We start from the raw sequence: 809,587 nt of genomic DNA, 5'->3' as shown, positions 1-809,587 counted from the left end.
ATCGAAGTTATTCACAATTACTCCTTCAGATTAGGCGAGATCCCCACAAATTTCCCGCCCTCTACTCACATTTTCATGCACAAAAGCACAAAAAGTTGCTTACTGGGAGAAATATCAGTTTGACCAAGGAGTGAGCAATGACGGGCGCTAGCGGTGAGGCAAATATTTTTGTCCACAGGGGATCATAGGTTATCGACTCGGGTGTAGATAAAAGAGGAAATCGTTTCAATGCCTGTATTGATAAGGCTTACACAAGATCTCATTACAAAGATGATCGCATTTACTCACGCAAGGGTTACAATTTGATCCACAAGGTTATCACCAACCTTCCCCAAGGCATTGCACAAGGATCGCAGACTGATCCTTGCGATTGAGCCAAGTTTGCGTATAATCGCACGCCGGAATTTTCTAAACCCAATCATTGACTCTTTGCTAGTCAGTGATTACAATTCCGCCTCTTTGTTGAGAGGCGTCGGATTTTCTTCTTTATATATAGAGGAGATTAAAGGTCCCACGCCGGGTTTAGCAATAAACCTAAAACTACTGATCAGTAAAGGTAATAACCATGTCTAAACGCACTTTTCAACCTTCAGTTCTAAAGCGCAAGCGTACTCACGGTTTCCGTGCACGCATGGCGACTAAGAACGGTCGTAAAGTAATTAATGCACGTCGTGCTAAAGGCCGTGCGCGCCTTTCAAAATAATATCGAGTTATTTTGAGCAAGTACGCGTTCAATCGGGAGTTACGTCTGTTAACTCCCGAGCATTATTCAAATGTCTTCCAGCAAGCTCATCGAGCAGGCTCACCTCATTTCACCATCATCGCTCGAGAAAACACTCTTTCTCACCCTCGTCTTGGCTTAGCCGTTCCTAAAAAGCAAATTAAGACTGCTGTCGGTCGTAATCGCTTCAAACGTCTAGCTCGCGAAAGCTTTCGTAACAAACAACATCAACTTCCTAATAAAGATTTTGTTGTCATCGCAAAGAAAACAGCGCAAGATTTGAGCAATGAAGAAATGTTCAAGCTATTCGATAAATTATGGCATCGCCTGTCTCGCCCTTCGCGTGGATAACCATCGGACTGGTTAAACTTTACCAGTGGATCATCAGTCCTTTGTTAGGACCACGTTGTCGTTTTACGCCGACATGTTCTCAATACGCAATAGAAGCCCTGAAAGCTCACGGTTTTTTAAAAGGTTGTTGGTTATCCGGCAAACGTCTATTAAAATGCCATCCTTTGAGCGATGGGGGATATGACCCCGTTCCACCAGTCCAAAAACAAGACAGAGATAAATAACGATGGATTCTCAACGTAATATCCTGCTAATTGCCTTGGCGTTTGTATCTTTTTTGCTATTTAACCAATGGCAATCGTACAAGAACCCTACGCCACAACAGCAAGCACAAAATAGCAGTACTCTTCCTGCACCATCTTTTTCAGATGACCTTGCAGACCCAGCGCCACAAGCTAGCTCGCCTTCTCAGCGTCTAGTCAATGTGAAAACGGATGTGCTAACTCTGTCTATTGATACTTTCGGCGGCGACATTGTGTCGGCTGAGCTGAACCAATACGATGCAGAGCTGGACTCAGATGACAATTTTGTTCTTCTTAAGAATGAGCAAGGTCATACGTTTATCGCCCAGAGTGGTCTAGTTGGCCCTCAAGGTGTCGACCTAAGCAGCACTCAACGCCCTAACTACGAACTAGGTACTGATACCCTAGAGATGAGTGATGGCGAAGAAGAACTGCGCATTCCACTGACCTACTCTGTTAATGGTATCGACTACGTGAAAACTTTTGTTTTCAAACGTGGCAGCTACGCAATCGAAGTTCAGTACGATGTTGTCAACAACTCGGGTAACAACGCAACCTTTGGTATGTACGCTCACCTACGCCAAAACGTCATGGACGCTGGTGGTAACCTAGCAATGCCTACTTACCGTGGCGGCGCATACTCAACTGAAGATGTTCGTTACAAGAAATACAGCTTCGATGATATGCAAGACCGTAACCTGTCAATCAACCTACCAGACGGTAAAGGTTGGGCAGCTATGATCCAGCACTACTTTGCGACGGCTTGGGTTCCTCGCCAAGAGCCAGGTACTAACCTATACACTCGCGTGATCGGCAACCTTGCTGATATCGGTGTTCGCATGCCAAACAAAACCATCGCTGATGGTGGTGAAGCTCAGTTCCACGCAACACTATGGGTGGGTCCAAAACTTCAAGATGAGATGGCGGCAACCGCTGAGAACCTAGATCTAGTAGTAGACTATGGCTGGCTATGGTTCATCGCAAAACCACTGCACGTATTGCTTTCGTTCATCCAAAGCTTCGTGTCTAACTGGGGTATTGCAATCATCATCCTGACCTTCATCGTTCGTGGTGCTATGTACCCACTGACGAAAGCTCAGTACACCTCAATGGCGAAAATGCGCATGCTTCAGCCTAAGCTGCAAGCGATGCGTGAGCGTATTGGCGATGACCGTCAACGCATGAGCCAAGAGATGATGGAACTGTATAAGAAAGAGAAAGTGAACCCACTGGGTGGCTGTCTACCAATTCTTCTACAGATGCCTATTTTCATCGCACTGTACTGGTCTCTAATGGAGTCTGTTGAACTACGTCACTCACCATTCTTCGGTTGGATCACGGACTTGTCAGCACAAGACCCGTACTACATCCTACCGCTACTGATGGGTGCGTCGATGTTCCTGATCCAGAAGATGAGCCCGACTACGGTAACCGATCCTATGCAGCAGAAGATCATGACCTTTATGCCGGTGATGTTTACCTTCTTCTTCCTATGGTTCCCATCAGGTCTGGTTCTATACTGGCTAGTATCGAACATCGTAACGCTTATCCAGCAAACGCTTATCTACAAAGCGCTGGAGAAGAAAGGTCTACACTCAAAGTAACCTTTCTAAAGCAAACGAGCTAAGTAAAGATTAGCGAATCAATCAAAAGGCGGCCAAAAGGTCGCCTTTTTGCGTTGGGGTGATTACAATTCACCCCAGATAGATTTTATAACGGGCATAGCCCCAGTCAGGACACTTTATGACTACAGACACTATTGTCGCTCAAGCAACTGCACCCGGTCGTGGCGGGGTTGGCATCATTCGAGTATCAGGCCCACTAGCCGAGCAGGTTGCCATTGAAGTCACAGGGAAATCCCTCAAGCCACGTTACGCTGAGTACATTCCATTCAAAGATGAAAACGGTCTGGAGCTTGACCAAGGCATCGCCTTATACTTCCCTAACCCACATTCATTCACCGGTGAAGACGTACTCGAGTTGCAAGGCCATGGTGGCCCTGTTGTCATGGATATGCTGATCAAACGTATCCTTAAGATTGCAGGTGTGCGTCCAGCTCGCCCTGGTGAGTTTTCAGAACGTGCGTTTTTGAACGACAAAATGGACCTTACCCAAGCTGAAGCGATTGCCGACCTGATTGATGCAAGCTCAGAAGAAGCCGCAAAATCTGCACTGCAATCTCTGCAAGGTCAATTCTCGAAGAAGATCCAAACGCTGGTGGAATCGCTAATCCACCTGCGCATCTATGTCGAAGCGGCTATCGACTTCCCTGAAGAAGAGATCGACTTTCTTGCCGATGGCAAGGTCAGTGCAGACCTGCAAGCGATCATCGACAACCTAGCTGCCGTACGCCAAGAGGCCAACCAAGGCGCCATCATGCGTGAAGGTATGAAGGTGGTCATCGCAGGTCGTCCTAACGCTGGTAAGTCTAGCCTACTCAATGCCTTATCAGGTAAAGAGAGTGCAATTGTTACCGACATTGCGGGCACCACCCGTGACGTACTGCGTGAACACATCCATATCGATGGTATGCCACTGCACATTATCGATACCGCAGGCCTACGTGATGCCTCTGACGAGGTGGAGAAAATCGGTATCGAACGTGCTTGGGAAGAGATTGAGCAAGCAGACCGAGTACTGTTTATGGTGGATGGCACCACCACAGACGCCACCGACCCGAAAGATATTTGGCCTGACTTTATTGATCGCTTGCCAGAGAGTATCGGCATTACCGTTATCCGTAATAAAGCCGATCAAACTGGTGAAGAGATGGGGATCTGCCACGTCAATCAACCAACCTTGATCCGCCTATCTGCCAAAACAGGCATCGGCGTGGATGCACTACGCAACCACCTAAAAGAGATCATGGGCTTTACTGGCAACCAAGAAGGCGGCTTTATGGCTCGTCGCCGTCACCTAGATGCCCTAGAACGTGCCGCCGAACACCTAGAGATTGGCCAGCAACAGCTTGAAGGTTTCATGGCCGGCGAAATCTTGGCAGAAGAACTACGCATCACCCAGCAGCACCTCAATGAAATTACTGGGGAATTTAGCTCTGATGACTTGTTAGGACGGATATTTTCTTCATTTTGTATAGGGAAATAAGGGGTTCGAGAACCTTGATATCACAACGCTCAACTGAAAGGTTGGGCGTTTTTTGTTTTCGGTAAAAGGGTTAACGGACGCGTTGCTAAGGGTTTAAGGGAAGAGAAAAAGCCCTTTACACCAAGACCAGCCCCTTTCACCCTTAGCGCCAGCGTCCATTAACCGTTAGCAACGCGTCCGCTTCCCGATCTTTTCCCCACCCCTGAATAAGATCTTCCCCACTATGATCTTAGCCATACCAAGCCGATCCCGTATCTATCCACAATTTATCCTGAACAACTGTTTTTCCTAAGCTATTGATCCGCTAGTATAAGAGTGTCTATTTAAAGGAGAACAAAATGACAGATTCCTTCCCTCAAGCTCCTCGCGGAGAGTTTGTTCTCTTTACCAGTAAAGATGGTAAAACCCGCGTTGAATGTCGTTTTGAGTCTGATACTTTGTGGCTGTCACAATCAGCGATGGCTGAGTTATATGGCAAAGATGTTCGCACTATCAATGAGCATTTAGTTAACATTTATAGTGAAGGTGAACTTGTACAAAGTGCAACCATCCGGAAATTCCGGATAGTTCGATTAGAGGGGACAAGGCAGGTTTCTCGTCAAATAGATCACTATAACCTAGAGGCTATCTTAGCTGTTGGTTATCGGGTTCGTTCACAACGGGGAACCCAATTTCGTCAATGGGCAACACAAATATTGCAGGAATATCTGATTAAAGGTTTTGCAATGGATGATGAACGCCTAAAAAACCCACCCGTTGGGCACTCTGCTGTACCAGACTATTTTGATGAGATGCTTGAACGCATTCGAGACATCCGTGCGAGTGAGCGCCGCGTTTATCTACGAGTGAAAGAAATCTTCACGATGGCAGCAGACTACGAACCTTCAAATAAAGAAACCACTCGCTTCTTTCAAACCATTCAAAACAAACTGCATTATGCCAGTACTCATATGACAGCGGCCGAACTGATCGCAAATCGTGTAGATGCCGATAAACCAGACATGGGCCTAACGAGCTACAAAGGTGAAGAAGTACGTAAAAGTGATGTGACTATAGCTAAGAATTACCTACATGAGGATGAAATCAAAGAGCTCAATCGTATTGTAAACATGTGGCTTGATTTTGCAGAGGACCAAGCGCTACGCCGCAAGCAAGTATTCCTTCAAGACTGGGGCAATAAACTCGATCAATTCCTAGATTTCAACGACCGTGATGTACTTAGTGGTACAGGAAAAATAACTAAGAAATCAGCAGATGACAAAGCGAAGTCAGAATACGACCGTTTTGCCGCTGATCGTCGCCAACTAAAAGAAGCGGAAGGCTTACAAACCAATATTGCTGCGCTCAAAGCAATGGTAAAGAGAGATAAGTAGCTTAAACCTCCCTTTTCACCCGCAGAATTTAGCGCCCAGCCGGAAGGTTGGGCGTTTTAGTTTTCGGTAAAGGGTAAACGGACGCGTTGCTAAGGGTTTAAGGGAAGAGCAAAAGCCCTTTACTGTGACTAACTCACCAAGACCAGCCTCTTTCACCCTTAGCGCCAGCGTCCGTTAACCGTTAGCAACGCGTCCGCTTCCCGATCTTTTCCCCACCCCTGAATAAGATCTTCCCCACTATGATCTCAGTGGTACCAAGCCGATCGTGCTTCTATCCACAATTTATCCTGATCAACGGTTTTTCCTAGGCTTTTGATCCGCTAGTATATGAACAACTTAGCGCAGATAGACTCGATATAGGGACAAGCATGATCCACATTATTACTGGTAGTACTTTAGGTGGTGCAGAATACGTCGGTGATCACTTAAGTGACCTTCTTCAACAGGCAGGTTTGGAAACGACTACCCATAATCAACCGGAATTAGGTGACATTCCAGCCCAGGATATCTGGCTTATAGTGACTTCTACCCATGGTGCGGGTGACTACCCAGAAAATATCCAACCATTTATCGAAGCTTTGCAGGCCACACCACCAAAAATGAGTGGGGTTTCCTATGCGGTGGTCGCTATTGGTGATTCTAGCTACGATACCTTCTGTGGTGCAGGCCGCCATGCCCATGCCTTAATGCAAGACATTGGTGCAACCGCATTGACTGAACCATGTGAGATTGATGTGTTAGCTCATGACGTACCTGAAGACGAAGCAGAACGTTGGTTGAAAACAAATCAGGACAAATTTAGCCTCTAATTAAGCAAAGTTTTTGCTTGAGCACTAAAAAGTTAATCACTGGAATCAACTTTCTACCTTTTCTCTTGTGGATAAGTATAGAACTTTCCAGTGATTAACCTATAGTTATCCAAAGAATAAGATCTAGATCTATTTTACCGTGTGGATAAACACCTCTTTTGATCCCAGCTAATCCCAACCTAGATCAAAACAAGATCACAGTTAATGATCGTCTTAAACTGCATGATCTTATTGATCATTTCCCGCTTATCCACACGATCGTGCTTGCCTAATAATAGATCCAATAAAAAGATCTCTATATAGATCTTATATATATTTTATTCATTCTAAGAGATCCAAAACTGATTTTCTCTAGGCTAAAAAGTAGGTAGAATACTGCTCCTTTTAACTATGCTAGTCAGACTAGATTGAATACCTGAGGTCAGTTCATGCTTTATCACGAAAATTTTGACGTCATCGTAGTCGGTGGCGGACATGCGGGAACGGAAGCTGCCCTTGCATCTGCGAGAACGGGTCAACGCACACTATTATTGACTCACAATATTGACACCCTAGGCCAAATGTCTTGTAACCCTGCTATTGGCGGGATTGGTAAAGGACACTTAGTCAAGGAAGTTGATGCGCTCGGTGGATTAATGGCGCAAGCGATTGATCATTCAGGTATTCAATTTCGTACCCTAAACGCATCTAAGGGCCCAGCGGTACGAGCTACTCGCGCTCAAGCCGATCGCGCTTTATACAAAGCGTACGTACGTGAAGTGCTGGAAAACACTCCGAATCTGACCCTATTCCAACAATCGGTCGACGATTTGATCGTTGAACAAGATCGCGCTGTGGGTGTTGTGACGCAAATGGGGCTTAAATTCCACGCCAAAGCGGTGGTATTGACGGTAGGCACCTTCTTAGGGGGGAAGATCCATATTGGTATGGAAAGCTCTTCAGGAGGCCGTGCAGGAGATCCCCCGTCGATCGCACTGGCCGATCGTCTGCGTGAAATGCCATTTCGTGTTGATCGCCTAAAAACTGGTACTCCGCCACGAATTGATGCCCGTAGTGTTGATTTTTCACAGTTAGAAGCGCAACACGGTGACAATCCAACGCCTGTCTTCTCCTTTATGGGGAAACGCAGCCAGCAGCCGCGACAAATTCCTTGTTTTATCACCCATACCAATGAGAGTACTCATGAGGTGATCCGCAACAACCTCGATCGTAGCCCTATGTATGCAGGGGTGATCGAAGGTATTGGTCCACGTTACTGCCCGTCGATCGAAGATAAAGTGATGCGTTTTGCTGATAAAAACTCACACCAAATCTTTATCGAGCCTGAAGGTTTAACGACCCATGAGCTATACCCGAACGGTATCTCCACCAGCTTGCCATTTGATGTGCAGGTGCAGATTGTTCGTTCGATGAAAGGGTTTGAAAATGCACACATTGTGCGTCCAGGCTACGCTATCGAGTATGATTTCTTTGACCCGCGTGACTTAAAACAGACGTATGAAACTAAGTTTATCTCTGGCCTGTTCTTTGCTGGTCAAATTAACGGCACCACTGGCTATGAAGAAGCGGCGGCACAAGGTTTGATGGCGGGTCTAAATGCCAGTTTGCTTGCTCAAGGCAAAGAGGGCTGGAACCCACGTCGTGACCAAGCCTATATGGGTGTAATGATTGATGACCTGTCGACAATGGGCACAAAAGAGCCGTACCGTATGTTCACCTCACGTGCGGAGTACCGTCTGCTGTTGCGTGAAGACAACGCTGATCTACGTCTGACGGAGCAAGGCCGTGAGCTTGGCCTGATTGATGATGAGCGTTGGGCTCGTTTCAATCAAAAAGTTGAGAACATCGAACAAGAACGTCAGCGTCTGCGTGGCGAATGGATGAATCCGAAATCAGAAGGGATCGATGCACTGAATGATCTTCTTAAAACACCAATGACGCGTGAAGCGAGTGGTGAAGATCTTCTACGTCGTCCTGAAATCAGCTACGGCGAATTGACTAAGCTGGATGCGTTTGCCCCGGCACTTGACGATGAGCAAGCCGCAGAGCAAGTTGAAATACAAGTAAAATACGAAGGTTACATCCAGCGTCAGCAAGATGAGATCGAAAAATCGCTGCGTCATGAGAATACCGAGATCCCAGCTAACTTCGATTACAGCGCTATTTCTGGGCTGTCCAACGAAGTTGTGGCTAAGCTAAGTGATGCTAAACCACAAACCATTGGCATCGCATCGCGTATTTCAGGCATTACCCCGGCGGCAATCTCGATTTTGCTGGTGCACTTGAAGAAACAAGGCCTATTGAAGAAAGGAGTTGCCTAAATGAGTACCTTACGAGCGACTCTGGATAAATTGATCGCCCAAACCGATTTAGAGGTGAATGAGCGTCAACGTGAACAATTGGTCGGTTACGTTGAGATGCTGGATAAGTGGAACAAAGCGTACAACTTAACCTCAGTACGTAACCCACAAGATATGTTAGTGAAACATATCTTAGATAGTATCGTTGTAAGTCCTCACTTACCGGGTGAGCGCTTTATTGATGTGGGCACTGGCCCTGGGTTGCCAGGAATTCCTTTGTCTATCATGAATCCGGACAAAGCGTTTACTTTGCTTGATAGCTTGGGCAAGCGTATTCGTTTTATCAAACAAGTAGTGCATGAGCTGAAAATAGAGAATGTTACGCCAGTCCAAAGTCGAGTTGAAGAATTTCAACCTGAAGTTGGTTTTGATGCAGTATTGAGCCGAGCATTTGCTTCCATTAGTGATATGGTGGAGTGGTGTCATCATCTGCCAAAAGCAAACACGGGCGTGTTCTTGGCGCTGAAAGGGACGCATCCAGCCAATGAAATCGACCAACTGCCGGAATGGTGTTCTGTGACCGATATCATAGCTTTGCAAGTTCCTGAGTTAGAAGGTGAGCGACATCTAGTAACCTTGACCCGTAAGGACGATTAACGAGGTATAGCGTGGGACGAATTATATCAATTGCCAATCAGAAAGGCGGTGTAGGGAAAACAACCACTTGTGTCAATCTAGCGGCTTCCATGGCGGCGACACGACGAAAGGTATTGGTGATTGATCTCGACCCACAAGGTAATGCCACGATGGCCAGTGGCGTTGACAAGTATCAAGTCGACGCTACGGCTTATGATTTATTGGTTGAAGACGTGCCATTTGACGAAGTGGTATGTAAAAAAACCAGCGGTGGCTATGACTTAGTTGCTGCAAATGGCGATGTTACGGCAGCTGAAATCAAGCTGATGGAAGTGTTTGCCCGTGAAATACGCCTTAAGAATTCGTTACAATTAGTTCGTGATAACTATGATTTCATCTTTATAGATTGTCCGCCTGCACTTAACCTTCTTACAATCAATGCTATGGCCGCATCAGACTCGGTGTTGGTACCTATGCAGTGTGAATATTTTGCCCTTGAAGGCTTAACCGCACTGATGGATACCATCAGTAAGCTTGCTGCTGTAGTGAATGATAACTTGAAGATAGAAGGTCTGCTTCGCACCATGTATGACCCGCGTAACCGCTTGTCAAACGAGGTGTCTGATCAACTCAAACAACACTTTGGCGATAAAGTCTATCGCACGGTGATCCCTAGAAACGTTCGTTTGGCCGAAGCGCCAAGCCACGGGAAGCCTGCGATGTATTACGACAAATACTCCTCTGGAGCAAAAGCCTATTTGGCGCTTGCAGGAGAGATGTTACGCCGAGAAGAAGTTCCAGTTTAAAGCTACACAGAAAGGATACCCCATGTCGAAACGCGGTTTAGGCAAAGGTCTGGATGCCTTATTGGCGACCAGTTCAGTTGCACGTGAAAAACAGCAAACCATCGCCCATAGCCAGTCCATGTCGACCGAAGGCGAGCTGTGCGATATTCCTGTTGGCCATTTGAAAGCAGGAAGTTATCAGCCACGTAAGGAAATGGAGCCTGAAGCTTTGGCAGAACTCGCTGCCTCAATTAGCTCTCAAGGCGTCATTCAACCGATAGTTGTTAGACAAATTGGTCAGGAAAGTTACGAAATCATTGCGGGTGAACGCCGTTGGAGAGCCTCGAAGCAAGCAGGTCTCAAGGTCGTTCCTTGTTTGGTCAAGAAGGTGACGGATAGAGCTGCGGTAGCTATGGCACTTATTGAGAATATTCAGCGTGAAGACCTCAATGCTATCGAAGAAGCTCAAGCCCTTGAAGGACTACAAAAAGAGTTCGAATTAACTCACCAACAAGTCGCAGATGCTATTGGTAAATCTCGTACTGCGGTATCAAACCTTTTGCGTTTGAACCAGCTTGAAGAGGGCGTGAAACAGCTTGTTGCAAACAAAGCATTGGAAATGGGGCATGCACGTGCTTTATTGAGTCTTGACTCAGTAGCGCAGTTGGAAGTTGCTCAAATCGCGGCAGACAAGAAGCTCACGGTGAGACAAACCGAGCAGCTAGTTAAAAAGCATTTGGCACCAAAAACCGCTGCCAAGCCTGAAGTTGTTGATCACGAGGCGCAGGAGATTTCTCAGCGTCTAAGTGAAAAATTGGGGTCACAAGTCTCTATTGTGCGCAATTCAAGTGGTAGAACAAAACTCACAATTAGTCTTGACGAACCTCACAAATTCGAGCAACTAATTGCAATACTTGAACGCTAAATGAGATAATTGATTTAGGTCAAATGTGACCAAAAATTGGTTTTTGAACGAAAGTTGACGATTTGTAAATAAAAACACCAGTTTTTAGAGCCTTTTCATTGCAAAAAAGGCGACTCATCGTATAATTTTCGCCGTCTTCCATGCTCGCCGAGCACGGTGGTGTGGTAGATTAATCGAGGTATGAATACATGGTAGCTACGCTAGCCAAACCAGGACGAGAGCTTGCTAAGCGATTGTTAATGATTCAAGTTAGCGTGGTTATTTTTCTGGCAGTAGGGATGAGTGCCATCATCAATACTGGGTGGGGATTTTCTGCACTGGTTGGAGGTAGCATTTTTGTTATCGCTAATGCAGTGTTTGCGTTCTTTGCCTTTAAGTATAGTGGAGCGCGAGCAGCACGTCTGATCGCCAATTCATTTTACGCAGGGGAAGCGCTCAAAATTGTCATCACAGTGGTCCTTTTCTCCATTGCCTACATGTATATGCAGGTGGAACTCGTTCCCCTCAAACTGACCTATTTGCTGGTTCTTGGTGTTAACATTTTTGCGCCAGCACTATTCATTAACAACAAAAAATAGGACGAGTTATGGCTGCGCCAGGTGAAGCGCTAACGTCGTCTGGATACATTGATCACCACCTCACAAACCTTTCTACTTATAAGTTAGGTCTTGTGGCGGAGGAGACAAGTTTCTGGAACGTACACATCGATAGCCTGTTCTTTTCTGTGTTTACTGGATTGATTTTCCTTTGGATTTTCCGTTCAGTGGCAAAGAAAGCAACAGTGGGTGTGCCAGGTAAGCTTCAGTGTGCTGTAGAAATGATCGTAGAATTTGTCGATACCAACGTCAAAGATACGTTCCATGGACGCAACCCTCTGATAGCCCCTCTAGCACTAACTATCTTTTGTTGGGTATTTTTAATGAACTTGATGGACCTTGTGCCTATCGATTTCTTACCTTACCCAGCTGAGCATTGGCTCGGTATCCCTTACTTGAAAGTGGTACCTTCTGCTGATGTGAATATCACCATGGCTATGGCTCTAGGCGTATTCGCTCTGATGATTTACTACAGCATCAAAGTGAAAGGTCTAGGTGGGTTCGCTAAAGAATTAGCATTACATCCATTTAATCACCCAGTGATGATTCCGTTTAACCTACTGATTGAAGTTGTGTCGCTACTGGCGAAACCTCTATCTCTTGGTATGCGTCTATTCGGTAACATGTTCGCAGGTGAGGTTGTATTCATTCTTTGTGCGGCAATGCTACCATGGTGGCTACAATGGTTAGGTTCACTTCCGTGGGCTATTTTCCATATTCTGGTTATCACGATCCAAGCCTTCGTATTCATGATGTTGACCATCGTATATCTATCGATGGCACACGAAGACTCTGATCATTAATTATTAATTTTTTAAGCTTTTTTATTTAGGCATATAAGCCAACAACTATAAAATTGGAGATAGTAATGGAAACTTTACTGAGCTTTTCTGCAATCGCCGTAGGTATTATCGTCGGTCTTGCTGCACTAGGTACTGCGATCGGCTTCGCACTACTAGGTGGTAAATTCCTTGAAGGCGCTGCACGTCAACCAGAAATGGCTCCTATGCTGCAAGTTAAGATGTTCATCATTGCAGGTCTATTGGATGCGATCCCTATGATCGGTATCGTAATCGCACTTCTATTCACATTTGCGAACCCATTCGTTGGTCAGCTAGCTGGTTAATTTAAACCGCTGAATTGATTCATTATTATTCGCTGACGAATAAATAGAGGGGTAGCTGTTGTGAATATGAACGCAACTCTGCTAGGTCAAGCAATCTCGTTCGCACTGTTTGTGTGGTTCTGCATGAAGTATGTATGGCCGCCAATCATGGATGCGATCGAAGAGCGTCAGAAAAAAATTGCTGACGGTTTGCACGCTGCTGAACGCGCTGCAAAAGATCTTGATCTGGCACAAGCCAATGCTTCGGACCAACTGAAAGAAGCAAAGCGCGCAGCAACTGAGATCATTGAACAAGCGAACAAGCGTAAAGCTCAAATCGTGGACGAAGCTCGTGAGGAAGCTCAGGCAGAACGCCAGAAAATCCTATCGCAAGCAGAGGCTGAGGTTGAAGCTGAACGTAACCGCGCTCGTGATGATCTGCGCAAACAAGTTGCTACTCTGGCTGTAGCTGGTGCTGAGAAAATCCTTGAGCGTTCTATCGATGAGAACGCACACAAAGATATTCTCAACAACATTACTGCAAAACTTTAAGTTTGGGGGCGCATATGTCTGACTTGACAACTATCGCACGCCCCTATGCTAAAGCAGCCTTTGACTTTGCTGTAGAGAAAGGTGAGCTCCAGTCTTGGGCTGAGATGCTAACTTTCGCTGCCGAAGTTGCTAAAAACCCACAAGTGCAAGAGCTCCTAACGGGCTCTGTATCTGCCGATAAACTGGCAGAGATTTTCGTTGCCGTGTGTGGTGAACAAGTGGATGTACATGGTCAGAACTTTTTGAAAGTGATGGCTGAGAATGGCCGACTACAGGCCCTTCCTGATGTAAGTACACAATTCCATCTTCTTAAACAAGAACATGAGAAGCGTGTCGATGTTGACGTAATTTCAGCAACTGAGCTGGATGAGCAACAACAAGCTGACATCAGCAGTAAACTTGAGCAACGTCTTGAACGCAAGGTCAAGCTGAATTGCAGTGTAGATGAGACCCTACTTGGTGGGGTTATTATTCGAGCCGGAGACCTAGTCATCGATAACTCAGCTCGCGGTCGTTTAAACCGCCTGAGCGATGCATTGCAGTCTTAATGGGGATTGGAGCATGCAACTTAATTCCACGGAAATTAGTGATCTGATCAAACAGCGTATCGAGTCATTCGAAGTTGTTAGTGAAGCTCGCAACGAAGGTACTATCGTATCGGTAAGCGACGGTATCATTCGCATCCACGGCCTAGCGGACGTGATGCAAGGTGAAATGATTGAATTACCGGGTGGCCGTTATGCACTAGCACTTAACCTTGAGCGTGACTCGGTTGGTGCGGTTGTAATGGGCCCATACGCCGACCTTAAGGAAGGCACAAAAGTAACAGGTACTGGTCGTATTCTTGAAGTACCAGTAGGTCCTGAATTGCTTGGCCGTGTAGTGAACACACTAGGTGAGCCAATCGATGGTAAAGGTCCAATTGAAGCAAAACTGTCTTCACCTGTTGAAGTGATTGCACCTGGCGTAATCGACCGTAAATCGGTAGATCAGCCAGTACAAACTGGTTACAAATCTGTTGACTCAATGATCCCAATCGGTCGTGGTCAGCGTGAGCTTGTAATCGGTGACCGTCAGTGTGGTAAAACTGCAATGGCGATCGATGCAATCATCAACCAGAAAGATTCTGGTATCTTCTCAATCTACGTAGCAATTGGTCAGAAAGCTTCTACCATCGCTAACGTAGTACGCAAACTGGAAGAGCACGGTGCACTGCAAAACACTATCGTAGTGGTTGCTTCTGCATCTGAGTCTGCTGCACTGCAATACCTAGCGCCTTACGCAGGTTGTGCAATGGGTGAGTACTTCCGTGACCGCGGTGAAGATGCTCTGATTGTTTATGATGATCTATCTAAGCAAGCAGTAGCTTACCGTCAAATCTCTCTACTACTGAAACGTCCACCAGGCCGTGAAGCATTCCCAGGTGACGTATTCTACCTTCACTCTCGTCTACTAGAGCGTGCAGCTCGTGTAAGCGAAGAGTACGTAGAGCGTTTCACTAACGGTGAAGTAAAAGGTAAGACGGGTTCTTTGACTGCTCTACCTATTATCGAAACCCAAGCGGGTGACGTTTCAGCGTTCGTACCGACTAACGTAATCTCGATTACTGATGGTCAGATCTTCCTGCAAACCGAACTGTTCAACGCCGGCGTACGTCCAGCGGTTGACCCAGGTATTTCGGTATCTCGTGTAGGTGGTTCTGCTCAGACGAAAATCATCAAGAAGCTTTCTGGTGGTATTCGTACGGCACTTGCGGCGTACCGTGAGCTAGCAGCATTTGCTCAGTTCTCATCAGATCTTGATGAAGCAACTAAGCGTCAGCTAGACCATGGTCAGAAAGTAACTGAGCTAATGAAGCAGAAGCAGTACGCTCCAATGTCTGTTTTTGACCAAGCTCTAGTTATCTTTGCGGCAGAACGTGGCTACCTAGAAGACATTGAACTGAACAAGGTTCTAGACTTCGAAGCAGCTCTACTATCGTACGCTCGCGGTCAATATGCAGAACTTGCTGCTGAGATCGACAAGACGGGTTCTTACAACGATGAAGTTGAAGCGCAATTTAAGAAAATTGCTGACGACTTCAAAGCAACCCAAACTTGGTAATTCGGTTGGTGGCAGCAATGCCACCTACTAATGGAGAGTAACGATGGCCGGCGCAAAAGAGATACGTAATAAAATCGGTAGTGTGAAAAGCACTCAGAAGATTACGAAAGCAATGGAAATGGTAGCCGCTTCTAAGATGCGTCGCAGTCAAGACGCTCGTGAAAGCTCCCGTCCATATGCGGAAACAATGCGTAAAGTGATCGGTCATGTGGCAAACGCAAACCTAGAGTATCGTCATCCATACCTAGAAGAGCGTGAAGCCAAACGTGTTGGTTACATCATTATTTCTACCGACCGTGGTCTATGTGGTGGTTTGAACATTAACTTGTTCAAGAAAGCCATCCTAGACATGAAGGATTGGAAAGAGAAAGGTGCAGAAGTTGACTTGGCCATTATTGGCTCAAAGGCAACGGCATTTTTCAACAACAGCGGCGCAAAAGTATCGGCGCAAGTTTCTGGCCTAGGCGATAGCCCAGCACTAGAAGACTTGATTGGTTCGGTTGGCGTTATGCTGAAGAAATATGATGAAGGTGAGTTGGATCGCCTATACGTGGTGTACAACGAGTTTGTAAACACCATGGTTCAAGAACCAACGATCGATCAATTGCTTCCTTTGCCTAAATCAGACAGCGAAGAGATGCAGCGCACGCACTCATGGGATTACATCTATGAGCCTGAACCAAAACCTCTGCTCGATGCACTGCTTGTGCGTTACGTAGAGTCTCAGGTTTACCAAGGTGTAGTTGAGAACCTTGCTTGTGAGCAAGCGGCTCGAATGATTGCGATGAAAGCTGCGACAGACAACGCCAGCAACCTGATTGAAGACTTAGAACTTGTGTATAACAAAGCCCGTCAGGCGGCTATCACACAAGAACTGTCGGAAATCGTTGGCGGTGCCGCTGCGGTTTAAGCTTAGGTGAAACGAAATAGTTTAGAGGATTAACGATGGCTACAGGTAAGATCGTACAGATCATCGGTGCGGTAGTCGACGTAGAGTTCCCACAGAGCGAAGTACCTAGTGTATATGACGCTCTAAATGTTACTGAATCAAAAGAGCGTCTAGTTCTTGAGGTTCAACAACAGCTAGGCGGTGGCGTAGTTCGTTGTATCGTAATGGGTAGCTCAGATGGTTTACGTCGTGGCGTTGAAGTAGTAAATACTGGCGCTCCAATTTCAGTACCAGTAGGTACTAAGACCCTAGGTCGTATCATGAACGTTCTTGGTGACGCGATTGATGAGTGTGGTGAGATCGGTGCTGAGCAGCACTACTCAATCCACCGTGAAGCACCTAGCTACGAAGAACAATCAAACGAAACAGCTCTCCTAGAGACTGGTGTTAAGGTAATCGACCTAGTTTGTCCATTCGCTAAGGGTGGTAAAATCGGTCTATTCGGTGGTGCAGGTGTAGGTAAGACCGTTAACATGATGGAGCTTATCAACAACATCGCACTTCAACACTCAGGTCTATCTGTATTTGCAGGTGTTGGTGAGCGTACTCGTGAAGGTAACGACTTCTACTTTGAGATGCAGGAAGCAGGCGTTGTAAACGTTGAAAATCCTGAAGAGTCTAAAGTAGCAATGGTTTACGGTCAGATGAACGAGCCACCAGGTAACCGTCTACGTGTTGCACTGACGGGTCTAACAATGGCAGAGCGTTTCCGTGACGAAGGTCGTGACGTTCTACTGTTCGTTGATAACATCTACCGTTACACACTAGCGGGTACCGAAGTATCAGCACTTCTTGGTCGTATGCCATCGGCGGTAGGTTACCAGCCGACGCTTGCGGAAGAGATGGGTGTACTTCAGGAGCGTATCACGTCAACTAAGCAAGGTTCTATCACGTCTGTACAGGCGGTATACGTACCTGCGGATGACTTGACTGACCCGTCTCCAGCAACCACGTTCGCACACTTGGATGCAACGGTTGTACTTAACCGTAACATCGCAGCAATGGGTCTATACCCAGCGATCGACCCACTAGATTCAACGTCTCGTCAGCTAGACCCTCTAGTAGTAGGTCAAGAGCACTACGACATCGCTCGTGGCGTTCAGTCTACTCTACAGCGTTATAAAGAGCTGAAAGATATCATCGCGATTCTAGGTATGGACGAGCTATCTGAAGAAGATAAGCAAGTTGTATCTCGTGCACGTAAGATTGAGCGTTTCCTAACTCAGCCTTACCACGTAGCGGAAGTATTTACTGGCGACCCAGGTGTTTACGTACCTCTTAAAGAGACTCTACGTGGCTTCAAAGGTCTTCTAGCTGGTGATTACGATGACATTCCAGAGCAAGCGTTCATGTACTGCGGTACGATTGACGATGCTGTTGAGAATGCTAAGAAGCTATAAGGCTAACTAGGAGGCGATATGGCAGCAATAACCTTCCACCTAGACGTTGTTAGTGCTGAGAAGAAACTTTTTTCCGGTCTAGTTGAAACGTTTCAGGTGACTGGTAGCGAAGGTGAACTGGGTATTTTCTCAGGCCATACTCCGCTGCTGACCGCTATTACGCCGGGAATGGTGCGCATAGTTAAGCAACACGGCCACGAAGAGATTCTTTATGTCTCGGGTGGTATCGTTGAAGTTCAGCCGGGTACAGCGACTGTACTGGCTGACACAGCAATCCGTGGTGAAGACCTAGACGCAGCTAAGGCAGAAGAAGCCAAACGCAAAGCTGAGGAGCATATCCAAAATCAGCATGGCGATATGGACTTTGCACAAGCGGCAAGTGAACTGGCTAAAGCCATTGCTCAGCTACGAGTAATCGAGTTGACCAAGAAAGTACGTTAATCGTACTCGCGTAGATTTAGACGTATCAACGCATTGTAAAAGGCGACCTTTGGGTCGCCTTTTTTGTATCTATCAAATTCGCAACAAAAATTAAAATCGCTGCAATTAACACCACAGCAAAAACAGGTTAAAATCCGACACTTAATACAACGACGTCTCTAGGGAAGATCTATGAACTTCAGCGCGGTAATCCTCGCGGCGGGCAAAGGCACCCGTATGTACTCTAATAAGCCTAAAGTGCTGCATACCTTGGCAGGAAAGCCGATGGCAAAGCACGTTATCGATACCTGTAGCGGCCTTGGTGCACAGAACATCCACTTGGTTTATGGCCACGGTGGCGATCAGATGCAAGCTGAGCTTGGCAACGAGCCAGTTAACTGGGTACTGCAAGCTGAGCAGTTAGGTACGGGTCATGCGGTAAACCAAGCCTCTGACAAGTTCGCTGACGATGAAAAAGTACTGGTGCTTTACGGTGATGTTCCGCTTATCTCCTCTGAAACGGTAGAAAACCTACTTGATGCCCAACCAATTGGCGGTATTGCGCTACTGACAGTGGTGTTGGATAACCCTCATGGTTACGGTCGTATCGTGCGCAAGAACGGCCCTGTGGTGGCGATTGTTGAACAAAAAGATGCTTCCGAAGAGCAGAAGTTAATCAAAGAAATCAACACCGGTGTGTTGGTGGCAACGGGCGGCGATCTCAAACGCTGGCTAGCGGCACTGAAGAATGAAAATGCGCAAGGTGAATACTACCTTACCGACATTATCGCTGCGGCGCACGATGAAGGTCGAGCGATTGAAGCTGTTCACCCTGCAAACCCAATCGAAGTAGAAGGCGTGAATGACCGCGCTCAACTGGCGCGTCTTGAGCGAGCTTTCCAATCTATGCAGGCGCAAAAGCTGCTAGAGCAAGGTGTGATGCTGCGTGATCCAGCGCGCTTTGACCTGCGTGGTGAATTGCAGTGCGGCATGGATTGTGAGATTGACACTAACGTTATCATCGAAGGTTCCGTATCTCTAGGTGATAACGTAGTGATCGGAGCAGGCTGTGTGCTTAAAGATTGTGAGATCGACGATAACACCATCGTGCGCCCATACAGTGTAATTGAAGGTGCAACAGTGGCAGAAGACTGTACTGTGGGCCCATTCACTCGTCTACGCCCTGGAGCAGACTTACGTAATGACTCTCACGTAGGCAACTTTGTTGAAGTGAAGAATGCACGCATTGGCGAAGGCTCTAAAGCGAACCACCTGACTTATCTAGGTGATGCCGAAATTGGCCAGCGAACTAATATCGGTGCAGGCACTATTACCTGTAACTACGATGGTGCGAACAAGTTCAAAACCATCATCGGTGATGACGTATTCGTTGGTTCTGACTCGCAGCTGGTGGCACCAGTGACGATTGCTAACGGTGCAACGGTTGGTGCTGGTACAACACTAACCAAAGATGTTGCCGAAGGTGAGTTAGTCATCACTCGCGCTAAAGAGCGCAAGATTGCTGACTGGCAACGCCCAGTGAAGAAAAAATAGTCCCAACAGATTAGTGAGTGCCCGCATTATGCGGGCATTTTTTTGCCTATATTTTTAAAAAAGTTTATTCAATCCCCTTGAAGAGCATTTTTACCGCCCCTATATCTAGTTATGAAGAGGATGCCAAACGGGCCTCTTAACCGCTTGTCCCAGCCTTCGCTCTGATGAGGAAGCAAAAAGGGAAAGCATACAACTTAACTCCAAACAGCCCCACGTCCCAACGGAGTGGTGAGACTGTTTCTCTTACCTTTGAGCCCCAAACATGTGTGAGCGCTCGGGTAAGACTATTGCTTAACTAGAAGGATAGTATTATGCGCAATGTAGATTTCACTCCACTGTACCGTAACGCCATTGGCTTTGACCGTCTGCTTAACCTAATGGAAGCAAACACAGCCAAGAATAGCTCTGGCGGTTACCCTCCATACAATATCGAGCAGCAAGACGAAAACAAATATCGCATCACTATGGCGGTAGCAGGTTTTGCAGAAGATCAGTTGGACCTTACTCAAAAAGAGAATGTACTGATTGTTCGTGGCGAGCGTAAACCAGAAGAGAACAAGACCTACGTTTATCAAGGCATTGCTGAGCGCGACTTTGAGCGTAAATTCCAACTCGCTGATTACGTAAAAGTGATTGGCGCTAACATGGAAAATGGTTTGCTTCATATCGACTTAGAACGCGAGATCCCAGAAGCGATGAAGCCACGTAAAATCGAGATCGGTGGAAGTAAGTTGATTGAGGGCTAAGAGCTCACTTGCAGCTGAATAGATAGAATAACGCCCGCTTGATAGCGGGCGTTTTTATTACTTATACATCAGCTCTTTTGTCGTACTACCGTCAGGCTGGTGAATGATTTCTAAGTAGCCAGAGTCACCACTTCGGCTAGCGCCTGCAACATATCCTTTGTCACAGTTAGTTGGAGTATCGAAATCAAAGCCGAGTTGATTGGCAATGAAATCAGATAGCTGAACCTGAAAAGAGACACTACATGCCCCAAGTGAGCGAGTCGCTTTTTGGGCAACCAAATGGTCATTGGAAGCGATATAGACTGGAACTAGATAGTTTGATTCTGCACTGAAGCTGCCGTGCCCTGAAGCGTTGGCAGTGACATATTGGCCGTGGTCTGAAGTCATGATAAAACTCCATTTCCCTGTGGTGTTCTGCTCTAGGTAGTTTTGCAATTGCTTCATTAACTCATCGGTGTAGTAGACGCTGTTTAGGTACTCATTGTAAGAGCTGTCCTCACCAAATTTTTTGAACTCTTTCGGAGTGCGAATCGAGTACGGCATGTGAGAGCCCATTTGATGAAGCACGATAAAGTTTTTATCTTTGAGATTGACTTGTTTCAACCAATTGAGCAGTTCCATATCCAAAACACTCTCTCGCCCATCGTGAGTGATGGAAAAAGAGTCGTCATAGTGATCAATCCACTGTCGACCAATCATGGATACTAAGCTCAGCCCGTAACTGGTTTGCGCAGAGTAGAAGTGCGTTGTATAGCCTTGTTCTTTGGCCATTTTAAATAGATTGGCATTACTTTGGGCTATCTGTCTTGTGCCATTTGGCTTAACCACTGACTGGAAGAAATATGGGAGACTGACATCGGTAAATAGACCTCCCGAGAAACCCTCACCTAGATATCTGTCATCACGCTTTGCTTGCTCTGCTAACCAAGGCGTCGTGTTTTTCTCGAATCCTAATGCGCCAACATATTTTGAGGACAGGCTTTCACCCATAACAAAAACAATATTTTGAAACTCCGGTGCCTTGATTCGCTCGGGCGCAGGTCTGACAAATTGAGCAACATTGGACTGGCCAAAGACTTCTTGCGGAATGGTATGAGCACTAAAGTAGCCTAGAGTGTATAGGGCACTTTTGAATGCTGAGTGCTCATTGTAAGGCTTTATACCTAGCAGATTTTCAGGATTAGCGATCTGTTTAATCGGATAGAAAAGCATGACAACAAGCGCCAGTGCACTGGCCCAAATAGATTTCTTCTTGTGATTAGCTTTTGAAGCCATTACAACCAGACTTGCAAGAATGGTCACTGCACAAAGAGTTGCAACCAGAGAATGTGCAATTGAATCTTTACCTGAATCGAGAACTTCTAAGAACTTTTCGAACAGCAACCAAAGCTTGATTGGCGATATAAAGAAGCCATAAGTGGCGATGCTGCCAAATTGAATTAGGTACACCGCCCCAATAAAGGCAAGGAACATCCAGGTTATCGCTTTGATGCCAGAAAAACAGACGATCAGAGCCAGTATTGTTCCGATAAAGAAGCTTTCTAGTGGGTTATCTGCGGGGATAACTTCATAGTAGTGGCGCACTGCGGTTTCACAGGCGACAACAATCGCTCCTACCAAAAAGGAATATATCAGTGCAAATACTGGGTACGATTTGAAAACACGTAGGATAGAAGGCATAGGAGTATCGATTAATAAAACACGCCGCGATTCTACCCTTCGTTGGTTAATTTGTCATCATACAATCAATGTAGCAAGCTCTGGGCTAAGTAAGGATTCCTTACTTTGCGTAGGCCTTGATCACTTCCTCTGCAATCACCGCAATTCCTTGCTGCATCTTGTCATCGTCTTGAACATAGTTCATGCGTAAGCATTGGTGAGCGTGGTCCCAATCGTCTTGTTGGCCGATAAAGAAGTATTCACCCGGTACGATTAATACTCCACGGGCTTTAAGGCGTTTATACAGCTCCATGGTGGTGATAGGCAATTCGTCAAACCATAGCCAGAGGAAGATAGCGCCTTCCGGTTTATGAATGCGAAAGCGAGGATCGGGGATCGCTTGTTGCAGCAGCTCCACTGCTCGCTGCGACTTTTGCTGGTAAAACGGCAAGATCACATCGTGGCTCAGCCTTAGAAGATCTTGCTTCTCGATCATGTGGTGGCCTAATGCTGGCCCTACGCTGCCTGGTGCTAGGCTGATGATGCCGTTCATGTTGGTCATTGCTTGTGTTACTTCTTCACTCGCAATCACAATGCCGCAGCGAACGCCGGGCAATCCGAGTTTGGAAAGGCTCATGCACAAAATAGTGTTTTCATTCCAAAACGGTTCAACATCTTCAAAGATGATGTTGGGAAATGGCAAACCGTAAGCGTTATCGATGATCAGAGGAATATCATGTTGCTGGGCTAACTTATCGAGCTTGTGGATCTCTTGGTCGGTTAATACGTTGCCTGTTGGGTTGGTTGGGCGAGAAACACAAATTGCCGCCACGGAGTCATCGACCTTCATCTGTTCAAAGTCGACATGATATTTGAACTGACGATTGTCGAGCATTTCGATTTCTGGGTGATAAGAGATAAAGATATCCTCATCAATGCCAGCATCACCATAGCCAATATACTCGGGAGCTAATGGCAGAAGAATTTTCTTGTGCGACCCATCGGCATGTTTGCCTGCAAACAGATTAAATAGATAAAAGAAGCCACTTTGACTGCCATTAGTAAGCGAGATGTTTTTTTCGCTGATGTTCCAGCCATAAGTGTTTTTAAGCAAGCTAGCGAGCGCTTTAACAAACAAGTCTTTGCCTTGAGGGCCATCATAGTTTGCTAGTGCAGCGACCAATTCATTGCTATCTAGTAGCTCTTGAGTGGCTTGATGGTAGTAATCGAGCATCTCTGGGATGGCTGCTGGGTTACCGCCGCCGAGCATGATGGCACCTGGTGTACGCAGCCCGTCATTAAGATCATCCATTAATTGGGTTATGCCTGAATACTGATTAAATTTTTCACCAAACTTTGAGAACTGCATCTGCGTTACTACCTAATTCATTGCGATTGCTTCGGTCAATTTGTGCTGATACTGGGTCAGCTAAACGAGTAATCCTTGACCTTACATCAATGTGTTATTGACGCAAAGTGTGAAATAAACCGAAAAACAAAAAAGCGGCTGATCAGACCAGAAGTACGTAGGATATGGGCGACAACTGCCACTAAAAAGGGAAGCAGTTGCTTCCCTTTGTTACTATCAGTGGTGGTTATTCACCCGTATATACGATCAACACTTTGTCATCTTTGTATTGGCGCTCAAAAGCGTAATAGCCTTGTTGCTGACGAGTGATGTGTTTGCCCTGCGCAACCGCTGGGTGGCGTTGACGAAATTCGCCTAGCTTTTGCCAGTGTTCAAGTAAATCTGCACGCTGGCCTTTGATCTGATGCCATGGCATATCGGAGCGGGTTCCTTGGTGGGCATCTGAGCCTGTGGTTCCAAAGTCACGGGCGATTTCATCGCCGTAGTAGATTTGAACCGCACCAGGGGCAAGCATTAGCGCATTGGCCGCTTTGGCTTGGTCATCGAAGCTGCGACTGCGGGCTGACCAAAACAGTTGGGTATCATGCGAAGAAAGGTAACTTAGCACGTTGAACTCAGGGTCTTGGTTGATACGTTCAGCGTAGCGTTGATAGTCACTATCCAGCTTGGCAAAACATTTTAGCGCTTTAGGCGCAACATCACCTTGGAACTCAAAGTTGATGATTGAGTCGAAGCCGTGATCAAAATAAGGTGTTTTCACCACGCTATGTGCCCATACTTCACCTGTCATCCAGAATGGCAAGTCGTCGAGAGCTTTGTCTGGGTTTTTTTGTTTCCATTCCTCTAATGCTTGGGTGGTGCTGGCTTTAAGCTCAGCCCATGCCTCCATCTCGACATGTTTTGCGGTATCAACACGGAAGCCATCGATACCATACTCACGTACCCATTCAGATAGCCAAGCGATCAAGTGGGCTCGTGGGGTCCGTTCGATATCTTGCGCATTGGTCTCTTTTTTGCGGAAGAAGTTCGGCAGTCCAGTGGTTTCAGCCGATTCGGTTTTCAGGTCGGGCAGATAGTTGAGCGACATGGTGCGATCATTATACCCAGGGGCGTCGTAGTTGCCGATGTCGGTACGGATCCACGCTTTGCCCCACCATTTATCCCACGCTTCGCTATCACCGTATTTGATGTAGTCGTTAAAGCTATGCCAGCACTGGCCGGACTTTGGTTGCCAGTCGGTCCAACTCTCGCCAAGCACCTCTTTAGCTTCTTGCTCGTCAAGGTGGAGCTGACCAAAACCAAACTCCTGCATATCTGCCAGTGTTGCGTAGCCAGTGTGGTTCATCACCACGTCCCACACCACACGGATGCCTTTTTCATGCGCCGTATCGACAAAGGTGCGTAGCTCATCTTCGGTGCCCATGTTGGCATCGAGCTTGGTCCAGTCTTGGTGGTAGTAGCCGTGGTAGCCGTAGTGTTTGAAGTCCCCTTTATCACCACCGCCAACCCAGCCGTGGATCTGCTCCAGTGGCGAGGTGATCCAGATGGCATTGACGCCTAGCGATTGGATGTAGTCGAGCTTTTCGGTAAGACCAGCAAGGTCGCCACCATGAAAAGTACCGATCTCATATTTACCATCTTTGCTGCGGCCATAGCTGTTGTCGTTGTCTGGATTGCCATTGTGGAAGCGGTCGGTCATCACGAAGTAAATCGTGGCATTGTCCCAGCTAAATGCAGGCTCAACTTGTTGTTCGACTTGCTCGAGTAATAGTAGACCTTGGCTCATAGGACCTGGCTGCATAATTATAGTGCCATTATCTACTGTCGCTTCTTGCCCTGTTAGTGCGTCACGAACCTTGGTGCCGTTGGCGAAGGTCTTAGCCACGTCGATGGTTTTGGGTGTATCAGTGGCGACGGGACAGGTATAAGTAAAACTCTGGCTCTGTTTTGGCTTGATCTTTACCGTTAACTCGTTGCTGGTGGGGTTAAGGGTAAATTGATAGGTATTGGCTTTGAAGATACGCAGGGGCATCTCGGTGTCAGTGGCACAGTTGTCCATCTTAAGGGCACGATTGAACTTAACGCGTTTATCTTCTGCCAAGGCAAAGCTGCTGCCACAGGTTTGTTGGTTATCTCCGATAGTAAAGGTGTAGCTGCCTTTCCCTAATTTCTGTTCAGCAACCAATAGTCCTTGAGAGTTTTGTTCGAATACTGCCGTATCCTCACCAACGCTGAGTAAAATTGCGTTATCTGGAATCTGGCTACAGGCGCTAAATAGTCCAATTGAGAGTGCGAGTACTGTTTTTTTCATTGAATCCTTCCCCCGAATAAACAGTCCAGTTATAGCAAAACCAAGCCTCTACAATCCGAGCGTTGCACCCATAAGTTAAATCGACCTCACCCTACAAAGGTTTGCCTTGTTCACAAAATTACTAATACGTCGTGCGTATCGGTTTCTATCGGCAACAAAAAAGGGAAGCCAAAGCTTCCCTTTCAAATACCTAATAAATGCTAATTACTTCTGTAGAAGTGAGATATCAGCGATCTGTAGGAACAGGTTACGTAGGTTGTTGAGTAGCGTTAGACGGTTCTTCTTCAGAGCTTCGTCATCGGCCATTACCATTACGTTATCGAAGAATGCATCCACAGGCTCACGTAGGTCTGCAAGCTTGCTTAGTGCATCTTGGTAGTTACCGGTTGCGAACGCAGGCTCTAGTGCTTCTGTCATCACTTCAACGCTTTCTGCTAGGGTCTTCTCTGCATCTTCTTGTAGAAGAGACAGGTCGATCTCTTGCGCCAGCTCACCATCGAATTTCGCTAGGATGTTACCTACACGCTTGTTCGCTGCTGCTAGTGCTTCTGCCGCTTCAAGGTCACGGAAGTGAGATACCGCTTTAACACGCTGGTCAAAGTCTGCAGGCTTAGTTGGACGACGTGCTAGCACCGCTTGGATGATGTCTACGCTGAAGCCTTCGTCTTGGTACCAAGCACGGAAACGGCCTAGCATAAACTCGATCACGTCATGCTCAACTTTATCGTTAGTCAGGCGGTCGCCAAATAGCGATTTCGCCTTAGCGATCAGGTCAACTAGGTCTAGGTTGTAGCCGTATTCAACGATGATACGCAGTACACCTAGTGATGCACGACGTAGCGCAAATGGGTCAGAACCTTTTGGCGCTTGGCCTATACCGAAGATACCAACGATAGTATCTAGCTTGTCTGCCATTGCAACCGCTGTCGAAACACCGTTTGATGGTAGGTCGTCACCTGCAAAACGAGGCATGTACTGCTCGTTTAGTGCAACCGCTACTTGCTCGTTCTCACCATCGTGGCGAGCGTAGTGCATGCCCATAACACCCTGAGTATCGGTAAATTCGAATACCATCGAGGTCATTAGGTCACATTTCGCCAGTAGGCCAGCACGCTTAGATAGCTCAACGTCCGCACCGATCTGCTCAGCGATGTAGCCAGCCAGCTCAGTGATACGGTTAGTCTTATCTTTGATAGTACCTAGCTTCTTCTGGAAGATAGCGTTATCTAGCTCAGGAAGACGGTCAATCAGAGGACGCTTACGGTCAGTGTTAAAGAAGAACTCCGCATCTGCTAGACGTGGACGTACTACCTTCTCGTTACCTTCGATCACGTGACGAGGCTCTTTCGACTCGATGTTAGATACAAAGATAAAGTTTGGTAGTAGCTTCTTGTTCTCATCGTAAACAGGGAAGTACTTCTGGTCACCTTTCATGGTGTAAACCAGCGCTTCAGAAGGCACGTTTAGGAACTCTTCTTCAAACTTCGCTGTAAGAACCACTGGCCACTCAACTAGAGAAGTTACTTCTTCTACTAGGTCATCTTCTAGATCAGCGATACCGCCAACTGCCGCCGCGGCTTTTTGAGATTCAGCAATGATGATCGCCTTACGCGCTTTGTAATCAGCCATTACCTTGCCACGCTCTTCTAGGATCGCAGGGTACTGCTCAGCCGAGTCGATAGTGAACTCTTGCTCACCCATAAAGCGGTGACCACGGATAGTGCGATCAGATGTAACGCCAAGGATTTCACCAGCAATAAGCTCATCGCCCATCAGCATAGTTAGGGTCTTAACCGGGCGGATAAACTGAGTCTCAGTGCTACCCCAACGCATAGGTTTGGCAATCGGTAAGTTTGCTAGTGCTTTTGCTGCAAGTTCAACAATGATCTCGGCAGTGTTTTTGCCTTTCACTTCTTGTTTGAACAGCAGCCACTCGCCTTTATCAGTCTTCAGACGGTCAGCTTGCTCAACGGTGATGCCGTTACCACGAGCCCAGCCTTGAGCCGCTTTGGTTGCATTACCGTCAGCATCAAAGGCTACCGATACCGCAGGGCCGCGCTTCTCAACCACTTTGTCCGCTTGGCATTCTGCCAGAGCAGCCACTTTTAGCGCTAGACGACGAGGTGCAGCAAACCATTTGATGCCTTCGTGAGTCAGCTCAGCCGCTTTTAGCTCAGCTTCGAAGTTGTTTGCGAATGCTTCTGCCAGAGTACGAAGTTGCGTTGGTGGCAGCTCTTCTGTACCTAGCTCAATCAGAAATTCTTTTGCCATCTTACTTCTCCTCATCCTTTTTTAGCATTGGGAAGCCTAGTGCTTCACGAGATGCGTAGTACGCCTCTGCAACTGACTTGGTCAGGTCACGGATACGTAGGATGTAGCGTTGGCGTTCAGTTACTGAGATCGCTTTACGTGCGTCTAGTAGGTTGAAGGCGTGGCCCGCTTTAAGGATGCGCTCGTACGCTGGAAGGGGTAGTGGCTTTTCAAGCTCAAGTAGCTCTTTACACTCTTTCTCGCACTGGTCGAAGAAGGTGAATAGGAAATCTACGTCTGCGTGCTCAAAGTTATAAGTTGATTGCTCAACCTCGTTTTGGTGGAAGATATCACCGTAAGTCACTTTAGAGCCGTCTGGTGCGATGTTCCACACTAAGTCGTAAACAGAATCCACACCCTGAATGTACATTGCAAGACGCTCGATACCGTAAGTGATCTCGCCAGTTACTGGCTTACACTCAAGACCGCCAACCTGCTGGAAGTAAGTAAACTGGGTTACTTCCATGCCGTTTAGCCATACTTCCCAGCCTAGACCCCATGCGCCTAGCGTTGGGTTTTCCCAGTTATCTTCTACGAAACGGATGTCGTGTACTTGTGGGTCAACGCCTAGTACCTCTAGCGAGCCAAGGTATAGCTCTTGGATGTTGTCCGGTGATGGCTTAAGGATCACCTGGAATTGGTAGTAGTGTTGTAGACGGTTAGGGTTCTCACCGTAACGGCCGTCGGTTGGACGACGTGATGGCTGAACGTAAGCGGTTGAGATTGGCTCTGGGCCAAGTGCACGTAGACACGTCATAGGGTGAGAGGTGCCTGCACCTACTTCCATGTCTAGCGGTTGTACAATGGTACAGCCTTGTTGGGCCCAATAATCCTGCAGCGCGAGGATCATACCCTGAAAGGTCTTGATATCGAATTTTTGCATAGTCAGGTTCGCGCGATTTCTGTCTGTATGAATAAAAAATAACAATCAAGTATAGCGATATATTCCGCTTCCGAGTAGGGGCAATGTTGGCGAATTCCTAGTCATTTTCGAGATTTACTCTCTAGTTGGGGAAAAACGTCGTTCGCTTTGTCGCAATTGGGCCGCAATTGGCGAAATTTTAGCTTGAGTCTCACTAATGTGCGCTTTAAAATGCGCCCGTCTTTGGGGAGTAGCTTACCTAATCACTAGCAATGTGGATTAGGTTCTGTCGTCAACATAATTGGTGCAAAATCACCATGGTGACAGAGACGCTTAAGGGGGACTATACCTCCGCCGTTTAGCAAGACCTTAGACAAGTATCGTGAACCGGGGTGGGGCACGAGGCTTGTCTATGGTTTTAATATAATAACCCTCGCCCCAAATGAGCATGTCGTGAGCATTATTGCTATTTCTACTATGACCGTCGCACTGGCGGAAATTGGTGACAAAACCCAACTACTGTCTCTATTGTTGGCCAGTCGCTACCGTAAACCCGTTCCAATTATTGCTGCCATTTTTGCAGCAACACTCCTCAATCATGCGTTAGCCGCTTGGCTTGGTGTTGTGGTCGCTGATTTTATTTCCGAACAGTTGCTTCGTTACGTGGTTGCTGCCAGTTTTCTCGCTATGGCCCTATGGATATTGATCCCGGATAAACTCGATGATGATGAATCCATCTCTGCTCGAGGTCCATTTGTTGCTAGCTTCATCGCATTCTTTATTGCTGAAATTGGCGATAAGACCCAGATCGCAACATCTATCCTAGGGGCTCAATATCAGGATGCTGTTTGGGCGGTGATTTTTGGTACTACCATAGGCATGTTACTGGCCAATGTGCCTGTAGTAATTATCGGTAAGTTATCTGCAGATAAACTGCCGCTTGATTGGATTCGACGCATCACATGTGGCTTATTCTTACTCTTGGCGCTTGGGGCAATATTGTTCTAATTAGGCGACAGTAAATGTGACTTAAACGCTATAATTTTTTCCAGTGGCTGGTAAGTTTGATGTTAGGGAAGTCATTGAGAGGGTTGAACTATGTTGACACGCTACACTGGAATTACCCCGAAAAGTCAGAGTTATATGTTTACCTTTGGCTTGTGCTTAACCTTGCTTGGGATGGTGCTCACTGAGCTGTGGCTACCTATGGTGGTTGGTGCGATCATCATGACAGGGTTGACCGTAGAGTCTTGGATTCGGGTTCAGCACATCATCCCGATGCGCCAAGAGATGCGAGAGCTTCACCAACAATTTGAGCGTTTACAAAAACAGGTCATGTCAGAGTAACGGTGTCCTGCCGTTTAAGCCTTAACAAAAAAGGCAGCCACAGGGCTGCCTTCACAAAGTTTCACTACAAATTATTCCAAACCTTTCTTGATCAAGTACAGATATGGCAGGCTGTCGGTATGGCTTGCAATCAGTGTGTGATCCATAAAACGACAAAAGCTAGGGATGTCTCGAGTGGTTGATGGGTCGTCTGCTTTCACCAACAACACTTCCCCATCTTGAAGTTTTCGAATCATTTTTCTTACCATCATAACAGGCTCTGGGCAACGCAGCCCTTCGGCTTCAAGCGTATGTGTAGCAAGGGTTGTATCAAGCATTGTGGTTTTCTATTTTGGTTGGAACAAGAGGGCAAATCATACTAGTGAAGAAAAAATATGCAATATTCTCTTGGCAAACGGCGAATAATCATATAACTTAAATTTTAACAACTGTGCAACATTTGTTGGCTAAGGAATGGCTATGTTAGACAGATTAGATAGATTAACGATTTATACAGTGTTGGGGTTCATCTCGGTATGTGCTCTGGTGCTTCAACAAGCAAGTACAGTTTCGCTGTTGCCAATCATCGGCTTAACAGCAACCCTAATGGGGATTGGTGTAGAAATGTTTCGCTGGCAGCCAGCAGAAAATAACAACTAGATGATCACCAAATTTTAACAAATACTTCTACTTTATTCCGACACTATCCCAGTTTTTCTTGGGCTTCCCCGCTGAAAGGCGGGATTTTTTTTGCCTGAAATTCTACTATTAGCCAAAAGTTGTGGGGGATGTATGGAATTAGAAGAAATTTACCGTCGAGATTTAAACCTGCTGGTGGCACTGAGAGTCTTGATTGAGGAGGGCAGTGTCAGTCAAGCGGCTGTTCGGCTTAACTTAAGCCAGTCGGCAATGAGCCGCATTTTGGGGCGACTGCGGGAGCTTCTTAACGATCCACTCTTTACCCGCCAAGGGCACCAGTTAATCCCCACTGAAGCTGCAATTGAATACAATCGTCAGTTAAACGCTCCGCTGGATTCACTGATGCAACTGTTGACCCCTCAGCAATTCGAGCCGCTTAAGTGCGAGCAGACATTTACTATCGCGACGACAGATTATGCGTTGCAAACCATCTTGCCATTTGCCCTACCGAGAATCTATCAAGAAGCGCCACAACTCAAGTTTGATTTTATCCCGATTCAGCATGAAAACCTCAATAGCCAGCTGACTACTCAAGGTGCAGATTTGGCTATCTGCCGACCAATTGGACCGGTTGCGCCACTCAATAGTGAGATTTTGGGGCGAGTTGGGGTTGCATGTTTGATATCTAAACAGCACCCATTGGCCCAACGTGAAATGACGCTCGAGGATTACTTTCAATACCCTCATGCCATGATTGCTATCAGTGATGGGGTGAAGGCTTTGCTCGATCAAGCCTTGGTGGATAAACCTGCGCGAAATTTGGTATTGAGGGCTTATCACCTTGAAGCGGCACTGGCGATTATCGACACCATGCCACTGATCATTACGGTACCTGCGGATCTCGCGTATTTGGTCTCTGATCGCTACGATCTGATGATCAAGCCTTTGCCATTTGAGTTTACACCCTTTGAGTATTCGATGATCTGGCATCCACGCTGCGATCAGTCGCCAGCACAGATTTGGCTGCGTAATATCGTCAAAGAAGAGTGTGGACGTTTGATTGAGAAGAGAATCGAGGATATCGGGTTTTTGGAATAGGATTTCGGTAAACGGTAAACGGTAAACGGTAAACGGTAAACGGTAAACGGTAAACGGATAGAGAACCCAGAACTCACAGGGTTCTCTATTTTTATGCGGAAAGCCGTAAACCGTTGGGTGGTTTTATCTCCGGCTGTTAAAGCTTAATCACCACGCGACCTGTGATCTGGCCGTTAGTAATATCTTCAGCCACCTTCGGTGCCTCTTCTAGTGAAACCTCTGAGGTTGCTTGTTGATAGAAGCTCTCTGGCAGTAGTTCTACTAGCTTCTCCCATGCGGCAATACGCTTTTCTACTGGGCAGCTTACAGAATCCACACCCTGTAGACGAACGTTACGTAGGATAAATGGCATCACCGTGGTTGGTAGGTCAAAACCACCGGCTAGGCCACATGCGGCGACGGTGCTGTTGTAATCCATCTGTGCCAGCAGTTTTGCCAGTACTTTGCTACCCACAGTATCTACTGCGCCCGCCCAGATTTGCTTTTCAAGTGGGCGTGCTGGCTCTTCAAATTCACCACGTTCAATAATGCGAGTAGCGCCTAGCTTTTCTAGCAGTGGACCGTTTTCTTCAATACGACCTGTCACTGCTGCCACTTTGTAGCCTAACTGTGCTAGCAAAGCGACGGACACTGAGCCCACACCACCACTAGCGCCAGTTACCACGATTTCACCATCTTCTGGTTTCACGTTGCCATCGAGCAGTGCTTGAACACATAGCATTGCTGTAAAACCTGCCGTACCGACCATCATTGCTTTTTTGCTATCTAGACCCTTAGGCATAGGTACTAGCCAATCCGCTTTTAGGCGAGCTTTTTGCGCCATGCCGCCCCAGTGGTTCTCACCGACACCCCAACCAGTCAGCACGACTTTGTCGCCTGCTTTATAACGTGGGTCTTCAGAGGATGCGACGGTGCCCGCCATATCGATACCCGGTACCATAGGAAAGTTACGGATGATCTTGCCTTTACCTGTGATCGCTAGGCCATCTTTGTAGTTAAGTGATGAGTAATCCACATCGACCAGTACGTCGCCTTGCGGCAGTTGGTCGATATCGATCTGTTCGATAGATGCGATAGTACGTTTTTCTTCTTGATTTAGAATTAAAGCATTGAACATAGGGGACTCTCCACGAGTAATAAGAGCGTTGTCGCTGTTTGAGAGAAGTGTAGTCGCTAAGTTTGTATTACAAAAGTGAAACTTAATCATTTTATATATGCGAAATATACATACTTCTCAGCATGCATAAAAAAGGGCGGCTTATAGCCGCCCCATGAGTCTAGTTGATATTACTCAACACGTTCAAAGATGGTTGCAATACCCTGACCCAGACCGATACACATAGTCGCTAAGCCGTATTTCGCTTGCTTAGCTTCCATCAGGTTGATCAGCGTGGTTGAGATACGAGTACCAGAACAACCGAGTGGGTGACCTAGTGAGATAGCACCACCATTTAGGTTGACCTTCTCATCCATGACGTCAAGTAGACCAAGGTCTTTAGCACATGGCAGAGACTGAGCGGCAAAGGCTTCGTTTAGCTCTACAACGTCCATATCTTCAATCGTTAGACCTGCACGCTTCAGCGCTTTTTGAGTTGCAGGTACAGGACCGTAACCCATGATAGAAGGATCGCAGCCAGCAATAGCCATCGATTTAACGCGAGCACGGATTTTGAGGCCAAGCTCGTTGGCTTTCTCTTCGCTCATCATCAGCATGGCTGAAGCGCCATCAGATAGTGCCGAAGAAGTACCAGCAGTTACCGTACCATTGGCTGGGTCAAACACTGGACGAAGCTGTGATAAACCCTCAACCGATGTCTCAGGACGAATAACCTCATCATAATCAAGCGTGATCAAGCTGCCATCTTCAGCGTGAGCTTCAATTGGCAGGATCTCATTCTTAAAGCGACCCTCAACCGTTGCAGCATGTGCTCGTTGGTGAGAACGTGCTGCAAATTCATCTTGCTGCTCACGGCTAATGCCATGCAGTTTACCTAGCATCTCGGCGGTAAGACCCATCATGCCAGCCGCTTTTGCTACCGTCTTAGATAGGCCTGGGTGGAAGTCAACACCATGGTTCATTGGCACATGACCCATATGCTCCACACCACCAACTAGGCAGATTTCAGCATCGCCAACCATGATGGCACGGCTAGCATCATGAAGTGCTTGCATAGAAGAACCACATAGGCGGTTAACCGTAACGGCACCAATGTTGATTGGTAGGCCAGCCAGCAGCGCTGCGTTACGAGCAACGTTGAAACCTTGCTCTAGAGTCTGTTGCACACAGCCCCAGTAGATATCTTCAATCTCTTCTGGGTTAACCTGAGGGTTACGCTCAAGAATCCCCTTCATCAGATGTGCAGATAGGTCTTCAGCACGAGTATGACGGAAAGCACCACCCTTAGAACGTCCCATCGGAGTACGCAAACAATCCACTATTACTACGTTATTCATTTTGATGTTCCTTTTCCAAATGTGGTTTATAGCGCACTAGCTTGCTGTGCATCGTAGAAAGACTTACCTTGTGCCGCCATGTCTTTGATAAGCGTTGGCACCTTGTATAGAGCACCTAGGTCTTGGTGCTTAGCTGCCATTTCTAGGTAAGTGTCTAGACCGATAGAGTCTAGGTAACGGAATACGCCACCACGGAATGGAGGGAAACCAAGGCCGTAAACAAGCGCCATATCTGCTTCTTGAGGAGAAGCGATAATACCCTCTTCAAGACACAGCACGACCTCGTTAATCATTGGGATCATGGTGCGCTCAATAATGGTTTGCTCGTCAAACTGTTCAGCTGTACCACAAACTTCTGCAAGTAGCGGAAGAACCTCTGGGTTAGCACCTTTCTTCGGCTTACCACGACGGTCTACCGTGTAAGAGTAGAAGCCATTACCATTCTTTTGACCGTACTTTTGGGCATCAAATAGAGCGTCAATCGCATCTCTACTTTCGATCGCCATACGCTCAGGGAAACCGTCCGCCATTACTGCACGAGCATGGTGCGCAGTATCAATGCCTACGACATCAAGTAGGTATGCAGGACCCATAGGCCAGCCAAATTTACGCTCCATTACCTTGTCGATTTGGTTGAAGTCAGCGCCATCACGCAGCATCAAAGTAAAGCCCGCCAAGTAAGGGAATAGTACGCGGTTAACAAAGAATCCAGGGCAGTCATTTACCACGATTGGGGATTTGCCCATCTTGGCAGCATAAGCGACGACTCGGTTAATGGTTTCTTCAGAGGTGTTTTCACCACGAATGATCTCAACCAATGGCATCGCATGCACTGGGTTAAAGAAGTGCATACCACAGAAGTTTTCTGGGCGTTTTAGTGATTTAGCCAGTACGTTGATTGGGATAGTAGAGGTGTTCGATGCAATTACTGCATCTTCTGCAACTGCATCTTCTACCTCAGCAAGTACCGCCGCTTTGATTTTCGGATTTTCAACTACCGCTTCAACCACAACGTCGGATTGCTCTATACCGGCATAATGTAGGCTTGGTGTGATAGAAGAGAGGATGTTCGCCATCTTCATGCCATCCATACGGCCACGAGAGACACGCTTATTAAGCAGTTTAGCTGCTTCGTTCATGCCGAGATCGAGTGAACCCTGAGCGATATCTTTCATCAGAACAGGTACACCTTTAAGCGCTGACTGGTAAGCGATACCGCCACCCATGATGCCTGCACCTAGAACTGCTGCACGCTCAGTCGCCTTATTCGCTGACTTAGCGGCTTTCTTCGCCATGCCCTTGATGTACTGGTCATTTAGGAAAATACCTACCAGAGCCTGAGCTACTTCAGATTTCGCCAGTTTGATAAAGTTCTGACGTTCAAGTACCAATGCTTCATCACGGCCCAGTGTCGCTGCTTTTTCAATAGCCGTGACTGCGGCCATTGGTGCTGGGTAATGCGGACCTGCTTTTTGAGCCACCAGACCTTTAGCCATTGTGAAGCTCATCATGGCCTCAATTTGGCTTAGTTCTAGCGCAGAGGTTTTTTGAGAGCGGCGTTTCTGCCAATCAATGTTCTCTTCACTTGCTTTAACCAGAGTGTTAAGCGCAGATTCATACAGCGCTTCACTATCGACTACCGCATCAAGTAGGCCAACTTTTAGTGCTTCGTCTGCACGACAAGCTTTGCCTTGAGTGATGATTTCCATCGCGCTATCTGCGCCAATGACACGTGGTAGACGTACACAGCCACCAAAGCCCGGCATGATGCCCAGCTTGACTTCAGGAAGGCCAATGCTGGTGGTTTTATCACCGATACGGAAATCTGTGGCCAACACACATTCACAGCCGCCGCCAAGGGTATGGCCTTTAACGACAGAAAGGGTTGGGAAAGGTAGGTCTTCTAATTTGTTGAAAATGGCGTTTGCGTATTGCAGCCATTTATCCAATTCTTCTTCAGGCTTTGCAAATAGACCTAAAAACTCTGTGATATCAGCGCCAACGATGAATGCGTCTTTGTCTGATGTCAGCAGTAGGCCTTTAATGTTTGATGCGGCATTAACAGCATCGAGGGCTTTATCAAGTGCTTCAAGGGTTGCTACGTCAAGCTTGTTTACTGATCCAGGAGCGCAAAAGCTTAACTCGGCAATGCCGTTTTGTAGTTCCTTAACTTGTAGGGTGTTTGATTGGTAAATCATTGTCTATCTCCATGACACACAATCCGAGTGGCTTGATAGAGTGCGTGTTATTGTTATGTTGCCAGTTTGTTGACTTTGCTAGTGTGCAATGGCTTTTGGCTAATTTCAATACATTTTTAAACAGGTGTTTAACATTTGTGGTCTAACTCTTGTTCAATACGTATATTGGTGTAGTCGTGATACACTTGCGCTCTTGCTAGAAAGTTGAAAGAAGTATGAATTCCAAGCCTTACCTGATCCCTGCAGAGCCAGTGAGCTTTGAAGAAGAAATAAAGAAGAGTGTCTTTATTACTTATCTTGCGCATACCCCATCCATCGACAGCGCCAAAGCCTTTGTTGAGCAGATAAAGCGCAAGCACGCGGATGCTAGGCATAATTGCTGGGGATTTGTGGCGGGTCGCCCAGAGGACTCGATGAAATACGGGTTCAGTGATGATGGTGAACCTTCAGGCACCGCAGGTAAGCCTATCTTGGCGCAGTTATCAGGATCTGGAGTAGGAGAAATCACGGCGGTGGTGACTCGTTATTCTGGTGGCATTAAGTTAGGAACGGGTGGTTTGGTCAAAGCTTATGGTGGCGGGGTGCAACAAGCGCTCAAGCTGCTTCAAACAATCGAGAAAAAAATCACCACAAATGTTTTGCTGACGTTAGACTATTCGCTTATGCCTATTGCTCAAACTGTTATGGGGCAATTTGAAGCGACGACGGTTAACGCTGACTATCAAAGCCAAGTGTTGCTAACCGTTGAGCTGGAGCTAAGCAAGGTCGAGGAATTTCGCGTAGCGATAATCAATAAAAGTGGCGCAAAAATTGGCGTCGCCTCTCAAGAAGCAACTAAGGAATAGGAAGCCGGGCTTCTGTAGCAATCATGCAATTTCGTTCAATTATTCGCATCGTTGGCTTGTTGCTAGCGCTGTTTAGTGTCTCCATGTTAGCGCCAGCGTTAGTCGCACTCATCTATCGAGATGGTGCGGGTGTGCCGTTTGTCACCACATTTTTCGTGCTGCTCGCCTGTGGAGGCCTGTTTTGGTTTCCGAACCGCCGTCATAAACATGAGCTAAAGTCTCGTGATGGCTTTCTCATTGTGGTGCTGTTTTGGACCGTAATCGGTTCGGCAGGGGCACTGCCATTTTTGATCTCCGACGACCCGAATATCTCGGTCACTGACGCCTTCTTTGAGTCTTTCTCCGCTTTAACCACAACAGGGGCGACAGTCATTGTTGGGTTAGACGAACTACCTAAAGCGATTCTTTTTTACCGTCAGCTTCTGCAATGGTTTGGTGGTATGGGCATCATCGTTTTAGCGGTGGCCATTTTGCCTATCTTAGGTATCGGTGGCATGCAGCTCTACCGAGCAGAAATTCCAGGCCCAGTAAAAGATACCAAAATGACGCCTCGTATCGCTGAGACGGCAAAAGTGCTGTGGTATATCTACCTCAGTTTGACTATTGCCTGTGCTCTGGCGTTTTGGTTGGCAGGTATGAGTGCCTTTGACGCCATTTGTCACAGTTTCTCAACCATCGCCATTGGTGGTTTCTCTACTCACGATGCAAGCATGGCGTATTTTGATAGCTATGCGGTCAATATGATCACCGTTGTCTTCCTACTCATCTCTGCGTGCAACTATTCTCTGCATTTTGCTGCATTTGCGTCTGGTGGGGTTCATCCTAAGTACTATTTTAAAGATCCTGAGTTTCGAGCCTTCCTGTTTATCCAGCTAATGTTATTCATTATCTGTTTCTCTTTGTTGCTTAAGCACCACAGCTACGATTCGACTTATGAAGCTTTTGACCAAGCACTATTTCAGACGGTTTCGATCTCGACGACTGCTGGCTTTACCACCACCAGTTTCTCCGAGTGGCCACTATTCTTACCTGTACTGCTACTGTTCTCCTCTTTTATAGGTGGTTGCGCGGGGTCTACAGGTGGCGGCATGAAAGTTATTCGTATCTTACTCCTGACCCTGCAAGGTGCCCGTGAACTCAAACGATTGGTTCACCCTCGTGCTGTCTATACCATTAAAGTCGGTGGCAGCGCCCTGTCTCAGAGAGTTGTCGATGCCGTGTGGGGCTTTTTCTCCGCATACGCCCTAGTGTTTGTAATGTGCATGCTGGGTTTGATTGCCACCGGGATGGATGAGCTGTCTGCATTTTCTGCCGTTGCAGCGACACTGAATAACCTAGGACCAGGCTTAGGCGATGTCGCTTTGCACTTTGGTGATATCAATGACAACGCCAAATGGGTACTGGTGGTATCTATGCTATTTGGCCGTTTGGAAATCTTCACATTGCTCATACTGTTCACCCCAACGTTTTGGCGTAGCTAATTCCTCTTCTATATAGCAAGGACTCATAATGAAAAAAGCACTGCTTCTATATTCAAGCCGAGAAGGGCAAACTCAAAAAATTCTTAAAGCGATCGAGAATCAGTTGCCTGAACATCAGTGCGAGACTTTGGACCTGCATCAGTTAGGCTCAATCGACTTTGCAGACTACGATAAAGTTGTGATTGGTGCTTCAATTCGCTATGGACACCTAAATAAGAAGCTTTACCAGTTTATTCAGACCAATTTGCAACAGCTGAATCAGCACCAACCAGCGTTCTTTTGTGTCAACCTGACCGCACGAAAAGAAGACCAGGGTAAAGACACACCAGAGGGCAGTGCTTACATCAAGACGTTCTTGAAGAAATCCCCATGGCAGCCAAAGCTCATCGGAGTTTTTGCTGGTGCATTGCTCTACCCAAGATACGGTTGGTTCGACCGAGTCATGATCCGCTTTATTATGTCGATGACTGGTGGAGAGACGGATACAAGCAAAGAAGTGGAATACACCAACTGGGAAAAGGTGGCTTTATTCGGTCAAAAAGTGCGAGAACAGGGCTGATTTGATGTTTTTTTGAGTGGTTTGCTGCCCTTTTATCCATTCGATACAAAAAATAGAAAAAACTCTTAAAAAGGGGTTGCCAACTAAGTTCGGATCTCTATAATGCCACCTCGCTGACACGGGATGGCTTCGAAAGAAAGCACTAACGAGTTAGCAAGGTCACTTAGCCAAGCAAGTTGCTTGAAAAAGTTTTGAAAAAAGTGGTTGACACTAAAACTTAACTCGCTAAAATGACCGTCCACTTCGAGAGAGACCTCACGAAGTGAAAGCTCTTTAACAATTTAAACCTATCAATCTGTGTGGGCACTCGTTGACGATAATCAAAAACGAAACTTCGGTTTCAACTTGGTTTCAATGATACGAAGTGACCATTGAGTCGAAAGACTCAGCACAGTCAATTCAAACATTACTTATGCTATTTATTAGCAAGAGCAATGTTCAGTATTCATTGAGCCGACAAAATCTTAAATTGAAGAGTTTGATCATGGCTCAGATTGAACGCTGGCGGCAGGCCTAACACATGCAAGTCGAGCGGAAACGAGTTATCTGAACCTTCGGGGAACGATAACGGCGTCGAGCGGCGGACGGGTGAGTAATGCCTGGGAATATGCCTTGATGTGGGGGATAACTATTGGAAACGATAGCTAATACCGCATAACGCCTTCGGGCCAAAGAGGGGGACCTTCGGGCCTCTCGCGTCAAGATTAGCCCAGGTGGGATTAGCTAGTTGGTGAGGTAATGGCTCACCAAGGCGACGATCCCTAGCTGGTCTGAGAGGATGATCAGCCACACTGGAACTGAGACACGGTCCAGACTCCTACGGGAGGCAGCAGTGGGGAATATTGCACAATGGGCGCAAGCCTGATGCAGCCATGCCGCGTGTATGAAGAAGGCCTTCGGGTTGTAAAGTACTTTCAGCAGTGAGGAAGGCATTAACGTTAATAGCGTTAGTGTTTGACGTTAGCTGCAGAAGAAGCACCGGCTAACTCCGTGCCAGCAGCCGCGGTAATACGGAGGGTGCGAGCGTTAATCGGAATTACTGGGCGTAAAGCGCATGCAGGTGGTTTGTTAAGTCAGATGTGAAAGCCCGAGGCTCAACCTCGGAACTGCATTTGAAACTGGCAGGCTAGAGTACTGTAGAGGGGGGTAGAATTTCAGGTGTAGCGGTGAAATGCGTAGAGATCTGAAGGAATACCGGTGGCGAAGGCGGCCCCCTGGACAGATACTGACACTCAGATGCGAAAGCGTGGGGAGCAAACAGGATTAGATACCCTGGTAGTCCACGCCGTAAACGATGTCTACTTGGAGGTTGTGGCCTTGAGCCGTGGCTTTCGGAGCTAACGCGTTAAGTAGACCGCCTGGGGAGTACGGTCGCAAGATTAAAACTCAAATGAATTGACGGGGGCCCGCACAAGCGGTGGAGCATGTGGTTTAATTCGATGCAACGCGAAGAACCTTACCTACTCTTGACATCCAGAGAAGCCAGCGGAGACGCAGGTGTGCCTTCGGGAACTCTGAGACAGGTGCTGCATGGCTGTCGTCAGCTCGTGTTGTGAAATGTTGGGTTAAGTCCCGCAACGAGCGCAACCCTTATCCTTGTTTGCCAGCGAGTAATGTCGGGAACTCCAGGGAGACTGCCGGTGATAAACCGGAGGAAGGTGGGGACGACGTCAAGTCATCATGGCCCTTACGAGTAGGGCTACACACGTGCTACAATGGCGCATACAGAGGGTTGCCAGCCAGCGATGGTGAGCGGATCCCAAAAAGTGCGTCGTAGTCCGGATTGGAGTCTGCAACTCGACTCCATGAAGTCGGAATCGCTAGTAATCGTGGATCAGAATGCCACGGTGAATACGTTCCCGGGCCTTGTACACACCGCCCGTCACACCATGGGAGTGGGCTGCAAAAGAAGCAGGTAGTTTAACCTTCGGGAGGACGCTTGCCACTTTGTGGTTCATGACTGGGGTGAAGTCGTAACAAGGTAGCCCTAGGGGAACCTGGGGCTGGATCACCTCCTTATACGAAAGATTAGCTTTGATTAGTGTCCACACAGATTGATACGGTTTATAAAGTAAGAGAGTTTTGAATATGTCCCCCAAGACATGTTCGCGCAGTGTCCCGTTCGTCTAGAGGCCTAGGACACCGCCCTTTCACGGCGGTAACAGGGGTTCGACTCCCCTACGGGATACCATTGGGTCGTTAGCTCAGTTGGTAGAGCAGTTGACTTTTAATCAATTGGTCGCAGGTTCGAATCCTGCACGACCCACCATTTCTCCTTTGAGAAATAACTTTCAAGATGGGGCTATAGCTCAGCTGGGAGAGCGCCTGCCTTGCACGCAGGAGGTCAGCAGTTCGATCCTGCTTAGCTCCACCATTCTTGACGTCTTCCACAGGACGTAAAACTTATCGTGGGCGATTAGCTCAGTTGGGAGAGCACCTGCCTTACAAGCAGGGGGTCACTGGTTCGAGCCCGGTATCGCCCACCATCTTTAAACGCATTCTTGTGAGTGTTTTTAAAAATGGTTTCGATAAGAAACTCATGCTCTTTAACAATTTGGAAAGCTGACGAATAACAACAATCCCCATATCTTTTAGATATGCGTTGTTATTCAAATTAAAAGTTCTCAAATCCTAATTCTTAGAATTAGGTACCAACACACATTCAAGTGTTCTTGGAAATTTGAGTCCGGCAAAATCGAAATGTTATCTCGCTCATTCAATAATGAGATAACGAAACCTTGGTTGTTTGCCATACGTAAAGACCCCTTCGGGTTGTATGGTTAAGTGACTAAGCGTATACGGTGGATGCCTTGGCAGTCAGAGGCGATGAAAGACGTATTAACTTGCGATAAGCCCAGATTAGGTAGTAAAAACCATTTGAGTCTGGGATTTCTGAATGGGGAAACCCGGCCGCATAAGCGGTCATCACTAACTGAATACATAGGTTAGTGAGGCGAACTCGGGGAACTGAAACATCTAAGTACCCGAAGGAAGAGAAATCAACCGAGATTCCGAAAGTAGCGGCGAGCGAAATTGGATTAGCCCTTAAGCTTTTAATGCGTTAGACGAATGTTCTGGAAAGTTCAACGATACAGGGTGATAGTCCCGTAGTTGTCGACGCATCATCAGTGAAATCGAGTAGGGCGGGACACGTGATATCCTGTCTGAATATGGGGGGACCATCCTCCAAGGCTAAATACTACTGACTGACCGATAGTGAACCAGTACCGTGAGGGAAAGGCGAAAAGAACCCCTGTGAGGGGAGTGAAATAGAACCTGAAACCGTGTACGTACAAGCAGTAGGAGCCTCCTTGTGGGGTGACTGCGTACCTTTTGTATAATGGGTCAGCGACTTATATTCAGTGGCAAGGTTAACCATCTAGGGGAGCCGTAGGGAAACCGAGTCTTAACTGGGCGATGTAGTCTCTGGATATAGACCCGAAACCAGGTGATCTAGCCATGGGCAGGTTGAAGGTTGAGTAACATCAACTGGAGGACCGAACCGACTAATGTTGAAAAATTAGCGGATGACTTGTGGCTAGGGGTGAAAGGCCAATCAAACCTGGAGATAGCTGGTTCTCCCCGAAAGCTATTTAGGTAGCGCCTCGGACGAATACTACTGGGGGTAGAGCACTGTTAAGGCTAGGGGGTCATCCCGACTTACCAACCCTTTGCAAACTCCGAATACCAGTAAGTACTATCCGGGAGACACACGGCGGGTGCTAACGTCCGTCGTGGAGAGGGAAACAACCCAGACCGCCAGCTAAGGTCCCAAATTACTACTAAGTGGGAAACGATGTGGGAAGGCTCAGACAGCCAGGATGTTGGCTTAGAAGCAGCCATCATTTAAAGAAAGCGTAATAGCTCACTGGTCGAGTCGGCCTGCGCGGAAGATGTAACGGGGCTAAGTAGTAAACCGAAGCTGCGGCTGCATACTTTGTATGCGGGGTAGGGGAGCGTTCTGTAAGCGGTTGAAGGTGGTCTGTAAGGGCTGCTGGACGTATCAGAAGTGCGAATGCTGACATGAGTAACGATAAAGGGGGTGAAAAACCTCCTCGCCGGAAGACCAAGGGTTCCTGTCCAACGTTAATCGGGGCAGGGTAAGTCGACCCCTAAGGCGAGGCCGAAAGGCGTAGTCGATGGGAAACGGGTTAATATTCCCGTACTTCTTACAATTGCGATGGGGGGACGGAGAAGGCTAGGTGGGCCTGGCGACGGTTGTCCAGGTTCAAGTACGTAGGCGGAAGAATTAGGTAAATCCGGTTCTTCTTAACGCTGAGATACGATGTCGAGCATCTACGGATGTGAAGTCATTGATGCCATGCTTCCAGGAAAAGCCTCTAAGCTTCAGATTGTAAGGAATCGTACCCCAAACCGACACAGGTGGTCGGGTAGAGAATACCAAGGCGCTTGAGAGAACTCGGGTGAAGGAACTAGGCAAAATGGTACCGTAACTTCGGGAGAAGGTACGCTCTTGTGGGTGAAGTCCCTTGCGGATGGAGCTAACGAGAGTCGCAGATACCAGGTGGCTGCAACTGTTTATTAAAAACACAGCACTGTGCAAAATCGTAAGATGACGTATACGGTGTGACGCCTGCCCGGTGCCGGAAGGTTAATTGATGGGGTTAGACGTAAGTCGAAGCTCTTGATCGAAGCCCCGGTAAACGGCGGCCGTAACTATAACGGTCCTAAGGTAGCGAAATTCCTTGTCGGGTAAGTTCCGACCTGCACGAATGGCGTAATGATGGCCACGCTGTCTCCACCCGAGACTCAGTGAAATTGAAATCGCTGTGAAGATGCAGTGTACCCGCGGCTAGACGGAAAGACCCCGTGAACCTTTACTACAGCTTGGCACTGAACATTGACCCTACATGTGTAGGATAGGTGGGAGGCTTTGAAACTTGGGCGCCAGTTCAAGTGGAGCCGTCCTTGAAATACCACCCTTGTAGTGTTGATGTTCTAACTTAGACCCCTAATCGGGGTTGAGGACAGTGCCTGGTGGGTAGTTTGACTGGGGCGGTCTCCTCCCAAAGAGTAACGGAGGAGCACGAAGGTGGGCTAAACACGGTTGGACATCGTGTGGTTAGTGCAATGGCATAAGCCCGCTTGACTGCGAGAATGACAATTCGAGCAGGTGCGAAAGCAGGTCATAGTGATCCGGTGGTTCTGTATGGAAGGGCCATCGCTCAACGGATAAAAGGTACTCCGGGGATAACAGGCTGATACCGCCCAAGAGTTCATATCGACGGCGGTGTTTGGCACCTCGATGTCGGCTCATCACATCCTGGGGCTGAAGTCGGTCCCAAGGGTATGGCTGTTCGCCATTTAAAGTGGTACGCGAGCTGGGTTTAGAACGTCGTGAGACAGTTCGGTCCCTATCTGCCGTGGGCGTTGGAAGATTGAAGGGGGCTGCTCCTAGTACGAGAGGACCGGAGTGGACGAACCTCTGGTGTTCGGGTTGTCATGCCAATGGCATTGCCCGGTAGCTAAGTTCGGAATCGATAACCGCTGAAAGCATCTAAGCGGGAAGCGAGCCCTGAGATGAGTCTTCCCTGGCACTTTAAGTGTCCTAAAGGGTTGTTCGAGACTAGAACGTTGATAGGCAGGGTGTGTAAGCGTTGTGAGGCGTTGAGCTAACCTGTACTAATTGCCCGTGAGGCTTAACCATACAACACCCAAGGGGTTTTGATGGACTCAAAGCTAAGAACGAATTGAATGTGTAGAGACGGTAAACGGCGAGCGGCTAAGGGCCGACGGCGTGAGAACAAAGAACAGCTTTCCAGATGATTATCGCTAGACCCCGTTGGCCGAATGCCGATGGCCGTTTACCGATAAACAGAATTTGCTTGGCGACCATAGCATTGTGGACCCACCTGATTTCCATGCCGAACTCAGAAGTGAAACGCAATAGCGCCGATGGTAGTGTGGGGCTTCCCCATGTGAGAGTAGGACATCGCCAGGCTTTAATTTTGGACACTTGCTCAAATAGCAAGTACGCCACTGCGGAGTGGTAGTTCAGTTGGTTAGAATACCGGCCTGTCACGCCGGGGGTCGCGGGTTCGAGTCCCGTCCACTCCGCCACTTATTCGAAAGCCTCGCTATTGCGAGGTTTTTTTGAATCTAGCGTTTGCTGGATTTATAAAAATTTAGGGGTGTAGCTCCAATTGGCAGAGCAGCGGATTCCAAATCCGCGTGTTGGGAGTTCGAATCTCTCCACCCCTGCCACACACAGAAGCCTCGTCGAACGACGGGGCTTTTTCGTATCTATCGCTTTTCCAAAGCGAGTGTTGGGAGCTGGAGCGCCAGCCCGGTCGAATCTCTCCACCCCTGCCATCTTAAAAGCCTCGTCGAAAGACGGGGCTTTTTTGCGTTTATAGGCTTTAGCGAACGATGGAGGTTTTTCGTACTTCGGGAAAGGGGACGCTTTGCTAACGGACGCTTACGCTAAGGGGAAAAGGGAAGAGCCAAAAGAATTGCTTTCTTGGACTAATACGAGAGCGGAAAACCTTTGAAGGCTGTTTACCATATAAAACAAAGCCTCGGACTTAGTGCCGAGGCTTTGTTGTTTTTGAGGGGCTTAGCCCTCTTCAGCCGCCAACTGGCCTTGTTGTATTGATTGTGCAGAACTTGTAGATGCTACGACCATTACACCAGTTAATATGATGAATAAGGTTGCCCATACATAGCCCATGCTAAAGCCGTAAGCTTCAACGATGGCACCGAGTACACCTGGGCCGATTGCACCGCCCATAGGCAGCACAAAAGCCATCATGACAGTGTACTTACCCGTTTGGTCGTTATCCGTTACTAGAGCCATTAGAGACGCTATTAGGAACTGTAGTAGGGCATTAATCAAACATACTGCGACGATAAAGGTAAGCGTGGATGGGAACCACTGTAGCAATGCTAAAGTAACAAGTGATATTGCTAAGCCAGATAAGATCAAAGAGCGGTGTGAGTATTTTGCTCCGAATGCTACACAGCAAAGTGCACCACCGATCCCGGCGAGAATAGATCCTGAGATCGTCATGCCAATAAGATCTGAGCCGATCCCCATATCTGACCCGATGCGCTCTACAAAGCCCCACAAACCGGCAAACGTACCAGCTTGGAAAAAAAGGGCAAATGAGGCTAGAAGTGCAGGTAAATTTAGCTTGCTACCTTTCTCACTTGCTTGCTCTTTGGCGAGGAAATTGGCAGGTAGATTTACTAGTGAGACTAGTGAAAGCGCATAGATGGCTAATACTGTCCAGATGAAGCCAGCAAAACCAAACTGAGCTTGTACTATGCTAGTGACGACATAGACCAAGATACCCGCTGATACCATCTCAAGCACTAACTTCCAACCATAGGCTTTATCAGGGTTGTGCGCAGCGCTCAGAATCGCAAGAGAAATGGTGAAAACAATGCCGGAGCCAAAACCGATAGCTGCCATCACAAGGTGCACATTGTCTGCAGTAGTCACCGTTAATCCATAACTGCCTATCGCCATCAATGCATAACCAATGCTTGAGACCAATTTCCAAGGTGTACGTTTGACCCAAAATGGAGAGAAAAGGGCAACAAGGGCAAACGCACCTAGATAAGCACTGCCGAGCAAACCAAGTTGTTCGTCGTTGAGACCGAACTGCTGAGCAATGCTCGATAGATATAGTGGAAAGGCGTTAAATACTAACGCACCCGCTGCGGCTAATGCGCATGCGGCAAATATAGCGCCTCGTGTAATTTGGGTGGAAACACTCATGGTATGCACTCCTTGCATGTTGTTAAATTGTTAACAAGTAAAGCAAGGAAAGCGTTATTGGTATCTAATTCAATTGCACTAGTTTACAAAGGTGACTCCTGTAACTTTTTCATAGTTATCTTGAATGGTGTGCAATGTGTTATAGATCTTTGCGTGGATTAGGCTCGAATTCTTGTTTGAAATGCTTAAACTAGGAGCAAGATTTTTATGGAACTACAATTATGAGTCAGGCGTATATATTAGGTTGCATTGCTTTGGGTGGTGCTTTTGGTGCATGTTCTAGATACTTGGTTTCTGAAGCTTGTGTCGCTATGTTTGGTCGTGGTTTCCCATATGGCACATTAACCGTCAATGTCGTTGGTTCTCTTATTATGGGGATGTTAATTGCGGCGTTTGAAAGTGAACTGCTAGCGACCCAGCCATGGCGCCAGATTATTGGTCTTGGCTTCTTAGGTGCATTGACGACCTTCTCCACATTTTCTATGGATAACGTATTGCTTATGCAGCAGGGGGCATTTTTCAAGATGGGGCTCAACGTACTACTCAATGTGGTACTCAGCATCTCAGCTGCATGGATTGGTTTTCAGCTGATTATGCGGGCGAGCCTATAGTTGATGTAAAACAGAGATCAGATTTGTTAAAGAGTAGTGGTTATGTCGCTGCTCTTTTTTTATAATTGTCGTCACTTGTCGGAGTGCTTCGCTCTTTTTAGAGCATAGCTGAGACCGCATTGCGGGATCCGTTGAACCTGATCAGGCTAATACCTGCGAAGGGAACAAGAGAAGATAACTGTACTAGCAGTTCCCACACTTATCTTATAGGGTTAGTAAGTACTAACATTGTACTTAAGCCCGCACCTCTTGTAGCACCATTCCGCCAAGCATTTCTCTAATAATACAAAGGAAAATGCTATGTCGAGTCGCAAACAAGCGAGACTGGAAGCGAAGAATTTCATCGATACTCTATCGGTGCAACCATACCCTAACTCAACCAAGGTTTACGTAGAAGGCAGCCGTGCCGATATCCGCGTACCCATGCGTGAAATCGCTTTGGCTGACAGCCTAATCGGCGGTACTAAGGAAAACCCAATCTTCGAACCGAATGAGCCTGTTCGAGTTTACGATACCTCTGGTGTCTATACCGACCCTGAGCATACCATCGATCTATATAATGGTTTACCTAAGATGCGTCAGGCATGGATCGACGAGCGAGCTGATACCGAGGTGCTTGATGACGTGAGCTCGGTTTACACCAAAGAGCGCCTTGAAGATGAAGCCCTGGATGAGCTTCGCTATGGTAACTTGCCTCCAATTCGTCGTGCGGTTACTGGCAAATGTGTTACCCAGATGCACTACGCACGTCAGGGCATTATTACTCCTGAGATGGAGTATATAGCGATTCGCGAAAACATGGGGCGTGCTAAGTATGCTGATGAGCAGCTAAATCGTCAGCACCCAGGGCAAAGCTTTGGTGCAAATTTGCCAAAAGAGATCACGCCAGAGTTTGTTCGCCAAGAAGTGGCGGAAGGCCGAGCAATTATCCCTCTTAACATCAACCACCCAGAAGCTGAGCCAATGATCATTGGCCGTAACTTCTTGGTGAAAGTTAATGCCAATATTGGTAACTCATCAGTGACGTCTTCTATTGAAGAAGAAGTAGAGAAACTGGTGTGGGGGACGCGCTGGGGCGGTGATACCGTAATGGACCTATCTACGGGTCGCAATATTCATGAGACTCGTGAATGGATCCTGCGCAATAGCCCAGTGCCAATCGGAACCGTGCCTATGTACCAAGCACTGGAGAAGGTAAACGGCATCGCAGAGGACCTAACCTGGGAAGTAATGCGAGATACCCTTATCGAGCAAGCTGAGCAGGGAGTGGATTACTTTACAATCCATGCTGGTCTCCGTCTGCACCATGTTCCAATGACCGCTCAACGTGTTACTGGCATCGTTTCTCGTGGTGGCTCTATCATTGCTAAATGGTGTCTAGCACACCACCAAGAAAGCTTCCTTTACGATAACTTCCGTGAGATTTGTGAGATCTGTGCCCAATACGATGTCTCGCTTTCTCTCGGTGACGGCCTGCGCCCCGGCTCTGTTGCAGATGCCAATGATGAGGCTCAGTTTGCCGAACTACGCACTCTAGGTGAGCTTACTAAGATTGCCTGGGAATATGACGTTCAGGTCATCATTGAGGGCCCTGGTCATATCCCAATGCACATGATCAAAGAGAACATGGATGAGCAGCTAGAGCATTGTCACGAGGCGCCATTCTACACCCTTGGTCCACTAACAACGGACATTGCACCGGGCTATGATCACATTACCTCTGGTATTGGTGCGGCGCTGATCGGTTGGTACGGCTGTGCCATGCTTTGTTATGTTACGCCAAAAGAGCACCTTGGCCTGCCAAACAAAGATGACGTTAAGGTTGGCTTGATTACCTATAAGCTCGCAGCGCATGCTGCAGACCTTGCCAAGGGGCATCCAGGCTCTCAGGTTCGCGATAATGCACTCTCTAAGGCTCGTTTTGAATTCCGTTGGGAAGACCAATTCAACCTTGCACTGGACCCAGATACTGCTCGTGCTTACCACGATGAAACCCTGCCTCAAGAGTCGGGCAAAGTAGCACACTTCTGTTCAATGTGTGGTCCTAAGTTCTGTTCAATGAAGATATCTCACGAGGTGCGTGAGTACGCCAAAGGTCTTGATGAGAACCAAGCGATTGAAGTGAAGTTACTCGACGATCCACTAGAAGGCATGAAGCAAAAATCAGAAGAGTTCAAAGCACAAGGCTCTCAATTGTACAAACTAGCTGAAGAAGTAAGCGAGTCATAATGAACCAATTGCTAATTCCTAATCAGTACCAACACCTAGTTGAACTCATTGAAGTAAACCTAGCGGTGGCGGCACAAGCTGATTTTGAAACTGGCAACATCGAGTTGGGCACCAGCCCAACTCACTTGTTCCAGATCCAAATTGACGGACAAAGCCAATCGATCAACTTTGCAACCGAATTGAACACTCTCCAAGATGAGGTTCTTAACTGTATCTATGCAGCTGACATCAACCAGATATCAGAGCTAATCTCGCAATATGGTGATAACCTTGTTGCACTGAGCTCTACGCGAGGGCAAAGCGGCTTTGATTGCTGGCAGCACCTTGGTGAGCGTCGAGCAATAGAGTTTAGTTGTGAAGATTGTACTGTTTCTGAACAACTGCATTTCTCGTGGCTTCTGACAGCTCTTGTACTCGATTTTCCACTTGAAGACTCGCTGATGCTGGCGAGAGCCATGACACAGGGTGGTGTTTCACGTGAAACATGGACCGATTCAGATACTCACTTCCCAGTTCCAGTTCTAAATGACTCTGAGCTTGATATTGCAACAACCAAACTAAATCGGGCTAAGTTTGCATCGGTTGAAGCGAACAAGCTTGGGTTATACCCAGTCGTTGATAGCGTAGAGTGGATTGAGCGACTACTTAAACTTGGTATCACTACGCTACAGTTGCGCATCAAAGACTCACAGCAATCCGATCTAGAAGCTCAGATCGAGCGAGCAGCGGCACTTGGGCGTGAATACAATGCTCAGCTATTTATCAACGACTATTGGCAGCTAGCGATTAAACATCAGGCCTATGGTGTCCATCTTGGGCAAGAGGACCTTTCGGTAGCAGACCTAGAACAGATCCAGCAAGCAGGTTTGCGAATTGGACTATCAACCCATGGCTACTACGAGCTACTGCGGATTCGTCAACTCAAGCCGAGCTATATTGCTCTTGGTCATATATTCCCAACCACCACCAAGCAGATGCCGTCCAAACCACAAGGGCTCGTTCGCCTCGCTCACTACCAGAAGGCATTGGGTGATACGCCAACGGTAGCAATAGGGGGAATTGATATGACTAACGCAAGTCAGGTCTACGCATGTGGCGTGACAAGCCTTGCGGTAGTACGTGCAATCACTCTGTCAGAAGACCCAAAGCAAGTGATAGACGACTTTAATCAACAGATCTTTAATCAGGCTGAAGCGCACTAATGCTTACCGATAATGAATTTATCCGCTACCAGCGTCAGGTTGCACTGAGCGAAGTTGGGGAACAGGGGCAGCTAAAACTCAAGCAAGCCAAGGTACTTATTGTTGGCGCAGGCGGGCTTGGTAACCCTGTTGCTTTGTATTTAGCATCGGCAGGCGTAGGTAGTATTGTCATTGCCGATGGAGATGAGGTTGAGATTAGTAACCTTCAGCGACAAGTTGCCTTTAGCAATCAGCAGGTCGGTGTTAGCAAGGCGCAAGCACTAGTAGATACCATCAAAGCCAACAACCCACTAATCCACGCACGAGCTGTGAGGAGCATGCTTCAGGGCAATCAGCTCAAGCTAGAAGTCATGATGGCTGACTTGGTTCTCGATTGCAGTGATAACTTCGCTACTCGCTTTGAGATTAACCAAGCCTGTGTCGAGAGTAGCACGGCTTTGGTATCTGCCTCGGCGATTGGTTGGAAGGGGCAGATGGCAGTATTCACTAACCAGCCAGCGAAAGACCAAGAGAGTCTTGACGCAAGCGAGCCTTGCTATCAGTGTTTGGTGCCTGTTGCTCCCAAACAGAAAAACAGCTGTAGCACCATGGGTATTGTAGGGCCTGTTGTGGCTACTTTAGGAACCTATCAAGCGCTAGCTGCAATTCGTTATCTGTTAGAGATAGAGTCATCAAACTCGACTAACTCAGTATGTCTCCATCTGTTTGATGGGCTAGGCATGAGTTGGCAAAAACTACATTTTGAAAAGAATGCTGCTTGTCCCGTATGTGGCACGCATCAAAAACAACACGAGCAATCGTCAAATCCAGCATAAGAGTGATAGAAGATGATCAAGATTACCATCAATGACCAGACTCGCAGTGTCGCTAGCGATAGCAGTTTGGAAGCCATCGTAGCTTCGATTGTAGAGGACGCAATGGGCTACGCTGCGGCGGTAAACCAAAATATTGTGCCTAAGCAGCAGTGGTCTTCTACCACGCTAAGTGAAGGCGATTCGATTACGCTGTTTCAAGCAATTGCAGGGGGCTGATATGCTAACTATCGCTAATCATACTTTCTCGTCACGCCTATTTACGGGTACTGGCAAATTTGCAAATAGCCAGCTGATGGCTGAGTCGCTAGCGGTGTCTGGTTCAGAGTTGGCAACCATGGCTCTTAAGCGAGTCGATCTAGAAAATCAGCAAGACGATATCCTTGCGCCACTAATCGAAAACAATATTAAGCTGCTGCCAAACACCTCAGGTGCGAAGACAGCCAAAGAAGCAGTCTTTGCTGCCGAACTCGCCCGAGAGGCGTTAGGCACTAATTGGCTAAAACTTGAGATACACCCAGATCCTAAGTACCTAATGCCGGACCCAATTGAAACCCTAAAAGCAGCAGAGGAGTTGGTTGAGAAAGGCTTTATTGTCTTGCCATATTGTCATGCTGACCCTGTGCTATGTAAGCGTCTGGAGGAAGTTGGCTGTGCTGCTGTGATGCCGCTGGGTGCACCAATTGGCTCAAACCAAGGTCTGGTCTCTGAAGAGTTTCTTAAGATTATTATTGAACAGGCCAACGTGCCGGTTGTGGTAGATGCTGGGATTGGCGCTCCATCTCACGCTGCATTTGCAATGGAGCTGGGAGCGGATGCGGTGCTTGTTAACACCGCCATTGCTTCTGCAGCGGACCCAGTAGCAATGGCAAAAGCATTTAAGATGGCGGTTGAGAGTGGACGAATGGCTTATGAGGCTGGCCTTGCAGGCCGTGTTAATCAAGCGATAGCATCGAGTCCATTGACGGCGTTCTTGGAGAGCTGATATGGCCTTTAGCGACCAGTTTAAACAGTTTGATTGGGATCAGATTCGTCTTGCGATCTACTCTAAGACTGCAGCGGACGTTGAGCGAGCGCTGGCTAAACCTAAGCGTAATTTAGATGACTTTATGGCGATGATCTCTCCGGCCGGAGAGGCATATTTGGAACAGATGGCTCAGCTGTCATTTGCGGCGACTCGTAAGCGTTTTGGCCATACGGTTTCCATGTATGTACCGTTATACCTATCGAACCTTTGCTCCAATGAATGCACCTATTGTGGTTTTTCGATGGAGCACCGCATAAAGCGCAAGACCCTAAATGCAGATGAAATTGACCAAGAGATTGATGCCATCAAGTCGATGCAGTTCGATAGCGTTCTTCTGGTGACTGGGGAGCACGAAACCAAGGTAGGCATGAAATACTTTCGCCAGGTATTGCCACAGGTACGTAGAAATTTCAGCTATCTGGCCATGGAAGTTCAACCGCTAGAGCAGGATGAGTATGCAGAACTCAAGCAACTTGGGCTTGATGCGGTAATGGTCTATCAGGAAACTTACCATCCATCGACCTATGCCAAACACCACCTGCGGGGCAACAAGAAAGACTTTAACTTCCGACTCGATACGGCTGATCGATTGGCAAAAGCGGGTATTGATAAGATTGGAATTGGTGCGCTAATTGGCCTTGAAGATTGGCGCACTGACAGTTTCCACGTTGCAGCGCATCTAGACTACCTAGAGCGTACCTATTGGAAGACTCGCTATTCGATTTCATTTCCTAGGATTCGCCCTTGTGAGGGAAGTATTGAACCGAAGTCGGTGATGTCAGATAAGCAACTGGTGCAATTGATTTGTGCCTATCGACTTCTAAACGGTGAAGTTGAGTTATCGCTATCAACCAGAGAGTCTGAGTCGTTCCGAGATAATGTGATGCCATTAGGGATCACGACTATCTCGGCAGCGTCCAAAACCCAACCGGGTGGCTATGCCAACGATGAACAAGAGCTAGAGCAATTTGCAATCAGTGATGAGCGCAGTGCCGATCAGGTAGCTGCCGCAGTGAAATCTCGTGGCTTAGAAGTGGTATGGAGAGATTGGCATCAAGCCTATTCCGGTGGGTTTAATCATTAAGGGTTGTTGAGGTAAAGCCTGACCCATACAAGTTAAAATTGAGAAAGCGCAATAGCTATCTGGTGTTTCACGTGAAACATCACCGTATACGCTAGCAAACAAAAAAGGGCCACTCATTACTGAGCGGCCCTTTTATAGTTTTTGTGTGTCTTATTGTTTTGTGTGTCGCAGCGAGCTACTCGTTACTTATCTTGGTCGTAAGTCAGAGGATCGGTTGCCTGCTCCAACCAAGCAAGTGCTTCACCTTCAACTAGTGGGCTTACTTCCATCCATACATTGCGGTGGTACTCGTTCAGCCATTCAAGCTCAGGGCGGTTAAGCATATTCACATTGATACAACGCTTATCGATTGGACATCGAGTCAGAGATTCAAAACCTAGCACTGACATGTCCCCTTGAGTTTCGAATTCCTTTACTAGCTCAAGGTTCTCTATACGAATACCAAAATCGTCTGCTCGGTAGTAGCCTGGTTCGTTAGAAAGTACCATGCCTTCTTCAAGCGCTACCGTATTTACTGCTGGTGCGATACGTTGCGGACCTTCATGCACGCTTAGGAAGTGGCCCACGCCATGGCCTGTACCATGGTCATAGTTATAACCCTGTGCCCATAGAGGTGCACGAGCTAAAACATCCAGTTGATGACCAGTGGTACCTTTCGGGAAGCGGGCACGGGCAAGACCAATGTGACCTTTTAGCACCAAGGTAAACTGTTGCTTCATTTCATCACTCGGCTGACCGATAGCGATAGTACGAGTAATGTCGGTAGTACCATCTAGGTATTGACCACCTGAATCCACCAAATATAGCGTGTTTAGTTCAAGCTTACCTGGTTCAGGTTGGTTGTTGTGGTTGTAGTGACACATGGCAGCATTTCCACCTGCAGCTGAAATGGTGTCGAAGCTTAGGTCAACGAGAGTCTCGTCGACTTCACGGAACTGTTGCAGTCTGTCAGACAAAATGGCTTCATCCTGAAGGTTACCCTTAGCCACTTCCGCATCTAACCAAGTTAGGAAGTTGACCATAGCGGCGCCATCTCTGATATGACAATCTTTCATACCCTGAATTTCAGTGGCATTTTTGGCTGCTTTTGGCAGTGCACAAGGGTCACTAGATTCAATGATTTCTGCACCTAGGTTTTGCAATTGAAGTGTAAACCAAGCGTTGCTAGTCGCCGGATCGACGAGAACTTTTTTTCCCGCAAGGCTTTCAAGTTGCGACTCCAGATGAGAAGGAGAGTAGACGCTAACCCCTTGGCCAACGTGGGCATCGAACTGCTCAGGTAGTCGGGCTTTATCGACAAACAGTGCAACTTCGCCATTTTGGTTGATGATGGCTTGAGACAGTACAACAGGAAGACGAGATACATCTAAGCCACGGATATTCAATAGCCAACAAATACTATCAAGTTGTGTAAGCAGAGCTGAATCAGCACCCAAATCAGCCAGTGCTTTACCGATAAGTGAGCGCTTGTCTTGGCTATGTTGACCACTACGTTCTTGGCCCATCAGTGACACCTTGCTCAGTTGAGGTGCAGGACGATCTAACCAAACACTGTCTACTGGATTTGCTTTGCACACGACCAATTGAGCATGGTTCTCGAGAGTCTGCTGGGCTTGTTTGAGCCATTTTGCTGAATGCAAGTTGGCGTCAATACCTACTTTTAGACCCGCTGGTAATTGATCCAAAATCCAAGTTAATGGCGGGTTTTCGATCAGATGTTGATATTCAAATACATCATTAGGGACTTGCTTAGTGACTTGAACCGTGTAGCGACCATCGACAAAAATTGCGGCTTTATCCGCAGTAATCACGGCGGCACCTGCTGAACCCGTGAAGCCGGTCGCCCAAAGTAGGCGTTCATTGTGCTCCGGTAAGTACTCACCAAGAAACTCGTCTTCGTGCGGAATGATGATTGCGTCAAGCTGCTGTTCGCTCATCCATTGGCGTAGTAACTCTACCTTTTGAGCCGTGCTAATTTGCATGTCGTGATCCTTTTTGTTGGGTGTACGCCGTGACTGATAGGCGTGGGTGTTTTAACTGGCTCTTATATAAAAATGTAGATCTTCTTATGGCCAATTTTTGTGGTTACAGGCTAGTGTTTTTTTTGTGCAATCGCAATCAATTCGATTGGTCATTTTCACTTAAATGTTCGGTGTTATGCTGGATCAAATCTCGTAGCCAACTGAGTGCTGGGTCATTCTCCCTGTCTTGATGCCAAAACAGAGTGTAAGCCATTGGCGGCAAGTCAGTTGGCAGGGGAATCAGGGTTAAGTCGAGAAATTGTGAAATATAGCGACAAAAGTGCCTTGGGGCGGTAAAGACGAGGTCAGTATATGTGCACAGACTGGCGGCACTATTAAAGTCTGGGACGTACATTGCGATGTCGCGTTCTAAACCTGCATCCGCAAGACGATAGTCGAGTAACCAGCGGTCGTTGCCATCACAACGTACTTGTACGTGGCGTTGTTTTAGGTAGGTTTCTAGTGTCCAAGGGTTGCTGAGTAACGGGTGATCTTTTCTCACCAGGCAAACTTGGTCATCTCGATAGATCTCTTTCCAGCGAATATCTTTAGGTGGCAACATCGTCATAGCGGCATCCTGCTGGGCGATATCTTTACCTGTAATGCCTAGGTCAACATCACCTGATTGGAGTTGGCGAAAGGTTTCTCTTGACCAAGCATGGGTAGTGAAGCGGATTTGTGGTGCTTTGGCAAAAATATCCGGTATGAAATGGGGCAGAATCAGCGGATAAACGCTCTCAACTAACGCTACATTAAATTGGCGGGTTGAGGTTGCAGGGTCAAATTGCTGTGGTTGGGTGAGATCTTCTAGATGATGGATCAGGCCTTTGAGCTTTGGCTGGAGGTATAAACATTTTGGGCTAGGTTTAAGCCCTTGAGAAGTCCGGTAAAACAGTGGGTCGTCAAATAGCTCACGCAATTTGGCCAGCGACTTGCTGACAGCCGACTGGCTAAGACACAATCTCGCTCCTGCTCGGGTAACACTCTGTTCTTCAATAAGAACGTTCAAGCACACCAATAGGTTAAGATCGATGCGCATCAATTGGTCTATGTTCATAGAAAAATTCCTAATGGGAATAATACTAATGAATATTGACCATTTTCATTCATATTGCTAGCCCCTTATACTGCAAATCAATAAAACAACTCACTAAGTAAATTCGTATGCCAACTAAGATGCAAATGCCACTGCTCGTGCTTTTGGTGCTGTTTAGCCCATTAGCGATTGATATCTATCTACCAGCACTGCCGACAATGGCGCAGGCGTTTCACGTGGAACACACCTTGGCACAAGATACGATCACTTTCTTCTTATTTTCTATGGGTGTAGGCCAGTTAATTGCAGGCCCGATTGCCGATAGATACGGACGACGAACAGTGGCACTAGTAGGTATTGGTATTTACGGTTTGAGCGCTTGCTTGGCGTGGGCGGCTCAATCAATCGAGTGGATGCTAATGGCTCGCCTGCTGCAAGGTCTAGGGGCGTGTGCGACGTCTGTTGCGGCCTTTGCCACTGTTCGCGACATTTTTGGCCCCCAAAAAAGCGGTAAGATGATCAGTTACCTAAATGGTGCGATCTGTTTTATCCCGGCGTTAGCGCCAATATTGGGTAGTTGGTTAACCCAGGAATTTGGATGGCGCAGCAACTTTAGTTTCATGGCGGGATTTTCGGTTCTGGTCGGTAGCTTGATGCTGTTTGGTATGAAAGAGACCAACCCACAGCGTTCAACAGGCAAACTGTTTCAACCTGCTCGTTACTGGTCAGTGATTAAGGTCCCTAGTTTCATCTTTCATGCATCGCTGTGCATGTTGGCGATGAGCGTTATCCTTGCTTATGTAACATCAGCGCCTGTAGTGCTAATGCAAAACGGTGGGCTGACGATGAATGAGTTTACTTACTGGTTTGGTATCAATGCCGTCATCAACATCATCGCTTGTTTGGTTGCTCCAAAAATCATGGATCTGGTTGGTACACGAAGAACCCTAGTATTGGGCATCTCAGTGCTAGGTCTGGGCGGTGTGGTTATGATGGTGCTAAAAAGCCAAGCCACTCCTTTCTCATTCATGTTGCCTATCTTTATGTCTTCAATCGGTTTTGCGCTCATCATGGGTGCAGCTGCAGGCCGTGCACTGGCGCCATTTGGTGACCGAGCGGGAACTGCCGCCGCACTGCTTGGCTTAATGCAAATGAGTGGTTCAGGGTTAATCGTAGGGCTAGTGCAGCGTATGGGTATGGATGCGCCAGATATGATAGCTATGCTGATGTGGCTATTGGTACCGGGGCTACTGGTTCTGGGCTCAAAGCATGGCCATGCATGGCATCAAAATATGGAAAGTGAGCCAAACGCATAAGCCTGACAAAGAGTTGACTCAAACTGAGCTGAAATTCGGACTAGGTGGTTTTCCGTTCACTCAAAGCGGTGTATATTTAGCCTCTCGTCCGATAAATAACTTATAAGAATCGCATAATATGTCTTTGACGACTTATGAAATGGCAAAAGTTCTGGAGCAACTGGAAGAGTCTCCAGAAAAAGTAATGTTTGGAAAGTTACTTAATGAATTAGGTAATCAAAGTGAAGAGCGAATTCGTAGTGCTGCTAAGCAAGTTCCACTTACAGCGCTTCGTGACATTGTTTATCAGTTTCAGCAAGTAATAGAGTCTCGTAAAGGCGAAGTGGTGCAAAACTTAGCCAATGACTTAACTTCACAAGGTTTTACCGCTGAAGAACTTCAAGCGTTTCTGGCCAAAAAATAACTAGATTGCGCAGACCAATTAAAATAATGGGCAGCTCATTGAGCTGCCCATTTTGTTGTTTGATTAACTTGCTAAGCGTTACGCTTTCGACACCATATTTCGATACAGTTGGTCTAGTGATAATGGCCCAGCACCCCAGATGACGTTAATTAGGATCATAAGTCCCCACAACTGGTGGTCATAAAACCCTTGTTCCCATAACACTGGGTAGGACACAACGGCGATGATGTTAAAGAAAAATAGAATCAAGGCCATTGGGCGGGTAAATAGACCGAGCACCAAGAATACTGGCAAGATCAGTTCTGCGGCAGTGCCCATATAAGCAGCAAGTTCCCAAGGCAGTATGGGCACCTGATACTCAAGTTCAAACAGATACAAGGTACTATCCCAAGATGCAATCTTGGTTAGGCCCGAATTAAAGAACACATAGCCAACCCACACACGGCAAAGTATAAGTAGCAAGGGGACCAATATCGATTGCATTCGAGCGATAAACTGGTCATGACTAATTAGTGTATTGGCGAGTCCTTGTTTCATAGTGCGTTACTCCTAAATCCGATGATAAGCCCGGTAGATGCCAACTCCTGAATGGCGGCTAACTGCTGTTGTTCTAAATTTTGTAATTGGGTGCCTTGTTGACAGGCGTCAAATAGAGATAGCTGCATTTCATCGAGTTCAACCACCACAGGGTGACCCGTTAGGTCACAACCAATCACTCCTTTTTGTGGCTGCTCAATGCGCAAGCCTTCAAAGTCGTCATTTTCTATGGCGTGCCAAAGTGATAACACGGCAAAATCGAAACGTGCTGGGCTTAACCATGGCATTGGCACCAAATGGGTAAGCATTTGCTGCTCAGGTGTCAGTTGGCCAAGGCGTTCAAGCGGTTGATAGTGTGGCAAGCTTTGAATTCCTAGATGTTGCACACCTTGGTCGATGAACCACTCTAATTGCGCTATCTCTTGAAGATATGGAACTTGAGCAACGACTTGGTCAAACTTGGCAATCGTTTGGTCAAAGCCCTCACCATAACGGCTGACATCGGCTTGGGTGAGTGGATTGTCTAGTACGTGCTGGCGAGCGAGTTGGCCAAAACACTCTTGTCCCACCAAGGCATGCACTTTGGGATACCCAGCTTGCAAAACCTCGCTCAAACCTATGATGAAGTTGTTGCGATAGATCTGCATTCTCTCTTCATCGGAAAAGGTGCCACCATTGATGGCGCAGGCACTGGCGTCGCCTTGATAATGGAGGGCACTAGCAAAGTTTTTTTGCAGTTCAGATAGCGTTGGAGAGTTCATGATCTGCTCCTTTTAGCTGCTGTACTAAGTAGTCGTTGGCTTTGTTGGCTTCAGCAATTAAAACGTCAACATCAGGAATGTCGAGGTCCCACTCAATCAATGTATGCACATCTGAGCGAATCGTAAGCCAGTGCTGAAATAGTGCCCAAACATCAGAATGTACTGGTTTACTGTGTGTATCAATCCAGATTTCCCCTTGTTCGAGCGCCTTGACACAAAAGCCTGCAAGATGAATTTCATTGACCTTAGCGGCGTTAATGGCGTTAAGGTAATCCAACGCACTGAAACCATGATTAAACGCTGAGACATAAATATTGTTTAGATCCAGCAGCAGCTCGCAGTCCGTGCGGCGTTGTACTTCGTTCAGAAACTCCCATTCAGGTATCGTCGAATGTTGATAGGACAGATAGCTGGATGGGTTCTCAATGAGTAGTGGACGACCAATAGCATCTTGTACTTGCAATGTGTTGCGGCAAAATACTTCTAGTGCCTCTTCGGTGTAGGGCAGTGGCAGTAGGTCATTGAAATGGTGGCCACCATTTTCGCTCCAGCTAAGATGATCCGAGACCAGAATTGGGTCTATATCCTTGATCAATGTCACCAGTTGTTTGAGATGACTTTGACTGACTGGGGCGACAGAACCAAGAGATAAACCAATGCCATGGCAACTGATGGGTGCATGTTCGGCGATGCGATTAAGCTGCTGACGAATTGGGCTGTTAGGTTGAAAGTAGTTTTCACTATGAATTTCAAGCCAGCCAACCTTGTTAGGTTGCTGCTCGAAAAAATCTAAGTGAGGCGTACGTAAACCAACCCCAATCAATGAATGCATAGTTTGCTCCTGAATCGCTGTATGAGCTTTAGAGAAAGAAAAGGTAAGGCATGTGCCTTACCTTTAAAAAGATTAGTCGATGCGCAACATTAAGAAGATGTTTTGCTGCCGCCCGCTAGGCGGTCACAAAGACCAGCTGGCACCACAACGAATGCGTCTTTTTGGAAGTCTTCTTTAGAGGTGCCTGCACAAGAGCTGGTTTTAGTCGCACAATCGTTTTTGCCAGCCTTTGCAATTCCGTAGCACTTCTCTTTGTCTGCTGCGATTGCAGAGGTTGTAGTAAGTGTCGTACCACCAAGAGCGAGTAGACCAGTTACCGCAGCAGTTACAGCAAGATTAGACTTTTTCATAATAATTTCCTCAACTTGATCCTTAGTTTTTGTAATGAATGCAACCGCTTGGCTTGTGGTGCCACTGTGTGGGCTGCTCACATAATAAGAAAAGGCCAAGTAACAAAATCTTTCACAAAAAAAATGATCTTTATTAAATTAATGCTCAATTTATAAGCTAAGCATCTGAAATATGGTGAATTAAAAATTAGTCAATTTCTTGCCAAATCGAGCCGAAAATCGATCTAGAACTGAGGTATAATCATTTTTATTGTATAGATAACCAGTAGAAAACTATGGATGCCTCCCTGTTACTCGATGGCCTAAATGATAAGCAGCGTGAAGCTGTGGCCGCTCCACTTGAAAATATGCTTGTCTTGGCGGGTGCCGGTAGTGGTAAAACCCGTGTCTTGGTGCATCGTATTGCTTGGCTAATGTCGGTTGAGCAGGCATCTCCGTTTTCTATCATGTCGGTAACCTTTACCAACAAAGCGGCCGCAGAAATGCGTGGTCGTATTGAAGAGCTGATGATGGGCAGCGCATCTGGGATGTGGAATGGTACTTTCCACGGGATCTGTCACCGAATCTTACGCGCTCACTACCTCGATGCAAAATTGCCTGAAGACTTTCAGATCTTGGATTCAGACGATCAGCAAAGATTGCTTAAACGTTTGATCAAGGCGCTGAATCTGGATGAAAAACAGTGGCCAGCTCGCCAAGTAGCTTGGTGGATCAACGGCAAAAAGGATGAAGGTCTACGTCCCGCTCATATTGATGCCTACCACGATCCGATCACCAAGACTTATCTGCAAATCTATACCGCATATCAAGAGGCGTGTGACCGAGCGGGTTTGGTCGATTTTGCAGAAATTTTATTGCGAGCACACGAGCTGCTGAGAGACAAACAGCACATCCGGGAACATTACCAAGCACGCTTTAAACACATCTTGGTCGACGAATTCCAAGACACCAACAACATTCAGTATGCTTGGCTGCGCATGATGGCTGGGCCAGAGTGTCGAGTAATGATCGTAGGCGATGACGACCAGTCGATCTACGGATGGCGCGGAGCAAAAGTGGAAAACATTCAGCGCTTCTTGAATGAGTTCGTTGGTGCTTACACCATCCGCCTTGAGCAAAACTACCGTTCGACTAAGACCATTCTTACCGCAGCCAACGAGCTTATTGCCAATAATACAGAGCGCATGGGTAAAGAGCTGTGGACCGAAGGTAATGAAGGTGAACCTATCTCGGTTTACTCCGCTTACAACGAGCTGGATGAAGCACGCTTTGCAGTCAACAAAATCAAAGAGTGGCAAGAGAAAGGCGGTTCGCTGGTGGACAGTGCGATGTTGTACCGCAACAACGCCCAATCTCGTGTGTTGGAAGAGGCGCTCATTCAGGCCGGATTACCTTACCGTATTTACGGCGGCATGCGCTTCTTCGAGCGCCAAGAGATTCGTGACGCCTTGGGTTATCTGCGCTTGATGGCTAACCGCAACGACGATGCTGCGTTTGAGCGTATCGTGAATACGCCAACCCGTGGCATGGGTGACAAAACGTTAGAGACGATTCGCTTTGCCGCCAGAGACCGTGGTGCAACCATGTGGCAAGCGGCTCAAGCGCTGCTGGAAGAAAAGGTGCTGACTGGCCGCGCTGCTGGGGCGCTAGGGCGTTTTATCGAATTGATTAATGCCTTGGAAGACGACACGGCAGAGATGCCACTTTACCAGCAGGCCGATCATGTGATTAAAGCATCGGGCTTGTTCGCTATGTATGAACAAGAAAAAGGCGAAAAATCCAAAGCACGTATCGAAAACTTGGAAGAGCTTGTTACTGCGACTCGCCAGTTTGAAAAGCCTGAAGAAGCTGACGAAATGAGTGAGCTATCAGCGTTTCTTTCTCACGCAGCTCTTGAAGCGGGTGAAGGTCAGGCCGATGAGTTTGAAGATGCCGTGCAGCTTATGACCTTGCACAGTGCTAAGGGATTGGAGTTCCCATTAGTGTTTATGGTTGGTGTCGAAGAGGGCATGTTCCCAAGCCAAATGTCAGCAGAAGAGGCAGGGCGCTTGGAAGAAGAGCGCCGCTTGGCATACGTTGGCATGACCCGAGCGATGGAAAAACTCTACATCACCTACGCTGAAATGCGCCGTCTTTACGGTCAAGACAAGTATCACAAGCCTTCACGCTTCATTAAGGAGTTACCGGAAGGGTGTCTGGATGAAGTGCGAATGAAAGCACAGGTGAGTCGCCCAACCAGTTCTGGTCGTTTTAGCCAAACGGTGGTGAAAGAGAACTTCAATGAAACCGGGTTTAGTTTAGGCTCGCGAGTGATGCACCCGAAATTTGGTGAGGGTACCATCATCAACTTTGAAGGCAGTGGTCCACAAAGTCGAGTGCAAGTGGCGTTTAACGGTGAGGGCATTAAATGGCTTGTCACTCAATACGCCAAGCTTGAGAAGCTGTAATAAAAAAGCCAGTCACTGACTGGCTTTTTGTCGTTATAAGTTGCTCGGGGTGCTGCTCGAGGTCAGCCACTTGGCTAATACACTATTGAGGTAGGCCAACTTGACGGGTTTCGAGAGAAAATCATCCATCCCTGCGTCTAAACACTTTTTACTTTCGCCAACCAAGGCATTGGCGGTCAAAGCGATAATAGGCAGTCTTTGACCAAGTGGCTCATGTCTGCGTATCTCGTTCGCCAATTGATATCCATCCATGATCGGCATATGGCAATCTGTCAGCAGAGCATCGTATTGCTGTGTATCTGGCATCAACCAGGACTGTTGCAGCAAACTCATTGCTTCTTGGCCATTTTCAACCAAGGTGTGCTCAAGCTTGAAGTGTTTGAGCTGATTAACAATAAGTCTCTGGTTCATTTCATTATCTTCTGCGACCAACAAGTGGTAGCTAGAGAGATCTGTCGTGGTGTCTGGTTGGTAGCTAGGAGTCGCCTCGCTAGGTTGCTCGGTTGCCTCGATGTGTTGCTTAAGTGCCTTGTGTAATAACGATGGTTTGAGTGGTGCACTTGTCACAAAGGTTTGGGTATCTGTCCATAAGGAGCGATTTGGGTGCAGTACCAAGATCCTGGCCTCAAGGCTATTCAACCAATCTTCGATCTGCTTTTCGTTTTGGGTCGCAAGTAAAGAGAAATTGGCAAAGTCGATGATAAACAGACCGTCACTAGAGCTGGCTTGGCTCATGCGCTCGATGGCATCGTTTTGATCGATATAAGCAAAGTCGAGGTTGAACTGTTTAAGGTAGCTGCGCACGGTCTGGTTAAGGTGGCTATCGCTTTCCAACAGATAGATAGGGCTTTGACTGTCATTGCTCAGTAGATGGCCTTGGCTATGCTTTGGCAATTCCATGGTTAAGGTAAACCGACTACCAGCCCCTTGCTCACTCTCAAGGCTGAGTTTGATGCCCATGAGTTCACAGAGGCGGTAACAGATGGCAAGGCCTAAACCGGTTCCTCCGTATTGGCGTGTGGTTGAAGACTCGGCTTGAGTGAACTGTTGGAACAAACTATCTTGCACCGCTTTTGCGATGCCAATGCCCGTATCGGTCACACTGATGGAGATCATTTGCGTGTGCAGGTTATCGCACAACACTTGTGCCTCAAGAGCTATATAACCTTGGCGGGTAAACTTAACCGCATTGCTGACTAAGTTTTCGAGTACTTGCCTTAAACGTATATCGTCAACCGACAGTCGAGCAGAGAGCGCAGGGGCGATGAATACCCTCATCTCTAATTCTCGGTCGCGTAAGTTGGCGTTGTGCAAGTGCGCAACGGTTTCAATAGTTGAGCGAATATCGGTGGGCACAGGCTCGATATCGAGTTTACCCGCTTCGATTTTGGAAAAATCTAAGATGTCGTTGATGATCGACAGCAGGGCTTGGCTCGATTCGTTGACGGTATTGATATAGTCACGTTGCTCCAAATTCATGTCAGTAAGGCTGAGCATTTCGAGTGTGCCTAAAACCCCATTCAGTGGTGTGCGGATCTCGTGACTCATTGCAGCAAGAAACTCCGACTTAGCCTTGGTGCTGGCTTCCGCATCATCTTTGGCTTCTGCAAGCTCGTGCTCATAGGCCTTTTGCTGGCTGATGTCGGTAGAAAGACGAATCAAACCATAAATTTCTTGAGCGTCATTTTTGAGTGGGACCAACTGAGTCAGATACTGATGCTCGATACCCGAGACCTGTTGCAGTGTTTCTTCAAAGGCGTTGAAGTTGGTCTCGTTGCTGAGGTCATAATCGCTATCCAACTGCCGCCAGTCTTTGATCGACTGACAGTAATTATTGGAAAGCAAAATAGTGCCGCTGGCGTCTCTTACCATCACCAACGCATTGACCGAATCGAGTATGGTATTGAGCAGTTGTTGCTGCTGATGCTTTTCTATTTCCGCTTCTTTGACTCGTTGGACATGACAAGAGAGTATCTCGAGCGCTGCCGCCATATCACCGATTTCATCATTTCGGTTTTGATTGAGTGGCTCGACTTTTTTGCCATTGGCAATGTCTCGCATGGCCTGAGCCATTTCACGAATAGGGTGAGCGATATTGCGGCCAATAAAGCCATAAACCACGAACAGTGATGCTAAAAATGCAATGATACTGCTGGCGATAACCGCAATGGCGACGGTATGGGTTAACTGGTCAATTTCTTCCGAGGCATGACGAATATGCTGCTCTCGCTGACTCACCAGCAACGAGGTATTTGATAGCAGTTGCATCGCCGTTTGCTGGTGGCTACTGAGTTTACCCGTGATCACACCAGTAAAACGTAGCTTTCGACGTTTGAGATGAATAAGGGACTCTTCTCCGACCATGAAGGGCATGAGTTCCTGATACACGTTGAGTAGCGACTGACCGATGAAATGGCCTCTTAGCATTGTGAACTGGTGGTCTAATTCGGTTTTGATTTGCACTAATGACAATTGCAGTTTGGCTAGTTGACGATTGTCTTCCGCTGAGATCACTCGCAGCATTACCTGATAAAGTGCATTGAGATTGTAAGCGGTGGTATTGAGCAAGCTCATGGTCGACATATCTTCGAACATGATGGCATTGAACTCAGGGGAGACCGCTTCATAACGGGAAAGTGACAAGGAAGGCTGACGGATGTCTGCAGACTCAAAGTAAGCTTGAATGGTCTTGGTGGCTTTGTTGAGTTCAGGTTCGAGCTTATCGAGACTGCTGAGCAGCTTGTGCTCTTTATTGACGATCATTTGGCGACTGGTCATCAGGTGATCTATCTCGGTCAGATCTTCGAGGTAGTCGTTAAGCAGTGAGTCTAACTTTTGAGTCGTTAAGCCAGACTCTTGCAAACTTTCCGGGGTGATCAGTGATAGAGCGGTGTGCGCTTGGTGCCAGCTACTTTTGTATTGAGCAAGCAGGGTATCAGTGCCTTGCTGGTCAATAAATATAGAGGCTTCAGCGATATCTTCGATGGCAGAGTTGGCGCGGATAGCGTTCTCTAGATCGGTCATCTTAAAGGTCGTAATTCGGGTAAGCTTATGACCTAAGGTATGTAGCGCTTCTAAGTTAAGCACTGAGGCGAGTGTAGAGCCAATCGTGATGGCCAAAAAGCCTGCCAGCAGTTTACGTTGAACGGTCATTTTCATTGGGCAAATCCTTCTAGAGGTGCCACTTTGAATGGGCTTCGCCCGTGACGGTTGTGAAGCTCTTTTATTTTTTTGTTAGCACTGGATAGAGCAAACTCTGGGGCTAACCGTTGAGAGGCTACCGAGTAGCTGGTTTCTTGTATTACGTCATAAATATGCTGCATGGCAATGCTGGTGTAATGGCCTTTGTCTTGCCAGTTATCGCGCCAGGCTGTGAGCGCTATGTGTCCTTGGTTCAGAGCTCCGCCATTGAGGTGCTGTTCTGGCCGGGCAAAGAATTCGTGGGTTGCAACATCGATACGGCAAGGGGAGCCCGCAGTGAGTGTATTGGCAAATTGCGCCTCAAAGGAGGTCATATATTTGCTCAGCCAATAAGCCCCTTCTACGTTGCGAGCATCAATTGGAATCGCAATCCCCCAACCGCCAAAGTAGGGCTGGCCAAGCGGTACTTGCGCTGCGGCTATTTTGGCTCCTGGTACCAAGGTTTCGACTTGCGCATTCAGCGCCCATACATTGTTATAAGAAAATGGGTACATCGCTGTTTTACCGTGACGGAACTGTTGAGAACCTTCTCGCCAACTAGAGCTCAACGCTTGAGGAGGAGCAAACTTGAGTAGCTGTTTGTAAATTTCTGCGGTCTGCAAGAATTCAGGATTTGCATCGTCGATGTAGAAGCCATGTATTGAGTTGAGGTTATTGTGGTAAGCCGGTTTGAACCACTGGCCTTTTAACCCCCAGATTAAGGTAGAGAACTCGTCACCGACATGGGGTGCGTACCCTGCCATCAGTGTTACACCATAAAAATCCTCACTGAGTGTTTCTCCCGCCAATGCACTGCCTTTGCTTCGGGTGAAGAATTCGGCAACATCAAGCAGTTGTTGCACATCATTTGGCGGAGCAAGTGGGTAACCGTATTGGGCGAGAAATGTCTGCTGCTCGCTTGGATGCTCAAACAGGTCGTGTCGATAGTGATTGACCATGGTGTAGTTAGAGTAAGGTAGCGCATACAGCTCCTGCTCATAGCTCATCATGGTTAACAGCGAAGAATAGAAGTAGCTGGTATGAGCGCTGAAACTGCTGACACTGTCAAAGCGTTTGGCCAAGGCACTTAATGAGTAGACCAAGCTTTGGTCTGCCCAGCCTTTTAGCCAAGAGCCTTCAATAGATATCATGTCGTACTGACTTTGTAGGTTGACGACGGAAGTGCGTTGCTCTTTGAGCATCTGCTCTAATGTGAGCTCGATCACTTCCACTTCAATCCCTGTTTTCTCTGAGAACTTGGGGATGATATAAGGTGCTAGGAGTCTTTTGCCTAGACCACGCTCTACAACGATACGTATGGGTCTTTTATCAGTAATTTCTGGTATATCTTTTATGTCAAAGTATGATGGCCGCTGGGCGAGCTCTTGTTGGATGATTTGTTCATGATCATCAGGTAACGTTGCAGCCATGACGCTTGATTGTACTATCAAGGTACAAATGCTCGCACTGATGGCCTGACAGATCCTTGTTTGAATAGACATACCTTTATTATCCTGTAATTACGTCTGTTGCTTACCACTCGGGTGAAGTCTTGGAATACATATATATCGTCAATGGATGGCGAGTTGACACCAGCAGTGGCACCGTTGTGCAAGGGCAAGTGCGCCATAAACTCAGTCAACGTGAAATCGCTTTTTTGCTCTATCTTTGTCAGCGGCAAGGGGAGGTCGTGCCTCATCATGAGTACCCTGATGCGTGCTGGCCCAATCAAGAAGTCAGTAATCAAGTCGTTAACAACATGGTGTCGAAACTCAGACGTATCCTTGAGCTAAGCCCAACCTCGGATTTGGAATCTATCCGTAACGTCGGTTATCGATTGTCTCGCCATTGCGTCGTGGCTGATGCTGCGCCGCAACGACCTCACGCAGAACCTGCAACCACAGGTGAAGCGGACTCTGCGTTACCTTTTACTGAACCATCGACTAAGCGACTGTGGTTTCGTGATAGATATCTGCTGCTGATCGTTTTGCTACTGTTACTTGATGCTTGGTATCTTTTCTCATTTCATGACGAAAGTGCTTACTCACTGATTTGTTCATTGGGGGCTATACCATGCTGACCTCAAAAAGAGTCTTTGTTGCACTGCTCACCATCAATGTGCTGGTCTTGCTCGTCACCCTGTTTCGTTTTGCACAAGCGGATTTTGTCGGGGTAGGAGATGTCTACACCCGTAATACGCAAGGTGATGTGGTGCAAATTACTCAGCACACTAGCCTTGATTCACTGTACCTAAATCAGTACGTAAGGTTTCCTGACCATCCCAACCTTGGCTTTGTGTGCACCGCTTGGGTCTTCAAGCTGCCATTCAAAAAGCGCTTGTTGTCGGTTAATGACAGTTGTCGAGCTACGCCTGCTTCAGCAGCGCCAAGTCTTGAGCAAGAGGCATTGCTCGCTATGCAAGGCTATATATTTAATCGAGACCTTTTTTCGCTTTATCACTACAAAAAACTGCCCCACAGCAATCAGCTACTGCTTTTTCGCAGCAGCCCTTCAAATTTGGAGGTTCACTACACCCAGCAGGCCGGTAATCTTATCCAACGTCTACCAGACTGAACTGACCACCTTGTTGACCTTCCTTTTTGAGCTCAGAGACATTAAGGAGCGACTCCTTGCATAGGATGTCGATCCGACCTCGACCCAGCTTCAAGATGTTGCGTAGTTGGAAAAGCTGCAAAATCTCATTGATGCTCTGACGCCGAGTCCCAAGTAATTCACTCAGTTGGCTTTGGGTGATCACTATTCGGTTAGGATGACGAGGGTCTGAGTGCTCTTGAGAGAGCTGGTGCAAGGTGTGGGCAAGCAATGCGGCTTTGTTTTGCATTGCCAGTAAGCTGCTGCGCAGTAGCTGCTGGCTGCAGCTGTTCTGACAAGCAGTAATCCAGTTTTCTAGCTCTGGGTGTTGCGCTTGGATTTTTAGCAGCTTTTGTCCTTCAAAGATTTTGATGTTGGAATCAAATAGGGCGCTTAGCTGTAGCTGCTGGCCTGGCAAATTGGCCAATTGCGTGATTGCCCATTGACCGCTGGTGATGACGCACCCAACCACACTCTCCATCTCACTCGACGGAGAGAATAGATTGATTGCACCTTTCTCCACATAAATGATCAAAAAATGCGGGCTAGGCTGGTTGAGCACCTGATCCGACTTTAGCGTCTGTTCTTTCCCTTGAGCCCAAATAGAGTCACATGCTTGTTTGGACATATAACTTGGCCAGTTCACAGAGTTTGTTGGTTTTATATCTGTTTGCTTATCCATAAGCGTTACTCACTGTGGTTATGTACTTCTTTAGGTTAATTTGTGGCACGAGGTGCGTACCTAACTATTACCTAATGACTGACTAATACTTAATTATTATGTTGTTAGCTCTTTGTTTTTTATCGATTTCATTTGGTGATACTCGAACAGACAGCGAGATGGCTGACGAGGAGGTAAGGCTCTGCTGTAAACTAAACTTTGTGCTATGTCACACCTTAACTAGCACAGGGGATGCGCTGTTTTTAGATATTCCAACCCTTTTCCCCACCGATTTAAGGTTGAGGTGCTTAGTAAGTGAGTGTTGCGATGACTGTGGCTCAGCATTTACTGGCGTTAAGTTGGATATTGGTCATCTGCGAAATGGAGGAATGCCTAGTGCCAGAGTCGTTCCACACCACGTTGTTTAGTCGTGGGGCTAAGCCTTAACTTTATAGGGTCATCTACACATTTTCTGTCCTAGTGCGGACAGATCATGGCTTTTTGATTAAGTTGCTTTTAATTCACTGTTGGTGGTTTGTTGGGAAGGAAGTATTGAATGTGAAAGGAATGGCTAGAAAAAGCCCCAAGCATTTCTGACTTGGGGCGTTTTCATTATTCTGATTTTTCAGCCAGTTTAGCTTCAAGCTCAGCCAGCTTTGACTCAAGGTCGGTCAGCTTCTGGCGAGTGCGTAGTAGCACTTGAGTCTGAACATCAAACTCTTCACGGCTTACCACGTCCAGCTTGTTCAGTTGGCCTTGGATCACTTGGCGGACTTTTTGTTCCACGTCGGTACCTAGCTCTTTTACTGGGGCTGGCATGGCTTCGTGGATCTGCTTAGCCACTTGCTCTAGTTTTTTCGGGTCAAACATAATCACTCCTTTTTAATTATCGGTAGTGTACGGGGTAATCGCTTCTCGGTAAACGGCTTGATGCTCAGATGTGAAATCATCCCATCAAGCCGTAGATTGCGATTACTCCTTGACCTCCCGAAGTGCTGCTTTGGCTTCGTCAGCTCGGGCCAACTTTTCCAAATCTTTGTCTTCGACAAACACTGGCAATGGCTTGTGTTTCTCTGCAAGGAAGCTGTATATCACTGGCAGTACAAACAGAGTAAACAGGGTACCGATGGCAAGACCTGCGACGATTACCAACCCAATACTAAATCGTTGCGCTGCACCTGCACCAGTGGCATACATTAGCGGTATCAGACCTGCGATCATTGCTGCTGTTGTCATCAGGATTGGGCGAAGTCGAATTTTGGCTGCGGCAATGACAGCCTCAATACGGTCTTTTTTATGGTTTAGTTGCTCTTCTTTGGCGACTTCACAAATCAATATACCGTGCTTTGTAATCAGTCCCACCAGTGTGATCAAACCTACTTGTGAATAGATGTTCATCGTTGTGATATCTAAGAATGCCCCCCAAGCTAATGCAATCAAGGCTCCACAAATTGCTAAAGGTACCGAAACCATGATGACCAGTGGGTCACGGATGGATTCGAATTGGATCGCCAAAACCAAGAAGATAATGGCCAATGCTAATCCGAAGGTTGCGTACAGAGCACTACCTTCCGTTACGAATTGACGCGCTTCACCCATGTAATCGTGAGTATAACCATTAGGTAGTTTCGTTTGAGCAATTTCTTCGAACCAGTTAATTGCATCACCCATAGCAACTCCCGGTGATGGTACGGTGCCAACAGTCGCTGAGTTTAGCTGGTTGAAGTGCGGCAGAGAGCGAGGCTCAGCCACTACTTCGATGTCAATTAAGCTGCCTAGTGGAATCATGTTACCGTTACTAGCTCGTACGTAGTATTGGTTCATTGATTCTGGGTTCAAACGATAGCGGCGCTCAACCTGCGGGATCACCTCATAAGAGCGGCCATTAAGGTCGATGCGGTTAACGTATCCGTCCGCCATCATGGTGCTGAGAGTCATACCGATGTCTTGCATGGTCACGCCATACATGCCCGCTTTGTCCTTGTCGATATGGATTTTCATCGTTGCTGAATCGTAGTTAAGATCCAGTGTCGAGTAGACAAACAGTGGGCTTCTAGTCACCTCTACGAGTACGTCAGAGGCGATTTGGAACAAGCTTTCAAACGCATTTGGCGTAGTGATCACGAACTGTAACGGCACTCCCGAGCCCGCACCTGGCAGCTCTGGCATCTGGAAGGCTGCTACCGACATACCCGGTACGCCTTTTACCAACTCACTAATGCGTTTTGATACTTCCGCTTGGCTCGCTTCACGCTGACTCCAAGGCACCATCGAGGCGAGACCAAACGCTTGGTTAGAGTTTGGTACTCCAGTAAATACCTGAGCAAACTTCACCTCTGGCTGATCGCTCAGGATTTGGTTCACTTCGTTCATGGTATTTTGTAGGTAATCGAGGTTTGCATTAGATGGGCCAGTGCCGATAAGCATTACTACGCCCTTATCTTCAGCAGGCGCTAGCTCACTTGGAATAAACTTGAACAGTATTGGCAGACTAGCGAATACAATGATGGAAAACACGACCATCATGCCACGCATCTTCATTACGCCGCCTAGCATACGCTCATAGCCATTGGCCATGCGATCAAGGAAGTTATGGACAGTACTTTCAAACCATCCCGGTTTCGCATTAGCTTTTAGCATCTTGGAACACATCATTGGCGAGAGCGTAAGTGCCACAATACCCGAGACAAATACGGAACCTGCCAGGGTCAAGGCAAACTCTTTAAACAGCGAGCCCGTGATACCGCCCATCAAAGCGATTGGTGCGTATACCGCACCTAGCGTTAGTGTCATGGCAATTACGGGTACCGCAATTTCTCGCGTACCAATAATGGCGGCGCGGAACGGTGATTCGCCGAGTTTTAAGTGACGGTCAACGTTCTCAAGTACTACGATGGCGTCATCCACCACCAGGCCAATCGCTAGTACCATCGCCAGCAAAGTCATGAGGTTCCAAGAAAAGCCCATTGCTTGCATGACCATTGCCACACCAATCAGTGAGAGTGGAATGGTGACAATTGGGATAAGTACCGCACGGAAAGAACCAAGGAATAAAGTGATCACGACCAGTACAATCAGCGCCGCTTCAATAATGGTCTTGATAACTTCGTTGATTGATTCGTTGATTGCTTCCGTTGAGTCATACATCACGCGCATGGTGATGTTGCTCGGTAGGTTTTTTTCAAGCTGTGGCAGCATTGCCCACACGTCTTGAGCAACGTTAATCGGGTTAGCACTTGGCGTACCATTAATCGCAGCAACTACCGCTTCTTCGCCGTTGGCGCTAGCTCGGAATACGTCGTGGCTCTTTTCCAGGGTGACTTTAGCGATGTCGCCTAGACGAATAATCTCACCTACGTCTGACTTCACCACGAGGCGTTTTAGCTCGTCAACATTGCTGATTTGAGTATCTGCACTGCCGTTGTAAAGAACAAATTCACCCGTGGCTTGACCGGTTGCCGACTGGAAGTTGTTGGCACTGAGGATTTGCATCACATCCGTGGCAGTTAGCTTTAGCGCCGCCATTTTTGCTGGGTCTAGCCAAACACGCAGGGCATATTTCATGCCACCATACATGTCGATCTTCGAGACACCATTGACTGCAAATAGCTGTGGGTTCACCACGCGATCAAGGTAGTCGGTGATCTGGCTTGAAGAGAGCTCATCACTGGTAAAGCCGATATACATGACCGCCGTAGTTGAGCCTGTCGACATGGTTACTGTCGGGTCTTCTGACTCACTTGGCAACTGAGAGCGTACCGAGTTAGTCTTGGCCAGAATATCTGCCAAAGCGGCATTCGGGTCAGTATTGAGCTTCATGTTGACGGTAATCGTCGATTTACCCATGACCGATTGAGAGGTCATGTAATCGATGTTATCCGCTTGGGCCACCGCTTGCTCAAGAGGCTGAGTAATAAAGCCCTGAATGAGGTCGGCACTCGCACCGTAGTAGCTGGTGGTGACCGTTACAACCGTGTTGGTCATCTCTGGGTATTGGCGCACCTGCATCTTGAACACCGCTTGCATACCCAGCAGCGCAATCAAAAAGCTGATCGATATCGCCAGTACCGGTCTTTTTATGAATATGTCTGTAAAGCGCATATTTCCTCCCGCTTACAGCATTGGGGTTTCGGCTGGCGTTTGGGTTGCATCGCTCTCGACGATACGAACTTTCGCTTCGTTACTCAGGCGTACCTGACCTGTGGTCACCACCACATCACCTGATTCAACACCTGACAAGATGTGTGCGATATCACCTTTACGCTCGCCCACTTTGACCACGTTCTGTTTGACTCGCTTCACACCATCAACTTCTTCAACGGTGTAGATGCTATCTCCGTACAGAGTAAAGGTAATGGCGGTTTGTGGCAGGGTGATCTGGTTTTCTAGAGTCGGAAGAATGATGCTCGCACGAGCGAACATACCACTACGTAGTTGGCCGTCGTTATTAGGGATATCGGCTTGAACTTGGACCAGGCCGCTTTGAATGTTGACCGCAGGTTCAATGGCACTGATCGCACCAACGAAGGCTTCTTGCGGGTAAGCATCAACCGAGATATTGATTTGCTGACCAAGATGGATGCGTGAGATATCGGTTTGAGGCACAGTGAAACGAAGGCGCATTACACTGGTATCCTCAAGGCGAACGATATCGGTGCCAGGTTGAAGGTATTGACCAAGGTAAACATTACGGATACCTACAACGCCATCAAATGGTGCGATCAGAGTACGACGTTCAATAGAGGCTTTTAAGCTTTCGATGTCCGCAGAAAGTGACAAGAAAGAGGCTTGCGCTTCATCGTATTGTTCTTTAGAAACAGATCCTTTTTCGAATAGACCTGCATAGCGTTTGAACTTCGCTTCTGCAGCAGGAAGGCGAGCTTCCGCGCTGCGCAAATTGGCTTTTTCAACGCGAGAGTCGAGGCTGACAAGTTCCTGACCCTTTTTGACATTGGTGCCGGATTCAAAATCAATTTGAGTAATCACACCGCTGGTTTCAGTGGTAAGTGATACACCTTGGTTCGGCTCGATAAAGCCGATCGCTTCGATGCTAGGTACCCAGTCTTGAGATTCCGCCGTTGTTACGGTGATCGGGAACTCAGGCTCAGGTCGATTGGCAAGGAACTCGGCAATTTTTTGCTCTTTAAACATATTGAAGCCGATGACACTGCCAAACAGTAGTATTGAAACTACTATCATGACGCACCAAATAAAGAACTTCTTCATACTCAATTTAACTCCGATCTAATGTTGTATGATGGCGTCCCAACTGGCGGAAATAGCTTCCTCCAGCGAGTGTTTATCTAACTCAATCACCCCTTGAGCGTGTTTTTTGGCGAGCATGACGCCCGTTTGCAAACTCAGGGTGAAAAGGATTTTGCCGTCTAAAGGTTTGAAGACCCCTTCGGCAATACCTTGTTTGAACATCTTTTCTACGTGTGGGAACAGCTTTCGTTCCGCCTCACGCTCTTCTTCGGTGGTCGGTTGAGGCAAAGATTCGTACTGAACCTGGTTGTTGAGTACTTTGCTATTGCCTTGACCGAGCTCCCATAGATTTAGCCACATGATCCTAAATCGCGCTTCGAGCGGCATGTCGTCGCTCACCCCAGCTTGCATTTCAACCGCTATCAATTTGGTCACGCTCATGCGGATCTCTTTGAGTAGCGCTTCCTTATCGTCGAAATAACGATAAATGGTGCCAGCGGCGACACCAGCGTGCTTAGCAATTTTCTGCATAGAAAGGCCGTGAAAGCCTTCTTTTGCTAGCAAATCTTGGGTGGCTTTTAGGATCTTGTCGCGTTTATCCATATCGGCTTGAATGCTCATGGCGAACTCCAAAATGAATGAACGTTCATTCATTATCTAAGGCAAATGTAATCAATGCAACAAAAAAGTGGTACTTAACTAATACTTGCTTAGCTTAATATTGATCGCTTGATTGGATAATATTAGTGCAAAGCAGGTGGCGTGACGCAATTGACGTAGTAATCCCAAGCCGTCAGATCTATCATAGGTCGCCTTAATTTTTAGCGGTTGGAAATGTCATGAAGCTGAACCCAAGACAAGATGAAGCGGTAAAGTATGTCTCTGGTCCCTGTTTGGTACTTGCGGGAGCAGGCTCGGGCAAAACTCGAGTGATCACCAATAAGATTGCTTACCTTGTTCAGCAGTGTGGCTACAAAGCTCGTAATATCGCGGCGGTGACTTTTACTAATAAAGCGGCGCGCGAGATGAATGAACGTGTCGCTCAAACCTTGGGGAAAAAAGAAGCGCGTGGCTTGATGGTGTCCACTTTCCACACTATGGGACTCAATATCATTCGTCGTGAGTACAAAGCGCTTGGTCTTAAAGCGGGTTTTTCTCTGTTTGACGATCAGGATCAGATGGCGCTGCTTAAAGAGCTGACCGAAAAGCAAATCGACGGTGACAAAGATTTACTGCGTGAACTGCTCAGCTCTATTTCCAACTGGAAAAATGACATGCTGACCCCAGTGCAAGTCAAAGGGATGGCGAAAGGCGAAAAAGAGCAGCTATTTGCATTTTGTTTTGAACAATATCAAAACCAGATGAAGGCCTATAATGCGCTCGATTTTGATGACTTAATTGCGATGCCGGTATTGCTGCTCAAGACTAATGAAGAAGTACGTCTGCGCTGGCAAAGCAAGATTCGCTACCTGTTGGTGGATGAGTATCAAGATACCAACACCAGTCAGTACGAGTTGGTTAAACTGCTGGTGGGAGAGCGTGCTCGTTTGACCGTAGTTGGTGATGACGATCAGTCTATCTATTCGTGGCGAGGCGCCAAGCCGCAAAACTTGGTGTTGCTGAGCCAAGATTTCCCCCAGTTGAAAGTGATTAAGCTTGAACAAAACTACCGCTCTACTAGTCGTATCTTGAGAGCGGCTAACATTTTGATTGCCAACAACCCTCACGTGTTTGAAAAAACACTGTTTTCAGAGCTTCCTGATGGGGAAAAGCTCAAGTTGTTGGTGGCAAAAGATGAGACCAATGAAGCAGAGCGAGTCACCGGTGAACTGATCGCCCACAAATTCCTCAACCGCACCGAATATAAAGATTACGCCATCTTATATCGAGGCAATCACCAATCGCGCTTGATTGAAAAGTCATTGATGCAAAACCGAGTGCCTTACAAAATCTCAGGTGGTACCTCGTTTTTTGCTCGCGCCGAAATCAAAGACATCATGGCTTACTTGCGAGTATTGGTGAACCCTGATGATGACAACGCATTCTTGCGCATTGTTAATACACCACGTCGTGAGATAGGGCCTGCCACTCTAGAGAAACTTGGTAATTACGCCAATATGCGGGGCAAAAGTTTGTTTGAGGCCAGCTTTGAGCTGGGCCTAGAGCAACATTTGTCGGGACGAGGTTTAGACAACTTACGCCGCTTTACTCAGTGGATTGTCGCCATTGCCGATAACGCTGAGCGTGGTAATACTGTTGATGCAGTGCGTGCGTTAGTACGTGACATCAACTACGAAGATTGGCTGTATGAGACTTCATCGAGTCCGAAAGCGGCTGAGATGCGAATGAAAAACGTCTCGGATCTCTACAGTTGGATAGTGGCAGACCTTGAAGGCGATAACTATGACAAAGAAGAGAAGACGCTCAAAGAAGTGGTGCAGCGCCTGACGCTAAGAGACATGATGGAGCGAGGTGAAGATGACGATGATGCTGACCAAGTGCAGCTGATGACTTTGCATGCTTCAAAAGGTCTTGAGTTTCCTTACGTTTATCTTATTGGTACCGAAGAAGGCATATTGCCGCACCAAACCAGTATTGATGAAGAGAACGTCGAGGAAGAACGCCGCTTAATGTATGTAGGCATCACCCGAGCGCAAAAAGAGCTCACCTTTACTCGTTGTCGTGAACGCCGCCAGTTTGGTGAACTGATCAAACCCACCCAAAGTCGATTTCTTGATGAGTTGCCCCATGATGATGTCGAGTGGGAGCTAACCAAAAAGCCAGTGTCAGCGGAAGAGCGAATGGCTAAAGGGCAGGCGCACATTGCCAATATCCGTTCAATGTTTAATAAAAAGTAATAGGTAATAAAAGAAGGCTTGGTGAGAACACCAAGCCTTCTTTATATATAAGAGGGTATATAGAGGAAAGCCTCTATTATAGACCTTCAATCATGTGTTCAATGGCTGCGATGATTTCATCGTCGCTACAATCCATACAAGAACCTTTTGCTGGCATTGCGTTAAAGCCATTGATTGCGTGGTCAGTCACGACATCCATACCTTGAGCCAAACGAGGGGCCCACTGGTCTGCGTCACCTTTGATCGGTGCGCCACTCACGCCAGAGGTGTGACAGGCTGTACAGAAAGTGTTGTAAACCGTAGCGCCATCACGCGGCTCTGCTGGTTCATTCGACACTGGCTCAGCACCCGCCAAGTAAACTTGACCCACAGGTTTGATGCGTTCTGCGATAGCGTCATATTCTTCTTGGCTTACTGAAGAAGCAAAAGAAGCACTTGAAAAAGTTAGCGCTGCAGCCATTAGGCCGATTCCGAATCGAGACATATCCATAAACTCACTTACATTCCCAGGCGATTTTTACCAATCTGCGTTGGCATCCAGCCGTATTTGATTAATTAGAAGGTGCTATATGATAACCAGCCGAAAATCAGCTGTTAAATCATTGTAAATATTGCGTGATTATAGCTTGTTGGCTTGTTGCAATAAACCACAAGATCGCTCTTACAGGGGCTTTATCACATCCTAACTGCTGAAAAAGACAACAAACGATAAAAAAGTTGAAAAAAACACTAGACGGCATAGTGTGATATCCGTATTATTCCACTCCGCCGATAGGGCATGCGCCCGTAGCTCAGCTGGATAGAGCGTTGGCCTCCGGAGCCAAAGGTCGAAGGTTCGAATCCTTTCGGGCGCGCCATAAGCCTGGAGGAAATATCGGTAAAAAATAGTGGTGGCTATAGCTCAGTTGGTAGAGCCCTGGATTGTGATTCCGGTGGTCGCGAGTTCGAATCTCGTTAGCCACCCCATTATTTCGGTAGCGTTTGCTTCCCATCTTGATTTCGGGTCAGGATAAAACATAAGTCGGTGAATAGCGCAGCTTGGTAGCGCATCTGGTTTGGGACCAGAGGGTCGGGGGTTCGAATCCCTCTTCACCGACCATCATTTTAAATCGTGTTTAATAAACATGATTGTGTTGGTAAAGAGAGCACAGAGTCGGGGGCCGGAATGCCGGACCATCGAATCCCTCTTCACCGACCACTATTTCAATAGTCGCTTAGGCGGTTATATAAAAAATTAGTGGTGGCTATAGCTCAGTTGGTAGAGCCCTGGATTGTGATTCCGGTGGTCGCGAGTTCGAATCTCGTTAGCCACCCCATTAATTAGGTAGCTTTAGCTTCCATTCTTAATTTAGGTTAAGATAAAACACAAGTCGGTGAATAGCGCAGCTTGGTAGCGCATCTGGTTTGGGACCAGAGGGTCGGGGGTTCGAATCCCTCTTCACCGACCATCATTTAAAGCCTCGTCGAATGACGAGGCTTTTTTGCGTTTAATAGCCTCAGCAATCGCTGGGGCTTTTTCGTATTTCGGTAAAAGGGAAAAGGACGCCATGCTCTGCATTGCTAACGGTAAAAGGCAGGGCAAGATATCCATCGAGTTCTTGACTTACTCGCCCTAAAATTCATATTGGATAGCGTTTCCCGTTTCCCGTTTCCCGTTTCCCGTTTCCCGTTTCCCGTTTCCCGTTTCCCGTTTCCCGTTTCCCGTTTCCCGTTTCCCGTTTCCCGTTTCCCGTTTCCCGTTTCCCGTTTCCCGTTTCCCGTTTCTCGTCTCACCTTCAAAACCCCTTACATCCCCCTTAACCATTTCCGTGACGTGCCCGAAACTTCCAACTTGCTGCCAGCATAAAAACCCGCGCTAGTTATCAAAGCGAAAGATTGTTCGTCTTGGAACATTTTCTCCTGCTACCTTTTTATGGGGTGATGGAACATTGAACAATTCAGAGTTATCTATGGATAAGTGCTCGTTATATTGCACTGGTCTGTGGTGTTATGTGCTGATTTATTACGACTTGATCAGTGCTATTGACTAGAAAATTGGCGTGCCACTGGTGGATGTTGTCGTATTGTAACTAACAACTTGTGAATAATTATATAAGTATTAATTACTGATAACTTTGTTCATTCCTCCTCTTTATCTGGTTTATTCCTGCGTATTTAGAGCATATTACTAGTGATAGTGGCTATATCACTAGTTTAGATCAACTTAAATGCTGCATTATTATGCAGTCTTTGTGCTTTAGATTGTGTGGGTGACGATTTTTTATGCTTTGATTGTTGCTTTTCTGTGAAAGATTTGCCAAATTGTTGGCTGGCTAATTTTTTGTCAGATTGTTCTCTGACGTTGAATGGATTCAATTTACAGACAGGGCAGAAAGCTGCCAAAGCAGTAGAGGTCTGGTTAATGTCACTATTAGAAGTTAAAAATCTTCGAATCGAATACCCGTCTCGCCACGGGGTACACGCCGCCGTTAAGTCACTTTCGTTTAATATTGAACGTGGTGAAATCGTTGGTGTGGTAGGTGAGTCTGGTGCAGGTAAGTCGACCGTGGGTAATGCGGTCATCGACCTACTGAGCCCTCCTGGCTTGATTGCCGACGGGGAAGTTTTCCTCGACGGGGAAAAAATCTCGGGTCTAGGTACTGAGCAGATGCGTAAAGTACGTGGCTCCAAAATTGGATTTATCTTCCAAGATCCAATGACCTCTCTAAACCCTTTGTTTACGGTTGAGCACCAGCTTAAAGAGACCATTCATGCCAACATGAAGGTCAGCGATCAAGAAGCTTACGATCGTTCACTTGCGTTAATGAAGCAAGTGGGTATTCCTCAACCCGAAAACCGCCTAAAACAGTTCCCGCACCAATTTTCTGGTGGTATGCGCCAACGTGTGGTGATTGCAATTGCACTAGCGGGTGAGCCTGATCTGATCATTGCTGATGAACCAACAACCGCTCTAGATGTGTCGATTCAAGACCAGATCTTGAAACTGATTCGCGACCTATGTATTGAAAAAAATGTCGGTTGTATGTTGGTAACGCACGACATGGGTGTGGTTTCTAACGTCACTGACCGAGTGGCCGTGATGTATCGTGGTGACCTGGTGGAGTTTGGCCCAACAGCAAAAGTGCTGGGTACACCAGAGCACTCATACACTCGTAGCTTGATTTCAGCGGTACCTCGCTCAGACATCAAACTCGACCGATTCCCGCTGGTGAGCTATATCGAAGAAGCGCATGAGATGGAACCGCTGGATGTGAAAAATCACTGGTTAGGTCAAAGCCAAGACCACCGTGATTACACTGGCCCGTTGCTTAACGTGGAAAACGTCAATCTTCGCTTTGTTACCAAAGATTCTCTGTTTGAAAGCCGCCGTGAGTACGTGCAAGCGTCAAATAACGTTAGCTTTGAAGTATTTGAAGGGGAAACCTTTGGTTTGGTGGGCGAATCTGGTTCTGGTAAATCTACCATTGCCCGTGTCATTGCTGGCCTTTATGAGCCAAACTCAGGTAAGGTCACTTTTGAAGGCATTGATCTCACTTCACTTAAATCTGAAAAAGAGCGTCGTCCATTGCGTCGCCAGATGCAGATGGTGTTCCAGAACCCTTATACCTCGATGAACCCTCGAATGAAGATCTTCGATATCATCGCAGAGCCGATCCGTTTCCACAAACTGACCGCTAATGAGAATGAAACCCGTCAGATCGTACATGATCTGTTGGATCACGTTGGTTTAGGGAAAATGGCTGGCGTCAAATATCCGCACGAATTCTCAGGAGGCCAGCGTCAGCGTATTTCTATCGCACGTGCGCTAGCTACCCGCCCACGACTTTTGATTTGTGATGAACCAACCTCGGCACTTGATGTGTCAGTTCAAGCGCAAATCCTTAACTTGCTCAAAGATCTCCAGGACGAGCTCAACCTGACGATGTTGTTTATCAGCCACGACTTGCCGGTAATACGTCAGATGTGTGATCGCATTGGTGTCATGCAGATGGGGACACTACTCGAAGTGGCTCCGACCGAGCAATTGTTTACTGATCCTCAGCATGAGTACAGTAAGCAGCTGATTTCTCTAATGCCGGAGTTTACTGGCCTACGAGAAGACGTAAAAACGGCGTAAGCCGATAAGAAAAACAACACAGACAAATACAACAACTAGGGATTTGGATTCCCGCATAAGGAGTTATGCAATGAAAACCATGAAAAGCAAATTAGCTATGGCGCTAATGGCAGCAGGGCTTAGCGCTTCAGTAGCTGCAGCAGATATCACCGTTGCTTACGATGCAGACCCAGTATCACTGGACCCGCAAGAGCAGCTATCTGGTGGTACGATGCAAATGTCTCACATGGTGTTTGATCCACTTGTTCGTTTTAACCAAAAAATGGAATTTGAACCACGTCTAGCTGAGTCTTGGGAACGTGTCGATAACGAAACTATGCGTTTCAATCTACGTAAAGGCGTTAAGTTCCACTCAGGTAATGACTTCACTGCAGACGATGTCGTTTGGACATTCGACCGTCTGAAGAGCTCTCCAGACTTTAAAGGCATCTTCGCTCCTCTAGTTTCACTGACCAAAGTGGATGACTACACGGTTGAAGTGAAAACAGATGGCACTTACCCATTGGTAGAAAACGTTGCAACTTACATCTTCCCAATGGACAGCAAGTTCTACTCTGGCACAGACGCTGCGGGTAAAGACAAAGGCGAAATCGTTAAGCACGGTAACTCGTTCGCATCGACTAACGCTTCTGGTACGGGTGCATACACCATCACTGAGCGTGAGCAAGGCGTTAAGGTAGTATTTGAGCGTTTTGACGGTTACTGGGATGCAGGCAAAGGTAACGTAGACAAAATCACTCTAGTGCCAATCAAAGAAGACGCAACGCGTGTTGCAGCACTTCTTTCTGGTGACGTAGATATGATTGCTCCAGTGGCACCAAACGACTACAACCGTATCGAAAAAGCGAAAGACGCTGACCTGTACACTATGCCGGGTACACGTGTTATCACTTTCCAAATGAACCAAAACAGCAATGAAGCGTTGAAAGATGTGCGTGTTCGCCAAGCGATCGTTTACGCAATCAACAACGAAGGTATTGCTAAGAAGATCATGAAAGGTGCGGCAACGCCAGCGGCTCAACAGAGCCCAGTGGGTTACGCAGGCTACAACGAAGATCTGAAACCACGTTTTGACCTGAAGAAAGCGAAAGCTCTGATGAAAGAAGCGGGTTACGAGAATGGCTTTAACCTATCGATGATGGCGCCAAACAACCGTTACGTGAACGATGACAAGATCGCTCAAGCGGCTGCGGCAATGCTTTCTAAGATTGGTATCAAGGTTGACCTGAAGACAATGCCTAAAGCGCAATACTGGCCTGAGTTCGATAAGTGTGCTGCGGACATGCTAATGATCGGTTGGCACCCAGATACTGAAGATTCAGCGAACTTCACTGAGTTCCTAGCGATGACTCGTGACTCTGAAACAGGTAAAGGTCAGTACAACTGTGGTCATTACGGTAACGCAGAAGTGGACAAGCTAGTGAATGCTTCAAACACTGAAACGGATCTAGCGAAACGTAGCACTATGCTGAAGCAAGTTGAAGCAACGCTATACGATGAAGCGGCGTTCGTTCCTCTACACTGGCAGGATCCTTCATGGGCTGCGAAGAGCAACGTTAACATCGGTCCAATCGTTAACGGTATGAACTTCCCTTACTTCGGTGACCTAGTGGTTTCTGAGTAAGTTATGTAAAGCGCTGCCTGCTTGCGGGCAGCGCTGGTAACTACGGTTACAATTTCGGTGCTTAACCTTGTTTCAGTCGGGTTAGGTGCCATTTTTAAGACTGAAAACTATGGAAAGTTATAAAAGGGGCAGGGAATGTTTACGTTTCTGGTCAAGCGCCTGTTTCAGGCACTGATAGTGATGTTTGTGATCAGTTTGGTGGCGTTTGCTATTCAGGACAACCTAGGGGATCCGCTGCGTGAGTTAGTGGGCCAGTCGGTTTCTGAGGCAGAGCGTCAGGCATTGCGCGACGAGCTTGGTCTTAACGACCCATTCATCACCAAATACTCTCGTTTTGTCGGCGCTGCCGTACAGGGCGATTTAGGTACATCTTACTTCTTCAAAAAGCCGGCCGTTGAGGTGATCCTCAGCAAGCTGGTCGCCACGCTTGAATTAGTGTTTGGCGCATCAATTATTATCATTGTCTGCTCAATCCCGCTTGGGGTTTATTCGGCGATTCATCCAAAGAGTGTCTTCACCAAAATCGTGATGGCAGGCAGTAGTATTGGTATCTCCATTCCTGTTTTCTTAACCGCCATCATGTTGATGTACGTTTTCTCCATCGAGCTTGGATGGTTGCCTTCCTATGGGCGAGGGGAGACCGCTAACGTTCTGGGATGGGATTCTGGCTTCTTTACCCTTGATGGCCTAGCGCACTTGGTACTGCCATGTATTTCTCTGGCTTCTATTATGCTGCCTCTGTTTATCCGCTTAGTACGCTCTGAAATGCTTGAAGTGCTGAGCTCAGAATACATCAAGTTCGGTAAAGCAAAGGGCCTTGCGACCAATAAAATTCACTACCAGCACGCACTGAAAAATACCATGCTTCCAGTGTTGACGGTTGGTGGTGTTCAAATCGGTACCATGGTGGCTTACACCATTTTGACTGAGACCGTATTCCAATGGCCAGGTACTGGCTTTTTGTTCCTTGAGGCGATCAACCGAGTCGACACGCCACTTATCACCGCTTACGTGATTTTTGTTGGCCTGATTTTCGTGGTGACCAACACCATCGTCGACCTACTGTATGGATTGATCAACCCAACCGTGAACCTAACGGGTAAAGGAGCTTAATATGAACACAACAACCGCAACCGCTCCTTCTCGTTGGGAGCGATTTAAACAGTCGGACTTTCTCTACTATTTCAAAAAAGACAAAGTGGCGATGTTCTCTTTTTCGGTGTTTATGATGTTCTTGGTGATGTCGCTGGCGGCGCCACTGATTGCACCATCTGACCCGTATGACTTGGCTTCCATCGATATCATGGACTCAGAGTTGCCTCCTTCTTGGATGGAAGATGGTGACGAGAGATTCTTGCTTGGCACCGATGAACAGGGCCGTGATATTTTCTCGACCATTCTTTATGGCTCTCGCTTATCACTGACCATCGGCTTCTTGGCAGTGGGTTTGCAGCTGTTTTTAGGCATCATCATTGGTCTGTCAGCAGGTTACTTCGGTGGTCGAGTGGACAGTTTCTTGATGCGTTTTGCCGATGTGCAATTGTCGTTCTCGACCATGATGGTAGCAATCATCGTCTCGGCTATCTTTAAAGCCAGCTTTGGCAGTGATTTCTATGCCCAGTATGCGGTGGTAATGCTGGTGGTGATTATCGGTGTGGCTGAGTGGCCTCAATACGCTCGTACCGTGCGTGCCTCGGTACTGGCTGAGAAGAAAAAAGAGTACGTTGAAGCAGCTCGTGTGATGGGCTTTAAAGCACCTCGTATCATGTTCCGCCACATCTTGCCTAACTGTCTGTCACCGATCTTGGTTATCTCGACAGTGCAGGTAGCTAACGCCATCATGTCTGAGGCAGCGCTGTCGTTCCTTGGTCTTGGTTTGCCTGTCGATCAGCCTTCGCTTGGTGCACTGATCAGTATTGGTTTTAACTACATCTTCTCTGGCGCTTGGTGGATTACTGCTTTCCCAGGTTTCGTGTTGGTGGCGCTGGTGTTGGTGATTAACCTGCTCGGTGACTGGCTACGTGACGTATTCAACCCTAAGATTTACAAAGGGTGATCCAAAGCGATTGATTTTTAATCATAAATATTCCTAAACTAAAGAGTCGAAATTTTCGGCTCTTTTTTTGCATTCAATACACTGGGTATTGGGCTCGGAGAGGAACTATGGACGGAAAAATGACGGTACGTGCTGCTGTATTGGCGCTTACATTGACAATGATGTTGCCAGTGACGACCGTAATGGCTGAAGACTATATTTGTGATGCGACTCAGGCATCGAGTAAAGAACTGCCCATGCTTAGCGCAGATTGCCCAATTGGTGATGGCTTATGGGGCAATAAGAAGCCAACCAACCCTGAAAACATGTTTTGGGTCCAGTGTGGAATATTGGACAAGCCGATGCCACTGACTGAGGCCAAAGGCTTGTATCGAGAAATCACTTCTGACGTTTGGATGAAAAAAGAGGCAAGAGGTTACCGCTGCCTGATCGGTCCATACGAGAATTACCGAGCAGCCAAGAAAGATTGGCGCATGATAATCACTTTGGCTAAATACAATGATGCCTTTATCCGTGAAGTAAAGGTTGCAGCAGCGCCAAGTGCACAACCTGCTGCGCAAGCACCAAAACCAGCGGCGCCAGCTAAAGCCAAACCTGCCCCTGCGATGAGTGCCACGGTGCCTGCGGCTAAAGCTCAGCAGCCAAAGCCTGCGGCAAAACCACAACCTAAGCCAGAACCCGCACCTGTCGCTACCACAGGGCTCAATAGCGCACCTAAAGTTACCTCAACGGGCAATATAGAGGTTCGACGCAAAGCTCAGTTAAACCAACACACTTATGTGGTGCCTTACGTTAATGATGGCAGTGATACCTTCTATATGGAACATGACAAGCCGTGGAACCGTATGAGTTACAGCAGTGCGCTTGGCGTGTGTAAGAAGTTAGGTATGCGCCTTGCCAATCACGATGAGTGGCAAGCGATATTGCAAACCGAAGAACTGTCCAAAAATAAATGGCCGGTGCATCTGCCGTATTGGGGCATGGAGCAGAAGGGCTTCTTTACCAGCGGTAAAGTGACCCAACTGAAAGGCTCGTCTTTACTGAATGTTTTGTGCATCCAGCCTTAAAAACGAAGTTGAGCGGTTAAGCCGCTCTCTTTTTTATCAAAGTAGGGTGAAACCGTGATTGAGTAGCCTTGCTCGGTCACCATGTATTGAATACCTGTTGCGAGCGCCATGCCTGCAATGACATCTCGCCAGTGGTGATATTCCCCTTCCACACGTGAATAACCCACTAACGCCGCTGCCGCATAGGCAGGGATACCGTAGGCAGCACCATAGCGAAATTGCAGATAAGCCGCACCTTGAGTCGCCGCCGAAGTATGGCCTGATGGGAAGGAGTGGTCACCACCATTTGGTCTTTCCGCATTGACGGTAAACTTGAGTGCATGGGTGGCAATGGCAGTGTAAAGCGCACCTTCTGCCAATTGAATAAAGCCTTCATTGTCCCCTTTGTATAAAGAGATAGCCCCTGCGGTCAAAGGAATACCAATCTGAGCGATATCGCCATAGGTGGTGAGGCTATCGTTGGCGTAACTCATGGAACTAATAAGTGCAGACGTCAAAATGACTGGTTTTAAAAACTTATTCATTGGCGGTAGTTTACTGTCTTTCGTTGGGTATAAATGGGCAATAAAAAGCCCGGACACTGCCGGGCTTGATTCGGATGGAGTGAAGTTTATCGCATCGTCACGAATTCTTCAGAACCCGTTGGGTGAATTGCGACTACGCTATCGAAGTCTGCTTTGGTTGCACCCATCTTCATTGCTACACCAAAGCCTTGGATCATTTCATCCACTGTAAAGCCAATACCGTGTAGGCCGACTACGGTCTCTTCAGGGCCAGCACATACCAGCTTCATCTTACATGGCTGACGGTTTGAAGTGACAGCGGTGTACATCGCAGTAAAGCCAGACTTATACACTTTAACGTTCTCTTCGCCGTATTGAGCGATAGCTTCAGGTTCGGTTAGACCAATAGTGCCGATTGGTGGGTGGCTAAATACCACGGTCGGAACCAGTTTGTAGTCCATTTTAGCGTTGGTTTGACCGTTGAATAGGCGCTCAGAAAGCTGACGACCTGCTTTTACTGCCACAGGGGTAAGCTCGATGCCACCTTCCATGATATCGCCCACACAGTAGATGCCTTCAACGTTGGTTTGTTGGAACTCATCGACTTTGATGTAGCCTTTGTCGTTAGTTTCAACACCTGTTGCGGCAAGGTTGATCGCGTCAGTTGCTGGGTGACGGCCGATCGCCCAAATTAGGGTATCAACGTTTTGGCTCTCACCATTTTCTAGGTGCAGAGTCAGGCTACCGTCCGCTTCTTTCACCACTTCTTTTGGTACAGAGTGAGTATGTAGCGTAGGGCCTTCGGTGTTCATCACTTCAACCAAGGTTTCGATGATCAGTGGGTCAAAGCTACGTAGTGGCGATTCTTTACGACAGAATAGGTGGGTTTCTGTACCTAGTGCATGAAGCACCCCTGCGATTTCAACTGCGATGTAGCCCGCACCAATGACAGCAACACGCTTAGGTTGCTCGTTTAGCTCAAAGAAACCGTTTGAATCGATACCGTACTCGGCACCCGGAATATTTGGGATGGTTGGACGACCACCAACAGCAATAAGAATGTGGTCAGCGGTGTAGTGTTCACCATTAACTTCAACTGTGTTGGCATCGACAAACTTAGCAAAGCCTTTAATCACGTTGATCTTGTTGTTGCCAAGTACTCGGTCATACGCTTGGTGGATTCGACCAATGTATGCTTGACGGCTTTCAACCAGCTTGCCCCAATCAAAGCCTTTTACATCGACATCAAAGCCGTAGTCTTTGGCGTATAGGTGCATCGCTTCAGCAATTTGAGCGCCGTGCCACATCACTTTCTTAGGTACACAACCTACGTTTACACAAGTACCGCCAAGGTCTTGCGCTTCAATCAATGCCACTTTAGCGCCATGCATTGCTGCACGGTTTGCTGATGCAATACCGCCGCTACCGCCGCCGATACAAATGTAATCAAAATGATTAGACATAACTTTCTCCGTTATTTTTTTAATTTTTTCTGAGCTTCTAGCTCTCTAATATTCTATCTGTTGAGCGATTTTTAAAGGTAGGGATTTACATACCTTATTCCGGAACGATCCATTCCACCTTAAAGTGACCGGTGGCTGGTGCAATTGCTTCTTTCAAGAACGGCAAGATGGTACTCATTTGCTGCTCAAGCTTCCATGGCGGGTTAATCACAATCATGCCTGATGCGGTCATACCACGCTCATTGGTATCTGGCGATACACCGAGCTCGATTTGAAGAATTTTGCGAATACCCAGCTTTTCTAATCCTTGCAACATGTCGTCGATGTCGTGGCGATTGACCACTGGGTACCAGATAGCATATATACCTGTGGCCCAGCGTTTATGGCTTTGTGCGATCGCACGCACCACATCTCGGTACTCTTTTGCTAGCTCATAAGGTGGGTCAATCAGCACTAGACCGCGGCGCTCTTTAGGAGGCAAGCTCGCTTTGAGGCGTTGGAAACCATCTTCTTTGTAGATCTTAACTTGGCGGTCACGGTGAAACTCTTGCTCAAGCAAAGGATGATCGCTTGGGTGCAGTTCGGTCAGAACCATGCGGTCTTGCTTGCGTAGGTGAGCACGAGCAACACGAGGAGAGCCTGGGTAGTAGCGCAGCTCCTTGCCTTCATTAAGAGTCTCAATTGCCGCAAGGTAGCTTTGTATGTCCTGTGGAATATCGTTTTGTGCCCAAACACGAGCGATGCCCTGTTTGTATTCCCCTGTTTTTTCTGACCACTCATGGGTCAGGTCGTAGCGGCCAACACCTGAGTGGGTGTCATGGTAAACATACGGCTTATCTTTTTGCCCAAGTGCATTGAGGATCAGGGATTGAACAATATGCTTCACCACATCTGCGTGGTTGCCAGCATGGAAACTGTGTCGGTAACTAAGCACGATACTCTCTCGAATTTGATTAGGGGACAACCCAATCAGAGCAGTATAACAATCTAGGCTGAGATTTAGGTAATATTCGCCCGCAAAAAACGCTTTGTAACACTCAATCTGGGGTTAGTTTTTGAGTTTGCTATTGATTTTTAGTCTCACAGGCTACATTTAATGAAGGAATCAACCTCTTTCAAAAGGAACTGCTGATGTCTAACCCTCTACTTACTATCACTGACTTACCGTCGTTCTCACAGATCAAACCTGAACACGTACACCCAGCGATTGAAGCCATCATTAACGATTGCCGAGCTATGGTAGAGAAAGTGACTCAGCCAGATGTCACTCCTAGCTGGGAGAGTGTCTGTGCACCACTGGCAGAAATTGATGACAAGCTCAGCCGAGCATGGTCGCCTGTGAGCCACCTAAACTCGGTGATGAACAGTGATGAGCTGCGTGAAGCGTACGAAAGCTGCTTGCCGATGCTATCTGAATACGGCACTTGGGTCGGTCAGCATAAAGCGCTTTACGAGGCATACAAGACCATCAAGGCTTCCGATGAGTTTGCCACGCTTTCTCAAGCGCAAAAGAAAACCATCACCGACGCACTGCGTGATTTTGAACTTTCGGGCATTGGCCTCGCTGCGAGTGAACAAAAGCGCTATGGCGAAATCAGTAAGCGTATGTCTGAGCTAGGCTCAACGTTTTCTAATAATGTACTTGATGCCACTATGGGCTGGACCAAGCATATTACCGACCAAGCACAACTTGCTGGCCTGCCAGAATCTGCCATGGCCGCCGCTAAAGCTGCTGCTGAAGCTAAAGAGCTCGATGGTTGGCTGCTTACCCTAGAAATGCCGTCTTACATCCCAGTGATGACATACGCAGACAGCCAAGAGTTGCGTAAAGAGATGTACGAAGCGTACGTGACCCGCGCCTCTGATCGTGGTCCAAATGCAGGTAAGTGGGATAACACCGAGCTTATCGCTGAAAAACTTAAACTGCGTCATGAAATTGCTCGTCTGTTAGGCTTTGCTAACTACAGTGAGAAATCTCTAGCCACTAAGATGGCGCAAGAGCCGCAACAGGTTTTAGGTTTCTTGAACGATCTCGCGACTAAAGCTAAGCCGCAAGGCGAGCGCGAGGTAGAAGAGCTGCGCAAATTTGCTCAAGCTGAACATGGCGTGAGCGAGTTGAACCTGTGGGACATCGGTTACTACAGCGAGAAGCAGAAACAGCAGCTATTCAAATTCTCTGATGAAGAGCTACGCCCTTATTTCCCGGAAAGTACCGTGGTATCTGGCCTATTTGAGGTCCTTAAGCGTGTATTTGGTATGTCAGTACAAGAGCGTAATGACGTGGATGTGTGGCATGAGTCGGTACGTTTCTTCGATATTTTTGATGCCAATAACACTCTACGTGGCAGCTTTTACCTAGACCTATACGCTCGCGAACATAAACGTGGCGGCGCATGGATGGATGAGTGTCGAGTTCGTCGCACTACCGAATCAGGTGAGCTGCAAACGCCTGTGGCGTACCTGACTTGTAACTTCAACAAGCCTGTTGGGGATAAGCCTGCTCTATTTACCCACGATGAAGTTGTAACGCTTTTCCACGAAACTGGCCACGGTATCCACCACATGCTTACCCAAATCGATGTTCCGTCGGTGTCGGGCATTAATGGCGTGCCATGGGATGCGGTTGAGCTGCCAAGTCAGTTTTTAGAAAACTGGTGTTGGGAAGAAGAGGCGTTGAGCTTTATTTCAGGCCACTATGAGAGCGGTGAAGCTCTGCCAAAAGAGATGCTAGATAAAATGCTAGCGGCGAAGAATTTCCAATCGGCGATGTCTATTTTGCGCCAGCTTGAGTTCGGACTGTTTGATTTCACTCTACACACTGATTACGACCCAGAAGTGGGCGCAAAAGTGCTCGAAACCTTAACAGAAGTGAAGTCGAAAGTTGCAGTACTACCAAGTATTGAATGGAACCGCTTCTCTCACAGTTTCGGCCACATCTTTGCTGGTGGTTATGCTGCGGGTTACTACAGCTATCTTTGGGCTGAGGTACTCTCTTCAGACGCATTTTCACGCTTTGAAGAAGAAGGCATCTTTAACCAAGACACTGGTAAGAGCTTCCTAAACAACATCCTAGAAATGGGCGGCAGCGAAGAGCCAATGGAGCTATTCAAGCGTTTCCGAGGCCGTGAGCCACAGATTGATGCGTTGCTGCGTCACTCAGGAATCAGCGTTTAATTTCGGTAAACGGTAAACGGTAAACGGTAAACGGCGGCGGAGATTCTTCCGTGTGCCGTTTACCGTTAGCCGCTAGCGCAGCGTCCGATTAAGGATTCACATTCCGATTAATCGGATTCTGCAATGAAATCAACGTCTCCGTTGATTGTACTTCATCAATCGCCTGCAGCTTATCAATCAGCACAAATTGCAACTCTTCAATCGAGCGGCACATCAGTTTGACAAAAATATTGTAAGCGCCCGTGGTGTAGTAAGCCTCAACGACTTCATCCAAGGCATTGAGCTTTTCCAGTGCCGAGTGATAATCCCTCGCCGCATTCAAATTGATGCCGATAAAACAGCACACGTCATAGCCAAGCTTCTTGGTATTCACTATAACTTCCGTGCCTTCAATGATATCGGCCGATTTCATCTTCTCGATTCGCACGTGAATGGTGGCAGGACTGACATTGAACTGCTTAGCCATCTCCGCATAGGGTGTTCGCGCATCGTTCATTAAGGCTTTAAGAATAGCTTTGTCTAGGTCGTCTAGGCGAGGTTGAGTGGTCTGCATTCCGCTTGCTCGGTTAAGGCTTCAAGTGCTCAGTCTACAATTGAATGGGGGAGAAACACCAGTTGGTGATTTATCCCAAGGCGAGAAATGATTACACTGTCGCCCGTAAGCCACACTTAACCCGGAGAACACGGTGCAAATCCAACTTATTTGCGAAAACCCACACCAACATGCGACTCTTGATGCATTGGCCGAGCGTTGGCAACTAAGCCACGACGAAAGCTCACTGTTTGGCTTAGTGCTGACTGAGCAGCAGTTGGAGTTACGTAAGTTGGATGAACCAAAGCTCGGGGCGATTTTTGTCGACTTAGTGGGTGGTGCGGCGGGGCATCGGCGCAAATTTGGTGGCGGCAAAGGCCAAGCGATTGCCAAAGCTGCGGGCTTGAACAAAGGGGCGACACCGACAGTACTTGATGGCACAGCAGGGCTTGGCCGTGATGCGTTTGTTTTGGCGTCTTTAGGTTGTAAAGTGCAGATGATTGAGCGTAACCCTGTGGTGGCGGCGCTACTAGATGATGGCTTAGAGCGTGCCAAGCAAGATCCAGAAATTGGCGCTTGGGTAGGGCAACGCATGTCACTGCTGCACGCAAGCAGTTTGAATGCGCTGGAGTCGCTTTCAGAGCAGCAAGGATTTGAACGCCCTGACGTGGTGTATCTTGATCCAATGTACCCGCACCCAGAAAACAAAAAGAAATCAGCCTTGGTGAAAAAGGAGATGCGTGTTTTCCAATCTTTGGTCGGCGCAGATACTGATGCCGATGGCTTGCTAAGTCCAGCGCTTAAGCTTGCGACTAAACGCGTCGTGGTAAAACGTCCTGACTATGCACAATGGCTCGATGGTGAGAAACCCACTATGGCTATCGAAACCAAAAAGAATCGTTTTGACGTTTACGTCAACGCCTCCATGACCGAATAGACAGACCTAGGGCGTGTTGACCTTTCGAGGTCAATTTTGCAGCGTTTGTCAGCTCTTTATCCAAGGCAGCGCATATGCAGTATAGTCATTCTATACAAATATGCGATAACGCAGGAGAAAGGGCTGACAAACACTGCCCGTAGGGTTCATCTAGATGGCTCCTGCGCTGCGTCATTCGTCTCTTACATAGAATAACTATGCTACGTTCCTCATTCCTTGCTCAGAACCCATCTAGATTGAACAAAATTTGGCCTCGAAAGGTCAACACGCCCTAATAACAACAATCAAACGCTTAGCAAACTCTGCTTGCTATTCACTCAATAAAGCGATATATCTAAACACGAATCGTTATCAGTACATGTGACGATAAATGGGTTAATGGCTTGGAGAGTGGTATGACTAAGCGCTTGTGTAAATATAATCGTCGCGACATCGCAGCGGAGTTGGGCACTATCCATCAGGTGGTGGCTGCACCAAAGTTTGTGTGCCACTCATGTAGCCGTGCGGCGAATGACAAAACCCGTTTATGTAAGCCTGCCAGTCTTCCAAATCACTCCTTAGCTCATGCTGTGGCAAATCCTCAATCAGCGGTACGATTGGTACCAACAGAAGTAACAGAGCAAACGTCTAAGCCCGTTGAGACCATCAAGGCAAGCAAGGGTCAAAAGGCAGACAAGGCGGAGAAAAAGGCACTGAAAAAGCAAAATAAGCAGCTGAAGAAGATTAAGAAGTCGTTGAAGAAGCAGCAAAAACTACTTAAGAAACTGGCCAAAGTAGAGAAGCGTAGCCAAAAGCTTCAGCAGCAGCTAACACTCAAACCTTTCGAGTTAGCGCAAGCGCCGAGACAAGCCCTGCATTAATCGCACCAAATACAAACAGGGCGAGCCAATTGGCTCGCCCTGTTGCTTTTGTCTGGCTTAATCTTCCTTAAGCGGCACCACTAATAAATCGACCGGAGAACTATTGATCAATTGTCGTGTGCTCGATAATAGCTTGCTCCAGAAGTCTTGGTGATGACCACACACTAACATATCCACTTCCAGCTCTTTGATTGCTTGTTGCAGCTCGCCACTTAAATCACCACTGCCAACTAGCGTATGTTTGATTGGATACTCAGCATGGTCGGCCAGTGCTTGTAGCTGCTTTTGTGACGTTTCTATGTTCTGGTGTTGGGTTTCCGCAAGGTTGATATCAATCAGTCCGGTATAGAGCTCGGCATAATTCACGTCAATATGGATGAAAGAGACCGCAGCGTCGAGTGGCTTTGCCAAGCTGACGGCTTTATCGATCAAAATCTTACTGTCTTCAGATAAGTCGATGGCGACTAAGATGTGTTGGTAGCTCATAAAAAGACCCTCATGGTTAAACCCTTACTTTTAAGAGTAGCATTTGAGCGCCTTATAAATTGCCGAGCCGATCTCATTCTACACGGCTAAACATTCGAGTTATCAGCAAATAAAGTGATATAGTGACAGACGTCAGTCGTATTCAAACAGGAGTCATAAATGCTAGCCCAAGCAATGGTTGAACAACTAAATGAGCAAATTAATCTGGAATTCTTCTCATCCAATCTATACTTACAAATGAGTGCTTGGTGTGAAGATAAAGGTTTTGAAGGCGCAGCCGAATTTTTGCGTGCCCATGCAACGGAAGAAATGGAGCACATGCAGCGACTTTTCACCTATGTGAGCGAAACAGGTTCAATGCCGATTCTTGGTGCAATTGAAGCTCCTCAGCACGAGTTTGCAAGCCTTGGTGATGTATTCCGTGAAACTTACCAACACGAGCAAATGATTACTGAGAAAATCAATAAGCTAGCTCACGTCGCATTCTCTACTCAAGACTACTCGACATTCAATTTCCTACAGTGGTACGTGGCTGAACAGCACGAGGAAGAGAAATTGTTTAAAGGGATTTTAGACAAGCTAGAGTTGGTTGGTGAAGATGGTAAGGCACTATTCTTCATTGATAAAGACCTAGCAGAGATGGCGAAAGCAGGTTCATCTTCAATCATGGACGCGCCGGCAGAGTAATAGCCCCCAACTTATTGTTATAGCTAAGGGCGACTGAACTCTTTTCCTAATCCGGCGTATTTCTAGTAAGTCCTAGAAGATGTAGGGAGGAAAAGATGATCAGTGGAGACACTATACTATTTACGTTGCTCTTGGTGACAACAGTGAACATGGCACGCTATTTAACGGCACTGCGGTCACTGATATACATCATGCGTGAAGCCCATCCCCTTCTTTATCAACAGGTGGATGGGGGCGGATTTTTTACCGCCCACGGCAACATGGCCAAACAAGTCAGATTGTTTCATTATCTGAAGAGCCGTGAGTATCTTCACCATCATGACGAAGTCTTTACCGGTAAGTGTATGAAAGTTAGGGAGCTATTTGTGCTCTCAACCTCTTTACTCGGTGTGACTGTGTTAGGCGCTATACTGCTGTAGCTCTTACACCCAGAAACGGTTAAAATAACATCTGTGAAGGATGCACGACTGCTCGTGCATCCTTTTTGTTTTTTAGCGAGAAAGAGAAAAATGAGCAATCAAGTTGATGTAATTGTGATTGGCGCAGGTGCTGCGGGTTTGATGTGTGCTGCGCAAGCGGCGAGCCGAGGCCGATCGGTTCTGGTGGTCGATCATGCCAAAAAGCCGGGGCGCAAAATCCTTATTTCTGGCGGCGGCCGTTGCAACTTCACCAACTATGATGTCTCAGCCAATAACTACCTGTGTAATAACCCACACTTCGTTAAGTCGGCCTTGTCTCAATACACCAACTGGGACTTTATCTCGCTGGTAAGCAAATACGGCATCGAGTTTGAAGAGCGCGACCACGGCCAGCTGTTTTGCATCGACTCGGCTAAAGAAATTGTCGATATGCTGCTAAAAGAGTGCGATAACGCTGGCGTGAAACAGCGCTATCGCTGTGATGTGCACAGTATCGAGAAGACAGGCTCTGGCTTTAGTCTGCACCTAGATACTGATGAGTATCAGTGTGAATCCCTAGTGGTTGCCACTGGCGGCCTGTCAATGCCAAAACTGGGGGCGACTCCATTTGGCTACAAGATTGCAGAGCAGTTTGGTCTATCTATGGTACCAACCACGGCAGGTCTTGTTCCTTTCACCTTGCATCAACATGACAAAGAGTCGCTAGAAGAGCTCTCTGGTATCGCTGTACCCGCAGAAATCACCGCAGAAGACGGTACTCTGTTTAAAGAAGCGCTGCTGTTTACTCATCGTGGCCTGTCTGGTCCATCGGTGCTACAGGTATCCTCTTTTTGGCAAGCAGGGCAGTCGGTCACCATCAATCTTGTACCGAATGATGATATCGAAGACCTGCTTACACGCTCTCGTGAAAAACACCCAAATCAGAGTTTAAAAAACACTCTAGCTAAAGTGCTACCTAAGCGTCTGGTAGAAGTGCTGATTGCTCGCAAAGAGCTAAGCGATAAACCGCTTAAGCAGTACAACCCAAAAGAGATGCAAGCGATCGTCACCTTGCTTGAAAACTGGCAAGTGCTGCCAAACGGCACCGAAGGTTACCGTACTGCCGAAGTCACTCTGGGTGGTGTAAACACCGATGAGCTCTCGTCCAAAACCATGGAGGCGAAGCAAGTTCCGGGGCTTTACTTTGTAGGCGAGGTCATGGATGTCTCTGGCTGGCTAGGAGGGTTTAACTTCCAGTGGGCTTGGTCGAGTGGATATGTGGCTGGACAGAATGTTTAAGATAGAGAAGGGAAGCCTGTGGCTTCCCTTTTTAATAGTAATTACTAATTTGCCGTCGCTTCAGGAGTAGGCTTAGATTTAAGCTGCTGAACCAACAACCCAGCCACAATCAACCCTAACCCCACCAAAGTCGAAGGGTGAATTTCTTCCCCAATAATCGTCGCAAGCAACATCAAAGAGATAAACGGCGAGGTGAAGATCAGGTTGCTGATGCGGGCGGTGTTGTTGGTGAGCTTTAATGCTGATAGCCAGAGTACGAAGGTGACGCCCATTTCAAATAGGCCGACGTAGCTTACCGCTAACCAGCCTTTCCAGCTAATTTGAATCCAGCTTGCCCCTTCATACCAAGCGATGGCGAAGGCAAATGGTAGAGCAACTAAGAAACCAAGCAATACACCCAGCACAGGGTCGGCTTTGTTTTTGGTGTTAAGAATCCAATAGCTGGCCCAGAGCAGGGTCGACAGTAGGGCCAGTCCAACCCCCATTGGGCTTTCAAACTCAAGGGCGAGTAGGTTGCCTTTGGTGGCGATCACCACCACACCCAGATAGCCGAGTACGCAAGCAAACCAATCTTGTTTACGGATTTTTTGCCCCAAAAACAGAGCGGCCATTAAGGTCAGTGTGATCGCCCAGCTGTAGTTGAGCGGTTGAGCTTGAGAGGCGGGCAGCAGTTCATAGGCTTTGAACAAAATTAGGTAATACCCAAGCGGGTTGATCAGTCCAAGTAGCAGGTAATAACCGGGATTGGAGGCAAACGTGCTGCCAAGTTGAGATAGCTTGCCTTGAACGGCGCAAATAACTAACAGTGCGATAGCAGACACGACACTGGCTGCTGTGAGCATTTGCACTGGAGTCAGCTCGGCCAAGGTGAGCTTGAAAGCCGTAGCTACCGTGGACCACAAGAGTACAGCACTGATGCCAAACCCTAACGCACGACGTTCATTCATAGTGATAACAGCCTAATTTAATGGGGAAACTGGGCACAATATAGCCGCCATTACCCGAGGTAAAAACTGGACATTTATCCAGTATGTAAATACTATTTTTATATCAAAAATCGTATTAGGTGTTGCCAATGCAATGGGTGATTGAAAATCAGCAAATTCTTATCTCGTTAGCCACAGGCGCTGCGTTAGGCGGTTTAGTGGTAGGCAGTTGGGTTCGGCTTAAGTTATCGACTCAAAACCACTTGTTACAAGAGCAGTTAGAGCACCAACAGCAACTCATGGGACAAACTGAGCAGCGCTTAAATGATGCGCAGGCTGAGCTGGACCAAATGGATGACGAGCGAGACAAGTCCGCCCATGAGCTCAAGCAATCACACGGCCGCTTGATGGCTGCGATGGAGAAGCTGCGTTACCTCGATACCCTCAAGCAGGAAAAGCAGCAGCTTGCTTCAACCCTAGAGCAAACCCGAAGCCTGCTTGCAGACAGCGAAGCAATGCGTCGTGAGCAAGAGGCTCGCCATGAACAAGAGCAGATAGCCAGCGCCGAGAAGCTATCCTTATTGGAAAATGCCGAACAACGTATGAAGCAGCAGTTCGAGCACCTTGCCAATCAACTGTTTGAAGCAAAAACCGCCAAGGTAGATCAGCAAAACCGCCAAAGCTTAGATGGCCTTTTGACGCCACTTAAAGAGCAAATTGAAGGCTTTAAAAAACAAGTCTCTGATGGGTTAGGGCAAGAAGCTAAAGAGCGTCATGCCTTGATTTATGAAGTGCGTAATTTGCAAAAGCTCAATGAGCAGATGGCGCAAGAAGCGCTAAATCTCACCCAAGCCTTGAAAGGGGATAATAAACAACAAGGTAACTGGGGTGAGGTAGTGCTGGCGAGAGTGTTAGCCGAGTCTGGCTTACGTGAAGGGCATGAGTATCACACCCAAGTGAACTTGCAAGATGACGCTGGCAAGCGCTATCAGCCAGATGTGGTGGTTGAACTGCCGAGCAATAAGCAGGTGGTGGTCGACTCGAAAATGACCTTAGTTGCTTATGAACGCTACTTTAATGCCGAGCAAGATGAGCAAAAAGATCGTGCACTAAGTGAGCACTTACATGCCATGCGAGCCCATATAAAAGGCTTGAGCCATAAGGATTACCACAAGCTAAAAGGCATCACTAGCCTAGACTATGTGCTGATGTTTATACCGGTCGAACCTGCATTCCAGTTGGCGATTCAAGCTGACCCGAAACTGGTCAATGATGCACTAGAACAAAACATTATTTTGGTGAGCCCGACAACTTTATTGGTGGCACTGCGTACCATAGATAATCTATGGCGCAATGAGCGTCAGAATCAAAATGCCCAAGTGATTGCCGATCGCGCCAGCAAGCTCTATGACAAGCTGCGCCTGTTCTTAAATGATATGGAGTCGCTTGGGGGCGCATTGGATAAAGCCAATCAAGCCTATCAAGGCTCGATGAACAAATTAGCCACTGGACGAGGCAATGTTTTGCGTCAGGCGGAATCCTTTAAAGAACTTGGGGTTGAAGTCAAACGCTCGATTTCTCCGACTTTGCTCGACATGGCGCAAAATGACGCATTGGTCGAAAGACAAGAGGTTGAGGATAAAGTAGACTAACCGCAATTCCATCAATGCGTTGTTTTATCTCAGGTGAGTTTTCTCGATAAAGAGTCAAACAAAAGGAAGACTTCGTCGCGAGGTAACACCGACCGCTGGATTGTTCACAAGGAAAAAAGATGACAGAAGTAAGCGCTCAACAAGATACTACCCATTTTGGCTACCAAACCGTCGCCAAAGAAGAAAAAGTGGCGAAAGTAGCTGAGGTTTTTCACTCAGTAGCTGCAAAATACGACATTATGAATGATTTGATGTCGGGTGGCGTACACCGTCTTTGGAAGCGTTTCACCATTGATTGTAGCGGCGTTCGTCCAGGACAACGTGTGCTTGACCTTGGTGGTGGTACGGGTGACCTAACGGCTAAATTCTCACGCATCGTGGGTGAAAAAGGCCATGTGATCCTCGCTGACATCAACAATTCAATGCTCAATGTTGGTCGCGACAAGCTAAGAGATAGTGGCATTGTGGGCAACGTACATTACGTGCAAGCCAATGCTGAAGAGCTACCATTCCCTGACGATTATTTTGACTGTATCACTATCAGTTTCTGCCTACGTAACGTGACCGACAAAGATAAAGCTCTGCGTTCGATGTTCCGCGTTCTTAAGCCAGGTGGTCGCCTGTTAGTACTAGAGTTTTCTAAGCCAATTCTTGAGCCATTATCAAAAATCTACGACGCCTACTCGTTCCACCTGTTGCCAAAAATGGGTGAGCTGGTAGCCAATGATGCCGAAAGTTATCGCTACCTTGCGGAATCTATTCGCATGCACCCAGACCAAGACACCTTGCAAGGCATGATGGATAACGCTGGGTTTGAAAAGACCAGTTATTACAATCTAACGGGTGGCATAGTGGCGCTGCACCGCGGTTATAAATTCTGAGGTGCTCATGCCATTTGATCCATTAGTGACGGCGGCGATTGAGTCAAGCCTGAACCTTCTTATCCAAGACGACCCAGCATTAGTGCGTCGCCTTGGACGTTTGAAGGGCAAAGTGATTCAAGTTGAGCTGCAAGAGTTTTCAAAAAAACTGACCTTTGTGTTCAGCCAACAAGTTGATGTGTTAGCACAATACGAAGGCAATCCCGATTGCTTTTTGTCGTTGAAACTAGAAACTTTGCCAGCGCTGCGCGATCAGGCCAACATTACCCAATTGATCAAGCAAGATAAACTGGTGCTTGAAGGGGATATTCAGCTGGCTCAAGCGTTTTCCCAATTGCTGGCTGATGCAAAGCCAGATATCGAAGAGTGGCTCTCAAGAGTCACGGGCGATGTGGTAGCGCACACCTTGGTCTCCGGTGCTAAGAATACTGCTCAGTGGGTAAAAAACAGTGCCATGCGTAAGCATAGACACCTTGCGCAAGCGGTGACAGAAGAGTGGCGTCTTGCCCCGCCAGCACTCGAAATTGCTCATTTTTGTGATCAGGTTGATGACTTGCGTAGCCAAGCCAACCAAATCGAAGCTCGTATACAAGCGCTGGTGGAGAAGGTATGACCCCAACCGAACTGCGCCGTTTATACCGCATCACCAAAGTTTTGCTCGAGTATGGTCTGGATGAAATGCTGCCAGAACACCACTTAACTCGTACCCCACTACTGGCTCGCAAGGGTCTGTTTTGGATTCAAAATTGTCATCAAGATAAACCGCTTGGTGAGCGTCTGCGCTTAGCGCTTCAGTCGCTTGGTCCGGTATGGATTAAGTTTGGCCAGATGATGTCGACTCGCCGAGACCTGTTTCCTCCGCATATCGCTGATCAGCTAGCAATGTTGCAAGACCAAGTTGCTCCATTTGATGGCGCACTTGCTAAGCAGCAGATGGAAAAAGCACTAGGCGGAACTCTCGAGACTTGGTTTGACGATTTTGATATCGAGCCGCTTGCATCGGCTTCTATCGCTCAAGTGCATACCGCTACTTTGAAAGAGAACGGTCGAGAAGTGGTGCTTAAGATCATTCGTCCTGACATTAAACCTGTGATCAGTGCAGACCTTAAGTTAATGTATCGCATGGCAAGAATTGTCGCTAAAGCCTTGCCTGAAGCTCGTCGTTTAAAGCCTGTCGAAGTGGTTCGCGAATACGAAAAGACTCTGCTGGATGAGCTGGATTTACGCCGTGAAGCGGCGAATGCGATTCAACTGCGAAGAAACTTTGAAGGCAGCGAAGAGCTTTACGTGCCGGAAGTGATTACCGATCTTAGCTCCGAAGAGTTGATGGTATCGGAGCGAATCTACGGCATACAGGTTTCCGACATTGAAGCGCTCAAAGCCAATGGCACCAATATGAAGCTCTTAGCGGAACGTGGGGTGAGTGTTTTCTTTACCCAAGTATTTCGCGACAGCTTTTTCCATGCAGATATGCATCCGGGTAACGTATTCGTTAAGCCGGAACATCCAGAAAATCCAATGTGGATTGGCTTGGATTGCGGCATTGTCGGCACTTTAAATGGAGAAGATAAGCGCTATCTGGCGGAAAACTTCCTCGCCTTCTTCAACCGTGACTACAACAAAGTGGCGCAGCTTCACGTAGATTCTGGCTGGGTACCAGCAGATACCAATGTGCAGGAATTTGAGTTCGCCATTCGTATGGTGTGTGAGCCCATTTTTGCCAAACCGCTGTGTGAAATTTCATTTGGTCACGTGCTGCTGAATCTGTTCAATACGGCACGCCGTTTCAACATGGAAGTACAGCCACAGCTGGTTCTGTTGCAGAAAACGCTGCTTTACGTTGAAGGCTTAGGTCGACAGTTGTATCCTCAGCTTGATTTATGGGAAACGGCAAAACCTTTCCTAGAGAAATGGATGGCTAATCAAGTCGGCCCGCAAGCGGTGATTAATGCTGTTAAAGATAGAGCGCCATTCTGGGCGGAAAAGCTGCCAGAGTTGCCAGAAATGCTTTACGACAGTCTAAAGCAAGGGCGTAATTTAAATCAGCGCTTGGATAACCTCTATCAAGGTTATCGAGAATCGAAACGCCAACAAGCAACCGCAAGGTTTTTGTTTGGCATCGGCGCCACACTGATTGTGTGCGGTGCCATATTATTTACGACCGGTGATTTAATCGCTGCAAGTGTACCAAGTGGCCTGGGTGTCATATTTTGGTTACTTAGCTGGCGTAAATTAAGCCGTTAATTGCCTATCACGTCATTGTTGATGGCTGGATAAGTGTCTGTAGACCGTTTTTGACGCTATTACTGGCGTTTAATTCACAGTCTTAAGCAGTCAATTGATGTAATGTAACCTAATCGTCATATCCCGAGGAAAGAGAAACACATGGGTGGAATCAGTATTTGGCAACTGTTGATCATTGCCGTTATCGTCATTTTACTATTTGGTACTAAGAAACTTCGCAACATTGGTGGCGATCTTGGCGGTGCAGTAAAAGGCTTCAAGAAAGCGATGAATGAAGACGAATCAGACAAGTCAGATAAGAAAGACGCTGATTTCGAACAAAAGAACATCGAGCAAAAGTCGGCTCAAGCTGAATCGACAGACAGCAAGAAAGACAAAGAGCAGGCGTAAGCTGTGTTTGATATCGGTTTCTGGGAGCTGATCCTGATTTCCGTTGTCGGCTTAGTTGTACTTGGCCCTGAGCGTCTTCCTGTCGCCATTCGTAACGTGTCACGATTTGTTGGGGCGGCGAAAAGCATGGCGAATAATGTGAAGGACGAGCTTTCACATGAGTTGAAAGTGCAAGAGCTGCAAGAAAACCTACGCAAAGCGGAAAAAATGGGCATGGAAGATTTGTCACCTGACTTAAAGGCGTCGGTTGATGAGTTGAAAAAAGCGGCCCAAGACGTGCAGCGTCCGTACGCTAGTAGCGATTCAGAGTCAAACAAGCCTTCTTCAAAGCAAGCTGACTAACCACCTCGTTGAGGTGACAAAGCTTGAGTTAAAAAGCGGCGCATCGTGTGCCGCTTTACATTTGGTTGAGGAACATTATGTCTACTGCAGAGCAGACACAACCACTACTTGCACACCTGATTGAACTGAGAAACCGTCTTCTTAAAGCCTTAGGCGCTGTGATGGTGGTGTTCTTGGCATTGATTTGGTTTTCTGGTGACATCTATGAGTTTGTCTCATCACCATTAATTGAGCGCTTGCCAGAAGGCGCTACCATGATCGCAACAGACGTTGCGTCGCCATTTTTCACCCCATTGAAGCTGACTTTGGTGGCATCGGTGTTTGTGGCGGTGCCAATGATCTTGTACCAAATTTGGGCATTCGTAGCCCCTGGGCTCTACAAGCACGAACGGCGCTTGATCATGCCACTGATGTTCTCAAGCTCACTGTTATTTTACTGCGGTGTGGCATTTGCGTACTTTGTGGTATTTCCACTGGTGTTTAGCTTTTTCACCGCTATCTCTTTAGGTGGCGTTGAATTTGCAACTGATATTTCAAGCTACTTAGATTTTGTACTAGCCCTGTTTATGGCATTTGGTATCGCATTTGAAGTACCCGTCGCCATCATTTTGTTGTGTTGGACTGGTGCGACGGATGTTCAGAGCTTAAAAGCAAAACGTCCATATATTGTCGTGGCGGCTTTTATTGTCGGCATGTTGCTCACGCCTCCAGACATGATTTCGCAAACCTTGCTCGCTATTCCTATGTGCCTACTGTTTGAAGTTGGGCTGTTCTTTGCTCGTTTCTACACTAGGCGAGATCAGGAAGAGCAAGAAGAACAGGAACAAGATTAGAACTAAAAATGGGCACCACAAGGTGCCCATTTTCTATTTAACAGTGATTTCTTGCCCGCAATTTTGACAAATGTAAACTTCTTTAACCCTCAAAAGGCGCTCCCAAAGTGTTCGTTTTCGACGAACCAAGTGGGAGTTGTGCTTGCAGCCGTTCATATGATACCTCTTCAACTCATAGAAAATGATATGCATATTAAACCGTGCTCATAGCAATTTAAAATGAATTTTGTAAAAACCCATTAATTTTTACAATGATTTCATTGGCTTTGTTAGATTTATCAATAGTAACTTAGCTCTCAAATATTAAACAGCTGGCGAGCATTGTAGGTGGTTTTTGCAACTACATCATCGACAGGTACACCTATGTATTCCGCAATTTTTTGTGCCACTAAGCTGACATAAGCAGGTTCATTACGTTTACCGCGATGAGGCACAGGGGCTAGGTAAGGACAGTCGGTCTCCAAGATTAGCCAGTTGATGTCTAGCTCGGGAACTACTTTGTCCATCCCCCCATTTTTGAAGGTAGTGACACCGCCAAGGCCCAAGTGGAACCCAAGTTCAATAATGGCATTCGCTTCCGCTAAGCTGCCGCCAAAGCAGTGAAATACCCCACGTAGCGAGCCGTCTTGAACGGTTTTGAGCAGTGCCAGTGTCTCTTCAATTGAATCACGAGTATGAATAATTACTGGAAGGTCTAGCTCTTTCGCCCACTGCAGCTGAGTGACAAAAGCGTGCTCCTGCTGGGCTTTAAAGGTTTTATCCCAATACAGATCGATACCGATCTCTCCGACAGCGATAAAACTGCCCTGCTCGAACATTGGTCGCAGTTTCGCAAGCACAGTATCCACATCCCCATCGACATAACAAGGATGCAGACCAAGCGTGGAGTGACACAGTTCAGGGTAAGCCGCTTGGGTTGCGAGCATCGGTTCTATCGATTCCAAATCGATATTTGGCATGATGATTTTTTCGATCCCTTGCTGTTTGGCTCTTTGCACCATCTCATCTCGGTCATTATCAAATTCAGCAGCGTAGATATGGGCGTGGGTATCAATCATGGTCAATCTCGGTAATGGGTTGGATGAGTGCACAGTATAACGTGATTCGATGAACATCCTGTAGGTAGAATGTTGCGCCCTAGGGCATTTTTGGTTGCTAGGGCTGTTTGCAACGCAGGGCAGTGGTATAGTCATTGCCAGCATTCCACCGAACAAGGAGAACTGTGTGTCGGTTTCAATTCAGGGGCAATTTCCTGCTCGTCGTATGCGCCGTATGCGTAAACATGACTTCAGCCGCCGTCTCATGGCGGAAAACCAGTTAAGCGTGAATGACCTTATCTACCCGATGTTTATTTTGATGGGTAAAAATCGTCGTGAAACCGTAGACTCGATGCCAGGTATCGAACGTCTTTCTATCGATCTCATGATTGAAGAAGCTCAGCAACTCGCCAAGCTTGGTGTCCCTGCCATTGCGCTATTTCCAGTGGTGAATCAAGACGCCAAAAGTCTGTGCGCCTCAGAAGCCTTCAGCCCTGACGGCTTGGTTCAGCGAGCGGTTATAGAATTAAAGCAGCACGTGCCGGAAATGGGTGTGATCACTGATGTGGCGCTGGACCCGTTCACGACGCATGGCCAAGACGGCATCATTGATGAAGATGGCTACGTGCTTAATGATGAAACGACCGAAGTGCTGATCAAGCAGGCCATTTCTCATGCTGAAGCAGGCGCAGATGTGGTTGCACCATCGGATATGATGGATGGTCGTATTGGCGAAATTCGCAAGGCTTTGGAAGAAGCGGGTCATATCCACACTCAAATCATGGCGTACTCTGCAAAATATGCCTCTCACTATTACGGTCCTTTCCGTTATGCGGTTGGATCAGCGGCGAACCTGAAAGGTGGTGACAAGAAAACCTATCAGATGGACCCAGCCAACAGTGATGAAGCTTTGCATGAAGTCGCCATGGATGTGAATGAAGGTGCGGACATGGTAATGGTAAAACCGGGCATGCCGTATTTAGATGTCGTGCGTCGAGTTAAGCATGAGCTGCAAGTGCCGACGTTTGCTTATCAAGTCTCTGGTGAGTACGCCATGCATAAAGCGGCGATTCAAAATGGTTGGCTGAAAGAGCGTGAAACCGTACTGGAATCTCTGCTGTGTTTTAAACGTGCTGGTGCGGATGGCATTTTGACTTACTTCGCTAAAGACGTTGCGATGTGGCTTGCTGAAGAAGGTGCCGAGCCTTTGGCGAGCGTTGAACAGTCGCAAGACTAAATCCTTATAAGTTCAATGAAAAAGCTGGGTTCGCCCAGCTTTTTGTTTTTATCCAATAGAGAAATAACCATGAAAATTCGAGTCGGGACCTTACAAGAGTGTGTGCAGGTGGTGAATGCTATTCCGGAGTTTGTGACCAAAGAGACTGTCACCAGTTTAGCCAGTCGAATTGAGCGGTTTGACGATGCCTTAGTGTTAGTCGCAGAGCTCGAAGGGGAACTGATTGGCTTTAAAATTGGATATGCTTTAGACAACAATACTTACTACAGTTGGTTTGGCGGTGTGGCTCCAATTGGACGCAAACAGGGTACAGCCCAGGCTTTGCTTGATTACCAAGAACAGTGGGTAATGAAAAGAGGCTATAAAACGCTCAAGGTTAAGTCGCGCAATCAATTTGGCAACATGCTAAGATTTCTTATAAAAAACAGCTACATGATTGATGATTTTGAACCCAAAGTGCCTGAAATTGAATCCAGGATCTGGTTTAAAAAACACCTTCATAAAAATTAAATGAGAAAAATTATCATTTACCTCTTGATCTCTAAGTGAGAATTGTTATTATTTAAGCCGTCTTAGGGAACAAGACAAAAGCCCGCAAGTTTTGCCAAGGCATTTCAAATGGACTTTTGACGAATTCTTGAATGACACGACATTGCTCACATTGCTTCCAGTGTATTTTAGCTTTTCGGCTAACGATATTTTTAATATGGTTGTGCCCACTATGCTAAGCGACATCTTATGATGTCGCTTTTTTTTTGCTTGCAGATTTTTGGGAGCGATGTAAGGTTTCCTTCAATAACTTTTCCACATGGCATGATCTAATTTTGATCAAAGATCATCATGATCTATTTGAGTTAAGTTGCTGTATTTAAATGACTTAAATGTGTGGTGACGTATGAATATTTAATGTGAATTCCCTGTGAATAAGTTTTGCTAACAGAGTTATCCACAGAATTGGTGAGCTAAAAGTGCACAAATGAAGTGCATTTAAGCAGCAATTAATTGCGGAGTTGCTCTATTTATCAGCAACACATTTCCCCAATACCCTAATGGCATTAAAACCATAGACATGGCATCCTTAGCTCAATCAAAAAACAGCCACTGGACCCAATTGACTATGGCAACTATTCCTGAAAATCCGTTAATTCTTATCGACGGCTCATCATATCTATATCGCGCATTCCACGCTTATCCAGGCACTATGAGTAATGGTGAGATCCCGACCAATGCCGTTTATGGTGTTGTGAACATGCTGCGTAGCATGATGCGCCAATTCTCATCAGACCGAATTGCAGTAATTTTCGATGCCAAAGGCAAAACGTTCCGTGACGACATGTACCCAGAGTACAAAGCAAACCGTCCACCAATGCCAGATGATTTACGCTGTCAGATTGAACCGCTACACAACGTGATTAAGGCGATGGGCCTGCCACTTATTTCGATCCCTGGTGTAGAAGCGGATGACGTGATTGGTACGTTAGCGCATCAGGCTTCCCAAGCGGGTATGCCTGTTCTGATCAGTACTGGTGATAAAGATATGGCGCAGCTAGTAGATGATAACGTTACTCTGATCAACACCATGACCAATGTGGTACTAGACCGTGAAGGCGTGATCGAGAAATTCGGTATCCCGCCAGAGCTTATCATCGACTACCTAGCGCTGATGGGCGATAAAGTCGATAACATTCCAGGTGTTCCAGGAGTCGGTGATAAGACGGCAACGGCACTACTACAAGGTATCGGTGGCCTGAAAGATCTTTATGAGCGCCTAGATGACATTGCGCCACTTGGCTTCCGTGGCTCTAAGACCATGGCTAAGAAACTGACCGACAACAAAGAAAACGCAGAACTTTCGTATCAGCTGGCAACCATCAAGCTAGATGTTGAGCTAGAGATGACACCACAAGATCTGGTTAAGCAGCCACCAAACAAAGATGAGCTGATCCAGCACTTTGGCAAGCTAGTGTTTAAATCTTGGCTAAACGAGCTACTTGAAGGTGGCACTGGTGAAGTTGAAGCCGTAGAGCGCTCGGCGGCAGTGAGCAATTCTTCTGCATCTGCAGACGAAATGGACACCAGTGCTATCACTATCGATCGCAGTCAATACGATACGGTACTAGATAAAGAAAGCTTCGCTGAGTGGAAGAAGAAGCTAGAAAAAGCCGAACTTATCGCCTTTGATACTGAAACAGATAGTCTGGATTACATGGTAGCTAACCTTGTGGGTCTCTCGTTTGCAACGGCTGAAGGCGAGGCGGCTTACGTACCTGTTGCCCATGACTACCTAGATGCGCCTGAGCAGCTTGATCGTGATTGGGTACTGGCGGAGCTAAAACCTTTGTTGGAAGATGCCAACAAAGCCAAAGTGGGTCAAAACCTAAAATACGATGCTAGCGTACTGGCTCGTTACGATATCGAGATGCAGGGCATTGCTCATGACACCATGCTGGCGTCATACGTCTACAACAGCGTGGGCGGCAAGCACGATATGGATAGCCTCGCACTACGCTTCCTCCAACATAGCTGCATCTCATTTGAGACCATTGCAGGTAAAGGTAAGAAGGCTCTGACTTTCAACCAGATCGAACTAGAAGAAGCGTCACCTTATGCGGCAGAAGATGCCGATGTCACACTGCGTCTGCATAACCGCATCTTCGGTCAGATCGAATCTGATGACAAACTAAAGTCGATTTACCAAGATATCGAAGTGCCACTGATCCCTGTGCTTTCTCGCATGGAGCGCAACGGGGTATTGGTTGACGAGTTTATGCTTGCTAACCAATCTCAAGAGATCGCCGTTCGTCTTGATGAACTGGAACAAAAAGCATTTGAAGTCGCTGGCGAAGAGTTCAACTTAGCCTCGCCAAAACAGCTGCAAGCGATCCTGTTTGAAAAGATGGGGCTGCCAGTGGTGAAGAAGACACCATCAGGTGCTCCATCAACCAATGAAGAGGTGCTGCAAGAACTGGCGCTGGATTACCCACTGCCAAAACTTATCCTTGAGTACCGCAGCCTAGCTAAGCTGAAAACCACTTACACCGATAAGTTGCCGAAGATGATCAATGCGCAGACGGGTCGTGTTCACACTTCATACCATCAAGCGGTAGCAGCAACGGGCCGTCTATCATCGACCGATCCAAACCTGCAGAACATTCCAATCCGTAACGAAGAAGGCCGTCGTATCCGTCAGGCATTTATTGCGCCTCATGGTAAGAAAATCTTGGCGGTCGATTACTCTCAGATTGAGCTGCGTATCATGGCGCACCTATCAGGAGATAAAGCGCTATTAGATGCCTTTGCTCACGGCAAAGATATCCACGCAGCAACGGCTGCTGAGGTAATGGGCGTTGATATCTCAGAGGTAAGCTCAGAGCAGCGTCGTCGTGCTAAGGCAATCAACTTTGGCCTTATCTATGGTATGAGTGCCTTTGGTCTTGCCAAGCAGTTAGGCATTCCACGTGGCGAAGCACAAAATTACATGGATACCTACTTTGAGCGCTATCCGGGCGTGATGCAGTACATGGAAGATACCCGAAGCACTGCATCCGAGCTGGGCTATGTTGAGACCATCTTTGGTCGTCGTCTGCATCTGCCAGAGATCAAATCTCGAAACGGCATGCGTCGTAAAGCGGCAGAGCGTGCTGCGATTAACGCCCCAATGCAAGGCACAGCGGCAGATATCATCAAGAAAGCGATGCTGCTGGTGGATGAATGGATTGAAGCCGAAGGCAATGGCCGAGTGACACTATTAATGCAAGTACACGATGAATTGGTTCTTGAGGTAGATGAAGACGCGTTGGCTGAAGTTGAAAGTAAAGTACAAAAACTGATGGAATCTGCGGCAACGCTTGATGTGCCATTGGTCGCAGAAGCGGGTCATGGTGATAACTGGGATCAGGCACACTAAACATTTTTTGCCCAAAAACAGCTAAATGACATGAGCCAGCGCACACGCTGGCTTTTTTTTAATGTTAATAAAGTGGTTGTAATCATTCACCAAAACGTCAGTAATAAAATTTTAATGAAAAAAAACTACGAAAATAGTTTCCATTTCTGAGCAATTGTTGTACATTATCTCTCGTAGGGTACAGAGGTAAGATGTTCTATCTTTCAGACCTTTTGTTTCACGTTATTGGATTAGGCTGATTCAGCCGCCCCAGTCAGTTTTTGACTGGGGCGTTTTTTATTGTGCCAAAACAAAAACTTACAGCACCTTTTCTTGATGTTTTCTTTTCGCATCGAGCATATTTCTTCCTATCAAAACTGCCTTTAGCAATAAAATATTCCAAGCTATGCATCTCAGCTATCGATTTCACGTTTGATTAATCTGTTATAAAAATCCGTCAGAACAAAAACATACTTTTTGTAGTGAATTAAGCGGAAGTGACGTTACCGAAGTGTTCAAGAAAGGAGATTTTGGCCTAGATAGCTGATGATTTAGGGGTTACGTAGCAAGAATTGAACAAAAAATAGTAGAAATGGCTTGAGTTTTGGGGGCGCTTATTTAATGCTTTTTAGCATAATAATAATACCTCCTATTTCTCTCCCGTTGCCCCACCCAAGAGGTGGGGACTTTATTGGCATTGAAAGCCAATTACGAGAGGAGAGGGTGGCTACCATGTGCCACAAGCGAAAGTTACTCGCCTTCGTTTCCTTCTGACTCTTCTGCATCCCACTCTAGAGCAGGTGCGAACCAAGAATCCAGTTTAGCGCGTAGCTGATCGACACCGATGCCTTTCAGTGAAGAGAATACGTCCACTTCAACTTCGCCACCAAAACCAACCGCCATTTTACGAATTTTCAGTAATTCAGCTTTGCGAGCACCACTTTTCAATTTATCTGCTTTGGTTAGCAGGACTTGTACTGGAATGCCCGATTCAACCGCCCAGAAAATCAGTTGCTGGTCGAGATCTTTCATTGGGTGGCGAATATCCATTAATACCACCAAACCACGCAGAGATTCGCGCTTTTGTAGGTATTCACCTAGAGATTTCTGCCACTTCTTCTTCATTTCAAGCGGAACCTGGGCAAAACCATAACCCGGTAGATCAACGATGTGACAGTAATCGCGAACCTTGAATAGGTTAATTAGCTGAGTACGACCCGGAGTCTTACTGGTTTTGGCTAAACTTTTTTGGTTTGTCAGTCGGTTAAGTGCGCTCGACTTGCCTGCGTTGGAGCGTCCAGCAAACGCAACTTCGATACCCACATCCTCTGGCATATGGCGAATATCGGGTGCACTCGTTATAAAATGCGTATTTTGGTAATGAATTTTTACGCTCACTGTTAACTCCATCTCGTCTTTGTGTAGTCGATTGATTACTTTTTCGTTAATTTGTGTAAAATAACCGTGATCGGTATAAGGTCGTCTATTGTACCATGAGCACCCACAATACGTGGTACTGGAAGCTTGATAATTATAATGGAATGTCATGAAGAAATTAGCGCTAATCTTGAGTTTATTGGCCAGCTGCACTGCGTGGGCTCAAGGTAATATAGAAGCTGGCAAGGCAAAATCAGCCACATGTGCTGCCTGTCATAACGCAGATGGCAACAGTCTAATCACTACTTATCCTAAGTTGGCGGGTCAACACGCTAAATACACGGAAAAGCAGCTAAAAGATCTCAAACTTGGTGGTGAAACAATGGGTAAGCAAGGTCGTTATGATCCTGTAATGAGCCCAATGGCGATGCCACTTTCTGACCAAGATATTGCCGACTTAGCGGCATACTATGCTTCACTACCAATTTCTGAAAACTCAACGCCAGAAGATGTAGTAGCACAAGGCAAAATTTTGTACCAAGCAGGGGATATGGAGCGTGGTTTAACCGCGTGTATCGCTTGTCACGGTCCTCGTGGTAACGGTACAGAGCTTTCAGGTTTCCCGAAAATTTCTGGTCAACACGCTGACTACGTTAAAGCGCAACTGCTTAAGTTCCGCGACGCTGAACGTAACAATGATATGAACGCCATGATGCGTGATATCGCAATGAAGATGACAGACAACGATATCGAAGTAATTTCAAAGTACGTTGGTGGTCTTCACTAAATTTTTATACCGATCAGCCCAAGATAAAGAGAGGCGACAGCAATAGCTGTCGCTTTTTGTCTTTTTGAAGAAAAAAGTGCTCAATAAAACTCCACTCTGTTATCACTTTCTGGTATGTTGCGCATCCCTGATGGAGGAAGGCCAATAATGCACTCTTGTCCACTTTGTGAACATACTTCGACACACCACTTTTATGAAGATTCTCATCGAGAGTATCTGCAGTGTCCTAGATGTGAACTCGTGTTCGTCAACCCAAATGATAGGTTGGATGCGAAGCGCGAGAAAGCCTTCTATGATCTCCATGAGAATGATCCAAATGATGCTGGATACCGTAGTTTTTTAAGCCGTATGTCAACACCAATGTTGGAGCGTATTGCACCTAACAGTTTGGGGCTGGATTTTGGTTGTGGCCCTGGTCCAACACTATCCTTGATGCTTGAAGAAAACGGACATGTAATGTCTTTATATGACCTTTACTATTATCCAGATCGATCAGTACTTGAGAGACAGTATGATTTTATGACTGCCACGGAAGTGATTGAACATTTGTTCGATCCAAAATCTGTATGGCAGCAATGGTTAAAATTAGTGAAACCAGGTGGTTGGATTGGCGTAATGACCAAGATGGTTAAAGACGCAGAAGCCTTTGCCACTTGGCACTATAAAAATGACCTTACCCATGTGAGCTTTTTTAGCCAGAATACCTTTTGCTATCTGGCCGATAGGGACGGACTCCAGCTCGAATTTATTGGCAAAGATGTAATTTTACTGAGGAAACCCGGTAATGAGTCGTAGTAAGAAATCTAGAAAACCTGGCGCTGCTGGCGCACCAGAATTTGTTGTAACCCGAAACCGCACCCAATCAGACGTTGATGGTCGCTTGCGTAAGCGTGCTAAAAAACGCAAAGGTTTGAAGTCTGGTAGTCGTCACTCTGAAGGTGAGAGCACCAATCAAACTCATGGTGGCAAAGCGAAAGACCCTCGCTTAGGCAGCAAGAAAAAAATTCCACTGATCATTGAGCCAGTGAAGAAGCAAACTAAAGCAGAACGCCGTTTAAGCGCCGAGCAAGAATTGGCGATGCTAGAAAATGACACCCAGCTTAATGTGTTGCTAGACCGTCTAGAGTCAGGTGAAAACCTTGGTGCTGGTCTTCAGAAATACGTCGATGAGAAACTTGATCGCATTGAAGTGTTGATGAAACAGCTTGGAATCTACGAAGACGAGTCATCTCAAGATTCAGAACCTGCAATCAGCAGCATCAGTGATGAAGATCTGCTTGGCGAGTTCGATGACTTTGATATGGATGAATTTAAGGACTAAGAAATATGGATGTTGTCGTACTGCTAGCGATTGGTGGCGTGATCATCTTAGGTTTAGCGACTTACGCTGGCTACTTGTTGTTGCAGTTGAAGAAGCAAAAAGCCCTTCAAGAGCAACACCAGCAGTTGGCGATTGAAAAACGCAACGCCAATATCTTTGAGAATGTCGACTTGCTTTGCATGGCGGCGATTCAAGGTCAGTGCGACTTATCCGAAATCAGTATCCGCGTGTATTGCATCTTGGATTATATCCAAGGTGAACAGCGCATCGATGTGGATACTGATTTTCCTGCCTTGAGTGAGCTTTACCACACGGTAAAAGACATGGCTCGTGGTGATGACCGCCAGCAGTTACCTAAGCAAGACCGCATGCGTCAAAACCTTGAGCGTCAAAAAGCAGAAGCGAAAGTGGCGGATGCCATGATCGAAGAGCTGAAAACGCTGCAGCAGCGTGTCAAACCCCTCAATAGTCAAATCTCAATCGCACAGGTTTCTTAACCCAATCTGTATGCCTAAAGCCAATCGGACACGCATCGATTGGCTTTATCAGTGATCCAGCCAACAAATTCGGATTTTTTTCCAATAAATTTTCCACCATTTTCTGTAGGCCAAAAGTGCCTATGGCAAAATAGCGCCAGCATTTAAATATCGGAAGTACCAACATGTCGAGTGAGCAAATAGTTTGGGATCAGGCTATCTTAGAAAAGTATAACTACTCTGGCCCAAGATACACCTCTTACCCAACGGCGGTAGAGTTTCACGAAGCTTATACCATCGCTGAGCTAGACATGGACTGTACTCGTTATCCTGAGCGTCCACTGTCGCTGTACATTCACATCCCATTTTGTCACAAGCTTTGTTACTACTGTGGCTGTAACAAGGTGATCACTCGCCACCATCATAAGGCAGACGAGTATCTAGATGTGCTCGAACACGAGATTCGTCAGCGTGCAGCGTTGCTTAACCAACGTGAAGTGACTCAGTTACATTTTGGTGGCGGTACACCGACTTTCCTAACCGATACTCAAATCACTCGAGTGATGGACTTGGTGCGTGAAGAGTTCCGCTTTAGTGATGATGCAGAGATCAGTATCGAAGTTGACCCGCGTGAGATCGAATTGGACATGCTTGACCATTTGCGCAGCGAAGGGTTTAACCGCTTGAGCATCGGAGTTCAGGACTTCGATAAAGAAGTTCAACGTCTAGTGAACCGTGAGCAGGATGAGCAGTTCATCTTCGATATGGTGGCACGAGCAAAAGCGCTGGGTTTTCGCTCAACCAACTTAGACTTGATTTACGGCCTGCCAAAACAGACCAAAGAGAGCTTTGCTAAAACTCTTGAGCAAGTGCTTGAGATGCGCCCAGGTCGCTTGTCGGTGTTTAACTACGCCCACATGCCGCAACTGTTTGCTGCACAACGTAAGATCAAAGATGAAGACCTGCCAGTTGCAGAAGAGAAGATGGCAATCTTACAAGACACCATCGCTCGTCTGACAGGGGCGGGTTATCAGTTCATCGGTATGGACCACTTTGCTCTACCCGATGATGAGCTGGCTGTCGCACAGCGCAATGGAGTATTGCACCGTAATTTCCAAGGTTACACCACTCAAGGGGAGTGTGACCTGATTGGTTTTGGTGTGTCGTCGATCTCTATGGTGGGTGACAGCTATGCACAGAACCAAAAAGAGCTGAAGAAGTACTACGCACAAGTGAATGAGATGCGCCACGCCTTGTGGAAAGGGGTGTCGCTAGACCAAGATGACTTGCTGCGTCGTGAAGTGATCAAACAGCTTATTTGTAACTTCAAGCTCGATACTCACCAGATTGAAACGCAATTCAGTGTTGGCTTTAAGCGCTACTTTAAAGAAGATTTGGAATTGCTTCAGACTTTCATTGACGATGAGTTAGTGACATACGATGGCAAGATGATTGAGGTAACACTTAGAGGTCGTCTGCTGATCCGTAATATCTGTATGTGTTTTGATAAGTACCTGCGTCAAAGGGCTAGGCAGCAGCAGTTTTCTAGGGTGATTTAAAGATGGTTAAAGGGGACGCTGGCGCTAACGGCTAACGGACGCTTCGCTAACGGTATATACAAAAACCGCCGACTCATTGAGTCGGCGGTTTCGTATTCAAAAGCTAAAAACCTTACACTCGGTCTTTCACTTTCTCTTTCAATTCATTTTTCTCAGCATCAGACAAGAATGCTAATTCAAGGCCGTTGATTTGTGCGCGGCGGATTTGTTCTTGAGTTAGGCCAGCTTGTGGTGCGGCGACTTCGTACTCGTGAGGGAGTTCAATGCCTTCAACAGCTGGGTCATCGGTGTTTAGACACGCCATCACGCCGTGGTCGAGGAACTGTTTGATTGGGTGGTTTTCTAGCGAATCAACGGTACTTGTCTGGAAGTTAGACGTTAGGCACGATTCGATTCCAATGCGGTTCTGTGCAAGGTAGTCCATCAGTTTCGGGTCATGAATCGCTTTAACACCATGGCCAATACGTACTGCGCCAAGGTCATTAATGGCTTGCCACATGCTTTCAGCACCAGCAGCTTCGCCAGCGTGAATCGTCACTTGAAGACCTGCATCACGCACTTGCTTGAAGTGAGATACAAAGCGATCGCCCGGTTGGCCGAGTTCATCACCTGCAAGGTCGATAGCGACGAGGTGGTCTTTTTGGCTCAGTAGGCCGTCCAGTTCTTGTTGACACGCGTCCTGGCCAAAGGTACGGCTCATGATGCCAATTAGGTTGGCTTTGATGCCAAAGTCACGCACACCAGCTTGTACGCCGTCTACGACCGCTTCTACCACACCAGCCACAGGCAGGTTGTGTTTCATTGCCATGTAGTAAGGCGAAAAACGCAATTCGGCATAGTCGATTTGAGCGTTAAGTGCATCTTCAACGTTCTCATAAGCTACGCGGCGGCAAGCATCTAAGTCGCCAAGGACCGCAACACCCCAGTCAAGTTTGGATAGAAAAGCGACCAGTGATGGTTCAGCTTCAACAATCTGCACATGTGGGCGTAAGCTTTCTAGATCGTAAGCGGGAAGGGCGATGCCGAATTTTTTGCCGAGATCGAGAATGGTTTCACTGCGGATATTGCCATCAAGGTGACGGTGAAGATCCGTGAGGGGCAGATTTTTGGTGATCATTATAACTATCCTGAACGATTGGATTTCCGATGATAGATCTCAGTATAAAAATGATTACCAATTATGTCAGTAATGAGTCGGCATAAAATCAACGCATTATGCCGAATCTCTCCGCATGTTAACTAAATTTGTTGGCCAGTCCGCAAAAGGCATGGGGTGGCTAAACAAGTAACCTTGGGCTTGTGGGCAGCCGAGTTGACGCAGCAAATCGGCCTGTTCGCTGGTCTCAACACCTTCTGCGACTAAGTTAGATTTGAAGCCCTCAGCCATGTTGACGATAGCTGCCACGATGGAAGTATCAATATTCTCTTGGCGCATTTGGTCGACAAACGAGCGATCAATCTTGAGGCAATCAAAGGGCAGTTTGTGCAGGTAAGCCAATGATGAATAGCCTGTACCAAAATCGTCAATGGCGATCTTGATGCCAAGTTGCTTAATCGCTTGCATGTTTTTGAGAATAATAGGGTCGTTGTCAACAATGCGAGATTCCGTCAGCTCTAGGGTCAAGTTTTCAGCGGGTAGCTGGGTATCTTGCAAAATGGTCTTTAACTCACTGATGAAGTCGGTGTGAGAAAGCTGGTTCACTGACAGGTTAACGTGAATGCTGAAATCTTGAGGCCACTGACCACTGTGGATCGCAAGTGCGGTGTCGGTACAAGATTTTAGCAGTATCTGAGCGCCAATTTCGCCGATAAGGCCGCTCTCTTCGGCCACCGGAATAAATTCAAATGGTGGGATCACGCCTTTTTCTGCGGACACCCAACGCGCTAGTGCTTCTGCGCCAATCACTTCCCCTGACTCTAGGTCGATGATTGGTTGGTAGAAAGGCACAAACTCACTGGCGGCAATCGCTTGGTTGAGTTCGGCGAGGATTTGCGTCTTCTTACGTGACTTATCTGCCATCTCAGGGCGATAAACCACGGTTCTTAATGGCTCTTGTTTAGCATGGCTTAAGGCAATACTGGCATTACGTAGCCAAGTACTCATATTAGCGCTTGAGTCCGTTTCAACCATGCCAATTGAAATACTCACTACGACGGTGTCGTCGCCCATTTGGAATGGGGCATTAAAAGAGGTTTTGATTCGGTTGGCGAGCACTTCAATCTCTTCATGCTGATGCTCGCATGGCAAAAACACGGCAAACTCATCACCCGCCACTCTGGCTAACATGGCACCTTCTGGCGATTGCAGCTTCAAGCGTTCTGACATGATCACCAACAGTTGGTCTCCACTGTAGTGACCTAGGCTATCGTTGATTTCGCGAAAACGATCGATGCCGAGTAGGATCAAGGAACCTTTGTCCAGCGAGCGCAGTTTGCAGCTGGCTTCAATCAAGCCTTGGCGGCTGTAGAGTTGGGTTAGAGAGTCAAACACCAGCTGTGAGCGAAGTGCGTCAAAGGAGTGCTTGAGGTTAGCAGCCATATTGTTAAATGCCGAGACCAGCATACTGGTTTCGAAGATGTTGCCTGGCTCTGGCATCGGGCTGTTCCAGTCCCCTTTAGCTAACTCTTTTGCAGCATTTGCAGTACTGGTGATTGGGCGGGTGATGCGGTTAAACGCCAGCATTCCAAATAACAACCCAACCAGTGCCACGGCAATCGCTATTAATAACCCTTGGCGCTGTTGCGTCGGTAATTCGCCAAGCAGGTCTCGCTCTGAGATGGTCACCATGATGTACCAATCGAGGCCATAGTGACCCTGAAAGCGCGATAGCTTGTTAAAGTAGCGCTCACCCTCTAGCTCAAACTCAAAGTTGAAGTTAGCGTAAGGGTCGCCAAGGCGTGCAAAGTCGATGAACTCAGCACTTTTGGCAATGACTTGGTTATTGTTTTCGCTGGCCAGCAAGCGCATGCCTTTGCTGGACTCTTTAGTACCTAACGAAACCACGCCTTCGGGCTCAGAGTGTGCGACTAAGCGTTTGTCTCGGTCAAAGATGTACATAGCGGCGGTGGTACGTGCTTTTTGCTGTCTTAGGAAGCTATTGAAAGTATTGATGCGAATATCCGACACCATTACACCGAGCAAGCCCTCGTTGCCCATTACAGGGTGAATAGCTGATAGGGTAATTTCTTGGCGTTCATCGGCATTGGCGTAAATCTGTGACCAAGAAGGCTGAAGTGACTCGGCGGCAGGAATGTACCAAGGGCGCTGGCGCGGGTCGTAGTTTTGAAAGCGCGAACGAATGCCTGATTGTGCGTCATCGCCTTGATATATGATCAATTCATTTTGGGTGCGGCTATCTTGCAGCATCAAGGTGAAGCTGTCGTTGTTCTCACGGCGAAAACCAATAAATTCTCCTTCCTTGCCACCAAAGCCAATCACATCAAGGTGTTCTATGTATGGTGATAGGTGGGAAAAGCTCATCGAAAGGTAGTCTTCGATGGCTTGCATTTGGTTTTCTTCGTACAGATCACTGAACTCCACGGTGCGAGTGAAGGTCATGTTGGCTCGAAATGGCTCTTCAAGAAAAGCACTGAGACGGGTTTTGATGTTCTCAGTAAAAGAGACTAGCTGCTTATGGCTGATTTTCTCAACCATGTTTTCATAGCTGGAGTACTGAACGCTAGCCACCACACCAAACGTCACCAAAAATACGATGACGAAAGGTAAGATAACGGCGCTACGTAGTGTTAATTTATTGGGTGCCATCGCTGTTGTTTGCTTACTCGGTTGATTACATCTCTAAGCCGTGTTTACTGCGAGGCACTTTTGACTAGTGTATATCTAGTTCTTTTAACTTCCTCGTTAAGGTGTTGCGTCCCCAGCCTAACAGTTTGGCAGCATCTTGTTTGTGGCCATTGGTATGGCGTAGTGCTGTTGTTAATAGTATACGTTCAAATTCTGGGAGTGCATAAGAAAGCAACTCACACTCACCGTCTGTTAATGCCTTGGTTGCCCACTCTTCAAGCTGAGCTTGCCAGCTAATTTGCCCTTCGCTGGAAGCTTTAGGGCTACCGGTGGTCAAAAGCTCTCTAGGCAGATCGCTCGGCAGAACTTCATTACCACTGGCCATGACGGTCAGCCAGCGACAGACGTTTTCCAATTGACGTACGTTACCGGGCCAATCAAGCTGATTTAGCTGAGTGACCGTGGTTGGATGGAGGGTTTTCATCTCCACACCTAGTTCATTAGCGGCCAACCGTAAAAAATGTTGAGTTAATTTTTCGATGTCTTGTTTTCGCTCACGCAGTGATGGGATGTGAACGCGAATAACATTAAGACGGTGGAACAAATCTTCACGGAAATCGCCATCAGCGACTCGTTGCTCGAGATCTTGGTGCGTTGCTGCCACAATCCGTACATCGACATTGATCGGAGAATGACCACCGACACGATAGAATTGTCCATCTGACAAAACACGCAACAAGCGAGTTTGAATATCGAGGGGCATATCACCGATTTCATCCAAAAACAGGGTGCCGCCATTGGCCTGTTCAAAGCGACCTTGTCTGACCGAGTTGGCGCCAGTAAACGCTCCTTTCTCGTGGCCAAACAGTTCAGATTCGATCAAATCTTTTGGAATCGCCGCCATATTCAGGGCGATAAATGGATTTTTTGCTCGCGGACTGTGGCGGTGCAGGGCTTGAGCAACCAGCTCTTTACCTGTGCCTGATTCACCATTGATGAGCACTGAAATTGACGAACGCGATAGTCGGCCTATGGCACGAAACACTTCTTGCATTGCGGGGGCTTCACCAATAATTTCTGGTGCATTCGCCGACAGTGACTCGTCGCTAGATTTTTGTTTGCGCTGCTCAAAGCTGTGGGTCAGGGCACGCTCAACCAGTCCCAAGGTTTCATCGATATCAAATGGCTTAGGCAGATATTCGAAAGCACCTTCGTGATAAGCGTTTACTGCAGCATCAAGATCCGAATGCGCTGTCATGATGATGATGGGTAAGTCAGGATATTGCTGGTGGACCTGTTTAAGCAGGGTTAGGCCATCCATGCCCGGCATGCGAATGTCCGACACTAGTACGTCAGGTGCCTGACGTTGCAGTGCCTGCAATACACTCTCTGCATCAGCATAAGTTTCACATTGGATCTGGGCGGATGACAGAGTTTTCTCCATCACCCAACGAATTGAGCTATCGTCATCAACGACCCAAACGTACCCTCTACTCATAATCAGTTTCCTTGCAACAAACGCATAAATATCTTGCCAAGCGGGGTTATGACTCCGCAGGTTTCTCTGGGCTGATATTTATCGGTAATAAAATGGTGAAGGTGGTTTTTCCAGGCCAGCTTTGTACATCAATTTTGCCTTGATGCTGGTCGATTAGGTTTTGCGATATAGACAGTCCCAAGCCAGTGCCACCTTCTCGACCACTAACCATGGGGTAAAACAGAGTATCTTGCAGCTCAGGTGGAATACCTGGGCCATTATCTATGACATCAATCTGCGCCGCTAACTTATGGCGTGTGCCATGGATATTCACTTGATGCACCGTTCTGGTGCGTATCTTAATTTCCGCATCTAATTGGTCTTGCATTATGAGTGCGGCGTTGCTGACAATATTCAGTAGTGACTGCTCGATTTGATCTGGGTCCATCATCAACTCAGGTAAGCTCGGGTCATAGTCGCGGAGAATTGGAATGGAGCTTCCAGTATCGAGTTCAACCAGTTGGCGCACTTTCTCGATCACCAAGTGCAAGTTAACTCTTTCTTTATGGCCCAGTTTTTGTGGGCCGAGAAGCCTATCGACCAGCGAGCGCAATCGATCCGCTTGCTCGATGATGATCTTGGTGTATTCCTGCAAACTTTCGTCTGGCAGCATGCGATTGAGCAATTGCGCCGCACCTCGCAACCCTCCCAGAGGGTTTTTGATTTCATGGGCTAGCCCTCGCACCAACTCCTTCGCCGCTTGCTGTTGGGCATGTTGGTTGAGCTCTTGGCTCAGGCGACGCTGCTGGTCGGTTTGGCGCAGTTCCACTAATAAATATACTTGTTTGTTCCAAGTGACTGGGCTGACCGTCACCTCGAGCATTACCGGCTTGCCATCAATCACAAACGTTACGTCACTGTCTGTGATGCTTTGACCCGACTGAAGCGGCTGGGTCAGTAAGTTTAAATCCATTGAGGCGTGTTGGATCAAGTCCGGCAAGGGCGTGGCGAGCAGTCGTTTAGCGCTTTGAGAAAAAAGCTGTTCTGCCGCAGGGTTGGCGTAGCAAAGACCCAATTTGTCATCCAACAGCAGGGCTGCGGTCACAATATTATTGAGAATGGTCGTAGAAAGTTGGTCGTTGCTCTGCATAGTTCCCTGCTCCAAAGTCGATGCACCACAGTGGTGCATTGGTATCTAGTATGGAGCAAGAATGGGTGAAATCCTAGTTAGCGAGTGGCTATAACTCCCTGTTATAGGGCACTTTTTGTAGGCTTAACTCTTGCTCGATGCAAATGCACTGTGATTGTAGGAGTTGTTGCAATTTGCTTGCCATCTTTTAAAGCATTGATAACTAAACGATGAGTACCACGATCCATATTGGTTATCGCCCAACTCAACTGGGTTTGTGGTGCACCAAATTCGATATCGTTAACCAAGAGTTGAAGTTTTTCATTGGGCTTCAGTTTACGGTTGGCCTCTAAGGCAATCATAATTTTTCCGTTGTTATCTCTTAGCGTCTGATCATTGTTAGGCGTGAGCCAGCTTAGTTGTAGAGCTTTGGCGGGCTTATGTGGCTGCGCCTCAGGCGTCGCATGGCTGTCTTGAGTTGGCTCTGAGACTGGGATCGGGCCGCCAACTTCTGGTGAGGATAGGGTAATTGTCTCGCTTTGGTGCTCCGGCGCAGTATCACTGAAATGGCGAACTCCGTGTTTATCAACCCAGGTATAGGCCGTTTGGCTGTAGGCTGTTTGAACAGATATTAAGGCACTGAGTAGGGTAATTAGCGGTAACAAATAACACTTCATTAGGAATTTCTTGGTCGTTGAATCTTGATTAGATGCTAGGGGAAGCAGGCATTTCGACCAATACAAAAAAGGCCCGCCTGCGAGGCGAGCCTGATATTTTTTCTAACTATTACAGCGAATTACACAGAGTAGTATAGTTCAAACTCAAGTGGGTGAGTTGTCATGTTTACTTTCTCTACGTCTTGCTCTTTCAGTGCGATGTAAGAATCGATGAAGTCGTCAGAGAATACGCCGCCAGCCGTTAGGAACTCACGGTCAGCATCTAGAGAATCTAGAGCTTCTTTTAGTGAGTAAGCAACAGTTGGGATTTCAGCTGCTTCTTCTGCTGGTAGGTCGTAAAGGTCTTTATCCATAGCATCGCCAGGGTGGATCTTGTTCTTAATACCGTCAAGACCAGCCATTAGCATTGCTGCGAAACATAGGTATGGGTTCGCAGATGGATCACCGAAGCGAACTTCGATACGACGTGCTTTAGCACTTGGAACCACTGGGATACGGATAGAAGCAGAACGGTTACGCGCAGAGTAAGCAAGCATAACTGGTGCTTCAAAACCTGGTACAAGACGCTTGTACGAGTTAGTTGATGCGTTAGCAAATGCGTTGATTGCTTTAGCGTGCTTAACGATACCACCGATGTAGTAAAGTGCAGTTTCAGATAGACCGCCGTACTTGTCACCAGCGAATAGGTTAACACCGTCTTTCGCTAGAGATTGGTGAACGTGCATACCAGAACCGTTATCACCTACTAGTGGCTTAGGCATGAATGTCGCTGTCTTACCGAATGCGTGAGCAACGTTATGAACAACGTACTTGTAGATTTGGATCTCATCCGCTTTAGAAGTTAGCGTGTTGAAACGAGTAGCGATTTCGTTCTGACCTGCAGTTGCTACTTCGTGGTGGTGAGCTTCAACAACCAGACCCATCTCTTCCATTACTAGACACATTGCGCTGCGGATGTCTTGAGATGAATCAACAGGAGCTACTGGGAAGTAACCGCCTTTAACGCCTGGACGGTGACCTTTGTTACCGTCTTCGAAGTCAGAACCTGTGTTCCAAGCTGCTTCTACGTCGTCAATCTTGAAGAAAGAACCAGACATGTCAGTTGCGAACTTAACATCGTCAAATAGGAAGAACTCTGGCTCAGGACCGATTAGAACTGTGTCTGCAACGCCAGTAGAGCGCATGAAGTCTTCAGCACGCTTAGCGATTGAACGTGGGTCACGGTCGTAACCTTGCATAGTAGAAGGTTCTAGGATGTCACAACGGATGTTTAGAGTTGCATCTTCTGTGAACGGGTCAAGAACAGCGCTAGATGCGTCAGGCATCATCACCATGTCAGATTCGTTGATGCCTTTCCAGCCAGCAACAGAAGAACCGTCGAACATTTTGCCTTCTTCGAAGAAGTCAGCGTCAACTTGGTGAGCTGGTAGAGAGATGTGTTGCTCTTTACCTTTAGTGTCTGTAAAGCGTAGGTCTACAAACTTTACTTCGTTTTCTTGAATCAGCGATAGAACGTTTTCTACTGACATCGTGGATAACCTCCGGTGTTAATAAAGCGTGGGCGCAATATTGGTTAAATTAAAGACTGTCATTGATTAATCTTTAGATTGTTAATCTGTGACGATATTTACTTAGCCAAAAGTGTGCCAGTTTTTAATTCCATTAAAAATCAATGGCTTGGGCTTTGATGGTTTATCGTGGTGCAAAATATTGCACCATAATGATCCCTCAGTGCACCGTCGTGGTGCAAGGGGTGCATTTGGTACCAGTCGAGAACTATTTCGCCCTCCCAAGGCGTCAAAGTCAATGCAAATTTCTGATTTTACATTGATAAATCTATAAGTAAGTCCTTGGCTTCGACCAAACAGCACTACTCAATCAAAAAGGTGGGCAAAAAAAAGCGCGGTAAGTCACATAAATGTGGGAATTTGGCTAGAATCTGGTACATTATTGACCGTTTTTTTAATCAGTGAAGTGGCTTGGCCAAATTCCGGCGGCTTCACCATTTGAGTGAATCAAAATCCATGACGACTCCAAACATCGAGAAATTGAGAAATATCGCGATCATCGCGCACGTTGACCACGGTAAAACTACCCTGGTAGATAAGCTTCTACAGCAATCAGGCACCCTAGAGTCACGCGGTGAGCAAGAAGAGCGAGTCATGGACTCGAACGACATCGAGAAAGAGCGTGGCATCACCATCCTTGCGAAGAACACGGCAATTAACTGGAACGACTACCGTATCAACATCGTAGATACTCCAGGACACGCCGACTTCGGTGGTGAAGTAGAGCGTATTATGTCGATGGTAGACTCAGTACTACTTATCGTAGATGCGGTTGACGGCCCAATGCCTCAAACTCGCTTCGTAACTCAAAAAGCATTTGCTCACGGCCTTAAGCCAATCGTTGTTATCAACAAGATTGACCGCCCTGGCGCTCGTCCTGATTGGGTAATGGATCAAGTATTTGACCTATTCGATAACCTAGGCGCAACTGACGACCAACTAGACTTCCAAGTAGTTTACGCATCAGCACTGAACGGCTGGGCGACTCTAGAAGAAGGCGAAACTGGCGAAAACATGGAACCACTGTTCCAAGCGATCGTTGATAACGTAGCAGCTCCTGACGTAGACGTAGATGGCGCACTGCAGATGCAGGTGTCTCAGCTAGACTACAGTTCTTACGTAGGTGTTATTGGTGTTGCTCGTGTAACTCGTGGTAGCGTTAAGCCAAACCAACAAGTTACCATCATCGGTGCTGACGGTAAGACCCGCAACGGTAAAGTGGGCACGGTAATGGGTTACCTTGGCCTTGAGCGTCACGAAGTTGACCAAGCAAACGCAGGTGACATCATCGCAATCACAGGTCTTGGTGAGCTAAAAATCTCTGACACCATCTGTGCACAAAACGCAGTAGAAGCACTTCCAGCGCTTTCTGTTGATGAACCAACAGTAACCATGACTTTCCAAGTAAACACTTCTCCGTTTGCTGGTAAAGAAGGTAAGTTTGTAACTTCACGTAACATCCTTGAGCGTCTAGAAAAAGAGCTAGTACACAACGTAGCACTACGCGTTGAGCAACTAGACGATCCAGACAAGTTCCGTGTATCAGGCCGTGGTGAGCTTCACCTATCAATCCTGATTGAAAACATGCGCCGTGAAGGTTTTGAGCTAGCGGTATCTCGCCCAGAAGTAATCATCAAAGAAGAAGATGGTCAGCTAATGGAACCGTACGAGACTGTGACTATCGACGTGCTTGAAGAGCACCAAGGTGGCATCATGGAGAACATCGGTCTACGTAAGGGTGAGCTAACTGACATGGCTCCAGATGGTAAAGGCCGTGTACGTATGGACTTCATCATGCCATCTCGTGGTCTGATCGGTTTCCAAACGGAATTCATGACACTAACTTCTGGTTCAGGCCTTCTTTACCATACGTTTGATCACTACGGTCCACACAAAGGCGGCGAAATCGGCCAACGTGTGAACGGTGTACTAATCTCTAACGGTATGGGTAAAGCGCTAACTAACGCACTATTCAACCTACAAGAGCGCGGCCGTATGTTCATCGGTCACGGTGTAGAAGTATACGAAGGCATGGTTGTTGGTATCCACAGCCGTGACAACGACCTAACAGTAAACGTACTGAAAGGTAAGCAGCTAACCAACGTTCGTGCATCTGGTACAGATGACGCACAGGTTCTTACTCCGCCAATCATCATGACTCTTGAGCAAGCGCTTGAGTTCATCGACGATGACGAGCTAGTAGAAGTAACTCCAGAAAGCATCCGTATCCGTAAGAAGTTTCTTACTGAGTCGGATCGTAAGCGTGCTTCACGTGGTGCGAAATAAGCTTTCTAATTAGCTGATAGTTAATTGAAAATAGACACCCTGAGTCAGTGATGGCTTGGGGTGTTTTACTTTCGGTAATCGGTAATCGGTAATCGGTAATCGGTAAAGCGGCTTAGGGTGTGTTGGTTAAGAGATTTATTATGACGAAACCTATTGTTATTACGGGTGGCCCGGGAGCGGGGAAGACGACCATCATCAATGCTTTGGCTAAGATGGGGCATAACACTTATGAAGAATCATCTCGTCGCTTGATTGAAGAGCAGAGTGCTCTGGAAGACGGCATTTTGCCTTGGCATGATATGGCTGGATTCGTCAAATTGTGCTCTAGGGTTATGGGTGACCAAAAGCTCCAAGCGGTGCAAGATGAGGGGTATGCGTTTCTCGATCGTGCCACTGGTGACTTAAGCGCCTACATGATTATGAGTGGGCTTACGCCCACTGAAGAGCTGAAGCAGGCGGCGTTAGGTTATCATTCGACGGTGTTTGTCTGTCGTCCAAATGATGTCACTTATGTACAGGATGAGGTGCGCCCATATCCGTTTGAACAGGCGATTGAGATCCATGAGTTATTGGTGACGGCTTACGAAGGGTTTGGATATGAAGTGGTAGAGGTGCCGTTTGATGAGGTATTTAAGCGCTGTGAATTTATTCTTACTTATTTAGCTGAATAGACAACTATTTTTTAGGGAAAGGGCAGAGGGACGCTGGCGCTAACGGTAAAGGGCTAGCTTTTTTCCGTTTCCCTTTTTACCGTTAGCAAAGCGTCCCCTTTACCGGTTACCGGTGTTACTTCAACTTCGCCAAAAACTTATCCGACTCCGCAATCGCAGCCTTCATTTCCTTTATCGCAACTTCGATATCTTTCTCTAGGCTCATGAATTCACCTTGCAACGAGCCGATGGCGTTGGCGTTGAGGTTGTGTTTAAGGTAAAGAGTGTTATCACGGAGTGTATTGAGCACAGGTGTCATCTTCTTCTCGGCACGTTTCATGGCACTGAGCATGGTCTTATATGATGCTTTGGTTTGCTTGAGCTTGGACTCACTATCACGACGCAGCTTGTCACTGGTGTATAGCTCGAGCTCGTTCTCCCACTCTTCAAAAAGTGCACCAGAGACATCTTCGATGGCGCTGATTCGGTCGGCGACTTTTTCCGCGGCGCTCTCACTGTCTTGGTACTTGCTGTCGATCTTTTTATACATGGCTTCAAGATCGCCACCATCGAAATTGGTCAGGGTGGAGAGGGCTTCTAGTGCGCTGGTGAACTCTTGCTCCGCGTCTTGCTGAGCGGTTTTTGCGTCTTCGACTCGGTCGACCATGATATCTCGCTTGTGGATGCCGACGGTTTCCATCGCTGAGTAGTAAGTTGACTGGCAGCCAGTGAGGAGTAGGGCGCAAACCAAGAATAAATAACGCATTTCCGAGTCCTTTTGGTTAGAATATTGTTTCATTCACGTAACGAATATCTAGACTATGACCGACTTGAAACGCTTAGGCAAGTCCTTGGACAACTTGCCTTTTGCGCCATTACTGCGAGAGCTGCACAACTTTTCTCACTACTTTTTGAAGCGCATCTCTCATGACCGCCTGACGGTAAGCGCAGGCTATATGGCTTACATCACGCTGCTTTCATTAGTGCCACTTTTAACGGTGTTGCTATCGGTGTTGTCCAAGTTTCCAGTCTTCGCCAACGTTGGTGAGCTGCTACAAGATTTCGTCATCAACAATTTTGTGCCAGCAGCAGGTACTGCGGTTAAATCGGCGCTGAATGATTTTGTGGCAAACACGGGCAAGATGTCTGCTGTGGGTGGTGCGTTTTTGTTTGTGGCCGCTTTGATGCTGATTTCCAATATCGATAAGAGCCTAAATTACATCTTTCGAGTGCAGGAAAAGCGTCGCCGAGTCTATTCCTTTTCTATGTATTGGATGGTGTTAACACTAGGCCCAATCATGGCTGGGGCGAGTATCGCTGCCACTTCTTACATTACTTCGCTAAGCTTTCTCGCCAACGACACAGTATCAACGCTCACCACTGAATTTTTGCGTTGGTTGCCTTTCCTATTGTCGCTGCTGGGCTTTCTGGGTTTGTACATGCTGGTACCTAATAAAAAGATTGGCGTGGTGGATGGCGTCACGGGTGCTTTAATCGCGGCCATTTTGTTTGAATTGAGTAAGAAAGGTTTTGCCATGTATATCACTCAGTTCCCATCTTATCAGTTGATATACGGGGCGTTAGCCGCCATTCCTATTTTGTTCGTCTGGGTATATTTGTGTTGGTTGATTGTTTTACTTGGTGCAGAAATCACCGCCAGTTTGAGTGAGCGTGACTTGTGGTACAGTAAGCACCTAGTAACTGAAACACCAACCCAAGGAACACCAAGTGATAGCACTGATACAACGAGTAAGTGAAGCGTCGGTAAAAGTAGACGGCGAGATTGTTGGCGAGATCGATAAAGGCCTGTTAGTCCTGCTCGGGGTGGAAAAAGATGATGATGAAGCTAAGGCAAAACGCTTGGTGGAACGTGTGCTCACTTACCGCGTGTTTGGCGATGAAGAAGACAAAATGAACCTTAATGTTCAACAAGTGAACGGAAAGGTTCTGGTGGTGTCTCAATTTACACTGCCTGCGGATACTAAAAAAGGCACGCGAGCAGGCTTTTCTCGCGGAGCACACCCAGCCGATGCCGAGAAGTGGTACGACTATTTTGCCGACAAGTGTGCTGAAACCCTTCCAACCGAGCGTGGTCGCTTCGGGGCGGATATGAAGGTGTCACTGGTCAATGATGGTCCAGTAACATTTTGGCTTCAGGTGTAAAAAACTCACAGCGAACAGTTTGCTTAAACGACTTCCCTACGCAGGAGCGTGGGAGCGAGTAAAAACACTCAGTTCAATCAACTGAGAATAAGGATATTCATGTTTAAACTCATCACTCCAAAAACCGATAACCAGCATAACAAGTATTACCACTTTCGCTGGAAAATGCTGCGTGAACCATGGCAACTCCCTATTGGCTCAGAGCGTGATGAATTTGACCCAATGAGCCATCATCGCATGATTGTGGACAGTAAAGGGCGACCGATGGCGATTGGTCGCCTCTACATTACCCCAGATGATGATGGTCAGATACGTTATATGGCGGTAAAGCCTAATCGTCGCAATCGTGGATTGGGCTCGCTGGTACTGGTGGCTTTAGAGTCATTGGCGCGTCAAGAAGGCGTTAAGCGACTGGTGTGTAACGCACGCCAAGACGCCATCGCCTTTTATGAGCAAAACGGCTTTACCAGTCATGGCGAGCTTGGGGATGAGCGTGGACCTGTGCGTCACCAGCAAATGGTCAAAGAGCTCGACCCACTGGCAAACGTGTTACGCCGCCCTGAATGGTGCGCCGAGCTACAGCAGCGCTGGGAGCAGCAAATCCCTATCAGTGACAAGATGGGGATCAAAATCAATCAGTACACAGGCTACCGCTTTGAGTGTGCTGCACAGTTAAACCCGAACCTCAATCCGCACAACACCATGTTTGCAGGGTCTGCATTTACCTTAGCAACCTTGACTGGCTGGGGGATGACCTGGCTATTGATGAAAGAGCGCAACTTGCAGGCAGATATCGTGCTGGCAGATAGCCATATTCGTTACAGACACCCAGTGACCGAAAGCCCATTAGCGGTGACTTCACTCGATGGCATCAGTGGTGATCTAGATAGACTTGAGAACGGACGCCGAGCTAGGGTTATCATCAAAACCATTATTTACAGTGGTGATGTCGAAGCGGTCGAGTTCACGGGCACCTACATGTTGCTACCTAGAGATTAGCGTGTTGCGCACTCTCTAAACAGCTGGCGAAGCTCTGATTGTATAAATAGCTTCTGCCAGCTGCCACATGGCCCTTGTAGCTCTATGCCAAGGGTACTTTTCTCCGGCTCGGTGAGATCCAAGCTACCAGACAGTTTCCCACTCAGTGATTCGCTGCTGATAGGGCTAGCGTCTAGTGTGACTCGCCCTCTATCGGCTTGCAAAGTGATCTCACTAAAGGTCAATTGAACCGCTTGGTTTTGACCTGTCATGAGCTCTGCAATGTCGGCGGGAAGGGTAGCATCAGGCAGTGATATGCGAGCAAACCCACCTAAACTGTGCGCTAACATAGCTTCATCACCCGCCAGTGCTCGCAGTTCAAATTGAACATCGCTTGGACCGAGAAACTCCAATTCAGGCAGTCGGGTCGAGGTATCTAGGTCAAGTGGGTAACCATCTGCAGCAAATTTGAGGTGCCACGGCTGGCTGACTTTGGCAAATTCCCATTCGCCTTGAGCGCGAACCAATCCTTCGTTGATAGGAATGATCAGCTTATCTAAGTAGCTTGTGCCTTGAGTGGCGTGCATTTCTACTAATGATTGCGCTGCTATCAGTGGCCCGTAGCTCATGCTGTTGGCAGTGGCTCTTAGTTCACCAGCCAACACGCCTAGGTTGGTCTTATCTTTGATGAGCAGTGATTTTCCAGTGATGTTTAGTCCTGATACCTGTCTTTTCGGTACCGATTTCAGATCGATATATTGGCCATTTCGCACCAAAAGTTGCTCGATAGAAATTCTCTCCCATTCAGGCAAGGTGTTGAGCAGTGAGCGGTCGCCTCTTTGTGCTAGCCACGCCACACCACTCAAGTTTAAGTGGTCAAAATTGGCTTGCTTGCGGTCAAATTGCCCAGCCAGTTGCACAAAGCCCCCTTGGATGCGGGTGCTAAGGTCATCAATATAGAGCACTTCATCGCTCATCTCTGCGGTAATCACTGGCTCAAGCCATTGTTGCTGTTTCCAGACGATGCTTTCAGCATTGAGTGATAACTGGCTGTTTTGCTGCCATAGCGCGAGATTCGAATGCCAGTTTTCTAGAGTCACATCGAGCTGGGTGGCAGAAAATTCATCGAGCTTAATGTTGGCATTGAGCAAATCAAAGCGTTCGACTTCAATATCTGCATTTAATAGCGGTGTCGTGAGCTGGGCAGGTAGAGCGTTAAGCTGCTCCTGATTTAGGGTTAAGTTGTTTACCGTGGTATTGAGTAGCTGCCACTTTTGCGCGTGGCGCTGCGCTTGGGTGGCAAAATTAGCGCCTTGCCAGTTAAAAGATAAACCGTAGATTTTTTGGCTGTCGGGCAGGAAGTCTCCATCGATAAGAATTTGGTCGATGGCTTCGCCTTGCCAGTAGACTTGTTGCGCTGAGGCTTGCCATTCGCCATACCAAGGAATGCCAGTTTCTCGGGTCGGTTGTGGGTTTTTCACCTGTAGGGCTAACTCGCGCACAATAACGTCATTGTCTGAGTAGTCGAAATGATCGATGGCGAGTTGATGCAACTTGATATGGGATGGCCAGTCGAGTGACGGCAGGCCTTGCTGGAGGCTAAAACCACTTAACAGCAAACTGTCGACGGCTAATTTTTGTTGTTGGATCAGATCAGGGTTGAGCCACAGCTGGATATTCTCGACGTACAAAGGTTCGGCCGAGGTGCTGATCTCTACTCCGTGCAGCGACAGGTGGTAAGGCGACTGATACTCGACAGAGTCGATTTGAATCGGGGTTTTAAACAGCTTAGGAGCGATGTAGTTGACCATCGGCGTGGCGAACTGAGTATGGAGTAGGCCAAATAGCACTAATACACTGGCCAAGCCAAAGCAGACCAAGAGCACAATTAGGGCTAGCACTTTTCTCATATTTACGTATCCATACTGAGTGTCGCAATAAATTCCAGCACCCAGATTGGTACAAATTGACGCCAGTTTCAATAAAAAAGCCCCTCGAAAGAGGGGCTTGGCATAAAAAAGTCTAGATTAGTCGAGCTGAGGGCCTGCCGCTACCAGTGACTTGCCTTCATCATTGTCAGTGTATTGAGCGAAGTTCTTGATAAAGCGCTCAGCCAAATCTTGAGCTTTGCTATCCCACTGAAGTGGATCAACGTAAGTGTCACGAGGGTCCAAGATGTTGGTATCAACATCGTGCAGCGCCGTTGGCACTTCTAGGTTAAACACAGGGAGTTGCTTGGTTTCAGCTTCGTCAATTGAGCCGTCTAGGATGGCATCAATGATGGCACGAGTATCTTTAATCGAGATACGGTTACCGCTGCCATTCCAACCAGTGTTGACCAAGTAAGCCTTAGCACCTACCGCTTCCATACGTTTTACTAGCACTTCTGCGTACTTCGTTGGGTGTAGAGTTAGGAATGCCGCACCAAACGCCGCCGAGAAGGTCGGGGTTGGCTCGGTGATACCGCGCTCAGTACCCGCAAGTTTTGCAGTAAAGCCAGATAGGAAGTGGTACTTAGTTTGTTCTGGAGTCAATTTCGCCACTGGAGGCAATACACCAAACGCATCGGCCGTCAGGAAGATTACTTTTTCTGCGTGACCTGCTTTAGATACCGGCTTAACAATGTTCTCGATATGATGAATTGGGTAAGAAACACGAGTGTTTTCTGTTTTAGAACCATCATCAAAGTCGATAGAACCATCGTTGCGTACCGTCACGTTCTCTAGCAGTGCATCACGGCGAATAGCGTTGAAGATGTCCGGCTCAGCTTCTTTAGATAGACGAATGGTTTTTGCGTAGCAACCACCTTCGTAGTTAAAGATACCTTCGTCATCCCAGCCATGCTCATCATCACCGATCAATTGACGTTTAGGGTCGGTTGATAGCGTGGTTTTACCTGTGCCAGACAGACCAAAGAAGATCGCCACATCGCCTTTCTCGCCTACGTTAGCACTACAGTGCATCGAAGCGATATCACGCAGAGGAAGGAAGTAGTTCATCATAGCGAACATACCTTTCTTCATCTCACCGCCGTACCAAGTACCACCGATAAGCTGCATCTTCTCAGTTAGGTTAAACACAGTGAAGTTTTCAGAGTTCAGACCGTGTTCTTCCCACTTCTCATTGGTTGTTTTTGCACCGTTCATCACCACAAAGTCTGGTTCGAACGTCGCTAATTCTTCTTCACTTGGGCGGATGAACATGTTTTTCACGAAGTGCGCTTGCCACGCAACCTCAGTGATGACACGAATTTTTAGACGCGTATCGGCATTGGTGCCACAGTAACCATCGATAACAAATAGGCGTTTGCCAGACAGTTGAGCGGTAACGGTTTGTTTAAGGTCGTCCCATACTTCTTTGCTGATGGGCTTGTTATCGTTTTTGCCTTGATCAGACCACCACATAGTGTCTCGAGTGGTGTCATCTCTAACGATAAATTTATCTTTTGGTGAGCGACCGGTAAAAATACCGGTATCGACGGCCACAGCGCCTAGCTCTGTGACAACGCCTTTTTCATAGCCTTCTAATTCTGGGCGAGTTTCTTCTTCGAAAAGCTGCTCATAACTTGGGTTACGAATAACCTCAGTTACGCCGGTCAATCCGTGTTGGGTAAGATCTAATTGTTGCGCAGCCTTTGTATGTTCCATAACAGTCATAGGTGCTCCTTTGTAGGGTATTTGTAGGGATTTTGTAATTATGTAATTTTTATATGCTCACCATGCTAGCAACAGGACGCATACAAAACAGGGAGCTTAATCAAAAAATATCCCTAGTTTTTGAGGGGAATTAATACGCCTGTCACAGATTGGCTTGGTTAGTTTATCGTCAATACCAACCTTTGCGCTAGATCAAAATCGTTATTGTTTTACAAAAAATAAGTGAGATTTTGTTATTGATAAGTGTGTGATTTAGTGGGTTTTTTAAATAAAAAAGCCAGCGTGGTGCTGGCTTTGAACTAAAATCGTGTCGACTTAATGTCTGGATGAAATTAATGCAGGGTTTGACCGCCAGATTGGCTTGGTTCAAACAGTTCCTTGATATCAGCATCATCAAAGGAATAAGTCGTGCCACAGTAATCACAATGTAAAGAAACTGATCCAACTTCGGCCAAAATGTCATTAATTTCAGCACGATCAACGTTTAGGATTGCACCAGCACTGCGCTCACGAGAACAGCCACAGTGGAACACAACTGGCTGAGGTTCAAACACTTTTACGGTTTCTTGGTTGTAGAGGCGGTACAGTACATCATTCGCTTCTAAGCTGAATAATTCTTCGTTTTTGATGGTATCTGTCAGCTGTTCTAGGTGCTCAAAGTCATCTGCGCTACCTGTGCCATCCGGCATCACCTGAATCAACATACCTGCTGCATGTGGTTTGCCATCAAATTCGCCTAGACGGATCCAAAGACGAGTCTTTAACTGCTCCGAACGTTCGAAGTAAGACTCTAGCACCTCTGTTAGGTTGTCGCCTTCTAGACCAACAACACCTTGATAGCGTTCGCCTTTATTTGGAGTAATGGTGATAACCATGTGGCCTTTACCCATTAGGTCGTGAAGGCCAGCGTCATCAGCAATTTCCCCTTCGAAGCGAGCTACGCCACGAACTTTTTGGTCGTGATCACCGTTAATCACCGCTAGAGAGACAGGACCATCGCCTTGCAATTGAATGGTGATAGACCCTTCAAATTTTAGTGTCGCCGTCAGTAGAGTAGTTGCTACCAGCAGTTCACCCAGTAGATTTTGTACTGGTGCAGGGTATTCCTTGCTTGAAATGATTTTCTGGTACGTCTCATCCAGTTGTACCAATTCGCCACGTACTGAAAGATCTTCAAATAGGTAACGATGCAACAGGTTGTTGGCCATGCGAAATGCTCCGGCTTATTGATGTTTAAATTTAATCAGGTCGCGACGCTGTTTCTTATCTGGGCGTCGTTCTGGGTTCGGGCTGTAAAGGGCGTTTATTTTGCGCTTTTCAGCGTTCTCAGCACGTTTTTCAACACTCTCTTGAGTTTCGCTATATAGCGTTTGTGCTTCTGGTGCGCCTCGGCGCTGATCGGACAGTTTCTCGATCACCACGGTTTTCTCTTCATTACCTTGACGTAATAAGATCACCGCACCGAGTTCGACAATTTTACTTGGCTTAGATCGTTGACCATTATAATGGACTTTACCGCCATCAACCATGTTTCGTGCAATAGAGCGGGTTTTATAAAATCTAGCCGCCCAGAGCCATTTATCCAGCCGAACTGCGATACTGTTTGAACTCATAGGAAATTCAGGCCTCTAAACATTGACTTCAAAGATGAAATAAACAATGGTGGCGAGTGGGGTATTTTTCAAGCACCTCAAGGACTGAGAGGCTATCGCTACTGCTTTTTCTTTGATTCTTTACAGAAGTACACCCAATAAAATCAATGATGAATCGCTGTGCATTCATAACGTTAACCAGCTTTTACTTCATCATTAATTAATGTGACAACTTTGGAGCCTTTGTGTAGGCTCACGAGCTTTCAAATTTCGTCGAATTTACAAGGACAGGGATCGCCAAGCATGCCTTCTCGTATGGTGCAGCAGTTGCAGTCAGGCACCGCATTTACATCATTGACTAATCTCTGGTTAACCCATCAAGCTAAAATCAGTTTTTCGGCTTGCCTTGCTTTGATTGCCATAAGCGGCTGGTTGGCAGGGCAAGTGATCTGGGGCGTGCTGGACACTAGTGCTGGGCCGCAGCGTTGGTCTCCGTCTGCGGTTGTGGTGGCAAATGGGCAAGCTGTCACTTCGGATGACTCAGTTGCAACACTGCTCAATGGGCATCTATTTGGCCGCTACAGTGAGAAGCAGGTGGTGAAGCCTGTAACCCCCACTGTGGTTGACGCTCCGAAAACCCGCCTAAACCTGAACTTGGTCGGTGTGGTTGCAAGCAGTGACCCATCACGAAGTCTTGCCATTATTGCTAACCGCGGTAAACAAGATACTTATGGGCTAGAGGAGCCGATCGAAGGCACTCGCGCTTCATTGAAAGCAGTGTTTGCTGATCGGGTCATTATTGAAAACCAAGGCAAAGATGAAACCTTGATGTTGCAAGGCATCGAGTACAGCAAACTGTCCCAGCAGGTGGCCACTCAATCCCCAACCTCCAATATTGCTGCCAGCTTTAATCGCAATGAGCTGGATAAGATCCGAGAACAAATTACCCAGAATCCACAAAGCGTCATGAAGTATATCCGCTTATCTCAGGTCAGAGAGGGTTCTGAGCTGAAAGGGTATCGAGTATCGCCAGGTGCCGAGCGTGAACTATTTGATGCCGTGGGCCTACAAGATGGCGACATCGCCAAGCAGCTTAATGGTGCGGATCTTACCGATCCTGCAGCTATGGGCCAGATCTGGCAATCAATGAATGATCTGACAGAGCTCAATCTCACCGTTGAACGCAACGGTCAACTGCATGACGTATATATAGAATTTTGATTTGTTGCCAGTGGAAAGGCGACAACCCAGTGGGAGTTACAAGTGAAACAGTGGTTAAGTAAAGGTGCGTTGGCACTCGTCAGTGGACTGCTCTGCTCATCGGTTTGGGCAAGTGAGTTCAGTGCGAGTTTTAAAGGCACTGATATTAAAGAATTTATCAATACCGTGGGTCGAAACCTCGAAAAAACCATCATCGTTGACCCTGCGGTGCGTGGCACCATAGATGTGCGCAGCTATGACGTGCTCAATGAAGAGCAGTACTACAAGTTTTTCCTCAACGTTTTAGAAGTGTACGGCTTTGCAGCAGTAGAGATGGATAACGGCGTGGTGAAGATCATCCGTGATAAAGACGCTAAGACTTCTGCTGTGCCTGTAGTCGGCGACCGAGAACGTGTTGAAGGCGACGCTGTGATCACACGTGTGGTTGCGGTACGCAATGTTTCGGTACGTGAGCTCTCGCCACTGCTGCGTCAGCTTAATGACAATGCTGGTGCGGGTAACGTGGTGCACTATGACCCAGCCAATATTATTTTGATTACTGGCCGTGCGGCGGTGGTGAATCGCCTTGCTGAGATCATCGAACGAGTTGACCGTGCTGGTGACAAAGAGATCCAAGTGGTTGAGCTAAAAAATGCGTCCGCCGCTGAAATGGTGCGCATTGTCGAAGCCTTGAACAAAACCACTGACACCAAAAACATGCCTGCGTTCTTGCAGCCAAAGCTTGTGGCGGATGAGCGTACCAACTCAGTGCTTATCTCAGGTGACCCGCAAGTGCGTCAGCGTCTGAAAAGGCTGATTGAACAGCTGGATGTCGAGATGGCGACCAAAGGTAACAACCGTGTAGTTTATCTCAAATACGCCAAAGCAGAAGACATGGTTGAAGTGCTGAAAGGGGTGTCGGAGAACCTTCAGTCAGAAAAAAATTCAGCCACCAAAGGGTCGAGTAGCAAGCGTAACGAAGTGATGATTTCTGCGCACCCAGGCACCAATGCGTTAGTGATCACTGCGCCACCCGATGTGATGGTGGCACTGGAAGATGTGATCGCTCAACTCGATATTCGCCGCGCTCAAGTATTAATTGAAGCGATGATTGTTGAGTTGTCTGAAGGCGATGGTGCATCTCTTGGTGTGCAATGGGGTAACTTAAGCACTGGTGCAGTGGTTCAGTACAGCAATTCTGGAGCCTCGATTGGCGGGGTGATGGTTGGTTTAGAAGAAGCTAAGGACCAAACCAGTACTGAGTACTACACCAACTCCGCAGGTGAGCGAGTTCCTTATGATGTAACTTCTTCAGGTGACTACACGACGCTCGCAAATGCCCTTTCAGGGGTAAATGGTGCTGCAGTGAGCCTAATGATGGGAGACTGGACGGCACTTATTAGTGCGGTCGCAAGTGACTCAAACTCGAACATCCTGTCCGCTCCGAGCATCACTGTGATGGATAACGGCGAAGCGTCTTTCATCGTGGGTGAAGAAGTGCCTGTCCTCACAGGGTCTACTGCGAGCTCGAGCAACTCCAACCCTTTCCAAACCGTTGAGCGTAAAGAAGTAGGTATCAAACTCAAAGTAGTACCACAAATCAACGAAGGTGACTCGGTGCAGCTCAACATTGAGCAAGAAGTCTCTAACGTGCTTGGTGCGAATGGCGCTGTTGATGTGCGTTTTGCCAAACGACAGCTCAACACTTCGGTAATCATCCAAGATGGTCAAATGCTGGCACTGGGTGGCTTGATTGACGAGCGCGCCCTAGAAAGTGAAGCCAAAGTGCCGCTACTAGGCGATATCCCTGTGCTTGGACACCTGTTCAAATCGACCAGCACTCAGATTGAAAAGAAAAATCTGATGGTGTTCATTAAACCAACCATCATTCGCGATGGTGTGACGGCAGATGGTATTACCCAGCGTAAGTACAACTACATCCGTGCAGAGCAGCTAATGAAAGCCGATGAGGGCTTGAAGCTAATGGATGATAGCTTGGTACCTGTGATGCCACGTTTTGGTGATGACATAGTGCATCCACCAGAGATCCAAGCCTTTGTTGATCAATTAGAGGCGAATCGCTAATGGCGGCGCGCTTACCTTTTGCTTTTGCCAATCGCCACAAAGTGGCGTTGGCACTGGATGAGTCACAAGCAACCCCAAAGCTCATTTATGTGGCGCCCCTATCACGTGAAACCTTGACCGAGGTGGCGCGGGTATGTGGCAGCCAGTTTGAGCCTGTTGAGCTCGACAGTGACAGTTTTGACGCCAAGCTCACCGAGATCTATCAACGAGATTCCTCAGAAGCTCGCCAGTTGATGGAAGACATTGGTGCAGATAATGATGACTTCTTCTCGTTGGCGGAAGAGTTGCCACAAAGCGAGGACTTGCTTGAGTCAGAAGACGACGCACCTATCATCAAATTGATCAATGCCATGTTGGGTGAAGCGATCAAAGAAGGGGCGTCGGATATTCACATCGAGACCTTTGAAAAAACCTTGTCGATCCGTTTTCGTGTCGATGGGGTGTTGCGTGAAGTCTTATCGCCAAGCCGCAAGCTATCGCCACTGTTGGTTTCAAGGGTTAAGGTAATGGCTAAGCTCGACATCGCTGAGAAGCGTGTGCCGCAAGATGGTCGTATTTCACTGCGCATTGGTGGTCGAGCGGTGGATGTGCGTGTTTCTACCATGCCATCGTCTCACGGTGAGCGAGTGGTAATGCGCCTGTTGGACAAAAACGCCACCCGTTTAGACCTGCACAGTCTTGGCATGACCCCGAGCAACCATGACAACTTCCAAACCATCATCAAGCGCCCGCACGGCATTATCTTGGTCACAGGCCCAACCGGCTCAGGTAAATCGACCACGCTCTACGCTGGCTTGCAAGAGCTCAACAGTAACGAAAGTAATATTCTGACGGTTGAAGATCCGATCGAATTTGATATCGATGGTATCGGTCAAACCCAAGTGAACCCAAAAGTGGATATGACGTTTGCTCGTGGCTTGCGAGCCATCTTGCGTCAAGACCCTGACGTGGTGATGGTTGGTGAGATCCGTGACTTGGAGACGGCGCAGATCGCTGTGCAAGCATCTTTGACCGGTCACTTGGTGATGTCCACCTTGCACACCAACACAGCAGTAGGTGCTATCACTCGCTTACGTGATATGGGCATTGAACCGTTTTTGATCTCCTCTTCGCTGTTAGGCGTTCTAGCCCAGCGTTTGGTGCGTACTTTGTGTGACGAGTGTAAAGAGCCCCACCAAGCGGATGCAGAGCAGCGTAAGCTGTTTGATGTGGCTGATGGCGAGCCGCTTACCCTGTATCGAGCCTGTGGTTGTGAAGCCTGTAATTTCAAAGGTTACCGAGGCCGTACCGGGATCCACGAGCTACTTATCATCGATGACCAAGTGCAAGAGCTAATTCACGGTGAAGCAGGTGAGCAAGCGATTGATCGTTACGTGCGAGAAAACACTCCAAGCATTCGCCAAGATGGTTTGAGCAAGGTGCGCCAAGGTATCACTACGCTTGAAGAAGTGATGCGAGTGACCAAGGAAAGCTAATGGCAGCATTTGAGTACAAGGCGCTCGACGCAAAAGGCAAAACCAAAAAAGGCGTGCTGGATGGTGATAACGCCAAACAGGTGCGAGTTAAGCTCAAAGAGCAAGGTTTGATGCCAGTTGAGATCGTGCAAGCCAAAGGCAATAAATCGAGCGCAACCAAAGGCACAAAAAGCACTAGCATGGGCTTTCAGCGTGGTATCAGCACGGTTGATTTGTCTTTGTTGACTCGCCAACTTTCGACTTTGGTACAAGCGGGTATGCCACTGGAAGAGTGCTTGCGAGCCGTTGCCGAGCAAACCGAAAAACCGCGCATTCGAACCATGTTGATGGCAGTACGCTCACGCGTCACCGAAGGTTATACCTTGGCTGACAGCATGGCTGATTACCCACTCGTGTTTGACGAACTGTTTCGCTCCATGGTGGCGGCAGGGGAAAAGTCGGGGCATCTTGACGCAGTATTAGAGCGCTTGGCTGATTACGTCGAGAACCGCCAGAAGATGCGCTCAAAGCTGATGCAAGCGCTTATCTATCCAGTGGTGCTGGTGGTATTTGCGGTAGCGATTGTCTCTTTCTTGTTAGCCACAGTGGTGCCAAAGATCATCGAGCCTATTATCCAGATGGGTCAGCAACTGCCTCAATCTACCCAAATCTTACTTGCGGCGAGTGAATTCGTACAACAGTGGGGATTGATTATTTTTGGGATAGTGGTGGTTGGCTTCTACGGCTTTAAACTGGCACTTAAACAGCCCAGTGTGCGTTTGAGTTGGGATCGCAAAATCCTGCGTATGCCGCTGATCGGTAAGATCTCTAAGGGGTTAAATACCGCCCGTTTCGCACGTACCTTATCGATTTGTACTTCAAGTGCCATTCCGATTCTGGAAGGCATGAAAGTCGCCGTCGATGTTATGTCGAATCACTATGTCAAACAGCAAGTATTACTGGCGGCAGATAGCGTGCGAGAAGGGGCTAGCCTGCGCAAAGCGCTCGATCAAACCAAACTGTTCCCGCCGATGATGCTGCACATGATCGCCAGTGGTGAGCAAAGTGGCGAGCTAGAAGGCATGCTGACTCGTGCGGCAGATAACCAAGATCAGAATTTCGAATCAACCGTTAACATCGCATTAGGGATATTTACCCCTGCATTGATTGCTTTGATGGCGGGTTTGGTGTTGTTCATCGTTATGGCGACCTTGATGCCAATGTTGGAAATGAACAACTTAATCAGTGGATAAAAATTGGCTTGAACTCGGTCTTAATCAGAGTGAGTTTAAATCTAACTTCGGAGAAAAAAATGAAATTTAAGCGTAGTAAGCAGAGTGGTTTTACCCTGCTAGAAGTGATGGTGGTTGTGGTGATTTTGGGTATTTTGGCGAGCTTCGTCGTACCTAACTTGCTCGGCAACAAAGAAAAAGCGGACCAGCAAAAAGCGATCACCGATATCGTTGCTCTGGAAAATGCGCTTGATATGTACAAGCTTGATAACAGTGTTTATCCAACCACGGACCAAGGTTTAGAAGCGTTAGTGAGCAAGCCAAGTGCTAGCCCTGAGCCACGCAACTACCGCAGCGACGGCTACATTAAGCGTTTGCCAAACGACCCATGGGGCCGTCCGTACCAGTACCTAAGCCCAGGTGATAACGGCAACATCGATATCTTTACCCTTGGCGCAGATGGTCAAGAAGGTGGTGAAGGTGTCAACGCAGATATCGGCAACTGGAACATGCAGGACTTCCAGTAAATGATGCGAACGCGCTTAGCGGGTTTTACCCTGATTGAAATCATGCTGGTAATGGTGTTGCTGTCGTTAACTGCGGTTGCAGTTATCGCCACGCTACCTGAGAGCAAAGACGATCAGATTGAAAAGTTGGCTAGGCGCTTTTTCCATCAAACCCAATTGCTGAATGAAGAGGCTTTGCTTAACGGCTTTGATTACGGCATTTGGGTCGAGGAAGACAAAAATCGCTTCAAGTTTGGCACTTTGACCTTAGATGGTTGGCGTCTTATCGACGACAACCCATTGTATACAGAGACCAAACTTGAAAATGATTTAGCGCTAAGACTGCAATTGGGCAGTAAGGCATGGGGCGATGATGATCGTCTTTTCAAGCCCGGCAGTCTGTTTGATGACGAGATGTTTGCTTCCGAAGAGCAAAAGAAGAAGCTCGACCCACCGACTATTTTGCTGGCGGGCAGCGGGGAGATCACTCCGTTTCAACTGGCGTTTTTTCCCAGTAATGGCGATGACGTAAAAGACAGTTGGCGAATCAAAGTTTCGGAAGCTGGGGTAGTCCAACTGTTGATGCCGGGAGAGTTGGGTGATGAAGAGAATCAATAACACTCGTGGCATGACCTTGCTTGAAGTGCTGGTTGCTTTAGTGATATTTGCAACCGCAGCGGTGAGTGTGATCCGTTCGGTGACGCAGCACATCAATACCTTGAGTTACTTGGAAGAGAAAACCTTTGCTTCGATTGTGGCCGATAACCAGATGGCTAAGGTGATGCTAGGTAAAGCGCCAACGTCGGAGAAAAAAGGTAAAACCGAAATGGTGGGCAAAACTTGGTACTGGAAAGTAGTGCCAGTGAAAACCTCAATCGGTTTGATTAAAGCAGTGGACGTGGTGGTGACAGAAGATAGCCAGTACAAACACTCATTAGTTACGGTGCGCAGTTATGTCACGCCGTAGCCAAGGCTTTACGCTGATTGAAGTGCTGGTGTCGATTGCGATCTTTGCCAGTTTGAGTGTCGCTGCCTACCAAGTGGTAAGCCAAATCCAGCGTAGCAATGAAGTGTCGCAGGAGAAAACGCAACGTATTGAGCAGTTGCAACGATCGCTGGTGTTTATGGACAACGACTTTCGTCAGATGACGCTTCGCCAGTGGCGAGACGATGGTGAAGAGCTCAGCACCAAGCTATTGCGTTACGAAGACTACTTGCTCGACTCAGATGAAAAAGGGGTACTGTTTGCTCGTGGTGGTTGGCAAAACCCACAGCAAGTATTCCCACGCAGCGAGGTCACCAAAGTCGGTTATCGAGTGCGTGAAAATAAACTGGAGCGTGTGTGGTGGCGTTATCCGGACACTCAGTCTGGCGAACCTCCACTGGTAAGAGTCATGTTAGATAACGTCGAGTCAATGACCTTGAAGTTTTATGACGGCCAATCTTGGAAATCAGCGTGGGATAAAGACAAAGCGCTGCCGAAGGCGGTAGAGCTGACTCTTAAGCTTAAAGACTATGGTGAACTGACGCGAGTTTACCTCACACCAGGCAGTGAGCTTAATGCCAGCCAAGAGAGTGACGGATGATAGCGAGAAACGCCCAACGAGGCGTTGCACTGATTGTGGTATTGATGCTGCTAGCCATCATGACCACCATCGCGGCGAGCATGACAGAGCGGCTTTATACCCATTTTAAGCGTGCTGGCAGTCAGCTCAATCACCAGCAAGCATATTGGTATAGCGTAGGTGTTGAAGCTTTGGCAAAGGCGGGCTTGGAGCGAGCTTACAAAGACAGTGACACCATCAACCTCAGCCAGACTTGGGCGATTGAAGAGCAAACCTATCCGCTCGACTATGGTCAAGCTCGTGGTCATGTGCGGGATATGCAAAGCTGCTTTAACCTCAATGCGTTATCGAGCGTGGCCGCAACCACTAACTCGCAGCGACCGTATTTGGTCAAGGTATTGCAGTCGCTGCTTGAGCAGCAAGAGGTGGATGCCTATCAAGCGGAAGTGGTTGCCGATTCAGTGTGGGAATATGTCAGCAGCAGTGATACTAACTTATCTATCTCTGGGGTTGGCTCGGCGACTTACGAGTCCTTGCAGCCAGCGTATATGGCCCCCAATGGTTTGATGGCTGATGGTAGCGAGCTGCGGGCGATTTATCAGGTGGAAGCACCTATGGTAGCAAAACTTAATCCGCTGTTATGCGCACTGCCAACCAGTGAGTGGAAGCTCAACGTCAATACGCTCAAAGAGCCGCAAGCCAAGTTGTTGGTGGCGATGTTTCAGCCCTATTTGAGCGAGCAAAATGCGACTGAGCTGATCAAAAATCGCAGCTATGACGGTTGGGACAGTATCGACAAATTTATGCAAGAAGCGTCAATCTCATCGATTGACTCAAAAACCAAAAGCCAAGCTCAAAGCTTTCTTTCCGTGGATAGCCACTACTTTGAGTTGGATGCAGAAATATTGGTAGAGCAGTCGAGACTTCGTGTCCAAAGCCTGCTGTACAGCAAAGATAAGAACAAGGTGGACGTTGTACGTCGCCGATTTGGAGGAATACGTGAGCGAGTTTCTGACAGTCAGACTCAATAGCGAGCCCAATGAGCCAATAATGTGGGCGGTCTGGTCGACGAGCCAGCAAGAGGTTATCGCCAGTGGCGAGCTCATGAGCGAAGAGGATTTCTCTGCGCTAAGCGATTATGCCCAGCAGCGTCAAACCTTACTGTTGTTGCCAACGGATAAGGTGTTGATGCGTGAAGTGGAGATCCCTGCTGGTGCTTCGAGGCAGTTCGAAACCATGCTGCCATATTTGGTGGAAGATGATGTGGCCGAAGATGTCGACGACCTTCATTTTCATGTATTGAGCAAAGCTTCAGGCAAAGCGTGGATCAGCGCCGTGAATCGCAGCTACTTTGCCAGCGTATTGGAGAGTTTAGCTCAAGCCAATATCACCCCATTGCGGGTGATGCCAGATACGTTGGCGATGCCATGGCAGCCAAACAGTGTCAGTGCCATCGGGCTTGGCCAGCAGTGGTTGTTTCGAGACCAGCAACACCATGGTTTTGCGGTGCAAGAAAATTGGCTGCCTTTGGTCGATATCGTTGCAGAGCAAGAATCTGCATCAGAAGAAGCGCCTTCAGTGGTAATCAACAGCTATACCCCAATTCCCGAGTCTAAAGCCCAGTCTTGGCAACTTGCACCAGCGGAGTTACCAATGGCACTGCTTAGCCAAGGGGCCATTGCCAGTAAAGTGAACTTGCTTAGCGGTGAGTTTAAACCGAGCTCTTCATGGTTGAAGTACTGGAAAGTTTGGCGAAAAGTCGCCGTAGCTGCCGTGCTTTTGGTGTCTGTCCTAGGCGCTAAGACTTGGCTTGAAGTTAATAAAGCGGAGCAAACCGCAGCGCAATACCGAGCTGAAAGTGAACGAATTTTCCGTCAGGTATTCCCCGATAAACGTAAAATCCCGACCGTGAGCTACCTTAAGCGTCAAATGCAGCAAGAAGAGCAGCGTTTGAGCGGTGGTAGCCAAGGCGATGACGTGATGCAGTGGTTGGCAAAACTTCCATTGGCTCTCGAGCAATCCAAAGGCATGCAAGTGCAGAGCGTCAAATACGACAGTGCTCGGGGTGAGGTTCGCCTGCAAGTAAGCAGTAGTGATTTTCAAACCTTCGAAGCGGTGCGAGTGGAGCTAGAAGCCCTGTTTGACGTTGAGCAAGGTCAGCTTAATCGTAACGGTGAGCAAGTCTTTGGTAGCTATGTGATCAGGAGAAAGTCATGAATCAGATCCTAGCTTGGTGGCAATCTATCTCTGTCAGAGAGCAGCGTTTGGTGATCATCGCAGGCGCATTGTGTCTGGTTGGGTCACTGTATTGGGGGGTAGTTGCGCCGCTCAATCAACGTGCGGAGCTTGCCCAGCAGCGTATTCAGTCCGAAAAGCAGCTATTAACTTGGGTGCAAGACAGCGCCAATACCATCACCAGCTTACGTAAGTCGGCGGGTGTGAGTGGTAGTCGTGGCAGTTCACCACTTAACCAAGTCGTTTCTAGTACCACGCGTCAATACAAAATTGAGCTGATCCGCATGCAGCCTCGCGGCGATAGCTTGCAGGTTTGGGTCAAGCCTTTACCGTTTAATCAGCTAGTTAACTGGGTAAGCAACATGCGTGAAAAGCAGGGCATTGAGGTCGAGTTCCTTGATATCACTCGTACTGAGCAGGTTGGTCAGGTAGAAGTGAACCGCTTGCAATTGAAGCGAGGTGGCTAAGTGAAACGTTTACTCGCCTACCTAGCGGTATTTTTAGTGGCGCTTGTGAGTAGCTTAGTGGCTTACTTACCTGCGTCATTTCTCCTGCAATATGCACCGCTGCCTCGCGGACTAGAGTTGCAAGGAACCAGTGGCACAATCTGGCAAGGACAGTTTGCCAGTGTTAAGTGGCAGAGGCAGCAGCTTGGTGAAGTGCAGTGGCAGTTCCAGCCAAGTGCTTTAGTGAGCGGCAAAGTCGAGTACCAAGTAAGATTTGGTCGTGGTAGTGATTACAAGCTGACAGGTAAAGGGCTGGTGGGACTTGACCTTACGGGTCCTTATGCACAAAACGTGGTGGCTTCGATGCCTGCTAAAGAGGTGATGCGTTATGCCCCTCGTCTTCCTGTACCTATTGATATTGATGGGCAGTTAGAAGCCATGGTGAAGCACCTAAGGCTAGGCTCCCCGTGGTGTAGTGAGGGCAGTGGCTCACTGGTGTGGAACGCAAGCCAAGTCGGCACCCCCCTCGGTGAGTTAGCAATGGGACCAGTGATCACAGATGTGACTTGCCAAGACAATACCCTAAGTGCCAAAGGTGGGCAGAATAACGCTCAAGTCAGCAGTGAGTTTAGCGCTACCTTATCGCCAAATATGACCTACCAAGCTCAAGGCTGGTTTAAACCGGGGGCAGAGTTTCCTCAAGGTTTGGGAGGGCAACTTTCTTGGTTAGGGGCGCCAAATAATCAAGGTCAGTATCCGATGAGTTACTCGGGTCGCCTTTAATAGATGAACGAAAAACGAGACAGCAACCGTTTTGTTGCAAAGTAACCTTCGGCTATAAGGCGAGACTTTGATATAACGGTATGATTGTAAAAGACACAGATCGAATGGATTTCTCCGATGGCAACGATGAAAAAACCGCAGATCCTCGCCACAAACGTGGCTGCACAATCTAAACTCTTTACTATAGAGAGCTTGGATTTGCGATTCTCTAATGGCGCTGAGCGCACTTATGAACGCATGAAACCAAGTGGGCGACACGCCGTGATGGTGGTGCCAGTGACTGAGCAGGGAGATTTGCTGTTAGTTCGTGAATACGCTGCGGGCACTGAACGTTATGAACTGGGTTTTCCCAAAGGGCTCATTGATGCTGGGGAAAGCGCAGAGCAAGCGGCCAATCGTGAACTCAAAGAAGAAATTGGTTTTGGCGCTAACTTTTTAGTGCCATTAAAGCAGGTGGTATTAGCGCCGTCTTACTTCTCTAGTCAGATGACGCTGTTTTTGGCTAAAGATCTCTACCCTGAACAACTTGAAGGGGATGAGCCTGAGCCGCTACAGCTGGTGAAATGGCCGTTACAGCAAGCCGATGATCTCTTAACCCATTTGGACTTTTGCGAAGCTCGAAGTATTACCGCATTGATGTTGGCGCAGCGCTACGTAGCGCAGCAAGCCGACTAAGGACAATTTATGGCGCAAGACTACTCCCACCTCATTCCGGAGGTAATCCAAGTTGCCCGCAAAGCTGGGCAACTGATTTTAGAGATCTATCAGAATCACGATTATCAAGAATTCACTAAGTCAGATGATACGCCTGTTACCAGTGCTGACTTAGCGGCCCATAAATTGATCATGGAGCAGCTCACCGCTCTGACACCTGATATTCCAGTGCTTTCTGAGGAAGCGGCAGATATTAGTCTAGAGCAGCGCAGCCAATGGTCGACCTACTGGCTGGTGGACCCACTCGATGGGACTCAAGAGTTTATCGCTCGCAGCGGAGACTTTGCGACCATTATCGCTTTGGTTCACAACAATAAACCTATCATGGGTGTGGTATATGGCCCGGTATCTGGCGTGACGTATTACGCTTATGATGGCCAAGGGGCGTGGAAAATTCCTGAGCTTGATGAGAGTATCGAGATCGAAACCCTGCGCCATGACACCCCAACGAAAAGTTTGTCGATTGCGATCAGTCGCCGTCAAGATATCAACTCCATTACTCGTCGTATGTCGCCTAAGTACAACTACGATATGGTGCCACTCGGGTCTGCAGCGCTTAAAGCTTGCTTGGTTGCCGAAGGAGCAGTCGACTGTTACTTACGCATCGGCCCAACAGGCGAATGGGATACTGCGGCAACACAGTGCATCGTTACCGAAGCGGGTGGTCGCATTCTTAGCACTGAACTTGAACCACTTTCATACAACCTCCGAGAGACGTTGGAAAACCCTAACTTTATAGTGCTGGGGGATGCGGAGTTGAAGTGGGATGAGATTTTGATCGGTGGGTGAAAGGGTAAACGGACGCTGGCGCTAACGGACGCGTTGCTAACGGTTGTTGACTATAACATCGAGCTCTTTAGGCTTGCTAAGCCGATAGCCGATAGCCGATAGCCGATAGCCGATAGCCGATAGCCGATATTAAAAAAGCACTCATCACGAGTGCTTTTTTCATCTATTCAATTCACTAAAACCAATCTAAGCGATTAGTAGTAAGAATGCTCACCACGCGCATGCTCAGTTGAGTCACGTACTGCTGTTAGCTCGCCTTCGAACTGCTTTAGTAGCTCTTTTTCGATGCCTTCTTTTAGCGTGACATCGACCATTGAACAGCCGTTACAACCGCCACCAAACTGCACGAGTGCTACACCATCTTCGGTGATTTCATTCAAAATGACATGACCACCGTGGCCTGCCAGTTGTGGGTTTACTTGGGTTTGAATCGCATACTCTACACGCTCTAACAGTGGAGCATCGTCTGCGACTTTACGCATTTTAGCATTTGGTGCTTTTAGCGTTAGCTGAGAGCCCATTTTATCGGTGACGTAGTCGATTTCAGCATCTTCTAGGAATGGAAGGCTTAACTCATCAACGTACGCAGAAATTTGTTCAAACTTAAACTCAGTATCCGTCGCTTCCACCGCTTCAGGTGGGCAGTAAGAAACACCACATTCTGCGTTTGGAGTGCCTGGGTTCACGACGAATACACGAATGTTGGTACCTTCTGGTTGCTGCTCAAGCAGCTTAACGAAATGCGATTGAGCGCTTTCGGAGATAGTAATAGGGTTTGACACGACGAATACCTGACTATTTTTGTAAACTATTAGCTTTATTTTACTCTTGTTGAGCGATTGATCCAGCTTTTTAACCACAGCGACTAAATCGGTTGCTCTGGTGTGCGGCTCAAGCAGTAAATATCAATTTTTTCTACTTCAACATCAAGCAGTAATTGGCAAAGTTGTCGTACGGTACTGCCCGTTGTGACCACATCATCAACAATCGCAACATGCTTTTGATGCGGTTTCTCTCGCAATCGAAACGCATGCTCAAGATTGGTTAAGCGAGCTTTTCTGTCCAGCTTGCGTTGATAAGGGGTATGGCGACATCGTTCAAACAGTTTTGGCTGATAGCGACTGTCTGGTAGAGATTTTTCTAATGCCAACGCTAAGTGGTGGCTTTGGTTATACCCTCGCTGAACAAAACGTCGCCAGTGCAAAGGCACTGACAATAGCAGAGGGGCGGGGGATTCAATGGTGCTTGCCAGTAATGGCGCTAAGCTGTTTGCCAGCCAAAACTGATGATGAAATTTCATTTGCCCAATCAAATGACTCAATGGTGGTTGATAGTGACCTAGGTGATAGATACGTTGCCAAGGGGGCGGGTTGGTAAGGCATTGGCCACAATGAGGCTGCATCACCGCTGTCGGAAGCCCGCAGCGACGACAATGTGGTGCAGGGTGTAACATGGTGAGACAACTTGCGCACCACAGGCTCGCACCATCATTCGGTGCAAGCTTCTGCCCACAAAGGGCGCAGTTCGGGGTAATATGGCGGTGAATTAATGATTGAAGCATCTTGCTAGCTTGACGTATATCGCAAGCATAGAAGGATGAAAAAAGTGGCAGGAGAAGGAATGAGCACAACACTTTATTGGCAAACACAAGGTCAAGGACAGGATCTAGTGCTACTACACGGCTGGGGAATGAATGGCGCAGTCTGGCACCAAGTGGCTGACAAGCTGAGCGAGCATTTTACTGTCCACTGTGTTGATATGCCCGGTTATGGTCATAGCCATGAGGTGGAAAGCGCTGACCTTGCTCAAATGAGTGAACAGATATTAAGCCAAGCCCCTGACAAAGCGATCTGGTTAGGGTGGTCACTTGGTGGTTTGGTCGCAACTCATATCGCACTGCACCATCGCGAGCGTGTGACTAAGTTAATTACCGTGGCAAGCTCACCTAGGTTTGCGGCTGAGCGTCCTTGGCGAGGTATTCAGCCACAAGTTCTGAGTAATTTTACCGACCAACTGCTGGAAGATTTCCAGCTGACGGTAGAGCGTTTTATGGCGCTGCAAGCCATGGGCAGCCCGACCGCTCGTCAAGATGTGAAACAGCTGAAACAAGCGGTGTTGTCGCGTCCGTTACCTAACCAACAAGCCCTAATTCGAGGTTTGGAAATGTTGGCCAATATTGATTTGCGTCAGCAGCTTAAAGAGATCTCTGCGCCATTTCTGCGTATTTATGGCCGCTTAGATGGGCTGGTGCCAATCAAGGTCGCGAGTGATGTGGATAAACTGCATGACCAAAGTGAGCAGCACACCTTTAGCCAATCCTCGCATGCCCCATTTATGACCGAGCTTGAAGAGTTTTGTGTGAAAATTGTTCAGTTTGGCTATAAATAATTTCGCACTGCTGCCGTTAAAGTAATCAAGCAGCGATACCAATCGATAGATTTGGAAAGCATGACTTAACGGTTTAATCGGCTGAAATTCTGAACTGCCCCGAGGTTTGTCATTGGGGCAGGGTGGTAGAATAGCCAAAGGTAAGATGTGAGGAGGAGTGCGATGATTGTTAACCCAACCAATGCTAGCATTCCTTTGATCGCCCCTTCGGTTAATATCCAAACCGAACAAGCGGCACGCGACAACAAGGTTCGTGAGCCGATCCCACAGACGGTTGAGTTGACCAAGTCTGCTGCGGAAAAGCGGGCGACTATCGAAGAAAAGCGCCGAAAGCGTGGCGCTTGGAACCCAGCTGACCACCCCGAATATGATGTGGAAGAAGAGGCCGAAGCCTCGGAGTTGGCGACCGACCCACTTGAGCGCATTTTTCAGCTGTTGGCACTAAACACCTACAGCCATACTCAAGGGCTGGGTTATACCATTCGCTTTAAGTTGCCTAAAAAAGTACTGGATGACGCCCTAAGTGCAGGCAAAATGGCCCAGCGCCGCACCATCATTAAATACCACTACGGTCACTCAGTTGCCCCCCACAACCCGTCCGAAGTAATCGCGATTACCTAACTTCGAGCTTTTGCGCCCAAAGCGATCCCTTTTCCCTTTTCCCTTTTCCCCTTTCCCCCTAAAATTACCAACAATTCCCTTTATTCACTGATACTTCCATGTTCCAAACAACCAAACATGCCAATCAAACCTTGTGGTTTAATCCCGACTACATTGATGCCATTACCCCGCAGCACTTTGAAGGACAGTTTTGGCAGGCGAGCCATAAGGTCGTCGGTAGTGCGACCGGACGTGGCACTACTTGGTTTGTGCAGCTAGATACGATTCAGGCGGCTTTGCGTCATTACCGTCGTGGTGGTCTGTTTGGTAAGTTGGTCAAGGATCACTACTTATGGTCTGGCTGGGAGAATACTCGCAGTTATCAAGAGCTGCATTTGCTGGCTCACCTGCGTCAGTCTGGGGTAAATGTGCCGACACCGATTGCTGCAAGAGCAGTAAAACGAGTGTTTTGCTATCAAGCCGACATCCTGACCGAGAAGATCCCAAATGCCAGAGATTTGGTGGATATTCTTTGTGACAAGGCGCTTGATGGGGAAACCTATCGAGCCATTGGTGAGCAGATCCGAGCGTTGCACCAAGCAGGCGTTAATCATACCGATCTCAATATCCACAACATCTTGCTCGATGATCAGGGGCGAGTCTGGATCATTGATTTCGATAAGTGCTATCAACAGCAAGGGCAAGATTGGCAACAAGGCAATTTAGACAGGCTATTACGCTCGTTTAATAAAGAGCGTATCAAACGTCAGATCCAGTGGTGCGAGCAAGACTTCGATAGCTTAATGCTCGGCTACAACCAAGAGTAAAACTCAACTATGACTAAAACGATTGTACATATCTGTTTATCCAAAGGCTGGGGCGGGCTTGAGATGTATCCTATCCGTACTGGCCAAGCGCAAATAGCGCGTGGCTGGAAAGTCTTGGGTATCTGTTTGGCAGGCACGCCAGTCGCACAGCGGATGAAAAAAGCTGGGCTTGAAACCTATGAAGTGGCTTCGAAAGGCGAAGCGCTGCGTAGTGTGGTGAGCATTAATGCTTGGCTGAAAAAACATCAGGCCACCTTAGTTCACAGCCATAAGTCTGGTGACATGCTGTTGTCGGCGGTGTTAAATCTTCTGACCAAGCGCTACAGCTATTTTACCGAACACATGGGCGGTAATAGCTCAAAACGAGATTTGTACCATAAATTGGTTTATGCCCACTTAGACCGCCTGTTTTCTATCAGTGATGCTACCTATGCTCGCAATATCAAGAATTTACCCATGCCTATAGAGCGAGTGCATCGCAACTGGTTGGGCACTGAAGTGATAGAGCCTGTACTCGATGCACAAGTGGTAGCGGACATTCGCCAAGAGTTTGCTATCCCTGCCGATGCAAAAGTGGTCGGTACATTAGGGCGTTTAGATTCAGGCAAAGGTGTTTTAGAAACTATTCATGCTTTTGAGCATATGGTGAAAGCTGAGCCAAATTGCCATCTATTAATTGTTGGTGGGTTGCTTGCCAGTCAAGGCTCAGATGAAGCCTATGTAGCGACACTCAAACAGACGGTGAAAGATCTTGGGCTGGAGTCACAAGTGCACTTCACGGGCTTCCAGTCTCGAGTGCCTGAGCTTTTGGCGGCGATGGATGTGGTGTGCATGCTTTCTTGGAACGAAGCATTTGGGCTAACACTTATCGAAGCCATGATGGCGCAAAAAGCGGTGGTCGCCTCCAATAGTGGTGCTTACCCTGAAATTCTGGAAGATGATGCACTGACGGTGAATTACCAAGACGCAAAGCAAGTGGCTGAGAAGGTGTTAGCGCTGTTTGACGATGATAAATATCAAGTGGTTGCAAAGCGACTGCGTGAGCGAGCCTTAGAACACTTTAGTTTGGATGGTCATCTTGACCGTCTTGAGCAGTGGTATCAATAACAATAAGGGAGCCATTTGGCTCCCTTGGTATTTAATGCTCTAGGGTGGCACTTATTAGCGCTTTTTGGCGTTAGCAAAGGCTGCAGCAAATGCGCCGCCCATTGCGCCATTGTTGTTTGATGGATCTTTACGGCGAGTTGGTCGCTGGCCTTGATTACGCTCTTGGCGAGGTTTGGCACCACGGCTTTCTTGACCTGGTTTATCGTTTAGGCGCATAGAAAGGCCGATACGTTTACGCGCCACATCCACTTCCATCACCTTCACTTTAACGATATCACCCGCTTTTACCACTTCACGTGGATCAGAAACGTAGCGGTCAGTCAGTGCTGAGATATGCACTAGACCATCTTGGTGAACACCGATATCAACAAACGCACCGAAGTTGGCCACGTTAGAAACCACGCCTTCTAGCACCATACCAACCTCTAGGTCGTTCATAGTGTTAACGCCATCAGCAAAGGTCGCCGTCTTAAATTCAGGGCGAGGGTCGCGACCCGGTTTATCCAGCTCTTTGATGATGTCAGTTACAGTTGGCAGGCCAAAGTTCTCATCGGTGTAATCGATAGCGTTTAACTTAGCCAAAAAGCCGCTATCACCAATCATGGCTTTGACGTCTTTGCCGTTCTTTTCGGCGATGGTTTTCACTACTGGATAGGCTTCAGGGTGAACGGATGAAGCGTCGAGCGGGTTCTTACCATCCATAATACGTAGGAAACCAGCACACTGCTCAAAGGCCTTAGGGCCAAGACGAGCGACTTTTTTCAGTGTAGTACGAGCTTCGAAACGACCGTTCTCATCACGGTAATCAACAATGTTTTGAGCGATGGTTGCCGATAGTCCCGCAACACGAGTCAGTAGTGCTGGGGATGCAGTATTCACATCCACACCGACGGCGTTTACACAGTCTTCTACCACTGCATCGAGACGTTTTGCCAGTAGGCTCTGGCTGACATCGTGCTGGTATTGGCCAACACCGATAGACTTTGGATCAATCTTAACCAGCTCTGCGAGAGGGTCTTGTAGGCGACGTGCGATAGAGACTGCACCACGCAGTGATACGTCGAGATTCGGGAACTCTTTAGCAGCCAGTTCGGATGCTGAGTACACTGATGCACCCGCTTCACTCACCATGATTTTCTGTGATTTAAGGTTAGCACGCTTGATCACGTCAGCGGCAAAGGCATCGGTTTCACGTGAAGCCGTGCCGTTACCAATCGCAATCAGATCCAATTGATGTGCTTTACAAAGACGAGCAATCACGTCAGCCGCTTTGTCGTATTGCTTCTGCGGTGCGTGCGGGTAGATGGTATCGGTCGCTAGTACCTTACCTGTGCTATCGACCACGGCAACCTTACATCCTGTACGAAGACCCGGATCAAGACCAAGCGTGGCACGAGGGCCAGCAGGTGCAGCCATCAATAGGTCTTTAAGGTTGGTAGCAAACACTTCGATCGCTTCAATTTCAGCACGCTCTTTAACCGCCGACATCAGCTCGGTTTCCATATGCATGGAGACCTTGATGCGCCATGCCCAACTGATCACTTGCTTGCGCCAGTTATCGGCAGGAGCCTCACTCAAGTGGATGCCGTAATGCTCAGCGATGATGGTTTCGCAGTAGGATTGACGGATGCTCTCTTCTTGATTCGGGTCGGCGTTCATGCTCAGTTGCAAGAAACCTTCGTTGCGACCACGTAGCATTGCCAGCGCTCGGTGAGACGGCACTTTACTCAGCTGCTCATCGTGTTCAAAGTAATCTTTAAATTTCTCACCTGCTTGTTCTTGGCCTGTAACGACACGAGCATTGAGCTCGGCATGTTTGGTCAGATAGATACGAATTTTCTCAAGCAGGTTGGCATCTTCGGCAATGCGTTCCATCACGATGGCACGGGCTCCATCCAGAGCGGCTTTGGTATCTGTGATGCCTTTATCTTCAGCAAGGTATTTGCTCGCTTCGGTCTCTGGTTCTGTTTGCGGTTGTGTCCAAAGGGTATCGGCGAGGGGCTCAAGGCCCGCTTCAATCGCAATTTGACCTTTGGTGCGGCGCTTAGGCTTATACGGCAAGTAAAGATCTTCTAGACGAGTTTTGCTATCTGCATCCAACAGTGCTTTTTCGAGCTCTGGAGTGAGCTTTTCTTGGTCTTTGATTGACTTGAGAATGGTCTGGCGACGGTCATCTAACTCGCGTAAGTAAGATAGACGGCTGTCTAAAGTACGTAGTTGGGTATCGTCTAGGCCGCCAGTGACCTCTTTTCGGTAACGAGCGATAAATGGCACTGTATTGCCTTCATCAATCAGATTAACAGCCGCATTGACTTGGTCTTGGCGCACGTTCAGTTCACGGGCGATGGTTTGACAGATAGCTTGGCTCATCCGTGGAGTTCTCTTTTGTATTTTCAATGGTCTAAACATGGGGACAAGGCGCACGATTTGCAATTGAATTCGCCTTCCGAGTGACAAATGTTTGAAAAGAAAGGCTAGAATAAGAGAGATATTTCCCAAGTTGCTTGTTTGCGTCAGGACAAAGTTAAATTGCCCCGGCGCTGGAAACTATTTTTTAGCTTGGGCTTCCAATCGGTAATGGATGAAAACCTTAGGAATCACTATGAAATCTTGTTATTGGGCGATTGCTGCGTTGGCAATAGGCTCATTCGGTTCACTTCCGGCGATGAGCACTGACTTTACCACCTCAGCCCCTGCGTATGAGTTTGAAGATAAACTAGTATTGGGCCGCACTGAAAGTGTGTTTTACTCCGCCATTCCTGAGCTCGCCAAGGTGCCATTTGCGGCCAAGGTTGATACTGGGGCAGATACCACCTCGATTCATGCGGAAGATGTGCACGTATTCAGTACGCATCCGAAATACAAGGGCATGTCAGATGTCCCTTTGATGAAGCAGATCGTTGATGATTTGGGGGCATTTGAAGAAGGCAGTGAATGGCGAATGCCTTATGACACTGCCCCTTCGCGCGATATTCGTGGTGTGGTGCAATTCACCATGCGCAACCCAGTGACTGGAGAGAAGGTTAAAATAGAGCGACCTCTGGCGAGAATGAGCGTGATCCGCAGTCGAACCAGTGAAGAGCCAATCTATCGTCCTGTGGTGGACATCGAGATGACCATTGCGGGTAATAAGGTGAAAACTCCCGTCAACCTGACCAACCGTAGTCAGTTCACCGCCCCAATCTTGATCGGTAAAACTCTATTGAGCGATTATGCATGGGTGATGGCAGGATACGATTATCTGCAAGGCCAGCGTCATGCCACAGTGATTGGTCGCAGTGAGCAAAGCAAAGTCGATGGTATTGCGGTTAATATCAGCTTATCTCAGAGCAGCAATTACAGCGTGCTCAATGCTAAAAATGTTGAAGTGGATGGTGATTGGGTGAGCTTTGATTTCATCGGCAAAGATGATCAAATCAAAGCGATGCGCCAACCACTGGTGCGTATGCTTTCGCTCAGTGGTAACAAGCGTCCTCTGGTTTACGTGCCATTAAGCATTGGTGACAAACAATCGGCTCCTGTGCTGGTTTACCTCGATGACCGCTCGAAAAGCAGCAGTCAGTTGCGCCTTGGTCTACGCACCCAAAGTGAGCTATTTATTACCGACATGGGCAGCAAGGATCGTCTAAATAAAGGTGCGCAAACATTTTCCAAATGGCATGAGAAGAATCCAGCGTTGATGGTATCCCCGCAGGAGTTCCTGATGTTAGACGACGTGAAACTGCAAGCCGAGCCATCACTGCTGCTCAAGACCTCGCTACTCAAATTGCCAGAATATCAGTACGACGAAAAGAAAAATGAGGTCCACTACCTGCTCGACAACCGCAAGGTGACTAAACCTGTTAAGCAAGTACTGAAAATTGGTGATGATCGCCGCCCTGTGGTGGAAGGGGAGTTTCGTTACGGTGAGCAAAAAGTATGGCGCTCTTTTGCGCTAGACCTTCTTGACCAAGATGAGCCTCAAACCCCAAGATTTGAAATCGGGCGTAGCTTTAGCCGCAATGGTGTAGCTATCAATACTCGAGCTTTGGACCTTCTGAATCCGCAGCCCGTCTTCAAGGCTGGATATATCGAACAAGCTGAAGTGGAAGGCCTGAGTTTCCCCGTCAAACTGGATACAGGCGCTGACATGAGCTCAATCAGTGCGGAAAATATTGAACGCTTTGAGCAAGATGGCGTAGAGATGGTTAAGTTTCTCTACCGCAATGACGAAGGTGACAAAGTCGAAATGACCAAACCAGTCGTTGACGAAATTCGTGTCACTGCCAAAGCAGGCGAAAAAAACTTTTCTCGCCCAGTGATTGAGTTAAGAGTACGAGTCGGCAAGGTAAGAGAAACGATCAAAGTGAACCTAAAAGACCGTTCCCGCTTTCGCTACAGCATGATCCTAGGCAAGAATTTTTTACGTCATGGGGTGTTAGTAAGTAGCGACGAACAATTTCTATTGAGTGAGAAACCTAGCAAGTAAAAAATCTCGGCCTACAGTGGTTTCACTCACACCGTAGGCCGTTAAGCGAAGCGTCCGCTTACCGTTCGCCGTCTTTTACATATTCTATTACATTCACAAACCACTCTCTTTCCCCCTCTGGCGTGCGCACTACAAACTCATCGTCCACCGATTTCTTGAGCAAGGCGCGCGCCATTGGTGAATCTACCGAGATGTAGTCTTTGACTCCTCCGTAGATTTCATCTGGGCCGACAATGCGAAATTTCTTCACATCACCATCTTCATTTTCAATTTCTACCCAAGCACCAAAGAAGACCTTACCTTCTTGTTGCGGAGAGTAATCGACCACAGTGACTTGTTCGAGGCGCTTGCGTAGGAAGCGTACTCGGCGGTCAATCTCTCGTAGGCGCTTCTTATTATATTGATAGTCGGCATTTTCAGAGCGATCGCCAAGGCTCGCCGCCCAAGTCACTTTTTTGGTGACTTCTGGGCGGTCTTCACGCCATAGGAAATCGAGTTCTTTTTTGAGGCGGTTGTAACCTTCTCGGGTGATGTAGTTGGTTCTCATAGTTTTTTGGTCGTTTTTCTTTTTGCTGGTTATAGCAGTAATTGGCTGTTAGTGACAAGTTGAGGCGAGTTGTGTGAAATAGTTGGCATAAATTGCTTCAAACTGACTATAAATTAATAAACGCTAACAATTATTTGTCCGTTGAATGGGCATCTAATGTTACATTTTAGCTTCGCTTTATGATTGAGCAGGTATTACAGATGCAAGAAAACTACAAAGTATTAGTGGTTGATGATGACGCACGACTTAGGTCGTTGTTGGAGCGTTATCTGTCTGAGCAGGGATTCCAAGTACGCAGTGTTGCTAACAGTGAGCAGATGGACCGTCTGTTGACTCGCGAAACGTTCCATTTGATGGTGCTAGACTTGATGCTTCCTGGTGAAGATGGCTTGTCTATCTGTCGTCGTCTACGTAACGCAAATAACATGCTGCCGATTTTGATGCTGACCGCCAAAGGTGATGAGATTGACCGCATCGTTGGTCTTGAGGTTGGGGCGGATGATTATCTCCCTAAACCATTCAACCCTCGTGAGCTGTTAGCTCGTATCAGAGCGGTACTTCGCCGTCAGACTATTGAAGCGCCAGGAGCACCAAGCTCAGAAGAGTCTCAAGTAGAGTTTGGCGAGTTTCGCTTGAACCTAGGCACGCGTGAGATGTTCCGTGGTGAAGAGCCAATGCCTTTGACCTCAGGTGAGTTTGCGGTGCTTAAAGCACTAGTGACCAATGCCCGTGAGCCGATGTCGCGAGATAAGCTGATGAACATGGCCCGTGGCCGTGAATACTCGGCGATGGAGCGCTCTATCGATGTGCAAATTTCTCGTCTGCGTCGAATGCTAGAAGAGGACCCAAGCCGTCCACGTTATATTCAAACTGTATGGGGACTGGGCTACGTCTTTGTTCCTGACGGTAAAGCAGTATAATTCTAGTGGCTCCCTAATGGGGGCCATTTTTTCCTGTATCGAATCCCAATAGGTCCGTCATGCGCCTTCGTAGTTCTCGCACCCAAAGTATTTTCCTTTTCTTAACTCTGCTGCTGTCTAGCCAAGTGTTCTCTTATTACGCCGTGTTTAACTATGCTTTGCTACCGAGCTTGCAGCAGTTTAATCGCATTCTGGCCTATGAGATCAACATCATGTTGGACGATACCAGTGCAAAGGAAGGTGAAGCGGCGCTGGCTCGAAGACGTCTCTTAGAACAGCTAGGGGTGAGCGCACATCTGCCTGATGAGCCGATCACTCAAGAGCTGGTCAAAGCGACCGAAATTGAGCTGATGAGCGAGCAGATGACCGAGGCTCTAGGGACCAAGACCGATGTTTGGTTGGCGCTAGGCGCAGAAAGCTACGTATTGTGGATGAAAATTGAGGGCTTCCCTAACTATCTGATCAGAATTCCACTGTCAGAGTTGCAGCAGGAAGACTTTATGCCGCTGTTTAGAAACAGCTTAATCGGCGCTCTATTGATAGTTCTGGGCGGTTGGGTGTTCATTCGAATTCAGAATCGTCCTCTGATGGCGCTGGAAAGTGCAGCGAAAACCGTAGGGCGAGGCGAGATCCCACCAGAGATCCCAGAGCGAGGTGCAACGGAAATTCAAGCGGTTGCCAAGGCGTTTAATCAGATGTCGAAAGGCATTCAGGAGCTTGAAGAGGATCGAACCTTGTTAATGGCTGGGGTGAGCCATGACCTGCGAACACCGTTGACTCGTATCCGCTTAGCCACTGAAATGATGTCCCCAGAGGATCAGTACTTGGCTGAAGGCATCATAGGTGATACCGAAGAGTGTAATGAGATCATTAGCCAGTTTATGGATTACCTGAAACCCGTCGATGCACAAAGTTTTGAAGCGGTGTGGCTTAGCGATATTGCCAGAGATGTTGCGGTCGCCGAAGGGGGCTACGAGCTAGAGATAGAGCAGAGCTTGTTTAACCATAAACGCCCAGTTCTGGGTAACGCCATCGCAATTAAACGTGCGATCAGTAACTTGGTGGTTAACGCTATCCGCTACGGTAATGGTTGGGTAAAAGTTACCACTGGCGTCACAGCTGATAATAAACTGGCATGGGTATGTGTCGAAGATAATGGCCCGGGTATTGAGCGCTCCGAGCTGAACAAAGTGTTCCAACCTTTCACTCGCGGAGACACAGCAAGAGGTTCAGAAGGTACAGGTCTAGGCCTTGCCATCGTTCGTCGCATCGTACGTCAGCATAACGGTTTAATATCCGTCAACAACCGCAGCGAAGGCGGCCTAAAAGCCCAACTAAGCTTCCCAATGAATAGCCGCTTGAAGGGATAGGTATTATTGCGAATGCTCTCGATTACCGATTACTGATTACCGATTACCGATTACCGATTACCGATTACCGATCACGCATTCGAATACATCTCCCGCTCCCCCAACCAGCGATCAATAATCGCTTTGGCGTTTTGCGGATATTGCTCGTGAATATGGCGAGCGATACGTTGCACTTCAGGCACTAGTTTTTGGTCTCGGACCAAATCGGCGATTTTGAAGTCAGCCAATCCAGTCTGTTTAGTGCCCAGTAGTTCACCTGGCCCACGGATCTCTAGGTCTCGTTGGGCGATAACGAAACCGTCGTTACTTTCTCTTAGCACCCCTAAACGCTTTTGAGCTGTTTTAGATAATGGTGCTTTATAGAGTAAAACGCAGTGACTCGCTACCGAGCCTCGACCAACTCGGCCTCTAAGCTGGTGCAGCTGAGCCAAGCCAAGCCGTTCGGGGTTTTCGATGATCATCAAACTTGAGTTTGGTACATCGACACCTACTTCGATGACGGTGGTCGCGACCAGTAGGTGCAATTCATTGTTTTTAAACTGCGCCATGATCTGCTGCTTTTCGGCTGGTTTCATTCGGCCATGCACTAAGCCAATATTGAGCTCAGGTAGCTGCAGTTTGAGTTCCTCAGCGGTATCTGCCGCCGCTTGGGCTTCTAGTACCTCAGATTCATCGATTAGGGTGCATACCCAATATGCCTGCTTGCCATCTAGGCAGGCGCTGCGAACTCTATCCACCACGTCTTTACGGCGTGTATCTGGGATCGCAACCGTCTGAATGGGGGTTCTGCCCGGAGGCAGCTCATCGATGACTGAGGTTTCTAAATCAGCGTAAGCTGTCATCGCTAGAGTGCGCGGTATTGGTGTTGCTGTCATGATCAGCTGATGTGGGAAAGCGCCTTGTTTAATGCCTTTTTCACGCAGCTCTAAACGCTGATGCACACCAAAGCGATGCTGCTCATCAATGATCACCAGTGCAAGGTGGTCAAACTCTACTTGCTCTTGGAACAGGGCATGAGTGCCAACCACCATTTTGGCTTCGCCAGATTTTATTCGCTCAAGCTCTTTGTCTCGTGCTTTGCCTTTTAATTTGCCAGCAAGCCAACCTACTGGGATTGGCTTTCCGTCCAGAGACAGCTTTTCGAACCAGTTGGCAAAGTTAATGGCATGCTGCTCGGCAAGTAACTCAGTCGGTGCCATCAAGGCAACTTGATGACCTTGCTCCAGTGCTTGAACGGCAGCGAGGGCGGCAACAAGCGTTTTTCCAGAGCCCACATCACCTTGAACTAAGCGCATCATCGGGTGAGGTTTGGCGAGGTCAGCTTCGATCTCTTTGACCACTCTCTGCTGAGCATTGGTTGGAGAGAATGGCAGTTGAGCAAGCAATTGTGATTTGAGTTTTTCACCATAAGGTAGAGCGCCGGCATGGTCTTTTTGAGTATTGCTGCGCACTGCCAGCATCGATAGGTTCTGAGCAAGTAACTCTTCAAGGATCAGGCGACGCTGAGCTGGGTGCTGCCCTTCGTCGAATGCTTCCAGATCAATCTCTGGTGATGGACGGTGAATAATATGCAGAGCCTGATTCATCGTCATCTGATTTGGGTAGAGACCAGCGGGCAGCAATTCTTGTACAGCGGCTTTATCAAGCAAGGCGAGTGCTTGATCGGTCAGATTACGCAGGGTAAGTTGCCTTAGCCCATCAGTCGTCGGGTAGACAGGCGTTAAGCTTGGCTCGACCTCTTGTTGGCGACCATCATCAAAAAATTTGTAATCAGGGTGGATGATTTCAAGTCCGTGTCCGCCTCGTTTTATTTCCCCATAAGCGTGCACAGGTTTACCCGGCTCAAAGCTGTTTTTCATGCCAGCGGTGAAATTAAAAAAGCGCAGAGCAATGGTGCCGTTGCCATCACTGATTTTCACCGTTAGCATCTTACGACGACCAAAGGTGGTATCTACCGCCATCACCTTGCCTTTGACAGCGCACCACAGCCCAGGATGTAGCTTAACCATAGGATACACCCGAGTACGGTCTTCATAGCGTGATGGCAGGTGAAAGAGTAGGTCCTGAACGGAGTTAAGCCCGACTTTGGCCAACTTCTCCGCAACTTTCGCCCCGACTCCGGTAAGTTCGGTCAATGGAATGGCTGAGAGTAGTTGGGACATAAAAAAGCCTTAAGGTAGAACGGACTTTAGCTAGTGTAATCGGACGTCGGGCGATCGGCAAATGGTTGATATTCGGACGCTTCGCTAACGGTAAACGGTGATGCCATTTTCCGTTAGCCGAGTACCGTTTGCCCTTTACCTAAGGTCTATTTCTTCTGCATCTCCGTCCACCAACTCTCTTCCGCCACGATCTGGCCAGCGTCATCAAGAGGTGGGTAAGGCAAGCCTTTACGCTTCGCAACTTTGGCTAATACAGGATGGCCGCGTTCAAACAAAATGCGGTTGATGTATTCCGTTGGCAGCGCTGAAGTTTCACGTTCATACATGCCTGCGATTTGGCGCTGTCGCTGGGCTTCAAACAGGATCAAAGCACTCGCCACAGAGACATTGAGTGATTGCACCATACCGACCATTGGAATGATGATATCTTGATCGGCGAGGCTCAAGGCGTGCTTTGAAATACCGTGTTTTTCCCCACCTAAGATGACAGCTGTGGGTTTGGTGTAGTCAATATCGCGAAAATCGACCGCAGTGTCGGATAAGTTGGTTGCAAGGATCTGCATGCCTTGGCTTTTTAGCTCGGTGACTGCGCTATCAATGTCTTTGTGAGTATCGACTTCTACCCAGTTGCGAGCGCCAGCTGAAGTGTGACTGAGCATGCGCATTTTATCATCTGGCCACACGGCGTGAACTTTATGCACACCAGCAGCATCGGCGCTACGGATAATCGCCGATACATTATTTGGTTTGTGGACTTCCTCAAGACAAAGCGTTAGGTCGGCTTGGCGTGCTTTAAGTACCGTTTGGATGCGGTTGTATCTTTCTAGGTTCATAGTTTTGTACAAATAAAAATCCCGGCTGCAGCCGGGATTGGGATTAGTTTTTACGACGGCGTACCCGAGTGACTTGCGACATGATCCGGATACGTTTCATGATGCTTGCCAAATGCACACGGTCTTTGGTGGTCAACAGAACCGTGATGGTGTAAAGACGACCATCTTTCTCATCGGTAGAGATACCGTGGATGTTAGAGCCAGTCTGAGAGATCACGTTAGTCAGTGCTGCTAGTGCGCCCTGCGCATTTTGCATATCGACACTTAGCTCTGCGATGAACTCTTGGTCGTAGTCGTTTGACCACTCGACGGCCATGTATTTATCAGGTTCTTTCTGATAACCGCGAACATTCGGACAGGTTTCTCGGTGCACTACCAAACCACGGCCCGGCGAAACGTGAGCAATGATGTGATCATCCGGGATAGGGTGACAACAGTTAGCAAAGGTAAGCAAAATACCTTCCGCACCTCGGATAGGTAGCTTCTTCTTATTGCTAGAGTTGTTTTCCACTTCCGTTAGCTCATCAGCATCACCTAACAGTCGGCGAGCAATGACGATACTCATCAATTCGCCCAGTCCAATCGCTGCCAACAGGTCATCTTGGCTTTCGATGCGCAGATCGCTAAGCACATGCTCAATGTTTTCTGGTGCAACGTCCGAGATAGACAGTTCACCCAAGGCGTGATTAAGCAGTCGACGACCGAGAGTGATCGACTCTTCACGGCGCATGGTTTTCAGCACTTGACGGATCTTGGTACGCGCTCGAGAGGTCACCACATAGTTAAGCCATGCCGCATTAGGGCGAGCACCCGGCGCACTGATGATCTCGATAGTTTGGCCGTTTTTCAACGCCTTACTCAATGGGTAAGGGTGTCGGTCAACACGAGCGCCTACACAACTGTTACCGACATCAGTATGCACAGCATAAGCAAAGTCTACTGCGGTAGCTCCCACAGGCAACTCAACGATACGGCCTTTTGGTGAGAACACGTAGATCTCATCTGGGAACAGATCGGATTTAACGTTCTCGATAAACTCAAACGAGTTACCCGCACTTTGCTGCAGCTCAAGCAAGCTTTGCATCCAACGCTGGGCTTTGACCTGAGCTGTTGTGCCGCTGGTTTCACCGCTGCCTTTGTAAGACCAGTGGGCTGCGACACCTTTGTCCGCCATCTGATCCATGTCTTCGGTTCGGATTTGAACTTCAACAGGCACACCATGCGGGCCCACCATAGACGTATGCAATGACTGATAGCCGTTAGCTTTTGGCACGGCGATGTAGTCTTTCATTTTGCCCGGTTTTGGCTTAAACAGACCATGGATTTGACCAAGGATGCGATAACAGGTATCGGCGCTATCTACTACAACACGGAAAGCGTAAATATCCATAATGGTATGGAAACGCTGTTCCTTGGTTTTCATCTTGTTGTAGATCGAAAATAGGTTCTTTTCTCGACCAAATACGCGTGCGTTTAACCCAGATTCCTCAATACGCTGCTCGATGTCGCTTTGAATGCGCTGGATGATCTCTTTACGATTACCACGGGCAGTCTTAACAACTTCTTTAAGCACTTTATAGCGATTAGGGTACAGGGCTTCAAAACCTAGCTCTTCCAGTTCCACTTTGATGTTATGGATACCAAGGCGATGTGCCAGTGGTGAGTAGATTTCTAGGGTTTCGCGAGCGATGCGGCGTTTCTTGTCTGGGCGTAGTGCCCCAAGCGTGCGCATATTGTGCGTACGGTCGGCGAGTTTGATTAGGATGACACGAATGTCTTGCACCATCGCCAGCACCATCTTGCGGAAGTTTTCCGCTTGGGCTTCTTTGCGATCTCGGAATTTGAGTTTATCCAGCTTAGAGACGCCGTCGACAAGTTCTGCGACGGTGGAACCAAACTGAGCTTCCAGCTCTTCCTTGGTGGTTTCCGTATCTTCAATCACATCGTGCAGTAGGGCGGCCATCAGGGTTTCCTGATCAAGGCGCATCTCCGCAAGAATGCGGGCTACAGCAACGGGGTGAATGATGTATGGTTCGCCCGTTGAACGGGTCTGCCCTTCGTGGGCATCTCTTGCTACCACATAAGATTGACGCAGAGCCTCAATTTGAGGCTCTGTTAGGTATTCTTGGGCAACGTCTTTGAGGCTTTCAAATAGGTACAAATTAAACGCCCGAAGTGTTGTGCTTGAAGGGTATTAGTGACCGTGAGCGATGCTGCTTACTGCTGCAAGCTCTGCCGCTTCTTGCTCTTGCTGCTCTTGACGCTCACGTGCATCTAGAACTTCTTTCGTGATAAGACCTTCTTCAATCTCGCGCAGAGCGATAACTGTTGGCTTATCGTTCTCTTCAGGCACAAGTGAATCTTTACCGCCAGTTTGCATTTGACGAGCGCGGCGAGCCGCAATAAGAACTAGGTCGAAACGGTTGCCAACTTTTTCAACTGCGTCTTGAACTGTTACGCGTGCCATGAGGACTCCAATATTTGTTACAAATTGATATGACGAGAAATTATACAGTCTAAAGGCTTACTCTGCCAATAGTGCTGTTAGCATGCTGTTGTATTTAACAGCTTGTTTGTCTTCCTTCAGACGCTCTGCGCGAAGGATAGCTTTAAAATCGAGTACTGCTGTGTCGAAGTCATCGTTAACAATCACGTAGTCATACTCATTGTAGTGTGAGATTTCTGACTGGGCTTCTGCCATACGCTTTGCGATTACTTCAGCACTGTCTTGACCACGAGCATTCAGACGACGCTCAAGTTCTTCTTTCGAAGGTGGCAAGATAAAAATACTTTTTGCCTTAGGCATTTGCTTGCGGATCTGCTGAGCACCTTGCCAGTCGATGTCGAGAAATACATCGATGCCTTTATCAAGGTTGTCTTCAATCCACGGGCGTGAAGTACCGTAGTAGTTACCAAATACTTGTGCATGCTCTAAGAAAGCACCTTCGCCAATCAAAGATTCAAACTCACCTTTGCTGACAAAATGATAGTGCACGCCATCTTCTTCACCTGGACGAGGGTCACGGGTGGTATGCGAAACTGATACTTTCATAGCGTAGGTTGGGTTTTTCTCCAACAGCGCCGAGATTAAGCTAGATTTGCCTGCGCCACTCGGTGCAGAAACGATATATAACGTGCCTTTAGCCATGATAGTTCCGCTAATGATTCAGTAGTATCCCCCTAAAAGAGTATACGACTGGTTAAAAAATGGGGCGAAAGGATAGCATTAATTACTCGATGAACAAAGCACCGCTGCTAGGAACTTGTCTTTTATCTGCCAAATGTCTGTTTATAATGGGCAAAGGCGTCAACACCATGAAGAGCAGGCGAATGTCGATTAACCTAGAAAATATAACTGTAGTGATTCAAGGCCCAACTGGGGTGATGGATGGGCGTGATATCGCCAGTGATGCTACTGTGCGGGCTTGTCAGAGCGTTCGCCAATGGTTGCCGGGTGCAAAAATTATTGTATCCACATGGGAAGGGCAGCCCGTTGAGAATCTTGATTATGACCAGTTGGTGCTAAGTTCAGACCCAGGTGCTGTTTTTTCTGGTTATAACGATGATGGCAGTGTTCGAATGGACAGCCACAATCGTCAGACAGTGTCGACTTTAGCGGGACTGCAAGCGGTACAAACTCAGTATGCCGTGAAACTTAGAAGTGATAGTGAACTGCAGTCCGCTCAATTTGTCGCATTGCAGAATCAATACCAAACTCAGTCACCGGCGATTAAGCTCAAAGAGCGTATGGTGATGAGCAGTCGTTTTTTTAAAAGCTATCATCAATCTTTACCTGTGCTCTATCACATCAGCGATTTCTTTCAGTTTGGTACTACCGAAGATCTTATCAATTTTTGGTGTGGTTACTCATTTGAGTCATTTGAAAGTAAGCCTGAGCAGTACGGAGTGCAGGCGACACCAGAGTCTGCAAACACTATTCATACTGAGCAAGCGTTAGGTCTTCGATGGTTGAGTCATATTGGCTACGATCCTAAACCGCTGGCTCATCGTTTGGATGTTACCAACAGTGAATTCCAACGCTGGCTTAAATTTACGGCCACCGAGCTGGTTATCCTGGACTTAGAAGATATTGAGCTGACATTACCGCAGCGATTGTTGGCTTCAAGATTTGATCTGAAAGAGCTTTGTGGGCTCGAATGGCAATACTTGTATCGCAAAAATCTCGGGTCAATGAACTTGAATCTAGCGGTGAAGTATTGGTTGAAAATAGGGTTGGCGAGAAAAGTTCGCTATCGCTAGCGCTCAATCGGCCGCAATATTGGCAGGCAATACTGCGGCCGGATGGTGAGTTGTGAGTAGGAAACTAGTTAGGAAAAATCGTCTCCAGTGTTCGATAGTCCAAGGTTTTTCCATCAAATAACAGCTGCTGAGTTAGGGCATTAAAGTCCCTTCCTTGTTCATATAAGGGCTTTACCCAAGACTCGTCACAATCGGCACGATGAAGTTTGACCGTATTATCATCGATGGTGAAACACTGTTGCAGTTTTCCTGTGCCAGAATCGATGGTGACTAGGTGTCTGTTGTCGACCCAGAAAAATAAGCGCCCATCAGAAAAGCTGCTTCGGTAGGCCTGCTGCGGCTGCAGAAGCGATTGCCCAGTAAACCATGGCGCATAACCTCCCATCCAATCTAAAATAGTCGAACCGATATCTCGTTGAGATACAGCAGCATCAATGTGCTTGGCTGGTACTGAACCATCAGTGGCATAAATCAAAAATGGGATGGAATTTTTGGCCAAGCCGGGTTCGGCTATTTTTGCGGTATGATCGGACATCAAAACCACCAGCGTTGGCTTGTCGAAGCGATTATTGATGTTGTCTAAAAATGCATGCAAATCGATATCCGCATGATTTTGTACACTGGCTCGAATTTGTGCAATATTGCTGTCGCCAAACGGATAACCAAAGGAGTCGGGCAGGTAGCTACTGTGGGTCGTTCCTGTATTGATCATCATAAAGATCGGCTTATCAGGATCTTTGGCTTGCATCTCATCTAAACGCTGCAAAGAAAAACGGTAAATACCTCCATCCATGTAGCCCCACTCATTCATTTCGTAGTCGAAGTTGTAATCGGTTTTCCCATAAGACTCGGTAAAACCTAGGGTTTGAGCAAAAGCACCGACGATACCTTTTCCGCTACCTTGAATGAAACTTGTGCTCCAGCCTCTATCTTTGAGCATATGCGGTAAGCAATCATAGTGGTTATTTTGCAGTTGGGTGTTTGGAACGACACTACCATTTGGGTTTGGAAACGAGCACATGCTAGCGAACATGCCTTGCACGGTACGATAGCCGTCAGCATACATAGAGTGCGAGCTAAGAGAGTTCTCTTTAAGAGCGTCAAACAGTGGCGTTGAGTCGACGTTTGAGCCATAACTCTTCATGTCGATTGATACCCAGCTTTCAAGCAATACAAAAATGATATTGGCGTCTTTGAGTTGATCTAATCGAGCTGGCATTTGTGGGGTGTTGGCGAATTCTTGCTTAATTTCTGCACGAGCCGGTTCGGTCACATTGCTGGCTGCCTTTTTAGCACCATTGGCCAGGTAGTATGTAATGCTGTACGGCGCACTCCAGGCAATAAACGCCTTATCATTATCACCAATCTTATAAGCACTCATTGGAGATTGTGGATGATCCATCCAGCCTCCACGAATGGCAGTGACGCTGAAGACCAACCAAAGAACAATACCCAAAGAGAAGTGCAACACTGTAGAGCGGGTCTTAATGCAGCGGACATAGTTAGACTTCCAAATCGCTATGCTAGAAATCAGCATCAAAAGCACACCAATCAGGACTTGATCCCAAAAAGAAGTGAATGCCGTTTTTAATAGAGCAACTTCAGAGCCTTGCGCAGTAAATAACTCAAACGTTACGTGTTTTTTTGCATCTAACGAGTAAATGGTATCAGACATGGTGGTACCGATAATCCACAAACCAGCTGCTATCATGAGCGCTTTGACTAGCCTTGTTGCATCGAAGCGAGTGTAGTGGAGAATTGCGGCGATCAGAATAATCGGCACAGCAACAAGAGCGGCGATGGTTGCGTCAAAACGTAAGCCATATAGCAGGCTGTAAAGGCCCTGACCGGACAAGAGTGGCAGGTCAGGTGTCGATGCAATCGCAAGGAACAGCGCCTTAGATAAGAAAGCAATGCCAATAAGTGGCAGGAGAATTCGTAATATGGTACTCGGCATAGAAACACAGCTTGCAATGACTCAAGCCTGAGTAAGTCAATCTACCGGCTTGGGTAAATAGGCTCCTAGCTAATCCGTTTAGCTAGGAGGGCTTTGAGTGAAGAAAATAAAATTACTCGATGTTTTGGATCTGCTCACGCATTTGCTCAATCAGCACTTTCAATTCAACGCCCGATGCGGTGATGTCAGTACTGATCGATTTAGAAGCCAGTGTGTTCGACTCACGGTTAAACTCTTGCATCATGAAGTCGAGGCGACGGCCCACTGAGCCACCTTTTTTCAAGATAGCGTTAGTCTCTTTGACATGAGAATCTAGACGGTCTAGCTCTTCGGCAACGTCTGATTTTTGAGCCAGTAGGATAAGCTCCTGCTCAACACGGCTACTGTCTAGCTCAATCTTGGCTTCTTCAAACTTAGTTAGCAGTCGTTCACGTTGCCACTCGATGATTTCAGGCATGCGGGCACGCACTTTCACCACTTCTGATGTGATAGCGTCTAGACGTTGAACAATCAGAGCTTTCATGTTGTCGCCTTCACGGCCACGAGCATCGATAAACTCAGACAGTGCTTCCTCAAAGCCAGCAAGCAGTTCTTTATTAATGCTGTCCATATCTTGCTCGGGTGTTTCCATCACACCTGGCCACTGCATTACTTGGAATGGGTTGATGTTACCTTCACCCGTCGTTTCTTTTACCCACTTCGCAGCATTGATGACCTGCTTAGCTAGGTTTTCATTGATGCTTAGCTCAGATTGAGCGGCAGGGTTGGCTTCAAAACGCAGGTTACATTCAACTTTACCGCGCGCTAAGCGCTTGCGGAAACGTTCACGAAGTACAGGCTCTAGGCTACGAAACTGCTCAGGCATACGGAAGTAGGTTTCTAGGTAGCGCTGGTTTACCGAGCGGATTTCCCACACGGCGCTGCCCCAATCGCCTTTAATTTCTTTACGTGCATAAGCTGTCATGCTGTAGATCATGAACTTAATCCTTAATATGGTGAATATTTTGCTGGCGGTATGTTAGCACAGGTCGATATTTGGATTCGAGGAATGTGATTGCACTTTGTCCATCTCGCATCTGGCGAGCTTTTTCGCTATAATCTCGCCCCAATCTAAGTTCCCCAACCTCAAGGACTATCTATGCGACCAAGTGAACGCAGTGCAGAACAAGTGCGCCCAATTAAAATTACCCGCAATTACACCGCTTACGCGGAAGGTTCTGTGCTAGTAGAATTTGGTAACACCAAAGTTCTTTGTAACGCTAGTGTAGAAGAAAATGTGCCACGTTGGCTAAAAGGCCAAGGCAAAGGTTGGGTAACGGCTGAATATGGCATGCTGCCACGTGCAACCCACACTCGTAACCGTCGTGAAGCGTCTAGCGGTAAGCAAGGCGGTCGTACCATGGAAATCCAACGTCTGATCGCTCGCAGCCTACGTGCAGTAGTTGACCTAGAAGCGATGGGTGAAGTGATGGTAACGGTTGACTGTGACGTTATCCAAGCGGACGGCGGTACACGTACAGCGTCTATCTCTGGTGCAAGCGTGGCAATGGCTGATGCATTCAACGGCCTAGTAGCTCAAGGCAAACTAAAAGCGAACCCGATGAAAGGCCACGTAGCAGCAGTGTCTGTTGGCATCGTTGATGGCGAAGCACTATGTGACCTTGAGTACGTTGAAGATTCAGCAGCAGAGACCGATATGAACGTCGTGATGACCGAAGATGGTCGCATGATTGAAGTTCAAGGCACTGCAGAAGGCGAACCGTTCAGCCACGAAGAACTGCTTGAGATGCTAGCACTGGCGAAGACGGGCATCTCGTCGATCGTTGAGAAGCAGAAGGCGGCGTTAGAAAATTAATTGAATGAATAGCTCCTAATAATTAGGGGCTATTTTTTTATGAGTAAGTAGGTGGTGAGAGCTACCGTTGTGCCGAAAGGCAATCAATGAAAGAGAGAAGATAATGAAACAATACCAGCGTGAATTTATTGAGTTTGCACTTGAGAAAGAAGTACTAAAGTTTGGTGAGTTTACTTTGAAATCAGGCCGTAAGAGCCCGTACTTTTTTAACGCTGGACTGTTTAACACAGGTCGTGACCTTGCACGACTAGGCCGTTTCTACGCAGCGGCGCTAGCGGACTCTGGTATCGACTTTGATGTACTGTTTGGCCCAGCATACAAAGGTATCCCAATTGCGACCACAACGGCGGTAGCACTTGCTGATCACCACGACATCGACACGCCATACTGCTTCAACCGTAAAGAGGCAAAAGATCACGGTGAAGGCGGCAACCTAGTAGGAAGCGCACTAGAAGGTCGCATCATGCTAGTGGATGACGTGATCACTGCGGGTACAGCGATTCGTGAATCAATGGAAATCATCAAAGCAAACGGCGCAGACCTTGCTGGTGTGCTGGTTGCAATCGATCGCCAGGAGAAAGGTAAAGGCGAGCTATCTGCAATCCAAGAAGTTGAACGTGACTTTGGCTGCGCTGTTATCTCTATCGTAAGCCTGACGGACCTTATCTCTTACCTAGAAGAGAAAGGTGATAGTGCTGAGCACCTAGAAGCGGTGAAAGCATATCGTGCCAACTACGGTATTTAGTACTAAAGTGTTCTGAACGAACTTATGCTTGAATTGATTTGGCCACCTCATAAGGTGGCCAAATTTTTTATTGCTGATCTAAAAGAGCTTGGTACTCATCAGGAACGCCACAGAAAATGACCTCTGCTCGATCAATGAGGTGATAATGGACGTGATGACCTTTTTCAATCAGGTGATTGTATAGAGGCGCAACATAAAGCTCCCCTTTTTCCCACTGCTCCTGTGGCAATGCCAGGTAGTGGTTGTAGGCTGCCCAATAGTCTGAAATGTCCCCAAAGTGATATAACCCGGTGCAACACAAGTCGGAAATCGCTCTTTTTTCAGCGGTTTCAATAGCTCGTGTTGAGTTTGGACTTTGTGGTTTGACAAATGACCAGTTAGAACCGCTGCCTTTAAATACCTCTAGATAGCCGCCTTCTAGCTTTTCTTTGGTTGGGAACTCAAAGCCAGGTCTGAAGGTGTCGATATTAAAAATCGTTAAAGCACCCTGATAAGGTGAGGCGAGCTCGATTCCTTTGGCGACTGTCTCTGCCTGCCCACGAGTTTCTTCATCTAACGTGATAACTTCAAAGTCTTTAATTGACAGCAAACGACACTGTTTTTCAACAAAGGCGGGAGTGTCATAGACATCTCGTACAATAAAGACAAATCTCTCACTATCGAAGTATTGTTGGAAACTTTCGACGGCGTGAGCAAACACTGTTTTGCCACCAAGTGGCAGCATATATTTAGGGATATCATAGCCCGCTTTGAAGAAGCGAGAACTTAGTCCAGCCATAGGGATGACGATCATGAGGTCAATCCTTTTAGTTGATGGTATAAACGGAAAGCATTGGCAAACAGCGCTTGTTGGCGTTTTTTGTCATCACTGTGCAGCGGCAACATAGATAAAAACAGCTGAATTTGCATGGCTAATAATTCGGCTTCAGAGAGTGCGAACTCTTTTGCGACCATATCGATAAACATGGTTTGGATAGCTTGATGAGTTGGGCTTTCAAAAATTTGAAAACGAATATTGTGCTCATCGATGGTCACGTCGCACTGGCCCGCGATAATCCAATCGTACATGCCTAATATCGAGTGGCTAAGCTTGGCAATATCGTAGCGAATGTCCCCATAGATACTTAACTCGCCACTCGGAGTGATGCCTCTTGGATCGATAGTTTTTATCTTATTCGCTCGAAAATCATAAAGGATATTACTGAAACAAAAATCCCCATGCATGACTGAGTTGTGTTGTAGCGAATGATTAGGAAGATGTTGCTCGCTCTTCGCCATTACCTGTTTTAGGGTGGCTGCTGGTAACTCATTGAACTGCCATTGCTGGTCCAGCGTAAACCCCTTGTTTAAAGTGTATTCTTGGATTCTCTCTGCTGTTTTGACCTGCATGAGTTGCTCAAAAACACTTTGCTTGGCTGGCGCTGGTGCTTGCTCATTTTGACAAGCTTTCAGAAACTCTAAACACTTGCTGAGAATTTGCTTCCAAATATTTTTGGGTAAAGCACTAAATACATACAATTCGTTGAGGGCAGTAAGGTGCAGGTACTCTAAACGATAACTGGTCGTTTCATCTGTTTTCGTGGCACCCAAAAATTGTGGAGTGTATTGACGAATTGAATACGGAATTGCTTCAAACCAATGCGCTTCTGCGGTGATTTTTTGATTCTTAGAAGACGACTTTTCAATCCAGTTGGCATTAATGGTCAAACTGTTAAATGCTCTTTGAGTCGTAAAGTTGGCTTTAGAACGGTAGTAAGTGTTTACATGGCCAAAATCTAACCAGCAATCGGATTTTATGGTTTTGAGTCCATGAGTTTGATGGTAGTCGTTTAACCCTTCAAGAAAGCTCCATTTACTGCGAGTGACACTACGAACTAACTGCTTGGCATCGGTAAAACAAAAATAGCCATTTACTACGTGGCTTAACTCTGAATCTATTTGATTTTCAGTATCTTGTAGCCAGTGGTTGCTATCTTCAGTCACAATAGACCAGTTATAGCTTTCCTGTACGCTGGAGATGGATACCACATCTTCGCCATGTGGCAGTTCAGTAAATAACGTGTCTCCAAATAAGATGCAGAGACTGGTGTCTAGGTTGTGTTGGCAAAGATTGATGGCTGCTACTAGTGATGCACCTAAGCTCAGTGCGTCAGGAATAGGGACGATGGTGACATCATTGGCTGCTAGCCAATGCTGGTCGGTCGGTGAGATCTCGTAGCTCTCAGGAACCGTTAGAAAAACCGCTTTATTGTTAGGAGCAAATTTTACCTGGTGCTCAAACAACCTACGGTTACCTAGAGGCAGAAAGCTCGGAGGGATTTTACCAAATTCAGACTGAAGCTCTTGATCGATATAGGCCCCCGACATGATCAGGAACATGGGTTCTCCTTAGCCAGCATTGCTTGGATCTCGTCATAAGACATGCTCGCAAATTCTGATGGCCTGACCGCTTTGTCATCGATGTAAAAACCTTCATGCCCACACCAAGGCTTTCCGACTAAAACTTCATCGTAAGGAACCTTATGCTTGTCTAACCACTGCGTAATGATAGGTAAGGTATGAAGGTTTATTTTCCCAACATTACCCTCATAAGTGCGCATATTTCGAGCCGTTGAAATAGTAATAGTATAGCCAGACGCTTGATACTCTCTTAGCTTCTCTATCACCTCAAGCTTTGGTGAAACTAAGGTGTAGTCTTTGGAGTCGAGGTTAGTCAAAGTACCGTCTAAATCTACAATTAATCTTTTCATCGAAACATTCTTTTATTGAAGTGGGAATACGTTCAGTTACTGGTATAAGTGGCCGCGAGGGCTACCATCATGCATGGTTTTAAAACGGCGGTGCATCCACATGTATTGGTCGATACCACGTACGATGACTTTTTCTAACGCTTTATTCATTACCGTGGCCGCACCTTCAGGGTCCTTACGAGGGAAGTCTGCGCTTAAGTCATTATCGATCTCTAAAGTATAGTGGTTACCACTACGCACGCTTGAAGCCGTGATGACGGCGCATTTACCCATGTCGACTAAAAAGCCAGTGCCGGAAGGGCTACATGCATTCTCGTAGGCAAAGAAAGGCACAAAAACGGAATTGCCGCTGCCATAGTCTTGGTCAGGTAGGTACCAAAGGCGACCACCATTTCTAAGGATTTTTACCATACCACGAGTGTCTCGGCGGTCGATCATTTGATTACCAAAACGGGTTCGTCCCCAATTTTGAATGAAATCGACGGCTTTATTTTCGTGAGGGCGATAGACGCCATAACCCGGCGCAAACAAGCTGAAAGCGCGAGCGGTGATTTCCAAGTTAAGCATGTGAGTACAAACGACCAGAACGCCTTTACCTTGTGCTTCTAAATCGAGCATGTGCTGGTGGTTTTTGTTTTGGATTAATCGCTTGAATCGCCACGTTGGCCAGAACCAAGCAATCCCCGTTTCAATCAAGCCCAAGCCTGCATTTTTATGGACCTCATCGGAGATGCGCTGCTTTTCTTCTTCTGGCATTTCGGGGAAGCAGATTTCGAGGTTACGACGGATGATTTTCGCTCGACGCTTTATCAGTGGAGCAATGGCTTTTCCGAGACCTCGGCCAAGCTTCTTGAGCACGGGGTAGGGCAAAACAGTCACTATCAGTGCCAGTAGGCCAAAGCCAAACCATACTGCCCAGAACTTCGGGTGAAGTAATGAAGGGCTTTTAGCATTGTCACTCATGATTTAGCTACCATCCTTTAGTTTAACAAGACCGTTTTTGCAGTAGTAGTAAGGAGAGGTGGCTTTGTGCGCTGCGAGCTCATCAGTCGTCATGCCATCTTTTACTTCGATACGTTGCGGGTTAGAGCGAGTTGGGTGCCACAGGTGGTATTGCAAAGCCCGCATACGCAGCGATACAAATTCAATGCCACCAAGTTTTTCCAAGCGGTTCTCTAAATCCGTCTCTTCAGCACCGTAAGAGGTAAAATCTTCATCAAACCCGTTCACTTTCTCTAATACAGCACGGCTGATGCCTATGCTGTGTCCAGTAATGCCGCGACGAGGACGTTTTATTACTGACGTTGGGAAGTAGATGCCATCTTCCTTACGGCTAGATCGACTTAGTAAGATGTTGATTAGTGACAATGGTTTATCTTGATTGATAACCTCTTGAGTCAAGCCTTCACTAAGGTTTACTCGTCGACCATATAAACAGATGTTTTCACGGTGAGCGGAGATGTACTCATGCATATATTGTGGGTGCAATACGCAATCGCCATCAATAAAAACCAGTAACTCACCACTCGCTAGCTTTACCCCATTGTTGATGCATTTTGCACGCTGAAACCCATTATCTGGTTGTGAGGCGTGTTTTAGTGGCATTGGCAATTTCTGCTGCCATCTTTTCACAAATTCGACAGTTTCTTGATCGTCGGCGTCTTCTGCAATAATGACCTCAAAATCTTGGGTCGATTGCTTGGCAATGGATTTCATCACTTGCTCAAGAAAATCCACTCGTTTGTAGTGAGTAATGATCAAGCTTGCTTTGATGTTGGTCGTGCTCATAGTCATTATTGAATCTGCGCACTTAATAGCGCCCAGTATTCCTCAAAGTTGGCGGTCGGTTGATACTTAAAGTCTGAACGTACAAATCGGTTTAGGCTTCCTTCTACTTGGCCCAATAGTTGAGCGGCTAGGATGCTCTCATCGACGGGGAAAGATTTTCCTTCGCGGATTTTGCGTTCACGCAGGATCTGGCGCAATTGTGTTTCGATACGCTCGAACAGTTGGTTGATGCGATCGCGCAGACGTTCGTTTTCAAACATTAAAGCATGACCCGATAAAATGCGGGTAAGGCCTGGGTTGCGCTCGGAGAATACAAGGATCAGTTGCAGCACTAGACGAATACGATTCAAGGTATCTTTTTCATCGTCGAGAATACGGTTGATGCGCGACATCAGTGCATCTTCAATAAACTCGATCAAGCCTTCAAACATGCGTGCTTTGCTTGGAAAGTGTCGGTAAAGCGCCGCTTCAGAGACGCCGACTTGTTTGGCCAGTTTTGCTGTCGTAATTCGAGATGCCCCATCAGCTGACTCAAGCATGTGAGCGAGAGCTTGGAGAATTTCTTCACGGCGATTAGATTTTTTTGGCCCTGCCATCGGTTGTAATTCCTGTTCTTAGGCGTCAAATTTGGACTCAGCATTTTAACTTGAGTCCATTCGAGTTACTAGGTCAATTCTAGTTAGCTGGCTCTAGAAATTGGTGACAGATCTGTTGGATAAGCTGTTTACCTAACTCAGATTTTGATGTCAGCGGTAGGGCTTGGTCGCCATCTTTCCAGTATAGGTGCAGGCTGTTATTAGCACTGTTAAATCCTTGGCCGGCGACTGATACGTCGTTGGCACAGATAAGGTCAAGATTTTTGCGTGCAAGCTTACTCTTAGCATAAGCGGCGACATCTTGAGTTTCCGCTGCAAAACCAACGGTCAATGGACGATTGCTTTCAAGTGCTGCCACCGAGGCGATAATGTCTGGGTTTTTTACCATTTCTACGCTGATCTGATCGTTATCCGATGTCTTTTTAATTTTCTGCTCGGCAACATTGGCTGGACGATAATCAGCTACAGCTGCGCATCCAATAAACAGGTCGGCACTTGGTGCTTGTTCCATCGCAGCCTGGTGCATTTGCTCAGCACTTTCGACATCAATACGCTTCACATTGGTTGGTGTTGCTAAGCTGACTGGACCGCTGATTAAGGTTACATCAGCACCTTGCTCTGCCGCCGCTTGCGCAATAGCAAAGCCCATTTTGCCAGAGCTGTGGTTGCTGATATAGCGTACTGGGTCAATCGCTTCACGAGTTGGGCCTGCGGTGATCACCACTTTTTTACCCAGCATGGCTTTTGGTCCGAGAAATTCTTCGCAATGGTGTACTAGTTGCATTGGCTCTAGCATGCGGCCAAGGCCAACGTCTCCACAAGCCTGCTCGCCAGCGGCGGGTCCCCAGATATTGAATTGGCGACGTTTAAGGGTGGCTAAGTTCTCTTGGGTTGCGACATTGGAATACATTTGCTGGTTCATCGCCGGCGCAATAGCCACGGGTGAATCTGTTGCCAGTACTAATGTTGATAGCAGGTCATTGCCCATACCCGCAGCAATTCGTGCAATTAGGTCGGCCGTTGCTGGTGCAAGCAGCACCAAGTCAGCCCACTTGGCAAGCTCGATATGACCCATAGACGCCTCTGCTGCTGGGTCGAATAAGTCGTCGGAGACTGGATGCCCGCTCACCGCTTGCATTGTTAGCGGTGTAATAAATTCTTTGGCTGATTTGGTCATTACCACGCGCACTTCAGCGCCTCGTTCGCTCAAACGTCTGGTTAGTTCAGCACATTTATATGCTGCAATCCCGCCACTGATGCCTAAAAGGATCTTCTTGCCCGCTAAAGTTTGCATGGAATTCTCTCAATCTTTCATTTTGATCCGGCTACTTTATCACAAATAAAACTGGGGTGAATAAAGTGGGAGGGAGTGTTAGATCGTTCGCAAGATAAGGTTGGTCGGCTTGAGGGTTTGGTTGTAGGGGGCAGGCTAACCTCGGGAAACGGGAAACGGGAAACGGGAAACGGGAAAAGAATATGAAGGATCTACTGCCTAAGGACTCTATGCCTCGGGAGAAGTTGTTATCTCATGGGGCGGAGTCTTTGACGGATGCCGAGCTACTGGCGATTTTCTTGCGCACGGGCACACAAGGGATGAATGTCTTGGAGCTTTCCGATTATCTGATCAAAGATTTTGGTTCACTTCGCTGCTTATTCTCTGCCTCAGAGCAGGAGTTCTGCCAGCACAAAGGGTTAGGTCAGGCCAAATACGTTCAGTTACAAGCGGTGTTAGAAATGACTCGTCGATATTTGGCTGAAACGTTAAAAAGAGGAGAAGCACTGACAAGCCCTCAACATACCAAGCTATTTCTCTCCTGCTTATTAAGAGACAGAACTCGGGAAGCCTTCTTAGTATTGTTTCTAGATAACCAACACCGAGTCATCTGCGACGAGATCATGTTTGAAGGCACCATAGATGCCGCCAGCGTTTATCCAAGAGAAGTAATAAAGAGGGCGCTTTACCACAACGCCGCCGCACTTATCCTCGCCCATAACCACCCCTCCGGCGTCGCCGAGCCCAGCCAAGCCGACCGACGAATCACCCGAAGACTAGAAGACGCCGCTGCTCTGGTTGATATCAGGGTGCTCGATCACTTTGTTGTTGGGGATGGGGAAGTGGTGTCGTTTGTGGAGAGGGGGTGGATATGATTTCGGTAAACGGTAAACGGTAAACGGTAAACGGTAAACGGTAAACGGTAAACGTGGCGGTGATATTTATGTTATTTGAAAGGTTGGATGTTTGGCAGTTAGCCATGGAGTTGGCAGAAGAGGTTTATCGGGAAACGGAATGTTCCAAGGACTTTGGTTTTAAAGACCAAATTCGTCGTTCTGCTATTTCGATCCCGTCAAATATTGCGGAAGGTATAGAAAGAGGGAGCGACCGAGACACGATTAGGTTCCTATATTTTGCAAAAGGTTCGTCAGGAGAGCTTTTAACCCAGGCAATTCTTGGGAATCGAATTGGTGTTTTGGGGCCAATAACGTCAGATAAAATTTGTGGAAAATGCTATCGAATCAACAAAATGCTAGTAAAGTTAATCAAATATCGAAGTGGGGAAATCTAGCACCGTTTACCGCTTTGCCCTAGGCCGTTTCCCGACTACAAAAAAAACACTTAGCTTTTTCTTGAATTCTGGTATGATTCGTCCACATTTTTTAACTTCATCAGCTCTTGTTCAAAAAAAGATCACGAAATCCTGTAAAAAGGATCTGTTCGGGTCTTGAGCAATGCACATCAAGTTAGTATAATACGCGACCTTTGATAGCCTTGTATGGATTTTCCATAACGGTTTTAAACCTCTTATATTAAGCTTGAGAGGTTCTGCCACCAAGGTTGATATCGAGCTGAAACGATTTGGAGAAGACATTCATGTCCCGAGTATGCCAAGTAACTGGTAAGCGTCCAGTAACGGGTAACAACCGTTCACACGCACGAAATGCTACTAAGCGTCGTTTTCTGCCGAACCTACAAACTCATCGTTTCTGGGTAGAGAGCGAAAAACGTTTTGTTAAACTACGTCTAACTGCTAAAGGCATGCGTATCATCGACAAGAAAGGCATTGATGCTGTACTTGTTGATATCCGTGCACGTGGCGAAAACGTTTAAGAGGAATTGAGCAATGGCTAAAGGCATTCGTGAGAAAATTCGTCTAGTATCTTCTGCAGGTACTGGTCACTTCTACACAACTGACAAGAACAAGCGCAACATGCCGGGCAAGTTCGAGATCAAGAAATTTGATCCAGTTGTACGCAAGCACGTGATGTACAAAGAAGCTAAAATCAAGTAATTGATTAGCTGCTCTGTATTATAAAAACCCAGCTTTTTGGCTGGGTTTTTTTATGTCTGGAATTCGGCGATACTAACGGCTAACGGCTAACGGCTAACGGTTACGGAGATACATGGATGAAGTTGACTAAGCGTGGTTGGAACAATGTGCTGATCTTTGCGATCTTGATCTACATCGTGATGATCAATGCGCCTAAGTTGATCCAAGAGCATTTTATGAGTGAGCCTGCGTTGCCTACGGTGCTTAATAGTAGTTGGAGTCCAACCGCTTTGCATTTTGCCAATTGGTCTTTAGAGGTGAATGATGGCCAATGGCAGTCTAGCCAGGTGCTGGGTATTTCTGCGGTGGATGCCTCGAACCGTTGGCTAATGCTTGAAGGCACGTTAGTTGATGAGGCCACTGTTGATAGTCTAGAGCCTAACTTAGGTGCCCCTCGCAGTATTGAGGTCTGGTATAAAGAGCAAGAAGAGCCTCAGCGAGTCACTTATTATCAGACCCCGAATTTTTGGCTGTTTAAGAATTGGCAGCAAGAGTGGGTCGCTGTTTCCGTGGATAAGTCCTACTTGTTCCCATTTAATTAGCGTTGGAGTTATAGATGCCAGAGTTACCTGAAGTCGAAGTGAGTCGTCTTGGGATCACGCCCCATCTTCAAGGGCATACCATACAATCGATCACCGTGCGTCAACCCAAATTGCGTTGGGCAGTGCCAGCTGAATTACAAAAACTGGTAGGTGAAAAGATCTTAGGTATATCTCGCCGGGCTAAGTATCTATTGATAGAAACCGAAAAAGGCAGCGCCATTGTACATTTAGGAATGTCAGGCAGCCTGAGAGTTCTGGATGCATTTATTGAACCTAACAAACACGACCATGTTGACCTTGTGCTGAGCAATGGCAAAGTACTTCGTTACAATGATCCAAGACGTTTTGGCGCTTGGTTATATCAAGCGCCGCAAGCTGACCATCAGGTATTCGCCACCCTAGGTCCAGAACCGTTGACCGATGAATTTTGCGCAGCGACCTTGATTGATAAAGCCAAAAACAAGCGAGTGGCGATTAAGCAGTTGATCATGGATAACAAAGTTGTGGTCGGGGTTGGCAATATCTATGCAAATGAAGCTCTGTTTAGCTCTGGTATTCACCCACAAACTCCTGCGGGTAAAGTTACGGACTCCCAACTCTCAGCTCTTACTGACGAGATTAAAAAAGTACTGTCAAAAGCGATTGAGCAAGGTGGTACGACTCTAAAAGATTTCAATCAAGCCGATGGCAAGCCGGGGTATTTCGCTCAGGAACTCTTAGTTTACGGTAGAGCGGGAGAGCCGTGCTTGGTTTGTCATGATACAATTCAAGAAGCCAAAGTTGGTCAAAGAAACACCTTCTTTTGTAGTACCTGTCAGAAGTAATCAAAACCTATGAATTTTCAACACAATTTTCGAACTCTAAATCGATTGATCTGGAGTATGGTGCTGATTGGCACCGTGGCGATGTTGGTCAGCCGCACAATATTCTTCTTCAATGTGATTGATTGGTCTCAGCTGCCTGGTCGAGAAGTTGATGTGTGGCGAACCTTTTTTATCGGTAGTCGCTTTGATATTAAAATTATGACCATTGCCTATGCGCCACTGTTTTTGCTTGGACTCTTGATAGCAAGTTTTGATAGCTGGTTTAAAAAATGGATAGCATTTAGCTACTTTTACAACTGGGTCATTATGATACTGGTAGTCGGGTTCTCCATCGGGAACTATTACTACTACGTTACTTACGGTACTTACATGGATATGTTTGTATTTGGCCTGTTTGATGATGATACCAAAGCGGTACTGATCAACATTTGGGAAGATTACCCAGTTATGTGGGGTGTTTTGGCATTAGTTGTGTTGTCAACGTTGCTGAATAAAGTTTATGGATTGATTTTATCACGAGTGGGAAGTTGGCATTACCGTCCAAGCCACTGGTTAAAAACAACAGCTATCGTGATGATTATTATCACTATCTATTTTGGTTTTGCTCGTGGTTCTTTTGGGACTTTCCCTCTGCGCCGCCTACATGCGAACGTGTCTGATTATGTTGTTTTGAACATGATTACGCCCAACCCGTTTATTGCCCTAAGCTGGGCAAGTGGTGACTACAAGCGCCAGGCGAAACTTACGCCTATCACAGATCAAGAATATCACCAGATCATGACCGAAAACCTAGGTCAGCCAACCCCTGTTTATACTACAGCAGATAACACTTACTTGGCGCAGCATAAGCCAAATGTGGTAGTGGCTTTGATGGAAAGCATGGGCACTAACGTTTTGCTTGAAGACAAAATGCCAGAAAATGATCTGCTTGGTGCATTGCGCCAGCCATTTGAAGAAGACTTTGTCTATAAGCGTTTTGTCGCTGAAACGACGGGTACGGTGAACTCGTTGGTTGCAATGCTGTTTTACAGTAGCACTGCTACTATTAGTCACGCTGAATATCAGCGCACTAAGTTGCCACTAAGTGCCATCAAGCCGTATCAAGACAATGGCTATGAGACGACTTTTATCATGAGTGCGAATGGAATGTGGCGCAATCTTGCTAACTACATGCCATTACAAGGCTTTGATCGATTCATTGATGAAAACATCTTGATGCGTGAGTATCCAGAGTCAGCGAGCTACACAGGTGTTTGGGGGGTTCCTGATGAGTTTGCGTTTAAATACGCGCAGAAGATCTTGGATGAGTCGGATAAGCCGCAATTAATTTACATTTTGTCGGCAACTAACCACCCACCATTCGAGGTGCCTAAGCATTACAAAGCAAAGCCATTTAAAGAAAGTGAGCGTTTGAAAAAGCTAACAGGCCCGCTTTCGGCAACTAATCCATTGATGCTGCAAACCTATCAGTATTCTAATAATGCGCTAGGGGAGTTCATCGCAGATGTTAAAGCCTCGCCGTATGGTGACAATACCCTGATTGCTGCCACAGGTGATCATCGTATGCGCTACCTTGACGCTAACCAAGCAGAAGACTTCGCCATGACTCATGGTGTGCCTTTCTACTTGTATGTGCCTAAGCCAATTCTAGAGCAGGTCGATTATCAATATGACCCAATGCGGATTGGATCGCACCGAGATGTGTTCCCAACCCTGTTCCAGTACAGCTTGTCGGATACGGATTACATCTCTCTTGGTGGAGAAAACTTATTGAGCCCTGAAGGTGTTGCTAACGTGGGCATTCATCGTGCAAGGGTGATCACTGAACAAGGCGGATTTGATTTGAGCCGTAAGTCAGTACTTTACCCTTGGCTAGAAGATAACTATCACAACAGTTCTGTTACTGAGCAAAATCAATATTTAGATGCTGCTGATAGTTATATCAAGTTGCAAAAAGTATTTACTCGTTGGCAAGTTCAGAATGGTGAGTAACAGATAGAAAAATGGCGTCGATGAAGACGCCATTTTTGTCTTTGTAGTTGAACAGAGTGGGTGGGTATTATACCCGCGCCTTGCTTTTTAGAGCCTCGGAAACCACGTCAGGTACAAACTGCGCCACATCCCCACCGTGAATCGCCACTTCTCTCACTATGGTTGAAGAGATAAAAGCATGCTCTTCTGCTGGGGTTAGAAATACACTCTCAAGACCTGGCAGCAATCTTCGGTACATATTGGTCAAACCAAACTCATACTCAAAGTCGACCGTGGTTCTTAGCCCACGAATCAAGACATTTGCTTCTTCATCTCGCGCAAAATCGACCATCAGACCAGTGAAGCCTTTAGCGGAAACGTTGCTTAAGTGAGAAGTCACTTGGTCAACAAACGCTACTCGTTCGTCTAGGGTAAACATGGTGTTTTTACTTGGGCTAGCGGCGATGGCGACAATTACTTGATCAAACATAGATGCCGCACGTTCAATTAAGTCCAAGTGGCCGTTAGTGATAGGGTCAAAGGTGCCCGGATAAATGACTCGAGATACTTGTTTATGTGACACGATAAGCGACTCTTTTAATTGATTAACTATCGATAATGATAACAAACATCTAAGGAATTTCGTTATCATAGCCGCAGACAAAGTTTCAGGAAGGCGACATGAAAAAGATTTTAGTGATCCGTAACGACAAAATTGGCGACTTTATGTTGGCGTGGCCAAGTTTTGCAATGCTAAAGCAGTCGCTTCCTCAATGTGAGATCACCGCGTTAGTGCCAACTTATACCAAAGCGCTCGCAGAACTTTGCCCATGGATCGACAAGGTAATCGTGGATTGCGGAAAAAAAGCTGACCAAGCGCAAAAGCAGGCTTTAGCTGCGCAGTTGAAACAAGTTAATTTTGATGCTTCGATTAATCTCTTCTCGACGACTTATAACGCTTTACTGGTATGGAAGGCGGGCATCAAGTATCGCTTGGCCCCTGCAACCAAGCTTGCGCAGATTTTTTATAACAAGCGTATCAAGCAAAAGCGCTCTCAATCGGCGAAACCCGAGTTTGAATACAACCTAGACTTGATACGAGCTTTCTTGACCGACAATGATATCGAAATTGTTGAGCCAACTGCGCCGTACCTGACCTTCTCAGATCAGCAACTGAGTGATCAGCGCCAAAAGCTTTCTAAGCAGTTAGATATTCACCCTGAAAAAAACTGGCTGTTTGTGCATGCGGGTAGTGGTGGTAGTGCCAATAACTTATCCACAAAGCAGTATGCGAAACTCATCCAAGGCATTTCGCACGAACAAGAAGTGATCCTCACCGCAGGGCCAGGAGAAGAGGCGATTGCCGTGGAGTTACAAGCACTACTTGCTAAAAAACAGCTCAGTGCTGTGGTATATAGCAAAAATGATGGGCTGGTGGACTTTGCTCGCTCAATCGCTTGCGCTCAGTGTTTTGTTGCGGGATCAACAGGGCCACTACATATCGCAGCGGCAATTGATGTTCCTACGGTAGGTTTTTTTCCTAGTAAGCGCTCAGCGACGCCATTGCGTTGGTTGCCAATTAACTCGAAGGGCAACCACATTGCTTTCTGCCCACCCAAACAAGGTGGGAAGGCAGAGCAGGAGGATATGTCTAAAGTGGATATTACGCAGTGTATCTCGCAGATTAATTCTTGGTGGGAAAAGGCTTAGTCTCGGTTTTGACCCAAAGGTCGGCATATTTGACGAAAGTGGAATGTGCCGAGAGCAGGGACAGCAAAAAGCCCTGTTTTCCATCCAAAAAACCCGCTTTCAAAACATACATTTTGATAAAGCAGGCAAGGGCATGCACTATGCCTTGGCTAATGCTGGCTTTCTTACCACGTTTTTCTCTTTGTTCTGCCCAAGCTTTTGCGTATCCGGCAGACTTCACCAGGTAGTGGTGAATGTCGTTGTAGGTATAGTGGATCGCATCGCCTTTGAGGGTTTCGACCTTCATGTCAGCCGTCACTTCGACACGTTCATGCACTAATGCATCAGTATATTGGGTCAATTTGGTTGGATAGAGTCGCAATACTCGATCAGGATACCAACCACAGTGACGAATGAATCGACCAAACACCCAACTTAAGCGGGCAAATTGATACACAGTGTCTGGTTTATTTTGTGCGACCGCCGCTTGCACGCTCGCTTTGAGCTCTGGGGTGATACGCTCATCTGCATCGAGCCATAGTACGTAGTCAGCACTCACATAGGATTGGGCTATTCTTCTTTGTGGGCCAAAGCCAGGCCACTCTTGGTTGACATAGAACTTGTCAGTGAACTGACGAGCAACGGCTTCAGTATCATCACTGCTTCCTGAGTCTAAAACCACAATTTCATCGACCCAGTCGGCTACTGTTTCCAAGCACTCCTTGAGGTGTTTAGATTCATTTTTGACGATCAGGGCGACCGCTATGCTAGGTTTAGTCACGAAAGAGCCTTAAATTTTCTTGAGATGAAGTAAGAGTTTACTTTGAGAGCAATGAAAAATCAGCCACTGCTTTATCAAACATCGCAATGACACTTTTTGAGGTGATGAGTGACATAGCGTGTTTATCTTTAATTCGGGTGCGCCAATTAACCTCTTGAGGGGTCTGTTTGCATTGCTGCCACAGTGCTTCTTGGTACGCAGATACCACGTATTCCAGATAGCGATATGGCCCCGTTCGTTGTGGGTTATGGTGTGCATATAAACCGATGACGGGTGTACCTAAGGCATTGGCGATATGGGTTGGTCCAGTGTCTGGGGCAATCACCAAATCTCCAAGTTTAAGTAGCGCTGTTAATTGTCCTAAAGAGCTTTTACCAACGAGATTGTGTACGCCTGTTTCGAGTTTAGATTCGATGCTGTTGGCCAGATCTAGCTCAACTTGCGCTGGGCTACCCGCTAAAACAACGTTCCACCCTTGAGCGATGGCATGTTTGATAACGTCTACATAGCCATCGGCATACCAATTTTTGTAAGCCTTACTTGCTCCTGGAACGACAATAAGATTGCGCTTATCTTGTGAAAGTCGCTGCTGGGCCCACTCTTGCTCGGAACTGGTCGTCGGCAGTGTCCAACTCGGTTCTTCAGGTGGAATACCTAACTGGTGCACAAAGGCAAGTAGGCCATCGAGTACGTGTGGGCTTTGTGGAGAAGGTACTTTTACATTAGTAAATAACGTCTGAAAATCTCGGCTTCGCTTAGCATCAAACCCCAGTTTGTGGGTCGCTTTAATGCCCAGCGTGGCTAGGTTGGCACGAAACGCATATTGCATGTGCAGTAGGGCATCAAAATGATGATGACTTAGCTGTTTCCACAGCGCCTTGTATGCTTTGAGACCGCCTTTCTTATCAAAAACAACCAGCTCAATTCCAGTCACGTTTTCTAAAAGCTTGGCTTCTAGCGCACCCGTTACCCAGGTAATTTGGGTTTGTGGCCAATGTGCTTGGATGGCTTGCACTGCGGCTAGGGTATTGCACACGTCACCGATGGCAGATAAACGAAGAATGCAAATTGATTTTGGTGCATGATTGAAAAGTGGGCTTGGCAATTGAGAGACCTCAAGTTTACTGTTCTAAATAGGGTAGCGTTCGATTCACTGCACCTTGGTGTTGGGCGACATACTGCTTGGCTAGCTCTGCTCTGCGCTTAAGCTCGTCTGGAGCTGAAAATAGTTCAATTAACTGCTCAGGAAGTTGCTCAGCATTGATAACATTCAACGCTGATAACTGTTCTAACTCTTCAGTGATTTGCTTGAAATTAAAGTAGCTCGGACCAGTCAAACTAGGTACGCCAAGCGCTGCAGGTTCCAATAGATTGTGCCCCCCGACTTTATCACCAATAAGGCTGCCACCCATAAAACAGATGTCTGCTGATTTAATCAGTATGAGCAGTTCGCCCATGGTATCAGCAACGTACACTTGAGAATCTGCTAGGTATCCAGCAGTTCTGCGGCTAACGCTAAACTTTCTATCCGCACACAGCTTATACACTTGATCAAAACGTTCAGGATGCCTTGGCACGATAATGAGTAGTGCATTTGGCAGTTTTTTTAAGAGCTTATTATGTGCGGTCAGTACTTGCTCATCTTCACCTTGGTGCGTGCTAGCGGCGATCCAAACGGGTCTGTTTAGACCAAACTCTTGGCGCAACTCGGTAGCCTTCGCTGCTATTGACTCTGAAATCGTAATATCAAATTTTAACGATCCAGTCACCGCTAGCTTTTTGCTCGATACCCCGAGACTTTCAAAGTGGGTTAAATCTTGTTGGGTTTGGCAAAGGATACGAGAGACATTATCGCTGATCTCAGAAAATATCCCTGATACTTTTTGATAGCGGTGCATCGAACGTTGTGAAAGACGAGCATTCATTACCGTGATCGGCACGGATTGCTTTGCCGTCAGATGTAGCAAGTTGGGCCACAACTCAGTTTCCATAATGATTAACTGAGAAGGCTGAATCGATTTAAGAAAGCCTTTAATAGCAAATGGAAAGTCAATGGGCATGTATCGGTGCTCGACCAAATCACCCAATTTCTCGACTTGTTCTCTTCCCGTAGCTGTGGTGGTGGTCACCAAAACCGGCGTCGCTGGGTTCTGGGCTATAAACGCTTTGATGAGCGGTGTGGCGGCAATGGTTTCCCCAACCGATACGGTATGAAACCAGACCGGTTGAGAGTCGGTTGAGAGTTTAGGTGTGATACCAAAGTGCTCTTTCCAACGTTGGCCAAATGTCGGTGCATTGGGCTTATGTTTGTATAGCTTAAAAAGCAGTAACGGTGAGGCAATTGCTAGTAGTAGGGTATAAAGCCAGCGGTACATTACTTTTCAAGCTCTTGGATGGCATTGATGACTCGCTCGGGAGCAAGCTCGGTCAAACATTTTTGGTGTCCAAACTTACACGTTTTTTTAAAGCATGGTCGGCATTCGATGTCGGTATGAAGTTGTGCGACTTTATCTGACAAAGGTGGTGTGTAATCTGGAGAGGAAGAGCCATAGACTGCGACAACATTGCAACCTACCGCAGCTGCAACATGCATTAACCCAGAGTCGTTACTGATGACTGTAGAGCAAGCTGCTAGCAAGTCTACCGCTTCAACCAAAGATGTTTTGCCTGCAAGTACAATGACCTGTTGTTGGTAGTTAGTCGCAACTTTCGCTTTGATTTCTTCACAGGTATCGACGTCGTTTTGAGAGCCAAATAACCAAACTGTTCGGCCTTGTGAACACATAGCTTCCGCTACTTTGGCATAATGCTCTGTTGGCCACTTTTTGGCTGGGCCAAATTCTGCACCAGGGCACATGGCCACAAGGTTGTCAGAAAGACTAAGCTGCAGTTTTGCTAGTGCTGCATTTTGGCTATGAGTTGTCACCTCAAGGCGAGGCTTGGGTAACGTATCTAACCCACCTAACGCCGTTGAGTCTGTCATGTCCTTTTTAGGGTGTGCAAGGGCAACATAACGCTCAACCATATATTGAAATTGAGCTTTATTGGTGCGGATATCATTAAGCAGGCCAAAGCGAAACTCGCCTTTCCATCCAACACGTTTAGGAATGCTGGCAAAGAATGGTATTAAAGCGGACTTTGCGGAGTTAGGTAGGATGTACGCAATGTCATAACCATTTTTTTGCAATGACTTCCCCAAAGCTCGACGTTTAAGTATCTCAAGTTCACCGTGCCCTAGTGGCATTTCAAGTGCGTTGGATACCTCAGGCATTCGCTCTAAGATAGGTTTACACCAAGCAGGAGCTAGCACATCGATGGTGCTTTTAGGGTGTTGCTGTTTCAATACGCTGTATAGGCTTTGGGACATCACCATGTCGCCAACCCAAGATGGGCCTATGATTAGAATTTTCATTGTGTGTTCTCACGAGGTGAGGTTGAAAGTGCAATAAAAATACCAGTGAAGACTGTATAAAAGAGTATACCACTATGGTGGCTTAGGTACGCTTGAGTGAGAAAGCAACCTGCGAGTGAGACTAGGTGTGTTAACCCCAGTAAACAAAAAGTATTGATCTCTAAACTAATATTTTTTTTAAACTGAGTCCAAAAATAAAGTGATGGAGCTCCAAGGAGGAGAATAATGCTTATAAGTCCAATGGCACCTCTAGATTGCACCGCCTCCAAATATTGGTTGTGGGCTCTACCATAGTTCAATACTACAGAATCTACTTTGCCCATGTTCACTAGTTGCTGTTTCTCACTCATAAGGTTGGCATACCCAGCACCAAAAATGGGATATTTTTGTCCAACATATAGTGCAGCTTTCCACATTTCTATCCTTGCACCATTTGACGTGTTAGCTTCGCCTTTTTTAAGTTGCACTATATCTGATGTTACCGCTGCTGTGCGCTTAAGGACCACTGGTGAACTGATAATCGAAACACATGTCATTAGTGCAAGGCCCATGATTATAAATTGTTTAGTTATTATTTGTCGGTTTAGTAGTAACAAGACCAGTAAAATAACAGGAGCAGCAACCCAAGCACCGCGGCCACCAGACAGTAGGCTAGCAGTTAAGCCACCAGCATACCCTAGGGTCGCAATTGTTGTGAATATGCGATCTTTTGTGCGCAAAAAATAAAATACGGCCACTAGTGACATAAGGGCTAGCCCCATAGCCATGCCACTGGTTTGAATAGGCATATAGCCCCAGTCCCCAATTGCACGTAACCCAAGCACATAGTGCATGTAAATTGCTATTATCCCGCTGACAATTCCACCAATCGCAACACCTAAAAGTATATGCGCTGTCTTAGGCGGGTAAGCTAAAACCAATGCAATCAGAGGTAAGATAAATATACTTCTGCTTGGTAAATCAAATTGACTTGTAGGTCCGCCCAAAAACAGTAAGGAAATCGCTATTGAAGTGTAATAGGTAAGTATCGCTAGATAGATCCACTTTAAGTTCACATAGCTTTTTAGTGAGTGTTTAGTTTTGAATAGGCTGAACAGACCTAACAGTAATAGTGGTATTGCAAACCATGAGTAGCTGTATGGCGCTATCAGTAGGGTTGCTGGATATAAAAAACAAAGCATGCTTACTAGCATGCTCATTTTGTTGGATTGAAAACTAATCATAGTGCCTATCATAGGGGGTGAGGGTGTTTTGCCGCACCTCCTAATAAAATTTAGTTAATGGTTGCCATATATTTAGCAACACCTTCAGCAACGGTTTTGAACTCGACGTCGCAACCAGCGGCACGCAGCTTGGTTAAGTCTGCTTGCGTGTACTCTTGGTAAGCACCTTTCAGATGCTCTGGGAAAGGAATAGTTTCCACTTCACCTTTGCCATGGTGCTTAATCACTGCTTTTGCCACTTCAGAAAACGGTTCTGCTCGGCCAGTGCCACAGTTGAAAATACCAGACACACCATTTTCCCAGAACCAAAGGTTAACCTTACACACGTCACCAACGTAGACAAAGTCACGCTTAAAGTCATCACTGCGCTCAAACAGCTTAGGGTTTTCACCAGCTAGGATTTGGTTGTTCAGATGAAACGCGACAGACGCCATGCTGCCTTTATGATCTTCACGCGGACCATATACGTTAAAGTAACGGAAGCCGGTGATCTGAGAAAGTTGTTCACCATGAGCTGCTGCATCTTCGGTTAAACGGCGAACATAGTTATCAAACTGCTGCTTTGAATAACCATAAACATTCAACGCACCTTCAAACTCACGTTCTTCAATGAAGTTATCATTACGACCGCCATAAGTCGCCGCAGAAGAGGCGTATAGGAATGGGATCTCACGCTCTAGGCAGTAATGAAGCAGCTCTTTTGAGTACTCATAGTTATTGAGCATCATGTATTTGCCATCCCACTCCGTAGTAGCTGAACAAGCACCTTGGTGGAAAACTGCTTCGATAGGGCCGAAATCATCACCTGCCATAATCTGGGTAAGAAAGTCATCACGATCCATGTAATCAGTGATATCTAGGTCAACCAAGTTTTTAAACTTCTTACCGTTTTTCAGGTTGTCTACCACCAAAATATCGTTGTGACCTGCTTCATTTAGCGCCTTAACGATATTGCTGCCGATCATGCCGGCACCACCAGTTACGATGATCATGATTTTTCCATCCAGTTTAGAAATAGGGAGTTAGGGAAATTTTAACAGGGGAAAAGGTAAAAGGGAAAAGGGAAAAGGCAGAGTTTGCTCTTTCTTCCCCCGTTTCCCTTTAGCCAACGGCGTCCTTTTCCCTTTTCCCTATCTTTTCTATGGCCTACTAAACCAAGGCGATACCGCATCCGTTTCACTAAACAGCTCATGCTGGCGATTGAGCTTCTGACCACCATCTCGAGTAATCGGCTGCCAGCCAAGCAATGCACGCTGGTTACTTGGCTTAACTGTCATGACATCGAATGGAATTGAGATGTAGAACCCTTTAGTAAAGCTTCCCTCACCAAAGTCTTCCACCGACATGTCGGTTTTACTCGCATACGCACCAGCGATAATACCGCTCTTAAATTGCTTCGAGAAATCCAAACGCACCCCTTTATCTTGCGCTAGGAACTGCCCTACATCGACCTTAAATAAAGTATTTTCTAGGAAAGACCATTCAGGCATGTAGTACGCTGAGACAAAACCCGTCGTGCCTTTATCCAGCACAATAAAATCTCGGCCGTAATCAGGGTTGGATTGGTTAGGTTGGTCATAGACACCAAACCAAGTTTCAGGATCACGTTGCGAGATAAGGTTAATATCAGCACCAACTGCCCAATTTGAGCCTCTTGGGCGATAAAGCACTTCAGTACCCACCCCAGCAAACATCATCTCTAAGTAACCGCCATACATTTGGTGATAGAAATCACTGCCGTATTGATCAAACCAAGTGAGCTGCAGGCTGTTCATGCGAGCTACGTTGTCAGATACATAAGCTCGAACCATGGTTCTCACCCGAGGGGGGCCTACAACACCATCTACAGGGGTGATGTAAGAGAGTTGGTCGTAGTTATCAATCAAGTTGAGGTAAATGCCGCCACTTAGCTGCAAGTTTCTTGTTAACCAATAACTGGCATTTGCATTGATACCAAAGGCGTAAAGATAAAAGTCTTCTGCACTGCCGAAGGATTGGCGTAAGTTAGGCGCCAAGCCGTAGTCAAGGCGCTCAAAGCCATCAGCTTGCTTTTCGCCATACTCTTTCTTTGGGGCGCTTTGGGTTGTGGCATCGGAAATCTTAGGGTTGATATAAGCAACGTTTGCAATATCTTGATATTTGCCAGCGTCAACCTCTGTCTCAGTTAGAGCTAAGTCTTGTTTAGTTTCAACCAAGTGATAGGTAGATATGGTTTCTGGTAGAGCATTACTTAATACTGCTGCAGCTTTTTCATGGGCTAGCTCTCGGTCACGATACTTTTTCTGTTCGCCTCGAACGGTAACCGTATCACCCTCGAGATATATACTTGCCTCTTTGTAACCCGCTACTTTGGCAACTTCTTGCTCAAGCGCAGCCCAGTCTACTTCTTCTACGGATTTTGGCCTTTGTTCTGATGGCCTTGGTGCTGGGTCATCCACCCAATGACTAGTGATGTCGTTGTAGTTGGTGTGTATTGTTACACCAGCTGTGAGTGTATCACCACGTTGATAGGCTAAGCGTAAGTCAATGACGCTAGTTAAGGCATAATTTACCCCTATATTAAATGGGGTGTGTGGTGTCATATTTACTGGATAGAAGATGCTGGTTGCAGACGTTGCCCATTCTTCTGAATAGTTATTTCCATCGTACTCTAGTTTGATAACTAGAGGTTGGTAGGGTGTTTGGTATTCTACCCCACCATAAACAGCTGCCGGGCCACGGAACCAACGCTGACTATCGATCATTCCACCGTTACCACCAAAACTTGTATTGCGTGAGCAAAACCCGTCACTAGCTTTACAAAATGGGTTGGTAATATTGCTTCGAGTTCCCATATACCCAAACCCAAGCCCTAACGTAAAGTCAAATACCCCATAATCTTGATGTACATACTTCTTAGAGGCGGCAATAAACTCGCCATCAAAAAGTCCTGTACCACCAAAATCCCGAATACCGACAGACACTTCAGGTAATAGATCACTTTCTTCAAGCAATCTAACTTTTACATCAATACCTTTGTCTGCATAGGGATTATCGCCACTAAAGGAGTCATCACTGCTGTACCTCACATTTGGCACTATGGTGTAGCGAATGGTGGATTCAAGCCAAGGCATTAGTGCCAGCGAAACACTGTAAAACTGATACTCATTGTTATCATTAAAGTTGAGGCTAAATTCACCTTCTGGTGAGACTCGTCCAGAAGGCATTTGCATCAGGCCCGTGCCACCAAAATCCATTTGAGATGGCGTAAACTGAGGTGGTTGAAACGTCCCTGCCATAGTCGGCAAGGCAGCTAAAACAGCTAAGCTGATGAGGGTCTTTTTCATTGTTTCACCACTGCGTAACGAAGTAGGTTAGCGATTTTAAGATTGAGCTCGTCTTCACCTTCAATACCGATAAAAACGATTGCATTGGAAGCTGGGTAAAAAAGCTTGTTTTGCCAATGGCCGATATGGGCCTGAGTGATGTGTCCATCTGGTTGAATGATGAAAGGTTTCGCTAAATCTGCCGATTCAAAATGTTCTATGGTCTCTAAGTAGTCAGATAGGTTTGCACCAGACCGCAGTGGAATAAATATAGGTTTTGGTACTAAACCAACTAAGCCAAATAAGTTGCTTCGCTTGGTTAACTCTAATGAATGGTTATTACTGATGAGTGGGTTGTCACGGTCGTAAACACGTATGTGATTAAAGCCCAGTTGTATAGGGACTACTTTGCGGTATTCAAACTGAGAAAGTTGCTCTATCAACGCTTTGGCCGAGTTAGTCTGTAGCAGATCTAGTTCAGATAATATGTCATCTCTAAGCGTTATGATCTCATCATTTGCCTGAGTCTCTACAAGTTTAGAGTTGAGTTCATAAGGCCAATAATCTAACTGCTGGTAGGCGTCATTTAATATTTGCGACAGCCTAACGGGCTGTTGGTAGGTGATAGTCTTGTTTTGATTGGGCAGCTCGATCGAGATAGGGGAGGCAAAACACCCAACCGAGACTAAGCTTATCCATGCTAGCCATTTCATAATGCTGTCCTAGTTATTTTTGATAGGTTTTTAATATAGTCATTTCAATGCGGCGCATATCTGGGCCAAGATATTGGATGGTTTTCACTACTTTTTGGTTGCTATCAATCCAGTATTGATTGGTAAACTCTTGGTCGCCGATGGTGACGGTTTCTAAATAGTGCTTAGCAGAAAAGCGCCATAGTGGAGATTCAATAATATCATCTTCAAGCTGTGTGGTAGCTATATTAGCAATAAATCCAGAACGATAATTTGGGCTCCAGTCATAGATTGCTTGCCATTGTTTGGCGCTGTAAACAGGAGCTGCCTCACCTTCTAGCCCTTCAAACCAAGTCAGGTCATCACCTTCCAAAAACGCAGTTTTTACTATTCGGCCATTTTCGGTAGTGATCATTGCTTTATCAGAAGCGATCCACGTCAGCCTATTGGTACCTGTTTCGGGGTTAATATCAGCAAAGGCCAAGACAATAAAGATTTGCTTGTTGTCATCAAGGCGTAGATAAGCACTGGAGTATGGGAGATCTCTTAGCTCTTGCTCGGGAAGTTGAATATCATGAAAACTATCGTAATAAGCGGCTATTGTACTATTAACGTCTTGCATCTTGTTGGTGCAGCCAGATAGTGCGAGTAGGCAAACAAACAGGAAAAGTGAATTGCGCATAGGTAGGGCTCTAAAATAAAAGCCCTGAATGAACAGGGCTTAGCCTAGCTTAGAAGAGTTCTTAGCTAGCAGTATTAGTCGTAGTGTTAGTTGTTTCTGTGCTTTCTGATACAGAAATAGCTACCGCACCAGCAACAATACCACCAGTTACACCAGCAACAGTACCGCCAACACCAGCACCAACACCTGCACCACCACCAGCAGCAGCACCACCACCTGCAGCACCACCGCCTGCACCAGCGCCACCACCTGCAGCACCACCACCTTCAGTACCTGCTGCAAATGCAGCGCTAGATGCGCCGAATGCAATTAGCATCGCTAAAGCAATCTTTTTCATTAGATATATCCTTAATCTATTTTTTACATCGATGTATGAAAGCATTTGAATGCTCCCAAGAATGATTTTAGTGGATGCCATGTCAAAATGTAAACGAAAAATAAACATTTAATTGTCTATCTTGCTGATATGTAGGAGTCTACGCAAGGTATGCAGATGTATTGCATCTTGCATATTTTGAGGCTTTGGGCGATCCTTTTTAGGCGAACTAGCAGGCTAATGACTTGAATTTACGGGGGAGTCGATGAAGACCAGAGATAAAATTACCTATGGTGCACTTGAACTGTTCAATGAGCAGGGCGAGCGAAACATCACCACTAACCATATCGCTGCTCATCTAGACATTAGCCCAGGGAACCTTTACTACCACTACCGCAACAAGCAAGAAATTGTGCGCAGCATATTTGAGCTCTATTCATCGGAACTGTTAGAAAAATTTGCCCCAATCAAGCAGCCAGGCAACGGAATGAATTTGCTGGAATACTACATGGAGTCAATCTTCACCCTGATGTGGAAGTATCGATTCCTGTACGCCAACCTACCAGAAATTCTAAGCCGAGATAGCGAGCTTCATAACGACTACCTTTTGGTGCAAAGTAAACTTCAAGCCAACCTTGTTGCCATCATGCAGGAGTTTCGAGCGATTAAGTTATTGTCTGCGACTGATGAAGAGCTTAGATCACTATTAAGAACTTTGCACTTGATTGCCACCAGTTGGTTAAGCTACCAGATTACGTTATCGACTCATAACCAAGTTACCGAGAAAATCATCATTCAGGGTATGAAGCAGATGATGGCAATAGTAAAGCCTTATGCGACTCCTGAAGGTGTGGTTCAGCTTAAATCGATCGAAATTCATCTCGGCGATTAAGTTTTGTGGTCTCTCGCAATTTATAGAAGATAAATAGTCTCCCGCCTTTCACATCATTAAGATCTTTTTATTTGAGTGAGGTGCTATGCGGGTTATTCATCACGGTGGCAAAGAAGGTGTCACAGGCTCATGCCATGAGCTGCAATTGGGCGGTAGGTCATTGCTCCTGGATTGCGGTATCTTCCAAGGCGCAGAGGCAGATAAGTCACTAGTGATCAATTTTCCCATAAGTCACGTTCAAGCCTTAGTGATCACCCATAGCCATATTGATCATATCGGACGAATCCCTTGGTTAATCGCCGCAGGCTTCAATAAGCCCATTTCCTGTACACCTGCAACGGCCGATTTACTGCCGCTGATGCTGGATGATGGTATGAAACTCCAGCTATCACTTTCAAAGTACCTAAGGCAAAGAATGCTTGAGCGAATTACAAATCTAATTAAACCCATCAAATACAACCAGTGGTTTCCAATCAAGCTAGGACAAACGCTTTACTGTCGTTTTCAGCCTGCCGGGCATATTTTGGGTTCTGCGTATGTGGAGTTAAAAGTACCTGAAGCCAATACACAGAATTACAGTAAAGTCGTATTTTCTGGCGACCTTGGTCCAAACAACACGCCTTTACTCTCGGACCCCCTGCCACCTGAGAACATGGATGTGCTCTACCTCGAATCAACTTATGGTGATAAGAACCATGAAAACATGGCCTCAAGAAAGGAGAGGCTGCAACAAGTCTTAACTCGCTCCGTCGAAAACAGTGGAACAGTCATTATTCCAGCTTTCAGTGTTGGCCGTACCCAAGAACTGTTGTTCGACATAGAGTCGCTTCTACATGAACGCAAACTCGAAAGGCGCCTCCCCATTATTGTTGACTCCCCAATGGCAAACAAAGTCACCTGTTCTTACCGTAAGTATCGAAAATTATGGGGGCAAGAAGCTGAGCAGCGCCTCAATCAAGGTCGCCATCCTTTAGGTTTTGAACAAAAAGTGGTGATTAAAGATCACAAGCAGCATCTAGCCTTAGTCAACCGATTAGCAAGTAGCAACGAACCGTGCATAGTGATCGCCGCATCAGGCATGTGCCAAGGGGGTAGAGTCATGAATTACCTTAAATACCTTCTACCTAAACCATCGACGGAAGTGCTTTTTGTGGGTTATCAAGCAAACGGCACATTAGGACGAAAATTGCAGTCAGGCTGTAGCAATGTTGAGATTGACAATCATTTGGTTGCAGTTGGTGCTCAAATTGTCACAATCTCGGGGTACTCTGCCCATGCAGGACAAAAGGAATTGTTGGCCTTTGCGCAGGGAAGTGCTCATCCGCCCAGTGAAATTCACCTAATACATGGTGATACACACTCCAAAACCATACTAAAACTATTGATAGAAAAGACACTTAATTATACAAAAGTGTTCGCTTAGTTATTTATGTTATCAATGTCTTGTGCTGAGCGCTTGCTTGCACCGAATTATTGTTTTTTAGGGTGAATTATTGAATAATGCTGCCCTCAAAAACCGCATTCAATACGCTTGAGTGGGTAGACATTTAGATCTCGACGCAGTGTGATTAAGCGTATATCAATGGGCGGTAGCGTGTCTGAAAGCAGGAAGCTCAGGCACTGAGGAATGGTGAGCAGCCTTGACGAATATAGGCTCCGCTACTTTGGCTTCGCAGTCACGCTATGTTTAGACCATTCCTTGTAAGAGCAGATACAATAATATGGATTTTAATAAAAAACTGATTTTGGCGGCACTCGTGCCAACCCTGTTAGCTGGTTGCGCCGTTCCGGGCTCTCATATAAAAACAACCAATGCCCTGAACGCTAATGAACAATCCAGCGAACAATCCTCAATGGCTTTCAATGTCTATCCGTTAACGGCAGACAAAGTAAATCAATATAAACCCTCTCCTGTAATCTCCCAATCTAACCCTGAACTTGATGCGGCGATCCTTCGTTATGAATACCGTATTGGGCCGGGTGATATTCTCAATGTAACTATTTGGGATCACCCTGAGTTAACGATTCCTGCTGGCTCTTACCGAAGCTCATCTGAAGCGGGTAACTGGGTACATGCAGACGGCACTATTTTTTACCCATACATCGGCCGAGTAGAAGTCGAAGGTAAGACGGTGACCGAAGTTCGTGACACTATTGCTAAACGCCTTGCAAAATATATCGAAAGTCCACAAGTGGATGTTAATGTTGCGTCTTTCCGTGCACAAAAAGCGTACGTTACGGGTGAAGTTAAGAATCCAGGCCAACAGGCGATCACTAATATTCCGTTAACTTTGCTTGATGCGGTAAACCGTGCTGGTGGTTTAGAAACTGATGCTGACTGGCGAAATGTAAGCATTACCCGTGATGGCTCAGAAGAAACAGTATCACTTTATGCGCTAATGCAGCGTGGTGACCTGACTCAAAACCGTTTGTTAGAGTCTGGTGATATCATCCACGTGCCTCGTAACGATGGTCAAAAAGTGTTTGTTATGGGTGAAGTTAACGATGCACAGCTATTGAAAATGGATCGCTCTGGTATGAGCTTAACAGAAGCTCTAAGCAGTGTAGGTGGTATTAACGAGCTTTCTGCCGATGCTAGCGGTGTATTCGTTATTCGCTCAAATCAAAGCCAAGACATAATTGCAGATGTCTATCAGCTCAACATCAAAGAAGCTTCTTCTTTAGTGGTGGGCACTGAATTCGCTCTTCAACCGTACGATATTGTCTACGTTACAGCTGCGCCAATAGCACGCTGGAACCGCGTGATTTCCCAGTTACTTCCAACCATTACTGGCTTTAATAACTTAACTGAAGGCGTGAACCGAGTTCGTACTTGGTAATTTGAAGAATAAATATGTTTAATAAAATCCTAGTGGTATGTGTAGGAAATATTTGTCGCTCGCCAATTGGTGAGCGACTTTTGCAATCTATGCTACCCAATAAACAAGTCGCTTCTGCGGGGCTTGCTTCTAAAAAGAGTAAGCTAGAAGGTAAACCTGCCGATGAGATGGCTATCGAAGTAGCGACAGAGCACGGTGTGAGCCTTGATGGCCATGGTTCTCAACAGCTTACCGCAGCACTGTGTGCTCAATATGACCTCATTCTAGTAATGGAAAAAGGTCACATGGAAGCACTAACGCAGATAGCACCAGAAGCTCGTGGGAAAACTATGCTTTTTGGCCAATGGATTGGCCAAAAAGATATTCCTGACCCTTACCGCCAAAGTAAAGAAGCCTTTGATTATGCCTACGAGCTAATTGAAAAGTCTGCTAACGCATGGAAAGCAAAACTGTAATAATTAGCGCATCGCTTAGCTGCTAGTAGTATCAACTCATAATAAAGACTGTTTGTAATCATGAATCAATCATCTTCTAACACCTCTCAGATGCAATCCGACGAGATCGATTTGGGGAAATTGCTTGGTATCCTGCTCGATGCCAAGTGGCTAATCGTACTAGTCACCTTTTTCTTTGCTGTGCTTGGGGTGGCATTCGCTTTGCTTTCGACTCCTATCTACAAGGCAGATGCCTTAGTTCAGATCGAGGAGAAAAGTTCTGGCGGTATCTCTGCAATGGTAGGAGATATGGGGGACCTGTTTTCTGCCGAGTCTTCAGCCACTACGGAAATTGAGATCATTAAGTCTCGCATGATCCTTGGGGATACGGTCGATAAGTTTAACTTAACGACGACTGCTACACCTAAGTACCTTCCGTTGATTGGCAAAGGGATTGCTCGCTTAACGGGTGAAGTAAACAAGGTTGAGGTGTCTCGCTTTGAACTGCCAGAAATTGCTCAGGAAATGGCACACACCTTAGAGGTTACTGGTGACACTAGCTACCGCCTAATTCGAGAAGATGAGCGAGTCATTCTAGAAGGTAAGGTGGGCGAGCTAGCACAAGACAAAAATGGTCAATATGCACTTTTCATTAGCTCAATGGTGTCTAGTGAGGGGATGCAATTTGCACTGAGTAAGGACAGCAAACTGGATGTTATTGCTACACTAAGTAAAAATTTATCGATCAGTGAAAGAGGCAAACAAACAGGTATTATCTCACTTCAACTAGAAGGCGAAGACAGAGAGCTTATTCAACGTCTACTTAATGATATTACGCAAAACTACTTCCTTCAAAACGTAGAGCGTAAGTCTGAAGAAGCACAAAAGAGCTTAGAGTTCTTAAAGGGGCACTTGCCAGACATCAAAACTAGCTTGATGGCTTCAGAAGATCGCTTGAATCAGTACCGTCAAGAAAATGAGTCAGTAGATCTTGGCTTAGAAGCTAAAGCCACTCTAGATGTAATGGTAAAACTTGAAGCACAACTAAATGAGCTCACTTTTAAAGAAAGTGAAATCAGCCAACGCTTTACCAAGGACCACCCAGCTTATCTTGCTCTACTTGACAAACGAGCAACACTACTTTCCGAGCGCGAGAGAATTAACGAGCAGACACAAAACCTACCTAAAACTCAACGTGAAATCTTGCGCATGACTCGTGATGTAGAAGTAAACCAGCAAATCTACATCCAACTACTTAATAAGGTTCAAGAACTGAATATTATCAAGGCAAGTACTGTTGGTAACGTACGTATCCTTGACGATGCCCAAGTCTATGGCCTTGCGGTAAAACCTAAGAAACCGCTCATCGTTGTGTTAGCGACACTCCTAGGTGGTATGCTAAGTGTAGCATTTGTCTTGGTGAAAGCGGCTTTCCACAAAGGCGTAGAAACACCAGATCAAATTGAAGAAATTGGCTTGTCGGTATATGCGAGTGTACCTAAGTCAGAACTTCAGTTGACGCTGTTTGACCGTACCAAAAAGCGCAAAGGTAAGCATAAATCGGGTGAAATGACGCTGCTTGCTGAATCTAACCCAGCTGACCTTTCCGTTGAGGCACTAAGAGGCTTACGTACAAGTCTTCATTTTGCCATGTTGGAAGCAAAGAACAATGTGCTGATGATTTCGGGTCCTGCACCAGGTATTGGTAAGTCATTTGTATCGACTAACTTTGCGGCAGTTGCAGCAAAAACAGGTCAAAAAGTTTTACTGATTGATGCGGATATGCGTAAAGGCTACCTGCAAGAACCATTTGGTTTGAACTGGGATGACGGCCTTTCTGAAGTACTTAGTGGTAAGCTTGGAAAAGAACAAGCGATTAAGAGCTCCGAAGTCGAGAACCTTGATATTGTGACTCGTGGCCAAGTTCCACCAAACCCTTCAGAACTTCTAATGCATAAACGCATGCAAGAGCTGCTTGAGTGGGCGTCTGAAAACTATGACCTAGTGATTGTAGATACACCACCAGTGCTAGCTGTGACAGACCCAAGTATTGTAGGTGCACTAGCGGGTACGACACTAATGGTTGCACGCTATGGCCAAAACACGGTGAAAGAGATTGATGTCGCTCGCAGTCGCTTTGAGCAAGCGGGTGTGGAAGTTAAAGGAGTAATTTTTAATGCGACTGAGAAGCGTGCGTCATCGGGATATGGTTATGGGTATTATAACTATGAGTATTCGTCTAAGCAGTAGGGGGCACCTATTGGAACGGGTTAGAGAAGGGACCGAAAACAATCAATTACAATGAGATAGGTGAAATAGACTGTTTCAAAAGGAATGAAAAGTGTCCCAGTATCTAGAAGTTTGCTGGGATATTTTTGTGAGATTAAGCCTAAAAATTCAATACATCTTCACGCTCGTGAGTGTGTCCAAACAAGAATATAAGAGAAATCTATGAAAATCCTCGTCACTGGTGGTGCTGGTTTTATCGGTTCAGCAGTCATTCGTCATATTATTAAAAATACATCTGACAGCATAGTCAATGTTGATAAGCTCACTTATGCTGGTAACTTGGAATCACTATTAGAAGTGGATTCAAATGAACGTTATGCATTTGAAGCTGTTGATATTTGTGACCGCATAGAACTTGACCGTATCTTTTCACAGTACAAACCCGATGCTGTAATGCACCTAGCTGCAGAGTCTCATGTAGACCGTTCCATTGATGGACCCGCTGCATTTATCGAAACTAATATAGTTGGCACATACGCACTACTCGAAGCGAGTCGTGCCTACTGGAATGGGTTGTCTTCTGAAAAGAAAGCAACGTTCCGCTTTCATCATATATCAACAGATGAAGTCTATGGTGATTTAGAGGGTACGGATGAACTGTTTACCGAAAAGACATCATACGAGCCATCTAGTCCTTATTCAGCATCTAAAGCGTCTTCCGACCACCTCGTTCGAGCCTGGTTACGTACTTATGGCTTACCTACTATCGTAACTAATTGTTCAAATAACTATGGCCCTTATCACTTTCCTGAAAAGTTAATCCCGCTGATGATCCTAAATGCTTTGGATGGAAAAAAACTGCCTGTATACGGTGATGGAATGCAAATTCGTGATTGGTTATTTGTTGAAGATCATGCACGTGCTCTATATAGAGTGGTCACTAAAGGAAAGGTCGGTGAAACTTACAATATTGGTGGCCATAATGAAAAGGCAAACATCGAAGTCGTTCAAACGATTTGTGGTTTGCTTGAAGAGCTTGTTCCAGTTAAACCTGAAGGAGTTACTAACTACCTAGATTTAATAACTTATGTTACAGACCGGCCAGGCCACGATGTTCGTTATGCCATTGATGCAAGTAAAATTGAGCGAGAGTTAGGTTGGAAACCTGAAGAGACATTCGAATCAGGTATTCGTAAGACGGTTGAATGGTACTTAAACAACAAGGAGTGGTGGACCCGTGTACTTGACGGCTCGTATGCTGGTGAGCGCTTAGGTGTATCTGGTGAATCTATCGTAAACGAAGAGGCTGCTAAGTAATGAAGGGGATTGTTCTAGCTGGTGGGTCCGGTACACGTCTATATCCATTAACTCGTGGTGTATCAAAACAACTACTACCTATCTACGATAAGCCAATGGTGTTTTATCCAATTTCAACGCTAATGTTGGCTGGCATTAAAGATATTTTAATCATCACAACACCTGAAGATAATGCAGGCTTTAGGCGTTTATTAGGAGATGGCTCAGATTTTGGCATTAACCTTGAGTATGCGATTCAACCAAGTCCAGATGGTTTAGCTCAGGCTTTCATTATTGGTGAAGAGTTCATTGGTGATGATAGAGTATGCTTAGTGCTGGGTGATAACATCTTCTATGGCCAATCATTCTCAAAAACATTGCAAAGTGCAGCATCACGTGAATCTGGAGCAACAGTGTTTGGCTATCAAGTTAAAGATCCAGAGCGTTTTGGCATCGTTGAAATTGATGAAGAAATGAAAGCAGTTTCTATTGAAGAAAAACCGAAAGTACCAAAATCAAACTATGCGGTGACAGGTCTCTATTTTTATGACAACCGCATTGTAGAAATGGCGAAACAGGTTAAACCGTCTCAACGTGGTGAGCTTGAAATCACCACATTAAATGAAATGTATCTAAATGATGGCTCATTAAATGTGGAGTTATTAGGTCGTGGCTTTGCGTGGTTAGATACAGGCACTCACGAAAGCTTACATGAAGCCTCAGCTTTTGTACAAACCATTGAGAATGTACAAGGACTAAAAGTCGCATGTTTAGAAGAGATTGCATGGCGTAATGGTTGGATAAGTGATGAGCAGGTGTTAGCATTTGCTAGACCTATGATGAAAAATGAATACGGGCGGTACTTGGCTCGTCTAGTTAATGAGAGCCAGAAAAAGGTTGTGAGTTAATGCGTGTACTAATTACGGGCTGCTATGGTCAAGTTGGCAACTGCCTTACCAAGCAATTATCTGGCAATGAAAATATTGCTGTATTAGCACTTGATAGAGAGCACCTTGATATTACAAATCAAGATGCAGTAAGAGAGAGAGTTGATGAATTTCAACCAACTGTCATTATTAATGCGGCAGCATATACTGCGGTTGATAAAGCTGAAGAGGAAGTGGAGCTTTCTTACGCTATTAATCATGATGGACCCAAATACCTAGCACAAGCGGCTCAAAGTATAGGTGCTGCAATACTACATATTTCAACAGATTATGTTTTTGAAGGTAGTAAAGTGGGTGAGTATGTAGAAAGTGACACCACAAACCCACAAGGGGTTTATGGCGCAAGCAAATTAGCTGGTGAAACTGCTGTAGCTGAAGCGTGTGAAAAACACATAATTTTTCGCACGGCTTGGGTGTTTGGGGAAAATGGCCATAACTTTGTCAAAACCATGCTCCGTCTAAGTGAAACTCGGAACGCATTAAGCGTTGTAGGTGATCAGTATGGTGGGCCCACCTACGCAGGTGATATTGCTAATGCGTTAATTAAAATAGCACTTCGCATTGCACAGGGTAATATTGTTGAATACGGTATCTATCACTACTCTGGTTTACCCCATGTCAGTTGGTTCGAATTTGCAGAAGTCATTTTTGATTCGGCGGTTAAGCAAGGGGTTATCTCGGAAAAGCCTGATTTAACCAGTATTACCACTGATCTATATCCAACATCAGCAAAACGTCCAGGTAATTCTCGATTAAGTACCGATAAAATCACTTCTGCTTTTTCTGTTGAAGCGAGTGAATGGAAGGTAGCATTAAACAATATTCAAGCCTATACAGGATAATAAAATGAAAGTAATAGAGTCTCGTATTCCTGAGGTAAAAATCATCGAGCCAAGTGTATATGGTGATGAGCGTGGCTTCTTCATGGAAACTTGGAACCAAAAGCAGTTTGAAGAATTGGTCACAAGTAAACCAACGCAATTTGTTCAAGATAATCACTCGAAATCCAAGAAAGGAATTCTGCGGGGCTTACATTACCAAACGGAAAATACTCAAGGAAAATTGGTTAGAGTCGTTTCTGGTGAAGTATTTGATGTGGCTGTTGATATTAGAAAGGAATCATCAACATTTGGTCTATGGGTTGGCGTATATTTGTCTGCAGAGAATAAACGTCAACTATGGATTCCAGAAGGTTTTGCTCATGGCTTTTATGTGATAAGTGATGAAACTGAATTTGTTTACAAGTGTACAGATTACTATGCTCCTGAATATGAAGTTTCGCTCCTTTGGAGTGATGACGATATAAATATAGATTGGCCTCTCAATGACGCTCCTATGCTATCCCAAAAAGATGAAGAAGCAATGACACTTAAAGAGTTAGTTCACATATTATGAAAACGATCTTTGTAATTGGGACTGCTGGTATCCCAGCTTGCTATGGTGGCTTTGAATCTTTAGTAGAGAACTTAGTTAATAATGCAAGTGACGAAATTAAATATAGTGTTTTCTGTTCATCATATAATTACACTGAAAAGTTGGATAGCTGTAATGGTGCTAATCTAGTTTATTTGCCAATTAAAGCTAATGGAATGCAAAGTGTGCCATATGACATTTGGTCACTAATCAAATGTCTTAAAAGTCGGCCTGACATAGTATTGATTCTAGGTGTTTCTGGGTGCATTTTCCTTCCTATATTTTCCAAGCTATTTAGTGGGAAAATAATTACTAATATAGATGGGATGGAGTGGCGCAGAGGCAAGTGGAATAAATTAGCTAAGAAATTCCTAAAGATTTCAGAGTCAATGGCAGTAAAATATTCTGATTCAATTGTAACCGATAATAAGGCAATATATGACTATGTACGCAAGGAATATGGTGTTGATAGTGCTGTTATTGCGTATGGTGGTGATCATGCAATTAGAAATATAGAGATTGATCGTATAGAAAAAGAATATGCTTTATCCATATGTCGAATTGAGCCTGAAAATAATATAGAGATGATTTTGAAAGCGTTCTCGAGAACCGATGAACACCTAAAGTTTGTTGGTAATTGGGGGAGCAATGAATATGGTCAAAGGCTAAAAAAGAAGTACTCAACTTATGATAACATAGATATCATTGAGCCAATTTATGACTTGGATGTGTTGTATTCTTTGAGAAGAAATTGTTCTGTGTATATACATGGACATTCCGCTGGTGGAACTAACCCATCTTTAGTTGAAATGATGCATTTTGATGTTCCGATTATCGCGTATGACTGTGACTTCAATAGGCATTCAACACATGACCATGCAATATATTTTAGCAATAGCGAAGATTTACGGAAACATCTTGCAGGGAGAGATGAGAGTTGGATTTTGTCGGGTAGAAAATTATTGTCTGTTGCTCGAGAAAATTACACATGGAGTCAGATCAATGAACAGTATGAGAACCTCTATTAATACCATCAACTCAAGCATTAAATTTGGGTTCTACTTAGGTGTAATATAGAGTTTTATTAGTTAGTGTGATAAGTGACCACATCATTACGAAATAATTAATTTGGATTAGGGACAAAAAATGTTGAATTTAGCGTTGGTAGGTTGCGGCCGTATTGCCAAAAGGCATTCTGAGCTACTTGGATTTGGTCAAATTGAAGGTGCCCGTTTGGCAGCTGTCTGTGATATTATCGAAGAAAAAGCTGAGAAAATAGGTGAACAGTTTGATGTTCCCTATTTTACTGATATGCATGAAATGGCCAAGAGTGAAAATATTGATGTATTTGTCGTTCTCACTGAAAGTGGTAACCATGCAGATAACGTAGTTGAATTGGCTTCGTATGGAAAGCACATTATTGTTGAAAAACCGATGGCGCTGACATTGGATGATGCCGACCGAATGATTGAAGCTTGTGACTCGGCAGGGGTGAAACTATTTGTTGTTAAACAAAATCGATTCAACGTACCTGTGGTAAAACTACGTGAAGCTTTGGAGGATGGTCGATTTGGTCAATTAGTCTTGGGTACAGTTCGTGTGCGTTGGTGTCGCCCTCAAGCATATTATGATCAAGATTCTTGGCGTGGAACCTGGGCTATGGATGGTGGTGTATTAACTAACCAAGCAAGCCATCATATTGACTTGCTTGAATGGATGATGGGCGAAGTTGAGAGTGTTCACGCAATGAGTACTAGGGCTCTGGTTGATATAGAAGCGGAGGATACTGCAATTGTAAATGTTCGTTTCAAAAATGGTGCTTTAGGTATCATAGAGGCAACAACTGCAGTTAGGCCTAAAGATTTGGAAGGTTCTATTTCTGTTTTAGGTGCAAGAGGAACTGTCGAAATTGGCGGTTTTGCTGTTAATGAAATGAAATCATGGAACTTCTCTGAATCACGAGATGGTGACGAAGGAATTCTGAGTCAGTATTCAGTTAATCCACCAAATGTTTATGGGTTTGGACATCAGGCTTATTACGAACATGTTGTTGATGCTATAGAAAATAATAAAAAGCATCTAGTTGATGGTCTTCAAGGTAGAAAAAGCCTAGAGCTGATCAATGCGATTTATGAGTCAATAGAGACTAAAAAAGAAGTTTATTTGAGATTTAAACCAAAAAACTGTCGCTTGGGTAGGAACAATAAATAGATGTTTGCTCAACAAGAAGTCGCTATCAGAAATGTTACCTTTGGTAAACAGATTAAAGTTATAGAACCTGTAAACCTTTATGAATGTATCTTAGGTGACGATGTATTTGTTGGGCCATTCGTTGAGATTCAAAAAGGAGTTAGGATCGGAGAGCGAACCAAAATTCAATCTCACACGTTTATTTGTGAATTAGTTACGATTGGTGCGGATTGCTTTGTTGGTCACGGAGTAATGTTTGTAAATGATCTTTTTTCATCAGGCGGGCCTGCAAATGGAGACCAGTCAAAATGGTGCTCAACCTTGATTGGTAATGACGTTTCCCTAGGCAGTAATGTAACAGTCTTGCCCGTATCAATATGTGATAACGTGGTAGTTGGTGCGGGTGCAGTTGTCACAAAAGATATCACTGTGCCGGGAATATATGTTGGAAACCCGGCCAAATTAATTAGAAAACTATAATAGGTACTATATGAATAAAGGTATACCTTTTAACGACTTGTACGCTCATTACCAGTCTATGAAAACTGAAATCGACAATGCTATACATGATGTATTGGAAAATACCAGCTTTGTTCGTGGTCCGCACGTTGAAGCTTTTGAAGTGAATTATGCTGAATTAATGCAAGTAGAAAATTGTGTCTCTTGTGCTAATGGTACGGACTCTCTATATATTGCAATGAAGGCTCTTGACCTAAAAGAGGGTCAAGAAGTTATTGCTCCAGCCCACTCTTGGATCTCAACTACTGAGACAATTACTCAAGCGGGAGGAACAGTAGTCTTTTGTGATACCGAGCCGGATACTTTTACTATAGACCCTGAAGAAATTAAAGCTAAGATTACTGATAAAACAGTGGGGATCATACCTGTTCATTTATATGGTCAAGCAGCAAATATGACCGAGATAATGGCAATAGCTGAAGAACATTCATTATGGGTTCTTGAAGATTGTGCTCAGGCGCATTTAGCTACCCACAAGAACAAGCTAGTTGGTACCTTCGGAGAGGTTGCTAGTTTCTCATTTTATCCAGGCAAAAACCTGGGGGCGATGGGAGATGCTGGAGCAGCAACTACTAACGATAAGCAACTAGCAGAGCGTATGGCAAAATTTGCAAGGCACGGTGGGTTAGTAAAAGGTGTTCATGATATTGAGGGAATTAACAGTCGTTTAGATGGACTTCAAGCTGCAATTCTAAATGTTAAACTCAAGTATCTGGCTGGATGGACGAAAGATCGCCAACGAGTAGCAACAAGGTACACAGAATTACTTGAAGGAATTGAAGAGGTAGGGTGCCCACAGATAGCTGGAGGCAATGAGCATGTTTGGCATCTATATGTTATACGTGTAGATAATCGTGATGAGCTAGTAGAACACCTAAAGCAGAAGAATATACAAACGTCTATAAATTATCCAGTAGCGTTGCCATTCTTACAAGCTTATGAACGATTTGGCCATGAGTATGAAGAATTCCCTAATGCATACAAAAACCAGAGCCGAATTCTATCATTACCGATTTATCCAGAAATGCCGGATGAATCTATCGTTCGAGTTTGCAATGAAATTCGAAATTTTTATACAAACAAGATGTAAGAAAAAATAGCTAATCATGTGTGGAATATTTTTCGCAAAGTCATCTCAAAATATTAATGAGTTGGATTTTGTTAGAGCTTTGAAAAAGCAAGAATGGCGTGGGCCAGATGCTTTTGGTTATCTTAATATTGACGACATTCATTTAGGACATGTTAGATTGTCTATTTTAGATCTAACTACGTCGACAGATCAACCGATGTCATCTAAATGTGGTCGTTATAAAATTATCTATAATGGCGAAATTTATAATCATTTAGAGATTAGAAAGCGCCTAAGTTTGTCATGTGATACTGACTGTGATACCGAGACATTAATTGAAGGGTTTGCATCAGTAGGCCAAGAAATCTTCTCGATGTTAGATGGCATGTTTGCACTTGTGATTTACGATCTTAAAGAGAATGACTGGTGGGCAGCCAGGGATAGGTTTGGTATTAAGCCACTCTTTATGGCAAGTAATGAGCAAGGAATCTTTTTATCATCAGAAACTATCTCAATTAGGGAGTTAGTGGATTGTTCTGTAAGTAAGGAATCTATAGCTGAGTGGAGTTTGATTCGTCGTCCAATGCCAGGGAAAACGTTCTTCAATGAAATTGATGAAGTTCTACCTGGTACTATCCTTAAAAATGGAGAACTAGTTGATTTACTTGAAATAGCTAGCCGTTCTCAAGCTGAGGAGCTTGATCAAGCCACCGTTGAGCGCTTATTAAGTGATTCAGTTAGCTTCCACGAGCTAAGTGATGTAACTAATGTATGCCTCCTATCTGGCGGAATCGATAGTTCGCTTATTACTAAACTTAGTTCAGCACAAAAAACTTATACGGTAGGCCTTCAAGAGCACAATGAGATAGCTGAAGCTAAAGAGACTGCTCGTATGCTGGGGAAGTCGATTGAATCTTTGACTCTATCAGAAGAGGAATTGACAAAGTTGTGGAAGCACCTAATTGAGTTGCGTGGTGAGCCTTTGAGTGTGCCGAATGAAGGCATGATTTATGCGATTTGTAATCAAATGGCTGCAGAAGAAAAGGTTGTTCTGACTGGTGAAGGAGCGGATGAGATATTCTTTGGCTACGATCGAATATTTAGAGAGTTTAGCCAAAATAACGATGACTTTACACTTGATCAATTTTTTGAGCTATATGCATATGCTCCCAAGGAGCTATGCACTAAGAGACTTGAAGAATATCTTTTCGCTTTAAAAGTTAATAAGAAGCCAATCGAGTTTCTTGAAGACTTTTTCTATAACGTTCATTTAACGGGATTGCTGAGAAGAATGGATACTGCAAGTATGGCAGCATCGAAAGAGGCAAGAGTCCCCTTTGTGAGCAATGAGCTTGTTAGCTATTTATATCGCAGGAAAGCTTCGGATAAGATCGACAACAGTTATTCAAAACTTCCATTAAGAAAAATGTGTGAAAATCTAGGTATGTTTGGGCCGATTAATCGTAAGAAAATTGGTTTCAGTTCAACTTTTAGTGCTCACAATAGTCGCTTTGAAGAGTATGAAAAATTTAGAGAGTTTAACTTAGAGGTGCTGGGATGGTAGTCGGCTATACAACAGGTGTTTTTGATCTTTTTCATGTTGGACATGTAAGAGTTCTACGTAATGCTAAGGCTATGTGCGATCGGTTGATTGTTGGTGTGACTAACGATGAACTAGTTTCGTACAAGAACAAAAAATCAGTTATACCATTTGAAGAGAGACTAGAAATAGTTTCAGCGTGCAAATATGTAGATCTAGCTGTAGAGCAATCAACTATGGATAAGATGGATGCTTTTAATCGATACAAGTTTAATATTATGTTTGTTGGTGATGACTGGTATAAAACTGATAAGTGGAAACAAATTGATAAGGAAATGACAGATGCTGGTGTTAGACTAGTTTATTTTCCTTATACTAAATCCACCTCTTCTACATTAATAAATAATACTCTCCTATCATTACGTTCTGAAACTACAAAGAGCGAAGGGGATAATTTTACGTTGGAAAATAGTTAAGATAGATAGAGGTATCTTCGTTGGTTGAAAAAAAATCTTTACTGTTTGTCGCAGGGTTGGGCTCTACAGGCTCTAGTGCTCTATGTGATGTATTATCAGAATATAATGGTGTGTTGTGCCCTAGTCAAGAATGGCGTATATGGGTCGACCCAGATGGCTTAGTTGATCTTGGTAAAAAGCTTAGTGGTGAAACAAGTATGTTTTATATCACTACAGGTGTTAATCGCTTTACTAAGCTTGTCAAACAACTAACTAACCCTGGTTTTGGTCCATATAGTAAGTTAAAACTACCGAGTTATGTGAAGGACGCCTATATAAACATTGAGCAAGACATAAAGAAGGAGTTTGGTTGCGAAGGTTATAAGGGTCTTTGGTACGGAAACTCACAATCAATTTTAGCTTCAGCTAACTTTGTGATGAAGAGAAAATTCTGGAAGAAAGATTTAGTCAATAAGCAGATGTGGTTAACTGACTTTTCAACGAGAGATGAAGCATTATCTATTATTGGTTCTGCTGTGGAGAAGCAATTATTTAACCATTTAGAAGAAACTGGAAACAAGCATTTTGCTATCAATGAAAACTTTAGCATTCTATTTGCAGACTCAATACTAAAGATGCATAAGGAATCTAAGATAGTGGTCGTTGTTCGTGACCTTCTAGATGTATATGCTGACTCTCACAGAGTTGGATGGTTAGCGATGCCTTATGATATAGAACAGTTTATCAAATGGCAGAAGAGAATGTACCATCAACTAATAGAGCTAAAATCGAGTAACCCAGAGAGAATCCACATTGTCGGTTTTGAATCATTGTGCAATGACTATGATTGCGAATTAGAAAGGTTGAAAAAATTTGTGCCAGAGTTAATGGAAACTCGTATTACAGAGAGGTTCAAACCAGAAATATCTAAAAATAATATTGGGCAATGGCGAAACTCACATCCATGGTTAGAGAAGTACAGCGATGAGTGTCAAAGTATAGTCAACATGTTGGACGTCTCAGAATGAACAAATTTGTAATTCTAAATTTGCCAGGTGCTAATGTTTCTGCTGTCGAATACTGGTTAAAGCGTTCAAGTGTAGACTATGTCATTTCTAGTGAGCCTAGAGATATAACTCATGATATATGTTTAGTTCTACCTGGTGTAGGAAGTTTTGACACGTGTATTTCTTTTTTGAAAGAAAATGGTCTCAAGGACAAAGTTGTTGATCATTTTAAGAATAATGGATTTATGATTGGTATTTGTCTAGGGATGCAGATATGTTTTGAATCCAGTGAAGAGGGGAGCCTTAAAGGGCTTTCTCTTATACCTGGCAATGTAAAAAAAATACCTCCAGGTAGAGAAAAAGTCCCTAATATTGGCTGGCGAGAATTAAGTGATACTGGTAATTTTTACTTTATGCATTCTTATACAGTTCCAGATTCGGAAGTTTTTGATGACTCGATTATAGAAGATGCAGTTTATCTTGATCACAATATAAACCTATTAGCTAGCTTCCGCGCTAAGAATGGATTCTTTTTTCAATATCACCCAGAAAAAAGTTATGAGTTCGGTGACCGATTACTAGAAGAAATTATTAATGAATCAGAGAATTATCGCTAAAGTAACAATTTTTGAAGGGATTGCTTACCAAACAGAGCAATTCCAGCCGAACGTCTACTTAGGTTGCCCGATCAACATATGTAATATCCTCTCTGACCAAGGTAGTCAGGAGTTAGTTTTAAACTTTGTTCGCTCTGCACCAAACATGAAGTTTGTAGAAGATATTTTGTCTGTGTGTCGTTCACCTGTTACGGTCGGTGGTGTATGTGATGAAATCGAAGATTATACAAGGTTGATTTCTTCGGGAGCAGAGAAAATTATTATTTCTGACTCTCTATGGTCGAATGTGGATAAAGTATCCAGGTTAGCAGAAAGGTTTGGTAGGCAAGCTGTAGCTGTATCCATCGATTATATCGAGATTGCAGGTGAACGTTATATTGTTGGAGGCGAATATCGAAAAAATCGTATAGGTAAGTTATCAGATCTTATCGACAACATTCCGACAGATATGATTGGAGAGGTTATCTTGAATAATGTCAGTCGAGATGGAAAAGAAATAGGTTTGGACTTTGCTGTGATAGAATGCTTGAGTGAAGAAGTAGGAGAGTTACCAATTCTTCTATCGGGTGGTCTGAAAGACTTTCACAATGTTTCGAAATTTAAAAATATCGATGGGGTTTTATCTACAACAGCGATAAGTCTTTATTCTGATTTGAAGTCACCGCTTACTCATTACCCCACGGAATATAGTGTAAAAGGATGATAAATTTGATGGCTGAGAAATATACAGTATGTTCTAAGTGTGTAATGGATACATCAGACTCAAATATAACATTTGATTCAGAAGGTGTTTGTAATCATTGCAAGAAATACGACGAACTTAATGTTGTTACTACACAAGAAACAGAAGCTTTCGCACAGCAACTAGCTGAAATTAGGAGTTGTGAAGGTAAATATAATTGTATTATCGGCGTAAGTGGAGGCTTGGACAGCTCATACTTAATTTTGCATGCAGTTCGAGACTTAGGTCTCAAGCCACTAGCTGTTCATATTGACAATGGGTGGAACAGTGGTTTAGCAAACATTAATATTCATAAGCAGCTTAGTATATTAGGTATCGATTTGTACACAGAGGTAATAGATTGGGAAGAGTTTCGATTAATGCAATTGGCAATCCTAAAAGCTGGAGTACCTGATCTCGAAGCCCCTACAGATTTATTTATTAACTACGCTTTAAGAAAGGTAGCTAAAAGGTTTGATATAAAATATGTTCTGTCAGGGACTAACCCTCAAACTGAAGGTGTAATGGGTTCGGATTGGTCTTATGGCCAACGAGATCCTATCTACTTAAAAGGTCTATACGAGAAATTTAGCGTAAGCAGTCCGGCTAGGTTGCCTTTTAAAAACTGGTATAAAAGCTTATACGAACAGTTAGGTGGCGGCTTAAGCATTGTTCGTCCACTAAAGTATACCGAATACTCTAAAACATTAGCAGTAAGTCGATGTGAACGTGAGTTAGGATGGGTTGAGTACCCAAGAAAACACGGTGAGTCATTCATTACACGTTTCTATCAAAATTATTTCCTTCCTGTTCGTTTTGGATTCGATAAACGAAGAGCCCATTACTCTGCTCTAGTTTTAAATGGTGACATGAGCAGAGAAGAGTGTTTGCATAAACTTGAAAATGAGGACGTTACTGGTAGGGAGGCTCAGGCCGAAATACACTATTTTTGCAAAAAATTGAGAATTTCTAGAGAGGATTTTGATTTGTATATGGGGCAAGAAAGGAAATTCCATAGTGACTATAGAACAATGAAAGATAGTCTTATATTTAAGTTTGGAAAAAAAACAAAGAATATGGGGATATTTTCAAAAGGCTTTGTAGACTATGTTAGAAAAATAATTGAGCATTAATTTACCCTGAAACCATCGAATAAGTTTACGATGGTTTCGCTAATTGTTAACATGTAGGATTCAATCAATGATTGGTCTATTAAAAAACAAGTATGTTTTCATGCTTTCGTCACTTATTGCATCAGGGGTATCTTATTTCCTCAATGTCACACTAATATTTTTGCTTGATGATAAAGCTCAATACGCAAATTATCTATCCATAAATGCTTGGGCGATATATATGTCGACATTTCTCTACTTGTCGATTATTGAACTTTATATTAGTCCCGAAGGTGATAGTGTGAAAATATCATCACTATTGAATTCTTCATTCTTCACTTTACTCTTGTTTTCCTTAGTTTCTTTAGTGTTGTTCTCAATTGTTGGGCATAAATACATTCCATTCTCAATAATCTTCTCTGCTATATTTTACGCATTTCTTAAACTTCTAACTCAATACTTCCTTTTCTGTAAAAAAACAGAAGGAGTAGTGCTGTTAAGATATGGAAGATCACTATTAATTACAGGATCTATTTTGACTCTATATTTATTAAAGGAGTTGGATGGTAGCGTGATTGATTCTGAAGGGCAACTGTTTATACAAGGGGTGATATGCGCTTTTGTCGTCTTCTTCGTTGTAAATTACTATAAAATTAAATTTTCATTTAGTAAGGACGAATTTTTAGGTTTTTTTTGGAGGTTTAAAAGTCGTATTGCAAAAAGAAATTTTTCTATGATTTTTGACATGATTCATATGCCAATCATGTATCATGTTGTTAGTAAGAATAGTGAATCTATGGATGCGGTGTTTGTTTATGCTGTGGGGTTAGTATTACCTATGGCTTATGTTGTTTCTGTAATAATAAAGGAGCAAATTATAATTAAACTGGACTCTGGTGGGTTTGATGTAATTAGAAAAATTTCTAAAGCGATGCTTTTTGTTATCTTATTATCTTATTTTTCTATAGCGATTTTATATAACTTCAGTGATTCCTATCAGCTTTTTGCCCTGTTATTACTTGGACTGCTAATTACTTTTTCGGGCTGCGTTGGTCTTAATGTATATAAAAATGGGCTTGAAAAATATGATCTTGCTACAAACATATTTGTTATGTCATTGTTGTTGATATCCAGTGTGGGAGTTATTGATTCAGCTCAGATTCAAGTTTTCTTCTCGATATTTATTGTTTCTCTAAAGTTCACGATACAATTACTATTGGCTTTGTCTGGTAGAGAAAAAGTTGGAGCATTTCAATGAAGTACATTTTCTTGTCTGTTAATGAAAATCTGAGTTGTGGACTTTTAAAGTCACAGTTTCTTGAACCTATCAAACATAATTTCAAATACAAGTATGAAATTATCAGTATTAATAGGCCACTTTATAGGGGAAAAGTTGAAGGTGTCGATAGTTTAAACGTATTGATTCCTCAGAGTGTGGTAGCATATAATTTTTTCTGTGTGATTTACAGCGTATGGGCTATATTTTGCGCATTATTATTGAAAGCTAAATGTGGCTTAAAAAATGATACAAAACTGGTTGCTAGAGGTTATTTGTCAGGGCTAATTGCTTATTATGTCAAAAGGTTTTTTGGTTTGGATTATATTTTCGATCCAAGAAGTCTCTATCCACTTGAATGTATTACCGCTAATCGAATGAAGAAACATTCGTGGTCCTATCGTTATTGGATAAAGCTAGAGAGTAAAATTGTACGTTTTGCTGAGCGTACAGTGTGTGTCTCTTCTGGCATGGCTAAACATTACTCTTGTAGATATGATGTCGATAATACTATTATTATCCCTTGCTTTAGAACAGAGCATGGTGGTTTTGAAAAATCTTACAGTCTAACTTCCCTAAAGGAAAAACTAAACTTAGATCAAAAGAAGAAAACTGTTTTATACTTTGGTAGTTTGAATAGTGGTTGGAATAATCTTGAGTTATACACCAAATTAATATCTTGTAATTTTTCTGGTGACGTACAGTTTTTAATTATCTCACAGGATAGAGATAAAATACTAGCTAGTAAACTAGGTTCACTTAAAAATGTGTATGTTAATTCTATAGATACCTTGCCAGAGGGTATTACGATGGAAGATATATTCCACTGCGCTGATTATGGAATGATATTTATGGCTGAGTCACATGATTGGTTCACCCGTTTAAGTGTTAAGTTTGCAGAATATACATACTTCGGTTTACCAGTTATTACAAACCGTTGGGTAGGGGAGGCATCTAGACTAATAAATGACTATGGAATTTTCCCTTCTAAAGTAGTTGAAACTGAAGAGATTGAACTTGTAGCCCCTACACTTGAACAAAGGATAAAGATTAGCAATTGGGCAAGTGAATACTTTTCCCCAAATAATATTAACAAGTATGTGAGTAATTAGTCATGAATGTTGCGGTATTATTATGTGCGTATAACGGCGAAAGATTCATTAAACAACAGTTAGAGTCTATAGTTTCTCAGGAACTACAGCCTTCAGTTGTATACGTATATGATTGGGGTAGTATTGACCAAACGGTTAATATTGTACGTTCATTTCTATCGAAAACAAATTTGGATTTTGAGATTGTAGAAAAAGATAAGCCAATTGGAGTTGCAGCTGGATTTAAAGTTGGTATTAAAGATATATTATCTTCTTCCCGAAATTTTGATTACATAGCACTATGTGACCAAGATGACATATGGTTGCCAAGTAAGCTACTAGAGTACAAGAATGTTATAGATTCTAACATTTCAACTGATTTATGTTTCTCTGATGTAAGCACTACAGACTCTGATGGTCATATATTAAATAAATCTAGAAACCATACATCTCCATACTTTACATCTAATCTCAATAATTTGGACGCTAGCGTTGTTTTCGCAAATCCAGTAGTAGGCATGACGATGTTAGTTTCTAGAAGGTTAGCTGATATTTATTCAAGTTACGAATTTGATTTAGAGTTTATGCACGATTGGAGCTTAGTCTTAATCTGTCATTTAGTGGGATTAAGGTCCCATTATGTTGATAAACCACTGGTTTTATATAGGCAGCACTCTAGTAACGTCCTAGGTAATCAGTCTAAGAGGTCCAGGTGTTCACTATTATTTAGTATGCCCGGTCGGATTAATAGGTTAATAGCACATTATAATTCAATTGGTTCAAAGCTCCCTAATTATCGAAAGTTTGAACATCTATATTATATGAGAGTTATTCTTGGTTTGAAGATGTTAAAGCCTGTTTATAAGTCGGTTCTTTTGTTTTTTTTAACCTTGGACTACTTTAAATGTAAACTTTATTTTAGCAGTCAGTCACGATAGTTTTATAATATGAACTTCTAAGCGTTCATGTGTGGATATATTACTTAGTGATTTTGTTTAGTTAAGACAGATGTAATTATGTGGCTACTGGATGAATGTCATTGTGGTTATATTTTAATTTATTTGGGTAATAATTTGGACCTATTGTTTTTTTTTGTCATACTTTTTTTAGTTTGTTTTTACCTATGGCTTTTCCCATTTAACCTTAGAACTAGAATATATGTAAGTAAGATCGCCGAGCCTGCTACCTTTAGCTTGGTAGTTTTGTGCATAACCGCATGGGTGGGTGTGATTACTATCTATTTTTTAAGAGAAAATAACTACTTTAACAAGGTTGTGGCAAGTTACACTGGGAACGACTTTTTAATATTATCTCTCGTTACTATAACAGTTATTGCTATGACTTATGTAAGTAAGGTTAACGCTAGATTCCTTTCTCGAGTAGATTTATTTGGTGATAGTAGGGTGGGTAGATTAGATTGGATTATAATGTTTGTCATTTCTATCGTTTTTCTATTCTATTTATACTCAGATATTCATTTTATTCTAGGGGTTTTTAAAGCCAAAGATCAATACGCGATAATGGCTTTGAGAAAAATTAGCACCTCAGCCGGAAACGATTATCTTTTTAAGAAGGTAGTAATAGAAGGTGTTTTTTGGGTATCTCTGCTCTACTATTATTCAATAAAAGAGAGGTCTAGGTGTTTTTCATTATTACTCTATTTTGTTACTCTTCTTTTCGCTCTTTTTCTATTGGCTTCTCTAAAAAAAGTCTCACTTGTCATTCTATTTGTAAGTATTTTCTTGGTGACAAACTACAACCGAAAATTGAGTTTAATTAAGCTGTTTAAGCTATTGTTGTTATTTGTTGTATTTATGTTTGCAATGTACTCATTGCTCATAAGAAATGTTGACTTAGAGTATATGCTTTCTCCATTTAAAGAAGGGCTTTTTGGAAGGATTTTCATAAGTGAAATATCATCTCTTTATGCACATATGGAGATTTTTAAGTATGACAACTTAGGGTTTGAATCTATTTCCAGAACGCTGTCTAATATTCTTGGTATTGACTTCTCCCCAAGGTCTGGAGAGGTTGTTATGGCCACGGTAAATCCATCTTGGATAGAAATGGAAATTGGTGGTACTTACAATACGTTATTTTTAGGGGAGGCATTTGCTAATTTTTCTTATATGGGGCTGGGTGTTTCTATAGCTTATGTGTTGTTTTACTATTTTGTTATTGTAAGAACTATTGTACTTTTTCCAAATAAATTCCGTGTTCCAGTGTTAGTTTATTTGTCTTTGAATGTAAATATAATGGCAGGTTTTAATGATTATATTTACAACCCATTTCTTACTTTGATCTATTGTTCTCTACTAATGAGAAGGCTATTTGTCAGCAAAATACCTATCGCTTGAACCTAATTTCAGATAGCAGGTGCGACACTGATGGAAAGGTCTAGAAGAAGGAGTCAACTGCTGAAAGTGGTATGCTCTCCTCGACAATGAAACAAGCAGTAAAACCATTAGTTATCCGCTGTAGACCGAGAGGAGGTACCAGATTTCCACTCTTTTTGAAACTCATAATACTAATCTCTGCGACTGCTTAAATAATGACAAATATAGGAACACCAGTCAGCCACGAATGGATTTTCGGTATGTTGTACCCGTCATTCCGCACCACATTCCAGATTTTAAATAGTGTGATCTGGTGAACATTTGTAGATACTGGTGACGAAGACCCCTTGACCAAGATCCCCAGTTTTGAACTATTACTGTTATTTAACGGTCGATTATTATGTCTGCTCCTCAACCTGTCATTAAACGTTTAGATCACCTAGGGCTAATTGCGGCTTTCTGCCATGAAGTCGGTTTACCAGCCATTATCGACCGCATCATTCCTAAGCACTCCGAACACAACGTCTCACATGGTGATGCCGTCTTAGCAATGATCCTAAATGGACTTGGCTTTCACAGTAGAACGCTGCATATGTTCTCTGACTTTTTCGAAACGAAGCCAATTGCCAAGCTACTTGCTAAAGACATTGAAGCGCACCACTTAACTGAGGATGTACTTGGACGAACGCTAGATGCGTTGTATGACGCAGATGTATCCGCACTTTACCAAGCGATTGCAGAGCATGTTGTTGATAAACTTGAACTTAAAACGGACTCTGTCCACCTTGATATCACTAGCTTCCACGTCGATGGTGAATATGCTCCAGACGAAGATATCAATGCTATTAAACTGGTCAAAGGTTACAGCCGAGATCACCGCCCAGAGCTATACCAAGTAGTTCTAGAGCTGATTTGCGAAAACCAAGCTGGCTTACCTATTTACATGCAGGCACTCAGTGGCAACACTAATGATGCTCAGGCATTTTCTGAAGTCACTAAGAAGCACATTCATTGTTTAAAGGCGGCTCAAAATAGCCGCTACTTTATCGCTGATGCTGCTTTATATACTGAAGACAGTATTCGCTTACTGGATGAACAACAGCAGAAATTTATTACTCGTGTCCCAATGACTATCAAGTCAGCTAAAGAAGCACTACTCGCCCTCCAACCAAAGCAGTTGCAACCTATTGGCAGTGGCTATTTAGGTTGCTGGGTTGATGCTAACTATGGCTCTGTAGCTCAAAAATGGTTGTTGGTTCATAGTGAACAAGCAACTAAACGAGAAGAAGCAACTCTCTACAAAAACTTAGACAAAAATATCACTAAAGAGCTGAAAGCACTGGGCCAACTAATGAAAAAACAGTTTGCTGCGCAGTGGATGCTGAGCAGGCCATGAACGACTTTGCTCATCAGTGTCATTTACTTGGCTTTGCGCAAACCACCATCATCAAAGAGCCAATCTATGCTAACCGTGGTCGCCCCAAGAAAGGTGCAAAGCCAACTGGGTATCACTATTTAATTGACGCTACCCCCCTCTGGCAGGATAGTTGTCACTGTTAAAATTTAATCAGTTTGGGTGGTAATGAGTGAACTTTGTCTCGTATCTCAGCAGAAAGAAAAGAAGCCATATTGAAGAAACTTCTGCCCCCATATTCCATGTCAGTGGCGGAAGTTGCAAAAGAAGAAGGCATCAGTACAGCAACCCTGTATCATTGGCGGAAACAACTTCGACGCTCAGGAGCCGCAGTGCCAAATAGCAACATTTCATCAGAGCAATGGTCAGCTCAAACCAAATTAGCCATTGTGGCTGAAACCTACTCAATGACAGAGAATGAACTCAGTCAATACTGTCGAGAAAAAGGGTTATATCCAGAAGAAGTGCAAGGCTGGCGAAGTGAATGCATGCAAGGTTTTATGTCGAGTAAAGAGCGTGAAGCTGAAGCCAAGAAGCAGGCCAAAGCCGATAAGCTTGAGATTAAAGAGCTCAAAAAGGAGCTCCGACATAAGGAAAAGGCACTTGCTGAAACAGCGGCTCTACTTGTGTTGAGAAAAAAGCTGAGAGCCTTTTACGGGGAAGAGCTAGAGGACGATTAACCTCTACCGATGAAAGGCTATACCTAGTCACTCTGATCCATGAAGCTAGGAATAACGGTTGCCGTCTAGAGCCTGCATGCTGTGAAGTGGAGATAGACTTAAGAACTTATCGCCGCTGGTATCAGCAAGGTGAGGGGCAAGAGGATAAAAGGCCGACTTGCGAGAGACCAGAGCCTGCCAACAAGCTCACACCACCAGAGCAGATGGCCATTATCGAGGTGTGTAACCGACCTGAGTATGCAAGCTTACCACCGACTCAGATCGTCCCAACACTGCTAGATAAGGGCGAATATATTGCCTCGGAGTCAAGCTTCTACCGAGTGCTAAAAGCGGAAGGTCAGCTTCACGGTCGTGGACGTCAGAAGAGCCGACAGAAACAGTCCCGACCCACAAGCTATACGGCAACAGGCCCTAATCAGGTCTTTACATGGAACATTACCTACTTGCCGTCAAAGGTTCGTGGGCAACACTATTACCTGTATGTCATCGAGGACATCTACAGCCGCAAAGTCGTTGGTTATGATGTCTATGAGTGTGAATGTGGTGAGTTAGCTTCACAGCTATTACAGCGCACGTTAATGCGTGAACAGTGCTTTAACCAACCACTGGTGCTGCACTCTGACAATGGTGCACCAATGAAGTCACTGACGTTCAAAGCTAAGATGGACGAGCTGGGCATTACCTCATCTTACAGTCGCCCAAGAGTTAGTGATGACAACCCTTATGTGGAATCACTGTTCCGCACGGTAAAGTACATGCCAAGTTGGCCAACAAAAGGCTTCGAAAACCTAGAAGTAAGCCGTGACTGGGTAGAATCCTTCGTGCGCTGGTACAATACTGAGCATAAGCACAGTAAGCTGAATTATGTAACGCCAGCACAGCGACACAATGGTCAAGATGAAGAGATCTTAATGCATCGAGCGAAGGTGTTACTTGCTGTCAAGCAAAAGCACCCTGAGCGTTGGTCGAGCGGAATTAGGAACTGTGAGCCAGTTGGAGAGGTTCATCTGAACCCAGAGAGAATAGCCGCTTAATTAATGAGCGAATGATGACAACTACCTTGAAAAACGCCGAACTTGAGTACCGCTACTACATCAGCTCAAAACAACTGAGTGCGGAACAGGCCGCAAACGCAGTCAGAGAGCATTGGGGTATAAAGTCGATGCACTGGATATTGGATGTACCTATGGCTGAGGATGCCTGCCAAATATACAAAGATCACGGGGCAGAAAACTTATCCTGTCTACGTCATATAGGGCTAAATATGCTACGTTCAGAACCAACCAAACTCAGTATTGTTGGCAAGCAAAAGCGTTGCATGATGAATACGACAATGCTGGAGGCTGTTCTGAGTGCTGGTTTAAGCCCGATGAGCAATAATTAAACACTCATGCGGTTGCCCCAGCCGTAATCGCTTAGTGGATTGGGAAATTGACACGGTATTAGGCAAAAAGGTATTAGTGCGATGGTGACCCTTTTAGAACGAAAAACTCGCTTTAACATTCTAAAAAGTAGTGCGAAATCATCCGAAACTGTCACCCATACGACTATCTAAATGCAGATACTTTGAAAAGTAAACGTGCATACGATCACAGTTAGAAGCGAGAGTTTGTGAAACCAAGAGATTGCCGAAGCGTTAGATACTAAAGAAAGGCAAGATCATGAAAGCCCCATATCCTACAAGGGCTCAGGCGTGATGAGACTTTGACTCAAAGTATCGTTAACCGATCATAAATGCAACAAAGTTAACGATCATATTTAGTCATGATCATATACTCTCATTTGGGAGTAAATGGCATGACCGGAACTAGCTTTTTGGAACACATTTCTACGAGACCCACACCAATCGTGGAAAGTTGAACACAAGCTAACAGATATCATTTTCTTAATGGTTGCTGCTGTGTCCGCTGGTTGTGAAGGCTGGGAGGATATCGAAGACTTCGGGCGTGATAACCTTGATTGGCTTCGAGAATATGGGGACTTTACCAATGGTATTCCTGTTCATGACACGATAGCCCGAGTTATCAACTTAATCTCAGCAAAGCAACTACAGCGTTGCTTCGCGAAATGGATGCAGGATTGGCACGAAGTAACAAAAAGCAATAAATGGTGAGACACTTCGTGGAGCTTACAACAAAGAGAAGCGAGGTGGGGCAATCCACATGGTCAGCGCATTTAGTGCTGCTAACCAAACGGTGTCAGGCCAGGTCAAAACTGGGGATAAAGCAATGAAATTAAGGCTATTCCAGAGCTTTTAGAGTTGTTCTCAATTAGAGGGTGCCTAGTTACTATTGATGCTATGGGGTGCCAAAAAAACATGGCGACAAAAATCGTGAATAAAGATGCCGATTACCTGCTGCCCGTAAAAGGCAACCAAAAGAGTTTAGAAGGTGCACTCAATAAGGTCTTTCATTCGGGGGATGCTACAGCAGTTTGAAGGTGACCAGTGTGCCATTCAGGAGAAAGGCCATGGGCGTCAGGAGGCTCGCTTTAGCTTGGTTGAGCACAATACGGAACCACTGGGTGACATAGCATTGTAGTTGCATGGTGAATACGATAGTGGTTGAGGCTGTTCTGGTTGCTGGCTTACATCCGATGAGAAAAAATTAAATACTCATGTGGTTTTCCTAGCGAATTAAGAAAAAAAACTAAAAGGTAGATCAATATCTTGTTTGTTTATCGTTACCTATCGTAAATGAAGACATTTTTCAAATTAATCTTAACTTTAAAAGAAGTGCCCCAATATGGTCTACCAGTTCACAGAAAAATAAAGCGTATCGATGTACTTTACATTTTTCGTAATAAATCCGTAATGTCAATTGACGTGGAGGGAACTCCTAAATTGCGGTAATCTAGTTAACCTTTTAGCTTAACTTCAAGAGCCTAAACGATCTGCTCTCTCAGATAGCTTGGAGATCAGGTCGATTAGCCTTATATTTAAAACATCTTGTCGGATAATAATTGAAATGAAAATTGCAATTTCTGGTACGGGCTATGTTGGTCTGTCTAATGCTGTGCTTTTAGCACAGAATCATGAAGTCTATGCGCTTGATATAATCCAGCACAAAATCGATTCAATTAACAATAAAATATCTCCTATCGTTGATTCTGAAATAGAAGACTACCTTAAGAATAAGGAATTAAACCTTTATGCAACCTTGGATAAAGAAGAAGCGTACAAAGATGCTGAGTTTGTGATTATCGCAACCCCTACTGACTACGATGTTGAAACCAACTACTTCAACACTTCATCTGTAGAGGCAGTTATTAAAGATGTGATGGCTATAAACCCTAATGCGATTATGGTGATCAAATCAACTATCCCTGTCGGTTATACCCAGGGAATTATAAGAGAATTTGGCTGCAAAAATTTATTTTTTTCACCAGAGTTTCTACGTGAGGGTCGTGCCCTTTACGATAATCTTCACCCATCACGTATTATTGTAGGTGAACGCAGTGAAAGGGCGAAAGTCTTTGCTGAGCTATTGGTAGAGGGGGCAAAAAAAGAGAATATCGAAGTGTTATATACCGACAGTACGGAAGCTGAAGCGGTGAAGCTGTTTTCAAATACTTACCTTGCTATGCGCGTTGCCTATTTTAATGAGTTGGACTCTTACGCTGAATCACATGGCTTAAACGCACGTCAAATCATCGAAGGTGTCGGTTTAGACCCACGGATCGGCAGTCATTATAACAACCCTTCCTTTGGCTACGGTGGCTACTGCCTACCAAAAGATACTAAGCAACTTCGTGCAAACTATCAAGATGTACCTAATGAGATTATTGGAGCTATTGTCGACGCTAATCGTACCCGTAAAGATTTTGTGGCGGACTCTATCATTAGCCGAAACCCTAAGCGCGTAGGTATTTATCGGTTGGTTATGAAGTCAGGCTCGGATAACTTCAGAGCTTCGAGTATCCAAGGTGTAATGAAGCGTATTAAAGCCAAAGGTATTGAAGTTGTAGTCTATGAACCTGTATTAAAAGAAAGTGATTTTTTCCATTCAGAAGTAATGCGTGATTTGGACGAGTTTAAAGCATCTTGTGATGTGATCGTATCTAACCGTATGGTGGAAGAAATCAAAGATGTAGCAGACAAAGTTTATACCCGCGATCTTTTTGGAAGCGACTAACTCCTATTTGGTCGGAGATTACTATTTAAGGTGTCAATTGGAGACGGCCCTGAATCCTGTGCAATTGTTTAAGCTAATCATAGACAGCATGGATAAGAAAGCACTTGATGCTTTTACTAGTGAAGTTGCTAAGCTAAGTAAATCAAGACTGAATCCAATCTCAATGACTTCCATAATCCACAAGATGTTAACCAAGGTGACTGTTGAAACCGCGTTTAGTGCTAAATTAGATGAACACCTTGGTTATGAAGACCGTAAGTGCCCCATGATCCCATGGGGCGCAATATTAAAGTTTGAAGTTCCAGGGCAAGAGTGGGTCGATATCAGGTTAAGGCTTCGCCAACTCCTGCATAGCTTTGCTCATACATTGCATATGATGAGCTCATTCGCCTTAGCGGTCTCTATGATGCTGTAATGCATTGCGCTAGCATCAGCACCATTTAGAGTATTGGCGAAGAGCCAGTTTTTCCTGCCGATAACTAGCGGCTTTATTGCACGTTCAACACTATTGTTATCGATAGACAAGAAGGGCAAGATCATGAAAGCCCCTTGCCCTGCAAGGACTTTAGGCAGATAGGCGTCATTTCTATTTGCCTTTTTCTGCTTCCTTTTTATTCCTGCTTTAAAACTTGTCTCTGCCGTTAACCCGAGATTCCGCAGCCAATTTAAGAATAAACCGCTTCATATAAAACACCCAGTAATTTGAGTAGTCGGGTTTGGTGATCTTGAATACCCGTTATGAAGCTTTGGTCACCGAATTCGAGTGTGTCGATACCTTCAAATTTCAGGAATACCCAGCGTGCTGTTGGTTTCGTTGTTGTCTTGTTCTTCACCATGCTCGGGAAAAATGCTTCTGCCTTGGTTCGTTGCTCTCGGATCTTATGCTCTAAACCAGCGTAAACTAGAAGACTTAACGTCATGATCATCAGTAATGCCTCAATTCGTTGAGGCTTCTTTAGGAAGATTGATGACGTGAGGAACTCAGGGCTTTTCAAGAAGCGAAACCCACGCTCTACTTTTTGTTGAGATTTGTAATGATCGAGTAATGCAGCCATTGTTAGATCGGCACTGTCGGTGTCGTTGGTTGCGAGAATAAACCGGCGTTTTTCAAGGTAGTTGTCATCATTCGCTCATTAATTAAGCGGCTATTCTCTCTGGGTTCAGATGAACCTCTCCAACTGGCTCACAGTTCCTAATTCCGCTCGACCAACGCTCAGGGTGCTTTTGCTTGGCAGCAAGTAACACCTTCGCTCGATGCATTAAGATCTCTTCATCTTGACCATTGTGTCGCTGTGCTGGCGTTACATAATTCAGCTTACTGTGCTTATGCTCAGTATTGTACCAGCGCACGAAGGATTCTACCCAGTCACGGCTTACTTCTAGGTTTTCGAAGCCTTTTGTTGGCCAACTTGGCATGTACTTTACCGTGCGGAACAGTGATTCCACATAAGGGTTGTCATCACTAACTCTTGGGCGACTGTAAGATGAGGTAATGCCCAGCTCGTCCATCTTAGCTTTGAACGTCAGTGACTTCATTGGTGCACCATTGTCAGAGTGCAGCACCAGTGGTTGGTTAAAGCACTGTTCACGCATTAACGTGCGCTGTAATAGCTGTGAAGCTAACTCACCACATTCACACTCATAGACATCATAACCAACGACTTTGCGGCTGTAGATGTCCTCGATGACATACAGGTAATAGTGTTGCCCACGAACCTTTGACGGCAAGTAGGTAATGTCCCATGTAAAGACCTGATTAGGGCCATCTGCTCTGGTGGTGTGAGCTTGTTGGCAGGCTCTGGTCTCTCGCAAGTCGGCCTTTTATCCTCTTGCCCCTCACCTTGCTGATACCAGCGGCGATAAGTTCTTAAGTCTATCTCCACTTCACAGCATGCAGGCTCTAGACGGCAACCGTTATTCCTAGCTTCATGGATCAGAGTGACTAGGTATAGCCTTTCATCGGTAGAGGTTAATCGTCCTCTAGCTCTTCCCCGTAAAAGGCTCTCAGCTTTTTTCTCAACACAAGTAGAGCCGCTGTTTCAGCAAGTACCTTTTCCTTATGTCGGAGCTCCTTTTTGAGCTCTTTAATCTCAAGCTTATCGGCTTTGGCCTGCTTCTTGGCTTCAGCTTCACGCTCTTTACTCGACATAAAACCTTGCATGCATTCACTTCGCCAGCCTTGCACTTCTTCTGGATATAACCCTTTTTCTCGACAGTATTGACTGAGTTCATTCTCTGTCATTGAGTAGGTTTCAGCCACAATGGCTAATTTGGTTTGAGCTGACCATTGCTCTGATGAAATGTTGCTATTTGGCACTGCGGCTCCTGAGCGTCGAAGTTGTTTCCGCCAATGATACAGGGTTGCTGTACTGATGCCTTCTTCTTTTGCAACTTCCGCCACTGACATGGAATATGGGGGCAGAAGTTTCTTCAATATGGCTTCTTTTCTTTCTGCTGAGATACGAGACAAAGTTCACTCATTACCACCCAAACTGATTAAATTTTAACAGTGACAACTATCCTGCCAGAGGGGGGTAGCGTCAATTAAATAGTGATACCCAGTTGGCTTTGCACCTTTCTTGGGGCGACCACGGTTAGCATAGATTGGCTCTTTGATGATGGTGGTTTGCGCAAAGCCAAGTAAATGACACTGATGAGCAAAGTCGTTCATGGCCTGCTCAGCATCCACTGCGCAAAACTGTTTTTTCATTAGTTGGCCCAGTGCTTTCAGCTCTTTAGTGATATTTTTGTCTAAGTTTTTGTAGAGAGTTGCTTCTTCTCGTTTAGTTGCTTGTTCACTATGAACCAACAACCATTTTTGAGCTACAGAGCCATAGTTAGCATCAACCCAGCAACCTAAATAGCTACTGCCAATAGGTTGCAACTGCTTTGGTTGGAGGGCGAGTAGTGCTTCTTTAGCTGACTTGATAGTCATTGGGACACGAGTAATAAATTTCTGCTGTTGTTCATCCAGTAAGCGAATACTGTCTTCAGTATATAAAGCAGCATCAGCGATAAAGTAGCGGCTATTTTGAGCCGCCTTTAAACAATGAATGTGCTTCTTAGTGACTTCAGAAAATGCCTGAGCATCATTAGTGTTGCCACTGAGTGCCTGCATGTAAATAGGTAAGCCAGCTTGGTTTTCGCAAATCAGCTCTAGAACTACTTGGTATAGCTCTGGGCGGTGATCTCGGCTGTAACCTTTGACCAGTTTAATAGCATTGATATCTTCGTCTGGAGCATATTCACCATCGACGTGGAAGCTAGTGATATCAAGGTGGACAGAGTCCGTTTTAAGTTCAAGTTTATCAACAACATGCTCTGCAATCGCTTGGTAAAGTGCGGATACATCTGCGTCATACAACGCATCTAGCGTTCGTCCAAGTACATCCTCAGTTAAGTGGTGCGCTTCAATGTCTTTAGCAAGTAGCTTGGCAATTGGCTTCGTTTCGAAAAAGTCAGAGAACATATGCAGCGTTCTACTGTGAAAGCCAAGTCCATTTAGGATCATTGCTAAGACGGCATCACCATGTGAGACGTTGTGTTCGGAGTGCTTAGGAATGATGCGGTCGATAATGGCTGGTAAACCGACTTCATGGCAGAAAGCCGCAATTAGCCCTAGGTGATCTAAACGTTTAATGACAGGTTGAGGAGCAGACATAATAATCGACCGTTAAATAACAGTAATAGTTCAAAACTGGGGATCTTGGTCAAGGGGTCTTCGTCACCAGTATCTACAAATGTTCACCAGATCACACTATTTAAAATCTGGAATGTGGTGCGGAATGACGGGTTAACAAGTTCAAGGCTATGTGACGCACTACTGCAAAGTTCTCTCCCGCCTGATCACGGCGTATTCGGCATAAAGCCTACATCCAAACGCCAGTGCAGCTGATTCTCAATGCTCCAATGTGCTCGAGTGTTTTCTAGCAGATCTTTTGCAGACAACTTAGACGAACTAATGTAGTGCTTGATTTCCATCGTTTCCGCAGGCTTGTCACCCTCTTGCCTAATGGACACCACTACACCCAACGTCGTCAAATTTGGCCACTCTAATGCTAGGTCACCCAGTAGTTCCGTATTGTGCTTAACCAAGCTAAAGCGAGCCTCCTAAAAAAAATACAGGACACCCATATCTTTGACACAGTAACTAAGCTTTAGTTATCCAGTTAAATTTACGTCAACTTTCTGTAGCGCGGGTAAGTAACTTATTTCACCGCACTATCTTCAAGCGTTCCCCCACGCCAGCGGCGGATAGCACTCGTTATACGCCAGACATAAGACAGCAATACTGCGTAAACCACAAACACCATTATAAACGCCCAGAACATCACTGGTTCGGTAATATTCGCAATCTCGCCATAAATTCCAAACCCAGCAAACAAACTAGCAAAGCTGCAAATCACCAGCAGTGTTTGGCGAGAGCTAAGCCCTAAGCGTTGGAAGATATGGTGCAAATGCTCGCGGTCTGGTTTAAATGGTGAGTCACCTCGTTTTACTCTTCGCATCATAATTGCAGCCATGTCCATCAGCGGTATCGCAATTAGCCAAAGCGCTGTCACTGGGCGCATTAACACTTCACCAGAACCTAGGTTCTCTTGGCTGGCACTAAGCAGAACCCAAATCACGCTAAATCCAATCAGCATGCTGCCTGCATCCCCCATAAATACTTTTCGCTCCCGGCCTAGTAAACCCAAGTTCATACAGATATAAGGGATCATGGAAACCACCACAACAATACACAAGTAAGCTAAACCTGCTTGGCTATCAATTTTAAGCAATATCGCTAGTGCGCCAAAGGTTACCATTGAGAGGCCACCTAGTAGGCCATCTATCCCATCCACCATGTTGAATGCGTTAATTGCACCAATTACGGCAAGAATCGTGATTGCACCGCTCACTATTGGGCTGCTCAGGAACAGCTCACCAAACCCGAACATATCACCGAGATAGTTCAAATTCAGGTTGGCAAAGTTAATCATGACCAAAGAAAGTGCGGCTTGGATGAGTAAGCGGATTTTAAAGCTCACATCAAAGCGGTCATCTAATGCACCAAGAAAGGTCAGCAGTAGGATACAGCCTAAAAATAGTTGGCTATGTACTATGATGTCAGGTCTACCCACCACAAACTGACCCAAAGTGATACAGATTGAGATGCCACCCACAAGCGGAATTACGCCGTCGTGGTGCTTTCTTGCATTGGGTTTATCCACTAAACCTATCTGCTTGGCGACCTTGCGCATTAAGAAAAGTGTGGCAAAAGAGACGAAGAAAACTAAAGAGAGTTCTAACAACATGAAGTGGGCCTACCAACTGCGTTTATTCTGAATGTGATATTGTTTTTTTGTGGCGATATTCTAACCGAACCACATGAAATGTAGAAGTCTTGTAACTAAAATTTGGTATGCTATTGATGGCTTAGGGAAAAGGGATGCTTGATAAATGCGATACCTAATTTTGTGTGCAAATTTGATCTTTTTTACTGCGATTGTTTACTTCTCTCTTACGACGACAAAAGTCGAAGTAGTCGATCTCACGGTTCATGATAAGTATGCCCATGCGGCAGCCTATTTTTTGATGGTGGTACTTCTGTCCAAAGGCATGAATAATCAGGTGTGGGGCGCTGCTTTAATATCGTTTGTGTTTGGTGTTGGGATGGAAGTCATCCAGTCTATGGTTGGGAGAGAAGCCAGGGCAAGATCGCGAACGTTTTCTGAGCACTTAGAACGATCGATTTGACGATCATATTTAGCTGTGATCATATACTCTTTTTAAAAAAGAGAACTAGCCACAATGCATATCGATGAGTTTAAAGAGCACTTTGATGCCATCACTGACAGCCGTCAATCAGCAAAGGTAACTTATTGTTTATTTGACGTTTTGTTTGGCTCATTGTGTGCTGTTATTGCAGGTGCCAAAGGTTGGTTTGATATTCGCGAGTACATTCTCGGTCATCATGAGTGGTTCAAACGTAATGGTCTGTTTCTTAAAGACATACCTGCGGATGATACGATAGCACGCATCATATCTAGGATTGAACCTGAGCTATTTCACGCCTGTTTTATCAACTGGATGTCCGCGGTGCATTGTCTTACTGGAGGACAAGTCGTTGCCATTGATGGCAAGACTCTACGGGGTTCATACAACCGAGATGACCGAGCCAGCACAATACATATGATTAGTACTTATGCTTCATCAAATAGGCTCGTTCTAGGCCAGCTCAAAACTGACAAAAAGAGCAACGAAATTACGGCTATACCCGAGCTGATTAAACTGCTTGATATCAAAGGAGCTTTAGTCACCATTGATGCTATGGCGTGCCAAACAGAGATAGCAAAAAATATCATCGACCAAGATGCGGATTACTTGCTTGCAGTCAAAAGCAATCAAGGTAACTTACGCAAAGCAGTTGAAAAGGCTTTTGCAAAGCAACGGGCAACGAAGCTCGATGATATTGATATCGAGAAGAACCACGGTCGGGTTGAGGTTCGTCAGAGCCATGTATTAAACGCTGAAGAGCTTGAAGGCGACTTCTCTCGATGGAAGGAATTGAAGTCCATTGCGATGATAGAAAAATTCCGCTACCAAAAAGGTAAGGCTCCAGAACTTGAGTACCACTACTACATCAGCTCAAAACAACTGAGTGTGGAAAAGGCCGCAAACGCAGTCAGAGAGCATTGGGGTATAGAGTCGATGCACTGGATATTGGATGTAACTATGGCTGAGGATGCCTGCCAAATATACAAAGATCACGGGGCAGAAAACTTATCCTGTCTACGTCATATAGGGCTAAATATGCTACGTTCAGAACCAACCAAACTCAGTATTGTTGGCAAGCAAAAGCGTTGCATGATGAATACGACAATGCTGGAGGCTGTTCTGAGTGCTGGTTTAAGCCCGATGAGCAATAATTAAACACTCATGCGGTTGCCCTGGGAGAGAAGCTTTTGTTGGGGATGTCATTGCAAACAGCGTAGGTATTGTATTTGGTGCTATCAGCTTGATGGTTTTTAATCGACTTTATTCAACTTTAACAGTTGGAAGGGCGAAGCCTTGATTCTACCTATAATTGTGTCTCTAGCGAGCACTACTAATTAGCTCGCTAGAGTACCGCTCCAGCCTTATTTATGGATCGCTTGCCACATCCGTCCAATCTGCCCCTTTTGCTTTGAGTGCACGGATAAATTTTGTGATTCGCCAAATATGAGTTAACACTAAGAAATAGCTCACAAAACATGCCATGAAGAGAATGAACATGGTGCTCTCTGCGATTTGGTTTATTTCCCCGTAAATCCCAAAGCTTGCGTAGCACAAAGCGATGCCACAAATTAGGACGAGTGTTTGTCGGTTGCTAAGGCCGATGCGTTGGCAAATGTGGTGTAGGTGCTCTCTATCTGGCATGAAAGGAGATTGCCCGTGTTTCACTCGACGAATCATAATCGCCGCCATATCGGTAAGTGGCACGCCTATTAGCCAAAGTGCGGTGACTGGGCGCATCGCTTCCATTTGTCCTGGCTGGCTTAATTGAATCAAGAACCAAACTACAATGAATCCGATCACCATGCTACCTGCATCACCCATAAACACTTTGCCTTTCAACAAGCCCATATTACGAGCCATGTAAGGGATTAGTGCGCAGATAATCACGACACAAAATAGCGCCATATCAATTTGATTAGCAAGAGCGAGCAAAAAGCTCATTGAAGCGAGTGTGACGATACTCAGGCCACCAAGCAAACCGTCAATGCCATCCACCATATTGAATGCGTTAATTGAGCCAATAACCGCAATGACGGTAATAGCTACCCCAAACCAACCTAGGGATATTTCCCCAACTCCAACTATGTCGCCAAAAGAGGTTAGGCTAAGTCCGGTAAAATAGACCATAGACAAAGTCAGCGCCGCTTGAACAACTAGCCTCAACTTGGCACTTAGGTCAAATTTATCATCCATTAGCCCTAAAATGGCCAGTGACCCAATGGCGGCGACAAACCAAGTTGAGTGTTCAATCTGGTTTAAATCAAACAGCAAGATGGTGATGAGAGTGGTAGTGACAGCTAATCCGCCGATGAGTGGGATGTGCCCATCATGTAACTTACGTTCATTGGGTTTATCGACCAAACCCACTTTGAGCGCTATGTGGAACAGCACAAAGAGAAAGCCATAGGATAACCCTAAAGCTAGAAGAATATTTAAAGCCATTGTAAACCTCTGCCAAGATAGTTGTATTTATTACATTTATTATTATCTGGGCAGGGCTATGTGCTATTACACATGTCTGACGTCCCTGAAATCCATTTCCCGAGTGTTTAAATATTATACATAATGGTGAGTATCGCAAGGAGGGATCGAAAATATCTCATAAATGTAACACCATTACGGCATTTACCAATTTAAGAGTGATGCATTCACCTCAACCACCTCCTAGGATCCTGTGCCTCACTATTCCGACGAATCTCAAAGTAAAGCGACACCCGATCTTGTCCTCCAGTATCCCCAGCTAGTGCAATCGTCTCTCCTGCTGTCACCTTATCGCCTTCCTTCTTGGTGAGCGCATGGTTATATCCATACAGCGTCATATCGCCTTTACCGTGGTCGATAAGTACCATCAGACCGTAACCTCGCAAGTATTCCGCAAAAACCACCGTGCCTGAGTAAACCGCTTTTACTGGTTGTCGATGAGTAGCTGAGATCACCGTGCCTTTCCAGACCAGTTGGCCATCTTGTTTGGACCCATAGCGGTGCAGCACCTTGCCTTTCAGCGGCCAAGGCAGTTTGCCTTTTTGTTTAGCGAGACCGTTCATTGGTACTGCATTGCGTTTTTTGGCTTTTTCTATTTCTGCTTTTAAGCGAGTTTCATTACGTTGAAGCTCAGACAGATAGTTTTTGTCTTTGCGGATCGAGGCGTTGATCTTAGCTATGGTTTTTTTGCGGCCTGATTGAGATTGGGTTAGTTGGCTGCGCTGTTTTTTCTGGCTGGCAAGCAGGTTGGCAATTTGCTCTCGCTCTTGTTTGAGGGCGAGGGCAGTATCATCTAGCTGGGTCTCTGTGTCGCTCAAGGCGGCGATGGTATCGCTGCGCATTTGGGCTAGGTGCTGGATGTAGTGATTGATGCGGTCTAGTTCTGCCTTGTCAGTGCCTTGAAGTAGAGATGCTGCGTCGTATTTTTTACGAGAGACGTAGTAGCTTTTGACCAGTTCTTCTAGGGATTCCAGCTGCTTCTGTTTCACCAACTCTAGGTTGCCGTATTTGGTTTGATATTGGCTCAGTTTGTTGTTGGCTTTTTTTAAGTTGATTTCACTTTGGCGGATCTTTTGGTCAATTTCAGAGATAGATAGCTCGTGCTTTTTGAGCTGAGCTTGTAGCTTGTTCAATTCCGACTGACTGGATTTGAGTTGCTGCTGCTGGCGGGAGATCTCAGATTTAACCCCTTTAAGCTCATTGGCTTGGTTGGCATAAGCAGGCATCGCAAGTGCAGATGCAAGGCATACAAAAACGCCAGTGCAGGCAGCACTGGCGTTAAGAAATTGCTTAATCAGGTTTCTCTGAATCATCTTTCCGCCACTTAAAAGGACTAACCGCTAGCCCTTTGATTCGTGGAATGATTATTTCAGATTAACAATCACCTGACCAGACATCTCGGCTGGAATTGGCATATCTGTTAGCTGTAGCATGGTTGGTGCTAGGTCAGACAGTTTACCACCTTCAACGAAGTCTAGGTCTTTGTTACCTACGTATAGTAGAGGTACTGGTAGGTTGGTGTGCGCTGTGTGAGTGCCGCCTGTTTCTGGGTCAACCATCATTTCTGCGTTGCCGTGGTCAGCGGTGATCAGCATCTGGCCGTCCACTTCTTTGATTGCTGCTACCACTTTCTCGATGCAGCCGTCGATGGCTTCAATCGCTTGCTCAGCCGCTTCGTAAACACCTGTGTGGCCTACCATGTCTGGGTTAGGGTAGTTACAGATGATGGTGTCGTATTTGCCTGACTTGATCGCTGCAACCATTTTTTCAGTCAGCTCTTCTGAGCTCATCTCTGGCTGTAGGTCGTAAGTGGCAACTTTTGGTGAAGCAACAAGCTGACGCTCTTCGCCTTCAAACTCTTTTTCAACACCGCCGTTGAAGAAGAAAGTTACGTGAGCGTATTTCTCAGTTTCAGAGATACGTAGCTGAGTTTTGCCTTCTTTCGATAGCCACTCGCCAAATGTGTTCTCAAGCGATGCTGGTGGGAATGCGATTGAAAGCGGGATGTCTGCTGCGTATTGCGTTAGCATCACAAATTCGATTGCTGGGAATTTCGCACGCTCGAAACCATCGAATGCTGGTACAAAAGTACGAGTGATCTGGCGAGCACGGTCAGCACGGTAGTTCATGAAGATCACAGCATCGCCATCTTCGATAGCCGCAGACTCTTGGCCTTCAGCTTGTAGTGCTGTTGCTTTAACAAACTCATCGTTTTCTTCACGAGCGTAAGCTGCTTCTAGACCTTCAACAGCACTGTCGAAAGTAAACTCACCTTTGCCTTGAGTTAGTAGATCGTAAGCAACTTGAACACGGTCCCAGTTGTTGTCACGGTCCATAGCGTAGTAACGACCAACAAGAGAAGCGACACGGCCTTTACCAAGCTCTGCAAATAGCTCGTCGAAGCGTTTCAGGGAGCCTTCAGCGCTGCGTGGCGGTGTGTCACGACCGTCTAGGAAGCAGTGTAGGTAGATCTTCTCAGCGCCACGTGCAGCAGCCATTTTAACAGCAGCGTAGATGTGGTCTTCGTGGCTGTGTACGCCACCTGGAGACATTAGGCCCATTAGGTGAACAGCTTTACCTGCTGCGATTGCTTTGTCCATTGCTGCAACAAGCGCTTCAGTTTGCTCGAACTCGCCGTCTTGAATTGATTTGGTGATGCGAGTTAGGTCTTGGTATACCACGCGACCTGCGCCGATGTTGGTGTGACCCACTTCAGAGTTACCCATTTGGCCATCAGGCAGACCCACATCCATACCTGATGCAGAGATCAGTGTATTTGGGTGGTTTGCAAAAAGTTCATCCATAACCGGAGTCTTGGCATTCGCAATTGCGTTGCTTGCTTTATCTTCACGGTATCCCCAACCATCGAGAATCACTAGAGCCATTGGCTTCTTAGCTGACATATTTCCTACCTCGTCAATTCAAGTTCTGTATTCAGTTCAATTACAAGTATTTTAAAAACGTATTTTTACAAATTAATTAGCGTAACTTTACTACACTTTCACCGCAAAACTGTAGTCTAAGATCAAATAAAGTGCGTCAATGGTTGTTACAAAATTTCAAAGCAATCGGTAAGCGGTAAACGGCGAACGGTCGCTACGCTTTACGGCATAAGCCCAGTCGATAGTTAAAAGTCCGTGGGTACTAGCGTCCGGACTCGCTTTTTAGTGATCGACACCACCACTTTCGGTGTTGCTATTCCTCGCATCTCACCCCCCTGCACGCTATACTCAGCGCTTCATCGAATTTCGCAACCAGATTGCAAGAGCGTAGGACATGCAAGAGTATATCGATTTTATTTCACAGAATATGATTATGGCGGTGATTTGGATAGGTCTAGTAGTAGCCCTAATCATGAACATCGTAAAAACAAAAACAGCGGGCTACACAGAAATTGGTCCAGCTGAGCTGACACAGTTCATCAACAAAGAAGATGGTGTTGTGGTAGACGTTCGTTCGAAAGACGAGTTTAAAGCGGGTCATATTACGGGCGCAGTTCACATTTTGCCGTCTGATATCAAAAATGGTTCGGTTGCTAGCCTTGAAAAATATAAGTCGAGCCCAATTACAGTGGTATGTAAGACCGGTCAGACTGCAATTGAAAGTGCTAATGAGCTAAACAAAGCAGGTTTTGAACAAGTTTACCTACTGCGTAATGGCCTAGTTGCTTGGAACGAAGCAAACATGCCGCTTATCCGTGGTAAGAAGTAATCGAATCGTCATTGACGTCGATTAGCATCACAACAAATTACTAGCACTGAGCGTTTTCTAAGAACTCAATCGCATCTCGCCTCACAAGTTGTGAGCTGTTGCAAGAATTGGAAAAACCCTCTGGTTTATCAAGACTCTCTTCGTTAGTCTCAGTGCCAACAGAACATCTATTGAAAGGATTATTAAAATGGCTGAAGCAGCACCTCAAGAACAACAGAACTTTGCGATTCAACGTATCTTTCTAAAAGACGTTTCTTTTGAAGCGCCTAACTCTCCAGACATGTTCCAAAAAGAGTGGAACCCAGATGTAAAACTGGATCTAGATACGCAAAGCCGTGAGCTAGGCCAAGGTGTTTACGAAGTGGTTCTACGTCTTACAGTAACTGTTAAAAACGAAGAAGAAACAGCGTTCCTATGTGAAGTTCAGCAAGGCGGTATCTTCTCAGCAGACAACATGGAAGCAGGCCAGCTAGCGCATTGCCTAGGTGCATTCTGCCCGAACATCCTGTTCCCATACGCTCGTGAAACTATCTCAAGCCTAGTAGTTAAGGGTACTTTCCCTCAACTGAACCTTGCGCCAGTAAACTTTGACGCTCTGTTCATGAACTACCTACAAAACCAAGCTGAAGGTCAAGCAGAAGCTTAATCTCTCGCAGTAGGTCATGCCCTCGTTATTAGAGAGCAAACCCTAGCTTATAGAAAAATGCACATCCCCGATGTGCATTTTTTATTTATAATACACATCACTAACGAAAAGCTTCAGGCGGATAAAAATGGATACTCTCGATAAAGATGTATATGGCAAAGAAGTCGCAATGACAGTCATTGGTGCGGGTTCTTACGGCACTTCTTTGGCGATTTCTTTGGCTCGTAACGGCGCAAATGTCGTGATTTGGGGGCATGAAGAGGATCATATGCAGCGCCTTGAAGCCGATCGTGCCAACCATGAGTTTCTGCCGGGGATTGATTTTCCTCCATCGCTGATTGTTGAGTCTGATCTTGAGAAAGCCGTCAAAGCCAGCCGTGATATCTTGGTGGTGGTGCCAAGCCACGTGTTTGGCATTGTGCTTAACAGCCTAAAACCTCATTTGCGTGATGACACACGAATCTGTTGGGCGACGAAAGGACTGGAGCCTGAAACCGGTCGTTTGCTTAAAGAGGTGGCGCACGACGTTATTGGTGAAGACTTGCCTTTAGCGGTACTGTCTGGCCCGACGTTTGCCAAAGAGCTGGCGATGGGAATGCCGACTGCGATTTCAGTGGCTTCTCCGAATGCGCAGTTTGTTAAAGATCTACAAGAGAAAATTCACTGCAGCAAAACCTTCCGTGTGTATGCCAACAGTGATTTCATCGGCATGCAACTTGGTGGTGCGGTAAAGAACGTGATTGCGATTGGCGCTGGTATGTCTGACGGCATCGGCTTTGGGGCCAATGCTCGCACAGCATTGATTACTCGCGGTCTTGCTGAGATGACTCGTCTGGGCTTAGCGCTTGGTGCGCAGCAAGAGACTTTCATGGGCATGGCGGGCTTGGGCGATTTGGTGCTCACCTGTACTGACAACCAATCGCGTAACCGTCGTTTTGGCTTGGCGCTTGGTCAAGGTAAAGACGTGGATACAGCGCAAGAGGAAATTGGTCAGGTGGTAGAAGGGTATCGCAACACCAAAGAAGTTTGGATGCTTGCTCAACGCATGGGCGTTGAAATGCCAATAGTTGACCAAATCTATCAAGTACTGTATCAAGACAAAGATGCACGAGCAGCGGCGCAAGACTTGCTCGCTCGTGATAAGAAAGCAGAAGCATAAAAAGCACCGAAGGAAGTAGCAGAGGTTAAGGAAGACGATGAAAGTTTGTGAGAAGCAAGTGGTATGGAAAGCGGTCGTTGAAGAAGCGCGTAAAATGGCGGAAGAAGAGCCAATGTTGGCGAGCTTCTATCATGCAACCATCATTAACCACGACAGTTTGGCTGCAGCGCTAAGCTATATTCTCGCAAACAAGCTCAAAACCAGCTCGATGCCAGCAATGGCGGTGCGAGAAGTAATTGAGATGGCGTTTAAAGAAGATCCATCCATTTCTAGCGCCGCTGCATGCGATATCTGTGCGGTCGTGAATCGAGATCCTGCCGTTGCTATGTATTCGATGCCACTGCTTTATTTAAAAGGTTATCACGCACTGCAAGGTTATCGAGTGGCTAACTGGCTTTGGGGTCAAGGCAGAAAAGCGTTAGCGACTTACCTGCAAAACCAAATCTCAGTTGCGTGTCAGGTAGATATTCACCCAGCAGCCCAAATTGGTAAGGGCATTATGCTCGACCACGCCACTGGCATCGTTATCGGCGAAACTGCGGTGGTTGAGAATGATGTATCGATTTTGCAAGACGTAACACTGGGTGGTACTGGTAAAGAGAGTGGTGACCGTCACCCGAAAATACGTGAAGGCGTGATGATTGGGGCAGGGGCGAAGATCCTCGGTAATATCGAAGTTGGGGTTGGCGCTAAAATTGGCTCTTGCTCTGTGGTGTTGCAGCCAGTACCCGCTCACACTACTGCGGCGGGGGTTCCTGCTAAAATTGTCGGTCGACCTAAGTCAGAGATGCCAGCAATGGATATGGACCAAAACTTCAATGGTAAGTCACAGACCTTTACGGGTGGTGATGGGATTTAGCTTTAAACAGTATGATTAACACAGACTTTTATCTTAAATGCATTCAAACCCTCGAAAAAGCACATACTTTGACGGTGCAGGCGCAGCCAGACTCTATCGAGTATGAAATGTTTCGCTCAGCTTGTGTCAAAGAGTTTGAAATATTGCTAGAGCAGTCTGGTAAGCTATTAAAGCTGTGTCTACGTCCTTATCTTCATTCTCATAGCGCAGCAGATAAACTGTTTTATAAAGATATTTTTCGTAAAGCAGCTCAGTTTGGCCTGTTATCGATGGAAGAGGTTGAGCGCTGGTTAGAGTATCGCGACAATCGTAATAACACCGCTCACGACTATGGCGTTAAGTTTGCAGATACTACTTTAGCTCTGTTGCCGAGCTTTATTGAAGACTGTAAACGCCTTGAGAGTTTGTTTAGGCAGCAATCGTATGATTAATTTACGAGAAAAAGATCGTGCAAGAGTATGTCAAATTGCTCAACAGACCTTGTGTTCCGGTAGTGAGTTGTGGGCATACGGTAGCCGAGTGAAAGGAACGAATCGTCCATATAGCGACTTGGACTTGGCTCTAATAACCCCAGAAAATGGCCAAAACGATATCGCCGAGTTTAAACACGCCCTGCAACATTCGAATATTCCCATCTTTGTGCAAGTTATGCCGTGGGAGCTCATCCCCGAATCTTTTAAAGACAATATTTTGCAGCGATATGAAGTGTTGTGCACTGTCGCTTAAGTGAGCGCCATACGGCGCTCTTTTAGTGCATAGAGATACCCAAAAACACCACCAATAACATTACCCAAGGCTAAGCCGATAAACAGTCCTTCAATGCCGTGATAAAGGCTGCCAACCCAAGCGCTAGGAATGGTAAATACGAATAGACGCATCGCACTCCAACCAAAAGCCCACAATGGTTTATGCATCGCATTGAGCGCACTGACTAACATCATCGTCACTCCCAAGAACCCGTAGCTTGCTGGCACGAACAGTAAGTAATGCCAAAGCAGATCTTGTACTTGTTGCTCTTGAGAGAACAGCAGTGAGATTGGGATGCTCAGTGGCACCATCATCACGAAAATTACTAGCTGAAAGGCAATTGAAAAACGCATGCTGAGGAACAGCCCTTCAAAGCTACGCTCAGGGTTATTTGCACCTAAGTTTTGCGCCATAAATGGGGTGAGGGTGGAAGTCAGTGCCATCAACACTAGAATCAAAATGGACTCGACTCGCTGAGCTGCACCGTAAGCCGCAACTGCTGCCGTTCCGTGACTGGCCAGCATCATCATAATAATTGCGCCACTTAGAGGATTCATCGCGTTGGAGAGTGCCGCTGGTGTACCGATTTTTAGAATCTGTTTACAGTCATCGATGATTTTTGCGTTAGGCAATGAGAGCAAGCGTTCGCGTTTGATTAATATGTACAGCGAACCTATTAAAGCGCCTAACCAGCTGACTGCACTGGCTATGGCTGCCCCTTGAATACCAAGTTCGGGAAAGGGGCCAATACCAAAGATCAGCAGCGGATCGAGCACACCATTGATAAGCCCTGCCAGCATCATGATTTTTGCTGGGGTTGCGGTATCTCCAGTGGCGCGAATGGCGCTATTGCCAGCCATTGGTATCACTAGCAGTGGCACACTGAGATACCACACCCACATATATTGCTCGATAAGTGGGATGAGTGACGCTTCTGCTCCAAGCAATGAGAACAATGGCCCTGTGGTCACGATGCCGATAAAGGATGCACAAATGACCAAGGTCACCGCCAGGATTAATCCGTGGGTGGCAAATCTCGCTGCGTTGCGGTTATCGCCTTGGCCCAGCAACCGACCGATGTTAGTCGAAAGCCCAATCCCTATGCCCATCGTGATGCAGTTAACGGCGAAGGTGACCGGAAAGGTAAAGCTAATTGCCGCAAGTGCTTGAGTGCCAAGCAGTGAAATGAAGAAGGTATCCACTAAGTTAAACATCAAGATCGCTATCATGCCAAAGGTCATAGGCACCGTCATACGGCGCAAGACTTCGGCAATGGGTGCGGTTAGCAATCCATGTTTATCTGACATATAGGGAGTACAACTAATAGACGAGGTGAACGATAGGATACAGGAGATGCGAACGCTGCGCTAAGGGTTTAAGGGGCGCTATAGCTCAAGGGTAAGACCCAAAAGACCTTTCCTTCATAGCCTTGACTACAGAACCGATAACTTCAATCTGCAAAAACCCTTAAACCCTTAAACCCTTAAACCCTTAAACCCTTAAACCCTTAAACCCTTTTCCCGACACTAGTCACATTTTTTTATCTCTAGCCCTTGGGATCGGCCAAATTCAACCACATATACATCAACAATCGCCGAAAACGGCAATCTATTAACAAACATCACATCAGGAGAGATGACCGATGAACATTCGTCCTTTACATGACCGAGTTATCGTTGAACGCCAAGAAGTTGAATCTAAGTCTGCTGGCGGCATCGTTCTGACTGGTTCTGCTGCGGAAAAATCAACTCGTGGTACCGTTCTAGCTGTTGGCAAAGGCCGCATCCTAGAGAATGGCACAGTACAACCGCTGGACGTGAAAGTTGGTGATACCGTTATCTTCGCAGAAGGTTACGCAACTAAGTCTGAGAAAATCGACGGCAAAGAAGTGCTGATCATGTCTGAGAACGACATCATGGCAATCGTTGAATAAGCGCAATCATTGAGTAGTTCTTACTCTGGTTCAAAAAACGACTAACTAAAGAATTCGAAAGGGAAAATAAAGATGGCTGCTAAAGACGTTAAATTTGGTAACGACGCACGAGTTAAAATGCTAGAAGGTGTAAACGTTCTAGCTGACGCAGTAAAAGTAACACTAGGTCCTAAAGGCCGTAACGTAGTTCTAGACAAATCATTTGGCGCACCAACCATCACTAAAGATGGTGTTTCTGTTGCACGTGAGATCGAACTTGAAGACAAGTTCCAAAACATGGGCGCACAGATGGTGAAGGAAGTGGCGTCTCAAGCAAACGACGCTGCAGGTGATGGTACGACAACAGCAACCGTACTAGCACAAGCTATCGTAAACGAAGGTCTTAAGTCAGTAGCCGCTGGCATGAACCCAATGGATCTTAAGCGCGGCATCGACAAAGCAGTAGCTGCTGCCGTTGAAGAGCTTAAAGCACTTTCTGTTCCATGTGCTGATACTAAAGCTATCGCACAGGTAGGTACTATCTCTGCAAACTCTGATGAGAGTGTAGGTAACATCATCGCTGAAGCGATGGAGCGTGTAGGTCGTGATGGTGTAATCACTGTTGAAGAAGGTCAAGCACTTCAAGACGAGCTAGACGTGGTTGAAGGTATGCAGTTTGACCGCGGTTACCTATCTCCTTACTTCATCAACAACCAAGAAGCGGGCTCTGTTGATCTAGAAAACCCATTCGTTCTTCTAGTAGACAAGAAAGTTTCGAACATCCGTGAACTTCTTCCTACTCTAGAAGCTGTTGCTAAAGCGTCTCGTCCACTGCTAATCATCGCAGAAGACGTAGAAGGTGAAGCTCTAGCAACACTAGTTGTGAACAACATGCGTGGCATCGTGAAAGTGGCTGCGGTTAAAGCGCCTGGTTTCGGTGACCGTCGTAAAGCTATGCTTCAAGACATCGCTATCCTAACTGGTGGTACTGTGATCTCTGAAGAGATCGGTCTAGAGCTTGAGAAAGTAGCACTAGAAGACCTAGGTCAAGCGAAGCGCATCTCTATCACTAAAGAAAACACTACTATCATCGATGGTGTGGGTGAAGAAGCGATGATCCAAGGCCGTGTGGCTCAGATCCGTCAACAAATCGAAGACGCAACTTCAGACTACGACAAAGAGAAACTGCAAGAGCGTGTGGCTAAACTAGCTGGCGGTGTTGCAGTAATCAAAGTTGGTGCAGCCACTGAAGTTGAGATGAAAGAGAAGAAAGACCGCGTAGAAGACGCGCTTCACGCAACTCGCGCAGCGGTTGAAGAAGGTGTGGTTGCTGGTGGTGGTGTAGCGCTTATCCGTGTTGCACACAAGATTGCTGGTCTTGAAGGCAGCAACGAGGAGCAAAACGTTGGTATCCGTGTTGCACTACGTGCAATGGAAGCGCCAATCCGTCAAATCACAAGCAACGCTGGTGACGAAGAGTCAGTAGTAGCAAACAACGTGAAAGGCGGCGAAGGCTCTTACGGCTACAACGCAGCAACAGGCGAATACGGCGACATGATCGCAATGGGTATCCTAGACCCAACCAAAGTAACTCGCTCTGCACTTCAGTTCGCAGCATCTGTTGCTGGTCTTATGATCACAACCGAAGCGATGGTAACTGACCTACCACAGAAAGACGCTCCAGCAATGCCTGATATGGGCGGCATGGGTGGTATGGGCGGCATGCCAGGCATGATGTGATAAATTCACATTGTCGACTCGTTTGAGTTAGATATTATACAAAGCCTCGTCGATTGACGGGGCTTTGTTATTTTGGGATACGAACGCTTTGCTAACGGACGCTTTGCTAACGGACGCTGACGCTAGCGGTAAAAGGCGAATAGTTTTCTCTCCGCCTCCCGACAGCCCTTTCCCCTTTACCGAAATTTCATTCTCCTAACCTTTTGATATAAAACCAAACATCCCCCTCCCCACAAACCCTTTTATAAATATATAAAACCAAACACTTATAAAATCACTTAAAATTGACTTTCCCTTCTGGCCAGTTCTGCTATGGTAGCTACGCTTTTTTGCTGAGATTAAACTAGGTATAACAGTGAGTTATCAATACTCTTTTCCAATTAAGCGGGCCTTATTAGGCGTGACCGCTATATTTGGTGTCTTTCTGTTATTAATACTGATAGACGCACTGGATGAAGCTCAGGAAGAGTATCAGATTGAACAAAACCAGCTGATGATGCAGCTGAGGGATATGACACATACCCTACGTTCGGTCGAATTTGAGATGACCTCGCACAGTGAGATGCACCAAAATCACTACCCTTATCCTGTACTTAAGAAAAGTGTGGGCGATACATGCTACCTGTTTAGCGAGATGAGCCGAGGCAACAAGTTTGACTTTGTTTTCTCAGGTCCACCAAACATGTGTGGTAAACAAGATGCCATGGCAACACTGGCAGAGTCGATGCTACCTTCAGCAACGGTAATGTCTTACCTTGTTGGGCTGGTGGACAAAGTCTCCTCGATCTACTTCATTTCGCGCGATAAGTTCATCATATCCTCGCCTGCGCTGCTTGCTGAACATGTTCATGGTGGTGACTTCGATGAGATCATTGAAGAGCGACCATTTTGGGTCAACACCATTAGGCACGGGCTTGCAGAGCACCCTGGCGGTATTACTTTTACTGGGGAATATGAAGATTTGATCTTAGGCCAGCAGGTGGTCACCTTGACCGTTGGTGTGCATAAAGATGGCGAGTTTATCGGTGTGCTCGGTCTAGATTCGCTCGCAAGTAAGATCAAAGGCCGCTACCAAAGAGAATACAAAATCTCTGATTGGGAAGGCAGCAATACGATGGGGTTAACTCATTACGCCATTTCCAAACCACTGCAGGGGCAGGGGTTAGATACACGTCTTTACCTCAATGTAGAGCAGAACTGGAAACAGCACTTATCACACCTTTGGCACAGTAAACAGTATGTACTGATCACACTGTTTTTCACCTATTTGTTAGCCATTGGGTTGCTGTTGAGAAAGAGCTATTCGAGCATGCTGGCTTATGAGCGCTATTTGCTTTTTAACCATGCTCAAACCGGTCTGTTGAATTTGGCAGGGATTGAAGAATCCCTCAAAGAGATGAGTGAAAAGCCATACCTCGCCGTCACAGTCATCCAGCCTAATACTTGGAAAGACTACCAAGATGTATATGGTATTGACGTTGCTGAGCAAGTCGAGACTCATATCATTAACTTGCTCAAACAACGCCTTCGAGATATTGATGTGTTTGGTATGGGCGAGCACGGAGAGCTGATCATTTTAATGCCTGCAGAGTCTGAATATCATGCCAACTGGTTGTTTAATGCGTTTAGTGAGGAGTTGGCACTAACGCCGTGTCGCTTAGCACAAGGTGGAAAGTTAGTGGTGAAAACAGATCACGCAAGTCACTGTTTCCCAGTACATCATTACGATGGGTTTAGTCATCTGTGGCATGTCGAGCAAAGAACCGTACTGACAAAGCTGCGAGATGAACCATCGAGTCAACATGGTTTGAGTGCGATCACTAGCGAATAAGTGTCTTGTGTCTGGATGTTTTATCCCCTATATTTCGCCCGCATTTATAAATGTATTGGCAAGCAATCCCTCGTTGCTTGCCGATTTTTTAGCTTTAAAAGGACAACATAATGAAGAAAGTACTATTCACAACTTTGATGGCTGCATCTTTAGCTGCGCCAGTGGCGATGGCTGATAGCTCAGGTGCAATGTTCTCAACGCTTGAAGGCAACAACGTGCCAAGCAATGATGCAGTGGGTGGTGTTCGTTTGTCAGTGCTTCACGGTAAAGTGAGTGAGGTTAAAGGTGTGGATGTCTCTTTACTGGGTATGTCTGAAACTGACAAAACAACTGGTCTAAACTTCGGTCTTTTCTTTGGTGGCTCGAAAGTAAACCAAGAAATGAAGGGTGTATCATTGGGCCTATTCAACTGGAACGAAGGTCAGGCGAAAGGCCTGAATGCAGGTCTAGTGAACTACACCAACGATGTGAAAGGTTTAAACCTTAGTACGGTGAACTACTCTCAAGGTCACACTATGGCTGACGTTGCTTTGGTGAGCATCTCAGAAAAATCGAATTTCCAGTTTGGTTTCTTTAACAAAACTAAGCAAATCGAAGGCGTGCAAATTGGTCTGCTGAACTGTGCGGACAACGGTTTCTTCAAGTGCTTCCCAATTGTTAACTTTGCGAAGTAATTGACTTTCATACAAGGGCTTGGTTATTAATCAAGCCCTGCTGTTAGGAATGAGCTACCGCTAATACACAGCCCAACTATGGATAGCGATAATGGAAAAGAAGAGTGTTAAAAAGGCAGTTGACGAATTAGATTCTGGTGATAAAAAAGGGTTAACCAAAGATCAGTTGATTGCTACCGGAATCTCCGAGGCAAATCAAGGCAAGGTGATTTGCCATGAAGCCATGAGATTAAGAATTGAAAAAATGAAAATGGGAAAGCGGATCGAGCGAAGCTGCAAATAAATTCTCTACTCTAAATGCAAATCCAGCGGTGTCTTACTGCTACGCCCACCAATCTCACGTGTCAGCTTTGGCACTAAATACCCCGACACTTGTGTCATTACCTCACGCATAATCGTTTTGGCTTCTTGGTCAGATATAAAGTAATGCGCTGCGCCCTGAACCTTATCTAACACGTGCAGATAGTAGGGGAGAATGCCTGCGTCAAACAAAGATTCACTTAACGCTACTTGCGCTTGAACGGAATCATTCACTCCTTTTAGCATCACGCCTTGGTTGAGCAAGGTGGTCCCTGTTTGTTTTAGCTCAGCCATTTTGGCTCTGAACTCAGGGCAAATCTCATTGGCATGGTTAACGTGGGTTACCAAAACGGTGTTCAAGCGGCTCCCTGCAAGCATTTGACATAGCTCATTGGTGATTCGAGCTGGGATAACCACAGGTAAGCGAGTATGAATGCGTAGGGTACGAATATGTGAAATCTGCTCGATGCGTTCAATCAACCATTGCAGTTCGCTATCTTTGGCCATCAGTGGGTCACCGCCCGATAAGATCACCTCGTTTAATTCAGTGTGCTCAATGATGTAATCCAAACTTTGCTGCCACACAGATTTGGACCCTTTGTTGTCTTGATAAGGGAAGTGACGACGGAAACAGTAGCGGCAATTTACCGCACAGCCGCCTTTTAAGATCAGCAGCGCTCGGTTTTTGTATTTGTGCAGCAGCCCCGGTTGCTCATTGTCTTGCTCTTGCAGTGGGTCGGCGTTGTAGCCTACGGGTGTATCGAACTCTTCAATCAGAGGCAGCACCTGACGCAGCAATGGATCATTTGGGTTGCCTTTTTCCATTCTCTCAACAAAGCTTTGAGGGACTCGCATTGCGAACAGCTCTCGTGCAGCCAACCCTTTTTGCCATGGCGTGGGATCGATCTCTAGCTGTTTTAACAGCTCATTGGGATCTGTGATCGCATTCGCTAGCTGTTGAAGCCAGTTTTGCTCAACAGTTGGGGCATTTCGGGTTATGATGTGCGGCATTAAATTGAACTCGGACATAGTAAGAGGAAAAAATGGCTACTGTTAGCACTAACGAATTTAAAGGCGGCCTGAAACTAATGCTGGACAATGAGCCATGCGTTATTCTTGAAAACGAATACGTAAAGCCTGGTAAAGGCCAAGCGTTTAACCGCGTTAAAATTCGTAAACTACTGTCTGGTAAGGTACTAGAGAAAACCTTTAAGTCAGGTGAAACTGTTGAAGTTGCTGACGTAATGGATATCGACCTAGACTACCTATACAACGATGGCGAATTCTACCACTTTATGAACAACGAAACATTCGAACAAATCGCTGCAGACGTTAAAGCGGTTGGTGACAATGCTAAGTGGTTGGTAGAGAACAACACTTGTATGATCACTCTTTGGAACGGTAACCCAATTACTGTGACTCCGCCAAACTTCGTTGAGCTTGAAGTGACAGAAACAGACCCTGGTCTGAAAGGCGACACTCAAGGCACAGGTGGTAAACCTGCAACACTAACGACAGGTGCGGTAGTACGTGTTCCACTATTCATCCAGATCGGTGAAGTAGTGAAAGTAGACACTCGTACTGGTGAATACGTAGGTCGAGTAAAATAAATACTATCTAAAAGCATTGCTGATGGAACGTTAGGCCATTAGGCTCTGTGTTTACGATATAAGAAAAAGCCGAAGAGTTTCAAACTCTCCGGCTTTTTTTATTTCCGCCATTTATTTGAGCCACCTCTAAAAGTAACGCATTGTCATTCATTATTTGTATGTTTCGTAAAAACCATATCAAATTAATGAATCTTTCGATTATTCCTTAGTGTAACAATTTGATACATTAGTCCTCGTTGTCAACGAGTTGCACATCACCTTGATCTATTCGGTTTACTCAATGACAACCCAAACAAGGAGAATAATATGGAAAATAAAGGCTTAGGAGAGGGCTTGAAAGTGGCAGAAAGACGTCAGTTACTAACCAAAGGGATAAAAACCGCCATTATAGGCGTGCCACTACTGGCATTAGGCTTAACGATTAACAGTTCTGTATTGATGACTGATGCTGGTTACAGCTACGTGCATCAGAACAATATTACGGGTGAGTTAGATGTGTTCACCGAGCCGGGTATTCACTTCAGAATGCCGTTTTTATCTAAGATCACCAAATACGACCAAGTGATCACCGTGTCATTTGGCAACAGTCAGGGCGAGGATTTCTTCCAACGACTTGACCCAGTACAGGTGCGTTTTGCCGATACCTATATTGGTCAGATCCCTGTTACCTTTCGCTTCAAGCTGAGCAATAACCCTGAAGCGGTGGAAAAAATGCACAAGGAGTTTCGCAATAACAGCAACTTGATTGATGCATTGCTGGTAAAAAATGCCCGCAACGTAACAGTGATTACCGCCACCCAGTATACTGGCGAAGAGTTCTTTCAGGGGGGACTTAACCAGTTTAAATCTAAGCTTGGCGATCAACTTCGAGAGGGGATATACCTCACCGAAAGGCGACAGGTCGAAGTGGAAGAGTTAGATCTTGCCCCTGTGGGTGCGAATCAGTCTAATGCTAACCAGCTTCAGCGCACGCAGCAGTTAGTGTGGAAAACCGTGCCAGTGCTCGATGACAGTGGCCAGCCGATTCGTCAGGACAACCCACTTCAGCAGTATGGGATTCAGGTGACGCAGGTAACCATTGGTGACCCTCAACCAGAGCAGCAGCTTGATCAACTGCTAGCTGATAAAAAGCGTTTGGTTGCTGACCGTATTCGAGCGATTCAAGAGCAAGAGACCTCGAAAGCCCAAGCGGAAACCGAGCAACTGCGTAAAGAGATACAGCGTACTCGCGAAGTACAAGATGCTCAGCGCCAGAAAGAGTTGGCAATCATTTCTCAGCAAAAAGAGGTTGAGGTAGCTCGCCAAATCGCAGAGCGAGAAATTGTAGAGGTTGAGAAAACCAAACGTCTTGCTGAAGTTGAGAAAGAAAAAGAGCTAGCCATTGCAGAGGCGAACCTAGCCATCCAAAAAGCCAATGCGTTATCTGCCGAGTTTGAAGCGCAGGCTATCTTGGAGAAAGGGCGAGCAGAAGCTGAGGTATTGAAAGCGAAATATGCAGCGCTGGGTGCAAACAAAGAGGTGTACCTTGCTGAGCTTAATCGCGAAGTGTCGAACGTGATGTACAGCAACTTGCAAAACTTCCAAGTGCAAATGCCGCAAAACTATATTGGTGGTGGTAACGAAGGCGGCTTGAAAACTAACTTGGATGTGATTACTGGCTTCGGCGCACTAGGGTTGATGGACCAAACACAGAAAGTGGTGCAGAAGTAGAACTTCGGACGTAAAGCTATCGGACGTAAAGCTAAGGGAAAGCGGTAAACGGACGCTTTGCTAACGGCTAAGAAAAAAGCTGGAAGAGCATTACTCTTCCAGCTTTTTGTTTTTAGCTATTGCCGTTTCCCGCTAGCAACGCGTCCGTGAACCGTTAGCGCAGCGTCCGATTTTCTATATCATAATCACAAACACAACAGCCAGCGCCGACAAAAAACCAGCAATCGCATAACAAGCGATCTTACCAACCACGCCCGTATGGATTTTAAGATCATGCATACCATGATGAACACGGTGCATGGCGTGCCACATTGGCAGGGCGATGGTGGCGATGATAAACAGTGCGCCGATGATGCTAGTAACAAAACCAGACACTCTTTCATAGCTCATGGCTTCAGCATCAATCACACCCATTGGTACTAGGATACCGAGTACCAAAACAGTGACAGGGGTGATCATGGCAAACCAGCTGCCTCCTGTACCAAATAGGCCCCACCATACAGGTTCATCAGAGCGTTTTGGATGACGATTAATCATTATTTTTCTCCTTAAACCACAATCAGTACGATGAGTGAAATGGCAGCAACTGCCGCCCATTGGCCCATCACCAGTGTTTTAGTATCAACAAGTTTGCCTTTGATACGAATAGGCATCACCTGCGGGAACATGGTGAAGAAGGTATGAGCGTGGAACAAGCTACCCAGGAGTGCCACGATGTTGATCGCCACCACAATAGGGTTAGCCATGAACTCAAGCCACCCAGCCCATGCTTCAGGTCCCTTGACTAAGCTGCCTAGACCTATGGTTAGGAAGAGGGTAAACAGTATAAGCGGAAGTACCGTTGCTTCACGAACCATGTAAAAGCGATAAAACGGATTGTCCTTCCACCACGTGCGTTTTACTTCACGAACATAAGGTTTACGGTTACTCATGCCTTACGCCTCCTCTTTAACTGGTTTGCCATCAGGCTTTAGCATCGCAATCACAAAGTCCATTGAAGACTCAATCTTGCCTTGGTTTACTGCCGCCGCAGGATCAACATTCTTAGGACACACTTCAGAGCAGTAACCGACAAAGGTACAGCCCCAAGCACCATTTTCACCGTTGATGATGTCCATGCGCTCAGCTTGGCCATTATCACGGCTATCTAGGTTGTAGCGATGCGCCAGTGTCAGTGCTGCAGGACCAATGAACTCAGGGTTTAAACCAAACTGAGGACAAGCCGCATAACAAAGCCCACAGTTGATACAGCCAGCGAACTGTTTGTATTTCGCCATCTGCTCTGGGGTTTGCAGGTTAGTACCATCTTCTGGTTTACGGTCGTTGCCAATGATGTATGGCTTAATCGCCTCAAGACGTTCGATGAATGGTGTCATGTCCACGATCAGATCTTTTTCGATCGGGAAGTTGGCCAGTGGTTCGATCTTTACGCCATTCGGGTAGTCACGCAGGAAGCTCTTACACGCCAGCTTAGGTACTCCATTTACCATCAGACCACACGAGCCACAAATCGCCATACGACAAGACCAGCGATAGGATAGGTTTTTATCTAGGTTATCTTTGATGTAACCAATCGCATCTAAGATCGACATGGTTTCGTCGAACGGTACTTCGAAGGTGTCAATGTATGGTTTGTCATCATGAGCCGGGTCATAGCGCATGATTTCTACTTTCTGAACTCGATTGTTCATTACGCTTTCTCCTCTGTTGGCTCCGCATCATCAGCTTTTGCAGCCTTGGCGGCTTCCTCAGCAGCAGCTTTTTCTGCGGCTTCACCGTAGAGGCGAGCTTTTGGCTGTGATTTAGTAATGGTGACTTTGCTGTAGTCAATCGATGGCGCTGCGTCTGGTTGGTAGAAGGCTAATGAGTGCTTTAGGAAGTTCTCATCATCACGCTCTGTGCAACCATCATCGAGGCGTTGGTGAGCACCGCGAGATTCAGTACGCAAGATGGCTGAGTGAACCATAGCTTCTGCAACTTCAAGGCCATAACCGACTTCGATAGCGTAGAGTAGGTCAGTGTTGAACACTTTGCCTTTATCTTTGATCCCGATACGCTTGTATCGCTCTTTAAGCTCGGTGATCTTATCGATGGTCGCTTGCATTAAGTCTTGTTGGCGATAGATGCCACAGCCTGCTTCCATGGTATGGCCCATCTCGGTGCGGATGTCCGCCCAGTTCTCGTCACCTTCTTGGTTAAGAAGTGCTGCAATTCGCTCTTCTACTGCTTTGACTTGAGCATCGATAGACTCATCGTTCCAACCCTTGAACTCTTTGGCACGTTCAGCGGCTTTCTCACCAGCCACACGGCCAAATACCACAAACTCAGCCAGTGAGTTAGAACCAAGGCGGTTTGCACCGTGAAGACCTACAGAGGCACACTCACCTACCGCAAACAGACCCTTGATGCGAGTTTCACAGGTTTGGTTGGTTTCAATGCCACCCATGGTGTAGTGAACCGTTGGACGGATAGGGATTGGTTCTTTCGCTGGGTCAACGTTAACGTACGCTTTCGCCAGCTCACAGATAAATGGCAGACGCTCTTGCAAGTACTCTTCACCCAAGTGGCGAAGGTCAAGATGCACCACATCACCTAATGGGTGTTTGATGGTGTTGCCTTTTTGCTGCTCATGCCAGAACGCTTGCGAAACCTTATCGCGAGGCCCTAGCTCCATGTATTTGTTTTTTGGCTGACCCACAGGGGTTTCTGGGCCCATGCCATAATCTTGTAAGTAACGGTAGCCATCTTTGTTTACGATGATCCCGCCTTCACCACGACACCCTTCGGTCATCAAAATACCGGTCCCAGGTAAGCCAGTCGGGTGGTATTGCACAAACTCCATATCACGCAGTGGAACACCATGACGATAAGCCATTGCCATCCCATCACCGGTAACAATGCCGCCATTGGTATTACAGTGGTAAACACGACCAGCGCCACCCGTCGCAAGTACAACGGATTTCGCTTTGATGGTGACCAGTTCGCCTTCCGCCATATGAATAGCAATCAAGCCTTGCACTTCGTTGTCTTCAACCAGTAGGTCGACAACGAAATACTCATCGAAACGCACGATATTGTCGTATTTCATTGAGGTCTGGAACAAGGTGTGCAACATGTGGAAGCCGGTTTTGTCTGCGGCAAACCATGTGCGCTCTACCTTCATGCCGCCGAAACGACGCACGTTTACCTCACCATTTTCCTTACGGCTCCATGGGCAACCCCACTGTTCCATTTGGATCATTTCACGAGTAGCGTTTTCAACAAAGAACTCAACGACGTCTTGTTCACAAAGCCAGTCACCACCACCAACGGTATCGTTGAAGTGGTTATCTAAGCTGTCTTCATCTTTCACTACAGCAGCAGAGCCGCCCTCTGCTGCAACCGTGTGGGAGCGCATTGGGTAGACTTTGGAAATCAGAGCGATCTCCATGTCTGGGTTTGCTTCAGCTGCGGCAATAGCAGTACGAAGACCAGCGCCGCCAGCGCCGATGACTGCGATATCTGTGGTAATTGTTTGCACAGTTATCCTCCAGTGTGTTGGGGCATAAAAAAACGGCAACACATATTGACGAAAATTCGCTTTATGTGGCCGCTCCTTGTGCCTAGTTTTAATAATATTTTTGTTTTTGGTCCTTTCATCAGTCTAGAGAAGCGCTTGGGCAAAAAAATTGATGTAATCAGGTTTTTGGCTCGGAAACAGTGCGATACGAGTAAATTTTTGGCCATGTGTGAGGAAAGTCACGTCTTAATTTGGCATACTTTGCTTCGCTACACATCGCTTAAAGTTATTGGCTAAATACTCACTAAGTAATTGAATTGAAAAGTTCATCTTGTGAGTGGCATTAAGTGACTATACGGCGGTGTTATTGCTTGTTTTTACTCAACTTGTTGGAGTCCATCCCATGTCATTATCCTGGCAACCCAATGCACAGATTTCAGTATTACGTCAGCGAGCTGAGTTAATTGCACAGATACGAACCTTTTTCGCCGAGCGCAATGTGATTGAGGTGGATACACCAGCGATGAGTCACGCTACGGTAACCGACATTCATCTTCATACTTTTGAAACTCATTTTGTTGGCCCTGGCTTTGCCGATGGTCAAGCACTGCACCTAATGACCAGCCCAGAATTTCACATGAAGCGACTATTAGCCGCAGGCAGTGGCTGCATTTATCAGATCAACAAAGCGTTTCGTAACGAGGAAAATGGTCGCTATCACAACCCTGAATTCACCATGCTAGAGTGGTATCGAGTGGGATTTGATCATCATGACTTGATGGATGAGATGGACCAGCTGTTACAACAGGTGCTGGACTGTGGCAACGCTGAGCGCATGACCTACCAACAGGCTTTTGTGTCAGTGTTGGCAGTATGTCCACTTGAAGCCAGCATGGAAGCGCTTAAAGCTTCAGCAGCAACACTGGGCCTGAGTGATATCGCAGAACCTGAGCAAGACAGAGACACTTTGTTGCAACTGCTGTTCAGCGTCGGTGTGGAGCCAAAGATTGGTCAGCAAGCACCTGCCTTTGTTTACGATTTTCCTGCATCGCAAGCGGCGCTCGCCAAGATCAATGCCCAAGACCCACGAGTGGCCGATCGTTTTGAGGTCTATTTTAAAGGTATTGAGTTAGCCAACGGATTTCATGAGCTGGACAATGCCCAAGAACAACTGGCACGCTTCGAACAAGATAATCGTCAACGAGAAGAGATGGGGCTGGCTCAGATGCCTATTGATCACCACCTGATTAAGGCGCTAGAGCATGGCCTTCCTGCTTGCGCCGGGGTAGCACTTGGGGTTGATCGGCTGATCATGTTGGCGTTGGGGAAAGCGCATATTGATGAGGTGACAGCGTTTACGTTTCCTAGGGCTTAGCAAACGGTAAAGCGGACGCTTCGCTAACGGCTAACGGCTAACGGCTAACGGCTTTCGAGCTCCCCGTGTTCCGTTAAGCGTTAGCGTCCGATAGCCCTTTACCGAGCTTAGTTACTCACCAACAACCCAGTCCCCACAACCGCCAATACCGCCCCAGCCCAAGAATAACGATTTGGCCTCTGCTTGGTGTATAGCCAAAGCAGAGGGAGAACCATAATCGGTGTGGTGGAAGAGAGCAGTGCGACCATACCTACGTTGCCATCTCGCAGTGCATATAAGATCAGCGTCATACCCACCGCCATTGCGAGAAATCCATTAACCGCACATATTCCCAATACACGCCAATTAATCGGGTTGATGGCTTTGGATAGCTTGGCACCTGTCATTCGAAATGCGCAGTGGGCTAGAAATGCAGTGGTCATACGGATGGCGGAGGCGGATACGGCGTCAATATCGGTTTGCATCACAGGTTTGGCAATGATCCCACCTAGCGCCTGACAGATGGCCGCTAGGAGACCAAGGGCCACTCCAATATAAATCTTGCCTTGCACCGTATCCCATTCATGGGAGCCTTTACGCCCAAAAAAGATCGCCATGACCACACCAGCAAACACCAGTGTCGAGCCTGCCATTTCAAGTTCAGTAAAGGTTTCACTAAAAAGGAAGTAACCTAAAATGGCAGAAAACACCGCATGGCAAGAGAACAGCAGCCCAGCTTGACGAGGGCCCATACGGTTCATGCAAGCAAACAGCGCAGTATCACCGATAAATATGCCGATAAGTCCCGACAGTGCCATCGGCAATACCGCATCAGAAGTGATGCTTGTCCAACCGCCACTCACCAATGACATGGCAATCAACATGGTGGCAGTACACCCCATGCGCCAACGGCTATAAGCAAACGACCCCAAATGGCGAGCTGGAGTCACAGAAATAAGGCTAGAAACAGCCCAAAGAAACGCAGCCGCAAGGGCAAACCATTCGTAGTTCATGAGGTCGGTAAACGGTTATTAGATATAGGAAAGTGCAGAATAGCACATTCTGCACTTCGATTCGGTAAACGGACGCTGGCGCTTCCGGTCATAGTCTTTCCCGTTAACCGTAAGCGCCAGCGTCCGTTAGCCGATTACCGATCTCTACGTCAATACCAACATCGCTGCATAAACGATCGCAAGTCCGACCAACCCTATGATAATGCCGGTTTTTGCCATGTCCTTGCTTTCAATTAGGCCGGTCGAGTAGGCGAGGGAGTTTGGTGGTGTGGATACCGGCAGGATCATACCGAGTGAAGCTGAGAAAGCGACCACAACCAGTAAGCCTTGGATACCGCCAACTGACACTAGCGATGGCATTGAGGTACCAATCGCCGCAGCAATTGGCATCAGTAAGTTGGCTGTCGCAGTGTTGGACATAAAGTTTGCCATTAACCAGCAGACGATGGATAGGGTTATCACCACAGCAACAGGTGATAGCGCCTCGTAATCGATAGCATGAGCTAGTGCTTTAGCCAGCCCCGTTTTATCAAGCGCAATACCAATGGCGATACCACCTGCAACGAGCCACAACACGTCCCAGTTGATCTGCTTTAACTCTTCTTTACCCATGATGCCCGTGAGAGTAAAAACGGCGAGTGGGATAATTGAAACCACATAGGTATTCATGCCGTGTAAGCTGGTGGTCATCCACAACAAAATGGTAGCAGCAAAAGTGACGTACACCACTATCGCTCGCCAGCTCTTCTTGAATTTTCCGTCGAGCTTAAGAGTCATTTGTGTCTGAGAAGATGGGAACAGCTTTTGTAGCAGTAACCAAGCGATACTAAGCTGGATGATGACAAAAGGCAGACCCATCATCATCCAAGACAGAAAGTCGATGCTGTTTTCACCGGTTAAGTATTGCAGTGCAATAGCGTTGGGCGGTGTACCAATTGGGGTGGCGATACCCCCAGTGTTTGCGGCAATAGGAATACACAACACTAGTGCTTTGATGCCAAGATCGCCCTTTGGTGCAGAGGCCACGATAGGACCAAGCAAGGCTAGCATCATCACCGTGGTGGCGGTGTTAGACATAAACATTGAAAACACCGCAGTGATCAGCATTAAGCCCAGCATGATGAACTTAGGCTGATGACCAAATGGTTTGAGCAGTACTCGGGCAAGGTTGTTGTCTAGTTGGTATTTGGATGCGGCAATGGCCAGTGCAAATCCGCCCATGAACAGAATGATGATAGGGGAAGAGAAGGCAGCAAAGATGTCGGTATAATTGATAAAGGTGCCAAAATCATGACCATCAGGCACGTCTCTAAATACCAATAGCCCTTTGTTCGAAATCATGATCAGTTCAAGTGCGATGATCAATATTGAAGTCGCAAACACAGGTACAGGCTCTAATACCCAGAGTAGTGCGGCGAGCAAGAAAATCGCCAGCAAGCGATGCTGTATCACGGTCAGATCATCGATAGGGATTAGGTCAATCGGCATGACCAATACGAGCAAAGGCAGACCAAAACAGATCAGCAGTCGGATCAGTGTACCAAGATTCTGCTTTGCCATAATTTACCTATCCCTCAACTGCTTAACGAAAAATCAGCATAATTGAGAGCAGCGACTAGGTCGTCGATCGAAACGATATTTTGAGCAGGAAGAGAAAAGTATCGAAAGGGAGTTTGTTTTTAGTCAAATTATGACAGGAAAGATAAGTTTTTGCTCCTCCCCTTTCTAAGGGGAGGCTGGGAGGGGTTCTGATTGAACTAACCGTCTGTGCTTTAGGTTAGGGAGTCAGATCCCCCTTCAACTCCCCCGGAACGCCGACCGTTTAGAAAGGGGCAGAGCGAAACCTATGCTTTTTTGTGAGCGTATGCCGTGCCCATCACCGTTGGTTTGGTCAGCGCCATGCTCTCATCAAAGTTGATAGCGTCTTTAGCGAACAGGTTTATTACTGTGGAGCCTAGCTTGAAGCGTCCCATTTCTTCGCCTTTTTTCAGTACGACAGATTTTTCACCTTCCGCTGGGTAGTCCCAAGTGTAAACCGTGTTGCCACGAGGTGGGGTTACCGTACCTGCCCAGACAAGCTCAATACTACCAACGATGGTCGCACCAACAAGGACTTGTGCCATCGGGCCAAACTCAGTGTCGAAGATACATACCACACGTTCATTACGTGCAAATAGGTTTGGTACATTTTCAGCTGTTAAAGGGTTTACTGAGAAAAGGTCACCCGGTACGTAGATCATCTGACGCAGCGTGCCGTCACACGGCATGTGCACACGGTGGTAATCACGCGGTGATAGGTAAAGTGTTGCAAACTCACCGCCAGCAAACTCTTGTGCCAATGCAGCGCTGCCACCTAGTAGCGCTTGAGCCGAGTAGGTATGGCCTTTAGCTTGGATCAATTGACCATCTTCAATCGGGCCAAACTGGCTCACACAGGCATCCGCTGGGTGAGAGATAACCTCTACGCCTTCAGTGATAGGACGTGCGCCTTCTTTTAGCTCACGTACGAAAAATTCGTTAAATGTTTTGAAGTGTGCAGGATCGCTATGCAAAGCCTCGTCCATGTTTACCTTGTATTGCTTAATAAACATGCGAATGATGGCCGTAGTTAGGCTTCCTGCCTTTGCACTTGCCAGCTTACCCACAAGGCGAGTCAGTGCGTGTTGTGGCAGCCAGTATTGCAGGCCGACTTTAATCTTATCTAACACTTTGTTTTCCAACTTGTTCAACAATTCGGCGCAGAATGGTACTCAATCTCAATTCGCTTGTCAGCTTTTTGAGGTCATTATGCGACTTGGTTATTTTTTACTTGAGAAGTGGCGGTTAGCCTTGTTCTCCGACATGCTCTCGATAATACGGTGGTAATTATCAAAACGCACTTGAGTGATTTTTCCATCTTCAACCGCTTCACGTAGGATACAACCTGGATCATCTTGGTGTTTACAGTCGCGGAATTTACAACCGCCTAAGAATGGACGGAATTCAACAAAGGCCTTAGTGACCTCATCCGCTTCTAGGTGCCAAAGACCAAACTCACGAACCCCAGGAGAGTCAATCAAGTCCCCCCCTTTCGGGAAGTGGTATAAACGCGCCGCCGTGGTAGTGTGCTGACCAAGACCTGAGTTTTCGGATACAGCGCCTTCTTCAGCATCTACCTCAGGCATTAGAGCGTTAACCAGGCTTGATTTACCAACACCAGACTGACCAACAAAAATATTAATGCGATCTTTTAGCTCTTCCTGTAGGGCTTCAATACCTTCGCCTGATTCTTTACTGACCAAGAGGACCTTATAGCCAATTTTCTCGTAAGTGCTTAGCTGTTGCTGATAATCTGCAACTTCTTCTGGCTTAAGCAGGTCTACCTTGTTCAACACAATCAGAGGGGCAATTTCCAGCGTCTCTGAAGCGACCAAGTAGCGGTCGATGATATTAAGCGAAAGCTCTGGAAGCACTGAGGAGACGATGACCATTTGATCGATATTTGCACCAACAGGCTTAAGACCATCATAGTAATCTGGGCGAGTCAGTACGGATTTGCGTGGCTCAACAGCTTCCACAATGCCAGAGATACCAGCCATGGATTCTAGACCTTTACGCCAGATCACGCGATCGCCAGAGACTAAGCTTTCGATGCTGCGTCGTAGGTTACAACGCTCGATTTCGCCTGTTTCTAGATCTTCAATATCTGCGTGTTGACCAAAGCGAGTGATTACTAAGCCTTGCTTAGCTTCACCCAGCATGGTTTCGTCCCACTGGACGCTGGTCTCTTTTTGCAGACGTTTGTTTTGATTGCTACGAACGCGTCGTACCTGACCTTTGGTCAGCTTTTTCTTTTTAGCCACAATTTTTTCTTTAATTACGCTGAGAACTGCACGAAATGCAGTTGGAATTCCGCTATAGCAGGGTATGATACCTCTTTTAGCGACAAAATAGGCAACTCATCTATGTCATTCAGCGACAAAAACCTAATCTGGATTGATTTGGAAATGACAGGTCTTAACCCTGAAACCAATAAGATCATTGAAATTGCTACCATTGTTACCGATAGCGAGCTTAATGTTCTGGCGGAAGGACCAGTACTTGCGATTCATCAACCAGAGACAGAGCTGGAAAAAATGGATGAGTGGTGTACCACGACCCACACCGGCAGTGGTCTGGTCGATCGTGTTCGTGCCAGTAACATTACTGAACAAGAAGCGATTAAGCAGACGATTGAGTTTTTACAGCAGTGGGTACCAAAAGGTGTATCACCAATCTGTGGTAATAGCGTTGGCCAAGATCGCCGCTTCCTGTACCAATACATGCCTGAGCTGGAACAATACTTCCATTACCGATACATCGACGTTAGCACCATCAAAGAGTTGGTGCGTCGCTGGCAGCCAGAGACGTTAAAAAACTTTTCAAAACAAGGCACTCACCTGGCACTAGATGACATTCGTGAATCTATTGCTGAGCTGCAATTCTATCGAAATTCGGTTTTTAGCATCTAGTTTGGTCAAATATCGTGCTGAAATGATTTATTTTTAGCCGAATGGAAAAAAAATTGGATTTTTAGGGCTGAAGGACTTGCATCACAAAAAAATGCTCTTATAATTCGCAGCCCTAAACGACGAAACGTTGTTGATGCGACACTAGCTCAGCTGGTAGAGCGCAACCTTGCCAAGGTTGAGGTCACGAGTTCGAACCTCGTGTGTCGCTCCAAATTTTAGGCTTTCATCATGCCTTGAATGGTGAATACAATACGGACGCGGGGTGGAGCAGCTTGGTAGCTCGTCGGGCTCATAACCCGAAGGTCGTCGGTTCAAATCCGGCCCCCGCAACCAAAATTTAAAGGTGTTGTGATTCGCTAGCTCGTCGGGCTCAGCTATTCATAAAACCTAGCGAAGGTCATCGGTTCAAATCCGACCCCCGCAACCAAAGCGACACTAGCTCAGCTGGTAGAGCGCAACCTTGCCAAGGTTGAGGTCACGAGTTCGAACCTCGTGTGTCGCTCCAAATTAAAGGTTTTCATCGTACCTAACGGTGACACAATACGGACGCGGGGTGGAGCAGCTTGGTAGCTCGTCGGGCTCATAACCCGAAGGTCGTCGGTTCAAATCCGGCCCCCGCAACCAAAGCGACACTAGCTCAGCTGGTAGAGCGCAACCTTGCCAAGGTTGAGGTCACGAGTTCGAACCTCGTGTGTCGCTCCAATTTGATAGCTGTCATCGTGCTTAACGGTGAGACAATACGGACGCGGGGTGGAGCAGCTTGGTAGCTCGTCGGGCTCATAACCCGAAGGTCGTCGGTTCAAATCCGGCCCCCGCAACCAATTTCTCTCTAAGAGAATATGCGACACTAGCTCAGCTGGTAGAGCGCAACCTTGCCAAGGTTGAGGTCACGAGTTCGAACCTCGTGTGTCGCTCCAATTTAAAAAGTCTTCATCGTACTTTAAACGGTGACACAATACGGACGCGGGGTGGAGCAGCTTGGTAGCTCGTCGGGCTCATAACCCGAAGGTCGTCGGTTCAAATCCGGCCCCCGCAACCAAAGCGACACTAGCTCAGCTGGTAGAGCGCAACCTTGCCAAGGTTGAGGTCACGAGTTCGAACCTCGTGTGTCGCTCCAATTTGACGGTTTTCATCGTACCTAACGATGACAATGATGCGACACTAGCTCAGTTGGTAGAGCGCAACCTTGCCAAGGTTGAGGTCACGAGTTCGAACCTCGTGTGTCGCTCCATTTCTCTTGTAAAAAGAGGTGGTCAACGCATCTAAGGCGCTAATCAACCTCAAAGCCCTCATCGTGCTAAACGATGACAGCCAGTTACTGGCACCGCTCTTTTTTTAATGCTGTGAAGCATAATCCCCAAAACAAAAAATGATACGCACCCACACAGGGTGATTTTTTTTGTTTCAATTCAATCTAACTTTTATGACCATTGACGGTCGAACTCTACACTTGTCGATATAGGCACAGTGCGGCTTTGCGCACCTATTTACACTTTAACTAACAGAGTTATCCACATAAATCACTCTGTGGATAAGTTGGTTGATAAATAGTTTTTTGTTAGAGTTTTAAAGGGCTAGAAGAAGATCTTTGGCTTTTATTTAAAATACATAGACTTAGCAAAAGCCATGTAAGTTATTGATTTTAAATAGCCGCTCTTTATGTGGCTGTTAAATTGCAAGATGGATCAAAGATCAAAAACTTACTCTTTTTTGATCCTTGTCATAAATAGGTTCTGTGTTTAACTTTTTTTAAATTAGAGAATCCTACTGATGAAAGGGATTTTTTCCACATACAACTATTTTTGCGAATTAGGTCAAAGAATGTGTCAGTTAGATGAAACATTTATCACGCGTCGCGTGGCAAGCCCTTTTCAATAATCCGAATCAATCGTTCTTTCTTACGGTCTTTAATTGGCAACTGGTTCTGTTGCTGCTCAATCGCCCAATTAAGATGAATGTCGAGAGTGTCATCTAGACCTAAGCGAGACTCTAACGCTTCTATGTAACCAGAGTTAAACGGTGCGTTCCCCATGGCAACAGCAAGGTTACGTAGCCACTGGTGGTAGCCAATTCGTCGGATAGCTGAGCCTTCCATCTTCTTTAAGAACTCATCTTCTTGCCAATTAAATAGAGAGAGCAAGGATACTTCTTCAAGGCTCGGTCGACGTTGGAAGTCCTCACGCTCAGTGAGTGGTGCTTCTTTACTCCACGGGCAAACCAGTTGGCAATCATCACAACCGTAAATACGATTGCCAATAAGCGGTCGCATTGGTTCAGGGATAACACCATCGAATTCAATGGTAAGGTAGGAGATACACTTACGTGAGTCCACGACACCCTCTTCGACAATGGCTCCGGTTGGGCAAGAGGTAATACACGCCGTGCATTTACCGCATTGGTCTTCGCTTGGCGAATCGACAGGTAGTGGAATGTCTATCAGTAGTTCACCAAGGAAAAACCACGAACCTGCGCTTGGATTGATGATTAGTGAGTGTTTACCGCTCCAACCAAGGCCTGCTTTTTGCGCTAAAGGGCGCTCTAAGATGGGGGCTGAATCGACAAATGGTCGGTAGCCTAGCTGCTCACCGAGCTGCTGTTCGATTTTTTGTCCGAGCTTTTTTAGCTGGTTTCTGACCAACTTATGATAATCACGCCCCAGTGCATATCGACTAACGTAGCCAAGTGAAGGGTCTTTCAAGTTGGAGGCGAACAGTGCTTGTGATGGAAGGTAGTTCATACGAGCGCTTATGACTCGTACGGTTCCAGGTAACAGTTCATCTGGACGAGCACGCATCATGCCGTGTCGTGCCATCCAATCCATTTCACCGTGATATCCAGCATCTAGCCACGCTTGCAAACTTTGCTCATGTTCGCTGAGGTCGACATCACATATGCCCACTTGATCAAAGCCGAGCTCTTTTCCCCATAGTTTGATTTGGTTAGCGAGATCTTGGTAGTTCATAATGGACACTGGATGAAAATTGGGCGGTGATTCTAACTGATCTTAGTGGAATTACAATCAGGATCTAGGGTAGAGATACATCTAGATACCGATTAACTGATGACAATAACCCATTTTTGACATCTAAGATCTTGTCTCAAAGATCCATCACAGTTTACTATTCCTGTTCTTTTGTTTTTTATTTCGTTGAAGTGATTATGCAGCCTGTTAGCTCAAACCCTATTGCCTTAAAAGATGAACAAGCCACCGTTGAATTTGGAACAGCGATTGCTGGCGCTTGTCATCAGCAAACGACCATTTATCTGCATGGTGATTTGGGCGCAGGAAAAACCACCTTTAGTCGCGGCTTTATTCGCTCACTGGGTCATCAAGGAAATGTAAAGAGCCCAACATATACTCTGGTAGAACCGTATGCGTTAGACAAATGGCAGGTGTACCATTTTGATTTGTACCGTCTGGCAGATCCCGAAGAGCTGGAGTTCATGGGGATCCGTGATTACTTTACCCCTGATGCTATCTGTCTGGTTGAGTGGCCAGAAAAGGGTGAAGGTCTACTGCCTGAGCCAGATCTGGATATTGAAATGCGTTACCAAGGGGAGCAGCGCACAGCAGTGATCACTGCGAATACGAAATATGGTATCGATTTATTAGAAAGTTTGGAGTTGTGTTGATAAATAAGCGAGCAGTTCTCCTTCCGATTGTTTGGTTGATGGCGTCTTGGCTATTACTTCTATCTTTCCAAACAAGTGCAAATACATTGAAGGGGATTCGAGTATGGCCATCACCTGAGGAAACTCGAGTGGTGATCGACCTTCAGTCAGAGGTGGATTATAGCTATTTCACCTTGTCGGGCCCGCAGCGTTTGGTGGTAGATCTTAGTGACACCAGTTTAAGCACCAAGCTTCCGATTAACGTGACCGATTCCCCGGTATTGAAGCGAGTTCGTAAGAGTTCACCGCCAAAGAAGTCGACCTACCGATTGGTGTTCGAACTGAGCAAGAGCGTTAAGCCGAAACTGTTTAAATTGGCACCGACACCGGGTGGTCAGTATGGACATCGATTGGTGATCGACTTGCCACATGGCGTTGTTGCGACAACACCAGAACCTGCTCCAAAAGCGAAGCCTGCAACCAGCTCAAGTGCTCAGGCAACCACAGTGACCTATGCAACTGGCGGCAACGCTGACATCGTGGTAGCGATTGACCCTGGTCACGGTGGTGAGGACCCAGGTTCTATCGGTCCGACCAAAAAGTACGAAAAACACCATACCTTGATCATGTCGCAAAAACTGGCGGCTGAGCTTAATAAAGTGCCGGGTATGAAAGCGGTGTTGACACGTCGTGGGGATTACTTTGTTAACCTCAACAAACGCTCTGAAATTGCGCGTAAGAATAAAGCCCACTTGCTGGTTTCTATCCATGCCGATAGCTTCCGTTCTCCGCAACCAAGGGGGGGGTCGGTGTTTGTACTCAATACCCGCCGCGCTAACAGTGAGATCGCTCGCTGGGTAGAAAAGCACGAAGAGCAGTCAGAGCTGCTTGGTGGTGCTGGTGAAGTACTTTCTAAGCACAACAGTGACCGCAACCTCAGCCAAACGCTGTTAGATCTGAAGTTTAATCATTCTCAGAAAGAGGGTTACAAAGTTGCGACCAATATCTTGGCCGAGATGGGTAAGGTGACAAGGCTGCATAAAGCCAAACCAGTACACGCTAGTCTGGCGGTACTGAAATCACCTGATATTCCATCGGTGTTGGTAGAGACAGGCTTTATGTCGAATCCAACCGAAGAGAAACTTTTGTTCCAACGCTCTCATCAGCAGAAGTTGGCTCGGGCGCTAAGCAAAGCGATTGTTGATTACTTCAATGACAATGCGCCTCCGGGCACCATGTTTGCTAATCGTAATCAGCAAATTAAGCACACTGTTCAGCGTGGTGAATACTTAGGAAAAATCGCCAAGAAATATGGGGTAACCGTTCAGTCCATTCGTACTTTGAACAAGCTTAAGAGTGATAGCTTAGCAGTTGGGCAGGTGCTTACCATTACCGGAGCCGCCGCCCCTCCTTCAAGTTCAGCTGCAAGTACATCTGCGAAGACTAAGTTGATTACTCATAAAGTGGCTTCTGGAGATTACCTAGGCAAAATTGCTTCTAAATACAAGGTAACGATCGCCAGTATTCGTAAAGAAAACAACCTTAAGTCGGATACGGTAAGACTTGGGCAAAAACTCAAGATCCGTGTGCCAGATAACGCCAAGCCAGACGTTAAGCATAAGGTTCAACGTGGTGAGTATTTGGGTAAGATCGCCAATCGCTACAATGTCTCTATGGCGGCGATCCGTAAAGCTAATAACTTAAAATCTGATCAACTAGCGATTGGTCAGGTGTTGATAATTCCAGGTAACTGATGACGATTAAAATTCTTCCGGCTCGTTTAGCCAACCAAATCGCTGCTGGTGAGGTGGTAGAACGCCCAGCATCGGTGGTGAAAGAGCTGGTAGAAAACAGTCTAGATGCTGGTGCCACCCGAATCGATATTGATATCGAGAAAGGGGGAAGCAAGCTTATCCGTGTGCGCGACAACGGAAAAGGCATCGTAAAAGATGAGCTCGGGTTAGCACTAAGCCGCCATGCGACGTCGAAGATCCACACTTTGGATGACTTGGAAGCGATATGCAGCTTGGGCTTTCGTGGCGAGGCACTGGCCAGTGTCAGTTCTGTCGCCCGCTTGACCTTGACCTCACGTACCGCTGCGCAAGACCAAGCTTGGTCTGCTTATGCGGAAGGTCGTGAGATGGAAGTTAAGCTCCAGCCAGCAGCGCATCCGATAGGCACTACGGTGGAAGTGCTGGATTTGTTTTTCAACACGCCAGCACGTCGAAAGTTTCTTCGTACAGAAAAAACAGAATTTTCTCATATTGATGAGCTGCTCAAGCGGATCGCCCTGAGCCGCTTCGATGTGACGATAAACCTACGTCATAACGGCAAGATGATCCGTCAGTATCGAGCGGCGAAGACGGATAAACAGCGTGAAACACGTATTGCGGCGGTGTGTGGCAGCGGTTTTGTCCGCCATATGTTGCACGTCGAGTTAGAGCACAATGATTTAAAGTTGAGTGGCTGGATCACTACACCAGAAGGTGCTCGCCAACAAAGTGATCTGCAGTATTGCTATGTCAATGGTCGCATGATGCGTGACAAACTGATCAATCACGCTATTCGTCAAAGCTATGAAACCAGCTTAAGACCAGATCAGTTTGCAACTTTCGTCCTGTTTATCGAGATCGATCCGCATCAAGTCGATGTGAATGTTCACCCTGCTAAACACGAAGTGCGTTTCCATCAAGCAAGACTGGTGCATGATTTTATCTATCAGGCGCTAAGCAGTGCATTGGCCCAGTCAGATCATGTCGAGGCGCAGCAAACCCGAGAGAGCGCATTTCATACCACTTCAGATAGCACTCCAGCGGCAGAAACCTCTGCTCCTGCGCAAGAGCGTGCGGCTAAGGTGATTGCGAGTAATCCGGTCTATCCAAATAAAGCGGATAGCGCTTTAGCCACTGAGCAGCATTACTCTGCACCTTCGACGAGTCGTGATACTTCTAAGCAGCAAGTAAGAGAAGCATCCATTGCACCTTCTCAGCAGTGGCGTGACAGCGCCCCCTTGAGTAAGCCTGCACAAAAAGAGCTCCCTAAAGCACCGAGCCTGCGTGAAGTGAAGGTCTACCAAGAGCTATTGCAAACTCCTGATGCCACTAAAGAGGTGGCAGCACCTACCCAAGCCATAGCAACCCATAGTGAGCAAGCAGTCGTTGATTTAGGGAAAGCCGTGGGCGTCGTGCAAGAGCAATACTTGCTGCTTCAGTCTCAAGCGGGATGTTCTTTGCTTAACTTACCTCGAGCACAATGGTATCGAAGTCTTGGGCAACTAAGTACTGAGCAAGGTGCGTTAACGGCGCAGCCCTTATTGGTGCCTTTATCGATTAAATTAGAGCCGGAACTGTTGGCGATGCTGGATGTCTATCAACAACAGTGGCGAGATTTGGCTTTGGTATTGCGTCCTAAAGGGCAAGATGCGGTGATGATTATGGCGGTGCCAGCACCGTTAAGGCAGCAAAACCTACAAAAGTTGCTGCCAGATCTGTTATCTTACCTCGCTTCTCAGCCTGAAGCGGTAACGATCCAAGAGATCAGTCAGTGGCTTGCCACTCAGGTGTTTGAGACAAAAAGCCACTATACTCAGTCAGAGGCACTTCAACTGCTGGCTGAAATAGAGCAGCTTTGGCACGATAAGTTGCCACTCGATGACAGACAATTGGTTCAGTCTGTTGATTTTTCTGCCACGATCGCAAGCTTTAATTAATGAATAAACAATTACCTTTAGCTCTGTTTTTAATGGGGCCAACCGCATCGGGCAAAACGGATTTAGCCATTCGACTTCGTCAAAAATATCCTGTTGAAATCATCAGTGTCGATTCTGCATTGATCTACAAAGACATGGATATTGGCACGGCAAAACCCGATGCTGACGAATTGGCACTTGCACCGCATCGATTGATCGATATTTTAGATCCGAGCGAAGCTTACTCGGCGGCAGACTTTCGTCGTGATGCGCTATTGGCGATGGATGAGATTACAAGTCAGGGCAAAATCCCTCTGCTTGTCGGTGGAACCATGCTGTATTACAAGGCTTTGCTGCAAGGTTTATCCCCATTACCTGCCGCAGATCCCAAAATTCGTCAAGAGATTGAACAAGAGGCATTGACCAAAGGTTGGGCAATGATGCACGATCAGCTCAAAGCAATTGATCCTGTCTCAGCACAAAGAATTCACCCGAATGATCCACAAAGATTATCTCGGGCATTGGAAGTTTTCCGAATTTCAGGTAAAACTTTAACTGAGTTGACAGAAGATAAGGGTGAGCCAATCCCTTATCGCGTCAAACAATTTGCAATAGCACCCAAGGAAAGGGCTGAACTCCATCGTCGTATAGAGTTACGTTTTGATAAAATGATCGATGCTGGATTTGAAGAAGAAGTGAAGGCGTTATACGCTAGAGATGATCTTCATCCGGATCTGCCGTCGATTCGATGCGTGGGCTATCGACAGATGTGGGACTATTTGGATGGGAACTGCACGCTTGATGAAGCAATTTATCGTGGTATTTGTGCAACCCGTCAATTGGCCAAGCGACAAATTACCTGGCTGCGCAGCTGGGATGATTTAACTTGGTTGGATAGCGAGAACGTTGAACAGTCGGTACAACTGATGTCAGATGCAATCGCAACTGATTGATGGAATTACTGTTTATCTGTGTATAATGTGATCGTTTTTTGCGCACGATTCATTTAGCTTGGATGCAAAAACAGCTCCCAATACTGTAGCTAAATAAATATACCAATCGGGGTAAATATGTGCTCAATAGTTGAGCTGATATTTGCGCTGATTGGTATGAATAAAACAACAATCAAATAAGGAAAATAAAATGGCTAAGGGGCAGTCTCTTCAAGACCCATTTCTAAACGCATTGCGCCGTGAGCGTGTGCCAGTTTCAATCTACCTTGTGAACGGTATCAAACTTCAAGGTCAGATCGAGTCTTTCGATCAGTTCGTGATCTTGCTGAAAAATACAGTAAATCAAATGGTTTACAAGCATGCGATCTCTACTGTGGTTCCAGCGCGTGCTGTGACTCACCACAGCAGCAACGATCGTCCATCTGAACGTCCACAAGAGAAATCTGAAGATTAATACACACAGGAGTCTAATGCTTGTTTGACCGTTATGAAGCCGGTGAGCAGGCTGTACTTGTTCATATTAACTTCACGCAAGAAGGTGAGTGGGAAGATCTAGCAGAGTTTGAAATGCTGGTTTCTTCTTCTGGGGTTGAATCACTGCAAGTGATCACTGGCAGCCGCCAGTCCCCGCACCCGAAATACTATGTCGGAGAGGGTAAGGCACAAGAAATTGCACAAGCTGTGCAGATGACGGGTGCTGATATTGTGATTTTCAATCACGCCCTCTCTCCTGCCCAGGAACGTAACCTAGAACAACTGGTGAAGTGTCGAGTGATCGACCGAACTGGCTTGATCTTAGATATCTTTGCCCAACGTGCCCGAACCCATGAAGGTAAATTGCAAGTAGAGCTTGCGCAATTGCGCCATATTTCTACTCGTTTGATCCGTGGTTGGACTCACCTTGAGCGTCAAAAAGGTGGTATCGGTTTACGTGGTCCTGGTGAAACTCAGTTGGAAACGGACCGCCGACTGCTGCGTGATCGAATTAAAGCCATCCTGCGCCGATTGGAAAGAGTGGCGAAGCAGCGAGAACAAGGTCGCCGAGCTCGTAACAGAGCTGAGATCCCGACTATCTCATTGGTGGGTTACACCAACGCAGGTAAGTCGACACTGTTTAACCGAATCACTGAAGCGGGTGTTTACGCCGCTGATCAGTTGTTCGCAACCCTAGACCCGACCTTACGTAAGTTAGAGTTGGAAGATGTAGGCACAACAATTCTTGCCGACACAGTAGGTTTTATTCGCCATTTGCCTCACGATTTGGTGGCAGCGTTTAAAGCAACACTGCAAGAAACGCAAGAAGCTGACATTTTGTTACATGTTGTTGATGCCAGTGACGAACGTTTTCGTGAGAACATTCAGGCTGTTGATATCGTGCTCGAAGAGATCGAAGCGCACGAAATCCCAAGTTTGATCGTCATGAACAAAATCGACAATCTTGAAGGGCAAAAACCTCGTATTGAATATGATGACGAAGGTGTGCCGCAACGAGTTTGGGTATCTGCCATGGCCGGTGAGGGCATGGAGCTGCTGTTTGAGGCGCTGACAAAACGTTTAGCAAGTCAGATGGTGGAGCATAAGTTACAGATCCCACCTCAATATCAAGGTCGCTTGCGCAGTTTGTTTTTCCAAATGAACTGTATTCAACAGGAAGAATATGATCAGGATGGCAATCTACTGATCGATATTCGAATGCAGCAGGTTGATTGGTCTAGACTTGAAAAAAGAGAAGGGGCAGTTTTAGGAGACTTTATAGTCACTTAAATGGCTGCTACAGTATAACGTCATATAAAATGATGGAGCTTTCTAATGGCGTGGAATGAGCCTGGTAATAATAACGGCAATAATGGCCGCGATAATGACCCTTGGGGCAATAACGATCGCGGGAATGGCCAACGACCAAATAATGGTCGTGATCAAGGACCGCCAGACCTAGACGAAGTTTTTAATAAACTGAGTCAAAAGCTGGGTGGAAAGTTTGGCAAAGGTGGAAGCGGTGGTTCAACACCTTCTATCGGTGGCGGTGGTGCGATCGGTATTGGTTTGATCGCAGTGATTGCCATTGCTATTTGGGTTTTCTCCGGTTTCTACACCGTAGGTGAAGCCGAGCGTGGCGTAGTGCTGCGCCTAGGTAAGTTTGATCGTGTTGAAGAGCCGGGTCTGAATTGGCACCCTCGTTTCATCGATACCTACGAAACAGTTAACGTCCAAGCGATTCGCTCGCTACGTGCGTCTGGTCTAATGCTGACTAAAGATGAAAACGTAGTGACGGTTGAAATGGGTGTTCAGTACCGTGTATCTGATCCATACAAATACCTATACCGCGTAACTAACGCTGATGACAGTTTGCGCCAAGCAACCGATTCTGCACTACGTGCGGTAATTGGTGACTCACTGATGGATAGCATCCTAACCAGTGGTCGTCAGCAAATTCGTCAAAGCACACAAGAGACGCTAAACCGTATCATCGATAACTACGATATGGGTATTGCGATTGTTGACGTGAACTTCCAGTCTGCGCGTCCGCCAGAGCAAGTTAAAGATGCGTTCGATGACGCAATCGCAGCTCGAGAGGATGAAGAGCGTTTCATTCGTGAAGCGGAAGCTTACAAAAACGAAATCTTGCCGAAAGCGACCGGTCGTGCAGAACGTTTGAAGAAAGAAGCATTGGGTTACTCAGAGCGTACGATTAACGAAGCACTGGGTCAGGTAGCACAGTTTGAAAAACTACTACCAGAATACCAAGCGGCACCAGAAGTTACCCGTAACCGTCTGTACCTAGACACGATGGAAGAAGTTTACTCGGCGTCGTCGAAAGTACTGATTGATTCAGAGTCTAGCGGTAACCTACTGTATCTACCAATCGATAAGCTAGGTAAAGGTAGCTCAGAAACTGAGACTAAGCGTAAAGCGAAATCAACCTCAGCGTATGATCATATCGAGTTGGAGTCGGAGCGCACAGAAACACCAGCGTCTACTTCTCGTTCAACTAGCTCACGTCAAGGGAGATACTAATTATGTTGCGTAAAATTGCAGTCCCTGTGGTAGTGGTACTGATAGCGCTACTACTGATGTCACTGTTTGTTATCCCTGAAGGTGAACGCGGCATCGTGATCCGTTTCGGTCGTGTATTGAAAGATACTAACGAGATGTCTCGCATCTACGAACCAGGCCTACACTTCAAACTGCCAATGTTTGACCGTGTTAAGCGCCTAGATGCGCGTATCCAAACCATGGATGGCCGAGCTGACCGTTTCGTAACGTCTGAGAAAAAAGACGTAATCATCGATTCGTACGTGAAGTGGCGTATCGAAGATTTCGGTCAATACTACCTAGCAACTGGTGGTGGTGATGTGCTTACGGCGCAAACCCTACTTGAGCGTAAAGTAACAGACGTGCTTCGTTCTGAAATCGGTTCTCGAGAAATCAAGCAGATCGTATCAGGCCCTCGTACGGATATCGTATTGCCTGCCGAAGGTGAAGAAGAGCTGACCACTGAAGCGGCGCGTGAAGCACTGAAAATTGATGGTGAGCGTGACAAGATCATGGAAGAAGTCCTTGCTGATACTCGCGTATCTGCATTGACTGACCTTGGTGTTCGCGTTGTTGACTTCCGTATTAAGAAGATCAACCTACCGGATGAAATCAGTGAATCAATCTACCGTCGTATGCGTGCAGAGCGTGAGTCGGTAGCGCGTAAGCACCGTTCTCAAGGTCGTGAGAAAGCGGAGGTTATCCGTGCTCAAGCGGAGCTAGAAGTTGCCACTGTACTTGCAGAAGCTGACAAAACCGCTCGTGTAACACGAGGTGAAGCAGACGCAAAAGCAGCGAGTATCTACTCTGGAGCGTTTAACAAAGACCCTGAGTTTTACGGCTTCCTACGTTCATTGACCGCTTATGAAAAATCATTCAACAGCAAAGATGATATTCTGGTTCTAGACCCGAATAGTGAATTCTTTAAGTATATGAATGATGCTAAGGGCGCTAAATAAGTTTTTTGACTTGGATTCAGTGTGAAAATTGACCCCGCAGCTTGGTTTGAGTTGTGGGGTTATTTGTATTCGGGGAAAGGGTAAACGGACGCTTCGCTAAAGGTAAAAGGGTAAGAGCAAGAGAAAGAGCTTACAGCGAGTGATACACAGTCCTCCCCCTTTTCAAGGGGGAGCTAGAGGGGGTTAACCCTAAACTATCAGAGTGTTGTGAGGTTGAAAGGACTTGGCTAGGTATCACTGTAGAGATTAAGAGCTTAGCTCTCTTGTTAGTGAAACTCTCTCCTTAAGTTCTTTTAACTCCCTCCAACTCCCCCGGATCGCCGGCCCCTTGAAAAGGGGGAGGGCTTAAAGAAAATACAAAGGAGAAGCAAATGTCCCAAACATTACTAACCGCTCTCGGCTTAGTCCTACTCATCGAAGGCCTCGGTCCATTCTTAGCCCCTAACGGTTGGCGGGCGATGGTGGTTGAATTAAGCAAGCAACCAGATAACCAGCTGCGTCGTATTGGTGGCTGTTTGGTGGTCTCTGGGGCGGTGATTTTATATATGTCGCTGTAAGTTCTTATATAGAAATTAACCGCTTAAACAAAATGCAGCATAAAACCGCTACCACATTGCTTAATTATGAACAAAAAATGACTGCACGAAATGTGATTCGGTGCTAGAATCCATTTTTAACTAGCAATCAGAACTGGAAAGATGAGTAATAACGTAGTCGTTCTTGGCACCCAATGGGGTGACGAAGGTAAAGGTAAAATCGTAGACCTTCTAACTGAAGATGCAAAATACGTGGTTCGCTACCAAGGCGGTCACAACGCAGGTCACACCCTAGTCATTGACGGTGAGAAAACCGTTCTTCACTTAATCCCATCAGGCATCCTACGTGATAACGTTAAATGTGTTATAGGTAACGGCGTAGTACTATCTCCTGAAGCACTTCTTAAAGAAATGAAGCCTCTTGAAGAGCGCGGTATCCCTGTAAAAGAGCGTCTTTTCATTTCTGAAGCTTGTCCTCTAATTCTTCCTTACCACATCGCTATCGACAACGCGCGTGAAATCGCTCGTGGTGCGAAAGCTATTGGTACAACGGGTCGTGGTATCGGTCCAGCTTACGAAGATAAAGTGGCTCGTCGCGGTCTACGCGTTGGCGATCTTTTCGATAAAGAAGTTTTCGCTGAAAAACTAAAAGAAGTAATGGAATTCCATAACTTCCAACTAGAGCACTTCTACAAAGCTGACACAGTAAGCTACGAAGAAGTACTAGAGCAATGCCTAGGTTACGCTGATCTACTTACTTCAATGGTTATCGACGTAACTGACGAACTAGACGCAGCACGTAAGCGCGGCGATAAGATCATGTTCGAAGGTGCTCAAGGTACTCTACTTGATATCGACCACGGTACTTACCCGTACGTAACTTCTTCAAACACGACCGCTGGTGGTGTTGCTGCAGGTTCTGGTTTCGGTCCTCGCTACATCGGTTACATCCTAGGTATCGCTAAAGCGTACTGTACTCGTGTAGGTTCAGGCCCATTCCCAACAGAACTTTACGACGGTCTAGACAAGCAAGACCCTGTTGGTAAGCACCTTGGTGATGTTGGCCACGAGTTTGGTGCAACCACTGGTCGTCTGCGCCGTACAGGTTGGTTCGATGCTGTTGCTATGCGTCGTGCAATCCAAATCAACTCTATCTCTGGTTTCTGTCTAACTAAGCTAGACGTGCTAGACGGACTTAAAGAAATTAAGATCTGTACTGGTTACCAGATGGAAGATGGTTCTATCCTAGAAGTTTCTCCAATGGCTGCTGAAGCATTCGAAAAAGCAACGCCAATCTACGAAACTATGCCTGGTTGGGACGACAAGACTTTCGGTGCAACTTCTCTTGAGCAACTGCCTCAAGCGGCACTTGATTACATCAAGCGCATCGAAGAGCTAACAGGTGTTCCTGTAGACATTATCTCAACCGGTCCTGACCGTAACGAGACAATGATTAAGGTTCACCCATTCAACTCATAATACGTTGAATTGCTGAAATAGAATATGAAAGCCGACTGTTATGCAGTCGGCTTTTTTATTATTTGGCTGACAGCGAATGAAAAACTACTCTCCCCCTTTCCAAGGGGGAGTGGGAGCTGTCTCTTATACACAAGTCCAAAAGAGTTCGAAAAATAGCTCTCCCCCTTGTTCGATGGGGCTAATTGATCGAAGAAGTCGATAAAAGGGGGAGTTGGAGGGGCACGCCTAGTGGGGGTTCTGCTCAAACCAACCAAATGTACTTGCTTTAAGTCTACTCAGAACCCCTCTCAACCTCCCCCGGATCGCCGGTCGCTTGAAAGGGGAGGAGCTAAAATACTGAATCAAAACAACTTTCAAAACCCTTCTATAAACCTGTTCAGTTCCCCTTAAAACTTGGCTACAATTTAATCTTACGTGGCAAAATGTTGCCGCAAAAAGGTGGATTTTGGCTAAAGAATTATCAGCCACTGCCGATAAGTAAAGCACGGTATGATCAAAGAGTACGACCATGAAACTACGAGCTGTTGCAGCTGCGTTGGTGTTGGTCCTTAGTTCCCGTGTCAGTTTGGTGCAGGCTGATGATGGGATTGGGGACCCAGTGCCAGTATACAGCGAAGCTGAACTGATAAACTTAATAGAGCAGAACAAGCACCTAGAACGAGTCAAAGCTGACGGTTGTCAGCTGGTAGAAGATATCGTTGCGCGTGCGACTCGGATTAACTTGCCATCGTATGAATTTCTCTACGGTGACATGCTTGCTTGGGGGGTATGTGTTGATCGAGACGTAGAGCTTGGGCTTTACTACATCGAAAATGCTGCCCACCAAGGTATGCCTGCTGCGCTTGAGCAACTGGGGCGTTACTACTCACGTGGCACCTTTGTGCAACAAGATAAAGAGCGCGCAATTCCTTATCTAAGGGAAGCTGCGTCTATGGGTAACATTAGTGCTCGTATTCAGCTCGCTGAGCTTTTGCTTCGTGACTATGGTAGCCCTTTGGATTATGAAGATGCCTACCGCTGGTTATATAATTCGGTGACACCCGATCAGCGTCAACACAAACGCATCACCATGCTGCGCCAAGGTTTGGAGCAGCGAATGCCAGATAATATTATTGCGAGAGCGAAGCGCCGTAACACCTTCTGGTAAGCCGTAAGCCGTAAGCCGTAAGCCGTAAGCCGTAAGCCGTAAGCCGTACTCAAAGAAATGCCCCGAATCTATCGGGGCATTTTTGTTGGCTCTAACGATTAAAGTACTTTATGTGGGCCAAAGCACTCGTAGTGAATTTGATCTTGCGTTGCGCCAAGCTCGACAAGCTGCTTCGCTACTGACTGCATAAATGCAACCGGGCCACAGAAGTAGAAATCGGTTGCTGCCCAATCAATGTTTTCCTTCATTGCAGCAAGCTCCATCAAGCCTTCTTGATCACGATACCAAGTGCGTTCGGCAACATTCTGGTTTGTCGCAACAATGTCATTTACACGCTGTTTAAAGCTATGGCGGTCCGAATTGTCAGCAGCATGCAGCCAAGTGATTGGGGCGTTGTGCTCGCTCTTGATGGTTTCAAGCATAGATAGCATTGGAGTAATACCTACGCCAGCAGAGATAAGAGCCACAGGCTTATCTTGTTCAGACGTAAAGAAGAAATCCCCAGCAGGAGCGGCTAGTTCAACTTCATCTCCAATCGTTAATGAATCATGCATGTACTGAGAGACAACACCTTGTTCTTCACGCTTCACTGAGATGCGGTAAGTCTTGCCATTTGGTGCATCAGATAAGCTGTATTGGCGGATCTCTCGGTTCTCAAATTGCTCTGGTTGTAGGTAGATACCAAGATATTGGCCCGGCTTGTAATCCACCACAGGTTCACCATCGACAGGCTCGAAAGTGAAGCTAGTAATTACCGAGCTTTCTTGAGTCTTTTCAATCAGTTTAAAGCGACGAGTGCCACGCCAGCCACCCTGTTTGGCTTCAGTTTCAGTATAAATGGCCTCTTCACGATCAATGAATACTGTTGCAAGCAAGCCATATGCTTCTGCCCACGCATCTAGCACTTCTTGGCCTGGAGAAAATAGTTCATCGATAGTGGCTAGCAGGTGCGTACCCACGATGTCATACATCTCTGGAGTGATATTGAAGCTGGCGTGTTTTTGGGCAATTTTCTCAACCACTGGCAGTAGCACTTCGATGTTGTCGATGTTTGCCGCATATCCATATACCGCATTAAATAACGCTTCACGTTGTCGACCCGTATCCTGATGGGTCAAGTTAAAGATGTCTTTCAGCTCTGGGTGAGCGGCGAACATACGATCATAAAAGTGCGCCGTTAGGGCAGGGCCCTTTTCGGCGATCAATGGTGCGGTAGATTTTACGATATCAATAGTAGTTGAGCTGAGCATAACGCTTCCTTATTTAAAGTTGTATCTGGAATGCATGTTTTAAGTTGTATCTAAAATATATCTTTTGGTCAATAGAAGTTTTACACTGTGTGCATGAAAAAGAGGGTGTTATGCAACTGACTAACTTTACTGATTTTGGCCTACGCGCCTTGATTTATCTAGCGGCCCTACCTGATGGAGAGCTCACCAGTATCCAAAAAGTGAGTGATAACTTCTCGGTATCTAAAAACCACATGATCAAAATTATCAATAAGCTGGGACAACTTGGTTATGTGAAAACGGTGCGCGGTAAAAATGGCGGGATCTGTTTAGGTAAACCTGCTAATCAGATTGTGATTGGTGATGTTGTGCGCCAAATCGAGCCGTTACAAGTGGTGAACTGTTCCCCTGAGTTTTGCCATATTACGCCAGCATGCCGCCTTAAAGACCGTCTTGCTAAAGCGAAACTGGCATTTTTGGCAGAACTGGATACTTGCACCATCGCTGACATGATCGACGACAATCCGCAGCTAATTGCGCTTCTTAGTGTTGCTAACTGACAGATTTAGATATACTTAGAGCAACTCCTTTCCTTAGCAGGTCTTGCTTATGTCTGATAAACACTCCGCTGATCCCTTTGCGGATCGCGAAGCACAAAACTATTCCAACCCAATTCCAAGTCGAGAGTTTATTCTTAACTTTCTGACCCAAGCCAACGTTCCAATGAATCGAAATGATCTGTTTGAAGCACTAGAGCTGTCTGGTGAAGAACAGTACGAGGGCTTGCGCCGTCGTCTTCGCGCCATGGAGCGAGATGGTCAATTGGTGTTTACACGTCGTCAGTGCTACGCACTGCCAGAAAAGCTTGAGTTGATTAAAGGCTATGTCATTGGTCATAAAGACGGCCATGGTTGGGTGCGCCCAGAAGGCAGCAAAGGAAAGGATGATGATATTGTGCTGCCTCACCACCAGATGCGAACTATTTTGCATGGTGATCTGGTGTTGGTGCAACCGACAGACAACAGCAAGCGTGGCCGCCGAGAAGGGCGTTTAGTTCGTGTACTTGAAGAGCGAAACTCCCAGATTGTTGGGCGTTTCTTCCTAGAGCAAGGGTATGCCTACGTTGTGGCAGACGACTCTCGCATTAGCCAAGACATCTTGATCCCAAATGAGCATCGTAATGGCGCTCGTATGGGTAATGTAGTGGTGATTGAAGTTACTGACCGTGGTAGTCGCTCACGTGGCATGGCGGGCAAAGTGGTGGAGGTTCTTGGTGAAAATATGGCACCGGGGATGGAGACTCAGATCGCTATCCGTACTCACCAGATCCCTTGTGAGTGGCCTGAAGAGGTTGAAAAACAGATCCAATCTTTTGGCGAAGAAGTGCCAGAAGAGGCAAAGAAAGGGCGGGTTGACCTACGTGACTTACCATTGGTGACCATCGATGGTGAAGATGCTCGTGACTTCGATGATGCTGTCTTCTGTGAGCGCAAAAAGAGCGGTGGTTGGCGCTTATGGGTCGCTATCGCTGATGTCAGCTACTATGTTCGCCCAGACAGCGCGCTAGACAAAGAAGCGATCAAGCGTGGCAACTCTGTCTACTTCCCATCTCAAGTTGTGCCAATGCTACCTGAGGTTCTATCCAACGGTCTGTGTTCTTTGAACCCACAGGTTGATCGTCTGTGTATGGTGTGTGAGATGACCATTTCTGAGGCGGGCAAGCTTTCCGGTTACAAACACTATGAAGCAGTCATGAACTCCCACGCTCGTCTTACGTACACCAAAGTTGGTGAGATCCTAGATGGCAATGAAGAGCTACGTGAACGCTACGAGCCGCTAGTGCCGCATCTAGAAGAGCTGCACAGCATGTACAAAGTGCTGAAGAAAGCGCGTGAAAACCGCGGCGCAATCGAATTCGAAACCATCGAAACCAAGTTTATCTTCAATGCCGAGCGTAAGATTGACCGCATTGAACCTGTGATCCGTAATGATGCGCACAAGTTGATTGAAGAGTGCATGATCTTGGCAAATATTGCCTCGGCATCATTGGTTGAGAAGTTAAAAGAGCCCGCACTATACCGAGTGCATGAAACTCCGGGTGAAGAGCGCCTGCAAGGTTTCCGCGATTTCTTAGGAGAGCTGGGACTGAACCTCAATGGTGGCTTGGAGCCATCACCAACAGATTATGCAGACTTGGTGAAAGCTATTGCTGAGCGTCAAGACAAAGAGCTGATCCAAACCATGTTGCTGCGCTCAATGAAGCAAGCGGTATATAACGCAGATAATGCAGGTCACTTTGGTCTAGCGCTACAGCGTTATGCGCACTTCACCTCACCAATTCGTCGTTACCCTGACTTATTGCTGCACCGTGCTATCAAGTATTTGATCGCCAAAAAAGAAGGCCGTAACCAAGACCGCTGGACACCAACCGGTGGTTACCACTACTCATTCGATGATATGGACGTGTTTGGTGAGCAGTGCTCGATGACCGAGCGCCGTGCGGATGATGCCACACGTGAAGTCTCGGACTGGCTGAAATGTGAATACATGCAAGACCATGTGGGTGAAGAGCTTGATGGCGTGATTGCTAACGTGACTGGGTTTGGCTTCTTTGTACGCCTGACCGAGCTGCATATCGATGGTCTGGTGCATATATCTAATCTAGCTAACGATTACTACCAGTTTGACCCTATTGGTCAACGACTTATCGGCGAGAGTTTTGGTGCCATTTATCGATTAGGTGATGCGGTCAAAGTTAAAGTGCTAGCGGTGAATTTAAACGATCGTCAAATTGACTTTGAATTAGTCGAAACAAGCCGTAAGCTACGCGGCAAAGGTAAGACTGCGAAGAAGCGAGCCGCTCAAGCTGAGAAGAAGGCTGCTAGTAAGAAAAAAGCAGCAGTGAAATCTCGCAAGCCGGGTGCTAAAGCCAAAGCTATGGTTGAGCCAACTAAACGTCCGGATGGTAGTACTGAGGAGGAGAAAAAGTCGACTCGGAACAAAACCAAGGCAGAGAAAGCTCGCAAGAAAAAATCTCGCAGCAAGAAAAAGCCAAGCGCTAAGAAACCAAGTGCTAAGAAATAGCGGAATCTGAAATGAGTAACGAATTTATCTACGGCATCCACGCCGTAAAAGCCGTGCTGGAGCGCGAGCCTGAGCGTTTTATTGAAGCGTTTGTACTAAAAGGTCGTCAGGATGAGCGCCTACTGCCAATCCTAAACGAGATGCAGATGCTAGGCGTCACTATTCAGCAAGCGGGTCGTAAAGCGCTAGATGACAAAGCGGCTGGTGCCAACCACCAAGGAGTTATTGTACGAGTGAAGCCTGCTCGTCAGCTTAACGAGCATGACCTTGATGCGATTATCGCTCAGCACGAAGCTCCACTGCTGTTGGTATTGGATGGTGTTACTGACCCGCACAATTTAGGTGCTTGTCTACGTAACGCAGACGCAGCTGGCGTGGCAGCGGTGATCGTACCGAAAGATCGCTCAGCACCACTAAGTGCAACCGCAAGCAAGGTGGCTTGTGGTGCTGCTGAAATTGTGCCGCTAGTACGAGTGACTAACCTAGCTCGCACCATGCGTGCGCTACAAGAGCAGGGCGTATGGTTTGTTGGCACTGCAGGTGAAGCAACACACGATATCTACGCAGCTAAAATGACTGGCCCACTAGCCATCGTTATGGGCGCAGAAGGCGACGGCATGCGCCGCCTAACTCGTGAAACCTGTGATGACTTAATCAAGATCCCTATGGCAGGTACGGTTTCAAGCCTGAATGTATCGGTAGCCGCAGGTATCTGCCTGTTCGAAGCAGTACGTCAGCGTCAAGCGAAGTAATTTTCTCACCAAGTGTGGGATGTAGTTCCTCCCCTTTTCAAGCGGCCGGAGTCCCGGGGGAGGTTAGGAGGGGTTAAAGCTGCGGGCTTACGTTAAGTCTTGTACTTAAATTGTAGTGCGGTGTTTTAACCCCCTCTAGCTCCCCCTTGAAAAGGGGGAGGACTGTTCAGTGTGCACAATTAGCAATATCATCTACAAATTAACCACTTACCCCATAACCTAGCTCTTCCCCTTCCTCCCTTAAACCCTTTTCCCCTTAAACCCAAATTTCCCCTTGCCCCAACTGCCGTTTTTCTGTACCATTTGCCGTCCTTAATTCTCGGTCAATTATCTTTAGTTCCTTGCTTCCTCAGGATGACCGAGCCAATCGTGGAAGCTAATAATCCGTAAGGAGCAACCAAATGCGTCATTACGAAATCGTATTCATGGTTCACCCTGATCAAAGCGAGCAAGTTGCTGGCATGATCGAGCGTTACACTGGTTCTATCACTGAAGCTGGCGGTACTGTACACCGTCTAGAAGACTGGGGTCGTCGTCAACTGGCTTACCCAATCAACAAGCTTCACAAAGCTCATTACGTTCTAATGAACGTTGAAGCTGGTCAAGAAGTGATCGACGAGCTAGAAACTGCTTTCCGTTTCAACGATGCAGTTCTACGTAACATGATCATGCGCACTAAAGCTGCTGTGACTGAGCAATCTATCATGCTTAAGCAAAAAGAAGAGCGCTCTGAGCGTGCTCCTCGTCGCGAAGAGCGTGCAGAAGCTAAGCCAGAAGCATCTGCTGAGTAATTCTTTGTTGGTGTAAGCCGCAAAATTTCTCAACTTGTTTAGGCTTTAACAATTTGATTGTGAAAGCCGCATTATTAAAATTTAAGATCAGGAGATAGCCCATGGCTCGTTTCTTCCGTCGTCGTAAATTCTGCCGTTTCACTGCAGAAGGCGTACAAGAGATTGATTACAAAGACGTAGCAACTCTTAAAAACTACATCACTGAAGCTGGTAAAATCGTACCTAGCCGTATCACTGGTACAAGTGCTAAGTACCAGCGTCAGCTAGCGCGCGCTATCAAGCGTTCACGCTACCTAGCTCTTCTGCCATACACTGACAAGCATCAGTAATCAAAGAGGATTAAACAATGCAAGTTATTCTACTTGATAAAATCGGCAACCTAGGTGGTCTAGGCGATACTGTTAACGTTAAAGCTGGTTACGCTCGTAACTTCCTTATCCCACAAGCTAAGGCAGTAATGGCAACTAAAGCTAACGTTGAGATGTTCGAAGCACGTCGTTCTGAGCTAGAAGCTAAAGTTGCTGAGCAACTAGCTGCTGCTGAAGCACGCGCTGAGAAAGTTAACGCTCTAGAAGCAGTAACTATCGAATCTAAAGCTGGTGACGAAGGTAAACTATTCGGTTCTATCGGTACTCGCGACATCGCTGATGCAATCACTGCAGCAGGCGTTGAAGTAGCTAAAAGCGAAGTTCGTCTTCCTGAAGGCGCTCTACGTAACGTTGGTGAGTTCGAGATCAGTGTTCAACTTCACTCTGAAGTTTTCGCTACTGTGAACCTAGTAGTTGCTGCTGCTGAGTAATTCAGTAACAAGCGATTTTAAAACCGGAGCCTAGTGCTCCGGTTTTTTTATGTGTGCTCGAAGAGCAGAGGGGAAAGGGACGCTGCGCTAACGGACGCCTGCGGCTAAGGGCTAACGGAAAAGTCTGTTGCGTGGTTGACTTTACGTGTGGTGATTACACGCTGAGTTCCCGTTTCCCGTTTCCCGTTTCCCGTTTCCCGTTTCCTGTTTCCCGTTAACCAATCACATAATGATCCACCAACAACGCCACAAATAACCCCATCAACATATAAATCGAATACTTAAAGGTCTCCATTGCCTGTTTTGGGGTATCTCGATAGGCGAGCTTCCATGCGTGATAGGTAAAGCCACCGCATAACCCCATTGCTGCTGCCCCGTAAAGCAGTCCACTCATTCCAGTCAGTACTGGAAATAGGCAAGCGATCGTTAGCAGTACGGTATAAAGCAGAATACTGGTCTTGGTGTATTCGACCCCGTGTGTGACGGGAAGCATCGGGATATCGGCTTTGGCGTAGTCATCTTTGCGGTGAATGGCTAATGCCCAGAAATGGGGTGGGGTCCAAATGAAGATGATCATCACCAGCAGCCAGCCATTGGCATGCATCTCTCCTGTAATGGCTGTCCAGCCGAGTAGAGGTGGCATAGCACCCGCAATACCAGCAATGACAATGTTTTGTGGCGTGGCTCGTTTGAGGTACATGGTGTACACCAGCGCATAACCAACCAAGCTTGCTAGTGTTAACCAAGCCGTGAGCGGATTGACTTCACGATAGAGCAAAGCAAAGCCCAAGGCTCCAATGACAATCGCAAATGTCAGTGCTTGGCTCGCTTTTAGCTGCCCAGTAGGCAGTGGACGACGATAGGTTCTTGCCATGATAGCGTCGATGCGACGGTCAATTAGGTGATTAAACGCAGCAGCACTGCCTGCCATCAAACCAATACCAATCAGGCCAAAGAGAGTGTTGTTCCATGGTAGTGGACCTTGGGTAGATAAACACATACCAACCAATGCGGTCAAAAGCATCAGTGCCACAACTTTAGGTTTAGTGAGCTGTAAGAAGTCTCGCCAGTGAAGGCTTTGCTGCGGTTCGAGTAGCGTCTTATCCATAATCTTGCTCCTTGAATTGCGGTTTATCCAGCATCTGTCTAATGGTTCTATTTTCGCTCTGCACACTTAGGTTGATTCTTACAGTCCAAATCAGAAGCAGCGCAGCGCCAAGGTTATGCGCTGTTGCTACCAGTAACGGTAATTGGTAAAGCACATTGGTGACCCCAAGGCCAATTTGTATTGTAAGCAGTACCAACAGACCAAAGGAAAGCCTTTTGGCTTGAGGGTGTTCACTTCGAAGCATCAAGATTGAAAGTGTGGTGAGTACCAGTGTCGTGAGTATCGCTCCGATTCTGTGGGTGACATGGATTGTGGTGCGAGCATCACCACCAAGTACGCCAAACTCATAGTTGTCATGACCCTGTTGCAGTAGGTCAAATGCCGCCACAAAGTTGAGCTGGCTTACCCAGTCCCCTTGGCAGATAGGTAAGCTTGTACACATCAAGGCGGCGTAATTAGACGAGGTCCAGCCCCCTAGAAAAATCTGAGCAATTAAGATGATAAGCCCCACTCGTGCCCAGCGAGTGATGCTGGTGGAGACAAAGGGTACGGTTGGATGGGGGCGGGCTCTTAGATAGAGTACCCACAGCAAGCAAAACAGACTAAAACCGCCAGCTAAATGCAGCATGACAATGGTCGGCATGAGTTTGAGCGTCACGGTCCACATACCAAGCGCAGCTTGAAAGACGATTAACCCGACTAACCCAGTGCAAAAAGCTTTTGAGGCGATTCCTGTTCTGGCGCAAGTGAAAGCGATGGCTACCACAGCAAGACCAAGGATACCCGCTACGTAGCGGTGAATCATCTCAAGCCAAGCTTTGTAAGGCTCAACAGGGGTTTCTGGAAACAGTGCCTGTGCTTTACTTAATTGCTCTGACTGAGTTGGAACCGTGATATGTCCATAGCATCCCGGCCAATCAGGACAACCAAGCCCTGCGTTGGAGAGGCGAGTATAAGCGCCCAAAGCGATGACGGTAATGGTCAAGACCAGTGAAAAAGCGAGCAGTATCCGAACTTTCAACATTCTAGCCCCTTAGCCAACTCTAGACAGTTTGAGTAACTTACGAAGGTCTGCCAGCATAGCTTTGGTTTGAGCAACTTGAGATGCATTGGCCACATAGGGGTAAGTCATCACGATTTGCCCTCTCGGGTCGACGATGACATAGCTCAACGCATCTATTCTATCGATAAAAGCTTGGTTGACGGGAAGGGTCTGCAACTCAAAATGGGCTTTTGAATCGACCGTTGTCAACAGGGTTGGAGAGACGCGAGCTTGATATTTTCCGAGCGCCTGATGACTTTGCCCAAGCAGGTGTACCTGCTGCTGACAGTCAGAGTCACACTGTTCAGGCAGCACCAAGGCTAGCTGCCATAAGTTTGATTGATTGGCTTCTAGACCGAAATCTTTCCAATAGGTGGCAGGCTCGACCAAAACGCCCTTGTTCGTCACACCAGTTTGGTACCAGTTCATTGACAGAAATAGCTTGGCAATGCCTGCAGGCAAAGCAAACAGTGCGATCAAACTTAAAAGGATCAGGCGTCCTCTCCATTGCTTAGTGATGTTTTTCATCTTGCCTCCTTGCTCGCCAAATGAAGGCGATGACTAGCGCTAGCAATACCGCTGCCATAGAGAACCATTGCAGCGAATACCCAAAGTGCTTTTGTGAGCTCATGTTGATTGGAGCCCATGGGTGGGGGTAGTTTGGTTGAGTAAGATTAAGTGGTTGGATTAACCAAGGCTGTATCGTCAGCCCTAACTGCTCAGACAATTGAGGGATATTGAGGTTTTGGATTCGAGAGATATCCCCAGACTCTGCATTGAGATCATGACTCAATGGGTTGGTTGAACGTTGATACAAACGCCCTTTAACCTCAATCATCTCTCCAACCAGATCCAGTTTGGGCAATTGGTCACGGCTATTTGGCGCAGGTACAAACCCTAGCTCGAACAGCCACAAGTTTTGTTGTTGATCCTGCATCAATTGATAAGCCATATATCCCACTTTGCTGTCCCAAATTTGGTTGTCGAGTAACCAAGCTTGTTGTTTTAACGGAGTGAGCCGAGCTTGGATTTGTGTTCCAGTTAAGTTGCTGGCCTTGTTGTTGATAGCCTGCTCAAGCGAGATAGGTGCATGAGAGGCTCTATCTTGCAGAGCACTCTCCATCGCTAACTTCTCATTGCCTCGTTGCCACTGCCAAAGCCCTAACTTGATTAATAAGATGAACACAGCCAGAGTTAAACCAAGAGCAATCCAAACTTTTCCCTGCGTTACCCAAGGAGCTTTTATGTCCCTGTTTCTGTTCAAGCTATTGTTAGTGGTCGCTTTATTCTTGGTGATCATAAATATGGCTAAGGCCCTCGTCGTCGTTGTACGGGGAAGTTCAGACAAGCCAGCGAGCCATTTTTTAGGTAAGAGGCTTATCTTTTCTGCCGCTGTGGTACTGGTATTGCTCGTTGCTCTTTCTTCTGGGTGGGTAGTGCCAAATCCAAGACCTTATTGATTTGTTAACTAAGTGCTCGGAATCGCTCTTCCCCTTCAAGCGGCCGGAGTCTCGGGGGAGGACAAAAGCCCTAAAGCACATAAACAAATACAAACAAGCACAACCAAACCACGTCCACAAAGTGCCAGTACCAACTCCCTGCTAGGAAAGCGAAGTGGTTGTATTGGCTAAAGTGGTCATGAGCGATACGAGCCAGCAGCACAATGAGGAAAATGGTCCCTATCAACACGTGCATGCCATGAAAGCCCGTCAGTAAGAAGAAGGTATTACCATAAATCCCAGATTGCAGTGTTAGCCCCATCTCCTGATACGCATGGGCGTATTCCACCCCTTGGTAGTAAAGGAACACCACTGCCAGAATAATGGTGATTTCTAACCAGACGATCAGCGCTGTTCTGTGGTTTTTCTCTAAACTGGTATGTGCTAAGTGCAAAGTGATAGAAGAGGTAAGTAGGATTAGGGTGTTTATCAGTGGCAATCCTTGCCACCCCATGCCTTCGGTGGTGGTGCCATCTGGCGTTTTGGTCAGTGGCCAGATCGCTTCAAACTCAGGCCATAGCACTTCATGAGTCATCAGATTGTTGTCTGCCCCAGCTAGCCAAGGCACAGCAAACATCCTTGCGTACAACAGTGCTCCAAAAAAAGCACCAAAAAACATTACTTCAGAGAAGATGAACCAACCCATGCCTTGACGATAAGATTGGTCCACTTGCGCTGAGTTGAGTCCGGCCAGTGATTCTTGAACTAGATGGCGCATCCAGCCTGCGAACATCACCACCAACATGGCAAATCCAGCAAACAGCATCAGCTTGCCGAAAAAGGACCCCGTTTCAATGTTTTGAACCGTGACTCCTGCGCCAACCGCCGTAAAAAATAACGCAACTGCGCCGACGATAGGCCAGACACTTTGGCTTGGTACATAATAGGTTGGTTTCATTGTTCACCTCCTTGTGCCATGGCGAGCGTTGGCTCGTTGGCCTCGGTGATGTTAAAGAGAGTGTAAGAAAGAGTAAGGGTATGGATTGAGTCAGGAATGTCTGGCTCGATATAAAAAATGACCGGCAATTGCGCACTTTCTTGAGAGGCTAGTGGCTGGCGGTTAAAGCAAAAGCATTCAATTTTATTGAAATAGTTAGCACCAAGCCCCGGTGCGACAGACGGTACGGCTTGGCCAGTAATCGCTGATTGTCCGAGGTTTTGAGCGACAAAATGCGTTTCAATCACTTCGCCTGGATGGACACTGATTTCCGTCACCGCAGGTGCAAAGGACCAAGGCATGTTAGGTGGAATATGGGCCATAAGCTGGACTTTTACACTGCGACTGGTATCGATCGACATTGCGCTGGGCGCTGCGACAGATTCTGAATTGGTTTTACCGTTGATCCCCAATACATCACACATAATGTCGTAGAGAGGAACCAGAGCAAAACCAAAACCAAACATGCCAACGACAGCCGCAAGCAGTCCTAGGGTCAGTTTTCGATGGGAGTTCTGAGCCATCGCCATAAGTCACCTCAGTCCACCTTAGGTGGGTGAGTAAAGGTATGATGAGGCGCTGGACTTGCTACGCTCCATTCCAGTCCTTCAGCGCCTTCCCAAACTTGTGACGTTGCTTTTTCGCCCCCACGAATACATTTGATCACCAGCCATAAGAAGATGAGTTGAGACAGGCCAAAGGCAAAGCCACCGATGGAGACGATTTGGTTAATGTCGGCAAACTGAATTGCATAGTCAGGAATACGCCTTGGCATGCCTGCCAATCCTAAGAAATGCATTGGGAAGAACAGCACGTTAACTGAGATAACAGAGCACCAGAAGTGCCACAGACTTAGCTTATGGTCATACATGTGCCCAGTCCATTTTGGTAGCCAATAGTAGGCGGCTGCCATAATGGAGAATACCGCACCTGATACAAGGACATAATGGAAATGCGCCACCACGAAGTAGGTATCATGGTACTGAAAATCAGCCGGCACAATGGCGAGCATTAAGCCTGAGAACCCACCAATGGTAAACAGCACAATAAAGGCAATAGCAAATAGCATCGGGGTTTCAAAGGTCATTGCTCCTCGCCACATGGTCGCCACCCAGTTAAACACTTTTACCCCGGTGGGCACCGCAATCAACATGGTGCAATACATGAAAAACAGTTCAGCAAATACGGGCATGCCAGTGGTGAACATGTGGTGCGCCCAAACTAAGAAAGAGAGTAGGGCGATACTGCAGGTAGCATAAACCATCGAGTGGTAGCCAAACAGTTTCTTACCACTAAAAGCGGGTACGATTGCAGAGACAATGCCAAAAGATGGCAAGATCATGATGTATACCTCTGGGTGACCGAAGAACCAGAAGATGTGCTGGAACATCACTGGATCGCCGCCGCCTGCCGCATCAAAGAAGCTGGTGCCAAAGTACTTATCGGTTAGCACCATGGTTACCGCCCCTGCCAAAACGGGCATTACGGCAATTAACAGGAAAGCGGTGATGAGCCAAGTCCAAACGAACATTGGTAGCTTAAACCAAGTCATGCCCGGTGCTCGCATATTTACTATGGTGACGATCACGTTGATCGCTCCCATGATTGAGCTGATCCCCATGATATGCACCGAGAAAACAAACAGCGCCGTGCTGTCAGGGCCATAAGTAGTGGATAGCGGAGCGTAGAAAGTCCACCCAAAGTCCGGACCACCACCGGGCATAAATAGTGAGCTCAGCAAAATCAAAAAGGCGAACGGTAAGATCCAGAAACTGAGGTTGTTCATTCTTGGCAGTGCCATATCCGGCGCACCGATCATCATTGGGATCATCCAGTTTGCGAGGCCAGTAAACGCTGGCATTACCGCACCAAACACCATGATCAGCCCGTGCACTGTGGTCATTTGGTTAAAGAATTGAGGGTCGACCAACTGCAACCCTGGCTGGAACAGCTCGGCGCGAATGATCATCGCCATAAAGCCGCCAGTGAGGAACATAATAAAACTAAACCACAGGTAGAGAGTGCCTATATCTTTGTGGTTGGTTGAGTAAATCCAGCGAGCGATCCCTTTCGCTGGGCCATGATCATCGTGGCTATCATGTGACTCATGAAGATCGGTCTTTGGGCTAGAAGGGTCCATTAGTTAGCCTCCTTGCTTCTAAATTCATTGACATCGGAAGCCTGAACTTGGTCTCCGGTATTGTTTTCCCATGCATTTCGTTCGTAGGTCACGACGGCGGCAATTTCCTTATCGGTCAGCTGAGATCCAAAGGCTTGCATCGCGGTACCGGGTACACCGTTGACCACCATATCGATATGAACTCCTATGTCGCCAAGCGCGACTTCACTGCCTTTCAATGCAGGGAACACAGTGCCGACGCCTAGGCCATTGGCTTGATGACAAACAGCGCATCGGCCAAGGTAAACTTCTTCACCTAAGGTCATCAGTTCGTCCATCGATAGATCTTGGCTAAGCGCGGCTTTGGCTTCTTGAGCTTTGGCGATAGCGACTTGTTTCTCATTAGCGAGCCAAGCATCAAACTTAGCCTCTTCCATAGCGTGTACTACGATAGGCATAAAGCCGTGATTGCGGCCGCAGAGCTCTGCACATTGGCCTCTATAGACGCCAGGTTTATCGATTTTGGTCCAAGCCTCATTGATAAAGCCGGGAATGGTATCTTTCTTGACGGCAAAGTCTGGCACCCACCAAGAGTGGATGACGTCATCCGAAGTCAGCAGGAAACGCACTTTGCGATTAATTGGAAGCACCAAGGGTTTATCAACTTCTAGCAGGTAATGAGCGCCTTTGGCTTCTTCACCTTCAATCTGTTTTTCTGTGGTCGACATGAAGCTATAGAATTCGACCTCTTCACCAAAATAGCTGTAGTGCCATTTCCATTGAGAGCCTGTCACCTTGACCGTCAACTCTGATTCCGAGGTATCTTCCATAGCAATCAAAGTCTTGGTGGCTGGAATTGCCATACCAATCAGAATAAGGATAGGGACGAGTGTCCAGATAACCTCAACTTTGGTGCTTTCATGAAAGTTAGCAGGCACCGCACCTTTGGATTTGCGGTGTTTGAAGATGGCGTAGAACATCACCCCAAACACGACTAGGGCGATGGCGCAGCAGATGTAGAATATCAACATGTGCAGTTGATAGACTTCTTCACTGATTTGAGTGACCCCTTGGGTCAAGTTGTACTGGCTATTCGCGAACACCAAGGTAGGACTTAGCGCAAATCCCAATCCCCAAAAAAGGTATTTCTTCACGGAGTGTCTCCCTGCGGTTGCGATTGGCGTATGCCAATTGGCGCAAACTTAAGGCGGGCACAAATCCCTATCAACAAATAGCCCGCTGTGCGTTTTATCAGCTTTGAATAAAAACTGAATCAAACAGTCAAAACTGCAACTGTTGCAATCTTGTTAATAAACCTAGATTCTTAAATCCGATTGTTCAAGAAATTTATAATTTGCGTATGGAATGGAATAATGCTTAGAAATGTACTAAGAGGTTTACCGAGGTCACACTGTCGGTTTTTTCTAGATTACTTGGTACTTTATCGTGATAAGTACGGTTGTGAATAACCTTTAGTTTGACTTGGTCGGTGATGTTATTAGTTAGGCTGAGCTCACTGTCCCAGCGGGCATTCGAGCGTCCCGCCACGACAGAAACGTCGGCGCTGAAAGCGAGGTTATCGAGAATTTGCCAGACACTGTTGATGTTGCCACGAAAGATAGCTTCATCCACATTATGTGGGAAGATCAGGTCATCATCGTCAAGCTCATCTAGGTTGGGTTGCTGGTGGCGGTAACCCGGACCTAATTCGGCTTCTAGAGTAAAATCATCGGTATGTGAGAACTGATAACCCACACCACCTGAAAAGGTATAATCCTTGAAGTAAGCACTGTATTTGGAGTCTACTCCATTGAAGTTACCGTACAGGTAGGTTCTAGGGCCTAATTTGTAGTCTGACTGAATCTTGTAGTTGGACTGGTTTTTATCCTCAACGCCATCTTTATCCAGTTTGTAGTATTTAAACTCACCCGTGGTACGGTATCGACCTTCGATATAGCTGGCCGCTAAACGACCATTGATCGACTCATTATTGGTGTTTCCAGTATGTGCTTGATAACCAAATTCCACTTCCATATCGAGTGGGGAAGGCAAAGGCTCAACAGTGTCCGTACTCTCCTCTGCATACACCGCAGTAGTGCCCAATAGGCATATTGCTAGCAAAGAAATTCTAAACACTAAAAACCTCATCATGAAATTATACGGATGGCAATTGTAGAGACGGTACGTAAAGCCTGCGTCAGGCATGCGTTAAATTACTCACAACAGATTACAAACGACTTATCTTGGTTATAATGGGCGGTCAATAACCGTTTTCTGAGATAACCATGGCAGACAATCGCAACCAAAAACCAGTAGATAGCCAAGTGGATGCTATCAAAGTTCCTCCACACTCACTAGAGGCTGAGCAGTCAGTTATCGGTGGCTTATTGTTGGACAATGAACGCTGGGATACCGTTGCTGAGCGAGTCATTGCTTCTGACTTTTACAGTCGACCTCATCGTTTGATCTTCGAAGGGGTGAAAGCTCTATTGGAAGATAGCCAACCACTTGATTTAATTACCCTATCAGAGTTTCTCGAACAGCGCGAGCAACTGGATGAAGTGGGAGGTTTTGCTTACCTTGCTGATTTGGCCAAAAACACACCAAGTGCAGCAAATATTAACGCATATGCGGATATTGTTGCCGAGCGTGCCATGGTTCGTGGTCTGATCGGTGTCGCCAATGAAATTGCCGATGCAGGTTACGACCCTCAAGGTCGCTCTTCGGAAGAGCTGGTGGATATGGCGGAGAGTAAAGTCTTTGCTATTGCAGAGTCTCGTACCAGTGAAAACGAAGGCCCACAAAATGTCGATAACATTCTAGAAAAGACCCTAGAACGAATCGAAATTCTGTACAAAACGCCACAAGATGGTGTTACGGGCGTTAACACTGGCTTTAGCGATCTCAACAAGAAAACAGCAGGCCTTCAAGGTTCTGATTTGATCATTGTGGCGGCGCGTCCATCAATGGGTAAGTGCATTGTATCTGGCTCTTTGATCGCTGACCCTGCCACTGGTGAGTTGAATACTATTGACGAGTTGGTCGCTCGTAAGCAAGCAAATTTGCTATCGGTGAACAATGACTACCACCTAGTTGAGGCACAAGCATCTGATTTTGTCGATGACGGTCTCAAACCCGTTTTTCGAGTGACAACGGCCTTAGGGCGTGTGATCGAGACAACTCTCACACACCCGTTTTTAACAGGCAACGGCTGGCAGCCGTTGGAGAACGTAGCTGTTGGTGACCGTGTTGCAGTGCCACGAGAGCTTGCGGTATTTGGTCAACAAGCGATGCCAGAGCATGAGGTGAAAGCCCTAGCCTATTTCTTGGGCGATGGTGGCACGACCCAAAGCAGCCCAATCTTTACCAACAGTAATCAAGAAATTGTTGATGACTTTACTCAGGCAATGTCTGGCTTTGACGCTGTTGATGTTATCGCTATCGAGTGTGAGCACAGAACACCATCATTTCGTGTGAGTCGCGATTTGCCTGAAACACAGCAATATCGCCAACGGTTTGCCGAGCATCTGACTCAAGCAATGAAAGCCCAAGCCATGACTGGTCAAGATCTAGCAACCCAGCTCAATGTGGCGAAATCGACCGTTTCACAATGGCGTAAGGGTATCTGTGTACCAAGTCAGCCTGTGTTGGAGTCAGTGATTGACTTGCTGCAACTTGATCTATCGGAGATGGGTATTCCTACTCTTTCGGCGTTGACGAAAAACAGTGCCAACGCCGTATCTGAGTTTTTAGCTAAGCATGGTGTATGGAATAAACTGGCGATTGAAAAACAGTTACCCAAGGCCGTTTTCACTCTGCCTAAAGAGCAGCTGGCACTGTTTATCAACCGTCTTTACTCTTGTGACGGTAGTGCGTTTGTCCAAGCCAACCAGCAATCTCGTATTAGCTATGCCTCTTCGAGCGAGTCATTAATTCGTTCATTGCAGCACCTTCTGTTGCGTTTTGGAGTGATTGCGAAATTACGCCATAAAGCCAATCAAGCTTTCGAGCTTGAGATCATGGACCAAAGCAGCCAATTACGCTTTATTGAGCAGATTGGCATCTTTGGTAAAGCCGCAGCTACGCAAGAAGTCTCTGTTTTGTTGCAGTCAAAAGCTGAACATAGCAACCTTGATGCTCTGCCGGATTCAGTCAACGAGTATGTACTGGAGCAGAAAAAAGATCGTAGCTGGAAAGAACTATATCAAGCGGCGGGTCTGAACTATCCAGAAGGGTACAATCCACATCTTCAAGGTGAGAGTAAACGTAATATCTCCCGTCAGCGAGCGGCGCTATTTGCCAAACTGCTAAACGATGAATATCTAGACAAGCTAAGCCGTTCTGATCTCTATTGGGATAGCGTAGTCTCAATCGAATCTCTGGGTGAGAAGCAGGTGTACGATCTCACCGTGCCTGAGACGCACAACTTTATCGCTCAAGATATCTGTGTCCACAACACTACCTTTGCGATGAATTTATGTGAAAACGCCGCAATGTCGCAAGACAAACCCGTACTTATCTTCTCTCTAGAGATGCCATCAGAACAGTTGATGATGCGTATGTTGGCATCCCTTTCTCGTGTTGACCAAACCAAGATCCGTACTGGTCAGTTAGATGATGAGGATTGGGCGCGTATTTCGTCAACTATGGGCATGTTGATGGAGAAAAAGAACATCTACATCGATGATGCCTCAGGTCTGACTCCAACTGAAGTGCGCTCTCGTGCGCGCCGTATTGCTCGTGAGCATGGTGGTCTTAGCATGATCATGGTCGACTACCTTCAGTTGATGCGTGTGCCGTCACTTACGGAAAACCGTACTTTGGAAATTGCTGAGATCTCTCGCTCGCTTAAAGCGCTGGCAAAAGAGCTGAACGTTCCTGTAGTAGCGCTGTCTCAGCTTAACCGTTCCCTAGAGCAGCGTGCGGATAAACGCCCGGTGAACTCGGATCTTCGTGAATCGGGCTCTATTGAGCAGGATGCCGACTTGATCATGTTTATTTACCGTGATGAGGTCTACAACCCAGATAGTTCGATGAAGGGAACCGCAGAAATTATCCTAGGTAAGCAGCGTAACGGTCCAATCGGTTCAGTGCGTTTGACCTTCCAAGGTCAGTTCTCTCGATTTGATAACTACGCAGGTCCTGCGTTTGATGTGGACGAAGAGTAATAGGTGTTTGAGTGAGTTACATGAAAGCGGCGTGTGCGCACATTGATTTAGGTGCGCTGAAACACAACCTACGCCAAGTAAAAAAACAAGCACCCAAGAGTAAGGTGATGGCCGTGGTAAAAGCTAACGGCTATGGGCATGGATTAACCCACATCGCAGAACACGCTGAAGATGCTGATGCTTTTGGTGTGGCTCGTATTGAAGAGGCACTGCAACTAAGAGCAAGTGGCATCGTGAAGCCCATTTTATTGTTGGAAGGCTTCTATTCGCCGACCGATCTGCCGATCCTAGTGACCAACAATATCCAAACTGCAGTGCACTGCTATGAACAACTTGAGGCACTTGAGCAAGCCAAGCTTGAAACACCTGTTAAGGTGTGGCTCAAAGTTGACTCTGGAATGCACCGTTTAGGCGTGCACCCTGAGCAGTACGGTGACTTTGTTGCCAGACTGAAAGCGTGTAACAACGTCGCTAAACCCCTTCGCTATGTGAGTCACTTTGGCTGCGCTGATGAGATAGATAAATCCATCACATCAGAGCAAATTAGCCTGTTCACTCAATTGACGGAAGGTTGTAAAGGCGAGCGCTCATTGGCGGCATCCGCCGGAATTTTAGCCTGGCCAGATAGCCATTTAGAGTGGGTAAGACCAGGGATCATCATGTATGGTGTGTCACCTTTTGCCGACAAGAGTGCACAGTCAATGGGCTTTAAACCGGCCATGACACTCTCTTCTCACTTGATTGCTGTACGTAATGTTAAGCAAGGCGAGTGCGTTGGCTATGGCGCAACTTGGTGTGCTGAGCAAGATACCAAAGTTGGCGTGATAGCGATTGGTTACGGTGATGGCTATCCGCGCATGGCACCTAATGGTACACCAGTTCTAGTTAATGGCCGACGAGCTCCGATTTGTGGGCGTGTGTCAATGGACATGATCACGATTGATCTTGGCCCTGACGCTGATGACAAAGTGGGTGACGAAGTGATTATGTGGGGAGGTGAGCTGCCTGTGGAAGAAGTCGCTGCCCATGTTGGAACCATCGGCTATGAGTTAGTGACTAAGCTGACGTCTCGTGTCGAGATGTCTTACAGTGAAGATTAAACCATGGTGAGTCATTTCAATCGATGGGCCGCTATATCACTGTGCTGTGTAGCGACAACAACGCAGGCCGCTCGTAACAATTGGTACGACTGGTTTGAAGACTCTGCGGCGGTTCCGTTTGCCTTTTCTACTGACACTTTAGGAACCACTGTAGGTGCTGCTGGCCTCATTAAAGGGCTAATACAAGAGACAGATGGCTTTGTTATATCGGGCCTGAGCTCCAGCAAAGGCACAACCATCACCTACGTTAACTACAATAACTTTCGTATTGGTGACTCGATCCTTCTGAGTATGGATGCCTACAACGCCAAATACGCAGGTTACGACTACTTTATTGGCGATAGCGGCAGCAATGACTCGAGCTTTGACCAAGCCATTACCACCGATGGCGAAGAAGATCGTTATCGTTTAACCATGGAATACGTACTGCCTTTTGGTGCAGTGGCGAAAAATGGTATTCAACAGGCGAAAAGACCAACGAGAGAAATTACCGGTTCTGATCCGAGCGAAAGTGGTGTTAGCTCAGTGATCGTAGAGCCGTTTTATCATCGACGTATATTAGACGTGCCTGAGGCTGCTGATATCCCCGAATCAACTTGGGGCGTAAAGCTTGGTTATGAGTGGGATAATCGTAATGATGTGCGAAATCCTTCACAAGGCAGTAAAACCAACTTCGATTTGACTTACTCGCCTTCAACTTCAGACGGTAGCCAGTGGGTGGTAGTTGAAGCTGACCATAGCCGTCACTATGACTTAGGCGCATGGGAAGGAGTGTTTAGTAGTCAAGTGCTCTCATTAGACGCTTATCTGGCAGACACCCCTACTTGGAACCAATGCGATCAAGAGATATGCCATCGTCCACCTGAATACGCTGGCGTAACGCTAGGTGGTTTATATCGTTTACGTGGTTATAGCGGTGAGCGTTATCATGGTCGCTCAGCGGTGCACTACAGTGTTGAGTATCGAGTTATGCCTGAGTGGCAACCGCTAGGGTCTTGGCCAGTATTCAATTGGTATGACGTGCCTTGGTGGCAGTTTGTCGCCTTTATTGATGCAGGTCGAGTTGCCGACGAGCTTAATCTAAAAACGCTTCATACTGACATGAAATGGAACGCCGGTGGAGGCATTCGTTTCCAAGTGGAAGGCATTGTGGTTCGCACCGAAATTGCTGCGGGCAGTGAGGAAGGACTCTTTAGAGTGATGGTTAACCAACCGTTTTGAACAGGGCCCAGCGTAATGCTGGGCTTTTTTATGCACCTTTCACTCGCCTTGGATCGTAGCAATTATGGTGCGAGCACCACCATGGTCTCGATGCTCACCAAGGTAGATGCCTTGCCATGTTCCCAAGGCTAAGCGGCCATGACTGATTGGGATGGTCACGCTCGTGCCCAACGTTGAGGCTTTGATGTGCGCAGGCATGTCATCGTCCCCTTCGTAAGTATGGCGGTAGTAAGGCGCTCTTTCTGGCACAAACTTGTTAAAGTGTGCTTCCATATCACAGCGCACAGTGGGATCGGCATTTTCATTAATGGTTAAACTTGCCGAGGTATGCTGAATAAACAGATGTAACAGACCAACGCGTATTTGATTGATCTGCGTTATTTGTTGTTCAATTTCATCAGTGATAAGGTGGAACCCTCGGGATTTGGGTGCCACTTTGAGGCTAACTTGTGACCACATGCTTGGTTCCTCAATGTACAGGGTGTGCACATAATACTAGTCTAACCAAGAGTTGGGCATTAGGAATTGGTTATCGTGACCCACCTCATGGTTGGTGTACGGTCATTACGCCATAATCCAAATCCTGAAATATTATTACAACAACTCTACTTTGGGGGCCCGGCCTTTTCTTCGCTAGCACTAGAAGAGGGTGGATTAAGTAGGGTTGCGGCGTACGCCAATTTATTTGCTTAAAACTGGAAAAGTTATTCTGGCATGAGGCTGGAAGACGACACCAAAGGATCATTGGGATTTATCACCATGCTAAAAAATATCAATCCAACCCAAACGCAAGCTTGGAAAGCTCTAACTGCTCATTTCGAATCAGCACAAGATATGGATTTGAAAGCACTGTTTGCTGCAAACCCACAGCGCTTCAATGAGTTCTCTGCAAAGTTCGGTAGCGACATCCTTGTTGACTACTCTAAAAACTTAGTTGACCAAGAGACAATGAAGCACCTATTTGCTTTGGCTCAAGAGACCGAGCTAAAAGGCGCAATCGATGCGATGTTTGGTGGTGATTTCATTAACCAAACTGAAGGTCGTGCAGTGCTTCACACGGCGCTTCGCAACCGTAGCAACACAGCTGTGAATGTAAACGGTGAAGATGTTATGCCAGCGGTGAATGCTGTGCTGGAGAAGATCAAAGGTTTCACTGAGCGTGTGATCTCTGGTGAGTGGAAAGGCTACACGGGCAAAGCGATCACTGACGTAGTGAATATTGGTATCGGTGGCTCTGACTTGGGTCCTTACATGGTGACAGAGGCGCTTAAGCCGTACCAAAACCACCTCAAGCTGCACTTTGTATCTAACGTAGATGGCACTCACGTCGTTGAAACACTGAAGAATGTTGACCCTGAAACAACACTATTCCTAGTGGCATCTAAGACCTTCACTACTCAAGAAACCATGACCAACGCTCACACTGCGCGTGATTGGTTCCTAGAAGCAGCAGGCGACCAAGCGCACGTGGCTAAGCATTTCGCAGCGCTTTCGACCAATGGTCAGGCTGTGGCTGAGTTTGGTATTGATACTGACAACATGTTTGAGTTCTGGGACTGGGTTGGTGGTCGTTACTCTCTATGGTCTGCAATCGGTATGTCTATCGCTCTTGCTGTTGGTTACGATAACTTCATCGAGCTGCTATCTGGTGCTCACGAGATGGATAAGCACTTTGCTGAGACAGATTTCGAGCAAAACGTACCTGTGATCCTTGCGCTAATTGGCCTATGGTACAACAACTTCCATGGCGCTGAGTCTGAAGCTATCTTGCCGTACGACCAATACATGCATCGCTTCGCAGCATACTTCCAGCAAGGTAACATGGAGTCTAACGGTAAGTGTGTAGATCGTGGTGGTAATGAAGTCGATTACCAGACGGGTCCAATTATCTGGGGTGAGCCGGGTACTAACGGTCAACACGCTTTTTACCAGTTGGTACACCAAGGCACTAAATTGATCCCTTGTGACTTTATTGCTCCGGCGATCAGCCACAATCCAGCAGGCGATCACCACCAGAAACTGATGTCTAACTTCTTTGCTCAAACGGAAGCTCTTGCGTTTGGTAAGACACAAGAGACAGTACGTGAAGAGTTCGCTAAAGCGGGTAAAACGGCAGAAGAAGTCGCAGACCTAGTACCGTTTAAAGTATTTGAAGGTAACCGCCCAACCAACTCTATCTTGGTTAAGCAAATCACACCTAAGACACTAGGTAACCTGATCGCAATGTACGAGCACAAGATTTTCGTACAAGGTGTTATCTGGAACATCTTCAGCTTTGACCAGTGGGGTGTAGAGCTTGGTAAGCAACTAGCCAACCAAATCCTACCTGAGCTTGCGGACGAGTCTGAAATTAGCTCTCATGATAGTTCGACCAACGGTTTGATTAATGCGTTTAAGGCGTTTAAGGCTTAAATCGTCGGTAAACGGTTAATGGACGCTATCGCTAAGGGATAAAGGGCTGGCTTACTTTTAGTCAGCACTTCTTAGTAGATTGCTAGATAAACCTCACTATTAGCAGTGAGGTTTTTTTATGGGCATTAAAAAAGCTGGCCAGTGGCCAGCTTTTCAAAATTAATTTTGAATGACGCTTATTCGAAACAGATCTCGATGAAAGCGTTACCCCACTCAGAGCTGAATGGCATGATGATGATAGCACCTTCACATTTGTGACGAATGGTGTGGCCTTTACCAGAAACTACCACAGGTGTTGCCATATCAAAGTCGAAACCACTTTCCGCAAGAATACGCTTTGCACCGCCCGTTACCATGTTGGTGATTTCACCGACCATGTCAGTCACTTCTTCATTAAGACCGTTTGGACGCTCACCTAGCATGTTTTGCATGATTTCTAGGGCTAGACCCTCATCAAAAGTAATCGACATAGAGCCTTTCGTTTGCGTACCGACCATACCAATTAGGCCAGACACGTCACCGCGGGCAATTTCATCTTTTTTGATTCGAGGCTTTTGTGGTTTTAGTTCCAAAGAAGCCATAGTTTTCAGCACGTTCATTAGTGATGCTAAAAACGGGTTTACAAACTCAGCGCGCATATCGTTCTTTCTTATTTGTTATCTGTTTCGGAAGAGATGCAATTTTGGCAAGTACCATGGGTCTCAATGACATGATGTGTCAGTTTGAATCCTTGCTTCTCCACATTTTTCGCTAGTAGTGCAACCAAATCATCGTCCTGCAGTTCGATGACGTCTCCGCAATTATCGCAGATCATCAAATGCGAGAAATGCTTATTACCACCGCATGAGCAGCATGAAATATAGCTATTGGTTGATTCCACACGATGGATAAAGCCTTGGCCGAGAAGAAAATCCAACGCACGATATACCGTTGGTGGTTTCGCTTGTGGCTCTGTCAACTTGAGTTCATCAAGCAGCTCGTAGGCTGTTGAGGCTCTTTTATTCTGACAAATTAGCTCAAAGACTCGTTTACGCTGTGGTGTTAACCGCACGCCTCGACTTTGGCAAATTTCTTCTACTTGTGTAATCAACGCTTGCTTCAAGTTGCTCACCTTTTGGTGCACATGTCTAATAATATACCATTTATGCTACCAATTCGGCAGCAGAAGGTACTTTTTTCACTACCGTAAGCAAATTTGATGCTGGAATCAATGTTTGGTTTAGGTGTAAAGCTCAATCAAACTCAATCGTTTATGGTTATCTTGGTCAAATCACACCTTTGGCTTAGGTGGAATATGGGCTGATCTCAAGGCGATGCATGTGTATAATCCTGCGTCTAATTTTTGGCTATCGAGCCAGTTTGTCTGTATTGAACCAGTGATGTGAGGTATTTCGTGTCTAACCCTGAACAAAATAGCAATTTTTCAATGCAGCGTTTATCAGTTGCTCCAATGCTTGATTGGACAGATCGCCACTGCCGTTATTTCCATCGCCTTCTTTCCCAGCAAACTCTGCTTTATACCGAGATGGTGACCACTGGCGCTATCATTCATGGTAAGGGTGACTTTCTTGCTTATAGCGAGCAAGAACATCCACTTGCGCTGCAACTAGGTGGCTCTAACCCGCAAGACCTAGCAACTTGCGCTAAGTTGGCAGCAGAGCGTGGATATGATGAGATCAACCTTAACGTTGGCTGTCCATCCGATCGCGTTCAAAACGGCCGTTTCGGGGCTTGCTTAATGGCTGAGCCTGAGCTTGTAGCAGAGTGTGTTGCGGCAATGCGTGATGTGGTTGATGTACCAGTGACGGTGAAAACTCGAATCGGGATTGACGATCAAGACTCGTACGAGTTCCTGACTCGCTTTGTACAAATTGTTCATGAGCAAGGTGGTGTTGATCAGTTTACCATCCATGCACGCAAAGCTTGGTTAAGTGGTTTAAGCCCGAAAGAAAACCGTGAAATTCCACCATTGGATTACCCACGTGCTTACCAGATTAAAAAAGACTTCCCACAGCTGACCATTGCCGTTAACGGCGGTGTAAAAACGCTAGAAGAAACCAAAGAGCATTTAGCCCACCTAGATGGGGTGATGATTGGTCGAGAAGCGTATCAAAATCCTTATATTCTCGCAGAGGTCGATCAGCAAATATTTGGTCTAGACAAACCAGTGATTAAGCGCAGTGACGTGGTGAAAGCCATGTACCCATATATCGAGCAAGAGCTGTCGAAGGGTGCTTATTTGGGCCATATCACTCGCCACATGCTGGGGCTGTTCCAAAATATGCCTGGGGCACGTCAATGGCGTCGCTACATTAGTGAAAATGCTCATAAACCAGGTTCTGGTATTGAGGTGGTGGAAGCCGCACTAGCAAAAATTCCAGCTGAGTTAGATGTGTAATATTTACCACATTAACTGGTGAAATTTACCAGATCACTACCTATGCCAAGCCATCGATTATTTCGATGGCTTTTTATTTTCATTTAAATCAAATGCTTATTGAAATTGTTTATCTTGGCGCAGTTTGTGCAAACTCTATTGGTAGTACATAGAGAACAAGACGCTAGGAGAAAGGTATGTTTGAACTACTGTTCGTGCTGATGTTTTTGGGAATTTTGGTATTTACTGGTGTGACTATGATGACAGTGTTTGCTGCGGGGGCGATTACCTTTGTCGTTATGCTGTTGCTCGGCATGGTCGGTTTTGTCTTTAAGATCTTACCTTGGATCATAGTGATTGCCTTGGGCTGGTGGTTCTTCAAGAATTACGTCTACTGCCCTCGATAGATTTTTCCTACCTATCATTTCCCTATACGGTATTTGTGCTAGTATCCACTTCAAATCATACGTTTGAGGTGGATATTTTTTATGCGAGCTCACTTGACTAGCTGTTTGGCATTTGTAGGTTTGGCTGCGACATCAACAGGATTGGCAGCACAAGAGTCCGAGCTAAACTTTCGTTTTGGCATTGATTACTGGGGTGCTCGAACGCAAGTGGAACAGAGTAAAGAAACTATCCACCAAGATTCGGTTGAAGCACGAGTGCCGTTCTATCTGGCGATAGAGCATAACTATCCTTATGTGCCTAACTTTCGCGTACGATATACCCCTGTTGAAGGAGAGTATATTGAGTACAACAAATATGATTACACGCTATATTACGACATTATCGAGCATGATCTCATGCATTTCGATATCGGTGCAACTTGGTCGACCTATGCCGATGGAGATTATCGTAATCCAGCCCAAACCGAGCGCACATTTACCAAGCGCATTTTCAGTTGGCATGCGAATGCAGAAATTAATGTCCCTAACTCAGACTTCTCTATTATCGGAGAATTTGATTTTGCCAATCGTAGTGGGAATAAAACCGCAGATCTGACCGCAGGTGTTCGCTACGATTTTGATATTGAGAAATTTGATGCTGCAATTCGAGGAGGTTATCGCGCCACAGAATACAAATTCGACTTTATGGCCGATAACGACTTTTATCTGACCCATGGTTTCTTTATTGGTGTCGAGCTAGGTTTATAACTCTCTTTTTTGAGAACAAGGTTGTTTGTAGTTAACATAAATTTTACAACCTTTCGCTTTTGAACCATTCTTAGTGGACGGAAATCTGTGCTTGGAGGCTATGATGACCATTTCTGAACTAAGAAACTTGTACCAAAAGCAGCAATTAATTGAAGCCATTGTTGAACCATCAATCCAGGAAGGAAGCTGGATCGTTGAGTTTCGTCATTCTCGCGGTGGCTTTATTCTTCTTACTGATACCCATGGTGAAGAGTGTCATTACGTCGATATCGATACGGCGTCTAAGTCCGCTTTAGCGGTAGGCTTTCGCCAAGTTCGAGTGGAAGAGCGATAGAAAACACCCCACTACAATTCTTCTCTTAATCCAAAAAGTAATAAAACATGTATTTCTATTCTTTTTTATTATTAAAAGGAGTGGTTAATCTATCGTCACGCAATGAATAGGGATGTCGTGACATGTTACTTAAGCAACTTTCCGCACTCGCAAGTCCACTAAACGACCAACAAATAGGTCAATTACAACAAGCGATTGCCGAGCTATCACCTCAACAGCTTGCCTGGGTAAGCGGGTATTTTTGGGGCATTAGCCAAACTGAAACCGCAGGTGCAGCAGCACCGATCACTCAAGCTGCAGCCGCTGTCGCTGCAAAACCTGCAGGCAAGCTGACTATTATCTACGCTTCGCAAACAGGTAATGCCAAAGGCGTTGCAGAATCTTTGCTTGATGAAGCTAAAGCGTCGGGTATTGAAGCTCAACTATTTGATGCAAGCGACTACAAAGGTAAGAACTTAGCGAAAGAGACGCACGTCATCATCGTTGCATCGACAAATGGTGAAGGTGAAGCACCTGATAATGCTATGGAGCTGCATGAATTCCTTCAATCGAAAAAAGCGCCAAAGTTGGGCAATCTCCAATATGGTGTGATTGGTTTGGGCGACTCAAGCTATGAGTTCTTCTGCCAAACCGGTAAAGACTTTGATGCTTACTTATCTAAGTTGGGTGCAACTTCCTTTATTGATCGTATTGATTGTGACGTTGATTACGACGCACCTGCAGCGCAGTGGCGTCAGCAAGCACTAGAGCAAGTCAAAGAAGCTCTTGCAGGGGACACAGAAGCTGAAGTGGTTCAACTTCCGGTTGGGCAGCAGGCAACTCACAGTGCTTACACTAAACAAAGTCCATACACTGCCACGCTTCTAACCAGTCAAAAGATCACTGGCCGTGATTCAGGTAAAGACGTTCGCCATGTTGAAATTGATTTAGATGAATCAGGAATTACTTACCAGCCGGGCGATGCATTAGGTGTTTGGTTTGAAAATAGCTCAGATCTTGCTAATGCAATATTGGACAAAGTCGGTCTATCTGGTGTTGAAAGCGTTGAAGTCGATGGTGAGAGTCTATCTATTCACAGCGCTTTAGTGAGTAAGTATGAAATCACCGCAGCCAATCCACAGTTGGTCACTAAGTTTAGTGAACTATCCGGAAGCAAGAAGCTTGAAAAGTTGGTAGCAGATAAAGACAAATTACGTGAGTACGCAGGTAACACCCAAATTGTGGATGTCCTAGCAGAGAAGAAAACTAAATTAAGTGCAGAGCAGTTGGTTGGTCTACTGCGTCGTCTGACACCTCGTCTATATTCTATCGCTTCTGCGCAAAGTGAAGTCGATGAAGAAGTACATTTAACAGTTGGTTTGGTTGAGTATGACAAGGGCGATGAAAAACGCTTTGGTGGTGCATCAAGCTTCCTTGCTCAGCGCTTAGAGGAAGGGGGAGAAGTTAAAGTCTTTGTTGAAAACAACAATAACTTCAAACTGCCACAAGATGACTCAACGCCTATCATCATGATCGGTCCGGGGACAGGTATCGCACCATTCCGTAGCTTTGTACAAGAGCGTGATAACCGTGATGCTGAGGGTAAGAACTGGTTACTGTTTGGCGATCGCACCTTCACTCAAGACTTCCTGTACCAGGTGGAATGGCAAAAGTACCTTAAGTCTGGTTTGCTGACTCGTTTAGACGTGGCATTTAGCCGTGACCAAGCTGAAAAAGTTTATGTTCAGCACCGCATTTTAGAGAACAGCGCCGAGGTATGGCAGTGGATTCAAGAGGGGGCGTACATTTACGTATGTGGTGATGCGACTCGTATGGCTAAAGACGTTAACGACGCACTTGTGACTGTTGCAGTTAACGAAGGCAAATTATCACAGCAAGATGCAGAGCAATTCATTAACGACTTACGTAAACAAAAACGCTATCAAAGGGATGTGTACTAATGACAGAGCAAACAGTATTAGGTCAGACGCTTGGGCCTCTCTCTGATAATGAGCGTCTAAAACGTGAAAGTAACTTTCTACGCGGGACAATTGAAGCGGACCTGAAAGATCAAATCACTGGTGGTTTCACCGCAGATAACTTTCAGTTGATCCGTTTCCATGGGATGTACCAGCAAGATGACCGTGATATCCGCAATGAGCGTGCTAAGCAAAAGCTAGAGCCTTTGCATAATGTGATGCTTCGTGCACGTATGCCTGGTGGTGTCATCACCCCTAAACAATGGTTGGCAATCGACAAGTTTGCGACTGACCATACGTTATATGGCAGCTTACGTCTTACCACTCGCCAGACGTTCCAGTTCCACGGTGTGCTCAAGCCAAACATCAAGCTAATGCACCAGACTCTGAATAGTATTGGTATCGATTCAATTGCTACTGCTGGGGATGTAAACCGTAACGTACTGTGTACGACCAACCCAGTAGAGTCTGAGTTGCACCAAGAAGCCTACGAGTGGGCGATAAAAATCAGTGAACACCTGTTGCCAAAGACCAAAGCGTATGCCGAGATCTGGCTCAATGGTGAAAAAGTTGAAGGGACGGACGAGGAGCCGATCCTCGGCAGTAATTACCTACCACGTAAGTTCAAGACAACAGTGGTGATCCCGCCTAGAAACGATGTGGATGTTCACGCTAATGACTTAAACTTTGTCGCTATTGCCGAAAATGGCAAACTGGTGGGTTTCAATGTATTGGTTGGTGGTGGGTTGGCCATGACTCATGGCGATACCTCTACTTATGCCCGTAAAGCAGATGATTTTGGTTTCATTCCACTAGAGAAAACATTAGAAGTTGCTGCCGCAGTAGTGACAACTCAGCGTGACTGGGGTAATCGCTCAAACCGTAAAAATGCTAAGACAAAGTACACATTAGACCGTGTTGGTATTGATGTATTTAGGGCTGAAGTTGAAAAGCGTGCAGGAGTGAGTTTCGAACAAAGCCGTCCGTATGAATTCACCGAGCGTGGTGACAACATTGGCTGGGTTGAAGGCATTGATGGTAAATCGCACCTAACTCTGTTTATTGAAAATGGCCGTTTACTAGATTACCCAAACAAACCGCTCAAGACAGGTGTTGCAGAGATAGCCAAGATCCACAAAGGTGATTTCCGCATGACTGCTAACCAGAACCTAATCATTGCAGGCGTAAGTAAAAGCCAGAAAGCAAAAATCGAAAAGATTGCCCTCGAGCATGGGCTGATTGATTCATCGGTTTCTGAGCAGCGTAAAAATTCAATGGCGTGTGTTGCTTTCCCAACCTGTCCTCTTGCAATGGCGGAAGCAGAGCGCTTCTTACCTGAGTTTGTCACTCAAGTTGAAAGCGTATTGGAGAAACATGGGTTAGATAAAGAAGACAACATCATTTTGCGTGTGACTGGCTGTCCAAACGGCTGTGGTCGAGCGATGTTGGCTGAAATTGGTCTGGTAGGTAAAGCCCCTGGACGTTACAACCTGCACCTAGGGGGTAATCGTGCAGGTACTCGAATCCCTAAGATGTATAAAGAAAACATCACTGATAAGCAGATCCTTGAAGAAATTGACGCTTTAGTTGAGCGTTGGGCGAAAGAGCGCAATGCAGGAGAGGCATTTGGTGATTTTGTGATTCGAGTAGGCGTTATTGCAGAAGTAAAAGTGTCGAAGAGGGATCTGTATGCCTGATAAAGTAATTAGTCGACCTGAACTGAAACAGTTACTGTCGATGACGAAGGTGGAGCAAAGTCTTCACCTAGCTGAGCTTAATGGATATCTGGAAAAGCTGAGTGCACAAGATCGTATTGCTTGGGCATTTGAAAACTTAGAAGGCACTCATGTGGTTTCTTCAAGCTTCGGTATTCAGGCTGCTGTCATGTTGCATTTAGTTTCGCAAGTAAAAGCTGATGTTCCGGTAATATTAACCGATACAGGTTATCTGTTTGCTGAGACCTATCAGTTCATTGATCAGTTGACTGAGCAGCTAGGACTCAACTTACAAATCTTTAGAGCGGAAGCAGGACCTGCTTGGCAAGAAGCTCGTTACGGTAAGTTATGGGAGCAAGGTGTCGAAGGTATTGAGAAATACAATCGTCTTAATAAAGTGGAGCCGATGCGAAGAGCGCTAGATACGCTTCAGGCGGGCACTTGGTTCTCTGGTTTACGTCGTGAGCAGTCGAGTTCTCGAGCGAACCTACCAATACTTGCAATACAAAATGGTGTGTTCAAGTTCCTTCCAGTCATCGACTGGAGCAACAAAGATGTTCACTACTATTTAGAAAAGCATGGTCTACCGTATCACCCACTGCGTGATGAAGGTTACTTATCAGTAGGTGACACGCACACCACAGTGAAGTGGGAGCCAGGCATGAAAGAAGAAGAAACTCGATTTTTTGGATTAAAAAGAGAGTGTGGTCTTCATGAAGATGATGGCAGTGAGCAAGACGGTTCTGGTATTTAAGCCATTATTACCTCTATATGCATAACAAAAGGGCCCATTGAGGCCTTTTTTTGTGTCAGCTCAACTCAACAGAGATTTATAGGCAATGTAGCGAGCATAAAAGTGAACATTTAGCGGACAGTAAATAATAACTCTGTGGATAAGTTGTGGTATACCTGGGTTAAAATATAGATAAATAGCCATTTGAGGAATAAATGAGCGCTTAAGGTGATTTTTTCAAATTTTTCTTAAAAAGCCCTTGCCAACGTGACGGCAATCTCTATAATGCGCTTCCACTGACACGGCAGAGCCCACAAGGGTTCAGAGCTAAGTCAGTAAGACGTAAGCAACAATTTGGCATTGAGTTTCAATTTAAAACGAAATTCAAAAAAAAACTTCAAAAAAGTGTTTGACACTGAGGTTTGATTCGCTAGAATGCACGTCCGCTTTGAGAGGTAACTCAAAAAGCAACGCTCTTTAAAAATTAGAACCTATCAATCTGTGTGGGCACTCGTTGATGATAATCAAAACTGATTCTTCGGAATCAAAAATGGTTTTCAATGAACTGAGTGACCAATCAAGACTTCTTTTGGAAACATTAGGGGGCTTGGCACAGTCAATTCAACATTACTATGTAATGTAATCAGTATTCATTGAGCCGACAAAATCTTAAATTGAAGAGTTTGATCATGGCTCAGATTGAACGCTGGCGGCAGGCCTAACACATGCAAGTCGAGCGGAAACGAGTTATCTGAACCTTCGGGGAACGATAACGGCGTCGAGCGGCGGACGGGTGAGTAATGCCTGGGAATATGCCTTGATGTGGGGGATAACTATTGGAAACGATAGCTAATACCGCATAATAGCTTCGGCTCAAAGAGGGGGACCTTCGGGCCTCTTGCGTCAAGATTAGCCCAGGTGGGATTAGCTAGTTGGTGAGGTAATGGCTCACCAAGGCGACGATCCCTAGCTGGTCTGAGAGGATGATCAGCCACACTGGAACTGAGACACGGTCCAGACTCCTACGGGAGGCAGCAGTGGGGAATATTGCACAATGGGCGCAAGCCTGATGCAGCCATGCCGCGTGTATGAAGAAGGCCTTCGGGTTGTAAAGTACTTTCAGCAGTGAGGAAGGCATTAACGTTAATAGCGTTAGTGTTTGACGTTAGCTGCAGAAGAAGCACCGGCTAACTCCGTGCCAGCAGCCGCGGTAATACGGAGGGTGCGAGCGTTAATCGGAATTACTGGGCGTAAAGCGCATGCAGGTGGTTTGTTAAGTCAGATGTGAAAGCCCGAGGCTCAACCTCGGAACTGCATTTGAAACTGGCAGGCTAGAGTACTGTAGAGGGGGGTAGAATTTCAGGTGTAGCGGTGAAATGCGTAGAGATCTGAAGGAATACCGGTGGCGAAGGCGGCCCCCTGGACAGATACTGACACTCAGATGCGAAAGCGTGGGGAGCAAACAGGATTAGATACCCTGGTAGTCCACGCCGTAAACGATGTCTACTTGGAGGTTGTGGCCTTGAGCCGTGGCTTTCGGAGCTAACGCGTTAAGTAGACCGCCTGGGGAGTACGGTCGCAAGATTAAAACTCAAATGAATTGACGGGGGCCCGCACAAGCGGTGGAGCATGTGGTTTAATTCGATGCAACGCGAAGAACCTTACCTACTCTTGACATCCAGAGAAGCCAGCGGAGACGCAGGTGTGCCTTCGGGAACTCTGAGACAGGTGCTGCATGGCTGTCGTCAGCTCGTGTTGTGAAATGTTGGGTTAAGTCCCGCAACGAGCGCAACCCTTATCCTTGTTTGCCAGCGAGTAATGTCGGGAACTCCAGGGAGACTGCCGGTGATAAACCGGAGGAAGGTGGGGACGACGTCAAGTCATCATGGCCCTTACGAGTAGGGCTACACACGTGCTACAATGGCGCATACAGAGGGTTGCCAACCAGCGATGGTGAGCGGATCCCAAAAAGTGCGTCGTAGTCCGGATTGGAGTCTGCAACTCGACTCCATGAAGTCGGAATCGCTAGTAATCGTGGATCAGAATGCCACGGTGAATACGTTCCCGGGCCTTGTACACACCGCCCGTCACACCATGGGAGTGGGCTGCAAAAGAAGCAGGTAGTTTAACCTTCGGGAGGACGCTTGCCACTTTGTGGTTCATGACTGGGGTGAAGTCGTAACAAGGTAGCCCTAGGGGAACCTGGGGCTGGATCACCTCCTTATACGAAAGTTTATCTTTGACTAGTGTCCACACAGATTGATGGTTTTGAAGCGAAAGCTTCGGGCTATTATGCTCTTTAACAATTTGGAAAGCTGACGAATAACAACAATCCCCATATCTTCGGATATGCGTTGTTATTCAAATTAAAAGTTCTCAAATCCTAGTGCTTCTTTTTAAGTAAAGAGTCATTAGGTACCAACACACATTCAAGTGTTCTTGGAAGTAACGAAAGTTACTTATATTTGAGTCCGGCAAAATCGAATGTTATCTCGCTCATTCAATAATGAGATAACGAACCTTGGTTGTTTGCCATACGCAAAGACCCCTTCGGGTTGTATGGTTAAGTGACTAAGCGTACACGGTGGATGCCTTGGCAGTCAGAGGCGATGAAAGACGTATTAACTTGCGATAAGCCCAGATTAGGTAGTAAAAACCATTTGAGTCTGGGATTTCTGAATGGGGAAACCCGGCCGCATAAGCGGTCATCATTAACTGAATACATAGGTTAATGAGGCGAACTCGGGGAACTGAAACATCTAAGTACCCGAAGGAAGAGAAATCAACCGAGATTCCGAAAGTAGCGGCGAGCGAAATTGGATTAGCCCTTAAGCTTTTAATGCGTTAGACGAATGTTCTGGAAAGTTCAACGATACAGGGTGATAGTCCCGTAGTTGTCGACGCATCATCAGTGAAATCGAGTAGGGCGGGACACGTGATATCCTGTCTGAATATGGGGGGACCATCCTCCAAGGCTAAATACTACTGACTGACCGATAGTGAACCAGTACCGTGAGGGAAAGGCGAAAAGAACCCCTGTGAGGGGAGTGAAATAGAACCTGAAACCGTGTACGTACAAGCAGTAGGAGCCTCCTTGTGGGGTGACTGCGTACCTTTTGTATAATGGGTCAGCGACTTATATTCAGTGGCAAGGTTAACCATCTAGGGGAGCCGTAGGGAAACCGAGTCTTAACTGGGCGATGTAGTCTCTGGATATAGACCCGAAACCAGGTGATCTAGCCATGGGCAGGTTGAAGGTTGAGTAACATCAACTGGAGGACCGAACCGACTAATGTTGAAAAATTAGCGGATGACTTGTGGCTAGGGGTGAAAGGCCAATCAAACCTGGAGATAGCTGGTTCTCCCCGAAAGCTATTTAGGTAGCGCCTCGGACGAATACTACTGGGGGTAGAGCACTGTTAAGGCTAGGGGGTCATCCCGACTTACCAACCCTTTGCAAACTCCGAATACCAGTAAGTACTATCCGGGAGACACACGGCGGGTGCTAACGTCCGTCGTGGAGAGGGAAACAACCCAGACCGCCAGCTAAGGTCCCAAATTACTACTAAGTGGGAAACGATGTGGGAAGGCTCAGACAGCCAGGATGTTGGCTTAGAAGCAGCCATCATTTAAAGAAAGCGTAATAGCTCACTGGTCGAGTCGGCCTGCGCGGAAGATGTAACGGGGCTAAGTAGTAAACCGAAGCTGCGGCTGCAACTATGTTGCGGGGTAGGGGAGCGTTCTGTAAGCGGTTGAAGGTGGTCTGTAAGGGCTGCTGGACGTATCAGAAGTGCGAATGCTGACATGAGTAACGATAAAGGGGGTGAAAAACCTCCTCGCCGGAAGACCAAGGGTTCCTGTCCAACGTTAATCGGGGCAGGGTAAGTCGACCCCTAAGGCGAGGCCGAAAGGCGTAGTCGATGGGAAACGGGTTAATATTCCCGTACTTCTTACAATTGCGATGGGGGGACGGAGAAGGCTAGGTGGGCCTGGCGACGGTTGTCCAGGTTCAAGTACGTAGGCGGAAGAATTAGGTAAATCCGGTTCTTCTTAACGCTGAGATACGATGTCGAGCATCTACGGATGTGAAGTCATTGATGCCATGCTTCCAGGAAAAGCCTCTAAGCTTCAGATTGTAAGGAATCGTACCCCAAACCGACACAGGTGGTCGGGTAGAGAATACCAAGGCGCTTGAGAGAACTCGGGTGAAGGAACTAGGCAAAATGGTACCGTAACTTCGGGAGAAGGTACGCTCTTGTGGGTGAAGTCCCTTGCGGATGGAGCTAACGAGAGTCGCAGATACCAGGTGGCTGCAACTGTTTATTAAAAACACAGCACTGTGCAAAATCGTAAGATGACGTATACGGTGTGACGCCTGCCCGGTGCCGGAAGGTTAATTGATGGGGTTAGACGTAAGTCGAAGCTCTTGATCGAAGCCCCGGTAAACGGCGGCCGTAACTATAACGGTCCTAAGGTAGCGAAATTCCTTGTCGGGTAAGTTCCGACCTGCACGAATGGCGTAATGATGGCCACGCTGTCTCCACCCGAGACTCAGTGAAATTGAAATCGCTGTGAAGATGCAGTGTACCCGCGGCTAGACGGAAAGACCCCGTGAACCTTTACTACAGCTTGGCACTGAACATTGACCCTACATGTGTAGGATAGGTGGGAGGCTTTGAAACTTGGGCGCCAGTTCAAGTGGAGCCGTCCTTGAAATACCACCCTTGTAGTGTTGATGTTCTAACTTGACCCCTAATCGGGGTTGAGGACAGTGCCTGGTGGGTAGTTTGACTGGGGCGGTCTCCTCCCAAAGAGTAACGGAGGAGCACGAAGGTGGGCTAAACACGGTTGGACATCGTGTGGTTAGTGCAATGGCATAAGCCCGCTTGACTGCGAGAATGACAATTCGAGCAGGTGCGAAAGCAGGTCATAGTGATCCGGTGGTTCTGTATGGAAGGGCCATCGCTCAACGGATAAAAGGTACTCCGGGGATAACAGGCTGATACCGCCCAAGAGTTCATATCGACGGCGGTGTTTGGCACCTCGATGTCGGCTCATCACATCCTGGGGCTGAAGTCGGTCCCAAGGGTATGGCTGTTCGCCATTTAAAGTGGTACGCGAGCTGGGTTTAGAACGTCGTGAGACAGTTCGGTCCCTATCTGCCGTGGGCGTTGGAAGATTGAAGGGGGCTGCTCCTAGTACGAGAGGACCGGAGTGGACGAACCTCTGGTGTTCGGGTTGTCATGCCAATGGCATTGCCCGGTAGCTAAGTTCGGAATCGATAACCGCTGAAAGCATCTAAGCGGGAAGCGAGCCCTGAGATGAGTCTTCCCTGGCACTTTAAGTGTCCTAAAGGGTTGTTCGAGACTAGAACGTTGATAGGCAGGGTGTGTAAGCGTTGTGAGGCGTTGAGCTAACCTGTACTAATTGCCCGTGAGGCTTAACCATACAACACCCAAGGGGTTTTGATGGACTCAAAGCAAGAAAACTTGAATAGTGGGTTGAAGGGTCTAAGGACTTAAGGGTCTAAGGGCAGAGAACAAACAGCTTTCCGAATTCATATCGACCAAAGGTCGCAGGCTCTAACCCTTAAACCGTTAGGCCCTTTAATCCTTTAGCCGATATAACAGAATTTGCTTGGCGACCATAGCATTGTGGACCCACCTGATTTCCATGCCGAACTCAGAAGTGAAACGCAATAGCGCCGATGGTAGTGTGGGGCTTCCCCATGTGAGAGTAGGACATCGCCAGGCTTTGATTTCGATTTGCTTACAAAGTAAGCGAGTCACCATAGAGCTCTAAAAAAACTTAGAGTTTTATGTTGACTTTCGAAGTGAGAAGTGTATCATACGCACCTCGCTGACGCACTAAGGTGCTGAAAGCAAAGCTCTTTAACAATTTAAACCTATCAATCTGTGTGGGCACTCGTTGATGATAATCAAAAAATGATACTTCGGTATCAACAATGATTTCAATGAACAGAGTGACCAATTCGAATCGAAAGATTCGGCACAGTCAATTCAAACATTACTATGTAATGTTCAGTATTCATTGAGTCGACAAAATCTTAAATTGAAGAGTTTGATCATGGCTCAGATTGAACGCTGGCGGCAGGCCTAACACATGCAAGTCGAGCGGAAACGAGTTGTCTGAACCTTCGGGGAACGATAACGGCGTCGAGCGGCGGACGGGTGAGTAATGCCTGGGAATATGCCTTGATGTGGGGGATAACTATTGGAAACGATAGCTAATACCGCATAATGCCTTCGGGCCAAAGAGGGGGACCTTCGGGCCTCTCGCGTCAGATTAGCCCAGGGGGATTAGCTAGTTGGTGAGGTAATGGCTCACCAAGGCGACGATCCCTAGCTGGTCTGAGAGGATGATCAGCCACACTGGAACTGAGACACGGTCCAGACTCCTACGGGAGGCAGCAGTGGGGAATATTGCACAATGGGCGCAAGCCTGATGCAGCCATGCCGCGTGTATGAAGAAGGCCTTCGGGTTTGTAAAGTACTTTCAGCAGTGAGGAAGGCATTAACGTTAATAGCGTTAGTGTTTGACGTTAGCTGCAGAAGAAGCACCGGCTAACTCCGTGCCAGCAGCCGCGGTAATACGGAGGTGCGAGCGTTAATCGGAATTACTGGGCGTAAAGCGCATGCAGGTGGTTTGTTAAGTCAGATGTGAAAGCCCGAGGCTCAACCTCGAACTGCATTTGAAACTGGCAGGCTAGAGTACTGTAGAGGGGGGTAGAATTTCAGGTGTAGCGGTGAAATGCGTAGAGATCTGAAGGAATACCGGTGGCGAAGGCGGCCCCCTGGACAGATACTGACACTCAGATGCGAAAGCGTGGGGAGCAAACAGGATTAGATACCCTGGTAGTCCACGCCGTAAACGATGTCTACTTGGAGGTTGTGGCCTTGAGCCGTGGCTTTCGGAGCTAACGCGTTAAGTAGACCGCCTGGGAGTACGGTCGCAAGATTAAAACTCAAATGAATTGACGGGGGCCCGCACAAGCGGTGGAGCATGTGGTTTAATTCGATGCAACGCGAAGAACCTTACCTACTCTTGACATCCAGAGAAGCCAGCGGAGACGCAGGTGTGCCTTCGGGAACTCTGAGACAGGTGCTGCATGGCTGTCGTCAGCTCGTGTTGTGAAATGTTGGGTTAAGTCCCGCAACGAGCGCAACCCTTATCCTTGTTTGCCAGCGAGTAATGTCGGGAACTCCAGGGAGACTGCCGTGATAAACCGGAGGAAGGTGGGGACGACGTCAAGTCATCATGGCCCTTACGAGTAGGGCTACACACGTGCTACAATGGCGCATACAGAGGGTTGCCAACCAGCGATGGTGAGCGGATCCCAAAAAGTGCGTCGTAGTCCGGATTGGAGTCTGCAACTCGACTCCATGAAGTCGGAATCGCTAGTAATCGTGGATCAGAATGCCACGGTGAATACGTTCCCGGGCCTTGTACACACCGCCCGTCACACCATGGGAGTGGGCTGCAAAAGAAGCAGGTAGTTTAACCTTCGGGAGGACGCTTGCCACTTTGTGGTTCATGACTGGGGTGAAGTCGTAACAAGGTAGCCCTAGGGGAACCTGGGGCTGGATCACCTCCTTATACGAAAGATTAACTTCGATTAGTGTCCACACAGATTGATACGGTTTATATAGAGCGTAGTACGGAAACTACATTTCTCAGATGGGGCTATAGCTCAGCTGGGAGAGCGCTTCGCTGGCAGCGAAGAGGTCATCGGTTCGATCCCGATTAGCTCCACCATCTTTAAGTGTTTTTTCTTTTAAGAATATTTAAAAATGGTTCGTTTCATCTGAAACAAACTTGCTCTTTAACAATTTGGAAAGCTGACGAATAACAACAATCCCCATATCTTTTAGATATGCGTTGTTATTCAAATTAAAAGTTCTCAAATCCTATATCTCATAGAGATGTAGGTACCAACACACATTCAAGTGTTCTTGGAAGTAACGAAAGTTACTTATATTTGAGTCCGGCAAAATCGAATGTCTCTCGCTCATTCAATAATGAGAGACAAACCTTGGTTGCTAGTTTGTCTTCACTTTAAAAAGTGAAAGCAAATGGTTCCATACGTAAAGACCCCTTCGGGTTGTATGGTTAAGTGACTAAGCGTACACGGTGGATGCCTTGGCAGTCAGAGGCGATGAAAGACGTATTAACTTGCGATAAGCCCAGATTAGGTAGTAAAAACCATTTGAGTCTGGGATTTCTGAATGGGGAAACCCGGCCGCAGAAGCGGTCATCACTAACTGAATACATAGGTTAGTGAGGCGAACTCGGGGAACTGAAACATCTAAGTACCCGAAGGAAGAGAAATCAACCGAGATTCCGAAAGTAGCGGCGAGCGAAATTGGATTAGCCCTTAAGCTTTTAATGCGTTAGACGAATGTTCTGGAAAGTTCAACGATACAGGGTGATAGTCCCGTAGTTGTCGACGCATCATCAGTGAAATCGAGTAGGGCGGGACACGTGATATCCTGTCTGAATATGGGGGGACCATCCTCCAAGGCTAAATACTACTGACTGACCGATAGTGAACCAGTACCGTGAGGGAAAGGCGAAAAGAACCCCTGTGAGGGGAGTGAAATAGAACCTGAAACCGTGTACGTACAAGCAGTAGGAGCCTCCTTGTGGGGTGACTGCGTACCTTTTGTATAATGGGTCAGCGACTTATATTCAGTGGCAAGGTTAACCATCTAGGGGAGCCGTAGGGAAACCGAGTCTTAACTGGGCGATGTAGTCTCTGGATATAGACCCGAAACCAGGTGATCTAGCCATGGGCAGGTTGAAGGTTGAGTAACATCAACTGGAGGACCGAACCGACTAATGTTGAAAAATTAGCGGATGACTTGTGGCTAGGGGTGAAAGGCCAATCAAACCTGGAGATAGCTGGTTCTCCCCGAAAGCTATTTAGGTAGCGCCTCGGACGAATACTACTGGGGGTAGAGCACTGTTAAGGCTAGGGGGTCATCCCGACTTACCAACCCTTTGCAAACTCCGAATACCAGTAAGTACTATCCGGGAGACACACGGCGGGTGCTAACGTCCGTCGTGGAGAGGGAAACAACCCAGACCGCCAGCTAAGGTCCCAAATTACTACTAAGTGGGAAACGATGTGGGAAGGCTCAGACAGCCAGGATGTTGGCTTAGAAGCAGCCATCATTTAAAGAAAGCGTAATAGCTCACTGGTCGAGTCGGCCTGCGCGGAAGATGTAACGGGGCTAAGTAGTAAACCGAAGCTGCGGCTGCAACTTTGTATGTTGCGGGGTAGGGGAGCGTTCTGTAAGCGGTTGAAGGTGGTCTGTAAGGGCTGCTGGACGTATCAGAAGTGCGAATGCTGACATGAGTAACGATAAAGGGGGTGAAAAACCTCCTCGCCGGAAGACCAAGGGTTCCTGTCCAACGTTAATCGGGGCAGGGTAAGTCGACCCCTAAGGCGAGGCCGAAAGGCGTAGTCGATGGGAAACGGGTTAATATTCCCGTACTTCTTACAATTGCGATGGGGGGACGGAGAAGGCTAGGTGGGCCTGGCGACGGTTGTCCAGGTTCAAGTACGTAGGCGGAAGAATTAGGTAAATCCGGTTCTTCTTAACGCTGAGATACGATGTCGAGCATCTACGGATGTGAAGTCATTGATGCCATGCTTCCAGGAAAAGCCTCTAAGCTTCAGATTGTAAGGAATCGTACCCCAAACCGACACAGGTGGTCGGGTAGAGAATACCAAGGCGCTTGAGAGAACTCGGGTGAAGGAACTAGGCAAAATGGTACCGTAACTTCGGGAGAAGGTACGCTCTTGTGGGTGAAGTCCCTTGCGGATGGAGCTAACGAGAGTCGCAGATACCAGGTGGCTGCAACTGTTTATTAAAAACACAGCACTGTGCAAAATCGTAAGATGACGTATACGGTGTGACGCCTGCCCGGTGCCGGAAGGTTAATTGATGGGGTTAGACGTAAGTCGAAGCTCTTGATCGAAGCCCCGGTAAACGGCGGCCGTAACTATAACGGTCCTAAGGTAGCGAAATTCCTTGTCGGGTAAGTTCCGACCTGCACGAATGGCGTAATGATGGCCACGCTGTCTCCACCCGAGACTCAGTGAAATTGAAATCGCTGTGAAGATGCAGTGTACCCGCGGCTAGACGGAAAGACCCCGTGAACCTTTACTACAGCTTGGCACTGAACATTGACCCTACATGTGTAGGATAGGTGGGAGGCTTTGAAACTTGGGCGCCAGTTCAAGTGGAGCCGTCCTTGAAATACCACCCTTGTAGTGTTGATGTTCTAACTTGACCCCTAATCGGGGTTGAGGACAGTGCCTGGTGGGTAGTTTGACTGGGGCGGTCTCCTCCCAAAGAGTAACGGAGGAGCACGAAGGTGGGCTAAACACGGTTGGACATCGTGTGGTTAGTGCAATGGCATAAGCCCGCTTGACTGCGAGAATGACAATTCGAGCAGGTGCGAAAGCAGGTCATAGTGATCCGGTGGTTCTGTATGGAAGGGCCATCGCTCAACGGATAAAAGGTACTCCGGGGATAACAGGCTGATACCGCCCAAGAGTTCATATCGACGGCGGTGTTTGGCACCTCGATGTCGGCTCATCACATCCTGGGGCTGAAGTCGGTCCCAAGGGTATGGCTGTTCGCCATTTAAAGTGGTACGCGAGCTGGGTTTAGAACGTCGTGAGACAGTTCGGTCCCTATCTGCCGTGGGCGTTGGAAGATTGAAGGGGGCTGCTCCTAGTACGAGAGGACCGGAGTGGACGAACCTCTGGTGTTCGGGTTGTCATGCCAATGGCATTGCCCGGTAGCTAAGTTCGGAATCGATAACCGCTGAAAGCATCTAAGCGGGAAGCGAGCCCTGAGATGAGTCTTCCCTGGCGCTTTAAGCGTCCTAAAGGGTTGTTCGAGACTAGAACGTTGATAGGCAGGGTGTGTAAGCGTTGTGAGGCGTTGAGCTAACCTGTACTAATTGCCCGTGAGGCTTAACCATACAACACCCAAGGGGTTTTGATGGACTCAAAGCTAAGAACGAATTGAATGTGTAGAGACGGTAAACGGCGAGCGGCTAAGGGCCGACGGCGTGAGAACAAAGAACAGCTTTCCAGATTATTATCGCTAGACCCCGTTGGCCGAATGCCGATGGTCGTTTACCGATAACAGAATTTGCTTGGCGACCATAGCATTGTGGACCCACCTGATTTCCATGCCGAACTCAGAAGTGAAACGCAATAGCGCCGATGGTAGTGTGGGGCTTCCCCATGTGAGAGTAGGACATCGCCAGGCTTTGAACACAAATTGCTGCTGTAGCTTGCATCTTTTGATTCTGCGATGCTCATGTACATACGTACATTGCGCTTCTCAAATCAAAATCTGACGGCGCTACAACAACAATTTGAAGTCCAAAGCATTTTAGATTGGTAAGACTTTGGATATAAAAGTTTGGTGCGGAGTGGTAGTTCAGTTGGTTAGAATACCGGCCTGTCACGCCGGGGGTCGCGGGTTCGAGTCCCGTCCACTCCGCCACTTATACGAAAGCCTCGTCGAATGACGAGGCTTTTTTGCGTTTAAGAGCCTCAGCGATCGCTGGGGCTTTGTTGTATTTAATCGGTAAGCGAACGCTTCGCTAACGGACGCTGGCACTAAGGGTAAAAGGGAAGAGCAGACCACCTATAGCATTTGACAAAAGCAGCCAAAAAATCATCATGCTCAACCCTTCAACCCTTCAACCCTTCAACCCTTCAACCCTTCAACCCTTCAACCCTTCAACCCTTCAACCCTTCAACCCTTCAACCCTTCAACCCTTCAACCTTTTCCCTCGACATCTGTCTTACTAATTGCTATAACTATAGCCATATAGACGTCTAAAATCTTTAAGGAGAAAGAGGGATGCCGATCAAAGTACCTGATCAGTTGCCAGCATTGGATGTATTGCGTGAGGAGAATATCTTCGTCATGCCAGAAAGTCGTGCAACGACTCAGGAAATACGGCCGCTTAAGGTATTAATTCTTAACTTAATGCCTAAAAAGATTGAAACGGAGACTCAATTTCTGCGTCTACTTTCCAACTCGCCATTGCAAGTGGATATTGAACTGCTACGTATTGATAATCGCCCAAGCAAAAATACTCCGACCGAGCATTTAGATAACTTTTACCGCCAGTTTGAGGCGGTCAAAGAGCGTAATTTTGATGGTTTGATTATTACAGGAGCACCACTCGGTCTAGTGCAGTTTGAAGATGTTATCTACTGGGAGCATCTACAAACGATAATGAATTGGGCAAAAGAGCATGTAACATCGACACTTTACGTATGTTGGGCGGCTCAAGCAGGTCTCAAACTTCTATACAACCTGCCTAAGAAAACTCGTAAAGAGAAACTATCCGGAGTGTATTTCCACAAAACACTTCAGCCATTTCATGCGCTGTTGCGTGGGTTTGATGATAGCTTCCTCGCACCACACTCTCGTTATGCAGATTTCTCTTCAGAGTACCTTCAAGAGCATACGGATTTGGATATTCTGGCGACTTCAGATGACGCTGGAGTGTACCTTGCTGCGACCAAAGACAAGCGTAATGTGTTTGTTACCGGCCACCCTGAGTACGACTCACACACTCTGCATAACGAATATACCCGAGATTTAGGGGAAGGGATGGAGCCTGCGATTCCGGTCAACTACTATCCGAACAATAACCCCGATAATGATCCTATTGCCAGCTGGCGTAGTCATGGCCACCTGCTCTTTGCGAACTGGCTGAACTACTGTGTCTACCAGCAAACACCTTATGATCTCGAGCATTTCTCAGCAGATAAATTCACCGTGGACGATTGATCCTACGCTGAAATGTTGAAGGCAGCATATGTGCTGCCTTTTTGTTATTGATATGAATATTTAGACGTCTAGATTCCTATACCTGTTGTGGTAGGATGAACAAAACGTAAAAGGAATGAGGCTGTAGTGTGGCTGGAAGCAATATAAGACAACAAATAGAAGCACAGTTAGCCCAGCGTATCTTATTGATTGATGGTGGTATGGGTACCATGATCCAAGGATATAAGCTGGAAGAGCAAGATTATCGTGGTGAGCGATTTGCCGATTGGCATTGTGACCTGAAAGGAAACAATGACCTACTTGTATTAACTCAGCCTGAAATGATCAAAGAGATCCATAGCCAGTATCTAGAAGCTGGCGCAGATATTCTTGAAACTAACACCTTCAACGCCACTACGATTGCCATGGCTGACTACGACATGGAATCATTAAGTGAAGAGATCAACTTTGAGGCAGCGAAGCTTGCGCGAATCGCTGCGGATGAATGGACGGCGAAAACGCCAGAACGTCCTCGTTATGTCGCAGGTGTCCTAGGGCCTACCAACCGAACTTGTTCAATCTCTCCAGATGTTAATGATCCTGGCTATCGCAACGTTACCTTTGACGAGTTGGTGGAAGCATACTCCGAATCGACTCGCGCTTTAATTAAAGGCGGTTCAGACTTAATCTTGATTGAAACCATCTTTGATACGCTTAATGCTAAAGCATGTTCATTTGCTGTCGAATCTGTATTTGAAGAGATGGGCATCGAGTTGCCTGTAATGATCTCTGGCACTATCACTGATGCTTCTGGTCGTACTCTTTCAGGACAGACCACCGAAGCTTTTTATAATGCGATGCGTCACGTCCGTCCACTGTCGTTTGGATTGAACTGTGCTTTGGGCCCTGATGAGCTGCGACAATACGTAGAAGAGCTTTCACGTATATCTGAAACCAATGTTTCTACTCACCCCAATGCTGGCCTCCCGAATGCGTTTGGCGAATATGACCTATCACCAGAAGATATGGCAGAGCATATAGGTGAATGGGCACGCTCTGGGTTTCTTAACCTCGTTGGTGGATGTTGTGGTACTACACCTGAGCATATTCGCCATATGGCGTTGGCCGTAGAAGGCATTACTCCTAGACCATTACCAAAATTCACCCCTTCTTGTCGCTTGTCTGGACTAGAGCCATTGACTATCGAGAAAGATACTCTGTTTGTGAACGTAGGTGAGCGTACCAACGTTACGGGTTCTGCTCGCTTCAAGCGTTTAATCAAAGAAGAGGCATACGACGAGGCGCTGGAAGTCGCTCGCCAGCAAGTTGAAAATGGTGCTCAAATTATCGATATCAACATGGATGAGGGCATGCTAGATGCCGAGGCGTGTATGGTGCGCTTCTTGAATCTATGTGCTTCTGAACCTGAGATTTCGAAAGTGCCAATTATGGTCGACTCTTCCAAGTGGGAAGTGATAGAAGCTGGCCTTAAATGTATTCAAGGTAAGGGCATTGTTAACTCTATCTCACTAAAAGAAGGTAAAGAGAAATTTGTTGAGCAAGCTAAGCTGATCCGTCGCTACGGTGCAGCAGTGATTGTCATGGCGTTCGATGAAGTAGGTCAGGCCGAAACGCGTCAGCGTAAACTGGAAATTTGTACCAACGCATACAATATCTTGGTCGATGAAGTTGGCTTCCCTCCTGAAGATATCATTTTTGACCCGAACATCTTTGCGGTAGCAACGGGTATTGATGAGCACAATAACTACGCCGTTGATTTTATTGAAGCGGTTGCAGATATCAAACGTGACCTGCCTTATGCGATGATCTCTGGCGGTGTGTCGAACGTTTCTTTCTCTTTCCGTGGTAACAACTACGTTCGCGAAGCGATTCACGCCGTGTTCCTATACCACTGTTTCAAAAATGGTATGGATATGGGGATCGTAAATGCAGGCCAGCTAGAAATCTATGATAACGTTCCAGAAAAGCTGCGTAATGCTGTTGAAGACGTGGTACTTAACCGTCGAGATGATGCGACTGAGCTGCTACTTGATATTGCTGAAGAGTATCGTGAGAACGCTGTTGGTAAAGCGGATGATGCTTCAGCGCTAGAATGGCGCGAATGGCCAGTCGAGAAGCGTCTTGAACACGCTTTGGTGAAAGGTATTACAGAGTTTATCGTTGAAGATACCGAAGAAGCCCGTCTCAACGCTAGTAAGCCACTAGAGGTCATTGAAGGCCCGTTGATGGATGGCATGAACGTGGTTGGCGATCTATTTGGTGAAGGTAAGATGTTCCTGCCTCAGGTAGTAAAATCTGCTCGCGTTATGAAGCAGGCGGTTGCGCATTTGGAGCCGTACATTAACGCAATGAAGCAAGCTGGCAGCACCAACGGTAAAATCTTACTCGCCACGGTAAAAGGCGATGTTCATGACATCGGTAAAAACATTGTCGGCGTCGTGTTGCAGTGTAATAACTACGAAATTATCGACCTTGGGGTGATGGTTCCATGTGAAAAAATCCTTAAGGTGGCCAAGGAAGAGAACGTCGATATCATCGGCTTATCTGGTTTGATCACTCCATCACTGGATGAAATGGTACATGTGGCCAAAGAGATGGAACGACAGGGCTTTGACTTGCCGCTACTGATTGGTGGTGCTACGACCTCAAAAGCACACACCGCAGTGAAGATTGAGCAAAACTATAACCAGCCGGTAGTTTATGTGAACAACGCTTCCCGAGCAGTAGGGGTATGTACTTCCTTGCTTTCTGATGAACTCAAACCTAAGTTTGTCGAGAATTTGGATAGGGATTATGAACGAGTTCGTGATCAACACGCTCGCAAGAAGCCTCGCACTAAACCTGTAAGTTTAGATAAAGCTCGTGAAAACCGAGTTGCGATCGATTGGAATGAATATACACCGCCAGTTCCAGCTAAGCCGGGTGTGCATGTATTCAAGCAATTTGATGTATCGGTACTTCGCAAGTATATCGACTGGACACCATTCTTTATGACTTGGTCTTTGGTTGGTAAATACCCAACCATTCTTAAGCATGAAGTCGTTGGTGAAGAAGCTCAGCGGCTATTTAAGGATGCCAACGACTGGCTCGATCGTATCGAGCGAGAAGGCCTACTGGAAGCTCGTGGTATGTGTGCGCTTTTCCCTGCTGCGAGTGTTGGTGATGATATCGAAGTTTATACCGATGAAAGCCGCACTGAAGTCGCTCATGTGTTGCATAACCTTCGTCAGCAGACGGAAAAACCAAAAGGTTTTAACTACTGTCTGTCAGACTATGTTGCGCCTAAATCTAGTGGCAAGAAAGATTGGATTGGTGCTTTTGCAGTGACTGGCGGTGTCGGTGAGCGAGAGCTCGCCGATGAGTATAAAGCGCAAGGTGACGACTACAACGCCATTATGGTTCAAGCGGTAGCGGATCGCTTGGCAGAAGCTTTTGCAGAATACTTGCATGAGAAAGTACGTAAGGAAATCTGGGGTTACTCTGCCGATGAAGACTTGTCTAACGATGACCTTATCCGTGAAAAGTATCAAGGTATTCGTCCAGCGCCAGGGTACCCAGCTTGTCCAGAGCATACTGAAAAAGGTACCCTCTGGGAAATGTTGCAAGTCGAAGAGTCGATTGAGATGTCGCTGACATCAAGTTATGCAATGTGGCCGGGAGCATCAGTCTCTGGTTGGTACTTCTCTCATCCAGATTCTCGTTATTTTGCGATCGCTCAGATCCAGCAAGATCAGGCAGACGATTACGCCCAGCGTAAAGGTTGGTCTGAACAAGATGTTGAGAAGTGGTTAGCGCCTAATATGAATTAGTCGGTGGCGAATAAAAAAAGCGAGCTTGAATGGCTCGCTTTTTTGTTTTTTTAAATCGATTACTCAAACAGTTCCTGGTGCAGTGCTTGAACTGCTCCTTTGGCTTCGGATTCATGCATCAGGAAGCAAAGGTTATGTTGGCTTGCACCGTAGCAGATCATGCGCAAGTTGACGTCTTCAAGGGTACTGAATACTTGCTTAGCATAACCACGGCTATTGCTCATGTTGTTACCGATCAGCGCAACAAGGCTCAAGCCATGTTCTACTTCAACACTGCACATTTGCTCTAGCTCTTCACGAGCACCTTCTGGCAATTGAGGTGGGCCTCCAGCAGTATTGGTTTGATCCAATGTCAGCGACACACTCACTTCAGAGGTGGTGATGAGGTCAACAGAGACTTTATGCTTGGCTAGGATCTTAAATGCCTCAGCTAAGAAACCGTAGGCATGGAACATGTTTAGGCTGCGCAAAGTAACCATGGTTTGATTGCCACGCAGCGCCAGTGCTCTAAACAGCGGAGCAGTTTCCACTTCCTGGCGGATCCAAGTTCCACCTTGTTCTGGGGCTTTGGAAGAGCCGACAAAAACAGGGATTTGGTGGCGAAGTGCTGGCATCAAAGTCGATGGATGCAGGATCTTAGCACCAAAGTTTGCCATTTCAGACGCTTCACTAAAGCTGATTTCTGGGATAGGCGTGGCCTTAGGCGCCACTCGTGGATCGGTGGTGTAAATTCCTGGTACATCCGTCCATATCTCAAGGCCGCTTGCTTTCACCGCTTCGGCAATCAGTGCCGCACTATAGTCACTGCCACCTCGACCTAAAGTGGTAGTATTACCATCAGCATCACTACCAATAAAGCCTTGGGTAACCACGACCTGCTCTTCGCATAGTGGTACTAGCTTTTCTTCAGCGAGCTTAGAGATTTCTTCAAGCTGTGGCTCTGCCGAACCAAAGGTTCCATCGGTTCTTAATACCTCTCGGATGTCGAAGCGAGTTGCTGCGACTCCACGTTCACGTAGGATCTGCGCAAGAATATAGGTCGACATCAGCTCCCCACAAGCAACCAAATGATCGGTGAGTTTGTCACTGGTTTGAAACGACGCGGCTTCAGCAACTGTCGCTACCGTGTCGAGGATCTGCTTAACTTGGCTGGCAGTCTCTTTAGCATCCTCAAGACGAGAAAGAACTCGATTATGGATTTCAGCCAGCTGAGCAAGCAGCTCATGGCGGCGATCGCTATCCGCTTCACCATTAGCGAGTTCAACCAATATATTGGTTACACCAGAACATGCACTACTTACAATTAGACGGGTTAGTGGATTGGCTTCGATAATAGCGGCACAACGGCTCATAGCGTCAAAATCAGCGACACTGGTACCACCAAACTTGGCGACATTAAAACGACTCACGATGGGATCTCCCAAAAATTCCTAAAATAACAATCGATGACAAAAGTAGTTGTCATCCAACATCCGATGTGAAGAGAGAGAAAGGTAAGAGAAGTGATCTTTAGTTATTGTTTTTACGACAATAGATATCTATGACTCTTAGAAGTTCTCCGCATAAGGCGACAGTTGTTAGGATTCAGCCTAAACAACCGACAAGTTAGCTTCACGACGAAAACTTGCCTCGGCACTACTCCCCCTTAAGCAACAACATCAGCTCGTGACGCCGCTATTGCTCTACCTGGGTAGTGCTCCTCTTCTGCTCACCATTGAACGTTTTTCAGCCGATAAAGTCAATCGGTAGTTAGAGCTAGAATTCACTTTTTAAGCCTTTCACTCGACCTAAGTGCAATTGTGCGGTAAAAGTAATCAAGTTACTCTGAAACATACTATTAACAATAAGAGAGCTCTCCAATGACGATTACTAGCTTTAACCCCCCAAGACGAACCTTAATGGGCCCGGGACCTTCAGACATTTACCCTCATGTGTTGCATGCGCTGAGTCGCCCAACCGTAGGTCACCTAGACCCTCTGTTTATTCAAATGATGGATGAGCTTAAGTCACTGCTTAAGTATGCTTTTCAAACTGAAAATGAGTTCACTATCGCGCTGTCTGCACCGGGAAGTGCGGGGATGGAAGCCTGCTTTGTGAATCTTGTTGAACCGGGCGATAAGGTGATTGTTTGTCGCAATGGTGTGTTCGGTGAGCGCATGCGTGAAAATGTGCTTCGCTGTGGCGGTGAAGCGATCGTTATTGACGATGAGTGGGGAGCACCTGTTTCCCTCGATAAAGTTGAGCAAGCCTTTGCGGATCACCCTGATGCTAAGGTGCTGGCATTTGTTCACGCTGAGACTTCTACAGGGGCGCTGTCAGATGCTCAGCAATTAGCACAAGTTGCTCAGCAATATGAAGCTTTGACCATCGTTGATACGGTGACGTCTTTAGGTGGTGTGCCGCTTAAAGTTGATGAGTGGGGTTTGGATGCTGTTTATTCTGGTAGTCAGAAGTGTTTGTCCTGCGTTCCGGGGCTCGCCCCACTAACGTTCTCAGCCAAAGCGGTGGAGAAAATTCAGTCACGAAAGACGTTAGTTCAGAGCTGGTTCCTCGACCAGAGCTTGGTGCTGGGCTATTGGAGTGGAGAAGGTAAACGCAGTTACCACCATACAGCACCAGTAAACAGTCTGTATGCGTTACATGAAGCCTTGTTGCAACTTAAAACCGAAGGTTTAGAGAACGCTTGGCAACGCCATCAAGCAATGCATCAAACACTTAAACAAGGCTTGCTTGAGCTTGGGTTTCAATTTGTTGTAGATGAGCCGTATCGCTTACCGCAGCTTAATGCAGTTTATCTACCAGAAGGGGTTGATGATGCAGCAGTGCGAAATCATCTGTTGCAGCACTATAACCTAGAAATTGGCGCAGGATTGGGCGCACTTGCAGGAAAGGCATGGCGAATTGGCCTGATGGGTTATGGAGCAAGGCCAGAGAATGTTGCTTTGTGTCTCAGTGCTTTAAAGTCAGCACTAAAATAATGAACAAGGGAGAGCAAATGCTCTCCCTTGTTTTAATTGGCGGCTGATGCCGTACTTGTTGCTTTGGATGGCGGCTGATATTTCACTTGGCTAAAATCTTTGTTTGGGAATAAGAACTCAGCTTCGGTTTGAATTTGCCGTGCTTTTTCTTCTTCACCCATACCTTGATAAGCCAAGATCAAATTGGTGTAAAACGCAGGCCTTGGTTTACGGGGAATGATGCTCAGAGACCAATCTATATAAGGCTGGATAAGCTTTGCATCTTGGGTGTAAAGGCCAATCGTTAAGTAAGTGCTGTAGACATCCCTATCAAAACGATCTTTCCAAACCACAGGGTTAGTCACCTTATCCAGTAATTCTGGTTGTCTAGGCTGTGACTTTTCAAACTGTGTCAATACATAGTTAGTGTGGAGGGCACTGAGCATATAAAAGCTAGTAATGATAGGTAGCACCAAACTCGATGATGCCGTTAGTACTTTACTGAACTTAGAAAAAGGGGCGAACTTATATTTTGCAGTCCGCTGATCGAGCCAAAACAGCAGCACGATGAAGCTGATCCAGTGGATCGCTGAGTGGTAAAAAGGGTACTCGAGTTGTGAGTGTACAACGAGTGGGGCAAAAAGCGCCAACATGCCCAAACGTGTACCTTCTCTAGCTGTAGTGATCTTGTAGGTAATGAAAGCAGCGGTGAGTAATATTACCAAAACAGGTACCAGGCCAGCCTCTACTCCCCAGAGCATTAACTCGTTATGCGGGTGATCGAGCGCAGCTAGCCCAGCCGGATAGTGCTCATTGAGTTGGTGCTGCCTTGCGGTATAAAGCATATAGGCGGATTCAAAGTGTCCGTAACCATAGCCCGTAAAAGGTTTTTCAATGATCATATCTATGGTTTGCGGAAAGTGAAACTGGCGTGCTGAAGTTAGAGAGGTTTTTGACTCTAACAGTTCTAGATTCTGAGACTCTCCAAGTAACTCTGGGGTGACGATACCGATACCCGTGGCAAGAACAAGTGCTGCAGTCCAAGTAGCAAAGCGTCGTTTAGTAGAAAAGCGCCATAGGTAGGGAAGGATAAGTACGATACCTATTACTGCACCTAGCCAGCCAGTCCTTGAAGAAACAATGACGAGCATGGGGGCAATGAGTAATGGGATTGCGATCAGAAAGCTGATGTGCCAAGGTTTTCTTCGGTATTTATTTGGCAGCCTTGCAAGCAAATAAGCCGATAACACCAGCCCAGTAGCTAAGAAGCTTGCCAAAACATTAGGCTGCTGAAAAATACCATAAGGACGATTTTGAATCGTGTTGTAACCGAACATATTGCCCGGTGTTAAGTAGAGGTATTGAACCCAACAAATGATAGCTTCAATACCAGTTGCAAGAACGATAAACCATAACAGTCTTTGCTTTTGCTTATTACTGAAAGGAAATTGCTGTAAGGTGACGAAAAGAAAAAAGCCCGCCCAAAGCCCGGTTAACCTTCCCAGTGATTGTTCTATGATGGTCTCAGGGAAAGTAATGGGAGCGGTGAGCACTAGGCAACACAAAAATAGTGCAACGGTAAGTTTAGAGTACTTGAGCTTTTGATTTCGAGATAACTGGTACAGACCGATAGCGATCGCAATGCTGGCGGTTATCCAAGTTGTGGCATTAAACGATAGGGCGAGTCCAGATCCTCCTGGATTTGGCATAAAAAAGTGCATGCTGACTAAAAAGGTAAAACCAAGCGCAGCTAAGAAACGTCGATTAAGTGGAGTCTGAACTTTTACAGACTCCAACTCTGTACCCCTGACATGCAGTGTTGCCATGAAAGTGACCTAAACTATGAAAAATAAATACTCATTGAATAGTAACACTTTTTAGCCAAGCATTGGCTTTAAGAAGTGAGCGGTATGAGAGCCCTCGACCAATGCCACATCTTCTGGTGTACCTTGGGCAATGATTTCACCGCCACCTTGGCCACCTTCTGGCCCTAAATCGACAATCCAGTCTGCGGTTTTAACCACATCAAGGTTATGCTCGATAACCACCACAGTATTGCCGTGATCGCGTAAGCGGTGCAGTACTGTAAGTAATTGCTGAATATCATGAAAGTGCAGACCTGTAGTCGGCTCATCCAAAATATACAGTGTTTTCCCCGTATCTCGTTTCGACAGTTCTCGTGCGAGTTTGACTCGCTGCGCCTCACCGCCAGAGAGTGTGGTGGCTGCTTGGCCCAATCGAATGTAGGAAAGGCCAACATCCATCAGCGTTTGCAGCTTGCGAGCAATCACAGGCACAGGGTCAAAGAACTCACGTGCATCTTCTACTGTCATCTGCAGGACTTCGTCGATGCTCTTACCTTTATAGCGCACTTCTAAAGTTTCACGGTTGTAGCGCTTGCCCTTACATACATCGCAAGGTACATAAACATCGGGCAAGAAGTGCATTTCGACCTTGATAACACCATCACCTTGACACGCTTCGCAGCGGCCACCACGGACGTTAAAACTGAATCGCCCTGGCTTGTAGCCTCGTGAACGAGACTCTTGCGTGCCTGCAAAGAGTTCACGGATTGGGGTGAAAATACCGGTGTAAGTGGCAGGGTTTGAACGTGGTGTACGACCAATTGGGCTCTGGTCGATATCGATGACCTTGTCGAAGTGCTCAAGCCCTTGCACTTTTTTATGTGGCGCTGGTTGAGCGACTGTCGCCCCATTGAGTTGTGTTTGAGCGATTTTGTAGAACGTGTCGTTGATCAGTGTCGACTTACCGGATCCAGAGACGCCCGTAACACAAGTAAACAGACCGACCGGAATAGAGAGATCGACAGTTTTTAGGTTATTACCACTGGCACCAAGAACTTTGACGACCTTTTTCTTGTCGATTGGTGTTCTTTTCTCTGGGATTGCAATGCATTTCTCACCACTTAGGTACTGGCCTGTAAGAGATTCAGGTGCATCAAGGATCGCTTGCATATCACCTTCGGCTACTACGTTACCGCCATGTACTCCAGCGCCTGGGCCAATATCAATGATATGGTCAGCGCAGCGAATGGCATCTTCATCATGTTCTACAACCAATACGGTATTACCCAAATCACGCAAGTGAGTGAGGGTTTTTAGCAGTCGCTCGTTATCGCGTTGGTGCAGACCGATAGATGGTTCGTCAAGCACGTACATAACCCCTACTAGACCAGCACCAATTTGGCTGGCAAGACGAATACGCTGTGCTTCACCACCCGACAGCGTCTCCGCACTACGGGAAAGGTTCAAGTAGTTTAAGCCAACGTTGACCAAAAAGTGCAGACGATCGTTGATCTCTTTCATGACCTTCTCTGCGATTTGAGCTTTTTGTCCAGTCAGCTCCAGCTGTTGGAAGAAGGCCATCGCTTCACTGATACTCATCTCGACAATTTCTGGCAAGGTGACGTCGGCAACGAACACATTTCTCGCTTCGACTCTCAAGCGAGTACCATTACAGCTATCACAAGACTTGGTCGAAATGTATTTGGCTAGATCTTCACGTACCGCATTTGACTCGGTATCACGATAGCGGCGCTCAAGAGTATTCAAGATCCCTTCAAATGGGTGACGTTTTACTCGGCTATCGCCACGATCATTGATATACACAAATTCGATTTCAGTTCGACCTGAACCTTTCAAAACGATCTCTTTGATTGGCTTAGAAAGATCTTTGAAAGGGGTATCTAGCGAAAAGTCATAGTGATTCGCCACCGCTGAAAGCATTTGAAAGTAGTAGTAGTTTTTCTTATCCCAACCTCGGATGGCACCGTCAGCGATGCTGAGGTTTTCATCCAGTACCACTCGGCTAGCGTCAAAATATTGCTGAACCCCTAGGCCATCACAGGTTTCACATGCACCTGCTGGGTTGTTAAACGAGAATAGACGAGGTTCGAGTTCTTGCATGCTGTAACCACAGTGTGGACAAGCAAAGTTGGCGGAAAACACCAGCTCTTCTTGGTCTTTGTCATCCATACTTGCAACAACAGCGATGCCACCAGAAAGCTCTAGTGTGGTTTCAAAAGACTCGGCTAAGCGTTGTTGCAGATCTGAGCGTACTTTAAATCGATCGACCACCACCTCGATGGTGTGTTTTTTGTGTAGCTCTAGTGCTGGTGGATCAGAAAGATCACAGGTTTCACCATCAATTCGTGCTCGAATAAAACCTTGAGCCGCGAGGTTCTCTAGAGTTTTTACGTGCTCGCCTTTACGCTCCTTGACGATCGGCGCAAGCAGCATCAGTTTACTGCCTTCTTCCATCTCTAGCACTTTATCCACCATCTGGCTGACGGTTTGAGCGGCTAGAGGAACTTTGTGTTCGGGACAGCGAGGCTCGCCAACGCGAGCGTATAGAAGGCGCAGATAATCGTAGACTTCAGTGATTGTACCGACCGTTGAGCGAGGGTTATGTGAGGTCGACTTTTGCTCAATAGATATCGCCGGGGATAGACCTTCAATATGGTCTACGTCGGGTTTTTCCATCAAAGAGAGAAACTGACGAGCATATGCGGATAGGGACTCGACATAGCGTCGTTGACCTTCAGCATATAGGGTGTCAAAAGCTAATGAAGACTTACCTGAACCCGATAAGCCAGTGATAACGATCAGCTTATCTCGTGGAATGGTGAGGTTGATATTTTTCAGGTTGTGGGTGCGGGCACCGCGAACGTCAATACTTTCCATTAGTTCTGCTCAATGAGGAAGACAATGGGTGTAGTATTACATAGCGTGTGAAATGTGCAATAAATACTGGATAAAAAAACAGTAAGGCAGTTGATTTACTGCCTTACTGGGAAATCTCGATTAAGAAGACTTTTGAGTAGAATGTTTATCTAATTCGACTTTCTTTTCGTCTTTTTTGTAAAGAGTCTCAAAGCAATAGTTAGTTGCCTCAATATACCCTTCAACACTACCACAATCGAAACGCTTACCTTTAAACTTGTAAGCCAATACACAACCCGATTTGGCCTGCTTCAACAAGGCATCGGTAATTTGAATCTCTCCACCTTTGCCTGGTTCAGTATTCTCAATCAGTTCAAAAATATCAGGTGTCAAAATGTATCGGCCAATAATCGCTAGGTTGCTTGGAGCAGTCCCTTTCTCTGGCTTTTCAACCATGTTGTCGACGCGATAAAGATCATCTTTAATCATTTCACCAGCGATGACACCATACTTGTGTGTTTCATCTTCAGGTACTTCTTGTACCGCCACGATAGAACAACGGAATTGTTTGTATAGTGCAACCATTTGTGCCAGAACGCCTTGAGCCTCGTTGACACAGAGGTCATCTGCTAGCACAACCGCAAATGGGTTATCACCAACAAGCTCTCGGCCAGTTAGGATCGCGTGCCCTAACCCTTTCATTTCTCTTTGTCGGATATAAGTGAAGTTTGCGGCTTCAATAGTGCCACGGATATCTGTTAGCAGTTCTTCTTTGTTCGTCCCGCTAATTTGGTGCTCTAGCTCATAGTTTTTATCGAAATGGTCCATGATCGAGTGTTTGCCACGACCGGTAACGATACACATGCCATCCATACCTGCTTCAATCGCTTCTTCTACACCGTATTCAATCAACGGCTTGTTTACCACTGGCATCATCTCTTTTGGCATCGATTTGGTGGCAGGTAAAAAGCGGGTTCCATATCCAGCGGCCGGGAAAAGGCACTTCTTGATCATTGTCTAATCCTATTTAATTCAACTGAGTCAATAAAACATTAACATTATGTGAAGGGTTAAAAAATATTTAGCTTGAAAACTCTTGTCTAAATAATGAGATAAATCGCTTCATGTCATCATTTTTTAACACGTTAATCCCTGCTGCGCCGGCGCGTCCCCCACCTGTTTCAAATTGACTGGCTAGGTTGTCAGCGCCTAAGCGGCGATTTAATGGAGCTCGAATGCTAACTTGCCAAGTTGAGTGATCACGACGGGTTAAAATTGCATGGGCTTTGTTTGGTGCCACATTTGCTAATTGATTACCTAAAATCCCGCTCATTCGTCTTGCCCATTTTGCATTGGGCAAAATAAACAGCCTTAGATTGCCTTCATCGATTTCTGGAACTAGAGATTGGCAATGTGCTTGGTCTTGCTGATATTGATGTTCGAGCGCTGAGATGGCTTCCTGATGCTGGAACATGAACTTAAATGGACAATCGCTTCCCTCCATCAACTGGTAAAGTTTTTCTGGTGGGTACAACAGATCATCGATATTAGCGCCATAACCGTTGTAGTTAAGTAGGGTGCCAAGCGAATGCAACTGCTGAGTTTGTTGCTCGGATAATTCCGCTTTACTTGCCAGTGTTCTAGCTACTTCAATCAGGTTATCGCCAAATGCTCCAACGATTGCCCAGTGACGATACCTTCCTCGCAAATACTTATCGATGATGAGCGCTGTACAGGTGTTTGCTGAGGTATTGATATGAGACTCAAGTTGATCGTGCTTAGGAATATCGCCTGATTGGTGGTGGTCGGCGTAAAAAACGCTGCAACCCACATTTAGCGCTTGTATAAGAGCGGCATGATTTTTTTTCATCGACACATCGAGCACGGTGAGCTCATCCCCTTTGGCAAAGGGTACGGATTTGAGCAGTTCGATGTTGCGCTTTACTCCAGTTACTAATGTGGTTTGTTTTGGATGGGCTAAGCGCAACTGCACCAATGCCGTTAACCCATCGGCATCACCATTAAAGATATCGTAGGCGGCCATTATTCGTCCTTGAGTCAAATTTTGAATTAACTTAACACAAGTTGTGAAAAGCCGCTTTAGTTAGAAACGACTCATTGTAAGTAATGGTTAGCCCATGCCATGGCTTGTAGTCGGTTTTTTACGTCTAGCTTCCGGAAAATATTATACAGATGGCTTTTCACTGTGTTCTCACTTAAAAAAAGATCATCGGCAATCTGAGTATTGGAAGCGCCTGTACGCAAGCTCTGCAGTACGTCAATTTCGCGCCGAGTAAGGCCTAAGTGATGATTCGGTCGATAAAGAGAGAGCTGCTCTTGGTAGTGGTCGATCATCTGAGTGAGGAAAGTGCGATTTAACCAGTTGTCCCCTGTGGTTATTGAGTTTAGAGATTTAGCTAGATTCACTACAGGAAGATCTGCTCGAAAAGTACCGCGTAGCTTTGGCCACTGAAGTAACTCGCTAAGCGGCAAGTGTCCGACTTGGTTGATAATCACTACCGCTGGAGAATTCGGCAATAGCAGCAATTGTTGATTAATGTAGTGTAGGCGAGATAAGTATTTCGCGTCGATCATAACTAGCAGCCTCTCACCTTGAAGTTGGTGTAATTCAAATAACTGGTAGTCGATGACATTGATTGATGTATTCAAGTAGCTTTCAAGCTGGGAAGCCAGAGCCCGAGATTGAGGTTCTGCATCGCACAGGTAGTAAAAGGTGGTATTCATATTTAGCCTAACTGATTTGTTATTAGAATTTATATGCTATTGGCTTCTTATGTATTGGGTAAGCGATATTGAGTCGTGTTGTCGATTAATACCTAAGGTTGCGTTTCATTTCATGTATCAAAAAGTAATTGATAAATTTACTGTTTGAGTTTTGCGAACCAAACCTCAGTGTATTTTATGCGCAATGCTTGAGTGTTGAGTTACAGACATACTTAAGCTAAAAGTGCTCACAGGGTAGGAGAGTTCCAATTTGTACCTAAGCGTAAACGTGCTATCCTACTACGCTAATTTTTAGCAGTACTGTGGTTTATACGGAGCAAATTATGGCAAGCCGTGGAATTAACAAAGTAATTTTGGTTGGTAACCTGGGCAATGACCCAGAGATTCGTTACATGCCTAACGGCGGTGCCGTAGCGAATATCACTATTGCAACGTCAGAAAGCTGGCGTGATAAAGCAACGGGTGAGCAACGTGAAAAAACAGAATGGCACCGAGTTGCGCTATTTGGCAAGTTAGCAGAAGTGGCTGGTGAGTACCTACGTAAAGGCTCTCAAGTTTACATCGAAGGTCAGCTTCAAACACGTAAATGGCAAGACCAGTCTGGTCAGGATCGCTACACAACAGAAGTGGTAGTTCAAGGCTTTAACGGTGTAATGCAAATGCTTGGTGGTCGCCAAGGCGCACCTGCGCAAGGTGGAATGGGTGGTCAACAGCAGCAACAAGGTGGATGGGGTCAGCCTCAACAGCCTGTTCAGCACGCTCCTGCTCAGCAAGCCCCTCAACAGCAGGCAGCTCCACAAGCAGCTCCGCAACCGGCACAGCCTCAGTACAATGAGCCGCCAATGGATTTTGACGACGATATTCCGTTCTAAGCAAAATTCTTTCTACATATGTTGATAAAGCCGCGATTTTCGCGGCTTTTGTGTATTTTTTGCAACGAAATCCTTGTGCCATAGCATCTCGCCGCTCAGAATAATAAGGTTGCAGCAGTGGGTGATTGAAATCCCCATAAAATCAAAGCATATAGTTAAGAAAGGAAGCTTATCTTGGCCCGTTATACACCGACTCTCAAATTGAGTACGCGGCTGGTGGCATTTGTCACCATGACAGTAGTGATCGCCATGTTTATTTTATTCATGGGCACCACACTGTCGTTCAAGCGAATAGGCCAAGACTACATGTCTCACTACATGGATGGTGTCGTAGAGATTATTGACGCAGAGCTAGATGATCCTGATGCTGCTCGTTCGATGGCAAAATGGCTGCCTAAAATCTTAAAAGCCAGTGATGTACTTGAAATGGAAATCACGGCTCGTTCCGATGTGATCTATCACTTTGTCGATACTCAGGCCATTGTCGATAAAACGCGAATTAAATCTTTATCATTTGATCTGCCAAGCCATCCTGGCTTTAAGGTGGAGTTCAAGTTGATCCCGCTATTTCTTACCTCAAGTTATTCTTTAGAGGCGATGTCTTCCATTACGTTAGCTGTCGCCTTGATTGTATTTATCTTGATGCAAGGGGTGAAATGGCTCCGTGGCCAGTTGTATGGTTCTGAACTGCTTGAAGAGCGCGGAAGAATGATCTTAGCTGGGCGTGCCCAAGACTATCAAAAAGGGGATGAGCGAGAATGGCCTTATACCGCAAGTGAAGCATTAGACCGCTTAATTGAAGAGTTGAATGATGCCAGAAAAGAGCGTAGCCGATTTGATACCTTCATCCGGACTCATACCTTTTTGGATCAGCTCACTGGGGCTGCTAATCGAGTTCTTTTTGATTCGAAACTTGAGGCTGCCTTACAAGAAAGCGGCGCTCAAGGTGGTGTGTTAGCTGTACGCATCAATGATTGGGAAGCAGTACAAGAACGTAACGATAAGGAAACCTGCGATCAGTTTATTGTTGATGTAGGAAGGATTGTTTCTAATATTGCTCAGAAATACCCCGACGTTATATTTTCTCGTTACTATGCCGCTGAGTTTGCTTTGCTGGTTCCCCATCAAAGTGCTAAAGACGTTGCCAACCTGGCGATGCAGTCGTTACGTCAATTGGAGCGCTTATCTCTACCTGAGCCTCTAGATGCTGATAACTGGTGTCATATCGGGGTGAGCATGTACCAAGAAGGCGAACGTCGTGGCTACATTTTAGAAGAGTTGGAGAATGCGGTTCGCAGTGCTCAACTTGAAAAGCATAACGCTTGGAGCCGTTATAAAAAACAAAATCTTAATTACGAGACAAGAGGAACGGTTCGATGGCGTACACTGTTTGATAAGGCTATGACACCTGAAAAGGTACATATCTATCAGCAATGCTGCTACTTAACGGAGAATAATCATAATACGCCGCTTCACCATGAATTGTTCGCTCGGTTGCCTGATGAGCAAACTGGCACAGTTATCAAAGCATCACGTTTTAGTGCTGCCATGGTGCAGGTCGGATATGAAATGCAACTTGATAAAGCCGTGCTACTCAAAGTGTTGCAATGGGTGAAGGCAGGTGAGCATGAGTTATGTTACTCTATCAACCTTAACGTATTGCCATTTAAGAAAAAAACCTACGTTAGGTGGTTTAGAGATGAGCTGCTGAGCTTACCTTCAGCATTGCGTCATCAGCTCAGCTTTGAGTTTGTCGAAGGGCAATTAGTTAAGAATCTCGATTTCATTCGCCCAGTGATCCGCATGATTTCTGGGTTAGGCTGCAAAGTGATTGTGCAGCAAGCGGGCAGGACGATTACCAGTACTCACTATATTAAAGATCTTGAAGTGGATTACCTCAAACTGCACCGAAGTTTGAGTAAGCGAATTAATGAACGCCAAGAAAATCAGCTCTTTATTCGTAGTTTAATTGGTGCATGTATCGATAGCCCGACTAAAGTTATAGCAGTAGGTGTTGAAAACCAATCCGAGTGGCAAACCCTACTGCAACTGGGCGTCGATGGTGGGCAAGGACGATTGTTTGATAAAGAAACTCAACTCTTGCCAGTCGCTGCCGCAAAAACAGTGAAAGCTGGTCGTCGTAATCGATGGCGAGTTAAGAAGTAAGTAGACGGAGTATAAATGAGCAGCTTTTCCTCGTGGATAGACAAATTGCGTCGCAGTGGCGGCAGTTCAGCGACAATCAGCGCTGCACTGTTAGAGGATGCCGTTTATCTAGCGTTTGATGATACCATTCAAAAAGTCGAAATCGACGCATCTGGGTGGTTGCAAGCACTGACGAAAGCTCTGAGTGAAGGTAAGTATCACGGCTGTGAGTTAGTGCTTACATTAAGCGCTAGTCACTACCAGACATACCAAATCGAAAAGCCAGAACTCCCTAAAGAAGAGTGGTCTGTCGGTCTGCCTTTTTTGCTTAAAGACTTGGTCACGGAACGAGTGACTGAAATTGTAGCAGATGCGGTTGAGCTGCCGGGCGGTAATCGTGTCCAAACTTATGTGTTAAGTAAGCGAGTACTCGCACCTATCCTGGCTTTGTGTGAAAAGCATGATATTGCCTTGCGCAGCATTCACCCTGAAGATGAGGTCTGGGGGCAAAGTTTAGCTGATACCTCGAATTTCGTGTTATTGCACCAAAGCAAAGGTGGCAGTTTTAAGATCAGTGCGTTCGTCGAACATAAAGTTTGTTTTAACCGAACCATTCGTGGCGTGATGGCTCCTTTGACAGGGGAGATGGGCAGTAGCTTACAAATTGACGGCTTAGCTCTAGAACTGCAGCGCTCGATTGACTATCTCTCATCACAGGTCAAGCAAGCTCAATTTCATAAGCTGCACTTGAGTTGTGATGATGAAAATGATGCCGAGTTAGTTCAGGCGCTCGAAGAGCGACTCAGCGTTAAAGTATCACCTCTGCAAGAAAACGAGATCCACTCCGGAGAACTGCTTAGCTCTAGGGCACTGCAACTACCTAGTGAAGCGATCAACCTTTACCCTGCACATTTGAAACCGAAAAAAGAGCTCTTCACTTTAAATGCTGTGCTCGCTGCCTGGGTGATCACAGCGGTTATTGTGGGTGGTTTTTATGGCTACGTCGAGTATGAAAATGGTGTGAAACAACAACAGGTTTCTCGCCTCACTCAGCAGTCTAATCAGGTGAAGCAGCAACTCAGCGAGATGCAGTCGCTAGAACAGCAACATAAGCCCTCTCCAGCCAAGCTTGCTGCCGCAGAGCGTTTGGAAAATGATATCAGAGCGAAGAGAACCTCATTGCAGGCAGTCGGTCAGTTTGAGCAGAAACAGCAGCTTGGTTTTTCAGGAGTGATGAATGCACTGGCGGTATTAGGGCGTAATGATATCTCTTTGAGTACCATTTCCGTCAGCCCTGATACTTTAAATGTGAAAGGACTAGCGCGAGAGCCAAGTTCTGTACCGAATTGGATTAAACAGTTTAAGAATGAACTCGACCTGGTTGGGAGAAATTTTGAGACCCTGAAAATCGGTCGAAATGAAGATGATATTGTGACTTTCGAACTAATGACTAAACGTCAGGGAGCCCAATAATGGCCAAGCTTGACGATTTAAATGAAAAATTTATCGCTTTAAGTCCACGTGAGAAATGGATTATTGCACTGGGCGGATTGATAGCCATTGTGATGCTTGCATTGACGTTTTTTATTGAGCCTGCGCTTGAGCAATCTCAGCAGAAAACCAATCAGATTAATAGTCTGCAACAGTCTATTACTCGCTCCAATAATGATATTTTGCGCATTACTAATTTGTTAAGGACTGATCCAGACAAAGAGATCAATATTAAGTTAGAACAGCTGCAAAAGCAGAGCGAACAACTCGATAAACAATTTGAAGAGGTAGTGAAAAATCTCATCACACCGAGCCAAATGGCTGAGTTGTTGGAGCAAGTGTTAATCTCAAGCAAGGGTTTAAAGCTGCACAGTTTAGAGTCACAGCCTGCAGAGCCTATTACGACGGATAAAGGGGATGGTTACGCTGGATACTACATTCATCCGGTAAAAATTCACTTATCCGGAAAATACTTTGCGATTCAAAAGTATTTAGCCACACTTGAAAATATGCCAGTGCGTTATTTTTGGCGAAGCTTTCACTATCAAGTGGATGAGTACCCAACTGCGGAGCTAACGTTGGTCGTTTACACCTTGGGTACAGGGCAGGAGTTTATTGGTGGTTAGATTAATTACAGCGTTGTTCGCATGTGCGTTGCTTCAACCAGCGTTTTCGGCGCAAGACCCAACAGCACCGCTTGGTTGGTCGGCACCTGCAACGGTGACCAAAGCGAAACCTAAAAGCCGTTTTCGTTTGCCAGTTTTGAACTCGATTGTGTGCCAAACCGATGTGGATTGCGTTGCCGTGGTCGACAATAAGCTCGTTGAGCAAGGTGGGCGAGTGAGCGGGTTTGTCGCCAGTCGTATTGAACCCGATTTTGTGATTGTAAAACAAGGAACTAGGCAGTGGCGTCTAGAACTTTTTGCTAAAGATATTAAACAGTAAGCCAGGATTGAAGACCAGATATGCGTAAATTAGTAGTGGGATTTCTTATCGCATCGTTAACGGGGTGTGCCATGGGGCACCGCGATCCGGTGGAAGTAAAACAGGCTCTGAATGAAGCAGTAAATGAGGCGAATAGTCGCGCTCTAGAAGAACTGCCAGCCTCGGTTGAAAATGATTTAATGCCGCAATTGGATGGCCAGCCTTTGGCAAGCAATAGCACGTTGAAACGCTTCCAGATCAAAGCTAATGGCGTCGATGCGAAGACGTTTTTTGCCAGCTTAGTCAAAGGTACAGAATACAGTGCAGCGATTCACCCAAATGTGAGTGGCAGCATTACTGTCAATCTTGAAGATGCCACTATGGATGAAGTGCTCAATGTGGTGAAAGATATTTATGGCTACGACATTGTGCGTGACGGTAAGATCCTTCAAATCTACCCTGCGGGTTTACGCACTGAAACCGTAGCGATTGATTATCTTCAATTTAAGCGCTCAGGGCGTTCATTGACGACGATAACATCGGGAACGGTTACTAACAAAAATTCAAATTCGAGTTCCAGTAATAGCTCAAGCAGTTCGAGTTCTTCTGGAACGTCAAGTTCATCAAGCAACTCGTCTACCAATAAAACCGGTGGTGTTGAGATAGAAACGATTAACGAGAGTGACTTCTGGACCCAGCTTGAAACGGCTGTAAGCGCTCTAGTTGGCACCGATAGCGGCCGTAGTGTGGTGGTCTCTCCTCAAGCAAGTGTGCTGACGTTACGAGCTTACCCAGATGAAATTCGTGAAGTGAAGCAGTTCTTGGGTATATCTCAGGCACGCCTGCACCGTCAGGTGATTCTAGAAGCCAAGATCCTTGAAGTCACGTTAAGTGACGGGTATCAGCAAGGGATTAATTGGTCAAATATCTCATCTACTATTGGCGGTACGACAATTTCAACTGGGCGCGGTGCAACCAACCCAATTTCAACTCTGCCAGGCTTAGATGAGATCGGCTCATTATTGGGTGGACAAACCAACGTTACTATCTCTGACGGTAACTTTAGCGCTGTTCTAAGCTTCATGGACACTCAGGGTGACCTAAACGTACTTTCTAGCCCACGTGTGACGGCGGCAAATAACCAGAAAGCAGTGATCAAAGTGGGTCAAGATGAATATTTTGTTACTGATATTTCAAGCGTTGTTAGCAGCGGTGACAATGCCAATGCGGCACCAGACATCGAGCTTACCCCTTTCTTCTCTGGTATTTCGTTAGACGTAACACCACAAATCAACGACGATGGTTATGTACTTCTACACGTACATCCTTCAGTCATTGATGTTGAGACCCAAACCAAGACCATCAACTTGGCCGGAGAAGCTTACGAAGTACCGCTGGCGAAAAGTTCTATCCGAGAGTCGGACTCAGTGATCAGGGCGAAAGATGGTGATGTGGTTGTTATTGGTGGTTTGATGAAATCCAACACACTGGATCAAACCACTAAAGTGCCTTTCCTAGGGGATATTCCGGGGTTAGGGCATCTGTTTAGAAACACCTCGAAATTGACCCAAAAAACTGAGCTGGTGATCTTACTTAAGCCGACCATTGTTGGAGTAAATACTTGGCAGCGAGAGCTTGAGCGCTCACGCGATCTTCTTGATGAATGGTTCCCAGAAGAGTAACCATGTATCAGGAGTTTTATGGCTTTAACCAAGCCCCTTTTGCTCTGACACCGAACACTGAACTGTTTCAGGGATTGCCTCCGCATTATGAGGCGATCCAAACCGTATTATCGGCGGTGCAAATGGGTGAAGGTGTGATAAAAGTGTCTGGCGAAGTTGGCACAGGAAAAACCATGGTTTGTCGCATGTTGATCAACCAGTTGGTAGACGATGTGGCTCTGGTTTACCTACCAAACCCTTTGCTGAATGCAGAAGAGCTACGTCTGGCGGTGGCGAAGGAGTTATCGATTGAACGCAACGCCTCTGCGGGTGTGATTGATGATATTCACTCGAAACTGCTCGAGCTTCACAAGCAGGGGGTACAAGTTGTCACCTTGGTGGATGAAGCTCAAGCATTAAGTAACGAAGCCCTAGAGGCGATTCGTTTGTTCGGTAACCTTGAAACTGAGCAGGCTAAATTGATGCAAATAGTCTTGCTAGGGCAGCCTGAGCTCGACGCACGTCTCGCACAGAATCACTTGCGCCAACTAAGGCAGCGTATTTCATTTAATGCCACACTAAGACCACTCACGCTCGCTGAGGTATTTGCCTACATAGATCATCGAGTGCAGGTCAGTGGCGGAGACATCAATCTGTTTAGTGAGAAAGTTAAAAAAGCGATTTTTAAGGCATCTCGCGGTGTGCCAAGGTTGATTAATCAAGTGTGCCATAAATCTCTAATTTTGGCGTTCACTGAACATTCTGTGCGGGTTGAAAACCGCCATGTATTTGATGCGATTAATGACACCCTAGATACGGTCAAACCTAAATTTAAGTCACCGATGATCTGGGGCTGGGGTCTTTCATGAGTGTAATAAATAAAGCTTTGTCAGAGATGACCGATAAGGCGACCAAGACAAATAAACCTATTGAGCGTGTAGACGTTGCCCCTGTTGCCTCAGGAATTAACCGTATGGTGTGGCTTGGTGTTGGGGTTTGTATCAGTTTAGGCGTGGGTGCTTGGGCAATGACCCAGCAAGCAGATGTTGTAATGGTCGAGCCGGTCGTTGAAGACCAACCAGTGACTACTGTGGTTGCGCTGCAAAATGACCAACAACTAAAGCCTTTGACACCTGCAACTCCTAAGGTAGCCTCAGAAATGGTTGCAGTGGATAAAGCCGCTGTGAAAGAGCAGCCTAAGCCAGTTGCTAAGTTAGTGACAATGGCTGAAGTATCTACACCAGAGGCACCTCAAATACCACCTGTGGTAAAGAGTGTCGAGAAAACCATTGCAAAAGAGCCTGTGAAAGCCACCACCACCTCACAGGTTAAAGTGGTTCCTGCGCAAGTGGAAAGTAAGCCAAAAGTGACTGCACCCGCAGCTAAAAAATCGTTGCCAGAGCCTATCAAAGTGGCTGCTGTGACCACATCTACCCCAAAAACAACCCAAGTTACTCCAATCAAATCGGGAGAACTGGACATTAAGCAGGTGGAACTGAGCCACGAGCAATTGGCACAAAAAGCCATCTCGAGAGCTAAAAAGTCCATCGATGCAAATAACTATACTCAAGCCATTAAAGAGTATCGGAGTGCACTTAAATACACACCAAGAGACGAAAATGTGCGTAAGCGACTCGCCGCTTTGTACTATGGACGTGGTGATGTTCGCCGTGCGGGAGAGACGTTGAAGCAGGGAATTGAACTCAACCCTGAAAGTGAATCGCTGCGACTCGCCTTAGTGAATATTCTGGTCAAGCAAGACCTTCCGCTGGTGGCATTGGGCGTGTTAGAAGATCTACCCAACCAGCCTAGTATTGACTATTTAGCTGCGAGAGCTGGCCTTGCGCAGAAAGCGAAGAAATCTGCGATTGCTATGGAGAGTTACCAGCTGTTGTCGAAGCAGGATGCCGATAATGCCAAGTGGTGGTTAGGTCTTGCCATTGAACAAGAACGAGCAAAGCAGTTAGACCAAGCGTTGGACTCATATAACAAAGCACTAAATCGTTTGGGGTTATCTAGCCAAACTCACACCTTTATCAAAAGTCGGTTAAACATCATAAAAGAACAATTAGAGGCCGCAGATGCAAATTAAACTTAGAAAAAGGCTCGGTGACTTGCTGGTTGAAGAAGGCATCATTACCGAACAACAAGTTGAAGAGGCGCTGTCGCACCAAAAAAGCACTGGGCGAAAGCTTGGAGACACGCTGATCCAGCTTGGTTTCCTAACGGAAACCCAAATGCTGAACTTTTTGTCTCAACAGCTAAACCTACCGCTGATTGATTTGAGTCGAGCCAATGTCGACGTTGAAGCGGTGCAGGTCCTGCCTGAAGTTCATGCACGTCGTTTGAGGGCGTTGGTAGTTGGGCGTCAAGGGGATGTGTTGCGGGTGGCAATGAGTGACCCAGCAGACCTTTTTGCTCAAGAATCTTTGCTAAGCCAGCTTCAACAATACCAACTGGACTTTGTGATTGCGCCAGAGCGCCAATTGGTTGAAGGTTTTGATCGCTACTATCGCCGAACCAAAGAAATTGCTTCATTTGCAGAGCAGCTTCAAGCTGAGCACCAGACCAGTGATAGCTTTGATTTCTCCTTTGGTGAGGAGCAAGATAGTGATGAAGTTACCGTAGTTAAGCTTATCAACTCTCTGTTTGAAGATGCTATCCAAGTGGGGGCGTCAGATATTCATATTGAACCCGACGCCAATGTGCTACGCCTTCGTCAACGTGTTGATGGGGTGCTGCATGAAACCCTACTCAACGAAGTAAACATCGCATCAGCATTGGTATTGCGCCTTAAGTTGATGGCTAACTTAGATATTTCAGAAAAACGTTTGCCACAAGATGGACGTTTTAATATCCGAGCCAAAGGACAGTCGGTAGATATCCGTATGTCGACCATGCCAGTTCAGCATGGTGAGTCAGTGGTGATGCGTCTGTTAAACCAGACTTCAGGTGTACGTAAGTTAGATGAGTCGGGACTACCAGAAGATCTTTTACTTCGCTTGCGTAAGCAACTGAGAAGGCCTCATGGCATGATTTTGGTGACCGGGCCCACTGGCTCAGGTAAAACCACCACACTGTATGGTGCATTATCTGAGCTTAACGAGCCAGGCAAGAAGATCATCACGGCAGAAGACCCTGTGGAATATCGACTAGAGCGGATCAATCAGGTGCAAGTAAACACCAAAATTGATCTCGACTTTTCAACCATTTTGAGAACCTTCCTTCGTCAAGACCCAGATATCATCCTAGTGGGTGAGATGCGTGACCAAGAAACCGTAGAGATTGGCCTTCGAGCAGCGCTAACAGGCCACCTGGTTCTGACAACACTACACACCAACGATGCGGTCGATAGCGCACTGCGTATGATGGATATGGGAGCGCCGGGTTATCTGGTAGCCAGTGCTGTGCGTGCGGTGCTGGCCCAACGCCTTGTGAGAAAGATCTGCCCCGATTGCAGTGGTCATGATGAAGTGGATGAAGCTCGTCACCAGTGGTTATCAAGCCGTTTCCCTAATCAAGCGAATGCGACGTTCTTCAAAGGTCGAGGCTGTCAAAATTGTAATTTGACTGGTTATCGAGGACGAGTGGGTGTGTTTGAGCTTCTTGAGCTTGAACAAGACATGATGGATGCATTGCGTTCTGGTGATGCGGTTGATTTTGCTCAAAAAGCTCGTAAGGCCGAGGGGTATAAGCCACTGTTAGCATCGGCGATGGAACTCGCTCTGAAAGGCGTGGTGAGTTTAGATGAGGTCATGCAGCTTGGAGAGGGTGACTCTTCGGGCCTAGTTGACCCGATTTATCTCTAAAGGTAACTGATGGCAACGTTTCAATACCAAGGTCGAAACTTGCAGGGAGAGAAAGTCTCCGGGCAAGTGGAAGCGCCAACAGAAGAGTTGGCAGCCGAAGCGCTGATTAACAAAGGCGTCTTACCGACGTCGATCAAACCTGGCAAATTAGCCGGTGGAGCGGAGTTCGACCTCTCTCAACTGTTTGTCACGGCAATTCCTTTGGAAGTTCTGGTTATCTTTTGTCGCCAGCTTTACAGCTTGACCAAAGCCGGGGTGCCTCTACTTCGCTCAATTAAAGGCTTGGTACAAAATTGCACTAACAAACAGTTAAAAACTGCGCTTGAAGAGGTGGGTCAAGAGCTGACCAATGGTCGAAGCTTGTCGGCGTCAATGCAGTTGCACCCTAAAGTATTTAGCCCGCTGTTTGTCTCCATGATCCATGTTGGCGAGAACACGGGTCGCTTGGATCAGGCGTTGCTTCAACTGTCGAATTACTATGATCAAGAGCTAGAGACTCGTAAGCGCATTAAAACGGCAATGCGTTACCCGATTTTCGTGATCGCATTCATTACCATTGCGATGTTTATCTTGAACATCAAGGTGATCCCTCAATTTGCGACCATGTTTAGTCGCTTCGGGGTGGATTTGCCTTTGCCAACGAGAATATTGATAGGTACTTCTAACTTCTTTGTCGAGTATTGGGTATGGATGTTGGCGGCTTTTGTCGGTGCTGCATTTGCGTTTAATGCTTGGCTTGGTACTGCGGATGGAAGAGAACGGTGGGATAAATTTAGACTACGCATCCCGATTGTTGGCGATATTGTCAACCGAGCGCAGCTATCACGCTTTTCACGTACCTTTGCTTTGATGTTAAAGTCTGGTGTGCCTCTTAACCAATCATTGGCACTTTCGGGCGAAGCACTGGGCAACCGATTTTTAGAGTTACGTATTCTCGAAATGAAGTCTGCAATTGAGGCGGGTAGTACCGTATCGGCCACGGCGATTCAAAGTGAGATCTTCACGCCTTTGGTGATCCAAATGATCTCGGTTGGTGAAGAAACCGGCCGTATTGATGAACTTTTATTAGAAGTGTCAGACTTCTACGATCGTGAAGTAGACTATGATCTTAAAACACTGACCGCTCGAATAGAGCCTATTTTATTGGTTATTGTTGCAGGCATGGTGTTGTTGCTCGCTCTAGGTATATTCTTGCCGATGTGGAGCATGCTTGACGTGGTACAAGGCTAAGTATGGAAAAACGAGCTAAATTTATGGTGTGGTTATGTGTGTTAACCATACTGTTGGCAGTACTTGGCTATTATTGGAATCAGGCGGAACAAGAAGCTGAAAACACGGCGGCAACGGTTGTTCTAAATCAAATCAATCAGCGAGCGAGAGAGTATCGTCAGATTTGGTTAGTCAATAAACAGGCGGCGTCGATTGAAGTTAATGGCCGGAAAATAGAGTACGATCATAACGGTTGGGTGATGCCGATTAATGGCAATAAAGTTGATTGTAATTGGTGGCTTAGCACACTTTATCCCAATATCGGTACGGGCTTCTTTGTCGAGGTGAGTAGTGAGCTAAAACAAAGTGGCAAGTTTTATGCATGTAGCTATGAGTTGGAAGGGAAGTTCCACCTCAACCTAAAGTTGACTGACAAAAAATTGTCGATTGATGTCGAAAATAAGTCATAGTTGCATCATATGGCGTATGCTTGCTGGCAAGCATACGATATAATACTGCGCTTAATGCGTCAGAGTTTTTCATTTTTATAGGTAATGTCGATGAAAAAACAGTCAGGCTTTTCATTAGTTGAATTGGTGGTTGTAATAGTCATTCTTGGTTTGCTTGCAGCAGCAGCACTACCAAAATTTTTAAACGTGACGGATGAAGCAAAAAAAGCCAGCATCGAAGGTGTTGCTGGTGGATATGCAACAGGGGTATTATCTGCTCGCGCACAGTGGGAAGCGAAAGGTCGCCCTGGCGTTGGCACAGGTAACAGTAAACAACACTGGATCGAATACGATGGTGTTGAGTTTTGGTTGACCCGTTCATTTAATACTGACGGGACCGACAGTGGTTTCAGAGATGGCTACCCGATTGCGCTGAAAACCACCGATGGGGATACGGGCTCAGCGCCAACCACACTCGCATCGAGTGATTGTGTTGATTTGATGGACAATCTACTGCAAAACCCACCGAAGGTTGGTTTGGTAACGAGTACCGATACAAATTTGAAATACACTGCCGAAGCGGACAATAGTAATAGTACTTGTACTTATGTCCAGCAAGAAGGCAGTGATCACAAGTTCATTTATGAAGTTAAAACTGGTCGCGTGACCGTAGAATTGCAATAACTGCCTGTCAGTATTTGCGTTTTTAATATGTAAAAAGAGAGATGTAATATGAAAAAGCAAAGTGGTTTTACCCTGATCGAACTAGTGGTAGTTATTGTGATCTTGGGTATTTTGGCTGTGACGGCTGCACCTAAGTTTTTGAATCTGCAAGGTGATGCGCGCAATGCAGCCCTTAATGGCTTGAAAGGTGCAGTAAACGGTGGGGCTGGTATCGTATATGGTAAAGCGGCAATCTCAGGTAAAGAAGCTGTTTCTTCAGCAACATCGATTAGTGCTGGCAGCGATACGGTAACTGCCGTTTATGGTTATCCGACAGCAGATGCAAATGGTATTGTAAAAACTATTGAAGGATTTAGTAACGACTGGGCTGTTGTAGATGGTACTGGTGGTGCTAATGCTGGCGATGTTGTTCTTCTTACATTCCTTGATTACAAAGATAGTGCAAACTCTGCTGCGGTTCCAAATGGCTGCTACGTAACGTATACAGCTGCTACGTCAAGCGCTGTTGCTACAGCGACAGTGTCTGATACCGCATGTATTAGTAACTAAATCAATAGTTAAATTATTATGCGTAAAAATGGTTTCACTCTCATTGAGCTAGTAGTTGTAATCGTCATTTTAGGAATTTTGGCGGTGACAGCGGCTCCCCGTTTTTTGAACCTTCAAAATGATGCTCGAAATGCAGCATTGGAAGGTTTGAAAGGAGCCGTTACGGGTGCTGCTAGTATTGTATATGGTAAAGCTGTTATTGACGGGATAGAAACGCTTGACCGAGAAAACTCGGCAGCCGTAATTTCTGTGTCAGGGGATAAAATTAATACCGCTTATGGCTATCCTCGGGTTGACTCACTAAAAGATGCATTGCAGCTCGATTTTGAGAACGAATGGGCTCAGGTGTCTTTAGCTGAATCAATCACGGGCTATGACTACTATATTGGTTTTACATTTAAGGACCAGGTTCCGGAAGATGGCTTTGCAACCTCGTGTTTTGTTGGCTATGAAGAGCCTAAGGCATCTGGAGCTGAACCAAATTACAAAGTGTCAGGGTGTAACTGAGTAAAAAGAGCCTCTTTTTGAGGCTCTTTTTTTATATGTAACATCGGATTGCCTTCAGTATTTATCCATTAAATCTTATATACTAGAAGAGGTTATGGGTACTATCTTTGGTTATCTTCATGCTTTCTCGCAATAGCAAATTTGCAGGTTTTACTCTTGTTGAGTTAATGGTCGTTATCCTTTTGGTGGCGATCATGTCGGTCTATGCTGCTTCTCGTTTTACGGGTAAGAGTCACTTTTCCGTTTATGCGGCACGTGAACAGGCGATTTCCATCATTCGTCAGATTCAATTGGGCCGGATGCAGTCTAATTTGGATCTTGATTTTCCAGGGGCGCAAGTACCTGACCGGTATGTGTTGGCGATCAGCAGTGATGGCACTTGTTTGTCTGCGAAAAATAGTCCATGCCTTGATTCTAATCCCAAAAGTAACTTTGTATTTATCGAAGAGAGTGACTTTAGTTTTTCACCGACTAACGTGGCCCTCTCTTTCGATCTTCTAGGGCGACCGAGTTGTGAAAACGTGCTTGGTTGCACCAGTGCAAACGATGGCACGGGCTACAAATTTCAAATAAGCAATGCGATTGATTCACTAGACATCTGCATCAATCAAGAGGGGTTAGTGAATGATTGCCTCTAACAACAAAGGCTTTACCCTGATTGAGAGCGTGATTGCGATTATCGTGCTTGGTATCTCCATGTCAGTGCTTGTCACGACGCTTTATCCGCGCATTGAAAATTCAGCCAGTAGCCATTATCAAGTGCGTGCATCTGCGCTGGCCCAAAGCTTTATGACCGAGATATTGTCACGAGCTTATGATGATGATAGCGATTTTAATGGTGGCATGGTGCGTTGTGGTGAAGGTTCCCCAGCTCGTGAATGCAATAAACCCTTAGGAGCCGATGAAGGTGCTGTTCAAGATTTTGATGATGTGGATGATTACATTGGTTGTTGGTATACCAGTGACATTGGTGTGTGCAAAGGGATGACGCCTCAGTGGAGACTGGCTGATGCGATAGGCGACATCGATGCGCAATATGCTAACTTCCATATAATCGTCGAGGTGGAACACGAGCATCTACCAGAGGTCACTCCCGCAAATCGATTTAAAAAAATCACCATGAAAGTGGCAGCCAGCCGCTATAGCGAGTTCACCTTTGTTGCCTATAAGGGGAACTACTAGATGAAAAAGACAGGTTTTACCCTTATCGAAATGGTGGTGACCATTACGGTAGTTTCTGTGATGTTCTTGGCGATAGCTGGTTTTTTGGAATTGGGCACAAAAGGTTACGCTGATTCTGCCAAGCGCCAAGCTCTGCAAAACCAAGCACGTTTTGCCATCGAAAAAGTCTCTCGGGAAGTACGCCATGCAGTACCGAACAGCTTTGAAGTGACAGAGGCAGGCAAGTGCTTAACATTCCACCCTATTCTCTATTCTGGTTTTTATCGAGTAGATGCGGCAGTAAGTGGCGCAGCAGAGCAAGTTCGCTTTGTGCTCGGAAATAGTGACGCTGATTTATCGGCGGTTTCTCAAGCGGCTCGCATCGTTATCAATCCGAGTATTATCAGCGACTTTGAAACTTCTTCATCTGCCTCTGTCCCCACTAGTGATGCTACTGTGAGTGGTTCGGTGTATACCATCGTCCATTCTTTCCCTAGCTACTCGATTGGGTCTCGGCATTACATCTATCAGCCAGCTCAGAAAGTTAATTATTGCCTAGATACTAGTGCCAATGTTCAGAGTTTGTACGTGTGCAGAAATGGTGTTGATGGTGCGACTTGTTTAGCAAGTAACAGCAAAACAAAAGTGAGTGAAAATATCGCAAGTGGACAATTTCGTTATGACAACGCCTCTTTGATTCGAGGTGGATTAATTCACATGCAATTGCAATTTCGAAATGGAGATGAGCTAAGTGACTACCAACATGAAGTGCAGGTGCTCAATGTCCCTTAAGAAAAATCAATCTGGCAGTGTGTTGATTGTGTCGATATTTGTCATCGTCGTGATGGGCATGCTAGGGCTAACACTGACTCGGCTTGAATGGTCGAATCAAGATACCTTGACCCGAGAAGTCTTGGGCACCCAAGCGTGGTTTGCCGCAAATTCAGGCAGTGAGTGGGGGCTTGTCACCTTATATCCGCTTAATGGGGATAGTGCGATAAGTGATTTAAGCGATCGTTGTTCTGATGGTGTTGGTAATTTTAGTGCCAAAGCTGTCTCTGCTGCAGCGTCAATCATTGCCGATATTCCGCAATGTCAGCGCTTAGAGATAGCGTGTGATGAAATCGGTTCTGGTGATCTGACTTTCTTTAAGATCACCTCGACAGCGGTCTGTGGTAGTCAAGATTTTGAAGTACAACGAGAACAAGAAGTATGGGCGAGAGGGTTAGAATGAATAGATCAATGAAGTTGCCAATAGCTCTGTTTCTTTTCGCTTTATCTTTCCCTGTTTTCGCCACACATTGGCCTTTACCTGATGACGTTCGGCCAACGACAGCGATTCAAAGTTGGAAGTATAATGGCTCCAAAGTTGACTTTAATGATGAAGGTAAGCAGAAAGTCCTGAATGCGACGGGTAACAATATTGGTTACAAAAATATTGTTAAGAATACCAGCATTGCGTGTGGCTCTTCATCGTGTAAATCAAGCTCTGGATACATTTTGGGTGAGGAACCTAATTTCACCCATCCCGAGGGGGCTAAAGAGCTGGTAAAAAGTCGAGGGAATAAGTATATCTTGGACGGTGGGATATTTTACTCATCATCTGAGTTGAAACTCGAGTCTAGCGACAAGCTAGAAGTGACTGCCCCATCAACACTTTATGTGCCTAAACTTACGATCGACAAAGGTAAGATTACCAATAACGTAACCAATAGCACTAATGATTCATTTGTAATCGTCGTCAACGGTGATACGACGATTAATGATGCCAAAACGATTAATGCACACATTCTTTCCAAGAAAGATGCGCAGATAAAAGGCAGTACTCCGGGAAATTACACCACCATTAACGGAACGGTTACGGCACACTTCCTCAAACTGGACTCATACGCCAAAATAAATGGCGTGATACCGAAACCTGATGAGCCTGATCCTCCCCTGCCAACGTCAAAGTTTGATTTTGGTGTCGCCAAATGCTCAGGTTTGGATGCGGGAGGCGTTTGCCAAATTACATTTAATGCCGTCTTTGACCGTACCCCACTAGTGTTTTTGATGCCAACGGTTAACACATCAAGCCCAGATGCTGATCGTCCATCAACGCTCCGATTGAGCTCCGTATCTACCACGGGTGCCACTTTTGAGCAGCAGTTCTCAGTACCTGATACCTATACCAAGTATGGAATGACGGAAGTTAGCTACTTTGCTATGGAACCGGGCAAAGCGGTTGTTACTGACAGTGACTCTGGTGAATCTGTCGTTATCCAAGCTGGCACTAAGAACATCAAAACTGCTGTTGCTAAAGGAGACAATGATGACGACAGTTGGGAAGAGGTAGAGTTTGCACACGAGTATGACGATGACTTAGAGCCTGTTGTACTGACTGAAATCCAAACTCAAAACAATGATGATGTGTGGTTTACGACAGCTGTAGACGATATAGAGGAAGATGAGTTTGACCTGGCGTTAGAACGTAGCCACTTAAGCATTCGGTACAAAGATGATGACGACGATGACGAGCAAGACTATGTTAATGAGCAGGTAGCGTATTTAGCTGCTCCCCCGCTAACCGCCGAGCTCGATGGGCGAAAATTTCAATTCGCTGCTGATTTTAGTACCAAAAGAACAGGCGGCTCTAAAACTCCTTTGACGGATGCTTGTGCGGCGCTTAAAGCTCTTGAGCACAATTATGGTGGTATTGTTGCCAACAAGCAGCAGCGCAAAGGTAGTGATGGTGGTTGGTTACGCCGTTGTCAGTTGGGCGAGAGTAAAGTGAGCTTTGTTGTTGATGAAAATGCGCAAAAGCGACCACATACTAGTGAAAAAGTGGGATACGTTGCCTTTGATTATTTTGATACTGAGATCGATAAGGATTTGATCTGTCGATATTTTCCTGAACCAACACAAAGCTGGAATATTACTTCTGAGCAGAAATATTCAGACACCAATCTAAGTGCTTTCAATATCCGCAATAGCTCTCCTAGAATCACGGGTTGGTCGGATGAATATCGTGCTAGATACACGATTGATAACCATAGTCAGTGGCCAAATCTTGACCTGCTAAGAGTCGGTTATGATACTCATCCAGACCCTTGGCAAATATATGCAAACCCAATTTGTTCGCCAACAGGGTGTGATACTGGTGATGCTGATGGGTTACTTTCACAGCGAAAGATTAAAGAACCTGAGTTGCTATCAGAGGTATTTCCAAGCAATAAATCGGTCTCCATAACCGATAGCACGACTGAGAATTTTTACGGTGATGTTTGTGGTTTAGGCTCCAGTGTATGTAGTTACCAAGAAAACGCAGATGGTACGGTAGAGCTGACTATGATGAGCTCTCTTAAGGCTTTGGATGTGCGCTCTCGTGGTAATCGCAGTGAGATAATCGTTAAATTCAACTCAGGTATTGCAATTGAGTCTGTCTATGCGGAGACCAATGTAAATCTATACTTTAAAGCCAATAGTACGGTAAGAATTGGATCTTTGACGATGTCGAATACCGGATTAGCAATGTCATTTGAGCCTAAGACTAGGATCAATGTTGTTAGTTCGATGGCCTTCAATAACCCGATAGAATTCCGTTACATGCACGGGGCGATCGATCCAATTATATATGGTCCATTGGCGACGATTGCTATTAATAGTACCAACAATGAAGTGTTCAACGGTTTTATTCTGGGTAAAGAAGTTAGCTTTAGAAATCCCCTAGAGATTAACGGTAGTGTTACGGCACATAAGCTTGAAATCCATAATGCAACGACCATCGCTAAGCCTAACTATAGCTGTGAAATGCCTCCGGTAACCACTAAGAAGCTGAAAGTAAAAATACTCGATACTCTCAACCTCACCTGTGAGCAAGCTGACATCGAGTTTGAGGTCGTGGATAGTGACGGAAACCGAGTGGTGACTGAAAACAGTAGCTTTACGGTGAAACGAGTCGGTAGTGGAGGTCAATGGTGTGACAGTGGGACTTGCACTGCGAACGCCGAGTACACAGCGCAACTAGTTAATGGCTATAAAAAGTTGCAGATTTCTTCTAGTGGTACGGCAAATAGCTACCAAATTGAAACCACTTGGAGTGGTGATACAGAAAATGACAACTCAGATATCGTCTTTGTACCGTTTAAGTTTGACGCCCCAGATGTCTACGCTATTTCTGGAATGAGTACAAAGAACAGTATCAAAGTGCTGGCGTGTAACGATGGGTCTTCGAGGGTGGTTTCCAATTACAGTAATACTCCAAATGTTTCTTTTTCTGTGGTGAAGCCTTTATCGACTGCTGGGGGCAATAACGGTTCCTTAGACTTTACTCCAAGCTTTAGTGCTGGTGAAGCTAAGGATGTGCCATTGACGTTATCTGAATCCGGTGAGTTCACCGTAGTGTTGGAAGATAGTGATTTCTCCTGTGAAGGCATAGCAGGGTGTCCAATTGATGGTGCAGGCAAACTGAGAGGCACGTTTGACATTATGGCAAGCCCTTGGAAGTTGGCTCTCTGTTCACCAAATGGTAACTCTTGGTCTGGGAATGCAACCTCGGGCAGTGGTTTTAAGGCGGCAAAAGAGCTATTTACTGTTGAAGTGAAGCCTATTGCTTACGACAAAGACCGCTCTCCTACGGTGAGTGAAGGCTACTGTGGTTATCCAGTGACAAGCAATTTTACCCATCAAGACGCTTGGGCAGCCACCGTTGATATCTCCCATACGATTGCCACACCTTCAAACGGTGTGACTGGCGATGCTCTTACAGGGACAACTTCAAATACGGTTGGTGGAGGAGTTTCTGGCAGTCTAAGTTATGCAGGCTTATCAGTCAGTGAGGTGGGTAGCTTTAATTTTGTGGCGCAATTGGTCGGCAGTAGTGTTTACAACACTATCCATGCCAACGTACTTGGGGTAAACAGTAAGCTGATAGGTGAAAGAGAGATAGGTCGTTTTTATCCTTACCAAATTCAGATTGTAAGCAATGATTGGAACTATGCGGCTGGGCACGATAACTTTGCTTATTTAGATCAGCCAATAAGTGTTGATTTTGTCGCACAGGCTCAAGCTAAGCCCGATGAAGAAGGCGTAGCAGGAACACCAACACTCAACTATTCAGGCTTTTTAGAGGGCTTTAATAAACTGGGTTTGAAGCCTTTTGCTGCTGACAATACAGGAACAAAAGACCTCGATTCACGGATGCTAGCAACTTGGACGTCTGCAAACTGGACGGGAGCAAATAATCAAGCCTATACCCAGGACTTTACTTATCTGCGCAGTGTTACCCAGACCTCACCGCAAAAAGTGACGGAGGTAGATGGCCCTTTTGGTGCGGGTAATTTGATGATCGGGTTGAAGTTTAGTTCCGGTATGGCAGATCCTACCAAGTGGTTAAGTGTTGACTCTACAGTTCATCAGGGACAAAAGTTCCCGACGGCGTTAACCGCACGCTATGGTCGCTTAAGCCTTACCGATGTCGGTGGAAATACTAGTCAGTCGATCACCGTGCCACTTCAAGCGGAATATTGGAATGGTACTGAATTCACCACCAATACGGAGGATAGTGGTAGTGAGTTTTACGGCGAAGCCTACTGTGTGCAAGGGGTTTGGCCTGATTTGGCATCTTCGGCCAGTTTAACCACCCAGAACTCGACCCGCACGGTTTCTGGTGGTTTACCTAAAGACAGTGCGGAAGCACTGCTTGCTGTTCAGTCGAGCTCTGAACGAGAGCAGGTAAGGCTTTGGTTACGTAGTGATAATGCGATACCAAATGGATTGAGCGAAAGCACCCATTGTAAAGTTGGCGCTAAGGTTCAGCCATGGTTGAACTTTAACTGGCGCAATCAAGGCGACGAAATCCCATCCGCTGTCGTCACCTTCGGTACCCATCGTGGCAATGACAGAGTCATATTCCGCGGAGAAGCCCGCATGACGGGACGATAAAGCTTAACAAAACCTTAAGATTTTATGCTTTAGACAAGAATCTGTAAGAAAAAGCGAGATTCAGTCCATGTTTAACTCTCAATGCCTTGCTGCGAGCGCAAGGCATTGGTACATTTAGTGCAATTTTATCTCTTCTAATGCTCGCAGGATGAACGAAGAATATGTTTAAAAAACTTCGTGGCATGTTTTCAAACGACCTATCAATCGATTTAGGTACAGCCAACACTCTTATTTATGTCAAAGGTCAAGGGATTGTTCTTGACGAACCTTCAGTAGTTGCTATCCGTCAAGACCGTGCGGGTTCTGCGAAAAGTGTCGCAGCCGTAGGTCATGAAGCGAAGCAGATGCTTGGCCGTACGCCAGGTAACATCTCGGCAATTCGTCCAATGAAAGATGGCGTTATCGCAGATTTCTACGTGACTGAAAAAATGCTTCAGCACTTTATCAAGCAAGTTCACGATAACAGCGTACTTAAGCCAAGCCCACGCGTGCTGGTATGTGTGCCATGTGGTTCTACTCAAGTAGAGCGTCGTGCGATTCGTGAATCGGCACTGGGTGCGGGTGCTCGTGAGGTTTACCTTATTGACGAACCAATGGCGGCAGCAATTGGTGCTGGCCTTCGCGTGTCTGAAGCAACGGGTTCTATGGTTGTGGATATCGGTGGTGGTACTACCGAAGTTGCAGTTATCTCACTCAATGGTGTGGTTTACTCATCTTCAGTGCGTATCGGTGGTGACCGTTTTGATGAAGCGATCATTAACTACGTTCGTCGTAACTACGGCAGTTTGATCGGTGAAGCAACGGCTGAGAAGATCAAACACGAAATTGGTTCTGCATACCCAGCAGACGAAGTCACTGAAATTGAAGTGCGCGGCCGCAACCTAGCGGAAGGTGTGCCACGCAGCTTTACCCTAAACTCAAACGAAATCCTAGAAGCGCTGCAAGAGCCGCTAACAGGTATCGTTTCTGCTGTGATGGTTGCACTAGAGCAATGTCCACCAGAGCTGGCATCTGATATTTCAGAAAACGGTATGGTGCTCACTGGTGGTGGCGCACTACTTAAAGAGTTGGATCGCCTTCTTACCGAAGAAACGGGTATCCCAGTGGTTGTCGCTGAAGAACCACTAACTTGTGTGGCTCGTGGCGGCGGTAAAGCCCTTGAAATGGTCGACATGCACGGCGGCGATCTGTTCTCAGAAGACTAAGGTCAGCTAGCGCGCGATGAAGCCAATATTTGGTAGGGGACCATCCCTACAACTGCGACTCTTTTTCGCCTTGGTACTATCAGCCAGTCTTATGCTGGCTGATAGTCGTTTAGACACGTTTGCAAATGCCCGCTATTTCCTCAATAGCTTGGTTGCGCCAGTACAATATCTTGCCAACCTTCCTCGAACCATGTTCGATGGCTTTTACGAGCGATTTAATACCCGCGAAACCCTATTAACCTCGAATCAAGCCTTGAAGCGTGAAGTGCTGCGTTTGAAGAGTGATACTTTGCTGCTTGATCAATATCGAGAAGAAAACCAACGCCTAAGAAAATTGCTTGGCTCGCCTTTTATTCGAGATGAAAAGAAGGTAGTGACTGAGGTAATGGCGGTGGACTCGTCGCCTTATCGTCATCAGGTGGTGATCGATAAAGGCATGATCGATGGTGTCTATGAGGGCCAGCCAGTGCTTAATGAAAAAGGCATTGTTGGTCAGGTAACCTTTGTTGCTGCTCACAACAGTCGCGTGTTGCTCATCACTGATGTGACTAGCTCGATCCCAGTTCAAGTAGTAAGAAACGACATTCGTATTATTGCTTCGGGTAATGGCAGTATTGACCGCATCCAACTTGAGCATATCCCAACCAGTACCGATATTATTGAGGGTGACTTTTTGGTGACCTCAGGTCTTGGGGGGCGCTATCCAGAAGGGTATCCGGTCGCTTACGTTTCAGAAGTGGTCAATGATGATCGCCGCGAGTTCGCATCGATTAAAGCCGAGCCTGTGGTCGATTTTGATCGCCTCCGTTATTTGCTGTTGGTATGGCCAACAGAGGCTGCGAAAACACAATTTGGTCAAGGAGCATTAGATGGCGAATAGTGCCTTTCGTGGCCGCTTAGTCATTTGGGCGACGTTTCTGGTCGCTCTGGTATTTCAAGCGATCCCTTGGCCGGGGATGCTGGAAACCTTCCGCCCCGCATGGTTGGTGTTGGTGGTCTTTTACTGGGTATTAGCCTTACCTCATCGAGTCAATGTGGGTACCGCATTAGTGCTTGGTTTGCTTTGGGATCTACTTATCGGCTCGACGCTTGGCGTTCGAGGCATGATGATGTCGATCGTTGTCTATTTGGTTGCGCTAAACTTTCTAGTATTGCGCAATATGGCACTGTGGCAGCAAGCGATCATTATCGGCTTACTGACAGGTCTTGCTGAGATTTTAGAATTCTTTGGCGAATACCTGACTCAAGACGTCCTGTTTAATCCGCAGGTGCTGTGGGCGACAGTAGTAAACTGCGTGTTGTGGCCGTGGATGTTCTTGTTATTACGTCGAGTGAGACGTCTTTGGCATATTCGCTAACTAATTAAGGACAATCGCAATGGCTTGGTTATTATTGGCTTCAGGCTCCCCAAGACGAAGAGAGCTGCTTGAACAGTTAGGCTATTCATTTGAAGTGCTGTCACCAGATATCGAAGAGGTTCGTCAAACAGGCGAATCTCCAAGCGATTATGTACAGCGCTTGTCATTACAAAAAGCCCAAGCAGGTTTTGAACTCGCCCAAGATCCCTTAGTTACTGTGATTGGCTCAGACACTGTTGTCGTTGCACAAGGCGAAGTGCTAGAAAAACCTCTCGATGAGGCGCATTTTGAATTGATGATGCAAAAACTCTCAGGTGCGCAGCATTCAGTAATGACGGCGGTGAGCGTGGTTAATGGTCAACAAGCTCAAACCATCATGGTAGAAACGAAAGTCTGGTTTAGAGCCCTCTCTCAACAGGACATCACTGGCTATTGGCAATCTGGAGAGCCTCAAGATAAAGCTGGTGGGTATGGCATTCAGGGTATTGGCGGACGTTTTGTCGCTCGTATTGAAGGCAGTTACCACGCTGTGGTGGGACTGCCCCTCATGGAAACCGACCAACTATTACAACAATTTTCCCAAGAATAATAGAGGCACATCATGAGTGCAGAGTTGTTAATAAACGTCACTCCGAGTGAAACTCGGGTGGCGATGATCGTGGGCGGTGCGTTACAGGAAGTCCATATTGAGCGTGAATCTAAGCGCGGTATCGTAGGCAATATTTACAAAGGCAAAGTGAGTCGAGTGCTGCCAGGCATGCAGGCGGCTTTTGTCGATATTGGTTTAGATAAAGCGGCATTTTTGCACGCATCCGACATCGTTCCTCACACGGAATGTGTGGCGGAAAATGAAAAAAAACAGTTTCAAGTTCGTGATATTTCCGAGCTTGTTCGTCAAGGTCAAGATATTGTGGTTCAAGTGGTGAAAGACCCACTCGGTACAAAAGGCGCACGTCTTACCACGGATATTACTCTTCCTTCTCGCTATTTGGTATTTATGCCTGGTGCTAGCCATGTTGGTGTATCACAACGCATTGAAAATGAATCTGAACGCGACCGATTAAAGCGTGTCGTCGCAGATTATTGCGATGAAAATGGCGGCTTTATTATCCGTACCGCAGCAGAAGGTGCTAAGGATAATGAGCTGGCTCAAGACGCCGCATTCCTGAAACGCTTGTGGTCAAAAGTGATGGAGCGTCGAGCCAAATATAAAACTCGCTCAACTCTATATGGCGAAGTGGGCCTTGCGCAGCGTATTCTTCGTGATTTTGTTGGCACCGAGTTGGATCGCATTCAAGTCGACTCTCGTCTGGTGTACGAAAACCTCCTAGAGTTTACGTCTGAGTTTGTTCCAGAGCTGACGCAGAAACTGGAGCTGTATGAAGGCGACAAGCCAATCTTCGACATGTATGACACCGAAAACGAGATCCAACGTGCGCTGGAGCGTAAAGTTGAGCTGAAGTCGGGCGGTTATCTGATCATAGACCAAACCGAGGCTATGACCACCGTCGACATCAATACAGGTGCGTTTGTGGGGCGTCGTAACCTAGAAGAAACCATCTTCAATACCAACGTGGAGGCAACCCAAGCCATAGCAAGGCAACTGCGTCTGCGCAATCTAGGTGGCATCATCATTATCGATTTCATCGACATGTTGTCTGATGAGCATCGCAAACGCGTATTGTCATCTCTCGAAATGGCACTGTCGAACGACCGAGTCAAAACCAACATCAATGGCTTCACTCAATTGGGTCTAGTTGAGATGACTCGTAAAAGAACGCGAGAAAGTATTGAACATGTACTCTGTTCTGAGTGTCCAACCTGTGAAGGGCGTGGTCAAGTGAAGACGGTTGAATCGGTTTGCTACGAAGTCTTGCGTGAAGTAACGCGCGTCAACCGAGCGTACGATGCCGATAACTTCGTGGTTTATGCTTCACCTGCAGTGGCCGATGCTTTAGAAGGGGATGAGTCTCATGCACTTGCGGAGCTCAAAGTCTTTATAGGCAAGGAAGTCAGGATTCAGCCTGAACCACTGTATGTGCAAGAACAGTTTGATGTCGTGATGATGTAATGGAGTCAGTGTGACCTCATGGAAAACTCGCTTTTTGCGAGCGATAATGGCGTGTGTTTTATTAGTAATGGTGACCCTTGCGGTCGCCATTACTGCTTTGCGCATTACCTTACCTAAGCTAAATCAATACCAATCTGAGATAGAGCAGTGGGTTAACAGTACCACTGGCATGACCTTTCAGATTGAAGATGTAAGTGGTTACTGGCGCAACACCCATCCATTTGTGGCGCTGCATGGACTGGATGCACAATTTCCCGGTCAAGACCCAATTAAAATCTCTTTGCAGACGGTGGAAGTTGAGTTCGACTTATTTCAGAGCATTTTCAACCTCTCTCCAACCGTATCTACCTTGTACATTAATGGCTTGGAGCTGGATATCAGCGATGTAGGTTGGCGAAAAAATGCCGATAACAAACCTACAGTCGCAGAGCCAACTAAGGCTCAGCCATTGCAAGATGTTAGACAACTGCTGCTCTATCAGTTGGCGGATTTCTCACTCAAACAGTCCAAAGTGACTTACCAAACCTTTAATGGTGAGGTGAAAGCCATCGATATTGAGCGCCTGAAATGGCGTAACAGTGGACACCACCACCAAGGTGAAGGGGTGATCAGTGCTTCTGACGACCCTACCAATCGATTGGCGGTCCAAGGCTCCTTTTTTACCAATAAAGAGTTTGATTTAACCAAGCTGACTGGCGACTTCTTTGCTTCTGCGGATAATCTGCAAATTAAGCAGTGGCTACCTGCGGATGTGCAAAAGCAAACCGGTATAACCAATGCTCAACTGAGTTTTCGCTCTTGGGTTACTCTAAAGCAAGGTAAAGCGGAAGATGCATTCATCGAAGTATTGCCATCAGAGCTTGGTTGGCAGAATGAAGATAAGCACTTACTTACCTTGGAGCGAGGTAGCGTGCTGCTAGAGCTCGCAGACCAAGGCTGGCAGATAAACGCTCACAACTTCCAACTGCGTACCGATGATACGCCTTGGCCAACCCTTGACTGGGTATTTAACTGGCAACCTGAGCAGTGGACACTCAATGTCTCACAACTCGATATATCTACTATTGTGCCGATCACTCGAGTCGTGCCACAGATAGACGGGCTCGCTCGCTGGTTGCAAGAGGTAGAAATCGGTGGTCAGGTGGAAGATATACGCGCTTCCGCCACCCGAGATTTTTCTGACCTAAAATATTCTGCGCAGCTTTCTCAAGGGGAGATGCAACAGTGGTACCTACTGCCAGAAGTACACAAGCTGAGTGCTCAGATATCTGGGGATGCGGGGCAGCTAAGGGTACAAGCAGATTTGGTGGATGATGTCTTGCCATACGGCGAGGTCTTCCAAGCACCGCTCAATATTAAACAGGGTCATACTGACTTAGTGTTTGAGTTTGAAGAGTCTTCCTGGTCTATATGGTCACCTAAGGTGACGGCGGCGACACCTGATTTGCAAGTTATCGGCGCATTCAAGCTCGACTTTCCGAAAGAACGCTCGCCATTTTTGTCCTTTTACGCTGAGGCGGACCTGTTTAACGCAGCAGAAACTTGGCGATACTTACCGACGTTGGCACTGGGGCAGGGGTTGACGGACTATCTATCGACTGCGATTCAAGGAGGCCAAGTCGATACAGCAAAATTGCTGTGGTTTGGTGAGCTTGGGAATTTCCCATACGATCAACATAACGGTATTTTCCAAGCCGACGTTCCGCTTAAAAATAGCCGGTTTAGCTTCGATACTTCTTGGCCAACCATTACCGAGCTGCAACTGGATTTGTTGTTTGAAAATGCAGCTATGTATTTGGATTCACGCAGTGCTCAGCTCGTTGACGTTAAAGCCAAACGGATCACAGGACGCATTCCTTTCTTGGGGCCAGATGGACACATAGAAATTGAAGCAAAAGCGGCCGCCGAAGGTACCGCTGTACGTGATTACATGATGGCGACACCTTTGATTGATTCTGTGGGGGCCGCACTAACCGCAGTAGAAGTTCACGGCAATGTAGAATCTGAGTTCCAGCTATTTATTCCGTTTAGTGGTAAAGATTCACGAGCTTGGGGCTGGGCAGATTTGAACAATAACCAAGTTCATGTGCAAACACCGCCGATTAAACTCGAGCAAGCCTCAGGTCGTATCGAATTTGATGATGATGTGGTGAGTGCAAGCAAACTCAGTGCACATTTGCTTGATCAGCCTGTTGACTTGTCATTTAAAGGCGAAACCCAAGATGGCAATTATGCCGTGAATATCGATACGTCTGGTGATTGGCAAGTGAAGCCTTTGTCACCTTATGTTGGGGAAAGTTGGTTAACGCGTTTGGATGGTCATGCGCCTTGGAACATGGGGATTGACCTCCAGCTTACTGATGTCGGGTTTAGCTACCAAATTGATGTGAATGCGGATATTGCTCAAGTCGAAAGTCACTACCCAAGCCCATTGAAAAAGGCTTTGGGCGCAAAAGGTAAAGCCAGCTTGCAAGCCTCAGGTAATCAAGAAATGGTCTCTGCACGCCTGCAACTACCAGATGTAAAGTATCAAGCAGAAATCGATTTGCAAACCGAGATGCCGGAGTTAGTTGCTACCAATTTGATTGTTGGCAAAGGTGCGTTTCGTTTGCCGCCGATAGTCGGGCATAGTGCTACTATTCGACATCGAGCTTTCAATCTTGACGATTGGATAGCGCTATTCGTCACACCGAAAGGCAGTGATAGCAGCACGACTCAAGAGCTTGATGTACCTGCACTTCCTCTACCAACACGCATTGATTTATCAACGCCACAACTCACCATTGCTGGGTTAGAGTGGCACGACGTTGAGTTCCAAGCGCGTAAAAAGAATCTTGGCTGGCGGTTGTCACTCAACAGTGCGGAAGCAAAAGGTGAAGCGACTTATCTAGCCCCCTATGACTTATCGGTGGTGTTTGATCGCCTGCAAATCTATGTACCCGCATTGGAAGATGAGCAAGTATCGCTCAACCCGATTGAAGCGGCAGTAAATGAGGTTGATGAGACTGTTGCGGAAAAAATATCCGATCTCGATAAGAGCCTTCATCAAGCATTACCGAACCTAACTTTGGCCATCCATGATTTTTGGTTCCAAGGCTATAAGGTGGGTAAGGTGAATGTTGATTTTCAGCGCAGTGACGACAAACTCGAATGGCGACAAGTATCACTTCGCAGTGGTAGCAACAAGTTTGATGGCAGTGGCTGGTGGCGACTCGATGGTGACACAAGTGAGTCTCACTTTGAGTTCCAGATGTCGGGTGATAACAACAGTGACCTGATGGAGCGCTTTGGTATTAGCTCTGGTGTGCAGCAAGCGCCATTTGATATGAGTTCTAGCATGAACTGGCAAGGCTCCCCGTGGAACCCACAGGTCGATACATTAAACGGTTCTATGAAATCTGAGCTTGGGCCAGGGGTGATTTCCGATGTGAGTGGTGCGGCGCGCCTGTTGGGACTGTTTAGCCTTGATTCCATCATTCGCAAAATGCAGCTCGATTTCACTGGCGTATTTGATAAAGGCATGGCGTTTAACAAGATCTCAGGCACGGCGACCGTGAGTGGCGGTGTAGTAGTGACCAATGACATTGAAATGGATGCTGTCGCCGGCAATATGTTGATCCGAGGGCTTGCTGACCTGAATACACGTCAAGTTGATGCTGAAGTGGAGTTTACTCCGGATTTGACCTCAGGGATCCCGATTCTATCGGCGTTTGCTGTCGCACCACAGACCGCCATTTATGTGTTTGCGGTGACAACAGTATTGTCTCCAGTGATCGATGTGATTACTCAGGTGCGTTACCAAGTGAAAGGGCCGTTGGAAAACCCTCAAGTGACCGAGTTGTCACGAAGCAAAGGAAAGTATCAGGTCCCTGAACAGGAACAAAAATAAGGAGAGCACTATGCCAAGGATTGGGCTTATCCAAATGACATCCAGCGCCGATGCTGATGAGAATTTGGCGTTTATCGCCGAGCAAGCACAGCAGCTTGCGGCTAAGGGATGTGACTTGATATGCACACCTGAAAATGCCGTTCTGTATGCTGACAGAGTGAAATATTGGCATCACGCAGAGCCGATAAACCAAGGGAAAGTGCAATCCTATTTCTCTGAGCTCGCTAAGACGCTCGGCTGTTATCTGCATTTAGGGAGCTTCCCCATCCAGCAGCCACAAGGCGTTTCCACCTCGAGTTTGGTGTGGAATGATAAGGGTGACTTAGTCGCCGATTATGCGAAATTGCACTTATTTGATGTGGATGTCAGTGATAATCAAGGGCGATATCGTGAGTCAGATAGCTTTGTTGCGGGGAATGACACATCGCTGTTAGACACGCCTTTTGCTACACTAGGGCTAAGTATCTGTTACGACCTTAGATTTCCTGAGCTATATCAAAACCTTGCTAGGCAAGGGGCGAACCTGATAATTATCCCGGCTGCGTTTACAAAGGTCACAGGCCAAGCCCATTGGCAAGTATTGCTGCAAGCAAGAGCCATTGAAACCCAATCTTGGGTGGTGGCTATCGGCCAAACGGGGATACATTCTTGTGGACGAGAAACCTGGGGCCATTCGATGGTGATATCTCCTTGGGGGGAGGTCACACTAGACCTAGGTGGTGAACTTAATAGTGATTGGGTCGATATTGACCTCTCGCAGGTATCTAAAGTCAGACAAAAAATGCCGCTACAAAACCACGCACGTTTTGGCAGCGCACTAAAATAAAGAGCAAAATCAATGACGATTAATCAAGTAGAACAAGAGCTGTTGGGCCGCTCTGGCCTTACCGACAAAGACTTAAACGAAGTATTAGGCACGATTGTAACCCGTGATGTGGATTACGCTGATTTGTACTTCCAGTCTAGTTGGCACGAGTCATTGGTTTTGGAAGACTCCATCATTAAAGATGGTTCGTTCAACATCGACCGCGGTGTCGGTGTGCGTGCCATTAGTGGTGAGAAAACAGGTTTTGCTTATTCAGACCAAATTGACACCCTTAGCCTTAAGCAAAGTGCGGTCGCAGCACGTGGTATTGCTCGCCAAGGACAAAGCGGCCAAGTAAAAGCCTTTGCTCGCACCAGCAACCAAAACATTTATCAGTCAGTGAATCCGCTTGAAAGCTTAGAGAAACAGCAAAAAATCGAGCTTTTACAATCGCTTGATGCGTACATTCGAACCAAAGAACCTTTGATTGAAGAAGTATCAGTTAGCCTAAGCGGCGTTTACGAGCAGATGCTGGTGGCTGCGACCGATGGTACTTACGCTGGCGATGTTCGTCCGCTGGTTCGCCTATCCATCAGTGTTCTTGCCAAGCGTGGCGAGCGTCGAGAGCGCGGCAGCGCAGGTGGCGGCGGTCGTTATGGTTATGATTTCTTCCTTGGTAGTGAAGATGGTCAGCAACGTGCGTTCCACATGGCCGATGAAGCGATTCGTATGGCGTTGGTGAACTTAGATGCAGAAGCGGCTCCAGCAGGTGCTATGCCTGTTGTACTCGGCTCTGGTTGGCCGGGTGTACTGCTTCACGAAGCGGTCGGTCATGGTTTGGAAGGGGACTTTAACCGTAAAGGTTCGTCAGTGTTTAGCGGTAAAATAGGCGAACAGGTGACTTCTCCGCTGTGTACTATCGTTGATGATGGGACGCTGAAAGACTTGCGTGGCTCGCTAAATATTGATGATGAGGGTGTAGAAGGTAGCTACAACACTTTGATCGAAAACGGTGTGCTGAAAGGCTACATGCAAGATAAACATAACGCCTCTTTGATGGGCGTTGCACCTACGGGTAATGGTCGTCGTGAGTCCTATGCTCATTTGCCAATGCCTCGCATGACCAATACTTACATGCTTCCAGGTGAGCATAGCCAAGAAGAGATCATCTCAACAGTGAAGAAAGGCATCTATGCACCGAACTTTGGTGGTGGTCAGGTAGATATCACTTCAGGCAAGTTCGTATTCTCCACCTCAGAAGCGTACCTCATCGAAGATGGCAAGATCACTCGTCCAGTAAAAGGGGCGACTCTAGTCGGTTCAGGTATCGAAGCGATGCAGCAGGTCTCTATGGTAGGTAATGACCTTGGCATTGACCGAGGGGTAGGTGTGTGTGGCAAAGCAGGACAAAGCGTACCTGTCGGCGTCGGACAGCCAACGTTGAAGCTAGACAGTATTACTGTTGGTGGGACGGAATAAACGATAAAAAAGCTGCCTTGGGCAGCTTTTTTGGTTAAAGGGGGTAAGGGTACGCTATCGCTAAGGGCTGAAGGGAAGAGCTGGGTAGCGAAAGGTTGAAACTAATGCCAACAAATTCAGCATGCTAAACCCTTAAACCCTTAAACCCTTAAACATCAGCCTCTTCATGTAGCTCTTTCAGTACTTGAAAGATTTCACGAAATGCTTTTGGTGGTTTGTTGCTGCCTTGCTCTTTTTTCGCTTGGCGGGCCAGTTGGCGTAGACGTTGGCGATCAGCTTGTGGGAAGCGCTCCAAGACGTCTGCAATCGCTGCATCACCTTCAGCGACAACACGATCACGCAGTTGCTCTAGCTTGTGTAGCTCAGCGGTCGCTTGCGAGTGCTTGTTGCGGACTTTATCTAGTGCCGCTTGGATTGGCTCTGGATCGCGGGTGCGCATGAGTTTGCCAATATATTGCAGTTGACGACGCTTAGCTTCGTTTTTAAAGCGTTGCGCATCGGCAATAGCCGCACGCATGTCATCATCAAGCGGGAATTTGTCTAACGCAGAAGGTTTAAGTTCTACTAGCTGTTCACCCAGTTTCTGTAGATCTTCCATGTCATTCTTCATTTCGGTCTTACTTACCCAAATGATTTCTTCTTCCTCTTCCCAAGGAGCTTTTTGGTTTTTACGTGCCATTGGTTGCTTGCCTGTTTGGTTCTGTCACTCAGATTATCGGCTATTTTAGCAAGAATTATGGGGTGATGGCGAAAACCTTGTTATCCTAGTGAAATATTAGTGAAAAAATGACTGAGAACGAAGACCGAACTATGGACGTAAAACAGCAGATTGCCAATCAGCGTAAAGAGCTGGAAAGTGTGGTTGCTAAGGCACTTGAGCTCGCAACGGGAACGGCAGATGCGGCAGAAGTCGCCATCACCAAGAGCACGGGTATCAGCGTTTCAACTCGTATGGAAGAAGTAGAAAACGTTGAATTTAATAGCGATGGCGCACTGGGGATCACTGTTTATCGTGGTCAACGCAAAGGCAGTGCATCAACTTCGGACTTAAGCGAGAATGCGATTCGCCAGACCGTGTTAGCGGCGCTCGATATTGCTAATTATACCTCGGAAGATCCGTTTGCAGGTCCTGCTCCAAAAGAGTTGATGGTCAAAGAGATCCCAGACTTGGATCTGTTCCACCCTGACGAGCCAGAGCCAGATCGCGCCGCTGAAATTGCTATCGCAGCTGAGCATGCAGCACTGAACTACAGCGATAAAATCAAACAAAGTGATGGTGCGAGCTACGACAGCCATTATGGCGTTAAGGTATACGGTAACTCTCACGGTCTTATCGCAAGCTTCCCTTCTAGTCGTCATAGCATAAGTTGTTGTGTGATTGGTGAAGGTGAAGATGGTGGCATGGAGCGTGATTACAGCTACACAGTTGCTCGTCGAGCTCAAGATCTTTGGACACCAGAAAAAGTCGGTTTGATGGCGGCGAAGAAAACTGCAGATCGACTTGATGCGGCACGTATCTCAACAGCGCAAGTCCCTGTGATGTTTGTAGCTGATGTCGCAACTGGATTGATTGGTCACTTAGTGATGGCGATCAGTGGTGGTAATCTTTACCGTAAGTCTTCGTTCTTACTTGATAAATTGGGTGAGCAGATTCTTCCTTCTTGGTTCAATATTCAAGAGCGCCCTCATTTATTGCGTGGCCTAGCATCTAGCCCGTTTGATAACGAAGGCGTTGAGACGAAAGATTGCCAAATCATTACCGATGGTGTGCTTTCCACTTATCTACTGACCAGCTATGCGGCGCGCAAAATGAAGATGACGCCAACAGGTCACGCTGGTGGCATCCACAACTGGTTTGTTGAAAGTACCGGTCAAGATTTTGATGGCATGCTAAAAACCATGGGCACTGGTCTGCTAGTCACAGAGCTGATGGGGCAGGGCGTGAATACTGTCACCGGTGACTACTCACGCGGCGCTGCGGGCTTCTGGGTTGAGAATGGTGAGATTAAGTTCCCAGTATCGGAAGTAACCATTGCTGGTAACCTGAAAGATATGTTTAACCAGATCGTTGCCGTAGGCAGTGATGTTGAAACCCGTTCACAGATCCAGACAGGCTCGATTTTGATTGAGTCGATGAAGGTTGCTGGGGAATAAGAAAAACAAAGCAATTGGAAAAACAAAGCTATTGATGGTTGAGCCACTGGATGAAAGTTCAGTGGCTTTGTTTTTTCGGGGAAAGGGTAAACGGACGCTGGTCGCTAACGGGAAAGGGTAGAGCCAAGAGCTAAAAAAGCATTTAGACTAATAATCTAAAACTTGATGTGAGAAGCTTTCCCGCTTCCCGCTTCCCGCTTCCCGCTTCCCGCTTCCCGCTTCCCGCTTCCCGCTTCCCGCTTCCCGCTTCCCGCTTCCCGCTTCCCGTCTTTATCCTAGTGCAATCGTCGCCAGCCCTAAGAACACCATCAAACCTACCACATCCGTGACGGTTGTCAGCGCCATGCCGCCAGCCAGTGCCGGGTCAATGTTCATGCGTTTTAGTAGGATAGGGATAGATACCCCTGCAACGCCGGCAACAAATAAGTTAGTCATCATAGCCGCTGAAATGATGCCACCTAGCATCCAATTGTCTTTCCACACTACAACGATACCGCCGATGATCAGCGCCCACAGCATGCCGTTGAGAAACCCGATCGCCGCTTCTTTGAGGAGCAATTCTCGTTGGTTACTGTCACCGATGTGACCAAGGGCTAAGCCACGGATCACCAAGGCAACGGTTTGGTTGCCTGCAACGCCACCCATTGAAGGTACGATAGTCATAAGGACGGCAATCGCTGCCATTTGCTCAAGTGTCGCTTCAAACATGTTGGAAACGGAAGCTGCAGCGAGTGCGGCAAGCACGTTAGCACCGAGCCAAATACTGCGCTTTCGAGCCGATTTTAGCACTGGAGCAAAGGTATCTTCTTCGTCATCCAAGCCCGCCATACTCATCATTGAGTGTTCGGCATCTTCTCGAATAACGTCAACTACGTCATCGATGGTAATTCGACCAACGAGGCGGTTTTCTTCATCCACGACAGGGGCTGAGACCCAGTTACGACGCTCAAACAGGCTAGCGACGTCACTATCATTGGTGTTGACGCTGATCGCTTCGTCAGGGTCTTCCATGATGTCTTTAATCGCCACATCAGGTTGAGAAGTAAGCAGGGTGGTTAGGTGTAAATAGCCTTGGAGTTGGCTTTCTTCATTGACCACGTATAGAGCATCTGTCGCTTCTGGCAGTTCACCTTTCATGCGCAAGTAGCGTAACACCACATCGACATCGACATCACTACGGATAGTGATTACGTCGGTATTCATCAAGCTGCCGGCGGTATCTTCTTGGTACGATAGAGCAGTCTCAACCCGTTGACGGTCGGCGATGTCCATCTGTGAAAGTACTTGTTGAGAAAGATCTTCAGGCAAACTACGCAGTACGTAGGCCATATCATCGGTCTCAAGACCTTCAGTGGCTTCTGCAAGCTTTTCTGCGCCCATCTTGGCGACTAGGTTATCTTTTACATCCTCGGACAGTTCGTCGAGGATTTCACCGTAATCTTCAGGATCGGTGAGTTGCCACAATACATCACGGCTTTTACGAGGCGAAGCCTCAAGTAGGTGGGCGATATCTTCTGGCTCAAGATCTTGTAACATGCGGCGAACATGAACGAAACGGCCGCTATCGAGCGCATCACTGACTTCTTGTAGGGTTTGATGAGTTTGGTCTATGTCCAACTGCTCAGCCATGATCTCCCCCTAGAGTATTGAAAAATTTATTGAATAGTATCCTAATTCTACAACAATACCAGCGATGTTTGCTGGCATTGTTTTAAGATAACCTTTTGATGTGACGAATTTATTCTTCTTCGTCGAAGCGATGTTCAATAAGCTCACAAACTGCGGTGAGTGCTTCGTCTGCTTGCGGGCCTTCGGCGCTAATGGTGACGTGTTGCCCTTGTGAAGACTCTAACATCAGCAGTCCCATGACGCTGTCAGCTCCTGCTTGTTTTTCTTCGTTGCTGACGGTGATCTCTGCTTCAAAGCTTTGCGCAAGCTCGACCAGTTTCACCGCAGCTCGGGCATGTAAGCCCAATCGGTTTTGAATCAGAACGGTTTTACTGCATTGCGCCATAAGGGCTCCTAACTCTATTTTTTGTGGTTCTTTTCTAGGCTGGCGTGACGGATCTGCACTTGGTGTCCTTGCCCGTCAAAGTATTCTCCCAGTTGCTGAGCAATATAAACACTGCGGTGCTTGCCTCCCGTACAACCTATTGCGACGGTTAAGTAGCTACGATTATTTTTCTCAAGCAGGGGTAACCAGTTTTCGATGAAGGTTTGAATTTGCTGTTTTAGTTCACCAACTTCCTGATGAGATTGTAAAAAGCTTTTAATTGGAGCATCGAGTCCGGTGAGTGGTCGTAGGTTCGGGTCCCAATGAGGGTTGGGAAGGAAGCGTACATCAAATACATAGTCTGCATTACTCGGCATGCCGTATTTAAAACCAAAAGACTCAAAGATCATCACCAGCTGTTTGGTTTCACGCCCTTCAATTCGTCGTCTGACCATTTCACTTAAATCATGCAGTGATTGGTCGGTGCTGTCGATGATGAGATCCGCCTGAGACTTTAATCCTAGTAGTAGCGATTTCTCTTTTTCTATCGCTTGTTCGAGCGTCAGCTGCTGCTCACTATTGAGTGATAACGGGTGGATACGGCGAGTTTCGCTATAGCGTTTGATCAAAGCATTCTGGGACGCATCTAAAAAGAGTACATTGACGTCGGCATGCTGTTTGAGGGTTTCAAGCGCTTGGGTAACCAGTTTAGGCTGCTGAGGTAGGTTGCGAATATCAATGCTTACTGCAACGTTCTGTTCGCTGGCTTTAACGCTATTGACGAAAGAAGGCAGAAGATCCACAGGTAAGTTATCGACACAGTAGTAACCCAAATCTTCTAAGACTCGAAGCGCCACACTTTTTCCTGCGCCTGACTGCCCACTGATTACAATCAAACGCAATTTTTGCGATGCCATGATGTGTTCCCTTTCCTAAATAGGCACTATTGGGTAATGATCTCGTAAAGCTCTTGGTCAGAGTGAGCGTTACGCAGTTGTTTGAGAGTCTGTTTGTCGTTGAGGCGTTCCGCCATGGCTGACAAGGTCTTTAGATGTGTTTTGCACTGAGCATCAGGGACGAGCAGGGCAAAAAGCAGATCGACGGGGCGATTGTCGATGGAGTCAAATTCAATTGGGTCTTGGCATTGAATTAACACGGCAACGGCTTGCTCTGAATCCATCATACGACCGTGGGGGATGGCAATTCCGTTTCCAATGCCTGTACTGCCCATTTTCTCTCGGTTGAGCATACACTCAAACAGTGCCGTTTGATTGAGTCCTGCGTGCTCAGCCGCAACTTCACTGATGATTTCTAGAGCTCGTTTTTTACTAGTGCACTGGACTGCACTTTTGGTGCAGTCCAGTGAGAGTACTTCGCTTAATTGCATGATTAATGGCTACTTAGCTTTTCTTTATGCTTGTTCAATTGGCGAACTAATTTGTCAACGAGTGAGTCGACAGCAGCATACATATTTTCGTCCGTGGACGCTGCGTGAATTTCGCCTTGATTAACGTGGAGTGTAGCTTCGGCTATTTGATCGAGTTTTTCAACTTTTAATACCACTTGAACGGTGTTGATATGGTCAAAGAAGCGTTCAAGCTTTTGGAATTTGGTGTGTACATAGTCTTGCATGGAATCGGTTAGATCGACGTGGTGTCCTTGGATGTTAACTTGCATAGACTTTCCTTCTTTCTAGGCCTTTATAGTAGGCGTTTACGCTGACTTGACGGCGCAATGCCCAGAGACTCTCGATATTTTGCAATAGTACGGCGTGCAACTTGAATCCCTTGGTCAGCTAGCAGGGTGGCAATCTTGCTATCACTGAGTGGTTTGGCACTGTTTTCGGCAGCGACCAATTTTTTTATCAGAGCTCGAATTGCCGTTGATGAACACTCTCCGCCATTGTCAGTACTGACGTGGCTGGAGAAGAAATATTTCAACTCAAAAATACCGCGTGGTGTATGCATGAATTTCTGTGTCGTGACACGAGAAATGGTCGATTCATGCATGTCGACAGCAAGTGCTATGTCGTTTAACACCATCGGTTTCATCGCTTCTTCACCATACTCGAAGAAATCATGTTGATGTTCAACTATACAACGAGCAACTTTGAGCAGCGTCTCGTTTCTGCTCTCTAAACTTTTTATCAGCCATTTGGCTTCTTGAAGATTGGAACGAATAAATTGGCTATCAGCACTATTTCCTTTACCCAATGAAGCGTAGTGTTGGTTTACTTTCAACTTAGGCACACTATCTGGGTTGATGGTTACTTTCCATTGACCATGATCTTTGAACACGGAAACATCTGGAATGACATACTCAGTTTCTTCTGCGGTAACACTGCTGCCTGGTCTAGGGTCTAGCTGTTGGATCAGTTGAAGCACTTCACGCAGTTGAGGCTCTTTGAGTTTTGTCTCTTTGATAATTAATTTATAGTCTCGATTTCCCAGTTGCTCAATGTGGTTTTCGAGCAGAGATTTCGCTTCTGTGAGCCAAGGAGTATCTTCAGGGAAGGTAGCCAGTTGAAGCAGTAGGCACTCTTGTAGATTACGCGAGCCAACACCCAGTGGGTCGAATTGCTGAATTCGTTTCAGAACGGCTTCTACTTCATCCTGCTCAACTTCATCAAGGCCGAGGCTATCTAAAATATCTTCTGCGCTGATAGTGAGGTAACCGTAGTCGTCAATAGCATCGATGATCGCTAAGGCAATAGTACGGTCAGTTTCGGTAAATGGGGTTAGGTCAAGTTGCCACAGTAGGTAGTCATGCAAGCTCTGGGTCGTTTCCCCTTGATACACGGGCATATCGTCATCTAGAGCGATGCCGGTATTGCCAGTATTGGCGCTGTAGACATCTTCCCAGGTCGTATCCATTTCTAGGTCGGAGCCAATTTCAGACTTTTCAATCATGTCTGAGCTATCTGGTGCATCAGGCTCTGCCGTGGCAGTCTCTTCAGGCGCTTCTTTTTCAGCGTTTGCTGTTTCTTTCGCTGCCTCTGAGTTGGCCTCGGCGTTTTCTTCAAAGCCTTCTTCCACGTCGAGCAGTGGATTGGACTCCAGAGCTTCTTGAATTTCTTGTTGAAGATCCAACGTGGAAAGCTGCAGCAAGCGAATCGCTTGTTGCAGTTGCGGCGTCATCGCCAGCTGTTGACCTAGCTTGAGCTGAAGTGATGGTTTCATGGAGTCCTTTTTATCGTTTTTACTTCTATCTGGTTTGGCTTATCTGCCATGACCATGATGCTACCAACTGTTTCTCTATTTAATCATAGTCGGAATTGTTCACCCAGATAAACTCGTTTTACCTGTTCGTTATTGAGAACTTCTTCCGGCGTGCCTTCGGCGATTAAGTGCCCTTGGCTAACGATGTAAGCTCGTTCACATACATCGAGTGTTTCACGGACGTTGTGGTCGGTGATCAATACTCCTAAACCACGGTCTCGCAAGTGCTGGATGATTTTTTTGATGTCGATGACTGAGATTGGGTCGACACCGGCAAAAGGTTCATCAAGTAAGATAAACTTTGGGTTGGCAGCCAATGCCCGGGCGATTTCGACTCGGCGGCGTTCACCACCGGACAGGGCCATCCCTGCGCTTTTGCGGATGTGTTGGATATGAAATTCATCCAACAGATCTTCTAACTTGTCCTGACGTTCTTCACGGGTCAGGTCGGCGCGAGTTTCTAAAACTGCCATGATGTTATCTTCTACTGATAACTTGCGAAAAATCGATGCTTCTTGCGGCAGGTAACCGATCCCTAGTCGTGAACGGCTGTGCATTGGCAAGATACTGATGTCGTTATCATCAATAGTAATCGTGCCTTCATCTCGTGCCACTAGCCCGACAATCATGTAAAAAGAGGTCGTTTTACCCGCACCATTAGGCCCGAGCAAGCCGACGATTTGTCCAGAATTCACTTCCAAGCTGACGTCACAAACGACTTTGCGCTTCTTGTAGCTTTTGGCCAGATTCTTTGCTTTCAATAACGCCATAATTATTTAGGTTCGCTCGGAGCTGCTGGTTGCAATATGGTTGACACGGGTTGGCCTTCTTTACCATCCGCCATTAGCTGCTGCGACGCAATTTGGTAACGGATAGAGGTACCTTTAATCAAGCTTTCATCTTGAGCGAGCTCGGCATCACCATTCATGGTCAATAAGTCTTGTGCCACCATGTATTTCAGTACATTGGCTTTGCCACTCAAGGTTTTACCTTCATCGGTTAACTGAGTGAAAGTGGTCGGTTTGCCATAAGCCTCAAGGACTTCTACCGAGTCATCCTCACTATTACGCAAAACGATCAACTTATCTGCTTTAATGTTGATACTGCCTTGTTTCAGTGTCACATCACCTTCGAACGTCACTCGGTTACTTTTCATATCGAGTGACTGGCTATTCGAGTTTATGTAGATCGGCTGCTCAGTATCATTGCTTAGTGCCCAGCTGCTGGTGGAAAGAAGCAGGCACCCGATCAAGCTAAGGAGCTTTAATTTCATATCGGCCTTGTACTTGTTCAAACAGAGTTGCGTCATTGCGGTCGAAGTTGCCTCGCATCGCATTCCCCGTGGTCGTAAATTGTGGGCCAAACAGTTTGACGGGCTGGTTGGCATAGAAATCTTTATTTTCCAGCTGGATAACAAGTGATTCGGTATTCATAGTATCAAAGGCTGCTTCCGGTAACAGGTTTTTTATTGTTACCTTACCTGTGAGGTGCAATTTGTACTCTTTGTCGAGCACACCTCGGTCAGCACTAATGGTCCATTCCACCTGTTGACCTTCGCGAAATACATCCAGCCTCAAACTTTCAAAGATGGTATCGCCATTTTTGGCGTAATGGTCGAGGTACTTGGAGCGAATTTCGAAGTTTCTTAATCCCGCTTGGTTGTAGCTGGTGTTAACCAGGTTACGCCCGGAAAACATAGGCAACTCGGTATCAGGCTTAACTTGCATGGTTTGCGTGTTGTCGTAGCCGTATAGGTAGTACAGCGACCAACAACTGGCAAATAGCAAGATTAAGTAGATAGGACGAGGCATGTTCATATGCTCAAGCCTTTATGAGCATCGAGCTCGCCTCTTGCTTCCAGAATCAAGTCACACACTTCGCGCACCGCACCGTGTCCGCCACAAATTTGGGTAACAAAGTTAGCACGTTTTGCCAATAAAGGGTGACCATCGGCGACACAAACTTTCAGTGCGACTTTTTCCATCACTGGCCAGTCAATCAGATCATCGCCGATGTAACCCGTTTGCTCAGGTGCTACATTGAGTTTGGAACAGATGTCTTGATAGGCCTTCACTTTGTCATCTTGGCCTTGGTAAATCAGCTTGATGCCTAAAGCACGCATGCGATTTTCAACGATTTGAGATTTTCGGCCAGTGATGATAGCGATCTCAATACCAGCAGACATTAAACATTTAATGCCGTAACCGTCACGGGTATGGAAAGTCTTTAGCTCTTCGCCTTGATTACCCATGTAGATAAGGCCATCAGAAAATACGCCGTCCACATCGCAAATCAGTAATTTGATCTGCTTAGCAATCTCAAAAGTGGCTTTGTTTACCGGGCCATAGAGTGTTTCTACCATCTCACTCATTACATCACTCCTGCTTTGAGTAGGTGGTGGATATTGAGCGCACCAACTAAGCGATTATTTTCGCTCAACAGCAAGCTGGTAATGCTTTTCTCTTGCATCATATTGACCGCTTCTACTGCCAGCATGTTTGGTGAAGCCATAGTAGGGTTTTGGGTCATCACATCACCGATCTTGGTTGTGTGAATGTCAATACGCTTGTCGAGCAAGCGGCGCAAGTCGCCATCGGTAAAGATGCCAAGTACTTGATCGTCGCTATCAACCACAGCAGTCATACCTAGGCCTTTTTGGGATATTTCCAATAGAGCGTCACGAATTAGCGCCTCTGGTGCTACTTTTGGCAGCGCATCGTCAGTTTGCATAATATCGCTAAGTTTAAGAAGCAGTTTTCTACCCAGAGCGCCACCTGGATGCGATAGAGCGAAATCGTCAGCTGAGAAGCCACGCGCTTGAAGCAAACTTACTGCCAGTGCATCACCCATCACTAAGGTTGCTGTAGTGCTGGAGGTTGGCGCAAGACCGAGTGGGCAAGCTTCTTGTGGCACAGCGATGCACAGGTGAATATCGGCAAGCTTAGCCATAGTAGAAGAGGGTTTACCTGTCATCGCAATAACTTTGATGCCGCGGCGCTTTAACACTGGATAGATGCTAAGAATTTCCGACGACTCACCAGAGTTGGAGATGGCAATCACTACATCATGTTCTTCTGCCATGCCTAGATCACCGTGACTGGCTTCCCCTGGATGGACAAAGAACGAGGAGGTTCCTGTGCTGGCTAGGCTTGCTGCGATTTTCTTGCCGATATGGCCCGACTTACCCATGCCCATGACCACCACTTTTCCACTCGATGCCATGATCATTTCACAGGCAGCTTGAAAGCTTTGGTCTACGTATTGTGGCAGTTGCTGTAAGCCTTCGACTTCGATTTCGATGACTCGCTTGGCCGCTTGGCAAAAATCAAATGACATATTAGACCTCTTACGCCGCTAGGTTAAATAGTAGGTAGCCTTGGTAAGCAAGGAAACAAGTGAAGAGTACGCCGCCTTCAATACGGTTAACGCTGCGGGATTTACCTAGAGCCATCACAACGAGTAACAGTGAAACTGCAAGCATCACCCAGAAGTCACGACCCATGGCGTGTTCGTTGAGGATTGAAGGGTTCAAAATACCCGGGATCCCCATCACCGCTAGAATATTGAATACGTTCGAGCCAATGATATTGCCAACCGCCATGTCATCTTCGCCTTTCAACACACCCGCAAGTGATGCTGCCAGTTCTGGTAGGCTAGTGCCGATAGCAATGATGGTTAGGCCAATGACAAGGTCGCTCATACCAAATGCCTTAGCAATGAAGACCGCACTATCGACCAGTAGGTTCGATGCCAGTGGTAAAAGCACTAGACCGATCACAACCCACATCGCTGCTTTTAAGTTGGGTACATCTTGAGGGATCTCAGACTCTTGTTCTTCGACGAACGCATCGCCACGCTTCTTTTCATTTTGGCTAATTTTGAGCATGGTAATGATGAAGGCGGCAAATAGCACAAACAGTAGAGCGCCTTCGTAGAAACCTAAGTAGTTGTCATACATTAGAAGGCCCGCCAGAACGGTCACAACGATCATCAATGGCAGTTCACGACGAATCACAGCTGAGCTGATGGATAGTGGCTTGATCAGCGCGGTGATACCTAAAATTAAAGCGATATTGGCGATGTTTGAGCCCAGAACATTACCCACAGCCGTATCGGTTTTTCCGTCAAGCGCTGCGGTCGCAGAGACCATCATCTCAGGCGCTGATGAACCCATAGCAAGAATTGTCATGCCGATGACTAGAGGCGATATTCCCATATTCTTGGCCAGTGCAGCCGCACCGTACACCAATTTATCCGCACTCCAGACGAGCAGAATTAAGCCCACAATAAGTAGAGCAACAGCTTCAAGCATGACTTTCCCTTAAATTACGTATGATATGAAGACGAGTTAGCGGCTAATTTTGACCGTTCGCGAACTAAAATGGAAGTCTCAGCGTAGAAAAAACCAAGACGAACTCTGTACAAGCACATCAATCTCCCGTCGTTTGTGCTGAGTGAATTATTAGTGAGGTAAATATAGCGTAAATTATCTAGCTTCTGCGTCGGTATACTTTGAACTTGAGCGACATTGTGCTTATGATTGCCGTTCAATTAGAATAAATTCAATATCTATCTGGGGTTATATGTCGACTAAGGATCTGGTTAACATTCAAAATCTCTCTTTTTCTCGAGGCGAGCGAAAGATATTTGATGACGTCAGCTTGACCGTTCCTAGAGGTAAAATTACCGCAATTATGGGGCCATCAGGGATAGGAAAAACCACTTTGCTGCGCCTGATTGGCGGGCAAATCGCCCCTGAACGTGGCTCGATAAACTTCGATGGCGATAATATTCCCACTTTGAGCCGCTCTCGTTTGTACCAAGCTCGTAAGAAAATGAGCATGCTGTTCCAATCTGGGGCGCTTTTTACCGATCTTAATGTGTTTGATAACGTGGCGTTCCCGCTACGTGAGCATACTGACCTTGATCAGGAGCTGATCACCACCATCGTTACCTTAAAATTGGAAGCCGTCGGCTTACGTGGTGCAGCACAATTGATGCCTAGTGAGCTATCAGGGGGCATGGCAAGACGGGCTGCCTTAGCGCGAGCGATAGCGCTTGATCCAGAGCTGATTATGTACGATGAACCTTTTGTCGGTCAGGACCCTATCACCATGGGGGTGTTGGTTACTTTGATCGATAGCCTTAATAAGGCCCTTGGGTTGACCTCAATTGTTGTGTCTCACGATGTACCAGAAGTGATGAGCATTGCTGATAACGCTTATATCTTGGCGGATGGTAAAGTGATTGCGCACGGTACACCACAGCAGCTTAGAGAGAATGAAGATCCGCGAGTTCAGCAATTTTTGCAGGGCCATGCTGATGGCCCAGTGCCATTTCGTTATCCGAGCCAACCTTTAGCACAGGAGCTATTTGCAGATGATTGATCTGGTGATGGAAAAGGTTGCAAGAATTGGTCATAGAACCCTGTCTCTATGTGAAAGCTTTGGCCGTGCTAGCTTAATGCTCGTGGGCGCTTTGGTGCATAAGCCACAACCGTTAAAGAATCTACCACTGTTGGTAAAGCAGCTCTATAGCGTGGGTGTTCAGTCGTTAGTGATTATTATGCTCTCTGGACTCTTCATTGGTATGGTACTTAGCTTACAAGGTTATGTGGTACTGGTGGACTTTGGCGCAGAAGGAGCGTTGGGCCAAATGGTTGCACTCTCGCTGCTTAGAGAGCTTGGGCCAGTGGTGACGGCGCTGCTGTTTGCTGGGCGTGCAGGCTCTGCATTGACCGCAGAAATTGGTCTTATGAAAGCGACGGAACAATTATCAAGTTTGGAAATGATGGCGGTCGATCCACTTAAGCGAGTGATCGCACCTCGATTTTGGGCTGGTTTTATTTCGATGCCATTGCTGGCGTTTATTTTCATGATTGTCGGTATTTGGGGCGCTCAGCTGGTCGGTGTGGATTGGAAGGGGATCGATTACGGCAGTTTTTGGGCCTCAATGCAATCGAGTGTCGAGCTTGGGCAAGATATCGGTAACAGTTTGATAAAAAGCATGGTGTTTGCCATTAGCGTCACCTGGATTGCTTTGTTTAACGGATATGATGCGATCCCAACGTCTGAGGGGATCAGTAAGGCAACAACACGTACTGTGGTGCACTCGTCTCTAGCGATTCTAGGACTGGATTTTGTGCTGACCGCACTTATGTTTGGAAATTAATTATGCAGCAAAGCAAAAAGTTAGAACTTACGGTTGGCGCATTCGTACTCACAGGTATGATTGCTGTGCTTATCATGATTTTCGAGGTGGCCGATGTGAAAAGCTTTGGTCAAAACGACAGCTATCGCTTGAAAGCGCAATTTGACAACATTGGTAGCTTGAAACCTCGCTCACCAGTCAAAATTGGTGGTGTGGTAGTTGGGCGCGTTGCGCAGATCGATCTCGATAAGCAGTCGTATGTACCGATTGTTACCTTGGAAATAGACCAGCAGTTTGGCTTTTTTCCAGAAACTTCAAGTGCTCAGATCCTGACATCTGGGCTGATTGGTGAACAGTACATAGGTTTTTCCTGGATTTGTCGATGAAGATATCGATATGCTCGGGGATGGCGACTACATCGAAGATACAAAGTCGGCATTGGTGCTTGAAGACCTTATCGGTCAAGTGTTGTATCGAGTCGGTGGTGATTCAACAGGGGAGTCATTGTAATGAAAAATTGGATCTCAGCAGTATTGATGTTGGTGCTGAGCTGCGTCTCATCTGGGGGGCTGGCTCAAGAGAAGTTTGATCAAAAAGATCCTTATCAAATGATGCAGCAGGTTGCTGAAAAAACCTTTAACCGCCTGAAAAATGAGAGAGATCAGATCCGTGAGCAGCCAGAACTCTTAAAAGTAGTGGTTGAAGAAGAGCTGATGCCTTACGTCAACTATCGTTACGCGGCACTTAAGCTTCTAGGCTCAAATTTTAACAAGGACAACAAAGACGAAGTGCTGGTATTTATCGATGCTTTCCGTAATTACTTAGTCACTTCGTATGCGCAAGTGTTAACCCAGTTCGATGATCAGGAAATTATCTTTGAGCGTGCTCAGTCAATTCCTGAGGGTAAACGTATCACTGAAATTACAGTAGAGATCGTTGATAAGCCAAATCCAAACATCAAGCTCGATTTTAAATTACGTAAAGACAAAAAAAGTGGCGATTGGGCGGCGTTTGACATGGTAGCCGAAGGCATTAGCTTACTTTCTAGCAAGCGCTCAGAGTGGAATACTAGTATTCGTCAAAAAGGCATTACTGCGGTTGCAAATGAGTTACAAGCACAGTCGGAGCAACCGATAGTGTTTAAGCAGTAGTCGTGACAATTCAGTTGGCAGCAGGCGAAGGAGTGCAAATCAATGACTTCAGTAATTGAGTGGATTTCTGACAAGGAAATGGCGCTCAGTGGTGAGTTAGACAGAGACTCTGTACCAGAAATTTGGAAAGCTCTGACCAAAATTAAACATAACCAAGCCCGACTTGAAGTAAGTTTAGAGCAGGTCTCTCGCGTCGACTCTGCCGGACTTGCGATGTTGATACAGCTAATAAGGCATGCAAAAAAGCAAAACTGTCATATAATGCTCTGTTTTGTGCCTGAGCAACTTCGTACCTTGTGTCGCTTAAGCAATGCCGAGGCCATATTGTTTGAACATATTAAAAGCTAACAGGGGTTTTCCGTGGACAGCGTAGAAGTAAAAAAATTACTGGATGAAGCACTGAGCTTAGAAGAAGTGCATGTAAAAGGAGAAGGCAGTCACTACGAGGTTATCGCAGTGGATGCATGCTTCGACGGTATGAACCGTGTTAAAAAGCAGCAACTGATTTACGGTCCACTTTGGGACCACATCCAAAGCAATGAAATTCATGCGATTCAAATCAAAGCCTATACCCCAGCAGAGTGGGCACGCGATAAGAAGTTGATGTCGTTATAAAGGTTTATGATGGAAAAGTTTCGAGTAACGGGTTCTTCAACCCCACTGTCGGGTGAAGTATCTATTTCGGGTGCAAAAAATGCTGCCCTACCAATTTTGTTTGCATCAATTCTGGCGGAAGAGCCAGTAGAGGTGGCAAACGTACCAAAACTGCGTGATATCGATACTACGATGGCATTGCTGACTCGTTTAGGCGCAAAAGTTGAGCGTAACGGTTCGGTACACGTGGATGGTCGCAATATCGATAACTATTGTGCGCCCTATGATTTGGTGAAAACCATGCGAGCTTCTATCTGGGCACTTGGTCCATTAGTGGCGCGCTTTGGTCATGGTCAAGTTTCTCTTCCTGGTGGTTGTGCTATTGGCGCTCGTCCTGTGGACCTACATATTCACGGTCTAGAGCAATTGGGCGCAAAAATCACTTTAGAAGAAGGTTATGTCAAAGCTGAAGTCGATGGTCGTCTGCAAGGTGCTCATATTGTCATGGACAAGGTGAGCGTTGGTGCAACCATTACTGTGATGTGTGCTGCTACCTTGGCAGAAGGTAAGACGGTTCTCGACAATGCAGCTCGTGAACCAGAGATTGTTGATACCGCTGAGTTCCTAAACACCTTAGGTGCGAAGATTTCCGGTGCAGGTACTGACACCATCACCATCGAAGGTGTTGAGCGTCTCGGTGGTGGTAAGCACAGTGTTGTGGCGGACCGCATTGAAACGGGTACTTTCCTTGTTGCGGCGGCGGTTTCTGGTGGCAAAGTAGTGTGTCGTAACACCAAAGCGTCGTTACTCGAAGCCGTGCTTGCCAAACTTGAAGAGGCAGGGGCTGATATCGAAACGGGTGAGGACTGGATCAGTCTTGATATGACCGGACGTGAGTTAAAAGCAGTAACGATTCGCACTGCGCCGCACCCGGGTTTCCCAACAGATATGCAAGCACAGTTCACCTTGTTGAACATGATGGCCAAGGGTGGTGGTGTTATCACTGAAACCATCTTTGAAAATCGATTCATGCACGTGCCTGAGTTAATGCGCATGGGCGCTAAAGCCGAAATCGAAGGCAACACGGTCATTTGTGGTGATGCTGAAGGATTGAGTGGTGCTCAGGTGATGGCAACTGACCTTCGTGCGTCAGCAAGCCTTGTGATTGCGGGTTGTATCGCCAAGGGCGAGACCATTGTTGACCGTATTTATCACATCGATCGTGGCTACGATAAGATTGAAAATAAACTGGCTAAGCTAGGTGCAAACATCGAGCGCATCAGCCAGTCGAGCTAAGTAAACTAAAATAAAAGCCGAAGCAGGTTTCCCGCTTCGGCTTTTTTCAATTTGGCGAAAACGCCTAGGTTAGGGATCAGAAATGATTGCATTACTTCGTATTATTGCTGTGGCGATCTTTGCCGTAGTGATGTTCGTGTTTGGTTGTGGCTACTGCTTGCTTAGCCCTCGTAACCCTAAACACGTTTTTACCTTTGGTCGCATGTTCGGTGCGATGCATAGGGTATTTGGGATTAAGCTTGAGCTGCGTTTGCCGGAAGATGCATACGAGCGTGGTCAACATATCTATATTGCCAACCACCAAAACTCTTGGGATCTGTTTACGGTCTCTTCAGCAGTGACACCAAAAGTGGTGACTGTCGGTAAGAAGAGTTTAGTTTGGCTGCCTCTGTTTGGTCAGCTGTATTGGCTGACGGGTAACATCTTGATTGACCGTGCCAATCGCAGCCGCGCTATGGGTACCATTTCTCAGGTGGTCGATAAAGTGAAAGAGCTTGGGGTGTCTGTATGGATGTTCCCAGAGGGCACACGCTCTCGCGGTCGTGGCTTATTGCCATTTAAAACCGGTGCATTTCATGCTGCCATTGGTGCTGAAGTACCTGTGATCCCAATTGTGTGTAGTACTACCCAAGGCAAAATTAAACTGAACCGTTGGAACAACGGTCATGTGATTGTTGAAATGCTGCCACCGGTGAGCACTGAAGGTTATGATAAAGACGATGTGCGCAAACTTGCCGATGTGTGTCGTGAGCAGATGAAGAACAAACTTGAGCAGCTTGATGCGGAAGTAGAAGCTCGTAACAACGCTTAATATCAAGTCATGTGAAATCAAAAAGGAGTGCTCGATGAGCACTCCTTTTTTAATGGCTTTAGATTGGCCAATAGCAATTACTTGCGTACCGCAATCGCTTCAATCTCAATCATCACATCTTTTGGAAGACGTGCTACTTCAACACATGAACGAGCTGGGTAGTTAGCCACTTTATGTTCGTCAAAGAATGCACCGTAAACTTCGTTCACTGCACCAAAATCATTGAGGTCTTTAACAAATACTGTCAGCTTAACGATATCGGTCACGCTAAGGCCAGAGGCTTCGACGACCGCTTTTACGTTCTCTAGTGACTGACGAGTTTGATCCGCAATTGCCTCAGGCACTTCGCCAGTTTGAGGGTTGACAGGAATTTGACCAGAAGTGAGCACCATGTTTCCAAGGTCTACCCCTTGAGAGTATGGGCCGATGGCTGCCGGTGCAGATTCAGTATGAAGGATCTTTGTCATGGTAAATATCCAAAATATTGGTTAGGTGAATAGAAGCTATAGAATTACAGGTTCTGTTCTACAGTTGCAAGCACTTGTGAGATCTCAGCTTCAGTGAGTGCACCTTCTTTAGCAAAAAGTACAGTACCTTGCTGATCGACAACAAAAATTGCTGAGCTTTCTTCTGCCAATTCCCACGCCTTAAATGCAGTACCATCTTTATCTAGCACAATAGAAGACCAGTTGAACTCTTTTTTGCTGTCTTCTGCTGATGATTTAACGAATGAACTTGTGCCCCACATTGCGTCATCTTGGTTGATGACTGTTGTGGTTTGGTATTTATCGTTTGGAAGCTCCGCTGCAATGATTGCGTCAATAAGTGGAGCGTTCAGTTTTTTGGCACTTTTACGTCCTGCAATCGCTTGTACTACGCGTACTTTACCCGTTAGGTTTGCACTGTCCCAAGCTTGGTAAGCGATTTTGTCACCTTCTAGCATCAGTTCACCGTGTTTCGCAACACTAGCTGCAGGAATGGTTTCACCCACAGTCAGGTTATGCGCCATAGTCATAGATGGCAGAGTGCACATCATTAGTGCAAGTAGTGATGTTTTTTTCATATTGTTTTCCGTTATTGGAGAGCGAATTTATATTGATTTATTAAGGACAAAAGGTCTCTAAGCCTTTATTTATTGCCCTGCTATAAAGCGTAGCGCATCTTTGCATAATTGATAGGCGAGCTGAAGATAAATTGGCGTTAAACTTGCAGTGGAATGACCAGAGGATATTAAATTGTCGTTAATTTGGAGCTCACAAGGTCGATGAACTGGACTCCAAGAGGAAGCTGCAATGGACAGAGTGTTTCAAAATTATCACCCAAATCAAATTGCTAAGTTTGTGAAGGTGCTGTTTAAAGGGTCGTTCTTTATTGCCAATATTGGTCTTTTTTATTTTGAGAAAGGCAAAGTATTGCTGCCAGATATTCGCAATAAGAAAAAATTGGCGGTAATGAAAGAGGTCAACCAAGTGATTGACCTGCTCTCGAATCCTGCAACTTAGTCTTGGTTGAGGCTTGGTGGCAGACAAATGCCTGTGCCGCCAATGCCGCAGTAACCCTGTGGGTTCTTGGCTAGGTATTGCTGATGATACTCTTCCGCTAGGTAGTATTCACCTTTGAGTAAGATTTCAGTGGTGATTGGGCCTAGCCCTTGGTCTTTAAGCGCCTGTTGATAGGCCTGTTTGGATGAAATACACTGCGCTTCTTGCTGGGGTGAAATGTAGATGGCAGAGCGATATTGTGTGCCTAGGTCATTTCCTTGACGCATACCTTGAGTTGGATCGTGGTTTTCCCAAAATAGTGTCAGTAATGCGTTGAGATCAGTTTGGCTTGGGTCGAATCGCACTCGCACCACTTCAGTGTGCCCAGTTTGGCCGCTACATACTTCCTCGTAGGTTGGATTAGGGGTGAAGCCGCCAGCGTAACCAACGCTTGTGGATACCACGCCCTCGTGCTTCCAGAACAGACGTTCTGCTCCCCAAAAGCATCCCATACCAAAGACGATCTCTTGTTGTTCGTTATCTAACGGTGCGGTAAGATCGCTTTGATTCACAAAGTGTTTCCCACTTTCTAAAACGGGTGCAGTTCGCCCAGGTAAGGCGTGCTGTGATGAAATCATGGCTTGCTTATCTGTCATGGTCTCTTCCTTGATGATTTTCTCACAGTGAAACACTCTTTTCGTCGTTCACTGTGGTACATTTTTGTAAACTGATATCCCTCGTTGTAACACACAAGCTCAAATATGTTAAATCTCAACTTACGCCAATGTTTATCTCTAGCCTTGTTGTGCTTCCTTCCTGGGGCGTATGCTAATGTAGATCTAACCGTGAAAGGGTTAAATAGTGAACTGCAAGCCAATGTAGACGCCTATCTTGCGGCTATTTCCCCTGAAGAATATTCAACTTCACTACGCTTCCAGTCTCAGGTGGAAGATAACGTTAAAAAAGCGCTCAAAGCCTTAGGGCATTACAACCCAAAGATCCATTTTGAAGTGAAAGAAGAGCCTGCAGCACTGAATGTCAACGTTGATGCTGGCCCTGTAACTCGCCTTAGCCAAGTCAACATTTTACTGATGGGTGAGGCCGCAAGTGACGAAGATTTTGAACAAGTGGTATCTTCCTCCCCAGTAAAGAAAGGCGCCACACTTAACCACAGCCAGTACGATGCGCTGAAGTCGAATTTAAGAAACTTAGCGCTGCAAAAGGGGTATTTTGAGGGCGAGTTTGTTGAAACCGCACTCAAAGTGGTGCCGTCAAAAAATGAAGCTATCGTTGACGTCATCTACGATAGCGGTATTCGCTACCAATTTGGTGAAGTGACCATCACTGGCAGTCAAATCCGTCAAGACCGAGTCGAATCCTTGGTGCCTTTTAAGCAAAGTGATGACTATCAGGCTAAACAAGTCGGTGAACTTAACCAAAAGCTCTCCAACACGGATTGGTTCTCGTCGGTGCATGTGGAACCAGACCTATCAGAAGTGGGCTCTACTCGCGAGCTGCCGATCAATATCATTCTTGCACCTTCTTCGACCAACCAAGTGGAAACGGGCCTAGGCTATTCCACCGACATCGGTGTGAAAGGTACCTTAAAATGGACCAAACCTTGGCTTAACGACAGAGGCCACAGTTTTACCAGTAACCTGTCAATTTCAGAACCTGAACAGCAGGTGACCATGGGGTATAAAATTCCCCTAGAAGATGTCTTGGACGATTACTACCAAATCCAATACGGTATGAAGAACACCAATAAAGAAGATACAAAAAGCTTCGAGAACAATATTGCGGTTGAAAGACACTGGAAGCTAGATTCTGGCTGGCATCGCACCTTGTTCATCCGTTATCTATTTGAAGACTACACCCAAGGTGAAACCAGTAATATCTCTAAAATGTTGCTACCGGGTATCTCCTTCTCCCGCATCCGCAGTCGTGGTGGCTCAATGCCTTACTGGGGGGATAAGCAAGTCTATACCCTAGAAGCTTCTGACAAGCACGCAGGCTCCGATGCAGGGATCGTGCGTGCGCAAGCAGGCATGGCGTGGATTCGCAGTTTAGGTCAAAACCATCGCGGTATCGCTAGACTCGATGGTGGTGCCATCTACACTGATGATTTTGATAAAGTACCGCCGTCGCTGCGCTTCTTTGCGGGTGGTGACAATAACCTGCGTGGTTACGGCTATGAGTCTATTTCCCCTAAAGACAGCTCTGACAGCCTGACGGGTGGTAAATTCATGGCCACGGGTACACTTGAGTATCAATACCGCTTGGTGGGAGATTGGTGGGTTGCAGCATTTTTTGATGCGGGTGACGCATGGAATACCACGCCAGATTGGCAATATGGTCGAGGTGTTGGTGTCCGTTGGGCATCACCTGTAGGTCCGATCCGATTAGATGTGGCTTGGCCGGGAGATACGGTGCAGTTGGATGATTATCGTATTCACTTTACTTTGGGGCCTGAGCTATGAGTCGTCGTTGGGCTAAATGGTTTGTGCGTTTTGCGATTGCCGTACCGAGTACAATACTGCTCATTTTGCTGCTTATTGGTGGGTTAGTGCTCACCAACCCTGGCTTAAAAGTGATCACTTGGGCGGGACAAAAAGCGCTACCACAGCTTTCGATAGGGAAAGCTGATGGAGCTTTACTGACCGGGATGTCTTTGCATCAAGTTAGCTTTCAGGACCCAGATCTTTTTATCGAGCTTGATGCTCAGCAAGTCGTGCTCAATCTTAATTTGCAATGTTTGATGACACCGGAAATCTGCATCGATGAGCTGGCGCTTGTTGGGCTGGATTTCGCATTAACTGACGTAGCGCCAAGTGAAACACCTGCGGTTGAATCTGAACCTGTCACCGAAGTGGTGTTACCGATTCCGGTGACAGTTAAAAACATTAAGTTCAATGATATCGCTCTTAATATCTTGGGTACCCAAGTAAACTGGCAGCAGTTTGAAAGTGGCATTGTCATGAGCGGACGAGAGGTGACACTCTCCCCAACCACTTGGCGTAAAATCCGACTGGCGCTGCCTGCGAGTGAAGCTCCAGAAGCAGAGCAAGAGCCAGCACCAGCTACAGCCATTGAACTGCCAGAAGTACTCATCCCAGTCGATGCGCGTATTGAGCAGCTCGACATTCATGACTTTGTTCTAGAAGGCGAATCACCAGTGGTGGTGAACTACGCCGGATTGAAAGGCTTTGCTGCGGATCACTATGTTGAAATCGATAAGCTTGCAGTAGATATTCCTGAGCTTGATGCCCAACTACACGGCCAAATCACCTTAAACCACGGGTATCCTCTTGATGCTTCTTTGAGTGCGAAACTCAAGCAAACAGACTTAGCTGGACAGACGCTTGCGCTAGATGCGACAGGCAGTGTAGAAAATCTTGGGCTGGATGCCTCGTTAGGTGGCGTGGTTGAGGCACTGCTTAAAGGAGAGTTATCCCCACTCGACCCTAAATTGCCTTTTGATGCCAGCTTATCTAAGGTCAAGTTGCAATGGCCTTTGACTGGCGATGCCGATTACCATGCCAAGGTGGGGCGTTTTAATGCCAAAGGCAGCTTAGACGGTTACCAAATCGATGGCGACTTGGCAGCCCAAGGTAAAGATATTCCTAATTTGGACCTGCGTCTGGCAGGTAAAGGCGATCTTGGCCAAATCGATCTCAAGTTGGTCAAACTGGAAACACTGGGCGGTAAAGTACTCGGTGAACTCTATGCTGGCTGGAAAGAGCAGGTTAACTGGCGTGCCAACCTGCAATTGGAAGAGATCCAGCCTGGGCTGCAATGGCCGCAAGCAGAAGGCTCCATTAGTGGGTCGCTGACCACCGATGGGCACTTAACTGAAAATGGTGGCTGGTTTGTCAACCTGCCGTTGGTGGCCTTGCAAGGAGAGCTAAGAAACTACCCGCTCAAGTTGCAAGGGGACATACAAGCACAGGACCCAACTGGATCTGGAGAGATAGAGCTAGTCACTGATAGCTTGAGCCTAGCGCACGGCCCCAACACTGTGTTTGTAAGTGGTCACTTAGATAAAGAGTGGCAGCTGGATGTTTCTTTGCATTTACCTGAGTTCGCCAAGTCGCTGCCGGAATTGCAAGGTCAAGCTGAAGGTGAAATCGCCATTCGAGGTGAGTTTAAGCAGCCAAAAGTGAGAGTGAATCTAGGGGTTGATGAACTTAAATATCAGCAGCTAGCGCAAGTCGAATCGCTTAAGCTCAATGGTGAAATACAGCCACTTCCTGTACCAACAGGTAACATTGACTTAGTGGTAAATCAATCTCTTATTGAAGGCCAAGCGATTGACTTAGTTGCACTATCTTTCTCTGGCAATGAAGACCAGCACAGCCTAGATCTGAATGTTCTGTCAGACATTGTGAGTACCCACTTACTACTGAGCGGATCGCTTGAGCAAGAGCCGCTGAAGTGGCAAGGCGCACTTGAGGTTGCAAAAGTGAAAACTGAGCAAGGCGTGTGGACGCTCGACCGTGCCACCGGACTTGGCTTTGATGGTGTAACCAACCGATTAGCCCTCAAAGCACACTGCTGGACTCAAGCTAACGCTAGCTTGTGTCTAGAGCAGGATGTCGAGGTCGGTGAGTCAGGTGAAGTGCAATACGCTCTTAATCAGTTCGATTTTTCCCAAATCGCCATGTTCGTGCCTAAAGCCACAGAACTTAGTGGAGAAGTGAATGCAAACGTATGGGCTAAGTGGGCACCTGATCAGCCACCGCAAGTCAAAGCTCATGTCGATTTACCCAAAGGCCAAGTGGTACAAAAACTTGATACGCCTTTGACCTTGGGCTGGAATGAGATCGGACTTAGCGCAGAACTCAAAGATGATGTTCTGAGCACTGGCTGGAATATCGATATCGTTGATAACGGCGTTGTCAGTGGTCAAGCATCGATAGCTAATGTACAGTCAGAACAGCATAGTATCGATGCGGCGTTAGATATTAAGCAGATCCATTTGGGCATGCTAAAGCCTCTGATAGGAGAGTTTAGTCAAGCCGATGCAAATATTGACTCATCTCTAAAGCTCTCCGGGCCAGTGGCTCACCCTAAGGTGTTCGGTCAGTTGGTAGTTAATCAGATGGTGGTTAACGGTGATGTCACTCCGATTGATGTGCAAGAAGGCGAGCTAGTGGTGCGCTTTGATGGCTATCAAGGTGACGTAACCGCAAATATTCAAACACCAGATGGCGTGCTTAAGCTCGATGGTAGTGGTAATTGGGCGCAATTAGACGCGTGGCAGACCAAGCTAAGGATCTTTGCCGATGAGCTAAGCGTCAATTTGCCACCCATGGTGCAAATGAAAGTGATCCCAGATATGACGATCTCAGCCAACCCAGAGGTGGCAAAAATTGATGGTCAAATATCTTTGCCGTGGGCTCGCATTGAAGTAGAAGAGCTGCCGGAAAGTGCCATTGGTGTCTCGAGTGATGAAGTGTTGCTCGATGACAATTATCAAGTGATCCAAAATGAAAAAGAGCTGCCTTGGAACATTGAAACCAATATCAGAGTACTGCTCGGGGATGACTTTAAGTTAACCGCATTTGGTCTAGAAGGCTTGCTCAATGGCCAGCTTCAGGTCAGTCAAAAAGACAAAGGGCCTTACGTTGTTGGTGAAGTGAACATCAAAGACGGTACCTATCGCTCTTTTGGTCAGGATTTGGTGATCAATAAAGGTAAGATTTTGATGAATGGTCCGGTGGATCTTCCTTATGTCTCCATTGAGGCGATCCGTAACCCAGATAATACTCGTGATGATGTGACCGCGGGTATTCGGGTGGATGGCCCGGCGACTGAGCCAACAGTGACCATTTTCTCAGACCCGTCATTACCACAGGCGAATGCGTTGTCATACTTACTGCGTGGCCAAGATATAGATGCAGAGACGGGCGGTAACATGATGACAACCACCTTGATTGGTCTGAGCCTTGCCAAAAGTGGACGAGTGGTGGGGGAGATAGGCCAAGCATTTGGTGTGCAAGATCTGCAGTTGGATACCGCAGGTTCCGGAGATGACTCGCAAGTGACAGTGAGTGGGTATATCCTACCGGGCTTGCAGGTTAAGTATGGAGTTGGCATATTTAACTCATTGGGTGAATTTACCGTACGTTATCGCTTGATGCAGGACCTCTATTTAGAGGCAGTATCAGGCACAACCAGTGCGGTAGACTTACTTTACCAGTTTGAATTTGACTAAGGAGATGGTATGGAACATCTAGTATTTGTGTATGGCACCTTGCGCCAAGGCGAGCCCAACCACCATTTCTTAGAGGGTTGTGAACTGGTTGCGCAGCATCGTACTGCGCCAAGTTATGCTTTGTATGACCTAGGCCCTTATCCTGGACTGATTGAAGGTCAGCAAGAGGTGAATGGTGAGATTTATCGTATCTCTCCTGAGGTTTTGGTTCGCCTCGATCATTTAGAAGATGTGCCTTATGAGTATCGTCGCGAGAAGATCGATACGCCGTATGGCGAAGCGTGGATTTATCTATACCAAGATAAAAATGCCCTCTCTGAACGTATCGACTCTGGGGATTGGTGCCAGCGATTTTAGGCTGTTTAGCCATATATTACTCTGAGGGTGAAGGCGGGCTTTAGCTCTCCCCCTTTTCAAGGGGGAGTTGGAGGGGGTTAAATCGCCAAGCCTATCCGTTTGTTGAAGTGTTTGAGTATTTCAAACTTAGGTTAATGCTAGCACTAAGGGTTCGCCCGCTTATACGAACTTTCAATCTCTTCCCGTGCGGCTTGCACGTCTTCCCAGCCTTCAACCTTGACCCATTTTCCCGGTTCAAGTTCTTTGTATCGCTCGAAAAACTGATTGATCTGCGCTTTGAGTAACTCAGGAATATCACCTACATCTTGGATGTGGTCGTACTCTTTACTTAACTTGCTGTGCGGAACAGCAAACACCTTGGCATCTTCTCCTGACTCATCACTCATTTTCAGCACGCCGACAGGACGACAGCGGATCACCGACCCAGGTAGCAGTGGGTATGGGGTCGGTACGAGTACGTCGACCGGATCGCCATCAAGAGAAAGCGTGTCATTTACATAGCCGTAGTTACATGGGTAGAACATTGGCGCTGCCATAAATCGATCGACGAACACGGCGCCAGTGTCTTTATCGACTTCATACTTAATAGGGTCGGCGTTGGCTGGAATTTCGATCACGACATAAATATCGTCTGGGAGGGATTTCCCTGCAGGGATGTGCTTGAGGCTCATTGGCTTTCCTTTGCTTTACTTTTCAGTCGGGTTGTACAAAGTGTAGCCGCTTTTGGAGATAAAAAAACGGCCGCCAAGGCGACCGTTTTCACTTTTAGTCCATATCGCGATAGAACTCTAAAAAGGATTCCACCTTTTTCACCATGTTCTTTGAACCTACGAAGAATGGAACGCGTTGGTGCAGTTCGGTCGGTTCAATGTCTAGGATGCGACGGAAACCATCCGAGGCCTCACCACCCGCTTGTTCAGCTAGGAAAGCGATTGGGTTGCACTCGTAAAGTAGGCGCAGCTTGCCATTTGGGTGCGCTTGTGTGCTCGGGTAAAGGTAGATACCGCCTTTGATCAGGTTACGGTGGAAATCAGAAACTAGAGATCCGATGTAACGAGAGGTGTATGGACGACCTTTTTCAGGCACGTTTTCCTGGCAGTACTTGATGTACTTTTTCACCCCAGACGGGAAACGAATGTAGTTACCTTCGTTGATTGAGTAAATCTGGCCATCTTCAGGGGTCATCATGTTCTCATGAGATAGGCAGAACACCCCAAGTGATGGGTCATAAGTAAAGCCATGCACGCCTTTACCCGTGGTGTACACCAGCATGGTTGATGAACCATAGATGATGTAGCCTGCTGCTACCTGCTTGTTGCCCGGTTGAAGAAAATCTTCTTCAGTAGGTGTGGTGCCGATTGGCGATACACGGCGGTAGATTGAGAAAATAGTACCGACAGACACGTTTACGTCGATGTTAGATGAGCCATCGAGTGGGTCCATCAACACCACGTACTTAGCGTTTTTGTTCAATTCTTTGTTGAACACTACCGCTTCGTCTTCTTCTTCGCTTGCTACACCACATACTTGGTCACGAGCTTCCAATGCCGCTTTGAATTTGTCGTTGGCATAGACGTCAAGTTTTTGCTGGGCTTCACCTTGAACGTTATCAGAGCCCACAGCGCCCATGATGTCGACCAAACCTGCCTTGTTGATCTCACGGTTTACAATCTTTGCAGCAAGTTTGATCGAACCAAGCAGGGAAGACAGCTCGCCGCTAGCATGGGGAAAGTCATTTTGTTTTTCGACGATGTATTCACCGAGGGTGCGAATATCTGACATCTTTTATCCTTTGCAGTCAATATTGGGGGATTTCTGACGTAACTCACTTGAATGGGGAAGGGCTCTAAGCCAAGATAGGCGGAGCTCTAGCGATGCACTTGGTATCGCAACAGTCAGTAAACATCAGTTAAGGTCGGCATACCTTCTAAAGAGGCTTATTCGCCAACTCTCATATTCTATCGCCCTGATCTTTTTAATGGTAATGAAGTAACTGGCTTGTTACGCCGGTGTTTATATCTTTCTCGCTAAAATTTATGCCAATTCTCTTCAGGGCGTTGGCGAGTGTTTTTCTACCAAATTGTATGACAATTGGTAAGTACAAGGATCGCATTTATGCATATTCATATTCTCGGAATTTGTGGCACATTCATGGGTGGGCTGGCAATGTTGGCAAGACAGTTAGGTCATCGAGTGACAGGTTGTGACGCAAACGTTTACCCGCCCATGAGTACTATGCTTGAAGAGCAAGGTATTGAGATCATACAAGGGTACGATCCGGTGCAATTGGAGCCCAAGCCAGATTTGGTGGTGGTTGGCAACGCAATGAGCCGTGGAAATCCGTGTGTAGAATATGTGCTTAATCACAACATTCGCTATACGTCGGGCCCGCAATGGCTGCAAGATCATTTGTTGCATGACCGCTGGGTATTGGCTGTATCGGGTACTCACGGCAAGACGACAACCTCGAGCATGTTGGCATGGATTTTAGAGGATTGCGGCTATCAACCAGGTTTTCTGGTTGGTGGTGTTTTAGGCAATTTTGGTATTTCGGCGCGATTAGGCGAAAGCATGTTCTTTGTGGTCGAAGCCGATGAGTATGACAGTGCTTTTTTCGACAAGCGTTCTAAGTTTGTTCACTACCACCCTCGCACATTAGTACTCAACAACCTAGAGTTCGATCATGCAGACATCTTTGACGATCTTGAAGCGATCAAGCGACAATTTCACCACTTAGTGCGTACAGTACCCGGTAACGGTAAGTTGTTATTTCCTGCGCAAGATACGGCAATTGAAGATGTTTTACACCGAGGTTGCTGGTCTGAAACCGAGCAATCAGGGGTAGAAACTGGCTGGCAAGCCAAAAAACACCATCCTGACGGCAGTGATTTTGATGTTTATTTCGAAAATTCGCTGGTTGGACGAGTTAAATGGGATCTTGTTGGTGAGCACAACGTAAATAATGCACTGATGGCGATTGCTGCGGCACGTCATGTCGGTGTTACGCCTGAGTTAGCTTGTGGTGCATTGGCTCGCTTTATTAACACTAAGCGTCGATTAGAGCTTAAAGGCGAACAAGGTCAGGTCAAAGTGTATGACGACTTTGCCCATCACCCAACCGCTATCGAGTTAACGTTGCAAGGACTGCGGGATAAAGTCGGCAGTGAACGAATTTTGGCGGTATTTGAGCCTCGTTCAAGTACGATGAAAATTGGTACTCACAAAGATCAAATTGCAGACTCATTGGCAAGCGCTGACCAAGTGTTTTTATTCCAGCCAGACATCGGTTGGCAGGTGACAGATGTTGCACAGCAGTGCCAGCAGCCCGCTCAAACGAGCGATGATATTGACCAGCTGGTGCAGAAAATTGTCACAGCGACCAAACCGGGTGACAACATTCTAGTGATGAGCAACGGCGGATTTGGTGGTATTCATCAAAAGCTGCTCGATGCGCTAGCAACCAACTAAAATAGAGTTATGAAACGAGCAGATAAAGCCATCACCTTGGCATGGACTGGAGCCTCTGGGGCTCCTTACGGAATCAAGTTGTTGCAAAGTTTGATTGCTGCAGATTATCAAGTGTTTCTACTGATCTCATCTGCAGCTCGAGTCGTGCTCGCAACTGAGCACGGACTTAAATTGCCCAGCGGACCCGACGCAGCAAAGCAGGTCCTCGTGGAGCATCTTAGCTGTGATCCAGACAAACTCGTGGTGTGTGGAAAAGAAGATTGGTTTTCTCCAGTGGCATCAGGCTCGGCTGCACCCAAGCAAATGATAGTCTGTCCGTGTAGCGCAGGCAGTGTTGCCGCTATTGCACATGGCATGTCGGACAATCTAATAGAGCGCGCCGCAGATGTGGTTATGAAAGAACGTGGCCAGCTGATCTTAGTGGTTCGCGAAACCCCATTTTCAACTCTGCATCTTGAAAATATGCACAAGCTATCGCAGATGGGCGTAACCATCATGCCAGCCGCCCCTGGCTTCTATCATCAGCCTCAGTCTATCGATGATTTGATCGACTTTATGGTGGCGCGCATACTGGACCACCTAGGCATTGAACAAGGTTTGGTCGGGCGCTGGGGCTATGATCAACGTCAATAATTGATGTGGCTGATAGGTTAATAAAAGATTACAATGTGACATTCTTAAATCGGAATTAAGAACTCATTGGGGTGCTGCGTGTAGCGGCTGAGAAAATACCCATCGACCTGAACCAGATAATGCTGGCGTAGGAATTGAGTGATCATCTCTCAACCCTGTGCCGCTCACCTAACGCAAAGGATAGGAGCGAGCAGTGAAAAAAACACTGACTGCGGTAGCGTTGACTACCATGTTCACTTCGGCTGCCATGGCAGCTACACCCACACTAACGGTATATACCTACGACTCATTTGCTGCTGACTGGGGCCCGGGCCCGAAAGTTAAACAGGCTTTTGAAGCTCAATGTGGCTGTCAGCTTGATTTAGTCGCACTAGATGACGGTGTATCGATTCTTAACCGTCTGCGTTTGGAAGGTAAAAATACTAAGGCTGACGTGATCTTAGGACTAGATAACAACCTGGTTGCTGAAGCAAAGCAAACGGGGCTGCTTACTGAGCACCAAGTTGACACCAGTAAACTGGTTCTGCCTCAAGCATGGAATGACAAGACATTCGTTCCGTATGACTACGGCTATTTTGCGTTTGTCTACAACAGCAAAAAATTGACCAACCCACCAACAAGCTTGAAAGAGTTAGTTGAAGAGCGAGACGATCTTAAGGTGATTTACCAAGATCCTCGTACCTCTACACCGGGCCAAGGTTTGATGTTATGGATGAAGCACGTATACGGTGACGACGTTTCTGCAGCATGGCAGCAACTTGCTGCTAAGACAGTGACAGTCACTAAGGGCTGGAGTGAAGCTTACTCTATGTTCTTAAAAGGTGAGTCTGATATGGTGCTGTCTTACACTACCTCACCGGCTTATCACATGATTGCTGAAGGTGATTTTGACTACGCTGCGGCCACCTTTAAAGAAGGCCACTACATGCAAGTCGAGGTTGCGGCTAAGGTGAAAGCCAGCAAACAACCAGAGCTTTCTGAGCAATTTATGCAGTTCATTTTAAGTGACGGATTCCAAAATGCGATGCCAACAGGCAACTGGATGTATCCAGTGACTACGGTTGAGCTTCCAGCAGATTTCTATCAGCTGGATTTGCCAAAAACGCCACTGAGCTTTACGGCAGAAGAAGTCGCCACCGAGCGCAAACGCTGGGTACGTGAGTGGCAAAGTGCGTTGGTAAATTAATCGGTTGAGGTGTGGCTTGTACAATCAAGCTCGCACCTCGAAACTTAACTATTTGACCATGCCTATTGCATGGTCTTTTTCTTGGAAACCACGATCAGTGAACCCCATCCCTAAAGCAGGCTATTTCGTTTCTCTGCTTATCCTGCTGCTGGTGGGAGGGGCATTATCATCTCTGCTTAGCTATGCTCCGTCGCTTAATCCGATGCAGGTAGTGAGCGATCCCTATTACTGGCACGTCACCCAGTTCAGTTTTTATCAAGCCACACTTTCGATGCTACTCAGCGTTGGTTTTGCCATCCCTGTGGCGCATGCCTTATCAAGAGTGCATTTTCGAGGCAAAGGGTTACTGCTCAAGCTTTTTTCATCGACTTTAGTGTTGCCAGTGTTGGTGGGCGTGTTTGGCTTACTGGCTATCTACGGTAATAGTGGGTTGCTCAACCGATATTTTGGCTGGTCATATTCTATCTATGGTTTGAATGGAATTTTGCTGGCGCACGTGTTTTTTAATCTGCCTTATGCTTCGAGATTATTGCTGCAAGCCCTAGAAACGATTCCTGCTGAGCAACACAAGTTGGCGGCTCATCTTGGTATGAACAGTTGGCAAAAGTTTCGCTTTGTTGAGTGGCCAAGAATGCGACAGCAATTGCCACATGTTGCGGGGCTGGTGTTTATGCTCTGTTTTACCAGTTTTGCTACCGTGATGGCGCTCGGTGGAGGGCCTAAGTCCACCACGATTGAGCTCGCGATTTTCCAAGCAATTAAATATGACTTCGACCTGCAAGCCGGGGCAATGTTAGCGTTATGGCAAATGGGGCTGTGCGCTGCGATTGCGCTTGGTGTTCAAAAACTAGCAGCCCCTTTAGCTAGCAGTAGTGGTGGCACTATACGCCCAATATCTAAGCCGAGTTTTGCTCAAAGTGTTTGGAACTGGGGCTGGATAGCCGTAGCTATCTTGGTCGTCGTACCCCCGTTGGTTTCTGTGGTGTTGGCTGGTCTCAACAGTAAGGTTTTTGACGTTTTGGCTCAGCCCCGTTTTTGGCAAGCTTTTTCGACCTCATTGAGTATTGCCGTCAGTGCTAGCGTGCTCGCCTTAGTGTGCGGTTTTTTAGTGCTTCTAACCAGTCGGGCCCATCGAGTTAGAGGGAAGAACGGCTTTGCAGATAAGTTGGAGCTAAGCAGCACCATTATCTTGGTCACACCGGGGCTAGTGGTGAGCACCGGACTGTTTTTGCTGCTAAGAGAGCATGTTGATGTCAGTGAGATTGGTCACTGGGTGGTAATTATTGTCAACGCTCTAATGGCATTGCCCTACGTGATAAAAACGCTCTCTCAACCTATGTTGCATTTATTGCAACAGTACCAATACCTTGCGGCAAGTTTAGGGATTCGAGGTGTTAATCATATTCGAGTGATAGAGTGGCGTGCGCTACGAAGGCCGATCTGCCATGCTTTGGCACTTGCATTTATGTTGTCGATGGGCGATCTGAGCGCCATTGCCCTGTTTGGCAGCCAAGATCTGCAAACTTTACCGCTCTACCTATTCCAACTGCTAGGCAGCTACCAGATGGAAGCTGCAGCAGTCGTGTCACTACTGCTGTTTAGCCTTAGTATCCTAAGTTTTACCCTGATTGAACGCCTGCTAAAAGGAGACCGTTAGTTTGAAACCTTCCATGACGACGCCAAAATTGGCGCTAAATCAGGTTAAATACCGCTATCATAATGAAACTTTCGACTTTGATCTGCAGGTTAAATCCGGCAATGTGCTGGCACTGATGGGACCAAGTGGGGCAGGGAAGTCGACCTTGTTGGCATTGGTGGCGGGCTTTATTGAACCAGAGTTAGGGGAGATAACGGCCAACGGCCAGCGAGTTAACGGCCTTGCGCCTCATCAACGTCCGGTGGCTATGTTGTTTCAGGAGCATAACCTGTTTGCCCATCTGAGTATCAAAGAGAATATTGCTTTGGGTATTCACCCGGGGCTTAATCTGTCTGATAAGCAATGGTTGCAGGTGGAAACGGCGGCCAAACAAGTCGGAATTGATGCTCTACTAGAGCGTCTGCCAGAGCAGGTTTCAGGCGGTCAAAAACAGCGAGCGGCATTGGCACGATGCTTAGTGCAGCCATTTGATATCTTGTTATTGGATGAACCATTTTCAGCGCTTGACCCGGTAATCCGAGAGGAGATGCTCAATCTGGTTAAGCACCTTGCGAAAGAACAAAATTTGACGGTAGTTATGGTGACTCACCATGTAAGCGACGCCCAAGCCATCGCCAGCCACTTTGCCTATATGCAAGACGGGCAAGTGGAGGAGGTAGGGGAGATCGAAGCGCTGAGATCAAACCACACCAACCCAAACTTAGCCGCTTTCGTAAAAGCGGGAGAGTGACTACTCTCCCGCTTATTGGTTAGCTTTGCTTCCGTTAGCAAAGCGGCCGTTTACCGCTTACCGCTTACCGATATTCTACAAATTCTCCTCAGCAAACTCCGCCAATCGACTTCTAACCACCCCATTAAGGTGCACGTTTGCACTACCTTCGAAGTTTTTGAATCGCTCGACCATATACGTCAGTCCCGAAGTCACAGGGGTTAAGTAAGGCGAATCAATCTGTGCCAAGTTCCCTGAACAGACGATCTTGGTGCCTTCACCACAGCGGGTGATGATGGTTTTGATTTGAGAAGCGGTTAAGTTTTGGCACTCATCTAATAACACAAAGGCGTTTTGAATCGAGCGACCACGCATGAAGTTGATCGATTTGAATTGAATATTGGCTTTATCGCAGATGTATTTAAGTGACCCTTCAGTGCAGTGATCATTTTTATGCAAAGCTTCAAGGGTGTCGGTCACTGCTGCCAGCCAAGGCAACATTTTCTCTTCTTCGGTTCCCGGTAAGAAGCCGATCGATTCACCAATATCGGGTGTGTTGCGGGTGACAATGATCTTATCAAACATGCTGCGTTCGATCGTTTGCTCCAAGGCGGCGGCCATGGCGAGCATGGTTTTGCCGCTACCTGCAGCGCCAGTGAGGATCACCAGATCGATATCAGGGTCGAGCAGGGCATCCATCGCCATGCCTTGATACGCATTTTTAGGCCTGATATCCCACGCTTGGCGGTTCATCATGCGCTCAAAACCGACGTCTCGGATCACCGCTTTATCACCATCAAGATCTTCAACTCGTGCGGCAAAGTCGCTCTCTTCATCGATCAAATATTGGTTGATGAAAGTGGCCTCTAAGTGGTCTCGTGTAATGGTGTGGTAGGTTTTGCCCACCATGGTTTTGCTCTCGACTTTCTCAATGCCTTCCCAGAAATTGCCCGGATATTGATGAAATCCTTTGGTGAGAAATTGAACATCATCAATCAGTTGGTCAGTGCGGTAATCTTCGACAAAACGCACCCCAGCTCCCTTGGCTCGCAATCGCATGTTGATGTCTTTGGTGACCAGTACCACATCTCGCGGTGAGCGTTTGGCTTGAAGGTGAATGACGCCGTTGAGAATGCGGTTATCACCTTGTTTGTCGGCGAACGCACGTACGGTTTCCTGCAGTTCAAAATCGGCAAGAATCGAAAGAGTCCCGCTAGTCTTGCCATCTCTATTGAGAGGAATACCTTCTGAGATTTGGTCTGGTGTGGCGTCGTGAAACAGATTTTCTAAAGCGCGAATCGCCACACGAGCATCGCGCGCCACATCGCGTTTGCTGTCTTTGATTCGGTCGAGTTCTTCAAGCACGGTCATCGGGATGACCACATCGTGTTCCTGGAAGGAGTAAATTGCGAAAGGTTCGTGCAGCAGAATGTTTGTATCAAGTACAAACAGTTTTCGGTCGGTATCGCCCATAAGCGTCTCCTTTTCCACAGTGCGTGGATGCTTAGCCAAGCAACGTTCGCTAGCAGAGGTCGAGTTTAGGCAAGATGACCTGACGGCTCACTAAACAGCGACATACAGCAAACCCGTTTAGATACCAAGTCCCTGCAATCTCTATGCCGATCGACAGAGGACTTAGGGTAAGTATAAGAAATTTCTACGCTCTTCAATCTAGTTTTTTCACATCATGTTTACACTTTTATGGCAATTGGGAGTTGGGTAAAAAAAAGCGTCATTTTGCTGGCTTTGGGCGTGACCTAAATCACGTCATCAAGTAAGATTAGCGCCCCTTTTTTGCGGCAGCAGAGTGCCCTTTTTTTGATATCTCATATAATTAATTCTGCGCCGTGTTTACTTTGCTTTACGAGGAACTCAATCACATGACATTTGCTATTGGTCAACGCTGGATTAGTGATACAGAGAGCGACTTAGGTTTGGGTACAGTAGTCGCGTTAGACGCTCGTACCGTGACGCTAATGTTCGCTGCATCAGAAGAGAATCGAGTTTATGCACGGTCTGATGCTCCTGTCACTCGCGTGATCTTTAATGTCGGTGATGTGATTGATGCGCAAGAAGGTTGGTCACTAAAGGTCACAGAGGTGATTGAAGCAGATGGCCTGTTTACTTACGACGGTGTGCGTCAAGATACCCAAGAAGCCACCCAACTGCGTGAGATTTTCCTTTCTAATCAGATTCGCTTTAACAAGCCTCAGGATAAGCTCTATGCAGGTCAAATCGATCGTATGGATAACTTCGTGCTGCGCTACCGAGCTTTGCAAAACCAGTATCAGCAGCATAAGAGCCCAATGCGTGGCCTTTGTGGTATGCGTGCAGGCCTTATTCCGCACCAGCTTTATATCGCTCATGAAGTGGGTCGCCGTCATGCGCCACGTGTGTTGCTAGCGGATGAGGTTGGTCTAGGTAAAACCATCGAAGCAGGCATGATCATCCACCAGCAAGTGCTGTCAGGCCGTGCTGAACGTATTTTGATTTTGGTGCCTGAAACTCTGCAACATCAGTGGCTGGTAGAAATGATGCGTCGTTTCAACCTGCACTTCTCTATTTTTGATGAAGAGCGTTGTGTTGAAGCATTTGCAGAATCTGACAACCCATTTGATACCCAGCAATATGTATTGTGTTCGCTAGATTTTCTGCGCAAGAGCCGTAAACGCTTTGAACAGGCGCTGGAAGGTGAATGGGATCTTCTGGTTGTGGATGAAGCGCACCATCTTGAATGGAGTCAAGAAAAACCAAGTCGCCAATACCAAGTGGTCGAAGGCTTGGCGGAAAACACCCCGGGTGTGTTGCTGTTGACGGCTACCCCAGAGCAATTGGGCCACGAGAGTCACTTCGCTCGCCTGCGCCTGCTGGACCCAGACCGTTTCTACGATTACGAAGCGTTTGTAAAAGAAGAACAGCAATACGCTCCAGTCGCTGACGCCGTGACCACCTTGTTTGCTGGTGAAACCTTGTCAGTTGATGCCAAAAACCAGATCACTGAGCTATTGGCTGAGCAAGATGTTGAGCCATTATTTCGCATTATCGAAGGCGATGTAGAAGAAGAGCAAAAAGCCGCAGCACGCCAAGAACTGATTGATAATTTGATGGATCGCCACGGCACAGGCCGTGTGTTGTTCCGTAATACACGTGCCGCAATCAAAGGCTTCCCAGAACGTAATGTTCATTTGATGCCAATGGAGATCCCAAGCCAATACACCACAGCAATGCGTGTGGCTGGTATGCTCGGCGGTAAGATGAGCGCTGAAGCTCGCGCCATGAAAATGCTCTACCCTGAAGAGATCTTCCAAGAGTTTGAAGGCGATAGTGCTAGCTGGTGGCAGTTTGACTCTCGTGTGAACTGGCTGCTTGAAAAGCTTAAAGAGAAACGCAGCGAGAAAGTTCTAGTGATTGCCTCTCGTGCCAACACTGCACTTCAGCTAGAACAAGCACTACGTGAGCGTGAAGGTATTCGTGCGACAGTTTTCCATGAAGGCATGTCGATCCTTGAACGTGATAAGGCATCTGCTTATTTTGCTCAAGAAGAGGGCGGTGCTCAGGTACTGATCTGTTCTGAGATCGGTTCTGAAGGTCGTAACTTCCAGTTTGCAAATCAGCTAGTGATGTTTGACCTACCATTTAACCCAGATTTGCTCGAGCAGCGTATTGGTCGTCTTGATCGTATCGGTCAGGAACGTGATATCGATGTTTACGTGCCATACCTAGAGAACACTTCGCAAGCGATCCTTGCTCGTTGGTTTGATGAAGGTCTTAATGCGTTCCGTGAAACCTGCCCAACAGGTCGTGCGGTGTACGATGATCATATTGACGCATTGGTAGAGATGCTTGCTTCTGGTGAAACGGACAACCTGCAAGAAGTGATTGATTCATCAATCGCAATGAACGCTGAGCTCAAAGCTAAGATGGAGCAGGGACGTGACCGCTTGCTTGAGATGCATTCTAACGGTGGTGATAAAGCGCATCAGATCGTGGAAAAGATTGCATCAACTGATGGTGATACCAACCTAGTGACTTTTGCCTTAAGTCTGTTTGACACCATCGGTCTTAATCAAGATGATAAAGGTGAGAATGCGCTAGTCGTGACGCCATCTGAGCACATGATGGTGCCAAGCTACCCTGGCCTGCCATATGAAGGTGCAACCATTACTTTTGACCGTGAGACCGCACTATCTCGTGAAGATATGCACTTTATGAGCTGGGAACACCCGATGATCCAAGGCGGCATCGACTTGCTGCTATCGGAAGGTGTGGGTACTTGTGCCGTTTCTCTATTGAAGAATAAAGCACTGCCAGTGGGTACTATGCTGCTTGAGTTGGTGTACCTTGTAGATGCACAAGCGCCAAAACGCAGCGGTCTGTCGCGCTTCTTACCTAAGACACCTATTCGTATGATGCTGGATGGCAAAGGTAATGATCTCTCTTCACAAGTAGAGTTTGATAGCTTCAATCGTCAGCTCAGCCCTGTGAACCGCCATATGGCAAGTAAGTTGGTGAACTCGGTACAAGCGCAAATTCACGACTTGATCGTATCAGGCGATAAGCATATTGAAGCACACCTAGAAAAGGCCCGTGCTCAAGCAATGCAGGAGATGAACAGCAGCCTCAATGGCGAGCTTGAACGTCTTCAGGCGTTGAAAGCGGTGAATCCGAATATCCGTGACCAAGAGTTGCAAGCGATTGAAGAGCAAATTAGTGAGCTAACGGGTTATATTAACCAAGCACAAATCCAGCTCGATTCATTGCGTTTGATTGTGGTGAGCCACAACTAATTTGTTGATTTAAAATGATAAGGGACGGCATTGCCGTCCCTTTGTTTTCATCGCTAGCTAAGAGAAGCTTCATGTCTGTTTTGCAGTATCACCCACCGACTGACCCATGGCTTGATATCAGTTATCAAGACGATGCGATCATGGTCATTAATAAACCTTCAGGTCTGCTTTCTGTGCCGGGGCGAGCACCAGAACATCACGACAGCGTATGGAGCCGAGTCAAAGCGGAATATCCAGAGGCTGAGGTAGTGCATCGTTTGGATATGTCTACATCTGGCCTGATGTTAATTGCTAAAACTAAGCAGGCCGAGCGTTCACTAAAAAAGCAGTTTCAATACCGCTTAACCCACAAAGTGTATTACGCACGGGTTTGGGGGCGAGTGGAACAAGACAGTGGCGAGATTGACTTACCACTGATTTGTGATTGGCCAAATCGTCCATTGCAGAAGGTGTGCTATGAACATGGTAAGACGGCGCAAACCCGTTATGAGGTGATAGAACGTGAAGCGAACACCACGCTTGTGCGCTTGTTACCGATCACTGGGCGTTCCCATCAATTGCGAGTGCACATGTTAGCGATAGGGCACCCTATCATTGGGGATGGTTTTTATGCGCATTCTGAAGCGAAAGCACTATCACCTCGTCTTCAGCTTCATGCGGCAGAGCTTACCTTTTATCACCCTAGCACCGAGCAATTAGAAGATCAGTTTGTGGCTTGTGACTTCTATCAACAAGCCGCACCTGTCGCCTTGCAAGTTTACTCTCCACAGCCAACACTACCGGACTATAAGTCATTACCACCTTGTTGAATTGCCATGAAGATAGTGTTTTTGGATCGCGAGACGATCCCCGCTCATATTGAGATCCCATCCCCCAGCTTTGAGCATCAGTGGGTTGAGTATGCGTCTACGCCTGCAGAGCTCGTCGTCGAGCGAATTGCTGATGCAGATATCGTTGTGAGCAACAAAGTGCGCTTAGATGCTAGTAATCTCGCTTTGGCCAAGCAGTTACAGTTCATCGCCGTCGCAGCGACGGGAACGAACAATGTGGATCTTGAAGCATGTCGAGAGTTTGGGATTGCCGTTTCTAATGTTCAAGGCTATGCCACTCAATCGGTACCAGAGCACGTCTTAGCGATGATGTTTGCACTTAAGCGCAATCTTAAAGGCTACCAACAAGACATAGAAAATGGGGTGTGGCAGCAGCAAAATCAGTTTTGCTTCTTTACTCATGGCATTGGCGATATTGCCGGTTCTACACTAGGCATTATTGGTTCAGGTGCGTTAGGCCAAGCGGTCGCTGCACTGGGTAAAGCGCTGGGCATGCAGGTTCTTTTCGCTGAGAGAAAAGGTACAGTGAAAGCTCGTGAAGGCTACTGCCTATTTGACGAGGTGCTGCAAAAAGCGGACGTATTAACACTGCACTGCCCGCTTAGTGACGAAACTGAGCACCTGATAAGTCATTCCGAGTTGGCGGCAATGAAAAGCAGTGCCGTGCTGATCAATACAGGTCGAGGTGGCTTAGTTGATGAAGTAGCGCTGGTTGAAGCATTAAAGGGTCAGTCAATCGCTGGGGCTGGGGTGGATGTATTTACCCAAGAGCCTGCACCTTCAAACAATGTATTGGTGGCAAACAGTCAGTTGCCTAATCTTCTGCTTACACCGCATGTTGCTTGGGGCTCCGACAGCGCAATTAGCTCGCTATGCCAGATCTTAATTGAGAACATTAATTGCTTTGAGCAAGGTCGATCGCAAAATCTTGTCTAGGGGCTAATGGATAACAAAACGCAGCGTTTGACGCTGCGTTTTTGTATTGGATTTATGGCTTCACCACCATGACGTTGATACGGGAGTTATTGACCACTTTCTCGGCCACTGAACCTAGCATCACTTTATCGATTTTTGAGCGTTTGTGGCTTGGCATCACAATTAGGTCTGCGGAGAGCTTTTGTCCGTAATCTAGAATCGTGGCATAAGGTTTGCCTTCAGCAACATAACACTGTGTTTTCACGTCAGCAGGAACGTGACTAACACGAAACTGCTCTAATTGATCTACCACATCTTGCTTCATTTTCTGCGCAGCATCACGTGGGAAATAGGTCGCTACCATCGACATATGGATACCCGGTAATACATTGAGTAAGTGCAGCTTTGCGCCAGACTGCTTGGCTTGCCATACGGCCATCTCTACCGCTTTATCAGCAAAGCCTTTTTCGTTGAGATCCACTGGGACCAAAATATTTTTATACATATCGACACTCTCAAAACTAACAAGGTGTGCAAAAAATTGCACACCTTGAGGTTAGCGGATTACGCTGTGATCGTCTCAGCTCTAGCTCGACGTTTTTGATTTGCAGCCATTAAAAGTACGATTAAGAAGGCAGGTAGGAAAACCCACTCTTTCATCGGACGGTCTGCATCGAGTACCACAGCTTGGATCTTCCAATCAAAGTCGATACCTGCAGCTTCTGCTGGGCTACCAAATTCAACCATATCGACCACCATCTCGCTTTCCACCATATTGAGCATTAGACCCATGGACTTAACACGTTCCTCACCAGTAATGGCTCGCTCTTCAAATGGTAGGCGCACGGTTTTCTCTTGGTACTCACCTTCTAAGTTTTCACCACCGACACGAAGTTCAAGTTGATGACCATTCGGAAGGTTCTCTGCGATTTCAACGATCTCCAGACCCGAGTAGTAATCTTTCGCTGGGTACAGCATGTCCCACCAGAACCCAGGACGGAAGAAACTGAAGGTAAGCACTAGCAGTAGCACCGTTTCCCACCATTTATTGCGTGTAAACCACCAGCCTTGGGTAGCTGCTGAGAACAGCAACATGGCAATGATCGATGAGATCACGGTGAGTGCTAAGTGCCACCAAGTGTCGATGCCCATCATCAATAGTTGAGTATTGAAAATGAACATGAATGGCAATATTGCGGTACGGATATCGTAGGTAAAGCCTTGAATACCAGTACGAATCGGGTCCGATTTTGCAATTGCCGCTGCGGCAAATGCCGCCAGACCGACTGGAGGGGTATCGTCAGCCAAGATGCCAAAATAGAACACGAATAAGTGCACGGCAATCAGTGGGATAATAAGGCCATGTGCCGCCCCTAAGGTCACGATAACCGGTGCCATTAGAGTTGAAACCACGATGTAGTTGGCGGTGGTTGGCAAGCCCATACCCAAAATCAGGCTGATCACTGCGGTAAAGAGCAACATTAGGATCACGCTGCCACCAGAGATGAACTCGACAAAGTCAGTCATCACCAAACCGATGCCTGTCAGCGTCACGACACCGACCACGGTACCTGCAGCGGCGGTTGCCACACCGATGCCGATCATGTTGCGCGCACCACCAACCAGAGCTTCACTCAGGTCGATAAAGCCAGCTTTCACTTGCGTGGCAACATCATTTTGCTTGCGGAAAATCGACATCAAAGGGCGCTGTGTGATCAAAATGAAGATCATAAACACGGTTGCCCAGAATGCGGATAGACCCGGAGAGAAACGCTCTACGGTCAAACACCAAACCAGTACTACGATCGGTAGTAGGAAATGCAGGCCAGATTTAATGGTTGGTCCAGGATCTGGAACTTCGTCCAGCTCAACCTCTAAGTTCTGCTCACTGTAGTGGCGAGCTGAGATAGAGATAAGGCCAATATAAGTAAGTAACAGAGCCACAGTCACAATTGGTGTTGCTGCTGCACCAAATACGTCTTTGGTCCAGCCGATACCGTAGTAGACCACCGCACTAATCACACACAGGCCTAAAATGGTGCCTGTAAATGACAGCAAGCTTTGAACCAGAGTAGGGTTGTGACGACGTGGCAGGCCGGTCATGCCCGCTTTACAGGCTTCTAGGTGCACTATGTATAGCAGAGCGATGTACGAAATCAGCGCTGGCAGTAGCGCAGCTTTGATTACTTCGACGTAAGAAATACCGACATACTCTACCATCAAGAAAGCCGCAGCCCCCATGATTGGTGGAGTGAGCTGACCATTGGTGGATGCCGCAACCTCAACCGCACCTGCTTTGGTGCCCGGGAAGCCAACACGCTTCATCAGAGGAATGGTAAAGGTACCCGTAGTTACTACGTTGGCAATCGATGAGCCAGAAACCAGTCCAGATAGACCAGATGCCACAACGGCTGCTTTTGCAGGGCCACCTTTCATATGACCAAGCAGCGAGAAAGCAACACGAATAAAGTAAGCACCTGCGCCCGCACGTTCAAGCATGGCACCAAACAGAACGAACAAGAAGACAAATGAGGTCGACACCCCAAGTGCAACACCAAATACCCCTTCAGTGGTCAGCCATAAGTGAGACATCGCTTTGTTAAGGCTTGCACCTTTGTGGGCAATGACATCTGGCATGTAAGGACCGCCAAAGGTGTACAACAAGAAGACAGCAGCAACCACCATTAGCGGTGGACCCAGAGCACGACGGGTAGCTTCTAGTAGCAATACCATACCGCATACTGCAGCCACGATATCAAAGCTGGTTGGTGCGCCAGAGCGGTCGGCAAGTTGGGTATAAAAAATATAGATATACGCCGCAGAGAAGCTACCAAGGCCTGCTAAAACCCAATCGATGAGAGGCACACGATCACGAGGTGAACCTTTTAAAGCGGGGTAGGCAGTAAATGCGAGAAAGATTGCGAACATCAAGTGGATAGAACGCGCCTCAGTGTCGTTTAATACACCGAAGTTAAAGATAAACGGCAGTGGTGAAGCATACCAAAGCTGAAACAGAGACCAGCAAAGTGGCACAAACCATAGCACTCTCCCGGGTAGGCCCTGTGGGTTTCGAGCACCAGTGTCGGCTTGGGCAACCATGTCCTGCACGTCTTGCGACGGTGTCGATGCTTGCGTCATATACATCATCCTTTTTTACAACGAGTTTATCGATTGGGACTTCCAATCAAGCAGCTATCACAACAGTGTAGCTTGAAAAATGAGCACTCTTTAGACAGATCAATTTGGATCTCAACATTGATCGCAAAGGCTCAGTCCACAACTCCTCTATGGAGGTGCGTAAGTATTTATTTATATTTAGGAATATCAGTAGGGGCTGTTGCCCCTACTGATTTTTAGAAAGGTGTCGCTACTACTTATTACTTAAGTAGGCCAACTTCTTTGTAGTATTTCGCAGCCCCTGGGTGAAGTGGGATAGATAGGCCAGCTTGAACCATATCTTCTTTCTTCAGGTTAGCGAATGCTGGGTGCAGACGTTTGAAAGTATTGAAGTTTTCAAACACAGCTTTAGCAACGTTGTAAGCGACTTCATCAGAAATGTCAGTCGTTGTTACCATAGTTGCCGCTACACCAAAGCTCTTCACGTTGGCATCAGTACCGCGGTAAGTGCCTGCTGGTAGGTCACTGTATGCGTAGTAAGGGTTACCAGAAACGATTTCATCAATTTGAGGCCCCGTTACAGGAACCAGTTTCGCATCACAAGAAGTGGTTGCTTCTTTGATTGATCCATTTGGATGGCCCACAACGTATACAAATGCGTCGATCTTGTTGTCACAAAGTGCTTGTGAACGCTCAGAGCCTTTAAGCTCAGAGGCTAGCTTGAAGTCTTCTACTTTCCAGCCCAGTGCGTCCATAACAACACCCATGGTTGCACGGTCACCAGAACCTGGGTTACCAATGTTTACACGCTTACCTTTCAGATCTTCAACACCGTTGATGCCTGCATCTGCACGAGCAATCACGTTGAATGGTTCGGTGTGTAGAGAGAACATTGCACGCAGTTTCTTGTAAGGACCCTGCTCAGAGAATTTGCTAGTACCGTTGTAACCATGGTACTGCCAGTCAGACTGAACGATACCGAAGTCTAGTTCACCTGCACGGATGGTGTTTACGTTGTAAATCGAACCACCTGTAGACTCTACCGAACAGCGAATGTTGTGTTCTTTGCGACCTTTGTTGACCAACTTACAGATCGCACCACCCGTTGGGTAGTAAACGCCAGTTACAGAGCCTGTACCAATAGTTACGAACTCTTGAGCCTGCACGCTGCCTGCGCCCATAACGGCTGCTGCGATAGCTGTGATTTTAACAAGGTTTTTAAATGCCATGAATTTCCCTTCCTTATTTTCATTATCCGCCCGTTAGCTCTATTTTAGAGGCTAATGGGGTTTCCTGCGTGGAAACGGCAACTTTATTTACTGATTATGTAAAAAAGTGGCTGAATAATAGCAAAAAATGGGTGGAAAATTACAAGCCTGTTAACTAATTTGGTGCAATATTCTATCGGGTAAAGTAAGTGATTTTGGGAAGTTATGAGGGTAAGTGATTAATTTTTATGACTTTTGGTTGTGGGTGGGCCGGATATGAAATTTGCCCTAAATGTGAGTATGGTCACGAATAATGCATTTATATTCGTGACCAATATGAAAGTAAATTTACCATTTACCCATTGTATTCAAACAATTCACAGACTGACTCAAACAAAGCCTTAGTAGTAACTTGCATTGTTGGAGTGATGAAAATCGTGTCATCACCTGCAACCACGCCTAGAATACCTTCAGATTTTCCGAGTGAATCGAGCAATCTTGCGATCAGTTGCGCCGCACCAGGGCCAGTATGAATCACGACCAAGGCATCATTGTAGTCAACATCCAGCACCAGTTCGCGTAGAGAGCTCGATGCGGTTGGAACCCCGAGTTCTGCTGGCAAGCAGTACACCATTTCCATCTTGGCGTTACGCGTACGAACTGCACCAAACTTGGTGAGCATACGGGATACTTTTGACTGGTTAATGTTATCGAAACCTTCCAGTTTCAATGCATCGACGATTTCGCCTTGAGAACCGAATCGCTCTTCTTTTAGTAAAGATTTAAACGCTCGAACCAAATTATCTTGTTTATCGTTGTTTCGCATAGGGACTCTGTGCCGCTAACCAAAAATTCGCACTATTTTTGCATAAAAACCCACCTTGCTCAAAACAGTGAAATCAAAAACTGTCGCTCAGCGCAGCTATTTGTAAATTTGTGATCTGCCTAACCCCTTGTCTTTTCATGGTTTTATGAGCATTATCAGCCAATTGCATGTGGCACGGACTATATGAGTTGCGCAAGGTCGCAAAGCTGACGTTAATCAATTGTAATAAGATGTTAGTTACTATAGGTTTTTATATAACAATAACATCACTCTATACGTGAAATTAAAGCCTGAATATTCCCAAGGAGAACAACAATGAAAGTTGCCGTTATTGGTGCCGCTGGTGGCATTGGACAAGCATTAGCTCTACTTCTGAAAAACCGTCTCCCAGCAGGGTCTGACCTTGCTTTGTATGATATCGCTCCGGTAACCCCGGGCGTTGCGAAAGATCTAAGCCACATCCCGACACCAGTAAGCATTGAAGGCTTCGCTGGTGAAGACCCAACACCAGCTCTTGAAGGCGCTGACGTTGTTCTTATCTCTGCAGGTGTTGCCCGTAAGCCTGGCATGGACCGTGCGGACCTGTTTAATGTCAATGCAGGCATCGTTAAGTCACTGGCAGAAAAAATTGCTGTGGTTTGTCCTAAAGCGTTGGTAGGTATCATTACAAACCCAGTGAACACAACAGTGCCAATTGCTGCAGAAGTTCTGAAAAAAGCGGGTGTTTACGATAAACGCCGTCTATTTGGTGTTACCACGCTGGATGTTATTCGTTCCGAGACATTTGTTGCAGAGCTAAAAGACAAAGATCCAGGCGACATCCGTGTTCCTGTTATCGGTGGCCACTCAGGGGTGACAATTCTTCCGCTACTTTCTCAAGTAGAAGGTGTTGAGTTCACCGATGAAGAGATCGACGCTCTGACTCACCGTATCCAGAATGCTGGTACTGAAGTCGTAGAAGCGAAAGCAGGTGGCGGTAGCGCAACACTATCAATGGGCCAAGCGGCTTGTCGCTTTGGTCTAGCTTTGGTGAAAGCTCTGAATGGCGAAGAGAATGTGATTGAGTGTGCATACGTTGAAGGTGAAGGCGAACATGCTCGTTTCTTTGCACAACCTGTGAAACTAGGTAAAGAAGGTGCGGAAGCTATCTTGAGTTACGGTGAGCTAAGTGATTACGAAAAAGCAGCGCTTGATGGCATGCTTGAAACACTGAATGGCGACATCGTTAAAGGTGAAGAGTTTGCCAAGTAAGCTCTGAGTATCTTTGCTTAAATAGAATCAAGGGCTGGCATTGACCAGCCCTTTTTACGTTTCAAGAAGCTCACTTGCTACTTTGCTTTGATTGCGTCCATTTTGTTTGGCGTGATAGAGTGATTTGTCTGCCCGAGCTATCCAATTCTCACTGGACTCATTTTTATCGAGTTGAGCTATACCTGCACTAAACGTCACCGCATGACCGTGAGGAGGTGTTAGCTTGGCTAGGGATTTATGCAGCTTTTCACTGAGGATCTTAGCCCCTTGCTCTTTGGTACCATTACACAAAATTAAAAACTCTTCCCCACCATATCTAAATAGACTGTCTGAGGTACGAATACTCTCATTCAGGCTGCCTGCAAACCACTTCAGCACCTCATCACCGATATCATGACCATATTGGTCGTTGATCGATTTGAAGTGGTCAAGATCAATTAAGATCACGCTAAATCCTTGGGTCTGTTTTAGGGCAAGATGTTGCGGATCTGAAAGCTCAGCTTTAAGCGCATGACGGTTATAACAGTGAGTAAGTGGATCGTGATAGGCCAACTTGTCGATTGGGCTAGAGAGACGGCGAGATAACCACAAGCTAAGTAAAACAAACAGTAAACTCAGGCAAGCAACGACTAACAGGACTTGATTACGTGATGAAACTATTACTGAGAAAAGCTCTTGCTTGGGGACTTGAGCGATGACATACCATTCGAGGCTTGGGACATACGCTGCCGCCACGATCATCTCTCCCACCTCGACATAGCTAAAGTCTTGCTTCACAAACAGTGAACTGGTGTCTATACCCTGATGTAAGTCTGAAATCGTTGTACCTGAGTTGACGGCGACCTTAGGATGAACTTTGACGTCACCATTAACATCGGTAATAAAGACAAAGCCAGACTCTTTGAACTGGAACTCGGCGAGATATTCGATGACGTCTTCAAAGGCAAAGCCAACTCCTCCAAGGGTGCGGCCATCGATGTTTTGATGATTAACAAAAACATGCACAGTTCCGTCTTCTTCTATATAGATGCTAGAACTCTCTTCTTGATCACTTTCCACCAAACGGTAAAACCAGCCATCTCTTTCATCATCTTGAAGCACACGCAGGAATCCATCTTGGTTCCAATATTTTTTGGTCTCTCTATCGGCGAATGCGACGATGGGAATGTCGTAGTGATCTGCTAGTCGCTTCAAGTAATTGGTCAAGATGGGCTCTTGCTCAATAGGTGCACCATTCTCTAGCCACTCTTCGAGAAAGGTATCGAGCGCAAGAGCGGTCGTAAGGCCTTTGGCAAATAGCACATCTCTATCTAGCGCATTGCGAACTTGAAGTACCCGGTAAGGGAGTTCGGACTGTTTGATATGGTTACTGATAAGATGGCTGGTACCCCAATAGAGAAATAGCCCGACAAGTATCGAAGCCATTAAGATGGTAGGGATAAGGGTAAAGAGCACTCTGCGCTTTACAGAGTGACTGGTTTTGCTATTCATTTCATGAGTCTAGCAAGTTCACATAAATCAGGGAGCTTGCTAGATCATGTTTTATAACATCCGCTACTTTTGACGCTCGACGGCCAATTTAGCCAGTGCTATTAGTGCTTGCTTGTAGTCAGACTCTGGCAAAATGGACAGCTCAGCGATGGCTTTGTCGGCTTCTTGATGGGCGAGGCGAGTGGTGTACTCAAGAGCGCCAGTTTGATCCATTGCGGCTAGGATCTCTTCAAGACGCTCCATACCGTTGGATTTTTCAATCGCTTCACGGATCATCGCAGTTTGATCTTCACTGCCGTGCTTCATCGCATAAAGTAGAGGCAAGGTTGGTTTACCTTCGGCAAGATCGTCACCAACGTTTTTACCCATCTCTTTGCCATCGGCGGTGTAATCCATCACATCGTCAATCAACTGGAATGCAGTGCCAAGGTATTTACCGTAGTTTTGCAGCGCCAACTCCACCTCAGGGCTAGAGTCGGTCAAGATAGCACCAATCTGTGTTGCTGCTTCAAATAGGCGAGCCGTTTTGGAGTAAATGACCTGCATATAGCTTTCTTCGGTGGTGTCAGGGTCATTGCAATTCATCAACTGCTGAACTTCACCTTCTGCTATTACGTTTACCGCATCGCTCATTAGTCCAAGGATCTTCAAAGATCCTAAGCTGGTCATCATCTGAAATGAGCGAGTGTAGATAAAGTCACCAACCAATACGCTGGCGGCATTACCAAATGCAGCATTGGCGGTCGCTTTACCGCGGCGCATGTCTGATTCATCGACAACGTCATCATGCAGTAAAGTTGCAGTATGGATGAACTCAATAAATGCAGCGGCGGTGGTATGAGCTTCACCTTGATAACCCAGAGCACGGGCAGAAAGAACCGCCAGTAGAGGGCGTAATCTTTTGCCGCCTCCACTCACGATATAGAATCCTAATTGGTTGATTAAACTTACGTCAGAGTTTAACTGCGCGAGAATTGTTTCGTTCACTTTTGCCATGTCATCGGCAGTGAGCGCTTGGATAGCTTTAAAATCCATTAATACTTCCGGCTGAGGTTAGAACCTGCAAGGCTTATGATTTTAGTAATTGCGCAATATTACACTAAAATTCGTTGCGAATTACATCTTTCAAAGGCATGATTAGCGCACTTTTCATTGGCGATTAGCTTTTCGCCATTTTTTTTAAATTATGGCTTGTCATGGGGACATCTCTTCTGTAGAATCTGCGCCCTATTGATGATTAGTTTAGCGCACACCCAAAACGCTCACACAATGAGCTGAGGCTGTGCGGAAAAAGCGGAGTAAAATATGTACGCTGTTTTCCAATCTGGTGGTAAACAACACCGTGTAAGCGAAGGTCAAACTCTTCGTTTAGAAAAATTAGACGTTGAAACAGGCGCAACTGTTGAATTCGACAAAGTTCTTCTTGTAGCTAACGGCGAAGAAATCGCTGTTGGTGCTCCTCTAGTAGAGGGCGGCAAGGTAACTGCTGAAGTGGTTAAGCACGGTCGTGGCGATAAAGTTAAAATCGTTAAGTTCCGTCGTCGTAAGCACTCTCGTAAGCAACAAGGTCACCGTCAGTGGTTCACGGAAGTGAAAATCACTGGTATCAACGCTTAATCTTATTAGGAGAGCTTAACAATGGCACACAAAAAAGCTGGTGGTTCTACTCGTAACGGCCGCGATTCAGAAAGTAAACGTCTTGGTGTAAAGCGCTTTGGCGGTGAATCTGTACTAGCAGGTAACATCATCGTTCGTCAACGTGGTACTAAGTTCCACGCTGGTAACAACGTTGGTATCGGTAAAGACCACACTCTATTCGCTCTATCTGACGGTAAAGTGAAGTTCGAAGTTAAAGGTCCTAAGAACCGTAAGTTCGTAAGCATCGACGCTGAGTAATCTTAGCTTCCACGCTGAATTCAAAAGCCCTGCCGATTCGGCAGGGTTTTTTATTTATGCAGGGACAAAAGTTATAAAGCTTGCTTTGTTCTCGACAGTAGAATGATTGTCAGGCCTGATAGCTTTTATTCCTGAGTGCAGTTCGATGGATCTTAGGTGATCGATCCGTATTCAGATCTGCTAGAATTGAAATCACTTTATAAAAGTGGTTTCGCACGCAATACAAGCGGAGTTAGAAATGAAATTCGTTGATGAAGCGGTAGTAAAAGTCCAGGCAGGCGACGGCGGTAACGGCGTTGTTAGCTTTTGGCGTGAGAAGTTTGTCGCTAAAGGTGGCCCTGATGGTGGTGATGGTGGTGACGGTGGTGATGTATATATTCAAGCCGACGAAAACCTTAACACCCTAATTGATTACCGTTTCCAGCGCTTCTATGAAGCAGAGCGCGGTGAGAATGGCCGTGGTGGTAACTGTACTGGTAAACGTGGTAAAGACAAAGTGATGCGTGTGCCAGTAGGTACGCGTGCGGTGGACATCCATACCAATGAAATCGTTGCAGAAGTTGCCGAGCACGGCAAGAAAGTGATGGTTGCAAAGGGTGGTTGGCATGGCCTAGGTAACACCCGTTTTAAATCGTCGGTCAACCGTGCGCCTCGTCAGAAGACCATGGGTACTAAAGGCGAAGTTCGTGAGATCCGACTAGAACTGCTGCTACTTGCTGATGTCGGTATGCTGGGTCTGCCAAATGCGGGTAAATCAACCTTTATCCGTGCGGTATCAGCAGCCAAGCCAAAAGTGGCGGATTATCCGTTCACGACTTTGATCCCAAGCCTTGGTGTTGTCAGTGTTGTTCCTGAGAAGAGCTTTGTAGTTGCAGATATTCCAGGTCTTATCGAAGGTGCAGCAGATGGTGCTGGCCTTGGTATTCGATTCTTGAAGCACCTTGAGCGTTGTCGTGTTCTGCTACACATGATTGATATCATGCCAGTGGATCAATCTGATCCTATCCAGAACGCATTAACGATCATTGATGAGCTAGAGCAGTACAGCGAGAAACTGGCTGACAAACCACGCTGGTTAGTCTTCAACAAAGTTGATCTAATGCCTGAAGAGGAAGCGAAAGCTAAGATTCAAGAGATCTTGGATGCGCTTGGCTGGGAAGGTGACTACTTTGAAATTTCTGCAATCAACCGTAACGGTACTAAAGAGTTGTGCTTCAAGTTGGCAGACTTTATGGAAAATCTACCACGAGAAGTGGAAGAGCAGAGCGAAGAAGAGAAAGTTGAGTTTATGTGGGACGATTACCACAAAGACGCAATCGCTGGTAAAGATGTTATTACCGAAGATGACGACTGGGATGATTGGGATGACGAAGAAGATGACGGCCACGTTATCTACGTTCGTGACTAACAATTAACCAATCTAAAATTGATAAAAATGCCGCATTCTAATGCGGCATTTTTGTTATAGTACCCACCTAATATTTGTGGATACCCTCACACTATGGATAGTAATCAACGGGCGATCTCCCGCCTTATTGCTCAATCTGGGCAAATGCTTTTGGCGCATGGCGCTGAAAGTACGCTTGTTGGCGATATCATGCGCCGAATTGGTCTAGCTTCTGGTTTGGATGAAGTTGAAGTTTCTCTCTCTGCGAATGCATTGGTGATCACAACGCTAATGGACGATCATTGTGTGACGACGGCTCGCCGCTGCACTGATAAAGGCATCAATATGCGAGTGATCACTCAGGTTCAACGCATTTGTATCATGATGGAGAAAGGGGTGCTAGATCCAGATTTGGCACAAAAGAAGCTCAACCAAATCAATCCTGAGCGATACAATCGTTGGCTAGTGGTGCTAATGATTGGACTATCTTGCGCTTCATTTAGTCATCTTGCTGGCGGAGATTGGTCAATATTTGCCATGACTTTCGTCGCCTCTGCAATAGGCATGATAGTTCGCCAAGAACTTGGTCATCGTCACTTTAACCCTCTGCTCAACTTTTCCGTGACAGCGTTTGTGACCACGCTTATCTCAGCCCAAGCCATGATATTCAATATCGGTAATGATCCTTTTGTCGCTATGGCTTCGTCGGTATTAATGCTGGTGCCAGGCTTCCCATTGATCAACTCTGTGGCCGATGCACTCAAGGGATACATTAACATCGGTATTGCTCGCTTTGTCATGGCCAGCCTTTTAACCCTTTCTACTTGCTTAGGAATTATGGGGGCTATGAGCCTGCTAGGTGTATGGGGGTGGGTAGGATGATCGCTTTAGTATTGGCGTTAATAGAAGATATGCTATTTGCCGCTATCCCTGCCGTTGGTTTTGCCTTGGTGTTTAACGTGCCTAGCAAAGCACTCAAATATTGCGCACTAGGTGGTGCGATTGGGCATGGCAGTCGCTTTCTGATGATGGAAATGGGGATGCCAATTGAATGGGCAACTTTTGTCGCTGCCACTATCGTTGGCATGATTGGTGTTCATTGGTCTCATCGCTTCTTAGCGCATCCTAAAGTGTTTACGGTGGCAGCGCTCATTCCTATGGTGCCGGGAGTATTTGCTTTTAAAGCCATGATTGCATTGGTAGAAATCAATCATGTGGGCTTTACACCAGAGCTACTTGAGGTGTTGGTTTCTAACTTCTTAAAGGCAATGTTCATCATTGCAGGTCTAGCGATTGGATTGGCTGTACCGGGTTTGTTATTCTACCGCCGCAAACCAATAGTGTAACAATGAGAACTAGAATGAAGATTAGCATGATTGCCGCTATGGCAGATAATCGAGTGATTGGTAAAGATAATCAGATGCCATGGCACCTTCCAGCCGACTTCGGTTGGTTTAAGCGCTGCACTATGGGCAAACCCGTTGTGATGGGACGTAAAACTTACGACTCGATTGGCCGCCCATTGCCAGGGCGTCAAAACATTGTGATCAGCCGCGACCCAGAGTTGTCGATCAAAGGTGTTGAGACCACAACTAGCTTGGAAAGTGCGTTTAAGCTGGCGGGCGATGTGGAAGAGGTCATGGTGATCGGTGGTGGCTCTATTTATGCAGAGTGCTTGCCGCAAGCCAATAGTCTATATCTGACTTTTATTGATGCTCAAATTGAAGGTGATACTCAGTTCCCTGATTGGGGAGAGGGCTGGCAGAAGACTCATAGCGAGACATATCAAGCAGATGAGAAGAATGCGTTTGATATGGAGTTTGTAATTTTGGAAAAAACAAAGACGGTTTAAGGGTTTACGGACGCTGCGCTAAGGGTTAAAGGGCTCTGGACGTGGAGGACGAAACTCAAATGAGTTGTTTGGGCTTTGCTGTAGCAACTCTTTGCGGCATGGATGCCGCAATGAAGCCCACACGGACGCGTTTACGGCGTCTTGCGTAAGTAAAGCCCGAACAACGACAGCGCCTAACTAACGTTTTTCTTGTTCCCAAGCATGGGAACAAGCGAGCTCGATAAAAAACTACTCAATTCCAATACCTTCCAAAGACGCCTGTGTAAACACCTGCTTGTCTTCCCAACGGATCATCGTTAGATCGCCACCCCACACGCAGCCAGTATCAAGGCCAATGACTTGATCATCTTGATGCCCCATCAGTGCCGCCCAGTGACCAAACAGGACTTTTTTCTTCAATGGTTTGCGGTTTTCATGCTCAAACCAAGGCACAAGATTTTGTTCTTTAGCACCTTCAGGCCCTAGTTTACACAGCATGTCGAGGCGCATATCTGGGTGTACAAAGCGCATACGAGTGAAAGCATTGATGATATAGCGGTAACGCTCAATCCCTTCTAGCTCCTTGCTCCACAGGTCAGGGGCGTTGTCGTACATATTTTCTAGCAGCCATACCCAATCATTGCTTTGCAGTACAGCTTCGACTTCTCTCGCTCGGCGAATAGCCTTTTTGAGCTTCCATTGTGGGGAAATACCCGCATGGCACATTACAAACTCTTTATGCTCAGCCAGAAGGGGTTGATGTCGTAACCAATGCATCAGCTCATCACAATCGGGAGCGGATAAGATAGGAGCAGTTTTATCGCGCTCTTTCAGCTTCTTAATGCCTTGGTAGGTGGCTAAAAGATGCAGGTCATGGTTACCAAGAACGACTTTAGCACTGTCGCCTAATGATTTAACAAAGCGAAGGGTTTCTAGCGATTTAGGGCCACGGGCTACTAAGTCACCCGCCAGCCATAGAGTGTCTTCTTGAGAAGAAAATTGGACTTGTTCTAACAGCAGCTTGAGTTCATCAAAGCAGCCTTGGATATCTCCGACAATATACGTTGCCACAGGGTTCTCTTAAATTAGTTGATGATATTGGGCATCGCTAAACGAAACGGCTCGACCTCGGTCTTGAAGGTTTCACCATTTTCACACTGCATGGTGTAGTAGCCCTGCATGACGCCAAGTGGGGTTTCGATCGCAGTACCACTGGCGTAGGTATATTCTTCACCAGCAGGAATATGCGGCTGTTCACCGACCACACCCTCACCTTCAACGGTGAGCTGCTTATTGTTGGCATCAGTAATGAGCCAGTGACGGGTGAGCAACTGCACGGGTTGGCGACTTAAGTTTTTAATTGTGATGATATAAGCAAACACATAACGCTGCTTGTCTGGATCCGATTGTTCAGCCACATACTTAGTATGTACCTGACATTTAATACAAGGTTGAATGTCATCCATATACGGTACTCCCTTAAACCTTTAAACCCAAGTTTAGTTTGGCTCAAAAAAAACAGACAGACCATTTCTGATCTGTCTGATTTAAAAGATTGGCTTAGGCGTGATTGGCGTCTAACCAGTTGGCCATAGCAACAAACTGCTCAAGCGTCAGGTTCTCTGGACGCATTGATGGGTTGATGCCAAGCTCTTCAAGAATCTCAGTGTTTAGCAGGCTCTTGTAGCAGTTACGCACGGTCTTGCGACGTTGATTAAAGCCCTCACGACACACACGGTCTAGCCATTTTAGGCTGGTTGCTGGGTGTGGTAGCTCTTCGTATGGCACCAGACGTACTACTGCAGAATCTACCTTCGGTGGCGGAACGAAAGCGGTCGGTGGCACTTCTAGCACAGGCACGACTTTACAGTAGTACTGAGCCATCACTGTTAGGCGGCCATACGCTTTACTACCCGGTGCCGCTGCTAAGCGGTTAACCACTTCTTTTTGTAGCATAAAGTGCATGTCTGCAACGTCTTTATGGAACTCAAACAAGTGGAACATTAGAGGTGTTGAGATGTTGTACGGCAGGTTACCGAAGATACGCAGCTTATTGTTTGGTTTCACCAGTTGAGTGAAATCAAAACGCATCGCATCACCTTCGTGGATAGTCAGTTTATCCGCAAGGTCTGGGTGGTTACGCAGGCGCTCTGCAAGATCTCGGTCAAGCTCGATAACGGTGAACTTATCAGTAAGCGCACCTACTGGCTCAGTGATTGCACCAAGGCCCGGACCGATCTCAACAAGGTTTTGACCTGGCTGAGGGTTAATCGAAGATACGATCCCATCGATGATGTATGGGTCATTCAGAAAGTTCTGACCAAAACGTTTACGCGCTTTGTGTCCTAAGTGGACATCATTTCTCATTGCTTATTCTCTACTAAATCGATCGCATAAGTCAGTGCGGTTTGGAAGCTCCCTGTATCCGCGAGGCCTTTCCCGGCCAAGTCTAGCGCTGTCCCGTGGTCTACCGAAGTGCGAATAAATGGTAGCCCGAGGGTGATATTTACTGAGCGGCCAAAGCCTTTGTATTTTAGTACAGGTAACACCTGATCGTGATACATACCCAGTACAGCGTCCGCCTGCTGTAAGTATTTCTCGTTAAAAATGGTGTCCGCAGGAAGCGGACCCACCACATCAATTCCCTGAGCTTGCAGCTTTTCTAGGGTTGGTGTGATGGTTTCAATTTCTTCTCGACCAAGGCAGCCATCTTCACCTGCGTGTGGATTAAGACCACAAACGAAGATCTTTGGATTTGGCTTGGCGAATTTGGTGATCAAATCTTGATGTAAGATGTGCACGATCTTTTCTAAGCGTTCTTCAGTAACCGCTTTAGATACGTAAGCCAATGGAATATGCGTTGTTACCAGTGCAACACGCAGACCTTCGGTGGCTAACATCATCACGACCAGCGGGGTATTGGACTTCTCGGCAAAGAATTCCGTATGGCCGCTAAAGGCAACGCCCGCTCGATTTATCACCCCTTTGTGCACAGGGCCGGTGACAATAGCATCAAATTCACCTTCCATACAGCCCAAAGCGGCTCTTTCTAGTGTTTTTAGTACGTAGTGACCGTTGGCTTCATCAAGAACGCCTGCTGTTACTGGAGCATCTACTGGAATATGGTCGACCACCAAAGAGCCTTTGGCTTGAGCCGTTGGGGCGCTATCTGATTGATAGTCAATCAGTTCAACCTCGATGTTGAGTACTTTGGCGCGTTCGGCTAATACATTTTTGTCGGCACTTACGATGATTTGATGCGCCCAATCTTGTTGAGACAACGCAAGAGCTAAATCTGGGCCGATACCCGCAGGTTCGCCAGCCGTAACTACAATGCGCTTAATTGTCATCGTTTTCTCCTAGGATCTCAATGTAAGCACCTGCTTTGATCTCTTGCATCCAAGCACCAACTTCTTCGTTGAACTTACGGTTAAACAAGATGCGGTAAGCTTTATTTTTCATGGCAGAATCGGTACGGTCTACTTGACGACGATCCATCACTTCGACAATGTGCCAGCCGTGAACGGTTTCAAATGGTTCGCTGATCTGGCCAATAGGCAGTGTCTCAACTTGGTGTTTAAACTCAGGAACGTAAAGGTCTGGTGTTTGATAGCCAAGCTCACCATTATTTGCTGCAGATCCTGGGTCGGCACTGTATTGTTGCGCCAACTCAGCAAAGCTTCGCTCACCTGCGTTAATTTGGCGAATAAACTCGTTAAGCTCTTTCTTTGCTCCATCATCACTTAAGATAACCGAGGTTTTGATCAGAATATGGCGAGCATTCACTTCGGTGACCGATACGGTTTCTAAACCTTTTACATCGTCAATTTTCAAGATATGGAAGCCGATACCACTGCGGAATGGGCCAATAATGCTGCCTTTGCCTTGGGTCGTTATTTGATCGGCAAAGATAGTTGGCATCTCTTCTTTACGTTGCCAGCCCCAATCACCGCCTTGCAGCGCTTTTGGTCCTTTTGAGTAACTAAACGCTAAGGTCGAGAAATCTTCTCCGGCGCTTAGACGTTTAACCAGCTCTTTCGCTTGTGCTTCGACTTCTTGCTTGGTTTGCTCATCGTTGAAACGAAGCTGAATGTGGCTGATATCATATTGAACCGTTGCATTAGTTTCTTTGGCTAAGATATCAGCCAGGTTATCTACTTCAGCAGGTAAGATATTGATGCGACGACGCACTTGAGCATTTCGCGCTTCTGATGCGGCAATCTCATTGCGCACTTGCTCACGAAACTCAGCAAAGCTTAGGCCTTCCGCTTCTACCGATTCACGTAGTTGCTGCTCAGTCATTTGCTTTGAGTTGGCGATCTCTTGCAGGGCAATATCGAGACGGTTGTCATCAATACGAACCCCCATCTGCTCGGCTTGTTGCGCTTGAATGGTATCAAGGATGAGCTTATCGAGCACCTGTTCGTGTAACACCTCTTGCTCTGGAAGGGCTTGATTGCTCACTTTTGCGTTGGCTTGGATGGTTTTCAAGGCACCGTCTAGTTCACTTTGCAAGATCACGCCATCATTCACCACAGCGATCACTTTGTCGAGCTGCACGGGTTGAGCATAAGCCATAGAGCTCGCAGAGAGTGCGACGGCTGCAAGGGTTTGTTTCCACATCTTCATTTAATTTGTTTCCAATTCTGCAATGTTTGTTGGTTCTTACTTAGTTGTTTAAGTAGAACGGGCGTCCGTAGCCTAGGGCGTTATCGGTGGATTGTGTCGAGCTGAGCTCGGTGCCAAAACCACGGATGCCGATATCAAATTTGAAGTTACTTTCGTAACTAGGTTCGGTGCCAGTAGCACCTACGATGCCACCTTCCCAATCACGGATCTGGTTACTGTAGGCAAAGCTGATAAACCAACAGTCACTGGTATACCCCAGCTTGGCAAGGCTTTCGAGGCGAACATTTTCCGTTATGTCATGGAAATATTGGACTTCGGCTTTCCAGTTTCGATTGATATCAAAGCCTGTCAATAAACCAGCCTGCGAGATACCGTTACGTGTATAGGTGTTGCTCTCATTAATAAAACTAACATTACTATTTATGTATTCTTTTGATACATAGCGATAATTGCCTTGAACATAGCCTTGATCAAATCTGTACTCTAAGGTGCTGTTTCCTAGCTGGAGCGCACTAGATGCCACGTCATACTGAATACCACCGTGATAGAACAAGTAGTCACTGAAGTTGAAATCCGCTTCTATTGCCCAAGCAGAATATGACGATTGGTCTGTAGAGGCTGACTCTCGGTTGAGGTAGTAGATTTGACCAAAAGAGACATTCATGCGCTCTTTGTAATTGCTGTCATAAAATCGGGTCGTAGCACCGTAACTGATTTGGTTAGCTTGATTAATTCGGTCAACACCACTGTGCCTACGACTTCTGAACAAGCCATAATAGTCTGTTTGAAGATTCGTTGTGTCATAGAGTGCAATGTTGGTTTGATCTACGTCGGGAATGTACAGGTATTGAACTTTTGGCTCGAGCGTTTGCAAGTATTCTCCAGTTTGACGTTCTAGATTCAGCTCACCCAACAATCTTAATTCAGGTAGCGCTCGTGCAACTTCTTCTTCATAGTTGGCGTTCTCTGTTTCACTTGAATCAAACTCTTGTTGGTAATAAGTGGCCAGCATTCGTGCTTCACCGGTTAAAGAGCCCCAAGGTTTGCTAAAAGGCATGATAATCCCTGGCTCTAAGTGCAATCGAGTTGCCGTAGGGCGAGAAGTATCTTGGATCTCAAATCGGCTGATATGGCCCAGTACATCAAAGTTCACACCGTCGTATAAGCTAGGTGCGTAGTAGTTAAATTTTAGCTGTGGTAACAATTGGTAAGGTTGAGTCGACGTATCTGCACTATCCAATATTTGGAAGTCTTTTACTGTTAATTCAACATCCCAGTTTTCCTGACGGTAACTGGCACTCCCTTTTTGCAGCAATTGACCATCTTCACGATTACCTACACTCGATTCCAAGTCTTTGAAGTAGTTCTTGTCACTGATGCGTGAATAGTCGATATCGACTTTCCAATTCTCGGCAATGATGCCACTGTGGGTATAGCCAAATGCCCAGCGGTGGGCATCTTTAGAATATTGGCTGTCACTGCCGATATATTCGCCACGCAGGTCGCCGCTTCCGTAATTGGTTAGGTAGCGAAAATCACTGGTGAATTGGGTGCCGCGGCGCTCCATATAGTTAATCGTCGTGGTTAAATCGTAGTTTGGAGCAAGATTCCAATAAACCGGCACCTTCACTTTAAGACCATCTTTGGTATCAAGAGAGATGGTTGGAAATAACATCCCGGTTTTACGCTGACCACCAACAGGCATGCTCATGTACGGAATGTACATCACAGGAACATCCAATACTTCAAAACGAGTATGGTAAAAGTAGGCGTATTGCTCTTCCTGATCGACCTCGATAGAACCAGCTTTGAGCATCCACGTGTTATCGCCTTCTGGACAGGAGGTTAGGGAACCATCTTCCATTTCATACACTTTTTGCCCGGTTTTCAGCACCATTGCCGCATCACCACGGCCTGATTCACACAAAAATTGATACTGCGTATTTTCCATACGCGTCTCATCGCTATCAAGCTGAGCGGTAATTTTGTCGGCTTTGGCTTTGACTTGAGCATCTTTAAAGCGCACATCACCTTCGGCAATCATGGTTTGCTCGACAGGTTTGTGAGTAATGCTGTTGGCACGGATCTCGCGAACGCCTTGAGTGATGGTGACATCACCTTCATAGACGGCTCTTTTGTCAGCTTCTGCGATGACGCGGTCCGCTTTGATGTGAATTGGCTGATTATTAATGTCATTCTGAGCGCTTTCTGCGACCAGACATTGATCCTGAGGCGGCATTTGCTGCACACTGTCTAGGTTTTGTTCTTCAGCTTGGAGTGCGGGTGTGGTTAATGCAGCACTCACAGAAACGGCAAGTAGAGTGCGAGAAGTACGAAACATCAAGTTGAACAATCCTGTGGTGCTTGAATCCATGGGTGAAAAGTCGGAACACCTTGGCAAGCTAGCCATCAAAGCACGGTTCCGATAAAAGGTCCTTTATAATAAAGGATTCTTCATTGAATCGACACTATAAGACCGCATAACAAGATAAAAATTCATAGATTGAGAGCACAATAATGCAGATTTTTGGCAAAATTCTCGGCGCTTTTTTCGGTTTTCTGTTCGGAGGACCATTTGGTGCGTTACTGGGGGTATTTCTAGGGCACCAGTTCGATAAAGCTCGTCGTTTGCAGCACGGTGGTTTTGGCAGTGGAGGCAGTTTTGGTTCTGCTGGTGGCTTTGGTCAGACTTCAAACGCCGAGAGGCAAGCCGAGTTTTTCCACAGCGCATTTGCGGTGATGGGGCATGTAGCTAAAGCAAAAGGCCAAGTGACCGAGCAAGAGATTCAGTTGGCTAGCACTTTGATGGGACGCATGAATTTGCATGGCGAGCAGCGCCGAGCCGCTCAAGATGCCTTCCGTGAAGGTAAATCAAGTGACTTTCCATTGCGTGAAACCCTAGAAAAAGTTCGCCTTTCCTCTGGCGGTCGCCATGATTTGCTACAATTTTTCTTAGAGTTACAGATCTCTGCTGCATTTGCTGACGGTGACCTTCATCCAAGTGAGCGCCAAGTGTTACATACCGTTGCGCAAGGGTTAGGGTTCTCGAGCCAGCAGCTTGAGCAACGTTTGCAGATGCAAGAGGCGGCGTTTCGTTTTCAGCAAGGCGGTTTCCATCAAGGAGGTGGGCACTCATCTGGAGGCGGCTCTTGGCAGCAAGCTACATCAGCAAACCAGTTAGCTGACGCTTACAAAGTATTGGGTGTCGCTGAAGGGGCGGACTCAAAGACCGTTAAGCGTGCGTATCGCAAGCTAATGAACGAACATCATCCAGATAAACTGGTGGCTAAAGGTCTGCCAAAAGAGATGATGGAAGTGGCCAAAGAAAAAGCCCAAGAGATCCAATCGGCTTACGATTTAATTAAGAAAGAGCAAGGGTTTAAGTAGCCCAATGGCATTTGGAGAGGCATATGTACACTGATGTACTGACTTTTTGGTTTGATGAGTTAACCCCTAAACAGTGGTTTGTAGGGGATGAGACACTGGATACCCAGATTAGTGAGCGCTTTGGTGAGTTGCATTCAAAGGCTGCTCAGTGTGAGCTGTTTGAATGGCGGCAGAGTCCTTTTGGTCGGCTGGCAGAAATCATCGTGCTCGATCAGTTTTCTCGCAATATCTATCGTGGTAAACCTCAGGCATTTGCTAGCGATCCGCTTGCGTTGGGTTTGGCGCAAGAAGCGGTGAGATATGGTGAAGATAAGATCTTAAGTCCTCAGCAGCGCAATTTCTTGTACATGCCATTTATGCACAGCGAATCTCTGAAAGTTCATGAGCAAGCCGTCGGCCTGTTTCAGACCAACGGTAACGAGAGTACGCTAGAGTATGAGTTTAAGCACAAAGAGATTATTGAACGCTTTGGTCGCTACCCTCATCGAAATGCCATTTTAGGCCGTACCTCTAGCCAAGAAGAGCTATTTTTCTTAGAGCAACCGGGCTCGAGTTTCTGATCTATTTCGTTTGGTTAAGATCCCAGTCATAGTCATAGCGGATCTTAACCGAGCTTGGCACATCGCTACGGTACTGCTGCAAATGCTTGATAACTGCAGCGTCATTCCCACCAAAGTCTTCCGTGAACCACTCGTAAATGGAAGATAGCGTCATGCCTTTGCTAGTGATCATGACCCCCTTGTCACTGTTAACAAATGCTTTTGCAGCTTGCTCTAGCAGCATTTGTGTGTTTTGTGACGTAAAGGCTTGCGCTTGTAAGTTGGGGCACCCCAAGCTTGCACAGTTGACCGCATAATGGGTGCGGGCATCGTTCCAAATTGGGCGCAAAATACGGTGCTCTATGTCGTTGAGCGTTAATTTTTTACCATCGACCGTTATTACTTCCTCTCCCCACGGGCCAAAGCTAAATAATCCACCCAGCTTAGTAATGGATTTAACTGGGTAGGCATCCAAGATCAAATCTACCGTAATGGCATTATAGAGATTCACCCAGTAGGCATACTGCTCTGCACGATTAAAGCTTTTAGGGTCAAGGGCTGCGAGCGCGTTGATGTAGTTGTTTAATAGCGCCTTGTCAGAGTTGGATACAGAAGCGTATTTAATTAAGTGGTGCTGCCCATCTTGAACCAAATATTTGTCGAGAAAAGATTGCCACTCCTGATGAGAGATAACCTTTGGATTGGATTCATCACTGTTATCCCAATAGGCCCAAAGCTCAGATTTAGGCGCAGCAAAGGTGGTGGTGCTGACTAGTGTCAGTATCAGTAGCCAAAACTTTTTCATTACGGACTCCTTGTTGGTTAGGAGAGTAGACCTTGGGGATGGGGAAAAACTTGCGGGGGATTAAAAAAGAAATGCGATCTGAGGTGATCGCATTTTCTAGATTGGTGTTGTCGTTATTCGGGCTTTACTTACACAAGACGCAATTCATCATCCATGATGCTTCACTGCGACGTCCTTGTCGCAGAGACTTGTTCCAGCAAAGCCCGAATAACTCATTTAAGCTGTGGGCTAAAAGTTAGCGTAAGAACGCAGGGATCTTCTGCTCGTACTCTGCAATCTTCTCTTCATGTTGAAGCGTCAAGCCAATGTTATCCAAGCCGTTTAACAAACAGTGACGACGGAATTCATCGATCTCAAATGAGTACTCTTTGCCGTTGGCACGTACCTTCATTGCCTCAAGATCCACTTCGATCTGTGCGCCTTCGTTCGCTTCAACAAAGCTAAATAGCTCATCCACTTCAGCTTCAGTCAGCTTCACTGGCACCATCTGGTTGTTGATTGAGTTGCCGTAGAAGATATCTGCAAAGCTTGGAGCGATCATGGCACGGATGCCGTAATCTGCTAGAGCCCATGGTGCGTGTTCACGCGACGAGCCACAGCCAAAGTTTTCACGAGCGAGTAGGATACTTGCGCCTTGGTAGCGAGGTGCATTCATCACAAACTCTGGGTTTGGTTGTTCACCAGCATCATCTAGGAAGCGCCAGTCGTGGAATAGGTGTTTACCAAACCCTAGGCGAGATACTTTTTGTAAGAACTGCTTAGGGATGATGGCATCGGTATCAACGTTCGCTGCATCTAGAGGAACGACTAAGCCGGTATGTTGTTTAAATTCAGCCATTAGAGTGCTCCTTTAGATTTCACGAATATCAACGAAATGGCCAGCAATTGCTGCGGCGGCGGCCATTGCTGGGCTCACTAGGTGAGTACGGCCATCACGACCTTGGCGACCTTCAAAGTTGCGGTTTGAAGTGGACGCACAGCGCTCTTGTGGGCCTAGGCGGTCGTTGTTCATCGCAAGGCACATTGAGCAGCCTGGTAGACGCCATTCAAAGCCAGCGTCGATAAAGATCTTATCTAGGCCCTCTGCTTCTGCCTGTGCTTTTACTTGCTCAGAGCCTGGTACGATCAGCGCTTGAACGTGAGATGCGACTTGCTTGCCTTTGGCAACAGCTGCGGCTGCACGCATATCTTCGATACGTGAGTTTGTACAAGAACCAACGAAGACTTTATCTACTGGGTAGTCAGAGAGCTTAGTCCCTGCGCGTAGACCCATGTAGCCCAGTGCTTTTTCTGCCGAAGCTTTCTCAACAGGATCACTAAAGTCTGCTGGGTTTGGAATGGTTTGATCCACTGCGATCACCTGACCTGGGTTGGTGCCCCAAGTCACTTGAGGTTTGATCTCCGCAGCATCAAGTGTCACTACTGCGTCAAACTCAGCATCATCGTCAGATTTTAGGCTGCTCCAGTATTCTACTGCCGCATCCCAATCATCCCCTGTTGGTGCAAATTTACGGCCTTGGATGTAATCAAAGGTAGTTTGGTCTGGTGCGACTAGGCCAGCTTTCGCCCCTAGCTCGATCGCCATGTTACACACCGTCATACGACCTTCCATAGTTAGGTCACGGATCGCTTCACCACAGAACTCTACCACGTAGCCAGTACCACCTGCGGCTGTAGTTTTGCCGATGATGGCTAGCACGATATCTTTCGCCGTAATGCCTTCTGCAACCTTGCCTTTAACTTCAATCTTCATGGTCTTAGCGCGAGCCTGCTTTAGCGTTTGAGTCGCTAGGACATGCTCTACTTCAGAAGTACCAATACCGAATGCTAGAGAGCCAAATGCACCGTGAGTTGCGGTATGTGAGTCACCACAAACGATAGTCATACCTGGTAGGGTAATACCTAATTCAGGGCCCATCACGTGTACGATGCCTTGGTATTTGTGGTTGATGTCGTAAAGGGTGACACCAAACTCTTCACAGTTCTTCGATAGTGTTTCCATCTGGATACGTGCCATCTCACCTGAAGCGTTGATATCTTTGGTTTCGGTCGATACGTTGTGGTCCATAGTGGCAAAGGTCTTGCCTACTTGGCGCACTTTACGACCTTTCTCACGAAGGCCGTCAAACGCCTGTGGTGAGGTCACTTCGTGAACTAGGTGACGGTCGATATATAGAATTGGGTTTTCACCCTCGGCTGCTACCGCAACGTGGGCGTCATAGATTTTTTCGTATAGTGTTTTTGACATTGTCTGCTTCCTTGTCACGTGGGCAAAGCAAGCTCTACCCACGCACTGACGCTTTATGAGTTTGTAATGTACGCTGCGATCTTGTCGCCCATCTCTGAGGTGGTTAGCGCTTTGTTATCACCCGCAAGGTCTGCGGTTAGCTCGCCCGCTTCTAGTGCTTTAGATACTGCATTTTCAATATCTTGTGCAGCCGCTTCTTCACCTAAGCTGTAGCGGAGCATAAGCGCCGCTGAAAGGATTTGCGCTACTGGGTTAGCGATGTCTTTACCTGCGATATCTGGAGCACTGCCACCTGCTGGTTCGTACATGCCAAACTTACTTTGGTTAAGGCTTGCAGAAGGAAGCATGCCCATAGAGCCTGTGATCATGGCGCACTCATCAGAGATGATGTCACCAAAGATGTTTGAACATAACATTACGTCAAACTGCGATGGGTCTTTGATAAGTTGCATGGTTGCGTTATCAATGTAGATATGGCTTAGTTCGACTTCTGGGTACTCTTTTGCCACTTCTTCAACCACTTCACGCCATAGGATAGAGCTTTGTAGAACGTTGGCTTTATCAACTGAGCAAACTTTCTTTGTACGCAGCATCGCCGATTCAAATGCGATACGAGCAATTCGCTCGATTTCGTAGCGGTGGTAAACTTCAGTATCAAATGCTTTCTCGTTGTCCCCTTCGCCTTCACGACCTTTTGGTTGGCCAAAGTAAATACCACCTGTTAGCTCACGAACAACCACTATATCGAAACCGCGCTGTGAGATATCAGCACGTAGTGGTGAGAAGGCTTCTAAACCTGCATGGATTTGGGCTGGGCGTAGGTTACAAAACAGTTGGAAGTGCTTACGTAGTGGCAATAGCGCACCACGCTCAGGCTGATCGTTTGGTGGTAAGTGTTCCCACTTAGGGCCACCTACTGAGCCAAATAGCACCGCATCAGAGTCTTCACAGCCTTTTAGTGTTACGTCAGGAAGTGGCGAACCGTGGTTATCGATGGCAATACCGCCTACATCGAACTCTTCACGCTCAAAGGTAATTGCATGTTTTTTCTCGATAGCATCAAGAACCTTGTGTGCTTGTTGCATTACTTCTGGGCCAATACCGTCACCCGGTAGAACGGCAATTTTGTAGCTTGAGCCTGCCATGGTTGCTTTTTCCTTGTGGTTTCAAATTGTGTTTGCGAAATATTATTTTTAGTTCAGTAGTCTCTGTTAAAAGTGATTGGGTTTAAGGGGTTGGTATAGCCTTAAACCCTTAAACCCTTAAACCCTTTAAACAGTTTCAATTTTTTCTTTGTTCTGTTTGATCTCTTCGATCTGCTCAGCGCGGTGGATGCTGTTGATTACATGCAGTAGTGCTTGGCCTGAAGCCTCAACAATATCGGTAGAAACGCCAGTGCCGTGGTACTTACGACCTTTGTAGTTAGCAATGATATCTGCCTGACCAAGACCATCTTCACCTTCGCCTTTAGCGGTTAGGTCGAACTTATCTAGCACGATGTCGTAGCCTGTGACCCGGTAGATGCATTGATAAAGCGCATCAACAGGACCATTACCAACTGCGGCTTCCGCAGTCTCTTTATCACCACATTGAAGCTTGATGCTGGTGGTCGCCATTACGCTGCCAGATTGCACGCTTAGGTAGTTCAACTTATAGAAGTCATCTTCTTCTTTAAGGTTGGAGAAGAACATCAAGGCTTCTAGGTCGTAATCGAAAACCTGACCTTTGCGATCGGCAAGCTTCAAGAAGTCTGCGTATAGCGCATCTAGGTTGTACTCATCTTCATTGTAGCCAAGCGTATCCATATGGCTCTTCACTGCAGCACGGCCAGAGCGAGAGGTTAGGTTAAGCGCTTGGTTCTTAAGACCAATTGACTCAGGAGTCATGATCTCATAGGTGTTCTTGTTCTTTAGCATGCCATCTTGGTGGATACCTGAAGAGTGGCTGAATGCATTGGCACCAACAATCGCCTTGTTACTTTGCACTGGCATATTACATAGCTGGCTAACCATCTTACTGGTGCGATGGATCTCTTGATGGTTGATGCCTGTGGTTACACCAAGGTGCTCTGAGCGAGTCTTGATGATCATCGCTATCTCTTCTAGCGAACAGTTACCCGCACGTTCACCAATACCATTGATGGTACCTTCTATCTGGCGAGCCCCCGCTTGTACTGCAGCAATCGAGTTCGCCACCGACATGCCTAAGTCATCATGACAGTGTACCGAGATGATCGCTTTATCGATATTTGGTACGCGATTAAATAGTGTTTCAACGATGCCACCAAACTCACTTGGCACCGTATAACCAACAGTATCTGGGATGTTGACAGTAGTTGCACCGGCATCAATGGCTGCTTCTACCATACGGCAAAGATTGTCGATAGGGGTACGACCAGCATCTTCACACGAGAACTCGACATCGTCGGTGTAGCGACGAGCACGCTTAACCGCTTCCACACCCATCTGCACCACGTCATCGTAACTGCGGCGTAGTTTGTCTTGAACGTGAACTGTTGACGTTGAGATAAAGGTATGAATTCGGAAAGCTTCTGCAACCTTCAAAGATTCGGCAGCTACGTCGATATCTTTGGCGACAGCACGAGAAAGGGCACAAACACGGCTATTCTTGATGTGTTTGGCAATGGTTTGAACCGACTCAAAGTCACCCGGTGAAGATACCGGAAAACCTGCTTCGATCACGTCAACACCCAGTCGCTCTAGCGCATAAGCAATTTGCAGTTTTTCTTTTACCGTTAGGCTTGCTGAAAGTGCTTGTTCGCCATCACGTAGTGTGGTGTCGAAGATAATGACTTGATCGCTCATGTTGTCAGTCCTTTTTAGAGAGTTAATCGGTTGCTTCCCACTGATACCGATTTTTTATGTTTTGATAGTTACAAAAAAACCCGCATCAGTTGCGGGCTTTTTCTTTTTTGTGGTGTTTTTTCAGTCCACAGCCTACCCGCGCGATGTTATCACGATAAGGAGGAGGCTAAGCAGAGATGAAAAACGTGAGGTCATTGTTACCGTCCACAAAATTGAATTAACAAATTAATATCCTTTTCCTTCGTAGAGGTCAATAGTCTCGGTGGATATTTCTGCAATTAAAGCCGAATAATTACTCATAGAAGGAGACATAAAGTAAAAAGCCAATAAATTAATCAAATGATGAAATAGTGATGAATTAATCTTCTATCATCCATGCACCTTGCTACCTATAATTAATCAGTTGATTAAATAAAGGGCATAGTGATGGCAAGAAAAGTCGGACGGCCAAGTCAAGATATTGATACGAGAGAGGCTTTGATCCACAGCGCCAGAGAGCTGTTTAGCATCATGCCCTATGAAAAAGTATCTACTCGGCTAATAGCAGAGAAAGCAGGGGTCAATATCGCACTGATCCGATATTACTTCGGTAGCAAGGTGGGACTGTTTGAAACCATGATCCGAGAGACGATTGCTCCCATGAAACAAACCATCGCAGAGATGGAAAAAGAGGGGGAACAACAGAACTTTCTCAACATTATGAAAACCTACTACTCAACGATGGGGAAGAATCCAGATTTTCCGAGGTTGATAGGTAGAACCATGATGATGGATGAAGATAACCCTCAGCGGCAGATGCTGGTGGATATTATGACCAGTATTTCGATGCCTGCTCGTTCGACATTAGACAGTAAGTTATCTCAAGCTGGAATGCTGCAACCCGGACTAGATCCCAAGCTTAGTCGACTAAGCTTTATTAGTTTGATGGTGTTTCCATTTCTTGCGCCTCCAGAAATTATGAAGATGCATAACATCGAGCTGACAGAAGAGTTTCTTGAACAATTACTAGAGCACAACCTCGCATTTATTCAGCGAGGATTGCTAGCGCCAATGGATGCAGGAGAAGAGCATGACCCTAAAGCGTAAACTGTTATTTTTCCCAGCTTTGGCTATTGGGATTATTTTACTTGTGATGGCAGTAAAACTTCGTCCACAGCCGCCAACTAAACCTGCGGCTGATCGCTCTCGATTGGTTGAAGTGATTGAGATGCAGCCTGTGGAAATAGCGCCGAAGGTGGTTGGGTTTGGCAAGGTTGCGCCGAAGTTTGAGTGGAAAGCTATCGCAGAGGTAAGCGGTAAGGTCATTTACCGTCATCCACAACTTGAGAAAGGCCGTTTACTCAAAGCGGGCACTGAGGTGCTGCGAATTGACCCTCTTGATTACGAATTAAAGTTAGCGCAAGCGCAGGCCGACCTAAACTCCAGCAATACTCAGCTGGCTAAAATCGATCTTGAACAAAGTAACTTGAAAAGTACCCTCAGTATCGAGAAAAGCCGCTTATTTATTGCTAAGAAAGAACTAGAGCGTAAGCAGAATTTGCGCCAAAAAGGCTTAACATCTCAGTCAGATGTTGATCAGCAGAACCAGTCTTATCTTTCGCAGCAGAAACTCGTTCAGGATATGGAGAATCAGCTAAAACTCTTCCCTGATGAAAGAAAAGTGGCACAAGCGCAAGTGAAAGTGAATCAATCTCGTGTCAAAGAAGCGCAGCGTTCGCTAGACAAAACTACCGTGACACTTCCAGAAGATTTGCGCATTGCTGAGGTCGATGTGGAGTTAGACCAAGTGGTCAATTTGCAGCAGACCATGATAGTTGGTCATGGTGTGGAAACGATGGAAGTGGAAGCTCAACTAGCGATTCACGATATGAGAATCTTAGCAGCAAGCTTTAAACATAATGGCAGCACAGCACAGCCGCAACTCTCTTCAATTAAGGCTCAGGTTGAGCTTAGTAGCGGAAACAGTTCTGCCATTTGGGCGGCGAAAGTGGCCAGAATCAGTGAAACGGTGGACTCAAATCAAGCGACGGTTGGAGTGATCTTAGAGATAGAGCAGGATTACTCTCAGCTTGACCCGAGCAATCGCCCACCGCTAGTCAATGGCATGTTTGTTAAGGCAGAAATCGAAGGAAATGCAGAAGCACAATGGGTGATCCCTGAACGAGCACTGCATGGTGAGCGCATCTATTTAATGGAAAATAACCGCCTAAAATTCCTGACAGTAGAAGTGCTATACCGTCGTGATGATCAAGTAGTGATCTCTGCCGAACTTAAAGAAGGTGACAAGCTGATCATCAATGATCTATTGCCTGCGATCGAAGGTATGGCGATACGCGAGCAAGATATGCAGGGAGCAAACACATGATCCGGTTTTTCTCCCGACACCCAACCGCAGCTAACTTATTGATGTTGACTCTGCTTATCTTGGGATTGAGCTCGTTATCCAGCATTAAACGTGAGACGTTTCCTGAGTTTTCACCACCATTTATTATGGCTGGAGTGGTATACCCTGGGGCATCGCCGCAGGAAGTTGAGGAAAGTATCTGTGTACGAATGGAAGATGCCGTCGATGGCCTTGCCAACATCGTAGAAACTCGCTGTGAAGCCGTAGAAGGATCGGCACGTCTTGTATTGAAGCTGAACGAGAAAGCCGATATTGGACGTATGCTGGTAGATGTGCAAACACAGATAAATTCGATCAACGATTTTCCTGATGAAATTGAAAGTCCAGTGGTGCAAGAGCTGGATTGGAATGAGCCAGTGGTCGATATTGCCATTACCGCAGATATCGGTTGGCCTGAACTAAAGGCATACGCAGAGCAACTAAAACGGACGCTAAAGCTGGATTACGGGGTGTCCTTGGTCGATGTGAGTGGTTTTTCAGATCATCAATATCGTGTTGAGTTAGATGATCAAGCCATTCGTCAGTTAGGCCTGAGCGTGGCAGATATTGCCAATCAGATTGGTCGACAGAATATTAAGTTGCCAAGTGGTGCGATTGAAACCGCAGAGAAGAACTTCCTTATTCGTTTTGATGAGCGACGCACCACCCCTGAAGAGTTGAAGACAATTGTCGTCGGGTCTGCGCCAAATGGCAGCGTAATTCGATTGGGTGATATTGCCACAATAACCGACCGTTTTGAGTTGGATGAGCAAAAAGTACTATTTGATCAGCACCCTGCAGCAATTCTCAAGGTGAGTAAGAACAAAGCCGATGATGCATTGCGCATCAAAGATCGAGTTGTTGAGTTTATAGAAGATCAACAAGCGATTGCTCCTGATGGAGTCAAACTGGAGATGACCAATGATATCTCCTCAGTATTGTGGGATCGTCTTACCATGATGGTTAAGAATGGCTGGCAAGGTATTGTCTTGGTCTTCTTTGTGATGTGGTTATTTTTCAGCTTCCGTTACTCATTTTGGGTGGCAGCAGGTTTGCCAGTCGCCTTTCTTGGTGGCCTATTTTTGATGGCGCAATTAGGGCTTTCCATCAACATAATGTCGCTGGTGGGCCTGTTGATGGCGATTGGTATCATGATGGATGACGCCATCGTGATTGCAGAATCGATTGCTGCTCATTTGGACCGAGGCGAAGAGATCGACGATGCCGTCTATAAAGGCGTGAGTAAGGTATTGCCGGGGGTCATCTCATCATTTCTGACCACTGTGTGTATTTTTGGCAGCTTACTCTTCCTTGAAGGGGAGATGGGGGCGGTGCTCAGTGCGGTGCCTCAAGTCTTGATTTTGGTGCTGAGTTTAAGTCTGGTTGAAGCCTTCTTGATCTTACCTAACCACCTTGCTCATTCATTGCATAAGCAAAAAAACGAAGCTAAGCCGCTGCGTTTCAAAGCGATACTATTGGAGAAGTTTGAGCAGTTTCGAAACAACCAATTGATGACTGCAGTGGGCGCAGTGGTGAAGTGGCGCTATGCCTTTTTAGGTTCAGTGCTGGCACTGCTGTTAGCCTCTGTTGGTCTAGTAGCGGGAAATGTGGTGAGCTTTGTGCCATTTCCTGATCTAGATGGCGATATAGCCGAAGCTCGAGTCATTTTGCCTCCGGGATCAACGTTGGCACAGACCGAGCAAGTGGTAGACAAACTGATCCAATCGGCAGACAAGCTAAATAAAGAGTGGAGCGAAAACTACGAGCAGGGCAGAGTGCTGGTTGAGCATATTACCAGCCAGTTCAACATGAACTCAGACGCCGATGAAAGTGGCCCGCACCTTGCGACGGTGAGGCTTGATTTGCTTGGTGCTGAAGAGCGCAATACTTTGATAGATGAGTTTGTCGATGCTTGGCGAGAAGATGTTGGAGAATTGGCGCTACCTGTCTCTCTGGTCTTCAAACAGCCGACCATGGGCCCAGGTGGAAGAGCCATCGAAATCCGTGCTCAGCACGACTCATTAGAGGAGCTTAAAGCCGCTTCTATCGAAATCCAAGATTACCTCAATCAGTTTGACGGGGTAACTGGTGTGCTCGATGATATGCGCTTGGGCAAGGAAGAGATCTTAGTCAAGCTAAGGCCAGGGGCAGAAACCTTTGGAGTTAATGGCCAGATGATCGCAAGTCAGCTGCGTGCCGCATTCTTTGGCCAGACCGCTGACGAGATTCAAGTCGGGGTTGAGAACATCAAAATTGAAGTGCAACTCAATAAACTTCAGGCTGGTGATCTTGCTCAGTTGGTAAATTTCCCAGTGATTACGGGGGATGGCAAACAGATCCCGCTGGGCACTGTGGCGATTTTGGACTTTCAACGTAACTACGTGCGAATTCAGCGCATTAATGGCCTTCGTACGATCAGTATTTATGCAGACGTCGATAACGCAAAGGCAAGCTCGACGGCGATCGTTAATCAATTCCAAGCGCAAGAAGTCCCTGTGTTGAAAAGCAAGTATCCAGGACTGCGCTTCGACTTTGAAGGGCAGGCCGCAGATAGTGCAAAGACAGGTAGCTCGATTGCTAGTGGGTTCTTACTAGGACTATTTGGCGTGTTCGTTATCCTCAGTTATCAGTTCCGCAGTTACCTAGAGCCATTTGTGGTGATGTTAGCGATCCCTTTGGCACTGATAGGGGTGATTTGGGGCCACTTCCTGCTAGGGCATTCATTGAGTATGCCAAGTATCATGGGCTTTGTTTCCCTTGCAGGCATCGTGGTTAACGACTCCATTTTGTTGGTGCAGTACATTCGTCACCATGTCGATGAAGGGGATAGCGTGTATGACTCGGTGGTAAAAGCCAGTCGTGAGCGATTCAGAGCAGTATTTTTGACCTCTCTGACTACCGCAGCGGGTTTGTTGCCACTGTTGACGGAAACCAGCTTGCAAGCTCAGGTTATTCAGCCGTTGGTGATATCGATAGTGTTTGGCATATTTGCTTCAACTTTGCTGGTGCTATTCATGATCCCGGCCGCTTACGCCATTTTGGCTGACTTTGGTGTGGTGCATAAACATGAAGAACTGCACTAGATTTTTCCTTCTTTAAGTAAAACAGTGCTCTGAACACTACTCAGAGCACTGTCATTCTTTTACAAACAATTTGTCACTTCCCCGTCATTTGACGCATTTAGCCTAGCTTCAATACCAGAAGGAATAGGTACTTTGTTATGCGTACATTTGATTCTATCGTGCGTGTTGATTGCGCATTTTCATCTCTGTGTCTTCATAACCGTTTTTATCGCCCAATTGCCAAGGTGGCTCGTTGGGTTTCTCGTAGTGGTGACGGTCATCTCTATGCTTGTTTAGGTGTCATGGCTTGGCTATTTGGCGCAGAGCAGGGACAGTGGTTTTTATACGCAGGACTGTTGGCTTTTGCGCTTGAGCTGCCCATTTACTGGCTGACCAAAAACACCATTAAACGCCGACGTCCAGAGCAGCTCTCAGCGCAATTTGTCTCTTACATCACTCCGTCTGACCGTTACAGCTTGCCATCAGGGCATACTGCCGCAGCATTTATCATGGCGGCGCTTATCGAGCATTTTTACCCAACTTTTGGTAGCGCTGCTTTGGGCTGGGCGTGTTTGGTTGGCGTCTCTAGGATAGTACTTGGGGTCCACTTTTTAACAGACGTGGTTGTCGGTGCTGCTTTGGGCTTGGGCTGCGCTGCGATAGCCATTCAATTACTCGCTTTATAACTCATTAACAATAAAACAGTAGGCAAGGAAATTACCGATGCGAATTTTGTATGGCGTGCAAGGGACAGGTAATGGTCATATCGCACGAGCGCGAGCAATGGCAAAAGCATTTAACAATCTAGAGGGTGTTGATGTCGATTTCTTGTTTACCGGTCGAGAGCGAGACAAGTACTTTTCAATGGATGTATTTGGTGATTATCAAGTACGTCAAGGGCTCAGTTTTATCACTCACCAGGGCAAAGTTGATGTTTACAAGACGTATCAAAAAAATAGTCTCTATCGTTTGTGGAAAGAGATCCGTGAAATTGACCTATCTCCCTATGACTTAGTGATTTCAGACTTTGAACCGGTATCGGCGTGGGCCGCAAAGCGTCAAAACGTTACCTGTATCGGCTTAAGTCACCAAAATGCGTTTAAGTATGATGTACCAATCAAAGACGCCACATGGTACGACAAATGGCTGATTGATCATTTTGCCCCATCCAATATGCATATTGGTCTGCATTGGTTCCACTTTGATCAGCAGATCCTGCCACCGATCATTGATACGCCGCCTCATGCCCCAATCCAAGCTCACGAGCAACAAATCCTAGTGTATTTGCCATTTGAATCGCTTGACGATATTGAAGAGCTACTGGTGCGGTTTTCTAATTATCAGTTTGTTTGTTACCACCCAGAAGTGAGTCAGGCTTATTCTCAAGAAGGCATCGATTTCTATCCACTCGACCGTGATGGATTCCAGCGTCATTTGCACTCGTGCAGCGGTGTCATTGCCAATGGTGGCTTTGAACTGCCTTCAGAAGCCCTGAGTCTGGGTAAGAAGTTGCTCCTCAAACCATTGCATGGTCAGTTCGAACAACAAACCAATGTCGCTACGTTGGAAGAGCTTGGGCTTGCTATGGGAATGACGGAACTCGATCCTTCTATAGTACGCCACTGGCTTCAAGAGCCTCAGGCTGAACCCACTCATTACCCAGATGTGGCCCAAGCACTGGCAGACTGGATCGCTTCAGGTAACTGGGATTCACAGCAGCAATTGTGGGACTCACTTTGGGCAAACGTTTGCTTTCCAAGTTACGTGGCATTATCAAATTAGACTAATTACTCTTGATATATTGGGTGGCCGAATGGGTCGCCCTTTTTGTATTTCATACTGTTTTTCTATGGGTTGGTGATTTATAAATCTAAAATCTTGATGGGTAGTTTGTTTTAGATGTTTTTATAACTAAGGTAAGTCTTTGTTATTAAATATTTATATTGTTTGTTGCGTAAAAAATGATAATTTAATATTAAACCTCTTGTTGTTAGTGAAATATTGCTGGATATTAGAGTGCAAGACGAAAGCATAGCTCGGGCAAATGACTGCTGATGAGAAAACTTTCACTACCATTTTAATTTTTTCGCCATATCCAAGGCAAAAGTGACAACATAGAGGCAAGAAGACAATGTCGAACAGAAATGTTTCAAATCAAGCTGTAGCTGGTTACCGAATGGAATCGACATTACGTGGAGTGGATCTTAACCTTTTGACTGTTTTTGATGCAGTAATGCAAGAGCAAAACATCACCCGTGCTGCGCACAACTTGGGTATGTCTCAACCTGCAGTAAGTAACGCAGTGGCGCGTCTTAAAAATATGTTTAACGACGAGCTATTTATGCGTCATGGCCGTGGTATTCAACCAACTCAACGTGCTCGTCAGCTTTTCGGTCCTGTTCGTCAAGCGCTTCAATTGATCCGTAACGAACTGCCTTGCTCTATCTTTAGCCCTGAGTCGTCTTCACGCCTGTTCCGCCTAGTCGTTTGTAGTCCATGTGACATGCGTTTTGCTGCTAACATCATGAACTCTGTTGCGGAGCAAGCACCTGGTATCAAACTGACGGTTGACTCTGACGTTGATTCATTGCTGAGCGAAAAAATGCGTTATCAAGAAGTCGACTTCGTGATCAACTACGCACGTTTTGAAGAGCAAGGCTACTCAAGCACAGAGATCTTCTCAGATGAGCTAGTGGTGGTTGCTTCTAAGAACCATTCTCGTATTGGTGATAGCATCTCTCTTGAAGAGCTACGTTCTGAAAGCCACGCAACTCTATCTCGCGTTAATGGTATGCGCAGCTTCTCTGAGCAGGCATACCGCGATCTTGAGTGTCACTCTGCTTACCAAGGCTCGAGCTTGAGCAACATCCTTTACGTTGTTGGTCAATCTGAACTAATCACAATTGCACCTCGCTGGTTGGTAGAGCAATCGAACGAGCTTCACGATGTGAAGATCCTTGAGTTGCCAACTGAGAACCGCTACATCTCAGGTTACCTAAGCTGGCATGAGTCTTCAGAAAAAGATAAAGCACACATCTGGATGCGCGACCAATTGATGATGATTTGTGGCGAAACTATTGCCGCTGCTCGCTAATCTAAATTGCCTAAAAAACACCAGCCAATATCGGCTGGTGTTTTTGTTTGTGCCTCATTAATAAATGGATTGAATCGAAAGACCTTCTTCTAGCCGCAAGCCTTGCAGCTGTTACGTATATTTACAGTTGAAGACTCTCTTTTTTGCGGTGTATCAGTTGCCTTTTATAGACTTAGCGGTACACTTGTGCGCTCAAATAGCTTACATGTGTAAGCCAAAGGTAGTAGAGATGGCTAAGTTAGATTTTCACATCGTAAAATGTATCCGTGAGCGTATGGCTCAAGGTGGCGCTTCAAGCGCTTTGAAACACAAAGTGGACAACCAGTGGCAGAGCATTAGCTGGAAAGAGTTTGGTGAGTTTACTGATTCACTGTCTCGAGCACTGATTGCTCAAGGCATTGGTGTTCAAGATAAAATCGGTATTTTCTCCAACAATATGCCACGTTGGACCATCGCTGATATCGCTGCGCTGCAAGTGCGAGCGGTGACTGTGCCTATCTATCCGACCAATACCGCTGCTCAAGCGGCTTACATTATTGACAATGCCGACGTGAAGGTGCTGTTTGTTGGTGAGCAGCCACAACTTGATGCCGCTATCTCTACTTTCGAAGAGTGCAGCCAGCTTGAGCTGATTGTTGCTATGACCGATGACATTGACTTACATGGCCACACTGCAGCCATGCATTGGAATGATTTTATTGCATTAGGTCAGCAAGATACGCAGCAAGAACTTGATCTTCGTTTAGAGCAAGCAAACTACGACGATCTTCTTACCCTGATTTACACCTCAGGCACGACTGGCCAACCAAAAGGTGTGATGCTTGATTACGCTAACATTGCGGCGCAACTAGAAGGCCACGATCAGCGCCTTGAGCTTGGCCGTGATGATGTATCTTTGGCATTTTTGCCATTGTCACACGTATTTGAACGCGCATGGACTTTCTACGTCCTTTATAACGGCGCAACTAATTGTTACTTGCAAGACACTATGCAGGTACGTGATGCCCTGGGTGAAGTCCGTCCAACAGTAATGTGTGCGGTACCTCGTTTCTACGAAAAGATCTTCTCAGCTATTCATGAAAAAGTGTCTAAAGCACCAATGATCCGCAAGATGTTATTTACTTGGGCGGTGAATATGGGCGCTAAAATGGCCGCCTGTGAGCAAGAAGGGCGTAAACCTTCACTGCTGCTTAAGCGTAGCCATAAATTAGCCGATAAATTGGTCATGAGTAAGCTGCGAGCGCTACTAGGTGGCCGCATTCGTTTTATGCCGTGTGGTGGTGCTAAGTTAGACGAAACCATTGGCCGCTTCTTCCACGCAATCGGTATCAACGTTAAGTTGGGTTACGGCATGACCGAGACCACAGCTACGGTATCGTGTTGGGATGATGGTAACTTTAACCCAGACTCTATCGGTACTTCGATGCCGGGTGCTCAAGTGAAAATCGGCGAGAACAATGAGATTCTGGTCAAAGGCCCAATGGTGATGCGTGGTTACTACAAATTGCCGGAAGAAACTGCAAAGACATTCGATGCACAAGGCTTTTTGAAAACCGGTGATGCAGGCCATATCGATGAGAATGGCAATGTCTTCATTACTGACCGTATTAAGGAGCTGATGAAGACCTCGAACGGTAAGTACATTGCGCCGCAAGCGATCGAAGGTGCTATCGGCAAAGACCACTTTATTGAGCAAATTGCTGTTATTGCTGACACGCGCAAGTTTGTTTCGGCATTGATTGTGCCTTGCTTTGATAGCTTGGAAGAGTATGCGAAAGAGCTAAACATTAAATATCATGATCGAATGGAGCTTATTCGTCACAGTCAAGTGGTTGAAATGTTTGATAAGCGCTTGGTTGAACTTCAAGGTGAGCTGGCAAAATTTGAACAAGTGAAGAAGTTTACTTTGCTACCGAAAGCATTTTCGATGGATAAAGGTGAGTTAACCCCAACGCAAAAACTGCGTCGTAAGGTGATTAATGACCGTTATCAAGATGAAATCGAAGAAATGTATCAAGATAAGAAAAACGAAGCGAAGTAAAACTTACTTGTAGCCTGTTGAGCCCACCGCATAATTGCGGTGGGCTTTTTTATGGTTTAAAAATATTACACTAAAATATCATTTATTTTCGGATATAAACTCCAAATCAAGTCGCATCAGTATTATCAAGCTCTTGTAATGGGCTTTGATGTAAAATTAACCGTTTTATGCGTTATGTATCGCATTAGACATAATGTAAATGTAGCGTTAAAGTGCATTGGTGACCTTATGGCTGGGAACAAACAGCCATAAGTACATAGCAAGAAAATCGGAATTATTTCGCTTTAGGCTAAAAATAAGCCCTAACTATGTAAAACCGGAACATAACGCTAACCATGCTCGGTTCTGGTAAGGAGAAAATATGGAAATGTTATCCGGCGCAGAGATGGTAGTGCAATCTCTGATTGAGGAAGGTGTTGAGCAAATTTTTGGCTACCCAGGTGGCTCGGTGCTCGACATTTATGACGCCTTACACGCCAAAGACGACCAAATTAAGCACGTACTTGTTCGCCATGAACAAGCCGCAACGCATATGGCAGATGGATATGCCCGCTCAACAGGACAACCAGGCGTTGTTCTTGTCTGTTCAGGTCCAGGTGCGACCAACACCGTTACAGGTATTGCGACCGCATACATGGATTCAATCCCAATGATCGTTATTTCAGGTAACGTGCCAAATGCCCTTATTGGTAATGATGCATTCCAAGAGTGTGACATTGTTGGCGTATCGCGCCCGATCGTCAAACACAGCTTTCTCGTGAAAAAAGCGGAAGATATTCCAGATACGATCAAAAAAGCTTTTTACATTGCCTCAACTGGCCGACCGGGTCCTGTCGTGATCGACCTGCCAAAAGATGTAATGAACCCTCAGATCAAATTTCCGTATCAGTATCCTGAAACCATCAAGATGCGCTCATACAACCCGACGACGACGGGTCATAAAGGTCAAATTAAAAAAGGACTGAAAGCACTGCTTGATGCTAAAAAGCCAGTTCTTTACGTCGGCGGCGGTGCGGTGATCTCAGAAGCTCACGAACATATTCATAAACTGGCAGAAGCGCTGAATTTGCCAGTTGTTAGCACATTGATGGGCTTAGGAGCATTCCCTGGTACACACAAAAACGCCTTGGGTATGCTGGGCATGCATGGTGTCTATGAAGCCAATATGGCGATGCACAACGCAGACCTTATCTTCGGTGTTGGGGTACGTTTTGACGACCGTACTACCAACAATCTCGAAAAGTATTGTCCGAATGCCAAAGTGATGCACATCGATATCGACCCATCATCAATCTCGAAAAACGTTAAGGTCGATCTCCCGATCGTTGGCTCGGCCGAGAAAGTGCTTGAAGCCATGCTAAAAACCTTGGATGAAACCAACGGTAGCAACGATCAAGGTGCATTGGACGCTTGGTGGCACCAAATCCAAGGCTGGCGTGAGCGTAAGTGTTTGTCTTACGAAACTTCTTCAGAGCGCATTAAGCCACAGCAAGTTATCGAAACCCTGCACAAGTTGACCAATGGCGATGCCTACGTTGCGTCCGATGTGGGTCAGCACCAAATGTTTGCGGCACTCTATTACCCGTTCAATAAGCCGCGCCGTTGGATTAACTCAGGTGGTCTTGGCACCATGGGCTTTGGTCTTCCTGCGGGCATGGGGGTGAAATTCGCCAAACCCGATGAAGAAGTTGTGGTCGTTACTGGCGATGGCAGTATTCAGATGAATATCCAAGAGCTATCGACGGCGCTGCAGTACGATATTCCGGTTAAGATCATCAACCTCAATAACCGATTCTTAGGCATGGTAAAACAGTGGCAAGATATCATCTATCAAGGTCGTCACTCGAATTCTTACATGAGCTCTGTGCCTGATTTTGCAGCGATTGCTGAGGCTTACGGACATGTAGGCATCCGTATCAACGAGCCAGGTGAGCTGGAATCTGGACTGCAAAAAGCGTTGGATATGAAAGATCGCTTGGTGTTTGTCGATATCAACGTAGACGAAACCGAGCACGTATACCCAATGCAAATCAAAGGTGAGGGTATGGACAAGATGTGGCTAAGCAAGACGGAGAGAACCTAACATGAGACATATTATTTCGTTACTACTGGAAAACCAGCCAGGTTCACTGTCGCGTGTTGTTGGTCTGTTCTCACAGCGTGGTTACAACATCGAATCACTTACTGTTTCTCCGACTGACGATGAGACACTGTCGCGTTTGAACATTACGACAGCGAATAACTCGATGGAAATTGAGCAGATCCAGAAGCAGCTGCATAAATTGATCGACGTACTCAAGGTTCAGGAAGTCACTGAGCTTGAGCATATCGAGCGAGAGTTGATGTTAGTGAAAGTCAAAGCCGACGGTTTTGCTCGTGCAGAAGTGAAGCGAACCGCAGATATTTTCCGTGGTCAAATCGTTGATGTAAATGCCGCACAATATACGGTTCAGCTGACGGGCAATAGTGAAAAACTGGATGCATTCATCAGCGCCATTTCTGAAGTGACTGAAGTGATTGAAGTTGCTCGAAGTGGTGTGGTTGGTATTGCACGTGGTAAGCATGCGCTGAAAGCATAAAAATAGTAAATAATGTGCAATCTGGTTAATATTGCACTACACAAAGGTGTTTCTATAGTGAATAGAAGCACCTTTTGCGTTTTTGGTGGCACTTATGATTATTGCAGCCAAAGTGGTTATAATGGGTGTTTGGTTTATTTGCGGAGTAGCGGGTGCAAGTAAAAAAGTGGCTTATGTATTTAGGTATTACCTACTTAATATCACTGATATTGGTTGGTGGTTTTACCTATTGGGAGTTCGTCTCCCTCAAGGAAGAGCAGAAGCGGTCACTGGTGCAACAGAGCTTTCAGCAATTAGACTACAACACCCGCGACTACCAAGATCTTGAAACGCAGCTTAAAACGACGCTTGAGCTATTGGCCAACAGTCGCCAAGTTTCCGATTATCTTGAAGAGCCGAATAAAAATCATCGTGAGCAGATAGAAGATGCTTGGTTTTCTGTGGTGCTGGCGCAAGCTTGGTTTTCCAAAATTGCCTTGGTAGGCGATGATGGCTACGAGCGAGTAGCAGTGCATTACGCCGCTGACTTAAAAAAAGTAGTCAGCCACGAGCATAATCAAAAATCTGAGGCAGTGATTACTTATCATAACAGCCGGACAAATAAGAAGATGTATGTCTCCGGGGTGGAACTCCACCGTTTACCTGGAACAAATAAAGATGTCGCTGTGGTCAATATCGTTATGCCGATTGATGACGCAGGTAAACGGTTAGGGTATTTGGTAGCAAGTGCCGATCTCAGTATTCTTTCAGAACAGTTGCACTACGCTTCAAATCGCTCGTTAGTCCCAGAAGTTCTCGACAGCAATGGTTTCTACATCGCAAGTCATGATGAACATAAGATGTTCGGTTTCTTATTTCCATCTCGCTCGATAAGCAACTTCTCTCAGCGTTACCCTAAGGTGTGGCGAAACATCACATCCACGGACTCTGGCACCATTAGCCAAGATGGACAGCTATATATTTTCCATCAAGTGCATTTCTTTAGTGGCGACAATATCTACTTGCTGCTCACCTTCAGTGATGAAGATGTCTTAGATGCGATGGAAGAGGATATCCAGACCTTGTTCAGCCAAGCCACGTTAGGGCTGGCGAGCTTGTTTCTATTTGCTTTTCCACTGGCATATCTGGGTCAGTTGTACCACCGCCGAAGCATGGAAAGCAAACTTGCCAGAGCGGCGCTGCACGGTATGTCGGCCGTCATGGTCACCGACAGCCGACTAAGAGTAGTTCAGATCAATCAAGAATTTGAAAAAATGTCCAAGCACTCGCCTAAAGATATTCTTGGACGGAATGCGCTTAAACTGCTCAGCCCTAAACATCAGCAACTACAGCTACATACTGTTGCCGCTGGGTTGAGAAAAGAGGGCATTTGGGAAGGAGAGCTGACGAACATCAAAGCCGATGGCGAGCTGTTTACCTCTATCACCCGAATTCAGCGAATCAGCAGTACAGCGTTATCGAGCTCCTATTACATCTGCTCTTTTGTCGATATCAGTGAGCGCAAAGAGCTGGAAAATCGCTTACGCCACCTTAGTGAGCATGACGGATTAACTGGGTGTTGGAACCGTCGCAAGTTTGATACCGAGCTGCAGTATCAAGCTCGGTTAGCTGAGCGTTATCCGCAAAAATATCAATCGTGCTTAGTCCTAGTGGACATTGATCATTTTAAACGCATCAACGATCAATATGGTCACGATGAAGGGGATAAAGTGATTAAGCTGGTGGCTAAAATTCTGGCGGAGCAACTAAGAGACAGTGACTTTTTGGCCCGTATCGGTGGTGAAGAGTTTGGGGTGATTTTGCCTAACAGTAGCATCGACCAAGTCTTTAGTTTACTGGAGCGTTTACGTATCGCCGTGTCTGTCGCAAACGAGCATCAACTGACCGTAAGTATTGGCGCAACAGACATTCAAGCTGATCCAAACCGAAGCTACAAGCTGGCCGATGTTGCACTGTATGAGTCAAAAACCCACGGTCGAAACCAAGTGTCTATCTGCGCCAGCAGTAATGATGACATCGCCTAAAATAGTAACAAATTATTTTTTCCGAATATCACTGCTCTAAGTTGCTGTAACTTTGGGTATTATTCGTCGGACCTTCACGCTAAGTGGTATTAGACTTTAGTCTAACGCTGTTTAAAATTTGAGCTAAACTTATAAATGTGTAAACTAGCCATCCTGCTTGATGGTTTGGCAGTTTGTGTATGAGGTAAGTAAGCGTGTTGGGTTATAACTTTTTGGTCCGTTTGACCGTTGGGATGTTGGTAATACTGGGATTCAAGTTAAGTGCTTTGTACTTTCTTCCTATGGTGTTGCTACTAAATACTCACCATAAAGAGTTCTTTGGATGGTAAAAAAACCGAGGCGGAAACCTCGGTTTTTTATTATACGAAAGTCGAACGTTCTGGACGTTTAAGCGAATGCTACTGGTTCAGAAAGCGTTGGCGCCGCTTCCAGTACGTGAGAGATCTTGGTACGGCTCATGTCTAGGTAGTGTCCTAGAAGCTCTTGAGCGAGTGTAACATCCTTCGCAAGTACAGCCTTCATTAGCTTTTCATGCAGCTCCACATCCATGAAATTTTCCACGGTAAACTGGCTCGAATTTAGGGCTAAGAAGCGGTAACGCATCAGCTGTTGGCTTACGTCTGTGAAGAAACCATACATAGTGGTGTCTTGGACGCCAGTAAACAGTGCGTGGTGGAAGTTTTGGTAACGGTTTTCCCATTCAACATTGGCATAGTCTTCTTGAGCCAGTTCAATGCGAGATAGTTTGTGGAAAGCGGAAAGTAATTCCAATTCGCTAGCTTCATCACCATGTTCAATTGCCTTGGTAAGCAAATGACTGCTTACGACCTTTAGGCTATCAAATAAGTCCCACAACTCATGGTTTGAAATCGAAGCTACCCAGCATCCTTTCTGAGGTTCTAAGCGAACGTACTTGCACCAAGAAAGCTGTACGAGAGCTTCTCGAATTGGCGAAGCGCCAACTTGGTATTTATCTTTAAGCTCTGCGACTACTAGTTTTTGGCTAGGTGCAAGCTCACCTTCAAGAATGTCCTTACGGATCAATTTGCAGACTTTATCGGCAAGAGTAGGGCTAGACACATTATCCTCGTTATATTCTTCTACACAGATTCCATTCTGGCTGCTTATGTCTATGGGTCATTCATCAGTTTGTGTGATGTTAACCATACGCAGTTCAGTAACAAGAATAATACGTCATCAAATAATGTCGTCAAGAGGTTTAATAAAAAAAGAGAGCCGAAGCTCTCTTTTATGATTAGATACTAAATATTAGTAAAGACTAAGAAATTATAGTACGTGTACTGACGCTGTGTTAGTTGTGCCAGAAGCCACTAGAGCACCAGATACCATTACTACGATATCACCCTTGTTACCAAGACCTGAAGATAGTGCTACATCTTTACCATTACGGTAGAACTCGTCAGTGCTTTCGATAGAATCAACAAGTACTGGACGAACACCTTTAGTAAGAACAAGCTGAGCAGCTGTCTTAGCGTTAGTTGTTAGCGCTAGGATGTTTGCTGTTGGGAAGTACTTACGAACAGAGCGAGCTGATTTACCACCTTCAGTTGCAACAACGATTAGTGGAGCCGCTAGCTTCTCAGCAGTGTCTACAGCACCTTTACATACCGCTTCAGTGATACGTAGGCGTGGGCTATCTAGACGAGAACCTAGTTCAGCTTTTAGTGCTGAATCAGTACGGTTAGCGATTTGAGCCATGATAGTTACCGCTTCTACAGGGTACTTACCTTTCGCAGTTTCACCTGAAAGCATTACTGCATCAGTACCATCCATGATTGCGTTCGCAACGTCACCCGCTTCTGCACGAGTTGGACGTGGGTTTTGAATCATAGAATCAAGCATTTGAGTTGCAGTGATAACCATCTTACGTGCACGGTTACACTTCTCGATCATCATCTTCTGAGCGAAGATTACTTCTTCAGCTGGGATTTCAACACCTAGGTCACCACGAGCAACCATGATGCCGTCAGAAAGCTCAAGGATCTCGTCGAAGTTGTCTACACCTTCTTGGTTTTCGATCTTAGAGATGATGTGGATGTTTTCGCCACCGTTTGCCGTTAGGATCTCACGGATCTCTTTAACGTCAGACGCTTTACGGATGAAAGAAGCCGCTACGAAATCAACGCCTTGCTCACAACCAAATTTCAGGTCGTTTTTATCTTTCTCAGATAGAGCAGGTAGGTTTACTGATACGCCAGGAAGGTTAACACCTTTGTTTTCGCCTAGTGCACCGTTGTTTAGAACTTTACATTTAACTTCAGTCTCAGAAGTTTCAACAACTTCCATTTCGATTAGACCGTCGTCTACTAGGATAGTGTTACCAGCAGAAAGGTCAGTTGCGAAACCTGCGTAAGTTACAGCAACTTTATCTTTGTTACCTACAACTGAAGTGTCAGTTGTGAAAGTGAACTCTTGACCAGCTACTAGATCAACGTCGTCGCCGTTTTCTAGTTTGATTGTACGGATCTCTGGGCCTTTAGTATCTAGTAGAATCGCAAGTTGCTTACCCGTAACTTCCATTACTTGACGGAAGTTATTGATACGAGTGCCGTGCTCTGCGTAGTCACCGTGAGAGAAGTTAAGACGCATTACGTTCATGCCTGCGTTAACTAGTTCAGTCAGTTTCTCTACAGATTCAGTTTTAGGGCCAATCGTACAAACGATTTTGGTCTTTTTCATGGAAGATACTCTCCGGATTGTATAGTTTCAATTCAATTTGTTGTTCTTAGATGGGGATACATAAGAAAGAAAACAACAACAAAATGAAACTCACCTTGTTCGTTAACCTTTCTGTTACTCCGTATCGCTCATCCAAGCGAATTCCAGTATGAAATTCAGTCCCAAACGGGCTCAATAGCCTCTGTACTGGGCTGTTTTCTTATGCTTATTAACAATCTACATGCAAGAGATTGCAAAAAAATAACGGAAAATTCTGTAATTTTTTTTCTTTATGGGGCGAATTCTACCACCGAATTTAACGAATATCACCAATACTAATTGTCTTAGGACAAGGTTTTGGCCTATTTATTAATTTTTTGCTGTAAAAAAAATACATTTGGAAGTTTTGGTCTAAATGGCTTTATTCGACTTGTTTATGGGTGCGGCGGGTTCGATAGCAAAGGAGATGCTGTGGCGGTGTTCAAAGTAACACTGTTATATATAGAGGGAATTTTTGCAAAATGAGGCGCAAAGGTGCCAGAGTTAAGGGCAAAAAAAGTGTGGCTGATTTCTCAGCCACACTTTTAAGTAGATTTGTTAGTAAATAAACCAACAATCGAACGATTACAGATCTTTGATGTTTTCTGCTTCAAGCTCGTTGAAGTATTTTACAGTTTTCACTTTCAGCTCTTGCTGGGCAGCTTCATCGGCAACGATGATTGCTTTGTTGTGCATTTGAAGCGCTGTCACTGTCCACATGTGGTTTACTGAACCTTCAACTGCCATTTGCAGCGCAAGTGCTTTGTTGTGACCAACGGTCAGAACCATCACTTCTTCAGCATCAAGCAAAGTTGCAACACCAATCGTTAGAGCGTACTTAGGTACTTGGTTCATGTCGCCGTCGAAGAAACGAGAGTTCGCAATGCGAGTATCTTCGGTTAGGGTTTTAATGCGGGTGCGCGAGGTCAGTGAAGAGCCTGGTTCATTAAATGCAATGTGGCCATCGATTCCAACGCCGCCCATGAATAAGTTGATCTTGCCGTAAGATTTGATTTTTTCTTCGTAAGCAGCACACTCAACATCAACATCTTCCGCTTGGCCGTTAAGCAGGTTGATGTTCTCATCTTGGATGTCGATGTGATTGAAGAAGTTGTTGTACATGAATGAACGGTATGACTCAGGGTGATTTGGGTCGATGCCTACGTACTCATCCATGTTGAATGTTACAACGTGTTTGAAGCTTACTTCGCCAGCTTTGTGCAGTGCGATTAGCTCTTTGTAGGTTTGAAGAGGCGTACCGCCAGTGGGTAGACCCAGCACAAATGGACGATCTGCAGTCGGGTTAAACGCATTGATACGATCGACGATGTGGCGTGCTGCCCATTTGCCAACTTGTACTGCATTGCTAAGCGGGATGAGTCTCATGAGTAAGTTCCTTCAAAAAAGTAGTCAGGCTTATATCTTAATTTTCATTGTAAAATAACTTGGTGAGCAATACCACATAATTTGCTGAAAATGTGCACAGATCACATTATTAATGCGCTATGGCTCTAACACAAGAATGTTTGATACTGAGTATAGACAATCTTTTTTTTAACAGCGGATAAAGTGTGTAGCCACTGCTCAAGCACCACTTAACTCAAAAATCCGTCTTTTCGCCTTCGTTGGTGGCGAAAATATATTGATAGCTCGCTCATTTATTGAATCCTTACCTGTGTATTTATTGGTGCTTTATTTATTATCACCGCTACTTATATTAGCTTTTTAGGTTGTTCTAATGCAGCTTAACCTGCTGGAGTTTGCATTCGCTGTTTCAAGGATTGAACAGGCGTAAACAGGCAGGAAAATCGTCACGGAGTAATGACAATGAATCGAATCAGTACCTTGTTTGTTTTTGTGGCCTGTTTGCTGGCGGGTAATGCTTTTGCTGGGTCAGACGCAAGTTACCCTGAAGGCTGGGAAAACTGGCCTGTGGTTAAGGAGTCGATGAACTTACCAGCCGACACTGTACTGCCACCCGACACCTCATTATTTATCCAGGAGTCGGTGCGTGCCTATGCTTGGATCAATGAAGGAAAAGGCTCTCCACTGACCATTCGAGTCAACCCTGAAAAACTCGAGCAATACAAATCTCACGGTCCTTATACGGACGGGCCAACAGTAGTGGCTGTTTCAGAGGTTCAAGGCATCATCTGGGTGACCGAGCATGTAGGAGGCTTAGCGTTATACGGCAGTTATGATCGACAAGGTAAAGACATCACATCGATGCACCCATCCCTGCAGCCGAGTTTTTGCGAGAGCTGTCATACTACGTATAAAGATATTTGTATCAACGGCACATGCACTGAGCCGGTTCTCGATACTTACATCAAAAACCTAGAGTAGCACTATTGGCTAAAAAGCTACTCGCTGGATTGACCATTAACCAGATGCTGTTTATTTCGCATCTGGTTTTGGTGTTGAGCATCATTTTCGGTCTATCTTATACGCGCTATCAAAGTGACTGGGAAACCAAACTCGAGTATTTGGCCGATCTTTCTGCCAGTCACCTCAGTTCTCATAACACGTTCTTTTCGGGGTCCGTTGCTGGGCGCAATCATGCTAATCTGTTGATGCAATCAACACTGGATAACTTAAAAGCGATCCCGAATCTGCAGTTCCTCGATGTTCAAGGGGTGAGTGATTACAGTAGTCAGCCGATTGCGGTTCGCTACGACATTGACGAAAGTAAAGGTTGGCGATTGGATGTCAGTGAAAAAGAAGTTGAGCAACTGAGCCAAAAAATCATCCAGCTTAAAACCTTACTCGCAAAAACATCGGCACAAAACAGTGTTTATACTAAGAAGCTCAATCAGCTGATCAACAAAACCAAAGTGAACTTAGATGCGGTGAATGAAAGCATCCATTTGCAATCACTCTCTATTCCTGAGCTTGCTGTCGACATGCCGCCCCAAGGCTTTTATCTTGATGAGAGTGCGGGGTTATTGTTTGTGCAAATTGAGCTGCGCAATGAGAACGGTGGTCGTCTACTCGCCATATTTGACGCAGTGGAAATTCGCGACATCAAACTCGACATACTGTTCAACGTTGTGCTTGAAGCCTTTATCGCCATCGTGGTGTCATTTGTAGTGATCTATCTAGTGACCTTGTGGTTGGTCAGCCCGCTTAAAAGCTTGGCTTCATCCATGAAGCAAGATATCGATACCATTGATCAGACCCAACTTCCAGAGCTAACAAGAGCCGATGAAATTGGCGATCTGGCTCGCTCTTATGCAAGCCTTATCACCAAGATCAACAACCAACTGAGGATCTTACGCAACCAAACCGAAACCGATCCGTTAACTGGCCTAGGTTCACGCCTTAGATACCAGCGCCAAGGGCCGGAGCTGGTTCAGGCATCGTTAGCGAAGGGTCATATTGTCTATATCGTGATGTGTGATATCGATAATTTTAAACGATTCAATGACACCTATGGACATACTGAGGGGGACAATACTCTTGCCGCAGTTGCTAATGCATTGGGTGAGATGCTTACGGAAAATGACTTAGGTTGTCGTATGGGGGGGGAAGAGTTTGTCTTTATCCTACAAGGGCAATCTGAGTCTCAGTTGCTCGATAAAATAGAAGCATTGAGAAACCAAGTTCAATTGCTGGACATTGCTCATGTTAAAAATCCAGTGCATAACAAGGTGACCGTCACGGTTGGAGCAACCGCCATTTACTCGCAGGCCAAGCAGTATTCACACGAACAATCCCAACAGTTGCTCGATGCAGCGGTGGAAGTCGCAGATCAGCAGCTGTATTTAGGTAAAGAAAATGGCAGGAACCGAGTCATGATCGGCCGTGCTATTGAAGCTAGAAATATCGTTTAAGTACACCTCAATTACCTACCGTTGAGCTGCAAATATAGTAAATAGCCTACTAGTAGCTTTAAGCTTACTATGATCCAAATGCTCGAAGAGCGGACACACTTTAACGTTAGGGTGGTTACTCAATGATCTTTTTAGGTTAATTAAAACTGAACACTTGATTTAAAAAGATTAGACAGACTTAACATTAAGCTGCGCGTATAGTAGGGGCTCTTCTAAGCTGTATTGAGATGTGCCGAGCATGAACGATAAGACCAAACCACTTTTTTATATCGCTGCCGCAAGCTGCTTGCTACCTGTTGTGACGTCGCCAGTAGCGTTAGTGATTGGTTTTATAATGGCGAGTTTTGGCTTGGTACCTAATCACCTGCCAATTGCGGCTTATACAAAAAAATTGTTGGCTTACTCAATTGTCGGTTTAGGTTTTGGTATCCATTTTCAAGAAGCGCTGGCGGTGACGGGAGATGGTATCGGATTAATCGTTACCACTATAGTCGCTACATTAGCTTTAGGATCATTGGTGGCCAAATGGATCAAATTGGACAAACATACCGGCTATCTCATTTCTGCTGGCACGTCGATTTGTGGCGGTAGTGCGATAGCGGCGGTTGCCCCTGCGATTAAATCCAATGATCATCAAACAGGGTTAGCGTTGGCGACCGTGTTTTTGCTTAACTCGGTCGCACTATTTATCTTTCCATTGATTGGTCACGCACTTGGTCTCGATCAGCATACCTTCGGGACTTGGGCGGCGATTGCAATTCATGATACTTCTTCGGTGGTTGGGGCGGCTTCTGCTTACGGTGAAGAGGCGCTAAAAACAGCCACAACACTTAAACTTGCTCGTGCTCTATGGATCATTCCTGTTGCACTGGTCAGTGCGGTTTTGTTTAAGAATGAGAGCAACAAACTCACCATCCCTTATTTCATCTTTTTTTATTGTGGCGCTATTCTAGTCAGTGATTTCTTGCCCCAGTTTGATGTCATCTATCAAGGGATTTTTGATCTGTCGAAGCAGCTTTTGGTGGTGTGTTTGTTTTTAATTGGTAGCAGCATATCGGCGCAAAAGCTCAAGTCAGCAGGCGCAAAACCTCTGCTATTTGGCGTGTTTTTATGGGTGGTTATCTCTGTTTCGTCACTCAGTTGGTTGCTGTTTACGGGTTAACACCAAGTAGCAGCAGGCTACAAAAGCCAGTAGCTGTAGCATGGCAGCCATGACGCCTTGTAAGCTTAAAGATGCGGCGAGTAGGGCAATGATTAGGGGTAACAGGAGCTTTTGCATATCTATCCTTAGTGGCAATCTCGACGCCACTATACCTTGAGCAAGGATTGAACAGATATTCAGATTGGCTCTATTACATAACGAAAAACCCCAGCCAATAAAGCTGGGGTTTCATAGGATAAATGCGGCTTAGTTTAGCTCGTTAGTATCCAAATACGCTTTGGTTGATATCTTGGTCCAAGCGCGAGCTTTTTGCTGATACTCACGTTGCGAGTCAATGATCTCTTTAGCCAGTGGATCTTTTGCGGCTAATTCCGTTAACAACTCTTCTGTCGCTTTACGCATTTCTGCCAACACTTGTGGTGGGAAATCACGCACTTTGATATTTGGGTACTCTGTCGTCATGGTTGCCCAACTATTGGCATTGGCATCCAGTGCTTGAGTGTACATATCAAATGCTGCCACACGGAACGCAGTTTCTAAGATGGCTTGTAGGTCAGCAGGCAGCTTCTCCCAAGTTTTCTTATTGACTAGAAATTGCGTCTCAGAGCCAGGTTCATGCCATGCTGTGTAGTAGTAAGGGGCAATTTTCTGAAAGCCCATGCGCAAGTCAAATGCAGGGCCTACCCACTCGAGAGCATCGATGGTGCCTCGCTCAAGTGAGGTGTATAACTCGCCAGGGGCGATATTGGTTGGGGCTGCACCAACACGAGCAAAGACTTCTCCAGCAAAGCCTGGAATACGCATTTTTAGCCCTTTAAGATCTTCTAAAGAGTTGATCTCTTTCTTAAACCATCCCCCCATTTGAATATCAGAGTTACCCCCTGGAAATGAGAGTAGGTTGTGCGGCGCATACACTTTTTGCATCAGCTCCATACCACCACCTTGGTAGAACCAAGCGTACTGCTCTGTGGTGACCATACCAAATGGCATTGATGAAAAGTACAAAGTGTTAGGGACTTTGCCTTTCCAGTAGTAAGAGCTCGAGTGGCCAAGGTCGTATTGACCAGACTTGACCATGTCAAAAATACCTAGAGGTGCTTTGTGCTTGTTGGCGGAATCAATACGGATTTTGAGTCGTCCATTGGACATTTGTTCGGCAAGTTTGGCCATGTTTTTCGTCGCATCACCAAGAATCGGGGTATTTGGCCCCCAAGTTTCCGCCAGCTTGAGACGATAAACTTTGTCATCCGCTATCGCCGAGGTGGTGATAAGCGTGGTTGCGAGCAGCGTAACAGTGGCAAGTAGGGTTCGCACTTTATTGGTCGAGAGCATAACTTCCTCGTTGTTATGGTTGTAATTTGAACAATAGAGTTATATCGCAGAGAAATTGGATCAATAGCCGGATAGTGTTCGGATTGGAGAATTTTCAGCATAAAGCTTGGGTGGGGAGAAAAATTAGGAATGGGATCGTAATAGCCTAAGCGAATACAGCGGGTTATGCTGATACGCTTAGGCCTAGCGAGAGATTATCTTATTTGTGATTATGCAGTAACCATCACGCTATCGAGTTGTTATGCCACTTGCTGAGTTTGATGATAGTTCAAGTAGTTTTGTGCGGCGCTTAGCCCCATGTAACGGGCTAAGGTTTTTTCCGGTACGTTGCGTAAATCCACCACAATTAAACCATCCAGTGCGTTGTTGAAATCTGGATCAACATTGAAGCTAACCAGTTTTCCGTTTAGGCCTAAGTATTGTCTAAGTAAAACAGGCACACCTTTGCCTTCATCAATACGAGAAATCACACGAGAAAGCAGCTGCAAGTTACCTAATGCGGCGAGTAAACTGTTGTTCCAATGCTGATTCTTCTTTGGCAAAGGATTGGTGGGAGAGACAAATTTTGCACCGTCTAGATCGTAGTGGTGCAGTGTCATTGATTCTGCCAGCAATTGTCTTGCTTGCTCACTGTAGTCATTACTGATGCTGACCGGACCATAAAGATGGGTGTATTCAGGATGGCGAGAGACAAAACAGGCAATACCTTTCCAAAGAAGCAATAAAGCACTCATAGAACGCTGATAATTCTCTGCAATGACTGAACGCCCCATCTCAATCGATTTCCCTCTCGCTCCAAGCTTGTTGAGAAAAGGTTGGCCGTAGTTAAATAGTGTGCGCGAGTAAAGCCCATTTAGGCCATGTTTTGCCATCAAGTTATCAACGACACCGAGGCGATAGGCCCCAACAAGTTGTTCTTGTTCTTTGTCCCAGATGAACAGGTGCAGGTAATCTTGATCGAAGCGATCTAAGTCGAGCGCAAGGCCGGTACCCTCTCCAACCTGGCGAAAGTTAATTTCACGCATGCGACCTATTTCGTGCAGCAAGGCTGGAATTCGGTCAGCCCTGCAGCAATAGACGTCAAAATCACCACTGGTGAGTAAATGTTCGTCACGCGATAACATCGCAAGTTCGGCTTGCAATTCTGCAATGGGTAGAGGCGAGGCTATGGGTTCTAGGTCGTGATCCGATACGCTTGCGTGTCTTTGATTAGCCTCGGTGTGGTGGAGTAGGTAGGTGTTTAAACGAAGGTAATTCACCAGTTGATCATCATTTAGGCCATGCAACTCTTTATAGGGGATTGCCTGGCCAATACGAATACCAATTTGCTTGTCTCGCTTATTAAGCAGTTCACGACCAAGCATCAGTGTACGTAGTAACGGGTGAATTTTTCCTGCCATGTAGAATCGGTGCGAATTCTGCCCGTCTATGAAAAATGGCACGGTAACAGCTTTGTGCTTTTTAATTAGGGTCGCAACAGAGCGGCTCCACTCTTTATCTTCGAGTTTGGCATGTTTGCGTTTGCCTTGAAGCTGCGACACTTCGCCAGCGGGAAAAACCAGTAGCAAGCCACCAGCTTTTAAATGTCGATGGGCTTGGCGCATTGCTTTCAGGTTAGCCGCAGCGGCATTATCTCCTTCGAAAACATCGACACCGATAAATAGCTCATCCAGTTCGGGAACGGTTTTCAAATATTGATTGGCAAGGATCTGAACGTCGTCTCTTAACATCAACAGCAGCTCGGCGAGTATTACGCCTTCTACGCAGCCAAGTGGGTGATTAGCAACAATAACGGTCGGTCCACATTGAGGAACATCGGCTAGCTGGCCTTGAGTGATTTTGTAATCGATACCTAAGCTCTCAAGGGTAAAGCGCAAGAAAGTTTTGGTGTCGCTACCGATAGGGCGCATTGCGTAGAATTTATCTAATGTCGACAGACCAGTTGCCCATTCAGCGATACTTTCTCCAAGGCCAAAAGGGGTTTTTCGTGGGATTCTAAACGGGCTTTGGGGCGTCATGTCTACCTCTAACTTCCATATCATTAGGCTATTTGGCACGATATTAGGAGTTAGCAGTGACACTTTTACGTCTATTTGGCGACTAAGCAGTGACGGTTTTATGGCGAATTTATGAACAGGGTTTCCCAGTTATGAAACCTTGCATATCTTTTATAAATAAATTCTAAGTTGCTCCCAAAGCGAAGGAAATAGGAAAATTTATTGAGCGATGCTGTGGTAGCTTTTAAATGTTGTGATGAAAGTCACGGCAAATCCAGTGGTCACCTTTAGCTTGCGCTTCTGGAAATGGCGAGCCATTGGCTCGCCAACTTTTTAGGTTGTTAAGGGTTATACCCAGTGTGTTGGTTGGTCAGAGAGTAGAAGGTCGCCTGAACGTAATCATCGCTATCCCCTGATTTATTTTGGTTATATACCCCTGCTTTAAAGTACATGTACTCATCTTCCGTGGCGTAACCGCTGGCACTCATATCAATACTCTTGGAGACATTGCTATGGCCATCACGAATAATGGTGACGGTTAAGATGTTGCCAACTACTTGAATTTGATAAGTGAACTTCTCGTTTAGAGCAATGCCATCGGCTGGGTCAGAGGCGTCGTTATCTTTGCTACCTATCATTTCATACCACTCATCATCTTTTCCCACCGGCTCATGGGCAAAGTAGATGGCACCATGGGTATTATTCGGCAGTTTTCGATAGTACAAACGAATAGGCTCATCATCAGCGGCGTGGATTTGGCCGATGATCACCCGGCCAATTTGATACTCTTCACCCGTGGTGGTGACATGATTGACGGCAACGGTGGCCGTTAATAGCCCATCCACGCCTCCAGCAGCCGTTTGCGCTGACTCTGGCGCACTAGATGATACCCAATTGTTTTTATTAACACCTTGCGTTTTGATGCTGGTGTCGCCTCGACGCAGCATCTCACGAAGTTCGGTGCGAACATAAGAGGTATTACTTGAGGTTTTATAGCCATAAATCGGCGTCCAAAATACCATACCGCCATCAACACCAGTGTAAAAATATTGGCTTTCATATCCGTTGTTGAGTTCACTTTCTTTGATGGAATCAGAGGTGCCCGAGTTGTCTTCATCGGTCGGTACACTCAAATACCAGTCGGCTAAATCAAAATTGTCCGAAGGCGGTAAGCTTGGGTTTAAGTCATCAATGATCACGACGCCTTCGTCGGCTTGATTGCAACCCGTGGCTACCAGTTCAACCAAACTATTCCAGTCGTTTTCAGAGTTGCCATTTCCGGTTAAGCGCAGGTAACGTACTTGGTCGTAGCTTGATGCGGGTAGTGCAATACTCGTTGAACTACCTTCTGAGCTGCCATTAGATACCAGTGTTTGCCACTCTTGGTTATCGGAAGATATCGCTAAGTCATAGTATGCTGTGCGCTCAGAGGCATTGAGCCAGTGCAAGTCAATCCCAGTCAACGTTGAGGTGTTTTTAAGTGTTAAGGTCAGCGCCTTGCCCTGTCCTTGTGAAGACCAACGAGATTCGTCACTGAAGTTACCATCAACTGCCAGATCAGGGCCTTGTCCACTTTGATGACTACCATCATCACTAGCTTCAGAGAAAGTAAGGGTTTTGGTGGTAACACATTGGCTCGGAGTCACGACCTCTGACGAGCTATTTGAACTTTGTAAATCAGTCCCGCATCCAGCGATCGCAATGCAGACAGCGGAGCATAAAGCAGCATTCTTCATCGATTCAATTCCATTATTGTATTTGCAATACAATATTAATAATCATTATGGGTGCCAATCGAAGAAGAGCGAACTACTGATAATGATCACACTAGGTAATGAGTTTATTTGAAATTGATCTGAATTTTATCTGGATGCTAGGGCGTAGAAATGCAAAAAGCCCGTAGATCTCTCTACGGGCTTTTCTAATATGGTGGCCCCTCGCAGACTTGAACTGCGGACCAATCGATTATGAGTCGACTGCTCTAACCACTGAGCTAAGGGGCCGTTGTAGGTCAGTGATTATAGGGGATGCGGCTAGGGCTGTCTAGACGCTATATACCTGATTTGCGCCTGCTTTTTAGCCAAACAAACCAACAGGTACAAAAAAGGTGAGCCGAGGCTCACCTTTTACAATCACTTAAGCAATTACTTACGATTACTGGTCGTCTAGGAAGCTGCGCAGAGTTTCTGAACGGCTTGGGTGACGCAGTTTACGCAGTGCTTTCGCTTCGATCTGACGGATACGTTCACGAGTTACGTCAAACTGCTTACCAACTTCTTCTAGAGTGTGGTCAGTGTTCATGTCGATACCGAAACGCATACGCAGAACTTTCGCTTCACGAGGCGTTAGGCCAGCTAGAACATCTTTAGTTGCGCCACGTAGACTGGTTGCTGTTGCAGAGTCTAGTGGAAGTTCTAGGGTAGTATCTTCAATGAAATCACCTAGATGCGAATCTTCGTCGTCACCGATTGGTGTCTCCATTGAGATTGGCTCTTTAGCAATTTTCAGTACCTTACGGATCTTGTCTTCTGGCATCTGCATGCGCTCTGCCAACTCTTCTGGCAGTGGCTCACGACCCATCTCCTGAAGCATCTGACGAGAGATACGGTTCAGTTTGTTGATGGTTTCGATCATGTGTACCGGAATACGGATCGTACGAGCTTGGTCTGCGATAGAGCGAGTGATCGCCTGACGGATCCACCACGTTGCGTAAGTCGAGAACTTGTAACCACGACGGTATTCAAACTTATCAACTGCTTTCATCAGACCGATGTTACCTTCCTGGATAAGATCCAAGAACTGTAGGCCACGGTTGGTGTATTTCTTAGCGATCGAGATAACCAGACGTAAGTTCGCTTCAACCATCTCTTTCTTCGCACGGCGCGCTTTCGCTTCACCGATAGACATGCGACGGCTGATGTCTTTGATGTTCTGTACCGGAAGAGAAGTCTCTGACTCGATAGCGGCCAGTTTCTGGATGCTACGACGGATTTCTTCTTCTTTCGATTTGATCTTTTCAGCGTATGGTTTGTCAGACGCAAGGATCTCATCTAGCCATGCTTCAGAAGATTCGTTGCCAGTGAATAGGGCAATGAAAGACTTCTTCGGCATTTTCGCTTGTTCTACACAGAAGCGCATGATTAGGCGCTCTTGAGTACGAACACGGTCCATAGAGGTACGCAGTTCGTTAACAAGGTAGTCAAACTGTTTAGGGATCAGACGGAACTGACGGAATACGTCCATAAGCTCAGTTGCTGCATCGCTATTTTGCGCTGCATCGTGACCCTTTTCATTAACGATCAGTTGAACATTCTGGTAAGCATTACGAAGCTCGCTAAACTTGTCAGCTGCAAGCTCTGGATCGATACCAGTATCTTCTTCTTCCTCGTCCTCGTCGTCTTCAGACTCTTTATCGTCAAGGTCACCATCTTCATCAGCAAGTTCAGTTTCAGAAAGCTCTGAACCGATGTGCGTTGCTGTTGGAGCTGCGGTCTCTTCTGCGTCTGGGTCAACAAAGCCTGAGATCAGGTCGGTTAGGCGTAGCTCTTCCGCTTGAACTTTATCGAACTGCTCAAGGATGTAAGAGATAGTGCCAGGGTATTCAGCTACCGATAGTTGAACTTGGTTAATACCATCTTCGATACGTTTAGCGATGTCGATTTCGCCTTCACGTGTCAGTAGTTCAACAGTACCCATTTCACGCATGTACATACGTACTGGGTCGGTTGTACGGCCGATTTCACTTTCTACGCTTGAAAGCGCAGCCGCCGCAGCTTCAGCAGCGTCTTCGTCCGCTACTGCTTCGCTCATCATTAGGTCGTCAGCGTCGGGCGCTGTTTCAACAACTTGGATACCCATGTCGTTGATCATCTGAATGATGTCTTCTACCTGTTCAGAATCAACGATTTCTTGTGGTAGGTGGTCATTAACTTCGGCGTATGTCAGATAGCCTTGCTCTTTGCCTTTTGCGACAAGTAGCTTTAGCTGTGACTGCGGATTTTGATCCATAGACGATATCCAACTTCAGGTCTGGTGATGAATGTAGTTTTGCGAAATGCAAACCGCCAATTTTAACAAATTAATTTTATGCTGACTATGTGTACTTTGCGTAGAATCTCGACAATTTGTGATTGCTCTTACGCTTTTAGCTCCAGCATTAGGGCTTGTAATTCCCTTTTCTCTTCGGCAGTTAAGCCGCTGCTTCTATGTTTCGCGAGTAGCGATTCTATTTGTTTTTCAACACATTGAGAAAGTATGTTGTCCAATGAGTCGAGGAATATCTCTTCCAAGCTGTCTTCTTCTGGGGCTGGGATGTCCCAGCCAGCAAGGCGTGACAGCATGCCTGCATTCTGGGTCTGTCGCCACTGTTCTAGCAACAGACCTGTGGTTATATTGGGATTGCTTCGGCACTTATCAAGTACTTCGATAAACAAACTTAGTCCCGGCAGTGGAATATGTGCCACGCTAACGAGATCAGGTACTAACTCGGCAAATTTTGGCTGTTGCAACAGTAGAGCAATGACGACGCGCATAGGGGTCTTTTTCATCGCTTTATGTGGCTGAGGCGCTTTTTCTACTTTGGCTTCCTTGGAAATAAGGCTTTGCAGCATTGATTCATCAAAGATACCGATTCGTTGCCCGAGTAACTTTCGTAATTGTAGTCGCAATGAGCTGGTTGGCACTTTATTAATGAGAGGTGCTGCCAAAGATGCGAGTTTCGCCTTACCTTCTTCGTTGCCAGTGTCTACTTGAGCCAGTAAGCCATTGAACATGAATTCAGACAGTGGTGTCGCTTGCGTCACTTGTTCTTCAAAGGCTTCTTTACCGTACTTACGAATATAGGTATCCGGGTCTTCACCATCGGGCAAGAACATGAACTTTAACGTGTTGCCATCTTTAAGATAGCCCAGCGCATTTTCCATTGCTCGCCACGCAGCATCTCGACCAGCTCGGTCACCATCGTAGCAACACACCACAGTGTTGGTTTGGCGAAATAGCAGTTGCAGGTGATCGCCTGTGGTGGAAGTGCCTAGCGATGCTACTGAGTAATCCACCCCGTATTGCGCCAGTGCCACTACATCCATATAGCCTTCTACCACCAGAACTTGAGGCGGCTCTCGATGGGCCTGCATCACTTCATACAGACCATAAAGCTCTTTGCCTTTATGGAAAATAGGGGTTTCTGGTGAGTTAAGATACTTTGGTGTGCCATCACCTAAGACTCGACCACCAAAACCGATAGTGCGGCCACGGCGATCTCGGATCGGGAACATCACACGGCCACGGAAGCGGTCGTAACGGTTGCCTTTGTCATTTTCAATCAGCATGCCGCCACTGACGAGCATCTCTTGTGCTGATTCTGATTGACCAAAGTTTTTGCGAATTAGGTCCCACTCATCAGGGACAAAACCAATACCAAATTTTTGGGCGATTTCTCCAGAGAGACCACGCTGCTTGAGATATTCTACCGCTTGTTTGCCAGCCGACTGTTTTAGCTGACCTTGGTAAAAGTTAGCGATGCCACCCATCATGTCATAGAGGTTACGCTTTTGTTCGGTATTGGCCCTTGGCGCATTACTAAAGCTACCGTTACCGCGGTTGCTCTGCTCACGAGGTACGTCTAAACCAAGGAATGAGGCTAGCTCTTCAATCGCTTCAACAAACTCTAGACGCTCATACTCCATCATGAAGTCAATGGCATTGCCGTGGGCACCACAACCAAAACAGTGGTAGAACTGCTTTTCTTGGCTGACTGAAAATGATGGGGTCTTCTCGTTGTGGAACGGGCAACAAGCGCTGTAGTTTTTGCCTTTTTTCTTCAGCTTTACACGAGCATCGATAATGTCGACGATATCTAATCGTGCGAGCATGTCGTCGATAAATGAGCGGGGAATGATTCCAGCCATAGTTCCTGTTGCAGTTACGAGAGTAGGGAAGAGAGTATAATGCCAATAGCACTAAAGACTTATCGTGTAGGACAAATCTGTTACTGATATTGAAATTTTTTGGCGTCAGATACAAACAAGCCGCGCATTCCAGAGGATAGCACGGCTTGCTGCAATTTGGGTTGGGTAATTAAGCCAGTTTAGAACGAACTAAACCGCTCACTTTACCCATATCTGCACGCCCTTGAATTTGTGGCTTCAAAACGCCCATCACTTTGCCCATGTCTTGCATGCCCGCAGCACCAGATTCAGCAATTGCCGCTTCAATAAGCGCAGTTACTTCTTCATCAGTAAGCGGTTGAGGCATAAAATCCTCAAGCACAGCGATTTCTGCTTTTTCCACGTCGGCTAGGTCTTGACGACCTGCTGATTCGTATTGAGCTACAGAGTCGCGACGTTGTTTAACCATTTTAGTCAGCACGGCAATGATGTCGTCTTCGCCCAGAGTGATCTGTTCGTCAACTTCACGTTGCTTGATTGCTGAAAGAGCTAAACGAATAGTGCCAAGGCGCGGTTTGTCCTTGGCTTTCATCGCTAATTTTTGCTCTTCTTTGAGTTTATCAATTAGAGCCATCACTAAATTCCTTTTAGGGTTTAGTGATTAGTACAGGCGAACGCGACGTGCGTTTTCGCGAGCTAGCTTCTTAGCGTGACGCTTTTGAGCAGCTGCTTTAGCGCGTTTGCGAACGGTAGTTGGTTTCTCGTAGTGCTCACGACGACGCACTTCAGAAAGGATACCTGCTTTTTCGCAAGAGCGCTTGAAACGACGTAGAGCTACGTCGAACGGTTCGTTTTCACGTACTTTAACTACTGGCATATGCCTTTCACCTCAGGGGTTATTCGTTAATGCTGACTCCCGACATCTCGTTCACATGGTGAACGGTGTTTAGCCAGCTTGATCAAAAATGGTGCGGAATTTTAATCCGATCACAACCCCTTTGTAAAGCATTTTCCCAGTCAGAACTGGTTAATTTTTTTTCTAAACGGTAAACTGACGCCAATTTTGAATCAGACCGAGAACGTAATGCGCATTTTAGGTATTGAAACCTCTTGTGATGAGACGGGTATCGCCATCTATGATGATGAGCAGGGGCTATTGTCCCATCAGCTGTATAGTCAAGTAAAACTGCACGCCGACTACGGCGGCGTAGTGCCAGAGTTGGCGTCACGTGACCATGTAAAGAAGACCATTCCTTTGATTAAAGCGGCGATGGCTGAAGCGAACGTAACGCCACAAGAGCTGGATGGCATAGCCTACACCGCAGGTCCGGGTCTGGTTGGCGCATTATTGGTTGGCGCGACCATTGGTCGTAGCCTAGCGTATGCTTGGGATGTGGCGGCAGTACCTGTACATCACATGGAAGGGCATCTGCTTGCGCCTATGCTGGAAGATAATCCACCGCCGTTCCCATTTGTCGCACTACTGGTATCTGGTGGTCACACCATGATCGTGGAAGTGAAAGGCATTGGTGAATATCAGATCCTTGGCGAATCAATTGATGATGCAGCAGGAGAGGCGTTTGATAAAACGGCTAAGCTGATGGGGCTGGATTACCCTGGTGGTCCATTGCTGTCTCGTCTGGCGGAAAACGGCACCCCAGGTCGCTTTAAGTTTCCACGCCCGATGACAGATCGTCCGGGACTGGACATGAGTTTCTCCGGCCTTAAAACGTTTGCTGCCAACACTATTGCAGCGAATGGTGATGACGATCAGACCCGCGCTGATATCGCATATGCCTTCCAAGAAGCGGTTTGTGCCACACTGGTGATTAAGTGTAAACGAGCGCTAGAGCAAACGGGCATGAAGCGCGTGGTAATCGCTGGTGGCGTGAGTGCTAACAAGCAGCTGCGTGCCGATTTAGAAGCGCTAATGAACAAGATTGGTGGCGAAGTCTATTATCCTCGCACCGAGTTCTGTACTGATAACGGCGCTATGATTGCTTATGCGGGCATGCAACGCCTTAAGAACCAAGAGGTGGCGGATTTGTCTGTTGAAGCTCGCCCTCGTTGGCCTATCGATCAGCTAGAGCCTCTTAAATAAGTTTCTATTTTGAGATATAAAGGGCAGCGCATCACGATGATGCGCTGTTTTTTTATCTCGTCAATTCGTTCAAATAAGGAATGTTTATGCCTAGTTTTACTCGCCATGGGCAGACGATGCATTATCAAGATGTCGGCCAAGGCCCTGTGATTCTGTTTGGTCACAGCTACTTATGGGACAGCCACATGTGGCAACCGCAAGTGGCGGAATTAAGCAAATCTTATCGTTGCATTGTGCCTGATCTTTGGGCTCACGGTGAGTCGCAATCACTGCCAACACAAACGCGAACCTTAAGTGACTATGCAGCCGATCTATTGGCGCTGATGGATCACTTAGACGTGGAGCAATTTTCGATTGTTGGACTCTCAGTTGGTGGTATGTGGGGGGCAGAACTCACTTCACTTGCACCAGCTCGAGTTAAGTCATTGGTACTGATGGATACCTTTGTTGGGTTAGAGCCCGAAGTGACTCATGCTAAATACTTCTCGATGCTAAACACCATTGGTGAAAAAGCCCAAGTGCCCGCCCCACTGGTGGAAGCGATTGTTCCGTTGTTCTTCTCTGATGCTCCAGCAGAAGAGCTCAAGCAGAATTTTGCCGCTTATTTAAGTGCACTAGAAGGTCAAGCGGCGAAAGATGTGGCTCAAGTAGGTCGAATGGTGTTTGGCCGCCGAGATCAGTTTGAAGCACTGGAAAACTTTGCTTTGCCAGTATTGATTGCCGTAGGTCAACAAGACAAACCTCGACCAGTGTTCGAGTCGTATTTGATGAATGATGCGATCACTGGCAGTGAGTTGGTGGTAGTACCCAATGCGGGCCATATTGCCAATCTAGAAAATCCGCAGTTTGTGACCGATATGTTGACTGGCTTTCTCGCCAAAGTTTACGCTTAAAAGATTGGCTATTAGAACTAAAAAGCGAAGCCTAGGCTTCGCTTTTTTGATCATACTTTTTTACCCACTTTAGGCTCGGTGCCTTCGAAAAGCCTGCGGATGTTTTGGTGATGACGCAAGATGATTAAGCAGCACAGCATGGAGACGGGTAAAGTAAATTCTGGTCTCACCCACCAAGTAAACAGTGGAGCAACCAGTGATGTCGCAATCGCTGCAAAAGATGAGTAACGGGTAATGCCGACCACTAACAGCCAACACCCCATCAGCATTCCAGTTAGATCAAGTCCCATGGGTGCCATAGCGCCAATCGCTGTCGCAACGCCTTTGCCGCCTTTAAAGTGGAAAAAGAGCGGATACATGTGACCCAAACAAGCAGCGATGGCGATCAACCCAAGCAGCACTTCATCCACTTTAAGGTACCAGCTTAGCCATACCGGAATGGTGCCTTTGAGCATATCGAAGAAAAGCACTAAAGCGGCAGCAAGTTTAGAACCACTGCGCAGCACATTGGTCGCACCAGGGTTTTTCGAGCCTGTGTTACGTGGGTCTTCTAAGCCAAACAGCCGACAGATCAATACTGCACTCGAAATCGAGCCTAACAGATAGGCGGCAACGATCATGATTAGCGCAATCGCAGACATGGCTTTCCCTAAAGCTAAATATATGTATCCCAATCCCTCTATCGACTCGCTAGTTTGCACACTGCAAAAAGAGAAGCTGATGGGCATTGGTATAATTTAATGAAATTCTGGTATATTTTACGGGTTTTTGCCCAAAATGGGTATCCGACCTGTCAATCTGTTAACTAGGGATTAAAAATGGCGCTAGATACTGTTTTTATCGAACAACTTGAAGTTATCACCACCATTGGTGTGTATGACTGGGAACAAGAAATCAAACAAAAACTTGTTCTGGACATTGAAATGGCTCATGACAATCGTCCTGCTGGTCAAAGTGATGACGTAGTTGATGCGCTAGATTACTCAAAAGTGAGTGAAGCGGTGTTAAACCATATCGAACAAGGCCGATTCCTGTTGGTGGAGCGAGTGGCTGAAGAAGTAGCACAGATCATCCAGCAACAGTTTCAAGTGCCTTGGGTGAAGATCCGCTTAGCGAAGCCGGGCGCGGTTGCACAGGCTCGCAGTGTCGGTGTTGTGATTGAGCGAGGAACTCGATGAGCACCACCTATATTGGCGTAGGGTCCAATATTGAGCGGCGTAAACATGTGCTAGCGGGTATTGAAGAGCTTGGGCTCATTGGAACTGAGCTAAAAGTGTCAACCACCTATGAGTGCCCTTCGTTAGGCTTTGATAGCAAAGATTTTTACAATCTTGTGGTTGAGATGAAAACGTCATTGTCGCTTAATGAGCTTGCCACAACGCTCAAGCAAATTGAATATAAGTGGGGACGTACGCTAGATGCGCAGTCACTACAAGATCGCACGCTCGATCTCGATATTTTGCTGTATGACGATGTGGTGCGAGAGAGCAAGCCTCAATTGCCTAGAGACGATGTGTTCAAATACCCTTTTGTCGTTCAGCCGCTGTTTGAGCTTTGCCCTGATCTTATTATCCCAGCCGATGGTCGCTCGGTGCGCGAGATCCATCAGCTGCTCGATTACGATTCACTGACCCCAGTGGATCTTCAACTTTCTGATAGTGAATTCTAACCATGAGTTATTTTGAAGCCTTTATGCTGGCCTTGATCCAAGGTTTGACAGAGTTTCTTCCCATTTCTAGTTCTGCTCACCTTATCTTGCCGTCGGCCATTTTGGGTTGGGACGATCAGGGGCTAGCGTTTGACGTTGCCGTGCATGTCGGGACCCTGATGGCGGTGGTGATCTACTTCCGTCAAGAAGTGATCACTTTATTTGCAGCGCTGTTTGGCTCTATGTTTAAAGGCGATCGCAGTAAAGAAGCTAAATTGGCATGGATGATCGTACTCGCCACGATTCCTGCCTGTTTGTTTGGTCTGTTCATGAAAGACATCATAGAGCTGTATTTGCGTAGCCCATGGGTGATAGCCACCACAACCGTGGTATTTGCTCTGCTGCTATGGTGGGTTGACGTTAAGTCGCCGCTAAAAGATGATGAATATAAAATGGACACCAAGAAAGCCCTGTTTGTTGGCATCGCACAAGCACTGGCAATGATCCCGGGTACATCTCGTTCAGGCGCAACGATTACCGCAGCGCTTTATCTTGGCTTTACCCGTGAAGCGGCGGCACGTTTTTCATTCTTGATGTCGATCCCTATCATCACGTTGGCGGGTGGCTACCTAGGACTTAAATTGGTGACTAGCGGTGAAGCGGTTGATTTAGGCGTATTAATGGCAGGTGTGGCGACGTCGTTCGTCAGCGCTTATATCTGTATCCATTACTTCCTAAAGCTTATTTCACGCATGGGTATGCTACCGTTTGTGATTTATCGCCTGATTCTAGGTTTTGGTCTATTTGCATGGCTGATGATGGCGTAAACCGTCATCAACCCAAATCGGTTATCTGTTTAGAGCCGTAGCAATTGCTGCGGCTCTTCTTTTATCTAGCTCTTCACGAATCGCTGGGCCTTTAAAGCCATCAGCCACTACCGCCTTCACTTCTACTTGGCTTGCTGCTGCATAGGCCGTTTCGAACAGGACTTGCTGAGGATAATGAGTACCTTCAAACCCGGTACGACCACGGTGATCAGCGCAGCACGATTGCATTAGCTGTTCAAAGCGTACAGGTTTACGCCACACATCAATACGATTGAAGACCTTAACAAACGTGGTTGGCTTAAGCTCATCGGCTCGGTGTACATTGGTGTGCTCGGCGCAAACCATCACCGCTGCATCTCGAAAGTCATTAGGGACCCGAATGCGCTCGCACAAGGCTTTGATCAATCGCTGGCCTGTGTGACCGTGCATTTTATGGCTTGGCCATTCTTCTTTGGGGGTGATGCCTTTGCCAAGGTCATGCACTTGGGCGCAAAAACGGATCACGGGATCGCTAGTCATCAATGCGGCTTGTTCCGCCACCATAAGAGTATGGATACCTGTGTCGATTTCAGGGTGCCAAATCTCTGGCTGAGGCACACCAAACAGTTGATCAAACTCAGGCAATACTACTTTGAGAGCGTCGCAATCTCTTAGCACTTGAAGAAAGGTGTGTGGACTGTCGGTTACTAAGGATTTATACCATTCTTGCCAAACACGTTCTGGAGTCAGATGGTCCAGCTCACCGCTGTGGGCGATTTGACGCATCAGTTCGAGTGTTTCGTCGGCAATGGTAAATCCGAGCGGAGCCAATTTAGCGGCGAAACGTGCCACTCGCAGCACTCGCAGCGGATCTTCAATGAAAGCATCGGATACGTGGCGTAAGGTGCGACACTCAAGATCTTTCTGCCCGCCATAAGGATCAATTAATTCGCCTGATTCAGACTCTGCTATAGCATTAATGGTGAGGTCTCGGCGGATCAAGTCTTCTTCTAAGGTGACATCTTGGGAAAAATGGCATTCAAAACCGGTATAGCCGTGGCCAGACTTACGCTCGGTTCTTGCCAGCGCAAACTCTTGGTGTGTTTTTGGGTGCAGAAAAACAGGAAAGTCTTTACCCACCGCTTGGAAGCCTTGCGCCAGCATTTGCTCTGGCGTGCTGCCGACTACGACAAAATCTTTGTCGTGTACCTTAAGACCGAGAAGCTTGTCACGTACCGCACCTCCAACGAGGTAGGTTTGCCCGTTTTGCGGCATATTTGGTTGAGACACTTTACTTTCCTTCTTGCGGTGGTAATTTGCCAGAATCTTAGCGAAGAGAGCAGTTAATGTATAAGGATTTTTTTGGCTTCAATGAAGAGCCATTTTCTATCGTACCGAATAGAAAATTTCTGTTTCAAAGCCAGCGCCACAAAGAGGCGATCACTCAACTGACCGCAGGTCTATCTACGGGCGGCGGGTTGGCTATGCTCACAGGCGAAGTTGGTACAGGGAAAACCTTGGTTTCCAAATCTTTGCTGAGTGATTTGAGTGATGATCAATCAATCGAGACGGCGATGCTGCTCAATCCTACTTATTCTGAGACAGACCTTCTCGAAGCTATCTGTGATGAATTTGGTCTGAGCTACCCAGAACAGGCTTCTTTAAAAGTGCTGTCTAAAGCCATTCATCAATTTTTGAAACAGCGCCATAGCTGTGGGCATCAAGTACTAGTGATCATTGATGAAGCGCAGCACCTATCAGTGACGGTGTTAGAGCAGCTTAGATTGCTGACCAACCTTGAAAGTGATGAACAAAAACTGCTTAAAGTAGTACTCGTCGGGCAGCCTGAGTTACAAGCGAAATTACAAACCCCTCAGTTAAGGCAGCTTGCCCAACGTATTACCGGGCGCTATCACTTATTACCGTTTACTCCAGCAGAAACATTGGCTTATATTTCATTTCGCATTAATACCGCAGGTGGCAAGGTCGGTCTGATTTCTGATAGCGCCTGCCGTAAGGTTGCTAAAGCCAGTCAAGGGGTGCCGCGGCTTATCAATTTGATTTGTGACCGTGCTTTGCAAATGGCGTATCAACAAGGGCTGAAAGACGTTGGTCCTAAGCTAATGGATAAGGCATGTGAAGAGGTGTTGGAATTTCAGTACGTGCCTAATCGCCAGTCTGCTATCTCTTTTAATCCACTTCGTTCCCCAAAACTGATAAGTGCGTTGGTCGGTTTGGGCTTGTGTGCTGGTGTCTACGCATTGCTGCCAACGGCGCTCGAAACTCACTACCAAACTGAACCGCAGGTGGAAGTGATTGAAACCGTGGTGAGTGAGCAGCAAGTGCTAGAATCGGTGATAGCGCAAGCGTTGACCTCAGAGTGGGATTCTATAAGCGCCATACAAACAGTGTTTGCCTTATGGGGCATGCAAGCCACAGCAGAACAAGCGGTGTGTGACACCATTGATGTCGGCGGATTTCATTGCAGTGAGCTCTTCGGAAGTTTAGAGGACGTACTCGATTATAATCGTCCGGTGCTGTTTGAGTTGAGTTTAGAGGGCTACTCGGTGAGTGCAATTTTGACCCGTTTGGATACGCAAAATGCACAGCTTGTTATTGGAGATAGTCAGGTGACTTTGTCTCGTCAATGGTTAGAGCAGCATTGGCCATCTCAGTATCAAATGGTTTGGTTTACTGAAATCGACCAGGTGTTGAAGCGGGGTTACCGAGGTGAAGCGGTTGAGCGCTTCGCACAAGCGCTAGCACAGGCGCTTAATGAAGCGAGTGTGACTGGGCAAGTATTTAACAACCAGTTGCATCAACAAGTTGAGCGATTCCAAACTCTGCATGGGCTAGATGTTGACGGCATTGTTGGCAACAAGACACTGATGGTGCTCGATAGCTACGTTAACTCGCAAGCTCCAACGTTGACGGGGGCTAAGCAATGAACAAGCTAAGTTGTATTGCCATTGCGCTTCTGCCACCTTTGGCGGTTGCTGGGGTGCTAAGTTGGCAACACATGGCGCACCAACCACAGTCAGTTGAGCCGCAAGTACATTATCGCCACTTAGCCACCGTTTCTTCTTTGGATCTCGCACCACTTGCACCTTTGACGGTGACCAAGAAACTTTCGTTGCAAAGAGTGACTGCTGTAGCGGCTAATGCTGCACCTAAGATGCAAACTCAATCCGAGATGTTACCTCAAGAGTCATCTAGTGCTGAGCAGAGCTTTGACTTGGACGATCTGGATTTAAGCGAGCTTTCACCGGAATTAGCCTCTCGAGTTGAGAGCTTGATGGCGCAGCCTGAACCACCAGTATTGCCAACAACTCAATCTCAAGCGCAATCGGGAGAGGTGATCGCACTTTTAGATAACCTTGATAAGTATCAAGGACGGTTGCCTGCGATGAATCTGCAAACCCATATGTACGTTTCATCAGAAGCCAATCGCTGGGTAAAAGTAAACGATAAGGAAGTGCATCAAGGGCAGTGGATAACGCCGCTGGTGCAACTCACCACCATCACACCACGCAGTGTCGTCGTTAAGTTCGAGGGGCAAGAAATAGAAATCCCAGCGCTCTACGAATGGAAGTAAACCAATAAAAAATGCCACTCTGGATTTCCAGAGTGGCATTTTTAGTATTTTGTCGATTACCGATTACCGATTACCGATTACCGATTACCGAAATCTTACGCCCAACCCGCAGGAGATTTACGTTTACGCGGCATTAGATGTGGAAGTAGCAGACCCAGTAGCAAGCCAAATCCTGCCACACCACCACCGTACATAAAGTATTTCAGCAGTAGATCTTCTTTTTGAGTGTCTAGCTTAGCGCGCAGCTCGCGAACCTCCTCTTGTGAGGCGATAAGCTGAGCATTCATCTCACTATGATTATTTTCAAGCTCTTTGATTTGCTCGTTACGTGCTTCAAGAGAGGCAACTAGACCTTCTTTTTCACGGTTAGCATTTTGATTAGCGTTAGCCAGTTTCTCTTTCACTTCAGAAAGCTCTTTTTCTAACGCTGGAAGACGAATCGCTATGCTTGGGGTAGCAGAGACAAATTTAGTTTGAACCCAACCTTTACGGCCTTTTGAATCGATCACTTGGCTGTAGCCAGACTCTTTGTTGGCATCCACTAGGTTGACTTTCTCACCAGCGTTTACGCTGCCAAGAATACGGAACTTGTTGCTCGGGCCCGCATGCATGTAAGTGAAAAGGTTGTCAGAAATGTAGCGCTCTTGAGCATAGCTAAGTGGGGCAAAGAATAGCGCAACCATCACTAGGCTAATCAGTTTTTTCACGGTATATCCCTTTGTTGTATTCGCGGTAGGTGAAGAACCAAGATGTGAGGAATAGTAAGGAGTTTTATTCGAAGGTGCAATAAAGAAGGGAGGCTAAGCCTCCCTTTCTGTGCATTTGAGTCAAATATGACATCAATTTAACAGTTTGGATTAAGCAAACATACTTTGTAGGCCGAAGAAGAATACCACTGCCAGCAATGCGCCCGCTGGTAGAGTGACCACCCAAGATGCCACGATGTTGCGTACCACGCCCATGTTAAGCGCTGCGATACCACGAGCAAAACCAACACCCAAAACTGCACCCACTAGGGTTTGAGTGGTAGAGATTGGTAGGCCAGTACCTGATGCTAATACCACGGTACAAGCAGTCGCTAGCTGCGCTGCAAAACCACGACTTGGTGTCAGTTCCGTAATACCAGTACCTACGGTTGCCATTACTTTATGGCCTAGCGTTGCTAGACCAACCACGATACCAAAACCACCTAGTGGAAGAATCCACCATGCGATAGAGCTCTTCGCAGTGATTTCACCCATGTGCTCAACTGTCGATACTACCGCAGACAGTGGGCCAATAGCATTTGCTACATCGTTAGAGCCGTGGGCAAATGCCATCGCACAGGCGGTGATAACCATGAGTACGCTAAATACTTTTTCAACACCCGCAAAGCTATGGTCGTCTTCGCTCGCAGAGAAACGTTTTTGAATGTACAGGTAGCCACCGACCATGATGATGCCAGAGACACCCGCAGACCACATCCACGCTTCGCCATTTGAAAGGTGCAAACCTACGTGTTTTAGACCTTTCTTGATGGTCACCAATGCAATTACCATGGTGGTGATGAACATGTAAACAGGCACAAAACGCTTAGCGTTGAATAGTGGGTTCTCGGTATCAAATATTAGGCGCTGCGCACTGACAAAAATCGCATAAGCAAACAGGCCAGAGATAAGAGGTGTGATGATCCAGCTGCCTACGATGCCTTGAACTGAGCCCCAGTCCACAGCTTCAGTACCTACAGATACACACGCAAAACCGATGATCGCACCGATGATTGAGTGAGTAGTCGATACTGGCCAACCCATGTAAGAGGCAAGCAGTAGCCAAGTACCAGCAGCCAATAGGGAAGACATCATGCCGAACACCAGTACATCCGGTTTGTCGGCAAATAGAGAGGTTTCGATAACGCCTTTACGAATGGTGTCAGTTACTTCACCACCAGCAAGGTATGCGCCAGCAAATTCGAAGATCATCGCAATGATGATCGCTTGTTTTACGGTCAGAGCTTTAGAACCTACTGAGGTTCCCATCGCGTTAGCTACGTCATTGGCACCGATACCGATTGCCATAAGAAAGCCGAACATTGCAGCAATCAGAATAATATACGTGCCGTAATTAGCTAAGATATCCATCGTAACACCTAAGTTGTTGGATAACATTCGAGTGAATGCTAGCGCAGTTAGCCATAGCTAAGCGCTGACAGACAGATGTGGCTGCTATTCACTCTTGGTTAAATTAAAAATTTAAGAGCGAGATAGCATCAGTTCAAGACGAGCACCAACGCGCTGCGCTTGATCTGCGATACCACCGACCCACTCAAGGATTTTGTATAAGAACATGACATCGATTGGGTTGTACTTCGATTCGATGGCCATCAGTTGCTGGCGCAGTTCGATTTGAAGTGAATCGGTATCATCTTCGATAACGTCTAGCTGGTGGATCATCTCCGCCACTAGGGTAACTTCTCGTCCTTTGAATCCAGTCTCAAGCAGTTCATCAAGTTCATTGATTACTAGCTGAGCTTGGTTGGCAGCATCAAGACAACGCTTCACGTAAGCCATGAAGTTCTCTTGAAGAGGCTGTGGGATTTGCAGCTGACGACCCACTACGCGACCTGCGACATCTTTCGCAAGGTTCGCAAGTTTGTCTTGCTGAGTGAGTAGCTCCAACATGTCGCTACGATCGACAGGCATGAATAGACCACGTGGCAGTTTTAAGCGGATCTCGCGCTTAAGAACGTCCGCTTCTTTCTCTAGGTGAGAAATTTGCGCACGAATTTCGCTCGCTTTATCCCAGTCTCCTTGGGCACAAACCTCGAAGAATGGTACTAAGTGTGAGCAACATTCGTTGACGCACACCACGTGACGCTGCAAAGGTTTAATAGGGGACTTTGCAAATAACCCCATGATTGTATTTACTGGCATGGTTAATCAACCTAATAAAAACTATAACCTAAAAGACGTACTCACCAATCCAATCGGCGATTTGTTAAACGATGGCTATAAAGTCGCGCATGGTAACCTAATCATCCATCCAATAAAACTGTTTTAGATCATCAATTGGTGCGGAATAAGCATGTTCTTCGCTAAGCAGTTGTCCTGTTAGAAAGAATTTCGCAATCTATCTAAAATTATGCGCCGCTTTAATCTAAAAGTAGTCGCTAGTTTACTGACAATTTGCAACATTTAGCGCCCTGATTGAGATAAATCTCACTTGCCGATGCTTGGTTTAGGCAATATGCTGTGAAAGTTATCCCTCAAAGGTAGAGTTATGGAAACCGAGATAGAACTGAAGTTTTTTGTTTCACCCGAATTTTCAAAGACTTTAATTGAAAAAATCGCCGATGAAAAAGTGCTTCAGCACAGCTGCCGAGAACTTGGCAACACCTACTTCGATACTCCTGACAACTGGTTACGCCAAGCCGATATTGGCCTGCGTATCCGCCGCTTTGATGATGTGTTTGTACAAACGGTCAAAACTGCCGGCCGTGTGGTCGCAGGTCTCCACCAGCGTCCAGAATATAACGCCGAGCACAACAGTAACTCGCCTGATTTAGCGCTTCATCCACAAGATATTTGGCCTCAAGGACGCAGTGTTGAAGCATTGCAAAGCCAATTGATTCCGCTATTTTCTACCGATTTTACTCGTGAGCAATGGTTACTCAGCATGGCTGATGGTAGTCAAGTGGAAGTAGCCTTTGACCAAGGGGTCGTCACCGCTGGTGATAAGCAAACGCCAATTTGCGAAGTCGAGCTTGAATTAAAATCAGGCCAAACCGACGCATTGTTCAATCTCGCTCGAACCTTATGTGAAGAGGGCGGTATTCGCTTGGGTAACTTAAGCAAAGCGGCGCGAGGCTACCGTTTGGCTCAAGGTTATGAAGGCGATGAAGTGGCTGCGCTCGATTTAGTCGGCACCTTACCGACCGATAATGCTGAATACTGCTTTATCCAATCGCTAGAGCATGCGTTGGAACACTGGCATTACCACGAGCAAATCTATTTTGAACGGGACTCATTTGCCGCTTTGCACGAGGTAGCGAACTCGATTCGATTCATTCGCCAGATCCTTACCGTGTTTGGCGGTATTGTACCGCGCCGAGCCAGTGCACTGCTGCGCCAAGAACTCAAATGGCTTGAGCAAGAGCTGGGTTGGATCGCTCAAGCGGACTATCTTGACGAACTCATGGACGATAAGGGCCACGTGCTGCGCAAACTCGATGCGCGTAAATGGTTAGTTGAGCAGTTGGCAGAAACTAAAACCGAGTTACCTGAGCGCGAAGATATGCTCACACTATTCCAATCGGGGCGTTATGCGGGGCTGCTGCTTGATTTGAGCCGTTGGATCTTATCCAGAGGTTGGCAGCCATTTTTGGACGATAAAGCCCGCGACAAAATGGCGCAAAATATCGTGCCATTCTCGGCCAAACAGTTAGACAAGACGTGGGCTGAGCTACTAGAAGCTTTCCCTCCAGAACGCCAACTGAACCGCCAAGAGTACATTGATCAGCAGTACCGCTTGAGCCGCAGTTTATATACTGGTCTGTGTTTTGCTGCGCTCTACGACTCAGGCATGCGTGAACAATTTCGCTTGCCGTGGGCAGACCTTGAGCAAGGTATTAATGAACTTCAGCGCTTAGCGCCACTCGCCAATTTGCTTGACGAGCTAAAAGATGATGAATACAAGCAGCTTGAGAAGTGGTTATTGCGCCAGGAAAGCTCAATCCTCCACGCCATGGAGCAAACCCGAGAAATGGGTATCGATGCAGAACCTTATTGGCGTCGATAAATACCTAAATTGAAAAAACGGCCTGTTATCGCAATAACAGGCCGTTTTTATTTGATAAGACACCTTTAGAGGAGGATCTTTTCGCCGTTCGCCGTTCGCCGTTCGCCGTTCGCCGTTCGCCGTTCGCCGTTATTCTTTTCGCCCTTTCAAAATCGCCTCAATCCTCGGATGCAGTCCAGCGCCATGCTTATGCTCGTATTCATCACGCTTGATATCGTTAAGGTTCTTGACCGACTCTCTTGGCAACATCAGCTCTGATGCTTCTGTCTTCAACAATCCACGCTCTTCAAGGCGCTGCGCTTCGAGGTAGTATTTCTTGAATCGCTCATCCAATCGATACTCAGGTAGCTGCTTGAGATCGAAGGTTTTGTTTTGTACTAGCCACTTCTCGACACGGTTGGCAGGTTTGCTGGTCATGACACGCAAACGGCTATCGAGCAGCTCTTCTGCGGTCAAAGAGTCTCGTAGCACCCACAGTTCACCCATTTGTGGGGGCCATGCATTGCCTAATTGAATCCGCTCATGGCAGTGCTTAAGCACTCGGTTGAGGCCATTGTCATCGATAGATTGGGCAAAGGTGACAAACTTGCCACTCGGCATGCTGCCATACTGATGCTCCCACATGGTCTCGTAGATGCTTAAAAACGAGCCAAACACATGGTTACACCAGTCTGAAATAGTCTCTTCGTAAGGCTCGTTGCTCTGTTCGATGATAGGCAGCGCGGGCTCAGAAGGTTGGCTTTTTGCCTTGTTGGATGAGGTTCTGTCGGAAGCGCTCAGATGGGCTAAGCTTTTGTCGATTCCCATTTCCCGCAGCTTGTCCTGAAGCGCCATTAAATCCTGAGGACCCTTTTCTTGCTTGTCTCTCTTCATTCATTTTCTCGTTGGTTAGCCAGTATCTTAGCTTGCTTTCAAGTTTGCCTATGGTCATGAGTTCATTGGCTTTAGATTTGTGCCACAACACGAATTTTTGCCATATCAGTTGCGGTTCGGTTTGGATGGCTGAAAACTTAAAGGCTTTCTCTGCCCAAGCTGGAATGTTGAGCTCATCCAAGTCGTGAGTGGATAGATAGTTACCACCATCAGACTCACCACGAAAACTTGCCATTGCCCCTTTGGTACTTTGCACTGTCGGCGGTGGGGTATGCATCGGTGTTTGGCGTTTTCGTTCACTTAACCAATCCCTAAGCACACGTTCTTGCCTAGCCATTGGGTAGGTGATGAGGGTTTGCGCACCAATGGCATCACAAAATTCTTGCCAGCACTCTTTTTGCTCGGCCAGTGTGCGAATACCATTGAATCCTAGTTCAGTGCTGGCCCAATTTGGCATAGGTGGTGCCATTGCACTTTGGCTCGGCACTTTTGGTGCTGGATTGTAAACCGGAATTTGCCTCGGTTCAGGTGACTGTTCGTATGTTTCGGTTTCAGGTGTTTGCGGCGTGGCCAAATGCAACTGGCAATGATGCACTTCAACTCGAGCTTGTTGGCTGGTCCCAGTTTTTTCAAGTAAACCCAGGCCACCGAGTGTGCCCATCAAGTTCGCCACTGCCATTTCTGAGGCAAAGCCACACGCATTCGCCGCTTCACTCAACGTAAAGCTCACTTTTCCGTGCTGATCAGTAATGTTGGCAAGATACAGAACGAGAAGTTTTTGGTTTGGGTCATCTAAGCTCAGTTGCCAGGCTTGATGGGTAAATAAGGCGCTCAACTACAACTCTCAAATTCAAGGCAGATATCTTTGCAATTGTAATTCAGACCGCCAGTAATTAGTAGCGCAGACTTTGTGACTGCGTTGTGATGTGGCTGGTCTGAGGTCACAGAATAAATCATACAAATATTTATTGATTAGCTCACGAGTGGGGGAGTGATAGCTGGGTCTCAGTTTTAGGGTATGGAGCTAAAGCTTATCAAGCTGTGGTCGATGTAATGGTTTGCAACCAATTCCCTATGTGGAAGCGTCGATTGAAGGGTAACAATTTGGTTACGATCACAAATTGTAGAATTGCCTGGCCATTTTTGACCAATAGCTCAAAGCTTGTGCAGCCATTTTGTTATCATGCTGGCTTTATACGAGGCGTGAAATAAATAAGCGCACAAGAAAAAGGACAACCAACTACCCTCGGTTGGTGAGGTTTAACACTAATTTGGAGTACCGTTTATGGCGAGTTTAACTTTTAAGCCATGGGAGCGTGTCATTACCGATTTTCGACTAGTGCCTAAGATGGTGCTGTTGATGGTATTTAGTACCGTGCTGATCGTGGCTAAGCAACTCTGGGATGCAAACACCTTTTATTACTCGCTAATAGACGTGCAAAAAGAGCAATCAAGAAACATTGCGAATGCTCAAGCGAGGTTTCTTGAACAGATGTTTTCTCAGAACAAAGAGGCTACTTTAACCTTTGTAGATAAAACACTATCAGTTTCCTCTTCAGCTCAAGATTCGTTATTTGTCTATGTGGTTAATATGGATACGGGTGCCGTATCAGGGCACCCACAGGCCAGCAAGTTGAGTGACTTGAACCAAACCACGGAGCTGGGTCAAACCATTAACCAACTCTTGTCATCGGGCAACACGAGCAGCAGTTACCAAATTGGTGATGAAGGTTCTGTTGAGTATGCTGCCAAACTGCAATCAGCGAACTGGTACGTTGTCGCCTCTCAAGGTTCGGAAGTGGCGCTGGAGCAATATAACGATTATTTAGTGCAAGTGGTTTGGCAAACTGCTTTGATGGTCGCAGGTTTTATCGTTTTGTTGCTGGGCACTGCGGGCATCATGCTTAGACAGATCGAGTTTCTGACCAAATCAATCCGTGCCATGGCATCGAAAGATCTCTCAACACCGTACGAGATGAACTGTAAAGACGAGTTTGGCGAGGTTGCTCGTGAGATTGAAAAGACTCGTTTGCAGCTGCAAGACGTCATCAAAACACAAGTCTCTTCTTCTCAGGAGCTTTCTGCGCTGACGGAAGTGATGACGCTTAGCATGTCTGAAACTAAAGAGTCAGCTCAGGAAGAGTTTAACGAAATTGACCAGTTAGCCACAGCAATGAGTGAGATGACGACGACGGTGCAGACGGTTGCAGAGCATGCGCAAAATGCCTCTAGCGTAACTGAAAGTGCTTCACATCAGGCGCAGCAAGGCCAACGTTTCGTGATGGACTCTGTAGGCAAGATGAATGAGTTGTCGACCGATATCTCGCAGTCAGCCCAAGCAATCAATGAGGTGGAAGAACGAGTTGAATCCATTGGCAGCGTCGTAGGCACTATCCAAGGTATTTCTGAGCAAACTAACTTGCTGGCACTGAATGCTGCGATTGAGGCGGCTCGCGCAGGCGAAGCAGGTCGTGGCTTTGCCGTGGTGGCCGATGAAGTGCGTAATCTGGCGCAGCGAACTCAACAGGCAACGGTTGAGATCCAAGAGATGATCACCCAGCTGCAAACCAGTGCCAATAGTGCGGTTGATCTGATGGAGAAAAGCGTCGTAGAAGCGGCCGAAGGCGTTGAGCTAGTCACCAATGCGGGTACTGAACTCGATGGCATTGTTGATCAAGTCACCCAGATTAATGACATGAACTTCCAGATCGCCTCAGCAGCAGGTCAACAAAGTACAGTAGCTGAAGAGATGAATCAGAACTTGACCAATGTACGCGAGTTGGTGGAAGCCTCTGTCGTGGTAGTGACTGAGCTGCTTGAAACTTCAGAAGTCATGCAGAGTAACGCCGAAGAGCTGGACGGCAAAATTCACAGTTTTAAAGTCTGATCGACTTTATTAATCAAACTCTTGAAGCTCACCTTACTAGGTGGGCTTTTTTTGTTAAGGTAGCTAGTAACGTACAGTGACAAGGATAATCCATGGAACATCCGCAACTTCTCAAGCAGCAAGCTGCTGACGCTATCGAAAAAATCGAAAACCTCTATCCAGACGTATTATCAAATTGGCCTAGCACTACTCGTCATGAACTGGATCAAGTTTTGGGATTGAGTGATTTTATTTCAGAGTCTTTGCAACAAGATGAGAAGCTGTGCCAGCGTTTGCCAGAGATGCTGAGTGTGCAAAATCGGTCTGAAGATTACCGCGACAAGTTGGCTCGTCAGCTAGAAAAATGTCAAGACGAACCGAGCATGCTGCGTCGCTTACGCCAATTTCGTCGCCGCGAGATGGTCTATATTGCTTGGCGTGATTTCGTGCATTCTTGGAGTCTAGAGCAGAGCTTAGCGCATTTGTCTGAACTGGCAGAAGCCATGATTGTTGAGACCTATCGTCACTTGTATAAAACGTGCAGTAATGAGTGGGGCACACCTTGTAACGCTCAGGGTGATGCTCAGCCAATGCTGATCATCGGTATGGGTAAGCTAGGGGGAGGCGAACTCAACTTTTCATCGGATATCGATCTGATATTTACTTACCCAGAAAATGGAGAGACTCAAGGGGCGAGACGATCCATTGATAACTCGCAATTTTTCACCCGTCTCGGCCAGCGCTTGATCAAGGCGCTGGATCAGCAAACGTTTGATGGTTTCTGTTATCGGGTTGACATGCGTCTGCGCCCGTTTGGTGAAAGTGGTCCATTGGTGATGAGCTATGCCGCGTTAGAAGATTATTACCAAGAGCAAGGACGTGATTGGGAGCGTTATGCCATGGTCAAAGCTCGGGTGATGGGCAAAGAGATGTATCCCCAGTACCAAGAGCTGCGTCAGATGTTGCGTCCTTTTGTCTTCCGTCGCTATATGGACTTTAGTGCGCTGCAATCACTGCGCCGAATGAAGTCGATGATCACCAGTGAAGTGCGCCGCCGCGGTTTGACCAACAATATTAAACTAGGGGCAGGCGGTATTCGCGAAGTAGAGTTCATCGCTCAGGTGTTTCAGCTGATCCGTGGAGGTAGAGAGCCTTCTTTGCGTCATCGGGGGTTATTAGAAACCCTCGACTCGATTGAACAGCTAGAGCTGCTACCAGTGGAAGAAGTCACTCAACTTCGTGATGGCTATTGTTTCTTACGCCGCCTTGAGAACCTCATTCAAGCCTTAGCTGATAAACAAACCCAAACCCTGCCAGATAAAGCGCTCGACCAAGTGCGTTTGGCCCATGCCATGCAAGTAGAGAGCTGGGAGCAATTGTTTGAGCAAATTCAGCGCCACATGGCCGCCATCCACCAGGTATTCGAGCAATTGATTGGCGATGATGAAGAAGAGGAAAGCGAAGTTCTAACGCACTTCAAAGAGCTGTGGAATATGGCTGAGAAGCCGGAAGTGCTAGAGCATATTCTGGCGGAAGACCTGCAAGTGAGCTCACCTCAGCAGGCGGTCAGTACCTTAATCCAGTTTAAACAAGACTTGGCGAAAAAGACGCTAGGTCCACGCGGAAGAGAAGTGTTGAATCGCTTGATGCCGAAGGTGTATCAAAGCGTTTATAACCACAAAGACTCAGAGTTTGGCCTGCCACGTGTGTGCTATTTACTTAATCGCATCGCAACTCGAACCACTTATTTAGAGCTGCTTGATGAACACCCTGCCGCATTAACCCAGCTGGTGCGTTTGTGTACGGCAAGTCCGATGATTTCCGAGCAGCTTGCTCGTTACCCAATCTTGCTTGATGAGCTGATTGATCCTCAGCACCTCTATAATCCGATTGCTTTGGAAGATTATCGCACTGAGCTGCGTGATTATCTTGCCCGTATCCCGCAAGATGATATGGAGCAGCAGATGGAAGCGCTGCGTCAGTTCAAACAGATCTCAATTTTACGCATAGCGGCAGCGGATATTGCCGGGGCACTGCCAATCATGAAAGTCAGTGACCATTTAACCTATTTAGCTGAAGCTATCGTTGACGCTGTCGTGAACCAAGCTTGGATGCAAATGACCGAGCGCTATGGTAAACCGAACCATCTCGGCGACACTGGTGATAAGGGCTTTGCAGTGATTGGTTATGGCAAAGTTGGAGGCTGGGAATTAGGTTACAACTCAGACTTGGATATTGTCTTTATTCATAACTGTCCCGATAACAGTTATACCGATGGCAAGAAAGACATTGATGGTCGCCAGTTCTACCTAAGATTGGCTCAGCGCATCATTCATATCTTCTCCACCCGTACCGCATCTGGGACCTTATACGAAGTGGATACCCGTCTGCGCCCATCTGGCGCTTCTGGTTTGTTGGTGACGCATATCGATTCATTTGACGAGTATCAGCATCAAGAAGCGTGGACGTGGGAACACCAAGCGCTGGTGCGTGCGAGAGCTATTTTTGGCGGCCAAGAACTGATCGATGCCTTCAATCAAAGCCGCGCTAAGGTGATGCAATTAAGCCGTGAAGCAGAGTCACTTAAAGTCGATGTAGTGAAGATGCGTGAAAAAATGCGTGATCATCTGGGCGGTAAGAAAGAGGGGCGCTTCATGCTCAAGCAGGACGTTGGAGGTATTACCGACGTTGAGTTTTTAGTGCAATACTTGGCGCTTCTCAAAGGTGGTGAACTTCCGCTTATCTACAAATATTCAGATAATGTGCGAATTTTGGAGATGGCGTCGGAATTAGATCTGTTGCCTGCTCAACAGGCTCGTCAGCTGGTCAATGCATACACTAATATGCGCGATGAAATTCACCGCCGTAACTTACTGAATTTAGATGCCGACGTCGATTTGTCTCGTTTTGAGCAAGAAAGGTCGGTAGTGACCCAAGCTTGGCAAGAGTGGTTGGGGTAATTTAGCCTAAACTGGATAACAAGCGGCGAGTTAGAGGCTTGTCGCTACAATGCGGTGTGATACCATGCTCCGCAGCAGAATTATTGGAGAAAACTATGAAACCCATTTTGCCTGATTACGCTGATGCAGGCGTTCTGATCATTGGTGATGTTATGTTGGATCGCTACTGGTATGGCCCTACGGGGCGTATCTCACCGGAAGCCCCAGTACCAGTGGTTAAAGTTGAAGACAACGAAGAACGTCCTGGCGGTGCGGCGAACGTAGCAATGAATATCGCTGCGCTCGGCGGTCATGCACATTTGGTTGGTTTAACAGGTCAGGATGAACCAGCAGAGACACTGGCGGCCAAACTTGAGTCGCTAAAAGTGAACTGTGATTTTGTTAAGCTTGCGGATTACCCAACCATCACCAAACTGCGGGTGATGAGTCGTGGTCAGCAGCTGATCCGTCTTGATTTTGAAGACAGCTTTAAAGATACCGATCCTGAGCTCGTTTTAAGCCGTATGGAACAAGCACTGCCAAACGTGCGCTCGGTGATCTTATCGGATTACGCAAAAGGTGCGCTAGAGCACGTTCAATCGTTCATCCAAAAGGCTCGAGCTGCGAGCGTTCCTGTCTTTATCGACCCAAAAGGGGCAGATTTTGAGCGCTATCGCGGTGCCACTTTACTTACGCCTAACATGGCGGAGTTTGAGCTGGTGGTGGGTAAAGTTCAAGATGAACAAGAACTGGTAGAAAAAGGTCTTGCTCTGATTGAAGAGTTTGATTTTGAAGCGCTGCTTGTTACTCGCAGCGAGCACGGTATGACGCTGTTGCGACGTGGTGAGAAGCCATTCCACCTACCGACGTTGGCAAAAGAAGTGTATGACGTAACAGGTGCGGGTGATACGGTGATCTCCGTGCTTGCGGCCTCGGTTGCGGCTGGAAAACCTTTAGAAGAAGCTTGTGCGTTAGCCAATGCAGCCGCAGGTGTTGTGGTCGGCAAATTGGGTACCTCGACCCTGTCTACTATTGAACTTGCAGAGGCGATTCACGGCAGTCAGGACACAGATTTTGGCATCATTTCTGAAGCAGATTTGATTGAAGCAGTTAAAAAGGCCCGCGCTAAAGGTGAGAAAGTGGTGATGACCAACGGCTGTTTTGACATCCTTCATGCTGGTCATGTCTCTTACCTGAACCACGCTGCTGAGCTTGGTGATCGCCTGATTGTTGCGGTGAATACTGACGAGTCGGTTAAAGCGCTTAAAGGCCCAGGTCGCCCAGTGAACCCAACCGACCGTCGTATGGCGGTACTAGCAGGCTTAGGCGCTGTTGATTGGGTGGTTCCATTTGGTGAAGAAACGCCGCAGCGTCTTATTTCAGAGGTGCTGCCAAGCTTGCTAGTGAAAGGTGGTGACTACAAACCTGAAGAGATCGCAGGTGGTGAAGAAGTGATTGCCGCAGGCGGTGAAGTGAAAGTGCTTAACTTTGAAGATGGTTGTTCAACCACAGAAATCATTGAAGCGATCAAAGGTGGTCGCGGGTAAAGCGCTCTAGAGGCTTAGATAGTTAAAATGCCGCTCAATGAGCGGCATTTTTATCATTTAAACAATAGGTTATTGTTTAGTTACTTCAGCCAATTTAGCTTGTGCTTCTTCTAAAGTTTGGAAGAAATATGCAGGGTGGCTTTCCCACCAAGCAAAATGGGTCAAGAAACTACCACTATCGGTATCTATGCTCACCAAAGGCAATCTAACGCTATTGTAGCAATTGTACTGGTTCAGACAGATAGAATCTGTGCCATCAGGGGTCAAAGCGAAAAGTGCACCTGGCTCGGCTCTCCAAACAAGATTGGTGTCCTCTTGAGTGAGAGCGAAGGATTCCAACTCCCAGGTTGGGTTGCTATCAAGTGCATTTTCAGAGCTTACCACGTACCAAGTTCTCGCATCGCCATCCGAATCATAGATGAAACTGTTAGAAAATATGAGTCGATTGTAATCGTTGAGCCCAGGCAAGTTGCTTTTATTGATGTTACTTAATGTCGTGCCACTGTTTACTAGCGAGACTACTTTGTCAGCAAGATTGCTGACATCTCGGCTATGCCACTCGGAAAACTCATGACCAACCCACAGGTTGTGTTTTGGCGAATCTAGCTGCCAGTAAGTCACTTTTTGCCCTGTACTTTGCTCGTTGACGGTAAAGTCTAATTCTTCCACAGCAAAGTGGGTCCAGTTAGAGGCTTCTATAGTTAATTCGTCACTGATATATTGATAGCGAGCGCTGTACTCATGGAATGGGACCTTAGGAAGAGCCGCAGCATTGGTTTTCAGATCAAGCGCATAACGCTTCCCTGATACTGTCTCCGTCTTGACGCCTCCAACCATCTCAGTAAGCGTTTCCCATTCATACCAGTAGTCGATCAATTTGCCATTATCGTAGCGGTAGTCGGCATACTCTTCCCAAACATCATCGCTACGCTGTGCCCAAATTGGCTTGGCTTCTTTGACTAAGCTCGCCCCTGTCGCAAAGCTGGTTTTCTCGGATACTTCATTGATAATTCCATCAGCCCCCCAGTCTTTTTCCACCTTGTGGGTTGTGCGTTCATCGGTAGTTACCTTAACGCGATTCTCCGCAAAATATGCCTTGGACTCTTTAACAGAAACAAAGTCTGTAGGCTTATATTCTGAGTAGTTGTAAATGTGGATGAGTTCGCCTGAGTCGACTAGTTCAGTTTGCTCTAGTTTACTTTGCACCATGTCGAGCTGGCTCATATCCCCTGCTTTAACGGCGGCAACTAGATCGATATCATCGTAATAGCGCTTCAGGTCGGGCAGGCTTGGGTCATCATCACTCGGGTTGCCTTCATCAAAGTATTCAAGATATTGCTTATAAGCACCGTTGTCATAGGACTGGCCGACGGAGTAGGCTTGACCAAAGAACTTTCTCTCCCCATCGCCATTTTTGTCGATGTTGTACTTAGTTAGAGAGGTGAACTTGCCAGTGCTATCGATAGTCTCGGTGACTTCGACAGTTTCATAGATCAAAGGCTCATCGTTACTATTCGTTTTTAAGGTGTATTTTTCATCACAAAAGAACTTAGTGATGCTCTTCTCGATAAGTTTCGACCCGTCCTCATTTTTAGTCGTGATCTCTTGCCATTCGATCAGTAGATGCAAAAGCTCACCAGTATGCCACTCCACAAAGCTTTCTCGGTGAGAGCCGACTTTGACCAACTGTCCTTCTTCAGCTTTTTCTTTAGCTTGTTGATGACGCTTATAATCGTTTTGCTGTTCGTTAACACGCTTCACCGCTGTAGCACTTAGCTCCTTAATCAAGCTCTTATCGACGCTGCTCTCATCGAGAAAATCACCGAATAGTGCGTCCTGATTATCGATGCCGTACTGGCTTGCAAGCTCAGACTTAACGCTATTTACTTGAGCGACCAACTTGTCAGCGGATGTCTCACCAGAGGCTACTTGTTCAATAAGCTCTTCAACTTCAGCGACTAAGTCGGTTGTAAATGGTGTGATTGATGCTGGTTTTGGGGTGCTTTTAACATCAAGCTCACCAAGCGGAAGCGAAGATAGTTGTACTGGTGACTCATCGAAATTTTCACCTGTATCGATATCTATTGCACCTTCACCGATATAGGCTCGAAGAGGGGCTTTTGCCGCTTGAGCAACAAGCTCTTCTAGCACCTCGATACTATAGCTACCACTGCTATCTGAAATGGCTTTAGGTTCCCCCTCGTCCCATTGACCATTTACGTTTAAATCCAGGTAAACCATTGCACCTTGAATGTAGCCATCGATTACCTTACCAGTCACGTTAACAGAGGTCGGAGTGACAGGAGACGGGGTGTCTCCACCACTTTCTCCGCTATCGCCACCACCGCCACCACAGGCGATTAAGGTTGAGGCAATTGAAATAGCAAGCAGGTGCTTCCTGACGTTCATATACATACTCCATATGTGGTTATATTTTTCGTAAGTAAATGTATTCATTGCCATTCGCGCATTTTTTGATCGCGGGTAGAGTTTGAAAAGGTGGGAGAACTTAATACCAAGTGTGTGATATTAAGTGTGTTTTTGTGCAACTAATTTATTATTTGTTTACAAAATGAAACATTCATAGGGGAGGTGAAAAAAAACCGCTCGAATGTGAGCGGTTTGGTCGGTGGGGTGGAGTGGAATCGGACAATTATTGCGCCGATTTCAGCCCTGCATTGATGTCTAGGATCTCTTGCTCGCTTAGAGTACCAACTGCTTGGCGCAGAGTCAGAACGCTAATGATGTAGTCGTAACGTGCGTTTGAAAGGTTACGGTTTGCATCGTATAGGCGGCGAGTTGAGTCAAGTACGTCAACGATGGTACGAGTACCTACTTCAAAACCTGCTTCAGTGGCTTCAAGTGCAGATTCAGCAGAAACTACCGATTGCTCATAAGCTTTTAGCGCACCGATGGTTGCGTTGATGTTGTTGTTTGAAGCGCGAACTTCTTTTACAACACTGCGGTAAGTTTGCTCAAGGTTCTGGCTTGCAGCAACGTAGTTAGCTTCCGCTTGTTTGGTTTGTGCGGTCGTGCGGCCACCAGAGTATAGAGGCACAGACAGGTTGATGCCGACATTGAATGCATCAGTCTTACCTTCGTTGATGCCTTTATCAACGTCTGAATGGTTGTAACCACCGTCAAGAGTTAGTGATGGTAAGTGACCAGAGCTTGCAAGAGCAATTGAATCTTTTGCGATATCTTGAGCAATCTTTTGCGCAAGTAGCGTCAGGTTCTTCTCTTCTGCTTCTTGAATCAAAGCATCTGTTGACGCTTTAGTTGGTTGTGCAGAGAAGCGCTCAGTATCTAGAACGTCTAAGTTATCGTGCTGTTCACCTGTGATTTCACGAAGTGACTCATAACTGTTGATCAGGGTGTTTTCTGCCAACACTTCAGATGCTAATACGCTATCGAATTGTGCTTGAGCATCATGTACGTCAGTGATAGCTGATAGGCCTACTTCAAAACGTTGTTTGGTTTGCTCTAGCTGACGAGCTACTGCGGCTTTTTCTGCTCGTACAAACTCAAGGCTATCTTGCGCACGAAGTACTTCAAAGTATGCGCTTGCTACTCGCAAGATCAGACCTTGCTGTACAGCGGCAAAAGAAGAGTCAGACTGACGCGCTGTTTTTTCTGCTTGGTCCAGTGTTACCCAACTTGCACGGTTGTACAGTTCTTGGCTAAAACCTACGCCTGCACCAAGTTGGTTGTAGTCTGCATTGTTGCCTTTAGCCGTGACTTTGTTGATGTCGTAAGAGGCGGTCAGGTTAACTTGTGGCAGTAGGGTACTGCGAGAAATATCGATGGCTTCAAAAGCTGCATTTTTACTTGCTTCAGCAGCTAGCAACTGTGGGTCGTTCTTTTTTGCCAGCTCGTAAATTTCTGTGATGCTGTCTGCGTATGCAGACGTTGCCATGCTGCCTAGTGCGGCAGTGATAAATAGTGGAAGCAGCTTTTTCATTGTGCTTTTCCTTTGCCTTTCAATATTAATGAGATTCAGTGAGTGTAACGTATTTAGCTATTCAACGTACAAATAATCGCATGTCTCGTAGTTTGCTGTCCAGTTGTGCAGTAAAAAACTTTCGAAACTGAAATTTTTTTGCAATCATTATCAAAAAAGTTGAATGCCATCGTTGGTTGTATCCGCATCTAAGAGTAGTATTTGAGCTACACAGATGCAGGAGATGCAAATGTCTGATAATGAATCACAGCAGTTTACTCAACGTGATGTAAAAATCATCTCAAAGACCACAATTTTTGACGGTTTTTTTAAGATGGTCAAATATCGAATCAAACACCGCTTGTTTGCTGGTGGTTGGAGTGGCGAATTTGAGCGCGAACTTTTTGTTCGTGGCCCTGCAGCAGCTCTGCTGCCTTATGATCCTGTTCGTGATGAGGTGGTTTTGGTTGAGCAGTTCAGGGTTGGTTGTCTTAATGATGAGAATCCTTGGCAGCTCGAAATTGTCGCAGGGATCATTGATACCGACGAGTCTGCTGAAGAAGTGGTTAGACGTGAAGCTATGGAAGAAGCTGGTGTGAAAGTAGAAATGGTTGAACCTGTAACCAGTTATTTCCCATCTGCTGGTGGTTGTGATGAAAAGTTATTTGTATTTGCAGGCAAGGTTGATGCAACGAGCGCATCCGGAATTCATGGCTTAGACTATGAAGATGAGGATATTCGTGTGCATGTGATGCCACGCACGAAGGCTTATGACTTAATTGCCCAAGGCAAAATTGAGAATGGCGCTTCAATCATTGCTTTGCAGTGGTTAGAGCTTCATCATCAGGAACTAAAAACTCGCTGGACTGACGAACAATAAATGATAGAGCAAAAGCCATATCACGTAGACCTTGCGGCGTTAATGCGGGTTTACGAGACAAATTACGCCAAACTGAACGCTTTGCTGCCAAACCAGCCGAGCGTTGGAGATGTGCGTTCTTATCAAGTGGCTGACCTTGCCTATCAGTTAGAAGTGAGTGAAGTAACCAAATACACCACCTTAATAGATGTGTGCCAATGTGACGAAGTGCCAAGTTTTCCTCTGCCGAAGATGACTGTTCGTTTATATCACGATGCTCGAGTTGCAGAAGTGTGTGCTAGTGAACAGATTTCACGGGTCCAAGCTCGTTACGATTACCCTAATAAAAAAATGGCACAGAAAGATGAGAAATTTCAGCTAAATCGCTTTTTAGGTGAGTGGCTAACTTTCTGCTTAAAAAACGGTATAAGCCGTGCGCCAATATTTTAATTTGAGAAAGTCTAGTTTGAGAGAGATTAAAGTCGGGTCTTTGTTTTGAGATTAACTACCAATTCGGATCAATGCGTATCGTTGTTGCAAATCACCGATACGCATTTGTTTGAGCCAGAAGATGGCTCATTACTAGGAGTTACCACGTTAGATAGCTTTCGGGCAGTAGTAGATGCTGTTGCCTGCGAAGATAAGCCTTTCGATGCCATTCTTGCCACTGGTGATATTTCCCAAGATCACAGTGAGTATTCCTATCAGCGGTTTGTTGACGGTATAGCTCCGTTGGAGAAGCCGTGCTTTTGGTTGCCGGGTAACCATGATTTTAAACCCAGCATGGAAAGCGTATTCCCAGCTCAGCAGGTGAATGCTTTATCTCACATATTGCTTGGAGAGCACTGGCAAGTGGTGTTATTGGATAGCCAAGTAGTAGGCGTGCCTCACGGACGTTTGAGCCAAGAACAGCTCTCCTTGTTGGATGACAAACTGTCACAGCATCCGCAGCGACATACGCTAGTTCTGCTTCATCACCATCCATTGTTGGTTGGAAGTCAGTGGCTAGATCAGCATACTTTGCATGACAGCGAGCAATTTTGGCAGGTGGTGGATAAACACCCTAACGTTAAAGCGATACTGTGTGGTCATGTTCATCAAGATTTCGATAAGCTGCGAAACGATGTGCGTGTAATTGCTACACCATCGACCTGCGTCCAATTTAAGCCGAATTCCAGCGATTTTGCCCTCGACGATGTTTCTCCGGGATGGCGATACCTAGATTTGTACCCTGATGGTAAGGTTGAAACCCAAGTGGGGCGTTTAAGCTCTGGCTGCTTTGTGCCTGATTTCGCATCAGGAGGGTATTGATAGTGAGCAAACCGCCTTTATTGCTCTATATCCATGGATTCAATAGCTCTCCTAAATCGATGAAAGCCAACTTGATGCGAGATTATATTGCACAGCATCGCCCTGATATTCGTATCGAAATTCCACAAATGGCTTGTTTTCCTGAACAAGCAGCGCAGCAGCTGCTTGATTTGGTTAAGCAGTATCAAGCAGACTATCGTATCGGCTTAGTGGGCAGCTCCCTTGGTGGGTATTTGTCGACTTGGCTGAATCATCAGTTTGGCTTCAAAGCGGTGTTGGTTAATCCAGCCGTTAAACCTTATGAGCTGCTAGTCGATTATTTAGGTGAGCAAACCAACCCGTATACTGGACAAGAATACATGCTTGAGAGCAAGCATATTGATCAGCTCAAAGCGCTAGACACTCCTAAGCTGAACCGAGTCGAAGACTTTTGGTTATTGCAGCAGACGGAAGATGAGGTGCTAGATTATCGCCAAGCGGTCACAAAATACCAAGGGGCGAAACAGAGTGTTGAGCAGGGCGGTGACCACAGTTTTGTGGGCTTTGAGCGCTACTTGGGGCAAATTATCGATTTTCTAGAGCTATAAGCTTGGCGCTAGCTATTTATTCCAGACCTGCTTAATAAAACCACACAACTTCGGCGGCAGGTCATAAAATTTCCCTTATTCCACGGCTCTAACTTGACATAGTTGCATCGGTTCCAGACTATGTTCCATCAGAGCTTTCTTGTCATTTGTCATGGCAAATCAGCGGCGACCTAGTTAACCTGTCGCCCATTAATTAGCGTTACAACGCACGTCGCGTTTGTCCCAATTCATATTGAGTAAATTTCCGTATTATGACTGAACAATATAATGCGAAAGACCTGTCGGTTCTTGAAGGTCTCGACCCAGTACGACACCGCCCTGGTATGTACACCGAAACCGAGCGACCAAACCACCTCGCTCAAGAGGTTATCGATAACTCGGTCGATGAAGCCTTAGCAGGTCATGCAAAGAAAATAAAAGTCATTCTCCATGCCGACCAGTCACTTGAAGTGATCGATGATGGTCGTGGCATGCCTGTTGATATTCACCCTGAGAAAGGTATCTCTGGGGTTGAGCTTATTATGACCAAGCTTCACGCTGGCGGTAAGTTCTCGAACGATAACTACAAATTCTCCGGCGGTTTGCACGGTGTTGGTATCTCGGTAGTAAATGCCCTCTCTAAGCGTGTTGAAGTTACAGTAAAGCGTGATGGTCAGGTGCATGAGATTGCTTTTGAACACGGTGTGGCTGTGACCGAGCTTAGCGTAACTGGTAGCTGCGGTATGCGTAATACCGGAACTGCCGTGCATTTCTGGCCCGATGCCTCTTATTTCGACAGCGCTAAATTCTCAGTAATTCGCCTTATCAATAATCTTCGAGCAAAAGCGGTGCTGTGCCCGGGCCTTGAAATCACTTTTAGCGATAAAGTGAATAACGAAGAGCACAAGTGGTTTTATGAAGATGGCCTTAAAGATTACTTGGCCGAAGGCGTAAAAGGCTACGAAGTGCTGCCTGCAGAACCTTACATCGGTGAGTTTACCGCAGAAACAGAAATGGCGACTTGGGCGGTGATCTGGCAGCCGGAAGGCGGTGAGATGATCACCGAGAGCTACGTTAACTTGGTTCCGACCAAACAAGGTGGTACCCATGTTAATGGCCTGCGCCAAGGCCTGCTTGATGCGATGCGAGAGTTTTGTGAGTTCCGCAATTTGTTGCCTCGCGGTGTTAAGCTCACGGGTGACGATATCTTTGACCGCTGTTCTTATGTCTTATCGGTCAAGATGCAAGATCCTCAGTTTGCGGGCCAAACTAAAGAGCGTTTGTCTTCTCGCCAAACGGCTGCCTTTGTTTCAGGGGTAGTAAAAGATGCCTTTAGCTTATGGCTGAATGAAAAGCCTCAGTTAGCTGAGCAGTTGGCAGAAGTTTGTATTGCTAATGCCCATCGACGCATGCGTGCCAGTAAAAAAGTGGTGCGTAAGAAAGTGGCCTCAGGCCCTGCATTGCCGGGTAAGTTGACTGACTGTTCGGTACAAGATCTCGCTCGTACTGAAATCTTCTTTGTCGAGGGTGACTCGGCGGGTGGTTCAGCTAAGCAAGCTCGAGATCGTGAGTTCCAAGCGGTGATGCCACTGCGTGGTAAGATCCTCAACACTTGGGAAGTTTCTGCCGATCAGGTACTAGCATCGCAAGAAGTGCATGATATTTCTGTGGCTTTGGGTATCGACCCAGATAACGATGATCTTAGCGGGTTACGCTACGGTAAGATCTGTATCCTAGCCGATGCGGACTCGGATGGTCTTCATATTGCCACTCTACTGTGTGCGCTATTTACTCGTCATTTCCGCTCGTTGGTGGAAGCGGGCCATATCTACGTTGCTATGCCGCCACTATATCGAATTGACTGCGGTAAGGAAGTGTTTTACGCCCTTGATGATGAAGAGAAAGAAGGGGTGTTAGAACGTCTTTCGAAGAAGACAGCCAAAATCAACGTGCAGCGATTCAAAGGTCTGGGTGAAATGAACCCACTGCAGTTGCGTGAAACTACGATGGATCCAAACACCCGTCGTCTGGTTCAGCTGACCATTGATGATAGCGAAGCGACCAACGAAATGATGGACATGTTGCTGGGCAAGAAGCGAGCGGATGATCGCCGTTCTTGGTTGCAACATAACGGTGATTTGGCTGAGGTTTAACAATGTCTAACGAAATTACATACGATGGCGTTGAACAGTTGCCGATGCGCAAGTTCACGGAAGACGCTTATCTTAACTACTCAATGTACGTCATCATGGATCGTGCCTTGCCATACATTGGTGATGGTCTTAAGCCGGTTCAGCGACGTATTATTTACGCTATGTCTGAGCTTGGTCTCTCGGCGGCGGCGAAATATAAAAAATCTGCACGTACCGTTGGTGATGTACTAGGTAAATACCACCCACATGGTGACTCGGCGTGTTATGAAGCGATGGTACTCATGGCTCAGCCGTTTTCTTACCGTTACCCTCTGGTTGATGGTCAGGGTAACTGGGGTGCGCCAGATGATCCGAAGTCCTTTGCTGCGATGCGTTATACCGAAGCCAAGCTATCTAAGTTTGCTGAGGTCTTGCTTGGTGAATTAGGCCAAGGCACCGTGGAGTGGCAACCTAACTTTGATGGCACGATGAAAGAGCCGCAAATGCTACCTGCGCGCCTACCACACATCCTGCTCAATGGGGTTACGGGTATCGCCGTCGGTATGGCGACAGATATTCCGCCACACAACGTGCGTGAAGTGGCTAACGCCGCTATTCATCTTATCGATCATCCGAAGTCTGAACTTCCGGATATCATGGAGTACGTCAAAGGCCCAGATTACCCAACCGAAGCAGAAATCATTTCCCCGGCATCGGATCTTGAAAAGATCTACCGTACGGGTAAAGGCAGCATCAAAATGCGTGCCGTATGGAGCAAAGAGAACGGTGAAATCGTCATCACTGCGCTTCCTCATCAAGTTTCTGGGGCGAAATTGCTTGAGCAAATTGCTAACCAGATGCGTGCTAAGAAACTGCCAATGGTGGATGACTTGCGCGATGAGTCGGATCACGAGAACCCAACTCGTATCGTAGTGGTGCCTCGCTCGAATCGGATTGACTGTGACCAGTTGATGAATCACCTGTTTGCATCTACTGATCTTGAAAAGAATTATCGTGTAAACCTCAACATGATCGGCCTCGACAATCGCCCGCAGGTGAAAGGCTTGGTGCAGATCCTGTCAGAGTGGATCACTTTCCGTCGTGAAACTGTGCGTCGTCGTTTGCAGTACCGTCTCGATAAAGTTTTGGCTCGTTTGCACATCTTAGAAGGTTTGTTGATTGCTTATCTCAACCTTGATGAAGTGATTGAGATCATCCGTACCGAAGATGAGCCAAAAGCGGTGCTGATGGAGCGCTTCGGTATTACCGATATTCAAGCCGATGCGATCCTAGATACTAAACTTCGTCACTTAGCCAAACTTGAAGAGATGAAGATCCGTGGTGAACAAGACGAGCTTGAAAAAGAGCGTCAGAAACTTGAGCAGTTGCTGGGCTCAGAGCGCCGCATGAACACCCTGCTTAAGAAAGAAATTCAAGCGGATGCTGAGAAGTATGGTGATGACCGCCGTTCTCCATTGGTTGAGCGTTCAGAAGCCAAAGCATTGACTGAGCGTGACTTGGTACCAAGTGAGCCGATCACGGTTGTGTTGTCTGAAAAAGGTTGGATTCGTCACGCTAAAGGCCACGACGTGGACGCCGCTGGCCTCAACTATAAATCCGGTGACAAATATCTTGCCCATGCCCGAGGTAAGAGTAATCAGCAAGCGGTATTTATGGGTTCAGATGGGCGAAGTTACTCTTTAGAGTCGCATACACTACCATCTGCTCGAAGCCAAGGTGAGCCTATCACTGGTCGCTTGAACGTCGCTGCGGGTACTTCGGTAACTCAGGTGCTAATGGGTGAAGATGATCAGCTATGGTTGGTAGGTTCCGATGCGGGTTACGGTTTCGTGTGTAAAGGCGCGGACTTGCTATCGAAAAACCGCAGCGGTAAAGCTCTGGTCAACTTACCAGAAGCGTCAGAGCTGATTGTGCCACAGCCTGTGGCCAATATTGATAGTGATGAAATTTTGGCGATCACGAACCAAGGGCGGATGCTGTTGTTCCCGATTAAAGACCTGCCTCAATTGAGTAAGGGTAAAGGGAATAAGATCATTAATATTCCGGGGGCGAAAGCCAAAGCTCGTGAAGAGTTGGTGTCGCAACTGATTGCCATCCCACAAGGCGCAACAATTACCTTGTATGCAGGTAAGCGTAAGCTTGGTCTCAAACCTGCTGACCTAGACAATTTCCGTGGCGAGCGCGGCCGCCGAGGCAGTTTACTGCCAAGAGGCTTGCAGCGAGTGACTAGAATCGAACTGGAAGGCGATGGAGCCGAAGGTTCGGGTGAGAGTTCAGAGTAAAAAAATAACCGCCAGTTTGGCGGTTTTTTTTTCGGTAAAGGGAAAAGCGGACGCAGGTGCTAACGGACGTTCCACTAACGGCTTCGGTTGGAATGGAACTTAGTTGTTTTTGATTTAATGGCCGTTAGCCGAGATTACCCTTTAGGATCATCCCCAACAATCACATCCATCGTCATCAGTTCACCTTTACGTAATACGGTCATTTTAACCTCGGTGCCCGGACGTAGTTGTGCGACGATTTCTAGTACACTGTCGCGACCGTTGATTTTCTGGCCGTCGATTTCAAGGATCACATCTTGTTTTTGAAAGCCTGCGAGTGCAGCAGGGCCTGTTGGGTCGATGCCCATAACGATGATACCTCCCACGTAGTCACCACCAAGTAAGCGGGCAGAAACAGCGTTGATGTCTTGGCCATCAATGCCGATATAACCTCGGATCACTCGACCATCTGCGATGATCTTTTCCATGATGGTATTGGCTAGCGAGTAGGGGATAGCAAAGGAAATGCCGTAGGTTTCAAGATCGGTTGCTTGTTGGAAAGATGCGGTATTAATGCCGACTAACTCGCCAGAAGTGTTGACCAGTGCGCCGCCTGAATTACCTTGGTTGATAGCTGCGTCGGTTTGAATAAATGCCTGACGACCATCGGCACTGATCGATGAGCGGCCTGTTGCTGAGATAATGCCGAAGGTGGTGGTCTGTCCTAGGTTATACGGGTTACCAATCGCGAGCACAACATCGCCAACGTTAGGTTGATACTCAGGGTTTAGCGGGATAACAGGTAAGCCCGTCATTTCAATTTTTAGTACCGCAATATCGGTGCGTCGATCTTTTCCGATTAGGTTTGCCGCCGAGTAGCGGCCATCTTGCAGTGCAACGATGATCTGATCCGCTTCTGCAATGACGTGGTAGTTGGTGATGATATAGCCTTTTTCGCTGACGATAACCCCAGACCCAAGGCCTTGGGTTTTGAGCTCTAGCTTATCTTCTTTGATGTACTGGCGACTATAAATATTGACCACAGCAGGGCCTGCTCGTCGCACGGCACTGCTAAATGAGACCTGAAGCGCACCTATGGTGCTATCTAAAGAGGGCGTTGGGATATTGAGTGCAGATTGACGCAACGAAGGCACTGATACCAATAAAATGGCAGCAGTCGCTAACCCTAATAGTGTCGATCGCATAATGAATTTGACCATAGCGTCCTCAGGTCGAGTTAAATCCGTGAATAAAAAAGGATATCACTGGTTTAGGCATAAAGAAAAGGGAAGCGGTAACAACCGCTTCCCTTAATAGTGTAAAGGGTGGAGAATTAGCGAATTACGAGATAGAGCGTACGCTCACCACGCTGGATATTTAACGCCAGCACACCCGGTTTCTTATCAACGATGGCGCGCAGTTCAACTAAGTTCTTCACGCGAACACGGTTGACGCCAATGATGATGTCACCTTTTTGTAGCTGATAAGCTTCTGCTGCTGAGCCTTTGGCAACATCCGTTACCTTAACCCCTTGAATATCGTCGCTTGAGTCGGTGTTGGCAAGCTCTGCACCGGTTAAGCCTTCGTGAAGTTTTTCCGCTTTGGTCTTAACGTCATTGGCTTCTTGCAGTGTTACGTCAAAGGTTTGCTTTTTGCCATCACGAACGACGCCTATGGTGATCTCTTTACCAGCACCAAGGCTGGCAATTTTGGCCCTTAGCTCACCAAAGGTGGAGATTTTCTTATCGTTAAGCGAGACGATGATATCGCCAGCTTTAATACCTGCCTTGTCTGCGCCACTTTCTGGCACCACTTGGCTGACGAATGCCCCCTTGCTGGACTTGTAACCGAGCGCTTCGGCGAGTTCAGCATTGAGTTCACCCCCTTGAACCCCGAGCATGCCGCGTTTCACTTGACCGTGCTCTAGGATCTGGTCGGTGAGGTTCTTCATCATGTTGGCCGGGATAGCGAAGCCGATGCCGACATTGCCACCGTTTGGCCCTAAGATGGCGGTATTAATACCAATAAGTTCGCCATTAAGGTTGACTAGTGCACCACCTGAATTACCACTATTGATAGCAGCATCGGTTTGAATGAAGTTTTCAAAGTTTTCGATGTTTAATCCGCTGCGACCCAGCGCAGAAACAATGCCGGAAGTGACAGTTTGACCGAGGCCGAATGGGTTACCGATAGCAACAGTAAAGTCACCAACCCTTAAATGATCTGAGTCTGCCAGTTTTATTTCAGTCAGGTTATCGACTTCTTCAAGTTTTATCAGCGCCACGTCGGCCATTTCATCGCCGCCAACGAGCTCTGCGTCATACTCGCGGCCATCATGAAGTTGAACTCTGATTTCGTCAGCGCCTTTGATGACGTGGAAGTTTGTGACGATATAACCTTCATCTGCATCAATGATGACGCCGGAACCAAGGCCACGGAAAGGTCGCTCCTGCATCTGTTCGGCAGGGAAGTCGGGTCCAAAGAAGAAACGGAATGCATCAGGAACTCGCTGCTGGGAAACTTGCTTGCCTTCCACGGCGATACTAACGACAGCGGGAGTGACTCGCTCTAGCATGGGAGCGAGGCTAGGTAATTGTTCACCACTCACAGCCACGGGGAGTGCGGCTTGAGCAGAAATTGGGGTGATGATGGAACTTAAGCTAAGCGTCAATGCAGTCAAAACGAGCATAGGTTTTTTCATCATAAGGCTCCTTTCTGTTAGGTAAAATTATGACTCAAGCCATGACATAAAGTTCCACTGCTCATTTTTCAACCCCTAGAAAAACAAAAAAGGGAGCCGAAGCTCCCTTTTAAATCAAGGTTTTGGATTAAGCGCTCTTTTTCTCAATCACAGTTTGCGGATTCTCAATGATCTCTTTTTCTTCGTCTTTGAGCATTCCAGTTGCGCCATGAGCATAATCTTTTGGTTGAGCTTCAGGACTTGCCTCTTTTTGCTCTTCTTTTGGTTGAGCATCGGCCACGGCCTTGATGAACGGGTTGTCTTGCTCAGGCAGATTTGGCAACAGTTCCGCTGAGGTAGTGGTCATGTGCTGGTAAAGTTTGGTGTAGTCTTTACCAAGCACATCCAGCAGCTCTGCTGTTTGAGAAAAATGGTCTGCAAGCTCTTGTCGCTGCTGTTCCAATTCAAACTTTGCGCTATCGAGTTCTTTTTGCACCGACTTTTGCTTATTTGCATCCGGTGTCATAAAGCGTGAAAGGGCGTAACCGATGATTAAACCGACAACTAAGCCAATCACTGCATACATCCAAGGCATACATGCTCCTTTTTAACAGTTGAATACCCTATCAATGGAGATTGATAGTGGTGGGAAATCTGTAACGTTTTATTGTTCTTTTCGGGTAGTAAATCACGAATATGGTGATTGATGCGGATTTAGATTTTTAAAATGTGATCCGCCAAATGTTACTGTAACGTTACCTGTAAAGCGGGCTCATGGTACTATGAGTGCCACAACCAATAAAGAAAAAAGCGCCCAAGGATAAGGGGATAGAGTACTTTGTACCTGATTTGAGCCTATGCAAAATCTAACGCCTAAACAACAATATTTGAAAGATATCAATGACAACGGCTTTGCGGAAGACGAGGCGCAGTGGCGAGCGGTCGAAATGCTCGACAGATTGTTTCAAGATATTATCCACTATCAAAACCAACCTAGGGCAGAGCTGCCAACCTGGCAAAAATGGCTGGGTAAAAAAGCTGAGCAGCCTAAGCCGCCTCAAGGGGTATATTTCTGGGGAGGCGTTGGTCGAGGCAAAACCTATCTAATGGATACCTTTTACGAGGCCTTGCCCACATCTCGCAAATCTCGCATGCATTTTCATCGTTTTATGCACCGTGTACACGATGAATTGACCGAGCTTGGCAACGTGGAAAATCCGCTCGAGAAAGTAGCCGATCGTTTCAAAGCGGAAGTGGATATTATCTGTTTTGATGAGTTTTTTGTCTCCGACATCACCGATGCGATGATTTTGGGCACTTTGATGCAGGCTCTGTTCGCCCGCAATATCGTGTTGGTCGCAACGTCAAACATTCCGCCAGATGATCTGTATCGCAATGGTTTGCAGCGTGCGAGGTTCTTGCCGGCTATTGAGTTGATTAACCAAAACTGTCAGATCCTCAATGTGGATAGTGGGATTGATTATCGATTGCGAACTCTGCAACAAGCCGAGATTTATCATTTCCCTTTAGATCAGCAAGCTGGGGAAAACCTCGAAAAGTATTATCAGCAACTGATAGGTCATCACGACTACACGGCGCAAAAAGTGATAGAAGTTAATCATCGCCTATTGGAAGTGGTGAATGCGCACGATGACGTATTGTATGCTTCATTTGCTCAGTTATGTGAAACTGCCAGAAGCCAAAATGACTATATCGAGTTATCTAAGGTCTATCATACGGTGTTGCTGGCTTGCGTCCCACAAATGGGAGCGACTAAAGACGATGCTGCAAGGCGTTTTATTGCGTTAGTCGATGAGTTTTATGAGCGAAAGGTCAAGCTGATTATCTCGGCAGAAGTTGCCATGGATGAACTCTATACTGAAGGGCAATTGAGCTTTGAGTTTAAACGTTGTCAGTCACGTTTGACGGAAATGCAAAGTCATGAATACTTGGCTTTGGCGCATCTAGCCTAGCGATCTCACCAAAAGTTAAAAAAAACGTAGAAAAAATTGACTTTTTTGCACGAAAAGAGGTGATTTTTTCTACGGACTTCCCTATAATCCTGCGACCCACCGTTACTGCAGACCCTTTTGGGGTCGAGAGTGCCACCCACTCGAAGGGGTGATGACTGGGCTCTTAGACAGTGGGAGCATATTGCTCCTTAAGTGTAAATTTTAATTAACGGGTTATTATTAGCATGAAAACTTTCGTTGCTAAACCAGAAACTGTAAAACGTGACTGGTATGTTGTAGACGCTGAAGGTAAAACTCTAGGTCGTCTTGCATCTGAAATCGCTTCTCGCCTACGTGGCAAGCATAAAGCTGAATACACTCCTCACGTTGACACTGGTGATTACATCATCGTTGTAAACGCTGAGAAAGTTGCTGTAACTGGTAACAAAGCTAAGGGTAAGGTTTACTACCGTCACTCTGAGTTCCCAGGTGGTCTAAAATCAATCACTTTTGAAAAGCTGATCGATCGTAAGCCTGAGATGGCTCTTGAACTAGCAGTTAAAGGTATGCTACCACGTGGTCCTCTAGGCCGCGCTATGTACCGTAAGCTGAAAGTTTACGCTGGTGCTGAGCACAACCACGTTGCTCAACAACCACAAGTACTAGACATCTAATTGGGGATTTCGAAAATGGCAGAGAATCAATACTACGGCACTGGCCGTCGCAAAAGCTCAGCAGCTCGTGTTTTCATCAAACCAGGCAGCGGCAACATCGTAATCAACAAGCGTACGCTTGAAGAGTACTTCGGTCGTCCAACTTCTCGTATGGTTGTTAAGCAACCTCTTGAGCTTGTTGAACTAGCTGAAAAACTTGACCTATACATCACTGTTAAAGGTGGCGGTATTTCTGGTCAAGCTGGTGCGATCCGTCACGGTATCACACGCGCTCTTATGGAATATGATGAGACTCTACGTCCTGCTCTACGTGCAGCTGGTTACGTTACTCGTGACGCTCGTTGCGTTGAACGTAAGAAAGTTGGTCTACGTAAAGCACGTCGTCGTCCACAATTCTCTAAGCGTTAATTTTCCTGCGACTTTGTCGCTCGAACACTACGCTCTGGCTTCGGTCAGATTGTGGAATCAAAAGCTCGGCTTATGCCGAGCTTTTTTGTATCTATCCACTCCCACATTTTTATACTAAAACACGATTTTCCCTTCGCAGACTATTTCTCTTCGAGCACATATCATTGCTATTACAATATTGTAAAAAACTCCAAGTTTTATAGTCAGAATTCTTGCTCGAAAGCACAGTTAATGTGCCCTCAATCACCGCTAACTTACTAACCCGACACGGATCACATTCACTTATCCTTCCTTTTGTGACTTCACTGGCGATTTACCTCACAGATGTTACAAAAAGGTAGCTTTATCTTGTCAAAAAGTAGGGTTTTCTTTATCATTTCTCATCAAAATAAATACAACTAAGTTCGTGATTTGTTAGCCATGCTCTTGATAGGAAATTAATAACTCAACGGAGCAGATGGGAGAAATGTTGGATGAGCAATGCGCCTGTAAATAGCGGTCGTCGGCGTTTTCTGACTGCCACTACAGCTGTAGTCGGTGGTTTGGGAACGGTTGGCGTTGCCGTACCATTTATCAAATCTTGGAACCCTAGTGCCAAAGCGAAAGCTGCTGGTGCTCCAGTTGAGGTCGATATCGGCAAACTGGAAGAAGGGGGCCTGTTACGTGTCGAATGGCGGGGTAAACCTGTTTGGATCGTTCGACGTGGTCAGCCTGCACTGGATGACTTGAAGAAAATTGAAGATCAGCTTGCTGACCCTCAATCTCAAGTTGAACAGCAGCCTGAGTACGCTCAAAACGAGTTCCGTTCGATTAAACCAGAATTCTTTATCGCCGTTGGGATATGTACCCACCTTGGCTGTTCTCCGACCCATTTGCCAGAAACTTTTGGTGAACATGTTCAAGGGGTTAAGTCAGGTTTCTTCTGCCCATGTCACGGCTCGAAGTTCGACCTAGCGGGTCGAGTATTCTCTGGTGTTCCTGCACCATATAACCTAGTAATTCCACCACATAAATATCTATCGGATACGAAAGTTATTATCGGTGTCGATGAAGGGGAGGAAGCCTAATGCAAGCTCTACTTGATTGGGTAGAAAAACGCTTACCCGCAATGAATGCGTACAAAAAGCACCTTTCTGAATACCCGATGCCAAAGAACTTTAACTTCTGGTATCTGTTCGGCTCACTGGCGATGCTGGTGCTTGTTAACCAGATCGTTACCGGTATCTGGCTGACCATGAACTATGTTCCTTCTGGCGAAGGTGCATTCGCGTCAATCGAATACATCATGCGTGATGTAGAGTACGGTTGGCTGCTACGCTACATGCACTCAACGGGTGCTTCGGCGTTCTTTGTCGTGGTTTACCTGCACATGTTCCGTGGCCTCATCTACGGTTCTTACCAAAAGCCTCGTGAACTGCTGTGGATCTTCGGTATGTTGATCTTCTTGGTGCTGATGGCGGAAGCGTTCATGGGTTACCTACTGCCTTGGGGACAGATGTCTTTCTGGGGTGCGCAGGTAATTATCTCACTGTTTGGTGCGATTCCTGTCATTGGTGATGACCTAACGCTATGGATTCGTGGTGACTATGTAATTTCAGGTGCAACGCTAAACCGATTCTTCGCACTACACGTGATCGCACTACCAATCGTATTGCTGCTATTGGTGGTACTGCACGTACTCGCTCTGCATGAAGTGGGCTCAAACAACCCTGACGGTATCGAAACCAAGTTGCCAAAAGGCACTATGGGCGATGATTACCAGACTCAGTTTAAGTTCCACGATTACTACTCGAAGAAATATGACATCATCGATTCAATTCCTTTCCACCCTTATGGAACGGTAAAAGATCTGATTGGTGTGGCTGGCTTCTTGTTCTTGTTCTGCTACGTGTTGTTCTTCAACCCAGAGATGGGCGGCTTCTTCCTTGAGCCACCTAACTTTGAAGCGGCGAACCCACTGAAGACACCAGAGCACATTGCTCCAGTTTGGTACTTCACACCGTTTTACGCCATCTTGCGTGCGGTTCCAGACAAGCTGTTAGGTGTTATCGCAATGGGCGGTGCTATTGTAGTGCTATTCCTATTGCCATGGTTGGATCGCTGTAAAGTACGTTCTTACCGTTACCGCAGTAAGTTCCACTTAATCAATATCATCCAGTTTACTATTAGCTTTATTGCGCTTGGTATTCTTGGTGCGCTGCCAGCAACGGACCTATACACCTTGCTTGCTCGTATCTTTAGTCTGGGTTACTTCATGTTCTTTGTATTGCTGTTCTTCTACAGCAAGAATGAAGCAACGAAACCATTGCCAGAGAGGGTGACATTCAAATGAAAAAGTGGATTGTAATGCTTTTTGCGCTGTTGCCATCATTGGCGATGGCGGCAGGTGGCTCAAGTGTGCCACTGGACAAGGCGAACAATGATCTGACCGATCAAGCGTCGCTACAAAACGGTGCCAAGCTGTTCATGAACTACTGTTTTGGTTGTCACTCGATGGAGTATCAACGTTATGAACGAGTAGCAAATGACATCGGTATTCCAGTAGAGCTTCTAAAAGACAACTTGATCTTTGACCCAGAAGTGAAAGTGGGTTCTTTGATGGAAAACTCTATCCCGAACAAGCAAGCGGGTAACTGGTTTGGTGCTCCGCCACCCGATCTGACACTAGTGGCTCGTGTTCGTGGTACGGATTGGTTATATACCTACCTGCGCACTTTCTACGCAGACCCATCTCGTCCATTTGGTGTAAACAATATTGTTTTCCCAAGCGTGGGTATGCCACACGTGTTAGAAGAGCTTCAGGGAATTCCTGAACCTATCTTTGAAACACAAGTGGTTGATGGTGAAGAAGTTCAAGTGGTGGTTGGTACACGTTCAAACGGCCGTGGTGAACTGAGCTCGACAGAGTACGACGACGCAGTTCGCGACCTAGTCAACTTTCTGGAATATTCAGGTGACCCAGTTAAGCTTGAGCGTCATGCGATGGGCTGGTGGGTAATGGCTTTCCTAGTGATCTTCACTATTGTGGTCGTGCTACTGAAGAAAGAGTATTGGCGTGATGTTCACTAAATGTGATATCATACGGCGCTAATTTGTGTGCAATGGAGGCAGTTAGCCTCCATTGTTTTTTTGATGTGTATCAACAGTCACGGTAAGTATTTAACGCAAAGAATTTTGATTAAATACTTGTTTTGATTGGTTTTAATGTGCTGGAGGGCTCAATGGCTGTAGCTGCCAATAAACGTTCTGTAATGACTCTTTTCTCAAGTGCCTCGGATATGTACAGCCACCAGGTACGTATCGTTCTTGCGGAAAAAGGTGTAAGTGTTGAAGTTGAGCTGGTGGATGAAAATAATCTTCCAAGTGAGCTGATTGAGTTAAATCCTTACAAAACCGTTCCAACGCTAGTGGATCGTGAGCTTGCGCTTTACAACTCTAACATCATTATGGAATACCTAGATGAGCGTTTCCCTCATCCTCCTTTGATGCCTGTTTACCCAGTTGCTCGTGGTAACAGCCGTCTAATGATGTTCCGTATCGAAAACAACTGGTACTCACTGGCTGAGAAAGTCGTGAAAGGCAATGCTGAAGAAGCTGAAAATGCTCGTAACAAACTGCGTAACGACCTTCTGACATTAGCGCCAATCTTTGCTGAGTACGAGTACTTCATGAGCGAAGAATTTAGCTTGATTGACTGCTACCTTGCTCCGCTACTATGGCGTCTTCCTGAGCTAGGTATCGACCTAATCGGCCCTGGTTCTAAAGAACTTAAAGTGTACATGAACCGTGTATTTGAACGCGATTCATTCCTAGCTTCTCTAACAGAAGCTGAGCGTGAGATGCGTCTGGTTCGCTAATGGATATCGAGCAAATGACAGCGCGCCGCCCTTATCTGTTGCGCGCTTTTTATGACTGGTTAGTTGATAACGATTTAACACCGCACCTTGTCGTTGATGCGACTCTGAATGGTGTTCGTGTTCCGATGGAGTTTGTGCAAGACGGCCAGATCATTCTTAACATTGCTCCACGTGCCGTTGGTCAGTTAGAACTGGGCAATGATGCGATCACTTTCAACGCACGTTTCAGTGGGCGTCCTCACTCTGTGATTGTGCCTTTGTACGCTGTTCATGCTATCTATGCTCGTGAAAACGGCGCAGGTACTATGTTTGAGCCAGAAGAGGCGTACATGGATATCGAGCAACAGTCACAGGAAGAAGAAGTGTCACCATCTTCATTTGATGTGGTTGATTCTGAGCAACCTGAAGAGACTGAAGCTGTCGAAACAAATACCTCGAGTGAAGATCCCGAACGTCCGAAAGGTCGTCCAAGTTTACGAGTCGTGAAATAGATAAAAAGCCGCAGCCGCATTCTGATGCGGCTTTTTTATTACTTCCAGCTTATTCCTACCTTCGCATTACTCCAATTAATTTTATAAATTATTTTTCAAACCTCGGCGAAGATCATATGCATCATAAATATAAATACATTCTTGCATGATTATTTGTTATTAATATGGGTATGCATTGATCTGTCCAGCTTGTAACCTTTACCTTGCTGTACTATGTCTTAATAACGAGACAGGCAGAATCACTAAGTTGCGAGATATTAAGGGCTAATGCTCGCAACCTAGTTTGCTAACAATAATAAAGTTAAGTAACAAGGATAATCTCATGGGTAGTCAGTTCCGTATGGATTCCATACCGGGTTCTTTGGTGTTGGTTGGTGGCATACATGAACCCTGGTTGAAGGTGCTAGAGCAGGTAGGATGGCGTTGTCAACGATGTGATGACTTACGTGAAGCACAAACATTATTTACCGAAGTCGGTCCCTGTATTGGGGTGGTTGACTTAAGTCAGGATGAATTCAGCCTTAACGGCTTGGCGAATTTAGTCAGCAGTCATAAACATGTGCGCTGGATTGCCTTTGTTCGCGAATCACAGCTTGCCTCAGATACCATCTGCCAGTTTATCGTTAACTTCTGCATCGACTTCTTCACAGCACCAATCCCTGACGCACAGTTGCTTAGTACTATCGGCCACCAATCAGGCATGCTTAAGCTTGAGAAAAAAGTATGGCCACACTATGGTGACAACGGTGATTTAGGGCTCATCGGTGACTCAATGACGGTCAAACGCTTACGTGATCAGGTAAAACGTGTCGGTCCTACCGATGTGAGCATTTTGATTTTTGGTGAATCGGGAGCAGGTAAGGAGAAGGTGGCTCGAGCAGTGCACAATTCTTCTTCTCGTTCTAAGAAGCCATTTATTGCCGTAAACTGCAGTGCGATGTCTGAAACTCGCCTAGAGCGAGAAGTGTTTGGCTTGGATTACACCCAGCCGTGTGTATTGGAGCAGGCGGATGGTGGCACGGTATTGTTCAATGACATTTTGAGTATGTCGGCATCTTCCCAGCAGAGACTGCTCGACTACCTTCAAGAAGGTACGGTGGAGTCGGCAAACAATTCTGTCGCCAATGTTGATGTTCGTATATTGGTTTCTAATCATAGTGACATGGAAAAAGCGTTGCTCGATGGAGACTTTAACCAAGAACTTTATCATCGACTCAACGTGTTACGAGTTAATGTTCCGAGCTTGAAAGATAGGCCAAGTGATATTCCATTTTTGGCCAACTATTACCTCAATATCTATTCTCAAGAATACAACGCTCAAGCCAAAAGCTACTCTGAAGCGGCAATGAAAGCACTGTGTCAGTATCATTGGCCAGGTAATTTACGTGAGTTAAGTAACCAGATAAAACGAGTCGTATTGCTTTCAGATTCTGTTGTGATCGATGAGTGCCACTTGGATCTTCCGAAGCGTATGGAGAATAAGCGAAGCTTGCGTGCGATCCGTGAGCGCAGTGAGAAAGAGGCTATCTTAATGGTACTGGAGTCATACGAAGGACAGGTGACTTTAGCGGCCAAAGAGCTGGGAGTATCTCGAGCGACCATGTATCGATTGCTCAATAAGCACAATCTCATTTCTGAGGCTGGCGAAGTTTAGGTGTCTGCGAGATAACAGATAATGAGATAAAGCGAGGCACAAGCCTCGCTTTTATGCTTTTAAAGCTTAGTAAACTTACCAATTGTTCTGATTTCTGTATCTGCCTAGTTGCATAACTAGTTGAATACCATGTTTTGATAACTGTTGTGAATAAGATATTGCCAAATGTATTTAATGGGTTAATATTTAACCGAAGCCAAACGATTACTTAGAAATTATGTTTGGTGATTAATAACTTACCTATCTTGGATTAATTACGTACGGAGGCGCATCATGCTTAATTTTGTATCTGCAATGCATTCATGTGTCTTCGCTATGGCTAGCGCTAACGCTACCTGTATGCCTGCCATTGGCAGTGATAAACGATAATTAATCCGCACCCATTGGGCTGCGGAAATGCAGCCAAGATGGGTCAACCCCGCAGTAATCTTTAGATTCCTAGGCGCACTTCCCAGCTCAGTATTTGAATATACTGGAGACTATTATGCGTCACTCAATTTACACTCGATTAGCACTAACTTTAGTAAAAGCCGAACTGAAACGTGAAGAGCGTGAATGGCGAAGAAAAGTACGCCGCTCAGCTTATGACTTACCATGGCACAGTGAGCACTTGTTGCGTGATATTGGTTTAGAAACCGATGGCCGTGCAATTGGTATTGCTGCAGAGAGCCCTGCGTTAAAAGCCGAACGCCGTATTCGTCATTTCAATCGACTGTTACGATCTAGAATAGCAACGTAACCTAAAGGGGCAGCCTGTATTGGCTGCCCCGTATTATTGTCCATCATCAGAAAATAAAATCGATCAAGGGCAAGGGTTGGAGTACTTGATGCCGACGGCTTGAAGCTCTTGCAAAATCTCATCGGTCAATTGAATATCCAAAGAATCGATATTCGACTTAAGTTGCTCCATGGTCGTTGCACCAATGATGTTTGATGCGACGAATGGTCTTTGATTTACAAACGCTAATGCCATTTGGGCAGGATCTAGGCCAAACTTACGAGCCACTTCAACATACTCTTTCGTTGCAGCTTCACCTTGAGGGGTGAAGTAACGGACAAAACGTTCATACAAAGAACACCTTGCTCCTTTAGGCCTTGCACCATCGAGATATTTGCCAGATAGGCAGCCAAACGCAAGTGGGGAATAGGCAAGCAATTCAACCCCTTCATAGTGTGCGATTTCTGACAGACCCACTTCAAAACTGCGGTTGAGCAAATTGTAAGGGTTTTGTATCGAGACAATTCTTGGTAAATCATGTTTGTCTGCAAGATGCAGCATGCTCATAACACCCCATGGGGTTTCATTTGATACCCCGATGTAGCGAATTTTCCCTTGGCGAACACACTCGGCCAGTGCTTCCAAAGTTTCAATCAGTGTTACCTGTTGCTGCTCATCTGGGTAAGGGTAGTTGAGCTGCCCAAAACAGTTGGTCTCACGCTGCGGCCAATGGATTTGGTAAAGATCAATATAGTCAGTTTGCAAACGCTTGAGGGAGTGATCAACGGCCAAATGCACATTGCGTCGGTCAAGAGACATATTGTCTCGAACATGTGGTACGTTGCGAGGACCTGCGACTTTGGTAGCGAGAATAACCTTGTCGCGTTTGCCCGATTGCTTAAGCCAATTCCCTATATATGTCTCGGTTAACCCTTGGGTTGTCGCTTTAGGTGGGACTGGGTACATTTCTGCGGTATCGATGAAATTGATGCCACGCTCTAATGCGTAATCGAGTTGTAAATTCGCCTCTTGCTGACTGTTCTGCTCTCCATAAGTCATTGTACCCAAACAGATCGGGCTCACTTCTAAGGATGAGTGGGGTAGCTTCCGAAGTTGCATAGGATCTCCTTTTTCTTTTCACTATACCGCTTATGAGTGGGGATAGGTCAATAGCTTTGAAGAGATCTTTGGATCTATAGTCTATGCTTATTAATGCACTTATCAACTTGGCCAAGGAGGCACCATCGATGAGAAAGGAACAGTTTGATCACTGGCTGCACGCCAAACATCTCGAGCATGAACAAGACCCAAAAATATTTGTCATCAGTTGTGCTGACATTGGCAGCTATTTACTAGCAGTGGAATTTAAGCATCATCTTGAGCCTATACGTATTGAAGATGAGCCCATTCACTTTCAGAGTCTAGAGCAGGTAAAAGACGAGCTTCATCGTTTAGGAGTACAAAGTGCTTACCTTCGTTTGCATAATGCTTACGATGAGTGCGGCAGCAACCAAGCGGTGGGATATCACGATATCGAGCTATCCGTCCACTAAGTCACTACCAAAATGCTTGGCAAGGATCCGAGCAGTAAACTGGGTGCGTAAATAAAACCCACGGGGCAACGTCATGATCGGTTTACCATTAGCACCATAAGCTTCGGTCAGAGCTTTACTGTTTGCTGCCTTGGGACGAAGTTGCAACCACTGCCCGTGCTTGGCCGTAATTTGCTCAACTTGCCCCAACACAATTAGCTCCATCAACTCCTCCCAGTCTTGCTTTAGCTGGAGCTGCTCTTCTTCATCTGGGCTCCAAATCAGAGGTGAACCGACCTTTCTTTCACCTAGTGGTAGCTCTCTTTCACCCTCGACAGGGATCCACAAGACTTTGGCAAGCTTATGTCTGACGTGGCTTTGCTCCCAAGTTAATCCATGCACACCAATCAACGGAGCCACTGAGACAAAAGTTGTCTCAAGAGGTTTTCCCTTATGACTGATTGGAATGCTTTTTAACTCAATACCGAGCTCGACAAAATCAGGTTGAGGTTTGCTGCCCGCACTGGCTCCAAGATGCCATTCAAGTAACTGACCAACCCATCCTTTTTCACGTTTGAGATTTTCGGGCACAGTCATACCAGCTTCTTCGGCGAGCTCCGCAAAGCTGTAGCCGGATATTTCCCAAGCGCGTTGGAGTAATTCTGCTTCTGAGGTAGGTGTTGGTTTCATTTCGAGACGGTCGTTTGAACACTAGCGCAAGATCTTAGCACAACTCCCCATAGGTTCCTTGAAATAACACTAATGCGGATAAAGATCCTTTTTATTACTTATCCACAGGCTAGGTTTGAAAGTAACCTAGATACTAAACTACTGGATCAATATTCAGGCCTGGTAGGGCAATAAATTGGTTGAGTTTTTGATACAGGGTGAAAAGTATTCGCTCTTGTGTGGATAATATCAGTTGTGGTGGATCTTTGACCGATCTGATTTTCTAGTGGGTAGATGGAAGAAATAGATCTTTAAAAATTATTCTAGTGAGTTTTAGTTGTTGATTTTTAATGGTTTATTTCTTTATTCAACAAATGATGAGATGGTTTATTGTTCTGTTTATTCTCTATGATCTGAGTTAGATGCTATTTCTTCACACACTTATTCACAGAAAAGGTGAATAAATGTGGCTTAGGTCTCATTTAAATGTTGATAAGTCTGGAGTTGGTCGAAAGTTATCCAGTTGTGGCGGTGTGAAAAAGAAATTATTAGGTTATGCGACATGGAAGTTTGCCCCGCTTGGGGATATGTGGAAAAATCACCATTAACAGAGATTTATGATTGAGGTTAGCCTGTGATCGATGGCGATGGTTACCGCTTAAATGTGGGAATCGTAATATGTAACAACCATGGTCAGGTGTTTTGGGCGAAACGATATGGACAGCACTCTTGGCAATTTCCACAAGGTGGTATTGATGATGGCGAAACTCCAGAGCAAGCCATGTACCGAGAGTTGTATGAAGAAGTAGGTTTAACGAAAAAAGATGTCACTATTTTGGCGACCAGTCGCCATTGGCTTAGATATAAATTGCCAAAACGTTTAGTGCGTTGGGATTCTAAACCTGTCTGTATTGGGCAGAAACAAAAGTGGTTTTTGCTGCGATTAGATTGCGATGAGTCGCACATCAATATGCAGCGAGGCGTCACACCTGAATTTGATGGTTGGCGATGGGTTAGTTATTGGTACCCCGTCCGTCAAGTCGTCTCATTTAAACGCGATGTATACCGCCGAGCAATGAAGGAATTTGCGACTTTGGCGATGCCGTTTAGAGAGAAGAAAACCAAGGGTAAACGGAAGAACCGAAGAGGATAGGAGCGATGCTCACTCAGTTGCGAGATATTGTTGAACAAGTGTCTCGAGTCGAGAATATTCATCAAGCGCTGGACGTACTGGTCAACGAAACCTGCTTGGCGATGCAGACTGAGTGTTGTACGGTCTATTTTGCTAATGATGAGCTGCAACGACTGGAACTGATGGCAACCAAAGGCCTGACGTTTGAAGGCGATGCAATTCATATCGATTATCCTGAAGGTTTGGTGGGCTTGGTGCGTCGTAGTGCTGAGCCACTTAACCTTGCTGAAGCGTCTAAGCACCCTGCATTCAAATATCTTCCTCAGCTTGGGGAAGATATTTTTCATTCCTTTCTAGGTGCGCCGATTATTTACCGCAAACAGGTATTAGGCGTTCTAGTTATTCAACAAAAAACTTCCCGCCAATTTAGTGAGACAGAAGAGTCTTTTTTGGTCACCTTATCTGCCCAGCTTGCGGTGTTGATTGCCCACGCTCAAGCACAAGGTCATTGGTTGATCAATGATGCAAAAAGCCAAACTATTTCAGGTGTCCCAGCTTCACCTGGAGTAGCGATTGGTCAGTTTTGGTGGGACGACAATCAGCCCCAATTATCGGAAGTCTATCCAGCTAGTGCCTTAGATATTGATAAAGAGCAAGAGTGGATGGCGCTCGCCATTGAAGCGGCCTTGACGGATTTTCGTCGGATGCGTAAGAAATTCGACAATGAAATCAATAAAGACGCTTTGGCAATATTCGACTTGTTTACCCACTTGCTCAACGACCCTATGTTACGCAAAGATCTTAAGCTACAGATCGATAAGCGTGATCGAGCCGACTGGGCACTGCGCCAAGTGATCGATAGCTATTCGAGTCGATTTGCACAGATGTCCGATCTTTACTTGCGTGAGCGGGCCCAAGATTTTAGAGAACTCGGCCAGCGATTATTGCATTTTTTGCATACTAGCGAAGGGTATGAGCAAGAGTGGAAAGAGCCGGTGATCGTGGTGGTGACTGAACTGACGGCCTCTATGCTTGCCAGTATGCCAAGAGATAAATTATTGGCGGTGGTCTCTATGGAAGGGGCGGCCAACTCTCACGCAGCCATTCTTTCAAGAGCACTAGGCATCCCTGCGGTGATGGGCGCATCGATCAATCAGAATTCTTTGGTTGGCAAACAAGGGATCGTTGACGGTTATAGCGGTACTGTATTTGTCGATCCTATGCCGCCTTTGCTGCAAGAGTATCAAGAGCTGCAAGTTGAAGAGCATGAACTGTCCGCCTTGGTTGAGTCAGAGCTGACTCAACGCGCTTCAACCCAAGACGGCTGTGAAGTCGAAGTCCTGCTCAATGCCGGTTTAAGTGCCGATAACCAGATTGCAATTAACCAAGGGGTAGATGGTGTTGGCCTTTACCGAACCGAAATCTCCTTTTTGCTCAAGCAGCGTTTTCCGTCTGAAGATGAACAAGCAGCGCAGTACAAGACCGTACTATCGACTTATCCTGAGCAAAAAGTCGTAATGCGCACACTGGATGTGGGCGGTGATAAACCGCTGCCATACCTGCCGATAGAGGAAGATAACCCATTCTTAGGATGGCGCGGCATTCGTTTTACCCTAGATCATCCCGATATTTTTCTGATCCAGTTAAGGGCGATGCTTCGTGCAAGTGCGGGTTTAAATAACTTAAGCATCTTATTGCCAATGGTTTCAGGAAGCCAAGAGCTCGACGAGGCAATTACTCTCATCGATCAGGCGTTTGGCGAAGTGTCTCAGGATTACCCAGAGTTGGTGCGACCGAAAATTGGCATCATGCTTGAGGTCCCATCAATCTTGTTTTTGTTGCCTTTGATTGCTGAGCGAATTGATTTTGTTTCGGTGGGCACCAATGACCTTACTCAATACTTGCTTGCGGTCGACCGAAACAATGCACGAGTGTCAGATGTGTACGAGTCAGTGCATCCATCAGTGATACAGGCACTAGCGCAAATTCAGAGCATCTGTTCGAGCTACCAACTGCCCGTGTCAATTTGTGGTGAATTAGCAGGTGACCCTATTGGTGCATTGCTTGCGGTGGGGTTAGGCTATCGCTCACTGAGTATGAATACCTCGAACGTGGCAAGGGTTAAATACATCCTTCGCCAAGTAGAAATTAAAGAGTTGCAACAGCTAGCGACATCTTCATTAAAACAAGCTTATGGCAAAGATATTCACCGAAGTGTGCTGGAATATCTTGATCGTAAGCAGCTCTCAGGCTTCGTACGCGCAGGCCGTTACTAACAGGATCGATTTTGGACGTTGTATTAATTGCCGAGTTTTTACTACTCGGGGCTTTTGTGGGCATTATGGCTGGGCTGTTAGGTATTGGTGGTGGGCTGATTGTGGTCCCTGCATTGGTTTGGCTACTGCCGCAGGCGCAAGTGAACCCAGATATCGTCATGCATCTAGCACTTGGTACTTCTCTCGCTTCGATTATTCTTACTTCTGGCTCCTCTGCATGGAACCATTTGCGTCTCGGCAATGTCGATATGTTTGTTGTTAAGTGGTTGCTTCCCGGAGTGATCATTGGTGGTGCTGCAGGGGCTTTTATCGCCGATGCCATACCTTCTGCCTATTTAGGCAAAGTATTTGGAGCGATAGTGTTGATGTTATCAATTCAGATGTTTGTGTCGATTAAAACTGGCAAGGTTCGCCCTATGCCAGGGCAAGCCAAAACGCTGGTCAGTGGCAGCGCTATTGGGGTGATTTCAAGCTTAGCAGGAATAGGAGGAGGCTCGTTGACCGTACCTTACCTAAATCGCTATGGTGTGGAAATGCGTCGAGCAATTGGCAGCTCTTCTGTTTGCGGATGTGTGTTGGCGATTGCAGGCATGACGGGTTTCATAATCAATGGAGCAAATGCCCAGGGATTACCTGCGTATAGTGTTGGTTACGTCTATTTGCCAGCTCTGTTTGGGATAGCGGCGACATCGATGCTGACTACTAAATTAGGGGCAAGACTTGCAACCTCACTTCCCACCCCAATATTAAAGAAAATATTTGCCGTCTTTTTGCTGTTTATCGCCGCGAAGATGCTTTTGCCTGTTTAGGAAATAAAGAGAAAAATTATGACTCAGGGATTCATCACTTTTCCCACTATCGATCCTGTGATTTTTGAAATTGGCCCAGTTGCATTGCGCTGGTATGGACTCATGTATTTGGTTGGTTTTGCGTTTGCCTTGTGGCTGGCAAACCGCCGCGCCGATCAACCCAATAGTGGTTGGACTCGTGAGCAAGTGTCTGACTTATTGTTTGCAGGCTTTCTTGGGGTAGTGATTGGTGGCCGTGTTGGTTACGTGCTGTTTTATCACTTTGACCTCTTCTTAGCTGACCCTCTGTACTTATTTAAGGTTTGGACAGGAGGCATGTCATTCCATGGTGGCTTGATTGGTGTGATTACCGCCATGTTCTGGTACGCCTACCGCAATAAACGCACATTCTTTGGCGTGGCAGATTTTGTTGCTCCTCTGGTGCCTTTTGGACTTGGTATGGGGCGCGTCGGTAACTTTATGAACGACGAGCTTTGGGGACGAGTGACTGATGTGCCTTGGGCGGTGATGTTCCCAAGCGGTGGTTATTTACCACGTCACCCATCACAGCTATATGAAGCGGTGCTAGAAGGCATTGTACTGTTCTTGATTTTAAACTGGTTCATCAAACGTCCTCGCCCAGCGGGTGCGGTTTCTGGCTTATTCTTGGCTGGATATGGTATCTTCCGCTTCATTGTCGAATATTTCCGTGAACCAGATGCGCATCTTGGGCTGTTTGGGGACTTTATTTCGATGGGACAAATTCTGTCACTGCCAATGGTGATTGGTGGTGCGCTGATGGTGGCTTGGGCATACAAGTTCAACGCTAAGACCGCCACAAATAATTGAGGACAACACTGTGAAACAGTATCTAGATCTTTGTCAGAGAATCGTTGATGAGGGCCAATGGGTTGAGAACGAGCGTACGGGCAAGCGCTGTCTGACGGTGATTAATGCTGACCTTAGCTACGATGTTGCCAACAACCAGTTTCCACTGGTGACTACCCGTAAAAGTTTTTGGAAAGCTGCCGTTGCGGAGCTTTTGGGGTACATCCGTGGTTATGATAATGCGGAAGACTTTCGCAAGCTGGGCACCAAGACTTGGGATGCTAACGCCAACTTAAATGATGCTTGGTTAAATAACCCATACCGCAAAGGTGACGACGATATGGGGCGCGTCTATGGTGTTCAAGGTCGTGCGTGGGCGAAACCAGATGGTGGTCATATCGACCAGTTGCGCAAAATCGTGGATGATCTTACTCGTGGTGTTGATGACCGTGGCGAGATTTTGAACTTTTATAACCCAGGTGAGTTTCACATGGGGTGTCTGCGCCCTTGCATGTACAGCCATCACTTTTCTCTACTAGGGGATACGTTATACCTTAACAGTACCCAGCGTTCTTGTGATGTTCCGCTTGGCCTGAATTTCAATATGGTTCAAGTGTATGTATTTTTGGCGATTATGGCGCAGATCACGGGTAAAAAGCCGGGCATGGCTTACCACAAAATCGTGAATGCACACATCTACGAAGATCAACTTGAGCTAATGCGTGATGTCCAGCTTAAGCGTGAGCCACTGGCGGCACCACAGTTTAAGATAAACCCTAAGATCAAGAGCCTAGAAGACCTTGAAACTTGGGTGACTCTGGATGACTTTGAAGTGATTGGCTACGAAAGCCATGAGCCAATCAAGTACCCATTCTCTGTGTGATGAAAAAGCCTGTATGATAAAAAACCAGCCACTCGGCTGGTTTTTTTAGCTTATCACTAATTAATGAGTGCGAGGTTAACCTTCACTAGCAGGGGGCAGTTCACCTATTTCAAAGGCTTTAATCACTCGTTTTACGCCAGAAATATTACGAGCGATATCCACCGCAATATCAGCCTGTTCATTGGTTACTAGACCTAGTAAGAAAACCTCACCATCTTCGGTAATAACTTTGATTTTAACGCCGTTCAGCTCACTATTGGTTAGCAGTGAGGATTTCACCTTAGTGGTGATCCAGCTGTCGTGACTGATGGTTTGAAGATCAAGCAGCGGCTTAACACGAAGTTGGTTTGATACCGATTTTACCCCATCGAGTTGACTGACTTTGTCGGCCACCTGTTGACGATACTCTTCGGTCACCGCCTGACCAATTAAGATCACTTTGCCATCAAAAGCAGTCGCTGTGACTTTAGTGTTGCCGCTAAAAGGGGCTTTGTTAATGATCCCAGCTACTTCAAATTCAAGCTGATTATCTTGCCAAATTTGCTCAGTGCTACGGGTGTCTGTCACCACATTTACTGTTGCAGCAGCCCCTGCCACAATCACACCAGCACAGCCAGAAAGACCGATAATACATGCGCTTACTAATAGCCAACGCTTCAACATAGTAGACTCCTTTTACTCGTAGACTTTCGGTCTAATCAGTCATCATGGGATGGGAAAAGTACCTGATCAATCAAGTCACATAGACAGTGTAAAGTAACCATGTGCACTTCGTGAATGCGTGCCGTGCGATGGCTTGGAATACGGATCTCAACATCAGATTCTCCTAGAAGACCTGCCATCTCGCCACCATCTTTACCGGTGAAGGCGATGATGGTCATATCACGCGTTACCGCCGCTTCCATCGCTTTAATGATGTTCTTGCTGTTACCACTGGTTGAAATCGCTAGCAAAATGTCACCTGCTTGACCAAAAGCACGCACTTGCTTGGAGAAAATCTCTTCATAGTGGTAGTCGTTAGCAACAGCAGTAAGTGTGGTGTTGTCAGCGGTCAGGGCCATTGCAGGCAAGCTTGGGCGCTCGGTTTCGAATCGGTTAAGCAAGCAGGAGACAAACTGCTGTGCATTCGCCGCACTGCCGCCGTTGCCACAGCAGAGAATTTTGTTGCCGTTCAGAAGGCTAGTCACGATCGCTTGGGCGGCGTGCATGATGTGATCCGGCAGAGCTTCTGCTGCCGCAATTTGAATTTGGATACTTTCGGTAAAACTTTCTTTAATGCTGTCTAGCATTGCTTATCCTTGGGTTATTGCATTTTTTAGCCAGTCGATATCTTTGCCGTGTTGATGAATAGCAACGATATCAAAACGAAATTCGGTATGGTCAGGGTTTAACCCTTGGCGCATTAGCCAATACAAGGCGGTTTTATATAGCTTTTGTTGTTTGCTATAGGTCACCATCTCGGCGGCATGACCGTAAGATTGTTGTTGGCGATATTTAACTTCGACAAACACTATGCATTGTTGTTCCCGCATGATGAGGTCGATTTCGCCAGTTTTGCAGTTGAAGTTTCGACTGATGAGTTGAAGTCCGTGGCGCTCAAGGTGTTGATGCGCCACGGATTCATAGTGCTGTCCGAGCTTGCGCCTGTCAGTTTTTGCCATGCTCAGCCCATTGAACTTCACGTTGAACAACACATTGTTCATCGATAGAAAGTTCTCCGGTTTGGCCTGCAAAACGGTAGCCTTCCACCACTTTCATTTGTGGCAGCTCTAGGATCAAGCGATAGGCATCCATCCCCAAGGCATGAAGACGCTTCTCGCTGTTGCTGCTTTTTGGCCATAGAGCTTCAATCTTGGCGTTAAGAGAAGAGTCATGGTTGATCAGCATAGGGATATCGCTGTAAACCACCCCAGAAAGATCTTCATATTGGTGCTTACTTCCAGAGTTACTGCGCGAGCTGGCAAACAACTTAGGTGGTGTGCTGTCTGGATTAATCGCAACTTCAATAAACGGTTTGATCAAGGTGAGGTCACTGTTAGCCCCGACCACGTAGACCGCATCCACATCACGACGGCTACGTGCCTGCGACTCAGTTTCCATACCGATTATTTGCTCAAGCTGAGCGATGCGACCTTGGCTATCGGTGAGCCCAAACACTTGGTTGATGTTCTTCTGCAATTGAGACTTGTTGCCAAAGTAGCTTACAGCTGCGGTGTTTTTGCTGTAATTGTTCCATTCGTTTTGGAAGGCGATAGCGACTCGCTCGCCTAAGCGGCTTTTAGGCGCTAAGATCAATGGGTATTGGTAACCTTGGCTAAATAGGTATTTTGCCGCTTGAGCCACTTCTTGCTCTGGCGATAAGGTCAGGTAACAGACGCGATGGTCACGCAGTGGGTTATCTGGAATATTCAGTGCTAGCATTGGTAGCTGAGTTGCCGATTGAAGCTCTTCCACTTCGTCTTTTTGCAGTGGGCCGACCACGAAATCAACCCCACGTGCTTGCAGCTCTTTTTCAAGCTCGGCAAGTGACAACTGCTCTGAGTCCAGCACTGTCAGTGTGGCAGTCTCTTCGCGGCTGAAGTCGTCCATCATTGCGTGGATAAAACCATCACGAACCAACTGTCCCTGCTTGGCGTACTTACCGCTTAGTGGCAGCACCAACGCCGTGTTGTTTGGCTTGACGATCTCAAGCGCCAAAATTGCTTGGATTTCTTGCGGTGTGTATAGGTTAGCGGGATGTTGAGGGTTTTCCGCTAACCACTTCTGCAACGTATTTTTCAGCTGACCTGGGTTACCAGCCATGGTTTTCATGTAAATGGCTAATTGCAACCAGCCATCCAGCTCGGCTTCACTGCGCTCGGCAATAAGGCCTGAGATTTCATACTCAGAATATTGGGTCAGGTTATGCCAGATGTTTTCGGCGTTACTAGCGTGCTCTGATTCATTTAAGTAAGCGTTACTTGCAACGAGTGAGCGTGCAGCATTTAGGTGATCACCTGTTTGCTCAAACAGTTGTGCTCGCAGTTGGTGGTAAGCAAGCCATTGTGAGTCCGCTAAAGGCCACCATGCTTGATAATTGAGTTGCGACAGTGCAAATTTTGCGCTGCTGGTGGCGGCGCGAGTTTGCGCTCTTGCAAGTTGCCATTCTGCCATCTGCACAGGAGAGAGTGACATACGTGACAATCGCTTAGCCAGTAGCTCTGCTTGAGACCAGTTTTGCTCTGCAACCGCCGCTTTTAGCGCCATAATTAACAGATCATTTTGCACGCTACCCTGTGTGCTATCGGCCTGAATAAGGTATGCTTGCGCACTTTGAGATGGCGCAAGCGCAATATCAACGCTGGTTGGAGCCTGCGGCTTGGAAGAACACGCAGCTAAGGTGATCGCCAGTGCTATAGGTGTAAGAAGGCGTGGTACACTAATTTTGTTATGCAAATTCATAGCCATGAGTTCTATTTTTCGCCGTGTGTAAAATTGTCTCTATATTAATCGTTGAAGTGATGGTAAACAAATGACACAAACAAATACAGTCCCAACAGAGATCCCAACTCTATATATTGTACCGACACCGATCGGAAATTTGGGCGACATTACTCAACGTTCTCTGGATGTTTTATCCAGTGTTGACCTGATTGCTGCCGAAGATACTCGTCATACGGGTCGTTTGCTGTCTCATTTTGGTATCCAGACTCGCACATTTGCTTTGCATGATCATAACGAACAGCAAAAAGCGCAAGCCTTGGTCGAAAAACTTCAGCAAGGACTTTCGATTGCTTTAGTTTCAGATGCGGGAACACCACTCATCAGTGATCCAGGTTACCACTTGGTTACCCAGTGTCGTCAGGCGGGCGTTAGAGTTGTGCCATTACCGGGTGCGTGTGCGGTGATTACCGCTTTAAGTGCGTCTGGTTTACCTTCTGATCGCTTCAGTTTCGAAGGTTTCTTGCCGCCAAAGAGCAAAGGTCGTAAAGACAAATTCCTTGAGATTGCTAAAGCTGAGCGTACTTGTATTTTCTACGAGTCGCCACATCGTATCATGGACTCTCTGGCAGATATGCTGGATGTGCTGGGCCCTGAGCGTGAAGTGGTGCTAGCACGAGAGCTGACAAAAACCTTTGAAACCATCCAAGGCATGCCATTGGCGCAACTTATTGAATGGATCAATGAAGATGAGAACCGCAAGCGTGGTGAGATGGTAGTACTTATTCATGGCTACCGTGACAACACTAGCGATGATAGTCTGCCGGATGAGGCAACTCGTACCTTGTCCATCCTGACCAAAGAGCTTCCGTTGAAGAAGGCGGCGGCAATGGCGGCCGAGATCTATAACTTGAAGAAGAATGCGCTTTATAAGTGGGGATTGGAGAATCTGGATTAATATTTGTGCTTCAGTATTAAGTTTTGTCCAAAATTTAACCGTCAGTGTAACCCCCTCTAACTCCCCCCGGAACGCCGGCCGCTTGAAAAGGGGGAGGACAGATTTTTACTCGTTTTGAATGCCGTCACATAAATTCCTAGACAGGTTACGGTGAACTCTATACAATCGCCGCCTTGGAGTTGACTCGGTAGTCGCTGCTTCGTTGACTGTCCCTATCCTTGTGGTGGGGAGACTGACGGAGGGGAGGAAAGTCCGGGCTCCATAGAGCAGGGTGCCAGGTAACGCCTGGGGGGCGCAAGCCCACGACAAGTGCAGCAGAGAGAAAACCGCCGATGGCTCGCAAGAGCACAGGTAAGGGTGAAAGGGTGCGGTAAGAGCGCACCGGGCGACTAGTAATAGTTCGTTGCAAGGTAAACTCCACCCGGAGCAAGACCAAATAGGCTTCCACATTGCATTGCTCGTGTAAGGAAGCGGGTAGGTTGCTCGAGCCAGTGAGCGATTGCTGGCCTAGACGAATGGCTACCACCGCGCAAGCGGGACAGAACCCGGCTTATGTGTCGGCTCCAACCTATTTAGACCCATCACCGCGTTAAGTGGTGGTGGGTTTTTTGCATTTTATTAACGCTAAGCACATTAGATGTTTAAATTGCGCGACTAAAATGGCTATCGAAACTGGCACAAAATGCGTTTGATAGTCGATAAACAGGGCGTGATTTCTATTGAATGGTGTGCAATCCGATAAACTTGGCGAGAAGTCACGGCATTTCGTGGCTTTGGGAGTGGCGACTCGAGTGGTTTTAGGTACACTAGAGGTTTGCTTGTCTGCCAATAAAAATGGGCTTAAAGAGATCATCATGACCGAATCTTTTCAACACGTTTCAGTACTGCTAAACGAATCTATCGATGGACTGGCGATCAAGCCAGATGGTATCTACATTGATGGCACATTTGGTCGCGGTGGTCATAGTCGTACGATTCTTTCCAAGCTAGGTGACAATGGCCGCCTATACAGCATTGACCGTGATCCAACGGCGATTGCAGAAGCGCAAAAAATTGATGACCCACGCTTTACCATTATTCACGGCCCATTTTCAGGCATGGCAGAGTATGCCGAGCGTTACGACTTGGTGGGTAAAGTAGACGGTGTATTGCTTGATCTAGGCGTATCTTCCCCTCAGCTTGATGATGCTGAGCGTGGCTTTAGCTTTATGAAAGATGGCCCTTTGGACATGCGTATGGACCCAACGTCAGGCATGCCAGTATCTCAGTGGCTTGCGGAAGCAGACGTTGAAGATATTACTTGGGTCATTCGCGAGTTTGGTGAAGACAAACACGCATGGCGCATTGCCAAAGCGATCGTCGCTCATCGTGAAGACGAAGAAAAAGAGCCGCTAACTCGTACTGGTCAGCTAGCTAAGCTTATTTCTGAGGCGGCGCCAAAAAGCTTTAAAGAGAAAAAGCACCCAGCAACGCGCGCTTTCCAAGCGTTTCGTATTTATATCAACAGTGAACTTGATGAAATCGATACTGCGCTTAAAGGTGCACTTAAGATCTTGGCACCAGAAGGACGCTTATCGGTGATCAGTTTCCACTCTCTAGAAGATCGCATGGTAAAACACTTCATGCGTAAAGAGAGCAAAGGACCACAAGTGCCTCACGGTATCCCGATGACTGAGCAGCAAATTCGTGAGCTCGGCAGCGCAGCAATGAAAACCGTCGGCAAAGCAATCAAGCCATCTAAGAACGAAGTAGAAGTTAACGCACGTTCTCGCAGCTCTGTGCTTCGAATCGCTGAGAAGTTGTAATTTTCTTAACGGACAGTGTTAACCCATGGATGAATCACCGCAACAGCAAAACCTCGCTAAACACATTGCGCTTGACCTAATCACGGTCGGGCGCATTCCTGCGTTGCTCTTGGGGTGTGCTTTTGCGTCGGCGATGTGGGTGGTACATACCACTCATGATACTCGCCAAGCGGTGCACGCACTCGACCTGACCATGGCTGAACGCGATCGCTTAAATAATGAGTGGCGAAACCTAATCTTAGAAGAAAATGCCTTATCCGAGCATAGTCGAGTGCAAGAAATTGCTTCACAAGAGTTAGAAATGTCTCGCCCAGATGGCGATAAAGAAGTCGTGATTTCGCTAAAATGAGCCGTAAATCTGCTAAAAAACCTACCCCAAAGAAAACCGCTGTCAAAGTGGCGGATGGTCCTATCTTAATTCGTTGGCGATTTGTCACCGTCTTGGTGTTTGTCTTTATCGCATTATCCGCATTGATTGGTCGTCTTGCTTATATCCAAGTGATTGAACCAGATAATTTGATTCGTCAAGGCGACATGCGCTCAGTACGAGTCAAAGCCTTACCTTCAGCTCGAGGCATTATCTCTGATCGCAATAACGAACCACTGGCGGTAAGTGTGCCTGTAGACGCTGTATGGGCTGACCCATATACCATTTTTAAAGCTGGCGGACTTGAACCCAAAGCTCAATGGCATGCACTAGCAGATGTACTTGGTTTAGATCGTGAAGCGATGCTTGCCCGTATTGAAAAGCACCGTAAACGTCGCTTTATCTATTTGCAGCGTCAAGTTAGCCCAGCAATGGCAAACTATATTCGTGAACTAAAACTGGCAGGGATTGGATTGCGTCCTGAGTCTCGTCGCTATTACCCAAGCGGTGAAGTAAGTGCCCACGTGATTGGTGTAACCGGGATTGATGGACATGGCCTAGAAGGGGTTGAGCGTACTTACGATCAATGGCTTACGGGGGAAGCGGGTAAGCAAACCATTCGTAAAGACCGCTACGGCCGGGTGGTGGAAAACATCTCTCTTCAAGAGCGAGAGCAAGGTGAGTCCTTGCAGTTAACCATTGATCAACGCTTACAAGCGATCGCTTATCGCGCAGTGAAGCAAGCGGTGGCTGACCACAATGCAACCTCTGCATCGGCAGTGCTTTTGGATGTGAAAACCGGTGAAGTGTTGTCGATGGTGAATGCACCCTCTTATAACCCGAATAATCGCTCTCAGCTGCAAACCTACCGGATGCGTAACCGAGCAATCACGGACGCTTTTGAACCTGGTTCTACGGTGAAGCCATTTGTGGTGCTCGCGGCTTTGGAAGAAGGCACTGCGGACGAAAACACCGTGATTGATACGGGTAACGGCATTATGCAACTTGGCGGCAGCCGAGTACGTGATGTCTCTAAAGTTGGTAAAGCGGACCTGACCACCATTTTGAAAAAATCGAGCAACATAGGTGTGGCGAAGCTGGCATTGGATATGCCATTGCAAGCTCTGCTTGGCATGTATAGCTCAGTGGGCTTTGGGCAAGACAGTGGTTTAGATTTGGTCGGTGAGACCATAGGTATTTTCCCGGATCGTCGCCGCTGGTCGCAGTTTGAAATTGCAACCTTATCTTTTGGTTACGGTTTAGCTGTCTCGCCAATCCAGCTGGCGCACGCCTATGCCACGCTTGGCAGTGAAGGTATTTATCGCCCGCTGCACCTTGTTAAAGGCAATGCTGGGGAAGACATGTCTAAGCAAGTGCTTGACCAAGGTTATACTCGTGAAGTGCTCGACATGATGGAGCAGGTGACACAAAAAGGCGGCTCAGCGACTCGGGCGGCAGTGGCAGGTTATCGCATTGCAGCTAAAACGGGGACCTCGCGCAAAGCGACGGCGGGTGGCTATAGTAACGAATATTTTGCCTACACCGCAGGGGTTGCCCCTGTAAGCGACCCACGAGTGGCGCTTGTGGTCGTGGTCAACGAGCCGCAAGGTGACCAGTATTATGGTGGCGCCGTGGCGGCACCGGTATTTTCAGAAATTATGAAAGGTGCGTTGCAGATTCTCAACATCGCACCCGATCAGAACTCGTTTCAAACTCAGTAGAGGGCCAAGGCTTGCTACCTTTAAATCATATTCTCTTACCTTGGATGACTTTGCCAGAAGGCGAGTATCCATCGGTATCTGGGCTGCAAATTGATAGTCGCAAAGTAGCTTGTGGCGACACCTTTGTCGCAGTCAAAGGTCATCAATTAGATGGTCGACGCTTTATCGACAGTGCAATTAATGCTGGCGCAACCTCTGTGATCGCAGATGCTTGTGAGCAGTACCCTCATGGTTCGACAGAGCTGCGCAATAACGCCGTGATTGTTTATTGTGACGAGCTGGCTTTGTGTCTGTCCGAAATTACCTTGCGTGTGTATGGAGAGCCTGAGTTGTCCTTGATTGGAGTGACAGGGACGAATGGCAAAACCACCATCACCCAATTAATTGCTCAATGGCTTGGTTTACTGGATGAAAAAGCGGCGGTTATGGGGACGACAGGCAATGGCTTTTTGGACGATCTAAAAACCGCAGCAAATACCACCGGCAGCGCGATTGAAGTGGGTCAAACCCTTAATCAATTAGCCAAGCTTGGCGCAGATTATGCGGCGATGGAAGTATCTTCTCACGGTTTGGTTCAAGGTCGTGTGCGCGCCCTGAACTTTAAGGTAGGTGTGTTTACCAACCTAAGTCGCGATCATCTTGATTACCACCAGACCATGGAAAACTACGCTCAAGCTAAGTTGTCCTTGTTTAATCAACACCAATGCGAACACGCAGTGATCAATGCCGATGACCAAGTGGGTAAGACTTGGCTTGCTCAACTGGATAACAGTGTGGCGGTTTCTCTTCATTATCAGCCTGAAGCTAATCAAGTTTTGTTTGCTAAAAGTGTTCGTTATTCTGAGCAAGGCATTGATATTGACTTCGATGGCAGTTGGCTAGATGGCAAGTTAAGCGCACCTCTTATCGGTGCATTTAATGCCAGCAACGTGATGTTGGCATTTGCCACTTTGCTTAAGCTTGGGGTCGATAAGCAAAGCCTTATCGATACGGCGCCAAAGCTACGTCCTGTGATAGGTCGTATGGAGCTATTCACGGCAGAAAACCAACCCAAAGTGGTTGTTGATTATGCCCACACACCAGATGCACTAGAAAAAGCACTCAGCGCACTGCGAGTGCATTGTGAAGGTAAGTTGTGGGCCATCTTTGGCTGTGGTGGCGACCGTGATGTTGGCAAGCGCCCAATGATGGCTGAGATCGCTGAGCGTTTGGCTGACCATGTGATATTGACCGACGATAACCCTCGGAGTGAATCACCACTACGCATTGTTGAAGATATGCTTGCGGGCATGACCTGCCCTGAAAATGCCGTCACCGAGCATGATCGTTATCGCGCTTGTGAATACGCCATTCGCTATGCGCAGCCAAAAGATATTATCTTACTGGCTGGTAAAGGGCATGAAGACTACCAAGTGCTGGGGTCGGGTGAAGTGCACTACTCGGACCGAGAAACTGCGCTGCAACTACTAAAGGATAAACCTTGTCATGATTGAAGTGAGTTTAAGTCAATTAGCTAAGGTGCTAGATGGTCAGTTATATGGTGACGACTGTCTCATTGATCAGGTTTCGACCGATACCCGAACCTTAGCCCCTGGTTCGCTATTTGTTGCGCTTGTTGGTGAACGTTTTGATGCCCACAACTTTTGCGATGCTGCAAAACAGTCAGGCGCAAGTGCGATTTTGGTTGAGCGTCGTTTAGACCTTGATATCCCACAACTGGTGGTTACCGATACACAATTGGCATTAGGCAAAGCCTCATCATGGGTTTATCAGCAGTGCTCGATTCCTACGATTGCCCTAACTGGCAGTTGCGGCAAAACCACAGTAAAAGAGATGTTGGCCGCTATCTTGGAACAAAAAGGCAAGGTACTCGCAACGGCTGGCAACTTTAACAATGAAATCGGCGTGCCGTTAACCTTGCTGCGTGCCGATGACAGTATTGATTTTGGTGTGATTGAACTTGGTGCGAATCACATCGGCGAGATCCAATACACCAGTGCGCTGGTTAAGCCGGATATTGCCTTGGTAAATAATGTGGCAGCGGCTCACCTTGAAGGTTTTGGTTCTATCGATGGCGTAAAACAAGCCAAAGGGGAAATCTATCAGGGGCTTAAACCGAATGGTATTGCTGTCATTAACTTAGATAGCCAAGGTGATGACTACTGGCAGGAGGCTCTGGCGGACAAACAGCGAGTGACCATTGCGAAAAGCAATGTCGAGGCTGACTTTTTCTCCTCGGACTTGGTGATGGATGAAAGTAGCCTTGCACGCTTTACTCTCCACACGCCACAAGGCCAAGTAGAAGTCGCACTGAGTGTCGTTGGTGAACATAATGTGGCTAATGCCGTAGCTGCCGCAGCACTCGCACAAAACTCTGGCGCTAGCCTTACACAAATCCAACATGGGCTGGCTAATATGACCAATATGTCAGGCCGCGTTGAGGTGATTGAGTTAAGCGAACATATCCGCTTGATTGATGATAGTTACAACGCCAGTGTGCCTGCAATGAAAGCGGCAGTGGACTTACTGGCAAACTATCGTGGCCAACGCTGGCTGATTTTGGGTTTTATGGCCGAATTAGGTGAGGAAAGTCTTGAACTTCACCGACAAGTCGGACAACATGCTGCCCCATTTCAGTTTGAACATGTGCTGACGTACGGTGAGGACACGAAAGTGATCAGCGACGTTTGTGGAGGCGATAGCCGCCACTTCGACACTCACCAACAAATGATTACATATATTAAGCAGCAACTTGCCGCGGAGTCTGGTGTGAAACACACTTTGCTGGTGAAAGGAGCTAACAGCGCTGGCATGAGCCAGGTCGTCGCTGCTTTAAAGGAGAACCACTAATGTTTATTTGGCTTGCAGACCTACTCCAGCCATACTTTTCGTTTTTTCGCTTGATCGATTATTTGTCATTTCGAGCCATCGTTGCGATTTTGACCGCACTGGGTCTATCACTGTGGATGGGGCCGAAACTGATTGAGCGTCTGCAACTGCTGCAAATTGGTCAAGTGGTTCGTAATGACGGCCCAGAATCGCATTTTAGTAAGCGCGGTACACCAACCATGGGCGGTTTGATGATCCTATCGGCCATCACCATCACGGTATTTTTATGGGCTGATTTATCTAACCCATATGTTTGGGCAGTAATGACGGTGTTGCTTGGTTATGGTGCGGTTGGCTTTGTCGATGATTACCGTAAAGTGGTAAGAAAAAACACCGATGGTTTGATTGCTCGTTGGAAATACTTTTGGCAATCAAGCATCGCTTTAGTCGTGGCATTTGCCCTTTATGTGCACGGTAAAGATACCGCTGCAACCCAACTTGTGGTGCCATTTTTTAAAGAGATCATGCCGCAACTTGGCTTGTTCTACATTATCTTGACCTATTTTGTGATTGTTGGCACCAGTAATGCGGTTAACCTAACTGATGGCCTTGATGGTCTTGCGATCTTGCCAACAGTACTTGTTGCCGCAGGTTTTGCAGTCATTGCTTGGGCAACGGGTAACGTTAATTTCTCTGAGTACCTGCACATCCCGCACTTACCTTATGCAAGTGAGCTGGTGATTGTCTGTACAGCGATTGTTGGTGCTGGTCTTGGCTTCTTGTGGTTTAACACCTATCCAGCGCAAGTCTTTATGGGCGATGTGGGCTCGCTAGCACTCGGCGGCGCACTGGGCACCATTGCTGTATTGGTTCGCCAAGAACTTTTGCTAGTGATTATGGGCGGCGTGTTTGTGATGGAAACCGTGTCGGTAATTTTGCAAGTCGGTTCCTACAAGCTTAGAGGTCAACGTATCTTCCGTATGGCACCTATTCATCACCACTACGAGCTAAAAGGGTGGCCAGAACCTCGTGTTATCGTGCGTTTTTGGATTATTTCTATCGTGCTAGTGCTGATCGGCCTAGCCACACTTAAAGTTCGATAATACAAATAGCTGTCTATGGAGCAGGGAATGAAAAATGTGCTGGTGGTTGGTTTAGGCATTACTGGTCTGTCAGTAGTGCGCTATCTACATCGTGAAAAACCGAAGTGGTCGGTGAAAGTGATAGACACTCGAGAAAACCCAGCGGGTGCAGAACATTTACCTGACGATGTAGAGCTACATTGCGGCGGCTGGCAACAAGAGTGGCTGATGGAAGCGGATCTCATTGTTGCCAACCCTGGCATTGCTTTAGCTACTCCTGAGCTACAACCTGCGATTGCCAAAGGCACAGCAGTGATTGGTGATATCGAACTGTTTGCCCAAGCGGTGCAAAAACCTGTTATTGCGATCACGGGTTCAAACGGTAAAAGCACCGTCACTGATTTGACTGGTGTGATGGCCAATGCTTGCGGTGTTAACACCGCAGTGGGTGGCAATATTGGCGTGCCTGCGCTTGATTTGCTTGAGCAAGATGCAGATTTGTATGTGCTTGAGCTTTCCAGTTTTCAGTTAGAAACTACTAGCAGCCTGAAGCTGGTCGCTGCTGCTTATTTAAACTTGTCTGAAGATCACATGGATCGCTATCAAGGGATGGCGGATTATGGGGCTGCGAAGCAGCGTATTTTTGCCCATAGCCAAGTGGCTGTGGTGAATCGACAAGACAAGGCGACCTTTCCAAACGCAGGGTTTGGCGGGCAAGTGGTGACGTTTGGTCAAGATCAAGGGGAATTTGGCTTGATTGAGCATCAAGGCAAAACGTGGCTGGCACAGCATGCTTCACCGATCATTGTAGCCGATGAGCTAGCCCTGATTGGTCAACATAACCTGAGCAATGCCCTTGTGGTGATGGCACTGTTGACCGCAGCTGGCATTGATTATCAGCAAGGGATGGATGCCCTGCGCTCATATTGCGGTCTTACGCATCGCTGCCAAGTGGTTGCGCAATGTGATGGTGTTAAATGGGTTAATGATTCTAAGGCAACGAACCTGGCCAGTACTTTGGCGGCACTGTCAGGGCTTGAGTGTGCGGGCACACTGCATCTCTTGGTTGGCGGTGATGGTAAAGGTGCAGACTTTACTGAGTTGGCAAAGCCGCTAGCGCAAATAAAAGTTGAGCTGCATTGCTATGGCCGAGATGGCGAAGCCTTTATGGACTTGCACCCATCGGCGCAGCGCTGGCAAACAATGGATGAGGCGTTAGCGAATATTGCGCCACGCACGACTGCGGGTGACATTGTGATGCTCTCGCCTGCTTGTGCCAGCTTTGATCAATACCCCAACTTTATGAAACGCGGCGACGCTTTTACTGGGTTAGCGCAATCTTACTGCCAGGGATAAGGCAAGATGAAGCATAAAGCATCACAACTAAGGCAATGGTTTAATCGTCCTAGCCCTGAAGCTTGGTACGATCGTCAACTGGTTTGGTTAGCGTTTACATTGATGCTGATTGGGTTGGTAATGGTGACCTCTGCCTCTTTCCCTGTGAGTGCTCGCTTAACCGATGGCCCATTCCACTTTATGTATCGTCACGCCATCTTCTTATTCCTTTCTTTGTGTGCTGCCGCCGTGATGGTGCAAGTACCTTTGGAAAAGTGGGCGAAATTTAGCCCCATCTTACTGACGCTCTCTCTAAGCTTACTGGTTGTGGTATTGGTGGCAGGCAAGTCAGTAAATGGTGCAGCGCGATGGATACCTTTGGGGCTGTTTAACCTTCAGCCCGCAGAAATCGCCAAACTGTCACTGTTTGTGTTTATGGCTGGTTACCTAGTACGTAAGCAAGAAGAGGTGAGACGGACCTTCTTCGGAGGCTTTGGTAAACCGATCATTGTATTTGGCTTATTGGCTATCTTGCTGCTAGGACAACCTGACTTAGGTACAGTTGTCGTGATGCTAGTCACGCTGTTTGGCATGCTTTTCATTGCTGGCGCTAAACTGTGGCAGTTTTTAGCATTAGTGCTGGTGGGCATTGGTGGCGTGATCGTATTGATCTTGCTCGAGCCTTATCGTATCCGACGAGTTACCTCGTTCCTTGACCCATGGGAAGACCCATTTGGTAGCGGTTATCAGCTCACCCAGTCTTTGATGGCATTTGGCCGTGGCAGTTGGTTTGGTCAAGGGCTAGGTAACTCGATTCAAAAACTTGAATACTTACCAGAAGCGCACACCGACTTTGTCTTTGCAGTCATTGCCGAAGAGCTTGGTTTTATTGGCGTGACACTGGTTCTGCTGCTGATATTTGCGCTGGTTGTCAAAGCGTTATTCATTGCTAAACGAGCTTTTGAAGCTCGGCTTAACTTTGGTGGGTATTTAGGTTTTGGCATCGGTATTTGGTTTGCTTTTCAGACCCTGGTTAACGTTGGAGCGGCAGCAGGCATGGTGCCAACCAAAGGTTTGACCTTACCGCTGATAAGTTATGGTGGTTCAAGTTTGATTGTTATGAGCGTGGCGGTTGCGATTCTTATCCGCATTGACCACGAGACCCGCTTGGAAACCCAAAGAACAAGAATTGAAACAAAACAGAATGATGGCAAACAAGAATAAAAAATTATTGGTAATGGCTGGCGGTACTGGAGGACATGTTTTTCCGGGGCTTGCGGTTGCCAAACAACTGCAGCAGCAAGGCTGGCAGATCCGCTGGTTGGGTACGGCTGACCGCATGGAAGCTGACTTAGTACCAAAGCATGGTATTGAAATCGATTTTATTAAAGTGAAAGGGCTTCGTGGTCAGGGCATATTGCGTCTGCTTAAAGCGCCTTTTCAGATCCTTAACGCCATTGTTCAAGCCAAAAAGCATATCAAAGCTTGGCAACCGGATGTGGTACTTGGCATGGGCGGCTATGTCAGTGGCCCAGGTGGCGTTGCCGCTTGGATGAGTGGGATTCCCGTGGTACTGCATGAGCAGAACGCCGTGGCAGGATTGACCAATCAGTGGCTGTCTAAAATTGCCCGTAAAGTCTTCCAAGCATTCACTGGGGCATTCCCTGATGCAGCAGTTGTAGGTAACCCAGTGCGCCAAGATGTGACGCAAATTGCTGCGCCCACTGAGCGACTAGCAGGGAGACAAGGAGCACTTCGCATCTTAGTGATGGGGGGCAGTCAAGGTGCGAGAATTTTAAATACCACTTTGCCTGACAGCGCTAAGCTGATTGGGCAGCCGGTAGAGATTTGGCATCAGGCGGGTAAAGGCAATGCTGAATCTGTGCAGAATGATTACCAGCAGCGCAGTATTGAGCAAGTCAAAGTGACGGAGTTCATTGACGATGTTGCTAAGGCTTACGAGTGGGCCGATCTTGTGGTTTGTCGCTCTGGTGCGCTAACGGTATCTGAGCTATCCGCAGCAGGCGTGGCAGCCATATTTGTGCCTTTCATGCATAAAGATCGCCAACAGGCGCTCAATGCTGACCATTTGGTTGAAGCAGATGCCGCTCTAATGATTGAGCAGCCAGAACTTAGTGCCGAAAAATTGGCACAAACCATTGATAGCTTGGATCGACATCGCTTATTGGAGATGGCGACAAATGCTCGAAATCAGGCGAAACTCGATGCCGATAAAGTAGTCGCTGATGCGATCCAACAGTTAACCGAAAATTGAGAAAACAGCGATGACAGTTAAACACACTCAAGATATTGCAAAAATTCGAGCGCTTATCCCAGAAATGCGCCGCGTTAAAACCATCCATTTCGTTGGGATTGGTGGCGCTGGTATGAGCGGCATTGCTGAAGTTTTACTTAATGAAGGCTACCAGATCACAGGTTCTGATCTTGCAGAAAACCCAGTGACTCAAAGCCTGACCGAAAAAGGGGCGACGATCTTTTTTGGTCATCAAGCGCAAAATGTCGAGCAGGCGAGTGTGGTCGTGGTATCGACGGCAATCAGCCAAGATAATCCTGAACTTGTCGCTGCTAAAGAGCGCCGTATCCCAGTGGTACGCCGCGCAGAGATGCTGGCGGAGCTGATGCGTTTTCGTCACGGTATTGCCGTTGCTGGTACGCATGGCAAAACCACCACGACTGCACTAGTTACCCAGATTTATTCTGAAGCTGGAATGGATCCAACGTTCGTTAATGGTGGTTTGGTGAAAAGTGCGGGTACTAACGCTCGTCTCGGATCAAGCCGAATCCTTATTGCCGAGGCCGATGAGAGCGATGCATCCTTCTTGCATCTACAGCCAATGGTAAGCATTGTGACCAACATCGAAGCGGATCACATGGATACTTACGGTGGTGATTTTGAAGTGCTTAAGCAAACCTTCGTAGATTTTCTGCATCAGTTGCCTTTCTATGGTCAAGCGATCATGTGCATCGATGACCCTGTAGTTCGTGAAATTCTGCCTCGTATTAGCCGTCAAGTGATCACTTACGGATTTTCTGAAGATGCAGATGTGCGAATTGAAAATTATCGCCAAGAAGGCCAGCAAGGTAAGTTTACTGTCGTACGTCAGGGCAAAGATGATTTAGATATCACTTTGAATATCCCAGGTCGCCATAACGCTTTGAACGCCTCTGCTGCAATTGCAGTAGCCACTGAAGATGACATCTCAGATCAAGCAATTTTGAAAGCAATGGCTGGTACTCAGGGTACAGGTCGCCGCTTTGATCATCTTGGTGAGTTTGAAACAGGTAACGGCCAAGCGATGCTTGTTGATGACTACGGACATCACCCAAGCGAAGTTGATGTGACGATTCAAGCTGCACGTGCGGGTTGGAATGATAAGCGTCTAGTAATGATCTTCCAGCCACACCGTTACAGCCGTACTCGTGACCTCTATGATGATTTTGCTAACGTGCTCGATCAGGTTGATGTGTTGATCATGCTAGACGTGTACGCTGCGGGGGAGAAACCTATCTCTAATGCAGATAGCCGAGCCTTATGCCGCACCATCCGAAGCCGCGGGAAACTTGAGCCGATCTTTGTTCCAGAAAAAGAACAGTTGCCAGCCGTGTTAGCCAATGTGCTGCAAGACAACGATCTTGTGCTGACGCAAGGTGCGGGTGATGTCGGCAAAGTTGCTAAGCAACTTGCCAGCCTTGAGTTGAATATTGAACGTTTGAAGCAGGCTTAAACACTCAAGATGCTCATAGATTGAGCGAGGAGTTTGCTTAGCTCACTTTTCTGATTCACCGTGATAGACACGTCAAAGTTCGTCAGTATAATCGGTAGGTTAAGTGAAATGGGCAATCTCTATAGATTTTGGGCCGAAAATAGGAACAGCATAATGCCTTATTCCTATTAGGGTTATGTTCTTGGTATGATACTGGATGAGTAATGCAGCAGCGGCAGAGATGCCAACTAAAACCCACACCAATCGCTACAAGCAGATCGGCGTGGCTTTTTTTCTCGCTGTCGTCATTGCCATCAGTTGGGTACTTGGTACAACGCTCGGTTGGATGCTAGACGATGAACAACTTCCTTTATCCCAATTAGTGGTTAAAGGTGAGCTACATTACACCCAGCCCCAGGATGTACAGAAAGCACTGTCTATCATTCCGCATGTTGGTACCTTTATGTCTCAAGATGTGGATGAGTTGCAAAATGCTTTAATTGCTCTGCCGTGGGTAGCTCAAGTATCTATTCGCAAGCAGTGGCCAGAAACGGTAAAGGTCTTCTTGGTTGAGCATCAACCGCTCGCTGTCTGGAATGGCATATCGTTATTGAATAGCCACGGTGACGTCTTTCAAGGCGATGTGGCGGATCTTGAACGTGAAGCGGTAAAACTGTACGGCCCACAAGGCAGTAATCACCAAGTGGTTGATGCATGGAAACAGATAGATTCGATGCTTAAACCGCTGGGTTTGGAAACTTCGTCACTGGTGTTAAACGAGCGACGAGCTTGGCAGGTGATTTTGTCTAACGGTATTCGCCTTGAGCTTGGCAAGGAAGCGCTACCAGAGCGAATAGAGCGATTTGCTCTTTTATACAAAAAGCTAGGTGGTAAGGTTGAGACGATCAGCCATATTGACCTGAGATATGATACTGGGGCCGCTGTTGGTTGGTTCCCAGAGCAGGATTTAGCGCAAGAGAGAGCAAATGACTAGGACCGCAGAAGACAACATAATTGTTGGTCTAGATATCGGTACAGCGACAGTTTCAGCCTTGGTTGGTGAGTGTTTACCAGATGGTCAAATTAACATTATTGGTGCAGGTACTAGCCCATCTCGCGGCATGGACAAAGGCGGGGTTAACGACTTAGAGTCGGTGGTTAAATCTGTGCAACGTGCTGTTGACCAAGCGGAACTGATGGCTGAGTGCCGTATTAGCAATGTATTTATTTCTCTGTCTGGCCGCCATATTGCGAGCCGAATTGAGAAAGGTATGGGGACTATCTCTGACGAGGAAGTCTCACAAGAAGATATGGATCGTTCGATTCATACGGCTAAATCCATTAAGATTGGTGATGAGCAAAGGATCCTGCACGTCATTCCTCAAGAATTCACCATCGATTACCAAGAAGGTATTAAAAACCCACTGGGCCTTTCAGGTGTTCGTATGGAAGTAAGTGTTCATCTTATTTCTTGCCATAACGATATGGCACGTAACATTATCAAAGCTGTCGAACGCTGCGGACTGAAAGTTGAACAGTTAGTTTTCTCTGGGTTAGCATCAAGTAACGCTGTGATCACTGAAGATGAGCGTGAACTTGGCGTATGTGTCGTCGATATCGGTGCAGGAACGATGGACGTATCGATCTGGACTGGCGGTGCTTTGCGCCACACTGAGGTATTTTCCTATGCGGGAAATGCCGTCACCAGTGATATTGCATTTGCTTTTGGTACGCCTGTAAGTGATGCAGAAGAAATAAAAGTTAAGTATGGTTGTGCGCTAAGTGAGATGGTGAGCAAAGACGACACGGTTAACGTACCGAGCGTTGGCGGTCGACCTTCTCGTAGCTTACAGCGACAAACTTTGGCTGAAGTGATTGAGCCAAGGTATACAGAATTAATGGGCTTGGTAAATCAGACCATAGATAGTGTGCAAGAAAAACTTCGTAACGAAGGGATCAAACACCATTTGGCGGCTGGCGTCGTCTTAACAGGTGGTGCGGCACAGATTGAAGGTGTGGTCGAGTGCGCTGAAAGAGTGTTCCGAAACCAAGTCCGAGTTGGTAAGCCATTAGAAGTGAGTGGGCTTACTGATTATGTAAAAGCGCCGTATCACTCAACGGCGGTAGGATTACTTCATTACGCAAGAGATGCCCATTTTAGCGACGACGGTGACTATAATGAGCCTAAGCGCACAGCAAATGTTGCTGGTTTGTGGCAAAAGATGCGTAATTGGATTCAAAAAGAATTTTAACCCTGAGCAACAGGATTAACGGAGATAACAAATGTTTGAACCGATGATGGAAATGTCTGACGACGCAGTAATCAAAGTCGTTGGTGTTGGTGGCGGTGGTGGTAATGCCGTTGAGCACATGGTACGTGAGTCTATTGAAGGTGTGGAATTTATCAGTGTTAACACCGATGCCCAAGCTCTTCGTAAAACCCAAGTAAACACAGTAATTCAGATCGGTGGTGATATCACTAAAGGTCTGGGTGCAGGTGCTAACCCTCAGGTTGGCCGTGAAGCTGCTCTTGAAGATCGAGATAAACTTAAAGAATCTCTAACTGGTGCCGATATGGTATTTATCGCAGCAGGTATGGGCGGTGGTACTGGTACAGGTGCCGCTCCAGTGATCGCTGAAGTGGCTAAAGAACTGGGTGTACTAACTGTTGCTGTTGTGACCAAGCCATTTGGTTTTGAAGGTAAGAAGCGTTTGGCATTTGCTGAACAAGGGATCGAAGAGCTTTCTAAGCACGTTGATTCTTTGATCACGATTCCAAACGAGAAGCTACTTAAAGTACTAGGTCGCGGTATCACTCTGCTAGAAGCTTTCGCTAGTGCAAACGATGTGCTTAAGAATGCAGTTCAGGGTATTGCCGAGCTTATTACTCGCCCAGGCATGATTAACGTCGACTTTGCGGACGTACGTACCGTAATGTCTGAAATGGGTCATGCAATGATGGGTAGCGGTGTTGCTCAAGGTGAAGACCGAGCGGAAGAAGCGGCAGAGATGGCAATTTCTAGCCCACTGCTTGAAGACATCGATCTGGCCGGTGCGCGTGGTGTTCTTGTGAACATTACAGCAGGTTTGGATATGCGCCTTGATGAATTTGAAACTGTTGGTAATACTGTTAAAGCGTTTGCATCAGATAACGCAACCGTAGTTATCGGTACTTCTCTAGACCCCGATATGTCTGAAGAAATCCGTGTTACTGTCGTTGCGACTGGTATTGGCAATGAAAAGAAACCAGAGATCACTTTGGTGACGGGCAATGCTAAACCAGCGGTGCAGCCAACTCAGCCAGCAGTACAGCAATCAGCGCCAGCGGCGGAACCAAAAGTGGCACAACCTTTGCAGGCAAATACTCCAAAGGAACCAGAGGTGAAACCTCAGTCGCCAGCAAGTGCACCAGCAAGCCAGCCAAGTGCAGGTAATGCGAGCACAGCGCCGCAAAATCAACAAGATAACGAAAATGGTTATCTAGATATTCCGGCATTTTTGCGTCGCCAAGCTGACTGATTTTTGACCTTTTTTGATATTCGTCAAGAATGTGGTAGGATGTGCGGCCGTGAAGTTTCGGCTGCACACCCGAGTTAAGTAGTAGAGGCATTTTAATGATCAGGCAACGTACGCTAAAAGAAATCGTAAAAGCGACTGGAGTGGGTCTTCACTCTGGACGTAAAGTTACGCTTACGCTTCGTCCTGCACCAGCAAATACCGGTGTAATCTACCGTCGCACCGATTTGGAGCCTGCTGTGGACTTCCCCGCGGACCCTGCTTCTGTGCGTGACACTATGCTATGTACTGCGTTGGTCAATGATCAAGGCGTACGTATCTCTACAGTTGAGCACTTAAACGCTGCTTTAGCGGGTATGGGTATCGATAACATCATTATCGAAGTCGACGCACCTGAAATTCCTATTATGGATGGTAGTGCGAGTCCATTCGTTTACTTGCTTCAATCTGCAGGTGTAGAAACCTTAAATGCACCAAAACGCTTTGTACGCATCAAGAAAAAGATTCGTGTAGAAGATGGTGATAAGTGGGCTGAACTGGTACCACACAATGGTTTCCGTATGGATTTCGAAATTGAATTCGAACATCCTGCAATCGATGCTGACGAACAACGCCTCCTATTTGACTTCTCTACGACAGCATTTGTGAAAAACATCTCTCGAGCACGTACTTTCGGCTTTATGAAAGATATCGAGTATTTGCAGTCACAAAATCTTTGTCTAGGAGGAAGTTTTGACTGTGCGATCGTATTGGATGAATACCGTATTCTTAATGAAGATGGTCTGCGCTTCGACAACGAGTTCGTGACTCACAAAGTATTGGATGCCATTGGCGATCTATACATGTGTGGCCACAGCATTGTTGGTGAACTTCGAGCCTACAAATCTGGCCACGCACTGAACAACAAGCTACTGCGTGCAGTGCTTGCGGATCAAGAAGCTTGGGAATGGGCGACATTCGAAGAAGAAGTTGGCTCACCAGTCGCATTTGCTGAACCAAATATGGTTCTAGCGTAAAAACTAAGATTTCAAATAAATACCCTGAGGTTTTCCTCGGGGTATTTTTTTATGTGCTGAATGAGATCCTCCCCCTTTTCAAGGGGGAGAGCTAAAAGCTATAGAAATTAATAAACTCCGCGCTCCTTTATTAACCAATAAATAAGACTTTTTCCTAACCCATCTCAAACTAATCACAATAGCCTTGGAGCAATTGGGAAGAATCCCTTAATATACTTGGCAAATTTGTGATTGACGCTTGAAACTTACCCTTTGCGCCACAATATCCACAAGTAATGATTTATCTCAGTATTCTTGGGTAACGCCTGTTAGAGACTGATGGAAAAATTTGGGTAGATCGCGTGCGATCTGAATAGAGAGATTCAAATAAAATGATAACTAAGCTACTGACAAAGATCGTTGGCAGTCGAAATGACAGAACGCTGCGTCGCCTAAGAAAAATCGTTAAACAGATTAACGAGTTTGAGCCTACCTTCGAAGCATTAAGCGATGAAGAACTAAAAGCTAAGACGGTTGAATTCCGCACTCGCATAGAAGAAGGCGCTGATTTAGATAGTCTACTACCTGAAGCTTTCGCTACCGTGCGTGAAGCTTCTAAGCGTGTATTTGGTATGCGTCACTTTGACGTACAGATGATTGGTGGCATGGTCCTAAACTCTGGCCAGATCGCTGAGATGCGTACAGGTGAAGGTAAAACGCTTACCGCAACACTGCCTGCGTATCTAAACGCACTAAAAGGTGCAGTTCATATCGTAACGGTGAACGACTACCTAGCTAAGCGTGATGCCGAAACTAACCGCGCACTATTTGAATTCCTTGGCATGTCAGTGGGTATTAACGTGCCAAACATGCCGCCACAAGAGAAAAAGCAAGCGTACCTTGCAGACATTCTCTACGGAACCAACAACGAGTTTGGTTTTGACTACCTACGTGACAACATGGCTTTCCGCAGTGAAGACCGAGTTCAGCGTGAACGATTCTTCGCCGTGGTTGATGAAGTGGACTCCATCTTAATCGATGAGGCGCGTACACCGCTGATCATTTCAGGCCCTGCTGAAGACAGCTCTGACTTATACACTCGCATCAACACGCTTATCCCATCACTTGAGCAGCAAGAGCAAGAAGATTCGGAAGAGTATCGTGGCGATGGACACTACACGCTGGATGAAAAATCAAAACAAGTACACTTGACGGAAAATGGTCAAGAGTTTGTTGAAGAGCTATTGATTAAAAATGGTCTAATGCAAGAAGGTGACACTCTCTATTCACCAGCAAACATTAGCCTATTGCACCACGTGAATGCGGCATTGCGTGCTCATGTACTGTTTGAACGTGACGTTGACTACATTGTGACCGAAGAAGGCGAGGTAGTGATCGTTGACGAACATACTGGCCGTACTATGCCAGGTCGTCGTTGGTCTGAAGGTCTTCACCAAGCGGTCGAAGCGAAAGAAGGCGTTAAGATCCAAAACGAAAACCAAACGCTAGCATCGATTACATTCCAGAACTACTTCCGTCTATACGAGAAGCTGTCTGGTATGACAGGTACAGCAGATACCGAAGCGTTTGAATTCCAGTCTATTTACGGTCTTGAAACCGTTGTTATCCCAACCAACAAGCCAATGGTTCGTGATGACATGCCGGATGTGGTTTACCGCACCGAAGCTGAGAAGTTCAATGCCATCATTGAAGATATCAAAGAGCGTGTAGCGAAAGGCCAGCCAAGCCTAGTGGGTACCGTTTCTATTGAGAAATCTGAGCTATTGTCTAACGCTCTGAAGAAAGCAAAAATCAAGCACAACGTACTTAACGCTAAGTTCCACGAGATGGAAGCAGAAATTGTTGCGCAAGCAGGTACGCCGGGAGCGGTAACCATCGCAACCAACATGGCGGGTCGTGGTACGGATATCGTGTTGGGTGGCAGCTGGCAGGCGCAAGTCGCTAAGCTTGAAAACCCAACTCAGGAACAAATCGATGCGATTAAAGCAGAGTGGAAACAGGTTCACGATGCGGTTCTAGAAGCGGGTGGTCTGCACATCATCGGTACTGAGCGTCACGAGTCTCGCCGTATTGATAACCAGCTACGTGGTCGTTCTGGTCGTCAGGGTGATGCGGGTTCTTCTCGTTTCTACCTATCAATGGAAGATTCACTGCTGCGTATCTTTACGTCTGACCGTATGGCGAGCTTAATTCAGAGTGGTATGGAAGAAGGTGAAGCGATTGAAAGTAAGATGCTTTCTCGCTCAATCGAAAAAGCTCAACGTAAAGTTGAAGGCCGTAACTTCGATATCCGTAAGAACCTACTTGAATTCGATGACGTGGCGAATGACCAACGTAAAGTGGTTTACGAGCTACGTGATGAGCTGATGGTGGCTGAAGACATCAGCGATATGATTGACCAAAACCGTGAAGATGTGTTCGATGCTATCTTCGCTGAGTACATTCCACCGCAATCGCTTGAAGAGATGTGGGATGTGAAAGGTCTAGAAGAGCGCTTGAAAGCAGACTTTGATCTAGATGCACCTGTGCAGTCGTGGTTGGACGAAGACGACAAGCTGTACGAAGAGGCGCTTCGTGAGCGTATTCTTGAGACTGCGAAACGCGTTTACAAAGAAAAAGAAGAAGTGGTTGGCGAGCACGTACTGCGTAACTTCGAGAAGTCAGTCATGCTGCAAACGCTAGACACCTTGTGGAAAGAGCACTTGGCTGCGATGGACCACCTACGTCAAGGTATTCACTTGCGTGGTTACGCTCAGAAAAACCCGAAACAAGAGTACAAGCGTGAGTCGTTTGAGCTGTTCCAGGAGCTTCTAGAGGCGCTTAAGATGGATGTGATTACCATTTTGAGTAAAGTACGCGTTCAGCAGCAAGAAGAAGTTGAGCGCATGGAAGCTCAGCGCCGTGCACAGGCAGAAGAGGCCGCTCGTCGCCAACAGCTTAACCACCAGAGCCCAGAAAACCAACTGGCTGATGGTGAAGAAGCTGATGCTCAGCAGCGACCAATTCAGCGTGAAGAACGCAAAGTTGGCCGAAATGAGCCGTGTCCTTGTGGTTCTGGTAAGAAATACAAACAGTGTCACGGGAAAATTTAAGATAGTGAAATGAGCCGCTGATGCGGCTCTTTTTTTAACGGCCGGACGCTGGCGCTAACGGACGCTGGCGCTAAGGGTAAAAGGGTAAAGGGGGAGAGCGGGCTCACCTTTGGTGAGGTTTGTTGCGTCACCTGATATCCAATCTTCTTATTAAACTAGCAACTTATCAGTTATTCTGGAATAGCATAATCAATGGAAAGAATTCATATCTCTGCTGCGGTGATCTTGGACAGCGCTAAGCAAAACGTATTTATCGCTAAACGCCCTGCTAAAAAGCATAAAGCGGGCTTCTGGGAGTTTCCTGGGGGTGGAGTCGAAAGTGGTGAAACCGCTGAGCAAGCGAGCATTCGTGAGCTTCACGAGGAGGTTGGCATCGAGGTTCAAGAAATTACATCGCTGATCAGTCTAAATCATGACTACCCAGACAAGTCGCTGGCATTTGATTTTTTTGTGGTCACGCAGTTTGCCGGAGAACCGCATGGCAAAGAAGGTCAAGAAGCGAAGTGGATTGCTCTTGATGAACTGGAAGAATATGAGTTTCCAGAAGCGAATGCGCCGGTGATTAAGGAATTGTTTGAATGGGTGAAGGACTAGCGGTAATCGGTTTAACGGCTAACGGACACTTGCGTTAAGGGCGAAAGAGATTGACACAGGTTGGGCTAATATAAACTTTCGCCGTTCGCCGTTCGCCGTTCGCCGTTCGCCGTTAATAATTGTCTTCCGACCACCCATCCGAATCCGACATATCTGGGGCGCCGGGAATCGATTTCTCTTCTTCTGCCCATTCACCAAAATCGATCAATTGGCATTTTTTGCTGCAAAATGGGCGGTATGGGCTTTGCTCACCCCATACAACGGCTTCTTGGCAGGTAGGGCATTTTACAGTAGTCACTTTGGTCATAATTTCTAATTACAGATAGCTAGTTGGAACTCAACGTCATTTGAAAAGGCTTGGCCCGTTTCAAAATCAATAAATTTGATGGCAAAGCGATTCTTATGGCCTGAAATCATCGGGTATACACCATAATCCAATGGGATCGAAAGACGTAAGATATTGGCTTCTTCGGCGTCGCTTTGGAAAAAACCTGCGCGAGCAATCTGGGCTTTTTCAAAGCCAGTTTCACGGCACAGCTTCAGCCACAAGTGCAGCGCATTCGTCAATGGACGAAGGCTAGTCAGCCAGCGCTCAATATCTGCTAATCGTGCGTTTTCATTTTGATGCAGCCAGTAATGCAAAGAGGGCAAATCAAAGCAGCAAGAGCCACCGGGTAAGCCAAAACGCTGGCGAATCGTGCTCAACAGGCGGTCTTCTTTCAAAGCAATGCCAAATCGTGGTGCTGACATCAACTCTTTGTGTACTACATCGATATTGTTAAGCAGACCTTGCAGTGTTGATTGATCGACACCCTCAACATTTAGCCAAGATTTATAGGCCAAGCGTTGCTTCTCAAGATCTTTGGCAAGCTCAGATTTTAGCTGAATCTGTTCGAAGATATCGAGCAGGTCAAACATAGGTCGAAAGAAGAGCTGATAGTGCATACTATCGACTTGCTCAGAAGCGTGGTTCATTTGACGCAACAACGACTCCACACGAAGGTAGATCCGGGTTTTCTCATTGAGAGGATGTTCAAACTTGTGCGTCAACATAGTTGGGTGAAAGCCTTCTTCGATCGTATCCGCTTTAGGTTATTTCAACCAATTTAGCGGCAATATTCTAGATAATTCTGGTGTAATTTTTCGATTTGAGTCACAAGCTGCTCACTTGAGCCTTGGTTGGTGATCACGTCATCGGCTTTTGCCAAGCGTTGCTCACGGCTACATTGTGAAGCGAGAATGGCTTTGACTTGCTCGGCGGATACATTATCACGTTGCATGGTTCGTTGCAGCTGTAGTTTGCGATCCACGTCAACCACTAACACTCGATCTGTCATAGAGGTCAGGTCATTTTCAATCAGCAATGGAACAACCAACAAACCATAAGGCGAGCTCACCTGCGCCATCTGTTCTTGCATTCGTTGACGGATCATTGGGTGCAGCAAAGCATTTAGCCATGTTTTTTGCTCGGGGTCGGAGAAAATACACTCCCGCAGTTTAGCTCGGTCTAAGTTGCCATCGGTTTGAATCACGTCCGGACCAAAGTGAGCCGCGATTTGTTTGAGCCCTTCACTTCCGGGTTCGACTACTTCACGGGCGACAATATCAGCATCAATTAAGTCGATGCCATAGCGCTCAGCAAACAAATTGGCGACCGTGGTTTTACCGCTGGCGATACCGCCAGTTAATCCGACAATAAATGGCTTTGCCATGATTAGACTCCCACAAGGTAAGCAAAGTACCAGCCTAGAATATGCTCGCCAAATATTAGTGAGCACCAGCCAGCAATGGCGAGGTACGGGCCAAAGGGAAACGCCTGCTCAATTCCTTTCTTCTGCAAACGTAATTGAATTAATCCAAATACGACGCCTACAAGTGAGGAGAGCAAGATGATCATTGGCAGGCTTTGCCAGCCGAGCCATGCACCAAGAGCGGCCAGTAGCTTAAAATCACCATAACCCATGCCTTCTTTGCCCGTGATGACCTTAAACAGCCAGTAGACACTCCATAAACTGACGTAACCTGCCATCGCACCAATCACTGAATCTTGTAGTGTCACTGGAGATACCCCACTAAGAGCGAGTGCGATGCCTGCCCAAGTGAGTGGCAGTGTCAGTTGATCTGGCAGCAGTAATGTATCTAAATCAATGAAGGTGGCAGTGATTAACACAAAGGTAAAAAAGAGCAGTGCAATGCTGAAATAGCTAAGAGGAAATGTGGCCGCGACGGTCGCACAAGTGATTGCGGTGAGCAGCTCAATAGCTGGGTAGCGCCAGCTTATTTTAGTTTGGCACTTACGACATTTTCCTTTGAGCAATAACCAGCTAATGACTGGAATGTTATCTATGGCCCGAACCGGTGTTTTACAGCTCGGACAATGAGAGCGAGGCGTGCTGAGATTGTATGGTTGCTCAGGTAGTTTTGGGTCAGGGCAAAGCTCTGGAAAGGTTTCGGAGAACTCTTTTTTCCAACCGTGCTCCATCATGACAGGTAAGCGAAGGATCACCACATTAAGGAAGCTGCCGATGATTAAGCCAAATAGACCAGCAAAGAGGGGGTAAAGCCAAGGGTAAATATCAAACGCAGCCATGGGTGCTCAAAATTGGGTAAAAAAACTATTTTAGCCTAATACATTCATTAAGTTAAATATCGGCAGATACATTGCGACCACTAGGCCTCCAACTAATCCACCTAATACCATGATGATAAGCGGTTCGAGAAGTTTGCCTAAGTTATCGACAGTATCATCGACCTGATCTTCATAGAGGTTGGCCACTTTGTTGAGCATATCATCCAACTGACCAGAGGTTTCTCCAATCATCACCATCTGTTCAACCAGTTTAGGAAAGGCACCACAATGGCGTATCGCTAAATAAAAGGGCGTGCCTGCTGCGGTTTCTTGGTGTACTTGCTGCAAGGCTCGATAGAACACTGGGTTGTTTGCGGTTCGAGCACTGCTTTGTAGACCAGTTAAAATCGGCACGCCTGCGGTAAAGCTGGTGGCGAGTGTGCGGGCAAATTTTGCTATTGAAGCCTTGATCATCACATCGCCAAAGATTGGCAGTCTAAAGCTCAACTTGCTTAACCCATGATGAAAATCAGACCATTGTTGGCAGGCTTTTTTCGTGCCTAATATGGTGATAATTAATCCGAGTAAAAGATAAGCACCGTAACTTTGGACCCAATGTGACAGCGTTAAGATTTTCTCGGTAAACCATGGCAGGGTTGCATTCATGTTAGTGAACATTTTTTCGAACTCTGGGATCACCATGGTGAGCATTAGGTAAGTGACGCCAATAGCTGCGAGCATCACCATCGCAGGGTAGATCATCGCTTTTATCACTTTGGCCTTAAGTTGGGCGCTCTTTTCTAAGTATTCAGCAAGACGTTCAAACGCTTTGGATAGGTTACCTGTTTGTTCTCCGGTTTTGAGCATATCAACGTAAAAACTGTCAAAAAATGGGCTGGAGGTTCGCATGGCTTTAGAGATTGGCGTACCAGCTTCAACGGCTCGTCTTAGCTTCCTGAGCAGGTTTTTCATTTCTGCTTTGTGGTGACTATCGGCAATAAGATCAAGCGCTTGCACTAATGATATTCCGGTGGCCAACATAGTCGCCATTTGGCGAGTAAACAGCATGATGTCTTTGGCCTTCACTCGATGACTCAGCTGGCTAAAGCTAGAGAGGTTTTTCTTACGCAATTTACGTAGCTGAATTTTTTGTTCTGAAAGCTGGATTCGCACTTCGTGTTCACTAAAACACAAACACTCTCCAGACACCTTTTTGCCCGCAGAATTTATTCCTTGCCAGCGAAAGCTGCGCATTTTTTGCTTTTCTCTCACCATTAACCTCCTAGATATAGAGCACTCGTTTGAGCTCTTGATAGCTGGTGATGCCTTGTATCAGCTTGTCGTAACCAGACTCGGCAAGGGAGCACATTTGGTTTTCTTGTGTGAGCTGTTTTAAGTCGGCAGCATGAGCATCAGATGCGATGGCGTTTTTAATCGCTTCATTAAAAGTCAGCACCTCAAAAACGCCCGTTCGACCTCGATACCCACCGTTACACTCAGGGCAACCTTGCTCTGAATGGGTATAGATGACGGGCCGATCAGTAGGTAGTTCTGGATAGTGTTGGTTATCCACCACTCGGCAAGTGCGGCAAAGTTTTCGCACTAAGCGTTGAGCGATTATCAGGCTGAGTGAAGCGGCAATATGATAACCCTCGATGCCCATGTTCTTGAGGCGAAGAATGGTCTCAAGCGCTGAATTGGTGTGAAGTGTTGAAAGCACTAAGTGACCTGTTTGCGACGCTTTTATCGCAATTTCTGCTGTTTCAAAATCACGTATTTCCCCCACCATGACCACATCTGGGTCTTGGCGTAGAAAGGCTTTTAATGCGGTTGAGAAATGTAGACCAATCTTGGGTTCAACTTGTAACTGGTTGATACCCGGTAAGTTGATTTCAATGGGGTCTTCGGCGGTGGAAATGTTGCGAGATTGGGTGTTGAGTAAGTTCAAACTACTATAAAGCGTAATAGTTTTACCGCTGCCTGTAGGGCCTGTCACCAGTATCATCCCTTGCGGGCGACTCAAGGCTTGCTGAACATTTTGGTATTGGTTGGTATTTAAACCTAGGTCTTCAAGTTTGAGGCTGACTTGGGAGCTGTCAAGAATTCGCAGCACCACCTTTTCACCCCATAAGGTCGGCATGGTTGAGAGGCGAATATCAACCGACTTGTCCGTCCCTAACTGCAGCTTAATACGTCCATCTTGCGGCAGACGTTTTTCAGCAATATCTAGGTTGGAAAGGATCTTCAGCCGTGCAGCAAGTCGCCCCGCTAGCGCAGGTGGGGGAGCGTGGGCGGCGTGCAATAGACCATCACAACGAATCCGAACTTGGTAGTGCTTTTCGAACGGCTCGAAATGAATGTCAGATGCACCTTTGCGGATGGCGTCGGTGATGACTTGGTGGATGAAGCGGCTGACTGGGGCGTTGTCTAATTGAGTTATTGGCTGCTGTGACTCTTCAATACTTGCTTGGGAAGAAAACTCACCTAATTCTTCAGAAGATATCTCTTGATGAAATTGATGCTCCCCTTCAATTTGAGTTCCGAAGAGTTGGCGTATTTTAGCTTGTATATCTGCTTCATCAGCTAGAGATAAAGTAATACTGCAGCCAGATGCAAACGCAAAATCACTTTCAATTTCATTATTTGTAGGGTCGCTGACCACAATACAAAGGTTACCATTCGAAAGTGATATTGGAAGAGCTTGATGCTCAATGACCAACTTTGATAGGAGAAGTTGGTTACTGAGTGCAAAGCTAGTTTCAGGATCTATGGCTACTATGGGTAGGCCATGTAGAACAGAAATATGCTGTAGTAACTGCTCCGATGTAAAAATAGATAGATCTACTATGCTAGAGAAAATACTACGTTTTGATGAGCTCGCATATTCGATGATTGAGCTAAGTTGCTGATCATTCAGCAACTTAGCATGGTTCAACACTAGAGCGAGAGTGTTGGGCATCAGTTAACTACAACCTTTAGGCTCAATGTCAGTGTCATTGATATCAGAGCTACAGCTCCAGTTCCCATCACCAGTTCTAATTAGGTTAACTTTTTTACCGTTAACATTTGCACTATTGCCAGAGCTGCTGAACAGATATTGAATTGTGCCCCCAGCGCCGCTGATGCTTTGAAATGAAATTGTTGCCCCTGTAATGGTTGGAATCGCTACAGCGGCAGAGTTTGCTGGAAATGCTCCGTTATCAATTACATAAGTTTCAACATTTGTTCTTAGGCCGGTAATAGAAGCTAAAGCACTAGCTGCTTCTGATTTGCCAACGTATTTTTGATATTGCGGTACAGCTACCATCGCCAATACGCCAATCACCGCCACAACAATCATCAATTCAATCAGTGTAAAGCCCTGTTGTTTTTTCATCACTTTCTCCATAAGTTGGTTTACTTAGCCAGCATAAGAAACCTAAGAAATCAGCTATATAGGAAGTTTTTCAGCTAGGGAGTCAGTTTGAATTTTTACGCGTTGGCTTGCGTAATGTTGCAGGGGTGGTTCGACGCATCTCAAATTTAAAGTATGCGATTCAATATATTAGACAAAAAAGGAGGCAATTGCCTCCTTCATCAAAATAGTTTGAGTTACTTAAAGCGCATCGATAAGTCGAGCGCTTTTAGGTGCTTGGTTAAAGCGCCTACCGAGATGTAATCCACTCCTGTCATCGCATACTCACGAATGGTGTCTAGGGTGACGTTACCAGAGTTTTCCAGCGCTGCTCTGCCCTGGTTAATTTCTACGGCTTCACGCATCATATCTGTGGTGAAGTTATCCAGCATGATGATGTCCGCACCCGCATCGATCGCTTGCTGAAGCTCTTCCAAGCTCTCGGTTTCTACTTCTACAGGTTTACCCGGATTTAGAGCTTTCGCTGTTTCGATCGCTTTGGTAATGCCACCACAAGCAATGATGTGGTTTTCTTTGATTAGGTATGCGTCAAACACACCAATGCGATGGTTGTAACCACCACCACAAGCTACAGCGTATTTTAGAGCGCTGCGCAGACCTGGAATGGTTTTACGAGTATCGAGCAGTCGACACTCAGTGCCTTCTAGCTCTTTAGCGTAGTGAGAGGTAATAGTCGCCACACCAGACAAGGTCTGAATAAAGTTCATCGCATTGCGCTCACCAGTGAGCAAGATACGAGCAGGGCCAGTCAGTGTGCACAGTGTTTGATTTGGCTCTACCGCATCACCATCTTGCACGTGCCATTCGATAGAGGCTTCGCCACCTAGTTGCTTGAAGACTTCATCAGCCCATGCTTGGCCACAAAAAATACCGTGCTCACGGGTAATGATGGTTGCAACACCTTGAGTGTCTGCCGCAATCAGCTGCGCAGTGATATCATCATTGGCATCCAAAGTGCCACCCAGATCCTCACGCAAAGTATCGGCAACAGCGCGAGTGATTTCGTGTGGAAGTTGTTCCTTTAAGTAGTCAAGACGTGCTTGACTGTTATGAGTGTCTTTCATTCTGTTCAGCATACTAGGTTGACTTGAGAGGGGCATCATACTCTTGCAGCGCAAGAAATTCAGCATCAATTATCGCAATTTTTCTCCCCTGTGAAATGGGTATAATTACCATAACCGATTTTATTTAATTTTAACTCTGGTCTATGAAGAACGATAATGTATGAAGATAGACGATAACCACCTCTTGAGTGAGGTTCGTCAGGTGCCTTCAAGTCATTGTGATTTGCGGCCCGACAGTGACGATATCTCACTGTTAGTGATACACCACATTAGTCTGCCGCCGTTTGAATACGGCAGTGAGGATATCGAGGCCTTTTTTACGGGAACACTTGACCCGAATAGGCACGCTTTTTTCAAGGTGATTGAAAAAATGCGTGTTTCTGCTCACTGTTTGATTCGACGAGATGGAGAGATCATCCAGTTCGTGCCATTCGATAAGCGAGCGTGGCATGCCGGTATTTCTTCTTTTGCTGGGCGTGATAGGTGCAATGACTACTCTATTGGCATTGAATTAGAAGGCAGTGAATTTGATGCTTATACCCCATCGCAATACCTTGCATTGGCCAAACTGAGCCAATTGTTGATGTCTCGTTACGATAAAATTTCCCCATCCCGAATTACTGGTCACCAGTTCATTTCTCCGCTGCGAAAAAGCGATCCAGGCCTAACCTTTGATTGGCCATTTTACCGTTCTCTTCTTAAGTGATTGTATTCAGGCACATTACTCATGTGCCTTTGTTTACCAATTTTTCCTTTGCTCGATTTATTTTTAACATCGAAATAAATTTTTATGTGCATAATTAAAAATTGGTAAGACCATTAGTTAGCTGTTTTAGTGTGCAAATGTTATCAGCTCTTTACGGGGTGGCTGGTTCTATGATTTGAATCAAGTTTTCACTAGACAGTGGTGTTTTAATTGTGTTATTTTTCTGTCCATCTTGAAATTGGTAATACCAATTGACTGCAAGTAAATAGAACAACAGAAGAAGAACAATAAGTATGGCTTATCAAAGGATTCGTCAGCCAAAGCTTTCCGACGTGATTGAACAAGAGTTGGAGCGGCTGATACTGGAAGGAACACTGTCACCTGGCCAACAGCTCCCACCTGAGCGTGAGCTGGCTAAGCAATTTGACGTGTCACGTCCATCTATCCGAGAAGCGATTCAACGTTTGGAGGCTAAACGCCTACTCACCCGTAAGCAGGGCGGAGGCACGTTTGTCAGTGAGAGCCTTTGGAAGAGTTTCTCTGATCCTCTGCTAGATTTATTGTCAACGCATTCTGAAACCCAACTGGATTTGTTGGAAGCTCGCCACGCATTAGAAGGCTTGAGCGCTTACTTTGCAGCCCTTCGCGGTACCGACGAAGATTTTGAAAGAATTCAGCAGTGTCTTGAGCAAATTGATGATGCTCAAGCACAAAGCAATGTAGAGAACGAAGCGGCTGCTGTTATGGCACTTCTTATCGCATTAACCGAAGCTGCCCATAATGTGGTGTTGCTTCATATCGTGCGCAGCCTATCTCCATTGCTTGAGCAAAACGTATTACAAAACTTAAAACTATTGCACCGCCGCTCTGATGTGGTGGAAAAAGTCAGTAAACACCGAGCTAATATCGTGACTGCAATTATTTCTGGTCAGCCTGAAGAGGCGCGAGAAATGTCGCAATCGCACTTAGCTTACATCGAAGAAACATTGTTGGATTTGACCCGAGAAGAGAGTCGTAGAGAGCGCTCTCTACGTCGAATCCAGCAAGGCAAAGAGTCATAACGACCTTTGTTTGTTTAGTAGATCCAACTAACAAAAGGATAGATCGCCATGTCTGAAGTCATGAAACATGACGTTGATGCACTGGAAACTCAAGAATGGCTACAAGCACTTGAGTCAGTGGTACGTGAAGAAGGTGTCGAGCGTGCACAGTTCTTACTTGAGCAAGTTCTAGACAAAGCTCGTCTTGATGGGGTAGATATGCCAACCGGTATTACTACTAACTACATCAACACCATCCCAGCTGATCAAGAGCCAGCATACCCAGGTGATACCACACTAGAGCGTCGCATTCGTTCTATCATTCGCTGGAATGCAATCATGATCGTTCTACGTGCGTCGAAGAAAGACCTAGAGCTAGGCGGCCACATGGCGTCTTTCCAGTCTTCTGCAGCATTCTACGAAACGTGTTTCAACCACTTCTTCCGTGCGCCAAACGAGAAGGACGGTGGCGATTTGGTTTACTACCAAGGTCATATCTCTCCAGGTATCTACTCTCGTGCTTTCGTTGAAGGTCGTTTGACAGAAGAGCAGCTAGATAACTTCCGTCAAGAAGTAGACGGTAAAGGTATCCCTTCATACCCGCACCCGAAACTGATGCCTGAGTTCTGGCAGTTCCCAACGGTTTCTATGGGTCTAGGCCCGATCTCTGCGATCTACCAAGCTCGTTTCCTTAAGTACCTAGATGGTCGTGGCATGAAAGACACGTCTGAGCAGCGCGTATATGCCTTCCTAGGTGACGGTGAGATGGATGAGCCAGAATCACGTGGCGCAATTTCTTTCGCAGCGCGTGAGAAACTAGACAACCTATGTTTCCTAATCAACTGTAACCTACAGCGTCTAGACGGCCCAGTAATGGGTAACGGCAAGATCATTCAAGAGCTTGAAGGTCTATTTAAAGGTGCAGGTTGGAACGTAGTTAAAGTTATCTGGGGTAACAACTGGGACTCTCTACTAGCAAAAGACACTACAGGTAAGCTTCTTCAGCTAATGAACGAAACTATCGATGGTGACTACCAAACATTTAAAGCAAAAGATGGCGCATACGTACGTGAGCACTTCTTTGGCAAGTACCCAGAAACAGCAGCACTTGTTGCTGATATGACAGACGACGAAATCTTCGCTCTTAAGCGTGGTGGTCATGAGTCTTCTAAGCTTTACGCTGCATACAAAAACGCAGAAGAGACCAAAGGTCGTCCAACTGTGATCCTAGCTAAGACGGTTAAAGGTTACGGCATGGGTGAAGCGGCGGAAGGTAAGAACATCGCACACCAAGTTAAGAAGATGGATATGACGCACGTACTACACCTACGTGATCGTCTAGGTCTTCAAGACATCCTATCTGACGAGAAAGTGAAAGAACTTCCTTACTTGAAGTTGGAAGAAGGTTCAAAAGAGTACGAATACCTACACGCTCGTCGTAAAGCGCTAAAAGGTTACACGCCTCAGCGTCTACCTAACTTTACTCAAGAGTTTATCACTCCAGAAGTAGAAGAGTTCAAGCCACTGCTAGAAGAGCAAAAGCGTGATATCTCGACTACGATGGCGTTTGTACGTGCACTAAACGTACTACTGAAGAACAAGAACATCGGCAAAAACGTGGTTCCAATCATCGCAGATGAAGCGCGTACCTTCGGTATGGAAGGTCTATTCCGTCAAATCGGTATTTACAACCCGCATGGCCAGAACTACACGCCACAAGACCGTGACATCGTTTCTTACTACAAAGAAGCAACTTCAGGTCAGGTTCTACAAGAAGGTATCAACGAGCTAGGTGCTATGTCTTCATGGGTTGCAGCGGCAACTTCATACTCGACTAACGACCTACCTATGATCCCGTTCTACATCTACTACTCAATGTTTGGCTTCCAACGTGTAGGCGACATGGCGTGGATGGCAGGTGACCAACAAGCTCGTGGTTTCCTACTAGGTGCAACAGCCGGCCGTACGACTCTAAACGGTGAAGGTCTACAGCACGAAGATGGTCACTCGCACATCATGGCAGGTACGGTTCCTAACTGTATCTCTTACGACCCAACGTTCGCATATGAAGTTGCAGTAATCATGCAAGACGGTATCCGTCGCATGTACGGTGAGAACCAAGAGAATGTGTTCTACTACCTAACGCTGATGAACGAAAACTACGCAATGCCAGCAATGCCAGAAGGCGCTGAAGAAGGCATCCGTAAGGGTATCTACAAGCTAGAAACTTATGCAGGCGAGAAAGGCAAGGTTCAGCTAATGAGCTCGGGTACTATCATGAACGAAGTACGTAAAGCCGCTCAGATCCTTAGCGACGATTACGGTATCGCTTCTGACATCTACTCAGTAACTTCATTCAACGAAGTGACACGTGATGGTCAAGAAGTTGAGCGTTTCAACATGCTACACCCAGAAGCTGAGCAGCAAGTACCTTACATCACACAAGTGATGGGTACAGAGCCTGCAATCGCAGCAACCGACTACATGAAGAACTACGCAGAGCAGGTACGTGCATTCATCCCTGCTGAATCATTCAAGGTTCTTGGTACGGATGGCTTCGGTCGCTCAGACAGCCGTGAAAACCTACGTCGTCACTTCGAAGTGAACGCAGGTTATGTAGTGGTAGCTGCGCTAACTGAACTGGCTAAGCGTGGTGATGTTGAGAAATCTGTGATTGCGGAAGCAATCAAGAAGTTCGACATCGACGCAGATAAAATTAACCCGCTATACGCATAATTTAGAAGGTAAATAAGCAATGGCAATCGAAATTAATGTACCTGACATCGGTGCGGATGAGGTTGAAGTTACTGAGATCCTTGTAAGCGTTGGCGACAAGGTTGAAGAAGAGCAGTCACTGATCACAGTGGAAGGCGATAAAGCTTCTATGGAAGTTCCTGCATCTCAAGCGGGCATCGTTAAAGAAATCAAAGTTGCGGAAGGCGACACGGTTTCTACTGGTTCTTTGATTATGGTTTTTGAAAGTGAGGCGGGTGCTGCGGCGCCTGCTCCTGCGGCAGAAGCTGCACCAGTGGCGGCACCAGCACCAGCTGCAGCAGAACTAAAAGAAGTTCATGTACCTGATATCGGCGGCGACGAAGTTGAAGTTACCGAGATCATGGTAGCGATTGGCGACAGCATTGAAGAAGAGCAATCTCTTCTAACGGTCGAAGGCGACAAAGCTTCTATGGAAGTACCTGCGCCGTTTGCGGGTACTCTAAAAGAGATCAAAGTTGCGGCTGGCGATAAAGTAACAACTGGCTCGTTAATCATGGTATTCGAGGTAGCAGGTTCAGGCGCAGCAGCACCTGTAGCCGAAGCTCCGGCGGCGGCAGCTCCAGCAGCATCTGTTGCCGGAACGCCGGACCGAAAAGAAGTAAACGTTCCTGATATTGGTGGCGATGAAGTTGAAGTAACCGAAATCATGGTTTCTGTCGGTGACAGTGTTGAAGAAGAGCAATCGCTAATCACGGTTGAAGGCGATAAGGCTTCAATGGAAGTTCCGGCACCATTTGCGGGCACAGTAAAAGAAATCAAAATTGCCGAAGGCGATAAGGTGACTACTGGCTCACTAATCATGGTGTTTGAAACCCAAGGTGAAGCACCAGCGGCAGCTCCGGTTGCAGCAGCTCCTGCTCCATCTGCGGTACCAGCACCTTCTGCGCCAGCAGCAAAAGAAGCTTCGGCAGCAGCACCAGCAGCGAATGACTTCCAAGAGAACAACGATTACGCTCACGCATCACCAGTGGTACGCCGTCTAGCTCGCGAGTTTGGCGTTAACCTATCTAAGGTGAAAGGTACTGGTCGTAAGAGCCGTATCCTGAAAGAAGACGTACAGTCTTACGTGAAGGAAGCGCTTAAGCGCCTAGAGTCTGGTGCGGCAGCAGCGGCATCTGGTAAAGGTGACGGCAGTGCTCTTGGTCTACTTCCATGGCCTAAAGTTGACTTCAGCAAGTTCGGTGAAACTGAAGTTCAGAAGCTTTCTAAGATTAAGAAAATTTCTGGTGCCAACCTGCACCGTAACTGGGTAATGATCCCACACGTTACACAGTGGGATAACGCAGATATCACTGCGCTAGAAGCGTTCCGTAAAGAACAGAATGCTATCGAAGCGAAGAAAGATTCAGGCATGAAGATCACTCCACTTGTGTTCATCATGAAAGCTGTTGCAAAAGCTCTTGAGGCATTCCCAGCGTTTAACTCTTCTCTTTCTGAGGATGGCGAAAGCATTATCCTTAAGAAATACGTCAACGTGGGTATCGCTGTTGATACGCCAAACGGCCTTGTAGTACCAGTGTTCAAAGATGTGAACAAGAAAGGTATCTACGAGCTTTCTGCGGAGCTAATGGAAGTTTCTAAGAAAGCACGTGCTGGTAAGCTAACAGCGGCAGACATGCAAGGCGGCTGTTTCACCATCTCAAGCCTAGGTGGCATCGGTGGTACAGCGTTTACTCCAATCGTGAATGCACCAGAAGTTGGTATCTTAGGCGTATCTAAGTCTGAGATGAAACCTGTGTGGAACGGTAAAGAGTTTGAACCACGTCTACAGCTTCCACTATCACTTTCATACGACCACCGTGTGATTGACGGTGCAGAAGGTGCACGTTTCATTACTTACCTAAACGGCTGTCTAAGCGATATCCGTCGTCTGGTTCTGTAATCGCAATAAAATCTGAGGCGGCTATTTAGCCGCCTTTATTTAGATGAATACCCTGACAATTCACCGGATTACTCAATTGAATTGTTGGCTGGCTCACAGGCTAAATGGAATTACTTTTCACACCTTTAACATCTCTGTAAACTGTTGACGGTTTGAATATAAATACAACTCCATACCCACTCAGCCTGTTAGGGATAATGACTACAAGAGGTCAAAATGAGCAAAGAAATTAAAGCCCAAGTTGTTGTACTTGGTTCTGGTCCTGCTGGTTACTCAGCTGCATTCCGTTGTGCAGATTTAGGTCTTGAAACCGTACTAGTAGAACGTTACAGCACTCTTGGTGGTGTGTGTCTAAACGTGGGTTGTATCCCATCAAAAGCACTGCTTCACGTATCGAAAGTTATCGAAGAAGCGAAAGCGATGGCAGACCATGGTGTTGTGTTCGGTGAACCTCAAACTGACATCAACAAGATCCGTATCTGGAAAGAAAAAGTTGTAAACCAACTGACTGGCGGTCTTGGCGGTATGGCTAAGATGCGTAAAGTTAACGTAATCAACGGTTACGGTAAATTCACAGGTCCTAACTCTATCCAAGTTGAAGGTGAAGACGGTACAACAGTTGTTAACTTTGACAACGCTATCGTTGCTGCGGGTTCTCGCCCGATCAAGCTACCGTTTATTCCACATGAAGACCCACGTATTTGGGATTCAACGGATGCGCTAGAGCTGAAAGAAGTTCCTGAGAAACTACTTATCATGGGTGGCGGTATCATCGGTCTTGAAATGGGTACGGTTTACCACTCACTAGGTTCTAAAGTTGACGTTGTTGAGATGTTCGATCAAGTGATCCCAGCAGCGGATAAAGACATCGTTAAAGTTTACACCAAGCGTATTAAGAACAAGTTCAACTTGATGCTTGAGACTAAGGTGACAGCAGTAGAAGCGAAAGAAGATGGTATCTACGTTTCTATGGAAGGCAAAAAAGCACCAGCAGAAGCTGAGCGTTACGACGCTGTTCTTGTTGCTATCGGCCGTGTACCAAACGGTAAGCTTATCGATGCAGAAAAAGCAGGTATCGAGGTTGATGAGCGTGGTTTCATTAACGTTGATAAGCAGATGCGTACTAACGTTGAACACATTCACGCAATCGGTGATATCGTTGGCCAACCAATGTTGGCTCACAAAGGTGTGCATGAAGGTCACGTAGCGGCTGAAGTTATCTCTGGTAAGAAACACTACTTCGACCCGAAAGTTATTCCATCAATTGCATACACTGAGCCAGAGGTTGCTTGGGTAGGTAAGACAGAGAAAGAAGCGAAAGAAGAAGGTCTAAACTACGAAGTTGCGACATTCCCTTGGGCTGCATCTGGCCGTGCTATCGCATCTGACTGTGCTGATGGTATGACTAAGCTTATTTTCGATAAAGAGTCTCACCGTGTGATTGGTGGTGCGATCGTTGGTACTAACGGTGGTGAACTGCTGGGTGAAATCGGTCTTGCTATCGAGATGGGTTGTGATGCGGAAGATATCGCTCTGACTATCCACGCTCACCCAACCCTACACGAATCAGTAGGTCTTGCGGCAGAAGTGTTTGAAGGTACAGTCACTGACCTTCCAAACCCGAAAGCAAAGAAAAAGAAATAATCTGATTGCTTAAACTATTAAAAAGGCGCTGTTTCAGCGCCTTTTTTCGTTTTTAGCCTTGATAAGTAGATGGTTTAAGCCGCCATCTGGCTGGCCAGTTCCTTTCCATTGCCTCGAACCGACTCAATAGTCTCACCAAATGCCGCCGAAATGTGCAGCACTCTTGCATCATCATGTTCTGCTATAAACATAGCTTTAGATTTCTCGTCCTGCTGTTCATCCCACTGCTTGTGAATGTCGGTGGCAAAGTGCAGAACAGTGGCCAGTTTTTGCGATTGTTCCGCTTGGCTTGGATCTGGGTAATGTTGAATTGCATCAACCATTTCAGATGGAAAACGCCAAGTCTTGGCGAGGATGGCACCCAGTTCAGGCGAGGTACACTCAAGCAACTCACGCTGCACTTCATAGACATCTTCTCCCTGCAATGCGCGTTGTGCGATGGCTTGGGCTTCATCTGGTACCAAGGTATGGATCATCAGCTCGCCAATATTGTGCAAGATTGCCGTGGTGAAGACTTCATTGCCATCAAGGCCAGATTGCTCGCCTAATTTACCTGCGATGACAGCGACCTCAAAGGTATCACTCCAGTATTCATCAAGGTTTAGGGTTGGGATTTTTGGAAAAGCACTCGATAACACTGATGCCACTACTAAGGTTCGTACCGGGCCACTGCCGACGCGAATAATGGCATCATTGACCGATGATACCGACTGACTACCACCAAAATACGCAGAGTTAGCCATACGCAGCAGACGAGCGCTGAGCACTTGTTCCATGCTCATCTTATTAGATAGTTGCTTAAAATCGACATCATCCTGATTCACCATATCTAACAATTCTTGCAGAACTTTTTGTAATCTTGGCAGTTCATTGAGACGTGAGATTAGGGCCTTCTGACTCATTGTGTTCTCCTTTTTTGTCGTTGTACTTTCAATATAGGAGAGAATTTGGAGAAATAAAAAAAAGCTCGAAATTGATTCAAGCTTTTTCAAAATCAGTGACGAAAACCGTTTATTTTCGGTCTTGGTAGATGCACAGCATCGCAAGGAAGCTTTGCTTCACTTGATTTAGATATGCTGAATCTGGATTGCGATTTGCTTGTACAAACAGCGAGTAACAGATACCGTGTAGCATGTGAGTAAGCACTGAAGGTTCGTGCTTATCACACACTTCACCACGATTCTGTGCACTTTCAAACATAGCTTCAAGACGTTTGCGGCTGTTTTCGTTACAGCTCAAGAACAGCGGCCATACTTCTTCACGTGTTGAGCTGCTCCATTCAAACCAAACTTTGAGCCAGTTTTCTCCAGCTAGTGCGGCGTTAATCACTTGGGTAGTGAAATGGTCGAGATTAGATTCAGCGCTAGAATCGGGATCAATGTTTTCACTGACGAATGCGTGGTAGTGATTTTCGACTTGTCCTAAGACTTCATCGACGAGATCTTCACGAGTTTGAAAGTAATTAAACACGGTTGCCACCGATACTTGAGCAATTTCAGCAATATCTGCGTGACCGCCACGGCCGATGCCACGACGAGCAAATACTTCAATTGCGATATCCAGTAGCTGTTCTTTACGCTTTTGTGGAGACAGGCGCGTGCGTGGACGCTTCTTTACAGTATCCATAGATAGGTTTCCTTGCCAACGTTGTTATTTATAATTCTTTCTTAGCTTTCAAAGCATTAGAAAGTTTAAGCCAGTGCTGCTAGAGTTTTTTTATTTTGCAACACATCTCATGAGTGTAATGATGCATATCAAATTGTCAATGATAGAAATATCACTCTTTGCACAAGATCCAACCAATGCAAAAAATTAACCTTCCTGTACAGGGAGTGCTAAACTATCGCTCAATCAGTGACAACTCGACTATAAATCTAGTGGATACTTGTCAGACGTACTAATTAATCAAACGAGAGCAGTATGAAACATACCGTAGAAGTGATGATCTCTGAGCAAGAGGTTCAAAAGCGCGTGGAAGAGCTAGGCAAGCAAATTACCGAGCATTACCAAGATACCAGCAACTTGGTGCTTGTCGGCTTGCTACGTGGTTCATACGTATTTATGGCGGATTTGACTCGTAAGATTGGCCTTAACCACACCGTTGATTTCATGACGGCATCGAGCTACGGCAATGCGATGGAAAGTAGTCGTGATGTTCGTATCTTGAAAGACCTAGATGATGACATCAAAGGCAAGGACGTATTGTTGGTTGAAGATATTATTGATACCGGCAACACGTTGAGCAAGGTACGAGAGATTCTAGAAATTCGCGAGCCTAACTCGATTCAGATCTGTACTTTGTTGGATAAGCCATCTCGCCGCGAAGTTGAAGTGGACGCAAAGTTCATCGGTTTTGAGATCCCTGATGAGTTTGTTGTTGGTGTTGGCATCGATTACGCTCAGATGTACCGCAACCTTCCTTACATCGGTAAAGTCGTGCCTCAAGAATAGTGCTGTAAGGTATCGTCGAATAAAAAATTCCCGCTCATGTGAGCGGGAATTTTTTTATGGAATCTTTATTTAAGCAGGTTGCTACTCAAAATTTGGTACATACCTTTTTGGTAGTTATCTTCGAGTTCCGTTGCATTTGCACAACGAACACCAAGTTCTTTGAGTTTGCCATCGCCAATGCCATAAATCACACCGTGAATCTCAACATCTTGCCCACGTTCCCACGCACTTTGCATGATGGTTGAGTTGCCCAGGTTGTAAACTTGCTCTGCAACGTTGATTTCACAAAGTTTGTCGACACGCTGTGCTTCTGGCAACTCGTCAATGACGTTACGGTATTTTAGGTAGTAGTCTCGAATGTGCAGTAGCCAGTTGTTGATAAGCCCCAGTTTCGGATTATCGATCGCAGCGGCAACCCCACCACAACCATAGTGACCACAAATGATAATGTGTTTGACCTTAAGCACATCAACGGCGTATTGAACCACAGACAGGCAGTTAAGGTCGGTATGGATCACTTGGTTAGCCACATTGCGATGCACGAACAGTTCGCCTGAGTAAAGGCCGGTTAAACGTTCAGCTGGTACACGGCTATCAGAGCAGCCAATCCATAGAAAACCAGGACTTTGTCCGTCTTCAAGTTGGGCAAAAAACTCTGGCTGTTCGGCCTTGATGGCCTCTGACCATTGAGCATTATTGTCAAAAAGCTGTTTGATTTCTGGCATCGTCTTCCCCTTAATTGATAACGCCAACTATACACAATGTTACAAATTCAATCTCAATAAAATTGTCAGGAAAAACACTCATCTGAGGTGTTAATGTTAAAAATTATGTCCATTTAGTTGGTTTTTTGCCCAGCTTAGACCGAATGTAAATATAGCCTTGCTTTTTATCTCTTTTTTGGATGAGACTGTTCTGGTAAATTTGCTCGGTTTATTTGTCGGAGGCAGGGAAGTGATAGGCAAACGTTTTACTGATGTTGATTTGAAAGGTGACCTATTCGGTGGTGTTACCACAGCAATAATTTCTTTACCTCTTGCCCTTGCGTTTGGCGTTGCATCTGGAGCAGGCGCTGAAGCGGGATTATGGGGGGCAATTATGGTGGGGCTGTTTGCTTCACTGTTTGGTGGTTCTTCCACTCTTATCTCTGAGCCGACCGGCCCAATGACGGTGATCATGACCGCCGTTTTAACCACTATGATGGCAAAATACCCAGAAACAGGCATGGCCATGACTTTTACCGTGGTGATGATGGCTGGGGCATTTCAAATCTTGCTCGGGACACTCAAGCTCGGTAAATACGTCACTTTAATGCCTTATAGTGTTATTTCTGGGTTTATGTCCGGGATTGGTGTCATCCTTATTATCCTCCAACTCGCACCATTATTAGGTCACGCCGCACCAGCAGGCGGTGTGACAGGGATGCTCAGCGCACTACCAGATATTGTTGCCAATATGAGCTTTGGTGAGCTGTTCTTGGGATTGCTAACACTGGCCATTTTGTTCTTAATGCCAAAGAAATATCGCCGCTATGTGCCAGCTCAATTGGTTGCCTTAGTAGCAGTGACTTTGCTTTCTATGCTGTTTTTTGGCTCGGATGATATTCGCCGTATTGGTGAGATTCCTGCGGGTTTACCTTCGTTAGTTATTCCGACGTTCACCTCAGACACCCTCGTTACCATGATTATCGATGCTCTCGTGCTTGGTACTTTGGGCTGCATCGATACGTTGCTTACCGCTGTTATTGGTGACTCACTGACTCGTAAAGAGCATGATTCGGACAAAGAGTTACGAGGCCAAGGCTTGGCTAACATGTTATCTGGTTTAGTCGGTGCATTGCCGGGGGCTGGTGCAACGATGGGCACTGTCACCAATATTCAGGTTGGTGCTCGCTCTCCACTCTCAGGGGTGATCCGCGCCTTAGTGTTAGCGCTGGTGGTATTGGTTGCAGGTGGCCTAACCGAGCCTATTCCTATGGCCGTATTGGCTGGTATCGCTGTTTACGTTGGCTTCAATATTCTCGATTGGAGCTTTATTCAACGTGCTCATAAGGTGAGCTTGCAAGGCATGGCGATCATGTACGGCGTGATGCTACTGACAGTGTTTGTCGATTTGATTGTTGCTGTGGGTTTAGGGGTATTTATCTCTAACATCATTATTATCGAGCGTTTGAGCCGCGAGCAAGCACGCCAAGTGAAAGCCATCAGTGATGCTGACGATGATGACGTTCCCCTGACTGACAGCGAGCGCTCTATTCTGGATCAAGCCGAGGGCAAGGTACTGTTCTTCTACTTATCTGGGCCAATGATTTTCAGTGTTTCTAAAGCGATTTCAAGGCAACACTCGAGCATCAATGATTATCAAGCCATGATACTCGACCTTACTGACGTACCTATGTTGGATGTGACCGTAGGCCTAGCGCTGGAAAACGCTATTAAAGACGCCACAGAAGCCAATGTTGAGGTATTCCTGCTTTGTCCAAATATGCAAACGCGTAACCAGCTTGAGAAGTTTCACGTGTTAGAACTTATCGATGAAGCGCATACCTTTGAGTTTCGTTCACACGCACTTAAAGCTGCGGTAAAGGCGGTGAATTAGAAAGCGCTTAAATAAAATATTGGCTAGGGGTTGAAAATTAATCGTGCTAACGTCATTTGATACCCATAAATAATAATCAGAGCCAATACATTTATGAACGCTTTAGAAATTAACCACCTGCGTAAAGTCTATGCAGGTGGTTTTGAAGCTTTGAAAGGCATTAGCTTAAATGTCTCAAAAGGCGATTTTTACGCACTGCTAGGGCCTAATGGAGCCGGCAAATCTACCACCATCGGTATCATCTCTTCGTTGGTGAATAAAACCTCTGGACAGGTGAAAGTGTTTGGTCACGATATCGATCAAGAACTGGAGCTTGCCAAACAACACTTAGGTCTCGTGCCGCAAGAGTTTAACTTCAACCAATTTGAAACCGTTGAGCAAATCGTATTGCAGCAAGCGGGCTTTTACGGTGTGCCTCGTACATTGGCTAAAGAGCGGGCTAAGAAGTACCTTAGCCAACTCGATCTATGGGAAAAACGCAGCGAACGCGCTCGTAACCTTTCAGGAGGTATGAAACGCCGCTTGATGATTGCTCGTGCATTAATGCATGAACCCCAACTGCTTATCCTTGATGAACCTACCGCTGGCGTTGATATCGAGTTGCGCCGCTCGATGTGGGATTTCTTGCAAAAGATCAACAAAGAGCAGGGCATCACCATCATCTTGACCACTCACTACCTCGAAGAGGCTGAGATGTTATGTCGCAATATCGGCATTATCAGCAAAGGAGAGTTGATTGAGAACACCTCGATGAAGTCCTTGCTGAACAAGCTGCATGTTGAAACCTTCATTCTTGACCTCGAAGGAGTAGAAACCGCACCTGAGCTTGAAGGGGTGAAAGTCGTGGGGCTCGAAAACCACTCGTTAGAAATTGAAATCGAAAAGTCGGTCGGTTTGAACCATTTGTTTGAGCAGTTGAGTCAGCAGGGCATTAAAGTGCTGTCGATGCGTAACAAAGCTAACCGATTGGAAGAGCTGTTCGTCAATATCGTGGCGGAGCAGGAGAAGTAATATGTATCAGATTTATTGGACCGCTTTTCGCAGTTTGCTATACAAGGAAGTGAATCGCTTTATGCGAATTTGGGTACAAACCCTAGTTCCTCCAGCGATTACTATGACACTCTATTTTATTATTTTCGGTAACTTGATTGGATCTCGCATTGGTGAGATGAGCGGCTTTAGCTACATGGCATATATTGTGCCGGGGCTTATCATGATGTCGGTGATCACCAACTCGTACTCGAACGTTGCCTCCTCTTTCTTTAGCTCTAAGTTTCAAAAGAACATCGAAGAGCTGTTAGTTGCGCCTGTACCGAATTACGTCATCATTGGCGGCTTTGTCATGGGTGGTGTGGTACGAGGTCTTGCCGTTGGTGCCATTGTCACCTTTGTATCGCTGTTCTTTGTGGATTTGCAGGTCGAGCATTGGTGGGTGATTGTTGCGACGGTATTTTTAACCTCGGTCGTGTTCTCACTTGGTGGTCTGATTAATGCCGTATTTGCTAAGACATTTGACGATATCTCGATTATCCCGACCTTTGTATTGACGCCGTTAACTTACTTGGGCGGTGTTTTCTACTCGATCAGCTTGTTGCCTGAGTTCTGGCAGGGTGTATCTAAGATTAATCCGATCGTCTACATGGTGAATGCATTCCGCTATGGGTTCTTAGGTGTATCGGATGTGTCGATTACTACGTCGTTTGGTGTGCTAGGTGTGTTTGTGGTGGCTTTGTATGCTGTTGCTCACTACTTGGTAACCAAAGGCATTGGTTTGAGAAGCTAATTGCTGAGAAAGCCAAAGAAGCTGACCTGATAGGGTTGGCTTTTTTTGGTGAAATTAATCTGTCACAAATTTTAGATATAAAAAAACCGGCCTAGGCCGGTTTTTTCGCATGAATCAATTCTCTATTAAAGAGCTTTGATTGCTGCAGCAAAGCGAGACTTGTGACGAGCAGCTTTATTCTTATGAATAAGACCTTTAGTCGCCATACGGTCTAGGATTGGTGTAACTGCAACGAATGCAGCAGTTGCAGCTTCTTTATCGCCAGCTTCGATAGCTGCGATAGTTTTCTTCATGTAAGTGCGCATCATAGAACGACGGCTAGCGTTGTGCTGGCGACGTTTCTCAGCTTGGATAGCGCGCTTCTTAGCAGATTTACTGTTTGCCAAGGGTCTAACTCCCAAAAACTTAGTTCGGTGACAATTTAAGGGCGAGGAATATCCTCTATTTGCACCCAAATGTCAACTGATTTGTGCAAAAACCCACCTAAACCAAACAAATTTTTGGATTGGGCTGTCTTCGCGGTTAAGATGGCGGGGATTCTAACAGCATTTTTTTTCCAATGCTAATAAAACTGCGCTTAGAGTGGATTCAAACATCGACTAAGCAGTTTTGTCTGTCTTTTCGAGGTTTGTGTGAGTAAAAAATTACTAAAGTCAGGGCTGATTGTCAGCACCATGACGCTAGTGTCACGTGTGTTGGGTTTAGTCCGTGACGTGGTGGTCGCCAACTTAATGGGGGCAGGGGCGAGCGCCGATGTCTTTTTCTTTGCTAATAAGATCCCCAACTTCCTGCGTCGTTTATTTGCTGAGGGCGCATTCTCTCAAGCATTTGTTCCGGTACTTACCGAATATCAAGCGCAAGGTGATAAAGATAAAACCCGAGAATTAATCGCTAAGGTATCAGGTACGCTCGGGGTGCTGGTCTCTATAGTTACGCTACTTGGCGTGCTCGGCTCTGGCGTTGTGACTGCGCTGTTTGGTGCGGGTTGGTTTATCGACTGGCTCAATGATGGTCCGTCTGCACCTAAATTTGAGCTGGCGAGTTTGCTGCTTAAAATCACCTTTCCTTATTTATGGTTTATCACCTTTGTTGCTCTTTCTGGAGCGATCTTAAACACCTTGGGTAAGTTTGCAGTGTCATCATTTACTCCGGTTTTTTTGAATGTGATGATCATTGCCTCTGCGTCGCTAATCTCACCTCAACTGGCTCAGCCAGAAATCGGATTAGCAATTGGTGTGTTTTTGGGTGGTTTGGCGCAGTTTTTATTCCAACTGCCATTTCTTATCAAAGAAGGTGTGCTTGTTCGCCCTAAATGGGGGTGGAAAGATCCTGGTGTGGTGAAAATTCGCACACTGATGATCCCAGCACTGTTTGGTGTTTCAGTCAGCCAGATCAATTTACTGTTTGATACCTTTATTGCCAGCTTCCTGCAAACAGGCTCGATCAGTTGGCTCTATTACTCTGATCGTTTACTTGAGTTCCCACTGGGTTTGTTTGGTATCGCCATCGCAACGGTCATACTCCCAGCCTTGTCACGAAAACACGTTGACGCTCAAGGTGAAGGATTTGCACAAACCATGGATTGGGGGGTACGAATGGTGATTCTACTCGGGCTACCAGCCATGCTCGGTTTGATGGTGTTAGCCAAACCTATGTTGATGGTGCTATTTATGCGCGGTGAGTTCACCCCTGAGCACGTGGTGTATGCTTCGTATTCATTGATTGCATACGCATCTGGCCTATTGAACTTTATGCTGATTAAGGTGCTGGCTCCTGGTTACTTTTCTCGTCAAGATACCAAAACGCCCGTTAAATACGGCATCATCGCCATGGTATCTAACATGGTGTTCAATGCCATTTTTGCTTACTTCTATGGTTACGTTGGTCTTGCGATTGCCACGGCGCTATCGGCGTTTGTCAATATGGCATTGCTATATCGTGGCTTGCATCTGGCTAAGGTATATCACGTCACCAAACAGACATTGTTGTTTGGCGCTAGAGTGGTCGTAGCGGGCCTTGCTATGGTGGCCGTTATTCAATGGCAATTGGCGGAAATGGACACTTGGCTAGCTTGGGGTTTCGGCACTCGAGTATGGACGCTAGCTCTACTGATTGGCTTAGGTGGATTCGTTTACCTCGGCGTGGCTGTAGCACTAGGAATTCGCCCTCGCCACCTCAAGGCGGGTGGCTAAAATACGCTTGATAACGGATGCTGTATTTTGTAACAGCATCAGTATATAATCCGTCGGTTTGACGCCTAGTAAATCGCCAAGTAAAGAATAAGAAAAACGCAGACTATGGAATTGATCCGCGGTATCCACAACATTCAACCACGCCATAAAGGGTGTGTGTTAACCATTGGTAATTTTGACGGTGTCCACCTAGGGCATCAACAAGTGTTGAGCCAAGTGCTCAAGCAAGCTCAGTTGCTTGACTTACCCTCGGTGGTGATGACATTTGAACCCCAGCCAATGGAGTTCTTTGCTGGGAGTAATGCCCCAGCGAGATTGACTCGTTTACGAGACAAGCTAACCCAGCTAGATAAGCTGGATGTGGACCGACTGCTTTGCGTTAACTTCAACCAAGCGTTTGCTGATATGAGCCCAGAGAGTTTTGTCAAAGACCTGCTGGTGGATCGCTTGGGTGTGAAATTCTTGGTGGTGGGCGACGACTTTTGCTTTGGTAAGCAGCGCCGTGGTGACTTTACCATGCTGCAACAAGCGGGAGCAGAGTTCGGCTTTGAGGTGGTGAGCACCCAAAGTTATCGACTCGAAAAGACCCGCGTAAGCAGCACTGAAATCCGCTTGGCACTGGATCATAACGATCTCAAAAGTGCTCAAGAGATGCTCGGAAGACCATACAGTATCACTGGTCGAGTGTCTCACGGACGTAAACTCGGTAGAACCATAGGTTTCCCGACCGCCAACTTACCTTTAAAGCGCTGCGTATCTCCAGTTTCAGGGGTATACGTTGTTGAAGCTATTATGCCAAATGGCTCTATTGTGGGTGGCGTGGCCAACATAGGCAACCGGCCGACAGTAGAAGGTGTACGCCAGCAGTTGGAAGTACACTTATTTGACTTTACCGCTAACCTGTATGGTCAGGCGCTCGAAGTCGTGTTAAAACACAAATTACGTGAAGAGAAAAAGTTCTCTTCATTTGATGCGTTGAAAGAACAAATTAAATTGGATGCGAGTGCAGCACGGGCGTGGCTTCAATCGCACAGCGCCATCAGTTAGTCCACTGATGGTCATAATGTCTAACTTTCGCCCAACACAACGGAATTAAGAATCGATGAGTGAGTATAAAGATACCCTGAACTTACCTGAAACAGGGTTTCCAATGCGCGGCAATCTGGCGAATCGTGAGCCAGAAATGCTTAAGCGTTGGTATCAAGAAGATCTGTACGGTGCTATCCGTGCAGCTAAAAAAGGCAAAAAATCTTTCGTTCTGCACGATGGTCCTCCATATGCGAACGGTGACATTCACATTGGTCACGCTCTAAACAAGATTCTTAAAGACATTATTATTAAATCCAAAACACTTTCAGGTTTTGACGCTCCTTACATTCCTGGCTGGGACTGCCACGGTCTACCTATCGAGTTGATGGTAGAGAAAAAGGTTGGTAAGCCAGGTCAAAAAGTTACAGCAGGCGAGTTCCGTGATAAGTGTCGCGACTACGCAGCGGGCCAAGTTGAAGGTCAAAAAGAGAGCTTCAAGCGTCTAGGTATTCTTGGTGAGTGGGACAAGCCTTACCGCACTATGGATTTTGCGACCGAAGCTAACATCGTTCGTGCTCTAGGTAAGATTGCTGATAATGGCCACCTACTGAAAGGTTTCAAACCTGTTCATTGGTGTACTGACTGTGGCTCTGCATTGGCAGAAGCGGAAGTTGAGTACAAAGATAAGGTTTCTCCTTCTATCGATGTACGCTTTAAAGCAGCTGACGAAGCGGCGCTACTGGCGAAGTTTGGTCTAGCTGAAGGCCATGAAGGTCAAGGCGACATCTCTATCGTGATTTGGACAACCACACCTTGGACTCTGCCTGCGAACCGCGCAGTATGTCTACGTGAAGACCTAGAGTACGTACTTATCCAGGTTGAGGGCGAGAACCCTGAGCGTATCATCGTAGCGTCTGAGCTAGCGAAAGACGTAATGGATCGTGCAGGTATCGAGCATTTCCATAACCTTGGTTTTGCTAAAGGTGCTGACCTTGAGCTAGTACAGTTCAACCACCCGTTCTACGACTTCTCAGTTCCTGCGATCCTAGGTGATCACGTAACAACTGACTCAGGTACTGGTGTAGTTCACACCGCACCTGGCCACGGTCAAGAAGACTTTGCAGTTGGCGCTAAATACGACCTAGAAGTAGCTAACCCAGTGGGTTCAAACGGTGTTTACCTGCCAGATACTGAGCTATTTGCCGGTCAGCATGTATTTAAAGCAAACGATGCGGTTGTAGAAGTGCTGAAAGAGAAAGGTGCGCTACTACATCACCACGCTTACGAGCACAGCTACCCACACTGCTGGCGTCATAAGACTCCAATCATCTTCCGTGCAACTCCTCAGTGGTTCGTTTCTATGGACCAAGCAGGACTACGTGCTAAAGCACTGGAAGCGATCAAGGGTGTTGAGTGGATGCCTGAGTGGGGTCAAAGCCGTATCGAAGGTATGATTGAAGGTCGCCCTGAGTGGTGTGTATCTCGTCAACGTACTTGGGGTGTACCAATCGCTCTATTCGTTCATAAAGAGACCGCTGAACTTCACCCGAACACCTTGGAGCTAATCGAGAAAGTTGCACAACTTATTGAACAAAAAGGCATCCAAGCATGGTGGGATGTTGATGCTGCTGAGATCTTAGGTGAAGAAGATGCAGCTAAATATGAAAAAGTGACTGATACGCTAGACGTATGGTTCGATTCAGGTGTAACTCACTACTCAGTGGTTGATTCACGTGAAGAGTTTAACGGCAACGCAGCTGACCTATACCTAGAAGGTTCTGACCAACACCGTGGTTGGTTCCAGTCTTCTCTTATCTCATCAATTGCGATGAAAGGTGAAGCACCATACAAGCAAGTGCTAACACACGGCTTCGTGGTAGATGGCAACGGCCGTAAGATGTCTAAATCTATCGGTAACGTTGTTGCACCAAAAGATGTAACTAACAAGCTAGGTGCAGATATCCTGCGTCTATGGGTTGCTTCAACAGACTACACTGGTGAAGTGGCGGTTTCTGATGAGATCCTTAAGCGCTCTGCAGATGCGTACCGTCGTATCCGCAACACCTCGCGCTTCTTCCTAGCTAACCTAAGCGGTTTCAACCCTGAAACTGATATGGTTGCCGCTGATGAGATGGTAGCACTGGATCGCTGGGCAGTAGATCGTGCGCTAGCAGCTCAAGAAGAGATCATCAAAGCATACGGCGAGTACAACACACACGCAGTAATGCAGCGCTTAATGCACTTCTGTTCGGTTGAGATGGGTTCTTTCTACCTAGACATCATCAAAGACCGTCAGTACACCGCGAAGCGTGGTGGTCATGCGCAGCGCAGCTGTCAAACAGCGCTTTACTACATCGTTGAAGCTCTAGTTCGTTGGATGGCGCCAATCATGTCGTTCACTGCAGATGAGATCTGGAACGAGATGCCAGGCGAGCGCGGCAAGTTCGTATTCGCTGACGAGTGGTTCGAAGGTCTGTTTGCTCTTGCTGAAGGCGAAGAGCTAAACAACGAGTTCTGGGCTGAAATCCAAGAAGTTCGTGGTGCGGTGAACAAGCTACTAGAAGATGCTCGTAAAGAGAAAATCATCGGTGGTGCACTGCAAGCTGAGATCACGCTTTACGCTGACGACGCACTGATGGCGAAGATCAGCAAGCTGGGCGACGAGCTACGCTTTGTGATGCTAACGTCTGGCGCAGTGGTTAAGCCGCTAAGCGAGAAGAGCGATGCTGCGGCAGCAACTGACATCGAAGGCCTATTTGTTGAAGTAAAAGCAACAGAAGCGCAGAAGTGTGACCGTTGTTGGCACCACACTGCAGACGTAGGCACTATCGAAGGTCACGAGACTATCTGTGGCCGTTGTGTGACTAACGTTGAAGGTGAAGGCGAAACTCGTCAGTTCGCATAAGAGTTGATATGAGTGAGCAAACACTGAGCCTAAAACAATCTGGAGTACGCTGGCTATGGCTAGCGACTCTGATTTTTGTCGCCGACATCGCTATCAAATTGGTAGTGATGGATAGCATGGAATATGGCTGGCATGGACGTATTGAAGTGCTGCCATTTTTCAACCTGCTGTACGTACACAATTATGGGGCAGCTTTCAGCTTCTTGAGCGATCAAGCGGGTTGGCAGCGCTGGTTCTTTACTGGTATTGCTTTTGTCGTGTGTGCGCTTCTCACCCACTGGATGAGTAAACTTCCGGCGGCAGAAAAGTGGAACAACATTGCTTACGCATTGATCATTGGTGGTGCTACCGGCAACGTCTTTGATCGCATCGTGCATGGTTTCGTGGTGGATTATTTAGACTTCTTCATCGGTGATCACCATTGGCCAGCCTTTAACTTGGCAGATGCTGCCATCTGTATTGGTGCTGCGATGATTATCTTTGATGGCTTCCGCCGACCCAAGAAAGATGCGTAAACACCCACAAAGCTAATAACCACAAGCGCTACCCGTTGATTCGGGTGGCGCTTTTTAATATAAACAGGCAGTACATTAGCAAAAACAACAATCATACCAATACGACTAATTATGTGGTCTTGTATAGCGACGGACAGATTTTCTTTAGCAAGGCAGAAATCTTATGCCTAGCTGGGACTAGGGATACGATTTCTAACGCAGCTAAAGGAAATATGGACTAGCTAGACTGATCAGATAATTAGTTGGATTGGTATTATAAGGATATTCCGTGACTCAAATTACTGATAGCTCAACCGTTACTTTACACTTCACCATCAAATTAAAAGATGACTCTGTGGCTGATAGCACTCATAGCATGGGTAAACCAGCACAATTTAAAATGGGGGATGGCAGCTTGAGTGAAAACTTCGAGAAGTGCCTGATTGGACTATCACTTGGAGATAACAAGTCGATCGAGTTGATGGCCGATGATGCCTTCGGTCAGCCAAACCCTGATAATATCCATCACATGGACCGCAGCAAATTCTTAGGCCAAGACCAAGTCGAAGTCGGCACTATCATGGCTTTTACCGGTAAAGATGGTATGGAAATCCCGGGCATTATCACCGAACTTTCTGGTGAGTCAGTGACGGTTGATTTTAACCACCCACTGGCAGGTCAAGACGTTACTTTTGACGTAGAAATCTTAGCCGTAGAATAGGCTTTTCCTGAGAGTCTGAGTAGAATAGGCGCAATTAGAACAAAGCAATGAGCAATTCAATGAAAATACTGTTAGCAAACCCTCGCGGTTTCTGTGCTGGTGTTGACCGTGCGATCAGCATTGTTGAACGAGCACTAGAAATGTATCAACCACCGATCTACGTTCGACATGAAGTGGTACATAACCGATTTGTGGTGGAAGGATTAAAAGAGCGTGGCGCAGTATTCGTTGAAGAGCTGCATGAAGTTCCTGATGACAACATCGTGATTTTCTCTGCTCATGGCGTCTCGCAAGCGGTACGAAAAGAAGCCAAAGAGCGAGAGCTGACAGTATTTGACGCTACTTGCCCACTGGTTACCAAGGTTCATATGGAAGTGGCTCGTGCGAGCCGAAAAAATATGGAAGTGGTTTTGATTGGTCATGCGGGTCACCCAGAAGTAGAAGGTACCATGGGGCAGTACGCCAGTGCGACAGGCGGTATGTATTTGGTGGAAAACCCAGCCGATGTGGAAACCTTGCAGGTCAAAGATCCAACCAACCTGCACTACGTGAGCCAGACAACGCTCTCAGTGGATGAAACCGCAGACGTGATTGAGAAGCTGCGTGAAGTGTTCCCTGAAATCCAAGGTCCACGTAAAGATGATATCTGCTACGCCACTCAAAACCGTCAAGATGCAGTGAGAGAGTTAGCAGAAAAAGTGGATGCCGTGGTTGTAGTTGGCTCGAAAAACTCTTCTAACTCGACTCGTTTGAAAGAATTAGCAGAAAAGCTGGGTACGCCAGGCTATTTGATTGATTGCCCAGAAGCAGTTGAAGATAGCTGGTTTGAGAGCGCACAAAATGTGGGTGTCACAGCGGGAGCTTCTGCCCCTCAAGAGCTGGTGGACCAAATCGTAAAGCGCATTCAATCGATTAAAACCAGCGAAGTTGAAGAGCTGAGCGGTCGTGAAGAGAATATGTTCTTCGAGGTCCCGAAAGAGCTCCAAATCAAACAGATTGATTAGCTTCGTTATTTTCTACCAAGGGCTCTTATTGAGCCCTTTGTTTTTAAAAGAGAAAGTTAACGATATATATCAACAGCTTCTACACTTAATGGATGTGGCAGTAAAAAGGAACCCGAATGAAAAATTCACTATTGGTGATGATACTCAGCGCCAGTTTGATGGGCTGTGTGGCAAGTGATGCCGATTATGCCAAAGATGATAACTGGTTTGAGATTGGTTATAGCGACGGCATCAAGGGGCGCTCAGAGCGAACATACAGTATGCTCGCCAAACTTGGACAGGTAAATCAGGATGATTACTCTCGCGGCTATTTAAAAGGTGTTGACGAGTTTTGTAACCCTAACCATGCCTTTCAAATCGGTCTGTCTGGAACCTATTATGAAGGCGTTTGCGAAGGCACTGAGGATGCTCAGAAGTTTCGTATGGAGTGGCAGCGTGGCTGGGATCAACGTGACTGAACCTTTAACGCTTTAGGTTGAGTAGCCGACTGAGCGATAGGCTGAGACTTAGCCAGCAGGCGTTCAAGTTTTTCAGGTGGAACAGGCTTAGAAAACAAGTACCCCTGATACCTATCGCACCTTTCTGACTTTAACAGCGATAGCTGTAATTCACTTTCGACCCCTTCGGCGGTCACTTTCATATTCAGGTTATGTCCCATTTGCACTATGGTCCGGATCAACATGTGTGCTTTGGGCTCATCAACACATTCATCAACGAAAGATTTGTCGATTTTAAGTAGGTCGACAGGCAGTCGTCGCAAGTAACTTAAGCAAGAGTAGGCGATACCAAAATCATCGAGCACAATTTGCACCCCGAGGTTGCGTAGCTTGTGGCAAGTGGCAACGGTACGCTCAGATTGAGACATGATGGCTGTTTCAGTGATTTCGATTTGCAGCAGCTTGCCCGGGAAGTTATTGTTTATCAAAGCATCTTCTACCACTTGATACATGTCGTCATAGGCTAGTTGCACCGTAGAAACGTTAACCGAGATTGGGCACTGATAGCCTTTGTCTAACCACTCTCTTCCCTGCGCACAAGCGGAGTTAATCACCCATCGTCCGATGGCCAAAATGTGCTGAGTATCCTCAGATACAGGGATGAATTCGGCAGGAGAGACCCAACCTAGTTTACGGTTGTGCCAACGAATCAAAGCTTCCGCACCATGCACTAAGTCAGTCTTAATATCCACCTTAGGCTGATACATCAAACTGAATTCATTGCGTTCTATTGCGTTATCGAGGCCTTTTTCTATATTGAAGCGACGAGCTTGCCGCTCTTGCATGGCTTCATCAAACCAGAGGTAAGATTGATTACTGATGCCTTTGCATTTCTCTAGTGCGAGTTCAGCCGATTGTACCCAGCCATCGATATTTTGAATGCACTGTTGGTAGTCAGCAATACCAATACTGATGCTGATTTGGTAGCGACGACCATCGAGGGTAAAATTGAGGGCGCTCTCAGCGGTCAATATTTGGCACAGTGCTTCAATTTGGTCACGTTCAGTCTTGAGCGCCAAAATACAAAATTCATCACTGCCTATTCGGTAAATCGACATTGTGCTTGTTAGCTTACTTTGCAGCCTTTTCGCTAATTGGCGCAAAATCTCATCGCCAGCACTGTGGCTCAAGTTATTGTTAATGCTTTTGAACTTGTCGATATCGATATGCAAAAGGGTATTTCGTTCGATAGTCGGTAAGCTGTGTAGGCGACGATAAAAAGCGCGCCGATTGCTTAACTTAGTCAAGTGATCCGTTTCGCTATCGTGTTTAAAGCTCTGAGCAGTTTTACTCGATAGCTGCTGAAAGAAAGTCATGACACAGGCAAACCCTGTGATCACTAAGATCTCGATGGCATCTTCAACAAACTCAGAGAAATCTTTAGGATCGAGTGCTGGCAAATAGAGAGACAGTATGATCAAACAGATTAAGACCGGCCAAAAGGTTCCGGGGAATAGGGCCAGATAAATGAGAGGAATGAGGATAAAGCTTTCTTCAACCGTATCAAGAGCGTACGGCTCGACTAACCCTCCGATGACAATCACAGCCAGTGCAGTCACACTCGCCCAGATCTTGAGGTTTGCTTGAAAGTAGCCAAGATAAAGGGCAATCGGGAACAGTAGATACAGTAATGCGAAGGTACTTTGAGTGCTAACCAGCACGTATCCAACCCACGCACTGGCCACTACAAAAAACACCATCGCTAACCGATGTAACCAAACATCAGAGGCAATATTTGTCATCTACTACCCAATCTCATACTTGCTATCTAAAAATATTAGCAGGTATTTCAGGCAGTAAAGGTTAGATTTTCCTACCTAGATCGCAGCTTTTAATCTTGATTTTGATGATGGTCGTCAACAGCGTGACGAAGAAAGCCTTGCTTGTTATTAAGCTGTCGTTGAGCGCTCTCTTTATCAAGTCCCGTCAGTTGGATCAATATTGCCAATTTGACATCGTAATCTGCCATTTCTAGTACCTGTTTGGCATCTTCACGCTCACATTCAGTGGCTTGCATCACGATACGAACGGCTCGAGCCACTAGCTTTTCGTTGGTCGCCTTCACGTCAACCATTAGGTTTTGATAACTCTTACCAATACGGATCATACTGGCGGTGGTGAGCATGTTGAGTACCAGTTTTTGCGCGGTGCCTGCTTTCATGCGGGTAGAGCCAGTCAGTGCCTCTGGGCCTACCACAGGGCAAATGGCAATTGCAGCTTGCTGTGCAATTGGGGAGTCTGGATTGCAAGCTACTGCTACCGTGGTGGCGTTAATACTGTTGGCGTAATCTAGAGCACCAATCACGTACGGCGTTCGCCCACTCGCAGCAATGCCAACGATCACATCATCTTGCGTGGCCTTGATGCCTAGGAGGTCTTCCATACCTAAGGATTTAGAATCTTCAGCGCCTTCTTTAGCTTTAAACATGGCATCTTGGCCGCCAGCAATTAAACCAATCACCATATTACTATCTACACCAAATGTAGGCGGGCACTCAGAAGCATCCAGTACTCCAAGGCGACCACTGGTGCCTGCGCCAAGGTAAATCAAACGACCTCCACGTTGAAAAGCCTTAGTGATGGCTTCCACCGCCAGAGTAATCTGTGGCAAGACTTTTTCGACGGCTAAGGGCACCTGTTGGTCTTGTTGATTGAGCTTGGTGATGATCTCTTTAGCTGAGAGCAGGTCGATATCCATGGTTTCTGGGTTGCGCCCTTCAGAAACCAGGCTAGACAGTGCGTTAAGTAATGCATCATTTGCCATAGTTTTTCCTTTAATTTGCCGAGTAGATGACGCCTAGAGAAACAGGTCGAGAGGCACCTGTGACGTCGGGAAGGTTACTCGGTAAGTTATGTATTTTTCGATAGGCGAGCCAAGCAAACGCCATCGCCTCCATAAATTCACTGCTGATACCAAATTCATCAGTTGTAGTGACATGCCAGTCTTCAAGCTGGGCAGTAATTCTCTCTACCAATAACGGGTTGCGGCTACCTCCGCCACACAACAATAGCCTTGGCGCAGGACCTGATTGATGGTTCATTATCGCTTGGCTAACGGTGATTGCTGTCAGTTCAACTAAAGTGGCGAGCATATCATGGTTCGATATTGGTGTAGTGAGCTTGCTCTCTAGCCAGTCAAGATTAAAGTGCTCGCGCCCAGTGCTTTTAGGGTAGGCGGCGCTAAAGTAATCTTCCTGTAATAGCTGCTCTAAAAGCTTGGTGTGTATTTGCCCTTGGCGTGCGAGCTTGGCGTCTTGGTCGTATTGCTGGCCAAGACGAGATTGAACCCACGCATCGAGCAGCATATTACCCGGGCCAGTGTCGTAGCCGACCACTTTTTTCGACTCCTGAGTGCGAGGTGGAATGACGGAAATATTGGAAATCCCCCCGATATTTAGCACCACGACGCTGGAATCAGCGCTACCAAACAGCTGCTGGTGGAAAGCGGGTACCAGCGGTGCACCTTGCCCGCCAAATGCCATATCTAAACGGCGAAAATCTGCGACTGTGGTAATGCCCGTCAGAGCAACAATGAGGTTCGCATCTCCTAGTTGGGTAGTGAATGGCGTTGCTCCCTGCGGCTGATGAAAAACGGTTTGGCCATGATTGCCAATCGCACGAATATCGCAAGATTCGAGCTGATACTTTTCCAGAAGTCGATTGACTGCGTCGGCGTAGAGCTTGCCCAGTAGGTGGTCGAGCTCGCCCACTTGTTGAATGGTCGTGTTTTGGTTGAGACTTAAACTGAGCAGGCGCTGTTTAATTGGGGTAGGGATCTCAACAGAAATGTGTCCCAGTAGCTGAGGCACATCATGTTTCATTTCTGCTTCTTTGCTTATTTCGACTAAAGCACAATCAATACCATCAAGGCTGGTGCCCGACATGATACCAATATAACGCTCTGACATAACACTACCCTCCAAAAATCTGCTTAAGCCATTGTAATAGAAAATCAAAGCGAATAATCTGCCAAAGTCTGTTTTTAACCAAGTGAGAATTGCTATGGGACCCTTGTGGCTAGATGTTGATGGTTGTGAGTTAGATGCCGAAGAGCGCGAACTGCTAGAGCATCCGTTAGTTGGCGGTGTAATTCTGTTTGCCCGAAATTATCATGACAACGAGCAGCTCATCGCCTTGAATCAATCAATACGAAAAGCGGCAAAACGGCCGATACTGATTGGTGTTGACCAAGAGGGTGGACGGGTTCAGCGTTTTAAACGCGGATTTAGCCGTATTCCTGCAGCAGCTGAATTTGCAAAACAAACCAATGGTGAGCAACTGGCGAAACAAGCGGGTTGGCTGATGGCGGCTGAACTTATCGCACATGATATTGACCTCAGCTTTGCGCCAGTGTTGGATCAAGGGTTTGATTGCAAGGCGATTGGAAGTAGAGCGTTTGGTGAAGATACCCAAACCATCATTCACCACAGCAGCGCTTTTATGCATGGCATGAAATCTGTTGGTATGGCGACCACAGGCAAACACTTTCCTGGTCACGGTGGGATAATTGCAGACTCGCATCTAGAAACACCTTATGATGATCGCAGCGACATTTTTGAACAAGACATGGCTATCTTTAAAGCGCAGCTAGATGCAGGTTTGCTTGATGCCATGATGCCCGCACATGTGATTTACCCAGAATTTGATAGTCAGCCAGCCTCGGGCAGCGCTTTTTGGTTGAAACAGATACTGAGAGAAAAGCTGGGTTTCAAAGGCATTGTGTTCTCAGATGATTTGGGCATGGAAGGGGCGAAGATCATGGGCTCCGCTGCAGTTCGTGCTCAGCAATCACTAGATGCTGGATGCGATATGATTCTTATGTGCAACCATCGCCCATCGGCCGTAGAGGTGCTCGATACGCTTGAGGTCACCCATGTACCTAAAGCTTTAGGTTTGCTTAAGACCCAAAGCTTCTCGCTCAATGATCTCCAGCGTAGCACGCAGTGGCAAGATGCGGTGGAAGCTATGATTCCTTTGATAGATAACTGATTCTAAGATGAAATATCAAAAGATTTAAAAAGCCCCCTCACCAACTGGTGAGGGGGCTTTGTCGATCTAGAGACTCAATCTATTATTTTAATGAGCGTTTAGCTAGGCGGTTTTTACGTTGGTTGGGCTCTCTTCTTTGTCCCCCGGTAGCTCTTCTTCACCTTTACCTTTTGAGGTTTTAATTACTAGCGCTGCAACGGCGATAGCAAACACAATACCTGCAATGGTTGAGATGTTGATTGGCAAACCAAAACCTAGTGTGCTGCTACTCAAGATGAAGCTCACACATACCGTGGTCATAAACATAGCTGGTACCGTGGTAATCCAGTGCAGTTTGTTATGACGAAGTAGGTAAGCTGAAGCTGTCCACAGCATCATGACCGCTGTTGATTGGTTGGCAAAGCCGAAGTAGCGCCAAATTACACCGAAATCTACTTGCGTTAGAATGCCGCCAATAACAAACAGTGGTAGTGCCATCATTAGGCGGTTACGCAATGTTTTTTGCTCCATGTTGAAGTACTCAGCAAGGATCAAACGGCTTGAACGAAACGCAGTGTCACCCGAGGTAATCGGCAAGATAACTACACCTAGGAAGGCTAAGATACCGCCAAACACACCCAGCAGGCCAAATGAAGCGCTGTATACAACGTTACCAGGGCCACCATTTGCAACAGCATCTGCAAGTGATTCAACTGAGCCGAAGAAAGAGAGTGCTAGGGCACACCAGATAAGCGCTATTGCACCTTCACCGATCATCGCACCGTAGAATACAAAGCGGCCGTTTTTCTCATTTTCCATACAGCGCGCCATCAATGGAGACTGAGTTGCGTGGAAGCCAGAGATCGCACCACACGCAATGGTGATGAATAGTGCAGGCCATAGTGGCAAGTTGTTTGGATTCATGTTGGTGAACATGTCACTCACTTCGTAGCCACCCATAATTGAGTGCTCGTCAGACAAGCCAATCGCAGTGATAAGGCCTACCGACATGAAGATAAGTAGTGCGCCAAACAGTGGGTAGAAACGACCGATGATTTTGTCGACAGGGACTATGGTTGCGATGATGTAGTAAGCAAAGATAGCAATAACCATCGCCGTCATCGGAATGTTGGCACCAGTTTGGTCATTGACTAGGTTTGTTAGCATGCCAGCAGGTGCAGATACGAATACCACGCCAACCAACAAAAGCAGGACAATGGCAAATATGTTCATAAAGTGTTTTGCGCCATTACCTAAGTACTTACCTGTAATCGTCGGCACTGAAGCTCCGCCATTTCTTACTGACAACATACCAGAGAAATAGTCATGTACTGCACCGGCGAAGATACAACCGAGCACAATCCACAGCATCGCTGCAGGGCCATATAGAGCACCCATGATCGGGCCAAAAATTGGGCCGACACCTGCAATGTTTAGTAGCTGTACTAGGTAAACTTTTTTGTTAGACATTGGCACATAGTCAACACCATCTTGCTTAGTGTAAGCAGGGGTTTTGCGCTTTTCGTTGATACCAAAAACTTTCTCAACGAAAGTGCCGTAAATAAAGTAACCACCGATCAAAGCGGCGATACAGGTAAGAAACCACATCATCATTCACGTCCTTAGTTCATTAATTATTGTGTTCAGCATTGATCTTAAACGCTGCTTGTTGAGTGTTCAGTCAGTGATGAAGTGAGTGGTCGCATTCTCACCTAAGTGGTGTTTAGTGAGATTAAGTGGTTTTGGCGCTAAGGCGAGTGGGAATGAAGTGTGATATAGAACTGAGAGCTCGATCAAATCGAGCTCGTACTAACCCGATCAGTGAAAGCCAAGAGTCTCTTTAAGGCTCTTTAAATAACGTCGACTGACCGGGACGCAGTGGTCACTTTGAGTGACTATTTCAGCCAGTCCATTCTCAAGCAGTTTGATTTCTCGAATCGCTTGGGTATTGATTAAGTACTGGCGATGGCAGCGTAGTAGTGGGGTCTTCTGCTCAAGTACTTTAAGCGTTAGTTGACAGGTGGCGCTTTGGTCTGCGGTTTGTACATGCACACCGCTGATATCACTATAAGCATATTCAATATCGGCCAGTGCAATGATCACTATCCGGTTTAGCCCACTACAGGGCACTTGGGTCAGCTCGCTAGGAGTTACTGGAGTGAGGTCGATAGGCTGCTTAAGCTGGTGGGTTTTGAGCAATCGAGCTATGCATTTCTCAAGACGCTTAGGCTCAACGGGTTTTAACAGGTAGTCAAAGGCGTTCTCTTCGAACGCTTGGATCGCATATTGGTCATACGCTGTGACAAATACCACATAGGGCATGGTTTCCGGATCTAACATCGCCAACAGTTCCATGCCACTGATTTGCGGCATGTGAATATCCAAAAACACCACATCGGGTTTGTGGCAGTTGATGGCTTTAAGCCCTTCGATGGCATTACTGGCCGTGGCGATAATATCAAGTTGCCCAATTTCTGTGAGCAGTTCGCCAAGCTCATCTCGAGCTAGCTGTTCATCATCAATGATGATTGCGGTCAGCATACTAATCCTCTTTTGTTAGGTCGCTAGGAAGTAAAAAACTCATCCGTGTGTACTGCTGTGGCTTAGATTCAATCTGCAATGCCGAACCCTTGCCTAACCGTTGGATAAGGCGTTTATCAACGATTTCTAGCCCTAAGCCACTGTGTTGCTCTGGTGGTTTTTGATATAGGCCAGCATCATCTTCCACCACCATTAAAACCCCGTGTGGTACAAGCTTGGTGTAGATACGTATTTTACCGCCATCGAGCTGCTGACTGATACCATGCTTAATCGCATTTTCGACCAGTGGTTGCAAAGTAAAGCTCGGAATGTAGAGCTCAAGATATTGAGGTGCAATATCTACCTCGACTTCCAAGCGATCACTAAATCGCGCTTTTTCAATGGTGAGGTACGCATTAACATGGGCAAGCTCATCTTTAAGCTGCACATGCTCGATGTTTTGTTTGAGGTTGCTACGGAAAAACTGCGATAGGTGTTGGATCAGTTGACGAGCTTTATCTGGGTCTTTGCGTGTAATGGCACTGATGGTATTGAGCGCATTGAACAAGAAATGAGGGTTAACCTGAGCGTGCAAGAGCTTGATTTTGGCTTGGGATAGTAAAGTCTGTTGCTGCTGGTAGTCGCCATAGAGCAGCTGGCTTGAGAGTAGTTCGGCGATGCCTTCCGCCATCGACATGTTGATGGTCGAGAAAAATTTATGCTTAGGCTCGTAGAGCTTGATGGTACCTACCACTTCAGAGCCTTGGCGTAGCGGAATGATCAACGCCGAGCCAAGTTTACACTCGTCAGAAATTGAACACTGGTACGGACGCTCGACGCCATCGAGGTAGATGATGTCGTTTTTGCTAATGGATTCGAGCGTGCTTGGTGAGGAGATCGGTGTGTCGGGCTTATGGTGATCATCGCCAATACCGACAAAAGCCAAAATCTTATCGCAATCGGTGATAGAGACCGCCCCAACTTTCGTTTCTTCGTAAACAATTCGAGCGATTTTATCGGCGTTGGTTGGGGTTAAGCCCGAGCTTAGTACGCCCACGGTGCGCTCGGCAATCAATAATGCTCGCCGAGAGAAAGCGGCAGAGTATTTTTCTACAATGGCTTTCCTATCAAGCAAAATACTCATAAACAGCATCGCACCAACGGAATTGGCGATAATCATCGGCGCTGCGATGGCGCTGACTAACCGATAAGCATCATCAAAAGGCTTGGCGACTGCTAAGATAGTGATCATCTGAATGATCTCAGCGACCAAAGTGACGCAGAACACCATCCACGGGTTAAATAACCATTCACTCTTATCCTTACGCACTAGGTAACTGTGCATTAAGCCGCCAACTAAACCTTCCAAGGTGGTGGAAATGGCGCAGGCGAGATCGGTAAACCCTCCTAGGGTATAACGGTGCAACCCACCGGTTAAGCCGACCAAAAAACCGATCACCGGCCCACCAAATAGTCCCCCCATCACAGCGCCTATGGCGCGAGTATTAGCAATGGCATCGTTGATCTGTAAGCCAAAATAGGTCCCCATGATACAAAACAGCGAGAACAGTACGTAGACACTGAACTGGTGCCCTCTACGCTTGGAAATGCTCAACAGAGGCAAAACCAGAGGGGTTTTACTCAGCAGGTAGGCGAGCACCAAATAAACACACATCTGCTGCAATAATGAAAGAATCAGATCCACGACCTTACTCCCGAAGAAATTTTAACCGTCAAATTTCGATATTAGCATTTAATGTAAATTTAAATTTACACTAAATGTTTTTTATAGTTTACACTTGCAATTCATTTTGACGCTGTTAGTTTATGGGTATTGTTTTTGGTTAGCCCATAAAGGAATTATGGGTGTAAATAAAAAATTACAGGTCTAGTGATGCAAAAAAGTGAACTTAGCAATATCCATATCAGTGAAGAACAGGTACTGATCACTCCTAACCAACTTAAAGATAAGATACCACTTAGTGATAAGGCTCGCCGTTTTATCGCCCAGTCTCGTAGCGAAATTGCTGACATCATCAAAAAGAAAGACCATCGTCTACTCGTGGTTTGTGGTCCATGTTCGATTCATGATGTTGATGCCGCCAAAGAGTACGCAAAAAAGCTTAAAGCTTTGTCTGAGAAGGTTGATGATCAGCTTTACTTGGTGATGCGTGTTTACTTTGAAAAGCCTCGTACCACAGTCGGTTGGAAAGGCCTTATCAATGACCCTCATCTAGATGGCACTTTTGACATTGAGCATGGTCTGCACGTGGCTCGACAACTGCTGGTGGATCTGGCAGAGATGGAAATCCCTCTAGCGACAGAAGCACTCGACCCAATCAGCCCTCAGTACCTAGGCGATACTTTCAGCTGGGCGGCGATTGGTGCTCGTACTACTGAATCACAAACTCACCGTGAAATGGCTAGTGGCCTTTCAATGCCAGTGGGCTTTAAAAACGGTACAGACGGTAGCCTAGCGACGGCAATTAATGCTATGCAAGCGGCTTCTTCAGGTCACCGCTTCATGGGGATTAACCGTGAAGGTCAAGTGGCTCTTCTAACCACTCAGGGTAACCCTGATGGTCACGTGATTTTACGCGGTGGTAAGCAGACCAACTACGACTCAGTGTCTGTGACCGAATGTGAGCAAGAAATGGCAGGAAAAGGCTTGGATGCAGCGCTTATGGTGGATTGTAGTCATGCTAACTCACGTAAAGACTTCCGTCGTCAGCCGTTGGTGGCTGAAGATGTTATTCATCAAATCCGTGAAGGTAATAAATCAATCATCGGCCTGATGATTGAAAGTCATATCAATGAAGGCAATCAGCCATCTGATCTGCCGTTGAGTGAAATGAAGTACGGCGTATCTATCACAGATGCATGTATCAATTGGGACTCAACTGAGGCACTATTGACCCATGCGCACAAAGAGCTTGTGCCGTTTTTGCAAGATCGGATCAAATAAGAACAGGGTAGTAGCGGATGGCCGCAGTACTAAATGAATTGAGAGACCAAATCGACCTGGTCGATAAACAAATGGTGGAACTGCTGGCGCAAAGACTTGCGCTAGTGGAGAAAGTCGGTGAAGTAAAAAGCCAACATGGCTTGCCGATTTATGTACCTGAACGTGAGGCGGCAATGCTTGCCTCTCGTCGTGAAGAAGCGGCTAAGCAAGGTGTACCACCTCAGCTGATTGAAGATATTTTGCGTCGCACGATGCGAGAGTCTTATGCCAGTGAGAAAGACTCAGGGTTTACCTGCTTAAAGCCTGAGTTAGGCACTGTGGTTATCGTCGGTGGTAAAGGACAGTTGGGTAGCCTGTTTGCCCGCATGTTCCGCCTGTCTGGTTACGAGGTGAAAATCTTAGGCAGCCAAGATTGGGATGATGCCGAAGCGATTTGCGCAGGTGCAGGCCTAGTGGTGGTGACGGTACCAATTCATTTAACCGAAGGCGTTATTGCCAAACTGCCAACCTTGCCATCTGAGTGTATCTTGTGCGACTTAACGTCAATCAAGTCGAAGCCGCTGCAAGCCATGATGGCTAACCATCAAGGCCCGGTAGTTGGCTTGCACCCTATGTTTGGCCCAGATGTACCAAGTTTGGCAAAACAGGTGGTGGTTTGTTGTGATGGTCGCCAATCAGAGGCGTATCAGTGGTTACTGAAACAAATCGAGATTTGGGGAGCGGTGGTTTGCCCAATTGATGCTGCTGAGCACGATCACGGCATGACCTTGATTCAGGCACTGCGTCACTTCACCTCATTTGCTTACGGCTTGCACCTGTGTGGTGAGCAGCCAGATTTATCTAAGCTACTGCAACTGAGCTCGCCTATCTACCGTTTGGAATTAGCAATGGTTGGAAGACTGTTTGCACAGGACCCGAACCTCTACGCTGATATCATCATGTCGTCAGAGCAGAATATTGAGATGATCAAGCGTTTCCATCACTGCTTTGGTCAAGCGATTGAGATGCTTGAAGGCAGTAACAAACAAGCGTTTGTCACTGCATTTGATGAGGTATCTGACTGGTTTGGCGATTACTCTCAGCAGTTTATGGACGAAAGCCAGAAACTACTAAAACAAGCGAATGATGCGATTCATCGCCCGAGAGATTAGACCTTTGCAATAAAAATAGCGGCTGATTAGCCGCTATTTTTTTGTCTCAATTTTTGTATTAGGTTAACACGCCCTAGTTACTTGCAGTATCAGGCAGAGTCACTTCTTTGGCATCTTGCTGCTTGGTCAATAGCACCTGCTGCTGAACCACTTTATTGACGATAGCCAGTAGAGATTGCCATTTAATGCTTTGCTCTTTCTCAAACAGCTCTTCAAAACTCTCAGGGCCCCATTGAATGAAGTTAGCAGGGTTGAGCGTTCTGCCTAAGAAGCGCACTTCATAATGAAGGTGAGGGCCTGTTGAGGTGCCCGTATTACCGCATAAGGCAATCAGGTCGCCTTTACTGACAAACTGGCCGCTACGCACTTTGAACTTGCTTAGATGAGCGTAGGCTGTCATAAAACCGAATGAATGACGAAGTTTGAGGTAGTTGCCATAGCCTTTGTTGCTAGGACGAGTAAATTCTACGACACCATCCGCCGGAGCAAATACCGGTTCGCCGATTTGGCAAGTCATATCATAACCACGGTGAAAATGGCGTTTACCCGTCACTGGGTGGCGGCGATAGCCATAGTCAGAAGAGATGCGCTGATAACTCATAGGGGTTTGGTTCGGTAGCAAGCGGAATAAAGTCGTGCGTACTGCTGAATCGACTGCTGCTGCATCAATACGCGCTTCCAAGCTTTGCTCATCGATTGGGGTTTCACCAAGCCCTAACACACTCTCTACGTCATTAACGCGTTGGCCTAGCGAGACAATCTGACTGTTTTTGTCTTCCAATTCGCTGGCTAAGGTGTGATTGGAGATCACTTCAGACTCGTACAGCGTTCTAAACTGTTCGCTTTTCTCATCTAGATAAGCGATTTGCTGCTGAGCGGCATCGAAGTTGCGGGTCATTTTGTCGACTTGGACTTCCACGTACTCTTGGCTGCTGATGTGTTGCTGATAAAAGTAAACCGCCACCGCAGGAGAGGTAGCAATAAAAAGCAAAAAGGCCCAAACGGCCTTTCTTGATAGAGAAAACTGCTCAACCCCATTTTTGGTCGGGATGGAGAAAGTAATGTGTTTACGTTGCATGTATCGGACTAATCAGCGCCCAAATCAGACAATTGTTCAAGCTCGCGGTGTAGAAGTGATTCATCACCTACATTGAGCTCAACCAGACGTTTGAGATGGCTAATGCTATCTATATCAATGTGTTGAATACGGAGTCGGATAGAATTGTTATCCATGCCGACAATTTCGGCTTGCAATGATATCACAACATCACTATCAGGTAGGGTAAAACTTACACTGACAGGAAGTTTGTTGCTTAGAAGAACAGTATCTTCTGTGGCGGCTAATAGCAGTCCATGCAGGGACAGGTCGCGAATAGAAGTTTCAAGACAGACGGTGTCTTGGCGTACTTGCACAGGGGCTTGGTAGATGATTCTGGAAAATCTGCGTCGCTCGATCATGGGGTTCTCTCACTACAAATCGTTACTTTCATCATAGCGTTTGTTGCCTAGTCAGCCACCCATATCAGCCAAATTTGTGAGACTGTTGGCGAGCAAGAATGAAAAAAGCCACACCTTGTCAGGTATGGCTTTAACACGCTTCAAGTGGAGAGCATATTACTCTTCGCTTGTTTTCTCTTGTTCTTTTTCTTTAGCTTCTGTTGCTAAGTCGAACACCTGATTGTCAATCAAACGCGCTTTGCCAAGGAAGACGGACATCAAGATCACCGCTTGGGTGGATTCGGCCGAGATAAGCTGCAAGGTTTTTGCGTCACGAACGAAAATCTCATCTGGCTGAAGATCGGCTGCACGCAATTGATCGGTAGCGTCTTCAATCACAGAGCTGTAGTCGCTGCGACCACCACGGATCTGACTGCTGATCCAACGCATAGTGCGAGCCACAACAGGCGCACGCTGACGCTCATCCATAGTGAGCAGACCATTGCGAGAGCTCATGGCGAGGCCATCCATTTCTCGAACGGTTGGAACACCGATGATTTCGATATCCATCGCAAGGTCGGTTACCATCTGGCGGATCACGGCCAATTGTTGGAAGTCTTTCTCACCAAAGCAAGCCACATCAGGTTGTACTATGTTGAATAGCTTAGTCACTATGGTCGCAACACCTCGGAAGTGACCTGGGCGAGAAGCGCCTTCAAGCATGGTCGATAGTCCTGGGACTTCAACGTAAGTCTGCTTATCTAGGCCTTCTGGGTACATGATTTCAGGCGTTGGCGTGAATACCATCTCTACCGCTTCGCCATTCAGCTTGCTGAGGTCTTCTTCAAGCGTACGCGGGTAGTTGTTTAGGTCATCCGCACGCTCAAACTGCATCGGGTTGACGAAAATGCTCACTACAACAACATCAGCATGCTCACGTGCTTTGCGTACCAGTGTTAGATGACCTTCATGCAGGTTGCCCATGGTTGGGACAAACGCTACGGTGCGGCCTTCGCGCTTACACTGTTTAATTTGCTCGCGTAGTGAAGCAATGTCAGAAAAAGTTTGCATGTATTGTCCTTAGTTAAAGGTGTGCTCAGGACCAGGGAAAGTCTGGCTCTGGACCTCTTCCATGTAGAGTGCAATGGCTTTACGCATGTCGCCTGCTTCAGCAAGGAAGTTCTTAGAGAACTTTGGAATGTAATTCGCTGAAATACCAAACATATCGTGCATCACAAGGATTTGACCGTCAGTGTCGTTACCTGCGCCAATACCAATAACAGGGATGGTTAGGCGCTCTGTGATGCGTTTCGCCAGTGATGCTGGAACGCATTCAAGTACCAATAGTTGGGCACCTGCGTTTTGCAGTGCAATAGCGTCTTGAACAATTTGTTCTGCACGCTCTTCATCACGGCCTTGGATCTTAAAGCCGCCAAAAATGTTGACTGACTGAGGCGTTAGGCCAAGGTGAGCACACACAGGCACGGCACGCTCAGTTAACATGCGCACAGTTTCACACAACCACTGACCGCCTTCAAGCTTAACCATGTTTGCGCCAGCCTGCATTAATTTGCCAGCGTTTTCACAAGCTTGCTCAGGCGTTGCGTAGCTCATGAATGGCATATCGGCGAGCAGTAGGCAGCTTGGGCTACCAGCACGCACACAGCGTGTGTGGTAAGCGATATCTTCAACGCTTACTGGTAGGGTAGAAGTTTCGCCTTGCAGAACCATACCTAGAGAATCACCAACCAGCAGAAGAGGCATTTCCATCTCTTCAAATAGCTGGCCAAAACTCGCATCATAGGCGGTAGAGGTTGCAAATTTACGACCTTCTTGTTTCCAGGCCATCAGTGTATTAATAGTGACGTTTTTCATTTTTATTTCCTTACTAGGATTTGGCTATGCTTGCCAAATGCTCAGCCCGTTACGATCTACTTGTCGTAGTAACTTGGCGAGTTGAGTCCCATCAGGTAGGACTAAATTTGGTGTGATCTCAGCGAGCGGGTAGAGTACAAACTCACGCACTTTCATTCCGTAATGTGGAATGGTCAGTCGCTCGGAATCTAGCACCTCATTGCCGTAAAGAATAATATCGAGATCTAGGGTTCTTGGTCCCCAGCGCTCATCTTTACGGACACGCCCATGCTCTTGCTCAATGGCTTGAGTGCAATCAAGCAGTTGCAATGGCGTTAATTCGGTTTCAATTAGGGCCACAGCATTGATGTAATCAGGCTGATCCGATGGCCCCATTGGCGTGCTACTGTACAGTGAAGAGCAAGATACCAAACGGCTGTTTGGTATCGACTTCAGTGCTTCTATGGCTTGTTGGGCTTGGCTTACCGGATCATTGAGATTGCTACCAATTGCAATATACGCATTAATCACTGCCAGCCCTCTTTTTACGAGTTGGACGTCGGCGGCGGCGCTGGCCACCTCGTGAACTGCCCCCAAGGTCGTTGACCATCGCTTGACGCATATTTCGACCTGCGTCTTGGAAGGTGTGCCACCATTTGGCGAGCTCTTCAACGTCACCTTGTTCGATTTGACCACGCATTTCGAGGAAATCAAAACCTGCACGGAACTTGTTCAGCTCTAACATGCGGAATGCACGTTTACCACTGCGGCGTGGAAGGCGCAACTGAAGCTGCCAAATTTCGCGGATCGTTGCTGTATGGCGACGCGGAATTGCGATACTGCGCACTTGATCATCAAGTACCATGTTGCTCGCTTCCATAATGGCGTCGTAGTAGCTCATGCCACTTTTTTCCATCAGGTACTCTGCTTTTGCTTCTAGCGGGTACCAAAGCATGGCCGCAAACATAAACGCAGGGTTGATACGTTTACCTTCTTGGATGCGCTTGTCGGTAGAGTCGAGCACCAGTTCAATCATGCGTTCGGCTTTTGAGTCGTTTGCTTCAGTCAGGAACTCTTCCATCATTGGGAACAGTTGCTGGAACAAATCGTAGTCTCGCATCAGGTAGTAGGTTTCAAGACCATACCCTGATTGCAGCAGCTTCAATGACTCTTCAAACAGGCGTGCCGCTGGGATCTCTCGCAGCAGGTGAGCAAGCTCATTGATTGGCGCTTCGGTTTTTTCTTCAATATCCATGTCCAGTTTTGCTGCAAAGCGCACTGCTCGCAACATACGTACTGGGTCTTCACGGTATCGAGTCTCTGGATCGCCAATTAGACGGATAACACCTTCATCTAGATCAGCAACACCGTTTGCGTAATCATGGATACTGTAATCGGCAATGTTGTAGTACATCGCATTGACAGTGAAGTCACGACGCTCTGCATCTTCTTCCACCGTACCGTAGACATTGTCACGCAGTAACATGCCTTCTTTCGATTGTGCCGATTGATTTTTTACTGGCTCTTGATGGTGTCCACGGAACGTCGCCACTTCAATAATTTCACGGCCAAACATGATGTGTGCCAGACGGAAGCGACGACCAATCAGACGACAGTTACGGAACAGCGCTTTGATCTGTTCTGGCGTTGCGTTGGTGGCAATATCAAAGTCTTTCGGTTGCTCACCTAACAGGAGGTCACGTACACCTCCCCCTACCAGAAACGCATCGTATCCAGCATTGTTTAGGCGATATAGCACCTTAAGTGCGTTGTCGCTGATCTGACGGCGCGAAATATCATGTTCTTCGCGAGTAAAAATTTTCAGGGTTCTTTCTCCGTGAGAGCGACAATTATCTTGGCTTTTTTTCGTTAAGATCTTACGACAAAAGCGGCTAACTTGAGTGAAAATAGCCCACCTCAAATTCATCTGTGCTCAAAAATTGCGGCTAATAATAGCCTAGCTGGTCTGATTTGAGAATGCTGGCGTGATATTGATCTCACTGGGCAGCTGGTTCAAGGTCCAGTTCCTTGCTCCCCAATCGATCATTTCACTGATGCTCGAATCTTCAAAATTATCTGGTAAATCAAAGTTTAAAAACGACATCGCCGCCACAATTTCTGGCTTTGGATCATCTAAATTGATGCCAGTAGCATGATTTTGTTTTGAAAGTTTATTTCCGTTGTTATCCATCGCAAGCGGCAGGTGTAGGTAGCTCACTGGTGCTTTATTGAGCATTTTGTACAGGCTAATTTGGCGCCCAGTGGGCTCAATCAGATCGGCGCCACGTACGACTTCAGTGACCCCTTGATCGATATCATCCAACACCACCGCTAAATTGTATGCGTAAAGCCCGTCACGACGCTTGATAATGAAATCTTCACCAGCAAGCGACTCAGGGATAGTAAAACGCCCATGTTTTTGATCTAAAAACTCGGTAATGGGGTGCTGCATGACTAACCTAACCGCACATTGACCATCATCCGTAAGTTGCTTGGTACGACAGGTGCCAGTATAAAAACCGCCTTGGGCTTTAATTTGTTTGCGCGTACATTGGCAGTAATAAGCGAGCCCTTGCTCAAGCCACTGCTCTATTTGCGCTTGGTAGCGCTCGTGGCGCTGGCTTTGATAGACCACGTCACCATCCCACTCGAGGCCAAACTTTTCTAGGGTTTCTAGAATGAGCGCAGAAGCGCCAGGCATTTCGCGAGGAGGGTCAAGGTCTTCGATGCGAACGAGCCACTGACCTTGATTCGCTTTGGCTTGAAAGTAGCTGCCAAGTGCTGCCACTAAAGAGCCAAAGTGAAGCGGGCCAGAAGGTGATGGGGCAAATCGGCCAATGTAAGGCTTAGCAGTGATGGTCATAAGCATCCAATAAAAAGGGAGCCTAAGCTCCCTTCTAATTTACTCAAAACAAGCAGGTTGATTAACCTTGCATTTGTTTCTCTTTCATTTCAGCAAGAGTTTTACAGTCGATACATAGGTCGGCTGTTGGACGAGCTTCTAGACGACGGATACCGATTTCGATACCGCAAGAGTCACAGAAACCGAACTCATCTTCTTCAATCTTGTTTAGCGTCTTTTCGATCTTTTTGATCAAACGACGCTCACGGTCACGGTTACGCAGTTCTAAGCTGAACTCTTCTTCTTGAGAAGCACGGTCAACAGGATCTGGGAAATTCGCCGCTTCATCCTGCATGTGGTGAACGGTACGGTCAACTTCTTCCCTGAGCTGGTTGCGCCAAGCTTCTAGAATCTTTGTAAAGTGAGCCAATTGCTCTGGTGACATGTACTCTTCACCAGCTTTTTCCTTATAAGGCTCAACGCCTGCAATAGCTAGGATGCCTAGCGTTTTTCTTTTGTTGCTCTCTGGCATACAGCATCTCCTACTTACACCTACTGACTGCGATACGAAACTGCTACACAGACTAATAAGGCGGGTATCTATAGCAGAAAGAAAAGCCGGTGGCAATCACTCATGGTGTCATGAGCACGCCATTGTGAACATTGCATCATTTTTCATATTCACTAATGAAATCAATTTTCTGAGAAAGATGCATTGTGCGAGGAGTCATTTCCGCTTTGTAGCATATGACCTCTACGCCATTTTCTTTTGCTTCTAAAAGTAATTGTGAATAGTTGGCATCTATATAGTGTGCGGCAGACACGTTTTCAATCCCTGAGTGCAATACTGCAAAAAAAAGTACCGCTCTGTGACCATTTCTCGCCATTTCCGTGAGCTCACGCAGATGTTTTTGTCCGCGGGTGGTCACAGCGTCTGGAAAATAACCACGTCCTTGCTCCCTCAGTAGTGTGACGCTCTTAACTTCAATATAGCAGAGGGATTTATCACTTCCTTGGTTATCATTTTCTAGCAAAATATCGATGCGACTATTTTCGCTGCCGTAACGCACCTCACTTCGGCAGTGTTCGTACCCACGAAGCTCTCCAATAGCGTCATTTTTGATTGCCTCAATTGCGAGTGCGTTAGCGCGAGCGGTGTTCACACAAATCAGATCACCTTTTTGGGTTTGGGTAAGCTCCCAGCTGTTTGGGTATTTACGTTTGGGGTTATCGGAGGTCGAAAACCACACCGTATCTCCTGGTTCAGCGCAACCTGTCATCGCTCCAGTGTTGGCACAGTGGATAGTACGTATAGAGCCATCTGGCAGTTCAATATCAGCAAGAAAACGTTTGTAACGTTTTATGAGTTTGGCGGATTCGAGTTGAGGCTGAAAGTGCATTTTATTACTGTTTTTATGTACAATGGTGCGCCACATTAAATCATAGGGATTTTGTCTTGTCACAACTGCCGATCCAATCTGTGCTGCCGCAATTGCTCCAGCAGCTTCAAAGTCATCAACAACTGATCGTCAAGGCGGCACCAGGTGCGGGTAAGTCGACCCAGTTACCTTTGACTTTGATCGAACAAAACGCAGTCGAAGGCAAAATCATTATGCTTGAGCCCCGGCGTTTGGCGGCGCGTAATATCGCCCGCTATTTGGCGAAACAGCTAGGTGAGCCATTGGGGCAGCGAGTGGGTTATCGCATTCGTGGAGAATCAAAAGTCAGTGCCCAGACTCAGCTTGAAATCGTCACCGAAGGGGTTATGACTCGCCTGTTGCAAAATGACCCTGAGCTGAATGGTGTGGGGCTGGTGATCTTTGATGAATTTCATGAGCGCAGTCTGCATGCCGACACTTCTCTAGCGCTAGCACTTGAAGTGCAAATGGCGCTTCGTGATGATCTTAAGATATTGGTCATGTCGGCCACACTCGATCAGCAAGCTTTGCAAACCCTATTACCTGAGGCGTGCTTTATTGAGTCGCAAGGTCGCCAGTATCCCGTGGAGACTCGTTATGCCGCACTTAAGACCAATGAAAACTTGATTGCCGCAATGACTAAGCAGATCAATGCGTTGCTAGAGAGTGAATCCGGTTCCTTGTTGGCATTTTTGCCCGGTGTCGCGAGCATCAAAGCGGTCGCAGCCAATTTAGAAAGCCGTGTGGCCTCTGACGTAGATATCTGCCCATTGTACGGTCAGCTTAACCAAGCCCAGCAGCAAAGTGCTATTGCACCAGCGCCTAAAGGGCGGCGCAAAGTTGTACTAGCAACCAATATTGCCGAAACATCCTTGACTATCGACGGCATTCGCATGGTGGTGGATTCTGGGCTTGAACGCATCGCTCGATTCCAACCCAAAGTTGGTATTACTAAGTTAGAACAAGTATTTATCGCTCAGTCTTCGGCGGAGCAGCGCCGTGGTCGTGCGGGACGTTTAGAAGAGGGTATTTGTGTTCGACTCTATTCTGAATCTCAACTTAACCAGCAACCTGCTGTGCCGCAACCGGAGATCTTGCGCAGTGATTTATCATCCTTGTGGCTGGAGCTCCTTTATTGGGGCTGTGCTGACGCTGGTGAGCTTTGCTGGCTGGATACCCCACCTAAGGCGCTGATCAATCAAGCCAAAGATTTACTCAGCCAGCTTGGATTGACCGATGCCAAGGGAAAACTAACCGAGCTTGCCCAGCGCTCTCAATCACTGGGCTTACCGCCTCGTCAAGTGAGTATGTTATTGAGTGTTGAACCTAAGCTGCTCTGCACCGCTATCGCCACCGTTGCCTTAATTGAAGAACCTGAAAAGGGTCAATCAGATTTGGCGATGAGCGCCGCTCGTTTTAAACAGGGCGAGCACCGCATGCAAGCGGCAATACAAAAACGCTGTCAGCAGTTAGCCACTAAACTGAGCAGTACTTTTTCATTAGCAAAGATAAACTTAGCTGCAATTGGGGAAGTGGCCTGTTTAGGTTACCCAGATAGGGTGGCTCAGAGGCGAAAGAATAGTGATAACTATTTATTAGCCAATGGTCATGGTGCGTGTACTGATGAGCTGTCTCCTTTGGCGGGGCACGATTATTTGGTGGCTCTGGATTTGATGCGTTTTCAGTCGCAATCGAGCCAAATTCAACTTGGGTGTGCTATCGCAGAGCTGCCTAAAGCGCTAATACGTTCCCATGACTGCGTCGAATGGGATGAAGGGCGAGGGCGCCTGACGGCTGAGCGTCGCCAGCAGATAGGCCAATTAATCCTAAGTCGAGAAGCGATGCCATCTCCTTCTCAAGAGCAAACCACGCAAGCTTTGCTTGATTACGTTGCCAAACACCAGCTAAAAATACTCAACTGGAATACGAGCAGTGAAGCGTGGCTGGCGAGGGTTCGTTGCGCCATCGAATGGCTGCCTGAACACGAGTGGCCAGATTTTAGTCTTCAAGGGCTAGTAGATAATCTAGATTCTTGGCTTGCTCCTTTTATCCATAATGCTCAATCGAGCAAAGATTTGGCCAAAGTCGATCTCAAGCAGGCGCTAGATGCCTACCTTGGTTGGCCGCTAAACCAAGAGATTGATGGTTGGCTACCGACCCATTACACCCTACCAACGGGCAGTAAGAAACCGATTGTGTATACGCCCGGCCAAGCGCCAAGCATCTCCGTGAGGATGCAGGAAGTATTTGGTGAGAAAGAGTCGCCAAGTGTGGCTTTAGGCCGACAAAAAGTGACCTTGGAATTGTTATCACCTGCGCAAAGGCCGTTGCAAATTACTGCAGACTTGGCTGGTTTTTGGCAAGGTGCTTATCTAGAAGTCAAAAAAGAGATGAAAGGGCGCTACCCTAAACACGTATGGCCTGATGATCCGGCCAATCATGTAGCGACCACCAAAACCAAACGACAGTTGAATTCATGACCAGTAATAAAAAGAGCCCAGCGCCAAAGAAACGAGCGCCAGCTACCAAAAAAAAGACGACTGCTAGTAAAACTTCGGCTCGAAAAAAGACCACTCGACGTAAAAAGGTCGTCAAACCGAGTTGGATAAAACGCATTTGGAGCTTTAGCTGGAAATCAGCTTTAGCACTGCTAGCGATCTTGGTGTTTGTCGGCATTTATCTTGATAGCGTGGTTCGACAAAAATTTGAAGGGCAACTGTTTGAACTGCCGACCGTGGTTTATGGCCGAGTATTAACCTTGTCCCCGGGGAGCCCGGTGCGTCATGCGCAGCTCATTCAAGAGCTGGATGTACTCAATTACCGCAAAGTGCGTCAGCCTCGTTACCCTGGGGAATATTCATCTTCCGCGACTAAGATCGAGCTGATTCGTCGTGAGTTCGACTTTGAAGATGGCCCAGAGCCTTCTCGCCACGTGATGCTTCACTTTAATAGCGAAGGACTATCTCGCATTGAGTCGCTCGCCACCGAGCGTGATATGGGCTATTTGCGAATCGACCCCAAAATGCTAGGGATGCTTGAGAAAAACAGTGATGAGCAGCGACTATTCCTGCGCCGAGACCAATTTCCCGAGGTCTTGGTTGATGCCCTGTTAGTCACCGAAGACAGGGACTTTTATCAGCACGAAGGCGTTTCCCCGTTTGCTATTTTACGCGCACTGGCGGCTAACATTAAGGCTGGGCGTACCGTGCAAGGTGGCTCGACACTGACTCAGCAGTTGGCTAAAAACATCTTTTTATCTCGAGAGCGCACCATTTGGCGCAAGGTGCGAGAAGCCTATATTGCGTTGATTTTGGATCGCCGCTACAGCAAAGACCAAATTCTCGAAGCCTACCTCAATGAAGTCTATTTGGGGCAAAGTGGCGGAGAGGCCATTCACGGCTTTGGACTGGCCGCAAGGCTCTACTTTGGACAGCCGATCCAAGAGCTAAGAATAGACCAAATTGCTTTGTTGGTGGGCATGGTAAAAGGGCCATCTTACTACAACCCAATCAGGCACCCTGAGCGGGCCAAAACTCGTCGAGATTTGGTGCTGCGTTTGATGATGCAGCAAGACATTCTGACCTCTGATGAATTTGCCATGGCGGCGAATCGCCCGCTGGATATTCAGGATAATCCTAAGATCGCTTCACGCCAACCTGCGTATTTTCAGCAGCTAACTCGCGAGCTTAAACAGCAACTTGGAGACCGATTTCAGCTTAACTTGGGCTTAAAAGTGTTTACCTCGCTTGATCCCGTGTCTCAATTTGAGCTGGAAAAAGCGATCCGCGAGCGAGTGCCCAAACTGGAGCTAAGTGCAGGAAAAGGGCTTGAGGCGGCGGCAGTCGCCGTGGACCGTCGCAGTGGAGAGATCCGAGCGATGATTGGTGGCAAGCGTACTGGCTACGATGGATTCAACCGAGCGCTTAATGCCAGCCGACCGATAGGATCTCTGGCAAAGCCTGCGGTATATCTGACGGCGTTAAGCCATCCCGATGAGTATTCATTGGCTACCACATTAAGTGACAACCCGCTGACGTTAAAAGGCAGCAAGGGCAGTGTATGGGCACCCAAAAACTATGATCGTAAGTTTCGTGGTGATGTCTCATTGTACTATGCACTGTCGCGTTCGCTAAACGTGCCAACGGTTCGCTTGGGCCTTAAGATGGGCATTCCTCAAGTGGTGGATACATTTGAAAAACTAGGAGTAGATCGCAACGAAATTCGCCCAGTTCCGTCAATGTTCTTAGGGGCATTTTCATTAACGCCATATCAAGTGGCTCAGATGTATCAGACCTTAACCAATTCAGGAAAGATTGCGCCATTGAGTGCTCTTCGCAGCGTACAAACGGCGCAAGGTGAGAGTATCTACCGCTCGATTCCTCGAGTGTCAAAACGTGTGCCAGAGCAAGCGGCATGGCTGACCACTTATGCGATGAAAAAGGCTGTCAGCGAGGGCACAGGCCGCTTCTTACAAAGCCGTTTTTCATCCGCCGCTTTAGCTGGAAAGACGGGGACCTCAAATGATCTTCGAGACAGTTGGTTTGTTGGCGTTGATGGACGTGAAGTGGTAACGATTTGGGTTGGGCGAGATGACAATAAGCCAACTAAGCTAACCGGGGCGAGCGGCGCTCTGCGCATCTACCATCAGTATCTAAGTCAAAGACCGCCAGAAAAACTCATTCTGCCTTGGCCACAGCAAGTTGCCACGTTAGGTTTTACCAAGCAGGGCAGCGCCGCACTCAAAGTGGATTGCCGAGCCGATTATCGGTTGCCTTTGTGGGACACCAATGGGCAAATCAAGCAAGCATGTGAAAGTGGTCCTATGGGCTGGCTGAAAAATCTACTGGAGTGGTAAAGCGCTAACATGTTAAAAAGTAAATAGTTAACCAATGCAAAACCAGACTAAGGATAAAGGATGTCTTCGATGACAAAGCGTTTTATTTGCCATGCAGTGTGCTGCTTGCTGCTGTTGCCTAGTCTGGTTTTGGCCCAAACAGAGATAGTAAAGCCAGATAACCTTCCAACAGACCGACCTGTGATAGGGGTGGTATTTGCAGGCGGCGGTGCCAAAGGGGCAGCGCACGTTGGCGTGCTTAAAGCGTTAGAAGAGATGCAAATCCCTGTAGATATTATCACTGGCACCAGTATGGGGGCGTTTGTCGGCGGTCTGTATGCTACAGGTCTGTCTGCTGATGAAATTGAAGTACTGTTTGAAACCTCCGACTGGAACAGTGGCTACCGTGATCGCGTGGATCGTAGTGAGCGCAGTGTACGCGATAAAATCTACAGCGACCGCTATCAAATTAATGCTGACATTGGCTTTCGAGATTTCGAGTTCACTGCGCCAAAAGGGGTGGTACAAGGTCAGAATATGTTGCGCCTGATCCGTGATATGACGGGCAACCTAACGCCGATTGAGTCGTTTGATGATCTTGCAGTACGTTACCGCGCCGTCGCAACTGACATTGTAGAGCTTCAACCTGTGGTGCTGCATGATGGTTATCTCACTGATGCGATGATGGCGAGTATGTCAGTGCCTGGCGCTTTGCCGCCCTATAAAATTGGCGATAAGTTGTTAGTTGATGGTGGTGTGACCAACAACATGCCTGTTGAGCTAGCGCGTCAAATGGGAGCTGAGATGATCATCGCCGTCGATATCAGCACTGATTACAAGTCGGAACAAGAGCTCAAATCCTTCCTTACTGTGGGTGACCAACTCTCCAACTACATGGTTAAGCGCAGCACCCAGCGCCAAGCGAACAAACTGCAATCTCAAGATGTCTTGCTATCTCCAAATGTGGGCGATATGGAAACCACGGAGTTTGACCGATTGATGGAGGCATATGAACTGGGCTACCAAGCGGCCATGGAAGCCACCAATTCGTTGAAAAAATTTAGGGTAAATGCCGCTCAGTACCAAGACTATATTGAATACAAGCAGGCTCGCCGAAGAACGCTGACTTATGGTGATCAGGAAGTGATCAGTCGTATCGAGTTTAATAATGACTCTTCCTATGACTCAGAGCTGGTACAGCAGTACCTCAACCTTGAGTCTGGACAAAAACTGACGCAAAAGCAGATCGAGCAAAAAATTGACGATCTTTATGCGGTCGACCGTTTTGAGCGCATCTCTTATCGCTATCGTAAAGAAGCAGACGAGACAGTGTTGGTACTCGATATCAAAGGAAAAGAGTGGGGACCAAACTTTATCGATTTGCGCTTCTTTTTAGAAGATGATTTTCAAACCCAGAGCCAGTACTCCTTAGGGATGAGTACGGCGTTTACCTCGCTCAACAGTATGGGGTCTGAGCTGGCGCTAAATTTGGAAATGGGGACTGATAAGCTTATTGAGGCAGAATTTTTTACACCTGTGTTCCCATTGCAAAACATTTTCTCATCGACGCTGGTCTCTTATAGCAACTCAGCACGAAACTTTCCTTTGACGCCTAATGGACTTGAGTTGTCATCGGACTTAGAAGCTAGTCAGAACTATTTGCCTGCAACCTATCTGACACTACTAGCGGAGACATCCATCGAATACAATCCATCGCTATGGCAGCGGATTAGAGCGGGGGTTAAATATGTGGACGGTAGTATCGAGTTTGCTTCACTGCCGAGTTTAGGCCATGCCGATTACACCCGTTTCGGCCCATCGGTAAGCTATCGTTACGATACTCTGGATGACTTGAGCTTTCCGAGCGAGGGCACCTTACTCAATCTTGAATATTTTGCTAGTCAGGACAAAATCAAAGACTCGGACCCAATTGAGGCGAGTTCCAACTTGGTGCATGAGGTCGTCACTAAGCTTCTTACTGCCGAGACATTCAATCGACATACGCTAGTGGGCCAGTTGGAATATGAAGTGGTCAATAGCCAAGATTCTGCATTACCAATTGAACCGCGTAGCTTGGGTGGTTTTCTAAACTTATCAGGTATCCCACGTAACAGCTTGATTGGTCAGAATAAACTATTTGGTAGTGTGGTGTACCGTTATCGCTGGTTTGACAATGACTTCGGTCTATTTAATTCACCGCTGTATCTTGGTGCGTCACTGGAGTACGGTGGAGTTTGGTCAGGGAGGGACGTACCTTTGGAAGATGCACCTCTGCATACCGCAGGCTCTTTGTTCGCAGGCGTTGCCTCGCCAATCGGACCGATTGTGTTAGCTTGGGGGCAGGCGGAATCTAAATACAACTCAGTTTATCTGATCGTTGGAACTCAGTTTTAGCGCCGTTTATAAAATACAGTGGTTGCCAAAAGTAAGTTACTGCGTCTGTTAGAAAATTTAACTCCACTTGTAAGCTGTGCTTACGTGATGGAAAAGTAGAAAAAACAGACAACTTTCGTATGAAGTTGTTATGTTGGTCAAAATGGATGGATTTTAAAAATTGGTTAAATTTGCTATCCTCCACCCCACGTTTGGCCCTGTGCCGCTGTTTCATTGATTAAAAATAGCGATAAGAAAAGCGGCAAGGAAGCCAAGTTTCCAAGGATGTTTACTTCTGCACTGGAGTAAACCGCAATGAGAGGAATGTATCGTGCTTGAAGCCTATCGTAAACACGTCGAAGAGCGTGCTGCTGAAGGAGTGGTTCCTAGACCACTAGACGCCGAGCAAGTAGCTGGCTTAGTTGAGCTTTTGAAAGCCCCACCACAAGGTGAAGAAGAATTTCTTCTAGACCTGTTAGAAAACCGAATTCCCCCTGGCGTAGATGAAGCCGCTTATGTAAAAGCAGGCTTTCTGGCTGCCATTGCTAAAGGCGAAGATTCATCTCCGCTAGTGAGCCGAGAAAAAGCAGCAACCCTGCTTGGCACTATGCAAGGTGGCTACAACATCGCAACCTTGATTGAGCTGCTGGATGATGAGCAGCTTGCTCCACTTGCGGTTAAAGCCCTATCGCATACCCTATTGATGTTTGACGCTTTCTACGATGTAGAAGAAAAGTCTAAAGCGGGTAACGCTCACGCTAAACAAGTACTTCAGTCTTGGGCGGACGCAGAATGGTTCTTATCTAAACCTGAGCTGCAGGAAAAAATCACCCTGACTGTGTTTAAAGTGACTGGTGAAACTAACACCGATGACTTGTCTCCAGCCCCTGATGCTTGGTCTCGCCCAGATATTCCAGTACACGCATTGGCGATGCTGAAAAATGAGCGTGAAGGTATTGAACCAGATCAAGCGGGCACTATTGGCCCGATCAAGCAGATCGAAGCGCTACAAGAAAAAGGCCACCAACTGGTTTACGTGGGTGACGTAGTCGGTACGGGTTCTTCTCGTAAGTCAGCAACTAACTCTGTGCTTTGGTTTATGGGTGATGACATCCCTAATGTACCGAACAAGCGCGCTGGCGGTTACGTACTTGGTGGTAAGATCGCACCAATTTTCTTCAACACCATGGAAGATGCGGGCGCACTACCAATTGAAGTGGATGTAAGCAAGTTGAACATGGGTGATGTGATTGATGTCTACCCATACAAAGGCCAAGTATGTAATCACGAATCTGGCGATGTATTGGCAGAATTTGCCTTAAAAACTGACGTACTGATTGATGAAGTTCGTGCTGGTGGCCGTATTCCGCTTATCATTGGCCGTGGTCTTACCGACAAAGCGCGTCAGTCTTTAGGTCTTGAGCCTTCTGAAGTATTCCGTCGTCCAACAGCTGTGGAAGACACAGGTAAAGGCTTTAGCTTAGGCCAGAAGATGGTAGGTAAAGCGTGTGGCGTTGAAGGTATCCGCCCTGGTACTTACTGTGAGCCAAAAATGACCACAGTCGGTTCTCAAGATACGACGGGCCCGATGACACGTGATGAGCTAAAAGACCTTGCATGCCTTGGCTTCTCAGCAGATCTTGTGATGCAGTCTTTCTGTCATACCTCGGCTTACCCGAAACCAGTTGATGTGAATACTCACCACACATTGCCTGATTTCATCATGAACCGTGCGGGTGTTTCACTGCGTCCAGGTGACGGTGTTATTCACTCATGGCTAAACCGTATGCTTCTGCCTGATACCGTGGGTACTGGTGGTGACTCACATACGCGTTTCCCACTAGGTATTTCATTCCCAGCAGGCTCAGGTCTTGTAGCCTTCGCCGCAGCAACTGGCGTGATGCCATTGGATATGCCTGAGTCTATTTTGGTTCGCTTTAAAGGTGAGATGCAAGAAGGCATCACACTACGTGACCTCGTTCATGCCATCCCTTACTACGCAATTCAGCAAGGTCTATTGACGGTTGAAAAAGCAGGTAAGATCAATGAATTCTCTGGTCGTATCCTAGAGATTGAAGGTGTTGAGCACCTAACGGTTGAGCAGGCATTTGAGCTTTCAGATGCATCGGCAGAACGTTCAGCGGCTGGTTGTACTGTCAAACTGTCTCAAGAGTCTATCGAAGAGTACCTGAACTCGAACATCACCATGCTGAAGTGGATGATTTCTGAAGGTTACGGAGATAAGCGCACTATTGAACGTCGTATCGTGGCGATGGAAGAGTGGTTGGCGAACCCTGAGCTAATGGAAGCGGACTCAGACGCAGAATACGCTCACGTAATTGAAATCGATTTGGCAGAAATTGATCAGCCGATCCTTTGTGCACCAAACGATCCAGATGACGCTCGACTACTGTCTGACGTACAAGGCACTAATATCGATGAAGTCTTTATCGGTTCTTGTATGACTAACATTGGTCACTTCCGCGCTGCAGGTAAACTGCTAGAGAAGTTCAATGGTCAGCTAGATACTCGTCTATGGGTTGCACCACCAACGAAGATGGACCGTGACCAGTTAACAGCGGAAGGCTACTACGGCATTTATGGTCGTGCTGGCGTTCGTATCGAAACTCCGGGCTGTTCACTGTGTATGGGTAACCAAGCACGCGTTGCAGATGCGGCGACGGTTATGTCTACTTCGACACGTAACTTCCCGAACCGTTTAGGTACAGGTGCAAATGTGTACCTATCTTCAGCAGAGCTTGCTTCTGTTGGCGCAATTTTGGGTCGTATTCCAACTAAGGAAGAATACCTAGAGTACGCTAAGCAGATCGACGCGACTGCTGCGGATACTTACCGCTACTTGAACTTCCACAAAATGGAAGAGTACACCAAAAAAGCGGACACGGTGATTTTTCAAGAGCCGGCGTAATTAAGTTCAACACACTTAGATAGTAAAAGTCCCTGACGGTTAGTTGGGGACTTTTTGTTTTTCGGGAAGCGGTAAAGGGCACACGGTAATCGGCGAGTGATTGAATGAGTATTACCGAAGACCATTAGCAAAGCGTCCGCTCACCGTCTTTTCGTTACCGCTTTCTTTTACCGCTATTCTTTATTTGCATTCTTCCTGTTATTCCCCAAAATACCCCCAACAAAACCCTATAGAACATTAGCGACCTCTCGCTTAAACCCGTTGGAGACAACCCATGGACTTTGATTTCAAAAAAAACACCCTAGAAGGTACTTACCGTGCTGAGTTTTCTATGGGGCATGAGGTGCTCGGGCGCTGGTTTACGGAAGAACTAGGGCGTGATGACGCCAAACTGTCACAGGTGCTGGCCAAGCTAGATGAGCTTAAAGATTCGAGCCAAGAGTGGCGTTTAGTCGGTGAAGAGCTGACGTTAGTGCTGCAAAACAATGAAGCGCTAGTTCAGGCTAACTTTTTGTTTGGTGAAGATGAAACTGAGCTTGAGGAAGACTTTCATTTTTACGATGAAGAGAGCATATCGGTGTGTGGATTTGAAGATTTGCACCAAGCTTTGCTCGGTTGGCGTGCATTTTTGGTGCGATTCTAAACGCTGCACCAAATTTGTTAGATTTAAGTTAAAAGAGTGCACCGTTTTGGTGCGCTCTTTTTCGTTATAGCATGGTGTTTTATTTAAGTTGTTGTTTTAGTTGAATTAAAAAAGTTGGCACGTACCTTGATTACTAATAAAACGTAAAAGGACATACACAAATGAGGATGCCATGAAATTAATCAGCGCAATTATTAAACCATTCCGCCTAGATGATGTTAGGGAAGCACTAGCGGATGTTGGTATTGAAGGTATGACAGTAAGTGAAGTGAAAGGCTTTGGTCGTCAGAAAGGTCACACAGAACTATACCGTGGTGCAGAATACCAAGTAGATTTTCTACCAAAAGTAAAACTAGAAATTGCTACACAAGCCGACAACGTGGACCGCATTGTTGAAGCGATCAGCAAGGCAGCACACACCGGTAAAATCGGTGACGGCAAGATTTTCGTTTACGACTTGAGCCAAGCAGTACGTATCCGTACTGGTGAGCTTGATGTTGAAGCGCTTTAAGGATAAGGGGACAGGATTATGGAACTATCATTGACAGTAACGGAACTACGTTACGCACTAGACACTTTTTTCTTCTTAATTTCAGGTGCGTTGGTAATGTGGATGGCAGCAGGTTTTGCCATGCTTGAAGCGGGCCTTGTTCGCTCTAAGAACACCACGGAAATCCTAACTAAAAACTTCTGTCTGTACGCGATTGCGTGTACTACTTACCTAGTTGTTGGTTACAACATCATGTATGTAGACAACGGTGAAGGCGGTTGGCTTCCATCAATCGGTGCGCTTATCGGCACTCAAGGTGAAGGCGCTGACCACTCTCTAGAGTCAGACTTCTTCTTCCAAGTAGTATTTGTTGCAACAGCGATGTCTGTCGTATCAGGTGCGGTGGCAGAGCGTATGAAGCTTTGGTCTTTCCTAATCTTCGCAGCAGTACTAACAGCGTTTATCTACCCAGTTGAAGGTTACTGGACATGGGGCGGCGGTTTCCTATCTGAAGCAGGTTTCAGTGACTTCGCAGGCTCAGGTATCGTTCACATGGCTGGCGCAGCAGCAGCTCTAGCAGGTGTACTACTTCTAGGTGCTCGTAAAGGCAAATACGGTAAAAACGGTGAAGTTTACCCAATCCCAGGCTCGAACATGCCTCTAGCAACGCTAGGTACTTTCATCCTTTGGTTCGGTTGGTTTGGTTTCAACGGCGGTTCTCAGCTAATGGTTTCTGACTTCGAGAACGCAACAGCAGTAGGTCAAATCTTCCTGAACACTAACGCGGCAGCGGCAGCAGGTGCAATTGCAGCGCTACTAGTTTGTAAAACAACTTGGGGCAAAGCAGACCTAACTATGATTCTGAACGGCGCTCTAGCTGGCCTAGTAGCAATCACTGCTGACCCACTATCTCCATCTCCACTTGTGGCTGTTGGTATCGGTGTAGCAGCAGGTGCACTAGTAGTCTTCTCAATCGTTGCTATGGATAAGGTGAAGATTGATGATCCAGTAGGTGCTATCTCAGTACACGGTGTATGTGGTCTATTTGGTCTACTAGTGGTTCCATTTAGCAACGCAGATGCGAGCTTCGGTACTCAGCTATTCGGTGCAGCAGTTATCTTTGCATGGGTATTTGGCGCAAGCTTAGTAGTGTGGGCTATCTTGAAAGCAACGCTTGGTATCCGAGTTTCGGAAGAAGAAGAGCTTGAAGGTATGGATATGATTGACTGTGGTGTTGGTGCTTACCCTGAGTTCGTATCAGTGAAGTAATTAACATCTAGTTACTCTTTTTAAAATGAAAACCTGCTCTGATGAGCAGGTTTTTTTGTTATTTAGATGAATGCACCCTTGCGCCTGATTAATAAATTCCTATAATAAAAGCGATTGATAACACTTATCATTTGAATTATTGGAAAGGATCATCGTAATGAAAAAAATGCTTACTCTAGCGGCAGTTGCTGCAAGTGTGATTGCACCGAGCGCAATGGCAGCTGAAGAAGTTAACGTATACTCTTACCGTCAGCCGTTCTTGGTTGAGCCTATGTTTAAAGAGTTCACCAAAGAAACTGGTATCAAAGTAAACGTTAAGTTCGCTAAAAAAGGGTTAGCAGAGAAGTTAGCACAAGAGGGTGAATACAGCCCAGCTGACGTGATTCTTACTGTGGACATCAGCCGTCTTGCTGAACTGTCGAAAAAAGGTTTAGTGCAGCCGGTTAGCAGCGAAATCATCGAAGCAAACATCCCGGCTCAGTACCAAGACGACAACAATGAATGGTTTGGGATCACAACTCGTGCACGAGCTGTTTACTCATCTCGTGACCGTGTTGGTAAGCTAGGCGATGATTTCACATACGCAGACCTTGCAAAGCCTGAATTTAAAGGCAAAATCTGTACTCGTAGCGGTAAGCACCCTTACAACATCTCTCTAATCTCAGCAATGATTGCGGAGAAAGGTGAAGCAGCGACGAAAGAGTGGCTAGAAGGCGTGAAAGCAAACTTGGCTCGTAAACCTCAAGGTAACGACCGTGGTCAAGTGAAAGCAATCAAAGAAGGCCTATGTGATGTTTCTTTGGGTAACAGCTACTACCTAGGCAAGATGGTTAACGATGCAGAGCAAAAAGTATGGGCTGATGCAGTATACATCAACTTCCCGAACCAAAACGCTCAGGGTACTCACGTAAACATCAGCGGCATGGCGATGGCGAAATACTCGCCTAACAAAGAAAATGCTCAAAAACTAATGGAATTCCTAACAGACAACACAGCTCAGCAAATGTACGCAGAAGTGAACTTCGAGTACCCAGTGAAAGCGGGTGTTAAGCGTTCTGAACTAGTAGCGTCTTGGGGTGACTACAAAGCGGATACTCTATCACTAGAAGAAATTGCCGCTCACCACGAAGCAGCAGTGAAACTGGTTGATGAAGTGAAATTTGACCTGTAATACCAACGAAGTGTCATGCTTCTGTTTGGCAGCCATGCACTTGGTGCATGGCTGAATAGCCTGATGTATAGAGGCAAATGAAAGACAATAATTACGTATGGAAAACCAGCAGTTGGAGCTTAGCCTCACTGCTGGTTTTGCCGATCTTAGCGATCTTCTTTATCGCAATCGGCGAAACAGATGACCTTTTTGCGCATCTGATAGACACAGTGCTACCAACTTATACTTACAATACTTTTGTGTTGGTGTTTGGTGTCATGGCACTGAGCTTGGTGTTTGGCTTGCCAAGTGCCTGGCTGATGGCCATGTGCCGCTTGCCGGGGGACAAATACTTACAATGGGCTTTGGTGCTTCCTTTAGCCATGCCTGGGTATATCGTTGGTTACATCTTCACCGATTGGTTTGACTATGCAGGCCCTATCCAAATCTGGCTTCGAGACCTTACGGGGTGGCAAGGTGGCGAGTATTGGTTTCCTGATTTAAGAACCTTGGGCGGAGCAATCTGGGTATTGGCGTTGGTGCTATACCCCTATGTTTACTTGCTAGCCCGCGGGGCATTTATGGAGCAAAGTGTTTCTTTACTCCAGTCCGCACGACTATTGAAATGTTCACCATGGCAAAGTTTCTACCGAATCTCTCTTCCTCTAGCGCGTCCAGCGATTGCCGTGGGGTTGTCATTAGTTGCCATGGAAACGGTCGGCGATTTTGGCACAGTGAGCTACTTTGCTGTAAACACCCTAACCACTGCGGTGTATGACACTTGGTTGGGGTACTCAAATCTAACTGCCGCCGCTAAGATCTCCGCGGTGATGCTGGTGGTTGTGGTGCTGTTTTTGAGTGCAGAGCGATTTAGCCGCAGAAAGCAAAAGCTATATCAAAGTGAGTTTTCTGCTCACGGAGAGCAGCGCTACCAGCTTGAAGGTTGGAAAAAGTGGCTGGCTCTAGTGTGGTGCTGGGGGTTAGTCGCCATAGCGTTCTTTTTGCCGCTTGGGCAGCTACTTTCCTATTCATGGACTTACTTTAGCCAAAGTTGGACTGAAGAGTTTAGAGCCTATGCGATCAATAGCCTGCAAGTTTCTGCGATCGCCGCTGTGATTGCTGTGTTCATCGCTTTGATTGTTAACTTCTCAATGCGTTTGCAAAGCTCACCACGAGCGGTGTTGCCACTGCGTTTTTCTTCGCTAGGCTATGCCGTGCCAGGAACCGTACTAGCGATTGGTGTGATGGTTCCTGTGGTCAGCTTGGATCACGCTATCAATGACTTTGCTCGCTGGATGGAGTGGGGAAGGCCGGGGCTGATTTTCTCAGGGTCGATGTTTGCCATTATCTTTGCCATGGTGGTGCGTTTTTCTGCCGTAGCTATTGGTAGCATAGAGAGTAATTTAAATAAGGTGTCACCGAGTTTAGATATGGCTTCTCGCACTATGGGTTATACCCCAAATGCGATGTTGCCAAAAGTGCACTTTCCTTTGATTCGTCGAGGCATTCTTATTGCACTGTTACTCGTGTTCATCGAATCGATGAAGGAGCTTAACGCTGCACTATTGCTGCGTCCTTTTAATTTCGAAACCCTAGCAACCTATGTCTATAATTTTGCTTCAGATGAACATTTGGAGCTTGCCGCAATGCCTGCGGTGCTGTTGGTATTGGTTGGTTTAATACCACTTATTTTGATTAACCGTTCGTTGGAGAGGGTGCATTGATGAGTAGCGCTTTAACTATCAACCAGTTGAGCTGTCAGTATCAGCAACAAACCATCTTAGAATCTTTATCTCTGTCGGTCGAAACTGGGGAGATCATTTGTCTACTTGGCGCCAGTGGGTGCGGTAAAACGACATTACTCAAAGCGATCGCTGGTCTGCTTCCTCTCAGTCAAGGGGAGATCCTTCTCAATCAGCAATTGATGGATAATGGTTCGACTTGGGTTGCGCCAGAAAAACGAAATATTGGTATGATATTTCAAGATTATGCGCTGTTCCCACATTTAACGGTTGAGCAAAATGTTGGCTTTGCACTGACAGCTGTCGACCCACAACAAAGGCTAGATCGAGTCAATGAGATGTTGAGTTTGGTTAAGTTGGATGGGCTCAATGATCGTTACCCGCATCAGCTTTCGGGGGGGCAGCAGCAGCGAGTCGCTATAGCCCGTGCCTTGGCGTACAAGCCGGATCTACTGTTGCTTGATGAGCCTTTTTCCAACATTGATACCCAAGTTCGTCATCAATTGATTGGTGAGATCCGTAAGATCTTCAAACAACAAGGTGTGACCGCTATTTTCGTCACCCATAGTCGTGAGGAGGCATTTGCTTTTGCCGACAAAATGGCAGTGATGAATCATGGTGTCATTGAGCAGTTTGGTACCGCCGCTGAACTCTATTATCAACCCGCAAGCAAGTTCGTGGCCGATTTTCTTGGGGGTGGTAGCTACCTACCTGCCACTCGTATTGATGAGCAAAATTTTGCGACTGAATTTGGCGCATTTCCTGCGCTCGCTCAAGCTAAAATCGGTTTGGAGCAGGCTTGTGAGCTGCTATTGAGACCTCAGCAGGTGAAGATCTTTGCTCAAGAATCTAGTGCTTATAAAGTGCTTGAGCAGCAATTTATGGGGGATCACTGCCGTTACATGATTGAAGCCAATGGCGCAAAGCTGTTAGCGAGTTCAAATGAACCATTAGAGCTCAATCAGGCAGTCGGGGTAGAAATTGAACCTGAAGGGTTGTTGGCGTTTTAGCGTTTGTAGCTTCCCTTTCAAGCGGCTGGTATTCTGACGTTGGTTAGGAGGGGGGCTGATAGCCCTAGTACATCAGGTTAAGGTTGTGCAGAACCCCCTCCAGCTCCCCCTTGGAAAGGGGGAGAGCTACAGCATCAATCCAATGCCAAGAAGCGCTTCATTTCTGCAACGATTTGCTCGGCTTTAGGTTGGTCTTCCATTTCAGCGAAAATACGTAAAAGTGGCTCAGTGCCTGAGAAGCGGGCAATTACCCAGCCGCCATTTTTGAAGTAGACCTTAGCGCCATCTTCATAGCTTACTTTTTCCACTTCATAGTCAAATTCAGGCAGCTGTTTCTCTACGTAGATACGGTGGTAGAGAGACTCTTTCTGATTTGGTTTAAAGGTGCAATCCCCTTCTGCTGTGTAGGCGTAACCGTATTTAGCGTAAATTTCATCGAGCATTTCTGACAGTTTCTTGCCTGTAACACTGATCATTTCAACCAGTAGGCTAGAGGCGAATACACCATCCTTGCCTTTGATGTGGCCACGAATGGTCAGGCCGCCAGAGCTTTCACCACCAATCAATGAATCGTCTTCTTCCATCTTTGAGCTGATATGCTTAAAGCCGACTGGCACTTCGAAACACTTTTCACCGTGGTCTTCGGCTATCTTGTCCAGTAAGTGTGTCGTTGCTATGTTGCGCACCACTGAGCCTTGCCAGCCTTTGTATTCCAGCAAGTAATAGTACAGCAATATCAGCACTTCGTTCGGGTGGATAAAGTTACCTTTTTCATCAATGATACCGAGTCGATCAGCATCACCATCGGTACCGATCCCGATATCGTATCCTTCGGCGGCGACTAGGTGTTTGAGGCGATATAGTGTCGCCGCACTTGGAGACGGCATGAGGCCACCAAAGTCAGGGTTCTTGCCATCGTTGATTACGTCAACGTCACATCGACCATTAATCAGTACGGTTTGCAGGGCGTTCTTCGCCACACCGAACATAGGGTCAACTAAGACTTTCAAGTTGGCTTTTTTAATCGCTTCAATGTCGATGAAATTGATGATTGAGTCGACAAACTCGTTCATTGGGTTAATGAGCGTAATTGCCCCGCTGTCAATTGCGGCCTCAAAATCGATGTTTTGCACATCACTTTGGGTTAGAGATTCAATTTGCTGCTCAATTTTTGCGGTGATCACTTCGTCGGCATCACGACCGCCACGAATGAAGACTTTAACACCGTTATAGTCAGCTGGGTTGTGAGAGGCAGTGATACAAGCCGAGTAGGCGCAGTTCATCTCTTTGGCTTTGAACATCACGACAGGGGTAGGGACGAATTTGTTGATTAAGCTGACGTTAATGCCATTGGCTGCCAGTACTTGAGCAAACCAGCGCCCCGCTTTATCAGATAGAAAGCGGCGGTCATAACCGATAACAAACCCTTCTTCAGCAACGTTTTCATCTTTGATGATGTTCGCTACCGCTTGGGCAACTAAACATACATTGTCTTTGGTGAACTCTTCGCCAATAAATGCACGCCAGCCACCAGTACCAAATTTAATCATAACGAGTTCCTTCAAAAAGCAGTCACTCAAGGTAAGTGACTAAAAAGGCAGACCACCAATGCGGTCTGCCTGTCCTTGTTACCCAAGCACGACTTCAACTTGGTTGATAGAGCCTTCTGGCTGGATAGCAATCGCTCCTTCAACCAACTCACCGTTAAGTGTCATTTTGGCCACACCTTTGCTCACACCCGCTGGGTTGAGCACTTTGATCTGGTATGTTGCACCACGCCACTCACGAGTGACGCTAAACTCTGGCCAATCGGTCGGGATACAAGGGTCGATAGTCAATCCGTCAAAGCCAGTGCGAACACCAAGGATAAAGTTGGTGACGGCAAAGTAAGCCCATCCGGATGTACCGGTTAGCCATGGGTGGTTAGCTCGGCCATGGTCTTGGTGGTCTCGGCCCATGATGAACTGCACGTATGAGTAAGGTTCTGCGATACGCTTTTCGATCATATCGTTTTGGTTGTATGGGTTTAGGGCGTCGTAGAATTTCATCGCACGATCACCGCGGCCCAGTTTCGCTTCGGCAACCCAAGCCCAAGGGTTTGGATGAGAGAAGATAGCGCCGTTCTCTTTAACGCCTTGATATACGCGAGTTACAAAGCCAATGTCATCGTTTGGAGTCGCAAATGATGGGGCATTTAGGTGAAGGCCATACTCGGAATATAGGTTCTCATCGACAGCGTCCATTGCACTTGCACCACGCTCTGGTGAAGCCACGCCAGAGAGTACCGCTAGAGTGTTGGACTCAAGGTGGATACGGCCTTCGGTTTGCTGCGCAGTACCAATCTTGTCACCATCTTTGGTTAAGCCGCGAATGTACCAACCGCCTTCTTCATCCCAAAGGTGTGCTTCACATGCCTCACGCACGTTGGCTGCCATTTCACTGTACTTCTCAACATCGGCGTCTCGGCCTAGGTATTTTGCTAGGCTAATAAACTCTTCAATTGCCCAGTAGTGAAGGAAAGAAACCATGGCTGATTCACCACCGCCAAGGTTCAAGCAATCATTCCAGTCGGCGCGCAGCCCCTTACAGATCCCTGTTTGACCAACGTATTGCGCAGAGAAATCCAGCGCCGCTTTCATGTGTTCATAAACGCTCGCTTCACCACCATCTGCGTAAGGAATAACTTCGTCAAATAGCGCTTCTTCACCTGTTTCCATTACAAACTTACAGATAGTTGGTACTAGCCATAGATGATCGTCTGAACAGGTATCTTTGATGCCGTGGATCTTATCTTCGTCGGAAGGCGTTGGAACAACGGTTGGCGACTTGGAAGGCTCTACATCCGCCTTATCTGGGTCAAACCAGTCTGGATCAAACAGGTGTAAACCGTAGCCTGCTTTTACTTGTCCACGCAGAAGGTCAATGATGCGTTTGCGAGTCATGCTCGGGTTGGCATGAGGTACTGATATTGCGTCTTGCGCTGTATCTCGGTAGCCAAGGCCTGTACGTCCACCCACTTCGATGAAAGAGGCAAAGCGTGACCACACCACACAAGTCTCTGCTTGGTAAAGTGTCCAAGCGTTGATCATGGTGTCCAAGCCTTCGTTAGGTGAAGAGACTTGGAACTTGCTACAACGCTCATCCCAGTGCTGTTTGATTTGATCAAAGGCTTGATCCACGTTAGCAGGGTCTTGGTAGTGTTTGCGTAAGCGCTCGCCGTTGCCTTTACCGATGCCTAGTACATACGCAAAGCGAACTTCTTCACCCGGTTGAAGCACAAACTGCTTATGCAGAGAACCACAGTGGTTGTAACAGGTTTGAGCACTGTTAGAACATTGACCTTTTTCGACCGCAATTGGGTTGGCTTCATCACGGTAAAGACCGAGGAAGTTGTCACGTTGGCCATCGTAAGAATCTGGGTTAAAGGTGGATGCTAAGTAGTAAAAACCTTCAAAATCATCGGTGTTGTAGTATAGGTCATACTCCAGCACACCATCTTTGTACTCGGTACCTGCTGAGTACAGTGACATTTGATGGTTTTGGTTGTCTGAGGCGATATGGCTAAAGGAAAACTCGACAAACGAGAAAGCACTAATGGTGCGTGCAGTGTCAGAGGTGTTTTTAATTACCACATCCCACACTTCTGCATCTTCCCCTTTCGGCACAAACAGGGTTTTGGTTGCTTCAATGCCGTTGTAATCACACTTAAATTTGGAGTAAGACAGGCCATGGCGAACTTCGTAGCTGGCTTCATCAAGAGACTTTGCCACTGGCTGCCATGAAATAGACCAGTAATCACCCGTTTGATCGTCTCTTAGGTACACATAGTGCCCCGGGCGGTCAAAGCTTGCGTTCGGGCGGAACTTAGTTACACGGTTGTATTCAGGAGAGTTGTAAAACGAGTAGCCACCCGCATTTTGCGAGATGACGGTACAGAACTTCTCAGTGCCTAGGTAGTTGGTCCATGGCGCTGGCACATCTGGTCGAGTGATGACGTATTCTCGATTGTCGTTGTCGAAATAGCCGTATTTCATTGCTGTTATTCCTTTCTTCTGGGGCGATATTGCTTGGCCGCTGCGCCCTGTAAAAACTAAATCTATATTTCCAAAAAGCTATTTAGCCCATGGGCTTCTAAAACCAATGCCTTGGCGTTGTAAATGAGATAAGTGACTCTTTAATCTTGATAAGTAATCAAGCCAGTCTTTATTGTCTTTTGTTGTCCAGCACACCTCTGCAATGGCGGATAATCTTGGGTTAACCATGTATTCAAATCGTTGTTGGTCGTGAATAAGTTCACACCATAAAGCGCATTGAACTCCCCAGATCCGGTTGCGGATTGGGTCGTTATCAGCGATCTCTTGCAATGGTTGATAGTGATAAGTCGCTTCGAGTGGCAGTGGGTTGGCCCAATCCACCCCTGGCTCTTCTGGCGCAAAATCTTGGGTCATGTCGAGATAGGTGGTTTGCCCCGGTTGAAGCACCACATCAAAGCCATTTTTAGCGCACTCGAGGGCGGCTTTTTCGCTCAGCCAAGAGTAAATCACAGTATCTTTGCTGACCTTATTGCCATGTTGAGCCTCTTCCCAGCCCAACATACGTTTACCTAGCTGCTTCAGTTTGCGCTCTGCATAACGCAGCAAATGGCCTTGTAACTCTTTAGGGTCGGTATAGCCGTGCTTCTCCATCATGGCTTGGCATTTTGGGCTATCGACCCAAACACCCTCTGGTACCTCATCGGCACCAATGTGTAAGTAAGGTGCTGGGAAAAGCGCCGCTACTTCTTCAAGCACTTTGTCGAGGAAGGTGTAAGTCCCTTCTAGTGCTGGGTTAAGGATATTGTCGTTGTAATACTGGATGCTGCGGTAATCGGAGCGGTCTTCAGCATCAACCAAAAGTTCTGGTAGTGCTTTAATGGCAGCACGGCAATGACCCGGAATATCGATTTCGGCAATAACCGTGATCCCTCGTGCTTTCGCATAAGCAATGACATCTTTGACTTCTTCTTGGGTGTAGTAGCCGCCATAGCGCTGATTCAAGTGACTATATTGTGGTGATAGTGCTTCACCTACACCACGCCATGCCCCGACTTGGGTGAGCTGCGGCAATGACTTGATTTCAATGCGCCAACCTTCATCATCAGTAAGGTGCCAATGGAAGTGGTTAAACTTGTACTGAGCCAGTTGGTTGATCAGTTGTTTCACTTGCTCAACACTATGGAAGTGCCTTGCACAATCGAGCATCATGCCACGGTAGCGGTATTGAGGCTTATCGTGAACATTGACGCAAGGCAGCAATAAGCTCACTTGTTGGCCTGAGATGATTTGAAGCAGTGTCGCAGCTGCGTGCAAAAAGCCTTCACTGGAGCCCGCTTCGAGCTTTACGCCTTGTGAGGTGATGCAAAGTCGGTATTCGCTAATGTCAAACGTCGGGTTGTGCGCAAATTCGATTTCTCCTCGAGTCGCGAGCTCAAGATTTGCGTCGGTGTACTGGTTAAGCTCAGAGCTTAACCAGTGACAGGCTTTTAATGCTAAATCGGTGTCGGTCTCTACCGAGGTTACTTGGGCGAAATCGAAGTAGCCATCAGTGCGTTTGAGCTCGGCAGGTTTTGGAATGATGGCAAGTTCTGCTGGCGCAACATCTGGAACACTTTCTCTTTCAGCATAAGGGCTTGCGAGTACAATCGGCGTAATGTCCACTTCGTAACGCTCACCATCGGCTTGCAAAAAGGCATCGTCGATACCGTCGCTGAGAAAGCGAAATGGTGCGGTAAAGATCTCAAACTCCACGTAGAAGTGATGATTAGCCGGCAGTGGTGTAAGGGGATCAGGGGAGAGCAGGCAGTAGCTCCCCACCTGATGTATTTTTCCTTGTGTCAGAGACGTTGGTTGAATAAATCGATCTACGGCAAAATGGAGCTGCCAATCATTCAGCGGTTGGTCGCTTAAGTTATGCAGGGTTAAGCCAAAGCGTGCAACACGATCGACTTCTGACAATACAACAAGATCAACACGATATTTCATCGATAACTCCTATTGTACCGAGTACAAGTTGTGCTGGGGTTGATTGGCCATCATGAGTGCGCCTTCGATGGCATCGGCATGAGGTTCGACCAACCATTGACGGACAGGCGGGGCCAGCCACTCGACAATGCGCTCACCGATGCTACCCATCAAGGCAATCCGAGTAGCCCCTCGTTGGTTAAGTGCTGTCAGGTACATTTCGATATCGGCGGCAGTCTGCTTAAGCAGTTTGATTGCGAGGCTGTCTCCTAATGCAGCGTGTTCAAAGATGGCCGGGCTAAATTGACCATAGTCACAAGGCCTTGCAGTTTTAGACCAGTCCACGATGGCATCGATATCGTGTTTGAAATGTTCAAGCACGTTTTCGGCAAGTGCAGTTTTTTCAACGATACCGTCATTGGCGAGTAAAACTTGCTGGATAAGGTGTAGCCCCATGACAGCGCCGCCGCCTTGATCTGAAATCGGGAACTCTCGACCACCAACCACCTGCTGCTGGCCATCTTGTAGATAAATGCCACAAGAACCTGTTCCTGCGATCATAATGGCGCCGTTTTCACCTTGGTGAGCACCGAGACATGCACCATAGGCATCAGTATTGAGTACCATGGACGCAAAAGGGTGCGAGGCTTTCATAAAGTCTTGCCAAGCGGACTGTTGTTCTGCGCCCGCCAGCGCAAGGCCCAGATGCATTGCGGATAAATCATCACCGCTTAGTCCGGCTTGCGTTGCTGCAAGTGTCACGGCCTCGATAATGGACTGCAACGCCACATCGGTCCCAAGCAAGATGTTGGCACTGCCTGTTTTGGCTTCAGCTAGGACTTCACCTTGGATGTTTTTAATTCGGGCGCGGCAAGAGGTGCCACCGCCGTCAATTCCAACTAACCATGTCATGATGCTGACTCCTCTTCAGTGGTGTGACTAAACTGACTCGCTACTGCGAGCAAAAGCCATGCGCCATGTGGGATCCACTGTTCACCCCAGCGCCAGTTTTGCAGCATGTCATCTTTTTGTTTTGGTGGGTTAAAGGCAATATCTTGCTCGTCATCGAAACCAGAAGTAATGCCATTACACACCCCACCTTTGGCATTGAAGAAGCCAAGTTGTGGTAGGTAATCCGGGTTGTTATGCCCTTTGCCATCGATCATGCACATATCGTATGGGTTTAAGCCGAGAATCCAGTTTAGGCAGTGCTGTGCATAATTGAGTCCGCGTTGAGCTGCGGGCTTACTCAGCCATGGCAGTGCAAGCCAAACCATGCTTGCCAGCGATGCAATACGGGCGTTTTCACCTTGCCACCAGTATCCAGTTTCGTTGTTGTGGGCGACAAAAAAGGCATCGTGTTTCGCAGAGTCGACTGGTTTTACGTATTGGCGAGGGTAGCCAAATGGGTTGGCGACTTTGGCACTGATGTCGAGCTCAAAATTGACCGCATTCTCAACGATTTCTTGTACACGCTGCTGATATAGCAAGTCTGTTTCTATGTCTAGATATTCACATAAACTGATCACTGGAAGCCCAGCTTCTGCGGCGTGAAAGTATGGACGCTCACCATTATCGGTCGCTGACCAGAAATTATCGATCTGACTATCGCTCTGCTGGCGTGCCCCCAAACGCAGTGCCCATTCTCGCGACTGCTCTAGGTAACGCATATCGCTGGTGGCACGGTAGAGCTCAACCGCAGCAAGTAGCGCACAATACTCATCGATGATGTTTTCTCTGCCATCATCTAGGTAGTTTGAGTTGTGCTCTATTAGATGCCAGTAGCCACGTTCTGCGCACTCTAGGTAGTGCGCATTTGAAAAGTCGCCGTGTGTGCTTAGGCTTGCTGTTTTTGCGAGTGCCGCAATGGCAATGCCTCCTCCTTGACGAAACGCAGCTTGATAGGCGTCAGTTTTATTGCCTTGTTGCGTTTCGTAAGCACAGATCTCCCGTTGCTTAGTGTCTTTGCTCCATTGGTCAAAGACGGTCATGTAAAAGAAACCCTCAGGGCTTTGCATACGCACTAAAAAATCTGCACCAAATAGTGCCTCTTCGATTAGTCGAACCTGAGAAAATGCTGCGAAGTCGGAGCGCTCCTCCAATAACTCCAGACCTTTCAACATATTCCAAACCACCATAGGGGTTTGCTGAGGGTTAAAAAAATTGCTGTAGGAAAGGTGACTTAAGTACTTACTTACGTCGCCTGATGCGTCATACCAGCCACCGTGGACGTCGACAACTTTTGAGCTGCCAACGATCGGGGCTTGCTGGTCTTGACGGTCAAAAACACCGCTACAACGTTGAGATTTAAAATAGTGCAGCAGATCGGAAAAACAGTGCTGCATGGCCACACCTTGGCCAATCTCAAAAACGTGTGATTGGATGTCTTCAAGCTTTAAATAGTAGTGACCACATTTGTCGAGATGCGAAAAATCGACAGTACAAAAGTAGCCATGGTGCCAGCGAGCTACACGCATCGCTGGACTTGCACTTATGCTTGCCTGAACTGTATGACTTTGGGCGCAGACCACTTCCACATTACTCAGTGAACTTGATTGTGCCCCCATCAGCAAAACAGCCTGCTTGCTGCCGTCTACTTCATAGCCGATGTGATTAGTTAGGATTTGCATCAATTATTCCTTCAATAATCGCCGTGAGGCGATCAGTTTTCGTATAGGTAGCAACGAACAAAGTGGTTATCAGAGAGCTGAGTCACGCCTGGTAGTTGTTCACGACACTTATCGGAGGCGTGGGTACAACGACCAGCAAATGGACAACCTGCTGACTCTGGCGTCCAAAGAGGAATTTCCCCTTTGTTACCTTTTAATTTTTCATGGATAGACTTTTTAGGGTCTGGTACCGCTGAAACAAGCAGTTGAGTATATGGGTGCTGAGGATCGTGAATGATCTCTTCCGTATCTCCCCACTCAACCATATGTCCGACATACATCACCGCAAGATCTTCGGCGATATAGCGCGCAGTGGCGATATCGTGAGTAATGTAAAGCAGGGACATCTCTTTCTCGAATTTCATCTCTTCCATTAGGTTTAGAACACCCGCTCGGATAGAGACATCGAGCATCGAGGTTGGCTCATCGGCTAACACGACTTCTGCTCCAACGGCGATATTACGGGCCAAGTTGACACGTTGGCGTTGGCCACCAGACAGCTGATGGGGGAACTTCTGAGCTGTCTCTTTTGGTGGGATCAAGCCAACTTGCTCAAGCAGGTCGTAAACTCGCTCTTCAAGTTCTTTTTTGTTACGCGGGTCTACCTTCTTGTGGATCAGTAGCGGTCGCGCAATATGGTGGAAAATATTGTGTGTCGGGTTGAGTGAACCAAACGGGTCTTGCCACACCATCTGCACGCCTTCACGGTAGTGCATAGTATCTTTACGGCTGGTGATCGATTGAATATCACGCCCTTTGTATTCGATGGTGCCGCCTGTTGGCGCATACATTTTGGCTATCATTTTCGCCGTCGTCGACTTACCACTGCCGGACTCGCCGACCACCGATAGCCCGCGGCTTTTGTACATTTTGAATGATACGTCGTTGATCGCTCGCATCATTGGTTGTTGAAGGGCATTACTGGTAATTGGGAAGTCTTTTACTAGGTTTTTGCCTTCGACCAGTAGTTCGCCAAATTTATTGCTCATAATTATTGTCTCCAGTTGCTCAGTGCTAGCGGTCAGGGTTTAAGCCCTGACCTGAGCGATAGGCTCACCGTATAGGTGGCAGTTGGATAGTCGATTCGTTTCAATAGTTCTTAGTGCTGTTGCTTGAGTGCGACAGGCTTCGTGTACACGGTCACAGCGTGCTTGGAAACGACATCCTTGAGGTATCTCTAACAAGTTCAATGGATTGCCTGGGATACCTTCGAGTTTAGTTTTTGGCCCTGTCAGTGGTGGGAAAGAGCTTCCTAGACCACGGGTATACGGATGGTATGGGTTATCCAAAATCTCTTTTGACGGTGCGACTTCAATTAATTCACCCGAATACATAATGCCGATGCGATCTGAGAATTCGACCATCAGTGATAAGTCATGAGTAATGAACAGAATCGAAAAGCCAAACTCTTCTTTCAGTGCATAAATCTTTTGCAGAATTTCGCGCTGAACGACCACGTCTAGAGCTGTGGTCGGCTCATCCATGATGATCATTTTTGGATTCAGAGCGAGTGCAATGGCGATAACCAAACGCTGACGCATGCCCCCAGAGAACTGGTGAGGGTAATCGGTCAATCGGCTCGGGTGAATATCGACAATTTCCAGCAGACCTTCGGCGCGAACTTTTGCTTGCTCACGAGTCATATTGGTATGACGCATGATCACATCGCAAAATTGCTCTTCCATTGTCAGCACTGGGTTCAAAGCGTTCATGGCACTTTGGAATACCATCGACATTTCGCTCCAGCGGAAAGACTGCATGCGCTCATCGCTGTAATCGAGAATGTTCTCACCGTTGAAAATCACCTCACCACCAGTGATAAATGCGGGCGGCTTGTGAAGACGCATTAGCGAGAAGGCAACGGTTGATTTACCACAGCCAGACTCTCCCGCTAGGCCAAATACCTCGCCCGGCGCAATGTCAAAGCTGACGTTGTTACAGGCGCGCACGTCGCCTGCATCGGTAATGTAGTCCACACATAGGTTGCGGATCGAAATTAGTGGTTCAGTCATCTTATTTATCTCCGCTCCAAAGTGCATTTTGAGGTGCCATCTCTGGCGTACGATCTTTTTTGTCTTGCTCTGCTAGTTTCTTCCAACGCTTCATGCCTTTGTGAGAGCGTAGCTGAGGGTTAGCCACTTCATCGACGGCGAAGTTAAGTAGGGCAAGGCCCGTTACTAGTAGTGTCAGAGCGATACAAGGGCCGATAAGCTCCCACCAAGCACCGATAAGCATTGAAGAAGACGCCTGTACGTTGTAAAGCATGATGCCCCAGCTCACTGTGTTCGGGTCACCTAGACCTAGGAACGAGATGATGGCTTCCATCATGATGGCGTACATCACCGAGCCGATGAAGCTTGCGCCAACGATTGGGATTAGGTTAGGTAGAATCTCAACAAAGATGATGCGCCAAGACGACTCGCCTAGAACTTCTGCAGCCTTTACAAACTCTTTTTCACGTAATGCTAGGGTTTGTGAACGTATGACCCTCGCACCCCACGCCCAGGAAGTACAACCTATGATGATGGCGATGGTAAGTGGACCAGCTTCACCGATAAATGCCGCCAGTACAAACAGTAGTGGGTACTGAGGAATGACCAGCATGATGTTCATAGCTGCGGTGAGAATGTCGTCGACACGACCACCAAAGTAACCTGCTGAGATACCAATTACGGTCGCTAGGAAACATACGGTGATACCTGCACCAAAACCTACTGCTAGCGATACGCGTGCGCCGTAAGCCAGTTGTGACCATACGTCACGACCCATACGTGTGGTACCCAGTACGTGGTCGGCCTTTTTCGACATGATCATGGTACGGCGGTCAGTCGCAAGATTTTCTGCAACCCAGCCATCAGGGTTCGCTTTGGCCATTTTTACAACAAATCCAGGGTATTCGTGTGGGTTACCCGTACGCTTATCTGGTGCGTGCTTGGTGATCAGCGGGGCAAAAAGTGCCACAAACAAGAACACCATTAGGATGATTAAGCCAAAGCGTGCGACTGAGTTACGAGCAATCAGTTTAAATAAATCTTTCATGATTATTTGCCTCCCTTACGCAGGCGAGGGTCAAGCACAACATAAAGCATGTCTGCCAATAGGTTAAAGAACAGCATGAACAGCGTCATGATTAGTAGCTGACCTTGAAGAACTTGGTAGTCACGAGCGTGAATAGCGTTTAGTAGTACGGTGCCAAGTCCTGGGTAGTTAAAGATGATTTCAACAATAAGCTGACCACCAATCGCCATACCCAGCGACATAGATAGTGCGGTCACACTTGGAAGTAGGGCGTTACGTGCAGCGTAGTTAAACACCACGCGGTTTTCGCTCAGGCCCTTACCTTTAGCCATGGTGATGTAGTCTTCACCTAGCAGGTTAATCATGTTGTTACGCATGTTCACAAGGAAGCCGCCAACTTGAACAATCGAGGCACAGAACAGTGGTAGAACAGCGTGATAAGCAACGTCTTTGTAGAATGCAAAGCTAGTCCAATCTGGCACTACACCTGCAGTGTAGGCGTAGCCAGTTGGGAACCAACGAAGGCCGATAGCAAAGATGAACATCGCAAGCATGGCGATAACCACCTGTGGAACGGCTTGAACGATCAACATGCCTGGAGTGATGAAGGTATCGAACTTACTGCCTCGACGCCACGCGGCAAAGATGCCCAAAATGGAGCCAAGTGAGAACGAGAGGATTACTGCGGTACCCGCCAAAAATAGTGACCAACCAAAGGCACCACCCAGCAATTCGTTAACGCTTAGAGGGTAGAATTTGATTGAAGTACCTAGCTCCCAGTTAAGGATGCTTTTGATGTACGTGAAGTATTGGACATAGATAGGCCCATCAACGAAACCAAGTAGCTCTTTCATTGCAGCAATACGTTCAGGGGTTACCTGAGTACTGGCGTTGGCGAACATCATAGTGACCGGATCACCCGGCATAGCTCTTGGTATAATGAAATTAAGTGTGGCAGCAAATAAAAGCGCTACCAAATAGAACGACAAACGTCTTAAAAAATATCCCATAACTTTTACCTTACTCACCCAGCTTTTGACCTGATTCTGGGTTCAGGCTGTCCTTTTTAGAACGAGTTGTCCCCTGACGACGAGCGCCATACCTTTAATTAAAGAGAGGGGAAAGTGTTTGATAGGCGGTGCACCGAAGTGCACCGCAGGGTTTATAGCTTATTGAACTGGTTTCAAATCAAGAACGTGTAGTAGACGCTCAGGGATGCCTGCCCAGATGTTTGGACGACCTTTCGGGTTCTTCTCATTCCACCAGCCAGTGAAGCGAGTTGTGTTGTACTGGTACATGTAAGCACCAGACATTACAGGAACCGTTACTTGGTTAGATGCAATGATCTGCTGGATGCCGTGAGCGATTTCAACTTGCTCATCTTTATCCGCCGTCTTGTAGAAGCTGTCTAGTAGCGTGTCTAGCTTCTTATCGTTAAAGAAGTGCATCGCAAAGCGTGGCATACCTGCACCTTGTTGTAGGTTTGAGTGGTATGCACTGTTCCAGTATAGGTGTGGGTCTGCACCGTGGAAGTAGTTAGTGTAAGCCACGTCATACGTACCTTTCACCATCGCTTCGTTGTATACCGCAAACTCAGGCGTACGAGCACGTGCGTTGATACCCGCTTCTTGAAGCTGCTCTACCGCTAGCTGTACTGTGTTGTTGAAGTCAGTCCAACCGTTAGGAGATTGAATTAGTAGCTCTAGGTTCTTACCTGATGGAGTTTCAACAAAACCGTCGCCGTCTAGGTCTTTAAAGCCAGCTTTTTTCAGCAATGCTTTAGAACCATCAACATTGTAGGTGTTGAACTTCTGGTACTTCTTGTGCGTTTCTTCGTCAGACCAAGACTCAAATGCGTAACCTAGACCAGATGCGAAGTCATTCACCGTACCGCCACCGTAGAATGCGATATCGATGATAGTTTGACGGTCAATCGCCATAGAGAATGCACGACGGAAGTCTACGTTAGTTAGAGCTTCGTTCTTCGCAGCATCCGGGTTTTTGAAGTTAAGCACGAATGCTTGAGTGCCTGATGGCGGGTACCAGTACTGGTGGTTAGGACTCGCCGCAGCGTAAGTGCGATCGATGTCTGGGATGAATGAAGAAGTCCAATCCAGTTCAGAGTTTACAATCTTACCTAGTAGTTGGTCGTTGTTTGCGATTTGTGGAACACGCAGACAATCAACGTCTAGGTTGTCATTGTCCCAGTAGTTCGGGTTACGACACTGAACGTAAAGTTGAGGAGTGAAAGTATCAACTTCAGTAAATGGACCAGTACCTACTGGGTTTTCGTTAGAGAAAGATGCTGGATCTTCGACCTTAGACCAAACGTGCTCAGCGACGATTGGTACTAGAGAAATCTCATAAGGTACGTTTGAGTTTGCTTCTGTTAGACGGAAACGAACTTGGTATTCGTTTACACGCTCAACGTTAGATACCCACTTGTTGATACCACGCTGGTCTAGATCTGGATTCTCTCGTAGTAGCTTGTATGAGAAAACGACATCGTCAGCTGTGAATGTTTGACCATCAGACCACTTAACACCTTTACGGATATCAAATGTTACTGTCATTAGGTCATCAGACATACGGTAGTCTTCTGCCAAACGCATTGTTGGGGTGTTTCCATGCATTTCGTTGAAGACAACTAGTGGCTCGTAAACAAAGTCAGTTGTTGTACGTAGGTTAGTTGGTAGGTACGGGTTGAAGTTGCGTACAAGTGTTGGGTAGAAGTCTGCGACAACTGTTAGTTCAACACGGTCAGCGGCAGTTGCTGGTGCAACAGTTGTTGCTGCAGCGATTACTGCGGCTGCCAGAGCTGTCTTCTTAATATTGGCAAGCATAGCTGTTCCTTACTCATTGCTTTTTATTTCACTAAATGGATGTGAATGTCATCAATTGATAAACACTCGCCGCAAACTATCCCTTTCTTTCCAACCGATGATTTCCTCAACTGTGGAAATTCTGGGTGGCCTATAGCTGCGGTCAAGGCTAAGAAAACACCTGAAAGCGTTTCTGGTCAAACAGGAGTTACGTTAAAAACGTTAATATCAGCTATGTCTCCGTTATTTTCGTTAATTTCGGCTAGAATGACTCAGAATTGTATGAATTTTAAACTGTGATCATGATCGATAAAGTGATTGGCATGCAGTATTCTTGTTAGTGGTTACTTACTCTTTGAGTATTTGTTTTATTGGGTTTTATGGCTTGAGGTATATTTGTTGATATACGTCACTTTCGATTTTTACGTTAATTTAAAGAAGAAAAATAAATTCAACAAATTGTTGTGATTGTGTTCGCAATCTAGCTATAAAACCAGATAATTAGTAGTGGAAAAGCGCTTTTGTGCTGATTTATACGTCGTTTATTGGGCCGTTAATAAGGTTATTTTTCGGTGGTAATTAAGGCTGTAGTGACGTGTTAGAGCGAACGAAGAGTGGCAGGGTTAGACTATCGCACAGGCGCACTGAACACTATTGGCGAGACAAAAAAAGCCAGCGATTCGACGCTGGCTTTTTGCTAAGGTTTTATACTCATTGTGTTAATAAGTGCTGAAGCTTATCCCGTAGCGATGTGAGCTTATCTCGCTGCGTATTTTGTCCATGGCAATGCTCTAGAATGTAATCCATTGAGTTAAGCACTGTACGCCAGCGAGGGGTCTTTGGCAGGGTTTCTGTGCGCAGATATTTGTCTAGTGTGCGTGTTTGCAGCGTGCTTCGATCTAGATAGACTCGCCATAATCCGCTTTGCTCTGCAAAAGTAAATTTGCTCTCACCAGTATCGCTTTCCCAGTAATCGAGCGCAGTCGTCATGGCTTCAACCAAAATTTCACGCATTAACTCTTGCTTGTTGGGGCTCTTATCGCTGACTTTATCGGCAAGTCGAGTAAATTCACCCCCTAGCTCTTTGAGTTGTTGCAGCTTGTCCTTGTCGCCTTCAAAAGCATAGCTTGATAGGGCTTCAATTGCGGTTTCTAGGTTATCAATCCGCTCACTGTTCGCTCCAGAGCCGGTATCAAAGATAAACAGTGATTTGATCTCATTGCCTGGTGGCAACTGAAAAATATCGCTGCTATGACGTATTCGGCTGTCTCCGACAAACAGTTCTATTTGTCCACAGTAGTGTTCCTGTTCAATCGAGAGGAATTTCGCAGCAATCAATTCGTCAGCTGAGCTGCGTTTTAATTGCTCGCGAGAGCGCTTGAATAGCCGGGTGGCGGCCTGATTAGAGTAGTGAATCCTGTGTTCATGGTCTAAACAGATAATGGCTTCTGGGGCAGACTCTAGCTGCTCAAGGAGTCTGCCTTGTGTTTCAAGCAGATTAGCTTCAACTAAGGCGCGTTGCTTAAGCTCATTTTGCAGCAATGAGTTCTCTTGGCGTCGCAATTCAGACTTGCTGGCTTGAAGGTGCGCTTTGATGCGAGAGCCTAATTCTGGCTTGTTAAATGGTTTGGTCAGGTAGTCGTTGGCCCCAGCATCGAACCCTCGGACTCGGTCGTGGGTTTGACTTAATGCAGTCAGCATGATGATCGGAAGTTCAGCGTGATCAAAACGTTGCCTTAGCTGTTCACACACCTGATAGCCACTCATGCCTGGCATCATGACATCGAGTAACAGTAGTTCGGGTTTCTCTTCGTCAATCAGCTCTAATACTTCTGGGCCGTCGCTGGCGGTTTTGACACGGTAGCCTTCAATGCAAAGGAAGCTTTCCAATATTTGTAGGTTGACTGGTTCATCATCCGCCACAATGACCAAGGGACCATCTGGGTTTTCTGGCAACTCTTGAGGGGTTGTAGGCAACTCACTACTTTCAGGTGCTTGGAAGTGGTGGTGTGCTTCATTCTGCTCGGTTGCTTCAATCTGGTCAGGGTTAGCCAATGGCAAGCTGAAGCTGAATGTCGTACCTACCATAGGCTGGCTGCTTACATAAAGTGAACCGCCCATCAATTCGACCAACTGACGACTGATGGATAATCCCAATCCAGCCCCTTGTCGGTATCGGTTAGTATCTTGGCCTGCTTGGATAAGTGGCTCAAAAATAAGCTCCAATTCTTGCGCTGGGATCCCTTGTCCAGTATCCACGACTTGAATGCGAATCGCATCGTCGATGACGGTAGCTGAGATGACCACCTTACCTTCGGAAGTGTATTTGATGGCGTTACCAATCAGGTTATACATCACTTGCTCAAGGCGCTGTGGGTCAGCACTTACAAGTGGCATATCGGTGGGTACTTGATTGATGATACGCAGTGACTTGTTACCAAGCAGGTGCTGTGATAGCTCAAGCACTAGCCGTGTTGCGCTAGATAGGTTGACTGCTGCTGAATTAATTTCAAGCTTGCCATAACGCATTTTGTGGTAATCGAGCAGGTCATCCACCAAGGTTGCTAAGCGTTGACCACTGTTGATGATAATGTCGAGTTGATGGCGCTGAGTTGCCGGGATCGGACCATTTGCCCCAGCGACAAGGGCTTCAGCGATCCCAATCATACCATGTAGCGGGGTTCTCAGCTCATGGGAGGTGGTGGCTAGAAATTCATCTTTGAGCTTATTTGCCAGCTGCAACTCATCGTTTTGCTTCGAAATGATGGTTAAGTTGGCTTCTAATTCTCGATTCTGTTGTTTGATCAACTCGATCTTGTCGCGAATGGAGCGCTGCATTCGGGCAAAAGCGACGGCGAGCCGCCCAATTTCATCTTTACGTGTGGTCGTGAACAAGTCTTCGTCGAGATCACCTGCCGAGACTCGCTCAGCCGACCAAGTCAGTTTCAACAGTGGCGAGGTAATGAAATTCGACAGATAGTGTGAGCAGATAAATACCAGAATAATGGCGATGAGCATCGCAGCGACAAACAGTTTTTCAAGCTGGTGGATACGCGCATAAGCGATTCGCTCTGGCAGTTCGGTGATCAATGCCCACTGAATGTTTGGCAGTTCAATGCTAGTGTATGCTGCGAGAACCTGTTCGTCGCTGCCATTGACGTAAGACTCTACGCGCTCTGAATTACCTAGCGCAGCTTTGACGATTGCAAGGCTATCGTCCACTTGTTGCTGTGAGTTAGTCAGAAGGCGAGGGGTAAGGTCTTGTCCTACCAACAAGGTCACCATGTCGGTGTTAAGGGTGTCGTTAAATAGGTTTAATAAACGTGTGGCAGGCAGCCTCATCATTGCATAGCTATGTAGGTAGCCTTGCTGAACAATAGGCGCCGCAAACCAAGCAACACTTTGGTCATCTTCTAAGGCAAAATCAGACACTATGGTTGGCAGTACATCGTGGTCTAGGTCTAGTTGCTTAACTTGGTTTTGGATGTTAGCAAAGGTTTGACCGAGTACCGAGTCTTGATAAGGGCCAGTCAGAAGATTGGTGCCAAACTGTGTGCCTTTAGTGACTGAATAGGCGACGTTGCCGTCCACATCTACCAGCAAAATGTCATCGAAATCTGAGCGCTTTAAGCGTTCAATATAGGCTCTATGGTAGCGTTTATGCAGTAGGCGGTAACGCTCGCTGCCGACATAATCACTCGACTCTGGCATGATCGAGGTTCTTACTTGATCTCCAGATCCTACGATGTAACGCTGCTGTGCGTTATCTCTTGCTTTTTCAATGTCTTGACCAAGGTTTTTGAACGCATTGACTAAGCCATAAAAACGGCCACCGCTGGCGTATGCAAGCTCTGAGCGGACAAAACCAATCAGCTCGGTCTCTTTCGAAAAGTAATAGTCGATTAACTGCTGCTTTTTCGAGTCTCTTACCGAGATCAAATGTGACGTGCTTTGCTCTTGAAGATCTTGGCTATGAGACTGAAGAAAGAACAGAGCAATAACGGTAAGTGGAATGATACTCAAGGCCAAAAAGGCAATCATTAGAGTATGTTGCAGTCTTTTAAATCGTTGCTTGCGATGGAATTTAAACATAACAGATCGGCGAAAAGCTTCCAAAGGCAATGGATATTATGGGATCTGAACAGTTATACGGAGTTTTTTTTCTTAATCAAGTAAGTGCAGTGGAAAGCGTGGTGGTTAGCGCAGTTTTTCTGCGATATAGGACCAAAAAACCGCCTCGGAAGGCGGTTGTTTATTGACTTACTTTTTAGCGCGATATATTGCGAACTTGTTAGTTTTCGCTGTGGTTTCACATTGCCCGAGCGCACTTTCGATGATCGGCGGATAGCGAAGAAAGCTGTTGGCGACAATCACCAGTTCACCGTCACGCTTGAGATATTTAGGTGAATCAGCAAGCAAGGTTTCAGTAGCGCTGTAGCTGGTATCCAATCCGGCATGGAATGGTGGGTTACTGATTAAGTAATTCAGTCCTGGTTCAATGTCGGAATAGACGTCGCTAGCAAACACCTTGCCTTGCAAACCATTGGCTTCAAGAGTTGCTTTGGAAGACTCAACGGCAAGTGCGCTGATATCACACATCTCAATTTGGATCTGAGGGTATTTAGTCGCCATGTAAGCGCCTAATACGCCAGCGCCACAACCAAAATCTAATACTCGACCATTCAAAGAAGGGAGGTTATCAATCAGTAATTGGCTACCAAGGTCAAACTCACCGTGGCTAAACACACCTGGTAAGCTTCTAATGATCAAATTTTGCTCGTTTACTGCCAGTGTATACTCTTTGTACCAGTCGTCTAAGTTAAATGGTGCAGCTTTTTCTAAGCACTGACCCCAGTAAAAAGAACAGCGACGTGCAGAGTCGTATTTTTTGATCTGGCCATACGGGGCAAACATCTTCTCAATGCTTTTTACCCCAGAGCGATTCTCGCCAACCACCACAATTTCACACTCCACGCCCAGTTTGTCCATTAACATGGCGAGTAAATATTGCGCTTCTGCTTTGGCTTTTGGCCAGTAGAGTAGCAGCATGTCGCAGTCCACTTGCGCCTCTAACTGAGCGCCAAAGTATCTTTGAATATCCGTATAGGCTTCAAATTGACGGTAGAGGCCATAGTTGGTGGTGAAAACGGCAACCGATTGGCAGTGTTTGGCAAGCTCTACGGCAAAAAGATCTTCAACTTCACCCGCTACTAGTACCTTCTTATCGGCAAAGTATTCGAGTTGGCGTTGGGCAATTTGGCTAGGAGCTGTGTAGTTGGACATAGGGATTACTTAGATAAAAATTTGGGCAGATTGTCGCACAATCTGCCCAGAGGATGAAGAGACTTAATTATTGTCTTGTTTGCTGAGGAAGGTTTGAAATTCTTCTTCGTACAAGTTGAACAATACGATAGTGATGGCAAAGATCAGTGGACCATAGATAAGTCCAACCAGACCAAAGAGTTGGATACCACCTAGTAGCGAGAAGAAGATCATTAGGGTATTCATGCCTGCGCTGCCCTGCATCAACAGTGGGCGAAGCACGTTGTCGATAGAGCCAACAATTGCAACACTCCAGATCAGCAAGAAGATGCCCCAGTTGGTATCGCCACTTACAAATAGATAGAAAGTGGCTGGAACCCAGATAAGTGCCGTACCTACGACGGGGATAAAGGAAGCAAAGCCCATCATAGTGCCCCAAAATAGGCCAGGGAAACCTGCCAGCCACATGCCAAAGCCACCCGCAACGCCTTGCGCTATCGCCGTCAAAAAGGAACCTAATACCGCAGATTTTGATACTTGTTCAATCTCTTCCAGCAAGCGATCTTCTTGGCTTCGAGACAGCGGAATGATGTGACGTATTGAGGTAATGATTTTGTCGTGGTCTCTCAGCAAGAAAAACAACACAAACAGCATCAAGAAGAAGTCCATTAAGAAGTTGGTAGCATCACCCAAAATCTTAGCGCTGATAGCCACCAGCTGGGTGCCAAACTGGGATAGGAACTCAGCGATCTTTTGAGCAATTTGCTGAGGTTCAATAGCATCAAATGGCAAGTACTCATTAATGAAGTCAAACAGCGTGGTCACATATGGGTGATTGAGCGCTTCTTGCATGCCGCCATTGGTGCCCCAAGTATAGACATTTTGTGAGACTACCGCCGCTTGCTGCACAATAGCGCCAAACACCGCCAGCAAAGGCAAAACGATAATCACCGTCAGAAACAGACAAGAGATCACCGCAGAGGAGTTGGGGTATTTAGGCAGTTTCTTTTCTATCCACTCGTGCACTGGGAACATTAGCAGTGAGATGATAAACGCAAGAACAATCGAGTTAATATAAGGTGCGACTAACAAATAACATGCCCATGCCGCAGCAAGCAGTGCTGCTACAAGCACCCAATGGCTTGATGTCATCTTTAGTTTATTTGGCACAATCAAAGTCCTGTATGGCTAAGTTTCTTACCCAATGATGGCGACAAAGTGGCAACTTATCAAATCTAAATTGTTTATAAACCACCGATATTAGAGGGGTTTAACCTTATTGGAGGTAAATGGGCATAAAAAAAGCTGACAACGAGATTGCCAGCTTTTTAACGTTAGCGGTGAGGTTTAAGCCTGTTGCGCTAGAAGAGCGAAACAGTGATCCGCGGCCTCTAGCGTTGCTTCGATTTCTTTGCTGCTGTGAGCAAGAGAAGTAAAGCTTGCTTCAAATGCTGAAGGTGCTAGGTAAACACCGTGTTTAAGCATTAAGTGGAAGAAGGTTTTGAAACGCTCGATGTCACACTCAGTCACTTCTTGGTAACAGCTGATGCTCTCTTTGTCGGTAAAGAAGAAGCCGAACATGCCGCCCACTTGGTTCACCACTAGTGGGATACCGTGTTTGTCTGCCAGTTGTTTGAAGCCATCAGCTAGCTGCTTGGTCTTGCTCGCTAGACGTTTCTCGTTGCCTTCTTCTTTAAGAAGATTTAGCGCAGCGTAACCTGCCGCCATTGCAACAGGGTTACCTGATAGTGTACCTGCTTGGTAAACTGGGCCAGTAGGTGCAATGTATTGCATCACTTCTTTGCGACCGCCAAAAGCACCAACAGGCATACCGCCACCGATAACTTTACCTAGTGTGGTTAGGTCTGGTTTGATGTTGTAGTGTGCTTGTGCGCCACCTAGAGCGACACGGAAACCCGTCATCACTTCATCAAAAATCAGTAGGGCACCGTTTTCGTCACAGATATCTCTCAGACCTTCTAGGAAGCCTTCCACAGGGGGAATACAGTTCATGTTGCCTGCAACAGGTTCAACGATGATACAAGCGATTTGTTCTGGGTTAGCTGCAAACATTTCACGCACAGAATCTAGGTTGTTAAATGTTGCGGTGAGCGTGTGCTTGGCAAAGTCTTCTGGTACGCCTGGGGAGCTTGGCTGACCAAGGGTAAGAGCGCCAGAGCCAGCTTTTACAAGTAAGCTGTCTGCGTGGCCGTGGTAACAGCCTTCAAATTTCATGATTTTGTCACGGCCTGTGAAGCCACGTGCAAGGCGGATTGCACTCATGGTCGCTTCTGTACCTGAACTTACCATGCGTACTTGCTCCATGGATGGAACTAGCTCAGAAACCAACTCAGCCATGGTGATTTCCATTTCTGTTGGCGCACCAAAGCTCAGCCCGCGCTGCGCTGCATCGATGACAGCATCGCGAATTGCAACGTGGTTGTGGCCTAGGATCATTGGGCCCCAAGAGCCTACGTAATCAATGTAAGCTTTACCATCTGCGTCAAAAACCAGTGGCCCATCGGCACGTTCTAGAAATAGTGGTGTGCCACCGACACCGTTGAATGCACGTACTGGTGAGTTCACGCCACCTGGAATGGTTTGTTGAGCTTTTTGATACAGATCAGCTGACTTGCTCATGGATTGTTCCTCATTAATTTTTATCCGCGTGCATTGTAAACCCAAAGTTTCGTGGTTTCTAATAGATATCTGGGGCGATCCTAGCTTTTGTGCTGTTTGCCCATTTTCATTGAGTGAATCAAGTGACGATTAATACTTGAACGAATTAGTCGGGTATTGGATAATCGACGGATTACTATTAGCTGAACTATTGAAAGGTTTAGCACCATACTGTGAGAGGTCTTTGTGAGCGAAGTACAAGTTCCGCTATCCTTCTCTGATGCGGCGGCATCACGAGTTAAAGTGTTGATTGCTGAAGAAGAAAATCCAGAGCTTAAGTTACGCGTCTACATCACGGGTGGAGGCTGTAGTGGTTTCCAATACGGCTTCACGTTTGATGAGTCAGTGAATGACGGTGACATGATTATTGAAAATCAAGGCGTGACCTTGGTGGTTGACCCAATGAGTCTGCAATATCTAGTTGGCGGTCAAGTGGATTATACCGAGGGGCTAGAAGGCTCTCGTTTCTTTGTCGACAACCCGAACGCAACCACTACCTGTGGCTGTGGCGCCTCGTTTAGCGTCTAATCTAAACTATTGAATGAGCCCGCAAAATTGCGGGCTTTTTATTAAAATAAGATTCCTATCAAATTTTTTGCGTTTGTAGCAACTTTGAACAGTTATTGCTCGTATTAAACAGTTACACTCACTTTTCTCTCTACACAAAAAAAGAATGCTTTGCAGTTGGATGTCGCAAAGAAAACATTTACAAGGATTCAGTTATGCCTATCTCTCGTGTTAGTGGCTTTTTTTCTCAACGACCTTGGATACTTTCGCTTATCTGTTTGATTGCCCTGTCGGTTTGGCTCGGAATGGGGATGTTGCATGCCGAAGAAAACCCGCAAGCAAACAAGCAAGAGCAGCAAGTGCCATTGGCTAAAGTCGCTTACGAAACCTTCAATGCGTCTCCTACGGCTCGCAATATCGATCTTTATGGACGCACTGCACCTAAACGTGAAGCTAAGCTCGGTGCGGAAATTGCCGGAAAAATTATCGCCCTGAGAGTGGATAAAGGTGATGCGGTGACCGCAGGTCAGCCGATCGCACAAATCGACAAAGGGGATTTAAACATCCAATTGGAAAAAGCCAAAGCGATGCTGGCAGTAAAAGAGAAAGAATTTAAAGCAGCGCAATCGTTGAAAAATCGCGGCCTACAAGGGGAAGTGGCGTTTAGTACCGCCCAAGCGGCTCTTACCGATGCCAAAGCTTCGTTAGAAAATGTAAAGTTGGCATTGCGAAATACCTTAATCAAAGCGCCATTTGATGGCTATATTGATGATTTAATGGTGGAAGAAGGGGACTTTGTTGGAATCGGAGACCCTGTGGCTAGTTTGCTTGATCTTTCCGTGCTTCTTATTGAAGCCGATGTGAGTGAGCAGCATATTGGTCAACTTCAACTGGGCCAATCCGCCGATGTTCGATTGGTAACGGATGTTGAGATGCAAGGTAAGCTTAGCTACGTTTCTCGCGTTTCTTCTCCAGCAACCAACACATTTGAAATCGAGATTCAAATTCCTAATCAGGGCCAGAAGATATCGGCAGGTATCAGTGCTGAAGTGACATTGACGCTGGGTGAGCAAATGGCGGTCAAGGTTACTCCGGCGATGTTGGCCTTGGATGAGAGCGGCAACTTAGGGGTAAAAACCTTAGTCGAAGAGACGGTTAAGTTCGTGCCGATTCAGTTGGTTAAAGCGGAGCAAGACGGTGTCTGGCTGACCGGCCTTGGCGATTCGGTCAACATCATCACGGTCGGGCAAGGTTTTGTCCGAGATGGCGACCCTGTCATCGCTGTGCAAAAGCCCTAGGAGAGCAGCATGTTTGGAGTCATAGACGCAGCGCTGTCTAGAGCGCGAACGATGATCACCTTATTGGTGATGATCTTGATTGCTGGTGTCGGTACTTATCTATCGATACCAAAAGAGTCCAGTCCGGATATTCAAATACCGATCATTTATGTGTCGGTAGGACACCAAGGCATTTCACCAACCGATGCGGAGCGCTTGCTCGTTCGTCCTATTGAGCAAGAACTACGCTCAATTGAAGGGGTGAAAGAGATGATAGGCACGGCCTCCGAAGGTCACGCTTCTGTAATGCTGGAGTTTAACGTCGGGGTGGATCTGGATAAGGCGATGGCCGATGTACGAGAGGCTGTAGATCTTGCCAAACCTAAGCTTCCAGAAGATAGCGATGAGCCAACAGTAAATGAAGTGACCTTGGCATCTGAAGAGCCTGTGTTATCGGTGGTCCTGTACGGTACTGTGCCTGAGCGTACGATTGTGCAAATTTCTCGCCAGATCCGCGATAAGTTAGAGAGCTATCGACAAGTGCTCGAAGTGGATATTGCAGGTGATCGTGAAGACGTGGTTGAGATCATCGTCGATCCACTGCTGATGGAAAGTTACGGCTTAGATCAAGGCGATATTTATAATCTGATTGCGCTTAACAACAAGGTGGTTGCTGCTGGCTTTGTTGATACCGGATATGGGCGTTTTTCAGTCAAAGTGCCATCGGTGTTTGACTCATTGAAAGATGTGTTAGAACTGCCAGTGAAAGTAGATGGCAAACAAGTGATTACCTTTGGTGATATCGCAACCGTACGCCGTGCATTTAGAGACCCTGAGAGCTTTGCTCGATTGGATGGGGAATCTGCGATTGTCTTGGATGTGAAAAAGCGTGCTGGTGAAAACATCATTGAAACGGTTGAGCTGGTAAAAGCCGTATTGGAAGCGGCGCAAGCACGTGAAGATTGGCCGAACAACTTATTGATCAAATACACTTGGGATCAATCTAAAGACGTTAAAATGATGCTTAATGATCTGCAGAACAACATCTTGTCTGCAATCATTTTGGTGGTGATTGTTATTATCGCTATCCTTGGTGCGAGAACGGCCTTCTTGGTTGGCGTATCCATTCCCGGCTCTTTCCTAACGGGCCTATTGGCACTAGCAGTGTTTGGCTTGACCATCAATATCGTTGTGCTGTTTGCATTAATCATGGCAGTCGGCATGCTGGTGGACGGGGCGATTGTAGTTACCGAGTTTGCTGATAGGCGAATGCAAGAAGGCACCCCAAGAAAAGAAGCTTATCGAGACGCAGCGAAGCGCATGGCTTGGCCAATAACTGCATCGACAGCGACAACATTAGCCGCATTTGCACCGCTATTGTTCTGGCCTGATGTGACTGGCGAGTTTATGAAGTATTTGCCATTAACGCTGATAGCAACGCTGACAGCTTCATTGGTAATGGCGTTGTTATTTGTGCCTGTATTAGGGGGACTCATTGGCCGTCCGCAACATGTCTCTGCTGCAAACCAAGAGAAGATGATTGCGCTGCATAATGGTGATTTTTCTAAAGCGACGGGCATCACTAAGCTCTACTATCACACCTTAGCCATTGCGGTAAGACATCCACTTAAGATCCTTTTTAGTGCTATCTTACTGGCGGTCGCAGTTGGCTTTAGTTATGGCAAGGCAGGCCTCGGGGCCGAGTTCTTCCCAGATGTTGATCCGCCTCGCTTTAACGTCAAAGTACGTTCGTATGGTGATCTTTCTATTCAAGAGAAAGATAAGCTGATGCGTGAGATAGAAGAAGTGATGCTCGGTCATGATGAGTTTGAGAGTGTTTATACCAAAACTGGTGGTGACGATGAAATAGGGGTGATTACCATCACGCCTGTGGATTGGCAGTACCGCCGTAAAGTCAAAACCATCATCGAAGAGCTTCGTGAGGTGACGGACACCTTTGCAGGTGTGGAAATTGAGTACAAATTCCCTGCAGCTGGTCCTCCGGTAGAGAATGACTTAGTGATTGAGCTGTCGGCCCGCATACCGACTCATCTCGACGATGCTGCAAAGATTGTTCGACACTGGGCAGATAACAACCCAGCCTTTACTAACATTAGTGATGACTCGAGCAAAGCAGGTATTGATTGGCAAATAGATATCCGTCGTGATGATGCATCACGCTTTGCTGCTGATGCGACCTTAGTGGGTAATACGGTTCAGTTTGTGACCAATGGTCTGAAAATTGGTGATTACTTACCGGATGATTCAAACGAAGAGGTCGATATCTTGGTGCGCTTCCCAGAAGATAAGCGTGACATAGGCCGTTTTGACCAGTTACGAATCAAAACGCCAGCGGGGCTAGTGCCAATTACTAACTTTGCGAGCATCACGCCAGACCAAAAGCAGGACACGATTCACCGTGTGGATGGTCATCGAGTACTAAGTATTAAGGCTGATATGGCGGAAGGATATAACCTTGCACTAGAATTGCCAAAAATTGCGGAGGCGTTGGCAGAGCTCGACTTGCCTACGGGTATTGAGTACAAAATCCGTGGTCAAAATGAGGAGCAAGAAAACTCATCTGCTTTCTTGCAGAACGCCTTCTTAGTTGCCCTTGCGGCAATGGCGCTGATATTGATAACTCAGTTCAACAGCTTCTACCAAGCTTTCTTGATCTTGAGTGCGGTGCTGTTTTCCACCGTGGGTGTATTTGCCGGTTTGCTTATCTTCCAAAGACCGTTTGGCATCATCATGTCGGGCATCGGGGTAATCGCTTTGGCAGGTATCGTGGTGAACAACAACATCGTGTTGATTGATACCTATAACCAGTTGCGTAAGCGAGGGCTTGAAAAGCAAGAAGCAATTTTGCGCACTGGGGTGCAGCGTTTGCGCCCGGTAATGTTAACTACGGTAACGACGATACTCGGCTTGTTGCCGATGGTACTGGAGATGAACGTCGACTTAATTAACCAAAAGATTGAGTTTGGTGCTCCGAGTACACAGTGGTGGTCTCAATTGGCAACTGCCGTGGCAGGAGGGTTAGCGTTTGCAACCGTTTTGACCTTGGTACTAACACCTTGCTTGCTGATGCTTGGTCGAGAACCCAAAGTTGAAGCTAAGCCGCAGGAAGTGCAACCTAGTCCTTAACTTATGCTAGAATCGAGCGCTTAGTTTGCAATGATTAGCTGATTGCATCTAAGCGCTTTTTTGTTTCTAAAGGATCTGATTCACCACTATGAGTATTAAAAACGCCTTGCGTCAATTTGACAGTTATCGCCGCGACAAAATGGGCGGGCTGGAAACGCTTCTCTACAAAATGCTGTCGAATAACAAGAGCTTGCAAAAAGACTTATTAGCGCCTGAACAGGTCAAACGTATTATCGTTATCCGTAACAATAAGCGCATTGGCAATATGTACTTTATGCTGCCATTTTTGCGTGAAGTGAGCAGGCAGTATCCAGACGCACAAATCGATCTGTTGCTCAATGAACCTTGGCAGGGCCAAGTCTTTGCTCATATGGGGTTTGGGCAAATGGATTACTCGCACTTCTCATTCAAACAGCTTGGTAAATGGCTGAGCTGCATGGGCAAACTGCGTCGCAATCAGTATGACTTGGTGCTTGTGCCATATAGTTCGGTGGGTGACGCCATGATGTGTGCGATGTTAGATGCAAAAAACAAAGTGGCAGAATATAACCAGCGCCGTTTACCTGCTGCTCCCCACTCAATACCTCGTGGTGAGTGTTTGCCTCACGCTGCACTTAATAGCTTGGATGTGTTGGTACAGATGGGGCTACCTGTGGACTCTCAATATGATCACACCATGGCGTTTGGTAATGATGAGTTGATCAAGGGGCAATCTGTAGCTGATGAGCTAAAAGGTGATCATCCGGGCGTTACTATGGCCTATTTCAGAGGGGCTCGTGGCGATAAGCTTTTATCTGAGGCGCAGTGGCGTGACATTTTGGCTAAGTTCGAGCAAGGTGCGCCGCAGCCTATCCAATGGGTGGAAATTTTAAGCCCTGATATCACTTCTGCACTCGAATCTGGTCGTAAGACTTTTCAATCCAGTGATATGCGCCATTTAGCGGCAGTTTTGAAACAGCTTGATGCTTTTATCTGTTGTGATACTGGACCGCTTCATTTAGCAGATGCAGCAGATGCTACTTGTATCGGTATTTTCACCCATACGGATACCAAGCGTTATGGACTTCTAGGCGCCAACTGCGCAGAAGTGGAAGGGTTGGATAACCTAGATGCTAAGGCGGTTTTTGAGAAGGTTGGGTTGAACAAGTAGGCTTGGTTTAAGGGTTTAAGGGTTTAAGGGTTTAAGGGATTAAGGTTTTAAGGGGCTCGGTTCATTGTTGGTGAACCGAGCTTTTGCGTTTTTGGGTCTAGTTGTTGGCAGCAAGTTTGGTTTCATCGATTGGCATCATTAGGTGTTGATACTTTTCGAGTTGAGCCAGACGTTGCTGCGCTTCACCGATGAAGGCTTGTTTCGCCGAGCCTTTTAAGGATTTGGCTTGCGGCAGTTTTACCGTGCGCGGGTTTTTGTGCACGCCGTTAACCAAAAACTCATAGTGTAGGTGTGCGCCAGTGACTCGACCTGTAGCGCCGAGCGTACCGATCGTTTGGCCCTGCTTGACTCGTTGGCCAGTTTTTACCTTGCGCTTTTTAAGGTGCAGGTATTTGGTGATGTAGGTGTTACTGTGGCGGATGAACACATAGTTGCCGTTGAATTTATTGTAGCCAGCTTTCTCGACGATACCGTCACCTGCTGCCCAAATTGGAGTACCTACTGGAGCCACATAGTCCGTACCTCGGTGAGGTTTTACTCGCCCGGTTACCGGGTGTAAACGGCGAGGGTTAAAGTTGGAACTTACGTATCGGAAGTTGACTGGTGAGCGCAGGAAAGCTTTTTTCATCGCTCGGCCATTTTCATCGTAGTAGGCCCCTGTTTTTGGGTCTCTAATCGCCTTAAAGGTATCGCCTTGGTTGGTAAACACAGCGGCAATAATGTTGCCACGCCCGAGCTTCTCGCCTTCTACCAGTTTTTCTTCATACAAAACTTGGAAGTTGTCGCCTTTGCGAATATCTAGTGCGAAATCGATATCCCAGCCGAAAATACCTGCCAATTCCATGATCTGGTTAGCGGTTAACCCAGCACTCACACCTGCATTCCAAAAGCTTGAGGTGATTTCTGACTCTGAATAATTGTATTGGATATCGACTTGTTTGGTAGAGGTCGTGGAACTAAACCCGTCGTCTGAGCGGGTGATCTTGAACGTTTCAAATTCTGTTAGTTTGCGATTGAGCTGTACCAGTTCATTTTGCTCGTCAAAACCAAATTGAAGTTTGTTGCCCGGACGAAGTCTAGAAAGCTGGCGATTAATCTCTTTGTCACTGCTGATCAACTGGTGAAGCAGTTTTGCAGAAAGGCCAATTCGATTGAACAGCAGGGCGGCACTCTCTCCAGACTGCACGGTATAGGTTTCCCAGCGAATGAGAGAGGTCGGCATCACTTCGACACTCGGATTCAGCGCTTCAACATTAATGGTTAATGGGTAGTGCTTGCCGATTTCTAAAGTCGTGCCTTGAGATTTGAGCTGTTTAGTGTCGGGTAGAAAGAAGAGTGCGAACACGACAATCGCAGTAAAAAAGACAATCCATAGTTTGTGCACAAGCGGCAGACGAGCAAACTTAGCCATTTGAATCCGATTCAAAGAAAATAACTAATATCCGAGTCTAACTGGTTTCAAAACCGAGTGCTATTCAAGTACACTGTCGTGATGTAATTTTTTTGCCAAATCTGTGGGAGTGAACAAAAATGGCGAATTTGGAAACGGCACTAGCGGAGATCAAGCGCGGTGTTGACGAACTGATTCCAGAAGAAGAACTGATTGCCAAATTGAAAGAGGGCCGCCCTCTTCGCATCAAACTGGGTGCCGATCCAACTGCACCTGATATCCACCTAGGCCACACAGTTATCCTGAACAAACTGCGTGCGTTCCAAGAGCTAGGTCACGATGTGACTTTCCTTATCGGTGATTTTACCGGTATGGTTGGTGATCCGACGGGCAAGAATACCACTCGCCCACCACTGACTCGCGAAGACGTGCTGCGTAATGCAGAAACGTATAAAGAGCAGGTGTTCAAGATCCTAGACCCAGCTAAGACTAAGATTGCATTCAACTCTGAGTGGTTATCTGAGTTAGGCGCTGAAGGCATGATCCGTCTTGCGGCGAACCAGACCGTTGCACGTATGCTAGAACGTGATGACTTTAAAAAGCGTTACACAGGCGGTCAGCCAATTGCTATCCATGAGTTTATGTATCCACTCCTACAAGGTTATGACTCAGTAGCAATGGAAACAGACGTTGAGCTTGGTGGTACTGACCAGAAGTTCAACCTACTGATGGGGCGTGAACTGCAAAAAGCGCACGGTCAGAAGCCTCAAGTTGTGCTTACTATGCCTCTACTCGTTGGCTTAGATGGCGAGAAGAAGATGTCGAAGTCTGCGCACAACTACATCGGTATTAGCGAAGCACCAAGCGAGATGTTTGGTAAGATCATGTCCATCTCTGATGACTTAATGTGGAGTTACTACGAGCTGCTATCTTTCCGCCCACTAGCGGAAATCGCGCAGTTTAAAGCTGACGTAGAAGCTGGTAAGAATCCTCGTGATATCAAGATCCTATTGGCGAAAGAAATCATCGAGCGTTTCCACTCTCAAGCGGACGCAGATGCGGCTGAGCAAGAGTTCATTAACCGTTTCCAAAAAGGTGCGATGCCTGAAGAGATGCCAGAGTTTGAGTTTGACGCAGGCATTGCAATTGCTAACCTGCTCAAAGAGGCAGGTCTTGTAAACTCTACATCTGACGCTATGCGTATGATCCGTCAAGGCGCAGCGAAACTTGATGGTGCTAAGATTGAAGATACCAAATGGGTACCAGAAGCTGGCACTGCGGTTTATCAAGTCGGTAAACGTAAATTTGCTCGTGTTACTATCAAGTAATTGATTGGTTTGATTTAAAAATGGCTCCTCATGAAGGAGCCATTTTTTTACCTAAAACTTACCTTTTACCACCTAGCGTGAGCTAGATCTCAGTGTTATAATTCGCTCCGCTGCGATTTGCAGTCACTTTCGGAGTTAAACATGAACAATACCGACCATCCCCCAAGTAGTCAGGGAGAAAAATAACCGCTTCGGTATTGGCGACTCCGCCCTACCTTAGTGGTAGGGAATCTTTCGAAAAAATTCTTTTCAACACCCAACTTTTCCCCCAATTTTTCTCCTGCTTCCTGGGCATGCCGATGAACCTTTGAGGGTTTATCAGCAGTATATAGAGCACATTTTACTTCCTTTGATGCGATAAAACGCAGGGGTAGGCGTGTTTTATGGTCGTTACCGCTAATCGGGAGATTCGCCATGACGGTAATTCAACCATCGCTATTTTCAGCCGATGAAATTGGCGCTGCTCACAGCGCATTTTTGCAATACGACAAAGAGACTCAGCTTCATTTATTAGGCGTGATGCCTATAGAGGAAGCAGTGGAGATCTTACATAACTGTAAAGTTTCTGACGTGCATTGGTTTTTGGACCAATTGGAGGCGCAAGGCTCGAATAAACGAGCTCGTCACTATGCTATGCAATTGGGGTTAAACTTTTCTGAAGCCGAAACGGCAAAAGATTATTTAAGCACCAGTGTCATTGCTCACTTCCGCCAGCGTGTTGGCTGGATTGTGGCCTTGGCTTTGCTTGGCATCGTTTCAGGACTCATTATTGCTCAGTACGAAGACACTTTGAGCCAACTGGTGCTACTTGCTGTCTATATGCCGGTCATTGCTGCCGCTGGTGGTAATACGGGCTCACAGGCGGCAACCTTGGTCATCAGGGCGCTCGCCACAGGTGAGCTCAAAAAGCGCCAGTGGCTAGATGTAATATGGAAAGAGAGTCGAATTGCACTCTGTTTGGCTGCAGTGATTGCCGTGGTTATTTTGTGCCGAGTGTTGCTATTTAGTGGCAGCAGCTCAACGGGTGGCTTTGACTTAAATACCATAGCATTGGCTATCGCAGTGGCACTGTTCATTCAGGTGACATTATCGACCACTTTAGGTGGTGTATTGCCGATTTTGGCACGAGCTTGCAAGCTCGACCCTGCCGTACTGGTGAGCCCAGTACTGGCATCTGTGGTCGATATCTCAGGGATCTGGATCTACTTCAACGTAGTGAACTATTTCTTGGGATTAAATTGATTTAAGGCCTGATTTACGGCTTAGCCAGCAGGTCTTTATATAGTGCCTGTTCAAACTGATAGATAGGGGCGAGCACCTTAGGTGCATCGTCCCTTTTTATTGGGTGATAATCGGTTACGAACTGCACAAAATAGCTTTTAGGCGCACCACTCTCATCGAGGATGTATCCCGCAAGGTTGTAGGTACCAAACAAAGAGCCGCTTTTGGCTTGGATTGCCCCTTTGTAAGGTGCTTTGCGAATGCTTTTTCGATACAAAAGGGTGCCACTTTCTCCCGCCACTGGCAGCAAAGCGATGAGGTTGAGTGTCGAGTCGTTTTGCCAAATGTATTGCAATACTTTCGCCATGTCTTGAGCGGTAATGCGGTTGTTTCTGGATAGCCCTGAGCCATCTGTGAACACTGCTTGGGTTAGGTCGATACCAGTATGGGTAAATAGGACCTGTTTTATCGCTTCTGCGCCATTTGCAAAACTGCCTGGCTGGTGGAAGAACGCATTGCCTAAAGCTTTAGTAAGATTGTCCGCAATCAGGTTATTGGACTGTTTGAGCATTACATCCAAAAGTGGCACTAGGGATTGTGATTGATGAACGGCGATTAGCTTGCCTTGGCGCTCAACACTCTTGTGGCGGATCTGTCCTTTAAGTTTAATGCCTTGTTCATTGAGTAGTCGTTTTAGTACATGCTCGGTGTAGTCAACAGTGTCTTGCAGAGCAAACTTGAGCGGCAGCGGCTTATCACGTTTAAGCATACAACCGGAAAGGTGGTAGCTATTGCCTTTGGTCGTAGTGAGCTCAAGATCGCACTGATTGCTCTTCTTGCTCACCTTATTAAGTGCAATCGCCACCGTAGAGACAGTGATGGGTTGGTGCGAAGGCACGAAAACTTCCGTTCTTCCGTTTGGCAAACTTTTGATTGACGCTTGCACACAGTTCTTATCTAAAGTAATGGCGCTTGCAGGCGCACTATAGCAAACCCCTAGAATATCCCACGGCCAGCCCACACCACGCTCATAACCAGTAAAAACAGAGCCATCTAAGTAGAGGTTGGTTATCTCTTTCAATCCATTGACTTTAGCTTGCTTGAGTAGCGAGGCCAAATCTTTACTGGTTAACGTCGGGTCACCACTAAAACGCAGTACATATTCAGCACCAACACGTTCAAGCCGAGTTGAAAAACGAAATTCATCGCCTAGCTCAAGTTTAGCCGCCAAAGCGGTAATGACTTTTAATGTGCTCGCCGGCGGAAAAAGCTGATCTTGGCTTTGCTGCGAAGTGGTATGAGATAAATCGCCACTGACAAAAGCAGTGCGGCTACCATCGGGCAGTTTATCAACAGGGAGAGTAGCCCAGCAGCTACCAGAGAGAAGAAGGGCAATGAAAACAAGCTGTCGCATAGTCTATCCGCTGACTTTTAATAGAAGTGAGCAGTATAGCAGCAGGTTTCATACATGCCATACAAACAAAAACGCCCGCATAAAGCGGACGTTTATCAGACTAGAATTTAGCTAAGGCTAAATTAGAAGTCGTAACGTAGACCTAGAACAGCTTGGTCTTGAGACTTGATAGCGCCAACTTTCTCTTCTTTCAGTAGGTTGAACTTGTAAGAAGCGTAAGTACGGAAGTTAGCGTTGAAGTAGTAAGTTGCGTCAACTGCGATTGCGTCAGTTGCTTTTTCAGCAGCAGAGCTACCAACTTCGTTGTCTAGACGGTTGTAAGTAGTAGTGAATTTCGCTTGGCCTAGTTTGTAAGCTGCTGCTAGTTCGTAACCGTTAGTTTTAGTGTTGTCAGCGCCAGTTACGTTCTCTTTACCGTAAGTGTAAAGACCAGCAACGTAGATGTTGCCTAGTTCGTAAGAAGCACCAGCCATCGCTTGTTTGTTTTCTTTGGTTTCGCCGTTATCTTGCTGAGCGTAAGCTGCAGTTACACGAGCGCCAGTCTCACCGATGTTGTAGATACCAGATAGAGCGTAACCAGAGTTTTTCTCGCCTTCTAGTTTACCTTCGCTGTTTGCAACAGCTGATTCGAATGCGTAGTTAGCACGAACTTCAAGACCTGCGAACTCACCTGCGTAAGCGATAGAGCGGTCAGGACGGTCAGCTACGTCTAGCTTAGGAGCTGCACCGTTACCGTGGTAAGACATGATATCAGTGAAGTCAGTCACTTTTTGTAGAGAACCGTTTACAGTACCTACAGTTACTTTACCGAAGTCACCAGCAACACCAGTGTACATGTAACGATGCTCTAGAGTATCTGTATCATGTTTGTTGTCAGTAGAGTTGTACTTAGTCGCTTTGTATTCGCCTTCGTAGAAGCCGATACCAGTTAGACCGTCAGCGATTTGAGTTTCGCCTGCTACGTTTAGACGTACGCGAGACTGGTCTTCAGCTTTACCATCTTGGATAGCTAGACGAGCTTCGATACGACCACCGATAGCTAGAGAAGAGTCTTCAGTTTTTGCAACTTCAGCAGCAGTTGCGCCAGTGCTTGCAGCAGCAGCTACAACAAGAGCAATCATTTTTTTGTTCATTGCTTTCTAAGTCCTAATTGATAGTCCGTGAAATTTGAGCGGGCAGTGGATTCTGCGTCACTCTTATAATTGCCAGCCAATTCATAAATCGTGTTAGGCAACCCGATTAGTGATGTGGCTCGCATTTGCTTAGGTGATGATGTTGTACCCCGAAAGTTCATCTCATCGGTAGTAAAATGATATAAAAACCAATAGTGAACACTGTTTTATTATATTTATTTAGAAAAAATATATTTATTAAACAATGGTTTGATTGAAATTTGAACTGGCTTGTAAAACATTATTTTTGTGTTTGTTTTTTGTTTATTTATGTGATGTGGCGCACCTTTGGCTGTTGCCCTACAGAATGTGATAGATCTCTAACTTATTGAATGAATTAGGTTGTGTGATCGATATCACCTTTTTTAGATGACCTGAAAGATAACTTTGATTACACTAACCAAAACACGATTTGAATTTATACCTCACTTGAACATCATTCGTTTCGAGTGGGGTTTTGTTGTCTGAAGAAAGGTGTCTTTTAGAGAATCACCTTCTTTAGCTGAGAGGTATAGAATGGAAAAAGTCCCAATGACTGTACGTGGTGAGAAATTACTACGTGATGAACTTGATGTATTGTTAAAGCGTCGTCCTGTGATTTCTGAAGCGATTGCAGAGGCGCGCGAACTGGGTGACCTTAAAGAGAATGCGGAATACCACGCAGCTCGTGAAGAGCAAGGTATTTGTGAAGCTCAAATTCGTGATATCGAATACAAACTGTCTGTTGCTCAAGTCATTGACGTGGCAAACATGGAAAACACTGGCAAGGTTATCTTTGGTACCACAGTGACCGTGATTGATGTTGACACTGATGAAGAGTCTACGTATCAGATTGTTGGTGACCACGAAGCAGACATCAAAGCGGGTAAGATTTCGGTGAGCTCACCAATCGCTCGCGGCCTGATCGGTAAGATGGAAGGCGATGAAGTATCTATCACGACTCCGGGTGGTGTGCGTGATTATGATATTGATAAGGTTGAGTATATTTGATCGTTAAGCGGACGCTTTGCTAACGGACGCGTTGCTAACGGACGCAGGGCTAAGGGGCGCTTCGCTTAAGGGAAAAGCAAAAGACTAGGCTTTTCTATGGACACAAAAAAGGTCGCTTGATGCGACCTTTTTTTACGTTGGATAACTAAATATTAGTTATTTACGTGGGATTTCAATCTTGCGCTGTTCGCTTTGACGGTACAGAACAAGTGTCTTACCAATTGTTTGCACTTTTTCTGCTTCTGTTTCACGAACGATAGCGTCGATGATTAGGTTTTTCGTCTCGCGATCTTCTGACGCGACTTTTACTTTAATCAGCTCGTGGTGATCTAGAGCGATTTCGATTTCCGCAAGCACAGCCTCAGTTAATCCATTTGCGCCCATAAGCACGACAGGTTTCAGACTGTGTGCAAGGCCTTTGAGATGCTGTTTTTGTTTTGTGCTTAGGTTCATTACGCGACCAAATTTCTTTACTATTAGGGTTGAAAACCCGCATTTTAACGCCATCTATGCTGGAAGACTACCGTTTATTCAAATTGTGAATAGACTAGTCTTATAGACCTTTGATCAAATTAGGATTCAAATGAGTAAACAAAAACATTCGGCTAGCTCTAGTCGATGGTTGAAAGAACACTTTGATGATAAGTACGCAAACGAAGCTCGTAAGAAAGGTTATCGTTCTCGTGCTATCTTTAAAATTGAAGAAATTCAAGAGAAAGACAAACTTTTAAAACCGGGACAAACCGTTGTTGACCTTGGGGCTGCACCGGGTGGTTGGTCTCAATTTGCAGCAAAAGTGGTTGGCGACCAAGGCAAGATTATCGCTTGTGACATTCTGCCAATGGACCCGATTGCTGGTGTGGCTTTTTTGCAGGGTGATTTCCGTGAAGAGTCGGTGTTAGATGCTTTGCTTGAACGTATTCAACCTGACATGGTCGATGTCGTGATGTCTGATATGGCACCTAATATTGCAGGTAACAATTCAGTTGATCAGCCGCGTGCGATGTATCTTGTCGAACTGGCATTGGATATGTGTCGCCAAGTGCTTGCTCCAAACGGCAGTTTTGTGGTTAAAGTATTCCAAGGTGAAGGCTTTGACCAATATGTGAAAGAGTGTCGAGAAATGTTTAAGGTCGTGAAGATTCGCAAACCTGATTCGTCTCGTGCTCGTTCGCGCGAAGTGTTCGTTGTAGCTACTGGCTACAAAGGTTAACACCGAAACGGTTGATTTCGCTGGTTGAACGAGATTTGTTCTAAACACCCAGTTACAAATTAACACTATAGCTACAGTTATGAATCTGTAGTACCCTACCTTTTAATTACAAATAGTTATCGCGAGGCTGACACCTTGAGTGACATGGCAAAAAATTTAATCTTGTGGCTTGTTATCGCCGTTGTGCTGATGTCAGTTTTCCAGAGCTTTGGCCCTGGGGAATCTAATGGCAGAACAGTAGACTACACCACGTTTGTACAGGAAGTTGGCCAAGGCCAGATTAGAGAAGCGCAGTTTAAGGACAGAGAGATTGTTTTCGTTCGTCGTGATAACTCGCGTTACGTCACTTACATGCCTGTTTATGACAGCAAGCTGTTGGATGATCTAATTAATCAAAACGTTAAAGTGGTAGGTACGCCACCAGAAGAGCAGAGCCTGCTAGGAACCATCTTTATTTCTTGGTTCCCAATGATTCTGTTGATTGGTGTGTGGATCTTCTTTATGCGCCAGATGCAGGGCGGCGGTGGCAAAGGTGCTATGTCGTTCGGTAAGAGCAAAGCACGTATGATGAGCGAAGAGCAAATCAAAACGACTTTTGCTGACGTAGCTGGCTGTGATGAAGCCAAAGAAGACGTGAAAGAGTTAGTAGATTACCTACGTGACCCAAGCCGTTTCCAGAAGTTGGGTGGTAAGATCCCAACGGGCGTATTGATGGTTGGTCCTCCGGGTACAGGTAAAACGCTACTAGCAAAAGCGATTGCTGGTGAAGCGAAAGTACCGTTCTTTACTATCTCAGGTTCTGACTTCGTAGAAATGTTCGTCGGTGTAGGTGCATCGCGTGTGCGTGACATGTTCGAACAAGCGAAGAAAGCCGCACCATGTATCATCTTTATCGATGAGATTGATGCTGTCGGTCGTCAACGTGGCGCTGGTGTAGGTGGTGGTCACGATGAGCGTGAACAAACCCTAAACCAGATGCTAGTTGAGATGGATGGTTTCGAAGGTAACGAAGGTATTATCGTTATTGCTGCGACTAACCGTCCAGACGTACTTGACCCTGCACTACTTCGTCCTGGTCGTTTTGACCGTCAAGTAGTAGTAGGTCTACCAGATGTACGTGGTCGTGAGCAAATCCTTAAAGTACACATGCGTAAGGTTCCACTGGCTGGTGATGTTGAGCCATCACTGATTGCACGTGGTACCCCAGGTTTCTCTGGTGCAGATCTCGCAAACTTAGTTAACGAAGCAGCACTATTTGCTGCGCGTGGTAACAAGCGCAACGTTTCTATGGTTGAGTTCGAACTGGCAAAAGACAAGATCATGATGGGTGCTGAGCGCCGTTCTATGGTGATGTCTGAAGAGATCAAAGAGTCAACGGCATACCACGAAGCGGGTCACGCTATCGTTGGTCGTCTAGTACCTGAGCACGATCCTGTGTACAAAGTATCTATCATCCCACGTGGTCGTGCACTGGGTGTGACTATGTACTTACCAGAGCAAGATCGCGTGAGCATGTCTCGTCAGCATCTTGAGTCTATGGTATCGAGCCTATACGGTGGTCGTCTGGCAGAAGAGCTAATCTACGGTGCTGATAAGGTATCGACTGGTGCTTCTAACGATATCGAACGTGCGACTGATATTGCACGTAAGATGGTGACACAATGGGGCTTCTCGGAAAAACTGGGTCCACTTCTTTATGCTGAAGAAGAGGGTGAGGTATTCCTAGGTCGCAGCGTAACTCAGACCAAACACATGTCTGACGATACCGCTAAGTTGATTGATGATGAAATTCGTAAAATCATCGATTCTAACTATGACCGCGCCAAGAAGATCCTTGAAGACAACATGGACATCATGCATGCGATGAAAGATGCGCTAATGAAGTATGAGACCATTGACGCAGGTCAGATTGATGACTTGATGGAGCGTAAGGAAGTTATCCGTGAGCCAGCAGGCTGGGGTGACCAAACGGCTGCTCAAGAAGCATCAAACCAAGCTAAAGCTGAGCCAAAAGCTGAAGAACAGCCAGAGGAAAAAGCAGAAGCTAAAGCTGACGAAGTATCTGAAAGCAAACCACAAGATGGTGCTGACAAAGATTCTTAATCACTAATGTCTTAAAATAAAGCCCCGAGTATTGCTCGGGGTTTTTGTGTTTATATTGCTATGATCCTACATTCCAAAAACAAAACGCTCGATCTCTCTACACCTCAGGTGATGGGGATTTTGAACGTGACTCCTGACTCCTTTTCAGATGGTGGAAAGTTCAATCGAATTGATAAAGCCATTGAGCACGCCCAGCAGATGATCGCGGCCGGAGCAACGCTGATTGATATCGGTGGTGAATCCACTCGTCCGGGTGCTCCCGACGTTGAACTGCAACAAGAGCTTGATAGAGTGATTCCGGTCATTGAAGCGCTTAGAGCGGTGAGCGATGTCTGGATATCCATCGATACCAGCAAGGCTGAAGTGATGCGTCAAGCAATTGCTGCTGGTGCAGACTTGATCAATGATGTTCGAGCACTGCAAGAGCCTGGTGCGTTAGAGGTGGCTGCAGAAGCGAATGTGCCTATCTGCTTAATGCATATGCAAGGCCAGCCCCGCACCATGCAAACCAGTCCAAGTTATGGCGATCTGATTGAAGATGTCGGTCAATTCTTGAGTGAGCGAATTACGACTTGTGAAGCGGTCGGCATTGATAAGTCGCAGTTGGTGCTAGATCCTGGGTTTGGCTTTGGTAAAACTCTTGAGCACAACTACTCGCTGTTGGCGAATTTGGAAAGCTTCCATAAGTTTGGTTTACCTATCCTTGCGGGCATGTCGCGCAAGTCGATGCTATTCAAGCTTTTAGACAAAAAACCTGCAGAATGCGTTGCTGCAAGTGTAAGCTGTGCAACCATTGCGGCGATGAAAGGCGCACAAATAATTCGAGTCCATGACGTGCAAGAAACCGCCGATGCGATGGCGATTGTACGCATGACTCAAGCAAATCAATAAAATAAACAGGGAATAATCATGTCTCAAAGACGTTATTTTGGTACCGATGGTGTACGTGGCAAAGTGGGTCAATACCCAATCACACCTGACTTTGTACTTAAGCTTGGCTGGGCAGCTGGTCGTGTACTGGCGAAACAGGGCACGAAGAAAGTTATTATTGGTAAAGATACCCGTATCTCCGGCTACATGTTGGAGTCGGCACTAGAAGCGGGTCTTGCTGCTGCTGGTCTTAAGGCTATTTTTACTGGTCCAATGCCAACCCCAGCGGTGGCATACCTGACGCAAACTTTCCGCGCTGAAGCGGGTATCGTAATTTCTGCCTCACATAACCCATTCTACGATAACGGTATTAAGTTCTTCTCATCAGAGGGGACTAAGCTTCCTGATGATATTGAGTTGGCGATTGAAGCTGAGCTGGATAAAGACATCGAGTGTGTAGAGTCGGCCATGCTAGGCAAGGCATCTCGTTTAAATGATGCAGCAGGCCGTTACATCGAATTCTGTAAAGGCACCTTCCCATCGGAAATGAGCCTTGCAGGCCTTAAAATCGTCGTGGATTGTGCCCATGGAGCGACTTATCACATTGCACCTTCAGTGTTTAGCGAGCTAGGTGCAGAAGTAATTGCGATGGGTGTTGAGCCAAACGGTACTAACATCAACCACGAAGTGGGTGCAACCGATGTCCGTGCACTGCAAGAGCGCGTTGTGGCAGAAAATGCAGATTTAGGTCTTGCGTTTGATGGCGATGGCGACCGTATCATTATGGTCGATCACCTAGGCAACAAGATTGACGGTGACCAAATTGCGTACATCATCGCCCGTGATGCCCTGCGTCGTGGCGAACTCAAAGGTGGTGTGGTTGGTACACTCATGACCAACCTTGGTATGGAGAATGGCCTGAAGCAGTTAGGTATCCCATTTGTGCGTGCAGCGGTAGGTGACCGTTACGTCATGGAGCAACTGTTAGCGAAAGGTTGGAAGATTGGTGCTGAGAACTCAGGCCATGTGATCCTACTGGACAAAGTAACCACTGGTGATGCCATCGTTGCTGCACTGCAAGTACTGGCGTCAGTCGTTGGTAGCGAAATGTCGCTTAATGAGCTTTCTCAAGGCATGACACTTTACCCACAAGTGCTAGAAAATGTACGTTTTTCTGGCGATTCTAATCCACTAGAAGCGGAAGCAGTAAAAGCATCAGTTTCTGAGGTGGAAGCCGAACTTGGTGATAAAGGTCGAGTATTGCTGCGTAAGTCTGGTACCGAACCTCTGATCCGTGTGATGGTCGAAGGTGAAGACGATGCGCTAGTGAAATCATCAGCGCTGAAAATCGCTGAAGCGGTTAAAGCGAGCTTTTAAGTGGTTGGCCTAGGTTTATAAAAGCTTAGGCCACTATTTCACGACGATATAGGTGTTGTTGCTAGTATTTTGAGCGATCAAACTGTAATGCTTACATTTTCGTGAATTTTTACTTGTCAGCGCTATAGGGTTTGGTTAGTATGCTTTCCGCTTTCACGTTGAAAGTGCGCTAGCCTTGTCCTCAGGTTGAAGACGGCGCTGGCTCAACAATTAGGAACATAGGTGGAAATATGTTTACAGTTCTACTTGTGATTTACCTGTTGGCAGCGATTGGTATTATTGGCCTGGTGTTGATTCAACAAGGTAAAGGCGCAGATATGGGAGCTTCGTTCGGAGCTGGCGCATCAAACACAGTGTTTGGCGCTGGTGGCTCAGGAAACTTCCTAACCCGAACTACTGCAATTCTTGCAACTGTATTTTTCATCGCTAGCTTAGCGTTAGGTCGTATGTCTACACATACTACTGAATCACAATGGGTTGACCCGACACTAGGTCAAACTGTTGAGCAAGCTACTGATGTGAGTGAAATTCCAGCTGAAAACGGCGACGAAATTCCTCAATAAAAGATTGAATGCCGAGATGGTGAAATTGGTAGACACGCTAGCATGAGGTGCTAGTGCCTATGGTGTGAGGGTTCGAGTCCCTCTCTCGGCACCATGATTTACAAACTTGTAATGTTGGGCGTATAATGCTCAGCAGTCGGACGCGGGGTGGAGCAGCTTGGTAGCTCGTCGGGCTCATAACCCGAAGGTCGTCGGTTCAAATCCGGCCCCCGCAACCAACTTTTCTTATTGTTTTGAATGAGAATGTTGGTTAGCAAGTTTGCGTAATGGCTTAGACAGCTTTTTAAGGCGTTAAGCGATTGCGGGCTGATGGCAACATCAGTATCATCAGGGTCAAGCAACAAAAAACCCCGACTAGATTCGGGGTTTTTTGTTATCTGAGTTTTGAAAACTTAGATAATGCTGATTTTATGATAGGGCTATTAGCCCTTTTTTTGTTTCTAGAGTGGTTATATTTACAAAATGTAAATATCCAAGAAGGTGAAATCATGACTGGTTTAGAAAGACAATTAACCGAAATGTTGGAAGCGCCGGTAGCGGCATCTGGCTACGAGTTGGTTGGCCTAGAATTTATCCGTGCCGGCGAGCACTCAACACTACGTATCTACATTGATAGCGAAAATGGCATCAACGTAGATGACTGTGCTGAAGTTAGCCACCAGGTAAGTGCGGTGATGGATGTAGAAGATCCAATTTCAGTGGCGTACAACCTAGAAGTATCTTCACCAGGCTTGGAGCGTCCACTTTTCAAAGCTGCGCATTATGAGCAGTTTGTTGGTCACGAGGTGAGCCTTGTGTTGAAAATGGCTATGGGCAACCGTCGTAAGTGGAAAGGTGTTATTGAGGGCGTCGATGGCGACACAGTAACTCTGACTGTCGATGGCGAAAAAGAAGAATTTGTCCTTAGCAATATTTCAAAAGCTAACCTGATCCCTAAATTTTAAGTCTGGATAGAGGCTAATTAGATGAACAAAGAAATTTTGGCGGTTGTTGAAGCTGTTTCAAACGAAAAAGCAGTTCCTCGTGAGCGTATCTTTGAAGCACTAGAAATCGCACTAGCAACGGCAACAAAGAAAAAGTACGAAATCGAAATTGATGTACGTGTTGCTATCGACCGTAAAAGTGGTGAGTTCGACACATTCCGTCGCTGGGAAGTGGTAGAAGAAGTTGAAACGCCAACAAAAGAGATTTCTCTAGAAGCGGCTCAGTACGATGATGAAACTATCGAACTTGGCGGCTTTATCGAAGACGACATTGAGTCAGTAACGTTTGACCGTATTACTACTCAAACAGCGAAACAAGTGATCGTACAGAAAGTACGTGAAGCTGAGCGTGCTCAAATCGTTGAGCAGTTCATCGATAACGAAGGTGATCTAATCACTGGTGTGGTTAAGAAAGTTAACCGTGACACCGTTATCATGGATCTTGGTAACAACGCAGAAGCTGTGATCCTACGTGATGACCAGCTACCACGTGAAAACTTCCGTCCGGGTGACCGTGTACGTGGTTTGCTTTACAAAGTAGCTCCAGAAGCTCGTGGCTTCCAGCTATTCATCACTCGTTCTAAGCCTGACATGCTGACTGAGCTATTCCGTGTGGAAGTGCCAGAAATCGCAGAAGAGCTTATCGAGCTAAAAGGCGCAGCGCGTGATCCTGGTTCTCGTGCCAAGATTGCGGTTAAAACTAACGATAAGCGTATCGACCCAGTAGGTGCGTGTGTTGGTATGCGTGGTGCACGTGTACAAGCTGTTTCTGGCGAGCTTGGCGGCGAGCGTATCGATATCGTGCTTTGGGATGATAACCCTGCGCAATTCGTTATCAATGCAATGGCTCCAGCTGACGTAGCATCTATTATTGTTGATGAAGATGCGCACTCAATGGATATCGCTGTTGAAGCAGATAACCTAGCTCAAGCAATCGGCCGCTCTGGTCAGAACGTACGTCTAGCGTCTCAGCTTACTGGTTGGGAACTGAACGTTATGACTGTTGCTGATCTTGAGAAGAAACACCAAGAAGAAGCAAGTGCTGCAATTGAATCATTCATGAAGCACCTAGACATCGAAGAAGACTTCGCTCAGCTTTTAGTTGAAGAAGGCTTCTCTACGCTTGAAGAAGTTGCCTACGTACCAGTGGCTGAACTTCTAGAAGTTGATGGTCTAAACGAAGAGCTGATTGAAGAGCTACGTAGCCGTGCAAAAGATGCACTGACGACTCTAGCACTTGCTCAAGAAGAATCATTTGACGGTCTAGAGCCTGCAGAAGATCTGCTAGCACTAGAAGGTCTAGAACGCGAAATGGCGTTCAAACTTGCTGCAAAAGGTGTAGCAACTCTAGAAGATCTTGCTGAACAAGGTACTGATGACCTTGAAGGCATCGAAGATCTGACAGAAGAACGTGCAGGTGAGCTGATCATGGCAGCTCGTAACATCTGTTGGTTCGGCGACGAAGAATAATTTAAATTCAGCAAGGAGGATAGCGGATGACAAAACTTACAGTTCAAGCTTTGGGCGAGGAAATTGGTACGCCAACGGACCGTCTAATTGAACAACTTGCTGATGCTGGCATGAAGAAAGGCAGCAGTGACTTTGTTAGTGATGAAGAGAAGCAAGTGCTTCTTACGCATCTGAAAAAAGAACACGGAGATACTTCAGCTGAATCAGAGCCGACACGTTTGACACTACAACGTAAAACTCGCAGCACGCTAAACGTCGCTGCAGGTGGCGGCAAGAGTAAAAATGTTCAGGTTGAAGTGCGCAAAAAACGTACCTACGTTAAGCGCAGTACAATTGAAGATGAAGCGAAACGCGAAGCAGAAGAGGCGGCAAAACGTGAGGCTGAAGAGCTAGCACGTCGCGAAGCTGAAGATGCTGCTAAGCGTGAAGCGGAAGAAAAAGCCAAGCGCGAAGCAGAAGAAAAAGCTAAGCGTGAAGCAGAAGCGAAAGCACAACGTGAAGCTGCTGAGAAACAGAAAGCTGAACGTAGTGCTGAAGATAAAGCTAAGCAAGATGCAGCGCAAAAAGAGGCCGATGAGCTGAAGCGTCGTCAGGAAGAAGAAGCTAAACGTAAAGCTGAAGAGGATAGTCAGCGCGAACTTGAAAAAGCTCGTGAAATGGCTGAAAAGAACGAAGAGCGTTGGTCTGCTGCAGACAAGAAAAAGGGTGATATGGAAAAGACAGATTACCATGTAACGACATCAACTTACGCACGTGAAGCTGAAGATGAAGCGGATCGTCGTTCGGAAGGCGGTCGTCGCAAGAAGAAGAAAAAAGCTTCTGGCAATGATGATCGCAATGGTCGTAACAACAACCAGCGTGGCCGTGGCCGTAAAGGCAAACTGGCGAAACCTACTTCAATGCAACACGGCTTCGACAAGTCTGCGACTGTCGCTAAGCAAGACGTTGTGATCGGCGAAACTATCGTTGTTTCTGAACTGGCAAACAAGATGTCAGTGAAAGCAACGGAAGTTATCAAAGTGATGATGAAGATGGGCGCAATGGCGACTATCAACCAAGTAATTGACCAGGAAACTGCTCAATTAGTTGCGGAAGAAATGGGTCACAAAGTTGTTCTTCGCAAAGAGAACGAACTAGAAGAAGCGGTACTGAATGACCGTGACAGCGATGCAGTAGCTACGTCTCGTGCACCAGTTGTTACTATCATGGGTCACGTTGACCACGGTAAAACTTCTACACTTGACTACATCCGTCGCACACACGTTGCATCGGGCGAAGCAGGTGGTATTACCCAGCACATCGGTGCTTACCACGTAGAAACTGACAACGGTATGATTACCTTCCTTGATACTCCTGGACACGCAGCGTTTACTGCAATGCGTGCTCGTGGTGCTCAAGCGACAGATATCGTTGTACTAGTAGTTGCTGCGGATGATGGTGTAATGCCTCAGACTATCGAAGCTATCCAGCACGCAAAAGCGGCAGAAGTGCCACTAATCGTTGCTGTGAACAAGATCGATAAAGAAGACGCTAACCCAGATAACGTTAAGAACGAACTAGCACAGTACGATGTAATCCCTGAAGAGTGGGGCGGTGAGAACATGTTTGTTCACATCTCTGCGAAACAAGGTACTAACATCGAAGGCCTACTAGAAGCGATCCTACTTCAATCTGAAGTTCTAGAGCTAACCGCTGTAGAAGAAGGTATGGCGTCTGGTGTGGTTGTTGAATCACGTCTAGATAAAGGCCGTGGTCCAGTAGCTACTGTACTTGTACAGTCTGGTACTCTAAACAAGGGCGACATCGTTCTTTGTGGTCAAGAGTACGGCCGTGTTCGTGCAATGCGTGATGAAGTTGGTAACGAAGTAGCTTCAGCAGGTCCTTCTATCCCAGTAGAGATCCTAGGTCTTTCTGGCGTACCTGCATCAGGTGACGAAGCGACTGTTGTACGTGATGAGCGTAAAGCTCGTGAAGTTGCGAACTACCGTCAAGGTAAATTCCGTGATGTGAAACTGGCTCGTCAGCAGAAAGCTAAGCTAGAGAACATGTTCTCTAACATGGCAGCTGGTGAAGTTGCAGAACTAAACGTTGTACTGAAAGCTGATGTACAGGGTTCTGTAGAAGCAATCGCTGATTCACTACGTAAGCTATCAACTGACGAAGTTAAAGTGAACATCGTAGGTTCAGGTGTTGGTGGTATCACAGAAACTGACGCAGTACTTGCAGCAGCTTCTAACGCTATCATCCTTGGCTTCAACGTTCGTGCTGATGCATCTGCTCGCCGTACGATTGAAAACGAGAACCTAGATCTTCGTTACTACTCAATCATCTACCAGCTAATCGATGAAGTGAAACAGGCAATGGGCGGTATGCTTGCTCCTGAGTTCAAGCAAGAAATCATCGGTCTAGCTCAAGTACGTGACGTATTTAAGTCGCCTAAACTGGGTGCGATTGCAGGCTGTATGGTTACAGAAGGTCTGATCAAGCGTAACAACCCAATCCGTGTACTACGTGAAAACGTTGTAATCTACGAAGGTGAGCTTGAGTCGCTACGTCGCTTCAAAGATGACGTACAAGAAGTTAAGAATGGCTACGAGTGTGGTATCGGCGTTAAGAACTACAATGATGTTCGCGTTGGTGACCAGATCGAAGTATTCGAAACAGTGGAAATCAAACGTACACTGGACTAATTGACTAAAATTACTTTGGGTTCAATCCTTGAGTAATGGTTGTTGAATACACCATGGGGGGCTGGAGTTTATCCATCCCCCCATTCTTACTATTTAAGAGAAAAGATTATGTCTAAAGAATTTAGCCGTACGCAGCGCGTTTCTCAGCAGTTGCAAAAAGAGCTAGCGATGATCCTGCAACGTGAAGTTCGTGACTCACGTATCGGCATGGTAACTATCTCGGACGTTGAAGTATCACGTGACCTAGCTTACGCAAAAGTATTCGTTACTTTCCTATGTGTGGGTGAGCAGACGCCAGAAGGCTGTCTAGCAGCACTTAAAGAGCACGAACCACATATCCGTATGATGCTGGGTAAGCGCATCCGCCTACGTCTAACACCTGAAGTTCGCTTCACTTACGACGATACCCTAGTTGAAGGTATGCGTATGTCGAACCTAGTGAGCAAAGTGGTTTCTCGTGACAACGAGAAGAAGTCAGAAGCGGGTCGTGAGGACGAAGAGTAATGGCTAGACGTCGTCGCGGTCGCCCAGTCAATGGCGTGATCTTGCTGGATAAACCAACCGGTATTACTTCGAACGATGCGCTACAAAAAGTAAAACGCATCTACTTCGCAGAGAAAGCGGGTCATACCGGTGCGCTAGATCCACTAGCAACTGGCATGCTGCCAATCTGTCTTGGTGAAGCGACTAAGTTCTCTCAGTTCCTACTGGATTCTGACAAGCGCTACGTAGTGAAAGCCAAGCTTGGTGAGCGTACTAACACTTCAGACTCTGATGGTGAAGTAGTAGAAACTCGTCCAGTTAAAGTTGACCGTGGTCAGCTTGAGCGCTGTATTGCCAAGTTCCGTGGTGAATCAGAGCAGATCCCATCAATGTTCTCTGCACTGAAGTACCAAGGTAAGCCGTTATACGAGTACGCTCGTGAAGGTATCGAGGTTCCTCGTGAATCACGCCCAATCCATGTTTACGAGATTGAGCTATTGAACTTCAATGGCGATGAGATCGAGATGGATGTGCACGTATCAAAAGGTACTTACATCCGTACTATCGTTGATGACCTTGGCGAGATGCTAGGCTGTGGTGCTCATGTAACTTACCTACGACGTACGGGTGTTTCTAGCTACCCATACGAGCGCATGGTGACGCTAGAGCAACTTGAAGAGCTGCTAGAGCAAGCACACCGTGAAGAAAAAGCACCTCGTGAGCTGCTTGATCCACTGCTAATGCCTATGGATACTGCGGTACAAGACCTAGAGTCGGTAGACCTTATCCCAGAGCTTGCAGATATGGTTCAACACGGCCAGCCAGTACAAGTATTTGGCGGTCCAGTTGACGGTCAAGTACGCATGATGTGCGAAGGCACCTTCATCGGTATCGGTGAAATCGACGACGATGGTCGCATCGCACCGAAGCGACTGGTTGTTTTTCGTAACGAAGAGCAATGATAAAAACGGGGAGGCTTAGGCTTTCCCGTTTTTTTAGGGCGGATGCTAGCGCTAACGGCATACGGACACTTCGTTAACGGCTATCGGTGGGGGTATTTGAGTTCCATTGGTAACACCGTTTACCGTAAGCGAAGCGCCCGTTTACCGATTGCCGAATATTCCCTTGCCTAAACCTTAAACCCCCCTTATAATCCCCCGCTCATCGTGCCTGCTGAATCAGAGATTGGCGGCACACTTTTAAAACCCAACTCTTATTAGGAGAGAATTATGTCTCTGAATGCAGAAACTAAAGCAGCAATCGTTGCAGAATACGCACAATCTGAAGGCGACACTGGTTCACCAGAAGTACAAGTAGCACTACTAACTGCTTCTATCAACCACCTACAAGGTCACTTCAAAGCGCACAAAGGCGATCACCACAGCCGTCGTGGTCTTCTACGTATGGTTTCTCGTCGTCGTAAGCTTCTAGATTACCTTAAAGGTAAGAACCTAGAGCGTTACCAAGACCTAATCAAACGTCTTGGCCTACGTCGCTAAGAACAGTTTGTTCGAAAAAGGGGCTTTAAGCCCCTTTTTTGTTGGCTAAATTTAGCCATCGATAGCTTTTACCGCTATACTACCCTCGGCAAAAATCCATCCTGGACAATTGCTAACCACTCAAAGTGTTACAGTCACAACGTCGACCTAATGGTCGCGGCTATTAAAAATAGATTTCCCGAAATTTAAGTCTATTTTCACTAGTCGCGATTAGTAATGCTTTGAACATAATCAATACTCTCTAGGCCTGTGCCTAGTTCAAGGAATAACAATGTTTGAAAAACCAGTTGTTAAGACGTTTCAATACGGTAACCACACCGTAACTCTAGAAACGGGCGTAATCGCACGTCAAGCTACTGCTGCTGTAATGGTAAACGTAGATGACACTTCAGTATTCGTATCTGTCGTTGGTAAGAAAGAAGCCGTAGAAGGCCAAGACTTCTTCCCACTAACAGTAAACTACCAAGAGCGTACTTACGCTGCGGGTAAAATCCCTGGTGGTTTCTTCAAGCGTGAAGGTCGCCCTTCTGAAGGTGAAACTCTGATTGCACGTCTAATCGACCGTCCAATCCGTCCACTTTTCCCAGACGCATTCAAAAACGAAGTGCAAGTTATCGCAACTGTAATGTCAGTTAACCCTGACGTACAACCAGACATTCCAACCATGATTGGTACGTCTGCAGCGCTTGCTATCTCTGGTATCCCGTTCAACGGTCCTATCGGTGCAGCGCGTGTTGGTCACATCAACGGTGAACTAGTACTTAACCCAAGCAACACTGAGCTAGAAACGTCTAAGCTTGACCTAGTGGTTGCGGGTACTGAAGGCGCTGTTCTTATGGTTGAGTCAGAAGCTGACAACCTAACAGAAGAAGAGATGCTATCAGCAGTGGTTTACGGCCACGACCAACAGCAAGTTGTTATCAAAGCAATCAACGAGTTTGCAGCTGAAGTTGCTACTCCAGCTTGGGATTGGGTTGCTCCTGAAGAGAACACTACACTTGTAAACAAGATTGCTGAACTAGCAGAAGCTAAACTTGTTGAAGCTTACCAAATCACAGAGAAGATGGCTCGTTACGACCGCATCCACGAGATCGCTGGTGAAGTAAACGAAGTGCTACTTGCTGAAGATCCAGAAGCGAACACCAAAGAAATCCACACTATCTTCCACGATCTAGAGAAGACAGTTGTACGTCGCAGCATCATCGCGGGTAACCCACGTATCGACGGTCGTGAGAAAGACATGGTTCGTGCGCTAGACGTACGTACTGGTGTTCTTCCACGTACTCACGGTTCATCGCTATTCACTCGTGGTGAAACTCAGGCGATCGTTACTGCGACTCTTGGTACGCAGCGTGACGCTCAAATCATCGATGAGCTAACAGGTGAGCGTAAAGATCACTTCCTACTACACTACAACTTCCCTCCATACTGTGTAGGTGAGACAGGTTTTGTTGGTTCTCCTAAGCGTCGTGAAATCGGCCACGGTAAACTAGCTAAGCGCGGTATTGCTGCAGTAATGCCTTCTGTTGAAGAGTTCCCATACACAGTACGTGTTGTATCGGAAATCACTGAATCTAACGGTTCATCTTCAATGGCTTCTGTATGTGGTACGTCTCTAGCTCTTATGGATGCTGGTGTTCCAATCAAGTCTTCTGTTGCGGGTATCGCAATGGGTCTTGTGAAAGAAGGCGATGATTTCGTTGTTCTTTCTGACATCCTTGGTGACGAAGACCACCTAGGTGACATGGACTTCAAAGTAGCGGGTACTAACACTGGTATCACAGCTCTTCAGATGGATATCAAGATCGAAGGTATCACTAAAGAGATCATGCAGATTGCTCTTGACCAAGCGCAAGGTGCACGTAAGCACATCCTTACTGTAATGGATGAAGCTATCTCAGGTGCTCGTGAAGATATCTCTGAGTTCGCTCCACGTATCCACACGATGAAGATCAGCGCTGAGAAGATCAAAGACGTTATCGGTAAAGGTGGTGCAGTTATCCGTCAGCTAACGGAAGAAACTGGTACTACTATCGAAATCGAAGATGACGGCACAATCAAGATCGCTGCAACTGAAGGTACAGCTGCGAAAGAAGCAATCCGTCGTATCGAAGAGATCACTGCTGAAGTTGAAGTAGGCCGTATCTACACTGGTAAAGTTGCGCGTCTAGCTGACTTCGGTGCATTCGTAACGGTTCTTCCAGGTAAAGATGGTCTAGTACACATCTCTCAAATCGCTGAGCAGCGTGTAGAGAAAGTATCTGACTACCTGAAAGAAGGCCAAGAAGTACAAGTTAAAGTACTTGAAATCGACCGCCAAGGCCGTGTTCGTCTGAGCATGAAAGAAGCGGTAGAGAAGCCTGCTGACGAAGCGCCAAGCGCAGAATAATTTCGTTAAGACTTACGCAATTATCTGAAAAGCGTGTTATAAAGAGGAGCTAAGGCTCCTCTTTTTTATGCTTGAGCCACAAGGAGATTCAGTTTGGTCAAATGGTTAAAGTGCGCAGCACTCGGTGGCATGATGCTACTTACGGGCTGTGCAACACAAAATAATAGTCAGTGGTTATACCCACCAATGGCAGTTCCATTACAAGCAAGCTTGCAGCAAGAAGTTCAGATCGCTCGCATCAGTCAGCTTTTAACTCGTGAAGATCTCAATGGAGATGTGCTTTCTAAACTCTATTATGAGCGAGGTAATCATTACGATAATGTTGGTTTGAGAGACCTTGCCCGACTTGATTTTGAACGCTCACTGCAGCTCAACCCTCGTCAGCCGGATGTGTTTAATTTGCTTGGTGTGTACTTTACCGAAAAGCGCGAGTTTGACGCCGCTTACGATGCATTCGATTCAACCCTAGAGCTTGATCCGACCAATGAGTATGCTGAAAGAAACCGAGCGATTGCTTTGTACTACGGTGGTCGATACGAACTCGCTCACGATGCAATGGTCAAACATTACGCCGATGACTCAGAAGATCCATTCAGAGCGATCTGGCTATACATGATTGAACATGAGACGCAGCCAGAAATTGCATTGCAAAACCTAAAGCAACGTTATGATGAACGTACCGATCGTTGGGGTTGGATCATGGCGGCACTACTGCTTGATGAAGTATCTGAAGAGGCGGCATTTCGAGCCATAGTTGAGGCGACAAAAAATAACGAGTTGTTGTCGCAACGATTGACTGAAGCTTATTTCTATTTAGGCAAGCGTTATCAGCTCAATGGTGATTACGCCAACGCTATTGCGCTTTATAAGCTATCGGTATCATTTAATGTCTACGAATACGTTGAACATAGATACTCATTGTTAGAGCTAGGAAATATCTTCACTCTACTACGTGAGCAGAAAGACTCCCCCCAAGCTGAACAAACTTTATAAAAAACAGAGGCTTTTTAGCCTCTGTTTTAACTCATGCCCAGCTATTTATTCAAAATAATTTGAAAAACAAGATGCATTGTTGCTACTTTCTGATATAGTTTGATGTTGAAACTATAATCTGAGTGAATTATTCTCCTTAAATAGCTTATGCGATCTAATGACCCGATAGTGAAACAATTCTGGCAGTACGCTCTACCAACGGTAGCGGCGATGTTAGTTAATGGTCTCTATCAAGTGGTCGATGGTATTTTTATTGGCCATTACATCGGTGCTGCGGGATTGGCGGGTATAAACATTGCTTGGCCATTGATCGGTACCATGGTCGGCGTGGGCATGATGATAGGTGTCGGTACCGGAGCCCTATCGTCAATCAAGCAAGGTGAAGGGAACCTTGTTCAAGCCAAAGAGGCTTTTTCATCTGGGGTATGGCTATTTCTGTTGCTACCTCCTGTGTTTGCACCACTGCTTTATTGGGTGGGTGATGACATCATTGGCTTACAAGCTTCTCAAGGGCCAGAGCTACAAATGGCAGAGCAGTATTTAGATATACTGATCTTTGCATTACCCGCTACGTTTGGATCAATTGCCCTGCCATTTTTGCTCCGCAATGATAATAACCCTAATCTGGCCACAACTTTGATGGTGATTGGCGCAGTAGCCAATATCGTACTTGATTACGTGTTCATCGCAGTTCTTCAATGGGAACTGCAAGGGGCTGCATTAGCGACAGCCCTAGCTCAGAGCATAGTGACAGTGATTGGCCTAGGCTATTTCTTCACACCGTATGCGAACTTGCGTCTTAAGTTGAGCGATTGCAGTTTTAACCTAAAGTACATCCCTGAGATATTTGGTATCGGCTTATCTAGCCTGTTCATGTATGCCTATAGCTCAATCATGATTGCGATGCACAACTGGATGTTTAGTGTCTATGGCAGTGGGGTGACGATTGGTGCTTATGCCATCGTTGGATATATCGTCACGGTTTACTATTTAGTCGCTGAGGGTTTTGCTAACGGAATGCAACCGTTAGTGAGTTATAACTTTGGCGCACGCAAAGTCGACAATATTCTTAAGGTGCTCAAGGCAGCAATGACAGTGACTGTGGTTGGTGGCATGGCGTTTGTGGGTCTGTTGTACCTATTCCCAGAACAAGTGGTAGGCATCTTTAACGAAAATGACCCAGATCTAGCAGCTCAAACCATTTTGGGTATGCGTATTCACCTGTGTGTGGTGTTTATGGACGGCTTCTTGGTCGTTGCTGCCGCACTCTATCAAGGTATGGGGCTTGGGCGTAAAGCTATTATTGTCTCTTTGAGCAATATATTGTTCCAAGTGCCTTTCTTACTGTTATTGCCTAAGTATTTCGGAGTCGAAGGGGTGTGGGCTGCATTCCCACTGTCTAACATTGCCCTAACCGTGATAGTGATAGTAGTGATGATTGGAGATTTACGCCGTTTAAAATCGGGTGAGTTACTAAGACGCCCAGTCGTTGCCGCATAAAAAAACAGGCTCAATCGAGCCTGTTTTTTATTAAGAAGTCACTTCTAAGCCTGCGAGCTTGTGCCAATAACCGTTGCACTCTCGACCTTCGAGTAGGATAGGGTTGTTGCCTGTTTCGTTGGCCTTAAATTTCTCCAAATGTTGGAAAGTTTCCAATCCTAGTGGGCTCAAACGTACAGTGTCGACCAGCCCTTGCATTGAGCGGATGTCATTAACCAAGTTGTAGCAGTAACCCGATTGGGTCTGAATACCGTTAAGGTTAAATACTTCTTGCCCCTCTTGGCTCGCAACTTTTAGCCCAGTTGGGTAATTGATGCAGCAAGTCTCGCATTCATCTTTTGGTCGGTCTTCTGCGCGCGCCGTAAAACAGCGAGCAGAATAGGCTAGCGGTAGATAGCCATGGCTAAATACTTCCACTTCAAATTGATTGCGAATACCTAGCTCATCGCATTGGGCTAAAGTATTGCTAAGCCAATCACGAGAAAGTTCGACCGGCATACACCAACGGATCATTCCCTGTTTTAAAAACAGTTTCAGCGTGTGGGCGTTGTAGGTGTTAACCGCAGGGCCAACCACAAATGGAACCTTCTTTTCTGACGCTAGCTGGATGGCTGACACGTCATTGGCTTCAATCGCAAAGTCCCCGTTATCAATATAACGTTTCATCACGTTGACTTCGCTAGGGGCTTCCAGCAGCGCCATAGTCGAAAGTACAACTTGCTTGCCTTGCTGCGATAGGCACTGAGCGATTTCAAACCAATCAGCAGGCTTCATCAGGCGGCGCTTTGAACAGACGCTTTCACCTAAGTAGATAATGTCAGCATCGCTGTTAGCTGCTTGGTCGTAAAAATCTTGTACGTTTTGCTTTGGCCAAAAGTAGAGCAGAGGCCCAAGTGCGTATTTCATGGAGTCTCTCCCTTATTGCCATTTGCGGTGGTATGCACCGAGCGTGGTTTGTGTACCTTCTGACACATTAGCCAATGCAGCATCCCATTGAGGTTGTACTTGGTATTGCTCAGGGTTTGTTAAATAGCTGTCTATAGCGTTACGCCAAGTGCGTGTAACTTGTTCAACATAAGCTGGACTGCGTTGGCGACCTTCAATTTTTACTGAGGCGACATTGGCTGCAAACAGTTCAGGCAGCAGGGATAAGGTATTTAGGCTGGTTGGCTCTTCAAGTGCGTGGAAGCGCTTTTGCTCGCCATCCAAATTGACATCAAAGCGTCCTTTACACAAGGTCGGATAACCTGCGTTTTCACCGTGGCTATAGCGGTCAATGAGAATATCATTGAGGCGAGATTCCAAACCATTTTCAGTTTCTTGCCAGCGTACATATTTAGCAGGGGAGCAGGCACCGACGGTATTTGGAGATTCCCCCGTCATGTAGGAAGAGAGATAGCAACGACCTTCCGACATGATGCATAGGCTACCAAACGCAAACACTTCTAAGTCGACGCCTTGTGGAATGTTTCTAGAAAGCTGTTTTACTTGGTGAATAGAGAGCACTCGTGGCAATACAACTCGCTTTACGTTGAAGTTTTGCCTGTAGAAATTGATAGCAGCTACATTAGTTGCTGAAGCTTGCACAGAAAGGTGAAGCTCTAACTCTGGGTAGCGAGTAGCAGCATATTCAAGGACAGCAATGTCTGCGATGATTAATGCATCAACCCCTAATTGTGCGGCTTGGTCGACGGCGTTGGTCCAGCGTTCAAAGCCGGATGGGTGAGCAAAGGTGTTAAGCGCCACGTGAATTTTTTTGTTTCTATCGTGGACGTACTGAACCGCTTTATCTAATTTCTTTCCAGTAAAGTTTAGCCCGGCAAAATGGCGTGCATTGGTGTCGTCTTTGAACCCAATGTACACCGCGTCGGCACCACAATCTATTGCGGTCTTAAGAGCAGGTAAATTACCTGCAGGACACAGAAGCTCCATGTGCTCGATACCTGATTATTATTGGTGGTAATGGTTGATTTTATGGAGGATTACAAGGAAAGGTGTTGATGTTGAGCAAGAATTTCGGTTTAAGGGGAAACGGACGCTTCGCTAACGGACGCCTTACTAACGGTATGATGAACAGAGATAGGATTTTAGCCAAACCTTGGCTTCCTTCAGCCCCTCAACCTTTAAATCGTTAGCCTTGCGTCCGCTTACCGAGCATCAATTCTTATGTCGACGATTCTGCACCAACAATTCTTCCACCTCATTCTTTGGTTGAGGGCGGTAAAAATGGAAGCCTTGGATAGAGTGACAATCTAAATTAGAGAGCAAGGTTGCTTGCTGGCGAGTCTCTACACCTTCAGCGACGACGGATAGGTTCAGTGATTTACCTAAGTTAATGATGTTTTCGATCACGGTAACTTGCTTAGGAAGCTTATCCACATCGGAGATGAAGGCTCGGTCTATCTTGAGTTCGTCTAATGGAAAACGAGCTAGGTAAGATAACGATGAGTAACCGGTGCCAAAATCATCAATCGATAAAGCAAAACCCAGCTTTTTAATAGCATTGAGCATCTGCAGTGTGTGGTCACTATCACTCATTACCGCACTTTCCGTTAGCTCGAAAGTAATACAGCTCGAGTCAAGTTCCGTGGTGTGCAGTAGCTTCTCCATATAATCGATAAGCTTAGGGTTACCAAACTGCTCTGGCGAAAGGTTAATCGCTACACGACCAGGCAAGATGCCTTGCACTTTCCAGCGTTTCACTGTTGAGAAAACTTCTCGCATCACCACTCGGCCAAGTTGTTCGATAAGGCCTGCTCGTTCTGCAACAGGAATAAACGCACCTGGACTAATATAACCTTCAACAGGATGTTTCCAGCGCACGAGTGCTTCTGCACCGTTGATACTGAAATCTTTGGCGTTTACCTTAGGTTGATACCATACTTCCAAACCGTTTTGTTGCAGTGCTTTTTGCAACTCGATCTCTAGCCATAGCCGCATACGCGCTTCTTTATTCATCTGATCATTAAATTTAATCAGACGGTTACGGCCACGATCTTTGGCTTCATACATTGCGGTATCAGCGTTTTGCAGCAAGATCCTCGCATCCTGACCATCACCTGGGTATTGCACGCTACCGATTGAGCAGGCTAGGCGTTTACTGAAATGGTGAAGGTCAAAAGGCTGGTTGATTAGCGAAATGATGCGCTCAGCAAGTAGGTCTGCTGTACGGTTATGATCTGGCTCCGGCAGAATGATACCGAACTCGTCACCACCCAAGTGCCCAAGCACAGCTTGCGAAGGCAGTAGACGTTGCAGCCTCGCTGAGACCTCTTTGATCACCTTATCACCGATATGGTGGCCTAAGGAGTCATTGATATTCTTAAAGTTATCGATATCAAGGTAGAGCATCACCAATGGCGTTTCATTGTGAATATACTGCTCTAGGCGACGAGTGAAGCCAAAACGGTTGTAGAGCTTCGTCAAAGAGTCGATGTGTGAGGTTTCACTCACCGTATTAGAGTTACCTTGCGCCTCACTCATATCTTCTAACAGCACGATTTGTGACTGATTACCCAGGATGCGAGTTTGTTCTACTTGAAGTTTGACTTTGCGTTCGATACCACAGCGGGCACCGGTCAAACAGATAAGGCTCGACTCAGAGAGCAAATGAAGCAATTGAGACCCAAAGGTACGCTTGGTTTTTTCATCCACAAACAAGCGGCTAAGCTCTTCCCCCAGTAACTCTGAATGGCTATTGAAGCCGAGTAGGCGAGCAGATGCAGGGTTGGCAGAAATGATACAACCCTCTTCCACGAGCAATAGGCCGCTTGGAAGCAATTCGGTTAAGCGAGAAAACTTGCTTTCAGATTCTTCAAGCGAGCGTACAAGGATTTGCTTTTCGGAGGTATCGATAGCATGAAAGGTGACGCATTCCACACCACCTGTCTCGTTATTCACCGGAGCCAAACTGAAATGAAGGCTGGTTTCGAGGTTGTGGTCGTTGAGTGTGATCTCAGCTTCGATGGTTTCCCCATCAAATGCTCGTTCGTAATAGGGTTTGAGGTTTTTATAGAATACCTCCCCTAAAACTTGTTTATCGGACATACCAACCATTTCACTTTTATCGAGACCTGAGATCTCGCAGTAGCGTTCATTAACCATGCGGTAATTATGCTGCTGGTCAATAATCGCAAAGAAAAACGGGCTATTGTCAGTTAGCGTAGAAAACCAGTCATGTAATTGTTCAGTTGGCATCCAAATTTTCCGAAAAACGAGCAATGAGTGAAGGCATGTACTTTGTTCGTTGCATTAATGTAAATGTCGATGTTAGAAATATCAGTACGAAAAAGTACGGCTCTCACACCTAAGTTTAGTCACTATAGCGTTGAAAACAAAGATGTAAAAGTGCAGCGTTAGCTAGCACTGCTTTTTTTGACGTATAACATGAATTATTAACAAAGAATCTACTAGTATGAAGACAACTCATAACTATGGTGGTAGCACTTTCGTTGATAACGATGCTGTTTGCTGTCATCTATTTCATCGAATACAAGAGATATTAGCGTGTTAAATAAGATCCGAGCTCAATTGGTACATAATGCGGCTGCCATTTTGAGATCTCCAGCCCAACTTTTGCCACAATCGCTGCAAAATCGAGCACTTCTCGAAGGGCTCAAGCAGGTGTTTCGTGAAGCACTGGAAGATGGTGATTTTGAATTTCTAGAAGATAAGTGGTTAAAAGTGGAAGTGCGAGATCTTAATCTTGCATGGTTCATTAGCTACCAAGACGAGCAGTTGGTGGTGGCAGATAAAGTGGTGGCCCACGATGTGAGTTTTAGTGGAGAGCTAAATGATCTGGTGCTCATCGCAGGTCGTAAAGAAGACCCAGATACTCTATTTTTCCAGCGTCGTTTGAGCATTGAAGGCGATACCGAACTGGGCCTAGAGGTGAAAAATTTGATGGATAGCGTTGACCTTGATGCGTTACCATCAGGAATGAAAATTGCCTTAGATCAGTTAGCTAACTTTGTGCAAAAAGGCATGCAAACTGATCTTAACCCACAAGAGAGCCCAAATGCTTATTCGAACTGAAGCACCTGCGGATATTATCCCAGTCGAGCAGCTATTAAAGAACACCTTTGAAACTGAAGCAGAAGCGAATCTAGTCGCCTCTCTGCGAGAGAATGGTCATCGAACTTTGTCCTTAGTGGCGTGCAGTGATGAAGGTGAAGTGATTGGCTATGTACTGTTTTCGCCAGTCACGGTTGGTGGCGAGGATCTTAATTGGCAAGGATTAGCACCTTTGGCTGTAGCAAAAGAGCATCAAGGCAAGGGCATTGGCACAGAATTAGTGAAAGAAGCGCTGCATTCGTTGGCAGAGCTTGGCTACCCGGCTTGTGTGGTATTAGGTGATCCTAACTACTATGGCCGTTTTGGTTTTGAAGATGCAGCGAAGCATGATTTGAGCTGCCAGTGGGAAGTGCCGGAAGGGGCATTTCAGGTAGTGGCGAATGAGCTGGTGGATTTGGCTGAGCATTCTGGGCTGGTAGAGTATACGGCTGAGTTTGGTTCTTTGTAATCCACAACTCAAATGAGTTGTTTTGGCTTTGCTGGAGCAAGTCTCTGCGGCAGGGATGCCGCAGTGAAACCCTCATGGATGAGTTTATGGTGGCTTGTGGAAGCAAAGCCTGAATAACGACAACACAGTCTCTTCTAGTACAAGGTATGCAGCTCTGCTATCATCCCGCCCTTTCAGATGTTCAACCCAATTGGAACCGTTTCGGAAACCTTTATGTCAACACAACAACTTCAATACCTCGAAGAGATGGGCATAGACCAATGGGAGCTTGCGCATCCTGAGAGACTAGGCACTGAGCAGTCTGCAACGGCGGTTATCATCCCTGAAAACTGTAAGCTGCTTATCGTTAGCAATGAGCCACTATTAGCTAATGAAGCACAGTTCATCGGCAAGGTATCGCCAACTTTGGGTGTGACGCTTGAGCAATGCTTTACCCTAACACCGACTCAAGCAGTGAACGCTGAGCTATCAGCGCTGACTTGGGCATGGCAGGTGGATTGCGATATCGAACTGCCAGCGGGTGTTAAACGCCTATCTTCTTCCTCCATCTCTTTAGTAGAAAGCGACCAAACGCATAAACGAGCGCTTTGGCAACAAATCAAATCTTATGGCTAAACTTACTCCGATTACCGCTCAAGCTCTTGACCAGATCTGGTTGATCGAACAAGCGGCCCACACTCACCCTTGGTCTGAAAGCATGATCCGAGATCTCGATAGCCGTGGGGCATGCCACCACATGCTAGTGGAAGATGAGCAAGTGATTGGCTATTTCTACGCACAAAACATCGTGGGTGAGATCACTTTGCTAAACATCGTTATCGACCCTAAATTTCAAAGTAAGGGTTATGGTCGCCAGCTGCTCAGCGAGTTCCTCAATGTGAGTGAACAGCATGGCTGTGAAAGCGCATGGCTGGAAGTGCGTGAAAGCAACATCGCAGCTTATAACTTATACCAGAGTGAAGGCTTCAATGAGGTTGATCGCCGCCGAGATTATTACCCGACAGCGACGGGCCGTGAAGATGCGGTGGTGATGAGCTACCTTTTCTTGAGCTTTTCGTAGCGCCTGCGCATTTCTTAAGCTGCTTTTTTCGCCACAAACTGGAAAGCTTGGGGCGGATCTCATACAATTGCGCACACCAAAAAATCCGCCAGTAGAGACCGACCAATGTAGTTATCACAGTAATAGCAAATAACTAATGCTAACTATCTGATTAGTTAGTGCTTTATTGTGAACTAGATTGCGCTAAGGCGTGATATAGCGAATTCAATCACTTGGTTTTGGTGATCATCAAAACCAAGCAATACAAAGAAGATCATTCAAATGTCGAATTCTCCATTTATGCAGGAAGTGTCTAAGCGTAGAACTTTCGCAATCATCTCTCACCCGGATGCGGGTAAAACCACCATTACTGAAAAGGTTCTACTATTCGGACGCGCTATCCAGACAGCGGGTACGGTAAAAGGTCGTGGCTCAGCGCAACACGCGAAGTCAGACTGGATGGAGATGGAAAAAGAGCGTGGTATCTCGGTAACGACCTCGGTAATGCAGTTCCCATACAACGATTGCCTAGTAAACCTGCTTGATACTCCAGGACACGAAGATTTCTCGGAAGATACTTATCGTACTCTAACCGCAGTAGACTCATGTCTGATGGTTATCGATGCAGCGAAAGGTGTCGAGGATCGTACTCGTAAGCTGATGGAAGTTACCCGTCTGCGTGATACGCCGATCGTCACCTTCATGAACAAACTTGACCGTGATATCCGTGATCCAATGGAGCTTCTGGATGAGGTTGAGAGCGAGCTAAACATGGCGTGTGCGCCAATCTCATGGCCAATCGGTTGTGGTAAAGAGTTCAAAGGTGTTTACCACATCCACCGTGATGAGACGATCCTCTACTCAACAGGTCAAGGCCACACAATCCAAGAGCAGCGCATCATCAAGGGTCTAGACAACCCTGAGCTAGATGAAGCTGTAGGCGACGACCTAGCTGAGCAGCTGCGTGAAGAGCTTGAACTTGTGATAGGTGCAGCACCTGAGTTTGATGAAGAGCTATTCCTAGCAGGTGAACTAACGCCAGTTTACTTCGGTACCGCACTAGGTAACTTCGGTGTAGATCACATGCTAGACGGTCTAACTAAGTGGGCTCCTCAGCCAATGCCACGTCAGGCAAATGAGCGTGAAGTTGAAGCGAGCGAAGAGAAATTCTCTGGCTTCGTATTCAAGATCCAGGCGAACATGGACCCTAAACACCGTGACCGCATCGCATTTATGCGTATCGTATCGGGTACCTACAAACAGGGTATGAAGATGAACCACGTTCGTCTTGGCAAGCAGATCAACATCTCGGATGCGGTAACCTTTATGGCGGGTGACCGTTCTCGTGCGGAAAATGCATACGCAGGTGACATCATCGGTCTGCACAACCACGGTACTATCCAGATTGGTGATACTTTTACTCAAGGTGAATCACTTAAGTTCTCGGGCATTCCAAACTTTGCACCAGAACTGTTCCGTCGTATCCGTCTGCGTGATCCACTAAAGCAGAAGCAACTGTTAAAAGGTTTGATCCAGCTTTCGGAAGAAGGTGCGGTGCAAGTGTTCCGTCCGCTACAAAACAACGATTTGATCGTTGGTGCGGTTGGTGTACTTCAGTTTGAGGTGGTTGTAGCGCGTCTGAAAGCGGAATACAACGTAGAAGCGATCTACGAGAGCGTGAACGTAGCAACAGCTCGTTGGGTTGAGTGTGACGATGACAAGAAACTAGATGAGTTCAAGCGTAAGAACCAATCTAACTTGGCGCTAGATGGTGGTGATAACCTATCTTACATCGCACCAACCATGGTTAACCTAAACCTTGCGAGTGAGCGTTTCCCGGACGTTCAATTCCGTGCAACGCGCGAGCATTAATCTCTCGTTAATTGACTTGTAATTAAAAACGGTAGACTGCATGGCAGGCTACCGTTTTTTTATGCATTAAGAAGTACTAGTGATTACTCGCGCTCTTTGGTATATGGAACACCAATCGCTTTTGGAGCCACTGCTTTTCCGATAAAGCCTGCGAGTAGGAAGACCGTGAGTACGTACGGAATCGCTTCAATGGCTTGTACAGGGATAGCAAAGTCACCGATGCTCACGCCTTGCATTCGAATGGCTAACGCATCTAAGAAACCAAACAGCAGACAAGCACCCATCGCCGTAAACGGACGCCACTTACCAAAGATAAGCGCTGCTAGCGCCATATAGCCCTTACCTGCACTCATATTCGGGATAAACTGCGCCGTTTGAGCAACGGACAGGTAGACACCACCGATACCGACTAAAACCCCACAAATGGCAACCGCTGCATAACGCATCCGCACCACAGAGATACCAGCAGTATCAACCGCAGATGGCGATTCACCTACAGCACGCAAACGCAAACCAAAACGTGTTCTAAACAGTAAGAACCAAGCGGAAGGAACAATCAGTACGACTAAATAGACCAATATGGAGTGGCCACTAATAAGTTCTGAGTAGAGCAGGCCAATGACAGGGACATCTGCGAGTGCTTCCGCGCCTGGAAGAGTGATCGGAGCAAAGCGTGCATCACCCGAAAGCGCTGGAGTTTGGCCGCCTTGGTGGAACCAATGACGACCAAGGGTTATGGTTAAACCAGCAGCTAAGATATTGATCGCCATACCACTGACGACCTGATCACCACGGTGAGTGATAGAAGCAAAACCATGGAGTAGGGCAAGCAATACTGAGATACCAATACCAGCACACAAACCGAGCCAAGCTGAGCCCGTCACATGCGCTGTTGCTGCACCCGCAAAGGCCGACGCCAGTAATTTACCTTCCAAGGCGATATTTACGATGCCTGAGCGCTCACAGAACATGCCAGCAAGAGACGCCAAGATAAGTGGAGTTGCCACACGTAACGTAGCATCCAGCATGAGAATAATCGTTTCAAACATAATCAAGCGACTCCTTTCTCAGCTTGGTCTGGTTTCTTCGGGCCAAACAGTTTCAGGTAAGTTTTCTCAAGGCTTGGGCGGAACATATGTTCTAGTGCGCCAGAGAACAATATAACCAAACCTTGCAATACAACTACGATGTTACGGTCGACGCCATATTCAAAGCTGAGCTCAGCGCCCCCTTGATAAAGGAAGCCAAACAGTAAACTAGCGAGCAATACACCGATTGGGTGGTTACGTCCCATCAGTGCCACTGCGATTCCAGTAAAACCAAAGCCTTCAACAAAGTTGAGTTTGATCTGGTGAAGCTCACCTTGCAGAACGTTTAGACCAAAGAAGCCCGCTAACATGCCAGAAATAAGCATGGTTAATACAATGATCTTAACGTAATTGATGCCTGCATAGCTTGCGGCTGATGGGTTAGAGCCGACCGAGCGGATCTCGTATCCCCAGCGTGAGTGCCACATAAACAACCACACAAATACACAGCAAAGCAGGGCAAAAATAAAGCTCAGATTCATCGGGCTTGCCGCCATTTCGATACCGAAAACCGCAAGAATTTCATGCATCTTAGGTAGCCAACTCGACGCCGCAAATACACGACTCTCCGTTGCCATGGTATTTTCTGGCTTCAAGATATCGACCAGAAGGTACGCCATCAAGGATGCAGCGATGAAGTTGAACATAATGGTGGTGATAACAATGTGTGAGCCGCGTTTTGCTTGCAGGTAAGCTGGGATAAATGCCCAGGCTGCACCAAACAGACCGCCAACAATGATCGCCACTGGGAAGACGATATACCAAGGGGCATACTCACCGAGTGTTAAACAGATAAGGCCGACCCCAAGGCCACCAATATATGCCTGACCTTCACCACCAATGTTAAACAGACCTGCATGGAATGCGACGGCGACAGCCAGTCCGGTGAAGATGAAGCCAGTGGCGTAATACATGGTGTAACCAAAGCCTTCAGCGTAGCCAAATGCCCCGGTCCACATCACTTTTGCCGCATCCACTGGGTTGATGTCGATGTAAAGAAACAGTAGTGCTGATACCAGAAAAGCAACTAATACGTTAATTGCAGGCAAGAGTGCCACGGTTACCCAAGCGGGTACTTTTGCTTGGCTCATTGCTCGCCTCCTTGTGCGCTTTGGATATCGCTATTGGTTGCTTTTAAATGGTCAGGCAGGATATTTGCCATCATCAACCCTAGCGTTTTTTCATCCGCATCTTTGGCCGACACTTCACCAACGATAGCTCCGTCAAACACTACTATTATGCGATCAGACAGAGACAAGATTTCATCAAGTTCAACCGATACCAACAGCACCGCTTTATCTTCGTCGCGAGCTGCGATGATTTGCTGGTGGATATACTCGATAGCACCAATGTCAACACCGCGGGTTGGCTGACCGACGAGCAGTACATCTGGGTTTTGCTCCATTTCACGAGCGATCACCAGTTTTTGCTGGTTACCCCCAGAAAAGTTTGCGGTCTTGAGCGTCGTATCGTTAGGGCGAACATCCCACTTATCCATGCTTTGTTGGCAGCTAAGCTTTATCGCCGCTTTATCTTGCAGCATCCCTTTGTTGTAGTCAGGGAGGTGATGATAACCAAGGATATATGCTTCTTGCGCTTCAAACTTATTGATAAGTCCTTGTTTATGGCGATCTTCAGGTATATGGCCCACACCGATAGCTCGCACTTGGCGAGGGTCTAAGGTGGTCGTGTTATCTATCTTGTGACCATTGAGCTCTATCTGGCCTGAGAAGGGCTGTAAAATCCCAGATAGCAGTCCGAGGATCTCTGATTGACCATTACCAGACACGCCTGCAATGCCGACAACCTCGCCTTGTCGTACCCCGAAGCTAACGCTTTTGACTCGTTCAACACCTGAGTCATCAAAGTACTGTAGGTTATCCACTTTAATCAGTTCTTGCTTTGGAGATGCTTCAGACTTGTCTACTTTCAGGCGTACTTTACGACCAACCATCAGCTCAGCTAGAGATTCCTTGTCCGTCTGCGCTGTCACCACGTGTTCCACCATTGCACCCTGACGCATCACTGAGATGTTGTCAGTGATCGCAAGTACTTCACGTAGCTTGTGAGTAATGATCATTATTGTGGTGCCTTGGGAGCGCAGTTTATCCAAGATGCGAAAGAGGTGATCCGCTTCTTGTGGTGTTAGCACGCCTGTTGGCTCATCGAGGATCAAAATCTTAGCACCTCGGTAGAGTGCTTTTAGAATTTCAACTCGCTGCTGAAGACCGACGGGCAACTCACCTACTATAGCGTCTAGCGGCACTTCGAGACCATAATCATCAGCCAGTGCTTTCAGTTTATTGCGTGCTTTGCCGATACTCTCTGTCAGTTTCCAGCCGTCTTCAGCACCGAGGATGATGTTCTCAAGCACGGTAAAGGTTTCTACCAACATAAAGTGTTGGTGAACCATGCCGATGCCTGCGCTGATCGCTTCTTGTGAATTGGCGGGTTTGTAGGCTTGGCCGTTTACCGTCATTTCGCCGTGGTCTGCGTGGTAAAAGCCATAAATGATGCTCATGAGGGTTGATTTACCCGCACCATTTTCCCCAATTATGCCGTGAATCGTGCCTGAAGGAACTCGCAGATCGATATCTCGGTTTGCGTGGACCGCACCGAAACGCTTATCGATATTTTTGAGTTCAATGGCAATAGATTGTTCTTGTGTCACGAGATATTGCCTTATAGTGATACGCCGCTGTTTATGTGGTCGTGCAACCAAACAGCGGCGTTATTTTTAACAGATCGAAAGTTGTCTAAACCTAAAGTTTAGAAGTTACAGGTGTTATCTGCCATGTAATCATGAACTTTGATCTTTCCTGCGATGATGTCTTCTTGCAGGCTAGCTAGGTATGCTTTCATATCTTCCGAAACTAACGCTTGGTTGTGCTCATCATAAGCCCACTCAACCGCACCTTCTTTTAGACCAAGCACTTTGATGCCAGCACTCCAATTACCTTGCTCAGCTTCTTCCCAAGAGTTGTAAGCAGCAAGGCCAACTTTTTTCACCATAGACGTTAGCATGGTGCCTGGTTGTAGATGGTTTTGGTTTGAATCTACACCGATAGCGTATTTACCTGCATCTTTTGCGGCTTGGTAAACACCCATACCCGTACCACCAGCAGCAGCGTAGATTACATCCACACCTTTAGAGAACTGAGATTTTGCTAGCTCAGAGCCTTTTGCTGGGTCAGCAAAAGCCGCTGGAGTTGAGCCAGTCATATTTTGGAATGTTTCCACTTGTGGGTTAGCGTGCATTGCACCTTGGCGGTAACCACACTCAAACTTACGGATCAATGGAATGTCCATACCACCAACAAAACCTACTTTGCCTGTTGCAGAGGTCTTAGCTGCTAGTGCACCGACAAGGAATGAGCCTTCGTGCTCTTTAAAGATGATTGACTGAACGTTTGGTTTGTCTACCACCATGTCGATGATAGTGAACTGAATATCAGGGAACTCAGTCGCAACTTTCTCAACCGCAGATGCCATGTTGAAACCGACAGCAACGATAGGAGTGAAACCACGGCTAGCAAGACGGCGGAGACCTTGTTCACGCTGAGCTTCGTTTTGTGGTTCGAATTCACGTACTGAGATGCCTTTATCGGCTTTAAAAACTTTTACGCCTTTTTGGAATACAGCTTCGTTAAATGATTTATCGAATTTACCTGCTGTGTCGTAAACCACGGCTGGTTTTGCTGCAAATGCACCAAATGATGCGACTGCCACTGCAAGAGCAGATGCTTTTAGAATAGTTTTTTTCACGATCAATTCCCTGTTTCTGTCGGAGAGGAGATTACCGACGGTGGATTGGCTAGGTGAGTCCTACAATTAATACCTAGTAAACTTTTGTTTATGATTTATCTGCATCAAATGCATTAGTTCCATAAACACTATAGGCCATTTTATCGTTTGCGGTTATGAAAAGAAACCGTTTGCCTCACAGGATCTATGGGAATTTCAATTGATAATGATATAAGTCTTATTAGTGGTCGCACCCCTTGATATATAGGGCTTAACATCTGTTTTAATATTGCAATCGATTACATTGAACTATTGCCGAATTCGTCGCTAGACAGTCATTATAATAGGCGTTGTTGACCGAACAAAATATGGAGTAGCAATGATAGATACCCACTGCCATTTAGACCTTGTTGCGAGGCAAAAAAATTTAGAAATTGTGATTAATGAGGCGCTTCAAGCGGGCGTAACACACTTCATTGTGCCGGGTATCAATCAAGACAATTGGGCTGAGCTGATAAAACTTGGCGAAAAGCATGCCCAAATTTATTACGCATTCGGATTTCATCCACTGTTTTTAGGTGGGATAAATGACAACTCAATACAGCGGTTGAAGTGGCAACTTGAAGAGTCGTTTCGGCTCAGTCAAAAATGTGTCGCAGTAGGGGAGTGCGGATTAGATTTCTTTCAAGGTAAAGAGCAGGTTGATGAGCAAATTTCGTTACTTGAGCAGCAAATCTTGTTGGCAAACCAATTCAAATTGCCAGTGATATTGCATTCAAGAAAAGCCCACCAAGAGATGATCCAGAGCTTAAAACGGACCCAGCCAGATTATGGAGGTGTGGTTCACGGATTTAGTGGCAGTTATCAGCAAGCGATGGATTACATCAATCTCGGGCTAAAAATTGGTGTCGGTGGGGTGATCACTTACCCGAGAGCGAACAAAACTAGGCAAACGATTGCACGATTACCCTTAGAATCGCTCGTTTTTGAAACAGATGCCCCTGATATGCCATTAAGTGGGTATCAAGGTGTGCCTAATGAGCCGAAAAGAGTCGCTGAGGTGCTAACTTCGTTGAACACCCTGCGAACGGAACAAAAGCAAACGATTGCGTCACAAGTGAAGGAAAATAGCAAATTACTATTTGGCATTTGTGATCTATGATCTTTATGAAAGCGCAAACGTTCTCCTATTGCAGTTAAAATGTGATCTAAATCATAAAAATGTGCTGATTTTTCTCCTTGGTAGAACGAAAGTGTGAGGGGGGTGCTAGCTTCTTTGGTGAGGGTTTGTATAATCCACCTCGTTTTTGAGTTTCAAAAATTGTTACACGCCAAATTACTAATTATAAGGAAGTCATAAACTATGAGCCTGTTTATGAGCCTGGTTGGCATGGTAGTGCTGATTGCAATCGCAGTTCTACTATCTGACAACCGCAAAGCTATTAATCTACGTACTGTAGGTGGCGCATTTGCCATCCAATTCGCACTGGGTGCGTTCATTCTCTACGTTCCTTGGGGACAAGAGATCCTACGCAGCATTTCTGATGCTGTTTCAAGTGTAATCAACTACGGTGGAGAAGGTTCTGGTTTCCTTTTCGGCAACCTAGCAACAACATTTGATGTAGGTTTCATTTTTGCGTTCCGTGTTCTACCTACTCTAATCTTCTTCTCAGCGCTAATTTCAGTGCTGTACTACCTAGGCATTATGCAGTGGGTTATCAAGATTCTTGGTGGTGGTCTACAAAAAGCACTAGGCACTTCTCGTGCGGAATCTATGTCTGCAGCGGCGAACATCTTCGTTGGTCAAACAGAAGCTCCGCTAGTTGTACGTCCTTTCGTACCTCGCATGACTCAGTCTGAGCTATTCGCAGTAATGTGTGGTGGTCTAGCATCTATCGCTGGTGGTGTACTAGCAGGTTACGCTTCTATGGGTGTGCCAGTTGAATACCTAGTCGCTGCGTCATTCATGGCAGCACCAGGTGGTCTTCTGTTTGCTAAAATCATCAAGCCAGAAACTGAAGAAGCTATTGAGCAACTTGACGATATCAGTCAAGAAGGCGCAGACAAGCCAGCTAACGTTATCGACGCAGCAGCAGGCGGTGCATCTGCAGGTCTTCAACTAGCGCTTAACGTTGGTGCAATGCTAATCGCATTCATCGGTCTGATTGCTCTAATCAACGGTATGCTTGGTGGCATCGGTGGTTGGTTCGGTATGGCTGAGCTAAGCCTAGAGATGATCCTTGGTTACATCTTCGCACCTCTAGCATTCCTAATCGGTGTTCCTTGGGCTGAAGCTACAGTTGCTGGTGAGTTCATCGGTATGAAGACGGTTGCGAACGAATTTGTTGCTTACTCTCAGTTTGCACCTTACCTAGCAGAAAGCCCAGAAGTGGTACTGTCTGAGAAAACTAAAGCAATTATCTCATTTGCTCTATGTGGTTTCGCAAACCTTTCTTCTATTGCGATTCTACTTGGCGGTCTAGGTAGCCTTGCACCTAAACGCCGTCCAGATATCGCTCGCATGGGTGTTAAAGCAGTAATCGCAGGTACGCTATCTAACTTGATGGCCGCTACTATCGCTGGTTTCTGCCTAAGCCTAGCTGGCATGTAAGAATTAAGGTCGATATTTTATAGACGCCTGTATTAAAACACCCCGTAGCAAGCCATTGCTGCGGGGTGTTTTTTTTTGGGAATTGGCTAAAGGCCAGTTTCGTTTTTTTTGAGATACAAACCGTTTGCGTTCTAGATACGGCTACAGTTTTTGCTGAAATATCTATAATGTATGTATCTATGGAAGTTAAGGTGAATGCTATGAACGAAGTGTTATTAGCGACACTGGCAGGATTTGTCGTTGGCATCTTATTTTCTGCGCTTAAGTTGCCTATTCCTGCCCCTCCAGTGCTTTCTGGAGTGATGGGAATTGTTGGGGTGTACTTAGGCGGCATGGCTTACCATTGGATCATTGAACGATTCTTCAGCTGAGCTTACAGGAAGTGAGCTTATTGAGGGTAACCAAGCATATATACGTTAGTCACAGTTAATAACTGCTGTGCCATAGACCAAACTGGTACTGTGCGGTGACAAGGATAGCAATTGCAACCGACGTGTTCGGTTCAAGTCTTCAGGGAACCAAGTCCGTTCATGTTGTAATCCGGTGGAAACATCCACCGCTACTAAATGAATATACTTTTCGGAGATACAAATGAGCGATTTAAAAGCAGCAGCATTGCGCGCGCTAAAACTTATGGACCTAACCACGCTAAATGACGACGACACTGATGAAAAAGTGATTGCGCTTTGTCATGATGCGAAATCACCTGTAGGTAACACAGCAGCAATCTGTATTTACCCTCGCTTTATTCCGGTTGCGAAGAAAACGCTGCGCGAACAAGGTACGCCTGAAGTTCGCATTGCAACAGTAACTAACTTCCCACACGGTAACGACGATATCGAGATTGCCGTTGCTGAAACCAAAGCGGCGATCGCTTACGGCGCAGATGAAGTTGACGTGGTATTCCCGTACCGTGCACTTATCGCTGGTAATGAAGAAGTGGGCTTTGAACTTGTGAAGCAAGTGAAAGAAGCTTGTGGTGATATCCTTCTTAAAGTGATCATCGAAACTGGTGAACTAAAAGAGGAAGCATTGATCAAGAAAGCTTCTGAAATTTCTATCAAAGCAGGTGCTGATTTCATCAAGACTTCAACAGGTAAAGTGCCAGTTAACGCTACCCCTGAATATGCACGTATGATGCTCGAAGTTATCCGTGATATGGACGTTGCAGCTAAGGTTGGCTTTAAGCCAGCTGGCGGCGTTCGTACGGCGGAAGACGCAGCAGCTTACCTTGCGATGGCAGATGACATCCTAGGCGCTGACTGGGCAGACAACATGCACTACCGCTTTGGTGCATCAAGCCTACTAACAAACCTTCTTAATACATTAGAAGTGAGTGACGAAACTGCAGACCCTGCAGCTTACTAAGTCATTTAGATGGGGTGCTTGCACCCCGTTTATCCCAACTCTCCTATACTTATTTTGTACTCAGCAGGATGCTGAGGAGGTACTAATGTATTTACCACAAGAAATTATTCGTAAAAAACGTGATGGCGAAGTACTGACGAATGAAGAGATCAACTTCTTCATTCAAGGCGTTGCCAAAAATACAGTCTCTGAAGGCCAGATCGCAGCGTTTGCGATGGCTATTTTTTTCAATGAAATGACCATGCCAGAACGCATTGCTCTGACTTGTGCAATGCGAGATTCCGGCATGGTAATTGATTGGGCCGAGCAAAACTTTGGCGGTCCAATTGTAGATAAACACTCTACTGGTGGAGTCGGGGATGTGACCTCGCTGATGCTTGGCCCTATGGTGGCCGCGTGCGGTGGTTTCGTTCCAATGATCTCTGGCCGTGGTTTAGGCCACACGGGTGGCACGCTGGATAAGCTTGAGTCGATTCCGGGCTATGATATTACCCCTACCAATGAAGTATTTGGTCAAGTGACCAAGGATGCTGGGGTGGCAATCATAGGTCAGACGGGTGACCTAGCCCCTGCGGACAAACGTGTTTACGCTACTCGTGATATCACAGCGACTGTCGATAATATTTCTCTCATTACCGCATCTATCCTTTCAAAGAAATTGGCTGCAGGCCTTGAATCTTTAGTGATGGATGTGAAGGTGGGTAGTGGTGCATTTATGCCAACTTATGAAGCTTCTGAAGAGTTGGCTAAATCTATTGTTGCAGTGGCCAATGGCGCTGGTACTAAGACGACAGCGATACTCACTGACATGAACCAAGTGTTGGCGTCTTCTGCTGGTAACGCTTTGGAAGTTCGTGAAGCCGTTCGCTTCCTGACTGGTGAATACCGCAACCCTCGATTGCTAGAAGTCACCATGGCGTCATGTGCCGAGATGCTTGTGCTAGGTAAGCTTGCGAGCGATACCGAAGATGCACAAGCTAGATTAATGGAAGTCTTGGACAATGGTAAGGCGGCTGAGTGCTTTGGTCGCATGGTCTCAGGTTTAGGTGGCCCTGAAGATTTTGTACAGAATTACGATAACTACTTAGAAAAAGCGGAAGTTATCAAGCCAGTTTATGCCGATAGTGAAGGCGTTGTATCTGCGATGGATACTCGTGCCATTGGCATGGCAGTTGTCGGTATGGGTGGTGGTCGCCGTGTGGCAACTGACACTATCGACTATGCTGTAGGTTTTGATGGCTTTATCCGCCTTGGTCAAACCGCTGACCAAGCCACCCCGCTTGCGATTATTCATGCTCGCAGTGAAGAACAGTGGCAAGAAGCGGCTAACGCACTGCGTGAAGCAATTACAGTGGGTGGTACTTATACCCCAACACCAAATGTTTACCGCCAGATCCGAGCGGAAGACGTATAAAGAACGGTGGAGAAGATTATGAAACGTTCAATTATTTTAGTTTTAGATTCATTCGGAATCGGCGCTTCTGCGGATGCGGAAAAATTTGGCGATGTAGGTTCAGATACCTTTGGCCACATCGCTGAGCAGTGTGCGCTAGGTAACGCAGATAACGATCTGCGCAGTGGTGAGCTTAAGCTACCTAACCTATCTAAGCTTGGCCTTGCAATGGCTGCGAAAGAGTCAACGGGCAAGCTTCATGCTGGTATGGATGAGAATATCGAAGTGATCGGTGCTTACGGTCATGCCGCTGAGCTATCATCAGGTAAAGATACACCATCAGGTCACTGGGAAATTGCTGGTGTACCAGTGTTGTTTGATTGGGGTTACTTCACTGATAAAAAAAACAGCTTCCCACAGGAGCTGCTTGATCGCATCGTGACTCGTGCTAACTTGCCAGGCTACCTAGGTAACTGCCACGCATCGGGTACCCAAGTGTTAGATGACTTGGGCGAAGAGCACATGTCATCAGGTAAGCCTATCTTTTACACTTCAGCTGACTCAGTGTTCCAGATTGCCTGTCACGAAGAGACTTATGGTTTAGACAACCTGTTAGAGCTTTGCCAAATTGTGCGCGAAGAGCTAGAAGACTACAACATCGGCCGTGTGATTGCGCGTCCATTCCTGGGTGACAAAGCGGGTAGCTTTGAGCGTACTGGTAACCGCCGTGATCTTTCTGTTGAGCCACCGTCAGCGACAGTGCTTCAGAAATTAGTGGAAGAGAAAAACGGTGATGTGATTTCTGTTGGTAAGATTGCCGACATTTATGCGCACTGTGGTATTACGCAAAAAGTGAAAGCTACTGGCCTTGAAGCTCTGTTTGACGCAACTAAAGAGCAAATAGCAAAAGCAGGTAATAACTCAATCGTATTTACCAACTTTGTTGATTTTGACTCAGCTTACGGGCACCGCCGTGATGTGGCAGGTTATGCCGCGGCACTAGAATATTTTGATAAGCGCCTTCCAGAAATCTTGGAGATGCTAGAAGAAGATGATGTACTTATTCTAACCGCAGACCATGGTTGTGACCCAACTTGGCCGGGCAGCGACCACACTCGAGAACATATCCCTGTATTGGTCTACGGACACAAGGTTCCAGCAGGTTCACTTGGTCGTCGCGATAGCTTCGCTGATATCGGCCAAAGCCTTGCAAGCTACTTTGAAACTTCTGCCATGGACTATGGTAAGAGTTTTCTATAATTTCCAAGCTCCTACTCGTTAGGGGCTTTATCTGTTTTTCTTTACTTAATAAACAAGGAATTCTACATGGCTACTCCACATATTAATGCTGAAATGGGTGATTTTGCTGACGTTGTACTGATGCCTGGTGACCCACTTCGCGCTAAATACATTGCGGAAACTTTCCTAGAAGATGTAGTGCAGGTATGTGATGTACGTAATATGTATGGCTACACTGGCACTTACAAAGGTCGTAAGATTTCTGTGATGGGCCACGGTATGGGCATCCCATCATGTTCAATCTACGTGACTGAGCTGATCAAAGACTTTGGCGTTAAGAAAATCATTCGTGTTGGCAGCTGTGGTGCCGTTAACGAAGATATTAAGGTACGTGATGTCGTTATTGGTATGGGTGCTTGTACTGACTCGAAAGTAAACCGTATTCGTTTTAAAGACCACGATTTTGCAGCGATTGCTGACTACCACATGGTAAAAAATGCAGAAGAAGCGGCCAAAGCACGTGGTATTGACGTAAAAGTGGGTAACCTTTTCTCAGCTGAATTGTTCTACACGCCAGATCCAGAAATGTTTGACGTGATGGATAAGTACGGCATTGTCGGCGTGGAAATGGAAGCGGCAGGCATCTATGGTGTATGTGCTGAGTACGGCGCAAAAGCACTAGCAATTTGTACCGTTTCAGATCACATCAAAACTGGTGAGCAAACGACTTCTGATGAGCGTGCCACTACTTTCAACGAGATGATGGAAATCGCACTGGATTCTGTTCTTCTAGGCGATAAGTGATTTTTATCGGTAAAGCGGACGCTTCGCTAACGGGAAACGGACGCTGCCGCTAAGGGAGAAAGGGGGGAGATAAAACTTGCTCATTCTAAGACGAGTGGGTAGGTTGTTCACCCTTTCACCCTTTCACCCGTTTCTTAAACCTGCTTCAACAACAAATTCTCTTCGCTACTACGCTGTTTTGCTCGGTTGCGTTTTACGTGGCGTCGCAATAAGAAACTAATCAACAGACCACTGATAAAACTCATGATTAACATCAGGTACATGGTACGGTCACTATTTCGGTAGTGATGGTCTGAGATAGCCGTCACCATGCCTTTTTCAAAGGTGATGCGAACAAAGCCGATCAGGTTTTCTTGGTGATAAATCGGTTCGACCAACTGTTGGCGGCCAATACTGGCGGTAGACAACGGGGTATCTAGGCCAAGCACTTCTCTTACAGGAGTGGCATTTTCACTGGCAGCCAGCTTAACCCCTTCGGCATCGTAGATAGTGGCATCTAACACCAAACGGTCTTTGGCAAGTTGATTGGTGAGCTTGAGTAGCCTTTCTTGTTCATCATTCACCAGCATATAGCTCGCAGACAGCGCTGCTTGAGTCGCCAACATATTAGTTAGGGTTTCCAATTGGCGGGCTTGGATGCGTTCATTGCCTTTACTGATGATAAAACTGTTTTGGATCATAAAGCTAAACAGTGCCAGTACCGCCAGCATGGCCAGTACACGGATAAAAGAGCGAAATGAAATAACTGAGCTACTCATAGATAACGTCTCAAGACAGTAACTTAACTGGATGAGCTACATTGTAGCTTGCCTTTTCGTTTTGCAATAGGTTAACGTTTGGATAAATGGATATCACAATGACTAGGAAGTTATGACTGCATTAAAGATCAGTAAGCGCACGACGTTACGTCAGCGCTTTCCAGAAACACAAACTCGCCATTTTCATGATCGTAAGACCGCTAACTGGATTGTTTTTGGTCACTACCTGTCACCTAAGCACTTCGAAGACCTAGATTTCTTTACGGGAACATTTAATCCGATCATTGAGTGTTGGCAGGTGGGGCCGTATGAAGTGGCCTTGATGGCAGGGGATATCACCCCAGAGCATCAAACCATCTTGAGCGAACTGAATTTAGATTATGCCTCTTTAACTGACGTTCCAGATATGACCAAACCGGGTCTACTTCTCATGGATATGGATTCAACCGCCATTCAAATCGAGTGTATCGATGAAATTGCAAAACTTGCTGGTGTTGGCGAAATGGTGGCAGAAGTGACCGAGCGAGCGATGCAAGGTGAGCTCGATTTTGAGCAAAGCTTACGCCAGCGTGTAGGGGCGTTAAAAGATGCTGACCAAGCGATTTTAGAGACGGTTCGCCAACAGATCCCACTGATGCCAGAAGTGATCGAGTTGGTTGATACTTTGAAAGCGTTTGGTTGGAAAACAGCGATTGCTTCCGGTGGCTTTACTTATTTCTCCGATGAAGTGAAAAGCCAATTAGGACTTGATTTTGCTCAGTCAAATCAACTTGAAATCATTGATGGCAAACTAACAGGCGAAGTGCTTGGTGAAGTGGTCAGTGCGCAAACCAAAGCCGATATCTTGGCTAAGTTGGTAGAAGAGTATGACTTTGACCCTTATCAGTCTATTGCCGTAGGTGATGGTGCTAATGATTTAGTGATGATGGCCGCAGCTGGATTAGGAGTGGCCTATCACGCCAAACCTAAAGTACAGCAACAGGCGCAAACGGCTGTTAATGTCGCTGATTTAGGTGGCGTGGTTTGTATTTTGTCAGGTCAGTTAGCTAAGCTTCGCAAACTTAGCTGGTAATTACTTCCCAATTAGGTGAGCTCGAGTCGAACCAATACTTCATCGGTAATATCGACTAGCTCACCATATCCCACCAAACTAGTGAATTCCTTTTCCAGGATACGCGCATGATGCAACGTCGCTTTTGCTAAGGTACTCAGCTCTTCTTTGAGTAGGTTAGTTGTCGACTCAAAGATGGGCATTCCTGAGATGCGCAAAGCGTAAAATTGTCCTTTGGCTTTGGCGTTTTTAACAAACTTGATTCGGTCATCAATCGATTCAAAGTCACTCAGCAGCTTGGAGCGGATCGCTTCAATTTGTTTACCGTTAACCACAACACTGATGTACATGTCGTGAAATTGAGGGGCACTGCCTTCAATTGGTCTCATTGGGGTGGCTAGTAAAGTGCTGGTGCGCCCTTTAAAGACAGGCTCAAGCGACATCTTTCCGCTGTGACCCAACGACTGAAACAGCTTAGCCAGTGGGTGTAGTGGGTAATTGACGCCGACAGAGCGGGGTTGAAGCATGTTGTCTTTCTTTTCAATGTAGAACGGCAAACTGATCATACGTCCTAACAACAGATGGTGCATCGTGCTCAGCAGCTCAGCTGAAGGCAGTGACTCTTCATCTTGGGTCAGCTTGGACTGATTGTGGTTAATCAAGCGCTTAAGAAAGCTCATACAGCGGTTGGCTGCCGGGTTCTCGGTGATCTTGGCTTGAATAACCTTACCGTCAGGGCTAACACGAACAATAGTATAAGGCGCTTGATCAAGCGGTACCGATTCATCGTAGCGTTTAAGCTCAAGGAAGTTGATACTAAGATCGTCTTCAGCTTTGGCGACGATGGGAGACTCTAGCTCAACCATGATGCCACGAGTTGAAAAGTTGCGTGTTCGACCTTTCGCCGACTTACCACCCACAGTGACCTGAACTGGTGATTCGAAATAAAAGCGTGGCTCACTGCGACGAGAGCTGGTATCGAAGTACACACCTTGTGGCTGCCCAACAATATTACGTGAGTGACGGAATGGGTTTAGCTCAGCGCTTGGAAGCGTCGGTTTTTCGGTCAGCAAGTAGTCGTGGCTGTGTTCATCATTGCTGATCTCTTGCAAAATACCGATATGAGTTAGGGTATTAAGCGTCTCTTTCATCTCAGGGGCTACGTCAAGCAGATGCGCAATTTCATCGTTATTAAGCTCAAACATATGTAAGCGATAGACTCGCCAGCTCGGACGACGAGCGCCGACATGCCAAAACAGTTGGCGTTGGTCACGTCTCGCTTCAGGCAGCATCATGCTGTAAAAGAGCTTTTTGTCTTGGTGTGCATGGGTAAAGGTGTAGATGAAATTGTTACTGCCTTTCATCCCCGGTTGCGTCAACGGAGCCATACGCTCTTTGGTGAACAGGGAACCAAATGTTTGTTGGTTACGCTCGTCATGCCAATATTCCCACAAACCGTGATTCGCATCAGTCAGCAGTGCATAGCGCAGACTGGTGCCACTAAAAAATAGTGGCAAGTGACTAGTATGGCGCAGATAGCAGTGTTCGTAGCCCCGAGCTTTTGCGCGAATGATATGGTCTTGGTTATCGTGCTTCGCTCGTTTGGCACGTTTTGAATCGCCTTCAAGAAACTGATTGATTGCTCGAGTAATAATGTCGGTATCGGAGAGCAGCTTGAGGCGTAACCAGCGAACCGCACTGTTTTCATAGCAGTCGTCGACCCCGAGAATTCGGTACTCTACGTGTTCGGCAAGATCAGGGTCTTGTAGCTCGGTAGATATTTGGGTAAAGCTAACTTGTAGCACTTCCCCCAGCTTGTAATCAAAAGCGCTCGGGACCTTAAACTTCGCACCGCTGCTAGAGAGGTCGACACTCACTCCATGGATCAATTGACCATTGCCTAAGGTGATATCGACTTGGCTTGCCACACGTAAGCGGTTTTCTTGACGCCGTAGGTCATAGCCTAAGCGTACCATTTCTGCTTCAAACGGACTTTCAGGGTCGGTAATGCTGTACGGCATGTTGGAGCGGCGCTGGTTCAATACTCGATTGCTATTGCGGGTGTTAATTAAGGCTTCCCAGACACCTTCGGTGTAGCCACCGTAACGTTTGACTTTTTTATGGTACGCATTGATAGCAACATCATCTAACCAGTGGCGGATGCCATCCAGTTTGTATTCTCGGCATTCTCCTTGAACTCTTCCTCGCAAATCGATGGACTTGCTGCAAGGTGTCATTACTCGTTTGAGTTCCATTTTGACAATCAAACGCGCAGACGGGCCTTCTCCCTCTGTAACTTGAGTGAGTACCTGTTCAAAGTCGTCTGAGTTGTATGCGGGAATGAGCCGCTCAACGATTGAGAGAATTTCTGCCTGTTCCATGTTTCTGTTAGAGTACTTATCCTTAAGGGGTTATCGGCGGCGACACACGATCCTTTAGTGTGTTTTGAGTAATTTACAGCTCCGCCAAGGGAAGAATTTCCAACTCAATTAGAAGTTTAGAAGAAGTGAAGTCAAATGGCGAAAGCAAAACGAGCGTACGTGTGCAACGATTGTGGCGCAGATTTTCCACGCTGGCAAGGACAGTGCAATGCCTGTGGGGCATGGAATACGATTTCTGAGATCCGACTAGCGGCATCTCCAACGGTAGCCCGAAACGAAAGACTATCTGGTTACGCTGGAGGAGCAGGGGAGTCACAGGTTCAAACTTTATCAGAAATTGATCTGCAAGAGGTTCCTCGTTTCACTAGTGGTTTCAAAGAGTTGGACCGTGTTTTGGGTGGCGGTGTTGTTCCCGGTGCAGCCATCCTTATAGGTGGTAGCCCAGGTGCGGGTAAATCTACGTTGTTGCTGCAAACCATGTGCTGGCTTTCCTCGCAAATGAAAACTCTGTATGTCACGGGTGAAGAATCTCTTCAGCAAGTGGCGATGCGAGCATCTCGTTTAGGGCTGCCTAAGGAGCATTTAAAAATGCTCTCTGAGACCAACGTTGACAAGATTTGTCAGGTGGCGGAGAAAGAGCAGCCGCGGATCATGGTAATTGACTCGATTCAAGTTATGCATGTTTCCGACGTTCAGTCCTCACCGGGCAGTGTGGCTCAGGTGCGTGAAGCCGCTACGGCATTAACGAGATACGCAAAACAAAATAATGTCGCCGTTTTTATCGTGGGTCACGTGACTAAAGATGGCACATTGGCCGGCCCTAAAGTATTGGAGCATATCATTGACTGTTCCGTGTTACTTGATGGCGGAACTGATAGCCGTTTTAGAACCCTACGTAGCCATAAAAACCGCTTTGGTGCGGTGAATGAGCTTGGGGTATTTGCCATGACAGGCCAAGGTTTGCGTGAGGTAAGCAACCCATCAGCTATCTTCTTGTCTCGTGGTGAGGAAGAAACGTCAGGTAGTTCTGTGATGGTAGTTTGGGAAGGGACTCGTCCTTTGTTGGTTGAGATCCAAGCTTTAGTCGATTACTCGCAACTGGCTAATCCAAGACGTGTTGCAGTTGGTTTGGAGCAAAACCGATTGTCTTTGCTATTGGCGGTTTTACACAAACATGGCGGTCTTCAAATGGCTGACCAAGATGTATTTGTTAATGTTGTGGGCGGGGTAAAGGTCACTGAAACCAGTGCGGACTTAGCGCTTATCATGGCTTTACTATCAAGCTTTAGAGACCGAGCGCTACCGAAAGATGTCGTCATTTTCGGTGAAGTTGGCCTAGCAGGTGAAATCCGCCCAGTACCAAGTGGTCAAGAGCGATTGATGGAAGCGTTTAAACATGGATTTACCAAAGCCATCGTTCCTGCGGCCAATATGCCTAAAGAGGGCATACAAGGTATGCAAATTCATGGTGTTAAAAAACTCAGTGAGGCGATCAGCGCATTTGATGAGCTGTGACACTTTTATACATACTTGTGATTGAGAATCGTTATTGACTTGTTGCATACTAGCAGTTGTGTGATTTTTAAGCAGGCGACGTCAGTATGGCAAAATGGATTTTGCTGATCAGTCTTTTCTTAACCTCGTTCGTAGCGATAGCAGAACAAGACCCCGATGTATCACAACTCTCTTTTCGATGGTTTCAAGGCGATGCGTTAAGCTGGAGTGGGCGAGACTTTGACAGCTTGAAGCCTATCGATGAATTTCAATTGACGGGAGGGGTGCAAGTTAGCCAGCTTGCTTTCAGAGTCCATTACTTTGGTGAGCATGTCATCGACTTTCGAAACTCTGCACTCATTGGTCGTTATCAACACTACTTGTATGATAAAAATAACCGCCTCATTTTAAGCTCTGGGGGGGGGATTGGTTCTACCGAACCTAACGAATTCTTCCTGCGTCATGGTACTTCGGTTTACCTTGAAGAGGGTGACTATCAGCTGGTGACCGTACAAGAATCTCAGTTCAACATCGCTCCACCAACGCCGTTTGTGCTCCCTAAAGCTCAATACAGTTTAGATATTCGCATGGGCAATGCCATCACCTTGTGTGGGTTGGGCATATTTGTCGGTCTATTCTTTTACTATTTAGTGCTGTCAGCTGCTCGCAAAAGTTTGGTTGATTTTAGCTACGCTATCTTCATTTTGGGAAACTTGCTATTTAACGCTACCAGCTTACAAGCGATGCATCAGTTGTTTGGCATTCAATGGTTTGGTGGGGCTAGTTGGCCGATCTTCTTCTCCAACATCGCTTATATTTTGTTTGTCTTTATGTTGCTGAAGATCACTCGTAAAGCGCAGCCGATGTTGTGGTTCTCAGGCTTTGCAATCATTGCCATGTTTGTGGCTTTTATCGTTTTAGCCCTGTTTTACCCCAACTACCAAAATGAGATGAATCGGCTATCAGTGGGAGTATTCATAAGTTTCGGGCTGGTGGCTGGCGCTGTGATGAGCTGGCGTGGAGATACTATTGCAAGGCTATATCTATTGGCAAATATAGGCTTTTTCATACTGGCGATGGTAGCAATCACACAAGAACAAATAGCGAGCTTACACACCATATACATGTCGCACATTGGTCTACTGGCAGTGGCGTGTGAGGTGCTTTTGCTCTCCTTTGTCATTGCCTATCAGATGGGACAGTTAGAAAGTGAACGCAATCAGGCGTTAGTTAAGGCCAAACAGATGTTGAAGGTTGCGCAAACTGATCCGTTAACCCAGCTACCCAATCGCTATGCGATGCATAAACGGCTTGAAATTGTCAGTGCTAAAGAGTCGTTTGTTTATGCGGATCTTGATGGGTTGAAGCAGTGTAATGATGAGTTTGGTCACGAAGTCGGGGATCAATTGCTCAAACTGTTTGCGACCAATCTTAGTGACAAGTTGCCAGCCAGCAGCCAGTTATTTCGTATCTCTGGGGACGAATTTGGCATTATTTTGAATAGCGCTGAGCAGGAGCAAGTGGTACAAAAAATACTCGATGTTGAAAAAATACTGAAACAAAAGCTGAAGGGGTTTGTTGGGGTCAGTTTTGGCATGGCTTCATTTGCTCATGGCGATGACAAGCAGGCTGTCGTGCAGCGAGCAGATCACAATATGTACCTGCATAAAAAGAGTAAAAAGAGTGCAGTAATGGAGATCTAGGTGGCGCAAAGTAAAAAATATCGCTTTGCATCTCATGTCACGATAGGCTTTACTGACTTGGTACAAAACTTTTTTTTGGCGAATGGCGCACAAGGGTATCAGTCTTGACAGATTGTGATATACTCTGCGCGCATTTTATATCCTATTAATAGAGTAAGACGATGACTGATTTATCGAAATACAGAAATATTGGTATTTTCGCGCACGTAGATGCGGGTAAAACCACAACTACTGAACGTATCCTTAAGCTTACTGGTCAAATCCACAAGACTGGTGAAGTTCACGATGGTGAATCAACTACTGACTTCATGGAGCAGGAAGCTGAGCGTGGTATTACAATCCAGTCTGCAGCAGTTAGCTGTTTCTGGAACGACCACCGTCTAAACGTTATCGATACTCCTGGACACGTTGACTTCACAGTTGAAGTATACCGTTCTCTTAAAGTTCTTGATGGCGGTATCGGTGTATTCTGTGGTTCTGGTGGTGTTGAGCCTCAGTCAGAAACTAACTGGCGTTACGCGAACGAATCTGAAGTATCTCGTATCATTTTCGTTAACAAACTAGACCGTATGGGTGCAGACTTCTACAACGTTGTTGACCAAGTGAAGAACGTTCTTGCTGCAAACCCACTAGTAATGGTTCTACCAATCGGCCGCGAAGATGACTTCGTTGGTGTTGTAGACCTACTAAGCCGTAAAGCATTCGTATGGGATGACTCAGGTCTTCCAGAAAACTACGAAATCCAAGACATCCCAGCTGACATGGTTGACGACGTTGAAGCTTACCGTGAAGAGCTAATCGAGACTGCTGTAGAGCAAGACGATGACCTAATGGAAGCTTACATGGAAGGTGAAGAGCCTTCGCTAGAAGACATCAAGCGTTGTATCCGTAAAGGTACTCGTGACCTAGCGTTCTTCCCAACTTACTGTGGTTCAGCGTTCAAGAACAAAGGTGTTCAGCTAGTACTAGACGCAGTTGTTGATTACCTACCTTCTCCAACAGAAGTAGATCCACAGCCGCTAACTGACAAAGAAACTGGTGAGCCAACTGGTGAAGTTGCAACTGTTTCTGCAGACGAGCCACTACGTGCTCTAGCGTTTAAGATCATGGACGACCGTTTCGGTGCTCTAACGTTCATCCGTATCTACTCTGGTGTTATGAAGAAAGGTGACACTATTCTTAACGCTGCTACTGGCAAAACTGAGCGTATCGGCCGTATGGTTGAGATGCAAGCTGATGACCGTAACGAGCTAACTGAAGCTCAAGCTGGTGACATCATCGCAGTTGTTGGTATGAAGAACGTTCAAACTGGTCACACTCTATGTGATCCTAAGCACGAGTGTACTCTTGAGCCAATGATCTTCCCAGAACCAGTAATCTCTATCGCTGTAGCGCCTAAAGATAAAGGTTCTACTGAGAAGATGGGTATCGCTATCGGTAAGATGGTTGCAGAAGATCCATCTTTCCAAGTTGAGACTGACGAAGATTCAGGCGAAACTATCCTGAAAGGTATGGGTGAACTTCACCTAGACATCAAGGTAGACATCCTTAAGCGTACATACGGCGTAGAGCTAGAAGTAGGTCAACCTCAGGTAGCTTACCGTGAAACTATCACTCAAGAAATTGAAGATAGCTACACGCACAAGAAGCAGTCTGGTGGTTCTGGTCAGTTCGGTAAGATCGACTACCGCATCAAGCCAGGTGAGCCAAACTCAGGCTTCACATTCTCTTCAACTGTAGTTGGCGGTAACGTTCCTAAGGAATTCTGGCCTGCAGTAGAGAAAGGCTTCGAAGGCATGATGGAGAACGGTGTTCTTGCTGGTTTCCCAACGCTAGACGTTGAAGTTGAGCTATTCGATGGTGGTTTCCACGCAGTTGACTCATCTGCAATCGCATTTGAAATCGCAGCGAAAGGCGCATTCCGTCAGTCTATGCCTAAAGCGGGTGCACAGCTTCTTGAGCCAATCATGAACGTTGACGTGTTCACTCCAGAAGACAACGTTGGTGACGTAATCGGTGACCTTAACCGTCGTCGTGGTATGATCAAAGACCAACAAGCTGGTGCTACTGGCGTACGTATCAAAGCTGACGTACCTCTATCAGAAATGTTTGGTTACATCGGTCACCTACGTACTATCACTTCAGGCCGTGGTCAGTTCTCTATGGAGTTCGCACACTACTCAGCTTGTCCAGCAAACGTTGCTGAGCAAGTTATCGCTGAAGTTAAAGAGCGCGAAGCGAAGAAGTAATTTAAACTTCATCTCTTAGCAAGATAGAAACCGCTGGTGTCAACCAGCGGTTTTTTTATACCTTAAATACATCTAAGGGTTTTGTTGGGCTTTGTTCAAATAGTTTTATTTCATCTTCTAACCAGCAGCGAAACTTGATTAGCTTATCTCTTTTTAAGTAGCCTTCTGGTGCGCATAAGAAATAGCTGTATTTGGAATGGTTGGCGAGGTTGCCAATAATTTCTAGTTTTCCCTCCTGAATATAGCGGTGAGCGAGGCTATGGCGGACTAAAGCAACACCCTGCACGGCGAGTGCGCCCTCTAATACGAAATGTGCACCAGCATACTTCAAAGTGGCTGCGGCGGGAGGAACACCTGCAGCATCTAACCAGATATCCCAGTTCATATCTGGCCAGAAATCTTCAATGAGATCGACTCTATGCAGGTCTTCAAGCCCATCAATTCCATGCTTTTCTTTATAGAGAGGGTGACAAGCAGGGTAGAGAATTTCATCCATTAACCACACACTCTCTAACCCATCGTAATCCCCAGTTCCATATCGCACACACACATCGACCGACGAATCATGAAAATCGACCAGACTATTTTTAGGCTCGATCAGCATCGAGATATCAGGGTACTGCTGACGAAAACTTTGTAGCCTTGGTACTAACCAGTGTTGCGCAAATGACGGCAGAGTAGAAATGGATAAGCGTTGAGGATCTGGGTCTTGATTAAGTAAGCGCACACCATTTTGGATTTCGACAAACCCTTTCTGTGTGGACTGATACAACACTTCCCCTTCTTTGGTTAGCACCACTTTGCGGTGTTGGCGAACAAACAACTCACACTTTAACCACTCTTCTAGTTGGCGGATCTGTTGGCTGATAGCTGCTGGAGATACAAACAGCTCACTTGCGGCTTGCTTAAAGCTGCCGGTTTGAGCGGCAAGATGAAAATAATAGAGAGCTTGCAATGGCGGTAGACGTTCTTTCACTTTAGTTTTCCTTAACTGAATAGCAAAAAGCATCGTTTGAAGAGAGTTAGTGCTTGGTCGATTATTAACCAGGTAATTTAACGAGATCAAGGAGAGCTTATGAATGTTATCACCGTAGATAAACCGCAAAATGCGACTCACACCAAACTTGGCTTAGTTAAGGATTGCTTATTGATAATTAAGACATGGCGCCAGAACTATCGAACTCGCCTAGCACTAAGGAATATGCCGGACTATTTGCTTGATGATATTGGCATCACAGAAGAGCAGAGAAATATTGAGGTCAAGCGTAGCTTTTGGCACTAAAAAAGCCTGCTGAGGTGCAGCAGGCTTGTTGGATGCTTAGTGGGTTACTCTTCCCAAACCACCAGTTTGCCTGATGGCCAGTTTGCACCTACTTCGTGGTATTTTTTCTCCAACACATGACGCTTGATCTTTAGGGTTGGGGTTAAAATACCGTTCTCAACGCTCCACGGGTCTTTGATCATTAACACGCCTTTGATCTTCTCATGGGCTTCCAGTTCTTCATTCATACGCTTGATTACTTTGTGGGTTGTTCTTTCATAGCGATCTTTATCGAAGTTAGGGAAATCATGAGGAACGACCAATAACAGTGGCGCAGGTAAACCAGAGCCTATCAGACACATCATCTCGACCCGGCTATACTCAAACAGTTTTTTCTCAATAGGAACTGGTGCAACAAACTTACCCTTAGCCGTTTTGAAGGTATCTTTTTTACGACCCTGGATGGTTAGGTAACCATCATTGTCGATGCTACCAATGTCGCCTGTGTGCAACCAACCTTCTTCATTGAATGTTTCTTTTGTTGCTTCATCGTTTTTGTAGTAACCCGCAAATAGACCACCGCCACGAACAAGGATCTCTTCATCCTGTGCAATCTTAAGCTCAATGCCCGGCCCTGCGTTGCCCACAGAACCGATTTTATCGGCACGGAATGGGTAGTTGAGGGTGCTATAGGCAAATGATTCGGTCATACCCCAGGCTTCGGTAATATTGAGTCCTACAGAGTGATACCAAGCGAGAAGAGAAGGAGATACTGGCGCAGAACCACAGCCAAGCACCCTAGCTTGATTGAGTCCTAGACCATCGGCGAGCTTCTTCTTGATTATGCCGTTAACGAACGGGATCTTAAGTAAGATATCGAGTTTCTTCTGTGGCAATTTATCGAGTATACGTTGCTGGAACAGTGTCCACAGACGAGGCACGGAGATGAACAGCGTTGGTCGCTGCATTTTTACGTCTTCAATAAAAGTATCTAGGGATTCAGGGAATGCTGTAGGCACTCCGCCCATGATAGAAGAACCAAAGATGTAAACACGTTCGGTGATATGCGCCAGTGGCAAATATGAGAATAAACGGTCATTGCCTTGAATGCCGATATGCTCAATAAGTCGCTGTACCGACCAATTGAAAGCACCGTAAGTCAACATAGCACCTTTTGGTAACCCAGAAGTACCAGAGGTGTACACAATAGACATCAGTTTGTCATCGTGATGCACTGGACGCTCGTCACTCGGCTCTGATTGCTCAATTAGCTTTTTAAACTCGTGTTGGCATGCTGGTGCTGAGTCATAAGGCAAAGAGATAGTGATGAGACTCTCAAGCTTATCCATCACCTCAGCTGTCGCCGCAGAATCATCGAGCTTACCCGCAATGAGCACCTTACTTTCACTATGTGTCACACAGTGTTCTATTGTCTCGCTACCTGCTGTCGGAAAGATCGGTACACTGATGTAATCACCCAGCATCAAAGCCAAATCCACCATGAACCATTCAGCACAGTTTTTGGAGATTAGCGCAACCTTATCCCCTGGTTGGACACCAAGTTCACGTAGAGCAGAAACAAGCTTCAACGCATTGTCTGCAACTTCAGCAAAGGTGTATTCCACAAACTGGCGGTTAATGATTTGCTTTAGATAAACCTCATTAGGGCGCTCCTGTGCCCATTTAAGGATCATTTCATTAGGCGGTGGCAAAGTGCATTGAGGGGCTAAGGTAGGCTGAGGCTGATTCATTGGGTTGACTCCATGTCTACTGAATGATTGTTATTAAATTGTTTTATCATTGTTAATGTAAGTTAAGTGGGGAAGCATGTTGGCGTCAACTAATGCAAATCAAGTTTGAGTGGTCGGAGGAGGTGTCCCTAATCATAAAACAACAAATGCAATAAGTTGAATTAGCCGTTAAGGCTGAAAATTCTTAGTTAATCAAAGCTTATCACCAGCAAATCAACCATAGGGAGAAAAGTCGACTATTATTTTTTGAACAAAAATAATAGCACTCAAATATGAACATAAAATAGAATATTTACTCCATGGAAAATTTATATATTTCGGATCGTAAAAGTTATTAAGCAGTCATTAGCAGCAAATTTGCTTCATAGGTGAGACATTACTTTTTTTTTGACGAATAATAAGACTGAATTAGGTGTTTGTTTTTACTTATAATTCAAAGATATGATTGTATTGAATATTTTTTTGCTTCAGACCCTACTTGAAGCATGCCTACTGACAAGCTACTTTTTAGTTAGAAGTCGTGGTAACAATCTAAACTTGTTATCGAATTTAATACATGGAGTTAGATATGAATATGTTCACTAAGTTATTTTTTAGTGTTTGGGCACGCTTAAACAATGTCGCAAAAGACGAGCGTGGAGTAACAGCGATTGAATACGCAATCATTGGTGTGGCAATCTCTGCAATCGTATTAGCACTATTTAGCAGTGGCACTCTAGAAGATGCTATCAGTAGTGCGATGGATACTATTACGTCTAATATTACAGATGCAAATAGTACTACAAACTAACACTATTGATGCAGCTAATCCTAATTGGCATCTTGTTTGCCATTTTAGCCTTTTTATCCTTTAGGGATGTTTTTTATCGAACCATAGATAATTCAGTTTTGATTGTACTTTTAGTCATATCCTTGCTGACATCAGTTTACATGGGACATTGGCTGAGCTTAGCTGCATCACCTATTAGTTTTATCTTGATAAGTTTATGTCTGCACCAAGTATTCGGGGGTGGGGACATAAAGTTATTTAGCGTGTTAATTCCGCTCATCACTCCCGGGCACTGGCTAGCGTATCTACTGCTAACATTGTTGTTCGGAGGGGTACTAGCGCTTTTCTATTCTTTGATGCGTTCTAGAGAATGGATTAAAAAGCATGGATTGCCTTATGGTGTTTCTATCAGCTTAAGTGGATTTATATCTATTCTTGCGTCTTTATAATCGAGTAAAGCAGGCACTTTATGAGTTTACGAGTATTGATACCCACCGCTTTGATAGCGACTGGTGCTGCTCTTTATGGTTTATCAGGAAATTATCTAGGAAAGCCTAAAGAGACAGAGGTTGTTCAAGCTCCACCTAAAGAGATCCCCAAAGTTAGCGTTCAGATTCTAGCCTCGGACATAACGAAGGGGCACATCATAACTAGCGAAGACTTAGTTACTATAGATGTTGATGAGCCAGAAGCAATAAAGAGTGGTTACAATCCAGAAACACCATTTGAAATTCATAAAGGTATGGCGGCTAAAAAGTCACTCAATAAAGACCACTGGGTGAGTCGTCGGGATTTTGTTTTACCGCAAGATGATGGCTATGTCGAAGCGGTTATTACTCCCGGAATGGTTCCTTATCCATTAGTAGTTCAACCAGAATCAATTGTAGGGGGGGTTATATCAGCAGGGCATTTGATTGATGTCGTTGCATTGTCCTCGATACAACAAAATCTGGCAAATGATACTGAGGTAGGCTCTTATCGAAGCGTTTCAATATCTCCGGTTATTATAGCTGCAAAAGTACTTAAAATAGAGAGTGCAGGAGATGACGCTGACGTAAAATCAGTTTCTTCAACAGCGACACTAATTTTAGAGCTTACCCGAAAGCAGGTCGCTACAATATCAATCGCAAAAACAATCGCACAGTTAGAAGTACATAAATCTATAGGTAAAGACCAAGCAGATCAGCTGCAAGCTGACTCAGGTGATGTATTGCCAACTTACCGTGCAATTAAAGAGTTTCGTGCATCAAAACTAACAATCCAGTAACGGAGTACTTATGGCAAGGGGCACATGGGTAGTAATTCTGATTCTACTCACAATGTTTTCTGGGGTAGCTTCAGCAGCTAAGATCACCAACTTAGCTGAAGGCGATGCAACATCTATTAAGTTGGAAAGCCCAATTGGGTCGGTCTTTGTGGCAAATCCAGAAATAGCAGACTATCAGGTAATTGAGAAGAATAAGGTGGTCATCTACGGCAAGTTGGTCGGCAATACATCTTTCATGGTCTTCGGAGAAGAGGGCGAGACTCTTATCTCGAGAAAACTTGTTGTTAATAAGAGTCTAGTTCATATTCAACAGCAAATTCAGCTTAGATATCCTAAATCTGAAGTCACTATTTTCAATCTAGCTGAACAGGCGGTGCTGAGTGGTACCGTCTCTACTGTTGAAGAGCGCGAAGGAATTTACAACTTAGTCGGAGAGTTATTAGGCAAAAAAGCCGAAATTTCAGATATTAGTTGGGATTTGCAGGAAAGAAGCTATCGCATGGATTTTATGCGTCGCTATCGTTACGAAGGGATTGTAAATAACATCGAAGTAGTCGCTACCAAGCAAGTCAATGTGAAAATTTCTATCGCTGAGGTCTCTCATACTTTCCTTGAAGAGTTTGGTATAGAAATTGGTACAACTTCAGCAGGGGTTTTCGTTGATTCACTTACCAGTATCAGCCCAGATGATATTATTTCGGTTATAACAGCGATTGGTGACGATAATGTCGGACAAGTTCTTTCTGAACCTAACTTGTCTGTTATTTCAGGAGAAACAGCTAGCTTCCTTGTTGGTGGTGAGTTACCAGTAGTAACTATTGTTGATGGTGGTACCAACGTTTTCTATAAAGAGTTTGGTATACGCCTAGAATTGATGGCTAAAGTATTGAGAGACGACAAGATAAAACTGTCGTTAATGCCAGAAGTCAGCTCCCTCGACAATCAATATGCCAATGATACTTACAACCTACCATCCCTTAAAACTCGCCGTGCGCGTACGACAATCGAGTTAGGAGATGGTCAAAGCTTTGTGCTCGGTGGGTTATTGAACACCGAAGATCGTGAAGCGCTGCGCCGCATTCCCTTCATTGGTGACGTACCTGTCTTGGGTGCTCTGTTTCGAAAAACTGAGACAACCCGTTCTAAAACTGAGCTCATCATAATAGCTACAGTCAACCTTGTAGAGCCTGTCCACCCTTCTCAAATACAGCTACCAACATTGGAAAGGACGTCAACTCTGACTCGTTGGTTTGCTATTGAGTCTTCGTATCCTAAAGCCAGCCAAAAGTGGCTTGAACAAGTACTATCAACAGGAGGGTTCAAGCAATGAGATGCCTAGTAATTATTGGTTCAGTGCTTGCGCTGGCAAGTTGTGCCGAAACCATAGTAGAAAGAGAACCTGTTGAAGTTCAAATAGTACCAATCTATTACACTTTGGAAGTTAACCTTAAGAAAAGTGGCGAGAAGGGCGCTCGTCGCTATTTAAATGAGTTCGTCGAGAAGCATTGGGACATCATCTCTAGTCAGCCAGTAGAAATTGGTTGGACAACAACTAAGGGAAAGAAGGTCGCCATGTCTTATGAAGACTACTTAGTTTCCCTCGGTATAGCACAAGGTCAGTTAAGCGTCGTTGAAGTTCCGAAAAGCGCTGACGCTAAAGTATTTGATGTTCGTTTGAGAGCAATTAAACACAAGTCAGTCACTAGTGTTTGTGAATACTATCGTTCAGGGCATTGGGGACGCAATATTGATGGTTGTTATTCAGAGTCTGCTCGTTGGCTCTCAATGTCTAACCCTGAAAAAGCTCTGCTCAGAAGAGATTAGTTTAAGGGGTGAATTATGTTTGATTTAGTTGATGTTCTAAAAAAGTCTCAGAAAACTAGCTCGATAGATAAGAGTGATATTACATCAGTTGTCTTTTATCAAACTGACCAATGTCGAGCGATGGTGAAAGAAGCCTATAACTTTGAGGGGCTTCTGCCTCCTGTCGTTAGCCAAAATACCGATGAGTTGATCTCTGAACACGTTCGAAATGACAATGTAGAAATTATTATTATCGAACTTAACAAGAGTGAAAACGTTACTCAGGATGCCGAGCGAATTAGTCATCTATTGCCAAATGATGCTTCCGTCGTAATCGTGGGTAGTGAAGATGCGATTTCAACCATACGTAATTTAAAGCGATTAGGTTTCTATTACCTCTTTTGGCCAGTTAACAAAGAAGAGATGATCGACTTTGTTAAAAGTGTTCATGAAAATCGTAAGCGAGCTCAAGGTATAGGTAAGCGCCGTAAAGCTAAACAGATAAGTTTTATTGGCAGTAAAGGCGGTTTAGGAACCACACTGCTTGCCGCTGAAACTAGTATATTGCTTTCCAGTGAAAAGCACTCTACCTGTATTGTTGTAGATAACCATTATCAAGGTGGGAACCTTGATATTATGATGGGCATGCAGAAGTTTGAGAAATCAGAGATCAGGCCCGGTTCACTTGCTTCTTCTTTAGATAATACCTCCGCACAAAGCTTACTCAAAAAGCGAAATAGCATGCTTGCGGTACTGTCACTTACTTCTGGCGACCTTTCTACTCCTGATATCAAAGATTACAGTCGTGAAGTGATTCACCATTTGGCTGAAGACGCAAACTTCATGGTAGAAGATTTTTCTGGGTGTGGGGTTTTAGTGCATGGTGTACCAGATATAGCGGCAATGTCTGACATCATTGTTCTCGTGTTTTCACCAAGTGTTGCGTCACTCCGTGAAGCGGCGCGAATTAAAAAGACCATTGATGAGAGTGAGCACAAAGAATCTCTTAAAATTATTTTGGTCATGAATCACGTACAGCCTGAAGGTGTTGCGACAGTTAACCAGCAAGAGGTGGAAAGATACCTTAAAAAGGGGGTTGATATCGTATTGCCATACGTGAAGAAGCTCGATGCGCAAATTCTCGAAGGAAAGAGATTGAGTCAACTTCGCGGCAAACCTAAAACTAGCATGCATAAGCTCACTTCGCTCATCTTGGGTGAAGAAGAAGGCAAGAAGCGCGTCAAGTTTTCATTCGGTAAGAGGTAACTAGTGAATGAACGGTGCCAAGGAAATATATAAAGGCTTACGTAGGCAGATTTTTGATGCGCTTGACCCAGATGCGATCGATAAACTTACTCAAGAGCAATTAGGTGCGCAATTAGGTAAGGCTATCGATATGCTTATTGAGCGCGAAAGTCTTCCCATTCCTGTTGTTTTACGAAATGATTTTGTTCGCAACCTGATTGATGAGCTTCATGGCTTGGGTCCATTGCAGCCCTTAATGGAAGATGAAAGTATCACAGATATCATGATCAACGGACACGAGGATGTTTTCGTTGAGCGTAATGGTATTGTCGATAAAGAAGAAGTGAACTTTGTCGATGAAAATCAGGTACTGGAAATTGCTAAACGTATTGCGTCTCGTGTTGGGCGACGTGTTGATGACTCTCAGCCATTGTGTGATGCACGCCTAGCAGATGGTAGCCGTGTCAATATTGTTATTCCCCCGATTGCCATCGATGGCACTTCAATTTCTATTCGTAAATTCAAAAAACACGCAATCGACTTTGCCAAGTTGGTGGATTTTGGTGCGATGAGCCCAGAGATGGCTCAGCTGTTGATGATTGCCTCTCGTTGCCGATTAAACATCCTGATTTCCGGTGGTACGGGTTCTGGTAAAACCACCATGCTCAATGCCTTGTCCCAGTTTATCTCAGAGAAAGAACGTATCGTAACGATTGAGGATGCCGCGGAACTCAAATTGCAGCAACCGCATGTAGTTAGATTGGAAACAAGAACGGCAGGTATCGAGAACACTGGGGCCATACATCAGCGAGATTTGGTCATTAACGCCCTGCGTATGCGTCCTGATCGCATTATAGTCGGGGAGTGTCGTGGTGGTGAGGCATTTGAGATGCTTCAGGCGATGAACACAGGTCACGATGGTTCAATGTCTACCTTGCACGCCAACACCCCAAGGGATGCTTTAGCCAGGGTGGAAGCTATGGTAATGATGGCTACGAGTAACTTACCACTAGAAGCGATTCGACGCACTATTGTCAGTGCGGTGGATCTAATCATCCAGATCAGCCGCCTGCATGATGGTAGCCGTAAAGTGATGAACATTACCGAAGTTGTAGGCTTGGAAGGTCAAAACGTGGTTATGGAGGAGTTGTATCGATTCAAACCAGGACATCAAAATCCAAACAGCACAAAAGTTGAGGGTAACTTTGTTACTGCTGGCCTTATGAAACGTTCTATCTTAGTCGAAAAAGCGAGATTTTTTGGCCTAGAAGCACAGCTGGAAGCGGCTTTCCAGCAAGGTGAGTTGCGGTGATTACCTATCTCGTTTTTGGGTTGATTGCACTGGGTGTCGTCCTATTGGTTGTTTTAGGGCGCAAGCCCAAGCATTCCTACCTCCAGGAATTCAACCGTACGGTTAGAGTCGATAATATGGCGAGTGATCAAGCGGTAAACTACGAGTCTTTAACTGAGAAGTCTGCATTACAAACGATAAGAGACGGTTGGATAAATCTTAACAAGCAGTTAGGAAACTTTGCAGCTATTAAGCTAATCGGATATTGCGTGGTGTTGTTTTTTTTAGGAAATGAAATCGATCAGCGCTTTATTCGTGGTAATCCCTACATTGTCATAGGAATCATTGAGGTTTTGGGCCTCTTCGTCGGTTACAACTGGCTGCAAAAGAAAGCGGAAAAAGATTTTGAAGAAGCGTTTCCGGACGCACTTAATATGTTGGCAAGTGCTGTATCAGCTGGTGAAAGTATTATGCATGCCATTATCTATGTAGGTAAATCCCTCGATGGTGATGTCGGCGCTGAATTTAAAGTGATGGGTGACCGTTTACAGATGGGGGAGTCGCCAGATGATGTGTTTAGAAAGTCATGTCAACGATTCCCCTATGCTTCATTTCAGTTTTTCATCATTACGCTGCGAGCTAATATGCACCGTGGTGGCCAACTTAAGGACGTAATGACTCGACTCAACCGCTTGATGTTTGACGCTAGGGCGATAGAGAAGAAAAAATACGCCTTGACCTCAGAAGCCCGTGCTTCTGCAAAGATCGTTGCGGCCATTCCGTTTGTCTTCCTTTTAATGCTTCAATACCTCAGCCCAGAGAATTATGAGTTTGTCATGTTTAATGAGCAAGGCAAGCCCATTCTTTATTACATGTTAACCAGTGAGTTTATTGGCATCACTATCATTTGGATGTTGATGAAGGGGGTTAGGTAATAATGGAAGTGGTTATCGAGTTTTTCATGCGACCAACGGTACAAATATTGGTACTTGTATGGGCACTGGTTACTATTCTAGCAACACTTTTCTACTATGTATTTGATTATATTAGGAGAAAGAGGTACTTGCGAAAGTTTGGCCTTAAACTTCATGAAGAGAAAGGTACCATCAATTACATTGAGGAAGCGACAGAAAGACTTAACAAAGTATTTGTTTCTTCAACGACGGATACTAGCGATAAGTTTATCGCAGCAGGTATGTACAACACTCAGTATGCATCCCTTGTTCAACCAATCAAGTACTTAGTAGCCATCATTGGTGGTGGGGCGATTGCTTATGCTGGTTTTCGCCTCAATTGGAAAATGATGGACTATATTTTATATGAGTCGATCTGGTTGGTTCTCGTGATCATACTGCCGGATATGTATCTCAGGCAAAGAAGTGTTGCGTTGCAGCACAAGATATCCAATAAGCTGCCTTACCTACTCGATTTGATGGGTGTTTGTGTACAGACAGGTATGACGATTGAGTCATCGATGGGTTACTTGGGTAAGGAAATGGCTAACTTTGACAAAGATCTGGCCTACATGCTTAAGAAAACCAATGATAGAGCTAGGCTAGTCGGATTGGAAATCGCTTTGCAAGAGTTATATGAACGTGTACCAACACCAGAAGTGCGAAGCTTTGTCATGACCTTGAATCAAAGCTTACAGTATGGCTCATCAATTTATGGTGTATTGACTACGTTGGCAACAGATATAAGAGAAGTTCAAATGCTTGGTTTGGAAGAAAAAATTGGGAAACTGGCAGCGAAAATGTCAGTGCCACTTATATTGTTCATTATGTTGCCCATAGTTATTCTAATCACTGCGCCAGGCATCATGCGAATGCTGAGCTAAAAAGGAAGAAGGTGTAATGCTAGATTTGGGTCCTGTGATAACTATTGTAGTGATCTTGCTATTGGCAGGATGTGCTGCGACGTCTAAAGACAGTGGTATCGAAGAGCAGGCCTTAAAAGCAGACTTTGAATCTAAAGAACAAATGTTTAAACAAACGAGTAATCACGGCGAGCTGATCCGTTTGTATAAATCCGAGTTACTCAAGAATGAGACTCCAGAATTGAGAGCTAAGCTGGTCGAGCAATATATTCATGCCAAAGATTTTGAATCAGCTGATTTTCAGTTGAGCACAATGGATAGTGAATTTTTAGGTTCGGCTAAAGGTTTGCTGCTTAGAGCTCAAGTTGATTACTACCAAAAAAAATATGAGACCGCTCGAGAGGCAGTTGCTAAAGCGATAGTGTTAGAACCTAAAAACTCCTCAGCACATAACTTGTTGGGACTCGTGCTATCACAACAAGATGAGTTTCATCAAGCTCGCTATCACTTCTATCAAGCGAGACGCCATTATCATGATGATATTGTGATCAAGAATAATTTGGCGGTCATTGACCTAATTCTGGGAGACTACCAAGGTGCGGTTTCTAAGCTTGAGTCACTATATGCTAACGAAACTGCAGATGAACAAGTGAAAGCAAATCTTGCCATGGCATACGCAAAACTTGGTAATTATCCTAAAGTCGAGCAGATGCTTGGAAATACTTACTCAGATGAACAGTTGGAAATGATCTTCGTCGGCTTACGTGCAGCACAGCCATATGGTCAAGTGGGCAGTAATGCTGCGACATCCATTGAAGTTGAACAAGAATTCGATGTCGAACCGGGCGTTGAGGTTGAAGCAGAAACTCAAGTCGCATCAGTAGTAGTACCTACTACAATCGTTGAGCCACTACCAACTGACAGATTGGACGGAGAGGCAAATGTACCGGAGTAAACACAGAGGGGTGGTTACGGTTGAGTTTGCTCTCGGCTTTATGTTGTTTTGGACCATGTTGATTGCTTGGGTTGAGGTCAGTTATATGTCTTATGTAACAGCCATCAGTGATCTAGCCATTTCTGAAGCTTCTCGGTCGGCTAAGACTGAAACAGACACTTATATCACAGCTTTCTATCAAGTACTCAATGACAGCAATAGTATTTGGAAGAGTTTGGTCGATGAAAGTAACTTTACGGCGACAGTACAGTTTATTGGATCGATTGATGACTTAACCAACTTTGCAGGCGTTTGTGCGCCTGCCGATGGTCAACAAACTGCGAGCTGCGGGACAGAGACTAATAGTACTATTGCAATTTATTCAATAAGTTATGAATATACCTCACTGTTTTCACAGTTTATTGATAGTTCGGTATTCAGCCGAGAAGTATTGGTTGTTCAGGAGTACGAGCGTGATCAGTTCCAGATCTAATCAACATGGCATGTTCATGATTGAGTTCGCAGTAGTAGGCTTGTTTATGAGCCTACTTATTGTGTTTAGTGGAGATGTGATCATTAAGTTGTCAACACAAGGCAAACTGGACCGTCTTTCCTTTTCTGCTGCTAGTATCTTAAAAGAACGTACTCAGCTTTATAACGGTGAGTTCGTTATGTTGGGCTCAGAAGCTGATGCCATGCACACCATTATTTCAGCATCGCTTGGCCGTTCAATGGGTAACTTTGATGCGGCGAGTCTTGGCGTAAGAATAGAAGAACAAACATACAACTCAGACAACACACCTAAAGGGCTGGTGACTTACTTACGTGGTAGTCAAACTTGTGCAGTTGATGAAACGCTTTCAAATCTGCAAGGGGATTTAGCTGTCGTGACGACTTGGGGGAGAATGTCTTCTCTTTATCGAGTCACGATTTGCTATGAAACAGACAATATGATTGGTGACCTACTAGGGCTGGATTATACAACGGTAACATCCAGCTCTGTGTTGGTAGGGAGGTAAAAATGAAGTACCTAAACATCAAACGAAAACAAACCGGCCATGCCGCTATGCTGTTTGCAATTATGGTACCGGTACTTTTTGGTTTGTTTAGCCTAGCTACTGATGGAGCAAGAGCTATGCAGGCGAAAGCCCGTATGGATGATAGCCTTGAAGCTGCTAGTTTGGCTGTAGCCGCTCATAATGATGATAACGATGATGATGGAAGTGGTGCGGGTAGCGCCATTAATCAAGCGATCGCCAACGCCTATTTAGATGCATACTTGGGTGCAGATACGCCAGTTTCTAACTTAAAGATAACTAAAAAAGCTTGCGAGGATATACCAGATTGCGTCACTGGCTTGGTTAATGGTGAATCGCGTTTTTTCGAGTACAGTGTTACCGCTACATCTACACATGATTCTTGGTTTCAAGGTGACCTAGCCGCCGTAGAAGAGTCCTATAATGTTTCGGCTGACGGAACTTCAAGGAAGTATCAAAACCATGCAGTGGATGTGGTTTTTGTGTCGGATTTTTCAGGTTCAATGGGAAATGGTTGGAGCGGTGGCAGTAAAGATAAATATCTGGACTTAGTCGACGTAATTAAAGATGTTGTTGATGAATTGCAAAAGTTCAATGACTTAGAAAATGTTGATGACAATACGGTAGCGTATGTTGGATTCAATCACATGGTGAAGCAGTCTAACGTAGGTTGTTGGGTCGACCAGTTGAAATATAGTGGTGGCTCTGTCAGTTATTCGTTGACAGTCAATAATATCTTCATTGAGAAATCTACATGCACATATAACTCTCATGGCAACAGTGCAAACTTTTACGATATTTCACCAACGACAAATTTTACGAGTTTTAAGTCGACGATTTCTGGGTTTAGCCCAACAGGATGGACAGCTTCATATCAAGGCATTATCCGTGGTGCACAGATGCTCAACAAGGGAAATAATCCGCGTAGATTAATGATCGTATTATCTGATGGTGCAGATTACAGCAGTACCAACAAGAGCATTTCAAATGGCTTAGTTAATAGCGGTATGTGTACCAAAATACGAGACACCTTAGATGCGCAGGTGGTTGGCGTAGATAATGATCAAGTCAGCTCGAAAATTGCTGTAATTGGCTTTGACTATAACGTTGGGAGCAACGCTGCACTACAAAATTGCGCAGGCTCAGCCAACGTGTTTAAAGCAGAAAACAAAGCCGAAATTTTGAATAAAATACTAGAGCTCATTAGCGAAGAGATTGGGCACTTAATTTAGGGATAAAAGGTACGATAATGGATAAGAAAAACAGACAACGTCTCTTAGTCACCATCTTAGGTTTCATGGCACCGGTAGCATTTGCCCAAGAAGATGTGAATCAGTCACTTGAAATGTATTGCAATGCTAGTGATGCAGAATACAAGCAGAGTGTTACCCTAGGTGTGCCAAAAACGCTGGTGCTCAAAGCTGGCTCATTTAATCAGTTAGAAACCGACAGCAGTTATCGTGCGACCATCGATTACATTACCAACGGCTTAACTCGCGTTGGTTTGACTTCGGAATGTGCTGAGTATCTATTGTCTAAAAGTAGTCTTCGTGTAGAAAATGACGGGGAAGTCTTCGCACGAGTGTACTTTGACTTTAACAAGTACCAGTTAACCAAGAGCTCGCAGTATGTGTTGGATAACGTCGCCAAACAGCTGCAAGAGACCCCGACAGATTTGATTGTAGAAGGTCACGCTGATGCGATTGGTAGCCATAGTTATAACTTCTCCTTAGGTCTGAAACGTTCAAACGAGGTCATTGATTACCTCGAAGAGAACGGCGTTGATAAGAAAAATCTGGTGGCGATATCTAAAGGCGAGAAAATGCCTATCGCAACTAATCTGACGGAAACTGGCCGAGCGAAAAACCGCCGTGTAGATTTGATTGAGGTTGCTCAGTAAGTTAATTAGACGTAACTATTGATAAAGTTAAAAAGCCCCGATGAGATATTTTCTCATCGGGGCTTTTCTATTTTTTATCATCAGCCTAATATGATCTTGCGAGAGATATTATGCATCTCTTGGATCTATTTCTGGATAGCGTTGCAGCACGTCAGCGATGTAATCTTGATGGTCCCTTAGTACGTTGACACAATGTCCATCTAACTTGCCCATTGCCACCATCTTTTCCATTTCCAATAACGCTGAAGGGACACACCAAGCTTGCTGATATGGCCTGTGACTGGTTAGTGCATCAAAGATATTCGCCACCGAAACAATACGAGCAGAAATTGGTATATCTTCCCCTTTTAGTCCATTTGGATAACCAGAACCATCCAAAAATTCGTGGTGGTAGAGCAGAATCTCTTTTAGGGTGTTTACACACACGTGTTCAGGATTGCCCAACTTACGTAAGATATTTTCAACAATTTTAATGCCTTTATCGATATGACTTTGCATGATAAAGCGTTCATGATTAGACAGACGGTCGGGCTTGTGCAAAATCATATCGGGTACTGTGACTTTACCGATGTCATGTAATCTCGAGAACAAATGGATATGTTCCACGACTTCATTATCCAATTTATAGGCTTGAGCTAAATCCTGTGCAATGAGATGGGCGAATAGACTCACTCTAGACATGTGTCGATGAGAGTCAGGGTTCGTGCTTGGGTAGAGCTGTTTCGCCATTTCCACCGAGTCAATGATGGTATGGACTAAAGAGTATTCATGACTAAATAGCGCTTTAATATCCTCACAAAATGGCTGCAATTGTTGCTGGGCCTCTTCATCAAACACCTCAGCAGAAAAGGAGTTGAAGTTCATAAAGCCAATAAATGCTTGCTGATGGTAACAAGGAACAGAAAATGAAGATAAATAGCCCTGCTCAAGTAACCATTGAGAGTAGCTTCTCGGAGGGTTTTCGATGGAAGATAAGTTGTCTATGACTCTTGGGGTTTGGCTGTCAGCGCAAATTTTTAGATTTGGACACTGACTCAAATGCATAGGATTGAATGTGCCTCTTGGGTGGTTGCTGATCTCACTCGCCGCATAGATGCGTAACATATCTAGGTGGGAGTCATACAAAGTAAAGGAAATACGGTCAACTTTGGGCAACAAAGTGCGGATCTCTTGGTGGATACTTTCTAACTGTTGGCTTAAAGAATTTTCCACCGGAAGTGCTGGTTGGATGTCCGTACTTTGCATGATGTGCCCCCTCTACCGAAGTTTGTTCCATTTGGCCTTCATATAAGGCGGGAAAAAGCTGAATTCCCGCCCCATAAGTGTAGATGAGAGACTCAAGGTTTGCTGTGTATTGGTGAAACTAAATTCATAGTTCTTCATCCCCTTGATCTAGATCAGAATAAGCTCATTAGTACACCAGAAATGATGAAGAACCCAACCAATATTATGATGGAGACTTTTCGTTGTTTTAGTAGGTAAAAACCTCCAAGGATCAATGCAATATCAAGCCCCGAACTGACAGCGCTGGTGAACACCGGGTTATAAAGTGCCGCAATAAGTAAGCCAACAACAGCTGCATTGACACCTGCTATGGCACCAGCAAGCTTTGGTTTGCCTGCGAGTACTTGCCAGTTTTTCAAAACTGCCAAAACTAATAAGAAGCCTGGAACAAAGACACCAACAGTGGCTATAAGTGCTCCCCAAAAAGGGGCTTGCGGCATGAGGTGATAGCCAATATAGGTGGCAAAAGTGAACATTGGGCCTGGCACTGCCTGCGCTGCGGCATAACCCGTTAGGAATTGATCAGAAGAGAGTTGATCACCCACGATGTTTTGCAGCAGTGGTAGGACGACATGGCCGCCACCAAAGACGAGACTGCCCGCTTGGTAAAAGTCACTAAACAGTTGCAGGCTCGGAATCGCAGTCGAAAATAGAGGCAAGATCAATAACAGGATCAGAAATAATCCTAATGGACGCCAAGATATCTTTACCGGAGATTCTTGTTGTATTGGCTCAGATGGTAAGAGCTTGAAGCCCACTAGTGCCGCAATAATTAACACGGCCATTTGCATAAATAAGCTAGGGAAGATAAGCAGTGCCCCCGCTGTAGCAAAGCACAAGCCTACACGAAGCTCCGTTTTGCAAAAGTTCTTATACATCCCCCAAATCGCGTCGGCAACCACGACTACAGCGAGCAATTTTAACCCGTGAATGATGTTTTGAAACAAGGCGGTATCGGTGATTTGGCTGCTGAGAATAGCGAGAACCAACATTAAAATAATAGAAGGCAAGGTAAACCCTAAGAAAGCGGCGATTGCGCCACCAAGCCCACCTTTTTGGTAACCCACCGCAAAACCGACCTGACTTGAGCCTGGGCCAGGTAGGAACTGACTCAATGCGACCAGTTGAGCGTATTCGTCATCACTTAGCCATTGGCGCTGCTCTACAAACTCTCGACGAAAGTAACCGATATGCGCAGCCGGCCCGCCAAAGCTCACCCAACCCAACCCGAAAAATATTCTAAATATTGACCACATGTTAAACGACTCATGATTAGTTTTGTCTACTCTAATTAGGAAATCTAAATGACTCAAATTGATAGTTTCGATACTATCTATGAATAGTATAGGTTTGAGAGGGTATATGGCGGCGTTTGATCGATCTTGGAAATCGGTAGATCTAAATTTGATGGTGAGCTTTATTGCTTTGTATGAAACACAAAGTGTTACGGAAGCTGCGCAGAGAATGTTTGTCAGTCAAAGTGCGATGAGTCATTCACTGGCAAAACTTAGAAACTTATTGGGTGACCCACTTTTTGAGAGAAGAGGGCACAAAATGTTACCGACAGAGCGAGCGACTCAGCTCGCTCCAATTGCAAAGCAAATCCTGACGCAAATTGAAAATAATTTTCTTACTCATCAGCATTTTGAGCCTGAACATTATCAAGGGGTTTGTCGAATTGGTTTGACAGACTATGCGGAGTTCATTTTTGGACCAAAGATATTTGATAGCATCACTGAACAGGCTCCTCAGTGCCAGATCGCATTCATTAATGTCAATCGCACTAACTATGTCATTAGAGCTGAGAGTGACAAGTTAGACGTGATTATCGGGAGTTTTTCTGATCTAGACAGCAAGTTTCAGTACCATCACCTTTACACCGAGCAGCACGTTTGTTTGTTTGATCCTAATCGAATTAGTGTAAAAACTCCCCTTAGCCTTGATGATTATTTGCGATATCCACATGCTTTGGTGAGTCCAAATGGTCAGCTCAGCTCACCAGTAGATAAGATCCTAGAGGAACAAGGGCACACTCGGCAGGCAAGAGTTGCTGCTGGTAACTTTCTTACTGTTGGACGCTTACTGGCTGATAGAGCGATGTTAGCGGTGGTGCCGAGTCGTATGGCAAAGTTAGTGGATTATAACTCTCAGCTGGAAAACTGCCTTCCTCCGATTGAAGTGCCGGATTTTGATATCAGTTTGGTATGGTCGAAACACGCAGACTCAAACGAAAAGAACCTCTGGCTACGAAAGACGATTATGCAGTGTTGTAGGTGATATCTTTCAATAAGTTAGGATAAAAATGTAGGCGCTAGCGATTTTTGTTTTATTATCTTGCTTAGATCGAACCGCCCTTAAGATATAAAGGAAGATGACATGGCTAAACCGATTGTAGAGCTGGATTTTATCGCAGACGTGACATGCCCTTGGTGTTATGTCAGTTACCTGAATTTGGCCCGAGCCATAGAGGTCTTAGATGACAAGCTGGATATCACTCTGACGTGGCAGCCGTTTGAGCTTAGTGTTGATCTTCCTGAGTCAGGCGTTCCGTTACCTTTGTTTCTTGATAAGCGCTATGGTTTAACCCCAGAACAGATCACTGCACAGTTTGAGCAGTTGAGTCAGCTTGCGTTGTCAGCCAACGGAGAAATCAACTTTGATTCATCCTCAATGATTTACAACACCCGAAAGGCTCATATATTGCTTCTGTGGGCGATTGAGAGTGGTTTACAGCATGCGCTGAAGGTTGCTCTGTTTGAAGCCTATTTCAGCCATGGTGAGAATATCGAAGATCATGATGTATTAAAACGTTGCTGTAAAAAAGTTGGCTTACCTGGTGATGATGTAGAAAGCGTCTTAAGCAGTGAAGAGTGGAATAAAAAAGTAGAAGACCAAGAGCTACAATGGCTATCACTAGGTGTGCATGCGGTACCTGCACTAGTGGTTAACCAGCAGCACTTGATTAGTGGAAGCCAGACTAAAGAAATATTCATTGAAGCTTTACAGGACTTGGTTTTTGCTTAGTTTTCCAATCAAATTCCAAATGCAGTAAGTGGTTATTAAGCTGAGGTAGCCATCAATGGCATAATGCCACCCAAGATGCACCGAGCCTACTAAGATTGATAAGGTAAATAGTATCCCCATAGCACCTGCCCAGCGGTTAAATGACCACAAAGCTAAAGTTATTAAGAAGGTAGTTGATACGTGCATACTGGGCATTGCTGATATGCCCTGCCCGGTCATATTGGTTTGAGTAGAGTAAGCTGTCCATAATTTGTCTTGTACGTTAAGGGACCAAACTTTTAGTGAACTACCACTATCTATCAGCCATTGATGATGTTCTTCAAGCTGGTTCATCAAGCTCGAAAACTCTTCCAGCGGTGGGTAAATGTGGTTGTAGAAAACAGGCCCAACTGATGACAGTGGTAATGCAAATAAAGTCCCATTAATAAACCAAACGGCGATGAACCCAAGTAGGGCGCTTTGCCTCAATTTAGGTTTTATGACTAGTGCCATAGAGCCAACTAAGAATAACCAAATTACCGCAAACCAGATCTGATAGAGTAGATTGATAACTCCAGTTGCATATGCGGTTGAAAACAGGTCATGAGATATTTGCCATGGCGACAAGCCAAAATGTAGCCACTTATCGAGTTGGACGAAAATTGGATCCATCGAATAAGGGAGTATCGATGGAATCGCTGACTTTACTGAGGTATAAGCTGAAAAAGTCCAAGAGAAAGCAATACTTAACAATATGAAGTTTACGCACTCAGGCCAGTGTTTAAGTAGACTCTTAAGTTGCCGCCAATAAAAGCCTAACGGACTGGGGTGGCGAATACCTACCAGGTAGATAAGTTGCCCAATGACTACAATAAGTAAAGTCACGAGTGTCGCTTTGGGAAATAGGTCTATGTACCAAGAAATTTCGAAATATTCCCAGTTATTTGTTACCCACAGTAGTAATCCATCTAGCAGTACGATGCTCACAGATAATAGGTATAACCACCTATCACGGTAGAAGACTTTTTTCAGTGCTTGCATAACTTATTGAATTAGATAAAAACTCTTTTTTGTAATCTATAAACAAAAAAAAGCCAACCTAATTGGCTGGCTTCTCATCAATTTTTTGACTTGAACTTAGTTATTGCTATGCAGCTCACTATTTAGCTCAACCGCCGTCTTATTGGTTAGACACTCAATTTGGCCTGTTGTTGAGTTACGACGGAATAGTAGGTCTGGTACGCCAGCTAGGTCACGTGCTTTAACTACTTCGACAGCTTTACCTTGGCTATCTAGCATTTGTACTTTTGAGCCAGCGGTTACGTATAGACCCGATTCGATAGTACAACGGTCGCCCATTGGGAAACCAAGACCTGCGTTTGCGCCAAGCAGTGAGTTCTCACCGATAGAAACAACCACAGTACCGCCACCAGATAGAGTGCCCATGATAGATGCACCACCACCGATGTCTGAGCCGTTACCAACCACAACACCTGCAGAAATACGGCCTTCAACCATGCTCACACCAGTAGTACCAGCGTTGAAGTTAATGAAACCTTCGTGCATTACGGTAGTACCTTCACCCACGTGCGCACCAAGACGTACGCGAGAAGTATCCGCAATACGAGTGCCAGTTGGGACAACGTAATCCACCATTTTAGGGAACTTATCAACACAATCTACGCTTAGGGTTTCACCAGCTAGACGAGCTTCCATTTGACGCTCAGGCAGTTCTGGTAGATCGATAGGCCCTTGGTTTGTCCATGCGATGTTGTGCAGAAGGCCGAAGATACCGTCTAGTACTGTGCCGTGTGGCTTGACTAGACGATGAGAGATAAGTTGTAGCTTAAGGAAACCCTCTGCCACTGACTCAGGCTTTGCATCTGACTCAAGGATAACTAACACAAGAGGCTGATCTGAGTTTGCAGCTTTTGCTGCAAAAGTTGCGTTGACCGCTTGGTCATTAGCTTCGAAAGCCGCTGCTAACGCTTGAGCTTGAGATGCTTCAATTTCAATCGCTTGGTTACCACTTTCGTAGCCCGCTACTTCAGCCAGAGCTGATACTAGTGCATCACTTGGGTTAAGCACTGGTGCAGGGAAGAATGCTTCGATGATCTTGCCATCACGGTTTTTAGTCGCGCTACCAAACGCCAAAGAAAAGTGTGCCATGTCAGGTCTCCATTAATAGTTGTTGAGCTTGCAGCTATTCCATTGGGAGCTGCAATCTTAAATTGGTTTAAAAGCATCATAGAGAGCATCGCTGAAGGTGAAAAGGTCATTTCAGCCGATCGTCTGCCAATCGATATGAGCTGTCCGATGAGCGATATAATATCGCTAGAAAGAAAAATAGCCAGCAATGCTGGCTATTTCATAAAAACTTGAGGATTATGCAGCGTCTTCGCTTGCTTCATCTTCTTGAGCAACATCAGCAACCGCTTTAGGCTTTGCTGGCGCTTTACGTTTCTTCGCACCTAGTGCGTATAGTACGTCTTCTTTATGTTTTGCTAAGTAAAGCGATAGCTCTTCTTGCTTGGATTCATCTTCGATAAGCTCACTCTCACCCAACAGGGTAAATAGCTCATCGGCCATATCCAACATTTTGTCATAAGCGTCGGCTTCAGCCTTAGAGGTAAAAGTCATCTTTTCTTCTCCATTGCGCTCCACCACGTACTTGACGATAACAGCCATGGTTTATCCTCATAATATTAAAAATCTACTGGGTGTTTATACAGATTCAAGCAAATAAAGTCCAGTTGGAGCGGGAGAGTTGTGGGGGAAGTCGGGAAACGGCGAACGGCATGTCGGTAAACGTATAGGTTACTTTTTGTCACTGTCCGTGCCCTTGGCCGTGAGCGCAGCACCCGTTTACCGTTTACCGAAATCAAGCGTCCGAATATGCTAAGATACTCGCAAATTTCCCAACCACCACCGAACCCTTTATGAAAATCTACGTAGACGCTGATGCTTGCCCTGTGGCTATTCGTGAAATGATTGTGCGTGCGGCGCACCGTACTCAAACAGACACCTTGTTTGTGGCCAACCAGTTTTTGCGTTTAGCTCCGTCGCCTTATGTAAAGATGCAGCAAGTGCAAAGTGGCTTTGATGTGGCAGATAATGAGATTGTTCAGAAAGTGGAAGCAGGGGATCTGGTGATCACCAGTGATATTCCACTGGCCTCTGAAGTGATTGATAAAGGTGCACTGGCATTGAGTTCACGTGGGGAGTTGTTCACCACTGAGAATATTAAATCTCGTCTTAATATGCGCGACTTTTTAGAGACGATGCGCAGCAGTGGTGTACAAACAGGAGGACCAGCGCCTTTAGGTCAAGCAGATAAACAAAACTTTGCTAACCAACTTGACCGTTGGCTGGCGAAAAAACGCTAGTATTCACCTTGCCAAGCGGCACAGAACTTCAAGAACTGCGCCATCAAAGGGCTTTGATAACGCTCTTTATGATGTAAGAGCCAAAACCTTCTTTGCATATCGAGTGGCAAGTTTAGGGCGACCACTCGACCATCTTCAATTGCCCAGCGCGCCGAGCGCATTGATAAGCAGGCAAGTCCCAAGCCAGCGCTTGCGGCATTAATGATCGCTTCTGTGGTATTCAGCTCAAAGGCTTCATGCCAAGTGTCTATTCTGGGGGCGATTCTTTGCAAGAAAAACTCCCGGCTGCCTGAGCCTGACTCGCGTAATATCCAATCGGAGTGTTCCAACGAGCTGGTGGTGAGCGCTTCTTGATTGGCGAGTGGGTGGCTTGCGGCGGCAATCACACACATGGTGTCATCAAACCAAGGGGTGGCGATCAGTTCTGGGTGATGGGTTTTGCCCTCGATGAAGCCCACATCTAACTCATAGTCGAGTAGCTTTTGGCAAATTTGGGCACTGTTAGAGATAAACAGTGCCTGATTGGTGTGCCCACAATCGAGACGAAAATCTTGCAGCAAAAAAGGCACCACCTGATTGCCAATAGTATCACTGGCACCCAAGTGCAGCGCCCCGGTTAAGGGTTGGTTGCTGTTAAACAAGCTGGAGATATCGTCTGAGCGATGCAAGGGCTCGTCGGCCAACGGCAGCAGCTTTTTACCTTGGCTGTTGAGCACCAAACGATTATTGACCCGATCAAACAGGGATTGGTCGAGCTGCTTTTCAAGCTCGGAGAGTGCCATGCTCACTGCTGCTTTGGTCAAAAACAGCTTTTCTGCTGCTGCGGTAATGGTTCTTTCACGAGCAATCGTGACAAACACGGTCAGTTGTTTAAGCGAAGCCGCCATAGGTTCAACATCTCTTAACAGTGGGAAGCTCAATGTAAACTTTGCTGAATATTTTTCAAAGCACAAATTGAGTGCTTTTTTGTTCAGTTGAACGCTAAAACGAGCCTTGGCTTGGGCGAATTTCTTATGCCTGTGTTACTCTCAAATGATTCAAATTCTGAGAAAATAGCCTCTAGTGTTTACTGTATATCACTCCAATCAAGTTGACCTACTCAAGTCGTTGCTGGTGGAACTAATCCGCATCGAGCCGATTTCTCATCCTTTTAAATCTGAGCAAATACTGGTGCAAAGTCCGGGTATGTCTCAGTGGTTAAAAATGGCGCTGGCTGAAGAGTTCGGTGTGGCGGCAAATATCGACTTCCCCCTACCTGCGACCTTTATATGGGACATGTTCACCAAAGTCTTGCCAGATGTTCCCAAGCGCAGTGCTTTCAATAAAGAAGCCATGACATGGAAGCTGATGACGCTATTGCCACAGCACCTAGAGCAGCCGCTATTTTCTCCACTCAAACGCTATTTGGACAATGATACTGATAGCAGCAAACTTTATCAGTTGGCAGAAAAAGTGGCCGATATCTTCGATGGCTATCTAGTGTATCGACCAGAGTGGATTGCTGCATGGGAGCGAGGAGAAGATGTCGCTGAGCTAGAAGAGGAGCAGCCTTGGCAGCCAATTCTATGGCGGGAACTTTATGAGCAGACATTAGAACTTAAGCAGTCGCACTACCATCGTGCCAACATGTATCAAGACTTTATTGCCCACCTTGATAAGTTTGAACAAGGTGATATGCAGCTGCCTGAACGTCTGTTTGTGTTTGGTATTTCTTCATTGCCGCCAAGGTATATGGACGCTTTAAAAGCATTAGGTGAGCACATCGATGTGCATTTGATGTTTACTAACCCTTGCCGGTATTACTGGGGTGAAGTGCGAGACCGTAAGTATCTAGCGAAAGTCGCCGCACGTTCACGCCAGCATGTGGAGTGGAAGCAAGGAGAGCTTAGCTATCAGGGGGAAACGCCACAGCTTAAAGGTTCAATGGAAGAAAACCTGCACCTGCAAGAAGTCGGCAATGGGCTTCTGGCTTCAATGGGAAAACTAGGGCGAGATAACCTTTATCTGCTTTCCCAGCTAGAAGCGCAAGAAGTCGAAGCGTTTGTCGACGTGGATAATTCGACTCTGTTGGGGCAGATCCAAAGTGATATCTTGAACCTGACCGAGCATCAAGATGATGACAAGCTCACAGATAGCTTGCACAAACAAGTGGTAGCGGAAAATGACAGCTCGCTGCAACTGCATGTCTGTCATAGTGCCATGCGTGAGGTTGAGGTGTTGCACGACAACCTGCTGGCAATGTTTGAAAAAGACCCGACTCTCAAACCCCGAGATGTGATTGTGATGGTGGCGGACATCAATGCATACAGCCCAGCCATCCAAGCCGTATTTGGTAATGCACCGGGCGAGCGCTACATTCCATTTTCTATCTCAGACCGTAGCGCCACTCAAGAAAGCCCACTGTTGAATGCATTTCTTCAGTTATTGGCATTGCCGCAAAGCCGTTGTGAGGCATCAGAGCTGCTTGAGCTACTCGAAGTTCCTGCGATCTCTGCTCATTTTGGTTTTGATAATCATCAGTTTGAATTGGCCAAAACTTGGATTGAGCAAATGGGCGTTCGTTGGGGGTTAGATGATACTACTTCTGGCTCGTTTGATTTGCCGACCTTGGGTCAAAACACTTGGCTGTTTGGTGTGCGTCGAGCGCTGCTGGGCTACGCCATGCCTGAGCAAGCCGGTTTGTTTGCTGATGGAGCAGGGGCCATTGCGCCTTTCGATGAAGTACAGGGTATGGACGCAGAGCTTGCAGGCAAGCTTGCCCACTATGTAAGTACCTTAATTGAATACCGTCAGAGACTGGATAAAACCCAAGCAATCACTTTGTGGCGAGATGTGCTTTACTGCATGTTAGATGATTTCTTTGCCCCAGATTTGCAAGATGAACTGGCGCTAAAACACATTCGTGATGCAATAAGCCATTTGGATGAGCAGTTGGAAGATGCTCGTTTTGATCAAGCGATAAGTCCGAGTGTGATCCGTAGTTACCTTGATGATAGGCTCTCTGGCAGTCGAGTCAGTCAGCGTTTTCTCGCTGGGCAAGTCAACTTCTGTACCCTGATGCCAATGCGTTCGATTCCTTTTAATCTGGTCTGTTTACTTGGGATGAATGATGACGCTTATCCTCGCAGCGTACCGCCAGAAGGGTTCGATTTGATGGTCGGTCGCACTCGAGCAGGGGATAGGTCGCGCCGTGACGATGACCGCTATCTGTTCCTAGAGGCTTTACTTTCAGCTCAACAGTCACTGTATATCAGTTATGTCGGTCGTTCGATTCAAGACAATAGCGAGCGTATTCCTTCGGTATTGGTCACCGAGCTTATGGAGTATTGCGCTCAGAACTACTGTTACCAACAAGATCAAGGTTTGGATGTGGATCGCTCAGGTCAAGCCTTGGTGACCAGTTTGACTCATCATCACGCCATGATGCCGTTCAGTCCAAGTGCATTTACTGGTGCGCAACCGAGTTACGCACGCGAATGGCTGCCTGTAGCTAATCGAGAAGGTAAAGCCAGTGACGATTTTAACCATGCACTAGAAGATGCATTTTGGGATGTCACACCACCCTACACACTAGAGCTGGCAGAGCTTCAGCGTTTTTGGCGTTTGCCTGTGCAGTATTTCTTTAATCGTCGACTTAAGGTCTTTTTCTCTGTACCGAAAGCGGCGCTGGAAAGTGAAGAGCCGTTTACTCTAGGCGGATTGACCAGCTATCAGCTCAAGAACGAGCTGCTGCAAGCAAAATTGGCAGAGCCAAATAATCCAGACGTTGCAACCACATACTTTGATGGCCAAAAAGCTCAAGGACGCTTACCCGTAGGTGCTTTTGGAGAGCTTGAGTTTCGCTCAGTAAGCAAACAGGTAGATGACCTATTTAGTACCATCAATGCACTGATTTACACTCCTCAAGAGGACGTTGAGGTGGCACTAGCAATTGAGGTTGAAGGAGAAGTTTGGAACCTCAGCGGTTGGTTAAAGCAGATCTATCAATCAGGCATGTTGCGCTATCGTGTGGGTAGTATTCGTTCTCAAGACATACTGGCGGCGTGGATTGATCACCTGTGCTTGGCGGCGACAGGCGAGGCTAAAAAAACGCATTTGATTGGCTACGCTAAAAAAGAAGGTGTGGTGCATTATCAATTTGCACCAATGCCAAAAGAAGAAGCCACCCTTCGACTTGCCGAATTGCTGAGACTCTATCGTTTAGGTTTGACCCAGCCGTTGGCTTACTTCCCTAAAACCGTATTGGCGGGATTGAGCGAATGCGTAAAACAGGGTAAGTGGTTAGATGACAAACAAGAGTCAGCACACAAAAAAATGGCGGCTGCGTTTGAAGACGGCTTTTTTGTTGGAGAAGGTAGCGATACATATATCCAACGCATTTGGCCACAATGGGATCAAAGCTTGTCAGATGAGGTTTGGAAAACAGCTGGATTGGTCATGCAGGCCGCTATGTTAGCGCTTGAAGAGCAAGAGTAGGGTGGTGGTCGCCAGCAAATCATTATTATGTGTAGGGTGCTTGCTGTACGACCACAGGGTCAGAGGTACCCAAATTCGATGCGAGAGATATTAGTGAGAAAATGATACTCATGCCGTGAGCGAGATCGCATCAACTACGCATAAAATCAGCCAAAACGTTGGACGTTTTAATTTTTAAGTGATTGATCACATTTGGTTAGAAAGAATTCCTATGACATCGGTAACAAATAGCCCGAGCGCACTCAATACCATGACTTTTCCGTTGCATGGCGCTCGTTTGATTGAAGCCTCTGCTGGTACGGGCAAGACCTTTACCATTGCTGGTCTGTATTTACGCCTGCTGCTTGGGCACGGCAGTGATGATAGTCGCCATCAAATGCCACTAACAGTCGATAAGATCTTGGTGGTGACTTTTACCGAAGCAGCAACAGCTGAGCTTAAAGACAGGATCCGAGCTCGCATTCACCAGGCTCGCTTGGCTTTTGCTCGCCAACACAGCGAAGACCCTGTGATAAAGCCACTGTTGGAGCAAGTGCAAGATAAGGCCTATGCTCAGCAGCTACTGCTCAACGCCGAGCGTCAAATGGACGAGGCGGCCATCTATACTATCCACGGCTTTTGTCAGCGCATGCTAACGCAAAATGCTTTCGAATCAGGCAGTCGTTTTAACAATGAGTTTGTCACTGATGAAAGTCAGCTTAAAGCGCAAGTCGTGGCCGATTACTGGCGCAGACACTTCTACCCGCTAGGCTTGGAGCTATCTACCCAAGTTCGAGATTACTGGACAACGCCACAAGCCCTGTTAACTGAAGTCGCCCCTTACCTGACTGGCAGCGAAGTGAAATTTAATATCTCACCACTACAAGGTGGGTTGGAAGCGGCTCACCAAGAGCAACTCGCCTCTATCAAAGCGTTAAAAAGTTTATGGCGGGAGTCGCAAGACGATCTGTTGGACATTATTGCCTCATCAGGGGTGAACAAACGCAGTTACACCAAGAAATCTTTGCCCAACTGGTTTGAGCAAGTATGCTTGTGGGCTGCAGATGACAACACAGGTTTACGCCTACCTAGCAACATAGAGCGCTTTGACCAACAGGTTTTAATCGATAAAACGCCAAAAGGCGAGCCGCCTCGCCATGCCGTTTTTGTCGCTATCCACGAGTTTCTAGCGAATTCATCGAGTCTGAAAGAGCCACTTCTATCTCATGCCGTGGTGGAGTGTCGTGCCATGTTGGCAAAAGCCAAAAGTGAGCGTAACTGGCTTTCATTTGATGATCTATTGACCCAGTTAAGCGCTGCGGTCGATCTGGATGAACAAGGTCTGCTTACTGAGAGGATACGTAAACTGTACCCGGTGGCTATGATCGATGAGTTCCAAGATACCGACCCTCTCCAGTACAGCATTTTCAGTCGTATCTATCTGCCTGACAACCAGTGCGGCTTGTTTATGATTGGCGACCCTAAACAGGCGATCTATGCGTTTCGTGGTGCAGATATCTTTACCTATATTCGTGCCCGCAATGAAGTGAGCGATCACTATACCTTAGGCACAAACTGGCGCTCGACGGCAGCGATGGTGTCGGCAGTCAACGGGATATTTGCTCACGCAGATAAACCTTTTATCTACGATCAAGACATTCCTTTTCATCCAGTCGATGCTTCGCCGGGCGCAGATCAAAAGCTGTGGGTATGTGATGGTCAGCCCCAAGCGGCGTTGAATTTTTGGCTGTATGAAGATGAAGAGATGCAACCCGTTGCGAAAGGGGATTATCTAGAGCAGTTAGCCGATGCGACTGCTTTTCAGATCCAGCATATTTTGACATCGGCAGACAATAAAAAAGCTTGGCTGGCCAAAGGCGAAAAACAACAGGCGATTCAAGCGGGCAATATTGCTGTACTGGTGCGCACGGGGCACGAGGGCAAAATGGTGAAAAAAGCACTGGCGGAGCAAGGTATTGCCAGTGTTTACCTCTCTAATCGAGACAGTGTGTTTGCCAGCAACATGAGTTTTGACGTACTGAGACTGCTGCAAGCGGTACTTAACCCTGAGGATGATCGCACTTTGCGTGCTTGCCTCGCGAGTCAGTTGATCGCCATGTCGACATTGGATCTTGATGAGCTAAATCGAGATGAGAACCGCTGGGAGAGTCTGCTCAATGAGTTTCGAGATTACCGCTTGCTGTGGCAACAGCGTGGTGTGATGCCGATGATCCGTGCGGTGATGGTGAAGCATCATATCGCCGAGCGTTTATTGCACCAACAAGATGGCGAACGTCAATTGACCGATTTGCTCCATTTGGCCGAACTGTTGCAACAAGCCTCGATGGATGTTGAAAGTGATCACGCACTAGTGCGTTGGATGGCGGAAACCATCTATGACATTCAGCAAGGGCTAGCAACTGGTGGTGATGAGCAAATTCAGCGCCTTGAATCGGAAAGTAACCTGGTGCAAATCGTTACCATTCACAAGTCAAAGGGGCTTGAGTATGACTTAGTCTTTGTGCCGTTTGCCTGTGCTTACCGTGCCGCGAGTGAAGGGCGTTATCATGATCAAGAGTCAGGCCATACTGTGGTTGATTTGCTCAAAGCGCCAGAGTCTATTGAGCAAGCCGACCAAGAGCGAATCGCAGAAGATTTGCGCCTAATTTATGTTGCGCTTACCCGCGCCGTGTACGGCTGCTATGTTGGACTAACGCCGATCCGTAATGGCCGTTCATCAAAAGACCCAACAGGGGTTGAAAAAAGTGCCATTGGTTACCTTATCCAAAAAGGTGAGAGCAAATCGGCAAGTGAACTATCGGCCTGTATCGATGAGTTAATCAAAGATCAACCTGTGATGGCGCATGTTAGCCTACCATCACCGCCAGAGTTTCCGTATCTGGCCAAGCAAGTGGAAATGCCTAAGCTTTCCGCCAAACAATTTGCTGGCAAAGTGGAGCGAGATTGGCGGATCAGCAGCTACTCAGGGCTGGTCAAGCAAGGCAGTCATGGTCAGCAAAATGCCTCGGATTTTGATCTGGTTAAGATTGATGAAGACGCAGCCGCTAAAGATCTAGGGCATAACTTGGATGAAGAGCGAACCATTTTTACCTTCCCTAAAGGGGCAAGACCGGGCACCTTCCTCCACACCCTTTTTGAAGAAGTGGACTTTAACTTACCTGCTAGCAATGAGCAGACTCAGGCGATCATCCAAGATCTGCTCGATCGCGAGCAATATGACGCAGAGTGGCTGCCTGTATTAACTCAATTGGTGGATAACGTCTTAGCAACACCACTGGCACCGACATCGATAGTGCTCAATCAGATCCCTGAATCTCAACGATTGGTTGAAATGGAGTTCTTGTTGCCGATTAAGATCTTGTCATCAGCAGAGTTTAACCCTTTAGCGCATCAGTTTGATGAGCTGTCCAAGCAAGCAGGAGCGCTCGGTTTTATGCCATTGAAAGGCATGCTCAAGGGCTTTATTGATTTAGTGTTTGAGAGCAACGGTAAGTTTTATGTTCTGGATTGGAAATCCAACTTTTTAGGTGACACAGTGGAGCATTACCACGGTCAGGCATTGCAAGATTCGATGGCCGATCACCGTTATGATTTACAGTACCAAATCTATGCGCTAGCCCTGCATCGTTTCTTGAAATCGCGCATTACAGATTATGACTACAACACCCATTTTGGCGGTGTTTACTACCTATTCTTGCGAGGTATGGACGGACAAGGTGACCATGGGGTGTTCTTTACCCAGCCTCAACAGGCATTTATTGAGCAGTTAGATACGTTGATTGATGGTGAGGTAAACCATGCTTAATACCTTAAAAGAGCTTTGCCACGTTGGCGTGGTACGCCAGTTGGATCTCCAGTTTGGTCAGTTTATCGCATCACTCGAAACTAAGCAGCCTGAGTTGGTTGGGTTTCTTGCAGGTTTGGTGAGCTTTGAGCTTGGCAAAGGGCATATCTGTGTACCGCTTGATGATTTAAATGTTGCCGAGCGTTTTGGTTTGTTCGGAGATTCCGGTGAACGGCTACAAGCACGTTTTTCCCATTCGTTATGGCAGCAAGCACTGCAAGAATCAGAGTGCGTCAGTGATGGCTCTAAACCGACCCCGCTGGTACTAAGAGACAACAGTCTTTATCTCAATCGTTATTGGCGTTATGAGAGTGAACTGGCTGACTTTTTGAGTCTGTGTGCCCAATCAATTGCACTCACTGGTGATCAGCAAACCAAACTGCGTCAGGATTTAGATATCCTGTTTTGCCGAGAGTATAAGTATCTATTTAATGCGTTAACCCATGGTCAAGAACGCTCGCAAGTTGCAAGACAACAGTTGGTGTGTGACTTGCTCGATGTGGTGGATTCACAAGGGTTGGATTGGCCTACCATCGACCAAGTGCTTATGAGTGCAAAGTCAGTAAAGGATTTGGCTAAGCTAGATGTGTTGGTGCCTTTATCTATTTGTTTAAACTGGCAAAAGGTGGCTGCAGCGACGGCATTGACCCGCCGATTTACTGTGATATCAGGTGGGCCGGGCACGGGCAAAACCACCACTGTGACCAAGTTGCTTGCCGCATTGGTCCAGCAAGCGGATGAGAAGTTAGACATAAAGCTAGTGGCGCCAACAGGTAAAGCGGCTGCCCGCTTAACCGAATCGATAGGTAGCGCCATTGACGAGCTTCCATTGGCTCCAGAGACCAAACAAGCTATCCCGACCGAAGCCAGCACATTGCATCGCTTGCTAGGTTCTGTGGTGGGTAGCGCTGAGTTTCGTCATAACAAAGACAATCCATTGCATCTTGATGTGCTGGTGGTGGATGAAGCCTCCATGGTGGATTTACCCATGATGTATAAGCTCGCCCAAGCGATGCCAGCTCATGCTAGGTTAATTCTACTTGGCGATAAAGATCAGTTGGCATCGGTTGAAGCTGGAGCAGTGCTTGGCGATATCTGCAGCTTTTTGAGCGATGGCTACACCGCCCAGCACGCTAAATTGTTGGCGACTTTAACTGGGTTTGATGCTCTGACTTCGCAAGCCCAGCCCCAAGCGTCTGCGATGAGTGATTGCCTATGTATGCTGCAAAAAAGCTATCGTTTCGATGCGCGCTCTGGCATCGGTCAATTAGCCAAAGCGATCAATGCAGGCACATCAGATCATCTTGATGTTATATGGAACAAAGGCTTTGCAGACATTGCAAAGCACCCCATGAGCCAAGAGACTTACCGAACCATGGTTGATTTAGCTGTGACTGGTTACACGCCCTACCTAGACATCTCTCAGCAGCCAATCACCGATGCGATAGCCCAACAGGCGCTTAATGCCTTTGCTAAATGTCGGGTGTTATGTGCGGTTAGAGAGGGGGAGTGTGGTTTGTCAGGGCTAAATGCTGCAATAGAAACACAGCTAAAGCGAAAATCGAAGATCCCAACAGGTGAGGAGCATTGGTATCACGGTAAGCCTGTGATGGTGACTCGAAATGACCCTGCTCTGGGCCTATTCAATGGTGATATCGGTTTATGTTTACTTGATAGCAGTGATCCCTTGCCAAGGCTTAGAGTCTATTTTGAGCTGCCCGATGGCACCATCAAACGAGTGTTGCCAAGTCGAGTGCCTGAACACGAAACTGCTTATGCAATGACAATTCATAAGTCTCAAGGCAGTGAGTTTGAACACGCCATTATGGTGCTACCAGCCAAGCCCTCTCCTATTTTGACCAGAGAGCTTGTATATACAGGTGTGACTCGTGCGAAAAAGCAGCTTGATCTATTTGGTAGTGATGAGGTGTTGCGAAGAGCGGTGCGACTGAAAACTCAGCGAAGCAGTGGTTTAGCGCAGCAACTTAGGGGATAAGTTGTTAGGTTAATCACCATCCATGGCGCCAATTCAATTTGCTCAGCGGCGCTTAGTTAGCGGCTTGAGCAGGTTGAACGGTTGAGTGCATCAATGGGCGTTCAAAAACATCAGAAAAAGAGATATTTTTGATATTGCAGCGCTTTTGGTACGACAAGATAAAGCGCTTCATGCTCTCATCAACAGGGAATACACAATGCACGTCTTGTCCTTCGAGAAATTGGTTGTCAGCCATATCCCAGAAGCTTTGTGCTGAATTACAAATGATGGTTTTCATTATCAATGCTCGCAATAGTGATAGCTAGCATCCAAGCATGATGGTCAGCGAAATGGCTTAAATTTAGCAAAGCCAATTAAGTGCGGTTGACCAAACCTCCGTGTGGTAAGGGTAAATGACCCCATAAAAAACGCTGCACGGTAAGTGCAGCGGGCGTGATTGTACCAGTGTGGTGGTGAAAAGATAGTCAATATTTCGTCAGAAATTAATGAAATTAATAAATTGACTATATTTCATGGGCTTAAATATCGGAACTGCAATTTTTAAGATTGTATTTCCAGTTGCAAGATTTTAGATCGGCGCTGGAAGTTGTATAAGCCCTGTTTTTGTTTCGGTAAGGCCGATACATCTACTTCAACAAAGCCCTGCTCCAAGAACCAGTGCAAGCTGCGTGTGGTTAATACGAACAAATTCTTCAGCGATAATTGTTTGGCCCTCTGATGTAGATGCTTGAGCAGGTGCACGCCACGGTTGCCATCGCGATAGTCGTGGTGAATGGCAACACAAGCCATTTCTGCCGATTGCTCTTCCGGATACGGGTAGAGGGCGGCGCACCCTATGATCAGCCCATCTTTGTCTATGATGGTGAACTGATGGATCTCTTGTTCTAGTTGCTCGCGTGAGCGACGTACCAGGATACCTTGTTCTTCAAGCGGTTGGATAAGATCTAAAATACCACCGATATCATCAATGGTTGCTTGGCGGATCTGCTCGGCACTGGCCATCACCACTTGGGTACCAATCCCGTCGAGCGAGAAAAGCTCTTGGATTAAAGCACCATCAAGCTGATAACTGACTAAGTGGCTACGAGGAACACCCGCACGGCAGGCGGTGATCGCACTTTTTAAGAATCGTGCTGAGCCTGATTGCTGCTCTTGAGGGCTTAGTCGCTCTAAGCACTGCTGGGCTTCGTGTGGGAAGAGCTCGGCAATGACATCGTTAGCTTCGTTAAGTACACCATGTTGCGAGCTAAAGCCGATCAACTTATCGGCTTTGAGTCGAATTGCCACTTGGGTTGCAATATCTTCTGAAGGAAGGTTAAAGCTCTCGCCGGTCACCGAGCTACCGATAGGGCCAAGCAGTACGATGGAGCCAAGGTCGAGCATGCGGGTAATGCCATCAACATCGATACGACGAATCCGCCCACTGTGGCAGTAATCGATACCTTCATCGATACCCAGTGGTTGGGCGGTAATAAAGTTGCCGCTGACGACATTAAGCTGAGCACCTGCCATTGGGGTATTACTCATAGACATCGATAGTCTTGCAGTAATATCGAGTTGCATTTGACCAGCAGATTGCATCACTTGGTATAAAGTCTGCTCATCTGTGATGCGTATCCCTTTGTGATAGCTTGAATTAATTCCTTTTTGCTCAAGGCTGTGGTTAATTTGAGGTCTTGCTCCATGAACCAGTACAATTTTCACTCCGAGACTATGCAACAGGGCGATATCACTGATAATGTTGTTAAAATTTTGGTCTTGGTAGGCATTTCCGTCTAACATGATCACCATGATTTTGTCGCGGTGAGCAGTGACGTAAGGAGCCGATTGGCGGAAGCCTTTGACCAGAGCAGTACTTCTTATTTTCACAGCTAACTTCCTTGTTTAAATATGCGATAATAATGACTAAAGATTCATTGGTTCGCAATAATTATTCGATGAAATTGCAAAATAAATGTCTCAAGTTTGTATGCCTATATTACGCTTAAAAGAGTTTAACCATTAATGTTGAGAACTATGAGTGACAGCGCTGTTCCAAAAACTAAGCGTGAGTTTTTTTACTATATCCGAATTTGGGGGCTACTGACCTCGATTTTAGTCGGCGTAGGCTTTGCCGGATATCACGTCTATCAAGAGCAGCAAGCACAACTGGCTTTATATCAGCAGAAAGTTCTTGGTGAGTGGGTGGAGCAAAATGTTGCAGGTTATGCTGCCGACTCGTTTGTTGTGACCGCCGATGGTGTCTACGTCGATCGGCGTTTGGTCAGCTCCGAGTATAAGTTTGATGGTGTTGAACTCTCATTTATGCTGGGGGAAGAGCGACATGTGTTTCGAGTGGTCGATCAGGCCATGACTAAGCTTCGGCGAATAGCGCCTGCCCATTATGAATCTACATTTATCAATGTGACCGAGCCGTAGATGGATAGGGTGTGGGTGATTCTTGCCCACATCATTCGAATTTACAAAAACCTTCTTGCACGCTGCTTTTCCCTTTGTCATCCTGAGTTTATCTAACTAATGGAATTCAGTTCGTGTTCAAAAAAATCCTATCTATCGGTGTGGCTATTGCCATTACTGGCTGTGCGCAGCAACCGCCAACAGACCGAGGGCAACAGTACCTTGATGGTGAATTTAGCCAAACCCTCAATAAAGCCGAAACCGTTCATTCTAATGCGCCAAGAAATCTCAATGCATTCTCGCAGCAGGCGAAACAGGTGGTTGAGCGTTCTCCTTCTATGGCCAGTGTTTATCAGCCGTTGTATCAGCAACTAGAAGCTTGGGCTTTGCAAAGTGGTGACCCTGCCGATCTAGGTAATTATGGTATTCAGATAGCCCAGTTAGGCGGTGGCGATGATAAAGGCAATGTCCTGTTCACAGGTTATTTCTCACCAGTGATCGAACTGCGCCATCAAGCAGACGACGAGTACCGTTACCCAGTTTATGCCAAACCTGATTGTGATAAAGCTTGCCCGACGCGTGCGCAAATTAATGATGGTGCACTCGAGGGGCAAGGGCTCGAATTGGGTTATGCCGCCAATATGATTGACCCTTTCATTATGGAAGTGCAGGGCAGTGGCTTTGTTCATTTTGGCGATGACGATACGCTAGAGTATTTTGCTTATGGTGGTAAGAATGGTCACGCATATACCAGTATTGGTCGAGTCTTGATTGAACGTGGGCAGGTTGCTCGCGAAAAGATGTCGCTAAAAGCTATTAAAGAGTGGGTATTGAGCCAAGAAGAACCTGCGGTTAAAGAGCTACTAGAACAAAATAACTCGTATGTCTTTTTCACGCCGCAAGACGCAGCGCCCGTTACAGGTACCGCTGGCATTCCTTTAATGCCAATGGCTTCTGTGGCTGGTGATCGCTCTATCTTCCCGATGGGCACCCCTATTTTGGCAGAAGTACCGCTGCTTAATGCTGATGGCACGTGGAGCGGGGCACATGAGCTGCGTATGTTGATTGTGCTAGATACTGGTGGAGCGGTGAAACAAAACCATCTAGATTTGTACCACGGCATGGGGGCACATGCGGGTACACAAGCTGGACACTACAAGCATTTTGGTCGGGTGTGGAAGCTTGGTTTGCAAAGCTCTCCAACTCAAGCGCCTTGGGCGATACCCCCACAAAAACAGCAGTAGACATTTGACTCAAGAGTGCGTATAAAACGCACTCTTTTTTATTTTCAGCTGCTGTAGCTAAGGGTAACCAATGCAACAATCTATGACTCCTGCTTCTGAGCAATATGATCAACGTTTTGGTGGTACACGCCGCCTTTATGGCAACGATCAAGTGGAGCGACTACGTGCATCTCACGTATGTGTGGTTGGCATTGGTGGCGTAGGCTCTTGGGCAGTTGAAGCGCTGGCTCGAACAGGTGTTGGTGAATTGACTCTCATCGATATGGATGACGTGTGTGTGACCAATATTAACCGCCAGATCCATGCGATGACTGGTACTGTCGGTCAAAGTAAAATCGAAGTCATGGCGGAGCGAGTTAAGCTTATCAACCCTGAGTGTAAAGTGAATCTGATTGATGACTTTATCTCGCCGGACAACCAAGCTGAGTACATCAGCAAAGATTTTGATTATGTGCTTGATGCTATTGATAGCGTTAAAGCTAAAGCTGCGCTTTTAGCTTACTGTAAGCGCAATAAGATTAAGGTTATCACCACAGGTGGCGCTGGTGGTCAGATTGATCCAACGCAGATCCAAGTGGCAGACTTGTCTCGTACTGTGCAAGACCCGTTGGCGCGTAAGATCAAAGATAATCTACGCCGATTCTACAATTTCAGTAAGAACCCACAACGTAAGTTTGGTATTGATTGCGTATTCTCCACTGAACAGCTTAAATACCCGCAGGCCGATGGCACGGTATGTGGCGTGAAGTCGACAGCAGAAGGCCCGAAGCGTATGGACTGTGCAAGCGGCTTTGGTGCAGCGACGGTGGTGACTGCCACCTTTGGTTTTGTGGCGGTTTCTCGTATTGTTGAGAAGTTGAGTGTTGCTAAGTAGAGAAACTTTAAGGCAGTCAAACTCGGTAAGATCGCATTTTAACCCCTCCTAGCCTCCCCTTGAAAAGGGGAGGGATTTGTCAGGCGCACTATATAAATACTGCGCTAATTTGATCCTCCCCCTTTTCAAGGGGGAGTTAGAGGGGGTTAAAAAGAACTAACCATATGCACATGAGTCAACTCATTCCGACGCTCCAGCGCGGGAATGCACACCAAACCTAAGTTCAGGTAAAGTAGCAATAGTGATTCCAATACAAATTCCCACGCAGAACGTGGGAACGAGAAAAAGGCAAAACTCCATGTCAAACTTCCCAATCACCCCATTCGGCACCGAAATCACCGCAACCGACATCGAAACCACTATGCAAGGTTTCAAAGGTTGGGAAGATCGTTACCGTCAAGTGATCCAGTGGGGCAAAAAGCTCCCTGCGATGCCAGAAGAGTTAAAGTCAGATCAAGTGACCGTATCCGGCTGCGAAAGCAAAGTTTGGCTGGTCAGCGAAAATATTGATGGTGATTGGTACTGGTGTGCCGATTCTGATGCTCGAATTGTGCGTGGTTTGATTACTTTAGTGCTGGCAGCTTACCAAGGTAAAACTAGCCAAGAAATCCAAGCATTTGATATTGACAGTTACTTTGACAAGCTAGGTCTGATTGCGCATCTAAGCCCATCGCGTGGCAATGGGCTTAAAGCGATTGTCGAACAGATAAAGCAAGTGGCGGTATAGCCGAGTTACATTTAAAGCATGTCGAGCGCTTTCTCCATAGCGCTCACTAAGCGTTCCACATCTTCAAGGGTGTTGTAGATACCAAACGACACCCTCACCGTCCCCGTTACTCCAAACGCATCCATTAATGGGTGAGCGCAGTGGTTCCCCGCACGCACGGCAATATTCTGCTGATCAAGCAAGGTGGCGATATCTTGATGATGCACACCATCCACTACAAACGTTAGCACCGAGGCACTTGCTTGATAACCAAGCAGACGCAGGTCTTCCAACTTAGCGAGCTGTTTTGCTGCTGTTTGTTGCAGAGTATGTAGGTGAGCTTCTACATCGTGGCGGTCAAACTGCTGATACCAACGGATCGCTTCAGCTAGCGCTATCGAGCCTGCAATATTTGGCGTGCCTGCTTCAAATTTACCCGGTAGCTCGGTAAAGGTGGTGCCAGAGAATGAAACCTTCTCCACCATTTTGCCACCACCATGCCAAGGCGGCATGGCTTCCAGTAGCGCTTGTTTCCCATAAAGAACCCCGATGCCCGTGGGAGCATACAGTTTATGACCTGAAAACAGGTAGAAGTCGGCATCAAGAGCTTGAACGTCGACCTCTTCATGGACTATGCCTTGCGCACCATCGATGACAGCAACGGCGCCCACTTTATGGGCTTGTTCGATCATCGATTCGATGGGTGGACGATAACCCGTAACATTGGTGACATGGGCCACTGCAACAATTTTGGTTTTCTTGCTTAGGAGTTTACTGTACTGATCTAGATCCAACTCGCCTTTAGCCGTCATCGGTATCTTGACGACTTTGGCTCCAGTCTGCTCCGCTACAATCTGCCAAGGCACGATATTGGCATGGTGTTCCATCTCGCTGACGAGAATTTCATCCTCGGCTTGAAGATTTGCCCGAGCATAGGTTTGAGCAATTAGGTTAAGCGCTTCTGTTGCACCGCGAGTCCAGATAATTTCTTTGCTTGAGGCAGCGTTAAGAAAATCACATACGGTTTGTCGCGCATTTTCAAATAGTGTGGTCGCCCCAGCCGTTAGACTATGACTGCCACGATGCACGTTGGCATTTTGCTGCTGGTAGTAGTTCTGGATAGCATCCAAAACTACCTGCGGCTTTTGTGTTGTCGCAGCGCTATCTAAATAGACTAGATCTTGCTGAGAAATCGCAGGAAATTGCGCTCTAACCTGTTTCATTAGACTCGACCTAGATCGTGATAGTTAAGGTTAGGTAAGGTCACCATTGGTTCGGCAATCGACCATGCGTGCGCCTTGCCAGAGAGCTTGATCACTACTTCCATCGCAAACTCCAGCGCACTACCCGGTCCTTGGCTGGTGAGTAGATTATGGTTTATATCTTCCACCACACGTTTGACTCGGTAGAGGTGCTCTGGGATAGATTCTGCAAATGCCGGATGGCAAGTCATCAAGGCTTGAGGGTATAGGTTATGGTGTTGTAGAACCAGTGCTGGCGCTGCACAAATTGCCCCCATTAGGCGACCATCATACATATGCTGTTTAAGCATCTCGGTCAGTAAAATACTGTCGCGGAAAGTCTCAGCGCCGCCAACACCGCCCGGCAGGAGAATGGCATCAAACTCATCATCTGCCACATCGACTAAGCGGCAGTCTGCAGTTAGGGTCACACCACGAGAAGCCTTCATCGTTAGGCTGCCATCCGCCTCAACACTTGCGGTTATTACTTCATAGCCCGCTCTCACCATAATATCGATGATAGTGATTGCTTCCATTTCTTCGGTGCCTGAAGCGATTGGCACTAAAATCTTATGACTCATGATGACTCCATGACTGTTCAATGTCTTTGATCGCTTGATAAAGCGATAAATTTGCCGGGGTAGCTAGGTCAAACTGCTTGGCAACTTGGCATACATAGCCGTTAATAAAGTCTACTTCACTACGGCGATGGTGGGCGATGTCTTGGTGCATCGATGACAAGTTTTTGGCTGTGGCGTGGATCACTTGTTCCACTCGCTTTAGCTGGTTATCTAGGTCTGACACCAGCCCCAACTTAGTCATCACTTGGTGCACTTCATTAACCACTTGGGTCCAGTTCTCGCGATAGTTCTCTGCAGCAAGATCCCCATTAGGAACTTGGTGAATAGCAGTGAGCGGATTGATCGCACAGTTGATGATAAGTTTGTCCCAGAGTGCTTGTTCAATATTTGAATTCCAAGTCACCTCGGGTAGAGCATGGTTCAGTACCTCGGCAAGAAAATCACACTTCTTCCCTAGGTCATTCCAGCCACCAAGTTGAGTGGCTCCCCAACCCGTATGTTTTACTGAGTTAACATCAGATTTTAAAGCGGCCTGTGTGGTCGTCGCTAATACAACCGGATGTTGGTTAATTAAGTTAGCGAATTTATCGACGGCTCCCATGCCGTTGTGCATTAGCAGAATGATGGCCTCTGGGGCTAGGTGCTTCAATAACGGCTGCACAGCGTTAGCTAACTGCCACGACTTTACCGTGACTAACAACAAATCACACTGCTGCAGAGAGTCAATATCATTGCTTATAAACGCTATTGGGGTTTGATCATCTAGAGAAATCGCTGTCTTAGGTGTTGATTTGCTGCGCCAAAGGGAGAGGTTGTGCCCTGCCTGAGCAAGTTTGACTGCCCACAGTGAGCCGATAGCACCAGGGCCAACAAGGGTAATATTCAAAGGGATTGCCTAGCAAAATTATCTTGGCGAAAGGATAGCGATTGGGAGAGGGTATGCCAAGTTATAGGCATAAAAAATGGCGCTAAAAGCGCCATTTTTAAGCAATGATACAACTAAAATTAGAAGTTGTATTGTACGCGGTAGATTAGTGCGTCACCGTATGCTTCGCCGTCGTTAAGTGCCTTCTTAACACCTAGCTTGTTTTGGAAGTAACGGTAAGTTAGACCAGTAGAGAAGTTATCTGTTACGTTCCAGATAAGCATCGCAGCACCGTTTAGACCCGTCTTAGCGCCCATTTCTTCAGCGTAAGCGTCAGCACGGTCAAACTCAATCTCGTTCCAGTTTACAAGAGTGAAGTTTTGACCCATAGCTTGGAATGAGTAACCTGCAGACCAACCAGCCATGTAGCCGTTCATGCCGTTAAAGTTGAAGTCGCCAAATCCAAAGTTAGACCAAGCATTAACTTCATGAACACCAACCCAAGGCTTGAACCAGTAGTTGTCGCCAGTCAGTTTCGTGTAACCAAGACCGATAACACGGTTTTGCTCGCTTTGCTGTGCATTGTCGTGGTTGTAAACTTGTGCGTAAAGACTTGCGCCAGTGTCACCTAGGTAAACGTGCGCTTGACCTTTTACAGAGGCTTTACGCTTGTCTGAGCTCTTTTCAACGCTTTCGTAATCGTAGAAACCGTATAGTTCACCCCAAGTAAAGCCTGCACCACCTTCGATACCAACAACAAATTGGTTACGGTCGTTAGCATTTTTGATTGCATTTGGACCGTGGTCCCAGCTTTGGTGGTCAACGTACATGCCACCGAAACCGTATAGGTATTCAGCTTGTGCTGGAACTGCTACTGCTGCTGCCGCAAGGCTAAGAGCTAGAACTGATTTACGCATGGGGAAATACTCTTTCAATATGTGAATGTAATGGTGTGTTACTCGTCACCATCGTTATCGATTGGTGCGTATAATAGCGACTTCTGTCTAATTTAAAAGTCGAATTTCTGCAATAAAGCAATCGTTTTCGTGATTTAGATCACGTTATAGTGTTTTGGATGGAACTAAGTAAAATCGGGGTAATAATAGGCTTGAACTGTGTATTCTCAAGCCAAATCGGGACAGATAAACGTTTTCGCTCATAGTTTCAATAATATAAGTGATCAACAAATGTGATCTATGTATGGTTTTGTAGGGCTGAACGAAAAAAGCCAGCTCACAGGAGCTGGCTTGGTGTTTAAGTTGTAAGATTTTATGACTGGCTAGTTGGTTTGTTTTTCTAGCTCATCTTCTTTCTTTCTACGCTCAAGAAGATCGTGAAAGTAATGGCGCAGTGAGTAGAGCATCACCAGACTCGGAATTACCATGACCGCTGTGATAACGAAAAATAGTGTCCAGTTACCATTAAGCGCATCGACTAACTCACCACTAAACGAGGCGAGTGTGGTTCGGCCGAAGTTACCCAAAGAAGCAAGCAGTGCATATTGGGTCGCAGAGAATGCTTGTCCCGTGAGTACGGTTAAGAAGGATACGAAGGCCACGGTTGAAAACGCTGAAGTGAAGTTATCGACCAAAATTGCTGCTAGGAAAAGGTCTTCACTCGGACCAACTTGTGCAATCCAAGCAAACATCAAGTTACTCGATGCCATAGCAATGCCACCAATCATCAAGCCTTTGACGATACCAAAGCGTACGTTAAACATGCTGCCAACCAGAGTAAAGAAGATCGTAACGCCCCAACCAATCAGCTTAGAGTAGTAGCCAATCTGTTCATTGCTAAAACCGACCTCTTTATAGAAGGTAATCGACATACGACCAAGGAAAGCCTCACCAATCTTGAATAGGAATACAAACAGCAGCAGCGTTATCGCGACTTGAACGCCGTTGCGTTTGAAGAAATCAAGGAAAGGCTCCACCACGGTGACCGTGATCCATGCCATGGCGCGAGAACCAACCATAGCGCTGTGTCTTTCCTCTGCCTCTTTTTGTAGTGCTTCTCGTTGAGTGTTGGGCTCACCGACGAGCAAGGTAAAGAGCATCAATAGGGCAACAATGGCAGCCATCCCATAATAGACGCCATTCCAGCCAATGCTGTCGGCATTGATAAAGGCGAGATAGCCAGGAACAGAATAGCCTGTCCACCAACCGATTACGGCCATTGCTGAGGCTTGAGGCAGCTTACTTGATTGCGATTTAGGGAAAGTATCGATTCGATAGGCGTCAATAGCGATGTCTTGGGTTGCCGAAGCAATAGCAATGCCTAGTGCCAGCATTGAGGTGAACATGAGGCTATTGGCCGGGTCGACACCAGCAATGAATAAGGTGCTAATCAGAACAATGGATTGACAGAGAAGTATCCAACTGCGGCGCTGACCAAGTGAGTTATGCAGCAGTGGCAGTTTGACTCGGTCAACAAGTGGTGCCCACAAAAAGTTGATGGCATAAACGGCAAATACCGAGCCAAAGTAACCGATAGCAGCACGAGTGAGCCCTGCATCTTTCAGCCAACCTGACATGTTAGAACCGATGAGTACCCAAGGAAATCCGCTAGAACAGCCGAGCATGAATACCCACAACAGGCGTTTATCTAAATAACTGCGGATGGTCTCCGCCCAAGATTGGTGTGTAGACATGCACACTCCTTGATGCATAGAAAAATGCTGGCAAGAGTTGCCAGCGATTGGTTTTAAGGTTGAAGTGTCACTTTATTGATCACAATTGGTGTGCGAGGGACATTTTGCATTGGGCCGTAGTTAGTCGTTGGCTTAGTCGCCATTGACTCAACGACTTCGAAGCCTTGGGTCACTTTACCGAATACCGCATAACCATCGTTGCCAATGGCGTAGTCTAAAAAGCCGTTGTCCTTAAAGTTAATAAAGAACTGACGTGTTGCGGTGTGTGGTTTGTCAGTGCGAGCCATTGCAATCGTAGCGACCTTATTCTGTAAGCCATTGCTCGCTTCATTTTTAATTGGCGGGTAAGTCTCGCGGCGTTCCAATTTGTCATTGAAGCCACCACCTTGGGCCATGAAGCCAGGAATAACACGGTGGAAGATCGTGCCTTCATAGCTCCCATCTTCAACATAGCGCAGGAAGTTTTTAACCGTGATTGGCGCATCATCTTGGTTAAGTTCAACCGTGAAATCACCCAATGTGGTTTCAAATAAGACAGACTGTGCCATCGCTGGACCACAAATAAGCAGTGCAGCACTCAGAAGAAATTTACGCATTAGAAACGTTCCTTCATGTAAGCAATTAGCTCTTGGTCGTTAGCAATCTCTTCAAGCACTAGGTTGATCACATCGTTTAGCACCATAGCGATTTCATCATTCGATGCTGCCATCGCACCGGTCTTGGTGCCTGTGCCAGTGTAAGTCTTAACAAACTTACCTTTAGGGGTTTCTGCAGTAAGCTGAAGTACCACTTCAGCATCCATTGCGTTTTCCATCAAGGTATTAGATACGTTGACAAGCGCCGTCTCAATATCAATGGTTAGGGTGTTGTTGCTGTTAACCATCATTTGGAAACCCTGTGAGACAAGCTGCTCATAAAGCGCAGTTTCAATGGCAACGCGAAGGTTTTGACGGGCGTGGATTGGTTGCGTGCTCTTACGTCCACTTTGCACTAGAGCCACGTACTGGGCGGTACGCAGATCTTTACTCTTAAGTGTAAAATTCACACCATCAACAAGTTGGCTGTTGCTAAGAGCAGGTTGTGGGTTGATGTCGATTTGCTCTTCTTTTTGCTGAGGAGAAACACAGGCTGCCAACATAAGGATAGATGCAGCGATGATCAGTTTTCTCATTGGAGTATTCCTTTCTTAATGCCGTGTATGCAGAAGTTATAATTTAGTAGCTTGTAAAATAACAAATTTCTTATTAGACGCAATGGTCTTGACTTGAGCTTTGCCAAATAAACGCTTCAACTTTACATCGTAGCCTAGGTGGCGATTGCCAATAACAATTAACGCTCCATCAGTAGTGAGAACTTGCTTTGCATCACAGAACATTTGCCAAGCTATGTGATCGGTAATAGCTAATTGTTGATGGAATGGCGGGTTACAGACCACAAGGTCGGCGCTCATTGGGGCAAAATTATCCAAGCAGTTGTTGGCAACGCATTGGTATTGCTCACTCGTGCCAATGTTATCGTTTAGATTCTGCCGAGCAGATTCCACTGCCATGTAACTTTCATCAACACTAGTAATTTTTGCTCTTGGGTTTAGCTTAGCTAGCTTGACGGATAACACCCCATTACCACAGCCCAAATCGATGATGTGATCAAACTGGTCATGGTTTGGAAGATGCTCTAGCAGCAAGCGAGCACCGAGGTCTAGGCTCTCTCCAGAGTAAACATTAGGTAGGTTTTTAAGCGAAATATTGTGTTCAGCCACTGACCATTCGACCGCCGGCGCAACATTGGGCAGAGGTTCACAAGTGGCATGGCTAAATACTAAACGATGCTTTTTCCAAGCCAGCGAAGTGGTATTGTCACCTAAATACTTGCTGATAAGTTTTAGTGTCGACGTGTGGATCTCTTTGGCCTTATTCACACCAATTACAGGGCAAGATGACGATAGATATTTTCGGAGTTGAGCCAGTTGCCAAGTCAAATAACGATTGTTTTTTGGCAATTGAATCAGTACCAGATCGATATCCGATGGTAACGGATCGGTAGATTTCAACAAAGTGATTGAACGGCATTGGTTTTCGGCCAAGTTTTGCTGGCACGCTTGATGAGCGATATATGAATCACTTTGGCTGAATACTCGGTACTTATCGGCAAACCAACACGCAAGTGCACCGAAGTGGTCATTAAGCAGCAGGATCTTGCTTTCTGGTGCAAGGTCGAGTTCATTTTCAACATGGGTGATGAGGTATTCATCGCCTGCGTTCCACGCTTGCAGCGTTTCATTATTGCGCTTGGGGAAGCGATGGAGAGTTAGCTCACGTTCGAGCAGTGATAGCGTTGCGTTCATCGTATCTATGGGCAGAGTTTGAATTAGACCATTGTCTCAAAACCATACCAGACAAGGAACAAAAAACTTCCATGGAGTGTCCGAAAGATGGTGTTAGTATTAGCCCATTAGAATGAGTACAGCAATGACTGTACAGAAAGTAAAAAGGAAGCCCAATGATCCAACCTATTATTGAGCAAAAGCTGCACCAAGCTTTTGAACCAAAACACCTTGAGGTTATCAACGAAAGTTACATGCACAATGTACCTCCAGGCAGCGAAAGCCACTTCAAAGTGATCATTGTGAGTGATCAGTTTGAATCACAGCGTCTCATTGCTCGTCACCGTGCAGTGAATCAGGTGTTGAGCGAAGAGCTGGCTGAGCATATCCACGCACTTTCTATGCACACTTACACCCAAGAAGAGTGGCAAGCTCAAAACCAAGTTTCACCAGACTCACCGATGTGTATGGGTGGCGGTAAGAAAACTTCTTAATCCATGGTCTATACTGTCCGCATGTCATTCGCTAACAAACAACAAATCTAAGTTAACAACCATTTAGCTTGTGAATGCGTGCGAGTGACGTAAAAACTTAAGAAATTCTGTGTCGATTTATGAACAACGGCAGAGGAAATTTTTAAACTTTTTAACATTTGTGCGGCAGTTCAAAAATATCGCATTTGATGAGTTATTAATTGACCAACTACTACTAAATAACCGTTATATCGAGCATTGCGTCATGGCATCAGTGCTTGAAAAAATGCTAGACTACTGCACCGGATAATGCCTTTTTCCTTACTTTGTGAAAGGGTATTTAATGGATTGTTGCGATTTTAGCCAGGGTGTCGGCTGAAACCGGACGCAAAGTCTGTCCCTTATTTCTGTTATTTTTTGCTCTGGATAGAGCCTTCGGAAAAGAAGGCAGACTTAATGTCGTGTCTAAAAAGTTACGCAAGTAAAAAGAATCTTATTCCCGATAAAAAAGTGCAAGTGCGTATGATTACAATAAAGAAGGGTATGGATCTGCCAATCGCTGGTGGACCATCCCAGGTGATTAGTGATGGGAAAACCATCAACAAAGTCGCCTTGCTTGGCGAAGAGTACGTGGGTATGCGTCCAACGATGCATGCACGCGTAGGTGATGAAGTGAAGAAAGGCCAAGTTCTTTTTGTTGACAAAAAGAACCCAGGCGTGAAGTTTACTTCTCCAGCAAGCGGTAAAGTTATCGAAGTTAATCGTGGTGCAAAACGTGTACTTCAATCTGTAGTGATTGAAGTAGCAGGTGATGACCAAGTGACTTTCGAAAGCTACGCTGCCGATCAACTAGCAAACCTTGATCGCAATGTGATCAAAACTCAATTAGTTGATTCTGGTATGTGGACTGCTCTGCGAACTCGACCGTTCAGCAAGGTTCCTTCAATTGACTCAACAACTCAGGCGATTTTTGTGACTGCGATGGATACCAATCCACACGCAGTAGACCCTCAAGTGGTTATCTCAGAACAGGAAAACGCTTTTGTTGCAGGTTTGGATCTACTGTCTAAACTGACGGACGGCAAGGTTTACGTATGTAAAACTGGCCAGAGTCTACCTCGCTCAACTCAACCAAATGTAGAAGAACATGTGTTTGATGGACCTCACCCAGCAGGGTTAGCAGGTACACACATGCATTTCTTGTATCCTGTGAACCAAGAGCACGTGGCTTGGAGTATTAACTACCAAGACGTGATTGCTTTCGGTCAACTTTTCCTAACGGGTCAACTTTATACTGACCGTGTTGTAGCACTAGCAGGCCCTGTGGTGAATAACCCACGTCTTGTTCGCACTACAGTGGGTGCAAGTGTCAGTGATCTAACCGACAGCGAACTCATGCCTGGCGATGTTCGTTTGGTATCTGGTTCAGTACTTTGTGGTACACAAGCGGATGGCCCTCATGCCTACCTTGGCCGTTACCACCTGCAAGTGTCTGCACTTCGTGAAGGCTACGAAAAAGAGCTGTTTGGTTGGGCAATGCCTGGCAAAAACAAGTTCTCTGTGACTCGTACATTCTTGAGCCATATCTTTAAAGGCCAGTTGTTCAACATGACAACGACCACGAATGGTAGTGACCGTTCTATGGTGCCAATCGGTAATTACGAAAAAGTGATGCCATTAGATATGGAGCCTACGCTTTTACTTCGTGATCTATGTGCTGGCGACTCTGACAGTGCAGTTTCTCTAGGTGCATTAGAGCTAGATGAAGAAGACCTTGCGTTGTGTTCTTTCGTATGTCCAGGTAAGTACGATTACGGCGAAATGCTGCGTGAGTGCCTAGATAAGATCGAGAAGGAAGGGTAATCATGGGCTTGAAAAAGTTTATTGAAGATATTGAGCATCATTTCGAGCCGGGCGGTAAGCACGAGAAATGGTTTGCTCTATACGAAGCAGCAGCGACGCTGTTTTATACCCCAGGCTTGGTAACCAAGAAAAAACTTCACGTTCGTGACAGCGTTGACTTGAAACGTATCATGATCATGGTGTGGTTTGCGGTTTTCCCAGCAATGTTTTGGGGCATGTACAACGCTGGTCACCAGGCTATCGTTGCACTTAACCACCTATATTCAGGTGCCGAGCTTGCAAATGTTATCGCAGGCAACTGGCACTATTGGTTGACTGAGGCCATCGCAGGTTCCTTATCGGCAGAAGCTGGGTGGGCAACCAAGATGCTGCTCGGGGCCACTTACTTCCTACCAATCTACGCAACAGTATTTATTGTTGGTGGTTTCTGGGAAGTGCTGTTCTGTATGGTGCGTAAGCACGAAGTTAACGAAGGTTTCTTTGTTACTTCGATCCTGTTTGCATTGATTGTTCCGCCAACACTACCACTTTGGCAAGCTGCACTAGGTATTACCTTTGGTGTAGTCGTTGCAAAAGAAATCTTTGGTGGTACTGGTCGTAACTTCCTTAACCCAGCATTGGCTGGCCGTGCGTTCCTATTCTTCGCTTACCCAGCACAAATCTCGGGTGACGTAGTTTGGACTGCGGCGGATGGCTTCTCAGGTGCGACAGCACTTAGCCAGTGGGCTCAAGGCGGTGCAGGTGCGCTAGTAAACAACATCACTGGTGAAACCATCACTTGGATGGATGCCTTCATTGGTAATATCCCAGGCTCAATCGGTGAAGTATCGACACTGGCACTGATGCTAGGTGCTGCGATGATTGTTTACATGGGTATTGCGTCATGGCGCATTATTCTGGGTGTGATGCTAGGTATGATTGCAACTTCATTCCTATTTAACATCATTGGCTCAGACACCAACCCACTGTTTAGCATGCCTTGGCATTGGCACCTAGTTCTAGGTGGTTTTGCATTCGGTATGTTCTTTATGGCGACGGACCCAGTATCGGCTTCATTTACCGATCGTGGTAAGTGGGCATACGGTATTTTGATTGGTGCAATGTGTGTGATGATTCGTGTGGTTAACCCAGCGTACCCAGAGGGTATGATGCTGGCGATTCTATTTGCGAACCTATTTGCACCTCTGTTTGACCACCTAGTGGTTGAGAAGAACATCAAGCGGAGACAAGCGCGCTATGGCAAGTAATAACGATAGCATTAAAAAAACGCTGACTGTCGTTATCGCATTGAGCCTAGTATGCTCAATCGTAGTATCGACAGCAGCTGTATCGTTGCGCAGCAAACAGCAGGCAAATGCTGTTCTTGATAAGCAAACGAAAATCGTAGAAGTTGCAGGCCTTCAAGCGGGTTCTGCAAGCGAAGTTCAATCTATATTTGCTAGCAACATTGAACCTCGCCTAGTTGATTTTGAAACAGGTGAGTTTGTTGAAGGCGACGCAGCAGGTTACGACCAGCGTTCTGCGGCAAAAGACCCTGCAACATCAATTAAGCTAACAGGTGAAGATGACAAAGCGAAGATCATTCGTCGTGCTAACCAAGGCGTTATCTACCTAGTTAAAGATGACAGTGGCGACACGTCTAAGATCATCCTGCCAGTTCATGGTAATGGTCTTTGGTCTATGATGTACGCATTTGTTGCAGTTGAGACTGACGGTAACACAGTTTCGGGTATCGTTTACTACGAGCAAGGTGAAACTCCTGGCTTGGGTGGTGAGGTTGAGAACCCTAACTGGCGTGGACAGTTTGTTGGCAAGAAGCTATTTGATGAGCAGTTCCAACCAGCAATCAAAATCGTTAAAGGCGGTGCTCCAGAAGGTTCTGAGCACGGTGTAGACGGTTTGTCAGGTGCAACGCTAACGGCGAATGGTGTACAAAACACCTTCGACTTCTGGCTAGGTGACATGGGCTTTGGTCCTTTCCTAGCGAAAGTACGTGATGGAGGCTTGAACTAATGTCAGATGCAAAAGACATGAAGAAAAACCTTCTCGCCCCAGTGATGGACAACAACCCAATTGCCTTGCAGGTACTTGGTGTTTGTTCAGCGTTGGCGGTAACGACAAAACTGGAAACAGCCTTTGTAATGACACTAGCAGTTATCTTTGTAACGGCATTGTCTAACCTGTTTGTTTCCCTGATCCGTAACCACATTCCAAACAGTGTTCGTATCATCGTTCAGATGGCAATCATTGCGTCTTTGGTAATCGTGGTAGACCAAGTGTTGAAAGCTTTCCTATACGACATCTCTAAGCAGTTGTCAGTATTCGTAGGTCTTATCATCACTAACTGTATCGTTATGGGTCGTGCAGAAGCGTACGCAATGAAATCTGCGCCACTACCATCATTTATTGATGGTATCGGTAACGGTCTAGGCTACGGTTTTGTCCTAATCACGGTTGGTTTCTTCCGTGAGCTGTTTGGCTCGGGCAAACTGTTTGGTATGGAAGTGCTACCGTTGGTCAGCAATGGTGGTTGGTATCAGCCAAACGGCATGATGCTTCTAGCACCTTCAGCGTTCTTCCTAATCGGCTTCTTGATTTGGGTTATCCGTACCATCAAGCCTGAACAAGTAGAAGCGAAGGAGTAAGGTCGTTATGGAACATTATATTAGTTTATTGGTTAAATCGATTTTCATCGAAAACCTTGCGCTTTCTTTCTTCTTAGGTATGTGTACCTTCTTGGCGGTATCTAAGAAAGTTAAGACATCGTTTGGTTTGGGTGTTGCGGTTGTTGTTGTACTGACTATCGCAGTTCCAGTGAACAACCTACTTTACAACCTAGTGCTAAAAGACAGTGCGTTAGTCGCAGGTGTGGACTTAAGTTTCCTTAACTTCATTACCTTCATCGGTGTTATTGCAGCGCTAGTACAGATCCTTGAGATGGTACTAGACCGCTTCTTCCCACCGCTATACAACGCATTGGGTATTTTCCTACCATTGATCACGGTTAACTGTGCGATCTTTGGTGGCGTTTCATTCATGGTTCAACGTGACTACAACTTCGTAGAGTCAGTCGTTTACGGCTTTGGTTCTGGTGTAGGTTGGTTGCTTGCAATCGTGGCACTAGCGGGTATTCGTGAGAAGATGAAGTATTCAGACGTTCCTCCGGGTCTGCGTGGTCTAGGTATTACCTTTATCACCGTAGGTCTGATGGCACTGGGCTTCATGTCATTCTCTGGTGTTCAACTGTAAGGTATAAGGAATAGTCATGGACATTATTCTAGGTGTAGTGATGTTTACCCTGATTGTTCTGGCTCTAGTGCTGGTGATTCTTTTCGCCAAATCTAAGCTAGTACCAACAGGTGACATTACGATTTCTGTAAACGGCGATCCTGAAAAAGCGATTGTTACCTCACCAGGTGACAAGCTGCTTGGCGCTCTAGCGGGTTCAGGTATCTTCGTATCGTCTGCTTGTGGTGGCGGTGGCTCTTGTGGTCAGTGTCGTGTAAAAGTTAAATCTGGTGGTGGTGATATTCTGCCAACAGAACTTGACCACATCACTAAAGGCGAAGCTCGTGAAGGCGAGCGTCTAGCGTGTCAGGTTGCAGTTAAGAGCGACATGGACATTGAGCTACCTGAAGAAATCTTCGGTGTTAAGAAGTGGGAATGTACGGTTATCTCTAACGATAACAAAGCAACATTCATCAAAGAGCTTAAACTTCAGATCCCAGATGGCGAATCAGTACCATTCCGTGCTGGTGGTTATATCCAGATTGAAGCGCCTGCTCACCACGTGAAATACTCTGACTTTGACGTGCCAGATGAGTATCGTGAAGATTGGGACAAGTTTAACCTGTTCCGCTACGACTCTAAGGTGGATGAAGACATCATCCGTGCTTACTCAATGGCTAACTACCCAGAAGAGGAAGGTATTATTATGCTGAACGTGCGTATCGCTACGCCGCCGCCTAATAATCCTGACGTGCCACCGGGTCAAATGTCTTCATACATCTGGTCACTAAAAGAAGGTGACAAGTGTGTGATTTCGGGGCCATTTGGTGAGTTCTTTGCGAAAGAGACAGATGCTGAAATGGTATTTGTGGGTGGTGGTGCTGGTATGGCTCCGATGCGTTCGCATATCTTCGATCAACTTAAGCGTCTAAACTCTACTCGTAAGATGTCTTACTGGTACGGTGCTCGTTCTAAGCGTGAAATGTTCTACGTAGAAGATTTTGACGGCCTAGCGGCAGAGAATGAGAACTTCCAGTGGCACTGTGCGCTATCTGACCCACTACCTGAAGATAACTGGGAAGGTTACACAGGCTTCATCCATAACGTGCTTTACGAAAACTACTTACGTGATCACGAAGCACCTGAAGATTGTGAATACTACATGTGTGGTCCACCAATGATGAACGCCGCCGTTATCGGTATGCTGAAAGATCTTGGTGTAGAAGATGAAAACATCCTGTTGGATGACTTTGGTGGGTAAACAAGGTTAAGAGCGGTAAAGGGGAAAGGGTGAAAGGGAAAAGGGAGAGCAAAAGCATTCTGCCTTTTACCTTTAGTGATAGTGTCCTTTTCCCTTGCCCCGATAACCTTGAAAGGAGCGATTCCTATCGCTCCTTTTCATTTTTAATCCTTAGGTAAAAGTAAAGCGGATGTCGCTAGCCATTTTGTTGCTTTAGCGCTGCGTCCTTTTCCCTTTTCCCTATCAATATTTTGGAGTAAACAAGTGAAAAACTGGCTTGTTGTTTTAGCTTCTATCTTTGTGCTTGCTGCGTGTAGCAAAGCACCAGAGCAAGTACATCTTTCTGGCCCAACAATGGGCACCACTTACAATATTAAATACCTAACCACGGATACCTCGCCTGCATCGGCAGATATTCAAGTGGAAGTGGATAAGCTACTAGAGCAAGTTAACGATCAAATGTCGACTTACCGTCCGGATTCGGAGCTGAGTCGCTTTAATCAATCTCGCCAGTCACAAGCGTTTGAAGTGTCAAAAGAGACGGCGCTGGTGGTTAACGAAGCGATTCGTTTGAATCAAGTGACACTGGGTGCTTTGGATGTAACCGTTGGTCCATTGGTTAACCTGTGGGGCTTTGGCCCTGAAGCTCGCCCAGATGAGGTTCCTTCAGATGAGGAGCTCGCAGCTCGAAAAGCGATGACGGGTATATCTCATCTAAGTGTTGAGGGAAATACCTTGAGCAAGACCCTTCCGGAGCTGTATGTTGATCTTTCAACCATTGCAAAAGGTTGGGGTGTAGATGTAGTCGCCGATTACCTTGAATCTCTTGGTGTGAACAACTATATGGTAGAGATAGGTGGCGAAATTCGCCTGAAAGGTGTTAACGGAAAGCAAAGCCCTTGGCGCATTGCGATCGAAAAACCTTCGGTAGAAGAGCGCGCAATTCAAGAGATTATCGAGCCGGGAGATATGGCGATTGCGACCTCGGGAGATTACCGCAATTATTTTGAGCGAGATGGTGTCAGGTACTCCCACATAATCAATCCGCAAACAGGTAAGCCAATTAACCACAAAGTGGTTTCAGTGACGGTTATAGACCCATCATGCATGACTGCAGACGGTCTGGCTACGGGTCTTATGGTGCTAGGTGATGAGCTTGGGCTCAAAGTAGCGAATGAGCACAAAGTCGCTGCTATGATGATGGTGAAAACCGAAGACGGGTTTAAAGAATTACGCTCAGATGCTTATGAAGCATTAATGAGTAAAAACTAGGAGAAAGCAGTATGACAACTTTTCTAGTCACCTTTGGTGTTTTCCTGGCAGTGATTGCTGCCATGGCAGTCGGCTATATCTTTCAAAAGAAAGTAGTGAAGGGTAGCTGTGGCGGTCTTGGTGCTGTCGGTATCGATAAAGTGTGTAATTGCCCAGAGCCGTGTGATGCACGCAAAAAACGTGAAGCACGAGAAGCTCGTCAGGCGCAATGGAAGAAAGACCAAATCGTCTAGGTCACCTAACCCTAACCCTATTGGTGGTGGACAACTAGTCTGCCACTAATCTATTTCGCCCACCATCTTTGGCTTTATACAGTCTTTCATCGGCAATCTGGATTAATCCGTGTTTATCTTGGTCAGATGACCCACACACTGCGCCGATACTAATAGTGATTTGAGTCTCATGCTCTTGAGCTGTGATTACACTCGCTTCGATATTTTGCCGTACCGCTTCTATTTGAGAGAGAAACTTACCATAGCTTTGATGGCTTTGGATGTAGAATTCTTCACCACCAAATCGAGCAACGATATCTTGAGGAAAAAACGCTTTAAGCTTGGAAGCGACCATTTGTATGGTGATATCACCAAAGTCATGACCATAGGTATCGTTGACACGCTTGAAGAAATCGATATCCACCATGGCAATATTGCACAAAGTCTCATCATCCACCGCAGGCTGGTTAAATACGTAACGACGATTCCAAAGGCCAGTGAGAGGATCTTGGTTGGCGATGCGAGATAACTCATCGGTGGCATCTTTCATGTCCAATATGTGCTGCACGCGGCAGTAAAATTCTTCTTGATTGAAGGGTTTGTGCAAGAAATCGTTGGCTCCAGATTTTAGGAACTTTGCCGTTAAGTTATTGCGGTTATTCCCTGATAACCCCAAGATAGCCAGTTGATTGCGATCGTAGATCTGCCTGATTTCTCGAGTCAGTGCTATGCCATCTTTTAGTGGCATATCGTGGTCTGTAATCACCAAGGTGATGTCAGGGTTTTGTTTGAGGATCTCCAGACCTTCTTGCCCATCTCGAGCAAGCAAAGTCTCAATATACTGGTGCTCTAGAAGTTGTTTGACGTGTTTTCTAACCATGGTGGAGTCATCAACTACGAGTGCCTTGTGACCCTCATTTTTATCCAGCCTATTGAGAAGTGGGAGCAAGTAAGAAACGGAAGCATTGCTATCTTTAGTGATATAGTCCAATACCCCTTTCGCTACCACCTTTTCGCGAGTAATGTCGTCAAATTGCCCAGTGAGCACTATGCCTCTTACCTTGTGAGCTAACGCAAGATCTATGACTTCGCCGTTGTCAGCATCGGGCAAACAGTAGTCAAGCACCGCACACATGAAGTCGGTACTCTCATTCAATATTTGCTCTGTTTCTTGGTAGGTACTGGCGACAACCACCTTAAAACCAGCGTGTGTGAGCTGATAAGACAAGTATTTCTGGTAGGCTCGACTATCCTCTACCACTAATATTCGTTTTTGCAAGCAGACCTCTATCCCTAAAATCTCCAACGAAAATCAATGCTCTCGCTATGATCAAAATCGTATGCCATTTTGTAATTGTTATTTCTATTTATTGAGCTTTTTAAGTGTATGACGAGATCGTAATTCTGTCATTGTTATAAATAAGGATTGTTTGATAAGATTGTAATACTGTTTTTTTGTACAGTTTTAGCTATGAAGAAGATCATTCACATCGACATGGATTGCTTTTATGCCGCAGTGGAAATGCGAGATAACCCAAAATATCGAGGCATTCCTTTAGCTGTTGGTGGTAGTGAGAAACAGCGAGGAGTGATCAGTACCTGCAACTATGAAGCTCGAAAGTACGGTGTGCGCTCGGCAATGCCTACAGGTCAAGCACTTAAACTTTGTCCCCACCTGACGGTTATCCGTGGACGAATGCAGGTATACAAACAAGTTTCAAAGCAAATAAGAGCAATATTTGAGCGCTACACTCAGATCATTGAACCTTTGTCTTTGGACGAGGCGTTTCTTGATGTAAGTGAGTGCCAACTCTATCAAGGCAGCGCCACTTATATTGCTAAGGCGATTCGAGATGATATTGAACGAGAGTTGAATTTGACGGCGTCGGCAGGGGTTGCCCCGATAAAATTTCTCGCCAAAGTGGCATCAGATTTAAATAAGCCCAATGGTCAGTACGTGATCCCGCCTGAGCAGATGCAAAATGAGATTGATAAGCTAGACCTATCCAAAATCCCTGGGGTCGGGAAGGTCAGTTTAGAGAAGCTCAATCAAGCGGGCTTATATACTTGCTTAGATATTCGTCAAAGTGATTATCGTGATTTGCTGACTCAGTTTGGTCGTTTAGGGGCTTCTTTGTGGAAGCGAAGCCAAGGCATTGATAATCGTAGTGTGGTCACGGAAAGAGAGCGTAAATCGGTGGGTGTCGAGCGTACCTTTACCCATAACATCGCATCCTTTGATGAGTGCTGGCAGGTAATTGAGCACAAACTTTTTCCAGAACTCGAAAAACGGTTGGAGAAAGCCAGCCCAAGCAAGGCGGTGATTAAGCAAGGGATCAAAGTCAAGTTTGCCGACTTTCAACTCACCACCATTGAGCATGCGCAACCTGTGTTAGACTTGCACGACTTCAAACCCCTTTTACATAAAGTGTTAGAGCGACAAAAAGGGCGGGAAATTCGCCTATTGGGCCTAAACGTCACGCTGGTACCACCCGAGCAGCAAAGACAACTTACGATGTTTTAGTGAGTTGCTCATACCGCCTAACCAAATTGAATTGAGGCTTTCATTGAATAAAGTTGCGCTGAAACAAGCGATAGAAACCGAGTTATACAAGATTTTAGATGTCGCAATGAGTGCTACCCAACGAGCGATAGAATCGGCGACCGATGAAGAAACTGTACCTGAGCATAAGTATGATACTTTAGCGCTTGAAGCCGCTTACCTAGCCCATGGACAGGCTCAGCGTGTGGCTGAATGTGAGCAAGATATTGCTCGTTTTAAAGAGTTGAAGTTTAGGGAGTTTGAGCAAGATGCGCCGGCTGCCTTGAGCGCATTGGTCGAGCTTATCGATGATAGTGACCACTCACACTGGTTTTTTCTCTCACCTGTGGCGGGAGGAACTAAGGTCGATTTTTCAGGTTTAACCATAACTTTACTCACGCCCCAAGCACCACTGGCTAAACTGGTAATAGGTAAGTTGGCGGGTGACGAAATTGAACTTAGTGTCGGTGAGCAATCACTTACATACTTTATTGAGCAGGTGATATAGATGCGCAATTTACTAATAGCTATCACAGTGGCTTTGGCATCACACGGGGCACACGCTTCAAATCAATGTCGGGTTTCCTTGCAAAGTGAAGTCCGTGTTGATGGCGAGCAAGTCAAGGTCTATCAACAAGGCAACCCCAAAGTATTGATCGATGAGAACAACAATTTGTTCATTGACGGCAAGCAGATAGAACTGGATGCGATGCAAGAAGAGGCGATAAATAGTTACCGCGAAAAAATGAATCATTACTTGCCCAAAGCCAAGCAGATTGCGCAAGATGGTGTTGACCTTGCCAAGGAAATCGTAGATGACATTAGCACCAGTTTCGATAACAGTGAGGCGTTTGACAACGTACGCACAGCAATCGATCAGTTTTATGCGGACTTGGAAGCTCGCTATTATCAAGAGGGTGAATTTCGGCTGAAAGAACAGGCGTTTGCCGACGTTTGGAGTAACTGGCAAGCCAATTTTGACGCTATGCTGGATAACTTCAACAGTGAGTTTTTTTCGAGCGCTTTTACCGCACTGTCTGAAAAGATGAAAGCAGAGGGCGGAATCAACCTCACCGAGTTAAAAGAGAAAATGGCCGAGCTTAAAGCAAGCCTAGAGTCTAAAGTCAGTGAGGAGTCTGAGCAAATTCAGCAGCAGGCTGAGCAATACTGTGACGACCTAGAAGGCGTTGCTACTGAAGAGCAACAGCTCCACGAGAAAATCCCTCAGCTTAAAAATTACCGCGTATTTACTATCTAAATTTAGCTCACAGCCAGAGTTTTGACTCTGGCTGTTTTGTATTGGTCGTATGTTACTAGTATCTACGAATGTATCACTTCATAACCATTGATGGCATTGGTTGTCCTCGCTATAAACCCTCTGAAATCCAGTTATTAATCTCAATCTGAGAAATAAATATAGATTAATTCACCTTATAAGCTTGAGTTTGATTTTATAATTCATTATTGTACTCGCAAACTAGTACATGGTGTTGTAGGAAAATGGCAAGCACACGCGAAAATTTTGGTTCCCGACTCGGTTTTGTCCTGGCAGCGGCAGGCGCAGCGGTTGGGTTAGGTAATATTTGGGGCTTCCCAACTCAGGCAGCAAGTAACGGCGGCGGTGCATTTTTGCTGGTGTATTTGGTGATGATCCTCATTGTGGCATTTCCTATGCTGGTGGTTGAGATGGCGATTGGCCGTCACGGTCAAGCTAACCCTGTCGATAGTATGCGTTCACTAACCAGTCATAACTATGGCAAAAAACTAGGTGGTCTTGTTGGCTGGATAGGCTTGTCAGTCCCAAGTGCTGTACTTGCGTTTTACAGTATTGTTGGTGGCTGGTTAATTTGCTTTTTACTAGGTGCGGTGACTGACATTCTTGGGATGGAGGCTGCGACGGCATGGTTTAAAGGCTTTAGCGTTGAAAGAAACCTGTTTGGTACATTGAGCTTTTATGTGCTTACGGTACTTATTGTTCAAGGCGGTGTGAAACAAGGCATTGAGAAATGGTCGACACGCTTGATGCCCGCACTGTTTATTCTTTTTGCAGTTCTGTTCGTCTATATCATGGCTCAGCAAGGGGCGATGGCGGGACTAAAACACTACTTGATCCCTGATTTTGAAAAGATTTGGGACCGAAAACTGATTTTGGCGGCGATGGGGCAGGGTTTCTTCTCGCTGACGATTGGTGGCTGTTCAATGTTGATTTACGGCTCCTACCTGAGCAAGAAAGAGAACTTACCTAAGATGGCGATGAGTGTCACACTCGTTGATACGGTAGTGGCCGTTATCGCAGGGCTTGTGGTCATGCCTGCGATGTTTGTTGCGATGAATAACGGTGTTGAGATCTATGCGCAAGACGGCTCTCTTTTGAGTTCAGATACCTTGGTGTTTACCGTGTTGCCGATGATGTTCGATAGTTTAGGTTTACTGGGGCAGCTTTTCTCGGTGGTTTTCTTTTTGCTGCTGACTATCGCCGCACTCACCTCGTCAATCTCCATGCTGGAGTGCCCTGTGGCTCTTGTTAGCGAGCGATTCAATACTACACGTACCTCGACGAGTTGGGTATTAGGTGGTGTTATCGCTGCTGTAAGTGTGGTTATCGTATTTAACTTTGGGACTTTGTTTGGCTTAGTTGCCATGGTTGCGACTCAATATCTTCAACCGATTGCGGCTTTAATGTTTTGCCTGTTTGGTGGTTGGGTATGGAATCGCCACAATAAACTGCAAGAGCTTAGCGAGGGCTTTGAAAGCTTTGAAAAGAGCTTGTTTGCAAAAGTTTGGCCTTGGTATGTCAAATTTGTTTGCCCAATTTTAGTCACAACCGTTATTTGGGCCTCTTTCGGCTAACTTAAGCTTAAGACGTGTTGAGTTCTAAATTTAACACACCCTAGATTAATCATTACGGCCAAGCTCATTGCTTGGCTTTTCTTTATACATCTCTGAATCGGCGTGGATGATTAGTGTCTGGCGGTCGTCACCGTGATCAGGATAAATAGAGTAGCCAATACTTGCGGTGACCTGCACGCAACCGTCATTGTAATCGACAGGAATGCTGATGGTGTGCTTGATGGTATCGACGAGGATTTGTACGTCTTGTTCTCGTTTGATGTTGTTGAGGATCACCACAAACTCATCGCCGCCAAAGCGCGACACGACATCGGCGTGACGGAGCTTGGCCATGATCCGGGTCGCAACGGTTTTAAGTACGATGTCACCAACGGCGTGACCTAACGTATCGTTAATCGACTTGAAACGATTTAAGTCGACAAAGAGTACCGCCAGTTTTAGGTTGTCACGCTTGGCCATTTCTATGGAGTGAGCCAAGTGTTCCTCCATCAAATAGCGGTTTGGTAAGGTGGTCAGTTTGTCATGCCCAGCATGATATTCCGCCTGCGCAACGGCATTATAGGCTTCACCCAACCGGTTGCCCATGCGAATGATTAAGCGTGCCAATACTTTGAGTTCGTAGACTTTGACCTTTGGCAGTTTCTGATCGTAATTTCCTCGCCCGATACTTTCTATCAGATTACTGATGATCGAGAGCTGCTGCTTACTTTTAACTTCTACTCGTTTAGCTTGATAGGAAATGAACCAATAGAACACTGCATAGAAAGTGAGTAGCCCTAATACCATCAAGACCCCGATGTTTATCATATGGCTTTTGATGGATGAGTATTGCTGTTCGATTTGATTGATAGGCACCCAGAATAATAATTTCCAACCGGTCTCTTCAATATTTGACCAACTGACCAGATGTTGCTGTTGCAAGTCAACCTCTAACGCTCCTGTGCTTCGCTCGGCCATGCCTGCCACTAAGAGTTTAGTTTCACTGCGCTGAGAGAGTTTAAACTCTTCTGGCTTGAAACTGTCTTGCTTGACGGTTTCATCATAGCTGTGGCTGGTGAGTTCCTGTATACCAAGTAGTGCTTCGAGCGCTTGTGGCATAGCGATGATCTCACCTTGTTCGTTCACGAGCATGGCGTTGCCTCGCTTACCCACATTACTGGTGAGTACCTGACGAATGATAGTACTCAAGGTGATATCAAGGCCTACAACCGCTTCTAACTTGTCTGGTTGCTGTTTTGAATAAACAGGAGCAATTGACGATATCATCCAGCCCGAACCTGCGGGATCTAAGTAAGCTTGGGTCCAAACGACATCTTTTAGCGGATTGTGTTTTTCGTCCGCTAGGTAGTAGAAGCTGTAGCTTGGAATATCTAGTTGTGGCTCATAGATCTTTAATACATTGATGAAGGGATAAATACGGTTATATGAGTCATGAGTATTAACGTAGATTTGCGATATTAGTGGGTTGGCCAAATAGATTGAACGCATTAAAGGATCAAGGCGCGAGGTGAGGCGAACCTTATTGATCTCTTTCTCACCTACTGGTACTAAACCAGAGTAATAAACCGCCGAACCACCCACGTCATAAGTGGTGTATAACATGCCATCTTCGGTAGTGGTGAGGTTTTCATCGAGTGGTGGCAAAGGGGTGGTTGTATCGTTAAAGATGTATTCTGCCTGGCCGGCGAAAGTGCGAGTAAGCATGCTCACGCTTTGGAGCTGCGCCGTGACCCGTTTGGCTATTTTTTCGGTGTGAAGCTGTAAGTCTTGATAGGCGGTTTGTTTTGCAACCGAGACTGACTCTTGGTTGCTGATAGAAATAGTAACCCAATAAACGACCAGAAAAGAAAGTTCAATACAAATAAGGGGAATGAGCGCCGAACGAAGAAACGCTCGGCGCACAGTAGATTTGATCGTCGGTAGTGTTTTTGTGCGACTTTTTATTTTTGTCATACTCGTCTAAATAAACCGGCAACGAAACTTTTGAGTTATTAGGGTGTGTTGGCCTTTCGAGGTCAATTTTGCAGCGTTTGTCAGCTCTTTATCCAAGGCAGCGCATATGCCGTATAGTCACTCTATACAAATATGCGATAACGCAGGAGAAAGGGCTGACAAACACTGCCCGTAGGGTTCATCTAGATGGCTCCTGCGCTGCGTCATTCGTCTCTTACATAGAATAACTATGCTACGTTCCTCATTCCTTGCTCAGAGCCCATCTAGATTGAACAAAATTTGGCCTCGAAAGGTCAACACACCCTAAATAAGTCTAGACGGGAAATTTGCCGCTGGTGGTGAAATATGTGATATTTCAGCGATTTTATTTAGCGAAATTGACCGACATCAGGCAAAAACTCAAAGCCAGCCGCAGATAATTTGGCTTCAAGTGCGCTCTTTGAGATATCAAAGAAGTTAGTCAGCTTGTCTAAATCTCCACCGAAATCATCGCGCAGTTTCATGTTGACGATGCTCATCAACATCACTGCATCCATGTTTTCAAAATTAGCAAGATTCATCGATCAATCCTCAAAATCGGAGATCAATAGATTAGCCGCTGCAAATGCTGCTTTTTCACGAACTTCTTTGGTTAGGCTCTCATCAGAAGCAATCTCGTTTAACGCCTTAAGGGCGCAGGAGATCGCTTGAGGCACATAGGCTTGGTCACCACTACCAATCTGTGCATATAACTCTCGGATCATGTCGCAGCAGTCATAGATTCTCATCAGTTTTCTTCCATTTAAATGATAACTTGTCGCAATATAACCTTTGGTGCAAACAAACTCAAAGTGAAAGCTTGAGCTAGGGCAAGTAGAAAGTAAGAGTGGCGGATATTTAGGCAAAAAAAGAGCAACCACTTGGGTTGCTCTGATAATCATTGGCGTTAGCTATTAAGCCATTTTCGACTTAAGGTGCTCAACGATGGTCTCCATCGCAACGGCTTCTTTATCACCAGTACGACGGTTCTTGTATTCGAAGTTGCCTTCGTCCATGCTGCGATCGCCGATAACGATAGTGTGAGGGATACCTACAAGTTCCATATCTTTGAACATTACACCCGGACGCTCTTTACGGTCATCAAATAGTACTTCGATACCCATAGCGGTTAGCTCAGCGTATAGCTTCTCAGCCGCCTCTTTCACACGCTCAGACTTGTGCATGTTCATTGGTACGATAGCGACTTGGAATGGTGCCAGTGCTTCAGGCCAGATGATGCCGAACTTATCGTGGTTCTGTTCGATTGCCGAAGCAACCACACGAGAAACACCGATACCGTAACAACCCATCTCTAGGATCACGCTCTTGCCGTCAGGGCCAAGCACGTTACAGTTCATCTTCTCAGAGTAGTTAGTGCCTAGCTGGAAGATGTGACCCACTTCGATACCACGCTTAAGTGATAGAGTGCCTTGACCACATGGGCTTAGGTCGCCTTCTACGACGTTACGTAGATCTTCTACCTGACCTAGCTCAACGTCACGACCCCAGTTGATGCCAAAGAAGTGCTTGTCATCAATGTTTGCGCCAGCGCCGAAGTCGCTCATCTTAGCGACTGTGCGGTCAACGATAAATGGTAGTTCAAGGTTAACTGGACCTAGTGAGCCAGGACCTGCACCGATTAGGCTACGGATCTCTTCTTCCGTCGCCATCTCAAGAGGAGAGGCTACTTCTTTTAGGTTTTCCGCTTTAACTTCGTTTAGCTCGTGGTCACCACGGATGATAAGTGCGATTAGGTCTGCGTCCACTTCATCTGAAGCCTTCACAAATAGGGTCTTAACCGTCTTCTCAATTGGCATCTCAAACTGCTCAACTAGCTCAGCGATAGTTTTTGCATTTGGAGTATCTACTAGCGTCATCTCTTGAGTTGGTGCTGCAAGCTCACCTGCTGGCGCAAGTGCTTCCGCTTTTTCGATGTTTGCTGCGTAATCAGACTCAGAAGAGAATGCGATTAGGTCTTCGCCGCTTTCTGCCAGCACGTGGAACTCGTGAGAGCCACTACCACCGATAGCGCCAGTGTCTGCAAGTACCGGACGGTAGTCCAGACCCATACGGTCAAATGCTTTACAGTAAGCTGTGTGCATTGCATCGTAAGACTTCTTCAGACCATCTTTGTCAATGTCGAAGCTGTACGCATCCATCATTGAGAATTCACGTGCACGCATTACACCGAAACGTGGACGACGCTCATCACGGAATTTGGTTTGGATCTGGTACAGGTTGAGCGGTAGCTGCTTGTAAGATGCCACTTCGTTGCGCACTAGGCTAGTGATCACTTCTTCAGCGGTTGGGCTTAGTACAAACGGACGGTCATGACGGTCAGTAAAGCGAAGTAGCTCATCACCCATCTTTTCAGATCGGCCAGTCTCTTCCCAAAGTTCAAACGGCTGAACAACGGGCATCAAAGTTTCGACAGCGCCTGCATTATCGATTTCTTGACGAACGATGTTTTCGACTTTACGCAGCACACGTAGACCGGTAGGTAGCCAGGTGTATAGACCTGAAGCCAGCTTACGGACCATACCTGCACGTAGCATGAGCTGGTGGCTCACTACTTCTGCGTCGTTTGGAGTCTCCTTAAGAGTAGAAAGAAGATAGTTACTGGTACGCATTCAATTTATCCGTTTAGTAATGTTAGTGACTCGTGCCGAGAGGGCAGGAGTATGGAATTCCCTTCGAGGGAAAAATGTTAGCCGTTTATGATATCAGCCAATTCGCTTTGTCAAAAGCGTTCAATGGCGGTAACGGTTATTAAGTTGCCTGTTACGCTGAACTTTACGTTTAGATCGAACAGATTTACCGCATATTCTTTATCATCAGGTTTGTTTTTTTTGTACGCAGGACGAGGATCTTGCGCTAATACCTGGCTGATCACTTGCTGTACATGGTGACGATCTGGGTGTTGGCTGAGTATTTGTAACGCCACGGTACTAAATTCTACTGGTTTCAATTCAGGCTCAAGCTCAGCGTAGCCTCCATAAGCATCAGAGATTGAGTCGGAGTAGGGTATATAGGGTTTGATATCAACGATAGGCGTGCCGTCAACCAGATCGGTAGCACCTAGCTCTATCCAAGTTTGGTTTCCCTCGCTGTAACAAGAGATGAGCTCCACCGCAGACATTCCAATACCATTGGGGCGGAAAGTCGCCCGAGAGGCGAAGACACCAATGCGTTCATTGCCGCCAAGGCGTGGTGGCCTGACGGTTGGCTTCCAGCCAGCATCAAGGTTTTGGTCAAACAGGAACAGTAGCCAAAGATGACTAAATTGCTCTAATCCTCGCACGGATTCTGGGGAATTGGCTTCACCCATTAATTGAATTTTTGCCGTCGCCGCAGGGGCTAAACGTGGTTGACGAGGAACGGCAAATTTCTCTTTATAAGGCGAGTGAATCACCCCTATTGGACTGATGTTGTGTTGCATTAGAGTGCTCTCAAGATCTATGACAGGTAGAAAATATCACAAAAGCACTTGCAATTTATTTCGATTTGTTGAGAATGCTTATCAATTTCATATGTTATAACATAACAAAGAGGATGATTATGCAACAAGGAATTCACCCTGAATACCGTACGGTCGTTTTCCATGACACCAGTATTGATGAGTATTTTCTGATTGGTTCGACACTTAAAACTGACCGTACTATCGAATGGAAAGACGGCAAGACCTACCCGTACTTTACGGTGGAAGTTTCGAGTAAATCGCACCCTTACTACACAGGCAAGCAGCGTGTGATTCACCAAGAAGGCCGTGTGGCGAAGTTCAATAGTCGTTATGCAAACTTGGGCTCAAAGGGGGCCAAGTAATGAAGGTATTAAGCTCATTAAAAAGTGCCAAACAACGTCATCCCGATTGCCAGGTAGTAAAGCGTCGTGGGCGCATCTACGTGATCTGTAAATCCAACCCAAGATTTAAAGCAGTTCAAGGTAAAGTGAAGAAAAAATAAACATTCACAGAATGAATAATAAGCTATTTGTTATTATGTTGTTGGTGTAAGTGTTGGTTATTTATTGTTTTTGCAGTTTATAATTCCACCTATATTTACACTTAGTAACATTTAGCTCTTTTCTTCTTCTGGAAGATAACGTAACCTCCGCTCGTTTTTGATAGGAATATCAAAGGAGATATGGGTCGCAAATTGACCCATATGGATAGGAATCTTTCAAGGAGGGAACAGATGAGTTCATCTGCTTCAAATTCGCAACCTGCACCACGCAAACCTTTATTCACCCGCTTTCTCGACAGTGTTGAATACCTAGGTAACCTTCTTCCACACCCGATCACTCTATTTGCTATCTTCTGTATGGCAATCTTGGTGTTATCTGGCATCGCAGGCTACTTTGAAGTGTCTGTTGTGGACCCTCGTCCAGAAGGCGCTGCTGGTCGTGCAGCTGATGGTATGATCCACGTTGTTAGCTTGCTTAATGCAGAAGGCTTGCAGCTGATCGTAACCAACCTTGTGAAAAACTTTGTTGGCTTTGCGCCGCTAGGTACTGTGCTTGTCGCAATGCTTGGTGTTGCGATTGCTGAACACTCAGGCATGTTGTCAGCAGCAATGCGCGGCATGGTTATGGGTGCATCCAAGCGCATGGTGACTTTTACGGTTGTCTTCGCTGGTATCATTTCGAACACTGCATCAGAGCTTGGCTATGTGGTTCTTATTCCACTGGCAGCGATGCTATTCCACTCTCTAGGTCGCCACCCATTGGCCGGTCTTGCCGCAGCATTCGCAGGTGTTTCTGGCGGTTATTCTGCCAACCTATTGATTGGTACTGTTGACCCACTACTTTCAGGCATTACCCAGACCGCCGCTCAGATGATTGACCCTAATTACAGTGTTGGTCCTGAAGCAAACTGGTACTTCATGTTTATCTCAACGTTCTTCATCTCAATTATGGGTGCATACGTTACTGAGAAAATTGTTGAACCGAAGCTTGGCAAATACAGCGATGAAGAAGCTTCAGAAGATCTATCAAACGATAAGATGGGCTCACTAACTGCGGTTGAGAAGAAAGGTCTAAAACTTGCTGGTCTATCTATCTTAGTTGTTGGTGCACTTCTGGCTTGGACGATTGTTCCTGAAGATGGCATATTGCGTAACCCAGCCACTGGTGGTGTTGCAGGCTCTCCGTTCTTGAAGAGTATTGTGGCGTTCATCTTTGTCTGCTTTGCTATCCCTGGCTTTGTGTACGGCAAAGTGGTTGGCACGATGAAGAACGACCGAGATGTAATTGATGCGATGGCGAAATCAATGTCTTCAATGGGCATGTACATTGTACTGGTGTTTTTCGCAGCTCAGTTTGTCGCTTTCTTTAAGTGGACGAACTTCGGTCAAGTATTTGCAGTTGCTGGCGCAGACTTCCTTCAGTCGATTGGTCTAACTGGCCCAATGCTGTTCTTCGCCTTCATCTTGATGTGTGGTTTTATCAACCTAATGATCGGTTCTGCGTCTGCACAGTGGGCAGTTACGGCACCTATCTTTGTACCTATGCTGATGCTAGTGGGCTACGCTCCAGAAACGATTCAGGCGGCTTACCGTATCGGTGACTCAACCACTAACATCATCACTCCAATGATGAGCTACTTTGGTTTGATCCTAGCAGTGGCAACTCGTTACATGAAGAATCTAGGTATCGGTACGCTAATTGCGACCATGCTACCATACTCAATCGTGTTCCTAGTGGGCTGGAGCTTAATGTTCTACGTGTGGGTATTCGTATTCGGCCTGCCTGTTGGCCCTGGCTCTGCAACCTACTACACGCCTTAATAGCGAACATTGAAAAGAAAGTAGTTCCCCCTATTTTCTCGACAGAAAACCGAAGCCACGTGCTTCGGTTTTTTATTTCTACAAGGTCATCAATACTGAGATCACCAAGAGTGCCGCCATGGATAGATTGAACCAGCGGATACGGTTAGCTTGCCCTAATATTTTTCCTAGCTGTTTGCCTGTGGCGGTCCAAATACTGACAGATGGGATAGTTACCAATGCAAATACCCCTCCAATTAGCACTAATGTGCTCCACGAGCCAGAAGCGTTGTAAGCCCCGACGGCACTTAGGCTGATTGACCATGCCTTAGGATTCACCCATTGAAACCATGCGGCAGCGAAGAAGCTCATCGGTTGGTAATCGATATTTGTGTCGAGCTCGACAGGCGCAGTGGCAATCTTGTAAGCCAAATAAAATAGATAACTTAGGCAGACAAATTGTAGTGCTTGGTTAAGGATTGGATACTGCTCTAGTACCACGACAATGCCAGTGCCAACCACCATGACCATCACGAAAAATCCTACCATGATCCCTGCCATGTGCGGGATTGTTCTCAAGAATCCGACGTTAGCACCGGATGTGAGCAACATAATGTTGTTGGGACCGGGAGAAAATGTCGCTGCAAATGCAAACAGTGCCAGAGCACTAAGTGTTTGAATGTCCATATTAAATACCCACTGGCTAAAAATTGTTCTTGTATCTTAACTAACCTGTGAGTAAATTTTGTACCTAATTACACCGTGATTTAATGAAATTGTGCAACAAAGTGACCTTATGGATAGATATGACGAAAGGATATTGCGTGAACTGACCAAAGATGGGCGGATCTCTAATGTAGAACTCGCTCAGAGAATTGGTTTGTCAGCGTCAGCAACTTTGCGCCGGGTACAGGAGCTGGAGAAAAATGGGGTGATTACTGGCTATCGAGCCGTGTTAGATCCGCAAAAGATGGGGGTTGGATTTGTTGCCTATGTGACTATTGGCCTATCGAATCATAGCAAACACTCTCAGCTTGATTTTGAAAACAGAGTATTTGATGCAGAGCAGGTGGTGGAGTGTCATAACATCACTGGGGGCAGCGAGTATTTGTTACGGGTGGAAACTCAAGATTTGAAATCCTACAAACAGTTCCACTCCAAAGTGCTTGGCGAAATCCCTCAAGTTAATGCGATTACCACATTAGTGGTTATGGGCAGCCCCAAGGACTCACGAGTATAAAAAAGCCCTCACGGCTAGATGAGGGCTAGGTTTAACATTTTGTCGGGTGATGATTATTGAACAATCTCACCAGATTCAATAATGGTCTTGCGGACTAGGTCAGTAAACTCAAGCGCTTCTTTACGGATCTTATCTTCATCCACCGTCAGCATTTGACGCTCTTTCATTAGAATGTTGCCATCAACAATCGAGTGACGAACGTTAGCGTTTGTCGCAGAGTAAACCAACGCAGAATATGGGTTGTACACAGGAACCATGTTTGGTGCCTTAGTATCGATCACTATGATGTCAGCTTTTTTGCCCACTTCTAGTGAGCCGATGCTATCTTCCATATGAAGGGCTTCAGCCGCGCCAATTGTCGCCATTTCAATTACGTCTTGTGGTGGCATCGCTGCGCGGTCTTGGCTAACAAGCTTGTGTACTTTCGCTACTTGGTTTAGCTCATCAATAGTGCTTAGACCATTACCTGACATAGGACCATCGGTGCCTAGACCAACACGCAAACCCATCTCACGCATTTTAAGCACAGGTGCAACGCCTTTTGCTGACTTGATGTTTGCGCTCATGTTATGAGCCACACCTACGTCGGCATCTTTAAGCATTTGCAGGTCGTCTTCATCGGCTAAAATTACGTGGGCTGCAATAAGCTTATGGTTCAATGCGCCAATCTCTTTCATGTAAGCAATCGGTGATAGACCGCCTGAGCGCTCAGCGATTTTTTCTTGCTCACGGTGTGATTCTGCTAGGTGAATCATGACCGGTACATCTTTCTCAAGTGAAAGCTTGGCGATCTTCTGCAAGATTTCCGTGGTGTTAGTGTATGGTGCATGAGGGGCAAATGCCGGGGTAATACGAGGGTGGTCTTTATACTCTTCGATAAAGTTAAGTGCGTATTGAATGCCTTCTTCTGCATTTGCCGCATCCGCTACTGGGAACTTAATTACGGACTCACCCAAAATAGCGCGCATACCTATGGTATCGACAGTTTTGGCTACTTCATCTTCAAAGTAGTACATGTCAGCGTAGGTAGTTACGCCGCCTTTGATCATTTCAACGTTACCCAAGTTGGCACCAATGCGCACCATGTCTCGGCTAACTAGTTTAGCTTCAAGTGGGAAGATGTAGCGATGCAGGCGATCAGGCACATCATCCGCCAGTGAGCGAAATACTGTCATTGAAACATGGGTATGGGTATTAATCAGGCCCGGCATAACAATATCGCCATCGACCGCTAGGGTTTGCTTGGCTTTGTACTGTTTTGCTAGTGACGCATCACCCACGGCAACGATCTTGTTATCTTTAACTACGACGGTACCGTGTTCATAGATAGTGCGCTCTGCATCCATGGTTAAAACGGTTGCATCAGTAATTAGGATATCGGCTGATTTTGCAGCGAGTGCAGAGGCTGAAAATAGGCCAGCAAGCGTCAATGCTGACGCCATCAAAGAGTGTTTTAGTGACATTGTAATTTATAAAGCTAAGGGGTGTGGGCGCGATTATAGAGGGATATGAATCTCATGCAATCGTTTGGGTAAGGATAAGGCTTTATATCAAAATATTTGACAGCACGCTGACACTGGGTGTTCTCCGATTGAAGTAACGCAGTGATTTCCCTCGAAAGTTCTTAGTGCACAATTGACGACTTTTGCCTGTTTTGAAAGGCTAGATTCTCCAATATTGAGGACAGTGTATGAAGCCAGTCTTTTTGATTATATCTTCAATCGTATTAACAGGATGTATTGACCTTCCACACCCTCCTGTAGTGACCCAATTTGATGGGGAATGGCAAGGACGGCGTATAAACCATACTGATAACCCAGTCTGTTTGCCGACCCAAATGTTTGGCTCAATCAAGCAAGGGAAGGTGCTGTTTGTCTTGGAGTACAATGACACCAAACTCAGTGGCAAAATCGATCAAAATGGGGTGCTGGCGTTAAGTAGCAATAACCCGATGTGGCAGTATCAGTTTTCAGGGCGAGCCAAAGAAGGCCGTATCGATGGCAAGTGGTCGGTAGGCAATGCAGGGTGTGAAGGGGAGTGGTATTTAGACAAAAAAGGCTGACGTCATCGTCAGCCTTTTGCTTAGTCAATTAATTACCAGCCTTTTACCACACCACCTTGGAAGATGGTTTTCGCAGCTTGGTAAACTTCATCGGTTTGGTACGCTTTTACGAAGTTTTGTACGTTTTCAGCGTTAAGGTTCTCTTCACGAGATACGATCAGGTTTACGTATGGAGATTCCTTGTCTTCAACAAACACACCGTCTTTCTCTGGTGTTAGGTTGATAGAGCTTGCGTAGGTCGTATTGATGATCGATAGTGCGACATCGTCTAGTGAACGTGGTAGCTGCGCAGCATCTAGCTCAACAATAGTAATGTTTTTTGGGTTCTCTACGATGTCACGTACCGTCGCTAGTAGACCTACGTTTTCACGCAGTTTTACTAAGCCTTGCTGTTCAAGAAGGATAAGTGAGCGGCCTAGGTTAGTTGGGTCGTTAGGAACTGCAATACGTGCACCGTCTTCGATTTGCTCAACTGATGTTACTTGCTTAGAGTAACCAGCAATTGGGTAAACAAAAGTATTGCCTGCGATGGTTAGCTTGTAACCACGGTCAGTTACTTGCTGGTCCAGGTAAGGCTTATGTTGGAATGCGTTTACGTCGATTGATTTGTCGTCTAGCGCAGCGTTTGGCGTTACGTAATCTGTGAATGTCACTAGCTCTACGTCTAGGCCATACTGTTCTTTAGCTACTTTCGCTGCAACTTCAGCTACTTGAGCTTCAGCACCTGCCATTACACCAACTTTGATTTTGCTGTTATCTACCGCTTGTTCACCACAACCAGTAAGTACTGCTGCCGCTGCAACTGCAGCCAAAAGACCTTTAAGACTGAACTTCATAATATTCTCCTTGTTATAAATCCACTAAATCTGTTTGTTTATCGATGATCAACTCGGCGAACAATGGCGTCGCCCAGCGATTGAATAATTTGTACTAGGACGATCAGCATCACTACTGTGACCGCCATAATGGTTACTTCGTAGCGGTGGAAACCGTATCGAATGGCTACATCACCTAGGCCGCCACCGCCTACGGTGCCTGCCATTGCGGAGTAACTCACAAGTGTCACTAGGGTAATGGTGACTGAGTTGACTATGGTTGGCAGAGCTTCTGGTAGCAGAACCTTAGTAATAATTTGAGTAGGGGTTGCGCCCATCGATTGCGCAGCCTCCACAAGACCGGTTGGAACCTCAAGCAGCGCACCCTCAATCAAACGAGCGACAAAAGGAATTGCACCAATGGTCAAGGGCACAATTGCGGCAGTGGTGCCAATAAAGGTGCCAACCAATAATTTGGTAACAGGAATGATGGCGACCATAAGTACCAAGAAAGGCACTGAACGACCGACGTTGACGATAGCGCCAAGAATGGTGTTTAGCTTGGTGTTCTCAAGCAAACCACCTTTCTTGGTGGTGTGTAAAATCACACCCAGAGGAATACCGACAGCGAAACCCACCAGACCAGCAACACCGACCATGTATAAGGTTTCCCAAGTCGCTTTGAGTAGAAGATCGGCGTTAAGGCTTAGCCACTGTGAAATTGAATTAAAGGACATAACCTAGCACCTCCACTTTTACATTGTGCTCACGCAGAAACTCTATGGCTGCGTTGTCGTCTTGTTCACTACCAAAGAGTTCGGCGACCATCATGCCGAATTTCACACCGCCGGCGTAATCCAGATCGGAGCTTAAAATGCTGACATCAATGTTGAATTTACGGGCAATTTGACTCACTAATGGCGCATCCACCGTGGCTCCCGTAAACTCCAGTCTAACCAATGGGTGGCTGCCTTCAATGCGCTGGGATTGCAGACGGGCTTGGTAATCTTCTGGAATTGATAGGTCAAGCGTTGAGCGAATAAACTCATGCGCAAGCTCTGTTTTCGGGTGAGCGAATATCTCGCCAACACTGCCTTTCTCAACCAATTCACCACCACCGATGATGGCCACTTGGTGGCAGATGTTCTTCACCACATCCATCTCATGGGTGATAAGTAAGATGGTGATCTTAAGTTTACGGTTGATCTCTTTTAGCAGCTCAAGAATTGACTGAGTGGTTGCAGGATCAAGAGCGCTCGTCGCCTCATCACACAGCAGTACCTTAGGGTCTGACGCTAGAGCACGTGCAATTGCAACTCGCTGTTTTTGGCCGCCACTGAGGTTGGATGGATAGCTGGTGTGCTTATTTGCAAGCCCAACCAGAGCTAAAAGTTCAGTGACTTTAGCGTCGATATCCGCCTTGTTTGTACCTGCAAGTTCAAGGGGCAGAGCCACGTTGTCAAATACAGTACGAGAAGACAATAGGTTGAAGTGCTGGAAGATCATGCCGATGTTGCGGCGAGCTTGGCTTAATTCTGCTTTGCCAAGCTTGGTCAGGTCCACACCATCAACGATGACAGTGCCGCTGGTTGGCGTCTCTAACATATTGACGCAACGGATCAGGGTGCTTTTGCCCGCACCCGATGAGCCAATCACACCAAAAATAGTGCCTTGCTCCACCGTAAGGTTGATGTTTTTCAGCGCATCGATCTGTTGCGAGCCCTGATAAAACGTTTTATTGACCTGATTAATCTCAATCATTTTGTAACCTGTCCAAAGTTGCTTGGGCTTTCCGATAACGACATGTTGAATATTTGTACTCAAGATGTGATGCCCATTTAGCACAATATTTCGAGTTGGTGCTGATTTGTTAGGTGATGCTATGGTTTTCCTTTTTGCGAGTCAATAGATATTTTTACGTCTAGACGTCTAAAATGGAATTCATTAGTGCTAAGCGTTATAAAGCGTGCAATAATTTGAGCAGAAGATATTTATGAGGAACTGATTTTGGCTAAACCTGCTGTATTTTTGGATCGTGATGGTGTAATCAACGTTGATCATGGCTATGTGCATGACGAGCACGATTTTGAGTACATTGAAGGTGTTTTTGAGGCAACTCGAGCGCTAAAAGAGATGGGTTATTTGCTGGTGTTGGTGACTAACCAATCGGGTATCGCTCGTGGCAAGTTTAGTGAAGATCGCTTCTTATCCCTGACGCAGTGGATGGATTGGAACTTTGTTGACAACGGTGTCGAGCTTGATGGTATCTACTACTGTCCACACCATCCAGAGCATGGTATCGGTGACTACAAGCAAGATTGTGACTGTCGAAAACCTAAGCCAGGTATGTTCAAGTCAGCACAAGACTTTCTCAAAATCGACATGAGCCGCTCTGTCATGGTCGGTGATAAAGCCGAGGATATGATGGCCGCAGAAGCTGCGGGTGTTGCGACCAAACTCCTAGTGCGTACAGGCAAACCTGTGACCGAGAAAGGTGAAGCCATTGCCACTGCTGTGTTAAATAGCATCGCTGATGTTCCTGCATTTTTGAAGCAAGCCTAATGAAACGTTTATTGATGTTAGGTGCAGCTGCTCTGCTTTCTGGGTGTGTCAGTGAGCCACCTGTTGAGACGCAATCCTACTTGTGTGCCAATGACCTTGAAGTGGAAGTCACCCCGATGGCGCAAGATCAAATAGAAGCGTATGTCGATGGTAAAGCCTACCTCCTGAATCGAACGCCAAGTGCTTCTGGTGAAAAATACCAGTCGCCACAAAGGCATATCCAGTTGTGGTTAAAGGGGCGTCAGGCAAGCTTGAAGTGGAATCATTATCCTATCCAAATCTGCGTTATGCCTAACCCACACAACAACTTAGAGCCAATAAACGAATAACCATGTCGAAAAAGCTGACCATATTAGATATTGCAAAACTGGCAGGTGTCGGGAAATCGACCGTGTCTCGCGTACTGACCAATGACCCTAAAGTTAAGCCAGCAACGCGAGAAAAAGTGGAGCAAGTGATCAGCGATTCAGGTTATGTGCCGTCAAAGTCTGCTCAGTCGATGCGGGGCGGCAGCCAAAAAGTCATCGGTGTGATTATTTCTCGTTTGGACTCCCCGTCTGAAAACAGAGTGGTCAGTGCGATCCTAGACAGTCTTTATAAGTTTGGCTACGACGTAGTGATCATGGAGAGCCAGTTCGATCGCTATAAGACGAACGAGCACCTTGAAGTATTGCAGCGACGTAATGTTGATGGGGTGATAGTGTTTGGCTTTACCGGGTGCGACATTAGCCAAGTAGAGCGTTGGGAAAACCGTGCCGTGGTCATTGCCATGGATACCTTGAGTGTTTCCTCGGTTAATTACGATAACCGAGCGGTAATTACTGGTACACTAGACCATATCGCTGAACAAGGCATTGAAGATATTGCCTACCTAGGGGTAAATCCGAGCGATAAAACTACGGGTAAGATTCGTCTCGAAGCGTATCAGCAGTGGTGTGCAGAGCATCAGATAGCGCCACATTTTGTCACTGGTGAACTCAACCATGAAAGCGCTTATGCGCTGGTGGATGAGCTCATGGTGCACCAACCTAAGGCAATCGCCTGTGCCAGTGACACCCTAGCTCTAGGTGTGGTGAAACGCCTGCAAGAACTTGGTCGTCATGACATCCTCGTGACTGGTGTTGGGGCAAACCCTATGTTGTCATTTCTTTTCCCAAATACTTACAGTATTGACCCGGGCTATCAATTAGCGGGTGAAACTGCATCTAAGCTTTTGATAAATCAGCTTTCTGATACCGCTGGGGTTGAACATATCTGCCTTGAACCTCTCTTAGACTGAGTAATTGATCTACAATTATTCGTGAACTTGCTCAATTTTTGGGACTGTTCCCATTTTAATTTGTAAATTAGTTTGGCAGTATTCCCATCAAGAAATGGGAACAGTCCCATAATTAGAAAACTTCCCAATCTAGGGATTCCAATAAGGGTGTAAACATTATGAGTAAGATAGCGAGTCAGGACATTACGCGTCTTATCGAGTTAGTCGGTGGCAGCGAGAATATCGCCAGTGTTAGCCACTGTTTAACTCGTTTGCGTTTTGTTCTTAACGATACTAACGCTGCAGATATTAAGGGCCTTGAAGGGCTAGCTATGGTGAAGGGGTGCTTTACCAATGCAGGCCAATTTCAGGTGGTGATCGGTACTGAAGTCGATGAAGTATACAAAATGCTGATCGCTCAGGCGGGCAAAAGCGCCAGCTCTAAAGACGATGCTAAGAATGCCGCTCGTCAAAATATGAATGTGCTGGAGCGTGGTATCTCCCATCTTGCTGAAATTTTTGTACCACTGCTACCTGCGATCATTACTGGTGGCTTGATACTGGGTTTCCGTAATGTGATTGGCGACATCAAGATGTTTGATGGCCAAACTCTGACGCAAATCAGCCAGTTTTGGGCAACCGTGCACTCTTTCTTATGGTTGATTGGTGAAGCGATTTTCTTCTTCCTACCCGTGGGCGTATGTTGGTCGACGGTGAAGAAGCTCGGAGGAACACCGATCCTTGGTATCACCTTGGGTGTAACGCTGGTTTCACCGCAGTTGATGAATGCTTACATGATAGGTAAAGCCGCTCCAGAGGTATGGGATTTTGGCCTGTTTGTGATTGAAAAAGTCGGCTATCAAGCCCAGGTAATCCCTGCGATGTTGGCAGGTGTTGCACTGGCCTTTATCGAGACCAACCTAAAACGCATCACACCTTCTTACCTTTACTTAGTGATCGTACCTTTCGTTTCAATCATCTTGTCAGTGATTTTGGCGCACGCATTGATTGGCCCATTTGGCCGTATGCTTGGCGACGGTGTTGCAGCGGCAGCTAAAGCTGCGATGACTGGTGACTTTGCAGTTATTGGGGCGATGATTTTTGGTTTTGTTTATGCACCGCTAGTTATCACAGGTGTGCACCACACGACCAACGCCGTGGATTTGCAATTGATGCAAGAGTTAGGTGGTACGCCAATCTGGCCTTTGATTGCACTATCAAACATTGCCCAAGCATCTGCAGTGGTTGGCATCATCATGATCAGCCGTCGTGAAGGTGAGCGAGACATATCTGTCCCTGCGGCCATCTCGGCTTACCTAGGTGTGACAGAGCCTGCGATGTACGGTATTAACTTGAAGTACAAGTTCCCAATGCTAAGCGCCATGATTGGTTCAGCGATTGCCGCCGCTATCTGTGGTAGTGCTGGTGTAATGGCGAACGGTATCGGTGTAGGTGGTTTGCCGGGCATCCTATCAATCCAACCTCAATACTGGACGGTGTATCTAATTGCGATGCTAGTGGCGATTGTCGTGCCAGCATCACTGACCTTGATGATGTACAAGCGTGCTCAAGGTAAAGGTGAGCTTGCGACAGCCAGCGCCTAATCCTCCTTTCGGGGCGAGGTCATGATTAACTCGCCCCACTTTTCTTGTTTTGATTTTTTGAGTAAGTGATTTTTCCATGACAGCACAACACGACTGGTGGCGCACTGCGACCATCTATCAAATTTATCCTAAGAGTTTTTGCGACAGTGGAAGTCGTGGTACGGGTGATATTCAAGGCATCATCTCAAAACTTGATTACCTTAAAAACTTAGGAGTGGATGCCTTATGGCTGACTCCGGTTTATCAATCACCGATGATCGATAATGGCTACGACATTTCAGATTACTATGCGATCAACCCAGATTTTGGCAGCATGGAAGATTTTGATGAGTTGCTTGCTAAAGCCCATCAGCGTGGTATCCGTATTATTATGGATATCGTGGTTAACCATACTTCCACTGAACACCATTGGTTCCAATCTGCATTAGGTGACAAAAACAGCCCATATCGTGATTACTACATTTGGAAAGACCCAATTGATGGTCATGAACCTAACAACTGGCAGTCTAAGTTTGGTGGTAATGCTTGGGCGCTTGATGAAGCCACAGGTCAGTACTATCTGCATCTGTTCGCTAAAGAGCAAGCAGACCTCAACTGGGAGAACCCAAAAGTTCGCGCTGAAGTGAAGGAAGTGATCAGCTTCTGGGCGGAAAAAGGCGTGGATGGATTTCGTCTCGATGTGATCAACTTGATCTCTAAGCAGCAAGATTTTCCAAGTGATCGTCAAGGCGATGGTCGTCGATTTTATACCGATGGACCAAGAGTTCACGAGTATCTGCAAGAGATCAGTGATTCCGTATTTCAAAAATATGGCAGCGTGACCGTTGGTGAGATGTCATCAACCACCCTAGAGCACTGTCAACAATACTCCGATGTCAGCGGAAAAGAGCTGTCGATGGTGTTTAACTTTCATCATCTAAAAGTAGATTACCCGAATGGAGACAAGTGGACGAAAGCACCATTTGATTTCATTCAGCTCAAACAGATTTTCAACCATTGGCAGACGGGCCTAAACGGCAAGGGGTGGGGGGCACTGTTTTGGTGTAATCATGACCAGCCGAGAGTGGTTAGTCGTTTAGGCAATGATACCCAATACCGAGTGGAATCAGCAAAAATGCTCGCTGCCAGCGTACATATGATGCAGGGTACGCCATACATCTATCAAGGGGAAGAGATAGGTATGACCAACCCTGGTTATACCACCCTTGAGCAGTACCGTGATGTTGAGAGCATCAATATGTATCAGATCATGGTGAAAGATTTAGGGATAAGTCATCAGGATATGATGGATATTTTGCAGCAAAAATCTCGTGATAACTCACGTACACCTATGCAATGGGATAGCTCTTCGCATGCAGGTTTCACCCAAGGCACTCCTTGGCTTGAGGTGGCTGCCAATTATCCAACCATCAATGCAAAAGATGCGGTAGCAGACAAAAATTCGGTGTTCTACTTCTACAAAGAACTGATTAAGTTGAGAAAAGCGATTCCAGTCATCACCAGTGGCGATTACACCGACTTGATGCCGGATCACCCAAGTGTATTTGCTTACCGTCGTCAGTCGCAGAGCCAAATTTTGATTTGTCTGAACAACTACTATGACCAAGAAGTGGTGGTGTGTGTGGATGAGCAAGTGGAATCTGGGCGTTACTTGATAGGTAACTACCAAGATATTGAGATGCAAGTTGTGACTCGTGAACAGGTACTGCGTCCATACGAAACGCGTACGATTTTAATTGAGAGAGGCTAGTTCCCCCAACTTTGCTTCAATCTCGGGAGAGTTTGGGCTTTGGTTGATGACCAAAGCCCTTTTTTACGTTTAGCAAGATTATGAGTATTTAACGATGTAGCGAGTAGGCTTGTGGTTCATTGCCAATACGATGTTGAGCATAAGTGCGCCCAATACCGATATTGCAATGGTCTCTGGGGAGACAAAGAAGCACGAGGCGATCAAAATACACGCATCGAGCAGCATCTGGCTTTTGCCCACCGAGAAGCCCGTTTTATCTTGAATAAGCAGACACAGTACGTTGAATCCACCCAAACTGGTGCGATGACGAAACAAGATCAGCATGCCAAGCCCCATTAAAATGCCTCCAATAAGCGCACAGTAAATCGGGTTGACGCTTTCGATGCTTAAAACTTGCGGTAAGAAATCTGCCATAACAGATACCAGTGCACCAGAGACTAAGCTGGTGAATGCAAAGCGTGCCCCAAAGCGTTTCCAAGCCAGCATGTAGAAAGGTAGGTTACTGACAAAATACAAGGTACCAAAACTGAACGGTAAAAAATGCGTCATTAGCAGCGCAAGCCCAGTGGTGCCACCCGTGAGTAGATCGCCTGCTTGAAGAAAGTAAACGCCTTGGGCGACGATGAAAGTACCGGTAAAGATCGCAATCCAGTCTTCTCGTTGTGTGTGTTTTTCCATCACTTTTTAAATTATCTCGCAAAATTTTGACGCGAATAGTAAGGAAAAATTAGGTTTTTAGGTAGTTTGTTAAGAAATTTGTTTGAGAGCGATGTAAGTGACATTTTACACGCTGTAAACTCAATGGTTGACACTTGGAGAGCAAGAGTTAATCATATTCACCATATAGATGACAGGGATTAATGGTCATCATTAAAAAATTACATAAAGAAAGTGTTTAAAGGCACTTTATGACCTAGATCAATTTATGTATGATGTCCCCAACTTAAATGGTGACGAAAACGTTTGCTTTTGGTCGTTGTGTGGTTTTTTTAGAACTTTGGATTATCTGAGTCAGGAGATACAGATGTTAAAGCGTGATATGAACATCGCCGATTACGATGCTGAACTATTTGCAGCAATTCAGGAAGAAACTCTTCGTCAAGAAGAGCACATTGAGCTTATTGCTTCTGAAAACTACACCAGTCCACGTGTAATGGAAGCTCAGGGGTCACAACTTACTAACAAATACGCTGAAGGTTACCCTGGTAAGCGTTACTACGGTGGTTGTGAGTACGTAGATAAAGCGGAAGCATTGGCGATTGACCGTGCATGTCAGCTTTTCGGTTGTGAATATGCTAACGTTCAGCCTCACTCAGGCTCTCAAGCAAACAGCGCAGTGTACATGGCGCTTTTGAACCCAGGCGATACAGTTCTTGGTATGAGCCTTGCGCACGGTGGTCACCTAACTCACGGTTCTCCAGTAAACTTCTCTGGTAAGCACTACAACGTTATCCCTTACGGTATCGATGAAGCTGGTCAGATCAACTACGACGAGATGGAGCAACTTGCTGTAGAGCATAAGCCTAAGATGATCATCGGTGGTTTCTCTGCTTACTCTCAAGTGGTTGATTGGGCGCGCATGCGTGAAATCGCTGACAAAGTAGGTGCTTACCTATTCGTCGATATGGCGCACGTTGCAGGTCTTATTGCTGCGGGTGTTTACCCAACGCCAGTGCCACACGCACACGTTGTAACGACAACGACTCACAAAACGCTAGCAGGTCCACGTGGTGGCCTAATCCTGTCAAATGCGGGTGAGGACATGTACAAGAAACTGAACTCTGCGGTATTCCCAGGTGGTCAGGGTGGCCCTCTGATGCACGTGATCGCAGCAAAAGCAGTTGCTTTCAAAGAAGCGATGGAGCCAGAGTTTAAAGAGTACCAAGCACGCGTAGTTCAAAACGCAAAAGCGATGGTAGCTCAGTTCCAAGAGCGTGGTTATAACATCGTTTCTAACGGTACTGAAAACCACCTGTTCCTTGTTGATCTAATCAACAAAGACATCACTGGTAAAGAAGCAGATGCTGCACTAGGCGCTGCGAACATCACAGTGAACAAGAACTCAGTACCAAACGATCCGCGCAGCCCATTCGTGACTTCTGGTATCCGTGTAGGTTCTCCAGCGATCACTCGCCGTGGCTTCACTCAAGATGACGCTAAAGAACTAGCAAACTGGATGTGTGACGTTCTAGACAACATCGGTGATGAAGCGGTGATCGAAGCGACTAAAGCGAAGGTGCTTGAGATTTGTAAGCGTTTGCCGGTATATGCATAATTAATATTTGCTTTTAGAAAAAACGCCTTCGAATATCGAAGGCGTTTTAGTTTCTACTTGATTCTAATTAGATCGATCACTGAACGTTGATCTTGGTCTATAATACGAGTTTCTATAATCTCATTTACATTGTGTGTATTAATCAATACATGGATGAAATCTCGAGCACTTGGGCCATTTTGCCTAAACGATATAATGCCATTTGGAGTGATGTTGATGGTTTTCTCGGTCTCAACATCTAGCTTGTAGGGAAGTGCATTTGAGTTAACAGACTTAAGCCCTTTATCTAAGACTACGTATTCACCACGGTTAACGCAGTAGAAAAATTTATCAGTATTTAAGAAATAGTTACGTTCATTGTTTAGTGTATCTACAGCGCTATATTGAGCAATGAATAGTGAGTCCAGCCTTGTTTGGTTTTTGGTAAATACATTGCACTGCTTATCTATGAGAATTTCAGTCTCTTCGATATTTTGCGCAAAAACCACATCCTTTAGGTTTGAATGGTCAATTTGCTCGTTCCAGTGCGCATTACTTGTAAAAATTTCTGCTGATTGCTTTTCATCTGAACGACCAACGAAAATATTGTCTAGCAAGAACAATGAGTTGACTTTTTGTAGTGCTTCCATACCAACGTGGTATTTAGTTTCTTCATCGATGAGAAACTTCTTTTGTCCGTTTAGCTGGTAAGAGACGAACTTACCATTATAGAAAACACTATTGTCAGATATATGGTCGCCATCTTTTAGAGGTGTTAATTCTTCAATTTGCACCCCAGTTGATCCCTTGGGCAGATTCAACTTAACTACAGCATCTTTATATTCGGAAATATCATCATCTTCAAAGCTACCTACGACTAGAATTGCATCGCTAGAATTTCGTTCACTATCTGGCAGGATAAAATCAATATTCCCTTTTCCACTCAATACTCTTGGGCGAAACTTGATACCTTTCGATGGTGCTGAAGACCAGAAAATCCAAGCTTCTCCAGACTTGTTTTCGAGGATGTAGCCTTCGTCAAATGCGTTGTCAATGATTAGCTTTCCATCCGTATAGATTTGATTTGGTACTCTAGCACTGACGTAAGAGAATTCATTATTCAATCTTTGGATCTGATAGATAGTTACATTACGCTTTTCTAGTTGAGATTCTGATATATCTTGACCACTTGTAACGCTTTTCGCTGATTGCTTTACCTCTAGTGGTGATGTTTCTCCATTTTGTTGAACAACCACTAGTTGTTCATTATTTTGTTCATTATTTTTGACTTCCACAATACCCACCATACCAGTGCTTGCAATATTAGACTGGCTTAAGCGGTATGATACTTCACCGTTTAGCTTGACTGGTTTGGGCTCTGGTTTCGGAGATGGAGACCCACCACCACAGGCAAAAAGAAAAAGAGTTGATAAAAGTAGAATTGATGTACGCATTATGGTCTCTTGGGTATATATTGAATTGGTTGAATGTTGTCCAATCTTTACAGTCTCATGGGCGAGTGAAACTTTTAATCGCACTTATTTGGTTTTTAAGTTGGGATACTTCAAAAATAGAGAGTACGATTGTGATGATAGGCAGATTGGAAGGTTTTTATATATGTCTAGCAAAAAAGGCCCTGTATCCATTTCGACTTTAGGGCCTTTAGTGGAGTAGTTGAAGTTAAGATAATATGACTTTATCGTGAATTAGGCTCATAGCACCGTTGCTATAGAAGAGGATAGTATTATCTAATCCTAATAAGGTCTTTAACTGTTCGCCCATCATTTAGATTGATTGTCATTTCTTCAGATTGACCTGGATTATGAACGTTGGCTTTGACTTGGACATACTCAAGAATACCTGAACCTTTTTTGGAATATGTCATTGTTCCATCACCAGTGATACTAAGAGATTTCTGGCTAGAAAGGTTTAATTTCTCTGGAAAATCATCAGTTTCAACAGAACCGTCACGCTTAGACAAAGCAACCATTTCACCTTGATTCGCGCAATAGAAATAGTTTTCGGCTTCTAAGAAGTGGTTCTCTACCTGACAATTTTTTTCCATTTGCTGGTATTTAGCTTGATAAAGTGTGTCGGCCATATCTTGGTTTTGTACAAAAATACTACATGATCTATCAACAAATACCTCTCCATGATCTGTTGAAGTCGTATATAAGACCTTTTTCATCGCAGAATTCTCTATGTATTCACTATGGTAGTCAGAGTTGCTGAAGAAGTGGACTAAGTCTTTATCTGGGTCATTACGCTGCTCTTTATCTTGTCGTCCAACAAAAATGTTATCTTTAATAAATAAAGAGTTTACTTTAAGCAGCTGATCATTGGCTTTGTGATAAGTGGTCTTATCTACATCAAAAAGGAACTTTTCTTCTTCTGAGGTCTTGTAAGACAACATTTTTCCGTTGTAGCGAATAAACTCCTTATCGATCCAGTCATCTTTACCAAGCTTAAGTAATTCTCGAACCTTTGGAGCTTGATTTTGTGTTGGCAACTCAAGCTCGACGATTGCTTTTATGTCATGCTCATCTTTAGCTAAATCATCGATCCAACCGTTGATAAGGATCTTGTCGCTACTGTTGCGGATTGTATTTGGGTAGATGAAGTCAATCTGATCGCCTTGCTCAACATAAGGTTTAAATTTGACCTCTCTAAAACCAGCATCAGACCACAGCAACCATACTTTCCCTGAATTATTCTCAACTATGTACCCCTCTCGAACATACTCTCCATTCATAAATTTGTTATCCTCGAAGACGATCCAAGGTACGGAGGCTGCGATGTAAGAAAACTGGTCGTTGAGTCTTTGAAGTGACCTAATATGAATAGGGAAATCACTGAATTTTGAATGTGTTACAGGTTTCTTGGTTTTATAGTTTACGCTTTCAAAAGCAACTTCTGCTGCTTTTGCTTGATTGTGTTCATCGACAATTACGAGCTCTGAGCTGTTACTAGTTTCTACTTTTCCTACTATCCCGGTGGTTGCTATATTGGTATTTTTGAAATTGTAAATATAGACACCATTGAGGTCTGCAGGCTCAGGTTTTGGTGGTTTTGGTGGAACAGTGCTACTGTCACCGCACGCAGTGACAAGTAGAGCAAATAGAAGCGAGGTATATTTGTACATAGGTATAAATTTAGTTTGATATAATACCTATTATTTTATTTAACTGATTCTAAATTGTCCAACTTTGATTCGATTGCTCTGTAAGAATTATGTAAAAAAGGCAGCTCATAAGGCTGCCTTTGTGTATCAATTTGTACTAGTAACTAGTTATTTGTTCACACTAATTGTCTCACCAGACTTACAGCGGAACTGGTAGTACTTAGAGCTTTCGTTGAACTTAGAAAGACCTTCGCCGCTACAGTAGTCAGCGTTGATGTCACGCATGATGTCTAGGGTAGCTTCGGTGCGAAGTGCGAACTTAGAGCCGTCAGCACAAACGATACGTACACGGCCGTCGTCGCTTACAGAGTAAGTTTTGACTTCGGTGTTACAAAGCTCGAAAGAAGCGTCCATGTAGTTGTCTTGCTGCGTTGGAGCAGAAGAACAACCTGCAAGAGTGATAGCCATAACAGCGGCTGCAAAAATGTTTTTCATGCGTCTATCCCAAAATCGAGTATGCATTAAAAAGGTGATTTAGATATTATATTAAACCTATAGGTTCAATCTAGTATCAAAACTGTGTCAATACTTTACATGGTAGTGGATTGTTATCACTGAGTAAAACGCTGGTCGACAAAATACGCCCCTGGTCGTAAAAACGAGAGGCGTATAACTCGCTGTTTTACTTGATCTCTACACCTTGGGCTTGCAGGTCCGCATGGTAAGAAGAGCGCACGAATGGGCCACAAGCGGCATGGGTAAAGCCAAGCTCTAGGGCAATTTCTTTGAGCTCATCAAACTCTTCTGGCGGCACGTAGCGCTCGACTGGCAAGTGGTGACGGCTTGGTGCTAGGTACTGACCAAGGGTTAGCATGGTCACGCCGTGGGCACGCAGATCTTTAAGCACTTCGACGATTTCTTCTTTGGTTTCACCCAAGCCCATCATCAAGCCTGATTTGGTTGGTACGTCTGGGTGCTGTTCACCAAATTTTTTCAGTAGCTCCAGTGACCACTTGTAGTTCGCACCCGGGCGAGCTTTGCGGTATAGACGAGGTGCTGTCTCTAGGTTGTGGTTAAACACATCTGGCGGGTTGTCTTTAAGCAGTTCAAGAGCAGTATCCATTCGGCCACGAAAATCTGGAACGAGCGTTTCGATGCGGATATTTGGGTTCAATGCACGGATTTCACGGTTACAATCGGCAAAGTGTTGAGCTCCGCCGTCACGTAGATCATCGCGGTCGACCGAAGTGATTACCACGTATTTCAAATCCATATCAGAGATGGTTTTCGCCAGTTTAGCTGGTTCTTCTGCGCTTGGAGGCAGTGGGCGGCCATGGGCAACGTCACAGAAAGGGCAACGGCGGGTACAGATAGCCCCTAGGATCATGAAGGTCGCTGTACCGTGGTTAAAACACTCCGCAAGGTTAGGGCAAGAGGCTTCTTCACATACAGAGTGAAGTTTGTTTTTACGCATTGCCGCTTTGATATCTTGGATGCGTTGACTGTCCGAAGGCAGTTTGATCTTCATCCACTCAGGCTTACGTAGCACTTCCTTTTGCTCAGTCGGCATGTTTTTGACCGGGATAAGGGCCATCTTATCAGCGTCGCGGTATTTAACGCCTTTTTCCATTTGAATAGGTTTGCTCATGATACTTCGCTTTCTGTGGTGAATTCGACTTGCTGGTATTCGAGAGAATCTGTGAGTGCTTTGACTAGGGCTTGTTCGACATCGGAAAAACTCACGCCTTGCGCAAGGGTTTGTACCTGAACCATTTCCATACCTTGGTAACCACAAGGGTTTATGCGTAGGAAAGGCTCCAAATTCATATCGATGTTGAGTGCAAGGCCATGGAAAGAGCAACCTTTGCGGATGCGCAGTCCTAAGGAACAGATTTTTTTGCCAGACACATAAACGCCAGGAGCGTCAGGTCGAGCGGCAGACTCGATACCAAATTTCTCTAGTGTATTGATAACAATGTTTTCAATCTGGGTTACCAGATCTCTGACCCCAAGCTTCTTGCGTCTTAGGTTTATCAGGAAGTAAGCGACTAACTGGCCAGGGCCATGGTAGGTGACTTGGCCACCACGGTCGCTCTGTACAACTGGAATGTCACCAGTGTTGAGTAGGTGCTCAGCTTTGCCTGCTTGACCTTGAGTGAATACTGGGTTGTGTTCCACTAGCCAAACTTGGTCAACCGTATCGTCATCACGATGGTCGGTAAACTCATGCATCGCTTTCCAAACGGGCTCATAATCTTGGCGGCCCAATTTTTTTACGATCAGCTGTTGGTGAATAGCAGGCAATTGGTCATTCCTTCATACAAATAGGTTTGTAAAGTAAACGCATTATAAACCTGTTTGATTTAAGTCACTATAGATTTTGTGATACTTTTTTATCACATTTATTCAAATCACCCTAATCGTCTCACGCCTGTCTCATTGTCTAATTCGTTAGCGATTGAGAAGCTCGATATTGTGCTGCTAATGGCAATAGACTTCGAGGCTCGATGAGCTGCGCTATCTATTTGAAAGTAAGGCGTTCTGTGACGAGTAGCCACATAATATAAGTGGCTGGTCACCAGCTTAGTATGCCACAGATACAAAAACAGCGGCTGGATGCCGCTGTTTAAAACGATAGGTTCGAATTAAAGAACCATACGAACGATGTCGATTTCACCTAACTCTTTGTAAAGAGTTTCAACCTGCTCAATAGAGGTGGCAGTGATGCTGACAGATACAGAGTTGTAGGTGCCTTTACCACTTGGCTTTACGGTTGGGCTGTAATCGCCTGGTGCGTGACGCTGGATCACTTCAAGTACTTTCTCAGGTAGTTCTGGCTTTGCATAGCCCATTACTTTGTAGGTGAACTTACATGGAAACTCTAGAAGGTCTTTTAGCTTTGCGTCTGAGTTGATATTCAACATTGCGGACAACTCCAAGTTATAGTCGATATAGCGGTGCGAAATAGTACAGCCTATCGCTTAGGATCTCAAGATCAACAAAACCGCCCAGAAGGCGGTTTTGGATTCTTAAGCTGTAGATTTAGAAGAAGCTCTTCACTAGCAGCACTAGGTAATCCCAAAGGCGGCTAAATAGGCTACCTTCTTCAACATTTTCCAGTGCAAGTAGTGGGTACTCTGCGATGTCTTCACCTTCTACTTGGTAGAATAGGCGACCTACTACGTCTCCTTTGCTGATTGGCGCTTGAAGTTCTTTATCTAGAACGAAGTTTGCACTCAGCTTTTTCGCTTGGCCTCGAGGTAGAGTTACGTAAGTATCTTCTGCAACACCTAGCGCAACTTGTTCTTTGTCACCCATCCATACTTTTTCGCTAACGAAAGTTTCGTCTGCTTTGTGTGGAGATACTGTTTCAAAGAAACGGAAGCCGTAGTTAAGTAGTTTCTTACTTTCAGCTTTACGCGCAGTGGTGTTCTTGGTGCCCATGACAACCGCAACTAGGCGCATTTTACCTTGAGTTGCTGAACTCACTAGGTTGTAGCCTGCACCGCTAGTGTGACCGGTTTTGATGCCGTCCACGTTCATGCTCTTGTCCCAAAGTAGGCCGTTACGGTTGTACTGGGTGATGCCGTTGTAGGTGAACTGCTTTTCAGCGTAGATACGGTATTCTTCTGGAACGTCACGGATCAGAGCTTGACCAAGCAGCGCCATGTCGTAAGGTGTTGAGTAAAGCTGTGCGTGGTCTAGGCCGTGAGAGTTGGCGAAATGGCTTTGTTCCATGCCAATGTTCGCTGCCCACTGGTTCATCAAGTGAACGAAGGCATCTTCTGAGCCTGCGATGTGCTCAGCCATCGCAACACAAGCATCGTTACCTGATTGGATGATGATGCCGCGGTTTAGGTCAGCAACGCTAACTTCGGTGCCAACTTCGATGAACATTTTTGATGAATCAGGGAAGTTTTTCGCCCATGCGTTTTTACTGATCACCACTTTGTCATCTGGAGAAATATTGCCTTGCTTAAGCTCTTGACCGATAACGTAGCTAGTCATCATTTTAGTCAAGCTTGCAGGGGATAGCTCAGTTCTGGCTTCTTTTTCCGCTAGGACTTTACCTGAGTTGTAGTCCATTAGGACAAAGCCTTTTGCGGCAATTTCAGGTGCGTCTGGAACAACGATAGGAGCGGCTTGGCTAGTTGAAGCAATCGCTGCAGTAGAAGCGATCAGCAGCGTCTTTAATACAGATTTTTTCATGAAATTCATTGTTCAAGTTGGTGATAATAAAATACAAACTTCCGCTATCTTAGCAGAATGATTTTGTTACGTCAGAGTAATGGCATGAATTGGTATGTCAGAGTGTCACATTCCATGTCATTGCGAGCAATAATCAATCACAAAAATGCGGGGTTGATAGCATTTGGCACACGCCCGGCAACTTGCAAAGACTATTTGACGGCTTTAATAAAGGCCGAAGGGTAACCTTGCGAGTGTATCTTAGAAAGTAGTTGGTTTGTCAAATCTGCGTCAGTCAATGGACCGACAAAGATACGGTATACCTTACCCGATTTTTCGGTAAACGACTTGGTTTCTAAGGTCTTGCTCATCTCTTGTGCAAGCGATTGGGCACGCTCTTTGTGTTTAGATGCTGCCACTTGAATCACGTACTGATGACTTGGCTTGTGGGGATTATCGTTACTTTTCTCGACTGAGATGTATTCGATTTCGACGTTCGCTGTACCCGTAGCAATCACGCCAAGTTTGTAAGCCGCTGCGTAACTCAAATCGATGATTCGGCCTTCGTGAAACGGACCACGGTCGTTGACACGAACGATGGTGGTTTTGCCATTATCGGTATTGGTGACTTTGACATAGCTCGGAATTGGCAAGGTTTTATGTGCTGCACTCATAGAGTACATGTCATAAATCTCTCCATTGGAGGTTTGATGACCATGAAATTTCTTGCCATACCAAGAAGCGATCCCTTTTTCTGTAAAGCCTTGAGGTTGTTTAACGATCTGATAGGAACTGCCACGCAGGGTATAGTCCTTGTTGCCCCCTAAACTGAACGGCTCATATTTTGGATGTGCATCTTCAAGATGATTTACATCTATCGGCTTGGTTGGAGCGATGTCATCATCTATGGTGTAGCGCTCTTTGTCCGAGCTGGTACAGCCTTGCATCAACGCGAGGCCCGCTATCAAGAATGCGCCAATCAGGCATTGGTAAATATTTTTCATTAAGTCGCCTTTGATAGCATTTTACGGTGAGTATGAATCGACATTAAGATGCCAAAGCCTGCCATCAGCGTAACCATTGAGGTACCGCCATAGCTGATAAGAGGCAGTGGGACGCCTACAACAGGTAGGATGCCACTTACCATGCCGATGTTTACAAACACATAAACAAAGAAGCTTAGTACCACGCTGCCTGCCATCATGCGGCCAAAAGCGGTTTGCGCAGCAGCAGCCAGCACTAGGCCGCGTCCGATAATAAATAGGTAGATTGCAAGTAAGCAGATAACGCCAATCATGCCCCACTCTTCGGCGATAACGGCAAAAATGAAGTCGGTATGACGCTCTGGAAGAAACTCGAGCTGAGACTGGGTGCCGTGCAGCCAGCCTTTACCTGACAGGCCACCCGAGCCAATCGCAATCTTACTTTGAATGATGTGGTAACCTGCGCCTAACGGATCAGACTCTGGGTCAAAAAGTGTACGTACGCGCACTTTTTGATACTCACGCATCAAGAAGAACCACAAAATTGGAATGAAAGCACCGACTGCTAGCGCCGCCGCACTGATAATTTTCCAGCTAATACCCGCCAGGAAAATAACGAATATGCCAGATGCAGCAATCAAGATAGAGGTGCCGAGATCGGGCTGTTTTGCAATCAGAATCGTCGGCACAAAGACCAACATCAGTGACACAGCTAAGGTCTTGATTGTAGGTGGTAAGGCTTGTTTACCAATATACCTTGCCACCATGAGAGGTACGGCGAGTTTCAGCAGTTCAGAAGGCTGAAAGCGTACAAAGCCTAGGTTTAGCCAACGCTGAGCGCCTTTAGAAGCCTCACCAAAAAATAGTACGCCGAGCAAGAGTAAAACGCCGACCACAAACATGAATGGGGCAAAGCTTTCATAGACCCTTGGCGGGATCTGAGCAAGGATGACCATCACCACCAGTGACATACCCATTCGTATCGCCTGACGATCCATCATTGCCAAGCTTTGACCACTGGCGCTGTACATGATCACCAAACCAAACATCATCAGTAGCAAAATGCCGAGCAGCATTGGCAAATCGATATGAAAGCGCTCGAAGAAGCGACGGTTTTGCCCTGTTGAAGGATCTAATTTCATTGTGTCTTAGCGTCCTGTTTCTTTTCCAAAAGCATGTGGTCGAAAATGCGGCGTGCCACAGGGCCACCTTGTGAAGATCCACCACCTGCGTTTTCCAGCACCAAGGTCACCACCACTTCAGGATTCTCCCATGGGGCAAAGCCAGTGTAGAGTGCGTGGTCGCGAAGATGCTCTGCAAGCTCTTCTGCGTTGTATTCTTCATCTTCTTTCAAGCCAAACACCTGCGCTGTACCTGACTTACCACCAGTGACGTAAGGCATATTGGTAAACGCACGTCGTGCAGTGCCTTTTTTACCGTGGTTAACCAGACGCATGCCTTCCAATGCCATGTCCCAGTATTTTTCTTTAACCCCTTGGATTGGTGGATAAGTCTCAATAGGTTGCAGCGTTTCGACGTGCGGCTGTTGCGACTTATCAATCGTGGCACGGATCAGGTGTGGTGCAATCACATTACCTCGGTTGACTAACACTGAGGTCGCTTTGGCGATTTGCAGCGGAGTTGCTGTCCAATAGCCTTGTCCGATACCCACAGGAATGGTGTCACCTTGATACCAAGGCTGGCGATGGCGACCCATCTTCCAATCACGGGTTGGCATATTTGCGCTACTTTCTTCAAAGATATCGATGCCAGTCTTTTCACCAAAACCAAATAACATCATCCAACTTGATAGGCGGTCGATGCCCATGTCATAAGCAATTTGGTAGAAGAAGGTATCAACAGATTCTTCAATCGATTTAACGATATCCACTTTGCCATGACCCCAACGCAGCCAATCACGAAATGGTTTGGTTTTGGAGTTAGGGATCCGCCAGTAACCCGGGTCATTACGTGTGGTATAAGGCGTAATCACTTTTTCTTGTAACGCCGCTACCGCGATGAAAGGTTTTACCGTGGATGCGGGTGGGTAGATACCCAGTGTGGCACGGTTCACTAGCGGGCGATCTTTGTCGTTAAGCAATGCACTGTATGCTTTGCTTGAAATCCCATGAACAAAGGCGTTTGGGTCGTAACTTGGACTCGACACCATCGCTAATACGCCGTTATCTTCTGGATCGAGCACTATCGCTGAACCACGACGACCATCGAGCATTTTGTAGATATAGCTTTGGAGCTTGATATCCAGATTGAGCACAATGTCTTTACCTGGGACAGGTGGTACGAATTTGAGGGTTCGAATCACTCGGCCGCGGCTGTTGACTTCAACTTCTTGGTAACCTGCGGTGCCATGCAATTGATCTTCGTAGAATCGTTCGATACCAAGTTTGCCAATGTCGCGGGTAGCTTGGTAATTAGCGGCTTTGTCATCTGCGATCAAGCGCTGCATATCTCTGTCATTAATACGCGACACGTAACCAAGAATATGGGTTAACTCTTCCCCAAATGGGTAAAAGCGCTTTAGCGTGGCAGAGACTTCAACCCCAGGGAATTTGTGCTGGTTGACAGCAAATTTTGCCACTTGTTCTTGATCAAGCTGTGTAAGCAGTGACACGGATTTGAAACGACGAGTACGACGACGCTCTTTATGGAATGCTTCCACACGTTCAGGAGAGATCTCTAGGAACTCCTGTAAGCGGGCAATCGTATCGTCGATGTCTTTGATTTTTTCAGGGGTTAGCTCGAGGCTGAACACTGGACGGTTTTCCGCCAGCAAGATCCCATTGCGGTCATAAATAAGACCGCGGTTAGGCGCAATAGGCACCACGCTGATCCGGTTATCGTTGGAGCGTGTTTTATAATCTTGGTACTGATTGACCTGAATGTTGTACAGGTTCGTCAGCAATACCGCCATCAGCACTATAATGCCAAAAAAGGCAACAATCGCCCTGCGGCTAAACAGGGCGGCTTCTGCTCGGTAATCTCGGATCTGGGCGCGTTTGCGTCTCATCAGGGATTATTCTCTGTGGTAAGGATGGTTCGCAGTAATGCTCCACGCACGGTAAAGGCTTTCTGCCATCACAACACGCACAAGCGGGTGGGGAAGTGTGAGAGGAGACAGAGACCAACTTTGGTCCGCTGCTGCTTTACACGCAGGTGCAAGCCCCTCTGGCCCGCCTATTAAGATTGATACATCGCGAGCATCAAGTTTCCATGCTTCAAGCTGGCCCGCCAGTTGCTCTGTATCCCAACGTTTGCCTGGAATGTCGAGGGTAACGATGCGGTTGCCTTTTGGCACTGCTGCCAGCATGGCTTCGCCTTCTTTTTGTAAGATTCGAGCGATGTCGGCATTTTTTCCACGCTTACCCGCTGGGATCTCAATAAGATCAAGTGGCATGTCGTGAGGGAAGCGGCGCTTATATTCTTGAAAGCCTTCTTCCACCCACTTTGGCATTTTTGTGCCTACCGCAATTAGCGTAATTTTCACAACTTAGCTCCAAAGCTTCTCTAGCTGGTAAAGCTCGCGGTGTTGCTCTTGCAGTACGTGCACCATAGTGCTGCCCATATCAACAACAACCCATTCACCTTCCACTTCACCGTCGATCCCAAGTGGTTCCAGACCCGCTTTTTTCGCTTCTTGAGCAACGTGATCTGCGATAGATGAAACATGGCGTTTAGAAGTACCCGTACAGATCACCATAAAATCAGTAACGCTCGATTTGCCAGTGACATCCAGAGTCACAATTTCTTCGGCTTTCATGTCATCAACTTTATCGGCTAGAAAATCTCGTAGTTCTTCGCGTTGCAAGGTAGTGTCCTCAAATTTATTGCTTAGTAGGGCTTAGGGGCATAAGGGTTGAATGCCTAGTTTAGCGCCCGAGTATAGCATGCTTTTAATTAAGCTTACTGATAAGGGCGTCATGTGCGCAACACTCCAGCGATAGTTGCGCAAGAGTTGTCCAAACGCCGCTGTCGTATTGGGTCTTTGCTTCCAATTCTGCGGCAGTGAGCAGATGTATCAAGCGAGCTAACTGGACTGGTGACAGGCGTTGTAGGGCAGCGTTGTAGAGTGGACGCTTGTTTTGCCACACACGGAAACTCTCCATGACGGCACCAATCGGTTTGGTTTGCATCTCACGCTGCATTGCCAATAGCTGCATCAGCTCTTTTTGTACACTGCGCAGCAAGATGATAGCTTCAACACCTTCGGCTTGAAGCTGACGTAAAATACGTTGTGAGCGCTTGGTTTGCCCGGCGAGTAGCGCATCAACCCACTGAAATGGTGTGTAGTGATTATGGCGACTTAGCGCCTCTTCAACACGAACTAACGTCAGTTCACCATCGGGGTAGAGCAGTGCCAGCTTCTCAAGGCTTTGTACCAAGGCTAGAAGGTTACCTTCATGCCATTGGGCAAGCATTTGCACTGCTTGGGAATCTGGAGAAAGTTTAAGTTTGCGACATCGCTGCATGACAAACTGGGGCAACCGCTTAATGTCGGGTGTTAGGCAGCTTACTACCGTACCGCTTGTGGTAAGTGCTTTAAACCATTTTGCGTTCTCTTGGGCTTTGGTGAGCTTTTGGCCAATCAAGATCAAAACGATATCAGCATGTAAACTTTCGCTCAGTGCTTGTAGCTCTTTGGTTGCGCCCGCTGGTAGCCCTGATTCACCAATTTCAAGCTCGATGATCTGGCGTGAAGAGAACAAACTTAGGGCCTGAGTACAGTCAAATACTTGGTTCCAATCTAATTGGGCATCGAGCGTGAAATGATGGCGCTCATCAAAACCTTCACTTTGGGCTTTTTTAATGATGGCTTGGCGACTCTCTTGTAGCAAAAGTAGTTCTGCGCCAGTCAGTACATAAACAGCTTGCAGCTGGCGAGCTAATTGCTCGCCAAGTTTATCGGCGTACACTCGCATTAAGGTTAGCCCTGCGCTTGAGTGGTAGTCGTTTGGGTTACGCCATCGTCAATTTGATCGACTTGTTGCTCAGTATCATCCGCCGCTTCCAGCTTGGCACGAATACGAGCCATTTGGCGCATCATTTGACGTGCGGCTTGGCGACGCATTTCATCAAGGATCATTTCCTTTTCTTCAGACTTTGCTAGTGCTGTTAGCGGGTTGTCAAGGTAGGTACGGTTAACTGTGGTTGAGTAACTTTGATCACCAAGCTCTGGTACGGTAATGCGGTAGTTCACCACAAAAGTAAGTTCATATTCTGCCGCACGGCTGTTTTGGTAGAGAGACAGGGTGCGCTCACTTTGGCTTGCGGTAGTAATGTGTAAGTTAGGGATGTCCGCCGCAGGAGTGACGGTTGAAATACCATTAAGGTAGAGCTCATGTTTTACATAGCGAGTTAGGTCACCATATTGATCAAAACTGGTTAAGGAAATATCCGATACTTCTTCTGGGAGTAAGTAGGTACCACGCAGCTGAAAACCACAAGCAGTGGTCAACACAGATAGCAAAAGCACGATAAAAAGGCGCAGGGCCGTGGTTAAAGTTGGTCGGCTCACAAGTAACTCCCTTGTGTAAATAGAATTGAGCTTGGGTAAATACACATTACATTATCCTTGGATGAACTCCTTAGAAATGAGCATTTAACGAAGCCACAATCAAATAGGGCACCAAATTTGATGCCCTATTGGTTATGACACTAATTACATTAATTAGTTTGCTACGATGTTCAGCAGTTTACCTGGTACGTAGATTACTTTACGGATGGTCTTGCCGTCAGTGAACTTAGTTACGTTCTCATCGTTTAGACCTAGGTTTTCTACTTCTTCTTTAGAAGCATCCGCCGCTACCGTTAGTTTCGCACGTAGTTTGCCGTTTACTTGAATAACGATAAGCTTCTCGTCTTCAACCAGTGCTTTCTCATCATGTTTAGGCCATGCTGCATTATCGATGTCTGCTTGACCAAGACCTGTCCACATCTCGTAAGAGATATGCGGAGTGATTGGGTAAAGCATCACAACCACAGCTTTTAGCGCTTCATCTAGGATGGCACGATCTTGCTCAGACTCTTGAGGTGCTTTCGCAAGCTTGTTCATCAGCTCCATGATCGCAGCGATCGCAGTGTTGAACGTTTGGCGGCGTGCCACATCATCTGTTACTTTAGCGATAGTCTTGTGAACGTCACGACGTAGTGCTTTCTGGTCGCTAGAAAGTGCTGCTGCATCTACTGCTACGGCTTCACCTTTCGATGCGTGCTCTTTTACTAGTTTCCAAACACGTTTTAGGAAGCGGTTAGCACCTTCTACGCCAGACTCTTGCCACTCAAGAGTCATGTCTGCAGGTGATGCAAACATCATAAACAGACGTACTGTGTCAGCACCGTACTTGTCTACCATCTCTTGTGGGTCGATACCGTTGTTCTTCGATTTAGACATCTTAATCATGCCTGAGTGCTCAACGTCACGGCCTTCGTTATCTTTCGCTGATACGATGCGGCCTTTACCGTCACGCTCAACAGCAACGTTAGTCGGAGCGACCCACTCTTTGCCGCCTTTCTCGTTCTCGAAGTAGAACGCATCCGCTAGTACCATGCCTTGACATAGTAGCTGCTTGAACGGCTCGTCAGAAGTTACGTAGCCCGCATCACGTAGTAGTTTATGGAAGAAGCGAGAGTACAGTAGGTGCATACAAGCGTGCTCAATACCACCGATGTACTGGTCTACTGGTAGCCAGTAGTTTGCTTTTTCTGGATCTAGGATATCGTCCGCTTGTGGTGAACAATAGCGAGCGTAGTACCAAGATGACTCCATGAAAGTATCGAAGGTGTCAGTCTCACGTAGAGCTGGTTCGCCGTTGAATGTCGTCTTCGCCCACTCTTTGTCGGCTTTGATTGGGCTAGTTACGCCATCCATTACCACGTCTTCAGGAAGCACTACAGGCAACTGGTCCGCTGGCACTGGGTGAACTTCACCATCTTCAGTGGTTACCATTGGGATTGGAGCACCCCAGTAACGTTGACGAGATACACCCCAGTCACGTAGACGGAAGTTTACTGTCTTAGTACCTTTACCTTCAGCTTCTAGTTTTGCTGCGATTGCATCAAACGCTGCTTGGAATTCAAGGCCGTCGAATTCACCCGAATCAAACAGTACACCTTTCTCTGTGTAAGCTTCTTCTGCGATATTTAGCTCAGAGCCGTCAGTTGGCTTGATCACAGGCACGATGTCTAGACCGTACTTAGTTGCGAACTCGTAGTCACGTTGGTCGTGAGCAGGTACTGCCATTACAGCGCCTGTACCGTAGTCCATTAGGACAAAGTTAGCTACGTAAACTGGAACTTCACGGCCGTTCAATGGGTGAATCGCAGTAAGGCCAGTCACCATACCTTTCTTCTCCATTGTCGCCATTTCAGCTTCAGCTACTTTGTTGTTCTTACACTCTTCGATGAACTCAGCAAGTTCTGGGTTAGTCTTAGCCGCTTCAGTTGCTAGCGGGTGACCTGCTGCGATACCTACGTAAGTTACGCCCATGAGCGTATCAGGACGAGTGGTGTAAACCTCTAGGTCTTCTTGGCCCTTAACTTCAAACTTAAGCTCTACACCTTCAGAGCGACCGATCCAGTTGCGCTGCATGGTCTTAACCATCTCAGGCCAACCGTCTAGGTTGTCTAGGTCGTCAACCAGCTCTTGCGCATATTCAGTGATCTTGATGAACCACTGTGGGATCTCTTTTTGCACAACAGGCGTGTCACAACGCCAGCAGCAGCCATCTTCAACCTGCTCGTTTGCAAGAACAGTTTGGTCGTTTGGACACCAGTTCACAGAAGAGGTCTTCTTGTAAACTAGGCCTTTTTCGTAAAGCTTAGTGAAGAACTCTTGTTCCCAACGGTAGTACTCAGGAGTACAAGTTGCGAACTCACGGTTCCAGTCGTAGCCGAAACCTAGCAGCTTAAGCTGGTTCTTCATGTATTCGATGTTTTCGTATGTCCAAGGCGCAGGAGCGGTGTTGTTCTTAACCGCTGCGTTTTCTGCTGGTAGACCGAATGCATCCCAACCGATAGGTTGCATTACGTTTTTGCCTTGCAGGCGTTGGAAACGAGAAACTACGTCACCGATGGTGTAGTTACGTACGTGACCCATGTGCAGGCGGCCACTTGGGTAAGGGAACATTGAAAGACAGTAAAACTTCTCTTTGTTTGCGTCTTCGCTTACAACAAATGTTTCGTTGTCGTCCCAGTGCTTTTGAACTTTTTGTTCAATGTCTTGCGGGTTGTATTGGTCTTGCATCGATGACATCCGGTTATCTTGGAATTTGTGAGATCGGTTAGATCAGACTTTTAGTGATCCGCATAGAATACATAAAGGAGCGACACTCAACAATAGCCAATCCACGGAGGTGCCCAATGCCTGAGCGTAAAGTCGGTTATGAAGCAAAATTAGATGAAGTGGTCGAGACGTTAAAGCACAGTCCTGAAGAGTTGAATAATGTGCTAAACACCTCGGCGGAAGTCGTTAATGCGGCCAGTGACATGACAAAAGATGAAATGGCACTCGTCTCTGCTTATGTTCGTTCAGATCTGAAAGAATTTGCTGATACCTATCAAAAAGACCGAGACCGTAGTCCGTTTTATCTCATGGTTTCTAATTCTATTTGGGAAGGGCTGCTTGAGATCACCGATCGTACTCAAGTTGAGTGGCGAGAGCTGTTTATGGATCTAGACCATAAAGGCTTGTATCAGGCTGGAGATATTATCGGGTTGGGATATTTGGTGTGTGATAAATGTACCCATAAGAGTTATTACAATCACCCAACCATTATTGAGCCGTGTAAAGAGTGCGGCCACGATGGGTTTACTCGGTTGGCGTTGAAGCCATAGCAGCAGAGAGAATATGACTGGTTCTCCCCCTTTTCAAGGGGGAGGTGGGCAGAACCTGAACTACGATGAATTAAGAAAACCTTCTAACCCAAGCTGCAATCAAACCAATCAGCACAAGTGCCTGTAACGGCATAGTACCTGCCAAACGATAAGGCGTCATTCCTGTGGTAGATTCTACTTTAGCTCTTAACACTTGAGTTTCAAATTGTGGTACCGCTGCGATGATCTTGCCTTGATAATCGGTAATCGCCGTCACACCATTGTTTGTCGCACGTACAACGGGCTTACCTAACTCTAGCGCTCGCATGCGGGCAATTTCCATGTGTTGCAATGGCCCAATGGAGTGACCAAACCAAGCGTCATTGGATAGGGTTAGGATGTAGTCCGTCTCTTCGGTGACATTCTGGCGAACCTGATCGTTGAAGATGATTTCGTAACACAAAGCTGGAGCAAAATAGCGACCATTGGCCTCTAGGTTAGCCTGTACAAAATCGCCACGACTAAAAGAAGACATGGGTAAGTTGAAGAATGGGGCGATAGGCCTCAACCAATCTTCAAATGGGACGAACTCACCAAAAGGCAAAAGGTGGTGTTTGTTGTATCTTGGCTGAGTATTGTAGTTGTAGTCACCGTGTTCGGTGATGCCAAGCGACAGGATGCTGTTGTGAAACGTATGGCTCTGCGGCTGAGTGATAATGCCTGTGATGATGGCTGCATCATTGAGCTTGCCCGCACTGTCTAGGTTGTGCAGATACGATGGCAACTCGCTCTCGAACGCAGGAATGGCTGCTTCTGGCCAAATGATGATATCGGCATCCCAGTTTTCACGGGTGATGTCGGTGTATTTCATGATGGTCGGCCAACGCTGGTTAGGCATCCACTTTAGCTCTTGGGCAATATTCCCTTGGATTAGTGCAAAGTGGGTTTTGCTGTCTGGGTTAGGGGTGACCCAGTTTACGCCGTTAAACATCAGAGCGACGCCGAACAGGCATGCTGGGATCACGACATAGTGAAAGCGTTTGGAGATCAGTGCCAACGCAATTGCGCCAGAGCTTAATGCAATGACGTAAGAGATAGTATCAACCCCACCGATAGGCGCATATGTCGCCAGTGGTGAGTCGATTTGACTGTATCCAAGCCATAACCACGGAAACCCGGTCATCACCCAACCGCGAAGCCACTCATTGATGAGCCACAATGCAGGCGCTGCTAATAACAGGCGGGCGGTTTTATTGCGGTTAAACCAACGATTGAGAGCGCCAGCAAACAGCGCAGGGTAGATAGCTAAATAGCCGATTAAGCCTGCCATCAAGGCAAGGCTGGCTACTTTAGGCAGCCCACCGAAGTTGTCTATGCTGACGTGTACCCAGCTTATTCCCGTAACAAACTGTCCCCAACCCCACGCATAACCAAGCGCTAGGCCTTGTTTGGTGCTCTTGCCATCGATTAGCACCAATAAGCCAGTTAAGCTGACAAAGGCAAATAGCCATAGTTGATAGGGTGCAAAGGCTAACGTCGCACTTGCACCGAGTAGGAATGCTAAAACTAACTGGATGAAACGGTGATTCCAGAATTTTGCCATCGGAAAAAACTACCTTGAATTGGATCCTGAGATAAAAAATGCTCGACCAATAGGCCGAGCATAATAGAGCTTAGTTACGCTTTTATTCTTCCGTTGAGGAGACGGCTTCTTTGTCTCTTTCAGGAATGGTGACTTGCAGAGCAATAACACGGCGGTTATCAGCAGATGTCACTTTGAAGCTATAACCATCGACTTCGACAATTTCGCCTCGCGCTGGAAGGTGACCAAACTGGGTCATGACCAGCCCACCTACCGTATCGACTTCTTCATCGCTGAAGCTTGAGCCAAAGGTTTCATTGAACTCTTCTATCGTTGCTAACGCTTTCACTGAGTAAGTATGTTTGCTCAGTTTGCGGATATCGACTTCTTCCTCGTCATCGAATTCATCTTCGATCTCGCCGACAATCTCTTCAAGAATGTCTTCGATGGTTACAAGGCCAGAAACACCGCCAAACTCATCGACAACAATTGCCATGTGGTAACGCTCTTCGCGGAACTCTTTTAGCAGTCTATCAACTCGTTTGCTCTCAGGTACTACCACAGCAGGGCGGATAACTTGTTCAATTTGAAATGGTTCACTGTTGGAACCAAGGTACTTAAGTAGGTCCTTCGCTAATAGAATGCCTTCGACATGGTCTTTATCTTCGCTGATCACTGGGTAACGAGAGTGTTGCGCATCAGTGATAAGGGCAACCAGCTCGTCAAGATCGTGGCTGCTCTCAGCGGTAACCATTTGCGAGCGTGGGATCATAATATCTCTCACTCGCTGTTCTGCGATTTCCATAACTCCTTCGAGCATGTCGCGGGTGTCGTGGTCAATCAGGTCATTTTCTTCAGAATCGCGAATGACATCGACAAGCTCTTGTCTGTCTTTCGGTTCACCTTGGAATAGTTGACCTAGGCGTTCAAAGAAGGACTTTCTACTCGGACCTTCAGCTTTACCTTCCGATGAGGGAGGCGAATTATCTTCGTTGTTCATGAGTTCTCATACATAAACGCTATCAGATGTGTGATAGCACACTAGAGCAGTGGGAAACTACTCTTTTTCAGCAATATACGGGTCTTCAAAGCCCATCGATTGCATGATTTCAGTTTCGAGCGACTCCATCTCTTCGGCTTCGTCGTCTTCGATATGATCATAACCTAGCAGATGCAAGCTACCATGTACAACCATGTGAGCCCAATGTGCTGCTAAAGGCTTATTTTGCTCTTTGGCCTCAGCTTCAACGACTTGACGGCAAATGATGAGATCGCCTAAAAGATCGATCTCTACACCTGGTGGTACTTCAAATGGGAAAGAAAGCACGTTAGTTGGCTTATCTTTACCACGGTATTCGTGATTCAGCTGGTGGCTTTCTTCTTCATCTACCAAGCGGATGGTCACTTCAGCTTGAGGTTGAAACTGGCTTACTGTAGTACTCAGCCATTTGTTGAAGTCGGCCTCACTTGGTAGTGTGCTAGGATCTTCGACCGCGATTTGTAGGTCTAGTTCGATGCTCATTCTGGGCTTTTCTCTTTGGCCGCAGTGGCGGCAGCTTCTACGAGGGCTTGGTTCGCCGCTTGCTGAGCCTCACGCTCTTCACGACGAATACGATCACGTTCCTTGCGCTCTTTACTGTCTTTTGCTTCCCACTTCTCATAAGCGTTAACGATTCGAGCAACCACAGGATGGCGCACAACATCGTCTGACTGGAAGAAGTTGAAGCTGATGTCATCCACTTCGCTTAGTACTTCAATGGCATGACGAAGGCCAGATTTAGCACCACGAGGTAAGTCAATTTGAGTCACGTCACCGGTGATCACCGCTCGCGAGTTGAAGCCAATACGGGTCAGGAACATTTTCATCTGCTCAACCGTGGTGTTCTGGCTTTCATCAAGGATGATAAACGCATCGTTTAGGGTACGGCCACGCATGTATGCCAGTGGTGCAACTTCGATAACGTTACGCTCGATAAGCTTTTCAACGCGCTCAAAGCCCATCATTTCAAATAGGGCATCGTAAAGTGGACGCAAGTATGGGTCCACTTTTTGGCTCAGGTCACCCGGTAGGAAACCTAGCTTCTCACCCGCTTCTACCGCTGGGCGAGTTAACAAGATACGGCGAATCTCTTGGCGTTCTAGCGCATCAACTGCAGCTGCCACTGCTAGGTAGGTTTTACCTGTACCAGCAGGACCAATACCAAAGCTTATATCGTGAGTCACCATGTTCATCAGGTATTGTCCCTGATTCGGTGTGCGTGGCTTGATCACGCCTTTTTTGGTCTTAATAAAGACCTCTTTACCGTGCTCAATGGTAGATTCTGTGGTCTGCTCTAGAATACCAGACTCTTTGATCGCTAGGTGGATCTGCTCAGGCTCAATGTCAGGAGTATTGCCACGAACGGGTGCAGTATCGACATAAAGGGATTTGATGATATCCAGCGCAGCGGCAGCCGTATGCGGTTTACCGACTATGGTGAAGAAGTTGCTGCGGTGATTAATTTCTACGCCAAGACGGCGTTCAAGGTGCTTGATGTTGTCATCAAATGGTCCACATAGGCTGGACAGACGGCGGTTATCTTCTGGCTCTAGATTGATCTCTAGAGTGACTATTTTATTACTCAATCTTGCCTCTCATTAATAAAAAGCCCGATAACGACCGGGCTTTAAAGTTCAGATTGTTTCTGCGTACTTTTTATGGCGTAAAGGTAGCAACACCTAGGTCGTCTTCTTTACGGGTCTTCTCCATCATTTCAGCAGGAGAAGTGATATTACGCAAGTCCATTTCTTTTTCGGTACGTACTAGCTCACCACGCAGTGAGTTGGAGAACACGTCTACAATCTTCACGTCAACGAATTGTCCGATTAGGTCCGCTGAACCTTCGAAGTTCACCACACGGTTGTTTTCAGTACGCGCACGTAGCTCCATCAGATTCTTCTTCGATGGTCCTTCAACAAGAACACGCTGCTCAGTACCAAGCATCAGGCGAGAGTATCGCATCGCTTGAGTATTGATAGTTTGTTGAAGCTCGTAAAGACGCTCTTTTTTGGTCTCTTCGCTCAGATCACATGGGTAATCTGCTGCTGGTGTGCCAGGGCGTGGCGAGAAGATAAAGCTAAAGCTCATATCAAAATCAACATCGCGGATAAGCTTCATTGTGTCTTGGAAGTCTTTGTCTGACTCGCCAGGGAAACCAACGATGAAGTCTGAGCTGATCTGAATGTCAGGACGAGCCTTACGCAGCTTACGGATCGTTGATTTGTACTCGATGGCTGTGTGTGGACGCTTCATGTTGGTCAGAATACGATCACTACCACTTTGCACAGGTAGGTGCAGGAAGCTCACAAGCTCAGGAGTATCTTCATACACTGCGATGATGTCGTCAGTGAACTCCATTGGATGGCTAGTGGTAAAGCGAATACGGTCGATGCCATCGATAGATGCCACTAGGCGTAGAAGTTCTGCAAATGAGCAGATATCACCATCATGCATTGGACCGCGGTATGCGTTTACGTTTTGACCAAGCAGGTTAACTTCGCGGACACCTTGCTCTGCAAGTTGCGCCACTTCGAACAACACGTCATCCATAGGACGGCTAACTTCTTCACCACGAGTGTAAGGTACTACACAGTAAGTACAGTATTTAGAACAGCCTTCCATGATTGAAACGAAAGCTGTTGCACCCTCTGCACGAGGCTCAGGAAGTGAGTCAAATTTCTCAATCTCTGGGAAAGAGATATCCATCACTGGCGCTTCATCGTCCTGAGACTGTTTGATCATCTCTGGTAGACGGTGAAGTGTCTGTGGGCCAAAGATAACGTCAACAAATGGTGCACGTTCACGAATGTGGTCACCTTCTTGAGTAGCAACACAGCCACCCACACCAATCACGGTGCCAGGTTTTTTGTCTTTCAGAGTTTTCCAGCGACCAAGCTGGTGGAATACTTTTTCCTGAGCTTTTTCGCGGATAGAACAGGTGTTAAGTAGAAGGACATCTGCTTCTTCTGGATCCTCAGTTAGCTCATAACCACCGGCAGCATTAAGCAGGTCAACCATTTTAGATGAATCGTATTCGTTCATCTGGCAACCCCAGGTTTTCATTAGCAGTTTCTTACTCATCTTACATCCGCTCGTTTAATCTATTTGGAATGGCCGATATAGGCATTCCTAAAGTGCTTAAATAGTGTACTGAATTTTCCCCCATCTCGGAGGTAGCGGCGTATTGTACTGGTTTAAATACCGCCTGACTAGAGTTAGGCCAAATTTCCTCTAATACCACATTCTGTAAGGGTTTTACTCGCATTTAGTTAGCCAGTACGTACAATGCAAAATAGGTAAAAAATCAGAGTGATAGAACGGATGAATCAATCGACTAATCAGTCACAATTTGATATCGCCATTGTTGGTGGCGGTATGGTTGGGGCGGCACTTGCTGTTGGCTTCGCCAAACAAGGCAAGCAGGTTGCTGTGATCGAAGGAGATCAGCCACAAGCTTTTTCAGCTGAGCAAGCGATGGACATTCGTGTATCAGCTATTTCTCATAAGTCGGTTGAATTGCTGGATCAGCTGGGGGTGTGGCAAGCAATCAAGGCGATGCGTGTGTGTCCTTATCGCCGTCTTGAAACGTGGGAACACCCTGAATGCCGCACTCGTTTTCATTCCGATAGTGTTGGTTTGGATCAACTTGGTTTTATCGTTGAAAACCGTCTGATTCAATTAGGCTTATGGCAACAATTTCCAACCTTATCTAATCTCACTGTGATGAGCCCAAATCGCCTGACCGATCTAAAGGTTGGAGCAGAGAGTAATCAGATATCATTAGATGATGGTACTGAACTAGCTGCGCAATGGGTGATTGGTGCAGATGGGGCAAACTCGAAGGTTCGCCAGTTAGCTGGGATAGGCATTACGGCATGGGATTATCGCCAGCATTGCATGCTGATTAATGTGAAGACGGAGCTTCCACAGCAAGACATTACATGGCAGCAGTTTCATCCGAGTGGTCCACGCTCCTTTTTACCTCTGTGTGGTCACCAAGGCTCGCTAGTTTGGTATGACTCACCAAAGCGTATTGCTCAGCTCAAGCAGTTATCGTCATTGCAATTGAAAGAAGAGATTCTGGCTAACTTTCCCAGTGAACTTGGTGATATCGAAGTGCTGCAATCTGGAAGCTTCCCATTGACCCGCCGCCATGCCCAACATTATACCAAGAATAACTGTGTATTGGTTGGTGATGCGGCCCACACCATTAATCCGTTAGCAGGGCAAGGTGTTAATCTGGGCTTTAAAGATGTCAAAGCGCTGCTTGAATCGGTGGAGCAATATCAGCAACAGCCTCAAGCACTTCGTCAGTATGAGCTGCGCCGTAAGCCAGACAACTTGCTGATGCAATCTGGAATGGACTTTTTCTACAAAGGGTTTAGCAATGATATTGGCCCTTTAAAGCTACTTCGTAATGCAGCTTTGAAGGTCGCCGAGGAAGCTGGTCCAGTAAAAGCTCAGGTGCTCAAGTATGCACTGGGGCTATAGCGCATAGTAGTTATACCAATCCAACTAATTATCTGTTCAGCCTAGCTAGTCCATATTTCCTCTAGCTGCGTCAGAAATCGTGTCCCTAGTCCCAGCTAGGCATAAGATTTCTTCCCCGGAATGCCGGACCATACTAGACAAAATCTGTCCGTCGCTATGCAAGATCATATAATTAGTCGTATTGGTATTATGTAACTGAGCGGAGCAAGAGCTCGGCTTTTTTGTCTGAGTTTTTGGCTTGAGAAAGGAAAGCTAATTTGAAGAGATTCAGATAGAAGAAAACCCACTCCGAAGAGTGGGTTTCTAGATAATGGTGCGGAAGGAGAGACTTGAACTCTCACACCTTGCGGCGCCAGAACCTAAATCTGGTGCGTCTACCAATTCCGCCACTTCCGCAACGCTAATTCTTATAAAAAGAAAGTGTAGTCATAACCGACAATTGGTAAAGTCGATAAGACGTTGTAAATGGTGGCTACGACGGGATTCGAACCTGTGACCCCATCATTATGAGTGATGTGCTCTAACCAGCTGAGCTACGTAGCCACTCTGATATCAATGCTAAGCATTAATATTTAAATAATGGTGCGGAAGGAGAGACTTGAACTCTCACACCTTGCGGCGCCAGAACCTAAATCTGGTGCGTCTACCAATTCCGCCACTTCCGCAACATAATCTGTAGTCATAACCGACAATTGGTAAAATCGATAAGACGTTGTAAATGGTGGCTACGACGGGATTCGAACCTGTGACCCCATCATTATGAGTGATGTGCTCTAACCAACTGAGCTACGTAGCCACTCTGATATCAATGCTATGCATTAATATTTAAATAATGGTGCGGAAGGAGAGACTTGAACTCTCACACCTTGCGGCGCCAGAACCTAAATCTGGTGCGTCTACCAATTCCGCCACTTCCGCAACATAATCTGTAGTCATACTGATAATTGGTATAATCAATATAACGTTTTGTATGGCAGGTCTACCTGGATTCGAACCAGGGAATGGCGGCATCAAAAGCCGCTGCCTTACCGCTTGGCGATAGACCTGCAGGCGATTGTTTTAAAGTGCAATCAACACTAAAGAGATGGTGCGGAAGGAGAGACTTGAACTCTCACACCTTGCGGCGCCAGAACCTAAATCTGGTGCGTCTACCAATTCCGCCACTTCCGCATCATAATCTGTAGTCATACTGATAATTGGTATAATCAATATAACGTTTTGTATGGCAGGTCTACCTGGATTCGAACCAGGGAATGGCGGCATCAAAAGCCGCTGCCTTACCGCTTGGCGATAGACCTACGGTGATTAATTTAAAGTGCTAATCGAACACTAAAGAGATGGTGCGGAAGGAGAGACTTGAACTCTCACACCTTGCGGCGCCAGAACCTAAATCTGGTGCGTCTACCAATTCCGCCACTTCCGCAACATAATCTGTAGTCATACTGATAATTGGTATAATCAATATAACGTTTTGTATGGCAGGTCTACCTGGATTCGAACCAGGGAATGGCGGCATCAAAAGCCGCTGCCTTACCGCTTGGCGATAGACCTACGGTGATTAATTTAAAGTGCTAATCGAACACTAAAGAGATGGTGCGGAAGGAGAGACTTGAACTCTCACACCTTGCGGCGCCAGAACCTAAATCTGGTGCGTCTACCAATTCCGCCACTTCCGCAACATAATCTGTAGTCATACTGATAATTGGTATAATCAATATAACGTTTTGTATGGCAGGTCTACCTGGATTCGAACCAGGGAATGGCGGCATCAAAAGCCGCTGCCTTACCGCTTGGCGATAGACCTGCAGGCGATTGTTTTAAAGTGCAATCAACACTAAAGAGATGGTGCGGAAGGAGAGACTTGAACTCTCACACCTTGCGGCGCCAGAACCTAAATCTGGTGCGTCTACCAATTCCGCCACTTCCGCAACATAATCTGTAGTCATACTGATAATTGGTATAATCAATATAACGTTTTGTAGTGGCAGGTCTACCTGGATTCGAACCAGGGAATGGCGGCATCAAAAGCCGCTGCCTTACCGCTTGGCGATAGACCTACAGGCATTTGATTTCATGGTGCGGAAGGAGAGACTTGAACTCTCACACCTTGCGGCGCCAGAACCTAAATCTGGTGCGTCTACCAATTCCGCCACTTCCGCATGAAATCAAATTGTCGTAGAAAACTCTTCTTTAGTTGAGATGGTGCGGAAGGAGAGGCTTGAACCCTTACAACCTTCGGCATCTAGAAATTAAAACTAGCTGCGTCTACCAAATCATAAACTGAATAATATCAGTGCTCACTTTGAGATGGTGCGGAAGGAGAGACTTGAACTCTCACACCTTGCGGCGCCAGAACCTAAATCTGGTGCGTCTACCAATTCCGCCACTTCCGCATCTCAAGTTTTCTACATTATCTATTCGTTAATTATAACCAATAGATAAATATGGTGGCTACGACGGGATTCGAACCTGTGACCCCATCATTATGAGTGATGTGCTCTAACCAGCTGAGCTACGTAGCCATGTTTTCAGAGCGAGATAATATAGTGTAATCCCACTCGCAGTTGCAACCTTTTTTTCAAGGTTTTTACTGCCTACGATACTGAGTGATGCTTTATCAATCAATCTCGCTAAATAGTGGCAGGTCTACCTGGATTCGAACCAGGGAATGGCGGCATCAAAAGCCGCTGCCTTACCGCTTGGCGATAGACCTGCAGTTGATAGTTGACACTATCGAAAATATGGTGCGGAAGGAGAGACTTGAACTCTCACACCTTGCGGCGCCAGAACCTAAATCTGGTGCGTCTACCAATTCCGCCACTTCCGCATATTTTCCTAACCACTTTCCACATAAATGTGTAAAAGCATTTAGGAAATGGTGGCTACGACGGGATTCGAACCTGTGACCCCATCATTATGAGTGATGTGCTCTAACCAGCTGAGCTACGTAGCCATTTCCATATTTTTACTTCCAATTTCGAAGTCGCCTTCTCGTCGGGAGCGGGGCGAATTATGCGGATATGACCTAATACCGTCAACAGTTTTTTTGAAGAAACCCCGTTTTTTTTGTTGTTCGAACTAAAAGTAATCGAAATGGTAGATTTATGATCCAAAAGTGGCGCATTTTGAGCGGTATGTTCAGCGATAAAATTAGTCGGGAAACGGTAAGCGGCGAGCGGATTTACGGTTTTAGTTTGGCGTGCACAGATTTTAGCCGTGACCTTTGAGTGTTTCTTGTTAGTTAGAAAGAATTATATGTAGGGTGGTTATAAAACGCACATAACTTACACTGATATTTTTTAGCTCAGCTACAAATTTGCCTTGTTTATACTCACTGGGGCGCATCAAACTACCCGTTTCCCGTTTCCCGTTTCCCGTAAACCAAGATCAAAAAAGGCCAGCAATATTTGCTGGCCCTTCAAAACAGACAGTATTAATTACACATTAAAACGGAAGTGAATCACATCACCGTCTTTAACAATGTAATCTTTACCTTCTAGACGCCATTTACCAGCTTCTTTAGCGCCAGACTCACCGTTGAACTCGATGAAATCATCGTAGCCAACAACTTCTGCACGGATGAAGCCTTTTTCAAAGTCAGTGTGGATCTTACCCGCAGATTGAGGTGCAGTTGCACCTACAGGGATAGTCCATGCACGTACTTCTTTCACGCCAGCAGTGAAGTAAGTTTGTAGCGTCAGTAGCTCGTAACCTGAACGGATCACGCGGTTTAGACCTGGTTCTTCGATACCCATGTCTGCTAGGAACTCTTCGCGATCTTCATCATCCAGCTCTGAAAGTTCAGACTCGATAGATGCACATACCGCAACAACAACGTTGTTTTCTTTTTCAGCGTACTCACGTACTGCATCTAGGTATGGGTTGTCCTCGAAGCCATCTTCGTTCACGTTAGCGATGTACATTGTCGGCTTAAGCGTTAGGAAGTTAAGGTAGCCAACCGCTGCCAACTCTTCTTTTGCTAGGTCAACAGTACGAGCCATACCACCTTCAGTCAGTACTGGAAGTAGCTTTTCTAGAACGGTTAGTTCGAACTTAGCGTCTTTGTCGCCGCCTTTTGCTTTCTTCGCATTACGCTGGATAGCACGCTCACAAGAATCAAGGTCAGCTAGAGCAAGCTCTAGGTTGATCACTTCGATATCTTCAATCGGAGATACTTTACCTGCAACGTGAACGATGTTTTCGTTCTCGAAACAGCGTACTACATGGCCGATTGCGTCAGTTTCACGGATGTTCGCTAGGAATTTGTTACCTAGACCTTCACCTTTAGATGCACCAGCAACTAGACCTGCGATATCAACAAACTCCATAGTCGTTGGCAGGATCTTCTGCGGGTTAACGATCTTAGCAAGTGCATCTAGGCGTAGATCTGGCACCGGTACTACGCCAGTGTTTGGCTCGATAGTACAGAACGGGAAGTTCGCTGCTTCGATACCCGCTTTAGTCAGTGCGTTAAATAGGGTTGATTTACCTACGTTAGGCAGACCAACGATGCCACATTTAAAACCCATGTTTTTACCTTATTCTGCTTTGAAAGTGTGTAAGCGATTTTGCGCTTTGGTTAGACCGTCTTTTAGCAATATATCTAGACTGCGAACTGACTCATCGACAGCTGCATCAATACATTCTTGCTCTTTCGCTGGAGCTTTGCCTAAAACATAGCCAGCGACTCTGTCTTTGTGTCCCGGATGGCCGATGCCAAGACGTAGACGATAGAAATCTTTGTTGTTGCCCATCTTACTGATGATGTCACGCAGGCCATTGTGACCGCCATGACCACCGCCTTTCTTGAACTTAGCAACACCTGGAGGCATATCAAGTTCGTCATGCGCGACCATGATCTCTTCAGGTTTGATCTGGTAAAACTTTGCAAGCGCTGCAACCGCTTTACCGGAAAGGTTCATAAAGGTGGTAGGGATCAGCAAACGGAGATCCTGTCCATCAACAATGATTCGACCTGTCATACCAAAAAACTTTGGTTCATTTTTCAGTGTTACGTTGTGAACACGAGCTAGCTCTTCAACGGCCCAAGCGCCTGCATTATGACGAGTACGTGCGTACTCAGCGCCCGGGTTTGCTAGCCCAACAAGAAGTTTAATCTGTTGACTCAAGGTTAGGATCTCTCTAGGAATCAAAAAAAGCGCCGTATGATAGCACAGTTTTTTGTGATCAAGCGACAGATGCGCTCGCTTCTCTTCCTTTTGCAGGCTTGAATACGACCGCAAGCAGTGCAGCAGCTGCCAGCGCAAAGCAGTAATAAGAGTGAGTGGTGACTTCAATTGGTGACAATTTCAGAATAGAACCGGCCAGAAGTACTTGCGCACCGTAAGGCAAGATGCCTTGAATCACACAAGAGAAGATATCTAGCAAGCTTGCCGCACGTTTAGCGCAGATATCATGTTTTTCCGCCAGATCTTTTGCGATCGTACCTGAAACAAGGATCGCTACCGTGTTATTTGCCGTGCAGCAGTTTACCAGGCTAACTAGCAGGGCAATACCAAATTCGCCACTCTTACGGCTTGAAGATTTTAGAACCTTGCTTAACGATTGAGTGATCCATGCTAGGCCGCCTTGATGCTTCATTAGCGCACTTAGGCCACCGATTAGCATAGATAGTAAGAAGATCTCTTGCATGTTGCCAAAGCCTGCGTAGATATCTTGACCGTATTGAGTGATTGAGTACTCGTCGGTAA

At 46.4% G+C, this 809,587-nt stretch carries 694 protein-coding genes, 46 tRNA genes, 9 rRNA genes, 1 other RNA gene, 10 pseudogenes and 4 riboswitches (1 of these 764 only partly in view); of the genes and pseudogenes, 456 read left to right on the top strand and 304 right to left on the bottom strand.

Annotation, left to right across the window (positions count from 1 at the left end; genetic code table 11):
* The first annotated feature begins 565 nt into the window (after nucleotides 1-565).
* The 22 genes from rpmH to J4N39_RS14780 all read left to right on the top strand — a co-directional run bounded on the left by rpmH (nucleotide 566) and on the right by J4N39_RS14780 (nucleotide 20,672).
* Nucleotides 566-703, top strand: a complete 138-nt coding sequence (gene rpmH, locus J4N39_RS14885; RefSeq protein WP_004400210.1) for a 50S ribosomal protein L34 — start codon at nucleotides 566-568, stop codon at nucleotides 701-703.
* A gap of 45 nt (nucleotides 704-748) precedes the next feature.
* Nucleotides 749-1,072: a ribonuclease P protein component gene (rnpA, locus tag J4N39_RS14880; RefSeq protein WP_252023779.1), complete on the top strand. Its 324-nt coding sequence runs from the start codon at nucleotides 749-751 to the stop codon at nucleotides 1,070-1,072.
* Nucleotides 1,039-1,296, top strand: coding sequence for a membrane protein insertion efficiency factor YidD (gene yidD / locus J4N39_RS14875; protein ID WP_252020835.1), 258 nt, complete (start codon nucleotides 1,039-1,041; stop codon nucleotides 1,294-1,296). The genes rnpA and yidD overlap by 34 nt, the downstream gene beginning before the upstream one ends.
* 2 nt (nucleotides 1,297-1,298) lie before the next feature.
* A complete protein-coding gene (yidC, locus tag J4N39_RS14870; RefSeq protein WP_252020833.1) occupies nucleotides 1,299-2,918 on the top strand; it encodes a membrane protein insertase YidC in 1,620 nt (539 codons plus the stop codon).
* 139 nt (nucleotides 2,919-3,057) lie between these two features.
* Nucleotides 3,058-4,419: a tRNA uridine-5-carboxymethylaminomethyl(34) synthesis GTPase MnmE gene (gene mnmE, locus J4N39_RS14865; protein WP_252020831.1), complete on the top strand. Its 1,362-nt coding sequence runs from the start codon at nucleotides 3,058-3,060 to the stop codon at nucleotides 4,417-4,419.
* A 338-nt stretch (nucleotides 4,420-4,757) separates the two neighbouring features.
* On the top strand, nucleotides 4,758-5,792 hold the full coding sequence (locus J4N39_RS14860; RefSeq protein WP_252020829.1) for a virulence RhuM family protein: 1,035 nt from the start codon (nucleotides 4,758-4,760) through the stop codon (nucleotides 5,790-5,792).
* Between the two features lie 368 nt (nucleotides 5,793-6,160).
* Complete coding sequence (gene mioC / locus J4N39_RS14855; RefSeq protein ID WP_252020827.1) at nucleotides 6,161-6,601, top strand: FMN-binding protein MioC; 441 nt, start codon at nucleotides 6,161-6,163, stop codon at nucleotides 6,599-6,601.
* A gap of 428 nt (nucleotides 6,602-7,029) precedes the next feature.
* The gene (gene mnmG / locus J4N39_RS14850) at nucleotides 7,030-8,922 is read left to right on the top strand and encodes a tRNA uridine-5-carboxymethylaminomethyl(34) synthesis enzyme MnmG (protein WP_252020825.1); all 1,893 of its coding nucleotides are present in this window, start codon (nucleotides 7,030-7,032) and stop codon (nucleotides 8,920-8,922) included.
* A complete protein-coding gene (gene rsmG / locus J4N39_RS14845; protein WP_252020823.1) occupies nucleotides 8,923-9,558 on the top strand; it encodes a 16S rRNA (guanine(527)-N(7))-methyltransferase RsmG in 636 nt (211 codons plus the stop codon).
* Nucleotides 9,559-9,569: 11 nt separating this feature from the next.
* Nucleotides 9,570-10,343, top strand: a complete 774-nt coding sequence (locus J4N39_RS14840) for a ParA family protein (protein WP_252020821.1) — start codon at nucleotides 9,570-9,572, stop codon at nucleotides 10,341-10,343.
* A 22-nt stretch (nucleotides 10,344-10,365) separates the two neighbouring features.
* Entirely contained in the window at nucleotides 10,366-11,247 is an 882-nt protein-coding gene (locus J4N39_RS14835; RefSeq protein ID WP_252020819.1) for a ParB/RepB/Spo0J family partition protein, read from the top strand.
* 188 nt (nucleotides 11,248-11,435) lie between these two features.
* A complete protein-coding gene (locus J4N39_RS14830; protein ID WP_252020817.1) occupies nucleotides 11,436-11,825 on the top strand; it encodes a F0F1 ATP synthase subunit I in 390 nt (129 codons plus the stop codon).
* A gap of 8 nt (nucleotides 11,826-11,833) precedes the next feature.
* On the top strand, nucleotides 11,834-12,646 hold the full coding sequence (atpB, locus tag J4N39_RS14825) for a F0F1 ATP synthase subunit A (protein ID WP_252020813.1): 813 nt from the start codon (nucleotides 11,834-11,836) through the stop codon (nucleotides 12,644-12,646).
* 65 nt (nucleotides 12,647-12,711) lie between these two features.
* Nucleotides 12,712-12,969 carry a F0F1 ATP synthase subunit C gene (gene atpE / locus J4N39_RS14820; protein WP_068334124.1) on the top strand — a complete coding sequence of 86 codons (258 nt, stop codon included), beginning with the start codon at nucleotides 12,712-12,714 and terminating at the stop codon, nucleotides 12,967-12,969.
* A 60-nt stretch (nucleotides 12,970-13,029) separates the two neighbouring features.
* Complete coding sequence (atpF, locus tag J4N39_RS14815; protein WP_252020810.1) at nucleotides 13,030-13,500, top strand: F0F1 ATP synthase subunit B; 471 nt, start codon at nucleotides 13,030-13,032, stop codon at nucleotides 13,498-13,500.
* A gap of 14 nt (nucleotides 13,501-13,514) precedes the next feature.
* Nucleotides 13,515-14,048 (top strand): F0F1 ATP synthase subunit delta, encoded by a 534-nt coding sequence (atpH, locus tag J4N39_RS14810; protein WP_252020807.1) that lies wholly within the window; start codon nucleotides 13,515-13,517, stop codon nucleotides 14,046-14,048.
* Nucleotides 14,049-14,061: 13 nt separating this feature from the next.
* Nucleotides 14,062-15,603, top strand: a complete 1,542-nt coding sequence (gene atpA, locus J4N39_RS14805; RefSeq protein WP_252020804.1) for a F0F1 ATP synthase subunit alpha — start codon at nucleotides 14,062-14,064, stop codon at nucleotides 15,601-15,603.
* A gap of 43 nt (nucleotides 15,604-15,646) precedes the next feature.
* Entirely contained in the window at nucleotides 15,647-16,513 is an 867-nt protein-coding gene (gene atpG / locus J4N39_RS14800) for a F0F1 ATP synthase subunit gamma (protein ID WP_252020802.1), read from the top strand.
* A gap of 35 nt (nucleotides 16,514-16,548) precedes the next feature.
* Entirely contained in the window at nucleotides 16,549-17,952 is a 1,404-nt protein-coding gene (gene atpD / locus J4N39_RS14795) for a F0F1 ATP synthase subunit beta (RefSeq protein WP_252020800.1), read from the top strand.
* A gap of 18 nt (nucleotides 17,953-17,970) precedes the next feature.
* Complete coding sequence (locus tag J4N39_RS14790) at nucleotides 17,971-18,393, top strand: F0F1 ATP synthase subunit epsilon (protein WP_252020798.1); 423 nt, start codon at nucleotides 17,971-17,973, stop codon at nucleotides 18,391-18,393.
* Between the two features lie 171 nt (nucleotides 18,394-18,564).
* Nucleotides 18,565-19,926, top strand: coding sequence for a bifunctional UDP-N-acetylglucosamine diphosphorylase/glucosamine-1-phosphate N-acetyltransferase GlmU (gene glmU / locus J4N39_RS14785; RefSeq protein ID WP_252020796.1), 1,362 nt, complete (start codon nucleotides 18,565-18,567; stop codon nucleotides 19,924-19,926).
* Between the two features lie 311 nt (nucleotides 19,927-20,237).
* Nucleotides 20,238-20,672: an Hsp20 family protein gene (locus J4N39_RS14780; protein ID WP_252020792.1), complete on the top strand. Its 435-nt coding sequence runs from the start codon at nucleotides 20,238-20,240 to the stop codon at nucleotides 20,670-20,672.
* 57 nt (nucleotides 20,673-20,729) lie between these two features.
* Here the strand turns inward: J4N39_RS14780 and J4N39_RS14775 are convergent, their stop codons facing one another.
* The 5 genes from J4N39_RS14775 to glyQ all read right to left on the bottom strand — a co-directional run bounded on the left by J4N39_RS14775 (nucleotide 20,730) and on the right by glyQ (nucleotide 29,204).
* Nucleotides 20,730-22,352, bottom strand: coding sequence for a phosphoethanolamine transferase family protein (locus J4N39_RS14775; RefSeq protein ID WP_252020790.1), 1,623 nt, complete (start codon nucleotides 22,350-22,352; stop codon nucleotides 20,730-20,732).
* 100 nt (nucleotides 22,353-22,452) lie between these two features.
* Nucleotides 22,453-23,700, bottom strand: a complete 1,248-nt coding sequence (locus J4N39_RS14770; RefSeq protein ID WP_252020788.1) for a valine--pyruvate transaminase — start codon at nucleotides 23,698-23,700, stop codon at nucleotides 22,453-22,455.
* A gap of 226 nt (nucleotides 23,701-23,926) precedes the next feature.
* Nucleotides 23,927-26,011 (bottom strand): alpha-amylase, encoded by a 2,085-nt coding sequence (locus J4N39_RS14765; RefSeq protein ID WP_252020786.1) that lies wholly within the window; start codon nucleotides 26,009-26,011, stop codon nucleotides 23,927-23,929.
* 204 nt (nucleotides 26,012-26,215) lie between these two features.
* Nucleotides 26,216-28,282: a glycine--tRNA ligase subunit beta gene (gene glyS, locus J4N39_RS14760; protein ID WP_252020784.1), complete on the bottom strand. Its 2,067-nt coding sequence runs from the start codon at nucleotides 28,280-28,282 to the stop codon at nucleotides 26,216-26,218.
* Nucleotide 28,283: 1 nt separating this feature from the next.
* Nucleotides 28,284-29,204 carry a glycine--tRNA ligase subunit alpha gene (gene glyQ / locus J4N39_RS14755; protein ID WP_252020782.1) on the bottom strand — a complete coding sequence of 307 codons (921 nt, stop codon included), beginning with the start codon at nucleotides 29,202-29,204 and terminating at the stop codon, nucleotides 28,284-28,286.
* 212 nt (nucleotides 29,205-29,416) lie between these two features.
* Nucleotides 29,417-29,604, top strand: a riboswitch (yybP-ykoY riboswitch).
* A 32-nt stretch (nucleotides 29,605-29,636) separates the two neighbouring features.
* On the opposite strand from glyQ, the gene J4N39_RS14750 reads away from it, so the two are divergent.
* Both J4N39_RS14750 and J4N39_RS14745 read left to right on the top strand, forming a co-directional pair.
* The gene (locus tag J4N39_RS14750; protein ID WP_252020780.1) at nucleotides 29,637-30,191 is read left to right on the top strand and encodes a TMEM165/GDT1 family protein; all 555 of its coding nucleotides are present in this window, start codon (nucleotides 29,637-29,639) and stop codon (nucleotides 30,189-30,191) included.
* Nucleotides 30,192-30,281: 90 nt separating this feature from the next.
* Nucleotides 30,282-30,530: a hypothetical protein gene (locus tag J4N39_RS14745; protein WP_252020778.1), complete on the top strand. Its 249-nt coding sequence runs from the start codon at nucleotides 30,282-30,284 to the stop codon at nucleotides 30,528-30,530.
* A gap of 71 nt (nucleotides 30,531-30,601) precedes the next feature.
* Here J4N39_RS14745 and tusA read toward each other — a convergent pair whose 3' ends face one another.
* On the bottom strand, nucleotides 30,602-30,847 hold the full coding sequence (gene tusA / locus J4N39_RS14740) for a sulfurtransferase TusA (protein ID WP_252020776.1): 246 nt from the start codon (nucleotides 30,845-30,847) through the stop codon (nucleotides 30,602-30,604).
* 142 nt (nucleotides 30,848-30,989) lie between these two features.
* Between tusA and J4N39_RS14735 the strand changes: the two genes are divergently transcribed.
* Both J4N39_RS14735 and J4N39_RS14730 read left to right on the top strand, forming a co-directional pair.
* On the top strand, nucleotides 30,990-31,169 hold the full coding sequence (locus J4N39_RS14735; RefSeq protein ID WP_252020774.1) for a hypothetical protein: 180 nt from the start codon (nucleotides 30,990-30,992) through the stop codon (nucleotides 31,167-31,169).
* A gap of 132 nt (nucleotides 31,170-31,301) precedes the next feature.
* Nucleotides 31,302-32,246 (top strand): LysR family transcriptional regulator, encoded by a 945-nt coding sequence (locus J4N39_RS14730; RefSeq protein WP_252020772.1) that lies wholly within the window; start codon nucleotides 31,302-31,304, stop codon nucleotides 32,244-32,246.
* Nucleotides 32,247-32,382: 136 nt separating this feature from the next.
* On the opposite strand, the gene acuI is transcribed toward J4N39_RS14730, so the two are convergent.
* The 3 genes from acuI to fadB all read right to left on the bottom strand — a co-directional run bounded on the left by acuI (nucleotide 32,383) and on the right by fadB (nucleotide 36,898).
* Entirely contained in the window at nucleotides 32,383-33,363 is a 981-nt protein-coding gene (gene acuI / locus J4N39_RS14725) for an acrylyl-CoA reductase (NADPH) (protein WP_252020770.1), read from the bottom strand.
* Between the two features lie 170 nt (nucleotides 33,364-33,533).
* Nucleotides 33,534-34,700, bottom strand: a complete 1,167-nt coding sequence (gene fadA, locus J4N39_RS14720; protein WP_252020767.1) for an acetyl-CoA C-acyltransferase FadA — start codon at nucleotides 34,698-34,700, stop codon at nucleotides 33,534-33,536.
* A gap of 26 nt (nucleotides 34,701-34,726) precedes the next feature.
* Nucleotides 34,727-36,898: a fatty acid oxidation complex subunit alpha FadB gene (gene fadB / locus J4N39_RS14715; protein ID WP_252020765.1), complete on the bottom strand. Its 2,172-nt coding sequence runs from the start codon at nucleotides 36,896-36,898 to the stop codon at nucleotides 34,727-34,729.
* 215 nt (nucleotides 36,899-37,113) lie between these two features.
* On the opposite strand from fadB, the gene J4N39_RS14710 reads away from it, so the two are divergent.
* The 12 genes from J4N39_RS14710 to J4N39_RS14655 all read left to right on the top strand — a co-directional run bounded on the left by J4N39_RS14710 (nucleotide 37,114) and on the right by J4N39_RS14655 (nucleotide 46,008).
* Nucleotides 37,114-37,743, top strand: a complete 630-nt coding sequence (locus J4N39_RS14710; RefSeq protein WP_252020763.1) for a YigZ family protein — start codon at nucleotides 37,114-37,116, stop codon at nucleotides 37,741-37,743.
* 23 nt (nucleotides 37,744-37,766) lie between these two features.
* Entirely contained in the window at nucleotides 37,767-39,224 is a 1,458-nt protein-coding gene (locus J4N39_RS14705; RefSeq protein ID WP_252020761.1) for a TrkH family potassium uptake protein, read from the top strand.
* 28 nt (nucleotides 39,225-39,252) lie between these two features.
* Nucleotides 39,253-39,783 carry a menaquinone-dependent protoporphyrinogen IX dehydrogenase gene (hemG, locus tag J4N39_RS14700; protein ID WP_252020759.1) on the top strand — a complete coding sequence of 177 codons (531 nt, stop codon included), beginning with the start codon at nucleotides 39,253-39,255 and terminating at the stop codon, nucleotides 39,781-39,783.
* Between the two features lie 466 nt (nucleotides 39,784-40,249).
* Nucleotides 40,250-41,802: ribosomal RNA gene (locus tag J4N39_RS14695) — 16S ribosomal RNA — on the top strand.
* A 96-nt stretch (nucleotides 41,803-41,898) separates the two neighbouring features.
* Nucleotides 41,899-41,974: transfer RNA gene (locus J4N39_RS14690), tRNA-Glu, on the top strand.
* A gap of 2 nt (nucleotides 41,975-41,976) precedes the next feature.
* Nucleotides 41,977-42,052, top strand: a tRNA-Lys gene (locus J4N39_RS14685).
* Nucleotides 42,053-42,081: 29 nt separating this feature from the next.
* Nucleotides 42,082-42,157, top strand: a tRNA-Ala gene (locus tag J4N39_RS14680).
* Between the two features lie 36 nt (nucleotides 42,158-42,193).
* Nucleotides 42,194-42,269, top strand: a tRNA-Val gene (locus J4N39_RS14675).
* A 292-nt stretch (nucleotides 42,270-42,561) separates the two neighbouring features.
* Nucleotides 42,562-45,451: ribosomal RNA gene (locus tag J4N39_RS14670) — 23S ribosomal RNA — on the top strand.
* A gap of 177 nt (nucleotides 45,452-45,628) precedes the next feature.
* Nucleotides 45,629-45,745, top strand: a 5S ribosomal RNA gene (gene rrf / locus J4N39_RS14665).
* The 16S, 23S and 5S rRNA genes sit together here with 6 tRNA genes alongside, the layout of an rRNA operon.
* Nucleotides 45,746-45,787: 42 nt before the next feature.
* A tRNA-Asp gene (locus J4N39_RS14660) sits at nucleotides 45,788-45,864 on the top strand.
* A 67-nt stretch (nucleotides 45,865-45,931) separates the two neighbouring features.
* Nucleotides 45,932-46,008: transfer RNA gene (locus J4N39_RS14655), tRNA-Trp, on the top strand.
* 352 nt (nucleotides 46,009-46,360) lie between these two features.
* On the opposite strand, the gene J4N39_RS14650 is transcribed toward J4N39_RS14655, so the two are convergent.
* The gene (locus J4N39_RS14650; protein ID WP_252020757.1) at nucleotides 46,361-47,527 is read right to left on the bottom strand and encodes an MFS transporter; all 1,167 of its coding nucleotides are present in this window, start codon (nucleotides 47,525-47,527) and stop codon (nucleotides 46,361-46,363) included.
* Between the two features lie 221 nt (nucleotides 47,528-47,748).
* Between J4N39_RS14650 and crcB the strand changes: the two genes are divergently transcribed.
* The 7 genes from crcB (at nucleotide 47,749) to thiH (ending at nucleotide 54,492) form a co-directional block, all read left to right on the top strand.
* Complete coding sequence (crcB, locus tag J4N39_RS14645; RefSeq protein WP_252020755.1) at nucleotides 47,749-48,138, top strand: fluoride efflux transporter CrcB; 390 nt, start codon at nucleotides 47,749-47,751, stop codon at nucleotides 48,136-48,138.
* 69 nt (nucleotides 48,139-48,207) lie between these two features.
* Nucleotides 48,208-48,319: riboswitch (TPP riboswitch) on the top strand.
* Between the two features lie 119 nt (nucleotides 48,320-48,438).
* Nucleotides 48,439-50,367, top strand: a complete 1,929-nt coding sequence (gene thiC, locus J4N39_RS14640; RefSeq protein ID WP_252020753.1) for a phosphomethylpyrimidine synthase ThiC — start codon at nucleotides 48,439-48,441, stop codon at nucleotides 50,365-50,367.
* Nucleotides 50,367-51,569 carry a thiamine phosphate synthase gene (gene thiE / locus J4N39_RS14635; protein WP_252020750.1) on the top strand — a complete coding sequence of 401 codons (1,203 nt, stop codon included), beginning with the start codon at nucleotides 50,367-50,369 and terminating at the stop codon, nucleotides 51,567-51,569. Before thiC ends, thiE begins: the two co-directional genes overlap by 1 nt.
* Nucleotides 51,569-52,384, top strand: coding sequence for a HesA/MoeB/ThiF family protein (locus tag J4N39_RS14630; RefSeq protein WP_252020748.1), 816 nt, complete (start codon nucleotides 51,569-51,571; stop codon nucleotides 52,382-52,384). Before thiE ends, J4N39_RS14630 begins: the two co-directional genes overlap by 1 nt.
* Nucleotides 52,385-52,396: 12 nt before the next feature.
* Nucleotides 52,397-52,600, top strand: a complete 204-nt coding sequence (thiS, locus tag J4N39_RS14625) for a sulfur carrier protein ThiS (protein WP_252020746.1) — start codon at nucleotides 52,397-52,399, stop codon at nucleotides 52,598-52,600.
* A gap of 1 nt (nucleotide 52,601) precedes the next feature.
* Entirely contained in the window at nucleotides 52,602-53,366 is a 765-nt protein-coding gene (locus J4N39_RS14620) for a thiazole synthase (RefSeq protein ID WP_252020743.1), read from the top strand.
* Between the two features lies 1 nt (nucleotide 53,367).
* On the top strand, nucleotides 53,368-54,492 hold the full coding sequence (thiH, locus tag J4N39_RS14615; protein ID WP_252020742.1) for a 2-iminoacetate synthase ThiH: 1,125 nt from the start codon (nucleotides 53,368-53,370) through the stop codon (nucleotides 54,490-54,492).
* A 182-nt stretch (nucleotides 54,493-54,674) separates the two neighbouring features.
* Here thiH and J4N39_RS14610 read toward each other — a convergent pair whose 3' ends face one another.
* The gene (locus tag J4N39_RS14610) at nucleotides 54,675-56,474 is read right to left on the bottom strand and encodes an aminopeptidase P family protein (RefSeq protein ID WP_252020741.1); all 1,800 of its coding nucleotides are present in this window, start codon (nucleotides 56,472-56,474) and stop codon (nucleotides 54,675-54,677) included.
* A 136-nt stretch (nucleotides 56,475-56,610) separates the two neighbouring features.
* Nucleotides 56,611-57,570, bottom strand: coding sequence for a LysR family transcriptional regulator (locus tag J4N39_RS14605; protein WP_252020740.1), 960 nt, complete (start codon nucleotides 57,568-57,570; stop codon nucleotides 56,611-56,613).
* Nucleotides 57,571-57,677: 107 nt separating this feature from the next.
* Here J4N39_RS14605 and J4N39_RS14600 point away from each other — a divergent pair, with 107 nt between their 5' ends.
* Together J4N39_RS14600 and tsrA are read left to right on the top strand one after the other, a co-directional pair.
* A complete protein-coding gene (locus J4N39_RS14600; RefSeq protein WP_252020738.1) occupies nucleotides 57,678-58,865 on the top strand; it encodes a multidrug effflux MFS transporter in 1,188 nt (395 codons plus the stop codon).
* Between the two features lie 118 nt (nucleotides 58,866-58,983).
* Nucleotides 58,984-59,268: an H-NS-like global regulator TsrA gene (gene tsrA, locus J4N39_RS14595; protein WP_252020736.1), complete on the top strand. Its 285-nt coding sequence runs from the start codon at nucleotides 58,984-58,986 to the stop codon at nucleotides 59,266-59,268.
* Nucleotides 59,269-59,346: 78 nt separating this feature from the next.
* Here tsrA and J4N39_RS14590 read toward each other — a convergent pair whose 3' ends face one another.
* From J4N39_RS14590 to J4N39_RS14575, 4 genes are all read right to left on the bottom strand, one after another.
* Nucleotides 59,347-59,751: a DoxX family protein gene (locus J4N39_RS14590; RefSeq protein WP_503063945.1), complete on the bottom strand. Its 405-nt coding sequence runs from the start codon at nucleotides 59,749-59,751 to the stop codon at nucleotides 59,347-59,349.
* A 50-nt stretch (nucleotides 59,752-59,801) separates the two neighbouring features.
* Complete coding sequence (locus tag J4N39_RS14585) at nucleotides 59,802-60,566, bottom strand: HvfC/BufC N-terminal domain-containing protein (protein WP_252020732.1); 765 nt, start codon at nucleotides 60,564-60,566, stop codon at nucleotides 59,802-59,804.
* Nucleotides 60,544-61,398, bottom strand: coding sequence for an MNIO family bufferin maturase (bufB, locus tag J4N39_RS14580; protein ID WP_252020730.1), 855 nt, complete (start codon nucleotides 61,396-61,398; stop codon nucleotides 60,544-60,546). The genes J4N39_RS14585 and bufB overlap by 23 nt, the downstream gene beginning before the upstream one ends.
* Nucleotides 61,399-61,487: 89 nt before the next feature.
* Complete coding sequence (locus tag J4N39_RS14575) at nucleotides 61,488-61,748, bottom strand: BufA1 family periplasmic bufferin-type metallophore (RefSeq protein WP_252020727.1); 261 nt, start codon at nucleotides 61,746-61,748, stop codon at nucleotides 61,488-61,490.
* 275 nt (nucleotides 61,749-62,023) lie between these two features.
* On the opposite strand from J4N39_RS14575, the gene uvrD reads away from it, so the two are divergent.
* Nucleotides 62,024-64,195 carry a DNA helicase II gene (gene uvrD / locus J4N39_RS14570; protein ID WP_252020725.1) on the top strand — a complete coding sequence of 724 codons (2,172 nt, stop codon included), beginning with the start codon at nucleotides 62,024-62,026 and terminating at the stop codon, nucleotides 64,193-64,195.
* Nucleotides 64,196-64,228: 33 nt separating this feature from the next.
* On the opposite strand, the gene J4N39_RS14565 is transcribed toward uvrD, so the two are convergent.
* Both J4N39_RS14565 and J4N39_RS14560 read right to left on the bottom strand, forming a co-directional pair.
* Entirely contained in the window at nucleotides 64,229-67,354 is a 3,126-nt protein-coding gene (locus J4N39_RS14565; RefSeq protein ID WP_252020723.1) for a hybrid sensor histidine kinase/response regulator, read from the bottom strand.
* Complete coding sequence (locus tag J4N39_RS14560; RefSeq protein WP_252020721.1) at nucleotides 67,351-68,877, bottom strand: ABC transporter substrate-binding protein; 1,527 nt, start codon at nucleotides 68,875-68,877, stop codon at nucleotides 67,351-67,353. Before J4N39_RS14560 ends, J4N39_RS14565 begins: the two co-directional genes overlap by 4 nt.
* Before the next feature lie 50 nt (nucleotides 68,878-68,927).
* Here J4N39_RS14560 and J4N39_RS14555 point away from each other — a divergent pair, with 50 nt between their 5' ends.
* Together J4N39_RS14555 and J4N39_RS14550 are read left to right on the top strand one after the other, a co-directional pair.
* Nucleotides 68,928-69,455, top strand: a complete 528-nt coding sequence (locus J4N39_RS14555) for a winged helix-turn-helix domain-containing protein (RefSeq protein WP_252020719.1) — start codon at nucleotides 68,928-68,930, stop codon at nucleotides 69,453-69,455.
* Nucleotides 69,449-69,949 carry a hypothetical protein gene (locus J4N39_RS14550; protein ID WP_252020717.1) on the top strand — a complete coding sequence of 167 codons (501 nt, stop codon included), beginning with the start codon at nucleotides 69,449-69,451 and terminating at the stop codon, nucleotides 69,947-69,949. The genes J4N39_RS14555 and J4N39_RS14550 overlap by 7 nt, the downstream gene beginning before the upstream one ends.
* On the opposite strand, the gene J4N39_RS14545 is transcribed toward J4N39_RS14550, so the two are convergent.
* The 5 genes from J4N39_RS14545 to J4N39_RS14525 form a co-directional block, all read right to left on the bottom strand.
* Complete coding sequence (locus J4N39_RS14545) at nucleotides 69,927-70,649, bottom strand: Crp/Fnr family transcriptional regulator (RefSeq protein WP_252020715.1); 723 nt, start codon at nucleotides 70,647-70,649, stop codon at nucleotides 69,927-69,929. The two genes, J4N39_RS14550 and J4N39_RS14545, sit on opposite strands and share 23 nt — an antisense overlap.
* A 591-nt stretch (nucleotides 70,650-71,240) precedes the next feature.
* Nucleotides 71,241-71,498, bottom strand: coding sequence for a ubiquinone biosynthesis accessory factor UbiK (gene ubiK, locus J4N39_RS14540; protein WP_252020712.1), 258 nt, complete (start codon nucleotides 71,496-71,498; stop codon nucleotides 71,241-71,243).
* A gap of 102 nt (nucleotides 71,499-71,600) precedes the next feature.
* Nucleotides 71,601-74,729, bottom strand: coding sequence for a multidrug efflux RND transporter permease subunit (locus J4N39_RS14535; RefSeq protein WP_252020710.1), 3,129 nt, complete (start codon nucleotides 74,727-74,729; stop codon nucleotides 71,601-71,603).
* A 12-nt stretch (nucleotides 74,730-74,741) separates the two neighbouring features.
* Nucleotides 74,742-75,827 (bottom strand): efflux RND transporter periplasmic adaptor subunit, encoded by a 1,086-nt coding sequence (locus tag J4N39_RS14530; protein WP_503063698.1) that lies wholly within the window; start codon nucleotides 75,825-75,827, stop codon nucleotides 74,742-74,744.
* 45 nt (nucleotides 75,828-75,872) lie between these two features.
* Nucleotides 75,873-76,454, bottom strand: coding sequence for a TetR/AcrR family transcriptional regulator (locus tag J4N39_RS14525; RefSeq protein WP_252020706.1), 582 nt, complete (start codon nucleotides 76,452-76,454; stop codon nucleotides 75,873-75,875).
* 218 nt (nucleotides 76,455-76,672) lie between these two features.
* Here J4N39_RS14525 and rep point away from each other — a divergent pair, with 218 nt between their 5' ends.
* Entirely contained in the window at nucleotides 76,673-78,691 is a 2,019-nt protein-coding gene (gene rep, locus J4N39_RS14520; RefSeq protein ID WP_252020704.1) for a DNA helicase Rep, read from the top strand.
* 76 nt (nucleotides 78,692-78,767) lie between these two features.
* On the opposite strand, the gene J4N39_RS14515 is transcribed toward rep, so the two are convergent.
* Nucleotides 78,768-79,181 (bottom strand): c-type cytochrome, encoded by a 414-nt coding sequence (locus J4N39_RS14515; RefSeq protein ID WP_252020701.1) that lies wholly within the window; start codon nucleotides 79,179-79,181, stop codon nucleotides 78,768-78,770.
* Between the two features lie 290 nt (nucleotides 79,182-79,471).
* On the opposite strand from J4N39_RS14515, the gene J4N39_RS14510 reads away from it, so the two are divergent.
* The 10 genes from J4N39_RS14510 to J4N39_RS14465 all read left to right on the top strand — a co-directional run bounded on the left by J4N39_RS14510 (nucleotide 79,472) and on the right by J4N39_RS14465 (nucleotide 87,555).
* Nucleotides 79,472-79,548 (top strand) — tRNA-Arg (locus tag J4N39_RS14510).
* A gap of 33 nt (nucleotides 79,549-79,581) precedes the next feature.
* Nucleotides 79,582-79,657, top strand: a tRNA-His gene (locus tag J4N39_RS14505).
* 56 nt (nucleotides 79,658-79,713) lie between these two features.
* Nucleotides 79,714-79,790, top strand: a tRNA-Pro gene (locus J4N39_RS14500).
* Between the two features lie 141 nt (nucleotides 79,791-79,931).
* Nucleotides 79,932-80,007, top strand: a tRNA-His gene (locus J4N39_RS14495).
* 55 nt (nucleotides 80,008-80,062) lie between these two features.
* Nucleotides 80,063-80,139: transfer RNA gene (locus J4N39_RS14490), tRNA-Pro, on the top strand.
* A gap of 953 nt (nucleotides 80,140-81,092) precedes the next feature.
* On the top strand, nucleotides 81,093-82,808 hold the full coding sequence (locus J4N39_RS14485) for a dipeptide ABC transporter ATP-binding protein (RefSeq protein WP_252020699.1): 1,716 nt from the start codon (nucleotides 81,093-81,095) through the stop codon (nucleotides 82,806-82,808).
* 70 nt (nucleotides 82,809-82,878) lie between these two features.
* Nucleotides 82,879-84,432, top strand: coding sequence for an ABC transporter substrate-binding protein (locus tag J4N39_RS14480; RefSeq protein WP_252020697.1), 1,554 nt, complete (start codon nucleotides 82,879-82,881; stop codon nucleotides 84,430-84,432).
* Nucleotides 84,433-84,567: 135 nt separating this feature from the next.
* Nucleotides 84,568-85,545, top strand: coding sequence for an ABC transporter permease (locus J4N39_RS14475; RefSeq protein WP_252020695.1), 978 nt, complete (start codon nucleotides 84,568-84,570; stop codon nucleotides 85,543-85,545).
* Nucleotide 85,546: 1 nt separating this feature from the next.
* Nucleotides 85,547-86,488, top strand: a complete 942-nt coding sequence (locus J4N39_RS14470) for an ABC transporter permease (protein WP_252020693.1) — start codon at nucleotides 85,547-85,549, stop codon at nucleotides 86,486-86,488.
* A 107-nt stretch (nucleotides 86,489-86,595) separates the two neighbouring features.
* Nucleotides 86,596-87,555: an SPOR domain-containing protein gene (locus J4N39_RS14465; protein ID WP_252020690.1), complete on the top strand. Its 960-nt coding sequence runs from the start codon at nucleotides 86,596-86,598 to the stop codon at nucleotides 87,553-87,555.
* On the opposite strand, the gene J4N39_RS14460 is transcribed toward J4N39_RS14465, so the two are convergent.
* From J4N39_RS14460 to J4N39_RS14450, 3 genes are all read right to left on the bottom strand, one after another.
* On the bottom strand, nucleotides 87,552-88,028 hold the full coding sequence (locus J4N39_RS14460; RefSeq protein ID WP_503063943.1) for a phosphatase PAP2 family protein: 477 nt from the start codon (nucleotides 88,026-88,028) through the stop codon (nucleotides 87,552-87,554). The genes J4N39_RS14465 and J4N39_RS14460 overlap by 4 nt on opposite strands.
* Before the next feature lie 137 nt (nucleotides 88,029-88,165).
* A complete protein-coding gene (gene gorA, locus J4N39_RS14455; RefSeq protein ID WP_252020686.1) occupies nucleotides 88,166-89,521 on the bottom strand; it encodes a glutathione-disulfide reductase in 1,356 nt (451 codons plus the stop codon).
* Between the two features lie 94 nt (nucleotides 89,522-89,615).
* A complete protein-coding gene (locus J4N39_RS14450) occupies nucleotides 89,616-90,455 on the bottom strand; it encodes a 23S rRNA (adenine(2030)-N(6))-methyltransferase RlmJ (protein ID WP_252020684.1) in 840 nt (279 codons plus the stop codon).
* A gap of 197 nt (nucleotides 90,456-90,652) precedes the next feature.
* Between J4N39_RS14450 and prlC the strand changes: the two genes are divergently transcribed.
* Nucleotides 90,653-92,695, top strand: a complete 2,043-nt coding sequence (gene prlC / locus J4N39_RS14445; protein ID WP_252020682.1) for an oligopeptidase A — start codon at nucleotides 90,653-90,655, stop codon at nucleotides 92,693-92,695.
* An 88-nt stretch (nucleotides 92,696-92,783) separates the two neighbouring features.
* Here prlC and asnC read toward each other — a convergent pair whose 3' ends face one another.
* Nucleotides 92,784-93,248, bottom strand: coding sequence for a transcriptional regulator AsnC (gene asnC, locus J4N39_RS14440; RefSeq protein WP_252020680.1), 465 nt, complete (start codon nucleotides 93,246-93,248; stop codon nucleotides 92,784-92,786).
* A gap of 133 nt (nucleotides 93,249-93,381) precedes the next feature.
* Here asnC and J4N39_RS14435 point away from each other — a divergent pair, with 133 nt between their 5' ends.
* Both J4N39_RS14435 and J4N39_RS14430 read left to right on the top strand, forming a co-directional pair.
* Entirely contained in the window at nucleotides 93,382-94,164 is a 783-nt protein-coding gene (locus J4N39_RS14435; protein WP_252020678.1) for a class I SAM-dependent methyltransferase, read from the top strand.
* 395 nt (nucleotides 94,165-94,559) lie between these two features.
* Nucleotides 94,560-95,024, top strand: a complete 465-nt coding sequence (locus J4N39_RS14430) for a hypothetical protein (RefSeq protein WP_252020676.1) — start codon at nucleotides 94,560-94,562, stop codon at nucleotides 95,022-95,024.
* 57 nt (nucleotides 95,025-95,081) lie between these two features.
* On the opposite strand, the gene J4N39_RS14425 is transcribed toward J4N39_RS14430, so the two are convergent.
* Complete coding sequence (locus J4N39_RS14425; protein WP_252020674.1) at nucleotides 95,082-95,510, bottom strand: universal stress protein; 429 nt, start codon at nucleotides 95,508-95,510, stop codon at nucleotides 95,082-95,084.
* 159 nt (nucleotides 95,511-95,669) lie between these two features.
* On the opposite strand from J4N39_RS14425, the gene ftnA reads away from it, so the two are divergent.
* The 3 genes from ftnA (at nucleotide 95,670) to J4N39_RS14410 (ending at nucleotide 97,894) form a co-directional block, all read left to right on the top strand.
* Complete coding sequence (gene ftnA, locus J4N39_RS14420; RefSeq protein WP_252020672.1) at nucleotides 95,670-96,197, top strand: non-heme ferritin; 528 nt, start codon at nucleotides 95,670-95,672, stop codon at nucleotides 96,195-96,197.
* A 95-nt stretch (nucleotides 96,198-96,292) separates the two neighbouring features.
* Nucleotides 96,293-96,616 (top strand): universal stress protein UspB, encoded by a 324-nt coding sequence (gene uspB / locus J4N39_RS14415; RefSeq protein WP_252020670.1) that lies wholly within the window; start codon nucleotides 96,293-96,295, stop codon nucleotides 96,614-96,616.
* A 90-nt stretch (nucleotides 96,617-96,706) separates the two neighbouring features.
* Complete coding sequence (locus tag J4N39_RS14410) at nucleotides 96,707-97,894, top strand: BaiN/RdsA family NAD(P)/FAD-dependent oxidoreductase (RefSeq protein WP_252020667.1); 1,188 nt, start codon at nucleotides 96,707-96,709, stop codon at nucleotides 97,892-97,894.
* A 44-nt stretch (nucleotides 97,895-97,938) separates the two neighbouring features.
* Here the strand turns inward: J4N39_RS14410 and J4N39_RS14405 are convergent, their stop codons facing one another.
* A complete protein-coding gene (locus J4N39_RS14405) occupies nucleotides 97,939-98,841 on the bottom strand; it encodes a DMT family transporter (protein WP_252020665.1) in 903 nt (300 codons plus the stop codon).
* Nucleotides 98,842-98,969: 128 nt separating this feature from the next.
* Here J4N39_RS14405 and rmuC point away from each other — a divergent pair, with 128 nt between their 5' ends.
* From rmuC to tatC, 7 genes are all read left to right on the top strand, one after another.
* Entirely contained in the window at nucleotides 98,970-100,472 is a 1,503-nt protein-coding gene (gene rmuC, locus J4N39_RS14400) for a DNA recombination protein RmuC (RefSeq protein WP_252020663.1), read from the top strand.
* A gap of 119 nt (nucleotides 100,473-100,591) precedes the next feature.
* Nucleotides 100,592-101,353, top strand: coding sequence for a bifunctional demethylmenaquinone methyltransferase/2-methoxy-6-polyprenyl-1,4-benzoquinol methylase UbiE (gene ubiE / locus J4N39_RS14395; protein ID WP_252020661.1), 762 nt, complete (start codon nucleotides 100,592-100,594; stop codon nucleotides 101,351-101,353).
* A 7-nt stretch (nucleotides 101,354-101,360) separates the two neighbouring features.
* Nucleotides 101,361-101,966 (top strand): ubiquinone biosynthesis accessory factor UbiJ, encoded by a 606-nt coding sequence (locus J4N39_RS14390; protein ID WP_252020659.1) that lies wholly within the window; start codon nucleotides 101,361-101,363, stop codon nucleotides 101,964-101,966.
* The gene (ubiB, locus tag J4N39_RS14385; protein WP_252020657.1) at nucleotides 101,963-103,597 is read left to right on the top strand and encodes a ubiquinone biosynthesis regulatory protein kinase UbiB; all 1,635 of its coding nucleotides are present in this window, start codon (nucleotides 101,963-101,965) and stop codon (nucleotides 103,595-103,597) included. The genes J4N39_RS14390 and ubiB overlap by 4 nt, the downstream gene beginning before the upstream one ends.
* A 141-nt stretch (nucleotides 103,598-103,738) precedes the next feature.
* Complete coding sequence (gene tatA / locus J4N39_RS14380) at nucleotides 103,739-103,987, top strand: Sec-independent protein translocase subunit TatA (RefSeq protein WP_252020655.1); 249 nt, start codon at nucleotides 103,739-103,741, stop codon at nucleotides 103,985-103,987.
* A gap of 3 nt (nucleotides 103,988-103,990) precedes the next feature.
* Nucleotides 103,991-104,329, top strand: coding sequence for a Sec-independent protein translocase protein TatB (gene tatB / locus J4N39_RS14375; RefSeq protein WP_252020652.1), 339 nt, complete (start codon nucleotides 103,991-103,993; stop codon nucleotides 104,327-104,329).
* Between the two features lie 77 nt (nucleotides 104,330-104,406).
* On the top strand, nucleotides 104,407-105,162 hold the full coding sequence (gene tatC / locus J4N39_RS14370) for a twin-arginine translocase subunit TatC (protein WP_252020650.1): 756 nt from the start codon (nucleotides 104,407-104,409) through the stop codon (nucleotides 105,160-105,162).
* 296 nt (nucleotides 105,163-105,458) lie between these two features.
* On the opposite strand, the gene J4N39_RS14365 is transcribed toward tatC, so the two are convergent.
* Complete coding sequence (locus J4N39_RS14365) at nucleotides 105,459-106,220, bottom strand: TatD family hydrolase (protein WP_252020648.1); 762 nt, start codon at nucleotides 106,218-106,220, stop codon at nucleotides 105,459-105,461.
* A 166-nt stretch (nucleotides 106,221-106,386) separates the two neighbouring features.
* Here J4N39_RS14365 and hemB point away from each other — a divergent pair, with 166 nt between their 5' ends.
* The 4 genes from hemB to spfP all read left to right on the top strand — a co-directional run bounded on the left by hemB (nucleotide 106,387) and on the right by spfP (nucleotide 111,582).
* Nucleotides 106,387-107,436 carry a porphobilinogen synthase gene (gene hemB, locus J4N39_RS14360; RefSeq protein WP_252020646.1) on the top strand — a complete coding sequence of 350 codons (1,050 nt, stop codon included), beginning with the start codon at nucleotides 106,387-106,389 and terminating at the stop codon, nucleotides 107,434-107,436.
* A gap of 69 nt (nucleotides 107,437-107,505) precedes the next feature.
* Nucleotides 107,506-107,946, top strand: coding sequence for a GNAT family N-acetyltransferase (locus tag J4N39_RS14355; protein ID WP_503063941.1), 441 nt, complete (start codon nucleotides 107,506-107,508; stop codon nucleotides 107,944-107,946).
* A 607-nt stretch (nucleotides 107,947-108,553) separates the two neighbouring features.
* A complete protein-coding gene (polA, locus tag J4N39_RS14350; RefSeq protein ID WP_252020641.1) occupies nucleotides 108,554-111,343 on the top strand; it encodes a DNA polymerase I in 2,790 nt (929 codons plus the stop codon).
* Nucleotides 111,344-111,534: 191 nt separating this feature from the next.
* The gene (gene spfP / locus J4N39_RS23055; RefSeq protein WP_438356636.1) at nucleotides 111,535-111,582 is read left to right on the top strand and encodes a small protein SpfP; all 48 of its coding nucleotides are present in this window, start codon (nucleotides 111,535-111,537) and stop codon (nucleotides 111,580-111,582) included.
* A 490-nt stretch (nucleotides 111,583-112,072) separates the two neighbouring features.
* On the opposite strand, the gene yihA is transcribed toward spfP, so the two are convergent.
* On the bottom strand, nucleotides 112,073-112,732 hold the full coding sequence (gene yihA, locus J4N39_RS14345; RefSeq protein ID WP_252020639.1) for a ribosome biogenesis GTP-binding protein YihA/YsxC: 660 nt from the start codon (nucleotides 112,730-112,732) through the stop codon (nucleotides 112,073-112,075).
* A gap of 136 nt (nucleotides 112,733-112,868) precedes the next feature.
* Between yihA and J4N39_RS14340 the strand changes: the two genes are divergently transcribed.
* The 5 genes from J4N39_RS14340 to hemN all read left to right on the top strand — a co-directional run bounded on the left by J4N39_RS14340 (nucleotide 112,869) and on the right by hemN (nucleotide 116,842).
* Nucleotides 112,869-113,486 (top strand): c-type cytochrome, encoded by a 618-nt coding sequence (locus J4N39_RS14340; RefSeq protein ID WP_252020637.1) that lies wholly within the window; start codon nucleotides 112,869-112,871, stop codon nucleotides 113,484-113,486.
* Between the two features lie 147 nt (nucleotides 113,487-113,633).
* Nucleotides 113,634-114,281: a class I SAM-dependent methyltransferase gene (locus J4N39_RS14335; RefSeq protein ID WP_252020635.1), complete on the top strand. Its 648-nt coding sequence runs from the start codon at nucleotides 113,634-113,636 to the stop codon at nucleotides 114,279-114,281.
* Nucleotides 114,271-114,807, top strand: coding sequence for a Der GTPase-activating protein YihI (gene yihI / locus J4N39_RS14330; RefSeq protein WP_252020633.1), 537 nt, complete (start codon nucleotides 114,271-114,273; stop codon nucleotides 114,805-114,807). The genes J4N39_RS14335 and yihI overlap by 11 nt, the downstream gene beginning before the upstream one ends.
* A gap of 5 nt (nucleotides 114,808-114,812) precedes the next feature.
* A complete protein-coding gene (locus tag J4N39_RS14325; RefSeq protein WP_252020631.1) occupies nucleotides 114,813-115,304 on the top strand; it encodes a DUF2489 domain-containing protein in 492 nt (163 codons plus the stop codon).
* Nucleotides 115,305-115,468: 164 nt separating this feature from the next.
* Nucleotides 115,469-116,842, top strand: coding sequence for an oxygen-independent coproporphyrinogen III oxidase (gene hemN, locus J4N39_RS14320; RefSeq protein WP_252020628.1), 1,374 nt, complete (start codon nucleotides 115,469-115,471; stop codon nucleotides 116,840-116,842).
* A 112-nt stretch (nucleotides 116,843-116,954) separates the two neighbouring features.
* Here hemN and add read toward each other — a convergent pair whose 3' ends face one another.
* The 6 genes from add to glnA all read right to left on the bottom strand — a co-directional run bounded on the left by add (nucleotide 116,955) and on the right by glnA (nucleotide 125,399).
* Nucleotides 116,955-117,959: an adenosine deaminase gene (gene add, locus J4N39_RS14315; RefSeq protein ID WP_252020626.1), complete on the bottom strand. Its 1,005-nt coding sequence runs from the start codon at nucleotides 117,957-117,959 to the stop codon at nucleotides 116,955-116,957.
* Nucleotides 117,960-118,055: 96 nt separating this feature from the next.
* Nucleotides 118,056-120,608 carry a phosphodiesterase GepA gene (gene gepA, locus J4N39_RS14310; protein ID WP_252020624.1) on the bottom strand — a complete coding sequence of 851 codons (2,553 nt, stop codon included), beginning with the start codon at nucleotides 120,606-120,608 and terminating at the stop codon, nucleotides 118,056-118,058.
* Between the two features lie 64 nt (nucleotides 120,609-120,672).
* Nucleotides 120,673-122,085, bottom strand: a complete 1,413-nt coding sequence (gene glnG / locus J4N39_RS14305) for a nitrogen regulation protein NR(I) (protein ID WP_252020622.1) — start codon at nucleotides 122,083-122,085, stop codon at nucleotides 120,673-120,675.
* Between the two features lie 46 nt (nucleotides 122,086-122,131).
* On the bottom strand, nucleotides 122,132-123,214 hold the full coding sequence (glnL, locus tag J4N39_RS14300; protein ID WP_252020620.1) for a nitrogen regulation protein NR(II): 1,083 nt from the start codon (nucleotides 123,212-123,214) through the stop codon (nucleotides 122,132-122,134).
* A 101-nt stretch (nucleotides 123,215-123,315) separates the two neighbouring features.
* Nucleotides 123,316-123,870 (bottom strand): DUF4124 domain-containing protein, encoded by a 555-nt coding sequence (locus tag J4N39_RS14295; protein ID WP_252020617.1) that lies wholly within the window; start codon nucleotides 123,868-123,870, stop codon nucleotides 123,316-123,318.
* Nucleotides 123,871-123,989: 119 nt separating this feature from the next.
* The gene (gene glnA, locus J4N39_RS14290; RefSeq protein WP_252020615.1) at nucleotides 123,990-125,399 is read right to left on the bottom strand and encodes a glutamate--ammonia ligase; all 1,410 of its coding nucleotides are present in this window, start codon (nucleotides 125,397-125,399) and stop codon (nucleotides 123,990-123,992) included.
* 495 nt (nucleotides 125,400-125,894) lie between these two features.
* Here glnA and typA point away from each other — a divergent pair, with 495 nt between their 5' ends.
* Entirely contained in the window at nucleotides 125,895-127,724 is a 1,830-nt protein-coding gene (gene typA, locus J4N39_RS14285; protein WP_252020613.1) for a translational GTPase TypA, read from the top strand.
* Between the two features lie 140 nt (nucleotides 127,725-127,864).
* On the top strand, nucleotides 127,865-128,395 hold the full coding sequence (locus J4N39_RS14280; RefSeq protein ID WP_252020611.1) for an AAA family ATPase: 531 nt from the start codon (nucleotides 127,865-127,867) through the stop codon (nucleotides 128,393-128,395).
* Nucleotides 128,396-128,510: 115 nt separating this feature from the next.
* On the opposite strand, the gene J4N39_RS14275 is transcribed toward J4N39_RS14280, so the two are convergent.
* On the bottom strand, nucleotides 128,511-129,140 hold the full coding sequence (locus J4N39_RS14275) for a DUF2959 domain-containing protein (RefSeq protein ID WP_252020609.1): 630 nt from the start codon (nucleotides 129,138-129,140) through the stop codon (nucleotides 128,511-128,513).
* Between the two features lie 55 nt (nucleotides 129,141-129,195).
* Between J4N39_RS14275 and J4N39_RS14270 the strand changes: the two genes are divergently transcribed.
* From J4N39_RS14270 to J4N39_RS14260, 3 genes are all read left to right on the top strand, one after another.
* The gene (locus tag J4N39_RS14270) at nucleotides 129,196-130,131 is read left to right on the top strand and encodes a virulence factor BrkB family protein (RefSeq protein ID WP_252020607.1); all 936 of its coding nucleotides are present in this window, start codon (nucleotides 129,196-129,198) and stop codon (nucleotides 130,129-130,131) included.
* Nucleotides 130,103-130,537 carry a D-aminoacyl-tRNA deacylase gene (gene dtd / locus J4N39_RS14265; protein WP_252020605.1) on the top strand — a complete coding sequence of 145 codons (435 nt, stop codon included), beginning with the start codon at nucleotides 130,103-130,105 and terminating at the stop codon, nucleotides 130,535-130,537. Before J4N39_RS14270 ends, dtd begins: the two co-directional genes overlap by 29 nt.
* A gap of 99 nt (nucleotides 130,538-130,636) precedes the next feature.
* Nucleotides 130,637-131,536: a bifunctional GNAT family N-acetyltransferase/hotdog fold thioesterase gene (locus J4N39_RS14260; RefSeq protein WP_252020603.1), complete on the top strand. Its 900-nt coding sequence runs from the start codon at nucleotides 130,637-130,639 to the stop codon at nucleotides 131,534-131,536.
* On the opposite strand, the gene J4N39_RS14255 is transcribed toward J4N39_RS14260, so the two are convergent.
* From J4N39_RS14255 to hslR, 4 genes are all read right to left on the bottom strand, one after another.
* On the bottom strand, nucleotides 131,533-133,425 hold the full coding sequence (locus J4N39_RS14255) for an AsmA family protein (protein ID WP_252020601.1): 1,893 nt from the start codon (nucleotides 133,423-133,425) through the stop codon (nucleotides 131,533-131,535). The two genes, J4N39_RS14260 and J4N39_RS14255, sit on opposite strands and share 4 nt — an antisense overlap.
* Before the next feature lie 117 nt (nucleotides 133,426-133,542).
* Entirely contained in the window at nucleotides 133,543-135,171 is a 1,629-nt protein-coding gene (pckA, locus tag J4N39_RS14250) for a phosphoenolpyruvate carboxykinase (ATP) (protein ID WP_252020600.1), read from the bottom strand.
* A 332-nt stretch (nucleotides 135,172-135,503) separates the two neighbouring features.
* Nucleotides 135,504-136,379 carry an Hsp33 family molecular chaperone HslO gene (gene hslO / locus J4N39_RS14245; protein ID WP_252020599.1) on the bottom strand — a complete coding sequence of 292 codons (876 nt, stop codon included), beginning with the start codon at nucleotides 136,377-136,379 and terminating at the stop codon, nucleotides 135,504-135,506.
* Nucleotides 136,380-136,394: 15 nt separating this feature from the next.
* Nucleotides 136,395-136,784 (bottom strand): ribosome-associated heat shock protein Hsp15, encoded by a 390-nt coding sequence (gene hslR / locus J4N39_RS14240; RefSeq protein ID WP_252020598.1) that lies wholly within the window; start codon nucleotides 136,782-136,784, stop codon nucleotides 136,395-136,397.
* 282 nt (nucleotides 136,785-137,066) lie between these two features.
* On the opposite strand from hslR, the gene gspC reads away from it, so the two are divergent.
* The 14 genes from gspC (at nucleotide 137,067) to cysQ (ending at nucleotide 149,772) form a co-directional block, all read left to right on the top strand.
* Nucleotides 137,067-137,984: a type II secretion system protein GspC gene (gene gspC / locus J4N39_RS14235; protein ID WP_252020597.1), complete on the top strand. Its 918-nt coding sequence runs from the start codon at nucleotides 137,067-137,069 to the stop codon at nucleotides 137,982-137,984.
* A 42-nt stretch (nucleotides 137,985-138,026) separates the two neighbouring features.
* The gene (gspD, locus tag J4N39_RS14230) at nucleotides 138,027-140,048 is read left to right on the top strand and encodes a type II secretion system secretin GspD (RefSeq protein WP_252020596.1); all 2,022 of its coding nucleotides are present in this window, start codon (nucleotides 138,027-138,029) and stop codon (nucleotides 140,046-140,048) included.
* Nucleotides 140,048-141,523: a type II secretion system ATPase GspE gene (gene gspE / locus J4N39_RS14225; RefSeq protein WP_252020595.1), complete on the top strand. Its 1,476-nt coding sequence runs from the start codon at nucleotides 140,048-140,050 to the stop codon at nucleotides 141,521-141,523. The genes gspD and gspE overlap by 1 nt, the downstream gene beginning before the upstream one ends.
* On the top strand, nucleotides 141,523-142,755 hold the full coding sequence (gene gspF, locus J4N39_RS14220; protein ID WP_252020594.1) for a type II secretion system inner membrane protein GspF: 1,233 nt from the start codon (nucleotides 141,523-141,525) through the stop codon (nucleotides 142,753-142,755). Before gspE ends, gspF begins: the two co-directional genes overlap by 1 nt.
* 59 nt (nucleotides 142,756-142,814) lie before the next feature.
* Nucleotides 142,815-143,261: a type II secretion system major pseudopilin GspG gene (gene gspG, locus J4N39_RS14215; RefSeq protein WP_252020593.1), complete on the top strand. Its 447-nt coding sequence runs from the start codon at nucleotides 142,815-142,817 to the stop codon at nucleotides 143,259-143,261.
* The gene (locus J4N39_RS14210) at nucleotides 143,262-143,858 is read left to right on the top strand and encodes a prepilin-type N-terminal cleavage/methylation domain-containing protein (RefSeq protein ID WP_503063697.1); all 597 of its coding nucleotides are present in this window, start codon (nucleotides 143,262-143,264) and stop codon (nucleotides 143,856-143,858) included.
* A complete protein-coding gene (gspI, locus tag J4N39_RS14205) occupies nucleotides 143,842-144,207 on the top strand; it encodes a type II secretion system minor pseudopilin GspI (protein WP_252020591.1) in 366 nt (121 codons plus the stop codon). The genes J4N39_RS14210 and gspI overlap by 17 nt, the downstream gene beginning before the upstream one ends.
* Entirely contained in the window at nucleotides 144,194-144,826 is a 633-nt protein-coding gene (gene gspJ / locus J4N39_RS14200; RefSeq protein ID WP_252020589.1) for a type II secretion system minor pseudopilin GspJ, read from the top strand. The genes gspI and gspJ overlap by 14 nt, the downstream gene beginning before the upstream one ends.
* Nucleotides 144,823-145,836 carry a type II secretion system minor pseudopilin GspK gene (gspK, locus tag J4N39_RS14195; protein WP_252020587.1) on the top strand — a complete coding sequence of 338 codons (1,014 nt, stop codon included), beginning with the start codon at nucleotides 144,823-144,825 and terminating at the stop codon, nucleotides 145,834-145,836. The genes gspJ and gspK overlap by 4 nt, the downstream gene beginning before the upstream one ends.
* The gene (gspL, locus tag J4N39_RS14190; RefSeq protein ID WP_252020585.1) at nucleotides 145,805-147,022 is read left to right on the top strand and encodes a type II secretion system protein GspL; all 1,218 of its coding nucleotides are present in this window, start codon (nucleotides 145,805-145,807) and stop codon (nucleotides 147,020-147,022) included. Before gspK ends, gspL begins: the two co-directional genes overlap by 32 nt.
* Nucleotides 147,019-147,507, top strand: a complete 489-nt coding sequence (locus J4N39_RS14185; protein ID WP_252020583.1) for a type II secretion system protein M — start codon at nucleotides 147,019-147,021, stop codon at nucleotides 147,505-147,507. The genes gspL and J4N39_RS14185 overlap by 4 nt, the downstream gene beginning before the upstream one ends.
* Entirely contained in the window at nucleotides 147,508-148,269 is a 762-nt protein-coding gene (locus J4N39_RS14180) for a type II secretion system protein N (RefSeq protein ID WP_252020581.1), read from the top strand.
* 117 nt (nucleotides 148,270-148,386) lie between these two features.
* Complete coding sequence (gene nudE, locus J4N39_RS14175) at nucleotides 148,387-148,944, top strand: ADP compounds hydrolase NudE (protein ID WP_252020579.1); 558 nt, start codon at nucleotides 148,387-148,389, stop codon at nucleotides 148,942-148,944.
* Nucleotides 148,945-148,953: 9 nt separating this feature from the next.
* Complete coding sequence (gene cysQ, locus J4N39_RS14170; RefSeq protein WP_252020577.1) at nucleotides 148,954-149,772, top strand: 3'(2'),5'-bisphosphate nucleotidase CysQ; 819 nt, start codon at nucleotides 148,954-148,956, stop codon at nucleotides 149,770-149,772.
* Nucleotides 149,773-149,966: 194 nt separating this feature from the next.
* Here cysQ and nfuA read toward each other — a convergent pair whose 3' ends face one another.
* Both nfuA and J4N39_RS14160 read right to left on the bottom strand, forming a co-directional pair.
* Complete coding sequence (gene nfuA, locus J4N39_RS14165; RefSeq protein WP_252020576.1) at nucleotides 149,967-150,554, bottom strand: Fe-S biogenesis protein NfuA; 588 nt, start codon at nucleotides 150,552-150,554, stop codon at nucleotides 149,967-149,969.
* An 83-nt stretch (nucleotides 150,555-150,637) separates the two neighbouring features.
* On the bottom strand, nucleotides 150,638-151,333 hold the full coding sequence (locus tag J4N39_RS14160; protein WP_252020575.1) for a ComF family protein: 696 nt from the start codon (nucleotides 151,331-151,333) through the stop codon (nucleotides 150,638-150,640).
* Nucleotides 151,334-151,392: 59 nt separating this feature from the next.
* On the opposite strand from J4N39_RS14160, the gene bioH reads away from it, so the two are divergent.
* The 4 genes from bioH to J4N39_RS14140 all read left to right on the top strand — a co-directional run bounded on the left by bioH (nucleotide 151,393) and on the right by J4N39_RS14140 (nucleotide 154,694).
* Nucleotides 151,393-152,160, top strand: a complete 768-nt coding sequence (gene bioH / locus J4N39_RS14155) for a pimeloyl-ACP methyl ester esterase BioH (protein WP_503063696.1) — start codon at nucleotides 151,393-151,395, stop codon at nucleotides 152,158-152,160.
* Between the two features lie 162 nt (nucleotides 152,161-152,322).
* Entirely contained in the window at nucleotides 152,323-152,781 is a 459-nt protein-coding gene (locus tag J4N39_RS14150) for an ATP-dependent Lon protease (RefSeq protein WP_252020573.1), read from the top strand.
* Nucleotides 152,782-152,879: 98 nt separating this feature from the next.
* Nucleotides 152,880-153,587, top strand: a complete 708-nt coding sequence (locus J4N39_RS14145) for a 3-deoxy-D-manno-octulosonic acid kinase (protein WP_252020572.1) — start codon at nucleotides 152,880-152,882, stop codon at nucleotides 153,585-153,587.
* 9 nt (nucleotides 153,588-153,596) lie between these two features.
* Nucleotides 153,597-154,694 (top strand): glycosyltransferase family 4 protein, encoded by a 1,098-nt coding sequence (locus J4N39_RS14140; RefSeq protein WP_252020571.1) that lies wholly within the window; start codon nucleotides 153,597-153,599, stop codon nucleotides 154,692-154,694.
* Nucleotides 154,695-154,748: 54 nt separating this feature from the next.
* Here J4N39_RS14140 and J4N39_RS14135 read toward each other — a convergent pair whose 3' ends face one another.
* On the bottom strand, nucleotides 154,749-157,064 hold the full coding sequence (locus J4N39_RS14135; RefSeq protein ID WP_252020570.1) for a Tex family protein: 2,316 nt from the start codon (nucleotides 157,062-157,064) through the stop codon (nucleotides 154,749-154,751).
* A gap of 232 nt (nucleotides 157,065-157,296) precedes the next feature.
* Between J4N39_RS14135 and J4N39_RS14130 the strand changes: the two genes are divergently transcribed.
* Nucleotides 157,297-159,162: an ATP-dependent zinc protease family protein gene (locus J4N39_RS14130; protein WP_252020569.1), complete on the top strand. Its 1,866-nt coding sequence runs from the start codon at nucleotides 157,297-157,299 to the stop codon at nucleotides 159,160-159,162.
* 58 nt (nucleotides 159,163-159,220) lie between these two features.
* Here the strand turns inward: J4N39_RS14130 and greB are convergent, their stop codons facing one another.
* A complete protein-coding gene (gene greB / locus J4N39_RS14125; RefSeq protein WP_252020567.1) occupies nucleotides 159,221-159,709 on the bottom strand; it encodes a transcription elongation factor GreB in 489 nt (162 codons plus the stop codon).
* A gap of 179 nt (nucleotides 159,710-159,888) precedes the next feature.
* On the opposite strand from greB, the gene ompR reads away from it, so the two are divergent.
* Both ompR and envZ read left to right on the top strand, forming a co-directional pair.
* The gene (gene ompR, locus J4N39_RS14120) at nucleotides 159,889-160,629 is read left to right on the top strand and encodes an osmolarity response regulator transcription factor OmpR (protein WP_286036819.1); all 741 of its coding nucleotides are present in this window, start codon (nucleotides 159,889-159,891) and stop codon (nucleotides 160,627-160,629) included.
* A gap of 59 nt (nucleotides 160,630-160,688) precedes the next feature.
* Nucleotides 160,689-161,999 carry a two-component system sensor histidine kinase EnvZ gene (gene envZ / locus J4N39_RS14115; protein WP_252020565.1) on the top strand — a complete coding sequence of 437 codons (1,311 nt, stop codon included), beginning with the start codon at nucleotides 160,689-160,691 and terminating at the stop codon, nucleotides 161,997-161,999.
* Between the two features lie 71 nt (nucleotides 162,000-162,070).
* Here envZ and recG read toward each other — a convergent pair whose 3' ends face one another.
* The 5 genes from recG to gmk all read right to left on the bottom strand — a co-directional run bounded on the left by recG (nucleotide 162,071) and on the right by gmk (nucleotide 168,142).
* A complete protein-coding gene (gene recG, locus J4N39_RS14110; RefSeq protein WP_252020563.1) occupies nucleotides 162,071-164,161 on the bottom strand; it encodes an ATP-dependent DNA helicase RecG in 2,091 nt (696 codons plus the stop codon).
* Between the two features lie 146 nt (nucleotides 164,162-164,307).
* Nucleotides 164,308-164,994, bottom strand: a complete 687-nt coding sequence (gene trmH, locus J4N39_RS14105; protein WP_252020561.1) for a tRNA (guanosine(18)-2'-O)-methyltransferase TrmH — start codon at nucleotides 164,992-164,994, stop codon at nucleotides 164,308-164,310.
* Between the two features lie 43 nt (nucleotides 164,995-165,037).
* Nucleotides 165,038-167,155 carry a bifunctional GTP diphosphokinase/guanosine-3',5'-bis pyrophosphate 3'-pyrophosphohydrolase gene (spoT, locus tag J4N39_RS14100; protein ID WP_252020559.1) on the bottom strand — a complete coding sequence of 706 codons (2,118 nt, stop codon included), beginning with the start codon at nucleotides 167,153-167,155 and terminating at the stop codon, nucleotides 165,038-165,040.
* A 33-nt stretch (nucleotides 167,156-167,188) separates the two neighbouring features.
* The gene (rpoZ, locus tag J4N39_RS14095; protein ID WP_252020556.1) at nucleotides 167,189-167,461 is read right to left on the bottom strand and encodes a DNA-directed RNA polymerase subunit omega; all 273 of its coding nucleotides are present in this window, start codon (nucleotides 167,459-167,461) and stop codon (nucleotides 167,189-167,191) included.
* Nucleotides 167,462-167,518: 57 nt separating this feature from the next.
* Nucleotides 167,519-168,142, bottom strand: coding sequence for a guanylate kinase (gene gmk, locus J4N39_RS14090; RefSeq protein WP_252020554.1), 624 nt, complete (start codon nucleotides 168,140-168,142; stop codon nucleotides 167,519-167,521).
* A 167-nt stretch (nucleotides 168,143-168,309) separates the two neighbouring features.
* Between gmk and J4N39_RS14085 the strand changes: the two genes are divergently transcribed.
* On the top strand, nucleotides 168,310-169,254 hold the full coding sequence (locus tag J4N39_RS14085) for a WavE lipopolysaccharide synthesis family protein (RefSeq protein ID WP_252020552.1): 945 nt from the start codon (nucleotides 168,310-168,312) through the stop codon (nucleotides 169,252-169,254).
* Nucleotides 169,255-169,318: 64 nt separating this feature from the next.
* Here the strand turns inward: J4N39_RS14085 and J4N39_RS14080 are convergent, their stop codons facing one another.
* Together J4N39_RS14080 and J4N39_RS14075 are read right to left on the bottom strand one after the other, a co-directional pair.
* On the bottom strand, nucleotides 169,319-171,211 hold the full coding sequence (locus tag J4N39_RS14080; protein ID WP_252020550.1) for an LTA synthase family protein: 1,893 nt from the start codon (nucleotides 171,209-171,211) through the stop codon (nucleotides 169,319-169,321).
* 112 nt (nucleotides 171,212-171,323) lie between these two features.
* A complete protein-coding gene (locus J4N39_RS14075; protein ID WP_252020548.1) occupies nucleotides 171,324-172,187 on the bottom strand; it encodes a YicC/YloC family endoribonuclease in 864 nt (287 codons plus the stop codon).
* Between the two features lie 162 nt (nucleotides 172,188-172,349).
* Here J4N39_RS14075 and rph point away from each other — a divergent pair, with 162 nt between their 5' ends.
* Together rph and pyrE are read left to right on the top strand one after the other, a co-directional pair.
* Complete coding sequence (rph, locus tag J4N39_RS14070; RefSeq protein ID WP_252020537.1) at nucleotides 172,350-173,066, top strand: ribonuclease PH; 717 nt, start codon at nucleotides 172,350-172,352, stop codon at nucleotides 173,064-173,066.
* A gap of 103 nt (nucleotides 173,067-173,169) precedes the next feature.
* On the top strand, nucleotides 173,170-173,811 hold the full coding sequence (pyrE, locus tag J4N39_RS14065) for an orotate phosphoribosyltransferase (RefSeq protein ID WP_252020535.1): 642 nt from the start codon (nucleotides 173,170-173,172) through the stop codon (nucleotides 173,809-173,811).
* Between the two features lie 67 nt (nucleotides 173,812-173,878).
* On the opposite strand, the gene J4N39_RS14060 is transcribed toward pyrE, so the two are convergent.
* The 7 genes from J4N39_RS14060 to coaBC all read right to left on the bottom strand — a co-directional run bounded on the left by J4N39_RS14060 (nucleotide 173,879) and on the right by coaBC (nucleotide 180,239).
* Complete coding sequence (locus J4N39_RS14060) at nucleotides 173,879-174,604, bottom strand: glycosyltransferase family 2 protein (protein WP_252020533.1); 726 nt, start codon at nucleotides 174,602-174,604, stop codon at nucleotides 173,879-173,881.
* The gene (locus tag J4N39_RS14055; protein WP_252020531.1) at nucleotides 174,601-176,190 is read right to left on the bottom strand and encodes an aminoglycoside phosphotransferase family protein; all 1,590 of its coding nucleotides are present in this window, start codon (nucleotides 176,188-176,190) and stop codon (nucleotides 174,601-174,603) included. Before J4N39_RS14055 ends, J4N39_RS14060 begins: the two co-directional genes overlap by 4 nt.
* Nucleotides 176,181-176,561, bottom strand: coding sequence for an HAD hydrolase family protein (locus tag J4N39_RS14050; RefSeq protein ID WP_252020529.1), 381 nt, complete (start codon nucleotides 176,559-176,561; stop codon nucleotides 176,181-176,183). The genes J4N39_RS14055 and J4N39_RS14050 overlap by 10 nt, the downstream gene beginning before the upstream one ends.
* Nucleotides 176,562-176,597: 36 nt before the next feature.
* A complete protein-coding gene (gene lpxL, locus J4N39_RS14045; RefSeq protein WP_252020527.1) occupies nucleotides 176,598-177,524 on the bottom strand; it encodes an LpxL/LpxP family Kdo(2)-lipid IV(A) lauroyl/palmitoleoyl acyltransferase in 927 nt (308 codons plus the stop codon).
* Nucleotides 177,525-177,527: 3 nt separating this feature from the next.
* Nucleotides 177,528-178,355 (bottom strand): glycosyltransferase, encoded by an 828-nt coding sequence (locus tag J4N39_RS14040; protein ID WP_252020525.1) that lies wholly within the window; start codon nucleotides 178,353-178,355, stop codon nucleotides 177,528-177,530.
* A complete protein-coding gene (gene slmA / locus J4N39_RS14035) occupies nucleotides 178,355-178,945 on the bottom strand; it encodes a nucleoid occlusion factor SlmA (RefSeq protein WP_252020523.1) in 591 nt (196 codons plus the stop codon). The genes J4N39_RS14040 and slmA overlap by 1 nt, the downstream gene beginning before the upstream one ends.
* A gap of 79 nt (nucleotides 178,946-179,024) precedes the next feature.
* The gene (gene coaBC, locus J4N39_RS14030; protein ID WP_252020521.1) at nucleotides 179,025-180,239 is read right to left on the bottom strand and encodes a bifunctional phosphopantothenoylcysteine decarboxylase/phosphopantothenate--cysteine ligase CoaBC; all 1,215 of its coding nucleotides are present in this window, start codon (nucleotides 180,237-180,239) and stop codon (nucleotides 179,025-179,027) included.
* A 182-nt stretch (nucleotides 180,240-180,421) separates the two neighbouring features.
* Here coaBC and radC point away from each other — a divergent pair, with 182 nt between their 5' ends.
* From radC to J4N39_RS13995, 7 genes are all read left to right on the top strand, one after another.
* On the top strand, nucleotides 180,422-181,093 hold the full coding sequence (radC, locus tag J4N39_RS14025) for a RadC family protein (protein ID WP_252020519.1): 672 nt from the start codon (nucleotides 180,422-180,424) through the stop codon (nucleotides 181,091-181,093).
* 68 nt (nucleotides 181,094-181,161) lie between these two features.
* A complete protein-coding gene (locus J4N39_RS14020) occupies nucleotides 181,162-181,509 on the top strand; it encodes a four helix bundle protein (protein ID WP_252020517.1) in 348 nt (115 codons plus the stop codon).
* A 305-nt stretch (nucleotides 181,510-181,814) separates the two neighbouring features.
* Nucleotides 181,815-182,051 (top strand): 50S ribosomal protein L28, encoded by a 237-nt coding sequence (gene rpmB, locus J4N39_RS14015; protein WP_004728407.1) that lies wholly within the window; start codon nucleotides 181,815-181,817, stop codon nucleotides 182,049-182,051.
* Nucleotides 182,052-182,064: 13 nt separating this feature from the next.
* Nucleotides 182,065-182,232 (top strand): 50S ribosomal protein L33, encoded by a 168-nt coding sequence (gene rpmG / locus J4N39_RS14010; protein ID WP_004405486.1) that lies wholly within the window; start codon nucleotides 182,065-182,067, stop codon nucleotides 182,230-182,232.
* Between the two features lie 116 nt (nucleotides 182,233-182,348).
* On the top strand, nucleotides 182,349-182,813 hold the full coding sequence (locus tag J4N39_RS14005; RefSeq protein ID WP_252020515.1) for a hypothetical protein: 465 nt from the start codon (nucleotides 182,349-182,351) through the stop codon (nucleotides 182,811-182,813).
* A gap of 14 nt (nucleotides 182,814-182,827) precedes the next feature.
* Nucleotides 182,828-183,637, top strand: coding sequence for a bifunctional DNA-formamidopyrimidine glycosylase/DNA-(apurinic or apyrimidinic site) lyase (gene mutM / locus J4N39_RS14000; RefSeq protein ID WP_252020513.1), 810 nt, complete (start codon nucleotides 182,828-182,830; stop codon nucleotides 183,635-183,637).
* A gap of 9 nt (nucleotides 183,638-183,646) precedes the next feature.
* Nucleotides 183,647-185,629, top strand: a complete 1,983-nt coding sequence (locus J4N39_RS13995; protein ID WP_252020511.1) for an LTA synthase family protein — start codon at nucleotides 183,647-183,649, stop codon at nucleotides 185,627-185,629.
* 67 nt (nucleotides 185,630-185,696) lie between these two features.
* Here J4N39_RS13995 and coaD read toward each other — a convergent pair whose 3' ends face one another.
* Complete coding sequence (gene coaD, locus J4N39_RS13990) at nucleotides 185,697-186,191, bottom strand: pantetheine-phosphate adenylyltransferase (RefSeq protein ID WP_252020509.1); 495 nt, start codon at nucleotides 186,189-186,191, stop codon at nucleotides 185,697-185,699.
* A gap of 98 nt (nucleotides 186,192-186,289) precedes the next feature.
* Here coaD and J4N39_RS13985 point away from each other — a divergent pair, with 98 nt between their 5' ends.
* A complete protein-coding gene (locus J4N39_RS13985) occupies nucleotides 186,290-187,318 on the top strand; it encodes a glycosyltransferase family 9 protein (RefSeq protein ID WP_252020507.1) in 1,029 nt (342 codons plus the stop codon).
* On the opposite strand, the gene J4N39_RS13980 is transcribed toward J4N39_RS13985, so the two are convergent.
* The 10 genes from J4N39_RS13980 to J4N39_RS13935 all read right to left on the bottom strand — a co-directional run bounded on the left by J4N39_RS13980 (nucleotide 187,293) and on the right by J4N39_RS13935 (nucleotide 197,729).
* Nucleotides 187,293-188,078: a glycosyltransferase family 2 protein gene (locus J4N39_RS13980; RefSeq protein WP_252020505.1), complete on the bottom strand. Its 786-nt coding sequence runs from the start codon at nucleotides 188,076-188,078 to the stop codon at nucleotides 187,293-187,295. The two genes, J4N39_RS13985 and J4N39_RS13980, sit on opposite strands and share 26 nt — an antisense overlap.
* 37 nt (nucleotides 188,079-188,115) lie before the next feature.
* Complete coding sequence (locus J4N39_RS13975) at nucleotides 188,116-189,183, bottom strand: glycosyltransferase family 9 protein (RefSeq protein ID WP_252020503.1); 1,068 nt, start codon at nucleotides 189,181-189,183, stop codon at nucleotides 188,116-188,118.
* A 16-nt stretch (nucleotides 189,184-189,199) separates the two neighbouring features.
* Nucleotides 189,200-190,453: a lipid IV(A) 3-deoxy-D-manno-octulosonic acid transferase gene (gene waaA / locus J4N39_RS13970; RefSeq protein ID WP_252020501.1), complete on the bottom strand. Its 1,254-nt coding sequence runs from the start codon at nucleotides 190,451-190,453 to the stop codon at nucleotides 189,200-189,202.
* Complete coding sequence (waaF, locus tag J4N39_RS13965; protein ID WP_252020499.1) at nucleotides 190,453-191,490, bottom strand: lipopolysaccharide heptosyltransferase II; 1,038 nt, start codon at nucleotides 191,488-191,490, stop codon at nucleotides 190,453-190,455. The genes waaA and waaF overlap by 1 nt, the downstream gene beginning before the upstream one ends.
* On the bottom strand, nucleotides 191,487-192,713 hold the full coding sequence (locus tag J4N39_RS13960; RefSeq protein ID WP_252020497.1) for an O-antigen ligase family protein: 1,227 nt from the start codon (nucleotides 192,711-192,713) through the stop codon (nucleotides 191,487-191,489). The genes waaF and J4N39_RS13960 overlap by 4 nt, the downstream gene beginning before the upstream one ends.
* Before the next feature lie 50 nt (nucleotides 192,714-192,763).
* The gene (rfaD, locus tag J4N39_RS13955) at nucleotides 192,764-193,705 is read right to left on the bottom strand and encodes an ADP-glyceromanno-heptose 6-epimerase (RefSeq protein ID WP_252020495.1); all 942 of its coding nucleotides are present in this window, start codon (nucleotides 193,703-193,705) and stop codon (nucleotides 192,764-192,766) included.
* A gap of 147 nt (nucleotides 193,706-193,852) precedes the next feature.
* Nucleotides 193,853-196,039, bottom strand: a complete 2,187-nt coding sequence (locus tag J4N39_RS13950; RefSeq protein ID WP_252020493.1) for a YjbH domain-containing protein — start codon at nucleotides 196,037-196,039, stop codon at nucleotides 193,853-193,855.
* On the bottom strand, nucleotides 196,036-196,731 hold the full coding sequence (locus tag J4N39_RS13945; protein WP_252020491.1) for a capsule biosynthesis GfcC family protein: 696 nt from the start codon (nucleotides 196,729-196,731) through the stop codon (nucleotides 196,036-196,038). The genes J4N39_RS13950 and J4N39_RS13945 overlap by 4 nt, the downstream gene beginning before the upstream one ends.
* A 13-nt stretch (nucleotides 196,732-196,744) precedes the next feature.
* Nucleotides 196,745-197,392: a YjbF family lipoprotein gene (locus J4N39_RS13940; protein WP_252020489.1), complete on the bottom strand. Its 648-nt coding sequence runs from the start codon at nucleotides 197,390-197,392 to the stop codon at nucleotides 196,745-196,747.
* A 61-nt stretch (nucleotides 197,393-197,453) separates the two neighbouring features.
* On the bottom strand, nucleotides 197,454-197,729 hold the full coding sequence (locus J4N39_RS13935) for a hypothetical protein (RefSeq protein ID WP_252020487.1): 276 nt from the start codon (nucleotides 197,727-197,729) through the stop codon (nucleotides 197,454-197,456).
* Nucleotides 197,730-197,973: 244 nt separating this feature from the next.
* Between J4N39_RS13935 and J4N39_RS13930 the strand changes: the two genes are divergently transcribed.
* The 29 genes and pseudogenes from J4N39_RS13930 to J4N39_RS23050 form a co-directional block, all read left to right on the top strand.
* Complete coding sequence (locus J4N39_RS13930) at nucleotides 197,974-198,600, top strand: TetR/AcrR family transcriptional regulator (protein WP_252020485.1); 627 nt, start codon at nucleotides 197,974-197,976, stop codon at nucleotides 198,598-198,600.
* Nucleotides 198,601-198,685: 85 nt separating this feature from the next.
* Complete coding sequence (locus tag J4N39_RS13925) at nucleotides 198,686-200,023, top strand: MBL fold metallo-hydrolase (protein WP_252020483.1); 1,338 nt, start codon at nucleotides 198,686-198,688, stop codon at nucleotides 200,021-200,023.
* Between the two features lie 298 nt (nucleotides 200,024-200,321).
* Complete coding sequence (locus J4N39_RS13920) at nucleotides 200,322-201,440, top strand: polysaccharide export protein (RefSeq protein WP_252020481.1); 1,119 nt, start codon at nucleotides 200,322-200,324, stop codon at nucleotides 201,438-201,440.
* Between the two features lie 14 nt (nucleotides 201,441-201,454).
* A complete protein-coding gene (locus J4N39_RS13915) occupies nucleotides 201,455-201,895 on the top strand; it encodes an arsenate reductase/protein-tyrosine-phosphatase family protein (protein WP_252020479.1) in 441 nt (146 codons plus the stop codon).
* 57 nt (nucleotides 201,896-201,952) lie between these two features.
* Nucleotides 201,953-204,124 (top strand): polysaccharide biosynthesis tyrosine autokinase, encoded by a 2,172-nt coding sequence (locus J4N39_RS13910; protein WP_503063940.1) that lies wholly within the window; start codon nucleotides 201,953-201,955, stop codon nucleotides 204,122-204,124.
* Between the two features lie 201 nt (nucleotides 204,125-204,325).
* Nucleotides 204,326-205,420, top strand: a complete 1,095-nt coding sequence (gene rfbB / locus J4N39_RS13905) for a dTDP-glucose 4,6-dehydratase (RefSeq protein ID WP_252020475.1) — start codon at nucleotides 204,326-204,328, stop codon at nucleotides 205,418-205,420.
* Nucleotides 205,420-206,307, top strand: coding sequence for a glucose-1-phosphate thymidylyltransferase RfbA (rfbA, locus tag J4N39_RS13900; RefSeq protein WP_252020473.1), 888 nt, complete (start codon nucleotides 205,420-205,422; stop codon nucleotides 206,305-206,307). Before rfbB ends, rfbA begins: the two co-directional genes overlap by 1 nt.
* Complete coding sequence (gene rfbD, locus J4N39_RS13895) at nucleotides 206,307-207,188, top strand: dTDP-4-dehydrorhamnose reductase (RefSeq protein ID WP_252020471.1); 882 nt, start codon at nucleotides 206,307-206,309, stop codon at nucleotides 207,186-207,188. Before rfbA ends, rfbD begins: the two co-directional genes overlap by 1 nt.
* 4 nt (nucleotides 207,189-207,192) lie before the next feature.
* Nucleotides 207,193-207,741, top strand: coding sequence for a dTDP-4-dehydrorhamnose 3,5-epimerase (rfbC, locus tag J4N39_RS13890; protein ID WP_252020469.1), 549 nt, complete (start codon nucleotides 207,193-207,195; stop codon nucleotides 207,739-207,741).
* Entirely contained in the window at nucleotides 207,738-208,787 is a 1,050-nt protein-coding gene (locus tag J4N39_RS13885; RefSeq protein ID WP_252020467.1) for a DUF1972 domain-containing protein, read from the top strand. Before rfbC ends, J4N39_RS13885 begins: the two co-directional genes overlap by 4 nt.
* Nucleotides 208,788-208,905: 118 nt before the next feature.
* Nucleotides 208,906-209,970 carry a Gfo/Idh/MocA family protein gene (locus J4N39_RS13880; protein WP_252020465.1) on the top strand — a complete coding sequence of 355 codons (1,065 nt, stop codon included), beginning with the start codon at nucleotides 208,906-208,908 and terminating at the stop codon, nucleotides 209,968-209,970.
* On the top strand, nucleotides 209,971-210,429 hold the full coding sequence (locus J4N39_RS13875) for an acyltransferase (RefSeq protein ID WP_252020463.1): 459 nt from the start codon (nucleotides 209,971-209,973) through the stop codon (nucleotides 210,427-210,429).
* A gap of 10 nt (nucleotides 210,430-210,439) precedes the next feature.
* On the top strand, nucleotides 210,440-211,558 hold the full coding sequence (locus J4N39_RS13870) for a DegT/DnrJ/EryC1/StrS family aminotransferase (RefSeq protein WP_252020461.1): 1,119 nt from the start codon (nucleotides 210,440-210,442) through the stop codon (nucleotides 211,556-211,558).
* 16 nt (nucleotides 211,559-211,574) lie between these two features.
* Nucleotides 211,575-213,101: an asparagine synthase (glutamine-hydrolyzing) gene (asnB, locus tag J4N39_RS13865; protein WP_252020459.1), complete on the top strand. Its 1,527-nt coding sequence runs from the start codon at nucleotides 211,575-211,577 to the stop codon at nucleotides 213,099-213,101.
* Nucleotides 213,095-213,553 carry an FAD synthase family protein gene (locus J4N39_RS13860; protein WP_252020457.1) on the top strand — a complete coding sequence of 153 codons (459 nt, stop codon included), beginning with the start codon at nucleotides 213,095-213,097 and terminating at the stop codon, nucleotides 213,551-213,553. The genes asnB and J4N39_RS13860 overlap by 7 nt, the downstream gene beginning before the upstream one ends.
* 20 nt (nucleotides 213,554-213,573) lie before the next feature.
* Nucleotides 213,574-214,560 carry a sulfotransferase gene (locus J4N39_RS13855; RefSeq protein ID WP_252020455.1) on the top strand — a complete coding sequence of 329 codons (987 nt, stop codon included), beginning with the start codon at nucleotides 213,574-213,576 and terminating at the stop codon, nucleotides 214,558-214,560.
* Nucleotides 214,557-215,156: an imidazole glycerol phosphate synthase subunit HisH gene (gene hisH, locus J4N39_RS13850; RefSeq protein ID WP_252020453.1), complete on the top strand. Its 600-nt coding sequence runs from the start codon at nucleotides 214,557-214,559 to the stop codon at nucleotides 215,154-215,156. The genes J4N39_RS13855 and hisH overlap by 4 nt, the downstream gene beginning before the upstream one ends.
* Entirely contained in the window at nucleotides 215,134-215,859 is a 726-nt protein-coding gene (locus tag J4N39_RS13845) for a HisA/HisF-related TIM barrel protein (protein ID WP_252020451.1), read from the top strand. Before hisH ends, J4N39_RS13845 begins: the two co-directional genes overlap by 23 nt.
* 8 nt (nucleotides 215,860-215,867) lie before the next feature.
* The gene (locus J4N39_RS13840) at nucleotides 215,868-217,010 is read left to right on the top strand and encodes an N-acetyl sugar amidotransferase (RefSeq protein WP_252020449.1); all 1,143 of its coding nucleotides are present in this window, start codon (nucleotides 215,868-215,870) and stop codon (nucleotides 217,008-217,010) included.
* Between the two features lie 67 nt (nucleotides 217,011-217,077).
* Complete coding sequence (locus J4N39_RS13835) at nucleotides 217,078-218,247, top strand: hypothetical protein (RefSeq protein ID WP_252020448.1); 1,170 nt, start codon at nucleotides 217,078-217,080, stop codon at nucleotides 218,245-218,247.
* The gene (locus tag J4N39_RS13830) at nucleotides 218,244-219,377 is read left to right on the top strand and encodes a glycosyltransferase family protein (protein WP_252020447.1); all 1,134 of its coding nucleotides are present in this window, start codon (nucleotides 218,244-218,246) and stop codon (nucleotides 219,375-219,377) included. The genes J4N39_RS13835 and J4N39_RS13830 overlap by 4 nt, the downstream gene beginning before the upstream one ends.
* A 2-nt stretch (nucleotides 219,378-219,379) precedes the next feature.
* Nucleotides 219,380-220,294 carry a glycosyltransferase gene (locus J4N39_RS23020; RefSeq protein ID WP_353505600.1) on the top strand — a complete coding sequence of 305 codons (915 nt, stop codon included), beginning with the start codon at nucleotides 219,380-219,382 and terminating at the stop codon, nucleotides 220,292-220,294.
* Nucleotides 220,295-220,582: 288 nt separating this feature from the next.
* Nucleotides 220,583-221,713, top strand: coding sequence for a hypothetical protein (locus J4N39_RS13825; RefSeq protein WP_252020446.1), 1,131 nt, complete (start codon nucleotides 220,583-220,585; stop codon nucleotides 221,711-221,713).
* Nucleotides 221,714-222,092: 379 nt separating this feature from the next.
* A pseudogene (locus J4N39_RS13820) lies at nucleotides 222,093-223,225 on the top strand (IS1634 family transposase); the annotation flags it as partial.
* Nucleotides 223,226-223,285: 60 nt separating this feature from the next.
* Nucleotides 223,286-224,820 (top strand): IS3 family transposase gene (locus tag J4N39_RS13815; RefSeq protein WP_503063693.1). Its coding sequence is split into 2 segments (ribosomal slippage): nucleotides 223,286-223,739 and nucleotides 223,739-224,820, totalling 1,536 coding nucleotides; the frame shifts between segments, so codons are not numbered across the junction.
* A 29-nt stretch (nucleotides 224,821-224,849) separates the two neighbouring features.
* Nucleotides 224,850-225,170: pseudogene (locus J4N39_RS13810) on the top strand (ISAs1 family transposase); the annotation flags it as partial.
* Between the two features lie 413 nt (nucleotides 225,171-225,583).
* Nucleotides 225,584-226,320 (top strand): annotated as a pseudogene (locus J4N39_RS13805) (ISAs1 family transposase); the annotation flags it as partial.
* Between the two features lie 432 nt (nucleotides 226,321-226,752).
* Nucleotides 226,753-227,919: a nucleotide sugar dehydrogenase gene (locus tag J4N39_RS13800; protein WP_252020443.1), complete on the top strand. Its 1,167-nt coding sequence runs from the start codon at nucleotides 226,753-226,755 to the stop codon at nucleotides 227,917-227,919.
* A gap of 88 nt (nucleotides 227,920-228,007) precedes the next feature.
* Nucleotides 228,008-228,169, top strand: a pseudogene (locus tag J4N39_RS23050) (IS256 family transposase); the annotation flags it as partial.
* A 78-nt stretch (nucleotides 228,170-228,247) separates the two neighbouring features.
* Here J4N39_RS23050 and J4N39_RS13795 read toward each other — a convergent pair.
* The 6 genes and pseudogenes from J4N39_RS13795 to wecA (J4N39_RS13770) form a co-directional block, all read right to left on the bottom strand.
* Nucleotides 228,248-228,444: pseudogene (locus tag J4N39_RS13795) on the bottom strand (IS66 family transposase); the annotation flags it as partial.
* Between the two features lie 140 nt (nucleotides 228,445-228,584).
* Nucleotides 228,585-229,016: pseudogene (locus J4N39_RS13790) on the bottom strand (IS1634 family transposase); the annotation flags it as partial.
* 40 nt (nucleotides 229,017-229,056) lie between these two features.
* Nucleotides 229,057-230,389: pseudogene (locus tag J4N39_RS13785) on the bottom strand (IS3 family transposase).
* Nucleotides 230,390-230,449: 60 nt separating this feature from the next.
* Nucleotides 230,450-231,580: pseudogene (locus tag J4N39_RS13780) on the bottom strand (IS1634 family transposase); the annotation flags it as partial.
* Nucleotides 231,581-231,713: 133 nt separating this feature from the next.
* Nucleotides 231,714-232,029, bottom strand: a pseudogene (locus J4N39_RS13775) (ISAs1 family transposase); the annotation flags it as partial.
* Nucleotides 232,030-232,127: 98 nt separating this feature from the next.
* Nucleotides 232,128-233,216 (bottom strand): UDP-N-acetylglucosamine--undecaprenyl-phosphate N-acetylglucosaminephosphotransferase, encoded by a 1,089-nt coding sequence (gene wecA, locus J4N39_RS13770; RefSeq protein ID WP_252020441.1) that lies wholly within the window; start codon nucleotides 233,214-233,216, stop codon nucleotides 232,128-232,130.
* A 145-nt stretch (nucleotides 233,217-233,361) separates the two neighbouring features.
* On the opposite strand from wecA (J4N39_RS13770), the gene J4N39_RS13765 reads away from it, so the two are divergent.
* Together J4N39_RS13765 and J4N39_RS13760 are read left to right on the top strand one after the other, a co-directional pair.
* Nucleotides 233,362-233,658 (top strand): VanZ family protein, encoded by a 297-nt coding sequence (locus tag J4N39_RS13765; protein ID WP_252020439.1) that lies wholly within the window; start codon nucleotides 233,362-233,364, stop codon nucleotides 233,656-233,658.
* A 54-nt stretch (nucleotides 233,659-233,712) separates the two neighbouring features.
* Entirely contained in the window at nucleotides 233,713-234,834 is a 1,122-nt protein-coding gene (locus tag J4N39_RS13760) for an ISAs1 family transposase (protein WP_252020437.1), read from the top strand.
* Between the two features lie 210 nt (nucleotides 234,835-235,044).
* On the opposite strand, the gene wecA (J4N39_RS13755) is transcribed toward J4N39_RS13760, so the two are convergent.
* The 3 genes from wecA (J4N39_RS13755) to gpmM form a co-directional block, all read right to left on the bottom strand.
* Nucleotides 235,045-236,121 (bottom strand): UDP-N-acetylglucosamine--undecaprenyl-phosphate N-acetylglucosaminephosphotransferase, encoded by a 1,077-nt coding sequence (gene wecA / locus J4N39_RS13755; RefSeq protein ID WP_252020434.1) that lies wholly within the window; start codon nucleotides 236,119-236,121, stop codon nucleotides 235,045-235,047.
* A gap of 206 nt (nucleotides 236,122-236,327) precedes the next feature.
* Nucleotides 236,328-237,473: a murein hydrolase activator EnvC family protein gene (locus tag J4N39_RS13750; protein ID WP_252020432.1), complete on the bottom strand. Its 1,146-nt coding sequence runs from the start codon at nucleotides 237,471-237,473 to the stop codon at nucleotides 236,328-236,330.
* A 51-nt stretch (nucleotides 237,474-237,524) separates the two neighbouring features.
* Nucleotides 237,525-239,063, bottom strand: coding sequence for a 2,3-bisphosphoglycerate-independent phosphoglycerate mutase (gene gpmM, locus J4N39_RS13745; RefSeq protein ID WP_252020430.1), 1,539 nt, complete (start codon nucleotides 239,061-239,063; stop codon nucleotides 237,525-237,527).
* Nucleotides 239,064-239,436: 373 nt separating this feature from the next.
* Here gpmM and J4N39_RS13740 point away from each other — a divergent pair, with 373 nt between their 5' ends.
* The 6 genes from J4N39_RS13740 (at nucleotide 239,437) to J4N39_RS13715 (ending at nucleotide 243,261) form a co-directional block, all read left to right on the top strand.
* Nucleotides 239,437-239,871 carry a rhodanese-like domain-containing protein gene (locus J4N39_RS13740; protein WP_252020427.1) on the top strand — a complete coding sequence of 145 codons (435 nt, stop codon included), beginning with the start codon at nucleotides 239,437-239,439 and terminating at the stop codon, nucleotides 239,869-239,871.
* Nucleotides 239,872-240,058: 187 nt separating this feature from the next.
* The gene (gene secB, locus J4N39_RS13735; RefSeq protein ID WP_252020425.1) at nucleotides 240,059-240,517 is read left to right on the top strand and encodes a protein-export chaperone SecB; all 459 of its coding nucleotides are present in this window, start codon (nucleotides 240,059-240,061) and stop codon (nucleotides 240,515-240,517) included.
* A gap of 127 nt (nucleotides 240,518-240,644) precedes the next feature.
* Complete coding sequence (gene gpsA, locus J4N39_RS13730; RefSeq protein ID WP_252020423.1) at nucleotides 240,645-241,676, top strand: NAD(P)H-dependent glycerol-3-phosphate dehydrogenase; 1,032 nt, start codon at nucleotides 240,645-240,647, stop codon at nucleotides 241,674-241,676.
* Nucleotides 241,677-241,713: 37 nt separating this feature from the next.
* Nucleotides 241,714-242,535 carry a serine O-acetyltransferase gene (gene cysE / locus J4N39_RS13725; protein WP_252020421.1) on the top strand — a complete coding sequence of 274 codons (822 nt, stop codon included), beginning with the start codon at nucleotides 241,714-241,716 and terminating at the stop codon, nucleotides 242,533-242,535.
* 11 nt (nucleotides 242,536-242,546) lie between these two features.
* On the top strand, nucleotides 242,547-242,966 hold the full coding sequence (locus J4N39_RS13720; RefSeq protein ID WP_252020419.1) for a nucleotidyltransferase substrate binding protein: 420 nt from the start codon (nucleotides 242,547-242,549) through the stop codon (nucleotides 242,964-242,966).
* Entirely contained in the window at nucleotides 242,959-243,261 is a 303-nt protein-coding gene (locus tag J4N39_RS13715) for a nucleotidyltransferase family protein (RefSeq protein WP_252020417.1), read from the top strand. Before J4N39_RS13720 ends, J4N39_RS13715 begins: the two co-directional genes overlap by 8 nt.
* On the opposite strand, the gene J4N39_RS13710 is transcribed toward J4N39_RS13715, so the two are convergent.
* On the bottom strand, nucleotides 243,258-244,589 hold the full coding sequence (locus J4N39_RS13710) for an MATE family efflux transporter (RefSeq protein WP_252020415.1): 1,332 nt from the start codon (nucleotides 244,587-244,589) through the stop codon (nucleotides 243,258-243,260). The genes J4N39_RS13715 and J4N39_RS13710 overlap by 4 nt on opposite strands.
* A gap of 335 nt (nucleotides 244,590-244,924) precedes the next feature.
* Between J4N39_RS13710 and J4N39_RS13705 the strand changes: the two genes are divergently transcribed.
* The 5 genes from J4N39_RS13705 (at nucleotide 244,925) to J4N39_RS13685 (ending at nucleotide 249,722) form a co-directional block, all read left to right on the top strand.
* The gene (locus J4N39_RS13705) at nucleotides 244,925-245,215 is read left to right on the top strand and encodes a co-chaperone GroES (protein WP_252020413.1); all 291 of its coding nucleotides are present in this window, start codon (nucleotides 244,925-244,927) and stop codon (nucleotides 245,213-245,215) included.
* A gap of 72 nt (nucleotides 245,216-245,287) precedes the next feature.
* Entirely contained in the window at nucleotides 245,288-246,934 is a 1,647-nt protein-coding gene (gene groL / locus J4N39_RS13700) for a chaperonin GroEL (RefSeq protein WP_252020411.1), read from the top strand.
* Nucleotides 246,935-247,289: 355 nt separating this feature from the next.
* Complete coding sequence (locus J4N39_RS13695; RefSeq protein ID WP_252020409.1) at nucleotides 247,290-248,765, top strand: hypothetical protein; 1,476 nt, start codon at nucleotides 247,290-247,292, stop codon at nucleotides 248,763-248,765.
* A 110-nt stretch (nucleotides 248,766-248,875) separates the two neighbouring features.
* Nucleotides 248,876-249,439 carry a VC2662 family protein gene (locus J4N39_RS13690; protein WP_252020407.1) on the top strand — a complete coding sequence of 188 codons (564 nt, stop codon included), beginning with the start codon at nucleotides 248,876-248,878 and terminating at the stop codon, nucleotides 249,437-249,439.
* 91 nt (nucleotides 249,440-249,530) lie between these two features.
* Nucleotides 249,531-249,722 (top strand): hypothetical protein, encoded by a 192-nt coding sequence (locus tag J4N39_RS13685; RefSeq protein ID WP_252020405.1) that lies wholly within the window; start codon nucleotides 249,531-249,533, stop codon nucleotides 249,720-249,722.
* A 5-nt stretch (nucleotides 249,723-249,727) separates the two neighbouring features.
* On the opposite strand, the gene epmB is transcribed toward J4N39_RS13685, so the two are convergent.
* The gene (gene epmB / locus J4N39_RS13680; RefSeq protein ID WP_252020403.1) at nucleotides 249,728-250,750 is read right to left on the bottom strand and encodes an EF-P beta-lysylation protein EpmB; all 1,023 of its coding nucleotides are present in this window, start codon (nucleotides 250,748-250,750) and stop codon (nucleotides 249,728-249,730) included.
* A gap of 32 nt (nucleotides 250,751-250,782) precedes the next feature.
* Here epmB and efp point away from each other — a divergent pair, with 32 nt between their 5' ends.
* Both efp and J4N39_RS13670 read left to right on the top strand, forming a co-directional pair.
* Nucleotides 250,783-251,349: an elongation factor P gene (efp, locus tag J4N39_RS13675; protein WP_252020401.1), complete on the top strand. Its 567-nt coding sequence runs from the start codon at nucleotides 250,783-250,785 to the stop codon at nucleotides 251,347-251,349.
* Nucleotides 251,350-251,655: 306 nt separating this feature from the next.
* Nucleotides 251,656-253,059, top strand: coding sequence for an SPFH domain-containing protein (locus J4N39_RS13670; RefSeq protein ID WP_252020399.1), 1,404 nt, complete (start codon nucleotides 251,656-251,658; stop codon nucleotides 253,057-253,059).
* 174 nt (nucleotides 253,060-253,233) lie between these two features.
* Here the strand turns inward: J4N39_RS13670 and frdD are convergent, their stop codons facing one another.
* Genes frdD through frdA form a run of 4 tightly spaced genes read right to left on the bottom strand, consistent with a single transcriptional unit; the run spans nucleotide 253,234 to nucleotide 256,579 of the window.
* Nucleotides 253,234-253,596, bottom strand: a complete 363-nt coding sequence (gene frdD / locus J4N39_RS13665; protein WP_252020397.1) for a fumarate reductase subunit FrdD — start codon at nucleotides 253,594-253,596, stop codon at nucleotides 253,234-253,236.
* A gap of 11 nt (nucleotides 253,597-253,607) precedes the next feature.
* Complete coding sequence (gene frdC / locus J4N39_RS13660) at nucleotides 253,608-253,991, bottom strand: fumarate reductase subunit FrdC (RefSeq protein ID WP_252020395.1); 384 nt, start codon at nucleotides 253,989-253,991, stop codon at nucleotides 253,608-253,610.
* A gap of 3 nt (nucleotides 253,992-253,994) precedes the next feature.
* A complete protein-coding gene (locus J4N39_RS13655) occupies nucleotides 253,995-254,750 on the bottom strand; it encodes a succinate dehydrogenase/fumarate reductase iron-sulfur subunit (protein ID WP_252020393.1) in 756 nt (251 codons plus the stop codon).
* Entirely contained in the window at nucleotides 254,750-256,579 is a 1,830-nt protein-coding gene (gene frdA / locus J4N39_RS13650) for a fumarate reductase (quinol) flavoprotein subunit (protein WP_252020391.1), read from the bottom strand. The genes J4N39_RS13655 and frdA overlap by 1 nt, the downstream gene beginning before the upstream one ends.
* A 382-nt stretch (nucleotides 256,580-256,961) precedes the next feature.
* Here frdA and epmA point away from each other — a divergent pair, with 382 nt between their 5' ends.
* Nucleotides 256,962-257,933, top strand: coding sequence for an elongation factor P--(R)-beta-lysine ligase (gene epmA / locus J4N39_RS13645; protein ID WP_252020389.1), 972 nt, complete (start codon nucleotides 256,962-256,964; stop codon nucleotides 257,931-257,933).
* Between the two features lie 107 nt (nucleotides 257,934-258,040).
* Here epmA and J4N39_RS13640 read toward each other — a convergent pair whose 3' ends face one another.
* The 4 genes from J4N39_RS13640 to rsgA form a co-directional block, all read right to left on the bottom strand.
* Nucleotides 258,041-258,925, bottom strand: coding sequence for a DMT family transporter (locus J4N39_RS13640; RefSeq protein ID WP_252020387.1), 885 nt, complete (start codon nucleotides 258,923-258,925; stop codon nucleotides 258,041-258,043).
* Nucleotides 258,926-259,069: 144 nt separating this feature from the next.
* Nucleotides 259,070-260,485: an SLC13 family permease gene (locus tag J4N39_RS13635; protein WP_252020385.1), complete on the bottom strand. Its 1,416-nt coding sequence runs from the start codon at nucleotides 260,483-260,485 to the stop codon at nucleotides 259,070-259,072.
* Nucleotides 260,486-260,769: 284 nt separating this feature from the next.
* A complete protein-coding gene (gene asd / locus J4N39_RS13630; RefSeq protein ID WP_252020383.1) occupies nucleotides 260,770-261,633 on the bottom strand; it encodes an archaetidylserine decarboxylase in 864 nt (287 codons plus the stop codon).
* A gap of 90 nt (nucleotides 261,634-261,723) precedes the next feature.
* Nucleotides 261,724-262,767: a small ribosomal subunit biogenesis GTPase RsgA gene (gene rsgA, locus J4N39_RS13625; protein ID WP_252020381.1), complete on the bottom strand. Its 1,044-nt coding sequence runs from the start codon at nucleotides 262,765-262,767 to the stop codon at nucleotides 261,724-261,726.
* Between the two features lie 102 nt (nucleotides 262,768-262,869).
* On the opposite strand from rsgA, the gene orn reads away from it, so the two are divergent.
* The 11 genes from orn to J4N39_RS13570 all read left to right on the top strand — a co-directional run bounded on the left by orn (nucleotide 262,870) and on the right by J4N39_RS13570 (nucleotide 264,646).
* Nucleotides 262,870-263,415: an oligoribonuclease gene (gene orn / locus J4N39_RS13620; RefSeq protein ID WP_252020378.1), complete on the top strand. Its 546-nt coding sequence runs from the start codon at nucleotides 262,870-262,872 to the stop codon at nucleotides 263,413-263,415.
* Nucleotides 263,416-263,550: 135 nt separating this feature from the next.
* Nucleotides 263,551-263,626 (top strand) — tRNA-Gly (locus tag J4N39_RS13615).
* A gap of 45 nt (nucleotides 263,627-263,671) precedes the next feature.
* Nucleotides 263,672-263,748, top strand: a tRNA-Met gene (locus J4N39_RS13610).
* Between the two features lie 96 nt (nucleotides 263,749-263,844).
* Nucleotides 263,845-263,920 (top strand) — tRNA-Gly (locus J4N39_RS13605).
* A gap of 42 nt (nucleotides 263,921-263,962) precedes the next feature.
* A tRNA-Met gene (locus tag J4N39_RS13600) sits at nucleotides 263,963-264,039 on the top strand.
* 2 nt (nucleotides 264,040-264,041) lie between these two features.
* Nucleotides 264,042-264,117, top strand: a tRNA-Gly gene (locus tag J4N39_RS13595).
* 42 nt (nucleotides 264,118-264,159) lie between these two features.
* A tRNA-Met gene (locus J4N39_RS13590) sits at nucleotides 264,160-264,236 on the top strand.
* Between the two features lie 20 nt (nucleotides 264,237-264,256).
* Nucleotides 264,257-264,332: transfer RNA gene (locus J4N39_RS13585), tRNA-Gly, on the top strand.
* A gap of 45 nt (nucleotides 264,333-264,377) precedes the next feature.
* Nucleotides 264,378-264,454 (top strand) — tRNA-Met (locus J4N39_RS13580).
* Nucleotides 264,455-264,456: 2 nt separating this feature from the next.
* A tRNA-Gly gene (locus J4N39_RS13575) sits at nucleotides 264,457-264,532 on the top strand.
* Nucleotides 264,533-264,570: 38 nt separating this feature from the next.
* Nucleotides 264,571-264,646, top strand: a tRNA-Gly gene (locus J4N39_RS13570).
* Between the two features lie 615 nt (nucleotides 264,647-265,261).
* On the opposite strand, the gene queG is transcribed toward J4N39_RS13570, so the two are convergent.
* Nucleotides 265,262-266,377: a tRNA epoxyqueuosine(34) reductase QueG gene (gene queG, locus J4N39_RS13565; protein ID WP_252020376.1), complete on the bottom strand. Its 1,116-nt coding sequence runs from the start codon at nucleotides 266,375-266,377 to the stop codon at nucleotides 265,262-265,264.
* 197 nt (nucleotides 266,378-266,574) lie between these two features.
* Here queG and tsaE point away from each other — a divergent pair, with 197 nt between their 5' ends.
* From tsaE to motX, 11 genes are all read left to right on the top strand, one after another.
* On the top strand, nucleotides 266,575-267,048 hold the full coding sequence (gene tsaE, locus J4N39_RS13560; RefSeq protein WP_252020373.1) for a tRNA (adenosine(37)-N6)-threonylcarbamoyltransferase complex ATPase subunit type 1 TsaE: 474 nt from the start codon (nucleotides 266,575-266,577) through the stop codon (nucleotides 267,046-267,048).
* Nucleotides 267,049-267,086: 38 nt separating this feature from the next.
* Nucleotides 267,087-268,781: an N-acetylmuramoyl-L-alanine amidase gene (locus tag J4N39_RS13555; RefSeq protein WP_252020371.1), complete on the top strand. Its 1,695-nt coding sequence runs from the start codon at nucleotides 267,087-267,089 to the stop codon at nucleotides 268,779-268,781.
* A complete protein-coding gene (mutL, locus tag J4N39_RS13550) occupies nucleotides 268,781-270,736 on the top strand; it encodes a DNA mismatch repair endonuclease MutL (protein ID WP_252020369.1) in 1,956 nt (651 codons plus the stop codon). The genes J4N39_RS13555 and mutL overlap by 1 nt, the downstream gene beginning before the upstream one ends.
* A complete protein-coding gene (gene miaA, locus J4N39_RS13545; protein ID WP_252020367.1) occupies nucleotides 270,736-271,668 on the top strand; it encodes a tRNA (adenosine(37)-N6)-dimethylallyltransferase MiaA in 933 nt (310 codons plus the stop codon). Before mutL ends, miaA begins: the two co-directional genes overlap by 1 nt.
* 190 nt (nucleotides 271,669-271,858) lie before the next feature.
* Entirely contained in the window at nucleotides 271,859-272,122 is a 264-nt protein-coding gene (hfq, locus tag J4N39_RS13540) for an RNA chaperone Hfq (protein WP_252020365.1), read from the top strand.
* Nucleotides 272,123-272,142: 20 nt separating this feature from the next.
* On the top strand, nucleotides 272,143-273,432 hold the full coding sequence (hflX, locus tag J4N39_RS13535) for a ribosome rescue GTPase HflX (protein ID WP_252020363.1): 1,290 nt from the start codon (nucleotides 272,143-272,145) through the stop codon (nucleotides 273,430-273,432).
* A 45-nt stretch (nucleotides 273,433-273,477) separates the two neighbouring features.
* Nucleotides 273,478-274,683, top strand: coding sequence for an FtsH protease activity modulator HflK (gene hflK / locus J4N39_RS13530; RefSeq protein ID WP_252020361.1), 1,206 nt, complete (start codon nucleotides 273,478-273,480; stop codon nucleotides 274,681-274,683).
* A gap of 2 nt (nucleotides 274,684-274,685) precedes the next feature.
* Nucleotides 274,686-275,660 (top strand): protease modulator HflC, encoded by a 975-nt coding sequence (gene hflC / locus J4N39_RS13525; protein ID WP_503063690.1) that lies wholly within the window; start codon nucleotides 274,686-274,688, stop codon nucleotides 275,658-275,660.
* A 371-nt stretch (nucleotides 275,661-276,031) separates the two neighbouring features.
* Nucleotides 276,032-276,217, top strand: a complete 186-nt coding sequence (locus J4N39_RS13520) for a DUF2065 domain-containing protein (RefSeq protein WP_252020359.1) — start codon at nucleotides 276,032-276,034, stop codon at nucleotides 276,215-276,217.
* Between the two features lie 141 nt (nucleotides 276,218-276,358).
* Nucleotides 276,359-277,675, top strand: a complete 1,317-nt coding sequence (locus J4N39_RS13515) for an adenylosuccinate synthase (RefSeq protein ID WP_252020357.1) — start codon at nucleotides 276,359-276,361, stop codon at nucleotides 277,673-277,675.
* A gap of 508 nt (nucleotides 277,676-278,183) precedes the next feature.
* A complete protein-coding gene (motX, locus tag J4N39_RS13510; RefSeq protein WP_252020355.1) occupies nucleotides 278,184-278,822 on the top strand; it encodes a flagellar protein MotX in 639 nt (212 codons plus the stop codon).
* Nucleotides 278,823-278,920: 98 nt separating this feature from the next.
* On the opposite strand, the gene hmpA is transcribed toward motX, so the two are convergent.
* Nucleotides 278,921-280,072, bottom strand: a complete 1,152-nt coding sequence (gene hmpA, locus J4N39_RS13505) for an NO-inducible flavohemoprotein (RefSeq protein ID WP_252020353.1) — start codon at nucleotides 280,070-280,072, stop codon at nucleotides 278,921-278,923.
* Between the two features lie 110 nt (nucleotides 280,073-280,182).
* On the opposite strand from hmpA, the gene nsrR reads away from it, so the two are divergent.
* From nsrR to rplI, 6 genes are all read left to right on the top strand, one after another.
* Nucleotides 280,183-280,611, top strand: a complete 429-nt coding sequence (gene nsrR, locus J4N39_RS13500) for a nitric oxide-sensing transcriptional repressor NsrR (RefSeq protein ID WP_252020351.1) — start codon at nucleotides 280,183-280,185, stop codon at nucleotides 280,609-280,611.
* Nucleotides 280,612-280,660: 49 nt separating this feature from the next.
* Nucleotides 280,661-283,135: a ribonuclease R gene (rnr, locus tag J4N39_RS13495; protein WP_252020349.1), complete on the top strand. Its 2,475-nt coding sequence runs from the start codon at nucleotides 280,661-280,663 to the stop codon at nucleotides 283,133-283,135.
* An 11-nt stretch (nucleotides 283,136-283,146) separates the two neighbouring features.
* Nucleotides 283,147-283,887, top strand: a complete 741-nt coding sequence (gene rlmB, locus J4N39_RS13490) for a 23S rRNA (guanosine(2251)-2'-O)-methyltransferase RlmB (RefSeq protein WP_252020347.1) — start codon at nucleotides 283,147-283,149, stop codon at nucleotides 283,885-283,887.
* Between the two features lie 401 nt (nucleotides 283,888-284,288).
* Entirely contained in the window at nucleotides 284,289-284,678 is a 390-nt protein-coding gene (rpsF, locus tag J4N39_RS13485) for a 30S ribosomal protein S6 (protein WP_252020345.1), read from the top strand.
* Between the two features lie 101 nt (nucleotides 284,679-284,779).
* The gene (gene rpsR / locus J4N39_RS13480) at nucleotides 284,780-285,007 is read left to right on the top strand and encodes a 30S ribosomal protein S18 (protein ID WP_000090472.1); all 228 of its coding nucleotides are present in this window, start codon (nucleotides 284,780-284,782) and stop codon (nucleotides 285,005-285,007) included.
* Nucleotides 285,008-285,024: 17 nt separating this feature from the next.
* The gene (gene rplI / locus J4N39_RS13475) at nucleotides 285,025-285,477 is read left to right on the top strand and encodes a 50S ribosomal protein L9 (protein WP_252020343.1); all 453 of its coding nucleotides are present in this window, start codon (nucleotides 285,025-285,027) and stop codon (nucleotides 285,475-285,477) included.
* Between the two features lie 214 nt (nucleotides 285,478-285,691).
* Here rplI and cyoE read toward each other — a convergent pair whose 3' ends face one another.
* The 4 genes from cyoE to J4N39_RS13455 are packed head-to-tail and all read right to left on the bottom strand — an operon-like array spanning nucleotide 285,692 to nucleotide 288,813.
* Nucleotides 285,692-286,585 carry a heme o synthase gene (gene cyoE, locus J4N39_RS13470; RefSeq protein WP_252020340.1) on the bottom strand — a complete coding sequence of 298 codons (894 nt, stop codon included), beginning with the start codon at nucleotides 286,583-286,585 and terminating at the stop codon, nucleotides 285,692-285,694.
* Nucleotides 286,578-287,609 (bottom strand): COX15/CtaA family protein, encoded by a 1,032-nt coding sequence (locus tag J4N39_RS13465; protein WP_252020338.1) that lies wholly within the window; start codon nucleotides 287,607-287,609, stop codon nucleotides 286,578-286,580. Before J4N39_RS13465 ends, cyoE begins: the two co-directional genes overlap by 8 nt.
* Before the next feature lie 9 nt (nucleotides 287,610-287,618).
* Nucleotides 287,619-288,155 (bottom strand): redox-active disulfide-containing membrane protein, encoded by a 537-nt coding sequence (locus J4N39_RS13460; protein ID WP_252020336.1) that lies wholly within the window; start codon nucleotides 288,153-288,155, stop codon nucleotides 287,619-287,621.
* Complete coding sequence (locus J4N39_RS13455) at nucleotides 288,139-288,813, bottom strand: SURF1 family protein (RefSeq protein WP_252020334.1); 675 nt, start codon at nucleotides 288,811-288,813, stop codon at nucleotides 288,139-288,141. The genes J4N39_RS13460 and J4N39_RS13455 overlap by 17 nt, the downstream gene beginning before the upstream one ends.
* A 58-nt stretch (nucleotides 288,814-288,871) precedes the next feature.
* On the opposite strand from J4N39_RS13455, the gene J4N39_RS13450 reads away from it, so the two are divergent.
* Entirely contained in the window at nucleotides 288,872-289,087 is a 216-nt protein-coding gene (locus J4N39_RS13450; protein ID WP_252020332.1) for a DUF2909 family protein, read from the top strand.
* Nucleotides 289,088-289,157: 70 nt separating this feature from the next.
* Here J4N39_RS13450 and J4N39_RS13445 read toward each other — a convergent pair whose 3' ends face one another.
* From J4N39_RS13445 to J4N39_RS13425, 5 genes are all read right to left on the bottom strand, one after another.
* Nucleotides 289,158-290,024: a cytochrome c oxidase subunit 3 gene (locus J4N39_RS13445; protein ID WP_252020330.1), complete on the bottom strand. Its 867-nt coding sequence runs from the start codon at nucleotides 290,022-290,024 to the stop codon at nucleotides 289,158-289,160.
* Nucleotides 290,021-290,593, bottom strand: coding sequence for a cytochrome c oxidase assembly protein (locus tag J4N39_RS13440; RefSeq protein ID WP_503063689.1), 573 nt, complete (start codon nucleotides 290,591-290,593; stop codon nucleotides 290,021-290,023). Before J4N39_RS13440 ends, J4N39_RS13445 begins: the two co-directional genes overlap by 4 nt.
* Before the next feature lie 8 nt (nucleotides 290,594-290,601).
* Nucleotides 290,602-292,203, bottom strand: coding sequence for a cytochrome c oxidase subunit I (gene ctaD / locus J4N39_RS13435; RefSeq protein WP_353505599.1), 1,602 nt, complete (start codon nucleotides 292,201-292,203; stop codon nucleotides 290,602-290,604).
* Nucleotides 292,203-293,312 carry a cytochrome c oxidase subunit II gene (gene coxB, locus J4N39_RS13430; RefSeq protein WP_252023770.1) on the bottom strand — a complete coding sequence of 370 codons (1,110 nt, stop codon included), beginning with the start codon at nucleotides 293,310-293,312 and terminating at the stop codon, nucleotides 292,203-292,205. The genes ctaD and coxB overlap by 1 nt, the downstream gene beginning before the upstream one ends.
* 247 nt (nucleotides 293,313-293,559) lie before the next feature.
* A complete protein-coding gene (locus J4N39_RS13425) occupies nucleotides 293,560-294,318 on the bottom strand; it encodes a DUF481 domain-containing protein (RefSeq protein ID WP_252020326.1) in 759 nt (252 codons plus the stop codon).
* Between the two features lie 149 nt (nucleotides 294,319-294,467).
* Here J4N39_RS13425 and dnaB point away from each other — a divergent pair, with 149 nt between their 5' ends.
* The 3 genes from dnaB to J4N39_RS13410 are packed head-to-tail and all read left to right on the top strand — an operon-like array spanning nucleotide 294,468 to nucleotide 299,671.
* A complete protein-coding gene (gene dnaB / locus J4N39_RS13420) occupies nucleotides 294,468-297,350 on the top strand; it encodes a replicative DNA helicase (protein ID WP_252020324.1) in 2,883 nt (960 codons plus the stop codon).
* Between the two features lie 20 nt (nucleotides 297,351-297,370).
* Entirely contained in the window at nucleotides 297,371-298,450 is a 1,080-nt protein-coding gene (gene alr, locus J4N39_RS13415) for an alanine racemase (RefSeq protein ID WP_252023768.1), read from the top strand.
* 3 nt (nucleotides 298,451-298,453) lie between these two features.
* Nucleotides 298,454-299,671, top strand: coding sequence for a BamA/TamA family outer membrane protein (locus tag J4N39_RS13410; RefSeq protein ID WP_252020323.1), 1,218 nt, complete (start codon nucleotides 298,454-298,456; stop codon nucleotides 299,669-299,671).
* 39 nt (nucleotides 299,672-299,710) lie between these two features.
* Here the strand turns inward: J4N39_RS13410 and J4N39_RS13405 are convergent, their stop codons facing one another.
* The gene (locus J4N39_RS13405) at nucleotides 299,711-300,130 is read right to left on the bottom strand and encodes a secondary thiamine-phosphate synthase enzyme YjbQ (RefSeq protein WP_252020322.1); all 420 of its coding nucleotides are present in this window, start codon (nucleotides 300,128-300,130) and stop codon (nucleotides 299,711-299,713) included.
* A gap of 300 nt (nucleotides 300,131-300,430) precedes the next feature.
* Between J4N39_RS13405 and pgi the strand changes: the two genes are divergently transcribed.
* Nucleotides 300,431-302,083, top strand: a complete 1,653-nt coding sequence (pgi, locus tag J4N39_RS13400) for a glucose-6-phosphate isomerase (RefSeq protein WP_252020321.1) — start codon at nucleotides 300,431-300,433, stop codon at nucleotides 302,081-302,083.
* Nucleotides 302,084-302,259: 176 nt separating this feature from the next.
* Here pgi and J4N39_RS13395 read toward each other — a convergent pair whose 3' ends face one another.
* Both J4N39_RS13395 and zur read right to left on the bottom strand, forming a co-directional pair.
* Entirely contained in the window at nucleotides 302,260-302,721 is a 462-nt protein-coding gene (locus J4N39_RS13395; protein ID WP_252020320.1) for a chemotaxis protein CheX, read from the bottom strand.
* A gap of 11 nt (nucleotides 302,722-302,732) precedes the next feature.
* Nucleotides 302,733-303,194: a zinc uptake transcriptional repressor Zur gene (gene zur / locus J4N39_RS13390; RefSeq protein WP_503063688.1), complete on the bottom strand. Its 462-nt coding sequence runs from the start codon at nucleotides 303,192-303,194 to the stop codon at nucleotides 302,733-302,735.
* Nucleotides 303,195-303,476: 282 nt separating this feature from the next.
* Between zur and dusA the strand changes: the two genes are divergently transcribed.
* The 17 genes from dusA (at nucleotide 303,477) to metH (ending at nucleotide 327,020) form a co-directional block, all read left to right on the top strand.
* A complete protein-coding gene (gene dusA / locus J4N39_RS13385) occupies nucleotides 303,477-304,481 on the top strand; it encodes a tRNA dihydrouridine(20/20a) synthase DusA (protein ID WP_286036812.1) in 1,005 nt (334 codons plus the stop codon).
* Between the two features lie 176 nt (nucleotides 304,482-304,657).
* Nucleotides 304,658-304,867 (top strand): envelope stress response protein PspG, encoded by a 210-nt coding sequence (gene pspG, locus J4N39_RS13380; protein WP_252020317.1) that lies wholly within the window; start codon nucleotides 304,658-304,660, stop codon nucleotides 304,865-304,867.
* 81 nt (nucleotides 304,868-304,948) lie between these two features.
* On the top strand, nucleotides 304,949-305,614 hold the full coding sequence (locus J4N39_RS13375; RefSeq protein ID WP_252020314.1) for a TIGR04219 family outer membrane beta-barrel protein: 666 nt from the start codon (nucleotides 304,949-304,951) through the stop codon (nucleotides 305,612-305,614).
* A 103-nt stretch (nucleotides 305,615-305,717) separates the two neighbouring features.
* Nucleotides 305,718-305,948, top strand: coding sequence for a hypothetical protein (locus tag J4N39_RS13370; protein WP_252023766.1), 231 nt, complete (start codon nucleotides 305,718-305,720; stop codon nucleotides 305,946-305,948).
* Between the two features lie 122 nt (nucleotides 305,949-306,070).
* On the top strand, nucleotides 306,071-307,888 hold the full coding sequence (locus J4N39_RS13365) for an assimilatory sulfite reductase (NADPH) flavoprotein subunit (protein WP_252020312.1): 1,818 nt from the start codon (nucleotides 306,071-306,073) through the stop codon (nucleotides 307,886-307,888).
* Nucleotides 307,888-309,603 (top strand): assimilatory sulfite reductase (NADPH) hemoprotein subunit, encoded by a 1,716-nt coding sequence (cysI, locus tag J4N39_RS13360; RefSeq protein WP_252020310.1) that lies wholly within the window; start codon nucleotides 307,888-307,890, stop codon nucleotides 309,601-309,603. The genes J4N39_RS13365 and cysI overlap by 1 nt, the downstream gene beginning before the upstream one ends.
* Complete coding sequence (locus J4N39_RS13355; RefSeq protein WP_252020308.1) at nucleotides 309,596-310,375, top strand: phosphoadenylyl-sulfate reductase; 780 nt, start codon at nucleotides 309,596-309,598, stop codon at nucleotides 310,373-310,375. The genes cysI and J4N39_RS13355 overlap by 8 nt, the downstream gene beginning before the upstream one ends.
* 650 nt (nucleotides 310,376-311,025) lie before the next feature.
* A 16S ribosomal RNA gene (locus tag J4N39_RS13350) occupies nucleotides 311,026-312,578 on the top strand.
* A gap of 337 nt (nucleotides 312,579-312,915) precedes the next feature.
* Nucleotides 312,916-315,802 (top strand): 23S ribosomal RNA (locus J4N39_RS13345).
* A gap of 188 nt (nucleotides 315,803-315,990) precedes the next feature.
* A 5S ribosomal RNA gene (gene rrf / locus J4N39_RS13340) occupies nucleotides 315,991-316,107 on the top strand.
* 316 nt (nucleotides 316,108-316,423) lie between these two features.
* A 16S ribosomal RNA gene (locus J4N39_RS13335) occupies nucleotides 316,424-317,971 on the top strand.
* Nucleotides 317,972-318,054: 83 nt separating this feature from the next.
* Nucleotides 318,055-318,130 (top strand) — tRNA-Ala (locus J4N39_RS13330).
* 352 nt (nucleotides 318,131-318,482) lie between these two features.
* Nucleotides 318,483-321,373 (top strand): 23S ribosomal RNA (locus tag J4N39_RS13325).
* 176 nt (nucleotides 321,374-321,549) lie between these two features.
* A 5S ribosomal RNA gene (gene rrf, locus J4N39_RS13320) occupies nucleotides 321,550-321,666 on the top strand.
* A 163-nt stretch (nucleotides 321,667-321,829) separates the two neighbouring features.
* A tRNA-Asp gene (locus tag J4N39_RS13315) sits at nucleotides 321,830-321,906 on the top strand.
* A gap of 363 nt (nucleotides 321,907-322,269) precedes the next feature.
* Nucleotides 322,270-323,211: a homoserine O-acetyltransferase MetA gene (metA, locus tag J4N39_RS13310; protein ID WP_252020306.1), complete on the top strand. Its 942-nt coding sequence runs from the start codon at nucleotides 322,270-322,272 to the stop codon at nucleotides 323,209-323,211.
* A gap of 128 nt (nucleotides 323,212-323,339) precedes the next feature.
* On the top strand, nucleotides 323,340-327,020 hold the full coding sequence (gene metH, locus J4N39_RS13305) for a methionine synthase (RefSeq protein ID WP_252020303.1): 3,681 nt from the start codon (nucleotides 323,340-323,342) through the stop codon (nucleotides 327,018-327,020).
* Nucleotides 327,021-327,079: 59 nt separating this feature from the next.
* Here metH and lysC read toward each other — a convergent pair whose 3' ends face one another.
* Nucleotides 327,080-328,429 (bottom strand): lysine-sensitive aspartokinase 3, encoded by a 1,350-nt coding sequence (gene lysC / locus J4N39_RS13300; RefSeq protein ID WP_503063687.1) that lies wholly within the window; start codon nucleotides 328,427-328,429, stop codon nucleotides 327,080-327,082.
* A 134-nt stretch (nucleotides 328,430-328,563) separates the two neighbouring features.
* Nucleotides 328,564-328,732, bottom strand: a riboswitch (Lysine riboswitch).
* A gap of 147 nt (nucleotides 328,733-328,879) precedes the next feature.
* Here lysC and J4N39_RS13295 point away from each other — a divergent pair.
* Nucleotides 328,880-329,998 carry a pyridoxal-phosphate-dependent aminotransferase family protein gene (locus tag J4N39_RS13295; RefSeq protein ID WP_252020301.1) on the top strand — a complete coding sequence of 373 codons (1,119 nt, stop codon included), beginning with the start codon at nucleotides 328,880-328,882 and terminating at the stop codon, nucleotides 329,996-329,998.
* A 32-nt stretch (nucleotides 329,999-330,030) separates the two neighbouring features.
* Here J4N39_RS13295 and J4N39_RS13290 read toward each other — a convergent pair whose 3' ends face one another.
* From J4N39_RS13290 to J4N39_RS13270, 5 genes are all read right to left on the bottom strand, one after another.
* Nucleotides 330,031-331,803, bottom strand: a complete 1,773-nt coding sequence (locus J4N39_RS13290) for a PglL family O-oligosaccharyltransferase (RefSeq protein ID WP_252020299.1) — start codon at nucleotides 331,801-331,803, stop codon at nucleotides 330,031-330,033.
* Nucleotides 331,804-331,854: 51 nt separating this feature from the next.
* Nucleotides 331,855-334,680: an excinuclease ABC subunit UvrA gene (gene uvrA, locus J4N39_RS13285; protein WP_252020297.1), complete on the bottom strand. Its 2,826-nt coding sequence runs from the start codon at nucleotides 334,678-334,680 to the stop codon at nucleotides 331,855-331,857.
* Between the two features lie 120 nt (nucleotides 334,681-334,800).
* Nucleotides 334,801-335,673 (bottom strand): UTP--glucose-1-phosphate uridylyltransferase GalU, encoded by an 873-nt coding sequence (galU, locus tag J4N39_RS13280; protein ID WP_252020295.1) that lies wholly within the window; start codon nucleotides 335,671-335,673, stop codon nucleotides 334,801-334,803.
* 67 nt (nucleotides 335,674-335,740) lie between these two features.
* The gene (locus J4N39_RS13275) at nucleotides 335,741-336,703 is read right to left on the bottom strand and encodes a DHHA1 domain-containing protein (RefSeq protein ID WP_252020293.1); all 963 of its coding nucleotides are present in this window, start codon (nucleotides 336,701-336,703) and stop codon (nucleotides 335,741-335,743) included.
* A 71-nt stretch (nucleotides 336,704-336,774) separates the two neighbouring features.
* On the bottom strand, nucleotides 336,775-337,404 hold the full coding sequence (locus J4N39_RS13270) for a LuxR C-terminal-related transcriptional regulator (RefSeq protein WP_252020291.1): 630 nt from the start codon (nucleotides 337,402-337,404) through the stop codon (nucleotides 336,775-336,777).
* Between the two features lie 323 nt (nucleotides 337,405-337,727).
* Here J4N39_RS13270 and J4N39_RS13265 point away from each other — a divergent pair, with 323 nt between their 5' ends.
* The 27 genes from J4N39_RS13265 to tldD all read left to right on the top strand — a co-directional run bounded on the left by J4N39_RS13265 (nucleotide 337,728) and on the right by tldD (nucleotide 369,594).
* Nucleotides 337,728-338,276, top strand: a complete 549-nt coding sequence (locus tag J4N39_RS13265; RefSeq protein ID WP_252020289.1) for a single-stranded DNA-binding protein — start codon at nucleotides 337,728-337,730, stop codon at nucleotides 338,274-338,276.
* A 174-nt stretch (nucleotides 338,277-338,450) separates the two neighbouring features.
* Nucleotides 338,451-340,442 (top strand): RNase E specificity factor CsrD, encoded by a 1,992-nt coding sequence (gene csrD, locus J4N39_RS13260; RefSeq protein ID WP_286036810.1) that lies wholly within the window; start codon nucleotides 338,451-338,453, stop codon nucleotides 340,440-340,442.
* 15 nt (nucleotides 340,443-340,457) lie between these two features.
* A complete protein-coding gene (locus J4N39_RS13255; protein WP_252020287.1) occupies nucleotides 340,458-341,894 on the top strand; it encodes a PilN family protein in 1,437 nt (478 codons plus the stop codon).
* On the top strand, nucleotides 341,894-342,538 hold the full coding sequence (locus J4N39_RS13250) for a type 4a pilus biogenesis protein PilO (protein WP_252020285.1): 645 nt from the start codon (nucleotides 341,894-341,896) through the stop codon (nucleotides 342,536-342,538). The genes J4N39_RS13255 and J4N39_RS13250 overlap by 1 nt, the downstream gene beginning before the upstream one ends.
* Nucleotides 342,531-342,857, top strand: a complete 327-nt coding sequence (locus J4N39_RS13245; protein ID WP_353505598.1) for an MSHA biogenesis protein MshK — start codon at nucleotides 342,531-342,533, stop codon at nucleotides 342,855-342,857. The genes J4N39_RS13250 and J4N39_RS13245 overlap by 8 nt, the downstream gene beginning before the upstream one ends.
* A gap of 20 nt (nucleotides 342,858-342,877) precedes the next feature.
* Nucleotides 342,878-344,518, top strand: a complete 1,641-nt coding sequence (mshL, locus tag J4N39_RS13240) for a pilus (MSHA type) biogenesis protein MshL (protein ID WP_252020280.1) — start codon at nucleotides 342,878-342,880, stop codon at nucleotides 344,516-344,518.
* A gap of 2 nt (nucleotides 344,519-344,520) precedes the next feature.
* Complete coding sequence (locus tag J4N39_RS13235; protein ID WP_252020278.1) at nucleotides 344,521-345,366, top strand: ExeA family protein; 846 nt, start codon at nucleotides 344,521-344,523, stop codon at nucleotides 345,364-345,366.
* Nucleotides 345,363-346,589, top strand: coding sequence for a tetratricopeptide repeat protein (locus tag J4N39_RS13230; protein WP_252020276.1), 1,227 nt, complete (start codon nucleotides 345,363-345,365; stop codon nucleotides 346,587-346,589). Before J4N39_RS13235 ends, J4N39_RS13230 begins: the two co-directional genes overlap by 4 nt.
* A complete protein-coding gene (mshE, locus tag J4N39_RS13225) occupies nucleotides 346,579-348,306 on the top strand; it encodes an MSHA fimbrial ATPase MshE (RefSeq protein ID WP_252020274.1) in 1,728 nt (575 codons plus the stop codon). Before J4N39_RS13230 ends, mshE begins: the two co-directional genes overlap by 11 nt.
* Nucleotides 348,307-348,315: 9 nt before the next feature.
* Nucleotides 348,316-349,536 carry a type II secretion system F family protein gene (locus J4N39_RS13220; protein ID WP_252020272.1) on the top strand — a complete coding sequence of 407 codons (1,221 nt, stop codon included), beginning with the start codon at nucleotides 348,316-348,318 and terminating at the stop codon, nucleotides 349,534-349,536.
* Between the two features lie 2 nt (nucleotides 349,537-349,538).
* On the top strand, nucleotides 349,539-349,985 hold the full coding sequence (locus tag J4N39_RS13215) for a hypothetical protein (RefSeq protein ID WP_252020270.1): 447 nt from the start codon (nucleotides 349,539-349,541) through the stop codon (nucleotides 349,983-349,985).
* A 90-nt stretch (nucleotides 349,986-350,075) separates the two neighbouring features.
* On the top strand, nucleotides 350,076-350,648 hold the full coding sequence (locus J4N39_RS13210) for a prepilin-type N-terminal cleavage/methylation domain-containing protein (RefSeq protein ID WP_252020268.1): 573 nt from the start codon (nucleotides 350,076-350,078) through the stop codon (nucleotides 350,646-350,648).
* A 48-nt stretch (nucleotides 350,649-350,696) separates the two neighbouring features.
* Nucleotides 350,697-351,197, top strand: a complete 501-nt coding sequence (locus J4N39_RS13205) for a type II secretion system protein (protein WP_252020265.1) — start codon at nucleotides 350,697-350,699, stop codon at nucleotides 351,195-351,197.
* 18 nt (nucleotides 351,198-351,215) lie between these two features.
* On the top strand, nucleotides 351,216-351,704 hold the full coding sequence (locus tag J4N39_RS13200; RefSeq protein WP_503063684.1) for a type II secretion system protein: 489 nt from the start codon (nucleotides 351,216-351,218) through the stop codon (nucleotides 351,702-351,704).
* A 119-nt stretch (nucleotides 351,705-351,823) separates the two neighbouring features.
* A complete protein-coding gene (locus J4N39_RS13195; RefSeq protein ID WP_252020263.1) occupies nucleotides 351,824-352,342 on the top strand; it encodes a pilus assembly FimT family protein in 519 nt (172 codons plus the stop codon).
* Complete coding sequence (locus tag J4N39_RS13190; RefSeq protein WP_252020261.1) at nucleotides 352,329-352,886, top strand: type IV pilus modification PilV family protein; 558 nt, start codon at nucleotides 352,329-352,331, stop codon at nucleotides 352,884-352,886. The genes J4N39_RS13195 and J4N39_RS13190 overlap by 14 nt, the downstream gene beginning before the upstream one ends.
* Nucleotides 352,887-353,657 carry a PulJ/GspJ family protein gene (locus J4N39_RS13185; protein ID WP_252020238.1) on the top strand — a complete coding sequence of 257 codons (771 nt, stop codon included), beginning with the start codon at nucleotides 352,887-352,889 and terminating at the stop codon, nucleotides 353,655-353,657.
* Nucleotides 353,647-354,099 (top strand): MSHA biogenesis protein MshP, encoded by a 453-nt coding sequence (locus J4N39_RS13180; RefSeq protein WP_252020236.1) that lies wholly within the window; start codon nucleotides 353,647-353,649, stop codon nucleotides 354,097-354,099. The genes J4N39_RS13185 and J4N39_RS13180 overlap by 11 nt, the downstream gene beginning before the upstream one ends.
* A gap of 8 nt (nucleotides 354,100-354,107) precedes the next feature.
* A complete protein-coding gene (locus J4N39_RS13175) occupies nucleotides 354,108-358,787 on the top strand; it encodes a DUF6701 domain-containing protein (protein ID WP_252020234.1) in 4,680 nt (1,559 codons plus the stop codon).
* A gap of 161 nt (nucleotides 358,788-358,948) precedes the next feature.
* The gene (locus J4N39_RS13170) at nucleotides 358,949-359,992 is read left to right on the top strand and encodes a rod shape-determining protein (protein WP_252020229.1); all 1,044 of its coding nucleotides are present in this window, start codon (nucleotides 358,949-358,951) and stop codon (nucleotides 359,990-359,992) included.
* A 16-nt stretch (nucleotides 359,993-360,008) separates the two neighbouring features.
* Entirely contained in the window at nucleotides 360,009-360,872 is an 864-nt protein-coding gene (mreC, locus tag J4N39_RS13165; RefSeq protein ID WP_503063683.1) for a rod shape-determining protein MreC, read from the top strand.
* The gene (gene mreD, locus J4N39_RS13160) at nucleotides 360,862-361,350 is read left to right on the top strand and encodes a rod shape-determining protein MreD (RefSeq protein ID WP_252020227.1); all 489 of its coding nucleotides are present in this window, start codon (nucleotides 360,862-360,864) and stop codon (nucleotides 361,348-361,350) included. The genes mreC and mreD overlap by 11 nt, the downstream gene beginning before the upstream one ends.
* Before the next feature lie 19 nt (nucleotides 361,351-361,369).
* Nucleotides 361,370-361,939: a Maf family protein gene (locus J4N39_RS13155; protein ID WP_252020225.1), complete on the top strand. Its 570-nt coding sequence runs from the start codon at nucleotides 361,370-361,372 to the stop codon at nucleotides 361,937-361,939.
* Between the two features lie 12 nt (nucleotides 361,940-361,951).
* Nucleotides 361,952-363,421: a ribonuclease G gene (gene rng, locus J4N39_RS13150; RefSeq protein ID WP_252020223.1), complete on the top strand. Its 1,470-nt coding sequence runs from the start codon at nucleotides 361,952-361,954 to the stop codon at nucleotides 363,419-363,421.
* 10 nt (nucleotides 363,422-363,431) lie between these two features.
* Nucleotides 363,432-367,310, top strand: a complete 3,879-nt coding sequence (locus J4N39_RS13145; protein WP_252020221.1) for a YhdP family protein — start codon at nucleotides 363,432-363,434, stop codon at nucleotides 367,308-367,310.
* A 10-nt stretch (nucleotides 367,311-367,320) separates the two neighbouring features.
* Nucleotides 367,321-368,136, top strand: a complete 816-nt coding sequence (locus J4N39_RS13140) for a carbon-nitrogen hydrolase family protein (protein WP_252020219.1) — start codon at nucleotides 367,321-367,323, stop codon at nucleotides 368,134-368,136.
* A 12-nt stretch (nucleotides 368,137-368,148) separates the two neighbouring features.
* On the top strand, nucleotides 368,149-369,594 hold the full coding sequence (gene tldD / locus J4N39_RS13135) for a metalloprotease TldD (RefSeq protein ID WP_252020217.1): 1,446 nt from the start codon (nucleotides 368,149-368,151) through the stop codon (nucleotides 369,592-369,594).
* 148 nt (nucleotides 369,595-369,742) lie between these two features.
* On the opposite strand, the gene yjgA is transcribed toward tldD, so the two are convergent.
* A complete protein-coding gene (gene yjgA, locus J4N39_RS13130; RefSeq protein WP_252020215.1) occupies nucleotides 369,743-370,273 on the bottom strand; it encodes a ribosome biogenesis factor YjgA in 531 nt (176 codons plus the stop codon).
* A gap of 131 nt (nucleotides 370,274-370,404) precedes the next feature.
* Here yjgA and pmbA point away from each other — a divergent pair, with 131 nt between their 5' ends.
* Nucleotides 370,405-371,748 carry a metalloprotease PmbA gene (pmbA, locus tag J4N39_RS13125; RefSeq protein WP_252023758.1) on the top strand — a complete coding sequence of 448 codons (1,344 nt, stop codon included), beginning with the start codon at nucleotides 370,405-370,407 and terminating at the stop codon, nucleotides 371,746-371,748.
* A gap of 270 nt (nucleotides 371,749-372,018) precedes the next feature.
* Here pmbA and mgtE read toward each other — a convergent pair whose 3' ends face one another.
* The 12 genes from mgtE to J4N39_RS13065 form a co-directional block, all read right to left on the bottom strand.
* Nucleotides 372,019-373,377, bottom strand: a complete 1,359-nt coding sequence (gene mgtE / locus J4N39_RS13120; protein ID WP_252020213.1) for a magnesium transporter — start codon at nucleotides 373,375-373,377, stop codon at nucleotides 372,019-372,021.
* A 109-nt stretch (nucleotides 373,378-373,486) separates the two neighbouring features.
* Complete coding sequence (locus J4N39_RS13115; RefSeq protein ID WP_252020211.1) at nucleotides 373,487-373,762, bottom strand: HPr family phosphocarrier protein; 276 nt, start codon at nucleotides 373,760-373,762, stop codon at nucleotides 373,487-373,489.
* 14 nt (nucleotides 373,763-373,776) lie between these two features.
* A complete protein-coding gene (rapZ, locus tag J4N39_RS13110; RefSeq protein WP_252023756.1) occupies nucleotides 373,777-374,643 on the bottom strand; it encodes an RNase adapter RapZ in 867 nt (288 codons plus the stop codon).
* A 41-nt stretch (nucleotides 374,644-374,684) separates the two neighbouring features.
* The gene (gene ptsN / locus J4N39_RS13105) at nucleotides 374,685-375,128 is read right to left on the bottom strand and encodes a PTS IIA-like nitrogen regulatory protein PtsN (RefSeq protein ID WP_252020209.1); all 444 of its coding nucleotides are present in this window, start codon (nucleotides 375,126-375,128) and stop codon (nucleotides 374,685-374,687) included.
* A 2-nt stretch (nucleotides 375,129-375,130) separates the two neighbouring features.
* Nucleotides 375,131-375,418, bottom strand: coding sequence for a ribosome hibernation promoting factor (gene hpf, locus J4N39_RS13100; protein ID WP_252020207.1), 288 nt, complete (start codon nucleotides 375,416-375,418; stop codon nucleotides 375,131-375,133).
* A 23-nt stretch (nucleotides 375,419-375,441) separates the two neighbouring features.
* The gene (locus tag J4N39_RS13095; protein WP_252020205.1) at nucleotides 375,442-376,920 is read right to left on the bottom strand and encodes an RNA polymerase factor sigma-54; all 1,479 of its coding nucleotides are present in this window, start codon (nucleotides 376,918-376,920) and stop codon (nucleotides 375,442-375,444) included.
* 83 nt (nucleotides 376,921-377,003) lie between these two features.
* The gene (gene lptB / locus J4N39_RS13090; RefSeq protein WP_252020203.1) at nucleotides 377,004-377,729 is read right to left on the bottom strand and encodes an LPS export ABC transporter ATP-binding protein; all 726 of its coding nucleotides are present in this window, start codon (nucleotides 377,727-377,729) and stop codon (nucleotides 377,004-377,006) included.
* 2 nt (nucleotides 377,730-377,731) lie between these two features.
* Nucleotides 377,732-378,232, bottom strand: a complete 501-nt coding sequence (gene lptA / locus J4N39_RS13085) for a lipopolysaccharide transport periplasmic protein LptA (RefSeq protein WP_252020201.1) — start codon at nucleotides 378,230-378,232, stop codon at nucleotides 377,732-377,734.
* Nucleotides 378,213-378,776: an LPS export ABC transporter periplasmic protein LptC gene (gene lptC, locus J4N39_RS13080; protein ID WP_252020198.1), complete on the bottom strand. Its 564-nt coding sequence runs from the start codon at nucleotides 378,774-378,776 to the stop codon at nucleotides 378,213-378,215. The genes lptA and lptC overlap by 20 nt, the downstream gene beginning before the upstream one ends.
* Complete coding sequence (kdsC, locus tag J4N39_RS13075; RefSeq protein ID WP_252020196.1) at nucleotides 378,773-379,330, bottom strand: 3-deoxy-manno-octulosonate-8-phosphatase KdsC; 558 nt, start codon at nucleotides 379,328-379,330, stop codon at nucleotides 378,773-378,775. The genes lptC and kdsC overlap by 4 nt, the downstream gene beginning before the upstream one ends.
* Nucleotides 379,330-380,295, bottom strand: coding sequence for an arabinose-5-phosphate isomerase KdsD (gene kdsD / locus J4N39_RS13070; protein WP_252020194.1), 966 nt, complete (start codon nucleotides 380,293-380,295; stop codon nucleotides 379,330-379,332). The genes kdsC and kdsD overlap by 1 nt, the downstream gene beginning before the upstream one ends.
* A 10-nt stretch (nucleotides 380,296-380,305) precedes the next feature.
* A complete protein-coding gene (locus tag J4N39_RS13065) occupies nucleotides 380,306-381,271 on the bottom strand; it encodes a calcium/sodium antiporter (protein ID WP_252020192.1) in 966 nt (321 codons plus the stop codon).
* 271 nt (nucleotides 381,272-381,542) lie between these two features.
* Between J4N39_RS13065 and mlaF the strand changes: the two genes are divergently transcribed.
* The 8 genes and pseudogenes from mlaF to J4N39_RS13025 all read left to right on the top strand — a co-directional run bounded on the left by mlaF (nucleotide 381,543) and on the right by J4N39_RS13025 (nucleotide 386,961).
* Complete coding sequence (gene mlaF / locus J4N39_RS13060; RefSeq protein WP_252020190.1) at nucleotides 381,543-382,346, top strand: phospholipid ABC transporter ATP-binding protein MlaF; 804 nt, start codon at nucleotides 381,543-381,545, stop codon at nucleotides 382,344-382,346.
* Nucleotides 382,339-383,130, top strand: a complete 792-nt coding sequence (gene mlaE / locus J4N39_RS13055; protein WP_252020186.1) for a lipid asymmetry maintenance ABC transporter permease subunit MlaE — start codon at nucleotides 382,339-382,341, stop codon at nucleotides 383,128-383,130. Before mlaF ends, mlaE begins: the two co-directional genes overlap by 8 nt.
* A gap of 2 nt (nucleotides 383,131-383,132) precedes the next feature.
* Nucleotides 383,133-383,619, top strand: a pseudogene (gene mlaD, locus J4N39_RS13050) (outer membrane lipid asymmetry maintenance protein MlaD).
* Nucleotides 383,619-384,260 carry an ABC transporter substrate-binding protein gene (locus J4N39_RS13045; RefSeq protein ID WP_503063682.1) on the top strand — a complete coding sequence of 214 codons (642 nt, stop codon included), beginning with the start codon at nucleotides 383,619-383,621 and terminating at the stop codon, nucleotides 384,258-384,260. Before mlaD ends, J4N39_RS13045 begins: the two are co-directional and overlap by 1 nt.
* A gap of 42 nt (nucleotides 384,261-384,302) precedes the next feature.
* Nucleotides 384,303-384,608, top strand: a complete 306-nt coding sequence (locus tag J4N39_RS13040) for an STAS domain-containing protein (RefSeq protein WP_252020185.1) — start codon at nucleotides 384,303-384,305, stop codon at nucleotides 384,606-384,608.
* A gap of 12 nt (nucleotides 384,609-384,620) precedes the next feature.
* On the top strand, nucleotides 384,621-384,875 hold the full coding sequence (ibaG, locus tag J4N39_RS13035; RefSeq protein WP_252020184.1) for a BolA family iron metabolism protein IbaG: 255 nt from the start codon (nucleotides 384,621-384,623) through the stop codon (nucleotides 384,873-384,875).
* Between the two features lie 9 nt (nucleotides 384,876-384,884).
* Nucleotides 384,885-386,150 carry a UDP-N-acetylglucosamine 1-carboxyvinyltransferase gene (murA, locus tag J4N39_RS13030; RefSeq protein WP_252023752.1) on the top strand — a complete coding sequence of 422 codons (1,266 nt, stop codon included), beginning with the start codon at nucleotides 384,885-384,887 and terminating at the stop codon, nucleotides 386,148-386,150.
* Between the two features lie 82 nt (nucleotides 386,151-386,232).
* On the top strand, nucleotides 386,233-386,961 hold the full coding sequence (locus tag J4N39_RS13025; RefSeq protein WP_252020181.1) for a 1-acylglycerol-3-phosphate O-acyltransferase: 729 nt from the start codon (nucleotides 386,233-386,235) through the stop codon (nucleotides 386,959-386,961).
* A 77-nt stretch (nucleotides 386,962-387,038) separates the two neighbouring features.
* Here J4N39_RS13025 and J4N39_RS13020 read toward each other — a convergent pair whose 3' ends face one another.
* Nucleotides 387,039-387,428, bottom strand: a complete 390-nt coding sequence (locus tag J4N39_RS13020; protein ID WP_252020179.1) for a RidA family protein — start codon at nucleotides 387,426-387,428, stop codon at nucleotides 387,039-387,041.
* Between the two features lie 44 nt (nucleotides 387,429-387,472).
* Nucleotides 387,473-388,024: a YtfJ family protein gene (locus tag J4N39_RS13015; protein ID WP_252020177.1), complete on the bottom strand. Its 552-nt coding sequence runs from the start codon at nucleotides 388,022-388,024 to the stop codon at nucleotides 387,473-387,475.
* 229 nt (nucleotides 388,025-388,253) lie between these two features.
* Here J4N39_RS13015 and J4N39_RS13010 point away from each other — a divergent pair, with 229 nt between their 5' ends.
* Nucleotides 388,254-388,463: a DUF1107 family protein gene (locus tag J4N39_RS13010; RefSeq protein ID WP_252020175.1), complete on the top strand. Its 210-nt coding sequence runs from the start codon at nucleotides 388,254-388,256 to the stop codon at nucleotides 388,461-388,463.
* Here the strand turns inward: J4N39_RS13010 and msrA are convergent.
* Nucleotides 388,460-389,098: a peptide-methionine (S)-S-oxide reductase MsrA gene (msrA, locus tag J4N39_RS13005; protein ID WP_252020172.1), complete on the bottom strand. Its 639-nt coding sequence runs from the start codon at nucleotides 389,096-389,098 to the stop codon at nucleotides 388,460-388,462. The two genes, J4N39_RS13010 and msrA, sit on opposite strands and share 4 nt — an antisense overlap.
* A 105-nt stretch (nucleotides 389,099-389,203) precedes the next feature.
* Here msrA and tamA point away from each other — a divergent pair, with 105 nt between their 5' ends.
* The 3 genes from tamA to J4N39_RS12990 are packed head-to-tail and all read left to right on the top strand — an operon-like array spanning nucleotide 389,204 to nucleotide 395,016.
* Entirely contained in the window at nucleotides 389,204-390,922 is a 1,719-nt protein-coding gene (gene tamA, locus J4N39_RS13000) for an autotransporter assembly complex protein TamA (RefSeq protein WP_252020170.1), read from the top strand.
* Complete coding sequence (tamB, locus tag J4N39_RS12995) at nucleotides 390,919-394,659, top strand: autotransporter assembly complex protein TamB (protein WP_252020168.1); 3,741 nt, start codon at nucleotides 390,919-390,921, stop codon at nucleotides 394,657-394,659. Before tamA ends, tamB begins: the two co-directional genes overlap by 4 nt.
* 9 nt (nucleotides 394,660-394,668) lie before the next feature.
* A complete protein-coding gene (locus tag J4N39_RS12990; protein ID WP_252020166.1) occupies nucleotides 394,669-395,016 on the top strand; it encodes a gamma-glutamylcyclotransferase family protein in 348 nt (115 codons plus the stop codon).
* A gap of 143 nt (nucleotides 395,017-395,159) precedes the next feature.
* Here the strand turns inward: J4N39_RS12990 and ppa are convergent, their stop codons facing one another.
* Both ppa and fbp read right to left on the bottom strand, forming a co-directional pair.
* A complete protein-coding gene (gene ppa / locus J4N39_RS12985) occupies nucleotides 395,160-395,687 on the bottom strand; it encodes an inorganic diphosphatase (protein WP_252020164.1) in 528 nt (175 codons plus the stop codon).
* A gap of 94 nt (nucleotides 395,688-395,781) precedes the next feature.
* The gene (fbp, locus tag J4N39_RS12980; RefSeq protein WP_252020162.1) at nucleotides 395,782-396,798 is read right to left on the bottom strand and encodes a class 1 fructose-bisphosphatase; all 1,017 of its coding nucleotides are present in this window, start codon (nucleotides 396,796-396,798) and stop codon (nucleotides 395,782-395,784) included.
* 333 nt (nucleotides 396,799-397,131) lie between these two features.
* Here fbp and mpl point away from each other — a divergent pair, with 333 nt between their 5' ends.
* From mpl to thiQ, 5 genes are all read left to right on the top strand, one after another.
* Nucleotides 397,132-398,484 carry a UDP-N-acetylmuramate:L-alanyl-gamma-D-glutamyl-meso-diaminopimelate ligase gene (gene mpl / locus J4N39_RS12975; RefSeq protein ID WP_252020160.1) on the top strand — a complete coding sequence of 451 codons (1,353 nt, stop codon included), beginning with the start codon at nucleotides 397,132-397,134 and terminating at the stop codon, nucleotides 398,482-398,484.
* Nucleotides 398,485-398,493: 9 nt separating this feature from the next.
* Complete coding sequence (locus J4N39_RS12970) at nucleotides 398,494-399,117, top strand: flavin prenyltransferase UbiX (protein WP_252020157.1); 624 nt, start codon at nucleotides 398,494-398,496, stop codon at nucleotides 399,115-399,117.
* Nucleotides 399,118-399,174: 57 nt separating this feature from the next.
* Nucleotides 399,175-399,268, top strand: a riboswitch (TPP riboswitch).
* A 42-nt stretch (nucleotides 399,269-399,310) separates the two neighbouring features.
* Entirely contained in the window at nucleotides 399,311-400,303 is a 993-nt protein-coding gene (gene thiB, locus J4N39_RS12965; RefSeq protein ID WP_252020155.1) for a thiamine ABC transporter substrate binding subunit, read from the top strand.
* Between the two features lie 97 nt (nucleotides 400,304-400,400).
* Nucleotides 400,401-401,960, top strand: coding sequence for a thiamine/thiamine pyrophosphate ABC transporter permease ThiP (gene thiP, locus J4N39_RS12960; RefSeq protein ID WP_252020143.1), 1,560 nt, complete (start codon nucleotides 400,401-400,403; stop codon nucleotides 401,958-401,960).
* A gap of 13 nt (nucleotides 401,961-401,973) precedes the next feature.
* On the top strand, nucleotides 401,974-402,690 hold the full coding sequence (gene thiQ, locus J4N39_RS12955; RefSeq protein ID WP_252023750.1) for a thiamine ABC transporter ATP-binding protein: 717 nt from the start codon (nucleotides 401,974-401,976) through the stop codon (nucleotides 402,688-402,690).
* A gap of 75 nt (nucleotides 402,691-402,765) precedes the next feature.
* On the opposite strand, the gene J4N39_RS12950 is transcribed toward thiQ, so the two are convergent.
* On the bottom strand, nucleotides 402,766-404,142 hold the full coding sequence (locus J4N39_RS12950; protein ID WP_252020141.1) for a PhoH family protein: 1,377 nt from the start codon (nucleotides 404,140-404,142) through the stop codon (nucleotides 402,766-402,768).
* Nucleotides 404,143-404,549: 407 nt separating this feature from the next.
* On the opposite strand from J4N39_RS12950, the gene rapA reads away from it, so the two are divergent.
* From rapA to J4N39_RS12935, 3 genes are all read left to right on the top strand, one after another.
* Complete coding sequence (gene rapA / locus J4N39_RS12945) at nucleotides 404,550-407,456, top strand: RNA polymerase-associated protein RapA (RefSeq protein ID WP_252020130.1); 2,907 nt, start codon at nucleotides 404,550-404,552, stop codon at nucleotides 407,454-407,456.
* A gap of 71 nt (nucleotides 407,457-407,527) precedes the next feature.
* Entirely contained in the window at nucleotides 407,528-408,265 is a 738-nt protein-coding gene (gene rluA, locus J4N39_RS12940) for a bifunctional tRNA pseudouridine(32) synthase/23S rRNA pseudouridine(746) synthase RluA (protein ID WP_252020128.1), read from the top strand.
* Between the two features lie 6 nt (nucleotides 408,266-408,271).
* Nucleotides 408,272-409,222 carry a D-2-hydroxyacid dehydrogenase gene (locus tag J4N39_RS12935; protein WP_252020126.1) on the top strand — a complete coding sequence of 317 codons (951 nt, stop codon included), beginning with the start codon at nucleotides 408,272-408,274 and terminating at the stop codon, nucleotides 409,220-409,222.
* 52 nt (nucleotides 409,223-409,274) lie between these two features.
* On the opposite strand, the gene J4N39_RS12930 is transcribed toward J4N39_RS12935, so the two are convergent.
* The 4 genes from J4N39_RS12930 to argR all read right to left on the bottom strand — a co-directional run bounded on the left by J4N39_RS12930 (nucleotide 409,275) and on the right by argR (nucleotide 414,352).
* Nucleotides 409,275-409,706 (bottom strand): universal stress protein, encoded by a 432-nt coding sequence (locus J4N39_RS12930; RefSeq protein ID WP_252020124.1) that lies wholly within the window; start codon nucleotides 409,704-409,706, stop codon nucleotides 409,275-409,277.
* Between the two features lie 59 nt (nucleotides 409,707-409,765).
* Nucleotides 409,766-412,339, bottom strand: coding sequence for a TRAP transporter permease (locus tag J4N39_RS12925; RefSeq protein ID WP_252020122.1), 2,574 nt, complete (start codon nucleotides 412,337-412,339; stop codon nucleotides 409,766-409,768).
* A gap of 239 nt (nucleotides 412,340-412,578) precedes the next feature.
* Nucleotides 412,579-413,547 carry a TAXI family TRAP transporter solute-binding subunit gene (locus J4N39_RS12920; protein WP_252020120.1) on the bottom strand — a complete coding sequence of 323 codons (969 nt, stop codon included), beginning with the start codon at nucleotides 413,545-413,547 and terminating at the stop codon, nucleotides 412,579-412,581.
* A 334-nt stretch (nucleotides 413,548-413,881) separates the two neighbouring features.
* A complete protein-coding gene (argR, locus tag J4N39_RS12915) occupies nucleotides 413,882-414,352 on the bottom strand; it encodes a transcriptional regulator ArgR (protein WP_252020118.1) in 471 nt (156 codons plus the stop codon).
* Between the two features lie 315 nt (nucleotides 414,353-414,667).
* Here argR and mdh point away from each other — a divergent pair, with 315 nt between their 5' ends.
* The gene (gene mdh / locus J4N39_RS12910; RefSeq protein WP_252020116.1) at nucleotides 414,668-415,603 is read left to right on the top strand and encodes a malate dehydrogenase; all 936 of its coding nucleotides are present in this window, start codon (nucleotides 414,668-414,670) and stop codon (nucleotides 415,601-415,603) included.
* A gap of 54 nt (nucleotides 415,604-415,657) precedes the next feature.
* On the opposite strand, the gene J4N39_RS12905 is transcribed toward mdh, so the two are convergent.
* Both J4N39_RS12905 and ispB read right to left on the bottom strand, forming a co-directional pair.
* Nucleotides 415,658-417,094, bottom strand: coding sequence for a diguanylate cyclase (locus J4N39_RS12905; protein WP_252020114.1), 1,437 nt, complete (start codon nucleotides 417,092-417,094; stop codon nucleotides 415,658-415,660).
* A gap of 63 nt (nucleotides 417,095-417,157) precedes the next feature.
* Entirely contained in the window at nucleotides 417,158-418,129 is a 972-nt protein-coding gene (ispB, locus tag J4N39_RS12900) for an octaprenyl diphosphate synthase (protein WP_252020112.1), read from the bottom strand.
* 270 nt (nucleotides 418,130-418,399) lie between these two features.
* Here ispB and rplU point away from each other — a divergent pair, with 270 nt between their 5' ends.
* The 6 genes from rplU to folA all read left to right on the top strand — a co-directional run bounded on the left by rplU (nucleotide 418,400) and on the right by folA (nucleotide 422,229).
* Complete coding sequence (gene rplU / locus J4N39_RS12895) at nucleotides 418,400-418,711, top strand: 50S ribosomal protein L21 (RefSeq protein WP_101113345.1); 312 nt, start codon at nucleotides 418,400-418,402, stop codon at nucleotides 418,709-418,711.
* 21 nt (nucleotides 418,712-418,732) lie between these two features.
* Nucleotides 418,733-418,990 carry a 50S ribosomal protein L27 gene (rpmA, locus tag J4N39_RS12890; protein ID WP_252020110.1) on the top strand — a complete coding sequence of 86 codons (258 nt, stop codon included), beginning with the start codon at nucleotides 418,733-418,735 and terminating at the stop codon, nucleotides 418,988-418,990.
* A 238-nt stretch (nucleotides 418,991-419,228) separates the two neighbouring features.
* A complete protein-coding gene (gene cgtA, locus J4N39_RS12885; protein ID WP_252020108.1) occupies nucleotides 419,229-420,398 on the top strand; it encodes an Obg family GTPase CgtA in 1,170 nt (389 codons plus the stop codon).
* Between the two features lie 93 nt (nucleotides 420,399-420,491).
* Nucleotides 420,492-421,259 carry a threonine/serine exporter family protein gene (locus J4N39_RS12880; RefSeq protein ID WP_252020097.1) on the top strand — a complete coding sequence of 256 codons (768 nt, stop codon included), beginning with the start codon at nucleotides 420,492-420,494 and terminating at the stop codon, nucleotides 421,257-421,259.
* Entirely contained in the window at nucleotides 421,241-421,723 is a 483-nt protein-coding gene (locus J4N39_RS12875; RefSeq protein ID WP_252020095.1) for a threonine/serine exporter family protein, read from the top strand. Before J4N39_RS12880 ends, J4N39_RS12875 begins: the two co-directional genes overlap by 19 nt.
* A gap of 14 nt (nucleotides 421,724-421,737) precedes the next feature.
* A complete protein-coding gene (gene folA / locus J4N39_RS12870) occupies nucleotides 421,738-422,229 on the top strand; it encodes a type 3 dihydrofolate reductase (RefSeq protein ID WP_252020073.1) in 492 nt (163 codons plus the stop codon).
* 228 nt (nucleotides 422,230-422,457) lie between these two features.
* Here folA and J4N39_RS12865 read toward each other — a convergent pair whose 3' ends face one another.
* From J4N39_RS12865 to lptD, 6 genes are all read right to left on the bottom strand, one after another.
* Nucleotides 422,458-423,279 carry a symmetrical bis(5'-nucleosyl)-tetraphosphatase gene (locus J4N39_RS12865; RefSeq protein WP_252020072.1) on the bottom strand — a complete coding sequence of 274 codons (822 nt, stop codon included), beginning with the start codon at nucleotides 423,277-423,279 and terminating at the stop codon, nucleotides 422,458-422,460.
* 14 nt (nucleotides 423,280-423,293) lie between these two features.
* Nucleotides 423,294-423,674, bottom strand: coding sequence for a Co2+/Mg2+ efflux facilitator ApaG/CorD (gene apaG, locus J4N39_RS12860; RefSeq protein WP_252020071.1), 381 nt, complete (start codon nucleotides 423,672-423,674; stop codon nucleotides 423,294-423,296).
* Between the two features lie 94 nt (nucleotides 423,675-423,768).
* On the bottom strand, nucleotides 423,769-424,575 hold the full coding sequence (rsmA, locus tag J4N39_RS12855; protein ID WP_252020070.1) for a 16S rRNA (adenine(1518)-N(6)/adenine(1519)-N(6))-dimethyltransferase RsmA: 807 nt from the start codon (nucleotides 424,573-424,575) through the stop codon (nucleotides 423,769-423,771).
* A complete protein-coding gene (gene pdxA, locus J4N39_RS12850) occupies nucleotides 424,572-425,558 on the bottom strand; it encodes a 4-hydroxythreonine-4-phosphate dehydrogenase PdxA (protein WP_252020068.1) in 987 nt (328 codons plus the stop codon). Before pdxA ends, rsmA begins: the two co-directional genes overlap by 4 nt.
* Nucleotides 425,548-426,837 (bottom strand): peptidylprolyl isomerase SurA, encoded by a 1,290-nt coding sequence (gene surA, locus J4N39_RS12845; protein WP_252020066.1) that lies wholly within the window; start codon nucleotides 426,835-426,837, stop codon nucleotides 425,548-425,550. The genes pdxA and surA overlap by 11 nt, the downstream gene beginning before the upstream one ends.
* Before the next feature lie 40 nt (nucleotides 426,838-426,877).
* A complete protein-coding gene (lptD, locus tag J4N39_RS12840) occupies nucleotides 426,878-429,178 on the bottom strand; it encodes an LPS assembly protein LptD (protein ID WP_252023748.1) in 2,301 nt (766 codons plus the stop codon).
* A 176-nt stretch (nucleotides 429,179-429,354) separates the two neighbouring features.
* Here lptD and djlA point away from each other — a divergent pair, with 176 nt between their 5' ends.
* Entirely contained in the window at nucleotides 429,355-430,224 is an 870-nt protein-coding gene (gene djlA / locus J4N39_RS12835; RefSeq protein WP_252020064.1) for a co-chaperone DjlA, read from the top strand.
* Nucleotides 430,225-430,247: 23 nt separating this feature from the next.
* Entirely contained in the window at nucleotides 430,248-430,784 is a 537-nt protein-coding gene (locus J4N39_RS12830; RefSeq protein ID WP_252020062.1) for a DUF924 family protein, read from the top strand.
* A 1-nt stretch (nucleotide 430,785) separates the two neighbouring features.
* On the opposite strand, the gene J4N39_RS12825 is transcribed toward J4N39_RS12830, so the two are convergent.
* The 5 genes from J4N39_RS12825 to leuA all read right to left on the bottom strand — a co-directional run bounded on the left by J4N39_RS12825 (nucleotide 430,786) and on the right by leuA (nucleotide 436,641).
* Nucleotides 430,786-431,568, bottom strand: a complete 783-nt coding sequence (locus J4N39_RS12825; protein WP_252020060.1) for a DUF547 domain-containing protein — start codon at nucleotides 431,566-431,568, stop codon at nucleotides 430,786-430,788.
* 235 nt (nucleotides 431,569-431,803) lie between these two features.
* Nucleotides 431,804-432,406: a 3-isopropylmalate dehydratase small subunit gene (gene leuD / locus J4N39_RS12820; RefSeq protein WP_252020058.1), complete on the bottom strand. Its 603-nt coding sequence runs from the start codon at nucleotides 432,404-432,406 to the stop codon at nucleotides 431,804-431,806.
* Nucleotides 432,407-432,418: 12 nt separating this feature from the next.
* Nucleotides 432,419-433,816 carry a 3-isopropylmalate dehydratase large subunit gene (leuC, locus tag J4N39_RS12815; RefSeq protein WP_252020056.1) on the bottom strand — a complete coding sequence of 466 codons (1,398 nt, stop codon included), beginning with the start codon at nucleotides 433,814-433,816 and terminating at the stop codon, nucleotides 432,419-432,421.
* A 53-nt stretch (nucleotides 433,817-433,869) separates the two neighbouring features.
* Complete coding sequence (gene leuB / locus J4N39_RS12810) at nucleotides 433,870-434,961, bottom strand: 3-isopropylmalate dehydrogenase (protein ID WP_252020045.1); 1,092 nt, start codon at nucleotides 434,959-434,961, stop codon at nucleotides 433,870-433,872.
* A 126-nt stretch (nucleotides 434,962-435,087) separates the two neighbouring features.
* Nucleotides 435,088-436,641, bottom strand: a complete 1,554-nt coding sequence (leuA, locus tag J4N39_RS12805; protein ID WP_252020042.1) for a 2-isopropylmalate synthase — start codon at nucleotides 436,639-436,641, stop codon at nucleotides 435,088-435,090.
* Between the two features lie 426 nt (nucleotides 436,642-437,067).
* Here leuA and J4N39_RS12800 point away from each other — a divergent pair, with 426 nt between their 5' ends.
* The 10 genes from J4N39_RS12800 to J4N39_RS12755 all read left to right on the top strand — a co-directional run bounded on the left by J4N39_RS12800 (nucleotide 437,068) and on the right by J4N39_RS12755 (nucleotide 451,824).
* Nucleotides 437,068-437,727 carry a TetR/AcrR family transcriptional regulator gene (locus J4N39_RS12800; RefSeq protein WP_252020040.1) on the top strand — a complete coding sequence of 220 codons (660 nt, stop codon included), beginning with the start codon at nucleotides 437,068-437,070 and terminating at the stop codon, nucleotides 437,725-437,727.
* The gene (locus J4N39_RS12795) at nucleotides 437,711-439,006 is read left to right on the top strand and encodes an efflux RND transporter periplasmic adaptor subunit (RefSeq protein ID WP_252020038.1); all 1,296 of its coding nucleotides are present in this window, start codon (nucleotides 437,711-437,713) and stop codon (nucleotides 439,004-439,006) included. Before J4N39_RS12800 ends, J4N39_RS12795 begins: the two co-directional genes overlap by 17 nt.
* Nucleotides 439,003-442,107 (top strand): efflux RND transporter permease subunit, encoded by a 3,105-nt coding sequence (locus J4N39_RS12790; protein ID WP_252020036.1) that lies wholly within the window; start codon nucleotides 439,003-439,005, stop codon nucleotides 442,105-442,107. The genes J4N39_RS12795 and J4N39_RS12790 overlap by 4 nt, the downstream gene beginning before the upstream one ends.
* A gap of 137 nt (nucleotides 442,108-442,244) precedes the next feature.
* On the top strand, nucleotides 442,245-442,772 hold the full coding sequence (locus J4N39_RS12785) for a phosphatase PAP2 family protein (RefSeq protein ID WP_252020034.1): 528 nt from the start codon (nucleotides 442,245-442,247) through the stop codon (nucleotides 442,770-442,772).
* A gap of 37 nt (nucleotides 442,773-442,809) precedes the next feature.
* Complete coding sequence (locus tag J4N39_RS12780; protein ID WP_252020032.1) at nucleotides 442,810-443,868, top strand: MJ1255/VC2487 family glycosyltransferase; 1,059 nt, start codon at nucleotides 442,810-442,812, stop codon at nucleotides 443,866-443,868.
* A gap of 349 nt (nucleotides 443,869-444,217) precedes the next feature.
* Nucleotides 444,218-445,180 carry a transcriptional regulator LeuO gene (leuO, locus tag J4N39_RS12775; RefSeq protein WP_252020030.1) on the top strand — a complete coding sequence of 321 codons (963 nt, stop codon included), beginning with the start codon at nucleotides 444,218-444,220 and terminating at the stop codon, nucleotides 445,178-445,180.
* Nucleotides 445,181-445,409: 229 nt separating this feature from the next.
* Nucleotides 445,410-447,221, top strand: coding sequence for an AMP-dependent synthetase/ligase (locus J4N39_RS12770; RefSeq protein ID WP_252020028.1), 1,812 nt, complete (start codon nucleotides 445,410-445,412; stop codon nucleotides 447,219-447,221).
* A 361-nt stretch (nucleotides 447,222-447,582) separates the two neighbouring features.
* Nucleotides 447,583-449,304, top strand: a complete 1,722-nt coding sequence (locus J4N39_RS12765; protein ID WP_252020025.1) for an acetolactate synthase 3 large subunit — start codon at nucleotides 447,583-447,585, stop codon at nucleotides 449,302-449,304.
* A gap of 1 nt (nucleotide 449,305) precedes the next feature.
* The gene (gene ilvN / locus J4N39_RS12760) at nucleotides 449,306-449,800 is read left to right on the top strand and encodes an acetolactate synthase small subunit (RefSeq protein ID WP_252020023.1); all 495 of its coding nucleotides are present in this window, start codon (nucleotides 449,306-449,308) and stop codon (nucleotides 449,798-449,800) included.
* Nucleotides 449,801-449,952: 152 nt separating this feature from the next.
* Nucleotides 449,953-451,824, top strand: a complete 1,872-nt coding sequence (locus tag J4N39_RS12755; RefSeq protein ID WP_252020021.1) for a diguanylate cyclase — start codon at nucleotides 449,953-449,955, stop codon at nucleotides 451,822-451,824.
* 387 nt (nucleotides 451,825-452,211) lie between these two features.
* Here J4N39_RS12755 and J4N39_RS12750 read toward each other — a convergent pair whose 3' ends face one another.
* The 3 genes from J4N39_RS12750 to nagB form a co-directional block, all read right to left on the bottom strand.
* Nucleotides 452,212-452,904: a GntR family transcriptional regulator gene (locus J4N39_RS12750; RefSeq protein WP_286036806.1), complete on the bottom strand. Its 693-nt coding sequence runs from the start codon at nucleotides 452,902-452,904 to the stop codon at nucleotides 452,212-452,214.
* A 207-nt stretch (nucleotides 452,905-453,111) separates the two neighbouring features.
* Nucleotides 453,112-454,524, bottom strand: a complete 1,413-nt coding sequence (pykF, locus tag J4N39_RS12745; RefSeq protein WP_252020019.1) for a pyruvate kinase PykF — start codon at nucleotides 454,522-454,524, stop codon at nucleotides 453,112-453,114.
* Between the two features lie 603 nt (nucleotides 454,525-455,127).
* Nucleotides 455,128-455,928: a glucosamine-6-phosphate deaminase gene (nagB, locus tag J4N39_RS12740; RefSeq protein ID WP_252020017.1), complete on the bottom strand. Its 801-nt coding sequence runs from the start codon at nucleotides 455,926-455,928 to the stop codon at nucleotides 455,128-455,130.
* 441 nt (nucleotides 455,929-456,369) lie between these two features.
* On the opposite strand from nagB, the gene J4N39_RS12735 reads away from it, so the two are divergent.
* From J4N39_RS12735 to J4N39_RS12725, 3 genes are all read left to right on the top strand, one after another.
* Complete coding sequence (locus J4N39_RS12735) at nucleotides 456,370-456,888, top strand: hypothetical protein (RefSeq protein ID WP_252020015.1); 519 nt, start codon at nucleotides 456,370-456,372, stop codon at nucleotides 456,886-456,888.
* Between the two features lie 5 nt (nucleotides 456,889-456,893).
* The gene (locus J4N39_RS12730) at nucleotides 456,894-458,375 is read left to right on the top strand and encodes a diguanylate cyclase (protein ID WP_252020012.1); all 1,482 of its coding nucleotides are present in this window, start codon (nucleotides 456,894-456,896) and stop codon (nucleotides 458,373-458,375) included.
* 238 nt (nucleotides 458,376-458,613) lie between these two features.
* Complete coding sequence (locus J4N39_RS12725) at nucleotides 458,614-459,537, top strand: YeiH family protein (RefSeq protein ID WP_252020010.1); 924 nt, start codon at nucleotides 458,614-458,616, stop codon at nucleotides 459,535-459,537.
* On the opposite strand, the gene J4N39_RS12720 is transcribed toward J4N39_RS12725, so the two are convergent.
* The 9 genes from J4N39_RS12720 to rpsU all read right to left on the bottom strand — a co-directional run bounded on the left by J4N39_RS12720 (nucleotide 459,508) and on the right by rpsU (nucleotide 469,628).
* Nucleotides 459,508-459,654 carry a hypothetical protein gene (locus J4N39_RS12720; protein WP_252020008.1) on the bottom strand — a complete coding sequence of 49 codons (147 nt, stop codon included), beginning with the start codon at nucleotides 459,652-459,654 and terminating at the stop codon, nucleotides 459,508-459,510. The genes J4N39_RS12725 and J4N39_RS12720 overlap by 30 nt on opposite strands.
* A gap of 129 nt (nucleotides 459,655-459,783) precedes the next feature.
* A complete protein-coding gene (locus J4N39_RS12715) occupies nucleotides 459,784-460,869 on the bottom strand; it encodes a TRAP transporter substrate-binding protein (protein WP_252020006.1) in 1,086 nt (361 codons plus the stop codon).
* 239 nt (nucleotides 460,870-461,108) lie between these two features.
* Complete coding sequence (locus J4N39_RS12710; RefSeq protein ID WP_252020004.1) at nucleotides 461,109-462,887, bottom strand: bifunctional lysophospholipid acyltransferase family protein/GNAT family N-acetyltransferase; 1,779 nt, start codon at nucleotides 462,885-462,887, stop codon at nucleotides 461,109-461,111.
* Nucleotides 462,888-463,207: 320 nt separating this feature from the next.
* Nucleotides 463,208-464,602 (bottom strand): polysaccharide lyase family 7 protein, encoded by a 1,395-nt coding sequence (locus tag J4N39_RS12705; RefSeq protein WP_252020002.1) that lies wholly within the window; start codon nucleotides 464,600-464,602, stop codon nucleotides 463,208-463,210.
* A 191-nt stretch (nucleotides 464,603-464,793) separates the two neighbouring features.
* Nucleotides 464,794-464,869: transfer RNA gene (locus J4N39_RS12700), tRNA-Ile, on the bottom strand.
* Nucleotides 464,870-465,020: 151 nt separating this feature from the next.
* Nucleotides 465,021-466,874: an RNA polymerase sigma factor RpoD gene (gene rpoD / locus J4N39_RS12695; protein ID WP_252020000.1), complete on the bottom strand. Its 1,854-nt coding sequence runs from the start codon at nucleotides 466,872-466,874 to the stop codon at nucleotides 465,021-465,023.
* A gap of 128 nt (nucleotides 466,875-467,002) precedes the next feature.
* The gene (gene dnaG, locus J4N39_RS12690) at nucleotides 467,003-468,772 is read right to left on the bottom strand and encodes a DNA primase (protein ID WP_252019997.1); all 1,770 of its coding nucleotides are present in this window, start codon (nucleotides 468,770-468,772) and stop codon (nucleotides 467,003-467,005) included.
* Between the two features lie 169 nt (nucleotides 468,773-468,941).
* The gene (locus tag J4N39_RS12685; RefSeq protein ID WP_252019995.1) at nucleotides 468,942-469,385 is read right to left on the bottom strand and encodes a GatB/YqeY domain-containing protein; all 444 of its coding nucleotides are present in this window, start codon (nucleotides 469,383-469,385) and stop codon (nucleotides 468,942-468,944) included.
* Between the two features lie 27 nt (nucleotides 469,386-469,412).
* Nucleotides 469,413-469,628, bottom strand: a complete 216-nt coding sequence (rpsU, locus tag J4N39_RS12680; protein WP_001145625.1) for a 30S ribosomal protein S21 — start codon at nucleotides 469,626-469,628, stop codon at nucleotides 469,413-469,415.
* 207 nt (nucleotides 469,629-469,835) lie between these two features.
* Here rpsU and tsaD point away from each other — a divergent pair, with 207 nt between their 5' ends.
* Both tsaD and J4N39_RS12670 read left to right on the top strand, forming a co-directional pair.
* A complete protein-coding gene (tsaD, locus tag J4N39_RS12675) occupies nucleotides 469,836-470,852 on the top strand; it encodes a tRNA (adenosine(37)-N6)-threonylcarbamoyltransferase complex transferase subunit TsaD (RefSeq protein ID WP_252019992.1) in 1,017 nt (338 codons plus the stop codon).
* Between the two features lie 86 nt (nucleotides 470,853-470,938).
* Nucleotides 470,939-471,745 carry an alpha/beta fold hydrolase gene (locus J4N39_RS12670; RefSeq protein WP_252019990.1) on the top strand — a complete coding sequence of 269 codons (807 nt, stop codon included), beginning with the start codon at nucleotides 470,939-470,941 and terminating at the stop codon, nucleotides 471,743-471,745.
* Between the two features lie 50 nt (nucleotides 471,746-471,795).
* Here the strand turns inward: J4N39_RS12670 and plsY are convergent, their stop codons facing one another.
* A complete protein-coding gene (gene plsY / locus J4N39_RS12665) occupies nucleotides 471,796-472,386 on the bottom strand; it encodes a glycerol-3-phosphate 1-O-acyltransferase PlsY (protein ID WP_252019988.1) in 591 nt (196 codons plus the stop codon).
* Between the two features lie 177 nt (nucleotides 472,387-472,563).
* Between plsY and folB the strand changes: the two genes are divergently transcribed.
* From folB to J4N39_RS12650, 3 genes are read left to right on the top strand one after another with little or no spacing between them, the layout of a single operon-like run.
* Nucleotides 472,564-472,923 (top strand): bifunctional dihydroneopterin aldolase/7,8-dihydroneopterin epimerase, encoded by a 360-nt coding sequence (folB, locus tag J4N39_RS12660; protein WP_252019986.1) that lies wholly within the window; start codon nucleotides 472,564-472,566, stop codon nucleotides 472,921-472,923.
* Complete coding sequence (gene folK, locus J4N39_RS12655; protein WP_252019984.1) at nucleotides 472,920-473,414, top strand: 2-amino-4-hydroxy-6-hydroxymethyldihydropteridine diphosphokinase; 495 nt, start codon at nucleotides 472,920-472,922, stop codon at nucleotides 473,412-473,414. Before folB ends, folK (J4N39_RS12655) begins: the two co-directional genes overlap by 4 nt.
* A gap of 2 nt (nucleotides 473,415-473,416) precedes the next feature.
* Nucleotides 473,417-474,220 (top strand): undecaprenyl-diphosphate phosphatase, encoded by an 804-nt coding sequence (locus tag J4N39_RS12650; RefSeq protein WP_252019981.1) that lies wholly within the window; start codon nucleotides 473,417-473,419, stop codon nucleotides 474,218-474,220.
* A 21-nt stretch (nucleotides 474,221-474,241) separates the two neighbouring features.
* Here J4N39_RS12650 and J4N39_RS12645 read toward each other — a convergent pair whose 3' ends face one another.
* Nucleotides 474,242-475,474, bottom strand: coding sequence for a multifunctional CCA addition/repair protein (locus J4N39_RS12645; protein WP_252023744.1), 1,233 nt, complete (start codon nucleotides 475,472-475,474; stop codon nucleotides 474,242-474,244).
* 71 nt (nucleotides 475,475-475,545) lie between these two features.
* On the opposite strand from J4N39_RS12645, the gene J4N39_RS12640 reads away from it, so the two are divergent.
* Together J4N39_RS12640 and J4N39_RS12635 are read left to right on the top strand one after the other, a co-directional pair.
* On the top strand, nucleotides 475,546-477,147 hold the full coding sequence (locus J4N39_RS12640; RefSeq protein ID WP_252019979.1) for an AAA family ATPase: 1,602 nt from the start codon (nucleotides 475,546-475,548) through the stop codon (nucleotides 477,145-477,147).
* On the top strand, nucleotides 477,144-477,794 hold the full coding sequence (locus J4N39_RS12635; RefSeq protein ID WP_252019977.1) for a general secretion pathway protein GspB: 651 nt from the start codon (nucleotides 477,144-477,146) through the stop codon (nucleotides 477,792-477,794). The genes J4N39_RS12640 and J4N39_RS12635 overlap by 4 nt, the downstream gene beginning before the upstream one ends.
* 95 nt (nucleotides 477,795-477,889) lie before the next feature.
* Here J4N39_RS12635 and J4N39_RS12630 read toward each other — a convergent pair whose 3' ends face one another.
* From J4N39_RS12630 to J4N39_RS12620, 3 genes are all read right to left on the bottom strand, one after another.
* Nucleotides 477,890-478,501: a TIGR04211 family SH3 domain-containing protein gene (locus J4N39_RS12630; RefSeq protein ID WP_252019975.1), complete on the bottom strand. Its 612-nt coding sequence runs from the start codon at nucleotides 478,499-478,501 to the stop codon at nucleotides 477,890-477,892.
* Nucleotides 478,502-478,651: 150 nt separating this feature from the next.
* Nucleotides 478,652-479,911 carry an inorganic phosphate transporter gene (locus tag J4N39_RS12625; protein WP_252019973.1) on the bottom strand — a complete coding sequence of 420 codons (1,260 nt, stop codon included), beginning with the start codon at nucleotides 479,909-479,911 and terminating at the stop codon, nucleotides 478,652-478,654.
* 111 nt (nucleotides 479,912-480,022) lie between these two features.
* Nucleotides 480,023-480,703, bottom strand: coding sequence for a TIGR00153 family protein (locus J4N39_RS12620; protein WP_252019971.1), 681 nt, complete (start codon nucleotides 480,701-480,703; stop codon nucleotides 480,023-480,025).
* Between the two features lie 346 nt (nucleotides 480,704-481,049).
* Here J4N39_RS12620 and J4N39_RS12615 point away from each other — a divergent pair, with 346 nt between their 5' ends.
* Complete coding sequence (locus J4N39_RS12615) at nucleotides 481,050-482,567, top strand: CYTH and CHAD domain-containing protein (protein WP_252019969.1); 1,518 nt, start codon at nucleotides 481,050-481,052, stop codon at nucleotides 482,565-482,567.
* Between the two features lie 129 nt (nucleotides 482,568-482,696).
* On the opposite strand, the gene J4N39_RS12610 is transcribed toward J4N39_RS12615, so the two are convergent.
* Both J4N39_RS12610 and J4N39_RS12605 read right to left on the bottom strand, forming a co-directional pair.
* Complete coding sequence (locus J4N39_RS12610; protein ID WP_252019967.1) at nucleotides 482,697-483,374, bottom strand: hypothetical protein; 678 nt, start codon at nucleotides 483,372-483,374, stop codon at nucleotides 482,697-482,699.
* Complete coding sequence (locus tag J4N39_RS12605; RefSeq protein WP_252019965.1) at nucleotides 483,295-484,275, bottom strand: hypothetical protein; 981 nt, start codon at nucleotides 484,273-484,275, stop codon at nucleotides 483,295-483,297. Before J4N39_RS12605 ends, J4N39_RS12610 begins: the two co-directional genes overlap by 80 nt.
* 450 nt (nucleotides 484,276-484,725) lie before the next feature.
* Here J4N39_RS12605 and J4N39_RS12600 point away from each other — a divergent pair, with 450 nt between their 5' ends.
* From J4N39_RS12600 to hldE, 3 genes are all read left to right on the top strand, one after another.
* Nucleotides 484,726-486,327 carry a methyl-accepting chemotaxis protein gene (locus tag J4N39_RS12600; protein WP_252019963.1) on the top strand — a complete coding sequence of 534 codons (1,602 nt, stop codon included), beginning with the start codon at nucleotides 484,726-484,728 and terminating at the stop codon, nucleotides 486,325-486,327.
* A 92-nt stretch (nucleotides 486,328-486,419) separates the two neighbouring features.
* On the top strand, nucleotides 486,420-489,266 hold the full coding sequence (glnE, locus tag J4N39_RS12595; protein ID WP_252019960.1) for a bifunctional [glutamate--ammonia ligase]-adenylyl-L-tyrosine phosphorylase/[glutamate--ammonia-ligase] adenylyltransferase: 2,847 nt from the start codon (nucleotides 486,420-486,422) through the stop codon (nucleotides 489,264-489,266).
* A 95-nt stretch (nucleotides 489,267-489,361) separates the two neighbouring features.
* On the top strand, nucleotides 489,362-490,792 hold the full coding sequence (gene hldE, locus J4N39_RS12590) for a bifunctional D-glycero-beta-D-manno-heptose-7-phosphate kinase/D-glycero-beta-D-manno-heptose 1-phosphate adenylyltransferase HldE (protein WP_252019958.1): 1,431 nt from the start codon (nucleotides 489,362-489,364) through the stop codon (nucleotides 490,790-490,792).
* A gap of 69 nt (nucleotides 490,793-490,861) precedes the next feature.
* On the opposite strand, the gene J4N39_RS12585 is transcribed toward hldE, so the two are convergent.
* A complete protein-coding gene (locus tag J4N39_RS12585) occupies nucleotides 490,862-493,201 on the bottom strand; it encodes a hypothetical protein (protein ID WP_252019956.1) in 2,340 nt (779 codons plus the stop codon).
* A 244-nt stretch (nucleotides 493,202-493,445) separates the two neighbouring features.
* Nucleotides 493,446-494,753: an outer membrane channel protein TolC gene (tolC, locus tag J4N39_RS12580; RefSeq protein ID WP_252019954.1), complete on the bottom strand. Its 1,308-nt coding sequence runs from the start codon at nucleotides 494,751-494,753 to the stop codon at nucleotides 493,446-493,448.
* Between the two features lie 223 nt (nucleotides 494,754-494,976).
* Here tolC and nudF point away from each other — a divergent pair, with 223 nt between their 5' ends.
* The 6 genes from nudF to parC all read left to right on the top strand — a co-directional run bounded on the left by nudF (nucleotide 494,977) and on the right by parC (nucleotide 501,903).
* Nucleotides 494,977-495,612 (top strand): ADP-ribose diphosphatase, encoded by a 636-nt coding sequence (gene nudF, locus J4N39_RS12575; RefSeq protein ID WP_252023742.1) that lies wholly within the window; start codon nucleotides 494,977-494,979, stop codon nucleotides 495,610-495,612.
* Complete coding sequence (locus J4N39_RS12570; RefSeq protein ID WP_252019952.1) at nucleotides 495,613-496,041, top strand: DUF1249 family protein; 429 nt, start codon at nucleotides 495,613-495,615, stop codon at nucleotides 496,039-496,041.
* A gap of 45 nt (nucleotides 496,042-496,086) precedes the next feature.
* On the top strand, nucleotides 496,087-496,902 hold the full coding sequence (gene cpdA, locus J4N39_RS12565; protein ID WP_252019950.1) for a 3',5'-cyclic-AMP phosphodiesterase: 816 nt from the start codon (nucleotides 496,087-496,089) through the stop codon (nucleotides 496,900-496,902).
* Between the two features lie 2 nt (nucleotides 496,903-496,904).
* Complete coding sequence (yqiA, locus tag J4N39_RS12560; RefSeq protein WP_252019948.1) at nucleotides 496,905-497,489, top strand: esterase YqiA; 585 nt, start codon at nucleotides 496,905-496,907, stop codon at nucleotides 497,487-497,489.
* Nucleotides 497,490-497,740: 251 nt separating this feature from the next.
* Nucleotides 497,741-499,621 (top strand): DNA topoisomerase IV subunit B, encoded by a 1,881-nt coding sequence (parE, locus tag J4N39_RS12555; RefSeq protein ID WP_252019945.1) that lies wholly within the window; start codon nucleotides 497,741-497,743, stop codon nucleotides 499,619-499,621.
* 2 nt (nucleotides 499,622-499,623) lie between these two features.
* Nucleotides 499,624-501,903, top strand: a complete 2,280-nt coding sequence (parC, locus tag J4N39_RS12550) for a DNA topoisomerase IV subunit A (RefSeq protein ID WP_252019943.1) — start codon at nucleotides 499,624-499,626, stop codon at nucleotides 501,901-501,903.
* 134 nt (nucleotides 501,904-502,037) lie between these two features.
* Here parC and degS read toward each other — a convergent pair whose 3' ends face one another.
* The 3 genes from degS to zapG form a co-directional block, all read right to left on the bottom strand.
* The gene (gene degS, locus J4N39_RS12545; protein WP_252019941.1) at nucleotides 502,038-503,102 is read right to left on the bottom strand and encodes an outer membrane-stress sensor serine endopeptidase DegS; all 1,065 of its coding nucleotides are present in this window, start codon (nucleotides 503,100-503,102) and stop codon (nucleotides 502,038-502,040) included.
* 113 nt (nucleotides 503,103-503,215) lie between these two features.
* On the bottom strand, nucleotides 503,216-504,583 hold the full coding sequence (locus J4N39_RS12540; protein ID WP_252023740.1) for a Do family serine endopeptidase: 1,368 nt from the start codon (nucleotides 504,581-504,583) through the stop codon (nucleotides 503,216-503,218).
* Nucleotides 504,584-504,710: 127 nt separating this feature from the next.
* A complete protein-coding gene (zapG, locus tag J4N39_RS12535) occupies nucleotides 504,711-505,157 on the bottom strand; it encodes a Z-ring associated protein ZapG (RefSeq protein ID WP_252019939.1) in 447 nt (148 codons plus the stop codon).
* Between the two features lie 262 nt (nucleotides 505,158-505,419).
* Between zapG and zapE the strand changes: the two genes are divergently transcribed.
* The 10 genes from zapE to J4N39_RS12485 all read left to right on the top strand — a co-directional run bounded on the left by zapE (nucleotide 505,420) and on the right by J4N39_RS12485 (nucleotide 514,337).
* Nucleotides 505,420-506,535 carry a cell division protein ZapE gene (zapE, locus tag J4N39_RS12530; RefSeq protein WP_252019937.1) on the top strand — a complete coding sequence of 372 codons (1,116 nt, stop codon included), beginning with the start codon at nucleotides 505,420-505,422 and terminating at the stop codon, nucleotides 506,533-506,535.
* 224 nt (nucleotides 506,536-506,759) lie between these two features.
* On the top strand, nucleotides 506,760-507,188 hold the full coding sequence (rplM, locus tag J4N39_RS12525) for a 50S ribosomal protein L13 (RefSeq protein WP_252019935.1): 429 nt from the start codon (nucleotides 506,760-506,762) through the stop codon (nucleotides 507,186-507,188).
* A gap of 15 nt (nucleotides 507,189-507,203) precedes the next feature.
* Nucleotides 507,204-507,596 (top strand): 30S ribosomal protein S9, encoded by a 393-nt coding sequence (rpsI, locus tag J4N39_RS12520; protein ID WP_252019933.1) that lies wholly within the window; start codon nucleotides 507,204-507,206, stop codon nucleotides 507,594-507,596.
* 473 nt (nucleotides 507,597-508,069) lie between these two features.
* A complete protein-coding gene (petA, locus tag J4N39_RS12515; protein WP_252019931.1) occupies nucleotides 508,070-508,663 on the top strand; it encodes a ubiquinol-cytochrome c reductase iron-sulfur subunit in 594 nt (197 codons plus the stop codon).
* Entirely contained in the window at nucleotides 508,663-509,928 is a 1,266-nt protein-coding gene (locus tag J4N39_RS12510; protein WP_252019929.1) for a cytochrome b, read from the top strand. Before petA ends, J4N39_RS12510 begins: the two co-directional genes overlap by 1 nt.
* Nucleotides 509,925-510,665 carry a cytochrome c1 gene (locus tag J4N39_RS12505; protein ID WP_252019927.1) on the top strand — a complete coding sequence of 247 codons (741 nt, stop codon included), beginning with the start codon at nucleotides 509,925-509,927 and terminating at the stop codon, nucleotides 510,663-510,665. The genes J4N39_RS12510 and J4N39_RS12505 overlap by 4 nt, the downstream gene beginning before the upstream one ends.
* Nucleotides 510,666-510,817: 152 nt before the next feature.
* Nucleotides 510,818-511,453 carry a stringent starvation protein SspA gene (gene sspA, locus J4N39_RS12500; RefSeq protein ID WP_252019925.1) on the top strand — a complete coding sequence of 212 codons (636 nt, stop codon included), beginning with the start codon at nucleotides 510,818-510,820 and terminating at the stop codon, nucleotides 511,451-511,453.
* On the top strand, nucleotides 511,453-511,944 hold the full coding sequence (gene sspB, locus J4N39_RS12495; protein WP_252019923.1) for a ClpXP protease specificity-enhancing factor: 492 nt from the start codon (nucleotides 511,453-511,455) through the stop codon (nucleotides 511,942-511,944). Before sspA ends, sspB begins: the two co-directional genes overlap by 1 nt.
* Nucleotides 511,945-512,266: 322 nt before the next feature.
* Entirely contained in the window at nucleotides 512,267-513,598 is a 1,332-nt protein-coding gene (locus J4N39_RS12490; RefSeq protein ID WP_252019920.1) for a sigma-54-dependent transcriptional regulator, read from the top strand.
* Between the two features lie 484 nt (nucleotides 513,599-514,082).
* Nucleotides 514,083-514,337: a DUF1127 domain-containing protein gene (locus J4N39_RS12485; RefSeq protein ID WP_252019918.1), complete on the top strand. Its 255-nt coding sequence runs from the start codon at nucleotides 514,083-514,085 to the stop codon at nucleotides 514,335-514,337.
* A gap of 63 nt (nucleotides 514,338-514,400) precedes the next feature.
* Here the strand turns inward: J4N39_RS12485 and J4N39_RS12480 are convergent, their stop codons facing one another.
* A complete protein-coding gene (locus J4N39_RS12480) occupies nucleotides 514,401-515,435 on the bottom strand; it encodes an NADP(H)-dependent aldo-keto reductase (RefSeq protein ID WP_252019916.1) in 1,035 nt (344 codons plus the stop codon).
* Nucleotides 515,436-515,563: 128 nt separating this feature from the next.
* On the opposite strand from J4N39_RS12480, the gene J4N39_RS12475 reads away from it, so the two are divergent.
* Nucleotides 515,564-515,869 carry a DUF6482 family protein gene (locus tag J4N39_RS12475; protein ID WP_252019914.1) on the top strand — a complete coding sequence of 102 codons (306 nt, stop codon included), beginning with the start codon at nucleotides 515,564-515,566 and terminating at the stop codon, nucleotides 515,867-515,869.
* Here J4N39_RS12475 and mutH read toward each other — a convergent pair.
* A complete protein-coding gene (mutH, locus tag J4N39_RS12470; RefSeq protein ID WP_252019912.1) occupies nucleotides 515,855-516,538 on the bottom strand; it encodes a DNA mismatch repair endonuclease MutH in 684 nt (227 codons plus the stop codon). The two genes, J4N39_RS12475 and mutH, sit on opposite strands and share 15 nt — an antisense overlap.
* A 613-nt stretch (nucleotides 516,539-517,151) precedes the next feature.
* Here mutH and rppH point away from each other — a divergent pair.
* The 5 genes from rppH to J4N39_RS12445 are packed head-to-tail and all read left to right on the top strand — an operon-like array spanning nucleotide 517,152 to nucleotide 522,424.
* Complete coding sequence (gene rppH / locus J4N39_RS12465) at nucleotides 517,152-517,670, top strand: RNA pyrophosphohydrolase (protein ID WP_252019910.1); 519 nt, start codon at nucleotides 517,152-517,154, stop codon at nucleotides 517,668-517,670.
* Between the two features lie 5 nt (nucleotides 517,671-517,675).
* Nucleotides 517,676-519,925 carry a phosphoenolpyruvate--protein phosphotransferase gene (ptsP, locus tag J4N39_RS12460; protein ID WP_252019908.1) on the top strand — a complete coding sequence of 750 codons (2,250 nt, stop codon included), beginning with the start codon at nucleotides 517,676-517,678 and terminating at the stop codon, nucleotides 519,923-519,925.
* Nucleotides 519,926-519,936: 11 nt separating this feature from the next.
* Nucleotides 519,937-520,734 carry a sulfite exporter TauE/SafE family protein gene (locus J4N39_RS12455; RefSeq protein WP_286036805.1) on the top strand — a complete coding sequence of 266 codons (798 nt, stop codon included), beginning with the start codon at nucleotides 519,937-519,939 and terminating at the stop codon, nucleotides 520,732-520,734.
* An 18-nt stretch (nucleotides 520,735-520,752) separates the two neighbouring features.
* A complete protein-coding gene (gene lgt, locus J4N39_RS12450) occupies nucleotides 520,753-521,562 on the top strand; it encodes a prolipoprotein diacylglyceryl transferase (protein ID WP_252019906.1) in 810 nt (269 codons plus the stop codon).
* 10 nt (nucleotides 521,563-521,572) lie between these two features.
* Nucleotides 521,573-522,424 (top strand): thymidylate synthase, encoded by an 852-nt coding sequence (locus J4N39_RS12445; protein WP_252019904.1) that lies wholly within the window; start codon nucleotides 521,573-521,575, stop codon nucleotides 522,422-522,424.
* A gap of 75 nt (nucleotides 522,425-522,499) precedes the next feature.
* Here the strand turns inward: J4N39_RS12445 and J4N39_RS12440 are convergent, their stop codons facing one another.
* From J4N39_RS12440 to J4N39_RS12425, 4 genes are read right to left on the bottom strand one after another with little or no spacing between them, the layout of a single operon-like run.
* Nucleotides 522,500-523,087, bottom strand: coding sequence for a BON domain-containing protein (locus J4N39_RS12440; protein ID WP_252019902.1), 588 nt, complete (start codon nucleotides 523,085-523,087; stop codon nucleotides 522,500-522,502).
* 35 nt (nucleotides 523,088-523,122) lie between these two features.
* A complete protein-coding gene (locus tag J4N39_RS12435; protein ID WP_252019900.1) occupies nucleotides 523,123-523,713 on the bottom strand; it encodes a phosphoheptose isomerase in 591 nt (196 codons plus the stop codon).
* Between the two features lie 3 nt (nucleotides 523,714-523,716).
* Nucleotides 523,717-524,085: a YraN family protein gene (locus J4N39_RS12430; protein WP_252019898.1), complete on the bottom strand. Its 369-nt coding sequence runs from the start codon at nucleotides 524,083-524,085 to the stop codon at nucleotides 523,717-523,719.
* On the bottom strand, nucleotides 524,072-525,865 hold the full coding sequence (locus tag J4N39_RS12425; protein WP_252019896.1) for a penicillin-binding protein activator: 1,794 nt from the start codon (nucleotides 525,863-525,865) through the stop codon (nucleotides 524,072-524,074). Before J4N39_RS12425 ends, J4N39_RS12430 begins: the two co-directional genes overlap by 14 nt.
* Nucleotides 525,866-525,935: 70 nt before the next feature.
* Between J4N39_RS12425 and rsmI the strand changes: the two genes are divergently transcribed.
* The 18 genes from rsmI to mutT all read left to right on the top strand — a co-directional run bounded on the left by rsmI (nucleotide 525,936) and on the right by mutT (nucleotide 547,884).
* Nucleotides 525,936-526,802 carry a 16S rRNA (cytidine(1402)-2'-O)-methyltransferase gene (gene rsmI / locus J4N39_RS12420; RefSeq protein WP_252019894.1) on the top strand — a complete coding sequence of 289 codons (867 nt, stop codon included), beginning with the start codon at nucleotides 525,936-525,938 and terminating at the stop codon, nucleotides 526,800-526,802.
* A 175-nt stretch (nucleotides 526,803-526,977) separates the two neighbouring features.
* An RNA gene (gene rnpB / locus J4N39_RS12415) (RNase P RNA component class A) lies at nucleotides 526,978-527,371 on the top strand.
* A gap of 285 nt (nucleotides 527,372-527,656) precedes the next feature.
* Complete coding sequence (gene rsmH, locus J4N39_RS12410) at nucleotides 527,657-528,607, top strand: 16S rRNA (cytosine(1402)-N(4))-methyltransferase RsmH (RefSeq protein WP_252023736.1); 951 nt, start codon at nucleotides 527,657-527,659, stop codon at nucleotides 528,605-528,607.
* 25 nt (nucleotides 528,608-528,632) lie between these two features.
* Nucleotides 528,633-528,956, top strand: a complete 324-nt coding sequence (gene ftsL / locus J4N39_RS12405; RefSeq protein WP_252019892.1) for a cell division protein FtsL — start codon at nucleotides 528,633-528,635, stop codon at nucleotides 528,954-528,956.
* The gene (locus J4N39_RS12400; protein ID WP_252019890.1) at nucleotides 528,953-530,695 is read left to right on the top strand and encodes a penicillin-binding transpeptidase domain-containing protein; all 1,743 of its coding nucleotides are present in this window, start codon (nucleotides 528,953-528,955) and stop codon (nucleotides 530,693-530,695) included. The genes ftsL and J4N39_RS12400 overlap by 4 nt, the downstream gene beginning before the upstream one ends.
* An 11-nt stretch (nucleotides 530,696-530,706) precedes the next feature.
* Nucleotides 530,707-532,188 (top strand): UDP-N-acetylmuramoyl-L-alanyl-D-glutamate--2,6-diaminopimelate ligase, encoded by a 1,482-nt coding sequence (gene murE / locus J4N39_RS12395; protein WP_503063679.1) that lies wholly within the window; start codon nucleotides 530,707-530,709, stop codon nucleotides 532,186-532,188.
* The gene (locus J4N39_RS12390) at nucleotides 532,181-533,545 is read left to right on the top strand and encodes a UDP-N-acetylmuramoyl-tripeptide--D-alanyl-D-alanine ligase (RefSeq protein ID WP_252019888.1); all 1,365 of its coding nucleotides are present in this window, start codon (nucleotides 532,181-532,183) and stop codon (nucleotides 533,543-533,545) included. The genes murE and J4N39_RS12390 overlap by 8 nt, the downstream gene beginning before the upstream one ends.
* Nucleotides 533,545-534,627, top strand: a complete 1,083-nt coding sequence (mraY, locus tag J4N39_RS12385; RefSeq protein WP_252019885.1) for a phospho-N-acetylmuramoyl-pentapeptide-transferase — start codon at nucleotides 533,545-533,547, stop codon at nucleotides 534,625-534,627. The genes J4N39_RS12390 and mraY overlap by 1 nt, the downstream gene beginning before the upstream one ends.
* Before the next feature lie 9 nt (nucleotides 534,628-534,636).
* Nucleotides 534,637-535,962 (top strand): UDP-N-acetylmuramoyl-L-alanine--D-glutamate ligase, encoded by a 1,326-nt coding sequence (murD, locus tag J4N39_RS12380; protein WP_252023732.1) that lies wholly within the window; start codon nucleotides 534,637-534,639, stop codon nucleotides 535,960-535,962.
* Nucleotides 535,963-535,968: 6 nt separating this feature from the next.
* Entirely contained in the window at nucleotides 535,969-537,165 is a 1,197-nt protein-coding gene (gene ftsW / locus J4N39_RS12375) for a cell division protein FtsW (RefSeq protein ID WP_252019883.1), read from the top strand.
* On the top strand, nucleotides 537,149-538,216 hold the full coding sequence (murG, locus tag J4N39_RS12370; RefSeq protein ID WP_252023730.1) for an undecaprenyldiphospho-muramoylpentapeptide beta-N-acetylglucosaminyltransferase: 1,068 nt from the start codon (nucleotides 537,149-537,151) through the stop codon (nucleotides 538,214-538,216). Before ftsW ends, murG begins: the two co-directional genes overlap by 17 nt.
* A 10-nt stretch (nucleotides 538,217-538,226) precedes the next feature.
* Nucleotides 538,227-539,687, top strand: coding sequence for a UDP-N-acetylmuramate--L-alanine ligase (murC, locus tag J4N39_RS12365; RefSeq protein WP_252019880.1), 1,461 nt, complete (start codon nucleotides 538,227-538,229; stop codon nucleotides 539,685-539,687).
* Nucleotides 539,688-539,883: 196 nt separating this feature from the next.
* Nucleotides 539,884-540,660, top strand: a complete 777-nt coding sequence (locus J4N39_RS12360) for a cell division protein FtsQ/DivIB (RefSeq protein ID WP_252019878.1) — start codon at nucleotides 539,884-539,886, stop codon at nucleotides 540,658-540,660.
* Nucleotides 540,653-541,918 carry a cell division protein FtsA gene (gene ftsA / locus J4N39_RS12355; RefSeq protein WP_252019875.1) on the top strand — a complete coding sequence of 422 codons (1,266 nt, stop codon included), beginning with the start codon at nucleotides 540,653-540,655 and terminating at the stop codon, nucleotides 541,916-541,918. The genes J4N39_RS12360 and ftsA overlap by 8 nt, the downstream gene beginning before the upstream one ends.
* A 31-nt stretch (nucleotides 541,919-541,949) precedes the next feature.
* Nucleotides 541,950-543,185, top strand: coding sequence for a cell division protein FtsZ (gene ftsZ / locus J4N39_RS12350; protein WP_252019873.1), 1,236 nt, complete (start codon nucleotides 541,950-541,952; stop codon nucleotides 543,183-543,185).
* A gap of 95 nt (nucleotides 543,186-543,280) precedes the next feature.
* The gene (gene lpxC, locus J4N39_RS12345) at nucleotides 543,281-544,198 is read left to right on the top strand and encodes a UDP-3-O-acyl-N-acetylglucosamine deacetylase (RefSeq protein WP_252019871.1); all 918 of its coding nucleotides are present in this window, start codon (nucleotides 543,281-543,283) and stop codon (nucleotides 544,196-544,198) included.
* Between the two features lie 371 nt (nucleotides 544,199-544,569).
* Nucleotides 544,570-547,290 carry a preprotein translocase subunit SecA gene (secA, locus tag J4N39_RS12340; protein ID WP_252019865.1) on the top strand — a complete coding sequence of 907 codons (2,721 nt, stop codon included), beginning with the start codon at nucleotides 544,570-544,572 and terminating at the stop codon, nucleotides 547,288-547,290.
* 192 nt (nucleotides 547,291-547,482) lie between these two features.
* Nucleotides 547,483-547,884, top strand: coding sequence for an 8-oxo-dGTP diphosphatase MutT (gene mutT / locus J4N39_RS12335; protein WP_252019863.1), 402 nt, complete (start codon nucleotides 547,483-547,485; stop codon nucleotides 547,882-547,884).
* A gap of 112 nt (nucleotides 547,885-547,996) precedes the next feature.
* Here mutT and yacG read toward each other — a convergent pair whose 3' ends face one another.
* The 8 genes from yacG to nadC all read right to left on the bottom strand — a co-directional run bounded on the left by yacG (nucleotide 547,997) and on the right by nadC (nucleotide 554,932).
* A complete protein-coding gene (gene yacG / locus J4N39_RS12330) occupies nucleotides 547,997-548,191 on the bottom strand; it encodes a DNA gyrase inhibitor YacG (RefSeq protein ID WP_252019861.1) in 195 nt (64 codons plus the stop codon).
* A gap of 5 nt (nucleotides 548,192-548,196) precedes the next feature.
* Entirely contained in the window at nucleotides 548,197-548,937 is a 741-nt protein-coding gene (gene zapD, locus J4N39_RS12325; RefSeq protein WP_252019859.1) for a cell division protein ZapD, read from the bottom strand.
* A 53-nt stretch (nucleotides 548,938-548,990) separates the two neighbouring features.
* Complete coding sequence (gene coaE / locus J4N39_RS12320; RefSeq protein ID WP_252019857.1) at nucleotides 548,991-549,596, bottom strand: dephospho-CoA kinase; 606 nt, start codon at nucleotides 549,594-549,596, stop codon at nucleotides 548,991-548,993.
* A gap of 2 nt (nucleotides 549,597-549,598) precedes the next feature.
* Entirely contained in the window at nucleotides 549,599-550,474 is an 876-nt protein-coding gene (locus tag J4N39_RS12315; protein ID WP_252019851.1) for a prepilin peptidase, read from the bottom strand.
* A gap of 30 nt (nucleotides 550,475-550,504) precedes the next feature.
* Entirely contained in the window at nucleotides 550,505-551,728 is a 1,224-nt protein-coding gene (locus J4N39_RS12310) for a type II secretion system F family protein (RefSeq protein WP_252019849.1), read from the bottom strand.
* Between the two features lie 7 nt (nucleotides 551,729-551,735).
* Nucleotides 551,736-553,412 carry a type IV-A pilus assembly ATPase PilB gene (gene pilB / locus J4N39_RS12305; RefSeq protein ID WP_252019841.1) on the bottom strand — a complete coding sequence of 559 codons (1,677 nt, stop codon included), beginning with the start codon at nucleotides 553,410-553,412 and terminating at the stop codon, nucleotides 551,736-551,738.
* A gap of 3 nt (nucleotides 553,413-553,415) precedes the next feature.
* The gene (locus J4N39_RS12300; RefSeq protein ID WP_252019839.1) at nucleotides 553,416-553,829 is read right to left on the bottom strand and encodes a pilin; all 414 of its coding nucleotides are present in this window, start codon (nucleotides 553,827-553,829) and stop codon (nucleotides 553,416-553,418) included.
* A gap of 215 nt (nucleotides 553,830-554,044) precedes the next feature.
* Nucleotides 554,045-554,932: a carboxylating nicotinate-nucleotide diphosphorylase gene (gene nadC / locus J4N39_RS12295; RefSeq protein WP_252019837.1), complete on the bottom strand. Its 888-nt coding sequence runs from the start codon at nucleotides 554,930-554,932 to the stop codon at nucleotides 554,045-554,047.
* Between the two features lie 160 nt (nucleotides 554,933-555,092).
* On the opposite strand from nadC, the gene ampD reads away from it, so the two are divergent.
* The 5 genes from ampD to lpdA all read left to right on the top strand — a co-directional run bounded on the left by ampD (nucleotide 555,093) and on the right by lpdA (nucleotide 562,979).
* The gene (gene ampD, locus J4N39_RS12290; RefSeq protein WP_252019835.1) at nucleotides 555,093-555,638 is read left to right on the top strand and encodes a 1,6-anhydro-N-acetylmuramyl-L-alanine amidase AmpD; all 546 of its coding nucleotides are present in this window, start codon (nucleotides 555,093-555,095) and stop codon (nucleotides 555,636-555,638) included.
* 293 nt (nucleotides 555,639-555,931) lie between these two features.
* Nucleotides 555,932-556,699 carry a pyruvate dehydrogenase complex transcriptional repressor PdhR gene (gene pdhR, locus J4N39_RS12285; RefSeq protein WP_252019833.1) on the top strand — a complete coding sequence of 256 codons (768 nt, stop codon included), beginning with the start codon at nucleotides 555,932-555,934 and terminating at the stop codon, nucleotides 556,697-556,699.
* 48 nt (nucleotides 556,700-556,747) lie between these two features.
* Nucleotides 556,748-559,414, top strand: a complete 2,667-nt coding sequence (aceE, locus tag J4N39_RS12280) for a pyruvate dehydrogenase (acetyl-transferring), homodimeric type (RefSeq protein ID WP_252019831.1) — start codon at nucleotides 556,748-556,750, stop codon at nucleotides 559,412-559,414.
* 19 nt (nucleotides 559,415-559,433) lie between these two features.
* Nucleotides 559,434-561,335 carry a pyruvate dehydrogenase complex dihydrolipoyllysine-residue acetyltransferase gene (gene aceF, locus J4N39_RS12275; protein ID WP_252019829.1) on the top strand — a complete coding sequence of 634 codons (1,902 nt, stop codon included), beginning with the start codon at nucleotides 559,434-559,436 and terminating at the stop codon, nucleotides 561,333-561,335.
* Nucleotides 561,336-561,551: 216 nt separating this feature from the next.
* Nucleotides 561,552-562,979 (top strand): dihydrolipoyl dehydrogenase, encoded by a 1,428-nt coding sequence (lpdA, locus tag J4N39_RS12270; protein ID WP_252019827.1) that lies wholly within the window; start codon nucleotides 561,552-561,554, stop codon nucleotides 562,977-562,979.
* Nucleotides 562,980-563,053: 74 nt separating this feature from the next.
* On the opposite strand, the gene J4N39_RS12265 is transcribed toward lpdA, so the two are convergent.
* Nucleotides 563,054-563,881 carry an HDOD domain-containing protein gene (locus J4N39_RS12265; RefSeq protein WP_252019825.1) on the bottom strand — a complete coding sequence of 276 codons (828 nt, stop codon included), beginning with the start codon at nucleotides 563,879-563,881 and terminating at the stop codon, nucleotides 563,054-563,056.
* Between the two features lie 109 nt (nucleotides 563,882-563,990).
* Nucleotides 563,991-564,605 (bottom strand): TetR/AcrR family transcriptional regulator, encoded by a 615-nt coding sequence (locus J4N39_RS12260; RefSeq protein ID WP_252019813.1) that lies wholly within the window; start codon nucleotides 564,603-564,605, stop codon nucleotides 563,991-563,993.
* Between the two features lie 294 nt (nucleotides 564,606-564,899).
* Between J4N39_RS12260 and hpt the strand changes: the two genes are divergently transcribed.
* Nucleotides 564,900-565,430, top strand: a complete 531-nt coding sequence (hpt, locus tag J4N39_RS12255) for a hypoxanthine phosphoribosyltransferase (protein ID WP_252019810.1) — start codon at nucleotides 564,900-564,902, stop codon at nucleotides 565,428-565,430.
* 65 nt (nucleotides 565,431-565,495) lie between these two features.
* On the opposite strand, the gene can is transcribed toward hpt, so the two are convergent.
* Nucleotides 565,496-566,155: a carbonate dehydratase gene (gene can, locus J4N39_RS12250; RefSeq protein WP_252019808.1), complete on the bottom strand. Its 660-nt coding sequence runs from the start codon at nucleotides 566,153-566,155 to the stop codon at nucleotides 565,496-565,498.
* Nucleotides 566,156-566,384: 229 nt separating this feature from the next.
* On the opposite strand from can, the gene J4N39_RS12245 reads away from it, so the two are divergent.
* From J4N39_RS12245 to J4N39_RS12235, 3 genes are all read left to right on the top strand, one after another.
* Nucleotides 566,385-568,028, top strand: coding sequence for a SulP family inorganic anion transporter (locus tag J4N39_RS12245; protein ID WP_252019795.1), 1,644 nt, complete (start codon nucleotides 566,385-566,387; stop codon nucleotides 568,026-568,028).
* 93 nt (nucleotides 568,029-568,121) lie between these two features.
* Entirely contained in the window at nucleotides 568,122-569,039 is a 918-nt protein-coding gene (locus J4N39_RS12240) for an ABC transporter ATP-binding protein (RefSeq protein WP_252019793.1), read from the top strand.
* 1 nt (nucleotide 569,040) lies between these two features.
* Nucleotides 569,041-569,811: an ABC transporter permease gene (locus J4N39_RS12235; protein ID WP_252019791.1), complete on the top strand. Its 771-nt coding sequence runs from the start codon at nucleotides 569,041-569,043 to the stop codon at nucleotides 569,809-569,811.
* A gap of 125 nt (nucleotides 569,812-569,936) precedes the next feature.
* On the opposite strand, the gene rpsT is transcribed toward J4N39_RS12235, so the two are convergent.
* Complete coding sequence (rpsT, locus tag J4N39_RS12230) at nucleotides 569,937-570,197, bottom strand: 30S ribosomal protein S20 (protein ID WP_252019788.1); 261 nt, start codon at nucleotides 570,195-570,197, stop codon at nucleotides 569,937-569,939.
* A 246-nt stretch (nucleotides 570,198-570,443) separates the two neighbouring features.
* On the opposite strand from rpsT, the gene murJ reads away from it, so the two are divergent.
* The 7 genes from murJ (at nucleotide 570,444) to J4N39_RS12195 (ending at nucleotide 578,614) form a co-directional block, all read left to right on the top strand.
* A complete protein-coding gene (gene murJ / locus J4N39_RS12225; RefSeq protein WP_252019786.1) occupies nucleotides 570,444-572,003 on the top strand; it encodes a murein biosynthesis integral membrane protein MurJ in 1,560 nt (519 codons plus the stop codon).
* A 105-nt stretch (nucleotides 572,004-572,108) separates the two neighbouring features.
* Nucleotides 572,109-573,050 (top strand): bifunctional riboflavin kinase/FAD synthetase, encoded by a 942-nt coding sequence (gene ribF, locus J4N39_RS12220; protein ID WP_252019784.1) that lies wholly within the window; start codon nucleotides 572,109-572,111, stop codon nucleotides 573,048-573,050.
* A gap of 55 nt (nucleotides 573,051-573,105) precedes the next feature.
* Nucleotides 573,106-575,937, top strand: coding sequence for an isoleucine--tRNA ligase (gene ileS, locus J4N39_RS12215; RefSeq protein WP_252019781.1), 2,832 nt, complete (start codon nucleotides 573,106-573,108; stop codon nucleotides 575,935-575,937).
* A gap of 8 nt (nucleotides 575,938-575,945) precedes the next feature.
* A complete protein-coding gene (gene lspA / locus J4N39_RS12210) occupies nucleotides 575,946-576,452 on the top strand; it encodes a signal peptidase II (protein WP_252019779.1) in 507 nt (168 codons plus the stop codon).
* 268 nt (nucleotides 576,453-576,720) lie between these two features.
* Nucleotides 576,721-577,152 carry an FKBP-type peptidyl-prolyl cis-trans isomerase gene (gene fkpB, locus J4N39_RS12205; protein WP_252019777.1) on the top strand — a complete coding sequence of 144 codons (432 nt, stop codon included), beginning with the start codon at nucleotides 576,721-576,723 and terminating at the stop codon, nucleotides 577,150-577,152.
* A gap of 47 nt (nucleotides 577,153-577,199) precedes the next feature.
* Entirely contained in the window at nucleotides 577,200-578,156 is a 957-nt protein-coding gene (ispH, locus tag J4N39_RS12200; protein ID WP_252019775.1) for a 4-hydroxy-3-methylbut-2-enyl diphosphate reductase, read from the top strand.
* 116 nt (nucleotides 578,157-578,272) lie between these two features.
* The gene (locus tag J4N39_RS12195) at nucleotides 578,273-578,614 is read left to right on the top strand and encodes a DUF2799 domain-containing protein (protein WP_252019773.1); all 342 of its coding nucleotides are present in this window, start codon (nucleotides 578,273-578,275) and stop codon (nucleotides 578,612-578,614) included.
* Here the strand turns inward: J4N39_RS12195 and J4N39_RS12190 are convergent.
* The 3 genes from J4N39_RS12190 to J4N39_RS12180 all read right to left on the bottom strand — a co-directional run bounded on the left by J4N39_RS12190 (nucleotide 578,602) and on the right by J4N39_RS12180 (nucleotide 582,561).
* A complete protein-coding gene (locus tag J4N39_RS12190; RefSeq protein WP_252019771.1) occupies nucleotides 578,602-580,395 on the bottom strand; it encodes a putative bifunctional diguanylate cyclase/phosphodiesterase in 1,794 nt (597 codons plus the stop codon). The genes J4N39_RS12195 and J4N39_RS12190 overlap by 13 nt on opposite strands.
* Nucleotides 580,396-580,484: 89 nt before the next feature.
* Nucleotides 580,485-581,417, bottom strand: a complete 933-nt coding sequence (murQ, locus tag J4N39_RS12185; protein WP_252019769.1) for an N-acetylmuramic acid 6-phosphate etherase — start codon at nucleotides 581,415-581,417, stop codon at nucleotides 580,485-580,487.
* A 10-nt stretch (nucleotides 581,418-581,427) separates the two neighbouring features.
* Nucleotides 581,428-582,561, bottom strand: coding sequence for an anhydro-N-acetylmuramic acid kinase (locus J4N39_RS12180; protein WP_252019767.1), 1,134 nt, complete (start codon nucleotides 582,559-582,561; stop codon nucleotides 581,428-581,430).
* 94 nt (nucleotides 582,562-582,655) lie between these two features.
* Here J4N39_RS12180 and nagZ point away from each other — a divergent pair, with 94 nt between their 5' ends.
* Nucleotides 582,656-583,642 carry a beta-N-acetylhexosaminidase gene (gene nagZ, locus J4N39_RS12175; protein WP_252019765.1) on the top strand — a complete coding sequence of 329 codons (987 nt, stop codon included), beginning with the start codon at nucleotides 582,656-582,658 and terminating at the stop codon, nucleotides 583,640-583,642.
* A 102-nt stretch (nucleotides 583,643-583,744) separates the two neighbouring features.
* Here nagZ and J4N39_RS12170 read toward each other — a convergent pair whose 3' ends face one another.
* The 3 genes from J4N39_RS12170 to J4N39_RS12160 form a co-directional block, all read right to left on the bottom strand.
* Entirely contained in the window at nucleotides 583,745-585,232 is a 1,488-nt protein-coding gene (locus tag J4N39_RS12170) for a carbon starvation CstA family protein (RefSeq protein ID WP_252023728.1), read from the bottom strand.
* Between the two features lie 207 nt (nucleotides 585,233-585,439).
* Nucleotides 585,440-586,162: a two-component system response regulator BtsR gene (btsR, locus tag J4N39_RS12165; RefSeq protein WP_252019762.1), complete on the bottom strand. Its 723-nt coding sequence runs from the start codon at nucleotides 586,160-586,162 to the stop codon at nucleotides 585,440-585,442.
* 1 nt (nucleotide 586,163) lies between these two features.
* On the bottom strand, nucleotides 586,164-587,846 hold the full coding sequence (locus J4N39_RS12160; protein WP_252019760.1) for a sensor histidine kinase: 1,683 nt from the start codon (nucleotides 587,844-587,846) through the stop codon (nucleotides 586,164-586,166).
* Nucleotides 587,847-588,035: 189 nt separating this feature from the next.
* On the opposite strand from J4N39_RS12160, the gene J4N39_RS12155 reads away from it, so the two are divergent.
* Together J4N39_RS12155 and tyrA are read left to right on the top strand one after the other, a co-directional pair.
* Nucleotides 588,036-589,106 (top strand): 3-deoxy-7-phosphoheptulonate synthase, encoded by a 1,071-nt coding sequence (locus tag J4N39_RS12155; RefSeq protein WP_252019758.1) that lies wholly within the window; start codon nucleotides 588,036-588,038, stop codon nucleotides 589,104-589,106.
* 17 nt (nucleotides 589,107-589,123) lie between these two features.
* On the top strand, nucleotides 589,124-590,257 hold the full coding sequence (gene tyrA, locus J4N39_RS12150) for a bifunctional chorismate mutase/prephenate dehydrogenase (RefSeq protein ID WP_252019756.1): 1,134 nt from the start codon (nucleotides 589,124-589,126) through the stop codon (nucleotides 590,255-590,257).
* Between the two features lie 73 nt (nucleotides 590,258-590,330).
* On the opposite strand, the gene J4N39_RS12145 is transcribed toward tyrA, so the two are convergent.
* The 9 genes from J4N39_RS12145 to sfsA all read right to left on the bottom strand — a co-directional run bounded on the left by J4N39_RS12145 (nucleotide 590,331) and on the right by sfsA (nucleotide 597,790).
* On the bottom strand, nucleotides 590,331-591,335 hold the full coding sequence (locus tag J4N39_RS12145) for a M23 family metallopeptidase (protein ID WP_252019754.1): 1,005 nt from the start codon (nucleotides 591,333-591,335) through the stop codon (nucleotides 590,331-590,333).
* Between the two features lie 8 nt (nucleotides 591,336-591,343).
* Nucleotides 591,344-591,715: a PilZ domain-containing protein gene (locus tag J4N39_RS12140; RefSeq protein WP_252019752.1), complete on the bottom strand. Its 372-nt coding sequence runs from the start codon at nucleotides 591,713-591,715 to the stop codon at nucleotides 591,344-591,346.
* Nucleotides 591,716-591,871: 156 nt separating this feature from the next.
* A complete protein-coding gene (gene panC, locus J4N39_RS12135; RefSeq protein ID WP_252019749.1) occupies nucleotides 591,872-592,765 on the bottom strand; it encodes a pantoate--beta-alanine ligase in 894 nt (297 codons plus the stop codon).
* A gap of 9 nt (nucleotides 592,766-592,774) precedes the next feature.
* On the bottom strand, nucleotides 592,775-593,569 hold the full coding sequence (gene panB / locus J4N39_RS12130; protein WP_252019747.1) for a 3-methyl-2-oxobutanoate hydroxymethyltransferase: 795 nt from the start codon (nucleotides 593,567-593,569) through the stop codon (nucleotides 592,775-592,777).
* 24 nt (nucleotides 593,570-593,593) lie between these two features.
* The gene (gene folK / locus J4N39_RS12125; protein ID WP_252019745.1) at nucleotides 593,594-594,079 is read right to left on the bottom strand and encodes a 2-amino-4-hydroxy-6-hydroxymethyldihydropteridine diphosphokinase; all 486 of its coding nucleotides are present in this window, start codon (nucleotides 594,077-594,079) and stop codon (nucleotides 593,594-593,596) included.
* Nucleotides 594,072-595,475, bottom strand: coding sequence for a polynucleotide adenylyltransferase PcnB (pcnB, locus tag J4N39_RS12120; RefSeq protein ID WP_252019743.1), 1,404 nt, complete (start codon nucleotides 595,473-595,475; stop codon nucleotides 594,072-594,074). The genes folK (J4N39_RS12125) and pcnB overlap by 8 nt, the downstream gene beginning before the upstream one ends.
* A 30-nt stretch (nucleotides 595,476-595,505) precedes the next feature.
* Nucleotides 595,506-596,411, bottom strand: a complete 906-nt coding sequence (gluQRS, locus tag J4N39_RS12115; RefSeq protein ID WP_252019740.1) for a tRNA glutamyl-Q(34) synthetase GluQRS — start codon at nucleotides 596,409-596,411, stop codon at nucleotides 595,506-595,508.
* A 61-nt stretch (nucleotides 596,412-596,472) separates the two neighbouring features.
* Nucleotides 596,473-596,922: an RNA polymerase-binding protein DksA gene (dksA, locus tag J4N39_RS12110; RefSeq protein ID WP_252019738.1), complete on the bottom strand. Its 450-nt coding sequence runs from the start codon at nucleotides 596,920-596,922 to the stop codon at nucleotides 596,473-596,475.
* A gap of 136 nt (nucleotides 596,923-597,058) precedes the next feature.
* Nucleotides 597,059-597,790: a DNA/RNA nuclease SfsA gene (sfsA, locus tag J4N39_RS12105; protein WP_252023725.1), complete on the bottom strand. Its 732-nt coding sequence runs from the start codon at nucleotides 597,788-597,790 to the stop codon at nucleotides 597,059-597,061.
* 56 nt (nucleotides 597,791-597,846) lie between these two features.
* Between sfsA and hrpB the strand changes: the two genes are divergently transcribed.
* From hrpB to J4N39_RS12055, 10 genes are all read left to right on the top strand, one after another.
* On the top strand, nucleotides 597,847-600,288 hold the full coding sequence (gene hrpB, locus J4N39_RS12100) for an ATP-dependent helicase HrpB (protein WP_503063676.1): 2,442 nt from the start codon (nucleotides 597,847-597,849) through the stop codon (nucleotides 600,286-600,288).
* Nucleotides 600,285-602,663, top strand: coding sequence for a penicillin-binding protein 1B (gene mrcB / locus J4N39_RS12095; protein WP_252019736.1), 2,379 nt, complete (start codon nucleotides 600,285-600,287; stop codon nucleotides 602,661-602,663). The genes hrpB and mrcB overlap by 4 nt, the downstream gene beginning before the upstream one ends.
* A 69-nt stretch (nucleotides 602,664-602,732) precedes the next feature.
* Nucleotides 602,733-605,036, top strand: coding sequence for a patatin-like phospholipase family protein (locus tag J4N39_RS12090; RefSeq protein ID WP_252019734.1), 2,304 nt, complete (start codon nucleotides 602,733-602,735; stop codon nucleotides 605,034-605,036).
* 310 nt (nucleotides 605,037-605,346) lie between these two features.
* A complete protein-coding gene (acnB, locus tag J4N39_RS12085; protein WP_252019731.1) occupies nucleotides 605,347-607,944 on the top strand; it encodes a bifunctional aconitate hydratase 2/2-methylisocitrate dehydratase in 2,598 nt (865 codons plus the stop codon).
* Nucleotides 607,945-608,218: 274 nt separating this feature from the next.
* Nucleotides 608,219-608,587 carry a YacL family protein gene (locus J4N39_RS12080; protein WP_252019729.1) on the top strand — a complete coding sequence of 123 codons (369 nt, stop codon included), beginning with the start codon at nucleotides 608,219-608,221 and terminating at the stop codon, nucleotides 608,585-608,587.
* 172 nt (nucleotides 608,588-608,759) lie between these two features.
* On the top strand, nucleotides 608,760-609,098 hold the full coding sequence (locus tag J4N39_RS12075; RefSeq protein WP_252019727.1) for a P-II family nitrogen regulator: 339 nt from the start codon (nucleotides 608,760-608,762) through the stop codon (nucleotides 609,096-609,098).
* Between the two features lie 18 nt (nucleotides 609,099-609,116).
* On the top strand, nucleotides 609,117-610,346 hold the full coding sequence (locus J4N39_RS12070; protein WP_252019725.1) for an ammonium transporter AmtB: 1,230 nt from the start codon (nucleotides 609,117-609,119) through the stop codon (nucleotides 610,344-610,346).
* A gap of 157 nt (nucleotides 610,347-610,503) precedes the next feature.
* Complete coding sequence (locus J4N39_RS12065; protein WP_252019712.1) at nucleotides 610,504-611,517, top strand: Fe(3+) ABC transporter substrate-binding protein; 1,014 nt, start codon at nucleotides 610,504-610,506, stop codon at nucleotides 611,515-611,517.
* Between the two features lie 77 nt (nucleotides 611,518-611,594).
* Nucleotides 611,595-613,220 (top strand): ABC transporter permease, encoded by a 1,626-nt coding sequence (locus J4N39_RS12060; protein WP_252019709.1) that lies wholly within the window; start codon nucleotides 611,595-611,597, stop codon nucleotides 613,218-613,220.
* Nucleotides 613,220-614,248: an ABC transporter ATP-binding protein gene (locus tag J4N39_RS12055; protein WP_252019706.1), complete on the top strand. Its 1,029-nt coding sequence runs from the start codon at nucleotides 613,220-613,222 to the stop codon at nucleotides 614,246-614,248. Before J4N39_RS12060 ends, J4N39_RS12055 begins: the two co-directional genes overlap by 1 nt.
* Before the next feature lie 134 nt (nucleotides 614,249-614,382).
* Here J4N39_RS12055 and J4N39_RS12050 read toward each other — a convergent pair whose 3' ends face one another.
* From J4N39_RS12050 to hemL, 14 genes are all read right to left on the bottom strand, one after another.
* A complete protein-coding gene (locus J4N39_RS12050; RefSeq protein ID WP_252019704.1) occupies nucleotides 614,383-615,798 on the bottom strand; it encodes a phosphoglucomutase/phosphomannomutase family protein in 1,416 nt (471 codons plus the stop codon).
* Between the two features lie 78 nt (nucleotides 615,799-615,876).
* Nucleotides 615,877-618,282: a glycoside hydrolase family 94 protein gene (locus J4N39_RS12045; RefSeq protein WP_252019701.1), complete on the bottom strand. Its 2,406-nt coding sequence runs from the start codon at nucleotides 618,280-618,282 to the stop codon at nucleotides 615,877-615,879.
* A 78-nt stretch (nucleotides 618,283-618,360) separates the two neighbouring features.
* Nucleotides 618,361-620,268: a beta-N-acetylhexosaminidase gene (locus tag J4N39_RS12040; protein ID WP_252019699.1), complete on the bottom strand. Its 1,908-nt coding sequence runs from the start codon at nucleotides 620,266-620,268 to the stop codon at nucleotides 618,361-618,363.
* A 9-nt stretch (nucleotides 620,269-620,277) separates the two neighbouring features.
* On the bottom strand, nucleotides 620,278-621,159 hold the full coding sequence (locus J4N39_RS12035) for a glucosamine kinase nucleotide-binding domain-containing protein (protein ID WP_252019697.1): 882 nt from the start codon (nucleotides 621,157-621,159) through the stop codon (nucleotides 620,278-620,280).
* Nucleotides 621,156-622,877 (bottom strand): glycoside hydrolase family 9 protein, encoded by a 1,722-nt coding sequence (locus tag J4N39_RS12030; protein WP_252019693.1) that lies wholly within the window; start codon nucleotides 622,875-622,877, stop codon nucleotides 621,156-621,158. The genes J4N39_RS12035 and J4N39_RS12030 overlap by 4 nt, the downstream gene beginning before the upstream one ends.
* A gap of 32 nt (nucleotides 622,878-622,909) precedes the next feature.
* A complete protein-coding gene (locus J4N39_RS12025; RefSeq protein ID WP_252019690.1) occupies nucleotides 622,910-623,905 on the bottom strand; it encodes an ABC transporter ATP-binding protein in 996 nt (331 codons plus the stop codon).
* A gap of 39 nt (nucleotides 623,906-623,944) precedes the next feature.
* On the bottom strand, nucleotides 623,945-624,928 hold the full coding sequence (locus J4N39_RS12020) for an ABC transporter ATP-binding protein (protein ID WP_252019687.1): 984 nt from the start codon (nucleotides 624,926-624,928) through the stop codon (nucleotides 623,945-623,947).
* Between the two features lies 1 nt (nucleotide 624,929).
* The gene (locus tag J4N39_RS12015) at nucleotides 624,930-625,955 is read right to left on the bottom strand and encodes an ABC transporter permease (protein WP_252019685.1); all 1,026 of its coding nucleotides are present in this window, start codon (nucleotides 625,953-625,955) and stop codon (nucleotides 624,930-624,932) included.
* Nucleotides 625,956-625,957: 2 nt separating this feature from the next.
* Nucleotides 625,958-626,944, bottom strand: coding sequence for an ABC transporter permease (locus J4N39_RS12010; protein ID WP_252019682.1), 987 nt, complete (start codon nucleotides 626,942-626,944; stop codon nucleotides 625,958-625,960).
* Nucleotides 626,945-627,103: 159 nt separating this feature from the next.
* Nucleotides 627,104-628,777: an ABC transporter substrate-binding protein gene (locus J4N39_RS12005; protein ID WP_252019678.1), complete on the bottom strand. Its 1,674-nt coding sequence runs from the start codon at nucleotides 628,775-628,777 to the stop codon at nucleotides 627,104-627,106.
* 690 nt (nucleotides 628,778-629,467) lie between these two features.
* Entirely contained in the window at nucleotides 629,468-632,848 is a 3,381-nt protein-coding gene (locus J4N39_RS12000) for a response regulator (protein WP_252019675.1), read from the bottom strand.
* Nucleotides 632,849-633,016: 168 nt separating this feature from the next.
* Nucleotides 633,017-634,039: a 16S rRNA (guanine(1207)-N(2))-methyltransferase RsmC gene (gene rsmC / locus J4N39_RS11995; RefSeq protein WP_252019672.1), complete on the bottom strand. Its 1,023-nt coding sequence runs from the start codon at nucleotides 634,037-634,039 to the stop codon at nucleotides 633,017-633,019.
* Nucleotides 634,040-634,102: 63 nt separating this feature from the next.
* Complete coding sequence (locus J4N39_RS11990) at nucleotides 634,103-635,188, bottom strand: AI-2E family transporter (protein WP_252019657.1); 1,086 nt, start codon at nucleotides 635,186-635,188, stop codon at nucleotides 634,103-634,105.
* Between the two features lie 177 nt (nucleotides 635,189-635,365).
* On the bottom strand, nucleotides 635,366-636,658 hold the full coding sequence (hemL, locus tag J4N39_RS11985) for a glutamate-1-semialdehyde 2,1-aminomutase (protein WP_252019654.1): 1,293 nt from the start codon (nucleotides 636,656-636,658) through the stop codon (nucleotides 635,366-635,368).
* 225 nt (nucleotides 636,659-636,883) lie between these two features.
* Here hemL and erpA point away from each other — a divergent pair, with 225 nt between their 5' ends.
* The 4 genes from erpA (at nucleotide 636,884) to J4N39_RS11965 (ending at nucleotide 642,778) form a co-directional block, all read left to right on the top strand.
* On the top strand, nucleotides 636,884-637,225 hold the full coding sequence (gene erpA / locus J4N39_RS11980; RefSeq protein ID WP_252019651.1) for an iron-sulfur cluster insertion protein ErpA: 342 nt from the start codon (nucleotides 636,884-636,886) through the stop codon (nucleotides 637,223-637,225).
* A gap of 194 nt (nucleotides 637,226-637,419) precedes the next feature.
* Entirely contained in the window at nucleotides 637,420-638,502 is a 1,083-nt protein-coding gene (locus J4N39_RS11975; RefSeq protein ID WP_252019648.1) for an efflux RND transporter periplasmic adaptor subunit, read from the top strand.
* 9 nt (nucleotides 638,503-638,511) lie between these two features.
* Nucleotides 638,512-641,628, top strand: coding sequence for an efflux RND transporter permease subunit (locus tag J4N39_RS11970; RefSeq protein WP_252019645.1), 3,117 nt, complete (start codon nucleotides 638,512-638,514; stop codon nucleotides 641,626-641,628).
* Between the two features lie 88 nt (nucleotides 641,629-641,716).
* The gene (locus tag J4N39_RS11965; protein ID WP_252019642.1) at nucleotides 641,717-642,778 is read left to right on the top strand and encodes a glycosyltransferase family 9 protein; all 1,062 of its coding nucleotides are present in this window, start codon (nucleotides 641,717-641,719) and stop codon (nucleotides 642,776-642,778) included.
* 97 nt (nucleotides 642,779-642,875) lie between these two features.
* Here the strand turns inward: J4N39_RS11965 and shyC are convergent, their stop codons facing one another.
* Entirely contained in the window at nucleotides 642,876-644,189 is a 1,314-nt protein-coding gene (shyC, locus tag J4N39_RS11960; RefSeq protein ID WP_252019638.1) for a peptidoglycan DD-endopeptidase ShyC, read from the bottom strand.
* Between the two features lie 119 nt (nucleotides 644,190-644,308).
* On the opposite strand from shyC, the gene tyrS reads away from it, so the two are divergent.
* Both tyrS and J4N39_RS11950 read left to right on the top strand, forming a co-directional pair.
* Nucleotides 644,309-645,496 (top strand): tyrosine--tRNA ligase, encoded by a 1,188-nt coding sequence (gene tyrS, locus J4N39_RS11955; RefSeq protein WP_252019635.1) that lies wholly within the window; start codon nucleotides 644,309-644,311, stop codon nucleotides 645,494-645,496.
* Between the two features lie 414 nt (nucleotides 645,497-645,910).
* Nucleotides 645,911-646,738, top strand: a complete 828-nt coding sequence (locus J4N39_RS11950) for a magnesium transporter (RefSeq protein ID WP_252019633.1) — start codon at nucleotides 645,911-645,913, stop codon at nucleotides 646,736-646,738.
* A gap of 13 nt (nucleotides 646,739-646,751) precedes the next feature.
* Here the strand turns inward: J4N39_RS11950 and dacB are convergent, their stop codons facing one another.
* Together dacB and J4N39_RS11940 are read right to left on the bottom strand one after the other, a co-directional pair.
* A complete protein-coding gene (gene dacB / locus J4N39_RS11945; protein WP_252019630.1) occupies nucleotides 646,752-648,131 on the bottom strand; it encodes a serine-type D-Ala-D-Ala carboxypeptidase in 1,380 nt (459 codons plus the stop codon).
* A 122-nt stretch (nucleotides 648,132-648,253) separates the two neighbouring features.
* A complete protein-coding gene (locus J4N39_RS11940) occupies nucleotides 648,254-649,264 on the bottom strand; it encodes a porin (RefSeq protein ID WP_252019627.1) in 1,011 nt (336 codons plus the stop codon).
* 555 nt (nucleotides 649,265-649,819) lie between these two features.
* On the opposite strand from J4N39_RS11940, the gene greA reads away from it, so the two are divergent.
* Nucleotides 649,820-650,293, top strand: a complete 474-nt coding sequence (gene greA / locus J4N39_RS11935) for a transcription elongation factor GreA (RefSeq protein ID WP_252019625.1) — start codon at nucleotides 649,820-649,822, stop codon at nucleotides 650,291-650,293.
* Nucleotides 650,294-650,449: 156 nt separating this feature from the next.
* Here the strand turns inward: greA and yhbY are convergent, their stop codons facing one another.
* On the bottom strand, nucleotides 650,450-650,746 hold the full coding sequence (yhbY, locus tag J4N39_RS11930; RefSeq protein ID WP_252019622.1) for a ribosome assembly RNA-binding protein YhbY: 297 nt from the start codon (nucleotides 650,744-650,746) through the stop codon (nucleotides 650,450-650,452).
* 130 nt (nucleotides 650,747-650,876) lie between these two features.
* Here yhbY and rlmE point away from each other — a divergent pair, with 130 nt between their 5' ends.
* From rlmE to J4N39_RS11850, 16 genes are all read left to right on the top strand, one after another.
* Complete coding sequence (gene rlmE, locus J4N39_RS11925) at nucleotides 650,877-651,506, top strand: 23S rRNA (uridine(2552)-2'-O)-methyltransferase RlmE (RefSeq protein ID WP_252019619.1); 630 nt, start codon at nucleotides 650,877-650,879, stop codon at nucleotides 651,504-651,506.
* 144 nt (nucleotides 651,507-651,650) lie between these two features.
* Nucleotides 651,651-653,609 (top strand): ATP-dependent zinc metalloprotease FtsH, encoded by a 1,959-nt coding sequence (ftsH, locus tag J4N39_RS11920; protein WP_252019616.1) that lies wholly within the window; start codon nucleotides 651,651-651,653, stop codon nucleotides 653,607-653,609.
* A 60-nt stretch (nucleotides 653,610-653,669) separates the two neighbouring features.
* Entirely contained in the window at nucleotides 653,670-654,500 is an 831-nt protein-coding gene (gene folP, locus J4N39_RS11915; protein ID WP_252019614.1) for a dihydropteroate synthase, read from the top strand.
* A gap of 15 nt (nucleotides 654,501-654,515) precedes the next feature.
* Nucleotides 654,516-655,856 (top strand): phosphoglucosamine mutase, encoded by a 1,341-nt coding sequence (glmM, locus tag J4N39_RS11910; protein WP_252023721.1) that lies wholly within the window; start codon nucleotides 654,516-654,518, stop codon nucleotides 655,854-655,856.
* 230 nt (nucleotides 655,857-656,086) lie between these two features.
* Nucleotides 656,087-656,419 (top strand): preprotein translocase subunit SecG, encoded by a 333-nt coding sequence (secG, locus tag J4N39_RS11905; protein ID WP_252019611.1) that lies wholly within the window; start codon nucleotides 656,087-656,089, stop codon nucleotides 656,417-656,419.
* A gap of 10 nt (nucleotides 656,420-656,429) precedes the next feature.
* A tRNA-Leu gene (locus J4N39_RS11900) sits at nucleotides 656,430-656,513 on the top strand.
* A 47-nt stretch (nucleotides 656,514-656,560) separates the two neighbouring features.
* Nucleotides 656,561-656,637, top strand: a tRNA-Met gene (locus J4N39_RS11895).
* 270 nt (nucleotides 656,638-656,907) lie between these two features.
* Nucleotides 656,908-657,363 (top strand): ribosome maturation factor RimP, encoded by a 456-nt coding sequence (gene rimP, locus J4N39_RS11890; protein WP_252019608.1) that lies wholly within the window; start codon nucleotides 656,908-656,910, stop codon nucleotides 657,361-657,363.
* Nucleotides 657,364-657,384: 21 nt separating this feature from the next.
* Entirely contained in the window at nucleotides 657,385-658,872 is a 1,488-nt protein-coding gene (gene nusA, locus J4N39_RS11885; protein ID WP_252019606.1) for a transcription termination factor NusA, read from the top strand.
* Between the two features lie 26 nt (nucleotides 658,873-658,898).
* Nucleotides 658,899-661,562, top strand: a complete 2,664-nt coding sequence (infB, locus tag J4N39_RS11880; protein ID WP_252019592.1) for a translation initiation factor IF-2 — start codon at nucleotides 658,899-658,901, stop codon at nucleotides 661,560-661,562.
* 108 nt (nucleotides 661,563-661,670) lie between these two features.
* On the top strand, nucleotides 661,671-662,066 hold the full coding sequence (gene rbfA / locus J4N39_RS11875) for a 30S ribosome-binding factor RbfA (RefSeq protein ID WP_252019589.1): 396 nt from the start codon (nucleotides 661,671-661,673) through the stop codon (nucleotides 662,064-662,066).
* Complete coding sequence (gene truB / locus J4N39_RS11870; RefSeq protein ID WP_252019587.1) at nucleotides 662,066-663,007, top strand: tRNA pseudouridine(55) synthase TruB; 942 nt, start codon at nucleotides 662,066-662,068, stop codon at nucleotides 663,005-663,007. Before rbfA ends, truB begins: the two co-directional genes overlap by 1 nt.
* A gap of 267 nt (nucleotides 663,008-663,274) precedes the next feature.
* Nucleotides 663,275-663,544 carry a 30S ribosomal protein S15 gene (gene rpsO / locus J4N39_RS11865; protein WP_252019585.1) on the top strand — a complete coding sequence of 90 codons (270 nt, stop codon included), beginning with the start codon at nucleotides 663,275-663,277 and terminating at the stop codon, nucleotides 663,542-663,544.
* Nucleotides 663,545-663,815: 271 nt separating this feature from the next.
* Entirely contained in the window at nucleotides 663,816-665,933 is a 2,118-nt protein-coding gene (gene pnp, locus J4N39_RS11860; protein ID WP_252019583.1) for a polyribonucleotide nucleotidyltransferase, read from the top strand.
* A gap of 93 nt (nucleotides 665,934-666,026) precedes the next feature.
* Entirely contained in the window at nucleotides 666,027-666,926 is a 900-nt protein-coding gene (gene nlpI, locus J4N39_RS11855; protein WP_286036803.1) for a lipoprotein NlpI, read from the top strand.
* Between the two features lie 147 nt (nucleotides 666,927-667,073).
* On the top strand, nucleotides 667,074-668,426 hold the full coding sequence (locus J4N39_RS11850) for an MATE family efflux transporter (RefSeq protein ID WP_503063673.1): 1,353 nt from the start codon (nucleotides 667,074-667,076) through the stop codon (nucleotides 668,424-668,426).
* Between the two features lie 30 nt (nucleotides 668,427-668,456).
* Here the strand turns inward: J4N39_RS11850 and J4N39_RS11845 are convergent, their stop codons facing one another.
* From J4N39_RS11845 to J4N39_RS11835, 3 genes are all read right to left on the bottom strand, one after another.
* Complete coding sequence (locus J4N39_RS11845) at nucleotides 668,457-669,332, bottom strand: U32 family peptidase (protein ID WP_252019580.1); 876 nt, start codon at nucleotides 669,330-669,332, stop codon at nucleotides 668,457-668,459.
* Nucleotides 669,333-669,344: 12 nt separating this feature from the next.
* A complete protein-coding gene (gene ubiU / locus J4N39_RS11840; protein WP_252019577.1) occupies nucleotides 669,345-670,358 on the bottom strand; it encodes a ubiquinone anaerobic biosynthesis protein UbiU in 1,014 nt (337 codons plus the stop codon).
* 225 nt (nucleotides 670,359-670,583) lie between these two features.
* Nucleotides 670,584-672,623 carry a sensor domain-containing protein gene (locus tag J4N39_RS11835; RefSeq protein ID WP_252019574.1) on the bottom strand — a complete coding sequence of 680 codons (2,040 nt, stop codon included), beginning with the start codon at nucleotides 672,621-672,623 and terminating at the stop codon, nucleotides 670,584-670,586.
* A gap of 309 nt (nucleotides 672,624-672,932) precedes the next feature.
* On the opposite strand from J4N39_RS11835, the gene ubiT reads away from it, so the two are divergent.
* The 5 genes from ubiT (at nucleotide 672,933) to prfC (ending at nucleotide 676,858) form a co-directional block, all read left to right on the top strand.
* Entirely contained in the window at nucleotides 672,933-673,460 is a 528-nt protein-coding gene (gene ubiT, locus J4N39_RS11830) for a ubiquinone anaerobic biosynthesis accessory factor UbiT (protein ID WP_252019571.1), read from the top strand.
* Complete coding sequence (locus J4N39_RS11825) at nucleotides 673,444-673,947, top strand: GNAT family N-acetyltransferase (RefSeq protein WP_252019569.1); 504 nt, start codon at nucleotides 673,444-673,446, stop codon at nucleotides 673,945-673,947. The genes ubiT and J4N39_RS11825 overlap by 17 nt, the downstream gene beginning before the upstream one ends.
* A 213-nt stretch (nucleotides 673,948-674,160) precedes the next feature.
* Nucleotides 674,161-674,562 carry a DNA polymerase III subunit psi gene (locus J4N39_RS11820; RefSeq protein ID WP_252019566.1) on the top strand — a complete coding sequence of 134 codons (402 nt, stop codon included), beginning with the start codon at nucleotides 674,161-674,163 and terminating at the stop codon, nucleotides 674,560-674,562.
* Nucleotides 674,555-675,007 carry a ribosomal protein S18-alanine N-acetyltransferase gene (rimI, locus tag J4N39_RS11815; protein ID WP_252019564.1) on the top strand — a complete coding sequence of 151 codons (453 nt, stop codon included), beginning with the start codon at nucleotides 674,555-674,557 and terminating at the stop codon, nucleotides 675,005-675,007. Before J4N39_RS11820 ends, rimI begins: the two co-directional genes overlap by 8 nt.
* 261 nt (nucleotides 675,008-675,268) lie before the next feature.
* Nucleotides 675,269-676,858, top strand: coding sequence for a peptide chain release factor 3 (gene prfC / locus J4N39_RS11810; protein ID WP_252019562.1), 1,590 nt, complete (start codon nucleotides 675,269-675,271; stop codon nucleotides 676,856-676,858).
* Between the two features lie 83 nt (nucleotides 676,859-676,941).
* On the opposite strand, the gene J4N39_RS11805 is transcribed toward prfC, so the two are convergent.
* The 4 genes from J4N39_RS11805 to J4N39_RS11790 form a co-directional block, all read right to left on the bottom strand.
* The gene (locus J4N39_RS11805; protein ID WP_252019560.1) at nucleotides 676,942-677,907 is read right to left on the bottom strand and encodes an ABC transporter permease; all 966 of its coding nucleotides are present in this window, start codon (nucleotides 677,905-677,907) and stop codon (nucleotides 676,942-676,944) included.
* A gap of 2 nt (nucleotides 677,908-677,909) precedes the next feature.
* Complete coding sequence (locus J4N39_RS11800; RefSeq protein ID WP_252019557.1) at nucleotides 677,910-679,037, bottom strand: ABC transporter permease; 1,128 nt, start codon at nucleotides 679,035-679,037, stop codon at nucleotides 677,910-677,912.
* Nucleotides 679,034-680,617, bottom strand: a complete 1,584-nt coding sequence (locus tag J4N39_RS11795) for an ABC transporter ATP-binding protein (protein ID WP_252019555.1) — start codon at nucleotides 680,615-680,617, stop codon at nucleotides 679,034-679,036. The genes J4N39_RS11800 and J4N39_RS11795 overlap by 4 nt, the downstream gene beginning before the upstream one ends.
* 98 nt (nucleotides 680,618-680,715) lie before the next feature.
* Nucleotides 680,716-681,711 carry a BMP family lipoprotein gene (locus J4N39_RS11790; RefSeq protein WP_252019552.1) on the bottom strand — a complete coding sequence of 332 codons (996 nt, stop codon included), beginning with the start codon at nucleotides 681,709-681,711 and terminating at the stop codon, nucleotides 680,716-680,718.
* A gap of 358 nt (nucleotides 681,712-682,069) precedes the next feature.
* On the opposite strand from J4N39_RS11790, the gene J4N39_RS11785 reads away from it, so the two are divergent.
* From J4N39_RS11785 to deoD, 7 genes are all read left to right on the top strand, one after another.
* Nucleotides 682,070-682,852, top strand: a complete 783-nt coding sequence (locus tag J4N39_RS11785) for a TatD family hydrolase (RefSeq protein WP_252019549.1) — start codon at nucleotides 682,070-682,072, stop codon at nucleotides 682,850-682,852.
* A 201-nt stretch (nucleotides 682,853-683,053) separates the two neighbouring features.
* Nucleotides 683,054-684,301, top strand: coding sequence for a NupC/NupG family nucleoside CNT transporter (locus J4N39_RS11780; RefSeq protein ID WP_252019547.1), 1,248 nt, complete (start codon nucleotides 683,054-683,056; stop codon nucleotides 684,299-684,301).
* 200 nt (nucleotides 684,302-684,501) lie between these two features.
* Nucleotides 684,502-684,672, top strand: coding sequence for a XapX domain-containing protein (locus J4N39_RS11775; RefSeq protein ID WP_252019545.1), 171 nt, complete (start codon nucleotides 684,502-684,504; stop codon nucleotides 684,670-684,672).
* 220 nt (nucleotides 684,673-684,892) lie between these two features.
* On the top strand, nucleotides 684,893-685,669 hold the full coding sequence (gene deoC, locus J4N39_RS11770; protein ID WP_252019542.1) for a deoxyribose-phosphate aldolase: 777 nt from the start codon (nucleotides 684,893-684,895) through the stop codon (nucleotides 685,667-685,669).
* A gap of 85 nt (nucleotides 685,670-685,754) precedes the next feature.
* Nucleotides 685,755-687,083, top strand: coding sequence for a thymidine phosphorylase (gene deoA, locus J4N39_RS11765; protein ID WP_252019539.1), 1,329 nt, complete (start codon nucleotides 685,755-685,757; stop codon nucleotides 687,081-687,083).
* Nucleotides 687,084-687,101: 18 nt separating this feature from the next.
* A complete protein-coding gene (locus J4N39_RS11760) occupies nucleotides 687,102-688,322 on the top strand; it encodes a phosphopentomutase (protein WP_252019536.1) in 1,221 nt (406 codons plus the stop codon).
* Between the two features lie 66 nt (nucleotides 688,323-688,388).
* Nucleotides 688,389-689,105 carry a purine-nucleoside phosphorylase gene (deoD, locus tag J4N39_RS11755; protein WP_252019533.1) on the top strand — a complete coding sequence of 239 codons (717 nt, stop codon included), beginning with the start codon at nucleotides 688,389-688,391 and terminating at the stop codon, nucleotides 689,103-689,105.
* A 134-nt stretch (nucleotides 689,106-689,239) separates the two neighbouring features.
* On the opposite strand, the gene J4N39_RS11750 is transcribed toward deoD, so the two are convergent.
* The gene (locus tag J4N39_RS11750) at nucleotides 689,240-689,863 is read right to left on the bottom strand and encodes a YtjB family periplasmic protein (RefSeq protein WP_252019529.1); all 624 of its coding nucleotides are present in this window, start codon (nucleotides 689,861-689,863) and stop codon (nucleotides 689,240-689,242) included.
* Nucleotides 689,864-689,975: 112 nt separating this feature from the next.
* Between J4N39_RS11750 and serB the strand changes: the two genes are divergently transcribed.
* A complete protein-coding gene (serB, locus tag J4N39_RS11745; RefSeq protein ID WP_252019526.1) occupies nucleotides 689,976-690,935 on the top strand; it encodes a phosphoserine phosphatase in 960 nt (319 codons plus the stop codon).
* An 11-nt stretch (nucleotides 690,936-690,946) separates the two neighbouring features.
* Here serB and J4N39_RS11740 read toward each other — a convergent pair whose 3' ends face one another.
* A complete protein-coding gene (locus J4N39_RS11740) occupies nucleotides 690,947-693,295 on the bottom strand; it encodes a PilZ domain-containing protein (protein ID WP_252019523.1) in 2,349 nt (782 codons plus the stop codon).
* 135 nt (nucleotides 693,296-693,430) lie between these two features.
* On the opposite strand from J4N39_RS11740, the gene radA reads away from it, so the two are divergent.
* The 3 genes from radA (at nucleotide 693,431) to fusA (ending at nucleotide 698,741) form a co-directional block, all read left to right on the top strand.
* Nucleotides 693,431-694,810 (top strand): DNA repair protein RadA, encoded by a 1,380-nt coding sequence (radA, locus tag J4N39_RS11735; RefSeq protein WP_252019520.1) that lies wholly within the window; start codon nucleotides 693,431-693,433, stop codon nucleotides 694,808-694,810.
* 86 nt (nucleotides 694,811-694,896) lie between these two features.
* Nucleotides 694,897-696,492: a diguanylate cyclase gene (locus J4N39_RS11730; RefSeq protein ID WP_252019517.1), complete on the top strand. Its 1,596-nt coding sequence runs from the start codon at nucleotides 694,897-694,899 to the stop codon at nucleotides 696,490-696,492.
* 161 nt (nucleotides 696,493-696,653) lie between these two features.
* The gene (gene fusA / locus J4N39_RS11725) at nucleotides 696,654-698,741 is read left to right on the top strand and encodes an elongation factor G (protein WP_252019514.1); all 2,088 of its coding nucleotides are present in this window, start codon (nucleotides 696,654-696,656) and stop codon (nucleotides 698,739-698,741) included.
* Nucleotides 698,742-698,796: 55 nt separating this feature from the next.
* Here fusA and J4N39_RS11720 read toward each other — a convergent pair whose 3' ends face one another.
* Nucleotides 698,797-699,717 (bottom strand): LysR substrate-binding domain-containing protein, encoded by a 921-nt coding sequence (locus J4N39_RS11720; RefSeq protein WP_252019510.1) that lies wholly within the window; start codon nucleotides 699,715-699,717, stop codon nucleotides 698,797-698,799.
* Between the two features lie 99 nt (nucleotides 699,718-699,816).
* Between J4N39_RS11720 and J4N39_RS11715 the strand changes: the two genes are divergently transcribed.
* Nucleotides 699,817-700,023, top strand: coding sequence for a DUF1127 domain-containing protein (locus tag J4N39_RS11715; RefSeq protein ID WP_252019507.1), 207 nt, complete (start codon nucleotides 699,817-699,819; stop codon nucleotides 700,021-700,023).
* A gap of 44 nt (nucleotides 700,024-700,067) precedes the next feature.
* Here J4N39_RS11715 and J4N39_RS11710 read toward each other — a convergent pair whose 3' ends face one another.
* Entirely contained in the window at nucleotides 700,068-701,753 is a 1,686-nt protein-coding gene (locus J4N39_RS11710) for an AMP-binding protein (protein WP_252019503.1), read from the bottom strand.
* 574 nt (nucleotides 701,754-702,327) lie between these two features.
* Here J4N39_RS11710 and J4N39_RS11705 point away from each other — a divergent pair.
* Genes J4N39_RS11705 through J4N39_RS11645 form a run of 14 tightly spaced genes read left to right on the top strand, consistent with a single transcriptional unit; the run spans nucleotide 702,328 to nucleotide 713,815 of the window.
* Complete coding sequence (locus J4N39_RS11705; RefSeq protein WP_252023715.1) at nucleotides 702,328-702,543, top strand: Flp family type IVb pilin; 216 nt, start codon at nucleotides 702,328-702,330, stop codon at nucleotides 702,541-702,543.
* Between the two features lie 8 nt (nucleotides 702,544-702,551).
* Complete coding sequence (locus J4N39_RS23015; protein WP_353505597.1) at nucleotides 702,552-702,971, top strand: prepilin peptidase; 420 nt, start codon at nucleotides 702,552-702,554, stop codon at nucleotides 702,969-702,971.
* Between the two features lie 20 nt (nucleotides 702,972-702,991).
* A complete protein-coding gene (gene cpaB / locus J4N39_RS11700) occupies nucleotides 702,992-703,789 on the top strand; it encodes a Flp pilus assembly protein CpaB (protein ID WP_252019499.1) in 798 nt (265 codons plus the stop codon).
* A 10-nt stretch (nucleotides 703,790-703,799) separates the two neighbouring features.
* Nucleotides 703,800-705,119 carry a type II and III secretion system protein family protein gene (locus J4N39_RS11695; protein ID WP_252019496.1) on the top strand — a complete coding sequence of 440 codons (1,320 nt, stop codon included), beginning with the start codon at nucleotides 703,800-703,802 and terminating at the stop codon, nucleotides 705,117-705,119.
* Nucleotides 705,116-705,613 (top strand): hypothetical protein, encoded by a 498-nt coding sequence (locus J4N39_RS11690; RefSeq protein WP_252019493.1) that lies wholly within the window; start codon nucleotides 705,116-705,118, stop codon nucleotides 705,611-705,613. The genes J4N39_RS11695 and J4N39_RS11690 overlap by 4 nt, the downstream gene beginning before the upstream one ends.
* A 15-nt stretch (nucleotides 705,614-705,628) precedes the next feature.
* Entirely contained in the window at nucleotides 705,629-706,858 is a 1,230-nt protein-coding gene (locus tag J4N39_RS11685; protein ID WP_252019490.1) for a CpaE/TadZ family protein, read from the top strand.
* Between the two features lie 7 nt (nucleotides 706,859-706,865).
* The gene (locus tag J4N39_RS11680; protein WP_252019488.1) at nucleotides 706,866-708,149 is read left to right on the top strand and encodes a TadA family conjugal transfer-associated ATPase; all 1,284 of its coding nucleotides are present in this window, start codon (nucleotides 706,866-706,868) and stop codon (nucleotides 708,147-708,149) included.
* Nucleotides 708,146-709,063 (top strand): type II secretion system F family protein, encoded by a 918-nt coding sequence (locus tag J4N39_RS11675; protein WP_503063672.1) that lies wholly within the window; start codon nucleotides 708,146-708,148, stop codon nucleotides 709,061-709,063. The genes J4N39_RS11680 and J4N39_RS11675 overlap by 4 nt, the downstream gene beginning before the upstream one ends.
* A 26-nt stretch (nucleotides 709,064-709,089) precedes the next feature.
* Nucleotides 709,090-709,965: a type II secretion system F family protein gene (locus J4N39_RS11670; RefSeq protein WP_503063929.1), complete on the top strand. Its 876-nt coding sequence runs from the start codon at nucleotides 709,090-709,092 to the stop codon at nucleotides 709,963-709,965.
* A gap of 16 nt (nucleotides 709,966-709,981) precedes the next feature.
* Entirely contained in the window at nucleotides 709,982-710,899 is a 918-nt protein-coding gene (locus J4N39_RS11665) for a hypothetical protein (protein WP_252019483.1), read from the top strand.
* Nucleotides 710,886-711,371 (top strand): TadE/TadG family type IV pilus assembly protein, encoded by a 486-nt coding sequence (locus tag J4N39_RS11660; RefSeq protein ID WP_252019481.1) that lies wholly within the window; start codon nucleotides 710,886-710,888, stop codon nucleotides 711,369-711,371. The genes J4N39_RS11665 and J4N39_RS11660 overlap by 14 nt, the downstream gene beginning before the upstream one ends.
* On the top strand, nucleotides 711,352-711,897 hold the full coding sequence (tadF, locus tag J4N39_RS11655; RefSeq protein ID WP_252019479.1) for a tight adherence pilus pseudopilin TadF: 546 nt from the start codon (nucleotides 711,352-711,354) through the stop codon (nucleotides 711,895-711,897). Before J4N39_RS11660 ends, tadF begins: the two co-directional genes overlap by 20 nt.
* A gap of 2 nt (nucleotides 711,898-711,899) precedes the next feature.
* A complete protein-coding gene (locus J4N39_RS11650; protein ID WP_252019476.1) occupies nucleotides 711,900-713,147 on the top strand; it encodes a TadE/TadG family type IV pilus assembly protein in 1,248 nt (415 codons plus the stop codon).
* 17 nt (nucleotides 713,148-713,164) lie between these two features.
* Entirely contained in the window at nucleotides 713,165-713,815 is a 651-nt protein-coding gene (locus tag J4N39_RS11645; RefSeq protein ID WP_252019473.1) for an OmpA family protein, read from the top strand.
* Between the two features lie 108 nt (nucleotides 713,816-713,923).
* Here J4N39_RS11645 and J4N39_RS11640 read toward each other — a convergent pair whose 3' ends face one another.
* On the bottom strand, nucleotides 713,924-715,060 hold the full coding sequence (locus J4N39_RS11640; protein WP_252019471.1) for an HD domain-containing phosphohydrolase: 1,137 nt from the start codon (nucleotides 715,058-715,060) through the stop codon (nucleotides 713,924-713,926).
* Between the two features lie 152 nt (nucleotides 715,061-715,212).
* A complete protein-coding gene (gene chrA, locus J4N39_RS11635; RefSeq protein WP_252019468.1) occupies nucleotides 715,213-716,355 on the bottom strand; it encodes a chromate efflux transporter in 1,143 nt (380 codons plus the stop codon).
* 106 nt (nucleotides 716,356-716,461) lie between these two features.
* Here chrA and J4N39_RS11630 point away from each other — a divergent pair, with 106 nt between their 5' ends.
* Together J4N39_RS11630 and J4N39_RS11625 are read left to right on the top strand one after the other, a co-directional pair.
* The gene (locus tag J4N39_RS11630) at nucleotides 716,462-717,376 is read left to right on the top strand and encodes a LysR family transcriptional regulator (RefSeq protein WP_252019465.1); all 915 of its coding nucleotides are present in this window, start codon (nucleotides 716,462-716,464) and stop codon (nucleotides 717,374-717,376) included.
* Nucleotides 717,377-717,475: 99 nt separating this feature from the next.
* Nucleotides 717,476-718,123, top strand: coding sequence for a DsbA family oxidoreductase (locus tag J4N39_RS11625; protein WP_252019463.1), 648 nt, complete (start codon nucleotides 717,476-717,478; stop codon nucleotides 718,121-718,123).
* Here J4N39_RS11625 and J4N39_RS11620 read toward each other — a convergent pair.
* The 3 genes from J4N39_RS11620 to J4N39_RS11610 all read right to left on the bottom strand — a co-directional run bounded on the left by J4N39_RS11620 (nucleotide 718,100) and on the right by J4N39_RS11610 (nucleotide 720,790).
* Nucleotides 718,100-719,143: a phosphatase PAP2 family protein gene (locus J4N39_RS11620; RefSeq protein ID WP_252019460.1), complete on the bottom strand. Its 1,044-nt coding sequence runs from the start codon at nucleotides 719,141-719,143 to the stop codon at nucleotides 718,100-718,102. The genes J4N39_RS11625 and J4N39_RS11620 overlap by 24 nt on opposite strands.
* 96 nt (nucleotides 719,144-719,239) lie before the next feature.
* Nucleotides 719,240-720,271, bottom strand: coding sequence for a 2,3,4,5-tetrahydropyridine-2,6-dicarboxylate N-succinyltransferase (gene dapD / locus J4N39_RS11615; protein ID WP_252019457.1), 1,032 nt, complete (start codon nucleotides 720,269-720,271; stop codon nucleotides 719,240-719,242).
* A 216-nt stretch (nucleotides 720,272-720,487) separates the two neighbouring features.
* On the bottom strand, nucleotides 720,488-720,790 hold the full coding sequence (locus tag J4N39_RS11610; protein WP_252019453.1) for a YebG family protein: 303 nt from the start codon (nucleotides 720,788-720,790) through the stop codon (nucleotides 720,488-720,490).
* Between the two features lie 251 nt (nucleotides 720,791-721,041).
* Between J4N39_RS11610 and J4N39_RS11605 the strand changes: the two genes are divergently transcribed.
* Nucleotides 721,042-721,488 (top strand): YaiI/YqxD family protein, encoded by a 447-nt coding sequence (locus J4N39_RS11605; RefSeq protein WP_252019451.1) that lies wholly within the window; start codon nucleotides 721,042-721,044, stop codon nucleotides 721,486-721,488.
* On the opposite strand, the gene J4N39_RS11600 is transcribed toward J4N39_RS11605, so the two are convergent.
* A complete protein-coding gene (locus J4N39_RS11600) occupies nucleotides 721,485-722,375 on the bottom strand; it encodes a LysR substrate-binding domain-containing protein (protein WP_252019449.1) in 891 nt (296 codons plus the stop codon). The genes J4N39_RS11605 and J4N39_RS11600 overlap by 4 nt on opposite strands.
* A 175-nt stretch (nucleotides 722,376-722,550) precedes the next feature.
* Here J4N39_RS11600 and recC point away from each other — a divergent pair, with 175 nt between their 5' ends.
* The 3 genes from recC (at nucleotide 722,551) to recD (ending at nucleotide 731,804) form a co-directional block, all read left to right on the top strand.
* Complete coding sequence (recC, locus tag J4N39_RS11595; protein ID WP_252019446.1) at nucleotides 722,551-725,964, top strand: exodeoxyribonuclease V subunit gamma; 3,414 nt, start codon at nucleotides 722,551-722,553, stop codon at nucleotides 725,962-725,964.
* Between the two features lie 211 nt (nucleotides 725,965-726,175).
* Nucleotides 726,176-729,769, top strand: coding sequence for an exodeoxyribonuclease V subunit beta (gene recB / locus J4N39_RS11590; RefSeq protein WP_252019444.1), 3,594 nt, complete (start codon nucleotides 726,176-726,178; stop codon nucleotides 729,767-729,769).
* Nucleotides 729,762-731,804 (top strand): exodeoxyribonuclease V subunit alpha, encoded by a 2,043-nt coding sequence (gene recD / locus J4N39_RS11585; RefSeq protein ID WP_252019441.1) that lies wholly within the window; start codon nucleotides 729,762-729,764, stop codon nucleotides 731,802-731,804. Before recB ends, recD begins: the two co-directional genes overlap by 8 nt.
* Before the next feature lie 52 nt (nucleotides 731,805-731,856).
* On the opposite strand, the gene J4N39_RS11580 is transcribed toward recD, so the two are convergent.
* Both J4N39_RS11580 and argA read right to left on the bottom strand, forming a co-directional pair.
* A complete protein-coding gene (locus J4N39_RS11580; protein WP_252019439.1) occupies nucleotides 731,857-732,081 on the bottom strand; it encodes a hypothetical protein in 225 nt (74 codons plus the stop codon).
* A gap of 263 nt (nucleotides 732,082-732,344) precedes the next feature.
* A complete protein-coding gene (gene argA, locus J4N39_RS11575) occupies nucleotides 732,345-733,673 on the bottom strand; it encodes an amino-acid N-acetyltransferase (RefSeq protein ID WP_252019437.1) in 1,329 nt (442 codons plus the stop codon).
* 147 nt (nucleotides 733,674-733,820) lie between these two features.
* Here argA and J4N39_RS11570 point away from each other — a divergent pair, with 147 nt between their 5' ends.
* The 4 genes from J4N39_RS11570 (at nucleotide 733,821) to csdE (ending at nucleotide 737,046) form a co-directional block, all read left to right on the top strand.
* Nucleotides 733,821-734,222: a DUF2850 domain-containing protein gene (locus J4N39_RS11570; RefSeq protein WP_252019435.1), complete on the top strand. Its 402-nt coding sequence runs from the start codon at nucleotides 733,821-733,823 to the stop codon at nucleotides 734,220-734,222.
* Between the two features lie 113 nt (nucleotides 734,223-734,335).
* Nucleotides 734,336-735,445, top strand: coding sequence for a murein transglycosylase A (mltA, locus tag J4N39_RS11565; protein WP_252019433.1), 1,110 nt, complete (start codon nucleotides 734,336-734,338; stop codon nucleotides 735,443-735,445).
* 70 nt (nucleotides 735,446-735,515) lie between these two features.
* The gene (gene tcdA, locus J4N39_RS11560; RefSeq protein WP_252019431.1) at nucleotides 735,516-736,319 is read left to right on the top strand and encodes a tRNA cyclic N6-threonylcarbamoyladenosine(37) synthase TcdA; all 804 of its coding nucleotides are present in this window, start codon (nucleotides 735,516-735,518) and stop codon (nucleotides 736,317-736,319) included.
* A gap of 298 nt (nucleotides 736,320-736,617) precedes the next feature.
* Nucleotides 736,618-737,046, top strand: coding sequence for a cysteine desulfurase sulfur acceptor subunit CsdE (gene csdE / locus J4N39_RS11555; protein WP_252019428.1), 429 nt, complete (start codon nucleotides 736,618-736,620; stop codon nucleotides 737,044-737,046).
* A gap of 11 nt (nucleotides 737,047-737,057) precedes the next feature.
* Here the strand turns inward: csdE and csdA are convergent, their stop codons facing one another.
* From csdA to J4N39_RS11515, 8 genes are all read right to left on the bottom strand, one after another.
* Nucleotides 737,058-738,248, bottom strand: a complete 1,191-nt coding sequence (csdA, locus tag J4N39_RS11550) for a cysteine desulfurase CsdA (protein WP_252019426.1) — start codon at nucleotides 738,246-738,248, stop codon at nucleotides 737,058-737,060.
* The gene (locus J4N39_RS11545; protein WP_252019423.1) at nucleotides 738,248-738,847 is read right to left on the bottom strand and encodes a DJ-1 family glyoxalase III; all 600 of its coding nucleotides are present in this window, start codon (nucleotides 738,845-738,847) and stop codon (nucleotides 738,248-738,250) included. Before J4N39_RS11545 ends, csdA begins: the two co-directional genes overlap by 1 nt.
* Nucleotides 738,837-739,733, bottom strand: a complete 897-nt coding sequence (panE, locus tag J4N39_RS11540; protein ID WP_252019421.1) for a 2-dehydropantoate 2-reductase — start codon at nucleotides 739,731-739,733, stop codon at nucleotides 738,837-738,839. The genes J4N39_RS11545 and panE overlap by 11 nt, the downstream gene beginning before the upstream one ends.
* Nucleotides 739,734-739,852: 119 nt before the next feature.
* Nucleotides 739,853-740,629, bottom strand: a complete 777-nt coding sequence (locus J4N39_RS11535) for an outer membrane protein OmpK (protein ID WP_252019418.1) — start codon at nucleotides 740,627-740,629, stop codon at nucleotides 739,853-739,855.
* A 362-nt stretch (nucleotides 740,630-740,991) separates the two neighbouring features.
* Nucleotides 740,992-742,362 (bottom strand): AmpG family muropeptide MFS transporter, encoded by a 1,371-nt coding sequence (locus J4N39_RS11530; RefSeq protein ID WP_252019415.1) that lies wholly within the window; start codon nucleotides 742,360-742,362, stop codon nucleotides 740,992-740,994.
* 53 nt (nucleotides 742,363-742,415) lie between these two features.
* Nucleotides 742,416-742,958: a peptidylprolyl isomerase gene (locus J4N39_RS11525; protein ID WP_252019412.1), complete on the bottom strand. Its 543-nt coding sequence runs from the start codon at nucleotides 742,956-742,958 to the stop codon at nucleotides 742,416-742,418.
* Nucleotides 742,958-743,533, bottom strand: a complete 576-nt coding sequence (locus tag J4N39_RS11520) for a YajG family lipoprotein (RefSeq protein ID WP_252019408.1) — start codon at nucleotides 743,531-743,533, stop codon at nucleotides 742,958-742,960. The genes J4N39_RS11525 and J4N39_RS11520 overlap by 1 nt, the downstream gene beginning before the upstream one ends.
* A 36-nt stretch (nucleotides 743,534-743,569) precedes the next feature.
* On the bottom strand, nucleotides 743,570-744,706 hold the full coding sequence (locus J4N39_RS11515; protein WP_252019405.1) for a methyltransferase: 1,137 nt from the start codon (nucleotides 744,704-744,706) through the stop codon (nucleotides 743,570-743,572).
* Nucleotides 744,707-744,861: 155 nt separating this feature from the next.
* On the opposite strand from J4N39_RS11515, the gene bolA reads away from it, so the two are divergent.
* The 9 genes from bolA (at nucleotide 744,862) to nqrM (ending at nucleotide 752,994) form a co-directional block, all read left to right on the top strand.
* Nucleotides 744,862-745,179 (top strand): transcriptional regulator BolA, encoded by a 318-nt coding sequence (gene bolA, locus J4N39_RS11510; RefSeq protein WP_252019401.1) that lies wholly within the window; start codon nucleotides 744,862-744,864, stop codon nucleotides 745,177-745,179.
* A gap of 501 nt (nucleotides 745,180-745,680) precedes the next feature.
* Complete coding sequence (locus J4N39_RS11505; protein ID WP_252019398.1) at nucleotides 745,681-747,021, top strand: Na(+)-translocating NADH-quinone reductase subunit A; 1,341 nt, start codon at nucleotides 745,681-745,683, stop codon at nucleotides 747,019-747,021.
* A 2-nt stretch (nucleotides 747,022-747,023) separates the two neighbouring features.
* Complete coding sequence (locus J4N39_RS11500) at nucleotides 747,024-748,268, top strand: NADH:ubiquinone reductase (Na(+)-transporting) subunit B (RefSeq protein ID WP_252019396.1); 1,245 nt, start codon at nucleotides 747,024-747,026, stop codon at nucleotides 748,266-748,268.
* Nucleotides 748,258-749,034, top strand: coding sequence for a Na(+)-translocating NADH-quinone reductase subunit C (locus J4N39_RS11495; protein ID WP_252019393.1), 777 nt, complete (start codon nucleotides 748,258-748,260; stop codon nucleotides 749,032-749,034). The genes J4N39_RS11500 and J4N39_RS11495 overlap by 11 nt, the downstream gene beginning before the upstream one ends.
* Entirely contained in the window at nucleotides 749,034-749,666 is a 633-nt protein-coding gene (locus J4N39_RS11490) for an NADH:ubiquinone reductase (Na(+)-transporting) subunit D (RefSeq protein WP_252019390.1), read from the top strand. The genes J4N39_RS11495 and J4N39_RS11490 overlap by 1 nt, the downstream gene beginning before the upstream one ends.
* Before the next feature lie 7 nt (nucleotides 749,667-749,673).
* Nucleotides 749,674-750,270, top strand: a complete 597-nt coding sequence (gene nqrE / locus J4N39_RS11485; RefSeq protein WP_252019387.1) for an NADH:ubiquinone reductase (Na(+)-transporting) subunit E — start codon at nucleotides 749,674-749,676, stop codon at nucleotides 750,268-750,270.
* A gap of 16 nt (nucleotides 750,271-750,286) precedes the next feature.
* Nucleotides 750,287-751,510, top strand: a complete 1,224-nt coding sequence (gene nqrF, locus J4N39_RS11480; protein WP_252019384.1) for an NADH:ubiquinone reductase (Na(+)-transporting) subunit F — start codon at nucleotides 750,287-750,289, stop codon at nucleotides 751,508-751,510.
* Nucleotides 751,511-751,753: 243 nt separating this feature from the next.
* Nucleotides 751,754-752,761: an FAD:protein FMN transferase gene (locus J4N39_RS11475; protein ID WP_252019382.1), complete on the top strand. Its 1,008-nt coding sequence runs from the start codon at nucleotides 751,754-751,756 to the stop codon at nucleotides 752,759-752,761.
* Between the two features lie 11 nt (nucleotides 752,762-752,772).
* Nucleotides 752,773-752,994 (top strand): (Na+)-NQR maturation NqrM, encoded by a 222-nt coding sequence (gene nqrM / locus J4N39_RS11470; protein ID WP_252019379.1) that lies wholly within the window; start codon nucleotides 752,773-752,775, stop codon nucleotides 752,992-752,994.
* A gap of 34 nt (nucleotides 752,995-753,028) precedes the next feature.
* On the opposite strand, the gene J4N39_RS11465 is transcribed toward nqrM, so the two are convergent.
* Entirely contained in the window at nucleotides 753,029-754,252 is a 1,224-nt protein-coding gene (locus J4N39_RS11465; RefSeq protein ID WP_252019376.1) for a diguanylate cyclase, read from the bottom strand.
* A 192-nt stretch (nucleotides 754,253-754,444) separates the two neighbouring features.
* Here J4N39_RS11465 and dinB point away from each other — a divergent pair, with 192 nt between their 5' ends.
* From dinB to J4N39_RS11445, 4 genes are all read left to right on the top strand, one after another.
* Nucleotides 754,445-755,497: a DNA polymerase IV gene (gene dinB, locus J4N39_RS11460; protein WP_252019372.1), complete on the top strand. Its 1,053-nt coding sequence runs from the start codon at nucleotides 754,445-754,447 to the stop codon at nucleotides 755,495-755,497.
* A gap of 43 nt (nucleotides 755,498-755,540) precedes the next feature.
* Nucleotides 755,541-756,023, top strand: a complete 483-nt coding sequence (locus J4N39_RS11455; protein ID WP_252019369.1) for a transcription elongation factor — start codon at nucleotides 755,541-755,543, stop codon at nucleotides 756,021-756,023.
* On the top strand, nucleotides 756,024-756,773 hold the full coding sequence (locus J4N39_RS11450) for a YggN family protein (protein ID WP_252019367.1): 750 nt from the start codon (nucleotides 756,024-756,026) through the stop codon (nucleotides 756,771-756,773).
* Nucleotides 756,774-757,015: 242 nt separating this feature from the next.
* Entirely contained in the window at nucleotides 757,016-758,365 is a 1,350-nt protein-coding gene (locus tag J4N39_RS11445; RefSeq protein WP_252019364.1) for a sodium-dependent transporter, read from the top strand.
* A gap of 45 nt (nucleotides 758,366-758,410) precedes the next feature.
* On the opposite strand, the gene J4N39_RS11440 is transcribed toward J4N39_RS11445, so the two are convergent.
* The 5 genes from J4N39_RS11440 to tsaA form a co-directional block, all read right to left on the bottom strand.
* Entirely contained in the window at nucleotides 758,411-760,318 is a 1,908-nt protein-coding gene (locus tag J4N39_RS11440) for a sensor domain-containing diguanylate cyclase (protein WP_252019361.1), read from the bottom strand.
* A gap of 368 nt (nucleotides 760,319-760,686) precedes the next feature.
* The gene (locus J4N39_RS11435; RefSeq protein WP_252019344.1) at nucleotides 760,687-760,878 is read right to left on the bottom strand and encodes a DUF4250 domain-containing protein; all 192 of its coding nucleotides are present in this window, start codon (nucleotides 760,876-760,878) and stop codon (nucleotides 760,687-760,689) included.
* Nucleotides 760,879-760,881: 3 nt separating this feature from the next.
* Complete coding sequence (locus tag J4N39_RS11430; protein ID WP_252019342.1) at nucleotides 760,882-761,085, bottom strand: YaeP family protein; 204 nt, start codon at nucleotides 761,083-761,085, stop codon at nucleotides 760,882-760,884.
* A gap of 165 nt (nucleotides 761,086-761,250) precedes the next feature.
* A complete protein-coding gene (locus J4N39_RS11425) occupies nucleotides 761,251-762,966 on the bottom strand; it encodes a proline--tRNA ligase (RefSeq protein ID WP_252019340.1) in 1,716 nt (571 codons plus the stop codon).
* A gap of 110 nt (nucleotides 762,967-763,076) precedes the next feature.
* Nucleotides 763,077-763,775, bottom strand: a complete 699-nt coding sequence (gene tsaA / locus J4N39_RS11420; protein ID WP_252019337.1) for a tRNA (N6-threonylcarbamoyladenosine(37)-N6)-methyltransferase TrmO — start codon at nucleotides 763,773-763,775, stop codon at nucleotides 763,077-763,079.
* Nucleotides 763,776-763,894: 119 nt separating this feature from the next.
* On the opposite strand from tsaA, the gene J4N39_RS11415 reads away from it, so the two are divergent.
* The 3 genes from J4N39_RS11415 to J4N39_RS11405 all read left to right on the top strand — a co-directional run bounded on the left by J4N39_RS11415 (nucleotide 763,895) and on the right by J4N39_RS11405 (nucleotide 766,119).
* Nucleotides 763,895-764,158 (top strand): type B 50S ribosomal protein L31, encoded by a 264-nt coding sequence (locus J4N39_RS11415; protein WP_252019335.1) that lies wholly within the window; start codon nucleotides 763,895-763,897, stop codon nucleotides 764,156-764,158.
* Nucleotides 764,158-764,298, top strand: coding sequence for a type B 50S ribosomal protein L36 (gene ykgO, locus J4N39_RS11410; protein ID WP_252019333.1), 141 nt, complete (start codon nucleotides 764,158-764,160; stop codon nucleotides 764,296-764,298). The genes J4N39_RS11415 and ykgO overlap by 1 nt, the downstream gene beginning before the upstream one ends.
* Nucleotides 764,299-764,529: 231 nt before the next feature.
* A complete protein-coding gene (locus tag J4N39_RS11405; protein WP_252019331.1) occupies nucleotides 764,530-766,119 on the top strand; it encodes an AbgT family transporter in 1,590 nt (529 codons plus the stop codon).
* A gap of 78 nt (nucleotides 766,120-766,197) precedes the next feature.
* Here the strand turns inward: J4N39_RS11405 and J4N39_RS11400 are convergent, their stop codons facing one another.
* On the bottom strand, nucleotides 766,198-766,785 hold the full coding sequence (locus J4N39_RS11400) for a LysE family translocator (protein WP_252019329.1): 588 nt from the start codon (nucleotides 766,783-766,785) through the stop codon (nucleotides 766,198-766,200).
* Nucleotides 766,786-766,894: 109 nt separating this feature from the next.
* Between J4N39_RS11400 and J4N39_RS11395 the strand changes: the two genes are divergently transcribed.
* On the top strand, nucleotides 766,895-767,338 hold the full coding sequence (locus J4N39_RS11395; RefSeq protein ID WP_252019326.1) for an Lrp/AsnC family transcriptional regulator: 444 nt from the start codon (nucleotides 766,895-766,897) through the stop codon (nucleotides 767,336-767,338).
* A 53-nt stretch (nucleotides 767,339-767,391) separates the two neighbouring features.
* Here J4N39_RS11395 and J4N39_RS11390 read toward each other — a convergent pair whose 3' ends face one another.
* Nucleotides 767,392-768,801, bottom strand: a complete 1,410-nt coding sequence (locus J4N39_RS11390) for an amidohydrolase (RefSeq protein ID WP_252019324.1) — start codon at nucleotides 768,799-768,801, stop codon at nucleotides 767,392-767,394.
* A gap of 227 nt (nucleotides 768,802-769,028) precedes the next feature.
* On the opposite strand from J4N39_RS11390, the gene J4N39_RS11385 reads away from it, so the two are divergent.
* Nucleotides 769,029-769,400 carry a hypothetical protein gene (locus J4N39_RS11385; protein WP_252019322.1) on the top strand — a complete coding sequence of 124 codons (372 nt, stop codon included), beginning with the start codon at nucleotides 769,029-769,031 and terminating at the stop codon, nucleotides 769,398-769,400.
* A gap of 32 nt (nucleotides 769,401-769,432) precedes the next feature.
* On the opposite strand, the gene J4N39_RS11380 is transcribed toward J4N39_RS11385, so the two are convergent.
* The 3 genes from J4N39_RS11380 to metN are packed head-to-tail and all read right to left on the bottom strand — an operon-like array spanning nucleotide 769,433 to nucleotide 771,976.
* Complete coding sequence (locus J4N39_RS11380; RefSeq protein WP_252019320.1) at nucleotides 769,433-770,236, bottom strand: MetQ/NlpA family lipoprotein; 804 nt, start codon at nucleotides 770,234-770,236, stop codon at nucleotides 769,433-769,435.
* 38 nt (nucleotides 770,237-770,274) lie between these two features.
* Complete coding sequence (locus J4N39_RS11375) at nucleotides 770,275-770,952, bottom strand: methionine ABC transporter permease (RefSeq protein WP_252019318.1); 678 nt, start codon at nucleotides 770,950-770,952, stop codon at nucleotides 770,275-770,277.
* Nucleotides 770,942-771,976 carry a methionine ABC transporter ATP-binding protein MetN gene (metN, locus tag J4N39_RS11370; RefSeq protein WP_252019316.1) on the bottom strand — a complete coding sequence of 345 codons (1,035 nt, stop codon included), beginning with the start codon at nucleotides 771,974-771,976 and terminating at the stop codon, nucleotides 770,942-770,944. The genes J4N39_RS11375 and metN overlap by 11 nt, the downstream gene beginning before the upstream one ends.
* 246 nt (nucleotides 771,977-772,222) lie before the next feature.
* On the opposite strand from metN, the gene gmhB reads away from it, so the two are divergent.
* From gmhB to treC, 5 genes are all read left to right on the top strand, one after another.
* Entirely contained in the window at nucleotides 772,223-772,777 is a 555-nt protein-coding gene (gene gmhB, locus J4N39_RS11365) for a D-glycero-beta-D-manno-heptose 1,7-bisphosphate 7-phosphatase (RefSeq protein WP_252019313.1), read from the top strand.
* Nucleotides 772,777-773,106: an MliC family protein gene (locus tag J4N39_RS11360; RefSeq protein ID WP_252019311.1), complete on the top strand. Its 330-nt coding sequence runs from the start codon at nucleotides 772,777-772,779 to the stop codon at nucleotides 773,104-773,106. Before gmhB ends, J4N39_RS11360 begins: the two co-directional genes overlap by 1 nt.
* A 2-nt stretch (nucleotides 773,107-773,108) precedes the next feature.
* Nucleotides 773,109-774,056: a trehalose operon repressor TreR gene (treR, locus tag J4N39_RS11355; RefSeq protein WP_252019309.1), complete on the top strand. Its 948-nt coding sequence runs from the start codon at nucleotides 773,109-773,111 to the stop codon at nucleotides 774,054-774,056.
* 158 nt (nucleotides 774,057-774,214) lie between these two features.
* Nucleotides 774,215-775,639, top strand: coding sequence for a PTS trehalose transporter subunit IIBC (gene treB / locus J4N39_RS11350; RefSeq protein ID WP_252019307.1), 1,425 nt, complete (start codon nucleotides 774,215-774,217; stop codon nucleotides 775,637-775,639).
* A 76-nt stretch (nucleotides 775,640-775,715) separates the two neighbouring features.
* Nucleotides 775,716-777,389 carry an alpha,alpha-phosphotrehalase gene (treC, locus tag J4N39_RS11345; protein WP_252019305.1) on the top strand — a complete coding sequence of 558 codons (1,674 nt, stop codon included), beginning with the start codon at nucleotides 775,716-775,718 and terminating at the stop codon, nucleotides 777,387-777,389.
* Nucleotides 777,390-777,467: 78 nt separating this feature from the next.
* Here the strand turns inward: treC and J4N39_RS11340 are convergent, their stop codons facing one another.
* Nucleotides 777,468-778,067, bottom strand: a complete 600-nt coding sequence (locus J4N39_RS11340; protein WP_252019303.1) for a YitT family protein — start codon at nucleotides 778,065-778,067, stop codon at nucleotides 777,468-777,470.
* Between the two features lie 346 nt (nucleotides 778,068-778,413).
* On the opposite strand from J4N39_RS11340, the gene glyA reads away from it, so the two are divergent.
* Nucleotides 778,414-779,664, top strand: a complete 1,251-nt coding sequence (gene glyA / locus J4N39_RS11335; protein WP_252019301.1) for a serine hydroxymethyltransferase — start codon at nucleotides 778,414-778,416, stop codon at nucleotides 779,662-779,664.
* Nucleotides 779,665-779,717: 53 nt separating this feature from the next.
* On the opposite strand, the gene J4N39_RS11330 is transcribed toward glyA, so the two are convergent.
* The 15 genes from J4N39_RS11330 to leuS form a co-directional block, all read right to left on the bottom strand.
* On the bottom strand, nucleotides 779,718-781,097 hold the full coding sequence (locus J4N39_RS11330) for a hypothetical protein (protein ID WP_252019299.1): 1,380 nt from the start codon (nucleotides 781,095-781,097) through the stop codon (nucleotides 779,718-779,720).
* Between the two features lie 290 nt (nucleotides 781,098-781,387).
* On the bottom strand, nucleotides 781,388-782,785 hold the full coding sequence (locus J4N39_RS11325) for a hypothetical protein (RefSeq protein WP_252019297.1): 1,398 nt from the start codon (nucleotides 782,783-782,785) through the stop codon (nucleotides 781,388-781,390).
* A 147-nt stretch (nucleotides 782,786-782,932) separates the two neighbouring features.
* Nucleotides 782,933-783,259, bottom strand: a complete 327-nt coding sequence (locus tag J4N39_RS11320) for a hypothetical protein (RefSeq protein ID WP_252019295.1) — start codon at nucleotides 783,257-783,259, stop codon at nucleotides 782,933-782,935.
* Between the two features lie 187 nt (nucleotides 783,260-783,446).
* Nucleotides 783,447-784,412 (bottom strand): lipoyl synthase, encoded by a 966-nt coding sequence (lipA, locus tag J4N39_RS11315; protein ID WP_252019292.1) that lies wholly within the window; start codon nucleotides 784,410-784,412, stop codon nucleotides 783,447-783,449.
* Nucleotides 784,409-785,059: a lipoyl(octanoyl) transferase LipB gene (gene lipB, locus J4N39_RS11310; RefSeq protein WP_252023711.1), complete on the bottom strand. Its 651-nt coding sequence runs from the start codon at nucleotides 785,057-785,059 to the stop codon at nucleotides 784,409-784,411. The genes lipA and lipB overlap by 4 nt, the downstream gene beginning before the upstream one ends.
* Before the next feature lie 350 nt (nucleotides 785,060-785,409).
* Complete coding sequence (ybeD, locus tag J4N39_RS11305; protein ID WP_252019270.1) at nucleotides 785,410-785,688, bottom strand: DUF493 family protein YbeD; 279 nt, start codon at nucleotides 785,686-785,688, stop codon at nucleotides 785,410-785,412.
* A 118-nt stretch (nucleotides 785,689-785,806) separates the two neighbouring features.
* Complete coding sequence (locus J4N39_RS11300) at nucleotides 785,807-786,973, bottom strand: serine hydrolase (protein WP_252019268.1); 1,167 nt, start codon at nucleotides 786,971-786,973, stop codon at nucleotides 785,807-785,809.
* 191 nt (nucleotides 786,974-787,164) lie between these two features.
* A complete protein-coding gene (locus J4N39_RS11295) occupies nucleotides 787,165-787,956 on the bottom strand; it encodes a septal ring lytic transglycosylase RlpA family protein (protein ID WP_252019266.1) in 792 nt (263 codons plus the stop codon).
* Nucleotides 787,956-789,077: a rod shape-determining protein RodA gene (gene rodA, locus J4N39_RS11290; RefSeq protein ID WP_252019264.1), complete on the bottom strand. Its 1,122-nt coding sequence runs from the start codon at nucleotides 789,075-789,077 to the stop codon at nucleotides 787,956-787,958. The genes J4N39_RS11295 and rodA overlap by 1 nt, the downstream gene beginning before the upstream one ends.
* Entirely contained in the window at nucleotides 789,074-790,963 is a 1,890-nt protein-coding gene (mrdA, locus tag J4N39_RS11285) for a penicillin-binding protein 2 (protein ID WP_252019261.1), read from the bottom strand. The genes rodA and mrdA overlap by 4 nt, the downstream gene beginning before the upstream one ends.
* Before the next feature lie 6 nt (nucleotides 790,964-790,969).
* Nucleotides 790,970-791,440: a 23S rRNA (pseudouridine(1915)-N(3))-methyltransferase RlmH gene (gene rlmH / locus J4N39_RS11280; RefSeq protein ID WP_252019259.1), complete on the bottom strand. Its 471-nt coding sequence runs from the start codon at nucleotides 791,438-791,440 to the stop codon at nucleotides 790,970-790,972.
* A 3-nt stretch (nucleotides 791,441-791,443) separates the two neighbouring features.
* Nucleotides 791,444-791,761, bottom strand: a complete 318-nt coding sequence (gene rsfS, locus J4N39_RS11275) for a ribosome silencing factor (RefSeq protein ID WP_252019257.1) — start codon at nucleotides 791,759-791,761, stop codon at nucleotides 791,444-791,446.
* Between the two features lie 85 nt (nucleotides 791,762-791,846).
* On the bottom strand, nucleotides 791,847-792,872 hold the full coding sequence (gene holA, locus J4N39_RS11270) for a DNA polymerase III subunit delta (RefSeq protein WP_252019255.1): 1,026 nt from the start codon (nucleotides 792,870-792,872) through the stop codon (nucleotides 791,847-791,849).
* A 5-nt stretch (nucleotides 792,873-792,877) separates the two neighbouring features.
* Nucleotides 792,878-793,468, bottom strand: a complete 591-nt coding sequence (locus tag J4N39_RS11265) for an LPS-assembly lipoprotein LptE (RefSeq protein WP_252019253.1) — start codon at nucleotides 793,466-793,468, stop codon at nucleotides 792,878-792,880.
* A gap of 153 nt (nucleotides 793,469-793,621) precedes the next feature.
* A complete protein-coding gene (gene leuS, locus J4N39_RS11260; RefSeq protein WP_252023709.1) occupies nucleotides 793,622-796,195 on the bottom strand; it encodes a leucine--tRNA ligase in 2,574 nt (857 codons plus the stop codon).
* A gap of 116 nt (nucleotides 796,196-796,311) precedes the next feature.
* Here leuS and J4N39_RS11255 point away from each other — a divergent pair, with 116 nt between their 5' ends.
* On the top strand, nucleotides 796,312-796,785 hold the full coding sequence (locus J4N39_RS11255) for a zinc ribbon-containing protein (protein WP_252019251.1): 474 nt from the start codon (nucleotides 796,312-796,314) through the stop codon (nucleotides 796,783-796,785).
* Between the two features lie 70 nt (nucleotides 796,786-796,855).
* Here J4N39_RS11255 and lnt read toward each other — a convergent pair whose 3' ends face one another.
* From lnt to miaB, 5 genes are all read right to left on the bottom strand, one after another.
* The gene (lnt, locus tag J4N39_RS11250; protein ID WP_252019249.1) at nucleotides 796,856-798,367 is read right to left on the bottom strand and encodes an apolipoprotein N-acyltransferase; all 1,512 of its coding nucleotides are present in this window, start codon (nucleotides 798,365-798,367) and stop codon (nucleotides 796,856-796,858) included.
* Nucleotides 798,368-798,449: 82 nt separating this feature from the next.
* On the bottom strand, nucleotides 798,450-799,346 hold the full coding sequence (corC, locus tag J4N39_RS11245) for a CNNM family magnesium/cobalt transport protein CorC (protein WP_252019238.1): 897 nt from the start codon (nucleotides 799,344-799,346) through the stop codon (nucleotides 798,450-798,452).
* Nucleotides 799,347-799,403: 57 nt separating this feature from the next.
* Nucleotides 799,404-799,868, bottom strand: coding sequence for an rRNA maturation RNase YbeY (gene ybeY / locus J4N39_RS11240; protein WP_252019236.1), 465 nt, complete (start codon nucleotides 799,866-799,868; stop codon nucleotides 799,404-799,406).
* Complete coding sequence (locus tag J4N39_RS11235; RefSeq protein ID WP_252019234.1) at nucleotides 799,865-800,971, bottom strand: PhoH family protein; 1,107 nt, start codon at nucleotides 800,969-800,971, stop codon at nucleotides 799,865-799,867. The genes ybeY and J4N39_RS11235 overlap by 4 nt, the downstream gene beginning before the upstream one ends.
* A 70-nt stretch (nucleotides 800,972-801,041) precedes the next feature.
* Nucleotides 801,042-802,466 carry a tRNA (N6-isopentenyl adenosine(37)-C2)-methylthiotransferase MiaB gene (gene miaB, locus J4N39_RS11230; RefSeq protein ID WP_252019232.1) on the bottom strand — a complete coding sequence of 475 codons (1,425 nt, stop codon included), beginning with the start codon at nucleotides 802,464-802,466 and terminating at the stop codon, nucleotides 801,042-801,044.
* A gap of 240 nt (nucleotides 802,467-802,706) precedes the next feature.
* Here miaB and J4N39_RS11225 point away from each other — a divergent pair, with 240 nt between their 5' ends.
* Nucleotides 802,707-803,876 carry a 2-octaprenyl-3-methyl-6-methoxy-1,4-benzoquinol hydroxylase gene (locus J4N39_RS11225; RefSeq protein WP_252019230.1) on the top strand — a complete coding sequence of 390 codons (1,170 nt, stop codon included), beginning with the start codon at nucleotides 802,707-802,709 and terminating at the stop codon, nucleotides 803,874-803,876.
* A 311-nt stretch (nucleotides 803,877-804,187) separates the two neighbouring features.
* Here J4N39_RS11225 and J4N39_RS11220 read toward each other — a convergent pair.
* From J4N39_RS11220 to J4N39_RS11110, 23 genes are all read right to left on the bottom strand, one after another.
* Nucleotides 804,188-804,272: transfer RNA gene (locus J4N39_RS11220), tRNA-Leu, on the bottom strand.
* A 70-nt stretch (nucleotides 804,273-804,342) separates the two neighbouring features.
* Nucleotides 804,343-804,419 (bottom strand) — tRNA-Met (locus tag J4N39_RS11215).
* Between the two features lie 37 nt (nucleotides 804,420-804,456).
* Nucleotides 804,457-804,541 (bottom strand) — tRNA-Leu (locus tag J4N39_RS11210).
* 54 nt (nucleotides 804,542-804,595) lie between these two features.
* Nucleotides 804,596-804,672 (bottom strand) — tRNA-Met (locus J4N39_RS11205).
* A gap of 37 nt (nucleotides 804,673-804,709) precedes the next feature.
* A tRNA-Leu gene (locus J4N39_RS11200) sits at nucleotides 804,710-804,794 on the bottom strand.
* A 53-nt stretch (nucleotides 804,795-804,847) separates the two neighbouring features.
* Nucleotides 804,848-804,922: transfer RNA gene (locus J4N39_RS11195), tRNA-Gln, on the bottom strand.
* A 39-nt stretch (nucleotides 804,923-804,961) separates the two neighbouring features.
* Nucleotides 804,962-805,046: transfer RNA gene (locus tag J4N39_RS11190), tRNA-Leu, on the bottom strand.
* A gap of 53 nt (nucleotides 805,047-805,099) precedes the next feature.
* Nucleotides 805,100-805,174, bottom strand: a tRNA-Gln gene (locus tag J4N39_RS11185).
* Between the two features lie 40 nt (nucleotides 805,175-805,214).
* Nucleotides 805,215-805,299 (bottom strand) — tRNA-Leu (locus J4N39_RS11180).
* Between the two features lie 53 nt (nucleotides 805,300-805,352).
* A tRNA-Gln gene (locus J4N39_RS11175) sits at nucleotides 805,353-805,427 on the bottom strand.
* Between the two features lie 40 nt (nucleotides 805,428-805,467).
* Nucleotides 805,468-805,552 (bottom strand) — tRNA-Leu (locus J4N39_RS11170).
* A 53-nt stretch (nucleotides 805,553-805,605) separates the two neighbouring features.
* Nucleotides 805,606-805,680 (bottom strand) — tRNA-Gln (locus J4N39_RS11165).
* Nucleotides 805,681-805,719: 39 nt separating this feature from the next.
* A tRNA-Leu gene (locus J4N39_RS11160) sits at nucleotides 805,720-805,804 on the bottom strand.
* Between the two features lie 54 nt (nucleotides 805,805-805,858).
* Nucleotides 805,859-805,933: transfer RNA gene (locus tag J4N39_RS11155), tRNA-Gln, on the bottom strand.
* Between the two features lie 17 nt (nucleotides 805,934-805,950).
* A tRNA-Leu gene (locus tag J4N39_RS11150) sits at nucleotides 805,951-806,035 on the bottom strand.
* A gap of 149 nt (nucleotides 806,036-806,184) precedes the next feature.
* Nucleotides 806,185-806,269 (bottom strand) — tRNA-Leu (locus J4N39_RS11145).
* A 52-nt stretch (nucleotides 806,270-806,321) separates the two neighbouring features.
* A tRNA-Met gene (locus tag J4N39_RS11140) sits at nucleotides 806,322-806,398 on the bottom strand.
* Nucleotides 806,399-806,514: 116 nt separating this feature from the next.
* A tRNA-Gln gene (locus J4N39_RS11135) sits at nucleotides 806,515-806,589 on the bottom strand.
* A 29-nt stretch (nucleotides 806,590-806,618) separates the two neighbouring features.
* Nucleotides 806,619-806,703 (bottom strand) — tRNA-Leu (locus J4N39_RS11130).
* 49 nt (nucleotides 806,704-806,752) lie between these two features.
* A tRNA-Met gene (locus J4N39_RS11125) sits at nucleotides 806,753-806,829 on the bottom strand.
* Nucleotides 806,830-807,313: 484 nt separating this feature from the next.
* Complete coding sequence (ychF, locus tag J4N39_RS11120; protein ID WP_252019228.1) at nucleotides 807,314-808,405, bottom strand: redox-regulated ATPase YchF; 1,092 nt, start codon at nucleotides 808,403-808,405, stop codon at nucleotides 807,314-807,316.
* Nucleotides 808,406-808,414: 9 nt separating this feature from the next.
* Nucleotides 808,415-809,005, bottom strand: coding sequence for an aminoacyl-tRNA hydrolase (gene pth / locus J4N39_RS11115; RefSeq protein WP_252019226.1), 591 nt, complete (start codon nucleotides 809,003-809,005; stop codon nucleotides 808,415-808,417).
* Between the two features lie 58 nt (nucleotides 809,006-809,063).
* Nucleotides 809,064-809,587, bottom strand: the final stretch of a protein-coding gene (locus tag J4N39_RS11110; protein WP_252019224.1) for a Na+/H+ antiporter NhaC family protein. It continues 796 nt past the right edge of the window; only the last 524 of its 1,320 coding nucleotides appear in the window; the start codon falls outside the window, past its right edge; its stop codon occupies nucleotides 809,064-809,066.

Source organism: Vibrio sp. SCSIO 43136, from assembly GCF_023716565.1.
Taxonomy (GTDB): Bacteria; Pseudomonadota; Gammaproteobacteria; order Enterobacterales; family Vibrionaceae; genus Vibrio.
Note: the sequence above shows the minus strand (reverse complement) of the source record. Positions and strands in the feature narration are given on the sequence as shown.

Excerpts from the sequence above, each read along its gene's own strand:
- rpmH (WP_004400210.1), top strand. The coding sequence starts at position 566 with ATGTCTAAACGCACTTTTCAACCTTCAGTTCTAAAGCGCAAGCGTACT.
- yidD (WP_252020835.1), top strand. The coding sequence starts at position 1,039 with ATGGCATCGCCTGTCTCGCCCTTCGCGTGGATAACCATCGGACTGGTT.
- yidC (WP_252020833.1), top strand. The coding sequence starts at position 1,299 with ATGGATTCTCAACGTAATATCCTGCTAATTGCCTTGGCGTTTGTATCT.
- mnmE (WP_252020831.1), top strand. The coding sequence starts at position 3,058 with ATGACTACAGACACTATTGTCGCTCAAGCAACTGCACCCGGTCGTGGC.
- J4N39_RS14860 (WP_252020829.1), top strand. The coding sequence starts at position 4,758 with ATGACAGATTCCTTCCCTCAAGCTCCTCGCGGAGAGTTTGTTCTCTTT.
- mioC (WP_252020827.1), top strand. The coding sequence starts at position 6,161 with ATGATCCACATTATTACTGGTAGTACTTTAGGTGGTGCAGAATACGTC.
- mnmG (WP_252020825.1), top strand. The coding sequence starts at position 7,030 with ATGCTTTATCACGAAAATTTTGACGTCATCGTAGTCGGTGGCGGACAT.
- rsmG (WP_252020823.1), top strand. The coding sequence starts at position 8,923 with ATGAGTACCTTACGAGCGACTCTGGATAAATTGATCGCCCAAACCGAT.
- J4N39_RS14835 (WP_252020819.1), top strand. The coding sequence starts at position 10,366 with ATGTCGAAACGCGGTTTAGGCAAAGGTCTGGATGCCTTATTGGCGACC.
- J4N39_RS14830 (WP_252020817.1), top strand. The coding sequence starts at position 11,436 with ATGGTAGCTACGCTAGCCAAACCAGGACGAGAGCTTGCTAAGCGATTG.
- atpB (WP_252020813.1), top strand. The coding sequence starts at position 11,834 with ATGGCTGCGCCAGGTGAAGCGCTAACGTCGTCTGGATACATTGATCAC.
- atpE (WP_068334124.1), top strand. The coding sequence starts at position 12,712 with ATGGAAACTTTACTGAGCTTTTCTGCAATCGCCGTAGGTATTATCGTC.
- atpH (WP_252020807.1), top strand. The coding sequence starts at position 13,515 with ATGTCTGACTTGACAACTATCGCACGCCCCTATGCTAAAGCAGCCTTT.
- atpA (WP_252020804.1), top strand. The coding sequence starts at position 14,062 with ATGCAACTTAATTCCACGGAAATTAGTGATCTGATCAAACAGCGTATC.
- atpG (WP_252020802.1), top strand. The coding sequence starts at position 15,647 with ATGGCCGGCGCAAAAGAGATACGTAATAAAATCGGTAGTGTGAAAAGC.
- atpD (WP_252020800.1), top strand. The coding sequence starts at position 16,549 with ATGGCTACAGGTAAGATCGTACAGATCATCGGTGCGGTAGTCGACGTA.
- J4N39_RS14790 (WP_252020798.1), top strand. The coding sequence starts at position 17,971 with ATGGCAGCAATAACCTTCCACCTAGACGTTGTTAGTGCTGAGAAGAAA.
- glmU (WP_252020796.1), top strand. The coding sequence starts at position 18,565 with ATGAACTTCAGCGCGGTAATCCTCGCGGCGGGCAAAGGCACCCGTATG.
- J4N39_RS14780 (WP_252020792.1), top strand. The coding sequence starts at position 20,238 with ATGCGCAATGTAGATTTCACTCCACTGTACCGTAACGCCATTGGCTTT.
- J4N39_RS14775 (WP_252020790.1), bottom strand. The coding sequence starts at position 22,352 with ATGCCTTCTATCCTACGTGTTTTCAAATCGTACCCAGTATTTGCACTG.
- J4N39_RS14770 (WP_252020788.1), bottom strand. The coding sequence starts at position 23,700 with ATGCAGTTCTCAAAGTTTGGTGAAAAATTTAATCAGTATTCAGGCATA.
- J4N39_RS14765 (WP_252020786.1), bottom strand. The coding sequence starts at position 26,011 with ATGAAAAAAACAGTACTCGCACTCTCAATTGGACTATTTAGCGCCTGT.
- glyS (WP_252020784.1), bottom strand. The coding sequence starts at position 28,282 with ATGGCAAAAGAATTTCTGATTGAGCTAGGTACAGAAGAGCTGCCACCA.
- glyQ (WP_252020782.1), bottom strand. The coding sequence starts at position 29,204 with ATGCAAAAATTCGATATCAAGACCTTTCAGGGTATGATCCTCGCGCTG.
- J4N39_RS14745 (WP_252020778.1), top strand. The coding sequence starts at position 30,282 with ATGTTGACACGCTACACTGGAATTACCCCGAAAAGTCAGAGTTATATG.
- tusA (WP_252020776.1), bottom strand. The coding sequence starts at position 30,847 with ATGCTTGATACAACCCTTGCTACACATACGCTTGAAGCCGAAGGGCTG.
- J4N39_RS14735 (WP_252020774.1), top strand. The coding sequence starts at position 30,990 with ATGTTAGACAGATTAGATAGATTAACGATTTATACAGTGTTGGGGTTC.
- J4N39_RS14730 (WP_252020772.1), top strand. The coding sequence starts at position 31,302 with ATGGAATTAGAAGAAATTTACCGTCGAGATTTAAACCTGCTGGTGGCA.
- acuI (WP_252020770.1), bottom strand. The coding sequence starts at position 33,363 with ATGTTCAATGCTTTAATTCTAAATCAAGAAGAAAAACGTACTATCGCA.
- fadA (WP_252020767.1), bottom strand. The coding sequence starts at position 34,700 with ATGAATAACGTAGTAATAGTGGATTGTTTGCGTACTCCGATGGGACGT.
- fadB (WP_252020765.1), bottom strand. The coding sequence starts at position 36,898 with ATGATTTACCAATCAAACACCCTACAAGTTAAGGAACTACAAAACGGC.
- J4N39_RS14710 (WP_252020763.1), top strand. The coding sequence starts at position 37,114 with ATGAATTCCAAGCCTTACCTGATCCCTGCAGAGCCAGTGAGCTTTGAA.
- J4N39_RS14705 (WP_252020761.1), top strand. The coding sequence starts at position 37,767 with ATGCAATTTCGTTCAATTATTCGCATCGTTGGCTTGTTGCTAGCGCTG.
- hemG (WP_252020759.1), top strand. The coding sequence starts at position 39,253 with ATGAAAAAAGCACTGCTTCTATATTCAAGCCGAGAAGGGCAAACTCAA.
- J4N39_RS14650 (WP_252020757.1), bottom strand. The coding sequence starts at position 47,527 with ATGAGTGTTTCCACCCAAATTACACGAGGCGCTATATTTGCCGCATGC.
- crcB (WP_252020755.1), top strand. The coding sequence starts at position 47,749 with ATGAGTCAGGCGTATATATTAGGTTGCATTGCTTTGGGTGGTGCTTTT.
- thiC (WP_252020753.1), top strand. The coding sequence starts at position 48,439 with ATGTCGAGTCGCAAACAAGCGAGACTGGAAGCGAAGAATTTCATCGAT.
- thiE (WP_252020750.1), top strand. The coding sequence starts at position 50,367 with ATGAACCAATTGCTAATTCCTAATCAGTACCAACACCTAGTTGAACTC.
- J4N39_RS14630 (WP_252020748.1), top strand. The coding sequence starts at position 51,569 with ATGCTTACCGATAATGAATTTATCCGCTACCAGCGTCAGGTTGCACTG.
- thiS (WP_252020746.1), top strand. The coding sequence starts at position 52,397 with ATGATCAAGATTACCATCAATGACCAGACTCGCAGTGTCGCTAGCGAT.
- J4N39_RS14620 (WP_252020743.1), top strand. The coding sequence starts at position 52,602 with ATGCTAACTATCGCTAATCATACTTTCTCGTCACGCCTATTTACGGGT.
- thiH (WP_252020742.1), top strand. The coding sequence starts at position 53,368 with ATGGCCTTTAGCGACCAGTTTAAACAGTTTGATTGGGATCAGATTCGT.
- J4N39_RS14610 (WP_252020741.1), bottom strand. The coding sequence starts at position 56,474 with ATGCAAATTAGCACGGCTCAAAAGGTAGAGTTACTACGCCAATGGATG.
- J4N39_RS14605 (WP_252020740.1), bottom strand. The coding sequence starts at position 57,570 with ATGAACATAGACCAATTGATGCGCATCGATCTTAACCTATTGGTGTGC.
- J4N39_RS14600 (WP_252020738.1), top strand. The coding sequence starts at position 57,678 with ATGCCAACTAAGATGCAAATGCCACTGCTCGTGCTTTTGGTGCTGTTT.
- tsrA (WP_252020736.1), top strand. The coding sequence starts at position 58,984 with ATGTCTTTGACGACTTATGAAATGGCAAAAGTTCTGGAGCAACTGGAA.
- J4N39_RS14590 (WP_503063945.1), bottom strand. The coding sequence starts at position 59,751 with ATGCAATCGATATTGGTCCCCTTGCTACTTATACTTTGCCGTGTGTGG.
- J4N39_RS14585 (WP_252020732.1), bottom strand. The coding sequence starts at position 60,566 with ATGAACTCTCCAACGCTATCTGAACTGCAAAAAAACTTTGCTAGTGCC.
- bufB (WP_252020730.1), bottom strand. The coding sequence starts at position 61,398 with ATGCATTCATTGATTGGGGTTGGTTTACGTACGCCTCACTTAGATTTT.
- J4N39_RS14575 (WP_252020727.1), bottom strand. The coding sequence starts at position 61,748 with ATGAAAAAGTCTAATCTTGCTGTAACTGCTGCGGTAACTGGTCTACTC.
- uvrD (WP_252020725.1), top strand. The coding sequence starts at position 62,024 with ATGGATGCCTCCCTGTTACTCGATGGCCTAAATGATAAGCAGCGTGAA.
- J4N39_RS14565 (WP_252020723.1), bottom strand. The coding sequence starts at position 67,354 with ATGAAAATGACCGTTCAACGTAAACTGCTGGCAGGCTTTTTGGCCATC.
- J4N39_RS14560 (WP_252020721.1), bottom strand. The coding sequence starts at position 68,877 with ATGTCTATTCAAACAAGGATCTGTCAGGCCATCAGTGCGAGCATTTGT.
- J4N39_RS14550 (WP_252020717.1), top strand. The coding sequence starts at position 69,449 with ATGCTGACCTCAAAAAGAGTCTTTGTTGCACTGCTCACCATCAATGTG.
- J4N39_RS14545 (WP_252020715.1), bottom strand. The coding sequence starts at position 70,649 with ATGGATAAGCAAACAGATATAAAACCAACAAACTCTGTGAACTGGCCA.
- ubiK (WP_252020712.1), bottom strand. The coding sequence starts at position 71,498 with ATGTTTGACCCGAAAAAACTAGAGCAAGTGGCTAAGCAGATCCACGAA.
- J4N39_RS14535 (WP_252020710.1), bottom strand. The coding sequence starts at position 74,729 with ATGCGCTTTACAGACATATTCATAAAAAGACCGGTACTGGCGATATCG.
- J4N39_RS14530 (WP_503063698.1), bottom strand. The coding sequence starts at position 75,827 with ATGATAGTAGTTTCAATACTACTGTTTGGCAGTGTCATCGGCTTCAAT.
- J4N39_RS14525 (WP_252020706.1), bottom strand. The coding sequence starts at position 76,454 with ATGAGCATTCAAGCCGATATGGATAAACGCGACAAGATCCTAAAAGCC.
- rep (WP_252020704.1), top strand. The coding sequence starts at position 76,673 with ATGAAGCTGAACCCAAGACAAGATGAAGCGGTAAAGTATGTCTCTGGT.
- J4N39_RS14515 (WP_252020701.1), bottom strand. The coding sequence starts at position 79,181 with ATGGATATGTCTCGATTCGGAATCGGCCTAATGGCTGCAGCGCTAACT.
- J4N39_RS14485 (WP_252020699.1), top strand. The coding sequence starts at position 81,093 with ATGTCACTATTAGAAGTTAAAAATCTTCGAATCGAATACCCGTCTCGC.
- J4N39_RS14480 (WP_252020697.1), top strand. The coding sequence starts at position 82,879 with ATGAAAACCATGAAAAGCAAATTAGCTATGGCGCTAATGGCAGCAGGG.
- J4N39_RS14475 (WP_252020695.1), top strand. The coding sequence starts at position 84,568 with ATGTTTACGTTTCTGGTCAAGCGCCTGTTTCAGGCACTGATAGTGATG.
- J4N39_RS14470 (WP_252020693.1), top strand. The coding sequence starts at position 85,547 with ATGAACACAACAACCGCAACCGCTCCTTCTCGTTGGGAGCGATTTAAA.
- J4N39_RS14465 (WP_252020690.1), top strand. The coding sequence starts at position 86,596 with ATGGACGGAAAAATGACGGTACGTGCTGCTGTATTGGCGCTTACATTG.
- J4N39_RS14460 (WP_503063943.1), bottom strand. The coding sequence starts at position 88,028 with ATGAGTTACGCCAACGATAGCCTCACCACCTATGGCGATATCGCTCAG.
- gorA (WP_252020686.1), bottom strand. The coding sequence starts at position 89,521 with ATGTCTAATCATTTTGATTACATTTGTATCGGCGGCGGTAGCGGCGGT.
- prlC (WP_252020682.1), top strand. The coding sequence starts at position 90,653 with ATGTCTAACCCTCTACTTACTATCACTGACTTACCGTCGTTCTCACAG.
- asnC (WP_252020680.1), bottom strand. The coding sequence starts at position 93,248 with ATGCAGACCACTCAACCTCGCCTAGACGACCTAGACAAAGCTATTCTT.
- J4N39_RS14430 (WP_252020676.1), top strand. The coding sequence starts at position 94,560 with ATGACTAAGCGCTTGTGTAAATATAATCGTCGCGACATCGCAGCGGAG.
- J4N39_RS14425 (WP_252020674.1), bottom strand. The coding sequence starts at position 95,510 with ATGAGCTACCAACACATCTTAGTCGCCATCGACTTATCTGAAGACAGT.
- ftnA (WP_252020672.1), top strand. The coding sequence starts at position 95,670 with ATGCTAGCCCAAGCAATGGTTGAACAACTAAATGAGCAAATTAATCTG.
- uspB (WP_252020670.1), top strand. The coding sequence starts at position 96,293 with ATGATCAGTGGAGACACTATACTATTTACGTTGCTCTTGGTGACAACA.
- J4N39_RS14410 (WP_252020667.1), top strand. The coding sequence starts at position 96,707 with ATGAGCAATCAAGTTGATGTAATTGTGATTGGCGCAGGTGCTGCGGGT.
- J4N39_RS14405 (WP_252020665.1), bottom strand. The coding sequence starts at position 98,841 with ATGAATGAACGTCGTGCGTTAGGGTTTGGCATCAGTGCTGTACTCTTG.
- rmuC (WP_252020663.1), top strand. The coding sequence starts at position 98,970 with ATGCAATGGGTGATTGAAAATCAGCAAATTCTTATCTCGTTAGCCACA.
- ubiE (WP_252020661.1), top strand. The coding sequence starts at position 100,592 with ATGACAGAAGTAAGCGCTCAACAAGATACTACCCATTTTGGCTACCAA.
- J4N39_RS14390 (WP_252020659.1), top strand. The coding sequence starts at position 101,361 with ATGCCATTTGATCCATTAGTGACGGCGGCGATTGAGTCAAGCCTGAAC.
- ubiB (WP_252020657.1), top strand. The coding sequence starts at position 101,963 with ATGACCCCAACCGAACTGCGCCGTTTATACCGCATCACCAAAGTTTTG.
- tatA (WP_252020655.1), top strand. The coding sequence starts at position 103,739 with ATGGGTGGAATCAGTATTTGGCAACTGTTGATCATTGCCGTTATCGTC.
- tatC (WP_252020650.1), top strand. The coding sequence starts at position 104,407 with ATGTCTACTGCAGAGCAGACACAACCACTACTTGCACACCTGATTGAA.
- J4N39_RS14365 (WP_252020648.1), bottom strand. The coding sequence starts at position 106,220 with ATGATTGATACCCACGCCCATATCTACGCTGCTGAATTTGATAATGAC.
- J4N39_RS14355 (WP_503063941.1), top strand. The coding sequence starts at position 107,506 with ATGAAAATTCGAGTCGGGACCTTACAAGAGTGTGTGCAGGTGGTGAAT.
- polA (WP_252020641.1), top strand. The coding sequence starts at position 108,554 with ATGGCAACTATTCCTGAAAATCCGTTAATTCTTATCGACGGCTCATCA.
- yihA (WP_252020639.1), bottom strand. The coding sequence starts at position 112,732 with ATGGAGTTAACAGTGAGCGTAAAAATTCATTACCAAAATACGCATTTT.
- J4N39_RS14340 (WP_252020637.1), top strand. The coding sequence starts at position 112,869 with ATGAAGAAATTAGCGCTAATCTTGAGTTTATTGGCCAGCTGCACTGCG.
- J4N39_RS14335 (WP_252020635.1), top strand. The coding sequence starts at position 113,634 with ATGCACTCTTGTCCACTTTGTGAACATACTTCGACACACCACTTTTAT.
- yihI (WP_252020633.1), top strand. The coding sequence starts at position 114,271 with ATGAGTCGTAGTAAGAAATCTAGAAAACCTGGCGCTGCTGGCGCACCA.
- J4N39_RS14325 (WP_252020631.1), top strand. The coding sequence starts at position 114,813 with ATGGATGTTGTCGTACTGCTAGCGATTGGTGGCGTGATCATCTTAGGT.
- hemN (WP_252020628.1), top strand. The coding sequence starts at position 115,469 with ATGTCGAGTGAGCAAATAGTTTGGGATCAGGCTATCTTAGAAAAGTAT.
- add (WP_252020626.1), bottom strand. The coding sequence starts at position 117,959 with ATGATCACCAAAAATCTGCCCCTCACGGATCTTCACCGTCACCTTGAT.
- gepA (WP_252020624.1), bottom strand. The coding sequence starts at position 120,608 with ATGGCACCCAATAAATTAACACTACGTAGCGCCGTTATCTTACCTTTC.
- glnG (WP_252020622.1), bottom strand. The coding sequence starts at position 122,085 with ATGAGTAGAGGGTACGTTTGGGTCGTTGATGACGATAGCTCAATTCGT.
- glnL (WP_252020620.1), bottom strand. The coding sequence starts at position 123,214 with ATGCAGAGCAACGACCAACTTTCTACGACCATTCTCAATAATATTGTG.
- J4N39_RS14295 (WP_252020617.1), bottom strand. The coding sequence starts at position 123,870 with ATGAAGTGTTATTTGTTACCGCTAATTACCCTACTCAGTGCCTTAATA.
- glnA (WP_252020615.1), bottom strand. The coding sequence starts at position 125,399 with ATGTCAGTAGAAAACGTTCTATCGCTGATTCAAGAAAACGAAGTAAAG.
- typA (WP_252020613.1), top strand. The coding sequence starts at position 125,895 with ATGACGACTCCAAACATCGAGAAATTGAGAAATATCGCGATCATCGCG.
- J4N39_RS14280 (WP_252020611.1), top strand. The coding sequence starts at position 127,865 with ATGACGAAACCTATTGTTATTACGGGTGGCCCGGGAGCGGGGAAGACG.
- J4N39_RS14275 (WP_252020609.1), bottom strand. The coding sequence starts at position 129,140 with ATGCGTTATTTATTCTTGGTTTGCGCCCTACTCCTCACTGGCTGCCAG.
- J4N39_RS14270 (WP_252020607.1), top strand. The coding sequence starts at position 129,196 with ATGACCGACTTGAAACGCTTAGGCAAGTCCTTGGACAACTTGCCTTTT.
- J4N39_RS14260 (WP_252020603.1), top strand. The coding sequence starts at position 130,637 with ATGTTTAAACTCATCACTCCAAAAACCGATAACCAGCATAACAAGTAT.
- J4N39_RS14255 (WP_252020601.1), bottom strand. The coding sequence starts at position 133,425 with ATGAGAAAAGTGCTAGCCCTAATTGTGCTCTTGGTCTGCTTTGGCTTG.
- pckA (WP_252020600.1), bottom strand. The coding sequence starts at position 135,171 with ATGACTGTTATGGAACATACAAAGGCTGCGCAACAATTAGATCTTACC.
- hslO (WP_252020599.1), bottom strand. The coding sequence starts at position 136,379 with ATGGCCAACAACCTGTTGCATCGTTACCTATTTGAAGATCTTTCAGTA.
- hslR (WP_252020598.1), bottom strand. The coding sequence starts at position 136,784 with ATGAGTTCAAACAGTATCGCAGTTCGGCTGGATAAATGGCTCTGGGCG.
- gspC (WP_252020597.1), top strand. The coding sequence starts at position 137,067 with ATGCCTTCTCGTATGGTGCAGCAGTTGCAGTCAGGCACCGCATTTACA.
- gspE (WP_252020595.1), top strand. The coding sequence starts at position 140,048 with ATGGCGGCGCGCTTACCTTTTGCTTTTGCCAATCGCCACAAAGTGGCG.
- gspF (WP_252020594.1), top strand. The coding sequence starts at position 141,523 with ATGGCAGCATTTGAGTACAAGGCGCTCGACGCAAAAGGCAAAACCAAA.
- gspG (WP_252020593.1), top strand. The coding sequence starts at position 142,815 with ATGAAATTTAAGCGTAGTAAGCAGAGTGGTTTTACCCTGCTAGAAGTG.
- J4N39_RS14210 (WP_503063697.1), top strand. The coding sequence starts at position 143,262 with ATGATGCGAACGCGCTTAGCGGGTTTTACCCTGATTGAAATCATGCTG.
- gspI (WP_252020591.1), top strand. The coding sequence starts at position 143,842 with ATGAAGAGAATCAATAACACTCGTGGCATGACCTTGCTTGAAGTGCTG.
- gspJ (WP_252020589.1), top strand. The coding sequence starts at position 144,194 with ATGTCACGCCGTAGCCAAGGCTTTACGCTGATTGAAGTGCTGGTGTCG.
- gspK (WP_252020587.1), top strand. The coding sequence starts at position 144,823 with ATGATAGCGAGAAACGCCCAACGAGGCGTTGCACTGATTGTGGTATTG.
- J4N39_RS14185 (WP_252020583.1), top strand. The coding sequence starts at position 147,019 with ATGAATCAGATCCTAGCTTGGTGGCAATCTATCTCTGTCAGAGAGCAG.
- nudE (WP_252020579.1), top strand. The coding sequence starts at position 148,387 with ATGGCAACGATGAAAAAACCGCAGATCCTCGCCACAAACGTGGCTGCA.
- cysQ (WP_252020577.1), top strand. The coding sequence starts at position 148,954 with ATGGCGCAAGACTACTCCCACCTCATTCCGGAGGTAATCCAAGTTGCC.
- J4N39_RS14160 (WP_252020575.1), bottom strand. The coding sequence starts at position 151,333 with ATGCTTCAATCATTAATTCACCGCCATATTACCCCGAACTGCGCCCTT.
- bioH (WP_503063696.1), top strand. The coding sequence starts at position 151,393 with ATGAGCACAACACTTTATTGGCAAACACAAGGTCAAGGACAGGATCTA.
- J4N39_RS14150 (WP_252020573.1), top strand. The coding sequence starts at position 152,323 with ATGATTGTTAACCCAACCAATGCTAGCATTCCTTTGATCGCCCCTTCG.
- J4N39_RS14145 (WP_252020572.1), top strand. The coding sequence starts at position 152,880 with ATGTTCCAAACAACCAAACATGCCAATCAAACCTTGTGGTTTAATCCC.
- J4N39_RS14140 (WP_252020571.1), top strand. The coding sequence starts at position 153,597 with ATGACTAAAACGATTGTACATATCTGTTTATCCAAAGGCTGGGGCGGG.
- J4N39_RS14135 (WP_252020570.1), bottom strand. The coding sequence starts at position 157,064 with ATGAGCCAAGCTATCTGTCAAACCATCGCCCGTGAACTGAACGTGCGC.
- J4N39_RS14130 (WP_252020569.1), top strand. The coding sequence starts at position 157,297 with ATGAAATCTTGTTATTGGGCGATTGCTGCGTTGGCAATAGGCTCATTC.
- greB (WP_252020567.1), bottom strand. The coding sequence starts at position 159,709 with ATGAGAACCAACTACATCACCCGAGAAGGTTACAACCGCCTCAAAAAA.
- ompR (WP_286036819.1), top strand. The coding sequence starts at position 159,889 with ATGATTGAGCAGGTATTACAGATGCAAGAAAACTACAAAGTATTAGTG.
- envZ (WP_252020565.1), top strand. The coding sequence starts at position 160,689 with ATGCGCCTTCGTAGTTCTCGCACCCAAAGTATTTTCCTTTTCTTAACT.
- recG (WP_252020563.1), bottom strand. The coding sequence starts at position 164,161 with ATGTCCCAACTACTCTCAGCCATTCCATTGACCGAACTTACCGGAGTC.
- trmH (WP_252020561.1), bottom strand. The coding sequence starts at position 164,994 with ATGAACCTAGAAAGATACAACCGCATCCAAACGGTACTTAAAGCACGC.
- rpoZ (WP_252020556.1), bottom strand. The coding sequence starts at position 167,461 with ATGGCACGCGTAACAGTTCAAGACGCAGTTGAAAAAGTTGGCAACCGT.
- gmk (WP_252020554.1), bottom strand. The coding sequence starts at position 168,142 with ATGGCTAAAGGCACGTTATATATCGTTTCTGCACCGAGTGGCGCAGGC.
- J4N39_RS14085 (WP_252020552.1), top strand. The coding sequence starts at position 168,310 with ATGAAGAGCAGGCGAATGTCGATTAACCTAGAAAATATAACTGTAGTG.
- J4N39_RS14080 (WP_252020550.1), bottom strand. The coding sequence starts at position 171,211 with ATGCCGAGTACCATATTACGAATTCTCCTGCCACTTATTGGCATTGCT.
- J4N39_RS14075 (WP_252020548.1), bottom strand. The coding sequence starts at position 172,187 with ATGATCTACAGCATGACAGCTTATGCACGTAAAGAAATTAAAGGCGAT.
- rph (WP_252020537.1), top strand. The coding sequence starts at position 172,350 with ATGCGACCAAGTGAACGCAGTGCAGAACAAGTGCGCCCAATTAAAATT.
- pyrE (WP_252020535.1), top strand. The coding sequence starts at position 173,170 with ATGAAACAATACCAGCGTGAATTTATTGAGTTTGCACTTGAGAAAGAA.
- J4N39_RS14060 (WP_252020533.1), bottom strand. The coding sequence starts at position 174,604 with ATGATCGTCATCCCTATGGCTGGACTAAGTTCTCGCTTCTTCAAAGCG.
- J4N39_RS14055 (WP_252020531.1), bottom strand. The coding sequence starts at position 176,190 with ATGTTCCTGATCATGTCGGGGGCCTATATCGATCAAGAGCTTCAGTCT.
- J4N39_RS14050 (WP_252020529.1), bottom strand. The coding sequence starts at position 176,561 with ATGAAAAGATTAATTGTAGATTTAGACGGTACTTTGACTAACCTCGAC.
- lpxL (WP_252020527.1), bottom strand. The coding sequence starts at position 177,524 with ATGAGTGACAATGCTAAAAGCCCTTCATTACTTCACCCGAAGTTCTGG.
- J4N39_RS14040 (WP_252020525.1), bottom strand. The coding sequence starts at position 178,355 with ATGACTATGAGCACGACCAACATCAAAGCAAGCTTGATCATTACTCAC.
- slmA (WP_252020523.1), bottom strand. The coding sequence starts at position 178,945 with ATGGCAGGGCCAAAAAAATCTAATCGCCGTGAAGAAATTCTCCAAGCT.
- coaBC (WP_252020521.1), bottom strand. The coding sequence starts at position 180,239 with ATGCAAACTTTAGCGGGCAAGAAGATCCTTTTAGGCATCAGTGGCGGG.
- radC (WP_252020519.1), top strand. The coding sequence starts at position 180,422 with ATGAAGGATCTACTGCCTAAGGACTCTATGCCTCGGGAGAAGTTGTTA.
- J4N39_RS14020 (WP_252020517.1), top strand. The coding sequence starts at position 181,162 with ATGTTATTTGAAAGGTTGGATGTTTGGCAGTTAGCCATGGAGTTGGCA.
- rpmB (WP_004728407.1), top strand. The coding sequence starts at position 181,815 with ATGTCCCGAGTATGCCAAGTAACTGGTAAGCGTCCAGTAACGGGTAAC.
- rpmG (WP_004405486.1), top strand. The coding sequence starts at position 182,065 with ATGGCTAAAGGCATTCGTGAGAAAATTCGTCTAGTATCTTCTGCAGGT.
- J4N39_RS14005 (WP_252020515.1), top strand. The coding sequence starts at position 182,349 with ATGAAGTTGACTAAGCGTGGTTGGAACAATGTGCTGATCTTTGCGATC.
- mutM (WP_252020513.1), top strand. The coding sequence starts at position 182,828 with ATGCCAGAGTTACCTGAAGTCGAAGTGAGTCGTCTTGGGATCACGCCC.
- J4N39_RS13995 (WP_252020511.1), top strand. The coding sequence starts at position 183,647 with ATGAATTTTCAACACAATTTTCGAACTCTAAATCGATTGATCTGGAGT.
- J4N39_RS13985 (WP_252020507.1), top strand. The coding sequence starts at position 186,290 with ATGAAAAAGATTTTAGTGATCCGTAACGACAAAATTGGCGACTTTATG.
- waaA (WP_252020501.1), bottom strand. The coding sequence starts at position 190,453 with ATGTACCGCTGGCTTTATACCCTACTACTAGCAATTGCCTCACCGTTA.
- waaF (WP_252020499.1), bottom strand. The coding sequence starts at position 191,490 with ATGAAAATTCTAATCATAGGCCCATCTTGGGTTGGCGACATGGTGATG.
- J4N39_RS13960 (WP_252020497.1), bottom strand. The coding sequence starts at position 192,713 with ATGATTAGTTTTCAATCCAACAAAATGAGCATGCTAGTAAGCATGCTT.
- rfaD (WP_252020495.1), bottom strand. The coding sequence starts at position 193,705 with ATGATCATCGTAACTGGTGGTGCCGGCATGATCGGCAGCAATATCGTT.
- J4N39_RS13950 (WP_252020493.1), bottom strand. The coding sequence starts at position 196,039 with ATGAAAAAGACCCTCATCAGCTTAGCTGTTTTAGCTGCCTTGCCGACT.
- J4N39_RS13945 (WP_252020491.1), bottom strand. The coding sequence starts at position 196,731 with ATGAAATGGCTAGCATGGATAAGCTTAGTCTCGGTTGGGTGTTTTGCC.
- J4N39_RS13940 (WP_252020489.1), bottom strand. The coding sequence starts at position 197,392 with ATGCGCAATTCACTTTTCCTGTTTGTTTGCCTACTCGCACTATCTGGC.
- J4N39_RS13935 (WP_252020487.1), bottom strand. The coding sequence starts at position 197,729 with ATGAAAAAGATTGCTTTAGCGATGCTAATTGCATTCGGCGCATCTAGC.
- J4N39_RS13930 (WP_252020485.1), top strand. The coding sequence starts at position 197,974 with ATGAAGACCAGAGATAAAATTACCTATGGTGCACTTGAACTGTTCAAT.
- J4N39_RS13925 (WP_252020483.1), top strand. The coding sequence starts at position 198,686 with ATGCGGGTTATTCATCACGGTGGCAAAGAAGGTGTCACAGGCTCATGC.
- J4N39_RS13920 (WP_252020481.1), top strand. The coding sequence starts at position 200,322 with ATGGATTTTAATAAAAAACTGATTTTGGCGGCACTCGTGCCAACCCTG.
- J4N39_RS13915 (WP_252020479.1), top strand. The coding sequence starts at position 201,455 with ATGTTTAATAAAATCCTAGTGGTATGTGTAGGAAATATTTGTCGCTCG.
- rfbB (WP_252020475.1), top strand. The coding sequence starts at position 204,326 with ATGAAAATCCTCGTCACTGGTGGTGCTGGTTTTATCGGTTCAGCAGTC.
- rfbA (WP_252020473.1), top strand. The coding sequence starts at position 205,420 with ATGAAGGGGATTGTTCTAGCTGGTGGGTCCGGTACACGTCTATATCCA.
- rfbD (WP_252020471.1), top strand. The coding sequence starts at position 206,307 with ATGCGTGTACTAATTACGGGCTGCTATGGTCAAGTTGGCAACTGCCTT.
- rfbC (WP_252020469.1), top strand. The coding sequence starts at position 207,193 with ATGAAAGTAATAGAGTCTCGTATTCCTGAGGTAAAAATCATCGAGCCA.
- J4N39_RS13885 (WP_252020467.1), top strand. The coding sequence starts at position 207,738 with ATGAAAACGATCTTTGTAATTGGGACTGCTGGTATCCCAGCTTGCTAT.
- J4N39_RS13880 (WP_252020465.1), top strand. The coding sequence starts at position 208,906 with ATGTTGAATTTAGCGTTGGTAGGTTGCGGCCGTATTGCCAAAAGGCAT.
- J4N39_RS13875 (WP_252020463.1), top strand. The coding sequence starts at position 209,971 with ATGTTTGCTCAACAAGAAGTCGCTATCAGAAATGTTACCTTTGGTAAA.
- J4N39_RS13870 (WP_252020461.1), top strand. The coding sequence starts at position 210,440 with ATGAATAAAGGTATACCTTTTAACGACTTGTACGCTCATTACCAGTCT.
- asnB (WP_252020459.1), top strand. The coding sequence starts at position 211,575 with ATGTGTGGAATATTTTTCGCAAAGTCATCTCAAAATATTAATGAGTTG.
- J4N39_RS13860 (WP_252020457.1), top strand. The coding sequence starts at position 213,095 with ATGGTAGTCGGCTATACAACAGGTGTTTTTGATCTTTTTCATGTTGGA.
- hisH (WP_252020453.1), top strand. The coding sequence starts at position 214,557 with ATGAACAAATTTGTAATTCTAAATTTGCCAGGTGCTAATGTTTCTGCT.
- J4N39_RS13845 (WP_252020451.1), top strand. The coding sequence starts at position 215,134 with ATGAATCAGAGAATTATCGCTAAAGTAACAATTTTTGAAGGGATTGCT.
- J4N39_RS13840 (WP_252020449.1), top strand. The coding sequence starts at position 215,868 with ATGGCTGAGAAATATACAGTATGTTCTAAGTGTGTAATGGATACATCA.
- J4N39_RS13835 (WP_252020448.1), top strand. The coding sequence starts at position 217,078 with ATGATTGGTCTATTAAAAAACAAGTATGTTTTCATGCTTTCGTCACTT.
- J4N39_RS13830 (WP_252020447.1), top strand. The coding sequence starts at position 218,244 with ATGAAGTACATTTTCTTGTCTGTTAATGAAAATCTGAGTTGTGGACTT.
- J4N39_RS23020 (WP_353505600.1), top strand. The coding sequence starts at position 219,380 with ATGAATGTTGCGGTATTATTATGTGCGTATAACGGCGAAAGATTCATT.
- J4N39_RS13800 (WP_252020443.1), top strand. The coding sequence starts at position 226,753 with ATGAAAATTGCAATTTCTGGTACGGGCTATGTTGGTCTGTCTAATGCT.
- wecA (WP_252020441.1), bottom strand. The coding sequence starts at position 233,216 with ATGTTGTTAGAACTCTCTTTAGTTTTCTTCGTCTCTTTTGCCACACTT.
- J4N39_RS13765 (WP_252020439.1), top strand. The coding sequence starts at position 233,362 with ATGCGATACCTAATTTTGTGTGCAAATTTGATCTTTTTTACTGCGATT.
- J4N39_RS13760 (WP_252020437.1), top strand. The coding sequence starts at position 233,713 with ATGCATATCGATGAGTTTAAAGAGCACTTTGATGCCATCACTGACAGC.
- wecA (WP_252020434.1), bottom strand. The coding sequence starts at position 236,121 with ATGGCTTTAAATATTCTTCTAGCTTTAGGGTTATCCTATGGCTTTCTC.
- J4N39_RS13750 (WP_252020432.1), bottom strand. The coding sequence starts at position 237,473 with ATGATTCAGAGAAACCTGATTAAGCAATTTCTTAACGCCAGTGCTGCC.
- gpmM (WP_252020430.1), bottom strand. The coding sequence starts at position 239,063 with ATGTCAGCTAAGAAGCCAATGGCTCTAGTGATTCTCGATGGTTGGGGA.
- J4N39_RS13740 (WP_252020427.1), top strand. The coding sequence starts at position 239,437 with ATGCAAGAGTATATCGATTTTATTTCACAGAATATGATTATGGCGGTG.
- secB (WP_252020425.1), top strand. The coding sequence starts at position 240,059 with ATGGCTGAAGCAGCACCTCAAGAACAACAGAACTTTGCGATTCAACGT.
- gpsA (WP_252020423.1), top strand. The coding sequence starts at position 240,645 with ATGGATACTCTCGATAAAGATGTATATGGCAAAGAAGTCGCAATGACA.
- cysE (WP_252020421.1), top strand. The coding sequence starts at position 241,714 with ATGAAAGTTTGTGAGAAGCAAGTGGTATGGAAAGCGGTCGTTGAAGAA.
- J4N39_RS13720 (WP_252020419.1), top strand. The coding sequence starts at position 242,547 with ATGATTAACACAGACTTTTATCTTAAATGCATTCAAACCCTCGAAAAA.
- J4N39_RS13715 (WP_252020417.1), top strand. The coding sequence starts at position 242,959 with ATGATTAATTTACGAGAAAAAGATCGTGCAAGAGTATGTCAAATTGCT.
- J4N39_RS13710 (WP_252020415.1), bottom strand. The coding sequence starts at position 244,589 with ATGTCAGATAAACATGGATTGCTAACCGCACCCATTGCCGAAGTCTTG.
- J4N39_RS13705 (WP_252020413.1), top strand. The coding sequence starts at position 244,925 with ATGAACATTCGTCCTTTACATGACCGAGTTATCGTTGAACGCCAAGAA.
- groL (WP_252020411.1), top strand. The coding sequence starts at position 245,288 with ATGGCTGCTAAAGACGTTAAATTTGGTAACGACGCACGAGTTAAAATG.
- J4N39_RS13690 (WP_252020407.1), top strand. The coding sequence starts at position 248,876 with ATGAAGAAAGTACTATTCACAACTTTGATGGCTGCATCTTTAGCTGCG.
- J4N39_RS13685 (WP_252020405.1), top strand. The coding sequence starts at position 249,531 with ATGGAAAAGAAGAGTGTTAAAAAGGCAGTTGACGAATTAGATTCTGGT.
- epmB (WP_252020403.1), bottom strand. The coding sequence starts at position 250,750 with ATGCCGCACATCATAACCCGAAATGCCCCAACTGTTGAGCAAAACTGG.
- efp (WP_252020401.1), top strand. The coding sequence starts at position 250,783 with ATGGCTACTGTTAGCACTAACGAATTTAAAGGCGGCCTGAAACTAATG.
- J4N39_RS13670 (WP_252020399.1), top strand. The coding sequence starts at position 251,656 with ATGGAAAATAAAGGCTTAGGAGAGGGCTTGAAAGTGGCAGAAAGACGT.
- frdD (WP_252020397.1), bottom strand. The coding sequence starts at position 253,596 with ATGATTAATCGTCATCCAAAACGCTCTGATGAACCTGTATGGTGGGGC.
- frdC (WP_252020395.1), bottom strand. The coding sequence starts at position 253,991 with ATGAGTAACCGTAAACCTTATGTTCGTGAAGTAAAACGCACGTGGTGG.
- J4N39_RS13655 (WP_252020393.1), bottom strand. The coding sequence starts at position 254,750 with ATGAACAATCGAGTTCAGAAAGTAGAAATCATGCGCTATGACCCGGCT.
- epmA (WP_252020389.1), top strand. The coding sequence starts at position 256,962 with ATGTCATTATCCTGGCAACCCAATGCACAGATTTCAGTATTACGTCAG.
- J4N39_RS13640 (WP_252020387.1), bottom strand. The coding sequence starts at position 258,925 with ATGAACTACGAATGGTTTGCCCTTGCGGCTGCGTTTCTTTGGGCTGTT.
- J4N39_RS13635 (WP_252020385.1), bottom strand. The coding sequence starts at position 260,485 with ATGGCAAAGCAGAATCTTGGTACACTGATCCGACTGCTGATCTGTTTT.
- orn (WP_252020378.1), top strand. The coding sequence starts at position 262,870 with ATGTCATTCAGCGACAAAAACCTAATCTGGATTGATTTGGAAATGACA.
- queG (WP_252020376.1), bottom strand. The coding sequence starts at position 266,377 with ATGAACTACCAAGATCTCGCTAACCAAATCAAACTATGGGGAAAAGAG.
- tsaE (WP_252020373.1), top strand. The coding sequence starts at position 266,575 with ATGCAGCCTGTTAGCTCAAACCCTATTGCCTTAAAAGATGAACAAGCC.
- J4N39_RS13555 (WP_252020371.1), top strand. The coding sequence starts at position 267,087 with ATGGCGTCTTGGCTATTACTTCTATCTTTCCAAACAAGTGCAAATACA.
- mutL (WP_252020369.1), top strand. The coding sequence starts at position 268,781 with ATGACGATTAAAATTCTTCCGGCTCGTTTAGCCAACCAAATCGCTGCT.
- miaA (WP_252020367.1), top strand. The coding sequence starts at position 270,736 with ATGAATAAACAATTACCTTTAGCTCTGTTTTTAATGGGGCCAACCGCA.
- hfq (WP_252020365.1), top strand. The coding sequence starts at position 271,859 with ATGGCTAAGGGGCAGTCTCTTCAAGACCCATTTCTAAACGCATTGCGC.
- hflK (WP_252020361.1), top strand. The coding sequence starts at position 273,478 with ATGGCGTGGAATGAGCCTGGTAATAATAACGGCAATAATGGCCGCGAT.
- hflC (WP_503063690.1), top strand. The coding sequence starts at position 274,686 with ATGTTGCGTAAAATTGCAGTCCCTGTGGTAGTGGTACTGATAGCGCTA.
- J4N39_RS13520 (WP_252020359.1), top strand. The coding sequence starts at position 276,032 with ATGTCCCAAACATTACTAACCGCTCTCGGCTTAGTCCTACTCATCGAA.
- J4N39_RS13515 (WP_252020357.1), top strand. The coding sequence starts at position 276,359 with ATGAGTAATAACGTAGTCGTTCTTGGCACCCAATGGGGTGACGAAGGT.
- motX (WP_252020355.1), top strand. The coding sequence starts at position 278,184 with ATGAAACTACGAGCTGTTGCAGCTGCGTTGGTGTTGGTCCTTAGTTCC.
- hmpA (WP_252020353.1), bottom strand. The coding sequence starts at position 280,072 with ATGCTCAGCTCAACTACTATTGATATCGTAAAATCTACCGCACCATTG.
- nsrR (WP_252020351.1), top strand. The coding sequence starts at position 280,183 with ATGCAACTGACTAACTTTACTGATTTTGGCCTACGCGCCTTGATTTAT.
- rnr (WP_252020349.1), top strand. The coding sequence starts at position 280,661 with ATGTCTGATAAACACTCCGCTGATCCCTTTGCGGATCGCGAAGCACAA.
- rlmB (WP_252020347.1), top strand. The coding sequence starts at position 283,147 with ATGAGTAACGAATTTATCTACGGCATCCACGCCGTAAAAGCCGTGCTG.
- rpsF (WP_252020345.1), top strand. The coding sequence starts at position 284,289 with ATGCGTCATTACGAAATCGTATTCATGGTTCACCCTGATCAAAGCGAG.
- rpsR (WP_000090472.1), top strand. The coding sequence starts at position 284,780 with ATGGCTCGTTTCTTCCGTCGTCGTAAATTCTGCCGTTTCACTGCAGAA.
- rplI (WP_252020343.1), top strand. The coding sequence starts at position 285,025 with ATGCAAGTTATTCTACTTGATAAAATCGGCAACCTAGGTGGTCTAGGC.
- cyoE (WP_252020340.1), bottom strand. The coding sequence starts at position 286,585 with ATGGATAAGACGCTACTCGAACCGCAGCAAAGCCTTCACTGGCGAGAC.
- J4N39_RS13465 (WP_252020338.1), bottom strand. The coding sequence starts at position 287,609 with ATGTTGAAAGTTCGGATACTGCTCGCTTTTTCACTGGTCTTGACCATT.
- J4N39_RS13460 (WP_252020336.1), bottom strand. The coding sequence starts at position 288,155 with ATGAAAAACATCACTAAGCAATGGAGAGGACGCCTGATCCTTTTAAGT.
- J4N39_RS13450 (WP_252020332.1), top strand. The coding sequence starts at position 288,872 with ATGTCCCTGTTTCTGTTCAAGCTATTGTTAGTGGTCGCTTTATTCTTG.
- J4N39_RS13445 (WP_252020330.1), bottom strand. The coding sequence starts at position 290,024 with ATGAAACCAACCTATTATGTACCAAGCCAAAGTGTCTGGCCTATCGTC.
- J4N39_RS13440 (WP_503063689.1), bottom strand. The coding sequence starts at position 290,593 with ATGGCGATGGCTCAGAACTCCCATCGAAAACTGACCCTAGGACTGCTT.
- ctaD (WP_353505599.1), bottom strand. The coding sequence starts at position 292,203 with ATGGACCCTTCTAGCCCAAAGACCGATCTTCATGAGTCACATGATAGC.
- dnaB (WP_252020324.1), top strand. The coding sequence starts at position 294,468 with ATGGCAGACAATCGCAACCAAAAACCAGTAGATAGCCAAGTGGATGCT.
- alr (WP_252023768.1), top strand. The coding sequence starts at position 297,371 with ATGAAAGCGGCGTGTGCGCACATTGATTTAGGTGCGCTGAAACACAAC.
- J4N39_RS13410 (WP_252020323.1), top strand. The coding sequence starts at position 298,454 with ATGGTGAGTCATTTCAATCGATGGGCCGCTATATCACTGTGCTGTGTA.
- J4N39_RS13405 (WP_252020322.1), bottom strand. The coding sequence starts at position 300,130 with ATGTGGTCACAAGTTAGCCTCAAAGTGGCACCCAAATCCCGAGGGTTC.
- pgi (WP_252020321.1), top strand. The coding sequence starts at position 300,431 with ATGCTAAAAAATATCAATCCAACCCAAACGCAAGCTTGGAAAGCTCTA.
- J4N39_RS13395 (WP_252020320.1), bottom strand. The coding sequence starts at position 302,721 with ATGCGCGCTGAGTTTGTAAACCCGTTTTTAGCATCACTAATGAACGTG.
- pspG (WP_252020317.1), top strand. The coding sequence starts at position 304,658 with ATGTTTGAACTACTGTTCGTGCTGATGTTTTTGGGAATTTTGGTATTT.
- J4N39_RS13375 (WP_252020314.1), top strand. The coding sequence starts at position 304,949 with ATGCGAGCTCACTTGACTAGCTGTTTGGCATTTGTAGGTTTGGCTGCG.
- J4N39_RS13370 (WP_252023766.1), top strand. The coding sequence starts at position 305,718 with ATGACCATTTCTGAACTAAGAAACTTGTACCAAAAGCAGCAATTAATT.
- J4N39_RS13365 (WP_252020312.1), top strand. The coding sequence starts at position 306,071 with ATGTTACTTAAGCAACTTTCCGCACTCGCAAGTCCACTAAACGACCAA.
- cysI (WP_252020310.1), top strand. The coding sequence starts at position 307,888 with ATGACAGAGCAAACAGTATTAGGTCAGACGCTTGGGCCTCTCTCTGAT.
- J4N39_RS13355 (WP_252020308.1), top strand. The coding sequence starts at position 309,596 with ATGCCTGATAAAGTAATTAGTCGACCTGAACTGAAACAGTTACTGTCG.
- metA (WP_252020306.1), top strand. The coding sequence starts at position 322,270 with ATGCCGATCAAAGTACCTGATCAGTTGCCAGCATTGGATGTATTGCGT.
- J4N39_RS13295 (WP_252020301.1), top strand. The coding sequence starts at position 328,880 with ATGACGATTACTAGCTTTAACCCCCCAAGACGAACCTTAATGGGCCCG.
- J4N39_RS13290 (WP_252020299.1), bottom strand. The coding sequence starts at position 331,803 with ATGGCAACACTGCATGTCAGGGGTACAGAGTTGGAGTCTGTAAAAGTT.
- uvrA (WP_252020297.1), bottom strand. The coding sequence starts at position 334,680 with ATGGAAAGTATTGACGTTCGCGGTGCCCGCACCCACAACCTGAAAAAT.
- galU (WP_252020295.1), bottom strand. The coding sequence starts at position 335,673 with ATGATCAAGAAGTGCCTTTTCCCGGCCGCTGGATATGGAACCCGCTTT.
- J4N39_RS13275 (WP_252020293.1), bottom strand. The coding sequence starts at position 336,703 with ATGGCCGCCTACGATATCTTTAATGGTGATGCCGATGGGTTAACGGCA.
- J4N39_RS13270 (WP_252020291.1), bottom strand. The coding sequence starts at position 337,404 with ATGAATACCACCTTTTACTACCTGTGCGATGCAGAACCTCAATCTCGG.
- J4N39_RS13265 (WP_252020289.1), top strand. The coding sequence starts at position 337,728 with ATGGCAAGCCGTGGAATTAACAAAGTAATTTTGGTTGGTAACCTGGGC.
- J4N39_RS13255 (WP_252020287.1), top strand. The coding sequence starts at position 340,458 with ATGAGCAGCTTTTCCTCGTGGATAGACAAATTGCGTCGCAGTGGCGGC.
- J4N39_RS13250 (WP_252020285.1), top strand. The coding sequence starts at position 341,894 with ATGGCCAAGCTTGACGATTTAAATGAAAAATTTATCGCTTTAAGTCCA.
- mshL (WP_252020280.1), top strand. The coding sequence starts at position 342,878 with ATGCGTAAATTAGTAGTGGGATTTCTTATCGCATCGTTAACGGGGTGT.
- J4N39_RS13235 (WP_252020278.1), top strand. The coding sequence starts at position 344,521 with ATGTATCAGGAGTTTTATGGCTTTAACCAAGCCCCTTTTGCTCTGACA.
- J4N39_RS13230 (WP_252020276.1), top strand. The coding sequence starts at position 345,363 with ATGAGTGTAATAAATAAAGCTTTGTCAGAGATGACCGATAAGGCGACC.
- mshE (WP_252020274.1), top strand. The coding sequence starts at position 346,579 with ATGCAAATTAAACTTAGAAAAAGGCTCGGTGACTTGCTGGTTGAAGAA.
- J4N39_RS13220 (WP_252020272.1), top strand. The coding sequence starts at position 348,316 with ATGGCAACGTTTCAATACCAAGGTCGAAACTTGCAGGGAGAGAAAGTC.
- J4N39_RS13215 (WP_252020270.1), top strand. The coding sequence starts at position 349,539 with ATGGAAAAACGAGCTAAATTTATGGTGTGGTTATGTGTGTTAACCATA.
- J4N39_RS13210 (WP_252020268.1), top strand. The coding sequence starts at position 350,076 with ATGAAAAAACAGTCAGGCTTTTCATTAGTTGAATTGGTGGTTGTAATA.
- J4N39_RS13205 (WP_252020265.1), top strand. The coding sequence starts at position 350,697 with ATGAAAAAGCAAAGTGGTTTTACCCTGATCGAACTAGTGGTAGTTATT.
- J4N39_RS13200 (WP_503063684.1), top strand. The coding sequence starts at position 351,216 with ATGCGTAAAAATGGTTTCACTCTCATTGAGCTAGTAGTTGTAATCGTC.
- J4N39_RS13195 (WP_252020263.1), top strand. The coding sequence starts at position 351,824 with ATGCTTTCTCGCAATAGCAAATTTGCAGGTTTTACTCTTGTTGAGTTA.
- J4N39_RS13190 (WP_252020261.1), top strand. The coding sequence starts at position 352,329 with ATGATTGCCTCTAACAACAAAGGCTTTACCCTGATTGAGAGCGTGATT.
- J4N39_RS13185 (WP_252020238.1), top strand. The coding sequence starts at position 352,887 with ATGAAAAAGACAGGTTTTACCCTTATCGAAATGGTGGTGACCATTACG.
- J4N39_RS13180 (WP_252020236.1), top strand. The coding sequence starts at position 353,647 with ATGTCCCTTAAGAAAAATCAATCTGGCAGTGTGTTGATTGTGTCGATA.
- J4N39_RS13175 (WP_252020234.1), top strand. The coding sequence starts at position 354,108 with ATGAAGTTGCCAATAGCTCTGTTTCTTTTCGCTTTATCTTTCCCTGTT.
- J4N39_RS13170 (WP_252020229.1), top strand. The coding sequence starts at position 358,949 with ATGTTTAAAAAACTTCGTGGCATGTTTTCAAACGACCTATCAATCGAT.
- mreC (WP_503063683.1), top strand. The coding sequence starts at position 360,009 with ATGAAGCCAATATTTGGTAGGGGACCATCCCTACAACTGCGACTCTTT.
- mreD (WP_252020227.1), top strand. The coding sequence starts at position 360,862 with ATGGCGAATAGTGCCTTTCGTGGCCGCTTAGTCATTTGGGCGACGTTT.
- J4N39_RS13155 (WP_252020225.1), top strand. The coding sequence starts at position 361,370 with ATGGCTTGGTTATTATTGGCTTCAGGCTCCCCAAGACGAAGAGAGCTG.
- rng (WP_252020223.1), top strand. The coding sequence starts at position 361,952 with ATGAGTGCAGAGTTGTTAATAAACGTCACTCCGAGTGAAACTCGGGTG.
- J4N39_RS13140 (WP_252020219.1), top strand. The coding sequence starts at position 367,321 with ATGCCAAGGATTGGGCTTATCCAAATGACATCCAGCGCCGATGCTGAT.
- tldD (WP_252020217.1), top strand. The coding sequence starts at position 368,149 with ATGACGATTAATCAAGTAGAACAAGAGCTGTTGGGCCGCTCTGGCCTT.
- yjgA (WP_252020215.1), bottom strand. The coding sequence starts at position 370,273 with ATGGCACGTAAAAACCAAAAAGCTCCTTGGGAAGAGGAAGAAGAAATC.
- pmbA (WP_252023758.1), top strand. The coding sequence starts at position 370,405 with ATGGACGTAAAACAGCAGATTGCCAATCAGCGTAAAGAGCTGGAAAGT.
- mgtE (WP_252020213.1), bottom strand. The coding sequence starts at position 373,377 with ATGGCTGAGCAGTTGGACATAGACCAAACTCATCAAACCCTACAAGAA.
- J4N39_RS13115 (WP_252020211.1), bottom strand. The coding sequence starts at position 373,762 with ATGGCGCAATGCAGTAAAACCGTTCTGATTCAAAACCGATTGGGCTTA.
- ptsN (WP_252020209.1), bottom strand. The coding sequence starts at position 375,128 with ATGCAATTAAGCGAAGTACTCTCACTGGACTGCACCAAAAGTGCAGTC.
- hpf (WP_252020207.1), bottom strand. The coding sequence starts at position 375,418 with ATGCAAGTTAACATCCAAGGACACCACGTCGATCTAACCGATTCCATG.
- J4N39_RS13095 (WP_252020205.1), bottom strand. The coding sequence starts at position 376,920 with ATGAAACCATCACTTCAGCTCAAGCTAGGTCAACAGCTGGCGATGACG.
- lptB (WP_252020203.1), bottom strand. The coding sequence starts at position 377,729 with ATGGCGTTATTGAAAGCAAAGAATCTGGCCAAAAGCTACAAGAAGCGC.
- lptA (WP_252020201.1), bottom strand. The coding sequence starts at position 378,232 with ATGAAATTAAAGCTCCTTAGCTTGATCGGGTGCCTGCTTCTTTCCACC.
- lptC (WP_252020198.1), bottom strand. The coding sequence starts at position 378,776 with ATGAACATGCCTCGTCCTATCTACTTAATCTTGCTATTTGCCAGTTGT.
- kdsC (WP_252020196.1), bottom strand. The coding sequence starts at position 379,330 with ATGAGTGAGATGGTAGAAACACTCTATGGCCCGGTAAACAAAGCCACT.
- kdsD (WP_252020194.1), bottom strand. The coding sequence starts at position 380,295 with ATGTCATTTGATTTTTGCCAAGCGGCCAAGCGAGTCATCGAAATCGAA.
- J4N39_RS13065 (WP_252020192.1), bottom strand. The coding sequence starts at position 381,271 with ATGCTTGAAGCTGTTGCTCTACTTATTGTGGGCTTAATTCTGCTCGTC.
- mlaF (WP_252020190.1), top strand. The coding sequence starts at position 381,543 with ATGTCGACTAAGGATCTGGTTAACATTCAAAATCTCTCTTTTTCTCGA.
- mlaE (WP_252020186.1), top strand. The coding sequence starts at position 382,339 with ATGATTGATCTGGTGATGGAAAAGGTTGCAAGAATTGGTCATAGAACC.
- J4N39_RS13045 (WP_503063682.1), top strand. The coding sequence starts at position 383,619 with ATGAAAAATTGGATCTCAGCAGTATTGATGTTGGTGCTGAGCTGCGTC.
- J4N39_RS13040 (WP_252020185.1), top strand. The coding sequence starts at position 384,303 with ATGACTTCAGTAATTGAGTGGATTTCTGACAAGGAAATGGCGCTCAGT.
- murA (WP_252023752.1), top strand. The coding sequence starts at position 384,885 with ATGGAAAAGTTTCGAGTAACGGGTTCTTCAACCCCACTGTCGGGTGAA.
- J4N39_RS13025 (WP_252020181.1), top strand. The coding sequence starts at position 386,233 with ATGATTGCATTACTTCGTATTATTGCTGTGGCGATCTTTGCCGTAGTG.
- J4N39_RS13020 (WP_252020179.1), bottom strand. The coding sequence starts at position 387,428 with ATGACAAAGATCCTTCATACTGAATCTGCACCGGCAGCCATCGGCCCA.
- J4N39_RS13015 (WP_252020177.1), bottom strand. The coding sequence starts at position 388,024 with ATGAAAAAAACATCACTACTTGCACTAATGATGTGCACTCTGCCATCT.
- J4N39_RS13010 (WP_252020175.1), top strand. The coding sequence starts at position 388,254 with ATGGACAGAGTGTTTCAAAATTATCACCCAAATCAAATTGCTAAGTTT.
- msrA (WP_252020172.1), bottom strand. The coding sequence starts at position 389,098 with ATGACAGATAAGCAAGCCATGATTTCATCACAGCACGCCTTACCTGGG.
- tamA (WP_252020170.1), top strand. The coding sequence starts at position 389,204 with ATGTTAAATCTCAACTTACGCCAATGTTTATCTCTAGCCTTGTTGTGC.
- tamB (WP_252020168.1), top strand. The coding sequence starts at position 390,919 with ATGAGTCGTCGTTGGGCTAAATGGTTTGTGCGTTTTGCGATTGCCGTA.
- J4N39_RS12990 (WP_252020166.1), top strand. The coding sequence starts at position 394,669 with ATGGAACATCTAGTATTTGTGTATGGCACCTTGCGCCAAGGCGAGCCC.
- ppa (WP_252020164.1), bottom strand. The coding sequence starts at position 395,687 with ATGAGCCTCAAGCACATCCCTGCAGGGAAATCCCTCCCAGACGATATT.
- fbp (WP_252020162.1), bottom strand. The coding sequence starts at position 396,798 with ATGTCAGATATTCGCACCCTCGGTGAATACATCGTCGAAAAACAAAAT.
- mpl (WP_252020160.1), top strand. The coding sequence starts at position 397,132 with ATGCATATTCATATTCTCGGAATTTGTGGCACATTCATGGGTGGGCTG.
- J4N39_RS12970 (WP_252020157.1), top strand. The coding sequence starts at position 398,494 with ATGAAACGAGCAGATAAAGCCATCACCTTGGCATGGACTGGAGCCTCT.
- thiQ (WP_252023750.1), top strand. The coding sequence starts at position 401,974 with ATGACGACGCCAAAATTGGCGCTAAATCAGGTTAAATACCGCTATCAT.
- J4N39_RS12950 (WP_252020141.1), bottom strand. The coding sequence starts at position 404,142 with ATGGGCGATACCGACCGAAAACTGTTTGTACTTGATACAAACATTCTG.
- rapA (WP_252020130.1), top strand. The coding sequence starts at position 404,550 with ATGACATTTGCTATTGGTCAACGCTGGATTAGTGATACAGAGAGCGAC.
- rluA (WP_252020128.1), top strand. The coding sequence starts at position 407,528 with ATGTCTGTTTTGCAGTATCACCCACCGACTGACCCATGGCTTGATATC.
- J4N39_RS12935 (WP_252020126.1), top strand. The coding sequence starts at position 408,272 with ATGAAGATAGTGTTTTTGGATCGCGAGACGATCCCCGCTCATATTGAG.
- J4N39_RS12930 (WP_252020124.1), bottom strand. The coding sequence starts at position 409,706 with ATGTATAAAAATATTTTGGTCCCAGTGGATCTCAACGAAAAAGGCTTT.
- J4N39_RS12925 (WP_252020122.1), bottom strand. The coding sequence starts at position 412,339 with ATGACGCAAGCATCGACACCGTCGCAAGACGTGCAGGACATGGTTGCC.
- J4N39_RS12920 (WP_252020120.1), bottom strand. The coding sequence starts at position 413,547 with ATGGCATTTAAAAACCTTGTTAAAATCACAGCTATCGCAGCAGCCGTT.
- argR (WP_252020118.1), bottom strand. The coding sequence starts at position 414,352 with ATGCGAAACAACGATAAACAAGATAATTTGGTTCGAGCGTTTAAATCT.
- mdh (WP_252020116.1), top strand. The coding sequence starts at position 414,668 with ATGAAAGTTGCCGTTATTGGTGCCGCTGGTGGCATTGGACAAGCATTA.
- J4N39_RS12905 (WP_252020114.1), bottom strand. The coding sequence starts at position 417,094 with ATGAATAGCAAAACCAGTCACTCTGTAAAGCGCAGAGTGCTCTTTACC.
- ispB (WP_252020112.1), bottom strand. The coding sequence starts at position 418,129 with ATGGATTTTAAAGCTATCCAAGCGCTCACTGCCGATGACATGGCAAAA.
- rplU (WP_101113345.1), top strand. The coding sequence starts at position 418,400 with ATGTACGCTGTTTTCCAATCTGGTGGTAAACAACACCGTGTAAGCGAA.
- rpmA (WP_252020110.1), top strand. The coding sequence starts at position 418,733 with ATGGCACACAAAAAAGCTGGTGGTTCTACTCGTAACGGCCGCGATTCA.
- cgtA (WP_252020108.1), top strand. The coding sequence starts at position 419,229 with ATGAAATTCGTTGATGAAGCGGTAGTAAAAGTCCAGGCAGGCGACGGC.
- J4N39_RS12880 (WP_252020097.1), top strand. The coding sequence starts at position 420,492 with ATGGATAGTAATCAACGGGCGATCTCCCGCCTTATTGCTCAATCTGGG.
- J4N39_RS12875 (WP_252020095.1), top strand. The coding sequence starts at position 421,241 with ATGGGGGTGGGTAGGATGATCGCTTTAGTATTGGCGTTAATAGAAGAT.
- folA (WP_252020073.1), top strand. The coding sequence starts at position 421,738 with ATGAAGATTAGCATGATTGCCGCTATGGCAGATAATCGAGTGATTGGT.
- apaG (WP_252020071.1), bottom strand. The coding sequence starts at position 423,674 with ATGGATGACATTCAACCTTGTATTAAATGTCAGGTACATACTAAGTAT.
- rsmA (WP_252020070.1), bottom strand. The coding sequence starts at position 424,575 with ATGAGAAATGATGTCCACTTAGGACACAAAGCGCGTAAACGTTTTGGT.
- pdxA (WP_252020068.1), bottom strand. The coding sequence starts at position 425,558 with ATGACAATTAAGCGCATTGTAGTTACGGCTGGCGAACCTGCGGGTATC.
- surA (WP_252020066.1), bottom strand. The coding sequence starts at position 426,837 with ATGAAGATGTGGAAACAAACCCTTGCAGCCGTCGCACTCTCTGCGAGC.
- lptD (WP_252023748.1), bottom strand. The coding sequence starts at position 429,178 with ATGTTTCGTACTTCTCGCACTCTACTTGCCGTTTCTGTGAGTGCTGCA.
- djlA (WP_252020064.1), top strand. The coding sequence starts at position 429,355 with ATGCAGATTTTTGGCAAAATTCTCGGCGCTTTTTTCGGTTTTCTGTTC.
- J4N39_RS12830 (WP_252020062.1), top strand. The coding sequence starts at position 430,248 with ATGTACACTGATGTACTGACTTTTTGGTTTGATGAGTTAACCCCTAAA.
- J4N39_RS12825 (WP_252020060.1), bottom strand. The coding sequence starts at position 431,568 with ATGAAAAAGTTTTGGCTACTGATACTGACACTAGTCAGCACCACCACC.
- leuD (WP_252020058.1), bottom strand. The coding sequence starts at position 432,406 with ATGGCTGAATTTAAACAACATACCGGCTTAGTCGTTCCTCTAGATGCA.
- leuC (WP_252020056.1), bottom strand. The coding sequence starts at position 433,816 with ATGTCAAAAACACTATACGAAAAAATCTATGACGCCCACGTTGCGGTA.
- leuB (WP_252020045.1), bottom strand. The coding sequence starts at position 434,961 with ATGGCAGGCTCAAGCTACAAAATTGCCGTTCTACCGGGTGACGGTATT.
- leuA (WP_252020042.1), bottom strand. The coding sequence starts at position 436,641 with ATGAGCGATCAAGTCATTATCTTCGACACCACACTACGTGATGGCGAA.
- J4N39_RS12800 (WP_252020040.1), top strand. The coding sequence starts at position 437,068 with ATGGCAAGAAAAGTCGGACGGCCAAGTCAAGATATTGATACGAGAGAG.
- J4N39_RS12795 (WP_252020038.1), top strand. The coding sequence starts at position 437,711 with ATGACCCTAAAGCGTAAACTGTTATTTTTCCCAGCTTTGGCTATTGGG.
- J4N39_RS12790 (WP_252020036.1), top strand. The coding sequence starts at position 439,003 with ATGATCCGGTTTTTCTCCCGACACCCAACCGCAGCTAACTTATTGATG.
- J4N39_RS12785 (WP_252020034.1), top strand. The coding sequence starts at position 442,245 with ATGCGTACATTTGATTCTATCGTGCGTGTTGATTGCGCATTTTCATCT.
- J4N39_RS12780 (WP_252020032.1), top strand. The coding sequence starts at position 442,810 with ATGCGAATTTTGTATGGCGTGCAAGGGACAGGTAATGGTCATATCGCA.
- leuO (WP_252020030.1), top strand. The coding sequence starts at position 444,218 with ATGTCGAACAGAAATGTTTCAAATCAAGCTGTAGCTGGTTACCGAATG.
- J4N39_RS12770 (WP_252020028.1), top strand. The coding sequence starts at position 445,410 with ATGGCTAAGTTAGATTTTCACATCGTAAAATGTATCCGTGAGCGTATG.
- J4N39_RS12765 (WP_252020025.1), top strand. The coding sequence starts at position 447,583 with ATGGAAATGTTATCCGGCGCAGAGATGGTAGTGCAATCTCTGATTGAG.
- ilvN (WP_252020023.1), top strand. The coding sequence starts at position 449,306 with ATGAGACATATTATTTCGTTACTACTGGAAAACCAGCCAGGTTCACTG.
- pykF (WP_252020019.1), bottom strand. The coding sequence starts at position 454,524 with ATGAAAAAGACCAAAATCGTTTGTACGATTGGCCCTAAAACTGAATCT.
- nagB (WP_252020017.1), bottom strand. The coding sequence starts at position 455,928 with ATGAGACTCATCCCGCTTAGCAATGCAGTACAAGTTGGCAAATGGGCA.
- J4N39_RS12735 (WP_252020015.1), top strand. The coding sequence starts at position 456,370 with ATGAATCGAATCAGTACCTTGTTTGTTTTTGTGGCCTGTTTGCTGGCG.
- J4N39_RS12725 (WP_252020010.1), top strand. The coding sequence starts at position 458,614 with ATGAACGATAAGACCAAACCACTTTTTTATATCGCTGCCGCAAGCTGC.
- J4N39_RS12720 (WP_252020008.1), bottom strand. The coding sequence starts at position 459,654 with ATGCAAAAGCTCCTGTTACCCCTAATCATTGCCCTACTCGCCGCATCT.
- J4N39_RS12715 (WP_252020006.1), bottom strand. The coding sequence starts at position 460,869 with ATGCTCTCGACCAATAAAGTGCGAACCCTACTTGCCACTGTTACGCTG.
- J4N39_RS12710 (WP_252020004.1), bottom strand. The coding sequence starts at position 462,887 with ATGACGCCCCAAAGCCCGTTTAGAATCCCACGAAAAACCCCTTTTGGC.
- J4N39_RS12705 (WP_252020002.1), bottom strand. The coding sequence starts at position 464,602 with ATGAAGAATGCTGCTTTATGCTCCGCTGTCTGCATTGCGATCGCTGGA.
- rpoD (WP_252020000.1), bottom strand. The coding sequence starts at position 466,874 with ATGGATCAAAATCCGCAGTCACAGCTAAAGCTACTTGTCGCAAAAGGC.
- dnaG (WP_252019997.1), bottom strand. The coding sequence starts at position 468,772 with ATGGCTGGAATCATTCCCCGCTCATTTATCGACGACATGCTCGCACGA.
- J4N39_RS12685 (WP_252019995.1), bottom strand. The coding sequence starts at position 469,385 with ATGGCTCTAATTGATAAACTCAAAGAAGAGCAAAAATTAGCGATGAAA.
- rpsU (WP_001145625.1), bottom strand. The coding sequence starts at position 469,628 with ATGCCAGTAGTTAAAGTACGTGAAAACGAACCGTTCGACGTAGCTCTA.
- tsaD (WP_252019992.1), top strand. The coding sequence starts at position 469,836 with ATGCGCATTTTAGGTATTGAAACCTCTTGTGATGAGACGGGTATCGCC.
- J4N39_RS12670 (WP_252019990.1), top strand. The coding sequence starts at position 470,939 with ATGCCTAGTTTTACTCGCCATGGGCAGACGATGCATTATCAAGATGTC.
- plsY (WP_252019988.1), bottom strand. The coding sequence starts at position 472,386 with ATGTCTGCGATTGCGCTAATCATGATCGTTGCCGCCTATCTGTTAGGC.
- folB (WP_252019986.1), top strand. The coding sequence starts at position 472,564 with ATGGCGCTAGATACTGTTTTTATCGAACAACTTGAAGTTATCACCACC.
- folK (WP_252019984.1), top strand. The coding sequence starts at position 472,920 with ATGAGCACCACCTATATTGGCGTAGGGTCCAATATTGAGCGGCGTAAA.
- J4N39_RS12650 (WP_252019981.1), top strand. The coding sequence starts at position 473,417 with ATGAGTTATTTTGAAGCCTTTATGCTGGCCTTGATCCAAGGTTTGACA.
- J4N39_RS12645 (WP_252023744.1), bottom strand. The coding sequence starts at position 475,474 with ATGCCGCAAAACGGGCAAACCTACCTCGTTGGAGGTGCGGTACGTGAC.
- J4N39_RS12640 (WP_252019979.1), top strand. The coding sequence starts at position 475,546 with ATGTATAAGGATTTTTTTGGCTTCAATGAAGAGCCATTTTCTATCGTA.
- J4N39_RS12635 (WP_252019977.1), top strand. The coding sequence starts at position 477,144 with ATGAACAAGCTAAGTTGTATTGCCATTGCGCTTCTGCCACCTTTGGCG.
- J4N39_RS12625 (WP_252019973.1), bottom strand. The coding sequence starts at position 479,911 with ATGGATATCTTAGCTAATTACGGCACGTATATTATTCTGATTGCTGCA.
- J4N39_RS12620 (WP_252019971.1), bottom strand. The coding sequence starts at position 480,703 with ATGCCAGTAAATACAATCATGGGGTTATTTGCAAAGTCCCCTATTAAA.
- J4N39_RS12615 (WP_252019969.1), top strand. The coding sequence starts at position 481,050 with ATGGAAACCGAGATAGAACTGAAGTTTTTTGTTTCACCCGAATTTTCA.
- J4N39_RS12610 (WP_252019967.1), bottom strand. The coding sequence starts at position 483,374 with ATGGGAATCGACAAAAGCTTAGCCCATCTGAGCGCTTCCGACAGAACC.
- J4N39_RS12600 (WP_252019963.1), top strand. The coding sequence starts at position 484,726 with ATGGCGAGTTTAACTTTTAAGCCATGGGAGCGTGTCATTACCGATTTT.
- glnE (WP_252019960.1), top strand. The coding sequence starts at position 486,420 with ATGGAACATCCGCAACTTCTCAAGCAGCAAGCTGCTGACGCTATCGAA.
- hldE (WP_252019958.1), top strand. The coding sequence starts at position 489,362 with ATGAAACCCATTTTGCCTGATTACGCTGATGCAGGCGTTCTGATCATT.
- J4N39_RS12585 (WP_252019956.1), bottom strand. The coding sequence starts at position 493,201 with ATGAACGTCAGGAAGCACCTGCTTGCTATTTCAATTGCCTCAACCTTA.
- tolC (WP_252019954.1), bottom strand. The coding sequence starts at position 494,753 with ATGAAAAAGCTGCTTCCACTATTTATCACTGCCGCACTAGGCAGCATG.
- nudF (WP_252023742.1), top strand. The coding sequence starts at position 494,977 with ATGCAAATGTCTGATAATGAATCACAGCAGTTTACTCAACGTGATGTA.
- J4N39_RS12570 (WP_252019952.1), top strand. The coding sequence starts at position 495,613 with ATGATAGAGCAAAAGCCATATCACGTAGACCTTGCGGCGTTAATGCGG.
- parE (WP_252019945.1), top strand. The coding sequence starts at position 497,741 with ATGACTGAACAATATAATGCGAAAGACCTGTCGGTTCTTGAAGGTCTC.
- parC (WP_252019943.1), top strand. The coding sequence starts at position 499,624 with ATGTCTAACGAAATTACATACGATGGCGTTGAACAGTTGCCGATGCGC.
- degS (WP_252019941.1), bottom strand. The coding sequence starts at position 503,102 with ATGGTCAAATTCATTATGCGATCGACACTATTAGGGTTAGCGACTGCT.
- J4N39_RS12540 (WP_252023740.1), bottom strand. The coding sequence starts at position 504,583 with ATGAAAAAACCTATGCTCGTTTTGACTGCATTGACGCTTAGCTTAAGT.
- zapG (WP_252019939.1), bottom strand. The coding sequence starts at position 505,157 with ATGCCTTGGATGTATGCAGTGATTGGCTTAGTTGTCGGTTTAATCATC.
- zapE (WP_252019937.1), top strand. The coding sequence starts at position 505,420 with ATGCAAAATCTAACGCCTAAACAACAATATTTGAAAGATATCAATGAC.
- rplM (WP_252019935.1), top strand. The coding sequence starts at position 506,760 with ATGAAAACTTTCGTTGCTAAACCAGAAACTGTAAAACGTGACTGGTAT.
- rpsI (WP_252019933.1), top strand. The coding sequence starts at position 507,204 with ATGGCAGAGAATCAATACTACGGCACTGGCCGTCGCAAAAGCTCAGCA.
- petA (WP_252019931.1), top strand. The coding sequence starts at position 508,070 with ATGAGCAATGCGCCTGTAAATAGCGGTCGTCGGCGTTTTCTGACTGCC.
- J4N39_RS12510 (WP_252019929.1), top strand. The coding sequence starts at position 508,663 with ATGCAAGCTCTACTTGATTGGGTAGAAAAACGCTTACCCGCAATGAAT.
- J4N39_RS12505 (WP_252019927.1), top strand. The coding sequence starts at position 509,925 with ATGAAAAAGTGGATTGTAATGCTTTTTGCGCTGTTGCCATCATTGGCG.
- sspA (WP_252019925.1), top strand. The coding sequence starts at position 510,818 with ATGGCTGTAGCTGCCAATAAACGTTCTGTAATGACTCTTTTCTCAAGT.
- sspB (WP_252019923.1), top strand. The coding sequence starts at position 511,453 with ATGGATATCGAGCAAATGACAGCGCGCCGCCCTTATCTGTTGCGCGCT.
- J4N39_RS12490 (WP_252019920.1), top strand. The coding sequence starts at position 512,267 with ATGGGTAGTCAGTTCCGTATGGATTCCATACCGGGTTCTTTGGTGTTG.
- J4N39_RS12485 (WP_252019918.1), top strand. The coding sequence starts at position 514,083 with ATGCGTCACTCAATTTACACTCGATTAGCACTAACTTTAGTAAAAGCC.
- J4N39_RS12480 (WP_252019916.1), bottom strand. The coding sequence starts at position 515,435 with ATGCAACTTCGGAAGCTACCCCACTCATCCTTAGAAGTGAGCCCGATC.
- J4N39_RS12475 (WP_252019914.1), top strand. The coding sequence starts at position 515,564 with ATGAGAAAGGAACAGTTTGATCACTGGCTGCACGCCAAACATCTCGAG.
- mutH (WP_252019912.1), bottom strand. The coding sequence starts at position 516,538 with ATGAAACCAACACCTACCTCAGAAGCAGAATTACTCCAACGCGCTTGG.
- ptsP (WP_252019908.1), top strand. The coding sequence starts at position 517,676 with ATGCTCACTCAGTTGCGAGATATTGTTGAACAAGTGTCTCGAGTCGAG.
- lgt (WP_252019906.1), top strand. The coding sequence starts at position 520,753 with ATGACTCAGGGATTCATCACTTTTCCCACTATCGATCCTGTGATTTTT.
- J4N39_RS12440 (WP_252019902.1), bottom strand. The coding sequence starts at position 523,087 with ATGTTGAAGCGTTGGCTATTAGTAAGCGCATGTATTATCGGTCTTTCT.
- J4N39_RS12435 (WP_252019900.1), bottom strand. The coding sequence starts at position 523,713 with ATGCTAGACAGCATTAAAGAAAGTTTTACCGAAAGTATCCAAATTCAA.
- J4N39_RS12430 (WP_252019898.1), bottom strand. The coding sequence starts at position 524,085 with ATGGCAAAAACTGACAGGCGCAAGCTCGGACAGCACTATGAATCCGTG.
- J4N39_RS12425 (WP_252019896.1), bottom strand. The coding sequence starts at position 525,865 with ATGAATTTGCATAACAAAATTAGTGTACCACGCCTTCTTACACCTATA.
- rsmI (WP_252019894.1), top strand. The coding sequence starts at position 525,936 with ATGACACAAACAAATACAGTCCCAACAGAGATCCCAACTCTATATATT.
- rsmH (WP_252023736.1), top strand. The coding sequence starts at position 527,657 with ATGACCGAATCTTTTCAACACGTTTCAGTACTGCTAAACGAATCTATC.
- ftsL (WP_252019892.1), top strand. The coding sequence starts at position 528,633 with ATGGATGAATCACCGCAACAGCAAAACCTCGCTAAACACATTGCGCTT.
- J4N39_RS12400 (WP_252019890.1), top strand. The coding sequence starts at position 528,953 with ATGAGCCGTAAATCTGCTAAAAAACCTACCCCAAAGAAAACCGCTGTC.
- J4N39_RS12390 (WP_252019888.1), top strand. The coding sequence starts at position 532,181 with ATGATTGAAGTGAGTTTAAGTCAATTAGCTAAGGTGCTAGATGGTCAG.
- mraY (WP_252019885.1), top strand. The coding sequence starts at position 533,545 with ATGTTTATTTGGCTTGCAGACCTACTCCAGCCATACTTTTCGTTTTTT.
- ftsW (WP_252019883.1), top strand. The coding sequence starts at position 535,969 with ATGAAGCATAAAGCATCACAACTAAGGCAATGGTTTAATCGTCCTAGC.
- murG (WP_252023730.1), top strand. The coding sequence starts at position 537,149 with ATGGCAAACAAGAATAAAAAATTATTGGTAATGGCTGGCGGTACTGGA.
- murC (WP_252019880.1), top strand. The coding sequence starts at position 538,227 with ATGACAGTTAAACACACTCAAGATATTGCAAAAATTCGAGCGCTTATC.
- J4N39_RS12360 (WP_252019878.1), top strand. The coding sequence starts at position 539,884 with ATGAGTAATGCAGCAGCGGCAGAGATGCCAACTAAAACCCACACCAAT.
- ftsA (WP_252019875.1), top strand. The coding sequence starts at position 540,653 with ATGACTAGGACCGCAGAAGACAACATAATTGTTGGTCTAGATATCGGT.
- ftsZ (WP_252019873.1), top strand. The coding sequence starts at position 541,950 with ATGTTTGAACCGATGATGGAAATGTCTGACGACGCAGTAATCAAAGTC.
- lpxC (WP_252019871.1), top strand. The coding sequence starts at position 543,281 with ATGATCAGGCAACGTACGCTAAAAGAAATCGTAAAAGCGACTGGAGTG.
- secA (WP_252019865.1), top strand. The coding sequence starts at position 544,570 with ATGATAACTAAGCTACTGACAAAGATCGTTGGCAGTCGAAATGACAGA.
- mutT (WP_252019863.1), top strand. The coding sequence starts at position 547,483 with ATGGAAAGAATTCATATCTCTGCTGCGGTGATCTTGGACAGCGCTAAG.
- yacG (WP_252019861.1), bottom strand. The coding sequence starts at position 548,191 with ATGACCAAAGTGACTACTGTAAAATGCCCTACCTGCCAAGAAGCCGTT.
- zapD (WP_252019859.1), bottom strand. The coding sequence starts at position 548,937 with ATGTTGACGCACAAGTTTGAACATCCTCTCAATGAGAAAACCCGGATC.
- coaE (WP_252019857.1), bottom strand. The coding sequence starts at position 549,596 with ATGGCAAAGCCATTTATTGTCGGATTAACTGGCGGTATCGCCAGCGGT.
- J4N39_RS12315 (WP_252019851.1), bottom strand. The coding sequence starts at position 550,474 with ATGGCTGCGTTTGATATTTACCCTTGGCTTTACCCCCTCTTTGCTGGT.
- J4N39_RS12310 (WP_252019849.1), bottom strand. The coding sequence starts at position 551,728 with ATGGTGAGAGAAAAGCAAAAAATGCGCAGCTTTCGCTGGCAAGGAATA.
- pilB (WP_252019841.1), bottom strand. The coding sequence starts at position 553,412 with ATGCCCAACACTCTCGCTCTAGTGTTGAACCATGCTAAGTTGCTGAAT.
- J4N39_RS12300 (WP_252019839.1), bottom strand. The coding sequence starts at position 553,829 with ATGAAAAAACAACAGGGCTTTACACTGATTGAATTGATGATTGTTGTG.
- nadC (WP_252019837.1), bottom strand. The coding sequence starts at position 554,932 with ATGAAAGACACTCATAACAGTCAAGCACGTCTTGACTACTTAAAGGAA.
- ampD (WP_252019835.1), top strand. The coding sequence starts at position 555,093 with ATGAAGATAGACGATAACCACCTCTTGAGTGAGGTTCGTCAGGTGCCT.
- pdhR (WP_252019833.1), top strand. The coding sequence starts at position 555,932 with ATGGCTTATCAAAGGATTCGTCAGCCAAAGCTTTCCGACGTGATTGAA.
- aceE (WP_252019831.1), top strand. The coding sequence starts at position 556,748 with ATGTCTGAAGTCATGAAACATGACGTTGATGCACTGGAAACTCAAGAA.
- aceF (WP_252019829.1), top strand. The coding sequence starts at position 559,434 with ATGGCAATCGAAATTAATGTACCTGACATCGGTGCGGATGAGGTTGAA.
- lpdA (WP_252019827.1), top strand. The coding sequence starts at position 561,552 with ATGAGCAAAGAAATTAAAGCCCAAGTTGTTGTACTTGGTTCTGGTCCT.
- J4N39_RS12265 (WP_252019825.1), bottom strand. The coding sequence starts at position 563,881 with ATGAGTCAGAAGGCCCTAATCTCACGTCTCAATGAACTGCCAAGATTA.
- J4N39_RS12260 (WP_252019813.1), bottom strand. The coding sequence starts at position 564,605 with ATGGATACTGTAAAGAAGCGTCCACGCACGCGCCTGTCTCCACAAAAG.
- hpt (WP_252019810.1), top strand. The coding sequence starts at position 564,900 with ATGAAACATACCGTAGAAGTGATGATCTCTGAGCAAGAGGTTCAAAAG.
- can (WP_252019808.1), bottom strand. The coding sequence starts at position 566,155 with ATGCCAGAAATCAAACAGCTTTTTGACAATAATGCTCAATGGTCAGAG.
- J4N39_RS12240 (WP_252019793.1), top strand. The coding sequence starts at position 568,122 with ATGAACGCTTTAGAAATTAACCACCTGCGTAAAGTCTATGCAGGTGGT.
- J4N39_RS12235 (WP_252019791.1), top strand. The coding sequence starts at position 569,041 with ATGTATCAGATTTATTGGACCGCTTTTCGCAGTTTGCTATACAAGGAA.
- ribF (WP_252019784.1), top strand. The coding sequence starts at position 572,109 with ATGGAATTGATCCGCGGTATCCACAACATTCAACCACGCCATAAAGGG.
- ileS (WP_252019781.1), top strand. The coding sequence starts at position 573,106 with ATGAGTGAGTATAAAGATACCCTGAACTTACCTGAAACAGGGTTTCCA.
- lspA (WP_252019779.1), top strand. The coding sequence starts at position 575,946 with ATGAGTGAGCAAACACTGAGCCTAAAACAATCTGGAGTACGCTGGCTA.
- ispH (WP_252019775.1), top strand. The coding sequence starts at position 577,200 with ATGAGCAATTCAATGAAAATACTGTTAGCAAACCCTCGCGGTTTCTGT.
- J4N39_RS12195 (WP_252019773.1), top strand. The coding sequence starts at position 578,273 with ATGAAAAATTCACTATTGGTGATGATACTCAGCGCCAGTTTGATGGGC.
- J4N39_RS12190 (WP_252019771.1), bottom strand. The coding sequence starts at position 580,395 with ATGACAAATATTGCCTCTGATGTTTGGTTACATCGGTTAGCGATGGTG.
- murQ (WP_252019769.1), bottom strand. The coding sequence starts at position 581,417 with ATGGCAAATGATGCATTACTTAACGCACTGTCTAGCCTGGTTTCTGAA.
- J4N39_RS12180 (WP_252019767.1), bottom strand. The coding sequence starts at position 582,561 with ATGTCAGAGCGTTATATTGGTATCATGTCGGGCACCAGCCTTGATGGT.
- nagZ (WP_252019765.1), top strand. The coding sequence starts at position 582,656 with ATGGGACCCTTGTGGCTAGATGTTGATGGTTGTGAGTTAGATGCCGAA.
- J4N39_RS12170 (WP_252023728.1), bottom strand. The coding sequence starts at position 585,232 with ATGATGTGGTTTCTTACCTGTATCGCCGCTTTGATCGGTGGTTACTTT.
- btsR (WP_252019762.1), bottom strand. The coding sequence starts at position 586,162 with ATGCTGACCGCAATCATCATTGATGATGAACAGCTAGCTCGAGATGAG.
- J4N39_RS12155 (WP_252019758.1), top strand. The coding sequence starts at position 588,036 with ATGCAAAAAAGTGAACTTAGCAATATCCATATCAGTGAAGAACAGGTA.
- tyrA (WP_252019756.1), top strand. The coding sequence starts at position 589,124 with ATGGCCGCAGTACTAAATGAATTGAGAGACCAAATCGACCTGGTCGAT.
- J4N39_RS12145 (WP_252019754.1), bottom strand. The coding sequence starts at position 591,335 with ATGCAACGTAAACACATTACTTTCTCCATCCCGACCAAAAATGGGGTT.
- J4N39_RS12140 (WP_252019752.1), bottom strand. The coding sequence starts at position 591,715 with ATGATCGAGCGACGCAGATTTTCCAGAATCATCTACCAAGCCCCTGTG.
- panC (WP_252019749.1), bottom strand. The coding sequence starts at position 592,765 with ATGCAAACTTTTTCTGACATTGCTTCACTACGCGAGCAAATTAAACAG.
- panB (WP_252019747.1), bottom strand. The coding sequence starts at position 593,569 with ATGAAAAACGTCACTATTAATACACTGATGGCCTGGAAACAAGAAGGT.
- pcnB (WP_252019743.1), bottom strand. The coding sequence starts at position 595,475 with ATGAATTTGAGGTGGGCTATTTTCACTCAAGTTAGCCGCTTTTGTCGT.
- gluQRS (WP_252019740.1), bottom strand. The coding sequence starts at position 596,411 with ATGACCATCACTGCTAAGCCTTACATTGGCCGATTTGCCCCATCACCT.
- dksA (WP_252019738.1), bottom strand. The coding sequence starts at position 596,922 with ATGCCAGAGAGCAACAAAAGAAAAACGCTAGGCATCCTAGCTATTGCA.
- sfsA (WP_252023725.1), bottom strand. The coding sequence starts at position 597,790 with ATGCACTTTCAGCCTCAACTCGAATCCGCCAAACTCATAAAACGTTAC.
- mrcB (WP_252019736.1), top strand. The coding sequence starts at position 600,285 with ATGACCAGTAATAAAAAGAGCCCAGCGCCAAAGAAACGAGCGCCAGCT.
- J4N39_RS12090 (WP_252019734.1), top strand. The coding sequence starts at position 602,733 with ATGACAAAGCGTTTTATTTGCCATGCAGTGTGCTGCTTGCTGCTGTTG.
- J4N39_RS12080 (WP_252019729.1), top strand. The coding sequence starts at position 608,219 with ATGGACTTTGATTTCAAAAAAAACACCCTAGAAGGTACTTACCGTGCT.
- J4N39_RS12075 (WP_252019727.1), top strand. The coding sequence starts at position 608,760 with ATGAAATTAATCAGCGCAATTATTAAACCATTCCGCCTAGATGATGTT.
- J4N39_RS12070 (WP_252019725.1), top strand. The coding sequence starts at position 609,117 with ATGGAACTATCATTGACAGTAACGGAACTACGTTACGCACTAGACACT.
- J4N39_RS12065 (WP_252019712.1), top strand. The coding sequence starts at position 610,504 with ATGAAAAAAATGCTTACTCTAGCGGCAGTTGCTGCAAGTGTGATTGCA.
- J4N39_RS12060 (WP_252019709.1), top strand. The coding sequence starts at position 611,595 with ATGAAAGACAATAATTACGTATGGAAAACCAGCAGTTGGAGCTTAGCC.
- J4N39_RS12055 (WP_252019706.1), top strand. The coding sequence starts at position 613,220 with ATGAGTAGCGCTTTAACTATCAACCAGTTGAGCTGTCAGTATCAGCAA.
- J4N39_RS12050 (WP_252019704.1), bottom strand. The coding sequence starts at position 615,798 with ATGATTAAATTTGGTACTGGTGGCTGGCGTGCATTTATTGGCGAAGAG.
- J4N39_RS12045 (WP_252019701.1), bottom strand. The coding sequence starts at position 618,282 with ATGAAATACGGCTATTTCGACAACGACAATCGAGAATACGTCATCACT.
- J4N39_RS12040 (WP_252019699.1), bottom strand. The coding sequence starts at position 620,268 with ATGAAATATCGTGTTGATCTTGTTGTATTGTCAGAAGTCGATCGTGTT.
- J4N39_RS12035 (WP_252019697.1), bottom strand. The coding sequence starts at position 621,159 with ATGACATGGTTAGTTGGAATTGACGGCGGTGGCACCTCTTGCCGCGCC.
- J4N39_RS12030 (WP_252019693.1), bottom strand. The coding sequence starts at position 622,877 with ATGCAAATCCTAACTAATCACATCGGCTATGAAGTAGACGGCAGCAAG.
- J4N39_RS12025 (WP_252019690.1), bottom strand. The coding sequence starts at position 623,905 with ATGAGCAATAAATTTGGCGAACTACTGGTCGAAGGCAAAAACCTAGTA.
- J4N39_RS12020 (WP_252019687.1), bottom strand. The coding sequence starts at position 624,928 with ATGACTGAACCACTAATTTCGATCCGCAACCTATGTGTGGACTACATT.
- J4N39_RS12015 (WP_252019685.1), bottom strand. The coding sequence starts at position 625,955 with ATGAAAGATTTATTTAAACTGATTGCTCGTAACTCAGTCGCACGCTTT.
- J4N39_RS12010 (WP_252019682.1), bottom strand. The coding sequence starts at position 626,944 with ATGGGATATTTTTTAAGACGTTTGTCGTTCTATTTGGTAGCGCTTTTA.
- J4N39_RS12005 (WP_252019678.1), bottom strand. The coding sequence starts at position 628,777 with ATGCTTGCCAATATTAAGAAGACAGCTCTGGCAGCCGCAGTAATCGCT.
- J4N39_RS12000 (WP_252019675.1), bottom strand. The coding sequence starts at position 632,848 with ATGTTTAAATTCCATCGCAAGCAACGATTTAAAAGACTGCAACATACT.
- rsmC (WP_252019672.1), bottom strand. The coding sequence starts at position 634,039 with ATGTCCAACTACACAGCTCCTAGCCAAATTGCCCAACGCCAACTCGAA.
- hemL (WP_252019654.1), bottom strand. The coding sequence starts at position 636,658 with ATGAGCAAGTCAGCTGATCTGTATCAAAAAGCTCAACAAACCATTCCA.
- J4N39_RS11975 (WP_252019648.1), top strand. The coding sequence starts at position 637,420 with ATGCCTATCTCTCGTGTTAGTGGCTTTTTTTCTCAACGACCTTGGATA.
- J4N39_RS11970 (WP_252019645.1), top strand. The coding sequence starts at position 638,512 with ATGTTTGGAGTCATAGACGCAGCGCTGTCTAGAGCGCGAACGATGATC.
- J4N39_RS11965 (WP_252019642.1), top strand. The coding sequence starts at position 641,717 with ATGAGTATTAAAAACGCCTTGCGTCAATTTGACAGTTATCGCCGCGAC.
- shyC (WP_252019638.1), bottom strand. The coding sequence starts at position 644,189 with ATGGCTAAGTTTGCTCGTCTGCCGCTTGTGCACAAACTATGGATTGTC.
- tyrS (WP_252019635.1), top strand. The coding sequence starts at position 644,309 with ATGGCGAATTTGGAAACGGCACTAGCGGAGATCAAGCGCGGTGTTGAC.
- J4N39_RS11950 (WP_252019633.1), top strand. The coding sequence starts at position 645,911 with ATGACGGTAATTCAACCATCGCTATTTTCAGCCGATGAAATTGGCGCT.
- dacB (WP_252019630.1), bottom strand. The coding sequence starts at position 648,131 with ATGCGACAGCTTGTTTTCATTGCCCTTCTTCTCTCTGGTAGCTGCTGG.
- J4N39_RS11940 (WP_252019627.1), bottom strand. The coding sequence starts at position 649,264 with ATGAACAAAAAAATGATTGCTCTTGTTGTAGCTGCTGCTGCAAGCACT.
- greA (WP_252019625.1), top strand. The coding sequence starts at position 649,820 with ATGGAAAAAGTCCCAATGACTGTACGTGGTGAGAAATTACTACGTGAT.
- yhbY (WP_252019622.1), bottom strand. The coding sequence starts at position 650,746 with ATGAACCTAAGCACAAAACAAAAACAGCATCTCAAAGGCCTTGCACAC.
- rlmE (WP_252019619.1), top strand. The coding sequence starts at position 650,877 with ATGAGTAAACAAAAACATTCGGCTAGCTCTAGTCGATGGTTGAAAGAA.
- ftsH (WP_252019616.1), top strand. The coding sequence starts at position 651,651 with ATGGCAAAAAATTTAATCTTGTGGCTTGTTATCGCCGTTGTGCTGATG.
- folP (WP_252019614.1), top strand. The coding sequence starts at position 653,670 with ATGATCCTACATTCCAAAAACAAAACGCTCGATCTCTCTACACCTCAG.
- secG (WP_252019611.1), top strand. The coding sequence starts at position 656,087 with ATGTTTACAGTTCTACTTGTGATTTACCTGTTGGCAGCGATTGGTATT.
- rimP (WP_252019608.1), top strand. The coding sequence starts at position 656,908 with ATGACTGGTTTAGAAAGACAATTAACCGAAATGTTGGAAGCGCCGGTA.
- nusA (WP_252019606.1), top strand. The coding sequence starts at position 657,385 with ATGAACAAAGAAATTTTGGCGGTTGTTGAAGCTGTTTCAAACGAAAAA.
- infB (WP_252019592.1), top strand. The coding sequence starts at position 658,899 with ATGACAAAACTTACAGTTCAAGCTTTGGGCGAGGAAATTGGTACGCCA.
- rbfA (WP_252019589.1), top strand. The coding sequence starts at position 661,671 with ATGTCTAAAGAATTTAGCCGTACGCAGCGCGTTTCTCAGCAGTTGCAA.
- truB (WP_252019587.1), top strand. The coding sequence starts at position 662,066 with ATGGCTAGACGTCGTCGCGGTCGCCCAGTCAATGGCGTGATCTTGCTG.
- rpsO (WP_252019585.1), top strand. The coding sequence starts at position 663,275 with ATGTCTCTGAATGCAGAAACTAAAGCAGCAATCGTTGCAGAATACGCA.
- pnp (WP_252019583.1), top strand. The coding sequence starts at position 663,816 with ATGTTTGAAAAACCAGTTGTTAAGACGTTTCAATACGGTAACCACACC.
- J4N39_RS11850 (WP_503063673.1), top strand. The coding sequence starts at position 667,074 with ATGCGATCTAATGACCCGATAGTGAAACAATTCTGGCAGTACGCTCTA.
- J4N39_RS11845 (WP_252019580.1), bottom strand. The coding sequence starts at position 669,332 with ATGAAATACGCACTTGGGCCTCTGCTCTACTTTTGGCCAAAGCAAAAC.
- ubiU (WP_252019577.1), bottom strand. The coding sequence starts at position 670,358 with ATGGAGCTTCTGTGTCCTGCAGGTAATTTACCTGCTCTTAAGACCGCA.
- J4N39_RS11835 (WP_252019574.1), bottom strand. The coding sequence starts at position 672,623 with ATGCCAACTGAACAATTACATGACTGGTTTTCTACGCTAACTGACAAT.
- J4N39_RS11825 (WP_252019569.1), top strand. The coding sequence starts at position 673,444 with ATGCTTATTCGAACTGAAGCACCTGCGGATATTATCCCAGTCGAGCAG.
- J4N39_RS11820 (WP_252019566.1), top strand. The coding sequence starts at position 674,161 with ATGTCAACACAACAACTTCAATACCTCGAAGAGATGGGCATAGACCAA.
- rimI (WP_252019564.1), top strand. The coding sequence starts at position 674,555 with ATGGCTAAACTTACTCCGATTACCGCTCAAGCTCTTGACCAGATCTGG.
- prfC (WP_252019562.1), top strand. The coding sequence starts at position 675,269 with ATGTCGAATTCTCCATTTATGCAGGAAGTGTCTAAGCGTAGAACTTTC.
- J4N39_RS11805 (WP_252019560.1), bottom strand. The coding sequence starts at position 677,907 with ATGTTTGAAACGATTATTCTCATGCTGGATGCTACGTTACGTGTGGCA.
- J4N39_RS11800 (WP_252019557.1), bottom strand. The coding sequence starts at position 679,037 with ATGAGCCAAGCAAAAGTACCCGCTTGGGTAACCGTGGCACTCTTGCCT.
- J4N39_RS11785 (WP_252019549.1), top strand. The coding sequence starts at position 682,070 with ATGATAGATACCCACTGCCATTTAGACCTTGTTGCGAGGCAAAAAAAT.
- J4N39_RS11780 (WP_252019547.1), top strand. The coding sequence starts at position 683,054 with ATGAGCCTGTTTATGAGCCTGGTTGGCATGGTAGTGCTGATTGCAATC.
- J4N39_RS11775 (WP_252019545.1), top strand. The coding sequence starts at position 684,502 with ATGAACGAAGTGTTATTAGCGACACTGGCAGGATTTGTCGTTGGCATC.
- deoC (WP_252019542.1), top strand. The coding sequence starts at position 684,893 with ATGAGCGATTTAAAAGCAGCAGCATTGCGCGCGCTAAAACTTATGGAC.
- deoA (WP_252019539.1), top strand. The coding sequence starts at position 685,755 with ATGTATTTACCACAAGAAATTATTCGTAAAAAACGTGATGGCGAAGTA.
- J4N39_RS11760 (WP_252019536.1), top strand. The coding sequence starts at position 687,102 with ATGAAACGTTCAATTATTTTAGTTTTAGATTCATTCGGAATCGGCGCT.
- deoD (WP_252019533.1), top strand. The coding sequence starts at position 688,389 with ATGGCTACTCCACATATTAATGCTGAAATGGGTGATTTTGCTGACGTT.
- J4N39_RS11750 (WP_252019529.1), bottom strand. The coding sequence starts at position 689,863 with ATGAGTAGCTCAGTTATTTCATTTCGCTCTTTTATCCGTGTACTGGCC.
- serB (WP_252019526.1), top strand. The coding sequence starts at position 689,976 with ATGACTGCATTAAAGATCAGTAAGCGCACGACGTTACGTCAGCGCTTT.
- J4N39_RS11740 (WP_252019523.1), bottom strand. The coding sequence starts at position 693,295 with ATGGAACAGGCAGAAATTCTCTCAATCGTTGAGCGGCTCATTCCCGCA.
- radA (WP_252019520.1), top strand. The coding sequence starts at position 693,431 with ATGGCGAAAGCAAAACGAGCGTACGTGTGCAACGATTGTGGCGCAGAT.
- J4N39_RS11730 (WP_252019517.1), top strand. The coding sequence starts at position 694,897 with ATGGCAAAATGGATTTTGCTGATCAGTCTTTTCTTAACCTCGTTCGTA.
- fusA (WP_252019514.1), top strand. The coding sequence starts at position 696,654 with ATGACTGATTTATCGAAATACAGAAATATTGGTATTTTCGCGCACGTA.
- J4N39_RS11715 (WP_252019507.1), top strand. The coding sequence starts at position 699,817 with ATGAATGTTATCACCGTAGATAAACCGCAAAATGCGACTCACACCAAA.
- J4N39_RS11710 (WP_252019503.1), bottom strand. The coding sequence starts at position 701,753 with ATGAATCAGCCTCAGCCTACCTTAGCCCCTCAATGCACTTTGCCACCG.
- J4N39_RS11705 (WP_252023715.1), top strand. The coding sequence starts at position 702,328 with ATGTTCACTAAGTTATTTTTTAGTGTTTGGGCACGCTTAAACAATGTC.
- J4N39_RS23015 (WP_353505597.1), top strand. The coding sequence starts at position 702,552 with ATGCAGCTAATCCTAATTGGCATCTTGTTTGCCATTTTAGCCTTTTTA.
- cpaB (WP_252019499.1), top strand. The coding sequence starts at position 702,992 with ATGAGTTTACGAGTATTGATACCCACCGCTTTGATAGCGACTGGTGCT.
- J4N39_RS11695 (WP_252019496.1), top strand. The coding sequence starts at position 703,800 with ATGGCAAGGGGCACATGGGTAGTAATTCTGATTCTACTCACAATGTTT.
- J4N39_RS11690 (WP_252019493.1), top strand. The coding sequence starts at position 705,116 with ATGAGATGCCTAGTAATTATTGGTTCAGTGCTTGCGCTGGCAAGTTGT.
- J4N39_RS11685 (WP_252019490.1), top strand. The coding sequence starts at position 705,629 with ATGTTTGATTTAGTTGATGTTCTAAAAAAGTCTCAGAAAACTAGCTCG.
- J4N39_RS11680 (WP_252019488.1), top strand. The coding sequence starts at position 706,866 with ATGAACGGTGCCAAGGAAATATATAAAGGCTTACGTAGGCAGATTTTT.
- J4N39_RS11670 (WP_503063929.1), top strand. The coding sequence starts at position 709,090 with ATGCGACCAACGGTACAAATATTGGTACTTGTATGGGCACTGGTTACT.
- J4N39_RS11665 (WP_252019483.1), top strand. The coding sequence starts at position 709,982 with ATGCTAGATTTGGGTCCTGTGATAACTATTGTAGTGATCTTGCTATTG.
- J4N39_RS11660 (WP_252019481.1), top strand. The coding sequence starts at position 710,886 with ATGTACCGGAGTAAACACAGAGGGGTGGTTACGGTTGAGTTTGCTCTC.
- J4N39_RS11650 (WP_252019476.1), top strand. The coding sequence starts at position 711,900 with ATGAAGTACCTAAACATCAAACGAAAACAAACCGGCCATGCCGCTATG.
- J4N39_RS11645 (WP_252019473.1), top strand. The coding sequence starts at position 713,165 with ATGGATAAGAAAAACAGACAACGTCTCTTAGTCACCATCTTAGGTTTC.
- J4N39_RS11640 (WP_252019471.1), bottom strand. The coding sequence starts at position 715,060 with ATGCAAAGTACGGACATCCAACCAGCACTTCCGGTGGAAAATTCTTTA.
- chrA (WP_252019468.1), bottom strand. The coding sequence starts at position 716,355 with ATGTGGTCAATATTTAGAATATTTTTCGGGTTGGGTTGGGTGAGCTTT.
- J4N39_RS11630 (WP_252019465.1), top strand. The coding sequence starts at position 716,462 with ATGGCGGCGTTTGATCGATCTTGGAAATCGGTAGATCTAAATTTGATG.
- J4N39_RS11625 (WP_252019463.1), top strand. The coding sequence starts at position 717,476 with ATGGCTAAACCGATTGTAGAGCTGGATTTTATCGCAGACGTGACATGC.
- J4N39_RS11620 (WP_252019460.1), bottom strand. The coding sequence starts at position 719,143 with ATGCAAGCACTGAAAAAAGTCTTCTACCGTGATAGGTGGTTATACCTA.
- dapD (WP_252019457.1), bottom strand. The coding sequence starts at position 720,271 with ATGGCACACTTTTCTTTGGCGTTTGGTAGCGCGACTAAAAACCGTGAT.
- J4N39_RS11610 (WP_252019453.1), bottom strand. The coding sequence starts at position 720,790 with ATGGCTGTTATCGTCAAGTACGTGGTGGAGCGCAATGGAGAAGAAAAG.
- J4N39_RS11605 (WP_252019451.1), top strand. The coding sequence starts at position 721,042 with ATGAAAATCTACGTAGACGCTGATGCTTGCCCTGTGGCTATTCGTGAA.
- J4N39_RS11600 (WP_252019449.1), bottom strand. The coding sequence starts at position 722,375 with ATGGCGGCTTCGCTTAAACAACTGACCGTGTTTGTCACGATTGCTCGT.
- recB (WP_252019444.1), top strand. The coding sequence starts at position 726,176 with ATGACATCGGTAACAAATAGCCCGAGCGCACTCAATACCATGACTTTT.
- recD (WP_252019441.1), top strand. The coding sequence starts at position 729,762 with ATGCTTAATACCTTAAAAGAGCTTTGCCACGTTGGCGTGGTACGCCAG.
- J4N39_RS11580 (WP_252019439.1), bottom strand. The coding sequence starts at position 732,081 with ATGAAAACCATCATTTGTAATTCAGCACAAAGCTTCTGGGATATGGCT.
- J4N39_RS11570 (WP_252019435.1), top strand. The coding sequence starts at position 733,821 with ATGAGTGACAGCGCTGTTCCAAAAACTAAGCGTGAGTTTTTTTACTAT.
- tcdA (WP_252019431.1), top strand. The coding sequence starts at position 735,516 with ATGCAACAATCTATGACTCCTGCTTCTGAGCAATATGATCAACGTTTT.
- csdE (WP_252019428.1), top strand. The coding sequence starts at position 736,618 with ATGTCAAACTTCCCAATCACCCCATTCGGCACCGAAATCACCGCAACC.
- csdA (WP_252019426.1), bottom strand. The coding sequence starts at position 738,248 with ATGAAACAGGTTAGAGCGCAATTTCCTGCGATTTCTCAGCAAGATCTA.
- J4N39_RS11545 (WP_252019423.1), bottom strand. The coding sequence starts at position 738,847 with ATGAGTCATAAGATTTTAGTGCCAATCGCTTCAGGCACCGAAGAAATG.
- J4N39_RS11535 (WP_252019418.1), bottom strand. The coding sequence starts at position 740,629 with ATGCGTAAATCAGTTCTAGCTCTTAGCCTTGCGGCAGCAGCAGTAGCA.
- J4N39_RS11530 (WP_252019415.1), bottom strand. The coding sequence starts at position 742,362 with ATGTCTACACACCAATCTTGGGCGGAGACCATCCGCAGTTATTTAGAT.
- J4N39_RS11525 (WP_252019412.1), bottom strand. The coding sequence starts at position 742,958 with ATGCGTAAATTTCTTCTGAGTGCTGCACTGCTTATTTGTGGTCCAGCG.
- J4N39_RS11520 (WP_252019408.1), bottom strand. The coding sequence starts at position 743,533 with ATGAGAAAACTGATCATCGCTGCATCTATCCTTATGTTGGCAGCCTGT.
- J4N39_RS11515 (WP_252019405.1), bottom strand. The coding sequence starts at position 744,706 with ATGAACGCAACGCTATCACTGCTCGAACGTGAGCTAACTCTCCATCGC.
- bolA (WP_252019401.1), top strand. The coding sequence starts at position 744,862 with ATGATCCAACCTATTATTGAGCAAAAGCTGCACCAAGCTTTTGAACCA.
- J4N39_RS11505 (WP_252019398.1), top strand. The coding sequence starts at position 745,681 with ATGATTACAATAAAGAAGGGTATGGATCTGCCAATCGCTGGTGGACCA.
- J4N39_RS11500 (WP_252019396.1), top strand. The coding sequence starts at position 747,024 with ATGGGCTTGAAAAAGTTTATTGAAGATATTGAGCATCATTTCGAGCCG.
- J4N39_RS11495 (WP_252019393.1), top strand. The coding sequence starts at position 748,258 with ATGGCAAGTAATAACGATAGCATTAAAAAAACGCTGACTGTCGTTATC.
- J4N39_RS11490 (WP_252019390.1), top strand. The coding sequence starts at position 749,034 with ATGTCAGATGCAAAAGACATGAAGAAAAACCTTCTCGCCCCAGTGATG.
- nqrE (WP_252019387.1), top strand. The coding sequence starts at position 749,674 with ATGGAACATTATATTAGTTTATTGGTTAAATCGATTTTCATCGAAAAC.
- nqrF (WP_252019384.1), top strand. The coding sequence starts at position 750,287 with ATGGACATTATTCTAGGTGTAGTGATGTTTACCCTGATTGTTCTGGCT.
- nqrM (WP_252019379.1), top strand. The coding sequence starts at position 752,773 with ATGACAACTTTTCTAGTCACCTTTGGTGTTTTCCTGGCAGTGATTGCT.
- dinB (WP_252019372.1), top strand. The coding sequence starts at position 754,445 with ATGAAGAAGATCATTCACATCGACATGGATTGCTTTTATGCCGCAGTG.
- J4N39_RS11450 (WP_252019367.1), top strand. The coding sequence starts at position 756,024 with ATGCGCAATTTACTAATAGCTATCACAGTGGCTTTGGCATCACACGGG.
- J4N39_RS11445 (WP_252019364.1), top strand. The coding sequence starts at position 757,016 with ATGGCAAGCACACGCGAAAATTTTGGTTCCCGACTCGGTTTTGTCCTG.
- J4N39_RS11440 (WP_252019361.1), bottom strand. The coding sequence starts at position 760,318 with ATGACAAAAATAAAAAGTCGCACAAAAACACTACCGACGATCAAATCT.
- J4N39_RS11435 (WP_252019344.1), bottom strand. The coding sequence starts at position 760,878 with ATGAATCTTGCTAATTTTGAAAACATGGATGCAGTGATGTTGATGAGC.
- J4N39_RS11430 (WP_252019342.1), bottom strand. The coding sequence starts at position 761,085 with ATGAGAATCTATGACTGCTGCGACATGATCCGAGAGTTATATGCACAG.
- J4N39_RS11425 (WP_252019340.1), bottom strand. The coding sequence starts at position 762,966 with ATGCGTACCAGTAACTATCTTCTTTCTACTCTTAAGGAGACTCCAAAC.
- tsaA (WP_252019337.1), bottom strand. The coding sequence starts at position 763,775 with ATGCAACACAACATCAGTCCAATAGGGGTGATTCACTCGCCTTATAAA.
- J4N39_RS11415 (WP_252019335.1), top strand. The coding sequence starts at position 763,895 with ATGCAACAAGGAATTCACCCTGAATACCGTACGGTCGTTTTCCATGAC.
- ykgO (WP_252019333.1), top strand. The coding sequence starts at position 764,158 with ATGAAGGTATTAAGCTCATTAAAAAGTGCCAAACAACGTCATCCCGAT.
- J4N39_RS11405 (WP_252019331.1), top strand. The coding sequence starts at position 764,530 with ATGAGTTCATCTGCTTCAAATTCGCAACCTGCACCACGCAAACCTTTA.
- J4N39_RS11400 (WP_252019329.1), bottom strand. The coding sequence starts at position 766,785 with ATGGACATTCAAACACTTAGTGCTCTGGCACTGTTTGCATTTGCAGCG.
- J4N39_RS11395 (WP_252019326.1), top strand. The coding sequence starts at position 766,895 with ATGGATAGATATGACGAAAGGATATTGCGTGAACTGACCAAAGATGGG.
- J4N39_RS11390 (WP_252019324.1), bottom strand. The coding sequence starts at position 768,801 with ATGTCACTAAAACACTCTTTGATGGCGTCAGCATTGACGCTTGCTGGC.
- J4N39_RS11385 (WP_252019322.1), top strand. The coding sequence starts at position 769,029 with ATGAAGCCAGTCTTTTTGATTATATCTTCAATCGTATTAACAGGATGT.
- J4N39_RS11380 (WP_252019320.1), bottom strand. The coding sequence starts at position 770,236 with ATGAAGTTCAGTCTTAAAGGTCTTTTGGCTGCAGTTGCAGCGGCAGCA.
- J4N39_RS11375 (WP_252019318.1), bottom strand. The coding sequence starts at position 770,952 with ATGTCCTTTAATTCAATTTCACAGTGGCTAAGCCTTAACGCCGATCTT.
- metN (WP_252019316.1), bottom strand. The coding sequence starts at position 771,976 with ATGATTGAGATTAATCAGGTCAATAAAACGTTTTATCAGGGCTCGCAA.
- J4N39_RS11360 (WP_252019311.1), top strand. The coding sequence starts at position 772,777 with ATGAAACGTTTATTGATGTTAGGTGCAGCTGCTCTGCTTTCTGGGTGT.
- treR (WP_252019309.1), top strand. The coding sequence starts at position 773,109 with ATGTCGAAAAAGCTGACCATATTAGATATTGCAAAACTGGCAGGTGTC.
- treB (WP_252019307.1), top strand. The coding sequence starts at position 774,215 with ATGAGTAAGATAGCGAGTCAGGACATTACGCGTCTTATCGAGTTAGTC.
- treC (WP_252019305.1), top strand. The coding sequence starts at position 775,716 with ATGACAGCACAACACGACTGGTGGCGCACTGCGACCATCTATCAAATT.
- J4N39_RS11340 (WP_252019303.1), bottom strand. The coding sequence starts at position 778,067 with ATGGAAAAACACACACAACGAGAAGACTGGATTGCGATCTTTACCGGT.
- glyA (WP_252019301.1), top strand. The coding sequence starts at position 778,414 with ATGTTAAAGCGTGATATGAACATCGCCGATTACGATGCTGAACTATTT.
- J4N39_RS11330 (WP_252019299.1), bottom strand. The coding sequence starts at position 781,097 with ATGCGTACATCAATTCTACTTTTATCAACTCTTTTTCTTTTTGCCTGT.
- J4N39_RS11325 (WP_252019297.1), bottom strand. The coding sequence starts at position 782,785 with ATGTACAAATATACCTCGCTTCTATTTGCTCTACTTGTCACTGCGTGC.
- J4N39_RS11320 (WP_252019295.1), bottom strand. The coding sequence starts at position 783,259 with ATGAAAAACATTTTTGCAGCCGCTGTTATGGCTATCACTCTTGCAGGT.
- lipA (WP_252019292.1), bottom strand. The coding sequence starts at position 784,412 with ATGAGCAAACCTATTCAAATGGAAAAAGGCGTTAAATACCGCGACGCT.
- ybeD (WP_252019270.1), bottom strand. The coding sequence starts at position 785,688 with ATGTTGAATATCAACTCAGACGCAAAGCTAAAAGACCTTCTAGAGTTT.
- J4N39_RS11300 (WP_252019268.1), bottom strand. The coding sequence starts at position 786,973 with ATGAAAAAATCTGTATTAAAGACGCTGCTGATCGCTTCTACTGCAGCG.
- J4N39_RS11295 (WP_252019266.1), bottom strand. The coding sequence starts at position 787,956 with ATGAAAAATATTTACCAATGCCTGATTGGCGCATTCTTGATAGCGGGC.
- rodA (WP_252019264.1), bottom strand. The coding sequence starts at position 789,077 with ATGAAATTAGATCCTTCAACAGGGCAAAACCGTCGCTTCTTCGAGCGC.
- mrdA (WP_252019261.1), bottom strand. The coding sequence starts at position 790,963 with ATGAGACGCAAACGCGCCCAGATCCGAGATTACCGAGCAGAAGCCGCC.
- holA (WP_252019255.1), bottom strand. The coding sequence starts at position 792,872 with ATGCGAGTGTACGCCGATAAACTTGGCGAGCAATTAGCTCGCCAGCTG.
- leuS (WP_252023709.1), bottom strand. The coding sequence starts at position 796,195 with ATGCAAGACCAATACAACCCGCAAGACATTGAACAAAAAGTTCAAAAG.
- J4N39_RS11255 (WP_252019251.1), top strand. The coding sequence starts at position 796,312 with ATGCCTGAGCGTAAAGTCGGTTATGAAGCAAAATTAGATGAAGTGGTC.
- lnt (WP_252019249.1), bottom strand. The coding sequence starts at position 798,367 with ATGGCAAAATTCTGGAATCACCGTTTCATCCAGTTAGTTTTAGCATTC.
- corC (WP_252019238.1), bottom strand. The coding sequence starts at position 799,346 with ATGAACAACGAAGATAATTCGCCTCCCTCATCGGAAGGTAAAGCTGAA.
- ybeY (WP_252019236.1), bottom strand. The coding sequence starts at position 799,868 with ATGAGCATCGAACTAGACCTACAAATCGCGGTCGAAGATCCTAGCACA.
- miaB (WP_252019232.1), bottom strand. The coding sequence starts at position 802,466 with ATGAGTAAGAAACTGCTAATGAAAACCTGGGGTTGCCAGATGAACGAA.
- J4N39_RS11225 (WP_252019230.1), top strand. The coding sequence starts at position 802,707 with ATGAATCAATCGACTAATCAGTCACAATTTGATATCGCCATTGTTGGT.
- ychF (WP_252019228.1), bottom strand. The coding sequence starts at position 808,405 with ATGGGTTTTAAATGTGGCATCGTTGGTCTGCCTAACGTAGGTAAATCA.